The sequence below is a fragment of the Pedobacter lusitanus genome (genome assembly GCF_040026395.1).
Taxonomy (GTDB): domain Bacteria; phylum Bacteroidota; class Bacteroidia; order Sphingobacteriales; family Sphingobacteriaceae; genus Pedobacter; species Pedobacter lusitanus.
The window spans coordinates 230,685-1,153,430 of the sequence record NZ_CP157278.1 but is presented as its reverse complement, the minus strand read 5'-3'; the positions used below and the strand labels follow the sequence as shown (position 1 = coordinate 1,153,430).

The 922,746-nt window shown below is 38.8% G+C and carries 780 protein-coding genes, 6 tRNA genes, 1 other RNA gene, 2 pseudogenes and 2 riboswitches (2 of these 791 running past the window's edge); of the genes and pseudogenes, 443 read left to right on the top strand and 346 right to left on the bottom strand.

What is annotated here, in order from left to right:
- A protein-coding gene (locus PL_RS05005; protein WP_041880855.1) for a mannose-1-phosphate guanylyltransferase crosses the window boundary here: on the bottom strand, positions 1-800 show its 5' portion. 280 nt of this gene lie to the left of the window's left edge; 800 of the gene's 1,080 nt are visible here — the first part of the coding sequence; its start codon is at positions 798-800; its stop codon lies beyond the left edge, outside the window.
- A 404-nt stretch (positions 801-1,204) separates the two neighbouring features.
- Here PL_RS05005 and PL_RS05000 point away from each other — a divergent pair, with 404 nt between their 5' ends.
- The 7 genes from PL_RS05000 to PL_RS04970 all read left to right on the top strand — a co-directional run bounded on the left by PL_RS05000 (position 1,205) and on the right by PL_RS04970 (position 9,875).
- Positions 1,205-2,113 (top strand): nucleotidyltransferase family protein, encoded by a 909-nt coding sequence (locus PL_RS05000; protein ID WP_041880857.1) that lies wholly within the window; start codon positions 1,205-1,207, stop codon positions 2,111-2,113.
- 34 nt (positions 2,114-2,147) lie between these two features.
- A complete protein-coding gene (gene rfbB, locus PL_RS04995) occupies positions 2,148-3,200 on the top strand; it encodes a dTDP-glucose 4,6-dehydratase (RefSeq protein WP_041880858.1) in 1,053 nt (350 codons plus the stop codon).
- Positions 3,201-4,067, top strand: a complete 867-nt coding sequence (gene rfbD / locus PL_RS04990) for a dTDP-4-dehydrorhamnose reductase (RefSeq protein ID WP_041880861.1) — start codon at positions 3,201-3,203, stop codon at positions 4,065-4,067.
- Positions 4,068-4,075: 8 nt separating this feature from the next.
- Entirely contained in the window at positions 4,076-4,936 is an 861-nt protein-coding gene (gene rfbA, locus PL_RS04985) for a glucose-1-phosphate thymidylyltransferase RfbA (RefSeq protein ID WP_041880863.1), read from the top strand.
- A gap of 355 nt (positions 4,937-5,291) precedes the next feature.
- Positions 5,292-6,686 carry an undecaprenyl-phosphate glucose phosphotransferase gene (locus PL_RS04980; protein ID WP_348621136.1) on the top strand — a complete coding sequence of 465 codons (1,395 nt, stop codon included), beginning with the start codon at positions 5,292-5,294 and terminating at the stop codon, positions 6,684-6,686.
- A gap of 44 nt (positions 6,687-6,730) precedes the next feature.
- On the top strand, positions 6,731-9,058 hold the full coding sequence (locus PL_RS04975) for a TonB-dependent receptor (protein WP_041880865.1): 2,328 nt from the start codon (positions 6,731-6,733) through the stop codon (positions 9,056-9,058).
- Position 9,059: 1 nt separating this feature from the next.
- On the top strand, positions 9,060-9,875 hold the full coding sequence (locus PL_RS04970) for a DUF4249 domain-containing protein (protein ID WP_235324501.1): 816 nt from the start codon (positions 9,060-9,062) through the stop codon (positions 9,873-9,875).
- 67 nt (positions 9,876-9,942) lie between these two features.
- Here the strand turns inward: PL_RS04970 and PL_RS04965 are convergent, their stop codons facing one another.
- Positions 9,943-11,334: a glycosyl hydrolase family 18 protein gene (locus PL_RS04965; protein ID WP_052496206.1), complete on the bottom strand. Its 1,392-nt coding sequence runs from the start codon at positions 11,332-11,334 to the stop codon at positions 9,943-9,945.
- A 417-nt stretch (positions 11,335-11,751) separates the two neighbouring features.
- Here PL_RS04965 and PL_RS04960 point away from each other — a divergent pair, with 417 nt between their 5' ends.
- Both PL_RS04960 and PL_RS04955 read left to right on the top strand, forming a co-directional pair.
- Positions 11,752-12,210 (top strand): DoxX family membrane protein, encoded by a 459-nt coding sequence (locus PL_RS04960; protein ID WP_041880868.1) that lies wholly within the window; start codon positions 11,752-11,754, stop codon positions 12,208-12,210.
- Positions 12,211-12,254: 44 nt separating this feature from the next.
- On the top strand, positions 12,255-13,229 hold the full coding sequence (locus PL_RS04955; protein WP_041880870.1) for a 3-keto-disaccharide hydrolase: 975 nt from the start codon (positions 12,255-12,257) through the stop codon (positions 13,227-13,229).
- A gap of 4 nt (positions 13,230-13,233) precedes the next feature.
- Here the strand turns inward: PL_RS04955 and PL_RS04950 are convergent, their stop codons facing one another.
- Positions 13,234-14,136 (bottom strand): helix-turn-helix domain-containing protein, encoded by a 903-nt coding sequence (locus PL_RS04950; RefSeq protein WP_041880872.1) that lies wholly within the window; start codon positions 14,134-14,136, stop codon positions 13,234-13,236.
- Between the two features lie 228 nt (positions 14,137-14,364).
- On the opposite strand from PL_RS04950, the gene PL_RS04945 reads away from it, so the two are divergent.
- The 17 genes from PL_RS04945 to PL_RS04865 all read left to right on the top strand — a co-directional run bounded on the left by PL_RS04945 (position 14,365) and on the right by PL_RS04865 (position 29,873).
- Complete coding sequence (locus PL_RS04945; protein WP_041880874.1) at positions 14,365-15,234, top strand: AraC family transcriptional regulator; 870 nt, start codon at positions 14,365-14,367, stop codon at positions 15,232-15,234.
- Between the two features lie 296 nt (positions 15,235-15,530).
- Positions 15,531-16,949, top strand: coding sequence for an alpha-L-fucosidase (locus tag PL_RS04940; protein WP_348621134.1), 1,419 nt, complete (start codon positions 15,531-15,533; stop codon positions 16,947-16,949).
- 42 nt (positions 16,950-16,991) lie between these two features.
- On the top strand, positions 16,992-19,415 hold the full coding sequence (locus PL_RS04935; protein WP_052496207.1) for a glycoside hydrolase family 3 N-terminal domain-containing protein: 2,424 nt from the start codon (positions 16,992-16,994) through the stop codon (positions 19,413-19,415).
- Between the two features lie 534 nt (positions 19,416-19,949).
- Positions 19,950-20,102 carry a hypothetical protein gene (locus PL_RS04930; RefSeq protein WP_160292090.1) on the top strand — a complete coding sequence of 51 codons (153 nt, stop codon included), beginning with the start codon at positions 19,950-19,952 and terminating at the stop codon, positions 20,100-20,102.
- Positions 20,103-20,230: 128 nt separating this feature from the next.
- Positions 20,231-20,410, top strand: a complete 180-nt coding sequence (locus tag PL_RS04925; protein WP_348621132.1) for a class I lanthipeptide — start codon at positions 20,231-20,233, stop codon at positions 20,408-20,410.
- A 71-nt stretch (positions 20,411-20,481) separates the two neighbouring features.
- Complete coding sequence (locus tag PL_RS04920; RefSeq protein ID WP_348621131.1) at positions 20,482-20,658, top strand: class I lanthipeptide; 177 nt, start codon at positions 20,482-20,484, stop codon at positions 20,656-20,658.
- A gap of 91 nt (positions 20,659-20,749) precedes the next feature.
- Entirely contained in the window at positions 20,750-20,926 is a 177-nt protein-coding gene (locus tag PL_RS04915; protein WP_348621129.1) for a class I lanthipeptide, read from the top strand.
- 27 nt (positions 20,927-20,953) lie between these two features.
- Entirely contained in the window at positions 20,954-21,127 is a 174-nt protein-coding gene (locus PL_RS04910; protein ID WP_348621128.1) for a class I lanthipeptide, read from the top strand.
- 93 nt (positions 21,128-21,220) lie between these two features.
- Positions 21,221-21,409 carry a class I lanthipeptide gene (locus PL_RS04905; RefSeq protein WP_041887372.1) on the top strand — a complete coding sequence of 63 codons (189 nt, stop codon included), beginning with the start codon at positions 21,221-21,223 and terminating at the stop codon, positions 21,407-21,409.
- 94 nt (positions 21,410-21,503) lie between these two features.
- Positions 21,504-21,677, top strand: coding sequence for a class I lanthipeptide (locus tag PL_RS04900; protein WP_348621125.1), 174 nt, complete (start codon positions 21,504-21,506; stop codon positions 21,675-21,677).
- A 71-nt stretch (positions 21,678-21,748) separates the two neighbouring features.
- Positions 21,749-21,946 carry a class I lanthipeptide gene (locus PL_RS04895; RefSeq protein ID WP_041881206.1) on the top strand — a complete coding sequence of 66 codons (198 nt, stop codon included), beginning with the start codon at positions 21,749-21,751 and terminating at the stop codon, positions 21,944-21,946.
- A 13-nt stretch (positions 21,947-21,959) separates the two neighbouring features.
- Positions 21,960-22,139: a class I lanthipeptide gene (locus PL_RS04890; protein ID WP_041881204.1), complete on the top strand. Its 180-nt coding sequence runs from the start codon at positions 21,960-21,962 to the stop codon at positions 22,137-22,139.
- A gap of 42 nt (positions 22,140-22,181) precedes the next feature.
- Complete coding sequence (locus tag PL_RS04885) at positions 22,182-24,608, top strand: outer membrane beta-barrel protein (RefSeq protein WP_082035892.1); 2,427 nt, start codon at positions 22,182-22,184, stop codon at positions 24,606-24,608.
- A 4-nt stretch (positions 24,609-24,612) separates the two neighbouring features.
- A complete protein-coding gene (locus PL_RS04880) occupies positions 24,613-25,830 on the top strand; it encodes a lanthionine synthetase LanC family protein (protein WP_041881201.1) in 1,218 nt (405 codons plus the stop codon).
- 9 nt (positions 25,831-25,839) lie between these two features.
- On the top strand, positions 25,840-26,205 hold the full coding sequence (locus tag PL_RS04875) for a hypothetical protein (protein WP_041881198.1): 366 nt from the start codon (positions 25,840-25,842) through the stop codon (positions 26,203-26,205).
- Between the two features lie 15 nt (positions 26,206-26,220).
- On the top strand, positions 26,221-29,373 hold the full coding sequence (locus PL_RS04870) for a lantibiotic dehydratase (RefSeq protein WP_041881197.1): 3,153 nt from the start codon (positions 26,221-26,223) through the stop codon (positions 29,371-29,373).
- Positions 29,370-29,873, top strand: a complete 504-nt coding sequence (locus PL_RS04865; RefSeq protein WP_041881194.1) for a hypothetical protein — start codon at positions 29,370-29,372, stop codon at positions 29,871-29,873. The genes PL_RS04870 and PL_RS04865 overlap by 4 nt, the downstream gene beginning before the upstream one ends.
- A 1-nt stretch (position 29,874) precedes the next feature.
- Here the strand turns inward: PL_RS04865 and PL_RS04860 are convergent, their stop codons facing one another.
- Both PL_RS04860 and PL_RS04855 read right to left on the bottom strand, forming a co-directional pair.
- A complete protein-coding gene (locus PL_RS04860; RefSeq protein WP_041881193.1) occupies positions 29,875-30,585 on the bottom strand; it encodes a LytR/AlgR family response regulator transcription factor in 711 nt (236 codons plus the stop codon).
- 62 nt (positions 30,586-30,647) lie between these two features.
- Positions 30,648-31,751, bottom strand: coding sequence for a sensor histidine kinase (locus PL_RS04855; protein WP_041881191.1), 1,104 nt, complete (start codon positions 31,749-31,751; stop codon positions 30,648-30,650).
- A 147-nt stretch (positions 31,752-31,898) separates the two neighbouring features.
- Between PL_RS04855 and PL_RS04850 the strand changes: the two genes are divergently transcribed.
- Positions 31,899-34,109: a peptidase domain-containing ABC transporter gene (locus PL_RS04850; RefSeq protein ID WP_041881190.1), complete on the top strand. Its 2,211-nt coding sequence runs from the start codon at positions 31,899-31,901 to the stop codon at positions 34,107-34,109.
- A 5-nt stretch (positions 34,110-34,114) separates the two neighbouring features.
- The gene (locus PL_RS04845) at positions 34,115-35,143 is read left to right on the top strand and encodes a hypothetical protein (protein ID WP_041881188.1); all 1,029 of its coding nucleotides are present in this window, start codon (positions 34,115-34,117) and stop codon (positions 35,141-35,143) included.
- A gap of 25 nt (positions 35,144-35,168) precedes the next feature.
- On the opposite strand, the gene PL_RS04840 is transcribed toward PL_RS04845, so the two are convergent.
- Both PL_RS04840 and PL_RS04835 read right to left on the bottom strand, forming a co-directional pair.
- Complete coding sequence (locus tag PL_RS04840) at positions 35,169-35,597, bottom strand: SRPBCC family protein (protein ID WP_041881187.1); 429 nt, start codon at positions 35,595-35,597, stop codon at positions 35,169-35,171.
- 21 nt (positions 35,598-35,618) lie between these two features.
- Complete coding sequence (locus PL_RS04835) at positions 35,619-36,377, bottom strand: hypothetical protein (protein ID WP_041881186.1); 759 nt, start codon at positions 36,375-36,377, stop codon at positions 35,619-35,621.
- Between the two features lie 577 nt (positions 36,378-36,954).
- On the opposite strand from PL_RS04835, the gene dnaA reads away from it, so the two are divergent.
- Both dnaA and PL_RS04825 read left to right on the top strand, forming a co-directional pair.
- The gene (gene dnaA, locus PL_RS04830; RefSeq protein WP_041881209.1) at positions 36,955-38,391 is read left to right on the top strand and encodes a chromosomal replication initiator protein DnaA; all 1,437 of its coding nucleotides are present in this window, start codon (positions 36,955-36,957) and stop codon (positions 38,389-38,391) included.
- A gap of 21 nt (positions 38,392-38,412) precedes the next feature.
- Positions 38,413-38,838 (top strand): hypothetical protein, encoded by a 426-nt coding sequence (locus PL_RS04825; protein WP_041881185.1) that lies wholly within the window; start codon positions 38,413-38,415, stop codon positions 38,836-38,838.
- Between the two features lie 28 nt (positions 38,839-38,866).
- Here PL_RS04825 and PL_RS04820 read toward each other — a convergent pair whose 3' ends face one another.
- Positions 38,867-40,333, bottom strand: a complete 1,467-nt coding sequence (locus PL_RS04820; RefSeq protein ID WP_041881184.1) for a tetratricopeptide repeat protein — start codon at positions 40,331-40,333, stop codon at positions 38,867-38,869.
- An 828-nt stretch (positions 40,334-41,161) separates the two neighbouring features.
- Between PL_RS04820 and PL_RS04815 the strand changes: the two genes are divergently transcribed.
- The 6 genes from PL_RS04815 (at position 41,162) to PL_RS04790 (ending at position 49,711) form a co-directional block, all read left to right on the top strand.
- Entirely contained in the window at positions 41,162-43,546 is a 2,385-nt protein-coding gene (locus PL_RS04815; protein WP_041881182.1) for a glycoside hydrolase family 95 protein, read from the top strand.
- A 536-nt stretch (positions 43,547-44,082) separates the two neighbouring features.
- Entirely contained in the window at positions 44,083-45,177 is a 1,095-nt protein-coding gene (locus PL_RS04810; protein ID WP_041881181.1) for an RNA polymerase sigma factor, read from the top strand.
- Between the two features lie 35 nt (positions 45,178-45,212).
- Positions 45,213-46,187, top strand: a complete 975-nt coding sequence (locus PL_RS04805; protein ID WP_041881180.1) for a pyridoxal-phosphate dependent enzyme — start codon at positions 45,213-45,215, stop codon at positions 46,185-46,187.
- A 17-nt stretch (positions 46,188-46,204) separates the two neighbouring features.
- Entirely contained in the window at positions 46,205-47,176 is a 972-nt protein-coding gene (locus PL_RS04800) for an ornithine cyclodeaminase (RefSeq protein ID WP_041881179.1), read from the top strand.
- Positions 47,177-47,278: 102 nt separating this feature from the next.
- A complete protein-coding gene (locus PL_RS04795; RefSeq protein ID WP_041881177.1) occupies positions 47,279-49,048 on the top strand; it encodes an ABC transporter ATP-binding protein in 1,770 nt (589 codons plus the stop codon).
- Between the two features lie 9 nt (positions 49,049-49,057).
- Positions 49,058-49,711, top strand: a complete 654-nt coding sequence (locus tag PL_RS04790) for an MBL fold metallo-hydrolase (protein WP_052496231.1) — start codon at positions 49,058-49,060, stop codon at positions 49,709-49,711.
- 1 nt (position 49,712) lies between these two features.
- Here PL_RS04790 and PL_RS04785 read toward each other — a convergent pair whose 3' ends face one another.
- The 3 genes from PL_RS04785 to PL_RS04775 all read right to left on the bottom strand — a co-directional run bounded on the left by PL_RS04785 (position 49,713) and on the right by PL_RS04775 (position 55,275).
- On the bottom strand, positions 49,713-52,196 hold the full coding sequence (locus PL_RS04785; protein ID WP_041881176.1) for a DUF5686 and carboxypeptidase regulatory-like domain-containing protein: 2,484 nt from the start codon (positions 52,194-52,196) through the stop codon (positions 49,713-49,715).
- Between the two features lie 185 nt (positions 52,197-52,381).
- Positions 52,382-54,232 (bottom strand): peptidase M61, encoded by a 1,851-nt coding sequence (locus tag PL_RS04780; RefSeq protein WP_348621117.1) that lies wholly within the window; start codon positions 54,230-54,232, stop codon positions 52,382-52,384.
- A 395-nt stretch (positions 54,233-54,627) separates the two neighbouring features.
- The gene (locus PL_RS04775; protein ID WP_052496415.1) at positions 54,628-55,275 is read right to left on the bottom strand and encodes a response regulator; all 648 of its coding nucleotides are present in this window, start codon (positions 55,273-55,275) and stop codon (positions 54,628-54,630) included.
- 631 nt (positions 55,276-55,906) lie between these two features.
- Between PL_RS04775 and PL_RS04770 the strand changes: the two genes are divergently transcribed.
- From PL_RS04770 to PL_RS04755, 4 genes are all read left to right on the top strand, one after another.
- Positions 55,907-58,741, top strand: a complete 2,835-nt coding sequence (locus tag PL_RS04770) for a hypothetical protein (protein WP_152620339.1) — start codon at positions 55,907-55,909, stop codon at positions 58,739-58,741.
- 112 nt (positions 58,742-58,853) lie between these two features.
- Positions 58,854-59,387: a hypothetical protein gene (locus PL_RS04765; RefSeq protein ID WP_152620340.1), complete on the top strand. Its 534-nt coding sequence runs from the start codon at positions 58,854-58,856 to the stop codon at positions 59,385-59,387.
- 52 nt (positions 59,388-59,439) lie between these two features.
- Complete coding sequence (locus PL_RS04760; RefSeq protein WP_348621114.1) at positions 59,440-60,264, top strand: hypothetical protein; 825 nt, start codon at positions 59,440-59,442, stop codon at positions 60,262-60,264.
- A complete protein-coding gene (locus tag PL_RS04755; protein ID WP_041883491.1) occupies positions 60,251-61,624 on the top strand; it encodes a hypothetical protein in 1,374 nt (457 codons plus the stop codon). The genes PL_RS04760 and PL_RS04755 overlap by 14 nt, the downstream gene beginning before the upstream one ends.
- 56 nt (positions 61,625-61,680) lie before the next feature.
- Here the strand turns inward: PL_RS04755 and PL_RS04750 are convergent, their stop codons facing one another.
- The gene (locus PL_RS04750) at positions 61,681-62,223 is read right to left on the bottom strand and encodes a biliverdin-producing heme oxygenase (protein WP_041883493.1); all 543 of its coding nucleotides are present in this window, start codon (positions 62,221-62,223) and stop codon (positions 61,681-61,683) included.
- Positions 62,224-62,326: 103 nt separating this feature from the next.
- On the opposite strand from PL_RS04750, the gene PL_RS04745 reads away from it, so the two are divergent.
- The 6 genes from PL_RS04745 (at position 62,327) to PL_RS04720 (ending at position 68,291) form a co-directional block, all read left to right on the top strand.
- On the top strand, positions 62,327-62,899 hold the full coding sequence (locus PL_RS04745) for a Crp/Fnr family transcriptional regulator (protein WP_082035973.1): 573 nt from the start codon (positions 62,327-62,329) through the stop codon (positions 62,897-62,899).
- 177 nt (positions 62,900-63,076) lie between these two features.
- Positions 63,077-63,517: an SRPBCC domain-containing protein gene (locus PL_RS04740; protein WP_041883514.1), complete on the top strand. Its 441-nt coding sequence runs from the start codon at positions 63,077-63,079 to the stop codon at positions 63,515-63,517.
- A gap of 503 nt (positions 63,518-64,020) precedes the next feature.
- A complete protein-coding gene (locus tag PL_RS04735; RefSeq protein ID WP_052496416.1) occupies positions 64,021-65,160 on the top strand; it encodes a TauD/TfdA family dioxygenase in 1,140 nt (379 codons plus the stop codon).
- A 5-nt stretch (positions 65,161-65,165) separates the two neighbouring features.
- On the top strand, positions 65,166-66,326 hold the full coding sequence (gene tmpA, locus PL_RS04730; RefSeq protein ID WP_052496417.1) for a 2-trimethylaminoethylphosphonate dioxygenase: 1,161 nt from the start codon (positions 65,166-65,168) through the stop codon (positions 66,324-66,326).
- A gap of 17 nt (positions 66,327-66,343) precedes the next feature.
- Positions 66,344-66,928, top strand: coding sequence for an HD domain-containing protein (locus PL_RS04725; RefSeq protein ID WP_041883495.1), 585 nt, complete (start codon positions 66,344-66,346; stop codon positions 66,926-66,928).
- 10 nt (positions 66,929-66,938) lie between these two features.
- Positions 66,939-68,291 carry a DUF5690 family protein gene (locus PL_RS04720; RefSeq protein WP_348621111.1) on the top strand — a complete coding sequence of 451 codons (1,353 nt, stop codon included), beginning with the start codon at positions 66,939-66,941 and terminating at the stop codon, positions 68,289-68,291.
- Between the two features lie 11 nt (positions 68,292-68,302).
- On the opposite strand, the gene PL_RS04715 is transcribed toward PL_RS04720, so the two are convergent.
- Together PL_RS04715 and PL_RS04710 are read right to left on the bottom strand one after the other, a co-directional pair.
- The gene (locus PL_RS04715) at positions 68,303-69,727 is read right to left on the bottom strand and encodes a hypothetical protein (RefSeq protein ID WP_041883496.1); all 1,425 of its coding nucleotides are present in this window, start codon (positions 69,725-69,727) and stop codon (positions 68,303-68,305) included.
- A gap of 26 nt (positions 69,728-69,753) precedes the next feature.
- The gene (locus PL_RS04710; protein ID WP_041883497.1) at positions 69,754-72,576 is read right to left on the bottom strand and encodes a TonB-dependent receptor; all 2,823 of its coding nucleotides are present in this window, start codon (positions 72,574-72,576) and stop codon (positions 69,754-69,756) included.
- Positions 72,577-72,823: 247 nt separating this feature from the next.
- On the opposite strand from PL_RS04710, the gene PL_RS04705 reads away from it, so the two are divergent.
- The gene (locus tag PL_RS04705) at positions 72,824-75,220 is read left to right on the top strand and encodes a TonB-dependent receptor domain-containing protein (protein WP_152620342.1); all 2,397 of its coding nucleotides are present in this window, start codon (positions 72,824-72,826) and stop codon (positions 75,218-75,220) included.
- 85 nt (positions 75,221-75,305) lie between these two features.
- On the opposite strand, the gene PL_RS04700 is transcribed toward PL_RS04705, so the two are convergent.
- The 6 genes from PL_RS04700 to PL_RS04675 all read right to left on the bottom strand — a co-directional run bounded on the left by PL_RS04700 (position 75,306) and on the right by PL_RS04675 (position 84,773).
- Positions 75,306-76,826, bottom strand: a complete 1,521-nt coding sequence (locus PL_RS04700; RefSeq protein ID WP_041883501.1) for a calcineurin-like phosphoesterase C-terminal domain-containing protein — start codon at positions 76,824-76,826, stop codon at positions 75,306-75,308.
- A gap of 43 nt (positions 76,827-76,869) precedes the next feature.
- Positions 76,870-78,123 carry a DUF5689 domain-containing protein gene (locus PL_RS04695; protein WP_052496418.1) on the bottom strand — a complete coding sequence of 418 codons (1,254 nt, stop codon included), beginning with the start codon at positions 78,121-78,123 and terminating at the stop codon, positions 76,870-76,872.
- Between the two features lie 13 nt (positions 78,124-78,136).
- Positions 78,137-79,573 (bottom strand): SusD/RagB family nutrient-binding outer membrane lipoprotein, encoded by a 1,437-nt coding sequence (locus PL_RS04690; protein WP_041883502.1) that lies wholly within the window; start codon positions 79,571-79,573, stop codon positions 78,137-78,139.
- Positions 79,574-79,577: 4 nt separating this feature from the next.
- Positions 79,578-83,009 (bottom strand): SusC/RagA family TonB-linked outer membrane protein, encoded by a 3,432-nt coding sequence (locus tag PL_RS04685; RefSeq protein ID WP_052496419.1) that lies wholly within the window; start codon positions 83,007-83,009, stop codon positions 79,578-79,580.
- A gap of 133 nt (positions 83,010-83,142) precedes the next feature.
- Positions 83,143-84,129, bottom strand: a complete 987-nt coding sequence (locus PL_RS04680) for a FecR family protein (protein WP_041883503.1) — start codon at positions 84,127-84,129, stop codon at positions 83,143-83,145.
- Between the two features lie 80 nt (positions 84,130-84,209).
- A complete protein-coding gene (locus PL_RS04675; protein ID WP_041883505.1) occupies positions 84,210-84,773 on the bottom strand; it encodes an RNA polymerase sigma factor in 564 nt (187 codons plus the stop codon).
- Positions 84,774-85,034: 261 nt separating this feature from the next.
- Here PL_RS04675 and PL_RS04670 point away from each other — a divergent pair, with 261 nt between their 5' ends.
- The 4 genes from PL_RS04670 to PL_RS04655 all read left to right on the top strand — a co-directional run bounded on the left by PL_RS04670 (position 85,035) and on the right by PL_RS04655 (position 89,603).
- Positions 85,035-85,451, top strand: a complete 417-nt coding sequence (locus PL_RS04670; protein ID WP_041883507.1) for a very short patch repair endonuclease — start codon at positions 85,035-85,037, stop codon at positions 85,449-85,451.
- Between the two features lie 165 nt (positions 85,452-85,616).
- The gene (gene dcm, locus PL_RS04665) at positions 85,617-86,855 is read left to right on the top strand and encodes a DNA (cytosine-5-)-methyltransferase (RefSeq protein ID WP_041883508.1); all 1,239 of its coding nucleotides are present in this window, start codon (positions 85,617-85,619) and stop codon (positions 86,853-86,855) included.
- A 2-nt stretch (positions 86,856-86,857) separates the two neighbouring features.
- The gene (locus PL_RS04660) at positions 86,858-88,165 is read left to right on the top strand and encodes an MvaI/BcnI family restriction endonuclease (protein WP_348621107.1); all 1,308 of its coding nucleotides are present in this window, start codon (positions 86,858-86,860) and stop codon (positions 88,163-88,165) included.
- A 229-nt stretch (positions 88,166-88,394) separates the two neighbouring features.
- The gene (locus PL_RS04655) at positions 88,395-89,603 is read left to right on the top strand and encodes an IS256 family transposase (RefSeq protein ID WP_348621105.1); all 1,209 of its coding nucleotides are present in this window, start codon (positions 88,395-88,397) and stop codon (positions 89,601-89,603) included.
- A 19-nt stretch (positions 89,604-89,622) separates the two neighbouring features.
- Here the strand turns inward: PL_RS04655 and PL_RS04650 are convergent, their stop codons facing one another.
- Positions 89,623-89,922, bottom strand: a complete 300-nt coding sequence (locus PL_RS04650; protein ID WP_262497001.1) for a DUF3887 domain-containing protein — start codon at positions 89,920-89,922, stop codon at positions 89,623-89,625.
- 169 nt (positions 89,923-90,091) lie between these two features.
- Between PL_RS04650 and PL_RS04645 the strand changes: the two genes are divergently transcribed.
- From PL_RS04645 to PL_RS04600, 10 genes are all read left to right on the top strand, one after another.
- Positions 90,092-90,325, top strand: coding sequence for a hypothetical protein (locus PL_RS04645; RefSeq protein ID WP_041887128.1), 234 nt, complete (start codon positions 90,092-90,094; stop codon positions 90,323-90,325).
- A gap of 158 nt (positions 90,326-90,483) precedes the next feature.
- Entirely contained in the window at positions 90,484-91,062 is a 579-nt protein-coding gene (locus tag PL_RS04640) for an RNA polymerase sigma factor (protein ID WP_041887126.1), read from the top strand.
- A gap of 81 nt (positions 91,063-91,143) precedes the next feature.
- The gene (locus PL_RS04635; RefSeq protein WP_052496638.1) at positions 91,144-92,334 is read left to right on the top strand and encodes a FecR family protein; all 1,191 of its coding nucleotides are present in this window, start codon (positions 91,144-91,146) and stop codon (positions 92,332-92,334) included.
- Positions 92,335-92,611: 277 nt separating this feature from the next.
- Positions 92,612-95,944, top strand: a complete 3,333-nt coding sequence (locus PL_RS04630; RefSeq protein ID WP_160292172.1) for a SusC/RagA family TonB-linked outer membrane protein — start codon at positions 92,612-92,614, stop codon at positions 95,942-95,944.
- Positions 95,945-95,955: 11 nt separating this feature from the next.
- Positions 95,956-97,392, top strand: a complete 1,437-nt coding sequence (locus tag PL_RS04625; protein ID WP_041887124.1) for a RagB/SusD family nutrient uptake outer membrane protein — start codon at positions 95,956-95,958, stop codon at positions 97,390-97,392.
- An 11-nt stretch (positions 97,393-97,403) separates the two neighbouring features.
- A complete protein-coding gene (locus tag PL_RS04620) occupies positions 97,404-98,165 on the top strand; it encodes a DUF4843 domain-containing protein (RefSeq protein WP_041887122.1) in 762 nt (253 codons plus the stop codon).
- Positions 98,166-98,190: 25 nt separating this feature from the next.
- Complete coding sequence (locus tag PL_RS04615) at positions 98,191-99,702, top strand: PKD-like family lipoprotein (protein ID WP_160292171.1); 1,512 nt, start codon at positions 98,191-98,193, stop codon at positions 99,700-99,702.
- Between the two features lie 17 nt (positions 99,703-99,719).
- Entirely contained in the window at positions 99,720-101,102 is a 1,383-nt protein-coding gene (locus PL_RS04610; protein WP_348621102.1) for a TlpA family protein disulfide reductase, read from the top strand.
- Positions 101,102-102,319: an aspartyl protease family protein gene (locus tag PL_RS04605; protein WP_052496652.1), complete on the top strand. Its 1,218-nt coding sequence runs from the start codon at positions 101,102-101,104 to the stop codon at positions 102,317-102,319. The genes PL_RS04610 and PL_RS04605 overlap by 1 nt, the downstream gene beginning before the upstream one ends.
- 81 nt (positions 102,320-102,400) lie before the next feature.
- The gene (locus PL_RS04600; RefSeq protein ID WP_082036100.1) at positions 102,401-104,062 is read left to right on the top strand and encodes a L,D-transpeptidase family protein; all 1,662 of its coding nucleotides are present in this window, start codon (positions 102,401-102,403) and stop codon (positions 104,060-104,062) included.
- A gap of 34 nt (positions 104,063-104,096) precedes the next feature.
- On the opposite strand, the gene PL_RS04595 is transcribed toward PL_RS04600, so the two are convergent.
- Positions 104,097-104,489 (bottom strand): winged helix-turn-helix transcriptional regulator, encoded by a 393-nt coding sequence (locus PL_RS04595; RefSeq protein ID WP_052496650.1) that lies wholly within the window; start codon positions 104,487-104,489, stop codon positions 104,097-104,099.
- A 227-nt stretch (positions 104,490-104,716) separates the two neighbouring features.
- Between PL_RS04595 and PL_RS04590 the strand changes: the two genes are divergently transcribed.
- The 3 genes from PL_RS04590 (at position 104,717) to PL_RS04580 (ending at position 107,182) form a co-directional block, all read left to right on the top strand.
- Entirely contained in the window at positions 104,717-105,352 is a 636-nt protein-coding gene (locus PL_RS04590) for an NAD(P)H-dependent oxidoreductase (RefSeq protein ID WP_348621100.1), read from the top strand.
- A gap of 83 nt (positions 105,353-105,435) precedes the next feature.
- Positions 105,436-106,167, top strand: a complete 732-nt coding sequence (locus PL_RS04585) for a 4'-phosphopantetheinyl transferase family protein (RefSeq protein ID WP_052496649.1) — start codon at positions 105,436-105,438, stop codon at positions 106,165-106,167.
- A 178-nt stretch (positions 106,168-106,345) separates the two neighbouring features.
- Positions 106,346-107,182 carry a hypothetical protein gene (locus PL_RS04580; protein WP_041887259.1) on the top strand — a complete coding sequence of 279 codons (837 nt, stop codon included), beginning with the start codon at positions 106,346-106,348 and terminating at the stop codon, positions 107,180-107,182.
- A gap of 33 nt (positions 107,183-107,215) precedes the next feature.
- On the opposite strand, the gene PL_RS04575 is transcribed toward PL_RS04580, so the two are convergent.
- The 4 genes from PL_RS04575 to PL_RS04560 all read right to left on the bottom strand — a co-directional run bounded on the left by PL_RS04575 (position 107,216) and on the right by PL_RS04560 (position 110,878).
- Positions 107,216-107,761 (bottom strand): GNAT family N-acetyltransferase, encoded by a 546-nt coding sequence (locus PL_RS04575; protein ID WP_052496648.1) that lies wholly within the window; start codon positions 107,759-107,761, stop codon positions 107,216-107,218.
- A 432-nt stretch (positions 107,762-108,193) separates the two neighbouring features.
- Positions 108,194-109,336 carry an FAD-dependent oxidoreductase gene (locus PL_RS04570; RefSeq protein WP_041887258.1) on the bottom strand — a complete coding sequence of 381 codons (1,143 nt, stop codon included), beginning with the start codon at positions 109,334-109,336 and terminating at the stop codon, positions 108,194-108,196.
- A 5-nt stretch (positions 109,337-109,341) separates the two neighbouring features.
- Entirely contained in the window at positions 109,342-109,938 is a 597-nt protein-coding gene (locus PL_RS04565) for a TetR/AcrR family transcriptional regulator (RefSeq protein ID WP_041887257.1), read from the bottom strand.
- 157 nt (positions 109,939-110,095) lie between these two features.
- Complete coding sequence (locus tag PL_RS04560; RefSeq protein ID WP_041887256.1) at positions 110,096-110,878, bottom strand: NIPSNAP family protein; 783 nt, start codon at positions 110,876-110,878, stop codon at positions 110,096-110,098.
- A gap of 190 nt (positions 110,879-111,068) precedes the next feature.
- Here PL_RS04560 and PL_RS04555 point away from each other — a divergent pair, with 190 nt between their 5' ends.
- Positions 111,069-111,857, top strand: coding sequence for an NIPSNAP family protein (locus PL_RS04555; protein ID WP_041887255.1), 789 nt, complete (start codon positions 111,069-111,071; stop codon positions 111,855-111,857).
- Positions 111,858-111,869: 12 nt separating this feature from the next.
- Here PL_RS04555 and PL_RS04550 read toward each other — a convergent pair whose 3' ends face one another.
- A complete protein-coding gene (locus PL_RS04550; RefSeq protein WP_348621096.1) occupies positions 111,870-112,520 on the bottom strand; it encodes a DUF6266 family protein in 651 nt (216 codons plus the stop codon).
- 1,003 nt (positions 112,521-113,523) lie between these two features.
- On the opposite strand from PL_RS04550, the gene PL_RS04545 reads away from it, so the two are divergent.
- The 10 genes from PL_RS04545 to PL_RS04500 all read left to right on the top strand — a co-directional run bounded on the left by PL_RS04545 (position 113,524) and on the right by PL_RS04500 (position 127,260).
- Positions 113,524-113,682, top strand: coding sequence for a hypothetical protein (locus PL_RS04545; protein ID WP_162836332.1), 159 nt, complete (start codon positions 113,524-113,526; stop codon positions 113,680-113,682).
- 17 nt (positions 113,683-113,699) lie between these two features.
- Positions 113,700-113,867, top strand: a complete 168-nt coding sequence (locus tag PL_RS04540; RefSeq protein WP_162836331.1) for a hypothetical protein — start codon at positions 113,700-113,702, stop codon at positions 113,865-113,867.
- Between the two features lie 22 nt (positions 113,868-113,889).
- Positions 113,890-114,927, top strand: a complete 1,038-nt coding sequence (locus PL_RS04535; RefSeq protein WP_082035800.1) for a sterol desaturase family protein — start codon at positions 113,890-113,892, stop codon at positions 114,925-114,927.
- Positions 114,928-115,137: 210 nt separating this feature from the next.
- The gene (locus PL_RS04530) at positions 115,138-118,299 is read left to right on the top strand and encodes a SusC/RagA family TonB-linked outer membrane protein (RefSeq protein ID WP_348621095.1); all 3,162 of its coding nucleotides are present in this window, start codon (positions 115,138-115,140) and stop codon (positions 118,297-118,299) included.
- A 6-nt stretch (positions 118,300-118,305) separates the two neighbouring features.
- Positions 118,306-119,865, top strand: a complete 1,560-nt coding sequence (locus tag PL_RS04525; RefSeq protein WP_348621093.1) for a RagB/SusD family nutrient uptake outer membrane protein — start codon at positions 118,306-118,308, stop codon at positions 119,863-119,865.
- A gap of 40 nt (positions 119,866-119,905) precedes the next feature.
- Positions 119,906-121,501 carry an arylsulfatase gene (locus tag PL_RS04520; RefSeq protein WP_041878199.1) on the top strand — a complete coding sequence of 532 codons (1,596 nt, stop codon included), beginning with the start codon at positions 119,906-119,908 and terminating at the stop codon, positions 121,499-121,501.
- The gene (locus tag PL_RS04515) at positions 121,501-122,301 is read left to right on the top strand and encodes a thioredoxin domain-containing protein (protein WP_348621091.1); all 801 of its coding nucleotides are present in this window, start codon (positions 121,501-121,503) and stop codon (positions 122,299-122,301) included. Before PL_RS04520 ends, PL_RS04515 begins: the two co-directional genes overlap by 1 nt.
- Positions 122,294-124,126 carry an arylsulfatase gene (locus PL_RS04510; protein WP_041878187.1) on the top strand — a complete coding sequence of 611 codons (1,833 nt, stop codon included), beginning with the start codon at positions 122,294-122,296 and terminating at the stop codon, positions 124,124-124,126. Before PL_RS04515 ends, PL_RS04510 begins: the two co-directional genes overlap by 8 nt.
- Before the next feature lie 322 nt (positions 124,127-124,448).
- Positions 124,449-125,324: a polysaccharide lyase gene (locus PL_RS04505; protein WP_041878186.1), complete on the top strand. Its 876-nt coding sequence runs from the start codon at positions 124,449-124,451 to the stop codon at positions 125,322-125,324.
- A gap of 115 nt (positions 125,325-125,439) precedes the next feature.
- Positions 125,440-127,260, top strand: coding sequence for a 7TM diverse intracellular signaling domain-containing protein (locus PL_RS04500; protein ID WP_082035799.1), 1,821 nt, complete (start codon positions 125,440-125,442; stop codon positions 127,258-127,260).
- On the opposite strand, the gene PL_RS04495 is transcribed toward PL_RS04500, so the two are convergent.
- Genes PL_RS04495 through PL_RS04480 form a run of 4 tightly spaced genes read right to left on the bottom strand, consistent with a single transcriptional unit; the run spans position 127,241 to position 131,269 of the window.
- On the bottom strand, positions 127,241-128,284 hold the full coding sequence (locus tag PL_RS04495) for a hypothetical protein (protein WP_041878196.1): 1,044 nt from the start codon (positions 128,282-128,284) through the stop codon (positions 127,241-127,243). The genes PL_RS04500 and PL_RS04495 overlap by 20 nt on opposite strands.
- An 11-nt stretch (positions 128,285-128,295) precedes the next feature.
- Positions 128,296-129,336 (bottom strand): endonuclease/exonuclease/phosphatase family protein, encoded by a 1,041-nt coding sequence (locus PL_RS04490; protein ID WP_348621090.1) that lies wholly within the window; start codon positions 129,334-129,336, stop codon positions 128,296-128,298.
- A gap of 36 nt (positions 129,337-129,372) precedes the next feature.
- Positions 129,373-130,137 carry a LytR/AlgR family response regulator transcription factor gene (locus PL_RS04485; protein ID WP_041878194.1) on the bottom strand — a complete coding sequence of 255 codons (765 nt, stop codon included), beginning with the start codon at positions 130,135-130,137 and terminating at the stop codon, positions 129,373-129,375.
- 52 nt (positions 130,138-130,189) lie between these two features.
- Entirely contained in the window at positions 130,190-131,269 is a 1,080-nt protein-coding gene (locus PL_RS04480; protein ID WP_041878185.1) for a sensor histidine kinase, read from the bottom strand.
- A 478-nt stretch (positions 131,270-131,747) separates the two neighbouring features.
- On the opposite strand from PL_RS04480, the gene PL_RS04475 reads away from it, so the two are divergent.
- Positions 131,748-134,105 (top strand): TonB-dependent receptor, encoded by a 2,358-nt coding sequence (locus PL_RS04475; RefSeq protein ID WP_041878184.1) that lies wholly within the window; start codon positions 131,748-131,750, stop codon positions 134,103-134,105.
- A 48-nt stretch (positions 134,106-134,153) separates the two neighbouring features.
- Here PL_RS04475 and PL_RS04470 read toward each other — a convergent pair whose 3' ends face one another.
- Entirely contained in the window at positions 134,154-134,873 is a 720-nt protein-coding gene (locus PL_RS04470; protein ID WP_041878183.1) for a hypothetical protein, read from the bottom strand.
- A 114-nt stretch (positions 134,874-134,987) separates the two neighbouring features.
- On the opposite strand from PL_RS04470, the gene PL_RS04465 reads away from it, so the two are divergent.
- The 3 genes from PL_RS04465 (at position 134,988) to PL_RS04455 (ending at position 137,416) form a co-directional block, all read left to right on the top strand.
- Positions 134,988-135,830, top strand: coding sequence for a DUF3828 domain-containing protein (locus tag PL_RS04465; RefSeq protein WP_052496038.1), 843 nt, complete (start codon positions 134,988-134,990; stop codon positions 135,828-135,830).
- A 73-nt stretch (positions 135,831-135,903) separates the two neighbouring features.
- A complete protein-coding gene (locus PL_RS04460) occupies positions 135,904-136,425 on the top strand; it encodes a DUF3828 domain-containing protein (RefSeq protein ID WP_160292060.1) in 522 nt (173 codons plus the stop codon).
- Positions 136,426-136,570: 145 nt separating this feature from the next.
- A complete protein-coding gene (locus PL_RS04455) occupies positions 136,571-137,416 on the top strand; it encodes a DUF3828 domain-containing protein (RefSeq protein WP_052496037.1) in 846 nt (281 codons plus the stop codon).
- Between the two features lie 43 nt (positions 137,417-137,459).
- On the opposite strand, the gene PL_RS04450 is transcribed toward PL_RS04455, so the two are convergent.
- Positions 137,460-138,314 (bottom strand): NAD-dependent epimerase/dehydratase family protein, encoded by an 855-nt coding sequence (locus PL_RS04450; RefSeq protein WP_041878181.1) that lies wholly within the window; start codon positions 138,312-138,314, stop codon positions 137,460-137,462.
- A gap of 62 nt (positions 138,315-138,376) precedes the next feature.
- Between PL_RS04450 and PL_RS04445 the strand changes: the two genes are divergently transcribed.
- Positions 138,377-138,931, top strand: coding sequence for a DUF6985 domain-containing protein (locus tag PL_RS04445; RefSeq protein WP_041878180.1), 555 nt, complete (start codon positions 138,377-138,379; stop codon positions 138,929-138,931).
- Between the two features lie 10 nt (positions 138,932-138,941).
- Positions 138,942-139,559, top strand: coding sequence for a hypothetical protein (locus tag PL_RS04440; protein ID WP_041878179.1), 618 nt, complete (start codon positions 138,942-138,944; stop codon positions 139,557-139,559).
- Between the two features lie 89 nt (positions 139,560-139,648).
- Here the strand turns inward: PL_RS04440 and PL_RS04435 are convergent, their stop codons facing one another.
- Positions 139,649-140,521 (bottom strand): alpha/beta fold hydrolase, encoded by an 873-nt coding sequence (locus PL_RS04435; protein ID WP_348621086.1) that lies wholly within the window; start codon positions 140,519-140,521, stop codon positions 139,649-139,651.
- 101 nt (positions 140,522-140,622) lie between these two features.
- Here PL_RS04435 and PL_RS04430 point away from each other — a divergent pair, with 101 nt between their 5' ends.
- Positions 140,623-141,504: a LysR family transcriptional regulator gene (locus tag PL_RS04430; RefSeq protein WP_041878177.1), complete on the top strand. Its 882-nt coding sequence runs from the start codon at positions 140,623-140,625 to the stop codon at positions 141,502-141,504.
- A gap of 109 nt (positions 141,505-141,613) precedes the next feature.
- Here the strand turns inward: PL_RS04430 and PL_RS04425 are convergent, their stop codons facing one another.
- Positions 141,614-142,216 (bottom strand): HD domain-containing protein, encoded by a 603-nt coding sequence (locus PL_RS04425; RefSeq protein WP_041878176.1) that lies wholly within the window; start codon positions 142,214-142,216, stop codon positions 141,614-141,616.
- Positions 142,217-142,419: 203 nt separating this feature from the next.
- Between PL_RS04425 and PL_RS04420 the strand changes: the two genes are divergently transcribed.
- The 13 genes from PL_RS04420 (at position 142,420) to PL_RS04360 (ending at position 161,758) form a co-directional block, all read left to right on the top strand.
- Positions 142,420-143,301, top strand: coding sequence for a CPBP family intramembrane glutamic endopeptidase (locus tag PL_RS04420; RefSeq protein WP_041878175.1), 882 nt, complete (start codon positions 142,420-142,422; stop codon positions 143,299-143,301).
- A gap of 96 nt (positions 143,302-143,397) precedes the next feature.
- Complete coding sequence (locus tag PL_RS04415; RefSeq protein WP_041878174.1) at positions 143,398-143,991, top strand: RNA polymerase sigma factor; 594 nt, start codon at positions 143,398-143,400, stop codon at positions 143,989-143,991.
- A gap of 135 nt (positions 143,992-144,126) precedes the next feature.
- Positions 144,127-145,248 (top strand): FecR family protein, encoded by a 1,122-nt coding sequence (locus PL_RS04410; RefSeq protein WP_041878173.1) that lies wholly within the window; start codon positions 144,127-144,129, stop codon positions 145,246-145,248.
- A gap of 122 nt (positions 145,249-145,370) precedes the next feature.
- A complete protein-coding gene (locus PL_RS04405) occupies positions 145,371-148,784 on the top strand; it encodes a TonB-dependent receptor (RefSeq protein ID WP_160292059.1) in 3,414 nt (1,137 codons plus the stop codon).
- 23 nt (positions 148,785-148,807) lie between these two features.
- Positions 148,808-150,307, top strand: coding sequence for a RagB/SusD family nutrient uptake outer membrane protein (locus PL_RS04400; RefSeq protein WP_052496039.1), 1,500 nt, complete (start codon positions 148,808-148,810; stop codon positions 150,305-150,307).
- Positions 150,308-150,441: 134 nt separating this feature from the next.
- Positions 150,442-151,455 (top strand): TolB family protein, encoded by a 1,014-nt coding sequence (locus PL_RS04395; RefSeq protein WP_160292058.1) that lies wholly within the window; start codon positions 150,442-150,444, stop codon positions 151,453-151,455.
- 8 nt (positions 151,456-151,463) lie between these two features.
- A complete protein-coding gene (locus PL_RS04390) occupies positions 151,464-152,249 on the top strand; it encodes a class I SAM-dependent methyltransferase (protein ID WP_052496035.1) in 786 nt (261 codons plus the stop codon).
- A gap of 220 nt (positions 152,250-152,469) precedes the next feature.
- A complete protein-coding gene (gene purL / locus PL_RS04385; RefSeq protein ID WP_041878171.1) occupies positions 152,470-156,135 on the top strand; it encodes a phosphoribosylformylglycinamidine synthase in 3,666 nt (1,221 codons plus the stop codon).
- An 88-nt stretch (positions 156,136-156,223) separates the two neighbouring features.
- Entirely contained in the window at positions 156,224-157,000 is a 777-nt protein-coding gene (locus PL_RS04380) for a hypothetical protein (RefSeq protein ID WP_041878169.1), read from the top strand.
- A gap of 554 nt (positions 157,001-157,554) precedes the next feature.
- The gene (locus tag PL_RS04375; protein ID WP_348621085.1) at positions 157,555-158,733 is read left to right on the top strand and encodes a hypothetical protein; all 1,179 of its coding nucleotides are present in this window, start codon (positions 157,555-157,557) and stop codon (positions 158,731-158,733) included.
- A gap of 17 nt (positions 158,734-158,750) precedes the next feature.
- Positions 158,751-159,989 (top strand): quaternary amine ABC transporter ATP-binding protein, encoded by a 1,239-nt coding sequence (locus tag PL_RS04370; protein WP_041878167.1) that lies wholly within the window; start codon positions 158,751-158,753, stop codon positions 159,987-159,989.
- A gap of 1 nt (position 159,990) precedes the next feature.
- Entirely contained in the window at positions 159,991-160,812 is an 822-nt protein-coding gene (locus PL_RS04365) for an ABC transporter permease (RefSeq protein WP_041878165.1), read from the top strand.
- 76 nt (positions 160,813-160,888) lie between these two features.
- Positions 160,889-161,758 carry a glycine betaine ABC transporter substrate-binding protein gene (locus tag PL_RS04360; RefSeq protein ID WP_348621082.1) on the top strand — a complete coding sequence of 290 codons (870 nt, stop codon included), beginning with the start codon at positions 160,889-160,891 and terminating at the stop codon, positions 161,756-161,758.
- A 139-nt stretch (positions 161,759-161,897) separates the two neighbouring features.
- Here the strand turns inward: PL_RS04360 and PL_RS04355 are convergent, their stop codons facing one another.
- Positions 161,898-162,359, bottom strand: a complete 462-nt coding sequence (locus PL_RS04355; protein WP_041884163.1) for a VOC family protein — start codon at positions 162,357-162,359, stop codon at positions 161,898-161,900.
- 163 nt (positions 162,360-162,522) lie between these two features.
- Between PL_RS04355 and PL_RS04350 the strand changes: the two genes are divergently transcribed.
- The 4 genes from PL_RS04350 to PL_RS04335 all read left to right on the top strand — a co-directional run bounded on the left by PL_RS04350 (position 162,523) and on the right by PL_RS04335 (position 171,443).
- Positions 162,523-163,506, top strand: a complete 984-nt coding sequence (locus tag PL_RS04350) for a glycoside hydrolase family 43 protein (RefSeq protein WP_041884161.1) — start codon at positions 162,523-162,525, stop codon at positions 163,504-163,506.
- A 1,009-nt stretch (positions 163,507-164,515) separates the two neighbouring features.
- Positions 164,516-168,979 carry a Pls/PosA family non-ribosomal peptide synthetase gene (locus PL_RS04345; protein ID WP_041884159.1) on the top strand — a complete coding sequence of 1,488 codons (4,464 nt, stop codon included), beginning with the start codon at positions 164,516-164,518 and terminating at the stop codon, positions 168,977-168,979.
- Positions 168,980-169,084: 105 nt separating this feature from the next.
- Positions 169,085-169,999, top strand: a complete 915-nt coding sequence (locus PL_RS04340) for an SAM hydrolase/SAM-dependent halogenase family protein (RefSeq protein WP_041884156.1) — start codon at positions 169,085-169,087, stop codon at positions 169,997-169,999.
- Positions 170,000-170,210: 211 nt separating this feature from the next.
- Complete coding sequence (locus PL_RS04335; RefSeq protein WP_041884154.1) at positions 170,211-171,443, top strand: MFS transporter; 1,233 nt, start codon at positions 170,211-170,213, stop codon at positions 171,441-171,443.
- A 15-nt stretch (positions 171,444-171,458) separates the two neighbouring features.
- Here PL_RS04335 and PL_RS04330 read toward each other — a convergent pair whose 3' ends face one another.
- Positions 171,459-172,109, bottom strand: a complete 651-nt coding sequence (locus tag PL_RS04330; protein WP_041884151.1) for a response regulator — start codon at positions 172,107-172,109, stop codon at positions 171,459-171,461.
- Positions 172,110-172,368: 259 nt separating this feature from the next.
- Between PL_RS04330 and PL_RS04325 the strand changes: the two genes are divergently transcribed.
- The 7 genes from PL_RS04325 (at position 172,369) to PL_RS04295 (ending at position 194,020) form a co-directional block, all read left to right on the top strand.
- Positions 172,369-180,084, top strand: a complete 7,716-nt coding sequence (locus PL_RS04325) for a SpvB/TcaC N-terminal domain-containing protein (protein ID WP_052496452.1) — start codon at positions 172,369-172,371, stop codon at positions 180,082-180,084.
- 22 nt (positions 180,085-180,106) lie between these two features.
- A complete protein-coding gene (locus tag PL_RS04320; protein WP_041884150.1) occupies positions 180,107-180,379 on the top strand; it encodes a hypothetical protein in 273 nt (90 codons plus the stop codon).
- Positions 180,379-180,771, top strand: coding sequence for a hypothetical protein (locus PL_RS04315; protein ID WP_052496451.1), 393 nt, complete (start codon positions 180,379-180,381; stop codon positions 180,769-180,771). The genes PL_RS04320 and PL_RS04315 overlap by 1 nt, the downstream gene beginning before the upstream one ends.
- Before the next feature lie 28 nt (positions 180,772-180,799).
- Positions 180,800-190,000, top strand: coding sequence for a neuraminidase-like domain-containing protein (locus PL_RS04310; RefSeq protein WP_041884149.1), 9,201 nt, complete (start codon positions 180,800-180,802; stop codon positions 189,998-190,000).
- A gap of 210 nt (positions 190,001-190,210) precedes the next feature.
- A complete protein-coding gene (locus tag PL_RS04305) occupies positions 190,211-190,636 on the top strand; it encodes a DUF3995 domain-containing protein (protein ID WP_152620354.1) in 426 nt (141 codons plus the stop codon).
- Between the two features lie 74 nt (positions 190,637-190,710).
- Complete coding sequence (locus tag PL_RS04300; protein WP_041884117.1) at positions 190,711-191,751, top strand: hypothetical protein; 1,041 nt, start codon at positions 190,711-190,713, stop codon at positions 191,749-191,751.
- Complete coding sequence (locus tag PL_RS04295) at positions 191,681-194,020, top strand: hypothetical protein (protein WP_041884115.1); 2,340 nt, start codon at positions 191,681-191,683, stop codon at positions 194,018-194,020. Before PL_RS04300 ends, PL_RS04295 begins: the two co-directional genes overlap by 71 nt.
- An 85-nt stretch (positions 194,021-194,105) precedes the next feature.
- On the opposite strand, the gene PL_RS04290 is transcribed toward PL_RS04295, so the two are convergent.
- Positions 194,106-196,415 (bottom strand): glycoside hydrolase family 3 protein, encoded by a 2,310-nt coding sequence (locus PL_RS04290; RefSeq protein ID WP_041884114.1) that lies wholly within the window; start codon positions 196,413-196,415, stop codon positions 194,106-194,108.
- 250 nt (positions 196,416-196,665) lie between these two features.
- On the opposite strand from PL_RS04290, the gene PL_RS04285 reads away from it, so the two are divergent.
- From PL_RS04285 to PL_RS04260, 6 genes are all read left to right on the top strand, one after another.
- Positions 196,666-197,169, top strand: a complete 504-nt coding sequence (locus tag PL_RS04285) for a GNAT family N-acetyltransferase (RefSeq protein ID WP_041884112.1) — start codon at positions 196,666-196,668, stop codon at positions 197,167-197,169.
- Positions 197,159-198,097, top strand: coding sequence for a bifunctional helix-turn-helix transcriptional regulator/GNAT family N-acetyltransferase (locus tag PL_RS04280; RefSeq protein WP_082035992.1), 939 nt, complete (start codon positions 197,159-197,161; stop codon positions 198,095-198,097). The genes PL_RS04285 and PL_RS04280 overlap by 11 nt, the downstream gene beginning before the upstream one ends.
- Before the next feature lie 151 nt (positions 198,098-198,248).
- Positions 198,249-198,755, top strand: coding sequence for a GbsR/MarR family transcriptional regulator (locus PL_RS04275; protein ID WP_041884109.1), 507 nt, complete (start codon positions 198,249-198,251; stop codon positions 198,753-198,755).
- Positions 198,756-198,844: 89 nt separating this feature from the next.
- On the top strand, positions 198,845-199,672 hold the full coding sequence (locus PL_RS04270; protein WP_041884107.1) for a hypothetical protein: 828 nt from the start codon (positions 198,845-198,847) through the stop codon (positions 199,670-199,672).
- Between the two features lie 4 nt (positions 199,673-199,676).
- Entirely contained in the window at positions 199,677-200,603 is a 927-nt protein-coding gene (locus PL_RS04265) for a TIGR01777 family oxidoreductase (protein WP_041884104.1), read from the top strand.
- A gap of 176 nt (positions 200,604-200,779) precedes the next feature.
- Entirely contained in the window at positions 200,780-201,562 is a 783-nt protein-coding gene (locus PL_RS04260; protein WP_041884101.1) for a glycoside hydrolase family 16 protein, read from the top strand.
- Positions 201,563-201,658: 96 nt separating this feature from the next.
- Here PL_RS04260 and PL_RS04255 read toward each other — a convergent pair whose 3' ends face one another.
- The 7 genes from PL_RS04255 to PL_RS04225 all read right to left on the bottom strand — a co-directional run bounded on the left by PL_RS04255 (position 201,659) and on the right by PL_RS04225 (position 208,606).
- On the bottom strand, positions 201,659-202,015 hold the full coding sequence (locus tag PL_RS04255) for an RNA polymerase sigma factor (RefSeq protein WP_152620353.1): 357 nt from the start codon (positions 202,013-202,015) through the stop codon (positions 201,659-201,661).
- Between the two features lie 188 nt (positions 202,016-202,203).
- Entirely contained in the window at positions 202,204-202,839 is a 636-nt protein-coding gene (locus tag PL_RS04250) for a cysteine hydrolase family protein (protein WP_082035991.1), read from the bottom strand.
- Between the two features lie 84 nt (positions 202,840-202,923).
- Positions 202,924-203,502: a Crp/Fnr family transcriptional regulator gene (locus PL_RS04245; protein WP_041884099.1), complete on the bottom strand. Its 579-nt coding sequence runs from the start codon at positions 203,500-203,502 to the stop codon at positions 202,924-202,926.
- Between the two features lie 24 nt (positions 203,503-203,526).
- Positions 203,527-204,477: a DUF4249 family protein gene (locus PL_RS04240; RefSeq protein WP_041884097.1), complete on the bottom strand. Its 951-nt coding sequence runs from the start codon at positions 204,475-204,477 to the stop codon at positions 203,527-203,529.
- Positions 204,478-204,479: 2 nt separating this feature from the next.
- The gene (locus PL_RS04235; RefSeq protein WP_041884094.1) at positions 204,480-207,023 is read right to left on the bottom strand and encodes a TonB-dependent receptor; all 2,544 of its coding nucleotides are present in this window, start codon (positions 207,021-207,023) and stop codon (positions 204,480-204,482) included.
- A complete protein-coding gene (locus PL_RS04230; protein ID WP_041884092.1) occupies positions 207,007-208,002 on the bottom strand; it encodes a FecR domain-containing protein in 996 nt (331 codons plus the stop codon). Before PL_RS04230 ends, PL_RS04235 begins: the two co-directional genes overlap by 17 nt.
- Positions 208,003-208,021: 19 nt before the next feature.
- Positions 208,022-208,606, bottom strand: a complete 585-nt coding sequence (locus PL_RS04225) for an RNA polymerase sigma-70 factor (protein ID WP_041884089.1) — start codon at positions 208,604-208,606, stop codon at positions 208,022-208,024.
- A 153-nt stretch (positions 208,607-208,759) separates the two neighbouring features.
- Here PL_RS04225 and PL_RS04220 point away from each other — a divergent pair, with 153 nt between their 5' ends.
- The 9 genes from PL_RS04220 (at position 208,760) to PL_RS04180 (ending at position 218,570) form a co-directional block, all read left to right on the top strand.
- Positions 208,760-209,281, top strand: coding sequence for a hypothetical protein (locus PL_RS04220; RefSeq protein ID WP_041884088.1), 522 nt, complete (start codon positions 208,760-208,762; stop codon positions 209,279-209,281).
- A 52-nt stretch (positions 209,282-209,333) separates the two neighbouring features.
- Entirely contained in the window at positions 209,334-209,804 is a 471-nt protein-coding gene (locus PL_RS04215) for a Dps family protein (protein WP_041884087.1), read from the top strand.
- Between the two features lie 51 nt (positions 209,805-209,855).
- The gene (locus PL_RS04210; RefSeq protein WP_041884085.1) at positions 209,856-212,003 is read left to right on the top strand and encodes a hybrid sensor histidine kinase/response regulator; all 2,148 of its coding nucleotides are present in this window, start codon (positions 209,856-209,858) and stop codon (positions 212,001-212,003) included.
- Between the two features lie 177 nt (positions 212,004-212,180).
- Positions 212,181-213,494, top strand: a complete 1,314-nt coding sequence (locus PL_RS04205) for a M16 family metallopeptidase (protein WP_052496446.1) — start codon at positions 212,181-212,183, stop codon at positions 213,492-213,494.
- 30 nt (positions 213,495-213,524) lie between these two features.
- Positions 213,525-214,952, top strand: a complete 1,428-nt coding sequence (locus PL_RS04200) for a M16 family metallopeptidase (protein WP_052496445.1) — start codon at positions 213,525-213,527, stop codon at positions 214,950-214,952.
- A 132-nt stretch (positions 214,953-215,084) separates the two neighbouring features.
- Positions 215,085-215,957, top strand: a complete 873-nt coding sequence (locus PL_RS04195; RefSeq protein ID WP_052496444.1) for an AraC family transcriptional regulator — start codon at positions 215,085-215,087, stop codon at positions 215,955-215,957.
- Between the two features lie 71 nt (positions 215,958-216,028).
- A complete protein-coding gene (locus tag PL_RS04190) occupies positions 216,029-216,715 on the top strand; it encodes a hypothetical protein (RefSeq protein WP_041884082.1) in 687 nt (228 codons plus the stop codon).
- 130 nt (positions 216,716-216,845) lie between these two features.
- Positions 216,846-217,418: a DUF1572 family protein gene (locus PL_RS04185; protein WP_041884080.1), complete on the top strand. Its 573-nt coding sequence runs from the start codon at positions 216,846-216,848 to the stop codon at positions 217,416-217,418.
- A gap of 273 nt (positions 217,419-217,691) precedes the next feature.
- Entirely contained in the window at positions 217,692-218,570 is an 879-nt protein-coding gene (locus PL_RS04180; protein ID WP_041884078.1) for an AraC family transcriptional regulator, read from the top strand.
- Between the two features lie 46 nt (positions 218,571-218,616).
- Here the strand turns inward: PL_RS04180 and PL_RS04175 are convergent, their stop codons facing one another.
- Both PL_RS04175 and PL_RS04170 read right to left on the bottom strand, forming a co-directional pair.
- A complete protein-coding gene (locus tag PL_RS04175) occupies positions 218,617-219,747 on the bottom strand; it encodes a peptide-N-glycosidase F-related protein (RefSeq protein WP_082035990.1) in 1,131 nt (376 codons plus the stop codon).
- Between the two features lie 145 nt (positions 219,748-219,892).
- Entirely contained in the window at positions 219,893-220,786 is an 894-nt protein-coding gene (locus PL_RS04170; protein ID WP_052496442.1) for a M57 family metalloprotease, read from the bottom strand.
- Positions 220,787-221,174: 388 nt separating this feature from the next.
- Between PL_RS04170 and PL_RS04165 the strand changes: the two genes are divergently transcribed.
- Both PL_RS04165 and PL_RS04160 read left to right on the top strand, forming a co-directional pair.
- Positions 221,175-223,385: a beta-N-acetylhexosaminidase gene (locus tag PL_RS04165; RefSeq protein ID WP_348621073.1), complete on the top strand. Its 2,211-nt coding sequence runs from the start codon at positions 221,175-221,177 to the stop codon at positions 223,383-223,385.
- Between the two features lie 115 nt (positions 223,386-223,500).
- Positions 223,501-225,378: a sensor histidine kinase gene (locus tag PL_RS04160; protein WP_041884074.1), complete on the top strand. Its 1,878-nt coding sequence runs from the start codon at positions 223,501-223,503 to the stop codon at positions 225,376-225,378.
- Between the two features lie 73 nt (positions 225,379-225,451).
- Here the strand turns inward: PL_RS04160 and PL_RS04155 are convergent, their stop codons facing one another.
- Entirely contained in the window at positions 225,452-226,327 is an 876-nt protein-coding gene (locus PL_RS04155; RefSeq protein ID WP_235324601.1) for an N-acetylmuramoyl-L-alanine amidase family protein, read from the bottom strand.
- Between the two features lie 235 nt (positions 226,328-226,562).
- Here PL_RS04155 and PL_RS04150 point away from each other — a divergent pair, with 235 nt between their 5' ends.
- Together PL_RS04150 and PL_RS04145 are read left to right on the top strand one after the other, a co-directional pair.
- Positions 226,563-227,072, top strand: coding sequence for a molybdopterin-dependent oxidoreductase (locus PL_RS04150; protein ID WP_041884072.1), 510 nt, complete (start codon positions 226,563-226,565; stop codon positions 227,070-227,072).
- 122 nt (positions 227,073-227,194) lie between these two features.
- A complete protein-coding gene (locus PL_RS04145; protein ID WP_041884071.1) occupies positions 227,195-227,713 on the top strand; it encodes an ExbD/TolR family protein in 519 nt (172 codons plus the stop codon).
- Between the two features lie 101 nt (positions 227,714-227,814).
- On the opposite strand, the gene PL_RS04140 is transcribed toward PL_RS04145, so the two are convergent.
- Entirely contained in the window at positions 227,815-228,777 is a 963-nt protein-coding gene (locus PL_RS04140) for an EamA family transporter (protein ID WP_041884070.1), read from the bottom strand.
- Complete coding sequence (locus tag PL_RS04135; protein WP_041884068.1) at positions 228,774-229,265, bottom strand: Lrp/AsnC family transcriptional regulator; 492 nt, start codon at positions 229,263-229,265, stop codon at positions 228,774-228,776. Before PL_RS04135 ends, PL_RS04140 begins: the two co-directional genes overlap by 4 nt.
- A gap of 154 nt (positions 229,266-229,419) precedes the next feature.
- On the opposite strand from PL_RS04135, the gene PL_RS04130 reads away from it, so the two are divergent.
- Positions 229,420-230,208 carry a PhzF family phenazine biosynthesis protein gene (locus PL_RS04130; protein ID WP_041884067.1) on the top strand — a complete coding sequence of 263 codons (789 nt, stop codon included), beginning with the start codon at positions 229,420-229,422 and terminating at the stop codon, positions 230,206-230,208.
- A 129-nt stretch (positions 230,209-230,337) separates the two neighbouring features.
- Positions 230,338-231,942: a sphingomyelin phosphodiesterase gene (sph, locus tag PL_RS04125; RefSeq protein WP_052496441.1), complete on the top strand. Its 1,605-nt coding sequence runs from the start codon at positions 230,338-230,340 to the stop codon at positions 231,940-231,942.
- A gap of 64 nt (positions 231,943-232,006) precedes the next feature.
- Here sph and PL_RS04120 read toward each other — a convergent pair whose 3' ends face one another.
- On the bottom strand, positions 232,007-232,555 hold the full coding sequence (locus PL_RS04120) for a hypothetical protein (protein WP_348621069.1): 549 nt from the start codon (positions 232,553-232,555) through the stop codon (positions 232,007-232,009).
- Between the two features lie 76 nt (positions 232,556-232,631).
- Positions 232,632-233,297 carry an HAD family hydrolase gene (locus PL_RS04115; protein WP_041884065.1) on the bottom strand — a complete coding sequence of 222 codons (666 nt, stop codon included), beginning with the start codon at positions 233,295-233,297 and terminating at the stop codon, positions 232,632-232,634.
- A 148-nt stretch (positions 233,298-233,445) separates the two neighbouring features.
- On the opposite strand from PL_RS04115, the gene PL_RS04110 reads away from it, so the two are divergent.
- Together PL_RS04110 and PL_RS04105 are read left to right on the top strand one after the other, a co-directional pair.
- Entirely contained in the window at positions 233,446-233,961 is a 516-nt protein-coding gene (locus tag PL_RS04110) for an RNA polymerase sigma factor (protein WP_348621068.1), read from the top strand.
- A 21-nt stretch (positions 233,962-233,982) separates the two neighbouring features.
- The gene (locus tag PL_RS04105) at positions 233,983-234,639 is read left to right on the top strand and encodes a hypothetical protein (RefSeq protein ID WP_041884063.1); all 657 of its coding nucleotides are present in this window, start codon (positions 233,983-233,985) and stop codon (positions 234,637-234,639) included.
- Positions 234,640-234,666: 27 nt separating this feature from the next.
- On the opposite strand, the gene PL_RS04100 is transcribed toward PL_RS04105, so the two are convergent.
- The 5 genes from PL_RS04100 to PL_RS04080 all read right to left on the bottom strand — a co-directional run bounded on the left by PL_RS04100 (position 234,667) and on the right by PL_RS04080 (position 244,167).
- Complete coding sequence (locus tag PL_RS04100) at positions 234,667-237,552, bottom strand: TonB-dependent receptor (RefSeq protein ID WP_041884061.1); 2,886 nt, start codon at positions 237,550-237,552, stop codon at positions 234,667-234,669.
- A 477-nt stretch (positions 237,553-238,029) separates the two neighbouring features.
- On the bottom strand, positions 238,030-239,376 hold the full coding sequence (locus PL_RS04095; protein WP_041884059.1) for a RagB/SusD family nutrient uptake outer membrane protein: 1,347 nt from the start codon (positions 239,374-239,376) through the stop codon (positions 238,030-238,032).
- Positions 239,377-239,394: 18 nt separating this feature from the next.
- Positions 239,395-242,442 carry a SusC/RagA family TonB-linked outer membrane protein gene (locus PL_RS04090; RefSeq protein ID WP_041884057.1) on the bottom strand — a complete coding sequence of 1,016 codons (3,048 nt, stop codon included), beginning with the start codon at positions 242,440-242,442 and terminating at the stop codon, positions 239,395-239,397.
- Between the two features lie 368 nt (positions 242,443-242,810).
- Entirely contained in the window at positions 242,811-243,434 is a 624-nt protein-coding gene (locus PL_RS04085; protein ID WP_041884055.1) for a chloramphenicol acetyltransferase, read from the bottom strand.
- A 28-nt stretch (positions 243,435-243,462) separates the two neighbouring features.
- The gene (locus PL_RS04080; RefSeq protein ID WP_235324600.1) at positions 243,463-244,167 is read right to left on the bottom strand and encodes an HAD family hydrolase; all 705 of its coding nucleotides are present in this window, start codon (positions 244,165-244,167) and stop codon (positions 243,463-243,465) included.
- A 75-nt stretch (positions 244,168-244,242) separates the two neighbouring features.
- Here PL_RS04080 and PL_RS04075 point away from each other — a divergent pair, with 75 nt between their 5' ends.
- On the top strand, positions 244,243-244,812 hold the full coding sequence (locus PL_RS04075) for a Crp/Fnr family transcriptional regulator (protein ID WP_041884053.1): 570 nt from the start codon (positions 244,243-244,245) through the stop codon (positions 244,810-244,812).
- A gap of 7 nt (positions 244,813-244,819) precedes the next feature.
- On the opposite strand, the gene PL_RS04070 is transcribed toward PL_RS04075, so the two are convergent.
- Positions 244,820-245,797, bottom strand: a complete 978-nt coding sequence (locus tag PL_RS04070) for a hypothetical protein (RefSeq protein ID WP_041884051.1) — start codon at positions 245,795-245,797, stop codon at positions 244,820-244,822.
- Positions 245,798-245,880: 83 nt separating this feature from the next.
- Entirely contained in the window at positions 245,881-247,284 is a 1,404-nt protein-coding gene (locus PL_RS04065) for an alpha-amylase (protein ID WP_052496439.1), read from the bottom strand.
- A gap of 227 nt (positions 247,285-247,511) precedes the next feature.
- Here PL_RS04065 and PL_RS04060 point away from each other — a divergent pair, with 227 nt between their 5' ends.
- Complete coding sequence (locus tag PL_RS04060; protein ID WP_041884049.1) at positions 247,512-248,189, top strand: flavin reductase family protein; 678 nt, start codon at positions 247,512-247,514, stop codon at positions 248,187-248,189.
- A gap of 95 nt (positions 248,190-248,284) precedes the next feature.
- On the opposite strand, the gene PL_RS04055 is transcribed toward PL_RS04060, so the two are convergent.
- Positions 248,285-248,461 carry a DUF6496 domain-containing protein gene (locus PL_RS04055; protein ID WP_162836346.1) on the bottom strand — a complete coding sequence of 59 codons (177 nt, stop codon included), beginning with the start codon at positions 248,459-248,461 and terminating at the stop codon, positions 248,285-248,287.
- Positions 248,462-248,700: 239 nt separating this feature from the next.
- On the opposite strand from PL_RS04055, the gene PL_RS04050 reads away from it, so the two are divergent.
- The 5 genes from PL_RS04050 to PL_RS04030 all read left to right on the top strand — a co-directional run bounded on the left by PL_RS04050 (position 248,701) and on the right by PL_RS04030 (position 259,121).
- Positions 248,701-249,882 carry an ROK family transcriptional regulator gene (locus PL_RS04050; protein WP_041884048.1) on the top strand — a complete coding sequence of 394 codons (1,182 nt, stop codon included), beginning with the start codon at positions 248,701-248,703 and terminating at the stop codon, positions 249,880-249,882.
- A gap of 87 nt (positions 249,883-249,969) precedes the next feature.
- Positions 249,970-253,245, top strand: coding sequence for a SusC/RagA family TonB-linked outer membrane protein (locus PL_RS04045; protein WP_348621062.1), 3,276 nt, complete (start codon positions 249,970-249,972; stop codon positions 253,243-253,245).
- Between the two features lie 18 nt (positions 253,246-253,263).
- Positions 253,264-254,859 (top strand): SusD/RagB family nutrient-binding outer membrane lipoprotein, encoded by a 1,596-nt coding sequence (locus PL_RS04040; RefSeq protein WP_041884047.1) that lies wholly within the window; start codon positions 253,264-253,266, stop codon positions 254,857-254,859.
- 79 nt (positions 254,860-254,938) lie between these two features.
- Positions 254,939-256,372, top strand: a complete 1,434-nt coding sequence (locus PL_RS04035) for an alpha-L-fucosidase (RefSeq protein ID WP_041884045.1) — start codon at positions 254,939-254,941, stop codon at positions 256,370-256,372.
- A gap of 43 nt (positions 256,373-256,415) precedes the next feature.
- A complete protein-coding gene (locus tag PL_RS04030; protein WP_235324597.1) occupies positions 256,416-259,121 on the top strand; it encodes a glycoside hydrolase family 3 N-terminal domain-containing protein in 2,706 nt (901 codons plus the stop codon).
- 71 nt (positions 259,122-259,192) lie between these two features.
- Here the strand turns inward: PL_RS04030 and PL_RS04025 are convergent, their stop codons facing one another.
- From PL_RS04025 to PL_RS03995, 7 genes are all read right to left on the bottom strand, one after another.
- On the bottom strand, positions 259,193-260,719 hold the full coding sequence (locus PL_RS04025) for a S41 family peptidase (RefSeq protein ID WP_052496438.1): 1,527 nt from the start codon (positions 260,717-260,719) through the stop codon (positions 259,193-259,195).
- 9 nt (positions 260,720-260,728) lie between these two features.
- Entirely contained in the window at positions 260,729-262,255 is a 1,527-nt protein-coding gene (locus PL_RS04020) for a thiol-activated cytolysin family protein (RefSeq protein WP_041884043.1), read from the bottom strand.
- Between the two features lie 12 nt (positions 262,256-262,267).
- Positions 262,268-263,887: a thiol-activated cytolysin family protein gene (locus PL_RS04015; protein WP_041884042.1), complete on the bottom strand. Its 1,620-nt coding sequence runs from the start codon at positions 263,885-263,887 to the stop codon at positions 262,268-262,270.
- 4 nt (positions 263,888-263,891) lie between these two features.
- Positions 263,892-264,923, bottom strand: coding sequence for a thiol-activated cytolysin family protein (locus PL_RS04010; RefSeq protein WP_152620350.1), 1,032 nt, complete (start codon positions 264,921-264,923; stop codon positions 263,892-263,894).
- Between the two features lie 13 nt (positions 264,924-264,936).
- Complete coding sequence (locus tag PL_RS04005) at positions 264,937-266,082, bottom strand: thiol-activated cytolysin family protein (protein ID WP_041884039.1); 1,146 nt, start codon at positions 266,080-266,082, stop codon at positions 264,937-264,939.
- A gap of 273 nt (positions 266,083-266,355) precedes the next feature.
- Complete coding sequence (locus tag PL_RS04000) at positions 266,356-267,669, bottom strand: amidohydrolase family protein (protein WP_041884038.1); 1,314 nt, start codon at positions 267,667-267,669, stop codon at positions 266,356-266,358.
- Entirely contained in the window at positions 267,659-270,673 is a 3,015-nt protein-coding gene (locus PL_RS03995; RefSeq protein ID WP_041884036.1) for an amidohydrolase family protein, read from the bottom strand. The genes PL_RS04000 and PL_RS03995 overlap by 11 nt, the downstream gene beginning before the upstream one ends.
- A gap of 200 nt (positions 270,674-270,873) precedes the next feature.
- Between PL_RS03995 and PL_RS03990 the strand changes: the two genes are divergently transcribed.
- From PL_RS03990 to PL_RS03970, 5 genes are all read left to right on the top strand, one after another.
- Entirely contained in the window at positions 270,874-272,154 is a 1,281-nt protein-coding gene (locus PL_RS03990; protein WP_087149095.1) for an alpha/beta fold hydrolase, read from the top strand.
- A gap of 39 nt (positions 272,155-272,193) precedes the next feature.
- Entirely contained in the window at positions 272,194-272,367 is a 174-nt protein-coding gene (locus tag PL_RS03985; protein ID WP_316933281.1) for a hypothetical protein, read from the top strand.
- A gap of 12 nt (positions 272,368-272,379) precedes the next feature.
- Complete coding sequence (locus tag PL_RS03980) at positions 272,380-272,622, top strand: hypothetical protein (RefSeq protein ID WP_316933282.1); 243 nt, start codon at positions 272,380-272,382, stop codon at positions 272,620-272,622.
- A 263-nt stretch (positions 272,623-272,885) separates the two neighbouring features.
- Positions 272,886-273,572 carry a metal-dependent hydrolase gene (locus tag PL_RS03975; protein WP_041884035.1) on the top strand — a complete coding sequence of 229 codons (687 nt, stop codon included), beginning with the start codon at positions 272,886-272,888 and terminating at the stop codon, positions 273,570-273,572.
- Between the two features lie 25 nt (positions 273,573-273,597).
- Complete coding sequence (locus PL_RS03970; RefSeq protein WP_041884033.1) at positions 273,598-274,218, top strand: hypothetical protein; 621 nt, start codon at positions 273,598-273,600, stop codon at positions 274,216-274,218.
- A 12-nt stretch (positions 274,219-274,230) separates the two neighbouring features.
- Here the strand turns inward: PL_RS03970 and PL_RS03965 are convergent, their stop codons facing one another.
- Positions 274,231-275,778, bottom strand: coding sequence for an alkaline phosphatase family protein (locus PL_RS03965; protein ID WP_041884032.1), 1,548 nt, complete (start codon positions 275,776-275,778; stop codon positions 274,231-274,233).
- Between the two features lie 59 nt (positions 275,779-275,837).
- Here PL_RS03965 and PL_RS03960 point away from each other — a divergent pair, with 59 nt between their 5' ends.
- Positions 275,838-276,290 (top strand): GNAT family N-acetyltransferase, encoded by a 453-nt coding sequence (locus tag PL_RS03960; protein ID WP_041884029.1) that lies wholly within the window; start codon positions 275,838-275,840, stop codon positions 276,288-276,290.
- 4 nt (positions 276,291-276,294) lie between these two features.
- Here the strand turns inward: PL_RS03960 and PL_RS03955 are convergent, their stop codons facing one another.
- From PL_RS03955 to PL_RS03945, 3 genes are read right to left on the bottom strand one after another with little or no spacing between them, the layout of a single operon-like run.
- Positions 276,295-277,338 (bottom strand): hypothetical protein, encoded by a 1,044-nt coding sequence (locus PL_RS03955; protein ID WP_041884028.1) that lies wholly within the window; start codon positions 277,336-277,338, stop codon positions 276,295-276,297.
- A gap of 11 nt (positions 277,339-277,349) precedes the next feature.
- A complete protein-coding gene (locus tag PL_RS03950) occupies positions 277,350-278,009 on the bottom strand; it encodes a 2OG-Fe(II) oxygenase (RefSeq protein ID WP_041884027.1) in 660 nt (219 codons plus the stop codon).
- 5 nt (positions 278,010-278,014) lie between these two features.
- A complete protein-coding gene (locus PL_RS03945; RefSeq protein WP_041884026.1) occupies positions 278,015-278,242 on the bottom strand; it encodes a hypothetical protein in 228 nt (75 codons plus the stop codon).
- 302 nt (positions 278,243-278,544) lie between these two features.
- Here PL_RS03945 and PL_RS03940 point away from each other — a divergent pair, with 302 nt between their 5' ends.
- Positions 278,545-281,511, top strand: coding sequence for a glycoside hydrolase family 2 TIM barrel-domain containing protein (locus PL_RS03940; RefSeq protein ID WP_200890777.1), 2,967 nt, complete (start codon positions 278,545-278,547; stop codon positions 281,509-281,511).
- Positions 281,512-282,006: 495 nt separating this feature from the next.
- On the opposite strand, the gene PL_RS03935 is transcribed toward PL_RS03940, so the two are convergent.
- On the bottom strand, positions 282,007-282,366 hold the full coding sequence (locus PL_RS03935; protein ID WP_041884021.1) for a winged helix-turn-helix transcriptional regulator: 360 nt from the start codon (positions 282,364-282,366) through the stop codon (positions 282,007-282,009).
- A gap of 60 nt (positions 282,367-282,426) precedes the next feature.
- Between PL_RS03935 and PL_RS03930 the strand changes: the two genes are divergently transcribed.
- Positions 282,427-282,570 (top strand): hypothetical protein, encoded by a 144-nt coding sequence (locus PL_RS03930; RefSeq protein WP_160292135.1) that lies wholly within the window; start codon positions 282,427-282,429, stop codon positions 282,568-282,570.
- A 176-nt stretch (positions 282,571-282,746) separates the two neighbouring features.
- Here the strand turns inward: PL_RS03930 and PL_RS03925 are convergent, their stop codons facing one another.
- The 3 genes from PL_RS03925 to PL_RS03915 form a co-directional block, all read right to left on the bottom strand.
- Positions 282,747-283,061, bottom strand: coding sequence for an EF-hand domain-containing protein (locus PL_RS03925; RefSeq protein WP_041884020.1), 315 nt, complete (start codon positions 283,059-283,061; stop codon positions 282,747-282,749).
- A 189-nt stretch (positions 283,062-283,250) separates the two neighbouring features.
- Positions 283,251-283,841, bottom strand: a complete 591-nt coding sequence (gene pncA, locus PL_RS03920) for a bifunctional nicotinamidase/pyrazinamidase (protein WP_041884018.1) — start codon at positions 283,839-283,841, stop codon at positions 283,251-283,253.
- Between the two features lie 392 nt (positions 283,842-284,233).
- A tRNA-Ser gene (locus PL_RS03915) sits at positions 284,234-284,323 on the bottom strand.
- A 230-nt stretch (positions 284,324-284,553) separates the two neighbouring features.
- Between PL_RS03915 and PL_RS03910 the strand changes: the two genes are divergently transcribed.
- The 6 genes from PL_RS03910 to PL_RS03885 all read left to right on the top strand — a co-directional run bounded on the left by PL_RS03910 (position 284,554) and on the right by PL_RS03885 (position 294,994).
- Positions 284,554-284,910 carry a bleomycin resistance protein gene (locus PL_RS03910; protein ID WP_041887099.1) on the top strand — a complete coding sequence of 119 codons (357 nt, stop codon included), beginning with the start codon at positions 284,554-284,556 and terminating at the stop codon, positions 284,908-284,910.
- Between the two features lie 909 nt (positions 284,911-285,819).
- Positions 285,820-289,266: a hypothetical protein gene (locus PL_RS03905; RefSeq protein ID WP_348621049.1), complete on the top strand. Its 3,447-nt coding sequence runs from the start codon at positions 285,820-285,822 to the stop codon at positions 289,264-289,266.
- Positions 289,267-289,272: 6 nt separating this feature from the next.
- A complete protein-coding gene (locus PL_RS03900) occupies positions 289,273-292,752 on the top strand; it encodes a DUF6443 domain-containing protein (protein ID WP_348621047.1) in 3,480 nt (1,159 codons plus the stop codon).
- Between the two features lie 3 nt (positions 292,753-292,755).
- Complete coding sequence (locus PL_RS03895; protein ID WP_041886560.1) at positions 292,756-293,052, top strand: hypothetical protein; 297 nt, start codon at positions 292,756-292,758, stop codon at positions 293,050-293,052.
- A gap of 69 nt (positions 293,053-293,121) precedes the next feature.
- Positions 293,122-293,568 carry a hypothetical protein gene (locus PL_RS03890; protein ID WP_041886559.1) on the top strand — a complete coding sequence of 149 codons (447 nt, stop codon included), beginning with the start codon at positions 293,122-293,124 and terminating at the stop codon, positions 293,566-293,568.
- A 343-nt stretch (positions 293,569-293,911) separates the two neighbouring features.
- On the top strand, positions 293,912-294,994 hold the full coding sequence (locus PL_RS03885) for a hypothetical protein (RefSeq protein ID WP_041886557.1): 1,083 nt from the start codon (positions 293,912-293,914) through the stop codon (positions 294,992-294,994).
- Positions 294,995-295,182: 188 nt separating this feature from the next.
- Here the strand turns inward: PL_RS03885 and PL_RS03880 are convergent.
- The 5 genes from PL_RS03880 to PL_RS03860 all read right to left on the bottom strand — a co-directional run bounded on the left by PL_RS03880 (position 295,183) and on the right by PL_RS03860 (position 298,610).
- A tRNA-Ser gene (locus PL_RS03880) sits at positions 295,183-295,272 on the bottom strand.
- Positions 295,273-295,382: 110 nt separating this feature from the next.
- Positions 295,383-296,348 (bottom strand): YihY/virulence factor BrkB family protein, encoded by a 966-nt coding sequence (locus tag PL_RS03875; protein ID WP_041886554.1) that lies wholly within the window; start codon positions 296,346-296,348, stop codon positions 295,383-295,385.
- Positions 296,349-296,756 (bottom strand): acyl-CoA thioesterase, encoded by a 408-nt coding sequence (locus PL_RS03870; RefSeq protein WP_041886552.1) that lies wholly within the window; start codon positions 296,754-296,756, stop codon positions 296,349-296,351. It lies immediately after the preceding gene.
- A gap of 3 nt (positions 296,757-296,759) precedes the next feature.
- Positions 296,760-297,815, bottom strand: coding sequence for an endolytic transglycosylase MltG (mltG, locus tag PL_RS03865; RefSeq protein ID WP_041886548.1), 1,056 nt, complete (start codon positions 297,813-297,815; stop codon positions 296,760-296,762).
- A 27-nt stretch (positions 297,816-297,842) separates the two neighbouring features.
- Positions 297,843-298,610 (bottom strand): PASTA domain-containing protein, encoded by a 768-nt coding sequence (locus PL_RS03860; RefSeq protein ID WP_041886545.1) that lies wholly within the window; start codon positions 298,608-298,610, stop codon positions 297,843-297,845.
- 282 nt (positions 298,611-298,892) lie between these two features.
- Here PL_RS03860 and PL_RS03855 point away from each other — a divergent pair, with 282 nt between their 5' ends.
- From PL_RS03855 to PL_RS03845, 3 genes are read left to right on the top strand one after another with little or no spacing between them, the layout of a single operon-like run.
- Complete coding sequence (locus tag PL_RS03855; RefSeq protein WP_041886543.1) at positions 298,893-299,879, top strand: D-alanine--D-alanine ligase; 987 nt, start codon at positions 298,893-298,895, stop codon at positions 299,877-299,879.
- A gap of 9 nt (positions 299,880-299,888) precedes the next feature.
- On the top strand, positions 299,889-300,503 hold the full coding sequence (locus PL_RS03850; protein ID WP_041886542.1) for a Crp/Fnr family transcriptional regulator: 615 nt from the start codon (positions 299,889-299,891) through the stop codon (positions 300,501-300,503).
- 44 nt (positions 300,504-300,547) lie between these two features.
- Complete coding sequence (locus PL_RS03845; protein WP_041886541.1) at positions 300,548-300,973, top strand: hypothetical protein; 426 nt, start codon at positions 300,548-300,550, stop codon at positions 300,971-300,973.
- Positions 300,974-301,031: 58 nt separating this feature from the next.
- Here PL_RS03845 and PL_RS03840 read toward each other — a convergent pair whose 3' ends face one another.
- On the bottom strand, positions 301,032-302,459 hold the full coding sequence (locus PL_RS03840; protein ID WP_052496632.1) for an MATE family efflux transporter: 1,428 nt from the start codon (positions 302,457-302,459) through the stop codon (positions 301,032-301,034).
- 53 nt (positions 302,460-302,512) lie between these two features.
- A complete protein-coding gene (locus PL_RS03835; protein ID WP_041887076.1) occupies positions 302,513-302,932 on the bottom strand; it encodes an acyl-CoA thioesterase in 420 nt (139 codons plus the stop codon).
- 127 nt (positions 302,933-303,059) lie between these two features.
- On the opposite strand from PL_RS03835, the gene rpsO reads away from it, so the two are divergent.
- Positions 303,060-303,365, top strand: coding sequence for a 30S ribosomal protein S15 (rpsO, locus tag PL_RS03830; protein ID WP_041887075.1), 306 nt, complete (start codon positions 303,060-303,062; stop codon positions 303,363-303,365).
- 115 nt (positions 303,366-303,480) lie between these two features.
- Positions 303,481-305,628 (top strand): polyribonucleotide nucleotidyltransferase, encoded by a 2,148-nt coding sequence (gene pnp / locus PL_RS03825; protein ID WP_041887073.1) that lies wholly within the window; start codon positions 303,481-303,483, stop codon positions 305,626-305,628.
- A 65-nt stretch (positions 305,629-305,693) separates the two neighbouring features.
- On the opposite strand, the gene PL_RS03820 is transcribed toward pnp, so the two are convergent.
- Positions 305,694-308,060 (bottom strand): ABC transporter permease, encoded by a 2,367-nt coding sequence (locus PL_RS03820; RefSeq protein ID WP_041887071.1) that lies wholly within the window; start codon positions 308,058-308,060, stop codon positions 305,694-305,696.
- 587 nt (positions 308,061-308,647) lie between these two features.
- Positions 308,648-309,211 carry a GNAT family N-acetyltransferase gene (locus PL_RS03815; RefSeq protein WP_041887070.1) on the bottom strand — a complete coding sequence of 188 codons (564 nt, stop codon included), beginning with the start codon at positions 309,209-309,211 and terminating at the stop codon, positions 308,648-308,650.
- A 112-nt stretch (positions 309,212-309,323) separates the two neighbouring features.
- Here PL_RS03815 and rpe point away from each other — a divergent pair, with 112 nt between their 5' ends.
- From rpe to PL_RS03795, 4 genes are all read left to right on the top strand, one after another.
- Positions 309,324-309,998, top strand: a complete 675-nt coding sequence (rpe, locus tag PL_RS03810; protein ID WP_041887068.1) for a ribulose-phosphate 3-epimerase — start codon at positions 309,324-309,326, stop codon at positions 309,996-309,998.
- Positions 309,999-310,085: 87 nt separating this feature from the next.
- On the top strand, positions 310,086-311,153 hold the full coding sequence (gene serC / locus PL_RS03805; RefSeq protein WP_041887065.1) for a 3-phosphoserine/phosphohydroxythreonine transaminase: 1,068 nt from the start codon (positions 310,086-310,088) through the stop codon (positions 311,151-311,153).
- A 6-nt stretch (positions 311,154-311,159) separates the two neighbouring features.
- Positions 311,160-312,110 (top strand): D-2-hydroxyacid dehydrogenase, encoded by a 951-nt coding sequence (locus PL_RS03800; protein ID WP_200890822.1) that lies wholly within the window; start codon positions 311,160-311,162, stop codon positions 312,108-312,110.
- 176 nt (positions 312,111-312,286) lie between these two features.
- The gene (locus PL_RS03795; RefSeq protein ID WP_041887063.1) at positions 312,287-313,501 is read left to right on the top strand and encodes a DUF1015 domain-containing protein; all 1,215 of its coding nucleotides are present in this window, start codon (positions 312,287-312,289) and stop codon (positions 313,499-313,501) included.
- Here PL_RS03795 and PL_RS03790 read toward each other — a convergent pair.
- Both PL_RS03790 and PL_RS03785 read right to left on the bottom strand, forming a co-directional pair.
- A complete protein-coding gene (locus PL_RS03790) occupies positions 313,498-314,019 on the bottom strand; it encodes a hypothetical protein (RefSeq protein WP_041887061.1) in 522 nt (173 codons plus the stop codon). The two genes, PL_RS03795 and PL_RS03790, sit on opposite strands and share 4 nt — an antisense overlap.
- Before the next feature lie 72 nt (positions 314,020-314,091).
- On the bottom strand, positions 314,092-314,871 hold the full coding sequence (locus PL_RS03785; RefSeq protein ID WP_041887059.1) for an SAM hydrolase/SAM-dependent halogenase family protein: 780 nt from the start codon (positions 314,869-314,871) through the stop codon (positions 314,092-314,094).
- A 101-nt stretch (positions 314,872-314,972) separates the two neighbouring features.
- On the opposite strand from PL_RS03785, the gene PL_RS03780 reads away from it, so the two are divergent.
- The 6 genes from PL_RS03780 to PL_RS03755 all read left to right on the top strand — a co-directional run bounded on the left by PL_RS03780 (position 314,973) and on the right by PL_RS03755 (position 320,172).
- Positions 314,973-315,947 carry a PhoH family protein gene (locus PL_RS03780; protein ID WP_041887058.1) on the top strand — a complete coding sequence of 325 codons (975 nt, stop codon included), beginning with the start codon at positions 314,973-314,975 and terminating at the stop codon, positions 315,945-315,947.
- 35 nt (positions 315,948-315,982) lie between these two features.
- Positions 315,983-316,936, top strand: a complete 954-nt coding sequence (locus tag PL_RS03775; RefSeq protein ID WP_041887056.1) for a phosphoribosylaminoimidazolesuccinocarboxamide synthase — start codon at positions 315,983-315,985, stop codon at positions 316,934-316,936.
- Between the two features lie 35 nt (positions 316,937-316,971).
- Positions 316,972-317,361: an STAS domain-containing protein gene (locus PL_RS03770; RefSeq protein ID WP_041887054.1), complete on the top strand. Its 390-nt coding sequence runs from the start codon at positions 316,972-316,974 to the stop codon at positions 317,359-317,361.
- Positions 317,361-318,272 (top strand): ribonuclease Z, encoded by a 912-nt coding sequence (locus PL_RS03765; protein WP_041887052.1) that lies wholly within the window; start codon positions 317,361-317,363, stop codon positions 318,270-318,272. The genes PL_RS03770 and PL_RS03765 overlap by 1 nt, the downstream gene beginning before the upstream one ends.
- Before the next feature lie 298 nt (positions 318,273-318,570).
- A complete protein-coding gene (nadC, locus tag PL_RS03760; RefSeq protein ID WP_041887285.1) occupies positions 318,571-319,410 on the top strand; it encodes a carboxylating nicotinate-nucleotide diphosphorylase in 840 nt (279 codons plus the stop codon).
- A gap of 276 nt (positions 319,411-319,686) precedes the next feature.
- On the top strand, positions 319,687-320,172 hold the full coding sequence (locus PL_RS03755; RefSeq protein WP_052496657.1) for a DUF4112 domain-containing protein: 486 nt from the start codon (positions 319,687-319,689) through the stop codon (positions 320,170-320,172).
- A 92-nt stretch (positions 320,173-320,264) separates the two neighbouring features.
- Here PL_RS03755 and PL_RS03750 read toward each other — a convergent pair whose 3' ends face one another.
- Together PL_RS03750 and PL_RS03745 are read right to left on the bottom strand one after the other, a co-directional pair.
- On the bottom strand, positions 320,265-321,218 hold the full coding sequence (locus PL_RS03750) for an MlaD family protein (RefSeq protein WP_041887284.1): 954 nt from the start codon (positions 321,216-321,218) through the stop codon (positions 320,265-320,267).
- Between the two features lie 17 nt (positions 321,219-321,235).
- Positions 321,236-322,078: an N-acetylmuramoyl-L-alanine amidase family protein gene (locus PL_RS03745; protein ID WP_348621036.1), complete on the bottom strand. Its 843-nt coding sequence runs from the start codon at positions 322,076-322,078 to the stop codon at positions 321,236-321,238.
- Between the two features lie 371 nt (positions 322,079-322,449).
- Here PL_RS03745 and PL_RS03740 point away from each other — a divergent pair, with 371 nt between their 5' ends.
- From PL_RS03740 to PL_RS03730, 3 genes are read left to right on the top strand one after another with little or no spacing between them, the layout of a single operon-like run.
- The gene (locus tag PL_RS03740; RefSeq protein ID WP_041887283.1) at positions 322,450-325,200 is read left to right on the top strand and encodes a putative LPS assembly protein LptD; all 2,751 of its coding nucleotides are present in this window, start codon (positions 322,450-322,452) and stop codon (positions 325,198-325,200) included.
- A gap of 9 nt (positions 325,201-325,209) precedes the next feature.
- Positions 325,210-326,454, top strand: a complete 1,245-nt coding sequence (locus tag PL_RS03735; protein ID WP_041887282.1) for a competence/damage-inducible protein A — start codon at positions 325,210-325,212, stop codon at positions 326,452-326,454.
- Between the two features lie 58 nt (positions 326,455-326,512).
- Positions 326,513-327,880 carry a dihydrolipoamide acetyltransferase family protein gene (locus PL_RS03730; RefSeq protein WP_041887281.1) on the top strand — a complete coding sequence of 456 codons (1,368 nt, stop codon included), beginning with the start codon at positions 326,513-326,515 and terminating at the stop codon, positions 327,878-327,880.
- A gap of 49 nt (positions 327,881-327,929) precedes the next feature.
- Here the strand turns inward: PL_RS03730 and PL_RS03725 are convergent, their stop codons facing one another.
- On the bottom strand, positions 327,930-328,820 hold the full coding sequence (locus tag PL_RS03725; protein ID WP_041887280.1) for an HD domain-containing protein: 891 nt from the start codon (positions 328,818-328,820) through the stop codon (positions 327,930-327,932).
- A 144-nt stretch (positions 328,821-328,964) separates the two neighbouring features.
- On the opposite strand from PL_RS03725, the gene PL_RS03720 reads away from it, so the two are divergent.
- The 3 genes from PL_RS03720 to PL_RS03710 all read left to right on the top strand — a co-directional run bounded on the left by PL_RS03720 (position 328,965) and on the right by PL_RS03710 (position 330,787).
- Positions 328,965-329,357: a ribonuclease domain-containing protein gene (locus PL_RS03720; protein WP_052496656.1), complete on the top strand. Its 393-nt coding sequence runs from the start codon at positions 328,965-328,967 to the stop codon at positions 329,355-329,357.
- Between the two features lie 84 nt (positions 329,358-329,441).
- The gene (locus tag PL_RS03715) at positions 329,442-329,963 is read left to right on the top strand and encodes a helix-turn-helix domain-containing protein (protein ID WP_041886258.1); all 522 of its coding nucleotides are present in this window, start codon (positions 329,442-329,444) and stop codon (positions 329,961-329,963) included.
- Complete coding sequence (locus PL_RS03710; protein WP_200890807.1) at positions 329,885-330,787, top strand: IS3 family transposase; 903 nt, start codon at positions 329,885-329,887, stop codon at positions 330,785-330,787. Before PL_RS03715 ends, PL_RS03710 begins: the two co-directional genes overlap by 79 nt.
- Positions 330,788-330,859: 72 nt before the next feature.
- On the opposite strand, the gene PL_RS03705 is transcribed toward PL_RS03710, so the two are convergent.
- The 4 genes from PL_RS03705 to PL_RS03690 form a co-directional block, all read right to left on the bottom strand.
- The gene (locus PL_RS03705; RefSeq protein WP_041886069.1) at positions 330,860-332,101 is read right to left on the bottom strand and encodes a homoserine dehydrogenase; all 1,242 of its coding nucleotides are present in this window, start codon (positions 332,099-332,101) and stop codon (positions 330,860-330,862) included.
- Positions 332,102-333,160: a homoserine O-acetyltransferase family protein gene (locus tag PL_RS03700; protein ID WP_041886073.1), complete on the bottom strand. Its 1,059-nt coding sequence runs from the start codon at positions 333,158-333,160 to the stop codon at positions 332,102-332,104.
- 33 nt (positions 333,161-333,193) lie between these two features.
- Entirely contained in the window at positions 333,194-334,504 is a 1,311-nt protein-coding gene (locus tag PL_RS03695; RefSeq protein ID WP_041886075.1) for an O-acetylhomoserine aminocarboxypropyltransferase/cysteine synthase family protein, read from the bottom strand.
- A 252-nt stretch (positions 334,505-334,756) separates the two neighbouring features.
- A riboswitch (SAM riboswitch) is annotated at positions 334,757-334,869 on the bottom strand.
- Positions 334,870-335,033: 164 nt separating this feature from the next.
- Complete coding sequence (locus tag PL_RS03690) at positions 335,034-336,140, bottom strand: trans-sulfuration enzyme family protein (RefSeq protein ID WP_041886076.1); 1,107 nt, start codon at positions 336,138-336,140, stop codon at positions 335,034-335,036.
- 64 nt (positions 336,141-336,204) lie between these two features.
- Here PL_RS03690 and PL_RS03685 point away from each other — a divergent pair, with 64 nt between their 5' ends.
- The 9 genes from PL_RS03685 to PL_RS03645 all read left to right on the top strand — a co-directional run bounded on the left by PL_RS03685 (position 336,205) and on the right by PL_RS03645 (position 346,514).
- The gene (locus PL_RS03685) at positions 336,205-336,684 is read left to right on the top strand and encodes a lipocalin family protein (RefSeq protein WP_041886077.1); all 480 of its coding nucleotides are present in this window, start codon (positions 336,205-336,207) and stop codon (positions 336,682-336,684) included.
- Positions 336,685-336,847: 163 nt separating this feature from the next.
- Positions 336,848-337,360, top strand: a complete 513-nt coding sequence (gene idi, locus PL_RS03680; RefSeq protein ID WP_041886080.1) for an isopentenyl-diphosphate Delta-isomerase — start codon at positions 336,848-336,850, stop codon at positions 337,358-337,360.
- Between the two features lie 129 nt (positions 337,361-337,489).
- Positions 337,490-338,683: an aminofutalosine synthase MqnE gene (gene mqnE / locus PL_RS03675; protein WP_041886083.1), complete on the top strand. Its 1,194-nt coding sequence runs from the start codon at positions 337,490-337,492 to the stop codon at positions 338,681-338,683.
- Positions 338,683-339,297 (top strand): histidine phosphatase family protein, encoded by a 615-nt coding sequence (locus PL_RS03670; protein ID WP_041886085.1) that lies wholly within the window; start codon positions 338,683-338,685, stop codon positions 339,295-339,297. Before mqnE ends, PL_RS03670 begins: the two co-directional genes overlap by 1 nt.
- 2 nt (positions 339,298-339,299) lie before the next feature.
- Complete coding sequence (locus PL_RS03665; protein ID WP_041886086.1) at positions 339,300-340,025, top strand: menaquinone biosynthetic enzyme MqnA/MqnD family protein; 726 nt, start codon at positions 339,300-339,302, stop codon at positions 340,023-340,025.
- A gap of 99 nt (positions 340,026-340,124) precedes the next feature.
- Positions 340,125-342,734, top strand: coding sequence for a DNA mismatch repair protein MutS (mutS, locus tag PL_RS03660; protein WP_041886089.1), 2,610 nt, complete (start codon positions 340,125-340,127; stop codon positions 342,732-342,734).
- 9 nt (positions 342,735-342,743) lie between these two features.
- Positions 342,744-343,253 (top strand): C40 family peptidase, encoded by a 510-nt coding sequence (locus PL_RS03655; RefSeq protein ID WP_041886092.1) that lies wholly within the window; start codon positions 342,744-342,746, stop codon positions 343,251-343,253.
- 320 nt (positions 343,254-343,573) lie between these two features.
- Positions 343,574-344,590, top strand: coding sequence for a 3'-5' exonuclease (locus tag PL_RS03650; RefSeq protein ID WP_041887276.1), 1,017 nt, complete (start codon positions 343,574-343,576; stop codon positions 344,588-344,590).
- 58 nt (positions 344,591-344,648) lie between these two features.
- Positions 344,649-346,514: a M1 family metallopeptidase gene (locus PL_RS03645; protein WP_041887274.1), complete on the top strand. Its 1,866-nt coding sequence runs from the start codon at positions 344,649-344,651 to the stop codon at positions 346,512-346,514.
- Positions 346,515-346,537: 23 nt separating this feature from the next.
- Here the strand turns inward: PL_RS03645 and queG are convergent, their stop codons facing one another.
- The 5 genes from queG to pdxH form a co-directional block, all read right to left on the bottom strand.
- On the bottom strand, positions 346,538-347,485 hold the full coding sequence (gene queG, locus PL_RS03640) for a tRNA epoxyqueuosine(34) reductase QueG (RefSeq protein ID WP_041887273.1): 948 nt from the start codon (positions 347,483-347,485) through the stop codon (positions 346,538-346,540).
- A gap of 306 nt (positions 347,486-347,791) precedes the next feature.
- Positions 347,792-349,300, bottom strand: a complete 1,509-nt coding sequence (locus tag PL_RS03635) for a bifunctional GNAT family N-acetyltransferase/carbon-nitrogen hydrolase family protein (RefSeq protein ID WP_041887272.1) — start codon at positions 349,298-349,300, stop codon at positions 347,792-347,794.
- Between the two features lie 128 nt (positions 349,301-349,428).
- Positions 349,429-350,451: a Holliday junction branch migration DNA helicase RuvB gene (gene ruvB / locus PL_RS03630; protein ID WP_041887271.1), complete on the bottom strand. Its 1,023-nt coding sequence runs from the start codon at positions 350,449-350,451 to the stop codon at positions 349,429-349,431.
- Between the two features lie 9 nt (positions 350,452-350,460).
- Positions 350,461-351,351: a 3-hydroxybutyryl-CoA dehydrogenase gene (locus PL_RS03625; RefSeq protein WP_041887270.1), complete on the bottom strand. Its 891-nt coding sequence runs from the start codon at positions 351,349-351,351 to the stop codon at positions 350,461-350,463.
- 9 nt (positions 351,352-351,360) lie between these two features.
- Entirely contained in the window at positions 351,361-352,011 is a 651-nt protein-coding gene (gene pdxH, locus PL_RS03620) for a pyridoxamine 5'-phosphate oxidase (RefSeq protein ID WP_041887269.1), read from the bottom strand.
- Positions 352,012-352,061: 50 nt separating this feature from the next.
- Here pdxH and PL_RS03615 point away from each other — a divergent pair, with 50 nt between their 5' ends.
- Entirely contained in the window at positions 352,062-352,625 is a 564-nt protein-coding gene (locus PL_RS03615) for a YqgE/AlgH family protein (protein ID WP_041887268.1), read from the top strand.
- A 124-nt stretch (positions 352,626-352,749) separates the two neighbouring features.
- Here PL_RS03615 and PL_RS03610 read toward each other — a convergent pair whose 3' ends face one another.
- The 3 genes from PL_RS03610 to PL_RS03600 form a co-directional block, all read right to left on the bottom strand.
- A complete protein-coding gene (locus tag PL_RS03610; RefSeq protein ID WP_052496653.1) occupies positions 352,750-353,706 on the bottom strand; it encodes a hypothetical protein in 957 nt (318 codons plus the stop codon).
- A gap of 917 nt (positions 353,707-354,623) precedes the next feature.
- Positions 354,624-355,106 carry a 5-(carboxyamino)imidazole ribonucleotide mutase gene (purE, locus tag PL_RS03605; RefSeq protein WP_041885903.1) on the bottom strand — a complete coding sequence of 161 codons (483 nt, stop codon included), beginning with the start codon at positions 355,104-355,106 and terminating at the stop codon, positions 354,624-354,626.
- Positions 355,106-356,245 carry a 5-(carboxyamino)imidazole ribonucleotide synthase gene (locus PL_RS03600; RefSeq protein ID WP_041885900.1) on the bottom strand — a complete coding sequence of 380 codons (1,140 nt, stop codon included), beginning with the start codon at positions 356,243-356,245 and terminating at the stop codon, positions 355,106-355,108. Before PL_RS03600 ends, purE begins: the two co-directional genes overlap by 1 nt.
- A 218-nt stretch (positions 356,246-356,463) precedes the next feature.
- On the opposite strand from PL_RS03600, the gene PL_RS03595 reads away from it, so the two are divergent.
- Genes PL_RS03595 through PL_RS03580 form a run of 4 tightly spaced genes read left to right on the top strand, consistent with a single transcriptional unit; the run spans position 356,464 to position 361,042 of the window.
- Positions 356,464-357,654: an NAD(P)/FAD-dependent oxidoreductase gene (locus PL_RS03595; RefSeq protein WP_041885897.1), complete on the top strand. Its 1,191-nt coding sequence runs from the start codon at positions 356,464-356,466 to the stop codon at positions 357,652-357,654.
- Between the two features lie 9 nt (positions 357,655-357,663).
- Complete coding sequence (locus tag PL_RS03590) at positions 357,664-359,556, top strand: RecQ family ATP-dependent DNA helicase (protein WP_041885894.1); 1,893 nt, start codon at positions 357,664-357,666, stop codon at positions 359,554-359,556.
- Between the two features lie 19 nt (positions 359,557-359,575).
- Entirely contained in the window at positions 359,576-360,286 is a 711-nt protein-coding gene (locus tag PL_RS03585; RefSeq protein ID WP_235324644.1) for a head GIN domain-containing protein, read from the top strand.
- Between the two features lie 27 nt (positions 360,287-360,313).
- Positions 360,314-361,042 carry a (Fe-S)-binding protein gene (locus tag PL_RS03580; RefSeq protein ID WP_041885889.1) on the top strand — a complete coding sequence of 243 codons (729 nt, stop codon included), beginning with the start codon at positions 360,314-360,316 and terminating at the stop codon, positions 361,040-361,042.
- Between the two features lie 300 nt (positions 361,043-361,342).
- On the opposite strand, the gene PL_RS03575 is transcribed toward PL_RS03580, so the two are convergent.
- Positions 361,343-362,662 carry an esterase/lipase family protein gene (locus PL_RS03575; RefSeq protein WP_041885886.1) on the bottom strand — a complete coding sequence of 440 codons (1,320 nt, stop codon included), beginning with the start codon at positions 362,660-362,662 and terminating at the stop codon, positions 361,343-361,345.
- A gap of 187 nt (positions 362,663-362,849) precedes the next feature.
- Here PL_RS03575 and PL_RS03570 point away from each other — a divergent pair, with 187 nt between their 5' ends.
- The 5 genes from PL_RS03570 to nrdF all read left to right on the top strand — a co-directional run bounded on the left by PL_RS03570 (position 362,850) and on the right by nrdF (position 367,677).
- Positions 362,850-363,656: a hypothetical protein gene (locus PL_RS03570; protein ID WP_152620384.1), complete on the top strand. Its 807-nt coding sequence runs from the start codon at positions 362,850-362,852 to the stop codon at positions 363,654-363,656.
- Between the two features lie 280 nt (positions 363,657-363,936).
- Positions 363,937-364,179: a thioredoxin family protein gene (locus PL_RS03565; RefSeq protein WP_041885882.1), complete on the top strand. Its 243-nt coding sequence runs from the start codon at positions 363,937-363,939 to the stop codon at positions 364,177-364,179.
- Positions 364,180-364,194: 15 nt separating this feature from the next.
- Entirely contained in the window at positions 364,195-364,557 is a 363-nt protein-coding gene (nrdI, locus tag PL_RS03560) for a class Ib ribonucleoside-diphosphate reductase assembly flavoprotein NrdI (protein WP_348621024.1), read from the top strand.
- A gap of 4 nt (positions 364,558-364,561) precedes the next feature.
- Positions 364,562-366,652, top strand: a complete 2,091-nt coding sequence (gene nrdE / locus PL_RS03555; RefSeq protein ID WP_041885881.1) for a class 1b ribonucleoside-diphosphate reductase subunit alpha — start codon at positions 364,562-364,564, stop codon at positions 366,650-366,652.
- A gap of 41 nt (positions 366,653-366,693) precedes the next feature.
- Positions 366,694-367,677: a class 1b ribonucleoside-diphosphate reductase subunit beta gene (nrdF, locus tag PL_RS03550; RefSeq protein ID WP_041885878.1), complete on the top strand. Its 984-nt coding sequence runs from the start codon at positions 366,694-366,696 to the stop codon at positions 367,675-367,677.
- Positions 367,678-368,402: 725 nt separating this feature from the next.
- Here the strand turns inward: nrdF and PL_RS03545 are convergent.
- Positions 368,403-368,654 (bottom strand): hypothetical protein, encoded by a 252-nt coding sequence (locus tag PL_RS03545; protein WP_041885876.1) that lies wholly within the window; start codon positions 368,652-368,654, stop codon positions 368,403-368,405.
- Positions 368,655-368,822: 168 nt separating this feature from the next.
- Here PL_RS03545 and PL_RS03540 point away from each other — a divergent pair, with 168 nt between their 5' ends.
- Together PL_RS03540 and PL_RS03535 are read left to right on the top strand one after the other, a co-directional pair.
- On the top strand, positions 368,823-369,299 hold the full coding sequence (locus PL_RS03540; RefSeq protein WP_041885873.1) for a GAF domain-containing protein: 477 nt from the start codon (positions 368,823-368,825) through the stop codon (positions 369,297-369,299).
- A gap of 244 nt (positions 369,300-369,543) precedes the next feature.
- Positions 369,544-370,218: a class I SAM-dependent methyltransferase gene (locus tag PL_RS03535; RefSeq protein ID WP_041885871.1), complete on the top strand. Its 675-nt coding sequence runs from the start codon at positions 369,544-369,546 to the stop codon at positions 370,216-370,218.
- On the opposite strand, the gene PL_RS25995 is transcribed toward PL_RS03535, so the two are convergent.
- From PL_RS25995 to PL_RS03525, 3 genes are all read right to left on the bottom strand, one after another.
- Positions 370,215-370,331: a glyoxalase superfamily protein gene (locus PL_RS25995; RefSeq protein ID WP_410429571.1), complete on the bottom strand. Its 117-nt coding sequence runs from the start codon at positions 370,329-370,331 to the stop codon at positions 370,215-370,217. The genes PL_RS03535 and PL_RS25995 overlap by 4 nt on opposite strands.
- Positions 370,332-370,582: 251 nt before the next feature.
- Positions 370,583-371,161, bottom strand: coding sequence for a GDP-mannose pyrophosphatase NudK (nudK, locus tag PL_RS03530; protein ID WP_348621020.1), 579 nt, complete (start codon positions 371,159-371,161; stop codon positions 370,583-370,585).
- 73 nt (positions 371,162-371,234) lie between these two features.
- The gene (locus PL_RS03525) at positions 371,235-372,188 is read right to left on the bottom strand and encodes a phytanoyl-CoA dioxygenase family protein (RefSeq protein WP_041885868.1); all 954 of its coding nucleotides are present in this window, start codon (positions 372,186-372,188) and stop codon (positions 371,235-371,237) included.
- 150 nt (positions 372,189-372,338) lie between these two features.
- Between PL_RS03525 and PL_RS03520 the strand changes: the two genes are divergently transcribed.
- Both PL_RS03520 and PL_RS03515 read left to right on the top strand, forming a co-directional pair.
- On the top strand, positions 372,339-373,235 hold the full coding sequence (locus PL_RS03520; protein WP_052496551.1) for a helix-turn-helix domain-containing protein: 897 nt from the start codon (positions 372,339-372,341) through the stop codon (positions 373,233-373,235).
- Positions 373,236-373,306: 71 nt separating this feature from the next.
- Positions 373,307-374,227 carry a DUF6268 family outer membrane beta-barrel protein gene (locus tag PL_RS03515; protein ID WP_041885866.1) on the top strand — a complete coding sequence of 307 codons (921 nt, stop codon included), beginning with the start codon at positions 373,307-373,309 and terminating at the stop codon, positions 374,225-374,227.
- 103 nt (positions 374,228-374,330) lie between these two features.
- Here the strand turns inward: PL_RS03515 and PL_RS03510 are convergent, their stop codons facing one another.
- The 4 genes from PL_RS03510 to PL_RS03495 form a co-directional block, all read right to left on the bottom strand.
- Positions 374,331-375,080: a LytR/AlgR family response regulator transcription factor gene (locus PL_RS03510; RefSeq protein ID WP_041885864.1), complete on the bottom strand. Its 750-nt coding sequence runs from the start codon at positions 375,078-375,080 to the stop codon at positions 374,331-374,333.
- A 2-nt stretch (positions 375,081-375,082) separates the two neighbouring features.
- Entirely contained in the window at positions 375,083-376,141 is a 1,059-nt protein-coding gene (locus PL_RS03505; protein ID WP_041885861.1) for a sensor histidine kinase, read from the bottom strand.
- Positions 376,142-376,401: 260 nt separating this feature from the next.
- A complete protein-coding gene (locus tag PL_RS03500; protein ID WP_041885859.1) occupies positions 376,402-377,010 on the bottom strand; it encodes a porin family protein in 609 nt (202 codons plus the stop codon).
- A gap of 118 nt (positions 377,011-377,128) precedes the next feature.
- Positions 377,129-378,619 (bottom strand): PLP-dependent aminotransferase family protein, encoded by a 1,491-nt coding sequence (locus tag PL_RS03495; RefSeq protein WP_041885856.1) that lies wholly within the window; start codon positions 378,617-378,619, stop codon positions 377,129-377,131.
- Positions 378,620-378,716: 97 nt separating this feature from the next.
- Here PL_RS03495 and PL_RS03490 point away from each other — a divergent pair, with 97 nt between their 5' ends.
- A complete protein-coding gene (locus tag PL_RS03490; protein WP_041885855.1) occupies positions 378,717-379,700 on the top strand; it encodes an EamA family transporter in 984 nt (327 codons plus the stop codon).
- 1 nt (position 379,701) lies between these two features.
- On the opposite strand, the gene PL_RS03485 is transcribed toward PL_RS03490, so the two are convergent.
- Positions 379,702-380,325 (bottom strand): Vat family streptogramin A O-acetyltransferase, encoded by a 624-nt coding sequence (locus PL_RS03485; RefSeq protein WP_235324642.1) that lies wholly within the window; start codon positions 380,323-380,325, stop codon positions 379,702-379,704.
- A gap of 145 nt (positions 380,326-380,470) precedes the next feature.
- On the opposite strand from PL_RS03485, the gene PL_RS03480 reads away from it, so the two are divergent.
- Complete coding sequence (locus PL_RS03480) at positions 380,471-381,067, top strand: Crp/Fnr family transcriptional regulator (protein WP_235324641.1); 597 nt, start codon at positions 380,471-380,473, stop codon at positions 381,065-381,067.
- Between the two features lie 64 nt (positions 381,068-381,131).
- On the top strand, positions 381,132-382,145 hold the full coding sequence (locus PL_RS03475) for an NAD-dependent epimerase/dehydratase family protein (RefSeq protein WP_041885852.1): 1,014 nt from the start codon (positions 381,132-381,134) through the stop codon (positions 382,143-382,145).
- On the opposite strand, the gene PL_RS03470 is transcribed toward PL_RS03475, so the two are convergent.
- From PL_RS03470 to PL_RS03435, 8 genes are all read right to left on the bottom strand, one after another.
- Entirely contained in the window at positions 382,137-382,847 is a 711-nt protein-coding gene (locus PL_RS03470) for a hypothetical protein (RefSeq protein WP_041885850.1), read from the bottom strand. The two genes, PL_RS03475 and PL_RS03470, sit on opposite strands and share 9 nt — an antisense overlap.
- Before the next feature lie 139 nt (positions 382,848-382,986).
- The gene (locus tag PL_RS03465; RefSeq protein ID WP_041885848.1) at positions 382,987-384,780 is read right to left on the bottom strand and encodes a DUF885 domain-containing protein; all 1,794 of its coding nucleotides are present in this window, start codon (positions 384,778-384,780) and stop codon (positions 382,987-382,989) included.
- 129 nt (positions 384,781-384,909) lie between these two features.
- The gene (locus PL_RS03460) at positions 384,910-385,911 is read right to left on the bottom strand and encodes an aldo/keto reductase (RefSeq protein WP_041885846.1); all 1,002 of its coding nucleotides are present in this window, start codon (positions 385,909-385,911) and stop codon (positions 384,910-384,912) included.
- Between the two features lie 101 nt (positions 385,912-386,012).
- On the bottom strand, positions 386,013-386,921 hold the full coding sequence (locus PL_RS03455) for a helix-turn-helix domain-containing protein (protein WP_041885844.1): 909 nt from the start codon (positions 386,919-386,921) through the stop codon (positions 386,013-386,015).
- A 62-nt stretch (positions 386,922-386,983) separates the two neighbouring features.
- On the bottom strand, positions 386,984-387,586 hold the full coding sequence (locus PL_RS03450) for an ExbD/TolR family protein (RefSeq protein ID WP_041885843.1): 603 nt from the start codon (positions 387,584-387,586) through the stop codon (positions 386,984-386,986).
- A gap of 33 nt (positions 387,587-387,619) precedes the next feature.
- Positions 387,620-388,201 carry an NAD(P)H-dependent oxidoreductase gene (locus tag PL_RS03445; RefSeq protein WP_041885842.1) on the bottom strand — a complete coding sequence of 194 codons (582 nt, stop codon included), beginning with the start codon at positions 388,199-388,201 and terminating at the stop codon, positions 387,620-387,622.
- A gap of 66 nt (positions 388,202-388,267) precedes the next feature.
- Positions 388,268-388,834 carry a Crp/Fnr family transcriptional regulator gene (locus PL_RS03440; protein ID WP_041885839.1) on the bottom strand — a complete coding sequence of 189 codons (567 nt, stop codon included), beginning with the start codon at positions 388,832-388,834 and terminating at the stop codon, positions 388,268-388,270.
- 305 nt (positions 388,835-389,139) lie between these two features.
- Positions 389,140-389,718, bottom strand: a complete 579-nt coding sequence (locus tag PL_RS03435) for an RNA polymerase sigma factor (RefSeq protein ID WP_052496550.1) — start codon at positions 389,716-389,718, stop codon at positions 389,140-389,142.
- Positions 389,719-390,381: 663 nt separating this feature from the next.
- On the opposite strand from PL_RS03435, the gene PL_RS03430 reads away from it, so the two are divergent.
- The 6 genes from PL_RS03430 to PL_RS03405 all read left to right on the top strand — a co-directional run bounded on the left by PL_RS03430 (position 390,382) and on the right by PL_RS03405 (position 396,252).
- On the top strand, positions 390,382-390,861 hold the full coding sequence (locus PL_RS03430) for an RNA polymerase sigma factor (protein ID WP_152620383.1): 480 nt from the start codon (positions 390,382-390,384) through the stop codon (positions 390,859-390,861).
- Positions 390,851-391,360, top strand: a complete 510-nt coding sequence (locus PL_RS03425) for a hypothetical protein (protein WP_041885835.1) — start codon at positions 390,851-390,853, stop codon at positions 391,358-391,360. The genes PL_RS03430 and PL_RS03425 overlap by 11 nt, the downstream gene beginning before the upstream one ends.
- 293 nt (positions 391,361-391,653) lie before the next feature.
- Positions 391,654-392,112, top strand: coding sequence for a DUF4395 domain-containing protein (locus tag PL_RS03420; RefSeq protein WP_041878853.1), 459 nt, complete (start codon positions 391,654-391,656; stop codon positions 392,110-392,112).
- A gap of 41 nt (positions 392,113-392,153) precedes the next feature.
- Positions 392,154-393,080 (top strand): family 2A encapsulin nanocompartment shell protein, encoded by a 927-nt coding sequence (locus PL_RS03415; protein ID WP_041878850.1) that lies wholly within the window; start codon positions 392,154-392,156, stop codon positions 393,078-393,080.
- Positions 393,081-393,083: 3 nt separating this feature from the next.
- Positions 393,084-394,886, top strand: coding sequence for a family 2A encapsulin nanocompartment cargo protein cysteine desulfurase (locus PL_RS03410; RefSeq protein WP_041878847.1), 1,803 nt, complete (start codon positions 393,084-393,086; stop codon positions 394,884-394,886).
- Between the two features lie 130 nt (positions 394,887-395,016).
- A complete protein-coding gene (locus PL_RS03405; RefSeq protein WP_235324445.1) occupies positions 395,017-396,252 on the top strand; it encodes a formylglycine-generating enzyme family protein in 1,236 nt (411 codons plus the stop codon).
- A 1-nt stretch (position 396,253) separates the two neighbouring features.
- On the opposite strand, the gene PL_RS03400 is transcribed toward PL_RS03405, so the two are convergent.
- Entirely contained in the window at positions 396,254-396,700 is a 447-nt protein-coding gene (locus PL_RS03400) for a hypothetical protein (protein ID WP_041878893.1), read from the bottom strand.
- Positions 396,701-396,957: 257 nt separating this feature from the next.
- Here PL_RS03400 and PL_RS03395 point away from each other — a divergent pair, with 257 nt between their 5' ends.
- The 8 genes from PL_RS03395 (at position 396,958) to PL_RS03360 (ending at position 407,830) form a co-directional block, all read left to right on the top strand.
- The gene (locus tag PL_RS03395; RefSeq protein WP_041878844.1) at positions 396,958-399,486 is read left to right on the top strand and encodes a family 20 glycosylhydrolase; all 2,529 of its coding nucleotides are present in this window, start codon (positions 396,958-396,960) and stop codon (positions 399,484-399,486) included.
- Positions 399,487-399,628: 142 nt separating this feature from the next.
- Complete coding sequence (locus PL_RS03390) at positions 399,629-400,987, top strand: aldehyde dehydrogenase (protein WP_041878841.1); 1,359 nt, start codon at positions 399,629-399,631, stop codon at positions 400,985-400,987.
- Positions 400,988-401,252: 265 nt separating this feature from the next.
- The gene (locus PL_RS03385) at positions 401,253-402,170 is read left to right on the top strand and encodes a dihydrodipicolinate synthase family protein (protein ID WP_041878839.1); all 918 of its coding nucleotides are present in this window, start codon (positions 401,253-401,255) and stop codon (positions 402,168-402,170) included.
- Positions 402,171-402,179: 9 nt separating this feature from the next.
- The gene (locus tag PL_RS03380; protein ID WP_041878837.1) at positions 402,180-403,760 is read left to right on the top strand and encodes an aldehyde dehydrogenase (NADP(+)); all 1,581 of its coding nucleotides are present in this window, start codon (positions 402,180-402,182) and stop codon (positions 403,758-403,760) included.
- Positions 403,760-404,761 (top strand): 4-hydroxyproline epimerase, encoded by a 1,002-nt coding sequence (locus PL_RS03375; protein WP_041878834.1) that lies wholly within the window; start codon positions 403,760-403,762, stop codon positions 404,759-404,761. Before PL_RS03380 ends, PL_RS03375 begins: the two co-directional genes overlap by 1 nt.
- Positions 404,762-404,793: 32 nt before the next feature.
- Positions 404,794-406,035, top strand: coding sequence for an NAD(P)/FAD-dependent oxidoreductase (locus PL_RS03370; RefSeq protein WP_041878833.1), 1,242 nt, complete (start codon positions 404,794-404,796; stop codon positions 406,033-406,035).
- Between the two features lie 133 nt (positions 406,036-406,168).
- The gene (locus PL_RS03365; RefSeq protein WP_041878831.1) at positions 406,169-407,071 is read left to right on the top strand and encodes an AraC family transcriptional regulator; all 903 of its coding nucleotides are present in this window, start codon (positions 406,169-406,171) and stop codon (positions 407,069-407,071) included.
- A 93-nt stretch (positions 407,072-407,164) separates the two neighbouring features.
- Positions 407,165-407,830 (top strand): MarC family protein, encoded by a 666-nt coding sequence (locus PL_RS03360; protein ID WP_041878830.1) that lies wholly within the window; start codon positions 407,165-407,167, stop codon positions 407,828-407,830.
- A gap of 4 nt (positions 407,831-407,834) precedes the next feature.
- Here the strand turns inward: PL_RS03360 and PL_RS03355 are convergent, their stop codons facing one another.
- From PL_RS03355 to PL_RS03345, 3 genes are all read right to left on the bottom strand, one after another.
- Positions 407,835-410,255, bottom strand: coding sequence for a TonB-dependent receptor domain-containing protein (locus PL_RS03355; protein WP_348620994.1), 2,421 nt, complete (start codon positions 410,253-410,255; stop codon positions 407,835-407,837).
- 220 nt (positions 410,256-410,475) lie between these two features.
- Positions 410,476-412,905, bottom strand: coding sequence for a TonB-dependent receptor domain-containing protein (locus tag PL_RS03350; RefSeq protein WP_052496087.1), 2,430 nt, complete (start codon positions 412,903-412,905; stop codon positions 410,476-410,478).
- A 218-nt stretch (positions 412,906-413,123) separates the two neighbouring features.
- Positions 413,124-414,527, bottom strand: a complete 1,404-nt coding sequence (locus PL_RS03345; RefSeq protein WP_041878827.1) for a serine hydrolase — start codon at positions 414,525-414,527, stop codon at positions 413,124-413,126.
- Positions 414,528-414,793: 266 nt separating this feature from the next.
- Between PL_RS03345 and PL_RS03340 the strand changes: the two genes are divergently transcribed.
- From PL_RS03340 to PL_RS03330, 3 genes are all read left to right on the top strand, one after another.
- Entirely contained in the window at positions 414,794-415,339 is a 546-nt protein-coding gene (locus PL_RS03340; protein WP_160292070.1) for a phosphatase PAP2 family protein, read from the top strand.
- A 121-nt stretch (positions 415,340-415,460) separates the two neighbouring features.
- Positions 415,461-417,065: a LamG-like jellyroll fold domain-containing protein gene (locus PL_RS03335; protein WP_082035829.1), complete on the top strand. Its 1,605-nt coding sequence runs from the start codon at positions 415,461-415,463 to the stop codon at positions 417,063-417,065.
- A gap of 158 nt (positions 417,066-417,223) precedes the next feature.
- On the top strand, positions 417,224-417,640 hold the full coding sequence (locus PL_RS03330) for a MauE/DoxX family redox-associated membrane protein (RefSeq protein WP_082035828.1): 417 nt from the start codon (positions 417,224-417,226) through the stop codon (positions 417,638-417,640).
- A gap of 1 nt (position 417,641) precedes the next feature.
- On the opposite strand, the gene PL_RS03325 is transcribed toward PL_RS03330, so the two are convergent.
- Positions 417,642-419,000 carry a Gfo/Idh/MocA family protein gene (locus PL_RS03325; RefSeq protein ID WP_041878826.1) on the bottom strand — a complete coding sequence of 453 codons (1,359 nt, stop codon included), beginning with the start codon at positions 418,998-419,000 and terminating at the stop codon, positions 417,642-417,644.
- Positions 419,001-419,011: 11 nt separating this feature from the next.
- On the bottom strand, positions 419,012-420,373 hold the full coding sequence (locus PL_RS03320; protein ID WP_052496083.1) for a 3-keto-disaccharide hydrolase: 1,362 nt from the start codon (positions 420,371-420,373) through the stop codon (positions 419,012-419,014).
- Positions 420,374-420,697: 324 nt separating this feature from the next.
- On the opposite strand from PL_RS03320, the gene tssD (PL_RS03315) reads away from it, so the two are divergent.
- From tssD (PL_RS03315) to PL_RS03265, 12 genes are all read left to right on the top strand, one after another.
- Positions 420,698-421,093, top strand: a complete 396-nt coding sequence (gene tssD, locus PL_RS03315) for a type VI secretion system tube protein TssD (RefSeq protein ID WP_041878825.1) — start codon at positions 420,698-420,700, stop codon at positions 421,091-421,093.
- Positions 421,094-421,130: 37 nt separating this feature from the next.
- Complete coding sequence (gene tssD, locus PL_RS03310) at positions 421,131-421,526, top strand: type VI secretion system tube protein TssD (RefSeq protein ID WP_041878824.1); 396 nt, start codon at positions 421,131-421,133, stop codon at positions 421,524-421,526.
- An 89-nt stretch (positions 421,527-421,615) separates the two neighbouring features.
- On the top strand, positions 421,616-423,391 hold the full coding sequence (locus PL_RS03305) for a type VI secretion system Vgr family protein (RefSeq protein WP_082035830.1): 1,776 nt from the start codon (positions 421,616-421,618) through the stop codon (positions 423,389-423,391).
- Positions 423,392-423,397: 6 nt separating this feature from the next.
- Complete coding sequence (locus PL_RS03300; protein ID WP_041878823.1) at positions 423,398-424,345, top strand: hypothetical protein; 948 nt, start codon at positions 423,398-423,400, stop codon at positions 424,343-424,345.
- A gap of 35 nt (positions 424,346-424,380) precedes the next feature.
- Positions 424,381-424,650: a hypothetical protein gene (locus PL_RS03295; RefSeq protein WP_041878822.1), complete on the top strand. Its 270-nt coding sequence runs from the start codon at positions 424,381-424,383 to the stop codon at positions 424,648-424,650.
- Entirely contained in the window at positions 424,650-426,290 is a 1,641-nt protein-coding gene (locus tag PL_RS03290) for a polymorphic toxin type 15 domain-containing protein (protein WP_348620988.1), read from the top strand. Before PL_RS03295 ends, PL_RS03290 begins: the two co-directional genes overlap by 1 nt.
- Positions 426,291-426,331: 41 nt before the next feature.
- Positions 426,332-426,898, top strand: coding sequence for a T6SS immunity protein Tdi1 domain-containing protein (locus PL_RS03285; RefSeq protein ID WP_041878818.1), 567 nt, complete (start codon positions 426,332-426,334; stop codon positions 426,896-426,898).
- Positions 426,899-426,925: 27 nt separating this feature from the next.
- Complete coding sequence (locus tag PL_RS03280) at positions 426,926-427,339, top strand: immunity 70 family protein (protein WP_348620985.1); 414 nt, start codon at positions 426,926-426,928, stop codon at positions 427,337-427,339.
- Positions 427,340-427,690: 351 nt separating this feature from the next.
- Entirely contained in the window at positions 427,691-431,017 is a 3,327-nt protein-coding gene (locus PL_RS03275) for a TonB-dependent receptor (RefSeq protein WP_041878816.1), read from the top strand.
- A 68-nt stretch (positions 431,018-431,085) separates the two neighbouring features.
- The gene (locus tag PL_RS03270; RefSeq protein WP_041878814.1) at positions 431,086-431,589 is read left to right on the top strand and encodes a hypothetical protein; all 504 of its coding nucleotides are present in this window, start codon (positions 431,086-431,088) and stop codon (positions 431,587-431,589) included.
- A gap of 169 nt (positions 431,590-431,758) precedes the next feature.
- On the top strand, positions 431,759-432,175 hold the full coding sequence (locus PL_RS25990; protein WP_052496081.1) for a MauE/DoxX family redox-associated membrane protein: 417 nt from the start codon (positions 431,759-431,761) through the stop codon (positions 432,173-432,175).
- 473 nt (positions 432,176-432,648) lie between these two features.
- Positions 432,649-432,879 carry a hypothetical protein gene (locus PL_RS03265; RefSeq protein WP_041878810.1) on the top strand — a complete coding sequence of 77 codons (231 nt, stop codon included), beginning with the start codon at positions 432,649-432,651 and terminating at the stop codon, positions 432,877-432,879.
- 45 nt (positions 432,880-432,924) lie between these two features.
- Here PL_RS03265 and PL_RS03260 read toward each other — a convergent pair whose 3' ends face one another.
- The 12 genes from PL_RS03260 to PL_RS03205 all read right to left on the bottom strand — a co-directional run bounded on the left by PL_RS03260 (position 432,925) and on the right by PL_RS03205 (position 451,012).
- The gene (locus tag PL_RS03260; RefSeq protein WP_041878808.1) at positions 432,925-434,256 is read right to left on the bottom strand and encodes a TlpA family protein disulfide reductase; all 1,332 of its coding nucleotides are present in this window, start codon (positions 434,254-434,256) and stop codon (positions 432,925-432,927) included.
- 37 nt (positions 434,257-434,293) lie between these two features.
- Positions 434,294-435,682, bottom strand: a complete 1,389-nt coding sequence (locus PL_RS03255; protein WP_041878806.1) for a RagB/SusD family nutrient uptake outer membrane protein — start codon at positions 435,680-435,682, stop codon at positions 434,294-434,296.
- Between the two features lie 10 nt (positions 435,683-435,692).
- On the bottom strand, positions 435,693-439,172 hold the full coding sequence (locus PL_RS03250; RefSeq protein WP_348620982.1) for a SusC/RagA family TonB-linked outer membrane protein: 3,480 nt from the start codon (positions 439,170-439,172) through the stop codon (positions 435,693-435,695).
- Positions 439,173-439,402: 230 nt separating this feature from the next.
- Positions 439,403-440,551 carry a FecR family protein gene (locus tag PL_RS03245; protein WP_041878804.1) on the bottom strand — a complete coding sequence of 383 codons (1,149 nt, stop codon included), beginning with the start codon at positions 440,549-440,551 and terminating at the stop codon, positions 439,403-439,405.
- Between the two features lie 121 nt (positions 440,552-440,672).
- Complete coding sequence (locus tag PL_RS03240; RefSeq protein ID WP_041878802.1) at positions 440,673-441,245, bottom strand: RNA polymerase sigma factor; 573 nt, start codon at positions 441,243-441,245, stop codon at positions 440,673-440,675.
- Between the two features lie 106 nt (positions 441,246-441,351).
- Positions 441,352-442,437, bottom strand: a complete 1,086-nt coding sequence (locus tag PL_RS03235) for an AI-2E family transporter (RefSeq protein WP_041878800.1) — start codon at positions 442,435-442,437, stop codon at positions 441,352-441,354.
- A gap of 455 nt (positions 442,438-442,892) precedes the next feature.
- Positions 442,893-444,260, bottom strand: coding sequence for a DUF3526 domain-containing protein (locus PL_RS03230; RefSeq protein WP_082035826.1), 1,368 nt, complete (start codon positions 444,258-444,260; stop codon positions 442,893-442,895).
- 1 nt (position 444,261) lies between these two features.
- Positions 444,262-445,707, bottom strand: a complete 1,446-nt coding sequence (locus tag PL_RS03225) for an ABC transporter permease (RefSeq protein ID WP_041878798.1) — start codon at positions 445,705-445,707, stop codon at positions 444,262-444,264.
- A 2-nt stretch (positions 445,708-445,709) separates the two neighbouring features.
- A complete protein-coding gene (locus tag PL_RS03220) occupies positions 445,710-448,214 on the bottom strand; it encodes a TonB-dependent siderophore receptor (RefSeq protein ID WP_052496079.1) in 2,505 nt (834 codons plus the stop codon).
- Positions 448,215-448,228: 14 nt separating this feature from the next.
- Positions 448,229-448,924 carry an ABC transporter ATP-binding protein gene (locus PL_RS03215; RefSeq protein ID WP_041878796.1) on the bottom strand — a complete coding sequence of 232 codons (696 nt, stop codon included), beginning with the start codon at positions 448,922-448,924 and terminating at the stop codon, positions 448,229-448,231.
- 538 nt (positions 448,925-449,462) lie between these two features.
- Positions 449,463-450,254: an MBL fold metallo-hydrolase gene (locus PL_RS03210; RefSeq protein WP_041878792.1), complete on the bottom strand. Its 792-nt coding sequence runs from the start codon at positions 450,252-450,254 to the stop codon at positions 449,463-449,465.
- A gap of 197 nt (positions 450,255-450,451) precedes the next feature.
- Entirely contained in the window at positions 450,452-451,012 is a 561-nt protein-coding gene (locus PL_RS03205) for a DUF4142 domain-containing protein (protein WP_041878790.1), read from the bottom strand.
- A 138-nt stretch (positions 451,013-451,150) separates the two neighbouring features.
- Here PL_RS03205 and PL_RS03200 point away from each other — a divergent pair, with 138 nt between their 5' ends.
- The 5 genes from PL_RS03200 (at position 451,151) to PL_RS03180 (ending at position 454,588) form a co-directional block, all read left to right on the top strand.
- Complete coding sequence (locus tag PL_RS03200) at positions 451,151-451,792, top strand: LysE family translocator (protein ID WP_041878788.1); 642 nt, start codon at positions 451,151-451,153, stop codon at positions 451,790-451,792.
- A gap of 53 nt (positions 451,793-451,845) precedes the next feature.
- The gene (locus tag PL_RS03195; RefSeq protein ID WP_041878786.1) at positions 451,846-452,424 is read left to right on the top strand and encodes a hypothetical protein; all 579 of its coding nucleotides are present in this window, start codon (positions 451,846-451,848) and stop codon (positions 452,422-452,424) included.
- Positions 452,425-452,527: 103 nt separating this feature from the next.
- The gene (locus PL_RS03190) at positions 452,528-452,881 is read left to right on the top strand and encodes an MmcQ/YjbR family DNA-binding protein (protein WP_041878784.1); all 354 of its coding nucleotides are present in this window, start codon (positions 452,528-452,530) and stop codon (positions 452,879-452,881) included.
- Between the two features lie 432 nt (positions 452,882-453,313).
- Positions 453,314-453,805: a peptide-methionine (S)-S-oxide reductase MsrA gene (msrA, locus tag PL_RS03185; RefSeq protein WP_041878782.1), complete on the top strand. Its 492-nt coding sequence runs from the start codon at positions 453,314-453,316 to the stop codon at positions 453,803-453,805.
- Positions 453,806-453,850: 45 nt separating this feature from the next.
- On the top strand, positions 453,851-454,588 hold the full coding sequence (locus PL_RS03180) for an SDR family NAD(P)-dependent oxidoreductase (RefSeq protein WP_041878780.1): 738 nt from the start codon (positions 453,851-453,853) through the stop codon (positions 454,586-454,588).
- Between the two features lie 20 nt (positions 454,589-454,608).
- On the opposite strand, the gene PL_RS03175 is transcribed toward PL_RS03180, so the two are convergent.
- Both PL_RS03175 and PL_RS03170 read right to left on the bottom strand, forming a co-directional pair.
- Complete coding sequence (locus PL_RS03175; RefSeq protein WP_348620973.1) at positions 454,609-456,162, bottom strand: MFS transporter; 1,554 nt, start codon at positions 456,160-456,162, stop codon at positions 454,609-454,611.
- Positions 456,163-456,242: 80 nt separating this feature from the next.
- Complete coding sequence (locus PL_RS03170) at positions 456,243-456,509, bottom strand: LytTR family DNA-binding domain-containing protein (protein ID WP_160292069.1); 267 nt, start codon at positions 456,507-456,509, stop codon at positions 456,243-456,245.
- 234 nt (positions 456,510-456,743) lie between these two features.
- Here PL_RS03170 and PL_RS03165 point away from each other — a divergent pair, with 234 nt between their 5' ends.
- From PL_RS03165 to PL_RS03150, 4 genes are all read left to right on the top strand, one after another.
- Positions 456,744-457,700 carry a helix-turn-helix domain-containing protein gene (locus PL_RS03165; protein ID WP_041878776.1) on the top strand — a complete coding sequence of 319 codons (957 nt, stop codon included), beginning with the start codon at positions 456,744-456,746 and terminating at the stop codon, positions 457,698-457,700.
- Between the two features lie 115 nt (positions 457,701-457,815).
- On the top strand, positions 457,816-458,115 hold the full coding sequence (locus PL_RS03160) for a thioredoxin family protein (protein ID WP_041878775.1): 300 nt from the start codon (positions 457,816-457,818) through the stop codon (positions 458,113-458,115).
- A 102-nt stretch (positions 458,116-458,217) separates the two neighbouring features.
- On the top strand, positions 458,218-459,132 hold the full coding sequence (locus PL_RS03155) for an NAD(P)/FAD-dependent oxidoreductase (protein WP_041878860.1): 915 nt from the start codon (positions 458,218-458,220) through the stop codon (positions 459,130-459,132).
- Positions 459,133-459,184: 52 nt separating this feature from the next.
- Positions 459,185-459,748: an AAA family ATPase gene (locus tag PL_RS03150; protein ID WP_041878773.1), complete on the top strand. Its 564-nt coding sequence runs from the start codon at positions 459,185-459,187 to the stop codon at positions 459,746-459,748.
- A 34-nt stretch (positions 459,749-459,782) separates the two neighbouring features.
- On the opposite strand, the gene PL_RS03145 is transcribed toward PL_RS03150, so the two are convergent.
- Together PL_RS03145 and PL_RS03140 are read right to left on the bottom strand one after the other, a co-directional pair.
- Positions 459,783-460,199 (bottom strand): hypothetical protein, encoded by a 417-nt coding sequence (locus tag PL_RS03145; protein WP_041878771.1) that lies wholly within the window; start codon positions 460,197-460,199, stop codon positions 459,783-459,785.
- Between the two features lie 306 nt (positions 460,200-460,505).
- The gene (locus tag PL_RS03140; RefSeq protein ID WP_041878769.1) at positions 460,506-462,023 is read right to left on the bottom strand and encodes a thiol-activated cytolysin family protein; all 1,518 of its coding nucleotides are present in this window, start codon (positions 462,021-462,023) and stop codon (positions 460,506-460,508) included.
- A 392-nt stretch (positions 462,024-462,415) separates the two neighbouring features.
- Here PL_RS03140 and PL_RS03135 point away from each other — a divergent pair, with 392 nt between their 5' ends.
- On the top strand, positions 462,416-463,303 hold the full coding sequence (locus PL_RS03135; protein ID WP_041878767.1) for a bestrophin family protein: 888 nt from the start codon (positions 462,416-462,418) through the stop codon (positions 463,301-463,303).
- A gap of 381 nt (positions 463,304-463,684) precedes the next feature.
- Here PL_RS03135 and PL_RS03130 read toward each other — a convergent pair whose 3' ends face one another.
- Entirely contained in the window at positions 463,685-464,269 is a 585-nt protein-coding gene (locus PL_RS03130; RefSeq protein ID WP_348620965.1) for a DUF4142 domain-containing protein, read from the bottom strand.
- A 209-nt stretch (positions 464,270-464,478) separates the two neighbouring features.
- Between PL_RS03130 and PL_RS03125 the strand changes: the two genes are divergently transcribed.
- Positions 464,479-465,087, top strand: coding sequence for a hypothetical protein (locus PL_RS03125; RefSeq protein WP_152620261.1), 609 nt, complete (start codon positions 464,479-464,481; stop codon positions 465,085-465,087).
- 3 nt (positions 465,088-465,090) lie between these two features.
- On the opposite strand, the gene PL_RS03120 is transcribed toward PL_RS03125, so the two are convergent.
- A complete protein-coding gene (locus PL_RS03120) occupies positions 465,091-465,486 on the bottom strand; it encodes a helix-turn-helix domain-containing protein (protein WP_262496921.1) in 396 nt (131 codons plus the stop codon).
- Between the two features lie 124 nt (positions 465,487-465,610).
- Between PL_RS03120 and PL_RS03115 the strand changes: the two genes are divergently transcribed.
- From PL_RS03115 to PL_RS03070, 10 genes are all read left to right on the top strand, one after another.
- Entirely contained in the window at positions 465,611-466,603 is a 993-nt protein-coding gene (locus PL_RS03115; protein ID WP_052496078.1) for a helix-turn-helix domain-containing protein, read from the top strand.
- A gap of 332 nt (positions 466,604-466,935) precedes the next feature.
- The gene (locus PL_RS03110; protein WP_041878759.1) at positions 466,936-467,121 is read left to right on the top strand and encodes a class I lanthipeptide; all 186 of its coding nucleotides are present in this window, start codon (positions 466,936-466,938) and stop codon (positions 467,119-467,121) included.
- A gap of 75 nt (positions 467,122-467,196) precedes the next feature.
- The gene (locus PL_RS03105; RefSeq protein ID WP_152620259.1) at positions 467,197-467,376 is read left to right on the top strand and encodes a class I lanthipeptide; all 180 of its coding nucleotides are present in this window, start codon (positions 467,197-467,199) and stop codon (positions 467,374-467,376) included.
- A 31-nt stretch (positions 467,377-467,407) separates the two neighbouring features.
- Positions 467,408-468,559 (top strand): lanthionine synthetase LanC family protein, encoded by a 1,152-nt coding sequence (locus tag PL_RS03100; RefSeq protein ID WP_041878755.1) that lies wholly within the window; start codon positions 467,408-467,410, stop codon positions 468,557-468,559.
- Positions 468,556-471,696 carry a lantibiotic dehydratase gene (locus PL_RS03095; protein ID WP_348620962.1) on the top strand — a complete coding sequence of 1,047 codons (3,141 nt, stop codon included), beginning with the start codon at positions 468,556-468,558 and terminating at the stop codon, positions 471,694-471,696. The genes PL_RS03100 and PL_RS03095 overlap by 4 nt, the downstream gene beginning before the upstream one ends.
- Before the next feature lie 10 nt (positions 471,697-471,706).
- Positions 471,707-473,899 (top strand): peptidase domain-containing ABC transporter, encoded by a 2,193-nt coding sequence (locus PL_RS03090; protein WP_041878749.1) that lies wholly within the window; start codon positions 471,707-471,709, stop codon positions 473,897-473,899.
- A gap of 5 nt (positions 473,900-473,904) precedes the next feature.
- Positions 473,905-474,405: a hypothetical protein gene (locus PL_RS03085; RefSeq protein ID WP_041878747.1), complete on the top strand. Its 501-nt coding sequence runs from the start codon at positions 473,905-473,907 to the stop codon at positions 474,403-474,405.
- A gap of 135 nt (positions 474,406-474,540) precedes the next feature.
- Positions 474,541-475,524, top strand: a complete 984-nt coding sequence (locus PL_RS03080) for a sensor histidine kinase (RefSeq protein ID WP_348620959.1) — start codon at positions 474,541-474,543, stop codon at positions 475,522-475,524.
- 3 nt (positions 475,525-475,527) lie between these two features.
- Positions 475,528-476,259: a LytR/AlgR family response regulator transcription factor gene (locus tag PL_RS03075; RefSeq protein WP_041878743.1), complete on the top strand. Its 732-nt coding sequence runs from the start codon at positions 475,528-475,530 to the stop codon at positions 476,257-476,259.
- A gap of 123 nt (positions 476,260-476,382) precedes the next feature.
- Positions 476,383-478,809: an outer membrane beta-barrel protein gene (locus PL_RS03070; protein WP_348620957.1), complete on the top strand. Its 2,427-nt coding sequence runs from the start codon at positions 476,383-476,385 to the stop codon at positions 478,807-478,809.
- Between the two features lie 99 nt (positions 478,810-478,908).
- On the opposite strand, the gene PL_RS03065 is transcribed toward PL_RS03070, so the two are convergent.
- Positions 478,909-479,931, bottom strand: coding sequence for an LLM class flavin-dependent oxidoreductase (locus PL_RS03065; protein ID WP_041878737.1), 1,023 nt, complete (start codon positions 479,929-479,931; stop codon positions 478,909-478,911).
- A 212-nt stretch (positions 479,932-480,143) separates the two neighbouring features.
- Here PL_RS03065 and PL_RS03060 point away from each other — a divergent pair, with 212 nt between their 5' ends.
- Positions 480,144-480,959, top strand: coding sequence for an SDR family NAD(P)-dependent oxidoreductase (locus PL_RS03060; protein ID WP_041878735.1), 816 nt, complete (start codon positions 480,144-480,146; stop codon positions 480,957-480,959).
- Positions 480,960-481,095: 136 nt separating this feature from the next.
- Here PL_RS03060 and PL_RS03055 read toward each other — a convergent pair whose 3' ends face one another.
- A complete protein-coding gene (locus PL_RS03055) occupies positions 481,096-482,058 on the bottom strand; it encodes a hypothetical protein (protein ID WP_041878733.1) in 963 nt (320 codons plus the stop codon).
- Between the two features lie 363 nt (positions 482,059-482,421).
- Here PL_RS03055 and PL_RS03050 point away from each other — a divergent pair, with 363 nt between their 5' ends.
- The 4 genes from PL_RS03050 (at position 482,422) to PL_RS03035 (ending at position 486,821) form a co-directional block, all read left to right on the top strand.
- The gene (locus tag PL_RS03050) at positions 482,422-482,580 is read left to right on the top strand and encodes a hypothetical protein (protein ID WP_160292066.1); all 159 of its coding nucleotides are present in this window, start codon (positions 482,422-482,424) and stop codon (positions 482,578-482,580) included.
- A 63-nt stretch (positions 482,581-482,643) separates the two neighbouring features.
- On the top strand, positions 482,644-484,311 hold the full coding sequence (locus tag PL_RS03045) for a tetratricopeptide repeat-containing sensor histidine kinase (protein WP_041878731.1): 1,668 nt from the start codon (positions 482,644-482,646) through the stop codon (positions 484,309-484,311).
- Positions 484,312-484,323: 12 nt separating this feature from the next.
- Entirely contained in the window at positions 484,324-484,992 is a 669-nt protein-coding gene (locus tag PL_RS03040; protein ID WP_235324443.1) for a response regulator, read from the top strand.
- Between the two features lie 746 nt (positions 484,993-485,738).
- Positions 485,739-486,821, top strand: a complete 1,083-nt coding sequence (locus tag PL_RS03035) for a type I restriction endonuclease (RefSeq protein ID WP_348620954.1) — start codon at positions 485,739-485,741, stop codon at positions 486,819-486,821.
- A gap of 250 nt (positions 486,822-487,071) precedes the next feature.
- Here the strand turns inward: PL_RS03035 and PL_RS03030 are convergent, their stop codons facing one another.
- From PL_RS03030 to PL_RS03010, 5 genes are all read right to left on the bottom strand, one after another.
- Positions 487,072-487,389 carry a hypothetical protein gene (locus tag PL_RS03030; RefSeq protein WP_041878725.1) on the bottom strand — a complete coding sequence of 106 codons (318 nt, stop codon included), beginning with the start codon at positions 487,387-487,389 and terminating at the stop codon, positions 487,072-487,074.
- A gap of 15 nt (positions 487,390-487,404) precedes the next feature.
- On the bottom strand, positions 487,405-488,388 hold the full coding sequence (locus PL_RS03025) for a DUF4407 domain-containing protein (RefSeq protein ID WP_041878723.1): 984 nt from the start codon (positions 488,386-488,388) through the stop codon (positions 487,405-487,407).
- Position 488,389: 1 nt separating this feature from the next.
- On the bottom strand, positions 488,390-488,959 hold the full coding sequence (locus tag PL_RS03020) for a hypothetical protein (protein ID WP_041878721.1): 570 nt from the start codon (positions 488,957-488,959) through the stop codon (positions 488,390-488,392).
- A 334-nt stretch (positions 488,960-489,293) separates the two neighbouring features.
- Positions 489,294-490,439, bottom strand: a complete 1,146-nt coding sequence (locus PL_RS03015) for a DUF4236 domain-containing protein (protein WP_041878719.1) — start codon at positions 490,437-490,439, stop codon at positions 489,294-489,296.
- Positions 490,440-490,868: 429 nt separating this feature from the next.
- Positions 490,869-491,387, bottom strand: a complete 519-nt coding sequence (locus PL_RS03010; protein WP_041878717.1) for a hypothetical protein — start codon at positions 491,385-491,387, stop codon at positions 490,869-490,871.
- Positions 491,388-491,643: 256 nt separating this feature from the next.
- Between PL_RS03010 and PL_RS03005 the strand changes: the two genes are divergently transcribed.
- The 5 genes from PL_RS03005 (at position 491,644) to PL_RS02985 (ending at position 494,921) form a co-directional block, all read left to right on the top strand.
- On the top strand, positions 491,644-492,033 hold the full coding sequence (locus tag PL_RS03005; protein WP_041878715.1) for an HYC_CC_PP family protein: 390 nt from the start codon (positions 491,644-491,646) through the stop codon (positions 492,031-492,033).
- Between the two features lie 89 nt (positions 492,034-492,122).
- Positions 492,123-492,716: a hypothetical protein gene (locus PL_RS03000; protein WP_348620951.1), complete on the top strand. Its 594-nt coding sequence runs from the start codon at positions 492,123-492,125 to the stop codon at positions 492,714-492,716.
- A 148-nt stretch (positions 492,717-492,864) separates the two neighbouring features.
- A complete protein-coding gene (locus PL_RS02995) occupies positions 492,865-493,212 on the top strand; it encodes a hypothetical protein (protein ID WP_041885922.1) in 348 nt (115 codons plus the stop codon).
- Positions 493,213-493,377: 165 nt separating this feature from the next.
- Positions 493,378-493,881 carry a DUF1569 domain-containing protein gene (locus tag PL_RS02990; RefSeq protein WP_041885925.1) on the top strand — a complete coding sequence of 168 codons (504 nt, stop codon included), beginning with the start codon at positions 493,378-493,380 and terminating at the stop codon, positions 493,879-493,881.
- Between the two features lie 77 nt (positions 493,882-493,958).
- Positions 493,959-494,921, top strand: coding sequence for a hypothetical protein (locus tag PL_RS02985; RefSeq protein ID WP_041885927.1), 963 nt, complete (start codon positions 493,959-493,961; stop codon positions 494,919-494,921).
- Positions 494,922-494,945: 24 nt separating this feature from the next.
- Here the strand turns inward: PL_RS02985 and PL_RS02980 are convergent, their stop codons facing one another.
- From PL_RS02980 to PL_RS02965, 4 genes are read right to left on the bottom strand one after another with little or no spacing between them, the layout of a single operon-like run.
- A complete protein-coding gene (locus PL_RS02980; RefSeq protein WP_052496554.1) occupies positions 494,946-495,824 on the bottom strand; it encodes a heparin lyase I family protein in 879 nt (292 codons plus the stop codon).
- 33 nt (positions 495,825-495,857) lie between these two features.
- Positions 495,858-497,837, bottom strand: a complete 1,980-nt coding sequence (gene hepC, locus PL_RS02975; RefSeq protein WP_041885930.1) for a heparin-sulfate lyase HepC — start codon at positions 497,835-497,837, stop codon at positions 495,858-495,860.
- A gap of 4 nt (positions 497,838-497,841) precedes the next feature.
- On the bottom strand, positions 497,842-499,821 hold the full coding sequence (gene hepC / locus PL_RS02970; RefSeq protein ID WP_348620949.1) for a heparin-sulfate lyase HepC: 1,980 nt from the start codon (positions 499,819-499,821) through the stop codon (positions 497,842-497,844).
- Between the two features lie 15 nt (positions 499,822-499,836).
- The gene (locus PL_RS02965) at positions 499,837-501,048 is read right to left on the bottom strand and encodes a glycoside hydrolase family 88 protein (protein WP_041885932.1); all 1,212 of its coding nucleotides are present in this window, start codon (positions 501,046-501,048) and stop codon (positions 499,837-499,839) included.
- Between the two features lie 260 nt (positions 501,049-501,308).
- Between PL_RS02965 and PL_RS02960 the strand changes: the two genes are divergently transcribed.
- The 8 genes from PL_RS02960 to PL_RS02925 all read left to right on the top strand — a co-directional run bounded on the left by PL_RS02960 (position 501,309) and on the right by PL_RS02925 (position 515,895).
- On the top strand, positions 501,309-502,034 hold the full coding sequence (locus tag PL_RS02960) for a ferritin-like domain-containing protein (protein ID WP_052496555.1): 726 nt from the start codon (positions 501,309-501,311) through the stop codon (positions 502,032-502,034).
- A gap of 5 nt (positions 502,035-502,039) precedes the next feature.
- Complete coding sequence (locus PL_RS02955; RefSeq protein WP_041885934.1) at positions 502,040-502,960, top strand: ferritin-like domain-containing protein; 921 nt, start codon at positions 502,040-502,042, stop codon at positions 502,958-502,960.
- 24 nt (positions 502,961-502,984) lie between these two features.
- A complete protein-coding gene (locus tag PL_RS02950; protein WP_041885935.1) occupies positions 502,985-506,131 on the top strand; it encodes a SusC/RagA family TonB-linked outer membrane protein in 3,147 nt (1,048 codons plus the stop codon).
- A gap of 17 nt (positions 506,132-506,148) precedes the next feature.
- Positions 506,149-507,780, top strand: a complete 1,632-nt coding sequence (locus PL_RS02945) for a RagB/SusD family nutrient uptake outer membrane protein (RefSeq protein ID WP_052496556.1) — start codon at positions 506,149-506,151, stop codon at positions 507,778-507,780.
- A gap of 32 nt (positions 507,781-507,812) precedes the next feature.
- A complete protein-coding gene (locus PL_RS02940) occupies positions 507,813-511,889 on the top strand; it encodes a hybrid sensor histidine kinase/response regulator transcription factor (RefSeq protein WP_041885936.1) in 4,077 nt (1,358 codons plus the stop codon).
- Between the two features lie 26 nt (positions 511,890-511,915).
- Entirely contained in the window at positions 511,916-513,277 is a 1,362-nt protein-coding gene (locus tag PL_RS02935; RefSeq protein WP_041885939.1) for a sulfatase family protein, read from the top strand.
- A gap of 157 nt (positions 513,278-513,434) precedes the next feature.
- A complete protein-coding gene (locus PL_RS02930) occupies positions 513,435-514,304 on the top strand; it encodes an alkaline phosphatase family protein (RefSeq protein WP_200890801.1) in 870 nt (289 codons plus the stop codon).
- 34 nt (positions 514,305-514,338) lie between these two features.
- Positions 514,339-515,895, top strand: a complete 1,557-nt coding sequence (locus PL_RS02925; protein WP_082036032.1) for a serine hydrolase domain-containing protein — start codon at positions 514,339-514,341, stop codon at positions 515,893-515,895.
- A 9-nt stretch (positions 515,896-515,904) separates the two neighbouring features.
- Here the strand turns inward: PL_RS02925 and PL_RS02920 are convergent, their stop codons facing one another.
- Positions 515,905-516,282 carry a winged helix-turn-helix transcriptional regulator gene (locus tag PL_RS02920; protein ID WP_041885944.1) on the bottom strand — a complete coding sequence of 126 codons (378 nt, stop codon included), beginning with the start codon at positions 516,280-516,282 and terminating at the stop codon, positions 515,905-515,907.
- 100 nt (positions 516,283-516,382) lie between these two features.
- On the opposite strand from PL_RS02920, the gene PL_RS02915 reads away from it, so the two are divergent.
- The 3 genes from PL_RS02915 to PL_RS02905 all read left to right on the top strand — a co-directional run bounded on the left by PL_RS02915 (position 516,383) and on the right by PL_RS02905 (position 518,832).
- Positions 516,383-516,928: an NAD(P)H-dependent oxidoreductase gene (locus PL_RS02915; protein WP_041885947.1), complete on the top strand. Its 546-nt coding sequence runs from the start codon at positions 516,383-516,385 to the stop codon at positions 516,926-516,928.
- A gap of 87 nt (positions 516,929-517,015) precedes the next feature.
- Entirely contained in the window at positions 517,016-517,915 is a 900-nt protein-coding gene (locus PL_RS02910) for an AraC family transcriptional regulator (RefSeq protein ID WP_041885949.1), read from the top strand.
- 80 nt (positions 517,916-517,995) lie between these two features.
- Positions 517,996-518,832 carry an SDR family NAD(P)-dependent oxidoreductase gene (locus tag PL_RS02905; RefSeq protein ID WP_041885952.1) on the top strand — a complete coding sequence of 279 codons (837 nt, stop codon included), beginning with the start codon at positions 517,996-517,998 and terminating at the stop codon, positions 518,830-518,832.
- Positions 518,833-519,003: 171 nt separating this feature from the next.
- Here PL_RS02905 and PL_RS02900 read toward each other — a convergent pair whose 3' ends face one another.
- On the bottom strand, positions 519,004-519,606 hold the full coding sequence (locus tag PL_RS02900) for an FMN-dependent NADH-azoreductase (RefSeq protein WP_041886006.1): 603 nt from the start codon (positions 519,604-519,606) through the stop codon (positions 519,004-519,006).
- Between the two features lie 109 nt (positions 519,607-519,715).
- On the opposite strand from PL_RS02900, the gene PL_RS02895 reads away from it, so the two are divergent.
- Positions 519,716-520,093 carry a winged helix-turn-helix transcriptional regulator gene (locus PL_RS02895; RefSeq protein ID WP_052496559.1) on the top strand — a complete coding sequence of 126 codons (378 nt, stop codon included), beginning with the start codon at positions 519,716-519,718 and terminating at the stop codon, positions 520,091-520,093.
- Positions 520,094-520,128: 35 nt separating this feature from the next.
- On the opposite strand, the gene PL_RS02890 is transcribed toward PL_RS02895, so the two are convergent.
- The 3 genes from PL_RS02890 to PL_RS02880 are packed head-to-tail and all read right to left on the bottom strand — an operon-like array spanning position 520,129 to position 523,113.
- Positions 520,129-520,944, bottom strand: a complete 816-nt coding sequence (locus PL_RS02890; protein ID WP_041885954.1) for a lipoyl domain-containing protein — start codon at positions 520,942-520,944, stop codon at positions 520,129-520,131.
- Positions 520,945-520,972: 28 nt separating this feature from the next.
- A complete protein-coding gene (locus PL_RS02885) occupies positions 520,973-521,665 on the bottom strand; it encodes a response regulator transcription factor (protein WP_041885956.1) in 693 nt (230 codons plus the stop codon).
- A complete protein-coding gene (locus PL_RS02880; RefSeq protein ID WP_052496560.1) occupies positions 521,662-523,113 on the bottom strand; it encodes a sensor histidine kinase in 1,452 nt (483 codons plus the stop codon). Before PL_RS02880 ends, PL_RS02885 begins: the two co-directional genes overlap by 4 nt.
- Positions 523,114-523,236: 123 nt before the next feature.
- Between PL_RS02880 and PL_RS02875 the strand changes: the two genes are divergently transcribed.
- On the top strand, positions 523,237-525,624 hold the full coding sequence (locus tag PL_RS02875) for an outer membrane beta-barrel family protein (protein ID WP_041885959.1): 2,388 nt from the start codon (positions 523,237-523,239) through the stop codon (positions 525,622-525,624).
- A 65-nt stretch (positions 525,625-525,689) separates the two neighbouring features.
- Entirely contained in the window at positions 525,690-527,057 is a 1,368-nt protein-coding gene (locus PL_RS02870) for a MutS-related protein (RefSeq protein WP_041885961.1), read from the top strand.
- Between the two features lie 34 nt (positions 527,058-527,091).
- Here PL_RS02870 and PL_RS02865 read toward each other — a convergent pair whose 3' ends face one another.
- Together PL_RS02865 and PL_RS02860 are read right to left on the bottom strand one after the other, a co-directional pair.
- A complete protein-coding gene (locus tag PL_RS02865) occupies positions 527,092-527,322 on the bottom strand; it encodes a hypothetical protein (RefSeq protein WP_041885965.1) in 231 nt (76 codons plus the stop codon).
- A gap of 131 nt (positions 527,323-527,453) precedes the next feature.
- Positions 527,454-528,104, bottom strand: coding sequence for a DUF6266 family protein (locus PL_RS02860; protein WP_052496561.1), 651 nt, complete (start codon positions 528,102-528,104; stop codon positions 527,454-527,456).
- 469 nt (positions 528,105-528,573) lie between these two features.
- On the opposite strand from PL_RS02860, the gene PL_RS02855 reads away from it, so the two are divergent.
- Together PL_RS02855 and PL_RS02850 are read left to right on the top strand one after the other, a co-directional pair.
- On the top strand, positions 528,574-529,185 hold the full coding sequence (locus PL_RS02855; RefSeq protein WP_041885966.1) for a TetR/AcrR family transcriptional regulator: 612 nt from the start codon (positions 528,574-528,576) through the stop codon (positions 529,183-529,185).
- Between the two features lie 25 nt (positions 529,186-529,210).
- Positions 529,211-530,065, top strand: coding sequence for a sialate O-acetylesterase (locus PL_RS02850; RefSeq protein WP_041885968.1), 855 nt, complete (start codon positions 529,211-529,213; stop codon positions 530,063-530,065).
- A gap of 94 nt (positions 530,066-530,159) precedes the next feature.
- Here the strand turns inward: PL_RS02850 and PL_RS02845 are convergent, their stop codons facing one another.
- A complete protein-coding gene (locus tag PL_RS02845; RefSeq protein WP_041885972.1) occupies positions 530,160-530,648 on the bottom strand; it encodes a cupin domain-containing protein in 489 nt (162 codons plus the stop codon).
- 299 nt (positions 530,649-530,947) lie between these two features.
- Between PL_RS02845 and PL_RS02840 the strand changes: the two genes are divergently transcribed.
- Together PL_RS02840 and PL_RS02835 are read left to right on the top strand one after the other, a co-directional pair.
- Entirely contained in the window at positions 530,948-532,387 is a 1,440-nt protein-coding gene (locus tag PL_RS02840; RefSeq protein WP_052496562.1) for a sensor histidine kinase, read from the top strand.
- Positions 532,377-533,069 carry a response regulator transcription factor gene (locus PL_RS02835; protein WP_041885975.1) on the top strand — a complete coding sequence of 231 codons (693 nt, stop codon included), beginning with the start codon at positions 532,377-532,379 and terminating at the stop codon, positions 533,067-533,069. Before PL_RS02840 ends, PL_RS02835 begins: the two co-directional genes overlap by 11 nt.
- 113 nt (positions 533,070-533,182) lie before the next feature.
- Here the strand turns inward: PL_RS02835 and PL_RS02830 are convergent, their stop codons facing one another.
- Both PL_RS02830 and PL_RS02825 read right to left on the bottom strand, forming a co-directional pair.
- Positions 533,183-534,031 carry an endo alpha-1,4 polygalactosaminidase gene (locus PL_RS02830; RefSeq protein WP_052496563.1) on the bottom strand — a complete coding sequence of 283 codons (849 nt, stop codon included), beginning with the start codon at positions 534,029-534,031 and terminating at the stop codon, positions 533,183-533,185.
- A gap of 129 nt (positions 534,032-534,160) precedes the next feature.
- Complete coding sequence (locus PL_RS02825) at positions 534,161-535,351, bottom strand: alpha/beta hydrolase family protein (RefSeq protein WP_082036033.1); 1,191 nt, start codon at positions 535,349-535,351, stop codon at positions 534,161-534,163.
- A gap of 109 nt (positions 535,352-535,460) precedes the next feature.
- On the opposite strand from PL_RS02825, the gene PL_RS02820 reads away from it, so the two are divergent.
- Together PL_RS02820 and PL_RS02815 are read left to right on the top strand one after the other, a co-directional pair.
- The gene (locus tag PL_RS02820; RefSeq protein ID WP_200890802.1) at positions 535,461-536,408 is read left to right on the top strand and encodes a helix-turn-helix transcriptional regulator; all 948 of its coding nucleotides are present in this window, start codon (positions 535,461-535,463) and stop codon (positions 536,406-536,408) included.
- Positions 536,409-536,488: 80 nt separating this feature from the next.
- Positions 536,489-537,652, top strand: coding sequence for a hypothetical protein (locus PL_RS02815; protein ID WP_041885978.1), 1,164 nt, complete (start codon positions 536,489-536,491; stop codon positions 537,650-537,652).
- 96 nt (positions 537,653-537,748) lie between these two features.
- Here the strand turns inward: PL_RS02815 and PL_RS02810 are convergent, their stop codons facing one another.
- From PL_RS02810 to PL_RS25985, 6 genes and pseudogenes are all read right to left on the bottom strand, one after another.
- The gene (locus PL_RS02810) at positions 537,749-538,996 is read right to left on the bottom strand and encodes an epoxide hydrolase family protein (protein ID WP_235324647.1); all 1,248 of its coding nucleotides are present in this window, start codon (positions 538,994-538,996) and stop codon (positions 537,749-537,751) included.
- Positions 538,997-539,017: 21 nt separating this feature from the next.
- Positions 539,018-539,716, bottom strand: coding sequence for an alpha/beta fold hydrolase (locus tag PL_RS02805; RefSeq protein WP_041885982.1), 699 nt, complete (start codon positions 539,714-539,716; stop codon positions 539,018-539,020).
- A gap of 55 nt (positions 539,717-539,771) precedes the next feature.
- Positions 539,772-540,932 carry an MFS transporter gene (locus tag PL_RS02800; protein ID WP_348620936.1) on the bottom strand — a complete coding sequence of 387 codons (1,161 nt, stop codon included), beginning with the start codon at positions 540,930-540,932 and terminating at the stop codon, positions 539,772-539,774.
- Positions 540,933-540,943: 11 nt separating this feature from the next.
- Positions 540,944-541,747, bottom strand: a complete 804-nt coding sequence (locus PL_RS02795; RefSeq protein WP_052496564.1) for an MBL fold metallo-hydrolase — start codon at positions 541,745-541,747, stop codon at positions 540,944-540,946.
- Positions 541,748-541,881: 134 nt separating this feature from the next.
- Positions 541,882-542,463 carry a helix-turn-helix domain-containing protein gene (locus PL_RS02790; protein ID WP_160292157.1) on the bottom strand — a complete coding sequence of 194 codons (582 nt, stop codon included), beginning with the start codon at positions 542,461-542,463 and terminating at the stop codon, positions 541,882-541,884.
- A gap of 489 nt (positions 542,464-542,952) precedes the next feature.
- Positions 542,953-543,384: pseudogene (locus PL_RS25985) on the bottom strand (cupin domain-containing protein); the annotation flags it as partial.
- Between the two features lie 381 nt (positions 543,385-543,765).
- On the opposite strand from PL_RS25985, the gene PL_RS02785 reads away from it, so the two are divergent.
- From PL_RS02785 to PL_RS02755, 7 genes are all read left to right on the top strand, one after another.
- Positions 543,766-544,737, top strand: coding sequence for a hypothetical protein (locus PL_RS02785; protein ID WP_041885990.1), 972 nt, complete (start codon positions 543,766-543,768; stop codon positions 544,735-544,737).
- 30 nt (positions 544,738-544,767) lie between these two features.
- Positions 544,768-545,343 (top strand): suppressor of fused domain protein, encoded by a 576-nt coding sequence (locus tag PL_RS02780; protein ID WP_052496566.1) that lies wholly within the window; start codon positions 544,768-544,770, stop codon positions 545,341-545,343.
- A gap of 211 nt (positions 545,344-545,554) precedes the next feature.
- Positions 545,555-545,878, top strand: a complete 324-nt coding sequence (locus tag PL_RS02775; RefSeq protein WP_052496567.1) for a hypothetical protein — start codon at positions 545,555-545,557, stop codon at positions 545,876-545,878.
- A 19-nt stretch (positions 545,879-545,897) separates the two neighbouring features.
- Positions 545,898-546,383: a hypothetical protein gene (locus PL_RS02770; RefSeq protein ID WP_152620385.1), complete on the top strand. Its 486-nt coding sequence runs from the start codon at positions 545,898-545,900 to the stop codon at positions 546,381-546,383.
- A gap of 138 nt (positions 546,384-546,521) precedes the next feature.
- Entirely contained in the window at positions 546,522-546,851 is a 330-nt protein-coding gene (locus PL_RS02765; protein WP_152620386.1) for a hypothetical protein, read from the top strand.
- A gap of 42 nt (positions 546,852-546,893) precedes the next feature.
- A complete protein-coding gene (locus PL_RS02760; protein WP_041885995.1) occupies positions 546,894-547,322 on the top strand; it encodes a DUF2251 domain-containing protein in 429 nt (142 codons plus the stop codon).
- Complete coding sequence (locus tag PL_RS02755) at positions 547,312-547,602, top strand: hypothetical protein (protein WP_041885997.1); 291 nt, start codon at positions 547,312-547,314, stop codon at positions 547,600-547,602. Before PL_RS02760 ends, PL_RS02755 begins: the two co-directional genes overlap by 11 nt.
- Positions 547,603-547,840: 238 nt before the next feature.
- Here PL_RS02755 and PL_RS02750 read toward each other — a convergent pair.
- Positions 547,841-547,930: transfer RNA gene (locus PL_RS02750), tRNA-Ser, on the bottom strand.
- A gap of 300 nt (positions 547,931-548,230) precedes the next feature.
- On the opposite strand from PL_RS02750, the gene PL_RS02745 reads away from it, so the two are divergent.
- Complete coding sequence (locus PL_RS02745; RefSeq protein WP_041882104.1) at positions 548,231-549,133, top strand: helix-turn-helix domain-containing protein; 903 nt, start codon at positions 548,231-548,233, stop codon at positions 549,131-549,133.
- Positions 549,134-549,363: 230 nt separating this feature from the next.
- On the opposite strand, the gene PL_RS02740 is transcribed toward PL_RS02745, so the two are convergent.
- Positions 549,364-549,864, bottom strand: coding sequence for a DinB family protein (locus PL_RS02740; protein WP_041882106.1), 501 nt, complete (start codon positions 549,862-549,864; stop codon positions 549,364-549,366).
- A 213-nt stretch (positions 549,865-550,077) separates the two neighbouring features.
- Between PL_RS02740 and PL_RS02735 the strand changes: the two genes are divergently transcribed.
- Positions 550,078-550,443 carry a hypothetical protein gene (locus tag PL_RS02735; protein ID WP_041882108.1) on the top strand — a complete coding sequence of 122 codons (366 nt, stop codon included), beginning with the start codon at positions 550,078-550,080 and terminating at the stop codon, positions 550,441-550,443.
- A gap of 107 nt (positions 550,444-550,550) precedes the next feature.
- The gene (locus PL_RS02730; RefSeq protein WP_041882111.1) at positions 550,551-551,081 is read left to right on the top strand and encodes a ferritin; all 531 of its coding nucleotides are present in this window, start codon (positions 550,551-550,553) and stop codon (positions 551,079-551,081) included.
- A gap of 167 nt (positions 551,082-551,248) precedes the next feature.
- On the opposite strand, the gene PL_RS02725 is transcribed toward PL_RS02730, so the two are convergent.
- From PL_RS02725 to PL_RS02705, 5 genes are all read right to left on the bottom strand, one after another.
- Positions 551,249-551,929 (bottom strand): DUF4369 domain-containing protein, encoded by a 681-nt coding sequence (locus PL_RS02725; RefSeq protein WP_041882113.1) that lies wholly within the window; start codon positions 551,927-551,929, stop codon positions 551,249-551,251.
- Positions 551,914-552,879 carry a DUF1735 domain-containing protein gene (locus PL_RS02720; RefSeq protein WP_041882116.1) on the bottom strand — a complete coding sequence of 322 codons (966 nt, stop codon included), beginning with the start codon at positions 552,877-552,879 and terminating at the stop codon, positions 551,914-551,916. Before PL_RS02720 ends, PL_RS02725 begins: the two co-directional genes overlap by 16 nt.
- Positions 552,880-552,903: 24 nt before the next feature.
- A complete protein-coding gene (locus tag PL_RS02715) occupies positions 552,904-554,499 on the bottom strand; it encodes a SusD/RagB family nutrient-binding outer membrane lipoprotein (protein WP_041882118.1) in 1,596 nt (531 codons plus the stop codon).
- 9 nt (positions 554,500-554,508) lie between these two features.
- Positions 554,509-557,607, bottom strand: coding sequence for a SusC/RagA family TonB-linked outer membrane protein (locus tag PL_RS02710; protein WP_052496274.1), 3,099 nt, complete (start codon positions 557,605-557,607; stop codon positions 554,509-554,511).
- Positions 557,608-558,010: 403 nt separating this feature from the next.
- Positions 558,011-558,113, bottom strand: a riboswitch (SAM riboswitch).
- 59 nt (positions 558,114-558,172) lie between these two features.
- Positions 558,173-559,306 (bottom strand): TlpA disulfide reductase family protein, encoded by a 1,134-nt coding sequence (locus tag PL_RS02705; RefSeq protein WP_041882120.1) that lies wholly within the window; start codon positions 559,304-559,306, stop codon positions 558,173-558,175.
- Between the two features lie 287 nt (positions 559,307-559,593).
- On the opposite strand from PL_RS02705, the gene msrB reads away from it, so the two are divergent.
- Positions 559,594-560,097, top strand: a complete 504-nt coding sequence (msrB, locus tag PL_RS02700; RefSeq protein ID WP_041882122.1) for a peptide-methionine (R)-S-oxide reductase MsrB — start codon at positions 559,594-559,596, stop codon at positions 560,095-560,097.
- Between the two features lie 6 nt (positions 560,098-560,103).
- Here the strand turns inward: msrB and PL_RS02695 are convergent, their stop codons facing one another.
- Positions 560,104-560,910, bottom strand: coding sequence for a DNA alkylation repair protein (locus tag PL_RS02695; protein WP_041882123.1), 807 nt, complete (start codon positions 560,908-560,910; stop codon positions 560,104-560,106).
- Positions 560,911-561,022: 112 nt separating this feature from the next.
- Between PL_RS02695 and PL_RS02690 the strand changes: the two genes are divergently transcribed.
- Complete coding sequence (locus PL_RS02690) at positions 561,023-561,355, top strand: winged helix-turn-helix transcriptional regulator (RefSeq protein WP_041882127.1); 333 nt, start codon at positions 561,023-561,025, stop codon at positions 561,353-561,355.
- Here PL_RS02690 and PL_RS02685 read toward each other — a convergent pair.
- Positions 561,352-561,777: a GNAT family N-acetyltransferase gene (locus tag PL_RS02685; RefSeq protein ID WP_041882129.1), complete on the bottom strand. Its 426-nt coding sequence runs from the start codon at positions 561,775-561,777 to the stop codon at positions 561,352-561,354. The genes PL_RS02690 and PL_RS02685 overlap by 4 nt on opposite strands.
- A 6-nt stretch (positions 561,778-561,783) precedes the next feature.
- Positions 561,784-562,230, bottom strand: coding sequence for a DoxX family protein (locus tag PL_RS02680; protein WP_041882133.1), 447 nt, complete (start codon positions 562,228-562,230; stop codon positions 561,784-561,786).
- A 200-nt stretch (positions 562,231-562,430) separates the two neighbouring features.
- On the opposite strand from PL_RS02680, the gene PL_RS02675 reads away from it, so the two are divergent.
- The gene (locus PL_RS02675; protein WP_041882136.1) at positions 562,431-563,918 is read left to right on the top strand and encodes a PLP-dependent aminotransferase family protein; all 1,488 of its coding nucleotides are present in this window, start codon (positions 562,431-562,433) and stop codon (positions 563,916-563,918) included.
- A 54-nt stretch (positions 563,919-563,972) separates the two neighbouring features.
- On the opposite strand, the gene PL_RS02670 is transcribed toward PL_RS02675, so the two are convergent.
- From PL_RS02670 to PL_RS02640, 7 genes are all read right to left on the bottom strand, one after another.
- A complete protein-coding gene (locus PL_RS02670; RefSeq protein ID WP_041882137.1) occupies positions 563,973-564,974 on the bottom strand; it encodes an MlaD family protein in 1,002 nt (333 codons plus the stop codon).
- A complete protein-coding gene (locus tag PL_RS02665) occupies positions 564,975-565,748 on the bottom strand; it encodes an ABC transporter ATP-binding protein (RefSeq protein WP_041882139.1) in 774 nt (257 codons plus the stop codon).
- Between the two features lie 2 nt (positions 565,749-565,750).
- A complete protein-coding gene (locus PL_RS02660; RefSeq protein ID WP_052496275.1) occupies positions 565,751-566,557 on the bottom strand; it encodes an MlaE family ABC transporter permease in 807 nt (268 codons plus the stop codon).
- Between the two features lie 277 nt (positions 566,558-566,834).
- Positions 566,835-569,768, bottom strand: a complete 2,934-nt coding sequence (locus PL_RS02655) for an FAD-binding and (Fe-S)-binding domain-containing protein (protein ID WP_041882142.1) — start codon at positions 569,766-569,768, stop codon at positions 566,835-566,837.
- Positions 569,769-569,780: 12 nt separating this feature from the next.
- Entirely contained in the window at positions 569,781-571,310 is a 1,530-nt protein-coding gene (gene amaB, locus PL_RS02650) for an L-piperidine-6-carboxylate dehydrogenase (RefSeq protein WP_041882143.1), read from the bottom strand.
- Positions 571,311-571,323: 13 nt separating this feature from the next.
- On the bottom strand, positions 571,324-572,229 hold the full coding sequence (locus PL_RS02645) for a DUF1338 domain-containing protein (RefSeq protein WP_041882146.1): 906 nt from the start codon (positions 572,227-572,229) through the stop codon (positions 571,324-571,326).
- A gap of 5 nt (positions 572,230-572,234) precedes the next feature.
- The gene (locus PL_RS02640) at positions 572,235-573,296 is read right to left on the bottom strand and encodes a saccharopine dehydrogenase family protein (RefSeq protein WP_041882149.1); all 1,062 of its coding nucleotides are present in this window, start codon (positions 573,294-573,296) and stop codon (positions 572,235-572,237) included.
- 76 nt (positions 573,297-573,372) lie between these two features.
- On the opposite strand from PL_RS02640, the gene PL_RS02635 reads away from it, so the two are divergent.
- Both PL_RS02635 and PL_RS02630 read left to right on the top strand, forming a co-directional pair.
- The gene (locus PL_RS02635) at positions 573,373-574,263 is read left to right on the top strand and encodes a LysR family transcriptional regulator (RefSeq protein WP_041882151.1); all 891 of its coding nucleotides are present in this window, start codon (positions 573,373-573,375) and stop codon (positions 574,261-574,263) included.
- 100 nt (positions 574,264-574,363) lie between these two features.
- Positions 574,364-575,035 carry a GDSL-type esterase/lipase family protein gene (locus tag PL_RS02630; RefSeq protein WP_041882154.1) on the top strand — a complete coding sequence of 224 codons (672 nt, stop codon included), beginning with the start codon at positions 574,364-574,366 and terminating at the stop codon, positions 575,033-575,035.
- Between the two features lie 68 nt (positions 575,036-575,103).
- Here PL_RS02630 and PL_RS02625 read toward each other — a convergent pair whose 3' ends face one another.
- The 3 genes from PL_RS02625 to PL_RS02615 all read right to left on the bottom strand — a co-directional run bounded on the left by PL_RS02625 (position 575,104) and on the right by PL_RS02615 (position 577,611).
- Positions 575,104-576,180: an SDR family oxidoreductase gene (locus PL_RS02625; protein ID WP_041882157.1), complete on the bottom strand. Its 1,077-nt coding sequence runs from the start codon at positions 576,178-576,180 to the stop codon at positions 575,104-575,106.
- Between the two features lie 65 nt (positions 576,181-576,245).
- Positions 576,246-577,208, bottom strand: a complete 963-nt coding sequence (locus PL_RS02620) for a polysaccharide deacetylase family protein (protein ID WP_041882159.1) — start codon at positions 577,206-577,208, stop codon at positions 576,246-576,248.
- A gap of 1 nt (position 577,209) precedes the next feature.
- Positions 577,210-577,611 carry a DoxX family protein gene (locus PL_RS02615; protein ID WP_041882160.1) on the bottom strand — a complete coding sequence of 134 codons (402 nt, stop codon included), beginning with the start codon at positions 577,609-577,611 and terminating at the stop codon, positions 577,210-577,212.
- A 70-nt stretch (positions 577,612-577,681) separates the two neighbouring features.
- Between PL_RS02615 and PL_RS02610 the strand changes: the two genes are divergently transcribed.
- From PL_RS02610 to PL_RS02590, 5 genes are all read left to right on the top strand, one after another.
- On the top strand, positions 577,682-578,473 hold the full coding sequence (locus PL_RS02610; RefSeq protein WP_041882163.1) for an AraC family transcriptional regulator: 792 nt from the start codon (positions 577,682-577,684) through the stop codon (positions 578,471-578,473).
- Positions 578,474-578,695: 222 nt separating this feature from the next.
- On the top strand, positions 578,696-579,286 hold the full coding sequence (locus tag PL_RS02605) for a TetR/AcrR family transcriptional regulator (RefSeq protein WP_041882165.1): 591 nt from the start codon (positions 578,696-578,698) through the stop codon (positions 579,284-579,286).
- 57 nt (positions 579,287-579,343) lie between these two features.
- The gene (locus PL_RS02600) at positions 579,344-580,507 is read left to right on the top strand and encodes an efflux RND transporter periplasmic adaptor subunit (protein WP_052496276.1); all 1,164 of its coding nucleotides are present in this window, start codon (positions 579,344-579,346) and stop codon (positions 580,505-580,507) included.
- A 6-nt stretch (positions 580,508-580,513) separates the two neighbouring features.
- Complete coding sequence (locus PL_RS02595; protein WP_041882168.1) at positions 580,514-583,657, top strand: efflux RND transporter permease subunit; 3,144 nt, start codon at positions 580,514-580,516, stop codon at positions 583,655-583,657.
- Between the two features lie 17 nt (positions 583,658-583,674).
- Positions 583,675-585,081 carry an efflux transporter outer membrane subunit gene (locus tag PL_RS02590; protein ID WP_041882170.1) on the top strand — a complete coding sequence of 469 codons (1,407 nt, stop codon included), beginning with the start codon at positions 583,675-583,677 and terminating at the stop codon, positions 585,079-585,081.
- A 3-nt stretch (positions 585,082-585,084) separates the two neighbouring features.
- On the opposite strand, the gene PL_RS02585 is transcribed toward PL_RS02590, so the two are convergent.
- Positions 585,085-585,822, bottom strand: coding sequence for an NUDIX hydrolase (locus tag PL_RS02585; RefSeq protein ID WP_041882172.1), 738 nt, complete (start codon positions 585,820-585,822; stop codon positions 585,085-585,087).
- A 54-nt stretch (positions 585,823-585,876) separates the two neighbouring features.
- Between PL_RS02585 and PL_RS02580 the strand changes: the two genes are divergently transcribed.
- On the top strand, positions 585,877-586,554 hold the full coding sequence (locus PL_RS02580; RefSeq protein ID WP_041882174.1) for a pseudouridine synthase: 678 nt from the start codon (positions 585,877-585,879) through the stop codon (positions 586,552-586,554).
- Positions 586,555-586,571: 17 nt separating this feature from the next.
- Here PL_RS02580 and PL_RS02575 read toward each other — a convergent pair whose 3' ends face one another.
- The 11 genes from PL_RS02575 to PL_RS02525 form a co-directional block, all read right to left on the bottom strand.
- Positions 586,572-586,991 (bottom strand): thiol-disulfide oxidoreductase DCC family protein, encoded by a 420-nt coding sequence (locus PL_RS02575; RefSeq protein WP_041882175.1) that lies wholly within the window; start codon positions 586,989-586,991, stop codon positions 586,572-586,574.
- A 14-nt stretch (positions 586,992-587,005) separates the two neighbouring features.
- Entirely contained in the window at positions 587,006-587,827 is an 822-nt protein-coding gene (locus tag PL_RS02570) for a hypothetical protein (protein WP_052496277.1), read from the bottom strand.
- Positions 587,828-587,836: 9 nt separating this feature from the next.
- On the bottom strand, positions 587,837-588,385 hold the full coding sequence (locus PL_RS02565) for a hypothetical protein (protein ID WP_041882177.1): 549 nt from the start codon (positions 588,383-588,385) through the stop codon (positions 587,837-587,839).
- Between the two features lie 57 nt (positions 588,386-588,442).
- On the bottom strand, positions 588,443-588,757 hold the full coding sequence (locus tag PL_RS02560) for a hypothetical protein (RefSeq protein ID WP_041882180.1): 315 nt from the start codon (positions 588,755-588,757) through the stop codon (positions 588,443-588,445).
- A gap of 165 nt (positions 588,758-588,922) precedes the next feature.
- Entirely contained in the window at positions 588,923-589,570 is a 648-nt protein-coding gene (locus tag PL_RS02555) for a response regulator transcription factor (RefSeq protein WP_041882182.1), read from the bottom strand.
- Positions 589,571-589,578: 8 nt separating this feature from the next.
- Positions 589,579-590,370 (bottom strand): sensor histidine kinase, encoded by a 792-nt coding sequence (locus PL_RS02550; protein WP_041882183.1) that lies wholly within the window; start codon positions 590,368-590,370, stop codon positions 589,579-589,581.
- A complete protein-coding gene (locus PL_RS02545) occupies positions 590,351-591,016 on the bottom strand; it encodes a hypothetical protein (protein WP_052496279.1) in 666 nt (221 codons plus the stop codon). The genes PL_RS02550 and PL_RS02545 overlap by 20 nt, the downstream gene beginning before the upstream one ends.
- A gap of 18 nt (positions 591,017-591,034) precedes the next feature.
- Positions 591,035-591,523 carry a hypothetical protein gene (locus PL_RS02540; RefSeq protein WP_041882186.1) on the bottom strand — a complete coding sequence of 163 codons (489 nt, stop codon included), beginning with the start codon at positions 591,521-591,523 and terminating at the stop codon, positions 591,035-591,037.
- Between the two features lie 213 nt (positions 591,524-591,736).
- Positions 591,737-592,276 (bottom strand): NADPH-dependent FMN reductase, encoded by a 540-nt coding sequence (locus tag PL_RS02535; protein ID WP_041882188.1) that lies wholly within the window; start codon positions 592,274-592,276, stop codon positions 591,737-591,739.
- A gap of 84 nt (positions 592,277-592,360) precedes the next feature.
- Positions 592,361-593,254: a dihydrodipicolinate synthase family protein gene (locus PL_RS02530; protein ID WP_041882191.1), complete on the bottom strand. Its 894-nt coding sequence runs from the start codon at positions 593,252-593,254 to the stop codon at positions 592,361-592,363.
- 77 nt (positions 593,255-593,331) lie between these two features.
- Positions 593,332-593,802, bottom strand: a complete 471-nt coding sequence (locus PL_RS02525) for a cupin domain-containing protein (RefSeq protein WP_041882194.1) — start codon at positions 593,800-593,802, stop codon at positions 593,332-593,334.
- Positions 593,803-593,893: 91 nt separating this feature from the next.
- On the opposite strand from PL_RS02525, the gene PL_RS02520 reads away from it, so the two are divergent.
- On the top strand, positions 593,894-595,360 hold the full coding sequence (locus PL_RS02520) for a PLP-dependent aminotransferase family protein (RefSeq protein ID WP_052496280.1): 1,467 nt from the start codon (positions 593,894-593,896) through the stop codon (positions 595,358-595,360).
- Here PL_RS02520 and PL_RS02515 read toward each other — a convergent pair.
- The 8 genes from PL_RS02515 to PL_RS02480 all read right to left on the bottom strand — a co-directional run bounded on the left by PL_RS02515 (position 595,334) and on the right by PL_RS02480 (position 605,937).
- Positions 595,334-596,593 carry a hypothetical protein gene (locus PL_RS02515; RefSeq protein WP_348620919.1) on the bottom strand — a complete coding sequence of 420 codons (1,260 nt, stop codon included), beginning with the start codon at positions 596,591-596,593 and terminating at the stop codon, positions 595,334-595,336. The genes PL_RS02520 and PL_RS02515 overlap by 27 nt on opposite strands.
- A 47-nt stretch (positions 596,594-596,640) precedes the next feature.
- Positions 596,641-597,843: a hypothetical protein gene (locus PL_RS02510; RefSeq protein WP_041882200.1), complete on the bottom strand. Its 1,203-nt coding sequence runs from the start codon at positions 597,841-597,843 to the stop codon at positions 596,641-596,643.
- Positions 597,844-598,021: 178 nt separating this feature from the next.
- The gene (locus PL_RS02505; RefSeq protein WP_041882203.1) at positions 598,022-598,708 is read right to left on the bottom strand and encodes a DUF4836 family protein; all 687 of its coding nucleotides are present in this window, start codon (positions 598,706-598,708) and stop codon (positions 598,022-598,024) included.
- A 33-nt stretch (positions 598,709-598,741) separates the two neighbouring features.
- Positions 598,742-599,395, bottom strand: coding sequence for a hypothetical protein (locus PL_RS02500; protein WP_235324527.1), 654 nt, complete (start codon positions 599,393-599,395; stop codon positions 598,742-598,744).
- Between the two features lie 89 nt (positions 599,396-599,484).
- Positions 599,485-602,427 carry a DNA polymerase III subunit alpha gene (locus tag PL_RS02495; RefSeq protein ID WP_041882208.1) on the bottom strand — a complete coding sequence of 981 codons (2,943 nt, stop codon included), beginning with the start codon at positions 602,425-602,427 and terminating at the stop codon, positions 599,485-599,487.
- Position 602,428: 1 nt separating this feature from the next.
- Positions 602,429-603,583 carry a DNA polymerase IV gene (gene dinB / locus PL_RS02490; protein ID WP_041882210.1) on the bottom strand — a complete coding sequence of 385 codons (1,155 nt, stop codon included), beginning with the start codon at positions 603,581-603,583 and terminating at the stop codon, positions 602,429-602,431.
- 162 nt (positions 603,584-603,745) lie between these two features.
- A complete protein-coding gene (locus PL_RS02485) occupies positions 603,746-605,134 on the bottom strand; it encodes a DNA/RNA non-specific endonuclease (RefSeq protein ID WP_041882212.1) in 1,389 nt (462 codons plus the stop codon).
- A 332-nt stretch (positions 605,135-605,466) separates the two neighbouring features.
- Positions 605,467-605,937, bottom strand: a complete 471-nt coding sequence (locus PL_RS02480; protein ID WP_348620915.1) for a winged helix-turn-helix transcriptional regulator — start codon at positions 605,935-605,937, stop codon at positions 605,467-605,469.
- Positions 605,938-605,954: 17 nt separating this feature from the next.
- On the opposite strand from PL_RS02480, the gene PL_RS02475 reads away from it, so the two are divergent.
- The 11 genes from PL_RS02475 (at position 605,955) to PL_RS02425 (ending at position 620,999) form a co-directional block, all read left to right on the top strand.
- Positions 605,955-607,430 (top strand): MFS transporter, encoded by a 1,476-nt coding sequence (locus PL_RS02475; protein WP_348620914.1) that lies wholly within the window; start codon positions 605,955-605,957, stop codon positions 607,428-607,430.
- A 359-nt stretch (positions 607,431-607,789) separates the two neighbouring features.
- Positions 607,790-608,311 carry a hypothetical protein gene (locus tag PL_RS02470; RefSeq protein WP_041880212.1) on the top strand — a complete coding sequence of 174 codons (522 nt, stop codon included), beginning with the start codon at positions 607,790-607,792 and terminating at the stop codon, positions 608,309-608,311.
- A gap of 134 nt (positions 608,312-608,445) precedes the next feature.
- The gene (locus PL_RS02465; protein ID WP_052496149.1) at positions 608,446-609,012 is read left to right on the top strand and encodes an RNA polymerase sigma factor; all 567 of its coding nucleotides are present in this window, start codon (positions 608,446-608,448) and stop codon (positions 609,010-609,012) included.
- Between the two features lie 103 nt (positions 609,013-609,115).
- Positions 609,116-610,168, top strand: coding sequence for a FecR family protein (locus PL_RS02460; RefSeq protein ID WP_082035863.1), 1,053 nt, complete (start codon positions 609,116-609,118; stop codon positions 610,166-610,168).
- Positions 610,169-610,338: 170 nt separating this feature from the next.
- A complete protein-coding gene (locus PL_RS02455) occupies positions 610,339-613,785 on the top strand; it encodes a TonB-dependent receptor (protein ID WP_082035864.1) in 3,447 nt (1,148 codons plus the stop codon).
- Positions 613,786-613,817: 32 nt separating this feature from the next.
- Positions 613,818-615,704 (top strand): RagB/SusD family nutrient uptake outer membrane protein, encoded by a 1,887-nt coding sequence (locus PL_RS02450; protein ID WP_041880214.1) that lies wholly within the window; start codon positions 613,818-613,820, stop codon positions 615,702-615,704.
- A 63-nt stretch (positions 615,705-615,767) separates the two neighbouring features.
- Positions 615,768-616,727: a formylglycine-generating enzyme family protein gene (locus PL_RS02445; RefSeq protein ID WP_087149065.1), complete on the top strand. Its 960-nt coding sequence runs from the start codon at positions 615,768-615,770 to the stop codon at positions 616,725-616,727.
- 102 nt (positions 616,728-616,829) lie between these two features.
- Entirely contained in the window at positions 616,830-618,149 is a 1,320-nt protein-coding gene (locus tag PL_RS02440; protein ID WP_087149069.1) for a Gfo/Idh/MocA family protein, read from the top strand.
- 10 nt (positions 618,150-618,159) lie between these two features.
- The gene (locus PL_RS02435) at positions 618,160-619,170 is read left to right on the top strand and encodes an FAD:protein FMN transferase (protein ID WP_041880218.1); all 1,011 of its coding nucleotides are present in this window, start codon (positions 618,160-618,162) and stop codon (positions 619,168-619,170) included.
- Positions 619,171-619,185: 15 nt separating this feature from the next.
- Positions 619,186-620,118 carry a hydroxypyruvate isomerase family protein gene (locus PL_RS02430; RefSeq protein ID WP_041880220.1) on the top strand — a complete coding sequence of 311 codons (933 nt, stop codon included), beginning with the start codon at positions 619,186-619,188 and terminating at the stop codon, positions 620,116-620,118.
- Positions 620,119-620,189: 71 nt separating this feature from the next.
- Entirely contained in the window at positions 620,190-620,999 is an 810-nt protein-coding gene (locus PL_RS02425; protein WP_041880222.1) for a TerC family protein, read from the top strand.
- Here the strand turns inward: PL_RS02425 and PL_RS02420 are convergent.
- Positions 620,996-621,292: a hypothetical protein gene (locus PL_RS02420; RefSeq protein ID WP_041880224.1), complete on the bottom strand. Its 297-nt coding sequence runs from the start codon at positions 621,290-621,292 to the stop codon at positions 620,996-620,998. The genes PL_RS02425 and PL_RS02420 overlap by 4 nt on opposite strands.
- Before the next feature lie 569 nt (positions 621,293-621,861).
- Between PL_RS02420 and PL_RS02415 the strand changes: the two genes are divergently transcribed.
- Positions 621,862-622,098: a hypothetical protein gene (locus PL_RS02415; protein ID WP_041880228.1), complete on the top strand. Its 237-nt coding sequence runs from the start codon at positions 621,862-621,864 to the stop codon at positions 622,096-622,098.
- Between the two features lie 53 nt (positions 622,099-622,151).
- Here PL_RS02415 and PL_RS02410 read toward each other — a convergent pair whose 3' ends face one another.
- From PL_RS02410 to PL_RS02395, 4 genes are read right to left on the bottom strand one after another with little or no spacing between them, the layout of a single operon-like run.
- On the bottom strand, positions 622,152-623,660 hold the full coding sequence (locus PL_RS02410) for a S8 family serine peptidase (RefSeq protein WP_348620910.1): 1,509 nt from the start codon (positions 623,658-623,660) through the stop codon (positions 622,152-622,154).
- A 37-nt stretch (positions 623,661-623,697) separates the two neighbouring features.
- Entirely contained in the window at positions 623,698-624,066 is a 369-nt protein-coding gene (locus PL_RS02405; protein ID WP_041880232.1) for a hypothetical protein, read from the bottom strand.
- Positions 624,067-624,098: 32 nt separating this feature from the next.
- A complete protein-coding gene (locus PL_RS02400; protein WP_041880234.1) occupies positions 624,099-625,175 on the bottom strand; it encodes a hypothetical protein in 1,077 nt (358 codons plus the stop codon).
- A 4-nt stretch (positions 625,176-625,179) separates the two neighbouring features.
- A complete protein-coding gene (locus tag PL_RS02395) occupies positions 625,180-625,545 on the bottom strand; it encodes a hypothetical protein (protein WP_041880236.1) in 366 nt (121 codons plus the stop codon).
- Positions 625,546-626,070: 525 nt separating this feature from the next.
- Here PL_RS02395 and PL_RS02390 point away from each other — a divergent pair.
- Positions 626,071-626,652 (top strand): hypothetical protein, encoded by a 582-nt coding sequence (locus PL_RS02390; RefSeq protein ID WP_041880238.1) that lies wholly within the window; start codon positions 626,071-626,073, stop codon positions 626,650-626,652.
- Positions 626,653-626,705: 53 nt separating this feature from the next.
- On the opposite strand, the gene PL_RS02385 is transcribed toward PL_RS02390, so the two are convergent.
- Genes PL_RS02385 through PL_RS02370 form a run of 4 tightly spaced genes read right to left on the bottom strand, consistent with a single transcriptional unit; the run spans position 626,706 to position 631,008 of the window.
- Positions 626,706-627,320: a class I SAM-dependent methyltransferase gene (locus tag PL_RS02385; RefSeq protein ID WP_041880240.1), complete on the bottom strand. Its 615-nt coding sequence runs from the start codon at positions 627,318-627,320 to the stop codon at positions 626,706-626,708.
- A gap of 41 nt (positions 627,321-627,361) precedes the next feature.
- A complete protein-coding gene (locus PL_RS02380; RefSeq protein WP_041880242.1) occupies positions 627,362-628,297 on the bottom strand; it encodes a hypothetical protein in 936 nt (311 codons plus the stop codon).
- A gap of 17 nt (positions 628,298-628,314) precedes the next feature.
- Complete coding sequence (locus PL_RS02375) at positions 628,315-629,127, bottom strand: glycoside hydrolase family 16 protein (RefSeq protein WP_087149066.1); 813 nt, start codon at positions 629,125-629,127, stop codon at positions 628,315-628,317.
- Positions 629,128-629,160: 33 nt separating this feature from the next.
- Positions 629,161-631,008 carry a glycoside hydrolase family 30 beta sandwich domain-containing protein gene (locus PL_RS02370; RefSeq protein ID WP_052496153.1) on the bottom strand — a complete coding sequence of 616 codons (1,848 nt, stop codon included), beginning with the start codon at positions 631,006-631,008 and terminating at the stop codon, positions 629,161-629,163.
- Positions 631,009-631,461: 453 nt separating this feature from the next.
- On the opposite strand from PL_RS02370, the gene PL_RS02365 reads away from it, so the two are divergent.
- The 9 genes from PL_RS02365 (at position 631,462) to PL_RS02325 (ending at position 642,559) form a co-directional block, all read left to right on the top strand.
- Positions 631,462-633,900: an outer membrane beta-barrel family protein gene (locus PL_RS02365; protein ID WP_052496154.1), complete on the top strand. Its 2,439-nt coding sequence runs from the start codon at positions 631,462-631,464 to the stop codon at positions 633,898-633,900.
- Between the two features lie 108 nt (positions 633,901-634,008).
- On the top strand, positions 634,009-636,570 hold the full coding sequence (uvrA, locus tag PL_RS02360) for an excinuclease ABC subunit UvrA (protein WP_052496155.1): 2,562 nt from the start codon (positions 634,009-634,011) through the stop codon (positions 636,568-636,570).
- A complete protein-coding gene (locus tag PL_RS02355) occupies positions 636,546-637,058 on the top strand; it encodes a hypothetical protein (RefSeq protein WP_041880244.1) in 513 nt (170 codons plus the stop codon). Before uvrA ends, PL_RS02355 begins: the two co-directional genes overlap by 25 nt.
- Positions 637,059-637,094: 36 nt before the next feature.
- A complete protein-coding gene (locus PL_RS02350; protein ID WP_262496932.1) occupies positions 637,095-637,223 on the top strand; it encodes a hypothetical protein in 129 nt (42 codons plus the stop codon).
- A 236-nt stretch (positions 637,224-637,459) separates the two neighbouring features.
- Entirely contained in the window at positions 637,460-639,337 is a 1,878-nt protein-coding gene (locus tag PL_RS02345) for a sensor histidine kinase (protein WP_160292082.1), read from the top strand.
- A gap of 106 nt (positions 639,338-639,443) precedes the next feature.
- Positions 639,444-640,382, top strand: a complete 939-nt coding sequence (locus PL_RS02340) for a sensor histidine kinase (RefSeq protein WP_041880246.1) — start codon at positions 639,444-639,446, stop codon at positions 640,380-640,382.
- A 75-nt stretch (positions 640,383-640,457) separates the two neighbouring features.
- Positions 640,458-640,814: a YciI family protein gene (locus tag PL_RS02335; RefSeq protein ID WP_041880248.1), complete on the top strand. Its 357-nt coding sequence runs from the start codon at positions 640,458-640,460 to the stop codon at positions 640,812-640,814.
- A gap of 6 nt (positions 640,815-640,820) precedes the next feature.
- Entirely contained in the window at positions 640,821-642,110 is a 1,290-nt protein-coding gene (locus PL_RS02330; protein WP_235324477.1) for an RNA polymerase sigma factor, read from the top strand.
- Positions 642,111-642,136: 26 nt separating this feature from the next.
- Positions 642,137-642,559 carry a YciI family protein gene (locus PL_RS02325; RefSeq protein ID WP_041880250.1) on the top strand — a complete coding sequence of 141 codons (423 nt, stop codon included), beginning with the start codon at positions 642,137-642,139 and terminating at the stop codon, positions 642,557-642,559.
- Here PL_RS02325 and PL_RS02320 read toward each other — a convergent pair whose 3' ends face one another.
- The 3 genes and pseudogenes from PL_RS02320 to PL_RS02310 all read right to left on the bottom strand — a co-directional run.
- Positions 642,560-643,036 (bottom strand): YciI family protein, encoded by a 477-nt coding sequence (locus PL_RS02320; RefSeq protein WP_041880252.1) that lies wholly within the window; start codon positions 643,034-643,036, stop codon positions 642,560-642,562.
- Between the two features lie 43 nt (positions 643,037-643,079).
- Positions 643,080-643,256 carry a PQQ-binding-like beta-propeller repeat protein gene (locus tag PL_RS02315; RefSeq protein WP_323755015.1) on the bottom strand — a complete coding sequence of 59 codons (177 nt, stop codon included), beginning with the start codon at positions 643,254-643,256 and terminating at the stop codon, positions 643,080-643,082.
- A 66-nt stretch (positions 643,257-643,322) separates the two neighbouring features.
- Positions 643,323-643,466, bottom strand: a pseudogene (locus tag PL_RS02310) (PQQ-binding-like beta-propeller repeat protein); the annotation flags it as partial.
- 156 nt (positions 643,467-643,622) lie between these two features.
- Between PL_RS02310 and PL_RS02305 the strand changes: the two are divergent.
- Positions 643,623-644,963, top strand: a complete 1,341-nt coding sequence (locus tag PL_RS02305; RefSeq protein WP_235324478.1) for a TIGR00341 family protein — start codon at positions 643,623-643,625, stop codon at positions 644,961-644,963.
- 10 nt (positions 644,964-644,973) lie between these two features.
- The gene (locus PL_RS02300; RefSeq protein WP_041880255.1) at positions 644,974-645,522 is read left to right on the top strand and encodes a MepB family protein; all 549 of its coding nucleotides are present in this window, start codon (positions 644,974-644,976) and stop codon (positions 645,520-645,522) included.
- 79 nt (positions 645,523-645,601) lie between these two features.
- On the opposite strand, the gene PL_RS02295 is transcribed toward PL_RS02300, so the two are convergent.
- A complete protein-coding gene (locus tag PL_RS02295) occupies positions 645,602-646,192 on the bottom strand; it encodes an LURP-one-related/scramblase family protein (protein ID WP_041880258.1) in 591 nt (196 codons plus the stop codon).
- 165 nt (positions 646,193-646,357) lie between these two features.
- Between PL_RS02295 and PL_RS02290 the strand changes: the two genes are divergently transcribed.
- Together PL_RS02290 and PL_RS02285 are read left to right on the top strand one after the other, a co-directional pair.
- Positions 646,358-646,726, top strand: coding sequence for a YccF domain-containing protein (locus PL_RS02290; protein ID WP_041880260.1), 369 nt, complete (start codon positions 646,358-646,360; stop codon positions 646,724-646,726).
- A gap of 154 nt (positions 646,727-646,880) precedes the next feature.
- A tRNA-Arg gene (locus PL_RS02285) sits at positions 646,881-646,954 on the top strand.
- Between the two features lie 118 nt (positions 646,955-647,072).
- Here PL_RS02285 and PL_RS02280 read toward each other — a convergent pair.
- Complete coding sequence (locus tag PL_RS02280; RefSeq protein ID WP_041880262.1) at positions 647,073-647,765, bottom strand: alpha/beta fold hydrolase; 693 nt, start codon at positions 647,763-647,765, stop codon at positions 647,073-647,075.
- 238 nt (positions 647,766-648,003) lie between these two features.
- On the opposite strand from PL_RS02280, the gene PL_RS02275 reads away from it, so the two are divergent.
- Positions 648,004-648,456 carry a hypothetical protein gene (locus PL_RS02275; protein WP_041880264.1) on the top strand — a complete coding sequence of 151 codons (453 nt, stop codon included), beginning with the start codon at positions 648,004-648,006 and terminating at the stop codon, positions 648,454-648,456.
- Between the two features lie 53 nt (positions 648,457-648,509).
- Here PL_RS02275 and PL_RS02270 read toward each other — a convergent pair whose 3' ends face one another.
- On the bottom strand, positions 648,510-649,520 hold the full coding sequence (locus PL_RS02270; RefSeq protein ID WP_052496156.1) for a helix-turn-helix domain-containing protein: 1,011 nt from the start codon (positions 649,518-649,520) through the stop codon (positions 648,510-648,512).
- Positions 649,521-649,522: 2 nt separating this feature from the next.
- On the bottom strand, positions 649,523-650,503 hold the full coding sequence (locus tag PL_RS02265) for a helix-turn-helix domain-containing protein (RefSeq protein ID WP_041880266.1): 981 nt from the start codon (positions 650,501-650,503) through the stop codon (positions 649,523-649,525).
- A gap of 341 nt (positions 650,504-650,844) precedes the next feature.
- Between PL_RS02265 and PL_RS02260 the strand changes: the two genes are divergently transcribed.
- The gene (locus tag PL_RS02260; RefSeq protein WP_041880268.1) at positions 650,845-653,052 is read left to right on the top strand and encodes a tetratricopeptide repeat protein; all 2,208 of its coding nucleotides are present in this window, start codon (positions 650,845-650,847) and stop codon (positions 653,050-653,052) included.
- Positions 653,053-653,137: 85 nt separating this feature from the next.
- Here PL_RS02260 and PL_RS02255 read toward each other — a convergent pair whose 3' ends face one another.
- From PL_RS02255 to PL_RS02245, 3 genes are all read right to left on the bottom strand, one after another.
- On the bottom strand, positions 653,138-654,496 hold the full coding sequence (locus PL_RS02255) for a polymer-forming cytoskeletal protein (RefSeq protein ID WP_041880270.1): 1,359 nt from the start codon (positions 654,494-654,496) through the stop codon (positions 653,138-653,140).
- Between the two features lie 138 nt (positions 654,497-654,634).
- A complete protein-coding gene (locus PL_RS02250; RefSeq protein ID WP_041880271.1) occupies positions 654,635-655,552 on the bottom strand; it encodes a cation diffusion facilitator family transporter in 918 nt (305 codons plus the stop codon).
- Between the two features lie 90 nt (positions 655,553-655,642).
- The gene (locus PL_RS02245) at positions 655,643-657,139 is read right to left on the bottom strand and encodes a S8 family serine peptidase (RefSeq protein WP_052496157.1); all 1,497 of its coding nucleotides are present in this window, start codon (positions 657,137-657,139) and stop codon (positions 655,643-655,645) included.
- A gap of 190 nt (positions 657,140-657,329) precedes the next feature.
- On the opposite strand from PL_RS02245, the gene PL_RS02240 reads away from it, so the two are divergent.
- A complete protein-coding gene (locus tag PL_RS02240) occupies positions 657,330-657,518 on the top strand; it encodes a hypothetical protein (RefSeq protein WP_041880272.1) in 189 nt (62 codons plus the stop codon).
- A gap of 34 nt (positions 657,519-657,552) precedes the next feature.
- Here the strand turns inward: PL_RS02240 and PL_RS02235 are convergent, their stop codons facing one another.
- The 4 genes from PL_RS02235 to PL_RS02220 all read right to left on the bottom strand — a co-directional run bounded on the left by PL_RS02235 (position 657,553) and on the right by PL_RS02220 (position 660,867).
- Entirely contained in the window at positions 657,553-658,926 is a 1,374-nt protein-coding gene (locus PL_RS02235; protein ID WP_041880274.1) for an MATE family efflux transporter, read from the bottom strand.
- A 32-nt stretch (positions 658,927-658,958) separates the two neighbouring features.
- Positions 658,959-659,591 carry an AlbA family DNA-binding domain-containing protein gene (locus PL_RS02230; RefSeq protein ID WP_041880276.1) on the bottom strand — a complete coding sequence of 211 codons (633 nt, stop codon included), beginning with the start codon at positions 659,589-659,591 and terminating at the stop codon, positions 658,959-658,961.
- A gap of 27 nt (positions 659,592-659,618) precedes the next feature.
- On the bottom strand, positions 659,619-660,104 hold the full coding sequence (locus tag PL_RS02225) for a DUF4442 domain-containing protein (protein ID WP_041880278.1): 486 nt from the start codon (positions 660,102-660,104) through the stop codon (positions 659,619-659,621).
- 112 nt (positions 660,105-660,216) lie between these two features.
- A complete protein-coding gene (locus PL_RS02220; protein ID WP_041880280.1) occupies positions 660,217-660,867 on the bottom strand; it encodes a DUF6266 family protein in 651 nt (216 codons plus the stop codon).
- Positions 660,868-661,283: 416 nt separating this feature from the next.
- Here PL_RS02220 and hemF point away from each other — a divergent pair, with 416 nt between their 5' ends.
- From hemF to PL_RS02200, 4 genes are all read left to right on the top strand, one after another.
- Entirely contained in the window at positions 661,284-662,177 is an 894-nt protein-coding gene (gene hemF / locus PL_RS02215) for an oxygen-dependent coproporphyrinogen oxidase (protein ID WP_041880282.1), read from the top strand.
- A gap of 98 nt (positions 662,178-662,275) precedes the next feature.
- The gene (gene gyrA / locus PL_RS02210) at positions 662,276-664,885 is read left to right on the top strand and encodes a DNA gyrase subunit A (RefSeq protein WP_041880284.1); all 2,610 of its coding nucleotides are present in this window, start codon (positions 662,276-662,278) and stop codon (positions 664,883-664,885) included.
- Between the two features lie 94 nt (positions 664,886-664,979).
- The gene (locus tag PL_RS02205; protein ID WP_041880286.1) at positions 664,980-666,080 is read left to right on the top strand and encodes a tetratricopeptide repeat protein; all 1,101 of its coding nucleotides are present in this window, start codon (positions 664,980-664,982) and stop codon (positions 666,078-666,080) included.
- A gap of 86 nt (positions 666,081-666,166) precedes the next feature.
- Positions 666,167-667,312 (top strand): tetratricopeptide repeat protein, encoded by a 1,146-nt coding sequence (locus PL_RS02200; protein WP_041880288.1) that lies wholly within the window; start codon positions 666,167-666,169, stop codon positions 667,310-667,312.
- 73 nt (positions 667,313-667,385) lie between these two features.
- On the opposite strand, the gene PL_RS02195 is transcribed toward PL_RS02200, so the two are convergent.
- Positions 667,386-668,282, bottom strand: coding sequence for a DNA/RNA non-specific endonuclease (locus PL_RS02195; RefSeq protein WP_087149068.1), 897 nt, complete (start codon positions 668,280-668,282; stop codon positions 667,386-667,388).
- 220 nt (positions 668,283-668,502) lie between these two features.
- Between PL_RS02195 and PL_RS02190 the strand changes: the two genes are divergently transcribed.
- Entirely contained in the window at positions 668,503-669,252 is a 750-nt protein-coding gene (locus PL_RS02190; protein WP_041880291.1) for a hypothetical protein, read from the top strand.
- A 138-nt stretch (positions 669,253-669,390) separates the two neighbouring features.
- A complete protein-coding gene (locus PL_RS02185) occupies positions 669,391-670,119 on the top strand; it encodes a M12 family metallopeptidase (protein ID WP_041880293.1) in 729 nt (242 codons plus the stop codon).
- A 103-nt stretch (positions 670,120-670,222) separates the two neighbouring features.
- Here the strand turns inward: PL_RS02185 and PL_RS02180 are convergent, their stop codons facing one another.
- Positions 670,223-671,587 (bottom strand): M60 family metallopeptidase, encoded by a 1,365-nt coding sequence (locus PL_RS02180; RefSeq protein WP_041880295.1) that lies wholly within the window; start codon positions 671,585-671,587, stop codon positions 670,223-670,225.
- 314 nt (positions 671,588-671,901) lie between these two features.
- Here PL_RS02180 and PL_RS02175 point away from each other — a divergent pair, with 314 nt between their 5' ends.
- From PL_RS02175 to PL_RS02165, 3 genes are read left to right on the top strand one after another with little or no spacing between them, the layout of a single operon-like run.
- Positions 671,902-673,197 carry a DUF5690 family protein gene (locus tag PL_RS02175; RefSeq protein ID WP_052496158.1) on the top strand — a complete coding sequence of 432 codons (1,296 nt, stop codon included), beginning with the start codon at positions 671,902-671,904 and terminating at the stop codon, positions 673,195-673,197.
- Positions 673,148-674,239 carry a zinc-binding dehydrogenase gene (locus PL_RS02170; protein WP_082035869.1) on the top strand — a complete coding sequence of 364 codons (1,092 nt, stop codon included), beginning with the start codon at positions 673,148-673,150 and terminating at the stop codon, positions 674,237-674,239. Before PL_RS02175 ends, PL_RS02170 begins: the two co-directional genes overlap by 50 nt.
- 31 nt (positions 674,240-674,270) lie before the next feature.
- Positions 674,271-674,951, top strand: a complete 681-nt coding sequence (locus PL_RS02165) for an HAD hydrolase-like protein (RefSeq protein WP_348620895.1) — start codon at positions 674,271-674,273, stop codon at positions 674,949-674,951.
- A 90-nt stretch (positions 674,952-675,041) separates the two neighbouring features.
- Here PL_RS02165 and PL_RS02160 read toward each other — a convergent pair whose 3' ends face one another.
- Positions 675,042-675,962, bottom strand: a complete 921-nt coding sequence (locus PL_RS02160) for an EndoS/ChiA family endoglycosidase (protein ID WP_041880296.1) — start codon at positions 675,960-675,962, stop codon at positions 675,042-675,044.
- Positions 675,963-676,143: 181 nt separating this feature from the next.
- Between PL_RS02160 and eptA the strand changes: the two genes are divergently transcribed.
- The 4 genes from eptA to PL_RS02140 all read left to right on the top strand — a co-directional run bounded on the left by eptA (position 676,144) and on the right by PL_RS02140 (position 680,182).
- Positions 676,144-677,670, top strand: coding sequence for a phosphoethanolamine--lipid A transferase EptA (eptA, locus tag PL_RS02155; RefSeq protein ID WP_348620893.1), 1,527 nt, complete (start codon positions 676,144-676,146; stop codon positions 677,668-677,670).
- A 155-nt stretch (positions 677,671-677,825) separates the two neighbouring features.
- Positions 677,826-678,608, top strand: coding sequence for a glycosyltransferase (locus PL_RS02150; protein ID WP_052496160.1), 783 nt, complete (start codon positions 677,826-677,828; stop codon positions 678,606-678,608).
- A gap of 16 nt (positions 678,609-678,624) precedes the next feature.
- Positions 678,625-678,876: a hypothetical protein gene (locus tag PL_RS02145; protein ID WP_052496161.1), complete on the top strand. Its 252-nt coding sequence runs from the start codon at positions 678,625-678,627 to the stop codon at positions 678,874-678,876.
- Between the two features lie 130 nt (positions 678,877-679,006).
- Positions 679,007-680,182, top strand: a complete 1,176-nt coding sequence (locus PL_RS02140) for a hypothetical protein (RefSeq protein WP_152620276.1) — start codon at positions 679,007-679,009, stop codon at positions 680,180-680,182.
- A 100-nt stretch (positions 680,183-680,282) separates the two neighbouring features.
- Here PL_RS02140 and PL_RS02135 read toward each other — a convergent pair whose 3' ends face one another.
- The 5 genes from PL_RS02135 to PL_RS02115 all read right to left on the bottom strand — a co-directional run bounded on the left by PL_RS02135 (position 680,283) and on the right by PL_RS02115 (position 687,616).
- Positions 680,283-683,171 (bottom strand): TonB-dependent receptor, encoded by a 2,889-nt coding sequence (locus PL_RS02135; protein WP_052496162.1) that lies wholly within the window; start codon positions 683,169-683,171, stop codon positions 680,283-680,285.
- Between the two features lie 249 nt (positions 683,172-683,420).
- Positions 683,421-684,566, bottom strand: a complete 1,146-nt coding sequence (locus PL_RS02130) for an MFS transporter (protein WP_041880298.1) — start codon at positions 684,564-684,566, stop codon at positions 683,421-683,423.
- Between the two features lie 59 nt (positions 684,567-684,625).
- Positions 684,626-685,291 (bottom strand): HAD family hydrolase, encoded by a 666-nt coding sequence (locus PL_RS02125; protein ID WP_041880301.1) that lies wholly within the window; start codon positions 685,289-685,291, stop codon positions 684,626-684,628.
- Between the two features lie 68 nt (positions 685,292-685,359).
- Positions 685,360-686,382 carry a zinc-dependent alcohol dehydrogenase gene (locus tag PL_RS02120; protein ID WP_041880303.1) on the bottom strand — a complete coding sequence of 341 codons (1,023 nt, stop codon included), beginning with the start codon at positions 686,380-686,382 and terminating at the stop codon, positions 685,360-685,362.
- A 1-nt stretch (position 686,383) separates the two neighbouring features.
- Positions 686,384-687,616, bottom strand: coding sequence for an aspartate aminotransferase family protein (locus tag PL_RS02115; protein WP_041880305.1), 1,233 nt, complete (start codon positions 687,614-687,616; stop codon positions 686,384-686,386).
- A gap of 630 nt (positions 687,617-688,246) precedes the next feature.
- Here PL_RS02115 and eat point away from each other — a divergent pair.
- The 5 genes from eat to PL_RS02090 are packed head-to-tail and all read left to right on the top strand — an operon-like array spanning position 688,247 to position 694,177.
- Positions 688,247-689,563: an ethanolamine permease gene (gene eat / locus PL_RS02110; RefSeq protein ID WP_041880307.1), complete on the top strand. Its 1,317-nt coding sequence runs from the start codon at positions 688,247-688,249 to the stop codon at positions 689,561-689,563.
- Positions 689,560-690,918 carry a glutamine synthetase family protein gene (locus tag PL_RS02105; protein WP_041880309.1) on the top strand — a complete coding sequence of 453 codons (1,359 nt, stop codon included), beginning with the start codon at positions 689,560-689,562 and terminating at the stop codon, positions 690,916-690,918. Before eat ends, PL_RS02105 begins: the two co-directional genes overlap by 4 nt.
- 12 nt (positions 690,919-690,930) lie before the next feature.
- A complete protein-coding gene (locus PL_RS02100; protein ID WP_348620886.1) occupies positions 690,931-692,079 on the top strand; it encodes an iron-containing alcohol dehydrogenase in 1,149 nt (382 codons plus the stop codon).
- A gap of 17 nt (positions 692,080-692,096) precedes the next feature.
- Positions 692,097-692,813, top strand: a complete 717-nt coding sequence (locus PL_RS02095; protein ID WP_041880311.1) for a gamma-glutamyl-gamma-aminobutyrate hydrolase family protein — start codon at positions 692,097-692,099, stop codon at positions 692,811-692,813.
- A complete protein-coding gene (locus tag PL_RS02090) occupies positions 692,810-694,177 on the top strand; it encodes an aldehyde dehydrogenase family protein (protein ID WP_041880313.1) in 1,368 nt (455 codons plus the stop codon). Before PL_RS02095 ends, PL_RS02090 begins: the two co-directional genes overlap by 4 nt.
- A 118-nt stretch (positions 694,178-694,295) precedes the next feature.
- Here the strand turns inward: PL_RS02090 and PL_RS02085 are convergent, their stop codons facing one another.
- Entirely contained in the window at positions 694,296-695,315 is a 1,020-nt protein-coding gene (locus tag PL_RS02085; RefSeq protein WP_041880315.1) for an EndoS/ChiA family endoglycosidase, read from the bottom strand.
- 65 nt (positions 695,316-695,380) lie between these two features.
- Positions 695,381-695,992, bottom strand: a complete 612-nt coding sequence (locus PL_RS02080) for an RNA polymerase sigma factor (protein WP_052496163.1) — start codon at positions 695,990-695,992, stop codon at positions 695,381-695,383.
- A 241-nt stretch (positions 695,993-696,233) separates the two neighbouring features.
- Here PL_RS02080 and PL_RS02075 point away from each other — a divergent pair, with 241 nt between their 5' ends.
- The 5 genes from PL_RS02075 (at position 696,234) to PL_RS02055 (ending at position 702,047) form a co-directional block, all read left to right on the top strand.
- Complete coding sequence (locus PL_RS02075) at positions 696,234-696,962, top strand: ThuA domain-containing protein (protein ID WP_041880317.1); 729 nt, start codon at positions 696,234-696,236, stop codon at positions 696,960-696,962.
- 35 nt (positions 696,963-696,997) lie between these two features.
- A complete protein-coding gene (locus PL_RS02070; RefSeq protein ID WP_041880319.1) occupies positions 696,998-698,212 on the top strand; it encodes a TCR/Tet family MFS transporter in 1,215 nt (404 codons plus the stop codon).
- 66 nt (positions 698,213-698,278) lie between these two features.
- Positions 698,279-700,441 (top strand): FUSC family protein, encoded by a 2,163-nt coding sequence (locus PL_RS02065; protein ID WP_041880320.1) that lies wholly within the window; start codon positions 698,279-698,281, stop codon positions 700,439-700,441.
- A gap of 45 nt (positions 700,442-700,486) precedes the next feature.
- The gene (locus PL_RS02060; RefSeq protein ID WP_041880321.1) at positions 700,487-700,897 is read left to right on the top strand and encodes an organic hydroperoxide resistance protein; all 411 of its coding nucleotides are present in this window, start codon (positions 700,487-700,489) and stop codon (positions 700,895-700,897) included.
- Positions 700,898-701,045: 148 nt separating this feature from the next.
- A complete protein-coding gene (locus tag PL_RS02055) occupies positions 701,046-702,047 on the top strand; it encodes a hypothetical protein (protein WP_041880323.1) in 1,002 nt (333 codons plus the stop codon).
- On the opposite strand, the gene mgtE is transcribed toward PL_RS02055, so the two are convergent.
- From mgtE to PL_RS02040, 3 genes are read right to left on the bottom strand one after another with little or no spacing between them, the layout of a single operon-like run.
- On the bottom strand, positions 702,018-703,367 hold the full coding sequence (gene mgtE / locus PL_RS02050) for a magnesium transporter (RefSeq protein WP_348620880.1): 1,350 nt from the start codon (positions 703,365-703,367) through the stop codon (positions 702,018-702,020). The two genes, PL_RS02055 and mgtE, sit on opposite strands and share 30 nt — an antisense overlap.
- A gap of 45 nt (positions 703,368-703,412) precedes the next feature.
- Positions 703,413-704,531 (bottom strand): magnesium/cobalt transporter CorA, encoded by a 1,119-nt coding sequence (gene corA, locus PL_RS02045; protein WP_041880324.1) that lies wholly within the window; start codon positions 704,529-704,531, stop codon positions 703,413-703,415.
- Between the two features lie 3 nt (positions 704,532-704,534).
- Complete coding sequence (locus PL_RS02040; protein ID WP_041880325.1) at positions 704,535-705,146, bottom strand: WbqC family protein; 612 nt, start codon at positions 705,144-705,146, stop codon at positions 704,535-704,537.
- 106 nt (positions 705,147-705,252) lie between these two features.
- On the opposite strand from PL_RS02040, the gene PL_RS02035 reads away from it, so the two are divergent.
- Entirely contained in the window at positions 705,253-706,278 is a 1,026-nt protein-coding gene (locus tag PL_RS02035; protein ID WP_041880328.1) for a glycosyltransferase family 2 protein, read from the top strand.
- Here the strand turns inward: PL_RS02035 and aroQ are convergent.
- A complete protein-coding gene (aroQ, locus tag PL_RS02030) occupies positions 706,253-706,672 on the bottom strand; it encodes a type II 3-dehydroquinate dehydratase (RefSeq protein WP_041880423.1) in 420 nt (139 codons plus the stop codon). The genes PL_RS02035 and aroQ overlap by 26 nt on opposite strands.
- A 42-nt stretch (positions 706,673-706,714) precedes the next feature.
- Between aroQ and xerD the strand changes: the two genes are divergently transcribed.
- Positions 706,715-707,614, top strand: coding sequence for a site-specific tyrosine recombinase XerD (gene xerD / locus PL_RS02025; protein ID WP_348620877.1), 900 nt, complete (start codon positions 706,715-706,717; stop codon positions 707,612-707,614).
- 17 nt (positions 707,615-707,631) lie between these two features.
- On the opposite strand, the gene prmC is transcribed toward xerD, so the two are convergent.
- Complete coding sequence (gene prmC, locus PL_RS02020; protein ID WP_041880330.1) at positions 707,632-708,474, bottom strand: peptide chain release factor N(5)-glutamine methyltransferase; 843 nt, start codon at positions 708,472-708,474, stop codon at positions 707,632-707,634.
- A gap of 83 nt (positions 708,475-708,557) precedes the next feature.
- On the opposite strand from prmC, the gene ribD reads away from it, so the two are divergent.
- The 6 genes from ribD to PL_RS01990 all read left to right on the top strand — a co-directional run bounded on the left by ribD (position 708,558) and on the right by PL_RS01990 (position 713,662).
- Positions 708,558-709,613: a bifunctional diaminohydroxyphosphoribosylaminopyrimidine deaminase/5-amino-6-(5-phosphoribosylamino)uracil reductase RibD gene (ribD, locus tag PL_RS02015; RefSeq protein WP_041880332.1), complete on the top strand. Its 1,056-nt coding sequence runs from the start codon at positions 708,558-708,560 to the stop codon at positions 709,611-709,613.
- Positions 709,610-710,473, top strand: a complete 864-nt coding sequence (locus PL_RS02010; RefSeq protein ID WP_041880334.1) for a DMT family transporter — start codon at positions 709,610-709,612, stop codon at positions 710,471-710,473. The genes ribD and PL_RS02010 overlap by 4 nt, the downstream gene beginning before the upstream one ends.
- Entirely contained in the window at positions 710,463-711,077 is a 615-nt protein-coding gene (locus PL_RS02005) for an IMPACT family protein (protein WP_041880336.1), read from the top strand. The genes PL_RS02010 and PL_RS02005 overlap by 11 nt, the downstream gene beginning before the upstream one ends.
- A gap of 34 nt (positions 711,078-711,111) precedes the next feature.
- Complete coding sequence (locus tag PL_RS02000; RefSeq protein ID WP_041880338.1) at positions 711,112-711,987, top strand: nucleoside phosphorylase; 876 nt, start codon at positions 711,112-711,114, stop codon at positions 711,985-711,987.
- Positions 711,988-712,057: 70 nt separating this feature from the next.
- Positions 712,058-713,287 (top strand): multidrug effflux MFS transporter, encoded by a 1,230-nt coding sequence (locus tag PL_RS01995; RefSeq protein WP_041880340.1) that lies wholly within the window; start codon positions 712,058-712,060, stop codon positions 713,285-713,287.
- Positions 713,288-713,341: 54 nt separating this feature from the next.
- On the top strand, positions 713,342-713,662 hold the full coding sequence (locus PL_RS01990) for a hypothetical protein (protein WP_041880342.1): 321 nt from the start codon (positions 713,342-713,344) through the stop codon (positions 713,660-713,662).
- A gap of 55 nt (positions 713,663-713,717) precedes the next feature.
- Here the strand turns inward: PL_RS01990 and PL_RS01985 are convergent, their stop codons facing one another.
- Together PL_RS01985 and PL_RS01980 are read right to left on the bottom strand one after the other, a co-directional pair.
- A complete protein-coding gene (locus PL_RS01985) occupies positions 713,718-714,110 on the bottom strand; it encodes a hypothetical protein (protein ID WP_041880344.1) in 393 nt (130 codons plus the stop codon).
- A 16-nt stretch (positions 714,111-714,126) separates the two neighbouring features.
- Positions 714,127-714,993: a sigma-70 family RNA polymerase sigma factor gene (locus PL_RS01980; protein WP_041880346.1), complete on the bottom strand. Its 867-nt coding sequence runs from the start codon at positions 714,991-714,993 to the stop codon at positions 714,127-714,129.
- A 222-nt stretch (positions 714,994-715,215) separates the two neighbouring features.
- On the opposite strand from PL_RS01980, the gene PL_RS01975 reads away from it, so the two are divergent.
- Together PL_RS01975 and PL_RS01970 are read left to right on the top strand one after the other, a co-directional pair.
- Positions 715,216-715,677, top strand: a complete 462-nt coding sequence (locus PL_RS01975; RefSeq protein ID WP_041880348.1) for an Lrp/AsnC family transcriptional regulator — start codon at positions 715,216-715,218, stop codon at positions 715,675-715,677.
- Positions 715,678-715,859: 182 nt separating this feature from the next.
- On the top strand, positions 715,860-716,735 hold the full coding sequence (locus PL_RS01970) for a lysophospholipid acyltransferase family protein (RefSeq protein ID WP_348620874.1): 876 nt from the start codon (positions 715,860-715,862) through the stop codon (positions 716,733-716,735).
- On the opposite strand, the gene PL_RS01965 is transcribed toward PL_RS01970, so the two are convergent.
- The 5 genes from PL_RS01965 to PL_RS01945 form a co-directional block, all read right to left on the bottom strand.
- Positions 716,725-718,230, bottom strand: coding sequence for a malate:quinone oxidoreductase (locus PL_RS01965; protein WP_041880349.1), 1,506 nt, complete (start codon positions 718,228-718,230; stop codon positions 716,725-716,727). The two genes, PL_RS01970 and PL_RS01965, sit on opposite strands and share 11 nt — an antisense overlap.
- A 195-nt stretch (positions 718,231-718,425) precedes the next feature.
- Positions 718,426-719,670, bottom strand: a complete 1,245-nt coding sequence (locus tag PL_RS01960) for a glutamate-5-semialdehyde dehydrogenase (RefSeq protein ID WP_041880352.1) — start codon at positions 719,668-719,670, stop codon at positions 718,426-718,428.
- Between the two features lie 48 nt (positions 719,671-719,718).
- Positions 719,719-720,801, bottom strand: a complete 1,083-nt coding sequence (gene proB, locus PL_RS01955; protein WP_041880353.1) for a glutamate 5-kinase — start codon at positions 720,799-720,801, stop codon at positions 719,719-719,721.
- A 67-nt stretch (positions 720,802-720,868) separates the two neighbouring features.
- Positions 720,869-723,493: an MGH1-like glycoside hydrolase domain-containing protein gene (locus PL_RS01950; RefSeq protein ID WP_041880354.1), complete on the bottom strand. Its 2,625-nt coding sequence runs from the start codon at positions 723,491-723,493 to the stop codon at positions 720,869-720,871.
- Between the two features lie 52 nt (positions 723,494-723,545).
- Positions 723,546-723,893 carry a hypothetical protein gene (locus PL_RS01945; RefSeq protein ID WP_052496164.1) on the bottom strand — a complete coding sequence of 116 codons (348 nt, stop codon included), beginning with the start codon at positions 723,891-723,893 and terminating at the stop codon, positions 723,546-723,548.
- A 150-nt stretch (positions 723,894-724,043) separates the two neighbouring features.
- Here PL_RS01945 and PL_RS01940 point away from each other — a divergent pair, with 150 nt between their 5' ends.
- Positions 724,044-724,496 carry a DoxX family protein gene (locus tag PL_RS01940; RefSeq protein ID WP_235324480.1) on the top strand — a complete coding sequence of 151 codons (453 nt, stop codon included), beginning with the start codon at positions 724,044-724,046 and terminating at the stop codon, positions 724,494-724,496.
- Between the two features lie 182 nt (positions 724,497-724,678).
- Positions 724,679-725,092, top strand: coding sequence for a YtxH domain-containing protein (locus PL_RS01935; protein ID WP_082035870.1), 414 nt, complete (start codon positions 724,679-724,681; stop codon positions 725,090-725,092).
- Between the two features lie 46 nt (positions 725,093-725,138).
- Here PL_RS01935 and PL_RS01930 read toward each other — a convergent pair whose 3' ends face one another.
- The 7 genes from PL_RS01930 to PL_RS01900 form a co-directional block, all read right to left on the bottom strand.
- Entirely contained in the window at positions 725,139-725,465 is a 327-nt protein-coding gene (locus tag PL_RS01930; protein ID WP_052496165.1) for a hypothetical protein, read from the bottom strand.
- A 2-nt stretch (positions 725,466-725,467) separates the two neighbouring features.
- Positions 725,468-726,184: a pirin family protein gene (locus PL_RS01925; RefSeq protein ID WP_041880358.1), complete on the bottom strand. Its 717-nt coding sequence runs from the start codon at positions 726,182-726,184 to the stop codon at positions 725,468-725,470.
- 85 nt (positions 726,185-726,269) lie between these two features.
- A complete protein-coding gene (locus PL_RS01920) occupies positions 726,270-728,141 on the bottom strand; it encodes a TonB-dependent receptor plug domain-containing protein (RefSeq protein ID WP_041880360.1) in 1,872 nt (623 codons plus the stop codon).
- A 121-nt stretch (positions 728,142-728,262) separates the two neighbouring features.
- The gene (locus PL_RS01915; protein ID WP_348620869.1) at positions 728,263-728,862 is read right to left on the bottom strand and encodes a phosphatase PAP2 family protein; all 600 of its coding nucleotides are present in this window, start codon (positions 728,860-728,862) and stop codon (positions 728,263-728,265) included.
- 26 nt (positions 728,863-728,888) lie between these two features.
- A complete protein-coding gene (locus PL_RS01910) occupies positions 728,889-729,548 on the bottom strand; it encodes a DsbA family oxidoreductase (RefSeq protein ID WP_041880362.1) in 660 nt (219 codons plus the stop codon).
- Positions 729,549-729,579: 31 nt separating this feature from the next.
- On the bottom strand, positions 729,580-730,149 hold the full coding sequence (locus PL_RS01905) for an NADPH-dependent FMN reductase (protein WP_041880364.1): 570 nt from the start codon (positions 730,147-730,149) through the stop codon (positions 729,580-729,582).
- 29 nt (positions 730,150-730,178) lie between these two features.
- The gene (locus tag PL_RS01900; RefSeq protein WP_041880366.1) at positions 730,179-731,198 is read right to left on the bottom strand and encodes an aldose epimerase family protein; all 1,020 of its coding nucleotides are present in this window, start codon (positions 731,196-731,198) and stop codon (positions 730,179-730,181) included.
- 150 nt (positions 731,199-731,348) lie between these two features.
- Here PL_RS01900 and PL_RS01895 point away from each other — a divergent pair, with 150 nt between their 5' ends.
- A complete protein-coding gene (locus PL_RS01895; protein WP_041880368.1) occupies positions 731,349-732,500 on the top strand; it encodes a galactokinase in 1,152 nt (383 codons plus the stop codon).
- Positions 732,501-732,515: 15 nt separating this feature from the next.
- Positions 732,516-733,046 (top strand): RNA methyltransferase, encoded by a 531-nt coding sequence (locus PL_RS01890; RefSeq protein ID WP_041880370.1) that lies wholly within the window; start codon positions 732,516-732,518, stop codon positions 733,044-733,046.
- Positions 733,047-733,186: 140 nt separating this feature from the next.
- On the opposite strand, the gene PL_RS01885 is transcribed toward PL_RS01890, so the two are convergent.
- Together PL_RS01885 and gltB are read right to left on the bottom strand one after the other, a co-directional pair.
- Positions 733,187-734,653 (bottom strand): glutamate synthase subunit beta, encoded by a 1,467-nt coding sequence (locus PL_RS01885; RefSeq protein ID WP_041880372.1) that lies wholly within the window; start codon positions 734,651-734,653, stop codon positions 733,187-733,189.
- A gap of 2 nt (positions 734,654-734,655) precedes the next feature.
- Positions 734,656-739,167 carry a glutamate synthase large subunit gene (gene gltB / locus PL_RS01880; RefSeq protein WP_041880374.1) on the bottom strand — a complete coding sequence of 1,504 codons (4,512 nt, stop codon included), beginning with the start codon at positions 739,165-739,167 and terminating at the stop codon, positions 734,656-734,658.
- Positions 739,168-739,605: 438 nt separating this feature from the next.
- Here gltB and ffs point away from each other — a divergent pair.
- An RNA gene (gene ffs / locus PL_RS01875) (signal recognition particle sRNA small type) lies at positions 739,606-739,705 on the top strand.
- A gap of 100 nt (positions 739,706-739,805) precedes the next feature.
- Positions 739,806-740,471, top strand: a complete 666-nt coding sequence (fsa, locus tag PL_RS01870) for a fructose-6-phosphate aldolase (RefSeq protein WP_041880376.1) — start codon at positions 739,806-739,808, stop codon at positions 740,469-740,471.
- Positions 740,472-740,523: 52 nt separating this feature from the next.
- On the opposite strand, the gene PL_RS01865 is transcribed toward fsa, so the two are convergent.
- Positions 740,524-741,402, bottom strand: a complete 879-nt coding sequence (locus tag PL_RS01865; protein ID WP_052496166.1) for a helix-turn-helix domain-containing protein — start codon at positions 741,400-741,402, stop codon at positions 740,524-740,526.
- 87 nt (positions 741,403-741,489) lie between these two features.
- Here PL_RS01865 and PL_RS01860 point away from each other — a divergent pair, with 87 nt between their 5' ends.
- Positions 741,490-742,578, top strand: coding sequence for an alkene reductase (locus tag PL_RS01860; protein WP_200890710.1), 1,089 nt, complete (start codon positions 741,490-741,492; stop codon positions 742,576-742,578).
- A gap of 56 nt (positions 742,579-742,634) precedes the next feature.
- Here the strand turns inward: PL_RS01860 and PL_RS01855 are convergent, their stop codons facing one another.
- The gene (locus PL_RS01855) at positions 742,635-743,138 is read right to left on the bottom strand and encodes a D-glycero-alpha-D-manno-heptose-1,7-bisphosphate 7-phosphatase (protein WP_041880378.1); all 504 of its coding nucleotides are present in this window, start codon (positions 743,136-743,138) and stop codon (positions 742,635-742,637) included.
- A 70-nt stretch (positions 743,139-743,208) separates the two neighbouring features.
- The gene (locus tag PL_RS01850) at positions 743,209-743,442 is read right to left on the bottom strand and encodes a hypothetical protein (protein WP_041880380.1); all 234 of its coding nucleotides are present in this window, start codon (positions 743,440-743,442) and stop codon (positions 743,209-743,211) included.
- Between the two features lie 416 nt (positions 743,443-743,858).
- Between PL_RS01850 and PL_RS01845 the strand changes: the two genes are divergently transcribed.
- The 11 genes from PL_RS01845 to PL_RS01795 all read left to right on the top strand — a co-directional run bounded on the left by PL_RS01845 (position 743,859) and on the right by PL_RS01795 (position 755,421).
- A complete protein-coding gene (locus tag PL_RS01845; protein ID WP_041880381.1) occupies positions 743,859-745,184 on the top strand; it encodes an MATE family efflux transporter in 1,326 nt (441 codons plus the stop codon).
- Between the two features lie 97 nt (positions 745,185-745,281).
- A complete protein-coding gene (locus tag PL_RS01840) occupies positions 745,282-745,662 on the top strand; it encodes a hypothetical protein (protein WP_041880382.1) in 381 nt (126 codons plus the stop codon).
- A gap of 138 nt (positions 745,663-745,800) precedes the next feature.
- Positions 745,801-746,154, top strand: a complete 354-nt coding sequence (locus PL_RS01835) for a hypothetical protein (RefSeq protein WP_152620278.1) — start codon at positions 745,801-745,803, stop codon at positions 746,152-746,154.
- Between the two features lie 93 nt (positions 746,155-746,247).
- Positions 746,248-746,742, top strand: coding sequence for a DUF1772 domain-containing protein (locus PL_RS01830; protein WP_041880386.1), 495 nt, complete (start codon positions 746,248-746,250; stop codon positions 746,740-746,742).
- Between the two features lie 13 nt (positions 746,743-746,755).
- Positions 746,756-747,418 carry an alpha/beta hydrolase gene (locus PL_RS01825; protein ID WP_348620863.1) on the top strand — a complete coding sequence of 221 codons (663 nt, stop codon included), beginning with the start codon at positions 746,756-746,758 and terminating at the stop codon, positions 747,416-747,418.
- A gap of 81 nt (positions 747,419-747,499) precedes the next feature.
- A complete protein-coding gene (locus PL_RS01820; RefSeq protein WP_041880388.1) occupies positions 747,500-748,102 on the top strand; it encodes a hypothetical protein in 603 nt (200 codons plus the stop codon).
- An 80-nt stretch (positions 748,103-748,182) separates the two neighbouring features.
- Positions 748,183-748,857, top strand: coding sequence for a response regulator transcription factor (locus PL_RS01815; RefSeq protein ID WP_041880390.1), 675 nt, complete (start codon positions 748,183-748,185; stop codon positions 748,855-748,857).
- The gene (locus PL_RS01810; protein WP_041880436.1) at positions 748,854-750,134 is read left to right on the top strand and encodes a sensor histidine kinase; all 1,281 of its coding nucleotides are present in this window, start codon (positions 748,854-748,856) and stop codon (positions 750,132-750,134) included. Before PL_RS01815 ends, PL_RS01810 begins: the two co-directional genes overlap by 4 nt.
- A 60-nt stretch (positions 750,135-750,194) precedes the next feature.
- Positions 750,195-752,615, top strand: coding sequence for a TonB-dependent receptor domain-containing protein (locus PL_RS01805; RefSeq protein WP_235324481.1), 2,421 nt, complete (start codon positions 750,195-750,197; stop codon positions 752,613-752,615).
- Positions 752,616-752,806: 191 nt separating this feature from the next.
- Positions 752,807-754,009, top strand: a complete 1,203-nt coding sequence (tyrS, locus tag PL_RS01800; RefSeq protein WP_041880392.1) for a tyrosine--tRNA ligase — start codon at positions 752,807-752,809, stop codon at positions 754,007-754,009.
- 215 nt (positions 754,010-754,224) lie between these two features.
- Positions 754,225-755,421: a metallophosphoesterase gene (locus PL_RS01795; RefSeq protein WP_041887301.1), complete on the top strand. Its 1,197-nt coding sequence runs from the start codon at positions 754,225-754,227 to the stop codon at positions 755,419-755,421.
- 429 nt (positions 755,422-755,850) lie between these two features.
- Here PL_RS01795 and PL_RS01790 read toward each other — a convergent pair whose 3' ends face one another.
- Both PL_RS01790 and PL_RS01785 read right to left on the bottom strand, forming a co-directional pair.
- Positions 755,851-756,195 (bottom strand): hypothetical protein, encoded by a 345-nt coding sequence (locus PL_RS01790; protein WP_041887300.1) that lies wholly within the window; start codon positions 756,193-756,195, stop codon positions 755,851-755,853.
- Positions 756,196-756,254: 59 nt separating this feature from the next.
- Entirely contained in the window at positions 756,255-759,653 is a 3,399-nt protein-coding gene (locus PL_RS01785; protein WP_041887299.1) for a glycosyltransferase, read from the bottom strand.
- Between the two features lie 170 nt (positions 759,654-759,823).
- Between PL_RS01785 and dinB (PL_RS01780) the strand changes: the two genes are divergently transcribed.
- Both dinB (PL_RS01780) and PL_RS01775 read left to right on the top strand, forming a co-directional pair.
- The gene (gene dinB / locus PL_RS01780; protein WP_041887298.1) at positions 759,824-760,927 is read left to right on the top strand and encodes a DNA polymerase IV; all 1,104 of its coding nucleotides are present in this window, start codon (positions 759,824-759,826) and stop codon (positions 760,925-760,927) included.
- A 17-nt stretch (positions 760,928-760,944) separates the two neighbouring features.
- The gene (locus tag PL_RS01775; RefSeq protein ID WP_041887297.1) at positions 760,945-761,520 is read left to right on the top strand and encodes a pentapeptide repeat-containing protein; all 576 of its coding nucleotides are present in this window, start codon (positions 760,945-760,947) and stop codon (positions 761,518-761,520) included.
- A 3-nt stretch (positions 761,521-761,523) separates the two neighbouring features.
- Here the strand turns inward: PL_RS01775 and PL_RS01770 are convergent, their stop codons facing one another.
- The 10 genes from PL_RS01770 to PL_RS01725 form a co-directional block, all read right to left on the bottom strand.
- Positions 761,524-762,693, bottom strand: coding sequence for an esterase-like activity of phytase family protein (locus PL_RS01770; RefSeq protein ID WP_348620859.1), 1,170 nt, complete (start codon positions 762,691-762,693; stop codon positions 761,524-761,526).
- 124 nt (positions 762,694-762,817) lie between these two features.
- On the bottom strand, positions 762,818-764,398 hold the full coding sequence (locus PL_RS01765) for a discoidin domain-containing protein (protein ID WP_052496529.1): 1,581 nt from the start codon (positions 764,396-764,398) through the stop codon (positions 762,818-762,820).
- A gap of 37 nt (positions 764,399-764,435) precedes the next feature.
- Positions 764,436-766,703, bottom strand: a complete 2,268-nt coding sequence (locus tag PL_RS01760) for a DUF5703 domain-containing protein (protein WP_041885481.1) — start codon at positions 766,701-766,703, stop codon at positions 764,436-764,438.
- 12 nt (positions 766,704-766,715) lie between these two features.
- Entirely contained in the window at positions 766,716-767,762 is a 1,047-nt protein-coding gene (locus PL_RS01755) for a Gfo/Idh/MocA family protein (RefSeq protein WP_041885479.1), read from the bottom strand.
- A 9-nt stretch (positions 767,763-767,771) separates the two neighbouring features.
- Complete coding sequence (locus PL_RS01750; protein ID WP_041885475.1) at positions 767,772-768,809, bottom strand: L-rhamnose/proton symporter RhaT; 1,038 nt, start codon at positions 768,807-768,809, stop codon at positions 767,772-767,774.
- Positions 768,806-769,714 (bottom strand): amidohydrolase family protein, encoded by a 909-nt coding sequence (locus tag PL_RS01745; RefSeq protein ID WP_082036024.1) that lies wholly within the window; start codon positions 769,712-769,714, stop codon positions 768,806-768,808. The genes PL_RS01750 and PL_RS01745 overlap by 4 nt, the downstream gene beginning before the upstream one ends.
- A gap of 5 nt (positions 769,715-769,719) precedes the next feature.
- Entirely contained in the window at positions 769,720-770,859 is a 1,140-nt protein-coding gene (locus PL_RS01740) for a CaiB/BaiF CoA transferase family protein (RefSeq protein ID WP_041885472.1), read from the bottom strand.
- Positions 770,843-772,009, bottom strand: coding sequence for a CaiB/BaiF CoA transferase family protein (locus PL_RS01735; protein ID WP_235324631.1), 1,167 nt, complete (start codon positions 772,007-772,009; stop codon positions 770,843-770,845). Before PL_RS01735 ends, PL_RS01740 begins: the two co-directional genes overlap by 17 nt.
- 3 nt (positions 772,010-772,012) lie before the next feature.
- Complete coding sequence (locus PL_RS01730; protein ID WP_041885469.1) at positions 772,013-773,158, bottom strand: extracellular solute-binding protein; 1,146 nt, start codon at positions 773,156-773,158, stop codon at positions 772,013-772,015.
- The gene (locus PL_RS01725; RefSeq protein WP_041885466.1) at positions 773,151-773,600 is read right to left on the bottom strand and encodes a MaoC family dehydratase; all 450 of its coding nucleotides are present in this window, start codon (positions 773,598-773,600) and stop codon (positions 773,151-773,153) included. Before PL_RS01725 ends, PL_RS01730 begins: the two co-directional genes overlap by 8 nt.
- Before the next feature lie 208 nt (positions 773,601-773,808).
- Here PL_RS01725 and PL_RS01720 point away from each other — a divergent pair, with 208 nt between their 5' ends.
- The 3 genes from PL_RS01720 (at position 773,809) to PL_RS01710 (ending at position 779,854) form a co-directional block, all read left to right on the top strand.
- The gene (locus PL_RS01720; protein WP_041885462.1) at positions 773,809-774,690 is read left to right on the top strand and encodes an AraC family transcriptional regulator; all 882 of its coding nucleotides are present in this window, start codon (positions 773,809-773,811) and stop codon (positions 774,688-774,690) included.
- 434 nt (positions 774,691-775,124) lie between these two features.
- A complete protein-coding gene (locus PL_RS01715; protein ID WP_052496528.1) occupies positions 775,125-778,208 on the top strand; it encodes a SusC/RagA family TonB-linked outer membrane protein in 3,084 nt (1,027 codons plus the stop codon).
- A 26-nt stretch (positions 778,209-778,234) separates the two neighbouring features.
- The gene (locus PL_RS01710; protein ID WP_052496527.1) at positions 778,235-779,854 is read left to right on the top strand and encodes a RagB/SusD family nutrient uptake outer membrane protein; all 1,620 of its coding nucleotides are present in this window, start codon (positions 778,235-778,237) and stop codon (positions 779,852-779,854) included.
- Positions 779,855-779,900: 46 nt separating this feature from the next.
- Here the strand turns inward: PL_RS01710 and PL_RS01705 are convergent, their stop codons facing one another.
- The 8 genes from PL_RS01705 to PL_RS01670 all read right to left on the bottom strand — a co-directional run bounded on the left by PL_RS01705 (position 779,901) and on the right by PL_RS01670 (position 791,947).
- Positions 779,901-780,695, bottom strand: a complete 795-nt coding sequence (locus PL_RS01705) for a M12 family metallopeptidase (protein WP_052496526.1) — start codon at positions 780,693-780,695, stop codon at positions 779,901-779,903.
- 183 nt (positions 780,696-780,878) lie between these two features.
- Positions 780,879-781,670 (bottom strand): M12 family metallopeptidase, encoded by a 792-nt coding sequence (locus PL_RS01700; RefSeq protein WP_041885459.1) that lies wholly within the window; start codon positions 781,668-781,670, stop codon positions 780,879-780,881.
- A gap of 65 nt (positions 781,671-781,735) precedes the next feature.
- Complete coding sequence (locus PL_RS01695) at positions 781,736-783,517, bottom strand: cytochrome c peroxidase (RefSeq protein WP_235324630.1); 1,782 nt, start codon at positions 783,515-783,517, stop codon at positions 781,736-781,738.
- Positions 783,518-783,545: 28 nt separating this feature from the next.
- Complete coding sequence (locus tag PL_RS01690) at positions 783,546-784,940, bottom strand: purple acid phosphatase family protein (RefSeq protein WP_052496524.1); 1,395 nt, start codon at positions 784,938-784,940, stop codon at positions 783,546-783,548.
- A gap of 1 nt (position 784,941) precedes the next feature.
- A complete protein-coding gene (locus tag PL_RS01685) occupies positions 784,942-786,027 on the bottom strand; it encodes a phytase (RefSeq protein WP_041885457.1) in 1,086 nt (361 codons plus the stop codon).
- A gap of 19 nt (positions 786,028-786,046) precedes the next feature.
- Entirely contained in the window at positions 786,047-787,309 is a 1,263-nt protein-coding gene (locus PL_RS01680) for a right-handed parallel beta-helix repeat-containing protein (RefSeq protein ID WP_235324629.1), read from the bottom strand.
- An 18-nt stretch (positions 787,310-787,327) separates the two neighbouring features.
- Positions 787,328-790,090: a TonB-dependent receptor gene (locus tag PL_RS01675; protein ID WP_041885453.1), complete on the bottom strand. Its 2,763-nt coding sequence runs from the start codon at positions 790,088-790,090 to the stop codon at positions 787,328-787,330.
- Positions 790,091-790,351: 261 nt separating this feature from the next.
- A complete protein-coding gene (locus tag PL_RS01670; RefSeq protein WP_041885450.1) occupies positions 790,352-791,947 on the bottom strand; it encodes a tetratricopeptide repeat protein in 1,596 nt (531 codons plus the stop codon).
- A gap of 220 nt (positions 791,948-792,167) precedes the next feature.
- On the opposite strand from PL_RS01670, the gene PL_RS01665 reads away from it, so the two are divergent.
- A complete protein-coding gene (locus PL_RS01665) occupies positions 792,168-792,368 on the top strand; it encodes a DUF3606 domain-containing protein (RefSeq protein ID WP_041885447.1) in 201 nt (66 codons plus the stop codon).
- 15 nt (positions 792,369-792,383) lie between these two features.
- Here the strand turns inward: PL_RS01665 and cls are convergent, their stop codons facing one another.
- A complete protein-coding gene (gene cls, locus PL_RS01660; RefSeq protein ID WP_162836348.1) occupies positions 792,384-793,844 on the bottom strand; it encodes a cardiolipin synthase in 1,461 nt (486 codons plus the stop codon).
- A 1-nt stretch (position 793,845) separates the two neighbouring features.
- Complete coding sequence (locus tag PL_RS01655; protein ID WP_041885444.1) at positions 793,846-794,610, bottom strand: sulfite exporter TauE/SafE family protein; 765 nt, start codon at positions 794,608-794,610, stop codon at positions 793,846-793,848.
- A 182-nt stretch (positions 794,611-794,792) separates the two neighbouring features.
- Here PL_RS01655 and PL_RS01650 point away from each other — a divergent pair, with 182 nt between their 5' ends.
- Complete coding sequence (locus PL_RS01650; RefSeq protein WP_041885442.1) at positions 794,793-795,158, top strand: response regulator; 366 nt, start codon at positions 794,793-794,795, stop codon at positions 795,156-795,158.
- 1 nt (position 795,159) lies between these two features.
- On the opposite strand, the gene PL_RS01645 is transcribed toward PL_RS01650, so the two are convergent.
- From PL_RS01645 to PL_RS01635, 3 genes are all read right to left on the bottom strand, one after another.
- The gene (locus tag PL_RS01645) at positions 795,160-796,344 is read right to left on the bottom strand and encodes an aspartate aminotransferase family protein (protein ID WP_041885440.1); all 1,185 of its coding nucleotides are present in this window, start codon (positions 796,342-796,344) and stop codon (positions 795,160-795,162) included.
- Between the two features lie 80 nt (positions 796,345-796,424).
- Positions 796,425-797,678, bottom strand: a complete 1,254-nt coding sequence (locus tag PL_RS01640) for a sensor histidine kinase (protein ID WP_041885438.1) — start codon at positions 797,676-797,678, stop codon at positions 796,425-796,427.
- A complete protein-coding gene (locus tag PL_RS01635; protein WP_041885434.1) occupies positions 797,678-798,352 on the bottom strand; it encodes a response regulator transcription factor in 675 nt (224 codons plus the stop codon). Before PL_RS01635 ends, PL_RS01640 begins: the two co-directional genes overlap by 1 nt.
- A 243-nt stretch (positions 798,353-798,595) precedes the next feature.
- Here PL_RS01635 and PL_RS01630 point away from each other — a divergent pair, with 243 nt between their 5' ends.
- Positions 798,596-798,892, top strand: coding sequence for a hypothetical protein (locus PL_RS01630; protein WP_041885431.1), 297 nt, complete (start codon positions 798,596-798,598; stop codon positions 798,890-798,892).
- Positions 798,893-798,981: 89 nt separating this feature from the next.
- Here PL_RS01630 and PL_RS01625 read toward each other — a convergent pair whose 3' ends face one another.
- On the bottom strand, positions 798,982-800,319 hold the full coding sequence (locus PL_RS01625) for an NAD(P)/FAD-dependent oxidoreductase (RefSeq protein WP_052496523.1): 1,338 nt from the start codon (positions 800,317-800,319) through the stop codon (positions 798,982-798,984).
- A 129-nt stretch (positions 800,320-800,448) separates the two neighbouring features.
- Positions 800,449-801,885: a hypothetical protein gene (locus PL_RS01620; RefSeq protein ID WP_041885428.1), complete on the bottom strand. Its 1,437-nt coding sequence runs from the start codon at positions 801,883-801,885 to the stop codon at positions 800,449-800,451.
- A 224-nt stretch (positions 801,886-802,109) separates the two neighbouring features.
- Here PL_RS01620 and PL_RS01615 point away from each other — a divergent pair, with 224 nt between their 5' ends.
- Positions 802,110-803,138, top strand: coding sequence for a hypothetical protein (locus PL_RS01615; protein WP_152620374.1), 1,029 nt, complete (start codon positions 802,110-802,112; stop codon positions 803,136-803,138).
- Between the two features lie 5 nt (positions 803,139-803,143).
- Here the strand turns inward: PL_RS01615 and PL_RS01610 are convergent, their stop codons facing one another.
- The 7 genes from PL_RS01610 to modA all read right to left on the bottom strand — a co-directional run bounded on the left by PL_RS01610 (position 803,144) and on the right by modA (position 811,527).
- Positions 803,144-804,334 (bottom strand): anhydro-N-acetylmuramic acid kinase, encoded by a 1,191-nt coding sequence (locus PL_RS01610; RefSeq protein WP_041885426.1) that lies wholly within the window; start codon positions 804,332-804,334, stop codon positions 803,144-803,146.
- Positions 804,335-804,343: 9 nt separating this feature from the next.
- Positions 804,344-805,774, bottom strand: a complete 1,431-nt coding sequence (locus PL_RS01605; protein WP_041885425.1) for an AcvB/VirJ family lysyl-phosphatidylglycerol hydrolase — start codon at positions 805,772-805,774, stop codon at positions 804,344-804,346.
- 8 nt (positions 805,775-805,782) lie between these two features.
- Positions 805,783-808,377, bottom strand: a complete 2,595-nt coding sequence (locus PL_RS01600) for a phosphatidylglycerol lysyltransferase domain-containing protein (protein WP_041885423.1) — start codon at positions 808,375-808,377, stop codon at positions 805,783-805,785.
- 215 nt (positions 808,378-808,592) lie between these two features.
- On the bottom strand, positions 808,593-809,393 hold the full coding sequence (gene map / locus PL_RS01595; protein ID WP_041885483.1) for a type I methionyl aminopeptidase: 801 nt from the start codon (positions 809,391-809,393) through the stop codon (positions 808,593-808,595).
- Between the two features lie 11 nt (positions 809,394-809,404).
- Positions 809,405-810,031, bottom strand: a complete 627-nt coding sequence (locus tag PL_RS01590) for an ATP-binding cassette domain-containing protein (protein ID WP_052496522.1) — start codon at positions 810,029-810,031, stop codon at positions 809,405-809,407.
- Complete coding sequence (modB, locus tag PL_RS01585; RefSeq protein ID WP_041885421.1) at positions 810,028-810,699, bottom strand: molybdate ABC transporter permease subunit; 672 nt, start codon at positions 810,697-810,699, stop codon at positions 810,028-810,030. Before modB ends, PL_RS01590 begins: the two co-directional genes overlap by 4 nt.
- A gap of 15 nt (positions 810,700-810,714) precedes the next feature.
- Positions 810,715-811,527, bottom strand: coding sequence for a molybdate ABC transporter substrate-binding protein (gene modA, locus PL_RS01580; protein WP_348620845.1), 813 nt, complete (start codon positions 811,525-811,527; stop codon positions 810,715-810,717).
- A gap of 131 nt (positions 811,528-811,658) precedes the next feature.
- Here modA and PL_RS01575 point away from each other — a divergent pair, with 131 nt between their 5' ends.
- From PL_RS01575 to PL_RS01555, 5 genes are all read left to right on the top strand, one after another.
- The gene (locus PL_RS01575) at positions 811,659-812,117 is read left to right on the top strand and encodes a GNAT family N-acetyltransferase (protein WP_041885415.1); all 459 of its coding nucleotides are present in this window, start codon (positions 811,659-811,661) and stop codon (positions 812,115-812,117) included.
- 148 nt (positions 812,118-812,265) lie between these two features.
- Complete coding sequence (gene aqpZ / locus PL_RS01570) at positions 812,266-812,970, top strand: aquaporin Z (RefSeq protein ID WP_041885412.1); 705 nt, start codon at positions 812,266-812,268, stop codon at positions 812,968-812,970.
- A gap of 84 nt (positions 812,971-813,054) precedes the next feature.
- Positions 813,055-813,906: an AraC family transcriptional regulator gene (locus PL_RS01565; protein WP_041885409.1), complete on the top strand. Its 852-nt coding sequence runs from the start codon at positions 813,055-813,057 to the stop codon at positions 813,904-813,906.
- Positions 813,907-814,040: 134 nt separating this feature from the next.
- Complete coding sequence (locus PL_RS01560; RefSeq protein ID WP_235324627.1) at positions 814,041-814,637, top strand: ankyrin repeat domain-containing protein; 597 nt, start codon at positions 814,041-814,043, stop codon at positions 814,635-814,637.
- An 18-nt stretch (positions 814,638-814,655) separates the two neighbouring features.
- The gene (locus tag PL_RS01555; RefSeq protein ID WP_041885403.1) at positions 814,656-816,071 is read left to right on the top strand and encodes an amidohydrolase family protein; all 1,416 of its coding nucleotides are present in this window, start codon (positions 814,656-814,658) and stop codon (positions 816,069-816,071) included.
- A gap of 232 nt (positions 816,072-816,303) precedes the next feature.
- On the opposite strand, the gene PL_RS01550 is transcribed toward PL_RS01555, so the two are convergent.
- Positions 816,304-817,209, bottom strand: coding sequence for a helix-turn-helix domain-containing protein (locus tag PL_RS01550; protein WP_348620842.1), 906 nt, complete (start codon positions 817,207-817,209; stop codon positions 816,304-816,306).
- A 36-nt stretch (positions 817,210-817,245) separates the two neighbouring features.
- Positions 817,246-818,220 (bottom strand): D-2-hydroxyacid dehydrogenase family protein, encoded by a 975-nt coding sequence (locus tag PL_RS01545; RefSeq protein ID WP_348620840.1) that lies wholly within the window; start codon positions 818,218-818,220, stop codon positions 817,246-817,248.
- Positions 818,221-818,291: 71 nt separating this feature from the next.
- Here PL_RS01545 and PL_RS01540 point away from each other — a divergent pair, with 71 nt between their 5' ends.
- Positions 818,292-818,663 carry a DUF2784 domain-containing protein gene (locus tag PL_RS01540; RefSeq protein ID WP_041887091.1) on the top strand — a complete coding sequence of 124 codons (372 nt, stop codon included), beginning with the start codon at positions 818,292-818,294 and terminating at the stop codon, positions 818,661-818,663.
- 6 nt (positions 818,664-818,669) lie between these two features.
- Here PL_RS01540 and PL_RS01535 read toward each other — a convergent pair whose 3' ends face one another.
- From PL_RS01535 to PL_RS01500, 8 genes are all read right to left on the bottom strand, one after another.
- Positions 818,670-819,116, bottom strand: coding sequence for a DinB family protein (locus PL_RS01535; protein ID WP_041887089.1), 447 nt, complete (start codon positions 819,114-819,116; stop codon positions 818,670-818,672).
- Between the two features lie 116 nt (positions 819,117-819,232).
- A complete protein-coding gene (locus tag PL_RS01530; protein WP_041887087.1) occupies positions 819,233-819,628 on the bottom strand; it encodes an immunity 22 family protein in 396 nt (131 codons plus the stop codon).
- 59 nt (positions 819,629-819,687) lie between these two features.
- Positions 819,688-819,948, bottom strand: coding sequence for a hypothetical protein (locus PL_RS01525; protein WP_041887086.1), 261 nt, complete (start codon positions 819,946-819,948; stop codon positions 819,688-819,690).
- Positions 819,949-819,996: 48 nt separating this feature from the next.
- Complete coding sequence (locus PL_RS01520; protein ID WP_052496633.1) at positions 819,997-821,121, bottom strand: agmatine deiminase family protein; 1,125 nt, start codon at positions 821,119-821,121, stop codon at positions 819,997-819,999.
- Between the two features lie 80 nt (positions 821,122-821,201).
- Positions 821,202-822,044, bottom strand: coding sequence for an AraC family transcriptional regulator (locus PL_RS01515; protein WP_235324732.1), 843 nt, complete (start codon positions 822,042-822,044; stop codon positions 821,202-821,204).
- A gap of 34 nt (positions 822,045-822,078) precedes the next feature.
- The gene (locus PL_RS01510; RefSeq protein ID WP_041887084.1) at positions 822,079-822,387 is read right to left on the bottom strand and encodes a hypothetical protein; all 309 of its coding nucleotides are present in this window, start codon (positions 822,385-822,387) and stop codon (positions 822,079-822,081) included.
- Positions 822,388-822,749: 362 nt separating this feature from the next.
- Complete coding sequence (locus PL_RS01505; protein WP_348620835.1) at positions 822,750-823,667, bottom strand: DUF6602 domain-containing protein; 918 nt, start codon at positions 823,665-823,667, stop codon at positions 822,750-822,752.
- Between the two features lie 142 nt (positions 823,668-823,809).
- Entirely contained in the window at positions 823,810-825,732 is a 1,923-nt protein-coding gene (locus PL_RS01500) for an AAA family ATPase (protein ID WP_348620833.1), read from the bottom strand.
- 898 nt (positions 825,733-826,630) lie between these two features.
- Here PL_RS01500 and PL_RS01495 point away from each other — a divergent pair.
- A complete protein-coding gene (locus PL_RS01495) occupies positions 826,631-826,888 on the top strand; it encodes a helix-turn-helix domain-containing protein (protein ID WP_041885004.1) in 258 nt (85 codons plus the stop codon).
- An 8-nt stretch (positions 826,889-826,896) separates the two neighbouring features.
- The gene (locus PL_RS01490; protein WP_041885008.1) at positions 826,897-827,220 is read left to right on the top strand and encodes a hypothetical protein; all 324 of its coding nucleotides are present in this window, start codon (positions 826,897-826,899) and stop codon (positions 827,218-827,220) included.
- A gap of 307 nt (positions 827,221-827,527) precedes the next feature.
- Here the strand turns inward: PL_RS01490 and PL_RS01485 are convergent, their stop codons facing one another.
- The 3 genes from PL_RS01485 to PL_RS01475 all read right to left on the bottom strand — a co-directional run bounded on the left by PL_RS01485 (position 827,528) and on the right by PL_RS01475 (position 831,540).
- Positions 827,528-828,742 carry a site-specific integrase gene (locus PL_RS01485; RefSeq protein WP_348620830.1) on the bottom strand — a complete coding sequence of 405 codons (1,215 nt, stop codon included), beginning with the start codon at positions 828,740-828,742 and terminating at the stop codon, positions 827,528-827,530.
- Between the two features lie 245 nt (positions 828,743-828,987).
- Positions 828,988-829,060 (bottom strand) — tRNA-Lys (locus PL_RS01480).
- A 197-nt stretch (positions 829,061-829,257) separates the two neighbouring features.
- Complete coding sequence (locus PL_RS01475; RefSeq protein WP_041885011.1) at positions 829,258-831,540, bottom strand: GH92 family glycosyl hydrolase; 2,283 nt, start codon at positions 831,538-831,540, stop codon at positions 829,258-829,260.
- A 184-nt stretch (positions 831,541-831,724) separates the two neighbouring features.
- On the opposite strand from PL_RS01475, the gene mnmA reads away from it, so the two are divergent.
- Positions 831,725-832,816: a tRNA 2-thiouridine(34) synthase MnmA gene (mnmA, locus tag PL_RS01470; protein ID WP_041885013.1), complete on the top strand. Its 1,092-nt coding sequence runs from the start codon at positions 831,725-831,727 to the stop codon at positions 832,814-832,816.
- A 5-nt stretch (positions 832,817-832,821) separates the two neighbouring features.
- On the opposite strand, the gene PL_RS01465 is transcribed toward mnmA, so the two are convergent.
- The 3 genes from PL_RS01465 to PL_RS01455 form a co-directional block, all read right to left on the bottom strand.
- Positions 832,822-833,754, bottom strand: a complete 933-nt coding sequence (locus PL_RS01465; RefSeq protein WP_087149101.1) for a bifunctional metallophosphatase/5'-nucleotidase — start codon at positions 833,752-833,754, stop codon at positions 832,822-832,824.
- Positions 833,741-834,505, bottom strand: a complete 765-nt coding sequence (locus PL_RS01460; protein WP_052496505.1) for a 5'-nucleotidase C-terminal domain-containing protein — start codon at positions 834,503-834,505, stop codon at positions 833,741-833,743. The genes PL_RS01465 and PL_RS01460 overlap by 14 nt, the downstream gene beginning before the upstream one ends.
- 125 nt (positions 834,506-834,630) lie before the next feature.
- Positions 834,631-835,140, bottom strand: a complete 510-nt coding sequence (locus PL_RS01455; protein WP_041885016.1) for a glutathione peroxidase — start codon at positions 835,138-835,140, stop codon at positions 834,631-834,633.
- 226 nt (positions 835,141-835,366) lie between these two features.
- Here PL_RS01455 and topA point away from each other — a divergent pair, with 226 nt between their 5' ends.
- The 4 genes from topA (at position 835,367) to pbpC (ending at position 846,482) form a co-directional block, all read left to right on the top strand.
- Positions 835,367-837,964 carry a type I DNA topoisomerase gene (topA, locus tag PL_RS01450; protein ID WP_041885017.1) on the top strand — a complete coding sequence of 866 codons (2,598 nt, stop codon included), beginning with the start codon at positions 835,367-835,369 and terminating at the stop codon, positions 837,962-837,964.
- 3 nt (positions 837,965-837,967) lie between these two features.
- On the top strand, positions 837,968-838,372 hold the full coding sequence (locus tag PL_RS01445) for a hypothetical protein (protein WP_041885019.1): 405 nt from the start codon (positions 837,968-837,970) through the stop codon (positions 838,370-838,372).
- 136 nt (positions 838,373-838,508) lie between these two features.
- Positions 838,509-844,088: an alpha-2-macroglobulin family protein gene (locus PL_RS01440; protein WP_041885020.1), complete on the top strand. Its 5,580-nt coding sequence runs from the start codon at positions 838,509-838,511 to the stop codon at positions 844,086-844,088.
- A gap of 3 nt (positions 844,089-844,091) precedes the next feature.
- The gene (pbpC, locus tag PL_RS01435; RefSeq protein WP_041885021.1) at positions 844,092-846,482 is read left to right on the top strand and encodes a penicillin-binding protein 1C; all 2,391 of its coding nucleotides are present in this window, start codon (positions 844,092-844,094) and stop codon (positions 846,480-846,482) included.
- On the opposite strand, the gene PL_RS01430 is transcribed toward pbpC, so the two are convergent.
- From PL_RS01430 to PL_RS01415, 4 genes are all read right to left on the bottom strand, one after another.
- The gene (locus PL_RS01430) at positions 846,479-847,177 is read right to left on the bottom strand and encodes a lysoplasmalogenase (RefSeq protein WP_041885023.1); all 699 of its coding nucleotides are present in this window, start codon (positions 847,175-847,177) and stop codon (positions 846,479-846,481) included. The two genes, pbpC and PL_RS01430, sit on opposite strands and share 4 nt — an antisense overlap.
- Before the next feature lie 113 nt (positions 847,178-847,290).
- A complete protein-coding gene (locus tag PL_RS01425) occupies positions 847,291-847,602 on the bottom strand; it encodes an RNA recognition motif domain-containing protein (protein ID WP_041885026.1) in 312 nt (103 codons plus the stop codon).
- A 111-nt stretch (positions 847,603-847,713) separates the two neighbouring features.
- Positions 847,714-847,953, bottom strand: a complete 240-nt coding sequence (locus PL_RS01420) for a hypothetical protein (protein ID WP_348620825.1) — start codon at positions 847,951-847,953, stop codon at positions 847,714-847,716.
- Positions 847,954-848,065: 112 nt separating this feature from the next.
- On the bottom strand, positions 848,066-848,836 hold the full coding sequence (locus PL_RS01415; RefSeq protein ID WP_041885036.1) for a queuosine precursor transporter: 771 nt from the start codon (positions 848,834-848,836) through the stop codon (positions 848,066-848,068).
- Positions 848,837-848,919: 83 nt separating this feature from the next.
- Between PL_RS01415 and PL_RS01410 the strand changes: the two genes are divergently transcribed.
- The 6 genes from PL_RS01410 to PL_RS01385 all read left to right on the top strand — a co-directional run bounded on the left by PL_RS01410 (position 848,920) and on the right by PL_RS01385 (position 855,526).
- A complete protein-coding gene (locus tag PL_RS01410) occupies positions 848,920-850,065 on the top strand; it encodes a methionine aminotransferase (RefSeq protein WP_348620823.1) in 1,146 nt (381 codons plus the stop codon).
- A gap of 28 nt (positions 850,066-850,093) precedes the next feature.
- The gene (locus PL_RS01405; protein WP_041885039.1) at positions 850,094-850,900 is read left to right on the top strand and encodes a nitrilase family protein; all 807 of its coding nucleotides are present in this window, start codon (positions 850,094-850,096) and stop codon (positions 850,898-850,900) included.
- A gap of 109 nt (positions 850,901-851,009) precedes the next feature.
- Entirely contained in the window at positions 851,010-852,044 is a 1,035-nt protein-coding gene (locus tag PL_RS01400; protein WP_041885045.1) for a N(4)-(beta-N-acetylglucosaminyl)-L-asparaginase, read from the top strand.
- An 11-nt stretch (positions 852,045-852,055) separates the two neighbouring features.
- Positions 852,056-852,796 carry a copper homeostasis protein CutC gene (locus PL_RS01395; protein WP_041885049.1) on the top strand — a complete coding sequence of 247 codons (741 nt, stop codon included), beginning with the start codon at positions 852,056-852,058 and terminating at the stop codon, positions 852,794-852,796.
- A gap of 30 nt (positions 852,797-852,826) precedes the next feature.
- Complete coding sequence (gene lepA / locus PL_RS01390) at positions 852,827-854,614, top strand: translation elongation factor 4 (protein WP_041885050.1); 1,788 nt, start codon at positions 852,827-852,829, stop codon at positions 854,612-854,614.
- A 30-nt stretch (positions 854,615-854,644) separates the two neighbouring features.
- Positions 854,645-855,526: a bifunctional 5,10-methylenetetrahydrofolate dehydrogenase/5,10-methenyltetrahydrofolate cyclohydrolase gene (locus PL_RS01385; RefSeq protein WP_041885053.1), complete on the top strand. Its 882-nt coding sequence runs from the start codon at positions 854,645-854,647 to the stop codon at positions 855,524-855,526.
- Between the two features lie 228 nt (positions 855,527-855,754).
- Here the strand turns inward: PL_RS01385 and PL_RS01380 are convergent, their stop codons facing one another.
- Positions 855,755-856,096: a Rieske (2Fe-2S) protein gene (locus tag PL_RS01380; protein WP_041885056.1), complete on the bottom strand. Its 342-nt coding sequence runs from the start codon at positions 856,094-856,096 to the stop codon at positions 855,755-855,757.
- 98 nt (positions 856,097-856,194) lie between these two features.
- On the opposite strand from PL_RS01380, the gene PL_RS01375 reads away from it, so the two are divergent.
- The gene (locus tag PL_RS01375) at positions 856,195-856,818 is read left to right on the top strand and encodes a 7-carboxy-7-deazaguanine synthase QueE (protein ID WP_041885057.1); all 624 of its coding nucleotides are present in this window, start codon (positions 856,195-856,197) and stop codon (positions 856,816-856,818) included.
- A gap of 189 nt (positions 856,819-857,007) precedes the next feature.
- Positions 857,008-858,909 carry an OmpA family protein gene (locus tag PL_RS01370; RefSeq protein ID WP_041885058.1) on the top strand — a complete coding sequence of 634 codons (1,902 nt, stop codon included), beginning with the start codon at positions 857,008-857,010 and terminating at the stop codon, positions 858,907-858,909.
- 52 nt (positions 858,910-858,961) lie between these two features.
- Here the strand turns inward: PL_RS01370 and PL_RS01365 are convergent, their stop codons facing one another.
- From PL_RS01365 to recQ, 3 genes are all read right to left on the bottom strand, one after another.
- Positions 858,962-860,038, bottom strand: coding sequence for a DUF6688 domain-containing protein (locus tag PL_RS01365; RefSeq protein ID WP_041885063.1), 1,077 nt, complete (start codon positions 860,036-860,038; stop codon positions 858,962-858,964).
- Positions 860,039-860,109: 71 nt separating this feature from the next.
- A complete protein-coding gene (kdsA, locus tag PL_RS01360; protein WP_041885066.1) occupies positions 860,110-860,925 on the bottom strand; it encodes a 3-deoxy-8-phosphooctulonate synthase in 816 nt (271 codons plus the stop codon).
- Between the two features lie 8 nt (positions 860,926-860,933).
- Positions 860,934-863,123, bottom strand: coding sequence for a DNA helicase RecQ (gene recQ, locus PL_RS01355; protein ID WP_041885069.1), 2,190 nt, complete (start codon positions 863,121-863,123; stop codon positions 860,934-860,936).
- An 88-nt stretch (positions 863,124-863,211) separates the two neighbouring features.
- On the opposite strand from recQ, the gene PL_RS01350 reads away from it, so the two are divergent.
- On the top strand, positions 863,212-864,177 hold the full coding sequence (locus tag PL_RS01350) for a KpsF/GutQ family sugar-phosphate isomerase (RefSeq protein ID WP_041885072.1): 966 nt from the start codon (positions 863,212-863,214) through the stop codon (positions 864,175-864,177).
- A gap of 12 nt (positions 864,178-864,189) precedes the next feature.
- Positions 864,190-865,281, top strand: coding sequence for a mannose-1-phosphate guanylyltransferase (locus tag PL_RS01345; RefSeq protein WP_041885074.1), 1,092 nt, complete (start codon positions 864,190-864,192; stop codon positions 865,279-865,281).
- Positions 865,282-865,345: 64 nt separating this feature from the next.
- Here PL_RS01345 and rlmB read toward each other — a convergent pair whose 3' ends face one another.
- Positions 865,346-866,116 carry a 23S rRNA (guanosine(2251)-2'-O)-methyltransferase RlmB gene (gene rlmB / locus PL_RS01340; protein WP_041885076.1) on the bottom strand — a complete coding sequence of 257 codons (771 nt, stop codon included), beginning with the start codon at positions 866,114-866,116 and terminating at the stop codon, positions 865,346-865,348.
- 265 nt (positions 866,117-866,381) lie between these two features.
- On the opposite strand from rlmB, the gene dnaB reads away from it, so the two are divergent.
- On the top strand, positions 866,382-867,956 hold the full coding sequence (dnaB, locus tag PL_RS01335) for a replicative DNA helicase (protein ID WP_041885078.1): 1,575 nt from the start codon (positions 866,382-866,384) through the stop codon (positions 867,954-867,956).
- A gap of 22 nt (positions 867,957-867,978) precedes the next feature.
- Here dnaB and chrA read toward each other — a convergent pair whose 3' ends face one another.
- Together chrA and PL_RS01325 are read right to left on the bottom strand one after the other, a co-directional pair.
- Positions 867,979-869,178, bottom strand: coding sequence for a chromate efflux transporter (gene chrA, locus PL_RS01330; protein ID WP_041885081.1), 1,200 nt, complete (start codon positions 869,176-869,178; stop codon positions 867,979-867,981).
- A gap of 8 nt (positions 869,179-869,186) precedes the next feature.
- The gene (locus tag PL_RS01325) at positions 869,187-869,486 is read right to left on the bottom strand and encodes a tetratricopeptide repeat protein (RefSeq protein ID WP_316933287.1); all 300 of its coding nucleotides are present in this window, start codon (positions 869,484-869,486) and stop codon (positions 869,187-869,189) included.
- 162 nt (positions 869,487-869,648) lie between these two features.
- Here PL_RS01325 and PL_RS01320 point away from each other — a divergent pair, with 162 nt between their 5' ends.
- The 5 genes from PL_RS01320 (at position 869,649) to PL_RS01300 (ending at position 874,529) form a co-directional block, all read left to right on the top strand.
- Complete coding sequence (locus PL_RS01320) at positions 869,649-870,386, top strand: electron transfer flavoprotein subunit beta/FixA family protein (protein WP_041885086.1); 738 nt, start codon at positions 869,649-869,651, stop codon at positions 870,384-870,386.
- A 44-nt stretch (positions 870,387-870,430) separates the two neighbouring features.
- Complete coding sequence (locus PL_RS01315; RefSeq protein ID WP_041885088.1) at positions 870,431-871,402, top strand: electron transfer flavoprotein subunit alpha/FixB family protein; 972 nt, start codon at positions 870,431-870,433, stop codon at positions 871,400-871,402.
- 47 nt (positions 871,403-871,449) lie between these two features.
- Positions 871,450-872,067 carry a bifunctional nuclease family protein gene (locus PL_RS01310; protein WP_041885089.1) on the top strand — a complete coding sequence of 206 codons (618 nt, stop codon included), beginning with the start codon at positions 871,450-871,452 and terminating at the stop codon, positions 872,065-872,067.
- A gap of 67 nt (positions 872,068-872,134) precedes the next feature.
- Complete coding sequence (locus tag PL_RS01305; RefSeq protein ID WP_041885091.1) at positions 872,135-873,400, top strand: NupC/NupG family nucleoside CNT transporter; 1,266 nt, start codon at positions 872,135-872,137, stop codon at positions 873,398-873,400.
- Between the two features lie 184 nt (positions 873,401-873,584).
- Entirely contained in the window at positions 873,585-874,529 is a 945-nt protein-coding gene (locus PL_RS01300; RefSeq protein ID WP_041885092.1) for a ketopantoate reductase family protein, read from the top strand.
- 267 nt (positions 874,530-874,796) lie between these two features.
- Here the strand turns inward: PL_RS01300 and PL_RS01295 are convergent, their stop codons facing one another.
- Positions 874,797-875,186: a hypothetical protein gene (locus PL_RS01295; protein WP_041885093.1), complete on the bottom strand. Its 390-nt coding sequence runs from the start codon at positions 875,184-875,186 to the stop codon at positions 874,797-874,799.
- 112 nt (positions 875,187-875,298) lie between these two features.
- On the opposite strand from PL_RS01295, the gene PL_RS01290 reads away from it, so the two are divergent.
- A complete protein-coding gene (locus PL_RS01290; protein WP_041885094.1) occupies positions 875,299-875,892 on the top strand; it encodes a 2OG-Fe(II) oxygenase in 594 nt (197 codons plus the stop codon).
- Positions 875,893-875,983: 91 nt separating this feature from the next.
- Positions 875,984-877,159, top strand: a complete 1,176-nt coding sequence (locus tag PL_RS01285; protein WP_041885095.1) for a retropepsin-like aspartic protease — start codon at positions 875,984-875,986, stop codon at positions 877,157-877,159.
- Positions 877,160-877,269: 110 nt separating this feature from the next.
- Here the strand turns inward: PL_RS01285 and PL_RS01280 are convergent, their stop codons facing one another.
- Positions 877,270-878,556: a citrate synthase gene (locus PL_RS01280; RefSeq protein ID WP_041885097.1), complete on the bottom strand. Its 1,287-nt coding sequence runs from the start codon at positions 878,554-878,556 to the stop codon at positions 877,270-877,272.
- 118 nt (positions 878,557-878,674) lie between these two features.
- The gene (locus PL_RS01275) at positions 878,675-879,211 is read right to left on the bottom strand and encodes a DUF3347 domain-containing protein (protein WP_041885100.1); all 537 of its coding nucleotides are present in this window, start codon (positions 879,209-879,211) and stop codon (positions 878,675-878,677) included.
- 348 nt (positions 879,212-879,559) lie between these two features.
- On the opposite strand from PL_RS01275, the gene PL_RS01270 reads away from it, so the two are divergent.
- Positions 879,560-881,995, top strand: coding sequence for a TonB-dependent receptor (locus PL_RS01270; RefSeq protein WP_348620802.1), 2,436 nt, complete (start codon positions 879,560-879,562; stop codon positions 881,993-881,995).
- A gap of 10 nt (positions 881,996-882,005) precedes the next feature.
- On the top strand, positions 882,006-882,872 hold the full coding sequence (locus PL_RS01265) for a DUF4249 domain-containing protein (protein ID WP_041885102.1): 867 nt from the start codon (positions 882,006-882,008) through the stop codon (positions 882,870-882,872).
- Between the two features lie 50 nt (positions 882,873-882,922).
- Here the strand turns inward: PL_RS01265 and PL_RS01260 are convergent, their stop codons facing one another.
- Positions 882,923-883,366, bottom strand: coding sequence for a hypothetical protein (locus PL_RS01260; RefSeq protein WP_041885104.1), 444 nt, complete (start codon positions 883,364-883,366; stop codon positions 882,923-882,925).
- A 137-nt stretch (positions 883,367-883,503) separates the two neighbouring features.
- Between PL_RS01260 and PL_RS01255 the strand changes: the two genes are divergently transcribed.
- Positions 883,504-884,508 carry a GNAT family N-acetyltransferase gene (locus PL_RS01255; protein WP_152620370.1) on the top strand — a complete coding sequence of 335 codons (1,005 nt, stop codon included), beginning with the start codon at positions 883,504-883,506 and terminating at the stop codon, positions 884,506-884,508.
- 21 nt (positions 884,509-884,529) lie between these two features.
- Here the strand turns inward: PL_RS01255 and PL_RS01250 are convergent, their stop codons facing one another.
- Positions 884,530-885,087, bottom strand: coding sequence for a phosphatase PAP2 family protein (locus tag PL_RS01250; protein ID WP_160292144.1), 558 nt, complete (start codon positions 885,085-885,087; stop codon positions 884,530-884,532).
- Between the two features lie 298 nt (positions 885,088-885,385).
- Here PL_RS01250 and PL_RS01245 point away from each other — a divergent pair, with 298 nt between their 5' ends.
- Positions 885,386-885,946: a Crp/Fnr family transcriptional regulator gene (locus PL_RS01245; protein WP_041885110.1), complete on the top strand. Its 561-nt coding sequence runs from the start codon at positions 885,386-885,388 to the stop codon at positions 885,944-885,946.
- 75 nt (positions 885,947-886,021) lie between these two features.
- On the opposite strand, the gene PL_RS01240 is transcribed toward PL_RS01245, so the two are convergent.
- A complete protein-coding gene (locus tag PL_RS01240; protein WP_041885112.1) occupies positions 886,022-887,164 on the bottom strand; it encodes a histidine decarboxylase in 1,143 nt (380 codons plus the stop codon).
- Between the two features lie 164 nt (positions 887,165-887,328).
- On the opposite strand from PL_RS01240, the gene PL_RS01235 reads away from it, so the two are divergent.
- From PL_RS01235 to arsB, 6 genes are all read left to right on the top strand, one after another.
- Positions 887,329-887,799 carry an Lrp/AsnC family transcriptional regulator gene (locus tag PL_RS01235; RefSeq protein WP_041885116.1) on the top strand — a complete coding sequence of 157 codons (471 nt, stop codon included), beginning with the start codon at positions 887,329-887,331 and terminating at the stop codon, positions 887,797-887,799.
- A gap of 74 nt (positions 887,800-887,873) precedes the next feature.
- Entirely contained in the window at positions 887,874-888,413 is a 540-nt protein-coding gene (locus PL_RS01230; RefSeq protein ID WP_041885120.1) for a GNAT family N-acetyltransferase, read from the top strand.
- An 89-nt stretch (positions 888,414-888,502) separates the two neighbouring features.
- Positions 888,503-888,832, top strand: coding sequence for an ArsR/SmtB family transcription factor (locus PL_RS01225; RefSeq protein WP_041885125.1), 330 nt, complete (start codon positions 888,503-888,505; stop codon positions 888,830-888,832).
- Between the two features lie 37 nt (positions 888,833-888,869).
- A complete protein-coding gene (locus PL_RS01220) occupies positions 888,870-889,439 on the top strand; it encodes a DUF6428 family protein (RefSeq protein WP_041885128.1) in 570 nt (189 codons plus the stop codon).
- A gap of 12 nt (positions 889,440-889,451) precedes the next feature.
- Entirely contained in the window at positions 889,452-889,877 is a 426-nt protein-coding gene (locus PL_RS01215; RefSeq protein WP_041885130.1) for an arsenate reductase ArsC, read from the top strand.
- Positions 889,878-889,885: 8 nt separating this feature from the next.
- Positions 889,886-890,956, top strand: coding sequence for an ACR3 family arsenite efflux transporter (arsB, locus tag PL_RS01210; RefSeq protein ID WP_041885132.1), 1,071 nt, complete (start codon positions 889,886-889,888; stop codon positions 890,954-890,956).
- A 3-nt stretch (positions 890,957-890,959) separates the two neighbouring features.
- Here the strand turns inward: arsB and PL_RS01205 are convergent, their stop codons facing one another.
- Positions 890,960-891,382: an acyl-CoA thioesterase gene (locus PL_RS01205; protein WP_041885134.1), complete on the bottom strand. Its 423-nt coding sequence runs from the start codon at positions 891,380-891,382 to the stop codon at positions 890,960-890,962.
- Positions 891,383-891,509: 127 nt separating this feature from the next.
- Here PL_RS01205 and PL_RS01200 point away from each other — a divergent pair, with 127 nt between their 5' ends.
- The 6 genes from PL_RS01200 (at position 891,510) to PL_RS01175 (ending at position 898,415) form a co-directional block, all read left to right on the top strand.
- Positions 891,510-893,618, top strand: coding sequence for a TonB-dependent receptor (locus tag PL_RS01200; RefSeq protein WP_041885136.1), 2,109 nt, complete (start codon positions 891,510-891,512; stop codon positions 893,616-893,618).
- Between the two features lie 58 nt (positions 893,619-893,676).
- On the top strand, positions 893,677-894,324 hold the full coding sequence (locus PL_RS01195) for a hypothetical protein (protein ID WP_052496507.1): 648 nt from the start codon (positions 893,677-893,679) through the stop codon (positions 894,322-894,324).
- 6 nt (positions 894,325-894,330) lie between these two features.
- The gene (locus PL_RS01190; protein ID WP_160292145.1) at positions 894,331-895,425 is read left to right on the top strand and encodes a sensor histidine kinase; all 1,095 of its coding nucleotides are present in this window, start codon (positions 894,331-894,333) and stop codon (positions 895,423-895,425) included.
- Positions 895,418-896,167, top strand: a complete 750-nt coding sequence (locus PL_RS01185; protein ID WP_041885139.1) for a LytR/AlgR family response regulator transcription factor — start codon at positions 895,418-895,420, stop codon at positions 896,165-896,167. The genes PL_RS01190 and PL_RS01185 overlap by 8 nt, the downstream gene beginning before the upstream one ends.
- 104 nt (positions 896,168-896,271) lie before the next feature.
- Complete coding sequence (locus PL_RS01180) at positions 896,272-896,733, top strand: SRPBCC family protein (RefSeq protein WP_041885141.1); 462 nt, start codon at positions 896,272-896,274, stop codon at positions 896,731-896,733.
- Positions 896,734-896,846: 113 nt separating this feature from the next.
- Positions 896,847-898,415 (top strand): discoidin domain-containing protein, encoded by a 1,569-nt coding sequence (locus tag PL_RS01175; RefSeq protein ID WP_041885144.1) that lies wholly within the window; start codon positions 896,847-896,849, stop codon positions 898,413-898,415.
- A gap of 70 nt (positions 898,416-898,485) precedes the next feature.
- On the opposite strand, the gene PL_RS01170 is transcribed toward PL_RS01175, so the two are convergent.
- The gene (locus PL_RS01170) at positions 898,486-899,352 is read right to left on the bottom strand and encodes an AraC family transcriptional regulator (RefSeq protein WP_041885146.1); all 867 of its coding nucleotides are present in this window, start codon (positions 899,350-899,352) and stop codon (positions 898,486-898,488) included.
- 181 nt (positions 899,353-899,533) lie between these two features.
- On the opposite strand from PL_RS01170, the gene PL_RS01165 reads away from it, so the two are divergent.
- From PL_RS01165 to PL_RS01155, 3 genes are all read left to right on the top strand, one after another.
- On the top strand, positions 899,534-902,614 hold the full coding sequence (locus PL_RS01165) for a SusC/RagA family TonB-linked outer membrane protein (protein WP_348620796.1): 3,081 nt from the start codon (positions 899,534-899,536) through the stop codon (positions 902,612-902,614).
- Positions 902,615-902,777: 163 nt separating this feature from the next.
- Positions 902,778-904,319 (top strand): RagB/SusD family nutrient uptake outer membrane protein, encoded by a 1,542-nt coding sequence (locus tag PL_RS01160; RefSeq protein ID WP_041885177.1) that lies wholly within the window; start codon positions 902,778-902,780, stop codon positions 904,317-904,319.
- 182 nt (positions 904,320-904,501) lie between these two features.
- Positions 904,502-905,689 (top strand): NAD(P)/FAD-dependent oxidoreductase, encoded by a 1,188-nt coding sequence (locus PL_RS01155; RefSeq protein ID WP_041885152.1) that lies wholly within the window; start codon positions 904,502-904,504, stop codon positions 905,687-905,689.
- Positions 905,690-905,776: 87 nt separating this feature from the next.
- Here the strand turns inward: PL_RS01155 and PL_RS01150 are convergent, their stop codons facing one another.
- The gene (locus PL_RS01150; protein WP_041885154.1) at positions 905,777-906,172 is read right to left on the bottom strand and encodes a VOC family protein; all 396 of its coding nucleotides are present in this window, start codon (positions 906,170-906,172) and stop codon (positions 905,777-905,779) included.
- 202 nt (positions 906,173-906,374) lie between these two features.
- Between PL_RS01150 and PL_RS01145 the strand changes: the two genes are divergently transcribed.
- Positions 906,375-907,859: an amino acid permease gene (locus tag PL_RS01145; protein ID WP_041885156.1), complete on the top strand. Its 1,485-nt coding sequence runs from the start codon at positions 906,375-906,377 to the stop codon at positions 907,857-907,859.
- A gap of 99 nt (positions 907,860-907,958) precedes the next feature.
- On the opposite strand, the gene PL_RS01140 is transcribed toward PL_RS01145, so the two are convergent.
- Entirely contained in the window at positions 907,959-909,374 is a 1,416-nt protein-coding gene (locus PL_RS01140) for a hypothetical protein (protein ID WP_041885159.1), read from the bottom strand.
- Positions 909,375-909,907: 533 nt separating this feature from the next.
- Between PL_RS01140 and PL_RS01135 the strand changes: the two genes are divergently transcribed.
- Positions 909,908-911,974 (top strand): OPT family oligopeptide transporter, encoded by a 2,067-nt coding sequence (locus PL_RS01135; protein WP_041877420.1) that lies wholly within the window; start codon positions 909,908-909,910, stop codon positions 911,972-911,974.
- Positions 911,975-912,179: 205 nt separating this feature from the next.
- Positions 912,180-912,252, top strand: a tRNA-Lys gene (locus PL_RS01130).
- Between the two features lie 287 nt (positions 912,253-912,539).
- Here PL_RS01130 and PL_RS01125 read toward each other — a convergent pair.
- Positions 912,540-912,755, bottom strand: coding sequence for a hypothetical protein (locus PL_RS01125; protein ID WP_041877422.1), 216 nt, complete (start codon positions 912,753-912,755; stop codon positions 912,540-912,542).
- Between the two features lie 568 nt (positions 912,756-913,323).
- On the opposite strand from PL_RS01125, the gene PL_RS01120 reads away from it, so the two are divergent.
- Complete coding sequence (locus PL_RS01120; protein ID WP_041877427.1) at positions 913,324-913,563, top strand: hypothetical protein; 240 nt, start codon at positions 913,324-913,326, stop codon at positions 913,561-913,563.
- A 738-nt stretch (positions 913,564-914,301) separates the two neighbouring features.
- On the opposite strand, the gene PL_RS01115 is transcribed toward PL_RS01120, so the two are convergent.
- The 3 genes from PL_RS01115 to PL_RS01105 all read right to left on the bottom strand — a co-directional run bounded on the left by PL_RS01115 (position 914,302) and on the right by PL_RS01105 (position 917,156).
- Positions 914,302-915,420 carry an FAD-dependent monooxygenase gene (locus tag PL_RS01115; protein ID WP_348620793.1) on the bottom strand — a complete coding sequence of 373 codons (1,119 nt, stop codon included), beginning with the start codon at positions 915,418-915,420 and terminating at the stop codon, positions 914,302-914,304.
- A gap of 234 nt (positions 915,421-915,654) precedes the next feature.
- Entirely contained in the window at positions 915,655-916,143 is a 489-nt protein-coding gene (locus PL_RS01110) for a hypothetical protein (protein WP_041877437.1), read from the bottom strand.
- A 161-nt stretch (positions 916,144-916,304) separates the two neighbouring features.
- Positions 916,305-917,156: a helix-turn-helix domain-containing protein gene (locus tag PL_RS01105; RefSeq protein WP_041877439.1), complete on the bottom strand. Its 852-nt coding sequence runs from the start codon at positions 917,154-917,156 to the stop codon at positions 916,305-916,307.
- A 309-nt stretch (positions 917,157-917,465) separates the two neighbouring features.
- Here PL_RS01105 and PL_RS01100 point away from each other — a divergent pair, with 309 nt between their 5' ends.
- Positions 917,466-919,121, top strand: a complete 1,656-nt coding sequence (locus PL_RS01100) for a S8 family serine peptidase (protein WP_082035768.1) — start codon at positions 917,466-917,468, stop codon at positions 919,119-919,121.
- Between the two features lie 105 nt (positions 919,122-919,226).
- Here the strand turns inward: PL_RS01100 and PL_RS01095 are convergent, their stop codons facing one another.
- The 4 genes from PL_RS01095 to PL_RS01080 all read right to left on the bottom strand — a co-directional run.
- Positions 919,227-920,093 carry an alpha/beta fold hydrolase gene (locus tag PL_RS01095; protein ID WP_041877442.1) on the bottom strand — a complete coding sequence of 289 codons (867 nt, stop codon included), beginning with the start codon at positions 920,091-920,093 and terminating at the stop codon, positions 919,227-919,229.
- A 132-nt stretch (positions 920,094-920,225) separates the two neighbouring features.
- Complete coding sequence (locus PL_RS01090; RefSeq protein ID WP_041877445.1) at positions 920,226-921,953, bottom strand: CocE/NonD family hydrolase; 1,728 nt, start codon at positions 921,951-921,953, stop codon at positions 920,226-920,228.
- Positions 921,950-922,645, bottom strand: a complete 696-nt coding sequence (locus PL_RS01085) for a LytR/AlgR family response regulator transcription factor (RefSeq protein ID WP_041877448.1) — start codon at positions 922,643-922,645, stop codon at positions 921,950-921,952. Before PL_RS01085 ends, PL_RS01090 begins: the two co-directional genes overlap by 4 nt.
- A protein-coding gene (locus PL_RS01080) for a sensor histidine kinase (protein ID WP_041877450.1) crosses the window boundary here: on the bottom strand, positions 922,642-922,746 show its 3' portion. The gene runs 972 nt beyond the window's last position; only the last 105 of its 1,077 coding nucleotides appear in the window; the start codon falls outside the window, past its right edge — the gene reads right to left on this strand; the stop codon is at positions 922,642-922,644. The genes PL_RS01085 and PL_RS01080 overlap by 4 nt, the downstream gene beginning before the upstream one ends.

Genomic DNA, 922,746 nt, shown 5'->3' with positions numbered 1-922,746 from the left:
TCTGCAGGTATAGTATAAACATTGTCTGCCTGTTCCATAATAGCGTAGTCTATCGAGATATTAGGAGATTTAGGATAGTTTTCATTGATAAATGATTGTTCGTCGGAGGTGTTGTATACCTCGTTTCCACTCTGGAATAGTGTGTATATGGCTTCTGCGTGGTCTTTTAATCCTTTAAGGATCGCACTTACTTTCCAGATGAAAATGCCCGCATTCCATAGGTAGTCACCTGCTTGCAGGAACTCTTTTGCTTTAGCCAGAGAAGGTTTTTCTGTGAAGCGGATCACTTTATGGATGCCTTCTTCTGCTGCTGTGTCGTATTTTATATAGCCATAACCCGTGTCTGGTCTGGTTGGAGATATACCAAGGGTAACCAGGACATTGTGATTTTCTGTATAGTTTAATGCTTGTGTGACTTTTTTTGTGAAAATATCTTCATGAAGAATGAAATGATCAGAAGGGGCAACTACAATATTTGCATCCGGATTAATTGAATTTAGCTTAAATGACGCATATGCGATACATGGAGCGGTATTGTTCCTGCTTGGTTCGCAGATTAGCTGCTCTAAGCTAATTCCTTTTAGTTGATTAACAATAATATCACTGTACTGACTGTTGGTTACAATATATATGTTTTCTGCAGGTACTATTTTCAAAAAACGATCATAAGTTAACTGTAATAATGATTTGCCGATTCCAAGGATATCAAGGAACTGTTTGGGGTATGTGTTTCTACTTTTAGGCCAGAATCTGCTGCCAACACCGCCAGCCATGATAAGTACGTAATTATTGTTTTTCATTGTTTGTGGTTAAATGTTTTAGTTGTAAGTGATTGAAAATCTTTTGTTTATTTGTTGTTTTTTTGTTTTTAAGGTTTTTGTTGCCTGTATTTTGATGAATTTACAGGAGATGTATGCATAGGTAGATGATTTAGGTCTGGTTAGTGATGCCGGTTTTAAAATTATTGAAATATTAACTACAAATCATAGACGAATTCAGGATTTAATGATAGTTTAATCTTTAGATCATCTTATTCTTGCAAATGTATTTATTTTTATGTTATTATAATTATGTTTTTATAGTGTTTTATGTTTAATAAACGGCTTATTTTATTAAAGTATTATATTTAAATGAAAATTTAATGCATTGTTAATGATAAGAATTGGTTTAGAGTACTATATTTGTGCCTATAACACCTCTATTTATGATTAAATTAAAACCTTCACTAGTTATTTTGGCTGCCGGAATGGCAAGTCGCTATGGTGGTAATAAGCAGATTGAATCTTTTGGTCCTTCCGGAGAGACTATTATGGAGTATTCAATTTTTGATGCGATTAAAGCCGGCTTTGGTAAAGTGATTTTTATTATCCGTGAAGAATTTGCTGAGTCTTTCAGGCTGTCTATTGAGCCTAAGCTTGCCGGGAAGATTGAACTGGATTATGTTTATCAGTCTCTGGATAAATTCAGCGGCGGAATAAAGATACCCTCAGACCGCACAAAGCCTTTTGGAACGCAACATGCTTTATTGTGTACCAAGGATGTGTTGGATGCTCCTTTTGCAGTAATTAATGCTGATGATTTTTATGGTTATGATGCTTTTAAGCAGGCTTATGATTTTCTGACTACGGAAGCTGCTGATGGGAAGTATGCTTGTGTGGGGTATGAATTAAGAAATAGCTTAAGTGATCATGGTTCGGTAAGTCGTGGTGAAATTAATGTAAATGAAGCGGGTAATATTGTTGGGATTACCGAACGTAAAGAGATTAGTAAAATAAATGGTAAAGCTGTAGTGAAAGATGGTGTGTCTGATCTGGAGCTGCCGCTGGATACTAAAGTCAGTATGAATTTTTTCTGCTTTACGCCTGAGTTTGTAACCTGGAGTGAGGCGGAGTATGCGAAGTTCTTAAATGCGAATATAAATAACCTTAAAGCTGAGTTTTTAATACCGGAAGTCGCAGATCAGCTGATTAATGCCGGTAAAGGAGTGATGAAAATGATTCCTACTGAGGCAAAATGGTTTGGTGTGACTTTCAAAGAAGATGCGTTAATTGTGAAAAAACAATTACTTGAATTAACCGGTGAGGGTTTTTATCCTGCCAATTTGTGGAACTGATAATCGGGATAATCAACTATTTAAATCTATTACAATGAAAAGAATTTTAATTACCGGTGGCGCTGGCTTCATTGGTTCTCATGTGGTGCGGAGATTCGTTAAGAATTACCCTGACTATCAAATTATAAATCTGGATAAATTAACTTATGCCGGGAATCTTTTGAATCTGACTGATGTAGAAGGAGGGTCTAATTATGAATTTATAAAAGGGGACATTGTAGATGCTGCTTTTATAACAGAGTTGTTTACGACATACCAGTTTGATGCAGTTGTGCATCTGGCAGCAGAATCTCATGTTGACCGTTCTATTGCAAGTCCGATGGAGTTTGTCATGACCAATGTAATCGGAACGGTGAATTTGTTGAATGCGGCGCGGGAGAATTGGAAAGGTGATTATAGTAAAAAACGTTTTTATCATGTTTCTACTGATGAGGTTTATGGTGCATTAGGAGAGTCTGGTATGTTTACTGAGGCTACAGCTTATGATCCGCATAGTCCGTATTCTGCTTCTAAGGCAAGTTCTGATCATTTTGTGCGGGCTTACCATGATACTTATGGTCTGGATGTGGTTATTTCAAATTGCTCAAATAATTATGGTTCTCATCATTTTCCTGAGAAACTGATCCCGCTTGCTATTAACAATATCAAGAATAATAAAGCAGTGCCGGTTTATGGTAAAGGAGAAAATGTTCGTGACTGGCTTTGGGTGGAAGATCATGCGCGCGCTATTGATGTGATTTTTCATCAGGCTAAGGCTGGTGAGACTTATAATATTGGTGGACATAATGAGTGGAAGAATATTGATCTGATTAAATTGTTATGTAAGTTAATGGATCAGAAGCTTGGGCGTGAAGAAGGCGCTTCGGCGCAACTGATCACTTATGTGACGGATCGTGCGGGGCATGATTTGAGGTATGCAATTGATTCTTCTAAACTTCAGCAGCAATTAGGCTGGGTGCCGAGTCTTCAGTTTGAAGAGGGGCTGGCTAAAACCATTGATTGGTATCTGGAAAATGAACAATGGCTCGATGATGTGACTTCGTCTAATTATCAGTCTTATTATGAAACTCAATACGCAGAAAGATAGATGGAAATATTAGTATTAGGTGCTTCCGGCCAGTTAGGTAGCTGCATCAAAAAAGTTGCCGGTGAAACTGGTCTGGATTCTATTTCTTTTCCTGATGAAAATGCAGGAAATATATTGGATCGGGAAGGCTTGAGGACGCTTTTTGTAGCAGAGAGACCCCGATTTGTGATTAATTGTGCAGCCTATACTGCTGTTGATAAAGCTGAAGATGATATTGAACTTTGTGCAGAGATCAATAAAAACGGAGCAGAGAATGTTGCATTGCTTTGTAAAGAGTTTGATGCGGTCATGGTTCATGTTTCTACTGATTTTGTGTTTGCTGGTAATCAGGTTGGTTTATTGAAAGAGACTGATGCTGCAGATCCGATTAATGTATATGGGTTGACCAAGCTGGAGGGTGAGATGGCTATAGCGGCTGCGCTGTCGTCTCATTTTATTATCCGTACAAGCTGGCTCTATTCTGAATATGGGAATAATTTTGTGAAAACGATGTTGAAGTTAGGGGCAGAAAGGGAAGAGCTGAGTATTATTGCCGATCAGATTGGTACACCAACCTATGCTGTTGATCTGGCTAAAGCTGTTTTGACGATTGTAAAGTCAGGAAAAGCTGCTTATGGTACTTATCATTATAGTAATGAGGGTGTTACTTCCTGGTATGATTTTGCGCATGCGATTTTTGATCTGAGTGATACGAATGTGAGGTTGTTTCCTATCCCAACTTCTAAATATCCTACAAGAGCAATAAGACCAAAGTTTTCAGTGATGGATAAAACTAAAATTAAAGAGACTTTTGGTTTGGAAATTCCGTACTGGAGAGATAGTTTAACAGAGTGTGTCAGTCAGCTGGCTTTTTTAGCAGCAATTTAAATTAGTATATGAAAGGAATAATTCTGGCAGGTGGAAGCGGAACACGTTTGCATCCACTGACCCTGGTAATGAGTAAACAAATGATGCCGGTTTATGATAAGCCGATGATATATTATCCTTTATCCACACTGATGCTGGCGGGTATAAGGGAGGTACTGATTATCTCTACACCGCATGATCTTCCAAACTTTGAAAAGCTTTTGGGCGATGGAAGCAGGTTGGGTTGTAAGTTTTCTTATGCTGTGCAGGAGGAGCCAAATGGACTGGCTCAGGCCTTTGTAATCGGGGCTGATTTTATTGGTAAGGATAAAGTGTCACTTGTTTTGGGGGATAATATTTTTTACGGTGAAGGGATGTCGAAATTGTTGCAGGCCAGTGCTGATCCTGATGGCGGGGTGGTATTTGCTTATCAGGTTTCTGATCCGGAACGTTATGGGGTTGTGGAATTTGATGCGCATAAAAAAGCTATCTCAATTGAAGAAAAGCCAAAAGAGCCTAAATCTGATTATGCGGTTCCGGGGCTTTATTTTTATGATAACAGTGTTGTGGAAATTGCTAAGAACATTAAGCCTTCTGCGCGTGGGGAATATGAAATTACAGATGTGAATAAGGTGTATCTGGAACAGGGTAAACTTAAAGTAGGAGTATTGAGTAGAGGGACGGCCTGGTTGGATACCGGTACTTTTAATTCATTGATGCAGGCCGGGCAATTTGTTCAGGTTATTGAAGAACGTCAGGGATTGAAAATAGGGGCGATAGAAGAAATTGCTTATAGAATGGGTTTTATAAACGCAGAGCAGTTGGCTGCTATTGCAGCTCCTCTGGTTAAAAGTGGTTATGGTCAGTATTTACTTAAACTGATCAGGTAGAATTTTTTTTGACGTTTATATTTATAAAAGACTCTCCGGCTTATGTTGCAAGGAGGGTCTTTTTTTTATAAGCTATTGCTGTGTATGTCTGGGTTGTGGTTTCTGTTTTGTAAGATGTTAATGTTTCTTTAATCCTTTTTTAATGTTTTTATTCTTAAATGAAATGAGAAAAAGTGTTTTAAAACCATAGGGAGTATTACGCTTTTTATTTATCTATAAATTTCTAAATGTTGATTATTTAATAATAAATTCATATTAAAAAACTTTTTCAGTTAAAATTTACAATATATTTGATAATATACTTTGCGATTGACGCTTATTTGCTATATTCGTTTATCTATATTATAATCTACCTATGCAAACACGCTATTTATATCTTTTGAGGTATGTTTTACCTATCACGGACCTGCTAATGCTTAATCTGGTTTACTTCGCTGCATTTAATATTAGCATTTTTTTAGGAAAATTTGTTTCTTATGAGTTGCTGCATCACTATGTGATTATATGCAATCTGATCTGGGTGTTCAATGCACTGCTATTTGGCATGTATACTGAATATGGAGCACGACGACTGGAACGTATTTACAGAAGTACATTCAGAAGCATTCTGTTGCATTGCGTTTTATTCTCTGCTTATCTGTTGCTGGAGAAAAATATAGAGTTCTCTAAGACATTTGTTGTAATATTCTATTTATTACTTGCGGTTTCATTTGTGCTAAACCGTTTTGTTGGTACGGCTATTCAATTCCTGTTAATCAATAAGTTTCATGTCACTAAAAAAGTAGCTGTAATGGGAGGAAATCCTACCGGTAATAAGCTGGCGAATTATCTGACAAAACAAAATAATGTAGATTTCTATGGCATAATAGCTGATTGTGATGAGGGTTTTTATAGCGATCAGACAGGTTTAATATCTGAATTTGCTATTTCTGAAATGAAGGCAGCAGCAGCTGGTGGTGTGAAAGATTTATACGTATCTGTTCCGCCGGAAAAAATGTCTATGATGCATACACTGGTTCGGGAAGCTGATAAGCAGTGTTTAAGGCTTAAATTTATTCCTGATATTGCCGGTTCTCTGGATACGCCTTATACCATGAGTTATATGGGGGATGAATTTCCGATAATTACGCTTCGTAATGAGCCCTTAGAGCAAATGGGTAATCGCTTTAAGAAACGAACATTTGATATAATTTTTAGCGGGTTGGTGATCTTGTTTATTTTGAGCTGGCTTTATCCGATCATCGCTTTGCTGATCAAGATGCAAAGTAAAGGACCGGTATTATTTAAACAGTTGCGTAGCGGCAGAAATGATGAGCCTTTCTGGTGTCTGAAATTCAGAAGTATGCGAATGAACAGCAACAGTGATAAAAAACAGGCAACTAAAAATGATGACCGTATTACACCAATCGGGAAATTTTTAAGGAAAACCAGTCTGGATGAGTTACCTCAGTTTTTTAATGTATTTGCCGGCAGCATGACCGTTGTTGGCCCAAGACCTCACATGCTGAGTCATACTGAACAATACAGAGCGATTATCAGTGAATTTATGGTTCGTCATTTTATGAAACCAGGAATAACAGGCTGGGCGCAGGTAAATGGTTTCCGTGGTGAAACCAAAGAGGCCGGTTCTATGGAAAAACGGGTGAAACATGATATCTGGTATCTGGAAAACTGGACTGCCATGCTTGACGTAAAGATCCTTTTTATGACCATTATCAATGTGCTTCACGGCGAAGATAACGCCTATTAATCTCCTCGATACTGTTTTTATAATGCACATAGCTAATTGGATTTATGCGATATACTTATAGAGTTTTACTGCTGCTGTTAATGATCGCTCAATTCCAGTTCTCATTTGCTCAGCTTAAGCATGCCATCATCGGAAATGTAACTGATGATAAAACCGGAGAAACATTAATTGGTGCCAGTGTTAAATTAACAGGAAGCTCAACAGCCATAGCTATGACAAATAGCTATGGCTTTTATGCTGTTAGTGCTCCTGGTGGAGACTACGATATTTCTGTAAGTTTTATCGGTTATAAAACGATTACCCGGCATCTTGTTTTATCAAAAGATATGCATCTTGATTTTTCACTGGAATCTGGTAATCAGCTGAATGAGGTTATTGTTTCCGGAGATAAAAGTGACGAAAATGTGAGCAGTCCGCAAATGGGGATGCAAAAGATGAAGACCATTGAAATTAATAATCTGCCTATGCTACTGGGGGAACGTGATGTGATGAAGGCACTGCAATTGCTGCCCGGGATTAAGCTGGCCGGAGAAGGAAACAGTGGTTTTTATATCAGAGGAGGGGCTGCAGATCAGAATCTGATCCTGCTGGATGAAGCTCCGGTATACAATGCATCACATTTACTGGGTTTCTTTTCGACTTTTAATTCTGATGCGATCAAAGATGTGACTGTCTATAAAGAAGGAATGCCTGCGCAATATGGAGGCCGGCTTGCTGCTGTACTGGATATTAAAATGAATGATGGTAATCGTAAAAAGAACACCATAGAAGGAGGGATTGGTCTGATTTCTTCCAGACTAAAAGTTGAAGGACCAATTGTAAAAGATAAAGGTTCATTTATGATCAGTGCAAGGCGAACTTATCTGGATGCTTTTTTTAAATTATCTCCCAACCCGTCAATCAATAAAAACACCTTATATTTTTATGATCTGAACGCCAAGGCAAATTACAGGCTGGATGAAAAAAACACACTTTTCCTTTCTGGTTATTTTGGTAGAGATAAATTGAATCTGGTTAAAATATTTGGTTTTGACTGGGGGAACAGGACACTAACCTTGAGATGGAATCACTTATACAGTAATCGTTTATTTTCTAACACTTCCTTGATTTACAGTCACTACAATTATGTAATCCATAATTTTATGGATGACTCTAATTTTGAAGTGAACTCTTCTATCAGAGATTTCAATTTAAAGCAGGATTTTGAATACAATATCAGCAATAAACATAAATTGAAATTTGGTATAAATGGTATTCACCATACGATTGCTCCAGGGAAAATGACTGCTACCGGATCATCCAGCGTTAATAATGTTACCTATGAAAATCGCAGGGGGCTGGAACTTGCGGCTTATGTGATGGATGAATGGACGGCCGGTGAAAAACTAAGTTTTGTATACGGACTCAGACTGAGCAGTTTTTCTTTATTGGGGCCTGGTAATTTTAAGAATTATGATCATGAAGGAAATATTACGAAGATTACACCTTACAGTTCAGGAGAATTTGTTAAAAGTTATGTGAATCCGGAACCCCGGTTTTCAGCGAATTACAGACTTAACCTTAATAGTGCCTTTAAGGCTTCTTATACCAGAAATACCCAGAATATTCACCTGATGTCTAATTCTACTTCAACCTCTCCAACGGATCTGTACATTATGAACAGTAATAATGTAAAGCCTGAGATAGCCGATCAGGTATCAGCCGGATACTTTAGAAATTTCAGTGAGGATCAGTATGAATTATCTGCAGAGGTCTATTATAAGTGGATGCAAAATCAAATTGAATACCGGAATGGTACAGATTTGCGTGAAAAGGATAATGTGGAAGCCGATTTGCTTTATGGTGACGGGAGGGCTTATGGTATTGAACTGTTCCTGAAAAAAAGATTTGGCAAATTTAATGGCTGGGTCGGTTATACTTATTCCAGAACAGAGCGGCAATTTGATGGACTTAACGGAGGAAAATGGTTTTATGCCAAACAAGACAGAACACATGATATTTCTCTGGTTGGTATTTATAAACCCGGACCCCGCTGGACTTTTTCTGCTGTATTTGTTTACAATACCGGAAATGCAGTGACTTATCCTAGTGGTAAGTATCAGATTAATGGGAAAACTGTATTTTATTATACAGAGAAAAATGCCTACCGTACCCCGGCTTATCATCGTCTGGACGTGTCAGCAACGCTGGCAGGGAAACCTGGCAGGAGATTTCAATCCAGCTGGTCTTTTGGGATTTATAATTTATACAACCGACAGAATGCCTTTGCAATTAATTTTAAGGATGATCCGGATGATGCTTCTAAAACACAGGTAGTCAGAACCACATTATTTGGTATTATCCCTTCGGCAACCTGGAACTTTAAATTCTAGTATGATGATGTATTTAGCAAAAAACAGGAACTATAAAATAGGTGTTGGATTGTTCACCGGGCTGCTTTCACTGGGCATGTATAGTGCATGTGAAAAAGCAATAGATTTAAAACTGGATAATGTGGCTCCTATTATTGTAATTGATGGTGGCGTTAATGACCTGAACGAAAATCAGATAGTAAGGATCTCTAAAACCTACAATTTTACGGAAGCTAACCGCTTTAACAGCGTGAGTGGTGCAAAAGTAGTACTGACTGCTGGTGACGGTACAGTGCTGAATTATGCGGAGTCTGTGCCTGGTGTATACAAAAGTCCTAAGTTTAAAGGAAAACCAGGAACAACTTATAAATTAACGGTCAGTTCGGAAGGTCAGACCTATACTGCTTCTTCGACAATGCCTAAAAAGGTAATCCTGAATTTATTAACCTTCAAAAACTTCACCCTTTTGGGGAAAACCAGAGAATACGTGACGGTAATTTATGATGATCCGCCCGGAGTGCCAAATCAGTATCATTCTATTATCAGGTTTAAAGGAAAAGTAAAATTTGATGTAGCGACAGATGACCGGTTTAATGATGGAAATAAGGTTAATGATATCCTGTTGTACGACCTGAAAGATATGGTTCCGGGAGATACAATTGCTGTTGAATTTCAGTGTGTTGATAAAGCCGTTTACAGATATTTTTTTAGCATGGGACAAAACTCAGCGGAGACCCAGCCTGTGTCGCCTGCAAACCCGCCCTCTAATTTTGATAATAATGCTTTAGGTGTGTTCAGCGCTTATACTTCAAGCTCCAGAAAGGCATTAGTCAAATAATAAGTAAAGATATAATATGCGATTTTCTTAACAGGAAAAGCACATATTATATCTTTATAACTACATATTATTTATTTATACCGAAAGCCTCCCATCCTGAAATAGCTGCACGGTTACAGGTCATCGCTTGTGTACCGTTTTCACTGGAAATGTATTTTCCATTATTTCCTCTGAAAGATACAGTTCCATCAGCGTTGGTTACCCAATCAAATTTTTCCCAGTCACTGACAGCAGCACGGCTGCAGGTAATAGCCTGAGTTCCATTTTCTGAAGAAACGTATTTTCCTTTGCTTCTCAGTGCGATTTTACCTCCGCCAGCATCTACCACTGTAAATGTCTCTACGGGTGAAGCTGCTGTACGGTTACAGGTCATTGCCTGTGTGCCATTTTCCCCACTTACATATTTTCCGTTAATGCCTTTCAGCGTTACAGTGCTGCCTATCGGAATTGTACCCGGATTACCAGCTCTGCTAACCACGACCTGATTAATTGCAGTGAGCAATGAGTTAGCTCCTGTAGCGTCTTGTGATAATTCCCAGAACATAATACCACCGGCCTGATCAAAGGCAAGGTTGGTTTTATTTTTAATTGTTGGTATACCATTGTAACCTATTCCTGCAAATGAATCAGAATTTGGGCTTCCGCCTCTGGATAATATGGTTTTATAATCGACATACTCACTGGAAGAGCGGCCATAAAATGGAACACCTAAATTGGCTTTGCTTGCTGGTAGTCCTCTTCCTTTCCAGTAATTTAAAGATTGAACAGCCAGGTCATAAGTGGAGTGGTTAGCTCCGCCTTCATCATAAGCCATAATGTTTAGAAAATCTACAGCAGCAAATACGGCATTCTGAACCCCCGGGCCATTATAGGATACTACAGCAGCAGTAAGCAATTTTCCTTTGTTGTGCATTGCGGTACTTAACTGCTGCATTAAAGCCGTATAGTTATTGCCCGAATTTCCGTTATCCGGATATTCCCAGTCGATGTCAATTCCATCCAGATTATATTGATTAACCAGGTTAACGACATTATTGGTGAAAGTTGTACGCCCGGATGCACTGGAGGCTAATGCTTCAAATGCACTGTCATCTCCATTATTCCACCCCCCAACTGAAACCAATACTTTTACATTGTTCGCATGTGCAGTGGAAACCAGGCTTTGTAGTTTTGATGGATTTTCCAGCGGTTGAAAACCCCCGGAAGCTGTAGGGAGAATAAAAGCATAGTTTACATGTGTTAATTTACTGAACTGAACCTGGTTCACTTCTCCGGCCCAGGAAGGTAAATAGCCTATTACTTTAAAATCTGCTGCTGCAACAGCATTGGTGCCCGTGTTATTAGTACTCATTTCATTCTGAGGAACAGGTGAATCTGTTTCTTGTTTTTTACATGAAGCCATGCATAAAAGTAACAATGCTGGCATAAGCATTAATTTTAATCTGTTTTTTGTTTTCATGATAGTTGGTTTATGTTATAGTTTAAGCATAAAACTAACATCATAAATTGTATTAAACAATATATTATTTAATAATAATTAAATTATTAAAATCATAAGATAATATGTGATACGCTTGAAATACACCTGTTTTTTGATTATTTATTGGTTCTTTTGCTTCAAAACTGCATTTTTTTGTAAATGGTTGTAAAATATTGATTCGCAATAAAATCAATAAAATTGTAATTTTTCATATAGAAGAAAAATTGTTAAAACTGGTAAAACAGAAGAGTGACAGGGAAAATAAATTGATCCGGGATTTGCTTGCAGTAAATGAACCTCTTATTTGTAACAGCAGGCTGGACTATCTGTGTTGTTATCTTTGGACTATAATGACAGGCCTTTGATAAGGTAGCTTTGATATAAAATCAGATATAGATGAATACAAAACCGACTGCTGAAGTTTTTGGATTATGCCTGCGGGTATCAATTGCTGTAAGTTACCTATGGGAGGTGGCAGACAGGTTAGGCATATGGGGCGCTCACGGGCAACCGCATGTTGGCTGGGGGGATTGGGCTCATTTTATAAAATATGCCCGGGAGACAATGTCTTTTCTGCCTCCTGACTGGGTGCCGGCACTGGCTGTCATTGCCACAGCGGGTGAGGCACTTTTTGGTTTAATGCTTTTGTCTGGCTGGTATACCCGGGCCGGCGCTGCAGGCAGTGGTGTATTGAGCCTGTGTTTTGGCCTGGCAATGGCTATATCATTTGGCATAGAATCCCCTTTAGGTTATTCAGTCTTTACATTAAGTGCAGCAAGTTTCTTACTGGCGGTTCAGCCGTATTATATCTGGAGTGTGGATGCATTGCGTTTAAAATCAGATCTGCTGACATGAAAAAAATCATTATCTTACCATGAAATATTTATAATTCTACTGGTATGTATAAGAAGTTTTTTGTTTTGGGTTTAGGTGGTCTGCTTAGTCTTGGATCAGTCCACACTTTATTTGCTGCGGAACATTCTCTGGCGGCTGTAGCACCACAGCGCATTACTGCGAAAGATTTGATAGGTCGATGGGATATTACCATGGACGAAAATGGTAAGTCTGTCCCTTCCTGGCTGGAAGTTAAACTTTCAGGTTACAGTACTTTAACTGGATATTTTGTTGGAGCCTCAGGAAGTGCCCGTCCTATAGCAAAAGTGAATTTTAAGGACGGAAAATTTAGTTTTACTATTCCACCGCAATGGGAAAAGGGAGATCAGGATCTTGTGATTGAAGGGGAGTTGAGTGGTAATGAAATTCATGGGACTTTAATTACCAGTGAAGGAAAAAAACAGGAATGGAAAGGAGTGAAGGCTCCTTATCTGAAAAGGACATCTGCTGTTGTCTGGGCTAAACCGATTGAACTGTTCAATGGAAAAGATCTGACCGGCTGGAAAGCTTTAGGTGAAAACCAGTGGATAGTTAAAAATGGTGTTTTGACAAGCCCGCATTCGGGAGCAAATCTGATTTCTGAGCAGAAGTTTACAGATTTTAAATTGCATGTGGAATTTAAGTATCAGAAAGGCAGTAACAGTGGTGTCTATCTGAGAGGTCGTTATGAGGTGCAGATTGAGGACAGCCCTAAAGATGCTCATCCTTCAAGTGTATTGTTCAGTGGTATTTATGGTTTTCTGCCACCAAGCGAAATTAATGCTTTAGGACCTGATCAGTGGCAGGTTTATGATATTACACTGATAGGTCGAATGATTACTGTGGTTGCCAATGGTAAAACTGTGATCAGTAATCAGGAAATTCCTGGTATTACTGGTGGTGCACTGGATAGTGATGAAGGTGAACCGGGACCAATTTACTTCCAGGGTGATCATGGTCCGATTGAATTCAGGAAAATTGTGATTACGCCGGTAAAATAAGGATTTAAACTATTTTTAATTGTCTTTTATAATCAGAAGGATTAACCTTCATGATCTTTTTAAAGATCTTGGAGAAATGATGACGATCAGAAAAGCCGCATTCATAAGAGACTTCATCAAGCGATTTATTGCTATGATGCATTAGATGACAGGCAGCTTCTACTCTTAATTTGAGTATATATTGTTGTGTGGTTATTTTGGTACTCATTTTAAAGAGCCTGGCAAAAGAATTTATAGCCATATTAGCACTGTCAGCGAGTTGTTCGTTAGTTATTTTCCTTCTGAAATTTCCTTCAATGAACTTGATTGATTTCAGAATGCGCTGATCAATGTTACCTGATTCCCAGATATCATCCGGCAGATTCAGTAAACATACCGCGATTAAATGTTTGACACGTAAACACTCTTTCATTGAAGTAATGGAGTCAGTGATACATGCATTTTTGATCTCTTTTACTAACAGATTCATGACTTCATTAAGTTTGATTTCATGAATCCTGTTACTGGAAAAATCCAGTGGATATCCCAGTGAAAAGTGTATGAAGAAATGATCTACTTTCCCTTTTGATTTTAAAGTATCCAGGTCATCAGTTTTAATAAATTTCCTGCCAAGGATAGATTCATCCTCATGATTGAAGTTCCGTCTTAATTGCGATGAAAAAGAGGTGTTAGGCGGAATAATTATTATGTTCTCGTTATTCAGCGGAATTGTTCTGTCCTTAAACTTAATGGTGGATCCGCCCAGTGAATTATAATAAATTCTCCAGAAAGGTGCTTTAAAATCATCGCATTCCCATTCTTCTAAAATCCAGTAACGGCAGCAGAGTAGCTTTACACTGAGTTCTTTGAAGTTTTGATGTACATCCGAGGGGTCTGTTTTGATCTCCTCACTTATCTTCCTTACCATACAATGTTTATTTCATACATAATTTTGAGCAAATCATACAACAGGATTGGAAATAAGTTTCCCAACTTTAGAAACCGAATATAAACAAAATTAAAATTTGACACCCTAGAAGCGTCGTCTGGTTGTATGATTCTGAAATTTTTTTTCAAATTCTTTCAGGAAATAAGCAGCTGTCTGCTCATCATCCGGACACCGTCCTTTTAATCGTCAAGACTAAATTTAGAGCGTATGAAACCACAACTACTTAAAATTTCAAAAAGTCCTGCTCAATCCTTTAGTGTACGTCATGATTGGAAGCCGAATATGAATAATAAATTTCATTATCATCCGGAGGCAGAATTAATACATTTTGTAAAGGGAAAAGGGTCTCAGTTTATCGGAGACAGTATCAGTGAATTCCAGTCTGGCGATTTAATCCTGGTAGGTGCGAATCTGCCTCATTACTGGCGCTTCGATGAAGATTTTACAGCAACAGATTCGACTAATTATGCCGATCTTAAAGTGGTTCATTTTTCTGAAAAATTTTTGGGAGAACATTTCTTAAATCTGCCTGAAAATAAATCAATCAGAGATATCCTTGATAAAGCCAGACGTGGAATCAGGATAGAAGGGAAAAATAAGAAGAATGTTACTGAAATACTAGGCTATATGCTTAAAACTGAAGGAACTGACCGGATAATTTACATGATACAGGCGCTGCTGGAAATTGCTAAATGCGATAAACTGGAATTGCTGTCTTCGGTTGGGTATTCATCGGTAACAGAAGATATGGGCAATGACCGGATTAAGGATGTCTATGACTATACTTTCGCCAATTTCAGAAATAGAATCGAGCTAAAGGAAATAGCTGATGTAGCCAGAATAAGCCCTAATTCTTTTTGCAGATATTTTAAATCTTTTACGCAAAAAACATACTCCCAGTTTTTAACAGAAATTAAAGTCGGCCAGGCCTGTAAATTGTTAATTGATAACAGACTTAATATTAAACAGGTTTGTTATGAGAGTGGGTTTAATAATTTCACCAGCTTTCATAAATGTTTTAAAGGAATTACAGGGAAAAGCCCTTTAAGCTATCAAAGAGAATTTACTGCTTCTTAATTGATGATTGCCAATAAGGTTGAATCATATGCTAAACAGGCAGCAACAATAAAACGTTTTTATGTCTTAATTGCTTTTGTAATTAATTGATAGAAATGAAGTACTCCTTATTGAATTTTCCTGTTATATGGAAATTTCTTACTGATCAGTCCGGCATCCACAAAACTCTAATCAGATATATTCCAGGGAAAGATCTGCAAGGTCAGTATTTGCCAAAAATTGAAAATAACCTGTTTGTTAAAACTGTATTCTCCAGCTGACTCCTGTTAATTACCATTTACCTAACCAATATGATTATGAAAAAAAACTGTTCTTTATTATTTATTCTGCTGGCCTGTAGCCAGCTTGTTTTTGCTCAGGTTAAACTGCATTCAAAAGATGAAAGAATGAAATGGTGGCGCGAAGCCCGTTTTGGGATGTTTATTCATTGGGGGGTATATGCACAATGGGCAGGAGTTTATCATGGACATGAGCAGGGCAGAGGCGGGGCAGAGTGGATTATGAACCGTTCTAAAATTCCGGTAGCTGAATATCAGGCAAAAGCCAAAGAATTTAATCCTCAGAATTATGATCCTGACCTTTGGGTAAAAATGGCTAAGGATGCCGGTATGAAATATATAGTGATCACAGCCAAGCATCATGATGGCTTTGCACTTTTCAAGTCCAAAGCCAGTAAATGGAACATTGCAGATGCTACTCCATATGGTAAAGATTTATTAAAACCACTGGCCGATGCCTGTAAGAAATATGGTATAAAACTTGGTTTTTATTATTCTCATGCACAGGACTGGAATAACCCGGGTGGTGCAGCAGCAAGAAAACTCATGAGAGAGGGTTGGGCAAACCCAGATTCAACACAGATTGATGCTTATACCTTAGCGCATAACGGGCATTGGGACCCTGCACAGGAAACCGCCTCATTTGATCAGTATATTAACCAGGTATCGGTACCTCAGGTTAAAGAGCTGTTGACGAACTATGGTGATATTGCTGTTTTATGGTGGGATACCCCGACTAATATGACCGATGAGGCTGCTTTAAAACTCCAGGAATTGTTAAAGCTGCAACCAGACATTATTACTAATGACCGCTTAAAAAGGCCTGATTTTCCGGGAGATACAAAAACACCTGAGCAGAAAATACCTGGCAGAAAAGAACTGGATGGCAAAGACTGGGAAACCTGCATGACTATGAATGGAACCTGGGGATACAGAACTAAAGATAACAACTGGAAAAGTAGCGCTGTACTGATTAAAAATTTAGTCGATATCGCCTCTAAAGGTGGTAATTATCTGCTGAATGTGGGTCCGAAACCCGACGGTACGTTTCCTCTGGAGAGTATTCAGCGATTAGATGAAATAGGGAAATGGATGAAGGTAAATCATGAGGCTATTTACGCTACCAATGGTAATCCATTAGAAGAAATGAACTGGGGCAGAATTACTGCTAAAGAGAATGGTGGTGAAACAACACTGTATCTGACTGTTTTTAACTGGCCTTCGGATGGTAAAATAGAAGTTACAGGACTGAATAACAAGATTAAATCTGCAGTTTTATTAGCAGACGGGAGTCCGTTGAAATTTGTGAATAGTATGATTACGCTTCCTGCTGTATCACCTGATTCTATAGCAACAGTTATTAAGGTAAAACTTAAGGGTAAAATAAGTTTGAAGGATTATAAGGGTGGAAACATGAAAACAGGGGCACTTGACTAAAAAGTTTATTTCCCGGATAAGGGAAAAACTAAAGATTAAAATATGAAGAAAGAAGGTCTGTTGAGTACAATTATAGTTTTGGTAACTGCGCAGATTTCATTCTGTCAGTCCAAAACTATTTACCATAATGGATGGGTAGACTTTAATAAAAACGGGAAGATGGACATTTTTGAAGATCCTTCTAAAGCCGTTGAACTTAGAGTAAATGATTTACTCAGTCAGATGACACTGGATGAAAAAACTTGTCAGACAGCCACTTTATATGGATATGGTCGAGTATTAAAGGATGAATTACCTGGGCCGGGATGGAAATCTGAGATCTGGAAAGATGGTATTGCCAATATTGATGAAGAATTAAATGGTCTGGCCTACAACAAAAAGGCACAGACTCAGTATTCTTTTCCATTTAGTAAACATGCTGATGCGATTAATACTGTGCAAAGATGGTTTGTTGAAGAAACCAGACTAGGGATACCAGTAGATTTTACTAATGAGGCTATTCATGGTCTTTGCCATGACCGGGCAACACCTCTTCCTGCACCTATAAATATAGGCTGTACCTGGAATAAGAATTTGGTATATCAGGCTGGTAGTATTGTAGGCCGGGAAGCCAGAGCTTTGGGTTATACCAATGTTTATGCACCAATTCTGGATGTTGCAAGAGATCAGAGATGGGGCAGAGTGGTTGAATGTTATGCGGAAGACCCGTTTCTGATAGCAGAATTAGGTAAACAAATGACTCTTGGCATACAGGATCATGGTGCGGCAGCAACATTGAAACATTATGCTGTTTATAGTGTACCCAAGGGAGGAAGGGATGGAAACGCAAGAACAGATCCCCATGTTGCACCCCGTGAAATGCACCAGTTATTTTTATATCCTTTTAAAAGAGTCATACAGGAAGCCCATCCCATGGGAATTATGAGCAGTTATAATGACTGGGATGGTGTACCAGTATCTGGAAGCACTTACTTTTTAACAGATTTACTCAGAAAACAGTTCGGGTTTTCGGGTTATGTAGTTTCTGATAGTGAGGCTGTAGAATTTATTTTTAGCAAGCATCATGTTGCAGAGAATATGAAAGGAGCAGTAAAACAGGCTATAAATGCGGGCCTAAATGTATACACTAATTTTAATATGCCGGATAAGTTTATCCTGCCTTTACGTGAGCTGGTTAAAGAAGGTGCAGTATCTATGACCACACTAAATCAGCGTGTGGCTGATGTACTTCGCGTCAAATTTAAATTAGGCTTATTTGATCAGCCTTATGTATCTGATCCTCAGGTTGCGGATCAGATAGTACATACTAAAGCTGATGAAGAATTTGCAATGCAGCTTAACAGAGAATCGATGGTTTTGCTGAAAAATGACAAAGATGTGCTGCCTCTGAATAAGTCTGCGCTGAAAAAAGTTCTGGTTACGGGACCGCTGGCTACCGAAGTGAATTTTACAACCAGCCGGTACGGACCTTCTAATAATCCTGTTACTACAGTGCTGGATGGGATTAGACAATATCTGACAAAAGATAAAGGAATACAAGTTAATTACAGTAAAGGATGCGATGTTATTGATGCAACCTGGCCTGAAAGTGAAATTATACCAACACCACTGACCAAAGACGAACTGTTATCTATAGATCAGGCTGTAAGTGCTGCAAGAGATGCGGATGTTATTATTGCTGTAGTGGGCGAAACTGATGCCCAGGTTGGAGAAAGCAAGTCCAGGACGGGGCTTGGTTTGCCAGGCAGACAGCTCCAGTTGCTTCAGGCGCTGCATGCTACCGGAAAGCCGGTTGTGATGGTAATGATTAATGGAAGACCACTGACTATTAATTGGGAAAACAGATACTTATCTGCAATACTTCAGGCTGGATTTCCTGGGCCATCGGCCGGTAAAATTGTTGCAGAGACACTTTTCGGAGAGAACAATCCGGGAGGAAAGTTGTCAGTGACCTTTCCCAAATCGATTGGTCAGATAGAACTTAACTTCCCTTTTAAGCCAGCTTCGCAGGCGGGACAGAATAGTAAAGAAGATCCCAATGGTTATGGAAAAACGACTGTCTCCGGGGTGTTATATCCTTTCGGATATGGATTAAGTTATACTACGTTTGAATTCACTGACCTGGAAGTCTTACCAGATCAGCTGCAGACTCAGGGTGATATTAATGTATCAGTAAAAGTTAAAAATACCGGGCAACGTAAAGGGGATCAGGTTGTCCAGTTATATCTCAAAGATGAGTTAAGTAGTGTAACCGTCTATGAATCTGTTTTAAGAGGATTTGAACGTGTTTCACTTCAACCAGGAGAAACAAAAACTGTTAAGTTTATTCTTCATCAGGATGATCTTGCTATACTGGATAAGGATATGAAATGGACTGTTGAACCTGGTAAATTCCAGGTGATGATAGGGAATTCATCAGAAGATATACGCTTGAAAAAGGAATTTACAGTATCTGGTTCCAACTAGTAAAAATTGTTAATAGCAGAGCACCGGAACACTATCATTCGGGCTTACACTCTATACGTCGTTCCTGACGAATCCGGTTATGCATCCTGGCTTTTTAAAGCGCTGCTGGCATAACCGGTATATTCACCATTACTCTTGTTTTCGTCGAATTATTAAGATGATATACAGTTCTTGTTATCAATAAATATATGGCCGGAAGCGCCTTCCCGGCCATATCTTAATAGCTACACTTACCAAAAGAATATTTAAAAGGTGATTTTGTACTATAAACTTTCACTTTGGTCGAAGAAATATTTTTGGGAAAGAATAATCGAACATATTTGTTTCAACAAAAGGGAAGAAAATATTTGTCTCACAATTAATTAACCAAAACATGAAAAAGAAAATTTACAAAACTGATGATGTTAAGATTCAAAAACAAATAATTGGAAAGTTCACTGTTAATTCATTTGACAATAAAAGGCAGACGAATACCAGTCATACCAGCCCTGATACATTCACAAGTTCTCAAATTATAGTTCAATTCTAAAAATTATGAAAAACGATTTTTTTGACCTCGGAAATAATGACTTCAGTTTTTTTACTGATAACGAATTAAATATGGTAATGGGTGGTGGCGGAGATACCAATGTAGTGAGCTTTCTGGAAATAGAACATTTGTTCGTTGAAAAGGAAGAAGAGAATTAGTACCCGGTAAACCTGAAATAATTTATACCTGGCTTTCTCTTTAAACCGCGCTGAAAAGCAACTGGCCAGTTAATTCAAGACGGATTAAATCAAACCAAAATAATAGTCAACTCTTAAAACCAAACAAAATGAAAAAGGTAAATCTATCAGAAAAAGTACAACTAGACAAAGAGATCATTTCAAAATTAAGTGATGATCAATTAAAAGAACTTGAAGGTGGCTCCGGGAAATTAGGACTGTCTTGTATCGGAGGAAAAGACTCTTGTGCAAGTAAGACAAGCCCTGAAGCAGAAGAAGCGCAGCTTTAGACCTCAACGATTCTTACCGGCATTTGCATATCAATAATCAACATAATAATTAACCATTAAAATCAAACAAAATGAAAAAGGTAAATCTATCAGAAAAAGTACAGTTAGACAAAGAAATCATCTCAAAATTGACTGAAGAGCAATTAGGTGAGTTAGAAGGTGGTGCAAAACAAGCGCTTTCTTGTATCGGAGGAAACAACTCATGTGCTTCAAAAGTAAGTCCTGAAATAGAATCAGAGCAACTTTAGTAAATCAAACATATAGGGTGTGTTGTTGCAAACGGCTCTATGTGGTTATCTGAAATTAAAAATCAATTATTAACCATTAAAATCAAACAAAATGAAAAAAGTAAATCTATCAGAAAAAGTACAGTTAGACAAAGAAATCATTTCAAAATTGTCTGAGGACCAATTAAGTGAATTAGAAGGTGGTGCTAAACAAGGCCTTTCTTGCGTAACAGGAGATCATTCTTGTGCTTCAAAAGTAAGCCCTGAAATAGGAGAAGCTTCTTTATAATTTATTTAACTCTTAAAATCAAACAAAATGAAAAAGGTAAATCTATCAGACAAAGTACAGTTAGACAAAGAAATCATTTCAAAATTAACTCAGGAACAATTGAGCGAGTTAGAAGGTGGTGCTAAACAAGGCCTTTCTTGTATCACAGGAGATAACTCTTGTAAAACTAAAAGTATCGAGGCTGAAGAAGCTTCACTTTAGTCGATTGTAATCATATAGGGTGTGTTGTTGCAAACTATGCCTATCTGGTTAACCGAAATTCAAAATCAATTTTAACCATTAAAATTAAACAAAATGAAAAAGGTAAATCTATCAGACAAAATTCAATTAGACAAAGAAGTTATTTCAAAGTTTACTGAAGCGCAATTAGGCGAACTTGAAGGTGGAGCTAAACAAGCTCTTTCATGTATCACAGGAAGTAATTCTTGTGCAGGTGGTAAAACTAAAACTATTGAGGCTGAAGAGTCTGAATCAGCTATTTAATTAACCACATTACCATATAGGGTGTGTTGTTGCAAACTGCTCTATATGGTTAATAGGAAACCAAAATCAATTTTAACCATTAAAATTAAACAAAATGAAAAAGGTAAATCTATCAGACAAAGTACAATTAGACAAAGAAATCATTTCAAAATTAACTCAGGACCAATTGAGCGAATTAGAAGGTGGTGCTAAACAAGGCCTTTCTTGTATCACAGGAGATAACTCTTGTAAAGGTGTTCAGCAACCAGAAGTAGATGCTTCTCTATAATAGCTATTTATCAGGGGTGTTCATTTGAATGCCCCTGATATTATTTAAAATTCAGTTAATCTGCCTGCAAGATGAAAAAAGTAAAGCTAACCAATAAAATAAGCCTGGATAAAAAGATCATTTCCAAACTGAACGATGATCAGTTAAGAGAGCTGGAGGGTGGTAAAAATGCCTACAATATGTCATGTATAACGGGCTCTAATTTATCCTGTCAGTCAGCGAAATGTGATCCGGAAGAATCTCTTGATAATTTAATTTTTGGCAATTAAATCTACCTGCAAGATGAAAAAAGTAAAACTAACCAATAAAATAACCTTAGATAAAGAGATTATTTCCAAACTAAATGAGGATCAGTTAAAAGAGTTATATGGTGGTGGTGCACATGCCAACAATATGTCTTGCATAACGGGGTCCAAATCCTGTCCTAACTGTAAAGAAGCAGAGCGGGAAGATTATAACTAAACAAATAAAAAATAAACAAGGGTTAATATTTAAACAGATCTTATGAAATACTTAACGGGCGAATATTTAATAATCAGGATGCTAATTTTTGTAAGCTTATCATTGTTGTTTTGCCCTTGTTTTGCACAAAATACAATTAAGGGTAAAGTTGTGGACGAGCAGAAAATTCCTGTTCCGTTTGCAACAGTAAGTTTAATCATTAAAGCTTCTGATACACTTGCCAAACGCAATGTGATCAGTAATAATACCGGCGAATTTTCAATTTCAGATATCCGTAATGGAATCGTGGAAATCACTATATCCAGCGTAGGTTTTACCCCCTGGAAACAGACCATCAGTTTTGAACAGAGTCATGCCGTGAATCTGACGGAAATTGTTCTTCACGATGACAGACAAACTTTAAGCGGAGTCACTATCTCTGCAAAAAAACCTCTCATACAGCAAAAAACAGATCGGTTAATTATGAATGTACAGGGCAGTGTGCTGGCAAGTGGGAACAATGCTTATGATATTCTGGCCATGGCGCCTTCAGTTCAGTTAATGAACGGAAAGCTGACTATGGATGGAAAATCAAATGTATTGATTCTGCTTAATGGTAAACGTCTTCCCGGAGCTACACTGGAAAGTATCCTTGGATCTTTATCTGGTGAGCAGATTGAACGTATAGAATTTATAAGTAACCCTTCTTCAAAATACGATGCTAATGCATCAGGTGGAGTAATCGAAATATATACCAAAAGAAATTCACAAATGGGCTGGACATCGAATGTTAGCGGGAATGTTGCCCGGGGATACAGAACCGGCGGTGGTGGTGACGCTGACTTTAGATTAAGTACTAAAAAATGGGATTTCGGAGTTTCTGCAGGATATTCACAAAAAGGACATATCGAACGCGGATACTCTAACAGAGAATTGTACCAGGGGAAAAACCGGATTGGTGATTTTACTCAGCAAATGGATATTTCAAAAGGTAGTATGATTGATAAAAGCTTAAATGGAAGCATTGGCTATCAATTAAATAAAAATAACAGCTTTGGGGCAGATGTAAATCTGATCAAATCTAAATTAAACGGTTCAGGTAATTTAGATGCAGTAATTAATGAAAACCAGAACAGGTTAATCACCAACACATTTAATGATGTTTTACTGCAGGTAGGTTTTTCTAACTATAATATTTTCTATAAAGCAGTTCTTGACTCATTGGGGTCAAACTTTCTGACGACAGCGAATTATGCCCGTTATACAAGCGGACAACAGCAGGAATTTAAACAGAGTACACTTGACGAGAGTACAGGCAATATTGGAAATTCCCAGTTCAGAAATAACGCTCCGGCCAAATACGATATTTATACCGGAACAGCTGACTACACTAAAAATTTCAGCAGTTCTGCAAAATTAGAGGCAGGACTGAAATATACGCTGACTGAAAATCATAGCAATCAGGTTACTGAAGTGTTTCAGGATGGTGCCTGGACAGATAATAATAGTGGATTAAGAGAGCTGGGATATTCGGAGAAAATATATGCTGGTTATATCAACTTTAATCAGAAGGTAGGAAAGTTTTCATTTCAGGCAGGACTGCGTGCCGAGCAAAGTTCATATAAAGTTACCGGTGGTATCGATTCCAGCTATTTTAATCTGTTCCCTAACCTGAGGATAGATTATAAAGTTTCCAAAGTATATAGTTCATCAATTGGTTATGCAAGAAATATTAACAGACCATCTTATGATAACCTGATACCTTATGAACTATTCATAGATAATTATACAGTTAGCAGAGGAAATGCTTTTCTGAGACCTGAATATAAACAAACGTTTTCCTGGAACCATTTATATAAAAAATATAGTTTGCGTTTAGCTTATACAAGAACGACGGATGCACTGGCAAGTACCATGATTTATGATGAAAACACTTTCCGTTTTATTCAGACTCAAAGTAATTTCCTGAATCAGAATTTATTCAGTGCAGCACTTTCTATTCCTGTGAAAATCGCATCCTGGTGGGATATGAACAATCGGGCTACATTATATTTCAAAGATCTGAAGTATCCATCAGTATTTGATAATAATGAAATACTGACCAGGAGCAAAACTTATTATGCACTCAACACACTGAACACTTTTACTTTCAATGACGGACTCTCTGCAGAAATATCTGCCTATTATAATTCTCCCAGCATCAATGGAATCTATTCGTATGGCGGTTACTCCAATGTTAGTGCAGGAATTAAAAAGACTGTTCTTGCAGGGAAAGGCTCAGTTAAACTTGATGTCTCTGATATTTTTTACAATAACAATATCCTGATCTCAACCAATATCATTCCGATAGTTACCAGTGGAATAAACAGGATGGATACCAGAAGAGTCAGACTTAGCTTTCGTTACAGTTTTGGAGGAAATGAGAGTAAAAAAAGAGAAAAATCCAATACACAGGGAAATACAAATGAAATTAACAGGCTAAAACTTTAATGATATGGAACTATTGAAAAAATATGAAAGTCAGTCAGCTCAAAAAAGCACAGAAACACTGCTGGCTAATATTGTAACTCATGTAAATTCACTTACGGGTACAGTACTGCATAATTTCGGTCTTGGAACCGGACGTGGTGGGGCCTTATTATTAAACTGTCACTATGCGAAATTAACAGGGGATGATAAGTATTATGAAGTTGCTGAAAAACTACTGCTGGAATCCATAGATGCGCTGAACCCTGCTAAATATAAAGCTATACTATCTAATTATTATGGTGACTTATCTGAGTTTGGAACACTGATCAGCTATCTTCAGGAGAAAGGACATTTAGATCAGGACACGGGCTTTTCATTTGATGAATTTGATGCTTTGTTAATTGATAGAGTAGAAACAAATATTGAGGCTAAAAATTTTGGAATAGGAACAGGAGCTTTAAGTATCAGTTCTTATCTGTTAAGAAGACTGGACAGTTCTCCTGAAATCTATCGCTGTACCCTGGCTTTATTTGAAGCTATTTATTCTTCCCGCGAAGGGGATAAGGATAACGGATATTACTGGACTACGAATTATTTCGAAGAGCCAAGAGTCTATACAGGATTAGCACATGGAAATGGAATGATTATCAATTTCCTCTGCTCAATTCACGAAAAAGGAATTGAAAAAGAAAGATGTGAAGAGCTGATGCGTTATGCTATAAGATTTTTACTGCTTAATAAAATTGATCCTGATCAGTATGGTTCAAACTTCCCGCTGTGGATTGGCAGAAATGAAGAAACTAAAAATCACTGCGTTGTCTATGGTGATATTGGTACTGTTTACGCCATAATAAAAGCAGCGAAGATTCTTAATGATTCAGTTGCTTTGCTTGAAGGAATTGATCTGGCCTATGATACAATTACCAGACATCGGATGGAAGGTTCAACACTGAAGGATGCTTCCGTTAAATATGGTGTCAGTTCTCCTTATCTTTTGTATAGCAGGATTTATCAGCTGACAGGGATTGATACCTTTAAAAAAGCGGCAAACTACTGGTTCAGTCAAATCAGCAAAATGAATAAATCAGATAATGAATATCTGGGATTCAACTCCTATTTCTTTGATAAATATCCGGAAGGACAGCTAGGGTTTGGTTATGGTCTTGCCGGAATCGGTTTAGTATTAATTCAGTATCTGACCGAAGGAGAACTATCAATTAATGAATTTACATGGATACCTTAGTTAGAATAAATGATACTAACCTGCATAATCATAGAAGACGAGCCATTGGCACAAGAGCTTCTTCAGGAATATATACACAGAAGAGGCGATTTAAAGCTTTTAGGTAAGTTTAATAATGTCAATGACTTTGTTAAATTTAAGGAAGTGAAAATAGATTTAATGTTCATGGACATTAAAATAAGAGGCAACGTGAAAAAAGATATAGAAGGACTTTTTTCAAATGATAGCAGTATAGTACTTGTAACGGCATATACGATAGATCAGTTAAGTGATTACGACTTGAGTCAGATTAGTAATGTACTTTATAAACCAGTGTCCTATGAGAAATTTAATCGTTGTATCGATGAGGTTTTTTATTCAATAATAAATAGATAATTAATAATTACAGATATGCAAAAAGCAAAAATTACCCCTTTCGATTTTTATTTACTGAGAATGCCGGCATTGTCAATAGATAACTTGTTTGCTTTGAATAAAATTGCTGACCCTGAAAGCCTGATAAAGGCAATTTTTACTATTTATCAATCGGAAGATATTCAGGAGTCTATTTATCTGGCCAGTCCTGAACTTCATGCAGAATTGTTAAAGTGGCTGGAAAATCCAGCGTTGATAAAAAGTGAAAAATTAATGCAAACCTTATATAAGTATTTGCTGCGAATGAGTTCCAGATGTACGCCATATGGTTTGTTTGCCGGATTTGATATGGGGTTGATTGGCGAAGAGAAGACCAGCTGGGAATTGAAAAATGATACAGTTAAACATAGTCGTCTTGATATGAATTATGTGGCAGAAATCACCTCTGCATTAATTCAGCAGCCAGAGCTCAAAACTAAATTGACTTTTTATCCCAATAACAGTCTTTATAAAACAAATACTACTTATCGCTATTATGAATATAAATTAAGAAATAAAAAAAGGGATTATTTCCTGGTTTCTATCAAATCATCAAAATATGTAGAGATGATCTTAAGTACAGCTGCAAATGGTGCGAAGTATCAGGATCTGCTGAATGCATTGATATCATTATCACTTACTCCAGAACAATCTGCTGAGTTTTTGGATGATATTATCAATAGCCAGATTATTACCTCAGAGCTTGAGCCTACGGTAACCGGAAGAGAGTTTTTTGATGTACTACTGGAAAAACTGGAACAGCTGGATAGTACCAATACTAAATTACCGGGCTTATTAAAAATTAATACCATTTTACAGGAAAAGGGGAATCTGATCGGAGCTTGTAAGGAAATTGAGTCAATTCTTCTGGAAGATTTTCCATCAGCAAAAAGTAAGGATCTGGTACAGACTGATCTGGAAATTAAAATGAATAAAAACTCGTTGAGCAAACAGAGTATTGGAATTCTTTCTAAAGAACTGGGTGAGTTAAGCGGATTATATAAAAGTACAGTTTCAGGTGATTTAAGAACATTCAAACAGAAGTTCAGTTACCGTTATGAGGAACAGGAAATCCCTTTGCTTGAAGCACTGGATACTGAAGCAGGAATTGGTTATGCCAAATTCAGCGGTGCTCATGCTAATTATACGCCTTTAATTGACGGAATGATTTTGCCGGGTAAAAAAGAAATAAGTAAAATAAGCTGGACTCCATATAAACAATTTGTTTTTAAGAAATTCATTGAAAGTCAGGAGACCGGAAATGATAAAATTATGATCACTCCTGAAGAGCTGGAAAAATTAGGACAGCGTGAAAATAGCCTGCCCAATACATTATACAGCGTAGGGAGTTTTGTTGCTGCCAGCGGCGAAGATCTGGATAATGGGGATTTTAAATTCAGTATGACCATTTGCGGCGGCCCTTCTGCAACCCCGCTATTGGGAAGGTTTGCTCAATCAATTGATCCGCTTGATCAAAAATTAAAGCAATGTGCTCAGATAGAGCAGGATGGGCTGGGAGATGCTATTGTCGCTGAGGTTGTTCATCTTCCTGAAGCCAGGATAGGTAATATTTTACAGCGCCCTCAGATCAGGTCATATGAGATTCCTTTTCTGGGAAACTCTTCGGCGGATAAAGATCATCAGATTCCGGTAACAGATTTAATGGTTTCTATCAGAAATGGCAAAATTGTACTTCGCTCTAAACGATTGAATAAGATTATCATTCCAAGATTGAGTTCTGCCCATAATTTTGGAAATGGGATCTCTGTCTATAAGTTCTTATGCGATTTGCAGAACCAGGACAATTCTTTTGCAATTATATGGGACTGGAATTTTCTGGGTGAGCAGGCATTCCTGCCAAGAATTGAGTATAAACATATTATTCTATCCAGAGCGAGGTGGCAGCTGAAGTCTTCCATATACAATGATATTAAGGGTATAAAGACTGCTGAAGAAATAACAGCCTTCAGAAAAAAATACAATCTTCCTGCTAAAGTTTTGCTTACCGAAGGTGATAATGAACTGCTTCTGGATTTTGACAGTTTACTGGTGATGCCATTGCTTATTCAGCATCTGAAAAAAAAGGATGCTGTATTATATGAGTTTTTACATACTCAGGATAGCCATCTGGCAACTGATAGCTCAGGAGCTGGTTATTTAAATGAAGTGATCATTCCGTTTTATGTTCAAAATGAGGTGAAAGCTTCAAGAGGTTTGGTTCAGGGAAAGAAAAGTGTAATAACCCGTTCTTTTCCTCTGGGAAGCGAATGGACTTATGTTAAAATATACTGTGGCTCAAAATGGGCGGATACCATCCTGACAGAGTATTTACTGCCTCTGATTACTGATATGGAAGAAGATGGCATTGTTGAAAAATGGTTCTTTATTCGCTTTAATGATCCGGAAGGCCACCTGAGAGTAAGATTTCTGCATCAGAAGAATGCAGCAGCAACCGCTGAAATCATTAGCAGAATACAACAGGCGCTGAGCGGATTATATGAGGAAAGAATTGTTTGTAAGCTGCAATATGATACTTATGACAGAGAGATAGAACGTTACGGGGAAAAGACTATGGAACTCAGTGAAACAGTTTTTTACCATGACAGTAAGGCTGTAAGTAGCTTCATCGATATGATAGAGGGGGTAGAAGGTGAGCGGTACAGGTGGCTTTTTGCAATGAGAGGGGTGGATTTGCTGATGGCAGATTTTGAAATGACCATTGAACAAAGACAGCAAATGATGGAACAGGTATTTTCTTCATTCTTTACCGAATTTGATGGAAATAAGAGTCTGAATACACAATTGAATGATAAATTCAGAGCTGTTACCAGCGAACTGAATCTGTTTATGGATCCTCAAAATGATACCGAAGAGATAGAAGATGCAGTTCAGCTGTTCACTGTGCGATCAGCATTAAACAAATCTGCGCTTGAGAAATTCTATAATTCTGCTCAGGAACACACACCCGGAACTGATTTTAGTGCAGTTTTCAGAAGTATTATGCCGAGTTATATACACATGTTTTTAAATAGAATATTTATTGCCAATCAAAGAATGCATGAGATGGTAGTTTATCATCACATGGCTAAATATTATGCGTCGTTGATTGCACGAAGAAAACATTCACCAATTAAAACTATATTATCATGATCATAGACCGTCCCCATTTTTCAGCAGAAATCAATGAGATAATTGGTAATCCGCCACATTGGGTTAATCGTGTAGGAGGTACCATCCTTCTGTTTATTATTACCAGTTTTGTAATAAGTTCAGCACTGATTGTTATACCCAAGGAGCATATCCTGCCCGTCGTGTTATATGGTCAGCTGACTGCTGATGCTGCTAAACACACTCCTGAGTACCTGGTAAAAGGTATGCTGGATGCCGGCCAGCTTGACGGTTTAAAAAAAGCAGGTGTTGTTCAGATCGAAATTCCATTGGATAATAGCTCACAGGATAAAATAAGTTTAAAAGGGAGGTTACTGAAGATCATTCCTCCCATAAAAAACGGCAAAATATCTTATACTGTTAAGCTGGATCAAAAATCTGCAGAATTTCTGGCAGGTAAATTACCGGAAATAGAATCCATTGGCGGAACGCTTATTTTTGAAAGTGAAAAGAGAACGCTGCTTAAATCATTAATGGAATAAACTAATCCATGTTAAGGCCAAAATGTTTTAGCAATGCTTCCTTATAAAGTTTTCCAATAGGGATTTTTTCCTTCAGAGTATATAAATCAATTTCGTTTCCATTGAATGACTTGATCTCGTCTTTTTTGATAATAAAAGATTTTTGTATTCTGATAAATTTGTCTTCAGGCAGCTGGTCTTCAACCCGTTTCATCGTAAGGTGAGTTACGATTGTCCGGTCTTTGAGAACCAGCTTCACATAGTCTTTCATTCCTTCTACATAACAAATCTCATCAAACATTACCCGGTGTAATTTATGACCGTCTTTGACAAAAAGATGTTGATTTTTTGGAGTATCGGTAGTTTTACCTTTCTGATAAATTATTTTGGATGCTTTATTAACAGCTCTGAGGAGCCGTTCGAAAGGAAAGGGTTTAACTATATAATCCAGGGCATCCAGATCAAATCCGTCAACGGCATAGTTTGGATAAGCGGAGATAAAAATTACGTAAGGTGGGTTTTGTAAAGATCTGATAAAATCAATTCCATTTACTTCAGGCATGTGGATGTCTGAGAACAGCAGATCTACTGTATCATTTTGCAGGTGCTCCAGGGCATCAAAAACATGCTTGCAACTTGCAATCAATTCAAGATTTGGTATTTTACTGATATAATCCTCAATGGTTTCCCTTGCCAGAGGCTCATCGTCTATGATCAGGCATTTAATAGTCATTTGTGTTTAAGAGGTTAGGTGTGGTTACAATATATGGTATTCCTGTAAGAATATCAATATCATTAATTCAATACAAGCTGAAGATTTACGCTATACACGCCGTCTTCTGCCCGGTTTGTCAGTTTAAATTTATTAGCATAGTGAATATTCAGACGTTTTTTGACGTTGGCAACGCCAACACCACCAAATTCTTCAGTTGGGTAGCCATTACCGACACTATTGTTTACTTCAAAATGGAGAATGTTTTCCTTCACTTCAAGTAATATTTCTATCCATGATGATTCTATAGTTGCATCAATCCCGTGTTTAAAAGCATTTTCAATAAATGGAAAGAGAATTAAAGGCACAACCATCATCCGGCCGAAATCTTCTTTAAAATGTGTTTTAATGCTTACATCTTTCCCATATCTGATGCGTTCCAGTTCCAGGTAATCATTAATAAATTCGACTTCTCTGGATAATAATATTCTGTCCACGTTGGATTCATATAAAGTATATCTCATCAGATCCGCAAAATGCAGGACCATAGGACCTGTTTTAGGGTCCTGTTTGTTAACCATTCTATAAATATTATTCAGTGTATTGAATAAAAAATGGGGATTTATCTGTGCTTTCAGGAAATTTATCTCCAGGTTCAGATTGTCTCTTTCCAGTATGATACGTTTATTACTCTGGTCAGTAATCAGTTTGATAAGTTTTAGTGCCAGTGGCGGGGTAACCAGGTAAAGAAAATCAAGCAGATAAAATGAAACGGCCCACCAGGTGAAAATACCGGTAATCTTATGATCCAGAACCACCACCACATAGTTATGTAACCGCGGGCTTTGTTCGAAATTTGCATTGAGAATTACACAGAGCAGATAAGTTAAACTTCCATACAGCAGGTAAGAGAGTACTCCTGCAATGAGTGTTAGTACAACTTTGCCTTTAAATAATAACCTGGGAAGTACATAATATGAGGCTGCATAAAAAATGATCATGATGCAGGTCAGGTCTTTGATGACAAACAGCCAGCCAAGTTGTTTGTCATATCTGTTATATCCATTGAAGTACAAAATAGAGAGAAGAGTCCACATCAGTAAATGAAAGAGGATTCTTGTACGGGTAGAATATTGTTTATTCCAGTCTATTTTTGAGATCCATGGGGTATAATTATTTAGCCTCATTGTAGCGTTAATTGCTTTTGGTCATTAAAAGTAATGGGTTTGTCGAATTTAATTCTGCACTTCTAAAGTACTCCTTTTATTTGTAATACAAACGAAGTTTTATTATCGTCTGGATATAATATTCTTACACTATTAATATATAAAATAATGATAGACCAAGTAAAAGCGCTGCGTTTTCCTCATTACAAACAGCATGACATGATGGATTGCGGGCCTACGTGTTTAAAGATAATCAGCAAGTTTTACGGGAAGTTTTTTGACCTGGAAAAAATCCGCAGGTTAAGCGAGATCGGGAAAACAGGAGTATCATTGTTAGGGATAAGCAGAGCTGCGGAAAACCTTGGATTACATACTGTAGGGGGGAATATGACTTACGAGAAATTACAGGGGAGACCTGTTTTGCCTTGTATTATTCACTGGCGGAAAAATCATTTTGTCGTTTTATACAAAATGAGCAAGAAAAAGGTTTATGTTTCTGATCCGGGAAGTGGTTTGCAATCCTATTCAAAGGATGAATTCTTAAATAACTGGGCATATACGCAGATCCAGAATGAACCTGCCGGTATTGTTTTATTACTTAAGCCCACCACAACTTTTTATGATCTGGAAGATGATAAAAAGGTTGTCGTTAATGGTATAGGATATCTTTTGAAACACCTGATGCAATATAAAGCATTGATCAGGCAATTGTTTGCAGGATTGCTGGCCGGTGCATTAATTCAGCTTATTTTACCCTTTCTTACCAAAGCCCTTGTGGATATGGGGGTGAAGGGGCAGAATCTGAATATTATTTATGCCATTCTACTGGGACAATTGTTTATTGTGCTGGGGCAGACATCAGTTGAATTTATCAGAGGCTGGATTGTGCTGCATATTACTTCCAGAGTTAATGTTGAGGTGCTGTCGGCATTTTTGCATAAGTTATTCCGTTTGCCGCTGACTTTCTTTGACAGTAAATTAAACGGGGATATTTTACAGCGTATAGAGGATCATAAAAGAATAGAGAATCTGTTAAGCGGAGCTTCTTTGAATACGCTTTTTTCAATCATAACCTTCATAGTATTTAGTTTCGTGCTATTTGCATATAATCCAGTCATTTGTGGTGTGTTTATTAGTGGAAGCCTGATGTATTTCGGATGGCTTTCACTTTTTCTTGCCCGGAGAGAAAAACTGGACTTTAAGCGGTTCGATATCACTTCTCAGAACAGGTCTAAGACAATGGAATTGCTTAACGGAATCTGCGAAATCAAAATTAACAATTGCGGAACACAAAAGATCTGGGAATGGGAAGAGCTGCAGGCCAGATTGTTCAGGTTTAACATACAGACATTATCCTTAAGTCAGTATCAGCAAATCGGGTCAGCTTTTATCAATCAGGCTAAAAATATATTTATCCTGTTTCTTGCAGCCAGGCTGGTTATCAAAAATGAGATGACCCTTGGAGATATGATGGCTATACAGTTTATAGTTGGACAGATGAATAATCCTATTGCGCAGCTGGCTTCATTTATACAAACTTATCAGGAGGCAAAAATCAGTATGGAGCGTCTGGGGCAGATACAGGCGCTGGAAGAAGAAGAGGATACGCAGTACAACTATATTAACAGACTTCCTGTAAACCGGAGCTTAATTTTTAAAGAGGTAAGTTTTGTATACCCCGGGGCAGGAAATAAGGTGACTATCGACAGATTGAATCTGACAATAGAATCCGGTAAAACAACTGCCATTGTCGGGGCCAGCGGAAGCGGAAAGACCACATTATTGAAATTAATGCTGAGAATCTGCAAACCAACCGACGGAGAGATCATCATGGAAAGCAATTCTTTTGAAAATATGAGTCCTGATTTCTGGAGACAGCATTGTGGAGTTGTATTGCAGGATGGCTTTATATTTTCTGATACTATAGCAAATAATATAGCGCTGAACAAAGAGAATCTGAGTCTGGAAAGTTTACAGCGGGCTATCCATATAGCTAATCTTCAGCAATACATTTCGAGTCAGCCTCTGGGTTTTCAAACTAAAATTGGTGAAGATGGAAAAGGGATCAGCGGCGGACAGAAACAAAGAATATTGATTGCCCGTATGGTTTATAAAAACCCTGAATATATTTTTCTTGATGAGGCTACAAGCGCTTTGGATGCTTCAAATGAAAAGATCATCATTGAACGTTTAAATACCTTTTTGGAGGGAAAAACAGTGGTGATTGTTGCCCATCGTCTGAGTACAGTGAAGAATGCCGATAATATAATTGTTCTGGATAATGGCGGGGTAGCCGAGCAGGGTACACATGCTGAACTTGTTGCACAGCGGGGATATTACTACAAATTAATTAAGAATCAATTGGAACTAGGAAATTAAAAATTATGGAAACACTAAATGATTTTATCGATTTTTTGCAGAACATTAGTCCTGAGGACAAGTCAGGTAGTAAAGCACCAGCCGAATATAACGGCGTATTCAGCTTTTTATTAGGCAAACAGGATAATGAAAACACGATTACCGGGCCACAGATACATCACTGTATTGACATTTATCTGGATGCTGTTGTTGCTTGCCGGAAAAATGATTTTAAAGAAGCAGACAGGCTTTTTGAAATGGCTGACGGGTTGTTTGATACTATTCCCGAAAGTCATGTTTTACCTAAACTGTTTAAACTTTCTGCCTGGGGGAATTATTATTACAAAGTAGCACGCTGGGAAGAAGCAATAGCTTTAATGAAAGAAGGATTGTTACTAAGTGCTGAACTGGAACGTAACGGGTATCCGATTCTTATTTTCAGGAGAATTGAGCAGATTCAGAATATATCCCGTATCTATCAAAAGATGGGAGATCTGGAAAAGGCTAATAACCTGATTAAAAATATTATCACTTTTATTTATTCAGGGCATGCAGAAGGATTGATTATTGAAGACTGGAACCATGAACTGATCAGGGCTGTGGCTCTGGTACAGGAGAATGCGATGGATTCTGTATTTAATCAGCTGGCATCGCTAAATAGTGCATTAATGTATACCGGCGAATACGATAATGTTTATTTTAATACCCATATTTTTCAGCCACTACTGGCCGATATGCCGGCAGACCTTTATAACAGGGCGATAGCACATAACTGGATGTACGTGAAAGCTTCTTATTTCAATGATCCTGAAGAAGTTTATTTTGAGAATCTGAAAGCTTTTTTTGGAGACACAGAAATTTCTGCTGCTTATGATCATTTTAAAGCAAATCTTCTGGAACAGGTTATTTTCTATCTTAACAAGGATGACAAAGAGCGTACATCTCTGGCTATTGCGCAAATTCAGCAATATGCTGAAGCCCATTTGAAAGACTTCCTCGGAAAACCGGTCAGAATTGCTTCAGGTAAAGATTTATTCTTAAAGGTCGCTGTTTAACGGCCTTTAAGAATAGATAACCATATTAAAGATTAGCTTCAGTATATTTTTTGAAATTATCCAGAATTGCCTGCCATCCTCCACGTTGCATTTCAACAGGGTTCGTGCTTTCAGGATCGAATGTCTCTATAACCTGTGTTCCGTCTCCGTTACTAACGAAGGAAATTTTTACTTTTCTGCCATCACCCATGGTATAGGCAATAAGTTCCTGTTCAATTACACTGGTATATACACCTTCAAAATCAAAACTTAAACTTCCGTCTTTTGCAGCCATCGTAGTTTTGAATTTTCCATCTTTACGCAGGTCATTATCTGCGTAAGTGGTGTGCCAGTCATCAGATGCATGGCTCCATTTAGTGATATGCTCAGGTTTATTCCATGATTCCCATACTTTTTCTATTGGTGCGTTAACTGTGGTTTCTATTGTGACAGAGGTGTTGTTTACAGTTTCCATAATTTGTAATTGATTTACTGATCAGACGGTTGTTATGTTTTTATCTTTAGTAGTTTTAAAATAATAGTAGATTGAGGTGGCTATAATGGCAGAAATCGCACAGCCGAAAATCAGGAAACCCAGCTGGCTGATTAAAAACTTTCGATTAAAAAGCATCGAAATAGTTATTCCCCGGTTCATATTCGTGTATTCCATATAAAAGAGTAGCATACCCAGTGTGACTACCAGGAAAAATACCGGCCAGCTAAAAAATACTGCAGTTTTAAAGATTTCACTTTTGACCAGGGGTGGGTTTATCTTATATAAATACCAGATGCCCGAAGCTGTCATGATACACCAGAATATTACACTTTGCAAGGTATAGAAAGTCTGCACCATACCGCCCTTTGAAGGATCTATCAGATTAGCTGTAATCAGCAGATTGATTATTGCCTTGCATACAGTGGCAAAAGTCATCAGAATGAGAACCGTTCTGAAGATTAATACGATTTTAAGTTTAGCTCCCTGCGCAAATGCTGATCTGTATTGAAGCAATAAAAAGAAAGTAAGTATGACGATCAGGAGAAAGAGATCGGACCATCGAAACTCGCTGGAAAGTCCAAAATGCAGAAAAGTAAGATACAGAGCCAATGATAGTCCACTGCAGATCCATGCAATGATTTCAATAGCTGTCTTTTTTTTAAAGAAAACCACAATAGAAAGCAAAAGACCTAAAAGCAGTATACCTGCTGCGCCAATTGCTAATAATAGTATAATAAGAGCTTCACCTGATGGATACATATGCCGGTTTTTTATTTAAGTTTCCAATTTATTGATAAAATCCGGTTCGCAACTATACTCGTTGCACAATTTTAATTTGTTAACTGAATAATGTCTGCAAAACCTGATCAGATTCCGGATAGGAGTAGGTATGCAGATCCGGCTGGATGAAGGGTTGTCGTCACTGAGGTAAAAGCCGAAAGATAATTGGAGTTTTTTCTAGCTTTTTGACCTTCCCATCAAAAATATGCTGAGGCAAATCTGATATTCTGATTCTTTTTAATTTATCAACAGGTAACTTACATAGGTTAGAACAGGATATAACTGGTTGATAGTTATCAGTCTTCCACTATCTGCTTCCAGTAGTTAATAACCCTGTAAAGTTATTAACAGCTCTTTAGTTAACAACACCTGTTGGTAACCCATACTTATCCACATTATGGCTAAAAAAAAAGAGCTAAATAATTGCTTTTTAGTAGCTTACTACTGGGTATAAGTTTATGTTTTTTTGTTGGTAATTTTCTAGATCTTCGCAATCCCGAAAATGAAGGAAGCTTATTTCCGGGGCATTAACATTACCAATAACAATAAAAAAACTATGCAGAATACTTGTACAACAGTGTGGAATAATTCACTTCAAACTATTAAGGCTAACATCCCGAATCAAAGTTATAAGACTTGGTTCGAACCGATCTCGGCATTAAAATTAGAAGGTAACGTCTTAACTGTTCAGGTACCAAGTTTGTTTTTTTATGAGTGGCTGGAAGAGCACTATGTAGGTCTTTTACGTAAAACAGTAAAGCAGGAATTAGGAGATGAAGGACGTTTGGAATATAACATCGTTGTAGATAATAAACCTTCAAAAAGCAATACTCCATATATAGCTGCAAGCAGCCCGTCCAATACCAATACAATTGCATCAAAGGCACAGTCATTGCCAGCACCGGCGCAGATCAGTAAGGATCTTAGAAATCCGTTTGTGATTCCTGGTCTGAAAAAACTAAACGTTGATCCACAGCTTAATGCCAACTATACTTTAGAGAATTATATTGAGGGTGACTGTAATCGTCTGGCGCGCTCTGCGGGCTTCGCTGTGGCTGCAAAACCTGGTGCCACATCATTTAACCCTTTAATGATTTACGGTGCCGTAGGATTGGGGAAAACGCATTTGGCACAGGCAATAGGTAATGAGATTAAACGTACTTATCCTGATAAACTGGTCATCTTTGTATCCTGCGAAAAATTCTGTCAGCAATTTGTTGAATCATTGAAGAACAATACGATCAATGACTTTGTAAACTTCTATCAGGCAATGGATGTAATCATCATGGATGATATTCACAACTTTGCGGGAAAAGAGAAAACACAGGATATTTTCTTCCACATTTTCAATCATTTACATCAGTCAGGTAAACAAATTATTATTACTTCAGATAAAGCTCCAAAAGATTTATCTGGTTTAGAAGAGCGTTTACTTAGCCGTTTCAAATGGGGACTATCGGCAGATTTACAGATTCCTGATCTGGAAACAAGAATTGCTATCCTTAGAAAGAAAATGGCTTCTGACGGTATTGATTTACCAGCTGAGGTTATAGAATATGTAGCGCATAATATTGATAACAATGTCCGTGAACTGGAAGGAGCGATGGTTTCTCTACTGGCACAGGCAACTTTAAATAGAAAAGAGATCGATTTGTCGTTAGCTAAATCGATGTTAAAGAACTTTATCAAGAATACATCCAAAGAAATTTCAATGGAATATATCCAGAAACTGGTTTGTGAGTATTTTGAAGTTCCTGTTGATCTTGTAAAATCACCAACACGTAAACGTGAGGTGGTGCAGGCAAGACAGATCTCTATGTATTTGTCTAAAAGTCTGACAAAATCTTCATTAAAAAGCATCGGTGCTTTTTATGGAGGCAGAGATCACTCTACAGTAATTTACGCATGTCAAACGGTAGAAGATCTGATTGACAGTGATAAAAAATTCAAAGGATATGTAACTGATATCCAGAAGAAATTAAAGATGAGTTAATTCAAAACCGTAAAAACCACGATGAATTTAAATGCCAGTACTATAATAATCTCATTGATTATTATACTTGCGATCCCTTACCTGATCAATGTAATCAGAAAAGTACAGAACCATAGTATTCCTTTCATTAAAGCCCTTAATCCTTTCTATACAAAAGAAATGAATGAAGCGGCACAGTTGAAGCAGAGTTTGTCTCCTATAGTTAAAGAGATCGAAACTCAGGATATGGCTAAATTTATTAAACACTGGACCTCAAAATTTGAAAACGGCAGTTTTTCAGAGCAGGATGTCATAGGGCTGAATGCGAAAATTGAAGAAGGCAGGCAGGATCAGGTAAATGGTATTCTGGCCTTACATCCCGATGCAGCACGTCAGTTTCAGCAGTTCAATGAGAAACTGAAAGAGGAGGCTGTCCCGGTCGGGAATGAAGCAGAAGTCTTAGCTTAATATCAATAAATTAAATGATAAAGCCGGCTCATGTGTATGATCCGGCTTTATCATTTAATTTGGCTGCTATGCTTTTGATAGAAGTATCCAGGTTTTCAGCAGAATCAAAAAGTGCATCTTCAAATTCCAGATAAGTTTCGTTTCTGTCTTCGCTCATTTTGATGACCATGACTATGCCCAGTATATTGCTCAGGTATTTTCTGATCTCATGAGAATTAATGAAAGAAATCTCGCTGCTTAATTTGTTAAACATCAGTTCATCATATTTTTTCTTAATTTTCAGGGAGCGGTACAGAAAAATAAAGGTCAGGATGATCATGCCGGTTATGGCTACAAATAACAGGAGGAAATTTTGTCGTACTTCCAGGTTTTCCTGAGCTACAACATATTTTTTCTTAATCTCATCATATTTCAGCAGGTTTAGAATACTGCCGGTTTTCATCATCCTTAATGTATTTAAGGATGATTGTTCGGTACCTTTTTTATAATACTGAGCGGCCAGTTCAAATTGTTTTTCTTTTTCATATGCGCTTCCCAGTAAGATGAATAACTTACACCTCATGTAGCCCAGCTTCTTCAGGTCGCCAGAAGATAACAGTTTGAAAATTACCTCTCTTGCTTTTGCAGTCTGGTTAAACATCAGATATGCTTCTGCTAAATGAAGATAGGTGTATAATTTCTCCGGATCATTTGGAGCCTCAATAAGGACTTTTATCTCGTCAATGGCTTTTCTGTCTTTTCTCAGTAACAGCAGCATATATTTCAGACGGTGATTGACCAGCGGGTCACAGGGGCTGGCGTTTCTGCCGCCTATTTTGGCAGCGTAATATTGTAAAGAATCCTGGTTTTTCAAGTAGAAAAATGCAATAGCCTTATTTTCATATAATAAAGACGGGATCTGTTTATAATCCTGTTTAAGGGCAAGATCCTGCGCTGAATTTAAGGCATCAAGAGCTTCATTAAATAAGTTACTTTTAGTATAAAGATCAGCTATATTGGCGTAATTTAATATGAGTTTATCAGTGTCATTTATCTGTTGCAGATGTTTCTGTATAATCAGATAGCTTTCCATAGCCCGCATGTGATTTTCCAGATCAGTATCAATAAATGCAAGCGTTTTTAGCAGGCTGATGAATTTTGGCTTTTCCTGTCGAGTTTCATCAAGTGCTTTGATGATATAGTATCTTGCCTTTTCTAACTGGAGCAGCCTTTTGGCATAGGCGGCCTCTATTTCATAGGTGAATATCTTTTTATCAGGATGATTGCTTTTTAATATTTCTGATAATAGCGTTTCTTTATTGCTTATTACGCTTTCTTCATTGGCTTGACTAATATAAGTTATAATCAGCTTTTCTATCAGGTTATCTGTTGTCGGTGAAGGAGATGTTACAGCAGTTTTTATTTTATTCAGCAGACCATCACCAGCGCACAGAGACAGAGAAAAAAATGATAATAATAGGGTTGAAATGACAGCCGTTTTGAGGATTGTCTTCATTGATGCTAATTTAAATTGCAGTTATATGGGTCTGATTTAAAAATAGTGAAGGAGAAGCAATCTTTATTCAAAATTTTGATTTTAATATTTGAAAAATGATGAAATGGCAGTACATAGCGTGTTTTGGAGCATTTTTCTTTCTGACGGCAGGAAATCTACTGTCTGATATAACAAAGAGTAATCACAATCCGGTAAATAATAGAATATATATATCAGATGGCCCGGGTTGTATTTTGGTTTAACATTTTTTTAATAAGCATAAACAGTTTAGTTCGGGTCTTCCTGAGAGTAATCATATTTCAGCTCAGAAATATTCGCCGGAAAACAGATGTACTATGTTTTTGGCAGTCTGACCAATTCATTTTTTCATAGGGTATGCTTATAAATACCTGGTTAATTACAGGGGTGTTGTGTGGCAGCAGCAGCAGGCAGGTTGTGATTTGAAACTCATCTGATTGAAAATAATAATGCTAATTTCTTGTAAATGAATAAACTATATGTATATCTTTCAGTGTGGGATGATTTAACTAAAAGCAACAAAGTTTTATTTTAAATTTATGCAGGTAAACTTTTTATGATGGTACATTGGGCTATATCGTTTAATGATTAGCCAATAATACAAAACCAGGGTGCCGGATTATTCCTTTATTTTATCATAACCAAATTTAAAACCGAATGAAACAATGGTGTACAGTTCAATACAAGCCGGTATGAACCTGGCTTTTTGCGGGCTCCTGATTACAAATTCGAAATAAGAAAATGTAAAAAACAACAATCAGGCTGTACATAATAAATATTCGTCTTTATAAACCTGTTAATTATATACTGATGACAAAATCTTTCTTTTTCGCTGCAGCTTTTATGCTGTTCACAAATTATACATCCGGACAGGAAAATAATCATCAGTTATTATATGATAAACCAGCCGGACAATTTGAAGAAGCATTACCGTTAGGAAATGGCAGACTCGGAGTAATGGTTTATGGAGGAGTGAATACTGAGCGGTTTTCTTTAAATGAGGCTACGCTATGGGCAGGAGGACCGGTTAATCCGGATATGAACCCCGAGGCTAAAAATTATTTAAAACCCGTAAGGGAAGCATTGTTTGCTGAAAACTATAAAAAAGCTGACTCGCTGGTGCGTTTTATGCAGGGGAAGTTTTCTGAGTCCTATGCTCCGCTCGGTAACCTGTTTTTTGATTTTAAACACCGTGGGCAAGTAACAGATTATAAAAGAGAACTTGATATACAAAATGCGATAAGCAGAACCAGTTATACAATTAATGGAACAACTTATACCCGTGAAACTTTTATCTCAAATCCGGATCAGCTGGTTGTGATCAGATTTACTGCAAGCGGAAAAGATAAACTTGATTTCACGTGTCGTTTAAACAGCTTGCTGCAACATAAAGTATCCTCTTCAAATAAGGATTTGTTGATGAAAGGGCATTCTCCGGTACATGTTTCTCCTCTCAATCATGGGAATGAGGTTATTTGGGATGATGTCAACGGGATGCGTTTCAGTGCGCATATTAAAGTGCTTAAAACTGATGGTAAAGTGGTCGCAAAAGATAGTAGTTTAACAGTTTCGGGCGCAGGAGAAGCGGTTATTTTGCTCTCTATGGCAACTAGTTTTAATGGATTTGACGTTAATCCCGGCACGCATGGAAAAGACGAGCTGAAAATAGCTGCGGGTTATTTGCATAAAGCGAAATCCTATGCTGTACTCCTGAAGAAACATACTGCTGATTTCAGAAAGTATTATGACCGGGTACAAATCAGTCTTGGCGATGAAGATCGTGCAGGAATGAAAACTATGGATAGATTAAATGCTTTTGCTGCCGGTAAAAGTGATAATGCACTGGTAGCTCTATATTATCAGTATAGCAGATACTTATTGATAAGCTCTTCCAGGGCTGGTGGTCAGTCTACTAATTTACAGGGGATCTGGAATGAAAAAGTTCAGCCACCATGGAGCAGTAACTATACAACCAATATTAATGCAGAAATGAATTACTGGGGTGTTGAAACTGCAAACCTGCCGGAAATGCATCAGCCTTTGCTGGATTTTATAGGTCGTTTAGCTAAAACAGGGGCAGTGACTGCCAGAAATTATTATGGTGCCAGTGGCTGGGTTTTGCATCATAACAGCGATATCTGGGCTATGACCAATCCGGTTGGTGATTTTGGGAAGGGAAGTCCGGCCTGGGCAAACTGGCCAATGGGAGGTAACTGGATGGCTACCCATCTCTGGGAGCATTATGCCTTTACACAGGATAGGGTTTATCTTTCCGAACAGGCTTATCCATTAATGAAAGGAGCGGTGCAATTTTGTCTGGACTTTCTGATTCCGGATAAAAAAGGAAGATTAATTACGGCACCCTCCACTTCGCCGGAAAATTATTACGTGACATCAAAGGGTTATACAGGAGCATTGTTATATGGTGGTACGGCTGATTTAGCTATTATCAGGGAACTGTTTAATGATTATGTGAAAGCAAGTGAGATTTTAAATACAGATCCTGATATGCGGAACAAAGTTAAGAATGCATTGAAAAATATGTTGCCTTACAGAGTTGGTAAAGCGGGGAATTTACAGGAGTGGTATCATGACTGGAAAGATGAAGATCCCCGACACAGGCATTTGTCGCATCTTTTTGGCGCATATCCCGGGTATTCAATTACCACGGCGCAGGATCCGGTATTAGCGGATGCAGTCCGTAAAACTTTAACTGTGCGTACCAATGACGGTACCGGCTGGGCAATTACCTGGAGAATTAATTTATGGGCAAGAATGCAGAATGGAGAAAGAGCTTATGATGCACTTAAAAAATTACTTCGTTTTGTTGGTAACGGGGCAGAGGTTAAGATGAAAGGTGGCGGTACCTATGCGAATTTGTTTTGCGCACATCCTCCTTTTCAGATAGATGGAAATTTTGGAGGTGGTGCCGGAATAGCAGAAATGCTGTTGCAAAGCCATCAGGGATATATAGAACTCCTGCCGGCAATTCCGGTAGAATGGAAAGATGGTTCTGTTAAAGGGCTGGTTGCCCGGGGAGGATATGTGGTTAATATGGGGTGGAAAGACAAGAAATTGACTTCTGCTGTTCTGAAAGCTAAAAATACAGGAATCTGTAAAGTTAAATATGGAAGTAAAACTATTGATATTTCTGTAGTTGCAGGAAAGGAATATAGTTTGAATGAATTATTGTAATCAGATCCTTTCTTTTTTTTGAAATTCACCGTCTGGTGATAAATTCTTGCGTGTTCACCTAGGGAAACTGTCAATTGGTGTAATAATAATTAGTTTTTATTTTTTATGATTTAACTTTAAGGTATCTCTTAGTAATTAGGGTTAATTTATGTTTGCGGGATAGTTATAAAATAAAATAAAAATCCTGTAAGTTATTGATTATGTAAGTACTGATGAGTGTAAAGTGTAAAGATGATTTGCAAATAAAACGAATTTTGTAGCTTTTTTTGTTATATACTGATGTCTGAATTGTATTAAATTAATATGAATTATTTAGAGCATTTTATGTTTTCTGTGCAATTGAAGAAAATACAAAATGCTTATAAGAGGTAAGCGCAGAACTATAGTTAGAAGCCTTTGTTGTTATTTTGTTTATTTATTTCTTGTTTCTGTTGATATAAATTGTTAATGATAATTAGTTATTAGATTAATAATATATTAATATATATTGCTTTACTTTATAAAAAAAATATTAATATAGTAAATTGTTTAATAATATGATCAGATTAAAAGGGAATGATCTAAAGCATGTCTGGAAATCTTTTACACTATCAGAAGGAGAGGATGATTTCTATATTATATATTCCCATTATCATCATTATCTTAGTTTTATAGGTTACAAGAGATACTTTTCTGAAGATGCAGTGAAGGACACCATTAATGATGTCTTCCTGTATTTATGGGAAAACAGAAGTAACCTGTCTAATGTCGGTAATTACCATAATTATATTTTAACTTGCTTTTTAAGAAAATTATACCGCAAAAATGTAATCTCTCCCGAAGAGTTGCATGAACTTCAGGATATACCTGTATCACTTCTATCCCCCTCAGTAGAAGATCAATATATTCAACAGGGAACAAATGGAACCGTTATTCAGATTGTTAAAACCCATATAGGTCAGCTGGCTGCCAGACAGCGCAGTTTGATTTATCAGAAGTTTTATCTTGGTTTATCTTATCAGGAAATAGCCATGAATAATAAAATTTCTATCAATACTGTCTACAATACGATGTATAAGGCTATTGATAAATTAAAATCTGCAATTACCAAAGAGCAGGAAACTTATCTGCTTGTGGCTCTTGGAGCGAATATTTTTTTTTTGTTTTTTTTCAAATACAATAGTGAAATATTAAGTTTTCCCGCTCTATTAAGAAAAATAATTAAGCAGATGCATAGAAATGATTTCAGTGAATTGTTGAAAGATGAAACATTCATTAATTATTGTTTAAAAATAAATGTGCAGGATGTTCATGACTGGGAAACCAGGATAAAAGAGAACCCGCTGATTAGCCTTCATCTTGAAGAATTAAGAAGTTTAGTACTGGCAATGGGTCAGTGCACAGCGCAAAAAGCTGCTGAACAGAATTATCTTCAACTGCGGATGCTGATTGCGCGTGCAGGTGCTATAAAAAAGAGATATACCCTTTTCTTTCTGGGTTGGGTAAGCTCTGCAGCTGCAGCTATCATTTTGCCTGTAGTCTTAGCAGCTTTCAGCCCCGGAACCTCTTTCATGTATCCGGATAAGCATAATCCGGAGGTCTGTACAACCTCAAATCATTCATTCCATTACTTGAAAAATACAAATCCATAAATTATTCCATCTCTCATCTTTAGACTTATATACCTATGTTAAAAGAACTAGAAAAGCTGGCAGCCTTTATAGGCAAAACGCCACTTATTGAACTGAAAAATAACGATGCCAATCTTTATGCGAAGTTAGAATACAATAACTTCTCGGGCAGCTCGAAGGACAGAGCAGCATACAGTATTATCTACAACGGTATCAAATCGGGGAAAATTTCAGAGAATACCACAATTATAGCTTCCAGCTCTGGTAATCTTGCTATTGCCGTAGCCTCTATCTGCAAGAGGTTGAGATTGAGATTTATTCCTGTAATCGATCCGAATATCAATTCTTCCTACGAAACATTGTTAAATCTGATGGCTTATAAAGTGGTGAAGGTCACAGAAAGAGATCATACCGGAGGATATCTGTTAACCAGGATTAATGTTGTCAATGCCTTACATGAGCAGACACCTGACTCATTTATCGCAGATCAGTACGGAGATCCGAATAATTATAAAGGTTATTATGGTTTGGGAGAAGAAATTGTTTCCTCTTTTGATCATCTGGACTATATTTTTATTGCTGTAAGCTCAAGTGGTGCTATTACCGGGATTTCAGATTTTATTAAAAGAAGAAGACCGGAAATAAAGATTGTAGGTGTAGATGTCGAAGGATCAGTCATTTTTAGCGATAAGCCGGTTAAGCGTTATATTTCGGGAATAGGTGCCAGTCAGGTTCCTCCGATTATGGAAAATGCTATTATTGATGATGTGGTTATTGTTTCTCAAATGAGCATTATCAGAGGCTGTTCAGAGTTGCTTAATGAACAGGCAATTTTTGCCGGAGCTTCATCAGGTGCCGTTTATCTTGCTGCTAAAAACTATTTCAGATTCAATGACCTGGATACCAAAGCTAACTCTCTGCTGATTTTCCCGGATAAGGGACATACTTATTTAGACACCATTTATAATCAGGAATGGGGCACTCAATTAGCTGCAAAGTTAAATGAAGAAGTCCTTTCCATTAATTTTTAAGCTGTAAACTCAAAATCATGTTATATCTGAATGCCAATACTATTAAAGAAATCGGGTTTAATTGGGAACAATTAACTGCAGTAATTAAAGACGCCGTTGTGCAACTTCATGCCAACGATTATTCACAGCCAATTAAGCCTTATTTAAGATTCGGAGATCCTAAAAACAGAATTATTGCTATGCCTGCATATATTGGAGGAGAAAATCCATGGGCAGGAATAAAATGGATTGCCAGTTTTCCTGATAATATTTATAAAGATAAACTAAGGGCAAATTCTGTTACTATTCTGAACGAGCATGATTCAGGAATACCACGCTGTATAATTAACACAGCTACAATCAGTGCGATCAGAACGGCAGCTGTATCAGGTTTAATGGTTCAGGAATTTATAAAAGAACGGAATACCGACAGGAAACTGGTTGTTGGAATTAATGGTTTCGGTCCTATCGGACAGATGCACCTGAGAATGATCACTTCAATTTTAGGGAATGACATTGAGAAAGTGTTAATCAATGACCTTAACCGAATTGATAAATCAGCTATCGATCATGACATCGCAGACAAAGTGATCATCGTGTCTGGCTGGGAAGAAAGTTATCAGGATGCTGATATATTTATAACCTGCACAGTGTCTGATGCACCTTATATCAATATATCACCTAAAAAAGGCTCATTACAGCTGAATGTTTCTCTGAGAGATTATACAGTAGATATGAAGGACTTCATGGATATTGTAGTTGTAGACAACTGGGAAGAAGTCTGCAGACAAAATACAGATATTGAAAATATGCATTTGCAAAAAGGTCTTTTGGAAAGTGATACCTATTCAATTGCAGAAATTGTAAATAAAGGTATCCTGGATAAAAGGGAAACTTCAGATGTTGTCATGTTTAACCCAATGGGAATGGCAATTTTCGATATTGCAGTGGGCGGATATTATTACCGTGAAGCACTGAATAAAAATATGGGTTTCCCATTACCTGATTAATAATAGTAAAACTGTTGTCCACGGTACATATTTGATGTATCGTGGATAATTTTTAACAGCAGAACTATTTATTTTAACGTCTTTTATCTATCTATTCCTCAAATGCCACAAGCAACATCTGTTAAAGTTAAAAACACAAAGAGTAACTCTCTTAAGCCATTATATCGTTTATTTAATTATGCCAGACCTTACTGGCTGGAATTTACGCTCGGACTTTTACTGCTGATGATGGCAAGTGTATCCAGTCTGGCACTGCCAAAACTACTAGGACAATTAATTGATGGTGGAAAACAGGGAATCGATTCAGGAAAAACCACCTACATAGGCTGGCTACTGGTAACTATCCTGGTTGTACAGGCCATATTTTCTTTTTTCAGGGTAGTATTATTTGTCAATGTTACAGAAAAAACACTGGCTGCATTACGTCAAAAGGTTTATAGCCATCTGATTAAAATGCCAATGAGCGTATTTCTTCATAAAAGAGTAGGAGAACTGAGCAGCAGAATTTCGGCTGATATTACCCTGCTTCAGGAAATATTTAACACCACTCTGGCCGAGATCATCAGATTACTGGTTCTTGTAGTCGGTGGTTTGGTTTTACTAATGATTACTTCCTGGGAACTGACTATTTTCATGTTGCTTTTATTACCTGTGATGGTAGTCATAGGCGAATTATTTGGCAGGTTCCTGAATAAATATGCAATGCAGGTACAGGATAAAGTAGCTGCTTCAAATACTGTCGTAGAAGAGACACTTCAGGGAATTTTTAGTGTGAAAGCCTTTGTCAGTGAATTTTTCGAGATAGGTCGTTACCGGGAGCATACCGCAGAAATGGCCAGGTTAGGCATGAAGGGTGGTAAATATAAAGGCTTATTCAACTCATTTGTTATTGTGGGGATGTTTGGTACGCTTGTCGCAGTCATCTGGCGGGGTGTAACTACAGGCGTAGCTTCAGGAGAACTTATTTCTTTCCTGTTATATTCTATCTTTATTGCTACCTCTATTTCGGGACTGGCGGAGGCTTATACTGCTTTACAGAAGAGTATAGGAGCTACTGCTCATCTTTTTGAATTACTGGAAGAACCGGTAGAACCACTAACTGATTTCAAAACCATAGCGCCGGAAAATCTGCTTCATGGAAAAATCAGTTTCAATAACATCCATTTTCATTATCCGACCAGAGAAGACATTAATGTATTGCAGGGAGTTTCGTTTGAAGCTTTTTCAAATCAGAAAGTGGCTATTGTTGGTTCAAGTGGTGCTGGTAAAAGTACTATAGTATCTTTATTGCTGAAATTGTATAATCCATCAAAAGGAGGAATACTATTTGACGGAAGAGACAGCGGAAGTATCCCTTTATCAGAACTGAGAGCTCAGATAGCTGTGGTTCCGCAGGACGTTTTCCTTTTCGGAGGCACTATCGGTGAAAACATTGGTTATGGTAGAAAAGGAGCCTCCAGAGAGGACATTATTGCAGCAGCAGAAAAAGCCAATGCCTGGGAATTTATTCAAAGATTTCCAAAAGGGCTTGAAACTATAGTCGGAGAACGGGGTATACAACTTTCCGGCGGACAAAGACAAAGGATTGCTATTGCCAGGGCTGTGCTTAAAGCTCCGCGTATTCTGATTTTGGATGAAGCTACGTCGGCTCTGGATTCAGAATCAGAAAGACTTGTTCAGGATGCACTGGATAAGCTAATGGAAGGCCGTACCTCTATTGTAATCGCTCACCGTCTGGCTACAGTAAGACAGGCTGATAAAATTATCGTGCTGGATAAAGGACAGATAGTAGAAGAGGGAACTCACGTGGAACTGATAGGTGTAGATGGAGGATTATACAGAAATCTTAGTGAGATGCAATTCACCAATTAAGTGTAGCATATGGAAGTGAAACTTTTTCGTGTTTCAGAAGAACAAATGAAGAATCAATGTTATTTGATTTATGATCAGCAGTCGGGTATTCTGGTAGATCCTGCATGGGACTACGAGCTGATCAATAATTTTTTACTTGATCATCAGATTGAATTAAAGGGGATTCTTTTAACCCATTCACACCGTGACCATATCAATCTTGCACCTGTTTTTGCAGCTGCGTATGATGTTCCGGTTTATATGTCGGCCATTGAAATTGAGCAGTATAATTTTAGCTGCTCAAATCTGGTTGCTGTCAGACACCTGGAAGAACTGGTTATCGGTAATTTTCATATCAATCCGGTAATCACCCCCGGTCATACCGCAGGCAGTACCTGTTATCAGATAGGCGCGCATTGTTTTACCGGTGATACTATTTTTATCGAAGGAGTAGGCACCTGCAAAGCAGAGGATGCAGGTGCTCTTTTTGATTCCGTACAGTTTTTTAAGCGGTATTTCCCTAAAAAGATGCTGATCTGGCCGGGACATTCATTTGGATATACACCAGGCAGGGATCTGGATTTTCTGATGACAAATAATCTATATTTTCAAATCGATGATAAAACATTATTTGCTGATTTCAGAATGCGTAAGAACAGACCTAGCGCTCACGCATTCCATTAAATCAGAAAGCTGCCGAAACTCTGAATCCTATATTATGCTGTTTATTGCCATTGATACTATGGTTATTATAATTAAAAGCCTTAACCACGTTGAATCTTAATCCAAAGCGCTGAACCCCAAAATAGACCTCTGTGTAGTTTTTAATCACATCAGAAGTCAGGTAATTAACTCCTGCTACTTCCTCCAGTTTCAACTTTTTAAACAGCGGGATTTTACTGAGAAAGAGTCCGCCGAAATTGTGTTCGAAATGTGCCTCTAAAAACTCTTTTCCGGTGCTGAATTCATAAGGGCTGAGCATCATAAAGCCATCCGTAAACTGGCTGTATATGACGATATCGCTACCGGCAAAATGTTTGAAATCCATGTAATACATGCTATTTCTGTTCATAAATTTACCAGCTGCAAGACTGTATCTGAAAACACCCAGAATCCCCAGTTTTTTATTGGAATCATAGACACGGGCTCCTATATAATCGAAGTCAACATCCGAATTGAGTATGTTTTTGATTCCCTTGCGGTAATTAAGCTGGATTTTAGGATACGCAGAGCCTTGTTTGATATTGAAATCCGGACGTTCAATATAAGTTTGCGCAAAAGTTATATTCAATGTTAAGCCTAAAGTAAGCGCTTTATTAGCGCTGAAGGCATAATCGTTCCCAGCCATGGGATAAGGATTATTTGCTGTAAATTCTTTATCCGGAAAACTGCCGGCTGTTCTGAACGAAGTATTGAGCAGGGGAGTCCTGTTGGCATATTCCAGATTTCCGGAAAGATACAATCCATTGGTAAGTTCTCTACCTGAAGAAACCTTTACAAAGTCTTTTTTATACAATTTCAGGATGTTGTCTTTTGCAAATAATGTGCTTATTGTGTTAAATAATGCAGGTATTGCCCCATATTCACTATTAAAATCGGCATAACTTGTTCCGCCGGAAAGTGAGATATTTCCATTGTGTTTAGGATCGTAGCGATATCCCAGGGCAGCATTTGCTGTCAGTTTTTTGTTTTCAAAACCATAGCGGGGATTAAGCTCAAATACAAGAGAAGTACTGTCTTTCAATGTTTTTCTGTAACTCAGTTTAGGATTGTAAATCCAGCCCTCTACAGTATTATAATTAATACCAAACAGCGGTGCATTAATACCCCAGTATTCTTTATTTCTGGTGTTCTGGTGGGTATAACCCGTGATGAGCGCCTTTAAAGGTTTAAACCTGTTCTCTTTTCTATCTATTGAATCCCGGTATTTATCAGAATTCCGCACCAGCTTGATACTATCCTTTCTCACATAGTCCCTGCTTTCTTCGGGTGTGAGCAGCATCGGGCGTATCCCGGCCCAGTAAGCAGAATCTTTTTTATTGGCATCAGCATTTACTTTCATAATCCGGTTGCTAAAGAATTTTGGCGGGAAAGCCGGATCCGTATTATAATTGCTGAACACACCTGTATAAGTTCCCATAAATTTGAAACCCAGCAGGCCGCCTGAATAATCGTAACGCTGACTGGCCAGCATCCACTGGTCATTTTTAACCGGGATAAATTGTTGTTTGATACGTAAGGTATCAATACCCTCTATCATCGAGTTGTTGGTAATAGTCAGGTCGGTGCTGTGAATACGCCAGCTATCATCAGTGATATAGATATACCCGTTAAATATCTGATCGTATTTGCGGCGCGGGATTACCTGTATTTTATTAACCCAGTCATTACCCTCTCTGAAAGTACCGATAAATTTATAGCGATAAAAAAGCATGGCATTATCAGCAATGGGAGAGACAAACCCAACCCGGCTTAATTCTTTAATATCAACGATGTTTCTATAGAAACTGATCATGAAATCGGTAGCCTGATTAAAACTGAAGCCATTACTGCTGCCACTCACTTTCGAAGAAATCATTTCTTCATTGATTTGACCAGGTTGCTGGAAATTAAATCTGGAAACTGATTCAGAAAGATAAATTATACCTCTTTTACCAGAATCCAGGCCTATATCTTTCAGATCATCCTGGATGTTTCTGCCCAGGATTTTTTTTGGTGCATTTTTGAGTTTCGTTACGCCTTTGATATAGGTATCACAGGAATAAGCTTTTACTGCCGTTAAATGCTGCTTGCGTGTCCTGATGGCATTTCTGATAATTTCATAAGCCGGATCTTCTGCACCTGCTTTAATAGTTACATCTTTTAACTGATAAACTTCCGGCTGCATGACTACAGACAAATAAGTGTCTGTACTGATTTCTACTTCTTTGGTCAGCTGGATATAACCTACAGCCCTAAAAATCAAGGTGTATTTTCCTTTTTCAAGTCTGAGCTGAAACTCGCCGTTGGTATTGGCCGAAGTACCCTGGCTGGTACCCTGGACATAGATACTGGTAAAGGGGAGTATATCTTTCTGTTTATCAGTGGTGATACCTTTAAGTACAAACTGTTGTCCGAAAACCACACCTGCTGTAAGCAGCAAATAAGATAAAAATAATAGTTTCTTCATATCATGATTATTGTAAGGCTAAGTTGTTATATTTTTTTATAGGTTATTCTATAACATATAGTTAAAAAAAGTTAAATATCATGATATATATTCTGAAGGAGGATAAATAACCAGCATGTTTTTATAAACAAACAAGCGGATATCTGAGGATACCCGCCTGTTTATCTGTTGGTAAACCAGCAGGATTAATTAATATTTAACCAAGCTTTTCTCAATGCTTTTTGTTCATCTGACTGTACCGGGAATTCTTTCAGCACATTATATTTTTTCTCCTCATGAACTTCAACCGGCTGGCTTAAGGTAACTTCAGTTGCTTTGCCATTGCTGTCCTTTCTGGAAACCACGACAGTTAGTTTGTCACCTTCTTTCATGTTCTCAAGCAGATTATTCAGAAACTGTTGTATTTCTGAGACATCAGGTATGTTTTTTCCATTGATGCTGATCAGCTCATCACCTTTCTGATAGCCCATTTTCCTGCCAAAATCATCCATTCCTTTGATATCTGCAACAAATAATCTCTGGCCATTAAATCCCATACCCATTTTACCCATACCAGCTTTTTTAACGGTTACAACAGGTTCAAAATCTACACCTATGGCTGCAAATATTTCTTTATAAGGCAGTTTTTTTGTTCCGGCAACATAAGTATTCAGGAATTCCCCGATTTCAGGGTAAGTCAGTTTGGTAATGGTTGCAAACAGTTCATCATCATTAAATGACTTTGTTTTTCCGTAGGTTTTTGACAGATCGGCCATCAGGTTTTGCGTTCCGTATTTTCCGTTGGATAATTGTCTGAGTTTGATGTCAAGACAAAGACCGATTAATGCGCCCTTTGCGTAAACGTTTCCGTACTGGCTTTCGTAAGTATCCAGAACACCTTTAGACATTTTGGTGAAAGCCAGCGTATCATTATAGCGCATTGCATTGTCTAGCTTATCAGTCTGAACTTCAAGATATTTATTGAAATCTATTAATCCGTACTTTACCTGCATATGATGGGCAGCATATTCCGTTAAGCCTTCATACATCCATAAATGTTCAGACATTTTGGGCTTATCATAGTCAAATTCCCCGATTTCGTGACTGTGGATGCTTAGTGGCGTTACGATATGGAAAAATTCATGAGACCCGGTGTTCTTAATAGTCTCTGCCAATTTTTTCGGAATAAATCCTTCGGGCAGAAAATAGAAAGATGAATAAGAATGCTCTAAAGCACCATAACTTTTGATTTGAGTGTTATCTGTTAAAGCTATAATAAAGGCATACTTGTCAACAGGTAATTTCCCTCCAAGATATTCTTTTTGAGCTTCCAGTGTTTTTTTGAGTTCCTGAGCGATAACTGCAGAAGTCGCTTTTTGATTAGGAGAATAAAGAGAAATCAGGACTTCTGTACCTCCGATATTCAAAACCGTAGTATCAGGCTTATTATACATCATTGGTGCATCTGCAAGGCTATAATAATCCGGAACAGCATAACGATCAGTAGTTGCGTTGATATGATTTGCCTTCAATGACGTAGAACCATAAAATTCAGCTGGTTTGGTGATCGTAATTTCAAAAGGGATGTTTTTCTGGCCATCAAAATAACCAAAGAAACCAAAGTTATTAATCACATATACTTTATCCTTATCTATATTGGTTCCTGCAGGCTGAAAAATTTCTTCCCCTTTAATTTCAGGACTGTCCCAGCTGTCATCAACCAGGTAAGTTATTTTTGTCAGTTGATCCGCACCGGAAATTTTCCAGGAATTTGAATCCGTTCTATCAGTTTTTAACTGGTTTCCTTTCTGATCAAAAGCTTTAAGATCTGAGATATAACGGCCATAATCAGCAATCGCATAAGTGCCCGGAACCATTTTGGGCAGATGAAAAACAGTTTCACTGCCTTTCAGTTTGGGAGTAAGCAGCGTTACCTGCAGTTTATCATTGGTAACGTTATTTAAGTTCAGACTATACTGATAATTCGGGCTGTTTTTCTGTGCAAAAGCTGAACCAGCGGTTACCAGAAGTAAAAATTGAATGAAGTACTTTTTCATGGATTGTCTTTGAATGATTTGCTGTGCTGATTAATAAATCCTCTTCTCTAAGAGTAAATTAAACGGGTTAAGTTACAAAGCTATAATCAGGAAGACGTTTTTTTGTTTATCCAATGTTATTTAGTGTTAAATACTGTTAACGAAAACGAATTCCAATAGCTTTTCCTGAGGTTTATCCCAAGGTAAGAAGGTTGGCGGACTTCTGTAAACTAATTCCGGTACGGGCCAGTGGCGGGAATTTATGTTACGGATAGGTAAGAGATCGGAGTTGGTATAGGGTTGGTATACCCCCTGGGTATACCAACCCTATACCAACTCCGATCTCTTACACCTCTCTGACTTCTCTGTTTGCTATGCAACTGTTACGCTTAAATTTTTGCCGGTTTTATCAATCATCAGATCCTGATTAGTGCTGCCAGTTCGCCTCTGCTGTTAATGTGAAGCTTTCTGTACACTCTTTTTATATGATCTCTTACAGTATCAATAGGTAAGCCCAGTTTATAGGCAATCAATTTATAACTCAAACCATCCAGAATACCTTCGGCGATTTCCTGTTCCCGTTTTGATAATTTGGCAAATACATTATTCTTAAATTGTAAATGGCTGAATAACTTCCTGGTCAGCCGTGGGGAAATATAAGAACCTCCGTTCACTACACTCACAATGCCTTCTATCATTTCATAACCTATGGAGTCCTTTTTTAAATAGCCCCTGGCGCCCTGCCGGATACATTTCATAATCAGATCATCATCATCCAGATCCGTAAACATAATTATTGCGCAATCAGGAAAGCGCTTTTGCAGTAATGGGATACCGTCATATCCTTTAATACCCGGCATATCTATATCAAGTAAGATAATGTCGGGAGATGTTTCCAGAGTGTTTATATGATCAGCCTGATTTAAAGTGTCCAATTCAAAAACCACTTCGAATGCAGGAGCAGTGCGGTTCAATAGAAATATAGTTATTAACCTTCTGACTATTTCGCTATCATCAATAACCCCGACTTTTATAGCATCGGTAGATACTTTGTCTTTATTCATTAGATATTTATTCTCGTAGGAGATGTCTGATTTTATTTCATTATACCTTTGCTGATAATTTCCTTATCAGAATTCATCAGGCCATTCATAAAATCTGTACCAGTCATTACCGGAATGGCAGTTCAGGTAAAAAATAATAACAGTATGGGCAGCATATGTTACTGGGATTTATACAGGTTTTATTTTTGCCGGTTAAATCTGGGTGAACTAATTGTAGAGCTTTGAGTTCTGTTCATGTCAATAAGCATTAAAGTAATTTTATTACGAGATATTTTCAGGTATTTATGTTAATCCGACATTCTAACGCGACGGATATAAGCTTTGGCTCATTTTTAAATTAACACAGGTAAATTATTTTTTGTCTTAATTACGTTTGTTAAAATAAAATGGTGCTTACTCTTATCAAATGATAATAGTGCAAAACCAGGCGGCTATATTCGGATGCTCAAATATAGTTTTTAGAAAGCAAGAATAATGCGCTTAACATATTTCTGAGTCCACATCTTTATGTGGGTATAGAAATAGTATTATTTATATATAAGAATAATATTTGCGTTTCCAACAATGCCCTCCCATGTACCTGCTTATATTATCTGTTTACTTAAATTATAGGAAATCAATTGCTGTCTTCATGATAGTGTTGTGCGCTGTAGTTAAAGTGGATGCTCAGGGCCAGACGGGCAATATTTCCTGTGGTTTTAAGCTGGATACGGTTTCTGTAAGAGCAGGGCAGACCTTTACCAACGCATTCTGGATTAGTAACCATGCTGATGTTATGGTGAAACTGGTTCGTCAGACTATACCGGGGCAGGAAAAAACCGGGCTGTTGAGATTGCCCGATACCATTATACTTGTACCCGGGCAAAAAAGATCTTTTCCGTTAAAATATATGGCGGACAGGCAAACTATCAGGAATAGTATGCAGGTAATAAAGATTAAACTCAGAGAAGTTGAAGGAGAGAAATCCAGCGAAGCTGCTATGGAAAATCCCGGAATCGAAGCCGCCTTTTATGCGCAACTCGAAGATATACAGGGCATATTTATTGATACTGACCAGCAGGAAGTCTATCTGAATCAGCTGACCAACCAGGCAAGGGTAATGGTAAGGATTTTTAATAATGGTCTGATCCCTGTCAGTTTCAGACTGGAACTCACTGAAATTCCTGATGGACTTGATTTCGTTGGTGAGACTGTTAATCTGACGCTTGAGCCCGGAACACAGCAGAGTCTGCCTTTTATAGCAAAGAATAGATTAAATAGTAATATCCCGGCAGATTTTTCGGTGACTATCCGGGCATTGGATAACAAAAATAATCAGATTGCAGTAAAGCGTCTGAGGATTATGAGCATTTCCAGTGACAGAAGGTTAGCAGTTAATCAGACTCCCTTTTACCAGGACAAGCCAAATACAGTGGCTTTAAGATATATGACTATAGATACCACCTTGTCTATGTATCAATTGCAGGGAAATGGTAAGTATGAACTCGGTGCGGGCCGGCAGATCAGTTATCAGGCCAATGTTGATTACTTTAATAATCCTGGTCAGAAGGGTTTTAATGTATATGACAGCTATGTAGCTTATCAAGGTAAAACCTGGGGAGCAAGGATTGGTAATATCTATGAGTCTCTGGATTTTAACCTGAATGGCAGAGGTGTTAAAGGAAAAGTTTATTTGGGTAATAAGAAATCTTTGAATGTATATGCCCTTGATAATAACTATCTGTTGTTCTCTCAGTTTAACAAGCTCAAATTTGGAAATACGCTGGCTGTTGCCTACAAAGAGGAAAATTCAGAAGCTGATCATAAACAGCTGGTTGTTTTACGCAGTAATAATTTGCTGACAGGAATAAAGACGACGCTGGTTTCATCGAATGCTAATATTCAGCTGGATAAATATCAACATATTGGTTTTGATGCCGGTTACAGTAAACAGGACTATGCTGCCAGATCGCTTAACGGACTTGCTGCCGGAGCTGGTTATTATCTGGATTATAGAGGAGTTAATTTTTATAGCAGTAATTATTATTCCTCACCTTATTATGACGGCATAAGAAAAGGGCTGCTTCAGTTGGAAAATCGTGTTGTAGTGGCCATTGGTGAACATAAAAACTTAAATGCCCGGATTAATATTGTCAAAAACACCCCCAAAGTACTGGCGTATGCAGATAGTGCTTATTTGCCGGTTACCAATAATTACGGGAATTCAACTTATGAAATCGGATTCGGAAACCGGATAGGCCAGTGGACTTATAACATCAGACCTTATTATTTTTCGCAGTATATGACTGCTGGTAATCTGTCCGATAATAAAAATGATGTTTGGAAATCAGCCTCTGTCCGGACAAGATTCAATATTACCTATAGCAATAATGTTCATGACCTGTCTTTTGAAATGGATCATGGTTATACCTACAGGAATACCTCAGAAAAACCACCGGCACCATTTTTCTCTTCCAGGATGAATTTCAGCTACAGAAACAGGGTATTCGGCTTTTCGGGTTTTACCCAGTTTAATAGTTATTATCTGACAGATGCACTGGCAATTTCAGGAAACCCCCGGTACACTATTTATTCATTTGGTCCTAATACTCATTTTGTATTATTTGATAATAAATTAACGGTAAACGCTTCATCAATGTATAATTATTACGGCTTTAACCGAAGTCAGAATTATTCATTGAATGCTAATCTCAGATGGTTGCTGAAAGGAGACTGGGCTATATCTGCAGATATATTTTACAGTCTGAATAAAATCAGATCCGATCGTGAATATAATCCTGTTGATGGAACACAGCCGCAGGGAGATTTACAGTATCTGAAATCTTACCGGTCAGACAACAGACAATTGAGAATAGGTATAGAAAAAAGTTTTGGAGGCGCAGGGCGTGGAGATAACGGAAAATTGGAACTGGTTTATTTTGAGGATAATAATGGCAACGGACACCGTGATAAAGATGAAGCTCCGGCCGCAGGTATTTTAGTGAAAACCGAAGGTATTGCTGCGATTACAAACAATAAAGGCATAGTGACTTTTACCGCAGAGAAGAATAAAACCTATTCGGTGTCTATTGTGAATGACAAGGGATGGAATTTACTGGAACCAACCGATGTGTTTTTAATTAAGAATACAAAACTTGAAATCCCGCTGGTCAAAACAGAGAGGGTGAGTGGTACAATGAAATACGTTGCTGATAAGTATACAGAAGGTACACCCATTTTAGGTGGACTGAGGATAAAGGCGGTTGCTGCAAATGGCAAAACCTTTAATACTATGACTAATGAACTGGGTGGCTTTAATTTTTATCTCCCTGAAAACAACTATACAGTATCTGTCGAAACTGGTGGAATGCCTTTCTCTATTGTCAATCAGGGACAAGATTTACTGGTGAAACGTAACACTGTATCAGCAATTGTTTTTAAATATAAAGATGAACAAAGGAAAGTGGAAATAGTCAAATTTAAATAGAAAAGGAGGAGGTTATGTAATCATACAATTTTACTTCATAAAGTGACAAATGAAATTCTGCAATAAACAGCAAACAATAAATAGTAAAATAAAAATTTATACAATAAAAATTATGAAAAAAAACCTAATCACTATTGCTCTTCTTATGGTTGCAATGGTACTGACAAGCAGAGATCTTAAAGCACAGACGCTGGTAAGACAAGTTAAAGTTAATGTAGAATTGAAAGACGTTATCGGGGTTGGTCCAGATGGTCCTACAGGCAGCCCTATCGTAGATTTTGTTTACGAAACGGTGAGTGATTATAATGGAAACAAGAGCGTTACCGTTCCAAGTCAGCTGAATGTAACCAGTACAAAAGCTTATAATGTATTGATTAAAGCATCAGGTGATTTTATCGGCCAGACTACAGCGGCAAAGACAATTCCGTTGACGATCCTTAAAGTGAGTGCAAAAACATCAGGCGGTAGTACTTTTGGTCCTGAGGTGGTTCCGACAGTAGCTAACCAGATTATTTATACCGGAGCACCGGCAACACTTAGCCAGAGCTTTGATTTACTTTATAAGATTGATAAAAATGCGGTATTGTTAACTGCTGATAAGCAGAAATACAGTACAGATCTGATTTATTCAATTTCGGCACAGTAACAAATTATTAAAGGCAGGGATCAGCAAATCTCTGCCTTCTAATCATTGAATTATGAGATTTAGAACAGATATTTTATTGCTGGTATTAATTGGTCTTGGGGTTAATCAGCCTGTAAAAGCACAGGCTATATCCTTTTCTCCAACCAGATTGTTTTTTAAAGGAAATCCTGGGGAGACATTAACAGAAACCATAACTATCAGCAATTCGGGAAAGGAACCTTATGAGTTTATTACCAGTATTCAGGACTGGAAAAGAGACTCCCTCGGAAATAAAATCTATTTTCCTATGGGGACTTTAGCCAGTTCCAACGGCAGGAACATCAGGTTGTCGAGTACAAATATCAAGATCAATCCGGGCGAAAAAAAGAACTTTATAATCAGCATCCTGGTGCCTGAACGGGAAAAAGAAAATAAGCTATCGAGTAACAGCATGTTGTTTTTTACCCAGACTAATGCCAGGTTACCACAGAGCGAGGATAAGGCGGGTTTTGGAATCAGGATCAGTCTGGAATTGGGTGTGCAACTATTTTATCTGCCTAATGACGGTAAACCGGGAGTATTAAACTTTCTGGCTTTTGATTATCAGACCGTAGTTGATCAGGGAAAGAATTTGCATCGTCTGGCAGTAAAATTTGAGAATACAGGCGAAATTAATAAAGATGGTTATGTCAGATTTGAACTGACTAACAAAGAAACAGGAGAGGAAATTAAAATTAAGCCTGTGCCTATAGCCATTATGCCAAAAGATTTTCAATGGGTTTATTATACGATGGAAAAAGAGCTTCTACCCGGAGAGTATCTGGGCGTTGCTATACTGGATGCAGGTGAAAACTATAATCTGAAAGTTGCAGAAAGGGATATTCATGTTGAAAAATAGCTATATTATATTGCTGCTGATTTTATCATGGAAATCAGCGGGTGCACAGAATCCTGTGCTGAAAATTGATGCTGCGGCTTTAATCAGTAAAACTGTAACCGTTAATGCATCCGGTTATTATTATTCAGCCGGATTATTTACTTCTCCCACTGTTATAGTGAACAGTAATAGTAGCTATTTGTCAGCTTCTTCCGGGAGTAAGACTATTCCTGTGAGCCGGTTTACTGCTGCTGCAATAAGAAATAGTACCGTAGGCAGAAGTGTGATTTTGAGTACGAGCGCACAGGATATTACAGGTAGTGGTGCAGGTCTTTCTAATTTTTCAAATGGAAATTTTTCTGTGCAGTATAAGACTATAAATCAGGCCTCTTTTGCCTGGGAAGCTGGTGAATATTCCACAAATCTGACCTTCGACGCTTCCTATTATGGTCTTTGGACATCTGTTACCCCGAATTCGGTCAAATTAAGTGTGTCGGTCCCGGCTTTGATTAATGTAATTGGTGCTGCCAGTGATATCAATCTTTCGGTAAACAGCCTTAGTTTTTTCAGAAATACCCAGTTGTCAGTTAGTCAGAACAGCTCTTATCTGCATACTGTTCCCTTACAGATTGATTTAAAAAGCAGTAGCAGCCAATTTACTTTTAGTGGTGGCCAAAGCGGATTGCAGACTCCTAAAACCAATGTGAATCTGGTTCAAACCAGCATACAATCACCTGAACAGAGCAATCCTGTTTTTATCGGGAATAACCTGCAGACTATATATGACGGGAATGTACCTGCCGGGAATATCACTTCGCCGGTGCAACAGTTTTCTATATCTCCTGCCAATCTGAGAGCAGGCTTCATTAATAAGGGAATTTATACCACAGAATTAAATCTGGAAGCTACCGGTCAGTCTGATGATTTTTTCTCCGTTACCTACAACAGATCGTTTAATCTCAAAGTGACAGTGGGGGATCTTTCAGAGCTGGGAATTAATACTTCAAATGTAGATCTTAAATTTATTACAGCCGATGATTATAAAAACGGAGTGGCTGTAAATGTAAATAATAATCTGATAGTCAGTAAGACGCTGCCTTTTGATCTGACAGTCAAATCCAGCAGTGCCAACTTTGTTTCAGGCACCAGTACAATTCCGGTAAGTATATTGAGAATCGGTCCTGCAGATGGGCAAGGGGGAATTAACACGGTATCTTCGATAACCACACAGGATCAAAAGTTAATTGATACAGGTTCGGCAGGTATTGATACTCCGGTTAGTTTGAAATATAGTATTCCTGCTTCCCAGACTATAAATCTGTTGAATAGGAAAGCAGGAATATATACTACTGATATTATTTATACGCTGACAACACATTAAAAGCATTTTGCGACCAGAAGGTAGCGTGCATGCTTTGTTATGGACAGCAATTGTGATTAAAAGACTTTAGCAAAACAATTAAAAGTATCATTTGCTATTTTAACGGCTCTTTTTTCATCTTCTTCATTTGTTCCGGTTCGGTCTAAAGCCTTAATAAATGTTCCCCATAATCTTCCTGTATCTTCACCGTAACCTGAAAAGAAGGAAACACCTTTAGTGATACCCGCTTTGGCCAGCATCTGTACTATAATTTTTCCGCCCATAATTGAACCTTCCATTACATACAGGGCAGCCATAGCATCCAGTGAATTCTGAATTTCCGGAACTTCTACAGAAGCTGCCGGGATTGGATCTCCGCCGAGTTCTGTAATATCCCGTTTAATATAAGCTGAGTTTCTTCTCTGACCGTAATCTGCGAGAACTTCAGGATTGATATATGGCGCAATAGCTTTTTCAACAGCATCAAAATAGTCATTGAAATTTTTAAGCAATGCGGAATAATCTTCGTTACTGCGAATCGCTTTTAGCTTTAAAATCACCTGTTTCTCCAGTTTTTTGTGGGCAGGCATGGTCGCATCTTTAATAATTGAACTGATCATAATCGTCTGTGTAATGCCGCAAATTAACAATTAATCGTACTTTAGAAGAATCTGGCCAACGCTTTTTCTGCGTTGTAAGAATAATTGAGCATAGCAAATTGTCATGACGGAACTTGAAAATTACATTACCTCTTATTTCGGCAAACTTGAAACGCAGGAACTGGAAACAATCCGTTCCTTATTCAAACTGACTACCTTAAAAAAAGGTGATTATTTTTTAAAAACGGGGAAAGCCTCTGACAAACTGAGTTTTGTGCAGTCCGGACTGTTGAGGGTTTTTGCGGCCACAGCAGATAAAGAAGTTACGCAGTGGATTTCTACACCAGGATATTTTATAACAGATCTTGCTGGTTTCATTTTTGAAAAACCAGCACGCTGGACTATTCAGGCATTAACCGATACTGTATTATTTACGATCAGCAGAGCCGATTATAATAAAATAGGAGAGCTGGTACCCAAATGGAAAGAGTTTGAGAAGCTATTTATCACCAGATGCTTTACTACTTTGGAAGACCGTATTTTTACTCATCTTTCTATGACCGCAGAGGAACGGTATAGTTTCTTTTTTGAAAATAATAAGGAACTTTTTAATCAGGTACCCTTACAATATATTGCCTCTATGCTCGGGATGACACCTGAAACATTCAGCAGAATCAGAAAGAAACAACTTTTATAAGTTTCTATTTGCCGAGAATCATAACTGTCATATTTCTTGATTTTTGTCAAGGGTATCCTGCCTGTCTTTGAAGATCTTTGTGCTGTTAATTAATAATACAGAAATATGAAGATATTAAGAGCCATTTGTTCGTTACTGATTTTAGGCTTTTTAATTCTCCTGTTAAACAGCATTATAATGGCAAAAGAAATTAAAACAGAAATCGTAATCAATGCAGTGCCTCAAAAGGTATGGAATGTACTGGTTGATTTTGACAATTATCCCAACTGGAACCCCTTTATTAAATTACTCAAAGGTGATGTTAAGGCCGGCAATCAGATTACCGTACAGATTGCTCCGCATGAGGCAAAGGGGATGACTTTTAAACCGGAAGTTCTTGCTTTTGATGGACCTAAAGAATTCAGATGGATAGGACACCTTTTGTTCAGGGGGATCTTTGACGGCGAACATAAATTTGAACTGATTGATAATGGCAATGGAACTACAACATTGATACAGAGTGAGAAATTCAAAGGAATATTGGTGCCGCTTTTAAAGGGACAATTGGATAATAATACAAAAAGAGGTTTCGTGCTGATGAATGAGAAACTCAAAGAAGAAGTAGAAAAGAATTTATAGCTTCTATATCCGGAATATTTTGGTTAGTATATAGGTGGGTGTGAAATCCTGACAGCCTTGTCTGTTTAAGGGCAGGGCTGTTCAGGTTATCATATCATCAGAGGGGGTAGATGCAGAGGAAGGAATCGAACCTTCTCGTGCCGCCATAATTCAGCTCCCTGCGTTTAAAGTAGCACTTGTACTTCGGCGCAAAGATAGAAGTCATATTAAGAAATTTAAGGTGTAAGCGGTTATTTAACAATAACTTAATCTATGGCCTGAGTTTTATCTCCATTATTGACAGTTTCCCTGGCTTTAGAATAGCGGTAGTTAAATTTATCATTATGCTGATGTTAAATCATCAGTTATTTTATCTTCTTTTTTCTGGTTATTAAGCCTCTGATTCTCTATTATTTTGGAAATATGATCGTTGTTTGTTAACAAATAGGTCCAATACATAACATATTCTTTAATCTCCTATAATACGATTTGCTGAATTTTGACTCCTGTAAAACAAGCAGGTCGTGGAGAAGTATAACATAATTAAATATTCAGCAGAGGAAAACACACTTAACATTTTATGGGAAGATAATCATACGAGTGTTTTTTACTATATCTATTTAAGAGATAACTGTTTGTCTCCGCAGAATATTCATGAAAGCGGCCAGAAAATAACAGAAACTGCACAGCTTGATCCTGAGATCAAACCGGCAGTTATTGAGCTCACTAAAGACAATAGTGTAAATATCGTCTGGCAGCAGGATGGACATCAGAGTAAATTCCCGGCCGAATGGTTACGTGACCATTGTCTCTCCAAACAGGAAATTGAAAAGAGGAAAGTAAAAAACAGCCTTTTTGAACCTATTGAATTATGGGATAGTACGCTGAGTATTGGAGTACCGCAGGCCGAGTATCAGGAGATTATCGAAAATAATACCTCATTAACTGTCTGGCTGGAATATGTACGACGTTATGGATTTGCTGTTTTAAATAATGTACCCGTTCATAGTGGTGCGGTAGCCGAAGTAGCCCGTTTGTTTGGTTACGTACGTGAAACCAATTATGGACGTACCTATAATGAAAGGACACAGATTAATCCAAATAACCTGGTCAGTAGTTCAATGGCATTAAGTCCACGTACTGATAACCCTTACCGTGATCCTGTGCCTACATTGCAGTTATTACATTGTCTGCAAAATGAGGTGCAGGGTGGGGATACTATTGTTGTCGATGGCTATAAAGTTGCAGCGGAACTTCTTGCAACACAGCCCGGTTTTTTTGAATTACTCAGTACTGTTCCTGTAAATTTTCGTTTCCGTGACAAAGATCACTGGATAGAACGAAATGCAACCATTATAGGTCTCGGACCACAAAATGAGCTACGTTCTTTAAGATTTAACAATCGGGCAATCCAGCCTTTTGAGATAGAAAATGAACTCATCCCACAGTTTTATAAGGCGTATCAGTCTTTAGCGGGGATGCTTGATAACCCTGAATATCAGGTGAGATTTAAAATGACACCCGGTCAGCTTTTTATTGCAGATAATGAACGCATTCTTCACGGTCGTACCAGCTTTGACAGTAAGGAAGGGAAAAGACATCTTCAAGGTACTTATGCAGATAGAGATGGTCTGCTGAGTAAGTTACGTATGCTTAAAAAATAATATATATGATAAATACCGCGATTGAAAAAATTACTGAAAACTCGGACACGCTTGCTGTTTACTGGGAAAACGGAGAAATATCCAGCTATCCTTATCTGTACCTGCGGGATAATTGTCCGTCTCCATCCACGATACACAGTAACGGACAGAAGCTGATTGAAACATCAGCTATCAATCCGGCTATAAAACCAGAGAATACTGAGCTGCGGAACGGATCAGAAGTATTGATCAGTTGGGATGGTGAAGCACATCAGAGTTTATTTAGTGCAGATTGGCTGTATAATCACCGGCTATCTAAAGCTGCCATTGCAGAGCGTCGTCAGGAAGGTCATTTATCAGCGCCTTTGATATTGTGGGATGAAACATTGAATAATAATCTTCCGGCAGGAGATTACAATGCTATATCTGCCAGCGATGAAGCCTTATGCAGCTGGCTGGAAAATATCAGAAAGTATGGTTTTGCAGTATTACGCAATGTTCCTGCCCAACCAGGGATGATCCTTAAAGTAGTAGAGCTGTTTGGTTATATCAGAGAAACCAATTATGGAAAATTGTTTGATGTTAAAACGACTGTTAATCCTAACAACCTGGCCTTTACTTCGCTCGGTCTGAGTGCACATACTGATAATCCTTACCGAAATCCAACACCAACGCTGCAACTGCTGCATTGTCTGCAATCCAGTGCTGCAGGTGGTAACTCGGTACTGGTTGATGCTTTTAAAGTTATCGCAGATTTAAAATCGCACTCTTCGCAAATGTTTCACCTATTGTCTACCACACCGGTAAATTTCAGATTTGAAGACCAGCACGATCTGATAGAAAGAACAGATACTATCATCGGTCTGGATGTTTTTGGCGAAGTGAATGCTATCCGTTTTAATAACCGTTCCGTGCAGGCTTTTGAAGTTGAAGAAGAGCAGATGATTGCATTTTATGAGGCTTATCAGTACCTGGCAAAGATGATTGACGATGAACGCTATTTTGTTGAGTTCAAAATGGAAGCGTCAGATCTGTTTATAGTTGATAATGAAAGAGTCATGCATGGGCGTAGTGCTTATGACGGAGCAGGAGGAGAGCGGTTTTTACAGGGAGCTTATGCAGACAGGGATGGGTTATTAAGTAAACTGGGTGTTTTGAAACGCAATGCAATCAATCAATTAGTATAAAAATACATCACATCAGAATGGAACAACAAATAGAAGAAACAGTAGCAAATATATTTAACCTTTACGAAGCTCATGGAGCACAGGAGTATGGAGAACGTGTAAGCATGCTGATGCATATGATGCAATGTGCACAATTGGCACAGGCAGCAGGTGAGGAAGATGAAATTATACTGGCAGCATTTTTTCATGATATAGGCCACTTTTTTGAAGGCGATGAAAAGATGGATATCTATGGTACGCAGCATCATGATGATCTTGGAGGGAAATGTCTGCTTGAAATGGGTTTTCCGCAAAAGATGGCAGATCTGGTATCAAGTCATGTGGCTGCTAAAAAGTATCTCATTTATGCTGAGCCTTCCTATTACAATGAGCTGTCCGAGGCCAGTAAAATCACACTTGAATTTCAGGGAGGCCAAATGACAGCTGCAGAAGCAGCCGAGTTTGAGCAGGATCCTTTAGCGCCTTTATATGTTAAAATACGCAGGTGGGATGATCTGGGAAAAGATGCGGATAAGCCTGTGCTTGCCTCTGAAATTCAGCAAATGAAAGAAATGACTTACAATTATCTGCTAAAGTTACACGCGGAAACATCAAATGGTTAATCATTACAAGGTGGAGAAAATATCCCTGATTAAAAAAAAACTTATGCAAATGCCACAGGCTTATACTGCTGTGCTATGTGCTTTGACTACGTTTAGTATTTATATGTGTACCTATGCCTTTCGCAAGGGTTTTACGGCAGGAATTTATCCTGCAGATCAGTTATTGGGAATCGATTTTAAAGTATGGCTGGTTATAGCGCAGGTTGCTGGTTATGCGTTTAGTAAATTCATCGGTATCCGGTTTATTGCAGAGACACAGCCAAATGGAAGAGCAAAAGCTATCCTGATTTTACTTCTGATTGCCTGGTTATCACTTTTGGGTTTCGCTGTTATTCCGGCACCCTATAGCATTATCTGTTTGTTCATTAATGGAATCCCTTTGGGACTGATCTGGGGATTAATTTTTACCTATATTGAAGGAAGAAAAAGTGCAGAATTTATCGGAGCCGTTTTGTGTACCAGTTTTATCTTTTCATCTGGAATCATTAAAACTATTGGCCGTTTGATGATGATCCACTGGTCAGTAACAGAAAGGTGGATGCCTTTTATGGTCGGACTTTTATTTGTCCTGCCACTTCTCTTTTTTGTTTATCTGCTGGAACAGGTGCCACCACCTACGGCAGAAGATATAAAGTTGAGAACAAAGCGGCTCCCTATGACCGCTAAAGAACGTAAAGCTTTTGTGAAATATTTTCTTCCGGGTCTGATTTTTAACATTGCAATCTACGTTTTACTTACAGTAATGCGGGATTTCAGAGATAACTTTGAAGTGGAGATCTGGACTGATTTTGGTTATAAAAACAATCCTGGTATTTATAGTCAGATTGATATTCCTGTTTCGCTTGTGGTGTTGGTGCTGATGTCACTCATTATGCTGGTTAAAAAGAATTTTCTGGCATTTAAAGTGGCTCACTTTAGCATTGGTTTCGGATTTTTGCTGATTGGGGCCGGAACCTGGGCTTTTATGTCAGGGGCAATTCAAAGCATGGTCTATATGTATATCGTTACGCTGGGGCTATATCTGGCCTATGTGCCATATTCAATTATTTTCTTTGAACGGCTGATTGCTACTTTTAGATATAAAAGTAATGTAGGTTTTATGATCTATCTGGCCGATTCTATAGGCTACCTGGGTAGTGTCTTTATCCTGTTATTCAAACAGTTTGGCCACACCCAATTATCCTGGGGCAGTTTTTTTGTGCATGGGGCAGGGCTGGTATCAGTTATTGGTATCATGGGTATTAGTTTATCTTATTTATACTTTTGGCGAAAAAAGTTGGGCATTGCGGCTGAAACAACCGATATTCCTGATCATTCTGTCAGTCAATCCGTAAACCCAGACTTTTCACAGTCTGGGTTATGATGATTCTTGTTTTAATGTTGGTTTCCTACTCCGCTCAGCTGATAACAGCCAAGATCTGTTCCCGGTTGTGTGACTTCAGAAATGCCATAGATACTGTTTACAGGAACTACAATCAAAGGTTTGATCGTCGTGTTCCCTTTTCCAATCAGCGGTGAATTTGCCTGAATCCTGAAATTGTAATTTCCAACGGCATTATATTGTGCAAGCGGATGACCAGTAGTTGGTAACGGGAAATTCAAAAATTGAGGATTGTTTTTCTGAACGGCGTCTCTTCCATCGTAAATTGCCCCTGGTGTGTAATTTGGAGGCAGAAAAGTTGCAGAAGTCGTAATAGAAGGAATATCTGTGGGTTGCGGTTTGGTGATGTAACCAGTAGGATAAAACTGGTTGGCTACACTAAGAGAATCTCCCCACTGGTAGTTATTGCCATAAGATAAGTGGGCTATATCGGCTGTCGGGCTGCTCACTACCCTGTATCCATATTTACAATTGACGGCAACGTTATTATAGTACATACCCATTGCACCTTCTTCATAATTGATTGATCCGCCGCGGCCGCTTTGTATCTGACGGTAACCGCCGCTTATAAATGTATTGTTGTACATCACAATATTGGTTTGGGGTGCTCCGGCCGCCTGCCCTTTATTGGAAGCTTTTTGTCCGTTAGTGGCAGTACCTAAAAAGAGATTGTAGGCAAGTGTACCCACTGTACCACCTTTCATATTGATGCAATCACCACCACTAACTCCGTTTTTTTCAAAAGTATTACGGAAGATAGCCACTTTACCGGCAGAAATCCGGATGGGATCATCAACACCACCATAGAGCCAGGAATCTTCCATAATAAAGTTCCCGTTGTAATTGGCAAAAAGGATGCTGAATTGATTTCCTAAACCAGAGCCTGCAATGGTGGCCGTAGCCTTGCCCTCGGTCAGACCTGCATATTCAATATGTGTCCAGCGTAATACCATTAGATTACAGGTAGGGCCGCCTATGATACCTTTCCATTTCCCGGCATAAGCAGGATCATTTGCAGGTAATATACCCCCCGGCTGATCATTTTTGGTGATTCCAGGCACGGTAATAAAATTCGGCTGATCTTTAGAACCATTACTTACCAGGGTTCCAAGAGCGATCAGACTACTCCCGGTTCCCATATTTAGTTTTACCCCGGGCTGTAGTAATAAGGTATCTCCTGCATTAATTACCAGGTCACAACCGTCCGAAACCGTATAGGTTTTGCCTGACAGCATAGTGCCTTTTACCGGTACTACTGTACTTCCTCCATTACAGGATAATGGTTCTTTATCACTTACCGGATTCGCAGCAGGCGGGGTATAGCTATAAATATCTGTATGTTCCTGTTTCCATTTCTGGCAGGCCGTAAATGATGCAGCTATAAGAAGTAACATCATTATGCTTAATATTTTTTTCATTTTGCTGGTTTTTGAAATTGTCTTTTTTAGAATTTATATCTGAATCCGCCCAGGAACATGGTTTTGTAATAATTGCTTTGTACCAGTGTCTGGCCGGAGATATCCTGTTTTCCCAGAAATTCCTGTTGTTTGATATCCAGGCTCGCGTGCGGGAATTTCAGATAAAGTTTGCTTGCGGCATTGGTGATATTGTTAATCTTTCCATAAAATGATAACTTTTTGATCAGTGTTTTTTCAAAAGAGAAGTCCAGCTGATTATAAGCATGCTGATAGAAATCCAGATTATAATAAGGTGATACCTGTGCAAGCCTTTCGCCGGTATAAACAAAAGCCAGTTGTATATCCAGGCCTATCCGCCCGCTTTTGAACAATACAGACGCATTTCCCACGTTGTTTGCCTGACCTTGTAACGGCCGGGTTTGATCTACCAGTGTTTGCTGCAAACCTAAAGCCGGGTCGTTGGAATAAAGTAATTTGCTGGTCGTAATCCGCGAATGCGTGTAAGTGTAATTCAAAGAGAAACCTATCTCACCAAAGAATTTAGTCACTAATGCTTCAAATCCGAAGTTTGTAGCAGCACCGGTATCATTTTGAGGCTTAATCACCTGTGAGCTTGGACCACCATCTCTCACTACAAAATATTCAATCGGATTGTAAATTCTTTTATAAAATGAGCCTATTAAAAACTGGTCTGCCCCGCCAGGAAATAATTCATATCTCAGGTCAGCATTATCTGCAGTAATATGTTTTAACTGGGGATTGCCGACCTGACTGTAATATTCTCCATCCATTTTGTAAGGTACCAGTTCTCCGAAACCGGGTCTGCTGATAGAGGCAAAATAAGATGCCCGTAAGTTCTGATTATCCGTTAAAGCATATTTGAAATGGATGCTGGGTAAAACATCCGTATAAAGTATATTTCCACTTCTTTCGGTAACCGTTAAAGGCGACTCTGTATCGTAGTTCATCCTTGTGTTTTCGACTCTTACTCCACCCAGAATCTGTAGTTTGGGAATCAGGTTAAACCTGAACTGTAGGTACTCAGCATTATCATCTTCGGTTACCTTATAATTATTCTGCAAATCAGGATTGTTACTTCCAATACCATCAGCAGCAGAATTAAAGGCAAAAGGTATAGTGTTGAAATCACCATTAAATAAAGTAGATTTTCCACCGGTAAGACTGTAGGTGATATAATCGGCTTTGCGGTTTTTATGGCGATATAAACCACCGGCAGTAAATTCCACCTCACGCCCGGCGATGGTATGGTTGAAGATTACATTTCCGTAAATTACTATGTCCTTATCTGTATTATTTTCCCAGTGATGAGTTAATTTGGTATTGTTATCAATTTCACTGGTAATTTCCAGGTTATTGTTGAGTGACTGATTGGCATCATAACTAAATTCAGTTCTGTCTGGCATATGTCTGCTGGCAACGGAATAAACACCATCCCAGTTAAAGCGTAATTTGTCACTGAGCTGATGATCACCATGAAGAGTCGCATTGTAAATATTCTGCTTTGTTAAAGTATTGCGCTGGGCAAGGGTAATCTGTTTTCTCAAAGCAGTTGAATTTATACCTAAACCCAAAGTATCTGAGCCTGTTCTTGATTCAAACTCATTTTGGTGGATATACAAATTGTACAGTGATAATTTATTGTTCTGATCAATTGCATAGTCGATTTTATTGTGTATTCCTAAACGCTGTGTCTGGGTTGAATAAGTTCTGTCATAAGAATCAGAGAATTGTGGTGAATTAGGCTGTGGGATCGCAGATGGCTGAGCATTTGGTGTAAGCTGTTTTGAATCTGATCCGCGGTAGATATTCTGATAACTTGCAGAAACAATTACACCCAGCTTACGTTTTAAAAAGCGGTCCCCGATAGTCAGACCGGCTGTGGAACTGAAAGGACTGCTCAGCTCTTTCTGGCTGCTTAACATCTTATTGTTGAAATCGGTATAGGTTGCAGCATAGCTATTGCCATTAACAGCAGCAGGAGAATTTTTCCCTGGAGAAGCATCAAAATGTACAAAAGGTCTGGACTTTGAGAACAGGGTAGAAAAACCGCCGGAAACGTTGGCATTCCATATTAACCCGTCAGGAGCACTTTTCATAACCAGGTTCATTGCTCCACCAATTGCATCACCTTCCATATTTGGAGTCAGGGCTTTGATCACTTCCAGTCTTTCCAGCATTTCGGATGGGAAAATATCCATAGGAACAAATCTGTACTGATTGTCGGGGCTGGGGATTTTAATGCCATTTACAAGTGTAGTATTATAACGTTGATCCATTCCACGGATAATCGCATATCTGCCTTCTCCGCTTGAAGAACGCTGAATGGTTACTCCACTTACTCTTTGTAAGGCATTGACAACTGTGACATCAGGTAAAAGCTGGATAGTATTTGCAGAAAGGATGTTTTGAATCATACCTGCATTTTTTTCCAGCCCGCGTGCAGAATAATCAGTTTCTTTACTGCTGTGACCAATGATATTTGTCTCATTCATTTCAATGCTGGCATCCTGTAAATGAATCACAATAAATCTGGATTGTCCGCTGCTGAGTGTTCCTTCAAATACTTCTGAGCGTTTGTATCCGACAAAGTTTACCCAGAGCTGGTAAGATCCTGATCTGATGTTTTCAAACAGGAACCTGCCTTGCAGGTTAGTAGAGACCACTTTGGTTGATTTGCCCTGAACCAATGTGATTGAGGCACCCATCATGGGTTCTTCAGATCTGGAGTCTTTTACCTTTACGTCAAGAGTCTGCGCACTCAGACTGGTGGTAAACAGTAATCCGACAAATAGCAATAATAATTTGTAGAATAAGTAAGGTTGTTTCATAAAGGGGTGTTTAAATTTTACACAAAGAGAGCTGTTGAATTCTGAAGGAATTCTGTTTTGTGTAAGTGCTGGAAAATCAATAACATAATGATAATATTGGGTTAATATGAAGCGGGTATTCTCTGTTGTTACAGGAGTTGTGGCTGGGAGATTTTCATTTTTTTTTAGCTGATTTCCGGGTTGCAGAAATAACTACAAATTGTATCCAGAATTCAATGGTAACTATGCAGCATCTATAATTACATATATGCAGAAACTTTACGTATTCAGTTTTTTATTGCTTTTCTCTCTCCCTTTAATGGTTCGTTCTCAAATTATTGGTTCGGTATCCGGCACAGTTACGGATCTTAAATCCAAAGCGCCTCTGGAATTTGTTAATGTTGTACTGAAAAGCCAGTCTGATCATACCGTTAAAGGTCATGAAGTAACAGGAGCTGATGGTTCCTATACTTTTAAATCAATTCCTGAAGGCAGTTATTATATTCAGGCCAGTTATATCGGTTATGATGATACCAGAACCGTTTTGTTTGTGATCAACAGTCAGTATAAAAACAGCAGACAGCATATCGCTCTTGATAATAGTAAAAGCACACTTAAAGAAGTCAGCATCAATTCTAAAAAAGCTGTCTATGTGAATTCAATTGATAAAAAAGTTTATCATGTGGATCAGGATATTATGGCAAAATCAGGGTCTGCCAGTGAAGTTCTTCAAAATGTTCCTTTAGTGCAGGTTGATATAGACGGAAATGTGAGTTTAAGGAACTCTGCGGTAACCATTCTGATCAATGGAAAGATATCACCCTTAATGGGAAAAAATGCCGCGGCGGTATTACAGCAATTGCCGGCAAATAGTATTGAAAGAATAGAGGTCATTACCAATCCTTCAGCAAAATATAAACCAGACGGGACAGGAGGGATTATTAATATTATTTTGAAGAAGGATGTTAAGCGTGGTTTAAATGGTACTGTTACCGGAAATGCGGGGAACAGGGAGCGTTACAATGCTGGTACCTCTTTGAATTATAATACGGGTAAATTTAACTTGTTTGGCTCCTATAGCGCAAAGCAGGATGACAGGTTGAGAACTACAGTGAATCAGCGTTTACAGACAGACCAGGTGACGCATTTGCAAAGTACTTACAGTGATTTTTTAACGGCTAAAACAAGACCTTTTTCTCAGATTGCCAGTTTAGGATTTGATTATACAATTGATCCTAAGAATAGCTTAGGATTATCGGGTAACTTTTATCAGAGAAATTTATATAAAGACGATCTGACCAATAAGAGAGTGACCAGTACTTCCGGTAATCAGGTTTATGACCGGTTCAGAAAGAATCTTGAACAGGAAAAGTCCACAAGCGGTGCATTTTATTTTGAACATGGTTTCAGTAAAGAAGAGCATAAGATACGTTTAGAGGTTAATCTGGCACATTCTCCGGAGACTGAGGATAATCGTTATACCAATGTTTTCAGCGTGCCCGCGATAGCAGATCAAAAGGATAATACACTGATTTTACAGACTGCAGATACCAGGCAGATAACTTTATCCTATGAGAATCCATTGTCTGAACAGATTAAGCTGGAAGCAGGTTATGACGGACAGTTTAATACACATGATATGGATTTTTCTGGTGAAGCATTTAATCAGACCACTCAGCAGTTTATACCTGATATTCAAAAGACTAATCATTTTATATACAATGAGCATGTGCAGGCAGTTTATGGAACTTATACCCAGGCATTTCAAAAAATAACCATGATGCTGGGCTTAAGAGGAGAGTACAGTGCAGTTAATTCCGGGCTGATTACTACTGGTGAATCCATCCCTAATCATTATTTCAAAGTATATCCCACTTTACATTTCAGTTATAAACTGCGGGAAAATAAAGAGCTGCAATTAAACTACAGCCGCAGGGTAAGAAGACCGGAAGCTGATGAGTTAAATCCATTTGCAGAATACGCAGATCCGACTAATATCAGGGTGGGGAATCCCCGTCTGTTACCTGAGATTATCAATTCTGTTGAAGCAGGTTATCAATGGAGAAAGAACGGAATCAGTTTAATGCCCGGCATTTATTACAGATATACCATGAACAGGTTTACAGCAATTACAGAGGCTTTAAATGACTCTGTACTGGTTACCCGTCAGCAGAATCTGGCTAATGACAGAGCGTTTGGAGCAGATGTTGTTATAGGGGTGAATCTGCAGGATAAACTGGTGATCAATTTTACGCCTAACATTTTTTATAATGAGATAGATGCCTCAAATCTGGGATATAGCAACAAGAAGTCTACGGTAACCTGGACAGCAAATTTAAATGCAAGTTATAGTCTGGGGCTTTTAACGGCATTACAACTTAATTCTACTTATAAATCGGCAAGGTTAACACCGCAGGGGAGGTATCTGCCTAGTTATGTTCTGAATCTGGGCGCAAAACGGGATGTGCTGAATAAAAAGGGTAGTGTTTATCTGACTGTTTCTGACTTGTTTAAAACACAAAGACAAGAAGCAGATTTACAGGGGCCATATCTGGTGCAGCATGTTAAAACGGTTAGTAATTCAAGGATCTTTTATCTGGGTTTCAGCTATAGTTTTGGAGTGGTTAAAAAGAAGAAGGATATGCAGTTTGATAATGGGGGATAATATTACAGGAAGAATGGAGTGCCTGTAAAGATAGCTCAGAGCTTTATGAGAAAAGGGATTTGATAATTCAAATCCCTTTTTTTTATTAAAGCATAATCTCTTCAGTGTAGCTGGAGCCAAAACGGTCTGTCACAACTACCCTGAACTGACGGGTACCGGCAGCAGGTATCGCAAAAAACAAATGATCTGTTAAGGTTGGTTCAACCCATTTATGTTTTTTAGGCACCAGCGGGCCGCCGTATAGTTTAGAGGCAATCGGATCCATAGCTGTTCTCTGTTTCATTGTTCCTTTGTTTACGCCGTCTTCAAAGTATTCTACTTTCCATTGAGGATCCCAGTTCCAGACATTGACACCAATTTCCTGCGGGTTAGCAGGGGCAGTGTTTTGTTCAGCTGGGAGGAAAGAACCTTTAGGATAAATCCTCAACTGATGATTTTTATCTTTTCCGGTAGACTTGTAAAACCATTTGATTTCACTGCCATCCACTTCGTAAACACCATATCCGTTAGGACAGCCATCGCTGCAGACGGGGCCTGTCCACCAGGCACCGCATACTGTTCCGTGTACATGTTCGATCATGTTGCGGTCTTCCCATTTTTCATTCATATGGGTATGACCAGACAGGATATGCACCTGATAACCTTCCAGTAATTTATATAAACGCTCCCTGTTTGATAATACGCCGCCCAACTCTTCTTCTTTGAGTTTATTTCTTCTTGCTGAGCCGGTATTGGTAGGGATATGTACAGAAAGAACAACTGTGCTTCCTGGTTTAACAGTCTTTAAATCCTGCTCTATCCATTGTAATTGTGTTTCTGTCAGATAGCCAATATACTTTTTAGCAACACCTAAAAAGAACACATTATCTAATGATATATAGTGAATATCACCTCTGTTATAAGAATAATAAGCAGGGCCAAATTCGTCTTTAAAAGTACGGGTTGATAATTCATCAGATCTTGCATCCAGATCCATATCATGGTTGCCTGGTAAATTGAAAAACGGAATGCCTGTTTCTGCTACTGCATCCTTATAATCAGCAATCAGTTCAAAATGATCCCAAACCAGATCGCCGCAACCAATGCCGTGGAACAGCGTCCCTTTTGGATAAGTACTAACTAATTGCTGTACATCCGGAACAGTCTGACTTTTTAACAATGCTGCATCCTTTTTAGAAATAATCTGAGGATCTGCCCAGACTAAAAAGTTATGTTTTTTATCAGATACGTTTAGTTTTTCTAATTGAAAATCAGCTTTAAAACTGGTCTGATCTTTTGGAATAGCCTTATAAAAAGAGGTAATCCCTCTTTTTTGATTGAACTGATAACCGGCCGGTGAACTGATGTAAACATAGTCTGCCGTATGATTACTGAGTAACTCGTAATTACCACGTTTATCTGTCAGTGTGATATTGATTCCATCAGTTACCGCAACTCCCGGAACCGGGTTGCCGCCGGCACTGATATTTCCTTTTAAAATGACGGTAGTCAGGTCGGTAGGCTTGATGGCAGGCGGTGGGGTAGCTGCCTCAATTAAAGCAGCGGGTGCTACAACCAGTGTACCTGAGAGCCCTAAGTTTCTTAAAAAATGTCTTCTGTTTAACATCTGTATATGTTTTTAAATAGTGAGTTCTGACTCACGTTTAATCTTAATTGGCATAAATGGCAAAATCTTCAATGCTCAGTCTTCCGTTGTTGATTGAAGTATTATTTGTGGTTCCTAAGCCCAGTTTTTTTACTCTGAACCTTACCGGCCCGGTAATATCCATTAAGAATGTGGCTGTTTTGGCAACGGCCGATGCATCGTTAATTACTTTCCCGGTTTGTACCCAGCTCAGCCCGTCATCCTTCGAATATTCCAGTACAAATGAACTGCTGGCATCATTGTAATACGAGCCATAAAGCAGGGATACTTTTGATGCCCCATTAGGTACATTAAAGTTCATTTGCACATAACCCGGAACAGTAAGGTTCTGCTGCATTCTGATACACTGGAAACCAGCAGGATTAAAACGGTCACGGCCAGAAGTATTGGCCAGAATAGCCTGATCCAGTAACCAGCTGCCTGTTTTTAACGCGGCAACAGCAGCTGCATAAGAAGCTTTTAAGCTCTGATCCGGAAACTCAAAAGTTTCAGGGAAACCGTTGTAAATTGGCCCGCTGGCATCCAGCATATCCTGTATATTCCGGGGCCATAAGCTTGGTACGGCATCACCTTTTCCTTCCGGCTGATACATCAGCGGAATACCGGTAAAAGTTGCGCTGGCAGGCAGACCTTTACCCGCAAAAGCAGCGCTTTTTTCTGTGTGTAAAATCATTGCGCCGCCATTATCAGACAGACTTTTATCTCCTGCATATAACTCTCCGGCAACAGGAACAGGAATGATACTCCCGGAAAATATTCTTACCAGTGTTCCTTCATAATCATCTGGTTTGGCTTTGAATAATGCAGTAGTAACAGTAATTGGTTTTCTGCTGTTTCCGCTGGAAACTTTGGTTACCGAGGCTGCATTTAATCCTGTCACCTGCAGACTTCCATTCACTTTTTTTAAGGTTGTTCCATTAATATCCACAACAATGGAATCACCGGTTTGCAGTGCAGCTGCATTTTCTACCGCCAGTAAAATTCCTCTTGTTTTATTCCTCCGGTTATTCTGCATAGCTACAGTTCCTGCAGGCATGTTACCAGATGAACCATCTGATACTACGACACCTATAATCTGATGTGCGCCAGCCAGATTACTGGTGTTTAAGCTAACATCGCTGCCCTGATAAACGGCACGCAGATCTTCCAGAGCGATAATAGGACTAGGATCACCTAAAGCTGAATCGTGCTTTTTACATCCGGCCAGCCCGGTTAATAAGATCCAGCAACTTAGCAATTGAAATATATATTTGTTCATAATTATTGAGCGGTTAAGGTTTTTGCCACCATACTTTAGTGTAGATATCGTCTGCGCCCTGGATAGCCACAGCGGCACTATAATTTGCACCATTGGTAGATTGTACGTAAACAGGGTAATTTAAACGGGAAGGCATTTGTCCGTTGTTCAGCAGACCCGGTCCTTTAGGTAAATACGGATGGCCAGTTCTGCGATATTCAAACCACTGCTCCATACCGGTCATAAACAAACTGTAGTATTTCTGCACGTGGATCAGTTCCAGCTGATTTTCCAAAGCCAGGTTATCTCCCCATTTTACATCTGCTCCTGCTAAGTAGTTTTCGGGAACGGTATAACCCCAGTAGGTAATCCCGTTGGTCACTCCGTTTTCATAATAACTTTTGGCTGTCCCTGCAGTAATCCAGCCTTTGGCTGCGGCTTCGGCCAAAAGAAACTGTAACTCTGCATAGTTTAAAATATTACCCAGTAAAGGTTCTGATTGCAGAGCAACAGGTAAGGTAGATTTGCCTTCCGGAGCCTGCCCGACAGGGTAGCCACTCGGAATACCTTCATACTTTCCATTATAAATGGTAGCCCATCTGGCTATCCTGGGGTCGCCCCATTCCTTTAGGTTATTCACAAAGAAATCGGCCAGTTTGGGTGTGTACCAGTCGGCAGGTCGCCAGGTGGCAAAAGGAGAAACGTATGGTGCCGTTCCGGACCATCTTAAAGCGGCAGATTCTGCATTGCTGTTTATAATCGGGTAATTTGCACTGTTCAACTCTACGATATCTTTAATCTTCGCAGCAGCCTGGCCAGGAGATTTTGCCGAAATACGCATTAATAATCTTAAATAGAGTGTATTGCCAAACTTGCGCCAGTTAGCCACATTTCCGCCATATAAGGGGTCACTGGATGAAGGAATATTTGTTCCCGTTTTTAATAATTCATTAGCTGTTTCCAGTTTTTTGAACAAGTCCTGGTAGATGACTTCCTGACGATCAAACTCAGGCATGAAAATACCATCTTTAGCCTTTGTCGCATTGAAATAAGGGATATCACCATATGTATCGGTTAGTAAGGAAAATACATAGGCCTGACAGATCAGTGCGATTCCTTTAAAACTATTGCTGCCCAGTTGTTCACCTCCGGCATAGATATCATTGAAATTTGATAATTCCAGATACCAGCTGTTCCACAGATAATCTGCTTCAGATTTACGGATATCGTAACGGAAGATTTTACCATCAGTGTCGCCCATATCTACAGTTACCTGCATCAGTTCGTTAGTGAGTCGCTGACTGCGGCTCATATTTGCTTTGACAATACTTGAAATAGCGGGAGCCAGCAGGGCTTGTGGTAAAGCCTTTGCGCTGGTATTCGGGTTTACGTTCAGCTCCTGAAACCCTTTTTTACAAGAGCTTATCGCTAAGCATAAAATCAAACAGATTGTATAATTTTTGAATTTCATTTCTTTAAATGCCTATAGTTAAATTGATTCCAAAAGTCCGGGTAGAAGGGAACTGGCCCAGTTCAAAACCCTGGTTAATAGTGCCATCGTTTAGTGTTCCAAATTCAGGGTCAAAGCCCGGCCATTTGGTAATCGTCATCAGATCACGGCCATAAACACCAATTGTAGCCCGCTGTAAACCAATTCTTCTTAATGTTTTAGGTTTAAAAGTGTAGTCAAATCTGGCTTCGCGCAGTTTCAGGAAATCGGTAGAGTAGGTGCTGCCTTCAATATTATCTCTGCCATAATGGGTAGTATAGTAAGTGGTCATATCTTGTGCGATAACTGTATTGGGACTATAACTTCCATCTGCCTGCTGAACTACACCTTTGCCAATAATTCCATTATACCGGCCCGGGATTGTGTTTGTCGTTTTTCCCTGCTCAGCTAAGACTGCTGCTGTTAATGAATAACCTACTGCACCATATTGTGCATCAACAAGGAAACTTGCAGAGAAATTTTTGTAATGAAACTGGTTGCCTAAACTTGCTTTCCATTTAGGATTGGTATTACCAATATAAAGCTGATCATCAGGGATTACCGGATAGCCATTGTTGTAAACAATCTGTCCGTCCGGTGATCTTTTATAACCACGGCCATACAGATCGCCCATGCTGCCGCCAACTTTAGCTACAATTGCACCACGGCTTGCCGGCCCGGATTGTAAAATCAGGTTATCCAGACTTTCTGTTAAAGCGATGATTTTGTTTCTGTTAGCGGTGAAAGTTCCGAAAACTGTCCATTTAAATCCGTCTTTCTGTGCTATCGGGGTACCATTCAATTCTATTTCTACTCCTTGATTACGTACTTTTCCGGCGTTTACATAAGCATAACTTACGCCTGAAGAACGGTCAACTGTTGTTTTCAGGATCTGATCTTTGGTATCACTTTTATACAGAGCGATATTGACTCCAAGACGATTTTTAAAGAACCGGAGATCTGTACCTACTTCGTAACTGGTCGTATACAGCGGTTTTAAGTTGGTATTGGTCAGCACAGTCGGATTTTGTAATCCGCCGGGATAATTGTCTGCCACATCATAGGTAAATGAGGTAATATATGGCGTTTGCTGCCCGCTACCCACACCTGCAACCGAAGTCCTTACCTTGGCGTAAGAAATAAATTCGGGTAGTTTAAACATTTCGGATACTATAGCACTCAGGTTTACTGAAGGGTAGAAAAATGAAACGTTATCTGTAGATTTTGCTGTTGCCAGCACACTGTTCCAGTCATTACGGCCGGTGATATCTAAAAATAAGTAATCCTTGTAGCTTGCTGTCGCTACGCCATAAAAACTGTTTATTCCGTATTTGCCTCTGTAAGGTTTTGGAGTTAACACCCCTGCGCTGTTAGCCAGACTGTAAATGCCGGGATAGGTGAGTGAATCTGCACGGAGCTCATCTTTGTTGTAAGTATTTCTTAACATGCTGCCTCCGGTAGAAACAGAGATTTTGATGTCTTTGTGAATGTCTTTTTGATAACGGATTAAGAAGTCGTTGGAGATTTCCTGCGAGAAGATATTTTGTGTTCTGTACATACCTTTTTTGAACTTCTCGGTATCAAACGGACGCTGCTGAGAACGGGCATCATAAGAGAAATCCAGCGCACTGCGAACCATTAAGCTTAAATTTTTAGAGAAGTTATAAGTGGCCTGTACGTTTCCTGTTAATGCATTACGGTTCGATTTGTTGAGCATTTCATGGGCAATCAGGTAAGGATTGTCAGGATAGCTGCTAAACGGATAACTCTGCAGCACATTTTCTTTTCCAGGCGCCCAGTAGTCTTTTAACCATCCGGTATCGGCACTTGGCAGCCAGAACATGTTCCAGTACATGATAGACTGATTGTTGTAGCCGGTAGAGGGCAGGTTATCACTAAATTTGTTGGTATAGTTTACTTTGGTAGCTACCTGAAGCTTATCATTTACCTTATGAGTAGCAGATAAAGCGACGGTATTCCTGCCATAACCTGTATTGGGAATAATCCACTTGTTGTCTACATTGGTTAAGGAAAGACGGAAGGTGGTTTTGTCATTTCCGCCATCCAGGGTTACGCTGTTCGTGAAGGTGCGGCCACTTTCAAAGAACTCTTTTCTTGCATTTTTATAAGGTACCCATGGTGTTCTGACTGTTCCTGCAGTTTTGGTAATAGGGTCATACTGGAAAAAAGATTGTCCGTTAAATTTGGGCCCCCAGGCGGAACTGGTGCTTCTGGTACTCGGACCATCTTCGGTAGCGCCAAAGGAGTAGAAACTGGCTCCGTCATTGCCTTGTCCGTATTCATACTGATAATCCGGCCAGCGGGAAATGGTTTCCACAGCAGTATTGGAGTTGATCGTTACACCGATGCCATTACGTTTTTTACCTGATTTAGTCGTGATAATAATCGCACCATTTGCACCTCGCTGTCCGTATAATGCAGCGGCTCCCGGACCTTTTAATACTGTTACATTTTCTATGTCATCAGGATTGATGTCGTTTAATCCGCTGCCAAAGTCAATAGGGGATTCGCTTTGTAAATAGGCGGAGCTTCCGCTTCCAGTTGTCCGGCCGCTGCCGTGGTTGATCACAACGCCATCAACAACGATCAGTGCATCATTTTCTCCGGTCAGATTACTTTCTCCGCGCAGGATAATTTTGTTTGAACCTGCCGGGCCGCCGTTTGATCTGATTAGATTTAAACCGGCTACTTTACCGGATAAGGCATCAGTCCAGTTGTTGGACATAGCGTCAGTAAGCTGTTCTGTTTTTAAGACTTTGGTTGAATAGCCCAGTGCTTTTTCTTCTCTTTTGATACCTAATGCAGTGACTACAACTTCGTTCAGCGCGTTGGTAGACTCCTGCAAATGCAGGTTTAACACTGTATTATGGTTAGCCGTGATTTTCACCTTTTCTGTACGGGTATCCTCAAATGATATGTATTTGGTGATAATCGTATAAGTCCCCGGTTCCAGGTTTATGCTATAGTTCCCGTCATTGTTAGACTGGATAGTCTGGGCAGTTTCCAGTATTTTAACGGATACACCCGGGATGGGTTCAGTGTTCTGATCGGTTATTTTTCCGGTCAGTTTCCCTTTTATGCTGTTGACAAGCAGGATGTTCCGGGCATCTGTTTGTTTGATGGTCAGAGACTGATTATGGAGTAACAGACGGAGTGTTTCTGCTACTGTTCTTTCTGCTTTAGGTAAGTTGATCTTTTGCTGATCGTCTAACTGGCTGTTATTATAGCTAATGGTCATGCCACTTAGCTTTTCGAGCTCGTTAAAGGCCTTTTTTAAAGTAATATTGGTTGCGCCAAAGGTAATCTTCTGGCTGGTTTGTGCATTTGCGGTACTGATAAACAGGCTTATCCACAACAAAATTGCTGTATAGCGAAGCCATCGAATAGTATTATTCATATCTTTACTAAGTTTTCTACTTTTTTAATCGGGAGTTTAAAACATCATTGACGGGCCGGAAATGTTAGCGCATTTCCGGCTTCTTTGTTTTGTATGGGTGTGTAAGTTTTTAGGCCATTCGGTTTTCCTTTCTTTAGTTATGAAATATAATGGTGTTGTCTGATTTGGTATAACGTGATCCGGTCAGGGTGGCCAGTGTTTTGAGCATCTGATCCAGGGGTGTCTGATTAAACGCTGTAGTTATTTTAGTTGCTGCCAGTTTAGGGTCCTCAATTTCGATATCTAGTTTGTAGGTTCTTTCTAAAGTGGAGGTGATTTCTTTAAGCGTAGCATTGTAAAAGGCCATTCTGTAGTTTCTCCAGTCACAAATTGCGTCTGCACTGATCTCATTTTTATTTGTTTTTCCTGTTTTGGTATCTATCTGGAGTTGCTGATCGGGCAAAAGGAAATTGGTTACTGCAGCACGATTTTTTTCTTTGAAGACGACGCCTACTTTACCTGTTTTTACGGTTACAGCGATATGATTTTCTTTAGGGAATGCTTTGATGTTGAAGGATGTTCCGAGAACTGTGGTGCTCACTTTTCCTGTCTGGATAACGAAGGGTTGTTTGGTTTTGTGTTTAACCTCAAAAAAGGCTTCTCCTTCCAGGTGTACCAGTCTTTTAGCAGGGGTAAAATGTTTTGGGTACTGAAGTCTGCTGCCTGCATTGAGGTAAACGATAGAGCTGTCAGGCAGGATAAAACTACTTTGCTGTCCATATGGATTGATAATTTCAGCAAGTTGATTTTGCGGGTTGACTTTGTGGTTTTTATAATGATTTATGCCAATACCAAGTATCAGGATTAATGAAGCAGCCATGGCGAGTCTGGCAAATGGGAATCTGCGTTTAACAGGTTGTTTGTTCTGCCTGATATGGGCGGCAATTTTGGCCCAGTTGTTTTCCTGGTTTTTAGGGTCTTTATAATAGAGTTTCGCAGCATCCAGGATCAGGATGACTTCTCTGAATTCTGTTTCGTGCGCAGGGTTGCTGGCAACCCATTCCTGCAGGATAGTCAGATCTCTTTCTGTAATTGTTTGATGATAGTATTCAGTAATCAACTGATAGTATAGTTCTTCCATTTCGTTCTTATCAGTAAGACAAGATTGATGGGGTGGTTTACGTAGCGAAGAAGATTAAGGATGTGTTAAAGTTGTGTTAACTATATTTTCTTTCCTGAGGTGGACAGGAGGTTTCTCAGGGACTTTATGGCCTGGTAGAGGGTAGTTTCTACGGTACGGACAGTAATGCCAAGCAGAGGGGCTATATTGGATTTATCGATTTGTTCTATACGGCTCATCAAAAGAACTTCACGCTGTCTTTCTGGTAGCAGGTTGATCAGGGAGAGGATACGTTGCTGAGACTCTCTGTTGGTCAGAATTTCGAAAGGAGTAAGGTGCTCTGACAGGAGTGTTTCGTGGTTTTCGAGAGGCTCGAGGTGGGTCTTACGTTTTTTAAGATGGTTCAAGGACAGGTTTTTAGCAGACTGGAATAGGTAGGGTTTGAGCAGGCGGATTTCCAGTTGTTTGCGGTTGTCCCAGAGTTTAATGAACAGGTCTGCGATCAGGACTTCACTGACAGTAATCTCTTTGGTAAAAATGGTGGAGAAGTGAGTGAGTGGGGTATAGTAGCGATTGAAGATTGTTTGTAAGGATAAGGTATCGTCCTGATGGAGCAGGGCAAGGAGTTCTTCGTCGGAAAAAACGTTGTAGTCAGGTGTTTTCATCGCGACGCAAAGATACGGGGCTAGTGTTAGGGGAGTGTTAAGTTTGGAGGGAGGGAGATAATGATTATATGTTAATAAATATCAAACTAAATAATTCTGATAAGAATTAATTTCTTTAGGAATATATAAAAACTTATGAAAAGTTGGTTTAGGCACAACTTAAAGAAGCATATCTTGATATTTTTATGCACAACTATTAAATTAGTGACACTTCTAAGTGTAGATATTGTTTAGGTTCGTCAAATTAATAGATTATTGGAGATGGCAGATGTTCATTCTAAAGAGATACGCTCACATAATATGAGTAAGATCAAAAGTAAGGATACGAAACCTGAATTATTAGTACGTAAGTTTTTATTTAAAAATGGGTTCAGGTATCGTCTCCACTTAAAAGTACTTCCGGGAAAGCCAGATATAGTACTACCAAAATACAGGACTGTCATATTTATCAACGGATGTTTTTGGCATGGTCATGAAGGATGTAAATATTATGTAATACCTAAAACAAGAACAGAATGGTGGTCAGATAAGATCAATTCTAATGTTAAAAAAGATATTAAGTCTGTTTTGCAATTAAAAGAACTGGGGTGGAGGGTTATTATAATTTGGGAATGTGAATTAAAAAGGAGTAAAGTTGAACATTTACTTAATTCGTTAGTAACAGAATTAAAAAGGTAATAAAAAAACAAGGATTCAAAATCAAAATGTATATTTGCTAATATTGTTAGTATACTCGTTCTTTTACTTACTGTCTGTAATTTATTACAGCTCTATGTTGAAAGATTTTAGTAGTTGCCTATCATTTAATTTTGTTAGTTTGTCACACAAATGCCCGGATTAAGAATGGAAGAGAAAATAGTTATTAAGAGTAAGAGTAAAAAAGTAGTAAAACCTATATATCCGGATGATCAGGATTTAGCCTTGTTGACCCACTATCATTCTACAAATGAGCCTATTTACGGTGAAGCTGTCTCCGTTGCAGAAAAATTTATTAATTCTGTGAATGAACCTGGAATAGAAAACCTATATAATGCTGTGCAAACAAAAATGTTTGATAATACTATTGTTCCGTTCCCAGGCCCGGAAAAAGGAAAAGAATTATTCACATTTATAGATCTATTTGCGGGAATAGGTGGTTTCAGGATGGCACTACAAAACCTCGGAGGACAGTGTGTGTTTACGTCTGAATGGGATAAGTATTCGAGGCAGACATATTTCGCAAACTATGGTGAGTATCCATTTGGTGATATCACTAAAGATAATGTAAAGCAATATATACCACAAAAATTTGATATTATATGCGGAGGGTTTCCATGTCAGCCCTTTTCGATTGCAGGGGTTTCGAAGAAAATTAGTCTTGGAAGATTACATGGGTTCGCAGACGAAAAGCAAGGAAACTTGTTTTTTCACATAGCAGATATTATAGAAAAACACAGACCTAAGGCTTTCTTTTTGGAAAATGTTAAGAATCTTGTCTCACATGACAAAAAACAAACCTTTAAAGTAATCAAAGAGACATTAGAAGCATTGAATTACTCTTTTGATCATAAAGTTATTGACGGGAAACACTTTGTTCCTCAACATAGAGAAAGAACTCTGATGGTTGGTTTTGATAAAAATATTTATGGTGATGATGTGAAATTTGACTTTAATAAAGTAGAGATTCCTGAAGAACCTCAAATGTTGAAAACCATTCTGCAATCTGAAGTAGATCCAAAGTATACTTTAAGTGATAAATTATGGAACTATCTCCAGGATTACGCAAAGAAGCACAAAGAAAAAGGTAATGGATTTGGATTTGGACTTGCCAACCCAGATGGAATCAGCCGTACTATAAGTGCCAGATACTATAAAGACGGAGCGGAGATTTTAATTGCTCAACCCGGTAAAAATCCCAGAAGATTAGTCCCAAGTGAAGCCGCAGCACTACAAGGCTATCCCATATATCCAATAAATACAATGGACAAAACTAAAAGTTTAAAGATTACAGTCTCAGATAATCAGGCTTATAGACAATTTGGCAATTCTGTGGTGATGCCTTTGATTCAGGCAATAGGAAAGCAGCTTACTAAGCAATTATAAATATGACTCTTGAGAGCCTTAAGAAAATTTTTTCTGATAATGGGTGTGAAAAAATTTATATCAAAAATTTAGCACCAAATGATAATTCAAAAAACCAGGTTTACTTTGCCGGAAATTTTGAGTTTCTGAATATTTTGCCTGTTACCAATATAATTGCAGAAGAAGCAGGTGATTGGAAGAAAGAACGTTTTAAGGCTTCATTAGATTTTTCATGGATATTAGAAAATGGAGAATTAAGGCCGGCTCCCCATTCTCAATTGATTTTATATCCAAAATATCCTGAAGTAAGATTTTCAGGGTTTCTGAAGAAATGCGAAAATGCACCTAGTGAACTTATGACACAAAGACTCGCTAACAGATTGTTTTTTTTTTCGGTGACTGATACAAATCGGGTTATTGGTTATGTTACTGCGCCGGATTCTCAGATAGCAAATGAAATCAATTCAGTAGAATTGCCTTTAGTTCATGGAGTTTTTAGGATATTGGAATTAACAGATGAGAATAGGAATAGAATAAGATTACTTGAAGAATTATTAAGGATTAATCAATTGGGCTGGATACGATCTAAAAGACTGGATCGGTTTGGTAATATTCTGCCTTGTGAAGCACCTAATTGTGGGGGGTATACTCTTGAAGCAGAACTTGGGATAACTCCAAATGGCCATTCTGAACCTGATTATTTGGGTTGGGAGATTAAGCAGTTTGGAGTGTCGAACTTTACGAGAATAAGTAGCGCAATTATTACCCTAATGACTCCAGAACCGACCAATGGATTATATAAGCTTCAGGGGGCAGAAAATTTTTTAAGAACGTATGGATATAATGATAGAGCGGGACGCCTTGACAGGATAAATTTTGGGGGGATTCATAAAGTAGGAATATTGCATCCATTAACTAATTTAACACTTGTAATTGAAGGTTTTGATGTTGAGTCAGGAAAAATAAGAAATGCTACAGGTAAGATCTCTTTAGTTGATTACAAAGGTAATGATACTGCATCCTGGGATTTTTCTTCAATGTTGTTGCATTGGAATAGAAAACATAATCAAGCATGTTATATTCCTTCAATTTCAGATATGAAAAATTTGAAACATTATAGGTATGGTAAACATGTAATTCTTGGAAGAGGTACTGATTTTCATCTTTTTTTAGCTCAAATGGCTAACGGTAATATTTATTATGATCCAGGTATTAAAATGGAAAACGCTTCAACTCATCCCAAAATAAAAAAGCGCAGTCAGTTCAGGATAAAGTCGCAGTATCTCCCACATTTGTATAGAGAGAATGAAATAGTTGATTTAGGCATATAATAACTGGCTTCTTTAAAAGCAAAATTAACCTAAATATACCTTTCTACAAGGTTAAATAGAGTGGGTAAACATTGCTTCAGCTTCAACTAATTGGTCGTAATTATTTTCTTTATTGGTGGTGGATTTCCACTTCCACGGTAGTGTCTTGAATTTTGTGTAAACGATAAAATAGGAGTGGTCTATTGCATTGTATTTAAAGGAATAAATTCAGAACTTTAATTACAGTCATATGGAAGAGAACAAGTTAGGTTTACCAAAGGACTTTTTCAAGCAGTTTAAGTCCAAGGAACAGTTCCAGGAATTCTTTCAGGAAATGTTCAAACAGGGAGTCAATGAAATGCTCCAGGGAGAGCTTGATGAGCACCTGGGTTATGAAAAGCATTCTCCAGAAGGCCATGGCAGCGGTAATTCCCGTAACGGTTTCAGTAGCAAAAAGGTCAAGAGTGAGACTCTTGGGGATGTGGTATTGTCAATTCCACGAGATCGTAATGCAAGCTTTGAGCCTAAACTGATCCCCAAGCACCAGCGTATGAGCGAGCAGATTGAGCAAAGCATTATCGGGATGTATTCCCGTGGAATGAGTACTCGTGATATTGAAGACCAGATTCGTGAAATGTACGGGGTCGAAATCTCTGAAAGTACAGTTTCTACGGTTACAAGCCGGGTTGTGGAGATGATCAAGGAATGGCAATCCCGCCCCTTAGAGCCTGTTTATTTTACTTGTTGGATGGACGGTATTCAGTTTAAGGTACGCCACAACGGAAAGGTGGTTAGCAAATGTATTTACTTGGTAATTGGCCTAAAACATGATGGCCTGAAAGAGATTTTGGGCATGTGGATCAACGAAACCGAGAGTGCATCATTCTGGCTAAGTGTGCTTACAGATTTGCGTGCCAGAGGTGTAGAGGATATCTTGATCGCCTGTACAGATAATCTTATTGGCTTTACAAAGGCCATTGCCGAGGTATTTCCCAAAACAATAACCCAGCTTTGCGTCGTACATCAAATTCGTAATAGTTGTAAATATGTGGTCTGGAAGGAACGTAAAGAGTTTTCGATGGATCTTAAACAGATTTATGGTGCAGTAAATAAAGATACCGCCAGATCAGCCCTGGATGATTTCACAGTAAAATGGAAAAGTAAGTATGGTTATGCTATTTTAAGCTGGGAGAAGAACTGGGATGAGTTGACCAGTTACTTTGACTTCCCCCTGGAAATCCGAAAAATCATTTATACCACCAATGTCATTGAAAGCCTGAACAGCGGCATAAGGAAATTCACCAAGTCCAAAAACTTGTTTCCTGACGACCAGGGTGCAATCAAGGCTGTCTACTTATCGGTCATGAATATCCAGAAAAAATGGACGATGCCAGTAAGAGATTGGGGTAAAATTATTAATCAGTTTAGTATTATATTTGAAAATAGATGTCTCCTTTAAACTCAATACGGTTGACCACTTACACAAAATTCTTCACAGGCTCACTTCCACCAATTCTTTTGAAGTTAATGAGTTCAATCTTATTATTCTGATCGATGCTGAGTTGAAAATCAGCCTCGGTTTCTTCTGCTTTTGCAATCAGCAGATAATTATAAATATTCTCATCTTTTGATTTAAAGATTGCTGATTCTATCCCTTTGGTCATACCTTGAATTTTCTTTAAGTATGATTTTAGTATTTCTTTAGAGATTTTTTGCTGATATTTCGTAGTAAAGGAGTCAAAAATGTCGTCATATTTTTGATTGTTGAATTGACTTATAAATTTGTGTACAACTTGGTCCGCATTTTTATTCTGCGCAAATGTTGATAATGAAGAAAGAGAGATGATAATTAATAATAATGAAAATTTAATAAGTATTTTGTATAGTTTAAATCTAATAAATTAAATAATTCACGATAATTTATAGTAGAGTATTATCATTTAATCAATGAATCGCAAACATCTGATTAACATATCTGTTCTTCTCCTTTTTACAATTTTTATTTCTGGCTGCGCTATAAAACAAGGGTTTATCCAGAAAAAAGATGGCGCTTTTGAATTGACCATCAAAAAATCAAATCAAAAGCATAACCCGATAATCTATGGGACTGCTTACGAATTTGGAACTAAAAAAACAGTTCCCGGTGCATTGATCGTAACTGATAGACAAGGAAAAAATTGATTTCTATATAAAACCAGATACAATGCCTTTATACTAAGAGTATCCCACCCGAATATTTATTTGATTTCTTTGTCCCCGGAATAATAGTTATCTATGCAAAAAGGAACTATTATTAATCTACCTCTTTTAGCCGGAGCTTTTCAGGCTACTATTCATCAATGATGTATTCGAAATTTTCAGATCAGCATTTACTCGGCTTATTGAAAGAGGGTGATGAAGCTGCTTTTACGGAGATTTATGATCGTTACTGGAAGGTAATGTACCTTCATGTTTTTCGGATGCTGAGGGATGAAGAAGAAGCCAAAGATGTTATTCAGGAGCTTTTCAGTACTTTCTGGCTGAAAAAAGAGACTATACAGAGTACTAATATTTCCGGTTACCTGTACGTAGCTGCAAGAAATAAAGTATTGAATCTGGTGCAGCAAAATAAAGTCCGCAGTGATTATCTGACTTCCCTGGGTTCGTTTAGCCACGAAATGAGTAATGTGACGCTGGATCAGCTGGATGAAAAAGATCTGGCTAATGCTCTTGAAAGAGAAATTGCTAAGCTTCCTGACAAAATGCGGATCATCTTTGAATTAAGCCGTAAGGAAAACCTCTCACATAAAGAAATTGCGCTGAAGCTGGGTCTATCAGACAAGACTGTCAAAAAACAGATCAGTAATGCTTTAAAACTAATCCGTAGTAATCTGGGGGTAGCGGGAGCAAGCATTTTATGGCTCATATTTTTAAGATGAAAATTATTTTAAATTCATCTACTACCCAGGCTTCTTTAAACTGTTTCACTATTATACAAGGATCACTCTGAGTAATTAGTTATGCAAAAAGAAGAAGCACTTCATTTACTGGAAAAATACAATAAAGGTACGGCAACTGCTCAGGAAAGAGCAATTGTTGAACATTGGTATTTAAAGGAAGCCAAGGCGCAGGATCTGACGGTAGTTGAACAAAAAGTAGATCATCTGAAAGCAGAACTCTGGTCCGGTACACTTGCCAAAGCAGGCTTAGCTGAATCACCCGCAAAAACTTTTAAACTATGGCCTAAGCTGATTGCAGCTGCAGCAGTTTTCCTTTTAATTGGAACAGGAGTATATCTGTTTAATTATAATACTCAATACAAGCAGCCTGTAAATCAGCTGGCTAACGATGTAAAACCGGGTTCAGCTAAAGCTTTACTCACCCTTTCCAATGGCAGAACAATCAATCTGGATGTAGCCGCTGATGGTAAAATCGCCGAGCAGCAGGGAGTAACTATTGCTAAAACTGCAGATGGACAAATCAGCTATGCCTCATCGCAAACCGCAAAAACAAATCAGGAAATCTCCTTTAATACGATACAAACGCCCAATGGAGGAGAATATCGCGTTAATCTCCCCGATGGAACTAAAGTCTGGCTTAATGCAGGATCTTCATTAAAATACCCAACAGTTTTTAATGCACGTGAACGGAGGGTCGAACTAACCGGAGAAGGTTATTTTGAGGTAAAACATGAACAAAGCAGACCTTTCAGAGTCATTACACCCGGCAATTCCGGCAACGGACAGCTGGTAGAGGTGCTGGGTACACATTTTAATATTAACTGCTATCCCGACGAAACCACAATTCATACTACACTACTTGAAGGTAGTGTAAGAGTTTCAGAGATTAACGGCAAAAAGTTCAGGCTCCTTAAACCAGGAGAAGAAGCGCTTAAACAAGACGGTCTTTTAACGATACATCCGGCAGATCTGGATGAAGTTATGGCCTGGAGAAACGGGAAGTTTAAATTTAATGATGAAGACATTGTCAGCATCATGAAGAAGATAGCACGCTGGTATAATCTCAGTGTAGAATATCAGGATGAAGCGATTAAAAAGGAACGCTTTAGCGGGACTATTTCCCGTTTTGAGAATGTTTCAGAGTTATTGAAAAAACTGGAACTGACCAATACTTTTCAGTTCCGGATTCAGGGGAGTAAAGTAATTCTCTCCAAACCCAAAACAAAAAATCAACCAACCAAGGAACCCTAAACTAAATTTACGAACCACATGAAAATTCAACAAAGAGATCCCTGAACGTTATTGTCTTAAGCGAAAAAAGTCAGGGCGGGTGCAACCGCTACCTGACTAAATGCTTAGGTCTTTCCTGTTAAAAAAATTAAGCCAATTGTCTTAACAAACCTAAACTAAACAAATGTATAAAACTTATACTTGGTTATGTATCCCCCTGGGCTACAAAATGATTTTTCCTGGCCGGAAATCCCATATCCAATTCAGGATAAGCCAGGAACTTAAAAAACGAATAATTATGCGTTTTAATATTATTGCGCTCTTGCTGTGCACTTTCCTGATCCAGGTAAGTGCCAGGTCTTTTGCACAAAAAATCACGCTCCGTAAAAAGAATATCACACTCGATATTGTCTTTAAAGAGATCACTAAACAAACCGGTTACGATGTTATCTGGCAGCAGGATAAATTAAAAACCAGCCATGCCATTGATGTTTATTTTAATAATGCATCTCTGAATATGGTACTCGATGCAATTTTTAATAACGAACCTTTAACCTATGCAATTGCCAATAAAACCATAGTCGTAAAACTCAGAGAAAAAACTGAAGATGCGGCAGGCTTTCATGCTGTTGCTCCTGGTGAGGTAAGAGGAATAGTCCGGGATGAAAAAGGTGAACTGATTGCCGGAGCATCAGTCGTTGCTGTCAATAAAAGTACCAATGCCCGGACGGTCACGGCCACGGGCAAAGACGGAACTTTCCGTTTCCCAAAATTGCCAGCCGGAGCTTACAGCTTTATAATTACTTATGTAGGATATGCAGCCAAAGTTGTCAATGGAATTGTCAGAAATGATCAGCCTTTAATGCTGGCCGTGATTATCAAAGAAACCACCACAACACTGGATAACGAGATTGTCGTTACCGGAACCGGGATCACCCGGAAGAAAGATAGCTTTACCGGTGCTACAGTGACTTTCTCCGGCGATCAGCTGAAAGCTATCGGCAACAATAACATTATTCAGAGTTTACGAACGATGGATCCTTCTTTTTTGCTGATAGAAAATAATCTGGCGGGTTCCAACCCGAATAAACTGCCGCAGATTGAAGTGCGCGGAAAAACAAGTATTCCAAGCGCAACGCTGAAAGATCAGTTTGCTACAGACCCTAACCAACCCCTTTTTATTCTTGACGGGTTTGAAACAACCCTGCAAACTATTGTCGATCTGGATATGAACAGGGTAGCTGGGGTAACGATTCTCAAAGATGCAGCTTCTACAGCTTTGTACGGAGCCAAAGCATCAAACGGAGTAGTTGTCATACAAACCTTAAAGCCAAGAGCCGGAGAGCTGCGGATTACCTATACCAATGACTTCAGACTGGAGAGTCCTGACTTATCGGGATATAACATGATGAATGCAACTGAGAAGCTCGAATTCGAGAGATTATCCGGGAGATATACCTCTAACAGAGGTTCAGCAGACAGTCAGTATTATCTGGATCAGCTTTACAATACACACCTGACCCAGGTTAAAAAAGGAGTGAACAGTTACTGGCTGAATGAACCTGTACAAACCGGAATTTCTGAGAATAACTCAGTTTATCTTGAAGGTGGAACAACCGAATTCACCTATGGCGTGGGCGCAAATTATAAAAGTCAGCGCGGAACAATGAAAGGGTCCGGAAGAGATACCTGGAGTGGAAGCATCAATCTGACTTACAGAAAATCGAAAATCAGTGTAAACAATATCCTGTTTGTAAGAGGATACGATGCGAAAAACTCTCCTTATGGCTCTTTCTCGGATTTTGTCAATGCAAACCCTTACTTTTTAAAAGATGCTTCCCAGCGGTACCTGGAAGTGAGCAGAGCTTCAAATTATGATTCCCTGTTTGTCAGGAACCCTTTGTATAATGCTTTTCTTCCGTCAAAAAACGGTACTAAAAACCTCGAAGTACAAAACAATCTTCAGCTTAACTATAAAATCACGCCTGCATTACAGCTGATGACGGGTTTGCAGCTGATCAAAGGGAATACGAATGAAGAAGTTTTTAAATCACCAGAAGATACTTTTTTTGATAAAGTATCAGTATTAAAACGCGGAACATTAACCAGTAACAAGAGTGATAACTTTTCTTATCAGGCCAATGCCCTGTTAACCTATGGAAAGGTATTTAACGGGAAACATTCTGTCACTGCCAATGCCCGTGCAGAAATCAATAACAGTGAAAACAGAAGTATTGCTTTTACCGCAGAAGGTTTCCCTCCCGGGAGCGATGGTAATCCTGCATTCGCCTATGCCTATCAGGCCAATGGTGCACCTTCCGCCTATTCAAGAGTTTTCAGGACGATGAATGCTACCTTGTCGGCCAATTATTCTTATAATACCAGGTATTTGTTTGATTTTTCTTACCGTCTGGATGGCTCTACAGCCTTTGGAAGCAACAAACAATTCTCCCCTTATTATTCAACCGGTATAGGCTGGAATCTGCAAAATGAGACCTTTATGAAGAGAGCCAAATGGATCAACCGGTTAAAATTATATGCCAATATAGGGATTACCGGTAATCAGAATTATGGAAATATAACCTCAGTATCAGTTTACGGCTATAACAGTAACGCTTATTATAATCAGTTTGGACAGGGGGTAACGCTCAATACACTCGGCAACCCTGACCTTGACCCGCAAAAGACCACCCAATTTAGCGGAGGTTTAGATTTCTCCCTGTTTAATAACCGTTTCACAGGCTATATCAATGCCTATAATAAATACACCAATCCACTGGTAGTGGCAGCAAATTTACCATCCTCTACCGGAGTTTTTAGTTATCCTTTAAATGTTGGAAATCTGAATACCCGTGGTGCAGAGATAAAAATGGGGTATTCTCCGGTTTATAATCTGGATAAACGGGTTGTCTGGAATATCAATATTACCGGCAGTATGTATAAAAGTAAATATGATGGATTTGGTAATACCCTGAGCGGATTAAACAAGCAGCAGGAAGCCAATCAGTCTTTACTGCGTTTTACAGACGGACACAGCCCTGATGATATCTGGGCAGCTAAATCTTTAGGTATTGACCCGGCAACAGGCAGAGAACTTTTTCTGGCCAGAGACGGGCAGTATACCTTTGATTATAATACTGCGAACCTGCAATCAGTGGGGAATACCAACCCGGCAGTGGAAGGCGTATTCAGTACCAGTCTTTTTTATAAAGGATTTAATCTGGGCATTTATGTACGATACAGATTTGGTGCCGATATCTTTAATACCGCTTTATACAATAAAGTAGAGAATATCTCTTACTCGGACATTGCCTATAACCAGGATAAGCGGGCACTATATGACCGCTGGCAGCAACCAGGAGATATTGCACGTTTTAAAGCCGTTTCTCAAACCAGTACAACACCTATGTCTTCCCGTTTTGTACAAAGAGAAAACAGCATCAGCGGAGAATCTGTCAATATAGGGTACACCTTTGAAAACAAAGCATGGCTGAAACAGGCAGGTATGAGATCCCTTAATCTTACCGCCATAGCAAACGATATTTTCAGAGTATCCTCTGTACTCAGTGAAAGAGGGATTGATTACCCTTTCTCCAAAACAGTTTCATTTAGTCTAAGAGCCTCATTTTAAATCAGCAAATTATGAAAATAATATACTTTAAACTGATGCTGATCATCAGCATTTCGTGCAGCCTCTGCGGATGCAAAAAATACCTGGATGTTAAACCTGAAGATAAAATTCTGGAAGAACAGGTTTTTACCAGTAGAACGGGGATAAACAATGCGCTCAATGGCTTGTATATTAACCTGACTAAGAATAATTTATATGGCGATAACCTGACCTTGTCTACAGTAGATATACTGGCGCAGCGCTATAATGTCAGTTCATCTCATAAACTATATCAGCTATCAATTTATGCTTATGCAGATAAGTCATCAATGGATAAGATTGATGAAATATGGACCAATGCTTATGTAACCATACTGAATGCAAATGCATTTGTTGAAAATGTAAACAAGTATAAAGGCGTATTGGACGCTACATCTGATTCTCTTTTTCAGGGCGAAGCGATAGGGATCAGAGCGATGCTGCATTTTGATCTGCTGCGTTTATTTGGTCCGGTCTATAACTCTGCCGACTCGGTTAAAACCTCCATCCCATATTATCAGCAAAGTAAAACAACAGTGAATGACCTGCTGCCTGCAAATAAAGTACTGGACCTGGTTACAGCAGATTTGTCCAGAGCTGAAAACCTGCTGAAAAAAGACCCGGTAATTACCAGCGGTGTGCTGCCGGGCAGTTTACAGGATGGCGGAGATTTTCTGCGCAACAGAAATTACAGGATGAATTATTTTGCTGTCAAAGCCCTGCAGGCGAGAGTAAATTTATACAGAGGAAATAAGACCGCTGCCTTACAAGCCGCACAGGTACTGATCAGCAATGCGGATAAATTTAAATGGACAACAACGGCCAATGCATTAAATGAAAAGATCAATCCTGACAGAATTTTCAGTACAGAGATGATTTTTGGTGTACAAAACACGCAGTTATACAGTAATTATCAGAATGAGTTTGATCCTGCTCTGGAAGACAGTAAGATTCTGGCTGCGATACCAGGCCGTTTAACGACAGTTTTTGAAGCGAATGAAAACGATTACCGCTATAACCTGAACTGGGTAGTGCCGGCTAACGGAGGAAAAACTTACCGGACATTTTATAAATATGCCGATGTAATTGATAAAACAAAACCTTTCCGCTCTGCTATACCATTGATCAAAATCAGCGAAATGTTTTATATCGCTGCTGAATCCTCATCTGATCAGGTTCAGGCACTCACTTATCTGAATAAGGTTCGCAATAACCGGGGCCTGCTGAGTCTGACTGCAGCAGCTGCATTGAGTAAAGAATTGCAGAAAGAATATCAGAAAGAGTTTTATGGAGAAGGGCAGCTCTTCTATTATTATAAAAGAAATAAGATAACCACCATTCCCAACGGATCTTCAGGAAGTGGAAATATAACCATGAGTGCAGCTAACTATGTTTTGCCACTGCCGCTTTCAGAAACTCAGTACCGCTAAACCCTACAGACATGAAGAAAATTATTTATAGCCTTTCAGCATTGCTGACCCTGGTAACAGCTGGTTCCTGTAAAAAACAACTGATGACTTATGAAGGCCTGCCGGATATTTATTTTAACGAAGCAGCCAGATTACCTGCCTACAGCGGAGAGGTACTTACCGATTCTACCGTTTTATCCTTTTCACTGGCGCTGGCAAAAGACTCTGTCAAAAACATAGTGGTTGCAGTTACCGGAGCACCGGCCGATCACGACCGGGAGTACAGCCTGACTATTAATTCCGCTTCTACTGCTGTTGAAGGGACACATTATACACCGATTCCTAAAACACTGACCATCAAAAAGAATAAGCTGCTGGATACCATTCCGGTAAAGTTCTTCAGGACTACAGATCTGCGTACCCGTACTGTTACGCTTTTACTGGATCTGCAGGCGAATTCCAACTTTGTCAACCAGATGAATAATAAAGTTCTGGATAAACAGACAGGTAAGGTGAAGAGCTTTATCACGTACAGGATATATGTAAATGATATGCTCAAAAAACCAAAATTATGGTTTGACGGATACCTTGGCGTTTTTACCCAGAAAAAATTGAACCTGATCATGGAGATCCTGAAAATCACCCCTGCTTATCTCGATGCAACTGCATCCTTAGGAGAACAGGGAGCCTACGGAGGTTATATGCAAAGATATCTCAATGAGATGAAGACTGCCGGCCAGACCATTTATGAAGATGACGGGACTGAAATGATGATGGGGCAGTATGTACAATAATTTTATTTATCAAAACCGAACGATCATGTTAAAAACAAAATATATCTGCCTGGTTATTTTTGCTGTGCTGATTCTTTTTTCCTGCAAAAAAGATCTGGGTAATTATACCTATACAGAAGTCAATAAGGTAGAATTTACCACTTTGGGCAGCAATGATACAGTGACTGCCATTTACGGTACCCGGTTTATGCTCAAACCTGAGATTAAAAGCACAATGGACCAGGGGAGCGATACTTCCAGATACAGTTATACCTGGGTTTATGAAGGGCCAAACGGATTAGGTGGAAATGCGACCTATACTTATGCCAAAACAAAAAATCTGGATGTGGTTATGGGGCTGGCACCCATGGGTTATACCTTTTACTATACGGTTACTGATCGTACCACCGGAATTAAATTTATCAAAAGATTCCAGTTAAACGTGAAAAATGAGATTAATGAGGGCTGGTTACTCAACACCGAAGTTGGCGGGACTGCCAGGCTGGATATGCTGTCTAAAAAGAGTGATGGGAATTTTACGCTCATTACCGATTTACTGAAAACCACGGCCTCCGGACTGGAACTCAAAGGAAAACCGGTTATGGTCTATACCTACAGTACGGGTTTGCTTATTGGTCCGGATAAGATTTCCTATGGGCTGTATGTAGGTACGGATCAGACAACAACCAAGATTAACCCCGAGACCTTCAAATGGACTAAAACCATGGATCTTAAATATGAGATGTTTGGAGCTATTCCAACAGGTTTTTATGCAGATCTGATCAGACAGGCGGGGAGTAATGCAGCTTATATGCTGGGCAAAGGCAATGTTTATTACTATTTCAGGGCCTTAAATATTTACTATGCAACGCCGGTAAATTATATTGATATTGATAAAAAATCATTTACTGTAGCTCCTTTTGTAGCTAATGATGAGACTTCGTCAGAGGTGCCCGCCATATTGTACGATCAGACCAATAAACGTTTTGTGAAACATATTTATCCGGCTGCCTCAAGTACAACTATTCCCGATCCCGCTGATAAATTATTCAGTTTTTCTACTGGTAAAGACCTTTTATTTATGAACTGGGTCGGGTTTAACGGGGGTGAAGTCTTTGCTGTGCTGAAAGATCCTGCCTCAGAGAAAAGATACCTGGCCCGTTTTAACAGTCAAACCAATGCGCAGTCCTATTACGCAGAAATTACAGGGACCGGTATTGCACGGGCAGAACAATATGCTATCAGCCCGGATCTTGGATATCTGTTTTACAATGTAGGCAGTAAGGTTTATGAATATGATATGTCTTTAAAGACTACAAAACTCATGCTCGATAAAGGAAATGCCGGCATATCGCTGTTGAAATTTCAGAACTATAAATCCTTCAAATATAAAGATGGCAATAAGCTGATTGTCTGCAGTTACGATCCTTCAGGAGTGGATGGTTCCAATGGCACAATGGAACAGTTTATTGTTCCTCCGCTCAATGCTGACCTGCAATTATCACAATCCTTTACCGGGATGGGCAAAATACAAAGTATAAATTATAGAGAACGCTAGACCAATAAAACCAAATTATGAAGATGATCCAATTCTGCAGCATTGCGCTGCTGTCGTTGTCGGCCTATGCCGCAGTGGCCCAGCAACCAGTTGAAATTACTGGTTCAATTAAAAAACAAACAGGTAAGCCAATCAGACTTTTTAAGGTCTCTGACGGCAAAACAGTAGAAACTTCTACTGTAAAACCGGATAAAGAGGGCCGCTTTGGCTTTGTGTTTTATCCGGAGTATGAAGGTTTATACGTAGTGGGGCTGGGAAATGAAATGAGCCCTAATGACAACTATAAATTCTATTTCAAGGGAGGAGAAAAACTTTCTCTGACCCTGCTGGATACGGGTTATGTATTGAATGGAAAACTCAATTCCAAAGAGAATGTCGTATTAACCCAGTGGCATGACCTGGTAAATCCAATAGAACAGAAGTCAATTAATTTTATGAAAACCCAGAGCACTTATGTTGACTTCTTTCCTCAGCTGGAAGCTACCGCAGTAAAAGCAAAAGGCTTCTTAAACGGAAAGGCAACCGGGAATAAAAAATTTGATCAGGCAATAAAAGGTATTCTTAAGCTTGATATGGCCTCTTATGCGACGAATTTTCTGAATACTCCACGCAGCGCACATCCTTCGGTCGAAGAGTACAGCCCATATTATAGTCAAATGAAAGCTACCGATTTTGCTGAAAATACCAGACAGGTTTATAGTTATCCATGGGGACAGCGGGTTTTATCTGCACTGGTTAGCGTGGATATGCGAAAAGATGGGGTCAAATATAAAAGCGGACTGGAAGGAATGAAAGATTTCTTTAGCTATCTGCCTAATGATACCCTGAAAGGAGATATGGTCTTACAAACGGCTTCAGGTTATAAGTCTTTCAGTGATTATCAGAGTCTGATGGCAGCCTACGGTAAATACGTGCTGACCAAAGAGCAGAAATTGAAAAGTGAGCAGATTATGTCTCCTTTATTAACTTATAAAGCAGGAGAAGCCAGTCTTGATTTCTCTTATCCGGATCACACCGGAAAAATGGTCAGTATGAAAGACCTGAAAGGTAAAGTTGTACTGATAGATGTCTGGGCGACCTGGTGCGGACCCTGTAAAGGAGAAATCCCTCATCTTAAAAAGCTGGAAGAAGAAATGAAAGATAAAAATGTGGAGTTTGTCAGTATCTCAGTTGATGAAGCTAAAGACAAAGATAAATGGCTGAAAATGATTGAAACCGATCATCTGGGAGGAACACAGTTATTTGCTTCTGGCTGGAGTGAAATTGCCAAATATTATAAGATAACCGGAATTCCACGTTTTATGGTTTTTGATAAAGCAGGAAAAATTGTTACGGTTGATTCCCCAAGACCATCCAGTCCTGAATTAAAAGCTTTATTAGAAAAAACACTGCTCGACTAATGAATAATTTCTTTTCTACACTTAAAAAAACATGTTTTTTCAGTCTTTTCTTTTGTGCTGCCCTGGTTAGACCATCGGCGGCACAAAAGAGTGCTGCTGCTGCCGCACCGAATGCCGGATTACTGAAAGTGACTGTACCTGTTGAAGTAAGCAATGGTGCTGTCATCCTTACCCTGAAACTCAATGGTTCGGGCAGACCCTTGCGCTTACTCTTTGATACCGGAGCTGATGGAATGGCTGTTTCGCAGGGACTGGCTGATTCACTCGGACTTAAAGTAAGTCGTAAACAACAAACATCAGTTGTGGGCGGGAATATGGAGATTTCCGTTTCTGAAGGAAATACAGTACATCTGGGAAACTTTGAAGTGAAAAACCAGAGTATCGCTATCTTTAAAGAGCTGCATGGCGGCACAGACGGACTGATAGGAAATGTAATCACTAAAAGATATATAACAAAAGTTGATTATGATAAAAAAGAACTATCACTATATGAGCCGGAAGGTTATCAATACGAAGAAGGAGGACAAACTATACCGGTAACCTCGCCAGCGGGATTATTCATTCTGCCAGGCAGTTTAAATATCATGCCAGGGAAAGCTAAAAATGGTTCCTTTGTTTTTGATACCGGAGCGGCTTACAGTTTGATTTGTTTCAGGCCATTTGTAAAACAAAACCGCTTACTGGTTGATGGCTTTAAAGCTATTTATAACGGCAGTACAACCAGTATGGGAGTGAGTACACCAACTTTTACAGGAAGGGCCTTTTCATTTTCTTTCGGTAAGGTAATGGAAGCAAAAAATCTGCTCGTAACCCTAATGTCTGGTGGGGGGACGTCAGAGAACTGGAACCCTGGTTTTGATGGTTCTGTCGGGGCAAGACTGATCAGTAAATATAACTTTACGATCAATACAAGGAAAATGGAAATCCATCTGACTCCAAATCACTCTTACGGTTATCCCGCTGATTTTGTACTGGGTGAATATCTGGTCGGCTTTAATGAAGATGGAAAACTTCAGGTATTTGATAATATTAAGTTCAATACGCAGGCTGTACTTAAACCAGGGTGCATTCTTGAAACTGTTAACAAAGTTAAAAGCAGTGAGCTGATTCATCATCCGGAAAAAATTGAGCACTTAATTTTAGCCGGTGCAGGAGCGCAATATACTGTGGAATATTTTAAGGAAGGTAAATTGCAAAAAGAACTGATCCATAAATAAATCAGCTATTATTTTTTTGAGGCCAAACAATAAATGATGAAAAATTGTTCTTCTTAAACATCTGTGTTTCTGAAGAATAAAATGAAAGCTTTCGATCGTTATAACTCATGCCAGCTCTTTATAGTCATAACGATCGGTATGCTCCTGATCAGTTCCTGTACAGTTAAGCGTCAGGCCGCTGGTACCATGACTAAGGTTATTGATACCGAAGTTGCTGGCAAAAAAGACAGTACTATTGATCTTTCAGAAAAGCAGCGTCTTAAGGCTGCGCAGCAAAAGGAAAAATTACGCTCATCATTCAAAGATATTCTGGAAAAGGAAGTGGCCGGTTTGCCTTATCCGGCAATGGTGAGCAGTTTTTACGAAAAAGGAGGTTATCAGCTCATATTGGTACCGAGATTCCTGCCGGATAATCAATTGCAGAATTTACTGGAATATTTAAATCATGCTGATCGTCATGGATTGGATGCCAGACTATTTATGGCAGATGATTTAAAGCAGCAGCTGAACGAAGTGAAGGATTATAAATCATCCGATACAGTTAAAGTCCATCGTCGTTTAGCAAAGCTCGAATTATCCGTTGTCAATTCCCTGATCAGATACAGTATCGCGCTGCAATATGGAACTGTAAATCCTGCTCAGGTATATGAACATTATGCAGTACCTACACTCTTGCCGGACAGTAGTTTTGTTACCGGAATTTTTGCCATAGCTAACCTTAAAAATTACCTGGACAGTATACAGCCAAAAGACAAGACTTACCGTGCCTTACAAAAGGCTCTGGTTAAGCTCGAACAAGATACAGTTACCATTAAAGAACCAGTTGCTGTTAAAAATAAAACAACAGATAAATTGTCTGCTGTTAAGACGATGAAACAGAACCTGAAAGAGAAAAATAAAAAGGTAATTAAAGAAAAAGTCAAACCGGTTTTAAGTAAAGAAACCAGGGACAGTCTGCGCGCACAAACCAGGCAAACGCTGGTTGTAAACATGGAAAGGTTAAGATGGAAAAATAAGCCTGCCGGACAAAAGTTTGTATTGGTTAACATTACAGATTTTAGCCTGGATGTAATGGATGAGGGAAAGTCAGTCTTGCATATGAATGTTTGCGTAGGGCAGCCTGGTGACAAGCAAACCCCTCAGATAGGCAGCATGATACGTTTAGTACAAATCAATCCGGTCTGGAATATTCCGCAGAGTATTGCCCGTAATGAGATTTCCAGGTATGCAGCTGATGACCGGTATTATCTGGCCAATAACAATATCAGGACCTTTAAAAAAGGAAAACTGATCAGAGATACAGAGTCTATTGACTGGGCAGCTGCCGATATCAGTGAATACTCTTTTCAGCAGCAACCCGGATCTAAAAATTCTTTAGGCAAAATTAAGTTCCTTTTTGCTAATGCAAGCAGTGTATATCTGCATGATACCCCCGTACGTACAGTCTTTAAACAGAAAATGCGCGCTATTAGTCATGGTTGCGTCCGGGTAGAGAAGCCACTGGATCTGGCTTCCGCTTTATTTGGCCAGGATAAAAACTACAACCTGGTCAAAAGTGGGATGGGGAGCGGTTATCCCCGCGCAAAATTTATTGGTTTACCTCAACAGGTTCCGATACGTCTTTTTTATTATACAGCCTGGCTAAATGATAAAGGAGCACTGGTCTATGCAAAAGATATCTATGACCTGGACAAGGTCGTTTATGAAGGAATGCAAAAAGCTGATATATCTTTTAAGCCTTAAGTATGCGCCTATCCGGAAATAAGGGGTCAGCGACTTAGTTTCTGTAATCTTTCCTGATTTTATCTTTATGAGTGTTTCCCCATTCTATTAATGTGCTTAATACCGGGCCCAGGGTACTACAGTATGATGTAATTCCATAAGTGATTACCACGGGTGTATCCGTATACACATTTCGTTTGATGAATCCGTTCAATTCCATTTCCTTTAACTCTTTGGATAATACCCGCGCAGATATGCCTGTCACGATCTGCTGTAATTGATTGAAACGGCTGTTTCCATTAACGTAAAGTGCATTAATGATTTTTAACTTCCATTTACCACCAATAACATAAAGTGTATCTTCTAATGCTATTAAGTCTTTTTTAGAATCTTCCCTGGTGTGATTACCCTCGCAAAATGGTATTTCATCTTCAATTAGATCTTTCATGAAATTCTCTTTATATCTGTAAATCAGTTTACTATACTAAAGGTTAGCACTAACCTTTAGTATAGTAGTAACCTTTGGTTAGTAAATATAGGTACTTTTGTTGTCTTTAACAATTCAAAAGGAATGGAGTTCAGGAATTGCCAGATCAGATCATCTGCACTGGTCTTCATTCAAATCTGATATCCGGTAGGTAATTACTAAAGATTTACAAAATAAAATTAAAACTAATGAGTATAATAAAAGCATTAAACTGGCGATATGCTACAAAAAAAATGGATAGTGATCAAAAGGTTCAGCAGGATAAAGTTGATCAGATCATAGCAGCAGCACAGCTCGCTCCGTCTGGTTATGGTTTGCAGCCCTATAAAATAATTGTAGTTACGAATCAGGAGTTAAAAGAAAAAATAAGAGCTGTAGGTTACAATCAGTCGCAGATTACGGACTGTTCACATCTGCTGATTTTTGCAGCCTGGGATCTTTATACAGAAAAAAGAGTACTTGAGGTGTTCAGGCACACTAACCGGCAACGAGGACTACCTGAAGACAAAAGCCGGGATAACATCGATTACATTCTGGGTGTTTTTGAAAAAATGACTTCCGAAGAGCAATTTAATCATGCTGCCAGACAGTCCTATATTAGTTTCGGTATTGCCATAACAGAAGCTGCACTTTTAGGAGTTGATGCAACACCTATGGAAGGTTTCGATCCATTGAATGTAGATAAATTGTTAGGTTTAAAGGAACAGGGGCTACGCAGTACAACTTTACTGCCTCTTGGATACAGAGATGAAAACGAAGACTGGCTGGTCAATCTTAAAAAGGTGCGTACACCTTTAACTGATTTTGTTATCGAATTTAAATAAGATCGGCTATTATCTTTTGAATTCAAGGTTCTTGTTTATATATTGACCGGGACATTGTCCCTTTCAGGATAATCAATTGATATATGCCAGATAATATTGCTGTTGAAAAATTTGTTTTACAACGAACCGGGGGGCTGTTTCCTGCTGCTATAGCTGCGGTAAACCAGCCCCTCATTGTATTAAAGAATAACTGTCACTCATTTTTGCATGAAAGTGAAGTAAACCATCTTCATACGTTGAAACTGCCCAAAGTTCAGCATAGTTATTTATTGGGAAGATATGCCGCCAAAAGCGCATTAAGTGCTTTTGCAGATCATATGGTACTGACCGAGGTACAGATAAGTTCCGGAATATTTCAGCAGCCGGTACTGTACCTGCCGCAGGGAGGTAATATACAGCTGAGTATTGCACATACAGATCGGATGGGGATGGCGGTTGTTTTTCAGGAAGGCCATCCAATGGGGGTTGACGTAGAGGCGGTTGATCCCGGACAAAGTGAGACAATGAGAGAGGTGATCACAAGCGGAGAAAGCAAAAAACTCCATCTGATTAACAACGATGTAAACCTGAGTCTGGCGCTGTTATGGACTATGAAGGAAGCTCTGTCTAAGGTACTTAAAACAGGTTTAATGACTCCCTTTGCCTTGTATGAAATTGAAAGTGCAGAAGTTAAGGAAGGTATTGTGATCGCTGATTTTATCAATTTCCCTCAGTACAAGGCCATTTCGTGGATCTCAGCTGATCATGCCTGGTCTGTAGTATTACCGCGTAAAAGTGTGCTGGATCTGGCTGTGATCAGACGTTTATATCTTTAACAGACAAAGCTATAATCCTCATTTTATTCATAGATAAAGCATTATGTATTTCTGGTAGCTGAAATATGTTTACTTTTGGAATTGCCCGGATTAAACAAAATTATCCGATCCGGATAACCGGTATTTTTTTGCAATGAAGCCACTAGGTGCAGCTAGCACAATGTGAAATGAACATAAGATGAAAAAGAATAATATAGCATTGATTGTACATGCTTGTGACAGATACGAATTGCTTTTTAAGGGTTTTGAATATTTCTTTTCAAAGAACTGGGATTTTGATATTCCTGTAAATTATTATTTCGCTACCGAAGAAATATCGGCTGATCTGGCAAACTTTAAAAACATTAAATCAGGAAAAGGAGAGTGGAGTAACCGTCTTTCAAATCTGTTTGATCAGCTGGATGAGGAATACGTACTGTATTTTCAGGAAGATATGTGGCTGAATAAACCAGTTGATCCGGAATTTTTTGCAGAACTTTTTAAACTGACATTAGCCAATAGCTGGAAACTGGTTAAGCTCAATTCATCAGCTGTATTTAAAACCAGCAGTACTGACTTATCAATTAAAGGGTTTAATGTGTCCAGGCTGGATAATAAAGAAAGTAATTTCTTAATGTCGCATCAGGTTTCACTGTGGAATAAAGCTTTTTTCAAAGCACAGTTAAAGCCCGGTGAACATCCCTGGAGAAATGAAAGAAAAGGGACTAAGAGACTCAAAAAACTAAATCCTGAGATTTTCCATCTGGACTATTTTGCTGAAAATGGAAATAGCCCTGTCAATAACAATGCACCCGATCTGGTTAGAAGTGAATATCAGAGCATTTCTATGAATGCAACGCTTAACCATAATGCAGCTCCGTTTCTGGAAGAACTTAAATCTGCTCCGCATTTAAAGACTTACACCGAAAAACTGGTCTATAATTTCAACAATGGAATAACCCATGACGGAAGGCCCAAACCGCTTAAAAAAGACCTTTTTAAACGGATCAAAGATTGGGTAAAAGGGAAAAAATAGCTGCCTGATTAGTAAAAAAGGCAGCTGTTTTTGTTATGAGGTAGGTCGTAACCAGGTTTCTTTACTCACCTGATCTTTAAGCCGGATTTCCCATTTGTATAAAAACTCCATTTCGTCAATTTGCCGGAAATTGTTTTTAATCAGTAACATGTAGGAGGCCTGATTACTTTTCAACGTATGCGCAATTATGGATTTTACCTTATCTTGTTCTGCAGCCCATGCGATCATGCCACTTATAGCTTCTTTCATATATCCCTTGCCCTGGAACCTTTCATAAGTGCCGTAACCAATCTCTATTTCTCCTTCATAATTAGGTTCCCCGATAAAACACAGATCACCGATAATATGGTTGCAGTCTTTGGTAATGATTGTCCATAAGGTAGAGTAAAGGTAATTCTGATACCCGCTTTCCATAGCCGGAAAAATAGTATGTTCCAATGCATCTTTAAGTTCGGCGGAAATTACTCTGGGTATATGTTTGGTTTTTAGTTCTTCTTCTAAAGACCCATCAGCTAAAATGTATTTTTTAAGCTGGCTAAAAGTTAATGGTTGGATAACTAGTCTTTCTGTATTTACCATTTTTATATTCGTTGAGCTCAGCTGGTAGCGGTTTAGGACTTTGACTGAGCGTTTTGTCTGTTATTATTGCTTAATCCAAATTTATTTTTTAAATAATTTAGCCCTGATAACGGGGGAATATATCTTGTTGCTTTGCTTAATGGCAGGAGGCTGATGAATAAAAAGAAAGCTCGCTTAAAAAGAATTAACAGCAACTAAATTAATACTATTAAAGATAAATTAACAGCAGATGGAATTTCTTTTTATAAGCTATACAGAAGAACATCTCCCTGAATTTGGGAAAGATATACAGGCCGTCAGAATGAGGCTATGTGATGTTCGGCGTTACAAAATCATAATAGCAAATATATAAAAAGAAAATTAAGATAATATCTGTAAGAATAATTTTTTTATAAATACTGACGGGCAGGCGGAGGAAATAGCCGGTTCGTTTTAACCGACTATATCAAGAAGAAAAGAAATAGCCTCCTTTGAGTGTAAAGCAGCTGTCGAATCCATCGTGGTTTTTGCAGTTGCCGATGCTCTTAAACGCATCTGGTTTTCATAAGCGGCAATAGCAGATTTTGTGTCAGTGAATTCTGCATTTAGGAGACACTGACTTAACTCTACTGCATCCAGCATAGCCATATTTACCCCCTCACCAGCATAAGGCGGCATCAGATGTGCTGCATCACCCAGCATAGTTAAATTTGGTTGTGCTTCCCATGTTTGATCAAAAGGCATACAATATTGCGGACGCGGTACAAACCTGGCTGCTGCATTTTCAAATAATTCTACCCATAACTCATCCCAGTCTGCATAAGCTGTTTTAAACCATTCCAGCACCTGAGCTTTATCCGAGAAATCAATTTCTGATGTTTCTGCCCAGTTTTCCGCTGTTTTGCATCCGGTGTAAAATACCAGACTTCCATCTCCTTTGGAACTTATAATTAAGCTTTTTTCACTGCCCATGGCGAATATTTTTCCGCCATTTAATGCCTGGTGTATTCGTGGAACCACTGTTTCTGAATTATAAACAGCACCTTCTACGATGGTTACCCCAGAGTAAAATGGCTTTATAGCTGTGATATAAGGACGGATTTTTGAATTTGCACCATCTGCTGCAATAACTATATCCGCAAAAGCTGAATTCCCGTTTTTAAATGTAATTTCCCAGGAGTCATTATGCGGCGAAAGTTTTACAAAGTGACTGTCCCAGACTATAGTGCCTGGCTGCAGGGATTCCAGCAAGATGTCTTGCAGTGGTCCACGATCAATTTCGGGACGTGAAATGTGATCAGCTGATTCGGTTTTATCTTCGAATACAATTCTGGCATCTTTGTCCATAATGCGCATTTTTTCTGCACCAGGACGGAAATTTGCGTGAAACTGGTCAATTAATCCGGCTTCACGAATTGCTTTCAAACCCGATTCTTCGTGCAGATCAAGCGTGGCACCCTTCGTGCGGGCATCCTTGTTGCTGTCTCTTTCATATACTTTTACCTCAGCGCCGTTCAGCTGTAAAAGTCTTGCCAGCGTTAACCCGCCCGGACCGCCGCCTACAATAGCTATTTTTTTACCTGTAATTATGTTCATGGTGTTTAGATCAATATTCCTTTAATTACTGTATCACAGCAGTCTGCCAGTATTTTTTCTGTAATAATTTGTTTTGGTCTGTCCTGATACTCAAAATATTCATTGATCAGGGATAAAACCGGAGAAAACAACAGCGCCCGCTGTATTTGTACAGGATAGTTTTTAATGATGCCTTTAGTTGCATTCAGTTCAAGAAAATGGTGAATGGGGGCAAAGAAATACCCTTCTTTAATATTTGCCTGTTGAAATGCTTTATTGAGCAGAGGCGATGATTGTCCATACTGAAGCAATACAAAAGCGTGTCTGTTGTTTTTTAAATACTGAAATGTATTCTGCCATATCTTTTTTACGCCTTTGGCAAAATCCATCTCCGGATCAAAATTTGCCAGTACCGCTTTTTCATAAGCTCCGAGTACTTCTTCAATAAAAAGTTTGACCAGAAGGTCTTCTTTGTTCTCGTATTTAATATAGATTGTACGGGGTGATACGTTAGCTGCTTTAGCCAGCTTCTGCATACTCAGGTTTTCGAGCCCTTCTTCTGCAATGATTTGCAGGGCAATAGTACGAATGGCTTCTTCTTTTTCTAAATTTTTTGGTCTCATGACAAATCGATAATCATTGATTACGTCACAAAAGTAAGTAAATGTTTATTTACTTACTAGGTTTGTTATGTCATATTTTTATGTTAAAAAAAGAGGTTTAAATTAAAAGGGATAACCCCGCAGGATCATCCCTTTTAATTATAGGTAGATTAAGCTGCTATACCTGTGAATATGACGCAGGAACCAAAAAAGTATTACTGATCTTAGAAATGGTATTGGCGTATTGCGGGTCGGATACTAATCTTTTCCACTCAGCGTCAGCGACAAAAGCAGACCATCCTTTATTGCGTTCATCCATGCTGTTGCAGGTGATCATATAAGTAAGACGGGGTAATTTGTCGCCGGCAATCACTTCGCCACAGAACACAGGATTCAGTTTTGCCCTTTCGAAAATAGGAAACTCCCCGTCATGGAACATTTTGATTTTTCTTCTTACGGCATCTTCACTGTTGCCTTCATATGTCCTTAATTCAAAGATCCGTGATTCACCTGAGGGGAGAACTATTTTAGGAAAACCATCAAAAGCAATCATCAAAGATGAGGTAAAACGGCTGTATATTGGTTTATCGGCTGGTAAGCTGTTATATGCTGCGCTGTTTTTGATGTAATCTGCATCAGCTTTTACTTTTGTATTTACCGAAAGATAGTTATCAAGAGAAGAATAGGGTGTCAGTAAATAGAATTTAGCTGGTTCTGATGGAGCCCATTCCTTAAACACACCCACTGTTTTTACACCCTGTTTATTCAATGCAGGAATAAGGGCGGTTTTAAAATAATTTTCCAGCTGACTCTGGTCAGAACCGAAGCGGATTTCATATTCGCGCCATTCGTATACTTCTTTTTGTACCGGATACATATCCCCTGCAATTGCAGGGTTTACGTTTAGGGCTATACCAGCTGTAGCCACTAATGAAGATTGAAGGAATTTCCTGCGTTGCATGTTGATTATGAGTTTAGTAGGTGAGTTGATCCGGGTAATAATTATAAGGAAAATAACTCTTTTTTGCAAATCTGGGTTTCTTGCAACGTTTATTTTTACAGCAGAAGAAGCAGGTTTGATGTAATAATTATAAATACCTATATTAATCCTGTAATTGCTAATTAAAAATTAGTTTAACCAGACTCCTGATATGAAAAGACGCTCTTTTGTCAAAACCTCGTTAATAACTGGTGCTGCTGCAATGGCTGGTCCTGTTGCCGGCAATGCAATGTTTACAGATACCTCAGCCGAATTTTATGAATTAAGAACTTATACGCTGAAAAATAGTGTACAGCAAGGTATCGTAGAAGATTTTTATAGTAAAGCTGCTATTCCTGCCTATAACCGGTTAAAGGTTCAGCATGTTGGTGTATTTACGGAATTAAAACCTGCCGGACAAACCAGGTTATTTGTGTTAATAGCCTATCATAGTCTTTTGCATTTCAACGAAGTACTGACTAAACTGGAAAATGATAGGGTATATCAGCAAAAAGGAGAGGCTTATCTGCATGCTCCGGCAACTGAACCGGCTTATGAACGTATAGAAAGCTCGATCATGAAAGCTTTTGCACACTCCCCAAAGATGATAGCCCCTGATCACAAGACCCGTATTTTTGAACTCCGTCAGTATCAGAGTGCAAGTGAGGCAGCTGGGAAAAAGAAGATAGAGATGTTTAATGATCAGGGGGAGATTGATATTTTCAAACGTCTGGGCTTTAAACCTGTATTTTGGGGAGAAACCGTAATCGGGCCATTAAGACCAAATTTGACCTATATGCTTACTTTTGATGACATGGCAGCTAAAGATGCACATTGGAAAAGTTTTGTGAATGACCCGGAATGGAAAAAGATAAGTACTGTACCAGGATACGCCGATGCTTTACTGGTGAGTAAGATTACTTCAACACTGCTGGTGCCAGCTGCTTTTTCGCAGATTTAGCGGTTTTTTTATCTAAGTTATAAATCTGCCGCAATAGACGCTTTTGGACACTTCGTCGCTCATGACATCTTTAAAAGCTATAAATACTTCATAGGTATTCTTTTTCAGGTAAAAAGGATCGAGGTAAAAGGTGTCTTTTAACTCGTCTCTGCGGGCACCACTGTAATTGATATGGGGGCGCCTGTAGGTTTTACTGTATAACAGGATAATGGCTCTGTCATTTGGATTGCTTTCTGCGGTCTTATCCTTGTTCCAGGTGAAATGAAAGGCGTTTTCTGCTACCTGAACGGTTACATTTTCTGGCTTTTGCAGTGGCCCGTCGGCGACTAAAATAGTGTCCCAGCTGATCTCCTGGTTAGGAAATTCACCCTTTATACCTGTTAACAGGTTGGCAGATTTGGCTGCATTGTTTGCCGTAATGTTCCTGCCTGCGGCTATTTGTTTGAAACCCGTTCTTAAGAAGGGCTTAACAGCATTTAAAAACGGACTTAACACTTTCATTTTATTAGCCTGAGCCTGCTGTGGAACAGTTCTTGGCCTTTTTTTGCGGGGTTTGGCAGGTAATGACCGGGCGCATACCTTGTTCTTCCAGGTATAAATAACCACGTTTCCGATTCTTCCTCTGATACCTGCCAGTACGGTGCCTTCCTGTATAATTGCCATAATAGATCTGATTGGTGTTACAATATAGGGGAAAAGGTGTTCTGGAATTATAGTTATAAGTGTATAAATAAGAAATTATTAAGAGCTTATTCAGCTGTTATTCGAAGGGAGCTGAACCTTGTCTGTATAACCTCTGAATGTTGTCTGAATGATGTCTGAACAAAGTGGTTGTACAACCCTTATTATCAGTCATTTACAAAAGTATAATTTCGGCCCTTTTCTGGCCGTTTTCTGAACTGATTTTGTACCGGAAACTTAGCGGGTACAAGCAGATTTTCAATGTTGTAGTATTATTTATAATGTTGTGGTGCTATATGCTAAAGAAGAATGATTTCAGGCTTATTGAAGGATTAACTGCCATTAATCAAAGTAATGCAGTTCGCAGAGAAAGAAAGCATCATAAACAGGGGGCTGTCCGGGATTCAGAAAATTAATCATGATTTCCGCACGGCCCCCAGGGGCTAATAACTGAACCAGGAGAAATTTGGCGTTGGACCTGATTCAATCTTGTCATTTAAACCTTTGATAAAGATAAAGAAAATAGGATAAGGAATGTGAATTCGTACATTCATTAATATAATCTACTAAATTTGTAGATTTAATTGTATTTATGAAAACCATATTATATATTTGTACTAACGGTCTACAAAACAGCACATAACCAATGTTAAAATTAAAATTACATACCGGTTTAAAACGGAATTTTGCGAATGAAAATCTAGTGTTTTTTCATCATGCAGATTTCTATTGTTGTTGTTGCTAACGATTCTATCCCGATAGACAAAAGGCTGATCTCTTAAATCATTGCCTTTCTAATAAAAAAGAACAGATTTCAATTGGCGTTGGTACTGTTCAAATCTTGTCATTTAAAGAAAAATCATCATGTTATCTCTTTCAGAGCCGGCCGGGGAATTCTATGCCCTTTCTATTTCCTTCTTAAGTTATAGTTCTGCCCGTCAGGTTGAACGCATGATGATTGATTTCGCACCTAAAACCTCATCATATGACTATTTCAGATCTGCAATTAATTGGAAAGAAGATCGTAGTTGGAATTATAGTAGCTACAGTTCCGCTCGTCATTCTGCTGGGAGGGCTGTGGCTCATCCAGAAAGTTTTATCAGACGATCCTTCGTCACCACCAACTACTATCCATTTTAAATAAAAAAACAAAAGATACACATGAAAATAGAAGAAGCTGTAAAGAAAAGGATCATTAAGAATGTAATCCTGAGTCTGTTTATCTACGCATTGCCCATTTTACTAATGTTTTTAACCTTTTATTTTACGGGGCAGCGACCCTGGTTAAAGAAAAATCCTAAAACCAGCCTGATTTCAACTCCTCAATAATCAACCACCTAAACCATAAACAATGATTAAAATTATTCAACAAGTCATCGAGAACCTGAATGGTTACGGACTAAGTGTACTGGTACTCGTTCTGGGGATACTGGAATTTTCTTTCGGATTGTACAAAAAGCGCTGGACTAAAAACGAGAAGCTGGTTGATATTGCCTGTTTTGTCTTGCCTAAACTGGTAATCAGACCTGCTATTGCCTTTTTTGGACTTCAGTTGCTGCCAGCTGTAATTCCGGCATTCAGAAATCAGTTTGACTGGGTCTCTTTTGGCTGGGGCGTATTAATTATTGCCATTGCAGATGATCTGACACAATACTGGTATCATCGTTTGCATCATGAAGTACCATGGTTATGGCGTTTTCACCGGACGCATCATTCAGCTCCCTATATGGGAATGGCCATGGCAAGCAGACAGAATGCAATTTATACGCTGTTCTTTTCTCAAACCTATGTAACTACTATTCTGGTTTATCTGGGGCTTGGAGCACCGAGAATTGTGGTAGGGGCTATTAAAAGTACGATTACCACACTGGCGCATTCCAGTATTCCATGGGATAAACCATTTTATAAATACAAAATATTACATCCTGTTGCCTGGGTATTGGAGCGGCTGATTTCTACGCCTGCAACCCATCATGCCCATCATGCGGCAACTACCGATGATGGTGTGGGCTATTATAAAGGCAATTTTGGAAATATGTTCTTTTTATGGGATATCATTTTTGGAACTGCTCATCTATCCAGGCAATATCCGGCAGTATATGGTATTTCACATTATGAGGAAGATCCATGGTATGCACAGTTATTATGGCCCATTTTTAAATCTAATGTAGCAGGAAGCGAACTGGCAGCTGATGGTCCAATGGTTAAACCAGATGTGGTTGTCCCGCAGGAAAATGGATTGAGCCGGTTACTGGCAGAAAAGGAGCTGATCAGTGCACACCGGGAAGAGGAACAGCAGATTCTAAAGGAACAGGAACAACTGGCTTTAAAAGAAGAAGAACAGCAGATTTTAAAAGAAGTAGCCTTGCAGGCAGGAACACATTTTTAATCGGATACTATCCGGATATCGCACCTCATTATTCAAAAAATATGAATTGTTTATACCAGAAAATCAAAAGATAAATTTTAATCTTTTTGCCAGGCAAAGCTGATTAAAGGGGGAGATTTTTAGCTACTCCCGGAGGGTAATTTAATAAGTACAGGAAATCAATTGGCGTTGGACCTGCTTATATCGTGTCATTTTTTTAAACCATAAAATATGCAAAATTTTGCTAAAGCCGGGGAGAGTTATGTCCCGGCTTTAAACTATACGGTAATCAGTACCACTGTCGTTTTTACACTTCAAAAGCTGATTTATACTGTCTACTTTGTTTTGATAGTCAGTTTGATAGCGTTATTCCCGCTGTTTACTTTGGCACAGGACCATCAGCCACTGATTAATTCAACATTGACAGGGCGGGTACTGGATGAAAAAACCAAAGAGGCTTTGCCTGGTGTGCTGGTTCAGATTAAAGGGACTACCCATAAGGTCGCAACCGACGATAAAGGCAGATTCAATTTCAAAACAGGACAGAAGTTTCCTTATACACTGATCATTAGCTTTATTGGTTATGAAAAATCAGAACTGAGCGTTGACGGTAGTCCGGTGGAGATTTTATTGAAAGAAGCAACCAATAATCTGAATGACGTTGTAGTAGTTGGATATGGAACGCAGCGGCGGAAAGATATTACCGGTTCTGTTGCTTCTATCAAACTGGAAGAAGTCAAAGGCCAGCCGGTAAGTTCTCCGGAACGCTTGCTTCAGGGATCAATTCCAGGAGTGCAGGTTACGCAGTCAACAGGGCAGCCTGGTGGTGGGGTAAGTGTACAGGTAAGAGGAACAGCGTCTCTGACTGCCGGTTCACAGCCACTTTACGTCATTGATGGTTTTCCGTTTTACAATGATGAAAAACTGGCTGATGCCGGGGTAACCAGCGGCCCTAAAATAAACCTGCTTTCTGCTATAAATCCCGGTGATATTGAATCGATAGATGTGTTAAAAGACGCTTCTTCAACAGCTATTTATGGTTCAAGAGGAGCGAACGGGGTAATCATTATCAATACTAAAAAAGGAACTGCCGGGAAATCTTCGGTAAACTTTGACAGTTATTATGGTTCGCAGCAGGTTGTGAAAACTATCCCTTTACTAAACGCAGCGGAATGGGGGCAACTGAGGAACGATGCTCTGGTTAATGCAGGAAGGGCTCCATATTATACGCCTGCACAAATAGAGGCTTTAGGAACCGGAACCGACTGGCAGGCAGCAGCTTTCCGCAAGGCTGCGGTTCAGAGTCATAACCTGTCCATTTTAACAGGTACAGAAAAGACAAAATTTGCGATCTCAGGCAATTATTTCAAGCAGGACGGAGTATTGCAGCATACTGATTTTACCCGATATTCCGGACGTTTAAATGTAGAACATCAGTATAATGAACGGCTGAAAATCGTGTCTTATATTGCTGGCAGCAGCTCAAAAGCACAGGTAGCGCCGCAATCTGTGGTGCCTAATTTATTATTGATGACACCTGCTGTGCCCATTTATAATGCAGATGGTTCCTTTTATTTAAAAAGCCCTTTTGAAGGGACTTATGGGAATCCTATCAATACTTTATACAATCAGCTGAACGAAACCCGGACAAATCTGGTGCTGGGAAATGCGTCGGCAGATTACCGGATTATTGATGGTTTGCAGGCCAAAGTTTCTGCAGGAGTGCTGCTGGTAGATAACAAGCAGAACCGCTATCTGCCTTCAACAGTTTATGAAGGGACAGGTACTTCCGGTCTGGCACAGGTAGGTACTTTATTTACTACCCGCTGGCTGAACGAAAATACGCTGAATTACACCAGACTGATTGATAACAAACATAATATTAATGTGCTGCTTGGTTATACACAGGAATCTGCGGTAACTAAAGGTGCCATTGCCGGAGCCGCAGGTTTTGCCACAGATGAAACGACCTATAATGATCTTTCTTCCGGTATAATTTCTCAAACCCCGTTTTCTTCTTCCTACCGTACTGCCTTAAGATCATTTCTGGCAAGGGCGAATTATGGTTACAGGAATAAGTATCTGCTCACTTTAACCCTGCGTGCAGATGGGTCTTCCCGTTTTTCGGACGGTCATCAATGGGGAACATTTCCGTCTGCAGCATTAGCCTGGAATGTGATTGAGGAAGATTTTTTAAAAGGGAACACAGCTATATCTAATTTGAAACTGCGGTTCAGTGCCGGATTGACCGGTAATCAGGAGATTCCACCTTATCAGTCTTATTCCAGAGAGGCTTTTTACAGATATAACTTCAATGGCAATAATGCCTCGGGATATGCTCCCGGAACCAATGCCAACCGTAATCTGACCTGGGAAAAAACAGCACAGTATAATCTGGGTGTTGATCTGGCCTTGTTCAATAACCGGATTAACCTGGTAGCTGATGTGTACTATAAGAAAACTACCGATTTGCTCTATAACATTACTGTACCGGCCACAAGTGGCTTGTTTGATTTTTCTTCGCTCCAGAGCCAGATTTATCAGAATATCGGCGCAGTACAGAATAAGGGTTTTGAACTGGGCTTAAATACTAAAAACCTGGTTGGCGAACTCAAGTGGTCTACCAGCTTAATCTTTGCCCTGAACAGGAATAAAGTGCTTAGTCTGGATAATGTAAGTCAATTAATACCAGATAGTTCATTACCGTCAGTTGCAGCAGTTGGTTATCCTATCGGCTCTTTTATCGTCTACAAAACTGACGGATTGATTCCTGCAGGGACTCTGCCAGCTCAGGCTTTAACTCCTTCGGGTAATAAAACTGCTGGTGCACAGCAATATAAAGACAAGAATGGTGATGGTAAGATCACACAGGCAGGAGACAGGTATATCATTTCCAATCAGCCTTTGTTTACAGGAGGGATTACCAACAATTTCAGTTTCAGCGGGTTTGATCTGTCGGTGTTTTTTCAGACTTCTTATGGCAATAAGCTGTACAATCAGAACAATGGAACATTAGAACTGGGTACAGGTTATACGAATGCGCCACGCACTTTACTGAATCGTTATACGGCCACCAATACCAATACAGATGTGCATAATGCTTATACCGATCCGGCTGTGACAATTTCAGACAGATTTATAGAAGATGCCTCTTATCTGCGGCTGAAAAACATCACGTTTGGCTATACACTGCCCCATAAATTATTAAACAAAGCAGGGATAAAGTCTATCAGATTTTATGTTTCTGCACAGAATTTATGGACCTGGACTAAATATACAGGTTATGATCCGGAAGCTAATTACAACGGACAATCTGCGATCAATTCGGGCGTGGATAATGGTGTTTATCCTAATAGTAAGACCATCATGGGTGGTGCTGCACTTTCCTTTTAATTTGATATGATGATGAAAACGAATGATAAATATTTTCTACTGGTTCTGATAGCCGGAATAATCAGTTCCTGTGCGAAACTTAAAGAAAATCCTGATTCTTTTATTCCGGCGCAGGAATACTATAAAACCAAAGCAGATGCTGTTAATGCGGTAAATGCAGTTTATTTTCTTTTAAACTCTGGCGGTACTTCGGTTCAGACGCCTTATAATACACTGTTTGCCACAGGTATGGACTTTATGTCTGATGATCTGGACCCGGGACCAGGTGCAACTAATCCCGACGTCCGCTCTCAGGCAGTACTCAATCACTCTTCTACCGGATTGCGGGTATTACAGTTATGGCAGCAGCATTATGCAGGAATCAAGAAAGCAAATATTGCGATTGATAAGGTTCCGGTAATTGCAGATCCTGCTTTAACGGACGAGCTGAAGAAAAGACTGGTTGGGGAAGCAAAATTACTGCGTGGCCTGTATTATTTCAACCTGGTGCGCCTGTATGGAGCTGTTCCGTTGATTTTACATGATCAGGAAGGGGTGACGATTACTGATTTTGCCATTGAACAAACACCTGTTACCGGAGTTTATGCGCAGGTGGAGAAAGATTTGTCTGATGCTGCATCGGCCTTGCCTGATAGTTACAGTGGTGCAGATCTGGGCAGGGCAACAGCCGGTGCGGCAAAATCGCTGCTCGCCAAAGTTTACCTGACGCAGGGAAAATGGACTGAGGCAGTTTTAAAAGCCGAAGAAGTGACCGGGCCATATCCTTATAGTCCGGGTGCAAGTCCTTATAAATATGAGCTGTTTGCTGATTATTCGCAGGTTTTTCTTCCTGCTTTTAAAAATGGGAAGGAACATATTTTATCTGCGCAGTTCAAGTCCAATTCTTTAGGACAGGGCAATAATCAGGCACCCAGGGGAGCGCGTACCGGCGTACCTGGAATGGTAGGGATTTATAGTGATCAGGTCCGGTTTTATACGCAGGGAACTGATAAGAATTTCAGTATTTATAAGCTGTACAGTGCAAATGACAAAAGAAAGAAAAACGGAACTTTCGTCACGCGTTTTTTAGGTTCTGATGGTAAATGGTATGGAGATTTAGTGGATAAAGCTATTCCCGGTGATTCTATTCCTTATCTGAACAAATACTGGGATCCGGCGCAGGCTGCTAATCTGAGTGAATCTGCGGCTAATGTTCCGGTGATCAGGTTTGCGGAGGTACTGCTGATTCTGGCAGAAGCCGAGAACGAAATCAACGGGCCGTCGGGAAAAGCTTATGCAGCTTATAACCGTGTTCGTGAACGCGCTGGTTTAACTCCTTTCAGCACCTTGACAAAAAACCAATTCAGGGATTCTCTTTATCTGGATCGCAGACTTGAACTGGTCTGGGAAAATCAGCGCTGGTTTGATCTGATCAGGGAAAAGGATGCTGCTGGAAAGGTTATTCTGGAGGATGCACTCAGGAAAGTTGGAAAAACCAATGTTTCTGTACCCAAACATTTACTGTTTCCGATCCCTCAGCAGGAAATCGATCTGAATAGTAAACTAAAGCAGAATGCGGGCTGGTAGCAGGTCTGCTTTGATTTTTAAAAAAAATAAATATTTAACTATGTTCAGTCAGCGTAAAATAAAGGTGAATTATGGTGCCGCTCTGCTGCTCCTGTTTTTAGGAGTGCCGGTTTTACAGGCTGTAGCACAACAGTCCAAACCTAATATTGTCGTCATCCTGGCTGATGATCTGGGCTTCTCTGATATTGGTGCATTCGGCGCTGAAATTCATACGCCGGTTTTAGATAAACTGGCGAAAGAAGGACTGGTGATGAGTCAGTTTTATAATGCGGGAAGATGCTGCCCTTCAAGGGCAGCGCTGCTTACAGGACTGTATCCTCATCAGGCTGGTGTGGGCGATATGGTACAGAATAAAGGGTCTGAGGCCTATCAGGGCTTTCTTAATTCGAATTGCGCAACTATTGGTGAGCTTTTGAAAGCGGGTGGCTACCACACCATAGTCTCCGGAAAATGGCATGTCGGACTGGTGCCTGCTGCCTGGGCGGTAAACAGGGGATTTGAAAAATCATTCACCTTACAGAATAATGGAAGCAGCTATTTTAATTCAAAACCATTGTATAATGATGGCCGGACTGTGAATTTTTTACGCAATGGTCAGGCTGTTGAACGGCAGGATACATCTTTATACCTGACGCAGGCAATTACCGCTTTTGCCTTAAAATCTCTGGATGAAGTTAAAGATAGCGCAAATCCATTTTTACTGTATGTAGCCTATAATGCGCCACACTGGCCTATTCAGGCGTTGCCTGAAGATATTGCCCGGTATAAAGGCAAATACCTGAACGGCTGGGATGAACTAAGACAAAGGCGCTATAAAAAGCTGTTGGAGCTGGGACTTATCCATAAAGAATGGGCCCTGTCTCCGCGTTTCGAAGCTGTCAGTGACTGGAATCTTTTGTCTGCTCAGCAGAAAGATCAATGGGATACCAGAATGGCCATTTATGCGGCTATGATTGACCGGATGGATGCGGGCATCGGTCAGATTCTGGATAAACTGAAGCAAATTAAAAGAGATCAGAATACTCTCCTGATTTTTCTTTCTGATAATGGCGGAAGTGCTGATGAGGTTAAAAAATCGAATGATGTGATCCAGAAAAATGGGGTTCCGGGTAGTGTGAATTCGATTGACAGTTATGAAGCGCCATGGGGCAATGCGAGTAATACTCCTTTCAGATTATTCAAAAAGAATACGCATGAGGGTGGGATTTCGACTCCGTTTATCGCTTATTATCCTGGAGTAATTGAACCGGGAATAAGGAGTGATGAACCTGCGCATGTAATTGACCTGCTGCCTACTTTGCTCGATGTATCGGGATTGAAGTATCCGGCAGTATATCATGGGCATCAGCTGAAAAAACCGGAAGGACATAGTCTGGTGCCCGTGTTTAAGGGTAAACATGGCAGCCGTAGTGATGCACTTTACTGGGAGCATGAAGGGAGCAGAGCAATCAGGGAAGGGGACTGGAAGCTGGTTGCAGAACTAAATGCCGGATGGGAGCTGTATAATCTTAAAACGGACAGAACTGAGACTCATGATCTGGCGGAGGATTATCCTGAAAAAGTAAAACAACTGGAAAAAAAGTACCTGGCATGGGCTGCTAAAGTTGGTGTCAGGGATTGGAACAAAATCAAATAATGATGAAACAGATAGCATATTTTATTTTAACCGGGCTCGTTTCGCTGACCGGAATAGTTGAGGCACAGCAAAGCATACAGGTTAATGGACGGGTGTCTTCAGGTGCTGGCGGATCAGCTTCTGCAGCTGCCGGAAAGATTTCTTCCGGGGCAGGTAAGGAGTCTTTTTTAACCCTGGCTGAGTTTGCAGTCAGGGTTAAATCTTCAGCTGCACAGCTTGTAGATGTAAGAAGTGGTGAGGAGTTCATTCAGAGCCACTTAAAAGGAGCAATATGGATTGATCCTGCCGCTGCTGATTATGCCAGGAAGCTGGCAGCCTTATCAAAAGATAAACCTGTTTATGTTTATTCTATAGCCAATGGACGGAGCGTTACTGCCGCTGCTGACTTCAGGTCTAAAGGATTTAAGGAGGTCCATGTACTTCCGGGCGGGATTGCGAACTGGATAGGTTCGGGTTATCCTATAGTCAGTCATACAAAAAAAGGAGTAGAGCTGTCTTCAGCGCAGTTTGAAACCTTAACGGAATCTGCAGAACTGGTTCTCGTTGATTTTGGCTCAAAATACTGTGGCGCCTGTAAGCAACTGATTCCTGTTCTTGATTCTTTAGAGAAGAAACAGGATTTTAAAACTAAAGTAATACGTATTGAAGCTTATGATAACACATTGTTAATAAAAAAGTTAAAGATTAATCAATTGCCAACCCTGGTACTTTTTCAGGGAGGGAAACAGGTATGGAAAAAAGCCGGATTATCATCCGCAGAAGAAATAGAAAACAATATAAACACGAAGCGACATGAATAAAAAACAGTTTATTGCTTTGGTTACAGTTGTGACCGGGTTAAGTTATACAGCCGGATATGCGCAGAATATTACGCAGCAGCAGGAGGCTTTTAAAGGAGTAATTGGTAAAACCCTGGCCGAATCCAAAGAGTCATGGACTAAACCAGTGGCTGCCCCAAAAGGAGCGCCAAATGTAGTATGGATCTTGCTGGATGATGTTGGTTTTGGCGCCACAAGTACGCTGGGCGGAATTATCAATACACCTACTTTTGATACACTGGCCAATGAAGGGCTAAAGTATACTAATTTTCATACTACGGCAATTTGTGCACCGACACGTTCGGCGCTGCTAACCGGACGCAATAGTCATTCGGTGCATGAAGGTGGTTTTTCGCATGTGGCTTTGTCTGCTGGTTTTCCGGGTTACGATGGCAGGATTCCTTCAGATAAGGGAACTGTGGCCGAAATACTTCGGGAAAACGGATACAATACATTTGCTGTTGGCAAATATGGGTTAACACCGGATGAGGATGCAAGTGATGCGGGGCCATTTGACCGTTGGCCCACTGGTAAGGGTTTTGATCATTTCTTCGGATTTCTGGGTTCAGCTACAGACCAGTATAAGCCTGATTTGGTGGAGGATAACGCGCACGTTAAACCTGATGGAAGACATCTGAATGAACAGATTACCGATAAGGCTATTAGTTTTATTGACAGACAGCAGAAGGCCGCTTCAGGGAAACCTTTCTTTTTGTATTATGCGCCGGGAGCAACACATTCTCCGCATCAGGTAGCCACGCAGTGGAGTGATCTGTACAAAGGGAAATTTGATAAGGGATGGGATGTGTTCAGAGAAGAAGTATTCAGCAGACAAAAAAAACTGGGTATCATTCCTGCAAATGCAGTGCTGCCGGATCGTAATCCAAATATTAAGGCCTGGAATAAGCTGACTGATGAAGAGCGTAAACTGTATACGCGTTTTATGGAGGTTTATGCCGGTTATCTGACTTATACGGATCATGAGGCTGGCAGGCTGATTAATTATCTGAAGACCATTAAACAATTGGATAACACACTGGTATTTGTGATTATTGGTGATAATGGAGCCAGTAAAGAAGGGACATTGAATGGTACTGTTGATTTACAGCGGGCTGCTTCTGCAAAGCTGAGTTTACAGGAATCATTCAGACATAATCAGGAAGTGATCAATGAAATCGGTACGCCAAATGCCATACAGGGTAATTATCCCCTGGGTTGGGCACAGGCGCTGAATACGCCTTTTAAGCAGTGGAAACAGGATGCTGATTCTGAAGGTGGCACACGCAATCCTTTAATTGTTTATTATCCTAAAGGAATTAAAGATAAGGGGACTATCCGCACACAGTATAGCCATGTTATTGACCTTTTGCCAACTACGCTGGAATATACCGGGATAAAAGCGCCTGAATTTATCAGGGGGATTAAACAGGATTCTATACAGGGAACTTCTCTGGTTTATTCTTTTGATAATGCTAAAGCTCCGTCAAGACATACAATACAGCATTATTATATATTCGGAGCCAGATCAATTTATAACAATGGGTGGAAGGCTGCATTGCCTTATCATCCTGATCTGATTGATGTAGCCAATAACAAAGAAGGTATTCCTAAAAATTACAGGGAGAATGTCTGGGAATTATATAATCTGAATGAAGATTTTAATGAACGGATCAATCTGGCTGGTAAGTATCCGGAGAAACTGGAAGAACTGAAGGCTTTATTTGAAGTGCAGGCTAAGAAATATAATCTCTATCCCTATATCACCTGGGATGATGTCTATAACGGCAGAATTCACAAGAATTATTAGCTTAAAAATTATCTGATTGATAAAGCTCCCTGAAGGCGTTGTTCTTTGACGCTTTCGGGGGTTTTAACTGATCTTAAGCCTGAAAAAATTGTTCTTTATTTTTTTTGTGGTGTAACCGTATCAGTAATAAAACTCTCAGCTAACCAAACTGGTTTGAAGCGGATGTATAAGTCATTTGTCCGTTTTTTATCATGATCTTAAAGCGTATCAGTTTTGTTTTAATTATTTGATATACAGTTGTTTATGTGATTTTTATTTTGTTTTTATCAATAAAACTGCTTTAAATTTATAGCAACCAATTTATAAACCAAATATTTATCTAATGAACAAACAAGCTAACAAAAAACAGTTGATGGCCGGCATGATGTTACTGGCAGTTTTATTCGGGGCATCCTGCAAAAAAGAAGTGAATCAGGAAAGTCCGGCTAATCAGGAAAACAAGAAAGAAGTCAGTGCTGTTAATTCATCACTGAATCTCAACTGGGAAAACCGGACCAATGGATCTACCTATACTGGTTCGCAGGCTGCTGCTGACTTTGGTAATGTATCCGGATGGCAGGATTCCAGAGCCTTTATTACCAATGGAAAAGATAACTCCAATGGTTTAAGAATCACTTTATTGCCCAATGCTTTATCTGCTGCAGGTGGAATGGTTGGTAATGTAAACCTGAATCAGGGATCAGCCTATGAGCTGGACTATGATGTGAAATTTCACAGCAATTTCAACTTTAGCAGAGGCGGAAAGATCGGTTTCGGTTTTGCTATCGGAGAGGGAAATACAGGCGGAGATCCGGGATGGGATGGTAATGGCGGAACTTTAAGGTTAATGTGGTATTCCCCAAGTGCAGACCGCGTATTTTTTCAGCCTTATGTTTATCATAAAGATCAGCCTACTAAATTCGGAGATACTTATACCAACAGATTTCCTGCAAGCGGATCTCTGCAAAAAGGGGTCTGGTATCATGTTCATATGTATGTTAGGAGCAATACCGGTTCCAGTACAAACGGGCGTGCACAGATTATTATCAATGGTACTACGATTCTGGACAATGATATCCGCTGGACAACCAATGATAGTCAGAGACTGATTAACAAGCTTACTTTCCATACTTTCAGAGGTGGCAGTCAGGATGAATGGAAAGCGAATACTACAGATTATATCTATTACGATAATTTAGTAGTCAATAAAATTAACTAATGCGCTCCTGACCTGGTCCGGATTTTCTATGCCGGACCGGTCATCAGCTTGCTGAATTGTTCATCACAATTGATTATATTTAGTTATCCTGTGATTAACATCTGTATAATTTTTAATGACTAAACTTGTTTTCGCCTCTTTAAATGGCTATTTGGTTAGAATCCATATGGTTGTTTGTTTATTTTTGCTCTTGAATGTCAGCCATGCTTTTGCCCAGAAAGCTGTTTTGGTGAATGACAAAATACCCCATTATATTTTCTCTTATGGTGAAATTGAATATCTGGAAGATAAAACGAATGTTTTAACATTAAATGATATTTTAAAGCCAGCTATTAATTCAGGTTTTCTGGTCAATCAAAAATACACGCCAAAAAACTATCATACCGGCTCTGTCTACTGGTACAGATTTAAAATCAAACATCATGAAGCGTCCGCTAAAACCTGGATTCTGGAGTTTTTTGATCAGTCTATCAATGATTTCAGCTTATTTGTACCGGATAGCAGCGGGAAATATCAGTTGTATCATTCTGGTACGGCCTATCCTTTCAGTCAGCGGGAATATCAGCATAAGAACTTTATTTATGAGCTGAGTAATGACTCGGATGCAGAGCTGACTTATTACGTCAGGATAAAATCTTCACAATCTGTAAGTGCAATTATCGTATTGCGGGATATGCACTGGTTTGTCCGGTACGCACTGAACGAGTATTTGTTTTTTGGGCTGTTCTACGGGATGGTCATTGTTTTTAGCTTATATAACTTACTGATGTTTTTTGCAGTCAGACAGATGCAGTATCTCTATTATGTGCTGTACAATCTGAGTATTGGTTTATATGAAATGAGTATTGACGGGATTGCTTTTCAGTATCTCTGGCCCGACTGGCCTTTATGGAATGCTTACGGTATCGGCTGTGCCTTGTATTTAAGCAGCATTTTTGGCCTGATGTTTACACTTAGTTTTCTCTGTGTAAAAGCCAAAGCTCCTCATTTATACAGACTGGTTATTGCAGTTATTGTATTGCGCAGTTTGTTTTTTCTGGTCTGTTTGCTGAATACGCATCTTTTTAATTATAAACTGATTGAGTTCATTCCTTTACTGGTTGCTTATGGAACCGGGATTTATGTGTGGAAGAAGGGCTATCGTCCGGCTATGTTTTTTGTAATCGGTTATAGTTTCCTGGTAATCGGCTTTTTAATCAAAATCCTGTTATTACTGGATGTAAGCTGGATGCCTTACGGGCCATTTTCTTATTATAGTCTGAGCTTCTGTTTTGTGTTTGAAATGATTCTGGTCTCTTTTGCCATTGGCGAAAGTGTAAGGGCTTTAAAGGATACGCTGAATAATGAACTGACCAAACTGGTGGATGAGCGTACGCAGGAAGTGGTTTCCAAGGCTGCAATCATTGAAAAACAAAACGAGGAAATCTGTTCGATGAATGCGATGCTGGAAAAGGATAATCAGGAACTGCATCTGAATATAGAGCGGGTCACCAAAGCCAGGGTGATGTCACATGAGGTGGATTTTGCAGAATTCAGTAAGATTTATCCGGATAGGGAAACCTGTTTTAAATATCTTTCGGAATTGAAATGGGCAAATGGGTATACCTGCCGTAAATGTCCGAATACCTTTTACCTGGCAGGATTTTTACCTTATAGCAGAAGATGCACCAAATGTGGTTATGATGAATCTGTAATAGCATATACCATTTTTCAGAACAGTAAAATTCCGATTAATAAGGCATTTTACATGCTTTTTCTGGTGTATTCAACAAAAGGAAAAATCTCTTCGCATAAGCTTTCCGGCTTATTGCTGATCAGACAGAGTACCTGCTGGGCCTATAACAGTAAAATGCAGAAGATTTTGCAGGAACGTAAAAAAGAGCTGAAGAATAGCGGTGAAGGGGGATGGAGCAATCTTATAATTTCACCTGCCTGATAATATTTTTGATATTCAGCTCCACGATATCTGTCATGGTTTTGCAGTCCAGATAATGGGTGTCGGCAAAATGTTGTGCCATACCTTTCTTTAAGGCTTCAATGTTTTCGGGGGTAGTGAGTGTTTCTGTATTGGATACATCACGCAGGTCTGCCAGACGATGTCTTTCGCTGCGTACACGGTGCAGGATGGAAGATTTTTCTTCCTGCTGATATTGCAGGTAAGTTTTGTCAGTGAGCTGATCCATACAGGTTTTTACATAGGGAAGGTTCTCTTTGAAAAATTGTGCAAGATATACTTTGATGTTTCCTTCATAAAATTGCTGATCAAAGTCAATAGCTCTGATTCTAAACTGTATATCGTCAAAGTCCGGGGTAATCTGTACCACGAAATTATAAGCTCTCATATCGCCTAATAACATGACTAAACAGCGTTCGTTGAATTTTACAAATTCTTTGGCTATACGGGTAGGGTTGTACTCCGGATTATGCAGATACATTTTGGCAAATACATCTCCCGGAATTCCAGCTACATGTTCTTCAATCAGGGTTTCTCCGTCAACCAGATAGTTTACCTGGTTTGGAGACAGGATCTCTTCCAGCTCTAAACCATAAATTCTTGATGCATCGGCTTTTTTAACATAGAAATAGTCGTAAACATCATTTAATTTATTGACTATTTTGACTCTGAACGGATGTGTATTTCCAAAGGTGCAGTATTCAATTTTATCAATGTATTTGTGCTGAACGATACGCAGGTTACCGGATGCTTTTAAATTGGCGTAAATAACTTTCAGTCCGTTATGTAATTGTTCAATCCGGTCTGCAGGGTAAATCGGTGCCTCCCAGAGTGAATCTTTACCGTATTTATCCATAATCGGATAGGCTTCATTAAAGACTAACAGGTCGTTATAGGTAATTGGAAGTTTTGAATCACGCTGATAAGTCCGCAGATACTTTTGCAAAGCCGGTGTAACCGGGAAAATAGGTTTCTTGCGCGATATTTTTACATCATTAGGTTCCATACACAGGTAATTTACAATTTTTTTTCTTCCGCAGCGGCTATATCTTCTGCATCGGGCTCCATAGATTCCTGCTGGCTGCCGGCTCTGGCTTCATATTGCAGATTGATATAGATTGGGAAGTGATCGGAATCGAAATTTGACAGGCGTTTAATCTGCTTTAGCTTGAAGTCTGTCGAGATAAATGCATGGTCGAGCGGGAAACGCATGATGGGATAGTGTGCATGGAAGGAATTGTAAAATCCCCGGCCTCTTCTGGGATCTAAAAGACCACTCATTTTTAGAAATAATTCTGTTGTGTAACTCCAGGCAACGTCATTCATGTCCCCGATTACGATCACGGGATCCTGAATTTCTTTAGCTAAATCAGCGGTTAATAAGAGTTCTTTATCTCTTTCAGTTGATCTTGGATTTTCATTGGGTACAGGCGGGGTAGGATGTAATGCATATAACTGTATCCTGGTACCGTTTTTCAGTATAACTGCAGTATGTATAGATGGAATATCTTTTTCAACCAGGTAATAAACTGCTGAGTCTGTCAGTTCCAGTTTTGAATATAGCAGCATTCCGTAAGTATTCTCCAAAGGGACTTTAACCTGAAACGGGAATTCTTTCTCCAGTTCTTTTGTGTCATTATCCCAGCGCTGGTTGGTTTCCAGCATAAGAATAATATCGGGATTGTTTTTTCTGATCTCACGCAGGCAACCGCCTGAATTTGTATTGTCCTGGTATACATTGGCAATCATGATACTGATGCTTTGATCGGGGAGATCGGTAACTGCACGCAGGATCTGTTTTTTACCCAGGGGGGTGAAAGGGACAATCTGTATAAAAAGATAAAGAATGTTCAGACTGATTAAACCGATAAATATAAGCTGATATATCGTTTGCCTGTCATCAAAAAAAATCAGCAGAAAAAGGCAGACAACGGAAAGTACCAGTTTTTGCAGACGTGGGTAGTCAAAAATTCTGAAGGTCCAGTAATCATGTTTAATCAGCGACAGCAAGGTAAAAGAAAGCAGAAGAATGGTCAGTATAGTAATGAATAAATGCATGGCTGATGGAGATAAGGTTAATAGGGTCAAAAGGTACTAAAAAGAGCTGTTCAGCCATTTTTTTAAACTTGCGGATTTATCACGGCTGACCAGGATACTGTCTTCATTTGCAGGAACCAGCTCAATTTTCAGTTTGCCGTTAAAAGACTGGTAAATTTTATGAATAGACCTGACTGAAACAATGTACTGGCGGCTTACCCGGAAAAAGTCCTGTGGATTTAATTCATGTTCCAGCTCTTCGAGCGTTTGTTCAATCATATATCGCTGTCCCTGATGTGTGGTCAGGTAATTCTTCTTGTTTTCTGAAGAAAAATAAGCAATGTCTGTAGTCACAACCGGTACAAACATATCCCGGTAGGCAACCAGAAAACGCGAGCGGTAAACATGGTCTCTGATTTCTATTTTCTGAAGAATTTCCGGCATACCGGAATGATCAGCTTTGCCCAGCATATTTTTAACCTTACGGATGCTGTTTTCCAGTTTAGCTGCTTCAAGTGGTTTTAAAAGGTAATCTATTCCATTGACTTCAAATGCTCTGAGTGCATATTCGTCATAAGCAGTAATAAAAATAACCTGGGATTGAATTTTAACCTGGTTAAAAAGCTCAAAACTGAGTCCGTCGGTTAAACGGATATCCATACAGATCAGATCCGGATGCTCATTTTCACTGAGCCATTGTATACTTGCCCTGATCGTGTGTAACTGTCCGGTAATTTGTATCGTATTGTCCAGTTTAATCAGCATTTCTTTTAACCTTAATGCATTGGGGATCTCATCTTCTATAATTAAAACGCTAAGCATATCTACTGGTTTGTCGGTCGGTAATAATGGTTTATTGATGGATGACAATAAATTAAATGGATGATTTTAAGTTTAAGGGCCTCGGTTTATGGTTCAGTAACAACGGGATTCTGACCTCAAAATAATCCGCTGTGTTATTAATTACAGGTACTCCATCACCTAATAACAAGTATCGTTCCCGTATATTTTTGAGGCCCAGTTGTGAACCGGGTTCCCGGGTTAGTTTGAGGGATTTATTATTCTTTACAACTATCCATTGATCATCCGTTGAAAAGATATCAATGGTTAAAGGATGGTCTGCGGAGAAGGAATTATGTTTAATGGCATTTTCAATAAGCAGCTGCAGTGTTAAAGGAGCAATGCCTTTATCACTTAATTCTTCAATGTTTGAAAAATTGATCTGTATAGCTTCCCCGTAACGGGTTTGATAGAGAAACAAATAGGCATGGATAAATTCGAGCTCAGCTTTAACTGAAATGGTGTTTTGGGGCCGGTTGGTCAGCATATACCGGTAAATAGAGGATAACTTGATGACGTAGTCTACGGACAGGGCCGGGTTGTCAGGGATCAGGGAAGCGAGTGTACTGAGATTGTTAAATAGAAAATGAGGGTCCAGTTGCAGTTTGAGTGCATCCAGCTGGGCCTGTGTAGCATGTTGTCTCATCACTGAGGTCTCTAACTGATTGTCTTTCCATTTATGGAAAAAGTGCTCGGCAGCGAATACAGCTGTAGCCAGTAAAGAGAAAATAAAGCTGAAAATGATGATCTGGCGGAACAGGAGCTGATCGGCAGAAAACTTACTTGGAAGTTCAATCTGAAAAATAGGGATCAGGGTAATGGAAATAAGAGAAATATGCAGCAGGAACTGTACGACAAACCTGGTCATAATCTTCCTTTCCCAGGGAAGCTTTTTATTAAGCCTTAAGGTCAGCTGTATACCGGTCTCAAAAAGAAGTGCTGCATAAGACATCGTAAGCAGGACATCTACAAACAGGAAATCCAGAAAGGAAAATTGCCGCCAGCTATGAATTGATCTTTCGTAAGGATTAATTAAAAAGAAAAGCAGAATAAGGATTAACCCAAAACTGGGATATCCATATAACCGGAAAGATCTGTAACCTGAAGTTGACATCTAAACAAAAATAGGTTTAAGCATTAATATAAATGTCATTTTTAAATATTAATACAGATTTTGTCCGGAAGGTTCTGCAGCAGATTTATGCGGGAAAGAATTGGCTACAGGAATAGGATTCCGCAGGTGAGCAGCAATACCAGTCCGATTAAAATAACCGGTGCTAATTTGATCAGATTATATATTTTTCTTACAGATGAGGTTGTTTTCGCTTTTAAAGTCATGTTCCGTTTCTTTAATTCTTAAACTATTAATGTTGTCATGTTTTACGGAAACAAATATCAGACAATAGCAAATTCAAATTCTTTTCTGACGACCGACTTAGCAAAATAACGAGCTGAAATTACAAGAATAGCGACTCAGTTTGGTATTGACTACAAAGAGATATATTATCCTGTAGTTATTTAGACTGAATATAGATAATGTGTTATCTTTGCCCGTCTAATTCTTACCATACATTATCACACACACACATTTGATGAGATTTTTATACACTACACTTTTATTATTCAATTCTATAATTGGTTTTGCACAGGTTACCGGAAGTATTACCGGAAAAATCAGCCTGGTGGATGGCCAGTCTGCCGGATCTGTTGCTGTTTCCATAGTTGAATTGCATAAAAATACCCTGACTGATGATCATGGTAATTATTCTTTCAATAAGGTCATTCCGGGAAAGTACATTATCCGGATTCAGATGCTTGGAGCGGCCCAGCAGGATTTATCGGTCACAGTTATTGCCGGAAAAACTATTAAAGCGGATTATCAGTTAAACAAAGAAAATGTTCAGGCTTTACAGGAGGTAACCATAGGAGGAACGGCTAATAAGTTCTCTAAAAAGGAGAGTGTTTATGCGGCAAGACTTCCGCTGAAGAACCTCGAAAATCCGCAGGTCTATATTTCTATTCCTAAAGCACTCATTCAGGAGCAGCTGGCTGTAGATTTAGGAAGTATTTCTAAAAATGTTCCCGGATCGGGCATACCTATGCTGGCCAACCAGGGAAGAGTTACTTTCCGGTCACGTGGTTTTGAGACTGAACCGATGGTCAGGAATGGGGTTGCAGGTTTTGCCTATACTGCTATTGATCCGGCTAACCTGGAACGGATAGAAGCCATTAAAGGCCCTTCTGCAACGTTGTTTGGAACTAATTTGTCCAGTTATGGTGGTTTGTTTAACCGGGTAACCAAAAAGCCTTATAATGGGGTTGGTGGAGAGGTTTCTTTATTTGGCGGCAGCTGGGATTATAAAAGAATGGCCTTCGATATCAATACGCCATTAAATGCTGATAAAACTGTATTATTCCGTTTAAATGGTGCAGGGACTTATGAAAATAGTTTCCAGGACGCAGGTTTTACAAAGAGCTTTAGTGTGGCTCCCAGCTTTTCTTATCAGATCACGGATAAACTTTCCATGTTGTTTGATGTAGAATATGGACAGGCAGAAGGAACTTCTGTGGTACGCTTTAATCCTTATACCAAGAATGATTCAAAGGTTGAAAAAGTAAAAATCCGGAATATCAGGGACATGAATTTTCCTTATGATCAGCTGTTTGGAAATAATGACCTGGCCTACAGAACACAGATGGTCAATATATTTGCCCAGTTCAACTATAAAATGTCTGAAAAATGGACTTCCCAGACAGTGATGTCCAGATCAAGTACAGCTATCAGGGGATATATTTCTGCGCTTAACGGCGTATCTGATACGCAGCTGAGTGCTTTGGTCATGAGAGGTTATACTTCATTTATAGCAACAGATATTCAACAGAATTTTACCGGGGATTTCAAGATCGGCTCTCACCGTAACAGGGTCGTGCTTGGTCTCGATTTTTATAACAATACAAATACTTTTGACAGGGTTCATGTGACTGGTCCGGTAGTTAATTTTGTGAACCCGGCTCCGGGTTCAGGAATCAGCAAAAAGACTATTGATGATCTTGCACCAACCAAAGCCGGTAAAATAAGAAATGAATCTAATGCGGATAACAGTTATGCTGTTTATGCTTCTGATGTATTCAATATTAACGACAGATTACTGGCAATGCTGAGTCTTCGTCTGGATCGTTTTCAGGCTGATGGTGTTACGGTAGTTGCTACTGATAAAAATACGGGTGCTTATGGTCAGACCGCGCTTTCACCAAAACTGGGGCTGGTCTATCAATTGATTAAAGATAAGATTTCTCTTTTTGGAAGTTACATGAACTCTTTTACCAATAAATCGGGTGCAGATATCAATGGAAATGTTTTCAAACCTGAGCAGGCAAATCAACTGGAAACAGGGATTAAAGCTGATATTTTTGATCATAAGCTGGTGGGTACTATCAGTTATTATGATATCAAGGTAAAAGATATGCTCCGGGACGATCTGGCAAACCCGACTTATCAGATTCAGGATGGTAATCAAAAGAGCAGAGGGGTTGAAATTGAGCTGACGGCAAATCCATTTCCAGGGTTTAATATCATAGCCGGATATGCCTATAATGATAGTAAATTTATAGATGCTGCACCTTCGGTTGAAGGTTTAAGACCAGCTTTGTCGGGGCCTGATAAAATGATTAATTTCTGGCTTAGCTATAAATTCCCTGCAGGACAGCTGAAAGGTTTTGGTGCTGGTTTTGGCGGAAATTCAGGAAGTTCTTCTTATCAGACCAATACAACCACTTCAAAAATAATTATTCCCGGATATACGATGTTTGATGCAACAGTATTTTATGATCAGCGTCGTTTCCGCATCGGAGTTAAGGTTGATAACCTGACCAGTGAAAAAGCCTGGTCCGTGCGTTTAACTCCTCAAAGTCCTGCCCGTTATATGGCTAATCTGACTGTAAGATTTTAAGTTGTGATTGTCTGGCCGGTTATTGGATGTAATCCGGTCAGACATTTTCTAATCAATTGATAAACAATAATTACAGCGGTGACGGATACTGGTATAGGGAACTCCCTGGTAAGTGCCGTTTTCCGGAACGGTAAAGTCCTGCCTGATTATATACAGACCTTTCATTGTTGGCATAAAAACGGCCTCTCCATGTTCGTCAGTCTCTAGTGATTTCTCCCAGTTCTCCGGGTTGAAAACACGTAATTTTGTAGCCTTATTTACTGGTTTGCCGTTATTGAAAGCCTTTACCACGATAAATTTTTCTCTGGCAGAGGTAACAATATCGAGAAACTGCACAGGTTTTGATACGTTTCCGGTATGTTCTGCCTGATAGACTGCACATAGATAATCAATCGGGCGTACATTTTTCCCCCCGGTTTTAGAACGGTCTACTACCGGAAGTTTTTCGTTGATTGCCAGGATCTGGTAGGTGCCTTTTTTGTTCGGGATAAATGAGCCTTCCCAGCAATCTGTTTTAGCCTGAATTTGTATCATGTTGCTTTTACCCAGCTCATCTATAATGGTGATTTTGAAATCTCCAAGTTGGGCAAGTTCAGCTCCGGTCTCCCGGTGACGTACGCCGTATTCATCTATTTCTCCAAAGCAGATCTGAATTTGTACAGGTTGATTTACTTTTCCTGAACCCTTTATATCAAACCAATAACCATGTGCCTGGCTAATCACCGGAACAATCAGCAGCGCCAGAAGAAGATAGATGTTTCTTTTCATAAGCCTGCAAATGTAAAATATTTTCAGACAGCATAGGGGTATTGGGCTTTAATTACGTTAAACCACTATAAAAGCTGTTCTGGCTTTTAATAAATCATAAAAAACAATAAATATATGAAATTCAAAATCCTGTTATCATTGATTGTAACAACGCTCTTAATCAGTTGTAATCCTTTCAAAAATAATGAGATTAACAAAGTAATTAATGCCTTCTATACCAAACACAAAGGACCATTTGAAGATGTCGATAAAAGTTTGCTGACAGCTTCCCTGGCATCACTGGTGGATAAAGCTATTGCAGAAGAGGTGAGATCTGCTGAAGAAATCAAAGCACTGAAATTATTGGATAAACCAGCCAGAATTGAAGGCGATATCTTTACCAGCCTGTCTGAAAGTTTTACTTCCTACGAAATAGGAGAAACTAAAATCCGGGATGATAAAGCTGCGGTATTAATAGAGTTTACCAATAATAAGTCTGGTGTGGAGACCTGGAAAGATGAAGTAGAACTGATCAAGGAAAACGGAGCCTGGAGAATTGACAATGTTCGTTTTAAAGGCGAGCGTTCAGTTGGTAAAAGCACCAAGGAAGTCTTGTCTCAGTTCCTGACACCGATAACTTCGGTAAAATCGGATGCGGACGATCAGCGCTGCAGGTTATCTGCTGGTAATCAGTATCAGTGGAGCAATATCAAAAAAGGGTGTATCCGTGTTTTTGAACTGCCTTTTAAACTGAGAAGTACGGATAGAACCTCCATCGCAAGTGTGATCTTCTCGGATGACCAGAAAAAAGCTGAGGTCTTTACACAAAAAACCAGTTGGGTTTTAAATAAGAAATCTTTAACGGCTTATGAAACTGAATCTGCAGAGGATGGCGTGTTTCTGGAGAAACGAAATAATGTCTGGAGATTGGGAGAGCTGAAAAACGGAAAAACTATTTATTCGGCAAATACAGAATAGTGTATTCCCTTTGACAGGGCTTTATTAGGATTAAGGCATGATAAATAGCTCAATTAAAAACAAATTTATAAGAATGAAAACCAAAATATTATTAGCTGTAGCTGCCATTGTGATTTTATCCGGTTGTAATAATTCTAAAAGTAAAAGCGCAGCTAAAACTGTGGATGCATTTTATAAGAATTATACCGGGCCTTTTGAAGCCGCCGATAAAACGTTACTCTCAGCGGAACTGACTGCACTGATCAATAAAGCGATTGTGCTGGAAAATGAATCAGCTGCTGAACTAAAAGCTGCAAATTCAACTGATAAACCAGCCATGATAGAAGGGGATATCTTTACAAGTCTTTATGAAAGTTATACTTCCTATAAAGTTGGCAGGGTAAAAACTGACGGGAATCAGGCGACGGTAAGGGTAGAGTTTACCAATAACCGGGAGGGAAATATCGTCTGGACTGATGAGGTGAACCTGGTTAAAGAAAATGAGGTTTGGAAGATTGATAATGTACGTTATCGGATGAAAAACGCCCCAAATGATAACCTTAAAGAAATATTGGCTGTTTTTCTGGCGCCGGCATCAGTAAAGATAGTAAACTGAAAAACGATTTATGAGAGGTTTGTGTAGTAGATGTCTATTATTCAGGTGATTAATAGTTAATTATACGCATATTGTTTATGGAGCTGTGGAGATATTTTCTTATATTGGTTAAAGCTCTATACCTAAAAAACCAAATATAAATTTTATGAAAACCAAAATTCTATTATCGTCTCTGATTGCTGTCGTACTTTTATTAAGTTGCAGTAATCCTAAAAACAACCAGGTAGGTAAGGTGGTTCACGCGTTTTACAAGTATTATAAAGGTAAATATGCTAGTGCAGATAAGGGTTTACTGTCTGCTCCTTTATCTGCGTTGATTGATAAGGCGCTTGCCAGAGAAGCGTCATCCGCTGAGAAGCTTAAAGCATCAAAATCAACAGATAAGCCGGACATGATTGAAGGTGATATTTTTACCGGTTCGAAAGAAGGCTATACTTCTTATAAAGTTGGAGAAGTTAAAAAAGAAGGAGATAAAGCCACTGTTTCGGTTGAATTTACCAACAAGAATGCTAACAATACAACATGGAAAGATGATGTATTGCTGGTAAAGGAAAACGGAACATGGAAAATAGACAATGTGAATTACAAAGGGGATACCGGACCGGGTAATAATATTAAAGATGTACTGACCAATTTCTCTTCTCAGCAGAGACCGGTTATGGTAGGCGGAGATTCTGATGCGCATGGATGTAAGGCTTCTGCAGGATATACCTGGAGCGAGCTGAAAAAGACCTGTATCCGCGTGTTTGAATTACCAGTGAAATTAACTAATCCTGATGGTACTATGATGGCTGGAGTTGTCATTTCTGATGATAAAAAACAGGCTGAAGTCTTTGCCAAAGAAGGAAATTTCATCTTAAATCAAAAGTCAGAAACAGCTTATGCCAATACAGCTCCGGATGGTGGTCTGTTTTTAGAAAAGAAAAATGGAAGCTGGGAGTTCGGTAAAGTGAAAGATGGAAAAGCTTTATACTCGGAAGGTAAAAAATAGTTTAATACGAATTAAACCATTACAAAAAAACAGCCTGCTTCTATTAGGACAGGCTGTTTTTTTGTAACAGGTATTCAAATGTATAGCGGGGTTGATAACCGAACCGGTTTTTGGCCTTGTCAGATACATACACTCTATCGATACTATCCGGTAAAACCCAGCCTCTGTCCTGATAGATGGAAAGGATATCCGGATAGTGTTTTTTTATAACTTCCAGCGGAGATGTTTTTAATAAAACCAGATCCTCTTTCCCAAATGGTGAGCCGCTGGAAATATTAAATAGCTCACACTGTTCAAATTTCTGGTCCAGTGCCAGTCTTAATGCCTCTGCGCCATCTCTTTCGTCCAGACCTCTGTAGAGTCTGTGATTGGCTTTCAGATTGGCTGTTTCCGGTAAAAACCTTCCTACCCTGTAGACTGATGTCTGCAAAACTTCTTTGTTAAAGAAGTCTTTACAGAGCTGTTCTGCGCATTGTTTGGTGATGTCATAGATATCTCTGGGCTGCTCGGTTAAAGTTTCATCTACCCATACTGCCTGATCCGGATTGAGCATAGCTGTCCCGTAAATAGAGGTCGTACTGATATAAAGAAACTGCTTTACCTGATTTTTAACTGCGGCATTTAACAGGTTGAGCGTACCTTTGATATTGACGTTGATGAAATCTTCTCTGGGATATTTAAGTTCATAATGCTTACCATGAATGGCTGCGGTATGAATTATGGCATCAATATTTTGTGTGATCAATTCCACAGGAGCTTCCTGCTGTATGTCTGTCAGCTGATCGGTAGTCGGAGCAGGGATAAGATCAATTCCGATAACTTCGTGACCGTGATTTCTTAAATGATTAACCGTTACCGAGCCTAACTGACCGGATGATCCTGTAACTAAAATCCGCATGATATTGATTTAAATGATGTATTCTTTGATAAAAATGCTTAAACTATCGCAAAAAAACGGCAATGGGCGAAAAGATCATATCAAAGGTAATCGGTACTTTGACTGAAGATGATAGTCTTCCGGACTGGTGGATAGGAGAAGAAATTGAGATTCCATTTTTCGATCACGAAAAAGTGGGGATTAGTTTTACTGACTATGATCAGGAACATGATGAGACTTTTTTAGCAGAGGCCGATGATGCTTTACGGCATTTTCTCGCCCTGGATACCAAAGACAGGGCGGCTGTAACTCATCTGGTCTATACAAATTGTATGGATTTTCTGGAAGCGGTTGAGCCGGACCCGGCAGATGATGATTTGCGTGCAATTACTGATGAAAGTGAGATCTGGAAGTTTGTTCAGCCCACAGAGATTTATGTGACAAGACGGCTTTATGAACAGGAAGATCTTTATGTTCAGGTGGCCTGTGCCTGTGACTGGGACCAGGAACATGGTTTGCAACTGGTATTCAGACAGGGGAAAAAGTTAACGCGTGTAAGTGGTCAGGATGGGCATTTAACAGAGGCTGATGCTTATGGTAAACCGGATAGTGAGGATTTTTTGTTGTCTCAGTTTTAGTAAAGCATAAATGGAAATACTTCTGATCATAGTGCTTATTGCAAGTGTAATGGGTTTTTTATACTATTATCAAAGCAGAAAGAACAAAGATGGTTTTGAGAAGGTGCTCAGTCAGGTTGAACAAATGTCAGCTCATGATTATGAAGAGCAGGTGAGGGAAAAGCAGTTGCAGCTGGAGAAAACCAGACTGAAGAATATAGTCACAAAAGAGGCCTTTTTTTATTCGGGACAAGGTTGCTTTACCCGGTCAGGAAATCATAGGGACCAGACAAAGTATATCAAAATATACGTAGGTGAGGATCAGATGAGGGAATTTTATGCTGAGCCTTATTCTATTGCAGGGACTTATGATCATGATTACTATATTAAATATTTTGATGGAAAGCCTTATGTATCGCTAACACTGCTGCAAACCTTATATCTTTTTGATGAATCAAAGTGGCGTAAAGTATTAGCTCCGGTTGAATATACTGAAGGATTAGGCTATAACTTTTTAGAATTTCTACAGCTTTCATTGCCTGAGAGGCATCCGGATGATCAATGGCTGAAAGATAGAAGTTCAGGTACGTGTAATAGATTATATTTTAAGGACCTGACTACTGAAGAGATTTTGCGGGTGCCGGATTAGCTATTTGCTGAACGGCCTGATCAACTCTGTATTTATATCATATGCGTTTAATTATAGCCCTCTTTCGCTTTAAAGAGAGGCTATATATGTTATTTAACAGATAAATCATTTAAAAAATTCAGCATATCATTACCAATTTCTTTACAGTGGGTTTCAAGAGCAAAATGACCTGTATCATAAAACTTAACAATAGCCTTTGGCATATCACGCTTATACGCTTCAGCTCCGACAGGTAGAAAGTAGGGGTCCTTATTTCCCCAAACAGCTAAAAATGGAGGTTGGTATTTCCTGAAATATTCCTGAAAGCGGGGATATAATGCAACATTAGTTCTGTAGTCAAGCACTAAATCCAGCTGAATTTCAATATTTCCCGGGCGGTCTAAAAAGAATTGATCTAATGAATAGGCTTCCGGAGCGATCAGTGAAGGATTGGACGCGCCATGATAATACGAGAACCGCGTTGCTTCTTTAGATACGAAGTCTTTTAACGACTCACGATTTGCTTTGGTAGGATGCTCCCAGTAATTTCGAATGGGATTCCACTCGTCACTCAGACCTTCTTCGTATGCATTACCGTTCTGCGATATGATAGCTGTTATTTTTTCAGGATTTGCCATAGCGATCCTGAAGCCTGTCGGTGCGCCATAGTCAAAAACGTATAAGGCAAAGCATTTTATCTCCATTTTATCAATCAAAGCCTGAACAGTATTTGCCATGTTATCAAATGTATACTGAAACTGATCATGACTCTTAGCTTCCGAAAATCCGAAGCCTGGCAGGTCGGGTGCTATTATATGGTATTGTTCGCTCAAAATTGGTATCAGATTCCGGAACATATGTGATGAGGTTGGGTAGCCATGAAGTAATAGTATGACGGGAGCATCTTTAGTGCCTGCTTCGCGGTAGAAAATATCTAAGTTATTTACTTTGATACTCAAATATTGGATCTTGTTGTTTTTCATATTAATCTTATTTAGTGTTCTATGTTTTCATAAACCAAAAATAGGAGGTATATTTAAGCTCTGAAAACGATTAATAATGATTTGAATAATCATAAATAAAGATGAATACAAATGATTTAAAGATTTTCGAATCTGTTGCAGTTAATGCGAGTTTCACCAAGGCAGCTGAAGAGATGTTTACGGTTCAGTCTAATATAACCGCGAGAATAAAGAATTTGGAAAGTGAATTGAAAATAGAACTATTCACCCGTACATCCAGAAAAGTTATACTGACTGAAGAAGGTAAGATATTTTTGACATATAGCCGGAAAATAAATAGTTTGGCTAATGAAGTCAAGGAGCTTTTTAGTGCTCCTGATAGATTATCAGGTATCTTAAATATCGGTTGCATTGAAACGACGATGGCGCTAAAGGTACCGGGTGTGATCAATCATTTTACCAATCAGTATCCAGGTGTAACACTTAATTTTTCAACTGGTACATCTATAAAGCTTATTAGTGATGTATTAAACTTTAAACTTGATGCTGCTTTTGTCGTGGCACCGATATTTAATCCTGAACTTAGTTCACTGGTTATAAAAGAAGAAAAATTATCCATTATATCTTCGGTGAATCAGAGAGATTTGGGGCATCTTGGTATACAACCTGTGAAAATAGTGGTTTTTGATCAGGGTTGTAGCTATAGACAAAGACTTGAAACCTGGCTTAGTAATCAGGGGATTTTTAATTATCAATGCACTATCTTAAATACCTTAGAAGGGATTATTAATTTTGTAGAGGCAGGAGTCGGAATTACTGTGCTGCCGGAAGAACTTATAAGGAAACATTATGATCATCGTCAGTTGAACAGTCATCCTCTTGAAGGCGATTTAAGTACACTCACCACTGTACTGATCAACAGGATTGATATTGCGCTTCCTAAGACATTGCAGATGTTTAAAAGATATTTTGAAAATGATGCTGTGATAGCTAATGCCAGCTAAAACCGGAAAATACAGGTTATTCTATGTTTCAGCCAAAAACAGAATCTCCTTTTTGGCCGAGACATAGACCCCTTAATTTAAGTATCTGGGTTTATAAGGCATTATATACTTAAAGATCTCCGGTCTTTTTAATATATCCTTTATCTACACCGTCGTCAATGAGCTTTTCTGCAAAATCCCATATCACTGCCGACCCATGCTCAATTTTTCTTGTTTTTTGTATCACTGTGTCATAAGGCACATTATATTCTGTCCATGTACCTCCCTGGTTCGATGCATTCTGTAAGATAGGCTCAAATCTGTCCATAGAGTGCGCAAATCTGGCTTCAGGTGTATCTCCGGTCTCAAATTCTTCCCAGATTGCTATGAATTCTTTTGCTTGTTTTTCAGGTAATAAGCCAAATATCCTTTCAGCAGCTTTACGTTCAGCAACTGTATTGTCATGATTGATAATTGTATCATAGAGAAAAACATCACCCGAATCAATTTCTACCAGGTCATGAATCAATAACATTTTCAGAACCTTTAAAGTATCAACAGGCTCATTGGCGTGTTCTGCAAGAGTAAGCGCCATAAGCGCCAGATGCCAGCTGTGTTCAGCATCATTTTCTCTCCTGTCACTATTAAAAAGGCGGGTTTTCCGCTGAATATATTTCAGCTTGTCGATTTCGTGAATAAAAGCAACCTGCTGGAGTAATTTGTCTGAATTCATAATAAGATTAATAATCCTCAAATATAAATACGGAAAGCTATTATCATTAATGGATTCTCAAATATTACAAACCAGTGTAATTAGAGCGGTTTGATCCGGATCTTTTACCGGTCAATAAAAATTGTCCGGCTGACCGGAAATGTTTAACTTATACTTTATAAAAGATTTTGTCTGTTCCGCTTATTTTAACCTGATTTTAAAAAATGACCCGCGTTACATCATCAAACCAGAAATCGATACTGTTGTATCTGCTGCTGACTTTTCTGATCAGTGGTGTATTTTACTTTTTAATTATTTATAATGGTAAACTCAGTGCTGCTAATGGCCGTTATACTACTGGTCTGATGTGGTCTCCTGCATTTGCTGCTTTTATAACCTGTTTGCTATTGAAAATTGATATCCGAAGCCTGGGCTGGGAGTGGGGAAAGACAAAATATCAGGTTCAAAGCTATTTTCTGCCGCTTTTATATGCACTGATCGCTTATGTGTTTGTCTGGTGTACCGGCCTGGGAGGATTTTATAATACAAGCTTCGTTGGGGAAACTATGCTTTCTTTGAGATTAGGTAATTTACCACCCTGGATAACTATCATTATTTATTTTTTATTAACCGGTGGTTTGGGGATTTTTAAAAGCATGGCCAATGCGCTGGGTGAAGAGATTGGCTGGAGAGGTTTCCTGGTACCAAGACTATATAATGACTACGGGTTTACAGTTACGTCGATTGTTACCGGACTGATCTGGGGTTTATGGCATTATCCAATATTGCTTTTTGCAGATTATCATAGCGCAACCCCGCCATGGTATGCACTGAGCTGTTTTACCTTAATGACAGGAAGCATGGGTTTTATGTATACATGGTTTAGAATCCGTTCCGGTAGTTTGTGGACAGCAGTTTTGTTGCATGCCAGTCATAACCTGTTTATACAATCTTTTTTTAGCCCGATAACTACTGATAATGGAAAAACGGCTTTTTATATTGATGAATTTGGTATTGTTTTACCTGTGATCTCCGTAATTATAGCGGTAATTTGCTGGTTAAACCGGAAAAAGTTAATACCAAAAATTAATATGAATGTTTCTTGAATGCCATCTGGTAACATGATTTGATTTAACTATTGTTTTATGTGAAATTTTGTTGAAATAATAGATATATTTGGTTTCAGCCTCGTGAAACAGAGTATGGATTTCTATGAATTTTCAGCATACAGTAAGTTATCAGATGATGAACTGGCAGTTTTGCTCAGATCAGGTGATCAGATTGCTTTTACTGAAATCTATGAGCGGTATAAATCCCTGCTGCACCGGCATGCGTATAAATGGATGCAGGACAGAGATGATGCTAAAGATATTGTGCATGAAGTATTCTCCAATCTGTGGACTAAACGGGAAACGCTGACCTATACTGCAAATCTTGGCCCTTTTCTTTATGCTTCTGTGCGTAACAGAATATTTAACCTGCTGGCTCATAAGCGTATTGCTTCTGCTTATCTGTCTTCATTACAACAGATTGCGGATAATGGAGCGTATATTACTGATCAGGCAATGAGAGAAAAGGAACTTCGTTTGATTATTGATAAAGAAGTTTCAGGACTCCCGCAAAAGATGCAGGAGGTATTTAAGCTCTCCAGAAATGAAAGTTTTAGTCATCGGGAAATTGCCCGGAAACTGGATTTATCGGAGCAGACAGTCCGAAAACACATACAACATGCTTTGAAAATACTGAGAGTTAAACTGGGTATTTTCTTTCTTCTTTTTCTTTTTTTTGCCTCTTAAATGATTGCTGATTTGCAGCTTTTCTCTGTATTCATTACTTCAGCAATTTTATTTTAAATTGTTTTACCCCATGAGCCTTTCTCAACTGTATCTTATTTAGTAGCTAAATCTATTTAATGTAGTAGTGAAAAAAATATGGATGAAGAAGAACTTCAGTCGCTTTTAAAGAAATATGTTGATGACAGATGTACGGATGAGGAAAAGGCTTTATTAGAGACCTGGTTTCTCAGATATGAACCTCATGAGGTTCCGGAGCTGACGGAAAATGAAAGGGAACAGGATCTGTCAGCGGTATGGAATCATCTTGAAACTGAATCTGACAGACCGGCGGGAAGATCCCGTCTGGTCCCTTATTTATCTGCAGCAGCGATTCTGCTGTTAAGCGGCTTAGCGTTGTTTTTTTACCGCCATAATCCTCAGGTAGCAGTTAAAGCAGAAAGTTCATATGCCAATGATGTTCCATCGGGCAAGAATAAAGCTTATTTAACTCTTGGAAATGGGAAAAAGGTTTCATTAAATGATGCAGTTAATGGTAATGTTATACAACAGGAAGGTGCGGAGGTTATTAAAACGGGAGATGGTTTGCTGGTCTATAAAGATAAAGGAAAGGGTGATAACACTGCAGTTCCCAATACTGTTGAAACTCCACAAGGGGGGCAATGGCAGCTGAATTTGCCGGATGGCACCAGGGTATGGTTAAACTCAGCTTCCAGATTAACTTATCCGTCAACTTTTTCCGGGCTCAAAACCCGTCGTGTGACTTTGAGTGGAGAGGCCTATTTTGAGGTAACCCCTGATAAATCAAAACCCTTTATCGTAATCACTGAAAAGCAGGTTGCTGAAGTACTGGGAACTCACTTTAATATCAATAGCTATAGTGATGAACCTGCAACCAAAACAACCTTACTGGAAGGCGCGATCAAAGTGTCCATGAATAAAAGCTTTGAAATTTTAAAGCCCGGGCAGGAAGCTGCCGTTTCGGATAAGATAAGTGTAGCTCATGTAGATACTGATAATGCTGTAGCATGGAAAAACGGCGATTTCATTTTTGGACAGCAGGATTTCAGAACCACAATGCGCCAGCTGTCGAGATGGTATAATATAGATGTTGTTTATGATGATTCGGCACCGGATGAGGTAAAGCTCCATGGATGGATATCGCGTAGTAAAAGCGTAGTGTCTGTTTTAAAGGTAATGGAACTTACCGGTGAAGTACATTTTAAAGTCAGAGGAAGGAGGGTAGTGGTGACTAAATAAGGAAAAAAACCAGAAGCTTAATACTCCTGGTTTAAGCCTGGTAATTAATAAAAATAATAATTAACCTGCGAGATGCCCCTGCTTCGAAACATAAAGGCAAATCGTAAAACCGACCTAAACAAATGTATAAAATATATACCAAGAAAAATGGTATGGGGTTCTCTCATGCCCATAAATTCCTTTTGTGTATGAGATTGACAATCATCATATTAATAGCAACTTTTATGCAGGTGAGTGCTGCTGGCTATGCACAGCGGATCTCCCTCAATGAGCGGAATGTTTTAATCGAAAAAGTCTTTAAAGAGATCCGTCATCAAACGGGTTACGACTTTATTTTCAACCCTGATATTATTCAGCAGAATAAAAGGATAAATATCAAAGTAAACAATGCGACTCTTGAAGAGACGTTGAATATTTGTCTGGATGGATTGCCTCTGACTTACACGATAGAGGAAAAAACTGTAGTGATTAAGCGTGGTGAAAATCGCTCTGCTGGCAATTCTATTAAAATAGTGGATTCGGTAAGCTACAGAGGAAGGGTTACCGAGGAGTCTGGTTTACCAATCGTTGGTGCTACTGTACGCGTTAAGGGAAAAAATAAAGGTGCAATCACCGATGCGGATGGGAAATTTTCAATTTCAGGATTTTCTGGACCTCAGGTTTTGATATTCTCTTATCTCGGGTTTGAAACACGGGAGATTCCTGCAGCTTCAGGTATAATGAATGTGGTTTTAAAAAGCTCACCGGGTGAACTGAATGAAGTACTTGTCGTTGCTTATGGAACTGTGAAAAAATCCAGTTTTGTAGGTTCATTGTCTCAGATTAAAGGAGAACAACTCGAGAACAGACAGGTATCCAATATTGGGAAAGCATTACAGGGACTGGCACCAGGTGTACAGGTTGCTTCATCCAGTGGACAGCCTGGTACAAATGCCACTATCAGAATCAGGGGTATAGGTTCAATCAATGCCTCAAGCGATCCGTTATATGTAGTTGATGGTGCACCTTTTCAGGGAAATATTAACTCGATCAATGTAAATGATATAGCTTCTGTCAGTATTCTGAAAGATGCATCTTCAAGTGCTCTGTATGGCTCAAGAGGAGCTAATGGTGTAATTATTATTACCACAAAGACAGGCAGGATTTCTGATGAACCACGTATTAATGCAAGTTTCAGCCGCGGTATTTCCAACCGTGCGGTTCAGGATTATAAGCAGATGAATACAGATCAGTATTTTGAGAGTTACTGGCTCGCATTGAAAAATAAACAACTGACCAATGGTTTAACTGATGCGCAGGCAAGTACGAGTGCAAGCAGCAGGATAACCAAAGCTTTGGGAATCAATCCATATGGTGCAGCTTATCCGCAGCCGGTGGGTCTGGATGGTAAAATCGTTCCGGGAGCTGCGCCTTTATGGGATGATAAGTGGAGTGATTATTTAGAGAGAAATGCAAGTCGTACACAAGCAGATTTAAGCTTTAGCGGTGGTAATGAGAAGAGCCAGTATTATATCTCTGGTGGTTATCTGGATGATAAGGGGATTGCTATAGGTTCCGGCTTTAGAAGATATAATGCCAGAGTGAATCTGACTACACAGGCTAAAAAATGGCTTAAAGCGGGATTAAATCTTTCTGCTTCGAACTCTAAACAGGATTATCCTCAGTCTGAGGATAGCAATACAGCGAATGTTATTCTCGTATCCAGATCTATACCGAGTTTTTATCCTGTCTATCAGCGTAATGCTGATGGCTCTTTTGTCTACGATGAGAAAGGTAATAAAGCATTTGATTTTGGTAATTACAGACCAAGTTCAGCCATGCCAAGGTCTAATCTTGCCGCTACGGTAGATTTGGATAAAAATGAGATCTTAACAGATAATGCCTCTGCAAGAGCATTTCTGGAAGCTGGAATTTTACCGGGATTGAAATTTAAAACATCTTACAGCGGTGATTATAAAAATATCAGCAGACATTTTTATACTAATCCTTTATATGGAGATGATGCGCCAATCAGAGGCTCTGTTTCAAAGTCCAGTAACCGGGAGTATTCATGGACCTGGAATAATATCTTCACTTATGAAAAGACTTTCAATGAAGATCACCACCTGAACCTGCTTGGGGGGCACGAGTTCTTTAGCAGAAATATCCGCCAGATATCCGGCAGTCGCCAGGGTTTTGTATTACCTGATTTGTACGAGCCTGATGCAGCAGCACAATTAAATGAATTTGGAGGTTATGCTGATAATTACAGATTGTTAAGTTTTTTAGGCAGAGCTGAATATGATTATAAAAATAAATACTTCTTTTCAGGGTCATTACGTACTGATGGTTCGTCGAGGTTTTCGCCTGAAACCAGATGGGGAACATTCTGGTCTCTTGGTGGATCATGGAGAGCCTCAAAGGAAGATTTTCTAAAAGACTCCGGCTGGTTAAGCAATCTGACTTTAAGAGCAAGTTACGGCGCACAGGGAAATGATGATATTGGTACTTACTACGCTTACGATGGTTTATATGCTATCTATAACAACCTAAGTGAAAATGGATTAGTAACTAAACGTCTGGCTACGCCAAATCTGAAATGGGAAACTAATCTGAACCTTAATATAGGTATAGATTTCGGGATTTATAAAGACCGTATATCCGGTTCGGTAGAGTATTTTAACCGGGCTTCCAAAAATTTACTGTTTAGTCTGCCAAAAGCACTCTCAACTGGTTTCGGGTCTATTGATGCAAATATTGGCGCATTAAAAAATACTGGTATAGAAGTGCAGATCAATGCTATCCCTGTAATGACAACTAACTTTAAATGGACTTTAAATGTTAATGCAACGCATTATAAAAATAAAATCACACAGCTGCCACAGAATAACCAGATTGTAGGAACTAAATTACTGAGGGTTGGTGGTTCTATTAATGATTTCTATATTAGAGAGTGGGCAGGAGTAGATCCGGCAAACGGAGATCCGCTGTGGTATACCAATAATGATAAAGGTGAAAAAGTAACCACAAATGATTATACAAAAGCTGCATTTTATATTGAAGGCAGCTCTCTGCCGGATTTATTAGGCGGGGTAACCAATACCATTAACTATAAGCAATTTGAATTATCAGCTATGCTGGCTTATAGTCTTGGTGGAAAGGTACTGGATCGTGATTACGCTTCATTGTTACAAAATGGTAACCGTAGCGGAGGATCATGGTCTGCTGAAATATTAAATCACTGGACACCGGAAAACCCTAATACTGATGTGCCAAGATTGACCACAGATAACCTTGGCTGGACACAAACGTCTACCCGTCAGTTGTACAGTGCTACATATGCGCGTTTAAAAGCTGTAACGCTGGGATATAATTTATCAAAGAGTTTATCTGGCAGACTTGGGGTTCAGAACCTGAGATTTACACTGACCGGTGAAAACCTGCTTACTTTTTACGGGCATAAGGGAATGGATCCTGAACAAACCATTAATGGTTCAACGTATTTCAGATATCCTGCAATGCGGACTTTTTCTGCTGGAATCAACGTGACTTTTTAATTATGACTTTTAATTATTTCAATATGAAGACCAGAATAATTACTTCAATAATGGTAGGTGCTTTCCTTTTATCCTTTACAGGATGCAAGAAAGAACTAACCACAAGCTCAAGCCAGGACGTACCTGAATCTGCGATTTATAAGGATGTAGCTAATATAGAGGCTGTTTTAAACGGAACCTGGGCCTATATGAATGAAGAATTCTTTACCTATGCTAACCCAGGTTATTCTACAATATTAAGAACCAGTGATGCGATGGGGAGTGATGTTGCTGTCAATCCCAATAAATATGGTTTTGCGGATGCCTACGCTTTTAATGGTGCTAATAATCAGGGCCGTTTGGAAGCTATATGGACTATTTTGTACAAAGTGATCAATAATTGCAATAATATCATTACCAAAATTGATGCATCAAGCGGATCGGCTGATAAAAAGGCACAGGTTAAAGGACAGGCACTGGCTTTAAGGGCCAATAGCTATTTGAATTTAGCAACTTATTATCAGTTCTCTTATCTTAAAGATCCACAGGCAAAGGCAGTGCCTGTTTATACTGAGCCAACAGTAGCTGGTACTGAAGGTAAGCCAAAGTCTAGTCTGGAAGATGTCTATAAATTGATTACTGCTGATCTTACGCAGGCAGAAACATTGCTGGCTAAATATTCAAGATCGGCTAAATTCAAAATTAATATAGATGTGGTGCATGGCCTGCAAGCCAGAACTTATCTGAACATGGGTAAATGGGCACTTGCGGCCCAAAAGGCAGGGGCGGCCAGAGCAGATTATACTTTTATGGCACCAGCAGATTACTATCTTGGATTTAACGATTTGAGTAATAATGAGTGGATTTGGGGACAGGGACAGACTCCTAATCAAAGCAATGCGAGTTATGCTTTTCAGTATCTGGATGTAAGTTCTGAATCAGCCTATTATTACAGTTTTATGGCTGATCCTAATTTTAAAACATTATTTGATGATTCTGATATCAGAACAAAATTGTTTGCGTGGGATAATCTGCCAGGCAGAGAAGGTTTTCTGCGTTATGCTAAATTTAAACTCCGTGTTGATCAGACAGGGGATATAGTGCTGATGCGTTCTGCTGAAATGGTATTAATACAGGCAGAAGGATTTGCCAGAAACTCTGATCTGACTACTGCGGTTCAATATTTAAATGAATTACGTACTGCCAGAAAAGCTATTCTTTTTGACCTCGCCGGAAAAAGTGCGGATGATGTAATCAATGCTATCCTGATAGAAAGAAGGAAAGAGCTATGGGGTGAAGGTTTTGCATTATCTGATATCTTAAGAACACAGGGATCTGTAAAACGGTCTCCATATCTGGATGAAAACGGACAGCCTAAAATGGTAACGATTACTACTCCGGACGGACAGACTAAAACTGTGCAGGCAGAACAGCATACCACATTGAGATTCCCTGATAAATCGGCCTTTAAACCTAACAGCCCATATTATTTATTTAATATTCCACAGCTGGAATTAAATGCGAATCCAAATCTTAATAATTAATTGTTTAAGATGTTTTTTACAGAAATGGCCGGAATTTAACCGGCCATTTTTTATGACAGAGGTTTCATGAACAGATGTCAATTCTTTTTTTGATCTTGTTGCAGATAATCAATAAGAGAGAAATCAAATTAGCCATGAATAGATTTAAACCGCTCGCTTACGCAGCAGCCGGACTTTTGATAGGTCTGGTTAATTTGTCTTATAGTCAGGTAGTATCGGGTAAGCGGCAGGCTATTCCAGACGGAAACCGGCAGCTCATACTAACAGAACCGGCAGAGTTATTTATGCCCGGGCTCGTTTCTACAAAAAATGCCGATGTTAAAATCACGTTTAGTCCTGACGGTAAACATATGTTGTGGGGTGGGATAGACTGGCTGGAAGACCGGAAAGATATGGATATATGGCAATCCGTTGAGGTTAATGGTCAATGGACAAAACCTGAAAGAGTAACATTTGATACTGACTCCAATGATTTTGATCCGTTCTTTTCTCCGGATGGCAGTGGCGTTTATTTTTTCTCTAATCGTTCTGGTGGTTTTGGAGGGGATGATATTTACTTTGCTTCTTATAATAAAGAAAGCGACCGGTTTGCAGAGCCGGTAAATTTGGGACCAGAGATTAATACTTCTGAAAACGAATGGGCACCGGTCACAAATGCAAAAGGTAATAAGTTTATCTTTTCTTCCAATGGCCATGGAGGATATGGCGGGCAGGATTTATTTGTATGCAGTATTTCGCAGACCAATACCCGGGATTCATCCGGTCAAAGTGCAATTTCGGTTTTTGGAAAGCCACTTTTCTTTAGCAAAGCTGTTAATCTTGGCCCTTCAATAAATAGTGCGGATAATGATTTTGATGCAGTTGTATTACCTGATGAAACCATTGTATTCACAGCTGAAAAAATGAAAACATCCACAGATAAGAAGGCAGATTTGTATATTTCTTATTATAACTCAGCTGGATACAGTCCTGCGGTAAAATTACCTGAACAAATAAATTCACCTGAATTCTGGACCTTTGGGCCATCTGTGAATCTTACAGAACCAAATTATCTTTACTTTAGTTCACATCAGGCTAAAAGTATGGGCCGCACAGATATTTACAGAATAAAGTTTAAAATGATTGATAATTTACGTTATAGAAAATAACCATCTAAATGAATAAGACTATCCAGCGCGATCATCAGACAACTAATAAAATATTTGATAACAGAAGTTTAGAGAAAGACTATGCAACCCTGATTCCTTTGCTGAAAAATGGTTTGCGTGTACTGGATATTGGTTGTGGAACGGGGGCAATATCCAAAGATATTGCAGAGCGGGTAGGGCTTGCTGGTTCTGTCACCGGGATTGATAATACAGAAAAGTTTATCACCAGTGGGAAAGAAAGCTATAAAACCACCCTGAATCTGGAACTTATTCATCAGGACTTATTTAGTTATGAATCTGAAGAGAAGTTTGATTTGATTGTTTCTGCCCGTACTTTACAATGGCTGAATAATCCAAAAGAAGCATTAATCAAACTTAAAACATTGTTAAAGCCTGGCGGGTGGCTTTCTGTACTGGATTATAATCACGAACAGCTGAGCTGGGAGCCCCGACCACCACAAAGCATGCAGCTTTTTTATCAGACTTTCTTAAAATGGCGGGCAGATGCGGGAATGAATAATCATATTGCTGATGATCTGTCCGGTTATTTTGCAGAAACTGGTTATCATGCAATTGAAGTGTTTAACGCTGATGAGGTCTATCAGAAAAATGAGATGAACTTTTTACAGCGGATTGGAATATGGTCAAAAGTTGCGGGCTCAACACAAATGGTTGAAGAGGGATATCTTGAAGATGAATTGCGATTAAAAGCAATTGAAGAATATGATCAGTGGATAGTATCTGATGCCGTACTAATGGTAATGAAGTTAAAAGAAGTAAGAGGGAGAGTTTAAGTACAATCTGTAATCATTAATTTATAAGAACGGGATATTGACGGAATTTCCAAAAGACATCAGATTTAAACAAAAAACAGAGCAGGTTAACCAATGGCAATGACAAAACCTCCTGTGATTCTACATATTAAAGTAGAATTTGCAAATTGTTGCATCTATTTTTGCAATATATGACGGCATAGAATTTTTTTAAATTAAATTTGCGCCATAAAAACATACCATGATTTATTTCTTCTCCAACGAGCTTAATACTGTTTTTGCTTTACAATCCGAGCAAACTCTCTCATCGTCAGATATTTCAAAGTTAACTTGGCTGTTTGGCGGGGCCCAATTCAAACAAGAAACCGTTTTAACGGGCTTCTTTATTGGTCCGCGTGCTGCAATGATAACTCCATGGAGCACGAATGCTGTTGAAATTACCCAGAATATGGATATTCAGGGAATCATCAGAATTGAGGAGTTTAAAAATACGACTGCAGACTTTACTGATTTTGATCCGATGCTTTTCCAAAAGTACAATGAACTTAATCAGGATATCTATACCATTAGTCTTCAACCGGAAGCTATTCTGGAAATCGAAGATATAGCAGCGTATAATAAACAGGAAGGACTTTCATTAAGTGATGAAGAAGTAGATTATTTAAATAAGTTAGCAGAAAAACTTGGACGTAAATTAACAGACTCTGAAGTATTCGGTTTTTCTCAGGTAAATTCAGAACACTGCCGTCACAAGATTTTCAACGGTACATTTGTTATTGATGGTATAGAACAGCCTTCATCTCTGTTTAAACTGATTCGTAAAACATCTGAGGCAAATCCTAACGGGATTGTTTCAGCTTATAAAGATAACGTAGCCTTTGTTAAAGGCCCGAGAGTACAGCAGTTTGCTCCTAAAAGAGCAGATGAGCCTGACTACTATGAACTGAAAGATTTTGATTCAGTAATCTCACTGAAAGCAGAAACTCATAATTTTCCTACTACAGTAGAGCCTTTTAATGGTGCTGCTACCGGTTCAGGAGGGGAGATCAGAGACAGGCTGGCTGGCGGACAAGGTTCATTACCTTTAGCCGGAACAGCGGTTTATATGACTTCTTTTTCCCGTCTGGAAGAAAATCGCCCATGGGAAAAAGCAGTGAATGAAAGAGACTGGTTATACCAGACGCCAATGGATATCTTAATTAAAGCTTCAAACGGAGCTTCAGATTTTGGTAATAAATTTGGTCAGCCATTAATTACCGGTTCAATTCTGACTTTTGAGCATGAAGAAGATGCAAGAAAGCTGGGTTATGATAAAGTAATTATGCAGGCCGGTGGAGTTGGTTACGGAAAAGCTGATCAGGCAAAAAAAGAAAAACCTTCAGTAAATGATAAAATCGTTGTACTGGGTGGGGAAAATTATAGAATAGGAATGGGTGGTGCTGCTGTATCATCAGCAGATACAGGAGCCCTGGGTTCGGGTATTGAGCTGAATGCAATTCAGCGTTCTAATCCTGAAATGCAGAAAAGAGTTGCCAATGCAGTACGTGGTATGGTAGAAAGTGATCACAATACGATTGTTTCTATTCATGATCATGGTGCAGGTGGTCACCTGAACTGTTTATCAGAACTGGTTGAAGAAACCGGTGGAAAAATTGATCTGGATAAATTGCCGGTTGGTGACCCGACGCTTTCAGCAAAAGAAATTATTGGTAACGAATCTCAGGAACGTATGGGATTGGTTATTGGCCAGGAAAATATCGCAACACTGCAGAAAATTGCTGACCGTGAAAGAGCTCCGATGTATACTGTGGGAGATGTAACCGGAGACCACCGTTTTACTTTTGAGTCTGCTACCAACGGATCTAAACCAATGGATCTGAAAATGGAAGATATGTTTGGCAGCTCTCCTAAAGTAGTTATGCAGGATAATACGATAGACAGGAAATATAAGGCAGTAACTTATCATACTGCCGAACTGAATACTTATCTGGAGCAGGTGTTGCAATTAGAGGCTGTAGCCAGTAAAGACTGGTTAACCAATAAGGTTGACCGTTGTGTGGGTGGCCGTGTAGCTAAACAACAATGTGCAGGTCCTTTACAACTACCATTGAATAACTGTGGTGTAATGGCGCTTGATTTTCAAGGTAAAGATGGTATTGCGACTTCAATAGGGCATGCACCGCTTTCAGCATTGATTGATCCTGCTGCGGGTAGCAGAAATGCAATTGCAGAATCACTGTCTAACCTGGTATGGGCTCCTTTAAAAGATGGTTTGGAAAGTGTTTCTCTTTCTGCCAACTGGATGTGGGCATGTAAAAACGAAGGTGAAGATGCACGTTTATATAAAGCAGTTAAAGCCTGTTCGGAGTTTGCTATCAGTTTAGGTATTAATATTCCGACCGGTAAAGACTCTTTGTCAATGAAACAGAAATATAAAGATGGTGAAGTTATCGCTCCAGGTACAGTGATTATCTCTGCTGCTGGCCATTGTGATGATATTACCGCAGTTGTAGAACCTGTTTTACGTAAAAACGGCGGAGCTATCTATTATATCAATCTTTCTGCAGACCGTTATAAATTAGGTGGTTCATCATTTGCCCAGATCTTAAACAAGGTTGGTACTGAGACCCCTGATATGCTGGATGCAGCACAATTCAAGACAACTTTTAATACTATACAGAGTTTGATTAAAGCCGGTAAAATTGAGGCCGGACATGATATAGGCAGTGGTGGTTTGATTACTACACTTTTAGAGTTATGTTTTGCAGATCGTAATCTGGGTGCAGCTCTTGATTTGTCTGCTTTAGGTGATCAGGATATTATTGAAACACTTTTCGCTGAAAATATTGGTATCGTATTCCAGGCTGATAAATCTGCTGAAGCAGTTCTTGAAGCCAATGGGGTAGTTTATCATCAGATAGGTACAGTGATTGAGCAGGCTGAACTGACAGTTAAAAATGCATCAGGTAACTGGAGCTTTGATATTGATCATTTACGTGATGTATGGTTTAAAACTTCTTATCTGCTTGATCAGAAACAAAGCGGTCCGGTTAAAGCCAGAGAACGTTTTGATAACTATAAAAACCACGTATTAAATTATAACTTTCCTTTAAGTTTTGATGGAAAGAAACCAGTTATCGATCCTGCCAAACCAAGACCAAAAGCTGCAGTTATCCGTGAAAAAGGTAGTAACTCTGAAAGAGAATTAGCTAATGCGATGTATTTAGCTGGTTTTGATGTTAAAGATGTCCATATGACTGATTTAATCTCAGGCAGAGAAACACTGGAAGACATCCAGTTTATAGGTGCAGTTGGTGGATTCTCTAACTCAGATGTGTTAGGATCGGCCAAAGGCTGGGCAGGAGCTTTCTTATACAATGAGAAAGCAAAGAATGCACTGGAAAACTTCTTTAAGCGTGAGGACACTTTATCCGTAGGTATCTGTAATGGTTGTCAGTTATTTGTAGAGCTTGGTTTGATTAATGAAGATCATGAAGAAAAACCTAAGATGTTACATAACGATAGTGCCAAGCATGAGAGTGGTTTTACCTCATTAACCATACAGGAAAACAATTCTGTAATGCTTTCTACGCTGGCAGGAAGTACTTTAGGTGTATGGATTTCACATGGTGAAGGTAAATTCCAGCTTCCATATGCAGAAGACAGCTATAATATCGTATCTAAATATGCCTATGAAAGCTATCCTGCTAATCCTAACGGGTCGGATTATAATACAGCAATGTTATGTGACAAGACAGGAAGACATCTGGTTATGATGCCGCATATTGAGCGTTCGTTGTTCCAATGGCACTGGGCTAATTATCCACAGGGACGTAAAGACGAAGTTTCTCCATGGATGGAAGCTTTTGTGAATGCAAGAGAATGGATTGAGAAATTAGAGAAATAGCCTGTTCTGAAACAATAGGTTGAAATTCATAACGGCCTGATTATTATATTTGTATAGTAGTCGGGCCGTGTTTATATAAAGAGGTTTTATGAAAATAGGATTGTTATTACTGCTGCTGTTATTTGCTGATCGTATACAGGCACAGGATGTCGTGTATGAAGTGGAAATTGGTACAGCAGGTAAGTATAAGAAAGATCCTACACCCAGATTGGCCATGTATCTGGCTTTTGATCTGATTTTTCCTGACTGTTATCTGCCTTTGCAGCTTTTTAAGCTCATTGGGGTGAAAAAGATGAAGATAGAAAGTCCTGCTGATCCGGATAGAGACCTGGTAATCGTATTTAACAGAAGAGGGCAGTGGATACAGACCGTAACGTCAAAGGATACTTTAGCTGTAATCTATAAAGATAATGCACCCTATAAATTTATAAGCCATGCGGGTAGCTTCAATAAGTTCTATTATGCTGGCGATACGGTGATCTCTGTCAATAAAGGAAAGACACAAAAATATATCCGTAAAGGCCGGATTTTCCATAAACTGAATAATGAAGACGCAGCACAGGCGGTAACTGTTTATTCCAATACGAACTGGGATCTGCCTTTAAAGATTCATCATAAAGCGTATCCTGATGATGACAAATGGAATGTAATGACTGAAGATTTCTTTTACGATGAGTATGGAAATCTCATTCTGGATAAAACATTGCATATAAACCAGACTCATTTTGTCTTCAAAATGGAGAACGGTTTACCGGTCAGACTAAACATCTTTAAACGGGTCTTATCGGGCGATCAAAAATTAGTTGAACAATCAGATCCGAGCCCAGATCTGCTTAATTTTAGCTACGAATATTTCGAAAAGTAAAAAAAAACAAAATAAAATATCGTCCTTTTAGAAGGCGATATTTTTGCCTGCCATTCCATAGCCTGATCTGCTTTTGAAATTGCCTGAAATCCCTGTGCTGAATTTGCAAAAGCTAACCTGACAGAGCAGCGCAAATATCTGCAAAAATCGAGCTTCATGTTTCCTGACACCCCTTTTTTTGTTCATCATTAAACAGGGTGCCGGCCCGGTTTTTCCTTCAAAATTCCAATTGAAAAAGCCAGCTTTTTTACCCCTTGAAACCGTCGGAAAATCCAGTCGTTTTTCTCTGTTTTTTAAAGGCGAAATCTGCTGGATTTACGACTGATATTCGTCACAGGGGCTAAAAACCCGTAAATTTTGCTTACCTTTGTCATGTTTTTAATTTAAACGTCCGCTGTTAAAGACGCCATCTGAGCGTTAAATTCTAGAAAGAAACAGCACAATTTCTGTTTAAATATTCAGGGAATTTACTCCCTGATCATTTGTTAATTAATGTTTTGTTTAAAGCATTTTATGGTATGCGGCAATTAAGCCTGCATATATAAATTATTTATATGAAAATTAGATTACAGCATTTATTTAGCTGTATAGTATTTACCGTTATTTTACCTTTTACACTAATAGCGCAAGATTCTACATCAGTAAAAAAAGATACCACAACAACAATACCGTCCCGGCCGGATAAACCGGTACTGAAAATAGGCGGCGCATTAAGATTTAATTATAACCTTTCTTCCTGGAAAAAAGAACAAGTTAAAAGAGGAGGGGATTTTGGTCTGGATATGTTTCGTATCAATGCAGCCGTTTCTTATAAAAAATTAGATTTCCATGCAGAATATCGCTTTTACTCTAAAGATTTTGGAGGAAGTTTTCTGAAAGAAGGTTATGTAAGATATAATTTCAATGATAGTACCCGTATGGATATTGGTTTAGTTCAGAATCCATTTGGGAACACAACGTACAATTCTCATAACTGGTTTTTTAATCTGCCTTATTACGTAGGTTTTGAAGATAAGTTCTCTATGGGAGTGAATTTTCATCAGCGCAGCAATCGCTGGATCTATGACATTGCATTTTTTAAGAATGCAATGGAATTAAATTTCGGAGATCAGTCAGCAACCGATCCCTCCAGATATTCTTATGATGTTGCCGGCAGAAATAAAGAAGTGAATCAGGGTAATATCAAAACAGAATATTTACTCGCAGCAGATAAAAAGATTGGTATTTCGGGGATGCTGGGTGGAGTTTATAATATACCTACGGGCAGAATGGGGGCCAGGTGGGCAGCTGCATTGCATACAGACCTGACCTTTGGCAAGCTGAATGTAAAGCTGCAGTCTATGTATTATCAATATAATCTTTCAGATTCTGCGCAATACAAAAACAAAGTACAGCTGGCTGCTTATGGCTCATCCTATGAGGTGGCCCGTAAGGCCTATCTGCATACCGCATCCTTTGCTTATACCCAGCCGGTAAAACTGGGCCCGGTAAAATCACTGGTTTTTTATGAGAACTATTCTTATATGAATAAACCACAGACAGGATTTAAAGACACACAGATGAACGTACTGGGGTGTATGATCAATGCAGGTAACCTGGTCACTTATGTTGACTGGGCAGCCGGAAAAAATCAGCCCTGGCTAGGGCCAGAGTGGCAAAACGGATTATCAACGGGTAATCGGGAAGCAAAATGGAACAGCCGGTTCAACATTAATATCGGTTATTATTTTTAACATAAAATATCTATACTATGTCTAAACTTAAGATAGAAGACCTTACGCTCATATTCGGTAACGAAAAAGAGGAGGCACTAACACTTTTAAAACAAGGTAAGAGCAAAGCTGAAATCCTGAAAAAAACAGGTTGTACTGTAGCTGTAAAGAATGCCAGTTTTAATATAGAGAAAGGTGAATTTTTTGTGATTATGGGTTTATCAGGAAGTGGTAAATCCAGTTTGCTGAGATGCCTGAACAGGTTAATTGAACCAACTTCAGGTAATGTCATCCTAAACGATGTAAATATTACCAGTCTGGGAGATAAAGAATTGCAAAATGTCCGTAAAAAAGAAATGGCTATGGTCTTTCAGAATTTTGGACTTTTACCACACCGTACCGTACTGGAAAATGTAGCTTTCGGTCTGGAATTACAGAACATTCCGCAGAAAGAGCGGGAAGAAAAAGCTCAGGAGGTAATCAATATGGTCAGTCTGAAAGGATATGAGCATCAGAATACAGCTGAACTTTCAGGAGGGATGCAGCAGCGCGTTGGACTGGCAAGAGCGTTGGCAAATGACCCGGAGATCCTGTTAATGGATGAAGCTTTCTCTGCACTGGATCCTTTGATCCGTACACAAATGCAGGACGAGCTGATTGATTTGCAGGAAAAAATGCATAAAACTATTGTTTTTATTACGCATGATCTTGATGAAGCCATTCGTCTTGGTGACCGGATTGCAATTATGAAAGATGGAGAAGTTATCCAGATAGGTACTCCGGAAGATATTCTGACTAATCCTGCAGACGATTATGTTTCTTCTTTTGTAGAAAAGGTAGACCGTAAATCAATTATAACTGCTGCAAGCCTGCTGTTTGAAAAACCCACAGTTGCCATCTTTAAAAAGGACGGGGTAGAAGGTAGTCTGAGAAAAATGCGTTCTTCCGGATTAACCACTTTACCTGCAGTATCAGTTGATAAGCACTTTTTAGGCTTTGTTTACCTGAAAGATATCCTTGAACTTAAAGTAAAAGGACATCAGACTATCGAAATGGCTATTGTTAAAGACGTGCCGGTGGCTTATCCGGAAACTACGGTGGAACAAATGCTTCCATTCATTGCAGAAAATGGAAGAGCAGTGCCGATTATAGACAAAGACACTAATAAACTGCTCGGAATCGTCGCTCAAACTTCATTGCTGATAGAAACTACAGGGACTTCCTGGGAAAACGTGAACGGAAACTCAATTGATAATTTACAAAACGAAGTAATATAATATGATACATATAGGACCTTATATAGAAGAATTTATAAACTGGCTCACCAGCAATTTTGGCGCCTTATTCAATATCATCAAGATCATTGTGATTTCAGTAGTTGATGCTGTGGAATGGGTACTGATGTTCCCTCCGTTTTACGTGATCATACTATTGATTGCTTTTCTGGCCTGGAAACGTACCGGCCTCGGATTAACCATCTTTACCATTTTGGGGTTAACTCTGATCTGGTCAATGGGTTACTGGGGACAGACCATGGCTACACTTGCGTTGATTTTGTCTTCTGCCTTTATTGCCCTGTTAATGGGTGTACCATTGGGAATCTGGGCAGCTAAAAATCCCTTTGCCGGGAAAATACTCAGGCCCATACTGGATTTGATGCAAACTATGCCTGCTTTTGTTTACCTGATACCAGCAGTGTTGTTTTTTGGATTAGGGAAAGTACCGGGCGCATTTGCGACAATCATATTTGCTATGCCACCTGCAGTTCGTTTAACTACACTGGGGATTAACCAGGTTCCAAAAGAGATTGTGGAAGCTACGCGTTCATTTGGTGCTACACCAGGACAGTTGCTTTTTAAAGTAGAGTTGCCTCTGGCCTTACCAACTATATTGGCTGGTGTGAATCAGACAATTATGATGGCATTGTCCATGGTTGTTATATCGGCTATGATTGCTGCCGGTGGTCTTGGAGAAGTTGTGTTAAAAGGTATTACACAGCTGAAAATAGGGTTGGGATTTGAAGGTGGAATCGCAGTGGTGATTCTGGCAATTATCCTGGACCGGATTACACAATCTTTTGGAGCAAAAAAGAAAAAATAGCTTATAGCGGAACTATGTTGTAGTTCCGGACACAAGTAATAAAATAATAATAGATCATAAAATTAAATTTATTCAGATGAAGAAAGTAATTAGCGGATTATTAATAGCATTAACCTCAGTAACGCTGTTCTCTTGCAGTGGCGGTGCTGATAGCCATAAAAAAGTAACTATAGCCTATGTGAACTGGGCAGAAGGAGTTGCAATGACTCAGTTATCAAAAGTATTACTGGAAAAAGAAGGTTATACTGTTGAACTGAAAAATGCAGATGTTGCACCTGTTTTTGCAGCAGTAGCAGGCGGAGATGCAGATATATTTATGGATGCATGGATGCCGGTGACCCATAAAGAATATATGGATAAGTTTGGTTCAAAACTGGATGTTTTAGGTACAAACTATGCCAATGCCCGTATAGGACTGGTGGTTCCTGATTATGTAAAAGTTAACAGTATTGATGAGCTGAATGCCAATACTTCTCTTTTTGAAGGTAAAATCATCGGTATTGATGCTGGTGCCGGAATAATGAATAAAGCTGAACTAGCAATTAAAGACTATAAATTGAAATATGAATTGCAGTCTGCAAGTGAAGCAGCCATGCTGGCGATTTTAAAGAAAAGTATAGACGCTAAAAAACCAGTAGTTATTACAGGATGGGCTCCTCACTATATATTCAGTACTTATAAACTGAAGTTTTTAAATGATCCTAAAGGTGTTTTTGGAAAAGTAGAGACATTGCAGACTGTAGCCAATAAAGAATTTGTAAAATTGAATCCACAGGTTAGTTCATTTTTCAGAAACTTTCAGCTGGATGACGATCAGTTAGGATCTTTAATGGCGGCATTGAAAGGAGCGGATGATGAGAAAGTTGCTATTGATAAATGGTTGACAGCTCATAATGAATTCTCTGTTCGTATGGGATCATTTCTGAAAAGCGATTCTATAAAATAGCTGAGCAGAATCAAATTTGAGTCAGCTCAAAAAATAGCCGGGTAATATCAGTCAAATCAGGTATTCCCACTAAAAGAAAAGGCAGTTTTTCTTCTTTATCGGGAGAATAAGCTGCCTTTTCTGTTTCTTTAATTCATTATTAAGCATCTCTGAGTGCCTGCATATCCAGCTTATCCATTTTCAGCATTGCCGCCATTACTCTTGCAGCCTTCTCAGGATCCTGATGACGTAATAGTTTGCCCAGATCGGAGGGTACGATCTGCCATGATAAGCCAAACTTATCTTTAAGCCATCCGCATCTTGATTTTTCCCCGCCTTCTGATAGTTTTTCCCAGAATCCATCTATTTCCTCCTGTGAATGACAATTCACGAACAGAGAAATTGCCGGTGTAAAAGAAAAAAGAGGACCTCCGTTCATACCCATGAAATCCTGTCCGTCAAGATGAAAAGTGGCAGACATCACTTTACTTTTTCCAGTAGCATCAGGTTCGCCCTGATACGAAATGTTCTGAATGACCGAATTATTAAAAATAGAAGTATAGAAATGAATGGCCTCTTCAAGGTTGTCGTTGAACCATAAAAATGGGGTTATCTTTTTCATATTTATATATTTGGTGGTTTTTGCCGAAAATCTATTTTTTAAATATAACCCCTTAATTTGATTTAAAAAAGATGTGTAACAGACATTTAGCAGGTATTATTGCCTAAATTGAACCAGTTACAATTTCCTGATAGCAATAAATCTGAAAAGAAAACAAGAACAAATGAAGCGTATTTTTATATTTCTGGCTTGCTCTGCTTTGGCAGCCGGTCTGTTTGCACAGCAAAAAACATCAGTCACTTCTTCTGGTAATCCAATTTTTCAGGGATGGTATGCAGACCCGGAAGGTGCTGTTTTTGAAAATAAGTTCTGGGTATATCCCACCTATTCTGCTCTATATAAAGAACAGGTATTTATGGATGCATTTTCATCCTCAGATCTGGTGAAATGGGAAAAACATCCGCGAATAATTGATACTGCAGATTTCAAATGGGCTAAAAAAGCAGTCTGGGCACCTTCAGTAATCAAAAAAGACGATAAATATTATCTTTTATTTGGGGCAAACGATATACAAAATGATCAGGAAACAGGTGGAATAGGAATTGGTGTTGCAGACAAACCCGAAGGTCCGTTCAAAGACTATCTGGGCAAACCACTTGTTGATAAATTCTACAATGGTGCACAACCTATAGATCAGTTCATATTTAAAGATAAAGACGGACAATATTATTTGATATACGGAGGCTGGGGACACTGTAATATCGGAAAGCTGAAAGAAGATTTTACCGGATTTGTTCCCTTTGAAGATAAAAAACTGTTTCATGAAATCACTCCGCAAGGGTATGTAGAAGGCCCTTATATGTTTATACGGGAAGGGAAATATTATTTTATGTGGTCTGAAGGAGGGTGGACAGGGCCTGACTACTCAGTAGCTTATGCTATGGCTGATTCACCTATGGGGCCATTTAAAAGAATTGGTAAGATCTTAAAACAAGACCACAAGATAGCTACAGGTGCAGGTCATCACTCTGTGGTCAAACATCCAAAAACCAATGATTATTATATAATTTATCACAGAAGACCCTTAGGAGAGACCGATCAGAATCACCGTGTCACCTGTATTGACCGGATGGATTTTGAGCGTAACGGACTGATTAAGCCTGTGCAGATTACATTTGAAGGTGTAAATGCAAATCCGATCAGATAAAGTTTTATCAATTATAGATCAGAAACAGTTTAATCCTTTTTTTGGGGAATGTCGGTTTTGATTATCTTTTGATCCTTGAATTCAATTTCTATAACTTCTTTTAAGTCATTACGCATGATGGCGATTTTGTGATAAGTTGTATGGGTAATTTCTGTAATTACCTGTTTTCCTGCCGGAGTCTTTACCTGTTCCTTTATCTCCTTTGGAATCCGGTCAATAAGCGTAGCTTTTAATTCCCGGGGTTTACTATTATCCGTTTTAACTTTCCGGTCTACTCTGATGAATATATTTTTAAGATCATCTATAAAAAGAGTGATCCCTTTCCGTAAACCTTCATATTCAGTCAGAAATTTATGAACGCCTTTTACTACAACCGCAAGTGTAATCCACGTCAGTATACAACCCCGTTCTGTCCGGTAAGCTGTGATTTGAACTTCGGGATCGCTGAAGTTTTTTTTCAGATCCCTCCGGATCCGTTAAACGATAGTTTCTGAAATCAGCTGAATAGTCTGATCGTCGAGATATAACTCAATGTGACTCACATTGGTAAATACGGTTATTGATCCAATTGGCAATAGTTCCATGCGAAAAGAATTTATTCAAAGGAATTAAAAAAAATGAAGAATTAACAGACGAATATTGATTTTTTGAACCGGCGCCGGTTTTCTCCGGTACCCGTTTATAAATTGTTACAATTTTAGCCTCATAACGACGTTTTGATGGGGTCTGTTGCGGTTATTTTATCATTTGTTTTGTCCATTTTTGCACGCGCTTTAATCCAGATAGCAAAATATATGTCCTGATATCAGGTAAAAAGAATTTATAAGACGCTTTAGGACTGGTTTTTGTCTGCAATAATAACCAGAACAACGGGGCCGGTATGATTGATCCCATTTAATTAAAAAGGGATTATGGTAATGAGAAAAAAATAAGCTAAGTTGTACATCCCTTAAAAAAGGGAATTGTAAATTGATTTTAGCCACGATTTAAAATATACGCTGCTACAAAAATGAATGAATTAACCGGGCCGTCTAAACAAACTTTAAACTTATTAAGTGCTGTTACGGGAGCTGTTTATGTGCTGTTGAATAAATATCAGGCCTATCTGAACGATGTGGTAAAGATTGAAATAAGCTTTGATGAAGGCCAGCAATCCGGAACTCTGTTACCACCACTTGGATTGGAGTACCCGCTGGATGGAAAAATGAAGTTCAGTGAACTAAGTGATAAAATTGCCCACAGTATTGATCCTTATTATACCAGTTCCAGTGAAGATTTTTCTTTAAATATTGTCTGGAAAAGTGACGATCAGGCTAATGATTATAAGATTGTTATCCGTATTGAAGACGGTGATGTTGTTTCATCCGTATTTACCTGCAAAGATACCGCATTTTATGCTGCCTGTTTTAAACGTGCAGTACCCCATTTTATCAATGTATTACAACAGGTAGCTGAAAATCCCGGCGTACTGATTGCAGCACTCCGTCTGATGGATGCAGCAGAGCAGGAACAGCTGAAGATTTTTAATAATGGTCTGGTTGATAATGAAGCCGGTACACCAGAGTTGTTACATGCTTTGTTTGAGCGTACTGCGCAGCTTTTTCCACAGCATACAGCTATATATGCAAATGGCAGACAGGTTAGTTATAAAGAACTCGATCTTGCCGCCAACCAGCTTGCCTCCGTTTTACTGGCCAAAGGGATACAAAAAGGTGATTTCGTAGGTATCCTGTTAAAAAGATCTCCTGAAGTTTATCTTTCCATGCTGGCTATTCTCAAAGCAGGAGCAGCCTATGTCCCTCTGGATATTGGCTATCCTGAAGACAGGGTGAGTTTTATTCTGGAAGATTGCGGAGCTAAATTTCTATTGAGTGATCCGGCTTGTTCCGCATCATTTAAACTTTCCTGTGAAGTTATTGTTGTAGACGACAGTTCCTTTGCCGTTCAGCAGCAGGCTGACGCACCATTGGTTACGCTGACCGTTGCTGATCCTGCCTATATGATTTATACTTCCGGATCTACAGGAAGGCCGAAAGGAGTAATTATCTCCCATGCCTCTATAAGTAATCTGGTTAAAGGAGAGGAACGGTTATTTGAACTGGGCCCCCAGGATAAAGTGGCTCAGGTTTTTTCTGTAGCATTTGATGCCTCATTAGAAGAAATATGGCTTGCTTTCAGGTCAGGAGCTACATTGTTTCCTGTTTCAGAAGCAGTAATGCATTCCGGAGCAGATCTGAGTGAGTTTATTGCTCAACACCGGTTGACTGTACTTTCTACTGTGCCAACCATGCTTTCGATGATGCAGTATCCTCTGCCATCATTGCGTCTGTTGATTCTTGGAGGAGAAAATTGCCCGCATGAACTATTGCTGCCATGGCATAGCAGCGGTTTACGTATTGTAAATACTTACGGACCCACAGAAGCGACAGTCATTGCGACTTACGCTGATTTTGATCCCTTATATAAAATAACGATTGGAAAACCAGCTGTCAATTATACTACATATATACTTGATGAGCAGCTTTTACCCGTTCCAATAGGAGTACCCGGTGAACTTTGTATCGGTGGTCCCGGACTGGCAATCGGTTACCTGCATCAGCCGGCGCTGACAGCAGAAAAGTTTATTCAGCCTGCTTTTTCACTTCCCGAAGGAACACCTTCCTGTCTGTACCGAAGTGGCGATCTGGCCCGTTTTAACGGAGATGGAAATATTGAGTTTCTGGGACGTATCGATCTTCAGGTCAAATTAAGAGGATACAGAATTGAACTATCTGAAATAGAATCACAGTTATTACAGATAGATAGCATTAAAAATGCTGTAGTCACCGTGAAAGAAGACGAGCAGAAAGTGCAGAGACTGGTTGCTTATCTGATCCTGAAAGGAGAAAAAGATACTTTTAATGAAGAAGCCTGTAAAACACAATTAAAGTCCAGACTGGCGCCCTATATGGTTCCTGCTGTATTTGTTGTGATGGATGCTTTTCCTTTGCTTGCCAGCGGTAAAGTAGATAGAAAGCTGTTGCCACAGCCTGTAAAAAAATATAAATCTGAAGGTCGTAAGCTGGTAGCTCCGCGTACTTCAACAGAAATTATGCTGCTGGAGGTATGGAAGAAATATTTTGAACCGCAGGAAGTTTCTGTAACCGACGATTTCTTTGATCTGGGAGGACATTCACTGGTTGCTTCTATGATGGTTTCCGAATTAAGGAAAACAGGAGCAGCGGCGCAGATTTCTGTGCAGGATATTTATACCTCCAGGACATTGGAAAAGCTGGCTGCAAAGATCAGTGATCTTGCAGATGTACAGGAGCAGTTACCCGGAGAAAAATCCAAACCAACCCCAAGGCTAAAAGTGTCCGCAGGTCTTAAAGCATTAACTTCAGGATTCCAGTTAATCAGTGTACTGATCTTTTTTATGATCGGTTCTGCGGGGTTGATGGGGCCTTTTGTAATCAGACATTTTGGATCAGCTACCAATGTATATGATCTGCTGGTTTATGGCGTAACCGGTTTTTCTGCCTTATTTTTCTCTATTATTATTCTTTCCATACTGGCCAAATGGATACTGATAGGAAAGTTTAAAGCAGGCAGATACCCACTCTGGGGCTGGTATTTTCTGCGTTTCTGGATAGTAAAGAAACTCATCGACCTCAGTCCTATAGGTATTCTGAGTGGAACACCATTTCTGAAATGGTATTTCAGTCTGATGGGAGCAAAAATTGGCAAACGTGTATTTCTTGGATCTGACCGAATCAGAGTATTTGATCTGGTTAGCATAGGGGACGGTTCAAGTATTTCAAAAGAGTCTCATTTGTTAGGCTATAAGATTGAAGACGGAGCTTTGATCATCGGGGGACTGACTATAGGGGAGAATTGTTTTGTGGGCACCCGTTCGGTTATTTCATGTGGCGCTGTAATGGAAAACGGGTCGGCCATAGGTGAACTATCTCAGCTGCAGCCCGATACCACGATCCGTGCCGGAGCTTACTGGAAAGGAACACCGGCAGTTTATACAGGCCCGAATAAAGCTGTGGAAGCTATGCAGTTTTCCGGACAGAATAAACCTATGAATTTCGCACTGTATGTATCCACATTGCTGATAACCCTGGGTTTTGTATTCCTTTTTCCATTTGGATTAAGTATCCCTTTTATAGTGATCTATTACGAGGTGATTTTATCCTTTGGTCTGGGATGGGCAATGGTACTTTCCATACCCATTTCAGCCATGTACATTATTATTTACTGTGCATCAGTGGCGCTGTTTAAGTGGCTCATTATAGGCAAATTAAAAGAAGAACCTTTTAGTGTTTACAGTTTCAAGTATATCAGGAAATGGGCAGTAGACTCATTAATGAATATGAGTTTAACGTATTTCAGGTCTGTTTATGCCACTATCTATCTGTCTTCGTGGTTAAGACTGATGGGAACCCGGATCGGCAAGGCCACAGAAATATCTACAGTGAATCAGATTACAACAGATCTGGTTAAAATAGGTGCGGGAAGTTTTCTTGCAGACTCTGTGAGTTTAGGCTCTCCGGAAGTGCATCAGGGAACCATGTATCTGCGCCGTATCACTATTGGCAATAAGACATTTATTGGAAACAGTGCTGTAATTTCTTCCGGTGATACCATTGGCAGTAATTGTCTGATTGGCGTGTTGTCTACACCGCCGGCCAATATAGAACGTAAATATATCAATGACTCTTCATGGCTTGGTGCACCCCCAATGTATCTGCCTAAAAGACAGGAAAGTGTTAAATTCTCTGATGACCTGACTTTCAGGCCAACCAATAAATTATACTTCCAGCGCGGCCTCATTGAACTTTTTAAGATCACGCTGCCCTATGCAATTACTTCGGTTATCTTAATGATATTTTATGATCAGATTGATAACTATTATGATCATTCCGGCAGACATCTGGTTTATACACTTTGTCTGGCGCCGATTTTACTAATCGCACTGATTGCCGTTTCTGCGTTAATTACGGTGTTGTTTAAAAAGATACTCATAGGTACCTATAAACCGGCCAATAAACCATTATGGAGCATGTTTGTCTGGAAAAATGAACTCGTTAACTCCCTGTGTGAAAATATGGTTTATCCTTTACTGGTCAATACTTTGCTGGGAACACCATTTGCACCCATATTTTTCAGGATGATGGGTTGTGATATCGGGAAAGACGTTTATATGGATACCAGTGAAATCACAGAATTTGACCTGGTCCATATTGGCGATCACGTAGCTATCAATCATATGTGTACTATTCAGACCCACCTGTTTGAAGACCGTGTCATGAAGATGGCCCATTTACATATCGGCAATAATTGTAATATAGGCGCGATGAGCGTAGTTTTATATGATTCCACGATTGAAGAAGGAGCTACCTTACAGGCATTGTCATTAGTGATGAAAGGGGAGACTATTCCGAGCCGGACACAATGGGCAGGGTCACCAGCTAAATTTGTAAAATAAAGACCAGCTATAGAATTGAATCAGCTGATTATAAATATCATAAGGTGATTTTTTTGTTGCAAACCTGGCGTATTCTGCTAGATTTGCTTCTTTAATTTCAACCTTATGATCATCTCTGTAAAACGCAATTTCAGCTTAATTTTCCTGCTGTTAATTACTCATCTGGCTTATGCTCAGAACAAGATTCTTGTCTTACAGTCAGATTTCGGATTAAAAGATGGAGCCGTATCTGCCATGAAGGGGGTGGCCATTGGCGTTTCGCCAGATCTTAAAATATTTGATCTTACACATGAAATTCCTGCTTATAATATCTGGGAAGCAGCTTACCGTCTGGTTCAGACCGTACCTTATTATCCTGCAGGGACAGTATTTGTTTCAGTGGTAGATCCCGGAGTTGGGACTTCCAGAAAATCTGTAGTACTGAAAACCAAAACCGGGCAGTTTATTGTTACTCCCGATAATGGTACCCTGACATTGGTAGCTCAGTCACTGGGTATTGCTGCCTTGCGCCAGATTGATGAAGTAACCAACAGACGAAAGGATTCTGAAAAGTCATATACTTTCCATGGCCGTGATGTCTATTCCTACACCGGTGCAAGATTAGCCGCTGGTATCATTACCTATGAACAGGTGGGTGCTGAATTACCTAAACAGGTAGTTGAGATTCCCTATCAGAAAGCTACACTTGAGAATGGAGTATGGAAAGGCAACATTTCAGTACTGGATGTTCAATATGGTAATATATGGACTAACATCGATAGTGAACTGATTAAACAGGCTAAAATTAAATATGGTGATGTTCTTCATTTAAAGATCTTTCATCAGGGCAAAAAGATATATGAAGGAGATGCACCTTACAGCCAGACTTTTGGGGCGGTAGCCGAAGGAAAGCCCCTAAGCTATCTCAATAGCTTACTGCAATTGTCCTTTGCTTTAAACCAGGCTAGTTTTGCTGAAGTCCATCATATTGCCAGTGGTCATGAATGGAGTGTAGAAGTCACAGTTAAAAAAGATAAATAAGATACCCTGTTTGAAATGGTTAATATTAAGCGGGTGTTATTTTTGTTTGAATTGTGTAATTTTATATAAATGCTATTTTGAGGTAATCACTGATTATGATGTGCAAAACCATATATATGCCCTGGTTTTTCAGTGTCATCATTGAAATGTGTAATTATTTATTTGATTAGTGTAATTGGCGCAACTACAGAATCAGTAATTTTGTGCTATTATGATAACGATTACCTCCAAACCAAAAGCAATACAGGAGCGTCACCAGGGGATAGCCACTCTGCTCGCTTTTGCTTTACTCCCTTTATCTGGCTTTGCCACGGATATTTATATTCCTTCTTTGCCAACAATGGCAGGAGAGATGCATGCAAGCAGTATCCAGGTCCAATTAACATTAAGTATTTTTCTGATCAGTTATGGCGTTTCCCAGTTATTTATAGGAAGTGTGCTGGACAGTTTTGGCAGATATAAAATCTCTCTGGTCTCTCTGGTGATTTTTGCGCTGGCAAGTTTAGTTATTGCCTCCACCCATAATATTTATCTGATTTATCTGATGCGTGTAATTCACGGATTGACGGTTGGTGCAATTATAGTAGCCAAACGCGCTTATTTCGTAGATGTGTTTTCCGGTGATCAGCTTAAACACTATTTAAGTCTTTTTTCTATCATCTGGTCTACCGGGCCGATTGTTGCTCCTTTTATTGGAGGTTATTTACAGGAAGCCTTTGGATGGGAGTCTAATTTTTACTTTTTAGGCGGATTTGCACTCGTGCTGGTTGTGCTGGAGCTGATATACAGCGGAGAAACGCTGGTACATTTTACAGAGTTCCGTTTCCGTAAGATTGTGGATATTTATACGACAATGATTAAGACCGCAAGTTTTTCACTGGGTATTGTGATGCTTGGACTGGCTTATTGTATGGTGATGATCTATAATATGACAGGCCCGTTTATCATCGAACACCATTTACATTTATCACCTATTATTGCGGGTTACAGCTCTTTGTTTTTAGGTTTTGCCTGGATGGTAGGCGGCTTTATCGGCAAGGCGACAATTAACAAACCATTTTTCAGAAGACTGGTGGTTAATGTGGGTATACAGGTGGCATTTGTAACGGTGATGATTATCAGCCTGAACTTTATCACAAATCTGTACTCTATGATTTTCTTTGCCTTTATCATTCATGTGGGTGCGGGATATACCTTTAATAACTATTTTACCTTCTGTCTGGGTAAATTCCCTAAAAACGCAGGTATTGCAGGCGGACTTACAGGAGGGATTACCTATGTCATTGTTTCCTTTTTAAGTTATGCGATTGTCAACATAGTTCCTGCTAAAGATGAAAGAAATCTGAGCTATAGTTATTTGATACTGATACTTTTATCAGTTGTGATTATGTTCATTATTTTTAATATCAACAGGAAAACAGTAGTCGCGCAGGCAAAAAATTAGCTATAATTTATGTTGTTAAACACTGATTATTCCGTTTTTAACAGCATAAATTACCAATCCGGCAATCTTTTTAGAGCCGATCTTCTCAAATAACCTGGTCCGGTAACCTTCTACGGTTCTGACGCTTAAAAAGAGCTTTTCTGCAATTTCAATATTGGTGCTTTCTTCACAGATCAGTTTCAGAATATCAATTTCCCGGTCATTGAGCATGGCCTCGCGACTGCCGATAGTTGCCGGTGGCTGAACCAGCAGTTCTTTAATCAGGGTAACAGATAAATATTTGTTGAAATAGAAGCCTTTTTCACAGACATCATGAATAGCCTGTATCATTTCTTCCGGTTCAGAGTCTTTGAGCAGATAGCCATTGGCGCCTGCCTTCATGACATTGATAATACCCTGATCCTCGTAATGGGCTGAGAGTATCAGTATTTTGACCCCATCGAAATTTTCCCTGAGATAGCCGATCATCTGTAATCCGCTCATATCTGGTAGTTTGATATCCATTAATATCACATCGGGTTTCTTAAATGGAATCTGGTTAACAATTTCAAAACCATTCCCCGCTTCTAAAACGAGGTCAAATTCTTTAAAATCTTCCAGTATGGCGATCAGGCCTTTTCTGAAGATTTTATGTTCGTCAGCGATTGCAATTTTTAAAGGTGTCATGTGAGAGGGATAATCGTAAATCAAATACAAAGCCGAGTAATAAATATAACCCAATTCTTGTTAAGTATCAAATTTTTTGGTCAGCGGCAATATCAGAAGATCTTTAACGTAAAACCACTTACGGATTAACGTAATACTACCTGTTTTTAAATCCGTAGTTGAACCCCGTTAAACCCGTGTTGGCTACCTTGAAATGCAGCGTTGAATAGTCCAATTTTATCATGCAATTGGTAAGAGTTCTTAACTCGAAAGGTTAATTATGGGCCGATGGCTTAAAGCCGTTGAAAAACAATATGCTCCGATGAAACATGATGAAGTTGAATCAAAAAAGAAGTCAGATAATCAGTTCCTGAATACCGAAGGTGGCAAAACAAAGTCCAATGCGATAGAGATCCCTTCAATTAATCTGCCCAAAGGTGGGGGGGCTATCAAAGGTATAGATGAAAAATTCTCAGTTAATGCACTTAATGGTACAGCCTCTTTTTCTATTCCGGTTCCTTTTTCTAATGCCAGGGGCAATTCACCTTCATTAAACTTAACCTATAGCTCGGGTTCCGGTAATGGTATTTTCGGACTGGGCTGGACTGTCAATCTTCCATCTATCAAAAGAAAAACAGACAAAAAGCTGCCTCAGTATTACGATGGAATTGATTCAGATGTTTTTCTTTTTTCTGAAGCAGAAGATCTGGTTCCTGCCTTTAAAAAGGATCTGAGCGGAGATTTCATGAAAGACCCTTCCGGTAAATACATCATCAGTGAAAAAGACTCTGCAGATCATTTATTTACCATCCGTTATTATCTGCCCAGAATAGAAGGTCTGTTTGCCCGTATAGAGCGCTGGTCTGCCAAAGACGGGCCGGAAATCAAATGGAAGATAACCACTAAAAATAATGTAACTACTTTATTTGGCTGGAGCAGTAATTCAAGAATTACCGACCCCGGTGATCAGCATAAAATCTATGAATGGCGTCCTGAGTTTGTATTTGACGATAAAGGGAACTGTACACAGTATACCTATAAGGAAGAAGATGCTCTTGGTTTTGATCATGAACTGATTTATCATACCAATCGCTTTAAAAACGGGAAAATTACCTATACCAATCTGTATCCTGAAAAGATATTATATGGAAATAAAACGCCTTATATTAATTTTGGCGATCCTTTTCCTGCAGAAACTGATTACTTATTTCAGAATGTTTTTGATTATGGAGAGTATGATTTAAATGCACCTTTTGATCAGACAGGAGACTGGGATTTCCGGACAGATGCTTTTTCAGTCTGTAAACCCGGATTTGAAATCAGAACCACAAGGCTGTGCCGCAGAATACTGTTATTTCATTATTTTGAAGAGCTGAAAGATACAGTTTCCGGAAAAAAGACCTTAGTTAAATCTCTGAATTTTAGTTACGATACCAGCACTGCGCCTGATTTTACCTTTTTGTCTGCTGTTACTGTTTTCGGTTATATCAAACAGACAGATGGAACCTATACCAGTCAGCATCTGCCTGCTATGGAGTTTACTTATCAGCAACATGACTGGAACAAGGAAGTCAGAGATTTGTCTGCTGATGCGCTTGTTAATGCTCCATCAGGAATTGATGAGCAGCAGTATCAGTTTACCGATCTGTTCAATGAAGGATTGTCCGGTTTACTCACAGAACAGGCCAATGGCTGGTATTACAAACGCAACCTGGGGAATGGTAATTTTGAGCATGCAAGACTCGTTGCGCCTAAACCGTCATTTAACGGACTGAGCAATCAGCTGCAGCTGTCAGATCTGGACGCAGATGGCGGCAAACAGGTAGTCAGCTATCATCAGGAACCCAGGGGATATTTCGAATTGAATGATGAAGATGAATGGGCGCCATTCCGTTATTTTCAGACCGTACCCAATGTAGATCTGAAAGATCCGAATACCAGGATGCTGGATCTGAACGGGGATGGCAAACCGGATGTTTTAATTACAGAAGAATACGTTTTTACCTGGTATGAATCTTCGGGCAGGGAGGGATTTAGTGGTATACATAAAGTTTTTAAGGCTTTTGATGAAGAAAGCGGCCCTCATATCCTGTTTTCAGAACCTGAGCAGACTATTTTTCTGGCAGATATGCAGGGCGATGGAATGACTGCACTGGTTCGTATCCGGAACGGGGAGGTCTGCTACTGGCCAAATCTGGGTTACGGAAAATTCGGTGCTAAGGTAAGTATGGCAAACGCACCTGTTTTTGATCAGCCTGATGCATTTAATCCGGCGCTGATCAAATTGGCTGACCTTGACGGATCGGGTACCGCAGATCTTATTTATTTGGGTAAACTGGGTATTTTCTGCTGGCTTAACCTGAGTGGCAATCGTTTCAGTACAGACCCTGTCCGGATAGATCCCTTTCCTGAAATCAGTATGGCAGCCAAAGTTACAGTTACCGATTTGCTCGGGAATGGAGTGGCTTGTATAGTCTGGTCCGGCGGACTTGCTAAAAACGCAGGCAGACAGCTAAAATACATCGATCTGATGAATAGCAGGAAGCCTTATCTGATGTCGGGCTATAAAAATAATCTGGGTAAAGAAGTCATACTGGAATATACATCCTCTACCAGGTTTTATCTGGAAGATAGACTGGCAGGCAGGCCCTGGGTAACTAAATTACATTTTCCGGTTCATTGTCTGTCCAGGACAGAAACCCGGGATCTGATTTCGGGCTCTGGCCTGGTGAGCAGTTATAAATACCATCATGGCTATTTTGATCATGCAGAGAAGGAATTCAGGGGTTTTGGCAAAGTAGAACAGATCGATTCAGAACATTTTGATGACTGGATAAAAGGAGGGGCAGGAAATGTGACTGCCCGGGACTTACATCAGGACCCGGTAAAAACCAGTTCATGGAGTCATACCGGTGCATTTACAGGCCGGGGCAGCATGCTCAATACTTTTGCACATGAATACTGGTACGAAGAGATGAACAGGCAGGGCTATCTGGTCATTCAGCAGGAGAGAACATTGCCCGATTTACAGATTACCCTTGCTCCGGATCTGAATGTCTCTATTCTTCAGCGGCTCAGTGCAGAGGAATGGCGGCAGGCAGCCAGAGCCTGCAAAGGATTGGCTTTGCGTTCCGAAGTTTTTGCACTCGATGCACCACTTACAGGCGCTACGGATAGTCAGCTGAAAAAGCAACTGACTCCCTATACCGTCAGTACACATAATTGTACTGTTGAATTACTGCAGCCGAAAGGGCAGAATCCCTACGCTGTTTTTATTGCAAAAGAGAGTGAAGGAATTATCTACAATTATGAGCGGGAAATCTCAGATCCGAGGATATTACATAAACTTAGTCTGAGTTTTGACGTGTATGGAAATGTACTGGATTCTGCTTCAGTCGTTTATCCCCGGATAACTCCGGATTTAAGCCTGCCGGCAGATATACAGCAGATTCAGCAGCAATCATTGATTACTTATCTGGCTAATCAGTTTACCAACGATGTAATCACGGCAGATCATTACCGGCTCAGGCTGCCTTCGGAGGCAATGACCTACGAGCTTAAAGGATTGATTAAAACGGGATTTTATTATAAACCCGAAGATTTCGATCAGGTATTAAGTACAGCAGTTGAGGTTGCCTATCATCAGCTGAATGTAAATCCGGCACCCGGCACTATACAGAAGAGACTGATTGAACATATCAGAACCATTTACAGGAGTAATAACCTGAATACTGCATTGGCCTTACATATGCTCGATTCCAAAGGGCTGTCTTTTGAGAATTATCAGCTTGCCTATACACCCGCACTGGTTAATGATATATTTGGCGCCAGGGTTGATGCGGCATTATTACTGGAAGGAAAATTTTGTCATAGCCAGGGAGATGCGAACTGGTGGATCAGATCCGGAACTTCCGGGTATCTGGATGGAGCAGAAACTTTAGCAGACGCACAGAGCAGATTTTATATGCCGGTTTCTTTTACAGATCCCTATGGTGCAAAGACCAAAGTAAAATATGATAGCAGTTACGTGTTGTTTATTGAAGAAACTGAAGATGCAATTGGTAATAAAGCATCAATTGAGCAATTCAACTACAGAACACTTACAGCCAGGAAATTAAAAGACATCAATGATAACCTTTCTGAGGTTGTTAGCGATGAGCTGGGTTTTGTAAAAGCGGTGGCCCTTTATGGAAAAGGGACTGAGGCCGATGATATGACCGGGATAACCGAATTCACTACTGCAGCAGAAAATGCGTTGAAAAATGCATTTTTTGGAGCCGCTGATTCTGTACAGCTGACACAAAAAGCCAAAGATCTGCTTGGTCATGCAACCACCCGTTATTTACTGGATTTTCATAATTATGCAACCACCGGAAAACCAGCAGTTACAGCTTCTGTATCCCGGGAGGAGCATTATCAGAAAAATAATAATTCACCGGTACAGCTTAGTTTTGAATATACAGGCGGGCTTGGTCAGGTGATGATGAAAAAGGTACAGGCAGAACCCGGCCCGGCCAGACAGGTGGTAGTTATGCCAGATGATACTTATACCGTTGCGGTGATCGATACCGGAGTGCTGATGCCAAAACAATTAAGATGGATAGGCAACGGAAGAGCTGTATTGAATAACAAAGGGAATACAGTTAAACAATATGAACCTTATTTCTCTGTAAGTTTTCAGTATGAAAGTTTAAAGGAACTGGTTGAAACAGGAGTCACCTCTATCAGCTTTTATGATGCTCCGGGCAGAATCATGAAAACCATCATGCCTGATGAAAGCTATAGTAAAGTAGAGTATACCTCCTGGAAGCAGATCAGCTGGGATCAGAATGATACCCTGCTGGATTCTCCGTGGTATCTGAACAGACATAATGGTTTAATTAATGCCCGGTTGATTGCACAGAGCAAAGATCCTGCCGTAGAGAAACAAGTTGCAGATCAGGCGGTGAAACATGCAGGTACACCGGCGGTCCAGCATTTTGATACCATGGGCAGAGCGGTTTTGGCTATAGAACACAATAAAAACCTGGTAACGGCTGCAGATGAGTTTGCAGAAACCCGTGCCTTACTGGATGCAGAAGGGAACCAGCGCGGCGTAATTGACAGCAGGAATAATCTGCTGATGCAGTATAAATACAATATACTGGGTAACATGGTTTATCAGGATAGTACTGATGCGGGTAAACGCTGGCTGATCCAGGATATTATGGGTAAACCGTTAAGAACCTGGGATGAGCGGAATCATGAGTTTCAGTACTTCTACGATATACTGCACCGCTCAACTTACAGTAAGGTATTGGGGGGGGATGGCGCAGTAGCGCTGGATCATATTTTTGAACGGATATTTTATGGAGATACGGTCTCTGGTGCTAAAAATAAAAATCTTAAAGGTCAGATAATCAAACATTATGATACAGGTGGTTTAATTGATACTCCAGTTTATAATTTTAAAGGAAAGCCAGTTTCAACTACTAAAACACTGTTCAGATATTATAAAGAAGTAGCCAACTGGATAGATGGAAACCTGGTTGCCAATCTGGAAACTGACAGTTATACTTTTATCACAGAACTGGATGCACTGGGCAGGATTGCTAAACAGACAGCTCCTGATGGCAGTGTCATTACACCATCCTATAATGAAGCAGGATTGTTAAATGCCGAACAGGTTGCTCATGCAGATCCGGCAATAACCACGGTATACATCAAGGATATCGATTATAATGAAAAAGGGCAGCGAAGCAAGATTATTTATGGTAATGATGTTATAACCCGGTTTTATTATGATACAGAGACTTTCCGGCTGAATCGTCTGGAAAGTAAAAGAAAAAATAATGATCCTTTACAGGACTGGTATTATAGTTATGATCCGGTAGGTAATGTGGCTTTGATCAATGATAAAAATATTCCGGTCGTATTTTTCAATAATACGAAGGTCACAGGGATTACCGCATATACCTATGATGCTTTGTATCGTCTGGCAGAAGCCAGCGGCCGTGAAAATGATGCAGCACTGGTCTATACGAACAAAGATAACTGGAATGATGCAGCACTGATGAAGATTCAGGCTGCCGGAGATCCGATGGCTATGCGTAATTACACGCAAAGTTATCAGTATGATCAAACGGGAAATGTCACCCAGGTAAAACACGTGGCTGCCGGAAATAACTGGACCAGAACCTATCAGTATGATTCTGGTAATAACAGGCTTAATCAGACCAAGATAGGTGCTAATACCTATAGTTATACTCATCATGCTAAACATGGCTTTATCCTTCAAATGCCCCATCTTGATGAGATGAGCTGGGATTTTAAAGAAGAGCTGGTCAGGACTGTCAGACAGAAAAGGCTGGATGGTGGTACACCCGAAACCACTTATTATCAGTATGACGGGCAGGGACAGCGTATCCGTAAACTTACAGAAAATGAAGCGGATGCCGGGAAAACTCCACAGGTTAAAGAAGAACGTATTTATATTTCCGGCTATGAGTTATATCGTAAAATCACGGGAACTGATGCCGGTTTAGAACGCAGAAGTTTAAGTCTGATTGATCAGGGAAACCGGTTCGTTATGGCAGAAACCCGTAATACAGTGGATGACGGAACAGAAAAACATCTGGTGCGTTATCAGCTGCATAATCATACCGGGTCTGCGAGTATGGAGCTGGATATCACTGCACAGGTAATCAGTTATGAAGAATATCATCCTTTTGGTACTACAGCTTATCAGGCCAGAAATGCCGGGATCAAGGCAGCGGCCAAACGTTACCGGTATACGGGTATGGAAAGGGACGAAGAAAGCGGGCTTTCTTATCATAGTTCACGTTATTATCTGCCCTGGTTGATCCGGTGGCTCAGTGTGGATGCTGCCGGACTTAAAGATGGGGTAAACTTATATGCCTATATCAGGAATAACCCGCTCCGGTATAATGATAAATCAGGAACCCAGTCTGACCCGGTTCAGATAGAGTTCTGGGAAAGCCGGGTTTATCATACCGAAGTTACCGCTACCTACAGCAGCAGAGGGATTTCTCCCGAACTCAGAGCTACCATGACCGGGGTTTACCGGATCTGGACTAATGATTATGCCAGTGATGTGGATGTAGGACATATGGGCAAACCCTTTGTTTTACTCAGAGCTGGTGAAAGATCGCCGGTATGCCCTCAGTTGGCCGGGCCTAACAGAAGTGATGGCGGCGGGGCAGTCAGAGCTATGGCTGGCATAGTCAGAGCTGCCGGTGGGTATGCCCGTACCGATGATCATGATATGACTCCTGCCGGGGTAGCTTCAAGAGGCGTAAGATATCCGGCAATTGCTCTGCCACCTGCATTAAGAGATCCGAGACTCCCGGTAATTGGCAGAATGACGGCACCACCACCAGCTGCACCGCCATTAATTACGATACCGCCTTCTTCGGGTGCAGGTGCGCCTGTTACACCAGTTGTGCCACCCGCCCCAATGGAGCAGTTGCCGCTGGATTTTAATCCGCCACCAAGACCGGCCGCACCGCCTGCAGCCCCTGTGCGTCCTGTTGCGCCACCTGCGCCGCCAAGACCAGCTGCGGCACCACCAAGACCGTCAGGAGGCGGAGGCGGAAGAAGCGTTCCAGTAGGAAGCGGAGGGGCAGGTGCCGGAGTGGTAGGTGCAGTAGGAAGAGCAGTTCCATTTGTAGCCGAAGCCGAAGTGGTACTGACCGGAGCGGCCGGAGCCTCAATGATGACGGCCACTACAGCACCACTGGCAGCACCTTTACTGGCTACAGCCGAAGCTTTGCCGGTAGTTGCCGGAGTTGCAGTAATCGGTGCCGGAACAGGGCATATCGTCAGAGTTGTAGCTTCTGAAGCCGGAGCCAGCAGAAGTACTTCCGAGGGATTGGGGCTGGGAGCAGCTGTATTGACCGGTGCGGCAATCGGATCTGTAATTCCGGGCGTAGGAACAGCAGTTGGTGCCGGAGTGGGCGCACTGGTAGCCGGAGGACTTTATTTATGGTCACTTTAATTTACACATCAAAAATCAACATATGACAAACTTAAAACATGATGCCATTTTCACCGTATCGCTGGATGGCATAGGACTCACAGAAGATCAGATCCTGAGTCTGGATAAAAAAATCAAAGAAGTAGTGATGCATGAGCTTGCGCAGATTGACAATCATGGAGATATGGTGGTTAATGCCAGGTTAGCTGTTAATCCACGTTTAAAAGGATGGGAGTGGGTAAACAGGACTATGGGTATCTGGATCGAAGATTATTCCCGTTACCTGGAACGTATTGGTCAGGGGCCGCTTAAATAATGAGTGAGTTCCTGTGCCCGGGTTATACCTGCAAACCTGGTGCGAAACTTTATGGGATAGTTAATTCAGGTGGTTTTATTGACTATCTGCGGGTATCAATGGAAATAGATGAAGTTTTTGTACAGCAGGCCAGCAAAGGAAGGGAACCGGAAAAACGGTTCCGCTTTGCCGGAAATTGTGCAAAATCAGGTTGCAAACAGTGGGATGGAACGGCGCATGAATGCGGGCTGATTGATGAGCTGATTACGGTAGTAGGTAATCAGGAGCCTGAGCAGCTCCAGGATTGTCCTATCCGCGAAAAGTGCAGGTGGTTTGCGCAAAGAAAAGGCATGGCCTGTGCCCAGTGTAATGAGGTCATCCGCAATATTGAAATGAAATTAACAGAGGTATAACTCAATAAAAACCCTAAAGAAATTCATCATGGCAACTTTAAATCAGGCAATTAATATTGTATTTGGTAAAATAAGGAACCAATCTAATCAGCCCTTACCCAATCTGTTGGTACAAGCTTATGACCGTGATATGCGATCTGAAGAGCTTTTGGGCGAATGTATTACAGCGCAGGATGGCAGTTATGAAATTAGCTGGAAACATGAACAACTGAGCGGGCGGGGTAGAAAAGAAGCTGATTTATCCATGAAGGTATTGACCAGAGAGAAAAAAACTGTGCTTTATGCCTCTGCTATTATTGATACCAGGTTTAACGCAGCTGCATCCGAAGAAATCAATATCATTATCAAAGGGAAAATTCCTGCTGAATTTATAGAATATGATTATTTATACAAGGAGGTAGGTTTTCTGGCTGGGAAAGTTAAACAGGTTGATTTACAGGAGAATGAGCAGCATCAGGATATTTCCTTTCTTTCCGGAGAGATGAATGTACCTGCAGAGAAGATTGTGCATCTTGTGGTGGCCCAGCGCCTGCAGGAATTAGCTAAGATAGATGCCCCGTTTTTTTATGCGCTGCTGCGTAAAAACACCTTGTTAAAGAATGATTTAATCAATTCTTTCCAGATACGTACTGCTGTAGATCTTCATACCGAGCTGCTGCCTTTATTGTATGATGCCGCTTTATGTGATCCCAAAATCATTAAACAGGATATCACAGCGGCTGTAAAAGAAAAGCTGATTGCAGAAAAAGTGGGGAAAGAGGCTGGGCGGTATCAGGAAATCCTTCAGCAATATAAAACCAGAGCTGAAGAGTATTATCAGCAGGAATACGCAGGTAAAGTTTTCCTGCTGCTCAAAAAATATGTGCTGGACAGCCGTCTGTCTGAGATAGGACAGATTTTTAAAAATAACAGGAATAATCTGGATGGTCTGATCAGTGAACTGACTGCCCGGAGTTTTTTTGAAAGCAGCGGACACTCCATTGATGCTAAAACGGCCATCAAACTGGCAGAACTGATCGGTTTTAATGTAAATCTGATTGAAAGAGTTAAAAAAGCAGAAAATATTAATACACCCGCAGCGGTTAAAGATCTTGCAGCCTTAAATAAAGCAGACTGGAGGGCTATTCTGGCCAAACAGCCCGGAGTTAAAGATCAGGGGGCTGAAAAAGAAATGCTGGATATACAAGCATCGGCACTGGCCAGGAAATTTGAAAAAGAATATCCCGCTGTAGCTTTCAGGGCACAGCTGGACAGAGCTAAAACTACCCCTTACAAGAATCAGGCAAAAATCAGGGAGTTCTTTAAAACACAGACGGGATTTGATTTGCAGTATTCCAATATAGATCTTCTTTTTAAGGAGAGAAAAATGAGTAATGCCGCAAATGATCCTTTACGTAATGAACTCAAAGCTATGCAGCGGGTTTTTAAGCTGGTTCCGCATTACAGCAAAACCAATGCCTTGCTGGCACAGCATATTCATTCTGCACAAAGTATTACCTTAGCGGGCAAGTCCCGTTTTGTCAATGATATAGCACCTAAAGCAGGTATCAGTCCGGCAGAGGCCAAAGCCATCTATAACCGCGCTGAAACTGCCAGTACAGCGGCCATGTTATTAGCCGGTGAACTCCATGATACCATCAGTGCGATGGATATTCCTGCAATGGAGATGAAAACACTCAGTTTAAAGATTGACGCGGTAAGCAAGGATTTTCCAAATCTGAAATCATTGTTTTATACAGCAGATGTCTGTACCTGTGAGGAATGCCGTTCGGTCTATAGCCCGGCTGCTTACCTGGTGGAGATTTTACAGTTTCTGCAAAACAGAAAAGTAACTGATCTGAGTTTACCACCGGCAAACCTGTCTGCTAAAGAAGTTTTATTCAAACGTCGTCCTGATCTGGGCGACATCGATCTGGGCTGTGAAAATGCCATGACTCCTGTTCCCTATATTGACCTGGTTTGCGAATTGCTGGAAGAAGCCATAACTCCGGATGGGGGGATTCCATATACAGGAGTGCTTTCTGACGGGCCGGACCCGCTTAAAGGAAAGATTTCTGCTTCACTGCTCAATACGCTTTTAGCAGCCAAAACATCTTTTACCGATCCGGTAACCCTGGTTGTTACTGATACACCCTGTAATTTCCCGGTCACCAGTCAGGCGCTTATTTTTAAGACTGAAGGGACTCTGCCCGATCAGCCATTTTACCTGCGGGATCAAAAGGTTGTATTCAAAGCCGTGCCGCTGGGAGGAAGCAAATATACGATCTACAGATTGCGTCAAACGCTGTCTTCTGCCGAAGAATTAGCTTCTTCTCCAGCCTACGTTAACGTAAATGCTTATAAGACCTTACAGACCAGCTTTTATGCCTTTAAGCTTCCCTTTGATCTGAACCTTACTTCTGCCAAAGCTTATTTTTCCAGGTTTGGTCTGGACAGAGCTGAATTAATGAAAGCTTTTCAAAGTGCTTCCAGTCCTTCTGATCTGGCAATAGCTGCAGAAAAGCTGGGTTTAACAGATACAGAAAAAGATTTAATTGTCACTGCCGCTTCAGCTAAACAGCAGACGTACTGGAATACCACAGCTGCCAATGCTTCTGCAGAAATGAACAATGTGGATGTTTTTCTGACCAAAAGCGGTCTGAGTTTTAAAGAACTGACGGTACTGCTGACTTTAAAATTTATCGATCCGGATAAAAAGCTGTTTATCAAGAATCTGGATCTGACCTGTGATACCACGAAAAAGATAATTGATAGCCTTGATGATGTCGCTTTAGACCGTATTCACAGATTTTTAAGACTGCAGAAGAAAACGGGTCTGAAATTCGAATTGCTTGATGAGTTCATTTCTCAGGTTAGCCTGGGAGGGGGTGATCTTCAGGAAGCTATTCTGCAAATCGCTGATTTGAAAAGAGTTTCAGCTGCAAGTGGTCTTCAGCTGGATGAACTGACCGGCTTTTTCGGTCAGATTCCTTACGAAATACGCAGCGAAGAAAGCCCGCTGCCTTTGTTCAGCCAGGTGTTTTTAAATAAATCAAAAAATGGGTTTGCTGATGAAAAATTACTGGCAGATACTATTTTGGGCACAGGTTTACTATCCGCTTACCGGGATAGTCTGTCTGTTTGTCTGCAGTTATCCGGTGATGATTTTGATCAGCTGACCAGTTTCACGCCTGATGGTAAACTGAATTTTAAAAATCTGAGTACACTTTATGCCATAGCCAGGCTGATGAAGAAACTGGGTTTGAAAAGACCGGATTTTGAAATCATCAGTGAGCTGACCGGATTAATTTTTTCTGCAGCACCGGCTGTACTGCTGCAATTTGTGACACAGGCGATGGCTTTCAGAGCCTATCCTCAGCGGCCTGCAGATCTGCTGTTTATGTTAAAACATGAGGCTGCCGATCTGGTGAACCGGGAGATGAAAGAAACCCGGATTATTGAAGTGCTGACCGGGTTGCAGCAGGATTTGAAAAAAGTACTGACTGATAATCAATCGCTTTATAATGATGGTCTGGAAACAGATGAACAGCGGGAAGCTTTACAAAATCAGTTAGCTAAACTGACCAATGTAGAACCTGATACGGTTAAAGTACTGATGGGTTTTCTGGATGCCTTATGGGTTACACCGGCAGCGGCCAAAACATTTGCTGATGACCATTTAGCTTATCTGGATAAAGCAGCAGGTATCAAAAGAGAAGGTTTGGATACTACTGATCTCAAAAATAAGATAGATGACCTGGCAGCAGCCAGCCCGGCTAATTTTGCCACTGTACAGAAAACCTTGCTGAAATCATACTTTGATACGCTTTCAGTTTATTTCATCACAGCTGGAAAAAAGACTGTCCTTGTGCAGTGTATAATGCAGGTTTTCAAATCATCAGAAGATCTGGCTAAAGTAATACTCGATAATGCTCTGCTCAGACAGCCGGCACCAGGCACCGCAGCAATTAGTGATTTATTATCAGCTGACAGCTTTATTAATCTGCTGGTTCCTGTGACCAGTCTGAATTGTGCCGGTCAGTTCAGTGCCTTAAGATTATTGCATCAGATGATTCCGCTGATCAATTCATTTCAGCTGGAAATTACAGATACAGCATGGTACTTTAAAAATGCAGGCAGTTTAGGCTGGTTTTTATTTGATGGAATACCTTATGACAGTACACTGAATCCGGTAAACCTGTCTCTATATGCTGATTTTGTCAGTTTAACAGGTCTGGCGAAATCTTTAAGCCCGGTACCAGATCCTGCGGATGCAGAAAATCCGCTCAGTTTTACGCGGGCAATGGAATTATTATTACCTGGCAATACTACGACGCAAACCCAATGGATGGAAACTATGGCGCTGCTAACTGGTTATCAGACAGCAGATTTAACAGCTATCGATGCCAGGTTATTCACCGTGTTTAATCTGGATAACTATAAAAACCCGCAAACCTGGCAGACCGTAATGACTAATGCAGCTTATCTGCGTACGCTGGGTGCTACAGTCAGTCAGGTTGTTGCCTTTATTAAGCCAGTGCTGACAGCAACTGATACGACGCAGCTGAGAATGGCTTTAAAAGCCAGATATGATGAAAATACCTGGTCAGATACCCTGAAAGAAATTACTGATGCGATCAGACCTCAGAAAAGAGATGCGCTGATTGCTTATTTACTGGCTGTAAACCCTGATCTTAAAGATGAAAATGACCTGTACGATTATTTTCTGGTTGATGTAGAGATGGAAGCTGTAATTTCTTCTTCCAGAATTGTGCAGGCTCATAATACAGTACAGCTTTTTGTACAGCGTTGTTTAATGGGGCTGGAACCGGAATCAGCAGCTAATCTGGATGATGATCCTAACTGGAACCAGTGGAAATGGATGAAAAATTACCGGGTGTGGGAAGCCAACCGTAAGGTGTTTTTATATCCTGAAAACTGGATTGAGGCAGAACTGCGTGATGATAAGTCATTTATGTTTAAAGAACTGGAAAATGAGTTGTTACAGGACGATCTGAATAACGATACTGCCGAAGCAGGTTTGATTAACTATCTGGAGAAACTGGATAATATTGCTTTTTTGGAAGTGGTAGCCACCTGGTATCAGATTGATATCAGAACTATGCATGTTTTTGGCAGAACCAAAGGTGGTGATCCGGCAATTTATTATTACCGCAGATTTGAACAGGAGCGCTACTGGAGTCCATGGGAAAAAGTAGAGCTGGACATTACTTCTGATCAGCTGCTGGCTTTTATGCGTAATAATCGTCTCTGTCTGGCCTGGCCGGTTTTTAGTGAGGAAGCGGAAATGAAAGACTCCATCGCGGTTCCAAGCGGTTCGGGCGGGGGTACGGTACCTGGAAAACCTAATAAAAAACTTAAAATACAGTTGGCTGTCAGTGAGTTTGCCAATGGGAAATGGCAGCCAAAAAAGATCTCTAAAGATGCTATTGAAAGCCCTTCCGGAGATAATTACACACTGAATACCATATCGAGAGATTTATTCAATATGATGTATTTCGAGTTTCTGGATCAGATCTGGTTATTCACTACTAACGGGTATTCTACACTGGAACAAAGACTGGAAGGGGTATTCAATGTGACCGGATGTAAGGGTTATCCGGAACTGGTCAAGGGATTTACGCCCAAAAACCTGGCAGATTTTTACCCTGATTTTGAAAATACGAGCCTGAGATTGCAGCGTTATAATGAAATGAGTGAAAATGCACCGGAAATGGATCGTCTGGCGGTTAAGAATGCATTTTCCATGAAAGACTTTATGGAGCTTCTGGGACAGACTCCGGGAACCTTCCGTTTAACCTATCCTGCGCAGTTTAGCTATATTGATATGCTGGTGATGCTGTTTGAACTGATCTTTATGGGAATCAACAGCAATTATGCATCAGACCATATTGCGGGTAGACAGGGCCGGTTTAAAGGGGTTATGGGCACATTAATGCCATATTTTATGGAAGATAGTTATCATGCCTACGTGATTGTTCCTGGCTTTTATAATACAAATACTAAAGATGATACCGGGCCGCTGTTGCTACAGCGAACAATTGCTGATGTGCTGCAGCTGATTGATGATATCATCGCCCTTGGCAAAAAATACATGGCTAAATTAAAGGCGGTTCCTGCACCTGATCCGGTTGAATTGGTTAAAGAGCTGAATAAGGATGAAGAATTTCAGCGGATTAAAACTGAAATAGATCATTACCAGGAGCTGGCCTATGGTGAGGCTTTCAAAAATATGTATCATCCGCTGGTTTGTCCGCTTAAAAAGAGTTTGTATAAACTCGGAATCCCGGAGCTGATGAAAAGGGAAACACAGTTACAGCAGTCAAAATTTGATTTCCAGCTTAATTATAAGCCTAACGTTGCCAAAATCCCGAAAACCTATCTGCTGGAAAAAAATGGGGTAAGAAAACTATCCTTCCCGGTAGAGGATCTTGATTTTAGCAGTGATGGCAGCTATAGTGAATATAACTGGGAACTTTTTTTTCATATCCCGTTTTTACTGGCCGGCAGATTAAGCCAGAACCAGCAATTTGAAGATGCACTGACCTGGTTCCATTATATGTTTAATCCTACTGGTGCCCTGGCCGGTAAAGCCCCTGAAAAATATTGGGTAACCAAACCTTTTTTCCTGACTCATGAAGCAGATTATACCAGTCAGCGTATAGACAACCTGATGTTTAAGGTAGCTCATTTTTCTACAGAGGATGTTTCAAAACTGGAATTTGCTATTGCACAATGGCGTGAGAAACCTTTTCAGCCACATGTTATAGCCCGGTTCAGACCTGTGGCTTATCAGAAAGCCCTGCTGATGAAATATATCGGGAATTTAACCGCATGGGGAGATTATCTGTTCAGACAGGATACCATGGAATCGATTGCGCAGGCGACACAGATGTATATTCTTGCAGATAAACTGCTGGGGCCTAAACCAAGAGTAATTAAGCCGGTAGTTAAAGCGCCTTATGAAACTTATAATCAGCTGGAAGCAAATATTGATGCTTTTGGAAATGCGCTGGTTAACCTGGAAAATATTTTACCGGATTTATCGGTGCTGCCAGAAGGCGGTGCTGAATTACCACCGCCGGATGTTACTTTATCCATGCTGTATTTCTGTATCCCGAATAATGACCAGATGAATACTTACTGGGATCAGGTGGCTGACCGCTTGTTTAAAATCCGTAACTCTCAGAATATTGACGGGGTATTCCGTAGTCTGGCGCTGTTTGCGCCTCCGATTGATCCGGGTATGCTGGTCCGTGCAGCGGCTTCGGGGATGGATATTTCTTCAATCCTTGCCGGAATGAATGCACCAACACCTTTTTACAGATTTAATGTATTGTCTCAGAAAGCAGGTGAACTGACTCAGGAAGTAAGAGGGCTGGGCAGCTCGCTGCTTCAGGCACTGGAAAAGAAAGATGCCGAAAGTATGGCTTTATTGAGAAGTGAACTGGAAATCCGTGTTTTAAACGCCGTAAAGGATATGAAAACGCTTCAGATCAGTGAGGCAAAAGAACAGATACAGGTGCTGGAGAAAACAAAACTGGTCACTGAGGCCCGTCATAATTATTACAGGGATATCAGTTATATCAGTTCAAAAGAACAGCTGAACCTGGATAAACTCAGTGAATCTCATGATTATCAGATGGCTTCACAGATTCTGGGTGCTACGGCAGGTATTCTGGCATTAATTCCCGACCTGGATATTGGTGCTTCTGGTTTTGGCGGAAGCCCGCTGGCTGCGGTGAAATGGGGCGGAAGTTTTCTGGCGCATTCTGCCAATGCAGCAGCAGGTGTATTGAATGTATTAAGTTCAGCGGCTTCTTATGAGGCTAACCGCGCAGCTACTGCAGGTAGTTATGACCGGCGGTTTGCAGACTGGAAACTCCAGGAAACATTGGCTGGCAAAGAGCTGGATTCTCTGGATAAGCAGATTTCTGCAGCCCAGATCAGACAGGAAATTGCAGAAACAGATCTGCGTAATCATTTGATACAGATTGATAATGCGAAGAAAACGGATGATTTTATGCATACTAAGTTCACTAATAAACAGCTTTATGACTGGATGATCGGGCAGGTGAGTGCTGTTTATTTCCGTGCCTACAGTCTGGCACATGATTTTGCGAAGAAAGCAGAGCGAAGTTATCAGTATGAGCTTGGAAACGGAGATAGCTATATTCAGTATGGTTATTGGGACAGCATGAAAAAAGGACTGCAGAGTGCGGATCAGTTACTTCATGATATCAAAAGAATGGAATGCGGCTATCTGGATAAAAACAAGCGGGAATATGAACTGACCAGACATGTATCCGTAAGTCTGCTTGATCCGCTTGCACTGGTACAGCTGAGAGCTACAGGAGTGTGTGATTTTGATATTCCTGAAGCTTTATATGATATGGATTATGCAGGACAGTACTTCAGAAGGATTAAATCTGTGAGTATCAGTTTGCCTTGTATAGCAGGGCCGCATACAGCAGTCAGCGCTAAATTATCGCTGGTTAAAAATAAGTACCGCAAAAATATGAACCACGAAAATGCAGCAGGAACGGGTTATACCGAAGATCCTGCCGGAAATGACGAGCGCTTTATCTTTAACGTGGGTTCTATTCAGTCTATTGCTGCCAGCAGTGCGCAGAATGACAGTGGAGTATTTGAGCTGAATTTCAAAGATGAACGGTATCTGCCTTTTGAAGGAACAGGAGCGATCAGCAGCTGGAGACTGGAATTGCCGGAAGAAGTCAGGCAGTTTGATTACAGTACCATTGCTGATGTGGTTTTACATGTTAAATATACCGCAAGAGAGGGTGGTTCTGTACTTAAGGGATTGGCAGAAGCGAGTCTTAAAGACCGGCTGAATGCGATGCACCAGACGTTGAATGAAACCGGACTGCATATCGGGATTAACTTAAAGCAGGATATGCCTGATGTCTGGAACCTGTTGCTTAAAAATGCATCTGCTCCGCTGACGATAACTAAATTCAGACTGCCATATTTTGTACAGCCTTTAACTGCGGTGATCAGTAAAGTAATCTTTGTGGCAAAAGTGAAGGGAGATCCCGGCAGTTATACGATAAAGATAGACGGGACTGATCTTAATCTTTCTAAATCTTCTGGATTGCTTAAAGCAGAAAATACTACAATTCAGTTGGATACAGAGTTTATCTTGTCCGGAACTGCAATACAGATCGCTAAGCTGGATGAACTGGTGATGGTTGTTAAGTATGGAGTTTAGACTGACGGACAGGTAGTTCTTTGGGCAAGTAAATACGAAGAGCTGTAGCGGGACGTATTAAGATCGGGGTTGGTATAGGGTTGGTATACCCCGGGGGTATACCAACCCTATACCAACCCCGATCTCTTACACAGGTTAAACTTCTTTCTTTTTAATGGAGATTAATTGAATCCGGAGGCCGAAGAGATTGAAAAAAACTTAATTTTGGCCATGGTTATTTTTCTTACACTACTGAATGCTTTAATCTTTATCGCCCTGTCTGTTATTCATATTTACTGGGCCTTTGGTGGCCGGTGGGCTAAAGAATTATCAGTCCCAACTATTGATTCCGGTCAGAAATTATTTGTTCCGGGTGTCCGGGCCACGCTTACTGTGGCTGCAGGGTTGCTCATGTTTGCAGGGATTAATCTGTGTATCAGGGTTTTTCCGGATTCAGGTTTGCAGCTTTTATATCTTCGCTATGGGATTCTGCTGATCGGGTTGATATTTCTTTTAAGGGCAATTGGCGACTTTAACTATATCGGCCTGGCAAAAAAACAGAAATCATCTGCTTTTGCTAAAAATGATACTTTGTTTTATGTTCCTTTGTGTTTGCTGATTTTTATTTCGCATCTGTTGATATTTGCTTTGTTTTAGTCTTTAAACAGGATTTTTTTACCTTTGAGTGATTTCCGTTATCCGATCTGGAAATAGAAAAATAATTTGCTGATATGCGTCAAAAAGTACTTTTCTCTGTGTTTATCCTTGTTGGTCTGGTTAGCTGTTGTCTTACAGGGTGTAAGGAAAAAATATCTACCGCCAGTTCTGCTTTCTATTATTGGAAAACCACTTTTTTATTGGATAAACCACAAAGTGCCTTATTAAATGATGCTGCGGGCAATCAGTTATATCTGCGCTTATTTGATGTGATCTGGGATGAGCAGAAACAGGATGTCCGGCCTAATGCGATTGTGAGTATTAATCAGGATATTCATCAGTTTAAGGTAATTCCGGTCATTTATATTACCAACAGGACGTTTGAAAAATTAACTCCGCAGCAGACAGTACCGCTGGCAAAAAAGATAAATCAGCTCATCAATGATATCACCGGCCAGAATAAGATATCCTACCAGGCTGTACAGATAGACTGCGACTGGAGTACCGGAACCAGGAATCGTTATTTTGCCTTTCTGAAAGCTTTTAAAGAACTGAATAAAAAACAGCTGGAAGCGACAATCCGTTTACATCAGATTAAATATGCAGATAGAACGGGAGTGCCTCCGGTTGACAAGGGGTTACTAATGTTTTATAATATGGGTAAAATCTCTGCTGGTCTTAAACAGCGGAATTCTATTTATAATACCACAGATGCAGCAAAGTATGTCAGGTATCTGCCCTTATATCAACTGCCTTTAGACGTCGCTTTGCCTTTGTTCTCCTGGGCTATACAAATCAGAGAAGGAAAGGTAATTCAGATTTACGGTAAAATCGGGCAAAAGGAATTGTCAGATACGGCAAATTTCCAGCAGACCGGACAATCTAATATTTATAAAGCTAAGCGCAGCTTTTATCTCTCAGGGATTTATATCAAAGAAAATGATTTGTTTAAACTGGAGACTGTAAACCGGAAATTGCTGGAAAAGGCAGCTGACCAATTATCAAAACACCTTGCACATCTTGAAAAAAGAAATATAATATATTATGAATTATCAGCCAGCGTTGCTTCGGAGCTTGAAGCAAAAGATATCAAAGAAATTTCTGCTCATTTTTAGTCTATGTTCCATTGCTCTTGCAGGCGCTGTAATTGCCTGTAGTGATGATGGATATTTTGATGATTATTATAACTCGAGTTTTGCGCCCGAAGCCTTTGTGGACAGCGCTTACTACCCGTTTTTTTATTTTAGTTCCACTACTTATTATAAAGGTTATAAAGGAAATTATCAGGATGATAACAGTACCCGCTTTAATGAGCTGGTTGTAAAGGAATGGAATTCATGGTTTGACAATCAGGTGGATACCGCTTCACTGAAAACGTTATTAATCAAAGCATCTGCCGGAAATGTTGATTCTGCGGTTCTTAATTACAGAGGGAAACTGAAGGTCTTGCCGGTGGGTTTGCCTGACCTGAAAAACTCTAAAGCACCGCAAAAGAAAGTCAATGCCTTTTTTGATTACCTGCTTTTAGCTAAGGCATGCGAAAGCTATGCGGTTGGTTCAGGGGATTACTGGGCTTATGAAAAAACTCCTGTAAAAGATGTGCCTTCAGCTTTAGAGAATACTTTGCTTAAAGCTGTCAGCCAGGAAAAGGATGTTTTTATTAAGGAACGTTTGTGGTTTCAGCTAGTACGTTATTACTATTTTAAACAGCGTCAGCTTACGGTAGCTGCTGCTAAAACTGATGTGCCGCTGCCTGACTATTTTGCAAAAGAAGGGGCTTCATTTCCAAAGAATATGATTTATTACCGCGCACTGGGTTATCTGGCTGGATATTATTATCAGAAAGGAGATTATGCGCAGGCAAATTATCTGTACAGTTTGTGTTATAACTTTGCTTTTGAAATGAAGATTCCAAGTAACTGGAGTTTCCATCCTCAGAACGAGAAAGACTGGACAGAAACGCTGAAGCTGGCTAAAAATGGAGAAGAGAAGGTTACCTTATGGCATATGCTGGGCAGTAAAGGTGATGAAGTACGTGCAATTAAGGAGATTTATGCGATCGATCCCAAATCGGAAAAACTGGATCTTCTGTTAAGCAGACTGGTGAACGCAAGAGAGGCCAGAGGACAGGCTCCAAAGGATACCAGTGCTGTAAGTAAAACCATAAGGTTAGAGTCGGCCGCTGAGCGGGCTTTAGTGAATAAGATTGCAGGTGAAGATAAAACCCACAAACCTTATTACTGGAATATGGCTGCAGGCTATCTGAATTCTCTTTCTGGTAACTATACGGTAGCCAGAGCATTTTATGGTAAGGCGCGAAAGGAATTGCCGAAAAATGATACACTGGTGATGGCACAGTATAAAATACTTGACTGGTTACTTTATTTAAAACAGCTGAAACGTATAGATGCCAGAGCTGAGGCGGCAATGATAGAACCTTTAAACTGGTTCAACAGTTTAAACAAGAATAAAAGAACAATCACTGATCTTCGTTACAATAGTGCGGTGAGTCAAAGTATGACGCTCTTATCAGAGCTGTATAAAAAACAGGGTGATGTTTTAAAAGCTTATTTCTTTAAACCGGAAATGGGATTTTATAATAATAATGCGAGAATTGAGGCGGCAAAAGCTTTGTTAAATAAAAAGAATAAGACAGCTTTTGAACAGTCGATGTTAAACTACTATTCGATCAATGTTGGACAGTTAAGTTATCTGCAGGCCATTTTACTGGTCTACCAGGAAAAACTGGATGAAGCGATAGTATTGATGAAACAGGCTGATACCGTGAACAAAACCACGTTGTTTGCCAATCCTTTCAATATTTATATCAAAGATTGTCATGACTGCGAGCATGCGGCACAGAAGGACAAACCACAGTTAACGATACTTGGCTTCCTGGAAACCTTAAATGGGATTAAAAAGGATCTTGCAGCTGGTAAGAATATCTCCGGAAATGCAGCGCTGATGGCGAATGCTTATTATAATATTACCCATTATGGTAATGCGCGGGTATTTTACTATTCAGCTACTGTTACTGAAAGTTATGGTGATTCACCTTATAGCATTGCCTTGCCTTACAGGAAAATAGTAACGGACAGCAAGGTTGCAGAGAAATATTATCTGCTGGCCAGAGCTCATGCCAAAACTAAGGAGTTAAAGGCAAAATATACTTATATGGCTGCTAAATGTGAGCGTAATGAGAGTTATAATGCACAATATAATAACCCGGGAAAAGACAGAAAGTATTACTGGGACTTTGACTTCAGCAAGATTCCAGTAGGTAAATACTTTGCGGAACTGAAAACACAGTACAGTCAGACCAGGTATTACCAGGAGATTTTAAATGAATGCGGTTACTTTAAAAAATACGTGAGTAAAAAATAGTCAGCTTGCGTAATGGTCTGAATTATTGTAAAAGCCCAGCCTGGTATACTACCGGACCGGGCTTTTATAATAATAATTCAGATGCTTATTTTGTATGATATTTACTATTCCGCTGATCGCTGATTTTGCCTTTCCAGTTGAGTCCGTATCCAAAATCATAAACATTTCCTTCTGTATCTTTGTGGCAGGTCATGTCAAAAGGTACATCTTCGTACTGCTTCTCTACAGTTAGCATGTCTGCGGGCATCTGAACAGGCAATAAACCGGATGGTTCGGCTGCGCCTGATATGATATCCATAACGGCCTGTCCTGAAACTCCGAAATGCAGGACAATTCCATCAGTCTGTTGCTCAAATTCGTTAAATATCATGGGTTTGGAAGCATTTATGACCACAATAACCGGTTTACCCTGCATGGCTGAGCGGGTATCCAGAATAGTCCTTAAATCCATCGTATTATAGGCCGTCACAGTTTTATTTGTATAGGAGCGGTTAGCGATGGAAGGATCGATTACCGGATCGCCTGCGGCAATACTATGTGTTTTAGCGGTAGCAGCGGTATAGCTGTTATACTGTAAGGTAATAGGTACATATCCGTTTCCACCGGCTTTTCTGTCATTCAAATCATATCCGCCATCGGCGCTATGAGGGCTGGATACAAAAACGATGGAAAAATCAGCTTTAGCCGGATCTTCAGTAACGGTATAATATTTTTTGATCAGATTGATATCTACCGGATAGTCAAACCTGGCGGCTGACTGGTTTCCCCACCAGTCTTTGGCTGCCGGATAGTAAATTTTTGGCACAAATACAGTTTTGTTTTTAGCTACAGGAAGGATCGAAGCTTTGTTTTTGAGCAAAACTACTGATTTCAGCTGTGCCTGATAACCTGCTTTCATAAATTCAGTATTGCCTACAATCCTTTTACTTTCCTGTGGATCGAGATACGGGTTTTCAAAAAGGCCTACTCTGAAGATATTTTTCAATAATCTGATCGCAGATGTTTCAAAACGGGCGCGCATAAATTTCTCTCCATATTCTTTGACACCCATCTGATAAGCTGCAAGTATGGGTTGCATTTCGTTATTACCCCCAAACTGATCTACACCGGCCATAATTACCTTATAATGTCTTTCATTGATGGATAAAGCTTCAGCACCCCAGGGTTTGCCGGCAAAAATATCAGGGGTGGCCCCTTCGTTGGCAGTAATCAGCCAGTCGGTACAAACCACACCATCGTAATTGTATTTCTTTCTGAGCAGATCTGTAATCATGTATTTGCTATAACCGTTAGCAACATTGTTTCCGGAAGGGTCCTGTCCGTAGGTAATGGTATAATAGGGCATAACAGCTGATGCTTCCCTGGTCTTTCCGTCAAGTTTAAAAGCTCCCTGTGTAAAAGGATAAAGATGCTGTTCAAGATTTTTACCCGGATAAACGGCAAATTTTCCATAGGCCCAGTGTCCGTCACGGCCAGCTTCTTCAGCACCTCCGCCAGGCCAGTGTTTGACCATGGCATTAACACTTTTATATCCCCAGCCATCTTTGATTTCATCTTTGCCAAAGGAAGTCTGGAAACCATCAATATAGGCACGGGCCATATCAGCATCCAATAATGGACTTTCTCCAAAAGTCATCGCAATGCGGTACCAGCGTGGTTCACTACCCAGGTCTATTTGCGGAGAAAGTGCAGTGGTAATCCCTAACGCTCTGTACTCCTGTGCCGCGATATGCCCGAATTCCCTGACTATGGAAGGATCGAATGTTGCTGTCATGGCCAGGCCATCGGGCCACATAGAAATAGTTCCACCGGCACCAGCATTAAATTCACTGTTAATGGTAGCAGTATGACGGGGATCTGTACTGGTATTTCCCGGGATACCTAAACCTGTTCCTTCTACAAAGGCCTGCATATTATTGTTCCAGGCTGCTGCTACTTCAGGACTTTGTACTTTAGTAATTAAAATATGTCTGAGATTATCTTCTTTCAGGAATTTTTTCTGATTGTCGCTCAGCTCTTCGGGCCTGGCTTTGCTCTGACTAAAAGCCAGCCCGTTATAAGTACCAGACCCAAAACCTTTATCTGTGGCCGGGATCATCTGGTGGCCGCTATACAACATTAATCCGGATATTTGTTCAATGGAAAGCTGATGTGCCAGATCTTTTGCTCTTTCCTGTGGCGAAAGCCTCCAGTCTTCATAGCGGTCTATTTTGCCGTTTTTGTTCAGATCCTTGAACTTCAGTCCTTCAACTGTCAGTATTTTTACACCTGATGCCGGATTATATCCCAGAATAATTCCATTTGGGTTAGTGATGATTTTGTAATTCTTTCCTTCCTGTGCATTCGAAACCTGAAGACAGGAGAGAGCGAAAAGTGTTAGGAATACTTTTTTCATACAGCTTTGGTTTTATGAGTTGATTTTTCACTATAGCGCTTGTTATCAGTTGAATATGTTCGGTTTTGAAACCTCTTATTCTTTTTAACAGGATAATGCTTCTATATGAAGCAATGGTAAAGTTTATTTTTTGCTTTTCCAAATCTCTGTTCAGATCAGGCTTTTTCAGCGTAATCAAAATGTAATTATCAGGCAATAGTTTGTATATATGTAGTTGACTACGTACTTTTGTGGTATATATAATAATGTAATGGAAACACAATTTGAAATCAAGACATCAACAGCTGCAGAAACGGAACAGATCATTGACTTAATACTGACTATTCAGCGGCAGGAATTTAATATTCCGATTACAGCCGAAGATCAGCCAGACCTGAGAGAGATAGACGAGTTTTATAAAGAGCCGGGGGGAGAATTCTGGATTGCGAAACATAATGACCAGGTAATTGGCTCTATCGCCCTGATTAATATTGGAGAGGGGATTGGGGTAATCCGTAAAATGTTTGTACATAAAGATTATCGTGGTAAAGAGAAAGGGATAGCGCAACAGTTATTGGAGCGTCTTATTGCTTATGCAGCAGCAAAGGGCATCAATGCAATTTATCTTGGAACGGTACAGATTTTAAAGGCAGCCATCAGATTTTATGAACGGAACGGTTTTGTATCTGTAGAAAAAGCTAACTTGCCAGCTGCAATGCCTTTAATGAAACTGGATACTCACTTTTTTGTCTTACACCTGAATAATGAGCAATAAAGATACCGTTAATCTTATAGATGAATCTGGTATACTGGCCATTTCAACACGCTTACAGCGTCTGAGTGATCAGTTCCGTAAGGATGGTTTATTATTATATAAAGCCTTCGGGATAGAATTTGAACCCAAATGGTTTCCTGTAATCTATACTTTACAGTTTAAATCACCCTTAAGTATATTGGAGCTGGCAGCAGAAATCGGCTATGCTCATCCTTCAACAATTAGTTTATTAAAAGAGCTTGAACAGCAAAAGCTGATCAGCTCTTTAAGGGATAAAACTGATGAGCGTAAAAGACTGATCATCCTGACTGCTAAAGCATGGGAAGTGATTGAAAAGATGAAACCGGTATGGGAAGTGATGATCAAAATACTGTCTGAAGTTACAGAAACTGAGAATAATCTGCTCAAAGCCCTGAATGAAACAGAAGATCAGCTGAGAAAAAAAAGCTTCTTTGAACGGGCTCAGCAGCTGGTGGAAGTGATGAAAGACCAAAGGGGAGAAGCCGGTATCAAATCTTCAGACCTGGAAATTCAGTTAGTGGAAACTCCTGAAAGACTGAAAACATCGGCAGCAATAAGAAAATCGATATTAAGAGAATTTGATGATGATCAGCTGCTGTCAATTGCTGAAGATCACAGGACGCTGCATTTTCTGGCTACTGTACATGATCTGCCTGCGGGAACAGTGAGCTGCCGCAAAACCAGAACCGGCAATAAAATTGAAGGATTAGCTATTCTGGAGCAGTACAGGGGTAAGGGGATAGGGAAAGCATTACTCAGGAAACTAGCAGAAGAGACTGATGAAGCCTTGTATGTACATGCCCCTCTGGCACTGGTTACCTGGTTTGAGCGGGCAGGTTTTATCAAAAAAGGTAAACAGCTGGAAGAGTCGGGCAGTCTTTATTATAAAATGGTATCGGGCTCCTGATCAGCTTATGCCCGGTTTCCGATCAGCTCCTGTCAATCTTACGGGTGTAAAAAAAATCATCTTATTCAGGCCTGGGAAATAGTCATTTCTTTCTTAGTGAATAAACTTTCAGTAATTATTGAAAGTTAAATATGTATTGCTATATTTGTGCATGGAATTACCGGAAGCAAAACAGAAATTCATTGAGGCCTGGGGCAAATTAGGCTCTGAGTGGGGGATAAACCGGACTATGGCACAAGTCCATGCATTATTATTGATTTCGCCTGAAGCACTGACTACCGAAGAAATCATGGTTACCCTGAGCATTTCAAGAGGAAATGCAAATATGACACTGAGAGATCTGATTGGATGGGGTTTAGTGGAAAAGCAGCATAAAGCTGGGGAACGTAAAGAATATTTTTTTGCTGATAAGGATACCTGGAACATTGCCAGGCAGGTGGCAAAGGAACGCAGAAAAAGAGAACTGGATCCGGTAATCAAAATCCTTGATGAGTTATCAAAAGTGGAAGGGGATGCTAAGGACCCTGAATTTTCGACCTTCACAAAATCTGTTAAAGACATTAATAAATTAGCGAAAAATGTAGATAAAACGCTCGAAACCATGCTCAAAGCAGAGGAGAACTGGTTTTGGGGCTCTATATTTAAAATCTTCAAATAGAACTATAATAGAATCTTAGGGTAATCATCTTTAAGGTTTTTTTTACCGGCTGAACTTTCAAAAATTACTGAAAATTAAATATATACAAAATGAATACTTTAAAGAATCATCTGATCTTATTCGACGCTGAGTGTCCAATGTGTCAATTGTATACTAAAGCTTTTGTTAACACCGGTATGCTGGAGAAAGAGGGCCGTCTTCCATATCAGGATTTTCCGGCAGCCCGGTGTCCTGTTCTGGATCACCAGAGAGCAGTAAATGAAATTGCACTGATCGATCTGGAGACGGGAAATGTCAGTTATGGTATTCATAGTTTCTTTAAAATATTCTCAGTCAGCCTGCCTTTCCTTAAACCACTATTTGCATTCAGACCTTTTATTGGGGTGATGGAAAAGGCCTATGCTTTTATTTCTTATAACCGCCGGGTAATTATCCCTGCAGCAGAGCAACGCAGCAGTACTCAGCAAATGCCAGCCTTTCGTTTAGATTACCGCATAGCTTATCTGGTATTCAGCTGGCTGGTTATTGCCTATATACTTTCAGGCTATACCAGGCTGATGAACGGATTAATTCCTGATGATCATATTTACCGGGAATACCTGATTTGCGGGGGACAGCTCTTGTTTCAGGCTTTAGTGGTGAGCAGAATGCAGCTTGGTAACCAGCAAAAGTGGGACTACCTTGGTCATATGATGACGATCTCTTTTGGCGGAGCCTTATTGCTGCTGCCTGTGCTGCTGATCTCACAATGGATCAGTCTTCCTGCAATGGTTTATGCCGGTTATTTTATGGGAGTTGCCGGACTGATGTTTTTAGAGCATATTCGTAGAACCAGGCTTTTAAAATTAGGCTGGGGTCTGACTGTAAGCTGGGCATTGTATCGTTTTATAGTTCTTTTGATCATTCTTTTAGTCTAAAAATATGATGTATAATAAAATTATTCTTGCCGGCGGTAATGGTTACCTGGGAGGCGTACTGGCACAATATTACAGGGGATTGGCTAAAGAGATAATCATACTGAGCCGAACAGGGAAGGCCGCAGATGGAAATATAAAAACCCTGGTATGGAATGGCATCCATGAGGGGGAATGGGCAAATGCGCTGGAAGGGGCAGACCTGTTGATCAATCTTTGTGGTAAAAATGTAAACTGTCGTTATACAGAAAAAAATAAGCAAGCCATAATTGCTTCAAGGGTACAGCCGACAAGTTTACTGGGGCTTGTAATAGGAAAAATGACTGCGCCACCGAAGTTATGGATCAATATTACTTCTGCAACAATTTACAGACATGCAGAAGACCGTGCGCAGGATGAGGAAACAGGAGATATAGGTTATGGATTTTCTATAGAAGTATGCCGCCAATGGGAACAGTCATTTTTTGAAACTCATACTCCGGAAACCAGAAAGATAGCTTTGCGCATGGCAATTGTTATAGGGCGTGGCGATGGTGCTTTTCCCCGCCTGCTTAACCTGGTGAAATTTGGTTTGGGTGGCCACCAGGGGGATGGACAGCAATATGTTTCCTGGATCCATGAGCAGGATGCTGCCCGGTGTACGGAATGGTTAATGCAGCATCAGGAATTAAACGGAGTAATTAATTGTGCGGCACCAGAAGCCATTAAAAACACTGATTTAATGAGATTGCTTCGTCATTCTTATGGTGTTCCTTTTGGTTTGCCTTCTCCGGCATGGCTGCTGGAAATGGGAGCGAAACTGATTGGAACGGAAACAGAACTTATACTGAAAAGCAGGTGGGTTATGCCACAGCGTCTGATAGATAATGGTTATCCGTTTTTGTTTTCAAAAGCAGATCATGCTGTAAAGGATATTTTGAGTATCCGCGTTTAAATTTACCAAGGTGTTTTTTTCAACGGAAAGAACTGTTTCTTTGTCTCCGGATCTGATTATCCCCTTAAAGTTTATTCATATGTTTTTATGATTAAATTTGTTTATTTTTAATTACCATAATATGATTAATAGGGTAAAATAATTTTAAACAAACAAATCATCAAAACCAAAAAACTATGAAAAACATGTATTTTATCGCAATTATTGCGATGCTTTCCCTGTCCTGTAAAAAAGATCAGGCTGTTTCTGCCCGGAATGAAAATAATGGAGTAACAGACAAAAAAGCAATTGCAGCTGTGAGTACCATTGTCTTTAGTGGAATTACCTGGAATGTTAAGGATTTAGGTAATTCAACTGTCGGTCCGGGGCCCAATTACTGGTCAGGAAGCAGTGTATGGGTGGATGCACAAGGTTTTCTGCATTTAAAACTCAGAAAAGATCCTGCTACGGGAAGATGGAACTGTGCAGAAGTTTATTCCCAGCAAAAATTTGGATACGGCTCTTATGTCTGGGAAATAGAAGGTCGTCCGGATCAGTTAGATCCAAATCTTGTATTTGGTTTGTTTAATTATAAAGATGGGGATGACGGGCATCATGAAGTAGATATTGAATTTGCAAGATGGGGCAATTCACAATGGCCTAATTTCAATTACACAGTGTATCCTGCTTATGGTGATCCGGAAACAAGAGATTCCAAAACCTATGAACTGGCTTTAAACGGAACTTATAGTACGTATAAATTTACACGGACCAACCAGACGGTGGCCTATAAAAGCTATCATGGTCATACACAAAGCGAGGCTAATTCTTTTTATGCTTATCAGACACCAGCTGGTTTTCCGGTAAGTACGGAAGCATTACCTGTACACATGAATTTATGGTTGTTCAGAGGAAATGCTCCTTCAAATAGTCAGGAAGTAGAAATGATTATTCATTCTTTTAAATACACTCCACAATAATCTTTGATAATCAGTTTGAAGCATGTATTTAAACAGGCTAAAATCCGGCCTGTTTAAATACATGTTTTATATGGACAGGAAAACTGTCTGATTTAGCTAATTGACACCATTGTGTATAGAAGTAAGCATGATATAATTCAGGCCTTTTTCGAAAAACGGACCGGCTTTACCCTCACGGTATAATTTAAGTACCTGGGAGCGCATGGATGATAATAAATAGGGAAGGATATGCCTTATTTGTTCATTTCCCTTTTCTTTCCAGAGATTTACATAGACTTCCTGTACCACGGTTTCTACCAGCTCTGTATTCTTTAACCGCTTATAGGCTTCGTTATATATTTTCTTCCAATATCTGTCAAAGATTTCTGCAAAAGCCTGGTGGTCGCCCTGCTTTAAATGTGTAAGTAACATTGTGTCGCTAAAGTAACTATAGACACTTTTTTCTGGTTCCATCCTGATTTTATTAGATCAAAAAATTCTTGTTTTTTATCAAGTATAGAAAAATAACATTTAAATATGATCATGATAAATTGCTAAAATTTTATTGTTTTTTGCTAAATGCATTTAATATCATATGAGCTGTTTTAGCATTTTGATGTTTTATACGACGGATTTTAGTGATGCTATTCTCTTTTTGTGCATTAATATTGAGCCAGAAATTTACTGGTAGAACTTATTTCTGCATAGTAGAAATTCAAAGCTGCCAGGAAAGCTTTCTGAACCTCTGCTGCTTTGGCTGTCTGATCATTTATTTCCAGATCCCTGGTAGCTGTTGCATCTCCAATAAGGGTGCAGTTAAAGCCGTAATCCTTTGCCGCCCTGACCGTGGCATCTATACAAACGTGAGTCATCATACCAGCAAAAACCAGGTTTTTAATCTTATTCTGTCTAAGATATTCCAGCAATTCTGTTTCATGGAAACTATTAGGATAATGTTTTACGATTAACTTTTCATTTTTTAATGGAGTAACATCGGTATGGATTTCTGCACCTTTGGTATCCGGCAGAAAAAAGGTAGCCCCTTCCTGTAAAGCAATATGCTGTATATGAATAACCGGAATACCTGTTTTCCGGCTTTTTTCTATTAATTTTTTCGCATTGCGTCCGGCTTTATCTGCACCGGACAACGGCATTTTACCACCCTGGAAATAATCATTCTGAATGTCGATAACGATTAATGCTGTTGCTGCCGGATTGTGCTGCTGCGCGGATAAAACCGAAGTACTGCCAATGGTAAGCAGACACACTGCACTGAGATTTAAGATTTCTTTTTTCATGAGTATAATATTTGTTTGTTTACGGAACAAAAGTATACCATCTGTTTTTGCAAAAAATTGAACTGGTTCAATGGAAATTATAAATTAATTCCCTGAAATGTTTTTTTTGATTTTATTTAGAAATTCATGTGTAATACCCAGATAAGCGGCAATTTGCAGCTGCGTTAACCTGTTTTCCAGATCCGGATATTTTGCTGTAAACTCCATATATCGCTCAGTGGCAGTTTTTCCGATAGAGGAGATGACTCTGCGCTGGAAAGCAACCAGTGTCCTCTGGTTCATAATCCGAAATAGCTTCTCTACTTTGGGCAGCTGTTCAAACAGAGCATCTTTGTCTGGTTTATTAATACATAATATTTCACAGTCTTCTAAAGCCTCGATATGTAGTATAGCTGGTATTTGATTGGTAAAGCTATCAATATCTGTTGCCCACCAGTCTTCTGTGGCAAAATAAAGAATCTGCTGGGTACCGTTTTCATTCAGATAATAAACCTTAAAACATCCTTTGGTTACAAAAGCCTCATATCTGCATATTTCTCCGGCTCTTAACAGAAAATCTTTTTTCTTTACTTTTCGCAATTGAAAATTTCTGCTGAACTGCTCAAATTCTTCATCAGTGATCTGAATATGTTTTTCGATATTTTTAAATAACAGCGCCGACATGTTTTCAGGATTATAATCTTTTTGCTATTTGATAGTGATTTTTCGGATATAGGCTGCTCCCCAGATACCCAGGGCGTTATCTATATTTCCTTTAATAGGGACATTTAAAGAACCGGAAATAGCTCTTTCTTCCTGAAGATCCATGCTGTATAAATAATCGAAATATACGGCCGAAGTAGATTTTGCCAATAAGACGTATTGTTTATTTTCCTGATTCAGTGCGTTTTCTGCAAATGAGATTACTAAAGTTGTAGTACCACCATTGAAGGTTTTGTCAGTTAAGAAAATCCGTTTTGTCTCACTGTTTAATACGTTATACCTTACGTTCTCTGTTCTGCTATCGGTTGTGCCGATATATATTCTGTTAAATCTGGAGTCAAAAGTTGTATCGCGTTTTGCTTCCAGTGCTGGATTAAGCTTCAGCAACGCTGTAAATTCTGCTTCTGAATTAACTTTGATTTTTTGTCCGTTTTCCAGATAATAGCGGTCGACAGTAAATGGTCTTTCAATCAATTCAAAAGTATATAAGTTGATATCCCTGCTTATATCAGTTATTTCTGCTTCAAGAGAATTGGAGTCCCTGCTTTTAATATTTAAATTGAAAGCGGTGGGGATAATGGTTTCGGCATTATACGCTTTACCCTGGTAGTTAACAGTTAGTTTGTAGCCCAGACCGGTAACTGCCTTTTTCCCGGTATAATTCCCTTTGCCTTTATAGGTGTATTTTTCTATAAGGCTGTTATTCTGATCATATAAATTCACCTGTGCGTCTTCTACATCCGGAAAACCACCCTTCGCAACGGAATAGGCACTTGTACTTAAATTAATTGTTGCCTCATCTTCCTGATTAAATTCGCCAAGAACAACCAGTTTAGGTGGTTTGCCGGATATATCCACATTGGTTTCTTTTTCACAGCTGCTCAAGGTCAGCAAAAGGAAAAATATCAGGAAATATTTTTTACTGTAAAGATCCATACCTAAAATTTATATGTGAAAGTAAAGTAGGGAATCAGTTTGAGCTTGACTCCTTCATAAATGTTGATTTTATTGTTTTCTGTATTAATGGTGGAACTTAATGAGCTTGACTGAGAGTTTGCAAAAGCATTGTACATACCTATAGTCCAGATCCTCTGATGTCCGTTTTTAAATTTACGGGTGAGGTTCAGACCAAGGTCAAGTTTATAATTATTGGAGAGTCTGTAATTGTTTATTCCTGAAATCACGTAGGTATAAGAACCGGAAGCATTTCCGAGTACTTCATCTATGCTTTTATGGATAGTTTCCGGTACAGTTGTATACTGACCTGTAGTATAACTCCATAGGGCTGAAAAAGCTAATCTTTCCCCTAAAGAGGCATTGACAGCCATATTCAGATTATGTCTGACGTCCTGATTTAAAGGGAAACTCTGGCCAAGGTTAAGCGCCTGAAACTGACCTGTGGTTTTTGACAGGGTATAGGAAAGCTGGAATCTCAACCAGTTAAGCTGTTGTATGTAACTTAATTCGATACCTTTACTTATTCCTTTGCCGGGAACCAGACGGTCTTCTATCTTCTTTGCAAAGTAGCCGTTGTTAATATCCTGTCCTGAACCCAGAGCCAGTAGATTAGTCATGGTTTTATAATAAGCTTCAATAGTGAAGTTACCTGCTTTACCTGCCTGCAGCCGGTAAGAGAGGTTTATGATTTCTGAAATCTCCGGCTTAATGTATCTGCCGCTCGGTATTCTTAATTCTGTAGGGAATGAAAAACCACTGATGGTAAACTGATGAATAAATTGAGACATTTTGGAATAGGAGGCAGTTAAGACCTGATTCTCATCAAGACGGTAGGAGAGTCTTAAACGGGGCTGAAGTGTATGGTAAGTCGTATTGCCGGATTTAAATCCGGCATAATGTAAACCTGCAATCAGCTCTGTACGAGCTCCAATCTTAACTTCATCTTCTACATAGGCATTGAAATTCAAAGTGTTGATTTTGAAACTTTCACCATTGAAGATTCCTGATGGAAATTTAAAGGAATTGATGTTGGCTCCGCCACCAAAATTGAGTTTAAGATCTGGCCTCAGATAGTAATTAAAATCGCTTTTTATCCCATAATCTTTAATCGTAGAATAGATTTTAAGTGGTATGCCTTCAACAGGTGGTGCTTTAATGTCAAAGCTATTACTGTACTGGCTAAAAGTTGCTGTTGTGTTTTTAAAAAGCCGGGGACTTATAATGTTGTTCCACCTGAAAGCAATCAGCCGGTTTCCCCATTTCAGAGATTGCCGGTAATCTTTAGTCCCATTACCAGAATCTGCAGGTAAATATACCTTTTGGCGGTATGAATCATTCCCCAGGTATCCACTGATATAAAATCTGTTGTTTGGATTTGCTATATAATTGAGCTTTAAATTCAGATCGGAAAAATAATAGTAAAGCCCGGCATCTTCCAGTGATTTTGCCCCTAATAAATCAAGCCAGCTTCTGCGTATATTGGCCGTAAAAGAGGCTTTGTTTTTAATAATAGGACCTTCAAGAGCTGCAGATCCATAAAGCAATCCGATAGTGGCATGGCCATGGTATTTTTCCATATTGCCATCTCTTGAGCGCACGTTGAGTACAGATGACAAACGACCGCCATATTTGGAAGGGAAATCACTCCGGTAAAAATCTACACTCTTAAGCACATCGGGATTGAAAATAGAGAACATCCCGTTAAAGTGATTGATGTTATAAATAGAGATGTCATCGAGAGTGACCAGATTCTGATCGGAGTTGCCGCCTCTTACAAACATATTGACAGTACCACCATTATTACCTGCTACTCCGGGATAGAGTTGTACAGCCCTGACAATGTCCTTCTCTCCAAGAAAAGACGGAAGTTTACTGGCTGCTTCAAGATCTACCTGATCACCTCTTATATTCAGATTGTTTTTAGCTTCTGTGTTTTTTGTCACGATCAGTTCGGGCAGATCCAGGCCGGATTTCATATAAATGTCCTGTCTGATGTCTTCCTTGTCCAGGTCAACTTTCAACAAGACCGGATCATAGCCGGTATGGGTGATGTTCAGTTCATAACTACCTCTTTCCAGAGTCATGCTGTAAAAACCAAAACCATTGGTTGTGGTACTGTTGCGGCTGCCTGTTTCAGTGATATTTGCCCCAATAATGATTTCATCACTACCTCGCTCTTTTAAGATTCCGCTAATGGTGACCATCCCGGGGTTACTGATCAGGAGTATTTTTCCCTGATACTCTTTAATTCGTATGGATTCTGCGCGTAAAACTTCTTCAAGTAGCTGACCTACTGTTTTGACTCTGCCGGAAAGACTTATTTTTCTGTTCATCCGGATGTTATCCGGATTATAGGTTAACAGGATACCCGATTGTTCTACCTGATTCAGAAAATAGGAGATTAATCCCTTTCTTTCAGTGAGTTTAACGGGCGTGTTTAACAGGCCGGTTTTATGCTGCGCATTTAAAAAGGCAGGAACCAGTATTAAAAAGAGGAAAAAATAGATTTTATTGCCTGTTGTCATTCTCACAGGCTAAATTATGGATTAATATGTAATCTTTTTTAACCTCATATTTAAACTTCAGAATGAGTTTTAACTCTTCCAGTATACTTTCTAAAGTATGATTTGTAAAAAAAGTAGCCGTCACCGAACATGATGAAGCATTACTATCCAATATAATTTTTCTGTGATAAGTGGTTTCAAGTAGTTGAATCACGCTGGCCAGTTTTTCATTCCTGAAAACAAGGCGCCCTGTCTTCCAGGCGTATTCATTTTCTGAAAGAACAGTGTCTTTCTGCAGCTGATCATTATTCAGTATACCTCTGTTTCCAGGCAGAAGAGTAACATGGAGCCCGCGTTTTATTTTGCTGCTTAACTGGACTTTACCGGTTTTGACAAGAACCTCTACTTTACCGGAATCTGTATTTACACTAAATGTAGTTCCGAGTACTTTTACTTCTCCTTTACCGGCATCAATGATAAAAGGTCTGGAAGGGTTTTTAGTAATTTCAAAAAAAGCTTTTCCCTGAAGTCTTACCTGTCTTTTATCAGAGGACAGGTGTTTAAAGTATTTTAATGTACTGTTTGCATTCAGTGTAACCACAGAGCCGTCTTCAAGCTGAACCTGTTTATTAGCAATAGTACCTGTGCTTATGGTGATTAATGGGTTATAATAACTGCTATAATAGATCAGGCCAAAGCTGGTCACTAAAAATAGCGCAGCAGCAATAGAAAGCCATAATTTACGTGGAGCAGGTTGTTTAATGAGTTTAACTGTTTTGTTCTGATTTCCTCTGATCTGTGCATCAACTTTCTGCCAGCTGTTCTCCAAATCAAAATGAGGGGTGCCGGCAAGATGGTTTGTTTGCTCCACCAATGATTTCAGGCGATTATATTCCTGAGGGTTGGATGCAATCCATTCTTCAACTATGGCTCTTTCTTCAGAAAGAGTTTCGCCGTTGAAATGTTTGGCAAGAAGCGTATTAATATCTTGATTTTGCATGTTTGCTGTTAAACAGAGGTTAAACGTATAAATTCGGGATACCCCTATGCCCGATAAAATAAATAAATGCGAATAATATAGAGAAAGGAATATAATGCGTACGGGCAAATTCACGCATGATCCCAATCGCTTTACCCATTTGATTTTCAACAGTTTTGACAGATATGCCCAGTTCGTTAGCGATTTGCTGATAGGTAAGCTTGTCAATTCTGCTCATTCTGAAGATTGCACCGCATTTTGGCGGAAGCAGTGCCAGTGCCTGGTCGACCAGTGTCTGAATATCGGTACTCTCTTTCCGGTCTTCCTCCAGTGGGGTATCGCTTATTCTGTTATAAACGGCCTCATCTTCCATGGATACTGTATGCACTCTTTTCCTCAATCTTGAAATACAGTTATTCCGTACAGCTGTGATCAGATAATACAAGGCATTTTTATCATTGACCATATCCTGTTTGATCTCCCAGAACTTAACAAATACTTCCTGCACAGCATCCTGACTTTCGTCACTATCTGCGAGGTATTTGTAAGCATGCATACATAAGGTGTTGTGATGCAGACGGAATAACTTTTGAAAATCTGAATATAAAGGTTCTTTTGTGTGCATAGGTTAACGCCTGGCTAAGGCTAACAATAAACAAAGGTAAAATTATTTGTAATTGATCGGGCATATAGATTTTTTGAAATAAAATAAAATCAGAGATGGGGGTATTTGGCTTTCTGGTCGTCTAATAGCAAAAGGATAGATTAATCGGAAATAATGTTCATAGGAAGAATTGCAGGAATAGCTACTGTTATTATTTTAACGGGGCTCTTAAATCAGGTAAATGCACAGGACTTTAAGCCAGAAAGATCAGGCAGTATAAGGTTATCCGAAAGTTTTGTAAGAGCGGAATCGGATTTTTCCAGATTAACCGTTTTGGGCTACCGGCATCAGATTACAGAAAAAATAAAACTGGGTGGCGATTTTGGTTACCAGGGAGGGACCTGTTTAGCTACGCGCGTCAATGAATTTACCTTAGCAGCAAGCACGGATTTTGATTATTCAACTGGCAGAGTTATTGAACTTTATGGCACCATGAGTGCCGGATACAGAATCGTTACAGGTAAACCGGAATACGCAGCACTATACCAGAACAGAGACGGGAAGGGAACAAACCGATTCATCTATCAGATTAATCCTATTGCTATGCGTGTAGGGAACGGCAGAATCTCCGGCTTTGCAGAACTGGGCTGGGGATACAGGGGGCTGGGAACTATTGGAATAGCCTGCAGGATCTGATTCTTAAAAACAGTATATCGTCAAACACACCATAAAAAACAGTACACACACAATGGAACCTATAATCGGAACTATCGAAAAAAACTCAGTTAAAACAGCGCAGGCCCTGAATCTTATTCTTGCGGATGAATTTCTACTTTATACTAAAACAAAAAATGCGCACTGGAATCTGGATAAGCATGATATCCATCGCAGACTGATGCTTTTTAAAGAGCAGTATGAGTTGCTGGAAGAGCTGATGGACAGCATTGCTGAACGTATTCATGCCACAGGGTATAATATTCCTGCCACACTGGAGATCTTTCTGAAACTGGAACATCTGGTTGAGCAGTGCCAGGTTAAAAATGATGGGATAGAGTTTATTGCCGAATTGCTGGAAGATCATGAGAACCTGATTATCAGATTAAGAAAAAAAGCACATTATTTTGGTAGTGAGCTCCAGGAGTCTGGTGTTGGTACTTATATCATGGAATTGATAAAAAAACACCAACAAATGATTGAGTCACTGAAGATTTATTTGTAACCGGAATAAATATGGTATTTTTGTCATTCTGTTGAATGAAATAATTAAGACTTGAAACCGACTTATACTAAATCCCTGTCTAGAAAGATCATACTTGCCTTCTTAGTGGGTGTTATTGTTCTGGCTATAGCTGCGCTTTTTGTACGTTATTCTATCACACATAAGCTGGAGAATCTTTCGAAATTTGCCTATAATATTGAACATGATCAATCTAAACCGCAACGCGCTTTGTTATTACTCCATCAGGCAGAAGATGATTTTCAGGAATCGCTTTTAAGTACTGATACCATTAAAAACAATGCCTATAAGGTGAAATTGTCGCAGGCTTTTGATGAGATTGATTCTTTACTGAAAGAGAACACAGACACGGCAGGTTTATCGGTTGCGCAGCGTAATAAAGTCAAATACTGGTATCATAAGAAGTTAAAGCTGTCTGAAAATCTTTATACGCTTAAACACAATTTTGACTCATTGCTTGTAGCTTATACTGACTTTAATCAAAGTCAGAAAGCGCTTCCGGGGATCAAAACTATTATACATGCAAATAAAAAGATTGCCAAAGTTGATACCGATACGATACGTAAAGACGTGGTTGTTAAGAAGAAAGGTCTTTTTACCAGACTCAAAGATGCAATTTCCAATAACGGGACATCCCGGACAGGTGTAATAGAAATCAATCATAACCGTACCAGCGGATCTATTGATTCGGTTACGATGAAAATTGCAGGGAAGGATAAAAAAGCTTATGCAACAGGTATTAGACAGTTGCAGGAGCGTAACGAGAAATTATTAACAGCACAAAAAGAGTTAATCACACTGAATATCCGGATTAATAATGAAATGGAACGGATTATTAACGGTATTAAAGAGATTAACTACAGCCTGGTAGCTGAATTCAAAGAGATGGCTTTTAAAAGTTATCAGGAGACTACAGCCTTATTGAATAAATTTTATCTGGCTGCATTATTCCTGGTGCTGATATTTGCCATTTTACTGATCGTCTTTATCATCAAACTGGATAGGTCGGAAATAATTCTGCGTAAAGAAAATGATCGCGCCGTTACGATTGCACAGCAAAAAATGGACTTGTTGTTACATATGAGTCATGAAATACGTAATCCATTAACTGCAATTAAAGGTTTCCTTTATATATTCAGCAGAACTACTCTTTCTCCAAGACAAAAAGAAATGCTCGGCTCCATTACATTATCTTCTGATATGTTGCTGCTGACGCTGAATGATACGCTTGATGCTGCAAAAATGGAGAACAATGAGTTTAAGATCAATGCGGACCCTTTTAATGCTGATTTTGCTTTGAAAGAAGTGATAGAAAGTATGGAGTTCAGTGCAACTAAAAAGAAGCTTACTATCAGTTATAACTTTGAGGGAAATAAAGAAGTAGTATTATTAGGAGACAGTTTCAGACTCAAACAGATAATGGTTAATCTGTTGAGTAATGCGATCAAATATACCAGTACGGGTGGGATCACTGTAAATGCAAAACTAATAAGTGATAAGAAAGCAAACCAGCTGGAAGTTAGTATTACGGATACCGGCCTGGGTATAAGTTCAGAGCAACAGGCAAATCTGTTTTCTAAATACTATCAGACTAATTCTGCTAAAGGTACCACTGGTACCGGACTTGGTCTTTATATCTGTAAACAGATGGTTGAGTTACAGAAAGGTGTGATCAGTGTGGAAAGCAAAGCGGGTGAGGGCAGCACTTTCAAATTCAGTATTCCGTATCAGGATGGAAACATCACTGATCACACGCATACTAAAACAGTAACAGATGATCCGTTATTATTGCTTAAAGGAATAAGTATTTTGGCTGTAGATGATAATGAGCTGAATCTTATGTTTCTTAAAATGATGATTTCTAAATGGAATGTCAGATATTACCAGGCGTCAAACGGAAAGGAAGCTTTAGCTATATTGGAAAAAGAATCTGTAACGGTTGTACTCACTGATCTTCAGATGCCCGAAATGGACGGGTATGAATTGCTTTCTGCCATCAGAAACTCGGATAGTTCAATTTGTAAGATACCAGTTATTGTAATTAGTGGTGATGAGGCAGATGGAGAAGATACAGGGCTTAAAGCAAAAGGATTCTCAGGTTTGGTTACAAAACCTTTTATTGAGGCTGATCTTGTCCGGGAAATCGCAGCTGCCATACCGCAGGTGCCGGCACATTCTTAAATATTTTTATTCTTTTTTGTAATTTTAATCGTTCAGCGGAGTCATATAGACAATTTATTCAAATTGTCTACTCCCAGGAGCTGGTTCGGCTGTTTAATACAATTGACTGGTGTATGATAATTAATATCAGTACCACTAACCGGAATATTAAATCTAAAAAAAGGAATCGATTTAAGTATGAAACAAAAACTATTATTAACAATGGCCATTTCGGGTTTGTGCCTGAGTGCTTCGGCGCAAAAGGTGAAATTTACGGAATATGATATGGCCAATGGCTTACATGTTATCCTGCATCAGGATAAAACTGCACCCGTAGTTGCGGTATCGGTTATGTACCATGTTGGCTCAAAAGATGAAGACCCGCAAAGAACTGGTTTTGCACATTTCTTTGAACATCTTTTATTTGAAGGCAGCGACAATATGAAACGTGGTGAGTTCATGAAAATTGTAAGCAGCAATGGTGGACAAAACAATGCCAATACCTCACAGGACAGAACATTTTATTATGAAGTATTTCCTTCCAACCAGCTGGAACTGGGTTTGTGGCTTGAAAGTGAGCGTATGTTGCATCCAAAGATAGATGAAGCAGGTGTTAAAACGCAAAATGAAGTTGTTAAAGAAGAGAAGAGATTACGTATCGACAACTCTCCTTATGGAAAATTCACGGAAAAAATATTTACCCGCCTGTTTGACGGGCATCCTTATCGCTGGCAGCCAATTGGTTCTATGGAACATCTGGATGCGGCAAAACTCAGTGAATTTATTGCTTTCTTTAAGAAGTATTATGTTCCGAATAATGCGGTATTAACCATAGCTGGTGATCTCGATATAGAAAAAACAAAAGCTTTAGTACAGAAATATTTTGATGAGGTTCCAAAAGGGGCCCCGGTTGTAAAGTCAGTTTATGAGTTAAAGCCAATTAATAAGGAAATTATTGATACGGCTTATGATGCAAATATCCAGATCCCGGCAATATTTGCTGCTTATCGTGTTCCAGGTATGAAAAGTCATGACAGTAAAGTTTTAGGGATGATCAGTACCCTGCTTTCTGGCGGCGGAAGTTCAAGACTGAGTACTAAAATGGTAGATGAGAAGAAAACTGCTCTGCAGGTAGCAGCATTTAGTTATAGTCTGGAAGATTATGGTGCTTACATTACGCTGGCCTTACCCAATAATAATACACCTCTTAATGATCTTTTAAAAGATATTGATGCTGAAGTTGTTCGTCTGCAGACTGATCTGATCAGTGAGTCTGAATTAACGAAACTACAGAATCAATTTGAAAATGGTTATGTCAGTGCAAACAGCAAGATGATTGGCGTAGCAGAGAATCTTGCCGGTGGATATACTTTTTACGATAAAGACACAAACAATATCAATGAAGAACTGGATAAAGTGAGGTCTGTAACCCGTGAAGAAATCAGGGAAGTTGCACGTAAATATCTGAATAAGGATCAGCGTATTGTTCTTTATTACTTACCAAAGAAATAGTATAATTCTAATCAAGATTAACCTTAAGAAATGAAGAAGATATTCATATTTGCCCTGACAGCATTGTTTGTACAAGCTGTATCAGCGCAAAAATTAGATAGAAGCCAAAAACCAAAACCGGGTCCGGCACCAGTGCTGACATTTACAGACCCTGTGATTTATAAGCTTCCTAACGGGATTACAGTTCTGGTAGTAGAAAATCATAAGTTGCCAAAGGTATCTGCAACTTTTAATATAGATGCAGGACCGGTTACCGAGGGATCAAAAGCAGGCATCATATCTTTATTAAGCGGATTAATGAACGAGGGAACAACAACCCAGAGCAAGATCCAGTTTGATGAGGCTGTTGATCAGTTAGGTGCTAATGTAAGTGTTTCTTCCTCCGGAGGCCATGCTTCAGCGCTGACCCGTTATTTTGACAGTGCTTTTCTTTTGATGGCTGATGCATTGCGTCATCCTGCTTTTCCGGAAGCTTCATTTGAGAAATTAAGATCACAGGCACTTACAGGCCTGAAATCCAGTGAACGTAGTGCTAAAGCTATTTCCGGACGCGTAGTGAATGCGCTCTCTTATGGTGTGAATCATCCTTTTGGAGAGTTTGAAACGGAAAAGAGCATCAATTCAATTACTTTAAATGATGTAAAAGCTGCTTATACGCGTTATGTTACGCCATCCAGAGGATATCTTACTTTTGTAGGAGATATTAAACCTGAGGCTGCAAAAGCATTGGCTATTAAAGCTTTGGGGGACTGGAAAGGAACTGTATTATCACTCCCTGTATTGGCAAAGGTAAATAATCCTGCTAAAACAGAGGTTGATGTAATTGATGTTCCAAATGCCGTGCAATCAGAAATTACAGTTACCAACCTGATTAATCTACCTTTAAATAGTCCTGATTATCACGCTGTTTTATTGGCTAATGAAATTCTTGGGGGTGGTGCCGATGCTAAACTTTTCAGAAATCTGAGAGAAAAACATGGTTTTACCTATGGGGCATATTCCTCAACAGGTTCAGGTCGTTTTCAATCAGAGTTCCGTGCAAATGCTGCAGTGAGAAATGAAAAGGTTGATAGTGCTGTGGTAGAGTTTCTTAAAGAAATTAAAGTAATGCGTACAGAAAAAGTGAGTGCTGATGACTTGCAGAATGCAAAAAATCTATATAACGGATCTTTTGCTTTAGGGTTGGAGAATCCTGCAAGGACAGCCGGTTTTGCCAGTAATATCTTAATTAATGATCTCCCAAAAGATTTCTATCGTACTTATCTTCAGAAAATTAACGCAGTTACTGCTGATGATATTCTGCGTGTAAGCAAGAAATACTTCGGTTATGATGATGCCCGTGTTGTAATTGTTGGTAAACAGGATCAGTTTGTTCCGGGATTAAAGAAAAGTGGTTTTACAGTTAAAACATATGATAAATTTGCTGTTCCTGTAACTGCAGTTCCGGCAGCAAATTAAACAGGAGAAAAAGATCCAGCTTTAATAGCCCTGAAAGATAACTGAAATTAAAATTCAGTTATCTTTCAGGGCTTTTTTATTATCCTGTTAGAATTTATCATCTTTGATCACCGCAATAATATATTTTCAATCGTGAAACAATCAAAGCATAAACGAACCGCCATACCTGTTCATAAACTTCAGGAACGTACTGCTTTGGGCATACAAATCCGCTATTCAGCGAATTTTAACAATAAAGAGATAAGGTATCTGGGTGCACACAGAGATGATCATTATATTCTTATTTTACAGGAATACGGAAACAGCATGATTAATATAGATTTCAGAAATATTCATATCAGGGGAATTGCTGTTTTTTTCATTTTGCCGGGACAAGTGCATCATATACCTGAAGCGGATCATTCGGGCGGTTGGTTTATGGCTATAGATTCTGCGCTGATTGATAAAAGTTATCATCAGGTTTTTGAAGAACTGGCACTGCATCAGCAGGTGATGAGTATAAGTGCTGAAAAATCGGCACAGCTGATAAAATGTGCTGAACTCCTGTTAAGTATGTTTGATGATATGGATAAACCATCGGTTCCGGCCACTATAATTCACTCACTGGCTTCCGCCTATGTAGGAATGTTTGCTGATCTTTACAAGTGTAGCGCACCTGAAAAAGATAAACAAAATTTAAGACCGGAAATGATTACCAGCGAGTTTAGAAAATTAGTGGGGCGCCAATTTAAAACCGTTAAAAATCCAAGTCAGTATGCCGACGCGCTTTCACTCTCGCTTTCTTATCTTAATGAGGTGGTTAAGGCCGTTACTGGCTCTCCTGTGAGTCAGTGGATTCATTATGAAGTTGTTTTAGAAGCTAAAAGGATGTTGTATTACAGTGATTTAAGTGTTAAACAAATTGCTTTTGCACTGGGTTATGATGATCATGCTTATTTCTCCAGACTTTTCACGAAAGTATCCGGGACTTCTCCAATTCAATTTCGTAAAAGCTACCGCGAATAGTCCAATTGATACCTTGGATAGTCTCTTGAATGAGTTTTTGTTTTATTGTTGTTTTGTATAAAATAAAGCTCATGAATATTATCAAAAAGAAATTTCTGTCGATTTTTGAAAACCAGGTTCTAAAACAAGGTTATGTACTGGAAGTCAGAGCATGGAATCCGGCTACTTTTTTTGAAGTTGATTTACATCTTCCGGGAGTGGATATGGAAAAATGGACCAGTGTCCAGCATATGAAAGTTAAAGTCTCTGAATATACTTACCGTGATTATACACCTGCATTATGGGATGCGGAGACCAGTACCTGTACACTTTGTATCAGCTCTGATCATAATGGTCCGGGAAGTGCCTGGGTTTCGTCATTAAAAAAGGGGGATGAAGTCTCTTATATTGGAATAGGGTCTACCTTCCACAAACCAGTTGCTGACAGCAGATTGTTATGCCTGGGAGATATGAGCAGCATCGGACATTTCCTGGCTTTAAAACAATTGGCATTGGGTATAGGAGAAGTTTATGGTGCAATTAGTTTTGGAATGGAATCACATGCACGTGAATTCTCAGATTATTTTGACACCTATTTACAACCGATACCGGAAAAAAACTGGGACATCTCTTTAGTGTCTTGGATAGATGCGCAGGAATTGAGTACTGAAACTATTTATATTGCCGGGCATATTCCAACAGCAATGCAGCTGCGCAGGCATTTAAGACAACGCAACGATTTTAACGGAAGCATTAAGCTTCAGGGATTCTGGCAATAATGGTATGATGAAAGAAATAAGATCTGATGTTTTACTGGGGCTCTGGTTCCTGGCAGTAACCATCAATTGTCTGTTGATTCTTGTATATATGATGTAAATTAGATGGATCATTTATAGAATCAGCCGGATTATGATAAATAATTATATTGAAAGTGTATTTAAGCAGTTTGAATACTATAAAGTGCTAGGAGAGAAGACTTTTGCTCAGGTTACTGATTCGGCACTTTTTTATCAGTATAATGAACAGAGTAACAGCATTGCGTCTATTGTAAAACATATTTCAGGTAATATGTTATCCCGATGGACTGATTTTTTAACCACTGATGGTGAAAAAGAGTGGCGGAACAGGGAGGCGGAATTTGATCATGATATCAACAGCAGGGAAGAATTGTTAAATCAATGGAATGAAGGCTGGACTTGTTTATTTACCGCATTAAATTCAATCAATGAAGACAATTTTGAGCAAACAGTTTATATAAGAAATCAGGGACATTCGATTACTGAGGCAATTAACCGGCAACTGGCTCATTACCCTTATCATATTGGCCAGATTGTTTTTATCGGCAAGATGCTGGCTGGCGAAGAATGGACATCTTTATCTATACCCCGGGGCGATTCTCAAAAATTTAACGGCGAGAAGTTTTCTCAACCAAAAGCAAAAATCCATTTCACAGATGAGTTTCTGAAGAAAGGGAAAAAATAGCATGCAGTAACTGAGTTGAAACAGGTATTATTCTTATTTGCTGATTCGGTGGTAAGATTATCTGTTCAGCCGGCTTTATTATTGTAAATATTAATTCCTGATAAAATAATTTAATTTTGGTTATTGGAAAAGTTATTTAGTATAAATTTACTCTATTGCTTTTGTAGGGTAAATAATTATGGCTATTTTTAGGGTATAATTACCTCTCAAAAAACTGTTACTTAGTACTTTGATTAAATCAGAGTTCTAGATGCACTACCATGCAAAACAAAAATGAGAGCTCAATTATTAAAGATCCCAACACCAGTTGTTAATTCTTTTAGCATCAGGCGAGACACCGTACCGGATGTAAACAATCACTGGCATTACCATCGTGAAATAGAATTAATATATTTCAAAAATGGTTCTGGCACCCAATTTATCGGTGATAGTGTAAAACCCTTTAAGTCAGGTAATGTCGTACTTGTAGGCAGTCATCTGCCACATTACTGGAAACTTGATGATTCGTATTTTTCTGTGGTAAACGGGACGGATACGGATGTCATTGTAATTCATTTCTGTGAGGACTTTCTTGGGGAATGTTTTTTAAATCTTCCGGAGAATAAGGCGATACGGAAAACTCTTCAGGAGTCAAAAAAAGGAATTCAGGTTCAGGAGAATAACTGTCAGCAAATAGGAGAGCTGATGGAACAGATATTTTCCAGTGCAGGTTCAAGAAGATTGTTATTGTTACTGGAAATTCTTGCCATTATAGGAAATAATCTGAACGGGTATACGTTATTGTCTGCTGATTTTATGGTCAATACATCCATCAAGGATAATAGCCCGATCAGCAATATTTATAATCATATACTGGTTAATTTTAATAAGAGGATAAGTATAGCAGAGCTGGCAGATTTTGCCAATATCAGTGTGCCTTCTTTCAGCAGATACTTTAAGACGCATATGGGAATAACCTATAAACAGTTTTTGTTGGATGTAAGAGTAGGGCAAGCCTGTAAATTACTGATTGAAGGCCATATGAATGTCAAGCAAATCAGATATGAATGTGGTTTTCAAAATGTAGTCAGCTTTCATAAACAGTTCAAAGAGGTGACTGGGAAGAGTCCGCTGGAATATCAGAAATCTTATTTTCAGCCCATAGCTGAATGATAAAAGAGGTTATCCTTTTTGAGGATAACCTCAGCATATTATATGATTATTTTTCGCCCTGAAGGTATACTGACAGAGGAATGTATCCCTGTTTATCTTTGAAAACAGCATCGGGTACTTCTATTTTAAAAGTATGACTGCCTGCAGTTAAATCTCCAAGATCAATAACTCTGATTGGAATAGCATCACCCGGACACCAGTTACTAAATGATGCCCACTGCGCCGTAGTTTTAGGTGTGGGTCCATATATACCATTACCTTGTGTGTTAACAGGGCGGTAAGGCTCGCATGATTTACCACCTGGTTTGTAGGTTAATTTTTGTACGTTATCAAAGTAGATAAAATGATCACGTCTGTTATATTCCTCACCTCCTGAATTAGCACCATGGTTGGAGGTAATCAAATACAGTTTAGCAGATTTGACTGCTGTGGCCAGGTTAACTGTGATTGATTTGACTGTTTTACCGGCTACATCGGTATTATCATAGTTGTTTATATTTTGATTGAATGACATGGGTTCTAAAATAACCGCAGGAGTCGTGGCAGTTACTCCGCTGTTGGTGCTGATCAGGTCTACGGTTCCAAAAAAGGTGTCATTTCTACCAGCGCACCCCGCTATTTCTTTATTGGCAGCATAAGGAACACCAAATACGCTTAATTCAAAATATAAATCATAGTCACTGTTAATGGTCGCATCTTTTAAGATAGAAGCGACATTATTAATACTGAACAGATAAGGAACTTCATCTGGTTTTTTATTTTTATTCATGAAGGGGGTGATGAAACGGCCTATTTCCAGGTGTTTGGCATCAGCATCACTATAAGTTGTATTTTTCTTAACCAGCGCCAGCCCTGCATAAGCTATACGGTCATAATTATCACAGGCAGCCTTAATGGTCACCTTCATCTGTAAAACGTTGCCAATGCTTTCTATTTGTGCAGCAGTTAGTTTTTTTACGTATTTTGAATTGTTTACTCTGATCACGCCTTCGGGTACCGGTTCTGAAACGGTTGCGGCATAACCATCATAAAATAAGATCTGGTCAAAAACTCTTAAAGTGCCGCCTGCGGTAGCATTCGTTTCTGTGTTTTTTGTTCCTGAAGGTGCGATATCGCTCTGCTTACAAGAAAATAACAGAGTTGATACGCACAATAATGCGAATAGTAAATTTTTCATAAGGGTATATGTTTTTGATAGGGTTAGCTCAACGCAGGGAATTGTTTTGTTTGTGGATATTAATAGAGAAAGAAGATGTCTTGTACAAGACATCTTCTTTCTTAGTCAACCAAATGTTCAGTTATTTAGAATAGGTTCTGCCAGCTTATTTAGCAGGATAAAGATATTTAATCGCTACAATATCACTTGCAGTAAATGGACGATTGGTTCCATCAGAACAGGCCAGCATCCATGATCCCGGCTCACCGCCTTCTGGAGTACCAGGAATGTGAATAGCACCAATACCAGCTCCACCGTCTCCTTCATTAGCGGCACGGAAATAATCAAGGAACGATTGATAACCACAGCTATAGCGTCTATCTGCATAGTCAGTATGTCTGAATCCGATAGCATGACCGATTTCGTGAGCTACAACAGTAGCAAGAAGGTTGTTATCTTTGTAGTTCTGATCATAAACAGTATTGCTCAATTTGATCGGAGTTGCTGGTTTTCCATCAGCTGACGGGAAGCCTGCAGACTGACCCAGTATTCTTGGATCATCAAATTTCTGACCTTCGATCAGAATATCCTCTTTAACCACTGAACCAGAATCCAATAGTTTAAATCCAACTTTAAGACCAAGGTCATTGTAACGTTTAACAGCTTCGGTAGTAGCTTTTGTAAATACCGCCTGGGCAGGACCAGCATTGACTTTTATTTTAATCGTGTCAAGAGTTACCTTGTAAACAGTTTTGTATTGTTCTGTTTTAGGGCCTTTAGCTGATAATGATGAAACAAAAGCTTTCTGAGTCTGTAAATCATTTAGCGTCAGGAAAATATCTCCTTCAACAATATAACCGCCTTGTGTTTTAAAGGCATTTGTTGGTGAGAAACCCGCGCTTGCGATGGCATCTTTTTCTGCTTTTGTTAATTCGGTAGTTGAATTTTGTCCGGCTGGCGGAACATCGTTGTTACTCTTTTTACAGCTGATTACTACAGCTACTGTCATCAAAAGAGCCAGAGAAATTGTTTTTGAGTTTAATAAGATGTTGCTTTTCATAGGTTGTATTTGTTTTTTAATGAAAATGTTGCTGTCATGTACTTCTTGTCGTGTGCATTTTGGGTGATCTGCTACCGCACATGATAGTTTCATCTCTCATTAGGTTAGTTTGGTTGACTAAAACAATAATAATTAAATGATTGTGATGAATTGTAAAAAATATGTGATTGAGTATAAAAGGTTTAGTCTTTTGTAATCAAAGCACATAATATCTGTTATTTTGTATATCTCAATCAATTTATTCTCCCGGGCACCTTGATTATTTTATTTTTTTACGCAAACGGTTGAACTATGTAATGCAAACGATTGCGTAATATCTCAGGGGAAAATGCATTGTTTTCTAGTAGAATATTTGATTACTATTGTGTTAAATCAAATACAAGCTGTAATGAAAGGAGTAAATAAATTGGCCATGTTATGCGTATTACTATTGTGCTGTCTGTCAATGAAAGCGCAGTTTAATATCATACCCCAGCCCGGAAGTCTGAAAGAAAACGGTGATAAGTTTACGATTACCAAAGAGACGAAAATCTATTATGAAAAGGGACTGAAACAGCAGGCTGAGCTTCTTTTTTCGGCTTTATCACCAGCTACCGGATTTGATTTTGAAATTAGTGAGTCGGGCAAGCCATTGAAAAATGTTATTTACTTAAAGCTGAAAACAAATAAAACGACTGATAATGAAAGCTATACATTAAGTGTTAAAAATGACCAGATAACCATTGAAGGAGGTACAGCTGCGGGTGTATTTTATGGTACTCAGACCTTATTGCAAATGTTACCTGCAGAGATTTACAATAAAGAACGCCAGAGAGCAGCAAAATGGGAGGTTAAAGGTGCATTGATGGAGGATACTCCTTTATACCCCTGGAGAGGAATGATGCTTGATGTTGCCCGTTATTTTTTTGAAAAGGATTATGTGCTCCGGTTTATTGATATGATGGCAATGTATAAGATGAATACACTTCATTTTCACGTAGTAGATGATGCAGGGTGGCGGATAGAAATTAAAAAATATCCTAAGTTAACTTCAGTTGGTGCTTTTAGGGGTGAGGGAGCTAATCGGGTGGGTGGCTATTATAGACAGGAAGATATTAAGGAAATGGTGGCTTATGCAGCAGCAAGAAATGTAGACATTATTCCTGAGATTGAACTCCCTGCCCACGTGCTCTCTGCAATTGCAGCTTATCCTTATTTATCCTGTACAGGCGAACAATATACTGTGCAGACTCAGCATTCCATCAGTCATGAAATCTATTGTGTGGGAAAAGAATCTACTTTTGATTTTCTACAGGATGTATTTGCCGAAACATTTGCTCTTTTTCCTTCTAAATATATTCATATTGGTGGTGATGAAGCGAATTATGACAGATGGAAGGCCTGTCCGTATTGCCAGAAAAGAAAGAAAGCGCTGGGTTTAAAAACGGAAAAAGAATTACAGGTATATTTCAATCAGCGCGTACAGAAAATGGTTAAGAAATATGGAAAAACCATAGTGGGCTGGGATGAGATTATAGAAGACGGATTAGAAGATAAAGCTGTAGGCATGATCTGGCATGACCAGAAGAAGGCATTTAAAGCTTCTGAAGCAGGGCACTATTCGGTAATGAGCTTGACTGGTTACTGCTATTTTGATGTTGCTGAGAGCAATATTCCTGGTGAGCTCAAAGCAGCTACATGGTTACCTCCAATCTCACTGGAAAAGGTATATCAGTTAAATCCTATGCTTAAAGGTCTGGATGAAAAATACCGCCCGCTGATATTAGGTGCAAGTGCGACGTTATGGTCTGATCAGTTTATCCACGGAACCGTACTTCAGGAAATTCCGTTACTTAACGAAAACCGGTCAGAAAAGTATTTTGATTATTTAACATTTCCGCGTCTGGCAGCACTTGCTGAAGTTTGCTGGACACCTTTAGCTAAACAGAGCTGGACAGATTTTGAAAAACGTTTGGGCAGTCACTATAAACGTTATGACAATGCCGGGTATGGTTATCGTGTTCCGCAGCCTAAACTGATTAGTAAAGAGAAAAAAGGAAATGGTTATATAGTGAAGGTCGAAAACGTTGTAGAAGGTGCTCAAATCAGGTATACAACGGATGGTACGCCTCCTAATGTTTTTTCAGCCGTATATAGTGAACCTGTGGTAGTGGAGAAGCTAACTGATTTTAAAGCTATCACTGTAGTGAGCCGCAGCATATATTCTCTGCCACTTTATTTTCCTGAAAAGTATGAGAAATTCCAGAAACACGGGAATCTGGTTGCTGAGTGGAAGCCCTCATTGATCAGGGAGAAAGATTTCTCGGTTTTTGAAATGAACGGATCAGGAAAGATTACAGGAAACGGTGAATACCTGCTTTCTTTCTGGTACACGGACGGAACCTCGGCATTAGCAATAAAGGCTATAGAAGTTTATAAAAATGGGGTTAAAGTAGCTGAAGATACGCATGATGGTTATACTGGCAGAGAGCAAAAAGATAACAGTTATAAATTTAGCATAAGTAATTATGAAACCGGAGCAGCTTTTACTATAAAAGCTATGGTATCCGGTGATAAAGGAAATGATTCAAACGGGGCGGTTTTTATAAGAAAGCTGTAATTCTGAATAGTGTTTTGTTTATTTTTTTATAAAAAAAGGATAAGCAGGTTTGTTGTTATTTATAAGAACAATTAACTTAAATTTATGTGAGTAAAAATATCTAATCAATTTTCAGTTGAAAGCTTATCTGCATAGTTTTATAAAAGCTAATTACAGAACCATTTTTACAGTGGGTTTACTGATACTGATATTTATGGTAAGTGTGAGGCAAAACTTCTTATTGTTTCATACTCTTGTAGAGTTATCATCTATAGTTATTGCCTTTGCTGTTTTTATAGTTACCTGGAATACCAGGAAAATGCTGGACAATAATTATCTCTATTTTGTAGGTCTGGCCTATATTTTTATTGGCACACTGGATTTACTGCATACCATTACCTATCCGGGGATGAATATCATCCCCGGAACGATCTTCTATACCAATCAGTTTTGGATAGCTACCAGGTTTCTGGAGGCATGTAGTCTGATTATAGGTTTTTGGTTTCTGAAAAGGAAAAAAATACTGAACGGGGATATTACAATTTTAGCTTACTGCGTAGTGAGCTTACTGATTATACTTTCAATCCTGTACTGGAAAATATTCCCTGTATGTTATATCGAAGGAAAGGGACAGACTTCTTTTAAAATTACTGCAGAATATGTAATCATCGCGATGCTGATTTTTGCCGGATTTTTACTCTACAGTTCAAAAAATAGCTTTACACTCTCTGTGTACAGGTTTTTAATGCTGTCTTTATTTTTTGCGGTTTTGAGTGAGTTCTGTTTTACACTTTATGTGTCAATTTTCAGTTTCCCCACCGAGCTTGGTCATTATGCCAAACTGATCTCTTTCTTTCTGATCTATAAAGCGAATGTCGAAACCGGACTGACCAGACCTGCAGAGTTGATATTTAAGGATTTAAAGGATAGTGAAAAAAAATATAGAACACTTACTGAAAATCTGCCAGAACTGATTTTTCGCTTTGACAGGAATTTCAGATGTCTGTATGCTAATCAGGCACTGGAAAAATTTCTCCCGCACAGGCATGAATTTTATACAGGTAAAAAACTAAGTCATCTGGGTTTTCCTTCGTCATTTGAAAATTTACTGATTAAAATGCTGATAGAGGTAAAGCAGAGAAAAACTACGCTGGAAATAAATTTTGATTTGAATGAAGACCATTATGCCAATTCTTTCTCTATACAGGTTATACCGGAATATAAGATAGAGCATCATCAGGAAACCTATCTGATAATTTGTTATGATATAACTGATTTAAGGGTTACTGAAAGGAGGTTACAGGAACTCAATGCAACAAAGGATAAATTTTTTTCCATTATTGCACATGATCTGAGAAACCCTTTTACTTCCTTAATTTCTTTCAGCGAACTGATTTATAAGAACGTTAACAGACTAAACGCGGAAAAGATAGGGAGTTTAGCGATGAGAATGAACGATTCAGCCAGGCAGGCTTATACATTACTGGAAAACTTACTGCACTGGTCAAAAATGCAGACTGGCGTATTAAAGCCTGATCCGCAGGAGCTGGAAGTTAGAGAACTGCTGGACGAAATGAAGAAGAACTCCTCTTCTATGGCAATAGAGAAAGGAATAGAGCTAAAAATTGAAGAGACTTGTCCGGCCAGGATTGTAGCTGATAAACAAATGATGAATACGGTACTGAGGAATATCATTGCAAATGCAATAAAGTTCAGCCATGCTAATAGTACGATTGTTTTGAAAGCCGGTTATCATCATTTAAATGCGGTGTTGTTTTCTGTCAGAGATTCAGGGATGGGGATTGAAAAAGAAAATATAGAACGCTTATTTAATATGGACAGCAATTTTTCTACACCTGGAACACAAAATGAAATAGGAACAGGACTCGGTTTGAGGCTTTGCCGTGAATTTGTAGAGATAAGCGGAGGGACCATCTGGCTGGAAAGTGAACCAGGTTTAGGAACTGTTGTTTATTTTACGATTCCAATGGTAAACAGGTCAGTCATTGAGTGATGTATTTTTGATTTCAAATGATAAATGCTCCGGTAAAGGAGCATTTATCATTTGAAAAATATCATGGAGCTGATTAATTAGCAATTAATTGCTTTTTATATTCCTGAATAGCATTTTTTATATTCTGAACTATTTCCTGTCTTCCACTCAAAGAATTAATATACTCTTCTTCATCAGGATTGCTGATGAAACCTATCTCAGTTAGTACAGCCGGCATACCTGCTCTGGCTAATACGGCTAAACTTTGTTCTTTTACACCACGATTAACCCGGCCGGCTTTAATGTATTGTTGCTGGATCAAAGTAGCCAGTTTGATACTTTGAAGACGGTAAGCATTTTTCATCAGGGAAAGGACAATAAAGCTTTCAGGATCACTGGGGTTATAGCCATCGTAATTCTCCTTATAGTCTTTCTCTAATAAGATAACCGCATTCTCTCTCATCGCTGTTTCCTGTTCTCCTAATCTGCCTGAACCGGAAACAAAGGTTTCAACGCCCGAAGTTTCTGTTCTGCCTCTCATACTTGAGGGCATAGAGTTACAGTGAATGGAAATGAAGAGGTCTGCATGTGCTTTATTGGCCAGTTCAATGCGTTCATATAAAGGAATAAATACATCTTCAGTACGTGTATAGAGCACTTTTGTATTTTCAATTTCTTTCTCAATGGTTTGTCCAAGTAACATGGCAACATCCAGAGCAACATCTTTTTCTTTGGAGAATAATCCTCTTGTTGATCCGTCTCTTCCACCATGACCAGCATCGATTACAATGATCATAGGTTTGAGGGGCTGACCTGGCAATACTTGCTGAACCGGATGTGCAGGCTGTATTTGTTGTGCTGGTTGTGCTTGTTGTTGAGGTGTTTGTGCGTAAAGGAAGCAAGAACTAAGCAGAAAGAGAACAGTGAAAGTAGTTCTGATAGCTGTTTTGTTTTTAATGTTTTCGGACATTATTTTTTGCAGGTTTGTTTTAATGTTTGTGTGTACCCTGATAGGTTTAATCTACAAATTTACAAAGATAACGTTGAAATTCTAAACTTAGTTTGAACTTATATTGTGGCAATTGATAAAATCAGAATGATAGGTGGAATACCATTCGTATTCATGATCAGCATATTCCTATCGGAGATAAAAAAGAATGTAATCTTTTGTATAATTTGCACTGATAAAAAACAAGGCTATTCTAATGAAAAAGCAACTATTAACTCTTCTGATTACTGTTTGTGCCCTAAGTACTCCATTTTTAATGCAAGGGCAGACTTTGGAAAAAGAAACCCCGGTAAAAGTTGGGGGTGAAGTGAAAACTCCACTACTGATCAACGGTGCTGAACTAGGGAAATTTAGAAAGACTTTAGTAAACAGGAAGGATCGGGATGGTAATAATCATGTCTATTCTGGTGCTGTTTTAGCTGATATTCTGCAGCAGGCGGGTGCCGTGTCCGGTAAAGAATTGAAAGGTGCAAATCTTACTAAATATTTATTGGTTGAAGCTATTGATGGGTACCAGGTGATTTTTGCAATGGCAGAACTGTATCCGGATTTTACAGACAGAGTTATTATTCTGGCTAATGAAATGGATGGAAAGCCTTTGCCGGCATCAGACGGGCCATTCCGGATAATTGTTCAGGATGAAAAGAAACCTGCAAGGTGCATCAAACAGGTTACGGGACTTTTTGTGAAAAATACAGGTCAATAATTCGTTTATAGGTAAGGAAGATTGTTTTTTTGATGCTGTTGTATGGAAACAGATTTTAATCTGCATCATTTAGTCAAATCACCTTAACCCATTCGCGTTATGCGAAATTAAACTAAACGATTATGGCTGAATTAAACACTCCCTCCCGAAACAGAAAAGGTACGCCAAAAGTTGATCTCACCGCTATGGTAGATTTGGCTTTTTTACTGATTACGTTTTTCATGCTGACTACTTCATTGTCTAAACCAGTAGCTATGGATATCGCCAAACCGGATCAAAGCGATCCTGATGCAACTATGGATTTTGCAGCTTCCAGAACAATGACAATTTTATTGGGTAAAGACAATAAGGTTGCATGGTATATGGGGGAGGCAGGAAAGAAAAGGCCAAATATTGAGGGGTTCGGGGAAATCCGCCACGCTATATTAAGCAATAAGACCAATGTGGCTTTTGCCAATAATAATGATCCTAAAAAAACATTAGCAGTTATTATCAAGCCAACATCGGGTGCTACTTATAAAAACTTTGTAGACATTATGGATGAGTTATCTGTTGCTAAAATCACTGCTGCTCCGGCAATTGATGATGAACATATCACGGATGCAGAGATGGATTTTATGAAACAAAACAAGATTCTGTAATAAAAAGTAAAAGCTTGCCACCTGTTCTTCAGAGGTTGCAAGCTTTTGTTAACAATACTCATCTGTTCCAATATAATCTGGAACAAAAAATTGTATCGCTTCTAATTTTTAGTGCTTAAAAGAGATGCTGAGTCGATTATTTTATCTTTTCTGTATTTAACCAGGTTAATCAAAAGTACACTGCCCAGAATCACAAATAGACCCAGAATCTGAATCAGGCTTACTGTTTCGTTCGTAAAACATACACTCAATAAGATTGCTACAACTGGATTCACATAGGCATAAGTACTTACCTGTGTTGCCGGCCTTACTTTTAATAACCAGACATAGGCACTAAAAGCTGCAATGGATCCAAAAATAATCAGGTAAATAAGTGATAACCAGGCATCCAGAGGAACACTGTTCCATTGAAAACGATGGTATTCTGAGCTTAATACACTACCCGGAATAAAAGCGATACTGGCAGCAATCATCTGCCATGCAGTATTTACTGATACAGAACTATCTGGTGCCGAGTGATATTTAGAATATAAAGATCCTCCTGCCCAGGCTACCGGCCCAAGAACCAGTAGTCCCATAGCCAGTATCTGATTAGTACTTTGTGTGGTATTTACTGCCTGGAGAACCTGCTCCGAAAATAACAGGATAACACCAATGAAGCCAATAATCAATCCGGCAATGGTTGATTTACTGCTTAAGTTCTCTTTCCATTTGGGTTTATCCAATATCACAAACCAGATAGCTGCAGAAGCAACCATAATAGCAACCAGTCCACTTGGAATAAACTGTTCTACCCAGATTACTGTTCCGTTTGCTACGCCAAGCATAAGAATACCACTTACTATTGCGTATTTGATGTTCTTCCAATCGAATATTTTCTCCCCTTTATACTTGCACCAGCTCATTAACAGGGTGCCTGCAACGATAAAGCGAAATGTGCCAAGGATAAACGGAGGGAAGCCTGCAAGCGCTTTCTGGATAAAAAAATAGGTAGATCCCCATACAACATATACAATTGCAAAGGCGAGATAGACGAGGAGCGGAGAAGCGGTTTTGTTGGTCATGATATTTTTTTGTTTTCAGGGATGACAAGTTGTTGCTGCTCTTTAACAGTTTCTAAAACGATTGTGGTACGGATAGAAACGATCGTAGTTATTTTACTAAAAGAGTTTCGCATAAGTTCCATTAAGGAAGCAGAGTCAGCTATTCTGACTTTAACCAGATAACAATCTTCTCCGGCTATAATATGTACTTCCTGAACTTCTTCAATCTTAGCAAGTTCGATAGCTGTAGTAGTACAGCCAAGACTATGTGAAGCTTTAATTGAAATGAATGCCAATAATTTTAATCCTATAGCTGAAGGATTAATTCTGGTCGTATACTGTTGTATTACTTGTTTTTGCTCCAGCTTTTTCACACGTTCTAAAACAGCAGAAGGAGCCATTTCAAGCTCTTTTGCCATATGGACATTGGAGATTCTTGAATTATCCTGCATTAACCTTAGTATGGCAAGATCAATATGGTCTAAATTGATGTTGTTTTCGACTATCATTCTGTAAATATAACTTAATTCCGAATTATATTCATTTATTATTGATAATAAATATAATAAATTCTAAAATAATATTTCTAACAGTGAGCTGTCAGCACAATTGCTTATTATGGCTTATATTGCGGCTCTGCAAGTTTAATAAGATATTATACAAATGAAATTAGACCTCTTTCAGATAGATAGTTTTACTAATCAGATTTTTCATGGAAACCCGGCATGTGTTATTCCGCTTAACGAATGGCTGCCTGATGAAACTTTGTTAAAAATTGCTAAAGAAAATGCAGTTGCAGAAACCGCATTTTTTATGAATCATGGGGCAAAGATTCATCTCAGATGGTTCACACCAGAAATTGAGATGGATCTTTGTGGGCATGCAACACTTGCTGCGGCTCATGCAATTAAACAGATTTTGGGTTATACAAAAAACAGCATTGTATTTGAGACGCTGAGTGGGGATTTAACTGTTGAAATTAAGGGAGAGCTATATCTGCTTAATTTTCCGTCAAGAAATCCGGTGCAGGCTGATCTTCCTGAAATCATAAAAAATGCACTGAATATACAACCCCGGCAAGTTTTAAAATCAAGAGATTTTGTATTGGTTTATGAGAATGAAAGTGAGATCAGAGACATACAGATTGACAGGCAGCTATTCGATCAGATTAATCTAGACCCGGGTGGGGTGGTTGTTACTGCGAAAGGCGATAGCTTTGATTTTGTTTCCAGGTTTTTTACCCCGCAGGCAAGTATATTAGAAGATCCGGTTACTGGCTCATCTCACTGCTCTTTAATTCCTTACTGGTCTGATCAGCTTGGGAAGACAGAAATGAAGGCTATGCAGTTGTCTGAGAGAACTGGTGAGTTAAACTGCATAAATCTGGGTGACAGGGTGATTATAGGTGGAAATGCGAGGACTTTCTCTATTGGTTCATGCTGGATTGAATAGGAAATATAACTGATAACCAGGATTTTTTGATAATTTGATAATGTTTAGTTAATTCCAGTTGACTGTGTTTGAGGTAGTTTTGAGTTGAAAAACTATCTACCATCTTACCCATGAAAGCACAGCTAAACTATGATTAGAAAAACTATTAAATGGCTTATCGTTGTAGCCGTATTATTACTCAATTTCTCCTGTAGAAAGGAAAATGTTTTATCAAAAGAGTCATCCGCAAAGGTTTCTTCAGCCATTAATGGTGTAACCAGTGATCCTAATGGAACATCAGTAAAAGTATTGACACATAATCTCTTTCTTTTACCTGATGTGATTGTATCATCGACTACACAATGGTCGCAAGCTGTCAGGGGAGGGGTAATCGGATCTGCAGCCTATCTGAAAGATTATGATGTATTATTATTGGAAGAGTGTTTTGATAATACAGCTAGTAAAGCATTAAAAGATAATCTTGCCGGTACATTTCCTTATCAGACGCCTGTCCTGGGCAGATCTAAAAGTGGCTGGGACAAGACCAGCGGAACCTGGCGGGAATTATTGCAGGGTGGTGGCACAAATGGGGGTGTAATGATCGCCAGTAAATGGCCGATAGAAAAAATGATGCAGCACGTTTATCCTGCTGGTTGTGATGCGGATGCATTTTCACTTAAAGGATTTGTATATGCTGCAATAATTAAGGACGGTAAAAGAATTCATTTTGTAGCCAGTCATACCCAGTCAACTCAGCCATCTTGTGGCGGGAGTGAGGTTACAGTACGTAAAACTCAGTTTGAAACTATGAAAGCCTATATAGATAGTCTGCATATTCCAAAAACTGAGATGGTTATTTTTGGTGGGGATTTTAATGTGATTAAAGGTACACCAGAATACACCGAGATGCTGAAATATCTTAATGTAGGTGAACCTCATTATGCAGGCGTACCCTATACCTGGGATACAAAAACAAATGTGATGGCATCTTATCATTATCCGTATCCGGCTAATAACAGAGAGTATCTGGATTATATTTTAGTATCAAAAGATCATTTAGAACCACCGAAATGGCAAAATCTGGCTATTGATCCTGTAAGTTCATCCTTGATGAATTATACAAATTTATTGGGCGAGAAAAGCTATTGGACTGAGTATTCGGATCATTACCCTGTTGCGGCTTTTATCAGCGCAGATGCTTCTGTTCCCACCAGCAGTATGAAATACAGAAAATATGATAATGTATCATTCCAGTCTGTGAAAACAGGCAGATATGTTAACTATAATCTCTCCAAACCGAACGACTGGCTGACAGTTAATGGAATTACATCAAAGGAACTTTCTGCTCATTTTAATCTGGTTAATACAGACCGTCCGGATAAATACAATGAAATTGTTAATGGTAAAATCAGGGTGGAACTCAGTGAAAGACTAAATAATTTCTGGTACTGGAATATTCTTAATGGTGGAGATTATTATTACTATCCAAAGAATGGTACGGCACTAAAATCACTGGAACTTGAGATCGTGAAAAAGGCTAATGGTAATTCTGCAATTCTGGAGGATGGGGATACAATTGTATTCAAAGATTATAACTCTTATAATTTTAACAAGCGCTATTATCTACAGGTAAACACTGTAAATGGGGTAGATAAAATCTATCTGAACGGAACATCAATCGGAGATAGTGAAAAGTTCGTTGTCAGATTAAATTCTGAAGCCGCATTCGACTGGTCAGGTCAGTTGATTTATTAATAAAATAAAGCTCTTTTATAAAAAGAAGCCTGTTAATCTAAATTAACAGGCTTCTTGATCAAATTTAATTTCTTCCTTTGCCGTTACCACGACCTCTGTCGTCGTCATCCCATTTGTCTTTGTTGTGTTTATCGTCTTTCCAGTTACCTTTACCATTTTCTTTTGAATAGTATTTCTTAGCTTGTCCCGGAGGCATTCCATGAGGATGTCCTTTGACAACGTAATATCTTGGATCGTCACTGAACTTAATTACTTTCTGGCTGCGGACTTTTTTGTATTTCGCATATTTTACCCTGTCATTATCAAAATTACGATAAGGATCCCTGGAGTTAATAACTACTTTATATCCATTGTACAGGTCATAACCACTATATCTTGAAGGTAATGATACGGAGGAAATCCATCGGTTTCCATCACGATAAGAAAACTGTCTGGTTGATACATTGTAATAACTTTCAATATCCGGCAGATAATAATTCTCCACATGATCATATCCTACAGGGCCCCATAGCGGTTGTGAACCAATATTCACATTTACACTGATCTGTGCTGCTGCATGGTATGGCAAAAAGCCGATAACTCCCAGCAAACTAAGTAATAATAACTTTTTCATTTTTATGAATTTTAGATCTGTTGCTATGATATTCAGGTCATAGTAACGGATCTGCCAGAAAAATGATGCCACATTTTTATGCTTTAAGAAACAATGTTTTAATTTTATTATATGATAATTCTGTATAATTATTTATATATAAATTACACTTTGGCAATTCTTCTATGCTATGGGAACTAAGTACACCTACTACCCGCATTCCCGCATTTAGTGCAGCCGATATGCCGGAAAATGAATCTTCAAAAACAAGGCACTGATCTGGTGAGACTCCCAGATTTTTAGCCGAAGTAAGGTATACCTCAGGATCTGGTTTATGTTTTTTCACATCTTCACTGGCCATGACAGAACCCAATTCTTTACGAATTGGAACCTCACTTAAAATCAGATCGAGATTGGCGTATGGAGCTGATGTGGCAACTCCCAGTTTTACACCGTTATGCTTGAGGTCAGTAATGAATTCAATTATACCGGTGATTGGCTCAATATGTGGTGCATAAATCTTTCTGAAAAGACTCTCTTTTTCATCTTCCATCTGTAATAATTCTTGACCGGAAATGGGCCTGTTCAGGAAGTGAGATAAGATATAACTGTTACTTTTTCCAAACATATGAGCAGCAAAATCTTCATCAGTCGGAGTTAGATTCCGGGTTGCAAAAAACTCACGAAAAGCAAGAGAGTGGTATGGGTTAGTATGACAGATGACTCCGTCCATATCAAAAATAACTGCAATTTCTTTATTCATGCCGCAAAGTTAATATGATTTTATTGGCGATAGACAACAGATATTTCTTTGTTGAAATATTTTATTTTCCAATAGTGTGACATTCTGCCTTTTGCTTCGAATAATTGGTGGATTAAAAATTAACTTTAATAACAGCACAGGCACAGCCATGAATACATCAGACCAGCAGGAGCAATTTCTAACTGTAATTGAGCAGAATAAGGGAATCATTTATAAGATTGCTGGTTCCTTTAATAAAGATGAAGAAGATAAAAAAGACCTTATACAGGAAATTACCTTACAGCTATGGCGCGCTTATCCCGGTTATAATCAGACCGCTAAGTTATCTACCTGGATGTACAGAGTCGCTTTGAACGTTGCGATTACCTTTTATAGAAAAGAGAGAAAGAAAAACGACCTGATTATGCCGATTTCCGGATCGATGATTGAATTTATCGGTGAAGCTGAGCCCGTAGACAACCGCAATGAGCTCCTTCTGCTTCAGCACTTTATTAGCGAATTGAAAGAGCTGGACAGAGCATTAATGTTATTGTATCTCGAAGAAAAAAGCCAGAAGGAAATGGCAGAAATATTAGGGCTTTCTGAAACAAACATCGGAACTAAAATCAACAGGATTAAAGAAAAATTAAAACAGCGTTTTTTAAAAGTTAGTGATCGGAATTAAGGATTTGAAAATAAAGAAAATATGAAAATGGAAGAGCAGGATATTAAACAGTTGTGGCAGGAATATGATAAAAAGCTGGAGAAATCTCTGGCTTTGAATTATAAAATAATACGAGAAATGCAGACTGATAAAGCAACTGCAAAAATCAGCTCATTTCAGAGAAATCAGGTGGTTGTTCTCGTATTGGGAATACTGTGGGTCATATTTTTAGGTTTTCTGATGTATTATGGGCGCAATAATCTCTATTTCTTCATCTCAATTGGAATAATTCTTTTGTTTAATGTTTTTGCTGTAGGAGCTTATATAAGACATTTAGCGTTGCTCGATCAGATTAATATTGCAGAGAGTGTTACACAGGCTCAGCAAAAATTAAGTTTGATACAGGCTTCATTGAATAATGTAGGCAGGATATTAATTTTGCAGGCTCCGCTTTACTGTACTTTTTATTATTCTGATGAGCTGGTTGCACATGCAGGGACAACGTTCTGGCTGATTCAATTTGTTGTAGTTACTTTTTTTATAGTTGTATCAATTTATCTGTACAGGACTTTAACCATGAAAAATATACACAGAAAATGGGTAAGGTATATTATGGAAAGTTTTGGCGGAAAAAGCCTGATGAAAGCAATGGAGTTTGTCCGCGAAATTGAAGAATATAAAATGGAAAAGGCTAATTAGCCCTTTCCATTTTATAATTAACTCAATTTAGAAAGTACAGGCAATTTTACCATATACATAACGGCCGCTATAACCAAACTGGCTGATTGCCCTTGGATATAAAAATCTTCCGTTAGATGTGTTATCAAGGCCGCCAGTATAATTGTCGGTAGAGATACCACTTAAATTGTTCTCGTTATTTCTTGGATTAATGTATAACTTATCAGGATATATATCAAAAACGTTATTTGCACCTATAGTTAATGTTAATGATTTATTTGCCGCATAACTCACGGAAAAGTCTGTTATCCATTTTGGGTTAAAGGTTTGATCCAGTTCTGCAGGTAAATTATTTGCAGCAACCGTCGGATCAATTGCATTGAGATAAGTAACTTCACCAAAACGTACTGTTCTTATAACCAGACTCAGTTTATCAATAGTATAGTTTGCAGTAATATTAAGTTTATTTTTTGGAACTGAGCTCTCATAGCGTGAACGTTCCAGGCGATCAAATAATTTAGCTTTCAGGGTAGGGTCACTTTCTATTTTATCTGAACCATTTATACTTCTTACCACAGTCTTGTTTAAATTACCTGCAACAGTTAGTAATAAATTGCTTTTAGTCCCTAAATTAAATCTGTTGGTTAATACCACATCTAAACCAGCAGTATTTGTTGTAATTGCATTGGTGAAAAACTGTACACTATTCACCTGAGCATTAGGGTCAACTGTGTTTAATATCTGGTTAACTACTCCGGTTGGAATTAATGCTCCGCTGCTTGTTCTTTCACGTGCATACTGACTTGAAAAAACGATACGGTCTTTAATGTCAATATTATAAGCATCTATGGTAAAAGTAAAAGTCTTAGCAATTTTTCCGGCTAGTCCCAAACTTCCTGATCTCGAAATTTCAGGTTTCAATGAACCTACGCCAAATTGGGAGACAATAGCATTATCATTATTAACGGTTAATACCTGGGTTGGGTTGCCGGCTACAAACTGTGTACTTTCGTTATTGAAATAACGTTGGTGCAGGGATGGAGCTCTGAAACCTGTAGCATATGCCCCACGTAGTGAAATATCTCCGAATAATTTTATTTTCCCTGTAAATTTATAAGAGAAATTGGAGCCGAAATCACTGTAATTCTCATAACGGCCGGCAGCTTCCAGTAAGACTCTCGGGCCAAATTCGGCTTCAAAATCTGCATAGGCACTTACGTTATTCCTTGATTTATCGATAGCATTTCCAGGTTTAAAGCCGGGGAAAACCTGGGCACCGGCTGCAGTAAATGAAGTGCCAACCATTCTTCCCGGAATACCTGCTGATGGTTGTCCGAATGAATAAGATAATTCATCGCCTGCTTTGATCTGATAATTATCAATCCTGAATTCTCCACCAAAAGCTGTATTTAATGAGGTCATCAGTCCACCATCAAATTCGTATTTCTTATTTAAATCAAGATTGCTTGTGTTCTGTCTGAATAATAATTCACCGGCATAAAATGAAGTTGGACTTGTGCCTAGAGGGAGGGAGGCATTTACAGTATTATTGATGTTGAACTTAATTGTATTCTGACCGCTTGTATTGCTGATATCATAATCCCAGGTGCCAATTTTACCTTTTGAACCTACCGAGAAAGATAGATCGTTGATTTTTGTATCTATAAAAGGAAGAAAGCCATTGGGGAATAAAGTCAGGTCAATCTGGGTAGTTTGAGTTGGTAAGCGGAAAAATCCGGCAGCACTGCCCGTTTTATGGGTATAACCTGTGGCAAAATAAAGATTGGAGTTTTTATTGAAATTATATTGTCCATTTAAAAAGAAACCTCCGTTTTTTGAATCTGAATTACCAACACGCATATTATTTCTATCCAGTCCGTTTGCTGTGGCTCTTGCATCATCTGCTGCCTTTAAACTTGCATATCTGGCTTCAAATGTAGCCTCACTTTCCAAAGCACCTTTGGTCGGTGCAGCAGAATATAAGAGCGGACGAGTGTCTAAACCGCCGCGGTTTGTATATTCACGATTGATATACTGGCCGGCCAGATTAATAAAACCTTTATCATTTCTGAATGCCCAGCCTTTACTGAAATCGGCTTGAAATGTTCGCCCGTCACTGAAATTGCGCCCCAGCGCTTTTGAATCAGACTGCCCAAAAGAAGTTGAAAAGCTGTAAGGTGTTACCTTTTTAAGTACAATGTTAATTACGCCTGCAATTGCATCAGAACCATACTGAGCAGCAGCACCATCCCGTAAAACTTCAATACGTTCAATTGCAGATACCGGAATTGAATTTAAGTCAGTACCTACCGAACCACGTCCAAATGTACCATTGATGTTAACCAGAGCAGTAGTATGTCTGCGTTTTCCGTTAACTAAGACCAGTACCTGGTCAGGGCCTAAGCCACGTAATGAAGCCGGGTCAATATGATCTGTACCATCAGCAACAGTTTGTCTGTTTGAACTGAATGATGGGGCGACGTAATTCAGGATCTGTGTAAGATCCACCTGAGCAAAGGTTTTTACATCTTTACTGGTAATCAAATCTACAGGAACTACACTTTCAATGTTTGTTCTCGGTACAGACGATCTGGAGCCAATAACCACGACGTTCTGCAATAAGGTTTTAGTGTCTGACAGCGCAAAATCCATTGTTTTTGAAATGCTGTCCATTTGGATGTCAGTTTCTGTATTCTGATAACCGGTAAATGACACACGGATTCTGTAAGTGCCTGTTTTTGGAAATTTTATAGCATACTTTCCATTAGCATCCGTAGAGGTTCCTAATTTATGTCCTATAACCTGGATAGTAGCACCAGGAATAAAGAGTCCGGTAGAATCAGTAACTTTTCCTTTCAGTATCTGAGCGGATAACTGGCATGAAATCACAGTGAAAAAGACAATAAATACGGTTTTTAGTAAGATTTTTATCATAGTTAGGTTCGTTTAGACTGTAATCTAACTAAAATATTACAATAAATTTATTGTGACATCTATGTTTACTGTTTTTTTTATTCTATATCTTCTTCTTTAAGTTGAATTGTCCGTTTTTAAGACATGGTTTTATGATTTTAAGAAGGGATTGTAGTTTAATCTAATTCATTTTATGTTTTCTCTTTACAATATCATTTGTTATATTGTTTTTATTATGCAAGCAACCTGTTGAAATGTTGCTTTATTGTATTGTTTTTTTTTATATCGCCTTATTATTGAAACTTATGCTTGATGATTTGTGGTTTTATCTCTGTTTTTTGTTTTTTCTGGATTGTTTTTGTGGCGATATGAGGATTTGCGGTTTTTTTTCGAGACAATTTAAAAGTAGAATTGTAAAGAACTGAGATTCTGGCGTAAATTCTTTTAAATAGTAGCAAAATACGACCCGCTTATAGCGGATCGTATAATTAACTCAGTTTAATAACCTGGATTTTGAACTACGTCCGGATCAGAAAGTATATCTGAATAAGGAATAGGGAATAACCAGTAATTTGTATTAGTCAATCCCAACACTTTGCCAGCTTGTTTTGTTCTTACAAGATCAAACCAGCGATGTGCTTCAAAAGCAAACTCAATACTGTTTTCTTCTGCAATTGCCTGTAATATTTCTGCTTGTGTACCCGAAGTGAGTGGCGTTGCACCAGCTCTTTTGCGTATAATATTAAGATCCGTCAATGCTCCGCTCAGATCATTCAGCTGTGCTTTTGCTTCTGCGCGGATCAGATAAAGCTCAGCAATTCTAATCAGATATGAAGGATCTATGCTGACCCCGGTAGTATTATATAATACCCCATAAACACTATTTCCAGTACCATCTATGAGACTTTTTCTTGATCCGCCAACTGCCGGGTTATTTATTTTACTGATTAGTGAGGCCGATGGTTTCAACGTATATGAACCACCCATAGAACTTGGATACCATACTGACCAATAGCCGTTTTGATCATTTGCTGAGAAAGTCAGTTCAAATACAGATTCAGTACTTAAAAATGGTGCAGTGAAAAAAGTTTTATAATTGCTGACCAGTGCAAATTTGGGTTTGTCTATCACTTGTGTAGCATACGTTACCGCATCAGCCCAGTTTTCGCGATATAAATTTAACCTTGCGCGTAAAGCCTTTGTTGTACTTTTTTGTGCTCTGTTTCTGGTATTTGAATCATCCTCTGGTAACAGTTGTTCAGCCTGTACGAGATCGGCAAGAACCTGATCATAAGTTTGGGATAATGTACTTCTTTTGATACCTTTTATTCCATTAATATCTGCCGTTGGTTTAAGTTGTAACTGTACGCCTCCCCAGCCTCTGGCCAGATCAAAATAACTTAGTGCCCTGATAAAATAAGCTTCTCCAAGAATTTTGTTTTTTTCTGTCTGATTTAACAGCGGGTCTGTTACAGCTGGTAAACCGGCAATTACGCTGTTCGCTGAATTGATTGTGCTATATATCTTTTGATAAACAGATACAGTAATCACATTATCAGCAGGAATTGCATTCTGATCGAGCTGAAGGTATTCACTTAAGGTGCCATTAAAACCAACATTATCTGCTGTAATTGTTCCTAAGGTAATATAGTCTGCACTATAATAACTTTGCAGTCCGTCATAAGCTCCTAAAATAGCAGCTCTTGCTGTTCCCGCATCGGTAATTGCAGTAGTTGAGGGAATTGCATTGTTGGGTTTTTCTTCCAGATATTTCTTGCAGGAGCCCAATAGCAAAGACAGAATCAGGAGAGAGGTTGCAGTGATATATTTATTCTGATATTTCATATTGATCGTTTTAAAAAATTAAAATGTTACACTTATGCCAGCCTGTATTGTTCTGGGCTGAGGTACCGTAGCCCAGTCATAGCCAGCAGTATTCTGATCTGCACTTTGTGAACTTACTTCCGGGTCTAATCCTTTGTATTTAGTGAAAGTGAGCAGGTTTGTGCCTGATACATAAATTCTCGCTTTACTTATTCCCCATTTGTTAGTGATTAAAGACGGAATAGAATAGCCCAGGGTAATATTTTTGAGTCTGATGAATGAGCCATCTTCCAGATAGCGGGTACTCAGCCTGGCTACATTGCCACCATAGTTATTGGCAGAACCTCCATTCGTTGCAGGATCACCACTGTAAGTAGTCAGTCTTGGAATATCAGTTATGTCACCTGGTTTTTGCCATCTTTCCAATTGTCTGGGATCAAAGCCAATATTATTCTGTGTTCCTCCATGAACAAGAAAGAAATCATGCATATTTATAATCTTATTTCCCTGCTGAAAGTAAAAGAAGAAGTTAAAATCAAAGTTTTTATAAGTCAGGGTATTGGTTAAACCACCCGTATATTTAGGGATCGCACTGCCAACAATCTGCCTGTCTGCTGTATTGATCTGACCATCGTTGTTGACATCTTCATATACCGCATTACCAGTATTCGGATCAACATATAACTGTTTGTAGAGCTGAAAAGAATTCACGGCATAACCTTCTCTCAGTATCGAAATATTTCTTCCCGAAGCTCCTAATGTAATGTCAGAGGCTAATTTTTCGATTTTGTTGGTGTTTTGAGAGACATTGAAATCAGTTGTCCAGCTAAAGTTCTTTGTTTCAATATTGACCGAATGAATACTTAATTCCAGACCTTTGTTTCTTACGGCTCCAAAGTTTTGTAATTGTGAGCTAAAACCTGAACGACTTGGCACAGGGACATTTAATAATAAATTATAGGTGTATTTATTGTAATAATCGAATGTGAAACTCAATCTGTTTTTTAAAATTGAAAATTCTGTTCCCAGATCTATCTGACGGGTAGTTTCCCAGGTCAGATCCGGATTGGCCAGCTGGGCAGGGGCTGTCCCGGCATTTTCAAGATAATTGTAACCTGCTTTCCAAAGGCCAAGGGCTGCATAATCACCAATTCCATTCTGATTACCAGATAAACCAGCACTTGCTCTGAATTTCAGTTCATTAAAGATTCCCAGTTTGGAAATAAACTCTTCCTGTCCGGCTCTCCAGGTCAATCCTCCTGACGGAAAATATCCCCATTGCTTGTTTTTTCCAAATTTAGAAGAAGCATCGGCTCTCAGACTTCCGTCGATAGTATATTTCTGATTGAAAGTATAACTCGCCTTACCAAAAAAAGAAACCAGTTTATTTTGTGAGCGATAAGAGGAACCTGAGCGGATTGCTGCATCCTGTATAGCAGTTAATGCATTGGTTGCAAATCCGGTTCCTGTAGCACTGGTTCCCTGTGCAAGATTAGTGCTTAACGTATTCCCGATTAATGCATTAATATTATGTTTTTTATCTTCTCCAAATGATTTAATATAAGTTAAAACCTGTTCATTGGTTAATACCAGGTTCTTGCTTTCATACGAAGATGCTGATCCGTTAGAAGCGATACCTGCACTGATTAATGTATTGCTGTAATTGTTTTCATAAGCGCTGTTATTATCAATACTCCAGCTGCTTCTCAGTTTCAATTCCGGTAATATTGTATATTCAGCAAATAAATTACCTATTGTCCGCCAACCCACGGCAGAATTATTCAGGTTTTCGATCAGGGCAATATGATTGTCGAAACTTCCGTATCTGGCAAAAGTACCGTCGGTATTATATACAGGAAGATAGGATCTTGGAAATATTGCAGAATTAATTACACCTGTTGCATTGTTGTCATTACTGCTCACATTTCTGAAAGTGCGTGTGAAATTGAAACTGGTTCCTACTTTCAGTTTATCTGTGAGGTTATTATCATAATTAAATCTGCCAGTATATCTTTCAAAGCCGGAAGGCTTAACAATAGATTCCTGTTTTAGATAACTTAAGCCTGTATAATAAGTACTGTTTGCAGAGCCACCTTGTGCCGAGATTTCATAATTTGAAGTTCTGGCAGTTCTGAATAAATCGCTTATTCTGTCATAGGTTGGCAGTGCAGAAGGATTTGGAAAAGGTAGTGTTATTGTGGCTGGGTCGGTACCCCGGTCTTTTGCTGTGTTAATTACAGCTTCATTGGCTAGTTCAGCTGTTTGAGGACCAGTGGCGGTTTTAAACTTTTTGTTCGCATCAGACCAGCCCTGGAAGGTGCTTAAATTAATTTTTGCTTTAGTATTCAGCTTTCCGCGTCTGGTAGTTACCAATACCACACCGTTAGCTCCCAGTGAGCCATAAATAGCTGTTGAATTCGCATCCTTTAAGATTACCAGAGATTCAATATCTGCCGGATTAATATCTGATAATGGATTAGAGCCGGCCTGATTACCCAGGCTCGTTGTGATCGGATCCTTACTGTTTACAAACACTCCGTCTATTACATATAAAGGTTCAACAGAAGCATTTATAGAGTTGTTCCCCCTGATACGAAAGGTAACTCCTCCGCCTGGTACGCCGGAGTCTGAGGATACCTGTACACCGGTTGATTTGCCTTGTAACAGCTGGTTGAAGCTGGATCCTGCAATATCTTTCAGCTGATCACCTTTTATAGTGGATATAGATCCGGAGATAAATTTTCGTTCCTGAGTACCATAACCGGTTACAACCACTTCGCTGAGTTGCTGAAGATCCGGAACAAGCTGTACAGTTACTGCAATAGCACCCGTTTTAACACTTTGGGAAAGATAACCTATATAACTGAAATCAAGGAATTTTTCATCTCCTGATAACGTAAGTGTAAATTCTCCCTGTGCATTGGTTACTGTGCCGGTGTTTTTGTTGTGTAAACGGACGCTTACTCCTGGAATTGGCTGATGATCAGTCTGATCGACAACTTTGCCGGTAATTGTTTTATTCTGCGCAAATGTCTTTACAGACAGCAGAATCAACAGCGAAAAGAGCTGTAGTAATTTTAATTTCATAATTAAAGATTGAAAAGATGGAGGCATACCATTCCCAGGTCCCTGAAATTGGAACTATTGGAAAAAGCCGGAAATAAATAATTAGTTAAATGACGGTGTTATACCGGAACTGGCAGATTATGCCATTGAACAACATCGCATGGATGGCATTCGCATAGCATAGATTAACTCATTTGAATTAGAGCAGATCAGAGGCAATTGAGATTCAGTTCTTGTTGCTGAGGAATTCATTTTATAATTGGCATTTGTGTTTGATGCCACAAATATACAATGTTTAAATTAAATACTACTATTTAAGTAGTATTTAATTTATTTGTTACAATTATTGCTTCAGTTATTATGAAGGGGGATAATTCATTGGATAGTCTTTATTCATTCATGAATTCCTGAAATTTTTCAATGAACATTCCCACCTGATGGCCGTCCATTAAAGCATGATGTACATGAACAGAAACACTCATTATCTTTTTTGTTTTTGTTTCTGTCAGTTTTCCAAAAGAAATTTTTGGTGAGCTGTCTTCAGATGAATAACTTCTGGCATGTGAAAGGGAAGAAAAATCTATCCAGGGCAGGGCAGAATAATGAATAACACTTTCACTGGTTACTGCAGGAAAAAGTCCGGTACTTTCTGATACCCTTTGGATTTCCTGTTTTGCCATTTTATCAAACTGATGATGATCTTTATAGAAGTCCATATAAGAGAAACCAAAAGTCCCGTTTGGGCGATTAATTGTTGCTGAAGCATTAACCTGATCATGAACGACTACTTTGTCTCCTTTTATACGGTATCTGAATTCTTCGACTGTATTGGCTGCTCTGAGCGATTGATATAAATAGTAAAGGAAAAAGGATCTGTCTGATTCTTTAACCCTGTAATAAGCTTTTGTACAGTCAATTTTTACAGTTACCCCAAAGAAAGGCTCCTCAAATTTCCTGAAAAAATGAAAATGTTCTTTTCTTTTCCACTGGTCTATGTCTAACTCTTTTTCCATTTTGTTATAGATTGTAAATCTTATTGTCTTAGCTGTTTGGTTGTAATATCCGGATGATTTCGGTCATGGTATTCAACGGCATAAAGTTTGGATGTTCTAAGTTATCTGTAACCTGTTCATGTGCCCAGGTTGTATGAAAAGGAATATGAGCTGCATAACCACCCAGCTCCAGTACGGGTAAAATGTCAGATTTGACAGAGTTGCCCAGCATTAAAAAATTCTCAGGGCGGCAATCCAGGTGTTTAATCAGTTTCTGATAATCACCAGTCTGTTTATCACTCATAATTTCAATATGATGAAAATAGTTTTGTAATCCCGATTTTTTAAGTTTTCTCTCCTGGTCCAGCAGGTCTCCTTTAGTGGCCACTACTAATCTGAAATCTTTCTTCAGGTGTTTTAAAACTTTTTCCACGCCATCCAGTAAGATTACCGGTTGCAGTAAAAGTGTTTGTCCCAGTTCCATAATTTTATCTACCATTGCCATTGAGGCTTTGCCATCAGATATACGGCTTAAAGTCTCTATCATGCAGAGCATAAATCCTTTAACTCCATAGCCGTAAAGAGACAGATTACTCATTTCGGTTTTGAATAATTCTTTAGATAGTTCATCCGATGGCATATATTCTCCCAGTAAATGGCAGAATGCCTGTTCAGTTTCCTGGAAATAAGGTTCATTTACCCAAAGGGTATCATCTGCATCGAAGGCTATTACCTGAATTTGATTTCTGATCATTACTTTTGTTTTGAATGCCTGCAAAAGTAAAGCATTATATTTCTGGAAAAAGGACATTTGTCCCGCTTTGTAACTATGTTAAGAACCAACATCAACTTATTAGCATTCATTGAAAAGCTTTATGCTGCTCAGGAAAGAAAAGATAATATTATTCTGAGAACTTTTGGTAAAGGTGAGCGGCTGCTTGAACAGGACATTAAAATTGATAAAGTATTTATCATCAGGGAAGGGGTGACGAAATGTTATCTGACCGAAGAAAATGATAAAGATTATATATTTGAATTATTAGGTAAAGGGGAAATTACAGGAGAGACCGAGGCACTTAAAAACAGAGCATGTCTGTGTACCATAGAGGCAATCAGTCCGGTAACCGCCTATTGTATGTCATCAGCCTTTTTCCTTTCCTTAATTGATAATAATCTGGATTTTAATAAAATATTGCTGCACGTATTAACTGATCGTATCCTGAATACCAGTAGCCGATCTTCGTTTCAGCAGTTATATCCTCTGGAATATGGCTTATCTAAATTACTGCAGTTGCAGGAAAAAGAACAGATTACTCTTACCAGAGATGATATGGCTGCTTATCTGGGAATTACAATCAGAAGTTTAAACAGAACATTGAAACAGCTGAAAAAAGAATGAGATTGTGTTAAAGTGTAAGCTTTATCAATTCGACATTGTCTTTAAACAAAGGTGTGCCGTTACTGAATTCAAAAACCCTGTTAAATGATAATACAGCTTTGTTATCCGGATTTTTAAAATATTTTTTAAGATGAATCAGAACTCTGTCGCCTTTATCTATCAGATTCTTTTCCTGCGAACCGGATATCTTTATGACTTTAACGTTCGTTAAATCCGTGGATGATTCACCCGTATATCCAAAGCCAAGATGATCCGGATTAATCCTGACTGGAAAATCAGCATGATTAACTATAAACAGTTTTGCATTTAAGGTATCCTTTTCACAGTAACTGCTTAATCTGATATTTATACCAGAAACAGCAATTTCCTGGTCACTGAGGAAGACAAATGGTGATTGTTTAAGCTGTTTTAAGTTTGAAAGATAGAGTTTTTGTTTTGCTGTAAAATCAGTTTTTGTATTAAACTTGTAGCTCGTTGCGGGAATTTTATACTTTGTAAGATAAGTTTTATACTCAGGTTCAGTCAGTTTAGCCGGTATAGTTAGCATTGATGGAGAACTATCCTGATCAGATTTAGTGTTAATTAACAGATTGTATCCGGATTTAAAATATCCATTTCTGCCACTGAGCTGAAATTCTCTAAGATCATTTAAAGGATGGAATTTTAAAGAGATGGCTTTATTTTCTCCTGGTTTCAAAACTATTGAGCCCATATTTCCGGTTTCAGGTATTGATCTTATTCCTTCAGGTGTAGATAATTCTATATCATTTATAGTAAGAAGATCATTGCCCGGGTTTTTAAGTTCCAGATCTGCCTGTAATGCCTGATTCCTAATATTTGCAGTAAGATTTAATGCAGCTTCCAGCTGAACGGATTGCTGATTTGCTGCAGTATAATTTAAGTCTCCTTTAACCTTTTTTGTTTCAGTCTGATTTTTACAGGAAAAAATGGTGGTTAGTAAAATTAATAGAAGGGATACTCTCATGTTTTAATTAATAAATAATTGGGACAAAGAGTTGAAGAGGTTCAGCCCCTTCAACTTATAAGTTTAAATGGATATAGATTTTACTACAAACCGGTAACTGACCAGATAGAATAAGCATGTGGTGGTGCTTGAATCAATACCCGGCCATCAGCTGCTACAGTCTGCACCCAGTTGGATATTCCGGTGTATTCTTTTATTTTCTGATTTGCCCAGTTAGAAGTTACCCATTGCTGCTGCCAGTTATCAGTACCATTGAAATATACAATTAATCCAGGCATTTCATTATATCCGTTTCTGCGGTCGATATACTGGTCTGATGCTGAAAATAAATTGGTTGTTGTCCCGCCAGCCAGCATTTTGTGTATCCAGATCAGATTGGTAAGTCTGTTTTTGTCCAGCAGATTTTCATAATCTTTGTAAAATACACAGGGATATCCTTCATGTGTCATAATATAGGCATAGGCGGAATATTTGTTAGAAGTAATATCGGTGTCGTGATTAGCTACAAAGGTAACCGCTTTAGCTGCATTTCTTTTTAATAACATATCATCATTCAGCCTTGTCAGGTTATTATTATCAAAGGCTTCATGCATTGAATAAAAACAGGCAAAATCAAAAGCAGAAGAGGTCTGTTCGGTCGCATTTACCCAGTTTTGCAGATTCGCGGCATTTCCATCCCATTCTTCACCAACGGCAAAAACCGCACCTGGTCCGCCGACACTGTTAACGAAGTTTTTGACAACCCATGCACCATAACCTTTGACATAATCAAAACGAAACCCGTCAAAATGGATGTTGTTTTTATATAATTTTGACATACTATACGAAGCATTGTATATCCAGTTAGATACATTTGCTTTTTTATGACACAGATCAGGAAAACCGGCAAAAGCACCTTCATCTGCAGTCTCTATATCATTTGGATGGAAATCGACGTAAGTCCGGTTAAATTTTCCGGAAAGAGGAGTGTATTTGGTGTAAGTGTTTGTACCGGTATATGGGTTGGCTTCCAGACTTCCTCCGCTGCAATGATTAAGCACCATATCTGCATATACTTTGATACTGTTATTATGCGCAGTAGTGATCAGTTTACTCAGACTGGTTGAATCACCAAAACGGGTAATTGTGGTACCCATTTGATTATAACTGCCAAAATCAAAGTAATCATATGGATCATAACCCATACTTGTTCCTCCGCCCTGAGCTTTAGTTGCCGGGGGAAGCCATATAGCGCCAATTCCAGCTGCTTTCCATGAAGGAATTTTGTCATTGATTACATTCCACCAGGAGCCCTGAGGTACATCCCAGTAAAAAGCCTGCATCATTACATCTCCTCCGGAACCTGTAGCAGCATCGGCTTTAATCTGTTTGTTGAGACCCGATGAGGGGAGGTCAGTAATTCCTGTTTTTTTGCATGAAGAGAAAGAGAGAAATAGCCCCATAATCAGAGCGGTCCTCACCGATAGGTAAGCTGTTTTTTTGTTCATAGATTTGGTTGTTTATTTGGTTTAGTGTTTTGTTGACGATGTATCTCCCGACAGATCGCTAATGGTCGGGAACGTTCCCGTTATGAAATTACTACTAATTACCTGAATTAGAAACAGGATGCTCATAACTCCTGAAAATTCTGGTTGAAATTTAATTTAAACTCCGCAAGAACCGGGTTTGGCGATTGGCAGATTCAGCATAGTTTTATTATTTAAATAATCAAATTATGCATAGCGTAAGTGAGCCAGAAATTTTATATTTCGGAACCCCTGTAGTTTTGATCAGTACATGTAATGAAGATGATTCTTATAACCTTGCACCGATATCATCTGTCTTCTGGCTGGGCTGGAGGTGTGTAATTGGAATAGCCGGATCTTCACAAACTACAAAAAATATGATACGTACGGGTCAGTGTGTACTCAATCTGCCATCTGTAAATGAAGTTGCCGCAGTTAACCTTCTTGCCCGCACTACAGGAGCTAACCCGGTTCCGGAAAGTAAAATAAAGAAAGGTTACCATTATGAAGCAGATAAATTTAAACTGGCAGGTCTGACTGCAATTTCCTCTGATACGGTTTTACCCCCCGGAGTTAAAGAATGTCCGGTCCGGATGGAAGCCATTGTAGAAGCTGTTCATAGTCTTTGTGAAGATGACCCGCTTAGAAAAGGTAATATATATACTATTGAACTGCGTATTCAGTGTGTGCATCTGGATGATGGTATAATAATGGATGGAAAACCAAACCGCGTTGATCCCGATAAGTGGAAGCCCTTGATCATGAGCTTTCAGCAATTCTATAGTCTTGGAGAGCGTGTCCACGAATCAACACTGTCTGATATTGATGAGGCTGAATATCATAGTGCTGATCTGGATAGGGCTATGAATTTGAATTCTCTTTCCTAATAATAATATGTTTATTGTAAAATAATGCCGGGGCAGATACTGGTTTACCGGATAAGCTGTCTGCAAATAATCTGGTAAACTTTTATAATTTCTGTCTAAGACTTCTTCTGCGGGACTTTTGCTCCTGCCTTTCTCGCTTCCGATAAGCCAATGGCAACAGCCTGTTTTTTGGAAGTTACTTTTTGTCCGCTGCCCGATTTTAATTTTCCTTTTTTCATCTCATGTAAGGTGGCTTCCACCTTTTCTGAAGCTTTTTTAGAATATTTTGTCATAATCATCAAATTTATCCAACGGTTTAAAAATTATTTGTTTTATGAATTCTTGTGTGTAACAAACCTGTTGTGTAATGGTTTTCAGGAAATAAAATAAACGATTTATAACAAGTGTAATCAGCAAATGAAAGAATGTTTTTGTAGCTCGTATACTTATTAAAAAAAATAATAAGTTTTGCTGTTGTTTAAAATTAAATTATTAAGTTTGGTAAAGGCAACTAAACCAGTCTATTAAAACCATGAAGAATCGCGGACTCCTGAGAGTTGATATTATTAAGCAGCTTTATTATAAAAATCCGCTTTCCCTTACTGAGTTAAGTAAACTAACTCATAAGAGTTTACCTCTGGTTACCAAAGTTGTCAATGAACTGGTTGATGAAGGCTATGTGCAGGAGCAGGGACTTGGTCCGTCTACCGGTGGCAGGAGAGCTTCATTATTTCTGCTGAATCTTGAAAAACAAAGATATGTTGTTTCTGTAGCGACAGATCAGTTCACGGCGCGTATGATTATTTATGATCTTGCCAATAATATTATCCATCCTGTTGAAATGATGGAACTTGATCTTGCTGATGATCCTGAAGCAGTTGATAAGCTGGTTTCATTTATCCATAAAAACATCATAGCCTCTGGTCTTGATCAGAAAAACCTTTTGGGTGTGGGTATAGGTATGCCAGGTTTTATCAGTTCAGAAGAAGGTGCAAACTACTCCAATTTAAAAACGAATGATGGTTCTCATTTGGGTAAATATTTAAGGGATAAGTTGAAACTTCCGGTATATATGGATAACGATTCACGTCTGATTGCTAATGCAGAGCTATATTTTGGAGCTGCAGTAGGGATGAAGGATGTCATGGTTGTGAATATTGGCTGGGGTACAGGTCTGGGCATGATCATTAACGGTCAGTTATACAGAGGAAACAGTGGCTATGCCGGTGAATTTAGTCATATCCCTCTGTCAACCAATACCGGCGTGCTATGTTCCTGCGGTAAACGGGGCTGTCTGGAAGTAGAAACTTCTTTATTGGTGATGACGCAAAAAGCCAAAGCTGAGATTGAGGCAGGGGCAGCCAGCAGTATGACTGAGCTATTTAAAGATGAAGGCAGAAATGTCGGAGAAATGTTTCTGGAAGCCGCGCGCAATCACGATCCTCTGGCCGTTTCCATTCTTTCTGAGGCAGCTTTTCATATAGGCAAAGGAGTTGCTACATTAATTCACATTATGAATCCTGAATGTATAGTATTAAGCGGACGCGGTGCCGCGGCAGGTAAAATACTTCTTCCGCCTATACAACAGGCCATCAATGAATTTTGTATTCCCAGAATTGCCGCTCAAACCTCAGTCGTATTATCTGAATTAGCTGCAGATGCAGAATTGCTGGCATCCGCAAGTTTAGTTATTGAACATAGTCTTTTTGAATAATATGACATCAAGACATCCTTTGAATTCACACCATTATCAATAATAAAAACAAAACTAAATCGAATTATTAACTAAACCACACCAAACATGAGAAAAATTTACTTAAAGTATTTAAGTGTTTTTCTGTTAACGTTGTTGACAGTAAATGCTTTTGCACAGAAGACCCTGACCGGGACGGTAAGGGATGCTTCGGGCCCCTTGCCTGGGGTTAGTGTTTCGTTAAAAGGCAAATCTAAAGTTACCCAGACAGATGCCGGCGGAAAGTTTTCAATTCCGGTAAGCCCTAATGATGTTTTATCTTTTTCTGCTGTAGGTTATGCCAAACAGGAGATCACCATTGGCAATCAGACATCTTTAAATGTTATCCTGGTTGAAAGTGAGAATAGTTTAAACGAAGTAGTGGTAACCACCGCACTGGGAATTAAGCGTCAGGAGAAATCTCTGGGTTATGCAGTAAGTACAGTGACAGCTAAACAATTAACTGAAGCAGGTAATACAAACTTTGCATCGGCATTATATGGTAAAGCAGCTGGGGTGAAAATCACTACAGCACCAGGGGGTGCAAGCAGTGCTGTAAACGTGCAGATTCGTGGTATCAATTCAATCAGCTATAATCAGCAGCCTTTATATGTTGTTGATGGAGTAATGATTAGAAATGATGGTCAGAACGGAGCTAAAGGTGCTAATAATAATGATTTCTGGGGTGATCAGCGTATCAGAGGAAATGGTATCCTGGATATTAATCCTGCCGATATTGAAAGTCTGACTGTCTTAAAAGGGGCTAGTGCTTCAGCTTTATACGGTTCGGATGCAGGTAGCGGTGTTGTAGTTATCACAACTAAAAAAGGTTCAAAAGCCAGAGGTCTGGGAATAGATTTTAACTATCAGGGATCAGTGGATAAAGTTGCCTTTCTTCCTAATTTTCAAAATATATATGGACCAGGTTATGACAGAGAGACTAATTTTGCTAATAGCCCTGAACCTAAACGTGATGATGGTTGGTTTGTTGACAAAGATTCACCAAGTGGCCTGAGACCTTATTTCAGATCTTATGCAAACTTTGGCCCGAAGATGGAAGGTCAGCAGGTTAAATGGTGGGATGGTTCAATCCGTTCTTATTCTCCACAGCCAGATAATTACAAAGACGTATATCAAACCGGTTATACTTCAAACGCTAACGTGGCCATATCTAATCAAAGTGATGCTATCAATTATCGTTTTTCAGCGTCACGTTTGGATTACAAAGGTACACAGCCTGGAAATACAGGTTCAAAGAACTCTTTTAATTTAAACTCTACCATTAAACTTGCACCAAAACTTTCTGCGGATGTAATTGTGAGTTATGTAAACACAATCACAAAGAACAGACCTTATCAGTTAGGCCAGGTTTTAGGTTCATTTGGTGGTTTCTTCAGTCGTGCTGAAGATATGAACCTGATGAAACAAAAATTCCAGACCAGTAATGGTTATAAATATGCTCAGTTTAATCAGTTAGACCGTCCTGAGCCATTCGTTTATAATATCAGAGCAACTAATTTGCTGGACTTTTACTGGCAGCAGTTAAAAAATGAATACGTTGAAAATGAAAACAGGTTATTGTCAAGTTTCACTTTAAACTATGACGTTGCTAAAAATGTAAAATTCAGAGGACGTATTGGTAACGATTACACGGGTGCCAGAACAGAAAACCGTCAGTTTACTGAGGTTCCGATTGGATTGAATGGGAATACAAGTACCGGTGGATACACTACTACACAAGGGCAGTATGCAATTCTTTACGGAGATGCATTATTGACTTACTCTAATAAAATTGGTAAAGATCTGAGCGTATCCGTAAGTGGTGGTTATCAGGCCAGAAATGAGACTTATAAAGATCAGCAATCCAATACTAAAGATGGATTAGTGTCTGAAAACTGGTTTGCCATCAGTAACTCTTTCGGCATTGCAGAAACTTCTGATATAAGAAAACAACAGTTAAAATATGCTTATCTGGGTATTCTGAATTTAGGTTATAAAGACTTCCTGTTCTTAGAAGGTACAGCCCGTCAGGAATATGCGTCTACATTGCCTCCTCAGAATAATAAATACTCTTATTATTCCTTAAATGGTGGTTTTGTTTTCAGTGATCTGATTAAAATGCCAAAATTCTGGAACTATGGTAAATTAAGAGCTTCTTATGGAGTTGTGGGTAATGCGCCACCTTTATATGAATCAAATATTGTTTATACACAAACCTCTCTTCAAACTATAAACGGATCAGTTCCATCATTGGTAACCGCTAATGCTTATGGAAATAATACTTTAATGCCAGAAAAGAAACATGAAGCAGAAATTGGTCTGGAAACCCGCTTTTTAGAAGGTCGTCTTGGTTTAGATGTGAGTTACTATAATAACCGTGTTAAAAACCAGATTGTACCCTTGCAGGTAAGTTCAACCGTGGGTGCAACCAGTCAGATTGTAAACGTGGGTGAAATTGGAAGTAAAGGGTTTGAAGTTGCTTTAAATGCAACACCAGTAAAGGGCAGTAAATTCCGTTGGGATACCCGTTTAAACTTCTCTTCTAATAAATCCAGAGTAATTTCACTGATGGAAGGAATGTCAGAGCTGAATTTCTATCCTTCAGATCAGGCTACCGCTAAAATTGTAGCAAAAGCAGGAGAAGAGCTTGGTAATATTTATATGCGCCCGAGAGCAACAGATGCAAAAGGAAATTATATTATCAACGATGACGGATTATATGTGATGGATAATAGTACCTATGTAAAAGCTGGTAACATTATGCCAAAAGTAGTTGGTGGTTTTTCCAATACAGTAAGTTATGGTAATCTTTCACTTGATTTCACTATTGACGGCCGTTTTGGTGGTAAAATGTTAGCACCGAATTTAAAATATATGCGTGGAGCAGGTATGCTGGAAAACTCTATGGAATTCAGAGATGCTGAACACGGTGGAGTTGCCTATACTGAAAATGGTAAAAGCTATAATGACGGTGTATTGCTGCAGGGAGTTAATCAGACAACAGGTCAGCCCAATACAAAAGTGATTTCAGCTGCAAGTTACTATATGAACACCTATAACTGGGGTGAAGGTACTTTAACGGATGGTGAGATCTTTGATAACAGCTATATCAAAATGAGAGAAGTAGTATTGAGTTATAAAATACCTGCATCATTTACCAGCAAACTTAAGATCAATAACCTTAGAGTATCACTTATCGGCCGTAATTTATTCTATATCTGGCGTACGCTGAAAGATCTTGATCCTGAAGCACCGCTAGGAAACAAATGGTGGTCACAAGGAGTTGATGTGGGTTCATCAGCAGCATCAAGAAACTATGGTTTTTCTATAAGCGCGAATTTCTAATCGCATTAATCAGGAATTATGAAAAAGTTAATTATAAATATAAGTTTTGTTTTAGTAGCAGTAACCTCATTGGTGAGTTGCAAAAAAGCAATAGAAGAAAAATTCTATAACCCGGAAAAGGCGCAGAATGCCAGTCTTTCCGGTCTTTTTACAGCAATGCTGAATAACGACAGAATTGCAGCCAAATATTGGAATGTACGTACTTTTTTATGTCAGATGCCTGGCGTATATGCACAGACTTCTTATTTTCCAAATGCGAATTCTGTTTATCAGCAAAGTGATGGCTATTCTCAAAACTATTGGGATGACTTTTATGCTACAGGAGGTAACGGAAGTGGCAGTATGGCACAATACCGCTCAATGGAAGCAAAATTTAAAACACTAACAGATGGTGAAAAAACAGCACAGGGAGCATTGATGCAGGCTGCAAAGGTTGTTTTGATAGAACAGGCTGCGAAGATGGTCGATTTATGGGGTGATATTCCTTATTCAGAAACAGGAAGCCTGGAAACGAGTAGTGTGATTAAAAATCCAAAGTTTGATGAGCAAAAAGCCTTGTATACCAGTTTCATTAGTGATCTGGCTGCTGCCGCCGCTTATTTTAAAGCAAATCCTACTAATAAAGATTTTGCTAAAGCAGATATTTTGCTGAAAGGTGATGTTAATCAATGGGCACGCTATGCAAACTCTTTACGGTTAAGATTACTGATGCGCATTTCAAAAGTTGACGAAGGAACTGCCAGAACAGCTGTACTGGATATGTTAAACAATGCGGCGGCTTTCCCATTGATCGATGGCGGGAATAGCGCTTCATACAATCCGGGTACTTCAGATGTATTATTACAACCTCTGACTAATAGCACCAGTGATTTAAGTGCTGCATTTACAGAAGGTAGCTGGTATGCTACAGACTATATGTTAAATACAGTCATGCTGCCAGCAAATGATCCGCGCATTCCGGTAATTTATGATAAATATGGAAGAACAGTGGCAGGTAAATTTGTTCCTAATAAAACATACAAAGCAATGCCGGTTACAATGAGCGGCGCAGATCAGGAGACAAAGTTTGCAGATTATTCAGTACTTGATTCTGCTACTTTTCTTTATAATCAGAAATTGCCGGGTATAGTGATCACAGCCTCTGAAGTAAACCTTTTAAAGGCTGAGGCTTTTGAAAGATGGGGTAGTTCTGCCAGTGCTCAGACCTCTTATGAAACCGCATTAAAACAGTCTGTAACTTTTTATTATTATTTGAATAACTTGAACAAAGGTGGCGGATATGTTAATCTTCCGGTTCCGGCATCTGCCGATGTGGATGCCTGGGTAAATTCATCTGCTGCTGCATATACAGGTTCTCAGACAAATAAGCTGACCAATATCTATATCCAGAAATGGACGCATTTAGGAGTCCTTCAGTCTAATGAAGCGTGGTCTGAGTACAGAAGAACAGGTTTTCCAGTTTTAACTTTCCCTTCAGATGGTAAGCTGTCTGGTTTTGAAACTCCTCCAACCAGGTTAGTATATCCGGCTAAAGAGAAGACTTTGAATTCAGAAAACTATCAGGCAGTTCAAGCCAAAGATACCCGTAAAACGAAGATCTTCTGGCAACAATAAGCTGATCTTGATAATTGAAATATTTTGTAATATCCTGTCCCGGTTAGATTTTTAGCCGGGACATTTTTATATTCAGAGAATGAAACGAAAAATTATAGTTGCGGCTTTGCTGGTTTGTGCTTTTTGCAGGTTATCAGCACAGGAAAATGGTGTTCATCAGCAATCAACGGTTTATGAATGGCCGTCTGATCCGATGGTAAAACAAAAACTTGATAAGTGGCAGGATAAGAAATTTGGTATGATTGTACACTGGGGCTTATACGCTGTTCCCGGTATAATTGAGTCCTGGTCAATCTGTTCCGAAGACTGGATAGATCGTGACAGTACAAAAACCTATGAAGAGTATAAGAAATGGTACTGGGATTTGAATAAAAGTTTTAACCCGGTAAAATTTAATCCGGAACAATGGGCCAGAGCAGGTAAAAGTGCCGGAATGAAATACCTCGTATTTACCACCAAGCACCATGATGGCTTTGCGATGTTTGATACCCAGGAATCCGATTTTAGTATTGCTAAAGGTCCTTTTGCAGATAATCCCAAAGCAGACGTTGCAAAATATGTTTTTGATGCCTTTAGAAAAGAAGGCTTTATGATCGGCGCTTATTTTTCAAAACCAGACTGGCATTCACCCTATTACTGGTGGTCTAAATATGCAACTCCGGACCGTAATAATAATTATGATATCAAAAAGAACCCATGGAGATGGAATCAGTTTAAAGGATTTGCCTATAACCAGATAGAAGAACTCATGACCCGTTATGGCAGTATTGATATTTTGTGGCTGGATGGTGGCTGGGTAAGACCGCTGGAAACCGTCAATGCAGAAGTCCTGTCCTGGGGTGCAAATATTCCGAAATGGAGCCAGGATATAGATATGCCTAAAATTGCCCGTATGGCAAGGAAAGCGCAACCAGGTTTACTGATGGTAGACAGAACAGTGCACGGACCATATGAGAATTACCAGACACCAGAACAAAAAATACCAGATACCCAGTTAGATCATCCCTGGGAAAGCTGTATGACCCTTGGCGGTGCATGGGGATTTGTCAATAACGATCAATATAAACCTGCCAGTGTTGTCATTCAGAAACTGGTCGAGATCGTGGCCAAAGGCGGTAGTTTACTTTTAGGCGTAGGACCGAATGCCGAAGGTACACTGCCAGCCGAAGTTATTACCAGGCTAAACGATATTGGTAAATGGACTTCAAAAAATGGCAGGGCGATTTACAATACCAGAATTACCAAAAACTACCATAGCGGACAAACCTGGTTCACGCAAAGTAAAGATGGCAAAACACGGTATGCAATCTATTGCCGAAATGTTGGAGAGAATCCGGCAGGTGCTATTAGCTGGACAGGAAATGTACCCGGAAAGGGGACTGTGGTCACACTGGTTTCCAGTGGCGAAAAATTAAAATGGAATACTGTAAATGGCAAAACAACAGTAGAGTTACCCACTAATCTTATGGGGGCCGAAGCTGCATTAGCTTTTGCATTTACTCCTGCTAACTAGTGTTTTACAATTCTTATCTTCTATAACGCTTAAAATGTGATTGATGAAATATATAATTACTAAAGTTATTTTATTGCCGGTTTTCTTTGTCATGCTCAGTCATGCAGCAAGCGCAAATGATACAGTTAATGTAGCCGTGAAAAAAAACAGGATTGCTGCTCCTCTTTATAAAAACCCAGCTGCAGCTATAGAAAAAAGAGTAGCTGATCTGTTGTCAAGAATGACTCCCGAAGAAAAATTCTGGCAGCTTTTTATGATTCCCGGTGACCTGGACGGGGTTGATAAAAACCGGTATAAAAACGGTATTTTCGGTTTACAGGTTAGTGCTGTTTCTCAAGGTGGTGGTGGCGCAGGGCAGATGCTGAGTTATAATACTCAGGAAAATGCATATACCCTTGCCAAAAAAATCAATGCTATACAGCAATATTTTGTCAAAGAAACACGTCTGGGGATTCCTATTATTGCATTTGACGAAGCTCTTCATGGATTAGTCAGACAGGGAGCTACAGCTTTTCCTCAGTCTATCGGGCTTGCAGCCAGCTTTAATACAGCCTTAATGGGGCAGGTAGCCGGAACAATTGCTCAGGAAACTAAAGTCAGAGGGATAAGAGATATTTTAACCCCGGTAATTAATATTGCAGCAGATGTGCGCTGGGGACGTACCGAAGAAACCTATGGCGAAGACCCATTTCTTTCTGCTCAGATGGGGCTGGCCTTTGTCAGTGCCTTTGAAAATCAGAATATCATTACCACGCCCAAACATTTTGTAGCCAATGTTGGCGATGGCGGACGGGATAGCTATCCCATACATTATAACGATCGTTTGATGGAAGAGATTTATCTTCCTCCATTTAAAACGGCTATACAACAAGGTAAAAGCCGGTCATTGATGACTGCCTATAACACTGTCAATGGAACTCCGGCAACCTCAAACGAATACCTGCTGACGCAGAAATTAAAAAATGAATGGGGTTTTAAAGGCTTTGTAATTTCGGATGCAGGAGCTGTTGGCGGTGCAAATGTATTACACTATACCGCCAGTGGTTATGCCGATGCTACGAGACAGGCCATAACAGCAGGTCTGGACGTGATTTTTCAAACCGATTACGCTCATTATAAATTGTTTATTACCCCGTTTCTGGATGGTTCAATCCCACAAAAACGAATAGACGATGCCGTTTCAAGAGTTTTGAGAGCCAAATTTGAGCTGGGTCTTTTTGAAAAACCTTATGTTTCAGAAGAAGAAGCTCAAAAAGCTTTAAACGATCAGAGTCATAAAGCTATCGCAAAGCAAGCCGCTTTACAATCCTTTGTGCTGTTGAAAAATGAGAAATCTGTTTTACCACTCAAAAATGTAAAGAACATACTGGTCGTAGGAGAAGATGCCATTGAAGCCCGTTTAGGAGGTTATAGCGGAACCGGTAACGGCAAGATCAATATCGTTGACGGACTGAAAAAACGAGGCGGTGAGCACGTTAATGTTACTTATAGTAAAGGGAGCAGCCGTAACCCGGTTTTATATGTGCCAGTCAATAAAGAATTCTTAAAAGCAGACACTGCACAAGGGCTTTTTGGTGAATATTTTGATAATCTTACATTAAGTGGTAAACCCGTTTTTCAAAGAACAGATCAAAACATAGATTTCCTGTGGACACTTTCTTCTCCGGATAAACGTCTGGCCAAAGATCAATATGCAGTCAGATGGAAGGGAGATCTTAAAGTGCCGGAGTCAGGAACCTATCAGATTGGTCTGGAAGGTAATGACGGTTATCGTCTGTATCTGGATGATCAGTTATTAATTGATCAATGGGAGAAAAGATCCTATCATACACAGTTAGTCCCGTTTTCTTTTGATCAGACTAAGAAATACGCTGTTCGTATTGAATTTAAAGAAACCAAAGGTAATGCACACCTTAAATTTATCTGGAACTACGGCACCCCTGATCATCAGGCTAAAGAACTGGCGGACGCAGTGAAACTTGCTGAAAAAGCAGATGTGATTGTCGTTGCAGCAGGCATAAAAGAAGGTGAATTTCAGGACCGTGCTATGCTGAATTTGCCCGGTAATCAGGAACAGCTTATTCAGGCAATGGAAAAATCAGGGAAACCAGTAGTGGTTTTGCTGGTTGGTGGCAGTGCGATCACGATGGACAGCTGGTTTAACCAGGCTGCTGCAGTTTTAAATATCTGGTATCCGGGTGAAGAGGGTGGTCATGCAGTTGCAGAAACTTTGTTTGGAGATTATAATCCTGCGGGCCGTTTACCAGTTACTTATCCTGTTCATGAGTCGCAATTGCCTCTGGTCTATAATCATAAGCCTACAGGCAGGGGAGATGACTACAATAATCTGAGCGGAGAACCACTTTTCCCTTTTGGTTTCGGATTGAGTTATACAAAATTTGAGTATAAAGATCTTAAACTGAGTAAAAAAGAGATTGCCGGTACTGAGTCAGTGAAAGCCAGCTTTACCCTGCAGAATACAGGTAATTATGATGGCGATGAAGTTGTGCAGCTGTATATCCGTGATATGCTCAGCAGCGTGGCAAGACCTGTTTTAGAGCTGAAAGGATTTCAAAGAGTCCGCTTAAAAGCAGGAGAGACCAAACAACTTTCCTTTGCTATTACACCAGATATGCTAAAGATGCTGGATGCAAGGATGAAAACAGTTACAGAACCCGGTGATTTTAGAATCATGATAGGTTCTTCGAGTAAAGAACTAGTATTAAAAGATACTTTAACTGTTAAATAGTACGACGATATCAAAAGGGCCTTCTTTTATTATAAAAGAAGGCTCTTTGTTTATCCATCAGGAAATGCACTTTAAAATTTTCTGATCTTTATAGCTGATCTGTCTTTAATCAGTCCAACAGGAGCATCAGACTCTACTTTGATCTCAACTTTGCTGAAGCCGTTATCCGATGCTTTTCTGACAGACTCAGATCTGGCAAATCCGGATGGGAAAATAAGACTCATTGAAGCTTTTATTCCAGGCTCATTAGTGTCACCAAAACTAAATCTTGCATCATCGTCAGCAGTTACATCAGCAGTTATTCCATCAAAATAAGCCCCCTGGTCCCTGGCATTCAAATTTTGAAACATGGAATAATAAATTACATATTTATTGATCTTAAGGCCAAAAAAACCAATAGGTTTACCATAAGTCTTAACCTGCTGTTTACCATTGGCAGAAACACCAACCAGTTTTACATCAAGATAAGGTTTCAGGCAGTTGATCAGCAGTTCACTTGCCGAAGCTGTTTCTGCACTGACGATGAAAACAACTCTTTTTAATGATTTTATCCCAGCTTTCTTATCAAAATAATAAGTATTGGTTTTTAAAGAATAATCCCCGTCTGCCATCGTTGCAGGGCGATCGCCGATATAATATAAAGGACGCCCGTTGTCATCAGTTAAGATCTGTTTTTTGAGTAATTCTGTCTGATTATTCTGCATGATAGCATTATACTTTTCTTTACGCATAACCTGCTGATCAAAAGCCTGTGGAATCAGCAGATTCGCAAAATAATCAGCAGTTGAAATATATCCGCCCGGATTATAACGCAGGTCAACAATCAGTTCAGAAATATTTTCATTAACAAACCGGTTAAAGACCTCATCTAATTGCTGGTCCCGTCCATTTGGACTGCTAAATCTCAAATAGCTGAGATAACCCGTTTTTACACCGTTATAATTGAATATGGTGTCTTTAGCAACAGGCTGGGCAACAAACTCCTTTCTGAGTAATATATAAGTTTTTTCAGACAGCAAATCAGTTTTATCAATCGTGATGTTGACCTGAGCACTATTCAGTAAAGAGCTGATATATTGGTAAAAAGCTGCTCCGGTTGCTACCGGAGTATTATTTATTCTGATTACCTTCATTCCGCGGTTAAGCCCTGCTTTTGCAGCCGGAGAACCCGGAATTGCATATTCTATCCGGATATCATTTTCTTTAACGGCTACAAAGGTCACTCCAAATCCTGTATTCAGCTTACCATTAGCAGGAAGATTTTCAATAACACTCTCCTGACCAGTCACAGTTGAATATTTTGCTGTTTTCGGGTTTTCTGCATTGAATTCAAATGGCTTCTGCGTTTCCGGATTGACAGCATACTGGCTGATATCAAATAATTCCTGAACCACACTGCTGTATTTTCCAGGGTTGAATACCTGGTAAGAAGGCAGTTGATCATTCCAGAAATAAACCTCCTTTGCATAATTAAAAACAGAGTCCCTGATCAGCAACTCTTCCGGGCTTTGTTTCTCGACATTAAGCGGTTCAGATTTCTTACAGCTGGTCAGTGCCAGCAGTAGAAAAGGGAATATATAATATTTGTTATCAAACATATTTTTTGCTTATAAAACCAGTGTGCCACCGTTATAAAGATCACTTTTGATTAATTTGAAAGCCCGGGGCTGTGTTGGATTAAGTTCGGTCAGATCAACATAAGTTTTATGATCTCTGTTAAACTCTGAACCACGGCTTGAATTATCAGCCCTTGGTGGGCCTGGCCATGTTTCCAGATACTTGAATTCTATTTTAGCTGGAGCAATAATAGGGACAGTTAACGCTTCATCTGCAAAAAAGCATAACCTGGCCATGTCTTTTCCTGGTTTATACTCTTTGATTCTTCTGAAAGCAGCCCAGACTTTTTCTACAGGTGCATCAATTCTGAAATTGTTGTTAATGACTTTATTGTCCTTCAGAGATTTCATTTTAAACGATACTGGTACTCCCGGAGATTGCGCAGTGAAAGAAGAACCTCTTTTCACAAAACCCAATAGCTCATCAAGACTGTAAATTCTCTTCACAGCTTCAGCACCATCAGGACCAATAAAATAGATCTTCATCGTTGAATTATTGATGATTGATATTTCAGCAGAGGTCATGTCAGACGTCCCTGAAACCAGTCCGCCCAACACAGAAAAAGCCTTTTTGAACGTACTGTTTACCAGTTGCTGATTTTCTTCACTTTCAATAACCAGTACACCAGTAGAACCGTAGGTAATATTGCTGATATAAGCCGGCCAGTAACCATCAACTGCATTTAAATCCAGATTTTCATAAAGTTCGCCTTTGACAGGAACATCCATATCCAGAGAAAAATTCTTTTGTACAAATTTGGCCACAAGTCCTGATTTTCCGGCAATTTTAAGTACCCCGTTGGTACTGGTTGAACCAGAACCATAGAATAATGCATTGACTTTGACATTAGAACCAAATACAGTTCTCAGCTCATCGTAATAAGTGAACTCCTGCAAACTATAACTGTATGCTGCTTTTTGTGTGCCGGCCAGGCCATTATCCTGCAGTAATTTAGTGTAAAACTGTGTGGCCGATAATTCATTGGGATTAAATACACCCGCAACATTCTTTCCAGGAAAAGATACAGAAGCACTTACCGGTCTTGATTCATACTGTCCCAGTCTCTCTGATAACGGAGTCATATCAAGCGTGGAAATGGTATTTCCCCTGATCAGATTGCCCAGATAAAAGTTGTCTTTTTGTCCCAGCCACTCAGGTAACATGGTAAACTCATCCGCATAACCGATAAAGGTTCTGCCTGCCAGGTCACCGATCCACATGCTGTCCGTTTTGATATGTACCGCACCAATTGTCCGGTCATTCCAGGAACCATCAAACATTAACTTATCAGGAACCTCGAGGTCACTGGTTTTTGCAGAATTCAGCTGTGATTTAATAAAAGAAGCTTCCTGCAGCCAGCTGTTAAAGGCATTCAGTGAGCCACTGTTAATGCTAATCGAACTGCCTTCAGGAGATTTGAGGCTAATATTCTGGTCCGAATTTTTAATTTTTGCCGGTTGCTTCTGACAAGAGGCGAAAACAATAAGGAATAAAAACAGGGTAGATAATAATTTCATAGTGATATTTGTTTATCGGATAATGTCCCAGTCACCAGAATTAGGCGTGCCGTTCTGCAGTCCGGATGGTAAAACAGGAGCACTAAAATAATTGGGATTTTCCAGCAACAGGAGTTCTGTTTTTACCGGGCCGAGATTATATTTAATTTCAATGGAAGTTTGATGATTAGTATTGTATATCGTTCTGATTGGAGCTACTATATAAGGCTGAGGAATTCCCTGCGGACCAAATTGTCCATAAATATAAGTATGCACTATTGCTCTGTAAGTAAGTCCTTTAGAAGCAGGTGCAACTATAGGAGCAGTAAGTTCTTTATCGGCATAAAAAGTTAAACGCTGTTTAGCTGTTCTGACAGATCCTGCTGACTGAACCTCATAAGGATCAGAAAATTTTGCCCATATTTTTTCTACCGGCACATCAATCCTGAAATTATTGTTTATCGTTTTGTTGTCTTTTAAAGACTTCATTTTAAATGATATTGGTACTCCCGGAGTTTGTGCAGAGAAGGTTGAACCTTTTTTAATGAAGCCAAGCAGTTCTTCCACAGTGAATATTTTCTTTACTGTTTCCGCACCATTTGGACCTATAAAATAGATGGTCATCTTCGAGTTGTTGATTGTTGATATCTCTGCAGATGTCAGGTCTGATGTTCCTGAGACTAATCCTCCAAGTACTCTGAATGCTTTGTTAAAAGTGTTGTTGACCAATTGTCTGTCATCATCGCTTTCGATAGCCAGTATGCCAGTTGAGCCATAGGTAATGTTGCTGATATAAGCCGGCCAGTAACCTTCAACAGCATTCAGATCAAGATTTTCATAGAGTTCACCTTTTACCGGAACGTCCATATCCAATGTAAAGTTCTTTTGTACAAATTTGGCTACAAGTCCTGTTTTTCCTGCTATTTTAAGTACACCATTGGTCGAGGTTGAGTTTGAACCATAAAACAGTGCATTGACTTTGACATTTGAACCAAAAACAGTTCTTAACTCATCATAATAAGTAAATTCCTGGATACTGTAGTTGTAAGATGCATTCTGCAAACCTGATATTCCGTTATCCTGTAACAGCTTACTGTAAAACTGAGTGGCATTAAGCTCATTGGGATTAAACATTCCGGAAACCACTTTACCCGGTAAGGAAATAGAAGCACTTATGGGTCTTGATTCATAATGACCTAAACGTTCAGATAGTGGTGTCATAGCTAAAGAAGCAATAGAATTTCCTCTGATCAGATTACCCAGATAGAAGTTATCTTTTTGTCCAAGCCATTCAGGCAGCATGGTAAATTCATCAGCATAACCAATAAAAGATCTGCCTGCATAATCTCCAAGCCACATACTGTCTGTCTGGATATGCACTGCACCAATTAACTTGTCTCTCAACGAGCCCCCGGACATCATTGTACCAGGAATATCACTGGTTTTACCGGAATTCAGGTGTGAATTTACTGATGAGGATGCCTGCATCAGGTTACTAAAGGTGGAGATCGCAGCTCTGCTGATATTCACATTACTTCCTTCCGGAGATTTTAAAGCTGATTTTTGATCTGAGTTTTTAACCGTAACAGCCTCCTTTCTACAGGAAGCTGTTATGATAATTAAAACTAAAAGAGTGGGTAATAATAGTTTCATTATTTTAATTTGGCAAATTAACGTTAAGCTTAAACAGTGAATAGTCTTTTAGTCTTCTTAAGCGGAAACTGGTTGGATAACCAGGATTATCGGCAGAGAAGTCTCCCAATGAAGTCACATAAGTAATAAATGAATTATATCCATCTATCGTGATCGGACTGCCGGAATTTGGTCCGCCAACTAAAAACAAGGTAATTGTTGATTGCTGGATCAGATTTTTCTCGTATTCGGTCATAGTTTCCGTAGTTTTCTTGAAGATCTTTTTGGTCACCTTGGTAAAAGCTTTGTTGGTCTCTTCCATATCGAGATTCGTTTCTACCGAAAGGATACCTTTCTGACCATATGAAATGGAATTGATATACAGTGGATCCTCACCTGTAGCAACCAAAGCAGCAAGATCAGTCTCGCTGACTAATTCAGTCTTTTTAGGCAGAGGTACATCCACAGTAAAGTTTTCAATTTCAAAACTGGCCACAAAACCAAATCTTTTTTTGATTGTGGTAACATTATGCATCAAACTTGTAGAAGAAGAAGAAAAGAGTCCTCTCACGCTTAAATTATAGCCAAATTCTTTTCTCAGTTCATCATAATCATAGAATGGTCTGTAAGTATAAGCGAATGCACCAATCTGTGTATTCTGAAAGGTTTGTCTCCTGAGAATATTCTGTAAGGTCTGTCTGAAAGAAGACATTCTTGGCGTATTGATTACATCACCGGTATTCTGACCAGGAAAAGAACAACTGATTCTGATTGGTAATTTCTGATAATCATTCAGGCCCCAGAACTTTGCAGAATCAGTCAGTAGTTTTCCGGAGATAATATTACCCGCATAAACGAGATCAGCGTTATTATCCATGACGGTAAAATCAGAAGATTCAACTAAACCCTGGGTTTTAGGTGATCCTGTATGCTGATCAGCTGATTGCTGGCCTGCTTTCAGAGAATCACTTTTTTTGCATCCATAAGTGCTGATGAGCAGCAAGCCACAGATACCGAATAAAGAAACCTTCATTCTGCTTAATAAATAGACATTCATGATTTTTATCTGTTTAATTATTAGCAAGATTGATTTTGAAGATTGTTTTAAACAGTGCAAAGTTTTTCAGGTTTCTCATTCTGAATGAAATTGGTCCTCCGTAACTGTCACTGGTAACTGATGCACCGGCTAATATGGCATTTTTGAATGCATCATAACCATTTACAGTAGCTACATAAGCCTGACCCGGTCCGAATTTCATATAAATTGTAATTTTAGCTTTGTCCAGTAATTCTTTCTGAGCAGAAGTTACATTGATATCAGATTTTACAATACCGATGTTTAAACCAGCTTTAAAAGCTACGTTGAAATCCTGGTATGAAGCATCAGTTTCAGCCATAAATACTCCAAATCTTCCATAAGTTACTGAGTTTACATAAACAGGAGCATATTCACCCATTAATGAATTGGCATCACTAACACTGATCAGCTCTGTTTTTTTAGGCAATGACATATCTACAGTGAAGTTCTCCTGAACAAATTTGGCAATTACACCAGTACGGGCTTTAATTTTAGTTCCGCCGCCGTTAACGCCGATACTTACGATTTTACCGATATCTACGTTAGCACCAAAGGTATATTTAAGTTCATTATAGTCAGTAAACTGATTTGAAGTATAAGAGAAACTGTTGATTTGAGGAACAGTACCCTGTCTGGCAATTACCTGACCAACAAAATCACGTGCTGATGAGATATCAGGGTTTTCGATAGTACCACCAACGTTAGTACCAGGAATTGAAAGACTTGCTCTGATTGGTAGCGGATCATAGTCTCTTACACTTAGCGGATTAAACAAATAACCATTTACAATAGATTTACTGTTGAAAATTGCACCCGGATAGGCGAGGTCCCAGTTCTCGTTTGAAACCATTACATCATCCGTTTCCACGAATACTGTTTTTCCTTCGTTATTGGACCAGACACTGTCTCTGACAATCCCGCTGCTTGCTTTTTGGTTGTTAAGTAACTGACTGAAATTCAGGTTCGAACCTTTACCTATTTCAATCATAGGATTTTCGATGATTTTTCTGTCCTGGAAAACACTTAATTGTGAATCCTTGTTTTGTTCATTAGCATCGTTTGAAGCAATTTTTGCTTCTTTTTTACAGGACACGGCAAGTCCTATCACCAGAATAGAGAGTAGATTTACTTTTTTCACTTGAAATAAAATTTATGGTTTTTGAGTAATTAATGATTCGGGCTATAAACTAATACTGAGAGTTAATTTTTGTATTTATTTATAGCAAAAATAGTGCACTACAATTAACAGCTTAGTTTTTTACGCCAAATGCATAATAATTTACATGAAGCCAGACTTTATGGTCATAAAAGAGAGATCTTCTTTAGAAAAAATCTAAATAATCGAAAAAGCCGCTCCCGAAAGGAGCGGCTTTTTTATTGAAAAGAACAGAAACTTGCGGTCGTAATCCGGCTAATTAATCTTTTCAGAAGCGTATTTATCACTGAATTTTTTGTCCAGTTGCTTATGCAGGTTATCCAGATTGATAGCTCTGCCCTGAATAAATGCCTGTTCCACTTTATTCGTTTTCATGTCCAGTGCATCACCTGCAGAAATGAAAAAAGTAGCGTCTTTTCCAGCTTCAAGACTTCCCGTTAACTGATCTACCCCCATAGCTCTGGCTGCATTCAGTGTAATAGCAGATAATGCTTTTTCTTTATCCAGACCCCAGGCGGCAACGGTTCCGGCCATAAAAGGCAGATTGCGCTGCTGCCAGTAACCATCAATACTCAAAACCACATTTAAACCCGCATTAGCAAGCACAGCTGCATTTTTATAGGGCATGTTTACATCATCATCATTGTTATTTGGCAATGCGTGAGGCTGTTTCACTACCACAGTAATATTGTTGGTTTTTAAAAAATCAATAACCAGATAAGCTTCATCCGCATCGGTAATGACTGGTGTAATCCCGAATTTTTTGGCGAAATTTACTGCTGCAACGATCTCTTTCGCACTGTTTGCCTTGATAAATAGTTTCTCTTTACCAGTAAATACAGGTTTCATGGCTTCAAAGCGGGTATTGATAACTTCAGCTTTACCCATTTCCGAATAAGCTTTTGCTTCGGCAAAGAATGAGGTCAGTTGATTGATGGTTGATTGCGTACGCTCTGCTGTTACTTCAGCTGAAGTTTGTCCTCTGCCTGATTCTCTGAAACGGGGTGTAGCCGGCCAGCTCATATGCATGGCATCATTAATTTTAACAGCAGCATCTTCCCAGTTCCAGGCATCGAGCTGAACAACGGCAGAACTGCCAGAAATTATTCCGCCCTGCGGGGTCGGTTGAGCCAGCAAAACACCATTACTGCGTAAAGTTGCAGGAACTTTTGAATCTGTATTATAAGCTACTATTGAACGGATATGCGCATTATAATCTCCGATTTCTGAAAAATCAAGAGTGGCTTTTACGGCCTCAATCTCTGTTAATCCAAGGTTTGTGGTAGCTGCAATAAAGCCTGGATAAATGTGTTTTCCGGCAGCGTCAATACGCATTACATCATCCTGAGGAACCTGTCCGTCAGCTCTTACTGATATAATTTTGCCATTTCCAAATAGGATAGTTCCGTTCTCAATTACAGTTCCGTTTCCTATATGTATGGTGGCTCCGGTAACAGCAATGGTTTTATCCTGTTTTTTTGCAGGCGATATATTAGCCTGTGCAAAAGAAGTAATGGCCGATGCCGATAAAAGCAGGCTGAGTAAATATGTTTTTAAGTTAGTGTGCATGTTCTGATTCGTTTAATTCTGCTGAATAATCTTCTAAAGTTTCACAATTGTAAAGACGGGGAGCATTGCCCAGCGCCCGCTGCGTAGCAGAGCCACTGCTTTTGCTGTTTAACATTTTTTGAATTAAACGGGCTTTTTCAGCCTGCTGATTTTTGATCAGCGCGGCATCTTTGTCTATATCCCAGTAAGCAATGCCATCCACAAAGGTTTTTTCTGCTTTGGCATAAATAGACAGCGGATTAGCTGACCATATGACCACATCAGCATCTTTACCCGCTTTTAAGCTTCCCACACGATCAGCTATATGTAGTATTTTTGCAGGATTTAAAGTGACAAATTTTAAAGCTTCCTCTTCAGGAACATTACCATACAGCACTGCTTTACCGGCTTCCTGGTTTAGATGACGCGCCATTTCTGCATCGTCAGAGTTGAAAGCAGTTGTGATCCCTACATTATGCATGATTTTTCCATTATAGGGAATGGCCTCAGCCACTTCATTTTTGTAAGCCCACCAATCTGAAAAAGTAGAACCCGCAATACCATGGGCTTTCATTTGAGCGGCCACTTTATAACCTTCTAAAATATGCGTGAACGTATTGATCTTAAAGCCAAGACTATCTGCAACATGAATTAGCATATTGATTTCGCTCTGCACATAAGAATGGCAGGTTATGAAGCGCTTGTTATTAAGAATTTCTGCAACGGCATCCAGTTCTAAATCCCGGCGAACATGGTTTCCTTTAACCCCAATGGCTTTCTGATATTCTTTTGCACGCGTAAATTCATCAACAAATGTTTGTTCAACGCCCATACGTGTTACCGGGAAGCGCGCACCGTTGCCAAAATTACTCTGTTTTACATTTTCACCCAATGCGAATTTGATAAAGCCATCAGCACCGGCAAATTTTAATTCTTCAGGTGCTTTACCCCAGCGTAATTTAATCAGCTGGGACTGGCCGCCGATAGGGTTTGCCGAGCCATGTAAAATATGTGAGGTCGTGACACCACCGGCCAGCTGGCGATAGATATTTACATCCTCAGAATTGATTACGTCTGCTATACGCACTTCGGCAGAAACAGACTGGGTACCTTCATTAATCCCTCCGCTGCCAGCGATATGAGAGTGTTCGTCAATAATTCCTGCCGTTACATGTTTACCAGTGGCATCAATTACTTTTGCATTTCCAGCAGTCAGATTTTTACCAACAGCTTTAATTTTGCCATTTTCCAGCAGTACATCTGCCTGCTGTAATACACCTTCTTTTTCATTGGTCCAGACAGTTGCATTTTTGATCAGTACATTTTCCTGTTCAGGCAATTTTGCATTTCCAAAAGCGCCAAAAGGATAAATTAATGTACCCATAGCCAGATTTGGTTTTGGCTCATCTTTTTTAGCGTTTTCTTTTGCTGCATCTTTATAAGCAGCGGTGAAAAGAGCTGATTTTCCATCCGGCAATGCGGCCTCACCTTTAAACAGCAACGGGCTTGCAGCAGTTAAGTAACCGCTTAAACGGATATAACCATCAGGATTTTTCTTCAGATTGAAGCTGATCGATACCCAGTCCCCATTTCTGGTAAAAGCGGCAGTGGTTTTAACACTATCTGCTCCACTTCTTTCAATGGAAGCGACTGAACCGCCCTGTGTTCCCGTGATTTTCAGTGTCAGCGGGTTAATCCCGTCAATAGTTAAATTATATATTCCACGTACATCAGCCACGTCCATTTTGTTGACAATGAAACGTTTTCCCTGTACCCAGTTTTCAAATATTATATTTCCGCTTTTAAACAGGTTGTCAGATGAGATCAGGAAGTTAGCAATTTTACCTTTTTCCAGCGAACCAACCTGAGCGCTAATTCCAAGAAGAGCTGCTGGAATTTCAGTAACAGCCTGTAAAGCTTGTTTTTCAGTCAGTCCATTTTCAATAGCAAGACGGATATTGGTCCAGAAATCACGGGTGTTTTCCAGTCCAAAGGAAGTCAGGGCAAATTTAATCCCTGCTTTTTCCAGTGCTGCAGGGTTTGCCGGTGCCATTTCCCAGGCTTTCATTTGTGCCAGTGTGATATTTCTTGCCTCTGCAGGATCTTCCACATCATAGGCTTTAGGAAAATTCAGCGGAATGATCAGACTTGCACCTGTCGCTTTAACTTCATTGATACGCTGATATTCATCCCCACTGGACTTAATGATATATTGTTTGCCAAATTCCTTACCGATTTTATCAGCCCGGAGGATATTGGCCCAGCCTTCAACCTCAAAAATCTGAGGTATATTTTGCTGTTTGGAGAACTCTTCCAGCGAGATATTATATTCCTCCTTTTGCTGGCCATACCATTGTGCATCATAATAAGTCTGACGCAGAAGCGCGATAGCGCCCATTAATGATGCCGGATAATCATTGGAGGATGAACCTTTACTGAAAGAGTAATTTGCGGCGGTCTGATCTTTCAGAAATATGTTATTATCAGGACTTTCATTCAGGGTAACTGCAGCAGAGGTTCCTCTTGCAATACCATCGCGGTTAATGACATTTACACTCCCGAAACCAGCTTTCCTGAGTTCATCAGCTTTCTTGCTGTCAGCAGAAAAAATACTTTTCACCTGCGTCTCAGGTCTGATTGCCTGATTCCATCCATAAGCACCTTTTTTGGTCGAGACAAAAATAGACTGACGTGCTCCGCGAGGCTGTACTACAGGTTCAGCTAAACCATAGCCCGAAAAAGCATCAATTAATGAAGGATAGATAAATTTCCCTTTCAGGTCAATAACAACATAACCTTTAGGGACGGCCAGACCAGAACCGGCGGCCTGAATAGTTTGTCCTTTGATCAGCAGTGTAGCATTGGTAAGTGTCTGACTGGAGTTTACTACAATAGTGGCATTGGTAAAGGCGAACATACCAGGCCTGGTATCATAAGACCCGTTAACGGGATAGGTGGTAGTTTGCTGTGCAAAGAGGGTTGTAGCAGAAAATACCAGCGCAATGGCAAGTAAGGTTTTCTTCATAATGGAGTTAGGGGTTAATTTATCTAAAACTAAAACATATTAGTTTCGAAATAGCTTGATAACCTATTTTTTACAATTCAAACCCGTAAATGACTGGTTCAGGATCAAATCGGTCTATACAGCCTGTTTACTGATTTGGAGAGGGGGAATCAGGGATACTTTTGAAGAAGAAATTAAAACACAATCTAAAAAATTATCCCATGAAAATGAATAAAAACATCTTTGCCGGTACCCTGATTACCGCAGCGACCCTGCTACTTGCAGCCCCGACCTTTGCACAGACTGCTCCGGCAGCCGGATCTGCAGATTCGATCCGTCACTTTCACATTAATGTGCCTGAAACAGCCGTAGCTGATCTGCGTCAGCGTGTAGCAGCAACCAGGTGGCCGGGACAGGAAACTGTTACAGATCAGTCTCAGGGCGTAAAGCTGGAGAAAATCAAAAAACTTGCAGCTTACTGGGGCACAGACTATGACTGGCGCAAAGCTGAAGCAAAACTGAATGCACTGCCTCAGTTTATCACCACTATTGACGGATTGGATATCCAGTTTGTACACATCCGTTCTAAACATCCCCACGCCATGCCGCTTATTGTAACTCATGGCTGGCCGGGTTCAATTTTTGAACTGCTGAAAATCGCAGGCCCGCTTACCGACCCTACAGCTTACGGAGGTAAAGCTGAAGATGCTTTTGATCTTGTCCTGCCATCCATGCCGGGTTATGGTTTTTCAGGAAGACCACAGGGTACAGGATGGGATGCAGACCATATTGCAAAAGCCTGGGATGTACTGATGAAACGTTTAGGTTATAAATATTACGTTTCCCAGGGAGGAGACTGGGGTTCAGTAGTGGCAGATAAAATGGCACTGCAAAAACCTCAGGGATTGCTGGGAATTCATGTGAACATGCCGGCAACAGTTCCGGCAGATGTGGCTAAAGCACTAAAAAATGGAGAGCAGCCACCAGCCGGACTCTCTGCCAAAGAACAGGCTGCATTTAAATCCCTGAATCACTTATACACCAAAGGCGGAGGTTATGCTGCCATGATGGTTACCCGTCCGCAGACTTTAGGTTATGGGTTGTCTGATTCCCCTGTTGGCCTTGCGGCTTTCTTTTATGACAAATTTAACGAATGGACCTATAGCGGGGGAGATGCCGAGAAATCATTGACCAGAGATGAAATACTGGATGATATCTCTCTTTACTGGTTAACCAATACTGCAGTTTCTTCTGCGCAGCTTTACTGGGAGAATAATGCTAATAATTTCAATGCTGTCAATGTCACTATCCCTGCAGCAATTACAGTTTTTCCCGGAGAAATCTATCAGGCTCCTAAAAGCTGGGCAGAGCGCAGCTATAAAAAGCTGATTTATTTCAATGAAGTAAACAAAGGCGGTCACTTCGCTGCCTGGGAAGAACCGCAGCTTTTTGCAGAGGAAATCCGTGCAGCATTTAAGTCTTTACGTAAATCAGCTGATTAAAAATAACAAAACGAATATTCACCAATTAAATGAATCAAAATGTCTGATCACATCACCCCAATCGAAAAAGTACTTTATACAGGTAAGACCCACACTACCGGTGGCAGAGATGGCGAATCTCTGAGTTCTGATGGCCGTCTGTCCGTTAAACTTTCATCGCCCGGAACAACAGGTGCAGGAACTAATCCTGAGCAATTGTTAGCTGCCGGCTGATCAGCTTGTTTTATCGGAGCGATGAAACTGGCTGCAGCTAAAATGAAGATTACTCTTCCGGCTGCTGCTGCTATTGATACAGAAATTGACCTGGGTACAGCTGGCGATGGTTATTTCCTGCAGGCCCGTCTTCAGGTGAGTCTGCCCGGACTGGAAACTGAAGTTGCCCTTGCACTGACCGAAGCTGCACATCAAACCTGTCCGTATTCCAAAGCTACAAGAGGCAATATTGATGTCGTGATTAGCCTGCTTTGACAATCAATTACAGCCATGACCTGTGGATTCAGGTCATGGTTTTATCTTCTGGTGACCCTAGCTGATTTTGGCTGGGGCTTTTTTTGAAAGTTAAATAACATTCTTTAAAATGATTTTGTAAATTAACAGACTCGGTTCATCTTATAGCTGTTTAAGAAAAATTATTAAAAAACACGGTAAATAAAACCGTTATGTACAGCAGCAATCAAGAGAAACCAGGTAGTAAATAATAATGTGGTCACCTTTAAAAAGCAAATATTCCAATGAAAGTTACATATTACGGTCATGCATGTTTCTCAGTAATCGCAGCAGGTAAACATATCCTTTTTGACCCGTTTATCTCCGGAAACGAATTAGCCAGCGCTATTAATATTGATGAGATTAAGGCTGATTACATTTTTGTCTCTCATGGTCATTTTGATCATATGCTCGATGTGGTAACTATCGCAAACCGGACAGGTGCGATGGTTCTGGGAATCTGGGAGCTGTATGAATATTTTAAGAAACAAGGGCTTAAAAAAGTGCATCCTATTAATCCTGGAGGTAAAGCCACTTTCGATTTTGGAACAGTGAAATCTGTTATCGGACAACATTCAAGCAGTTTTTCTGATGGAAGTTATGCAGGAGTAGCCTGCGGTTTTGTGCTCGAGACTGTTGATGGTAATTTTTATTACAGCGGCGATACCGGTCTCACTCTGGATATGACTTTGATACCAAGATGGATAGATCTAGACTTTGCTGTTTTTCCAATAGGCGATGTATTGACTATGGGTGTTGAAGATGCTATCGAAGCTGCACAGTTTGTTAAAGTAGATCAGGTTATCGGTGTTCATTATGATACGTTTGGACTGATTAAAATTGATAAGGATGATGCTGTTAAGGAATTTGAAAAATCTGATCTGACGCTTTATCTGCCAGCAATAGGAGAAAGTATCGATATCCAGCGTTAAGCTGACCATATTAGAATTAATTTTTATGAAAGTTTCCAGGGAAGATCCTTTTGATCAGAATCTTTGTATCAGAGGGTTGGGCGTATTAACAACCTATATGCATTCTGATCTTTACGAATATGTGTACTATCTGACATTTAAAAGGTCAATGAAGGCCTATGCTAAAGATTTTAATGATGCCTGGGAAAAATCTATAGATGAAGATGAGTTCTTTAAAAAAATAGATGATCCATTTGTTCAGAATTGCCGGAGTGCCCAGCTTAAATTGATTGACCTCAAAATGGAACTGATCTTAAGATTTGGTATTGAAGAGACCGAAGACCTGGAGAACGGAACTATAGTTATACAGTCACAACGGTTCAGGCCCTTCGTTCTGCTCTACAAGCGATCCAAGAGTTATAAAAAATTGAAATTGTATTACCTGAGAACATTGGTAGGGATTATTGAATGCCTGTATTTTTATGCCTGTGTGCTCACTATCCAAAGCAACAAAATCCCATTGATGTTCAAAAAACAGTTCAAACTACCGGATCAGGAATGGTCCTGGCTGCTAAACCAGGACGATAACAATGTACGGCTGCTCACAGAAGTGATCAGTGGATTAAAGGAGGATTTGGGTCAGCTGAAGAGACTGGTACAAAAATAGTCTGATAAACTGCTATCCGTGCAGCTGCTTCATCACTTCATGAAAACCATCTTTCAGTGCTGTTAATGTTTTTGCTGCATGAACATGTTGTCTGTATAAATTTATTCCTTCCTGCTCGTCTGTCTGGTTTCTCCTGATGGTATGTAATATGGCTCTGGCTGCAACCGATTTTTGCAGGTCATTCGGCTCTTCATCAGCAGGAGCGGGTATTTCAGGGCTTGGCTGGATTACCGGCACCTGATTACGGGGTTCTTCAGCATTCAGTACGGCTTCAAATGTAGGCGCATTGGCAACTCTGGCACCTAAACCACAGGTTACCGGATCTATTCCTTTCCACTTTAAAATAGTCGCTATAACAGAGGTATGATCAAAAGGTACAGCTGTGGGTTCCTGCCGGAATACAGTATTAGGCTGAATATAGGGAGAGACAAAAATAGCTGGTACACGTACCCCAAACGTATCAAAGTTAAAGCCCAGTTCTAAATTCTCAGGGCATGGAGGATTACCGTCCTGCCATGGGGGAGTTGCACCGGTAGCGATAGGGAAATGATCATAGGTGCCGCCATGCTCATCAAAAGTGATAATAAACAGGGTCTCGTTCCATGCCGGACCCTGCGTGACAGCCTGATAAAGTTCACTTAAAAATTCTTCGCCCGGCCCTACATTGCCTGGTGGATGATAATCATTTCCATGAATACCGAAGTCTCCGTACATGGTTGTCCATCTGGGTTCCAGAAATGAATAGGAAGGTAAAGTTCCAGCTGCTGCACGCTTATAAAAGGTGGATATGTCATCAAAATGATTACTGAATTCATCACTCTGAATTTGTGTGAACAAATCCCGGGTATAACAGTAATCGCTCAGGTACCATAATTTGCTGTGATAGATCATCCAGTCGTCTGTGGTATTGAAACCCGCATTACTTAAGATATTCCAGTGTGTTTGTTCTGTAAAATCAACCTTTAACTTTACCGGGTCAAGCAAATCAAAATGATTATCCACCCAGGCACCTTCTTTACTGGAGTAATTATCTTTTCCAATAGAATTTCCAGTGGCAGCGAATGCTCTGTTGCAATTTGTTTGTGATGGAATGGAAGCAAACCACTGATCACAGACTGCAAAATTTTTAGCCAGACCGTTAATCATGCTTAATTCATCAGGAGTGTAGGTTTTCATGATATCCTCAGGCGTGTTTGGCCAGTTGTCATAATCTACATAAAAACCACCCATTTCGGGGATATTGGTAGGATAGGGTACTCCGGGAGTTAATGAAGTATAACATTGTGTCCGGACATGTTCAAATGGTTCATGCGGATCGAATGCCGGAATCCGGAAGTTATTCTCAGTTCCTTTAATTACAAATTGTTTGACATTGTTTTTGTCCAGATTGTAGAAGTCAGTTTGAAGTCCGTTAAATTGCTGCGGATTATTGGTATCAATAACAGTGATGATATTCTTTTTCTCTTCCTCCTCGTATAACCAGCCAAGCAGGTTATCAAATGATCGGTTTTCGAGCATCACATGTACAATATGTTTGATCTGGGGCATGAAGTCATTCATCTTGGTGTTTTTATGTTTAGGTGAATCCGGTTTCTTAAATTTAATATATTTGTCAGACTATGGTAAAGGTCATATCAGTGCGGGAAACCCCGGAATATAAGGACAGGGCAATAGCTTATCTGCAGGAAATCTGGGAAGAGGTACCGCCGGTAATCTATGAAGACTGTGTGAATCACAGTATAAATGCAGGTGGTGATCTGCCGCAATGGTACCTGCTTGAAAACGGTGGGGAAATCATAGGTTGTGCAGGATTGGTGCCTAACGATTTTATTAGCAGAATGGACTTGTATCCATGGGTTTGCGCAGTTTATGTAGATGAAAAATACAGAGGGCATGCCTATGGATCGCTGTTGCTTGAAAAAGCAAAACAGGATACCAAAAAAGCGGGATTCCGGCATATGTATCTGTGTACTGATCATGTTGGCTATTATGAAAAATATGGGTTTAGCTATATCGGTCAGGGTTATCATCCATGGGAAGAGGAATCCCGGATTTATGGGGTTGAGGTATAGTGTTTTACCATGAGCGGGGTTTTGCAGAAGCCTGCCAGTAACACTTGACTTCCTGTATTTTTGAATTGGAAAATTTCAGTTTGATATGATGCAGGGAAGATATAAATCCCTGGTCATTCTTTAAATAGTAGGTATTACTGAAGTGCAGCAGTTTCTGCTGTTGTGCTATTTTCATAAAACCAGCGTCTGCAATTATCCGGAAAAGCTCATTTTCCCTTTCTGCTGCCGGGGGCGCATAGGGTTTATAGACGTTCAGTTCCAGGGAGAAATCTGATAGAAAAGCTGTATCACTGTCCAGATCAAGCATCATGGAATTCACATATACAGAGAGGTTTTCCAGCCATTGAAGTTCTTTATTCACCACCGAAAGCTCGAATGGTATAGCTGCCAGTTCCAGTAACTGATAAAAATGTGAAAGATCATTACAACGCCAGCAGCTGCGTAAGGGTAATATTTTGTTTTCTTCTTTTTGCCGGGAAGCCATATAGCCAATATGGCCTAATACTAAGGTATCTGTTCCTGCAACTTTTTCCAGCAGGCTTTTGCTGCGTTGCAGGGCATATTGCAAATCAGGATAATCAATCAGATCTCCGGCCAGTTCTGTGATTCTGGCTTGTGGGGTTAATGCAATAAATACAGCAGGATCTCCCGCCTTGTGCTGCTGCTGCTGAATGTCAAATTCCAGCCACATGCTAAAGCAATGTGTACGCAGATATCCGGATTGCCCCTGCAACTGCTGCTGCCATCTTGTAAGCATAGCGCCCGTTTTCTGCCACGCAGCAGAGGTTTCAGTAATAGGATTGATCAAGAGCTCTGTGAGTGTACCATCGGAGGCTCTGACGCTGGTAATTACGTCGCATCCCGGTCTGAGGGAATTCGTGGAGATTTCCAGGAATAAAGCACTGCAGCTGGGCAGATTGTCAACCTGTGCTAACCAGTTATTAAATTCTGTCTGTCCCAGCCATAGGGATAATGGTTTTTCCATGGCCTCGAGAATCTGTATGGCCGCAGGTGCAGTTGAAGAAATAGTTTGAGCCGGAGTGATCATCTGGAATGTAATTAATCTGCTTTGAAAAAGTTACTTATTCTGTCTTTATCCATACTGCCCGGGAAGAAACCCCAGAAGACAATGATGTTTTTCTCTCCGGCAGCTACCGGTAATCCGCTGTGTAATTCTGTTGACAGAAAAAGGAGCACACGGCCGGTTTTTGGACTGCATTTATAGTCTAAATCCGGAAAACTGGTTTCACCGTCACTAAAGTTGTCATTAAGATAGATGATGACTGTAAATGCGCGCTGAGAATTACCTTTATGCGTATCTGTATGTGGCGTAAATACACCTCCTACAGGATATCGCACAATTTCTTCACCGCCGAATTCATTGAAGTCCAGACCAAATTCCTGGCTCGCAAAGCGGCTTACCTGGCGCTGAATGCGGTTTAAACATTCGCTGGTCTTAGGTTTAGTCAGCATATCTAATTCCCTGAAACGCATGCGCTGAGAATTGCGCTGGGTAATGTCAATAATGCCTATAATGTCGTTTATCCCGGATTCGGTTTTCTGGGAAACGGCTATTTTAGCTTGTTTCCAGGGTTGTATGCCGCTGAATTCCGAAAGAATGTCTTCGCATATTTCCGCAGACAGCATATCTGCCTCGAAAACAGAAGGGGCAACTTCTTCAAAGATGCCTCCTTCTATAATTTCAATTTTGCTGCTCATGGTTATTAATTAGTCCATGTTCCAAATGTAGAGCCACCATCAGCTCCTAATTTCTCGAGCTCTTCACAATGTGCAATATTCAGCTTACCCAGCAGGTCGCCACTTACACTAATGTGATGGCTGTGTAAAAGATCAGTCATTGCTTTTGCAAATTGGAGTCTTACGCGGGGAATGCTTTTTAACTCATTACGCAAGTCAGTAATGTTGTCGATTTTTTTGATTTCTTTGTTCATGTCTGTTTTTTTGAGGTTTATTTCATAAATGTACTGACATGTTATACGGGGTAACACCGCTAAAGCACCCTTTTATTTCCGGGAAAACACCCTTTTGACAGGGTATAAATACTTAGTTACGGGTCAGGGACCTGTTAGTGATTTTCCCGGGTGTGAAAAGGTATAAAAAGTTTCAGTTTATGTATCTCAGGTTTTAGTTTTCTGATTTGGATGGTGATAGCTTTGTTCTCTGGACTCTATAAGGTTACCTTAAAGATTGTAGGGTTTAATTTGAAGTTTAGTAATCAAATTTTTTAATGAAGATGTCAAAAAAAATATTGTTTCTTTTTGTATTTGTGATTTTAGCCATGAATGTTTCAGGTCAGGAACAGGCTTACGAATTGCCCGGCCGTGTCATTGGTGTTAAAAGGCCTCTTATATCTCTAAATGGAGAATGGCAGTTTAAGTTTGATACCGGTTCGGGATGGGATCTGATTCATGTACCTGCAGAAGCTGTGATGCAGGGATATGGTATTGAACATGACAAATCTTTCTTTTATAAGAAGGAGTTTTTGCTTCCAGCTGATTTTAAAGGAAAGAAGATTGTTTTAAGGTTTGATGGGGTATATAGTCAGGCCATATTAAGTGTTAATGGAAAAACTCTAAGGACACATAAAGGAGGGTTTTCCAGATGGGAAAGCGATATAACTCCATATGTTTCATTTGAAAAACCAAATACAGTGTCTCTGGAAATTCAGGATAGGTTAGACGATATCTCTTATGCTTCAGGTTACGCGCATCACCCGATTGGCGGGATTTTAAGAGATGTTACTCTTTTTGCGACACCGGTAAATAGTATACATGATTTTGGAGTAGAAACAGATCTGGAAAATGATTTCCGGGATGGGTTGCTGAAATTGAGTTACAATGCTGAAAAGGCAGCAGGAACAACGATCCAGTATGTTTTATTAGATAAACATCATCAGCCTGTGCCACAGACGAATCGTCAGTTTACAGTTAAAGATGGGCAAAACGTAAACAGTTTCCGGGTTTCAAATCCTTTGAAATGGGATGCTGAACATCCTGATTTATATCGTTTAGTGGTAAAGGTGAAGAAAGACGGTAAAGACATTTATTCATTTAGTAAAGCAGTCGGATTCAGAGAAATAAAGATCGTAGCGAATCAGATGCTGGTTAATGGAAAACCTGTAAAATTGAGAGGTGCTAATCGTCATGATTTGCACCCGGTTCTTGGTCGTGTCAGTACTCCATATTATGATAGTCTGGATGTTAAGTTACTTAAAGAATCGAATATCAATTTTATCCGTACTTCCCACTATCCGCCTTCTGAGCGTTTTGTTGAATTATGTAATCGTTTTGGGATATATGTGGAAGTAGAAACATCTGTTTGTTTTGTGGATACCTACAGACAAAAAAATTATGCGCCCGGAGCTACTCAGGATAACCCGGATTATACCGCCCAATATTTAAGCCAGTGCCGTGAAATGGTCAATACTTTCAGATCACATCCTGCTGTTGTCATCTGGTCTATTGGCAATGAATCCCAATACGGAAGTAACTTTAAACAAAGCCGGGATTATGTGAAAGGGGCCGATAAGACCAGGCCTGTAATCTGGAGTTATCCGGGTACACAGAGCAGTGAAGACAAGATCTATGATATTTTGAGTATGCATTATCAGGATGTGGACGGTAATCTGACTCAGTATGGGAAAACAACTAAAGGTTATGAAGGAAGTGAAGGTATACCCGCATTATTTGATGAATGGGCGCATCCTGCCTGTTATACTTATCAGACTTTACGTGATGATCCGAATATCAGAGAATTCTGGGGGATCTCGTTAGATATGATGTGGGGACGTTTGTTCCCGACAAAAGGTGGTCTGGGAGGAGCCATATGGGGTTATGTTGATGAAACTTTTAATATTCCCACGAAATTGAAAAAAGGAATTCCTTTTTGGAATGAGTTTTCTAAAACTGCCAAACCAGCAGATTTCCAGGGTCATGCAGTAGGCTATGGAGAGTGGGGGATTGTAGATGTATGGAGAAGACCTAAACCAGAATTCTGGTCTGTTAAAAAAGCTCAGTCACCGATCCGTATTTTAGATGAAGGAAAAGTAATCAAAAACTTTATTCCAAATCAAAAGATTCAGTTTTCGGTGTATAACCGGTTTGATCATACTTTTCTGAATGAAGTGAAATTGGAGTATACCTATGAGAACCGGAAGAAAACGATAACCCTTCCGAATATCAATCCACATAAAAAAGGGCATTTTGAACTACCTGCAGAAAACTGGAAAGCCGGAAAATCAGTTTTAATGAACTTTGTTGACCGCAATGGCCTGGTCATAGATACATACGAATACTATTTCGGAGAACGTCCGGTCAGTATGCCCGTTGCAACACATCGGGGAGCATTGACACTTGTTGAAAATGCAGCTATGTATCTAATTAAAGGAGATGGTTTTGAGATCCCTGTCTCTAAGGCAAGTGGTTTAATTGAGCATGCAACATCAAACGGAAAAGTGTTTATTAAAAAAGGTCCGTTCCTGAATATAGATGTAAATCTGAATCATTTAACTGGTGCTGAAGTAAGAAAAAGTGCGAATAAATTTTTGATCCTTGATCAGGACTGGAAAAAAACAGCTCTTAAATGTGAAATCAGCAATGGTGTTGCCCTGATCTCCATTGAAGGAACTTACCAGGGACTGAAAGCCTATTTTAATATTACATTGAATGAGAGCGGAGAGCTTACCACGAACTACCATACAGTAGGTGAACCAAATGGATATCTCAGAGAGATTGGTCTTAAATACTATATGCCTGATGATATTGACCAGCTTGACTGGAAACGTAATGGCTATTGGAACTATTATCCCGAAGGAGATTTTGCCGGAAACGATGGGGAAACTCATCTTTATGAGAGTAAACAGGTTGCTTATGGTGTAAAGCCAGTACAATCCTGGGGACAAGATACACGTAACTATTATTACTGGTCAGACAAGGGTGCCAGGAGTGAAAAACCGCTAACCAATAAAGCGAAGAGCATGAAAGAAAATATTTATTATTATACACTTTCAGGTGCAAGGCTGTCCAGGATTTCAGTGATTTCTCCACTGGCGGATGTTTCTTGTCGTATTGATCGGATGGCTGATGAACAACTTATCCTGTATATCAATAACAAATGGGATTATCCTGAAATTGCCTGGGGTAATTATTGTAAGTCCCTGGCTGCATCTCCTTGTTCTGGTTCTATTATGATCAGGTTTTAAATTTTCAGATTTTGTGAATCTCTAAATCCTATCAAATATTTATCAAAGCTATTTTTTAATAAAGGGGAACTTTTAGCAATGCTCAGAGTCTGAAGGTATTTAAGAAAATCACACCAATCCCCGACAGCATGATCTGATATCAGATTGTGCTGTTTTTATATTTTTTATTGAAATTTTCCATGAGGATTTTGTACAGATATGGCTTGTCTTTTTTGTTGATTATCAGTTTGATATAGTCTTTGTGTGGAGTGAGTATTACATGAAACTGAGTAGCATCTTTATGCGGTGTCTGAACTTTGGAAGTCATCATAAACAACTATTACCTTTGCATAAGGTAGAAAAAGATAGGGAGACCATACTTATAGTAGATTGTGAGTACTGGTTTGCAAAAATCATGTTGGATGACTGATGCAATTTTTGCTCCTATCTTTGTATTTTTTTATCGTTTAGCAAATTTACTTTACCGTAGGTATTCTTTGGTGAATTCTTAATCGACTATTTTCCAGATATGGAGTCTCTGTAAGCTATACCCCATTTAGCTATTTCATCTATAATCGGACTTAATGTTTTTCCATATTCAGTGATTTCATATTCTACTGTTATGGGCTTTGTATTTAAAATAGTCCTGGTTATCAGATGGTTGACTTCCATGTCTTGAAGTTCCTTAGACAGCATTTTGGCACCTATTCCATCAATTTCTCTCAATAAGTCCATAAACCGTAATTTATTCTCAAGGATCAGTGTGCCGAGAATATGAAACTTCCATTTACCGGATAATATTCCCATTGTATCCTTAATCGCTAATATTCTGGTCTTACAACTGGAGTTGTTATTTACAATTGCTTCTTTCTTCATGATCTGTTTCTGAAAAAAATATGTGCAGTAAAATTATCAATACCTTCAGCTAAAGAATTAATGAAAGAAGGTGTGAATGTAAGTGAGATGCAGGCGAGGATGATGGAGAAAATAGAAGAACTTACGCTTCATATTATTGAACAGCAGAAAACAATTGATAGACAATCGGAATTGTTGAAGAATTTGATTGAACTGAAAAGGTAAGGAGTTTATTGCTCATGATTAAGCATAAGAAAGCGGCAACGATCAAGGATCGTTGCCGCTTTCTTATGCTTAATACTCTTATAATTAATGTCCTTGAATAAGTAAAATAGAGTACGTTTTTTATCTGATTTACTTAAATGAATGAGCAATGTCGTATGGCGCCAGATTATCAGCCATTAAACATTAAGATCACGTAATAAATAATAATCTAAAACTAAAAATTCATTGAAATTCAGATCACCAGACCCATCGGCATCAAGATTATTAAATACTTTTTCATATGCAGTGAAGCCCGAGATGTTCCATTCGCGCAAGGTAATAGCACCATTTCCATCTTTATCAATCATATTAAATATTAACTTCATTTCTTCTGGGGAGGGATCGTTAGTTCCTGATTTTAGGATAGCTGCATTTGCGGAGTTATTACTGAAAGATAATAATGATACACAGGTAAGAGCTGCACAAAGAGTGTTTTTTAATTTAGTTTTCATATAATTATTTTTTGATTACTAAATTAAACAAATAATTATTAATTATGTATTTTTATTGTTTATAATGTCGTTATAAGATTTGTGTATTGATTTTTTTGTGAAAGTATTTTACGTATAAAGATGCTTGATATCATGATCATAGTAATATTTGTATAAATAAAGCTTTTAGGGAAATATGCTGTTAAGTGGCTAAATAACAGTTCCTCCCATTAGTTGAAAGTCTTTTTTAACAAGTTCAGATCTTTCTGAATTTATCGGCTTGGAAGCGCATTCTATAATACTTGATTTAAAACCTAAGTCTAAGGCATCATTGGCAGTATAATATACACAGAAATCGGTGGCCAATCCACAAACGGCTACCTCGGTAACTCCTCTTCCTTTAAGATAGTCGGCCATGCCGGTAGATTTTTTTCTGGCATTATCAAAAAAGCCACTGTAACTATCTATTTCTTTATCCATTCCTTTTCTAAAAATAGCCTCGATAGCATTCGTTGAAAGCTCTGAAACTAATTCGGCTCCCCTTGTTCCCTGTATGCAATGCTCGGGCCATAGCACCTGAGTTAATCCGTTTAACGATATTTCTTCAAACGGTGTTTTATTTGGGTGGGAAGTAAAGAAACTTTTATGGCCTTCAGGATGCCAGTCTTGCGTGGCCACTACCAGATCATATTTTGGTTGTAATTCGTTAATGGTTTGGACGATTTCATCACCATGGTTAACAGCTAAGGCGCCACCTGGTAAAAAATCATACTGTACATCGATAATGATTAAAGCGGTCATAAATAAAGGCTGTTAATTTAATGACTATTATACTTAAAACTATTTTAATGCAGATTTTATTGTTTGTTTGTTTCTGAGGCAGAAAGATTTCTACAAAAAGCAGCAAAAATATACATGGTTTTTAATCGAAATTGAATTGTAACTCGCTGTTTTTAAAACAGGTAGGGCTGATCGTTGTCGAACAGCCCTACGTTGATGAGAAATGATTCTCGTTATACGGAGAGTGAGGGATTAGCTCGTTACTCTCGCTGATCCCTTTTGGGGGAGGCTTCAACCAAAAATGCTTGTCGCTGCACTCCTGGCATTTTTTGTTTTTAATCTGGCCTTTGAGCTGAAGTGCTCAGGCCGGTTAAAAACAAAAAATGCCACCCCTTTTGGGTAGCATTTTTGCCTGGCGGAGAGTGGGGGATTCGAACCCGCGGATCCTTTGACAGATCAACAGTTTTCAAGACTGCCTCAATCGACCACTCTGACAACTCTCCGTCACAAAAGTACAAAAAAGCACCATTTCTGCAAATCTTAATCTGCTGTAATCGTTTAAATGCCTCAGTATGAATTGAAAAAAATGCTATTTAAAGTGAAATAAAGAGGATTTTTGGCTGATTTACCCGGTTGGAACCATAATAGCCTGTAATGAAGAGGCGAGAATCAGTCTTTTTTTTAGGAATTGATTTGAATTAACTGCAAATTGTAGTTGTTAAATGATATCACAATGCTAAAATATGCTATACCTATACTAGCTTCATTGAATGAAGAAGAAACTGTTAAATTTTATACTGAAAAACTGGGATTCACTTTCCATGCGAGCTGGGATGGATATTTAATATTCAGCAGAGACGGGGTAAATATTCATTTGTGGCCTGCACAAGATCCGGAAATTGCCAAATCAACGGGATGTTATGTAAACGTGACCGAGGTTGATAAACTATATGCCGAGTTAAAAGAAAAAGAGCTTATACATCCAAACGGAGATTTGAAAGATATGCCCTGGGAAATGCGCCAGTTCAGTGTACTTGATAATAATGGTAATATTATACACTTCGGAGAGGATATGTCCGAAGAAGAATAATCAGATATACAATTTCTTAATTGCTGACAAATTGACTTATAACAGACCTCTTGCTTTAAAAATAGGCTATTCATTGTTTTTTCTGCTAACAATTATATTTTCCTATAATGAACATCTGACCATCCCTGTTAAAATTGGAATAAGCATATTCTATATAATTGTGATATGTATAATTGTTATAAAAGAAAATAATTAAAAGAATAGCTTTTAGCTACGATTTTCTTAACCATCCATATTTGTACCATTTTGTCAAAAATGGATCATTCACCCGACTGTATTAATCTATAATATCTCACTCATCCAGAATTAATATCCCTTTCACAGGGAAATCTAACAGTCAATACATCTTCACAATTTCAATATCGAATTTTTCAGTTTATAGATTACCAAACTGGTGAAATGATATAGATAAGTTCTAGAGATGTTTGTGATAAGTAATAGATCGGGGTTGGTATAGGGTTGGTATACCCCGGGGGTATACCAACCCTATACCAACCCCGATCTATTACACATGTTAAAATTATTTGATGAAATTGTTGTTGAGAATTACATATGCAGAATATTGAATGCATTAAAGGCCGTTTTATCGGTAGGGGTATGGTCTATAATAGATTACTCAAATAGCAACTGAAATGGATTTCTCCATCTTTATAATTCAGTTTATCCACTTGTCAAATAATCCCATAATGCATCATCATCCGGTTCAGCTACCAGATTTGGCATGTCTTTAAGAGAAAGGTGAAAACCTGTGAAAAGAAATCGGTTCTCAAAATGAATATATATTATGTTGTTTTGAATAAATAAATTATCTTGATCAGACTTTTTAGCCTCTCTTTAAATTAATTTTATCCGTAAGTGCCGGGCTGATTTAATATGTAATTAAAGCAATTCTACTAAATATAGCCTGATATGATGATAAAAAAAACGCTCTTCTATTTTTTATTTTTTTGCGGCATCTACTTTAAAACAAATGCGCAAAGATTACCACAGACTCCAAATGCCGCAGAGTTGGGTAGATATGGTCAGATTCCTACAGATCTTTTTAATGGATTACCCCAGATTACTATACCTCTTCATCTTATCAAAATTAAAGATATAGAAGTACCTGTGCAATTAAGTTATTATGCCAGTGGAATTAAATTACAGCAACGGCCCACATGGGTTGGACTAGGCTGGAGTCTTTCCTGTGGCGGCTCAATTACAAGGGTTATTAGAGGACTGAAAGATGAAACGAATAATGAGGATGTTAAACGGGAAACCAATTATGGTTTTATTCCGTATGGATTTGGTTATTTCTACAGGTCAAATACTTTAGACCGGACTGATTGGACCAGTATGGAAAGTCTTATTAGTTTTCTGCCGGCAGGAGAGACCTCTCAATCAACTTATGCGGATGGTGATCCTGATGAATTTATGGTTAGCGCTCCGGGTGTTAGCGCCAGCTTTTATCTGTATCGTGATGCTGCTGACAATGTAAAGATAAAAGTTAAGTCAAAAGATGGAAGGAAAATCAGCGTGAAATCTGAAATACCACAATATTTGAATATTGATTTTTATGATGATAAAAGTGGTATAAGAACACCGACAATGTACGGGCCGTTTTACAAATTTACAGTGACAACAGAGGATGGAAAAATATATACGTTTGGTGGACAACCCAATGCTGTTGAGTTTGATACCGATGTAAATTCAGGTTATATGGTTTCAACTCCTGTAACATGGTATCTGACCAATATTACCAGTGTTTTAGGAAGCAAAATCAATTTCAATTATAAAAGAGACGGCAATCCGATTTTTACCAGCAATGTTACAGCGCAGACTTGTATTACTATAAAAGGTGGAAAAGAGACTGTAAGTTCATGTGGTTTATCGGATCGTACCTCTTTGTCAACGCAGAATCCGATTTATCTTTCTGATGTCTCAGGGTCTGATGGTACACAAATTGATTTTGTAAAAAGTCAGGCACTGGATTTAAAAGAGCCATTCGATGCTGGTAAGTTTCAGGCTTTAACACATATCAGTCCGACTGTCTTTAATGCGCAGGATCATTGGATGAAATTGGATGAGATCGTTATTAATCGTAAAAAGCGTATTAAACTTAATTATACGGAAAATGTTAACCAACGTCTGAAATTAAATGGTTTGACCATTACCGATCTTAACAACAACCCGGGAGGAAACTATAGTTTCACTTATAATCCCAGATTATTGCCGTCTTATAATTCAAAGATGGCTGATAACTGGGGTTATTATAACGGAAAAAAATATGAAGGTGTTAGTGCAGAAAATTTGTATGCATACCGGTCAGCGGATACTGCTTTGATGAAAGCAGAAGTGCTAACAGCTATTAGATATCCCACAGGTGGTGCAACATTTTTTCAATATGAAGCACATGATTACAGTCAGATAGCTTCTCAGTTTCCTGACTTTAAACTAAACCCGGCTAATGGATTTGCGGGTGGGCTCCGAATACGAAAAATCATTTCCAGACCGGAAGCCGGATCTCCAGATTCAGAGACGACTAAAGAATATCTTTATCTCAATGAAGATAATAGTTCCAGTGGCATTTTATCAGGGGTGCCTTTGTATGGAGCTAATGGACGTATGCATGTAAAGTATCATTATGGTGGCTGGAGTGGTTTGACCTATTATAGTCAATCTGCTGACAACACACAGAATTACATCACAGTATCCGAAAATTTTGTCAATCAGCTGGGGAATACAAATGGAAGTCATATTACTTATTCCCGGGTCGTAGAAAAAACCATCGGGAATGGGAAAATAGTCTATAAGTATACTAATCATGATCTGTTTCCTGATTTAGTGCCATTATACACTTATACAAATATGGATAGCAGGACATTAACAGATGCATTTACTTCAAGAGAGTTAGAACGCGGGCTATTGATCAAACAGGAAACCTATGATGAAGGTAATAATCCGGTGGAAACCATTACAAACGAATACAATTCTTTTCCTGAACGATATAATGATTTTGTGAAGGCAGTTTCAAAATTCGGACTTGTAGGATTGGATCAAACTCCATTCACCAGAATTAACGCAAACAGAATTTTTACCTTTTATCCTTATTTGCAAAAAAAAACGGTAACCAACTATTCGCCTTCGATTATCTCAAAGTCAACTGAATATACTTATGATAATAGCAATAATGGACTAAGTAGCATAATATCTACTAATAGTAAGGGATATACTTCTACTACTACTTATAATTACCCGGGGAATTTGAAAGAGTCTTCAGCTACTTATAAGAAGATGTATGAGGATAAGCACATTATTTCTCCGGTAATAGAAGAACGTAATGTTATCACAAAAGCCGGATCAAGTACAGTTATTCCAGCTTCTTTTCAACGTAATAACTATGTTGAAGTAGGTAAAGATATTTTTATGCCTGGATCAGTAGAGCAGAGTATTGGCAGCTATCCTGTTGAAACACTTACTGATTATACTTATGATAATAAGGGAAATGTTTCAGGTAAGTCTACCAGGAAAGGTCCAAATACGAGTTATATCTGGGGATATGCTGATCAGTTTCCTATAGCTATAATAGAAAATGCAAACGGAATCAGTTCAGGTGCAACGATAAGTTCGGAATATCGGGGGCTGGTTATCAAGGATAATTCAAATTCCGCGTCTACAGCTTTCTCTACAACTATACCAACTGAGATAAGTTTAAATGTAAACGGCGAACCAGGACTTATGTATACACTGGATTATACTTTGTTGGGACCTGTTAGTCAGTCAGGTAGTCTTTGCATCAGCAGAACCTCAAGGACTTGTTATTATCCCTCTTCTGTTATATTTAATAATATGCCAGCGGGAAATTATACCCTTACAATAAGGACTTCGGGTTCTGAACCTGCTGGTACATACCGTAGCCTTACTTTACGCTATAATGATAAAGTGATTGCTAATAAAGGAATTAATGAGTTTTATTATGAAGGATTTGAAGAAAATCAGCTTAGTAATGTGGTCACTGGGGCAGGGCATACCGGAAATAAGTACTGGAATGGTAATTATACTCCTGAGTTTAGTCAGCCGGGTGGACGGAATTATATAATTCAATGGTGGAACTATAATGGCAGTAAGTGGGTATTCAATCAGCAGGCTTATACGGCAAATCTTACTTTGACAGGGCCGGTAGATGATGTGCGTATATTTCCAACAGATGCTAAAATGACTACATATACTTATGATCCTCAGGTAGGAATGACAAGTCAGACTGATGAAAAAGGTAAATCAGTCTATTATATCTATGATGGATTGCAACGACTGATAATGACAAAAGATCAGAATTGGGAAATAGTTAAAAGTAACAGTTATCATTTTAAAAATTAAGCTCCCATGAAAAAGTATATAAATCAACCTCTATATAAAATTACCGTTTTCTTTCTGACTATTATTCTGGTAACCCCAGGGATGACTTATGGTCAGTATCTGGAGTTTTCCGGGCCAACAACGGGAGAGTATTCTTCTAATCAGAGTATTACATTATTACCTGGGTTTAGTACAAGTGGGCCGTTCCGTGCTTTTATAACCAGAGACTTAATAGCCAAATTAGGTTCTGCACCAAGCCAGGATCAGAATTATGTAATTACAAATACTTTTAAAAAGGCAGGTGTTGTAGATCTTACTAATGCAATGATTAGTGAAGTTAGCCAGCATATTCAGTATTTCGATGGTTTAGGCCGGCCTTTGCAAGCTGTTCAGACTAAAGGTAGTCCACTTGGGAATGATATTGTTCAGCCAATTATTTATGATGCTTTTGGAAGAGAGTCAATGAAATATCTGCCTTATGCAACAAAAGCGGGAAATGGAGCCTATAAAACTGATGCGTTAAGCACCCAGTCAAAGTTCTATTCTGCAGCTGGATATGATGATATGGTTATGAAAACAGCCGCTCCGTTTAGCCAGACCATATTTGAAACTTCACCACTGGACAGAATAATCGAGCAGGGATCTCCGGGGACAGTCTGGCAACCAGCAAGTCAGCGTAGCAATACAGCTGGCAGGAGCCAGGTTACAGGTTATGGTAGGAACGAAGTGAACACCGTACGTTTCTGGAGTGCAGAGTCAGTTACGGGAACAGATTATAAGAGAAGCCTGAGTAATAATGGATATTATGCTGAAGGACAGCTGTTTTTGAAAACACAAAAAGATGAAAACTGGACGAGCGGAGATGGGAAAGTTGGTACTACAGAAGAATATATTGATAAAGATGGAAATACCGTCTTGAAACGCGTATTTAACAGAAATGGAGAAAATATTGAAATATTATCTACGTATTATGTTTTTGATGATCTGGGGAATTTAAGTTATGTACTTCCACCGGCATCTAATCCCGATGGCCCTGTTATTGATCAGTTAACGCTGGATCTGTATTGCTACCAATATCGTTATGATGAAAGAAAAAGGATAATTGAAAAACGGATTCCGGCGATGTCAGGATGGATAGAGATGGTTTATAACAAACTTGACCAACTGGTGTTTACACAGGATCCTGTGCAGCAAAAAAGTCAGAAGAGGAACTTCCTTAAGTACGATGCTTTAGGGAGGGTGATCATGACTGGTATTCAAAATAACTCAGTATCTACAAGACTTGTATTACAGGGGCAGGTAAATAACCAATCAAGGGACTGGGAATCCAGAAATGCTGCAGGTATTCAGGGATACAGTAATGTAGCTATTCCTTCTTTAGCAGAGTCCGTTGAGCCGGAAATGATAAACTACTATGATGACTATACGATTCCTGGTATACCCGGAAATGAATCTGCTGGTTACACCAAAAAAATGCAGGGATTATTAACGGCTGTTAAAGTAAAGGTTTTGGGGACAAATGACTTCTTATGGACTGTTAATTACTATGATGATGAAGGTCGTATTGTTAAACAGAATAAACAACATTATTTATCCGGATCTGTAAAAACTGATAATTATGATGAGATAAGCAATAGCTATAACTTTGAAGGAGGGCTGGTCGCCAGTACAAGGATACATCATGTCGGAACAGCAAAAACTACTATTGCTAATCGTTATGTATATGATCACATGGGTAGGAAAGTAAAAAACTATGAAAAGATCAATGCGGATGATGAAGTCTTGCTTGCTGAGAATTTATATAATGAAATTGGTCAGCTGAAGACAAAGGAATTAAATAATGGTGACCAGAAAACAAATTATACATATAATGAGCGTGGCTGGTTAAAATCAAGTAAATCTGATCAGTTTAGTCAGCAGTTAAAATATCAGGATGGCACGAATCCACAGTTTAACGGGAATATTTCTGATCAGCTATGGGGAGCTGGAAATACATTAGCTAATAATTTTGTATATACTTATGATAAGCTGAACAGATTAAGCAGCGGTGTTGGTCCGGGAATGAGTGAAGCTATGAGTTATGATCTGATGGGAAATATTCAGAGTTTAAAACGGGATAATATAACCAGAAACTATACTTATAATGGAAACCGGTTAAATCAGATAACAGGAGGTACCGAGAAAAGTGCTTATGCATATGATGATAATGGTAATGCAATTGTAGATGGAAAGAATGGACAGGCCATTAGCTATAATAATCTGAATTTGCCTGTTAAAATAGCTGGTTTAGATCTATCTTATGTATACGATGCGGCAGGGAATAAGCTGAAAAAAATTAAGGGGGGATTGGTTACGGATTATATTGAAGGAATTCAGTATACAGCGGGAGTTATAGAATTTATACAGACAGAAACCGGGCTGGCCAGAAGAAAAGACAATAGTTATGGTTATGAGTATAATCTGACTGATAATTTAGGTAATGTACGTTATAGTTTTTACAAGAATCCTGTTACTAATAAAATTGAGAGACTGCAGAGTGACGATTATTATCCGTTTGGATTACGTAAATCGTCCGGGAATACGGTATCTTTAAATAACAAATATTTGTATAATGGTAAAGAACTACAGGATGAATTAGGGCAATATGATTATGGTGCCAGATTCTATGATCCGGTAATTGGGAGATGGAATGTACTTGATGCAAAATCAGAATTATATTTCCAAATTACTCCATATGCCTATGCTGCTAATACTCCAACAAATGCCATTGATCCTAATGGACATATTGTTATATTCATTAATGGGAATTTTTATGATGGAACGGGTGGGAGCCCTAAATATTGGAGAGGATTCACTGTCGGATCAAATTATGATGATACAAAAAGTTATCATCCATGGTTTTTCGATAAGGCCGTTATGAACCGATTTAAAGATCATAATGAATCTTTGAAGGGAACCTCATTTAATGCTTATATAGATGGATCGCTAGGTGGACATGCTCCTAATAATGGAAATTTAAAATTACAAAATAGAATTGATGCAGGTTATGAGCAAGGACAGCAAGATGCGGCGGTACTAATTAATAGTCTTGCAAGAACCAATGGAGTAATCACTGAAAGTCTGAAAATAGTTACCCATAGTATGGGGGCTGCTTTTGGTAAAGGATATATCAAGGCAATTATTGAATATGCTAAGGCACATCCTAAACTTGCAAGGGGATTAAGTATAACAGAATATGATTTTGCAGCCTTTCAGCAAAATAAATTATCGGCAATACCTGGAGTACCATTATTTCAGTTTGATAACATTGGAGATGATGTTGTTAGTGGAGCTATTGGTTACAGTAATGGAAGTTGGCATGCAAAACAATCTGGTCGGGAAGAAAATGGTAGTAATGATAATGTCCTGTCTTATGGTGGTCATGATATTGGAGATTTTATGAGAGCCGTATCTACACTGTCTGTAGGAACTTATAAATTCATAAATGGAAAGTTTGTTAGACAATAAATTATGAAAAATAATAGATTTGGTGCAATCGGTTTGTACTTGTTATGGATAGGCTCTTGTTTTCTCTTTGGATTATTCATCCCCGCTTTAAGTGCTGGCTCCAGTTCTAGTTCTGAAGTTCCGTTTGTATTACGAACTTATGCTATTATTGGATTAATTTGTGGAACATTTCTGATTAGTTTATTCAATATGTTTTTCTTTAGAGAATGGTTTAAGAAATTCTGGTATATAAATGGTTTTATTACTTTACTTACGGGTGGTATTATTGTTTATCATATTGTAAAAATGAGTATGCTATAGTTGTTGTGGTATTACCATATTTGAGATCAAAGAGAATACAAAGAGTTTAAACTGAATAACTCTCCACAAATGAGATGTATCTATAGCAACCTTTTAAAAGGTCTCCGCGTTTTACTTGTACTATCGGCGATTTCATGTGCTGATAGTACAAAAGTTGCCACAGTAAATAAAAAAATTCAGCTTAGTAAATTCAGTAAAGCCGTTTTTACAGAGAAAACTTATACTGATATTAGGATCTTAGAGACCTATCCAAATGAAGAGCCATGCAAGGCTGGGAAGTTGAACGCAAATCTTTACGTCTGTCTGAGGATTAATAGTGGAGATACAGTGTATGTTTTTGATAGTTGTCAGAAAGTGGCCTTTGCTATGGAGAAATTGCATGAGAATTTTGCTCTTGAGCATAAAAACATAAAAAAGGATACTCCCAGCGAAATTACGATAGTAGCACCTCAATCATTTTCTATACCCGGAAACGCTAAATATGTACTTGCTGGTTTGACAAGGCTTGAAGACTAAGAGGATTAATTCGGTTAACCGTTAACCCAGTGATTTTTCTACGGGTCAACGGTTATTTGACCTGATTCTATTTACAAGTCAGTATTTTAAGGTATTTAGCCCAGAACTGATCAGTATGGGTTCCTGCACGCATCGCGAAACAGTGTTTTTTCGTGGTTAATGTTGAGGTGGGTAAGAAGTTGGTGCCGATTTTACAGGAGGTATTAAGATTGAAGAAACTGATAAGAAGGCAGTCTTATTCGGAATGACTGCGTTTATATGCTTAATGATATTTTTATTAAGTATAAATGCCTGTTTTTTAAATATTTAATTATTAGATTTAAGTGTCTAAATAGCCTCGAAAATGAAAAAAAATGTATTATTACCTCTGGTATTAGGGGTGTTCACCTTCATACTTTTACCGCAAGAATCTTTTTCACAGGAAAGGGTCAAGATTTTTAATATTAAATTTAATGCCGTTGAGGTTACTGGTCAAAATAGATTTAGCAATGGTACGCAATGGTACCAAACCGCAATTCCATCACAACTGAGTTCCCAGAAAAATGACGAATATTTCTATAGCCTGGGATCGTTCAGGCCAGACTTTAAAAAAACGGAAACTTTAGATCTCTTTAACCTCTCTCTGCAAAATTCCAGTTTTCCATTTTTAGATGCTATCGATTTTGATTATTATAAAAGTTATGGGATAGGGGCAGTAGAGAGTAATCACCCTGAAGTAATTGATGATGTTAAGTATCTCAAACTAAAATCTTATATCGTAGACTCTGTTAATACAAGTATAGCTGACAAGAAAAAAATTCTGTTTGCAACACCCAAACTGATAAAGGATTATATTCTTTTGAGCAGATATGAAATAATCACTAATCAGTTTTCTGTTGATAAGAAGAAGGTTAAACAGGCTACTGCCAATCTTGTTGCACAATTAGATACGATTAAAGTCAGTAACAATGCTGAACTCAGTGCTAAAGTTAAAGCGTACTTTAGTTCTCTCTCAGATGAGTCTACAGTACTTAAAGGGATTTACATTGATGCAAGACTTCATCCTGCTTATATTGCCAAAATTGAGGCTCACATCTCAAATGCAGACTTGTCGCAAATAGGAAATGATCAATTTTCCAGAAGTGTTAAACGTTACGTAAACTCGGATAAAGCTGCTGCAAATACGGCTTTGGTGGCTATCAGGTTAGATGGAACGTTTGACAAGACCAAAATAAATATACAGTCTATTGCTTCGGACCTGACAGGTAAATTCCAGATTCCTGCAGCTGATGCTTTGAAAATTGCAGCAACGGTTAATCTTACATTCAGCAATAATGAAACTACAACTTTTAAAAATAAATTTAATAATACTTTTATTGTGAGATACTTTACTTCAAGTATTATTGATGGTCTGGCTTTTCAGGGTCTTAAGAAAGCTGGAAGATAATTACTCCGGGATATTCTCCAATGAGGATTAGCTCGTTACTCTCGCTGATCCCTGAGGGGGGAGGCCTCAGGCAAAAATGCTGTCGCTGCGCTCCTGGCAATTTTTTGTTTTAAATCTGGCCTATGAGCTGAAGAGCTCAGGCCGATTTAAAACAAAAAATGCCACCCCTTTGGGGTAGCATTTTTGCCTGGCGGAGAGTGGGGGATTCGAACCCGCGGACCCTTTGACAGGTCAACAGTTTTCAAGACTGCCTCAATCGACCACTCTGACAACTCTCCGCGACAAAAGTACGAATACCTGTTGATTCTGCAAATAATGATGTTAATTTTTTAACAGTTAATTCATAACTTGTTAAAACAGAGATAGAAAAAATGAATTTTGCCCCCTTTTAAGGTGTTTTTTTGAACAAATTGAAGGGCTGTTTGATGATTCTGACACTGCGTTTAGTCAGATCAACGCTCGCATTCAGCTCAAAACCGATCAAAAGTATCAGAGAATTCAGGTATAACCAGATCATAATTACAATTAATGTACCTATCGAACCGTATACTTTATTGTAAGAACCAAAGTGATTGATATAGAAGGAAAATCCCCAGATGGTCAGGAAGGCCAGGATAGTAGCCAGCCAGGAACCAGGACTAAAGAAACGCCATTTCTTGGTATTGGCAGGCCCGTAACGGTAAAGAATCGATATCGTCACAAAATAAAGGACACCAAGCAAAGCCCACCTGGAAATATCTATGATGTAAGCAATAAAATGACCTTTGATATGTAAGCCTTTGTTGATGTAATTTAAAGCAATTTCCCCAACAGTCATTGCCCCTATAGTAATGATCAGGGATATTGCCAGCACGAAAGTAAGGACTAAAGCAATAAGCCGCTGTTTAAGCCATGTTCTGGTCTCCACGATCAGTGATGACTTGTTGAAAGCATTCATCAGGCTGTGCATCCCGTTTGTGGCAAAGAACACAGACAGGATAATACCAAAGGATAGTAATTTTCCATTCTGAATTTTAATAATCTCAGACAAGGTAGCTTCAAATGCCTTGTATGCCTGTGCAGGGAGAATCAGCTGTAAAAGAACCATCAGCTGATCCTGAAAACCGATACGCTTGGGGATAAATGGAATCAGAGTGAAAAGAAAGATAATACCCGGGAAAATAGCCAGCATAAATGTATACGCAAGCGAGGATGCTTTATTGACTAAAGAATCCTTACCCAGCTCCCTGAAAAAAAAGGAAGCTACAGTATAAAGCGGGATAGGACTAAAACCTGGCAGTACATAAACTTTTGTCCAGTCTATAAATAAAGAATATAGCCTAATCCTTAAAAGTTGTCTGTGTACCCAGTTCATTTATTCATAATATGGTGCAATCTTTTCCAGAAAATAGTCTGGCGGAGGGCACGGTTTCTTTTTTATCATATCAAAAAATACCAGGATAGTAGATCCGATATTAATCAATTCTTCTTTTTCATTATACAGTTCATAGTCAAATGACATGCGCACTCCGGGAAGTTCTTTGATCGAGGTTTTAATCGTAATCTCCTGATCGTAAAACGCTGGTTTGATAAATTTACATTTAAGTTCCAGCAAAGGCAACATCACCCCGGTTTCTTCCATTTTACCATAGGTCATGCCTAAACTTCTCAGCATTTCTACCCGTCCAACTTCGTAATATTGTGCATAGTTTCCATTATAAACATAGCCCATCTGATCAGTCTCACTATATCTTACCCTGATCTTTGTACTGTGTGTATACATGGCCTATTTGAAAATGTTACGTTTATCCAGCGCTGCTCTGTATGCTTTTGCATTGATTTCATGTTGTGCTTTAGTCTCCGCAAATGCATGATAACCGGAGAAATCAGCTTTAGCACACATATATATATAATTGTTGTGCTCGTGGTTTAACACGGCATCAATAGCATTGATACTTGGCATCATGATCGGACCCGGAGGCAAACCTGCATATTTATAGGTGTTGTATTTAGAATCTACACGTAATAATGGTCCGGTTACTCTTTTCACGGTGAAATCACCATTGGCGAAAATTACAGTCGGATCTGCCTGTAGTAAAATGCCTTTATTCAGACGATTCAGATACAGACCTGCAATAGAAGGCATTTCTTTGTCGTATAAAGCTTCTCCGTCAACTATTGACGCCAGAATAGTTACCTGCTGAGGAGTTAAATTCAAAGCTGCTGCTTTTTGTTTACGTGCCGCAGTCCAGAATTTATCATACTCTTTCTGCATTCTGTTAAAGAATTCAATCGGAGTGGTATTCCAGTACATCTCATAGGTATTCGGGATGAACATGGTATAGCTGTTATCAAGGGTGAAACCGTATTTTTCTACCAGCGCAGCTGAATCCAGTACCTTTAAAAAGGTTAGGGAATCTGCTTCGAGGCTCTTTGAAAGATAAGCTGCAAATTCTTCTTTTTTCCTGATGTTATGGAACTTCAGTTTAACAGGCTCCTGATTACCAGCCTTGATCAGGTTAATCAGACTGCGGTTATTCATTCCTTTAGCCAGTTTATAGCGACCAGGTTTTAAACGTTGTTCCAGATCCATTTTTACTGCTGCCTGACTAAAACTTCCGACATCAGTCAGCAAGTCTTTACTCTTGATCTCTTTATACAGGTCATCTATCGTAGAACCTGTTTTGATATACAGATATTGCTCTTTACCGCTGATGTTGGGAGCGAAGTAAACTTTATAAAGTTTCAGACCGTAAAATGCGCCTGCAACGAGCAGGATTAAAACTGCAGCCCATATGATTTTAGTGCTCTTTTTAATTTCTTTGGTGGTTTCAGTTGTCATAGAAAATTGAAATTCTGATTTATGCGCTTATTTCTTGTTAGACAGGGTAATGTTTACTGCTGTTCCGATTTTAACTTTTGAAAGTGAATCTGAAAGAGCAGGGCTTTGTGCAGTGATAACGGCATTTGCAGTGTCAGTAATATTGCCATCATAGGTTATCGTTCCCAGTTTAAGATTTGAACCTTTTAAAGAGAACACAGCTTCGTCTTTGGTGAAACCTAAAAGAGTTGGAATTTCTACATCCTCGTTTCCACGTCCATCACCTAAAAGCAAGTCTATTTTGGAACCTTTCGGGATTACATCCCCTGGTTTTATAGCTGATCCGCCAAATGAAACTTCCAGCACAACATCTCTGCTGACATCTGCTTTATATACGGTATCTCCAACTTTTAATCCGAAACTGGCGATTATAGCCTGTGCTTCTATGAAAGATTTAAACTGGATGTCAGGGAATTTAACATTTGGTGCCTGCGCTGTATTGATAGTCAGATAAATTGTACGGTTATCTTTTACAAAAGTATTGGCTTCTGGATCCTGATCAATTACAGTTCCCGGTGGCATATCCATTATATATACAGAGTCTACTTCGTAACGTAAACCCAGATCTTCTAATTTGGTTACAGCCTGATTAAAAGACAGGCCTTTTACTGCCGGTACATTTAATCCCTGACCATGCTTGGTATAATAACGCAAACTGAAAAATGCAACGAAAAGAAGCACAGCTACAGTAGCGATGGCAGCGAAAAGGTTGTTTCTGAATGATTTAGTTTGTAAGTAGGAAATGAATTTTGCCATTTATTTATTTTGTGTACGTAGTATTTGGCTCAAATTTAGACTAAAATTATATTTTATCGGAATTTAAATGAGATCTGAATAAACTATTTTAATATTTTTGAGCCATATCTTATCGTTAATTTGATTAATCAGAAATATTCAGGATGAAAGTGTCAGGTGCAGCTTACACTAAACGTAGTGCATCTGTAATTAGTACACGACACTTTCACCGGCCTTAAAAACATCTGGTGCGCCTGAGCATCTGGTGAAATATAAATAACCGACAAAACAAGAATAAAAATAATGAAAAAAGTAATAGCGTTAATAACCGGAGGGACAACAGGGGAATGGGTGATTTCTGTGAAAAGTGCCGCAACTATCGCACATAATCTTGATCCTGATAAATTTGATGTTTATAAAATCATGCTGACTCAGCAGGGCTGGTTTTATGAGCCTGTTGATTCTGTCAGGATAGAGGTAGACCGTAATGACTTTTCTGTACTTTATAATGGAAGAAAGATCACTTTTGACGGGGTTTTTATTGCAATTCACGGCGCTCCGGGTGAAGATGGTAAATTGCAGGGATATTTTGATATGCTGGGACTGCCTTATACAACCTGTGATGCGCTGACTTCTGCCGTGACCATGAATAAGGGGTATACCAAAGCAATTGTGCAGGATATTCCAAATTTACATATCGCTAAATCTGTTCAGATTTTTAAGGAAACACCTTATAATCTTTCTGATATCAAGAGCTCGCTTAAGCTTCCATATTTTGTAAAACCGAACAATGGCGGCAGCAGTATCGGCATGAGCAAAGTGAAAAACCAGTATGATCTGCAAACAGCAATTGATAAGGCTTTTAAAGAGGATAACCAGATTCTGATTGAAGAGTTTATTGAAGGACGCGAGTTTACTGTTGGTGTAGTTAAACTGGATGGAAAAATCACAGTACTGCCTGCTACTGAAGTGGAGACGGCTAAAGAATTCTTTGATTTCGAAGCAAAATATACTCCTGGTGTTGCTGTTGAAACAACGCCGGCCCCTTTGCGCCCTGAAACCCGTAAACGTGTGGAAGAGATTGCAACAGCTGTTTATGCTAAGCTCAATTGCAGAGGGGTAGTGAGAATTGATTTTATTTTAACTGGTGATGAAGGTGATTTCTGTTTTATTGAAATCAACACGATCCCGGGACAGACAGTAACGAGCTTCATCCCTCAGCAGGTCGCTGCTTTCGGACTGAAACTAAATGATTTCTATACCAAACTGATTAAAGAGACTATTGGTTAAAATTGCTCAATGTATATTCAGTATTTAACAGATCGGAATTTTAAAACTACCTTTTATAAAAAGGGCGAAGTAGTGTATGAGCCGGGGCAGCAACCGAAATATGTCTATTTCATCAAAAACGGGGAAGTCCGGATGGCTACCGTTAATCGGGATGGAAGAGAGTTTATACAGGGCGTATTTAAGTCAAAGCAGCATTTCGGAGAACCTGCATTACTGCTGGACCGTCCTTACCTGGCTTATACGATAGCTTCAAAGGATACTGAAGTGATCCAGCTGGACAGAGCTGCATTTCTTGAAATGATTGATCAGAACAGGTCTTTTAGTATGGATCTGATTATGACGATGAGTAAAAGATTGTTTTACAAATCTATGATGCTTGAAGAACTGGCCAACGAACAGGCCGAACACAGATTGTTTACACTGATCAATTATCTGTGCCTGGATCTGGATAACGGGGCTGCTTTGAATATAACCAGGCAAACACTGGCAGATATGAGCGGTCTGAGAGTGGAAACTGTAATCAGAACAATAAAGAAATTAGCCGCAGTTGGAGACCTTAAACTGGTAAGAGGGAAAATTGTTAAGGCAGGATATGATATAGATCATAAAAAGGATGTATTATAATGATTAATTTTGTATATTAATTATTACGAATAAAATTAAAGTTTATGGCACCTATTACAAAGTTAGAAGCCGTCATTCAATGTAAATGTCCAAGATGCAGACAGGGAAATATTTTTAGTGGTAAAATGTATTCTTTTTCGTTCAAAGGACAAATCACGAATGAGTATTGTCCACATTGCAATCTGCGTTTTGAGAGAGAACCTGGTTTCTTCTACGTTGCAATGTTTATCAGTTACGCAATGAATGTGGCAGAAATGATTAGTGCGAGTGTAGCTACTTATGTTTTAGGCCTGCCGCTTGTTTATGATAATCTATGGTATTATGTAGGTATTCTGCTGTTAACAGTTTTTATCTGTTCTCCGTTTAACTACAGATATTCAAGAGTAATACTGTTACATTGGTTAACACCGGGTTTGGGTTATATACCAGGTAGTGGTGATGATCCTGCAAATTTCATTAAATCTGCATAATTCAGCAATCGTATAATTTCTGTTTTAAAACAGAAATTATACGATCATCAATATAAGGTTAAACCTGTTTGGTTTTCCAGTTGCCTTTTTTGAATAAGATATAGCCTGCAATAGCAATTCCTGTTTCGGAAACCGGGATAGCTACGAACACGCCATCCGGCCCCAAATTGAAATGTTTTGCCAGAATAAAGGCCAGCGGAATCTGAAATAACCAGAAACCAAAGAAGTTAATCAGTGTTGGTGTTGTTGTGTCTCCGGCTCCGTTAAAGGTACTTGTCATGACCATGCCTATTCCATAGAACAAAAATCCCATACTCATAATATTCAGTGCCCTGGAAGCAACACCCTGAATTAAGGTGTCTTCTGTGAAAAATGAAATGAAGTAGTGCCCGGCCAGTAATGTGAGTATCATGGCTATGGCCATATAGATTAAAATATATTTTGTAGTCTGCCAGACAGAGTCTTCAGCGCGTTTAGGATCTTTCGCTCCGAGGTTTTGTCCTACCAGTGTTGCTGCAGCACCACTTAAACCCCAGGCTGGCAGCATAAAAAACATCATTAATCTCAATGCCGTCTGATAACCCGCTGAACCATGATCCCCGCCTGTAGTGGCAACCAGCTGTGCCAGAAAAATCCAGCTGCATGACCCGATAACGAATTGGAATATCGCTGGAACGGCAATTTTAAGTAAGGCAGTGATTTGTTTGAAGTGGGGGTAGAGGTAAGCCAGCTTTATTTTTAACTGACCATTTCCTTTAATCAACTGATACAACTGATAACAGACACCGGTTGCCCGGCCTATAGTAGTTGCTATGGCAGCGCCGGTTAAACCGAAAGCCGGTATTGGTCCAAATCCATTAATTAATATCGGACATAAGATAATATTGGCCAGATTGGCTACCCATAAACTTTTCATCGCTATGGCAGCATTTCCTGCACCTCTGAAGATTCCGTTAATCAGAAATAACAAAACAATAATTGTACTTCCGCACATCATTGTCTGTATAAATGGGGTGCCGGCCGTAGCTGTTGCTGCCGAAGCGCCCATGAGCATCAGAATCTCCCGGGCATAAATAAAACCTGCTATACTCAGTAATATATTAAATACCACAGCGACCAGTACCGCCTGCATACCTGCTTTTGCAGCTGCAGCCGGATCTTTTTCTCCGATTCTTCTGGCAACCACTGCTGTTGCTGCCATACTCATCCCAACGGCAAGAGAATAGATAATGGTCAGTACTGATTCTGTTAAACCTACTGTTTGTATGGCTTCACTGCTATTGTGAAGATGGCCTACAAAATAAAGGTCTACTAATGCGAATACGGATTCCATGATCATTTCGAGCATCATGGGAATAGCCAGTAATAAAACGGCTCTGCGCATACTGCCCTGAGTAAAGTCAAGTTCTTTACCCTGAACAGCTTGTTTGAGTAAGTCGAAGATTTTGCCGGCCTTACTGGCTGAATGGCTTTGTTTTGTAGTCATATAATTATTATCCTAATGTAATAATAAATTATATTTATACAGGGTGTTTTTCTTTATACACTATAGGCTTTAATCATTTCTTCACTAACCTTACAGCCTCTTCCGGTAGTGGTATCTATTAGTACATAATCAAACCAGCCATCTGATGCTATTTTGCCGGTGCGTACGGTTTCTATTTCAAACTGAACACGGCATCCTTTTTCATTGATCGTCAGTATTCCAGTTCTTATCTTAAGCTGATCTCCCAGAATCAAAGGTCTTTTATAGTCTACGTGTGCAGTGCGGACAACCCACCCGAAACCGCTTTTCAGGAATTCCTCCATAGGCATTTTATAGAATTTCTCCATCTGATCGTAACGCGCAGCCAGTACATAATCAAAATATTTACTGTTATGGACGTGATTAAACATGTCTATATCATCGGGTCTTACCTGTAATGCTGTCTCAAATATGCTGTATTCCGTCTTTTCCATCCTGCAAAAGTAAAGTTTGAGGGCTGTTTACAGAAATAATTTATCAGGATAGATGGTTATCCTGAAAACTTACACTATCTTTGCGCCTAATTAATTAATCAATATACACTTTAGTATAATTCAAGCAATGTATTTAAGTAAAGAAGTAAAAGCCGACATTTTCAAAAAACACGGCGAAGTAGAAACTAACACAGGATCTGCAGAAGGACAAGTAGCGTTATTCACTTACCGTATCGCGCACTTAACAGAACACTTGAAGAAAAATCGTAAAGATTTCTCTACTCAATTGTCTCTTCAAAAATTAGTAGGTAAACGCCGTGGTATTTTGGCTTACCTGTTTAAAAAAGATATCAACCGTTACCGTGCTATCATTAAATCTTTAGGTTTAAGAGATATTATCAAACCATTAGGTTCGACAAGAGATAGTAAATAAGCGTTAAAATATCAAGAAAAGCCATTCTAAAGGATGGCTTTTTTAATTGAAGAATAAAAATATATATATAAATCTGGTGTGTCCAAAGAGGAAAACACACCGCAACAATTTGTAAATGAATGTAATAAAAAAATCGTTCGATCTTGGCGATGGAAGAACCATCGAAATTGAAACTGGAAAATTAGCTAAACAGGCTGATGGTTCAGTTGTGGTAAGAATGGGTGACACAATGCTTTTAGCTACTGTAGTTTCTTCAGTAGGTGCTAAAGCTGGTGTTGACTTTTTACCTTTATCTGTAGATTACCAGGAAAAATATGCGGCTGCTGGTCGTATTCCAGGTGGTTTCTTACGTCGTGAGGCTAGATTATCAGACTATGAGGTTTTAATCTCACGTTTGGTAGACCGTGCTTTACGTCCAATGTTCCCTGAAGATTATCACTCTGATACTCAGGTAATGATCACACTGATCTCTTCTGATAAAAATATAATGCCGGATTCACTGGCTGGTTTAGCTGCTTCAGCTGCCATCGCTGTTTCTGACATTCCTTTTAACGGACCAATCTCTGAAGTTCGTGTTGCTAAAATTGATGGTCAATTAGTGATCAATCCATATGTTAGTGACTTAGAACGTGCTACTTTAGAGTTTTTAGTGGCTGGTACTGAGAATGATATCGTAATGGTTGAAGGTGAAGCTGATGAAATTTCTGAAGAAGAAATGGTTGAAGCTATCGAATTTGCTCATAAAGCGATCATCGTTCAGGTTAAAGTTCAAAAAGAATTAACTGAATTAGTTGGTAAAACAAAAAAACGTGAATATTCTCATGAAGACAGCAACCCTGAATTAAAAGAGCAGGTTTATGCTGCTACTTATGATCAGGTTTACGCTGTAGCTAAAAGCCAGACTGCAAAACATGAGCGTACGGAGAAATTTGCTGAGATTTCAGCTGCTTTCGTAGCAACTCTTGGTGAAGAAGTTGATGCTGTAACTGCGTTTTTAGCTAAAAAATATTTCCACGATGTACAATATGACGCTATCCGTAACCTTGTTTTAGACGAAGGTATGCGTTTAGATGGTCGTGATGTACGTACTGTACGTCCTATCTGGAGCGAGGTTAGTTATTTACCTTCTGCTCACGGTTCTGCAGTATTCACACGTGGTGAAACTCAATCATTAACTACGGTTACTTTAGGTTCTAAAGATGATGAGCAAATGATTGATGGTGCTTTCATCAATGGATATAATAAATTCTTATTGCACTACAATTTCCCTGGATTCTCTACTGGTGAGGTTCGCCCGAACAGAGGTGCAGGCCGTCGTGAAATTGGTCATGGTCACCTGGCTATGCGTTCATTAAGAAAAGTATTACCGGGACTGGAAGAAAATCCTTATACAATCCGTATCGTTTCTGATATTCTTGAATCTAACGGTTCTTCTTCTATGGCTACTGTTTGTGCTGGTACATTAGCACTGATGGATGCAGGTATTAAAATCAAAGCTCCGGTATCGGGTATTGCAATGGGATTAATTACTGATGAGAAAACTGGTAAATATGCAATCCTTACTGACATCCTTGGTGATGAAGATCACTTAGGTGATATGGACTTCAAGGTAACTGGTACTGAAAAAGGTATCGTTGCTTGTCAGATGGACTTAAAAATCAATGGTTTGAAATGGGAGGTTTTAACTGCTGCCTTGAAACAAGCTAATGAAGCCCGTTTACACATCTTAAATGAGATGGCGAAAACTATCGCTGTTCCCCGTGAAGATTATAAAGATCACGCTCCGCGTATCGTATCTCTGAGCATTGACAAAGAATTTATCGGTGCTGTAATTGGCCCGGGTGGTAAAATCATTCAGGAAATGCAACGCGAAACCGGCGCATCTATCTCTATTGAAGAGGTTGGTAACAAAGGTATCGTTGAAATTTTTGCTGATAACAAAGCCGCGATTGATGCTGCTGTTAAACGTATCAATGCAATCGCCGCTAAACCGGATATAGGTGCTACTTATGATGGTAAAGTTAAATCTATCATGCCATTTGGTGCTTTCGTTGAGATTATGCCAGGTAAAGATGGTTTACTGCACATTTCTGAGATTGCATGGGAACGTCTGGAAACTATGGATGGTGTCCTTAAAGAAGGTGACAAAATCCAGGTTAAATTATTAGACATTGACAAACAGGGTAAAATGAAACTTTCAAGAAAAGCTTTATTGCCTCGTCCTCCAAAACCGGAAGGTGTCCAGGAAAATAAGCCTGCATAAGGTTCATAATCACAAAAAAAGCCTCACAATTATTTTGTGAGGCTTTTTTTGTGATTATGATTTTATTATTCGTGTTTCAGTGCGTCTATCGGAGCTGATTTGGCTACTTTAACAGATTGTACACTTACCGTTATAATAGCGATGATCAGCGATAAACCAATGGCCAGAGTAAAAGGTACGATTGTAATCCCTACCTTGAATTCAAAACCTGACAGCCATTTACTGATCAGGATATAGGCAATTGGAAATGCAATGAGGTTAGCAATACCTACCAGTTTAATGAAGTCTTTATTGAGCAGTGTTAAAATATTCAGGGTACTTGCACCTAAAACTTTACGGATACTGATTTCCTTTCTTCTTTGTTCCGCCATGAATAATGCCAGGCCCAATAAGCCCAGACAGGAGATGAAAATAGCAAAACCACCAAACCAGTTGGATAGAATTCCTAATAATCTTTCATTTTGGAATTTCTGTTCAAAACTATTATCGACAAACACTCTGTCTACCGGGAAATTAGGGTTGAGGGATTTAAAAACATTGTCAATCTGGTCTGCTGATGTACTGATATTCTGAGCAGGATTCAGTCTGGCAATTACAAATTTGACTCCTTCGATTTGATTGGTGATAAACATAGGCGCAGCCTTATTATAAGGTGACTCCATGACGAAGTCTTTCATGACACCAATTATTGTATAAGACTTATCGTAAATATTTATAATTTGCCCGACAGGTTGTTTGAATCCCATGACTTTGACTGCGGCCTCATTAATTACAATACTGGTGGAATCAGCAGTGAATTTGGAAGAATAGTCCCTGCCGGCCACCATTTCGGCACCTATGGTTCTGGCAAAGTCTTCACCTGCATCACGGTTATTAAACAGCACATCCTCATTTGGACTTTTACCAGGCCAGCTAACATCAAATGTATTGTTTCCGCCTTCATTTATACTTCTGCTAAAATAACTTACTTCTGTCACTGCTCCGGTTTTGAGTAGTCGTTCTTTTAATATAGTTAATTTCTTATGATTGGTAAGGCTTCCCTGTATGGGTATTTGTATTAAACCAGCTTTATTATAACCAATTGGTTTGTTTCTAATGAAATTGAGCTGCTGGTAAATAACTGCAGTACAAATGATTAAACAGGCGGCAAATACGAACTGAAAGACAACTAAAACCTTTCTTGTCGAGAGTGAAGAATTACCCGCAGTACTAAAGCCCTTGAGTACCTTAACGGGTTCAAAAGAGGAGAGGTAAAATGCCGGGTAACTGCCTGCGATAAGACCAGTAATTATCGTCAGGCCAACCAGAACTGCCCAGAATGTCCAGTTTTGGTAGTTGATAACAAGCTCAATGTTGAGTAGGGTGTTAAAATAGGGAAGGCTCATCTCCATTAAAATAAATGCAACCAGCATTCCCATAAAAGAAAGCAAAGTGGATTCTATCAAGAACTGCCCGACCAGTGCAGTTCTTGAAGAGCCGATTGTTTTTCTGACGCCAACTTCTTTAGCTCTTTTTTCTGATCTGGCAGTGGAAAGGTTCATGAAGTTAACACAGGCAATAAGGAGGATACAGAATGCCAGTATGAGAAATATTCTGAGCTGATCTATCTTACCGCCAACTGATTTACCATTTTCAAAGTTACCATACAAATGCCATTTTGATAGAGGATGAAGCAATGCCGTATTGGTTGCATTTTTGATATGATTTCTATAGATATCCCTGATCTGATTATTGGCTTTATCAAAGAAAACATTACTCTGGAGCTGAACTACGGTCAGGCACATGTTGTTACCAAAATTTATTTCCTTTGCCCAGGGATGTTGTTTTAAGAATAAAGACCAGGGCATCAGATAATCAAACTGGATGCTGCTGTTTTTCGGAACATCTTCAATGACTGCTTCAACCTTTAAAACCTCGGTATTCTCTAATTTTACTGTCTTATTGATCGGGTCTTCATCGCCGAACAGGTTTTTTGCCAGTGTTTTGGTTAAAATAACAGAATTGATATTGTTTAAAGCCAGGTTTTGATTTCCTTTAATAACCTTATAATCGAATATCTTCAGAAAAGACGGGTCTGTATAAACGCATTTCTTTTTGAAATTCTTTTCTCCATTACTCAGTAAGGCTTCCTCCGGATATGATGAGCGTGAAGTGTAAGCTACGCCCGGTATTTTACTTTTTACCTCATCGGCCATGCCATTTGGCGTCCATGCCCAGCTAAAAGTTTGTGTATCGGTTTTAGCATTATTATAAATTACATAGGTTTTATCAAAGTTGGTAAACTGTCTGTCATAGCTCCATTCATAAGCTACATAAAGCAGTAATATCATACAGCTGGCTAATCCGATTGCCAGGCCTCCAACATTGATTAGTGTATATCCTTTATTTTTCCAGAGACTGCGTAATGCTATTTTCAGGTCGAGTTTAAACATCTTTTTGGGGTTAATATTTTTTTATGCACGAAGCTAAACGTATGCCATTACCTTTTATGTCCTTTTTTGACAGGATAAACTATGATTTTTGTTCATTGTAAATTTAAAACCGTTCGATAACGGACAGGTGGTGTACATTAGCGTACCGTTTTTCAGGAGATAATTTTAGCCTGTAAATATTAAACAGTCTTGATTAAAGATCGTATAAAGTTTGGAAATTAAAGCGGTATAATTATAGTAAACTATAGCGGTCATTTGTAGTTAATAAAAAAAACCGTCGCCTGCTGTTACTCAGGATACGGTTTTTTTGCGTTTATGTTGAATATTATAGGTCAGATTTTCCGGAAACTCCAACTTCTAATACCAATTTCCCAGTAAATTCTGATTCTAGAAATTTCGAATAAACAGTTCAACTGTGGCTTCCCGAACTCATGGGCTCAAGGGAGAACGTAATGCAAATTATAAGATAAAAGTATATTAATTGATTAAGTGGTAATATTCAGTAAATTATTCTGAATGTTACCGCTTAACGATTTTATATTTTGTAAATGTGTTGTCATAGTTTTGTCACAGAATATTGTTTGGCTTTATATGATCTGGTCTGGAAACTCTTTTTTAAGTATGGAATACATATTGACATCATAATCGGCTCCGTTCCAGTGCATCCACTCTCTGAGCAGACCTTCAAACCTGAATCCGGATTTAAGCAGTATCTTTTCTGAGCCTATATTTCCAGGTAGTGTTTCGGCCTCAATTCTGTTTACCTGTAAATGCTGAAAACCAAATTTTACGACTGCAGAAATGACTTCTGACATGATACCTTTACCCCAGTATGCAGGTTTCAGCGCGTATACTAAAGAGGAGCGATGTCCGGCTTTGTAGCCGCTGTATCCTATAGTGCCGATTAATTCATCTGCCTCTTTGAGTCTGATACCCCATCTGATTGCCGTATTTTTCTCAAAGTTTTCTGCGAAAAGTCTGATGACCGGAAGTATATCCTTAATTTCTTTGAATTTGATGACGGGGAAAAATTCAGTTACACGACTATCAGTGAATAAGTTGAAAAGATCTGTCTGATGGATCGGGGTTATTTCAGTTAAGCTGGTCCGCTGAGTCTCCAGTAAAGGGAACTCCCGAATTATATCGTTCATAGAGAATTATGTTTCTGTTTTTACAATCAATATAGCTTTTATCTCTCTAAATCTACGCTACAGACAGGTTATTTTTTTATATTTACTTCATCAATAATAAACAATTAGAACAATGAAACACCTGATTGCCCCCTCTGTACTCTCTGCTGATTTTGCCAATTTACAACGTGATGTCGAAATGATTAATTCCAGCAAGGCAGATTGGTTTCATGTAGATATTATGGATGGTGTATTTGTACCGAATATTTCCTTTGGTTTTCCTGTGATGGAAGCCATTAAAAAACATGCTGCAAAGCCTTTGGATGTGCATCTGATGATTGTAAATCCGGATCAGTATATAGAACAGTTTGTAGCTGCCGGTGCTGATATGATTACTGTTCATTATGAAGCTTGTGTACATTTAAATAAAACTATTCAGGCAATCCATAAAGCAGGAGCAAAGGCTTGTGTAGCACTGAATCCGCATACACCTGTTGAGTTACTGACTGATATACTGCCAATGCTGGATATGGTATTGATTATGTCTGTAAACCCGGGTTTTGGAGGCCAGCAGTTTATTCCAAATACACTGTTGAAAATCAGAAGACTTAAAGGGATGGCAGCTCTGGTTAATCCGGGATTGCTGATCGAAGTAGATGGTGGGGTAAGTATAAATAATCTGAGTGATCTGCTGGCTGCAGGTGCTGATGTTTTCGTAGCCGGGAACGCTATTTTTGGCGCTGAATCTCCTTTGGAAATGATTGCAGCAATGAAGCTGGAATCTGCTTCATCTGTCAGTAGTATATAAGACCTATTATTTCGGTAGTATATTTCAAAAACCCCAATATTATCTGGATAAAACAATTACATTTACAATAATTAATTAGCATATAAAATGAGACATAATTTTGGAGCCGGCCCCTGTATTTTACCTCAGGAAGTGTTTAGACAGGCGTCGCAAGCCGTTTTAGATTTTAAGGATGGACTTTCTATTTTAGAGATTTCCCATCGTACACCAGAGTTTGAAGCCGTATTAGCTGAAGCTGTTAAATTGGTTAAAGAGTTATTAAATGTACCGGAAGGTTACTCTGTTTTATTTTTACAGGGAGGTGCAAGTCTGCAGTTTGCCATGGTTCCGATGAACCTGCTGAGCGAAGGACAAACAGCAAGTTACCTGGAAACAGGTGTATGGGCAAATAAGGCTATCAAAGAAGTGAAAAACTTTGGTGCTGCCAATGTTGTAGCCTCTTCGAAAGACGCTAACTTTAATTATATTCCTAAAGATTATTCTATTCCTGCAGACAGTACTTATTTCCATTGCACTTCGAATAACACGATTTATGGAACTGAAATGTTCAGTCTGCCTGATACTAAAGTACCGGTTGTATGTGATATGTCATCTGATATTATGAGCAGAGTGATAGACGTTTCAAAATATGATCTGATCTATGCTGGTGCACAGAAAAATATCGGCCCTGCCGGTTCTACTTTAGTAATCGTTAAAGATGAGATTTTAGGTAAAACAACCAATAAAATCCCTTCTATGTTAGATTATAAAGTACATATTGAAGGCGGTTCAATGTATAATACTCCTCCTGTTTTTGCTATATATGTAGCTATGCTGAATCTGAGATGGTTAAAATCAAAGGGTGGTGTTGCAGAGATAGAAAAAGAAAATAATGCCAAAGCACATGCTTTATATGCTGAAATAGATAGAAATCCACTCTTTAAAGGTACTGCCGCAGTAGAGGACCGTTCAAGAATGAATATCTGTTTTGTAATGGAAAATCCTGAACTGGAGAAACCATTCCTGAAATTTGCAGAAGAAAACGACATTGAAGGCCTGAAAGGACATAGAAGTGTCGGCGGATTCAGAGCTTCTATTTATAATGCTTTACCAATTACAAGTGTTCACAGACTAGTGGAATTAATGCAGGTTTTTGCAGAGAAACACCAAAAATAAAATTTAATGATTAAGATACTTGCAAACGATGGGATTGATCCTATCGGAAAACGATTATTAGAAGAAGCCGGTTTTATTGTAGATACGGAAACTGTTGCTCAGGATAAACTGATTGAAGCACTGCAAAACTATGATGCCATTACTGTCAGAAGCGCAACTAAAGTTCGCAAAGATGTAATTGACGCCTGCCCGGGTTTGAAACTGATTGGCAGAGGTGGAGTAGGGATGGACAATATTGATGTAGACTATGCCAGAGCGCAGGGACGTGCAGTTGTGAATACACCTGCTGCATCTTCTTTGTCAGTTGCTGAACTGGTATTTGCTCACTTGTTTACCGGTATCCGTTTCTTACAGGATGCCAACCGTAAAATGCCTGTGGAAGGTGCTGTTAGTTTTAATAAGCTGAAAAAGGATTACGCTAAAGGTATTGAGCTGCGTGGTAAAACTCTGGGTATTATTGGCTTTGGCAGAATAGGAAGAGAAACAGCTACAGTGGCTTTGGGTCTTGGAATGAATGTACTGGCATATGATCTTTATCCTTTTGATGGTAAACTGACTTTGAAATTCCAGGGTGATTTAAGTCTGGATATTCCTGTTAAAACAGTGAGCCTGGAAGAAGTGATTAAAAACAGTGATTTCATTACTTTACATACGCCTTTTGCTGATCGTCCGATATTAGGCGCAGCAGAATTTGACCAGATGAAACCTGGTGTGGGTATCGTAAACTGTTCAAGAGGTGGTACCATTGATGAACCAGCATTAATTAATGCGCTTGACAGTGGTAAAGTTGCTTTTGCCGGACTGGATGTGTTCGATAATGAACCGACTCCGCTGGAAGCTATTTTAAAGCATCCGAAAATTTCTTTGACTCCACATATAGGTGCAGCAACCAATGAAGCACAGGAGCGTATTGGTGAAGAATTAGCCTCACTGATTATAGCACATTTTAAAAATTAAGCGGCTATTATACTGATGAAACCATCATGTGCAGCAGGGTATAAACCGAAGTGAATATAATCCGGTAGCATATGATAGTTTCATTGCCGTTAAAAGTCAATTATATACTAATGAAAATAAGTTAAATGGTTTGGGATTTGATTATATTCGGTCCCAAACCAAATAACATCTATTTCATGCCTTTAGTAAAGCCATTTTCAGCGCTTATTCCTGCTGCACATTTGCAGTCTTCAGTGGTTACTAGACCGCTGGAATATTATAGTACAGGTGAGGCAAAATTAATTGCCTCAGAAAATAATTACAGTTTCCTTCATTTAATCAGTCCGGCACTTGATCATGCTTATTTGCGTGACATGAACCAGGATCTTGTCTTTCGCAAAATCGCTGAAAACTTTGATACTTTTGTAAACGGAAAAGTATTGATTCCTGTAAACCGCTCTTGTTATTATATTTATCAGGTGCATCATAATGGGTTTACACAGACTGGTTTATGGACTTTAAGTGATGTACGGAGTTATCTTGATGGCAGCATTAAAAAACATGAATTAACAGTAGAAAGAAGAGAAAAACTACTGGCTGATTATTTACAGAATACAGGCCTGGATGCTAACCCGGTACTGATCACTTATCATCCTGTGGAAGCAATTGAAACGATCACCCAAAAATATATTAAGGAATTACCGGTGATTGATTTTGTCTTTACTGACCTGACTGTACATAAAGTATGGCTGATTGATGATCAGAAAGATATAGACTTGATTACTCAGGAAATTGAAGGGATTGATGCTGTTTATATTGCTGATGGTCATCATCGTGCGGCAGCAATGTCAAAAATGGATTACTTTTCTACTGTATTTATGAATACTGATGAGATCAGGGTATTGCAGTTTAACCGCCTGGTTAGAGATCTGAATGGCCTGAGTGTAAAGGATTTTCTTGCCCGGCTGACTGATAGTTTTACTATTGAAAAATCAGATAAAGCGGTAGATCCTGAACAGTTGCATCAGATAGGAATGTACCTGGACGCACAATGGTATGTATTATATCCTAAACCTCATACTTATGATGCTAATGATCCTGTAGAGTTACTGGACGTAAGTATCCTTCAAAATCAGCTGTTAGGACCGGTGCTGGGAATTGATGATCCGCGTACCAATGCAAGAATTACTTTTGAAGGTGGTATTACAGCTTTATCGGAGATCCGGAAAATGGTAGATAACAGTCTTTATGCTGTTGCATTTACCTTATATGCGGTTTCAGTGGAGCAGATTATCAATGTAGCGGATGCGAATAAAGTTATGCCACCGAAATCTACATGGATAGAACCTAAGTTTCTGGTTGGGATACTGACTAATTATTGTATGCATACTGAAAAGTCAGAACCTGCTTAGCTGGTTCTGACTTTTTTACGGGCTCTGCTGTAGAAGAAAATTATAGCGGCAATGATAATCAATGCTGCAAAGATGATGGTATAGGTTTCCTTTTTCTCTTTTGCAGCGATATCTATTGTTTTTGCTTTAAGTTCCTCATTCTGATCCTGCAGTTTTTTTATCGTAAGCATGTAAGCTTCAATTCTTTTTGCGGTATTGTTAGCGTTGCTGTGAACCTGCTGTACTTCCTGGTCTTTATAATTCATCAGTACCTTAAGTTCTCTGAAAATATTATTGTCATTCAGAATAATACTGCGTAAAATCTCATTGGAGTTCTTCAGGTCGTTTTTTGTCTGTAAACCAAAAATTCCTGTTCTTGCACTGAGACTTAAATCGTACTGCCCGAATCTGGCACTCCGCTCTGCGAGTAAGCTGTTTATTTTTAATCTTTGTACCTGGTAAGCAGAAGTGTCATTTTGTACAGCCAGAACGTTAATAGTGGTGCTTAAACAAATAAGTAGGAGGAGAGATCTAATCATAGTATTGTATTTTAAGAAATAAAGCAAAATCCATGCCTTATCGTCATTCAGACGGGTTCAGAGAAAAGAAGGTCAGGGGTGAAACTGAATACGGACAATGTCTCCCAGGTGTAAACCCAGCAGCCCGCTTGCTTTACCTTTGTTAATTGCAATTTCCAGATGATTACTAATGCCAAAGAGACACAGTTTCTCTCCTTCAGAAACCTCATTGTAATGCCAGCTTAACTGGGTAATAGTTTCACTTTTCCGGAAGAACAGCGTGAAATCACGGTTTCTCTGAATTTTGGTAAATAATTCTTTAGTGATATTGGTGATCACGTTGCAGAAAGTATCTATATAAATTACACTCCCTCTTATCATGTCTTTTTCAATGACCGGGTTCAGCAACATCTTTTCTTCAACACTTTCTGTAGGTAAACCTATGTCTTTCAGCTTTCCACCTTTGGCTAAGTGAATTGCTGCTTTAACAAAAATATCAACCAGCGGAAAGTGAAGATATTTCAGATCCTGCATAATATTCAGCTCTACAATTTCGTCTGGTTTACCGTCAAACAGTAAAGAAAAAATTCCATTATCTGCACCAACAAAATAATGATCATGATATTTTAATCCGATATATTTTGTGTTTTCACTGAAGACAGAATCTATACCTATCAGATGTACAGTACCTTTAGGGAAATAATGATAAACATTCTTTAAAACAAAGGCAGCATACGAAATATTGAAGGAAGGAACTTCGTGGGTTATATCAACAATAGTAGCTGTAGGTAAGATTGTCAGTATACTGCCTTTCAGTGCAGCCTGATAAAAATCTTTGGATCCTAAATCTGTTGTTAAAGTGATAATGGCCATTAAAAATTGAATATTTATTCTTATTCTTGCGTATGCGGTAAAGCGCTACAAATATTCAACTTTTATATCAAAATATACACTCCTATCTAAAAAACAATATTTTGAACGAACTTAAGCTAACATTAGAAACAGTAGATCCGGTACAATTCTGGGGTGCAAACAACGAGCATTACGAGTTGATCAAACACGCATTTCCTAAACTGAAAGTTGTTGCCAGAGGCAACGAAGTGAAGGTGTTAGGTGATGAAGGTGAGCAGAAACTCTTTGAAAAAAAGTTCGGTAAACTTGTAGGACATCTTGAACAATATGGTTCATTAAGTCCGGGGGATATAGAATCGATTTTAACCTTTAAATATAATCCTGATTCCTATGGTGCTGATGCTGCACCGGAAAAAGTCAATGGTACAGGTGGAGGAGGTGAAGTTATCGTATTTGGTAATAACGGGATGATGATCAAAGCCAGAACTGCTAATCAGCGGAAGATGGTGGATAGTATTGTCAAAAACGATGTGCTTTTTGCGATTGGCCCAGCCGGTACGGGTAAGACGTACACGGCGGTAGCACTTGCTGTCAGGGCATTGAAAAATAAGGAGATTAAAAGAATTATCCTGACCAGACCTGCAGTAGAAGCGGGGGAAAGCTTAGGTTTTTTACCTGGTGATCTAAAGGAAAAGGTAGATCCTTATCTTCGTCCTTTATATGATGCACTTGATGATATGATCCCGGCAGAAAAGCTGAAATTATATCTGGAGAACCGGACTATTGAGATTGCACCGCTTGCTTTTATGCGCGGAAGAACGCTGGATAATTGTTTCGTAATTTTGGATGAAGCACAAAATTCAACAGATTTGCAGCTTAAGATGTTCTTAACCCGTATGGGCCCCTCAGCGAAGTTTATCGTAACCGGTGATGTTACACAGATTGATTTACCTAAAAAACAGATGTCTGGTTTGCATAATGCTTTGCGTATCCTGGATGATATCCCTGGTATTGATATTATTTATCTTACCGGAGAAGATGTAGTGAGACATAAGCTGGTGAAAAGGATATTGAAAGCATACGGAGATATACAGTAATTTTTAAACAATAATTGATGTGATCCATCAACAACATGAAAGCAATAAAAGAAACAAATTTTAATTTTCCTAAACAGAGTAGTTTTTACAAGGGTAAGGTGCGTGATGTATATACTATTGATCATCGTTTGATGGCTATGGTTGTAACTGACAGGATTTCTGCATTTGATGTGGTTTTACCTGAAGCAATTCCCTTCAAAGGTCAGGTATTGAATCAGATTGGAGCAAAATTTTTAAAGGCAACTGCCGATATCGTTCAGAACTGGGTGATTGCAGTGCCTGATGAGATGGTTACTATCGGTCGGATCTGTGAACCTTTTAAAGTCGAAATGGTAATCAGAGGATATCTTGCCGGTCATGCCTGGAGAGAATATAGTGCGGGTAAAAGAAGTGTATGCGGTGTGGCTCTTCCTGATGGTTTAAAGGAAAATGATAAATTACCTCATCCAATCATTACGCCTACGACAAAAGCGTCTGTAGGGCATGATGAGGATATTTCAAGAGAAGATATTCTGGCGAAAGGTATTGTTTCTATTGTTGATTATGATCAATTGGAAAAGTATACTTATGCCTTGTATAAAAGAGGAGCAGAAATGGCTGCTGAGCGCGGACTGATCCTGGTTGATACTAAATATGAGTTTGGTAAGTCTGGTGATGAAATCTATCTGATTGATGAAATTCATACACCTGATTCTTCACGTTATTTTTATGCTGAAGGTTATGAGGCCCGTCAGGCAGAAAATACTCCTCAGAAACAGCTTTCAAAAGAATTTGTACGTAAATGGTTAATCGAAAATGGATTTCAGGGTAAAGATGGACAGGTTGTTCCAAAAATGACGCCTGAAATTATTGCTTCTATCTCTGAACGCTATATTGAACTGTATGAGCAGATCACTGGTGATCAGTTTGTAAAGAATGAGCAGGATGATATTCTGAACAGAATAGAGAAAAATGTTTTAGGGAGTCTGGATACACTTTTATCAAATTAAATACTTAATTTGTTATATTAAAAAAGGGGGATGTTATGAAATTTTCAGTAGATAAACACGAAAAGTATGTCGCAATCAAGCTTGATGAGATTAAGCTGACTGCTGATAATGCGCCCAGATTGAAATCTGAATTCATTTTATTGAACGCTGAGGGATATTGTAATATCGTTTTGGACTTGTCGATGGTAAATGACTGTGATGATTCTCAGGATCTGAGCTGTCTTTTAGTCGGTGACAGACTCTGCAAAAAGGCGAATGGATTGTTCCTGGTTACGGGAGTGACAAAATGTATCGCCAAATTGCTTGAGATGTCTTCTATAGACCAGTCACTGAACATCGTTGGCAACCTTGATGAGGCTGAAGATTTAATCTTCATGGAAGAAATAGAGAAGGAATTACTAGGGAGCTTTGATCAGGAAAATTAATGAAGTTTGAGGTTACCATTTTAGGCAGTAGTTCTGCTACCCCAGTATTTAATAGAAATCCAACAGCACAGCTTTTAAATTGTAAAGATAAGTTTTACCTGATTGATTGCGGAGAGGGTACTCAGCAGCAGTTAATCAGATTTGGTCTCAAGGCCAGTAAAATTGATGTAGCTTTTATTAGTCATCTTCATGGTGACCATTATTTTGGCCTGGTGGGTTTACTCTCCACGATGAATCTTAATGGCCGTATCAAACCTTTCCAGATTTTTGCTCCGGCAGCACTGATGGAAATTCTGGAGATTCAATTCAGGTATTCTGAAACTAATCTCCGGTTTGAAATCGATTTTTGTCCAATTACAGCTGATGAACCCAGAATTATTTTCCAGAATCAGGATATGACAGTGGAAACGATTATTCTGAATCACAGAATCCCATGTACTGGATTTAAGTTTACAGAGAAGAAACGATTGCGAAAGGTCCTGGTAGAGAAACTGGAAAAAGATAATGTAGCACCGGAGTATTATCAGTTGCTTAAAAAAGGAATGGATCTGACACTTCCGGACGGACGTGTTCTAATGAATGAAGAGTATACTATAGATTCTGATGAGCCTAAAAGTTATTGCTATTGCTCGGATACAATGGCTGATGGCAGTTATCTGGATAGTATACGGAATTGTACCATGTTATATCATGAAGCTACTTTTATGGACGATATGATTGAACGGGCAAATGTAACACACCATACGACGGCTTTACAGGCGGGTAGGGTGGCAAAAGATGTTGGGGCTGGTAAGTTGCTTATTGGTCACTTTTCTTCACGATATAAAACGTTATTGCCGTTGCTGGAGGAGGCTCAGGGGGTGTTTGCAAATACGGAGCTGGCCCTCGAAGGAATTACATTCACCGTTTAGCGGGTTCTAAGGGAAATAATAAATAAAGAAGGGTTTACAGACGACGTTCATGAATTATGAACAATGTCTGTAAACCCTTCTTTATTTATTATTTATCTGTAAAAATTAGTAAAGGTTCATTCATCTGGGCATGATGCAGATAGCGATTTTGTTATTGATATGGTTTTTTCCTCACTGAGTATTGTATGTAGTCTTTTGTGTGGTAACTCAAAACTATCAATACTTACAATGCTCTTTTTACTTTTTAACTGGGAACTTGGGTTATTTACTTAATTTTGCACCTGAAAATATATAGCGTATGACAACACAGGAATTCATTACTGCAGCATTTCTCGAAGACGTGGGGAGCGGCGATTACTCTACACTGGCATCCTTGCCAGCAGATGCTAAAGGTAAAGCAATACTCAAAATAAAAGAAAAAGGCATATTGGCAGGTATGCAGGTGGCGCAGGATATTTTCCATCATCTGGAAGAAGATGCAAAATTCACCATCTATAAAAAAGATGGCGATGCTGTAAATAATGGCGAAACCGCGTTTACAGTTGAAGCCAGTGTACATACCATATTAAAAGCAGAAAGACTGGTGCTTAACTGCATGCAACGCATGAGCGGCATCGCAACGCTTACCAATAAGTACGCTGATAAAATAAAAGACTACAAAACCAAAATACTCGATACCCGCAAAACCACGCCGCTGTTCCGCGAATACGAAAAGCAGGCCGTGCGCATTGGCGGCGGTTACAATCTTCGCATGGGCTTGTACGATATGATTATGCTGAAGGACAACCACATCGATTTTTGTGGTGGCATAGAGAAGGCCATACAGAAAACCAACAAGTACCTTGAGGCCAACAAGCTCAACCTGAAAATAGAGATCGAGACCCGTAACCTCGATGATGTACGCCGTGTGCTTGCTGTGGGCAATGTACACCGCATAATGCTCGATAACTGCTCGCCGGAGCTATTGGAAGAAGCAATTGAGCTAATTGACGGTAAGTACGAGACCGAGGCGTCTGGTGGTATCAATCTCGATAACATTATCTCCTATGCCCGTACTGGTGTTGATTATGTCTCAATAGGCGCTATCACAAATCGTGCTGTGAGCATGGACCTTAGTTTAAAAGCACATCAAGTATAACGCAAATATTATCGCGGTTGTTATTATCTCCCTGTCAGTAATCCTAATATGGATGTCTTCTTTATGACCGCATGCCTTTGGCATGTCATCAACAATACAGAAAATTGATATAATTTTGGCCTCACTGAGCATTGTATGGCAGTTTTTTTGTGATAATTCAAAACTCTCAATATTTACAATGCTCTTTTTTATTCTTTAACTGACAACTTGGGTTAGTTAATTGGGTTAAATGTTTGTTAAGCTGAAACAATTAAGGTGTAATTCCGTTAAGCTAAAATGTCAGAAAACTCTCCCTACAAAAATGATATTCCAGATACCCCACTCTTAAGATGGGTTTCCAGACTCTCTTTTCTCATGGACGAACAATTCAGTATTCCCGGGACAAAGTTTAGATTTGGTTTAGATCCTCTTATCAACCTGATTCCGTTTGGAGGAGATATAGCTGGTTTTGCAGTCTCAGGAGGATTGGTATTAGCAATGGCCAGCAAAGGGCTGACCAGTAAAATTGTTGTATTAATGTGCATCAATATTTTATTGGACAGTACAATTGGAGCAATCCCCGGAATTGGACAAGTCTGGGATTTTTTCTTTAAATCCAATACAAGGAACATGCGCCTGATGCAGGAATACTACCGGGAAGGCAAACATCAGGGAAGCGGAAAAAATACTATCGTACTTGCCCTGGTAATTCTTTCTCTGATCTTTATCCTGCTGATTGCAATCCTATGGGCATTGGCAGCATGGTTAATCAGCTGGTTTTAATACAAGCTAAATGCTAAATGAAATGAGCATAAAACAGAAAAGGTAATACAATTATTGTATTACCTTTTCTGTTTTATGCTATGTTTTTATTGTTACTTATCTTGTTTAGAACCACCTCCAAATACGGAGAAGTGTACGTAACGTTTAGGGTTAGCCTTCAGGTCAATTAAAAGATTATCCAGATTCTTAGAAGCATTATTCAGATTATCATACATTTTGGTATCATTAATTAGTAAACCTAAACTTCCTTTGCCTTCATTTACTTTACTTACTATTCCCTGCAGATCTGAAACGGCTTTGTTTGCGTTGTCTATCGTTTGTTTAAAGTTGGCAGCTGCCACCTGATCTGTGATCTTGTTGATATTACTCAGGATCGCATTGATCTTCTCATTGTTGTTTTTCAGATTACCTGAGATTGACTCTGCATTTGCAAGAATTGCCGCAATTCTTTTACTCTCTGAACCAACTAATCCATCAACCTTTTTTGAAGTACCTTCCAGTGAAGTCAGCGTAGCAGCAATACTGTTGAAACTCTTATTCACATTTTTCTGGAAGTCAGGATTAAGGATCGAATTCACACTGGTAAGAATAGAATCCATCTTACCGATAATCAATTCAGCTTTCTTCTGAACAGGCTGAACTGTCTCCATCAGACCTTTTTCTACATTTGAATTTAACGTATCACCATCCTGCGCATAATCTTTACCTGTACCCAAAGACATTACAATAGCTTTGCTACCCAACAGATCCGTGCTTTCCAGTCTCGCTATACTTGTTTTTGGAATATCATATTTACCCTTTATTTTTAAAGTAGCCAGAATTGTACCATTAGGCTGTAAAACAAGTTTATCTACACGGCCAATCTGAAAACCATTAATCAACACGGGCTTGGATATTGCAAGACCATCCACACGTGTGTATCTTGCATATAATAATGTCTCGCTTGAAAATAGAGAATTACCCTTCAGAAAGTTATATCCAATAATTAATGCGGCAATAGAAAAGGCTGCTAATATGCCTACTTTGGTTTCGTTTGTTATTTTCACTTATTAGTATTTTTAACTTAATTTATTTCTGTTTCTTTTTTGTAGGTCTTCACAGCCTTGAAGATTGCATTCACAATTTCAGATTGTCCGCGTGCAGAATTTATATAATCTTCTTCGGCAGGATTGGAAATAAATCCAATCTCTGTTAATACAGCAGGCTGGCCGCATCGTTGTAAGATTAAAATTCCCTGTTCTTTAACACCCCTGTCAAATCTCTTGTTATCACGGGTATAATTGTTTTGTATTAACCGGGCCAGCTTTAAGCTTTTGTCCCTGTATATATTTTTAAACAAAGATAGTATAATAAATGTTTCGGGATCCTTAGGATCGTATCCATCATAATTTTTTTTATAATCCTTTTCCAGACTTATATCTGCATTTTCCCTTAATGCACCATCCTGCTCATTCAAACGGTGACTACCGGCAACAAAAGTTTCTGCTCCACTGGTAGTTTTATTCTTAACATAACCATAGGTAGGGGTTCTCTTCCCGCGACGGGTAGTATATCCTGTAACAACTTTTCTGTCTGGCATTGAGTTACAATGGATAGAAATAAACAAATCTGCCTTCGCCGCTGTAGCAATTTCAGGTCTGCGATATAGTGATACGTCTATATCGGATTTTCTGGTATAGACTATTTTTACTTCCGGCATTTCTTCTTCAAATTTCCGCCCTAATTTTAAAGCAACCTGCAGCGTTACATTTTTCTCTAAAGAATAACTCCCTGCTGCCCCTGGTTTGTCACCACCATGGCCGGCATCAATAACTATGGTTTTTACTTTATATCCCTGAGATAAGGCAGCCTCTGAACTGAATAATAAAAAAATAGCGCATAAGAATACATTTCTCTTCAATCTCATTTAAATCTTTTTAATGACCGGTACCTGCCTGATTTTAGAAATTTATTCAGGTACTATTATCCGTTAATTATAGCTTATTTGCGCACAAAGATAGTATAATATAATTTTTAGTACAGAATTGGTGCCAGGTCTTTGAAAATGTTTGAACCGAAGCTTTATCCTCTGACGTTACACCTGATTTATATAGGCTGATTTATCCCGCTGATTTTAAATATTTATATTGTTCAATCGGCTGTTAATCATTGGATTGTGGTGTTGTTAGGAAATATTTTTGAGCAAAATAGCATTTGCCCCCGGCAATGCTATATTTTTCGCTAATTTTGGACGTTTTGGGTTAAAACACTTTGCATTTACTACATTCACACAAGAATTTGAAATTTTTACGAACTATCCTCTTACTGAATTCTATCGTTTTACTGGTATCAGCCGGTCACTCTGCTTTTGCCTTTGAAAATTTTTCTGCACGTCAGATACTACAACAGGATACAACAAAAAAAGATCTTTCTAAAATTAAAGCAAATGCAGGAGCTAAAGGACAGTTACTGCCACAACAGGATACAACTAAAAGAGATACAACCAAAACTAAAGTTAAAATAGGTGGTAAAAATAACCTGGTCAAAGAAGGTGATGAAAAAATAGAATATTCTGCAGTCGATTCTACAAAGTATAGTAAGGATAAAAGTATTATCTATCTGTACGGAAAAGCCAGGGTCATTTATCAGTCTTTTGAACTGGATGCTGATTATATTACTTATAATTCCAAAACGAATACTGTTTTTGCCAGCGGAAGAAAAGATCATAAAGGAAAATATATTGGCAAACCCATTTTTAAAATGGAGAAGCAGGGGTCATCAGTTGCAGATTCACTATTCTACAATACCAAATCAGGGAAAGGAACAGTCTTTAATACCTTCACAGAACAGGAGGGAGGATTCTTTTCCGGTGGACAGAGTAAAAGACAGCCGGATAATGAAATCCACGTAAAAGGAATGACTTATAGTACCTGTAATCTTCCGCATCCCCATTTCGGAATTTTTATTACCAAAGGTATTGTTACCGATAAACAAATTATTACCGGACCTGTTTACCTGAAAATTGAAGATATACCTCTGCCTTTAGGTTTACCATTTGCATTCTTTCCAAAACCCAATAAACGAAACTCAGGTGTAATTATACCAAGTGTCGGAGATGATTATACCAGGGGATTCTTTTTCAGAGACGGGGGATATTATTTCAATCTGAATGATTACTGGGACGCAAAATTACTGGGAACCATTTATACCCGAGGTTCATATGGTTTGTCCGTAACTTCAAACTATGTCAAACGTTATAAGTATAATGGTAGTCTGAAGTTTGATTATGCCAATAACCGCTATGGCCTGGAGGGTACGCCTGAATATGCACCTAAAAAGGATTATAGTATACAATGGGTTCACTCGCAAAATGCAAACGCACACCCGGGAACAAACTTTGGAGCCAGCGTAAATATCAAAACCAGTGGATATAATACACGTACTGCGGGTAGTAATACTTATAATTTTAATCAGATAACTGAAAACGCACTTTCATCCAGTGTGAGTTACGGAAGAACACTGGCTGACGGGAAAGTTACCTTTTCAGCTGCAGCAAGACATAACCAGAATACCCGGTCCAAAACTGTAGATATCACTTTGCCGGATATTGCTTTAGGTGTACAAACATTTAGTCCGTTTGATTCAAAAAACAGATTGGGTGAGCAAAAATGGTATCAGAAAATTACTGTTGGTTATTCAATGGTAGCCTCAAACTCTATTTCCACTTCTGATAGTCTCCTTTTTACCAAAAAAGCAATTGACAGATTGAAAAACGGATTTAGTCATACTATTCCTGTGAGTATCAACTTTACAGCATTAAAATATTTCAACTTTTCTGCGGGAGGAACTTACCTGGAGAAGTGGCAATTTCAGTCTGTCAGACAAACTGCAATCAGAGGAATATTACAGAATGGTATTGTCCAGCCATATAAAACAGTTATCGATACTGTTCAGGGATTCAACCGTTCCGGTGAATACAGTATCAACATGGGGGTGTCAACCAAGATTTACAATACACTGCAGTTTAAGAAACTGGGAAATTTAAAAGCTTTACGTTTAGTAATGACTCCTAATGCGAACTTTAGTTACCGCCCGGATTTCTCTGATCCGTCAAAAGGAAACTTTAAGATTTTAAGATATCAGGATGGTACACCTGTATATGATGATGTTTATAAAAGAGATAAACGTTATTCTATCCATGATGGAACATTATTTGGTGGCCCGGGGGAAGGAAGAAATGCGAGTATCAGCTTTGGTCTGGATAATACACTGGAAGCAAAAGTGTTCTCAAAAAAAGATACAACCGGTACAGGAATGAAGAAGATTCCTATTATTCAGGGTTTAGGCTTTAATGGTTCCTACAACTTTCTTGCACCCTCGTTTAAGTTATCTGATCTGAGTTTCAGTGGTCGTTCCCAATTCACAGATAAATTTGGTATTACTTATGATGGTTCATTTACGCCTTATGCAACAAGAGATACTTTTAATGTTGCCGGACAGTTCGTTGACAGGCTTTTAGTTGACAGATATGTACTCCCAAGATTAACCAGATTTAGTCTTTCGTTCGGTTATAGCTTAAATGCTGATGCCTTTAAAAAGCGTAACGAAAATCTTGATAAAACAACTAAAAAAGCTGTTACTAATGGGATGACACCAGAGCAGGCGGCACAATTAGCTGAGGTTAGCAGTGATCCCAATGCATTTGTTGATTTTAAAATTCCATGGAATTTTACCTTTTCTTATCGTTTTGATTATAGTAAGCAAAGAAATGGATTATTGCCAACTACAACTAATACATTGAACTTTAACGGCGATTTTAACGTTACTCCTAAATGGAAAGTACAATTTACTTCGGGTTATGACTTTAAAAGCAATGGTTTATCACCAACTTCATTCGCTATATACAGAGATTTGCACTGCTGGGATATGAGTATCAACTGGATTCCAATCGGGCCATACCGGAGTTATAACTTAACAATTAAGGTGAAGGCATCTATATTGCAGGATTTGAAATTGAGCAAGCAACAAGCTTATTACACACGTTTTTAACGAATTTTTATGTTAGCTGAGATTATTACAATAGGCGATGAAATACTAATCGGCCAGATTGTGGATACTAATTCTGCATGGATGGCTAAAGAACTAAACGCTGCGGGTATTAAAGTTAAGCAGATAACCTCTGTTTCTGATGATGCTGATCATATTACTGAAGCACTGAGCCAGGCAGAGAAAAGAGCTGAGATTATCCTGATAACCGGCGGATTAGGACCTACCAAAGACGATATTACTAAGTATACACTAGCTAAGTACTTTAATATGGGAATGCGCCGGGATGCCGCGGTACTGGCTCATGTTGAGGAAATTTTCAAAAGGTTTAACCGTCCGATGATTGAATCTAACAGGAAACAGGCGGATGTACCGGATGGCTGTACGGTGATTCAGAATGCTAATGGTACTGCACCATGTATGTGGTTTGACCATAACGGGACAATTATTGTTTCAATGCCGGGAGTTCCTTTTGAAATGATGTACCTGATGGAAGATGAAATCATTCCAAGACTCAAAAAGAAATTTGAACTACCTTTTATTTACCATAAAACCATACTTACCGCAAATATTGGTGAATCCTTTTTAGCACAGGAAATTGAAGAGATTGAAGATAGTTTGCCTTCTTCGATCAAACTGGCTTATTTACCCAAATTAGGACAGGTAAGATTGAGATTAAGTACTTCCGGCACTGATGAAGCTCAGCTAAAAGCTGATGTGGAGGTTTATGCACAGCAGATTATTAAAAAGGTAAAGCCTTATATCGTTGCAGAAGAAGATATCGCAATCGAGAAAGCAATTCTGGATATAATGAAAGAGAAAGGATTTACCCTTTCTACTTCCGAAAGCTGTACCGGTGGTTATATAGCTCACCTGATTACCCAGCATCCGGGTTGTTCGGCAGTTTTTGCCGGTGGTGCGGTGGCCTATTCTTACGAATTGAAAGAATTAGTAGGAGTGACGGATGAAACTCTGGCAAAATATGGAGCAGTTAGTGAACAAACTGTAAAAGAAATGGCTTTGGGTGCAATTACAAATTTTAAAACTGACTATAGTGTAGCTGTCAGCGGGATTGCAGGTCCGGATGGTGGAACACCTGATAAGCCTGTCGGAACTGTCTGGATAGCAGTGGCAAACAAACATAAAGTTGTTGCCAAACTCTTCACTTTCGGGAACAAAAGAGCCCAGAATATAGAGCGTTCGGCCATTGCTGCATTGACAATGATTTTGAATCTGCTGAAAGAAGATAGCAATTAAGTGTAAAAAAGCCTTACTTTTGTATTCGATAGGAAATACCAAATTTACTGTAAACTAAATGGCACAATACGAATTATTATTACCTAAAATGGGAGAAAGTGTTGCAGAAGCAACCGTCATCAAATGGTTAAAACAACCTGGTGATATGATCAGTTTGGATGATACCCTGTTAGAAATCGCAACGGATAAAGTTGATTCAGAAGTTCCATCGCCGGTGGCCGGAAAACTGATTAAACAATTATATAAGGAAGATGATGTAGTTCAGGTTGGTGCTGTAATTGCACTGATCGAAACTGATGCTGCCGAAAGTAAATCTGCAGCAACTGAAGAAAAACCAGCAGTTGCGGCACAAGCTCCAATTGCTGAGGTAGCTGCAGTTATTCCCGGTACAGAACAATTAAATGATGCTCCTGTACCTACTGAAGTTACAGCGGGATCTGATCGTTTCTATTCTCCGTTAGTAAAGAGTATAGCTGCTCAGGAGCAAATAAGTGTAACAGAACTGGATCAGATTACAGGCAGCGGCGCAGATGGTCGCCTGACTAAGGATGATCTGTTAAATTATATTCAGAATGGTCGTAAGAGTACAGGTGCAGTATTGGCTAACCGTGTTCAAAATCAACCTGCAGCAGAAGCACCTGCAAATAATACTCCGGTAGCGGCACCAGTTGCAGCTGCAAAATCTGGCAGTGCACAACCTGTAGTTAGTGTAAGCGGAGCTGATGAAATCATTGAAATGGACCGTATGGGTAAGATCATTGCTGATCACATGGTGATGAGTAAGCAGACTTCTGCTCACGTAACTTCATTTGTTGAAGCTGATGTGACCAATATGGTGTTATGGAGAGAGAGAGTAAAGAAAAACTTTGAGAAAAGAGAGAACGAAAAGATCACCTTTACACCAATCTTTATTGAAGCAGTATCAAAAGCCATTAAAGATTTCCCTATGATCAATGTTTCTGTGAACGGAACCAAAATCATTAAGAAGAAAGATATCAATATCGGTATGGCTGCTGCATTACCAAGCGGTAACCTGATTGTTCCGGTAATTAAAAATGCTGACCAGCTGAATCTGGTAGGGTTGACTAAATCAGTGAATGATCTGGCTAATCGTGCCCGTGGTTCTAAATTGAAACCAGACGAAACACAAGGTGGTACATTCACCCTGACCAATGTTGGATCATTCGGAAATGTAATGGGAACACCAATTATTAATCAGCCTCAGGTAGCCATTCTTGCTGTAGGAACAATCAAGAAAAAACCAGCAGTTCTGGAAACAGAATATGGCGATGTAATAGCTATCCGTCATATGATGTTCCTGTCGTTGTCTTATGACCACAGGGTTGTTAATGGGGCATTAGGTGGTACTTTTGTACGCCGTGTTGCAGATTACCTGGAAAACTGGGATATTAACAGAGAAATCTAATTATAAAATAATAATGAAAAAGGGCATCCGGTTTAAGGATGCCCTTTTTTTATGCACTGTTTTTTACCTGACTCAGTCTGAAATACTGCCCGTCAATATATAACTCAGGATCTATCTCTCTGTGTTTTAGTTTGAAATTAGCTGCATCGTAATGCGCTATACCGTCTAAAGCCCGGATAGCTGCTATGCTTCGTTTTCCAAAGCTATCAGCTTCAATTAATGCTAATAAATTCTTGTCATCTTTTTCAAAATCAGTTTTGGTAATTACTTTTTCTGCCAATAGGTGTCTGAGGATCTCTGTTAGTTTCTCATTGGCATAAACATGTTCTTTTTTACCAAAATACTCCTGATTCAAAATCTGATATTTTTCCTGAATCCAGAGGGCCTTTTCAACCGAAGTCATCATGATTCTACCATTATGAATTATCAGCGTTGCGATAAAATGCTGAACATCATCCATGCTGATAAAACCAGCGTAAAATAAATCTCTGATTGCATAATCAATCCGGTCCGCGCAAAGATTGGGAAGAGGCTGTTCCAGGATTTGAAAATCCTTTCCCAATAAATCCGTTAGCGTGTATCCATGTCTTTTTAAGATGTCAGGAATCTCTGATCTGCTTAAAATACTTTGATAAATTCCTTCGTGGTAATCTTCTTCCTGATTTTCAAAAATATAGTCTATCACATGAGAGAATGCAGTATGTGAAATATCATGAAGTAATCCTGCTACCTGCTCGATTTCCGTTCCACCTAACATTTTAATCAATATCAGAACCCCAACAGAATGCTCATATCTCGTTAACGTTAACGCTGGGTTAACCAGAAATATTCCACCTCCCTGATGAATATTTTTCAATCTTTCCACAGGCTTACTGTTGATGAGCTCTTTTATAAGCAGCGAAACACTAAACTCACCATATAAACTATCTTCTATAATCATAATCATTACAATTTACGCAAATAATCTTTGCACGCCGGCTATGTTTTGTTACTATAAACAATTTATTAAGTTTTGCTAAATCCATAAATCTTCAAATAAATCCACTGATATTTAAGTTATCTATTCATTAATAAACAAAAAACTATGAAACACATTAAAATTTTATTAGCCCTGTTAACATTCACGATCCTGTTTTCGTCTTTTACAAAGGACAGCACTATTCCTGCATTTGTAAACACGCTGAACGAAACAACAGTGAACACTGCTACAGCTAAACAAGCAGTTGCAATAGTTCCGCAAAAAGCCTACACAGTGGCTGATTACGTAGCTAAAAATGGAAGAGCTCCACAAGGATATGTTGGTGGAACAGTTTTCCAGAACCGTGAAGGCCTGTTGCCTTCAGGAGTGACTTACAAAGAATATGACGTAAATCCTAAAGTAAGTGGTCAGAACAGGGGAGCTGAACGAATTGTAATCAGCAGCGATGGCCGTCGTTATTACACCGGTGATCATTACGCAAGCTTTACTGAATTCTAAAACGAGAATATTTTTAACAAAAAAAGCGGCCTTTTATGAAGTGAACCCCAAAAGTTGGACAAAAACTTTTGGGGTTTATCATTTATGGCAAAACACACATTTGAGGAGAAGCTCGATATAGTTTCTCAAGTGATAAAAGGGACACCGATTCTTTGGATATCCCGAGAACGGCGTATTGATGATGACATGATATTGGAATGGGTTCGGAAATATAACCTCCATGGAGAAAGTGGGCTACGCAAGCAAGCCAATATCAAGTCTACTTCTGGTTTCAAAGAAGAAGTTGTAAGGCTCATTATAGAAAAAGGTGTACCTTTAAGACAGGTTGTTCTGGAACGTAAAGTAAGTAGAAGTGCCTTAGAGAGCTGGGTAAGATTAGTACGAGGTGAAGGCTACGCAGTACTATACAAACAAAAGCCCCGTGGACGACCACCTAAAGGCATGGGAAAATCAAAGAAACTTGGACCTGAAACAGAACTAGAGAAGCTCCAGGCGGAGAATGCCCGCTTGCGAGCAGAGAACGCGCTATTAAAAAAAGTCAAGGCCTTAGTACAGGAAAGAGAAGCCCGCGAACGTATGAGTGGGCAAAAGCCATCGAAGAACTAAGGCCGGAACATGATATTGCAATTCTATTGGATTGTAAACAGATGGCTCGTTCGGTATTTTATTATCATCATAAGCGGCTGAATGCTGATGATAAGTACAAGCATGAAAAAGAAGAGATCGCAAGTATATACCACCTGCATAAAGGCAGATATGGTTATCGGCGAGTCACCGCCGAAATGAAGAACCGGGGTTATAACATAAATCATAAGACTGTGCAAAAATTGATGGGAACATTAGGCTTAAAATGCACTATCAGGAAAGCAAGTTATCGATCATACAAAGGCGAGGTTGGCAAAATTGCCCCTAATGAACTTGAAAGGGATTTTGAAGCAAGTTTGCCTAATCAGAAATGGGCTACGGATGTCACCCAGATGAACATTAAAGGGGAGAAGATTTACCTGTCTCCTATAATTGACATGTTCAATGGGGAAATCATTTCCTATAGTATTTCAAAAAGTCCAAATATGCAGATGATAGAAGAAATGTTATACGAGGCTTTTGATAAAGTGAAAGATACAAAGGGACTTATTTTTCATTCTGACCAAGGCTGGCAATATCAACATTACGGATATAGAAAGGCTCTGGAAAAAAATGGAATTATTCAAAGCATGTCCAGAAAAGGAAATTGCTTAGATAACGCCTTGGCCGAAAGCTTTTTTGGTATTATGAAGACAGAATTGCTGTACAGAGAGAGCTTTGAAACTACAGAAGAATTTATCACTTCTTTAAAAGAATACATTCATTACTACAACAATAAAAGAATAAAAAACAGGTTAAATGGAAAGAGCCCGGTGGAATACCGAGCTCTCGTACAAAAAACTTAATTTTGAATCTGTCCAACTTTTTGGGGTCACACCATTAATTTAAAAGGCCGCTTTTTTGTTAAAACGAATAGATTAATTAAATAAAACCTCTTCTCCGGCTATAACTTCAATCTGTTTATCCGTATACGTAAATCTTCCTGTATGTGCTACAAAAACATCCTTCTGCACCAGTAAATCTTTATTAGCCAGCAGAGATTTCAGACTTACACTTCCAATCACATACTTGAAATCATTTCTTGAAAATCTTTCTACTATATTCTCAATTTTTAATTTCTCAACTGTATACTCATGAGTATATCTCAGATAAATTTCAATATTTACATTATCAGTATGGATCAGGCCATTTTTCTGATGATACTTTTTATACTCATATCTGTAACCGTATCTTAAAGCTGCGATATCCGATAATACTGCGGCACCCGTAGGGTGGCCACCGGCACCTTTTCCAAAAAAGAATTGCTTATCTGCAAAAGCAGCCTGAACTGTAACCCCATTATATTCATTCTCTACATTAAATAAGAAATCATCAGACTTTACAAATTTAGGCAATACATAAGTGACTACCTGTTTGGTGCTGATTTTACGAGCAGTAGGTACTAGTTTAATCTTGTAATTTTTTTCTCTTGCATACTGAATATCCTGTTCAGATAAATTCTGAATACCGATGTTTAAAATCTTATCAGGATCAATGAACAAGCCATAGGCATGAGCGGTTGCAATAGCCAGTTTGAATTTGGGATCATAGCCACCAACATCCATAATCGGGTCAGTTTCTGCGAATCCGAGATCCTGTGCCTGTTTCAGTGCAATTTCGTAAGGAATATTCTCATTAAATATTTTTGACAAAATATAGTTAGATGAACCATTGAAGATACCACTTATGCCATGCAGTAATTCGTTGTCATAATATTCTTCCAGGTTTCTGATGATCGGGATACTCCCGCATACAGCACCTTCATAAAGTAAAGACGTACCATAAGTAGCCTGCAGCTCCACCAACTCTTCCAGGTGATTGGCAATCATTTTCTTATTGGCAGAAACCACATGCTTTCCGCTGATTAAAGCTTTTTTTGCAATTGCAAATGCTGCGTCTGCATCATCTATTAATTCTACGATCGTATTGATCTCCGGATTGTTCAGTATTTCATCATGATTGGTAGTGAAAAGACCAGCGTCCAGACTACGTTTCTTATCCGGATTCTTGATGGCTATTTTAATAATCTCCAGGTTTAAATCCTGTCCGCGGATGATGTCGTGCAGTCCCTGTCCCACAACTCCAAAACCGAATATTCCAATTTTAAGTTTCTTGCTCATTTATGCTGTTTTATGCAGTTTAACAATTTTTTTGTTTGTACTTTCCTTCAGAAAGTTGCCTATTATATTAGTAAGTATATCTGTTTCGATTAAGAAACCATCATGACCATAAGCTGAATTAATACTATGGAATTCAGCATCAGGGATATGTTTTCCAAGGAATTCCTGTTCCACTAAAGGAAAAAGAAAGTCATTCTCAATACCGATAACCAGTGTATTGGATTTGATAGAGTTTAAAGCGTCAACAACACTTTTTCTGCCCCGGCCTACATTATGACTGTCCATTGCCTTGCTTAAATACCAGTAGCTATAGGCATTATATCTTTTGCAAAGTTTCTCTCCCTGGTAATTCTGATAAGAAGAAGCACGGAATCCATCAGTTTTCTCATTCACGCTTTCCAGTTGAGTAGCATTATAAGCTTCGTAAGTACGATAAGAAAGCAGAGCGATACTTCTCGCTGCTTTCAGTCCTTTGATACCACCATCAGGTTTTTGTGCGTAAAAAGTACGATCGGTAGTAATCGCCAGACGCTGACTTTCATTGAAAGCAATCCCCCATGGTGAATGAAAAGCATTTGTAGCAACCAGAATCAGGTTTTCAATTTTACTACCATCTGTTATAGCCCACTCAGCAGCTTGCTGGCCACCTAATGATCCACCAATCAGTACTTTGATTTTTTTAATTTCCAGATGTGCTGCAAGCAGCTGATGTCCATGAACCAGATCTCTGATAGTGAACTCAGGAAATGATAAATAATATGGATTTCCGGTTACCGGATTAATACTTAGCGGATTTGTGCCGCCATAATGAGAGCCGATAACGTTTGCGCAGATAATAAAATGTTCTTCCGGATTGAAGAGGTTCTTCTCTCCGAATAAACCTTTCCACCAGTCTAATACATCCGCATTTGCTGTTAAGGCATGACAAGCCCAGATTACATTATCCTTATTCGCATTTAGCTTACCAAAAGTCTGATAGCTGATTTGTAATCCACGCAGTTTCTTCCCGTTCTCCAGTTTAAATTGCTTTGCGTGGTTATATATATGTGTTGATGACATTATTCTTTTTTTCTATCTTTTTTAAGCTTATCTCTATTTTCCGGAGGACAATTTTTCAAATGCCTGCTCGAAGTCGGCTTTGATATCGTCGATATGTTCAATCCCTACAGATACTCTTAATAATTGCGGTGTAATACCTGCAGCTGCCTGTTCTTCATCACTCAATTGTTGATGCGTAGTGGCAGAAGGCTGTATAATTAATGTTTTGGCATCGCCGACGTTAGCCAGATGACTAACCAACTGAAGTTCATTTACAAATTGAATGGCCTGTTCTTTACCTCCGTGCAATTCGAAAGAAAGCACGGCGCCAAATCCGTTTTTAAGATACTTTTTTGCATGCTGATGATAAGGGCTGCTTTCCAGTCCCGGATAAGAAACCTTATTTACAGCCTCATGATTTTCAAGCCATGTGGCCAGTGCCAGCGCATTATCCACATGTCTTTGTACACGTAAGGATAAAGTTTCCAGGCCTTGTATCAGAAGAAAGGAGTTAAAAGGAGCGATGGCAGGACCAAAATCCCTTAAACCTTCTACTCTGGCGCGGATGATAAACTGTATATTTCCAAAGTCGCTTCCGATACCAAATACATCGTTGAATACCAAACCATGATAACCCTCAGAAGGGGAGGTAAACTGTTTGAATTTACCATTTCCCCAGTTATAGTTTCCACCATCGATTATTACTCCACCTATACTCGTTCCATGTCCTCCAATCCATTTAGTCGCAGACTGAACAACAATATGTGCACCATGCTCCAATGGTTTGAATAAATAACCGGCAGCACCAAATGTATTATCTACGATCAGGGGCAGATCATATTTTTGTGCAATTAAGGATAGTTTTTCAAAATCAGGAATACTGAATGATGGATTTCCGATACTTTCCAGGTAAATAGCTTTTGTGTTTTTATCAATTTTAGCTTCAAAATCCTGTGTATCATCACTATCTGCAAATCTTACTTCTATACCCAGGCGCTTGAAGGCTACTTTAAACTGATTATAACTACCGCCGTAAAGGTGAGGAGAAGAAACAAAGTTGTCACCCGCTTCCAGTATATTGTTTAAAGCGATAAACTGAGCTGCCTGTCCGGAGGCAACCGCCAGTCCCGCAACACCACCTTCCAGTGCAGCTACCCGTTTTTCGAAAACATCAGTTGTCGGGTTCATTAAGCGGGTATAAATATTACCGAATTCTTTTAAAGCAAAAAGATTTGCCCCGTGTTCGGCACTTTTGAATCCATAAGAAGTAGTTTGATAAATAGGTACAGCTCTTGAACCGGTAGTCGGGTCAATTTCCTGACCTGCATGAAGTTGTAGTGTTTCGAATCTATAATTGGCTGACATGATTGCGCTTGATTTAATTGATTAAAGGGATTGTTTACAGACAGATACGGGATTTATGGCGTACAAAATCCGTATAAGGGAGTGCATACCTCTGAAAAGAGGCCTTCCGGTTGAACTAAATTAATTTTACGTGGAAGATTGTTGTTTAGCCGATGCAACAACACATGCATGCATTAGTCTGCAGATGCTCAATTGTGTAAAAAACAGATTCGCCTGATTGCGATGGTTGGTATTTTGTTTTCATTTTGTCTTAATTTATCTTTCCAGAAAGCACTATGCTGACTGGTCAGGAATTGGCACCTTCTCCATTTGGGAGGGTTGCCAGTGGGTCACGGAGCCTGTCTCTCGCCACTTCTTTATAAATCAAACCCAGTTACCGGGTTGACTTGAATAGCTTGCGCTATATGGTACAAATGTAGTGATATTGTGATTACTTCCAAAATAATATTCTGAAAAATAATCAACAATCTGTATGTGAGTGACTTAAATTAAATATTGGAGGCTGTCTTTGAGCTTTAAATGACGTTTTTTAGCCTAAAGCCTGCTCTATATCAGCAATAATGTCATCAATATGTTCCAGTCCAACGGATATCCGAATTAAATTCTGTGGAGTTTTGGTGTCAGGACCTTCTACAGAGGCGCGGTGTTCAATTAAGCTCTCAACTCCGCCAAGGCTCGTTGCCTGGGCAAATAATCTGACCTGATTGACTACTTTTCTTGCATCTCCTTTAACCAGAATAGATAGCATACCGGCAAAACCGCTCATCTGTTTTGTGGCAATCTCATGTTGCGCATGCGAAGGCAGGCCGGGATAGTATACCGCTTCAATTTTTGGGTGAACAGAAAGATACTTTGCGAGTGCCATAGCGTTTTCAGCATGCCCCTTCATTCTGTATGGTAATGTTTTGATGCTTCTGAGTAAAAGAAAACAATCAAAAGGAGAGGGAACAGCACCTCCGATTTGCTGAATATTTCTGATTCTGCTCCATAATTCATCCTGAACAGCTGTGACTAAAATACCGCCCAGTACATCACTATGTCCGCCAATATATTTGGTTGAAGAATGCATGACTATATCTGCGCCCAGCAGAATAGGATTCTGGAAACAAGGTGAAGCAAAAGTGCTGTCACAAGCCAGGGTTAACTTATGTTTTTTAGCAATTGCAGAGACAACAGTTAAATCTGTAATTTTTAACAGTGGGTTTGAAGGTGTTTCAACCCATATCATTGCGGTATTACTTTTAATATGCTCCTCTATGAGGTCAGGTTGAGTAAGGTCAATAAAGTCTATAGTCAGAATACCTTCAAAAATTGACTGCAGTTGTTTTTTGAAACCCCAGTACATATCATCAGGTGCAATAATATGACTACCCGGAGGTAAGGCCTGAAAAACAGTCATTCCGGCTGTATTTCCAGAAGAAAATGCACAGGCATCTGTGCCTTTTTCCAGATCAGCCATAACTTTTTCGAGTGCAGAACGATTGGGATTGCTGACACGACTATACATATGTCCGCCAGGGTAGCCACCATTTTCATCTCTGAAAAATGTAGTGGAGAGGCTGATAGGTGGTGTTACGTCCCCTGTGGTACTGTGGGTTAGGTTTCCGGCATGTATGGCAATCGTTTCGGTCTGCATAGAATTTTAATTTTCGGGTAATTTTTGGCAGGATTTATGTAAGCTGTTTTCGAAAATACAAGATATGAAAAGAATATTAGTTATAGCAGCCATTTTATGTAGTTCATTGATGGTTTTACAAAGTTGTAATACACCTAAGGGTGCTATGAAAAGAGGAAATGTGTCTGGAAACTGGGTATTAAATGACATCACTTTTGATGGCGTACCAGCAATGAATGTGAAATCTCTCTTTAATGAAGCTTCTTACAAATGTTTTATCGGTAGTACATGGAAATTAACAAATAGTGGAAATGGAACATATTTGCTTCCGGGAACTGCAGATTGTCCTACCAGAACACAAAGTATTTTTTGGTCAGTAAGTACTGCAGACCAGACTTTTCAATTCAAAAAATTATATGAGGGAGATAAAGCGAAGAATGTAACTGAAGGCTACAGACTGATTCTTTCTCAGGCAACAGGAGATAATCTGGTACTAAAATCGCCTGTGGATTATGGAAAAAATCCTGCTTACATTATATTGAATTTCACCAAAGCAATGAAATAGATTTTACATCAAACCAACACCATCCAGGCTGCCTCTGATTAAAAGAGGCAGCTTTTTTTATGTCAAAAAAATCGTGCTGTTGCTTCTTTTTAATTTTTATCTTTGACACCGGAACTTCAGATGCTGGATTTAAAGCTGAATCAGCCTTGCTGAAATAAAGAATATGACAGAATATGTGTCGCTGGTTGACAGGCAGGATAATGAAACAGGTATTATGGAGAAGATGGCTGCACATCAGCAGGGTTTACTCCATCGTGCACTTTCCGTCTTTATTTTTAATGATCGAAAGGAATTTCTGCTTCAGAGACGTGCAGCTGCAAAATACCATTCTCCTTTATTGTGGACCAATGCCTGCTGTTCTCATCCCAGACCAGGAGAGGTGCTGATTGATGCAGCAAACCGGAGGTTAATGGAAGAAATGAATATGACCAGTGATTTATCGCATCAGTTTAGTTTTATCTACAAGGCCGAATTTGAGAATGGATTAACAGAGCATGAACTGGATCATGTCTTTTTTGGCAGAGCGAACCTGTCTCCGGTCCCGGATCCTGATGAAGTCTCTGACTGGAAGTATCTTAGTCTGGCAGCTGTTGAAAAAGATATAGCTCTGCATCCAGATCAGTATACAGCCTGGTTTAAGCTGATACTACCCAAAGTTAAAGCTATACTTTATTAGCAGGCAGCTCTAAAAGGCCTTTGTAAGCACCCCATAAGCTTACCTTTTACACAAAACTGACAGCCTTAAATTATTGTTACGCCTTGTTATGTTGATTTTATCTTACTTTTGGTCTATAATTAATCAAAGATGGATACGACTGCAAAGCTTACTTTTTTATTGAACGATGATGATTTATCTCAGGAACTGAGAGCAATAGCGTTGAAAGTTCAGCAAAAAGAAAGAATCACTTTCGATGAAGGTGTTTACTTATATGAACATGCCGAACTGGGCTTTCTTGGTGTATTAGCAAATTATATAAGAGAAGAGAAGCATGGCGATAAAACATATTTCAACCGCAATTTTCATATCGAGCCTACCAATGTTTGTATTTATACCTGTAATTTCTGTTCTTATTCCCGTCTGATCAAAAATAAGGAAGACGGTTGGGAGATGAGTGTTGACGGTATGATGGATATCCTGAAAAAATACGACAATGAACCGGTAACAGAAGTGCATGTGACGGGAGGAGTAGTGCCCAAACAAAATCTTGAATTCTATGCTGACTTTTTCAAAAGAGTAAAAGCACATCGTCCAGGATTACATATTAAAGCACTGACACCGGTAGAGTGTTATTATATTTTCAAGAAGGCTAAGCTGGGTCATTATGACGGATTGAAATATTTCAAAGAAGCAGGGCTGGACTCTATGCCAGGCGGTGGGGCAGAAATTTTCCATCCGGAGGTAAGAGAAAAAATTGCGAATGATAAATGTACTGCCGAACAATGGCTTGATATTCATGAACAGGCACATAAGCTGGGTTTAAAAACCAATGCGACCATGTTATATGGACATATTGAAGAGTTTAAACACAGAGTTGATCACATGGAGCGTTTACGTCAGCTGCAGGATAAAACAGGAGGTTTCCAGGCATTTATTCCACTTAAATTCAGAAATCAGAATAACCAGATGGAAAATGTTCCTGAAGTTTCTGTCATTGAAGATTTAAGAAACTATGCTGTGGCACGTATTTATCTTGATAATTTTGATCATATTAAAGCCTACTGGGCAATGATCAGCCGTCAGACTGCACAGCTTTCCTTAAATTTTGGTGTGGATGATATAGACGGTACGCTTGATGATACTACTAAAATTTATTCTATGGCAGGTGCTGAAGAGCAAACGCCAGGAATGAGTACCCGTGAATTAGCCAATCTGATTAAACAGGTTAACCGCAAGCCTATAGAAAGAGATACATTTTATAATGTAGTTACAGATTATACAGATTTTGTTTTTGAAGAAGAGGCTAAACCTCAGTTTTATAAGCTCCCGGTAATTAATTAATGGATAAAGAGATATATATCATCCGTCATGGTGAGACGGATCTGAATAAACAGGGAATTATACAGGGCAGAGGGATAGACAGTGAACTGAATGACACTGGAAGAGCTCAGGCCGCTGCATTCTATCAATTATATAAAGACTTACCTTTTGATAAGGTTTATACATCAGTTCTTCAAAGAACCCAGCAAACAGTACAGCAGTTTATTGATGCCGGAATTCCATGGGAAAGACATCCGGAACTGGATGAGCTTGCCTGGGGTGAATTTGAAGGTAAACATACCAGTGAAGTCGTAATCGGAGCTTTTAAGGATATTACTGAAAAGTGGCAGGCAGGTGATTACGATGCTCATTTTACCGGAGGTGAAAGTCCGGCAGATGTGGCAATAAGACTCAAAGAGATCGTTGAAGTGATTAAAAGCAGAACTGCTGAGAAACTGATACTGATCTGCATGCACGGGCGCTCGTTGCGCTTACTCATGTGTCTGCTGACCGGCAAACCATTATCTGCCATGTACGATTTTCCACATCAGAATACAGGTCTTTACAGGCTTGATCTGACGGGTGATACTTTTACAGTAATCGCTCAGAACAATACCGACCATTTAAACGCATAACATTGAATAAGATCAGAATTTCTGCTGTTGCCTATACCAATACCAAACCTTTTATTTACGGAATCAATCATTCTGCAGTAAGCAACCGAATAGATTTAAGTTTAGATATTCCTTCTGATTGTGCTGCCAAGTTAATTGACGGTACAGTTGATATCGGTCTGATTCCCGTTGCGGCAATCCCGCACGTCCCTCATGCAAATATTATCTCTGACTATTGTATTGGCTCGGTAGGAGCAGTCAATTCTGTATTTATTTTCAGTAATGTCCCGGTAAACGAAATTAAGACACTGCGTTTAGACAGTCATTCCAGAACTTCGAATAACCTGGCCCGTGTTTTATTGAAATTTCACTTTAAGCAGGAAGTAAGCTTTACTACAGATCCTGATGCCATTACAGATGCCATTGTTTTAATAGGCGACAGAACTTTTGGTAAAAAAGACGATTATACTTTTGCTTATGATATGGGAGAAGAGTGGATGAATTTTACCGGGCTTCCTTTTGTGTATGCTGCATGGGTAGCAAATAAAGCTGTTCCGCAGGACTTTATAGCTGAGTTTAATGCGGCCCTGAAAATGGGGTTGGCAGCAAGAAAAGAATTGCTGAAAACACTGCCGGTAAATCCTGTTTTTGATCTGGATGATTATCTGATGCACAAGCTTGATTTTGAACTAACTGACAAAAAAAGAGAGGCTTTATCACTGTTTCTATCCTATATAGAACAGTTGTAGCTCGTATTAGAGGTGAGTTTTACTCCTTATTTTTTCAAAAAAAAACCTAAAGCTAATCCTTAGATAGTATATTTACATTTTTGTAACGTAACATATATTTTGGCTAAAGATAAGACGAAAGAAACACCATTAATGCAGCAGCACAGTGCGATCAAGGCAAAGTATCCTGATGCATTATTATTGTTTAGGGTTGGGGATTTTTATGAAACTTTTGGTGAAGACGCCATTAAAACCTCTCAGATACTTGGTATAGTTTTAACAAGGAGAGCAAATGGAGCTGCCGCCTATATAGAACTGGCCGGTTTTCCTCATCATTCATTGGATACCTATCTCTCGAAACTGGTTCGTGCAGGACAGCGTGTAGCAATTTGCGATCAGCTGGAAGATCCTAAGACGACTAAAACCATTGTTAAACGCGGAGTGACTGAACTGGTTACGCCCGGAGTGGCTTATAATGATAATATTATCAGTCAGAAATCCAATAACTATCTGGGAGCAGTTTACTTTGATAAAGCCATGATAGGCGTGTCATTTGTAGATATATCTACCGGTGAGTTCCATGTTGCACAAGGTAATGCAGAATATATAGACAAACTTTTACAGGGATTTAAGCCCACAGAAGTTATCTTTCAAAAGAGTAAACGCCAGGAGTTTTTTGAGTTATTCGGGGACAGGTTTTATACTTTCCCAATGGATGACTGGGCTTTTACTACCGATTATGCTAATGAAGTATTAAACAAACATTTTGAAGTTACCTCTTTAAAAGGGTTCGGGGTAGATAAAATACAGCAGGGAGTCGTTGCCGGAGGTATTGTTCTGCATTATTTAAATGAAACCGAACACCGGAATTTAAAACATATCACTTCAGTTTCCCGTCTGGAAGAAGATAATTACATGTGGCTGGACCGTTTTACTGTCCGTAACCTGGAACTGGTCAGTTCGGCGAATGAAAATGCAATGACGCTTTTTAATGTCCTGGATCAGACTTCTACTCCGATGGGTGCAAGAATGCTTCACAAATGGATTGTAATGCCATTAAAAGAGCTGAAACCTATACAGGAACGTTTGGGTACAGTCGAATTTATGGTTGCCCATGAAGGGATGATTGAAGAGTTTCTGACTCCTGTAAAACTAATAGGTGATCTGGAAAGACTGATCTCTAAAGTCGGTTTGCAGAAATGTGGCCCGAGAGAATTGAGCCAGCTGAAAAAAGCACTTTATCAGATTGAACAAATCAAAGAAACAGCTTTAACGGCTGAAAATCCATATCTAACTCAGCTTGCAGAACAGCTTGATCCATGTTTAAGTATACGTGAACTGCTGGAGAAACAACTGCAGCAAGACCCTCCGGCCTTATTAATTAAAGGAAATGTTATTGCCGAAGGCGTTGACGAGGAACTGGACAGGCTGCGTAAAATCTCTACCGGTGGTAAAGATTTCCTGGTAGAAATACAGAAACGTGAAGCCGCAAATACAGGTATTCCTTCTCTTAAAATATCTTTTAATAATGTTTTCGGATACTATCTGGAAGTAACCCATACCCATAAAGATAAAGTCCCTGCAGAGTGGACGCGTAAACAGACACTGGTTAATGCAGAAAGATACATTACGCCCGAGCTTAAAGAATATGAAGAACAGATTCTGGGTGCGGAAGACAAAATACAGCAGATTGAAGTAAGGCTTTATGAAGAACTGGTCAGACAGGTAGCTGCCTATATCAGACCAATTCAGTTAAACGCTTTCCTTGTTGCACAATTGGATGTATTGTTGTGTTTCGCTCAGCTGGCAATAAAAAATCATTACGTAAAACCGGTAATGAATGCGACTAAAGTGCTGGACATTAAAGGTGGAAGACACCCGGTAATTGAAAAACGCCTGCCTGTAGGAGAGGAGTATATTACCAATGATGTTTATCTGGATAATGATACGCAGCAGCTGATCATTATTACAGGTCCCAATATGTCGGGTAAATCGGCTATTTTAAGACAAACCGGGCTTATCGTACTGATGGCTCAGATGGGTTGTTTTGTCCCTGCCAAAGCGGCTAATATTGGTCTGGTTGATAAAATATTTACCCGTGTGGGTGCTTCAGATAACCTGTCATCAGGGGAAAGTACATTCATGGTTGAAATGAATGAGACGGCAAGTATTCTGAATAACATTTCTGACAGGAGTCTGATTCTTCTGGATGAAATAGGCAGAGGTACAAGTACTTATGATGGGATATCTATTGCATGGGCCATTGCAGAATTTTTGCATACGCATCCTACTGCAAGACCTAAAACACTGTTTGCCACACATTATCATGAATTGAATGAACTGGCAGGAACGATGAACCGGATCAGGAATTTTAATGTCTCAGTCAAAGAAGTAGGTAATAAGATCATATTCCTGCGTAAACTGGTTCCTGGTGGAAGTGAACACAGTTTTGGTATTCATGTGGCTAAAATAGCTGGTATGCCGCCAAAACTGATTAACAGGGCTAATGAAATCCTTAAAAAACTGGAAATAGACAGAACAGAAGGACAAAGTATTAAAGATAGTTTCAAAAAGGTACAGAATCAGGCTTATCAGTTACATATGTTTGCTGTAGATGACCCTGTGCTGGTACAAATCAGGGATGTACTGAACAATCTTGATGTAAATGTACTGACTCCGGTAGAGGCTTTACTGAAACTGGATGAAATTCAGAGATTAATTAAAAACTAAAAACGGGCTATGATTTTACGCAGTATCCGCGCTTCTCAACTGATCATCCTGCTGGCCGTAATGGCATTCTTTTCTTCCTGCGGAAGCCGAAGATCAACAGCATATAAAGACACCAGAGGAGCCAGAGCTGCTGAAGTATTGTCAGAAGTTAAAAATAAATCACTATACCGCTTTATTAATGACTGGACAGGAGTGAGATACAGACTCGGCGGACTGGATAAAAGAGGAGTAGACTGCTCGGGTTTTGCACTATTGCTGAATAAGGAGATTTATGGTCTCAACTTACCAAGAAGATCCAGAGATCAGGCCGATGTGATTAAAGAAAAAAATGTTTCGCAGCTAAAAGAAGGAGATCTGATCTTTTTCTCGTTTGGAGGCAATGGAATTGATCATGTGGGCGTTTATCTTAATCATGGTTACTTTGTTCATGCCTCAACTACCCGTGGCGTGATCGTAGATGATCTGAGCCTGCCTGCCTATCAGCGGGCCATGATTAAAGCGGGACCAGTAAAAGATTAAAATTGATACAAAATATATAGATGGAAGCCAATAAACACGAAATATCATTTTGGACTAAGTACAAAAAATTCGCTACTACTGAAATATTAATGTATCTTATTATGATAATTGGTATAGGTTTAGGCATTATACTACTTAGTTAAGTTGAAAGGCGCAAACAAAAAAATAAAGTGCGTGGTTTGCAAAACCATCTGACCCATTAAGAAAATAAAAAATACTGATGAACCCGACAGCATTAAAATAATTATTAAATCCGAAGGGAATAATTATTTTAATGCTCAAAGGCTCCATCTGACCCATTAAGAAAATAAAAAATACTGATGAAATTAAATCTAATCCGTCCTCTTGCTTTTTTTGATCTGGAAACCACTGGAATTAACGTTGGTTCAGATCGTATCGTTGAAATTGCAATTTTAAAAGCTATGCCAGATGGATCTGAGCTGGTAAAAACATTACGCATTAACCCTGAAATGCCTATCCCGTTACAATCTTCGCTGATTCACGGAATTTATGATGAGCATATTGCTGATGCGCCTAAATTTAAAGAAGTAGCTGCGGATATTGCCGCATTTATTGGTGATGCTGATCTTGCCGGTTATAATTCAAACCGCTTTGATATACCTGTGTTATTGGAAGAATTCTTGCGTGCGGGGGTAGATTTTGACATGACAGACAGAAAATTTGTTGATGTACAAAACATATTTCATCAGATGGAGCAGCGTACTTTACGTGCAGCCTATAAATTCTACTGTGATCAGGATATTATCAATGCGCATTCAGCTGAGGCAGATATTAAAGCGACCTATCACGTGTTATTAGCTCAGCTTGACCGTTATGAGAACGTTGATTTTGAAGACAAGCAAGGAAATATATCTCAGCCAGTCAAAAATGATGTAGAAGCATTGCATGCGTTCACTAATATGAACAAACCGGTTGATTTTGCAGGCAGAATGGTCTTCAATGAAAATGATGAAGAGGTATTTAACTTTGGTAAACACAAAAATAAGACAGTTGAACATGTTTTTGATACAGAGCCTAGTTATTATGCCTGGATGAAACAGGGTGATTTCCCACTTTATACCAAGAAAAAACTGGAAGAAATCTGGACACGCTGGAACAAGAAAAAGGAATTGAACAGAGCGGCTAAAACACCGGGAACACCAAGACCAGGAGAACAGGCTAATCCTGTAAAACCTAAACCGGCAGGGGCGCAGTCAAGACCACAACAAGCTGGAGGACAGGTAAGACAACCTGCTCAACAGGCTAAAAAAGAAAAACCGGCAGTTAATGTTACTCCTGATATGCTGGAGCAATTAAAAATGAAATTTGGTAAATAAATAGAAAGCCTGCATTTTAATCATAGAATGCAGGCTTTCTGCTAAACAATAAATTCGGATGAAGAAAATAGCGATGCTCAGCCTTTTTAGTATGATAGGACTGAGCGTTTTTGCACAACAGGGGCTGCCTGTGCCGCCTGAAATTCAGCAGGCCTATACTAAAGGAACAAGAGCTGTGAATGGCCGGCCGGGTTTGAAGTACTGGCAGAATACAGCAGATTACGATCTTAAAGTAGATTTTGATCCGGTATCAGGATTATTAAAAGGCACTGTTGATGTAATTTATAAGAATCAGAGCCCGGATACGTTGAAAGAGGTCTGGTTTAAACTCTATCCCAATCTGTATAAAGACGGCAGTCCGCGTGCAACTAAAGTTGCCGATAAAGATTTGAGTGAGGGCGTAAAGATTGGCGCTTTCTCTGTTAATGATAAAGCTGTTTCGGCTGATGCCCTGAATATCGACGGAACAAATATGCATACCTCAATTGCTGCACTGGCTCCCGGAAAAAGTATCAGGGTGAAAATTGCTTATCAGTATATGTTAAACAAGGGTTCGCATAACAGAACTGGTATGGTAGATGAAGGTTCTTATTTTGTAGCCTATTTCTTCCCCCGTATTGCTGTTTATGATGATGTGGATGGATGGAATAAGTATCCTTACCTTGGAGACGCAGAATTTTATAATGATTTCTGTACTTTCAAAGCAGCGGTTACAGTTCCTAAAGACTATGTGATCTGGGCAACAGGAGATCTGCTGAATGCCAAAAATGTATTACATAAAAAGATTGCAGACAGAATTACACTGGCAGAGCAGGTGGATAGTGTGGTTAATGTGATTAATGAGAATGACCTTGCCACACAGACAGTGACCAAAAACCAGGATTTCAATACGTGGAAATTTGAAGCTAAAAATGTGACCGATTTTGTCTTTGCTACAAGTAATCACTATTTATGGAAGTCCAGCAGTTTAGTGGTTGATCCGAAAACCAATAGAAGAACACGTGTGGATGCTGCATTCAATCCAATTCATAAAGATTATTATGAAGTAATAGATTTTGCCCGGAAATCTGTTGAGGCCATGAGTTATAAATTCCCTAAATGGCCATATCCTTATGCTCATGAGACAGTTTTTGATGGTCTTGATCAGATGGAATATCCGATGATGGTGAATGACAATCCTACTGAAAAGCGTGAAAATGCAATTACACTAACCATTCATGAGATTTTTCATACGATGTTCCCTTTCTATATGGGAATTAATGAAACTAAATATGGCTGGATGGATGAAGGATGGGCAACTATCGGTGAGTGGTTAAATTCTCCGCTGATAGACTCTACTATGGTAGACGAATACGGTATACAGCCAACTGCTTTTAATTCGGGTACGAAAAATGATACTCCGATTATGACGCTTACGCCCGATCTGAAAGGGGCAGGGTCCTTCACTAATTCTTATCCCAAACCAGCTTTGGGTTATTTATTTGTGAAAGATTATCTGGGTGATGAATTATTTACCAGGGCATTACATCATTATATTGAGCAGTGGCATGGTAAACATCCTATGCCTTTTGACTTCTTTTACAGCATGAACGAAGGAGCTGGTAAAAATATGGATTGGTTCTGGAAACGGTGGTTCTTTGAAGAAGGAGATATTGACCTGGGGATTGTCGCTGCTGATAAAACTGGTGACGGTTATACTTTTCAGATAGAAAATAAAAGTCTTAAACCTTTACCCGTTGATCTGACTTTAACCTATGAGGATGGTTCCACTGAAAAAGTACACTGGAGTATTGCAGTATGGGAAAAACCGGTTCAGATGATCTCTGTTCCTTTTAAAACGAATAAAAAAATAAAGAAAGTCGTGATTGGCAGCACCTATGTGCCGGATAAAAATGACTATAATAATATACTGTCTGTTAAATAAGGTTTAACAGGCAGCAACAAAACTTAAGCTTCATCAGGAATCTGCCTGATGAAATCAATATTGCGGGTTAAGCCTTTAAACTTAGTCCGCTTTACTGCCGAATTTTTAAAGATCTGTTTAAATACGTCTTCGGTAATATCCAGCCAGTCTTCCCGTTTCATACCCAGTAAATTCTGATTGGGTTTAAATTCAGGTTCTGTATGCGGAACTGAAAATCTGTTCCACGGGCATACATCCTGACAAATATCACAACCAAACATCCAGTTATCCATTTTATTATCAAAGCTTTTGGGGATCTCTTCTCTCAGTTCTATAGTCAGATAAGAAATACATTTAGTAGCATCTATGATAAAAGGGGACAGAATAGCATCTGTGGGACAGGCATCTATACATTTGGTGCATGTGCCGCAATGATCAGTGGTAAAAGGATTATCATAAACAAGATCCAGGTCAATGATCAGTTCTGCTAAAAAGAAGAATGAGCCACTTTTTTTACTGATGATATTACTGTTTTTTCCAATCCAGCCAATACCGGCACGTTTTGCCCATGCACGATCCAGTACGGGAGCAGAATCAACGAAGGCTCTGCCGCTTACTTCACCAATGTTTTCCTGAATAAAGTTGAGTAACTGGAATAATTTGTCCTTGATGACCGTGTGATAGTCAGCACCATAAGCATATTTGGATATTTTAGGGGCATCAGGATCCGTCTGGCGTTCTTCCGGAAAGTAGTTTAGTGTAAGGGAGATAACAGATTTGGCATCATCCACTAATAACTGTGGATTCAGTCTTTTGTCGAAATGATTTTCCATATAACTCATCTGTCCGTGACGGTTATCCTTCAGCCATTTCTCCAGTCTTGGAGCTTCTTCTTCCAGAAAGCCTGCTTTTGCAATACCACACTGCATAAAGCCCAGTCTCAGGGCTTCATCTTTAATCAGCTGGCTGTATTTTGCAGGGTTATTGTACATTTCTACGGCAAAGGTACACTTCTGCCTGCTCAAATAAAAAAAGGGGGTGGGCTACTGTAATTTTTTATCAGTATTAGATTAATTTTCCTGATGTAACTAATTTCAGTATAGCTGGGGTTGTCCTGGGGTTGTGTTGCGGTTTGAAGTAGCATTGAACTAGGGTTGAACTAGCCTTGAACTAGCCTGGGCTACTTCAAGGCTAGTTCAACCCCGCTTCAACCCCACTTCAAACTGCAACACAACCCCAGCAGTTCCCCTGGTATCCTGCGTATTATCGTATATCTGAATTACCTGACTATGTCAGATTTATTTAAGTAATTTAACCTCGTAGAGGTCTGTACGGCGGTCTTTCAGTATTTTGACCGTCCCAAAATGATGCAATTCATCCAGTAAATGTAAATCCACATCTACAACCAGCATCATTTCTGTGTTTGGTGTAGTTTCAGCTTTAACAGCATTTGTTGGAAAAGCGAAATCAGAGGGTGTAAATACAGCGGACTGTGCAAACTGTATATCCATATTATTCACCTTTGGTAAGTTACCTACACAACCCGCAATAGCAACATAACATTCATTTTCGATAGCTCTGGCCTGTGCGCATCTTCTTACTCTGGTATAGCCATTCTGCGTATCAGTCAGGAATGGAACAAACAGGATTTGCATACCCTGGTCAGCATAAATACGGCTGAGTTCAGGGAATTCTACATCATAGCAGATCAGGATACCTATTTTACCGCAGTCTGTGTCAAAAACCTGTATTTTGTCACCACCTACCATTCCATAATATTTCAATTCGTTAGGTGTGATATGAATTTTTCTGTACTCTTCAGTTTTTCCGCTCCGGTGACACAGATAGGTAGCGTTATAGAGTTTATTATTCTCCAGGATAGGCATACTTCCCGAAATGACATTCACATTGTAAGAAACTGCATAACTCTGAATTTTCTCTACAATTTCAGGAGTTAATTCTGCCAGCTTGCGCATGGCTTCCATTTCTGGTAAATGATTGTAAGGCTGTAAAAGTGGCGTATTAAAAAGCTCAGGGAACATGATGAAATCAGATTTATAGCCACTTACAGCGTCTACAAAAAACTCCACCTGTTCATAAAAAGCGTCCATATCCGGGAAAAGACGCATTTGCCATTGCACCAGTCCGATCCGGATAGTTTTTGCTGAACGGGCAGAAGCATCAACCCCCTGATAGTAGATATTATTCCATTCAATCAATGTCGCGAATTCTTTGGATTCATGATCTCCCGGTAAATAGTTTTTTAAAACTTTTCTGACGTGGAAATCATTGGATATCTGGAAGGTAAGGGTAGGGTCATAAATCTCTTTGGCTTTAACCTTGTCTATGTACTGTCTTGGGCTGAGTGTTTCAGCATATTGATGATAGCCAGGTATACGGCCACCAGCTATAATGCTTTTTAAATTCAGGCTTTCACATAATTCTTTTCTGGCCTCATATAATCTGCGGCCCAGACGTAAACCTCTGTATTCAGGAGAAACAAAGATTTCGATGCCATATAAAGTATCTCCGTTAGGATTGTGGGTAGAAAATGTATAACTACCGGTAATCATCTGATAGGTGTGTTTGTCACCATATTCATCATAGTTTACGATAATGGCAAGGGAACACGCTACCACTTTATCGTCTACGGCAATGCAAAGCTGGCCTTCAGGAAATAGTTTAAGTAATCTGGCGATTGTCTGTTTGCTCCATATTTGCCCGCCCAGGGTATCATATGCCTGCTCCATTGACTCTTTAAGATCACCATAATCTTCGAGCGTTAACTTTCTTGTTTCAATGTTCATGTGTTTTATTTTTAAAGCCAGATATTACCAGGTAAACAGGCGATGGTTCTGTTAACTAGTAATATCTGGCATGATCAGGTGTAATTTACCTGTTCATACACATAAATGGTGCCTCAAAATTTATTCTCTTAGAATAATCTGCCCGATTGAGCCTGATATTGTCTGTTGAGGTGTTTGTATGCTGCTTCTGTGACTTCTCTTCCTCTTGAAGTACGCATCATATAACCCTCCTGGATCAGGAAAGGTTCGTATACTTCTTCAATGGTTCCTTCATCTTCGCCAACAGCGGTGGCAATAGTTTTCAGACCAACCGGGCCGCCTTTGAATTTGTCGATGATGGTCAGCAGAATTTTATTATCCATTTCATCCAGACCATGCTCATCAACATTTAGGGCCGTCAGTGCATACTTTGAAATTGAAGTATCAATTGTGCCGTTTCCTTTGATTTGTGCAAAGTCTCTGGTTCTTCTGAGTAATGCGTTGGCGATCCTCGGTGTACCACGGCTGCGGCGTGCAATTTCGTAGGCACCTTCTTCCGTAATTGGTGTTTTAAGGATCTGTGAAGATCGCAGTACAATGGTAGTCAGTAGTTTGGCGTCATAATAAGCCAGGCGGGAGTTAATTCCAAACCTCGCGCGCAGCGGGGCAGTCAGTAAACCAGACCGTGTAGTAGCGCCAACCAATGTAAAGGGGTTCAGGGAGATCTGCACGGAGCGGGCATTGGGCCCGCTCTCCAGCATGATATCAATTTTAAAGTCCTCCATAGCAGAATACAGATATTCTTCAACCAGGGGGCTTAAACGGTGTATTTCGTCAATAAAAAGTATATCTCCACTTTCCAGGTTAGTTAAAAGACCTGCCAGGTCGCCTGGTTTATCCAGTACGGGGCCTGAAGTCACTTTGATACCTACGCCCATTTCGTTGGCGATGATATAGGAAAGTGTGGTTTTTCCCAATCCCGGAGGGCCGTGAAGGAGTACATGGTCTAAAGGTTCGCCACGCAGTTTTGCTGCTTTAACGAAGATCTTCAGGTTTTCCATGATTTTATCCTGACCAGTGAAATCTTCAAAAGCCTGGGGACGTAAAACTTTCTCTATATCCCTTTCAATGGGTGATAAGCTTTCTGAAGATGGATCAAGGTTTTCGTTCATTTGGTAAAGTTAAGATAAAAACTTGGCTGCTGGTTTTGCCTCTTTAACACCACCGGCATAATCATAGAATCCTTCTCCGGATTTTACACCTTTTTTGCCAGCCATAACCATGTTTACTAAAAGAGGGCATGGAGCATATTTAGGATTGCCGAATCCTTTGTGAAGTACATTCAGGATAGCCAGGCAGACATCAAGTCCGATAAAATCGGCCAGTTGCAGCGGGCCCATAGGGTGAGCCATACCCAGTTTCATTACTGTATCTATTTCTTCAACTCCTGCAACACCTTCAAATAAGGTATAAATTGCTTCGTTGATCATAGGCATCAGAATACGGTTAGCCACAAATCCCGGATAATCATTTACTTCAACCGGAGCTTTACCCAGTTTTTCTGATAGGCTCATTATCAGTGAAGTAGTTTCATCAGAAGTAGCATATCCACGAATCACTTCCACTAGTTTCATTACCGGTACAGGGTTCATGAAGTGCATTCCGATTACCTTTTCTCCTCTGCCGGTTACAGAAGCAATATGTGTAATGGAGATGGAAGAAGTGTTACTGGCCAATATAGCTTCTGGTTTTGCATAAGCATCCAGGTCTCTGAATATCTTTAGTTTAAGGTCCAGGTTTTCTGTGGCTGCCTCTACGATAAGATCTGCTTCGGAAACTCCTGATTTCAGATCTGTGAATATGGTTATATTCTGTAATGTTTTAGCTTTGTCCTCTTCAGTTATTGTTCCTTTATTTACCTGACGGTCAAGATTTTTTCCTACTGTACTTAATCCTTTATTTAATGCTTCCTGGTTGATGTCAATCAGATTTACCTGGTAGCCGAATTGTGCAAAAGTATGTGCGATACCATTTCCCATGGTACCTGATCCGATTACTGCTATTTTAGTCATTTTATTTGTTTAAGGTGCTAGTCTGTTAATTGTCCATACGCCATTGACGCTGGTATAAGTGATTCTGTCGTGCAGGCGGCTTGGGCGGCCCTGCCAGAATTCTATGTGTTCTGGTTTCAGGATATAACCTCCCCAGTGTTCAGGGCGCGGGATTTCCATTTCCTGGTAGACAGCTGTAAGTTCATTTACGCGGGTTTCTAAAATCTCCCTGTTGGGAATCACGGTACTTTGCGGTGAGGCAGTAGCACCAATCTGGCTTCCTTTCGGGCGTGAATGAAAATAAGCGGTTGAGGCCTCTGCAGTAGTTTTTGTAATGGTACCTTCGATTCTTACCTGACGTTCCAGTTCCGGCCAGAAGAATTGCATGGAGGCTTGTGGATTTTCTTCCAGGTCTTTCCCTTTTTTACTGTTATAGTTCGTGAAAAATACAAAGCCATTATCATCAAAGCCTTTTAAAAGTAAGATGCGGGAAGATGGTTTTCCCGATAGGCTGGCTGTGGCCAGTGTCATTACGTTCGGCTCATATAATTTGGCATCGATAGCATCTTTAAACCATTTTCCAAATTGTGTGATTGGATTTTTGTCTACATCGCTTTCTGCAAGTTCGGCAGCGCGGTAATCTTGTCTTAGGTTTTGAATATTTTCTTTGGTCAACTCCATTTGACAAAAATAGTCTTTAGTTTATTTAAAATTATAAGTAATTTTCCTAAATGATAAGTCGATTAGCACCCTCAGCCGGTAAACTGCTTGTTTCCGAACCATTTTTAAATGACCCGAATTTCGCACGTTCTGTGATTTTTCTGACTGAGCACAGTGAGCTTGGAAGTTTGGGTTTTGTGATCAATCAGCCAAGTCTTCTCCTTTTGGGGGATTTGATTGAGGGTATTGGCGGGCCAGCCTTCCCGGTCTGTTACGGAGGACCAGTAGCAACCGATACGATCCACTTTATCCATTGTTGTCCTGAAAAGATATCAGGAGGTGAGGAAATTGCCAGAGGTATCTTCTGGGGAGGGGATTTTGAGAGCTTTATTGCGTTGATGGGGCAGGGCGAGCTTACTCAGCAGGAGGTGAAGATTTTTGTTGGTTATTCAGGTTGGGAGGCTGCACAACTAAAAGCTGAAATGGAGGAAAACACCTGGATTGTTTCAGATCAGTATGATTCCGATATGATTTTCTCTACCGATGCAGAAAAGCTCTGGAAAGAAGTAATCATTCATCTGGGACCTAAATATGCACATATCAGTAATTTCCCTAAAAATCCTAATCTCAATTAGTCTGTTGACTTTCTGTTATCCATTTGTCGTGTAAGTAGTTACACGGAATTATTGGAGTAAAGGCAGCAATGTAAACCAGAATTTTTAGGGATAAAGAATTTTCAGGGATAATAATTATATTTTACTAATTGACTTTTGTTTTCAGTTTTAGTAATTCTTTCTTCCAGATTTCAAGATCATTTTTCATAATTTCTATTTGTTTGTCTTTCTCAATCAGGTGGAGTGTCAGTTCTTCAATTTTTTGCAATAGTACTTTGTTCATATTCCCCAGGGCGATCCCATTTGTTTCAACTTCTTTGGCAGATGGTACTTCTGGCAGGTGTTGATTCGTTTGTATAAACTTTTCCAGTTCAGGAAGGCTCATGGGTTTATAGCCCTTAGAGAAAACGTAGTCGGGCCATACATCCGGCATCACTTTAATTTCATTTGCCCTGATTGTGCCTCTTACTGCAAGCTTATCGGTTGGGTTATCAACGCCAAGTCCGACATTTCCGGTAGGGCTGTATCTGACCAGTAAATTATCATAGGCAGAAGTAGCCTCAGGATGTATAAAAAATATCTCTGAAAGACCTAATCTATTTTCCACCCCGCTTGTATTATAAAAAGTCAGTCTTATTTTTCCAGGTGCGACAGAGGAAAGAGGAGTCATGAAGCTATATTGCTGATAATTATCTACATCAGCAATGGTGACCCAGTTACCAGCTCCCTGATAGGCATTATAAACTTCGATTTTAAACTTTGTAGGTGGGTAGTATCTGGTTGACCAGCCGATCCAGGCAGCCCGCTGTACGTGAATAACAGGTAGATTTTCGATTAGTATGACATATGGGTCAGCAGGATTGATGGGTTCTGAGTAAGAAGGCTGAAAGTTTCCGTCAAAAAGAACAGCCAGGTTTAATGCAGTACTTCCACTCTGGGAAACCTTGTATTTGGTATCCGCATAGAAGAGTAAGTTGTTCTCCAGTGATCCCACAGATCCATTGGATGGTGTCATGACTGTTTCACCTTGTGCTGAGGCTTTCTGAATGAAGAACAGCAATATTAATGAGCTGAATAATGTTAATTTGATGATAGATTTCATTTCTGTAATTGTAAAAATTTTTCGCTAAAATATGTAAATGCATCTATTTAGTCTCATGAATAAGGATCTTTAGTTTTAGACAATCCGGGTACTTCTGATGAGTTATGTAAAAGAGGAATATTCAAGAGATTATCGGAAAGGCCCCCCTGATTAATCATCTCAAAAAGGGTTGTCAGCTAAAATTATCGGAAAGTGTTCCCAACTAATCATCTCAAAAAGTGGGTTGTCAACTAAGATTATCGGAAAGTGTTCCCAACTAATCATCTCAAAAAAGGATTGTCAACTAAGATTATCGGAAAGTGTTCCTGATTAATCATCTCAAAAAGGGATTTTCAACTAAGATTATCGGAAAGTGTTCCTGACTAATCATCTCAAAAAGGGATTTTCAACTAAGATTATCGGAAAGTGTTCCTGACTAATCATTTCAAAAAGTGGGCTGTCAACTAAAATTATCGGAAAGTGTTCCTGACTAATCATCTCAAAAAGGGATTTTCAACTAAGATTATCGGAAAGTGTTCCTGACTAATCATCTCAAAAAGTGGGTTGTCAACTAAGATTATCGGAAAGTGTTCCCAACTAATCATCTCAAAAAAGGATTGTCAACTAAGATTATCGGAAAGTGTTCCTGACTAATCATCTCAAAAAAGGGTTGTCAACTAAGATTATCGGAAAGTGTTCCCAACTAATCATCTCAAAAAGGGATTTTCAACTAAGATTATCGGAAAGTGTTCACCAACTATGAACACCAACAAGTAACATCCAAACAACACATCAACCCCCAACATCAACGAAGAACTCCAACCAGGTCAGGAAAACCAGTTGAAATAAAAAACCAGACCTTGTATATGCGGGCATTAGTTCTATAGGAACTTAGCCCGCATATACAAGGTCTGGTTTTTTATCTCTTTTACTGTACCTTAGAGTTCTGAGGCAGACTCTTCGACTTTTTTCCTCAACTCATCCTTATACCCCTGCATCTTTACAGCCAGACTATCATCTGCAGTAGACAATATCTGTACCGCAAGCAACCCAGCATTCTTAGCCGCATTTAACGCCACAGTAGCCACAGGAATCCCGTTCGGCATCTGCAATATAGAAAGTATCGAATCCCATCCGTCAATACTGTTAGAACTCTTTACAGGAACCCCAATAACAGGTAAAACAGTAATAGATGCTACCATGCCTGGTAAATGCGCAGCACCACCGGCACCTGCAATGATCACTTTTAAACCCCTTGAAGCAGCATCTTTTGCATAGCTGAACATTCTTTCCGGTGTACGGTGTGCCGAAACTACCGTCATTTCAAACTCTACTCCAAATTCTTTTAAAATGTCAGCAGCATCGTTCATGATATTTAAATCCGACTTGCTGCCCATAATTATGCCTACCCGTGCGCTCATTAAGATATTACTTTTAGTGTTTCTTTAATAAAATTTGCTTTTTCAATAGCAGCTTCCCGGTTTTGGTCTACAATAGTGATATGACCCATTTTACGGAAAGGCTTTGTATATTTTTTACCATACAGATGTACATAAACACCATCTATCGCCATGATCTTTTCAAGACCCTGGTATTTTGCTACCCCGTCATGTCCTTTTTCGCCAAGAACATTCAGCATTACCGCATTATTAATCGCGCGCGTATCGCCCAAAGGCAGGTTAAACACAGCGCGTAAATGCTGGTCAAACTGAGATACATAATTGCCTTCTATCGTATGATGACCACTGTTATGAGGTCTTGGTGCCAATTCATTGACTAATATCTGTCCATCCCTGGTAATAAACATTTCTACTGCCAGCAGACCTGTTATATTTAAAGCAGCAGCAATTTTTTTAGCAATCACTTCTGCTCTTTCCTGCACATGCTCAGGATAGGTAGAAGGGGAGATCAGAAACTCAACAAGATTTGCTTCATCATTGAATTCCATTTCTACCATAGGAAAGGTTTTTACATCACCATTAGAATTTCTGGATACAATAACTGCAATTTCTTTTTCAAAATCAACCAGTTCCTCTATCAGGCACGGGCTGTCAAAAGCATTGTCCAGATCTGCCACGTTGTTGATTTTCATAACACCCTTGCCATCATAACCATCTTTTCGCTGTTTGAGCATATATGGAAACGGGAAGCTTGAATTCAGTAAATCATCTTTGGTATTAGCCAGCTGAAAAGGTGCAGTAGGGATATCGTTTTCTTTGAAAAATTGTTTCTGTATACCTTTATCCTGGATTAAACGGATTACTCTGGCTTGTGGAAACACCATTTTTCCTTCTTTTTCCAGTTGTTCCAGAGCTTCAATATTTACTTTTTCAATTTCAATAGTGATTACATCTGCTTTTTTACCGAATTTATATACTGTATCAAAATCAGTAATCGATCCGCATTCAAAGTAATTTGCCAGATGTTTACAGGGAGCATCATGATCAGGATCCAGGACCAGCGTAGTCAGGTTATAATTAATGGCTTCCTGAATTAACATTCGCCCTAATTGTCCACCGCCAAGAATACCTAATTTTAACTCACTTATTTGTTTTGCCATGTCAATTTGAAAATATATGCTTTTATGTCTGTCTAAAAATTATCCGATAATTTGTTTATGCTTCTTTTTAGCTGCAACTTCGTCAAATTATATTCAGACAGGATAGCTGTCAGAATATAGATTAACTTTGTTTCAATAAAAATAAGCTGTAAACAATTTGATCATATAAATTTAAACAGGCTTTATTTTGCACAAAAATAACAATATAAACGGATTTGATGGAGGCTGATGCTATAATAATTGGGGCAGGCGCATGCGGATTGATGTGTGCAGTACAAGCCGGATACCTCGGTAAGAGAGTGATTATACTGGAGAAAGGAAGTAAAGCGGGAGCAAAAATATTGATTTCCGGAGGAGGTAGATGCAACTATACCAACATGTTCGCTACTGATGAACAGTTTATTTCAGGAAACAGGCACTTTAGTAAATCGGCCTTTACACAATGGACGGTTGACGATACGATTAGCTTTTTTGAAACCTATGGGATTAATGGTAAAGAGAAGACCCTCGGACAGTTATTTCCTGAACATAAGAACGCTAAAGACATCGTAGACATCTTTACTGAGTTGTGTTCAGACTTTGGACAGGAAATAAAATGTAATGCTGATGTAACTGATATTATACAAAAAGATGGTTCTTATCTGGTCACTTATGAGCAATCAGGCAAAACATATACATTGAATACTCCAAAATTGGTCATTGCTACAGGCGGATTGCCTATTCCAAAAATGGGAGCGACAGATTTTGCATTGCGTTTTGCCCGTAAAAACGGATTAAACATTATAGATACCGCACCAGCTCTGGTTCCCCTGACAATCACCGGAAAAGAAGAAGACTGGTATGCGCAGCTTTCAGGGAATTCAGTTTTTTGCGAAGTCAGCAATGATCAGATATCATTTGAAGAGAATATCTTATTTACACACTGGGGATTAAGCGGGCCGGCTGTTTTACAGATATCTTCTTACTGGAGACCCGGAGAAAGTATTAATATTAATCTTTTGCCTCGCGAAGATATTACTGCACTTCTGGAAGAAGAAAGAAAACATAATGGAAAGACTTTATTGTCTACCTTGATGAACAGGTATTATGCAAAAAAGTTTACCGATGCGATGAGCAAGTATCTGCCTGTAGATAAACAGGTAGCCTCACTGACAAAAACAGAGCTGGAATTAATCCATCAGACTATTCATCTGTTTAAAGTGAAGCCAGCAGGTGATAAAGGTTATGATAAAGCAGAAGTTATGCGTGGTGGAATAGATACAAACGAGTTGTCTTCCAAAACTCTTGAATGTAAAAAAATGCCGGGACTGTATTTTGGCGGGGAATGTGTAGATGTTACAGGCTGGCTTGGTGGTTATAATTTTCAGTGGGCATGGGCTTGCGGCTTTGTGATTGCACAGGGGATATAGCGCATTTTTATGAACGAAACAGATATTTTAAAACAATATTGGGGATTTAATTCATTCAGACCATTACAGCAGGATATTATTCAGGCGGTACTGGAAGGAAAGGATGTTATGGCACTTTTGCCTACCGGAGGTGGGAAATCTTTATGTTTCCAGGTCCCGGCCATGGTAAAAGAGGGGATTTGTATTGTCGTTTCGCCATTGATCGCTCTGATGAAAGATCAGGTAGAAAATTTAAAGGCAAAAGGTATTAATGCTGTTGCTATTTATGCAGGTATGGGCAAAAGAGAAATCGACATTTTGCTGGATAACTGTATTTATGGCCCTGTTAAGTTTCTTTACCTTTCGCCTGAACGTTTGTTGTCTGATCTGGTAAGAACCCGCATTTCCTATATGAATGTGAATCTGTTTGCGATTGATGAAGCGCATTGTATCTCTCAGTGGGGTTATGACTTCAGACCATCTTATCTGCAGATTACCGCATTGCGCGAAATTCATCCAAACGTACCTTTTATCGCATTGACAGCAACAGCAACAGCTTTTGTAAGGGAAGATATTGTCGAAAAACTGGCTCTTAAAGATCCGGAGATCTTTGTGCAGAGTTTTGCCCGTAAAAATCTGAGTTATGTGGTTTTTGGCCTGGAGGATAAATATAAAAAGCTGATTGATATTGCGACCAATGTGAAGGGCACCGGGCTTGTATATGTGCGTAACCGGAGAGAAACCTCAGAAGTTGCACTTTTTTTGAAGAGAAACCAGATCGCTGCTGATTTTTACCATGCAGGAATAGAAAAAGATGAACGTTCCAGAAAACAGGAAGCCTGGAAACAGAATAAAATCAGAGTGATGGTTGCAACAAATGCTTTTGGAATGGGGATAGATAAACCTGACGTCCGTTTTGTTGTTCATCTTGATCTTCCGGAAAGTCTGGAAGCTTATTATCAGGAAGCAGGACGCGGAGGCAGGGATGGGAAAAGAGCTTTTGCTGTTTTGCTGGCTAATTCTGCAGATCAGCTGGCACTGAAGGCGAAATATACAGATAGCTTTCCATCGGTAGAGGAGATTAAAAAGACTTATCATTATCTCGGAACTTATTTTCAGCTGGCATATGGGGCAGGGGCAGGTATTAACTTTAGTTTTGACCTGGCCGACTTCTGCAAAAGATTCAAATTGGGAGTGATTAAAACTATGGCTGCTTTAAAGTTTCTGGAGCATGATGGTTATATTACCCTATCTGAGAATATATTTTTGCCTTCCCGTTTATTATTTACAGCGGGTAATGAAGATGTTTACCGCTTCCAGATTGAAAATTCTGGTTATGATCCGCTGATTAAAGCCATTTTGAGATCTTATGGAGGAATGTTTGACCATTATGCCAATATCAGCGAAAGTGATCTTGCAAAAAAACTAAAGGTTTCTTTTAATGATGTAGTACGTCAGCTGAATAATTTGCAGGATCAGGGTTTAATTTCCTATCTTCCTCAAACTGATCAGCCTCAGTTGCAGTTTATTCAGGCCAGGGTAGATCTGCTTCATCTGGATACCGATGTTAAATATATCGCCCTCAGAAAAAAGATACAGTCTGAACAAATCAGTGCGGTACTGGCTTATGCAGATACATTTATTTGCCGAAGTATCCAGTTATTATCTTATTTTGATGAACCAAATGCAGATCAGTGTGGGGTATGTGATGTTTGTCTTGCACAAAAACGAAATGAAGACCTTGCAGAACTGGAAGATAGAATAGATTTTGAAATTATAACGCTGATTCAAACGGAACCGCGGATACTTGATGAATTGATAAATCAGGTTAAAACTGGTACCGATCAGGATAAGTTAAACCGCATCCGGGAGCTGTTAGATGCAGGTAAAATTAAAACAGACGGCAAAAACTATTACCTTTGATCAACCTTGAAAAATTATCATGAAGAAATTATTCCTATTTAGCTTAGCTCTACCCTTGCTTTTTACAGCATGTGAAACTAAATGTGTAGAAGATTCAGGTCTGCATTCCACTAAGGAATTTACAGTAAAACCCTATAATGAAATTGTCGTAAGCGGGCCGGTTAAACTGCTATTGCGCCAGGACAGCAGCTATAAGGTTAATATACAGGCAGACTCTAATGTAATCAGCCTGGTGAAAGCTGAGGTTAACAAAAATGGTCTGGTGATAGCGCTTGATCCTAAGCAATATTGCGGAAAAGACTCGGTAATTGTAAGCGCTGGTATCGGTGAACTTAAAACGCTTGACGCTAAAGGGGCAAGTCATATTTATTCTTCTGCCAGAATCAATGTAAACGATCTTGACATTAAATCATCAGGAGCAACTAAAATTAATCTCGAATTATTTGCCGGAAAACTAACGACCACCACAGATGGGGAGGCACATATCAACCTCATCGGACAGGCAGGTGTTCATCAGGTGAAAAGTAAAGGTGTAATACAGATGAATGCATTTGACTTTGTTACAGGGATTTATGACCTTAATGTTGAAGGTGTAGGTAAACTGAATATTAATGTACTGAATGAACTTAAGGCAAAAACTTCGGGGGCAACAACTATTTACTATAAAGGTAACCCGAAAAAAGTAGATGAAGATAAGTCGGGTGTTGCCAGACTGGAAAAAGTAAATTAGTACATAGAAAGATCCTAATATTTTTTAATGAAAGTAGAATTATTTATCCCCTGTTTTGTTGATCAGTTATATCCTGAAACGGCTTTCAGTACTGTTAAACTTTTGGAAAAAGCAGGTTGTGAAGTAAGTTATAATCCAAATCAGACCTGCTGCGGCCAGCCTGCATATAACGCAGGGTACTGGGAAGAGGCTAAGCAAACCGGCACCAAGTTTTTGAATGACTTCTCTTCCTCTAATTATATCGTAGCACCCTCTGCTTCTTGTGTAGGAATGGTGAAAAATGGATTTAATGATCTTTTTACTAATTCTACCGTGCATAATAAATGCAGAACTCTACAGGGAAATATTTTTGAACTTTCAGACTTTTTAATCAACGTGGTTAAAAAGGATTATTTTGGTGCAGAACTGGAAGGTAAAGCCGTTTATCATGATTCATGCAGCGGCCTTAGAGAATGCAAGATTAAAGAAGAACCGCGCCGTTTGCTTGAAAAAGTTCATGGTCTTGAAATGCTGGAAATGAAGGAAACCGATATGTGCTGCGGGTTTGGTGGCACTTTCGCAGTAAAATTTGACGCTATTTCTTCTGCCATGGCTGAACAGAAGGTAAATCACGCCCTTGATCAGGATGCCGATTATATCATTTCAACAGATTTATCGTGCCTGATGCATTTACAGGGATATATCGATAAAAATAGTCTCCCCATTAAAACCATGCATCTTGCAGATGTCCTAGCAAACGGGTGGCTCGAATACTAGTTTCTGCGTCTTTTTAGCTGCAAATCGTCAGATTTTATTTCTGGTAGGAAAGCTACCAGAAATAAAATTGACTTGTTTCGCTTAAAAATACACAGAAACAGGTTTTTCACCATGTAAAGTTTTACAAAATGCGGGTTTTTACTTTGGATTCCTTGTGTAAATGTCCTTTGATTCTAAACTCTGTTTTTCTGCTTTGAATTTCTTTTAGATATAGCTTTAATTTCACGCAGTAGGTTGCTGATTTTGAATCTCTTCCATTTATTCGGGATTTGCCTTTACGATTCAGTTGTTGCGTAATCGCTAAATAGAAGTGATTAATCGCACCAGGTTCCGGTAAAAAGGTCTTACATCGATAAGGGTGCCTATTCCTATAATTGCAGTGTGATCATAACCGTTATATACCCCCAGATGATTCCAGACGCCTTTTTGTAAAACTGAATTAGCATCATATTCTTTTATAATTCCATTGGAAGGCCCACTCTCCCCATAAACGTTCACTATACCATCATTCGGCCACCATTTATTGTCGAAAACAGGTTTTCCAGGCTCATTGAGTGTGTAACTACCCATGGATATTGCGAAGGGATAGAGCACGGGAAAGGTTGTTATTCCGGGATATTCACGGCCGGTCAGTATACCGGGGTTTGTACATCTGGTTGTAACAGAAAAATAGTATATATCTTTTGAATCAAGATCTGTGTTATTTCGCTTAAATGATAAATCCGGGGATAAATCATAAGCTGCACAGTCTTTGGTTGACCATAACCTGCTTTGTTTAACATTGTTGTAATAAGTGGAGAAATTTGTTGTTTTAGGGTTTCTTTCCAATCCCCACTGATCCAGGTCAAAATCATAGAGGCTATTGCTGCCAAATCCACCTGCCAGTGAAGCAACACTGTTTAGTGCACCCAGGATAAAGGATGAATTGCCAACGCCAAGTATACTGGTTAGCGTGGTGCCGTTGTGCGGGGTACTGATAGTCACCACCGTCTTTACCCATCTTTTTTTATTTCCCGCAAAAAGTGAACCTGGTTCTGCACCCGGTTTTTCATCAGGATCACCTTTTTCCAGTAACGTGATTAGCTTTCTTATTGTTGTCCCACCCATACTATGGCCAACAAGACTGATAGGGTGGTTCTCGTCCCATTCAGGATAAATACCTTTAAAGGTACGTGCTACATGTTGCTTGTGGCCAAATTTGCTGCTGTGATGCTGACCGTAATCAGGACTACCTCCTTTGATGTAATAATACAATTCTACAGCACGATCCCAGTTACTGCTGACCGGCCCCACCGAAGTGGCGAATGATGGATAACCCTGATCATTCAGATCTTTTATAATATCAGTGAATCCTCCCCAGTAATGAAAGGCTCCAAAGGCTTCATCTGGCCCGAAACCCAGAAAACCATGTACAAATAGAATGGGGACTTTATTGTTTCCTGTCAACATGGCGGCAGAAGGGACTTCCATAGTTTTTGCCATTGATGTAGTGGCAAGGATTTTTACCTGTTCTTTTCCTGTAGTTGCAGCTTCATTGGTAGCTGGCTGATCTTGTGTTTTTTTACAGGCCCCCAGCAAAAGTATGCTGATGGCGGTAAGTGTTAATAATTGATTTTTCATAGGTTGTTGCCGGTTATTTTGTTTTTCTTCCTGAAGCTACTGAAATTTGCAGGATGTATTTCGGTAAATGGATTGAAAATCAATTGTTTGAAATGATTTGATCTGCCGGACTCTAGTTGAAGGCTTTAACTTTTTTTAACATTTCGCTACTATATTTTAGCATCGTTTTTGCATAACACAGGCAGATATGAAACGAATATTTGTGGTAGTGTTTAGCCTGATGGTATTTTCTGTTCAGGTTTATGCACAGAATGGGAAATCTGGGATAATAAAGTTTGAGAGTACTTTTGATCCTGCTGCTCTGACTGCAGCAAATGGTATAAAACTAAGTAATGAGGCAGCAGCCAGAATGCCCGGGAGTTCAATAACCAGTTTTGAGTTATTGTTTAATCCGGACAAAGGAATCTACAGGCAGGTTGCTGAACCAAACAAAAATAAGCATACCCACTATAGCGGATCAGGCTTTTTTGGGGCAGGACCAAGCAGACACTATTACTATAATTTTGAAAATCACCACCTGCTACAGGCATTTGTGCTGAATGATACCCTCTTTTTAGTGGAAGATAAGCTCGGTATACTACCTGTTCCAGGAGATAGTGTCAATCACCCGGCTCCGGTAATTGAGTATACTAAGTCTGATGAGATCAAACAGATATTAGGATTCAACTGTCATCAGGTTACTGCAAGTATCAAATTAAAACACAAAATTCAGGGTGTGGAAAAAGAAATAACCGATCAGTTCATTTTGTGGTATACCAACGAACCTGGTTTTGATTTTTCACCTAATCCAGTTTTATGGACTGAAGGAGTTGTACTGGCCATTGAAGGAAAAGGGACAAGGACCGAAGCAAAGAGTATGCATTACCAGGATGTGAATCCTAAAGAACTTGATCTGCCGGCAAATAGGATAATAATCAACCAGGAACAACTCAGGTCAAAAATAGATTTGCGCAGAAAGCAGGCCAATCTTTCCCGGATAGGTTCATGGAATTGATCACATTTTTTTTCCATAGGGCAAAAATGTGATGAAGAAGAATTGAAAGTCGGAGCAATAGACGTGAAAAAAACGCAATGTTCTTCGTGTTAGTGAATTGCGAAAATCTTTTACAAAGTTTAACTAAATTAATTGGTGTTTCAGTAAATAATCAGTCATAATTATTGCTGTCTTTTCCACCGGTGTTGATAACATTTAGAATCTGTCTAAATGGAAATTTGCATTTTTGAGCTCCGCTAAAATAGGTCGGCAAGAGGGCTGATTTAATAAAATCTTCACTATGAGCACAAAAAGAATAATCAAATTTGAAAAAGACGATTGCAGTCCATGCAACATGGTTTCAGAATATCTTGATAGAAAAGGTGTTGTCTATGAAACAATCAATCCGTTTAACCAACCCGAATTAGCTATGCAATTCCGCGTTAGGTCAGTACCAACAGTAATCTTATTAGAACAGGAACAGGAGCTTTCAAGAGTAATAGGTTTTAAACCTGAAGAATTATCAGTACTGGTAGCAGTTTAGAGTTACACAGAGCCGATGACCTGGATTTATTACGATAGTAAAACTGGTAATGTTGAGCGATTTGTAAACCGTTTGAAATTACAACGTGACTGGACTATTCAAAAGATAGACGAGGCCTTGCGTCCCCTGCACGAAGGGCACCTGATTACCTATACTACAGGATTTGGAGAGGTTCCACTTTCTACATTACGTTTTCTGAACGAAAATAGCAGTATGATAAAATCTATCTCTTCAAGTGGTAACAAGAACTGGGGGGCTAATTACGCTATGGCGGCTACGAGAATTTCAGCTCAGTTTAAATTACCAATTCTGATGCAGTTTGAGCTTTCAGGAACAATGGCAGATATCCAAAAATTTATAGACAAAATAGAGGGCTAATGATATGGTAACGAAAAAGTGGATCTTATTAAATAATGAGATCATGATTAAAAAGGACGACGAATTCAGCCTTCATAAAGATAAAGAAGCTGTTCGTTCCTATTTTTTGGATTATGTAAATAAAAACACTGTTTTCTTTTATACTTTAAAAGAGAAGATAGATTATCTGATAGAACAGGAGTATTATATTGATTTTTATCAATGGTACACCTATGAGCAGATGGAAGAAGTATATGACCTTGTATACGCAAAGAAATTCAGGTTTCAGTCGTTTATGAGTGCATTTAAATTCTTTCAGAGTTACGCACTGAGAGATGACAGCGGTGAGAAATTCCTGGAACGTTATGAAGACCGCGTTGTTGCAGTGTCTCTGTTTCTGGCAAAAGGAGATGTCGGGCAGGCTAAATCATACGCTGAAATGCTGATTAATCAGGAATATCAGCCAGCAACACCAACCTTCTTAAATTCTGGTAAAAAACGCTCAGGAGAACTGGTTTCCTGTTTCCTGGATGAAATAGGTGATAACCTGAATGGTATCGGCTATGCGGTGGATTCTGCTATGAAATTGTCTTCAATTGGCGGTGGTGTATCCTTCAATTTATCTAAAATCCGTGCCAGAGGAGAGGCTATTAAAGATGTGGAAGGCCGTGCTGGTGGTGTACTCCCAATTATGAAAATACTGGAAGATACGTTTTCTTATGCTAATCAACTGGGGCAGCGTCCGGGAGCCGGAGCTGTATATCTGAATGTTTTTCATACCGATATTGAAGAATTCCTTGATTGTAAAAAGATCAATGTAGATGAGAAAGTCAGAATCAAATCGTTGTCTATAGGTGTTGTTGTTCCGGATAAATTTATGGAGCTGGCCGAAAAAGACGAAGCCTGTTATCTTTTCCATCCTCACACTGTATTAAAGCAGTACGGAAAGTATCTGGATGAAATGGATATGGACGAGATGTATGAGGAACTTGTGACCAATCCCCTGGTTAAAAAGAAAAAGATTAATGCACGACATCTGATGGTTAAAATTGCACAGACCCAAAAGGAAAGTGGCTATCCATACCTGTTCTTTAAAGGCAATGCGAATAAAGGACATGCATTAAAAGACATAGGGAGCGTGAAATTTTCTAACCTGTGTACCGAAATTATGCAGATTTCAGAGGTTTCTGATATAGAAATCTATGGTAAAGAAGATAAAATCCGTTATGGTATTTCCTGTAACCTGGGTTCTTTGAATATCGCCTCGGTTATGGAAAACAAGAGAATCAAAGAAGCGGTTAAAACAGCAATGAGATCTCTTACCGTAGTTTCTGATATGACAAATATCGCTATGGTTCCTTCTGTTCAGAAAGCAAATAAGGAATTACATAGTGTTGGTCTGGGAGCGATGAACCTGCATGGGTTTCTGGCCAGGAATTTCATTATGTACGAAAGTAAAGAAGCTCTTGATTTCTGTAATGTTTTCTTTATGATGGTTAATTTTTACTCTATTCAGAGCTCAATGGAGATTGCAAAAGAGAAAAATGAAACTTTTGTGGGTTTTAAACAGTCTGAATATGCAAACGGAAACTATTTTGCTTCTTATATCGCTAAGGACATTGTTCCTGTGAATGATAAGATCGCTGCATTATTTGAAGGAATGACTATTCCTACGACTGCGGACTGGACCGCTTTAATGAATGACGTTAAAGAACATGGACTTTATCATGCTTACAGGCTTGCTATAGCGCCTAATCAGTCTACCTCATATATTATGAATGCTACGGCCTCTGTAATGCCTGTGGTAGACGTTATAGAGGTTAGAGAGTATGGTGATAGTACTACTTATTATCCGATGCCGTATCTGAATAATGACAATTATTTCTTTTATAAGTCTGCTTATGATATGGATCAGAAAAATGTATTGCGGTTAATCTCCGTAATTCAAAGACATGTGGATCAGGGGATTTCAACTATTCTGCATACCAATACCAAAGATAGTACACGTGATATTGCCAAATATTATATCTATGCACATAAGGCAGGCCTGAAGTCATTGTATTATACCCGTACACGTAAAGCGTCAATTGATGAGTGTGTTTCCTGCTCAGTTTAATCAGGCTTTTAATTTAATAACAAGATTTAAATCAGACATAAATGAGTCAATATAAAGCGGTAAACTGGAATACTCCGGAAAATGATTATGCCGGCATGTTCTGGGAGCAGAATCTGCGTCAGTTCTGGATTGATACAGAATATATTCCTTCTAAAGATATCGATAGCTGGAAATCTTTAACTCCTGAAATTCAGGAAGCTTATAAAAGAGCTTTAGGTGGTTTAACACTGCTTGATACCATTCAGAGCCATACTGGTATGCCTAAATTACTCGATCATATCGATGGCTTACAAAATAAGGCCGTACTTTCTTTCATGTGTATGATGGAAGCTATTCATGCCAAATCGTACTCAACTATCTTTACTACAGTAAATAGCACGGCAGAGATCAATGAGTTGTTCGAATGGGTAGAGAATAATAAGCTGTTGCAATTTAAAGCAGCAACAATTGATAAACATTACAGGAGTCTGGATGCAGCTAAAGTAAGCAATGAAGATTTGTTTATGGGGCTTGCAGCATCCGTTTTGTTAGAATCTTTCCTTTTTTACAGTGGGTTTTTTATGCCTTTGTGGCTTGCCGGGCAAGGGCAGATGGTAGCAAGTGCAGATATTATCAAAAAGATCGTTGCTGACGAATCTATTCATGGTGTCTTTGTTGGGCTCCTTGCGCAGGATGTCTATAAGAAGCTGCCAAATCCGGAAAAAAGTAAAGAAGAATTGATTAGCCTGTTGATGGAATTGTATGAGAATGAGTTGAAATATACTGATGAATTATATACTGAAGTTGGACTTACCGCCGATGTAAAAGAATACGTGCGTTATAATGCCAATAAAGCCATGATGAATCTTGGTTTTGAAGAATTGTTTGAGATAAAAGCCGTTAACTCTATAGTTTTAAATGGTTTAAATGGTGAAACTACTCAACATGATTTCTTTTCTAAAAAGTCAACGAACTACGAAAAAAGTACGGAGATACTTTATCTGAGAGACGAAGATTTTCAGATGGATGTAGATCCTGTTTTTTAACTCCTTATCAGGCCCGGCTTTACGACGGTTCTTCCTATTCAAAATAGGAGATCCATAATCGTGAAGCCGGGCTTTTTTTGTGCTTCAGATCTTATCTGATTGATAATGCAATTAAATTTACTCCATTAGGTAAATATATCCGTCTTAAAATCTGAGAAAACGAGAGCTTTATTTACGTTGATATATGCAATGCGGTATCAGGTGTTGCCAATCTGGATCAGCTTTTGAAGAATACAGATTTTCAACCTCCCTATGGAACTTTAAATGAGCGGGGAGTAGGACGTAGGACTTGGGCTGCAATTGTGCCGGGACTTTATTGAAAAAAATATGGGAGAGCTAAAGCTGAATATGGAAGGAGATGCTGTGGTGTTTTGCTTCAGTCTTCCCAAATTCAAGATAGGGGTTATTGGTCTTTAATAGAGTGATTATTCCTGATTAATGATGTCTGTTCAGGATCTTTTTCTTAAATTAGATTAACGCTGTTTTATCAGCATTTAATCGTAAACAATATAATATTTTGTCATTTTTGATCGCAAAATATTATATTGTTTACTATTATAAGTATCTGTATACCTTATTGTTGATTTTAAGTATTTAAAGTTGTGGTGGATATATTAATCTGAATCTTAGTTTATATCACTCAAATATTCATCTAAATACAGAATAATATTCTGATTTATTTTTAAATACGTTGTATTACAGTGTGTTATGTGTTGTATTCTTAACTAATACTCTTGTCTTTTGTAAGCTGCTGAAAAATCAGTACGCATAGTCTTAAAACGCTCCACTACAGTCGCAATAAATATCTCGTCCAGCAGTTGGAAAATCTCATTTGCTCCTCCTCCGGTCAAATCCAGTTCAGATAATTTGTAGCTTTGTTCCAGAGTTCCCTGTTCAAATTTTACAATATATTTCTGGTTCATATTGAACAATGTGATTTTACATTCAGGGTGTGGCAGTTCTGCAATTACTCTCATATGGGAATTATATTAATGGCTTAAAAATCTGACGAAGTTGCAGCTAAAAAAAAGCACAAACAAATTATCAGATAAATTTCTAGGCATTCTGATAGAATATTACGTATCCTTTACACCCATTTCCAGCTGATTGATTAATTTTAAAGCTTTATTATAGCAAATTGAATAATGGCAGAAGACCTGGTAATTATAAAAACTGAAAGTAAAGAAAAGCAATATCAATCACTGATACCTCAAATTGAAGCTTTGTTATATGGAGAGCAGGATCTGACTGCTAATCTGGCAAATATTTCTGCAGCACTTAAAGAACAGTTTGGATGGCTTTGGGTAGGTTTTTATCTGGTTAAAGAAGAGGAGCTGGTTTTAGGTCCGTTTCAGGGGCCGGTAGCTTGTACCAGAATTAAACTTGGAAAAGGAGTGTGCGGGAAGGCATGGCAAGATGCTAAAACTATTATTGTGGACGACGTAGAGAAATTTCCAGGTCATATTGCCTGCAGCTCGGCATCCAGATCTGAGATAGTTCTGCCGGTAATGAAGAACGATGTTGTAATTGGTGTGCTTGATGTCGATAGTATTGAGCTTTCTCAGTTTGATGAGACAGATGAGATTTATTTAGGTCAGATTATCGATCTGATTAAGCTGTAAAGACCATTTGTTATTGTCATGAGATTGTAACAAAGATTTAAATAACGTAGAATGATTCTAAATAGTGTACCTTTGGACTATCAAAGCAGCGATTTCCTGTCTCAATATATACAATAACGGTTAGGCAAGGATAAAAATACTGTGTTCAGTAATATTTATTAAAATCCTGGTTACCCGCACAAAAGAGTGCGGGTAATACAGGTACAAATCTTATCCTTTTTTCAAAATAAGCAACAAAAAAAGCATGGCTGAAAAACCTAATCAACCTGATTTTAAAGAGTTAGCAGGGCAATTGAGCTGCCCTAGCGGAGCGCAGGGAGTAAAGACTGCCGAAAGTATGGCTGCCACTAACGGCAATATGATTGCGCTGACTATTTCGGCTCTGAATCCAAAACCCAATGACGTATTGCTGGAAATAGGACCTGGGAACGGATTTCATGTCCCTGCACTCTTAAATGAGATTAAGTATCTGCTTTATTATGGTGTAGATATATCACCGCTGATGGTTAGCGAAGCTATAAAGTTAAATAAGGACGCTGTAACTTCCGGCAGGGCAGATTTCTCATTGTCAGATGGTGAAAAGTTAAATTTCGCGGCTGATTTTTTCACAAAGATCTTTACAGTAAACACTTTATATTTCTGGAAAGATCCAAAAGCTTATGCCGTTGAAATTTTAAGAGTGCTCAGACCTGGTGGGATATTTAGTCTGACCTTTGGTACCAGAGAGTTCATGGAGAAACTTCCTTTTACACCATATGATTTTCATTTATACAGCCAGCATGAAGCAGAAGAACTGTTACGCGGCTGTGGTTTCAGTATTATCAGTGTCAATCTGCATACAGAAAAGGTCAGAAGTATTGCCGGTGAAGAGGTAGAGAGGGATATGGTAATCATTAATGCTCAAAAAGCATTGGATTAGCCATTAAATGTTAACCTGTTTCCAAAGGGGTCAATTATTTCCATAGTATTAACTTTATCATTCCAGGGTTGTATATCCAAACCGGGCTTATTGAATTTATAGTCTTTTTCGATTAATAAATGCTTTGTTTTTAATTAGATAATCATATTATGATTAAGTTTTTATTTATCAAATATATAGCATAAGCTCCTTTAATCCCATATTGGATCCGAGAAACCCCGGGGATTTATGAAATTATTTTTTAACTAAAAACAAGAGAAGGCTTTTAAGGCGTTCTCCTGCATTTGTTTCAGTTAGAGTGCTTAGAGCTGGTCACATCTGTTTAAGTTGCAGACACGGCCAGAAATCCTGTGATTCTGGAAATCTACAGCAGGTTGTGAAGTTTAACATACTGGAGTAAGATAATCGTTTTTCCATCCATAATTTCTCCGCTATCTATCATTTGCATAGCCCGGTCTATAGAAATTTCCATTACTTCTATGTTTTCCTGCTCATGTTCCAGCCCACCACCTTCATTTACCTTCATCGATTTAGAGTATGCGGCAACGAAGAAATGTAAAATCTCAGTAACCGATCCCGGGGACATATATGCTTCAAATATCTTACGAACCTCAGTTACTTTATAACCTGTTTCTTCTTCGGTTTCTCTTTTGATACAATCTTCAGCATTGTCCTTGTCCAGTAAGCCGGCGCAAGCCTCAATCAGCATTCCAGAACTGTTTCCGTTAATATATGTGGGCAGCCTGAATTGTCTGGTAAGGATTACAGTCTGCTGTTCTTTATTGTATAAAAGGATAGTAGCACCATTTCCCCGGTCATATGCTTCTCTGTCCTGCGTTTGGGATGAACCATCTTTCAGTGTATACGTATAAGTTATTTTTTTTAATGTATACCAGTTATCAGAGAGAATCTCTGTGTTTAATATTTTTACGTTTTCGATCATTTTTTTTATGGCGATTATAAGCGCAAATTAGATAGAAACCAGCGTATTTGGTTAGTTTTTAAGAAATATCTGTTTACCAATTTTCAAGTCCCAGTAATTTTTTACCTAATGGAGTGAGTTCTGCAACCGGATTTTTCTTCTCCCTTTCTAAAGGATCTCCGGGAAATGCATAACCCTGCATGGCCTCCCTGTTTTTCCAGCTGCCAATACGCCATTGCTTAAGCGCTTCATTTTCTTCCTGTGCAGGCATCATAGCGATATACTGAGCTATTCTTACCTTATCTTTACTTGTGTTCGCCCGGATGCCATGGGGCTGTGAACTATTGAATATGAGCAGATCACCCGCTTCCAGTTTTACTTTTTCAAGATCAAATCCTGAAGTATCTGGTTTATAATGATCACGATCTTCCGGCTGGGTTAATTTCCAGGTGTCATAAGTGCGGAATAATTCAGGTATACATTGAAAACCACCCATATTTTCGTCAGTCTGATCTGCCAGGGCCAGTACACCCTGTACATTCTGAGGTTTTGTCTCCGGATCATAATCCCAGTGAATAAAGCCCTTATATTCAAAACCAGGACGAAGCGGGAAATTTAAATTGGCCCTGTCAATGGTTACCCATAGTTTCTCGGTTCCCCAGATGTCGGCAAAGGCCTGATGAACCTTTGGATACATCCTGTTCTCCCATAAATACTGATGGTTGTAAATTTCCACCATACCAGTATTGTTCAGTTCTGACATCTGCATTTGTGCATTTGGCTTTTTATACCAGCTTTCTATATCATTTGGATCTTTATTCTCATATTCCCAAAGATAATCAGCTGTCTTTTTAACCTGTTCCCGGGGAACAGCATTTTTGATAATAACATAACCGTTAGTAATCCAGAATGCCCAGTCCTGTTCGGTTAACAGACGTAATGTTGTTTCCTTGCTGCGGTCATTCAGACGTATTTCACTGGATTTGGCCGTAGAAGGATTACCCGGTATATCCTTATGTGCCATCGTATTCATTGTCTGGTTTTTCATCTTTAATGGATTTGTTTGACCAAAAATAAGAGCTCCCGCTGCCGATTAAATGTGTTGTAATGACCAGTATTTGCTCTGTATTGATTTAATAGCTATGTTTATTAATCAAAAGATAGTAATGCAGCGCTTTTGACAATATACCAACAGCAAATGAATGAAATACAGCTGGAGAAAATAAGTTTTGACCCGGGTAAGTCCTTTAAATATTTTTCGCCCAGACTGAGGAATACATTTTTCTGGCATTTTCATGCTGAATATGAACTTGTTTATGTGGAGGCTGACGCCGGTATAAGACATGTCGGTTCTCATATTTCCGGATATACAAAAAGTGACCTTGTTTTTATAGGGAGAAATCTTCCGCATCTTAACTTCGATTACAGATTGCGAAGTGACTACCACCAGATCGTGATACAATTGAGAACAGATTTTCTGGGGTCAGCAATAGCCCTTTCGCCAGAATTCACCAGCATTGACCAGTTGTTTAAAAAAGCAGCAGGGGGAATTGCCTTTCATGGTGAAACCAAAGCTATTGTGGTAGAGAAATTAAAACAAATGGCCGAATTGAATTCCTTTCAGCAGCTCATCAGGTTAATTGAAATCTTTCATTTGCTGGCCGGTTCAGAAGAAACCGAGATTCTGAATGATGAAGAGATTAATTTATCCTTCTTTTTAAGAGATAAATTAAGAATGGGTGCCATTTACGAATATATTGATGCGAATTATAACCAAAAGCCTGATGTCAATATTGTCGCAGCTAAAGTAAATCTGACAACCCCGGCCTTCTGCAGGTATTTTAAAAAGCAGGCCAACATGACTTTTACAGATTTTGTAAACCAATATCGCATTGATCTGGCAAAAAATCTGTTAATGCAGGATAAAAATGTTACTGAAGCCTGTTACGCTGTAGGTTTTGATAGTTTGTCCTATTTTAATAAGTTATTTAATAAGATTACCGGACAAAATCCGTCCGTCTTTAAGAAAAACTGGTTTAACAATTTCCAGCCTGATTTACCTCTTGTCAAAACGATCAGGCAGGTGGTCAATTAATTTCCCTTTAAAGTTTACAGCATACGTTCTTCGTGATGATTTATAAATCAAATCACAGCTAAAAAAGAAATATGAAAACTTTACACTATTGCCTGATTGTTGTCGGATTGGGTTTAAATTTAAAAGCCGGTGCCCAAACTGGTATCTCTGGTAAAATTAAGGCCGAATACGTTCCTTTCTCTAATTACATAAGACCGGTAGACAGCGTTAAAACCGGTTCTTCCAGCAATTTTAAGCGGATGCAACTGGGATTCAGTATTCCGCTATCTGTTAAGATAGATTCATCAGGAAGACCAAAGATGTGGGCGGTGAATGTAGAAGGAGCGTATGCTCAGATGGAGAACCGGGATTACGAAGTGAAATTGTTCCCGACAGAAATGCTGAACGCACAGCTTGGATTGGTTCATATGCGCCCGATAAGTAAAACATGGTCAATCATGGCGATGGCCTCGGTAGGAGTTTATACAGATATGGAAAAGATAACTTCGGATGATATCTTAGTGCAGGGAGGGGTATTATTTATTAAACACTTTAACCCACGTACTGCTTTTGGATTTGGACCGGTTGTTTCCAATACATTTGGCGTCCCGATGATATTGCCTGGTCTTTATTTTAACTGGGTTACTGCCGGACGCTATCGCTTACATGTTAACTTCCCTGAAAATATAGAATTTGGTGTACAAATGAATCCTTCATTTGAACTTAAAGCAGTTGTTGAGTTAAGTGGTATGACTGCCGAAGTTACAAAGGATAATAAATCCATGTTATTAGGCTATCAGCAGGTAGTTGCGGGTTTGAGACCGGAAATTAAATTAGGTAAATCAATTACTTTGCAACTAACTGCGGGTACGACCTTAACCAGATCTTTTACAACTACAAGCAGGAAACTTAAAGATTTCTTTAAAGCAAAAGACATGGCAGACCCTCGGTTTGTGACTACAGCTTACGGAGCAGTTGCACTGAAATGGAATCTGAGTAAAGCCAAAAAATAAATGATCAAAGCTCCGGATTCAGGATAGGCTTTGGTTTATCCGAATCCGGAGCAAAAAAAATACCTCATGAAGAGGTATGATTAACTGGTCTGTATCAAAAAGCTTATCTGCTAAGCAATTTGGTATAGACCACTTCTTTTAACAGGTCTTCCCGGCGGTTTCTGGAAATAGGAAGTTCAGTACCATTGATAAAAATTCTTCCTCCGGATACCGAGTCGATATGAGAAATATTGATCAGGTAAGACTTGTGTATTCTGAAAAAGTTATCTTTTGGAAGTGTCTCTTCCAGAGAGATCATGGTTTGATGAATAATCAGCTCACGGTCTTTAAAATGAAGTCTGGCATAGTTTTGCATTCCTTCGATAAATAAGATATCAACCCATGATATCTTTTGAAAACTATCGCCCTGGCGGACATATAAAAAAGTATCAACCGATTGTGGATGTTTGGGTGTTATACTCATCAGATGCTGCTGTCTGGCCTTTAATGCAGCCTGGTAGAAACGCTTAAAAGTAATTGGTTTAAGTAAGTAATCAACGATCTGCAATCTGTAGCCTTCTATAGCATGTTCAGAATAGGCTGTGGTCAAAATTGTAAGCGGAGGGTGTTCAAGTGTTTCCAGGAATTCAAGCCCTGAAAGATAGGGCATGTTGATATCAAGAAACAGCAGGTCGATATTTCCCTGCTGTATATAATCAGAAGCGTCCATGGCTGTAGAACAGGAGCCTGCTACCTGTAAAAAATCCAGTTTGCTGCAAAAATCTATGATACCATCTCTGGCAAGAGGTTCGTCGTCAATGACCAGGCATTGTAAAGGAGCTTCATGAGTGTGATTTGAGGGAATAAGCGCCATTTTTATTTCTTTGGATGTAAATGTATAGTCAATGCTACGTTAAAAGTGTGATTAGTTTTATCAATGTTTAGCTGATGCTGAGTGGGATATAACAACTCAAGTCTTTTTCTGACATTCTCCAGGCCAAGACCGTGACTGTTGCCTTTTCTGGGTTGTTGGACAGAACTGGAGTTTTCTATGGTAAAGATCAGCTGGTCGTTCTCCTGATTTAAAATTAAGGTTACATACCCTTTTTCCATGGGTAATCTGGATACATGTTTAAAGGCATTTTCGACAAAAGGTACCAGTAAAAGAGGCACAATGTCGCGTTTTCCGTCCTGTATATTCCAGATGCAGACAACCTTTAATTCTTCTCCCCACCGGATTTTCTCCACTGCGACCAGGTCTTTCAGATATTGTACTTCGCGATCCAGTAATACTGATTCCCGGTTGCATTCATACAGCTGATAACGGAGTATATCTGAAAATTTGACCAGCAGGACCGAGGCCAGATCGACATTTTTCTGCATCAGAATATGAATATGATTTAATACATTAAACATCAGATGCGGATTAATCTGATCCTGAAGTATTCTTAACTGAGCTTCAAGATGTGCCTGCTGCAGGAGTGCATGATTTTTTTCTATTTTTCCATGTTCTTCATAAAACCGCAAACCACATGCAGTTGCGTTGATCAGTACCGCTGACGGAACAGCGCTGCCCATTTTCAGCCAGAAGTCATCAAAGGCAATTATTCTTCCCAGGCTGTCGTAGGGGGTGCCATGTAAAAATAACCAGTAGCAACTTACTGCTGCACCACCTATAGCAGCTGCAAGAAAAAGGGTAAGCAGGACACATTGGATGGCGAAAACTTTCATTTTTCCTGTCAGCATTGCTTTAGGTAATAATAAATCACTTAAAGTATGGGCAGATATCATTGAGGCAAGCGTAATAACAGTAGCTACATAGGTGGCTGGTATTAATGGATAGTCACGCAGGACCTGTGCCCAGAAAGCAATTTCCAGGACAATCCAGAAGCCTCCTATGATGAGCCATCGTTTATTAAAAGTAAAGGTCTTCATTTAGTCGTTATTGCTGTTTTAGCTTTGTGTATCATTGCTTAATGAGATTTCTTATTACATGACAAAGCCTGCAAGAGCTTATCCGGCCCCTGAAGCTATGCTCATTATTTGTTAAGAGCCTTGTTCAAAATTTATCTGATCTATTGCTCCGTCTGCAAAAAGACGCAAACCAATTGAAAAAATAAATGATTTTTTTCACCTAAATTTAAATAGTTTCTTAACCGTCAAATTTTAAACAGGCTCTAAAGTAGAAAGAATTTTTAAAAGATCATGAAGCCAACGGTTGCCTGAAAGGTAAGAGGGCGGGATTTGAAGTCGCTGCTCATCCTGGTTAATGCTCCCTGGGCGCTCAGATCCAACGTGATTTTGCCTAAATCTACACCCACACCCGCAACGTAGCCGATATTTGATTTATCAAATTTCTTAAATGATTCTTTTACTTCCTGAAGTATGCGTGCCTTATCATTTAATATATAAGAATATACACCGCCACCGAATACCCTAACGTTCAGATGAGCTGATTTTAAAATTTTATATCCGATGGTAACCGGTACTTCGATACTGTTCCAGGATGTTTTTTCTGTACCCAGTTTAGCTGATTCTACCTTTGAAGATTTGTGTGTATACAAAAGTTCTCCCTGAACATACAGTTTGGAAATATCTATCCTTGTAAAAGCACCTGCAGAATAACCGGCAGCATATTTATTAGTCAGATCAGCATAGTTAAGACTTAAGTCAGTGAAATTGGCTCCTCCTTTTAAACCGATGTGGAATGGGATAGCATTTTGCGATTTTGCTGTATTCGTAATTAAAAGCAAAGCGATTGCAGGGATCAGAAACAGACTTCTCTTGTTAAATTGTGTTCTCATATTTTTATATTTTCTGCAAAAAAGGAGAATAATAAAATCGTGTGAGAAACAATTTGACCAATTGCAATCAGGCAGGGACAGCTGGTCGGTCTTACAGGTTATCCGGCAAATGTAATTTTTACAGGCCGTTTAGTTTTTTGACAACTCTGGCCAGTATCTCTATCGCATCTTCCATCTCTTTTGGGGTCAGTGAAGCAAAACCTGCCCTGATATAATGATGCTGATAGTTTTCATCGTCAAAATAAGCAGTGCCATTACTGATTGATAAACCCGCTGACAATGCTTTTTCAGCCACATCCTGAGGTTTGATCCCATTTAAGTATTTCATCCAGACTGCAAAGCCACCATCAGGCACATTAAATTCAACCAGTCCTTCCAGGTTTTTCTGTAAGAGCTGACAAAACATATCCCGGCGCTCATGGTATATCTTATTTGATTTTTTCAGATGCCTGCCGATATCACCGTTTTTAAGCAGATTAGCCATTGCTTCTTCCAGTAACTGTTCTCCCTGCCGGTCAATTAATTTACGTAATCTTGTTGCCTGTATAATCAGATTTTTCGGGCTGATCATAAAACCAATCCGGATACCCGGAGCTATAGTTTTACTAAATGAACCTATATAGATCACACTGCCGCAGTAATCCAGGCTGGCAAGCGGAAGAATAGGACTGCTGCTGTAATGATAGTCATAATCATAGTCATCCTCCACTATGGCAAAGCGATATCTGGTGGCCAGCTCCAGCAGACGCATCCGCCTTTCTGAACTTAATGTAACCGTAGTGGGTCTGTGATGATGCGGAATAACATAAATCAGTTTTACTTTTTTTCGTTTACAAATTTCTTCTACAGCATCCATATCCATTCCATATTCGTCTACAGGAACAAGCTCCAGATTTGCTCCTGCATGCTTGAAAATATCATTGGCACCTAAAAAACCCGGGTCGCCGGCAATTACAGTATCATTTTTGGTAATCAGAATTTCAGCAGTCAGATAAATGGCCATCTGGGCACCTTTGGTAATTAAGATATGCTCAGGACTAATATTCAGCCCTCTGGTATCCGCGAGAAAACGGGCCAGTTCTATGCGCAGATTTTCAGATCCCTGTTCTGGTCCATAGGTCAGGTATTTGGGTAAAAAATGGTAATTGGCAAAACGACGGTATTCACGGACCAGTAATTCTACCGGCGCCAGGCGGGTATCAGGATAACCATCATTGATAATCAGATTATAGGCAGGTGGTGCTTTAAAAACTTCAGGAAAAGGAATCTTGTTCTGATCTACCATGAAAAATGTCTTTTCCGGGTAGGATCCGGTTTTAGAATCAGCGACGATGTTCCTTGGTGTTACATCAGGGAGATTTTTAGCTACAAATATTCCTTTTCGGGGGAAAGTGTCAACCCAGCTTTGCGCATACAGCTCGTCATAAGCGGCAACAATAGTTTTTCTATGGACATATAAAGTGGTTGCAAGAATACGGCTGCCGGGTAAAGCTGATCCGGGTTTCAGTACACCCTGCCTGATATGAGCAATGATCCCATTTGCGATCTGAAGATATACCGGTATCTGCAGATTTTTATCGATGCTGAGTAAGCTTCCTGTATAAGTCATCTGGCCTATTTATATTGTTAATACTGGACTACTAAGATAGGCCAATTGTCAGTTAAATTTGAATAGATAATTAATAATTATATAAACAATAAAAGATATGGAACACATGACTCAAAAAAAGGCTGCTGCATTACTGGTTGTTATTGCATTTGCTACGGTATACATCGTTTGGGGTTCTACTTACTTCTTTATACAAATGGCTTTAAAGAGCTTTCCTCCAATGCTGATGGGGGCATTTCGCTTTACCGTAGCCGGTATACTGCTGCTGGCCTGGTGTGCTTATAAGGGAGATAAAATATGGGTTAAAAGAGATATTATCAATTCTGGTATCAGTGGTTTACTGTTATTATTTGTAGCGACAGGAATTGTAATCTGGGTAGAGCAGATATTACCCAGTGCTATGGTTGCGATTCTTGTTTCTGTAGCGCCAATCTGGGTTGTCATCTTTGACAGAGCTAACTGGAAAGTGAATTTCAAGAGTACCTCAACACTTACAGGGCTGCTGACCGGATTTGCCGGAGTCGTTTTGTTGTTCGGAGAACAGGCAGGCAAAGCATTATCAGGTCATCCTGATTTAACTATGCTTTCTGCAATGGCTTTACTCTTGCTGGCTCCGGTTTCATGGTCACTGGGTGCATTATTCTCTAAACGTAAAACAAGTGAATCTCCTGCAAGAATGAATATAGCCTGGCAGATGATTATTGCTGGTATAGCTTTCATCCCAGCCGGATTTTTCCATAATGAATATAACAGTTTTCATTTTAGTCAGGTGAGTGGAGCATCCTGGTTCGCAATTGCTTACCTGATATTTTTTGGGTCTATTATTGCCTTTAGCGCCTATATCTGGTTGCTTAAAGTGAGGCCGGTAACCCAGGTTAGCACCCATTCTTACGTAAATCCGGTTGTTGCTGTAATATTGGGTGTGCTATTTGCCGGGGAACATATCTCGTTAGTGCAGATTGGCGGATTAGCTGTGATACTGATCAGTGTATTACTGATTAACCTGGTAAAATACCGTAAACCTGCCATGAAAAAGCAGCCGGATAAGCCGGTTATATTAAAATACAGAATTTCGGCCTGATTTATAAAAAACGTGATTGGGGACCAGTCAATTCATGAAGATTCTCTGTAATGCGTTCAATTTTCCAGTCCCACCACTTCAGTTCCAGCAGTTCTTCAATCTTTTCCGGAGAAAAGCGTTTTCTGATCTCTTTTCCCGGATTTCCTCCTACAACAGTGTAGGGGGGTACGTCACGGGTTACGGTGGTGTTTGTTGCAATGATGGCACCATCCCCAATATGAACTCCTGGCATGATGGTCGCGTTTGATCCGATCCAGACATCATTACCGACAATGGTATCGCCTTTAAAAGGAAGTTCTTCCATTTTAGGAGTGACTTTTTCCCAGCCATTACCAAAAATGTTAAAAGGATAGGCAGTTATTCCATCCATTTTATGATTTGCACCATTCATAATAAACGTTACTCCCGAAGCTATCATACAGAATTTGCCAATAATCAGTTTATCACCAATGAAATCGAAATGATATTTAACATTTCTTTCAAAATTATAAACGTCCTTAAAATCGTCATAATAAGTATAATCGCCGACTATGATATTAGGATTGGTAATGATGTTCTTTAAAAAACAGAGTCTGTTGTATTGACTCATCGGGTACTTCTCATCTTTATCTGGTCCTTTCATCATGATCTGTTTTTACTGCAGCTTTTTGTTCTTAAGCAGCGGAGCGTTTGCAATCTTGCTAAATTAGTAGAAAAACTAATAAAATAAAATTCAATTGCATATTAATTCAGACCTTTGGACCTATCATATATATCCCTAAAAGATTTTAATGTTTTCAGATAAAATGTATCAGCATTTGTTCAGCAATGCAGCTGCTCAGGTTAAACTAACAGCATCGGATATTACCTTATGCAGGAAGTATTTTGAACCGGTATTATTTGCTAAAAATGAAATTATAGAAGAGGAAGGTCATATCCCCAAATATCTTTACTACGTTGTTTCGGGCTTTATCAGGCTTTTTCATTACAATGAGGCAGGTGACGAAGTTACTACACATTTGAACTGTCCACCGGGGTTTATTACTTCGTATTCGCATTTTAACAGTCAGACCAAAGCAGCTGAAAACGTAGAATGTATTACCGAATGTGAATTATTAAGGATTACCAAAGCTGATCTGGATACGATCTGTGAGCAGAGTTCAGTTTTTAAAGATTATAGTATCCTGGTTTTCCAGATGGCACTGGCTTACAATGAAAACCGCGCAAGAGAGTTAGCCAGTCTGACTGCAGAACAGCGTTATACAAAGCTGATAGATAACTATCCGGCTATTATTCATCATGTTCCTTTACAATATATCGCATCTTTTCTGGGGATGAAACCCGAGAGTCTCAGTCGTATCCGGAGAAAAATTACCAAAGATAATTAGCTAACAAATGTCAAGTGTTAGCCATTAATCAATGTACAGATTTGTGTTCTCAAAAGATAAGAACATGATACATCAAAATTTAGCATTGGTTACCGGGGGTAACGGGCATTTAGGTAATAACCTGATCAGGTTACTGCTTGAAAAAGGAATTCGGGTAAGAGGATCTGTAAGAAATTTAAAAAATAACAGCTCTTTTGCAGATCTGGATTGTGAAATGGTACAAGCCGATATTACCGAAAAACAATCTTTAATATCAGCAATGCAGGGCGTAGACGTAGTTTATGCCGTTGGTGCAGCTTTTAAACTATGGGCTAAAGATCCTGAAAAAGAGATTTATCAGGTAAATCTTCAGGGGACAAAAAACCTGATTGAAGCGGCAGCAGAATCGGGGGTGAAAAGAATTGTTTATGTAAGTTCTATAGCCGCTTTAAATTATACCATACAACCTGTCAGCGAAAGTAACGGACAGAATCCGGATCGCCGGGATATGTACTATAATTCTAAAAACGATGGTGAAAAGCTGGCTTTTGAACTGGCGGCGAAATACCAGATAGAACTGGTAGCTGTTTTGCCTTCTGCAATGATCGGCGATAAAGCTTTCGGTCCATTAAGTGTCTCCTACAATATTGTAAAGCTGATTCTGAATAAAGAAATTCCAATTGAAACCAATATTGCGTTGAACTGGGTAGATGTTAAAGACGTAGCTGAAGGATGTTATCTGGCTGCCGAAAATGGCAGGAGCGGAGAGCGTTACATTCTGGCGAATGAAAAATGTACTTCTATTAAACAGACTACAAAAATTGCTCAGGAACTTTTTCCGGAATTAAGCATTAAACTTCCTGTCGCGGTACCCAAAACTGTTTTGTATATAGCTGCATGGCTAATGGAAACAGGAAGCCGGCTGACGGGAAAAGCACCGCTGCTAACCACCAAGGATATTGCAATGTTTTCTGGTTTACAACAGGATTTTGACATCTCCAAAGCCAGGACAGAATTAGGTTTTAATCCTAAAAATCCTGTTCAGATAGTAAAAGAAGCAATGATGTATCTTAAAACAGAACGTAGTGACTTATTCTAAATCACCATATTCCAGATAAAAAACATGATGTACTGCAAACGGAACAGGTTCATGCGTGTGCTTTCTTGTTCCGGTATTTTGTTTCCAGGAGAAGGGTTTACGCAGATCTGCTTCCGGAAACTCAATGGTCAGATACAGATTGTCAGTGATTGCTTTCAGTGTCTTTTGATCAGTGATCTGCACGGTCATGTTTTCATCAAAATCCGGTTTGGAGCTAATCCGGTGAACCAGAAACTGTTCTTTCTGGTTACCAAAAAGTAAATATTGAAGATTGGCCGGTTTGACTGCAGTTTGATAAAACTGCTTATAATAGATAACCTGTTTGATTTTTACAGGAATATTTTCAAGAAATTTAGTGCCGCCTCTTTCAAAATGGCCTCTATAGATACTGGCTCTGAAAGTTTTGGTATGGTTAATCATTTCAGGAAGTACAAAGGTTTCAGGCTCAATAGTATATACTGAGTCATCAGGATGATCTTTTTTGTCCTGATCATATTTGTCCTTATCTTCTTTTGATAATTCCAGCACTGAGATTATCTGATAATCATGCGGGCTGTGAAACATAGGTAAGTGTGAAGCATAGATCACTTCATTACCCATTAACATCATTCCATGTGTAGATGGTTTATCCGGGTAGGGCTTATGCTGTGCAAAAGCCGCTGTGGACAGAAAAAGAAAAATACAGAGGAGCGCTGATTTCATAATTCAGAAAAATAATAAATCGAAATTACGAAAAATTATTCCTGTTTAATTGAGCTGTTATACAAGAAGATCTGACTGGACTGCTGATGCTATTCCTGAAAAACCGGATCTGAATAGTTCAGATCCGGTTTTTTATAGCTTATAATTTATTTTGAGCAGGAATAAAATCAGTCATTACCGCTTCTCTGATTAATGCCGGAGGAAGTAAACCCTGTGATAAGATGAAATCATAAAAACGCAGTGCATTAAACCTGGTTCCCAGTGCTTTCTCTGTGTCTTTTCTTAAGGCAATCATTTTGGTGAAACCATAAAAGTAACTGTTGGCCTGGCCGGGAGCTTTAATGGTATAACGTTCAACCTCCTGTTGTGCCATTGCCGGAGACTGTACAACATCTTCCATCAATACTTTTTTAACCTGATCCTGTGTAATTTTTCCAGACTGTACTTCCGGATCCAGAAAAGCTCTTGCAGCTCTCAGCAGTCTGTAATCCAAAGAAACCAGCTGACCTTCGAGCGGCATATAAGGTTTGGTAATATATTCAGCATATAAACCCCAGCCTTCGGCATTTGTAGAGTTAAATGCATATAAACTACGTGCCTGTGAAACCCCTTCTTCAACCATTTTATCAAATTGCAGTTCATGACCAGGGCGGGCCTCATGTGCTATAATAGTCCAGGATGCAGCATCAAAAGTAAAATCATCATAATGAGCACTTTCTTTTTCTCCCGGTGCTGGTGGCATATTTAAAGGAAGCACAAATACACCACGTTGCCCTGTATTATTTAAAAATGGAGGCGGAACCATATGAGGAGCAGGGCTGTTTGCTGTTTCGGCAGCAGATGCCAGACGGATGATGGCAGGTCTCGATGGTAAGGTGACCAGCTGATGTTTAAGAATGATAGCTTCTATATCTTTCAAATGTCTTTCGTAAACAGGAATGATAGAATCACCATGAATCTGTTCCTTTTTGAGATTACGGATCACATCACGGTAATCTGCTGAAGGCCAGTTTCTTTGTTTGGCTATTTGTGCGGCAATAGGCTTCATCTCATTTTGAATTTCTGTGAAGGCCTCATGCGCTATTTTAGCTAACTGATCAGGAGCGATATTAACACCATAGTCTTCCAGTTGTAATGCATATTCCTCGCTGGTTATTCTAAAATCTTTACGGGCCCTGGACAGGACGTTTTTACGTGTCCAGTCATCATATTCTCCAATTTGTTTTTTGAGCTCAGTGTAGGATTTTTCCCATCCCGCTATTTTATATTTCCTGAATAACTCTGCTATACCCTCAATAATACTTGCATTTCGTGATAAAGTAACTTCCATTTCCTGTTTAGAAGGATAGATCATGTCTGTACCTTTCATCTGCTGCATAACCCTGTCTTTCAATATAGCTGTTAAGGGTTGATAGCCAGGTGCCAGACCTGCATATTTCTGCAGGCGGATTACTGCAGCAGCTCTTCTTTTTTCGGCGGTCTGATCATCCAGTAAAGTCTGCAGACCTTCAAAAATCATGCTGGCAGCATTTAAAAAAGGTATTTTTCTTTTTGTTTCAAAATCCTGAGTCTTGAAACCCAGATTTAAATGAGCAATTAAAATATTCAGATCCTGTTTTACAGCCGTATTTTTTTCTGTCAGTAAAGAAGCCCTGTATTTTGCAATCAGTATTTCTTCTTCCTTTCTTTCTGCCAGTTTGTTGGCAAGGGTAGGCACAACAACCAGGGTGTCATATGCTGCCAGTCCCTGTGCAGAACCATATTCCGGTGAGTACTTTTTATCCAGGTTAATGAGTTGTTCGGTATACAGGTTTGATTGAATGATCCATGTCTTATCTGCATGTACAGGTGTAGTTTGTGAATTTGCAGCAAAGGGAATTGCTGAAAACAGACAGGCACTTAATCCATACCATATCTTTTGAGATTTGTTCATAGGTAGCTGATTGTTGAGGAATTGAAATTCAGAGTAAGATCGAAAAAAAATAAACATAAAAAAACTCAGACCGTTTTTAAAAACTGTCTGAGTTAAAATTTCAGCTTCCGGAAGACCGGGTAAATCTGTTTAGTTATTGACCAGTTTCATGGCGCCTTCATGATAACGCTCTCCGCTGACAGGGAAACGGAGAAGCAGATCATCAATATTTTTCAGGTCGGCTGCAATTAAATTAATGTCTGCAGCTGCGGCATTTTCTTCCAGATACTTACGTTTTTTGGTACCCGGAATAGGAATAATATCATCGCCCTGCGCCAATACCCAGGCCAGGGCAAGCTGTGCTGGTGTACATCCTTTTTCCTGTGCAATCGCAGCAAATCCATTCACTAATCTGGCATTGTTATCCAGATTTTCTTCCTGATAACGAGGCAGTGTTTTGCGGAAGTCGTTATCTGATAAAGTATTTACATCCAGAGTATTGGTCATTAAACCTCTTGCCAGTGGCGAATAAGGAACCAGTGAGATACCCAGTTCTCTTACTGTACTTAATATTTCATGCTCCAAATCTCTGGTCAGTAAAGAATATTCACTTTGTAAAGCCGCAATAGGGTGTACAGCATGTGCTTTGCGTATAGAAGCCGGAGAAGCCTCACTCAAGCCCAGATAACGTACTTTTCCTTCTTTTACCAGTAGGGCCATGGCTCCGACAGTTTCTTCAATAGGTATATTCGGATCTACCCGGTGGGCATAATATAAATCTATCGTGTCAATTTTTAACCGTTTAAGACTTTTCTCCACTGCAATTTTGATCCATTCAGGTGAACCATCAAAGTATGTTCCGCTGGTATTGCTTGGGCCTACCACGTTTTCCTGAAAACGGAAACCAAATTTGGTAGCAATAAATATCTTGTCGCGGTTTGGAACCAGAACCTTTGAAATTAATTCTTCGTTTATGCCGTTGGCGTAAACATCGGCAGTATCCCAGAAGTTAATCCCAAGATCAAGTGCTTTATGTAAAGTGGCAATGCTTTCAGTATCATCACCAGGTCCGTATGCAAAACTCATTCCCATACAGCCGAGTCCTGTGGCTGATAGTTTCTCTTTAGTTGTTCCCAGATTTCTATATTTCATAATGATCAGATTTGATGAAACAAAGTTAAAGCCCGGGCAGCAGGGAAGATTATAGTATTCAAACAGATGTTTACAATAATCAAACTAATTGGGATTAAGGATCAGACGGCTGCCTGACGGAGCTCAATCGGAGAGGCTCCTGTGTTTTTCTTGAAAAAATTGGTAAAATAAGCCGGGTATTCAAATCCCAGGCCATAAGCTATTTCAGAAATATTCCAGTCCGTATGCTGAAGCAGTGCTCTGGCCTCACGGGTTATTCTGGAAGCTATATGTTCTGTCGTTGTTTTTCCTGTAGACTCCTTAACAGAGCGATTCAGGTGATTTACATGGATAGAAAGACTTCGGGCATAATCATTTGCCGTTTTTAGTTTTAAAGACAGCTGATGATTATCAATAGGGAATTGTCTTTCCAAAAGTTCCATGAACAAAGAAGTAATACGTGAAGAAGCATTGGTATGCTTTTCGAAATTCTCTGTTGGATTCATTTTCATCGCTTCATGAATAATCAGGTGAAGATAATTGCGTAACAGGTTGTATCTGTGAAGGTAATCTGATGAGATTTCCTTAGTCATCTTGATGAACAGCTCTGATATTTCTTTGAGCTGAGTATCGTTAATGAAAAATACGGGATTACTGCCGATTTTGAAAAGCGGAGAATCCTGTAAAGATTCTTTGCGTTCTCCTGTGTGTATAAATGCCTCGGTAAAGAGGCAGAACCAGCCATCCTGCAGTGCTGATTCTGCCTCCCATGAATAAGGTATTACAGGATTCGAGAAGAGCAGTGCCGGCCTGTCTATGTAAATCCATTTGTCTGCATAATGTATTTTACCAGTGCCGATAATTAAAGATACTTTATAAAAATCGCGCCTGCTATAAGGTGTAAGCGGTGAACAATTTGCTCTGGAAAATACGTTAAAATGACCAGACCCTGCATTGTCCATAGTTAGTCCTAATGGATTGGCCTTAGGAACACGTGTATAAAACTCTTCTACACTCTCTGTTAATTTCATGGTGTAATTTATAAAAATCAAACCGAAATATTTATTATGTTATAGAAATATACTGGTAATTTTTACTCAGATGTGGTCAATAAGCTGAATTTATTGATTTTCTGTTTCTGCAAAATGTCTACAATCTTTTTAATTGCCGGATATGCTTCGCCAGCATCGCCCTTAATACTTACTCTCATGGCCGTAGCATGTAATTCTGCAACAGCTTTTCTGGAATGAAGCACCCAGTCTGCTAATTGGTTGTTAACGGAGTCGGCCGGAATGCCGGTTTCCAGTCCGGATACTTTTCTTTTAGCCGGATCCATGCTGATAAACTTTTTTAAACTCTGTACCGGAACCCCAAAGGAACTGATTACACTAAACCTTTTTTTCTCTTCAGGGCTGAAATCAATCTGATATTGTTCTCCGATTTTCTCCAGCATTGAAATCTTAATATCCTGTCCGGCTGCTTCAAAAAACACTTTTCCTTTACCGATGGTCAGTATGGCTATATCTTTATCCGGCACCTTTAATTTAAAGGTGGATGAAGGTACTTTTACATCCAGCGGATCAGGCTGTTTGGCTACAGCAGTTAAGATAAAAAATGTAAGCAACAGAAAGGAAACATCGGTCATAGCCGTCATATCTACTGTTAAAGCACGGCGTTTAACTTTAATTCTTGGCATAATTCAATAAAAACAGGGGTTTGTAATTCGGATTTATTTGTGTTTCTGGCCCAGCTGACGGACTTTAGCTAACCAAAGCTCCCTTTGTTTAGCTTCTGAAGTTTTAATAACTCCGATATAAGTAATTGCAACAGGCTTGACTCCACAGAATTCCAGTGTGCTTGTTTTTAACTGATTGACACTTGGACGCCCGTAAAACAGGCGGTAATACCAGCCTGGCTGATCTAAAGTTGTGATAATCCTGGCTGTTTTTCCTTTAAGTAATTTGTCCCACCAGATGGAATTTTCTCTGTACTGATAAGTAAGGCCCGGTAAAAACAGACGGTCAATAAAGCCCTTCATCACTGCTGGTAAACCTCCCCACCATACCGGATGTATCCAGACCAGGTGATCGGCCTTTTTGATCTTTTCCATACTGGCGAGCAGATCAGGTTCTAATTCCATCCTTTGGGTATAGCCAAATTGTAAGTTGGGATTAAAGCTAAGCTCTCCAATATGAATGACTTCTACTTGTGCACCGGTTTTTAAAGCCCCTTCCTGATATGCTCCGGTCAGTGCATAATTAAAGCTTTCTTTGTTGGGATGTCCGTTTATGATCAGAATATTCTTCTTCATTTTGTCCTTTATTTTATAATCAGGACAAAGGTATCGGGCAGGTTACGCTAACTACCGGACATTTGTCTAAAAAATAATCTCTTTTCTAAGCCGGCTCAGGTGTCTGGGAGTGATGCCCAGATAAGAAGCAAGATACTGCAATGGGATTTGCCGGACATAAGCAGGTTGATTTTCCAGCAGATCCATGTATCTCTTTTTCGCCTTTTCTTTTTGAAAAAGGAACAGACGTTTCTCTAATTCAATATATTGCTGCTCTGCAATGATCTTGAAGAACTTAACCCAGTTCATACTGGACTTTGTTAACTTGTCTATATCATTTTTTTGTATAACCAGCAGCTCACACGCGCTAATTGCCTGTATATTTTCTAAAGTAGGAAGGGAGGTGATAAAAGCAGAGTATGCTGTCATTAGTGAGCCCGGAAAGGTAATACAATAGGTAATTTCTTCTCCGGATTCAGGACTGAAAAAAGAACGTAATATGCCACTTCTGATAAAAGCCACTTCTTTACAGAATTTTCCTTCGCTGATAAAGAAGTCTCCTTTCTGCAGCTGCCTGATAGTTCCCATTGATAGAAAATCATTGATCTCGGTGTCTGTTAATACATTAAAATTTCTTAAAAACGCTGTAATCATATCTCCTTTTTAGTAAGGGCCGAAAATAGCATATTTTACTTAGTATTCAAGTTGAGGTTAACAAGTGTCTGACTCCACGCCGAGTCCACAGTGAGTCCACGTTGAGTCCACCTTTTCCCTCAAAAAGGTGGACTCACGATGGAGTAGTTGTGCAGGTGAAGCGGATGGGTACAGTTGTGTTGCAGATCACTGTCAGATCAGCTGTTTTTCCAGGCAAAAAAAATCCCGGGCGGTATAACCGTCACAGGAGTAAAAGAAGCTGATTTTAAGGTGGAACTGAGAAATTCCGGATGGCCGGATGGGGATTACATTACCGAAAGCAGAACCATTATTTTCTCTAAAAATTGTCTCAGACTGGCATGGCTTGTAATGATTTGATTCTGAACCGTTTTTTGACTTATACCCAGTTTTATACTGATCTCTTTTGTGGTGCACTCATCCATAAACTTCATTCTAAATATTTCACCCCTTTTTTCAGGTTGCAGAGCCAGCCATACAGCAATGTAATTTCTTATTTCCTTTTCATTCAGTAAAGAATCGGCACCGCTGTATGATACAGCCATATGTTCCAGTGGTTCTTCGAACTGGGGGAGAGTCTGACCTTTTTTATATAACATGTATACCTGATAGCGAACTGCTGTTACCAGATAAGCATAAATATTCTGAATATTTTTCCTTTCCTTCTTTGTCCAGAGATCGACAAAAACAGACTGAACAAGTTCTTCCACCTGTTCCATATTTCTTAATCTTTTGAAGCTCTCATTGTAGAGTTTCTTCCAATATCTTTCGTAAATTTCATCGAAAGCAGCTTTATCCCCAGCAGTCATTGATGCGATTAATTGGGCATCACTCCATGACTCATATGTGCTATGTTTTACTAACATAAATCTATCATAATTTAGAGGTATCTGTGTGATACAAAGGTATATACTTGTTCTATTTATGTGAAATATTTTTGGAGTTAAATGTGTTTCTTTTTTGCTAAAAGCATTTAAAATTATAAAATGCAAATATTGATGAGGCTATTTATAATGATTAAAACCGCCGGATATTCCTGATTGCTATAAAATATTCCCATGAGCTCTTTTTGTCTCAGTTTCTGAGCTCCGGATCTGCCGGATTATACATGTTTCTGGGGGCTGAAAAAAGCTAAAATCGCTTTGTCTGATCTTTCAGAGCCTGAAATATTCAATTAGCCAGAAAAAATGCGTTTGAGGACTAAAAACCGCATATTTTTGAATCCGACACTAAATCCGGCCTTTTTTAGGGCTGATTTTGAGTCATTTCTTGTTGACAAGAGGTTGTGAAAGGTAATTTTTTTAACGATTTAGGAAAGAAAATTGCTTCTGGTAATTTGTAAACAGGCGTTTAATTGTGATTGGGCGCGTATATTCAGTGCTGCCAAATTTATTTTTGAAATTATTCTATTTTAAAGAGATATATTTCTTTAATTCAACTAATTTTTACATAAATTAGATTTTATAAAACGGAATCCCATTAGGTGCCAGCTCATATATCAATGAACACACCTTAATGAAGAACATATTATGCTTAAAACTGAACCACTGGTATTATTAGAGAATAGGCGTGCCAGCATACGACACCTTTACGACAAACATGCAAGCATGCTTCTGGGCTATATTTTTGAGATTGTAAAAGATCGGAATTTAGCCGAAGAATACATGGTGAAAATATTCTGTGATATCTCACAAAAGTTTAATGAAATAAATTGGGACGATACAAACAGTTGGTGTCAGTTGCAAAGATTTGCAAAAAGTAGATTAAACCTGCTCCTTGAATCCGGTGTTCCGGATGAAAGCCCCCAAATACAGGAGGCGATAAGATCCGTTGCAGCGGATAAATTTCCCGATCAGTTTACAGCAGAACAACATCATATATTTTACGGCGTTTATTACTACGGCAAATCAATTGAAGCCATTTCAAAAGAATTAAATAAAACAGAAGAATCAACCCGGAAGACTTTAAAAGAGGCTTTCACAATAATGAGGAGTAGTTGTGAAAATTAACGAATACATAGAAAGCGGAATACTGGAAGCGTATGTATTGGGCTCAGCCTCAGAAGCGGAAACCAGGGAACTTTTATACCTTAAGGCAAAACATCCGCAAATACAGGATGCATTGCTGCATCTGGAGATAGATATGGAACGCATAGCAGAACATATGGCGATTACTCCTCCTCCTGATACCTGGCTAAAAATTGAAGACAGGCTTAATGAACTGGCAGAAACGCCTGATTATGACGCCATGCCAATAAGAAGATCACCAAACCGAAAAGGGGGTAACCATCGTAAAAGCGGCCAGTTTATTGAAGTTGATGCCTCATCCAGTCATATGCGTGTGCATAAAATATGGAGATGGCTGTTTATAGGTGTGTTTATTCTTGGAAAAGTATTTCTGGGTTTTGCCATCTATTTCTATCTGGAAAACCGTCAGCTGAAAGAAGAAGTATCTAAACTGAAAACACAACTGGAAAAATACGAAAAGCAGAAAGAGCTTCGGAATTGATTAAATAATAAACAAGAGCCTAAAAAAGCCGGTTAATATGCATATTAACCGGCTTTTTTAGGCTCTTGTTTGTTGATTTTATCCTGTTTTGTTCACTGGCTGAACTGTTTGATCTTTCCCTCGCTTCTTTAATTCCGCTGCTTCCAAAATTATAGGAAAATGATAGTCTGAATACCCTGCTTTCCTGTTTCTGGGATAGCTTATAGTCCTATAGGGGAGCAGTAATTTAACGATTATTATCTTTATTTAAATAATCTACTAATTTAGTAGATTATGTTTTTATATTTGATTTTATGAAGCGTATCAAACAGATGATTACACCAGACCAGTGCCCGGTTGATTTTGTTACAATAAATGAAAATCAGGTCAGGTTTACTGCCGGATGGGTATTTTTAAGTACAGCACTTTATTTATTAACCGGTTACTGGTGGATTATTCTGTTTTTGCTGATAGATTTTACTTTAAGAGCGGTCAACAGAGGACAATTTAGTCCACTTAATTTATTAAGCGGTCTGGCAGTGAAAATTCTTTCGGTCAGTTATCAGCCAACAGATCGTGCACCAAAACGTTTCGCTGCTAAAATAGGCATGGTGCTGAGTTTTATCGCCCTTGGCTTGCTGTGGGCCGGTTATTCAAATTTTGCTTTCTTTTTATTCATCCTATTAATGCTCTTCTCTTTTCTGGAATCTGTTTTTGCTTTTTGTGCTGGTTGTCTGCTGTATGCTTTAATCAGAAAATTAAGCAGACAATAGCCTGAATTTTTGAAAATTTTAAACCGTTAATTATATAAAACATGGCAGGACAAGTTAAAAACACACAACAGACCGCGTTAAATGATGTTGCAGCAAGGCCGTTGGCGATTGCTACCCGTACCGTACCTCAGGCACCCTGGATTACGCCGAGATGGTTACCGCATTTGTTAAGCTGGAACCCGGTAGAATCGGGTATTTACAGGGTCAATAAAGTGAAAGAAGGAGAGTCGGTAGATGTAGATTGCTCCAACAGAGATGAACGTGTATTACCGAATACTTTTGTTGATTATGTAGAACAACCCCGTGAATATCTGCTGAGCGCAGTAAATACGGTACTGGATGTTCATACCAGGGTTTCAGATTTATATAGTAAACCATATAATCAGATTAGTGAACAGCTCAGGTTAACTATTGAGGCTATTAAAGAAAGACAGGAAAGTGAACTGATCAATAATAAAGAATATGGTTTGCTGCATAGTATTGTTCCTTCGCAGAGAATCGTTACCCGCAGTGGTGCCCCAACTCCTGACGATCTGGATGAACTGATTACCAAAGTATGGAAAGAACCGGGGTTTTTCCTGCTTCATCCGCTGGCTATTGCTGCATTTGGCCGTGAATGTACCCGCAGAGGAGTTCCGCCACCAACTGTATCGCTGTTTGGCTCACAGTTTATTACCTGGAGAGGTATTCCGCTTATTCCTTCAGATAAAGTGCCGGTTGAAAATAATAAGTCCAAAATATTGCTGATCCGTACCGGGGAAAGCCGTCAGGGAGTGGTTGGTCTTTATCAGCCTGATCTTCCGGGAGAACAATCACCAGGATTATCAGTCCGGTTTATGGGAATTAATGAGAAAGCGATTGCATCCTACCTGGTTTCATTATACTGCTCACTGGCTGTTTTGTCTGATGATGCTATTGCAGTACTGGAAGAAGTAGAAATTAATAAGTATCACGTATATAAATATTAAGCTATGAGTAATGCAACTACTAATCCACATGGGTTACCAGATGTGCATGCCTTAGAACAGCTGGCGAATGCATATTTTTCTGCATTACCGGGAACCCATAGTGCAGCAGTTTTGCCTGCTCCGGACATTCTTTCGCATGAAAACAGTCAGCTGCAGAAAGAACATTTCAGTCATTCGCCTTCCGCAATTTATCAGGGAAATGCCATTGATCTTTCTGATCCTCAAACCAGTCTGCCGGATGCTAATGGATTAGGTCTTGGCCATGTTCCGGCATCGACTGCACAGATTGGATCTTCGGGTAATCCTGGTCGTCATGAGCAACCCTGGAATCCACTTGACAGGGCTTCCTTGTTTTCTTTACCATTTGAGTCAGATCAGCCTTATGAGAAAGAATTACAGCGGGCACTGGCCTCCGTTAGTGTTTATAGTCCGTCTGCTCAGTTACCTTTTAATCCTTCCGGGGTTTTAAACGAGAGTTCCTATTATTTTTCTTCCGGAATCCAGTTCTTGAATAAAGGAGGAGAATTAAATGAACATCAGGTTTCCCGTTACGGCAATGGAATTGTTTCCGGGAAATCATATCCGGCATTTAATGTGAATCTGGTCAGGAATGATTTTCCTATACTTGCTGAACAGGTCAATGGTAAACCATTAATCTGGCTTGATAATGCAGCCACTACACAGAAACCCAAACAGGTAATTGAAAGGTTGAATTACTTTTATGAACATGAGAATTCGAACATTCATCGTGCTGCACATGAACTGGCTGCCCGGTCAACAGATGCTTATGAAGGGGCAAGGCAAAAAGTTCAGCGTTTTATCAATGCCCGTTCTCCTAATGAAATTGTGTTTGTTCGTGGAACTACTGAAGCAATTAATCTGGTTGCCAGCAGCTGGGGAGATGAGTTCCTGCAGCAGGGTGATGAAATCATTCTGACCCACCTGGAGCATCATGCCAATATTGTGCCCTGGCAGTTGCTTGCGCAGAAAAAAGGACTGAAGATCAGGGTAATTCCTGTTGATGATGATGGACAGATATTACTGGATGAATATGCCAGGCTGCTTAATCCCAGAACGAAACTGGTTTCTTTCACCTTAGTCTCAAATGCACTGGGTACGATTACTCCGGCTAAACAGATTGTGGACATGGCACATGCTGCCGGAGCAAAGGTGCTGGCCGATGGCGCGCAGTCAGTTTCTCATATCCGTACAGATGTTCAGGACCTGGATGCAGACTGGTTCGTTTTTTCCGGTCATAAAGTTTTTGGGCCTACCGGCATTGGAGTTTTGTATGGGAAAGAAGATTTACTGAATAGTACGCAGCCTTATCAGGGTGGTGGTAATATGATTCAGGATGTCACTTTTGAACATACTCAGTTTCATAAAGCTCCGGCACGTTTTGAAGCAGGAACAGGTAATATTGCTGATGCAGTAGGTCTGGGTGCCGCTATTGACTATGTACAGAAAATAGGGATTGACCATATTTATCAGTACGAGCATTACCTGCTGGAATATGCCAGTCAGAAGCTGGCCCGTATTCCTGGCCTCAGACCAATCGGCACAGCCAGAGATAAAACCAGTGTACTATCTTTTGTGCTGGATGGATTTACTACCGGTCAGGTTGGTGAAGCTTTAAGCCGGGAAGGAATTGCAGTTCGTTCCGGACATCATTGCGCACAGCCTATACTCAGAAGATTTGGGGTTGAAGCTACGGTCAGACCTTCACTTGCGTTCTACAATACCTGTGCAGAAATTGATACATTGGTTTACGCCATTGAAAAATTGAAATCTTCAGGCAGAGGCTGAGCCTTCTTTAAATAATCCGGAGAGCCGTCCTGAAATTTAAAGCAGGCGGCTCTCTTTTAAAAAAAAAATAAGAATTATCTTGCAGTGGCAGCTGAAACAAAATGCTGCCGGGACTAATAATTGTATATCAATGACTGTGAAACGATTTTCAGGTAATAGTAAAATGAGATTTAAATGGATTTGTTTACTGTTTTTTGTGGTGCTGTATTCCTGTAAAAACAAGAAAGACAATCAACTTCCGGCGTCTCAGGACAGGCCTGTTGAAAGTGTTTCTCTGGTCAGTATAAAGACTTTTCCTGAAAACGGGGCTGCGATGTGCAGACCCTCGGGTTTTAGCCGATCTGACAGCTCATTATTTATGCAGGGAGGCGGAAAAGAATTCCGGAAAACTGTTTTTGATAAACCGGTTTCCTCTGGAATAAAAGAGCAGGCCGGAATGAAATATATTAGTGGGGGAGAGTTTAGTATGGGTGGTGTAAATCCCGTTGGAATGGACGGAGGCGGACATGAACAGATGAATGATGCCAGACCAGTTCACCGGGTTCGTGTAAAGTCTTTTTATATGGATATAACTCCGGTAACGAACAAACAGTTTGCAGCCTTTGTTAAGGCAACAGGTTATATAACTGTCGCTGAACAGCGACCAACCAAAGAAGAGTTTCCTGATGCTGATCCGGAGAATTTAGTAGCAGGGTCACTTGTTTTTACTCCACCAAAAGAATCAGTTTCTTTAGATAATTATTTACAGTGGTGGTCTTATCTGAAAGGGGCCAGCTGGAAACATCCGGAAGGAGTAAAAAGTAGTATCGATGGCAAAAATAATTATCCTGTAGTACAGGTTTGCTGGGAAGATGCTGCCGCTTATGCAAAATGGGCTGGTAAACGTTTACCTACAGAAGCCGAGTGGGAATATGCAGCCAGAGGAGGTTTGTCAGGTAATCTTTATGCCTGGGGAAATGAGTTAAAACCAGATGGTAAGTGGATGGCTAATATATTTGAGGGTGAGTTTCCGGGTAAAAATACCGCTGCCGATGGTTATACGGGAATAGCTCCTGTTAAAAGTTTCCCGGCTAACGGGTATGGTTTATATGATATGGCCGGTAATGTTTGGGAATGGTGTAATGACTGGTATCGTACAGATTATTATCAGTCCCTGGCTAAACATCCTGTGTCAGAAAACCCGGGCGGACCTTCGGAATCCTATGATCCTGAAGAACCAGGAATGAAAAAGAAGGTACAGCGTGGAGGGTCTTTTTTATGTACCGAACAATACTGTACCCGTTATATGGTAGGAACCAGAGGCAAGGGCGATTACAGATCTGCCTCTAATCATATTGGTTTTCGTTGCGTCAGAGACCTGAAGTAGTTTAAGGGTTGGCTGGCGGAGGTAGTTTTAAACCGTCAATTCCGGTTACTACTTCTTCTTCGTCTTTCGCATGTTTTCCTTTTTTCTTTTTCTTGTCTCCACCACGCAGCATTTCTTCAATATACTGGTCATACTGAGTTTGCTGTTCACCTTTTAAAATATTTCTTATATTTTTTGTGGTTTCATTCTGCATTCTGTAGAACTTGGAAATATCATCTTCATTATACATTCCGGTCTGCTGTTTTTTAGACAGTGCAACCTGTTCCTTGCATAAATCAAGTGTATAATTATAGATGATGTTCTTCTGGGTTGAGTTTAATTTTAACTTTTTATCCATAGCTTCTATACTTTTAGTAGCCATTTCTGATGCAGTTGGGGGTGCTTTTTGCGCTTTGGCAAAAATAATCATTCCCAAAAGCATACACAGAGTCAAAACAGATTTTTTCATTAGTTTATAATTGTTTTTATGATTGCAATTTATAAAATTATCTGCAATAATCATGGAACAATGCCTTTGTATAACGCAGATGTTATGGGACTGAAAATTTTCAATCATTTAATTAGATTATCAGTATTTAAATAATAAATTTATAAACAGATAATAAATGTTTCATAATTAACCCTCATTTCGAAAATGACAATACAGCTCAGAAATGAATTTTTCCTGTTATTGTTTGTTTTTAGTTCCCCAAACCAAATAATCAAATGAAATTTAAAAAATGTTTACTCCTGGCTTTCCTTTTTCCGCTGGTTGCAACAGCACAAAAAGGAGAGAACTCTTATCCTGTAAAGGATCTCTATGTCAAATGGACATTCAAAGAAAACCAGTCCGCTGGTAAAAAACAATCGCTTTCACTGCTTACTTTTTTGAACAGATCAGCACAGCAATTTCCGGCAGCTAACTGGAGTCTTTATTTCAATTCTATGAAGGATCTGGAATTAAAGACCAGTGGCCAGATCATCGTAGAACAGGTTAATGGAGATTTGTTTCGAATCCGGCCTGGTAAAGACTTTAAAGCTATCCAGAAAGGCGATTCCGTAGTACTTGATATCCCCGCCAATGATGAAATTGTCAATTTTGCCGATGCTCCCGGTGGTTTATACCTGGTTTGGGATCATATGCCGGACAAAGGAATTAAAATAGACCATTATCAGGTTGAACCGGTAGAAAAATATATTAAGAACGTTGTTTCTCCACTGGATACCTATAACAGGAACAGCAAATTTACTCCGGCAGAGAAAAATAAACTGGTCAAACTGCTGCCAACACCTGTATTTTATGAAGCGCATACCGGTGCTTTTGCTGTAAGTCAGGCTACTGCGATTGTCACTGACCCGGATTTCAGAAATGAAGCTGATTATTTATCAGATGAGTTGTTGAAGCTGTTTAAATTCAGACCGGCAGTTTCTTTGGGTACGGCGAAAGATAAAAGTATTAGCCTGGCCAAAGCAGATTTGCCGGCAGATGAATATCAACTGGAAATTACTCCGGCTTCAATCAGGATTTCAGCCAGTAATGCACAGGGCATTTTTTATGGCCTGCAATCCCTGAAGTCATTAATGATGGCTAATAGTCCGGTTAAAGGAGGAAAGGCTTTTCTTGTTTCCTGTGTAGCTGTAAAGGATGCCCCCCGTTTTAAGTACAGAGGCTTGATGCTTGATGTAGCACGTAATTTTCATTCGAAAGAAGAAGTACTGCGTATACTGGATCTGATGGCTTTTTATAAGTTAAATGTATTCCATTTTCATATCACGGATGATGAAGCCTGGAGAATTGCTATCCCGGAACTTCCTGAGCTCACAGAAATAGGCGCAAAAAGAGGCCATACCTTAACCCATGAGAAGTCACTTCAGCCAACTTACAGTTCTGGTCCGGATACTACCGAAGTGTTGAATAAAGCATTTTACAGTACTTCAGATTTTATAGAAATCTTAAAATATGCAGCAAAAAGACATATACAGGTAATACCTGAAATTGAAACTCCCGGACATGCGAGAGCTGCTATAAAGGCAATGGATGCACGGTACAGCAGGTTTATGGCCAAAGGTATGCGTGATGAAGCAGAGAAATACCTGTTGAGGGATATCAACGACCGCTCTGTCTACAGTTCAGCACAATACTGGAATGATAATGTGGTTTGTGTAGCCTTACCTTCGGTTTATACTTTCCTGAATAAGATTACTGAAAGTTTGCAGGATATGTATCGTGCAGCTGGTGTTCCGTTAACGACTATACATTTTGGAGGTGATGAAGTACCACAGGGTGTCTGGGAAAAATCGCCGGTAAGTCTTCAGCTGGTTAAGCAGGAGAAAATGACTTCTACAGATGATTTATGGAGTTACTACATTGCAAAACTACAGGGATTGTTGAAACCTAAAGGGATTATTCTTTCAGGGTGGGAAGAATTCGGAATGATGAAAACCTATCTGGATGGAAATAAATTAATGGTTCCAAATCCTTTATTTGCTAATGATCCTGTACAGCTTGATGTCTGGAATAACGTGATAGGTGGTGGTTCAGAAGATTTACCTTACCGCCTGGCTAATGGCGGATATAAAGTGGTATTAACCTGTTCGAGTAATTTTTATCTGGATATGGCCTATAATCGTTCCTTAACAGAACCGGGACATTACTGGGCCGGGTTTGTGAATATGGAAAAGTTATTTTCTTTTATTCCTTATGATTATTATAAAAATGCGTCCGAGAATAGAAAAGGAGAAGCCATTTCCAAATCGCTGTTTATCGGAAAGGACCGTTTAACGGATTATGGTAAATCCAATATATTAGGTTTGAAAGCTGCTTTATGGTCAGAAAAGATCAGAAATCCGGAATTACTGGAGTTTATGCTGCTGCCAAGACTGATTGGTTTAGCTGAAAGAGCATGGGCAAAAGATCCGGAATGGGCAAGAGAAAAAGATAAAGTCAAATCAGAAACAGCTTATCAGCAAAGTTATGCTGATTTTATAACAAGAGTCGGACTGATTGAGTTCCCTAAATTGGATGAAGGAAACTGGAATTACAGGATACCTCCGGTAGGTGTAAAAATCACAGATGGCACTATATCAGCTAATACTGAATTCCCTGGATTTAATATTTATTATACCACTAACGGAAAAGAACCTTCGGTGAAGGATCGTTTATATACCGGACCGGTTAAAGAAAAAGGAGCGATTAAACTCAGAGCTTTTAATGCTAAAGGAAGAGGAGGAAATACGACTACCATTCAAAATTAAAATAGCACCAATCAGCTTAAAAGAAGCCGTCTCTGTATCAGGGGGCGGCTTCTTTATTTTAAAACAATTTGTTGTAAATTTCTATTAAATCTATATCAGCCGGGACAGAAATTCCGTTTAGCTGAATTAATTCATCATAGCTATGGAAAAACTAGTGAAAACTCAGTTGGATTACTTTAATACCAACGTGACAAAATCTGTAAGTTTCAGAATCGGACAGTTAAATAAGTTATATGCTTTATTGGAATCTAACGAGCGTTTATTAGAAGAAGCTATTTACAGGGATTATGGAAAGTCGCCATTTGAAACTTTTCAGACAGAGTTTGCAGCTGTGTTTGAAGAAATAAAGGTTGCTGTAAGAGATCTTGAGCAATGGGCAGCAGTGAAACCGGTAGCTACCAATTCCAGAAACGAACCTGCTACCAGTTATCTGATTCCCGAACCATTAGGGGTAAGTCTGGTCATTGGTCCCTGGAATTATCCTTATCAGCTTTCACTGGCACCGGTTGTTGCGGCAATTGCTGCCGGATGTACGGTAATTCTCAAACCCAGTGAACTGACTGCAAATTGCAGTGCAGTTATGGCGAAACTGGTTAATGAGAATTTTGAGGAGCAATATTTTCATGTGGTAGAAGGCGGAATAGCAGAAACTACGGCTTTACTGGACCAGAAATTTGATATTATCTTTTTTACCGGTAGTGTGCCTGTCGGGAAAATAATTTATCAGGCAGCAGCTAAAAACCTGACTCCGGTAGTATTGGAACTTGGAGGGAAAAGCCCGGTAATTATAATGCCTGATTGTGATCTTGATATATCAGTCAGGAGACTGGTCTGGGCAAAATATCTCAACTCCGGTCAAACCTGTATTTCTCCTGATTACGTTTATGTGCATCAAAGTATAGAAGAGAAATTTCTGCAGAAAGTAGCTGAAGAGATTAAAAAGGCTGACTATAAGCTGGAGAATGGCAATTTTGTCAGAATCATTAATGAACGCAATACGGATCGGGTGTCTGGTTTGATTAATCCGGCGAAGATTTATACCGGAGGTAATTATGATATTGATGCCCGTTTTATTGAACCTACGGTTTTGCATCAGGTAACCTGGGATGATAAGGTCATGAAGGATGAAATATTCGGGCCAATTATGGCAGTAATGACGTTTGAAGATCTGGATAAGGTGATTAAAGAAATCAAAGACAGACCAAAACCTCTTGCTTTGTATCTGTTCACACAAGATGAAAATGTAAAGAAAAAGGTACTGGGAGAAATTTCTTTTGGTGGAGGTTGTGTAAATGAAGCCATCATGCATATAGCCAATGGTAATCTTCCATTTGGAGGGGTTGGCGCAAGTGGTTTAGGTAATTATCATGGGGAAGCCGGTTTCAGGGCGTTTTCTCACTATAAAGGGATTCTTGATAAAGCACTGGTTGAAGATCCTGATATTAAATACTCTCCGCATACGGAAGAGAAATTGCAGAGAATGAAAGCAGCGGCAAAATAGTTACCCGTTTATTAATTTGATTAAAAGACTTTTTGAATTTAAAATAAGGTGTAAAATATCAGGATGAAAGGAATCTCTCCGAATATAGATTTCAGTTTTGATTTTCGGGATACGGTGCAGAAAAGGGGAGTGAAGTAACAGGCATATTTACTGTTTGTATTGGTTAATATCCGGTCAGTTGTTAGTAGAGCTATAGTCTAAATTTGAATATAATTTAAACTAAGAGTTACTATTAATCAAGAACCAAAACCAAAAAACATTATTTATGAGCATTAACTGGAGTGGGGTATTCCCGGCTGTAACTACTAAATTCACCGCAGATGATCAATTGGATTTTACAACATTTGATATTAATCTGGAAGCACAACTGACAGCCGGAGCTGAAGGAATTATTTTAGGAGGTTCTTTGGGGGAAGCAAGTGTGTTGACTGATGAGGAGAAATCTGACTTATTATCACATACACTTAAAGTGGTGAATGGCCGGGTTCCTGTACTGTTAAATATTGCAGAACCAACGACTAAAAAGGCTGTTGCAGCTGCTAAAAAAGCAGAAGAACTTGGGGCAAATGCGCTGATGTTATTACCCCCAATGCGCTACAATGCAGATCAGGAAGAGACTTTAGCCTTTTTTAAGGCTGTAGCAGAAAGCACTCCGCTGCCTATTATGATTTATAATAATCCGGTAGATTACAAAATAGAAGTTACGCTGGACATGTTTGAGGTTTTAGCTGGCTACAGTAATATACAGGCAGTCAAAGAATCAACCCGGGATATTTCTAATATTACGCGAATGTTTAACCGTTTTGGAGAACGGTTTAAGATTTTTACAGGTGTGGACCCGTTGGCCATGGAGAGCCTGGTTATGGGCGCTCATGGCTGGGTTGCTGGCCTTGTGGATGCTTTCCCTAAAGAAACCGTTGCAATTTACAGATTAGTCAAACAAGACAGAATTGCAGAAGCACTGGCAATTTATCGCTGGTTCCTGCCTGTTCTGGAACTGGATATTCATCCCAAACTGGTTCAATATATTAAACTTGCAGAAACTGCAACGGGTATAGGAACAGAAACAGTCAGAGCTCCGCGTTTGCCATTAAAAGGTGAGGAAAGAGAAAGGGTGCTTAAAATCATCAATGATGCTTTAGCTAATCGTCCACAATTGCCGGCTGGTAGCTGGGGTAAATAAGGAGTGAAGATGAAGGGGGAAAATATCATCTGCTCACAATATGCAGAAACAAACGAAGGGTCTTTTAAAGCGCTTGATCCTGCTGCCGGGGTGTTCCTCCAAGGAGATTTCTATAAAGCCGGAATAACTGATGCTGATCAGGCATTAACAGCTGCCGAAACTGCTTTTCATAGCTATAAACTGATTAATAATACTTTAAAAGCTAAATTTTTAAGGCTGATAGCTGATGAAATTTCAGCGATCAGCAGTGTACTCATTGACAGAGCCAGCAAAGAAAGCGGACTTCCGGAAGCCCGTTTACAAGGTGAACTGGGCAGAACGACCGGACAGCTGCGGTTATTTGCAGACCTGGTGGAAGAAGGCTCCTGGGTGGATGCAGTTATAGACACGGCTATGCCCGAAAGACAGCCTTTGCCAAGACCGGATATCAGACGTATGCTGGTTCCGCTGGGACCGGTTGTGGTTTTTGGTGCCAGTAATTTTCCACTGGCATTTTCTGTAGCTGGAGGAGATACAGTTTCTGCGCTGGCAGCCGGATGTCCGGTCATCGTTAAAGCCCATCCTGCTCATTTAGGTACCAGCGCGCTGGTTGGAGCTGCCATAATCAATGCTGTTCTTAAATCGGGAGTTCCAAAAGGTGTTTTTTCTCTGCTGTATGACGATGGTTATACCATTGGTGAGTATCTGGTTAAACATCCAAAAACAAAGGCCGTAACATTTACAGGATCACTTAAGGGTGGAACTGCATTAATTACGCTTGCCGGACAACGTAATCATCCGATACCTGTATTTGCTGAAATGGGAAGTATTAATCCGGTGATTTTGTTTCCGGAGGCTATAAAGAACAGACCAGATGAACTTGCAAAAAAATGTGCGGGCTCCATTACTCTTGGTGCCGGGCAGTTTTGTACAAATCCTGGTTTATTAATAGCTGTCCGCTCACCAGAACTGGAAATCTTTAAGGAAAGCCTGGCCATGGCGATTGCAACAACTCCTTCAGCTACGATGCTTACGCCTGCTATACATGCCAGTTATCAAAAACTTACTGCAGAAATTTTGACGGAAGAAGAAACTGTTCTTTTAGCCGAATCTGTTTCTATAGAAAACAGATTTCAGCATCAATCAGTTGCAAAGGTATTTACAGTGCCGGCAAAACAGTTTTTGAATTCAGAAAAGTTGAAAACTGAAATATTTGGGCCGTATTCCCTGCTGGTCATTGCTGAAGATATGAATGAGATTGAGGCGATTACTGGTCAGCTTGAAGGGCAGCTCACTGTAACTTTACTGGCTGAAGAGCAGGAAATTTCTTTTCATACTGATTTACTGGCTAAACTTTCAGATAAAACCGGAAGGCTGATTCTCAATGGTATGCCAACTGGTGTAGAGGTCTGTGCGGCAATGCAGCACGGGGGGCCATATCCGGCTACTAATGATAGCAGATTCACCTCTGTAGGTACGGGAGCTATTTATCGTTTTGCCAGACCTGTGGCGTGGCAGGACTGGAAACCATCACTTTTGCCGGATGCGTTAAAAGATGGTAATCCACTTGGAATTTATAGGTTGATAAATCAAAACATGACTAAGGCATAATGGGAAGTAAAACATTTTTTTGTGTAGATGCACATACCTGCGGTAATCCGGTCAGACTGGTAGCCGGTGGCGGCCCTTTACTGGAAGGAATCAATATGAGTGCTAAACGTCAGCATTTTCTTAAAGAATATGACTGGATCAGAACAGGGCTGATGTTTGAACCCAGAGGTCATGATATGATGTCGGGAAGTATTCTTTATCCTCCACATGATCCGGCAAATGATGTAGCTGTTTTATTTATTGAAACAAGTGGCTGTTTACCCATGTGCGGGCACGGGACAATTGGAACGATAACTATTGCCATAGAAGAGGGGTTGATTAAACCCCGTATACCAGGGATAGTAAGAATGGAAGCTCCCGCAGGACTGGTTCTGATTGAATACAAACAGGAAGGCAACCGGGTGAGTTCAGTTAAGCTTCGTAATGTACCTTCTTATCTGGCTGCGGCAAATCTTGAAGTAGATTGTCCAGATCTGGGGCCGATTGTTTTTGATGTAGCTTATGGAGGTAATTTTTATGCCATTATAGATCCGCAGCCAAACTTTCCGGGACTGGAAAACTATACTGCAGGGCAACTGATCGGATGGAGTCAGGTTATCCGGAAACGAATTAACGGGCTGTATAAATTTGTTCATCCACTTGATCCTACAATTAACGGATGCAGCCATATTCTTTGGGCCGGCGCAACAATAGATGCGGATTCAACTGCCAGGAATGCTGTTTTTTATGGGGATAAAGCAATAGATCGTTCTCCGTGCGGAACTGGTACTTCAGCGCGTATGGCGCAGTGGCATGCTAAAGGAATGTTAGTAACCGGACAGCCTTTTATTCATGAAAGTTTTATTGGCAGCAAATTTACCGGGAAGATAGAAGAAGAGGTTGAGGTTGCAGGTTTAAAGGCTATTATACCGAGCGTCGAAGGCTGGGCAAAAGTATATGGTTACAATACCATTAAGATTGATGATGACGATCCATATGCGCGTGGTTTTCAAGTTATTTAATCATTTCATTTAAATCTAATTTTAAAGTATAAATGTCTCATATTATAATTATAGGCGGAGGGATTATCGGGCTGAGTTCTGCCTATTATCTTAGCAAACAAGGTCATCAGATAACTATTCTGGATAAGGGTGATATAACCAGTAACTGTTCTTTTGGTAATGCAGGAATGATTGTACCAAGTCACTTTATACCACTGGCATCTCCGGGTATGATTCAACAGGGAATCAGGTGGATGTTTAACAGCAAGAGCCCTTTTTATGTCAGACCATCGCTGGATATGAATCTCATTGGCTGGGGACTGAAATTTTTAAAACATGCCAATGAGAACCATGTATCCCGGTCTATGGTCCCGTTAAGGGACTTATCCCTGCTCAGTAAAAAGTATTATGAAGAGCTGACCAATGAGCCTGGTTTTGAGTTTGAACTGAAAAATAATGGCATACTGGCCTTTTACAAAACGGAGAAAACAGCAGAAGAGGAGATACATATTGCTGAAAAAGGTATAGAATTAGGACTGGATATGAAAGTTCTTGATGCAGCTGCTGCAGCAAAACTTCAACCCGGCCTCGAACTGGATGTATTGGGTGCTGTTCATTACCGCTGTGACGGACATCTGTATCCTTCAAAACTCATGAATGCTTTAACTGGCTATCTGGAAAAACAGGGCGTAGTCATTATGCGTAATCATGAAGTTACCCGGATTAGTTCCGCTGAACATAAAATAACAGGTGTCTTTGCAGGTGGAAAAGAATGGAAGGCTGACCAGTTTGTCCTGGCAGCGGGTTCATGGTCTCCTGAAATTGCAAAAATGATGGATATAAAGGTATCTGTAATGCCTGGGAAGGGATATTCGTTTATGGAACAGGAACCAGCAGGGCGTATGACCATTCCGGCATTACTTTGTGAAGCTCGTGTAGCCGTTACCCCAATGAATGGGAGTATAAGATACAGTGGTACAATGGAGTTAGATAAGATCAACGCAAGAATTAATAAACAAAGAGTGCAGGGGATATTAGAAGCAATTCCTGATTATTTTCCGGAACTCAAACCTGCTCTTCCTGCGGATAAGGATATCTGGTTTGGCTTTCGCCCGTCTTCGCCTGATGGTTTACCTTATATCGGCCGCAGTGCAAAGCGAAAAAACCTGATTGTGGCTACCGGGCATGGGATGATGGGGCTGAGCCTTGGACCTGCTACAGGAGTGCTGGTAAGCCAGCTGATCAATGAACAGCCGACAGCTATCGATATTCGTGCATTTTCTCCATCCAGGTAAAAGCCGGTCAGATTTATAGCATAAATTAGCCGGCTTTGACCGTATTTTAACCTGATTGTATCTTATTTTGGATGTTAGTGGTTAATATTGGTATATTAAGGATAACTTCTCTAAAACCCAAAATACTGCTGATATGAAAGTGCTTCCATTTACATTACTTGTTCCGGATGATAAAAGTGTTATTTCTGAGCAAATTGAATTACCTCATTTTTATCAGTATCTGCATCGTCATGATGAATGGCAGATTACCTGGGTAGAGGAGGGTGAAGGAACATTGATTGCTGGAAATAATATGCTTTCATTCCGGCCGGGGGATGTGTTCCTGATAGGTGGAAACCTGCCACATTTATTTAAAAGTAATCCCGAGTATTTTATAGGGGATGAACATAAAATTATTAAGGCCTGTTCACTTTATTTTAATCCTGACGGGATTCTGGGCTCATTATTTCATCTTCCGGAAATGAAAACCCTGGGATCCTTTTTAAGGAATAACAAACATGGATTTAAAATATCTCATCTCTATACGCAGGATATTTATCCCAGAATACTGGAAATTCACAGGGCCAGTGGCACAGATGTCTTACTCCATCTGATTATGCTGCTCAATCAGGTTCAAAAGATGAATGCTGGTATAGAGCCCCTTTGTTCTGAAATTTATTCTTCAGACATTTCTGAAAATGAAGGCATAAGGTTAAGTAATATCCTCAATTTTATCATGCGTAATTATAGTACGCAGATTGCTTTGGAGGATATCTCAAATGCAGCCTATATGACTCCTCAGGCTTTTTGTCGTTATTTCAAAAAACATACAGGACATACTTTTGTGTCATTTCTGAATGGTGTCAGAATCAATGATGCCTGTAACAGTCTGATTTCTGGTAAAGATGCTGGTTGTATCTCCAGGGCAGCTTATAAAGCCGGATTTAATAGTCTCACTAATTTCAACCGTGTTTTTAAAAGTATAACCGGGCAATCACCCAGGGCCTATATTGAATCCTACAATACTGTGAGCAGGGTTAACCAGATGGCGAGCTAGCTTACAAAAGCTGATATCAATTGCCCGGATCATAAAAGGATGATATTTTTATGAAAAATACTGATATTACTGCTGTAAACTTAATATTTTGTAATGCCCTTACTGTATCATTCTTATTTTCATCTCCTTTTTATTGGAATTATTGCCTTGTTTCCTGTCGTGAATCCAATTGGCTCTTCATTCATTATCAGTCCTTTTTTTACCGGACTGAGTTCCGCAGAAAAGAGAAAAGCGGTAGGAAGGATTACGCTCTATGCTTTCTCTATCTGTACTGTATCTTTATTTGCAGGGCAATGGATACTGGAATTATTTGGTCTTTCGATTCCTGTTGTCCAGTTGGCCGGGGGGATAATGATCTGCAAAATGGGATGGGAGAATCTTTCTTCTGATAAAAAACAGAATGGCGTAAATGCAGATACAGAAGCTAAATTATCAGGTTATAGCAATATAGAGGATAAATTATTCTATCCTATTACTTTTCCGGTTACTACCGGGGCAGGAACTATCTCTGTACTGTTCACACTGAGTGCGCATAGTGAATCTTCAGACCGACAGCATTATTTTATAAATACAGCAGCTGTTTTATCTGCTATTGTTGTGATGTGTTTGCTGATTTATATTTTTTATCTCAATACAAAGAATATTATCCACTACCTGAGTTCCAATGCAGAAATGATCTTTAACCGGATTTCGGCCTTTCTCATATTCTGCGTTGGATTACAAATTGCAATTACAGGAATCAAAAGTCTGATGAAGTAATTATTTAAAGTCTTTTTTGTTCTGTATCCAGCCCCGTAGTTCTGCTTCTTTCTGATTTTACAGTCGCTTTTCCAAAGCGATAGGTGAAAGTAATTCTGGCACTGGTCGAGGTGGTTGATTGTTCAAGATTGTAAGTATTGGCAGGTGAATTACTGTATAATGTGTTGTTTTGAGTGTGGAATACATCAGTTATCGTGAGTTTCAGATTGCCCATTTTATTAGGAAAATTGTAACGCAGACCAGCATCTGTTCTAAATCTGCTTTTAATCATAAATGCAGCTGTCGACGCCGGGGTATTATATATAATTGCCGCATCTGCACTAAAAAGCTTACTCAGTGTGAAGTTATTTTGTGAATAGAAGTCTGCACTGATTTGTTTGGTGTTGAGATCAGCTCCCTGAAGCTCTGGTGCACTAAGCTGATTGTAATAACTCATAATGCTGTTATCAGTGTTCCACCAGCTGGTTATTTTTACTGGAAAACTAAATGTAAAAGAAATTAAGTCCTGTGATGCAACGTTTAGATAGGTTTGATAGATTGATTTTTTCTCTTCATTTTGCAATAAGATCTGGCTGATCACGTCTGATATATGGGTATAGCCTAAAGATATACTGTATTTCTTTCTGAATAAATAGCTGGCTTCCACATTAGTTGAATATTCTGGTTTCAAATTTGGATTACCCTGGTTGTAAGTGTACTGATCAAGAAAAAAGACAAAAGGATTTAAATTCTGATAGTTTGGTCTGTTTATTTTTCTGGAATAAGAAAGATTTAAAGTACTGTTTGCATCAATATTCCTGCTTAATGAAAGGGAAGGAAAGAAATTGGTATAAGTTTTTTTTGTTAATTGACTGGTTGTTACTGAGTTTCCGGTAGAATTGGTGTGTTCTGCACGTAATCCTCCTTCGATATTGAGTTTCCCCAGTGTAATATTGAGGGTTGCATAGGCGGCACTCACTTTTTCGTCGTATAGAAACTGATTGCTTTTAGTTGCATCAAAAATCCAGCTGCCATTAACATTATTCTCATAAATGAAATTATTGTTACTTTTTACACCAGCGATTTTAATACCGGTTTCCAGCTTAACTTTTTTATTGATTGGCAGGGTATAATCTGCTTTAATTGCTTTTATATCTATATTGGACGGGGAAAGACTTCTATAAATCAGCCCGTCTTTTAAAAAATCCCCATTGGGTAAATAAAAGCGGTTAATATAATTTGCGTTATTGGTGCCATCAAAGGTAGAATAGTCTGCATCGATACTTATTTCCTGACCTGCTGTATCGAGTATGCCTTTATAATTAATATTATAAGCAAAGTTTTTACGCACATTTGAAATTGCACTTGGCGTTTTGATTACAGAATCAGTTATCAGAAAAGATTTGCCGATATTTACATCACTTGAACTCTGCTGATCAAAATGACTGATAGTTCCTTTGGCTAGAAAACCTATGGTATGTTTTGGAGATAAAAAGAAATCTGTACCGATTTTAAAATTCTGAGCATTGATAACGGGGTGATCTATATTCTTTTGTGTAAAATATAAAGGATCTGCCCCCGGAGTTATCCGGTCTATATCTGTTTTCCTTTTCTGCTCTGTTCTGTTATAACCATAAGAACCAAATACATTAAAATTTCTTTGGCGATAATTCAGGTTGATTGTATTAGTGGTGAGCAGATATTTATTAAATCCGGCACTTAATGCGGCATTCCCATTAAATCCTTCTGAGAGACCCTTTTTTGTTTTGATATTGATAATACCTCCGGTGCTGTTTGCATCGTATCTGGAACCAGGATTATTGATAACTTCCACACTTTCTATTTCGCTGCTCTGCATGGACTTGAGCAGATTAATAACTTCAGTTGAACTCAGATAAGTCTGCTTACCATCAATTGTAACCAGTACATTGCTTTTGCCTGCAAGTGAGATGTTTTCATTGTGATCAATAGTAACACCTGGTGCTTTGTTTAATAATTCCAGTGCGGTAAGCCCTGCTGCAGAGGGAGAGGCATCTACATTAAAAATAAGTTTACCCGCCCTGCGTTCTAAAATTGGTTTGGCTGCCGTGATACTGACTTCTTTCAGATTCTTTGAGTTCTCTGTTAATATTATGTCCGGAAGCTGGTAATCGGCAGTACCACTTAACTGAAAATCGGCTGTTCTGAATTTATTATAACCAATTGATGAAGAAACAATATAATATCTGTTAATAGCGGCAATAAAGGTGAATTTTCCATCCTGATCGGTCATGGCAGTGGCCACAAGAACGGAATCTGAAGCAGTGTATAATAAGATAGTTGCTGCTGGTAAAGTTTGTTTGTGGTCTTGAACTATTCCTTTGATTTTAATTGTTTGCTGGGCATATAAGTTAATAGGGAAGAGGTATAATAAAAAAAGAAGAATAGCAGGTAAAAATAATTTCATGGTAGGTTAGTCGGTTTTATAAGGAAGATACGGTTTTGGATAATATGTATGCTTAATTTAAAAAAGAATAAGGTCATAACAAATTTAATATTATAGTCGAATAATTAACTGTTTTAAACTAAAAAATAACCCTGTGGAATGAATTTTAATTTTTAGCATAAAAAAAGGCCTGTCTTTTGCAGACAGGCCTTTTAGCTAATTTAGCTGGTTTGAATTATTCTTATTTTCCGCCTAATCTTTTTTGTTCATCATCAAGCCCGGTTGATCTGTTTCTTGCAGATTTAACGGTCATTTTTCCAAAACGGTAGGTGAAAGTCAACCTTACACTAGTTGTATTTCCAAATTGTTCCAGATTATAAGTATTGCCTGCTAAAGTGCTGTATATTCTTGCTTTTTGTGAATGGAATATATCACTGACACCTAATTTTAAATTGCCCGTTTTGTCTGGGAAATTGTAACGCAGACCAGCATCTGCATTATACATGCTTTTCACTTTAAAAGCGCCATCAATCTGTGGTGTACTAAACATGAATCCGGCATCCGCACTGAAAAGTTCGTTTATCGTGAAATTATTCTGGGAATAAATATTACCGCTGAACTGTTTGGAATTTAAATCTGCTCCATTTAAGTTCGGTGCTTTTATCTGCTTGAAATATCCAAGTACATTGTTATTCATATTCCACCATTTGGAAATGGTTACCGGAAAGTTTAACGTCAATGATATGACATCATCAGAGGCAAGATTTAGAATGGTCTGGTACATTGATTTTTTGGCCTCATTTTGCAATAATACCTGAGTGATTACGTCAGAAGTGTGTGTATAGGCCAATGAAACACTATATTTTTGTTTATAGAGATAGCTGGTTTCCAGATTAGTCGAGTATTCCGGTTTCAGATTTGGGTTACCCTGGTTATAAGTATACTGATCGAGGAAAAATATAAAGGGATTTAAATTCTGATAATTTGGTCTGTTGATCTTTCTTGAATAAGAAAAATTTAAGATATTATCCGCATCAAAGTTCTGACTTAAAAAAAGCGAAGGAAACAGGTTGGTGTATTTTCTTTCTGTCAGTTGATTTGTTGTAATGGAGTTACCGGCTGAATTGGTGTGTTCAGCACGTAAACCCCCTTGTATGGAAGTCTTTCCAAGAGTGACATTTAATGTTGCATAGGCTGCGCTAACCTTCTCATCGTATAAAAATCGGTTACTCTTGGTGTTATCAAAAACCCAGCTTCCGTTAATATCATTTTCGTATATATAGTTGTTATCGCTTTTTACACTGGCATATTTAACACCTGCATCCAGTTTGAATTGTTTATTTATAGGTAGGGTGTAATCTGCTTTAATCGCTTTGATATCAATATTGGACGGGGCAAAATTTCTGTAAACCTGACCATCTTTAAAGAAATTCCCATTTGGCAGATAAAAGCGATTGAAGTAATTATCGTTATTGGTCGCATCAAAGGTAGAATAATCAGCATCTACACTTATTTCCTGGCCCGCTGTATCAAGTATGCCTTTATAGTTGATATTATAAGAGAAGTTTTTGCGATTTGAAACATTGGTACTCGGCGTTTTTAATATTGAATCAGCTACTTCGAATGATTTACCAATATTTACATTGGTTAAGCTCTTTTTATCTGAGTTGCTGACATTACCTTTAACCAGAAAGCCGATGGTATGTTTGGTTGATAAAAAGAAATCAGTTCCGATTTTAAAATCATGTGCTGAATAAAGAGAGGTATCGATGCTTTTCTGTTTAAAATATAATGGATTCTGACCAGGTGTTACCCGGTTTATCAAAAGTGTCTGAAGTCGTTCATTTCTGTTATAGCCGTATGAACCGAATAAGTTAAAATCCTTTTTGCGGTAGTTGAGATTGATTGAGTTGTTTGACACCAGCTTTTTGTTAAACCCTGCACCTAATGCTAAATTTCCATTAAACCCTTCAGTTTTGCTTTTCTTGGTTTTAATGTTAATTATACCACCTGTACTGTTTGCATCATATCTGGAACCTGGATTATTGATAATTTCCACACTCTCTATCTGATTGCTTTGCATAGATTTAAGCAGATTCACAATTTCTGTAGAACTCAGGTAAGTCTGTTTACCATCTATAGTGACAAGTACATTACTTTTACCTGAAAGCGAGATGTTTTCATTATAATCGACATTAACTCCAGGCGCTTTTTTTAATAATTCAAGGGCAGTTAAGCCAGCTGCAGACGGTGAGGCATCTACATTGAAAATAAGTTTGTCGGCTTTGCGTTCTAAAACCGGTTTAGCAGCTGTAATGTTAACCTGGTTAAGGTTTTTTGAATTTTCTTTTAACGTAATGGAAGGAACCTCATAATCTGAAACTGCACTGAGTTGAAAAGGAGCAGTTTTAACTTTATTATAGCCAATAGAAGAGGATACAATATAGTATCTGGCAGGGGCAGCAGTAATACTGAATTTTCCATCCTGGTCGGTCATGGCAGTGCTAACCAGAGATGAATCCTGTGCAGTATACAATAGAATAGTTGCAGCTGGTAATGTTTGTTTATGGTCCTGAACGGTTCCATTAATTTTCGCTGTTTGCTGAGCGTAGAGGTTAGCGGGGAAAAGGTAAAGCAGAAAGATGAAAGTGGTTAGTAAGATTATTTTCATATTGGTTGTTTATGTATTAAGATTTTTGCACAAAGAAATAGTTACAGTTGATATTCAAATATATTCATATATAAAAGGATTAAGCAATGTGATAGTGTTTATTTAATTAATATTTTCCTGCTGATGTGACTTAATGAATAACTGTGATTTCACCCGGTTTTCATTTGCGTTATAACGCGTATCAGAGGTAATAAATAGTACCGCTCTGACAAATATTATCAGTTAGATTTTTCCAGTATGGCAATCATTTTTTTTGCGCCGTCATTGTCTGAATCTAATTCCAGTGAATGTTTATAATTCTGCAGGGCTTTATTCTTATTTCCCTGTTTGTAATAAGCTTCTCCAAGACTGTCAAATACATTGCCTGATTCGGGAAAAAGCTCGGTATTGCAGATAAGAACGAGAATTGCATCCTCGAATTTATCTTTACGCAAAAAATTGTATCCGATTTCGTTTAGTGTAGCTTCACTATCAAAATCATACTCCTTGTTATGCTCATCCCGCATCTTTCTAAAGAACGAAAGTACTTCCCGGCCGTTCATCAGTTCCAGTTGTTTTCCATAACCTTTGATTACTGATTTTTTAATTTGTGCATATGGCTTATTATCCAGGATAGCCTGAATAGAAGTATTGAAAGCATACAGATTGTTCTGCTGATTATTTGTCATCAGTATTACCGTTCTGCCTTTGGGTATGGTGCTAACCAGTAGTGCCTGGTAATTTCTTGCAGTGCCATCATGTTTGTGCGTAATCATTTTATTGCCATCCATGCTTCCACCCCCCAAACCACCTTGCTGGCCTGGACCAAAAGCTTCCAGGATTTGTCTGGTAGATGCCGGATTAATCAGTTTAAAATCTGTAATTGCTTTAGCCCATTTATAAAAATCATCTGGTGTAACTGCTACCCAACCGTCAATCGGGTAGGTGAGATCATCTTCTGTTTTATCATTGTTATATGCTCTGGCTATTAATTTATCGGTATCAGATGGATCTACTATAGCTGCTTTCATGCCGCTGGGTTTTAATAGATATTGTTCTGTAAAAGCTTTAAATGATAAACCGGTAATCCGTTCTATGATCCTTCTTTGCAGAAAGATATTATTGTTGTTATAAGCATACTGACTGCCAGGCTCAAAATCCAGTTTCTCTGTTCTTTTTAATTCTTCCATGTTCTCAGCATTGTTCTTAATACGATTCCATTTAACATCGGGAAGACCGCTTGTATATTGTAGCAGGTTTATAATGTGTATCCCTGATGCCCATGCAGGTAATTCCGGGATATATTTTGAAACGGGATCCTCCAGGTTTAATTTTCCCTGCTCTTTTAAGAGCATAATGCCTACTGCATTAAATTCTTTAGCTATAGAGCCAATATGAAAACGATAATGATCAGTTAACTTGGTTTTACCTGATGCGTCTGTAAAGCCAATTGCGGCTTTATAAATTATCTTGTTATGTTCTGCAATCAGCACACAACCGTTGAATAAGCCCAGCTGATGTGCATTTTGTAGCAGTGAATCGATTTGAACGGATTTACTGTTTTGTGCGCTGGATTGCTGAACAGATAGAAATAAAAAGGTGAAAATCAGTACTGATATAAGGTTGTTTTTGAATGAGTTCATTGCAGGAGTTTTATGGTTAGACAAGATGTAGTGTTAATTGTTGCAGTTGGTGATTAAAATTATCTAATCTGGATTTGCTCCTCTGTTTATTTTGGGTAAATAAAAAATACAAATAGTATCATAGGGGTTTACTATAAATTGCTCGTTTACCGGTTATGATCTGGAAACCTGTAAAACATTGCGCTCTTTTTTTTTCCGTACTGGCTATATTATTGTTGGCGGGGATTGGCACATGTCTTTTAACTACTAAATTAACAAGTTTTACTTTGCTTAATTTTTACCATACCGGATGGCTTGATGTGTTTTTTTCTTATTACACAGTGATGGGAGACGGGGCAATGTGTGTTGTGATCATTATTATTATGTTTTTCTTTAAAAGGCGAAACCTTGCATTGATTTTACTGGTAGCCTATCTTAGCTCGGGTATTTTTGTTCAGATCTTAAAAAGATTTATTAATAACCCCAGGCCCTGTCTTTATTTTGATCAGATATCTTTTAAATATTCATATTTTGTTAATGGTGTGCACAATATGCATTCGGGGTCTTTTCCTTCGGGGCATACAACTTCTGCGTTTGCGATGACCATTGTTCTGGCTATTTATTTCAGACAAAAGTGGATGGGTTTGTTATTCTTGTTATTAGCGGTTTTAGCAGGATACTCCAGGATATATCTGGCTCAGCATTTTTTAGAAGATGTAGTTGCCGGTGCACTGATAGGCTCTGTGTTTGGATTGGGAAGTGTTTATTTGATCAGCCAGTCACCGAACTGGAAAACAAGTATAAATACACGTTTAAATAGCGTGCTAAAATAATTTTTCAAGCGTTGTAGGCAATTGTCTTTGTGTAAGGGTCTCTACCTTTGTAACGCATGACAGGAGCCTTTCCTTATTGCGGATTACATAAACCAAATATTAAACCTAAACAACGTAATCTATGAAAAGACTATCCTTTTTTGGAATGGTTATTCTGACCTCATCCCTATTTCTTTATGCCTGTAAAAAGGAGCAGAAGAATAGCGCAGTAAACAGTAATTCTTCTGCAACTCAGGTCTCAGCTACAACAAGTTTGCTGGGGACTCCTTTTACTACAGCTTATGTAGAAGTAAACAGTAATGATTTCTCTAATCCGGGATGTTATACTTATGGTGCTCCTGCAAAGCAACTATTTGGTGTTTCTGTTATTTTCGCGGCTAACATCAATTCGACAAATGGTGTACCTACCTTATCCTTCAATCCGCAGGTGCAGGAAGTATTATCTTCTGGTAAAGTTGCCTATCTGCAATCATTAGGGATAAAAGTAGTTTTAGACGTATTAGGTAACCATCAGAATGCTGGCTGGGGTTGTTTTACAACTTATGCAGACGCAGATGCATTTGCTGTTCAATGTGCCAATGCGGTGCAGCAATATGGTCTGGATGGAATAGATATTGATGATGAATATTCTACCTGTACAGCTAATGATGGTTCATTGGTTTTGGCAGCAGCAGCGTTGAGAGCAAGACTGGGTGCTTCTAAATTAATTACAATGGCTGCTTTTGGTCAGGCTAATTATTTTTCATCAACTTATAATGGACAGAAACTTGGAGATATCCTGGACTATGTTTTTGAACAGACTTATTTCTCTACAAATTATGCAGGCAGATTACAGCCATATATTGATGCTGGTGTACCCAAAAGTAAATTAGGTCTTGGAACTGATTTAAGTAACAATGATCAGGCTGCAGTGGCTACTTATGTGAAAAATAATGGCCTTGCCAGTGCGATGGTTTATAACGTAGCCAATAACTCTCAGACTAAGCTTTCTTCGATATCAACTGTGTTGTATACTTCTCCAACAGATGTGAAGGCAAACTGTATTGACGGGGGAGGTTCAACTGCTGCTAATCAGTCTTTAAGTTTTGATGGTGGTTCTAAATATCTGAATACGAATTCTTTTAATCTTGCCGGAACGGGTTTGTCTTTTGAGGGTTGGATAAAACCAACAGCTTTTAAAAGTGCCTTTCCAAATATTTCTACTGTAATGGGAATTGAGGTTAGTGATGCGAATGTTGCCCTGTTAAGATTAGGGGATGCTAATTTGGCCAATAACAAATTACAGTTTGTTTTAAATACTGGTGGTGCAACTCCCAAAAAATTAAACTCAGCGACTGCATTAAGTGCAAATACCTGGTATCATGTTGCCGCTACCTATGATGGGGCAACAATGAAGATTTATATTAATGGAGTTTTAGATGCGAGTTTAACTGCAACCGGAACGATAGCAGCGAACGGAACTTTGCAAATTTCCAGAAGCTGGGATGCAAATCGTGGTTTTGCCGGGCAGTTTGATGAGTTAAGAGTTTGGAAAACTGCGCTTTCACAAACGCAGATACAAGCAAATACTTGTGGTGTAAGTCCAACCAGTGCGAGTCTGGAAGCTTACTGGAAACTTAATGAAGGTAGTGGGACTACGACAGCTGATGCTACGGGGCACGGGCATACTGCCAGTTTAGTAAATATGGCTGGTACGGATTGGAAGACAAACGTACCCTGCCCATAAGTTTTTTAGATTTTCAGTGGCGAAAGCTCCCTTTTACGAATGTAAAAGGGAGCTTTTTTTGCGCTGTTTTGTCTGTATTGTATTGCTTTTGAGTCATTTGACCCTAAAAAAATGTCCCATTTCTCCTGAACTTGGTTCTATACAAAAGGCTAATTGTTATGGGACTTTCAATCTTGATCTATATTATAACCGGATGTTTGATCATGTTATGGACTTATGCTTCGGTGTCTAAATTATTTGATCTAACAAAATTCAGGGCCGGATTAAAAAACCAGGTATTTCCAAAATGGATTGGAGAGATACTAACCTGGGGATTACCTGTTTTGGAATTGGGAATCATCTATCTGTTGGTTTTTGATGAAACCAGGTTACTGGGAATGTATTTATCCTTTGGCCTGATGACGATATTCTCACTTTATATCGCGGGTGCTGTATTTCGGGTTTATGATCGTTATCCATGTCCATGTGGTGGATTATTTAGGCGGATTGGCTGGTATAGACATCTTAAAATTAACCTGCTTTTTACTCTGATTGCTTTGGCAGGGATTGTCTTAATGGAACTGACTAAAAACTGAGTTAATAAATAAACACCTTACCATCTACCATAACTTCCTGGGTAACTTCATCAAAAGTAGCCTTCATTCCGGTTCTTGCAGCTGCATTGGTCATGATGTTCGCTATAGAATGCTCGTATCCTGCTTCCACAGGAGCATGTGTTTCCTGACGGCTCCTCACACATTCCATCCAGTTCCTCATGTGTGCAGAAGTCAGTTTATCCCCACCGGTGTTGGCCGATGCCGATACTTTTTCTACCATATCAGTCAATTTCAACTCAGGTAACAAATTTGGTTTCATATGCATGGCGCTGGCAGCATCTGCCTTTAGTCCACCTTTGGAAGAAACCGTATTGGTATTCAGATTTAACTCTCCGCCATTCGAATAATAGATTTCTGCCGGATTTTCATCACCATTATGCATTCTGGATGTGAAAACCACCTGGAAGCCATTCTGCAGGTTATTTTGCGGACCATAATCAAAAACAGCAGTCGTGGTGTCCCAATTTCTACGGCCATCTTTCCATTGATAGATGCCGCCATTTGCTACCACACTTCTGGGATGCTTTAATCCGGTAAACCAGTGTACTGTATCAATCTGGTGTGACATCCATTGTCCGGGCATCCCCGAAGAATAAGGCCAGAACAAACGATACTCAAGATATTTACGTGGATCCCACTCTTCAAAAGGACGGTTAATTAAAAACCGTTTCCAATCCGTATCCTCCTGTTTTAACAAAGCGACCAGTTCAGGTCTGCGCCAGCGTCCCGGCTGGTTAACGTTCCAGCTCAGTTCTACCATAGTAATATCGCCGAACTTGCCAGATTTAATAAACTGTTCAGCTGCTTTATAATTACCTCCGCTTCTGCGTTGAGAACCTATCTGTATAATTTGTTTTGATTCTTTTACCGCCTTTAATGCTGCCCGGGCATCGGACATTGTCTCTGCAAAAGGCTTTTCACAATAAACATCGCATTTGGCATGAATGGCTTCAATTGCATGTATAGCATGCTGAAAATCTGCTGTACTTATAATTACTGCATCAATATCTTTTAATCCATATAATTCTTCATTATTGCGACAGGGAGTAATATGATGTCCAAATTTGGCTTTTAATAAGTTCTCACCTAATCCTCTGCGATAATTCCACAAATCAGATACTGCAACAATATCAAAGTTCAACTCTTTGTAATGATTTAGAAAACCAGGTAACAATGAATTAGCAAAGCGGTCAGAAAAGCCTATTACCCCAACTCTTACCCGGTCGTTTGCTCCAATTATATTTCCATAACTCTTAGCAGTTAAGCCCATAGTTCCCATATAAGTTCCCGTAACTGCAATGGCAGATTGTTTGATAAATTTTCTTCTTGATGATAACATAGTCTGCAGAATTATAGTTGTTTTAATTTGATACTTCTGAAAAATACCTGGTCTCCATGATCCTGTAAAAGAATATGTCCTTTTGGAGCCATTCCAAAGTTTTTCCAGTCTTTATATTTACTGTCAGCAACCAATGCCAGAAATTCTGCTGATCCTCTTACATATTCCAGAATTTTATAACCATTTAACCAGTATTCTATTTTGTTATCCGGAAATACCCTGATCAGACCGCTGTTCCATTCTCCAATTTTTCTTTGGGCATTAGGAATCTTTTTGCTCGTAATCAGATCATATAAAGAGCCAAGTGTCCGGTTACCATTTTTCCCAAGTTTTGCATCCGGATGTTTTTCATCATCCAGAATCTGATATTCAGGACCAATTGCAGATCCTTTATTTCCTTCGGTAAGCGTTACAAAATATTTAACACCACTGTTTGCACCCTCCGTTAACTTAAAATCGAATTTTAATTCAAAAGCACTGTACTGTTTTTCTGTAACTATATCACCACCATTGGTAGATTCAGCACCATTGGACTTTTGGACACTCAATTCTCCGTCTTTAATCAGCCATCCGCTTTCAGGAAATGTTGTTTTATAAGCTCCTTTCCAGCCTTTGTTAGTTTTACCGTCCCAAAGTAAACTGTAACCTTCTGCCTTTTCCTGTGGAGAGAGGTTGTTTGGAACCAGATTTACAACATAAATATGATCCGTCTTTGAAGGTTTGAGGTTTTCTGTTTGTATACGGATATTGCGCCAGTGAATTTGTTTGCCTGGCTGATCATCTTTACCGATTGCATGTACTTGCAGGGCGATAAAGCCAGTAGGCGTAAGCTCATCCACTAAATTGGCAGCTGGTACACCATTAATCCAGGTCCTGATAGAATTTCCAATACATTCTATACGATATTTGTTCCATTGATCATTCTTAAATGCCTGTTGTCCTGCAGGATTAATATCCAGAGGATATAACCAGCCTCTTCTCGCCTCATCATAAATACCTCCGGAAAATTTGCGTTCAGAAGGATCAACTTCGACCTGATAGCCATGTACTCTGCCAGACTGATAAGCTTTATTGCTTTCACTCCGGATTTGTACACCGGAATTCATAGTGTTATCTACTTTTAATTCTAACTCCAATATGAAATCGGTATATTTTTTTTGAGTCGCCAGAAATGAGTTGGGCGTATTAGCAACGGTTGTACCTACAATCTCTCCGTTAACAACCTCATATTTAGCTTGCCCGTTGAGTTGTTCCCAACCCTGCAGATCTTTTCCGTTGAAGAGATTATACCATTTTGAACTTTGTGCCTGTGAGCTTAAAGGAATGTTTGCCAATATCAGGCCTGCGAAGATTAAAAAATGCCTTGTTTTCATATTTGGTTATATAGATTGGTTTTTCTCTGCTGAATGCTGTTTTCTTCAGATAAGCTAAATATAGTTTAATCTAAGGAAAAAATCCAGTGTCTGAAACTCCATACATAACAAGTTTATGTCACTGTAGCTGACTGAAAATGAATACAGTATCATCTGATTGGCAAAATTTATATTTCTTTATGTTACAAAACATATGGGCCAGAAATGCCTTTAAACGCAATTTTTTTAATTTATCTGTCTATTCTACTGATTATTAGTTGTTAATGGCAAAATTTTTGTCGTCGTTTGCGAAGTTAATTAGTAACAACCCTAAAACAAAAAGTTATGGCTTTCAAAGCAAGATTAAACTTTTCGGGCAAGGAGTACGATGTGCTTCATTGTGCCTATTCTCTAAACCGTGATGTAGATGCAAAAGGAAGACCCTCTTCCGGAGTGTATGGTGGAACGATTGATATCGTACTTGAATCTACCGAAGACACCTCTGTCATCGAAGCAATGGTAAACAACCAGTACAAACCTTTAGCAGGTACTCTTTTGATTAAGAAATCGGAAGAAGATGCCAAAATGAAGGAAGTTCATTTTGAAGACGGGTATATTGTGAAATATACCGAAGGAATTAACATCACCGGAGATAATCCGATGACATTGAAATTCCAGATCTCTGCGCGCAAATTAAAAGCGGGCAATGCCGAGCATGTCAATGACTGGCCAAAGGCGTAATTCAAATTAAGGAAGTTTAACATTAAAAAACATTATCATGGCATTTAAAACCAGATTGACTCTAGGGTCGAAAGAATTCGATGTGCTGCAGTGCAGCTATTCATTAAACAGAGATGTTGACGCAAAGGGACGTCCATCGTCAGGAGTTTATGGTGGTACAATCCACCTGGAGATTGAATCTACTGAAGATACTTCAGTAATTGAATCTATGGTTAACAATCAGTATAAGCCTCAGGCCGGTACTATTGTTTTCAAAAAAGGTGAAGAAGATGCAAAAATGAAAGAATTGCATTTTGAAGATGGTTACATCATCCAGTACAACGAGGGGATTGCAGTAAATGACAATACTCCTATGACGTTGAGTTTTGTGGTATCAGCACGTAAACTTAAGATTGGTAATGCTGAGCATACCAACGACTGGCCAAAGGCTTAGTAAGAACAAACTAACTATGCATCTGCAGGAAGCCGTGACGGTTTCCTGCAGTATTTTAATGACTCCACCTTACCTTATAAACCATGACCATGGTAAACAAGCTAATTGTAGACATCAGCATAGAGCAGGTGGCTATTACGCATTTCAGTCGTTTTACACTGGACCAGCGTTTCAATGAACATCATACCTTCGAACTTCGCATCAATCATGATCAGGTTGAAGAAACCGGAGGTATTACACTTGCAAAATCTAAAGATTTTATAGGTAAAAGTATAACAATCCAGTTTGCCCGGCTAGGCGATACAGGGACCATTTTTACCGGGATAATTACAAAAGTAGAAATTGCACAAACCCACGGTTTCCGTGGTGATATTGTCATTACGGGCTATAGTCCTGATATTTTATTAAACAGAGGTCCTGATCTGGGATCTTATCTGAATAAGGATCTTAAAAGTATATTGCAGCAGGCCACCAATGATACGCCTCAGAATGATCTTGATTTCCAGATCAGTCCGGCATATAGTGCTGCAATTGATTATATTATACAGTATAAAGAAAGCGATTTTGATTTTATCAATCGTTTATCTGCAGAATATCATGAATGGTTTTACTATGACGGCCGTGTGCTGCATTTCGGTAAACCAGATAAACAGGAAGAAGTCGCATTGATCTATGGACGTGACCTCCAGAGTTTGCAATATGGGATGCAGATCGCTCCGCTTAATTATAAAAAGTTTGCTTATCATTCGCAGCAGGATGAACTATTGAGTGCACAACCTTCTGCTGCCAGCTCTACTTTTTCTGATGTTTCACATGCAATCTCTGCTTCAAATGATGTTTTTAGCAAACGCTTTAATCAGCCTTTAAGTGTAAGGGTTAATTCTCAGCGGGAGATAGATACTTTTGTTAATGATGAACATAAGGCATTAGTCTCAGGGTTGGTGAGTATTTCCGGTCGCGGGGATAATGCAAAAGTTGGCATAGGCAAAACCGTCAATATCAGTACCAGTATGCATAATGGGCTGGATTTTCAGGTAGAAGATTTCGGCAAGTTTATCGTTACTGCGATCCATCATGAAATTGATGGTGTAGGTCATTATCATCACACTTTTGATGGAGTAGCCGCGGATAGTGAAAAATTACAGGTTAAACAGTTTCAGAAGCCGTTTGCTGATATGCAACTGGCAGATGTGGTAGATAATAATGATCCTCAGGGGCATGGCCGGATAAAGGTTAAGTTTAAATGGGCCTGTCAGGTTAATGATCCTACAGAATGGTTGCGCGTCATGACTCCTGATGCAGGAAGCAGTGATAAAGTAAGTAAAAACAGAGGCTTTGTATTCATCCCTGAAAAAGGTGATCAGGTAGTCGTAGCATTCGAAGAAGGGAATATCGCAAGGCCGATTGTAATGGGGAGTGTATTTCACGGGAAAAGCGGAACAGGAGGGAGTGCAAGTAATAATAGTAAGAGCCTTACTTCAAAAAGCGGGCATACCGTTCAGCTGAATGATGGAGGCGGAATTACTATAAAAGATAAAACCGGCGGAAATCATATTGTAGTTGACGGTCAGAATAAAGTAACGGTTACCTCAAGTCAGACTGTGGTCTTGACTAACGGTACTGCTGCAATTACATTGGAGCAGGATAAAATTACAATACATGCTTCTGAAATTGAGATTGCCAAGAAAGGTGGGAAATCTGCGAAAATTGATATTAATGGAGATACAACCAATATCAATACAACAGATATGATTATTACTTCAACGAATAATAAGATTAACGGTACAAAAAATACGATGTCCGGGGAAAATCATATCACCGGAGGAGATACAAGAATTGATAAGGGAGATGTTTTTATTAATTAATATCAAATGAAAGACTCTAAAATACTCATCAGGCAGCCATTTCAGGAACAATATACTATCAGGATAGAATCAGAAGTCAATGGCGTAGACGTATTTGTAACCTCTACTGTACAGCTCAGGTATGATTTTAATGTATTAAGAGTTGAAAATAACAGAGTTGAAGTTAGATTAATCCAGTTAGACAATGTGTTACTGGAAGCCAATAATCCTATGATAAAAGAAGTTGCTCAGATCAGCCAGATATTTGGCAGAATGTATAGTGAGCTTCATTTATTATTAGATGATAGGGGAAACATACTGGAAGTTTTGAATAACGAGCTGATATTGGCTAAGTGGAGACAGACTAAAGCTGAAATGGAGAAGCATATTGGGGGAAATGATGATTTGAAGAATGCAATTTCATTGAATGATGCAATTTTTAATAGTCCGGAAAAAGTAAAGATAGCTGCACAGGCAAATGAGTTTTTGCGGGTGTATTTTGGCCAGGTATACGGTGTTGACCTGCCTGTGAAAACTGGCTTTAAGGGAACGAATATTTTCAATACTGTAAATATGGACTGGACACTGTCAGTTGGCAGCTCCGTTCCTTTGCCACCGGTTAATGGAATAAACTCTCTTACGGTCACGACCAGTGCTGTTCCTACTATGGCTTTGAACTCAAAATTTTATGAAGAGGCCTATAATCAATTTGCAACAAAGATTGATATTAAAAGCCTGAAAACCCTGCTTGAGCAGAAAGAAACAAGAATTGTTGATTATCAAACAGGGAGGATACAGGAAGCTGAGGTGAGTAAAGTAGAAATAGCTGATGAGAAAAAGCTGTACAATAAATTGATATACCAGCTTAAAAGTGATTCGGGGATAATAATTAAGCCTGTAGGAGATCATAAACAATCGACTGTTTTAGCTGAAGAAGAAAAGAAAGAAACAGGATCTAAGTTTAAGTTCTTTTAAATTATTGTTTGTTAAAACACTAAATCAATCAGGTTATGCAGAATCTTACAGCTACTCAGATAAAAATTATAAGTCAGAGAACATTACGTTTGGGCATCTGCACTTTGCAGTTTGGTGTTTTTACGGAAAAGCTGACCGATAAAGGAAAGAGCACTAATGTAATGATAAAGTTCTCAGGTAAAGAGCCTGAGCAAATTGGTGATACAGCAGATGTTTTAAGTCTTGGATTTAAAATAGTCAGCTATGGTGAACGGTTAGGAATAGGACTTATCAAGCGTAAACAGACTATTCAAAAAGTACAATAATGGGGCATAAAAGAATTACGGAAAAGGATTTTTGGGTCTGTACCGAAGGCAATATGCCGGCCCAGCTTCAGTCAACTCAAACAACGACGAAGAAAAGTTCGGGTGAAAAATATATTACCATTAAGGATACTTCTACCAGCAGCTGGATTGATTTTAGTTGTAGAAAAGCTATGCTTATTTATGCAATTATTGCTGCTGCGGTAGTTGTCATAGCAGCTATGACTGTGGCTACCGGGGGAGCAGCACTGATAGCCCTTGGTGCACTGGCCGGACTAGCCGGGGCAGCATGGGGCGCTGTGGTAGGTGCATTATTATGCGGACAGACAGCAGCTAAAGGAAGAAAATGGGTAGAAGTTCCTAAAAGCAAAATGACTGCTATACAGGGAGTACGTCAGATTACCGGAGATTGTACTATGACCTGTATGGTCGGCGGAGTAATTTCTTTCAAACCTGAGATCAAAAACTGGAGCCAGGCTGTTTCTCTTGGAGCAGCGAACTATATCGGCGGATTAATGGAAGGGATGATGGCTGGGGCAGCGATTGGTATGGGAGGAGCTGCTCTTAGCGGAGGAGCAGGTGCATTTGGTGCTGGTGGAATGAGAGGACTTGGTCAGGCAGCTTTGCAGTTTGCAAAGAGCGCTCCTATAAATGTACTGAGAAATATTGGTGCTTCTTTTGGTTATGCGGGGGCGGGAGCCAGTACATCAGCTGTTTATACAACGGCAGCTGCGGCTATCGGGCTGCGTGGACTTACCTCAGCTCAGGCCGGTTTACAACATTACGGCAGTACAGGAGAATCAGGCTGGGGAGCTGCCGGTAAAGGTGTCTTCGGTATGGAAACAGGAATGTATCATTCTGTAAACAATCTGACTACTTTTCATAATCCGGAAACAGGTGCGTTTGAATGGCAGGGTACCTGGCAGGATGTAGCGGGGTTGGCATTACTGCTTTCTCCGGTTCATAAAGCGGCAGAGGAAGCTAAAGGGAAAACAAAAGGAGAGGAGCCTGTACAAGATGGAGAAAATAAAGCTGATGAGCCAGTACAGGACAGCGAGGAAGTTGTCCAGGATGCTAATGTTCATAATGAAGCTCCTGAAGGCCAGCAAGGAGAGCTTGCTGCTTTTGAGGCTACTGTGGCAAAACTCAATGAGATAAAGGCAGAAGACTTCAAGCGCAATCCAAAGCATGATGCTGCCGAATTTAAAAAACAGATTGAAGGGCAGGAAAAGGGATTAAATGATTTAACAGTAGAAGAGTTTTTAAAGAATAGAGAAGAATACAAAAAAGACGGTAGATCTAAAGAAGGTAGTAAAGCACAAAAAGATTATAGAGAAAAGATCAAAGCTGAAAAGATTAAAGAATATAGGAAACATGACAGAACATTATCTTATGATGATGCAAAAGCGAAAGCAGAAGCTGATATGAAAGATAAAGCCGCATTACATGATCCTGATCAGATAGCAGGGGGGCATGGAACTAACATTACAGGACTTGGTGATTCCGGTATAAATTCGAGTCTTGGGAGTCAATGGAAAACCAGAATTGACAAAATTGAGGCAGCAGTAAAAGAACAGGCTAAAAATATGACACCAGAGCAAATGAAAAACACAAAATTAAATATTAAGCTACCTTGGAATTAAGGTCATAACTAATTAAGTTTATAAGATAAAAATATAATAAAATGTTTAACGATTTTTTTTCAAAATACCCTGATTATAACGTTATTGAAAAACCATCAAAAGTGGTAGTTGACAGTTATAAGGATAAACTTCCGGCAGAATTGATTAAATTCTGGCAAGAGTATGGTTTTGGGATTTATATGGATGGATACCTTAAAATAGTAAATCCAGATTTATATCAGCCAGTCCTCAATGAAGGTTATGATACTGAAAATAATAAGGAAATAGTTTTTGCAGTTACCGGGCTTGGTGACTTTATTGTTTGGGTTGGTGATGCGATAAGATTAGTTGATTTCAGACATGGGAATTACAGCATAATTGAAAGTGGTGATGATATGGCCTGGTTTTTTGATATGGATTTAACGGAAGATGGTTATTTATCAGATCATTTTAAGAATAAAAACTATTCATCTGCAAGAGTCAGACTTGGTGTATTGGAATTTGATGAATGTTATGGATATGTTCCTCTACTTGGAATGGGTGGGTCTGAAAAGGCAGAAAACTTGCAAAAGGTAAAAATAAGAGAGCATATTTCAATTATAGCTCAAATGCTTGGCAAATTAGAATAGTTCTAATACCCCGTGAATAAATTTTCTATGGTAGGTTTAAAAGTTGGTCCAATATTTTACAAGATAGGCACAGGTGACTTTTTACACAGTTTTTTTTCTTCAATTGCTTACAACCTTGAGGATAACAATTGGGGGACTAAATTTCCTTTTATAATGAAAGAGTTATATGCTAAAGAATTACAAGTTGAACATATACCTGAAGCGCTAAAGGAAATTAATTTAATAAGGGAATTGTTTAAGGAATATGCACCAAACTGTGTGATATGGGATATAGAGAACCTTGAAAAACGGCCACCCTGGGGAGACAATATAGCTGCTCATATCACAAGTCTGTCTAATTATTTTTATACCAGTGACGGGGAAGATTTATTTGAAACATTTTTAAAAGCACTGGAAACAGCAGCAAGAGTTAATAAAGTAATAACAATTAAGAGTCTTTAATAAGAACCTTAAATTTTTATAGTCTATTTTAAACCGTTCCATTAAGGGCGGTTTTTTTTATGACCTGATATCAAGACTGAAATGCTTTAAATGTGCGATTTAGAGTTAAGAAATTGTTAAGTGTAAACGACTGAATGCCTTGTGTTTCTATTGATTTGATGTCTTTTAATTGGTAAAATGTTCGTTATTTGTGTATTAAAGCCGTAATGACATCGTTTAGTCATATTTTAATCATTTCATAATATTCAGGATATTATTAACATTAATTTAATCTTGGTTCTGACAGGATAATCTATTTTTGCGCCTCGAAACAAATTCTTAAATTTTACTTTCAAACAAAAAACAACAACTATGAGAAAATCTTTACTCATTTTTTTATTTTTCCTGTTTACTACCGCTGTTACCTTTGCACAGGTAACCTCAAGTAGTGTATCCGGAAGTGTTAAAGATGCCAAACATGGCCCGCTTCCTGGTGCATCAATAAGAGCTGTTCATGGTCCTTCAGGGACTTCTTATTCGGCAGTTGCCAATAAAGACGGCTTGTTTAATCTGCCTGGTATGCGTATCGGCGGACCTTATACAATTGAAGTAAGCTACATCGGCTTCAATAAAAGTGTGACTACAGATGTTGTGCTTCAACTTGGACAGCCATTTATTTTAAATGCTGTATTATCTGATGGTGGAGTTGAATTAAAAGCTGTATCTATCAGAGGTACAAAACGTATCGTTACAGCAAAATCAGGTGCCAGCACCAACATTAACGCTACAGCATTGGCTACTTTACCATCATTTTCAAGAAGTATTACAGACTTTACGCGTTTAACACCACAGGCAAGCGGAACGAACTTTGCTGGTCGTGATAGCCGTTCAAACAGTATAACTGTAGATGGTGCCAACTTAAATAACACTTTTGGTACCTCATCAGACTTACTTCCTGGTGGCGGAGCTCAGCCTATTTCAATTGAGGCATATGACGAGCTTTCTATTAATATTGCTCCATTCGACGTTAAACAATCAGGTTTTACCGGAGCAGGTGTTTATGCAACAACTAAAAGTGGAACCAATACTTTCCATGGTTCGGGATATGGTTATTACAAAGATCAGTCTTTCAACGGAACAAAAATTGGTGAGAATGATATCAGTGGTGCTGTAGCTAAGGCGAGCACAAAAACTTACGGATTTACTCTAGGTGGTCCGATTATTAAAAATAAATTATTCTTCTTTACTAACGTTGAAAGAGATATTTCTACTTCTCCAGGTGTTAATTTCTCGCCGACCGGAGCAGGTGGGGCGAATAAATCAGCCACTCCGGTTGCAGATTTAGAAGCTGTTTCTAATTATTTAGATACAAAATTTGGTTACAAAACCGGTGTTTATGACAATTTCCCGTCATTTCAAAACAAGAATACAAAAGTCTTATTAAAACTGGACTGGAATATCAATGATAAAAATAAGCTGAGTGTAAAATACAGTTATTTACACGCAACTGCTGATCAGATTATCAACTCAACCGGTACACCTAACAATGGTTCATATACCTTTACCGGTATCGGCGGTGTACCAGTTACACGCGCAAATGGTGGACTACCAAACGGTCGTTTTGGTCTGAAATCTATGGGCTTTGAGAATTCTAACTATGGTTTTCTGAATAAGGTAAGCACAGGTACTGCAGAATTAAACAGTACAATCAATTCAAAATTATCTAACCAGTTGTTACTGACCTTTAAGAAATATGGTAATCCCCGTACTTCGAAAGGTGGTATATTCCCAACCATTGATATTTTTAACGGAGCAGGTGATAATTACATTTCTGCTGGTTCTGACCCGAATACAAAATACAATGAGATTATTGATAATACAGTAAGTTTATATGATAACATTACTTATTATGCCGGTAAACATACGTTTACAGCTGGTGTGAACTATGAATTTCAAAAAATTGGCAACTCATTTATGCCAGGTGCTGCAGGTTCTTACATCTACAACTCACTGAACGACTTTTTGAATGACAGAGCACCAATTCAATTCACTTATAATCAATCACTGATTCCAGGAGTTGATCAGGTATTCTCTGCCGATCTGAAAATCGGGACAATCAGTTTATATGCTCAGGATGAGAATAACGTGAATGATAACTTCAAAGTAACTTTCGGATTACGTGCTGATAAAGGGATGTATATGAAAGATCCTGTAGAAAACCCTCAGATCACAGCATTACAGTTACCGGACGCAAATGGAAATATGACCAGTTACAATACCGGTAAATTCCCTAAATCAAGAATATTACTTTCTCCAAGAGTTGGTTTCAGAGCGAGTTTGCTGGAAGACAAATCATTGGTGATCCGTGGAGGTATGGGTATATTTACAGGCCGTATTCCTTATGTATTCTTAACCAATAGCCCAAGTAACAGTGCCATGTATAATTTTGGCGGAGTGGCTACAGCAGAACAATTAAAGAATATCACATTAAAAGCTGATCCTTCTGAGTATGCTAGTCTGTTCCCGCAAACAGCAGGAACATCTTTACAAAACTCAACAGTGGTAATTGACAAGAACTACAAATTTCCTCAGGTTTTCAGAGCTGATTTAGCTATTGAGAAAAATCTGGGTAATGGTTTTGCTGCTACTTTTGAAGCTATTTATACTAAGGATATTAACGGAACACGGATGAGAAATGCGAACCTGAAATCGCCTACAGGAGTAATTAATGAAGGTGACTTTTCCAGAGTTCGCTATGTAGGTACAGGAAATGTTTCAAACGGAAATGTTGGCGTTCAGAATATCGACAGATCTATTTATCCTAACATTGGTTCAGTAATCGTTCTTGAAAATACAAACGAAGGTTATTCTTCTGCTTTAACAGCACAGCTGACTAAAAACTTCTTTAATGGTTTTACTGCTTCTGCAGCATATACCTACACCAAATCAAAAGAAGCATTTTCTACTGCTGGTTCTACTGCTGCACAGGTCTGGGCAGCTACTGCTAACGTAGGCTCAACCAATGATGTAGAATTGAGAAATTCTGGTAACTATGTACCACACCGTATTGTTGTTAACGCATCTTACAAGTTTAACTACTTAAAACATGGTGCTACAACAATTGGTCTTTTCTACGAAGGACAGGCAGGAAGCAACCCATTCAGTTACATTGTTAACGGCGATTTAAATGGTGATGGTAATGCATCTTCAGATTTAATGTACATTCCAAAAAGAGGTTCGGATGTGAATTTCGTACCTTTCTCTACTACAGTTAACGGGGTAGGTTATACCTATACTGCTCAGCAGCAATCTGCAGCCTTAGAGCAGTTTATCAGCAACTCACCTTACCTGAACAAACACAGAGGTCAGTATGCAGATAGAAATGCTGCATTTTCACCATGGTATAACCGTGTTGATGCAAATATTCTTCAGGACTTTTATTTCCAGTCGGGTAATACAAAACACACTTTACAGTTAAGCGCAGTAGTCATCAACTTACCAAACTTATTAAGCAAAAACTGGGGTATCAGACAGTTTAATACGACGAACAGTCCACTTACACTTAGTGGTATTGATGCAAACGGAGTACCTTCATACACACTTCGTCAGTTTAATGGAAAACTTGTTAATCAACCTTTCCAGAACGCAACTTCGAATACAACGTGGAGCCTGCTGATTGGAGCTAAATACATTTTTTAATCAGATCAGTAAAATAAATAAGATGAGATTATCACGATAACATCATCATCATTTTAAAAATATAACTAATGAAAAAATATATCAGTATCGCTTTAACTTCACTTTTAGCCTTAACTCTATTTTCCTGCACCAAGAAAGCAGATATCGAAGGTATAGAGCCAAAGTTACCTAACCTGCAACTGAGCAGTTTAGGCTATCAGCAAAGCAGTCCTTTTAGTTCAACTACAATCCTGCAGCTGAACTTTGGTGCAACTGCAAAAGTTCCTGTAGGGAAATTTGTTGTGGAGGTTCTTGATGGAACCAAGGTTGTTGATACCATTACCTTTCCAACCTGGTCTGGTAATGATGTAACTTCAACTACGACCCCTCTTGTAGTTAATCATTCTATAAGTTATGTATTGCAGAATACCAGTTATCCAAATACGCAGGTTTATAGCGGTGCTATCCTGCTTAAATTCAGTAAGCTGAACCTGGTATCAGGTAAAACTTATGGTATCAGAGCCACTGCTTATGCAGCTACCGGTACTTTAGTATCTGCAATGACTCAGGCTTCATTCTTTAAGTTTATTTAATATTTTAGTATGCTGGTTTTTATTCCAGCACACTGTTAAAAGGCCGGGTAATCCAATTGGATTACCCGGCCTTTTTTTTGCGGTTTGCTAATTATTATGAGACTTCTGACCCTAGTAAATATTCTCGTTTGTCCCGAACTTTCTATTGTACAACAAGGAGTTGATAATTATGAAGCTTACAATTATAACAAATGTGATTACAGGTTTATTTATCCTGCTTTGGGCTTATGTATCGTTTCCAAAGTTTTTAAATCTGAAGCGATTCAGATATGTAATGTTAAGTCAGATAATTCCAATGTGGCTGTCAAATATTCTGTTTGTGTTATTGCCTCTTTTTGAGATTGGAGTCATGTTCCTGTTGTTATTTGATCAAACACGATTATTAGGGATGTATATCTCGTTTTTGCTGATGCTGGTTTTTACAATTTATATTGGAGGCGCCGCTTTTAATTTTTATAAACTTCATTTGTGTCCTTGTGGTAAGTTGTTCTCGAAATTGAGTTGGAAGGAGCATTTTTTGGTAAATCTTGTATTAACAATGATAGCGCTTGCCGGAACTTATAGTATATCATATTTAACACAGTAATGGATTTGCCGAAAACCATAAATAGAGTAGGTGACAGAGTTATTTAAGTTTATGCTTTTTGATTTATAAAAGCGCTAAGGTTATGCCGTGGTTTATTTATAAGTTTCCTGAAGATCCATTAGAAGTGACAAGTTATTTTTTAGTCAAGGGGACACCTCAATGTGACGGGATGACTCTATGTGCTATCTATGCAGATAGTATACCTGATTGTATTCCTGCATGTCCAGAATTAACGCCCGAATTGAAGAAAGCAATTAAAAGAGCTATGAAAGGTAAAATCACTAAAGGTGTTACGCTTTTACGGCAAATTCGATAATAGAAACTAAATTAATTACGGGGTGTATGACCCTAGTTACCAGAGTTATTATCGGTTAATTTAGTAATGTTATTTAAAGGGGGAAACCGAAAATCCTGTAATAGAGTAGGTAATAAAATAAAGTTTATGCTTTTTGATTTATAAAAGCGTTAAGATTATGCCATGGTTCACTTATAATTATCCAGGAGCAGTTAATGATCCAAACAGTTATTCTTTATCAACAGATGTACCTTCCTGCTCGGGAGATTCGTTATGTGGGATTTATGCTAATTCAACGGCGACTACTCCTCCAAAGCCAGTAATCACTGATTCCCTGAAAGCTGCAATTGCAAATGCTAATAATGGTCAGATTACGCCAGGTGTTACCGTATTACGTCCTACACCATAATTAATTGAAATTTCATCCGTATACCAATTGGTATACGGATGAAATTTATTTTTCGGAAAGAATGAATAAATCTATTTCTTTTTCTTCTTCTTTAAAATCTAATCCATACCGCTGAAGCTCTCTTTTTATACTAGGAATGTCATTCCAGGAAGCTTTTAAGTCTAAATCAACCATGTTTTGATAATTGGTGTTATCAAAAACAGGTGGGTTACCAAAGATACTATTCATCCAGTAAACCAGATTAGTCAGGGAAAAATTTCTTAGTTTTTTTACTGGTTGATCAACAATGAATTCAGTTTGTTCATTTAGAGGTTTTGGTAGATCTGTTAATGTCGTTTTAACTAATGACAAACATTTTATCTTACGCTTTTCCCATCTGCCTTGTAAATTAAGAAGTCGGTCCAGATCTTTTATCATTTGCTGATATTGTTTTTTCTTCTCCAGATTTATATCAGCAGATAAGCATTCATATGATATGAAATTTTTGCGATTCCATTCTTCACGATAATTTTTGTCATTATATATATATAAATCGGGTTTTTTCACCTCTAGTTTAAGTTGTGTCGGTGTAATGCCACCAAAATTCCCGGCACCTCCACTTAAGGAACTGGGAATTTGATCAATATGTATAAGTTCGCTCCATAAAGCTTGGTAAGCTCTAAGTATTGAGTAATTTAATATATAATTTCTCCTTGTTTTATTTATAGAATCAATGACTACTGCTATTTTTGGTGTTGCTCCAGTTTGATATCCGGTAACTGCAGTATAGGTAAGGGCATGAGAGCTTTTTAGCTCTGTTTCCTGCCTCGCTTTATTTAATATAGGTTTTGAATAGTCATATATTAAGTAGTCATCTTTTACTGGCCAGTCAATGGTCTCTCCATTTAAAATTCTTTGAATATTTTTAGAGTCAACATATTGCCCATCAGTAATTCCAATTACTCTATTTTTGTAAATCCAGACTTCATGTGGCAAAGTCCGATGTCTGAACCATCTTGATAAAGTCTTATCTTCTGCAACTGAAGGCAGTGCATAACCTTTTTTATTTAAAAATTTCGTTACTACACTAACAGATTCATAATTTACTGGTAATATTTTAATGAGATGTCCGAATTTTCTCTGTAAAGAATCCATTTTAGGTAGCGCTTCGACACAAGCACCGCAGGTTGTCGCCCAAAAATCAATCAATAACAGCTGGTTTTTAAATTCTGAAGTTTTTACGGAAGACTTATTATTATTTATAATTTTAGTCACCAGAATTTCAGGAACAAGATCTCCGACCTTAAGATTAACAGGAGAATGTATATTCTTCTGTTGAGAAAAAGCACATATGCTCAGATGTGTGAAAATTAAAATTAGTTTTAATGATGATTGCATAATTAATCCAGATTAGTCTTGGTGATGTTTTATATAGTTAACGTGGATTTTGTGGATAGCCAGTTGTGTTGATAACTCCTTGAGGTATCAACAGTACGTAACGCAGATCGTTTGGAGGTAATACATAGGTAGTACCATTATTAGTGCGGCTCAATGTTGTTTGAAATCTGGTGTCTTTGTTTAGCCTTCGCAAATCTGACCATCTTATAGATCTAAATAATAATTCCTTTCTACGTTCTTGAAGAATCTTAGTCAAAGCATCGTCAGCATTAATTGCTGTCATATTGGTATAGGGGCTTGCATATCGAAATCTCAATAAAGTATTTAAATCTGCCATGGCAAGTGTAGTATTTCCTGCTCTTGCATAACTTTCCGCACGTATCAAATAGACTTCGTCTGTAGCTAATCCGTTGAAGAAGGTGGAAATGGTAACAGGCTCATAGTTACCAGTGAATCTGAATCCTCCGGTAGCTGTTTTAAAGAAAACTTGTTTCCGGAGATCCTGAGTAGAATAAGAATTGTATAAATCTGTATTTACTTTAGCTCTGCTTGGTGTTAATGGACCGCTGGAAATAGTTAGCGTTTGGAAAATTACTTCACTATTAAAACGTGAAAAAGGAGTTAAGGAGGTTTTACTAATCGCTGGTGAATTATAATCCATCAAAGTTGAATATAACTTCAGGCATTCATCGGCCATTTTGCCAGCATTCACATAATCTTCCATAGCCAGGTATGTTCTGGCCAATCCTGCATAAGCAGCAGCTCTGTTTGGCCTGGTTTTAATTGTACTTGTAGCAGGTAATAATGCAATAGCATCCTGATAATCTGCAATTATTCTCTCATATGTCTTTTGAACTGTACCACGATCATATTTATCTTCCACTGCTGTAGTAATGCGAATTGGTATACCCAGATCCTGTCCCGCTGTATTTGCATTATATGGTTTTGTATACAATTGAGCTAACTGGAAATAAACATACGCCCTATAGAATAATGCAGAACCTTTAAGATTATTAAAAGTTTGCTGATCAAGTGTACCTGCTTCAGGTGTGTTTAGTGTTTCTAAGATGAGATTAGCATTATAAACAATTTTATATGGATTAGACCAATATCCAACAACACTTCCTGGTGCAGTTCTTTGTGCGTCAGTTTTCCAGAGATATAAATTTTGCTCATCTGGTACAGATAATGTATTGAAGTTTGCATCAAGTAAAAAATAATTATCTGATGAAATTTCGCCATCACAAGGGTAATTCGTATTCATGGTATCATAATCATCTAAAAGGCCCTGTAAATCAGAAACAGATATTTTTGAGATATTACTTGTTGGTTTTGCATCCAAAAATTTCTTACAGGAATAATTTAAGGTGATAATAAACACAAACAGGATTACAGATGCTGACTGTTTTATATAATTTATATTCATGATCATTAGTTTAAAAGTTAGTGCTTAATCCAAATGAAATAGTGCGGGGTGAAGGGTATCCAGAGGATATATCTGGGTCGATTCCTTTTTTATTTGCACGCCAGATGATTCCAATATTGCTAACATTGGCATAAATTTTACAATTTTGTAGTCCTTTAATTTTTTTGATGGTATACCCAGCTGTAATATCCTGTAGACGTATGTGATCACCTTTTTCAATTACTGCGGCAGAATAATTATAAAAATTATCCCGGTTTGGATCAGCTGGATAAATCATTGAAGGTACATTTGTTCTAGTCTCATCTCCGGGTTTCTGCCAGTGGTTGGAAAATTCTGCATCTCCATAATTAGCAAAATAAAGATTAGTATAACTCAATCCCTGTCTTTTAATGAAATAATCAAATTTATAACTAATATTAGCTGACAGACTAAAATTACGGTATACAAATTCATTTCTAAGATTCCCGAAATACAAAGGGATAGCGGAGCCAAAATATTGTAAATCAGATACTTTTCCGTTGAAAATTGCCTCGTAATCTTTACTGACCTGACCATTGATGTAACCACGCGGGTCTCCATTAGCAGGATCAAGTCCGGCAGAAGGATATGCAAAAACGGCATAAGCATCTTTACCCTCTATTGGATTTATAGTTCCGGCCAATATCACGTAAGTGGAGGCATTTGATTGCTGTAGCAAGTATCGTGTTACAATGCTTCTATTATAACTGAAATTAAAAGCACTGTTCCATTGAAAATAACCTGATTTTAAGTTGATGGAGTTTAAACGAAGATCTACTCCCTTACCATGCAGATTTGCAGTGTTATAAGTCTGAGAAGTAAACCCTGTTGTTGGATCGACAGGTGCATCGGCAAGGATATCCGTAGAACGTTTATCATAGTATTCAATGCTACCGCTTAATCTGTTATTTTTTGAACTAAAATCCAGTCCAAAGTTTAACATTCTAACTTTTTCCCAGCGTAAGTCCGGATTTGGGAGATTTGTACCTCTGGCATAAGGTAATTGGGTAAGTGTGCTAACGCCTTGATTAATAACAGCGAAAGCAGGAACGCCAGTAATTGTATTTCCACTAAATCCATAAGTAGTCCTGAATTTTAAATAAGGTAATAATTCGGACTTGTAAAAAGGTTCATTGGAGATATTCCAGCTCGCACCAGCAGACCATAATGGATTGCCTTTTCTGTTAGTGACAGTTCCAAAAACGTTTGATGCATCTTTTCTGGCACTGGCAGATATAACATAACGATTATTATAAGTATAAGATGCATTTGCAAATATTGACGTAAATCTGTTGTCAGAACTTCCAAATGATGCTCCGTACGGTATTTGACCGGTGCCACCATAATATAAAGGAATTTGCGTATTTAAATAGTCAACAGTTGAAAATGTTTTTGTATTGGGATTGTACCCATAATGAACACCTTCATTATTGACTTCTCCATAGTTTTCCCTGACTTCAGCTCCGGCGATAGCCACCAATTGATGTTTATTATTCCAAGTTTTATTTGCATTAAACTGACCACGAAGAATTTGTGCCGTGGTTCTGCCATGTACTGGTGTGTAAATTCCTCCTGTTGGTATTGCTCTGCTGAAATTAACAGGGTTAGTGAAAATGTTAATTCTATCTCTGACAAAATAAGAGTCGGCATCATAAATACTAGCTGCATTAGTATTTGTTGTTTGATATTGATATTTTATATCTGTAGAAAAGATGGGATTTATGGTGTAGGTTGTTCCCAGGTTAAAAATCACATCCTCACTTTTACTTTGATTAGATGATTTATTTATATCTTCTAATGGTTTGTAGTGCCAATTCAATAGATTAGGGTTACTGTTTAAACTATTCAAATAATCCAGATTATAAATATAACCTGGCTCTGCTGGGTTCCCCTGGTCATCGGTTAATCTTGCATAAGGGTAAATAGCTGATAAGAATCCGGCTCTATAATCTATGGTACTGTTACCTGCAATATCACGTGTCCTGGTTTGTGTAAACAATAAGCCAGTTTGTACTTCAAGTCCCTTGAATGGTTTAAAATTATAGTCCGAGCGCAAGGTGACTCTATCATACTTAGAAGTCACAAGGCTATTTAAATTATGATCAAATCCACCAGAAATAAAATAATTAGACTGCTTCGTACCACCACTAAGACTTAAAGCATATTGTTGGTTAAATTGATTTCTGTAAACAGATCTTTTATAATCATTTCTCACATCATACTGACGTAATGCATCTATCTGTGCATTAGCTTGTGCATTTGTTATTGTGCCAGCAGTTTGTTTGGCAAGAATACTAACTACCGGAGTAACAAACGCCGGATATGGGCTTGTATTACTGATCTTATCATCATAAAAATGCTGTGCATATAAGAACTTTTCTACATCAATAAAATCAGAACTGGTAATTTGAGGAATGTAAAACAAATCTGGTTTTGCTGATACAGTGAAATTTGTATTGAAAGAAACATTCAATGGTTTATCATACCGTCCTTTTTTTGTAGTAATAACTATAACCCCGTTACCGGCTCTTGCACCCCAGATTGAAGCGGCGGCAGCATCTTTAAGTATGGTAATATCTTCTACGTCGTTTGGATTAATATTGTTGACATCTCCTTCATAAGCAATATTATCGAGTACAACTAATGGCCTTGCACCAGACAGACTACTAAGACCGCGAATTGTTAAGTTGGCAACTGGATCCGAACCGTTGGGTAGTTTCGCAACTGTGAGATTATTATATAAGGCTGGAACTGTTCCATTAAGTCTTGAAATTATATCTGTACTTGTAATCCTGTTAAACAACTGATTATCTACCTTTTCAAAACTACCGGTCGCTCTTTCTTTCGGAATCTTCTGATAACCGGTACTCACTACAGTAACTCCTTCCAGTTCTCCTGATACAGGCTCCATTCTCACAACCAGATCAGCTCCGGAAACCCTGACTTCCCTGGTTTTATAACCCACATATGAAATTACCAGTATTGCAGAATTGCCAGGAACCCTGAGCGAAAACCTACCATTACTACCGCTGACAGCCGCTATTCTGGTGCTATCTTCTTTTAATTTGATGGTTGCTCCGGGCAGGGCCTGACCTTTTTCGTCCAATACTATACCTGTCACTATTATATCTTTTAAAGTCCCCTGGATTAGAGCATATCTATTTTCCAGAGATGAACTTTCTTTTCTGGACACTACAATAGCAGTGTTTTTTATTTCATACCTAACAGGCTGATCTAGGAATATCTGTTTCAATACCTCTTCCAACGGAGCGTCTTTAACCGTAATAGAAACAGGTTTTGTGTCCTTCAGCATAGACTTGGTGCATAAAAAGTCAAGACCACTCTGGATCCTTATTTTTTCAAAAACAGTATACAAGGATGTGTTCCTCTCAGACAGTGTAATTCTTTGTGCAAAAGAACTTGCACTTACCTGCATGATAGCTGTGATCAGAATGATGGTGGTTAACCTCATAATCAACAGTAATTTATGTATGTGACGCGCTGGTACACATAATTTTTTTGTGTAAAAACTGTACATTTGTTTAGTTTGGTTTTAAGCATTGCACCTTTTCATTAACAAGATGGGGCAGGGGCATTGCGGTTTGCTGATCTATTTGATTAGTTTAAGACAATTCCAGACTTTAGTCATCCCGACTGCAATCGGGATGATTTTTTTTGGATTACCTTTTATAGTAATTATTATTACATAACTGTAATCCTCCTTCCTTCAACTTTAAAATGAACTGTTTTAGTAGATTCCAGTAAATCCAGCACTTCTGAGATATTCTTAAACCGGGAAATTGTCCCCCTATACTCTTCATCAGAAATTCTGCCCTGATAATGAACGTCAACATTATACCACCTACTGATTTTTAACATTACAGTCTTTATGTTTTCGTCGTTAAACTTAAAATATCCGTTTTTCCAGGACACCGCTTCCTCGGTATCAGCCTCCCTTATTTTCAGGTTACTGTTGATCAGTACCGATTGCTGATCAGGTTTCAGTACTACGGCATTATCTTTGGATAAGCTTATCCGATTACCTTCAAAAGAACCAGGTGTTACCCGAACAGAACCTTCCAGTAAAGTAGTGCTGGTATTTCCTTCTTCCTTATAACTTTTGATATTAAAATGAGTACCTAAAACTTCCACCTGCTGTTTATCCGTCATTACAATAAAAGGTTTTATTTTATTTTTTGATACTTCAAAGTAGGCTTCGCCGCTAAGCTCAACTTTACGTTCCTTCATGGCAAACTGTATCGGATACTTTAAAGAAGAAGCGGCGTTAAGCCATACTTTGGTTCCGTCGGGCAGAATAATCTGATATTGACCACCTCTGGGAGTTTCAATCGTATTGTAATTATTTTCAGTTTTGGCGGATGCCCCGGAAGAAGAAACATCATAAACAAGTTGGCCATCAGCGGTTTTGGTTATCTTTATACCTGCCTGTACTGCCAGTTCTCCGTTGGCAGATTCGTTTAAAATTATCCGTTTACCGTTTGATAAAGTAAGATAGGCTTTATTGCTGCCTGGTATGACTGTATTGGTAGCTGATATCAGAGACGATTTAAGATTTGTTCGGTTATAAAAATACAGGCCAGTCCCAACAGAAGCAATTATCATTGCAGCAGCAGCAATATGTAACCATGAAAATTTTGATATAACATTATATTTTAATGGCAATTGACTACGCAGATACTGTATGCTTTCCTCAATAGTTTCCTCATCAGGTTCAGTATTATTTTTTGAGCCCTGGTTGATATACCAGGTTTCGAGTTTTGCTTTATGCTCCGCACTAAGTGTACCTGCTTTATATTTTTTTAACAATTCGATAATCTCCTGTTTATCCATAGCTCCGCAATGTAAAAGACATATTTGCTTTTTATACTGCTAAGACGGCTAAGTATAATCTCCGTCATAGATGAATGTTAAAAAAAGTTTAAATAATTTTTAATACTATGTTAATGAAGTGTTATACAAAAGGAATAATACTAAGTAAGGAACTGATTTTCAGCTTCAATTTGCGGACTGCATTGTATACCTGCTGCCTGGCTGTCTGATCAGTAATATTAAGCTGCTCAGCAATTTCTTTATAACTCAGCTCTTCCTTTCTGCTTAACAGGAATATTTGGCGCATTTTTTCCGGTAAGGCCTGAATTTCTTTTTCAATAAGAACTGCCAACATTTTTTCCCTCACCTGATAATCAGTTACACTATAATCCTGATCCATAAAGTTACTAACTGATTCAATGTATCGTGAAACAACCTTTTGATGGGAAATCATATCAAATATACGGTTCCTGACCGAAGCATATAAATAGGCAGAAAGCGAAGTCTGAAATACAATATCTTCCTTTTTTACCCATAGCAAAAGAAAAACATCCTGCACAACATCATTAGCTTCATCATGCACGGAAAGGAAACGATAAGCATGTCTTAACAGAACTTCTGAGTAGCGTTCAAAGATCTCAGTATAGGCATAACTATTCCCCTCCTTTAAAAGGTTTGTCAATTCGTTATCAGTAAGATGACTGAATCCGGACATAGTTAATACAAACCTATAAATATATTTTTATATAAATATATTTATAGGTGTAATTCATCATTATGGTTAATTTTTTACGTCGGATTTTAAAAATGATCAGCCTTATTTATTCCTGATAAAGAATATTATCAATTCTTTGTTCCATCTGAGGGTCTTCAGCGAATTTCTGCAAATAAAACTCTTCATAATATGCCTTGATGATTGCTGCCATGGGCGCGGCAAGTAAAGCACCCATTAGGCCGAATGCTGTAGTCATCGCCAGTAGCAAAAAGAGCAAAGATACCGGATGTATGTTCATCGTTGAAGATCTTAATTTTGGCATCACAAAATCTGAAATAAGCTCGTTTAAAAGCAGGAAAAAAACAAGACACCAGAATGCTGTAACCGGGCTTACAGATAAAGCAACAAGGGTAGGAGGAATAGCCATGAGGTAAAAACCTATTTTAGGGATTAACTCTGAGAAAAAAGCCAGTGCAGCCCAGACTAAGGCTCCCGGGACATGCATAACAGTTAAAAATATATAAACCAGCACCGCCTGTATGATACCCCCGATCAGATTCGATTTCATCCATCCGCCCAGCATGACTGAAGTGTGTTGCAATGCTCTTTCTGCTTTTGGGCGTTTTTCCGGATCAAATACGGAAAGATACATCTGAATTACAGGTCTTGGGTTTCCTACAAAGAATATAATCATGGATATAAAAACAATAAATAAAAATATACCGCCAATTACTGTGAAAGAGATGCTCCCTAAACCCAGAACTGTTTTATCCAGTGAAGGAACTGCGGCAGAAATCGACATTCCATCTTGCTGTAACTCTTTGCTAAGCTCCGGATACTTCATCAGGATATGAGAAATATGATTAGAAACACTCTCATAATAACCAGGCAGATTTCCCACTAGTGTATCTATCTGTTCGCTGATATGTGGTACGATTAAAAACCCCAATAATGCGGAGGCAATAAAAATACTTCCCAAAATGATCAGTGCAGCCAGCCAGCGTTTCATCCCTTTTTTCTCCAGCCTGCTTACAGGCTGGTTAATAATCAGCCCCAGCACAATTGCGAAAATGAATAGGATAAAAACACTCATAATCTGGTAAAGGAACCAAAGTAAGATCACCAACCCAAATGTGTACAGGATAACTGAAGTGATAATTTTATAAAGATCTTTTGGCTGCTGATTATTCATTGATTGAGAATTATTTTAAACGCGTTATAATTTCAACATCCTAAAAAAGAGAATGTTTGAACTAATGTTTAATCTGTCTGTTGAGATTTGTGTAAATTTCTGATTATAAGACGGATAGACTTGTGGTGAATGAAGGTAATAAGCTCAGAAAGCAGTCTGAACAGAGCTTAAAAACATGTCTGAACGGAGCGTTTTTAAATGACTGATTATTAGTACGTTATACCTACTTTGTTCAGACATCATTCAGGTGTTGTTCAGAGCCTCTTCAGACAGCGTTCGGCTGGCTTCGAATAAAGGGTGAATCTGAATAGAATAACTTCTTATAAAAGCTCTTTATAAGCCTGAAAGCAAAAGGCTTAATGGCTCATTTCATAAGGAAGAAATAAGTATTAAGCCTTTTAAACCAGTATTGAACTGTCGTGGCAACAGCCATCAACAGGGATGCTTACCAGCCATTATAACAAGCTGGCTCTCTTTTTGAAATTATAAATTCCTGATAGTGCAGGCACAATTGAAAATATGATTAATGAAAGTAGATTTTGCCAGACCTGTTCAGATTTACGATCGGTATAATGTTCAATCCTAAATTGTTTCCAGTTTATATTTTCTGCTTTAGCTTCCTTGAAAATCAGAGGATAAAAGAATAGCCGTACTTTCTCATGATAGGCTTTTAATTTTTGCAGAAATCCGGTGTGTGCCTGCAGGTCAGAACCGGCCAGCTGGTTTAACCCTGACTGCGTCTCTATACCAGGTAAAAGCAGGGTTGTCATATGGGTGAAATGCTGTCTTTGATTGAGTTTTTCCGTAATCCTGGTTGCACTGAAAGCTGCGTCATCGTCTCCCATTTGCTGCATTGCATAATACCAGTACCAGCTGAAAGTCAGTTCTTCCGGAAAAGCATATTGTTTAAATTGTGGATAATGTTTGTAAAACTTATCCATAGTTACACTTTTATCCAGGTCCCACTTTTCATGATAACCTTCCCGCTGTTTCACCACATTTTCCAGCGCTTCAGGAACAGGATATTTCTGTGTTAACCAAACATTCAGCACTGCCGGGGAGACAATATTCAGTGCCACCCAGAAAGCAATCAGACATACTGCATTAAAACTGGATGATTTACCAAGAGAAATCACCCAGAATGATAATGAAAACCAGAAGATCAGGTATAAACTGATCAGGGCTGAAACAAGTATAAAACGTAGATCAGGTGCCAGACTGAGATAAATAGCTGCGCTGATCATTAATATCAGAAAGACCGCAAATACAACAATGATCCTGACTGTTAATTTGCGCCATATGATCCGCATGGGTAGGGTAGATTGTGATCTGATTAGTCCCCATATGCCAGATTCCTGTTCTGCAGAAAGTACATTATAGGTGAAAGCAATAATTACCAGAGGGAATAAAAAGATCATTACGAATGCCAGATCCATATTTCCCATTAACAAAGTAGATGGATTGTTCAGGTCTGTATCATACATCTGGCCTTCTAGACCAAGCATAGTTACTGAGATCAGGTAGGGATTAATATCCCGCTGTCCATTTGCAAAAGCTGCCCAGTTATCAGGAATATTAGCCATTGCAAATTTATTATAATACAATAACAACCCCAGATCTTTTCCAAAATACTTAACATTTTTATCAGTATGTTCCTGCTGCATTTTCCCTGCTTTTTCGATAACAGTCTTTTGTTTGGCAATGAACTGTTTGCCTAAGTAGAGACTGCAAAAACCGCTGATCAGCAGGATCAGTATGCCAAACCTTGCTGCTTTATTGCTGAAAAAAATCTTAAATTCTAATTGATAAATACTTTTAATCATGTTATACGGTTTTAATCCATTTTGATGAAATTGCCAGAATTATTAATATCCCTGCAAACCAGAATAATATAGAAAGAATGGTTCCTGGTTGATTTGCAATTACCCAGCTTACAGGTTTAAAATGATATTGGAAGTCTGGTTGTTCAGCCCAGTGCGCATGGCTGATACTGGCAGCCTTTTCTTTTTCACCAGGTTTTTCATTACTGATGTTATCCATCTGAAGCTGATTCATACGCTGGGCAAGCTGATAGCGATAAGCCTCTGCCTGATCCTGAAAGTCTGCATAAGTTTTAAAATCAGATGCAGTGAGTGCCATAGATAGGTTTTTTATGGCCAGAAAAGGATTGAGGTAACTTGCTGCAACTGCAAAGCTGTTTTGATTTTCAAATGTCTGGTTAAGTTGTTTCTGATGCCGGTTATAAATCCCTGCCGAGATTCTTTCTCCTTCGGCCATGAGATAACCCCCATAATTGAAAGGCAGTTTAGTGACATCGTCAACCTTATATTTTTTGAGCACATCAGCTTTGAATTGTGCATAATGCGGATCATCAGGATTGTGACTATCACCTTCTTTTTGTAAATCAGCTTCTATGGCTGCATTGAATTCAATTTTAGCTGGTGAAGGATAAATTTTCGCACCGATTGCCTGAGTAACTCTGGGTAAGACAAGCGTAAAGAACACCCATAAAACAAGTAAACTGGTTAAAGCAGCTTTTGAGCTCTGATGAAAGGCCGATACCAGTACCGCTATACCTGCGCAAATGATAAAATATAAAGTATAGGCAGCTATAAGTAACAATAAACGCATACCTGAATCTACTGATACCTGCCAGTTACTCAGTGCTGCCCATAAAACAATGGTCAGCAGGATAACCGGAATAAACAGCGTGAAACTTACGCTGATAATTCCCAGCACTTTGCCAAATAGTAATTGGGACCATTTTACACCCTGACATAATAGTATTTTGAGTGTGCCGGCTTCACGTTCCGCAGATATCGTGTTATACCCCAAAAAAAAGATCAGCAGGGGGACAAGAAGCTGCAATACCATAGCTACACTCAATTCGCCAAAACGAAGCATGCCATTTGAAAAGCCCGCTTCGGAAAAATTAACTGTATTTTGTTTATGGGCTTCAAGAAAAATTGATACCCCTGCGAAACTCTCCATTCCAAAATCAAAAAAACTCAGTTCATGTTTATCCCTGAAAACGAGATAACCATAATGAGCCATTCTGTGAGGATGTTTATCGGGTTTGGACAGCCATTTTTGCCGTACTATTTCTTTGTATTTCAGGCGTTGATTATGTTGCGTGTTGAAATTTTGCCAGCCAATAAAAGTGGCCAGCCCTAAAGCCAGTCCTAAAATTACAGTTAGGGCAATGGTTGCCTTATTTTCAAAGGCCATTTTCCATGTGTTGCCAGAAATTATAAATATTGTTTTCATCATGATCAGAATCTGTAGGTGACATTAAACATTACATTTCTTGGTGTTCCGGGGAATAAGCGCAGATAGTTTTGTGCACCCACCCAATAGGTTTTATTAAAGACATTGTTCACATTCATGGCCAGCTGTATCTTTGATTTTGCCGGAGCATAATAGATTGCCGCATCCACAACCGTATATGCAGGTAAGGTGAAATTTCTGATATATAAAGGCAATTTATCTCCGCTGTATTGTATACCGGCGCCAAAGCCTATACCTTTGATAAACCGGTTATCTTTCAGATCATATCTGGTCCAGATACTGCCACTATGTTTTGGCGTATTCTGCACCCGCTGACCAATTAAAGTAACATCATTATCCTGCCTGACGATTGCATCTGTATAGCTGTATCCTGCACTGAATTGCCAGCCTGGTAAAATAAAACCAGATGCTTCCAGTTCTAAACCTCTGCTTCTCTGGGCACCACGCTCAATAAGCAAGTTCACATCTACCGGATCATTTGCATTTAGAAGCAGATTCCGCTGATTAATTTCAAATAGAGATACATTGATCAGGAGTGTTCTGTTTAACCATTCCGACTTAACCCCGATCTCTTTCAGATCACTTTCCAGCGGTTTGTAATGCGTACCCGCAGGTGGTGGAACAATGACTAGCGTAGAGGTGTTTTCCTGTGGCTGATAGCCCTTCAGGTAAGTCCCGTAAACATTGATATCCGGAGTTACCGCATAAGTAATTCCTAATCTTGGCAGCAGTTTTTTTCTTGAAATCTTTTTTTCTGTGCTTAATTTATAATTATTGTAATCATCATACCATTCCTGTCTTAAGCCTACGGTAAGGATCATTTTCTGATACCTGATCTGATCCTGCAGATATAATCCGTTGACAAGGGCATACGCAGGCGGGATCTCAGTTTTGGTGAAAATATAGTCGCTGAGATTACGGATAGTGTATACAGGATTTGCCAGGTTAAAATGATCTGTATTAGGCACCGGTGCATTGATCCCGTTAACTGTTTTGAATAGATAGAGATCCTTTTTGGCCGGATCATATTTCGGGGCTACAGTGCCATCTTTTAAACGATATCCCTGCGCCGAATTCTCGCCGCCACCTCTGTACTTTTGCGTAGTCATAACATCAAAGCCAATTACAATTTTATGCTTTAATACACCGGTAGTTGCATTGATACTAAAATATGTGCTTAGATTATCAGTATTCCATTTTTGCTGTCTCTGTACTGCGCGCATGCCGGCAAGTGTAGGTATTGGCATATTATTTTCGTCCACACCAAACGCATTGGTGGTACGATGTTCCAGCAAATCCTCGGTCCATGCCTGTTTCATATAAGCAACATTGAAAACCACATCTGGAGTAAAAGCATGTGAAAGATTACTCATCAGCATTAAATCCTGACTGTTAAAATAATCGTTGCTGCCACCCATATTAAAGGTAACCGGCGTACTTTTTAAATCGGTTTTACCAGCTATGGCACCAAAGATTGCCTGTCCGCGATCTAACCTTGATTTGCTGTTATTCATTACTAGTTCTACATTAATACTGGTTTTATCATTAGGAACATAGGAGAAGGAAGGAGAGATCAGATAAGCTTTTTTATATTGCAGATCTCTGAAACTTTTGCTGTCCTCATAAGCAGCATTCAGTCTGTACAATAAAGTTTTTTCTTTATTTAACGGTCCTGTAAAATCCAGAGCAGTTCTCATTGTGCTAAAACTACCAGTTGAAATACTGATTTGTTTTCTGTCTTCAGCTAATGGTTTTTTTGTGACCATATTAATACTTCCGCCGGGGTCCACGCTTGAAAAATTTGCACTTGCCGGCCCTTTAATTACTTCTATACGTTCCAGGTTACTGGTCAGTGGCTGATTAAAAAAGTATTGGTGAGTGCGCATGCCATTAATAATTGCACCTTCCTGATTCTGATTAATTCCCCGGATGGCGAACTGATTATAAAAACTGCTTTGAGACACTCCCGGTACATGTTTAACTACATCCGCCAGTGTAGCTGCCTGTCTGTCGGCAATCAGTTCTTTAGACACGGTTGATATGGCCTGGGGAATATCTTTATTTAGGGTCGCTATTTTGGTGGCAGAGAATGAATAATCACTAAAATATTTTTTAGCTGTCGTCCCAATGATTTCCACCGTTTGAAGTTCTTCATCCGAATCAGCAAGTACAATGCTGTTCAATATGATTTCCGGTATTCCGGTAATCTGATATACTTTGCTGCAGGTCTGAAATCCAATGGCACTTAGTGTTACCAGATAACTACCTGACTTTGGTAAAATCAGTTGAAATCTGCCTGAAGTATCACTCGATGTATTTAATATATCTTTTCCGTTTTTGAATCGGATATTGACTTGTTTAAGGGGGGCGTGTTGCTCCGAAACTACATTTCCGGTCACTTTTATCTGAGCGATACCCTGTAGATTAAATAGAAAAATGATGCCGGAAATTAAAAAAGTTCTGCATATAAGCGTAGAGAATAAATTCATTTATAATGGTGATCTTAAATAGTTTGTAAGTATAATTTTTGCAGGTCACCTGCATTGATATCATCAGCGTTTATCGTATGAATAAGCTGTCCTTTGCGCATAATACCGATATGAGTACCTACGTTTACTGCGTTGAAAATATCGTGAGTAGCCATCAGGATAGATTTACCTTGTTTGCCCAGATCTTTCACCAGTCTGGTAAATTCATCAGTTGCTTTAGGATCCAGGCCACTTGTAGGTTCATCCATCAGGATAACATCTGCATTTTTTGCTAAAGCAATAGCGATTCCCACTTTCTGACGCATTCCTTTACTAAAACCAGACAGGTTTTTCAGATGGGCTTCATTTTGTAATCCGCATTGGGACAGGAAATCAGAGAGATGAGCTTTGTTATAAGAAAAACCGGCCAGCCGGCTAAAATAATCTAGGTTATCTATTGCAGAAAGATTTCCGTAAAGCATAACCACTTCTGGGATATAAGCCAGGTATTTGCGCGTATCAGCAGCACCAGGTTTAACTTCCTGATTATTGATCATGATTTTACCGGATGTCGGGGTAATAAATCCAAGGAAAAGATTAATTGTCGTTGTTTTACCAGCACCGTTTTGTCCTAACAGACAAAATACTTCTCCGGGATTTACCTGAAGATTAAGGTTATCCAGGGCTATATGTTCCTGATAATTTTTGGATAATGAAATGGCCTGCAGCATGAGAAAAAATATAGAATACAGGAATATGCATTCCTGATGGATGGATGGATGGATGGATGGATGGATGGATGGATAAATTTTTAAGAATAGGAGGGATTACCGGGATTTTATCCTGGAAATACAGTGTCAGCTGTAAAAACAGGCGGACCTTTATTGGCACATTTCAAGATAAAGCAGGAGCTGGATTGTAAAAGGAAATGCCAATCCTGTTTTTGGAGCAGTTGAGTGATTAAAACAGCTATTTGCTTTTCAGGGAGATAGAAATGTGGTGACTGATGTTTAACCACCTCACATAATTTACATTTTTTCTCTAGTGAGGAATAATGCTTTTTATCCGGGTTCTGATCAGCACTTTGGTTTATTGTGGCACCAGAGTGCTGATGAAATGCCTCTGTTACAGGGATATTTATAAAAATCAGCAACAGAAATATTGCTCCGATTCTGGAAAATATCTGTTTATTAAGTTGCTGTTTACGTCGCATAGATGCAACAAAGTTACAATTATTATGCTAAATACAAAGTGTAATTGGCTACAGGATCACTTATAGATCTTTAAATACCTTTCCATAGAAAATTGCATGATCTGCTGTGCGTCTTTTCTAAGATAATGTCCAAATGCTCCATACATCCGGTTATAGTCAAAATCTTTTAAGGATTTTTGGATATAAAGGACGTCCTTTTGTGCCAGAGGGATATAGTTAGGATAGCTGTACATGACAGAAACTGATTTTAAATCAGGACAGATCTGAATCACATCACCAACCAATAATATATCTTTGTAATGTAGTACAGTTGCCCCGTCAAAATGGCCTCCACAGTTGATCAGGGTAATATCTTCTCTGATCAGTTTTTGTTCTTCATCCCATAAAACCAGGTTAAAGTCAGTTCTTCCCAGCCATTCTTTATCTTTTTTGTGGATATAAACAGGAACATTACCAAAGGCTTTGCTCCATTTTTCTACTGTAGAATAATAATGAGGATGTGAGATAGCGATAGCATCAATTCCACCTATTTTGCCGATCAGGTCAATAGTCGTTTCATCCAGATTGGCAATACAGTCCCAAAGGATATTACCCTGAGGAGTAATCAACAAATGTGCTCTCTGTCCGATGGCAAAAGAAGGCGTGGAATAAATAGCATATATTTCGGGCGCTACTTTTTCTATGATGTTTTTGTACGATTTGTTAACCTGAGTTAAAGTAGTCCAGCTTTGTCCTTTAGGATTCACATACTGCCGTTCATCTTCACATATTTTACAATGCTGAGGCGGAGTTGGGGCAGGTGCATATTCCACACCGCAGGTACTGCATAAAAATGGCTGGTTTTCCATAGCTGTTTTGTCAATTATTTTCTTCAGCGTCTCTTGTGATAGTGGTGGTCAGGAAACAGTGATCTTATCAAAACTATTCATTGATATTGATATTCCCAAAGAAAACAAATGTGTATTTAGTATAAAAATTAAGTCCTGAAGCACAGCAGGGGATAAATTATATCCGCTGCTGTGTGCTGACTTTCTTAAGCCATTTATTAACTTGTTTTCATTTTGCGATGCAGATGCCGGCTTAGATAATTACCCTCATCGAGATGTCTTCTGAATACAGGTAAATGTTTATCTGCAAATGATGATATGGCAGTATCGCGGGCCATTGCCATATTGGTTAATAAAGCGATAGCCTGATTATGACTATCAGTGATCATTGATAAATACTCTTTGTCAAAATCTGCCCGTCCAGACTGTTGTAATGTAGTGTAAGAGTTATCAGAATCAATGGTTACCGAATCCGGCATTTTGATGTTCTTTAATATAGCAAATGGGGCAAGATCCGAATTAGCAAGGATGCATGCATCCATAACCCGGGTGGCGTATTCCCTGACTTTCGAGTTTCGGGATCTTTTTTTTGCGAGCTTTGAAAGACTTAATTCTTTCGCATTGCTGGCTGACATTTGCTTTATAAAATGCTCCGTATTGAGTGAGTCTGCGGGTCGGCATATATAATCTTTATTTTCTGCCGGGGCATTTTCTGTACTGCACATTGCAATGGTACATATTGCTATTGCGATAATAGCATAGTTTCTCAGATTTTCCATAACACATAGATTAAAAAAATTCTAAAAATCAAACAGTATTACAAGCGCTGAATTCAGACGTGAGATTAAAACAACCTATAAAATAAGTGGTTTTGAGATTTTAAAATTAGCTATCTTAGGCATAAATATCTTCCCCTCATGATTGTACAAAAAGAACTATTGGTATTTCTGCTTGCTGCTATTGCTATGGCCATTACTCCGGGGCCTAATATGATTTATCTGATTTCCCGTTCTATCACGCAGGGCAAAAAGGCTGGAATGCTTTCACTTTTAGGTGTAATGTTCGGGTTTTTATTTCATATCATTATGGTGGCTTTTGGACTTACAGCAGTTCTACTGGCAGTTCCATTTTTATTTACTGTTTTAAAAATTTCCGGAGCATTCTATCTGATTTACCTTGCATTTATGGCACTAAAGCCAGGAAGTGAAGGCGTGTTCTCTGTACAAAAAGATTTACCGGAAGATAAGCCTGTTAAGCTCTTCACTATGGGTTTACTGACCAATGTGCTAAATCCGAAAATAGCAGTATTCTATTTATCACTGTTCCCGCAGTTTATCAAACCGGAAGCCGGACATATAATAGCACAGTGTTTCCAGCTGGGTTTTATTCAGATGCTGATCAGTGCATTAATAAACTTTACAGTAATCATGATTGCAGCAAAAGCAGCATTATGGTTTAGTGCAAACCCGGTATGGGTAAGAGTCCAGAAGTGGGTAATGGCAAGTGTACTGATCTCACTTGCGGCCAAAATGCTGCTGACAAAAGCGAAAAACAATTAAACTGTTTTCCAGTTAGTAAAGCTTAGCAGATATTTAATGGGGCTAACAAAGCAGTGGGGTATCTGGTTGTGATCAGCTTTAATGGAAAACCAGTTGGTTTAACATTTGATGCAGACGGAGTATTTAAGAAAGTACTTGAACAAAGAGAAAAACGTGATCTAACGGGTATAGGATGGCATGTGGGAGGCCGGTTTGATGATCGTGACGGACGTCATCGCGACACGATTGCCATTGCAGCCCTGCCTGGAACGATCAGGACTTATTTTACAAATAATTACCCTAAAGATACCCTGCAGCGGGCTTTTGTCAATCGAGACACCAGCTATCCGGTTATTAGCTCGAATACAGGAGTTTTTCTGAATGCGTTTACATCAGCTGGTTTGTTTATTAAAAGAGTACAGTTATATCCCCGTGTAAAATTGATAACCAACATTGGGGCAGGAGCATTGCCTGCTAACATTACAGCGTATTTAAATACAACGTATCCGGCTTATGTATTTAGCAATGCCTGGGATCTGAATCTGAACGGTTCGGTAAAAGGATATCTGGTATTGATTAGTGCTAATTATATTAAGTATGCGGTTGTATTTGATGGCAGTGGGAATTTTGCCGGTAGTATAACGGTAAGATAAGCAAGCAGCTTCTGTGCCTCATGATATTCCTGACAGTACGTTGTGCAGGTATAAATATGGTTGAATACAAATATTAAATGAATCACTATATTTGGATTACCATATGAATATAGAAGAATTACGTGACTATTGTTTGTCCAAACCCGGCGTAACTGAAGGACTTCCTTTTGGAGAAGATACGCTGGTTTTTAAAGTTGGTGAAAAGATATTCCTGCTTACCGGTCTGAATTCGGGAAATCGTTTTAATGCAAAATGTGATCCTGAACGGGCGGTTACCTTAAGGGAACAATATGAAGAAATAATACCAGGCTATCATATGAATAAAAAACACTGGAATACGGTTTATATGGATGGACGGCTGACGTTAAAGCAGTTACATGAACTTATAGATCATTCCTATGAATTGATATTAGCCAGTCTGCCTAAAAAGAAACAGGAGGAAATTGCTGGATTTTAACTCACGGAGATTGATGTTAACCCCCGGTATTTCATCCTGTTTCTAATCATAATCTTTATTTCAATGCTGCTGTATTCAGGTCTTTCATAAATGCCTCTAATTCCTGCAGACTATAGCCAGTACCATCCAGGCTAATAGAATATCTGTCTTTGTAGATATATTTAACAGATGAATGAATTGACTAATTAGATTTGGAATCTTCAGTGATAGAACTTTTACAGCAATTGTGCTTATAGTGGGTTATTGCTAACTCACCGGGCAGGTGTCTTTTTTCTTAGCTGAAAACAACTTTTTAAATATAAGTATAAGTCCAGTTACATCAAAAATAATTAAGTATCAGCTATCCGGTTATAAGCTTAACGTCATTATCATTGCCTGTTCTTGTCAATTAGGCCTCAGTACTGTACCTTTAATTAATTAAAAGAAAATTATATGAATACTGAAAAAGCCATTCTTGCTGGCGGTTGTTTTTGGGGAGTAGAAGAACTTATCAGACATTATCCTGGTGTAATTTCAACTGTTGTTGGATACACAGGAGGTGATGTTCCCAACGCAACTTACCGGAACCATGGAACCCATGCTGAAGGTATAGAGATTATATTTGATCCGGCGCAATTATCATATCGTAAATTACTTGAATATTTTTTCCAGATTCATGATCCCACAACAAGAAACAGACAGGGAAATGATATCGGTACCTCTTATCGTTCAGCTATTTTTTATATTGATGAAACGCAACGGGAAACTGCAAAGACTTTAATTGAAGAAATGGAAGCTTCTGGCGTATGGCCGGGGCAGATTGTAACAGAAATTGTTCCGGCAACCGATTTCTGGAATGCCGAAGAGGAACATCAGGATTACTTACAAAAGCAGCCATACGGATATACCTGCCATTTTGAAAGACCAGACTGGAAACTAAGCTAATTTTAAATTAATCCCGGATTTTTGGAGTAAAGCGAATTTTTATTGATGGCAAGAATATTTATTACCGGCTCGGCTGACGGGCTTGGACAATTAGCAGCTAACGATCTGATAGCTCAGGGGAACCAGGTTGTTCTGCATGCACGTAGTGCCGAAAGGGCTAAACTGGCACTGGATAAAGCGCCGGGTGCTGAAAAAGTACTTATCGCGGATTTATCCAGTATTGACGAAACCATAAAACTGGCTGCTCAGGTTAATGAATCAGGAAATTTTGATGTCATTATTCATAATGCAGGCGTTTTTCAGGAGTCAGGCAAAATGATTGTTGCTGTAAATACACTGGCGCCATATATCCTGACTGCTTTGATCCGGAAACCTAAACGTTTGATTTACATTAGTTCTGAAATGCATATGCAGGGTGACGTTAACCGTCTGGATGATTTAATCAATGACCCCGGACGTGTGAGTTATTCAGATTCTAAACTTCAGGTTTTAATGTTATCTATGGCAGTAGCCCGTAAATGGCCGCAGGTATATAGCAATACCATTGATCCGGGTTGGGTGCCCACAAAAATGGGCGGCGCTGAAGCACCTGACAATCTGGAAAAAGGTTTCCGGACACAGGTATGGCTTGCAGTAAGTGAAGATAATGAAGCCAGATTAAGTGGCCGTTATTTTCATCATCAGCGGGAAGAAAGTTATTTGGCAGCGGCCGACAGTATCGTTGCTCAGGAAAAACTGCTTGCAATTTGCCAAAAACTTAGTGGAGTTGATTTTCCGGAATAACTGATCAGAAGGAAAACCATTTATAAATGGTTTTCCTTCTTCTTTAAATCTGGTTTCCGGATAAATATCAGCGCCATAAATGAGGCTAAAAAGCCAAGGCCGGCAGAAATTTTCATGATTTTTCCGTAGGCATCAATAAAACTGGTATGGTAGGCTGCGTATACCTTCTTTTCCTGAATGATACTTAATCCTTCGGGTACGCTGGCATTTCCGAGATTTGCAGTTTGAGCAATTACGGCCTGTTTCTGCTGTTGATTAAGAGGAAGTGTTTTGATTTCTTTATTTAATGCTGCAGTAAAAAGAATTACTGCCATCGAACCAAAAACTGCATTGGCAAAAACACCTGCAATTCTGGATACAGCATTATTAATACCAGATGCTGTACCGGAAAAATGATCACTTACAGCGCCCATAACTGCAGCCGTTAGTGGTGCAACAGTAAGCGACATCCCAAAACCAAAAACCAGAATGCCGGGTAAAAAAGTGGTCCAGTAGTCTGAAGGGCCATCAGTCTGCTGTATATAAGATAACAGGAGCAGTCCTGTACCAGCCAGGAAGGGGCCTGCAATCAGAAATAACCGGGGACCGTATTTATCAGCAAGGCTACCGGCAAAACGTGCGTTAACGACCATGAAAATAGTAAATGGAAGAAAAGTAAGTCCGGATTCAAGTTGTGTATATCCCTGAATCTGTACCATATTCAGGGAGAGAAATAACATTCCTGCGCCAAGACCTGCATAAAGAAAAAAAGTAAGCAGATTTGCCCCGCTGAAAATAGCATTGCTGAATAAACCCAATGGCATCATCGGGTATCTGCTTTTATATTCTATGATAATAAATGCAATCAGGAGCAGTAAACCTGCAGTAATAGCCCCATAGCTTTGGATATTGGTAAAGCCCACATCCGGCAAACGCAGAAAACCAAAAGTAAGCAGCGCCAGTCCCATTGCTATAGTAACTGCGCCCAAAAAATCCGGTCTTCCGGTATTATTCTCCTCTTTGGTTTCCTTTACTTTTACGGCTAAAAAGAAGAGAACCATAATCCCAATGGGGACATTAATAAAAAAGATGTAACGCCATAAACCCGCATCTGCAAGTGCTCCCCCCAGTGCAGGGCCACCCATGGTTACTAAAGTGGTCGCAGCAGACCAGGTTCCAATAGCTTTTCCGCGTTCTTTTTCGTCAATAGAAGAAGAAATCAGGGATAGACTTCCCGGTATCATCAGGGCGCCGCCAATACCTTGTAATACTCTGAAAATAATCAGCATAGTGGCACTGGAAGAAAATCCACAGGCTGCAGAACCTGTGATGAAAATAAAAATCCCGATCATGAAGATTTTTTTGCGTCCCAACCGGTCACCCAGCGAGCCGCCAACCAAAATAAGGGAGGCCAGCATAAGTAAATATGCATTCAAAATCCAGAAGAGATCTGATCCGGTAGCTTTGAGATGCTGCTGCAGGGAAGGCAGGATAACATTAAGCGCTGTCGCATCAATAAAAGCCATGGCAGATGCCAGGATAGTACAGGCCATGACCCATTTGCCCTGAATACTTCGTAATGGTACTGTTGCCATAAAGCTTAGTCTTTAATCAATCCTGCCTGATTTTATTAAAATTAATAAAATATCAGATATAACTGAGATCTGCTTATCATTTACCGGTCCAGCCAGAGTTTAAAAACTTTGGATCTGTCTCTGCTTATAATGATCTTTTCTGCTGGCTCCGGGTTCAATACAATATGCAGTTTGCCATTAAAATAGTTATTGATCCGTGTAATGCTTTTATTGTTGATCAGGTACTGACGGTTAACCCTGAAAAATACATCCGGATCCAGTTGCTCTTCCAGTTCTTCCATAGTAAAAGGAATAATATGATGCTGGTTATCGGGCATAACTGCCGCCTGATGAGGCTTTGTGCTCAAGGGCGGCATGACCTGTTTAGCAATTATGGAAATCAGCTTTTAATTTAACCGGTGAAAAGGACTGAACGGATGGAAATTGATCAGTTGGTTGTCAAAAGAAAATCTCCATACTCTTATTGAAGTTTAAAATAACGTTATTGCTGACTTTGCCAGCATCTTATCTTTGGATTGGAATGAGAATCCTGAAAGCAACTGGTAATTCCTGCTCCCGGAAATCCTTATTGTTTTATAAAAATGGCCTTTACTGCTAAAATCAAAGAAATTAATAATGTGAAGGAATTCAAGGAGTATTATCTCCAGAATTCCGATTATTCCTATTGTGCAGAGTGTAATCATCTGGAATATGCTCATGGAAATGGTTTCCTGGAGATTATAGCGTTAGAGGATTTACAAAAATTACATAGCCGTCATGTCGGTCATCAGGCAAGAAGAAAATTTTACAGCATTATTCTTTTAACAGCAGGGAATGTAGAGGAAGTTATTGGTCATCAAAAATATCATTTTGGCCCTCAAAGCATGTATTTCATTCCTGAAAATCAGATTCATTCCATTGAATCCTGGAGTGAAGATGTGCAAGGGTTTCTCTGTATGTTTGACGCTGATTATTTTTTGCTTTGTATCAAGCATCAGATCACTCTCAATCAGTTTCCGTTTTTTCAGCTGGATAAAGTTCCGTATGTGGACCTGTCTGAACGGGAAACCGGAATGATGCAGCATTTATTCTGGAAACTTAATAGTGAAAAGTGCCAGAAAAAAACTTTTAATGATGACCTGCTGGTCAGGATGTTTCTCAATATTATCCTGCTGGAAGCCGAACGGATCCATAATCATACGACTTTGGCCGAACCTTTTAATTTATCCAGAAAAGAACAACTGGTGGCCCAGTTTCAGCTTTTGGTCAATCAGCATTTTCTGGAGAAAAAGCAGGTAAAAGAATATGCGGGAATGCTGAATGTACATCCACATTATCTAAATGACGTGGTTAAGGAAGTTTCTGGGTTCTCAGCAAGTTATTTTATACAAAAACAATTGATACAGGAAGCAAAATCACGGCTGATGCAGACTAATGATACTGTTTCTATGATTGCTACCGAATTGAATTTTACAGATGATTCTTATTTCGGACGCTTTTTTAAGAAAATGACCGGATTAACACCCCTGCATTACAGACGAAAGCATAAACATCAATAGACGTCTGAATTCGTCTATATGTGATTTGTACCATTTTCCCTCCTAAAAGTGTTAGAGACATGACCTGCTATGCGGGTAATTTTGTCGGATCATTTTTAATCTAATAATACTTCCGATGAATGAATTAAATACTTTGAAAGCTACTGAAAAACCGGTATTGCTTCAATTCTCTGCCACCTGGTGCGGACCATGCAAAATGCTGTCACCTATTATTGACGATGTGGAGAGGAAAATAGGTGGAATGGCAACTGTAAAGAGGATAGATGTTGACAGCGGGAGCCAGCTTGTAGTTGATTTTTTTATCAGATCTGTCCCGACTTTAGTGATTCTGGATAAACACGGAGATATCTATTGGAGACATATAGGGCTGGTATCTGAAAAAGAGATTCTAAAACGCATAGAAAGTCTGACCTAATGAATAATCATGATTACCCGAAGGAAATTTATAGTACAAAGTACCATTTTATCTGGTGCTACCGCAATTTCAGGAACACTTATATCTTTTATACAATCTGATATGGAAAATACGAAACATACTTTTGATGTTATTATAGTTGGCGGTAGTTATGCCGGACTTTCTGCAGCAATGGCATTAGGCCGTTCTTTGAGAAACGTTTTGATTATTGACAGCGGATTTCCCTGTAACAGACAGACACCCCATTCACATAATTTTATCACTCAGGATGGTGAAAAGCCTAAGGATATAGCAAATAAAGCGAAGGCACAGGTGTTGAATTATACAACGGTGACGTTTCATGATGATATTGCCATGAAAATGCAAAAGAGCGACAATATATTTGAACTTACTACACAGTCTGGTAAAGTGTTTTCAGCAAAAAAAGTCCTGTTTGCAACAGGTTTGAAAGATATGATGCCTGCTATACCTGGTTTTGCGGATTGCTGGGCAATATCAATTCTGCATTGTCCGTACTGTCACGGTTACGAAGTCAAAAAACAGAAAACAGGTATTTTAGCTAATGGTGACCGGGCATTTCACTATGTACAGCTGGTATCAAATCTTACTGATAAATTGACCATTTTTACTAATGGGAAGGCAGCATTCAATGCTGACCAATATCAGTCGATACAAAAAAACAATATTCAGATTGTAGAACAAAAAATTGATTTGATAGAACATGATGGCGGTAAAATTTCTGGCATCCGTTTGGAAGATGGTACAGTATACCAACTAAATGCGCTCTATTCCGGACCTGCTTTTGAACAGCATTGTAAAATTCCGGTTAAACTGGGATGTGAACTTACAGAACTGGGATTGTTAAAGACCGATGATTTCAGACAAACGAATATACCCGGTATATATGCCTGTGGTGATAATTCGGCATTACGCTCTGTTCCTGCTGCGGTTTCAACCGGATCACTGGCGGGTGCAGCTATCAATATGGCATTATGCGCCGAAATTTTTAACTCATAATGATGGTACATTCCGGGTAATTACACCATTTACTAAATTAATATGATCAGAAATGCGGCATAGAGAGTTAGACAGGAAAAACAATTTCTACGTGATTACCGGAGGCCCCGGTGCAGGAAAAACTACGCTTTTAAATGCACTTGGGGCACGTGGTTTTAATATTATCCCAGAAGATGCCCGGAAAATTATCAAACAGCAGACGGACATGAACGGAGAGGGGCTTCCATGGAAAAATGCAAGATACTTTACCCATCTAATGCTGGAAGCATCCGTTAGGAGTTATGAAGCTATACAGGACAGGAGTGAGGCTATCCATTTTTTCGATCGGGGAATTCCCGATACGCTTTGCTACGCAGATATGATTGGACTTGGGATCTCTGCTGAAATGGATCGGACAGCTAAAAAATGTCCTTATAACAGTATCATTTTTATGCTGCCGCCCTGGCCGGAAATTTATCAGACTGATGAAGAAAGAAAACAGAGCTGGGAAGAAGCTGTATTTACTTATACAAAGATGAAAGAGACCTATATAAAATATGGCTATGAACTGGTTGAAGTTCCTAAAGATGAAATTGAAAACAGGGTTAGATTCGTGATCGATAAAATCAGACTTTAATTAAATAACAATTGTCTTTTCATTTGATTAATGATTATTTGGGAGATGTATTCATCAACTTGTTTTGGGCGTTTATCTTTTTCATCTCATTAAAACTTTGAACAGCCAGAAAACCCAGTACCAGAATGAGAACAAACAAGACTGTAAATAACGCTTTTCCAATAAAGGTGTAACGGACACTTTTAGGTTCACGTGGCTCCGTACTTTCGCGCATAGCTGCGTGAGCCTTCATTTCTTCTGTCCATGCTTTGCGTGGAATTTCACGATCCAGGTCATCTGCGAAATATGCACTTTCAACTTTCTTATAAACCGACTCGGAGAAAAGGGTTTTACTCTGAAACTGGTAAATCACATAAGTCATGCTTTCAGTCGGGTAGTATTCCGGAGTTGTGAGCAATGTAATTTTTTCCTGGAAAATTGGTTTCTGAGTTGTTGTTATTCCAATATACATAATTTGTTTGTTTTAAGATTTACTTTCATTTGCAGAACAGCTTTGTGGAATTGTCCATAATCTGCCTGCTGTTATTGAACAGGACAAAATTATTCCTGTATTACTCCGGAACCCTATAAAAAGAGACTACTCATCGTCTACCTGTTAAGCTGATGGCGTCTACAATGCAACTACTAAACAGTAATCAATTTGTTTATTGGGCACTTCGGGCCAGGAATGGCAGTAAAAAATAGTATAAATAGTAATAAGAACCTTGTCCTTTTAGACAAGGTTCTTATGGTAACCAGAGTCTATTCTCTCAGATATCTACCAGATTGGCGTATATTCATTTTTAGGTGAATTTATCAGCCGGACCTGACTTGCCATTTCCAGATACTTGATTTGATATTTATCAATAAATCTTGTTGTTCCCTGTCTCACTCCACGTACTGCGGTTGTTATGGATGGACAACCGAATGGACTTTCACACTCAGGTTTACTACTGAAATAAAACGAAATTCGCTCTGGGGTAATAATCGGAATTTTACATTTGGCATCTGCAAATGAATCTACATACATTTCTACTCCAAATCCTGAGTTTTCATCACCCACCTGGTTTTTTCGGTATTTCACATAAATCATGTCCACCGGTAAATCAATTTTGAAATTACTTATCAGTGGTTTATTATCTGGTAAGGATTTCATTTTAAATGATATAGGGACACCAGGAGACTGAGCAGAGAATGTAGATCCTTTTTTGATATAATTAGTAAGTTCCTCGATAGTAAATATGCTCTTAATAGCTTCTGCTCCATTTGGTCCAATAAAATAGATCTTCATACTGGATCTGTTGATTGTGCCTTGCTCGGCTTCAGTCAGGTTAGATCCTCCAGAAACCAGCCCTCCAAGAATCGAAAATGCTTTTTTATAAGTACTGTTAACTACTTCCTGATCATCATTACTTTCTACTACCAGTATACCCGTTGATCCATAGGTGATAGTACTGATGTATGCCGGCCAATATCCACCCAATGCCGTTAAGTTTAAATTATTATATAGTTCACCTTTTGCGGGAGCGTCCATATCAAGTGAAAAATTCTTTTGTGTAAACTTAGCCACAAGCCCGGTTGTCTTTGATATTTTCATAGTTCCGTTGGTTGTGGTGGTATTTGACCCGAAAAACAGTGCACCAACCTTTGCATTGGAACCAAAAACCGTCTTTAATTCATCATAATAAGTGAATTCCTGAATGTCATAGCTAAATGCTGCTTTTTGGCCGTTTTGCATACCATTCGCTGTAAGAAGTTTACTATAAAACTCAGAGGTTCTTAGTTCAGTTGGGTTATACATTCCCGTAACAGTTTTTAGCGGTAAAGAAATAGATGCACTAATTGGTTTGGATTCATAATCACCTAAGCGTTCAGATAAAGGATTCATCTCAACTGAGGCAATGCTATTTCCTTTAATCAGTGATCCAAGATAAAAATTGTCCTGCTGGCCCAACCATTCCGGCAACATGATAAATTCGTCTGTATAGCCTGTAAAGGTCATACCTGCCTGATCTCCAAGCCACATATCTGCAGGATTGAGGTGTAGTGCAGCAATTGTATGCGGCCTGTCATTCGGGCCACTCATAATCCCAATGGAACTGATTTTTTTAGTATTTGACTGAGAACTGGAGGCAGCTTCACTAAATGTCGAAATGTTTGCCCCGCTGATTTTGATATTTCCTCCTTCAGCTGGTTTTAAGTCACTATACTTATTTCCAATGCCGGGGTTATCCGCTTTTGAGCAACCAGTTAAAACAATAATTAATAGTAGGTAGAGACAGGTAGATGTTTTCATTTTTTTAAATGTTTGTTTTTTTTTAGGTGAATCCTGCGAAATAAGTGTCTTATGATGTACTCATTGTACCTTAAATCGAGGAGAATAATGGATAAAGATACATTTGAAAAAATAATAGTCCACCGATTAATTAAAATATAACTATTATATATTAATTTTAATAATGTGATAATTATTGATTGTTTTAGTTTATGGAATCACAGCTTAATTTGATCGTTTATCTTTATAGTATTATCAGAAAGATGAAGGGGAAACAGCTTGAGTGTCTTGTCTTATTTCGGCGGGCAGGAATATCCGTATAAGCTTATGCATTATAATAAAGACAAAACTTATATATTTATATACCTGTACTTCTGGTCTTAAGATTAACGTTTAATATCAAAATATACTTTATGCTTATCAATAAGAAGATCTCAATTACTTATTTTATCAGTGTTATTAAATGGGATATTATTTTTATCGCAATCTATGCTATATTGATTGGTACATTTGATCACTATGGCTTTTTTAAGGCGATTAATATTCCATTATCCTTATCTGGATTTGTTGGCACTACGTTATCTCTGCTTCTGGCTTTCAGAACCTCTCAATCCTATGAACGATGGTGGGAAGCAAGAGTTGTCTGGGGAGCTATTGTTAATGATAGCAGGTCTTTAATCAGACAAATAAAGCAATTTTTGCCAGCGTTGTCTGATAGCGAAGCGCATATAGAATCTTTTGCCCGCCGTCAGATTATCTGGTGTTTTGCTTTATCTGAATCCTTAAGACGGATTCCATCATCGAAAAAAGTGGATGATTATTTTCAAACTCATGATCTGGATAGTGATAACAAACCTAATCTGTTATTAAACAAACATGCTGATGAACTATCATTTATTAGTCAACGCTTTGATCTTGATGCAAATAAACAAGTACAGATTGATGCAACAATAGCGCGTCTCTGTGATTCAATGGGTAAGTGTGAGCGGATCAAGAATACCGTATTTCCAAGATCTTACAGTGTGCTGATCCATTTTTTAATCTATGTGTTAATGACCATTCTGCCATTCGGACTGGAAGATAATAATCCTATAATAGAAATTCTGCTGACTTTTATGGTACCTGTTTTATTTATAAGTATTGAACGTACGGCTATTATCATGCAGGATCCTTTTGAGAATATACCAACAGATACCCCAATGACGGCACTTTCTCAAACAATTGAGCGTAATCTGCTGGAAATGATTAATAAAAAGAGTACTGAAGTAAAACCTCCTGTGGCTTCATATTATATTATGTAATTTCGAGGTAAGCAGTTGCTTGTACTAAGTGAAAACCTCCTGTTGGATGACGTGGGGGACGCATTTTCGACCCTATCCTTTTTAATCTGTTCAAATTCGGCATAAAAGAGTTGTAATTATAAGCTAAAATAGAATCGAATGAAAAATCCAAAAAAAATACATTGATACATAATTATTCTTTTTGTGTTAGTTACCATTTACAGCAGTCACTTGTATTTTTAAATTCTCCTACAATGCAATAATCAGAAGCTTATGTTGGAGGAAATGAAAAGCTTTTTCATAAAGAAGATAATCTCACAAATGAGAGTACAAGAGAGTTTCTGACCAAATTTATGAATGCTTTTGCGGTATAAGTTAAAAGACATCAGTAGGAGCTAAACTCTATCTGTTTTTGGGATGAATTTTATTTATCATGTCTAAATGCGATTGAATGACTGGAATAGTTCTGGCTGCAAAAAATTTAATATCCGGATCTTTACTGTTCTTTGATTCATCCTGCATGAGTTGAAGTGCTTTTTTTTGCGCATCAGCTACAGCCTCTAAGTAAGTATCGTCGAAATCTTCTCCCGCTTTATGATGTAGTTCATCTATTTTTTTCTGGTCTTCATCGTCCGGTACCAGGGGAAGTGAAATGTTTTTCTTCCGGGCTATCACTGCTAATTCTTTATTTATCTTATTGTAATCACTGATCATAATTTTCGCGAAATCTTTTAGCTGTGTACTTGCTGAATCTGTTAGCACAAGTTTACCCAGTTCAACTTCTGCCAGACCTCTTGCTGCGGTTTTTGTGGCAAAATTTGCATCAGGTAAATCTGTACCCAGTGTACCTCTGGCCATGACGTTCAGCGTTCTGTCTTTAACCCTGTTTACACTATCAGCAGCATCCTTGGAGTCCTTATTACTATTACACCCATACAATACAAATACAGCTGCACAAATTGTAAGATAACAGATGGTTATTTTCATGATGTTTGATTTTATCTTCTCTAATAACGCAGAGAATTATTTATAGTTTTTAATTTGATATGCCGGACAATTCATTTTTCTTTTCCTTTGGCTTTTTGCGATTGTGTATTTAAAAATAAATAAAATAACAATAATATAATGTTTTAAAATATCTCTACGGGAAAATAAATTGTACTTTTGGTAAACATGATAATTTAGAAATAATCCCGATGAAAAATATTCTGTTATCAGTCTCCTTATTGTCATTAAGTTTGATGTTTTCCTGCAAAAAGTCTGATAAGCCTGCAATTATAGACCCTGTTGCTCAACCTACATTTTCGTACACTGGAAAGATGGAAGTTTCAGAATTCAAGGTTTATAAGGGAGGACCGGGAGGTGGCACAGAAGTATCCAAAGATTATACTCCCGAGAGCTTATGGAATGACAGGGTGAAGAATTTTACCCCGCCGGATCATCTTATTTTTAAATCTAAGGATACATTATCGCTTTTACCTAACAAAGTAGAATCAGACATCATCAGGTATAAATTGAATGGAGATACGCTATTATGTCATAACAGGTATGCTGATTTCTGGGAAGTGTATGGTGTTAAATCTAAAAAATGCCTGAGCTACAAAATGACTTTCTATATATTCAACAGGTCAAATACTCCTTATACATCTTTCGCTTTGGGTACTGAACATGGTATAACATTATTTAAAAATGTGTTTATTTCCGGGCGCGCTAATTTCGAATCTCTTGCTCAGATGACTAATACCAGTGACCTCATGGGCTGGTACAATGTTAATTTTATCTATGAAAGTAAAGATGATATCTGATAGCTATGCTGAGATACATTCAGTAATTTTTCTTAGTCTGATACTATCCTCATATAAACTAAGCAGTTTTTTGTGGAGTATCAGAATTTCAGCGTCCTTATTATTGATCACTTCTTTAAGTACTTTGATTTCTTCTACATATTTGTTGGGTAGGAATTTTTCGGTTTCCCCTATAAGTTCACTTGCGGTAGTACCTAATGCCCTTGCTATTTCCATGAGTCTGTCCAGCGTTAAAATAGTAACACCTGTTTCTATCTTGGATAAAGCCGGAGCAGATATGTTTAATTTTGCGGCTAGTTGTACCTGGCTTATTCCCCGGATCTGGCGAAGCTTTATAATATTTTTGCGTACTATTTCAGACATTAATCGTGATTTTGTTTTAGTAGTGCTTAATAGAATATCCGGACAAAAAGAAGAAATAGCTATCGGATTTATTTACACAATACGGATTTCCTTTTATATAAAACGGATTATTTAAAAACCGTTTTAGCATTGTTCCTTTTTTTTTATCATAATTGTCCTTATGGGAATCAATGTTGGCAAGAATGATAGGAGCTGGAAAAGGGTAGGTGGCAAATTTGAACAGTTTTCTTTGAAGGAACAATTGTTGACAGAAACCAGGGAAAAGTATAGCTTTTCTTTTAGCGACGCGGAATTGGTACAGATTACTACTCCGGATATTTACATCGTTTATGGTGATGTGATATTCAAGCAACACCAACTGTATTTCAAACCTACCAACGATGTGCCGGATATGGTTAAATTGCGTTTTACCTTGTCTGGTAATGGTACAATCTATAATCAGGTCAATAACCAGAAGTATATTTTTAATTCCAACCAGCAGAATATTATCTATATGCCTGAACTCGATGGGACAGGTGAATACGATACCGGACGCAACTACCGCTTCTTTGAGGTGCATTTTGCAAAAGAGAAATTTCTGCAACTATCCGACAATTCTTGCCGGGCACTTCAGGAATTAGCCGATCGTATAGATGGTGGACGTTATGCGCAAATAGCGGAACAAAGCCTGCCAATCTCATTGGCGATGCGTGATTGTGTACAAAGTATACTCAACTGTAACTACGCAGAAGGATTAAAACTGATGTTTCTGCAATCAAAATGTGTAGAATTACTTGTCCTGCAGGCCGAAGCTTTTGAAGCCGCAATCACGAAAAAAAAGAATATACCTCTGCAATCTGCTTATGACAAGGACTGTATTTATTTTGCCAGAGATTATCTGGTTCAGCATATTCACCAGCCGCCTACAGTTGCCCAGCTTGCAAAAATCTGTGGCATTAACGAATTTAAACTTAAGCAGGGTTTTAAAGGGCTGTTTGATAACAGTATATTTGGTTATTTAAGTGATTACAAGCTAAATTATGCGAAAGAGTTACTGTTTGAAGACAAGCCTATTAAGTCCATTGCTTATGAACTCGGTTATTCATCTGTCCAGCATTTTAGTACCGCTTTCCGGAAGAAATTTGCAATTTCACCAGGTAAAGTGAAAAGATAGTATCTCTTTCTTCAGCTGGCTCCTGTATTTTCTGGACCTATTCGCTGTGTGATGATATCTGAAACATCACATTTCGCCTCATTTCATTGATTATTAGACTTTTGTGTTTTGTGACTCCTGTCACAAGGTATGTCGTATGTCCAATAAATATTATACTTCTCTTAATCAGGTTTCATATATACAATCCTCCGTTTGGTGTATTATTTTTCATATTTTTTTTGGCTAGCTATACTTTTGAATCATAAACAAACGAATAATTTGTTTGAAGAAAAAAAAAGTGAAAGCCGAAAAACTTAAATAGAGTAGGCATAAAAAAAACAAAACCAAACAACATGAAAAATTCAAAACTAAACATGAAACTGAACAAAAAAACTATCGCAAAATTAGATGACAAATCTTTAGACCAAATTGCTGGTGGTAAAGCAGCTCTTGGAGATGTATGTGTATTCAAAAGTTCTTCTTGTACTATCAAACCTACTGAACCAACTCAACCAACTCAACCAACTACTACTGCCTAGTACCTTTTTACAAGAATGGGAACTTTAAAGTTCCTGTTCTTGATTTTGTTTAATAACAACCTAACCAAGAGAATCATGAAAACGCCAAAATCACTCCTCAACCTTAATAAAAGAACTATTGTCAAACTTAACACTGAGCAGATGAAATATATTGCAGGTGGCAGACCTCAGGCACGTGAAACCTTCGATACTACAATGATGACCACTGGAACTCCTGGTACTGTCGTAGTCTTAACAATTCACAATAATTTTTAAGATCACTACTATAATGACAAGGGGACCAATCATGAATACGGTTAACAGTATACACAAGCTGTTAGAGAGAAATCAGTCAGCTGATTTAAGTTTAGTGAATGGTAAACTTGGAGTCTTAGTCTTTTATTCTTATTCTTTTTTGAACAATACTGGTGGTATTGATAAAGATAAAATTGAAGAGCTGTTTAACGAAATTGTAACAGCATATTTTACTGAAGATGAAATTGATCTGAGTTATGCTGGCGGGATAACCGGACTCTTAAGTGTAATATCACATTTTAAATCTGAAGAAAAGCTTGATTTTTTTCAATCAATTGTGGTTAATGAAATTCATGAACCTATTTTTATACAGGCAAAAAAATGGATCGATTGTGACTTTATTGATAATCTCTACGGAACAATTGGCATTTTACATTATTTCAGTCAATCGGATGACACCAGTACTGAAGTTTATATCAATGAACTCACTGAGCTATTAATCAGTAAAGCCATTAACATTGATTTTAACCGGGTGGCTTTTATCAATTCGTTTCCTGATCGTCAAAAAGAAAATTTTGATTTTGGATTAGCACATGGTATGTCAGGGATGTTAAGTGTTCTGTTAGATGTCTATGAAAAAAACAAAAGTATCAGTGGCTTATATTCAGCTATTATAAAATGTATACAATATGTCCTTCAGTCAAAAATTAACATGGAGGCTGAGCATGGGCATTATTCATTTTTTCCGCTTGGTTATGATCGTATCACACAGGAGTATACTTTAAGTAACAGACTTGCCTGGTGTTATGGTGATTTAAATCAGGTCATGTTATTTTATAAAGCTGGCCGGATACTGGACAAAAAGGAATATGTTGATTATGGACATATCTTCGGAATGGCAACTTTAAGCAGGAAGAATGAAATTTCAACCGGGGTCAGGGATAGCGCTTTCTGCCACGGATCTTCAGGGCTTGCCTACCTTTATTTAAATCTTTATACACAATCTCAAGAAGATAATTACCTGAAAGCATACGAGTTCTGGATTGCCGAAACTCTGGTATTGGCTAACAGAGAGCTAGATCAAAATCTTAATACGAAAGAAAACATCAACTCTTTATTGGATGGAGTAGTTGGTACTGGCCTGGTATTGCTTTCATCTCTTTATCCTGAAAATTTAACCTGGTCTAAATTTTTATTTATATGATTTCAAAATCTAATTTTTCTTTCGCAAATAATGTCGTTCTGAGGACTCCGGCTCTACCTTTCATTTCCGGAACAACTGAGCAGGAAGCGGCCGGGCTGATTAATAATAGATCTTTTATGGAAGCATTATATCTGGCTTCTCCTGTGCTCCATCAACAGGCAGAACTATTGCCCGGATTAGCACTTTCCGATCCTAAAAGAATTAAAATCATACAATCACTGACAAAGTATTATCTTAGAATGAGTACAAGAAGTACTCCATTTGGCCTTTTCTCCGGCTGTGCAACTGTCTCCTGGACAGATAAAGCAGAAACGATAGTCCTCGGAGAATCAGAAAGGAAGACTCGTTTGGACATGCAATATCTTTGTGATCTGATTGCGGAATTAGGCAAAAAAGACACAATAAGGACTAATTTGAAATACTTTCCCAATTCAAGTCATTACTATGTTGGAAAACAGATCAGATATGCTGAATATGAATATATTTTCGGGCTTCGTCAGCACAAATTAAGTAGTGCAGATTCCTCAGTATATCTTGAAGCTGTGATGTTACATGCTAAAAACGGATGCAGTTTTCCGGATCTTGTCACATTACTCGAAAAAGAAGGTGTTAAAAAAAGAACGGCCAAAGCTTACATCAATGAACTCATAGATAATCAGTTATTGGTGAGTGAGCTGGAACCTATGATTACTGGCAAAGAATATGTGTATCAGGTTATTGATGTTTTTTCAAGAATAGTCAATGAAAAACGATCGCCAATCTTAAAATCAGTTTTAACTAAATTAATTGATATTAATCTGGTCTTGAAAGAAATAGATTTGAGGGTCGATAATTCAGTAGAAGTGTATCATCAGCTTATTGAACTGATCAGGACAATGGAAATTGAATTCGATGAAAACAAGTTGTTTCAAACAGATTTAACAAAAGAAATTATTAAAGGTGGTTTAGATAGTACTATCCAAAACCAGCTTTTGGAAGCAGTAGAAGTTTTAAGTAAAATCTGCAATCCAAGTAAAAGAACTAAGATGACAACCTTTGCAAGGTCATTTGCTGAACGATACGATACCCAGGAAATCCCTTTATTTAATGTCTTGGATCCCGAAATAGGCATTGGGTACGGCGTAATTAGTAACCAGCATATTTCCCCTTTAACCGATCATGTAAAACTCAACCATACATCAGTTTCTGAGCAGGTTAACCAAATTGTCTGGGATCCTTTGCAGCGATGGATCTTTTCCAGATTGATGGATGCTAATAAGGCAGGATTATATGAAATAAGTATTAAAACAGAAGAAATTTCCACCTTCAAAAGTTATTTAAGTGAATTTCCGTCTTCCACATCTGTAGTTTTCAGACAGATTCAACATGAAAATCTTGATATCAGTATTGAAGGAGTGGGAGGGCCCAGTGCAGGAAATTTCTTTGGTAGATTTGGCCATGGTTCAGCAGCGATGAATCAGACTATCGAATCAATCATTGAACATGAAACGAATGCTAATCCAGATGTTATTTTCTGTGAAGTTGTCCATCTGCCTGAAAATAGAGTAGGCAATATATTACTGCGCCCCTCTTATCATGAGTACGAAATTCCTTATTTGGCACAATCCTCTAAATCTGAAGAGTATACCATTTTACTTGATGATATTTTAGTCTCTGTAACTGACGGAATAGTCTATTTGAGAAGTAAAAGATTAAATAAAAGAATTATTCCAAGGTTAACGAGTGCACATAATTCATCTTTCAGGACTTTGCCTATTTATGAGTTTTTATGTGATATACAAACACAGCAACAATGTGTAGGCACTTATTTTAACTGGGGAAATTTATCTATTGAATTTGCCTTTTTGCCAAGGCTGACTTTTAAAAATACAGTTTTGTTTGCAGCTACCTGGGGTTTGTCCAGGACTGATTTAGATAATTTGTATAATCAGGACGATCATCTGCTGCCTGCTGCAGTAAGTGATTTTAGAAAAAAATGGAACTTGCCTGCACTGATTATACTTGTTGACGGAGATAATGAATTATTAGTAGATCTGGAGAATATTTTATCTGTAAAGACCCTGTTAAATACAGCCGGTAAAAAAGAGAAAATCGTGCTGCGTGAATATCTGCTGCCTGTTTCTCCTGATTTCCTTAAAGATGAGCAGGGTGAATTATATGCCAATCAATATGTGGCTTCCTTACTGCATCATCAAGAAACATATAAAGCTATTAAAACACAAAGATTTGTTATTGAACCAGATAATGAATCTGTACAACCAAGATCTTATGCTTTCGGATCAGAATGGCTCTATTATAAAGTATACTGCGGATTAAATACGTCAGATAAAATATTAAAAGAAGTATTGTATCCGCTGTGTAATCAATTGCAAAACCAGGGTTTAATAGACGAATATTTTTTTATGCGTTATGAAGATCCGAAAACGCATCTCAGGATTCGTTTTCATTTAACCAATGGGGCAAATGATATAGCATTAGTTTCGCAGCTTGTCAATACCTATCTGGATAATGCGCTGTTAAATGGTCATATCTGGCGGGTTCAGATTGATCCGTATGTGAGAGAACTGGAACGTTATGGGAGTGCTAACATCAGTCAGATTGAATCAATTTTTTATCTGGACAGCAAAGCATATCTCAGATTTCTGGATCAGGCATTTGATTATGATTTGAGTACACTGCGGTGGATGTTTGTAGTCAAATCAATAGATGCAGTTATATCTGATTTTGGATTTGATCTGACAGAAAGAATTTCACTTTTCAAGGGCCTGACCAATGCGCTTTCTTCAGAGTTCGGGGTAGACAAACTGGGGAAAATAAGTATAGATAAATCTTACCGGGATTTGAGAGGGCAAATTGAAGATGCCTTAAATGCGACAGGAATTATTGATCAGTATCATATCAGTACGTTCAATACTATACTTTCCAGACGCAGTAAATTAATTGCACCATTTGTAACTCATTTAAAAGCTGTAAATACCCGGGAACAGATTGATAATATCGTAGTATCTATTATTCATATGATTGTGAACAGAGGGATTAACGCTAATACAAGGAAAAATGAGGTGGTAATTTATAATCACTTGCTTAAGGCATACATCACGCGTAATGCAATAGACAAAAAAGTTTCACAAGTTTAATAACCGTCCTATGTTTTATCAATTTCCACATTATAGACAACATGACGTGATGGACTGCGGGCCAACCTGTCTCAGGATCATTTCAAAATTCTATGGAAAGTATTTTTCACTGGAATATTTAAGAGAAGAATGTAATACCAGTAGATTAGGAAGTACTTTTCACGGGCTCAGGATAGCTGCCGAAAAAGTTGGATATATTGCGGAAGGGATTAAAATTTCTATCGAGGATCTGTTCTCTGAATCTTTATTTCCATGTATTGCTTATTGGCAGCAGAAACATTTTGTAGTCATCTACAAAATGACTAAAAAACATGTGTACGTTTCCGATCCGGCACTTGGACTGATCACTTATAAAAGAGAGGAATTTTTAAAACATTGGTCAATAGGGGATAATTCGGGAGTGCTATTGGTCTTAGAGCCAACCGAAGATTTTCATCTCAATCAAAATATTCATTCAAGATCTGCAAAGACAGATATAAAATTTGTTGTTAAGTATTTAAAAAAGTATAAAAAGCTGGTTTTCCAGCTATTGGTTGGATTGTTTATCGGAACAGTTTTGCAGCTGTTGTTCCCATTTATCAATCAAAGTATCATTGATGTTGGGGTACAGCAAAATAGTATTGATTTTATTTACCTGATGTTATTATGCCAGGTTGTGCTGTTTGTAGGAAGAACAAGTGTAGAGCTAATAAGAGGGCATATTTTAGTTCATCTTAGCAGCAGGATCAATTTAAATTTACTTTCTGAGTTTTTTCATAAACTTACCCGTTTACCGTTAAAGTTTTTCGATGCTAAGGTAACCGGTGATATTTTACAAAGAATATTAGACCATCAGCGTGTAGAGAATTTTTTGACCTCAGGAGCACTGACCATTCTGTTTACCTTATTTAACTTTTTGATTTTTGGTGGAGTACTGCTATATTATAATAGTATAATTTTTATGGTTTTCCTGATAGGAAGTATGATTCATTTCTCCTGGATAACTATATTTATGAAAAGAAGGGCTATTATTGATTATAAAAGATTCAATCAGCTCTCTATCAATCAGGATAAAAATCTGGAATTGATTTATGGCATGCAGGAGATTAAATTGCATAATGCCGAAAGAAGCAAAACTATTCAGTGGGAAGAGCTTCAGGTTGACCTCTTTAAGATAAACCTTAAAAGTTTGTCACTCAAGCAGTATCAATCTGCAGGTGCTTCGACTATTAACGAGCTTAAAAATATCCTGATTACCTTTTTCGCAGCGCAATTGGTTATCAAAGGAGAAATATCTCTTGGCATGATGTTATCCATAGCTTTTATAAACGGACAGTTAAATGGGGCGGTCGCTCAATTTGTCGATTTTATGCAGAATTATCAGGATGCCAAACTGAGTTTAGAACGCATTAATGAAATTCATAAAAAAGAGGATGAAGATTTTATCGGAATAGATGCTGTTCATGAGCTTCCTGAGCATAGTGATATTGTTTTTGAAAACGTCTCTTTTAAATATGATGCGTCCAGTTCGGATGACAGGCGGGTGCTGAGGAATCTGAATTTTTCCATCCCGAAAAATAAAGTGACAGCTATTGTGGGGGCAAGTGGAAGCGGGAAAACTACCTTATTGAAGCTTTTACTGAAATTTTACGTTCCTATTGAAGGGAGTATCAGGGTTGGAAGTTCGGCCCTTCAGCAGATATCTAATTCCTCATGGAGAGATAAATGTGGCTCAGTTATGCAGGAGGGGTATATTTTCTCTGATACGATTAAGAATAACATTATTGTGGGTGATACTGTCATAGATTACGAAAAATTGAATCTAGCTACCGAAGTAGCCAATATAAAAGATTACATCGTGAATTTACCTCTGGGTTTTGAAACCATCCTGGGTGCAAATGGTACAGGCCTCAGCACCGGGCAGAAACAACGGATTTTAATCGCAAGGGCAGTTTATAAAGATCCTGATTTTCTATTTTTTGACGAAGCTACAAGTGCACTCGACGCCAATAATGAGAAAAAGATAACCGACAATTTAACTGATTTCTATACGGGTAAAACAGTCTTGATTATTGCTCACCGCTTAAGCACAGTGAAAAATGCAGATCAGATTCTGGTATTAAATGACGGAGAAATTATTGAGACTGGTAGTCATCAGAGTCTGATCAAAACTAAAGGTGCTTATTATAATCTGGTTAAAAACCAATTGGAATTAGGAAATTAAAAGAAATGAAAACGCAAATTGAAATATCAGATGAATTAAGGCGGGAGCAGCTTCTGGGGCCTATATCAGGCTGGAGTATGTTATGGGGTAATTATTTGGTGTTAATTGCATTCCTGTTACTGGCTTTTTTTTCCTATACGGTAAAGTATCCAAATTATGTTTATGGCCTTGCGCTGGTCACGCATGCAACACCCGGCACTGAAACTCCTGCTGGTAAACGTGACCATTCCCTGATCCTCGCACTAGACTTATCTGATCGTGATAGTGCAAAGATAAAAGTTGGGCAACGGGTGTCTGTGATTCATGATTTCTCTATTAAGAATTTAAATAATCAAAAGATAACTGGTGTTGTCAATTTAGTGACTATTATTAATCATAAGTACTATATAACTGCAATTCCTGATCTTTATGAATCTAATGGTAATTTTTTATCTTATGGAGTCAAAAATAATGTGAAAATTACAATCAAAAGTGTTACATTGTTTGATAGAATATTTCATCATTAATTATTATGAGAAAATATTCTCTTTTAACGTATCTTTAGTAATGCATTATGATTAATGAGTCGCAGTTTTTTTAAGGTCATAATTTCGAAAGGGGTAATCAGAGTCCATTTTTTATTATGGTTAACCTATTTTCTTTTGAAATTGTCTGTTCTCCTTTTTACTGGAGAGAGATATTCCTTTGTAGATTTTTTGCTGTCACATCTATTAATTATCGGGCTTTTTTATACTAATGCTTTCTATGTTATTCCCTTTTATGAACGAAGGAAATTCTTTCAGTTCATCCTGATTACCTGTATAGAGCTTGGGTTATATGGGGCATTCAGGTTTCTGATCAAATTTATACTGGTACTTTCTATTGCTGGTGTAGAGCGTGTAACCAATTTCAGAGGGTTTACTGCTGAGGTATTTTATTTGTTTTTTCAATTCTATATTATTTCAATAGCTTACAGATATTCTATTAACAGAGAGAGGAGAATACGCTCGATAGAAAAGGAGAAAGCCATTCAGCAGGATCTTACCATCGAACTTCAGAAAGACTACCTGCAAACAGAACTGGCCTATTTAAAAGCGCAGATCAATCCTCATTTCCTTTATAATACACTTAGTTTTTTGTACTCCAAAGCGGTCAATATCTCTACAGTACTCGCTGAAAGTATTATGACATTGTCTGATATTATGCGTTATGCCTTATCAAATGATGTTGATTCGCGGGGAACTGTTTTAGTGGAAGATGAGATTATTCAGGTTAGAAACCTGATTAAAATTTACAAATTAAGATTCAATGATACCTTTTTTATAGAATTTGATGTATCCGGTGAATTGGAAGGTCGTCGTATCATTCCTTTAATTATAATTACTATCGTTGAAAACGCTTTTAAGTACGGAGAATTTAAAGAAGCGGATGCCCCTATGCAAATCAAGATTACATTCGGGGATGACTTCATGATCTTAACCAGTTTTAACAGGAAAAAAGTCATTAACAAAAATTTTGCAGGAAAGGGAGAAGTGGGATTAAAAAATCTGATTAAAAGACTTCATACGCATTATGGCTCCAGACATACTTATGAGGTCATAGAAACCAAAGAAACCTATATTACAAATATAACTATAAGCTTATAAATTATGATTTCATGTATAATTATAGATGATGAGCAACATATCATTGATCTGATCAAAGGCTATGTGGAACAAATTCCATTTTTGAAATTTGAAAATTCATTTACCAGCCCTATTGAAGCGTTAGACTTTATGAATAAGGTAAATGTTGATTTGGTTTTCCTGGATGTACACATGGAGCCTTTTTCCGGACTTGACTTTATTGAAGTTAATCAATCAAGAGCGGGAATCATTATGATAACCGCATATGACGACTATGCCATGAAGGGTTATGAAAATGATGTGATAGACTATTTGCTCAAACCTGTTTCACTCAGCAGGTTTATGAAAGCTGCCCAGAAAGCGCTAAATATTATTACCAGCAAAATGATTGAACAGAAATCATTTGCAAATGTAGAGAATCACATTTTTGTTAAAACCGAACAGAAGGGTAAGTTCATCAAAATAAATTATAAGGATATTGAATATATCGAAGGATTGAAGAATTATGTATCCATTTATCATCAAAACATTCGTACTATAGCTTTACTGAATATCCGTGATCTGGAAACCAGGCTGGCAGACGCAGGTTTTATCAGAGTGCATAAATCTTATATTGTTTCAATTGATAAGGTTAACTATATTGATGGAAATCAACTGAAGCTCATTAATAATGATAAATATATCCCGGTCGGGGAATCATACCGTGTTAATTTGTTCGAAAAATTACAATTAGGCTTACTGGGCAAAAAGAAATAATTTGGAGGCTTTTATATTCTTTATTTTGGTATTTGTCCATGGAAACCGGGAGTTGGTGTATCGTTTTTAATTTTAAGCTGATACAGCCGTATTTTCGGTTATCAGTATTTATTTTATTAATCCATGACCAAGATAATCTCCTGCTCTTTTTTAAAATTTCTCCTTTGTGTTGCTTTGGCAGGATATTCAACCCTTACTCATGCACAGCAGATGATTTCAGGGCAGGTAATTGATAATGAAAATTCGCCGGTTATTTACGCAACTATTCAGCTAAAAAAAGATTCTGCTACATTTAAACTTATTCAGGGAGCGATTACTGGGTTAACTGGTGATTTTCAGCTTCAAAAGATTAAGCCTGGCAATTATTTGTTAGAAGTTAATGCTATGGGTTACGGTTCTTACCATCAAAAGATAGCAGTCGACAATCAGCAGACGTTGAATCTCAGTAAGATCATTCTAAAAGTAAATAGCAAAGATTTGAGAGAAGTGGTAATCTCAGCAAAGAAAAAGCTCATTGTACAAAAGCCTGACAGAATTATTATGAACGTTGATCAGAGTATTCTTGCAGCCGGAAATGACCTCTTTAGTATTCTGGCTATGGCACCATCTCTGCAGGTTACCAATGGGCAGGTCCGCATGCTTGGGAAATCAAATGTTTTAATCATTCTTGATGGTAAGCGGTTGCCTGGTACATCTTTAGAAAGTATATTATCTGCAATTCCCGGTGACCTGATTGACAGGATAGAGATCATTACCAATCCGTCTTCAAAGTATGACGCAAATGCAAGCGGAGGTGTAATTGAGATATATACCAAAAAAAACAAAACAGCCGGATGGTATGCTTCTGTGGGCGGAAATGGCAGTGTAGGGAAGCGTAGTGGCGGTGGCGGAAATGGCAGTTTTAACTTAAGTACAAAAAAGATAGATTTTACAACAAATGCCAGTTATTCGCAAAAAACACAGGTAGAACAAGGATATCAGAACAGGGATCTGTATAAAGGGGCGGATAAAATAGGGGATTTTAAGCAGGACGTTGATTTTTCAGATAATAAGGTCAAAAATACCTATCTGAATACTGGTCTGAGTTATCATATTAATAATAAAAACACAATCGGGGCAGAATTCGGATTTACCAAAGTCACTTATAATGGATTGGGTGATGTAAATTCACAAATATCAATTGTAGATCAGCGACTGCTAACTTCCAGCCGGAACAATATCAAATATGCAGCTGATTTGTTCAATTATAATTTGAAATACAAAGCTGATTTTGATAGTTTAGGCTCTAATCTGATCATTCTGGGTAGCTATGTGAAATATAAGAATGATAAAACACAAATATTTGAGCAGAGTCAGCTGGATCAGAATTCTAATACAACTACGAACAGTAAGATCAGAAATTTTGCACCGGCAGATTTCAATATATATACTTTATCTGCAGATTATACAAAGATGTGGTCAAAAGAGTTATTCCTGGAAGGCGGTGTAAAGTATACTTACACTTCAAATCAAAGTAAACAAATTACTGATAATTTCTCAAACAGCACCTGGAATACGAATGATGATGGTATTAGTGAGATAGGCTATTATGAAAAAGTATCAGCTGCTTATCTTAACCTGAATTATGTATTAAGTCAGAAAACATCTTTCCAGGCTGGAATACGAGGTGAGAATACAAGTTTTGGCGTTATTAATAACATCCATGATTCTTATTTCAGATTATTTCCGAATCTGAGATTGGATTACAAGTGGAATACCGATTTTTCATCTTCCATAGGCTATGCGAGAAATATAAGCAGGCCAGCTTACGAAAAACTGATCCCATTTGAATTATATATTGATAATTATACCACTCAACGTGGAAACCCGCTGCTTAAACCAGAATATGCGAACAGCTTTTTTTTAAATCAGATTTATAAGGATTATAGTTTGAGAGTAGGGTATACGATTACAAATGATGCAATTAGTGATTTGTATCTGTATGATCCTGCTTCATTACGTTTTACCGCTACACAAATGAATTTTTTGAAAAGTCATCTGCTATCAGCTTCTTTAGATGTTCCATTGAAATTAACATCACGCTGGAACGCTAACATAGGGATCAATGGTTTCTATAAGGATTTGAAATTTCCTTCCGCGTTGAATCCCGCTATTGTGATGAAGAAATCTAAATATTATTATACGGTAAGTGCTTATAACGCATTTAGCTTTAAGCATAATTGGTCTGCTGAATTAAACTTTTATTATTATTCATCTTTCTTTGACGGACTGTATGATATAGGTGGATTTTCTGATCTTTCTGCAGGAATTAAGAAAACTTTTTGGAAAAACAGAGCTTCACTGAAGTTTGATGTGAGTGATATTTTCTATGATTCAAACATGATAGTCAGAACAAATGAGTTACCTACTATTTCGACCAGCGTGATTAAACGTGACACCAGAAGGTTTCGGGTAACGTTCAGATATAATTTCAGTGGGAAGCGTAATGTTAAGAGTAAAATTCTGAAGAATAACGGAAACGATCCGGAATTAAGCAGGTTGGGAATTTAGTGTTATTATCATTCAGGTAGGATTATTGCCAGTCTTATATGGTAAGTATCCTTGATTTAGTTAAGTGCTATAAGGATATTACAGCACTTAACTAATGGTTTAGCGCCAACCCAATCCGGGGGCGACATGCTCCAAAATAGAAGAAAGTACATGTACATTATAATCAACCCCTAATGTATTGGGTATTGTTAAAAGAATCGTGTCTGCCTCTTGAATAGCTTCATCTTCAGCTAACTCCTTTATAAGTTGATCTGGCTCTGCGGCATAGCTTCTACCAAAAATGGCACGTTTGTCCGATTCAATCATTCCGATTTTATCAACCCGGTTAGTTTCTTCACCAAAGAAATAGCGATCCTGATCGTTTACCAATGCGAAAATAGACCGGCTTACCGAAATCCTCGGTTCGCGACTGTGTCCTGCTTTTTTCCAGGCATCTTTATACAATCTGATCTGCTCAGCTTGCTGTATATGAAAAGGTTTGCCACTTTCATCTTGCTTCAAAGTAGAACTTTGAAGATACATTCCGTTTTCGGCAGCCCAAACAGCAGTAGCGTTGGAAGCAGCTCCCCACCAGATGCGTTCTCGCAGTCCTTTCGAATATGGTTCCAGACGTAGCAGGCCTGGTGGATTCGGAAACATTGGGTATGGATTAGGCTGGGCAAATCCAACGCCTTTTAATTTATCCAGGAATTCCATCGCTTTACGGCGTCCCATGTCTGCATCAGTTTCTCCTTCAGCGGGTTCATATCCAAAATAGCGCCACCCATCAATTACCTGTTCCGGCGAACCTCTGCTGATTCCCAATTGCAATCGACCCTCTGAAATTAAATCCGCAGCTCCGGCATCTTCCACCATATAAAGCGGATTTTCATAACGCATATCAATTACCCCTGTTCCAATCTCTATTTTGCTTGTTTTGGCGCCGATTGCCGAAAGTAAAGGAAATGGCGAGGCTAACTGAGCTGCAAAATGATGCACACGAAAATAGGCGCCATCTAAACCAATTTCTTCGGCAGCGACAGCCAGATCTATAGATTGAAGCAATGTATCACTCGCAGTACGGGTCTTATAGGCATGATGGTCAGACCAATGCCCGAACGATAAAAATCCTATTTTCTTCATAACTTCTTTTTCGTACTCAAAAATACCCTTTATTATTTATTTTTTGATCGCTAAAACAATTTCTTTCATACTGTCTTTTCTTAGATAATGCTCCATGTGATACATCTCCGGTTTTGTCACATTCTCCACCTGATATTGTCTGTTTTACACCCGTATTTACAATGAGCTTACACATAGCTTTATATTGAATAATATCTCAGCAAATTATAATTATGATACTTCAAAATAAAAATGCAATTGTTTATGGAGCAGGCTCTTCCCTGGGAGGAGCTGTTGCCCAATCCCTGGCCACAGCTGGCGCAACTGTTTTTGTAACCAACAAAAATTTAACGATTGCCAGGCAGGTTGCTGACCAAATTATTGCAGCAGGCGGTAAAGCTGATGCTGGAATTGTTGATGCCATGGACGAGGAGTCTATCAGAAAACACATTGAATTTGTTCATGACAAGGCCGGCACTGTTGACATATCTTTCAATTTAATAGGAATTAAAAATGTGCAGAACATTCCATTAATCGAGATGTCTCTCAAAGATTTTATTTCACCTGTTCATGATGCGATGCATACTCAATTTCTGACTATGACAGCAGCAGGTAGAATTATGAAAAATCAAAAATCGGGAGTAATACTTTCCTTAACAGCAACTCCGGGCGGGATTGGATATGCGATGGTTGGCGGTTTTGGTCCACTATGTTGTGCAATAGAGAGTCTTTCAAGGGACCTGGCAGCAGAACTTGGTTCATTTGGTGTGAGGGTTGTTAATATCAGGTCGGCTGGTTCTCCAGATTCACGTCCGTTTAAAGAACTTATAGTTACCGGAAGTGATGAAGCTAAATCTTTCCTGCAGAAAATTGTGGATGATACCATGCTCAATCAATTACCATTAATGCAGGATATTGCAAATACTGCTGTTTTTTTAGGCTCAGATATGGCAGGAAAAATAAGTGGCGTTACGATAGATGTTACAGCAGGAACAACAGCTGCAATTAATTACAAAAATACAAAACCCGCTTTTCTTAGTGGTAAATGAACGAATTAGTTAAAAGTTATCAAGACCTTGTTACCTGTGCCCGAAAAGCAATAGGATGTATGGATCTTGCAATTTCCACTGATTCTTTTGAAACAAATTATTCGTGAAATGGAAACAGATGGGTTAGTATACTATATTATTTCCGGAGTATGTATTTATTTAACATGTAAACTGTAATTGGCTTTAATCTTACATCATTATACATCGGATGATAGCCATCTGCAGTATAAAATTCTAATTCGCCATCTATTTTTGTATACCATACTTTACCTACAGAACTCTGCGTAAGCGTATCCGGCTGCGTAATTTTTCTTAAATGAGCAGCTTTTGCGGTATCTAGTGCAAGCACAGTTGCATCCTTGACCTTTTGATTACAGGAGATACGCTTGTAATGGTCGCCCGTCCAATACATACATTCCTGATTTTGTAAACTTGCCAACTGATAGGTTCCACCGCTTGCTGCCAGAATAATCATAAAAGAAGTAATAGTCTTTCTGATCTTCGAACCTTTTTTATGCGATACGCCCTGGTTTTCAAAAAGAGATTGAATTTCGTGATTAGTTGTCTCTGTCTCTTCTTTAATTTCGGTTTCTGTTGTTGAAATACCGGCTATATGAACTTTAGTCTCTTTGTCTTCAGTGTCTTCTGGTCTATACAGAGATGTGAATGGTTGAAAGTTATTGTCCACGGCTGTTGCAGGCTCATTGATGATTTCCGAAGCGGTCAACGTTGTTGGATCCCCCTTAAAGTTATTCCAGATCTGATATGGTCGTGGCTCAAAGTCTATCAGCCAGGCAAGGAGTTCAATGTTCTTATCTTCAGTAACATTTGTTCTTCTGTTCATGAAGTTCATTAACGGTCTGAATTTATCAATCTCTAATTTACTGATACTTTGACCATAATCAGTTATATGATCTTTTGGACCAAAAAATAACCTGAATGCCCTTTCGTCTTTCTTTGAGCACCTCTCTTGATAAACAATAAGACATTCATCTTTTATTTTCCCCGGAGACGGGCGCAGCAAATTAACAGAAATGGCGCCGGCGTCCCTCTTTTCCTGATAGGTAAGAATTACCTTTTCTTTATAATCTTCAAACATTTTCCAAAATTATTGAATAAAAATAAGCGGAATTTACGGAATCCCATAAGCATTTCCGGAATTCATTCAGAATGATCGGAATGATCGGAATACTTTGATAGATAGGGTTTTATGTCCCATTACATTTGTCTCAGAAATCAATTAAAGCTTCGATTCGCTATCGCAGTAAATGTACAAAACTGATTTCTAAAAGAGATGAAAGAGCGGGAGTTAATATCCGGTTTGGGAAGCAGTTATTAGCTCCCGCAATTGATTCTCACACTTCCCAAAAATTTAAGAAGCGCTTCTTAATTCAGTTGTAGCAGCCTCCGCGATAGGTTTCGCGGAGAACTACGAAGTATTTCATTTTTAAATTTTTGAATCATGTTAGAATTAATATTTGCCTTTTTATTGGGATTGGCATGCCCTGGACATACTACCACTACTACGCACAGTACTAACGATAATATTACAGTTTCAGCGCAAAGCGAAATGGACGATACAGGAGGTGAAGGAGCACATATTCCGCCGGGAAGACCTTAGCTCATAAATTAAGGCAGTTTTTACTGCCTTAATTTATTTATATTTGAGCAAAGCCTCTCAACTTTGAAAAGAACAATTATTCTCATAGTTTTTACATTAAGTATTATTGCTTGTAATAAAAAGCATAATCCCATTCCTTTAGTTAAGGATACCTATTTTGATAAAGCTGAATCCTTTCTGAGCAAGAACAGTGATTCAGCTTTTTATTATTTTAATAAGGTTGCTGCAAATTCCAGGGATAGTTTAGAAATAGCTATAGCTTATAATCAAATGGCTGTTATAGAATCTAATGCTGGTGATTATTTTGGCGCACAGGAAAGTCTGATGATCTCCTTAAAATTTTTGAATGATAAAAAGGAGAAACATTTCAACTGTTTATCTTCTGATTATAATGAATTGGGATTAAACGTTCAAAACTTTAAAAATTTTGACCTGGCAATAGAATATTACGATAAAGCAGAAAAATACTCTAATAACAAAGTTTTTAATTTAATGATTTTAAATAATAAGGCTTTGGTATATCAGAAGACAAAAAAATATGCACAGGCTATTAAGATTTATAATGAAATTATCACCGGTACGGGGGAAAGTCAGAAAGAATATGCAAGGGCACTCTCCAATGTAACCAAAACAAAATGGCTTCAGAATCCTGACTATAAGGCTGCTCCTTACTTTTTAAAAGCATTGGATATTCGTAAAAAACAAAACGATATCTGGGGGCAAAATGCGAGCTATTCTCACCTTACTGACTACTATACAACTATACGACCTGATTCCGCATTGATTTATGCTCACCGATGGTACCAGGTAACAAAAGAAATAAAAAGCCCTGATGATCAGATAGACGCTTTGAGAAAGTTAATACAGCTTAGTCCTCCTGTAGAAACCAAAGCTTATTTTAAAACCTATCAGAAATTGGATGATAGTTTAAAATTTGCACGTAACAGTGCCAAAAATCAATTTGCACTTATCCGTTATGAAGTGGAAAAGAATAAGTCTGATAATTTAAAACTTCAGAAAGATAATACAGAGAAAAAATACCAGATTATCAAACAAAGAATTCTGCTTTTCAGTACTTTTTTATTGCTTATCGGAGGCTCAGGGATCAGTATTATCTGGTATAAGAAAAGAAAGCAGAGACTTGAAATGGAAGCTCAGAATACCGTTCGTGAAAATAAGCTGAAAACATCAAAAAAAGTACATGATGTAGTTGCGAACGGATTATATCGGGTAATGACGGAAATCGAAAATCAGGAAAGTTTAGATCGGAATTCTATACTGGATAAATTAGAAAATATGTATGAAAAATCCCGGGATATATCATATGAGGAACTCGGATTTACAGACCAGAATTTCCATGTTAAGCTATCAGATTTACTCAGGTCTTTTGCTACAGAAACTATCAGAATTGTACTAGTGGGTAATACTGCAGACTTATGGTTAAAAGTGAGCATACAGATTAAAATCGAGATTGAGCATATCCTTCAGGAACTTATGGTTAACATGAGTAAACATAGTAAGGCAAGTAATGTTGCGGTTAAGTTTGAACAAACGAATAATTGCATAAACATCTATTATTCAGATAATGGGATTGGTATAGCAGAAGAAGAACAATTTAAAAATGGGCTTACGAATACGGGAACCCGTATAAAAAGCATTCATGGAGAAATTAACTTTGGCATAAAAGCCGAAAAAGGATTGAAAGTTCAGATTTCATTTCCTGTTTCTTAAACTGATAGATAAATGATGTTCAAAAAAATATTAATTGCTGAAGACCACGAAAGCTCCAATATCTCTGTACAGAAGACGTTGGCAGATCTGGGGATATTAGATGCCCATTATGTATTTTATTGCGATGACGCATTAGCGCGAATACAAAAGGCCCTTAATACTAATGATCCTTATGACTTACTCCTTACTGATCTTTCATTTGAAGAAGATCATAACAAGCAAAAAATATCTGGAGGTACAGCATTGATAAATGCTGTAAGAAATCTGCAGCCGGATCTGAAAATAATTGTTTTCTCTGCAGAGAACAAGCCTGCTGTCATTGATACTCTTTTTAAGGATTTAGCTATAAATGCTTATGTGCGTAAAGCACGTAATGATGCAAAAGATCTTAAGCGTGCTATAGATATTATCTCCAAAGGTGGGAAGTACATTTCTGTCGATTTAAAACAGACTATCAAAGAGAAAAATTCTTATGAATTAACCGATTACGATATTACCATTATTTCCTTGCTTTCAGGAGGAGTAAAGCAAAAGGAAATTCCAGTCTATTTACAGCAAAACAATATCAAACCGTCAGGTTTGAGTAGTGTTGAAAAACGTTTTAATCTGATTAAAGAAGTATTGGGGTTTTCCAACAATGAACAATTAATTGCCTATTGTAAAGATATGGGAATAATTTAGTACGTTACGGTTTCACGTAAGGAAGCAATCGGTATCTCTAATACTTTTGGGTAGTTAAACTATTAAAATATTATAGAAATGAAAAAGCGATTTTACGTAAACGAAAAAGCACAGCGTAGTGGTGATCATGAGGTTCACAATGAGTCCTGCACATATCTGCCCATTTTGCAGAACCGAAGATATTTAGGTGAATTTTATAACTGTACCGACGCAGTTATAGCAGCAAAATGGTATTACCCGACAGCTGATGGCTGTAAAATATGCTCGGAAGACTGTCATACACGATAGCAGAAGTATATATCTGAAGTACAATAATATTAAAATGATAAGGGAGGTTATTCCAGGTTCAACATGGTTGTTGTATGTGGAGTAATCTCCTTTTTTGATAAAAACCACCTATCAGTTTACGGGTTCCCGTAAGGATAAGACCTCTGTGCTGTATATTTTTGATCAGTTCAATAATTAAATAATACAGTTATGAAGATAATTTTATTATCAGCGTTTCTCTTTTTCAGCGGTTTTACGTGTACAGACTCGGGCATAGTTTATATCTGTGATAGTAGTACTGCAGCAAGATACCATTATTCTTCTAATTGCAGGGGTTTAAGGAATTGCCAGCATAGAATCCTCAAAGTAACAATAGAGCAGGCCAGAATTAAAGGTAGGACTTTATGCGGTTGGGAACATTGATCGTTGTCCTGCCGGATTCTCAATACAAGAATTATTAATTACTAAATAAAAATCAAATGGATTTTAAAGATCAGATTATACAGTTAGCATCTCGTGTCGAGAAGATGTTACCTCAAATACAAACAGAAGAAGCGACAAAAAATGCTTTGGTCATGCCATTCATCCAGATTATGGGGTATGATGTCTTTAACCCTTTTGAGGTTAATCCTGAATATATTGCTGATTTGGGTATTAAAAAAGGAGAGAAGGTTGATTATGCAATTATGAAAGATAGTGAGCCGACAATATTAATCGAATGTAAGCATCATCTGGAAAACTTAGATCCCCATAACTCTCAGCTGTTTAGATATTTTCATACTACAAAAGCTAAATTTGGTTTGCTGACTAATGGATTAGTATATCGCTTTTATACAGATCTGGTTGAAAAAAACAAAATGGATGGCACTCCATTCTTCGAATTCAAATTGACTGAAATTAAAGATGCTGAAGTTGCGGAATTAAAGAAATTCCACAAGTCATATTTTGATGTAGAGAACATAACCAATACCGCCAGTGAGCTAAAATATCTGAATGAACTAAAAAGCCTCTTGCATAAAGAGATTGCTGACCCCTCGGATGGTTTCATCACTTTCTTTACTAAACAGGTATATCCAAAGGTAATCACGGTTAAGGTTAAAGAACAATTTGCGCCAATTATCAAACGTTCTTTTAATCAACTAATCAGCGATGCAATCAGTGAGCGATTGAAATCTGCACTTAACCAGGAAAAGGATAAAGGCGTAGCAGAGACTATTAAAACCGAAGAAATTATTAGTAATGATCCTGAATCCGGAATTGTTACTACCGAAGAAGAGATCGAAGGATTCTTTGTCGTAAAATCCATTCTCAGAGAAACTGTAGATCCGAAAAGAATTACTTACAGAGATGCACTTTCCTATTTTGCTATTCTATTAGATGACAATAACCGTAAAACCATATGCCGTTTATATCTGAATAATAAAAAATATCTAGCCGTACTGGACGAAAACAAGAAGGAAATCAGGCATGAATTGGAGTCTGTTGATGATTTGTATAAACATGCTGAAATTTTGAATGAGGTTGTAATGAAACTGGACGAGGCAAAAATCAAGTTAACTTAGATTTGCAGCAATAGCGGTCATTATCTTTAATCGTCTGTTCCTGGTCTTTAAGAAGAAGGGAGCAGACACTTTTTTGTGTCGTCCATATCAGGATTAATTTAATAAACTATTGATCAATAAAATGTGGTGGTAAAGTCAGATATAATTGATTACATACAAAAGGAAAAAAGATCAAACAGAAAAGGCAATTTGCTACTGTATAATTAATAAACCAGGAGCACATTGCCTATTGAATGATTAAAAAAACGAGTTAATTATTGTTTATTTCGGCAGTTGTTTTCTCTGGTTCAATAATTAATTCAGCTTGTGATTTTGTTAATGTAAGCTGTTTAGAAAGTAAGTTGTTTGTTTCTGTTTGCAATCTGATTTGTGTGACCTGATTTTTTAATAAATCATTGATTTTCCAATACCAGGTCAAGACTTCTCTTATTGCAAGAGAGAATAGAAAAGCAATAATAATTATTACTATAATTCCAAATATGATGTTCTCACTAGTATATGAACTCTGTGCAAAGGTGCTAAGTGGTAGTAATAAAATTGTGATTAATGAGAGTTGATGTTTTTTCATTTATATTCTGTTTAGTTATAATAATTCTATCTTTCTAAAGTGTATAGCCATTTGCTTCTGGATGGTTTTGTCGTAATCTGAATCAGTATCATTTGCCTTACCGATCAGTATTAATAGTTCCAAAATGAGCAGAAAAAGCAACCATATGGTATACACGATTAGTGCAATTGATGATTGTTTAAGTATGTTCGACATAACGTTTAATTCATCCAGAAAACCAATTTTTCGATTTATTTCCTCTTCCAGATCAGATTTAAGACTAAGAAGAGTATTCTCTTTACTTATTCTCTGATTATTGAGATTTGTGATTGTACTATCCAGGGGCTGGAGCCGCTGTATTTTCGGGTTCGGAACTGATGTTATTGTTTTAGAAACAACCTGCTTATATCTTGTACGGGTCAATGTTCTTGTGCTGTCTTTTGTGGTACTGGTTTCTGGAACCGGATTTACAGTTGTTTGTACAATTTCTGTAGTAGGATTTTTATTGATATCCTCCAATAGTTGTTTTCTTTCGTTTTCCTTATTTGCCAGTGTCATATTTAAAGCTGTAATCTGAGCACTTATTTCTTTCGTTCTTCCAGGCATTAATAAATCTACCTGCTTCTGATTTTCGGCAATCTTATATTTTTCTATATCATCTTTAAATATAATCTGATCAATAATCAATGAACCAACAATAGACATTAATATGGCAAGTCCTAAACGAGTTAATTTAAGAGAACGGTTAGTTTTGTCCGCAAGCAAAATCTGCCTTTCAATCTGAACAATTATCAGTACTGCTATAACTGAACCCAGGACGCTGCCCGTGATACCAAGTTTGATATACCGGTCACAAAAAGAATAACCTACAAAAGCCCAGACCGTTGTGACAATTAATAATGCCGATGCATATTTTTTTACTTTTCTTGTGGAGACTTCGCTGCAATTAGACAGGATATAAAAATTGTAGCCAGTTAAAAAGCAACAAAGTTTAAGCCACCAGATTTGAAGTTTTCTCATTTTAAAATCTGTTTAATATAGTATGATGAGAGATAGCTGAAAGCCCGTTCATAAAACCACGGGTATAACTGATAATCATGCCCTGACTATCTCCTTTATTGTGCTGGGCTTCTTCTTCGATATCCAAGACTTTCTGAACATGGCTCTCTGCGATACTTTTCTTCATTTTAAGCTCATCCACGACATCGACCATTCCGCTTCTTGCTCTGCTATCAATGTGAAAGTCAATTTCCTTTATAAAATCTTCGTAAAAAGTTTTGACTCTTCTGATCGTTCTCTCCAACTGATTCTTTAACGCCAGAACATTATGTTCCAGATGGCTAATATCCGGATTCATCAAAGCATCTTCGTATCCTTTGGTCTCATGATTTTTATCCAGAAAATCAAATAATAATTCAATGTTGTTTTCAATTTTCTGACCTTCATTATCTACTGGCAGGTCTTTATCATTTTCAATGAAAACATTCTCAGGAATATCTATAGTATTAGAGAACCTGTTAGTTGGTTCATCTGGTAAAACCAGATTTGCAGGCATTGTCTCAGCCTCTTTTTTTCGTAAAAAATTAAACATATTTTATATTTTAATGATGGGTACTTTGAATTTAGAATGGCCCCTTTGATGGCAGGAATTGCACAGGGTGATCAATGTTTTATCTGAATATTGCCAGGGCGCTTTAAATTTCTTTAAGGCAGTTAAATAATGATATTGCCGATGGTGCACCTGAAGGTTGTCTGTCAGCCCACAGATTACGCATTGATTAAGATCTCTTGTTAAAATTATGGACCTCTTATCTTTCCATCTTTTATCAAATAATAAAGCGCCATAAGATCCATGTTTGTTTGGGGCAAACTCCTGATCTTGATGTGATTGTCCCATAAGGGTATATCTCCGATATAATTTCATGTTAACTACCTGTGTTGCTTAGATTAAAAACATTTAACCGTTTAATTGTTGTTTGATACTCATTAAAGACCTTACCAAACTCTTCCGTGAATTCATAATTGCTAAATTCATATTCTTCATTTAATCCCGTATTGGTTGATAATCTGATCTCACCATATTTGACTATCGGGATTTGATAATTATCTTTAAACCTTTTGTCCGGAGTACCATTTTTGTTGACTTTGGCCCATGTATGATCAATTATCTTTGAGTCGGGAGGAACAGACCCTGTTTCTGTAAATCGTACAGAACCCCGTTCAAGATTAATTTCATCAATTCCTATAATTGCAAAATCTGACTTATTTGAATACATGATGATAAAGCCAGGGTAGAAGTATAGATCCGCTCCATTAGCATTTTGAAAGTAAAGTGTCTCAAAATTGGATTTCAGGTGACTGATTGAACTGAGGGCGAACCTAACATTTCTTTTGTTAACGATTGTACTTGCTGATGAACGTGCTGCAACTCTATCTTGAAAATGGGCACTTGTTACATCCCATATTTTATGGCAGGCAGTTAATTTTCTGAAGGCATTTACCAGCTGATTATATTTTTCCTTAATTTCAGGGTCAAAATCAACATCTAAGTTTACATAGCAGTTGTCAATTGCTTCTTTTGTTTGTCTGATAGCCTCTTGTTGTGCTTCGATATCCATTTTTAAGTTTTCAGGAATAGTCTTTTTTATTAGTCCGTAAATAAAAATGTAACTCAGAATACGTTTCAGTCGTGTAGTCCCTAGTGTTGCCTTAATCTTCAATAAATCATTTCCCAGTTCATTTTTCTGATGATGTGCGAGCATAATTGCTTCTTTTACACCTTGCATATTCTGGCTGGTTATTTCATGAATATCTGCACTAAAGATATTATCAGTGAGTTCAACCGGGTTATATTCGTTGTATAAATGAGGTACAGGAGGAATATCCTGTTCAAAAAGTTTTTGTCTGTTGTAAATATCTAATACGGGTATGCCGGTATTCAGATATACTCCAGATTTACCAAAGGTCATACTTGCCCCCTTAACTCCAATGGAGGTTGATATACCACTTTTACTTAAGTTCAAATGAACTCCGGGAATGATTTTTATTCTTTTACGGAAACTCCAAGCCATTTTGTTTAGGATTATTTGTTTATATATGATGTTGAAATAGAGATTGACATTATCATTTACCCGAATATTATATCTATTGGTTTATATAGTTAAATTGGTGTTATTATACCTTTCAGGTATTTCACTTATCAAAAGTATACAGGATGTGAATGTTTTTTTTACGGGAAACCGTAGACCTCCTGAATCGAAGAAATATGTCCCAGATAACATTACAGAGGAAATATATTTTTGAATCGGAGTAATCTTAGCAGTGACCTTGCCATTGAAAGTTATGATTCATGTTAACAGCGAGAGAAGCTGTTTTTAGATAAAGAGTTTTCGATGCTAAAGAAAAAATCAGTTTTCAGAGGAAACCACCTCCAAAAACTGATTATTCAGATCTCTTTAATTATTGTTATCGGGCTCTGCAGGTCGAAATCTTAAAAAAGTCTAGTTTATAGTAAGTGTACATGGAGAGCAACTACAGGTTGCGGAAAGTGTATCCCCAACACTCACTACCTGAGGTGAACAACCACATGGGCCGCTACAACTGAAAGAGGTTTCAAAAGAATCAGCTGTAGAGCTTTTCTTATTCAGGGAATTTTGAGGGTACTTAATTTTATCATAATTAGTCATAATAAAACTATTTTTACTGCTACTATTAGTTTTATACTGTATAGTTGCTACATAGCCTTTTTTTACCCTCGTGTAAATGATATTTGTGATTTCAAATCCAGCGGGTAGTTTGTTATCAAATATTGCCAGCACCTTTTTTTCGAAGGTTACCCGATCATTAGCAACAATATCACCATTAGGAGATACGAAATTGATTCCTTTTGAAACTTTAATCGCAGAAGGCGTAGTGTTTCGTTCATCATAACTTTTAGTTTGATTACAGGAATAGATAAGAAAAATAATAATTGTCATCATAGCTACTATAAATGGCAATCGGATAAGAGAAGCTTTCATAATTAGATGATTTTAAGGTTAGGATCTTAATTATAAATATACCTATAACCTCGTGGACAGTAGTCCCAAAATGAGCATTGAAAAGGAAGGTAAATTGAGAGGGAGTATTCAATTGATAACCTTAATGCGGCTTTAATAATTAAGGATCCTGAGTGTAGATCAATTAGTTATATGGTCACCCAGAGGTAATTAAGTGAATTTTAACCGGGACTATATCATCTGTATTTGATGAAATTTCAATATTTTTGCTGTGCACATGAAAAAAGCACTGTCCATATTGCTCATACTCCTTTATACAACTGCCAGTTTTGGTTTGAGTGTAAAACAATTTTACTGCTGTGGACAGCTGAGTTCAGTATCGCTTGATCTGGAACAAAGTATAAACGAACAGCACAGTGAAAGTAGTGAAAAGGGCAGGTGCTGTGAAAATCAATTCAGAAATATAAAGGGAAGTCATATTCTTTCAGCTCAATCTGCCAGTCCGGCGAAATGTCTTAAAAGCCAGTTTTTACTGAATTTCATTACGCTCTATCAGGGGCTGATTCCTGTGACTGCAGAGTATTTAACTGCTGTTCATCCAGGCAATGCACCACCAATAACCGGGAATATTCCTGTTTATATTCTTAACTGCACCTATCGTATCTGATCCTCGGCTCACAATTATTTAATTGTGTTTCTACTATTGTTATCTACATTTTAGCTAGTATTTTTCTACTGATATTAAACATTAAAAAAATGAGAACTTTAAAGTTTTTTATAGTCCTGTTCGCTTTATTTTTATCAAAAACTTATGCACAGGCAACCACCTTGAATACAATTACCAACGATCCTGAAAGTGGTATTTATCTTACAGCAGCTGATTATAAACACAATCAATTGCATTTGGCCGGTGATCAGACGACTAAAAATAAATTCCAGTTAAATGATTTTTTCGGAGGAAAAACACTGACACTGAATCATAATGGCAAAAACTACAAATTCTCAAAGGATAGTATTTATGGATACAGAGATAAAAAAGGTAGTGATTACAGATTTTATAAAAAGCATGACGCTAAATACAGGATACTCGAAAATAGAAGCCTGGTGATTTACGAATTTCAACGGCCCGGTGATAAACAAACTGGTTTCAAACCTCTTTTGAGCTATTATTATAGTGAAGGAGTGGACGGTGAAGTTTATCCGCTCACTATAGATAATCTTAAAAGAACGTTCAAAGAACAGGCCGCTTTTGATATTATAGACGCTAATTTTAAGACAGATCAGGATCTTGTAAGCTATGATACCTATAATCATATGTTCAGGATCAATCGTCTCTTAGCCAGGATCTGATAAGTTTAAATATTCCAGCTTCAGCATGATGGTATCAAGATGAAGTGGGAGACAATTATCCTGATCAATGCCATCAGGATAATTGTCTATCCTAAAAGAATTTTTATACCGGAAAGATACATTTAAGGATAAAAAGCGTTTGACGTATATGAAATACTATAAATGGCTCTCTTATGTAAATTCAATCTTATGGATAGTGTTATGCTTTTTAATTATTGGAAGCTCTGTTCTTGGTCCTGAATATTTCTTAATTCATTTTATCGTTGGCAGTGTGTTTTTTGCAGCAGGCACATATTTCTATCTCAAAACAAAAACAGTTTTACAACTGCTAAATCAGGAAAAGTATAACGAGGCTGACTTTCAATCATCCGGAACATTCCAGAGATTTGTACTTTTTGAAAACATATTGATCATTGGAGCAATCTCAATAGTGATATTGTTATTATGTGGTATATTATCCAGAATCTTGTCAGAAGGGAAAGCCGTTTTTGGATAAGTTGATGATCGGACAAATGATCAAAAATCATATGCCTTCTGGATTATAAAAACCCATTGTTTAATTATGACCTAAATGCCCCGCAAAAATGGCTTGATTGTGATTGCTTTATAGCTGTTTTTCTCACAACTTTAATAAGAAATTGAAAAACAAAACATAACAAAGATGGAAATTGTAAATAGCGCTGTTACACAGTTTAATTCTCAACAATTGGTCGAGACTTCCAATCGTAAGCATTTAGCTTCACTATTCTTCCAATTGAATGCTAATTCAGTACCTGTCTGGGGGAAAATGAGGCCACAGCAAATGGTTGAACATCTGATAGACCAGGTGCAGTATACCAATGGCAAGAAAATACCTTATTGTGAAGTTCCCGAGGAACAGGCTCTGCTGGCAAAACAGGCTAATATTTATACTGACCTGGAAATACCACGGAACGTAATGTTTGGAGAGATTTCCGATAAGCTGATTTATCCTGATTTAAGTACGGCTATTCATCAATTGATAATTGAACTGGCTGATTTTGACCAGTATTTTAGAAAGCCGGGTTCAATGGCTATACATGGCGGATTTGGACCTATGAACTATGATGAATGGATTATATGGCACTCCAAACATTTCAAGCATCATTTAAAACAATTTGATCTCCTGGTTTCTGCACAGGCTTAATATCTTTGGAACAATGCCGGTAAATATAAATTTGCTAAAACGTATTATATTTGATCAAATAACTCAAGTACCAATAGATGAAAAAGGAAAGTTTAGTGTGTTTTCTGTTAATACTGACGATTAATACATACGCCCAAAAAAGTAATTTTATTGGAAGATACAATGGCTCTAAACCCGAATTGGCTCAGGAACTCCTCCTGTTACCAGATGGTCATTTTATATTTTCGCTGAGTTATGGTGCAGTAGATAAGCTGATTTCCGGACAATGGACAGTTAATGGCGATAAGATCCGGTTGTTGGAGAAAAAGGTCGCAATGGAGCCTTTTATAGTTTATGGCCGGCACAGTAATACGCTAAAGAAGGGCAAGCTTTTCATCTTTAAAGAATACGCACAAAATACCAGTGTGGTTTTCAGTTTTACAGATACTTTTGATCCTGGTAGTTTCAAACTTCTTCATCTGCAAGATCAGACTACGTTTAGTCATACAGACCAGTTGAATGTGATCTCCAAACCTGTAACTACGTTTTTCTTATCAAAATCTGCCAATATGAGTTCAGAGTTAAACGACAAGGTTAAAGTTTATGAAATTACTCCAGCTTCCGAATGGAATGAATTTATGCTGTTTTATAATGGAGAGGCAGAGATTCCTGCATTTACCATCGAAGCTTCATTAAAAGATAGTACACTAATGATTGAAGCTGATGGTAGAAAAGGGGTCTCTTTTGGCCGGAGAGAAGAATTACCGGCAAATTTTAATATAGATAATTATAAAGATTATTTCAAAACCGGGACGGGTTTGCCAGATACTCTTGTGAGACGAGACTCCTTAGGTAATCAGGTAACTTATCATTTGGTTAAATCAAAGGGTATGTTTGATAGTGTGTTGATTATCAAAGAAGATGATGCTTATTTTAAACCTGAAAGTGATGCTGACGTGACTCCGGTAGATCATGTTGTTACACCTACTGCAGTCTGGCCGCCAGCACCTCCTGTTATATCTGGAACAAAAGCTAAAGGAAAAAAGCAGCGAAAAAATTAAACGGTAAAGTATACACCCATTTTATTATAAGGGAAGCTGAATAATCCTGATATCATCATGATAAATAATACGTGTTGCTACGTCTCCATTAGCCAGAGACTGGCCAGGACGATAAAGTCCCCACTTATTATAACCAGAAACCGCATTTGGATTATCAGGCAAAAAGGTATGGAAATTTTCAATGTGCCATATCAAAGTATAATCTGCTTCTCCCGGTAACTTTTTATAAACCTTATAGTAACCTGTTGGCCCATCAACCCACTTTACATCTACTCTGAAGTCGAGCCATTGGTTAATGTAGCTGGTGAAATCTGGAATAATAGTTTCCTGACGATCATTGTTAGGCATTCTGAAAACAATAGCATTTCGCTTGGTCATGAAGTACCATGCCGGATTGCCGCCACCGCCCAGTTTACCCTGGAAAATGATATCTCCGGCTTGAGACATACCCGGTACATATGTTTTCCAGTCTTTTAATAATAAACTGAATTCATAACGACGTTCGTCTCCTCTTAAGTATTTTCCTGCAGTCAGCTGAGCCGTCGCACTTTCACTGCGCCAGTTATTATCAGAGAAATACCCATTGTCACCAATAGTTACTTTATGAGCGATTGCATAATTTCCTGAATGTGCTACAGGAACCAGATAGGAAGCGTCTGGTGCACTCGCATTTGTGGTATTCAGACCCGAAATACCCGAATTGAGCGAGCCGGATTCATAATTTATATACAGCAGTGTATCTCCATTATGAGTAGAGGGAGACAGTCCGACTGGTAAAGTAGTTTTCAGTGTGTTGCTCTGCAATCCATTTTGTTCGGTAATGAGATCCTTTTTACTGCAGCTTATTAAGAGTACTACCGCAAGGGCGATATACTGTCCCTGGTTTCTGATTGGATTTTTCATAGGTCTTTTTTTAGGAATAATGATTGATTAATTTTATGGATTAAGAATTGTTTTTATTTCCTGCTTTTTCCCATTAATAGTAATATCAATATCAATATTGCCCTTGTCAAAATCATTACCAGGATTCTCAGCAATGCTGATCTCCGGTATACGCTTACCCTCGTATGGAAACATCACAGTTATAAACTTTTGTGTATCGCCGTCTTTTTTCGATTTTTCAAATACAAATGCAGGTCTTGGTTCTTCTTTTCTGTATGCATAAGATACTTTGCCTTTTTCTTCATTAAGGTTAATCTTATCCTTGTTTAAGGACTGTATTAAAAGGTTATTTCCATCGGTATAAGTCGTATATATTATGTTTTTAATCTGATCAAAAACCGGTTTACTATCCTCTTTAAGCTGGAAATGTATACCGAGGTTTCCTGTTGCTTTGCCAAATGCTTTATCAATAATCAAAAAATATTTTTGGTTGATAAAAAGTATAGTGCGCTGATGATTCAGGTTCGGATAGCTGGGATTGGTATAAGTTAACCGGTCAAGGTTTTTTCCGGTTTCCCATTTATTTAACAGTGCTTTTGTGATCACCATATTTTTATTGTTGAGGGTTAAAGTCTGATGTACTTTAGTCTGACGGTACTCTTCTCTTAGTTTATTGATTTCAGTATCGCCGCTATAGACGTAAACACCACCGTCCGGTGTGAAATCACGTCCTTTTACCCAAAGCTCAAAAGTACCATTATCAGGCTGGGCATGAAATTCTCCGGGAGGACTTGCCTTAAGTATCATTACTGTGGATTGATTATTCCAGCCATTTCTGAAAGTATAAAAACCTGCAGTTGTCAAACCATGTGATAAATAGGACGGAAGTTCTCCTTCTTTCCCTTCAGAAGCAAAATATTTAATGATTCGATTGTCAGGGAAAGCTTTGGACCAGTTTTCAAATTGCTTAATTCTTGCTTTTTTATCGATTAACCATGAATCGCCAAACATGGGGTTATTATAATCCGGGAAAGATATATTTATCGTAGCCATGATCATATTTTCGATAGTTTTACTAAAGCTTTGAGGGAACTCGTTTTCCACTCCGGCCATCTTTGCTGCATTATAAGCCTTTAAGAAAATGTCTATCGCAGCAACATGATAGGTTGGTGATAATTCAAACTGCATTCCATCAGCATATACCTGCTTTTTAATCTCATTATTTAAAACAGTAATACCACTTTTTCTCCATGAAGCTGCATCATTAAATTCAGGAAAGAATGAACCTGCAAACAATACCCGTTGAGCTTCAAATAAAAGATGATTACCTAATTCTGAATAATGCAAAGGGATGTAGTTTGCCTGCTGATGATAGCTTTGTAAAAAGTCAAGTAGAAAGACAGGACTGAAATTAGGTGAATTCACAAATAGTTTAAAAGTACCAGGCAGACTTTGTACCCGTTCTGATACTTCCAGTGGGCGCCAGGCATACCTGTCATTATCATTTGACAGCCCTAACGGGTTTTTTGTGACCCAGTCGCGAAACTGATATATCCATTCTTTGGCATACTTTTCATCACCGTTACTACGATAAGCCAGTCCCATGGATTGCCACCAGTATACACGGTGTAATTGCCATCGTACTTCATTGTCTTTTACAGGCCATAGTTGCCAGTTGATATCTTTCCCATAATCAAAAAATCCATAACCCTTATGAGGCTGAAATTTATGCTCCAGAGCATTATTTGCCTTTTCCAGATTAGCCGTACCAATAGATTTGCCTATAAAATCCGCTTCGTCAGATAAATTAAACTCAGGATGTGTTATGGTTTTGCGTCCACGATAATAAGATAGCAATTGTCTGGCTGCGTCATCATATTTGCCAGCCAGAAATAGTGCATTGGTTTTTTCCAGTCCGGGATATGTAAGATTAATGTCTTCAAAATCTTGTCTGGTAATGGTTCTTTCCTGCGCTTTTATCAGTAGGGCAGAACCCAGCAGGATACATAGAATGATACATTTTTTTAACTGCATGTTGTTATTTGTTTAGATCCTGCTTGATAAGTCTGGTCTTTCCGTCAATGGTAATGATCATATCAATCTTACCATTGGCCGGATCATGATAATCATTTTCTTTAATTTTTATTTTTGGAGCAGCAGTATTGCTGTAAGGATATAAAACAGAAATAAAACACTCTGTTTGATTATTACCCTTAAATTTTTCAAAAACAAAAGCAGGTCTTTTTATTTCTTTCTGATATTGATAAGATACGAAACTTTCTTCCTGTCTTAAATTGATGCTGTCCTTATTTAATAGCTGAACTAAAAGGTTGTTACCATCAGTGTAACTGGTCGTTACGCTATTCTGTTTTTGGTTGTAAATCGGGTTGCTATCTTCTTTTAGAGCATAATGAATTCCTAATGTTCCCATAGCAGGTCCTATAGCTCTGTCAATGATCAGAAAATAAGTTTTATCAATAAATAATACACTGCGCTGATGCTGCAGACCTTCATAACTGGGATTATTATAGGAAAGTATATCAAGATCTTTGCCCGTTTCCCATTTCTCTGCAGCAGCCTTAGTAATCATCATGTTCTGATTATTCAAAGTTAAGGTTTGGTGTACCCTTGTAGATCTGTACCACGCTTTTTTATTATTGATTTTAGAGTCATCATTGTAAACATAACTTCCGGCATCCGGAGTGAAATTGCGGCCTTTAACCCAAAGTTCAAAAGTACCATTATCGGGATGAGCATGGAAAAATGCAGGTGGACTTGCTTTTAAAACCATTACAGTTGAATTTCTGTCCCATCCGCTTCTAAAAGTATAGAAGCCGGCTACAGGTAAAGACTGAGATAAATAGGGTAGTACGGTCCCAGATTTTGTATCTGTCGAAAAATATCTGATATATTTGTTATGCGGAAATAACTGCGACCAGTTATCATAGTTTTTTAGCATGATATTTTTATTGGTTAAAAAGGAATCACCATACAAGGGGAAAGTATAGTCAGGAAAGGAGAAATTGATCACTGCCATTACCATTTTTTCTACTAAAGCCCGGTAACTTTCAGGAAACTCATTTCCCAGCTTAGCGAGCTGCGCAATTTTGAGTGCATTTAAAAAAATATTAATAGTACCTATATGATATGAAGTAGATAATTCATACTGCATTCCGTCAGGGTATACCTGTTTCGTTATTTCCTGATTTAACACCTCAATACCACTTTTTCTCCAGCTCTGAGATCCCTTTAATTCGGGGAAACTGCTCCCCGCACACAAGAGATGCAGAGCTTCAAACAGGCGGTGATTTCCAATGTCTGTATAGTTGGATTTAACATATTCTGCCTGTTGATGATATGAATTAAGAAACTCCATTAAGAATTCGGGTGTAAAATTTGGCGAATTGATAAACATATTGAAATATCCAGACCAGTTATTGAGTCTGAATGATACTACAAATGCTTTCCACGCATATTCTTTGTCATCCTTATAAGCACCCATCTGGTTGCTTTTAATCCAGTCACGGAGCTGAAACACCCACTCACTGGCATATTTTTCGTCTCCGGTACTCCAGTAAGCTAAACCCATCTGCTGCCACCAATTAGTCCGGTGTAAAAAGGTTCTGATAAGCGCATCCGGAACAGGAGCCTTTTGCCAGTCAATCGTTTTGCCGTAATCAAAATAAGGATAACTCTTATGTGGTTTGAGTTGATGAAGCAAAGCATTATCTGCCATTTCCATAACATCTTTTGCTAACTTTTTACCAGCATATTTCTGCCTGTCATCGATATTGAAATCCAGATGTCTGATGTTAACCCGGTTGCGATAATATTTCAAAAGTTCAACAGCTGCTGCCTGATATTTTTCTGCTAAAAACAACTGATTTGTTTTTTCCATTCCAGGCAGTGTCAAATTTATATAATCAAAGTCTTTTTTAATAATAACTATGTTCCGGGCATATATACTGCAGGAGCACAGCATTAAAATGACGAGGATGAAGTTCTTTTTCTGGTTCATTTGCTTAAAGAATCGCTAAATTTTAGAAAGGTTTATTTTTTTGATAGCTATATAACGTTTCAGTGCTTCCAGGTAATAATAGTCGGCATAATCCAGTGGGGTGTCAATTTCTGAATTATAGAGAAAAGCTCCTACACTATGTTTCAGGATAAAAAAGCCATTTTCGCCAGGTTTAGCCAGATAAGCATCCGAAGATAAAGATTTAAGAATCTCCTCTGCATAGTCAAAATATTTCCTGCCATCTTTTACCTGAGTACTCAGATTAAGCAAGGCTGATGCAATAATAGCCGCAGCCGAAGCATCTCTTGGTGCCCGCTCTTCAGCATCAAGAGCATTATGTACATCAAAATCCCACACAGGAATTTTATCCTTTGGCATACGGGGATGGTTCATGATAAAAAAAGCTATATGTTCTGCCTGAGCTAAAAATGTTTGTTTACTGGTATTGCTATAACACATGGTATAACCATACAGACCCCAGGCTTGTCCGCGTGCCCAGGCTGATTCATTAGTAAGTCCCTGATGAGTAACCTTACGCAGTGTCTTTCCTGTGACGGGATCGTAATCAACCAAATGATAAGAACTATAATCTTTTCTGTAGTGATTTTTCATTGTGGTCAGGGCGTGATCACTTGCTGCAAGCACATATGCAGGTTCATTGAATTCTTTTGCTGCCCAATACAGATATTCCAGATTCATCATATTATCAATAATTACCGGATAGTGCCACTTTCCAAAATCCCAGGATCTGATCACACCGACTTTAGGATTAAATCTGTCAAAGAGATGATGAGCGCCATCTGCAAGTGGTGGCAAATAGATCTGATCACCGGTGATCCGGTAAGCATTACCGTAAGAACAGTATAACATAAATCCCAAATCATGAGTATTGGTGATATACCTTACAGAATCCAGTGCCAGTGTAAAGCGCTTAGCCTGCTCAGCCAGTTTTTTATCTCCGGTAAGTTCGTATCCGTACCACAGAGAACCAGGAAAAAAACCTGTTGTCCAGTCTTTATAGGGAGCCAGCCTTACTTTGCCATCAGGATTGATAGAACGGGGATTGTTACCGGGGATATAATTGCCGGCAGCTTTATCTAATTGATAAGCTATTACGTTTCTGGTTTTTTTTAACCATTGTAAAGAATCGTCGCCTGAGACGGGGTTAGAAAAACTGGTTAAGGCATAAAAAGATGCAGCAAGAAACAGGCTGAAAGTTTTATTCATAGTTCAATGATTGAAAATTTAGGTTCAATTGATAATAGAAGTGAAGGTAGAAGAGAATGTTAGAATAGGCTTTCAAAATTTTCCGGAAATATTTTGAAATTGATGAAATTCATAGCTAAACAACTAATTTCGCGCCTGCTCTGAGGTTGTTGAAATAGTTTTTCAACAAATTCAATAGTATTTAAGACGAATTTAAAACTCCGGCTGGAACCTGATTTTTAAATTCGTCCTTATCAACTAACCAAATTAAACCTACAGCTATGACCAGAGGTCCTTCTGAAATAGAAGCTCAAATGCTAGTGCCTCTAACGGGCAAAATACACCGTAGAGCATTCTTTCAATTTGCAGGAATTACTATTGTTGCGGCTACCGTATCCAGTTGCAAAGAGGTGGTGCCAGAGCCTTCGACACCCTATATAAATACTGATTATACTATTGATTTTAAAAATGACACAGGTTTATTAAACTATATTTATGCGCTGGAACAACTTGAAGCAGCATTTTATACCAAAGCGGGTGAAAACTTAACAGCAGGCTTCACACCAAATCAGGTCACTTTTTTTACCGATATCAGATTGCACGAAATTGCTCATCGTGAGTTCTTCAAGACTTATTTGGGAACAGCTGCTCCGGGTACCCTTGAGTTTGATTTCTCCTCCATAGATTTCAGTAATACTACAGCTGTATTAACGGCAGCAAAAACTATAGCAGATTTAGTGCTGGCAGCATATAACGGTATAATTGGCAGAGGTAAGGAAACTCACACCTTAATTATTTTAAGTCAGATCGTATCTGTAGAAGCACGTCATGCATCATGGGTACGAGAACAAACAGGAGCGAATAGCTTTGCTGATTTAAGTGACCTGGCCATTCTGGGGGCAGATACCAGCAACGGTTTTGATATTAGCTTACTGCCAGATCAGGTTTTGGCGCAGACAGCAAAATATATAAAAACCAAGCTAAACGTAATTAATTTATACATCTGATTACCATGGATATTTTTAATATACTTAACAATCTTGAAAAGGTTGATCAAGAGATCTATGAGCGTTTAAGTCCTCGTCGCAAAGTCATGAAGGTTTTTTTTAATCTTGGTAAAAAGATCTCTGTTGCAGCATTACCAATGGCTTTGGCTACCATGCTGCAAAAAGCTTATGGACAAACTACCGCTAGCACCGGAGTTATTGATTCACTGAATTTTGCACTGGCTTTAGAGTATATGGAATTTCATCTCTATAACAATGCTCTTACGGTTACGCCCTCACTTATACCAAATGAAGATAAACCTATTATCACTGCGATGCGCAATCACGAACAGGCGCATATTAATCTGCTGATACAAACTATTCAATCATTAAATGGTACAGTTCGTTCTGCAATGCCTTATGAGGCCTTTGATTACACTAAAGTTGCGGTTAATGTAAATACCAGCTACAGTATCTTCTTAAGGACGGCTATGTTGATTGAAGATCTGGGCGTCAGGGCACGTAAAGGGCAGCTCATTTCGCTCACGGCTAATAATACAGTATTGGCAGCTGCGGTTAGAATTCATTCTCTTGAAGCCCGCCATTCTGCTCAGATAAGACTAATGATCAATAAAATGCAGCTAACTAATATGAAGTCATTAAGACCATGGCCGGGACAGAGAAGGAGTGATAATGGAGAGTTAATCAAAGATAACTTCAATGACTCAGCTCTTGGAGTGATGGCACCTATCTATGATAAAGATAGTACAGCAACCAATAGTGAAATTAAAACGGTACAGGCCGGAATTTCACTGATTGGAATTAATGGGAACACAGAAATTACAGTTGCACCCGCAGCAGAATCTTTTGATGAGTTTTTATTAACAGCTTCTGCGAAAAAAATCGCTAGCGACCTGTTTATTAAAGCCGGATATAAGTTAATCTGATCATAATAATACAAGAATTTTAATATGAAAAAAACAATACTGTTAGTATTACTTCTATCCATGAGTGTCTTTGTTTATGCACAAGATCTGATTACTGTAAAGGGGATAGTCAAAGATGGGGAGAATAAGCCTGTTCCGGGAGCAACTATTTTTGAGAAAGGCACAAAAAATGCTGTAGTTGCCAGGCAGGATGGCAGTTATCTGATTAAAGTCAAATCAGATGCAATGCTGATTTTTTCTTATCTCGGCTCTAAAACCGTTGAACAGCTGGTAAAAAAAAGGACCATCATTGATGTGAAACTTTTAGATGATGCAAATGATCTGAATGAAGTTGTTGTCATTGGTTATGGTAAGGTTCAGCGTAAAGATCTCACTGGTGCTGTTTCTTCAGTCAAAGGTGAAGATCTGGCTAAAATTCCTGTACAGAATGTAGCATCGGCTCTTGCTGGCCGTGTTGCTGGTCTGAGAGTCGTGGCCGATGATGGTACTCCGGGAGGAACACCCTCAATTACCTTACGCGGAGGAGGTTCTATCACGCAAAGTAATGAACCACTTTATGTCATAGATGGTGTCCCGCAAACAGATGGGCTTAGTTTTCTGGACCCTACTGATATTGAAAGTATTGATGTTTTAAAGGATGCATCAGCAACTTCAATATATGGAGCCAGAGGCTCGAATGGTGTAATTCTGGTCACTACTAAACAGTTAAAATCCGGTAAGCTGACTATAGGATATGATATGTATTATGGGGCTAAAAAAGCTAACAAATTCATTCCCGTATTGAATTCGTATGATTTTACCAGGTTACTTTATGAAAAGTTTGGCGCGGATCCGGTAAAACTTCCCGATTTACAGCGTGATTTTGGAAACTATTCAGATCTGCAGTCATTGTATGGCAACAGGCCAGGGATTAACTGGCAGGATGTAATGTTTGGAGACTGGTCTCATACACAATATCATAAATTCAGTATCTCCGGAGGACAGAGTGAAACACGTTTCAATTTGTTTTACTCCAGAAGTGACGATCAGGGACTTGTTCAGCCAGGAGGCTCTGTAAAGAATGTCGCAAAATTCAACCTGCTGCATAATATCAATAAAAAGATGAGACTCAACGCTATTATCAATTACAGTGATCAGAAAATTACCGGATTTGGAACACGTGAAGGGGGGGATCGTTTTAATGCACTGATCAATATTTTTCAGTACAGACCAATTAGTAATAAAAACTCCACGGATCAGGACTTTTTAGATCTGGAAAATGATCCTACTATAGACGTCAATTTAATCCCTTTACAGAATCCGCGTATCAATGCAGAATCACAACTGCGGTCGTCTTTAAACCGGACTTTAAATCTGAATACTTCACTGGAATATAATTTTGCAAACCACTTTACTTACCGTGGGCTGGTTTCCTCTAAAATTTCGGGAACCAAAGCAAAGATGTTTAATGATGCCCGCTCAATTGTCTCCAAGCGAAGTGGGGGGCCATCAGGTTCTTTATCACAAACAGACAATAACGGATTTAATTACAACAATACGATCACTTATGATAATGAGTTTAACAAAACACATAAGGTGTCATTCTTGCTGGGCCAGGAACAGCAATATTCGACTCTAGAGAGCTTTTCGGCCAGTAACAGTAAATTTCCATCTGTAAATCTTGGTGTGGACAATATTGGTCTGGGCACATCACCAGGAGTTCCTGCTTCAGCTGCTGAAGCCGAAGATATGCTCTCTTTCTTTACCCGCGCAAATTATGCCTATAAAGACAAGTATATTTTTACTGCGACACTCAGAGCCGACGGGTCTTCTAAATTCGGAGATAACAACAAATGGGGGTACTTTCCCTCTGCTGCATTTGCCTGGAGAGCTGTTAATGAGTCTTTTTTTAAGAATATTAAATTTTTGTCAGATGCTAAACTGCGTTTAAGCTATGGTACAGCTGGAAACAACCGCATTCCTAATTATTTGTTGACCAGTCAGCTGGTTAATGGCAGCTATCCTTTAAATAACAATAACAGTACAACTGTCTATCCTAATAATATTGAAAACAAAAACCTGAAATGGGAGACTACCAGATCTTTAAACATTGGACTGGATCTGGGCTTCTTCAAACAGCGGGTAAACCTTACCGTTGAAGCTTATGATAACCGGACAAAAGACCTGTTGTTATCGGCTCAGGTCCCTTATATAAGCGGTTTCGCTTCGCAGGTTATCAATATCGGTGCTACATCTAACCGGGGTTTAGAAATTGGTTTAAATACGGTAAATATTAAGAATGAGGCTTTCATCTGGAGCAGTGCCATTAATATGGCCTGGAATAAAAACAAAGTATTGGCTTTGAGTACTAACGAAGACAGAAGGCTCAGTAACAGCTGGTCTTCTCAAAGCGACTATTTAGTACAAGTAGGGCAAGCTATTGGTTTAATGTATGGTTATAAGTCCAATGGAGTTTATCAGGTTAGTGATTTTAACTATAATCCAACCACAAATATCTATACGCTAAAACCGGGAATACCTGTTGATGTGAATTATAATGCACAACCTGGTTATCTTAAGCTGGCAGACCTGAATGGCGACGGCGTAATCAATCCTGCTGACAGAACAGTTATTGGAAACGGCATTCCTAAATTCACTGGTGGGTTTAACAATACTTTCACTTATAAGGGATTTGACCTGAGTGTTTTGATAAACTGGTCAGTAGGCAATGATATATATAACGCAAACAGACTCCAGATGGCTACCAATGTCAGCGCTTATACAAACAATCTGGATTATTTTAAAAATAGATGGACCACAATCGATGCTGCGGGGAACAAAGTTAACACTCCAGCTGCCTTAGAGGCCTTAAATGCCGGGAAAACCATTCCAAGATATGATGGCTATGGAACAACACCCCGTTTTTTTGATCAGGTAGTAGAAGATGGTTCTTTTATCAGACTCAATAATGTAAGCCTGGGTTATAATTTGCCAAAAAGCTGGATTTCAAAAGCCAGACTCAACAATGTAAGAGTTTATCTTACTGGCTATAATCTTTATGTGCTTGATAAATACTCAGGCTACGATCCGGAAGTGAGTACAAGCAGTGCAGGCGGGCTTACCCCTGGTGTGGATTTCGGGGGCTATCCCCGTAGCAGATACTTTGTGGCAGGGCTGAATATTTCACTTTAATTATAGCATTTCAGGACATGATGATGAAATTTAAGATTTATAAAACAGGTATTATTAAATTATTGCTGGTAACAATTACCCTGGTTAATTTTACCGCTTGTAAAAAAGGTCTGACTGAAGAACCGAAATCTGTTTTTGATGCAGAAAAGTTCTTTAATACACTGGAAGAAGCTGATCTGGCAACTTTAGGTGTTTATCAGAGTATGTGTAATATGAATACACTGGGGTTTTATTCCGCTATTCTTTATGATAATGATAACGACATTTCACAAATTAGAGACCTGGTTACTTCAGATTTCAGAGGGGTAGCACATTATACAATTACATCGGAGTCTGTTTATACCCAAAGTACCTGGCAAACTTACTATGAAGGAATTAACCGGGCTAATCTGGTCATAGACAGAATCCCTCAGATGGCAATATATAATAATGCTGCTCAACGTAAAATATTAAGCCGCTATCTTGGCGAAGCCAAATTTTTGCGCGGGTTTTATTATGCTGAACTGGCCAGATTGTTTGGTGGTGTTCCGCTGAAGCTAACACCCACAAAATCAGGGGATGATCTCCGCTTACCAAAAGTTTCTATTGATGAGGTATATACTCAGGTTATTAAAGATATGACAGAAGCGATAGACTTGCTTCCTGATGGGAAAACCCCGGATGAACGGATCAGTAAAATTGGCGTTAAAGGAATGCTGGCACGGATCTCCTTATTTGCCGGAGGGTACGCTTTAAGACAAAATGGCCAGATGGAGCGTCCTTCAAACTACAGGGATTTCTATGCTATTGCTCAGAAACTGACAAAAGAAGTTATGGAATCTGGTCAGTATACATTAAATCCGAGCTTTGAGCAGTTTTTCAGAAATCAGAATCAGTTAAAAACAGATCCAAATGAAAGTATGTTTGAGGTGGCTTTTTATAATCTGAGCGGAGCGACCCCAGGATCTGGCGTAATCGGGCAGTGGAATGCTCCTGCAGTTGCAGCCGGCGGTATTTATGGACGTACCAATTCTTATGTCAAGACAACTCCTTTATTTAGGAATTCATTTGCTGCGGGCGACTTAAGAAGAGATGTAGCTGTTGCCACTTACCAGATTAATGCTGCTGGTCAGACTGTAGAATATACTGCTGCGCAGGATAATAATTATGCACCTGGAAAATGGCGCAGGGAATATCAGATTTCCCCTGCAAAGGATCTGAATAATACAGATATAAATTATGTAGTGCTGCGTTATGCAGATGTACTTCTAATGCGTGCTGAGATAGAGAACGAGCTTAACGGAGGGCCAAATTTAATTGCTTACACTGCTATCAATATGGTCAGAAGAAGGGCTTTTGGCAAATCTGTCAATACACCTGACCCTGCAGTTGATTTACCCGTAGGGTTGAGTAAATCCGACTTTTTTAATGCATTGAAGAATGAACGAGCCTGGGAGCTTTGTTTTGAAGGATTAAGAAAATACGACCTGATTCGCTGGAATATGTTGGGAACAAGTCTGCGTACTACAGAGAGTAATCTCATTTCTTATCGGAGTAATTTCCCCTATATAGCCGGAACGATGTTTAAAGATGGCAGACATGAACTATATCCGATCCCGTTAAGAGAAATGGATTTAAATAGAAACCTGGTTCAAAATCCCGGCTATTAAGTAATTAGTATTAAATTGTGTTGGATTATTATATGAAGATGACGAATTGCCGGTTCGGGTTTAGTAAATTATTACTGTTACCTATTTTTACCATCGTTGCTGTGCTGGTTCTGTTATGCGAAGTATTGTTTGCACAACAGGTGGGCAGGCAGTTCCGGAATATCTCTGTAGACAAGGGATTGTCTCAAAGTACGGTCTTTGCAGTCAGACAGGATACCCTGGGATTTATCTGGATAGGTACACAGGATGGTTTAAACAGATATGACAGTAAAAATTTCAAGACTTACAGACCGGTAAAAGAAGATAACAGCAGTCTGCAATCTTACTACATACGTTGTCTTTTTATTGATCAGCAGGGCAGTTTATGGGTAGGAGGAAATCAGGGAATCAGCCGTTATGACTATAAGACTGATAGCTTTGTCAATTATAAATTGCCTCACAGCGTAGGCGAATGGTATATCTGCGCGATGACTGAGGACACAGCGCACAATATCTGGGTAGTTTCTGTTGCGGGAGACGTCTTTTGCCTAAAGACAACGGCAAAAAACTTTGTTCCGGTCAATCTGAATACTTTATCTCATGGAATTAAGAAGATATCTTACATAGGTATACAGAGAAATAATTTGTATCTGGGTACGGATGTTGGCCTTTTTGAAATCGGCGATAAAAGAAATACTTTATCCAAAATCAAACTTGCAGTTGACAGACCATACATTAACGACGTTTTTATAGATAATAATGATTTCTGGATAGGAACTGAGGGTAATGGTCTATTACGTTATAATATCAAAACCAGACAAAACAGCTATTTTACACATGCAGCAGATAAAAATAGCGTAGCCGATAATAATGTCAGATCTATAACAAAGGATGCTATCGGCAATATGTGGCTGGGTACCTTTAAGGGGCTTTCCATTTTAAATCCGGAAAGTTCTGCCTTTGACAATTATTATCATCAGCTTTCTCAACCTTTTACTATAGGACAGAATTCTGTTCGCTGCGTTTACCGGGACAGGCAGAACGGGATGTGGTTAGGAACTTATTATGGTGGGGTGAGTTATTATCATAAGGATGATATTAAGTTTAGTCTGCTTAGTCAGAATACGGGCAGAATTTCGCTTAATGACGAAGTCATCAGCGCTATCAGGCAGGATAAAAATGGCAATTTCTGGATTGGAACAAATAACAAGGGCCTTAATTACTGGAATCCCCGTAAAAATACCATTAGCTACTATTCTGCGCATGAAAACAGGCCGGACGGCTTAAGTTCAAATAATATTAAAGCTATCGGTTTTGATAATGCAGGTAATGTACTGATAGGAACTCATAAAGGCGGGTTAAACGTCCTTAATCCATCTACTGGTCAGATCAAACGATACCTGTCTGATGTAAATAACCCAAATAGCATTGCCGGTGATTTGGTCTACAGTATTTTAAAAGATCATCAGAACCGGATCTGGATAGGTACTCGTTCGGGGCTGGATCAGTTCATACCACAATCACAGCAATTTGTACATATCACCTCAGATAAAGCCGGGAAACGATTGATTTCAGATGATATTACCTGTTTATTCGAAGATAGTCAGCATCGGATCTGGATCGGTACAACCAACGGCGTTTCACAGTTTTATCCGGACAACCTGCTTTTTGGGAATACCGGCAATGGCACTTTAAGTGAAGATATCGTCAATTGTATTGTAGAGGATAAAAAGAAAAGAATCTGGATGGGAACCAGGGATGGATTGAGCCTATATGACGAAGCCAAACGTTCTTTTGTCAGTTTCAAAAACAGAAAGAATTTTCTGGACGGTACTATTTATGGTATACAGCCTGATGATGAAGGTAATTTATGGATTTCAACAAACCGCGGATTAGTGAAATTCAATCCCGACAGCTTTTTTATTCAGTCATTTGACGAAAGTGACGGTTTGCAGAATAATCAGTTCAACGAATATTCTTTTTATAAAGCGGCAGATGGTATGCTACTTTTTGGTGGGATTAAAGGCATTTCTTATTTCTATCCTTCGGCAATTAAACAACAACCGCTTCCACTAAAACTAAGCTTTACGGCGCTGGAAGTTTTTAATAAAAGAGTAAATGCAACAGACGGAACAGGTATTCTGAAAAATCATATAGATCAGACAGAAGAATTGGAACTGGGATCTGATTATAAGCATTTCAGCATATTTTTTAACGCTTTTAATTATATATCAGCAAACCGTACACATTATTACTATAAACTGGAGGGTATTGATAATGACTGGCAGCGTACTGATGACCTGAAGATCAGTTATAGTAATTTGCCTCACGGTCAATATGAATTGTCTGTTAAAGCAGTGGGACCAAATGGTGAAATTAGTCCGGTAAGGAAGCTGAAGATCTCTGTTTTACCACCCTGGTATAAAACTACCTGGTTTTATCTGTCTGTTTTTATTGTGATTGTTGTGACATCATATATCAGCTATAAAATTATAGTGGAAAGGATAAAAACATTACATCAGTTAAAACTGGAACGGATTGATAAAGAGAAAGTACATTCTATTAATCAGATGAAAATGGACTTTTTTACCAATGTATCTCATGAACTCAGAACGCCGTTAACATTAATTCTTGCACCTCTGGAAGAACTGATTAAAAAACCATCGGGAGATAAATCATCCGGTAAAAAGCTCGAACTGATGCTGATTAATGCAAAGAGACTCTATAATTTAGTAGATCAGTTATTTGAGTTCAGGAAAACTGAAATGGGGACCAGGCGGCTTAAAGTAGCTAAAGGAGATATTGTAAGTTTTGTACATGAGATTTATGAATCTTTTCATCCGCTTTCGGAGAAAAATAATATCCGGTATACATATTATTCTACAGAAGCAAAATTGTCTTTTTACTTTGATAAAGATGCCATAGCAAAGATCTTGTTTAATCTTTTGTCCAATGCGTTTAAATATACACGCCCAACTCAACAGGTTAGCATTGAACTGCTTAAAAGAGATGAAATGGTATTAATAAAGGTTGAAGATACAGGTGTTGGCATCTGTGAAGCCGATTTATCAAAGGTCTTTGATCGTTTTTATCAGGTAAATAACCGGGAGATGAATCTTGGCTCAGGTGTTGGTCTGGCTTTTACCAAAAGTTTGGTGGAGCTGCATCATGGAAATATCATAGTAGAAAGTGAACCCGGAAAGGGAACAGTTTTTACTATAGCTATTCCCTTATCAGATGCAATTTATTATAATAACTCTGATACTGAGATTACCGGGTATGAGCTTTCTGTAGTAACAGATAAGCTTTCTGTTACTGATTCTGTTGAGCCAGTGACAAATGATCCGGTCGAAATCAATATGAATATCAAACTGCTGATTGTTGACGATAATCAAGAAATTCTAGCTTACCTGGAAGATTTTTTTAAACAGCGTTATCAGGTAAGGGGAGCTTCTGATGGGAAAATGGCTTTGTCGATATTAGAGAAAGAGCCATTTGATCTGATTATCAGTGATGTCATGATGCCTGTGCTGGATGGTTTGGATTTCTGCAAACGGGTAAAGCAGAATATCAATACTTCGCATATTCCGCTAATTCTTTTGACTGCAAAAAGTGAAACCAGCCAACAGCTAAAAGGATTGGAAATAGGAGCAGATGATTATGTGACGAAGCCTTTTTCAACCATTTTGTTAGCTGCAAAAATCAATAATCTGTTGCGCTTGCGGAAAAGATTAAAAGAATATTATTCTGCCAGTAAAGAAATCATACCAGAAAATATCGCCTTTAATACGCTCGATGAAGATTTTTTGAAAGAAGCTATCGCGATCATTGAATTGCATCTTTCTGATTCGGAGTTCTCAGTGGATAAATTTAGCCGGGAGATAGGTATGAGCCGGTCCAGTCTTTATTTAAAGTTTAAAGCGATTACAGGAGAGTCAGTACTTGACTTTGTTAAACGTATACGATTTAAGAAAGCGGTGGAATTGCTGGTATCTAAACGATATACCATTGCTCAGATTGCTTATACATGCGGGTTTAATACACCATCTTATTTCTCTACGGCTTTTAAAAATTACTTCGGAGTCATGCCTAGTGAGTATCTGGAAAAAAATGAACCTGTCAAAAGATGAGGATCTGTAATTTAAATTTATATATAATGAGATTTATAAGTTTGTGTTTTTTGTTATTCTTTTTTATTACAGCTCACGGTCAGACTAAATCCCGTCCAAATATTCTGATCATTATGACCGATCAGCAAACAGCTGATGCAATGAGTAATGCAGGCAATAAGGACTTACGTACACCGGCAATGGACAAACTTGCGCAAAATGGAGTGAAGTTTAAAAGGGCTTACTGTGTGCAACCGCTTTGCTCACCATCCAGAACATCAGTTTTTAGTGGTAAAATGCCATTTGAAACAGGTTTTGTTGGTAATATACCAGAAAAAGATGGGCTGTGGCCAGACAGTTTGCTGATGATGGGTAAGATTTTTCAGTATGGAGGATATAAGACCGGATATGTGGGCAAATGGCATTTACCAATACCTGCGGATAAGGTTATTAAGCATGGTTTTGATTATATCAGGAATACCGATTTCTTAGATTATAATGATGCAGTTACACCGTCTTACTGTGCACGTTTTATTAAGGAAAATAAGAATCAGCCATTTCTGCTAGTTGCTTCTTTTTTGAACCCACACGATATTTGTGAATGGGCGCGTGGTGATGAACTGAAGATGGATGTACTCGATCAGGCTCCGCCAGCCAGTGAATGTCCTGAACTACCTGCTAACTGGGATATTCCTTTGAATGAACCGGAAATTGTCCGTGAACAGCAGAAAGTAAGTTTCAGAACGTATCCGACAGTAAACTGGACAGGTGATCAATGGCGGCAATATCGCTGGGCCTATAATCGTCTGGTGGAGAAAGTGGACCATTATATCGGAATGGTAGTGGCTTCTCTGGAAAAGTATGGGGTAGAAAAGAATACGATTATCATTTTTACCGCCGATCATGGTGATGGCTATGCTGCTCATCGCTGGAATCAGAAACAGATTTTATATGAAGAAGCCTCTAAAGTCCCTTTCATTGTGGCAAAAATAGGGCAGTGGAAACCCCGTACAGATGATATGCTGGTCTGTAATGGGATTGATATTATCCCAACTATTTGTGGTTTTACCGGGGTAAAGAAACCAGCATATCTGAGGGGCGCAGATCTTAGTGAAAGAATAACAGACCCTTTGAAAAATCTTCGGGATACTTTAGTGATTGAAACTGATTTTGCCGATAATGAGGATTTGCTGGGCATTAGTGGCAGAGCTGTAATTACTAATGATTTTAAATATATCGTTTATAACAAGGGGAATATTAGAGAGCAGTTATTTAATCTCAAAATGGATCCTGGTGAAATGGATAATCTGGCCATGAGTAAAGAATATAAAAAGAAGCTGTATGAAATGAGGGAGTATCTGAAGGTATGGTGTAAGCGAAATGGAGACCATTATGTGAAGTTTTTATAATCCTGCTAAATTTTAACTGCAGAAATTTTTAATCCTACACTGGTTCTTTTAGAGTTGATAATGGCATAATTGAAACCAGATTAAAATCCAAATTATAACTAATTTTATGATGAGAACACTTATTTTACGAACACTTATTTTACGAACACTTATTTTAATGACCATTTCATTTGTTGCAGCTGCGCAAAAGAAAGCCGCCCGCGTATTGGTTTTTGGACTGGATGGTTTTAGTGCTGAAGGCTTTAAAGCCGCTAAACATCCGAATCTGGATAGAATGATAGCAGAAGGGGCGCTTTCACTTACAACCAGGCCGGTGATGCCTTCGATTACGCTGCCAAACTGGACCAGCCACTTCACTGGTTCGGGGCCGGAAGAACATGGCATTACCAATAACGAATGGACGCTTGAAAAACATACTTTACAACCGTTAGAGACTGACGGAGAAGGTTATTACCCTTCTGTTTTTAAGATATTGAAGGATAATATACCAGCTGTAAAGATCGGATATTACTACAACTGGAAAGAACTGATCAATCCCATTAACAGGAAATATCTTGATGAGGTATCTTTTGAAGAGCATGATAATTATAAGCAGAATTATCAAAAGGCGTATGATTTTATGATCATGAATAAACAAAGTCCGACCTTAGTTTTTCTTTATAGCGTACATACAGATCATGCGGGACATGGTTTTGGGTGGATGTCTAAGGAATATATAACAGCTATTGAGGAAGCAGATTTAGCGATAGGAGAACTGCTGGATCAGCTTAAAAGAGCAGGGATTTACAAAGACACTCATTTTATGCTGATTACAGATCATGGCGGATTGAATAAAGGGCATGGTGGAATCACGATGAATGAAATGCAGGTTCCTTGGGCGATTACCGGGCCACAGATAAAAAAACAAGGGCTGACAACAGTTTTTAACAGTAATAAGAATACTGCCATTGTACTGGCAAAGATTTTTGGAATAGCTAAAATGCCCATGGCGTGGACGGGAACAATACCTGTAGGAATATTTAAGTAATCTATGAATTACACCTGAACCAAAAAACAGTCTTATGAAGTGTTTTTTATTTGCTGTTCTTATAAGTTGTTCTTTGGTAGCCAATGGACAAAGTCAAAAAGACGTGAAATTATTTATTGCTGGACTGGATTCGATACGAAAGGCGCTTAAAATCCCGGCGATGTCTGTGGCTGTTAAAACAGGTAATATAATGCGCTATGAAAATGGCATGGGTTATGCCGATTTGGAAAAGAAAATTCCTGCAACAAGCAAAACGGTTTTCCGCGTAACCTCAGTTACAAAGACATTTACTTCTACTTTAGTGATGAAATTGGTTGAGGATAATAAATTGCAACTTGACACTCCCGTTATCCGATACGGCGTAGATCTTGGAAATGATAAGATCACGATTAAAAATCTGATTACTCATACATCAGAAGGTATACCAGGTAATACTTTTCAATATAATGGTTATCGCTATGGCCGGTTAGGACAAGTGCTGGAAAGAGTGACAGGTCTGCCATTTGAGGAGCTGTTAATGGATAACATCCTGATATCAGCACGTATGACCTCATCTGCTCCAGCTATTTCAATAGATAAATATAATCAGTTTTTACAACGGCGTCCGTCTATAAAGGCATATTTTGATACTGTATTTAACCATCTGGCCAAACCATATGCAATCAACAGTGAGGGTAAGGTTATACCCACTCAGTACCTGAACGAGTTTGGCGCATTTGGTGGTCTTGCTACTACTGCCGGCGATCTGATTAAATACTCCGAAGCGATAGATCAGCATCAGTTTATCAGGGCAAAAACCCAGGCTTTGGTATTTACTGCAAACCTAACCAATCGAGGTACAAAGACTCCTTACGGATTGGGTTGGTTTGTTCAAAATTATCAGGGTATTAACTACTATTGGCATTACGGTCAAACTCAGGGCGAATCTGCGCTCTTTATCAAGGTGCCGCAATTAAAAATAACACTTGCTGTGTTATGCAATTCTGATAAACTAAGCCAGCCTTTTCCTTTAGGTGATGGTGACCTTTTTACTTCACCAGTAGCAGAACTGTTTTATCGATGTTTTATAGCCAGGGGCAGGAAACCTGATCGGCTATTCAAAAATAAGGAAATGGTAGCTCAGGCAACGATGGCACTTTTTAACAGAGATACCACGAAAGCTCTTCATATTTATCAAAGATATGCCGGTGAAAATATCACATCGCCAATTCCAAAAGGTGTTTTTATTGCTGCGATTAGTAAAGTTGGGATTAATGCAGATAGCGTAAAACAATTCACACTAGTAACCCCGGCAAAGATCAGGGTATTTGGTGTGGGCGAAAATTGTTCTCCCGATCTAAAGTATTGGTGCGACTATGGATGGATAGAGGATTATTCGGGTAAGATAATCTGGAATATGCAGGGGCAGCCGGCTTCTTCAGCAGGAGGAGCAGCTAAAAACCAAAAAGTCGATCAGGTAATCTCGCTGCCAGCAGGGAAATACAAGCTTCGTTTTAAATCCGACTCCGGCCATGCTTTTAATAGCTGGGACTCATTACCTCCTGATAATTTCTTTTGGGGAATTCTCCTGTTTAAAGTGGCTGTTAATTAGACAAAGAGTTTAAAATGGGCCGGATAAAAACTCACCTTTTTCGCTAACAGTACGATTACCCCATGCTGTAATGGCTTCTAAAACAGGAACGAAACTTTGGCCAAAATCAGTTAAACTATAAACGACTTTTATTGGTGGCTTTTTGCCATGTACTTTTCTCGACAGCAAACCATCTTTCTCTAACTGCTTCAACTGTAAACTCAAAGTCATTTCTGTAACCGCGGGCATTTCTTTACGGAGTTCATTATATCTTTTTTCACTGTCTTTTAAATGGTAAAGTATGACTGCTTTCCACTTGCCACCTACCAGATCCATAGTCAGACTTACCGTACAGGGATAAGTTTTTCCATTGAGCTTGACCAAATTACCAATACATTCTGTTTTCATCTTATTATATTTTAACCTATCAGATTTGATAGTTATTGCAAATGTAGTTTGCTAAAAATAATTTTGCAACTATAATAATTATAGTATAAAAAAGAAGACTATGGCATTAATCATTCTGGCACATCCGGACATTGACAAATCATTTGCAAACAAAACTATTATCGAAGAATTGAGTAAAATCAGTCCTGATATCGAGATAAGAAACCTTGTAAAGCTGTATCCTGATTATAAAATTGTTGCTAAGGAAGAGCAGGAGCTCTTATTAAAACATCAGACTATAGTTTTCCAATATCCTTTTTACTGGTATAATATGCCTGCCATTTTAAAACATTGGTTTGACGTGGTATTTGAACATCAATTTGCTTATGGTTCAAAGGGGGATAAGCTGAAGGGAAAGAATTTTGTGCCGAGTTTTACAGTAGGAGGATCTGAAAAGGAATATTATACCCTGGGAGAGCATCACTTTCGTGTAGATGATTTTTGTAAAAACATGGAGCAAACAGCCTATTATGCGCAAATGAATTATATTAATCCTGTTTATTTCCACGGAACTTCTGCAACTGCCGGTTATACTGAAGATGAAGTAATCAGTAAGGCGAAAAAACATGCACAAAGATTAGCCGGGTTAATTGAAACACTGAAATAAGATTGTTATTTGAATAATAAAACCAGGAGGTGTTTCTCTGAGGTTTTAAGATAGGAAGATTATCAGAGAATTTTTCATTTTTGCATTATGGCAAAATCAACCGAATCACTTGAACAGTTTTACCGGGATAAGTATGGCAGCTTATCTGAAGATCTCCTGAAAAACAATGGGCAGTTTAATGTTTTCCGGATTGAAGACAGGATTCGTAAAGGTACTACTTCGCCAACATTTATCCGTAGAGATTTCTTTAAGATCATGCTCTTTCAGGGAGATAACGTATTCCATTATGGCGATAAAAGTATTCCGGTCAGTGGAAATACACTGCTTTTCTTTAATCCGCAGGTACCTTATACCTATGATTCACTAAACCCTGATACCAGTGGCTATTTCTGTGTATTCAAGGATGAGTTTTTTAAAGAAAGTCTGCGCTTAAATCTGGTTGAACTACCTTTATTCATGGCAGGTTCACAGCCGGTGTTTAGCCTGAAAGATGAAGTGACTTCTGAAATAAAAGACATTTTTGAAAAAATCATCAAAGAACTTGATACGGATTATACCTATAAGTATGAGCTTATCAAGAATTATGTCAGCGAGCTGATCTATTTAGCTATGAAGCTTCAGCCAGCAGATAATTCCTTTGAGCATCCCGATGCTGCATCGCGCATTACTTCGGTTTTTATGGAATTACTGGAACGTCAGTTCCCAATTGAATCGTCGTCGCAGCGTTTTGAGCTGCGTTCACCAAAAGTCTTTGCAGAAAGACTTTCCATCCATGTAAATTATCTCAATCGTGCAATCAAGAAAACAACAGGGCGCACAACTACTGATCATATCTTCGATCGCCTTACTGCTGAAGCCAAGTCATTGTTAAAGCATACTGACTGGAACATTGCCGAGATCAGCTATGTACTCGGGTTCGAAGATCAGGCTCATTTCAATAACTTTTTCAAGAAACAAACTACTATGAGTCCGTCTGGTTTCAGATAGGTTTGAATTTGACAAATAATGGTTTGGATGTAACAAAATACAGTCAGTTCAGCCAGATAACTTTGTGTTAAAGAAAGATTATGAGTAATACAAAAATTTGGTATATCACGGGGGCATCCAGAGGGATGGGCTTGTCCCTTGTAAGACAGCTACTGGCAAAAGGCCATAGCGTTGTTGCGACTTCTAGATCCATTGCCGCATTTGAAGAGTTTAACGGGATAGGTGACAGGTTTCTGTCACTGGAAGTTGATCTGAAAAACGAGCAGTCCATTGCAGCTTCAATAAAGAAGGCTATTGAAAAATTCGGTCGTTTAGATGTGATTATAAATAATGCAGGTTATGGACTGGGTGGTGCTTTGGAAGAGCTTAGTTCAGCAGAGATCGATGAAAATTTTCAGGTTAATTTTTTTGCTGTTGTACATGTGGTTCAGCAGGTTTTACCTTATCTGAGAAAACAACGTTCAGGTCATATTATCAATATCTCTTCGATCGCAGGTTTTGCACCAGGTACAGGATGGTCAATGTACTGTGCGGCTAAATTTGCTGTGAGTGGCCTTAGCGAAGCATTGGCCAATGATCTGAAACCACTGGGTATTCATGTAACTAATGTTATGCCAGGCTGGTTCAGGACTGGTTTTGCCAAGGCAGATTCAATAGCTTATAACAAAAACCAGATTGAAGATTATGCTTATTTACGTGAATATCATGAGAAAATGAACAGGATGGACGGTGCACAACCAGGTGACCCGGATAAGATTGCAGATGTATTCCTGAAATTAGTTGACAGCCCGATACCTGCTGTAGACCTGTTCCTGGGCAGTGATGCATTCAATCGTGCAAAAACAAGAATTGAGGAACTGCATAGGCAAATGGAGACCTGGAAGGATGTTTCCTTTTCGACTGATTTTACGACTTAAGGTTGTTGCCTGCAGATTTTGATTGACTGAAATTAATGCCTTAAAAGCAAGAGTTAATGGCGGGTAATGATGATTTTTATTTAAAAAAGAAGATAAACGCCAATTTTGATGGCGTTTATCTTGATAGCATTGATGCTTTTCAATATTCTGAGATCAGAATCAGCGCGTATCTTAATCAATCAATATACTGTCAATTGCATTTTCCATAGCTTGTTCTTTTACGCCCGGTACTTTTAGTCCTTCAGCACGAAATACTGTCAGATCCGTCATGCCTAAAAAACCCAGGAAAGCTTTCAGATAAGGAGCAACAAAGTCGTTGGCTACCCCAGGACCATAAGAGTAAACGCCACCGGAGGACATGGCTACATAAATCTTTTTTCCGGTTACTTTTCCAACCGGACCATTTTCGCCATATCCAAAGGTTATTCCTGCCCTGGTAATATGATCAATCCAGGCCTTTAACACTGTAGGGATAGTAAAGTTGATCAATGGGGCACCAATCACAACGATGTCCGCGGCCAATAATTGTTTAACCAGCTCATCAGAAAAGCGGATAGCTTCTTTTTCTTCTTCAGTCAGCTGATCTCCGGGAATAAAAAACGTACGAAGCATGGCAGGAGTAAGGTGTGGAATGTCAATATCAACGAGATTTAATTCTTCCAGCGTACTATCAGAATATTTGTCCTGTATTTTTTCAACAATAGCTTGCCCCAGCTTAATGCTGTAAGACTCTTTACCTTGTATGCTTGATTTTAAATGAAGGATGTGTTTCATAATAAATTCTTTTTTTGTTAAAGGCAAAAGTATGGTTGCCAGGTGATCAAAACTCATTACTTACCTCAAGGAAAGCGCTTTCATTGAGGTAAGTGATTATCTTTACTTTATGAAAATAATTGTAAATGATTCCCTTCCGGATAATAAGGAATGTGCAAATTCGCTCAATAACGTACTTGATGCACTGTACGTAATTAATGGAAAATGGAAGCTGGCAATAATCCTTTGCCTGGTACAATCATCAAAGCGCTTTAATGAGCTTCAGCATGAAATTAGAGGCATATCTCCCAAGGTATTAGCTAAAGAATTAAAAGATCTGGAATTGAATGACTTTATTATACGTAAGGTATATCCGGCTACCCCGGTTATTATTATTTATGAAGCAACTGAATATAGCAGGACGCTGAAAAATGTGATAGGTGAACTAGCTGCCTGGGGTGAACAGCACAGGGAAAAAATTAAGCAGAGTATGCGGAAACAATCTTAAATACGAGAAGAATCATTTAAAAATGTTTACCAAGTTTATTCTTGAAATTGTAAATCAAGCAATGCGATACAGGTCGAAAATTTAAATGCAATACCTTCTTCCAGTAACCAGATCAGCCGGCCTGTTTGAGGAGCAACAATTTCAACCCAGACTTTGTCAGTACTTATCTCACAAATTACTTCATCTTTTATCACAATATCACCCAGTTCTGTTTTCCAGTTGTTAATGATAACTTCTTCCTGTTCTGAGCCAAATATCTCATGTAAATCCAGCATCACTTCGAAGCTGTCGGGAAATTTATCTTTAATAAGATGATATGTTGATAACGATGGCCGGGGTTTTCGCCAGACCCGTTCTCCATATGGCGTATCAATTTTCAAATAACCTTCAGAAATTTTCCTGGCTGATTCAGCCTGCATGGCTTTCCATGCATTTTCCTTTTCTTCTTTTCTCAGGGCTTTCTGCTGATTGAAAAAAGTGGTATCGCCTTCCAGAATGTCTGTAGCATAGGTCAGCAGGTAATGCGCATATCCGAAAATTTGCTCTGCCTGGCTTCCGTCAACAGGTACTTCAGGTTCCCTTTCTTTTATCAGCTGGTGAATGCCGCATAAGTCACTATCCTGGTTATTAATTCCTAAACAAACGTTTGTATTCATGCCCCAGTGGATACCTTCCACCACAATCCGGGTTTTACTATTCGAAAACGTTATCTGAAATAAATTAGCTGTATCGCTTAGCACAACATCTTCTTCCCGAAAGCCGAAGCGGTCGCAAATCACTGCAAAAGCTTTTCGTGCTTCATTTTTGAAGTAATGAAGCTCCTCAGTATGTTGCTTGTAATAATCCTGCATAATATTGACAATTCAAGATAGGTATTATTTAGCAGATCAGTTTGTAGCCAATACTTCTTAAGTTCATGATTTGAATACCTGGTTCATCCTTTAGTAACTTTCTTAAATGTGTCATAAACACATCCATACTTCTGGTATTGTAATAATTATCGTCTCCCCAGATTTTGATTAGCGCTTCCTGACGTTCCAATACATCATTCTTACGCAGGATCATCATTTCCAGTAAAGCACATTCTTTAAAGGAAAGAGAATGCTCACCAGATGAGGTAGTTAGTTTTTGCAGCACCGTATCCAGCCGGCAATTTGCAAAAGCATAAATTTTACTGTTTTCGGTTTCCAGCCCGATTATATCTTTCCCGAAACGCTGTAATAAAGCCTCCATCCGCACCAGTAATTCGTCCATGCTGAATGGTTTTTTGAGATAGTCATTACCACCAGATTTAAAGCCTTTCACCACGTCCTCAGGCAGTAGTTTCGCGCTTAAAAAGATAATAGGCAAGTCTGGCTGTGCCTTTCTTAATTCTTTCGCCAGCGTATAACCGTCTTTGGAAGGCAGCATGATGTCCAGAATACAGATGTCAGGATTTAAAGAAAAATAAGCATCCATGACCAGGTCCCCATCCGCAACAACCTGAACTATATAACCACTGTTTTTTAATCCATCACTAACAATGTGTGATAAAAAAGGCTCGTCCTCTACATATAATACTTTAAAACTCATGATGCTATTGGGAAAGTGATAATAAAACTGGTTCCATGCCCGGGTTCACTTTTAATTTTGATGGTCCCTTTATGTTTTTCTACTATTTGTTTAACATAATGCAATCCTAAACCCGATCCTTTGATATCATGCGTGTCACCTTGTGCCGGAACTCTGAAGAACCTTTCAAAGATCTTTTTATGATAGATTCTGTCAATGCCGGGTCCATTATCTTTGAAAGTCAGCATTACTTTTTCGGAATCATATTTACAACTGATTTCCAAAAGTAGTTTCTTCCCGGAATATTTAAAGGCGTTATCAATCAGGTTATAAAATATATTGGTCAGATGTACCGGGTCTGCATAAACAAAACAAGGTTCTTCCAAAAGATTGAAACGAATATTTTTATCGCTGTTCTGCAAGCGGAGATGCATAGAATTAATCACCTGCTGCAGTCCTGATTGTACATCATATAATTCCAGGTTAAGTGGCTGATCTGCTTCACTTCCGCTGCTGACATTCAATGCTTTTTCAACCATCAGATCTAATCGCTGCATTTCGTGCTGACTGATGTCAAGGTAGTTTTGAAGGGTTTCAGGATCATTGATCAGTTTGTATTTTTTGATAGATTCCATGGCCAACAGTACAGTTGCAATAGGCGTTTTGAGTTCATGAGTCATATTACTGGTGAAATCGGCTTTCGCTGCAGCATATAAGTTCTGACTCCGCAACAGTTTAAGTATAAAATAAAAAGCGGCGCAGGTGAGTATCACCATGAGAATAGAAGAGGCTAAATAGTAGCGCATTCTATACCATACTACCGTATCCACAGAGGCCAGGTTCAATTGATATCTGTTGATGTCCTGAATATTGTATAGATAACTTCTGGTGGTAAATGCAGGTTTAAATCCTGCAGGAACATTGCTTTGAAGTGCTTTTGTACTGTTGTGAGGATAGATGTTATAATAAGCTCTGGAATTAATTCCTATTTTTTTTAAAGCAGTATTTACATTTTTTTTCATTTCTATCAGAGATAAGCTGTCACTTAATCTCCGTTCCTCCGGAGTACTATCTGTACCGGTTATGACAGGTTTTGCCGGGTTTTTATTCCGATTGCCTTTTAAGTTTAGGCCCAGGATTACTGCAGTACTGTCATTATCAACAATGATGCTGGTAGAAGTACGCATACCCTGGATTTTCATGTTGTCAAATGCCAGACGCAATTGTTCCCATTGCGGGGAGAGAAAGAGTTGTTTAGCCAGCGAAAGATTACCCGGATCTTTAAATTTAGTGATACTGTAATACAAATTGGCTTGTGCGGTTTTACTAACCAGGCTTTCTATTTCATCTTTGAGCTGTTTCTGCTGCGCCTGAAAAAGCTGCTGCAACCAGACAACCTGAAGTCCGGTACTTACCAGTAAGGAAAGCACTATCAATAGATAAGTATATTTTGCTTTGAGCCATTTCATAAGGTAAAGTTCCTCATAATTTATCTGCTATAATCGGGTTAAGATACGATTTAACTCTATTTAACTCAACTTAACTCCCGTTTAGGAAGTAGCAGGGTAGGTTTGTAGCATAATTTAAAAAAGATGAAAAAGCTACTTTATATTTTATTGACGTTCCTTCCTTTTCAACTTTCCGCTCAGCAAAAATTAAGCGGAATTGTTAATGATGAACAAGGTAAACCGCTGGATGCTGCCACAATAACAATTTCGCAGCAAGGTCAGGTGATCAGCAGCCAGCTGGCCGATCAGGGCAGATTTATACTGACTGGTTTGAATCAGTCACCTTATCAGCTTTCGGTTTCACTGATGGGTTATAAGTCTGTGATCCGTACTTTTAACTTACCAAAAGATAGTCTTAACCTGGTGATGCTGAATGACAGCAGACAACTGAGGGAGGTTGCGGTTACTTTTACTAAACCTACTGTCGAACGGAAAACAGACCGCGTTGTATTCAATGTAGAAAAGAGCATCCTGGCCAGTGGTGGTACAGCCTGGGATGCTTTAAGTAAAGCACCGGGTGTAAAAACTACTAATGATGGCGGGGTCACAGCGAATAATAAAGGTGTTACAGTCTATATGGATGGTAAACCGGTAAGGTTATCCGGAGACGATCTTGCCGCTTATCTGCAGAGTATTCCTTCGGATAATATTTCAAAGATAGAGGTCATGCCCAATCCGTCTTCCAAATATGAAGCACAGGGTGGTGCAGTGATTGAGATTATTTCAAAGAAAATAAAATCAGATGGATTTAATGCAGGTTTGAGCGGTGGTTATACCCGTGGACAGTTAAATAGATACACAGGCAGCGGAATATTTAATTACCGCAAAAACAAGCTGAATATCTTTGGGACCTACGGTTATAGCGACAGAAATATTAAACGCGATTTAGACCAGTATACTATTTTTCAAAGGCCATCTTCTTACGCGTACTGGGACATGAACAGAACCAGTATCGCTAAAAATAAAGTAAATAACTATACTGCTGGTGCAGATTATAATTTAACTGATAACCAGGTGATTGGTGTACTGGTTACTGGTGATAACACGGTTAGTAATGGCAGTAGTACAGCAACAACTAATATTTACAATAACTATCATGTGAATCCGGATTCTGTATTGAATACCAACAGCAATATTGGCGGACATACCAATCAATATAGTTTTAACCTGAATTATAAAGCAAAACTGGATAGTTCCGGCAGGGGGCTGAACGTAGATCTGGATTATGTTCCTTATACCAGGAATAATAATGTACAGCTGCATAACCTTACTTATCTGCCGGATGGGAGTTTAGGTTCTGCTCCTTATCATACATTTTTCCCCTCTGTTCAAAAGATAAATATATGGTCGGGTAAGATAGACTATAATTACAAAGCGGGTAAAAGATGGTCGATGGAATCTGGTCTTAAGTATACAAGTTCGGTGAGCGAAAACCAGTTTGATTTTTATAATACTGCCGGAACTGTTCCTGTATTCGACCCGTCCAGAAGTAACCAGTTCAGGTATACTGAAAATACGGCTGCTGGTTATACAAGTATAAGCGGAGCATTTGGCCGCTGGAATTTTAAAGGAGGAATACGGGCGGAGTATGCCACATCCAAAGGCTTATCGCTTTCTCTGGATTCTATCAATGTAAATAAGTATCTGCGAATATTTCCTACTGCATTTGTGACTTATAAAGCTTCTGAAAACGATGAGTTTGGCTTTAACTACTCAAAAAGGATAGACAGACCCGATTACAGACAGCTGAACCCCGCAAAAAGTTATTTAACTCCATATAGTTATACCAGTGGTAATCCATTCCTGAAGCCTGCCATTATCAATAGCCTTCAGTTGAGTTATACTTTACATCAGAATTATACTTTCTCTCTAGTATACACACGAATTGATGATCTGGCAAGCAACGTGACTGTTCAGGATAATGTGAACAGAACTTTTCATGATACGCAGCAAAATATTGGTAGTATCAAAGAGCTGGGAACAGAATTGTCTTCAGTTCATCATCCGGCGGCGTGGTGGGAAATTGATAATACAGCACAGGGATATTATAGCAGACAAAGCTCTGATCAACCGGGAAATACTTATAACTACCGCCGGTTTTATTTTTATCTAAGGACTGATCATGCCTTTACAATTGATAAAAATAGTGGATTGAAGGCAGAATTTAGCGCCTGGTACAATAGTGCGGTACAGCAAGGGACATTACTGATTGCTAAAACTTATGATATAAGTACCGGAATTAGTAAACAGGTGTTTAATAAACAGGGAACTATTAAATTCAGCGCTGCTGATTTGCTTTATACTAATCCATACCGGATTTCAATTCAGAATGAGGGCCAGAATAACGGGATGTATCAGAAAAATGATACGCGCACATTTACGCTAAGTTTTTCTTATAAACTGGGTAAAAGTGTAAAAGCTGCAAGGCAAAGGGTCACAGCAAGTGAGGAGGAGAGGAAAAGGGTGAATTAGAGTTGGACTATCGCTTTCTTTTCTTTAATTTAAGCGATTAGACTTAATTTCTCTAAAACTCCTGCATGAGTAGTTTCAATATCGATGAACAAACACTAACAGACCTGAATATTTTCACAAAAAAGACAGGTTCGAATTCAATATTTGATTTGTTTAAAGGGACCAGGACATTAGGTGGGAGGGAAAGATTAATGGATATGATGCATTCCCCTTCCGCAGATATAGAGGAAATAACCTTACGCAGAGATTCTATAAAATATTTTTACGACCATCGTTTGAATTTTGAGGTAAGGAATGAAGAACTGGATCTGGTAGAGTTTTATTTGAAGTCTGGTAAAAATAAATATAGAGGTAATCCTTTAGATTCTCTGGTAGAATACATTACAAGAAACTCAAGCAATGATTATTATATTATCAGAACAGGGCTCAGGTATTTAATTAAGCTGACAAAGTATCTTTCTGAATTTATAAAAGATCATTTATCTGATGATACACCAGCTTATCTGAAGTCTATCTTTGAACAAATTGAATTGATCATAGCAGGTGGATTGCTAAAACAAGCCCTCTGCTATAATGAAAACAAATTAAAGTTTTTGCAGGTAAGTAAACTTGATAGAGTATTTCGCAATAAAGAAAACGATAATATAAAAAGGCTGCTTGCTTTCGTTTACGAACTGGATATTTTTGAAAATATAGCGTCAGTTGCTCATGCGAAAGGTTTTTCATTCCCTGGATTTCGGGAAGCTGATGAATTTCATGTACATCTGAAAGATCTGTTTCATCCTAATATTTCTCATCCGGTGAAAAATGATCTTCTTTTGAATGCAGATCAGAACACAGTTCTGCTGACAGGTTCGAATATGGCCGGAAAATCTTCATTGCTTAAATCCATAGGTTTAACAATTTACTTATCGCATTTAGGATTTCCGGTTCCGGCCGGTGAGATGGAAACTACTATTTTTAATGGCATGATCACAACCATTAATCTTCCTGATAATATCAACAGAGGGCTTAGTCACTATTATAGCGAAGTAAAGCGCGTGAAAGAAGTATCGGAACAATTGTTAATGCACGATAAAATGTTCATCATTTTTGACGAATTGTTCAGGGGAACGAATGTTAAAGATGCGCTTGATGCCTCGGCATTAATAATAACTGAACTGGCTGGGGTAAGTAACTCAGCGTTCTTTATTTCCACGCATATTGTTGAACTGGCCCATCAACTAGAAAAGTTTAGTAATATATCATTTCGTTATCTGGATGTTTATTTTGAAAATGAGAAACCAGTTTTTACTTATCAACTGGTCAATGGTGTTTCTGAAGAACGTCTGGGTATGTTTATTATCGAAAACGAGGGGATTGTCGGGATTATCAGAGAGGCTGGAAAAAAAAGCAGAGAGATTACATCTTTAAAAGATACTTTAAATATGTAATCTCTCTAAGAAAATGTATTTATCATTTAAGATTTTATAACGTATTTACCTCAAAAGCTCCATAACTAACCATTTCCGCGTTGTGTGAGACAAACAGGTTAAGTTCCAGTCTTTCAATCAGATCTTTTGCCTGGGTTATGTTCCTGTGCATATCGTTGATGCCCCTGATCTCAATACCCTTTGCCATCAATTTGAATTTGTTAGGTTCGAATTTATCAATGAACTTTTGAAGATCTGTGCTGATCTTTAGTGTCGTTTTTTCCATGGGAGAATACTGTCTTGTTTGTGCAAAACAAGACAAATTGTTTTAACTCAATGGTCAGTTAATGTTATGTTATCAGTTTAAGGTAATGCTTCATGAATATTTAACACTGAATTAATAAGAGATCTTTTTTTTTATTTTGAAAATCTGCCGCAATAGACGCTTTTGGATACCTCATCACTTGTGACATCTTTGAAGGCTATAAATACTTCATAGGTATTCTTTTTCAGATAGTGAGAGTCGAGGTAAAAGGTATCTTTGAGTTCGTCTCTGCGTGAACCGCTGTAATTGACCAGAACGCGTCTGTGAGTTTTACTGAATAACAGGATGATCGTTCTGTCGCCTGGATTACCTGTCTGGGTTTTATCTTTGTCCCAGGTGAAATGAAAGGCATTTTCTACTATTCTAACGGTTACATTTTCCGGTTTTTGCAATGGCCCGTCGGCTACCAGAATCGTATCCCAGTTGATCTCCTGATTAGGAAACTCGCCTTTAACGCCTGTCAGCATATTCACAGATTTGGCTGCATTGTTAGCTGTAATGTTTCGCTTATCTGCCACATGTTTAAAGCCAACTCTTAAGAAGGGCTTAACAGCATTCAAAAATGGACTTAAAACTTTCATTTTGTTAGCCTGAGCCTGTTGTGGGATCGTTCTAGGTCTTTTTTTACGGGGTTTGGCAGGTAATGAACGTGCACATACCTTGTTTTTCCAGGTATAAATAACGACGTTTCCGATTTTCCCTCTGATACCCGCCAGTACGGTGCCTTCCTGTATAATTGCCATAGTAGATTAGATTGATGTTACAATATAGGAGAAAAGGTATTCAGGAATTATAGTTATAAGTGTTTAAATAATAAATTATTAAGACCTTATTCAGGCTTTATTCGAAGGAAGCTGAACCATGTCCGTATAACCTCTGAACCTTGTCTGAATGATGTCTGAACAAAGTGCTTTCACTATCCTTATTATCAACTAGTTACAATAGTGTTTTTTAACATGGATTTTAGCTGGTAACCGGGCGGTTTTAAAGAAAATTTCCAGGGTAGATTATAGGGGAGACAGCGTAAAATCCAGATGCTTTATCCCGGCACTGAACCCTATACATTTACTATAAGTCCAGCTATTGAAAAATAGTATTACTTCTTCATTTCTGAGTTGTAAATGAGGAGTTAATTAACGATTTATTTAATATTTAAACAGAATAATTAGTTATTAAATGAATAATCATTTAATTTTGAACAACTATTAGATTATGCGGGTCAGAGATATTAACAAAGAACAATTAGTTAAAGAAAAAGCTATAGAAACTATTGTAAAATACGGTTTGGAAGGCTTTACTATTAATAAGCTTGCGAAAGCCTGTGGGGTTTCAGTAGGTACACCTTACGTTTATTATAAAGATAAGGACGACCTTATTCTAAAAATTGTATTGGAAGAGGGTGCAAGAATGGAAGATGCGATAAATAAGGATTTCGATCCGGAGGCATCATTGGAAGAAGGTTTGCGGATACAGTGGCGCAACCGGTTCAACTATATGATGAAAAATCCTTTGATAGGACAGTTTTTCGATCAGATCAGCAGTTCATCTTACCACCAGCAATTCTTTGAAATGTTCACAAGCAATACAGGCGCATTCTTAAGTAAGTTCAAAGAAAATATGGGGCGTTTCATTAATAATGTTGTAATGCGTGGCGAAATGGATGACTTGCCCATTGATGTTTACTGGTCGATTGCATTCGGCCCTTTATATACTTTAATGCGCTTTCACCAGCAAGGACGAAGTATAACAGGTGCTCCGTTTCAGATTAGTGAAGAGCTTATATGGGCTACCTTCAAATTGGCACTGAAGGCTTTGAAAAAATAACAACAGCTTTATAAATATAAAAAATATGATACATTCCTTTTTGATGGCAGGCCAGTCAAATATGGCGGGGCGGGGATACTTGAATAATGTTAAACAGATCTATGATGAAAAGATCAAAATGCTGGTAAATGGCCGCTGGCAAACGATGACAGAACCAATTAATTTTGACAGGCCGACATCCGGTATAGGACTTGCCGCATCATTTGCTGGTGCCTGGAGATTAAAAAATGATCAGGAAGAAATCGGTTTGATACCTTGTGCTGATGGGGGCACCAGTCTGGATGACTGGGCTGTTGGAGGCGCACTCTTTGAAAATGCTGTGTTTCAGACAAAGCTTGCCATGAGGATCAGTAAGTTGAATGGAATCCTATGGCATCAGGGAGAAAATGATAGTTTTGGTGGTCTTTCAGCTCTTTATTACGACAAGCTTAGTATCATCGTTGATGCATTTCGTCGAGAGCTTGACGCACCGGATATTCCTTTTATTACGGGCGGCCTTGGTGATTTTTTAAGCGATGGGAGGTACGGCAAATATTTTACTGAATATAATCAGGTTAATTCTGCACTTCAGAAATTCGCTGAAACAAAGCCGAACTGCTATTTTGTAACGGCAAACGGATTAACAGCAAACGAGGATGGACTTCATTTTGATGCAGTATCGCAGCGCAGGTTTGGAGTCCGGTATTTCGAAGCATTATTCGGAAAGAAAAATATTCTGGCACCAATGGCCAGTGAGAATGAGTTAATCGAGATTATAGAGGGGAGACCCTTAACTAAAAAAGAGCAGATGACATTATTAGAGATTGATTTTGCCTGTGGTAAAATGTCCTTAGGTGATCTGGAAGAAAAGTTGAGCTTGCTGAATGACCAGTCAAATTGATATATTCCCTGGTCTGTTCAGTTATACAGGAATTCTATTTGCTACTATGCGGAATTTCGCCTGCATAGTAGCAGATAAGCCACAATATTATGTTTTAAAACCGGCATAATTTCTCGATCAGATTTTTCTGAGCCGGGTAAACGCTGGTCAACGAACTTTTAGTTGCCATCTCGAACTCTGAAAAGTCGAAGCCAGGTGCGACTGCGCAGCTCACCAGCGCAAAGTCCGATTTTGATGAAACTTCTGCAGCAAACCAACAATCCGGCTCGATGAAAGCTTGCAGACTACCAGTTTCTGAGTCACTAAGTTCTATGCACTTGTAACTGCCATCTGTATCTAAAACGTGAATGATTATAGGCTGACCCACATGAAAGTACCACAGCTCATCAGACTTTAAACGATGAAAGCCTGAGAAATCATTGCCTTCAAGCAAATAATAAATTGATGTGCAGGCGCTTCTTAATTCACTTTCATGATCACGATGAACTTCGGCATGAGATCTGAAAATCTCTCTGTAATAACCACCTTCAGGATGTGGCTGAAGATCCAGGCGATCTATCCAGTAACCAGCTTTGTTTTTCATATATTGAATTTTTTATATTTGATTGGTATCTGTCTTGGGAAATATTATTGACTATTGTAAATAACGCATTTTTATCAGGAAAAATTACTCAGGTTGCTGTCCGGTTGTTTAGACCCTGACCAGAAATACTGTAGCGGACAACACATCATTCCATATCCGCAGAACCGGTTGCTAAAACTTCCTGTTTTTACACCAGCATGAATATATTGATCTTACGTAAAAGATAGTTAATAAGGTTAAATAGCGTTAAATCGGTTGTGATGGGTTGCTTGCAGGAAAAAAAAGCGGACATTTGACAAATGAAGCAGATGTCGGCAAAGTATGTTTATCCTTTAGTTGTTTTATCCATGCTGATCTGCGTTTTACTTCAGGTTGCATGGCTTAGCCAGTTATTTAAAGAAGAAAAGCGACGGACGATTGATGATATTGAAAATTTGATTAGTGCAGCATCCAGGAATAATATCTATGTCACTTTAGAAGCAAAATTTACAGGTAATGCAGCGTTAAATAAATTTTTTCTTTCCTCAGAATGGCTTGGAATCTGGCAGGGGTTCGAGGCCGCCAAAGATGACAGATTATACAAGTCATTTGATATCAATGCGCAACCTGACTCGATCGTACTGGACCTGCGTTTATTATTCTTAAAAGATGCTCCGGCGCATCGCCTGGCCCCCAGATATGGAATGGGATATTCTCTTCAGCAGATGAATACAATGGACAGTTTATCGCTGGTCAGCTTAAAACACTCAGTTATTAAAGAATTGAGTAAGCTGGGAATCCATTCCGGTTATTCTTTCCTGGTCCATTCTTATGGCAGGGATAATGCGCATTCAGATCCAGGGCTAACATCATCAGGATTTATAAGTAAAAGATACACCTATAATTTGATGCATCTCCATAATGTTCAGCTTGTTGTAGATTCGGTTACACAGGTGGTATGGTTTAAAATGGGCTATTTTTTATTATCCTCTGTTTTGATGATTGGTTTAACAGGAATTGCATTTTACTTTATATTTAAGTTGATGATCAGCCGCCGCTTATATGCCGATGCCCGGGTAGCTTTTATCAGCAACATGACTCACGAAATCAAAACCCCAATTGCTACAGTTGCTCTGGCACTGGAATCTATCAGTAAATATGAGCTTACAAAAGATCCTGCAAAATTGCAGCGCTATTTAAATATGGGCAGACAGGAATTACAAAGACTTACACAAATGGTAGAAAAGGTATTGAGTTTAAGCGCAGATGATGGTAAAATTATACTTAGCCCGGTTTTTTATGATGTTCAGTCAGGACTGTCGGATGTTATCCGCTCTATGGAATTACCACTATTAAATGCCGGTGCGGTTTGCAGGCTGATTGTATCTCCCGAACCCTGCTTTATTGAAGGAGATGCGCTGCATCTTACAGCTGTGTTTTATAATCTGATAGAAAATGCAATTAAATATGCAGTTAAGCCATTGGAATTGCTGATCACTTGTAAGCGCAACCGGGAATGGGTAACAATTAGTTTCAAAGATAATGGCCCTGGAATTCCGGAGATATATAAGGAAAAGATTTTTGACCGGTTTTTCAGAGTTCCGCAACCAGAAAATGTTCACCCGGTAAAAGGGTCGGGTCTGGGTTTAAATTATGTTATGAGTGTCATTAAAAGTCATGGGGGCACAATCACGGTAAACAGTGAGTATGGTGCAGGAAGTACATTTACAATTAAACTCGCCGCAAGTCATGAATTCTAAAATATTATACGTCGAGGACGAGCCATTCATAGCACAAATTGTTAGTGAAGGTCTTACTGACAGTGGTTATATCGTGAAAACTGTTGCTGACGGAAAGCTTGTGATAAAGGAATTTGAACAATTCAGACCTGATATCTGTGTGATGGACATTATGCTGCCCACTGTGGATGGTTATTCGTTAACGGCAGAAATACGTAAAATTGACGTTCATGTTCCAATCATATTTGTAAGCGCCAAATCACTGACAGAAGATGTGGTCAGAGGTTTTAAGACCGGGGGAAACGACTATCTTAAAAAACCATTCAGCATGGATGAACTGCTGGTACGGATTGAATCCTTATTATCCAGGTTTAACAGTTTATCAGGGTTTGGCACTAATGAGGAAGACGGAATATACGAATTTGCAAATTGCCGGTTTGACGCGGCACATCAGCAATTAATTACTCCTTTATCTACTTATCTTTTATCTTATAAGGAGGCCGCTTTACTCGAATTATTGCTCAATCGAAAAAATAATGTACTGGAGCGGCAGGAGGTACTGCTTAAAATCTGGAAAGATGACACCTATTATAACACCAGAAGTCTGGATGTTTTTATGGCACATCTGAGAAAGCTGCTAAGGGATGACCCGGATGTACAGATCATGAGTTTGCGTGGAGTGGGGTACAAGTTGTTTTGTTAAAGTTATCGATGCTTTTAAGCATTTACAAGTTATTGAAGGGCAGTTCCAGACCTTCTGCCAGCAAATTTAGTGAAGGTCTGGAATAAGATTTGGATTGCCCTTCTGTAAATAAATTAATTACAGCGATCTACCCATTGCGATAGATCCCGTTTTTTTAATATTGCAGTGTATTTCAACTGTTTGGCTGGAGGACAAACGCTGGTCTGAAATTTCGATTGGGACATTTTGTCGGTATATTCAACGGCAAAAACAGGCTTGTTTAATTTGATATAACCAGATAATTGATCTTGCCAGCCTTGAGCAAAAGCATCTTCTGTTAAGGCCCAGTCAAATTTGGAAGCATAATCTGCTGTTAATTCTTTAACATTTTTCTGTCCTATAGATAAGCCATTGCTATGCGCCAGATTAATAAGGTAATCTGCATATTTCTTTGTATCGGGTAACTGTATGTCAAAACCGGACTCATTATCATAACTGTCCATGTTATCTGGTTCAATACCGTCAAATCCCTTTTTTATTATCATATTGAATCTGGAGTTTAACCATGGTTTGAGTTTGTCTAGCTGAGTGATATCCAGCCATTTTTCTTTTGGCCATTCCCGGTATTGTTTTCCAATAAGCTCAGCAGGAATTAACGAAGCATCATTACGGTCATTCTCTATAGTGCCAACAGAGAGATAGGCAATTACCTTTTTCCCTTTGGCGTGCAAAGCCGCTACTGTCTCTGCACTGGTGGTAAATGCATCAACATCCACTACATCAGCTGAGAAATTTGCAGTGCTGCTGATATCATCAAGTTCCCAGTCAAAACTGACGCCGGCAACTGGTTGCCACCAGGTAGTTTTATTTCCAGCAGGTTGAGAGGTGTCATTCACAGACGTGTCAATGCTGATGTCTTTTTTGCATGCCACAAATGTGGTCATGAATGCGAATAATAATAAAGTTGATTTCTGATGATTCATTTGTGTATGATTAAAATATAGTGAAAAACGAGAAAATACATACGTATATTGTATTATATATGTTACGTTTTTGTCTGGGTAAAATGATTTTAAAAAGTTCCGGCCATTTTTACCTGGCTTTAACCAATTTCACAGAACCTCGCGTAGCCATGCATCGACCTCCTGAACTAACCGAAGCGGGTTGTTTCCCTGGCAATGCGCATCAGCACCTGATTCCGCATCAAGAATCACGAGACTTTTTTTGGCAGATGCGATATTGGTATGCCATTCCTCAGTCTGTTTCTTCCAGATACTTCCTTCCTGGTTGCCTAGCACGGAAAGAAAGGGGACATGTATGTTAAGCGGATTTACTACCACGCCATCCCAACGCTGTGCCATCTCTGAAAAGTCGGTCGCGCCAGCCTTCCACATTAGTACCTGAAGATTGTTTTTTCCTGCCTCAGATGCTTTAGTCTTGTCAGACTCTGCTTCCTGCTTTTCTACTCCTTTAAATAGTTCGATAGGGTTGGTAAGTACCGGAGTGGCTATAACCGCAGCGATCCGGGGTTCATACGCTGCTGCCCGGCTGGCGAAATAACCACCAAGACTCATGCCTAATAACGCCAGTCTTTGCGGTTCCACCCGGAAGCGGGTAATTAATTCATCGATTACCGCCGCGATCGGTAGCTCAGTCTCCGGTTCCCAGTAAAGTCCCTGCTCTTGTACGAGTCCCTGTCCTGGCAGGTCAACAAGTGCAACCGAATAGCCACGATTCAGGTAATAGCGACCTTGCGATAAGAACCTATCCTCATGGCAGGTATCAGCACCACCGATAACCAGAATTGTCGGCACTGTAGGGTCACTCGCCTGGAAGAAATGTCCCGGTAGCTCACCGCCTGCGTAAGGAATAGTAAATCGCGTAGCTGGAATTCCCAACTCCTCCAGAGCTTGATCAAAGTGCTTTTGACTGGTGCGGAACAATGCTGTGAAGCGTTTGCCGGGAACGACAAACTGCCATGCTGAACGGTAGCATGCGAATGCTTTTAACCGGGCTTCACCGGCAGCAAGCGTACACCCGCGTTTCAGCCAGATGTTGGCTTGTGCACTCAGGACTTCACCCTGATGCTCGAATGCACATGTCCACGATTCAGCATTACCGTCTTCAATTTGAGAGGCAATGTAAAAGGCTTCGCCGGCAGATAAGCCGCCAGCTGGTCCCCATCCTAATGCGCCCAGAAAAAAGAGATCCATATTAGGATCAGCAAAACGATAGCGTTGACTAAGGCGTTGTGTTGAATAATCTGCATCAGGGGCAGTATTTTTTAGATTCTGTGTATTCATCTGTCAGTATTTTATTTGATGTATGTTTTTAACCTTTTCGTTGATACAAAATTGATTGTATCTTTAGGATTAAAATAGCCGTTTAGCTAATAATAATAGTCCTGAAAATATGGAAACGGAGAAAGACATGAGTACCTTTTTGCAGTTCATGAATAAAATCGGGTATGATATTGGGAAAAAGGCAGAGAAAAACCTGGAAGTTCATTATCAGAGAACTTTCGATTTTATGCCCGAATTAGCTATGTTCATCACCGGTTATACAGTGAAGAAAACATTCTCGCGCCAAACACAGGCACCCCGGTTTATCAAAGACAGCATTTGTTTTTACTTTAAAAATATATTGCGGGATAATCAATCAACAGGTGCGGGAGGAGAGTCAAATACACAATCAGCACCTCCGTGCGTGCATGTATTTTCATCTTCGTATTCGTTTGAAAGTTATTTCGAAAAGGGTAATCAGGTAAATATTGTTACTATATTTCTTAGTGCGAGCTATCTGAAAAGCTTTTTAAAGAATGATATTGAACAGTTCGGATTTTTGTTTAACAACCGTCATGATTTTTTAATAGAAGAAATCATGACCGATGATATTGTACGCACGGTTAATGACTTCGTGAAAAAAGAGGAGCCCGGTGCTCTGATTGATTATCATTATAAGCTTAAAGCAATGGAATTACTTTTTCATTTGTTTATAAGTCTGAGTAAACGCGAAAGGCATGTCCATAACAGATTGAACGAAAACGATATAAAGTCCATTTATAAGGTGCGCAACAAACTAATTTCATCTTTGAGTAAACCCACTTCTGTTTTAGAATTAAAACTTATTGCCGGAATGAACGAATTGAAAATGCGCAATATTTTTACGCAGGTATTTGGCATGGGCATTTATGATTATTACCAGTACAGGAGAATGAAAGAAGCTACCCGGCTTCTCCGGGAAGAAAGATTTTCGGTTTCAGAAGTTGGTTACCAATTGGGATTTGAAAATCTAAGTCACTTTTCCAGAGTTTTCGAGAAGCATATCGGCATAAAGCCTAAAAAATATTCCATGCTTTAGAAACGAGGATTTATTATTCATGTTCCTACCTGTTTGATCTGGATTAGCTGTCTTACTTATGTAAAACTAACTACTTATCTATGAAAAAACCTATCTTAAAATCGCCATTCAGTAAACTATTCGCTGTTTTATTTTTTACAGCCATTTATTCCTGTAAAAAATCTTCTATCCCAGAGCCTCAGATTAATCAGCTGTCAGTAAAAACGGCCTCTGACCAGCTTACAAACCCGGTATGTATAAACCTTTTTCCCGGTCAGTCTAAAGCAGGCTATAGTAGAAGAATCTATCTTCCTGTTATGCAGGTAGGGTCAAGTGATGTTAAACTTAAAATGATGTTCGATACCGGGTCAGAGGGTATCGTACTGCAAGCTAAATCTATATTGGCACCTGCTCTGATAGCCGATACCGGAATCGTTATCACTGATAAAGATTCTTTAGTTTCAAATGGAATTACAGTGACCAGAACGAAACTTAGTGCCAGTTATGGTAAAGATAACGCACGTACATTTTATGGAAATATTGCTTATGCAACTTTTAAAATAGGTGATGATTCAGGGGCTGTCAAGACACAGCGAATGCCTTTCTTACTGATTTATAAAGGTGTTGATAATAAGTCACTTGCGGTTATACCTGTAGATCCGCAGGCAGATGGGATAGCAGGTGTATATTCTTCGGGTACCCCTTTAAAAGGGCTGGTAACCAAACGTTCAGATCTCAAAGGTCCGTTTAGTTATCTCAACCTTATTGAAGGTCTTCATGCGGGATTTAAATTGTCACAGCTTAGCTTGGTTGACTGGGATAAGGTAACTTCATATACGGATTCGCCGGGACAGTCTTTACTCAGTGTGGGTATAAATGATCAATCAAGAGTGGGATTTGTATTTCAGGCGCAAAGCTTAAAAACAAGCGGTTCATTTAGTCCTAACCTGGCAGCTATGGTGAGTCTTGATGGTAAGCCAGCAGTAGCAAAATCGATCTTATTGGATACCGGTACTTCTAATGACAATACAATTTATACAGATGTTGCCAGTGAAACAACGATGGATACTGGTACGACGGTGAGTTTTAGCACTGCTCAGGGATATACTTATAGTTATATTAATGACATGAAGCGTAATGTGACTAAACTTCATCCGCTAGTATCCAATCCTTCAAGAGATGGAATTTATAGTATTAATTTCTTCTATAAAAACTCTTATCTACTGGATTTTAATACACATGAAATAGGGGTGAAAGCTGAATAATTAACTTTTTGTACGATTTATGGAGACGCCTTAGTTGCGTTGGTTTAGTAACTAAAGCGTCTAAATATTTAAGCAATCTGCTTTTTACATTATTCTTTATTTCAATCCTGAGAAGAAATTTATAATATCTTTTGAAAGTAATTCTGGCCGTTCCACTGCAGCAAAGTGCCCGCCGGCAGGCATTGTTGTCCAGTGGCGGATATTAAAACCCCTTTCAATATATGACCGGGGAGGAGTGGGCAATTCTTTTGGAAATTTAGCAAAGCCAACCGGGACTGTTACTTGCTCATTATTTTTAAATACCAATGGTTTTTTACTGTTTTCATTATAAATTCGCATAGAGGAATGTATCGTTTGCGTTATCCAGTATAAGGTGATATTGGCAAGTAGCTCATCTTTGGTAAAACTATTTTCAATATTTCCGTTATTATCACTCCAGCCCTTGAATTTTTCAACAATCCATGCACATAGTCCAACAGGAGAATCATTTAGCCCATATGCAGCTGTCAGTGGTTTCGTAGCATGTATATAAGCATATGCACCTTCCCTGGCAGACCACTCCGCTGCAGTTTTCTGAAAAGCTAATACTTCCTCAGAAAGTTGTTCGCCATCCGCTATATAGGGTTTATAAGAACCAGAGATATAATTGAGATGCAAACCAATAATATTAGATGGATATTTTAAAGACAACCATGTGCTGATTCCAGAGCCTATATCACCACCTTGTGCTCCATAACGTTGATACCCAAGTTCCGTCATTAACTGATGCCAAATGTCGGCAACAAATTCACTGTTGCAACCGGGATGAATAATTTTATCAGAAAAGCCAAATCCTGGAATGGACGGGATAACCAGGTCAAAAGAAAAGTGAGGGTCTTCGGTCAATAGGGGGATAAGTTTCATCATTTCCAGAAATGATCCTGGCCATCCATGGGTAATTATCAATGGTACTGATCGCTTGCCCTTTCCTTTGACATGCATAAAATGAATCTTGTGCCCATCAATATCAGCCATGAAATTTGGATAAGAATTGATTTCAGCTTCAACTTTTCGCCAGTCAAATGTTTTCTGCCAGTACTTTGTCAATTCTTTCATATAAGAAAGATCAGTACCATAATTCCAATCGGATCCTGTTATCTGATCTGGCCATCGGGTTAGATTTAATCTTAATTTTAGATCATCCAGAACTTGTTGTGGAACATAGACTGAAAATGGTTTAATTCTATTGGTTGCTGTTGACATCTCTATAAATGAATGATTTATTTTTTTTATGGAAGGTAATGAAATACCGATTAAGGCTAAGCCGCCCTTCCTAATTAATTCTCGTCTGGTTAGTTGATTCATTGTCATAAATTCAATCAGGATTTATTCGGATGATTTTGCAGCTTCAAGAATCAACCGGGCTACCTCCTGAGGTTTGGAAACTAATGAAAAATGACTGGCTTCTAAATAAATTATTTTTTCAGGTTTCATTCTTTCTGCCATTTCTCTCTGTGTTTCTGGCAAAATCATCTGATCATTTAAAGACACCTGATACCAGGTTGGTTTATTCCTCCAGGCAGGATCGCCCATGATTCCGCCAAAACATTTACTGTGGATTGGTTTTTGCGCCAGCGATGCCACTAAGGCATCAGCTTCATTTACATCATGACAAAAATTTTTGTGGTGTTCATCATATTTAATCCACAGAAAGCCTTTGCTATCCGGATATATACTTGTTCTTCCAGCTGGCTGCTTTATCTTTTCTGCAGATATACTTCCTAAACTCTCCCCTTTATCGGGTGCAAATGCTGCAACGTAAACCAGACCTACTACCTTACCATTATTTCCGGCACCAGAAATTACTGCCCCGCCATAAGAATGACCCACTAACAAAACCTTGCCATCTTGCGCATCAATTAAATCGTTTGTTTTTTGGATATCGTCCTCTAAAGAGGTTAGGGGATTTTGGACACTCCTGACTTTATATCCTTCCTGGTGTAACAGCGGAATAATGTATCTCCAATTAGAACCATCCGACCAGGCCCCATGTACTAATATAATGGTTAAATCTTTTGTTTTCATTTTTCGATTATTTTAAAAGTTCAAAATTTTGATCAATTAGTTATTTTGTTTTTTATTAAATTTTTCGGCCTGGGAAAGCAAACCTACGCCCCATAACCACCAGTGAAATCACGATAGCCATCAATAGAAAACTTGTCCAGGATATTGCACAAGGACCTGTATAATCTAAAATCAGCCCACCGATAAATGCTCCGGAAAAAACCCCTATATTATAAACAGTAACAGTTATGGAGCTTCCTATTTCAGGAAGGCCCTTAGTAGCATTGATAGTTGCGGTCTGCAATAGCGAGGGTAGGCCTCCGAAGGAAATGCCCCAGAATACGATACACGTATAGAAAACAAAATAAAAATGGCCTGCCAAAGAAACGATGAATAATGCGCTCGCTCCGAGAAGCATGGATAATAGTAATGCTGATCTCATATGCGTATCAATAAACCTCGCAGTAAGGAGAATTCCCAATACTGCCCCTATACCGAATAATCCCAAAGCAAAACCTGTATTATCTTTAATTCCATTAGTGACCATAATTGGTGAAAGATAAGTGTAGGCTACATATGTCGCAAGTGAGGCTGTAAATGTCGTGATCATAACCAGAAACACACCTGGGATCTTAAATAGGTTAACTGGTATACTCATCTTCTTTTCATCAGCATTAAGGCCTGGAATTTTCCATGCTATCCACACAATGAGTATAAATATCAATGCAGACAAGGTCGCAAAAGTGCCTCGCCATCCGATGATCTGACCTAAAAAAGCTCCTATGGGCAATCCAACGGAAAGCGCTATTGTACTACCGGCCATTACCATTGATATGGCCTTCCCTGTATTCTTTCCATTTACCAATCTCGCCGCATAACCAGCCAGGAGTGGCCATAGGATACCGCCAAAACCTCCTGCCAGTATTCGCATAGCCACGGTAAGCCAGTAGTTTTGTGAAAAAGCTGTAATAATATTTGATAAAAAAAAGCAAAAAATAACAGTCATCAGCAAAGGCTTACGGGAAAAGCCGCTTGTTAATGCAGTGGCGGGAAAAGCTGTTAAAACTGTACCTAACGCATAATATGAAACCAGTCTTCCGATGCTTGATTCACGAACTTGCAGATCATGCGCCATACCAAGCAGTACTCCTGCAGGTAGAAGTTCTGTTATGATAGCCGAAAAAGCAACCATTGTAAAGGCTAGTAGTGCAAAAAAAGGAAATTTTTCTTTTGACATTTTGTTAGTTATTACCACAATTGAAACCAATGACCAGGTTCTTTAATCATTATACCTACATCTAAATCTGTTACGCTGGCACGCAATCGCTCTACTGGATTTGGAGTCTCGATATAGACAGGTGGTTTATGCAGGGTATTATAATGTATTGGAACCACAAAGTCAGCCTTAAGGATATTTGCAGCTACAGCAGCCTGCTCCGGAGTCATTACAGCCTCAATGGAACTCATTGGCCTAAGCGGTGGAAAATCTACAACTGGTGCATTTATTGGCAAGAATACAACATTGAAGGGACCAAATCTGTGAAAAATCCTCCACCACAAACCATGATACAAGGTATCTCCTGCATGAAAGATTCTAAACCCTCCGCATTCTACAACCCAGCTAAGCTGGGGATCACCGAATCCATCAACAGCAGGCACTGAAAAAATCCGAAACGGACCGACCTTTCTTTCTTCCCACTCCGCAACTATTTCAGTTCTGAGCTTGTACTTTTTGAATTCGATCTCCGCATGTTTTGTCAGTGCCATATCCGCATCGTTGCCCATGGCCGTAATCGGCCTAAAAACCGGGGCATCTTTGCTGAGTGCCACATTTAATGCTCCAGGGTCTGCGTGATCATTGTGTAAATGCGTTAATAATGCGACTGAAGCTCCGCCTGTTTTAGAAGATACTGGAAACCGCTCATTAACACTACGCATCACCGCCAACTGTGAAATCTCCTGAACATAATCTATCAAAAGCGTTTCTCCTGCGCATTCAATTTCAAGCCCGGCCCAACCCAGCCTTCTCATCCTAACTTTTTCTTTACTCATAATTTTTTCTCTTCTTTTATTGACTAGCCAAATGTGCAAGTAAAAAAGAGACCATTGATAGGCAGATATTCCTTAAGAGTTAGCAATTCTTCCTGCGCTGGATAAATGGAAATAATATAGAAATTTAAGAGGGATTACTTGTGCTGCGACGTGAATTTATCGCGATATTGAACGGGAGATATACCTTCTCTCTTGCGAAAAAACCGACTAAATGTCTGAATATCATTATAACCCAATTGATGGGCAATTTCCTTGATTGAGCAATTACCGTAATGAATCTGCCTTCTGGCATGAATCATAATCCTGTCATGAATAATTTCACGTGGACTACGGTTTAAAATAGTAGAAAATAAATTAGCCAATGTCTTTGGTGACTTGTTTAATTTTGACGCATAAAACGCAACGTCATGATGTTTGAGGAAGTAGGAATCGACCAGATAATTAAATTCCCTGACGATATCCAGCTGTTTTTTCTCTAAGTCTTGCAAATAGGTGGATTTACTTAAAATTCTGACAGAGAGAATTAGCATTCTCTTAAGCATAGTTTCCAACATTTCTTTCTTCAGAAGACTTTCGTTATGCATTTCTTTACAGAAAATTTTCCATGAGATTTCAAAATCATCGGCTTCACTTTCATTTAAAACCAGCCTTGGAACATGTGTTGCACTATAAAACAGCAAGCCTTTGCTTCCTACCTGACTATCTTGATCAATCATGCAAAAAAAGGATTTATTGAACCGAATCATTCGGGCACTACAGAGTCTTACCTCATCGATTTTGTGAAATTCGGTTAAAAAGATAATCTCATTTCTTGAAAGTTGATAGGGAACCTTATCAATGGTTATTGCTAAATTGTCTGCCGTATTCCAGATAAAAGTCTTGTCCATTTTCCGAGCATGAAAAACACTGTCCTGATTTTCACTATCAAGTTCAGTAAGGCAGAGAAAATCCTTCGAGTCGTTTTCGAAAACCATGGTTACAAATATAACTCCGTTTTTGAAACCGTCACGTATCCTGATATCGTTTATTAGTTTTTATTCTTTTTATATAATTAATAGGGAGGGATGTTTTGTGATTATTGACTCACCAATCTTAATTTCTTTTTAGCTGCAAATGCTATAGACTATTCAGTTATACAGGAAATTCTATTTGCTACTATGCGGAATTTCGTCTGCATAGTAGCAGATAAGCCACAATATTATGTTTTAAAACCGGCATAATTTCTCGATCAGATTTTTCTGAGCCGGGTAAACGCTGGTCAACGAACTTTTAGTTGCCATCTCGAACTCTGAAAAGTCGAAGCCTGGTGCGACTGCACAGCTCACCAACGCAAAATCCGATTTTGATGAAACCTCTGCAGTAAACCAACAATTCGGTTCGATGAAAGCCTGCATATTACCAGTTTCTGAGTCATTGAGTTCTATACACTTGTAACTCCCATCTGTATCTAAAACGTTAATATTTATAGGCTGACCCACATGAAAGTACCAAAGCTTGTCAGACTTTAACCGATGAAAGCTAGAGAAATCATTGCCTTCAAGCAAATAATAAATGGATGTGCAGGAGCTTCTAAATTCACTTTCATAATCACGATGAACTCTGGCACGAGATCTGAAAATCTCTCTGTAATAACCACCTTCGGGATGTGGCTAAAGATCCAGGCGTTCTATCCAGTACTCAGCTTTGTTTTTCATATATTGAATTTTTTATAGTTGATGGGTATCTTTCTTGAAAAATATTATTGATAATTCTAAATAACGCATTCTTATCAGGGATAAATTACTCAGGTGGCTGTCCGGTTGTTTACACCTTGACCAGAAATAAAGGGTGAGTAAAATGCTGATGATAGAGGATCACCAAACCAAACTCATTTGCAAAATTCTTTGTTACCTTTACAAAAGGTATATGTAATATTAAACAGCCGAAGTATTCAGAATAGTATATGCTGAGGAATAGTGAGACTGTCAAAGTCGAAAGAATCCAGATTATTTGTTTATTGACGGAATAAAATTGATCCAATGTTTAAAAATCTGTTCTTCCTTTTAATATTTATGTGCTTGTTTTCCTGTAATTATCCAGGGAAAGGAAGTCTGGGTGGATGGTCTTATTTTACGTTCCCAATACAGAAGAATAAATTTAAACTAGCTGTAGATAGCTTTAGAAAGGCACACCCGGAAAATGTAATTCCTGAGAAATGGCAATATGATTCAGATTATTGGCAGAAAGGTACAGGCGCTTTAGAAGGAGACGTTTTATATCTGAATAAAGGTCGGGAGGAAATGTATTTTTTCTCTTATATGCCAAGAGTTGAAGATCAAAATGGAGTTTCAACTAGAATTGCTCTAAGATCAGTTTTTAAAAATGGGAAGTGGTCCAGAAAAGTAGAATTAGACGAAGTAGAGCAGAAAATAATTTCTAAACGATTTCATGAAGAGATTATATCAGAGCTGGAATCAATTACTAAAACTAAGTCCAAATCGGAACATGAAATATATGAACAGTCTGAAAACGATTATGAACATTCTGGCAAAAGGTCAAACCTTGTCCTGGTGATTGATTCAACTAAATATTCGGCTGTAAAAAAAGTATTAAGTCTTAGAGAAAAATCAGATAGTGCTGCTACAGTACTTATGAATGGAAAGTTTGATGTTCCTGCTGTTCTTAAATTAGAAGAGATATGTGCTAAAGTGAAGACAGATGATTTTACTATGCAATCTTTTACTACGACTGTTGAAGATCTGTTTTACAGCCACATGGCCAGTTTTACTAATTATTATATGGCAAATCCAAATTCATGTTTGAGAGGAAAACTGAAACTAAGTATGGAGGAATATATGTCTGCATATGCACCGAAAGATAGAATGAAAAAACATCTGGAGAAAAATAAACGAATTTTGAAAAAAGCTGAACTGGAGAATTTTTCTCCAAAACAAATTAGCTTTCTGCATGCATTGTTTGATAATATTAAGCTTCGGGTAGACAACTTTTAACAATCTTAGATTATAATAAATTCAGATAATTTGAAAACATATATTACAGAACTAGTTGATCATTATGTACGTTATTTTGGTGTATCTGGTAAAAGTTTAAAACTTGGGAAAGGACCAGAGGATAAATTGCATCCAGATTTTTTTATTTTAGAATTTCCTCCCAATAAAAAGCATGCTATGGTTTGTTATTGTACGGTAGGTATGTCTGAAGACCGTTTGGATGATAATTTAATAGAGTTGTTTGTTTACTCGCCTAAAGCAGACGAGAGCTTGGTCGAGCTTTTGACTGTCTGTGCCTCATATCATAGAAACAGATTGCCACTGAACATAAATCATACGGTTAATATTGGGCAGCCTTGGTTAGACAATTCAAAATGTGACTACGGCTTTATCTCTACTCCATATCTTGATGGTCCTAAACTAGAGTTGTTTGAATATGATGGTAAGGAGATTGAGTGTTGTTGGTTTATTCCTATCACACAGAAGGAAAGAGATTTTAAGATTGAACATGGAGTAGAGCAATTGGAACAGTTGTTTGAAGATAAGCAATTGGATTATTTAAATCCAGAGCGCAATTGTCTAATTGGCGAGAATGCCGTTCAATAAAAACAACAACCTGATGACACTAAAAAAGACAATCTGCTAAAGTTAGAGCAGTGCAAAATAATATATCATTGCCTTTAATTTTTATGGTAAATAGGAATCTTTTAACAAGTGAAAAAGAGCTAAAGAAAATAGGCTTAAAAGTTTCCGGAAGTCCGCGGAATATAGACAAAGTAATGAATATATATTATTGTAACAGTTTATCACTTTTAGCATGTGGACACCAATTTCATTAAAAGAACTTGAAGAATGGCTTTCACGTGGTGAATTGAAACTTGAAGGTGCATTATTGAACTTCTGGAAGCTGATTAAAATTCAACCACAAAAGTGGCAGGAAACATCATATGGAGACGAGGGCGGTGGATTTTGGGTTGTTGCCATTTTCGGTAATTCTGTTATTTTCTACAATGATATCGAGGATGGATTTAATATCTCATCATACGAGACTTATGGGCGGATTAGCGAATATGCATGTGAGCAAAGCGAGCTTAATTGGATATTAGAGCGACTTTATAATGAAGTGAAACTTGATAAATAGGCCATAAGTAAAGATCCAAATGCAAACAAGTGATTTAACGAGTAAAATGTTGGCTTATCAGCACCTCAAAGATTTTAACATCGATCATGCTGTCGATTGGGCACTCGAAATGCTATTGAAAGGCTATGAAACCCCCTCGTTGCTAATCTTATCAGGAATATCAAAGCCAACAAGTTTCTTTGAAGCAGAAAAATATCTTTTAAATTCACTAAAAGAGCTCGGAATCGCAGTGCCTGAAAAACAAGAAGCAATAATTGGATATTGTAGAAATTTCATTGAAAAAATTGCAAAATCGGCTGATGTTAAGACTAATCTGGAAGCATTGTATTCTACAGGTCTAGCTTTTGATTATGAAAAACCAATCTTCGAATTTTATCTATTTTACTGGGCATGGTGCGATTTAGATTACGGTGAGAGTTATCAAAATTATGTTCCAGAAGCTACCAGAGACAACATAGAAGAATTAGTAACCAAGAAAGCAATTGAGTGGATGAAGAACAATTAATTATATTTTGATTAAGTAACTTAAGATAAATCACCACTAATGAGTATAAGAAAAAAACATGACTGGTTCAGAATTTACAATATTATTTAAAAGTAAAATTGACAAATCTAGTTCAGATGTGCTTGTCGATTTCAGTTTATGGATATTTACAAGCGACTATTGTCAGATTATGTGTCATTTTCAGAAAATCGCAGTTGGGGAGATGTAGGAGTATTAAAAGATTCTATTAGTTTCTGTAGAAATGAATTTGGCGATTTCGATAGCAGTTACGCATTGAATGCTTCCGCTGTGGTTTATGAATTACTTGAATATCTATTGGATAAAGATATCAGTCATATCTACAATATTAGCACCTATGTGACCGATACAATAGACTTCAAACTTGGTGAAGCTGATCCAAGTTTAACAAATGAGGAGCTGGAAAATCATCCGGATATAATTATGAACGGAAATATCAACTTGGATTGACTGTATAATTTTAAGACGCCAAAGAGGGTTAATCGCTAATTTATGATGGACAAGACATTACTAGTAATTTACGAAAAGCAGACATTTCATGTCGGTCAAGATACTTTTATTGAAAGTACTGTGGAAAATGATAATGCTGTTGTATTTGAAGATAATTGTGAAACAGGCTATTTTTATGCAGTTGATAGAAGTAATAACGGTTTGAAAGTTTTGGACGGACTTCATATTTACAATGTTGCCAATGTAACTGATAGGCATAAACCATCGACAGTTAAAATATTATGGAACGAAAAATTATCAAAAGCTTTTCTTTCCATAAATGACTATTACCATGCTGTGTTTGACTTTCAGAATCATGCGGGATATTGCAGAAATGGCTTCCCTGAAACAAACAACTCATGGTCAGATATAAAAGAGAGAAAACTAACCGATTCTTTACTTGAAGAACTATACAGAAATAATGATAGATGATCAGATATTAGAATTGGGGATTGATGACAAAAAAAGACTATATATCAAGCCTGTCACAGAGCGTTTTGTTCTTATCTACAGGACAGCGACAGAAGTGCATTGGGATGATAAGGGACTTTTTCTTTATTCACCAGAACCAAGAGGATGGACATATTTTGACTGGTACAGGCATATAATTGAAGTTGTTAAAAATGAATGTGATTGTAAACTAATTCTGTCTGAGCAAACAGTATGGACAAATATTGCTAATGATCTAAGAAAAGAAATTGAAAATTGTTAATAAAAATATCAAGGTGTAATATTAGAGTAGATTTTTCAATAAAGCTTACCGTAATTTAACTAATCCTTCAGTGGGGATTAGCTCGTTACTCTCGCTGATCCCTTTTGGGGGAGGCTTCAGGCAAAAATGCTGTCGCTGCGCTCCTGGCAATTTTTTGTTTTAAATCTGGCCTGTGAGCTGAAGAGCTCAGGCCGATTTAAAACAAAAAATGCCACCCCTTTGGGGTAGCATTTTTGCCTGGCGGAGAGTGGGGGATTCGAACCCGCGGATCCTTTGACAGATCAACAGTTTTCAAGACTGCCTCAATCGACCACTCTGACAACTCTCCGTCACAAAAGTACAAAAAAGCACCATTTCTGCAAACAATAACCTGAGCTAATTGTTTAACAACCTCATTATGAATTATAAAAAATGCTTTTAACCGTATAAAAACCCATTTTTTTTCTTTTAAAAGATGATACCCCCCCGGAAGACCTCGTGTTTTTGCAATTCAACTTATCCTGCATCTTAAAATCTTAATAAAATCCCACTCTAATTGTTTGAATTTTGCAATTAACAGTTTGATTAGCGCAATTTCTCTAAACCATTATCCCGCTATATTTGTTTATTATTTGCTTAAATTCATATCATGGATAAGACACAAACATTAGAACATTTTTATCAGACAAAGTTTAATAGTGTTCCACAGACTCTGCAAAACAGCGTAGGTCATTTTAATGTTTTCCGAATAGAAGATTTCCACAAACCCAGTAATGCACCTGTTACCTACAGCCGCAGAGATTTTTATAAAGTCAGCCTTGTACGCGGAGAGTATTTGTACCACTACGCGGATAAAAGTATAATCATTAAAGGTACTACGCTAATATTTTTCAACCCGAATGTTCCTTATACTGTTCAGGCGCTTTCTGACGATACAACAGGATACTTCTGCATCTTCACTGAATCTTTCTTCACTGAAAAAATCAGGGGGAGCCTGAATGAACTGCCTATGTTTCATATAGGAGGGAAGCCTGCCTACTTTTTAGATGATACACAAGAACAGTTTGTAGCTGGCATCTTTGAAAAAATGCTGGAAGAAATCAACTCTGATTATGTGTTCAAATATGATCTGCTACGCAATTATGTTACTGAATTAACTCATTATGCACTGAAATCAGAACCTTCGGAGAATTTATATCAGCATCCAAATGCACAATCCAGAATCACTGCTGTTTTTACGGAGCTATTAGAGCGTCAGTTTCCTATTGAAACACCTTCTCAGAGATTTGCACTTCGCTCGGCTAAAGACTTCGCAGAAAAGCTCGCAGTGCACGTAAATCACTTAAACAGGTCTATCAAGGTTACTACTGGTAAAACAACAACAGATCTGATCTCTGAGCGTGTACTGACAGAAGCCAAGTCTTTACTGAAACACACAGACTGGAATATTTCTGAAATTGGCTACTGCCTGGGTTTTGAAGAAGCAGCGCATTTTAATAACTTTTTCAAGAAACAGACCGCCTACACACCAGGTCACTTTAGGAATGTTTGATTTTAACAATATCTAAAAGGATTTGATAATTGACACCCAAAGCTGAAATCAGGCTGGCAACAGGCATATCTGTTTTTCCAGGTAATTTTGGCCTTCTTTATATCGGAACGGAATAAAAAAAACGAATTAGTGGATTGCTGCTGCAAGCTAAAGCAAAAGGCCCGGACAATTGACATGTTCAGGCCTTTTACAGGGAAATAAGAAAGTTCTTGACAAGGGTAGTCTGTCGTTTATTCCATTGCAGGTACACCCATGTTTACCCATTCTTCTTTAGCCGGGCCATATACTCCGGGAACAGGTAAACCTACCATACGCATAATTACCGTCATCTGGCCACGGTGATGTGTCTGATGGGCAACAAATACAGACAATACCTGGCCCTTAGTCCAAACCTGTCCATACATATCCACTTTATCACTTAAAGTAGAGTCAGTCCATTTAGATTTTACTCTTTTTAGCAGAATGGTGTTGTATTCCTGGTAAATCTTAATAATTTCTTCAAAGCGCTCTGGTATTGGCAGTCCATTAAGCGGGCTTTCGGTCATCAGGCCAGCATGTGATCCCATTTCAGGAATAGTTTGGGTAATGTGCCAGGCTAATCTGTCAAGAGCTCTTACATTTTCGTGGATTTTGATGGATTTAGTTTCATCCGTAATGTTTCGGAATATTTGAAGTGTACTACTCTCTTCGTTCTTCCAGTCATTTTCGAAATCTTCAATACTACGGTACATAGGGGTAAGGTTTAAAATTTAATGTTTTTCAATTTGTTTATCGGGTGGTAAATCCCAGTAAATACGGCTTGAGTTTAGGCGGTAACAAGATAGCAAAAATTGAATTTTATCATATACTAAACAGGAATAATAAAAAAAAGACAAATTATTTTGTGAATTTATTTGTATCAAGTCTAAATAATGTGAATCTTTGCATTATAATAATACATGTTAATGCAAAACATAACCGTAGCACCTTCAGTTGATTTATTAGAAGTATTCCAAACCAGGAATGGGTCTGTTTTTCAGTCGGACTCTCAGAATTGCTGGTATGTTAATTTCGCAGGACATCATAATCGTTTCGACTACCGTTCGATTATGAAACTCAGAAAAGCCATTTACGGTATCGATATTGAGGCTTTATTACTGAGCTCTGATAAAGCACCTGATCTGGAGATCGTTTTTATCTGCGCCTGTGATCATTGTTATGTATTAACCTTATTAGAAATCATTGCCTTCAAAGAACTCATAGAAGGTACCTTTGTCATGCTGGAACTCAACCGTATTTTACACGACAGAATTTATCGCCTGATGGCCTAATCTTTCTTTAGACTTAGAATCTTTCCATATTTCTCTTAAATGCAATAAAGTTGATTTATAGCACTACTTTTGTCATACGATATAGGTAATAATTAATTTATAATCATATGAAAGACATCATCCGCGTTAAGTGTTTGCTTTCTACTGAAGTAGAAAAACTCTTAAATCAACAAATAAAAAAAGAAGCTCAATCTTCATCAGCATATTTAGCAATGGCATCATGGTGTAACCAACACGGTTACGATTTTTCGTCTGATTATTTCTTTAAACAATCAGACGAAGAAAGACAACACCAGCTTAAAATCTATAAATATGTTTTAGATATGGGCGGTACTGCTATCTCTCCTGAAGTAGCTAATATCAAATTGGAATACAACTCTTTCAGAGAAGTCTTTGAAGAAGCTTTGGATCAGGAAATCAGTGTAACCCAGTCTCTTAAAAATATTGCAGCTAACTGCCATAAAGAACAGGATTATGTTACTGTTGAATTCTTAAACTGGTTCTTTAAAGAACAACGTGAAGAAGAATACAAAGCAAGACGTGCCCTTGAATTGTTTGACGTTATCGGTGAAGAAGGTACAGGCAGATGGCAAATTGACAAACATGTGGGTACTATTGTTTACGACAGCGAAGCATAGTTTGAAATATATATATATCAAACCGGTTATCACCTCGATAACCGGTTTTTTTATGCCCGTATTTTGAATATCCGGTATTGCAGAATTTTATAGATTGCTGTTAAATAACAGGCTGGCAGGTCTGGTTATTAAAATTTTAACCGGAGCCGACTGATCTGTCTTACATATTAATAATACAGTTTTTTTTGATAAGTAATAAGCCGGGTTTCTTTTTTTTGCTGAAGATAATTGAGTGCATGAGCATAAATCTGATCAAACTGGCGGTTTCCTTTAAACTTTTTATGAGCCTTTTTGATAAATCTTTCCAATCCATTCAGATCAGAACCAAAATCAACTTTGTCATTGACAATCAGAAAAGCTACCGGATTTTGTACCGTATCGGCATAATTGATGTAATTCTGATTGTATCTGTGTTTCAATAACTGGCTCAGGGTATAATCTTTTATCAGGCAAATCTTTTTCAGCAATGCATCCTGTTTCTTCTGAAAATGAATCAGAGAGTTTGTAGCAGCAGATCCATTTACTTTATATGTTCTGGAAAAGCTATCAGTATGTATCGTCTTATTTCCCTGATCATTAATAAAAAACACAGTAAAGTCATTGAAAGATGAACTTATTGCATAAATCTGCTGTTCTGCCGAATAGATATGAAAAGTAATTTCTTTTCCATTTTCAAGCACAATGGCTGAATCTTTTTTCTTGTATGCTCCATCTATAGTAACTGTACTCAGATAGATCTTTTCACCGATCCCTGTTTTGGGATAAACTGATATTTTCTGGCCTCCGTTTGAACATGCGGAGACCAGAAAATATACTATTAGTGATAGCAGGATTATTGTTTTACCCATTTTTCGTAAACCTGACGACTCCAGCTTGATTCTCCTGTGCCACCTGAACCTATATAACCGTAGGCCAGATTAAAAGTACCTGTTGCTGCATCATATGAATTATTATAACCAGATATCTTCCACTGACCCTGTCCGGGCTGATCAGCACTGGCTGGATTATTAATCCAACCTGCTGCACTTGCTTCAGGATGGTCTGCAGTGAAAAAACCGGAGTTTAATCCGCCTGGTGTAGCGCCAGAAGCTTTATAACCTGTAAGTTTTGAGCCATCTACTGTAAATTCGATAGCATAATTTGAACTTCCCAAATCTCCAAGTGGAGCAGATACACTCTGTTTACCGGTAGTAACCAGTTTTTTAACAACATTTATTGCTCTCCCTGCTGTAGGATGGAAAAACCAGCCGGTAACTTTATAATCACCTTCGTAAGCATTTTTAGCTGTTACCCGATAAATCCCGGTGCTATAGTTACCACTTACTGTTCCTGATGATGCTGTTCTGATCGTTACTCCCAATGCATATGATTTGGTAAAATCAAATGAGGCGGTTTTCAGTTTGATCAGGAAAGTACCGGTTTTTGTTCCTTTGGGAATACTGACATTGTTAGCTGCAACAATGTAGAGCTCCTGGGGAAGTGGTGTGTATGATGTGTTCAGCGCAGTATTGTATTGCGTAACTGCAAGATTATTAACTTCTACATTTACCGTTACGTCTTCCGGAGTTCCGTTTACACCGGTATAGTTTAGCGTTACCGGAAAATCAACTACATCCTGAGCAGCAAATGAGCGGCTTGTAATGGAATAAATAGTTGACGTTGATCTTGCAGGCAACTGAAGTTCTACAATTCCGCTTGATCCGCCATCGGCAAATACGCCCTCTTCCTTTGTGCAGGAAGAGGTTATTATGGAGGCAATCAGTGCGATAGTCGTGTATTTGCTTATATATCTTTTCATTTTATCATTTGTTAGGTTAATTCATTAATTGAGATCCCAGAAGATCGGACTGGAAAATGCATTATTGATCTGTGGTGTATTGGGATTCAGGTTGTATTCGGTTTGTGGGTAAATATCACGTACCGGCAGCTTATCAGGTCTTGAAGAGGCAGAAGAGATAGAAACAAAAGTGGTTGTAGCTGATCCGTTAGCTTGTATTTTCGGGTAGGTTGTCCTTCTGAAATCTGACCAGGCTTCAAAGCTGTTTATCGTATTGGATGCGATATATTTTTGAGTAATAATAGCTTCCAGACGCTGCTCTTTACTTCCGGCCAGCTCATAATTAGCCAGATAATTTCCAGCATTTGCTGTCTGATATGCTTTGGCATCAGCCGATGGGTTCTGCCCACTTTCAATCACGTTACTGACATTGGTTTCCAGATACTGATAAGAAGCCAGGATACCTTTATCAAAGTTAGATTTTGCATCGCCTGATAAGATATGACCATTCAATGCTGCTTCGGCCAGTAAGAAGTAAATATCAGATGCCAGGAAAACCGGAACTCCAAAAGCGCGTCCTTTCAGTACCCCAATAGTATTGGACGCGGCTAATCCTGTGCCAGTTCCGGTAAACCAGGCCGAATAGGTAGGTATTGCACCAGGATTGTTTTTCTCATCTCCAAGCTGACCAGTTGGTGTAGATGGGAAGTTTCTGTAAATCAGCGCACCTCTTTTAGCATCAGTTAGTAGGGGACCATTGTAAAAAGTATATATATATTTTGATGGGATATAATAGGTAGCTGCACTGCTTGCTGAACCGGTTACGCTACTATGGTAATAACTCCAGAAAGGGTTTTGTTTGGATGCGGCGTTATAACCCGGATTAACCAGTGCATTTTCCAGCAGAAAACCTTCTGTGGAAAAGGTGGTATAAGCACTGCTTACAAAGTTATTAATGGAAGAACCCTCTGCACGGACCAGTATTCTCAGTTTGATATTGTTGGCAAACTGAATCCACTTGGTCAGATTCCCACCAAATAGCACATCAGAAGAACCGTTAAGGGCTGTAACTGTTGTTCCGGCATTACCAGCATTACTTTTTATTTTAGCAATCGCATCGTCCAGTTCTTTAACCAGGTTCTGATAAACCGAAGTGGCACTGTCAAATTTTGGAGCTACGTTCTCAGCTCCCTGTAATGCATCTGTATAGGGAACATCGCCATAGGCATCTACTAATTTCTGATAATTATATACTCTGCCTATATGAGCTATAGCATTGAATAATGCTTGCTGGGGATCATTCTGAGAACTGGTAATTATGTATTGATAGTCTTTTAAATTGCCAAATACGTTATCCCATAGTGAATTATTGGACGCGGAAGTGAAGTTATAGGAGTAAGTATCGCTAAAACCACTTACACCTCTGCCTGGTAATTGGTAACCGACAATAAAAGAAGCATAGGTATTGTAGGTTATTGTATTTGCAGCTGTCACAGTAAGGGCATTGGGTAAAATCAGTGCCGGTTTCACTGTTGAGCCTGTAGCACTGTTTGGATTATTGTTAATATCCAGATCTTTCTTGCAGCCTGTAAGGGAACTGAATAAGACCAGCAGAGTGAATATGTTAAAGTATTTTTTCATGGTCTGATGTTAAAGGGTTACGGATAATGTTGCGCCAAAATATCTGGTAGGCGGTGTTTGTGACAGTGTAGAGACACCAACTGCATTGTTATCGTTTGCACTGTAATCAGGATCTGTGTATTCATTGGATTTGGGAACCCACAACAGCAGATTTCTGCCCTGTACGCTAATTGTAACCGCTTTGACCGCTTTAATATTGGTTAATAGGCTTTTAGGTAGATTATAGGCTAAAGAAAGTTCTCTCCATTTCCAGTAATTTCCAGAATACACATAATTACTTGAGATACTTCTGTTCGGTGCACCACTGGTCCAGAAGCCGGTTCCTCCATCAGAAATCGTAACGCTGTTATTCGCTACATAGGTTCCGGTAGCAGGATCCAGATAGGATGAATTTGGAAATACAAAACGCTCTCTGTTATAATAAGTACTTCTTGCTGATGCGCCGGCAAAATCAAGGTTATTACCCAGGGATATGGAAGCTACTTTATAACCTCCTCTGTATTCGAAAAGAGTTGATAATGTAAAATCTTTCCAGGTAACCTGCATATCAAGACCAAGACGGTACTTTGGTGAGGTATTACCCAGGTTCTGTGACTGAGGAGCTTTTGAAGGATATCCGGTATTGGCATCTACGATAACACGGCCCTGATCATCCCGCAGATAGTCAGTTACTATGATTGAGTTGACCTGCTGGCCTTCAACGGCATAGATTACACTACTACTGTTGATACTGATTGTTTTTAAGGTAGGATGCAGAGACTTCAGGAGATTTTTATTACTGGTGAAATTACCGCCGACTACTAATTTCCAGTCATGTGATCTGACCGGGGTAATATGCAGGGATGTTTCCAGACCTTTATTGGTTACTTCTCCGGTATTGATCAGATAACTTGAAAAGCCTGTGGATACTGGTATACCAGCATAAATAGCCTGACCTTTAGTACTGGTGTAATAATAGCTCAGACTGGCATCAATGCGATTATCCAGCAGTCTGAAATCAGTTCCAAGTTCATAACCGTTAGTGGTTTCCGGTTTCAGATTTTTTGAAGCCAGGGTGCCGCTTTGTGTAAAATATGTGCCATTGGTAAAGCCTGTGACAGAATTAAATACAGGATCAAGACTGTAAGGGCCTATATTCACCAATCCGGTTTTGGATACAGCTCCTCTGATTTTCAGATAATTGATATACCTGGTTTCCTTTAACTGCGGGAATGCATCTGATACAACAAATGATAAGTCTGCAGAAGGGTAGAAAAACGATCTGTTTTCCTGACTTAACAGTGATGTCCAATCGTTTCTTCCGCTGAGGTGAAGATAAAGGTAATCTTTGTAACCAATTGTGGCATCGGCCCATAAGCCATATAATTTACTCTTATAATTACCTTCTGAAGCATCGGCCACTCCTGTACGGTTACCTACATTGTAAAGGCCTGGAATAATAAGTCCGTTAGCTCCAACACCTACATCTTTAGATGTTTTATTGACAGAAGATGCACCCAGAATTAAATTGAGGGAGAAGTCCTTAATGTCCTTTTTGATATTGACCAGGAAATCATTGCTGAATCTTGAAGTTTGATTGGCATCATCTGATACAGTTCCTGCAAAATTTGTTTTACCTAATGATTGTGAATAATCGGTATATATACCTATAGCATTACTTGTTTTTTGAGTATAGTAACGATTCGACAGACCAGCTCTGTAGGTGAAGTTTAACCATGGGAGCGGAGTCCATTTCAATTCTACTTTTCCCGTTAGATAGGAGTTTTTGGATTTCTGACGGTTATTGGCAGCATCCCAGTAAGGACTCAGGTAAAAAGGGCTGTAAAAGCCATCAAGAGTTGCATATTTATTATTCTGCCAGTCCTTGTAATCCAGTATTGGGATATTTGCCGGAACGTTAATCAGATCTGCATATACAGTAGAGGTAGCGCTGGTAATATCATAATTATTCTCTACATAGTTGGCCGAATAATCTATATTGAATGTAGGAATGATTTTTCTGGTTCCGTTAAACCTCAGTGATGTTCTGGTATATTTATCGCCAGGTGTTGTTCCTCTGCCATTCAGGTATTGAGCAGCAACATAAGTAGTTGATTTGGTATCTCCCGAAGAGACCGAGAAATCAGTCTGATTGCTCAGGCCGGTTTGCCAGAAATCATTTCTGTCTGTTCTTGGGGAATAAAGAGCCTGCTGCTGCTCTCCGTTGGCCAGCGGGAATCCAAGTGGTCTTAAACTACCATCAAATGCAGGACCATATTGCTGATTCTCGGTAGGACTGAAAATCTGGGCGTCAGCTGTTGACCCGGCACCAAATCTGGTTTGGAGTTTAGGGAAGAAACTGACTTTTTCCAGAGTTGTGGTATTGGAGAAACGGATAAGTGGTTTTCCGTCCTTGCCTTTTTTAGTTGTGATCAGTAAAACTCCATTAGAGGCTTCAGAGCCATATAGGGTAGCTCCGGCAGCTCCGTTTAATACAGAAATTTCATCTACATCTTCGGGGTTCAGGTTACCAAGTATGGAACTGGGAACAACAACGTTGTCCACAACGACAAGTGCTGTATTATCACCCGTAAGAGAGCGGTTACCTCTTAATACTAACCTGTAATTTGGATTTACACCACTTGTAATCGCATTTGCCTGTAAGCCGGCAATCTTACCGACCAGTCCCCCGGCAATTGTAGGGGATTTGCCGCTGGTTAGCTCTTCGCTATTAATCCTGGTTGCCGTATAACCCTGCTCTTTAGGTTTACGAAGGATACCTCCGGCCGAAACTACGACTTCGTTGAGGTTGTTATCATCAGGAACCAGGCTAACGTCAATGGTAGTTTTTCCGTTTAGTTTGTATCCATATCTTTTAAAACCTATAAAACTGATAATCAGTATATCCGAAGGTTCTGATCTTTTGATAGTGAATGTGAACCTTCCATTTGCAGCTGTTGTAGCTCCCAGATTGGTGTTTTTTAATTTTATACTTACTCCGGGTAAGGGTAAGCCATCCTCCTGCGAGGTTATTATTCCGGTGATTGTTTTTTCTTGTTGTGCCTCTGCAATAGTTGTTGTAGCAAGTATAAACAGGAATATAAAAAGTTTAAGTAGAGTCTTTCTCATTGCATAGTGTTAGTAAAGTTTGGGGTGTAGTCTTCCAGGTCGTTTATTGAACTAAATGACTTTATTGATAAACTGAAATGTTAATTTGTTATGCTAACCCCAACAATGACGAGCTGAAGGCACATCAATGAAATTCTCTCCATACAGGGGTATGGAATATGTATTTATAATTTTCATTATATTTGTTTTGGTGGTTAAACATTAATTCGCATTTATGGTCACGTAACCGTGGTATATCACTTTCATAAGGAGCGGGCTCTAACCGCTCCTTATTGTTTTACGGTATCGTTTTTTTGAAATTTTAAGAATTGTAATTTATTGCATAATACTCCTTTCTGAAAGGGTGAATAATATTAACTGATTTTTCAGGCAGGGGATGAATTCTCCATCGAAAGGGTATTCATACTTATCTTTATTACTTGCGCAATAATAAGGAATTAGCACCTTGTCGCGGACAGGTTGCTAAGACATCGATGGGCCTTTCCCTCCGTCTTTCTTGATAAGAATTATAATTTTAAGAACTGATTGTACGTAATAAATATTTATTTACGAACGGTATAAATAGCTATTTGGATTTTGCATCAAAAATTTCTGCAAGTTTGTTATGCAGAGCTTCTTCTCTTAATCCTTTTGCGATAATTTTGCCGGAAGGATCAATCAGGAAGTTTGATGGTATAGATCTGATTCCATATAATTTTGCCACAGCATTATCCCAGAATTTCAGATCGGAAACCTGCGTCCAGGCTAGTTTATCATCTTCAATAGCTTTTAGCCATGCCGCTTTTTTTCCTGGCTGGTCCAGTGAAACACCCAGCACAGTAAATCCTTTGTCTTTATACTGGTTGTAAGCACTAACTACATTGGGGTTTTCCTGTCTGCAGGGACCACACCATGATGCCCAGAAGTCTACCAATACGTACTTCCCTTTGAAGTCTGATAATTTCACTGGTTTATCGTTAACATCATTCTGCGTGAAGTCTATAGCCTGCAATCCGACTTTTGTCTTTTTTGCTGCCTCAAAGTAGCCTGCTATGCTTTTTCCGGTACTGGTCTCTCTGACTTTTGGTGAAAGAGCCTGAAACAGTTGTTCTGCATCAGAGTGAACTTTGTCATTTGTAGCTAACTGAGACAGCACTACAATACTTATGTATGAATCCGGGTTATTACGTGCGTAATCAAGATAAATAGGGGTTAGTCCTGCTGAAATATTTTCATAACGCTTTTCAAAACTATCTATAAAAGCTTTATCTTTTTTCTGTTCGGGAGTGAATTTAGCATATTCAGCATTGAGTATGTCAATCTGATCCTGAACTGTTTTTGACTGGGATTTGAGTTTGCTGTTGTCTCTATTGATCAATGAACCGTTTATTGTGGCTTTTTTTAGTGAGTCAGTTGCAGCTACTTCAATGTTGCCTGATTCCAGATAAAAGGGAAGTGCATCACTTTTAACTCCCTTTACATTTGATTTTTTGTATAAAACACCTCTGGCTGGATCTTTAATTTTGCCATTGAAAGTAAATGTGCCTTTTGCTGCTATCGCAGAGTCCAGAACACTCTTTCCGTCTGCAATGTAGTTCAGGAAAATTTTATCCCCTGGCTGCAGGCTTTTAATTTCTCCTTTTATGCTAAATGGTTGTTGAGCAAACAGGGCAAATGGGAGCAGGGCTCCGGCGGCAAGTAGTGTAGTTTTTTTTATCATAGGTAATATTTTTAGGTGGTTCATCAGCAAAGGTAAATAAATACTATAAAATTAGTATACTTTATTTTGATATTTCTTTTTTTAAGTAATTTGACCTGGATTGTCCCGTAATTAGAAATAAAATAATTAACTGACAGTAAGTTACGATTGTTTTTATTCTTTTAAAAACCAGGGCAATCAGATCTGACGTAGGTTTAGTTAGCTATCAGTTAAGCATATCAAAAGATATTTTTAACTGACTTGTAAGGTTCTGTGTTTTTTAACGACTAAAAGATAAAAGAAGATTTATGAAAACTATATTAAACTCCATGGTGCTTTTATTGTTGTTTTTCTCTGGCTACAGTCAAAATAAAACCACAAAAAACCCTTATTATTCCAGAACAGATACCACTGTATTAAAGGTAAGTAACACCGTATGGAAAAAGATTCTTCCGGCCGAGCTTTATGCGGTTGCCAGGACGGGGGCTACCCAGCAGGCTTTTACCGGCAGTCTCTGGAATTCGGAACGTAAAGGAACTTATTACTGTGCTGTTTGCGGAAATGCCCTGTTCAAGTCTGATGCGAAGTTTGCAAGTACCTGCGGATGGCCCAGTTTTTTCGAGCCTGTCAGAAAAAAAAGTACGGTATACAGAGAAGATAATTCTCTGGGTATGCAAAGAACAGAAGTGCTGTGTGCACGTTGTGGTTCACATCTGGGACATATCTTTGATGACGGGCCGGCACCAACGCATAAGCGCTTCTGTATGAATTCAGTATCTCTTGACTTTGAACCTGATGGCTTAGGCAGATAACCGGATCTATTTGTTAACTGTTCTTAATGCTTTTTTCAGGATATAAGCGGTTTCTTTAGAGCCGCTTTCCTTTTCCCATTTTGCAGTGGTTGCGATCACAAAATCCGGCCGGGTTTTGCTGGCATCATTCAACCAGTTGCCAACACTATCCTGTACGTATTTTGACGGATCTGATTTTAATGGTTCTAAAATAGTAAGACCTAATACCGGATTGTCTTTCAACTGGTCTATATGATTACACCAAACTCCTCTTGGACGTGTCGCTTCAGTGCTGAAGCGCCTGATGTTTTCATCAGCCATCGTGGTCCACCCGGACAGGATATGAATACTCTGAATAAGGTTTTGTGTAATAGGCTGTCTGACTGCCATCCAGCATATTTCCCTTACACCAAAATGTTGATCGGCAGCAAACGGTTGTATCGCATCAAGGACCTGCAAAATTGATAAGTCTGTATTTTTACCAATCATATAGGTAGCCCAGCACCGGACTAAATCAGCCTGATGTTGCGCCATCAGCTCAAATATCTCCTGGTCCTCATGAATAGCCGCCTGTTTCAAAATGGTTGTTCCTATAGTCTCATTGATCGTATTTACAGTTTGTTTTTTGAGCTGGGTGATCTGTTGAATCACCGGTTCAAAATATAATATTCTTGCAGTCTGAGTTAGAAAATTCTGTAGCAGAAATTTCTGATCAACAGCTAACCACTCTACTAAATTGGCAGTTTCTATAAATCCGGAATTTAGCTGTTCTAAAATGTCCCGGGGAATATCTTTAGTTGATCTGGCTCCTTTGCGTTTGGCTGGTTTACTCATTGCTAGTCCTTGCTGATTTGTTTATTTTATCTGTTTTGCAAAGATTTATAAAGATATTGTAGACCTACAATACCGCATATTTTTATCCCATAGGACCGGAAAAGACATTTGTATGAAATCCAGAGAGATAGCAGAAGAAAATAAAATTTGTCCATTAGAAATGGCAGTGAATACAATTAGCGGAAAATGGAAAATCCCGATTGTCTGGCAGATTAATGAAGGAAAGAAACGTCCGAGTGAATTCCTTAGAGGAATTGCAAAAGTAGACAGAAGAGTATTAAATCAGCAGCTGAAAGAAATGGAACAGGATGGGATTCTGAGTAAAGCTGTCTTTAATGAGCTTCCACCCAGAGTCGAGTATGCATTGACCGATCTGGGAGAGAAGCTTGTAATTGTTTTATGGTCATTAAATGACTGGGGTAAATTATTGATTGAAAAGAGTTAGATGGAAACCGGGCGGGAGAAGTGCATACTGGAAATGATATAGCCGCTGTTTAAATATAACCTGTGTGCATCGTTTCTGGTTGGGCCACTATCCAGCTCAACTTTATTCATTCCTGTTGCTTCAGCTTCCTCATGAATATATTTCAGCAATGAAGCAGCATAACCCTTACCACGATAAGTTGGTAGCGTAAACAAGTCATCAATGTATATAGTCTTACCTGTAAAAAGCTTTTGTACATAACGGTATCCGGCAAAAGCGGCAATCTCCAGGTTGTCCAAGATATAAATCAGGTGAAAACCATCCTCCATCATTTCCGATACGACTTCTTTATAGGTTTCATTACTTAAATTGGTACGGAATGTACTTAGTATAGTCCAGAAGGCGGACAAATCGTCTGTTGGTTTTAATCTTAAAATTTCCATAATATACTATAAGGTTTCTTTAGAAAGGTAATGATCTATACTCCATTTATAAACAGGGACACAGGCCAGCAAAAGACTTGCTCCGCCAGCTGTAAATACAGAATAATTAAAAGGGGCTTTTATACCGGTAAAAATAGCCATACAAAGTCCGAAAGTGATGGTTAACAGGAAACTGCCTTGAGCGGCTAGTCTTGTTTTATAACCTGTAATCAGTAATATGGCAAAAACTACCTCTGCCAGGGTAGCAATGAGGCCCATGAATCCGGCGGCAGATTTATTTAAAAACGGCAGCAGGATATTCGTGTAACCAACAAAGTTACTCCAGTTACCCCAGGCAATGTTAGGTGTACCTGCTGGTCCTAAAATTCCCAGCCGGTCTAAAACAGGAAGGATATAACTGATGCCCAGTGCTAAACGCAAAAATAATTGAGGCAGTGAAAATTCGTTTTTCATTTTCTTGATTTTATGATTCAAAATTACGCCAGGATATCACCCGCTTAATGTACCAGATTTGTATAATGCAATAGTCCAGATTTCAGGACCAATAATCAGGCTATACTGATGACGTATAAAGCTATATTGGCATCCGGAAATTTGTATATTTAAAATCAGTAGTTTTATAATTTAATAAGTTCTTATGATAAATATAACAGATGCTTCCCTTTAAAACTCTGATAGTAATTGATGAAAGCAGTACTATAGCTATATATAGACAAATAGCTGATCAGTTAATTGTTATGATCAGAGATGGAGTGATGAAGCCGGGTACATTTTTGCCCAGCACCAGAGAGATGGCTGCTTTACTTGATAAACATCGTAATACGATAGTTGCTGCTTATGAGGAACTGATTACGCAGGACTGGATTGAAACACTACCCAGAATTGGGATCAGAGTCTCATTAAATCTGCCGGTAATCAAGCCGAGATCTTTTCAGGAAAGCGGAAAAAAACTGACCTATTCGAGCCCTGCAAAATTCAGTTTTAAGCAAAATATTCCCGGCTTGACAACCAGCGCTTATTCGCTAAAGCGTTCATCAATCATTATTAATGACGGTTTCCCTGATGCTGATCTGGCTCCTTATGATGGGATGCTTAAAGAATACCGTAAATTACTCAGAGGTGCAAAGATTAAAAAGTTAATGTATCTCAAAGATTTTGGAGGTACAGCGGCGCTGAAAGAGTCTACTGTTCATTTTCTGAATAATTCCAGAGGTCTGAACATCTCAACTGATAATTTATTGATCACCAGAGGCGCGCAGATGGCTATCTATCTTGCAGCTGCGATGATTCTTAAACCAGGAGACAATGTTCTGGTTACTGACCCTAACTATTTGATTGCTGATAGTGTATTTAAACAAATGGGAGCGAATCTTATCCGTGTACCGGTAGATGAAGACGGAATGGATATTGAAGCCGTGGAGATTGCTTTAAAAAGCTTTAAGATTAGTTTGCTATATGTTATTCCTCATCACCATCATCCAACAACGGTAACAATGAGTCAGTCCCGAAGGACTAAACTGCTTGAACTGATAAAATCATATCAGTTACCAGTCATTGAGGATGATTACGATTATGATTTTCACTACGGTAATAGTCCGGTTCTTCCGCTTGCAAGCTCATCACATGACAGTAATGTAATCTATATTGGTTCTTTTACCAAACTTTTAGCACCGTCATGCAGGATAGGCTATTTAATAGGACCTGCTGATTTTATTATTCAGGCCACGAACTTAAAACGCATGATTGATTTAAGAGGAGATACGCTGATGGAAGAGGCTTTATCTGTGATTATCAATAGTGGTGAACTTGACAGACATATCAAAAAATCAAAGAAGATATATAGTGAACGCTGTGATCAGACTGCGCTGGTTATCAAAGATCAGCTTGCTGATGTGGTAGATTTTACAAAACCGCAGGGAGGACTGGCACTCTGGCTGAAATTTAACGCTGATTATCCTTTGGCTGATGTGATTCCAAAAGCACAGTCATTAGGCTTAATCCTAGTTGGAGGAGCATATTATCAGGGCACAGACCAAAAACACAATGGTATAAGGTTTGGATTTGCTTCGTTAAAGGAAGCTGAAATGTATCGTGCTGTTGAGCTCCTTCATAGCATTACAGTTCTTTCAAAAAAGCAATAAAAAAACCGGCCATATATTACTATATGGCCGGTCTCATTAAATAAGTTATATATTTTATTTTTGTTCCTGTTCTGCTTTTTCCTTTGCAGCAGCTTCAGTTTTAGCTTTCTTTTTGAAGAATCCTCTTAGCAGGAAGTTGTGCTGTAAAGCTTCCATATTCTCATCCAGCTTTTTAGTGCTTGATTCCAGGTTACTTACCGTGTTTTTTAATTTGGCAGCAGTCTGCTCGTCATTCAGTAAAACACCAACGGCATTTTTATCTGAGTTCAGCTTATTACTGGTCACCTTTAGGTTATTTGTCATTTCTGAAGCTGATGCTGCTGTATTCTGCAGACTTTTAACTGCTGTTTTCAGACTTGCAAATACTGTGGTATCAGTTAGCAATTCGTTGGTCAAAGTACCTTTGGTATTCAGTTTAGAAGTATATTGGGCAACTGCCGATGTTACTCTTGCTGTACTCGCCGAAGCATTTTCCAGGTTAATTGTCATCTGACGTAAACGTCCGGCCATCGCTGTATCTGCCAGTAAAGTTCCTAAGGTTCCTTTTCCTGCAAGCATATCAGTCGTTACTTTTTTGAAATCATCTGTAATAGCAAGAATATTTTTATTGTTGGCCTGTAAGGTCTTCATAATATCCTCAGGACCTAAAGCTGTAGCCACATTGATACGGTCTCCATCTTCAACCTGTGGGGCATCACCCTGACCCGGCAGGATTTCAATCATCTTATTACCGATAAAACCTTCAGACCCTTGTTTAGCTACTGAATTCTTATGGATGTATTTTTGTGCAGCCTGCTCAATATGCATGGTAACTTCTACCTGTGCATTACCGTAAAAGTTGATTTTACTGACAGTCCCGATTTTTACTCCCGAAAAGAAGATATTATTACCAGCCTGGATACCATTAACGTTGTTGAAAATAGCTTTTAAGGTAATACTACTTACAAATCGTTTTTGCTTTCCGCCTAAAGTTAGTACTCCGGCGATGAATATAACAAGTCCGATAAAGATGAAAATTCCTACAACTATTGACCTTTTGTTTTCTGTAGCGCTCATTTATTGTGTAAAATTATAATTGTAAAAAGATTGAACACGTTCGTCTTTGCTTGCAAAGACTTCGTCAAATGTTCCCTGTATAGCAAACTGACCATCCAGCAACATAGCAATTCTGTCGCCAGTTTCTTTAGCACAGGTTAAATCGTGTGTAATAATGATAGATGTTGTTTTGTATTTTTCCTGAACTTCATTGATCAGGTTATTAATTTCGATACAGGTGATAGGGTCAAGGCCGGCAGTGGGCTCATCATAAAGCATGATCTCCGGTCTCAGAATTAAAGTACGTGCAATACCGATCCGTTTACGCTGTCCGCCGGAAAGTTCTGAAGGCATTTGTTCTATCGTTTGTGACAAACCAACGGCATCCAGTACATTTTCAACTTCATGATTAATCTGCTTACGTCTCAGATTTCTGGAGTTTCTTACCAATGGAAATTCAAGATTCTGACGTACAGTCATACTATCATATAAAGCACTGTTCTGAAAAGAAAATCCCACCTTAAGTCTTAATGCCATCAGCTCTTTAGTACTTAAATGCTCTACTTTTAAACCCAGCACATCTACATCACCCTGATCGGGAAGGAGCAGACCTGAGATAACTTTAATCAATACCGATTTTCCTGTACCTGAGCGTCCCAGTACAACCAGGTTTTCTCCCTGATATACTTCCAGATCTACACCTCTTAATACCTGCAGGTCCCCAAAAGCTTTCTTTAAGCCTTTGATTGAAATAACAGCATTATTTCTGTCTATTGCTTTCTGTTGTCTGATCATAATTAACGGAAAGCATTTACAATTTGAACAATAATAATTTCTTCAACAAAGATCAGGAACATCGCTGCAACAACCGCCGAATTGGCTGCTCTTCCAACTCCCTCAGTACCTTTTGATGAATTATATCCATGATAGCATCCAACTACACCAATGGTAAAGCCAAAAACGGTTGACTTAAAGGTAGTAGAAAATATATCTAAAAAGCTGATTGTATCAAATACCTGTGAAAAGAACATTGAAAAACTCGTTTGTTCATTACTGTGAACACTTAAAAAGGCGCCCATTAATGCTACACATGCAGTATACATTACCAGTATAGGGATCATAAAGGTAGTGGCTAATATTCTGCTAACTACCAGGTATTTAAATGGATTTGTTGCCGACACTTCCATCGCGTCAATCTGTTCAGTAACTTTCATAGAACCCAGTTCTGCACCCATATTGGAGCCTACTTTTCCAGCAGCAATTAACGCAGTAACCAGCGGAGCTAATGCACGTATAATTGCAATGGAAATCAATGAAGGTAACCAGGAAGTTGCTCCGAAATTTGCCAGTGATGGTCTTGATTGATTCGTAAATACGACACCAGTAATAAAGCCGGTGAGTGAAATGAGTGGCAGGGATTTATAACCTACTTCATAACATTGATGTATAATTTCTTTAAACTCGTAGGGTGGTACAAAGACTTCTCTGAAAAAGCGAGCTACAAATTGATAAGCGTGATATATACCGAAGAACATGCTGTCAAGTTTTTTAGAGATGACATATTTGCGAGGCGTGATATTCGGATTTTCTGTGTTAGGATCCATTCTTTAGGTTTGATGCAGCCAAATATAATTTAAATCAGGGTTTTTATTTGTTCTAATAATATGAAAGCAATAAAACTATAAAATTGTTTTTGTTTTATGCTGACTATAGCTGCATTTTGGTCAAATGTACTACATCAGCAATTATTCACAAGTTGGATTACATTAAAATGACAAAACAATGATGAGGTATTTAAACGAATGGAACGTAAACATAGAGCTATAATCATCAGCTAAAAGAAAATAGCCATCTCAAAAAAATGGACAGCTATTTTCTTTTTCAGATTAGAGATTCATAAAGTACTTCTATAGGATGCAAGGCTTTTTTACTCGTGCCATCCTTAATCTGATGCCGGCAACTTGTACCTGTTGCGGTGATAATCACATTTTCTGCTGCTTTTCTGACCTCAGGAAACAAGACTAATTCTCCAATTTGCATGGATAACCCATAATGTTTCTTTTCATAGCCGAATGAGCCGGCCATACCACAGCAGCCAGAAGGAATCACTTCTACCTTATAATTCTCCGGAAAAGCCAGAATTTGTCTGGAAGCATCCACGGCACCCCAGGCTTTTTGCTGACAGTGGCCGTGAAGTTTAATCAGTTTACTTTCTTTACTAAAACTATCCCGGGAAATATTTCCCGCTGCAATTTCTCCGGCCAGAAATTCATCAACTAACAAGCAGTTTTTAGCTAATTCCTGTGCCATAGATAATTGTGGTAAATCTACCAGATCAACGTATTCGTCTCTGAAAGTTAATATAGCTGAAGGTTCTACACCTATTAGAGGAGTATCACTGGTGATCAGTTTGCTGAGCTGAAATACATTATGCTGAGCAATTTTCTTGGCTTTGCGCAGCAGCCCTTTGGAAATCCATGTTCTTCCGCTCTCCAGATGTTTAGGGATAATAACCTGATAGCCAAGTTTCTCTAATAAAAGAACAGCTTTAATACCAATTTCTGTATCTGAATAATTGGTAAATTCATCACAGAAAAAATACACAGTTTTTTTTGCACCACCAGTCACTGATTTAGCAACAGGCTTATGCTGCATATACCATTTCTTCAAAGTTGTTTTATACAATAATGGGAGAGAGCGTTCTGCTGCAAAACCACAGGTACTTTTAATCAAGCTGTTTATCGTTTGATTACCTATGCTCCAGTTGTATAAACCTGGTGTCAGAGAAGCCAGTCTGTTTATCTGGTTAAAACCGGCTACAATTCTTGTCGTTAACGGAACTCCGTTAGCATCATAATAACCCTGTAAAAATTCAGCTTTAAGTTTAGCCATATCTACATTGGACGGACATTCAGACTTACAACCCTTACAACTGAGACATAAATCCATAACGTCTTTAAGCTCCTGGTGATCAAATCTATTGATTTTAGTAGAATGGGTCAGCATTTCGCGCAGCATATTAGCTCTGGCTCTTGTCGTGTCTTTCTCATTCCTGGTAGCCATGAAAGACGGACACATCGTACCACCAGCCAAATGTGACTTACGGCAGTCTCCTGAACCATTGCATTGTTCAGCATGCTGCAGAATATTCTGATTCTGATAACGGAATACTGTTTTAATCTCTGGCGTCTGCTGATTGGGTTCATACCTGAGCATGGTATCCATGGCAGGTGTATCAGTTATCTTTCCGGGGTTAAATATATGTTTAGGGTCCCAGGTGGCTTTAATCTCGCGGAGCATTTTATAATTACGCGGCCCAATCATTTGTTCTATAAATTCGCCACGCAATCTGCCATCACCGTGTTCTCCACTTAGTGAACCGTTGTATCTTTTAACAAGTCCGGCTATTTCTTCTGCAATTACCCTGAACAGACGATTACCTTCTGCTGTTTTCAGATTTAATATAGGACGCAGATGTATTTCTCCTGAACCTGCATGTGCATAATGAACAGAGAACAGACCGTGTTTTTTAAGGATCTCATTAAAATCACGAATATAGGCAGGCAGATCTTTCACATCAACTGCTGTGTCTTCAATTACAGCAACCGCTTTTTCGTCTCCGGGAAGATTACTCAATAAACCTAAACCAGCTTTCCTTAAGGACCAGATCCTGGACATATCCGGACCAAATACTAAAGGAAAATGATATCCCAGGCCATTTGATCTCATTTCTGCCTCAACTCTTGCTGCTTTTTCCGTAATTTCCTGTTTGTCTCTTCCTGAATATTCCACGACCAGGATTGCAGCAGGATCACCCGAAACAAAAAATCTGTTTTTGGACTGTTCAATATTCTCTTTTGTACATTCAAGAATAAGATGATCTATCAGCTCGCTTACTATCGGACTGTATTTTAAGGCAATCAGATTGGCCATTAGTGCCTCATCAATACTATTAAAATGTATACAGAGTAAGGCTGTTTCATCTTTTAACAGGGGTTCCAGGTTCAGCTTTATTTCTGTCATAAATGCCAGTGTTCCTTCAGAACCGGCAATAAGTTTACAGAAGTTAAAGTCAGGTGTGTCCGCTGTAAAAGGAGCGGAGTCCAGTAAAATATCAATAGCATAACCGGTATTTCGTCTCTGAATAGTTTTAACAGGAAACTGCTCCCGGATGCTGAGTTGATTTTCATAATTACCCAATAAAGACCTTATATTTCTGTACAGATCATTTTCCAGAGTATCTCCCTGACACTTGTCGATAAACTCTTCAAATCCAAGAGATTTAAACTCGGCTTCGGACCCGTCAGCTAACAGAGCTTTGATTTCCAGTGTATGTTCACGGGTACTTCCATAGACCAGACTATTGGAACCACAAGAATTATTACCAACCATTCCTCCAATCATTGCGCGGTTAGCAGTTGAGGTTTCAGGCCCAAAGTATAATCCGAAAGGTTTCAGGTACTGGTTAAGTTCGTCACGAACTACACCAGGCTGTACTTTAACCCATCTTTCTTCCGTATTAAGTTCCAGTATGCCGTTAAAATATTTAGAAACATCAACAACAATACCTTTGCCTACTACCTGACCGGCAAGCGAGGTACCGGCAGTCCGCGGAATCAGCGATATCCCATGGTTTGCCGCAAATAGAATTAGCTTTTTAAGATCTGAAACAGATTTGGGGATGGCAACAGCCAGTGGCATTTCACGGTAGGCCGAAGCATCAGTAGCATAGAGTATGCGGGTCTGGTTGTCAGTAAAGAAATCCCCGTCCAGCGAAACGGACAGGGATTCCATTTTGTCATTGCTGATAGTCATAAACAGATTAGACTAAAGATCAAATTTGATGCCTTGTGCAAGCGGTAATTTATCAGCGTAATTAATTGTATTGGTTTGTCTGCGCATGTATCCTTTCCAGGCATCAGATCCGCTTTCTCTTCCACCACCTGTTTCTTTTTCACCACCAAAAGCACCACCAATTTCAGCACCGGAAGTACCAATATTTACGTTAGCGATGCCGCAGTCAGATCCATTGGCAGAAAGGAATAATTCAGCTTCCCTTAAATTCAGGGTCATGATAGCAGATGAAAGCCCTTGCGGAACACCGTTTTGCAGTGCAATAGCTTCGTCCAGGGTTTTATAGCTCATCACATATAAAATAGGGGCAAAAGTCTCTTCCTGTACAATCTGATAGTGATTTTTAACTTCAGCCACGCATGGAGATACATAACATCCTGAGGTATAAGGTCCGCCAGCAAGAACACCACCCTCTACAATGAAGTTAGCGCCTTCAGCCCTGCCTTTTTCAATAGCCTCTAAATAGACTTCAACGGCGGCCTTATCAATTAGCGGTCCAACATGATTGTTCTGATCTAAAGGATCACCAATGCGAAGCTGTGCATAGGCTTTTATCAGTTTCTTTTTAAACTCCTCATAAATATCTTCATGAATGATTAATCGTCTGGTTGAAGTACATCTTTGTCCTGCAGTGCCGACAGCGCCAAATGCAGCTCCTATAATTGCGATATCCAGATCTGCATCTTTAGATACGATGATAGCATTATTACCTCCAAGCTCCAGAATTGTTCTTCCAAAACGGCCGGCAACAGCTGAAGAAACCAAACGCCCAACTCTGGTAGAACCAGTGAATGATACCATTGGAATTCTCGGGTCATTATTCATCAGGTCACCAACTGGATTCCCTGTAATTAATGAGCTGATTCCTTCAGGCATATCATTTGCTTTCAGAACAGTAGCAATGATATGCTGACAGGCAACAGCACAAAGTGGTGTTTTGGAAGAAGGCTTCCAGACACAAACGTTTCCACAAACCAGGGCTAAAGCAGCATTCCAGCTCCATACAGCTACCGGAAAGTTAAAGGCCGAAATTATACCAACAATACCCAGTGGGTGCCATTGCTCGTACATTCTGTGTCCCGGTCTTTCAGAATGCATAGTCAGGCCATATAATTGTCTGGACAATCCAACAGCAAAGTCACAGATATCTATCATTTCCTGAACCTCGCCAAGTCCTTCCTGTAAACTTTTTCCCATTTCGTAAGAAACCAGAACACCCAGATTCTCTTTATGATGACGGAGTGCTTCACCCAGTTGTCTGACAATTTCACCTCTTTTCGGAGCAGGTACATTGCGCCAGAATAAAAAGGCATCTGCACTTGTACGGATTACTTTTTCATAATCTTCAGCTGTGGTTGTACTTACTTTCGCTATTTCTTTACCATCTACCGGTGAAGAAGAAACAATAATCTTTGCACCAGTATCCATCCATTGATGACCGGTAGAAGTACCACTGTTATTTTCAGTGATTCCTAACTCTTTTAATACTTTTTTGATATCCATATCTTTAATAATTTCAGGACTTTATCTGTCCGGTATAAGTACTTTCAAAAATTTTATCGGCATTGCTTGTTTCAAAACCTTCTCTTCTGTGTACCGGGAGAATTTCTTCCGGTTTCAGATGACTAAAGGCAGGCAGAACAGAACGCTCAGCAAATTCTACATAGCTACCTGCAATTTGTGTTTTTTCGCCATCAGCAAATACAACCTCATGTGTTCCTGCTACAGTGCTGCTCTGACTTAACAGTCCGTCAGCGCTTGTTTTAATTTTTCCTCCGGCATCATTCAGTTTAATGCCCAGACTTTCTACAAACTGATTAAAATCTGGCAGGGACTGATAACCTTTGCCTAAAGCATGAACGCTGATGGTATAATGGTTCAGGTAATAACGATTGTAAATTACCCAGGCGGCATATTCACTTTCTTCCAGCAGGGCGATATAATCTTTCAGATCTGGCAGCCTCCATAAAGGGTGATGTAAAAATGCAGCAATAGCCTCTCCATTATTCAGATCGAGTGCATCTACCGGATCTGAGGTAATACCAGCAGTATATTTTTTGATAATTTCCTGTGTACCCTGACTAAGCTGATCCACTTTAAGCTCACTTAAAAAGATCCGTGGATATTCAGGAGAAGGAGGAGCATACCAATAAGCATCCAGCTTCTTTTCTTCAAAATAATAGTGATCTCTCTTTTGATAACCATGAAACAGAAAGATCTTTTCAAAAGATTGTATACCGAGATTCGGCACTCCCATTGTTCTGAAAGCAATATGATCATTTACGATATCATCCTGAGAACTGACAACGTCATTTTTGAGTAAAGCGGCTGTGATCTGATCAACTTCCGGTACAGCTTCCCGGTACCGGTTAAAAAGTTCGGTAAGGAAAATATCTAAAGGGCTGTTATTGTTAAAATTCATAGTAATTATTTAAAGAGGCTTCCGCATCTGGTGTTTAAAAGCGCTTCAAAAGATATTTCTTCCTGTTTGATAAAGCCTTTTGAAGGTAATGCGCCGCTGGCAACCATTTCCACAACAGCCACAATACTTGCTGCAGTCGTCCAGGAGATAGCTCTCCATGAGTTACCGTTCAGCTCAATCGGGCCATATGACTTACAGAATTCATTACGCTTTAACTCCTTGTTTTTCCATCCTTCAGCATTTGCATAGATAATAACAACATCTTCATCTACAGGAGGTTTTGCGTTTTTAAGAATATCTTCCAGTTGTTGTTTATCTTCTTTCAGGTGTAATTCGTTGATCAGAAAGTTCATCAGATCACAATGGCCCGGATAACGGATAGTTTTATAGTCAAGTCTGTCCAGTTTACCGGCATAAGTTTCACACATTGTACCCAGTCCGCCAGAAGTATAAAAAGCTTCATATATTCCACCATTGATATTGATAGTCTCTTTGCCTTGTAATGACGGTACCATTTTCCGCTGACCATGATGAATAGCCTCCGCATCATTGATATACTCATTGACTACCCCAGCCGCAGACCAGTTAAATGCATAACCCATTGCACCATTCGGGTACTTGGGTAAAGCACCAACCCGCATATCAATTGATCTTAGTTTTTCAAATTCATTACCCAGGTGAGCACCAATAATACCAATTAGTCCCGGTGCCAGACCACATTGCGGAGCCATAACCGAAGTTGCGGTTTCACTCAGTTTTATGATTTCATTTGTTGTAGGAACGTCTTCAGTTAAATCAAAATAATGTTTTCCCAGTTTATGCGCGATTCTTGCAATAGGACTGTTTAAGAAAAATGGCAGGGCAGAAACAACTGCATCAAACTGACCGATCATTTTTTCCATTAAAACCAGGTCAGATACATCTCCTGTGGTTATACTAAATGGAAGTTCATAATCATAATGCGGAGCTTGTTTGTCCATTCCGGTAACTTCGAACTGGTCGCTCAGCAATGTTGCCACTAGCGTACCCACCTTGCCAAGGCCCAGGCTTAAAATTTTATTGATCATTATAAAGTTTATTTTTGGTTTACAATCTCAAATATCATTAGTTTTACCATTAGTAATAATACTGATTACTTAAACTATGATAAGTATCACTAATCAAATAGAGCTGCGACATTTAAATTATTTTAAAGTACTGGCCGAAGAACTGCACTACCGGAAGGCTGCCGAAAAGCTGTTTATATCTCAATCAGCTTTGAGCCAGCAAATTAAACAGTTAGAACAATACCTTGGCCATTCTTTATTTGACCGGACTAATAAACGCGTTGTTTTAAATGAAGCTGGAAAACTCTTTTATAAAGATACTGTTCAGGTAATTCAAAAAATGCAGATAGCAGTTAATAATGTGCAATTGCTGCAAAAAGGGAATACCGGACAGCTGGCAATCAGCTTTGTTGCTTCGGCGATGCAGTCTGTATTACCAGTCTTGCTTAAACAATTTAACAGTGATTGTCCGAATATTGAATTCCACCTGGAAGAATTAACCAATAAAGAACAGCTTTTTGCCCTGGAAAAGGGAGATATTGATCTTGGCTTTATGCGGTCCAATCAGGTTGGGCAGGATATGATGATCAAAAGCGTTTATAAAGAAACTTTTACACTTGTATTGCCCGCAGATTATCCGTTGTCTGTTTCGAATTTTAAGCATGTGGGAGAATTAAAAGACGAATATTTTATACTTTTTCCGAATGACCAGAGTCAGCTTTATTATCAGCAGATTGTGAACTTATGTGCAGATCAGGGTTTTACGCCTAAACTCTCTCATCGTTCTATTCATGCACCAACCATATTTAAACTGGTAGAAAATGGAATGGGGCTTTCCATTATTCCGACCTCATTGGCTACTTCAGAAAATCGAGGGGTTAAATTTATAGAATTGAAAAACATACCGCAGCAAACAGAATTATACGCCGTATGGAAGAAAAGTAATGATAATCCCGCATTACCATATTTACTGGAAATGCTGACCTGACCCAGACAGGGATGAGCCGGAGTAACCAATATTTTACCGAATTTAAGTATCGACAGAGCCAATTTTTACAGGATTACCGATATAATGGATATTTTTGAACATGTTGAAAGTTTTAAAAGTAATTGCATTTAGCTCCACATTCCTTTTATTGTTTAATTACAATTCATTTTCGCAGGATAAACCTGCATTCTGGGATGATATACAAGCGATCAAACAATATGACCGGGTCTATGCACCTCCAAAAGATCCTATATTGTTTATTGGGAGCTCTTCAATCAGGTTATGGGTTGATTTTACCAAAACATTTAAAGACTATACTGTATTAAACAGAGGAATTGGCGGTGCGGTAACAACCGATGTCGATCGTTATCTGGAGGACATTGTTTTTCCTTATCATCCAAAACAGCTGGTTATTTATGTAGGTGAAAACGATTTGATTAAAGCAGTAAGCGGAGACGTTGTATTTGAAGATTTCAAAAAGCTTTACAGCCATATAAGAGTTAAATTACCTGCAGTTCCAATTATTTATCTGTCGATCAAAGCCAGTCCTTCAAGAGTTCAATACTTATCAAAGGGGATAAGAGCCAATGCTTTGGTTAAGGAATTTCTAAAAGGAGAGGAGAATATCAGATTTATTGACATTTATCAGCCAATGCTGGATCAGAAAGGCGAGATGCAGCCTAAGTTATTCAAAGAGGACATGCTGCATATGAATGCGACAGGCTATGAGATCTGGAATAAATTACTGAAACCCTATTTGTTAAAGGATTAATAAAAGCTCCGGATAAAGGATGATCCGGAGCTGAATTTTGTTTACCAGCGGCTTCGCAATATCAGCAATTATGGTATAATCTTATTTAAGCGAAACTCTTTAAACAAGCGGATAAACATTTCTTCAGTATCTTCATATTCATGGAATCCTGCCCGGCGGGCTTTAGAGCCATCGGCGAAGAAGTCATAATCCCATGAAAACACAAAATCACCGAATGCCCAGGAGGATAAATAATCATAATCAAATGGAGCTAACTGATACTTCTGCTGCATGTCAGCCCATAAATGTTTTTGAGCGGCCATTACAGTTTGCAATTGTAACTGCAAAGGAGGAGCAGTTTCAATCTCAAAGAAAGCAGCAATTTTAGGCCATAATTCATTCCACCTGAATAAATCACCATTATTGATATTAAATGCCTGGTTTGAGCCTTGTGGCTCTGTTGCCGCCCAGACTGTAGCTTTTGCCAAAAGCCCCGCATCTGTTACTTCCATAAGCTTGTCATAAGCTCCCGGCTTTCCAGGAAACCTCAATGGTATGCCCAGTTCTTTCGATATTGAAGCATACATAGCAATTACCAGCGCTAAATTCATAGGATTACCCAATGCTGTACCACCAACTACCGAAGGTCTGATAGCTGACCATGTCCATTTCTTCCCTTGCTGACGCTGCATTAAAAACTGCTGCTGATCCACGTTAAACTCTGGTGGCATGTGACCACCATCAGTCTCTTTTGCAGGTGTTTTAAATGGGCCAAGGTGCGCGCCATATACTTTATAGCCCTGCATCAGACTGATATGTTCCAGATTTTTAGCAACAGGTTCTATCGCATTGACTACATTAACCAGCATAGCCAGATTAGGAGCAACCATTTCTGCCCAGCTGGGACGATCCTGAAAAGCAGCATAAAAAACATGCGTAACCTCTATTAGTGCAGTCAGTTTTGCTACTGTATCTTCAGCGTTTAACAGATCAACTGCGATAAAACTCAACCTGTCTTTATTTACCCCTCCGCGACGCGATAGCCCGATAATATCCCAGCTGCCTGCAGCACATAAATGTGAGATCAGCTTACTTCCGATTACGCCATTGGCACCAACTATCAGTGCTGTTTTCTGTTTATAACCTGATAATGAATTATTCATCATTTTTAAATATTTATGACCATGCTTAAGCTGATCCTATTTTAAATTTTATGTTTAACAGCAGATTTTTAACGGTAATCCTGATCAATGACTGTAGTTTTATCCTGAAGGGCGAGCCTGGCAATTTCATCTTTCCGCATAAACTTAACACCAGGCTGTTTAGCTGCATAAGCCAGAAATTCGTCCAGTACCCTGACCTGAGCCGGAGTTCCACTGATTCTGTCATGCGTACTGATTGACATTTGTCTGCGGTATTTTGCACCTTCTGCATACAGCTGATCAAACTCCAGTCTAAGCTGTTCTCCAAATTGTTGTGAAGAGAAATACCGGCCCTCCAGTAATTGAATGTCATTGCAACGCAGGGTATAAGGAACCACCCCGAGATTCTTCCCGTTTACCGGAATCAGAAAAGGTTCATCTCTGCTCAGGTCATCGATATGATAAGTAAAACCAAGTTCCTGCAAAATAGCCAGTGTATTTTTGCTTCTTCTTAACCAGTTACAATTATAGCCTTTGGGCGTTTCCCCTGTTACCTCTTTAATAATAGCCACTCCATCACTGATGAATTTTTTCTCCTGTTCATAAGAAAGATTATACTGCGGCGTCCAGTTCAGGCCATGCGCAGCAGCTTCATGTCCGCGTTTCACAATTTCTCTGGCTAGTTCAGGGCTGTGTTTTACCGCCTCACCAATCATATGACTGGTTACTTTAATCCTGTGTTTATCCCATAAATCCAATAACCGGGGAATACCCTGTTTATAACCATACTGAAACCAGGTTTTAGCAGGTATATCTGTAAACCCTTTTTCCATATTAGCAGGGAATGGACTATCAAAACCGGTTTCCGGCTCTCCGCCTGCTTCAAACTGCATGGAAATAGAAATGACCAGACGTGAACCATCTGCCCACCGGGATTCTTTTAATGAATTTTGCATAGCTGATTGTTCTATTGAAAATGTATTTCCTGGCAGCAGCAGAGAGCTTGCGCCTAAAATTGCTGACTGCCTGATAAAATCTTTTCTTGTACTCATTTTATTTTTTGATAATTAATTGATCAGCAGATAAGCTGTTGAAATTCAGATAACGGTATAGCAGACTAAAATAGGCACCATATAATACCTGTATAAAGACATTTTCCCATTGTTCGATCATGCAGGAGCCAAAAACCAGTGCCAGCATAATTGCTGAGCCCAGCAGAACAGCAAAACGTGTAAAAAGTCCGGATAGCAATAATAGTCCTGTAATCATCTCCAGTACAGGAAGTAAATAGCTGAATGGCAAAACCAGCAGCCCGGGCAATACAGATTTACTAAAAGAACTGACCATCCATTCGCTGAATGCAGCCAGTTTAGGTAAACGCACCAGTCCATGTCCAAGCATACTCATGCCGATAGGCAGACGGGCAAGCAGATAAGTTATATTGATCTCTTTCATGATTCAAATTTGCAGGTAAAACAGTGCTGTGATCTGGTAAAACACTGATAAGTTTTTGTATCTTTCCGCTATGAAACGCTATCGCCAGTTCCTGCCGGTTATTATTTCGGATTTTGAAATTAAGACCTGGCCGCATCCGGTTCATAATCACAATCATTATGAGCTGATTTATATTAAAAAAGGGACAGGCAGCCATCATCTCAATAAAGAAATCATCAGTTATCAGCAAGGCAACCTGTTTCTTCTGGGGCCCGAAGATGAACACTACTTTGATATTACAGAAAGTACCCGTTTTGTTTTTCTGAAGTTTACAGATTTCTATCTGCATGGCGAGGAAAAAATAAAAGATCAGTGGGTACAGGAAATGGAATATCTGATTAAAAACAGGGAAACCCGTTTATCAGGTTTTCAATTAAGTACAACTGATCAGTATCTGATAGATCTGATCTATGAAGTAATTATTGGGCTGAAACCTGATATTCAAACCAATGAGCGGCTTATCTGGCTGCAAATTATGGCAATTGCCACAATCCTGAGAAGAAATCTTCCTGAAATCACTTCTTCAGTTGCCAGGAGCAGGGCAATGGAGAATGTATTTGCCTATATCCATGAACATATCTACACGCCAGACAAACTCAAAGCAGGGGTGATGGCTAAACATTTTCATACTACCGCTGATTATATCGGCCCTTATTTTAAGAGAAATGCAGGGCTGACACTTCGTGAATATATCGGTAACTATCGTAAGGTTCTGATCCGTAAAAGAATGGCCAGCGGACACTATAGTCTTAAACAAATTGCCAGTGAATTCGGACTGACAGATGAAAGTCACGTCAGTAAACTACTGAAAACTGCTGATTAGCTAAATCCTGTCAAAACTGCTTTTCGTCGGTGTGTTTTGCCTGCTGGTCAATTTCTCTTTTTTAACGTACCTGCTTTGCCTAATTTGCCCACATTCCCGGTTAATATCAATAAAAGGAGAGAATCTTTTCAGGTTTGACTGCATTCTCAGGTTAAAATCCGGGCAATCACTAATATTAATACTTAACAAAATTGTCAAACATTAATATTAAACAACAGACAGATGCCAGTAAAAGACAAAGGAACTGAACAGCTAATTAAAGACACTGCCAAAAAGATATTCTTTGCAGAAGGAAAATTACATGCAACCACTCAGGATATTGCTGATGCAGCCGGTGTGAACAGAACTCTTGTCCATTACTATTTCAGATCCAGAAAACATCTGTTTGAACTGGTTACTGAAGAAGCTTTGGACGAATTACGTCAGATTATGGGAGATGCATTTATAGGAAAACAAAGTTTTAAAGAAAAACTGAAAAAACTAATTCACGTTTTTATGGATCAGACTATTGCTTTTCCTTACCGGGAGTTATTCCTGATTACAGAAACCAACCGTTATGACCAGGGACATGCTGATCAGGTTCATGACAGTCATACCAAGCCATTTCTTGAAGAAGTAAAAGCTGAAATGGATAAGGGAAATATTAAGGCTATGGACCCCCGTCATTTTATGATGAACCTGTTTTCTTTAATGGCATACCCTTTACTCACTTCTACCTTAAGCAAAGGATTTATGAAAATAGATGATCATGAATATGCTAAACTCATGAAACAAAGAAAACAACTCATTTTAGAAATGATCTACCCAGAATAATAAATCGTATTAAATAATTAATAAACAATAGAAAACCCATCAGCAAGTAATAATAATATGAAAACATCAATACAGATTGGGCTCCTGTTCATTGCAGGATTAACCCTCGCCTCATGTGGCAACGATAAAAACAAGGCCGCTCAGGCCGCCGCCGCAGCTGGGCAGGTGAAGGAATATAAAGTTCTGAAACTGGAGCCCAGATCTGCCACTTTAAACACAGATTACCCTGCCAGTATACAAGGACAGCAGAATATTGAAATCAGACCAAGAGTAGACGGATACATTGATAAAATATTTGTGGATGAAGGTGCTGTTGTCAAAGTTGGTCAGCCACTTTTTAAAATCAGTGCACCTCAGTATGAGCAGGAAGTCAGAACAGCAAATGCAAGTATAGCAGACGCACTGGCTAAACTCAATGCGGCCAAACTGGCTATCAATAAAGTTAAGCCACTGGTAGAAAAAGATATAGTAAGTAAATATGAGCTGGAATCTGCTCAATATACTTATGAATCTGCTCAGGCAGCAGTTGCTACAGCAAAAGCAAGTCTGGTTAATGCTAAAACTAATTTGGGATTTACAACAGTGATCAGTCCGGTTAATGGTGTAGTTGGATCTATCCCTTTCCGTTTGGGAAGTCTGGTGAGCAGCACTACTGCAGATCCTTTAACGACAGTTTCAAGCATTGGGAATGTCTACGCTTATTTCGCATTGAATGAGAAGCTTTTATTAGATTTCACTAAAGACGGTAGTGGTTCATTTGCACAAAAACTGGCTAAACTGCCTAAAGTTTCGCTGTTACTTTCTGATGGTTCTCCTTACACAGAAGAAGGGAATATTGAAACTGTAAATGGCCTGATTAATACAGCCACAGGATCGGCCAATATCAGAGCCCGTTTTCCAAACCCTAAAGGTATTATCCGCAGTGGAAGCAGTGCAACAGTAAGAATTCCAAATGCTTTGAAAGATGTAATTCTGGTTCCGCAGAGTGCCACTTTTGAATTACAGGATAAACGTTTTGTAGTCGTAGTCGGAGCAGATGGAAAAACCAAAAATGTAGCCGTTACAGTAATGGAAAATACAGCAGGAAATTTCTTTGTGGTAGAAAATGGCCTGAAAGCAGGAGATCAGATTGTACTCGAGGGAGTTGCAACTTTAAAAGATGGTACGCAGATTAAAGCGAATGCCGAAAATCCGGAAACTGTTTACGCAGATTTAAAATAAGAGAAGATGTTTAAAATATTCATACAAAGACCGGTACTCTCAACAGTAATCTCTGTGATTATTGTTATTCTGGGGATACTCGGACTCACGTCACTGCCAATAGCGCAGTATCCAGATATAGCACCGCCTACGGTTAATGTTGCTGCCAGTTATACCGGTGCAAATGCCGATGTGGTTTTAAAAAGTATCGTTATCCCGCTCGAAGAGCAGATTAATGGGGTAGAGAACATGACCTACATGACTTCTACCGCTACAAACGATGGTGCGGCAAGTATTTCAATTTACTTTAAAGTAGGAACTGACCCGGATTTAGCGGCTGTCAACGTACAGAACAGGGTATCCAGGGCAACCAGTTTATTGCCTGCAGAGGTAACTCAGGCAGGAGTAACAGTAACCAAAAGTCAAAGCAGTAACCTGCTGATCTTCTCCTTATACAGTGATGATAAGACATATGATCAGACTTTTTTACAGAATTATGCCAAGATCAATCTGGTGCCGCAAATTCAGCGTGTTACCGGGGTTGGTAACGCAACTGTTTTCGGTTCCAAAGATTACTCCATGCGTATCTGGTTAAAACCTGATATGATGCAGCAATACAGTCTGATACCGAGTGATATTTCTGCAGCACTGGCTGAACAGAATATTGAGGCTGCACCAGGTAAATTTGGTGAAAATGGGAACCAGGCATTTCAATACGTAATTAAATATAAAGGCCGTTTAACTACAGCAACTGAGTTTGAAAATATTATCATTAAATCAGTTGGTAAAGGACAGGTACTACGCTTAAAAGATATAGCTAAAGTAGAATTAGGCGCATTAAGTTATACCGCTACCATTGAAACCAATGGTAAAGAATCTGTAGCAGTAGCTATCAGTCAGACTCCGGGTTCCAATGCAAGAGATGTAATCAACAATTCGAAAAAGATTATTGAAGACGCTGCAAAGACCTTTCCTAAGGGAATAAAATATACCACACTGGTAGACGTCAATGAGAATCTTGACGCTTCAATTGATAAAGTAATTCATACTCTGATCGAGGCATTTATTCTCGTGTTTATCGTAGTATTTATCTTTTTACAGGATTTGAGATCAACACTGGTGCCTGCAATTGCAGTTCCCGTGGCTATTGTGGGTACTTTCTTCTTCCTGAATTTATTTGGTTTTACAATCAATCTGCTAACACTTTTCGCTCTCGTACTGGCCATTGGTATTGTGGTGGATGATGCGATTGTGGTCGTCGAAGCGGTTCATGCCAAACTGGATCATGGTTATAAATCAGCTAAAAAGGCAACTATAGATGCCATGGGCGAAATATCAGGTGCGATTATCTCGATTACCCTGGTAATGGCAGCGGTATTTATTCCGGTTACCTTTATTACAGGCTCTACTGGAGTATTTTATAAGCAATTTGGTATCACACTTGCCGTAGCAATTATTCTGTCGGCAATAAATGCTTTAACATTAAGTCCGGCACTCTGCGCACTGCTATTAAAGCCACATGCAGATGATCATAAACATCAGAGTTTTATACAAAGATTCTATACTGCTTTTAACGTTGCTTTCGATAACGTAACCAACAAGTATAAACGTTCAGTACAGTTTCTTTCTGTTAAAAAATGGATTGTTTTAGGCAGTATTGTCATAGCAGCAGCTGCTTTGTTTTATATGATGAAAACTACGCCTTCGGCTTTTGTACCGGCAGAAGATCAGGGAACCGTATTTGCCAATATCAGTTTGCCACCTTCATCCTCTATGGAGCGTACAGCAGAAGTGACCAAACAGGTTGACAGTATTGCCAATACCATACCCGGTGTTCAGAATACCCTGCGTATTGTAGGGCAGAACTTTACTGCCGGTGCCGGTAGTGCATATAGTATGGTTATCCTGAAGCTAAAAACCTGGGATGAACGTAAACTGAGTGTTAATGAGGTAATCGGACAGCTTTTTGCTAAAACTGCAGGAATCAGAGAAGCGAGTATCTTCTTTATTTCTCCGCCAACGATACAGGGATTTGGTCAGAGTGGAGGATTTGAATTCCAGCTTCAGGATAAAGGCGGACATACCACAGACGAGTTCTTCAAGATCAATAACCAGTTTATTGCTGCACTGTCCAAACGTCCGGAAATTCAGTATGCGACAACACCATTTAACCCTGGTTTCCCGCAATACCTGATGGATGTAAATCTGGAAAAATGTAAAGATGCAGGGGTTAGTGTAAACGCGGTTCTGCAAACCATGCAAGGTTATTATGGCGGGTTGTATGCTTCCAACTTCAATAAGTTTGGAAAGCAATACAGAGTCATGGTACAGGCAGCGGCCGAATTCCGTGCTAACCCAGAAGGATTAAATAAAATATTTGTCAGAAATAACGCTGGTAATATGGCGCCGATTACAGAATTTGTGAAAATGACAAGGGTATATGGTCCGGAATCTATTTCAAGGTTTAACCTTTTCAGCTCTATATCTATCACTGGCGCACCTAATCCGGGTTTCAGTTCTGGTGATGCAATTAAAGCCATTCAGGAAGTAGCTGCTACAACATTGCCAGCCGGTTATGGATATGAGTTCTCCGGTCTGACCAGAGAAGAGCTGGCCTCGGGCAGTGAAACTATATTCATCTTTGTTTTATGTCTTATTTTCGTGTACTTCCTGTTAAGTGCGCAGTATGAAAGTTATATTCTGCCTTTCGCAGTTCTATTATCTATTCCTTTCGGACTGGCAGGAGCTTATCTGTTCTCTATCATCTTTAAGCTGAACAGTAATATTTATCTCCAGATCTCACTGATCATGCTCATCGGATTACTGGCCAAAAACGGTATTCTGATCGTAGAATTTGCCTTAGACAGAAGAAGAAACGGAATGCCAGTGGTACAGTCGGCTATTGAAGGTGCCGTTGCCCGTCTGAGACCAATTCTGATGACTTCATTTGCCTTTATCTTCGGATTAGTGCCGCTGATGTTTTCTACTGGTGCAGGTGCGGTGGGTAACAAATCCATTGGTACCGGTGCAGTAGGAGGAATGCTGATCGGAACATTACTCGGTGTATTTGTAATCCCGGTATTGTTTATCATTTTCCAGAATCTACAGGAAAAAATCAGTGGTCCGGCTAAGAAAAGCTATGATGAGGATGATGAGGAAGAAGAATTATAAATTTTAGAACGAATAAAATGACTCATAAATATAACAAACAGGTTTTTGCCCTGCTGGCCGCTGCAGCTCTTTTCAGTGCGTGTTCAGTAACGAAAACCTACGAAACACCGAAAGTGAATACCGACGGACTGTATCGCGGACAAAATGTAACAGATTCTGCAACCATGGCTTCCCAGCCATGGCAGACCCTGTTTACCGATGAGAAGCTGAAGGTTTTAATTCAGAGAGGTCTGGATCAGAATGTGAATCTGAAAAATGCAATCCAGAACATATTACAGGCACAGGCTACGCTGCAACAGGCGAAACTGGCTTATCTGCCTACTTTAAGTGCTGATGCCAGTGTAACCAGAAGTAAACAGTCTTCTGCAGGATTGAATTTTCCTCCCGGGATTAATATTAATACGCTGACCAATACTTATAAATTGTCCTTAAGTACATCCTGGGAAGCAGATATCTGGGGAAAACTAAGCAGTAGTAAAAGAGCAGCTTTAGCAAAATACCTGGAAACAGATGCAGCTAAAAAAGCAATTCAGACACAGCTGATTGCAGATATTGCCAATAACTATTATAGTTTACTGGCTTTAGATCAGCAGCTGGCTATCACACAGGAAACGCTTAAAAGCAGAATTATCAATGTAGAAACTATGAAAACCTTAAAAGAAGGTGCAGTAGTTAACGGAGCAGCTGTAGTACAAAGTGAAGCAAGCCGTTATGCAACTGAAGTTTCTATACCAGATCTGAAAAAGAGTATCAGGGAAGCAGAAAATGCCATGCATATCCTGCTGGCCGAGAATCCTGGAACTGTTGACAGAAGTACAATGGAATCGCAGTCAGTTCCTGCAGCATTGGCTACTGGTGTTCCAGCTCAGTTATTGCAAAACCGCCCTGATGTTCAGCAGGCTGAACTTGCCTTCAGAGGTGCTTTTGAAAATACCAATCTGGCCAGAACTTATTTCTATCCAAGTTTAACATTAACAGCCAGTGGTGGATTCTCCAATCTGACACTGAAAAACTTTTTTGATAAATCTGTCTTTTATAATTTAGTAGGAGGACTGACCCAGCCAATTTTTAACCAGGGTTTAAACAAAGCCCGTTTAAAAACGGCTCAGTCACAACAAATACAGGCCATGAATAACTTTCAGCAAAGTTTGCTGGTTGCAGGGCAGGAGGTATCAAATGCACTTTACGCATATCAGACTGCAGTAGAGAAACAGGACTCAAGAGCCAAACAAGTTGCTGCACTGGTTAAAGCAGTAGACTATACACAGGATTTATTGCGCTATAGCTCTGCCACAAATTATACCGATGTATTAACATCAGAACAAAGTTTACTGGCTGCACAGTTAAGTGGTGTGAGTGACCATTTACAGAAATTACAAGCGGTGGTTAATCTTTACCGCGCATTAGGTGGTGGCTGGAAATAGCCACTACCAATCAAGTCCCTGCAGGGACTCCTGATATTTCAGAGGATCAAAGCTGTAAAGGTAGGGCGCTTTATGTGCCCCGCCTTTACGGGGATCTTCCTGTTTAACCAGGATACCAAACCGCATAATACGGCGGTAAAAATTGCCTCTGTTCAGTGACCTGCCCAATATGGTTTCATATAGTTTTTGTAGTTCTGAAATTGTAAATCTTTCCGGAAGAAGATTTAAACCAATGGGTTTATGACTGAGCTGCTGTCTTAATATAGCTAAAGCATTGTCATAGATTAACTGATGATCCATTGCCAGTTCAGGTAAATCATCAATATTGCTCCACTGACAGGTATCGCTATATTCATCAGGTGTTACATTAACTGCAGTATAATCTACCAGTGCGTAAAACCCTGCAGAGATAAAGCGCTGCTTATACCACAAATCATCAGGATAGCTTTCAAAGAATCCTTCAGAACGGTTTAAACTTCCAAATACACCAAATTCCTGCAGATATATACGTTCAGCTCCTGTGCGTTCAAATAATACCCGGTGAGCAGCATCCTGCAGATGTTCATTTTTGAGCACAAAACCACCCGGTAATAACCATTTCTGAGTGGCCTCCATTTTCAGCAACAGCACTTTGAGCTGATTATCATGAAAACCGAATACTACGCAGTCCAGAGAAATGTGGGGTAAACAGTTTTCCCACATCCATTTGCTTTGTCTGATGATCTTTTGGTCTGATTCCATTAAGGGGCAATATATGAATCTGTATATAAAAACCTATATTCGCGAAAAAAAATAATGCTTGAAATTGTATACCAGGACGATCATTTAATTGCGATCAATAAACCACACGGATTACTTGTACACCGCTCATCTATAGCCAATGATGCAAAAGAATTTGCTTTGCAGATGCTAAGAGATCAGGTAGACAGACGCGTGAGTCCGGTACATCGTTTAGACAGGAAAACCGGCGGTTTATTATTATTTGCTTTTGAGAAAGACGTTGAAATTGCTATGCAGCAGCAGTTCCAGAATGGAGAGGTGAAAAAGAAATACCTTGCCATAGTGAGAGGTTATGCGCCTGACAGTGAAGAAATAGATTATCCGCTGGCTAAAGAAAACGGGACTATTCAGGAAGCTTTTACTGCCTTTGTTACACTCAAAAGAGCAGAACTTGAGGTTGCATTTGGTAAACATCCTACATCCAGGTATTCATTGGTTGAAGCCAGTCCGACAACCGGAAGAATGCATCAGCTTCGCAAACATTTTGCCCATATCTTTTATCCGATTATCGGTGACCGCAAACACGGTTGTAATAAGCAGAACAGATTTTTTAAAGAACAGTGGGAAATGACGACCATGTTATTACATGCTTCAGAACTTCAGTTTAAACATCCTGTTACGCAGGAAGATATACATATACAGGCGACTGTGCAGGATGAATTTAAAAGAGTAATGGATTTAATGAGCTGGTAATTTATCCGGCTTTGAGTTCAGGTCAGAAATTTTTCTCTGACCTCTTTGGTCGGGATCATACAGCTGTCTGCCTGTCCAAACCAGCTATATCGTCTGTTGGCAAATAAAGTGTAAAAGTAATCTCTGACTGACTGAGGTATATATCCGGCCAGCAGCAAGAGCCATGACCATTTACTTTTTAAATGTTTTGCAATATGGATAATACCATCAGACCGGGTAAATATCTTTTTATGATGTATGACAATAATGCTGTTCAGACTTTGCAGATCAATCTGATGAGCTGCAGATAGTTCTTTTGCCGTATCACTTTGCAATGACGCAAAAACAAATCTGTTATGCTCATCATGACTGATTACATAATTGATATAACTATTACAGAAATTGCATATTCCGTCAAATAGTATAATATCCTTTTTTATAGTTAAAGCAGATGCCATTTGTCTTTTTTGATTTAATAAAGGTAGGCCTGAATTTGATGATTGACATAAAACAGGGCTGGATATGCTGCCATAAAGGCCCAGAAGAATGAGTTTAACCCCATAATTATAGCCGTCAAAAGATGAAACAAAAATCCCCAGATAATAAATATCAATGCATAATTGGAAGGCAATATCAGACATAAAGGAAATAAGGTCTCCATAATCATCACATTCCAGCATAAGAATACATTTACTCCGGGATATTTTTTCAGCAGCACTGCTGCCCATCTTGAGCCATAAGTCTTGGTAGAAAATACATCCTTGATCGCTGTAGAAGCACGCCATTCTGCAGAAACTAATTTGGCAATACCAGCGACAGTATAAGAAAGACAGGTTTGTAAAGCTATAAACCAGAGTCCGATAGTAGCCAGACGTGAACCCGTAACTACAGGGAAATGGCACAGAAACAAAGTAATAATGATCAGCATGTTCATCTGATCTGAACCATCACTGCCATAAAAGGTGATCATTGAGCTTGCCAGCAGGCTGCATCCAAGCAAACCGATTAATATCCATCCATAAGTTGTTTCGAGCGGGAAGAATAATAATCCAAAAATAATCAGGCATCTGAGTGCGAAAATAATGGCCAGGCCTTTTTCATTAAATAGCTTGAATAATGGGCTGAAAACAGATTCCTGATCTTTTTTCTCCCATCGCAGCTGCATTACATTCCAGGAAAGCAGTCCGGTTGAAGAAAATATCTGAATCTTTTTGATATACTCCATCGTTGAAATAAATAATCCAATACTCAGGATAATCAGAATAAGCTGATTGGTTTCTATAATAGATATCATAAGTCAAATTTATATTTGGTGAAATACTGATAATAAGATAACAGAAGGAGGGGCTTCTTTCAGATATCCTGACGTTTCGGCCAGCATAAACTGTCTTTGGGCGCTGCCCGATTCACAACGGCAATGACTTACTGCATGTAATACAATCAGGTATGGCATAGAAAACATGAGCAGATCATATCCATTTTCGGTTTTATAATGGGGGATATTTGAGATCAGGCTCTGGATTACATCTGATAATATTTTTTTATCCCTTTTATCAGGATTCCAGCACCATGACCATAAAGAACGCTCTTCGGTGATATCCATTTCTTCCCAGTCGCCGTTGGTTTCATCGTCGATTTTATCTCTGTACAATAAATGATAATCACTTTTTCCGGGATTAGGTGCAAAAAAAGTCCATAAAGGAATTAGTCCGAAAATATCAATCGTATGTCTGATATAGGCTGAAAATTTTGTATCCCTGAACTGACACAAAATAGTAAGCAGAAACCATATGGCAAGAATACATGCTACTATGGATTCATAGATAATGCTGATGTCTGTTGAAGAAGTCATGTGGTTAAGGTTAAATTTTAAAGGCGGGTGCAATCAGGCCCGCCCTTAAAACAGTAATTAATTAAACTTTTTACGAAGTTCTATTAGTTGCTGAACGTTGATACCAGCTTTAGCATGTTTCTCTAAAGATTTGCTGGCTTCATCATGTGTTTCTTTTCCTAAAATAGCAGTTGCTACTTCTACAATGTCAGTTACATAAGGAGTAGCTTTTATTGCAACTTTAGTAGCCTGAACAGCTGTTCTTACTACCGCAGTAATAAATGCTTTAAGATCTCCAACTTCAGCTTCGACTCCTTTGTGGTCTCCCTGCAATTCTGCAATAAGGGCGTCAAGTGCTGCTAATTCTGAATGAGTTAATTTTAACTTTGCCATAATTTAATTTTTTAAATAAATTGTTGTTTAGGTGCGTTAATTTGAAGCTTCATTGCACAGAATAAAGTTGTGGATATAACCTGGTTGTCACCATAGTGGATATACGCATTAAAAAAAATGAGTAATTCTACTTAGTTACAGGGTTAAACTAACTTGCGGCTAAGGTTAGATCAACCCATTTTTTACCGCAAACAGTACAAGGCCTGCAGTATTGCGTACCCCGATTTTATCAATAAGACGCTGTTTGATACCTTCTACGGAGCGCGGACTTAAAAATATTTCCGTACCTATTTCAATTGCCGTCTTTTCATCACAGATTAACTGCAATACTTCCAGCTCGCGATCTGAAAGTTCCACTTTTTGATTAAAAGCAGGTTTGAAGTTCCCTTTGGTGATTAATTTTTTCAAAAGAGCTTTATTAACCAGGTCATTAAAGTAGTAACCATGCAGGTGAACGGCATAAATTGCTTCTCTGATATCCAGCGGATCGGCATCTTTTAGTAAATAAGCATTTGCACCTATTTCCATTAAATGGACTATAAAGCTATCTTCATCATGTAAGGTGACAGCAATGATTTTCGTCTGTACAAATCTCTCTCTGATCCGTTTGGTGGCTTCCATGCCATCCATACCAGGCATTCTTAAATCCATCAGGATAACATCAACTACATTTTTTTCCAGTCTTTCCAGTAATTCAGTCCCGTTACCTGCTTCCACGGTTACCTCCATATTCTGATCCTGATTCAGGCCTACTTTTAAGCCGTCCCTGAATATGGCATAATCATCCGCTATAGCAATTTTTATTTTATCCATGATTTTATTTAATTAACCGGAATACAGATGTCTATCTGATAACCTGTTTCCTGTACTGAAAAAAGAAGCTTACCCTTTAAAAATATAACCCTGTTTTGTATGTTTTTAAGCCCCAGACCATTTTTCTCGAACCTGAGTTCTTCAAAACGCTGCTGGGTAAGACCTTTACCGTTATGTGAAATTTTCATCAGTAATTGCTGATCAGTATACTCCGATACAATGTGAATCTTAGAAGCTTTGGCGTGCGTAATAATATTATTAAACAATTCCTGAATAATACGGTAGATACTGATATCATTTTTAAGGTCATGATAACACTCATGATCAAGTTGTGTTGTTACCTCGATCAGAGATTCATGTGCAATTTTACTGGCAAAGTGACTGATCGCCTCATTCAGCCCAAATTCCTGCAAAATGGCAGAATGCAGGCTGTGTGACATGTTTCTTACTTTTTTGATCCCTTCATCCAGTAATTCTCTGGCTTTATTATAAATGCTCTCATTATATTCACCTGTACCTAGTTTGATACTATGAAAATGCAGTTTTGAGGATGCGAGTATAGCGCCAACCTCATCATGAAGCTCTTCCGCAATACGATGACGTTCCGTTTCTTCACTTTTTATTGCAGCTTCTATCAATTGATTCTTTTGTTGCTCATTCAAAGCCTGAAGGGAATTCTGATATTGTAATTTTTTGCGTTGTGTAAAGATGAAGATCAATAGAAAGCTTATAAACAGCAGTAACATCGCTGCAATCCCAACCACAACAAAAAGCCTGATGTCAATGCTTATCAGATCCATAAAATCCTTTAGCTATAAATAGGTTAAAAACGATGTAAGAGATATTATGTACATTCCATAGATTGATTGCGAAATTTATCATGTGTGTCGTTAATTCATTGTATAACAGGAAAATAAAAAAATTAACGGCTACATACAACCCCAGACCGGTGACAATCCAGAAGTCGGTAGTGAATATGTTCACATTTACATTTTCGTGAACCTTAAACAGAAAATAACTAAGTGAATAAAACAGGAGTAAAATTGCTTCAACCGACAATAACCTGCTGCTCAATCGCCAGTAATCAAAAAAGTTTTCGTAAAAAACAAAATTCACCAAAAGAAAAACGATAAAGACAAAAGGGATAATTTTCTTGATCTTTACTATAAATGGTTGCTTAAGACCAATAAAAAATGAACTGAATAAAAAGAATGTGATTACTGAATGCAGATTATACAAGTAATTGTTAGAGCTGAGACTGGCGGGAAGATATTTCCTGAATTTCCAGATCGTGTCAATACTTATATTAATAACCAAAGCCAGCCATACATAAAAAACAACCGGTTTATGAATAACCGGTTGTTTTTTATACAACAGGACAGCTGCCGGGATTAATAGTGCCCAGACTTCAGACCAGTCCAGAATAGTTTGCAGTATATGCAACATATAAAATGGTTTTTCTGATTAAGTAGCAGGCGGGGAAGGATTAGTCTGTTCGGGTGGCGGATCTGCAAATACTGCCATTCTCTGCGCAGCAAATTCCAGCTCAGCAGGGGTATGATATCCTCTTATCCTGTAATAAATGTGTTTGTCTTTATCTAAATGCGGGATAAAGATTAAATAATCAGGCTTTTCTGGTTTATTGATCAATGCTTCCATTTGCTGCAGTGACAAGATGTTATTACTCAGAATAACGGGCCCGCTGATTGTTTCCGCCTGATTTTCATAAACAGACAGGATATCATAGGTTTTACTAAATACCCCTTTGGGATGAGCCTTATTCACCATATGTGCGTAGGCAACCAGCTGTAATAGTTTTACGCTGTTAGCTGATTTAGGAAAGTAATAAGAGAATACAAAGCTGTCTATTCCATCAGAGTTTTGAATTAACTCTTCAATAGCGCTAACTTCGTACTTTAACCAATAAAATTCGAGCGTTTGTAATTCTTCCATAGATTAAATATTTGGTTCTGATTTTGATTTATCATCCAAATATATAATAGAAAAACATAGATTACTGTGCGTAAAAACACGTGACCTTAAATATGCGTATTTATACGTTTAACCCTTTTTAGCCATTTTTAAGAGCCATTTTCCACCTTTATCGGATTAGCAGTAAAGCAGAACGTCCGGGATTCAGACAGTCCGGATTCTTTAAGGATTTCATTAATTTTTTAGGGTTTGGTTAAACCGGTCAATCAGCGCCCGAATTTCGCCAAGCGTTTTTTCTTCTGTAATTCTGCCTTCTGCGCTGACTTTTGTTTTTGCATAGGGGATGAGCAACTGAAGATTTTCAATATTCTTTGCTTCTATGACTTTTAAGGTTCCCATTAAAGATTGGTGTGCATATTGTCCGTCAGTAGCTGCCGTAATTAACACCGTCGGCTTGGATGAAAATTCCGCACTGGAGACTGTCCAGTCTATGGCATTTTTTAATACTCCGGGAACGCCGTGAGCATACTCGGGTGTACAGATCAATACGCCATCGGCGTTTTGAAGCAACGCTCTGAAAGCTATAACTTTCTGAGGAGTATTTTCGAAACTTTCGTCAGGATTGAATGCAGGTAAGGCTATCAGGTCTTCAAAAACTATCAGCTTAAAAATATCGGCCGATAAATCAGCTATCGCTTTGATTAAAAGATGATTGGTAGAGTTCTGTCTGGTACTCCCTGAAATCGCAATAATATTTTTTCTCTGATTTTCCATCACACAATATTACACAATGAAAGCAACAGGTACAATGGAGTTCCGAAAAGCTCCATTGTAATTCGCTAACTATTATTGTCCATTTTATACCAGGGCCATTGAGCACTCTTTTAAAATCGCTTTTAACTGATCTTTATCTGTATTTTCCAATGGTTTTAATGGCGATCTGAGGTAACCCGCCGGTATACCTGTCAATTCAAGGCCGGCCTGAATTGCCCGTGGAAGGCCTTTACTGACAATAAACTGCAATAATCTGACCTGTTTATAGAATATATCCCTGGCCAGATCATAATTGTTATCCTGAACAGCATTATATAAATCCAGGGTCAGTTCAGGAATTAAGTTTGGTGCTGCAGTACACCAGCCCGTTGCACCCGCTGCAAAGGCTGCTAAAGCAAGCGGGTTGGAACCGTTGAAAAAAGCTACATCTTCACCGATTTCTCTGCGCAGATAATGCATTCTCTGCAAATCCCCTGTGCTTTCTTTGATCATCGTTACATTGGGTATCTGAAGTAATCTTTTAAGCAGGGCAGGAGACATATCCACACCGCCTGTTGCAGGATTATTATAGGCCATAATGGGAATAGAAATCGAATTGGCAACCTTTTCATAATGTGTAAAGATTTCATCATCGGTTAGTTTCCAGTAAGACATCGGGATAATCATCACTGCCGAAGACCCGGCTTTTTCAGCAAATTTTGCGTGGTGAACAGTTCTTTCTGTGGTCAGATTCGATACTCCGGTAACAACCGGTACTCTGCCAGCAACCTGCTGAACAGTAGCTTCGGTAACAGCTTCTTTTTCTTCGTCTGTTAAATAAGGTAAAACTCCGGTACTTCCTAATGGCGCAATTGCATGCGAACCAGAAGCAATTAACCTTTCTACCAGGACTTTAAATAATGTGATATCAACCTGCTCCTGTGCATTAAACGGAGTAATGGGATAGGCAATTATGCCTTTTATTGTATTTTGATTCATATGTTTCTAATTAAATTAATACCTGAACGTTATGAAAAAGGCTTTAATCTTTTATTAAAGCCTTTTAAATCACATCTCTATAAGTCTCTTCCTTCTTCTTCACGCAATGCCACACCCAGGTTTTGTAATTGAGGTGCATTTTCACAGGCCAGATATTTTGCCGGCTCAGTATCGTTCAGATTCTGGTGACGGTGCCATGCCCAGCTTGGGATATATACGGCGTCACCTGCGGTCCATTCAACCTTTACACCTTCAACTTCTGTATAACCGTGTCCTTCCAATACAAAAAGAACAGTCTCGTAAGTATGCCTGTGTTTGTTGGTCAGCTGTCCTGGAAGCAGACCTCCTATAGTCATACTTACATTTTTTGTTGGCAGATCAACAAAGAAAACCGGGTGTTTTCTTTCTGTTGAAAATTGGTTATGCTCGCCAGCCTGTTCAACATTTCTGTGAATCAGTTTATCTGGCATGACAAAGGTTGGTCTTGCGAAAGTTTGATGAAAATCTTTTGAAGTAAATGCTGGTTTTGTTTTTTCTGTAGTTTCCATTTCTCTTATTATTTAAAGGTTATTAATTATTTATACCACAAAAATAGCCTATATTGGACCCCTATTAATACTCCAGAATTGATATAAACATATGGTCCAGATCCTACGTCCTTGGAAAACAATCCTGCCTGTCGCTTTAGCCAGCGGGGAGGCTGTGTACCGTCAGATTGCTACGGGAATTATTGAAGAAATTAAAAGGGGGAGGCTAAAACCGGGTATGGCCTTACCCGGAACAAGACAATTAGCTACAGACCTTAACTTAAACAGGAAGACTGTTATCCTCGCCTATGACAGCTTAATTGCCGAAGGCTGGCTAACCAGTGCATATAAGCAGGGAACATTCGTCTCAGCCACACTTCCGCAAAACATCAAACTTTACAGAGATCATAAGACAGCTGTAGAAGATAAGCGCATTCCTTTCAGGTATCGTGAGCAGCAAATGACTGCTCACCTGGATAAAGCAAATAGTCTGGTTGTTTTTAATGATGGATTACCAGATGTTCGTCTTGCCCCGATGAATGAGCTGATGAGAGCTTATAAAAGAATATTTCAGCAGAATGCGAAATGGCGGATGATGGGTTATGGTGATCCAAGAGGGACAGACCGGATCAGGGAGGCTGTAGCCAGCATGCTCATACATGACAGAGGAGTAAGTGTGGATACCGGGCAACTCTGTATCACCAGAGGTAGCCAGATGGCTTTATATCTGATTGCAAACGTGCTGGTCGAAAAAGGAGATCGTATCGTGATAGAAGATCCCGGTTATGCGCCCGCATGGAAAGTCTTTGAACGTGCAGGAGCGACGCTGATCCCGGTAAAGACAGATGAGAATGGTCTTTGCGTGGATGAGCTGGAAATTCTTTGTGCAAAAACCAGAATTAAGGCCATATATGTTACTCCTCACCACCAGTTTCCAACCACAGTAAGTCTGAAAATTGACAGACGTCTAAAGCTGATTGAATTGTCAAATCAATATGGTTTTGCGATTATTGAAGATGATTATGATCATGAGTTTCATTTCAGTTCAAAAAGTCTTTTTCCGCTGGCCAGTCATAAAAATGCACTCAATGTGATTTATATTGGCTCGCTGAGTAAAATTGTTGCACCGGCCTTAAGGATAGGTTATGTCAGGGGGCCACAGAAATTTATAGATGCACTGGCTGCATTGAGAAAAATGATAGATGTGCAGGGCGATAATGTAATGGAACATGCCGTAGCAGAACTGATGGAAGAGGGAGCAGTCAAAAAACATGCAAAAAAAGCTTATACCATTTATAAAGATCGCAGAGAGTACATGGAGAAAATGCTATATGAACATTTAGGTTCATATGTCTCTTTTAAGAAACCGGAAGGCGGATTGGCTTACTGGGTACAGTTTAAAGAAAACAGAAATACAGTGGATTTAGCTGCCCGCTTACTGGAAAAGGGAGTTTCAGTAATGCCAACAGAACCGTTTTCTTTCCATTCAAACTCATTAGGGGCATTAAGACTTGGTTATGCTTCACTAACTAAAGATGAAATGGAAATGGGTTTAAAAATGATTGCAAAGGAGCTCTAGTTCAATTTTACCGGTTTTAGCGTCCTGTTTAGTACCTTTTAGCTTAAGCCTACTCAACGGAGCGATATAGCTGTCCAGGAAAGCAAACTGTTTCTGTTTTCTGATTTGATTAAAATCAATGTCCGCAAACAGAAAATAGGGACCCCGAACAGGAGAAAGTTCTGGAAGTACTCTTTCTTCACTGGTACTTAATTGCAGCAAATCCATGTTATTATTACTGTAAACCGCATATAATGGAAACAACTCTCTGCTCAGCAGCTCATCAGTACTGATGACATTTTGTTTTTGCAGATATCTGAGCAGTGCAGGTGCATTTCCTTTTAAGGATACAGTGATCTCCGGAACTTTGACTTCCTTCTGTTCTATATGTTCTACTTTTTCAAACTCATCATTATATTCATAAGTAATTACCGGCTCGTACTGACTGATCAGTTCTCCTGATTCTACAGCCACATATCCATGGTAATATTTTAATAGTATATCCTTTTCCAGGAAGTAGTTTTTAAAGTGAATATCACTTTGGAGTAATCCTTTCAGATCTGCATTTAACCAGGCATTTATGCTCAGACCTTTGGTCAGACCAGCCGGACAGTAAGACTGATCAGGTACATGAAGATTTTCCAGTGGGATTGTTCCCCGGAGTGTCAGGGTTTGATTGGTTAAATTTGCCTTTCCGGAATAGTTTTTGAAATCATAAAGGATAGGAGCAGTTTCACGTTTCATCCTTTCTATTCTCGGATCATCAGCTGCTAAAAAGCTTTTTTCAGCCAGCAGTTCATTTAATACATCCTTCACATTTGCTTTAGTAAAAGAATAGCAGACAGCTATATTCTTAGCATCATAAGCTATTTTAAGCCGCTGATCTGCGTTATTTCCCCATACAACTCCCTGAACTGTTTTTTCAAAATGATTAACTCCCAGCGTTTTTTTTAGATATTCTTTTAATGCTGATGTATCTGTTACCGGCAGAGAACAGAAAAAGGTGCCTGCCGGTTTATCCGTAATATTGTAAACAAAAATATTAGCTGGTACCGCAAATCCGCGATTATCACTTTTAATAGAACTTAACCCTCTTTGTTTAACAATCTCGTCGATGTTGATCTTAAAAATAAGAGAAGCATGTTCATGAACCCTGTTTTTATAGGAACTATATTGCCTGTACCAGAGTAAACCATAAACAGCCAGCACCAGCAATAAAATTAAAGTTGCTGCTGCGATTAAAACCTTTTTCATCTGTATGTTTTTGTTTTTTTTTGCCGGTGTCTTTGATGATTAATTAGTTATTTTTTCTCTACATCCTCAATAATAGAAAACAGATATTTTAAAGCGTTCTGTTCTTTAGCAGGGATATCCATACTCATTTCACCAGAAAACACATTGCCCTTAACCGGTCCTGATTTGATATAGATATCACCCAGTGAATTTAATACTTTATTTGTCTTTTCTATTTTTTCAGGACTGCCAATTTCCTCTGATGGTATTTTACCAGCTAGCTTTCTGGCACTGAAATAAGCAGCAAAATTGTTTTTCAATAACTCATTTTTATGTTTTGATGATACTTTAGCCTGATATTTATTACTCACAATCTGTTCTATTTCTTTAGCATCCGATCCGAAAAAGATGATTCCGTTATGAATAGCAAAATAAACAGCCATCGGGCTTTTCGGAATTGAAAGTTCATAATAATTCTGCATGGCTGTAACTACTTTTTTCTTTACACCATAAGCAATTAATTTGCTGAGCAACCTGGTATCCTCAGTGGATACCATCAGCAGAAAATCAGGAATAGTTTCTTTTTTTGTTTTGGTAACCGTGTCTTTTTCAAAGTTATCCTCGTTATATTCATAAGACTTGTAGGTCACCTCTTTTTGCGTCAGACCGTTGAAAATGAATAATCCATCACCTTTGATTACTTTACTTACAGCTTCCTCATCCAGCAGCAAAGCAAAAAGGTCAGTGGCCATACCAACTTCATCCTTATAAACTGATCCGTACATTTTATTCATCAGTTTCGGATATTCTTCCAGATAGGCTTTACTATCCATTGCATAGGCCATATAACCGATCAGTTTGTCTTCGTTTACATAATTTAAGAATTTTCTGTTTACTTTTCTCTTGTTTATTTTTGTGAAAGCACTGGCCATTTCATCACTTAAAGTCAGTGAAGAGCCAATACGTATCGCATCTTTTTCAAGATAAAGTTTCACATTTGCGCTTCCATAACCTCTAAACACATTGATCCCTTTTAGCACAGATGCTGGCATAAAATCTATTAATGATTGCTCTGTACTTGGAATCCAGGCCGTGATTTCTGCTTTTTCATCCACACTCTTCACAAAATCTTTATTATCGAGTATAGAACTGCGATTGTTTGTCGTAAAATAACCGGATAACATTTTCTTTGTCCAGCTAACAACGGCCTTATTCTTTATTTTTTTGACCCTGTTACTGGCATTAACCACAGCAGTATCAATTTCCTCCATATAACCGCCGGCATTTGCAACGGCAGCATCTGCTGCAGCTGCAGCAGCGGCATAGGCACTATCGGTATGGCTATAGTTTTCTTCCTTTGGAAGCTCCTCATCAATGATTATTGTTTTGCTGACAATCTTCTTTTTCGGGTGTTTTTTACTGGTTTTATGTTTTAGTCTTGTTTGATGTTTACGGACAGTTTTTTTTTCTTCTCACCTGCTGTTCAGGTTCCTGCGTATCATAGGGCTGTTCAGTAATTGTTGCTTCAGCAGTTGTTCCTGCCGGATAATCATAACCAGAATTATCAGCAGGAGCGGGTGCTGCTGTTGAATCGGCTAAGCCAAATTCCGGCTGCACAGGTAAACCCAGGCGTTTGCTAACTTCGGGTTTTGAAAAATAGCTTTCCTTTCCGGAACTTTTTACAAACAGAAGCATCTCCTTGTTCCACAATACAACTTCTGTAGAATCATGGTTATAAAAAGATCTTTGCTGATCATCCAAACTAAATTTTTTCTCTGCCTGTTTGAACAGTTCATCTATCTGATCCGCATTCTTAACCGGAGCAAGGACACAGTTATAGCTTATACTATCATTACTCTGATGATAATAATAAAAAGCAGATGAAAGATTAAAACCGAAATCTTCTATACTCTTGCCTTTTCCCTTCAAAGTATCAGTAAGTTTTTCAGTAATCTTTTTGCCAACGAAAGTATTATTAAACTCCTTTACTGACATCAGCTGCAGGAAATTGTCTCCCTTTAAGGTGACCACTGCTTTAGCATCAGCAGGAATTTTATGTGCCAGGTTCTGGGCTCCGGCACTCAGTGCTGTAATAGAAAAAAGGGCAGTTACAGTATATTTATAAAGATGATTCATGATGTGTTTTTTATAGAAACAGAGAGGTGCTTATTATTTTGATAGTATAATTTTGTTAGAGATATTGGTTTTACCGTTGATTAAGCCAGGAATACCTGTATTCAGTAAAACAGCTTTTCTTGTTTTGGATACCTTAGCCAGAGGATTTGCTGAGGTGACAATCGGTTTTTCAAACCGGTAAATACTGGTATAGGTTGCTTCCCTGAAGACGTTTTTCACTTCCGGTTTCAATTTATTATAAGCTGTAACAGCTTCTTTAGTATAAGTGTAATTACGCTGAAAGGTACTGGTTGCTGTATTATAAATATAAGAAGAGTTATTGGCTGTATTGATTTTTAGTTTTTTCAGCACAGTCTGATTGATATTGCTGATGTTGGAAATATTTTCAAAAGCGAAACTCACGCTCACAATGTAATTTTGAAAATCTATTTTCTTTTTCACCTGGCTGATCCCTTTGGACTTGCTTAACTCGTTCACAATCTGGTCCATTTCTTGCTGAATAGTCTGTCTGGAAGGTACTTTATACCCATTTATACTATCCATTAGCATAATAGAAGCGACTTTGGTTTTGCTGGCACTCAAATTCACAGTCAGATCTGCTGTGCCTGAACCATTGCTGGTCAGATTAATTTCTTCAATGATTTGAAAACAGGAGGAAAGAGAACATATTGTTACCAGTAGTAACAAATATCTGAGCGTTTTATTTTGCATTTAAACAGTAGAGGATCGTATGTTAATAATCTCTAAAGATAGTTTTTTTAGCTCAAAGCTAAAATCTATTCCAGTACAGGGTTTGCCACGATAGGTAATTTGGCAAACTTAATGACTTCCACACTTGGAAAGCCAAAATCTTCCACCACCTTACCCAGAATAAGATAACAGCCGGTTCCGCGGAAAGGGTAACCAGGTGTAGAGCCCGGAAAATGTGTGGTATCAAAGAAATTGCCATCAGCATCCAGAAAAGTACCAAACCACATCTTTTTATTGTTTTTGGTATGTACTGTTTTTTCACAGACATAAAGACCAACCATTTTGACGATCTGGCCCACATAACCGATCAGTTCATTTGTCCTGATATCACCGCGATAACTGGTTTGCAGCAGATCAAAAAAAGAAAGACTGAGCGGGAAACCCAGTAATTCCAGTTCATGATAAGCGTCTTCGAGTTCGGTATTGATCAGCTCAGGGAGCTGATAGTGTTTGGTTTCCGGTTCAAAAAGCTGCGTATCAGAACCAGGTTTCACTTTTGTACCCAGTAAAGAATGTATATCCCAGAGTAATTCTTTTTTACTGCGCCCGGTAAAACGTAACGCGCCGGTACGGATTAATATAATTGCCTGATCAAGACTAATACGGGTACGTTTCACAAAATCCTCCAGATCCAGATAATTCCCATTTCTTATTCGCTCCAGGGGAATCTCTTCTATTAATTTCAGGGTCAGCCCCTGTATACCTATAAAACCCAGGTAAGCATGAGTTCCGCAGATAGAGACAACCGGAGTACTGTGATTGACACAAGGCAAATGCACTGTTGCGCCAGCTTTACGAAGTTCATAAACATATAACCAACGTGTATAAAAACCACCGTAATTATTCAGCACAGCGACCATAAACTCTATCGGGTAATAGGTTTTCAGAAACAGACTCTGATAACTTTCTACCGCAAAACTGGCAGAATGTGCTTTAGAAAAGCTGTAACCGGCAAATGAAGATACCTGTCTCCAGACTTCCCGGGTCACGGCTTCTTCACGGCCCAGTTTTTTTGATCCTTCAAAGAATTTGTCTACCAGTTTATCAAATTCCATTCGGGAACGATATTTTCCACTCATCCCTCTGCGTAAGACATCGGCATCACTGCCATTCATACCACCATAATGGATACAGACCTTAATCACATCCTCCTGGTAAACCATTACACCATAAGTTTCCTGCATCTGTTCTTTCATCACCGGATGCAGGTATTTTACTTTTTCGGGATGATGATAGTTTTGAATATAAGTCTTCATCATACCGGATTGCGCTACACCGGGGCGGATAATAGAACTGGCTGCAACCAGGGTAAGATAATTATCACATTTAAGCTTGGTCAAAAGCTGACGCATAGCAGGCGATTCAATATAAAAACAGCCGATAGTATTACCGGATTTTAATCTGGCATTGAGCAAAGGATCCTTCATGAATTCCCGGACCTGATGCACATCTATGCTGATCTGCCGGTTTTCTTCCACCAGTCTGGCTGCTTCTTTGATATGGCCGATACCGCGCTGACTTAAAATATCATATTTATCATAACCAATCATTTCTGCTTCGTACATATCCCATTGTACAGTAGGCATACCTTTGGGTGGTAAATCCAGTGCTGTATAATAAGTAATCGGCTCTTCAGAAATCAATACTCCTCCGGCATGAATACTGCGCTGATTAGGCATGTTACTCATCAGCTCACAAACTGCCAGTATCTTTTTAAAAGTAGGATTGTTCTGGTTGTATGCATCCTGTGTACGATCAGTAAAGCTGTCAATTTCTGCTTTGGGCAGCCCCATAACTTTACCAATCTCCCGGATGATGGACCGGTCTTTAAACGTAGACATGGTTCCTAACAGGGCGGTATGTGCAGCACCATATTTTTCAAAGATGTATCGCTGCACGTCTTCCCGTTCATCCCAGGAATAGTCAATATCAAAATCCGGTGGCGAGGAACGCTGGGCATTGAGAAATCTGTCAAAGTAAAGATCCAGTTCAAGCGGGTCAACATCAGTGATTCTCATGCAGTAAGCTACGGTGCTGTTGGCTCCGGAACCACGTCCGACATGATAATATCCTTTGCGCATAGAATATTGAATAATATCCCAGGTGATCAGAAAATAGGCGCAGAAATCCAGGTCGTGAATAATTTCGAGTTCATATTTCACCTTCTCCAGTGCTTTTACATGGCCTTCGCCATAACGCTCTGCCAGTCCTTTGAAGGCTAATTTTTCGAGTAACTCTTTATCTTTTGTTTTGCTTCCGGTATAGGTTTTACGGTTCAGTTTGATTTTTCCCTGCTGGTAATCCATTACACAGTTGTCGAGTAGCTTAAGGGTGTTTTCCAGAATAAAAGGATATTGACCGAACCTGGTTTCCAGTTCACCAGGGGGGAGAAAAGTATCAGTTGGAGTACATTTATCAGCTGTACCGGTTTTAGTCAGTACGGTATTCAGATCCACACTCCGCAGATACTCATGTAAACGGTATGCTATCTTTCCGCTGAATACAACGGGCTGCAGCACCACTAACCTGTCTCTGAAACCTGACAGATCTTTACCATAGAGCTGATGTAATTCATCAAAACGTATTCCCAGATACTCGTTTTCTTCCAGCTTTTCCCCATAACTGTAAGGATAAATCACATAGCAGTTCTGAAATACAGGAGGCCGGTCCGGCAGTTCTTTCTGTTTCAGATTATAGAAAGTAAGGAAATCATTAAGTTCCTTCATGCCTTCTTTATTTCTGGCAATGCCAATAAACAGCAATCTGTTATTTCTGCGGAATTCTAATCCGCCGACAGGCTTGATCCCTGCGGCATTGCATTCCCTCATAAATTCCATTACCCCTGTAGAATTATTCAGATCGGTCAGTACCAGCTGAGTAATTCCTCTGTCTGCCGCTTCTTTTATTAGTTTAGCGATAGACATCGTGCCATAACGAAGGCTGTAGTGGGAGTGGACGTTCAGGTACATTTTAAATTTTTAAATTCAGTACTGAGGCCGGCATAATAGATTTTTCCCCGAAGCGCCTGCGGATTTTATCCATCGCCTGGCACAAATTATACTGTTCCTGTGAATTCTCATATAAATCAATCTGTTCAAAACCATTGACCAGGTTAGAGAACCGCACACCCACCAGCCGGATCAGCATACGTTTCTGATAGAGCTGTTTAAATAGTTCTTTGGCTTTACGGATCAGTACGCCATCCATAGAAGTATAAGGAATGGTAGCCTGCCGGGTTACATCCTCAAAATTTGAATAACGGATGGTCACTGTAATACAGGCTGCTATTTTCTTTTTCTGCCGCAGTTCAAAACCCAGGTCCATGACCATGGAAGTTATCAGATTACCGATAGTTTCCACATCAATAGTATCGGCCTTGAAAGTGCATTGCGTGCCTATACTTTTTTGTTCCTGATAGGGGATAACCTGTGATTGATCTATACCTTTTGCCTTTTGCAGCAGAGCCAGTCCGTTTTTTCCCAGTAAACTGATCATCTGATCAGGATGAATCTGTGTTAAGGTGAAAATCTTTTTAATCCCCATATCACTGAGTTTCATAAAAGTTTTTTCCCCCAGGCCCGGTATTTTTCTGATCGATAAGGGGTCCAGAAAACCTTTGACTTCATGTTGCCTGATATCAAGCTCTCCATTGGGCTTACATTCATTGGTAGCCATCTTGGAAACTGTTTTATTCACTGATAAACCGAATGAGATAGGCAAACCGGTCTCCCGGATAACTGTTTGCCGCAGTTCATGTGCGTATTGACGGGTGCCATGAAAACGATCCATTCCGGTCATATCTATATAATGCTCATCGATACTGGCTTTTTCAATGAGCGGCACCCTTGATCTTAAAATTTCAGTAATCTCCTGTGAGGCTTTGGAATAGGCATCCATATTCCCCTTAATGAAAATAGCATGGGGACAAAGCATTTTGGCCATGCGGGAAGACATTGCTGAATGAACACCGAACTTACGGGCTTCATAACTGCATGAAGCTACCACACCACGATCTGAAGTTCCACCTATAATTACAGGTTTTCCGATTAATGCCGGATCTTTGCGTACTTCGACGGAGACGAAGAAGGAATCCTGATCCATATGGATGATGTGTTTGTCGGACATAAAATGTTTTAGTGTTTACAAATGTATGCTAAAAAAAGCCGGTACAACAAATATAATACTAAAAATATTAGTAACAAAAAGATGTTTTGAATCATGCTGATAAATAAAAAGGAGGATACAGCTATATAGCCATATCCTCCTTTCAGGTATAAATCAGTTAAATTAAGATCCCGAATCGGTACGGGCCTCAATCACATCCTGTATACTTTGGCTTACGTTAGACATAATATTAACTCCTGCAGCTGATTCGATAGCTCTCACGGTAGTCAGATATTGTTTCCAGTCTGCATTCACAGTGCCCTGATCATTTGGTGTATCCACAGCAATCACACGTGTTGAACTGGTAATACGCGAAAGATCATTATTACCATCAGGAATAACCACGATAACTTTCCAGACACGTGAAGGTACATTCACTTTTCCACCATCAATAGTAGTTACATATCCGTTTGAACCTGTTCCACCTGATCCGTAAGAACCCATCACTACGTATACTTCGTTACCGGCATTGACCAGTGAGCGGGTATAGTTTTCAAGATTTGCCCAGGTTTGCTGATTGTTTTTAGGTGCCTGAGGAATCATATTGGTCATCAGGAATGTTGCAGAATTTGCAGTACTGCTTGAAGTTCTGTCTCCTGAAGGACAGTTGTGACCACGGTCAAAACCTGAACCTGAATAACTTGAGCTTCCTACTGCGTACCAGCCGGAAGGTAAATTAACATCCGCTCTGAAGTTATCAGAACGTGACGTGCTGCCCAGATCGGTACTGCTGACATGCCATGATACCCAGTTTGGTGTGCCTTTATCTCTGTTGTAGGATTCAGTAAAATAAGTCTGATCCATCAGGTAATTAGCCGTCGAATTAATACTTGGCTGAGCATTGGTTGGATTTCCAAGCAATAAGTTATTGTTATCAGTTGTATTGCCGCCAGGTGTACCGGTTCCAGGATCAGTACCCGGATCAGTAGGAGTTGTACCACCTGTAATAAAGCTGATATCATCAATGTTAATACGGGCTGTACCGCCTGATATTTTACGGATTTCAAAAGTCAGATTACCTGTTTTAGTTACCGTAAATGTTGCAGTAGCCAGCTGGCTTGATGATGAAGTCACAGTAGAGCCTACTTGTGAATAAGTACTTCCATTATCTGCTGACACCCATAACTGCCAGGTTGAGGAGTTATCAGTTCCGTATACCGCATGTTTAACTGACACTGATGTCGGGCTGCTGACATTAAAATTCATACTCAGGATACCTGTGTTGCGAATACGTACAGACTTTGAACCTGATTTTACATCCGCTGCAGTTGATCCGATCAGTGCATCATCCAGATTCCATGAACCTGTAGTCAGAGTTACATCAGCGGCAGCATAAGCGCCTTTGGTTCCTGTCTCGAAATCTTCGGTAATGGTAGTGGTAGCCTGAACAGCTGCACTTTTAATTCCTGCCTGGTTTTGATTAACCGGACTAAGTTCCTGCATCGTGTCTTTAGCACAAGATGCGAATACCAGCGACAAACAGCCGGCAAATAGTAGATTTCTAAATTTCATAGGTTGATTTAATATTTCAGTAAATAGACTTGATTTATATTAAAGCTATATTATTTGAGTGTTATTTAATTAAATAAATATCAATTGATATTAAAAAGAGAAGAAGGCAGTCTTTTTCCAGGAGCGGGTTATTCCCGGATCATAGGAAAAGACTGTTAAAAAGAAGAGAAGTCAGAGAGGTGTAAGAGATCTGTGTTGGTATAGGGTTGGTATACCCCGGGGGTATACCAACCCTATACCAACACAGATGACTGACCTGACTTAAACACTTGTGCCCTCTACCTGCTATAAAGCAGGTACAGATCAAGCTGATGTTTTTAAACGGGAATGTATTATGAATTTGCTTTAGTCACCTTACAATAATTATTGCCCCAGTCTGATAAGACCTGCATAACCGGAATCAGGGTTTTACCCAGTTCTGTCAATTTATATTCTACCCTGGGTGGTGATTCTGCATAGATTTTTCTGGATAGAATGCCGTCACGCTCCAGTTCGCGCAGTTGCGCAGTTAGTGTGGTCTGCGTAATATCCTGCATTTTTTTTCTCAGTTCGCCAAATCTGGCAGGACATTCCTGACTGATTGCATTTAGTATAAGCAGTTTCCATTTTCCACCAATAATCTTCCATGCATTTGTCATCGGACAGTTATCTTCCGGCTGTTCGTGATTTTCTTGTTTTATAACCTCCTGAGGGTCATCATTAGTATTATTTTCCATACTTGGTACTGTCCGGCAAACTACTTGTTTAACAAAAATAGTGCTTTCATCTTTGAACTGTAAAGTTAACCATATTCGATTAATCAAACCTATAAAAACAGTTTATGAGCAAGCAGATTTCCAAATGGATATTATTAATTATCCTGTCTTCGTCCATATTTTTATCCGTTATTGATATTTTCATAGTCAATGTAGCAGTCCCTTCGATCAAGAAGGGCATTCATGGAACAGACGGAGATATTCAGCTGGTCATTGCATTGTACCTTCTTGGCTATGCTGCATTTCTGATTACCGGCGGCAGGGCAGGAGATTACTACGGTAGAAAAAAGGTATTCATCATTTCTATGCTGTTCTTTACTTTAGCCTCTCTGCTCTGCGGAATTTCTCAGACGGCTTTTCAGTTAAATACAGCCCGGTTTATCCAGGGGATCAGTGCAGCGTTTATGGTGCCACAGGGAATTGCCTCTATTCAGATACTTTTCCCTACGCACAAAGAAAGAATTAAAGCGCTGGGGATATACGGCAGCATCGCAGGTTCGGCCTCTGTAATAGGCCAGTTTCTGGGTGGCATATTACCCGATACACATTTCTTTGTGGAGGGCTGGCGCCTGATTTTTCTGATTAATCTTCCTTTGGGTATTACTTTCGCCTTTCTGGCCGGTAAGTTTTTAAAAAATACAGTTGTTGAAAAGACGGGGAAATTTGATTATTCCGGTGTAATTCTATTGACCCTGGGACTGGTTGGATTGATCTATCCATTAATCCGGGGGGCAGAACTGGGATGGCCTTTATGGAGTTTGATATTAATGATCATATCAATTGCTTTATTATTTATCTTTTTATATGATCAAAAGAAAAAATCCTTTAAAGGAAAAGGACCGCTGATCAATATGGAGTTATTCCGTTACAAAGATTTTAATATAGGCCTGTGTGCTGTGCTGTTTTATTTCATGGCACAGGATTCTTATTTTTTAATTAATGCCGTTTTATTTCAGACCGGCTTTGGCATCAGTTCATCAGAAACAGGTATATTCTTTGTTTTTCAGGGTATAGGATATGTAATTGCTTCAGTGTTGTCTATCCGGATGATCCCTGTATATGGCAAAAAGATTTTGCAGACCGGGGTAATGATTATGATCATTTCTCTCCTCTTTCATATCATTTTCTTTCAATCAGGCGATGTAAACCGTGGTGTGTTGTTACCGGTCTTATTTATCTACGGTACAGGTTGCGGCTCTGTATTACCTTCTTTACTAACTATGGCGCTGAAAAGTATCCCTTCCAGATTTGCCGGAGCAGCTTCGGGCACTTTCTCCACCTTCCAGCAAACGGCGATTGCATTTGGAATAGGTATAGTAGGAGGGGTTTTCTTTTATATACTTGGAAAAGCCGGAACCCTGCAGGCATATTTAGCCGCTTATCAGACGGCTACAGCAGTCAATGTAATTATGCTGCTCTTTGTGAGTTTGTTTCTCTTTCTGTTACCAGATAAAGTTACTGCGGATAGTCAGCCTGAGAAGCTCCGGGTGTCAGATGAGCTGCTGAATATAGAAGCAAAACCAGAAAATTGTGCAAAATAAAATGAAACAGCCTTAAGGTAACTTGTAACAGATTATATCAGGACAGTGCTCCGGAACTACTATTGAAAACAGAAAAATCACAATTATATTTCAATGAAATTATGGCATTTAAAACCGTTTTTTTACTCCTGATAATGAGCGTAAAGACAAGTGGGTTAACTATATGTGTAAATATATAACTGAGAAAACAGTATCATTATTTTAAAAATACAGCGAACAAACGGGCTGTACATTTGTTAATGACAGTTGTATGGCTTTTTTTTGCTAAAATGATAAATTTAGAGTAGTTTGCCATTAATAATTGATAAATATAGTTAACGGTGGGATGAGGAACTAAAAATCCCTTTGGGAATTATAAGATGGAGATAATTAAAAACATTTATAAGTTAGTAGGAATTGTCAGGCATATAGACCTGCTCAGGCTGGAAGAAGGAGCCAAACAATATTTGACCCAGCTTAATATTAGTTTTGAAATAATTACAGCCAAATCATCAGCCTTAAAAGTAAAAACCCGGCAGTGGAAATGCAGAAAGGACAATCTTGCCGAAATCCCCAAATTGATTACCCTGACTAAAGATCTTTTTGAAAGATTCCTGACTGATATACCAGTAACTGTTCATCCTATTGCCTATACGCCAGCCGTAGCTGATAATGTTGAGCCTGAATGGATCAACAACAAAATGTTAACCCTGGATGTCAAACTCAAAGATATTAACCGTGATACAGGCATTGATAAACTGAGTTTATCCTCATGGATTAATGGTACCGAACCTATGAGTCAGGATGTTAAGGCTATGTTTTTCTATTATTTCGAAAGTATCGGTCAAAAAAACAATCAGCATTCCACTCAGAAAGAGTTTAGTGAGCCTTGCTATAACTGATAAGCTGCGCTGTAAATCCCGGAACAAAAATGAAATAAGACTATTACTGAATCAAAAAACATTTTCATGTTTGGTATTCAGATTTGGATGGTATGGTTAAATTGTTAAATTTGAATTAACCAAATATATCCCCGATGCCTAAACCACCTGCAGACCTGACCAGCCTGATCTGTGATATAGCCTTATACAACAGTGAAAATGCCTATGAAAAGCTTTTCAAAAACATGTTTCCTGCTTTATATCGCTTTTGTCATTGTCTGTTAAAATCCAGGGAAATGGCCGAAGAGGTTGCCAATGACGTTATGATTACGCTCTGGAAAAACAGGGCTAAGTTGCCGGAAGTACAGAATATTAAGGTTTACGCATTTGTAATTGCAAAAAATCTCTGTTTAAATTCATTGAATAAACATTCCAGAAGAGAGCTGATCTTTTTAGAGGATATTGAAATTCAGATTGTGCTGGATACACTCAACCCGGAACAAATATTAATTAATGATGAGCTGAAAAGAAAACTGGAGCAGGCTACTGAAGCATTGCCAAACCGGTGTAAGCTGGTTTTTAAACTGATCAAGGAAGATGGCCTGAGTTATAAGGAAACGGCCGAGATTTTAAATATTTCTACAAAAACAGTTGATGCTCACCTGGTAACAGCAGTCAAAAAACTGACTGCTATTCTTAAGGTTGAATTTAATCTCATGTAAGCTTTTTTATATTTTTAAAAATATTTCATAATTGACTAGGGAGTTTCCTGATATATATTGTCTTATATACACTAACCAATATAAAATCATCGCGGCAGTCTTTATGAACAGAAGCAGAATTATAGAATTATTAGCTCGTAAAATGGCTGGTGAAGCTAACCCATATGAATTGGAAGAGCTGAATGAGCTGATTAATCGCTTCCCTGATTCTGTTTATTACGATGAGGTCCTTAAACAAATCTGGTTAAATAGTGAAGACGGGCCACAGAGTTGCCCGGATATAGACCGGATTTATCAATGTCACAAACTTAAATTTTATGATGAACTGATTGTAGCGGAAGAAGAACATCCGGTACCACCTGTCCGGCAATATAAATATCTGTCAAGAATTGTACTGGCTTTATGTGTCGTGTTTTTTGCGGGTTTGTTTTACTTCAGCCATAATGATACTGAGAGTTTTAATACACAGATTATTGCAGGTAAGGCAGTACGCAAAAATGTAAAACTGCCCGATGGTACTGTGGTATGGCTTAATGCAGACAGTAAATTATCTTACAATGATAATATCAATGAGAAAAATGTACGTGTTGTTCATTTAACCGGTGAAGCTTTTTTTGATGTGGCCCACCATCAGTCACATCCGTTCATTGTGCGTACAGATAAAATTTCTATCAAAGTCCTTGGAACAGCATTTAATGTTAAAGCCTATCCGGTTGATAAAAAATCTGTAGCCACTTTATTACGTGGTTCTATAGAGCTCTCTGTAAATGAACGGGCAGCGCAAAAGATCATCTTAAATCCTTTGGAAAAATTTGTTCTGGAAGATGATAAAGAAGGAGTAATGAAGATGGATCATCAGGATATTAAGCTGATGATAGAACATATTGTTCCGGTAAAAATTGGTAATGAAGAATATATTGAAGAAGTATCATGGAAAAATAACACCCTGGTATTCCATAATGAATCATTCGAAGATTTAAAGCCAAGATTAGAACGCTGGTTTAATATCAGAATTCATCTTAATTCACAAAAATCAAAATCATACCGTTTTACCGGAGTCTTTAAAAATGAAAATATTAAAGAAGCCCTGACGGCGATGCAGTTAATCAAACCCTTCACCTTTAATCTTAAACCACATGACGTGATCATCTACTAAAAAAAAGGGAGTAAATGCGCCAACATTCCCTCCCTTTTCAACCTTCCAATCCGTAGTGTAACACTACAGTTTATCAGATTTTTAACTTTGAAATTCACAAATCTATGAAAAAAAAAGGACTGTGCAATAAAGTTCTATGTGTCCACTTTTCCAAAAAAAAACTATTATTAATGCTAAACTGGATCTTTGTTTTGTCTTTTCTATTTTGTTTTCAGGTGTCTGCCAGCAGCTACTCTCAAAACAAAAAGATTGATTTAAATATCCGGAAGGTAAAACTAAAGGACGCTTTGGTTATTCTGGAGAATAAAGGAAACTTTCGGCTGTTATACAGTGAAGAAGACCTTCCGCTTGATAAGGAAATTACCCTGAAGCAAAAAGATATTCTTGTCTTTGATGCGCTGACTTCTGTTTTACAGGGTACCGGCCTGAAATTCCAGGCAATGGATGATGATTTAGTAGTTATCAGACCAAAAAATGCACCTTCGGCTGACATCCTGGTTAAAGGTACAGTCACAGATGAAAAAGGCACGGGCATTCCGGGAGTCAGTATTAAACTCAAAGAGTCTGCGATAGCAACTACCACAGATCCTTCAGGGAAATACGCGATTAAAGTTCCTGGCAATGGTGTACTGATTTTCTCTTATCTGGGTTATAACAGTCAGGAAATGCCGGTTAATAATCGCCCGTTGATTAATGTAAAATTACAGGAAAACAGTCAGGCACTGACAGAAATCGTTGTGGTAGGGTATGGAACACAGAAGAAAGCTGTCGTGTCCGGAGCGGTAACATCGGTAAAAGGTTCTGATCTTGCAAAAACACCAACAGCCAATCTCTCCAATACTTTAGCAGGGCGCTTACCTGGTGTAACTGCGCTGCAATCCAGTGGTGAACCCGGGGCAGACGGTTCCACCATCCGTATCCGCGGGGTAAATTCACTGGGTAATAATGATGCACTGATTGTAGTTGACGGTGTACCCAACAGGGCCGGAGGTTTAGAGCGTATCAATCCTAATGATGTAGAAAGTATTTCAGTGCTAAAAGATGCTTCTGCGGCAATATATGGATCAAGAGCAGCTAATGGTGTAATTTTAATTACAACCAAACAGGGTAAATCGGGTAAACCTCAGCTTTCTTATGACTTTAGTTATGGTTTGCAACAACCAACAAGAACACCCAAAATGTCCAGTTCCTCACAGTATGCAGAGATCCTGAATGAGCTGAATATTTTTAGTTCAGACCTGCCTGCAGATCAGTGGGCAGCTGCTTCACAGGCATTTCAAACTACAGGAGCCTATAAAAGACCCGATAACGGGAATACAGTGACTGCTTTTTACCGTCCTGATGAAATGCAGAAATTCAGAGATGGATCTGATCCGTTACGTTATCCAAATACGGATTGGTTTAAGACAACCTTAAAAACCTGGTCGCCTCAGCAAAGACACAACCTGCAACTCACCGGAGGAGCAGAAAATATCAAATACCTGGTATCCTTAGGGTATCTTGATCAGGATGGTTATTATAAAAAATCGGCCACAGGCTATAAACAATATGATTTAAGGATAAACCTGGAGGCAGCAGTCAGCAAGTATGTGACTTTAACACTGGGGATTACCGGTCGTGAAGAGGCACGTAATTATCCGACTGTCGGTGCTGGTGATATTTTCAGAATGCTGATGCGTGGTAAGCCTACAGAACAGGAAGTATGGCCTAACGGATTACCTGGGCCAGATATTGAGTTTGGTTATAATCCTTATGTAATTACAACTGATCAGACAGGTTATAACAGGGATCAGAGAGACTATTTCCAGTCTACAGGTAAAATTGACATCAAGGTTCCTGGTGTTGAGGGATTGAAAATTACCGGTACCGCGTCTATTGATAAATTTGCCGGAAGACAAAAGAGATGGCAAACTCCCTGGACACTTTATTACTGGGACAAAAAAACCTTTGAAGCAGATGGGGTAACGCCTTTACTCAAAGGTTCTGTACGTTCTGAACGTACGGATGCCAGTTTATCTGAAACTGCAGGAGCACAGTTAGCTATCAATTTAATGGGAATGGCTACTTATGATAAAAAGATAGGAGATCATACTTTTAACCTGATGGCCGGTGTAACCAGAGAAAAAGTTAACAATGATGGTTTTAATGCTACCCGCAGATATTTTCTATCTACTGCTTTACAACAACTGGTAGCTGGAAGTGATAAGGAACAAACAGTGGGCAATCCTACAGATGGCCCTAATAATTTATTTAACAGAGCACGTTTAAGTTATTTTGGAAGAGTAGGTTATAATTACAAAGAAAAATACCTTGCAGAATTCTTATGGAGAGCAGATGGTTCTTATATTTTCCCGCAGGACAGACGTTTTGGATTTTTCCCGGGTATTTCTGCTGGATGGCGTGTTTCTGAAGAAGCCTTTTTTAAAGATCATGTTAAATTCATTAATAACCTGAAAATAAGAGCTTCCTGGGGACAAATGGGGGCTGAGGCTTATTTCGGCGATGCCCTTGCAGAATACCAGTATTTAAGCACGATGGGTTTTGGCAATTACATCATCAATAATCAGTACAGCCAGACATTAACAGAAAATCGTGTACCCAATTTAGATTTTGGATGGGAAGTAGCCAATAATGCCAATATCGGTCTGGATGCCTCCTTTTTAAACAATAAACTAAGTTTTGAATTTGATTATTTCTACAATAAAAGAACTAAAATTCTGATTAGCAGGGGAAGTTCAATCCCCGGAAGTTCTGGTATTACCGATAAACTGCCACCAGTTAATCTTGGAAAGGTCAATAACAAAGGTTTCGAATTTAAACTGAGTTATAATGACCATGCCGGAGACCTGGGTTATGGTATAAGTGTCAATGGAGGATATTCCAAAAACAAAATAATTTTCTGGGATGAAACCCCTGGTGCACCTGCATGGCAGCAATCTACAGGGATGCCAACTGGTACAGACCTGATTTATGAGTATATAGGGGTATTTAAGGATGCCGCAGAAATAAAGGCTAATACGATTAATTACAGCGCGTTAACTAACAACCTACTGCCTGGTGATATGAAATTCAGGGATGTGAACGGAGATGGCAAGATTGACGGGGATGACAGGATCAGATCTGATAAAACCAGTACACCGACTTTTACAGGAGGGATTAACCTGAGTTTACAGTATAAAAACTTCGATTTTTCTGCACTGATACAGGGGGCTTCAGGAGGAGTACAGATTGTAGGACTTACTGAATCAGGTGATATAGGGAATTTCCTGGAATGGTCATATAAAAACCGCTGGACTATTGATAACCCGAGCAGTGAATTTCCACGTTTATCAAATCGTGGTAAAACCTATTATACAGACTTTAATAATGCCGGTAGAAATACCTATTGGCTGCGTAGTAACAACTATGTAAGACTTAAAAATGTAGAAATCGGTTATACACTGCCCGGAGAGTGGTGTAAAAAAGCTGGCTTTAGTGCATTAAGGGTTTATGTGAATGGACTAAACCTGATTACACTGGATAAAATTGGTATATGGGACCCGGAATCGACCAATAGCAGTGCGCAGTATTATCCACAGGCAAGAGTGATTAATACAGGTATTAAAGCCACTTTTTAAGCATACATCTATAGACCTTATAACTATTTCATATGAAACCTATATTCAGAAATACATATATACTAATCGCAATTGCATTGACTGCTTCACTTTCAGGCGGATGCAAAAAAGATTTCCTGGCAGTAACGCCACCAACACAGATTCCTTCAGAACTGGTATGGAAAGATCCCGCTTTGGCTCAGGCTTTTGTAACCGAAATATACAATGGATTAGGAAGCGGCGGATTTTCAGAACAAATGCTGTCCTCAGTTTCTGACGAATCTTTGTTTACGCATCCGAACCGCGGAATAGATCTGATCAATTCAGGTATTATTAATCCAACAACGCTGGGCTGGGTAGATGATACCTGGGCTTATAGCAAAATGTATAACCGCATCCGTGCCTGTAATATTACCATAGAGCGTTTAACAGGTACGGATAACGGCATTTCAGATCAGAATGTTAAAGACCAGTTACTGGGGGAAGCTCATTTTTTAAGAGCTTATTTTTATCATCAGCTGGTGCGGTTTTATGGCAGTGTGCCATTAATTACTAAAGTTTATGCTTTGGATGAAGATTATTCGGCCAAAAGAGCTACTTATGAGGAGTGTGTAAACTTTATCGTTAAAGATTGTGACAATGCAGTCAAGGAGCTTACAGGGAAAGCCACACAAAAGGGAAGGACTTCTTCGCTGGCTGCACTCGCTTTAAAATCCAGAGTGCTGTTGTATGCGGCAAGTGATTTACACGATATTCCTACGGCTAAGTCCAAGTCTAAAACGGGTGTTATTTCCGGATATGCCAATCCTGAGTATCTGGGTTATTTATCAGGCGATCGTATGCAGCGCTGGAAATTAGCTCAGGACGCAGCTAAAGCCGTAATGGATGCAGGAACAGGTTATAAGCTGAGCCTCAGTACTCAGGTATCCGCTGCTGATGGCCGTAATAACTACAAAAGTATAGCGATGGGTGGAGAAAGTAAAGCCCCGGGCATTGATGCTTCGGCGGGTGCTGAATTGATCTTTGCCAGGTATTTTATTGACCGCAGTGATAATCGCTATGGCAGAGCCAACGGACCTAATGGTTATCATAACTGGGCAGGTAATACGCCCATAGGATTGTTGGTTGATGATTATGAAATGGTTGATGGTACAAAATTCAGCTGGACAAATGATGCACAGAAAGCAGCCCCTTATCAGAATCGTGATCCTCGTTTTTATGCGACCGTATTATATGATGGTGCAGGCTGGAAACCACGTGATAAGGTTTCTGGTGGTGTTGATCCGGCCAACCAGATACAAACCGGTGAATATGACCTGACAGAAGGCAATAACGTAATCAGCTTTAAAGGGCTGGATACCCGTGGCAGCTCTATCGAGAACTGGAACGGCAGCTGGACTGGTTATTATACGCATAAATTTATTGATCCGGACCCTTCCATTGTAGATGCTTCTATGCCACAGTTTGTACCCTGGCCATTTTTCAGATATACTGAAGCAGTCATGAATTATATTGAAGCAAGTATTGAACTTGGACAGGTTGATCAGGCTGTTTTATGGTTAAACAGAATCCGCTTCAGAGCAGGTATGCCGGCTGTTACGACAGCTTCTCAGACTGAAATGAGAGAAATCTATCGTCATGAGCGCAGAATTGAAATGGTCTATGAAGAACAGCGCTATCACGATGCGCGCCGCTGGATGATTGCAGAGGAAACACTGGGCAGAAAAACTACCTATATCAAAGTAACAGGCAAATTTAAAACTGGTCAGTCTATGTCTCAGCCATATCATTACGATCCGTCGGTTTACAACTATACTTATACGCCAACTACTGAAACTGCTCAGGAGAATCGTCAATGGGCAGAAAAGGTATACTTCAGACCTTTTGAACGTGACGAAATATTTAAAAACAAAGAACTGAAACAGAATCCGGGATATTAATTCTGTCTAAGGTTTTCAGACTGAAACCCTTTTTTTAAGCATATGCTATAGTCAATTTAAATCATGAAAATTAAAACACTACTTACCACTCAGCTACTGATAATTTCATGCTGGTCATTTGCTCAGGAAAAATCTTATACCCAGCAGATTGAAGGAACCAAACTAACCTTTACCATGCAGGCCGTCCCGGCTGGAGAATTCCTGATGGGAAGTAAAAAAGGTAAAGCTGATGAACAGCCATTGCATAAAGTAAAACTGGATGCTTTCTGGATGGGGACTTTTGAAGTTACCTGGGATCTTTATGAGCCTTTTCTGTATAAAGATTATGAAACGGCGCATAGTACTGGTCCTGTTCCTGCCAATGTGGATGCAGTGACCAGGCCGACCAAACCTTATCTGGATATGACCTTTGGAATGGGTAAGGAAAATCATCCTGCTCTGGCTATGACACATTATAACGCAATCCAGTATTGCAAATGGTTATATGCCAGAACAGGAGTGTTTTATCGTCTGCCAACTGAAGCAGAGTGGGAGTATGCGTGCAGAGCAGGAAGTACTACAGAATATGCTTTTGGTGATGATGCCGCCACGTTGAGTGATTATGCCTGGTCTAAAGAAAACAGCGGAGGAAAAACTCACCCTGTAGGGCAGAAAAAACCTAATCAGTGGGGGCTGTTTGATTTATATGGCAATGTTGGCGAATGGACATATGATCAGTATGTACCGGATTTTTACGCTGCGCAGCAAAGCGGAACGGCGTACAATCCTGTCGCTGCTCCGGCTAAATTATATGCGCATGTGATCCGCGGGGGCTCTTACGAGGATGCATCACAGGAATTACGTTCAGCAGCCAGACAAGCATCAGATCCGGTCTGGAAACAGCTGGACCCGCAGATTCCTAAAAGTAACTGGTGGTTTCCGGAAGCACCATTTATTGGAATGCGTCTGGTAAGGCCGGTCAAGACGCCTTCAAAAGCCGAAATTCTGGCCTATTATGATCAGCCGGTTATTGCTGATTATTAAAGTTTTGCTGATTTAGTCTGCAATGATAACCGGCTGGATAAAATCACCGGAAATAAGATAAACACAATTTAAAACCAAATAGAACCTAAAACTTATTTTATGATGAACAGTGAAGACTTGCGTGATAAACGCCGTGAATTTTTGAAATCTTCTGCCTTGATTGCAGGAGGTGTATTGTTAAATCAATTTGCTTTTGCCGGCGGACACTCTTCTACAGATGACACGATTAAAATAGCCCTGATTGGCTGTGGTGATCGTGGAACCGGTGCTGCATTTCAGGCTTTAAGCACTACTGCCAATGTTAAACTCGTAGCAATGGCTGATGCCTTTCAGGACAGAATGGACAATAGCTATAAAGTCCTTTCCGATAAATTTAAAGAAAAAGTTGACGTTCCAAAGGAACGTCGTTTTATAGGATTTGATGCCTACCAGAAAGCTATTGCACTGGCAGATGTTGTTTTACTGGTAACTCCTCCGGGATTCAGACCCATGCATTTTGAAGAGGCCGTTAAACAGGGTAAACATGTGTTTATGGAAAAGCCGGTAGCTGTTGACGCACCGGGGATACGCAGAGTACTGGCTGCAGCTGAAATTGCCAAACAGAAGAAACTAAATGTTGTTGTTGGTTTACAACGCAGGTACCAGGCGAATTACAGGGAGACGATGAAACGTATACAGGATGGCGCGATAGGAGATATCTATAGTGGACAGGTATACTGGAATAGTGGGGGTGTATGGGTTAAAAAACGTCAGCCTCAGCAAACTGAAATGGAATACCAGATGCGTAACTGGTATTACTTCAACTGGTTATGCGGTGATCACATCGTAGAACAGCATGTCCATAATATCGATATTGCCAATTGGATTAAAGGGTCCTATCCTGTTTCTGTGCAGGGGACAGGCAGCAGGGCCTGGAGAACAGGAAAAGATTATGGTGAAATCTATGATAATCATGCAGTGGAACTAACTTATGCTGACGGAGCCGTCATTTATAGTCAGTGCCGTCATTTTGAAGGAACTGAAAACCGGGTAGATGAAAGCTTCCAGGGTACCAAAGGCCGTACCTATTTATCAGCAGGTAACCATGGTGTACTCTGGGATCATAAAGGAAATGAGATCTTCAGTCATCCGACTAAAGGAAATAAAAATCCATACCAGACTGAACATGACGAATTGTTTGCGGCAATTGCTAAAGGAGAGTTTAAATTCAGCGATGCCGAACGCGGTGCCAAAAGCTGCTTTACGGCTATTATCGGCCGGTATGCCACTTATTCGGGTCAGACAATTAAATGGGACGAAGCTTTAAAAGCAGAAAACAGTTTATTTCCTGATCAGTTAAGCTGGACAGCTAATCCTAAACTGATGCCTGATGCGAATGGATTATATCCTGTTCCAACTCCTGGTAAAACTAAAGTAATTTAATAATCCGGCTTTGATTTTAATCCATAAAATTACTGTTCTGGTCGTAATGCTGCTGATTTCTTTCCTTCGCCAGGGTGAGGATCAGCAGCAATATACGCTGCATGGTTATGCGCAGGGTACAGATTATACGATCAGATATTACGCGGCATCACCTGTGGTCAGCGGGCATGAAGTAGATAGTATATTACTCAAAATAGATTCTTCTATGTCATTGTATAAGTCTTATTCACTGATCAGCAGGTTTAACACCTCTACAGAAAATATAAGTCTGGATACTCATTTTTCTGCAGTAATGCGTAAATCATTTGAGATTTACAAAGATACCAGGGGTAAGTTTGATGTCACGGTAGCCCCATTGGTTCAGGCCTGGGGTTTTGGTCCCAAACCGATCACCGTGTTTCCGGACAGTGCAAAAATCAGGGAGCTGCTAAAAAACGTTGGTATGAATTACCTTGAACTCAGAGGGAACGTACTGATCAGGAAAAAGCCGGGTATACAGATTGACCTGAATGGAATTGCTCAGGGCTATAGTGTCGATGTGGTTGCCGGTTATCTTATACAAAAAGGAATTACTTCTTTTGTCGTGGAGATTGGTGGTGAGATCAGAATGAAAGGGCCAAAGCCTGATGGATCAGCCGGGAGGATAGGGATTGAAGGTCCTGCATTAAATGAAAATACAGAACCTCAGATCAGACATGTCATCAGTTTCAATGATGGCGCGGTCACTACTTCAGGTAATTACCGGAAATATCTGAAGGCTGGTGGTAAAAAGATTTCTCATCTGATTGATCCAAAAACGGGATATCCACTGGATAATCAGTTAATTAGTGTAACTATTTACGCGAAAGACGCAATAACTGCAGATGGATATGATAATGCAGTAATGGCCATGACTGTTGAAGAGGCACTTGCTTTTGTTTCGGCAAGAAAAAATATGGAAGCTTATCTGATCTATCACCGTAAAGATGGTTCCGTTACGGATACCCTGACAGCTGGTTTTAGAAAAATGGTTGTAAATTAAATAAAGAAATTGATTATGAATAGAATAGAGTTTTTAAGAAATAGCGCCATCGCAACCGGAGCAGTACTGACGGGTTCTGCATTAAATATGGACGCTAAACCATTGGTAAATAACTCCGGATCTGTAGCAGGAAAAACATTTCAGATGGATTATGCTCCGCATGAGGGAATGTTTGCCGGGCATGCAGGACAAAGTTTCCTTGATCAGATACAATTTATGTACGACCAGGGGTTCAGATCTATAGAAGATAATGGATACCTGGGCCGTTCTAAAGAAGAACAGACTAAAATCGGGGATTTGCTGGCTAAACTGGGTATGAGAATGGGCGTCTTTGTAGTAGATGGCGGAGAGAACTGGAAAACCTCATTAACTACTGGTAAAAAAGAATTTAAGGATAAATTTGTTGAGACCTGCCACCGTTCTGTGGAAGCAGCAAAACGTTGCAATGCAAAGTGGCTGACAGTTGTTCCGGGATTCTATGAACGTAAATTACCGTATGGAATTCAAATGGCAAATGTGGTAGATGCTATGCGGGCAGGTGCTGAGATCTTTGAGCCGCATGGCCTGATTATGGTACTGGAAACATTAAGTGACACACCTGAACTGTTTCTGCAGCAGACACATGAGACTTATAGTGTTTGTAAAGCTGTAAACAGTCCTGCCTGCAAAATCCTGTTTGATATTTACCATATGCAGCGTACTGAAGGTAATCTGATGGTCAATATCGATCGTTGCTGGGAAGAGATCGCTTATTTTCAGATTGGCGATAATCCCGGAAGGAAGGAACCCGGAACCGGAGAAATAAATTATAAAAATATATTCAGACATCTTCATCAAAAAGGCTATAAAGGAGTAATGGGGATGGAACATGGTAATTCGATTAAGGGAAAAGAGGGAGAGTTAAGGGTAATTCAGGCTTACAGGGAGGCAGATAATTTTTCTGATTAACCAAATATTGGATTTAGATAGCTATTTTTGAGTCTTAAATCATACCTATAAAATAACACGAAAACAATTCAATGGATTTTTTACATACGATACTTGGTGACGACATAAAGGCAGGACTGCTGATTATTTTAAATTTAATTGTGATAGAAAGTCTGCTGTCTGTGGACAATGCTGCAGTACTGGCAACAATGGTAATGGATTTGCCAAAAGATCAACGTAAAAGAGCATTGAAATATGGAATTATTGGCGCCTATGTATTTCGTGGTATCTGTTTATTCCTCGCCGCCTGGTTAGTGAAAATATGGTGGCTAAAGCCTCTAGGAGGATTGTATTTATTATATCTTGCTTTTGACTATTTCAGAAAGAAGCGTGCAAAAAACAATGTTCATCAGGAAGAAGAAATTGATAAAACAAAAAGCTGGTTCTACAGGTCCACTGTTGGCTTAATCGGATCATTCTGGGCTACTGTTGCACTGGTAGAGATTATGGATCTTGCTTTTTCCATAGATAATGTATTTGCAGCAGTAGCTTTTACTGATCATATCTACCTGATTTATATTGGGGTATTTATTGGTATACTGGCTATGCGTTTTGTAGCTCAGGCTTTTGTTAAGCTCATGGAAAAATTCACGTTCCTGGAAACGGCAGCCTTTACGGTAATCGGGGTTTTGGGTCTGAAGCTTACTTCATCTTTAGTCACACATTTTTATCCGGAATCACCAATTTCTCATGCTATTGAAGGAGAAAAAACAGATCTTTTTGTATCGATCTTTACAGTTGCAATTTTTATTATACCGATTCTATCTTCTTTACTGTTTAACTTTCCCAGACAAAGTAAAACACATGATGAGCCCGCAGAGCAAGAGCAGGATGGCTTTTAGTTCTTCATCATAATTAACAAAGCAATAAACAGGCTTAGATCAAAGCTAAAAGTACAGGCCCATAAAAATGTCTTTGGCAGATTCTGATAGTAGTAAAACTGCTTCTTTTTATAACTGCTGATATAATAACCAATTACTCCTAAGGTGATCACTTTAAACCAGATAATTGCCGGCAGAAATTCTACCCCCATAAACTGATAGGCAATCAGGCCTATTATAAACAGTGTAAATGTGGTCAGCAGGATGCTAAGATAAAAATTAAGTAAGAGTTTTAAGATTTTAATGGTTTTCATAATGAGCAGATAGATATTTAAATGTAGTTAATTAAATATCCATTTTAAAGATTTATTTATGTAACAATTACATCATGAAAATCAATCATACTGCTTAACAGAAATACTTATCTGTGTGACTTTCTGATATGTTTTCGGGGGGAGGGCACGTGATATTCTTCTTCCGGATAAATGTTCCATTCATTAAGTGCATCCTGCAGAGTCCCCAGATCGGAGATCTCCAGATTTATCAACGCAGTCTCTGGCCACAAACTATTATCCACTATCTGAACATGATAAGTGTCCAGAATTGCACATACCTTTTCAAGGTCCGGCTCGTCAGTCCCTTGATACTTTAGAATGAAGTTCATCTTTGAGGTATAACATTTGTTTTTTAAAACTATCGATTTTCCGGCCCTGTATAAAGCTTTTGATAAATTTAATCAATATTTTGATTAAATCTCAAACCAAATTTTTTATGTGATAATTGACCATCTGCGTATTTTCACCAGAATGACGGATAAGTACGTAAATGAAAACCGTTATTTATACCTATTGATGTACTGATTACTAAGAAATACTTTAGTATCATGCAAAAGTACACTTATATAGCTAATGTGAATGAAACGAGAGTAACCTTCACGATTAACTCAGCAACGGCAGTTGTTCCTCTTTACCAGGTTTTTAAAAACGGAAAATTAGTTGGATGTCTCCTTAAAGAAACTCAGGAGCAGAATTTAATTTGGAGCGGAACGACTTTGCTGACACAGGGACTTGCCCGTGAAATGGGTAATTTCATCAGAAGAACTGACGAATTTTCTCATTAGAATAAATAGACAAAGGATCATATCAACAACTGGTAAATATGATCCTTTGTTACTTATTTTGAGGCCGGAGGCTGTAACATACCTTTACCTTCATAAAGATTTCCAAAACCCATAGATTTTATATTCACTGACAGGTATTTAACCATCTCATCAGCTCTGGTCTGATTTCTGGGTAAATTAAGGAGATCCGGATTACCAGCCAGTATTCTCGCTGCCATACCTGTTGCTGCCGGACATGCCATACTTGTTCCGTCCATAATCGCATAAAGGTTATCCGGATAGGTAGAAATAATGCCTACACCAGGGGCTGTCAGATCGGTTTCCGGACCAATATTGGAAAAGTCGGCTATAAAATTATCTTTATCTGTACCATATGGTTCCTGTACTGAACCAGATTCTACACTATCAGGAGGAAATGTATTTAATCTGCCCATAGCCGAAACTGCTATGGAAAGACTGTCATTTGCAGGGAAACTTACCGGACTCCGGTTATCATTACCATTTGCTGCGAAACAAACAATTCCTGCATTATAAGCTTCTTTAATGTAACTGGTGATTCCTTCGTCGGTCTGTGCTTCTCCAAGACTCATATTGATCAGATCGCACTGGTCTGTTATCGCTTCATTGATCGCTTTCATGATATCAAAGTTCGATGCACCGCTACCTTTAGGGAATACACGGTAACTCATAATCTCTACACCGGCGGCTACACCATTGAGTTTGCCATAAGCACCTATAATACCACCTACATGGGTTCCGTGACCTTCACCATTATCCTGATAATCGGCTTCATTTTCTCCTCTGACCAGATTTTTTCCTCCGGTAACTTTGAGATCGTCATGAGGTCCGACGCCGGTATCAATAATGCCAACACGAACTTTCTGTGTAATTTTAGGCAGTTTAGCTGTATCATAAAAATATCTTAAGCTATCTTTAAAATCAAGAGCTATCGGTTCCAGTTTGATCTCCAGACTGGCACTCAGCTGTACATCTTTCTTAAAATATCCCCAATAACTATGATCCGCATAGACATAAATACGTTCGGCAGTATTACGATCGAGATTTAAAGCAATATTTCCTTTGCTGTCTGTAACTCCTGAAGCTCCTTTGCTGGCCGCAAAATTGGTAAAAATAACGACAGTGATGCCCGCTAAGGCTTTATCTTTCTCACCTTTAACAGTTACTGTCACCGAGGTTTTTATTTCAGCCTGTTCAACCTGAAGCTGTATTCTTTTGGGTGAGCAGACCGCCGGATTATAAAACTTTTCTTTGATGATCCTTAATCCGGGATAGGAGAAACGGAAATTAGCCAGTTCATCAGCATTAATCCTGATTAATTTTGCACCTTCGGTTTCAATGGAATCCAGTACAACTACCGGAATATCATCACTCGCTTTCTGATGCATATTTCTGCTGGCAAGACTGACTGTAGCGGATTGCTCAACAGAATTACTCAGCATGGCCAGAAAACGGGCCACATTTGGGCTATCCTGCTTACTGATATTTGTACGGAATACAGGGAGCAGGATGTAGTTTTTCGAAGCAGAGCTGTTCTTTTTCATAAGGAAGAGGATTTAAAATTAGGTGAATGGGATTATATTACCACCAGGTGGTACTGAAGCGTCTCTTTGATTTAATAGTTTGTCTGAAGGCTGCAGTGGTAGTTTGGGTATCAGGTTTTGTTCCGAATACCTGATTCGTTCCTGTTGCTGTAGCATAAATCAGAAAACCGTTTAGCAGTGCGATAAAATATCTGGAAATATCATTTTCAATGGGCTGTGTAAACAGGGCAGCCGCAAATGATATTAATACCGAAACCAATAGGGCAAGCCATTTTGGATTAAAATTGAAAACTTTCTGAATGGTACTGCAAATGATATAGACTGCGCCTGTGGCCCCGGCCAGAGTTCCCAGACTGGCGGTGGTGAAAAAATCACCCGGAATACCTGATGAATGTAGATCCTGCATGATATCAGCTGATTAAATGGTGAATACAAGTTTTATTTGGCAAAGTCCCTGGACACAATAGAGCTGAATGTATATTTGGCTGCAATACCAAACGAAAGCCGCTCATGAAACTTGTCAGTACTATGAAGACTGTTAAAGACATCATTAGACTGCAGGTAAAGTCCGCCCGCAAATTTGCCCTCGCTTTTATAAAAATTCACAGCCGTCCCGGCCAGAAAAACCTTGTTAATCTGTTGCTGCTGCAGTGGTAAAATTATACGGGTATATAAAGTATTCCAGACCAGGCGATAATCTTCACTTATACGGCCAAAGTATAGGGCATCTGTTTTAATATTAACCCGGTTATAGGCCATATATGCTCCCTGATAAGCACTGATTTTGGACTCTGTTGCTAATTGTGAATTATTAACAGTAGTTGTATTGGTTAAGGTATAACTGGTATATCCCAGTGAATCCAGATTATTATAACGCTCATAACCCAGCGAAACTCCAAATATCCAGCGTGGAGCATACTCATAATTCAAACCTATGTCAACAAAACCGCCACGAAAGTTAACCTTTTCGAACCGTTTGGATAGGGAAGTGGCATTATCTTCCTTATACAATTTGAAATTATCTGCATTAAGCCCGCCATTCACATAAGCAGTTAAAGATTGGGTATGTCTTGTGCTCCGGTTAGCTGCAATTTGTTTGTTTAATTCTCTGATTGCATTAACAGCTGCTTCATTTTTATCCGGATTTGCATCTTCTATTTCTTTAATACGTTTTAAAAGTTCAAGTACAGTAGTCTGATAACTTTTTCTGAATCCTATAAAAACACCTACTTTGGATTGGGGAGTGAGTTTACCACCATTAAAAAGATCAGCTATACCTTCTCTGTTATTTCCGCTGGCAGATAAACCCCATACTAACTGTACCGGTTTTTCAACAGCGAGTTTTCTGAAATTATTCCATGAAGCAGATAAAGCAGCATCATTCAGACTAAATGAGACATTCGAATTTTTTGTAATAATTGAAGATTCTCCCTTAGAGTCCTCAGCAACTATTTGTGCTTTAGCTACATTTAAAAGGATAAAGCTGAACAGGAATATAAAAGAAGCCGTTTTCATAGCATTATTTAATAAGTTTATTATAATCCAGATTGCCTTTGTTATCAGTATATACTTTAATTGGATTAGCAGCTAATGCAACACCATCAACCTGGATATCAAGCGTCCAGAAATCACCTGTCATACCTCCTGCATAAAGCGTGACCTGCAACCCATCATCTTCCTGCAGGCACAGGTATTTCTGCGTGCCCTTGGTAGAGAAGTTATCGGGGTTGCTATCCTGGTCTTTTAGCAGATCAATATTGGTATAGCCAATATTGAATCCATTCTCCAGGAAAGTTACATTTGCAGACTTTTTCAGACTGTAGGTTACAGCAACGATTTTCCCTGACTTGCCTTTGGCATTATGAGAAAGCTTGAAAAATTTCATAGAGTAAGTAGTTAGTAGTCAGCATCAAGTTAGGGAAAAATACATACTAATTAAACTATTCAGAAATAATTTTCTCCACTTATTTGAAGGGTTATAAACAAGTTTTATAACCCGGGATTGTGTTTTGATGACAAAACCTATTAGCATAACTAAAACATTTCCTGAAATTAATTTCAGATGAGATTTAAAAGTGAATTATTGGCTGTATGAAGAAAATTTATAGCTAAAAACAGGAATGTATAATAACAAAAGGGAAAATATTATAATTTATCATATTCCTTAAAAATCTTTAATTTCTATTATTTGAGTATAACAAAGAATATAGATTAATTCCTGACAGAAATAATATACAGATTAAACCTGAAGTTACGAATGGATTTTCGGACAGCATGTTTTGCGTTTGCGTAATGAACAATTGTTAAAAAAAAACAAAAAAATAAAACATTTACTCAATCATTGGGTTTTTAGGGTATTCAGGCAAGAATAACCTGATTATTTTTAACATTATTAAAAACATAACATCTTATGAAAAAATTTACTTTATGTCTGCTAACTGCAATCTTAGGAGTTGGTCTTTCGGCAAATGCACAAATTCAAAAAGGAAACGTCATGGTAGGGGGTAATCTGGCCGGATTGGATTTAGGACTGAGCGGTTCTAAAGTGTTCAGTGTTGATCTGACTCCAAAGGCTGCCTGGTTTATTGAAGATAACATCGCTTTAGGTGGTTACGCAAATTTAGGATTGAAGACTGCTAAGGATGCGGCAACAACAACAACTTATGGTCTGGGTGCTTTAGGCCGTTACTATACAGGAAAAGACACTGAAGTGCTTAAACATGGCCGTTTATTTGGTGAGGCTACACTGGGTTTTGGTGGTACCAATACAAGCAGAGGTGGTGGTAATACCAATGGTCTGGCTTTCAGCTTTGGTCCTGGTTTTGCATATTTTATTACGCCAAACATCGGTCTGGAAACTTTATTCAAATACAACGCAGTAGCCGGATTTGGAAATAAAGGTTACCAGAATAATCTGAGTTTATCATTCGGTTTCCAGATATATTTACCTGGACAACGTACTATAAACAAGGTTAAAGGTGATGTAAAATAGATTAAATCCTATGTTAAAAGGCCCTGTTGCTTATTGCAGCAGGGCCTTTTATTTTACAATTTTTGCAGACACCAGGTAGTCATGCAGCGCAGATTCTGGACATTTGTAGTTTTGATTGGCTCATACAAATAACCATTAATTTCTGCAGTATAAGCTAACAGCATTTCTTCGCTGACTAAAAAACGGGTTGTACCATCTGGCAGGAGATACTTGCCATTACCTAAATGAACAACACGGTCTTCCAGTCCGATATCCGAAGCCAGCCTGGCAAAAAAATAGCCACCTGGTTTAAGAACTTCCCAGGCTTTCATAAGCATTTCCTTAAAATGCATCTCATTTTTAGCAAAATGCAGTACAGCACTGCAGATTACCAGATCAAAATAGCCTGCGTCAAAAGACATATCTTCTGCAGCTGTAACACTGAAATTCATTAATGGATTATCAGGAGCGAGACTTTCTGATAAAAATCTAACGGTATTTATGGCGGCCGGGTCTGGATCGACTCCATAGACTTCAAAGCCGTTATTCAGAAAATAGACCAGATTACGGCCTCCGCCACAACCTACGTCTATTACTTTACGACAATGATCATAACGGCCTTTCAATAACTGGTCAAAAAGGTAAATATCTATATTACCATAAAGGAGTTGCAGAGAATGTTGCGTCATAAATTTAGAATTCTGCTCCTAAATTAACACATTTTATTGTTTTAAAGCGCAAGACCTACGCCTATGCCTATTCCGCCAGTATGACTAACAGCTTCATTAAATTGAGACTGTAATTGTCTGCCATCTGCTAAAAACAGATCATCCGTACCTTTACCGGTATTGGCATAGCTATAATTCCCGCGGATAAAAGTAGAAATAAGAGGGCTGAAGCGGAAATTCACTTGCAACTGTGCTGCTGCTCCATAACCATTAGCGGTGTGTTTAAAACTAACAGGATGCGCAAATGCATCTATCAGATTCCAGTCGGCAATTGCCCTGTATTTCATTTGTCTGTAATCAATGATCCCTTTAACCGAAAACTGCCTGCTGAGTAAAATATTTGCTTCTGCACCAATCGTCAGACCAGTCCATCTGGCTTGGTAAACACTATTTAATGTTTTAATAGCCGGGTCAGTTTCTCCCTCAAAATCCTTAAGGTGTAACTGTGCAGAATTCTTCAGATATCCTGCATAGGGACTAATTTTTAAAATAGGGTTAATTGTAAATTCATAGCCGGTAGCCAGCACATAAGTATAAATAAAACCTTCATTGCTATTTAAACTAGCCTGATAACCAGGCTCCTGACGATTGTCGGCAGCATAGTCGGTATCAGAGACCAGACCGCTTTTGATAAAAGTACGGTGATAGCTCCCTTTCAAAAAGATAGGGGACCAGATATTCCAGCGAATATCCAGTCCCATACCCGGGCCTTTTATATTTTTCCATTTTACTTCCGATAATATATTAGGATTTTGTCCCATACTGTTACCCGCAATAGACCAGCGGAAATCATCAGTACTATAATCACCATAAACCTCTGTTTGCAGCGTACCTTTGTTATATTCAACTGGTTTTTCAATGTATATACCGGTTGACTGTGAACTTGCTGAAAATGCAACTGGAAACAGGAGAAGAAAGAGATAAAGTTTCAGGCCCATTGTTTTTGGCTATAGAATTATGAACCGGTTATTTTATAAACTCTTACGTAATCAACAAACATTTTTGCTGGTAATTTACTCTCATCTATAGTTTGTCCGGGAAGATTTCCGCCTATAGCCAGATTAAGCAGCAGGAAAAACGGGCGGTGAAATTCATCGGTACCATTTATACTGTTTGTGATATTGCCCACGTGATATTGTACATTATCAACATACCAGGTAATGCCAGTTGGAGTCCAGTCAACCCTGTAAACATGGTAATCTGTAGGATTCGTATTGGTATGCCCGCCATAAAAAGCATAAGCCTGATCAAACCAGTGCATGGTACCCAGTATTTCTGTTGAAGTATTCACATTCTCCATAATGTCAATTTCTCCGCATTTAGGCCACCCTACAGTGCCAATGTTGGCACCCAGCATCCAGAAAGCAGGCCATTGTCCCTGTCCCTGAGGTAATTTAATCCGGGCTTCAAATCTTCCATAAGTGTATTCTCTTTTTCCCCTTGTAATCATTCTTGCAGAAGTGTAAGGCAAGCCGCCGACACTCTGTTTTTTCGCCGTAATAATCAGATTTCCTCCGGATACACTCGCGTTTTCCGGCTGATAATATTCTTTTTCGTTATTTCCCCATCCGCCACCGCCTGTTTCAAAACTCCAGTTTGCGGTGTTTACAGCATTTCCGTCAAACTCATCAGCCCAGATTAGCTGATAGCTGACTGCGCGGGGTGCAGTGTCTGCGTTACTATTTGCAGAAGGATTAACATCCTTTTTGCAGGAAGCTAAAATTTGGGTGCCTGCAAGCAGACACATCATTAGATTAATTGTTTTCATAGGTGATTAGATTTGGTTATTGTTAGGATTTGATTAATTTATACTGAAGGCTTCCCATCCCGAGATACTGGTTCTGGTACAGGTCATTTCATTTGCACCATTCTCTGATGATATATATAGTCCATTATTCCCCCGGAAAGAGATCTTTCCATCTGAATTTACAACCCAGTCAAATTTCTCCCAGTCACTGATAGTTGTCCTGCTGCAGGTAATTGCAGCAGCGCCATTTTCTGAGGATACATATTTATTCATTGCCATTAGGGCAATTTTACCTCCACCTGCGTCTACAATTGTAAATTTCTCCCAGTCACCAGGTGTTGCGCGGTTACACCACATAGGTTTAGTTCCGTTCTCACTGCTTACATACTGGTTATTAAAGCCTTTTAAGCTTATTATCTGGCCGATAGGGGCTGTATTTGGATTCCCTGTAGCAGATCCCGACCACTTGAACGTAGCTACAGCACCTGCCGGTAAATTATAAGTGAAAGCCTGCGTTCCCCATTTAACTTTAAAAGTACTGGCAGAGGAACCACTGTTGGAGGCTATCAGTACTTTAGTGCCATCTGCATTTTTAAAGGCTACATTTTGTATACTGCCAGAAATATTTGAGGCTATCCTTACTGCACCAGGTCTTACAAATTTTGAAGCATGGGCAATGATGTAATAAGAAACATTTCTGGAAACATTACTTCCGTTGACTGTTAATGCTCCTTCACAGGTACTGCATCCTCCCTGAGTGTGCGGACCATAATTCTGATCTGCAGCAAGATTCCATTCCAGTACATTGCGGCTCCAGTTTCTTGTAGCGCCTATAATCAGGGTATTGACATGCCATTGCAAATCACCACCAAAATTACTCGGGCCGCCAACCCATTGTTCAGTGAAATAGATATTCTTGTCAGGGTAAGCATTACGAACATCACTCAGTGCACTAATATTTCCACTGTATAAATGAAAAGCTGAACCATCTACATAAGCCCTTGCACCAGCATCGCTCAACACTGCAAGCGGAAAATCTGTACGATCCGTATTGTGATCATAGGCTATAATTTTTGTCTTAATCTGATTGGCACTGAATTGGGGGCCCAGATTATTCTTAATGAAATTTGCCTGTTCTGATGCCTGCATAACCATACTTGGGTTATTGTATGGATTTAAAGGTTCATTTTGTGGGGTGATGGCGTCAATAGTAATTCCCTGATCGCGCATAGCCTGGATATATTTCACTAAATATCTTGCATAAGCATCATAGTAATCGGTTTTCAGACTACCCCCAACATAAGCTCCGTTTGATTTCATCCATAAAGGTGCAGTCCAGGGAGAACCCAGGATTTTAATGTTTGGATTAATTGCAAGAATACTTTTTAATACAGGAACAAGATCAGTCATTTCCCTGCTGATACTAAAATTATTCAGGTTATTATCGGTCTGGCCAGCCGGCATCTCATTATAAGTAAAAGGCTGGGCACTCAGATCGGATGCACCAATTGAGATTCTTAAATAACTGATACCAATGTTTGTTCCGGTTGTAGCAAATAGCTCCTGAAGTAAAGTGTTTTTCTGTCCGGCACCCAGACTGTTAATCAGGGATGCACTTGCACCTGTTAACGTGAATCCAAAACCATCAATTCCCTGGTAGGCAGTACTCTCGTCGATATTTATTGTTGTTGCATTAGTTCCGGCATCTGGTGCGAAAGTAACATTTGACTGTGACTGCAATAACTTACTCTTATCAGAAGTAGTTACCCAGACACTTACTGATTCGTTGGCACGAACAATCGTTGGTTCCACCATGGCTCCGGCAGGATTGTGATCCTTTTTACAGGAAAACAAGACTATACAGCATAGCGCACAGCCTAAAAAAGACATTTTTTTGTTCATAGGGTAGGTCGATAATATTTGGTTTTTAAAAAAGGAAACGGCCCGTAAATCAGTTCGTCAGAAAAAAAAGGATAAGAGCAGGTAGAATGTAGATACAATATAATACATTATTTTACAATATTTTGCTATTTAATTTAATATTATATTAATAATTGATTTATTGATGTATTTATTGTTAAATATAATTTCTTTCTTTTTATGGAATAGCGGCTCTAATGGCCTTCAGTAATTGCGTTTTATTTACACTATGAAAATAAATTAAACATTTTAGCAAACATATATTATCTGTTAAATTATTATTTAATGACCATTAAGGACTCTTTTTATTTTATCATGCAATACATGATTCCATATATGGATAAATTTTATCAGGAAACAAGTTTATTACAAAACTGCTGCAACATTTAAAATACTCATACGTCTTATCAACAAAATGACCAACCCGTAAACCAAATGACCAAGAACTATATCACAACGATTTATTTATTCTGCCTCTCCGTTTTTTTTAATTTATCTGCCGTTGCACAGTCAGCAACAGGTACCATTAAAGGGTCGGTAATAGATTCTGCTACCAGCAAGCCAATAGATTTTATGACTATAGCCCTCAAAAGGGAAAACACTGTAATTAAAACGGTTGTAGTAAACAGCACAGGCAGTTTCATTTTTGACAAAATTGCTCCTGGCAGATATACTGTAACTGCAATAGCAATCGGATATAATGCTAAAAATATCCCAGTCATACTTAACCCTGCAAACGGGCCTGCCGATCTGGGTAATATTCTGATGGTTTCTCAGTCCAATAATCTAAAGGAAGTATCAGTCACAGCAGATCGCCCTTTAATTAAGCAGGAAGTTGACCGCATCAGCTATGATATACAGGCCGATCCCGAAAGCAAAGGTCTGACAGTTCTGGATATGATGCGTAAAGTACCCTTATTATCACTGGATGCTGATGATAATATCAAACTAAAAGGAAGCGGTAACTATAAAATATTGATTAATGGCAAACCTTCAACCATGGTAGCCAGAAGCCCTAAAGATGTTTTACGCAGTATGCCGGCTTCTTCTATATTGAAAATAGAAGTAATTACGACTCCACCTGCAAAATATGATAGTGAGGGTTTATCTGGTATAATCAATATTATCACTTCTAAAAAAATAGACAATGGTTACAATGGAGGTATAAATCTGCGTTATCAGGGACCGGTGGGTGGACCTGGGATAGGAGGGCATGTCACTGTAAAACAAGGCAAACTGGGTATAACAGGCTACGGAGGAACTGGTTTTTACAGCTCACCGGAAACGGAATCTACAACTTCCAGGACTACCAGCGGAGACCTGCCGACCAGCTTGTTAAGAACTGGGTTCCGCAAATTTGATAATAATTACCGCTATGGTGGTGTAGAGCTAAGCTATGAAATTGATACCCTGAATTTATTGACAGTTGAATTAAATCCCTACGGAGGATATAATAAGTCCTATACAAGACAGCTGACCAGTCAGTTTGACGGGACCAAAGAGATTGGCTACAATCAGCTGGCAAGAAATCGCTTCGGATGGAATGGTTTTGATGCTACTTTAAATTATCAGCTGGGTTTTAAAGGTCATAAGGATCGTTTACTGACTTTCTCTTATAAAAACGGGAACTCAGGCAATCCTATGGAGAATCACCTGAGTTTTATTGACAGATTAAATTTTACTGACCCCGATTATAATCAAAAAAATGACAGTCGGACCAAAGAACAAACTTTACAGTTGGATTATGTTCATCCTTTAGCGAAAATTACTATTGAGGGTGGGGTAAAGGGAATATTAAGAACTAACAAAAGTAATTTTGAATATGAGAGCTTTAACGATATAACCGGAGAATTCCAGACAGACCCTGCGCGTACCAATAAATTCAATAACAATCAGGACGTGATTGGAGCTTATAACTCCTATGCCTATAACCTGAAAAGCTGGGGCTTTAAAGCTGGTATCCGTGCTGAAGCGACCTTTGTAAAGGCAGATTTTATCAGTACAGGTTCAAATGTGAATACAAATTATTTTAATCTGATACCTACAGTATCTGTTAACCGTAAATTCAAGGATATGAGCAGTCTGAATTTTGGTTATACCCAAAGGATCGAAAGACCCGGGATTGATAATCTGAATCCTTTTGTAGATCGTTCTAACCCTGGTTTTGAAACGACAGGTAATCCTGATCTAAAAGCTGTCCTGAGTAATAATTTCGAACTGAGTTACAGCAAATTTAAAAAAGGATCGGTCAATGTCGGTTTGAGTTACAGGTTTGCTAATAATACCATTCAGAATGTCTCTGTTTATAATGAAACAGATCAGATTACACGTTCTACCTTCTATAATATAGGTAAAGATAGAGCTCTGACTACCAATCTGAACATCAATTATCCCTTAACTCCGGAATGGAATGTTTCATTAAGTGGTAATGTAGGCTATTTATGGATTCAGGGAGCTATAGATGGTCATATGGCTAAAAATGATGGACTTAGTGGTTATGTATATGTGAATACCGGATATAAATTTGAACATGGATGGAAAGCCAATGCAAGTTTTACTTACAATGCAGCTGAAGTTCAGTTACAGGGTAAAACCAGTTCTTATTTCTTTTCATCATTTAGCGGCAGTAAAGAAATCATCAAAGATAAATTAACCTTCTCTGCAGGTATAAACAATGTGTTTTCAAAATTCAGATACTACACCAACTCTACACAGGGGGCCAATTTCACACAGAATTACCGTTCACAGAATTATAACCGTGCCTTTAACGTAAGTCTGAACTGGCGTTTTGGAAAATTAAAGGACGCTATTAAAAAGAATCAGCGTGGTATTGATAATAGTGATGTTAAAAAAAGCAGTACATCGGGTAGTTAATTAAATCAATTCATTTGTTTAACTGTTATTCTATGAAACTATCATCATCATTAAAAACAAATTTATGGTGATGAAAATGCAATCTTTGCGTTTGTATTAAATTATAGAATGATAAATCAAGAAGGACAGAAATTTACGGGCTTCGTTAAAGTTCATGGAGCCCGTGAACATAATCTTAAAAACATAGATCTGGAAATACCCCGTGATGCAATGGTTGTATTCACAGGTGTTTCCGGTTCAGGTAAATCTTCACTGGCTTTTGGTACGCTTTACGCCGAGGCACAGCGCAGATATCTCGAATCTGTTTCTCCATATGCCAGAAGACTATTTAATCAGATGGCAATTCCCGAAGTAGATGAAATAGAAGGTTTACCGCCGGCTATTGCCTTACAGCAGCAACGCGGATCAGGTACAACCAGATCATCCGTTGGCAGTGTGACTACTTTATCTAATTTAATCAGAATGCTGTATTCCAGAGCAGGTGATTATCCGGATGGTCAGCCAATAATTTATGCAGAAGCTTTTTCTCCCAATACACCTGAAGGTGCCTGTCCTGAATGTCATGGCTTGGGCAGAGTATACGAGGTAACGGAAAAATCAATGGTTCCTGATGACTCGCTGACTATCAGAGAGCGTGCTATTGCTGCCTGGCCTACAGCCTGGCTGGGTCAGAATTTCAGGGATATACTAACTACATTGGGGTACGATGTTGATATTCCGTGGCGGGATATTCCGCAAAAAGACCGGGACTGGATACTTTTTACAGAAGAAAAACCAGTGGCGCCTGTCTATGCGGGTTTTAGTCCGCAGCAGGTTAAAGAAGCACTGAAAAATAAAACAGAACCCAGCTATATGGGAACTTTTACAGGTGCCAGGAAATACGTGCTCCATACTTTTGCCAATACCCAGAGCCAGCTCATGAAAAAGAGGGTGTCCAAATATATGCTTAGTGGTGAGTGTCCGGTGTGTCATGGCAAACGATTACGCAAAGAATCACTTGCAGTCACATTTGCCGGTTTGGATATCGCTGATTTATCAAGAGTTACACTGTCAAAACTGAGTGAAATTTTCAGTATTTATGCAGATGAAACACAAATACACCTAACCAGATCAGAGAAGGAACATCCGGAAAAAGTGATCGTTACCCGGCGGATTGCGCAGGATCTGCTGGCCCGTATTGAAGTAATGCTTGATCTTGGACTGGGTTATCTCAATTTAGAAAGAAGTACACCAACACTTTCACCAGGGGAACTTCAGCGATTGCGGCTGGCCACACAGGTTCGTTCTAATCTTTTTGGTGTGGTTTATGTATTGGATGAACCTTCTGCAGGACTACATCCGGCTGATACAGAAGCTTTACTCAGAGCGCTTGACAAATTAAAAGCTTCAGGGAATTCACTCTTTGTTGTTGAACATGAAGTTGATGTCATCCGCCACGCAGACTGGATTGTAGATGTAGGTCCTTTTGCAGGAGAAAAAGGAGGATATGTATTATACAGTGGTCCACCGGAAGGATTACGCAAAATAGAAAACTCACTGACTAAAAATTATATTTTTGGAAATCACCAAACCGGACATCGCCAAACAAGAACACCACAGGGATGGCTGCGTTTAGAAAATTTAACCAGAAATAACCTCAGTAATTTAGCCGTTTCTTTTCCTCTTGGGGTGTTTACCAGTGTAACAGGTATTTCAGGTTCAGGAAAAAGCAGCCTGGTTAGTCAGGCGCTGGTTCAGCTCGTGGCCAGTCAGCTGGGTCAGGAAGCAGATCCGGTTTCGGATGATGAAGCAGAGACACTTGAAACTACAAAAGTGATTACTAAAGATGGTCGGATTACTGAAGGGATGCAGGCCATTAAAAGACTTGTTCAGGTAGACCAGAAACCAATAGGCAGAACACCACGTTCTAATCTGGCAACTTATACAGGTCTGTTTGACCACGTAAGAAAGCTTTTCGCAGCAACTGAGATGGCCAGAAGCCGTCGTTATGATTCCGGACGTTTTTCTTTTAATGTAGCTAAAGGTCGTTGTCCGCATTGTGAGGGAGAGGGGTTTGTCATGGTAGAGCTCTTATTTCTTCCAAGTGTATATAGCCCCTGTCCAACCTGTAACGGGACAAGATATAATAGTAAAACATTGGAAATAAAATACAAAGACAAAAACATTGCCGAAGTATTAGCGATGACTGTGGATGCAGCCAGTGAGTTTTTTGCTGCTGAACCCCAGGTATTCAGGGCGCTGGATGTAGTCCGTCAGGTTGGTCTGGGATATTTGAGGCTGGGACAACCGGCCACGGAGCTTTCGGGTGGTGAAGCCCAAAGAATTAAACTGGCGACAGAACTTCAGCGTGTTCAACATGGCAATACACTTTACATCCTTGATGAGCCAACTACCGGGCTGCACCCTTCAGATGTCGAAAAGTTAATGATCCAGCTCGATAAATTGGTTGACCAGGGTAATACAGTCATTGTTGTAGAGCATGATATGCATGTAATAGCCAAAAGTGACTGGGTAATAGATATTGGTCCCGGAGCTGGCGAAAATGGAGGAGCAGTAGTCGCGTCAGGGCCGCCATTAAAGATTGCTCAGGTAAAAAACAGCCGTACAGCTCCATATTTATATAATTTCTTCAATCCAGAATCCTCATGGAAAAACCAGATGCAACGATAAGAATGAGATTGCCTATGCCAATGGGAAAAGCATTATTTGCCGGAGTATTATTATTTATTGGCTTTGTTGCCTGCCTGATAGTTTGTTTTGAATATCAGGCACAGCTGGAAGCTTTCTTAGGAATCAGACTCACACAGATTTCTATGATTCCCCTGATGATTGTACTGGCCATTCCCTGGATTATCATGGCCTGGGTATTTATCAGGAAATTTGCGCATTACGGTATTTTAAGTTTGTTTACAGACCGCTTAACCATAACCAGTATAGAAAGCAAAAAAATGATCCGTAATTATCCCGCCAGTGCCATTGTTTTTGTGAAAATACAGCAACCATCATTCCGGTTCACTTTTCAGGAAAATAATCGCTTAAACAGCATTAACATGTCTGTCGATAAAGATTGTCAGCATCAGCTGATTGATTTTAATCCTGTTTTTCATGCTTTTATCCAGCGGAATAAAATCCCAATACAGGAAGGAGTGGTACTGTAATTTCATTTTCCCTGCTGACATAGTGCAGCTCTACTCATGCAAAACGGATTAATGACTGAAATGGGTATGGCATTTATTGTACTGACTAAAAAGACCGGTACCCGGGTAGGGTCGGCAGATACACAAAATGAGGTCATACCACCAGATTTTGCAAAAACTGTTTGATCAGCACTAGACTGCATTTAAAAACTTCCATTCATAATTATATTGGAGTCAATACACAAGATTAAAAAGCTGAAACAAGCGATAAAAGAATTATGCAAACGTTTGAACTGTCCAATAAAAACATTAAAGCAAATCATTAATATCACGATACCAAAACGTTAAATTTAAACATGGCCGGATATTTGTTAATCCCGTTGAACAATGGGTTTTTAATTGAGCAATCCGCTGTATATCTTATGTCTAAATGTTTCGTTTCTATTTGTTTTCTTACCGTTTTATTACTGAATTCCAACCATCTTTTTTCCCAGACAAGTGAAATTAACCAACTAGAATCAAGTCTGGGCTCCATTAAAGATAGTATTAAATATGTAGATGTGCTGAACCGGATAGCCATGCTATCACATATGAATTACCGGGATTCCTGCCAGTATTATGCTGCTAAAGCCAAAGCAATAGCTATCAGACATGATTATAGTAAAGGCATAGCAGACGCTTCAAACTGTGAAGGGATTTATAATGTTGCTGTTAATAATTATCTTTCTGCAAAGTACTTTAATGATGCATTACGCCTATACAGATCAATCAATGATCAGGAAAATGTCTGCCAGGTGCTGATGAATATCGGTTTGATGATGAATGTGGATAAGGAGGAGAAAGAAGCCATTAAATATATTTACCTGGCTTATGAAAAAAGTAAGACGCTGGAACACGATTCTATTCGTTCATTACTGATTACCAATCTGATGTACATAGATCAGCATCTTAGTGAGTCCAGACGTGAGCAGTTATTTAAAGAAGGAAAAGCAATTGCAGAAAAATACCACGATCAAAGAGTCCTTTTATCTTATGAACAGTTGAGTGGCATAAAGCTTTATAATTCCGGAGAAAAACAACGTGGAATAGCGATACAAGTGAGAGGCCTGGCTAAAGCAGATAGTTTAGGACTTCAAAATACAAAGGTTTTGTTTTATATGGGGCTGGGAGATACTTTTCTGGATTTAGAAAACCCGGAAAGAGGCATTGACTTTTATAAAAAAGGACTGGAAAGCTCAAGAAAATATAGTTATCCGGATCTTTATATCCAGTTTGCAGAAAGGTTATATGATTATTACAAAACGCAGAACCAGATGGATAAAGCCTATTATTATATGGGGCTTTTATTAGCTAAGCGGGATATGATCAGTAAAGCGACCAATAAATCGGGATATAATTATATGAACTTCGCGTTGAATGAAAATGAAAACGAAGAGCTTAAAATTAAGGAGAACTCAAATCTTAAATTAATTTCCTTATTAGGTTGTCTGTTTGCACTGAGTATTGCGCTCTTGTTTTTATTTTATCGCTCATTAAAGGTTAAAAAGCTATATGGAGAAGTGCAGCGTGAACTGCACGAAACTGCTTTAAAGCAAAATACTGAGTTACAGCAAACCAATCATTTTAATACCATGCTGATTTCTGTAATTGCCCATGATATCAGACAACCATTCAATAATATAGTTATGCTTTCCAGCATTTTCAATACAGATATTGATTTGCTGACCGAACATGAAAAAATGGATGTGATGGCAGAACTCAGTGAAACATCTCAAAAAAGTCTTTCATTTATGGATGGTTTGCTGGAGTGGATTAAGTCTCAGAAAAATGGATTCAAATATCAGCCTTCAAAAATAATCCTGAATGATCTGATTCCGGAAGCCAATGCTTTCTTTAAAATAGCCCAGGCAAAAAAAGGTTTAAAAATGGTCTTGGCTATACCAGAACAAACCGAAATATTGGTTCACCGGCAAATGTTGCTCTTCATTATTAGAAATATTCTGAACAATGCAACCAAATATTCCCCTGTAAATGGCGTGATAACGATTTCTACACATTTAGAAGATCAGAAAACTGTGATTGCGATTAAAGATCAGGGACCTGGTATGAGCCAGGAGAAACTGGATAAATTGTTTAAGGCAAATTCTACTGACTGGGAAAATACGAAAGATAAGGGAGCTGGTCTGGCATTGAATATATCTTATGAAATGGCATTAATGATGGGCGTGAAAATCTGGGCAACAAGCACCATCGGCGAAGGAACTACATTCTATCTTTCAAGAATTACACAGGATTTATAATATCTTGGTGACGTTGAGTTTTTAGAACATTTATGTAGCGCGTGTTTGTTGAAATATTGTTAGCTTAACCTAACCTATTTTAAATCGTGTATCCATTTTTTGTTTTATGAATAAATACCTTATCCGTTCCTGTTTAGCCGCTATTTTACTGTTTGCCAGCAGCAGCTGTTTTTCCATGACCAGCCAGATTCATCCGCTTGAAGCCGGTCTTCGTTCAATTAAAGATCATACTATTTATATATTGTTCGTTCTAACCATAGCTCTTTTATTCTTTATTTATCGTTCACTGAGAATAAAAAAAAAGTATGGGGAGGTACAATATAAACTTCATGAAAACGCACTAAAGCAAAATGCAGAATTACAGCAAACCAATCATTTCAATCTGATGCTGATTTCTGTAATTGCCCATGATATCAGACAACCTTTCAGTAACATTGTTATGCTTTCCAGTGTTTTTAATACTGATGTTGACCTGTTAACTGAGCAGGAGAAATTTGATGTAATGAGTGAGCTGAATGAGACTTCTCAAAATAGTCTGTCTTTTATGGATGGATTACTGGAGTGGATTAAATCTCAGAATAGTGAGTTTCAATACAAAGGGTCAGACCTGGTCCTTCAGGATCTGATTTTTGAAGCGAATTCTTTCTTTAAAATAGCACAGGCAAAAAAGAGTATCTCGATTATATTTGATATACCTGCCCGGACAAAAGTATTTGCACATAAACAGATGCTGCTTTTTATTATCCGTAATATTCTGAACAATGCAACTAAATTTTCTCCACAGCATGGGGTGATTCATATTTCCTCTTATCTGACAGCTCAGGAAATAGTGATTGTAATTAAAGATCAGGGGCCAGGTATGAGTCAGGAGAAAGTTGACCGGCTGTTTAAGGTTGATTCCGGAGACCTGGAAAACACAAAAAACAGAGGAGCTGGTCTGGCACTGAGTATATCATATGAGATGTCATTGATGATGGGAATAAAAATCTGGGTAAGTAGTAAAAAGGGCGAAGGAAGTGTGTTTTATATTTCATTAAAGAAATAATTTTTAAGCTGATGTCCAATTCCGGCAAATCCACTTGTTATGGAGATATAAATCAACAATTTAATTTTAAACAAGATGAAAGAATTCGTTTTAATTTTCAGACATGAAGATGGTAGTAAAATAGCTTCACCTGAGCAAATGCAAATCTGGATGAAACAAACGATGGATTGGCTGGGTGGCATAGCTGCTCAAAACAAACTGGTCAACCAGGGGAATGGCTTATCATTTGAGGACAGCAGGGTAGTAGGACACCAGGGAGTTGTGACCAATGGACCTTTTGGTGATATTAAGGAAACCATTGGCGGATATGTAATTGTGAAGGCTGACTCTGTCGATGAAGCTGTTGAGTTCGCTAAAAACTGCCCGGTACTACAGGGAGAAGGAAATACAGTAGAGGTAAGAAAGATTGCCAGAGCAGATGGGTTTCATTAATTAATAATGGCTCCTGTACATTCCCAGGAGCCATTATCAGCATATCATGCCATGAAAGAACAAGAGTTGATACCCCATTTGTTCAGATCTGAATTCCGGAAAATAACTGCTGTACTCAGTAAAATTTTTGGTATTGCTCATCTGGAAATCGCAGAGGATATAGCCAGTGAAACCTTTTTATTAGCAGCAGAGAGCTGGCCGTTTAAAGGTATTCCTGAAAATCCGGTAGGATGGCTTTATAAAGTAGCAAAAAATAAAGCCAGAAATTACCTGACCCGTCAGCAGCTCTTTACGGATAAAGTTGCTATCCAAATCGGAAACTCTGTCAATGAAGTTAATGAAGAACTGGAAACCGAATGGTCAGACCAGCATATCAATGACAGCCAGCTGCAAATGTTATTTGCTATCTGTCATCCGGCAATTTCAGCAGAAGCACAGATTGGTCTGGCTCTTCGTATTTTATGTGGATTTGGGATTGATGAAATAGCCAATGCATTTCTGACAGCTAAAGAAACTATCAATAAACGTCTTTTCCGGGCAAAAGAGAAATTGCGCACAGAAAAAGTAAAGATTGAATTTCCTGCCGGAGCAGAGATCAACAGACGTTTAACTACTGTCCTGACAACATTATACTTACTCTTTAACGAAGGTTATTATTCAGAAAGTCAGGATGCTATTTTACGTGAAGATTTTTGCCTGGAAGCTATGCGACTGACTTATATGCTTATAGCAAATGAGCAAACCAATCTACCTGCAGTCAATGCACTGCTTGCTTTAATGTGTTTTCACTCCTCAAGATTTGAAGCCAGAAAAGACAGTAACGGAGCCATAATTTTATATCAGGATCAGAATGAGGAACTCTGGAACGACGAACTGATTAGTAAAGGGGTATATTTTCTGAATCAGGCCTCCAGGGGAAATGAAATCACAAAATATCATTTAGAAGCCGGTATTGCCTATTGGCAAACGATTAAAACCGAAACTCAGGAGAAATGGGAAAATGTACTGCATTTCTATAATCAGTTACTGATTATAGAATACTCTCCGGCCGCTGCACTTAACAGAGCTTATGTAATCTCAAAAGTCAATGGTAATGAAGCAGGGATTACTGCTACAGAAAAACTTAATTTAACTGATAATCATTATTATTATATGCTGCTAGGGGAGTTGTATAAAGATATCAATATACAAAGAGCAAAAGATAATTTCAACAAAGCATTTTCACTGGCTAAAACAGAAACAGAAAAAAAGATTATCCAGATACAATCTTCCAGGCTTGAATTGGATATAGAATAGAATTTATATATTTATTAAAAATTATCATGACTAAATTCCTTTTAACTACGGCAGCCTGTCTGCTTTCTCTGTCTATTTTTGCTCAGGATCAGACACAACCTAAAAAACAAATTCAATATCTGCTGATTATCAGATCTAAGGTTGATGCCAAACCTGCTCAGGATAAGATCCAGACCAACATCAAACATTGGCAGGAATATATGGGTACTCTTGCAAAAGAAGGAAAAATTGCAGGTGGTTACCGACCGGGTACAGAAGGCACAACATGGAGCGGAACCGAAAAAACTATTTCCAATGGAGCTTATACAGCCAATAATGAAGTTGTCAGTTCAATTTTAATTATCAATGCAGCTGACGATAAAGAAATCCGGGAGATTGCAGCAAAATGCCCGGTATTTGAACTTCAGGGCAGTGTAGAAATCAGACCAATTCAAAATACAGCCAGATAATCAGTGGCTATGTTTTTCTATTTTACTATGGATTTTCAGGGTTTCTTTCAACGCTGCAGATCCATACCAGACAAACAGATCAACATCCATTAATTTACTTTGAATAACCGGATCTGAATCCACCAGTTTTCTGGCTTCTTCAACAGTCGGCACATCCAGAATGAAAATACCACGGTAATGTTTGTCATTTTTACCAAAAGGGCCAGCTACAACAAGTTTACCTTCGGCTGCTAACCTGGTGATATTAGCCATATGCCCTTTAAAAATACTATCCTGTTTTGTTTTGGGATAATTAGTCTCAGTCCCAGTCTTCAAAATAGCCATGACATAGGTTTTCATGCCATATTCATCAGCATTCAGTTCCTTAGCCAGTTTGGCATCATAGTTTTTATTCGTTTTATCTGTATCCTGGGCGGCAGAAATAGTATAAAAACCTGTTAAACAAAGGATAAGGAGCAGTAATTTAAGATTCTTCATGGGCATGATAATAAACAGTATAAATTTAAATATTAATCACTGATCATTTGATATTATTTTTTACTGCATAGAAATACCCGTTGGAATCACCAAAATACAATGTATTCTGCTCACTAACCGGGCTGGAAAGTATTGCACCTAAAGCAAGTATTTGCTTTTCTGCAGCCAGATAATCTTTATCATAAACATCATTTCTGAATTTATCCTGGTTATCAAACAAAGCTGAATAAGTATTTTTACTCTCCGCTGTCTGGAAAGTATCTTTTACCAGTCCGGTTTCAGGATCAACAAAATAGATCTTGCCATTAAAACTACCAAATACAAGCTGATTATCCATGATAAGAGCAGTACCATAAACACGCATATTTAAGGGCAAGGCCCACTTCAGTTTTCCGGTAACTTTATTCAGCGCATACAGGCAATGATCTGCACTGCCAAAATAGCTAAGTTAGTTAAACTGTATAAATCTGATGCAACAAATATATTGATACAGGAAAATAATTTATCAGACAAGGGTATCCTGCCGGGTTTCAGGCGTCTATATGCAGCAAATTACTTATATTGGGGTTTATCTAATAAATTTACCTTGGCAGAACCTACAAAAAACCAGCAGAATAAATTGTTCCGGATTATTAAACTTTCTATACATAAGAGGTTTAATCTTCACCTGGATAAGGCCGATGAAGATGATGTAGTTCTCTCTATCAAAAAGAATTCTGACTTTGTTGGTGCTAATCTCTGGACGTTAATCTTTGCTATTTTCATTGCGTCAATTGGGCTGAATGTAAATTCAACCGCAGTAATTATCGGAGCCATGCTGATCTCTCCATTAATGGGGCCTATTATGGGTATAGGACTTGGTATAGGGACCAATGATTTTGAACTGGTTAAAAAAGGACTGAGGAATCTGCTGATCGCAACACTGATCAGTATAGTAGCTTCTACTATTTATTTCTATATCACGCCTCTGCATGATGCACAGAGTGAACTGCTGGCCAGAACCACACCATCCATATGGGATGTTTTTATTGCGTTCTTTGGAGGACTGGCGGGTATAGTTGCCGGAACAAGAAAGGAAAAAAGTAACGTAATCCCCGGTGTAGCCATTGCCACAGCATTGATGCCTCCTTTATGTACAGCAGGTTTTGGTCTTGCTTCAGGTAATTTCTACTTTTTTATCGGAGCTATCTATTTGTATTTTATCAATAGTGTATTTATCTGTATCAGTACCTTTCTGATTGTCCGCTTCTTAAAATTCAAGAAGAAACATTTTGAGGATAAGAATTATGAAAAAAAGGTTTCCCGTTATATTCTGATCACTGTAGTTATTGCAGTAGTACCCAGTATTTATCTGGCTTACGGAATCGTTGACAAAAGTATTTTTGAGAACAATGCACAGAAATTTGTAAATGAGCAATTTCAGTTTAAAAACACCCAGGTTGTCAATAAAAATTTCAAATACAGTACTAAAGGAAATGAGATTGATCTTTTGCTGATCGGTTATGAGCTTCCTAAAAAAGCTATAGACTCTATCACTAATCAGCTGCTTAGATATAAATTAAAAAACACTAAACTACAGATCCGTCAGGGGCTTAATGCCAAACAGGAAATAGATTTTTCACAGATCAAAGCCAGTATTCTGGAAGATGTGTTTAAAAAAGATTCTGTCACCCAAAACAGAAGTATATCTCCGCTGGATAAACCCATACCAGATATAGGTCAGGAGCTAAAGGCTTTATATCCGGATATGAAAACCTATGCGATATCAAACGTTGTTATACATCAGCTAAACGCACCATCTAATGATACATTAACCATGATGATTGCCAGTTTTAATAAGAAAACAAGCGCGTCAGAGCAGGGGAGACTGCGACAATGGTTAAAGAGCAGATTACAGGCAGATTCTGTTCAGGTTATCATTAAATAATCAATTAAACATGTTATTATCAGATACAAATATCCAGGGAAGTTCCGTGGTCTTTCCTGAAGAACTGCAGGAATTGCAGCTGAGACTTTATAAACCTGGTGGGTTTAGTTATTCTAAACCTGTGGCAGAAGCAGAAAGCGCAGATTATGCAGCTTATTCCTTTGAGCTTAACTGTTTATCTGTGAGATACAGGACCGCTAAAATTACACCTACTAAAACCGGGCAGTTTGTAACCTTATGGAAGAGGATAGGAAACGGACCGATTCAACCTTTTGACAGTGCTGATGATATTGATTTATTTGTGATCAGTACGCGTGATGGAAACAGGTTTGGACACTTTGTATTCCCAAAGACCCTGTTAGTACAAAAAGGGATAATTTCTACAGATTTAAAAGAGGGGAAACGTGCGGTCAGAGTCTATCCGCCATGGGATATTACCACCAGTAAACAGGCACAGAAAACTCAGCAATGGCAAATCGCCTGTTTTTTTGAGTTAAAGAAAGAGGAGACCATAGATATTGCAAAAATAAAATCACTATATGGCTTTGCAGAACTGTGATAACTCTGCATAATATGCTGTACAAAAAAGAGGTTCTGTTTATATTTAAACAGAACCTCTTTTTTGTACAGCATATAAACTATTTCTGGTTTTTCAGAACCATATCAATAGTAATTGCTGCTGACAGAATCGCAACTTTATGCTTGTTTTCGGTATATTCAGGGTTAATATGTACGTTGTACTTATCCGCATTGGTAAAGATCTCTCTCATAGCGCCACCCCATTTTTTACTGATAGTACCTATTTCAATCTCATTGCTATCTTTGATATTAAAAGACCAGGCTTTCCAGTCTCCTTTGATTTCAGCAATCAGATTCTCTGAAGTATCCAGGATTCTGAAAGTAGGTTTAAACAATTTAAACTTTTGTTTAATAGAAGCAAGTGCATTTCCATCAGCATCACTTACTACGATTTTAGACATAAAAAATGTCCAGCCTCTTGAAATTACTGCCTGTACTTCATCATCATTGTTTACAATTTCCAGTTTAAAGGGTAAAGCCGGTTTACCAATTAAAAGGGTCAGTACTTTCTGACCAAAGGACAGGTTCTGTTTAACTGCTCCAATGTTTTCACCGGTTTCATTAAAAATATTGTATACGTTCGCGAATTTGAAAAAGCGTACTTTTTCATCAATAAAATAATCGTGTCCGTTAAAGAAATTCTTCGTCATAAATATATCGTATTATAATCTACAGCTAATTTCTATTAAAAAATCGGAAATTTACAGTGCTTGAGTATTATTTATTCTAATTGAAGAGAATTTACTCATTTTTAAACTGATGTTTTGTAACTATTTCGGTAATTCACTATCTTAATTACAAAAAAACTACATAAAATGAACTTACTGGGCAATATCTTATGGATTATCTTTGGCGGATTAATTATCTTTTTTGAATATATAATTGGCGGCTTAATCCTTTGTCTGACTATCGTGGGAATTCCTTTCGGATTACAGTGTTTCAAATTTGCTTTTGTAGGTTTGGCACCTTTTGGCGTAAAAATTACTGATACTTCATCGAATACCGGTTGTCTGTCAACAATCATGAACATAATCTGGTTGTTATTTGGAGGAATCTGGGTTGCACTTACACATTTATTCTTTGGTATACTTTTATGCCTTACCATTGTAGGTATACCATTCGGAAGACAACATTTCAAATTAATGAATCTTGCATTCTCACCTTTTGGAAAATCGATAAGCTAGGAGGCAGCAGCATTGCTACAGGAATTTATCATTTAATCCACCAAAAATTATCCTGTCTGATTGCAAAGCAGTTAGAGTTTTTTCTTTAAAAAAGTGTCAGCGGGATTTGGTACTACTAATTTTTTCTTCTATCATTGCGACCCTTAACAGGAATGCATCCATAGCTCAGCTGGATAGAGCAACGGTTTTCTAAACCGTAGGTCATAGGTTCGAATCCTATTGGGTGTACAAGATTTATTTCTTAATTAAAGGTGACGTTGCTCCAGACGTTGCCTTTTTTTGTTTTAAATAAAAAGATCCGCGCTTAAAAAACGCGGATCTTTTTTATTAATGAAATTCTATTTGATTAAACCTGTCCGGCTGCTTCTAAAATTAAAGCAGTTACTTCTTCCGGATGAGAAGCCAGTGAAGCATGACCAGCATCCAGATGTACTATTTTCTTCGCATTAATATGCTCAGCCATTTCTTTCTCTGTTGCTGGTGGAATCATATTATCACGATCTGAAACCTGATACCAGCTCGGTTTGGTTTTCCAGGCTGGCGTACCAGTCTGATCAGAAAATCCATTTCCATGTATTGGTTTTTGTGATAAGGCCATTACCAATGCTTCTTCAGCATCCAGATCTTCACAGAAAGAGTCATGAAACTCATCATATTTAATCCATAAAAATCCTTTTGGATCAGGATAAATACTTGCGCCTCCTTTAGGTGGTTCTCTTCTTGCAAAGATACTACCCAGGCTATCACCCTGGTCAGGAGCAAAGGCAGCTATATATACCAGACCCGCCACTTTATCGTGGTTACCAGCACCAGTAATTACTGCACCCCCGTAAGAGTGTCCAACCAGTAAAACTTTTCCTTCCTGTGCGTCTATTAAATCTTTGGTTTTATTGATATCATCAGCTAAAGAAGTTAATGGATTCTGAACTGCTCTTACTTTATATCCTTCTTTGGTTAATGCGGGGATAACATGTCTCCAGTGTGATCCGTCACCCCATGCTCCATGCACAAGGATAATCGTTAAATCTTTGTTTGCCATTTTGTTTGTTTTTATTGTTGATCTATAGGTTAAACTGGTAAGAGCATAAACAAACAACAGTAGTACCGGCAGAATTGTTTACCTGATCAATTAAATTATTGAGATTAATCATTTGGTCTTATTCTGATACTTTAATGTCTGATCTGACCATTCCCTGATCTCCACAAGCTATACTTTTGTATCGTTAAATCAATTACAAAATTGTAAGCAATCGTAAATTAATTAAAACACACAAAAGATGAAAACCAATTTCTTAGTAGCACTATTAGCAGTAGCATCAACATTTGCAGCTTGTAAAAAAGACAATAATAATGGTCCCCAACCAGAAGACACTAAACTTCCTTCAGGACAATACCGGTTAATTGAATCCGTTCAGTATGATCAGTCGGGGAAAGATTCAGCATCAGTCAAATTTCCTGTAAGCAACCTGAGTCTTACATTCGATCAGGATAAAAAAACTGCAGCCGTTACCGGTAAACCAGAAGGTGTTCAGGTAACGGGCACTTACAACGTTAACCCTGCTAATGCCCTGACAGACGCAGTGATTAAAACGACTAAAATTGCAGCATCACCCAATGATCTGCTGGTTGTTGGTCTGTTAGAAAAAGGTGAAACCTTTGAAGCCAAAGGAGGTACAGTTACTTTAATGGCTAAAGATAAAGGCCGTTTGGTATTTAGTATGCAAAAATAAACCCAAACACACTTTAAAACTACCTGAAGCAATTCAAGCTACAGGTAGTTTTTTTAAGATTCGCTTTTAACCAGGATACTACCCGGAGACATGCCGAAAGTTCTCTTATAAAGCCTGGTGAAATAACCCGGGTTACTATAGCCCAGTTCATAGGCAATATCATTTACATGCCTGAAATTGCCGCTTTGCAGCAGCTGCTGACCGAGAAGCAGTTTCTCACTGGAGAAAAAATTACCGGGGCTATCCTTTAGAATCTTCTTAAAAAGGAATTTATACTTTGTCCCAGACATTCCAGCCATGTCAGCCATTACAGATAAACCAGGAAACTCGGCCAGAAGATTATCCAGCATATATTCTGACGTTTTCAGAATGCTATCAATATCCTGCTGAGACAGCTTATTGATAATTGGCTCAAAGCGCGCAGTACGCTCCACTACATAATTTAAAAGATATAGAGCAATATGTTTCAGTTTTAATTCGAAAGAAGAGCTCAGAAAATGATGCGCTGTCTTGAGTTCATTCAGTAAAACTTTACTTCTGCTATCAATGTGACTATAAAAGAATAAGGTGTTCTTAGACTCATCAAATAATAAATCAGTGACCTCAGCTGTTCTGTTTGTTGCTGCGAGTGATTTATAATAAGTTTTATCAACCAGTAACCTTAAGCTATAAGTCCGCTCACCTACAGGAGGAATAATAATACCTTTTGTGCTGCAATCCATAAAACCCATACCTAATTTGGAATGATATCCCGCCTGGTGTACTGTATCACCCAGAATGTGAGTGGTTATTTCATCCCCGATATCATAATAAATCATGTAGTAATTAAGCGCTTTAGGGAGTCTGGTAATCGTAACAGGCACATGGAAAGTCATATCCAGCAGATGTACGGATAAGCCAGGTAAAACCTCTAAAAATATCGACCCGCCAGAAGCAATATCTTCAGGAATAATTAAAAGCTTATGATCAATCAGTTCGGCTCCCAGGCTTTTGACCAGCTGATCCTGCCATTCGGGGGTTAGCGTATAGTAATAGTTTAGCGTCCTGATATTTTTGTCAGTCATTCTTATAAGCGTGTTAAATATTCCTTAGGCGTAGTGCCATAGGCAGTTCTGAACTGTTCAATTAAATGGGATGAATCTGTGAAATTGAATTGCGCGGCGATCTCACCAATGGTATAATCCCCGGTTTCGAGTATTTCCCTGGCATAAGCAAGTTTGCTGGTTAAAAAGAAAGTATGAGGAGCAGCCCCGGTAATCTTTTTAAATAGCTTTTTATATTTAGTCTCAGACATATTCGCATCTGCAGCCAGCCTGGAGATTCCGGCAAAAGGTGCTGCAATATGCTCAATAAGATAGGCCTGAGAATTAATAATAGCAGCAACATCTTCAGCAACTACCTGTTCAATTATAATTTCCTGGTTTATGGTCTGATCCAGGTAGTCGCTCAGTAAACCATATACGGTGCCCGTTACCATAACCTCATACAATGGCCCGGTAGCCCTGGTATTTCTCAATTCATTCATCAGCCACCATGCCCGGCTGCTCATTCTGTCAAATTTGACAATCGTATTTTGTGCCGGATCAAAAACTGAGTCCAGCACCTGAGCATAATGTTCATTTTTAGAAAAATATGCTTTCAGCGCAGTTTTTTTGATAAAAATAGCCAGCTTGAATGTGGTACAACCCGCTTTAACAATATATTCACCTTCCAGGCTTGCATCAAATACAGCAAGATTACAACCCCATCGGCCGGCCAGTCTTGAAACATCATCCAGAACATGTACCGCATCACCTTCGGTCAGATTAAAATAAACTCCGACAAAATCATCCCGTGTATTCCTTAGCTTATAAATAACGTCTTCATTGTAACTCACATTAATCACAAATACCGTTATATTTTCATTAACCGGAAGAATAAAACGTGTTCCGGGTCTGTCTTCGCCAGGCACAATAATATAATTTCCTTCGGTATAACCACCTAGTTTAGGCGCTATATCTGCAACCCAATCCAGCTCAACACCATATTGATGAATTACTTCTCTCATAAATGACCAGATCTTAAATCTTCGTGTATCTCAAATATACCGAATTATAAAATCCGGAAAGTGCAATAATAAATCAGTTTAAAAACGTTGAATTATCATTATACGCTACAATTCAGCCAGTCATTCCTGAAGTTTAACCGACTGATTTTACAACTGCAATTATTTTATTTTTAAATATATTAAGCTAAACAACGTTCTTTATTTCGTGTAATATTATATTTGCCACTCAATTGAGTCTTTATGCAGGCATACCTGCATATCGCAGCTCATAGGATAATTATATGATGACAACTATACAAGACCTACAATCCATTTATAATCAGGGCGATTTTTCTCAATGCATGGAATCTCTGAGCCCTTTTCTTTTGGTTAATCATGATAGTGTTGAAGGCCTGTTACTGAAAGCCAAATGCGAATACCAGATAGCAAATCTGAACCCTGACCAGGACCGTGACAATACATCACTGTATGCAACAGCTTATGACAGTTTCGAGCACGTCTTAAAACTTCAGCCAACCAACGAAGAGGCCATGCTCTATGCAGCGTATATCAATATTTTTATCACGCAGGTTAATTTACCTGAAGCTCATGTTTACTGTGATATTCTGGCCCTTTCAGAAGACGAAGATACCAGGGTAAAAGCAATTGGCTATCGCCGTCATGTTAACTTTACCCTGGGAAATATAGAACTTGTACTGGAAGATATAGAGCTGATGATTGCGCATTATAAGCCTTTATATCCTCATAACAGAAGCATCCTTGATAAGGAATTAAGCATGCTTTACATGGAAAAGATCAATATCTATCTGTGGCATAAAGAAGATGCTGCCAAAGCATTCCAGGCTTTCCGTGATGGCAAAGCATATCCCCATAATAATTACCTCACCAATAACGCAATTGCCCTGCTTGCCCTTGATCATCAGCAATATGAACTGGCTGGGGAAGCTGCATTTATGGCTTTTAACTATAGTGAGGAAGAACCGACTCAGGAGCTGATAGATCTGTATCACAGAATTACCGGTTTAGGCAGAAAAGACAAATTAAGTAAAATACTGGTTCATAGCTTATTACTTGCATTAAGAAGATTTTCAGCACCACTGGGAGTCGACAAGATGGAAATCCTGAGTCTTTCACTGGATTATATTAAAGTTTATCCGGAATGGGATATTCCATACTATTTTGCCGGTACATTTTTATTTGATGAAAAGAAGTACGAAGAGGCATTACCTTATCTGGAAAAGAGCCTGGAGCGGGGAGGGATGGCCCGCGGATTGCGACGTTATATTGATGCGGTCTGCCGTGTAACAGGTCAGTTGCCAGTTATCAAAAAATGGCCGGAAGATTCTCCTGAGGCTTACTATGATGCAGGTTGTGATTTATACTATGAATCTATACCAAATATCTGGACTGAATTACTGGCTAACGAGTTGCAGGAGCTGAAAATAAAATTCTATGAAAATTCCTATAACCGCTTTTATAATTATTTCTACAATAATACCGGTGAATGCCTGGCTAATGAAATCCATACTTTTGCCAAATGCTGCAACAATTACGGTATAGCCCTTACTGAAAGCGGAGCTTTTGAAAAAGCTGCCGAAGTACATGCTATCGGCTATTCACTGTCTCCCTTCTGGGAACAGCTGAACAGCTGGGGCACAGCACTTAAAGGACTGGAGAAATATGAAGAGGCGATAGAAGTATTCCAGGTAGCCTCTACCTATAGCAGTGATTATCTTTCCTTTCCGAATTACCTCAGACTCAGAGCAGAGGTTCTGGATATAACTTACAGATCAGGTCAGCTGGAGGAAACTCATGAAATCCTGGATGCCATCACAAAGGAATATGATTCTTTCCTTGAAATAAATAAAGGCGAGCTCACAGAAGAACAGCTGTTTGAACTGAGTGAACAATATATTATTATTCAAAATGTCCGCCACGATCTGCTGAGCAAAGGAAGTACTGAAGATGCAATTAAGGCATGGCAGAATGAACTGGTTAAAAATCCGGACGACAACTCTGCCTGGTTTATGCTGATGCAGGAATATTATATCCTTAAGGATTATAATCAGTGTATAGCCTGTGCAGATAATTATCAGGCCGTAAAAAAAGAGGCCATTCAGGCTGCTTCACGCTGTAAAATTCATTATATGCGTGGATTATCTTACATGAGTCTTGGCAATTATGAAAAAGCAATAGAAGATCTGAGATCCCTGATTGAACCTTTAAAAGTAGTTTACCCTAGCGATGAGTATGAATTAAGCAGAGCCTATCTGCATCTGTCAGATTGTTATTTTACACTAAAAAAATGGGATAACTGTAATGAAGTTGCTTATCAGGCTATATTGTGTTATATCAGAAATAACTGGAGCTGGGATGATGAGCTGCTGAAAGTAAAACTGCAATATGCAGATGCTTTATACATAACCGGTTCTAAAGACGGAGCATTAGAGAATGTGAAGAATATTCTTGAAGCCTATCCGGATAACAAAGAAGCACTAAAAAGAAAGAAGGAATGGAAAACAGGATTGTTTTCTTTTCTGAAATTTTAAGTCAGTTATATTGATGATAAATACCCTGTTCACTACTTGTGAACAGGGTATTTGTTTTTCGGCATAGCTGGCCGGTTAAAGATCACTAACCAGCTAAACGATCAATTTTTTGCTGAAATTTCTCTACATATTTACTCCAGGTAAGTTCGTGTTCCGCATTGTTATACAGCTTTTTAGCATACAGATAAACCGCTTCCTGAAAATGAAAACCCCAGATTTCTTCTATAGATTCAATACCCGAATCCAGCGCTTTGAATAGTACTGTTATTTTAGAAACATCAGCCAGCTGACAATATTTATCCAGCCATAATCCACGTCCCAGTTTCACATAATCTATTAGTAATTCTTCTGTGATCAGATGAGGAGGTACAGCCTGCATTTCTGACTCGTTATAATGAATGATTTCTTTGATCAGTTTTGCATCCAGGTAAGCCGGAGGAATGAATGATATACTGGTTTTATGTTGGGCAGCCAGCTCACAAAGCTCGCTGGTTATCATTGATCCGGGAATATATCTGAGATTCATACCACTCTTTTGTATGCCTTGTATACATAGTTCTGCAGTGATGAAGGTATCAGGGAAATGAGGAAAACACACAGACCCGTATTTCCAGTAAGTCTTCTCAAAGAACCGTGCCGATTTAAATAATTCCGGAGTACGCCTTAAATTTCTGAGATGTTTATAAGCTTTTTGCAGCCAGTAAGCCTCATCTTTATACACTAACCGGTTTGATGATGCCAATACATATTCACCTTCATTCAGATCAGCTATTAAATCTTCGAAGGTAAAAACAGGATTGTCTAAAAGCCGGGTGAGATTAGGAGAACATAACCAGTCTTCTCCGGTTTCTTCATCTTCGTAACATTCATTACCCGGAGGGCAATCTCCGGTTTTATCGTTGTAGTAGAACAAACTGGCATTATAACTGGCCAGCGTTGTATAATGATCCTCAATAATCAATATCGGTGATGTAGTGAGCCCGTCACCTTTAAAATACCCGTGATTATAATGACTGATAAATACTTCTTCTGTAGTGATATCACCTTTAATATAGATCACAGATCCGCCAGCCACGATACTCTGGCAGCTTACCTGACCCGTAACCAAAAGAAATGCGCCATAATCTCCTTCTTCATTGAGTATTGATCCCTGTACAGAAAGGTCACCTAAAATAATCAGTCCTTGTATCAGCTCATCAGAATGCCTGGCCTGTAATCCGGGGAACTGTGCGATCCATTTTTTATCATTAGCTGTCCAGCCGCAATCTGTATCCAGTCTCAAATGATCAGTAAAATCAGTATGCCCTTTGCTGATGATAAAGAGAGAATCATCTTCAAATTCTTCATGCTGATAAGGGAAAATGGTTTCCCAGGATTTCGCAAAACTATCAAGAGCCAAAAGCTCTTTAAATGTTATAAAATTAAAATCTGGTTGGTCTGTCATTGGTATTTTGTAGTGTCTTTTATATCCTGCTGCTAACCCCGGATGCAAAATCCTGCATAGCTTTAATCCATTTGCATAATCGTTTTTACATCTTTATGCGGATAAAGGTGCTTTATTTTTTAATATTTAAAAAGGTTGTTAGAATTTAAACTGCCTGGTATATTGCTCTGGCTGGACGATTATAAAACGGATCAGCTTAAATTCTTTTCTGATCTCCGCCTGAATATGGTCAATGGCCTCATTAATCTGATGCGTATCCAGATCATCTTTGAAAGTCACAATCAGCATGAGCAAAACTTCTTCGGGTGACTGATAGGTAGAAACCACAGTCAGTACTTTGACAACACCCGGTACCTGTTCAGTAATAGCCACGAGTTTTTCTCTGGATGCCGGAGATATGCCTTCGCCCAGTAACAGGCTTCTGCTTTCCCTGGCCAGTATCAGTGAAACACCGACTAACAGCAAACCAACCAGTAAAGAAGCTATACCGTCCAGCTCCGGAATATTAAGCCCATGCCCGAGCACCAGACAGATCATGACAATGAATAAGCCTAAGACAGCAGCTCCATCCTCAAAAAGCACCAGAAAACTAGAAGGATCTTTACTTTTGACAATAGCATTCCACCAGGTTTCCTGACCTCTTACTTTGTTAAATGCTTTAGCGGCGATAATTAAGGATGTCCCTTCAAAAACCACGCATAAACTCAATACTACATAATTCCAGGTCGGATTTCCAAGAGGTTCCGGATTTGCAATATGAATGATTCCCTGGTAAATGGAGATTCCGCCACCCAGACCAAAAATCAGAATTGAGACGATAAATGAATAGAAGTAAAGCTCCTTACCATACCCGAAGGGGCGCAAAGCATCAGCAGGTTTTTTACTCCTTTTGAGTCCAAACAAGAGTAAAAGCTGATTTACTGTATCCACCAGAGAATGTATTCCTTCAGAAATCATAGAAGCGCTGTTACTAAACGCGCCAGCTATAAATTTTGTAATGGCAATAAGCAGATTTGCTGCCAGGGCACTATAGATTGATGCTTTTTGATTGGCCATGTATTAATATTCACTCAAACCACATACCACAAACGGGGGCAAATTAAAAAAATAATTTACCCCCGTCAGCAGAGCAGGTCATATGAATAACTATCCGCCTGCAATAATACTAATCGATTTGCTTGCAGCAAGAGAAGCAATTGCGGCTTTAATATTAGGTAGTGGTCCAATATGTCCGCCTGCACCTTGCGGTGTACCAGTTTTAATAAGCAATTCTCTCATCTCTTTTGGAGTCAATACCTGGCCAGTTCTGGACTTATACCAGGATTGAATAGCAATGACTGCAGATGCGACAATAGGTGTTGCTGAAGATGTTCCGGAAAAATCTTTAGTATACTGAGCATTTGGACCGCCATTGTATAAAGAAGTGTAACCCGTACTGGCCACAGACCAGTCTCCCCATCCCTGTACATGTACAGAACTTCCATAAGTCGAAAAAGACGCCTTATCACGTTTTGATTTGGTGCCTGCACCAACTATAATAGCCCCATTATCTCCCCGGTCTCTGTAGGCTTTGTAAGCATTGTCATCCAGATTCTGGTTTCCATTCCCTGCGGCCGCTACTATGATGATACCTGAATTTGCTGCTTCTTTAGTAATATCCCATACGGCCTGGTTATAATCTGCCGGAACATATTGCCCGCTTGGACCGGACGTCTGCATTTCATATAAAAAGACGTCACCACGACGAAGTCTTTTAATACCAGCAGCAATACCTCCGGCACGCCCTTTAACACGTTCGGATATCACATAACAACTATCAGCCCCGTAAACCATCCCGGTTACCCCAAAAGAGTTATTTTGTGCCATTAATATACCAATAACACTGGTACCATGATCTTTATACTGATCATCAGGAGGGGATAGGACCTCTATGGCACTGGTGTTGACCAGGTCTTCATGGTTTTTATTATATCCCCATTCGATGTCAGCGATTCTGATACCTGAACCAGTAACACCGATTGACCATGCGTATTCTGCATCTATCCCGCGGACATCTGTTCCACTGAGATCTACATCTTTCTTGTAATACTGCCATCCTGTAAAGTCTGGTGTAGGTGGTGGTGGTGGTATTACCGGCTCCAGTACAGCATATTCCACCACAGCCAGTTTTTCAAACTCATTAGCCAGGTCTAATACAGCCTGCGGGCTTAATGCAGTTGCTTCTTTTACATAAACTAATCCTCTCAGTGAGGAACTATTAAATCCATTGGCAACAGTACTTCCAGTTTTTTCCTGATTTACAACGACATTATTGTTATTTCCAGGTTCAGCAGGGAATACTGCTTCGTAAGTAAATGAGTTAACATCTTTGTTCGTATGATCTAAGGACATCGTAGTAACAGCCTTTTCTTTATTCAGAAAAACAGGTTTATTTCTGCTGACTTCCTGAATTTCATCTGCTTTGAATTTTACCAGTAACCGATATTGATCCACACCAGGAATCAAATGGTTCTGTCCTTTAAGATTTGTTTTTGTCTGGTTTGCTGGATTTGACCCTGGTTCCGGGGTCGGTTGAACTGCTTTTGTACATGCTCCCAAAAGACAGACACATACAATTGCAATTAGAATCAGGAAATTCTTCATAATGTAGTTGCTTAATAATTTAATTGGTTAATTAGGTTCGGGGTAAATAAAAGATTTACACTTAACTTAAAGGTAAGTTATTCATTAATAAATCATTATAATTTTACACAACCAACATTTACATAGAGGCGAATTTCATTTATATAGAGGTGAATATCATTTTACACTTAATTCAGCGTTATATTATCATATGAAAACATTATGGATGATTATCATCATCGCTGCAATTACGGGCTGCCACGATAAGCCAAAGGCTTACGATGAAAGCCGCGAACTAATTCCCGATCCTGAAGGTTATCAGAAAGACACCATTATCCAAAGCACCAAAGATTCGGCTTTGGTTTCAGATACGCTGATAAAGAAAAAAAAGAGCCTCTGAAAAAGCAGACCGGACGCGATTGGCTATTGCCGGTCTAAACTACAGACTCAGCTGCCGGAATAAACATTCTTGTTCTTTTTTGAAATCTGAAAAACAGTAAAACCGAAGCAGTAAGCAGACCGAATGTCAAACCGTACCAGATTCCATATACACCCATTTCAAGTTTGATACCCAGCAGGTAACCTAATGGAATACCAATGATCCAGTAAGCAATAAAAGTAATCACAGTTGGAATATTTACGTCACCCAGGCCACGTAAAACACCTAAACCAACCACCTGAGTACCATCAAATAACTGGAAGAAACCAGCAATAATCAGCAATTGCGCAGCAATATTAATTACAGCCATATCTTCAGTATAGATATAAGGTAAAATATGATTTGCACAAACAAAAACTACCGCAGTAATTCCCATAAATGCAGCAACAGTATGGTAACTGGCAATAGCCGATCTTCTCAGATCAAGGAAGTTCTTTTTGCCCAGGTTGTTTCCTGTTTTAATCGTTGCTGCAGAGGCGATACCACTGGCCAGCATATAGGTTACCGAAGCCAGGTTAATCGCGACCTGGTGAGCAGCCTGTTCTATAGCACCAATTGTACCAATCAGGATAGCCGCACCACTGAACGCACTGATTTCAAAAGAATACTGCAGCGCAACGGGAGCACCTATTTTTAAGATTTTTATACTTCTTACTTTATCAATAAAGTTAAACTTAAAGTTTTGCAGATAGATCTTAAAGTTCTTGGAATTAAACACATAAATCCCCATCACAGTAGCCATCAGTATCCTGTCGACCAATGTACTTACGCCTACACCCTTAACGCCCATAGGCGCGATGCCAAACATCCCTTTTACAAGAATTACCCCCAGGATAACATTAATCAGGTTTCCCCAGATAGAAATAAACATAGCCTGCTTGGTAAAACCCAGTCCTTCGGCAAACTGCTTGAAAGTCTGGAAAATCATTAATGGAATGATAGAAAAACTCAGGTATCCCAAATAGGGCTTTGCATAGGTAACCACTTCGGGAGATTGTCCCATATGATCAATAGCCAGTAAAGTTCCAAAATGTACAAGCATATACAGCAATATCCCCATCACGATATTAATCAGCAGGCTGTTTGATAATAAATAACCGCATTCCTTATAGTTTTTTCTGCCGTTTTCCTGCGCAATAAGCGGGGTCAGCCCATAGGAAATCCCCATACCTAAAACAAGAATCAGCATAAAAAGACTGTTAACCAGGGATACGGCAGCCAGTTGAATAGTTCCGGCAAAATGCCCGACAATCACACTATCGGCAAGATGCACAATAGTATGGCCCAGCTGGGATACCACTATAGGCATGGCCAGTCTGAGATTGTCTGAATAATAGGGCTTGTATTTTGCGTAAAAGGAACTGAACATAACAAATAGGATTGAAATATTCAAAGGTACGCCTATTTAGGCGTTGTCATGGTAAAATATTCTTCTTTTTCGGAACTATTAGGTTGGATGAGATCGGCAAGAATAAAGCTGACCAGTATTTTTTGTGCTTTCTGATTGGAGATTTTTGTCAGTTTACTAAACTGTTTTAATGTAATCCGGCCTTCTTCATCTAAAAACTTCAGCAGCATGCGTTCCTGTTCTGTATATTTAATCAGCTGACCGCTATGGGTGTTTTCTTTTTTCAATACGTCTACGATAATTTTACTAGCCAGTATACTCTTGTCATTTACACGGAAATATACCCACCATTTTTTGTTCTCATCCAGCGCATAATGTGGTTTGGTATCACTTTGGGCGATTTTAGCCACCAAAACCAGTTTATTGTCTATATATATTTCTTCAAATTCCGGCTCAATTGCAGGCTTGCAAAACTGATGGGCCGATTTGGTAATCATATATCTTTCTTCTTCTTCTGATTTCACCCCTTTGATGCTGCCATCATCGGCCACGCCAATCAGTAATTGTCCTCCTTTATTATTGGCAAATGCAACCAGGCTTTTTGCAATTTTTTCATAGTTGTTGATCGTCTTTTTAAAATCCAGTGTTGTTCCTTCTCCTTGTAAAATAAGTTTCCTGATATTCATTTTTAGAGGTTTTAACAGACATTCTTTTTAATAAGCTACCGGGCCATTTTCGCCACTGTGCAGGTTTCTGACATAAACCTCGTTCATTACTGTGGCGCAAATTTCACCATCACTGTTTTTAATTTCCATCGGGTACGCTTTGACAAACTTACCAGTTGTATTTAAGGCTTCTACAGCTTCATTTAACATTTCATCAGTAATGATAATGGTAAAGAAAAGGGCAGAACGGCCTGGTTTAAGATACTGAATACTTGCACTTTTTAACCATACTCTTACTTTAAATCCTTCGCGCTGCAAAAGCTGATCAAACAGCAATGCATAAAAAGGATCTGTAGCAGCATATATCGTTCCACCAAAGATAGAACCGTTGTAATTTTTATTGAAAAGACTTTTGTAAATTTTGACATCCGCGCCCCTGAATCCTTTATGGAATTTTTTGACCCAAATGCGCTGAAATAGAAGTGGGGGGTAAAAACACAAGCCCCATTTAAGTGTTTTTTCTGATACTATCATGAGCTTTAAATATCAGAAAGATTATTGGAATCTTTATATTAAAAAAAATCCAATCCGGGATAAACGCCGTAACACATCAAAAACCAGATCAGCTTTGATGAGCTCAGAATCTTCAGTTGATAAATCTGCCGCAATACACACTTTTGGAGACCTCATCACTAATGACATCTTTAAAAGCTATAAATACTTCATAAGTGTTCTTTTTGATGTAAAAAGGATCCAGATAAACAGCGTCTTTTAATTCGTCTCTGCGTGCACCACTGTAATTGATCAGAAGGCGCCCGTAAGTTTTACTGTATAACAGGATCATAGCTCTGTCATTTGGATTCCCCTCTGCTGTCTTATCCTTGTCCCAGGTGAAATTAAAGGAGTTTTTTGTTACCGTAACTTTTACATTTTCAGGTTTAATACGCGGACCGTCGGCTACCAGAATCGTATCCCAGTTGATCTCCTGATCAGGGAATTCGCCTTTAATACCTGTCAGCATATTTGCAGATTTGGCTGCATTGTTTGCTGTAATATTCCGGTCTGTGGCTATTTGCTTAAAGCCAACTCTTAAAAACGGGGCAACCGCATTTAAAAAAGGACTTAATACCTTCATTTTATTGGCCTGAGCCTGCTGTGGAACAGTCCTTGGTCTTTTTTTACGGGGTTTGGTGGGTAATGAACGTGCGCACACCTTGTTCTTCCAGGTGTAAATAACGACGTTTCCGATTTTTCCTCTGATTCCTGCCAGTACGGTGCCTTCCTGTATAATTGCCATAATAGATCTGATTGATGTTACAATATAGGTCAGATAATATTCAGAAATTATAGTTATAAGTGTTTAAATAATGAATTCTCTATGTATTATCCGGACTTTATTCGAAGCAAACTGAATGATGTTTGTAAAGCCTGTGAATAGAGTCTGAATGATGTCTGAACAAGATAGCTATACAGCCCTTATTATCAATAGCTTACAGCGATGTATATTCGCTGTTTTTTTACTGCTTTTTTGGAATTTTTTCGCTATTGAAATAGAATTAATTCCAGATATACTTGATAAAAACCGCCATTAATTATGCTGTAAAAACCGCTGACAAGGATCTTTTTTCCTGCAAAAAGCAGACTAAGCGCTTGTAACAATTATAACAATGTGTTATATAAAGCCTAACTTTGGCCCTTTATACACAAGGAACAATGTTTAAAGATCAAGTTGTAGAAGCCTATAAAAAAATTCAGGATCAGATTAGCCAGGGCCTGGCGCTGACAGATGGTAAAGGAGAATTTGAAGAAGAAATCTGGACCAGAGAGGGTGGAGGCGGTGGCCGTACCCGCGTTTTTCAGCATGGAAATGTCATTGAAAAGGGTGGAGTTAATTTCTCTGCTGTATATGGCAAACTACCAGAAGCCGTAAAAAATGCATTCAAAGTCGATAACGATGAGTTTTTTGCTACCGGTGTTTCTATCGTAATTCATCCATCCAATCCTTTTGTACCTATTATTCATATGAACATCCGTTATTTTGAAATGGATGAACAGACCAGATGGTTTGGAGGCGGTATAGATTTAACTCCGCATTATGTGATAGATAATGATGTCCGTTTTTTTCATCACTTACTTAAAAAAACCTGTGATGAAGCTGATGCTTCGTTTTATCCGAAATTTAAAAAACAGGCAGATGATTATTTCTTTATTAAACACAGGGAAGAAACCCGTGGAGTGGGCGGCATATTTTACGACAGACTAAAACCCGAAAATACCGGTCTTGACTGGGATCAGTTATTCAATTTTTCTATTGCTGTAGGTAATTCTTTCCTTCCGGCTTATACCGAGCTGATTGAAAGAAACAGAAACACTGCTTTTACAGCTGCTGAACAGGAGTGGCAGGCGGTAAGAAGAAGCCGTTATGCTGAATTTAATCTGGTCTATGATTCGGGTACAAAGTTCGGTTTGGAAACAAACGGAAGAATCGAATCTATCCTAATGAGCTTACCACCAATGGCAAAGTGGATATATAACCACCAACCTGCGGAAAACAGTCCAGAGGCTGCAACTCTGACCAAGTTAATAAAAGGTATAGACTGGGCTTAATTTTTTTCCACAATGCGCTTAAACGGCAATATTTTCTTAAATTCGCAAGGTTATAACATTACCTTATTTAAATCGTTTTTAACGAACATCAATATTTTATGGCAGAAGATTTAGAAAATCAGGAAAACGACAAAATAATTAGAATTGATATTGACGAGCAGATGAAGTCTGCCTACATCGATTATTCGATGTCTGTTATTGTATCAAGGGCGTTACCTGATGTACGCGATGGATTAAAACCTGTACACCGTCGTGTACTTTACGGGATGCTTGATCTTGGTTTGGCTAATAACAAGCCTTACAAGAAATCAGCCCGTATTGTTGGAGAAGTACTGGGTAAGTATCACCCGCATGGTGATTCATCAGTATATATGACTATGGTCCGGATGGCACAGCCCTGGAGCTTACGTTATTTACTGGTAGACGGACAGGGTAACTTTGGATCTGTCGATGGTGACTCTCCGGCTGCAATGCGTTATACTGAGGCGAGATTCCAGAAGATTGCTGAAGATATGCTTGCTGATATTAACAAAGACACTGTAGATTTTCAGTTGAACTTTGATGACTCTTTAAAAGAGCCGACAGTGCTTCCGGCAAAAGTACCACAACTATTAATTAATGGTGCTTCGGGTATTGCGGTAGGTATGGCAACCAATATGCCTCCTCACAATATTACGGAAGTAATCAACGCGACTATCGCATATATTGAAAATACAGAAATCACTATCCCTGAATTAATGAAATTCGTAAAAGGTCCTGATTTTCCTACAGGAGCAATAATTTACGGATACAACGGAGTTCAGGATGCTTTTGAAACCGGCAGAGGACGTATCGTTATGCGTGCCAAAGCTGAGATTGAGACGCATAAAGACCGCGAAACTATTATCGTTACCGAGATCCCTTATCAGGTAAATAAATCAATGATGATTGAGCGTACTGCTGAATTAGTCGGAGAGAAGAAAATAGAAGGTATCTCTAATATCAAGGATGAGTCCAATAAAGATGGTATCCGTATCGTTTATGAAATTAAACGTGATGCGAATGCTTCAATCGTATTGAATAACCTGTTCAAACAAACTGCTTTACAAACTTCATTTAGTGTAAATAATATCGCTTTGGTGAATGGCAGACCTCAGATGCTGAATCTGAAAGATCTGATCAGACACTTTGTGGATCACAGACACAATGTAATTGTACGCCGTACTAAATTTGAACTGGACGAGGCACAGAAACGTGCACATATTCTTGAAGGTTTATTAATTGCTTTAGACCATCTGGATGAAGTCATTAAATTAATCAGAGAATCAAATACTCCGGATGAAGCGAGAGTTGGTTTAATGGAGAAATTCGGTCTGAGTGATATTCAGGCAAGAGCTATCCTGGATATGACACTGCGTCGTTTAACAGGACTGGAAAGAGATAAGATTAAAGAAGAATTCAATGAGTTGATGAAAACGATTGAATATTTACAATCTATTTTAGCTGACGAAGGTCTTAGAATGCAGATTATCAAGGATGAGCTGGCTGAAATGGTAGAGAAGTACGGCGATGAGCGCAGAACTACTATCGTTCACTCTGCTGAAGATATGAGCATGGAAGACTTTATCGAAGATGAAGAAGTTGTCATCACGATCTCTCATGAAGGCTATATCAAACGTACACCTGCAACTGAATACCGTACACAGGCCAGAGGTGGTAAAGGATCTAAAGGAAGTGATTCAAGAAATGAAGATTTTATTGAGCATTTACTGATTGCGTCTAACCACAACTATATGTTGTTCTTTACTGAAACAGGCCGTTGTTTCTGGTTAAGGGTATACGAAATTCCTGAAGGTTCAAGACTGAGTAAAGGAAGAGCAATCCAGAATATTATCAATATTCCTAAAGAAGAGAAAATCAAGGCCTACATTAAGGTTAAGAATCTGAAAGATCAGGAATATCTGGAGAACAATTATATTATCATGTGTACCAAAAAGGGAACGATTAAGAAAACTTCTCTGGAAGCTTATTCAAGACCAAGGGTAAATGGTATCAATGCAATTAATATTAATGAAGGTGATCAGTTACTGGAAGCCAGCTTAACAAGCGGATCAAGTGAAATCATCATGGCATTACGCTCTGGACGTGCTATCAGATTCAATGAGGCTACGGTAAGACCAATGGGCAGAACAGCTACCGGAGTTAGAGGTGTTACGTTAGGTCATGCAGAAGATGAAGTTGTTGGCATGATTGCTGTTGATGATCCATCAGCAACAGTAATGGTAGTTTCTGAAAAAGGTTACGGAAAACGTACCAATGTGGAAGATTACCGTGTAACTAACCGTGGTGGTAAGGGTGTAAAAACGATTACTATTACAGAGAAAACCGGTGATTTAATTGCGATTAAAGCTGTAACTGATGCTGATGATTTAATGATTATCAATAAATCAGGAATCGTTATCAGAATTGTATTAAGTCAGCTTAGGGTAATTGGAAGAGCAACTCAGGGTGTTCGTCTGATTAATCTGAAAGGTAATGACTCTATTGCATCTGTTGCGAAGATTGAACATGAAGATGATCCTGAAGAAGAAGTTTCTGAAGATCTTCTGGTAGTGGATCCGGCTGACGTACTTCCTGAAGAAGGTGGTGCTGATGAAGAGGAAACTGAAGAAGAGGAAGAAACAGATGAAGAAGGTGAAGATGATGCCGAAGAGACTGAAGAAAACTAATTATAAATTAAATTAAAAACAGATCCAATAAACTCTGCAGCTTAAACATTTGTTGATTCTGCAGAGTTTATGTTCATTAAAACCAATTTACAATATGAAAAAAGTAGTTTTAAGTATGCTTTTAGTAGGTGCTGCCACCTATGCAAGTGCTCAGAAGAGTGAAGTTTCAAAAGCAAAAAACACCTGGGCATTAGCAAGTTTATCTAACAATAAATCTTTAGATGTAACATTAAAATCTCTTGAAGAAGGATTAAAGGCTACTGATAATGCTATCGCAAATGAAAAATCTAAAGATATGCCTGAAGCATGGTCTTACAGAGCGTTATTTGCTTCAAAAATTTCTTTTGTTGATTCTTTAAACGTAGCTAATGCTATCGCTAAAGATAAAATTGCTGAAGAAGCAATCACAAAAGCTAAAGAATTAGATACTAAAGGCGGAGAAAAAGAAAACATTAAAGAGGCTGAACAGACTTTGTCAAATGCTTTAAGAAACAGAGCAATTTTTGCTTACAATAAAAAGGATTATAAATCTGCATTACAGTTTTTTAATGAAGTAACTGCTAAAAATCCACAGGATACTTCTACTTATGTAAATGCAGGTGTTACTGCCAAACAAATTCCTGATTATGCCGAAATGGTTAAAAACTTCAAAAAAGCTATTGATTTAGGTTCTAAAGATTCTGAATCTTTATACAGTGAAATTATCTCTACTACATTCTCTACAGTAAAAGATACTGTTGCCGGTGCAGCTTTATTAGAGGCAGCAATTGCTAAATTCCCTGAAAATTCATACTTCACAGGAATGCAGACTGACCTTTATATTAAACAAGGTAATATTGCTAAATCACAGGAATCTTTGAACAAATTAATTGCTAAAGACGGTAAAAATGCATCATACCAGTATGCTATGGGTGATACTTACTATAAACAGGCTTTAGACTTACAGGGAAAAAGAAACAAAATTGACCCTAAAAAGAAAAAAGAATTTGATGAAGTAACTGCAAAAATGAAAGGCTTTATTGATCAGGCTTTACCTTACTACAAAAAAGCATACGAACTTGATCCAAAAATGACTTCTGCTTTAGAAAACTTAAAAGTTATCTATGCTTTTAAAGATGATAAAGTAAATTATGAGGCTACTAAGAAATTATTAGATGCACAAAACGGAGCACCTGCTGCTGCACCTAAAAAATAATTCTTAATCAATTGATATTAAAAGAGGGATAAATTTTATCCCTCTTTTTTTTTATATAAATTTGTAGCTAAGCCCAATGATATAAGATGATGAAGAAACGATATATATTTGCAGTTACTATTTTAATGATCAGTTCCAGTTCTGCATTTTCCCAAAAAACGCAGTTATATATTGCAAGGAACAGTGTCGGAAAACTTCAGGCAGCCCTTTCCAATAAACAGGATCAGAAAACCCAGCTGGCTATACTGAGCGAGGGGATAAAGGCAGCAGAAGCAGCCGAGAAAGATAGGGAAACAAAAAAATGGCCTGAAACCTGGGCTATCAAATCATACTTAAGCTCTTATATCGCTATTATTGATCCCACTCAGGATAATTCTGATAAATATTATGATCTGGCTATTAATGCTATAGATTCTGCTAAAAGATTTGACAAATTTGAAGATAATTCAGGCTTGATTAAGGCTTCAAGTTATAATGTAAACATTAAAAAACAGCAAAAGGGAAAATCTGCTTATCAGGCTAAAGATTTTGCAGCAGCATTTAAATATCTGAAAGAAGTCAGTGACTTTTTCCCGAAGGATACTATTCTGGCTGTAAATGCAGCCTTAAGTGCCGAAGGCATCAAGAATGAGGATGAGGCATTGAATTATTACAAACGTGCTAAAGATAATGGCATTACCAATCCTGTTGTATTTCAGCGTATGGCTGATATTTATAAAGGAAAACTGGATAATGAGCTGGCTATAAAAACCATTCAGGATGGTTTGATCAGTAATCCATATAATGATTTACTGAATAATGATTATATCAACCTGCTACTGGATACAGAGAAATATACTGAAGCCAGACAGGTTATTGAAAATACTTTAAAAGTAGAGACCAGAAGTAAACTTTTATATTTCCTTTATGGTTACCTGCATCAGAAGAACACAAATATGGGAACTGCAGAGCTGGCCTATAATAAAGCACTGGATATAGACCGTAATTATTTCGACGCGCTGTATCAGTTAGGCCTGGTTTACATTAATCTGAGTAATGATGCACTTACGGCTTCAAAAAAAGATATTCCGGCATTTACCTCTAATCTGAATCGTGCTGAAGTTATTTTATCACAGGCTCATCAGGTTAATCGTAAAGACAAATCAACAATTAAGCTGTTGATTGAAATATACACCCGTAAAAACAGATTTGACAGAGCCCAGGAGCTGAAAGCTCAGTTAGAGGAATTCTAAAAGGAGAGGAGTTCAAACAAAAAGCCTCAGAAATCTTATGGTTTCTGAGGCTTTTTGTTTTTTACAAATGAGCTTAGTTCAGGTTATCAACCTTTTTCTTTAGCACTGCTGCAATCGTAGATGATACGCTGGTAAAGAATTTATATCCTGTTGCTTTTTCTATATCTGCTACAGAGGTTCTGTATTTTTTCCAGTCCTTATCGATACTATTTTGGTTTGGGGTATTAATAGCGATGACCCTGGTATCTTTATCAATCCTTGTCAGATCTTTTTTACCATCAGCAAGTACGACTACAATTTTCCATACATTTGCCGGTACGGTTACATTACCGCCATCAATAGTATTTGTTGTACCTCCGTTTTTTCCTGTTCCGCCTTTTCCGTAAGATCCGCAAATTACATAAACCTCTTTACCATCCTTTACTAATGCACGGCTGTAATCTTCCAAACCTTTCCAGGTTTGCTGATTGTTGTATGGAGCCTGAGGAATCATATTGCTCATTAAGAAGGTGGATGAATTGGCTGATTTAGATGACGTCCGGTCTCCTGAGGGGCAGTTATGCCCTTTGTCAAAACCAGTATTGGTATAACTGCCTGGTTTAACATTGTACCAGCCGGATAATAAGTCAGCATCACTCCTGAAATCATCCGAACGATCAGTGGTCCCCAGATCAGATGACTGAATATGCCAGCTCACCCAGTTTGGCGTCCCTTTACCGGAATTATAAGATAATGCAAAATAAGTTTTGTCCATCAGGTAATTGTTTCCTTCTACTGAACTGGCTTTCGCATCACTTGGGTTACCCAGCAGCAGGTTGCTATCGTCAGCAGATGTCGACAGGCTGTTTACAGCTAATACATTTGGGGTAGATTCTGTCTGGTCCGGCTGCATCGTCTGTTCCTTTTTACAGGAGGCCAGCATCATACAGCATAAACCTGCCAGGTACAGCGGTTTCATTAAGTTTTTCATGGTATCAGATTTTAATTTTATTCAGGAAAATTAACAAGTCTGTTTCAGCGAATTATCAAAATCAGGAAGCTTAATCAAAGCATTATCATTCCTTTACATTGAAGGAGATACTTAAAGGAAATTAAGGCTTGCTTATAGCTATATTTTAATATTTAAATAATCTTATCATAACTGGAAATATGTTTTATTTGTGATACATAACTACTTATAAAAACATAATATGAAAAAAAGATTAACATCGACCATGTCCCTGTTCGGAAAGGGCATTTTATCACTGTTCGTTTTACAGGGATTAATTATTCTGATGATTTTAATGGTACAATCCTGTAAAAAGGATGCTCAACCAAACCAGGGTATCCAGGAAAAAGAATTAGCCATAAACAATTTCAGGAGTTCACTGCAAAAAGAGCAGCCAAATATTAATCAAATACTCAGTAGCGTAAATCAGCAAAAAAACAATAGCGCAATTGCCGGAACGGAAAGTACGACTGATGAAATCAGTGATGCGCAGTTTTCTGCACAGCAACTGGAACAGATGAAATCTACGTTCAAACCTATTACAGAGAACTCTATTCAGTTATTATCTGCTTATGGAATCTCTAAAGAGGACCTGACAACTCAGTTTGATTCTTTAGACGATTCAAGAATTGCCCTGGTTGCCTTACTGGTTTATGATATTGATCAGCAATCAAAGACACAACCTGATCAGACTGCTGCTGTATTAAATTTGATTACAACACCAGCTTACGCGTTTGACTTTAACAAATTAAGTGACTGTATCCTTAAACAAATTGCCGGAAAAGCCGGGAAGGCTGCAATTCAGGAATTAATTAAGCACAAAGGAGCGAAGCTGACCAAAGATCTTATCATCACTATCTTAAAGGTTGTTGGTAAAAAATCTATTCCATTTGTCGGTTGGGCATCGACTGCAATAGATGCAGCAAAGATCATCTATTGTTACAATAAATAACTTCTCCTGTTTTGGTTTTCTTTATTTAATAAGATAAAATATCAATTTATACCACGGTTAAATCATTGTTAATGTAATAATAAATTGGTTTAGCAAATGAAATTTTATCTTAGAAATACACTACTAGAAAAACATGATATGAAAAGGAAATTTGAATTATTAGCAATAGTATTAATTGTGATATGCTTTGTTGCTTGTAAAAAAGAAAAGCAACCTGCTGAAGGTATTGGATCAAAAACAACAACAGATGGAGCCATATCTGGTGTTAATGCCCAATGGCCACAAAATTCTAACATAAAGATTGCATTTCTAAACGGAACTCAGGAGCAGCAGGATTATGTAAAAGAAGCTGTAAAGGTATGGCAGGATCAGATTAATGTATCGCTGGTTTTTCAGAATTCACTAGGCGGATCAGATGTAAGAATATCTTTTGACTCAAGTACAGGAAGTGGATGGAGTTATGTTGGGTATAAGGATAATAAAGGTATCAAAGACACATTGAAAGCTACAATGGCCTTATTTAAAACATTAGGGTCAAAAGAAAAAAATGGGGAGCCGGTAGGAACTTATCACCTTGCTACAGTAAGACATGAATTTGGGCATATGCTGGGATTAATTCATGAGCAGCTTAGGGCGGATAGCGATGTCAAATGGAATGATCAGTTAAATATTGGTGGAAGACCAATAGACTCAACTTCTTTTGCTCAATATATAAAGTCTCCTTATGACAAAAAATCCATCATGCATTATTCAGTATCAGCAAAGTATACAAAAGACAGTATTGCTATTCCCGGATACTTATATGATCTTAAAGGTGAGCTTTCTCAAACAGACAAAGATTTTATCAGCAGCATTTATCCACGATAATAATTGCATTATCTGATTTCAAAAAAGCTTCAGCATTTACAGGATTCTTTCTATGAACCTTATAAATGCTGAGTTTTTTTTTGTCACTTGTATTACAACCTGTTTAATCCTGTAAGGTTGATGGATCTATACTGGGTGCTGGCAGCCCCAAAGCGGTCATATCCAGATGTATTTGAGCAGTGGCAGCCGGAGTTGACAGATTCAGTCCCCATTTTTTGAAGAAGTTACTTAGGTTTTTGCCTGATATATTGCAGGCCTTCAACATAAAATAGCGCATTCTGGCATCATCATTAGCCAATGCCGGATTTTCAATACGCATATCTTTGGCCAGTGTCTTATAAAAATTATCACCATAGGCCAGTGTCAGCTGCTGGAACATACAAAGTCTTATAAAAAGATCGGTTAAACTATTAGTATAACTTTGAGATCCGTTATAATCTTTGGTTCCATCTGCCTTTCCCAAATAAGTAAAAGCTTTTGGCCAGACTCCATCTTTTACCAATCTGTTAATAGATGGGGTAAGGGCACGCTGAACATATAAGCTGTAGAGATTTACCGTAACCTCACCCAAAGCTCCCCAGCGCCACATCATCTGGTGCTGATGACCCAGTTCGTGCCATGGGCCCCAACCATTGATCCCAACACCGTCTAAAGTTAAAATAGCATTTACATCTGATGTGGTATAGGCTGTGCGAAAATCATAGGCGAAAAAGTAATAAGCAGGATCTTCATGTTGTGTTAAAAGATAAGTATGCACATTTTTTGCATGAACAGGCAATGAATTATCTAAACCGTTCAGCTCATCCTCCAGTGCAATGACCTGAGTGATTTTGTTTAATATAGCTTCCTGGTTTTCTGTCTGGTATTGTATGGCCTTTGTTCTGGATACCACAATTACACAATTGGTACCCTCCAGCACTACGTCAGGCGTGGTATAGGTTTGTAATTGATTGATCCAGTCTGAATTTGTGGTCACGCCAACTTTGTAATACGGAGCATAAGTATACCCACTATTAAAGGTCACTTTAGCAGTTGATCCAGTACTGGAATTTGTGTATCTGATCCATAATAAGCCACCAACAGCATTGGTAATAGTATTGGTACCAGCAGTTAATTGTACAATTGCTGGCTGACTATTCCAGGTGCCATATCTGGAGTAGGTGCCAATTAGTAATTTAGGCAACCGGGTACCGGCAGTTTGTGTTACAGTTATATTTAAAGTAGCACCGGGAGCCATATACAAACCAGTGGCTGTAAAGTCGGTCAAATCATATCCGTTTTTCAAACGGGCCTTTTCAGCTGACGCATTTATTTTTTCTGTGACATTAAAAATATTGGTCTGGGTAGCGCTCTGCACACCAGCACTTCCTGCTGTTTCTTTGTTAGTAACTGGTAATATTGCAGATTTTTGGCAGGCACACAGACCTGCGATTGCCAGAACGGCAAGGAGCAATAGGTTCTTTTTCATTTTTCTTAGGTTTAGATTGTTTAAATATTTGTTTTGTAGGTATTCCGGATTCCAAAATCAATTTCAAAGCTGATTACACTATCATATTAATTTATTAATTTTCCCCTTCAGAGAGAAGGAAAAACGCTGCGCAAACGTTTGATTTAATGCAATTTAAGATCAATCGACATTATTAAACTGTATAACAAACAGTCTATCTTCCTCTTCATCACTATTCAGTGAATAAAAAATTAACATATATTTAATATATCGGATATGTATACATGGCAAACATTGTTTAGTTTTACTAAACAATGTTTAAGAACTGATGCTATATGAAAAACCGAAAGTTCAATAGAATATTTGCCCATCCTTTATGGGCTCTTGTAGCTGCTTTTGGTACCTATTTTTGTATGTATGGTTTTCGCAAGCCATATACTGCGGCAACTTATCAAGGTTTCTCTTTTTTTGACCTCGACTTTAAATCGCTTCTGATTATCTCTCAAACATTGGGTTATGTCATGGCAAAATGGGTAGGGATAAAATTTGTATCAGAAATCAAGCCTGCTTACCGTATCAGGGCCATCCTCATTTTGATTGGCTTTGCAGAGTGTATGCTTTTACTCTTTGGTAGTGTACCGGCCCCATGGAACGTAATTTTCCTTTTTCTGAATGGCTTGCCTTTAGGCGTAATTTTCGGTTTAGTGCTTGGCTTTGTAGAAGGGCGTAAACATACAGAATTCCTGGTAGCAGGTCTTTGTGCAAGTTTTATTGTGTCAGATGGTGTTTCAAAATCAATAGGTACCTTCTTACTGGATCATGGCCTGAACGAGTTATGGATGCCCTTTTTTGCCGGATTGATATTTCTTGTACCCACACTTCTTTTTATCGGTATGCTCGCTTGTATCCCGGCACCAAATCAGCTTGATATTCAGGAAAGATCTGAAAGACCGCCTATGACGGGAAAAGATAGATGGGGGTTTTTCAATAAGTATGCGCCAGGTATTATCGGTATAGTGCTGGTTTACCTTTTTACTACGCTTTTACGCAGCCTGCGGGCAGATTTCGCCGTTGAAATCTGGACTGGCTTAGGCTATCATCAGACACCAGAACTTTTTACACAGTCTGAACTACTGGTCTCTTTTGGAGTATTGCTTATTATAGGTCTGGTTGCCTTTATAACCAGGCACAAAAGCGCATTTTACTTATCCCTTTTTATTAGCCTTACCGGATTGATTATTTTAATTATGGCAGTATATGGCCTGATTAATGGAAATATCGAAGCCTTTACGGCGATGGTACTTATAGGTTTGGGTGTTTATCTGCCCTATGTAGCCATCCATGCGATTGTTTTTGAGCGGCTTATTGCCATAACCCGGGAAAAAGCAAACGTAGGTTTTTTGATGTACATCGCAGATTCTGTAGGTTATACCGGATACATTATTTTAATGCTGGCCAGATATCTGTCGCCAGATTCAGCTTCTATATTATCCATTTTTCTGAAAGCCAGCACAGGCATGGCCGGGATTGGAATTCTGCTCACTGTTTCCTGTTATTTCTATTTTAAATACAAGTTAAAAAATGAAAAATCAACAACCCATACACCCCAAAGGACGGGCTGTACTATTTAGTGGGCCAGGTAAGCCTTTTAGTATATCGAAGTATGATTTGCCTGAGTCTGCAGACGAAGAAATCATTATAAAAAATCTGTATACAACCATTTGCGGCAGTGATATACATACTTATTGCGGACATCGTTCCGAACCTGATCAGGTAGTACTTGGTCATGAAATTGTGGGTGAGATATTTTCGCTCGTGCCTGGTAAATCTCATTTTGATTTCAGCGGTAAACCTGTGGAGATAGGAGACAGGGTGATATGGTCTATTTTTGCTGTGCCGGAAGGGACCAAACCGCCCCGTGAAGATATGCCACAGAAAAGTGAGCAGCTGTTTAAATATGGGCATGCACTTGCAACAAGCAAAGATATTTTTAACGGGGGACTTGCCGATTATTGTGTGCTAAGACCAAATACGGCTTTCCTTAAAATCTCTGCAGCCATGCCACTTCAGGTGGCAGCAACGATTAGCTGCGCACATGCTACCGTAACCGGAGCTATACGCGTTGCCGGAGAAATAGCGAATCAGAGAGTAATTATATTCGGAGCAGGCCTGCTCGGCATTTCTTGTGCTGCAATGTGCAGGGAAGCAGGAGCAGCCCGGATTAGTCTGATTGACCCTGATACTTCAAGACTGATGTGGGGTGAGAAATTTGGAGCAGATAAAACTTATACAACAGAAGATTTTTACACAGATCAATCGCAGCCGGCAGAAGAAGGGGATATCGTGTTTGATATGACCGGTCATCCTGCAGCAATGAAAGCCGGGCTTGATGCACTCGCTCTTGGTGGAACAGCCGTTTGGATTGGCGCGGTATTTCCGGCAAAACATGTAGAGGTAGATGCCCAGAAAATTGTTAGAAAACTCTTACAGATTAAAGGTCTTCATAATTATAACTATGACGATTTCGTAAATGCGACCTCATTTATAGAGCATAATTACCAGAAATATCCATTTCAGGCCCTGATAGAAAAAGAATACGAACTTGGCGAGGTCGAAGAGGCTTTCCGTTACGCAACACAGGAAAAACCGGTACGTGTAGGTATCCGGATTTAACTATATAACTCAATAATAATACGATCATAATATGCAGAACAAATTTGAAATGGTAGTTTTTGATATGGCAGGAACTACAGTAAATGAAAACAACCTGGTGTACAAAACACTTAGAAATGCGATAAATAATGCTGGATTTGAATTCAGTCTGGAAGAAGTGCTGGCAGAAGGTGCAGGTAAAGAAAAAAAACAGGCTATCCGCTCAGTACTTTTGAGTTATGCCGGAATCAGTGATGAAGAATTAACTATCAGCATCTATAACGAATTTATTGTAACCCTTACCAATGCTTATGCTAAAGAAGAAATCCTGCCACAGCCAAATGCAATAGCACTTTTTTCAGCGCTTAAAGACAGAAATGTTTTAGCTGTCCTGAATACAGGTTATGATAGGGGTACTGCAAGTTCAATCCTGGAAAAACTGGGCTGGGTAGAAGGGGTAGACTTCGATGCACTGGTTACAGCTTCTGATGTTGAGCGGAACAGACCTGATCCGGATATGATTGAATTTGCAATGAAGCGTTTCCAGATCACTGATGCAAGCCGGGTGGTTAAGGTTGGTGATTCGATCATTGATATTCAGGAAGGTCAAAATGCAGGTTGCGGCCTTAGTATTGGTATTACAACCGGAGCACATACAGTTGAGCAGCTTCAATCAGCCAATCCCGATCGTATCATAGATAATCTGATTGATCTGTTGCCGGCAATCGATTAGATTACCTGCAATATATTCGTTAAAATGTTATTCAATATAATAGAAATGATATCGGCAGGTTGATTTTGATAAACATCCTGCCGATATTCTTTACTGAGCTAAGGCTCTGAATACGGTATTGGTATAAGTGGAATCCAGATTAGCTGCATAAACCATGATACCAGCTTTTTTACCATTAACCGGCTGCCATTTTGCTGCTGCAACATCTTTAGTCAGGTTCTTGAAATTGCTTTCTGCAGAAACGCCAATCATCGTTTTACCTGCACCGATAACATTAGCCCATTGATTGAATCTGCTGGTATTATCCTGAAAATAGCCCATATCTTCAACAAAATTCACATATTTAGCTACATTTAAATCCTTACCAATAGCACCGCCTTCAGGTGCACCAGAATAAATTGCTGCAATATAAAGCGTGTTTGGGTTTTTAGATAAAGGGCCAAAATATTGTCCCAATCCAGTTAAAAGTGCTTTATATTGAGCATTGTTTTTTGCACCGTGTTCAATATCCAGTGCAATACCATCTAATTTCAGCGAATCTAAAATATAAGATTTAGCCATACTGATAAACTCCGTATTGTTAAACTTTTTGCCCGAATAATCGGTAAAAGGAGTGTTGCTGCTCCAGCCGGAATTGTCATCTTCGTTCATCAGAACTTTAACACCACGGCGCTGTAAAATCCTGACATCCGCCATAATAGACCCATAGGTTTTGTAATTTTTGTTATCAAATATAAAGTCATGTCCGGTATATTTCGCACTATCAACAAATCGCCATTCATGAGCTTCAAACAGGACGACAACATTAGCTTCCCTGGCAAAATCTATCAGTCTTGGTCCGCCATTATCAAAAGCGTAATAAGCGACCTTATAAGGGCCTGACACAGCCTGGTTAGCAGACATGACGGACATTGATCCGTCCGGAGCATTTTGCCCGGCTGGTAATGATTCTTTTTTACAGGAATAAAAAACAGCCATAAGGCTCAGGATAAAAAACAATTGCTTTTTCATAGGTATTAGGTTTAGATAAATGATTTATACTAAAGCTAGTACTATTTAACCGTATTATAAATACATCATCATACGGACATCATAATAATAAAAAATACTATCCTGTTTTTATTTTACTGCTCATAATGCGTATCATTGTTATCAAAAAATAAAATAATTATTAAAAAATTGATAATAATACATGTTTAAGAAGAATTTAAAATTACTGGATTTTGCATTGTTGATGAGTTTTCTTAATTTTTTATTCTTTCATCTTCCATTTTTCACCTTTGTCTTCAATAAGGCAGATCATAAGAGTTTAAGCGGGGTTACGATTATTATAAGTTTAATAATTCTAATGCTTGTACTCAATTCTCTTCTTTTTTATCTGATACTTTTTCTGTCACGTTTTGCCGGAAAATCTCTATTGGTATTATTCTTCATCATTAATTCAATTGCTGTTTATTTTATCAATACTTATAGTGTGATAATAGACGAGAGTATGATTGGTAATATATTCAATACCAATTATCAGGAGTCCAGCAGTTTTTTTTCTTTTAAACTGATTCTGTATATCGTTTTATTGGGCATAATTCCCGCTATCTATATCATTAAGGCTAAAATTACAACCCCGACACTTAAAAAGTTCTCCGTTACTTCTTCGCTTACCTTATTATTAATTACCATTTTAATCTTCGCCAATGCGAGTAACTGGTTATGGATTGATAAGAATTCAAAGACATTAGGAGGGCTTGCAATGCCCTGGTCTTATTCAGTGAATATTGCTCTGTTTTATGTTCACAAGTCCCAGAAGAATGAAAAGGAGATTTTATTGCCTAAGGCAACAATAAAAGATAATAAAAAATCAGTTGTGGTATTAGTAATAGGAGAGTCGGCAAGAAGCCAGAACTTTTCTTTAAACGGATATGGCAAGAATACGAATCCGCTACTTTCCAAAACCCCAAATGTATTCAGTTTTAAAGCCACATCCTGTGCGACATATACCACTGCTGGTGTAAAATGTATTTTAGAACCAACAAGTTCTGATGATTTATATGAAATTCTACCTAATTATCTCTATAGAAACGATGTAGAGGTAATCTGGAGAACTACAAACTGGGGAGAACCACCAGTTCATATTAAAAATTATCAGACCCGGGAAAATCTGGCAGCAGATTGCAAAGGTGAGGGGTGCAATTATGATGAAATTCTTTTGAGTGGACTGAAAGAACAAATATTAGCGAGTAAAAAGAATAAGATATTAATAGTTCTGCATACAAGTACAAGCCATGGGCCTACATACAGTAAAAAATATCCACCTCGATTTGAGACTTTTAAACCCGTTTGTAATAGTGTTGAATTAGGAAACTGTTCTCAAACAGAACTGATCAATGCTTATGATAATACCATTATTTATACAGATTATATCCTTCATAATGTAATAGAGGATTTGAAACAATTAAAAGAGTTTAATAGTGCAATGCTTTTTGTTTCTGACCATGGAGAATCTTTAGGAGAAAAGAATCTGTATATGCATGGAATACCTTTAAGTATTGCACCTAAAGAACAGTATGAGATTCCTTTTATAGTTTGGGTATCTGATAATTCAAAACAACTCAAGCCTAAGCCTGATCAGATATTGTCTCAGAACAATGTGTTTCATAGCGTTTTAAACTTTTTGGGTATACAAAGTCCTGTTTACAACGAAGGAATGAACATCTTCAAATAATAGGAATTCCTGTACGCAGAGATTAACCTGATCTAAGTAAATACAGCTCCGGGAGGGCATATTGAAATATCGTACTTAACATAATATTAATTATATAAATTTTACGTATCCCAGGAAATTTCGATTAGAAGGCTATTTTATTACCTTTGCGGATAATGTTTAAAGTAATAAAGAAGATTGTCAGAGGACTTTCTAACAAACCTGCAAAGGATTATGAAGTGATGCCTGTAACCGGCGGAAATGTTTTTGACTGGAAACATATCAGTGACCGTCGTCTCTATACAGATAATAACTATGCGCTTGAAGTTCTGGAAGAAAATATAAATTTCCGCTTAGAGCCTCTTACTGATCACATACAAACTCATAAAGAACAGATTACTTATCATTGCTACTGGCATGGAAATATTGGACGTAAACAGGCATTTTCAATTAAATCCTTTTTATGTACGCAAGATCTTACCAGATGCAGAGTCATTTTATGGCTGGATGCTGATAATGGATACCATAATCATGAAAAGAACCCAATTCTAAAAGAAATCCTGCACTTGATTGAAGTTAAGATTTATGATCCATACCAGGAAATAAAAAATACACCCTGGAAAAATAAAAAAGAACTTGTCAATGAGCCTGAAAATCTGGCAAAAAGATCAGATGCTTTTAGATTCTTGATCCTTTATAAATACGGAGGTGTTTATTTTGATCTGGACGTAATGTTTCTTAAAGATTTTAGCAGTTTACTGGAATCCGAATTCTGTTATGCCTGGGAAACTCAACCTTATGCTAACAGTGCAATATTAAGTTTGAAATCCAAAAGTGAGATAGCTACTTATATATTAAACAAAAGCAGTAAAAAGCGTACTGTATTGCCCTGGATCATTCTAAACTATTCAGACTCTCTTTTGAATAAGCTAAATATTCTTCCTTGCACTTTTTTTTGATCCGCTTTGGCAAAATGTGACTCCTGAGAAAGCTCCATTTGATGATTTTCCGGGCTTCTTTAAACAATTTGATCAGCAATTCACCAATCGGCTATCGATAAATTCCTATAAGGATTTTTTCCCGGGTTGCTATGCTTATCACTGGCATAATCACTGGAAAGATGCAGAATATGAAAATTCTTATTTTGGGATTTTTGAGAAGAATTTTGATGATCTATTGAATATTACGTCAAATTATCAGCAAACAGCCGATGTTTTAGCGCTATGACTTCAGAGATCATGAAAAAATGGTAGAATTAAAAAAAAACAAATTTCGCTTTAATTTTGTAACAAATTATAAATTAACAACTCTGATTAAAGAAATATATCTCATTAATTCATCCTCCTATCCTATTGTTATGGAACGAAAAAAGGTTGTTCAATTATGCTTTGTCCTGGTGGCGTTGATTTCAGTGTTTTTCAATGCCTGTAAAAAGGATCCGGTTGTCAAACCACCGGTCGTGGTTTCAACTGAAGATCCGAAGAAACTGAGGATTAGTAAGAAAGTCGATTCTATAAAAGAATCATTAATCCGGCAGAATTTCCAGGTAACCTCTTTTGAGTTAAATAAAGACAGTACAGCTGTAATTTTCAGTTATGAAAATACAACTACCGGAGCAGCTGAATTCGGCATTTTAAGAGGTTCCAATTCGGGAGATTATTTTTATGGTTTTCCTATTCACGGCCGTAACCTACTGGAAACAGGCGAACTGATGTACTTTAATCCTAATGTCCCAAAAAACGATAAACAGCCTGTATTGATTAAAGGTGGCAATGGAGAAATTTTAAATAAATCGGTAACAAAACTCGCTTTAAGCAGTATGCGTGTGCAGATAGCTCAGGTACGTGAATCTTTAGGTGGAATTGAAGGACTTAGAAATAAAAAGGGCGAAATAAAATATAGCATATCTACCTTCAATAAGTATGATGATATTAAAAATGACGTCCTGTTTAATACTTCCAAGTACGGATTGAGAAATAACATGGATTCCAAAGAAATACCTGACATAAGAAATTTTGTTCCCGATAATCAACCAATCGGATTTATATCAGGTGTGTACCTTTTCTGTCGTCAGGACAGCTATGTTGCTCTTTTGGATGACGGTTCCGCCGACTGGAAGATGTATGAAAAAGAAATTGATCCGTCCTTATTTGTAAATAATACGCCGGCCTATATTTCTGAAGTGACTTTTGGCCGTTATGCATTGTTAACTGTAGAGTCTTCACTATTTCCTAACGACCAGATAAAAGAGGCCTTAAATGCTGCTTTAAAAGACACTGCATCTATGACCGAAATACAGAAAAAAATTGTGAATACTTCAACTATACGAACTTATTATAGCGGAAGTAATTTTCTTCCTATTGGCACCGGGATGCAAAGCCTGTCAGATTTTCTCCTTATAGCAAAAAATAATATCCCCAACTACTTACAAGGGAGTGATGAGCCTACCTATTTCAAAGTAAAATCTCTTAAGGATAAAAAAATACTAACCGGAGGAAAGTATACCTATTCCCAAAAGTTTGACCTCAAATAAAAATCACAGAGACATCCCGCGGGCGGATATACTGTTTAAATAAAAAAGGGTCTGTATCATGAGAATACAGACCCTTTTTTATTTAAACAGTATATTATGCTTATGGATTAAATGAATAAGCCACATAATACACTGCACCAACAGACGGATTTCCGTAAGAAGTAAAATTATACTTGTTCAAGACGTTTGAACCACCAATTTTGATCATGGAGTTTACTGAAGGAATTTTAAAATTAACCTGGGCATCTAAAGTACCGAAAGCCGGTACATCTCCGGAAGCAAAAGAAGAATTCCAGTAGAATTTGCCCTGCCAGCGATAATTTACATTAAAACCTACATTTTTGATCAGCTCTCTTCTTCCTATACCCAGATTATACCTGATCTTAGGCGTATTAAAATCGTTGATATAATTATCCGGGATATCACCGATATTATTGTAAGAGATATTACCGCTTAAGTTATAATTTGCTACTAAATAATCGATTCCCAAAGCTCCTCCATAAGAAGTTACTTTTCCTTTTGCATTTACGGGAACACCAAATTTGGTAAAATTAGTTCCGTTAATCTCTTTCTGGTAAACATCTACGGCGGTTATAAAATCTTTATAAATATTATAATAAGCATAGGCATCGATCAGGAACTTTGGCCCTAATAATCCTCTGTAACCGATTTCATAAGCCTGAACACTTTCCGGACGCACACCTTTAGGGTCAAATGTATAAGCTTTTAACAGAGTCGGGTCCGGGGTCCCTCCTGCCGCTGAATTAAGAAAAGCACGATAGCTTACGTCCGTAAATGCCTGATTGGTAAACAGGCTGTATTTATTCAGAATCTCTGGTATCCCACCAATTAATCTTTGCGATCCACCGCCAACAGATAAGTCAATATACTGGTTCTGTGTGGTTGGATTACGGTATCCTGTCTGATAAGAAATCCGGATATTGTTATTTTTAGCCACTGTATATACTCCGGTTACTCTCGGTGTGAAACGACCATCAAAATTCGTGCTTTTATCATAACGTCCTGAGAATGTCAGCTTAAATTTATCATCAAAGAACTTTTTGCCTAGCTGCACGAAACTTCCATATTCTTTAATATCAATTTCACTGTTTAAATCATTGAAGATAGTTCCGTTTGATCTCAACTGGTACAAGCGGTAAGAAGCACCAATCTGAAATTCAAAAACATTGTTAAACAGATTACTAAAGTTGTACATCCCTTCATAATGATAGAGATTAGTCTTATCGTCAAATTTAGCTCCATAAATCCCCTTGCTAAAATCACTTCCAGAAATTGTTGTATTCAGGATTTTACTTTTAGCAGCTTCAAACTGCGGAGAACCCTGCGCGAATCTGCCCTGATCGGCGGCAGCTCTGGCCGCTGCATAAGCTGCTGCATCACTCGCCCCCTGAGACTTGGCACCTATATAATTTCCTACATACTGAGGAAACCAGTCAGTAGATTTTTTAGAAGTTTCATTAATATAGCTACCCAGAATAGATGCGATATAAGAATCACCTGAACGTTCCTGAGTTGTATAACCTCTGATAAAAAAGTCCTGCCCCTTTAATTCCAGTTTATATTGTCCGATACTGAAATTTCTTAGAGAATAACGGTCAGAACCGGTATAAACAGATGTCCCGCTACCCCAGTATACCTGTGCTACAGCCTCGATCGTTTTGGTTAAACGATAATTAATGGAACCAGATGCCTTAATTGATTGTGTTTTATAATCAACCAGAGAACTTTCTTCATAACCGGTTCTGGAGACATTCTGATTGGGAAGTAAACCCGGAGTATTAATCCCGGCATAAAAAGGACGCATAACTGAATTAGTACTCAAGAACCCGTTCAGGGCATTCAATCTGGCCGGGTTTGATTTAAATGCATCAATCTGTGCAGCAGTTGGCGGTACCGGCAAACCCAATGCGCCCTGAACAAATCCGGAAGTTCCTGCATTAAGAACAGACTGAGCAACGTTACGCATGTTCTGACTTACTTCATCCCCATAGACATTTATCCCGTCATAATTGGGGTCTGAACTCCTGTCTCCGGATTTTCCTGATCTTGAAGCCCTGTCAAAGTTGGAAAAATTATCAGCCTGCCAGTCCTGTGCCTGCAGAAATGAAAATGTTCCCTTAATAGCAAATTTATTATTCCAGGCTTTTGCCAGACGGACATCCAGCTGATTATAAGGCTGTACGCCTGTGTTATTATCATTGACATGATTCATACCCGTTTTAAACTGAAAACTTGGCCCCTGATAATCAAACGGGCTTTTTGAGGTCATCAGCATTGTTCCATTGATCCCACCTGCACCATAAAGTGCTGATGAGGCACCAGGTAATAGCTCGACATTGTCTAAATCAAGATCGTTGATACCTACAATATTACCAACAGCAAAGTTCAATCCTGGTGCCTGATTATCCATTCCATCGACAAACTGATTAAATCTGGTGTTACCATTTGAATTAAATCCCCTGGTATTTACCGATTTAAAAGTCAGACTTTGCGTGCTAACCTCAACGCCTTTCATATTGTTCAGTGCATCATAAAATGACGGAGCAGCTATTTCTTTTATCGTGTTTTGCCCCATCCGTTCAATAGAAACCGGAGACTCCAGTATTCTTTCCGGAGTCCTGGAAGCAGAGATCACGACCTCCTGACCAAGAATCCCTGCCTGTTCCAGCTCGGCATCCAGGCCAGTCGTGCTGCCGGTAACCAATTTTTCAACTGAAGTATATCCGAGAAAGGAAATTACAATTGTAAATGGTGCCTTTTCAGAAGTACTGAATGCATACTTACCATTCTGATTGGTAGATGTACCGACGGTCTTTCCTTTAACTGTAATCCCTGCGCCGGGGATCGGTTCCCGACTTAGCTTGTCAATTACTGACCCGCTAATAACAATGCTTTGTGCTTGTACATACATAACTGTAAAACAAAGCATTATAAGCAAAAACATTTGTTTTGTAAATCTTTTCATCATACGTTAATTTATTATTTGGTTCACACTAACTTAAATTTAACATAATTAAATGAAACATTATAGTGTGCAGAGTCTCAATTATTTAAGCGTAAAACCAGCTAATTATCGTCTGTTAACATATGTATTTTAAGGGGCTGTCCTCTCCTTTTTTGATTTCATGTATGAATTCATTGAGGTTTATCAGTTACGGCTTTAAACGAGACTATTATATTCTTATAATATTGATTTATAATCTAATATAACACAAATCTAAACTATAGATTTAACCCTGGAAGCAAGTAATGTGGTGCCGAAACCCAGTACTGCTATCAGTAAAAATGACCAGCGGAGATTTGTCGCCTGTGCAATAAAACCAATCATAGGCGGACCAATCAGAAAGCCCAGAAAGCCAACTGTGGAAACCGCTGCTATAGCAATTCCCGGTGCCATTGTTTTAGATTTCCCGGCAAGTGCAAGTACCAGTGGAACAACAGAAGAAACGCCAATACCGACCATCAGAAAGCCTAATGTAGCAGTATGGATATTAGGAAATATAACAGCCAGCAGTAATCCTGTAGTACTGATTATACCACTATATTGTAATATCCTGCTTATTCCAAACCGTGTTACAAACCGGTCTGCAGCAAAGCGTCCACCTGCCATTGTAGCCATAAATGCAATGGATCCCATTGTAGTCAGCGCTTCAGGCACCGTGACAATGGTTTTAAAATAGACACCACTCCAGTCAAACATAGTTCCTTCGGTAATCAAACTGGCAAATGCAATAAAACCCAGCTTCAGGATATTGCCATCAGGTTTTGCAAATACAGGCTGCGATTCTGAAACACCATCCTGCCGTAAAAGTGATCTCCATGAATAGAAAACCAAAATCCAGCAGATAATTCCTACAATTGCAAAATGCAACCAAAACGGCCATTTTACAGCTATAGCTAATGTACCAATAGCCACACCGGTAAAGCCAGCCAGACTCCATAGTCCATGAAAAGAGGCCATAATTGATCTTCCATACAGTTCTTCTATTCCTACAGCCTGTGTATTCATGGCTATCTCAAAAACATTATTTAAAAAGCCAAACAGAAAGAGGACAATTACCAGCTGCCAGATTTGTGTCGTCAGCCCAATGGTACATAAAATCAGGGGGAATAACAGGCCGGCGGCAATCAGTACTTTACGACTCGTAAATCTGGTGACCATCCATCCGGATATAGGCAAACTAATCATCAGTCCTACTGGTAAGGCAAATAATACACTTCCAAGTTCTGCATCATTTAAGTTATAGAAAGATTTAATATCATGTATACGACATGCCCAGCTGGAATAAGTCAGGCCCGCGATGAAAAAGAATATACTGGTGGCAATACGGTGTGACCGTTTTTTATCAATAGATAATGACATATATCATTTGTGTTTTAAGGGCTTTGGTATAAACCAATGCCCGGTTTCGTGCTAATTTCCTAAGCCAGATGCAAATGCAGTTCGTCATAGTCTGAAATCTTAATAATATCTGCAAGATGCTCCAGTTTTTTATTTTCAATGCCAATAAACTGTATGCCTAATTGTTGAGTGGCCTGATAATCCCATTTGCCATCTCCCACATAAATAATTTCAGATAAGGGCATTTCTATGCCGTGCAACGCATTCATCTTTGTGATTGTGCAGGTAATAATATCACGCCTGGCTCTGGCATCCTGTGCAAATGAAGCAGCAGCACAGGCGGCAGTGGTTATACCTGCACAGCTTAATTTAAACAGGGCTGATTCTCTCCAGCCTCCGGTAGCCAGACCAACGCTGATACCATCCTGTTCGCATAGGGCATTTAATATTTTGCCGGCCTTGGGTATCTCTTTCATGCATTCATTATTCACTGCATAAGCATCCTTAAGTAAAGCACAGAAGTTATAAATAAAGCGGTCTCTTTCTTCTGCCGTGTAAGTGCGGTGATGATTTTCCATAAACAACTGATGGATAATACCGGAATCAGTAGTGTTTTCATAGTGACCATAATCTGTTTCAAAACCACTGAAGTTAAAAGTACTCTCCAATGCCCGGGTAAAACAATGATCGTCTATGGCGGTTGTATCAGTCAGTGTTCCGTCTATATCAAATATAATGTATCTCATAGGTGTTTCTAATTGGATTTTAGAATGAATTAATTAAGCATTTTTACATTTTTACAATCAACAAATTTTCAGATCCTGATAACCGATTTAAGACTTGAAATCTGATTACTTCTTTCACGCTTATTTACATCACAACCCAAATGTCTGATAGCAGATTCAAAGTCATCCAGATTATATTCATTGGTAATTATCTTTTCAAGACCCAAATTGCCTTTATTAATCAGGTCAACAGCATGTCTGAAAGTATCCATAGAGTCTATAGAACCAATAATTGAAATACTACGATCCGCAATTTCTCTTGGATTAATCGTCTGCTGGTTATTACGCAACCCCATCATAGAGATTTTTCCCCCATCTGCGATGGCCTGCATTGACTTTTCCAGTAACGTGCCTGTGGTATCAATAATCAGATCGTATTGGTTCTTTTGCGGAATAAACGACGGTTCTATTTTCCAGTTTTTAGAAAGAACATTATTTTCTTCAATAAGCTTAATCCGGTCTCTGGAAGCTTCATAGACTACCCCTTCCTGGATGCCATGTTGTGTTAAAGCCATATAGAACAACAAACCAATAGGTCCTCCGCCTAATATTGCTGTTCGCATAAATGGTGTTACAGCTAATTTTTTCACAGCCGTCAACACACAGCTCAACGGTTCGGACATTGCTCCCTGTTCAAAAGGAATATGGTCATACAATGGATAAATAAATTGTTTGGTAGTCTTAAAGTACCTGGTAAAAGTACCGTCTATGGATACTCCTGCTTCTGTACTTGACTTTAAGAGACAATGATTTCTTAATCCTTTGCGGCAGTTTTCACAATAACCACAATAATATGTCGGGTCAATAATTACACGCTGACCGATCGTACAGCTTTCAACCCCATCGCCTTTGGCTACTATAATACCAGCTGATTCATGACCAATGATTACTCGTGGACTTGCCTGGTATTCACCTGATATAATGCTCAGGTCTGTCCCGCAGATACCTGTAGCTTTGATTTCGACAATCACTTCATCTGCTGCTGTGATTATAGGTTCTTCTCTGTCTTTCAGCTGAATATCCCAGGCTCCATTGTATACAATTGCTTTCATTTTACAGTTGACTAAATATTTTATTTAAACGGAAATAGATCTCTTCAATATCATCCTGGGTTGCTGTCAATGCAGGGCGTACTTTTACTACGTTACCAAATCCATAACGGGAACCTCTGAGTATCATCTTATGATCAGTTAGTGCAACGTCTACGATTTTATTGGCAAGCTCAACATCGGGTGCTCCATCTTTATCAACGATTTCCAGTCCCCACATATAACCTATGCCACGCACATCACCAATAACATGGCCATAATCTTCTTTTAATTTGTTCAGCAAATCGCCAAGAATTTTTCCTGAAACACGCACATTTTCAAGAAATCCGTCTCTGGAAACCACCTCCATTGTTTTTTGGGATGCAGTCAATGAAAGTAAATTACCTCCTGAGGTATAGGAATGTTCAAATTTCTCCAGAACTGCAAATTCCTTTTTATACAGAATTGCGGCAGCAGGAATACCGATACCTCCGAGACCTTTTGCCAAAGTGATAATATCAGGCTTGATATCATAATATTCACTGGCAAACATATGCCCTGTTCTGCCTATACCGGTTTGTACTTCATCAGCAATAAGTGCGATATCGAGTTCATCACAGATCTCTCTGATCTTTTTGAAATAGCCCTCTGGTGGTATGATGTTACCTCCATTACCTAAAATCGGTTCTATAATCATACAGGATACGCCTCCTGAGCTGCCATACTGTGCATAATCATGTATAGCTTCTGCACAAAGAAAGCCACAATCAGGGCCTTTGGCCGAGAATGGGCAACGATAACAGTAAGGCGCCGGTATTACGGCATTGTTTGTCGATATCGTATTGGAGAAAGATTTTCTCCTGAAGGCATTTCCCGAGATATTTGTAGTATACAATGTTTGTCCGTGATGGGAAAGTGAAACACTAACTACTTCACTTTTGCCATTGAATTTATTGGCAATCTTTACAGCTCCTTCATTTGCTGTGGAGCCGATAATATCCCGCATCCACCCATCGGTAATATGTTCAGGTGCCTCATCAAGAATAGTGTCAAGAACCTCTTGTGCAAGTTCTCCGGTAAAAGAAGACGACACATGTATTAAGTCTTCTACCTGCTTTTTGAGTGCATCTACAAGCTCAGGATGACTATAACCCAGTGAGATATTGAAAGTCCCGGAAACTGCATCAATATACTCTTCGTTTTCGGGGGTGTAAAGGCGAATACCCTCACCTTTAATGAATTTAATGTTAGCTGTCATGGTTTATATTTAGGTTTTATTTTATAATATTCAGCTTTGATTTCCCGTCATACTCTTTTACTTAGATTTAATATTATGACAATATTAATCCTATAAAGAAACATACACACATATCATATTCATTATAACTAAAAGATTAACCACAATACATCTTTCAGTTTCATATTCATTTAGACTATTTAAATAATTAGTGTATAAACTTTCATAATTATAATTTAAAATCATAATTTATTTGACGAAACATAGCTATTTACGTGGTGAATGAAAATTCGCTAATACGATAAAATGAGGCTTAAAAGCGCAATTATGTGCCTTTGCAAATTGGAAATGCAGTTTTCAACTATATTTGATGGTGTATTTTTAACACTTTAAAATTCTCAGGTTAAAACTGAAAAGAAAACATCGGGCACCTTACCTTCTGTCCACCAGACATCACACCATTTCCGTATAATATTCCGGCATCTGTAATGAGTTTTGAGGTGGACATCAGGATAAAAACGAGAAAACATTTATCTTTTAAAGAAATATAAATAATCAGCTTAAACAGCGATCATCCATTTTTTTCAATCTGCTGGTGCATTTTAAATTAGTTTATCATATATTTAATAACATAGAGTAATTAAGGCGTAAATGACAGAAAACAAGGGTCTAAGAAAAACACTGACTCCATTTATGCTTTGGGGACTCGGCGTAGGTTATGTGATTTCAGGAATGTATTTTGGCTGGAATCTGGGTCTTGAAAAAGGTGGTACAGGTGGTATGGCTATAGCTACCGCTACTATTGCCATTATGTATGTCACTTTTACATTTAGCTATGCCGAGCTGGCTTGCTCGATCCCAAAAGCAGGTGGAGTATTTGACTATGCGAACAGAGCGATGGGTAAAAATATGGGCTTTATAGCCGGTATAGCTCAGATTATTGAATTTATTCTTGCTCCGCCAGCTATAGCTTTTGCCATAGGTGCTTATTTTAATGCATTTTTCCCACAGGTTCCAATACTAACCAGTGCGATTGTTATTTATTTTATATTTACCGGGTTAAATATATATGGAATTAAAGCTGCTGCTTCTTTTGAGGTGATCATAACCGTACTGGCTGTTGGTGAATTACTACTGTTTTCTGGTATAGCCCTGCCTAAATTGGAAATGACTAATCTGACACGCAATCCCTTTCCAAACGGCTGGGGCGGCGTATTTGCAGCTATTCCTTTTGCCATCTGGTTTTTTCTGGGGATTGAAGGTCTCGCAAATGTAGCAGAAGAAACAAAAAATCCTCAAAGGGATATCAGTAAAGGATTTGGATGGGCAATCTTTACCCTGGTTGTATTATGTATATTGATATTTATTTCTGCTACTGGTATTGCCGGATGGGAAGCGATAGTGTATAAAAACGGAATCAGTGGGGAGACGTCAGACTCTCCGTTACCTCTTGCCCTGGCAAAAATAACCGGGAATAATCATCTGATGTACCATTTACTGATTACTGTTGGCTTGTTTGGCCTGGTAGCATCTTTTCATGGTTTAATCCTTGCTGCCGGACGCTCAACCTACGAAATGGGCTGCGCTAAAAATCTGCCATCAGTTTTAGGAAAAATATCCACACGTTTTCAAACTCCGGCAAATGCTTTATCTGGCAATATGGTCATCGGTATCTTTGTTTTATTATCAGGTAAAACAGCAGAAATTATTATCATCTCCGTTTTCGGAGCTTTAACACTCTATATTATTTCCATGCTTTCTATACTGCTTTTAAGAAAGTATGAACCTGAACTGCCCCGTCCTTTCCGGGTTCCATTCTATCCTTTGTTTCCAATAATTTCCCTCATCATAGCTACAGTTTCCATTATAGCTATGCTGATCTTTAATTTCAAGTTAGGGCTGATCTATTTTTCTCTGCTGGCCATAGCTTTTTTGTTGTACCGAACGTTTAAACCATCTGCCCAATGACAGTTCAAGAAATATTAACGTATGTAAAACAACATCCTTCGGGTAAAGTAAAAGTAGCTGTTGCCGATATTGATGGCATTTTAAGGGGTAAATACATTGCCACTGAAAAGTTCGCTTCCATTGTTGAAGGCCGGCTGGGATTCTGTGATGTAACCTTCGGCTGGGATATGGGTGATGTGGCTTATGACAATGTGAAATTTACCGGCTGGCACACCGGCTATCCAGATGCACTGGTCAAACTTGACCTGAGTACCTTTCGTAAGATTCCATGGGAAAATGATATACCATTTTTCCTGGGTGATTTTGTAAATGAAAATGAGGTACCTGCGTATACCTGTCCACGGCAGTTACTGCGCAGTATTTTAAGCCAGACAGAACAAAGTGGTTTTCTACCTTATTTTTCACAGGAATTTGAATGGTTCAATTTTGCAGAGACACCGCAAAGTGCTCATGAAAAAGGATTCCATCAGCTAACTCCGCTAACTCCCGGAATGTTTGGATACTCGATACTGCGCAGTTCTTTGAAAAATGATTACATGAGTGATTTGTTTGATCTGCTGTGCAGATTTGACATACCGATTGAAGGTTTGCATACGGAAACCGGCCCTGGTGTATATGAGGCAGCAATCAGGTACGCACCTGTTTTGCAGGCAGCAGATCAGGCCATATTATTCAAAACAGCAGTCAAAGAAATTGCTTATAAGCATGGGATCATGGCTACTTTCATGGCTAAATTCAATGAAAATTTACCTGGCTGCAGCGGACATGTACATCAGAGCTTATGGGATAAGGCATCCGGGAAAAACCTTTTTTATGAGGAAACTGATCCTGCCTGTATGAGTGAGCTGATGAAAAATTATATAGCCGGACAACTTTATTGTCTGCCGCACATCTTACCTATGATTGCACCTACAGTTAATAGCTATAAAAGATTGGTTGAAGGTGCCTGGGCCCCTACCACATTAACCTGGGGAATTGACAACAGAACGGTTGCACTGCGTGCACTCCCTGGAAGTGTAAAAGCCACCAGACTGGAAACCAGGGTTGTTGGTTCAGATACCAATCCTTATCTGGCGCTGTCTGCCTGTCTTGCTGCAGGTTTGTACGGTATCAGACATCAGCTCAAACTTAACCAGCCAGCTACTCAGGGCAATGGTTATCAGGACACCTCAAATGGTGTATTACCCCGTAATCTTGACGAAGCTACGCGCCTGATGAAGAAATCTGCAGTTGCAAAAGAATTGTTCGGGGAGCAGTTTGTGGAGCATTTTACCCTGACCAGAGAATGGGAATGGAAACAATACGCCAAAGCTGTAACTGACTGGGAACTCAAAAGATATTTCGAAATTATTTAAACGACTATAGCTATGACATTTGATAAAGTTTATCAATATAACTTTCCAACGATTATTCGTTTCGGTGCAGGCGCGATTAAAGAATTGCCTGATTATCTCCAAAAGAATGGGTTAAAGCGCCCTATGATTGTAACAGATTCAACCATTGCTGCTTTACCATTTTTTAAGGCCATTGTAATTGATTTACAGACAAAAGGCATCTCTGTTGAGGTATTCAGTGATATTCATAAGAACCCCGTTAAAAGTGATGTGTATAAAGGGACTGAGGTATGGGACAACACGTCAAGGGATAGTATAATCGGAATTGGTGGCGGAGCAGCTTTAGACGTAGCCCGTGCTATAGTAATGCGCGTAAACCACAGGGAAGATTTATTTAAATATGATGATTTAATTGGCGGGGATATTTATGTAACTAATGACGTGCCTCATTTTATCACTGTGCCTACAACAGCAGGTACTGGAAGCGAAGTTGGCCGTAGTGCAATCATTGCAGATGATGAAACTCACCAGAAAAAGATCTTGTTTTCTCCTAAACTCATGGCAAAAATTGTGTTTGCCGACCCGGCATTAACCATGGATCTCCCTCCTTTTATTACTGCTGCAACCGGCATGGATGCCCTCACCCATAACATGGAAGCCTTTTTAGCTAAAAATCCACATCCTTTATGTGATGGAATTGCACTTGAAGGTATATTTCTGATTAAAGACGCTATTGAAAAGGCTACAAATCGTCCGGATCTGGAAAGCAGAAGTAAAATGCTGATGGCTTCGATGATGGGTGCTATTGCCTTTCAAAAAGGATTAGGTGTCGTGCATTCCCTGGCTCATCCGCTTTCTTCTTTACTGGATACCCATCACGGGCTTGCCAATGCTGTAAATCTGCCTTATGGCATGGAATTCAATATTGCTGGTTTTGAAGATAGATTCAGGCGTATTGCCAGAACACTGGAGCTGAAAAACGAAACTGGCCAGGCAGTTGTAGATTATTTATCTGAACTGAATACTAAGGTAAATATTCCACATAAACTGAGTGAAATTGGTGTAAAACCTGAACATATTGAAACACTTGCTGATCTGGCACTCGCCGATTTTGCACACCCGAATAATCCTAAGCCGGTAACCCGCGAGGATTTTAAACAGTTATATCTGAAAGCACTTTAACCTACCGGGCTGTTCATATGAAAAAAAAGAAGATCGGAATAAGTTATACGGAGACTAATTTCCAGAACTACTGGAACTGGTTTACTGAAGCTGATTTAGGAAATGAAATTGAGTTGGTGGAACTTTCTTTTGAAAGGAATAATACTGAGGATATCCGGCAATGTGACGGCTTTGTATTAACAGGCGGAATTGACGTTGAGCCTTCTTACTATGACGGCCCACAGAAATACCCACATCAACCTGATACCTTTTTACCTGAAAGAGATCATTTTGAAAAAGTAATTTATGAATATTCTCAAACTCACCAAATACCAGTTTTAGGAATTTGCCGGGGTATGCAATATATCAATATCCTGGAAGGTGGAAAAGTACTTGCAGATATTGGAGAAGCAAATCAGATTCATAAAAAAGAGACTCAGGATAAGGTACATCAGGTCAAAATAGGTCATAACTCTATGTTATACGCTATAATTGGAGCTGAACATGGAATAGTTAATAGCGCACACCATCAAGGAGTTAACACAAATAACTTAAGTAATAATTTAATAGCAAATTCTTACTCAGACAGTTCAGATCAACTGATTGAGGGCCTGGAATTTAAAGACAAAACAAACAAGTCTTTCCTGCTTGCAGTGCAGTGGCACCCTGAAAGAATGAAAGAAAAAGAAGTAAACCCGCTTTCTCAAAAACTCAAAGAAAGGTTTATTGAAGAAGTGAAAAAACATGGAAAATGAATATAGTAAATCCAGCTACAGAAGAAATAATTGCGACGCTCCGGGAAGATAACGGAGCCTCATTGAATCAAAAATTTGAGACACTTAAAAAAGCACAGAAAGACTGGGCTAAACAAGGGCTTCCTGAACGTATAAGAATAATCCTGCACTTCTATAATCTGCTGGAAACTGAAAAAGAAACACTCGCCGCAATACTAACTGCTGAAGTAGGAAAACCTTTACAGCAATCACGTAATGAAATAAGTGGTGCACAAACAAGAATACAGTGGATGCTTAATAATGCAGAAAAATATCTTTCTGAAGAACAAGTAATTGAGACAGGTAACTTAAAGGAAATCACCTCCTATGATCCGCTTGGGGTGATTTGTAATATCTCGGCCTGGAACTACCCCTATCTGGTTGGCGTGAACGTTTTCATACCTGCGCTGCTTGCTGGTAATGCGGTGATGTACAAACCCTCTGAATATGCATCTCTTACCGGACTGGAAATAGAAAAATTGCTTAAACGGGCAGGTATGCCTGAACAGGTTTTCCAGGTAGCTTTAGGGGCACGGGAAACGGGCGAACTATTACTTGACCTGGATTTTGACGGATACTTTTTCACCGGTTCTTATCGTACAGGCCATCATATTTATCAGAGAGTTGCAACAAAAATGGTTCCCTGCCAGCTTGAGTTAGGTGGAAAAGATCCATTATATGTAGCAGACGATATTAAAGATATTGCAGCTGTGGCTGCCGGAACAGCAGATGGGGCCTTTTATAATAACGGACAAAGCTGTTGTGCAGTAGAGCGTATTTATGTGCATGAAAAAGTTTATGATGAATACATATCTTATTTTACTAAAGAGGTGAAATCATGGAAGATAGGCTTACCAACTGAAGAAGGTGTTTATATAGGCGCAATAACCAGAAAGGAACAGCTTGCAGTGCTCAGCAAACAAGTTGAAGATGCATTAAACAACGGTGCAGTATTATTGAACGGCGGAAAACAAATCGCTGGTAAAGGATATAATTTTGAACCAACTGTTTTAGTCAACGTCTCTAATGGAATGAAAGTGATGCAGGAAGAGAGTTTTGGGCCTATTATAGGCATTATGAAGGTAAAGGATGATACTGAGGCCATCCGGTTGATGCAAGAGACTGAGTACGGCTTAACAGCGGCCGTTTATACAGAGAATCCTGATCGAGCGCAGCATATTCTTTCACAGATTGATTCGGGCACAGGCTACTGGAATTGCTGTGACCGGGTAAGCGCCGGAGTTCCATGGAGCGGAAGAAAACATTCCGGCATCGGGGCTACTTTATCTCATCAGGGCCTGCGTGCTTTTACGAAACCCAAAGCTTGGCATCTGAGAAGCAGTTAACGACTATAAAATCTTTAGATAACTATATATAAATTATTATATTTCAATAATTTATCAAATAAAATAAAGGGCCGTACTGATCACAGTACGGCCCTTTATTTTATAACCACATCTCCGTTTAAGGATTCATGATCTTAATCAGATCTTTAGTAACTTTGAAATCTGGTTTTACGATATTATTATCATGCTGAGATGCCAAAGGAGCATCTCTGTCAATTGCATAAGAAAGCACACCGCCTTTTTTGCCAGTAGTTGGCTCCCATCTGGCATAGTCATAAGCACGACCTGTACTATTACGAGGATATTTAACATCATCCCAGTAATTGCTCGGATAACCATTTTCTTCATAGAATGAGAATCCAATTACAAACTGTTTTGAAGTAATATATGAAGAAAACGTATTCCATGTGCTTTGCATTCCGCTTGTACCACGACCGTAAGCCTGAAGAAACAAATAGTCAATATAAGTATTTACCTGTCTGAACAGATTGTTTGTTCCACTCTGATTAGTATCAAAAATAAATAATTTACCAGTACCTGATTTAGGACCAAAATATTTACTCAAAGCTTTAGCCATACCTGCCTGAGTAGTCAATTTAGCTCCGGTCGGATTATATTCCACGTCAAAGTCAATACCATCATAACCCATCGCTGCATATTGATTTGATACATCTAATGCCCATTTTTCATAACCAACAGTGTTATCGGTATAATGATTGGAATAAGAAGTATCTGCTACATTCGGGAAACCCTGTGTATTTACTACTTTAGTTCCTTTAGCGTGTAAAGCAGGAATATAAGTATTCTTTAAAGTGGTCCAGTAAGAAGAACTGGCTGGTGTGAAATTTGAGAAATTACAAACGATGTCCAGGCTATCAGCCACTTCAGTCATGATCGGATCATTGGTATTACCCGAAACTGTTCTGTCACGCCATGTTCTGTAATAGCCTACTGATATTTCATGCGCCGTGGCCTTATAAGCGATCAGGCTCGCATTTGTAGCATTTGTCTCAGTTTTACCTGATACATTGTCACTACCTGTTTGTCCGGCATCCTTTTTACAGGAGGTCTGTAGCAATAAGAAAAGGCCTGCAGCAGCAAATGCAGCTAATTTTACTGTGTTAAATTGTTTTTTCATGATTTGTGTTTTGGTTGTTTATATTTAAATATTGATTTGATCAATTACTGTCTGTTAAGGATTCATCATTTTAATGGCATGGCGTGTATAAATGTTATGCACACCATTAGCAATCTGGTAGTACTCGTTATCAATTCCATAAGAACCAACTCCCCCTTTGGTACCCTGTGAAGGCTGCCATGTGGCATACTGGTAGATTTGTACCGGAGTATAAACATAGTTGGGATTTTGTCCGTCATCCGAGCCATCTTCAAAATCCACGATTGGAATAAATTGCTTAGTGGTAATACTTCTTCTTCAATCTGACCAGCAAGCTCTCTTTCAATAAATATGGCATCTGGCAGCTGAGGCATATTATTCATCATGTTTTTTAAAGATGAAGTATACCTGGCTTTTACCTTAGTATGCTTAATGAGATCTAATATTTTATTTCTTGTACAGGTATACAAAAAAGCAGCGAGTGGTGGTTTAATTGTATTTTCATTAACTCTGGTCCACAACATGGTAAATACCTCCTGAACAACGTCTTTCGCATCTTCTTCATTTTGCAGCATTTTTCTGGCATGACGATATAGTATAGGCCAGAACCGATCGTAAATCACTTCATAAGCTCTCTTATCTCCTGCTAAGAAGGACAGCAGAATATCGTTATCATCTGAATCTGAGAATTCCTTCACCCTTTGCTTTTTATCGTAAATATATTTGGTTTAGCAAGACTAATATTAGCTAAATATTTTCAAATAAACACTATTTATAGTTTATTAAAACGTTAAAGCAAAAATAACTACCAGATGAAAACGGAACGGATTTTAACCATCTGTTTAATATTGAAAAGAAGGAAAAAGAAAACGTCCGGCATATTTTCTTTAGATAAAAAAAGCTATATCAACTTTGAAATATATAGTGTATATTCCACCTATGAAGAATTTTTTCCTACTCCTGAATTTTATCTTTCTGCCACTGATTATGATGGCCGACAACGGATTACCTGTTAAGCCCCGGATTCTGGTCTTTTCTAAAACAGCGGGTTTCAGACACAGTTCCATTCCAACTGGAAAGGCAGCTATCTTAAAACTGGGAAAAGAACATAATTTTGATGTGGATACAACAGAAAATGCAGCAGTTTTTAATGAAAAGACTTTAAAAAAATATGCCGCAGTGGTGTTTTTACAAACCACGGGCAACATACTCAATGATCAGCAGAAAGCCAGTTTTGAAAAATACATAAAGTCCGGCGGTGGTTTTGCCGGTATACATGCAGCAACAGATACTGAATATGAATGGCCCTGGTACGGAAAATTGGTGGGTGCGTATTTTGTAAGCCATCCTGCACAGCAAGTGGCTACACTAAACGTAACCGACCGGTCACATCGTTCAACGAAACACTTGCCTGCTATATGGGAGCGTAAAGATGAGTGGTACAATTTTAAAAACATCGGTGATGACCTTAAAGTACTAATTACAATAGATGAAAATTCCTATAAAGGAGGGATAAACGGAGCAGTACACCCAATGGCCTGGTATCATGAATATGATGGAGGCCGTGCATGGTACACTGAACTGGGACATACAGAAGAATCTTATACTGATCCTAACTACCTCGAACATTTATTGGGAGGTATTCAATACGCGATTAGCGGCAATTAAAGAAATTAAACTAATTTTACAGTTCAATTTATTATATGGCCTCTCAGAAAAAATCTGCAATCGGATTTATATTTATCACCTTACTTATCGACTTTACAGGATTTGGAATTATTATCCCTGTTCTGCCTAAACTGATTGAACAGCTTACCGGAGGAGGATTGAGTCTTGCTGCTGTTTATGGCGGATGGCTTACTATCTCCTACTCCATAATGCAATTTATCAGTGCCCCTATTTTAGGCGGCCTGAGTGATCGCTTTGGACGCAGACCTGTACTCCTGGCTTCTTTATTTGGTTTAGGAGTAGATTATATCTTTCTTGCCTTTGCACCTACCATTGCCTGGTTATTTGTCGGAAGGATATTTGCCGGAATTACCGGAGCAAGTTTCACAACCGCCATGGCTTATATCGCTGATGTAAGTACACCTGAAAAAAGAGCACAGAATTTTGGTTTGATTGGTGCCGCATTTGGTATAGGCTTCATTGTAGGTCCTGTAATTGGTGGTGTTTTCAGTCAGTTTGGTCTTAGAGTGCCGTTTATTATATCTGCTGTACTTGCCTTAATTAACTGGTTATATGGCTATTTTATATTGCCAGAATCTCTTGCTAAAGAAAACAGACGTAGTTTTGACTGGAAAAGAGCAAACCCTGTAGGGTCTTTATTACATATTAAAAAATATCCTAAACTGATGGGCCTGCTGGCCGCTTTGTTTTTGTTATATATCTCTGCACATGCGGTTCAGTCGACATGGAATTATTACACGATGGAAAAATTCCACTGGAATGAGGCATGGGTAGGTTATTCACTGGGTTTTGTAGGTATTGTAGTTGGAATAGTACAGGGCGGACTGATCAGAATAATTATTCCTAAAATCGGACAGGAAAAGGCCGTTTTTTATGGATTGGTTTTATACCTGACCGGATTTATACTTTTTGCCTTTGCTACTAAAGGCTGGATGATGTTTGCATTTATGCTCCCTTATGGTCTTGCTGGTATATTCGGCCCCGCCATGCAAGGAATTATTTCCAACAATGTGGAAGCAAATGCACAAGGTGAAATACAAGGAGTTACGGCAGGTTTAATGAGTGCCGCTGCCATCATCGGACCTTTAATGATGACCAATCTTTTTGCCTGGTTCACTAATCCGAAACATCCTGTTTATTTTCCGGGAGCACCTTTTATTTTAGCCGCTTTTCTTACACTGATCGGGTTATTTATTTGTTCTGCTGCACTTAAAAAACATCATTCCTGATAGCAGTTTCAGTAAATTATTTGTTTCGGTCAGATTATTGCTCAACCAAAATATTAACCTCCTGAAATGTTTAACCGTCCCATCAGAAACATACATGATTTTTTACTGAGCACCTATTTTGCAGATGGGCTTCGCATTACTTTTGGTGTTCTTTTACCCTCTTTAATACTCGCTCAGTTTGGCATGTTAAAGTATGGGATGACTTTATCATTAGGTGCGTTATGTGCCAGTGTCGTAGATACCCCGGGACCAATTGTACATCGCAGAAATGCAATGCTGGTCACTACCATACTAATCACGCTGTTATCTGTAATTATAGGACTAACGAATAAGAATCAGTATTTTATTGCTTTCCTTCTCGTAATCTGCAGCTTTCTGTTCTCCATGTTTTTTCTTTATGGAACAAGGGCTGCCCTGGTAGGCACGGCATCGCTATTGATCATGGTGCTCAGCATTGATGATGTGCGTCCATGGAAAGATGTTTTAATCTATTCTGCACTGGTTTTTTCAGGTAGTTTATGGTATGCTGTACTAAGTTATTTCTTTTACCGGTTAAGACCTTATCGTCTGGTTCAGCAAACGCTCAGTGATTCTATACATGAAGTCAGTGAGTTTTTACGTTCAAAAGCCAAATTCTATCATGAAAACACAGATTATGATGATAATTATGCTGAACTGCTTCAACTCCAGGTAGCTGTTCATGAAAAACAGGATGCGGTCAGAGAAGTTCTTTTTAAAACCCGTGAAATTGTTCGCGAATCTACACCTGAAGGCCGGTTCCTTTTACTCGTTTTTGTGGATATGGTAGATTTATACGAACAGGTCATGTCTACTTATTATAACTACAAACAACTTCATGATCAATTTGATAAGGCCGGCATTTTATCACGCTATGAACAAATAATCAAAAGGATTGCCTGGGAGCTGGATGAAATAGCGTTCGCACTGAAAACCGGAGGTACTCCCCGCCCGCCGGCAGTCCTTACCGATGATGTGAAACGTCTTAAAGAGGAAATTACTGCACTGGAAAAAGATAATAATGATGGTAAGTATAATACCCTGGGACTGATTGCACTTAAAAATATAGAGGTTAATATTGAAAATATAGCTGCCCGTGTAAAAACTATTAACGGATATTTTAATAAAAAGGAAAGAAAAAATTTAAAGAATACTGGTGCAGTAGATACTGACCGCTTTATTACCAGACAGAAATTTGATGCAAAGTTGTTTTTTGATAACCTCACGCTGAGTTCCTCAACTTTCAGACATGCCATGCGTGTATCAATCGCTATGCTGATTGGATACCTGGTAGCAAGAGTACTGGATTCTTCACATAGTTACTGGATTCTGCTCACTGTCCTTGTAATCTCAAAACCTGCCTTTAGCTTAACTAAACAGCGTAATTATGAACGTTTAATCGGGACTGTAGTAGGTGCACTGATCGGAATGGGTATACTGGTCTATATTCATGATAAGCATACTTTATTTTTTATTCTGTTATTCTGCATGATTGGAACCTATAGTTTCCAGAGAAAAAACTATATCGTAAGTGTCTTATTTATGACCCCTTATATACTGGTTCTGTTTGATTTTCTTGGAATGGGAAGTTTATCTATAGCCAGAGAAAGGATTTTTGATACTTTAATCGGTTCTGCGATAGCCTTATTAGGCAGTTATACCTTATTTCCAAACTGGGAAAATAAGAATCTGAAAGAAGCTATGATAAGTACACTAAAAGCAAACATGGCTTATTTCGATCAGGTAACCTTACTATACACAACTACAGAACATAATCTGACCAATTACAGACTGGCCAGGAAAGAAATCTATGTAACTTCAGCTAACTTATCGTCCATCTTTCAAAAGATGTTCTCAGAGCCTAAGAGCAAGCAGCGGCTGATGACCGAGATGCACCAGTTTACAGCACTTAACCATTTGCTGTCTTCCTATACCGCTACCCTTTCGCTATATTTTAAAGAACATTCTTTTTCACTCAGTAATCCGGATGAATTAAAACCGATTGTAAATAACACACTTTACCTGTTAAACCTTTCCGCTGAATATCTGGTTAAAAATGATGGAGAATTAAGTAACGTACCTCTGATCAAGAGTATACAGGATGACAGTAAAATAATTAATCCTGATGAAATGATGATTATTGAGCAATATGATATGATTCAGAAGGTGGCTTATGATATCTTTAAATTATCTGAAAGGATTAAAATATAAAACTTAAGCCTATAACGTTTGTTGTAATATTATAAACAATAAAACATGGAAAAGTTATATACAGCTGCAGTACTGGCTAAAGGAGGCCGGGATGGCCATATAAAATCAAGTGACGGAACTATTGAATTTGATATCAGAGTTCCAAAAGAAATGGGTGGCCAGGGAGGAGCAACAAATCCTGAACAATTATTTGCTGCTGCCTGGGGACCATGTTATCTGGGGGCATTACATGCTGTTGCTAAAAATGAGGGAATCGAGGTTTCGGAAGCCACAGTGAATGTACAGGTTTCTTTTAATCAGGATGGCAATGCTTATGTATTATCAGCAGAGCTGGATGTTCATATACCAGGGCTTAGTCATGATGAAACTCAGAAACTGGCTGATAAAGCACATAAAGCCTGCCCTTATTCAAAAGCAACCAGAGGTAATATTGAAACAAGGGTTACCGCAGTATAAAATTTAAACATATGCAGGGCCATCGCTTTATAAAAAAGCGATGGCTTTTTTATGATCCTGTAACAGGGAAATATTAGCAGATTAGCTACATTTACGATTAAGCAGACACCATCAGATAAATTTATAATACAGATTAATATAAAAGATAATGGCAAAAACATTTTGGATCAGTGAGTCAGATATTTTAACTATCTATCCGGCAAGAATCGCCCGCCGGCTCAGTATAATTTATTTTATAGGATTCACGATGCTGAATATCTTTCTTTATGCCAGTAAAACACTGGGCAGCATTAATTCTGCATTAATTTTTGAAGGTGTGATTGTACTGCTTTCGCTGCTCGTCTTTTTTATCGGAGAACGCAATGTGATTTTTGACGCAGAAAGCAGACAGTTATCCGCTAAAATATTTGGAATCACAACCAGTACGATTCCATTTGATCAGATTGCTGCGATTACCCCATATGATACTATGGGTGCTATTAGTTACCGTGTGTTTTCAAAATCTGACAGACATGGAAAAGGAATTCCAATATCGTGCGGTTATGCTAAACAGAATAACCCTAATCTGATAGCCTATGAACAGGAAGTCTTACCCAGAATAAATGAACTGGTATTTTCAAACAGGCCGCTTTACGTCAAACAGGTTATTTATGATTTTGAATTTTTCAAAGAGGAAAATGGAGTGTATAAGATAACACATAATAAGCTGGCAGGAATGATATTCGGTTTTCTCCTCATCGCTCTGACCATATTTATACTGTTTCATCCGGGTTTTATGGTTAATGAACCTGGTTATAAAAGAATATTGGTAACCTACTTCCCCCTTATTATAGGTCTGGTACTTGTCAATGCATTTTTCTCTTCAGTTAGTTTTGATAAAAATAATCGTCAGATAATCGACACAACACTCGGAGGATTAATCAAAAAAGTCTACTCTTTTGATGATTTTATACAATTCCAGATTGTCCGTAAATCCACTAATTTTATCTATACCGATACAGAAGTGAAAGCTTTAATAGCGATTGCCAATAAAGGAAAAACAAAACAGCTGATGTTAATCAATTTTAGAAGAACAAAGAAAATAGAGCGCTTTATTGATGAGGCAAATACAATTCTCGGACTACAGGAGCAGTTTACTGGCCATTCCTAATAAGAGTAAGAATCCAAATACATCTGTAAACGTTGTAATAATGATTGACGAAGCAATTGCAGGATCAATACCTACCCTTTTCAGCATCAATGGTATCCCCGCTCCTGTTACACCTGCGATCACCAGATTTCCGGTCATTGCCAGAAAAATAACAAGTCCCAGTAAAGGATTTGCGTCGAATACAAGCGCAAAAATGAATACGATTAAGCCTGTTACTGCACCATTAATCAAACCTACTGTAAACTCCTTTAATACGGTGCGGTAAGCCTGATTGTCAGTCAGATCATAAAGCGATATTCTTCTTACTGTTACAGCCAGAGCCTGAGTAGCGGCATTTCCACCCATCCCGGCTATAATTGTCATATAAGCAGAAAGCACAGCAATTTTTGCAATAGTCGGTTCAAAGTGTCTTACAACTGCAGAAGCAAGAAAAGCCGTCCCTAAGTTAATGATTAACCATGGCAGCCTTGATTTTACAGCTTCTACCCAGTTACCACTTAGTTCCTCATCTTCCGATACCCCTGATATTTTCAGGATATCCTCAGTATTTTCATCCTCCAAAACGTCAATAACATCATCAAAAGTTACTCTTCCGAGTAATTTCATCTGGTTATCCAGTACAGGAATACTTGTAATATTATACTGGGAAATCAATCTGGCAACTTCTTCCTGGTCAGTATCAGGGCTTACCCAGGCTACATCGGATTTAACCAATGCTGTAATTTCCACATTCCCCTTAGCCTTGATAATATCTTTCAGAGAGACTATCCCCTGGAACACATTATGTTCATCAACAACAAAAATCGTATAGAACTCTTCAATTTCTTCACTTTGTCTGATAATTTCGTCGATAGCATCCTTTTTTTTCAGGTGAAGCTGTATACGGATAAACTCCGTATTCATCAATCCACCAGCAGTATCCTCATCATAACGCATCAGATTCCTGATATGAGAAGCATCATCCTCACTCAGGTCTTCCAGAATCTCTTTTTGCTCATGTTCTTCGAGCTGAGAGATAATATCCGTCGCATCATCATAATCAAGCTCCTCAACAATCTCAGTACGTTTATCTGGATGGAGCTGAAACAGTAATTCTTCAGGGTGCGCCTCCTCATGCATTTCGGCAAAGATCTCTGATGCAGTTTCAACAGGAAGCAGATTGATAATGCGTTGTCTGTCCTCCTTAGTCAGGCTTTCAAACAAAATGGCAATTTCGGACGCATGATATTCATCCAAAATTACAGCCAACTGATTATCGCTGCCATTAAGGGCGGTTTTTATTCTGGTAACATCAGATTTGTCTAGTTCATAAGATTGCATGTGGGGCTAAGGTAACTATATTTTCTCTTTTATACCCGCTCACATTTACTTAAACCACCCTTTTCGCCAAAAATAGATGACCTGAAGGATAGCAATTATGACCATAATAACCATTGTGTATAAATATCCATGCGAAGCATAGAGCTCAGGCATGTTATATGGCATAAATTTATGGGTTACCGGGTCTTCTTTGGCAAAGTTCATCCCATAGACACCAGCAATAAAGGTTAGTGGAATAAATATGGAAGATATAATGGTTAAAACCTTCATGATTTCATTCATGCGGTTACTGATAATTGACAGATACATATCAATATTACTTGCAGAAATCTCTTTCAGGGATTCAACGATATCAATTATCTGAATACAATGATCATAAGCATCACGAATAAAAGGTCTGGTTTGCTCAGTAATCAGATGACTGTCACTGCGCAGCATATCATTCAACTTATCTCTCTCAGGCCATGCTACCCTGCGGATATTAATTAAATTCCTTTTAATCAGCTGTACGTCAAACATGAAGCTTTTGTCCGGCTTATCGAAAAGACGATCTTCGAGCAGATCAAGATCTTCACTCCAGATACTGAGAATTTCAAAATACTTATCTACGATGATGTCCATCAGTGCATACATGATATAACTGCTGCCTGCAACTCTGATATTTCCCTTTCCCACTTTCAGTCTTTGAATTACCGGACCGAAACAATCAGAGTAGTTTTCCTGTAAAGTGATCAGTGCGTTATCGGTCAGGATAAAGGAAAGCTGTTCGTTTTCCAGGTTTTTATCCTCATCCAGTAAAAGCATTCTGCTGACAGCAAAAACATAATCATCATACTCTTCCAGTTTTGGCCGCTGATAAGATCTGGTAATATCTTCCAGAATCAGCCGGTTTACATGAAGTTCACGATTCAGGGTTTCAAATAGCTCAGGAGAACCAAATCCTTTTATTTCTATCCAAAAGGTGAAATTTTTATCTGCCAGCAACTGGGTAATCTGATTAAGATTAGACAGTTCCCGGGTTTCGTAAGTAGTCTCATTGATCTTATGAACCGTAATTACCGGCTTTAATGAGTTTTCATCTATATAGACTACGCCAGGACTGGAACCTGCCTTGGGAATTTTTAAACGCTGTTTTTTCTTACGGGATTTATTCTTTTTATCCATACACTAGAGATAATTTTTTGCCTGCGGGCCTTGATTGAATAACAAATCAGCGATGCTCATGTTTGACATAAATCCTTTTCTGTCTTCAAATACCTGATAATAAGGTTTGGCCGGAAATATTAGCTCAGGTTCTTTGAAATGAATTTTTGACCTGTAATCAATTTCAGGTGCTATCTCTTTCGTATACTCAGTTGTAAAATTAAATTCTGCAGGTTTTTTCAATTGCTTGAATATCCATTGCAAAATTTCCAGATTATAATCAAACAGGAATTCGAATTTCTTCTGGTAAAAAACGGCCAGTTCATCTTCATAATATTCGAAATAAGCTGAATTACGATAACAGCTTTCCAGACTTAACCAATGCAGGCGCTGCCATTTAAAATCATAACTAATTTTAACATCTTTGATCTTTGTATGATACTTCGACCCCTTGATAACAGGCAAAAACAGATCTAAAGCACCATTAGGTGAATATATTCTGGCTCTGTTCCGATAAGTCTGTTTTGGAAAATGTTCTTCTTTTTCCAGTAAAAATTCAAAATTATGTGCGTTCAGGGCAGAGAAATAACTTACAGGAGGAAGATAAAAAAGAGGAAATATAGCTGGATTGTGCATTGGTTAATTTATGTTTGCATTTTCAATCAGGCAAAATAATGATAAAAAAGGCTTTTTTCCTATTTGATCACCATTTTTTTATGAACGTAAACGAGAAATTAAGCTAATGTCAGAGCCGAAAGTAGCTGTTGTAATCCTCAATTGGAACGGAAAACAATTATTGAAAGATTTTTTACCCAGTGTAATTAAATCCCGGTATAATAATCTTCAATTGATTGTTGGCGATAATGCATCGACAGACGGATCTGTAGATTATATCAAAAATAATTTCCCGGAAATACAGATAATTGAGAACGATCGTAACTATGGATTCGCTGAAGGTTATAATCGCATTCTTAAACAGGTTACTGCTGATTATTATGTGCTGTTAAACTCTGATGTTGAGGTTCCTGAAAACTGGATTGAGCCTGTAATTAAGGCTATGGAGGCTGACCCGGCCATCGCCGCTGCACAACCAAAAATAAAGTGGCAAAAAGATAAAACTCAATTTGAATATGCTGGTGCTGCAGGGGGCTTCCTGGATATTAATGCTTTTCCATTTTGCCGCGGAAGAATCTTTGATCAGATAGAACCTGATCTGGGGCAATATAACCAGTTCAGGGAGATTTTCTGGGCAAGCGGTGCTGCTTTCTTCATTAAAACAAAACAATGGGATGAAACAGGTGGATTAGATCCTGATCTTTTTGCCCATATGGAAGAAATTGATCTTTGCTGGCGTTTAAAGAATCTTGGATATAAGATTGTCTACTGTCCGGATGCTGAGGTTTATCATGTTGGCGGAGGTACCTTAGATGCTAATAATCCTTATAAAGTATTTCTCAATTTCAGAAATAACCTGATGATCATGCAGAAAAATCTGCCTGCCGGCGAAGCGGTACTAAGCATATTCATCAGAATGAGTATTGATTTTATTGCCTGGCTGCAGTTCCTGTTTAAAGGGAAAACTAAATTTGCATTCGCCATCAACAAAGCGCATTACCAGTTTTTAGCGAACCTCAGTAAAACAGGTAAGAAAAGAGCTGAAACACAATTAAGCTACTCCAAACACACCGGAGTTTATCATTCCAGTGTGGTCTGGAGTTATTTTATCAAGGGAATCCGGCATTTTAGCCAGCTAAAAGACTTTCAATAGCCAGACGATAACCATCCAGTCCAAATCCGGTTAATACACCTTTGCAGTTCTTTCCGGTTAGTGAAACATGACGGAATTCTTCCCTGGCGTAAATATTGGAAACATGTACTTCCACTACCGGTGTATTGATACCCGAAATGGCATCCGCAATAGCTACAGAAGTATGTGTATATCCCCCGCCGTTCAAAATAATTCCATCAAATGAAAAACCAACCTCATGCAGTTTGTTAATCAGTTCACCTTCAACATTACTTTGAAAATATGTTAATTCAATATCTTTATACCTGTCCTGTAATTCTTTAAAATATTCTTCAAAACTTCTATTTCCATATACCCCTGGTTCTCGTATCCCCAGCAGGTTTAAATTCGGTCCGTTAATAATCTGTATCTTCATCCATTCAAACTTAGCCTTAAAAACTAATAAATAAAAATTCACGTGATTAATTTTCCCCATCATCATACATTTAAAGCTTATTTAAAACTGGAACGCGGACTCTCTGGAAATTCTGTTGATGCCTATCTTAATGATGTGAATAAACTATTTCAGTATTATGAAGTAATAGGCGAGGAATTCATCATTAAAAACATATCTGACAAGACTTTACATAATTTTATCATCTGGCTCAGTGAGTTAGGCATGCTGGCCAATACGCAGGCAAGGGTAATTTCAGGATTAAAGTCTTTTTTTAATTATCTGATGCTGGAAGAACTGATTGAAATAGACCCGTCCCAACAGCTTGACTCCCCTAAATTAAGCAGAAAACTCCCTGATATACTAAACGTTACAGAGATCAACGCATTAATTGATGCAGTAGACGCTTCCAGGCCGGAAGGTATGAGAAATAAAGCGATTTTAGAAGTGTTATATGGCTGTGGTCTAAGGGTAACTGAACTGATAACTCTTCGGATTTCGGATCTCAACCCTACCCAGGAGTATATTAAAGTAAGAGGTAAAGGAAATAAAGAGAGAATTGTGCCTATCGGAGAAACCGCATTAAAATTCATAGATATCTACCTTAGCCAGGTAAGAGTACATCTGACTATAAAAAAAGGTAATGAAGACTATATTTTCCTGAACAGATTAGGTAGCCGCTTATCAAGGATATCTGTATTTACAATGATTAAAGCTCTGGCAACAAACATAGGTTTACAAAAGAATATAAGCCCGCATACTTTCAGACATTCTTTTGCCACGCATTTAATTGAGGGCGGTGCAGATTTGCGTGCAGTACAGGAAATGCTTGGTCATTCCAGTATTACGACTACCGAAGTATACACGCACCTGGACAAAGATTATTTAAGAGGCGTAATTACTCAGTTTCATCCCAGAACATAGTTACAGAAAATCTGGTATTACAGGCCACAGGAAATCATCCTGTCTTTCCCTTGCATATCTTTTCTCAAAATGATATCAGTAAAGCCTTTAGCTAAAAGCATATCTACTGTTTCTTTACCCAAATATTCATTTATTTCAAAGAATAGCCTGCCCTTTGGCCGAAGATTAATCAAAGCAAAATCTGCTATCTTTTTATAAAACAATAAAGGATTTTCATTACTTACAAACAAGGCCAGATGAGGTTCGTAAGCTAAGACGTTCTGATGCATTTCTTCCTTTTCATGCTCAGTAATATAAGGTGGATTACTCACAATCAGATCATACCTAAACGAACTGCTGTAAGTTAAGATATCAGCATGAATGAAGTTTACAGCAGCAGTATTGGTCAGGGCATTTTCTTCAGCGATAGCTAAAGCAGCTGCAGAAACATCAATTGCGCTCACATCCACCTGCTCCAGATTCTTTTTTAAAGTTATAGCAATGCACCCGCTGCCAGTACCAATATCAAGTATACTGGAAACCGGTTCACTTTTTACCGTATCTAATATCCATTCTATCAGTTCTTCTGTTTCAGGTCTGGGAATTAAAACAGCTTCGCTGACCTTAAATCTAAGCCCGTAAAACCATGCTACCGCAAAAATATGCTGCATTGGCCTTCCCTGTTTCAGTTCCAGCAACACATCATCATAAGTCAAAGTAAGTTCAGCAGATAAAGATTCAGTCATATTTATCAGTAACTGAGTACGATTCCAGCCTGAGACCTGTTCAACTACCAGATAAAACAACTGCTTTGCTTCTTCCCCATCATACAATGAAGATAGTTCATTGATAAAGTATTGTTCTAATTGCTTAAAATTCATTAAATGCAAAAGTATTAATAAATGTTACATCTCTATGGTAGAAATATTTCAATAGCTCATAAATTGAAGCTATTTTTGTCCATATGAGCGATGAATTGTACATGAAACGCTGTCTGGAGCTGGCAGAAATGGGTAGTGGTCAGGTTAGCCCAAATCCACTGGTAGGTTGTGTAATCGTAAGCGGCGGAAAGATTATAGGTGAAGGTTATCATCAGAAATATGGTCAGGCACACGCAGAAGTCAATGCTATCCGCTCTGTTACAGATCAGTTTGGTGATAAAGCAGCCGGGTTACTAAAAAATGCAGTTGCCTATGTCAGTCTTGAACCCTGTTCTCATTTTGGAAAAACTCCACCATGTGCAGACCTGTTAATCAAACACCAGCTAAAAAAAGTCGTGATAGGTAACCGTGATCCTTTTCCTGATGTAAATGGTAAAGGGATTGAAAAGTTAAAAAATGCAGGAATAGAAGTTGTCTCTGGCATAATGGAAAAGGAATGTTCTTACCTTAACCGCCGGTTCTTTACCAGAATAGCTCAGCAGCGTCCTTATATCATACTTAAATGGGCAAGGACTGCCAATGGCTTCTTCGCTCCTAAAAACTCAGTACAGCAATGGATCAGTGGCCCGCTTGCTAAAAAACTGGTGCATAAGTGGCGGACTGAAGAAGACGCTATACTGGTTGGTAAACAAACAGCAATAGCAGACAATCCGGCGCTCAGTGCAAGAGAATGGCCGGGAAAGAATCCCGTAAGAATACTTATTGACCGTAACCTGGTTGTATCAGCGGACAGTCAACTATATAATAATGATGCTAAAACCATTATTTTTAATGAGCAGAAAACGAGTGTAGAGGAGAATATACACTTTATAGAAATGGAAGATATGCAATACTACCTTCCTCAAAAGATAGCCTATCAATTATACCTGATGGATATCCAGTCGGTGATCATTGAAGGCGGTGCCAATATCCTGAATCAGTTTATTTCCGCAGGATTATGGGATGAAGCCAGGGTCTTTAATTCTTCAGCAAGCTGGGACACCGGAATACACTCCCCTCAATTAAATGGAAAGATCACATCAATCTCTGAAATAGATAAGGATCAGTTAACTATATACGAAAACTACAATAATCAATGATATATATATTACTCAGTATCAGCTGCAGCGTAACGGTAGCAGTTCTTTTGAAATTAGCGAAACGTTACAACATTCATGTACTGCAGGCAGTGATGTGGAATTATATGACAGCTATCATATTAAGTTATATTTTCTTCAGACCAGAACTGCAGGAAATTACAGCTGTACCTTCTGTACTTACTATTGCTATTGGTGTGTTATTACCAGCAATATTGCTGATTTTTGCTGCTTCAGTCCGGAATATCGGGATAGTCAAGTCAGATATTGCTCAGCGCTTATCGCTGTTTATACCAATTATGGCCTCCTTATATGTCTTCGGCGAAAACTTTAGCGGATTAAAAGTAGCAGGATTAATAGTTGGTTTTACTGCTATCATCCTGACCCTTTATCGCCAATCAACTGTTAAAGCTGATACCGGCTCATATATATATCCAATTTTGGTATTTATAGGGTTTGGCGTGATAGATGTCATGTTTAAAAAACTGGCTTTGGATAAATCCATCCCTTATACCAGTTCGTTAATGGTCATCTTTTGCATTTCGTTTGTAATTGCAGCAATGATTTTAGGATATATCGTTCTGGTCAAAAAGAAGAAGGTAGAATTAATCAATTTCATTTGTGGTGTGGTACTTGGCTGCTTTAATTTTGGTAATATTCTTTTTTATATGAAAGCTCACCGGGCAATGGCATCAAATCCATCAACAGTATTCGCAGCATCGAATATGGGGGTCATTATTTTAGGAAGTATTGTTGGTATTATCCTCTTTAAAGAAAAAGTAAGTAAATTGAATTATATAGGTATTTCGATGGCATTAGCGGCCATTCTCCTAATTACATTATCACAAAAATATGCTGTTTGATGACACCTACAAAACGATAGATCATCCTGCAGAAGGAACCTTCAAAGACAAAGGAAGTAAATTTATCGCTTTTGCCTATCCCTTGCTTTCAGAGAATGAGGTCAAAGCACATCTGGTTAAACTCCGGGCTGAACATACAAAAGCCAATCATTTCTGTTATGCTTACCGTTTAACACCAGATAAAAGCGTTTATCGGGTAAACGATGATGGAGAACCTTCCGGCACGGCAGGCAGACCTATTTTAAATGCTCTTTTATCAGCCGGACTAACCAATATACTGATCGTAGTGGTTCGGTATTTCGGCGGGACACTACTAGGCGTACCTGGTTTAATAAACGCATACAAAGCAGCTGCTAATGAATCAATTATGATAGCAGAAATAGTCGAAAAGACTGTAAATGATAGCTATGAAATCAGCTTTGACTACCTGGTCATGAACGATGTCATGCGTATGGTTAAAGAAGAGCAGCTTACTGTACTTGATCAGCAGTTTGATAATGAATGCAAAATCAGATTTGAAGTTAGAAAATCCCAGTTAAATAAAGTTTTACAAAGGGTCGAAAAACAGTCAGGAGTTGAAATTAAATACCTGGGCACTGTTTAAAACCTTAATTTAGAATACCATTAATCCAATTACCATGCAAAAATTATCAGAAGCAGACTTAGTCATTAACCCTGACGGAAGTATTTACCACCTAAATATATTACCTGAAGATGTAGCAGATACAGTAATTACTGTAGGCGATCCGGACAGGATTTCAGAAATAACCAAACACTTTGACCGTATTGAGCTTAAAAAAGGAAAAAGAGAATTTATAACCCATACAGGCTATATTGGTACAAAACGTATTACTGTAATTTCTACCGGGATTGGCACGGATAACATTGATATCGTTTTTAATGAACTGGATGCGCTTGTAAATGTAGATTTCAAGACACGTGAAGTAAAAGAACAATTAACATCGCTGGATATCATCAGAGTTGGAACTTCAGGTGCCGTACAATCTGATCTGCCAATGGGGACTATTCTGGCTTCTACTTTTGGGCTTGGTCTGGATGCGCTAATGCATTATTATGAGCATAGCGTACCAGATGCAGAAAAAGGTCTCTTCGAACATGTAAGAACACATTTTAAAGACCTGCACGCTGTTAATCCATATCTGACTTCTGCTGATCCGGTATTACTGGACACTATAGGAAAAGGAATGGAGCACGGAATTACAGTAACTGCACCAGGTTTTTATGCACCTCAGGGTCGCCAGGTAAGAGCTAAAAATGCAGTTCCGAATTTCATTCAGAAACTGAATACATTCAGTTATGAAAACTACAGAATTACAAATCTTGAAATGGAAACTGCAGGTATTTATGCTTTAGCAAAAGTTCTCGGACACAAAGCTCTTTCAGTAAACGCAATTCTAGCGAGCAGAGTAAACTTTCAGTTCAGTAAAGATCCGAATGCTGTTGTAGATAAAGCAATTAAGCTGGTTCTGGAAAGAATAACAGCTTCTAAATAAACCATAATGGCCCCGGTTTGAACCGGGGTTAAATTAAATCAATAGCGAAACCTCTTCGCAACAAAATTCAATGACCAGACAAAAACACTTCTTCCTTATCCTCCTTTTAGGTTCACTAACAGCATTGGGTCCTTTTTCTATTGACATGTACCTGCCGGGATTTCCCGCAATTGCAAAAGACCTGAATACCTCGATTGCAAGCGTGTCCCTGTCTCTTTCCGGTTTTTTTATAGGGATATCTGCCGGTCAGCTGCTCTATGGCCCACTGTTAGATCGTTTTGGAAGAAAAAAGCCCTTATACATTGGATTAACCATTTATATTCTTGCCTCTCTGGGCTGTGCTTATGTAAAAAGTATCGATGCCCTGATTGTATTAAGGTGTATACAGGCTTTAGGCAGCTGTGCAGCAGCCGTAGCTTCAATTGCTATGGTCAGAGACTTATTTCCGGTTAATGAAAATGCCAAAGTATTTGCGCTGCTATGGTTGGTAGTAGGTGTCTCTCCTATGGTTGCACCAACAATCGGTGGTTACGTTACCTCAACTTTTGGCTGGCATGCTGTATTTCTGGTGCTCATGATTTTGGGTTTGCTAAATCTGCTGGCCAGTATTTTTGGATTACCCGGAACATACAAACCAGATACCACTATATCACTAAAACCAAAGCCCATTATCCTGGGATTTATTACCGTTTTAAAGGAACCCCAATTTTACACTTATGCCTTTACCGGCGCTGTCGCCTTTGGTGGTCTCTTTGCTTATATTTCAGGCTCTCCGCAGTTGTTTATGAAGATTTTTGCGGTAAGCGAAAAAACATATGGCTGGATATTTGCCTTTTTATCCATCGGATTAATAGGTGCTGGTCAGGTTAATACACTGATGCTAAAGAAATACCGTAGCGAACAATTAATCTTTGGTGCTTTAATTTGCCAGGCAGTTACGGGAGTTATATTTTTGATTGGCAGTATAAATGGCTGGTTTGGCTTAACTGAAACCATACTCCTGCTGTTCATTTTCCTGAGCTGTCTTGGTTTTGCAAGCCCTAATGCTTCAGCCCTTACCCTGGCACCATTTACTAAAAATGCAGGAAGTGCATCCGCCCTGATGGGTGCTATTCAAATGGGCCTGGGTACAGTCGCTTCTGTAGGTGTCAGCCTGTTTGACACACATTCTTCTGTACCAATGGTTTCAATTATGGCATCAACTTCCATTCTTGCATTGGCTATTCTTTATTTTGGAAGAAAGACTATCAAACATCAGGTTGAACTTAACACAGATAGCCCCGGGGTTTCTTTGCATTAATAAAAACAAAAAGATGGCACAGATGTTGAATTCAATAGAAACAAAGAGAAACCCATGTTGAACAAAATCACTCATAATCTAACTATTTTAGCCGCCAAGAAGATTTTGAACACCAATAATGCCCAGAACCTGAGTACTGCAAAACGGTTGGTGTCAATTATAGCCGGCGCTTATATTTTTCAAAGAGGTATTAAATGCTTTTACAAGCATCCGGTAATAGGAATACAAGAAGCCTTTTTAGGAGGCTTCCTGATGTATGATGCCGTAAAGAGTATAAAAGATACCTACCCGATTAAGCCTACTGATCCTGCTGAAGTGAGAAGAAATCAGATTCAGGGTAACGATCCAAATTCACCCGTTCCGGCATTTGTGTAGTAAATACCAATTACCTGAAGTATATCAATATTCATAACAGGTAAATCTTGTTGATTTACCTGTTTTCATATCCTATCTTCATTCTGCCAAGTTTTTCATAGAATACTGCCAGCCCTCCCATCTCTACATGTAATGTAGTACAGTGTTTATATACATAAGCCTCTCTCTCGCAGAGATATAATTTATCTCCAAGGCATTTCAGGATATCTATTATCCGGATATGTAACCCATAGACCAGACAAAGATGAAAATTCAGATAATACTCTGCGTGTTTACCAAAAATGAGTATATCTCTGGACGCCGACAATTTAATACGTTGAAACTCTGTAATTAAATAACTTTCTTTATCGAGTTCTTTTATCGGTCTCTCAATATTTTCCATTTGAGTAACCAGCCAGGTTAACATACCAAGCTCATTATAACTTTCTGCTAAATATAGATATGGCATAAGGATTATTTTTAATTTATATATTCTTAGTTCTTTTTCCTGTTTTCTCTTTGCGTAACTTTTGTCTCAATTTTTTTATTCCGCTATCCTTTAACTGTCTGATACGTTCTCTGCTTAATTTAAATATCAGGGCTATATCATCCAGTGACAGAGGTTGCATTCCCCTCAGACCAAAAAATAAGCTCAGCACTTTTTCTTCTCTTTTAGACAGAATTTTCAGCAATTGAGAAGTCTCTATTCTATCAGAATCCACTATCAGAACATGATCAGCAGCAGGCTGGCGGACAGGTATTGTTTCCAGCAGAGTGTGCGTGGAATCTGACTTAACCACGTCATCCAGTGACACACATTTACGCACTTTATCCAGATCGTCAGTCACCCGATCAGGTTCCATCTTCAATTCTCCGGCTATCTCCACCATTGTTGGACTGCGTTCCAGTTTTTGTTCCAGACAGGATGCTGTCACATTTATTTTAGAAATTGAATTAATAAGATTGAGAGGCAAACGGATAATACGCGTTTGCTGAGAAATAGCAAGCATAATAGCCTGCCTGATCCACCATACGGCAAAAGAGATGAACTTGAACCCTTTTGTTTCATCAAAACGTGAAGCAGCCTTAATCAGGCCCAGATTGCCCTCATTGATTAAATCTCCAAGGCTGAGTCCCCTGTGCTGATATTTTTTCGCTACAGAAATTACAAAGCGCAAATTTGTCCTCACCAAACGGTCTAAAGCCAGACGATCTCCATTTCTGGCCCTGATAGTTAATTGTATCTCTTCTTCAACAGTCAGCAATGGTATTTTACCCACTTCATGAAGATAAATATTCAGGGATTCCGTATCCCTTCCGGTTATGGCATGATTGATCTTTATTTCTCTCATATGTTTAGGTTGCTGATCAAAATTGAGTATATGGATCAAATAAAGAAAGTGCATGCTATTTATCCGAGAAAATAACGATTATAAGGCTATAATCCGGATATAATTCAGTTCTTGCCTATTTTAACAACATCTAACCGGACAATAATAAGTTTATTTGTAATTAAAATATTTAATTATTTAAACATTAATGCTATATATTCACAAATTATAAAAACAATAATTATGGAGAAAAAGCTTGACAGATTAGATATTTCTATTCTTAAACTTTTACAGGAGGATAGTTCACGTCCACACAAGCAAATGGCTGGAATTTTAAATGTATCATCGACGACTATTTGTGATCGTATCAGAAGACTAAAACAGGGAGGCTATATTGTTACCTCTGTGGCGGTATTAAACCGCAGAAAATTAAAACAGGAAGTGCTGGCTTTCATACACCTTAAGCTCAGCCATTGTTCTGATGAGATTATTAATACATTTAAAGATGATATATCTGCAATAAAAGAAGTTTGTGAGTGCAGTACCATTACGGGTTTATACAATATCAAACTGAAAATTATTACCACAGATAATACTTCCTTTTCAGGCGTGCAGCGAAATATAGCCAATATAAAAAATGTACAGGCACTGGAAAGCTATGTTGTACTTGATAATATAATCAATGACATAGGTTTTAATTTTTAAAAACCTGCCGGATCCTTTAATACAGAGCAAATTCCGGTAAAAGAAATAGGCTTCAGCTATAAAATCAGTGAAGCCTGTTCTTTTAAACTGCTATTTCATATTTCAGGAAAACATATAATTTTCTTAAAAATCTAACCAGACAAGGGTTAAAAAAAATTAAGTTTGTATCTTAATTCACATTAATGTTAAATAAAGTCTTCTCCCGTATAGGGATATTCTTCATATATACACTCTCTTTATTACCAATGCAGGTACTTTACCTGTTCGCTACCCTGATTTACTGGCTGGTATATCATGTTTTCGGCTATCGCAAAGCAGTAGTCAGAACTAATCTGAAAAACTCTTTCCCTGAAAAAAGTGCAGATGAGCTTATTCAAATAGAAAAAAAATTCTACAAGTACCTTGCTGCATTGATTTTTGAAATTGTTAAAATGTCTACCATTTCAAAGCATGAACTACAGAAACGCTTCAAGGTGAATAATACGGCACTGATTAATGAATATTTTGAGCGTGGAGAAAGTGTGCTGGCCTGTTCAGGACACTACGGCAACTGGGAATGGGGAACACTGGCTGTTGGCCTGGCTCTAAAAGGTGACACCTATCCGATTTACAAACCTTTATCCAATAAAACGTTTGATAACTGGTTCTACAGGATCAGATCCAGATTTGGCAATAAGATGATACCCATGCGTCAAACGTTAAGAGTAATGACAGGGAGTAAAGAAAAACCATCTATATTTTTGTTTGGGAATGATCAGGCACCGCAAAAAAGTGAATCTCACTACTGGACATCATTTTTAAATCAGCAGACTTCAATTCAACAGGGACTGGAAAAGATCGCCATAAAGACCAACAGACCAGTATTTTATCTTAAAGTAAAAGTGCTAAAAAGAGGCTATTACGAGGTTGATTTTGTCCCTATATGCCTTAATCCGGCGCAATCAACAATTCACGAAATAACCCAGAAGCACACTCTTCTATTAGAAAAATTAATACAAGAAGAGCCTGCTTACTGGTTATGGAGTCATAGACGATGGAAACATCAGCCTAGTCAGTAATCTGAAGATTAAGTGCATGTGTAGTCTGCGCTCTGATGTTTTTGCAAAGCTGTGCATCATCACTCAAGCTATTACCATACGAAGGAATCATCTGTTTTAACTTGGTTTGCCATTCAGCACTATCCATCTTTTCTTTAAAACAACGTTTCATCAGGCTGATCATAATTGAGACCGCAGTTGAAGCACCAGGTGATGCACCTAATAAAGCAGCAATTGAGCCATCTCCTGCAGAAACTACTTCTGTACCAAATTCCAGTATCCCACCATGTTTTTCATCTTTTTTGATCACCTGTACACGTTGTCCTGCTGTTTCCAGTTCCCAGTCTTTCATTTCAGCTGCCGGAAGATACTCTCTGAGTGCTTCCATCCGGTCTTCCGGTGATTGTCTGACCTGATCAATTAAATATTTGGTCAAAGGAATATTATCTAAACCAGCCGCAATCATAGGGCGGATATTATTTGCTTTAATTGATAAAGGAAGATCCAGTAATGATCCATTTTTCAGAAAACGAGTAGAAAATCCCGCATAAGGACCAAAAAGCAAAGCTTTTTTACCATCTATCATTCTGGTATCCAGGTGAGGAACTGACATTGGTGGTGCTCCTACAGATGCCTTACCATATACTTTAGCGTGATGATGTTCTATCACAGCCGGATTAACACATTTTAACCATTGTCCGCTAACCGGGAAACCACCAAAACCTTTACCTTCAGGAATATCTGATTTCTCCAGTAAAGGAAGAGAACCACCACCAGCACCAATAAAAACGAATTTTGCTTTTACGGTCTTTCTTTTTCCGGTTTCTTCATCTTTTACCTTCACTTCCCATAAACCATCTTTTTGTTTTAGTTTACGTACTTCCTGATTGAAGTCCATAGAAACATTTGGTTTACTTTGCAGCGTACTCAGCATCATTCTGGTTAATGCACCAAAATTCACATCAGTACCCAGCATCATTCTGGTTGCAGCCACCTTTTCATCCGGACTTCTTCCCTCCATTACCAAAGGCATCCATTCTGCCAGTTGCTTAGGATCTTCAGAATATGTCATTTCCTTAAACAACTCACATTGCTGCAAGTTATTAAACCGTTTTTTCAAAAAATCAACATTATCTGCACCCCATACAAAACTCATATGCGGAATACTCTTAATGAATGTTTCGGGAGAACTTACCAGTTTATTCTGCACAAGGAAAGCCCAGAACTGCTTTGAAACTTCAAAAGATTCGGCAATGGAAACCGCTTTTGCAGTTTCTACTGTACCATCTTCTAATTGCGGTGTATAATTCAATTCACAAAAGGCCGAATGCCCGGTTCCTGCATTATTCCACGCATCTGAACTTTCGGCTGCTGCTACATCAAGCCGTTCAAAAATTTGTATCGTTAAATCCGGGGAGAGTTCTTTAAGTAGTACACCAAGCGTTGCGCTCATAATACCTGCGCCAATTAACACAACATCAACTGCTTTATCTGAATTAGGACTTTTACTGGTCATGAAAGGATAGATAATTTATTCTCTTTATATCGGCCACAAAATTAATATAATGACCGGAAAATGAGTCCTAAATTTCAATTTAATAAGCAATATTTTTACCAATAGCTGATAAACGCCAAAATGCATCCATAAACCTTTGCAGATTTCACACAGAATTGTCAAAATCAGGCCTTTCTGAAAAATAAATTAAATCAATCAGCGAATTTGACCGTTACCTTTTACGACCCATTTGTAACTTGTTAATTCTTTCAGCCCCATCGGCCCCCTCGCATGAAGTTTTTGTGTACTGATACCAATTTCTGCACCAAGACCAAATTGTCCCCCATCGGTAAAAGCAGTTGAAGCATTTGCATAAACTGCTGCTGCATCCACTACATTCAGAAATGTAAGTAACTGATTTTCATCTTCTGCAATAATAGCCTCACTATGTTTAGAACTATAAGCAGCAATATGGTCCAGTGCATCTTCCAGATTTTCAACGGTCTTAACCGCTATTTTATAGTCCAGGAATTCAGTCCCAAAATCTTCAGGGCTGGAATGATGAAGTAAATGATCAGGATACATGCCTTTCACCGCAGCAAAAGCATCCTTATCGGCATAAACATGAACAGATTTAGTGGCAAGCTGTTCAATAAGTACATAAAGATCATTTAATCTTTCAGCATGAATCAAAAGGCAGTCCAGCGCATTACAAACACTCACTCTCCTGGTTTTCGCATTAAAAATTATAGCCTTTCCTTTTTCCATATCGCCCGACAGATCAAAATAGGTATGAACTATACCCGCTCCCGTTTCAATTACCGGAACATTGCTATGCTGACGAACATAATTGATCAGGGCCTGACTACCTCTGGGAATTAATACGTCCACATAACCCGTTGCACTTAATAATGCAGCAGTAGCTTCTCTTTCAGCAGGTAATAACACCGCAACATTTATATCTACTTTGTGTTTCTGCAATACCTGATGAATGATTTTAATTAAAGCCTGGTTAGAAAACTCAGCATCACTCCCACCTTTCAGTACTGCAACATTTCCAGTTTTAAAACACAAAGAAAAAACATCAAGGGTTACATTAGGTCTTGCTTCATAAATTACACCAATTACCCCCAAAGGAACTCTGACCTTTGATAATTGTAAACCATTCGGTAATGTATTCGCCTCCATGACTTCAGCAAGCGGACTTTCCAGTCTGGTTACGTTCAATATTTCCTGAGCAATATCCGCCAGTCTTTCTCTGGTCAGCTTTAACCGGTCATACTTCGGGTCATCCGCAGACATCCGTTTTAAATCCAGATCATTGGCAAACAATATATCATCCGCAGATGCTTTTACATTTGCGGCAAGATCTCTCAGAATTTCATTCACGACCAACTGATCAAGGCGGCACAAAGTACGGCTCGCTTTTAATGCATTTTCAAAATATAACTGGTATCCCATTTCTTTTTCATTTAAAACCTGCCTAAAGAACAGCAGATATTCAGCCTGTTAACTAACAGCATAAAAATAATTATAATGGACCAGAGATTTATGTCCCTTTTGTCCGATTCTTTCTTTTGCCTTATCTGAACCATAGTCGGCTATACCCAGACCAATGAGTTTTTCATTTTCGTCCAGCAACCGGATAATATCCCCCTTTTGAAACGGAGATAATACTCCAGTTATTCCTACCGGCAATAAACTGCGTGCCTGACCAGAAACCAAAGCAGCAGCAGCTCCTTTATTCAGCTGAACACTTCCGGTAGCAGAATGTTCTGAGTGTGCTATCCATTTCTTTTTCCCGGAAGTATTTTTCTCAGGTATAAAATAAGTATGCTCCAGTTTTTGGGCTATTAAATCAGTCAGGATATACTGACGTGTACCATTCGCTATGTGAACAGGAATTCCGAGTCTGGCCACTTTCTGTGCCATACTTAATTTAGTGACCATCCCTCCTCTGCCCAAACCAGATTTGGCAGTATTGATAAAAGAACCGATATGATCATCCTTACTGATTTTCTGTATAATACTGGAATCCGGAGATTTAGGGTCCCCGTTGTAAATTCCGTCTACATTAGAAAGAATAATCAGTGCATCAGCTTCCAGCATAGAAGCTACCAGGCCAGCCAGCTCATCATTATCAGTAAACATCAGCTCGGTAACAGACACTACATCATTTTCATTGATAATGGGGATTACTTTATGTCTCAATAAGATAGACAGGCAGTTTTTGATATTTAAATAGTGTTTCCGGTCACGAAAGTCCTCTTTAGTTACCAGAACCTGTGAACAAAGCATTTGCTGTTGTTCAAATAAAGAAAGATAGGTATTGATCAGCTTTATCTGTCCGATAGAAGCCAGAAGTTGTCTCGCGGCAACAGCATCCTGTTTTTCTTTTTCAGACAGACTGATCATACTTCTCCCTGCAGCTACTGCCCCGGAAGAAACGAGCACTACAGTCATCCCTGCATTTTTAAGGGCTGCGATTTGTGTAACAAGATGTTCAATACGGGCATGATCAGGTAGTCCATCAGCTTGAGTAAGAACATTTGAACCGATTTTAACAACGATTCTTTTATAGGCAAAGGCCATTTTATTCCAGATAAAGTTTAGAAAATGAAGATTAAAAATACGTTTGGATGATCACCACCCGACCGGCTTAAAGCAATGCAATCAGACCAGTCCAGCCAGTTTGATGACTGGCCCCAAGTCCTTTACCATTATCTCCATTAAAGTACTCATGGAATAATATATAATCTTTAAAATGCGGATCGTGGTTAAATTTAGGGTTCCCACCCGATACGGGTCGTTCTCCTGCTTCATTTCTGATGAATATACTTTTGAGCCGCTGACTCAGTAAGGCTGCGATTTCTTTAAGGCTTAAGAACTGACCTGAACCAGTAGGACATTCTACTTTGAAATCATCCGTATAATATTCCTGGAAATTTTTGAGTGATTCAATAATCAGATAGTTGACAGGCATCCACATCGGGCCGCGCCAGTTACTGTTTCCACCAAACATTCCCGAATCACTCTCTGCCGGAATATACTTCACTGTATAATCTATACCATCCAGCTGATAATTAAAAGGATAGGTACAATAAGCCCTGGAGACAGAACGAACCCCGAAATCCGAAAGGAACTCATTCGGATCAAGCATCCGCTTCAATAACAGTTTCATCCGGTGTCCGCGTAACAGGGAAAGTAAATGCTGATCACTTCCTTTAGTATCTGTCCAGTGACTGACCAGCTGAACCAGGTCTGGTCTTTGTTGCATAAACCATTCCAGACGCTCTTTTAATTTTGGCAGTTTTCCCCATTTACGCTCATCAAATACAACCTGGGCAAACATAGGTATCAGTCCAACAAGACTTCTTAAGCGAAGACGGTCGGCTGATCCGTCTGGTCTTCTCAGCATGTCATAATAAAAACCATCCTCTTCATCCCATAGACCTGCTGAACCATCCCCCATACTGGAAATTGAACCTGCAATATATAAAAAGTGCTCAGAGAACTTGATTGCCATACTTTCAAACACTTCAAAATTCAAGGAAAGCTCCATGCTGATCTGCATCATATCCAGGGCATACATGGCCATCCAGCTTGTACCATCAGCCTGTTCCAGAAAACCACCGCCAGGTACCGGCTGACTCCGGTTAAATACCCCAATATTATCAAGACCTAAAAACCCCCCTTCAAAAATATTGTTCCCTTCACTATCTTTCTGATTGACCCACCAGGTGAAATTAAGCAGCAGTTTATTGAAAATTTCGACCAGGAAATTGATATCTCCTTTTCCTTTTACGGCTTTATCAGCAAGATATACATGCCAGGTTGCCATGGCATGAACAGGTGGATTTACATCACCAAAATCCCATTCATAAGCAGGCAATTGCCCGCTTGGGTGCATATAGTTCGCACTAACCATTAAACGAAGCTGATCTTTGGCAAAATCAGGATCCAGTGGTGCAAAACTGATACAATGAAAAGCCAGATCCCATGCTGCAAACCACGGATACTCCCATTTATCAGGCATAGACAGAATATCATTGGCAACAAAATGTTTCCAATGAGAATTTCTGCCGGTCTTTCTTTGTTTCGGAGGAACAGGCTGTCCGTTATCTCCGTTCAGCCATTTATTGACATCATAACTGTAAAACTGTTTATTCCAGAACATTCCGGCCCAGGCCTGCCGTTGCATCGCTTTTTCATCAGCAGAAATCGTATCAACCTGTTTTTGTGCATAAAAAGTATCAGTCTCCTGAATTCTCAATGCAAATACATCGTCGAAATCACCAAACGGTCTGGACACCTTATCTTTACACAGCCTGACTTTGATGACACTGTTTCCACCTGCCGGAATAGTTAAATTATACCTTATCCCGGCTTTTGTACCTATATTATCGGGGTTAACAGCATCCTGATTACCGTTAACGATATACTCATTTATTCCATCTTTAACATACCTGCTGATATTCTCAGCCTGGTAAAGACGCTGATTATTACTTTCATTATCAGTAAATAAAAGCTGAGGAGCACCATCTGCATAACAATGATAATCACCTATAGAATCAGATCTCAGCAGCAAGGTCTGATTACCCTGGTTTAAGATCTCAGGTTTGGTCCCATGTTCTCCGTCAAGCCAGGTATTGCGATACCAAAGCTGAGGGATTACATCTAATGTTACTGCAGCTGAGCTCCTGTTGAATACCGTATATCTGATCAGCAGATCCTCTTCTTTGTTTTTCGCATATTCAATAAAAACATCAGCATACTCATCATGATCGAATAACCCGGTATCAAACAATTCAAATTCCGGTTGTGTTCTATCACGTTTTGCATTTTCACTGATCAGTGCCTCATAAGGAAATGCCTGAAAAGGGTATTTATACAGCATTTTCATATAGCTGTGTGTCGGGCTGCTATCCAGATGATAATAAAGCTCTTTTACATCCTCTCCGTGATTGCCCTGGTTATTGGTTAAACCAAAAAGCCGTTCCTTAAGAATTGCATCTTTACCATTCCATAATGCCAGACCAACGCATAAATTCTGTGCGTCATCACTAAAACCGCCCAGTCCTTCTTCTCCCCAGCGAAAAGCCTTGCTTCTGGCCATATCATGGGTAGTGTAGTCCCAGACCTCTCCATTATAGCTATAATCCTCCCTTACTGTTCCCCACTGCCGATCAGAGACATATGGCCCCCATTTAAGCCAGTTGGTTTCTTTATCATAATGACTGGTGAGGCGCTGCTGTTCCGGATTAAGCTGATCTTTGGAGTTCATATTTCAATAATAAGGATTGTTAAACGAATTAAAGAAAGGATCATCGAATAGCTTAACTTTTTACAATGTCATTATCCTGTAGATCAACTATCATAGACGATATTTCGACGGTGAACCATTCCTGAAAAACCTTATACGTACGTTTCTGCGGCCAGTCATTTTCATCAGTATGAAAATCATTCAGTTCATTTTTAAATAACTGATCATAATTCTTTTTTAACCAGCTTTCAATTTTAGCTTTTGTCTTTTGCTCTTTAATCAGATATACAGTTCCCTCATCATTATCAATCACCGGATATTCAGGGTCAATATAATTGATCCAATCATAAAATGGCTTCTTCGCTTTGATCAGGATTGCATTCCTGTTAATGGTTTCGTAATATAATGTTGGCTCTATCATGAAATTTCAAAATTTATAAGCTGCAAATTTATCAATTTAATCTGTTATCAGCCGGGATAACAGATTATCGGTAAATCAGAACAATTATCTTCTTTACCCTTGATCCACAATAGATTATTTCTTATATTCATATAACCAAAATATAACATCATGATGAACCTAATATCGAAAATTCAGGATTGGGGTGATCACCACCATCCGAAATGGCTGGACTATCTGAGAATAGCTTTAGGCATAACACTTGTCTGGAAAGGAGTAGCATTTGCACTCAATCTGCATGCTTTCACAGTTCTGATGGAAAACTCAGGCTTAGGAACAGCGGTAAGTATTAGTTTACTGGCACATTTGATTATAGCCTTGCATATTATAGGCGGCCTGCTGATCGCCTTAGGGACACATACCCGCCTGTTCTGCCTGTTAATTATCCCTATATTAGTTGTAGCAGTTTTCTATGTTAACCTTCCGCAGCAGCAGATATTCAGACCTTATTCAGAATTCTGGCTTTCGTGCCTGGTACTGGCTGGTTTAATCTGTTTTCTGATTGAAGGAGATGGCGTTTTATCCATAGAGAACGTTAAAAAGACCACGGTCTCACAGAATTAATAAATCTAAAATCAACATAGACGGCCTTCTGCTAAACAGGGGGCCGTTTCTTTTTATATCAGTATTTTTCATCAAATACTTAAACTGGACTGGTTTTTGAACAGTAATAGCTGTTGGCATAATTACAACATATGTGCTTACCGACTTGAATTTAAAATAGTTAATCATAAAAACTAATTACCATGGATTACAAAAAATTAATTAATGACCACCTTGGCAAGCAAACTGATAAAACTCCTGTTGTTGTAGCTTTATTAGCTGGATTAGCAGTTGGAGCGGCTTTAGGTGTATTATTTGCTCCAGGAAGCGGATCAGAGACCAGGAATTTATTGTCAGATAAGACTAAAGATCTTGCAGATAGTGCGAAAGACAAACTGCAGACTTACAAAGAGAAATTGAAAAACGGTGCAGATCAATTAGCTGATACTGCTAAAAATAAATATCAGACCTATGGTGAAAAACTCCAGACCGGAGCTGATGAACTGGCTGATTTAAAAGACAGAGCAGTAGAAACTGTAAAATCTAAATTCAGTGATGCAAAAGATGACATTAAGGAGAAAGCCCGTGATGTAAAGGATGAGATTGAGAAAGCTTAATTCAGCTTAACAGGTTAGGATAACAAATATAAAAGCAGGCTGTAAATTACAGCCTGCTTTTTTTATCATCTATATTTAAAGCCTGATAGATTTCGGCATATAATAACCCGCTCCCGCCACCATAATGAGGAATAATATGAATTCCAGGATTTATCAGACTAATTTCCTCTTTAAGCCTGGCTTCTTCCTGATCTGTCAGTCCCGCTCCCATTAACAATATCTGATAAGCACGTGATTTGCACCTCTCAATTGCCTGTTCACCTTCAGAAACACCCTCCGCATGCCATGAATGCTGTGCATTCAGCAATCTGAGTATAGTCTCCAGGATAGCAGCATGTTTACTAACTACTAAAATCTCAGTCAGGTTTTCCATGATCAGAATTCCATTGGAACATCCATAATTAAGAACTCAGCTGCCGAAGAAGCTTTAACAGAAAAGCTATCAGTATCCCAGATTCCAAAACCATCACGTTTAGATAAAAGCTGTCCGTTTACTTCAATTTCTCCTTCTAAAACAAAGATATAAGCACCATTTCCTTTTCGCTGAAAATTATAGTCTACCTGGCTTCCTTTTTCAAGTTTACCCAGGTTGAACCAGGCATCCTGATGAATCCAGACACCAGCATCATCCGGGTTTGGTGATAAAATCTGTACCAGTGTATTCGGTTTTTCCGGCGCACTGATTTTTACCTGATCATATCTTGGCTCTACATTTCTTTTATTTGGAAAAACCCAGATCTGTAAAAACTTAACAGTTTCGTCTTTGTTTTTATTATATTCTGTATGATATATTCCCGTTCCTGCACTCATGACCTGAATTTCTCCGGGCTCAATGGTACCAACATTATCCATACTGTCTTTGTGTTCCAGTGCTCCTGATAAAGGGATAGAGATAATTTCCATATTATCATGCGGATGTTCTCCGAAACCTCTCCCACCTTCTACCGAGTCATCATTCAGTACTCTTAATGCACCAAAATTAACTCTTTCAGGATTATAGTAACTTGCAAAGCTAAATGTATGATAACTTTTTAACCATCCATGATCTGCTCCGCCTCTTGAGGCTGCAGTATGCAAAACTGTTTGTGCCATATGCTTGTTCCTTTCGTTTGTTATACAAATTTAATAGCTATTAAATTACCGGATCTTACCATAGAATAAGAAATGTATAAAAACGTTATAAAGCTATCTTATAACCCAAAGTTGCCCAGACACCGGGCATAGGAACTGCGCCAGCCTGTATAAAGTTAACATCAAATATATTGGACGCATCTGCATAGATACTGCTGTGTTTCAACTTATAAGATAACCTGGCATCCATCACGGTATAATCCTTATAACTAATCCGCTCACAATATCTGGCCGTCACAGTTAAGGCCATTACTTTTAAAAATTCAGCATTCACAGTTGCTGTCAGCTGATTCTTCAAAGATTCTACCGCATAACGGGAAATATTGGCTTCAGGTAAAGTTGTTTTAACTTTCGGATCCAGATAAGTATAGGCCAGTCCAAATCTCAGACTATTAAAAACAGCCGTATTTTCAAGTACACCAGTGTTGTAATCAGCACTCAATGTATAACCCATAGTATTTAGTTCACTGAAGTTTTTGGGCTGCCATGGGTCAGTAGTTTTATCTTTCACCCAATCTATGAAATTAGTAATCCTGCGTTTAAACAAACTGGCATTGAACACGAAATGCGTAGAGTTGTATTTAATCCCTCCTTCAGCATAGCGGGATTTCTCTGGCTGTAACTGGTCATTACCTATATTTGTCGGGCCCTTATAATAAAGATCGGTAAACGTAGGTAAACGCTGTCCGGTTCCAACATTTACAAAAACTTTCCAGTTTCCGTAAAAAGTGTATCCTGCATCAATACCAGGAAAAGCCTGCCAGCCATAATCAGAATTATAGTTTACATAACTTCCAACATTTACCAGCAGATTTTTAACGAGATCAAATTTATACTCTCCGTAAATACCAGCATTATCTCTGTTTCTTTTACCCAGATTTGTACTGTTAATTTTCTCTTTTCTCGCTTCAAGTCCTAAGCCGAATTCACCAATTCCAGTCTCAAATGTATTATTGAGTTCAGCACTCAGCACCTGCGTAACATGATGATTATGAAATTTATCAGGAGTCTGTTTGATATATAGATAATCATCTGTATTATTTCTGTAACTCAGTCTGGGCATCAGCGTCCAGAAAGAAGTCAGCTGTGTTTTATATGCAATTGCTGCCAGTGCAGTTTTTACAGTTTCTTCAGCCTCCTTATCACCCGGAGCAGAATAATATCCATTGGCGCCAAAATTATTATGAATATAACCACCTGTAATATCCAGCTGATCAGTTTTCCCTACATTAACCTTACCCTGATAAAAAAGCTTCTGGTTGTTAAAAGCTGTATTATACCGGTAACCGTTTCCTGCCTCCTGGCCCGCAGAAAAAAGATGGCTTGATTCTTTAAGTGCCAGAGTACCGGTAGCACGGATACCATAATTAGCATAAGTATGGCCGCTTACTTCGTCTTTTTTAAAACTGCTTCCGGTAAAAACATTTGCCGAAACTCCAGTTCTGACTACAGCTTTGGTCACGATATTAATTGCACCTGTTAAGGCATTCGTTCCATATATGCGGGATGCCGACCCTCTCAATACTTCAATATGATCAATATCATCTACTGATATGGGCAGGTTCATCATATTATGACCTGTTTGGGGGTCAGAAACCTTAATTCCATTAATCAGTACCAGTGTCTGATCAAAAGTTCCTCCATCTATACTGATATCAGCCTGTACCCCACCAGGTCCGCGCTGACGTACATCAACACCAGTCACATAACTCAGCAATTCACTAACCGACCTTGAAGGCAGGTTTTTGATCTGCTGATTGTCTATAATCCAGATGTTACGGTTTTGTTTAGAGAACGGAAGTTTCAGGCGATTCTCTCTCACCATAACTTCGTTCAGATTTTTTGTAGTGTCATTCTGAGCTTCTGCATAACCCGCAGATAAACATAATGCCACCAGTACAGGTATCATTTTCTTCATATCCGATTAAAATTGCTGCGAATATAGGAAATACCTGAACAGATACTTTAGAATCTTTCTATTTAACTAAGCAGAAGATTTATTTTAATTATTCCGTAGATATGATTAACTGATTGTATGCTTAATGACCTGATCTTAAGAATCCCATAGAAAGAGCCGAGCCGGTACCAATTAATGCACCAGTAGCCACATCAGACGGATAATGAACCCCCAGATACATTCTTGAATATCCTACCGAAGATGCCCACAGATAAGCCGGAGCAATTACATACCATTTATGATAAACCTGACTTAAAGCAGTAGCCGTGGTAAAAGAAGAAGAAGTATGGCCTGAAGGAAATGATGTTTGCCCGGGGTGATAAACTGCATTGATTTTAATCTGACCTAAAAATGGTCTGGGACGCTTCACTATTTTTTTAATTACCATGGTCAGCAATAAATTAACAGCTGAGCTGGTGGCAATATAACAGGCATTCTGACGGGTTCCTTTATCATTATCAATGACACCGGCAGCAAATATACCTGCAGGAACAGCTATGTTAACCAGATTATTGTATTTAGACAGAAACATAAAAACATTTGTTTTCGGTTCGCTTCTGTGTTCAGAAAGATCAATCAGGATACGGTTATCAATTTTCTGTATCGGGTTATCGGGGGACAAACCGCCCTGCGCATTAGCATTAAATGGCATTGCAGCTAAAAAACACAGCTGCAACGCCATTACATATCTATTAAACAATTTGTTCATTATTCAGCATCTTTTGTCGCCGACTCATTTTTTGACCAGGCCTGTTCAAGCGCGCCAAGAAATGTTGAAGGAGGCTGAGCACCTGAAACTGCCAGTTTCTGATCAAGAATAAAAAACGGAACCCCGCTGATCCCAATCTGCTGTGCTATTTGTTCATCTGTACGTACTTCACTGGTAAAAGCATCACCTGCCAGCAAGGTCTCAATTTCATGCTGATCTAAACCGGCAGCTTTACCAGTTGCGATCAGAACTGCATCATCATCAATGTTTTTGCCCTCCGTAAAATGAGCAATAAATAGCTGCTCTTCAATCTCATTATCAAGACCTTTAGACTTTGCCAGCTGAATCAATCTGTGTGCATTAAAAGAGTTAGCAATCACAACCTGATCAAAATCAAACTTTAAACCAACCTCAGCAGCAGCAGCGATGACTTGCTGATGCATTTGAACAGACCATTCGCGGCTCTGCCCTTTTTTCTCTGCCAGATAATCGTACGCATTCAGCTCCGGCCGGGTTTCTGCATTCGGGTCAAGCTCAAAACTGTGCCACTCTACCTCTACCTGATCTTTATGTTCAAACTGTTCCAGAGCCAGTTCAAACTTCCTTTTACCGATGTAACAAAACGGACAGTTAACGTCCGACCAAATATCCACTTTCATGAGCTCTATCCTTATAAAAAACTGCGTTATGCTAAACGTCAGCCTTGATTAATTTTAATCCTTTAGTCCAACGCACTAATTCTCTGAGCATGACCTTCGCCGCTTTCTCAGAACGTTCATGAGGAACAAAAACATCGTTCTCATTGATTAATTCAGTAAAGAAAGGGAAATTCACTGCTTCACACAAAGGTACCATTTTAAAGGAGCTCAGATCATTTTTTAACGAATTTGCAGCTCTTGTACCAGCAGAAATACCTCCATAACTTACAATTCCTGCCGCTTTATAATTCCATTCCTTAGATAAATATTCCAGTGCATTCCTCAAAGGTGAAGGGTAACCCCAGTCATATTCACCAGTTACAAAAATAAAGGCATCGGCTTCATTGATCTTTGCACTCCACTTTATGGTATGTTCATGTTCATATTTCTGCAATGCAGGATGATTGATTTCATCCATTAAAGGCAGATTTAACACACCCAGATCTATCAATTCGACTTCAAAAGCATTTGACTTCTTTGCTAATTCAGCAATCCAGTCAGCTACAAGCGGACCTTTCCTTCCTGGTCTCACTGTAGCACTTATAATTTTCAACTTATCCATGATTGCCTATCTGTATATCCAGCCAAATGTTAATGACTTACTTTAAAAATTGTAGTCTGTAAATAAGTTTCTCCAGGTCTTAAAATCGTAGTTGGAAATTCAGGAATATTTACGCTGTTGGGGTAATGCTGGGTTTCTATACAGAAAGCTTCAAATGGCCCATATCCCCTGCCATCTTTACTTTCGGCCGTATTCAGATATTTGGCCGTATAAAAGTGAGCTACCGGCTCTGTAGTATAAACCTCCAGTTTTAATCCTGATGTTGCCTCCGTAGTTTCAGAAGCCAGTCCTAACTGACCATAAGGTTTATCCAGTACAAAACTCTGATCATACCCCTCTCCCGGATCCCAATCCTGTCCTATAGCTTTACTTGCCAGGAAATCATGGGCAGTACCCGCTACCGGAGTTAATCTGCCGGTTACGACATAATCAGCATCCTGTTCCAGATAATTACTGGCAGGCATTCTAAGCTGATGATCAGCTATACTTCCACCGTTTTTATTCAGGTTAAAATAACTATGATGAGTCAGATTGATAACTGTAGGAGCATCAGTAAATGCCTTATAATCAAGAATCAGTTCATCTGTATCAGATAATTTAAAAGTCAGCTGCACAGTCAGATTACCCGGAAAACTTTCTTCACCGTCAGGACTAACATACTGCAGCGTCAGACTCGGATCAACCGTTGGCAGGATATCCCATACTTTTTTATCAAAACCGGCTTCACCACCATGCAGACCTTTAGCCATCTGATAAGCTACACCATCTATACTGTATCTGCCATCCCTGATCCTGTTAGAGTACCGTCCAACCACAACTCCCAGATAAGGATAATCAGCCAGATAATCCTCATTCAGATAACCATCAATATTGTCAAAACCAAGCATAATATCCTGCTTTTCGCCCTTTGCATTGGTTACAATAAACTCACTTACAATAGCACCATAATTATATATTTTCACCTTGCTGCCAAGACTGTTAACGAGCTCTACTGCGAAGATTTCTTTTCCATCAATAAAACGCCCGGTGCTAATTTGATTTTCTTTCATAAAACGTATATTAGTCGATATTTACTTAACAATACTACAAATAATACCCGCAAAATTTAAACTGAAAACAATATTTAATCCGTTTAAAAGTGTTTTTTTACTAGTATTTGTTAATCTGTTGACCAGCCAAACCAAAACATTACAAAAAAAATGAAATCTGAACTATCCGGTAAATTCTTTGACACCTACGGCCAGCAACCAGCTGCCACCTATTTTACTCCCGGTCGTGTAAATCTGATCGGTGAACATATCGATTATAATGGAGGTTTAGTTTTGCCATGTGCAATTACCCTGGGTACCTGGCTTTGCCTTGCCCCCAATAACGATCAGGTCATCCGCTTTAAAAGTCTGAATTTTCCTGAAGAAGCAATTATCCCGCTGCAAACCAGTTATAAAAAAGAAAACACGGCATGGTATAATTACCCGCTTGGAGTTTTCAATGAAATTCTTAAAAACTTCCAGATTCCTGTAGGCTTTGATTTGCTTTATGCCGGGAATATTCCGGTTGGCTCAGGCTTATCGTCTTCTGCATCTATTGAAGTCATTACAGCTTATGCACTTACTGCTTACCTGGAGCTCGATTATGATCGTCTGGCCCTGGTAAAACTGGCGCAAAAAGTAGAAAACGAATTTATAGGTGTAAATAGTGGCATTATGGATCAGTTTGCTGTTGCTTTCGGAGAAAAAGACAAAGCAATCGTACTGAATTGTGATACACTGAAATATAAAATTGTAGACTGTGATCTGGGTGAGCACGTTTTAACCATTATTAACACCAATAAACCAAGAGAACTCGCTGAATCCAAATACAATGAAAGAGTTGCCGAATGCCAGACTGCTCTTAAAGCCCTGAATGAGGAAATCACGCTAAACAATTTATGTGAGCTCAGTGCAGATAAATTTGCCCTGCACAGTCACCTGATAAAGGATGAGACTATACTGAAACGCGCAACCCATGTGATCAAAGAAAATGACAGAGTTAATCTGGCAGCAAAGGCATTGAACAATGGTGATCTGGAAGAATTTGGCCGTTTAATGTACGCTTCACATCAATCTTTAAAAGATTTATATGAAGTAACCGGCAAAGAACTTGATACTGTAGTGGAATTCTGTGCAACCTATCCTGATGTAACCGGAGCAAGAATGACTGGTGCTGGTTTTGGCGGCTGTGCAATAGCTTTACTGAAGAAAGATGCAGAAGCTGATTTCAGAGAAAAACTTACCGCATATTATACAGAACAGATTGGTTATGCACCAGATGTATATATCAGTAAAATTGGCAATGGAGCTACCACAATTTAATTCTATTTTTGCGCCATGCAGAAATTAAAGACAACTGAATTAAACCGTGTAGGTATAGAGGAATTTAAAGAACAGGATAAACTACCGGTAGTTGTAATACTGGATAATGTACGCAGCATGAACAATGTTGGGTCTGCTTTCCGGACGGCGGATGGTTTTGCTATAGAGAAAATTATCCTTTGCGGGATAACAGCTCAGCCCCCACACCGTGAAATTGAAAAAACAGCTATTGGTGCAACACAGTCTGTTGCCTGGGTTCATTATGATGAAACGCTGGATGCTATTAAAGAACTGAGAAAAGATGGTTATGAAATTATTGCCATTGAACAGGCGGTTGACAGCATTATGCTGAATACTTTTAAACCGGAGCAGGATAAAAAATATGCGTTAATCTTCGGAAATGAAGTAAATGGCGTGAGTGAGGAAGTGATGGCCGAAATTGATAAATGTATAGAAATACCTCAGTTTGGTACGAAACACTCTTTTAACATAGTGATTTCTGCCGGAATCGTTTTATGGGATTTCTATGCTAAGCTAAGATTGTAATATAAATAATCCGGAGGATTTCAATTAGCAGGAAGAACATCATAAATATAAAAAACATAAAAAAACCGCTCATCGTAACGATGAGCGGAATCTTTGGTTAGTACTTATTATTGTTTAGTTTTTTTAATCAGACTTACAGATTATGCATACGGAATACCATCCTTAGTAGCCAGTTTACTTGACCCCATCAGGTATTCATCAACTTTTCTTGCTGCTTCCCTACCTTCAGATATCGCCCATACGACTAATGACTGCCCTCTTCTCATATCACCAGCTACAAAAACTTTGGCAATATTGGTTTGATATTTACCTTCCTCGGCTTTTACATTTCCTCTGCCATCCAGTTCAACACCTAATTTCTCCAGCAAACCTTCTTTTTGCGGATACAGGAAGCCCATTGCCAGTAAAACCAACTGACATGGAAGTTCACGGGTAGTACCTTCAATTTCTTTAAAATTTACAGGACGTCCTGCTCCATCAATTTCCCATTCCACATCCACAACTTTTAAAGCTTTAAGCGCACCATTCTCATCAGCGATAAACTCTTTAGTGTTTACGCCCCAGGCTCTGCTGCAACCTTCCTCATGCGAACTCGTAACTTTCAGTAACATCGGGTAAGTTGGCCATGGCATATTCGCCGTACGCTGCTGGGCAGGCATCGGCATAATTTCAAACTGCGTAACAGACCTGGCTCCCTGGCGATTTGAAGTACCGATACAATCCGAACCTGTATCACCACCACCAATTACAATTACATCTTTTCCATTAGCCAGAATTGGCTCCTGATCAATACTGAAATTACGTACTCTCTTATTCTGTTGTTTTAAGAAATCCATTGCATAATGAATTCCCCTGGCTGATCTGCCCGTAACATTTAGGTCACGCGGGATGGTAGAACCACCAGCCAGAACAATAGACTGATATTCTCTCAGTAAAGTATTCAGCTCAACGTTCACCCCTACATTCGAATTACATTTAAATTCTATTCCTTCTTTTTCCATCAGGCTGATCCTTCTGCTCACCACGTCTTTCTGCAGTTTAAAATCAGGAATACCATAATTCAGCAAACCACCGGGAGTATCATCCCGCTCATAAACCACTACCTCATGACCTGCCTTATTAAGCTGAGCTGCAGCGGCTAATCCAGCCGGACCAGAACCGATTACAGCTACCTTTTTACCACTGCGGATCAAAGGTGGTTCTGCTTTAATATAACCTTTAGAGAAAGCAATTTCAATAATATGCTTTTCTATATCCTCAATTGAAACAGGAGATTTGTTAATGCCCAGTACACAGGCCGATTCACATGGAGCAGGACATATCCTTCCTGTAAATTCAGGGAAGTTATTGGTGCTCAATAAAATATTAGCAGCTATCTCCCACTCTGCTTTATATACAGCCTCGTTAAATTCAGGGATTACATTTCCCAGCGGGCAACCCGACTGACAAAATGGAACACCACAGTCCATACAACGTGCAGCCTCCTGTTTTACCTGATCCTGTTCAAAGGAGACAACAAATTCATTATAATGTTCTAAACGCTCTTTTGCATCTTGTTTTACAGGAGCAGTTCTTTCATACTCTAAAAATCCGGTTACTTTTCCCATAATTATGATGTCTTAACTTTATTACTTCTTTTTAATAAAACCGCTTTGTATTCTTTAGGGAATACCTTAATAAAATGAGCCGATTGTGTTGCCCAGTCACTTAATATAAACTCTGCCAGTTTACTACCAGTCAGCTGGATATGTTTTTTAAGCAAGCTGTTAATCCGCATTTCATCTTCCTCATTCAAAGGATCCAGATCTACCATTTCCTTGTTACACTTATTAGGAAAATCACCATTAACATCATATATCCAGGCTACTCCACCACTCATACCAGCAGCAAAATTACTACCTGTATTTCCCAGCACAAGCACTTCACCACCTGTCATGTATTCACAACCATGATCCCCCAGACCTTCAATTACAGCAGTAGCTCCGGAATTTCTGACTGCAAAACGCTCGCCTGCCAGGCCTCTGGCAAATAATTCGCCCGAAGTAGCCCCATATAAAGCTACATTACCAATAATGATGTTCTGTTCCGGTACATAAGTTACCTCACGGAAAGGATACACTGATAAACGCGCTCCGGAAAGCCCTTTTCCAACATAATCATTTCCTTCACCTTCCAGTTCCAGTGAAATACCTCTGGTTGCAAATGCACCAAAGCTCTGTCCTGCTGAACCATTGAATTTGAAGTTGATCGTATCAGGAGGCAAACCTGTTCCTTTATAGATTTTAGATACTTCGTTAGATAACATTGTACCAATTGCACGGTCAGTATTTTTAACCTTAAACTCTTTGAAAACCGGTTCTTTGTTCAATAAAGCAGGCTGAGAAGCCTCAATCAGCTGATGATCCAGTACGTTACTGATACCATGATCCTGTTTCTCCGTATTATACAAGCTAAGACCATTATCAGGTGCTTTGTACAAAATGGCAGAAAGATCAAGGTTTTTCAGTTTCCAGTCTGCATCATCTATTGTACGCAGGCTCAATGCATCTGCCTGTCCAACCATTTCTTCAACAGTTCTGAAACCTAACTCGGCCATGGTTTCACGCAGTTCTTCTGCCAGAAAGCGGAAAAGATTCACTACATGATCTGCATCACCGGTAAACAGTTTTCTTAATTCCGGATCTTGCGTGGCCACACCAACCGGACAAGTATTCAGATGGCACTTTCTCATCATAATACAACCCGAAGTAACTAATGCAGCCGTAGCCACACCCCATTCTTCAGCACCCAGTAAAGTTGCGATAGCAATATCTCTTCCTGTTTTCAGCTGGCCATCAGTTTGTACAACGACCCTGCTGCGTAAACGATTTTTAACCAGTGTCTGATGTGCTTCTGCCAGACCTAATTCCCATGGCAAACCTGCATGCTGAATAGAGGTTAGCGGCGAAGCACCGGTTCCACCATCAAAACCAGATACCAGGATCACGTCAGCATGTGCTTTGGCCACACCAGCAGCGATGGTACCAACACCAGCTTTGGAAACCAGTTTTACATTAATCCTTGCCGCCCTGTTTGCATTCTTCAGATCAAAGATCAGCTGTGCCAGATCTTCAATAGAATAAATATCATGATGCGGAGGCGGAGAAATCAGACCAACACCTGGCGTAGCATGTCTTACTTTTGCAATCCAGTCGTCTACTTTATGCCCCGGCAACTGACCACCTTCTCCAGGTTTAGCACCCTGAGCCATTTTGATCTGTAATTCATCTGCATTAGTCAGATAGTTACTCGTTACCCCAAAGCGCGCAGAAGCAATCTGTTTGATTGACGAGCGCATAGAATCTCCATTAGGCAGCAATTCATAGCGCAGCTCATCTTCACCACCTTCACCGGTATTACTTTTTCCACCAATACGGTTCATCGCGATGGCTAAAGTAGAGTGTGCTTCATGTGAAATAGACCCGAAAGACATCGCTCCGGTAGCAAAACGTTTTAATATAGCTTCAACAGGTTCAACTTCAGTCAATGGAACAGGCTCACGGTTATAATTAAATTCAAACAAACCACGAATCGTATAAGCCTGTTTGGTTTGTTCATTAACCAGTTTACTATATTGTTTGTAAACGCCATAGTCATTTTTGCGTGTCGCGTTCTGTAATAGATGGATCGTTTGCGGGTTAAATAAATGCTGTTCCCCTTTTCTTCTCCATTTATAATTCCCACCAGTAGGCAGCAGCATATCAGGACGTGTTGATTTACCAAACACACGGCTATGCTTAATTAACGCCTCTCTGGCAATTTCGTCCAAACCCAGTCCGCCGATTCTTGAGACAGCACCACTGAAATAACTGTCTACCACACTTTTATGGATACCCAGTATTTCAAATATCTGTGCACCATGATAAGATTGCAGTGTGGAAATACCCATTTTAGAGAATATTTTCAACAAACCACTATTTACTGCATATATATAATTTTGAATCAGCTTTTCTGCTTTAAGACCGCTTTCTGCTTCAAAACCAGAAATAGTTTCCAATGCCAGATAAGGATTTACAGCCGTAGCTCCAAAACCAATTAAACAGGCAAAATGATGAACTTCCCACACATCACCTGCTTCCACTACAATTCCTACAGCTCCACGGTGACCTTTACGGATTAAATGGTGATGCACAGCCGAAACAGCCATTAATGATGGAATAGCAGCATGTTCAGAGTCCAGTGCACGGTCAGACAACACAATAACCTGGAAACCATCTTCAACCGCATCAACCGCATAACGGCACAGACGCTCCAAACCTTTGGCCAGTGAGCCGGGTTTGCCATCTGCCCTGAAATAAGTTTGCAGTGTTTTAGACTGAAATACTCCTGTATCTATACTTCTTACTTTTTCCAGTTCAAGATTGGTTAAGATCGGATGTTTAATGCCCACACAATGACACTGCATCGCATGTTCCTCCAGCAGATTACCATTGTTACCCATAAAACCAGCCAGACTCATAACCACTTTCTCTCTGATCGGATCAATTGGCGGATTGGTTACCTGCGCAAACAACTGTTTGAAATACGAAGAAAGATGCTGAGGTTTCTGAGATAAAACAGCCAGAGGAATATCAGTTCCCATAGAGCCTATAGGCTCTTTAGCTTCAATAGCCATCGGTTTTAAGATCAGATCAATATCTTCTCTGCTATACCCGAATACCTGCTGATATTTAAACATAGACTCCTGAGAAAGTCCGGTAAATACAACTCTTGGATCAGATAATTCTTCCAGACGGATCTGGTACTGATTTAACCAGTCAGCATAAGGACGCTGACTGCAAACGGTAGTTTTGATTTCATCATCGCTGATAATTCTACCCTGCTCCATATCCACCACAAACATTTTTCCTGGTGTCAGTCTTCCTTTTTCAATCACCTGACTCTGATCCAGAGCCAGTGCACCTGATTCAGAAGCCATAATTACATGGTCATCTTTAGTGATCGCATATCTTGATGGTCTTAAACCATTTCTATCCAGCGTTGCACCAATCAGGTTACCATCTGTAAAAGCAATAGCAGCAGGTCCGTCCCATGGCTCCATTAAAGTAGCATGGAACTTATAGAAAGCCTGTTTAAGCTCACTCATGTCTTCATTACCATCCCAGGCCTCGGGAATCAGCATCATCAGTACATGTGGCAGAGAACGGCCGGCATGCAGCAACAATTCAATAATATTATCCAGACAACCAGAATCAGATTGTGTCTCATCAATTACTGGCAGCAGGATATTTAATTCTTCGGCAGTGAAATAGCTCGAGGCAAAAGATTTTACACTTGCCCGGAACCAGTTTAAATTGCCTTGTAAGGTGTTAATTTCGCCATTATGGGCGATATAACGGAAAGGCTGCGCTAATCTCCATGAAGGAAATGTATTGGTGGCAAACCTCGAGTGGATTAACCCGAAAGCAGAGACAACTCTTTTATCACTTAGCTCTGTGAAATAAGTACGAACCTGCATGGAGGTCAGCTGACCCTTGTAAACTATAGTACGAGAAGAAAAAGAAGCGATATAAAAATCAGTCTTAATTCCTTTAACTGTATTCAGAATAGTTTTAGTCAGGTAATTTTTGAATACATATAGTTTACGTTCAAAGTCAGCACCGGCAGCGATCTGGTCAGGTCTCGCTACAAATACTTGCTCCATTTCAGGCTCTACAGATAGCGCCATGTCTCCAATACCTTCTGTATTGGTATTAACTCTTCTAAATCCCAGGATTTCCAGGTTTAGTTTTTCAGCAGCACGATAAATTACTTCGCGGCATTCTTCCCTTGCCCGAACGTCTTTAGGCAGAAATAACATCCCTACGCCATAGTCACCAGGCTGATTCAGGCTGAATCCGATTTTCAGACACTCATCATATAAGAATTCATGTGGAACCTGTATCATAATCCCGGCACCATCACCAGTGTTAATCTCGGCGCCGCAAGCCCCCCGATGGTCAAGATTCTCCAGAATAGTAATGGCATCAGATATTATTTGCTGTGACTTTCGTCCTTTTACGTGGGCAACAAAACCAATACCGCAAGCATCGTGCTCAAAGCTTGAATCGTACAAGCCCTGATTTTCTTCAATTTGTTCCATATCTTAATGTATTCGAGACACTAAGATAATAAATTAGCTGAATAATTGCCATTTTGCTATTTTTTTTGCGAAAAATAAATAGCAGCATAATTAGGTAGACATTAAATTATCAAATCGACAAAAAACAACATTAATTATTGCAAATATAATAATCATGTTATTTAGAATAATTTTTCATTAGCGACTAAAATACCTGCCTAAATAAGAAGATTACCACAAAATCCTTCGGTTTTATTCCGTTTTCCCGCTTAAAAAAGAGCTAAAAATTGGCTTCTCAGCCCAATTTTGAGGGTTATTTAACTAAAAACAGAACTAAAATGAATTTTTATTCAATTACAATCCGCTAAATCTCAATCTATTATCAAATTTTCAATAAAAAACATCAAATATTTCTTGATTTCGTTTTTGCAGACTAAACTCTTTTGCTACATTTGCAGTGGGCAAGTCCTTTACGATCAGCTCCCTTTGAACTCCCCCAGGGCGGGAACGAAGCAAGGGTAGAAGGTTGTAGCGGTGCGATAAAGGTTGCTTGCCCATTTTTATTTTTTCCAGATTGACTATGCTTTCATTGCACAATCTTCCGTCCAGAGCATACGCTGAATCTATCCATAGTTTATCATTCCTTAAATCATATAATCATGAAATTTTTCATTGACACGGCTAATCTTGAGCAAATCAAAGAAGCACAGGATCTTGGTGTATTAGATGGTGTAACGACCAATCCCAGCCTTATGGCTAAAGAAGGTATTTCAGGCGATCAGAAGGTTATCGATCATTACAAAGCAATTTGTGCTATCGTTGACGGAGATGTAAGTGCTGAAGTTATCTCTACAGATTTTGAGAATATTATCAAAGAAGGTGAAGCATTAGCTAAACTTGATCCGAAGATCGTAGTTAAAGTTCCAATGATAAAAGACGGTGTTAAAGCCATCAAATATTTCTCTTCAAAAGGCATCAGAACCAACTGTACACTGATCTTCTCTTCCGGACAGGCTTTATTAGCTGCTAAAGCAGGTGCTACTTATGTATCTCCTTTCCTTGGCCGCTTAGATGATATAGGCACTGACGGTTTGCAGTTAATCGAAGACATTCGTTTAATATTTGACAATTACGGTTATGCAACAGAAATTCTGGCAGCATCTATCCGCGGACCATTACACATCATCAACTGCGCTAAATTAGGTGCTGATGTGATGACTGGCCCATTATCTGCTATTTTAGGTTTATTAAAACACCCATTAACAGATAACGGACTGGCTACATTCCTTGCTGATCATAAAAAAGCTGCTGAAGCTCAGGCTTAAGTTTCGCTTATCATAAATATAAAGAAGGGCGTTTCTGTAGAAACGCCCTTCTTTATTTAAAGATCTTGCAATTAAGTCCTGTTTTGGTATGTTTTCTATACTCAAACGGGCTCATCCCATGATACTTTTTAAATTGTCTGCTCAAATGACTTTCATCTGCAAAGCCTAATTCATCAGCAATCTGACTGATTGTGAATCCGCTAAAAGTAAGACGTTGCTGTATCAGACGTATTTTATAATTTGTAATATAATTGCGCAGACTTTCGCCCGTAAACTTCCTGAAATACTCACTGACATAATTTGCAGAAAGATTAAAATGAGCGGCAAGAAATCCGACCCTTAGTTTTTCAGGCGCACTGATATGCTGTGCAATATGAAGCAGAATCCTGTTAATCAGCGGTTCTGATTCTGTTGCTGTAATAGCAGTACTGTCCGATACATTACGCGCTATAATATTCAGGATAAGTGTCACCAGGTGCTGCAGATTTTCTTCATGATAAGGTTGTTTATGCGTATACTCTTCTACCATATTGTTTATCAGCGAGCTAATCAAATGACAATCTCCCGGTCGTTTAATCAATACTTCCTGAAAACGGTTATGATGAGAAAAAATATGTTCCAGTTGCCTGAGCCAGCGTGAGATCCTTTCCCGGTCCTGGGCATGTTTAAACTGCCCGAGAAAGACCTCTGAGAAACGGATAGAACAGAAACGCGTAGTCGTTCTGATATCAAATCCCCTGCAATCCAATGGTGTAAAAAGAAATATACTCCCTTTTTTATAACTAAAATCATTACTATTTGTAGTACGCACCCCACTTCCTTCTAAAATCTGCACAATCTCAAAGAAATGATAAACCAGCGGACGCTCATTCCAGCATTCCATATCTGAAACATATAACTCAAAGGGCTGATATAACTGTTTTTGATTCATGACCTTTAAAATTACAAAAGAAACCCCGCTTTATCCCTGTTATGCCCCTGTTATGCTAAGTAATTTTGACAGCAGGAAAACAATTTTATGATGACTTTAAATGAAAAATTACTGGCACCGCTGGTTACACCATCCATTACCTTTCGCAACCGCGTTGTCATGGCTCCAATGAGCAGAAGACGATCAGTAAATGGGGTTCCAGGTCCATCTGCACCCCTTTATTACAGTCAGAGAGCCGGCGCGGGTTTAATCATTGCCGAAAACAGCGCTGTAGCATCCAATGGTATCGGTTATCTGAATGCACCGGGTATTTACAACAGCAAGCAAAAAGAGGCCTGGAAAAAAGTAGCTGACGAAGTTCACAAAAAGGGCGGAAAGATTTTTATTCAGCTGGTACATTCCGGCCGTATCGGGCACCCGCTCAATCACGAAGGAGAAGCAATGCTCGTTGCCCCCTCAGCTATCAGGGCAAATGAAACTATCAGAACCCTTTCAGATCCGCATGCACCAATACCAGAACCACTGGCTCTAAGTACAACAGAAGTACAAGCTCTGGTAGAATCTCATGTACAGGCAGCGGTCAGCGCTATAGCTATTGGTTTTGATGGTGTAGAAATACACGGAGCTCATGGTTTTTTGCCTGAGCAGTTTCTTCACCCACATACTAATCACAGAACAGACCGGTATGGAGGTAGTATTGCAGGGCGCAGCCGTTTCCTGCTGGAAATCATGGAAGGCGTGGTTGCAGCCATTGGTAAGGAGCGTACAGGCATCAGGCTCTCCCCTTTTGCTACACTCAATGATCTGCCTGCTTATGCGGAAGAAACTGCTACACACCAGTACATAACCGATGCATTACAGCAACTGGACATACTTTATATCCATCTTTCCGATCAGTCAGCAGGCGGAAATCCACCTATACCAATAGCATATATTCAGGACATCCGTAAACGCTTCCGTAATCTGCTGATATTAGCCGGTGGATTTACAGCAGAATCTGCAGAAACCATGTTACAGACCGGCCTGGCCGATCTTATCGCCTTTGGCAGACCTTTTATTGCCAACCCTGATTTAGTAGAAAGATTCCGGCATAACACAGCTTTAACTGAAGGAAATGAGCACACTTATTATACAGGTGGTGATTGCGGTTATATTGATTATCCGGCTATTTATTAAGATTTTGCATAAAAATCAGTGTGCAGCAAGATCTGTACACTGATTTTACAGCTTATTTATGCAGATGTTCCTTCCAGAACAGCTTTGATCTTATGATAGTCTATTTGCTCATCAGGAGTGATTAAGATACCCTTAACTCCTGCACCATTAGCAGCCTCTACATCTCTGGGTTTATCCCCTATCATTACCGACAATGACGGGTCGATATTATATTCAGCAATAGCTTCCAGCAACATGCCTGATTTAGGCTTACGGCATTCACATTCACCATTTACACTTGGGTGATGCGGGCAGTAATAGGCATGGATAATTTCTGCACCTTGTTCTTCAAATTTATTGAACAGGATCTCATGCATATCGGCCAGTGTATCTTCAGTATAACGCTGTAAACCAATTCCTCCCTGATTGGTGATCACCACCAGCAGATATCCTTCGTCAAATAGTTTTTTTAACGGGGGAATCTGATATTCCAGCACTTCGAAATCTTCTACTCTGCAGATGTAATCATTGATCTCATGATTAAGGACCCCATCACGGTCTAAAAAAATTGCTTTATTCATTATTTTTGATTTGCTGTCAAAGATCAAAATATAAACGAAAAACCAATGAACATTTTAGCCTATTTTCAAATTATAATGTATTTACTACAGGAATTTCACCATATTTTTTGAGGTAACGAAAACCGGTTCCTGCAGAATCACAAAGATCATCCACTTTAGTTTCCGGATTTTCAGTGATCAGTTTTTCACAAAATGCAATGTACTTGTTAATCACTGTACGTGACTCTCTGTCTTTTACCGTATTGTTGGCTATTAATCCGCTACTAAATACCAGATCGTATTTTTCTCTGTTAAATATATCCATAATCAAATTTAATCAACTAAATTTAGGAAAACAAATTAAATTTGCCTTACTTTTGTTCATCTTATAGTTAACAAATATAAACAACCACCTATTTAAACCATTGCATACCACAGAAATAAACAATATATCCCGACATGATGTCTTGTAAGAAGAACAAATCATTGAATTAAACTGCAATTTATTTTGGCAGGTGATTAAACCTTCTTATTTCGTTACAGTCATAGATGTAGAATTGAGTGCCAGACACTCTTCACCATTAAATCACAATGCAACAACACACCCAATAGTAAAGGCCCGGCAGAATATCGCCGGGCTTTTCGTTTTCCTGTCTGTTCAGGACTGATTTTCACCGGTTCAGTCAGATACCAGAGCCCAGGGCCGGATAATTACAGACCTTTGCCGGGAAATAAATCCCAATGGAAACCCAGAAAACAATAAAACTGGCCATACCACTTATTATCGGTGAACTTTCACAAATAGTATTACACATTATAGATATGGCCATGGTTGGGGAGCTTAGTTATAAGCATCTCGCAGCCGCATCTTTAGTGATGAACGTAATTAATATTCCTTTTATCATAGGGATAGGAATAGCTATGGCTATTGCACAGACTGTATCTAATGCGAATGGAAGTCATGATGGTCAGAAAATATCCCATTATCTGTTCAATGGTTTTATACTATGTCTTTTAACAAGTATCGTGATCTGTACAGGATTAGAATTAAGCAGTGGTATCCTGCTGCATTTAGGTCAGGATAAAGAAGTCGTCGCTTTAGCCGTTCCATTTATGCGTGTCATGTGTTATTCCACTATTCCAATGCTGCTTTTTATAGGTCTTCAGCAATTTACTGATGGACTGGAAAAAACACGTACTGCCATGATTATCTCTTTGATGGCCCTGCCGGTAAATATCTTTTTCAACTGGCTGCTCATTTTAGGAAATCTGGGTTTCCCCAGACTGGAATTAATGGGTGCAGCATGGGGTACCTTTATAACCCGCATCATTGTTTTTACCGCGATGGCTTTAGTCATCTGTTTTACTCCTTTTTACAGACGCTATATTGCAGTCAGAAAAAGACAATGGGTAATTAAATGGGCAACCATTAAAGAACTCCTGACTTTGGGTATCCCCTGCGGATTACAGATAGGAATGGAATTCGGGGCATTTGCCGTTTCTGCTATTGTAATAGGAACAATGGGTGCAATGCAACTGGCTGCTCATCAGATAGCCATAAGCTGTGTTTCCTTTACGTTTATATTTTTTACCGGTCTGGCAGAAGCAGGATCAATCCGGATCAGTAATGCTTATGGCGGCCTGAACTGGAAAAAGGGTTATGCTATTGGTAAAGGAACTTTACTGACAGCTCTGACATTTGGTGCCTTCTGTGCTGCTGTGCTATTCCTGATCAGACCGTTCATCCCATTATTGTTCACTGAAAACAACCAGGTACTGGTTCTGGCAGGCACCTTGATTTTATATGCCGCATTATTTCAGATCCCGGATGCCATACAAACGATTACAGCAGGTTTATTAAGAGGAATTAAAGATGTGATTATCCCTACCGGTCTGATTGCTGTAGCCTATTGGATAATCGGCCTTCCGGTTGGCTATTACCTCGCTATACCCATGAATATGGGCCCTACAGGGATCTGGGTTGGTTTTCTGATCGGTTTAAGTATATCATCCATCCTTTTATTATCCAGATTAAAGAAAAAGCTGATCACTGAAGAAAGCCCGTAATGCTAAGCTTTAAACCTTGAATGTCAGACATTAATCAGTAGATGAAAGATTATTTTGAGTCAACAAACCCTAACTGAATCATGGATATATTAGAGGTATGAAACAGCTAAGTATTAAACATATCACAAATTTACATAGCGATTCCTTAAGGGGCCTGGACTTTTATGCTCAGGAGCTTGTAATTTTACAGGAGCGTCTTGAAGAGATCCTTGCAGACAATACCAATAAAGAGGTAGCCGGGCAGGTTGAACATTTTCAGAATGAATTTATTATTCACAAAAATGCAATTGATGAACTGAAGAGCAGTATTCATGAGAATAACAGTAATATCAAAGATCAGATTAGTGAATTTGATGGTTCAATAGAGAAAATTACGATATCTGACAATCACAACTTACATGAAGACTATCTTACTGAAGAAAGACTTTTCAATGAGCTGAGACATGAATTTTATCGCTTTGCATCAAAATGGATGTAAATTTTCAGGTGTAAATCATAGACTTAAGCCTATGATTTACACCTTTTTCTTTTACCGGAACCAGGTATAGGTAAAAGTCATAACCTTGGATTTCGCTTACGGATTATCGTTTTATCTATTAATTTTGTCCCAAACGATATGATGCGCGAAAATACATTAAACCAGCAGCCCGGGATATATAAATCAAAATTTTTATTTTTCAGCCTTTTGCTGATTTTCACAGGTGCGTGCGATTTTTCAACGCCGGCAACAGCAGATACTGAAACCATAGCACGATGCGAAAAATCTATTGACAGTTTGGAAAATGCAATATCCGGCTGGAAGATTGAAAACCGTCAGGCCTTAACCGGAATATTAAACTCCTATGATCAGTTAGCTCATAAAATCGATACACTGGACAGAAAATCAGCAATTTTTAAGGGTAAGGAATTAAAGAACTTCAGAAGAGCCAGACAAAGGTTTCTAAGGATTCGTCTTCCATACCATATTTAAATAAACATCATCAATTCAATTTTGTCGGTTTTGATCAATTTTCCAGGTCAGGTTTGTCTTAGCTTTACCTATATCAAAATAAAACCCTGAATTATGTCGCTTAACAATTTAACCCAAATTACAGCCATCCTGCTTACAGGATTGATAGCAGGATTACTTTATGGTTATGACTGCTCAGTAATCAGAGGCCTCGGAGCCCTGCAAAACAAAAATTTCCTCACTGCTTTTCAGTCCATCAATAAAGAAATACTTAACCCTTATTTCTTTATCAGTTTCATGGGAACCTTGTTGTTACTTCCACTGGCCACCTGGCTAAACTATCATTCAGGAGGTTTATCAAATACTTTTTATTTCCTGCTTGCAGCGACTCTGATTTATGCAATAGCGGTTTTCGGAGTGACTATCTTTGGCAATGTTCCGCTAAACAATACTTTAAGTCAGTTTGATATCGAAAAAGCATCACCAGCCGAACTTATGTCTATGAGACACCATTTTGAAGCCAGCTGGAATGCACTGCATCATATCCGAACCTATGCTGCTATACTGGCTTTTCTTGCGGCTATCCTTTCCTTATTGAAAAATTCTTAAATTGCCCCTTACAATGCCAGGCAGAAAAATATACTTTATCAGTGGTTTGGGTGCTGACAGACGAGCTTTCAAAAGATTCATATTTCCTGCGGAATTTGAATTGGTGCATCTGGACTGGATACCTGCACTCCCTGATGAATCACTGGAAAATTATGCTGCCAGACTAGCTTCAGCTATTGATACCTCTGCCCCGTTTTATTTAATAGGCTTGTCTTTTGGCGGTATGCTGGCTACCGAAATTGCAAAGAAATTAACCCCTGTTCATACCTTTCTTATTTCCAGCACTACAACATTTAAAGGATTACCCTGGTATTACCGGATGGCAGGCAGCCTGAGATTACAAAAATTACTGCCGGTTAAGTACATAAAAAAGTTCAATACTGTGGGCCTGAAATTACTCGGCGCTAAAGGACCCAAAGAAACCAGCTTACTCCGGCAACTGGTTACCGATAGTGATCCATATTTTATCAAATGGGCATTAACCTGTATCCTGGAATGGAGAAATACGGAAAGGCCGGTAAACCTGACTCATATTCATGGCACAACTGACTATATCCTGCCGCTTCAATATACCACAAAGCCAGACCTCATCATTAATGGAGGCGGACACTTTATGGTATACGTAAATGCGCAGGAAATTTTGAGGCTGATGCTCAATACCGGCCATTTTTATTAGATTTAAATCCTGAAACTATAACACAGAGATCCTTATCTTCATCGCAAATCCGGTTAAAGACCATAATTAAGATTCATACAAATGAACGGCCAATTCAAACATGATAACTTTTCTTCAGCACAATTACAGCGTTTTACAGACGATTTAATCCAGGCTGGGCTTCCGTTAAATGCCGAATGGAAAAAAGGGACAAAAACACTGGAAGAAAGTACAGCAGATGCAGATACCCTAACCCTGGAAATTAATGGTAAGTGGTTTTTCAGACAGGTTAAAAACAAAGGATATGTGCGTTTGAAATACCTGGATGAACAGGAGAAAAATAATTTGCTGAACCTGATTCATCAGCATGGTTTTTATTCTGAACCCGACTGGGCACTGGGTATCGGCCTGGTAATCCTGTATGTTTTCATTGAGCTGGCTTTTGCCCTCACACATGATCAGTCATGGGTTAAAATCATCTTACTGCCCTGCTGCATCTTTGTAATTCTTTTTCTCTGGATTGCCTATCTCCATTCAGTTGAAAAGGCAGGTGAATCCCTATATAAAGTAAGTATTGTATTTGGAGTTATCGGTTATTTCTTTACCGCCATCGCCTCCTTACTGGCACTTCCATTATTTATAAATATTGGCATCAACTATCTGAAAACACAGGTTCTGATGAATCAGCAGGAAGAGAACGCATAAGCTCAGTTTCCAATTTCTCTGATTAGCCAAAAATTTATTTTCTCCAAAAAGAATACAGAATTGTAGTCTATCTTCGTTTGATGAAGCTGCTGATCATAGAAGATGAAACCGAACTGGCCGAAAGTATATTAACCTATCTTTCAGGAGAAAACTATGTCTGTGAAATTGCCCGGAACTTTGACCAGGCCATCAACAAAATCAATCTGTATCATTATGATTGTATTCTGCTGGACCTGATGTTGCCAGGGGGCGATGGCATGCAGATCCTGGAAGAATTAAAAAGCCAGCAAAAACAGGACGGAGTGATCATCATCTCGGCCAGAAACTCACTGGACGATAAGATTAAAGGTCTGCAGATTGGTGCAGACGACTATCTGGCCAAACCGTTTCACCTGCCCGAATTATCAGCCAGGGTATTTTCAGTTATTCGCAGAAAACAATTTACCAATGCTAATATTATTGAGCAGAATAAACTAAAGATCAATATTTTAGCCAAAACAGTTCAGGTCAATGACACCTTGATTAACCTGACCAAAAAAGAATATGCCCTGCTCCTTTACTTCATCGGAAATCAGAACCGCGTTATTTCTAAAAATGCGCTGGCAGAACATCTTTCCGGAGATATCGCCGATATGCTTGACAGTCATGACTTTGTCTATTCCCATATCAAAAACCTCAAAAAGAAACTCAATGATGCAGGTGCAGGTCATTACTTAAAATCAGTTTATGGAACAGGATATAAATGGGAAATATGAACAGATTACTTAATCAGAGTCTGAAACCTCTGGCCATCTATGCACTGATTGTCTTATTGCTGAGTATCCCTGCCTATTACTTTATTGTAGACCGGATCTGGGTAAACGAGCTTGATAAACACCAATATGTACTGCGGGATAAAATTGAGTCGAGATTAGCCAGGCTCAATCTGCCTGACAGTACAGTAGAGCAAACCATCAATATCTGGAATAAGATAGAGCCGGGTTTTATCCTGACATCCCACCCTACTGATTCGCTGATCAAAGACAGTGTTTATACGACCATACGTTTTGATGATTTCCTGCAGGATCGCGAACAGTTTCGCAGTTTATCCACCAGTGTAAGAATCAACAATAAACACTACCGGCTGCTTATAGAGACCAATATGGAAGAAGCTGATGAAACCGTGATGGCTATTTCATTTGCTGCTATCTTCTTTTTCCTGCTGCTGCTTGGCGGGTTCATCTTTCTGATCAAAAAAATATCTTCAAGAATCTGGCATCCTTTTTATCTCACACTGGACGTATTAAAATCATTCCGGTTAAATGCTGATCAGGAAATATCTTTTAAGCCCAGCAATATTCAGGAATTCAATGAACTAAATGATAGTCTGAGCAAATTGCTGATCAGGAATGTGAATGTCTATAAACAGCAGAAAGAATTTACTGAAAATGTATCCCACGAATTACAAACGCCACTGGCTATTGTACAGTCAAAACTGGATCTGTTATTTCAGCATCCGGCGCTGACTGAAGAACAGTTCGGAATTGTAGAAAGTGCTAATACTGCCCTGACCAGAGTTAACCGTATTAACAAAAATCTCTTATTGCTGGCCAGAATTGAGAATCATCAGTTTGCAGATTATGAGCAAATAAACCTTGCTGTGCTACTGAAAGATATGCTTGGAATATTAACCGAGCACCTCGGTTCCAGACAATTAACGCTGCATGAAAATATAACGGGTACGCTCATGATTGAAGCCAATCCGGTACTGGTTGAGGTTTTGATCAATAATCTATTGATTAATGCCATCAGACATAATAGCACCGGAGGAGAAATTACTGCAGCACTTAATCAGAAACAACTGACCATAATCAATAGCGGCTCCCATGCGCTTGAGCAGGAGAAACTATTCAGACGCTTTAGTACAACTTCTGTGTTAACGCCAGGCAGTGGCCTCGGACTCGCTATTATTAAACAGATCTGCGAACTATATCAGTGGCAGATAACTTATAATTTCAGTAACAATCAGCATATTTTTACCGTCACGTTCTAAAATCCAATATTTATCCTAATTCATATTGAAACTTTGTTCATAATAATCAACAAAGTTAAAATGATGAAGCACACCAGATACCTATTTGCCCTATTCCTGTTTTTACCCTTTTGGGGATCGGCACAACAAGACAGCAAAGTAACCCTCTCTGGGGTAATCAGGGATTCAAAAACCAAAACCACTATCCCTTTTGGAAATATACTCCTGAAAACAAGCAAAGACAGCGTCTTTGTAGCAGGAACAGTCAGTGATGCAGAAGGCCGGTTCAAACTCGCCGAAGTAAATGCAGGAACCTATCTGCTTAGTGTTTCCTATATAGGTTTTAAGACCAGCTACCTGCCTGTGCTGGCCGGCAGCCTGAGCCCTTTTCTGGATCTTGGCCACATAGAACTCGAGGAAGCTCCCAACACGCTGAATGAAATTAAAATTTCAGGTCAGCAGACTGCCGGGATCAGCAATCAAATGGACAAGAAGACCTTTACTGTAGCAGATAATATCAGTCAGGGTGGCGGATCTGTCCTGCAGGTCATGAAGAACCTGCCCGGGGTATCAACCACACAGGATGGTAAACTGGAACTCAGAGGCAGTGATAAAGTATCCGTCCTGATTGATGGAAAACAAACGGCCATCACCGGATTTGGAGCTCAGACCGGCTTAGATAATATTCCTGCATCGGCTATCGAAAGAATTGAAATCATTAATAATCCATCTGCAAAATTTGATGCCAATGGTCATGCCGGGATTATCAATATTATCTATAAAAAAAACAAACAGGAAGGTTTTAACGGAAAAATTGGTCTCAGTACCGGATTGGGTGCATTGTGGCAAAAGAAAGAAAACCTGCCCGGTATTCGTCCTCAGTACCAAAATACACCAAAGATCAATCCTTCGTTATCGCTGAACTACCGCAAAAATAAAGTCAATGCCTTCTTTCAGGGTGACTGGTTATATACGCAGACACTTAACAGAAACGAATTTGCCGAAAGAATTTATGATACTGGAGAAACGATCAGGCAGCAGGTAAAACGTAACCGCATAACCACTTTTGCCACAGCCAAAACCGGCCTGGACTGGAACATCGACGATCAGAATACCTTAACTGTTACCGGGCTTTTTAATAGGGAAAAGATCACTGATCGTGGAGATATTCCCTATTTTAATCAGGATTTATCTGTACGCAGCCGGTTATGGCGGTTTTTAGAAGATGAAGTAAAATATACAGCTGCAGCATCTGCCATTTATCAGCATAATTTTAAACAACCCGGACATGTGCTGAATGCGAGTTTTAATTATACCTTTCACCGGGAAGATGAAAAATACTTTTTCACCAATATAATGCCCGCCTATACCGGTGAAGATTCCTTTAAATTACTCTCAGACGAACAGGTGGCAGATTTAAATATCGACTATGTACGTCCATTGAAACATGGCAGAATTGAGGGCGGATTAAAATTCCGCAGAAGAACAATTCCTGTCAATATGCAGTTCTTTCCGGGGTTAAACTCTCCTATAGATGTCAACGCAGGCGGCTGGGCAGATTATAGTGAAACGATTCCGGCCTTATACGGGAATTACGTCTATGAAAGCAATAAATTTGAACTCGAAGCCGGATTAAGAGTTGAATATGTGAAAGTGGATTATAAAGTAAACCCGGATCATAATACCTATAAAAGTGAAGGTTATGATTATGCAAGACCCTTTCCTAATTTAAGACTGGCCTATAAACTGGATGATAAAAACAAAATCTCTTTATTTTATAACAGACGGGTTGACCGTCCAAATGAGGTAGACATCAGGATATTTCCAAAATATGATGAACCTGAAGTCATCAAAGTCGGGAACCCTGCTTTACGCCCGCAGTTCACCAGCAGTTTAGAACTGGGATACAAAAACAACTGGAATAAAGGTTACCTGTATTCAGCATTCTATCACCGGATTACTGATGGAACTATAACCAGAATAGCCACACAGGCACCTGGCAGCACATTGATTTATAATGTATTTCAGAATGCCGGAAGAAGTTATAATTCAGGAATTGAATTAATTGTGAAACAGGATCTTGCCAAATGGGTATCGGTTAATGCCAATGCCAATATCTATCAGAATACCATTAATGCTTTCCAGGTGGAGAACAAGTATCCCGTCCCGGTGATTTATACTGCTGAGCAGCAAAAGCTGATTTCAGGAAATCTGAAAATCAATGGCTTATTTCATCTTCCCCGCAAGATCGAGGCACAGCTGACAGGTCTTTATCTGGCTCCTGATCTTATCCCGCAAGGCAGGATCTCAGCCAGATATTCCGTAGACCTGGGAATTAAAAAAACGATACAGAAAGGCTCAGGAGAGCTGTTTTTCAACGCAACAGATTTGTTTAATACCCTGAATATACAAAGGGATATAACCGGAAATGGCTTCCGGATGCGGAGCACAGATTATTATGAAACTCAGGTTTTCAGAGTTGGATACAGTTATAAATTTTAATTACCTTTACGCTATATCATCCATGATGAATTCACTGATCAGCATATTATCCTATTCTTTCTACAGCTATTATTACTACATAATGGTTCGGGATCGATATGCGCTTGTTTCTTAAAATAAAAACACCTCAAATATTGAAAAAGCCCGAATGTATTACATTCGGGCTTTTTTGTTTTAACCCCAGTCATCAAATGAAAACGATTAAAGAAAATGTTGAAATTATCCTGCCCGAAAATGGTCTGGAACAAAAATTTAAACTTGCCGGACAGGAGAACCGCAAACTGATCATTAAGCTCGGTTTTGACCCTACAGCTCCTGATCTGCATCTTGGACATGCCGTAGTACTGAAAAAACTAAAGACTTTTCAGGACCTGGGCCACCGTATTGTCATTGTCATTGGAAACTTTACAGCAAGAATCGGAGATCCTACAGGAAAGAACAAATCAAGACCTCCGCTAAGCAGGGAGGCTATCATGTTGAATGCGCAGACCTATGTGAACCAGCTTTCCAAAATCCTGGATATCAACAGATGTGAAATAACCTACAACGCTGAATGGCTTGAAAAACTAAATTTATCTGATACGATTCTGCTGCTGTCAAAAATCACCGTTGCTCAGATTATGCACAGAACAGACTTTAGCAAACGCTTTCAGCAGAATTTACCAATAGCGATGCATGAACTGATCTACCCTGTTCTGCAGGGGCTTGATTCTGTAAAAATTCAGGCAGATATTGAAATGGGCGGAACCGATCAGTTATTTAATTGTACGATGGGCAGACAACTACAGGAAGCTGAAGGATTCCCTCCTCAGGTGGTGATGTGTATGCCTTTGCTCAAAGGTCTTGATGGAAAAGAAAAGATGAGTAAATCATTAAATAACATTATCGGGCTGACTGATGAGCCTAATGAGATATTTGGTAAAATGATGTCTGTTCCTGATGAGGTTATACCGGAATACCTGGAGCTGGTGACAGATTTTGATCAGACCACCAGACAGCACTGGATGGAGAAACTGAATAACGGAGAAAATCCTATGATCCTGAAAAAGATCATTGCCGGCAATGTCATCAGACAATACCATACAGAACAGGATGCCATAAATGCAGCACAATACTTTGCGCAACAATTCCAGAGCAGATCATTTCAGGAGAAAAATTTCACGGTGGTCAGTATAGCTGAGCTGATCAGAGACCATGATCAGCTCAATTTACTGGATTTATGTGCCTTTCTCCGTAAGGATGAAAGCCGTTCTGCTTTGAAAAGATTAATTGATAGTGGTGGTGTAGCTGTTAACGATCATAAAATGACCGATTCTTATGGTTTGCTGAAAATATCCGGCCCTGTCAGAATCCGTATGGGAAAAAGAGGATACTTCGAGGTTACCCCCTTCTGAGTAATTCGAAGAGATGTTTAAGTTAAGTCAGTGATCTATGTTGGTATAGGGTTGGTATACCCCAGGGGTATACCAACCCTATACCAACATAGATCACTGACACTACTCTGATTTATCTTCTTATGGCCTGTCTGTTATAGAAATGACATAAACAAATAGTCTGCAACAATACTGGCATCTGGTTGATTAGAAATTATATATATTTAGCGCAGATTATGAAAAGAAAAATCAACCTGCTGCCCTTTGTACTTTTTGCTGCTTTTATTTTTTTATTGAACTGGTATGTACTTTCAGGGTTGCAAAGTCTGAGTTCTTCCGGCTTTGTTACTCCGGTATTCTGCTTATTTATTATAGCTGCCATTGGTTCTCTGTTTTTAGCCATCAGAAGAATGGATGCACACGGTATGGACTGGTTTTTCAAAATTTCAAGTCATTTACTCCTTACACTGTTTGCCGCTGAGGTCGTATTATCAGTTTTCCTGTTTATAGGTGATGTACCCAGAATATTTACCGGACACCCAAGAAACATCTATTGGGTAGAAGTGTCATTTCTGATGTTCCTGCTTACCGTATTCCTGTTTGTTTATGGAATGATCTTCGGAAAATACAATTACAGAGTTATTCATCACGTTTTATATTTTGATGATCTGCCAGAAAAATTTGAAGGTTTTAAACTGGCTCAGATTTCTGACGTCCATGCCGGTAGTTTTAATAATCCGACTGCAGTGCAAAGAGGTATCAGCCTGATCAATCAGCAAAAGGCAGATTTATTTGTGTTCACAGGTGATCTGGTAAATAATAAGGCTGAAGAGATAAAACCCTGGATCAGTTATTTTTCAAAAATCAAAGCTCCTTACGGACAGTTCTCTGTTTTAGGTAACCATGATTATGGCGATTATATTAAATGGAAAAATGATGCGGAGAAAACAGCCAATCTTGAACAGCTGAAAACTTACCACCAGGAACTGGGTTTCCATTTATTACTCGATACCCATGTGGAAATTAAAAAGGATGATCAGAAGATCATTTTGGCCGGTGTTGAAAACTGGGGACTGGGTTTTGGGGAAAGAGGTGACCTGAAGAAATCTTTAAATGGTACTGCTGACAATGACTTTAAGATTCTCTTATCACATGATCCAAGTCACTGGGAAGAACAGGTAAAAGTTTTCCGTAACAAAGTACATCTTACGCTTGCCGGCCATACCCATGGTATGCAGTTTGGTCTGGAAGCACTTGGTATCAAATGGAGCCCGGTCAAATACCGTTATGCACACTGGGCAGGTATAAAATCTGAAAACGGAAGAGTCCTAAATATTAACAGAGGTTTTGGTTTCATCGGTTTTTCAGGCAGAATTGGTATCTGGCCTGAAATCACAGTCATAGAACTCAGAAAAAACAAAGCGCATTCCTAAGCAGATAAAAATCTTTCTGTTCAACTATTTTAGTGATATATGACCCTGCCAGTCCGGCGCACAAACACCTAGCTTTAAACTAGTTACCAATGAAAATTAGTTTCGAAGGGAAAACCGAAACCCCTGAAAGCTTAGCATGATGTGCTATACTAGCACCATATGGAGGAAATTTCCCCGCAAGTATCCCTGCAGATTTGCAAGCAAAAATCACTAACGCACTAACTTCCTGTGTTGCACAACCCCAACCTTCACCACCGCTTCAGCTTGAAGTCCTGATGAAAAGTATCTAACAGTTAAGGGGAAAACCCGGGCTCCATAACATCGGCCTGAGCTGCTGATGAAAGATTAAATCAAAAAAAATGCCCCCTGTCAGTCAAACACTTTAAGGGGGCATTTCAGTTTACACAGCCGCTTTTGCGGGTTTGAATGTTATTTAATTTCGGTAGCGTAAATATAGATTTTGCTGTTTCTAACCGGCTGTCCTTTGATAGCCAGGTATTCACCTTTATTATCTCTTAAGGTTTTGATTACAAAAGGATCTTCTCCTTTAGCTGCCAGATCAAAAGCAATTTTCAATCTGTCAATATGAGTATCTGCATTAACTTTCCACTTTTTATCCTGATAAAGGAAATAAGCGAAAATTACACGGGTATCTCCTTTAATCTTACCATCCAGTCTTACAAAAATAGGATTGGCAGCTTTCAAAGGCTCAACCGCTTTTGAATAGAACTCACTAAAATCTTTAAATATCTGTTTTGCGTTATCGTTAGTCATCTTATTATTCTTTCTTATAATGTTATTAATGTGTGTGTTTTTTTATAAACCTGCGGGGTTTAAGCTTGTTCTTTTACGTTTCCGGTACGTTTTAAAACGCCCCATCCTTCCAGTTCACCTTTTAATGCTTTTCGTACTGATCTGAATAAAACCAGGTACATTAGCTGTCTCCAGTAAAAACGCTGCGGGATAATATAAATCAGTTTTTTATACGGCTCTTTTTCCATTCTGAATGCTATACCGGCAAAGAACAGATCCACCAGGATAAACAGGCAGTAGAAAAAGAATACCTGCCCGAATCCATTATCCAGGCTTAAAAGACTTCCCATGCCTTCCAGCGTAAGCGAATTCACGGAAGATAAAGAAAACAGTCCCGTAATGATGGAAAGAACCATAAAGAAATCGGCAAGGGGCGAAAATAAAGGCAGTATAATCTGATAAATCAGAATATTCGGCATCCCTACCATTCCAAAATAACCATACTTTTTATTTAAGAGCGTCTTTCTGTTTTTCCAGAAACTCTGCATCACACCGAAACTCCATCTCAAACGTTGTTTCAGCAGCATGTTTACCGTTTCCGGAGCCTCTGTATAAGCGATTGCTGTGTCACAGTTTCTTACAGTATAACCAGCTCTCAGGATACGCATGGTCAGATCACAATCTTCAGCCAGTGTATCAGTAGTAAAACCACCTACTTCCTGAATCACCTGTTTTCTGAACGCACCGATTGCTCCAGGTACAACGGTAATGGTATTGAGTATATCAAATGCTCTTCTGTCCATATTCTGAGCAGTGATATATTCAATAGACTGCCAGTTGGTAATCAGGTTAATCTTATTTCCAACTTTTACAGTACCGGCCACTGCAGCTATTTCATCATCGTAGAAATAGCGCATCAGTTCATAAATTGCGTCAGTTTTCAATTGGGTATCTGCATCGATACAGATCACAAAATCAGCCTCAGAACGGGCAATACCAAAATTTAAAGCAGATGCTTTACCGCCGTTGGGTTTAGTGTATATTTTGATATTGGGCAGATGACTGAAATGTTCATTGACCAGTTCTACCGTACGGTCAGCAGAACCATCATCTACAAAAATAAATTCTGTATTCCTGTAAGTAGTTTTCAGTAAGCTGTTTAAAGTTTGTACCACTGTTACTTCCTCATTATAGGCAGGAATAATAATACTTACCTTCATTTCCGGATCTTTCAGTAACAGCAAGGCATCTTTTTTACTGGCTCTTTTCTGTTTAACAGCCAGGATAGCTATAAAAATACTTCTTAGCATAGCCAGAATAATCGCCAGGATAAAAACGAAATTCAGAATTAAAGTTCCATAAGAAAATACATTCAGGAATAATGCATTACCTGAGGTGATAAAGCTGTTTCCGCCAGCACTTACCGGAGGCATCAGTTCTTCTTTTTTCTTACCAATCAGATTACCTATGGTTACGAATTCATAGCCCTTAGCTTTGAAATATTTAATAATTCTGGGTAAAGCCTCAACTGTTGCCGCACGATTACCGCCTGCATCATGTAAAAGCAGTACGTTTCCGTTATCCTGCTGTTTAACTACTGCATCAAAAATCTGGTCTGCAGTGATACCCGGCTGCCAGTCCTGAGGGTCAATGGACTCTCCTATATTGATATAGTTCTGCTCCCTGCTCTGTGCCACAGGTAAAATCTCTGCAGAAGTAGAAGGTTCAGCATCAGCATTAAACGGAGGTCTGAATAATATCGTACTATGTCCGGTAACTGATTCAATTAGTTTTCTGGTTGCATTCAGTTCAAAATTTACTCTCTCGGGCCCAACCTTTGACATATCCGGATGAAAAAAGGTATGGTTACCAATTTCATAACCCAGCTTGAATTCTTTTAACAGCAGTTCCATATTCTGCTCTGCCATGATACCAACGACAAAGAAACTACCCGGCACTTTTTCTTTTTGCAGAATATCTATGATCTGAGGCGTATAAATCGGATCAGGTCCATCATCAAAAGTCAGTACCATTTTTTTCTCCGCATGTCCATATCTGCGGATACTGTATTTGGTCGGCAAATCTACATAGGTCTGATTGGCAATGACAAAATTCTGCGTATCCAGAACAACATCAATTTTACCCTGTTTTGGAACTGAAACCAGATCCAGTACTTCACCTTCACCAGAATAATCAATCCTGTCATTTAAACCAATATGGGTCAGTCTCTTCAAATCCACACCACTTTTTCTTACCGAATCTATACTCAGATCTTTAGAGATGAAGGTCCATAATCTGGGGTCTTCTGCCCCCATCCGCCAGATGGCGATACCGGCCACGTCCCAGTCATCTGCCTTTCTGATCAGATTAAAGTTGGTTGCCGCATCCGTAAAAAACACCTGGTGATGCAGGCCTGATTCATCTGTATAGTTATAATTCAGGTTTGCTGAAACAGGATTATACTTAATCTTGCCGCCATATCTGTTTGCATTAGCAATAGCCTGCTGATAAGTTACATTTTTTCCTACATCCTTATCCGGCCAGTCATAACCATAACAGGCCAGCGCCAGAATAACCTTTTCAGAGGATATTTTTGCACAGATTTTATCCAGCTGCTCTTCTACCCATTGCTGATGGGAAACATCGCCGGCATTACTGCTTTCACTATGCTGATCATAAGCCATAATGAATACATAGTCATTATATTTTTCCAGTACAGGAAGGTTATAATCGTCATTTTCAGGAGATATATCCTGGGTAACAATCAAATTTTGTGCATGTAATTTTTCGTACAGATTTTTCTGAAATGCAGCTAGAGGTTCATCACTTTTCTCTTTGATTTCTTCAAAATCTATGTTCACACCGTGAAATCCGTATTTTTTCAGGGATTTAATCAGATTATCAATAAACCTGTTCTGCAAAGGTTTATTCTGCAATAATTTATGAATAGCGTTACCGTCAAAACGATCCACACTAAAATTGGAAACCATTGCAATAGCGACCTTTTTATGTTTACCGATTACCTTCATTGCATCTACATTGACCTGGTCGATCAGTGTGTCGGCTCCGTTCTTAATAAAGAAAGATTCAGTAACCACCATATCAAGATGTTTGATATTGTCTCTTAAATCGGTTAGCGACTGCGGATCCCAGTTTACATAAAAACCGGCATTGATCCTGGCCTTGTTATTCGGATGTTTAAGTCTGTTCAGTTTTTGATGCTCCTGTATCTGAAGCAGTTTCTTTTTGGAAATTCTAAAGTCTGAATAGGTTTTTGATTTCTTGATCTCCTCAATCTGTTTCTTGCTTAAAGTAGCTGTACTATTGATGATCGGTAAATTGGGATAATGGTTGGAAAGCAGTGTATAGGCAACACAGGCGGAAGCAATAATAAACACAATAAAGAGCATCCTGATTACCCACTGAAAAGTTATCCATCTGCTTTTCTTAGAGGTTTGAAAAATCTGTTTTTCGGGCATTTGCGGAATAAATAATAATTATTCAAGATTAAACTACGGCCTGTTTCTCCTAATCCAGAGGAAACATTGAAAAAGCGATAATTAAAAAGGTCCTGATAAGGCGCAAATATAAGGAGAATTTGACAAATAAACCGGAGATAATCGGGAGATTTGCAGAACCGGATATCAGCATGTCAGACACAGCAGAAAAAACTATTCAGCGTAAAATTATACATATTGATATGGATGCATTTTATGCTACCGTAGAACAGCGTGATTTTCCTGAATACAGAGGCAAACCTATAGTAGTCGGGGGCTCTCCTGATGGCCGTGGAGTGGTAGCAACTGCCAGTTATGAAGCCCGTGAATTTGGTATCCATTCTGCCATGTCTTCCCGCAAAGCGATACAATTATGTCCGCATGCCATATTTGTCTGGCCAAGATTTGATGCTTATAAGGCTGTATCATCCAGTATCAGAGAAATATTCCGTCGTTATACCGACCTGATAGAACCACTTTCACTGGATGAAGCATTTTTAGATGTAACTACGGATAAACTGAACATTGGTTCAGCTCTTGAAATAGCGAAACAGATTAAAGATGCCATACGAAATGAGCTCAATCTCTCTGCCTCTGCAGGTGTATCCAGCAATAAATTTGTAGCTAAAATTGCCTCAGATATGAATAAACCTGATGGACTAACCTTTATCGGGCCTTCTAAAATCAATGCCTTTATGGAGAAACTGCCGGTAGAAAAATTCTTCGGTGTAGGCAAAGTAACAGCAGATAAAATGAAGAAAATGGGTCTGTATACCGGTGCAGATCTCAAAAAATTATCGGAACAGGAACTGGTTCGCAAATTTGGTAAAACCGGTAAGTTCTATTATAAAATAGTCAGGGGGATTGATGACCGGCCGGTACAGCCTCACCGTTTAACCAAATCACTCAGTGTAGAGGATACATTTGGAAAAGACCTGGTGACTATGGATGAACTGGTGACGGAGCTCGAACAAATTGCAGAGAAGGTAGCAGAAAGACTGGAGAAAAACAGATTAAAGGGAAAAACACTTACGCTAAAGATCAGGTATGATGATTTTAAACAGCTTACCCGGAACCTGTCATTTCCCAGCCCGGTGGCAGATTACGCGTCAATTATTACAGCCGCCAGAGAATTATTGCTCAAAGTTGAAACCGAAGACCGGAAAATTCGTCTGCTCGGTATTACATTAAGTAATTTTGGCACTCAGCTCAATACTGGCAGGTTTGTTGACCCGGATCAGATGGAATTATTTTAAGCTCACAAATTGATATTATGGCACAGGTATTTATAGAAGAAAAAATATTTGACAAGATAGATTTCACCAGACAACCGCTCGAAAAAGGTGAATACGAATACTGCACTTTCAAAAACTGTGATTTCTCCAATGCTGATCTTTCTGGTTTCGTATTTCTGGAATGTGAATTTTCGGGCTGCAATTTAAGTCTGGCTAAACTCACTAAAACGGCATTAAGGGATGTTAAATTTAAGGACAGCAAAATGCTGGGTCTGTCTTTTGAAAACTGTAATGAGTTTGGACTGGGCTTCTCTTTTAATAACTGCCAGCTGGATCATTGTTCTTTTTACCAGATTAAACTCAAAAAGACCTCATTTAAAGATTCCAGAATTCATCAGGCTGATTTCACAGAAGCTGATTTAAGTTCTTCTGTTTTTGATAACTGCGACCTGAACAGAGCAACATTTGAAAATACCTTGCTGGAAAAAGCAGACCTGACAACTGCTTATAATTACACAATCAATCCGGAGTTAAACAGAATCAGAAAAGCAAAATTCTCCCTGGCCGGAATAGCCGGACTATTAGCTCAATACGACATTGAAATAAAACCCTGAAAATTAAGGAATAACCTCAAAAAGCATAAACTGATTCTGTTCTTTTTTATAGAAATTATTATCTGCTACAAACAGGATACTCTGGTGCCCATTGGGTAAAACGGGTCCTAATGTTGCGCCTTCAATATTATCAATATACACGCCCAGATCATCCATATTGAGCAGGAATTTCTTTTGGACAGCTTGACTGGCCGGATTATCCTTCAGAGATGGGTTTGCGATAATATTGGTTGCATCCTGCAAATCAGCTATAAAAACCTTAATATTTGTTCCATTTTGTCCTGCCGAATAAGAACGCTCGGTAACAAGCATCCGGTTATTGCCTAACCACAGGATATCCGGACTACCATTCATAGACTCATCCCCCGTTTTAAGAGGCGGCAGGGCTACAGGTTCCAGCTCATAAGCATACTGAGCTGTGTTCTTTTTAGTCTTCAGGTCAAACTGATAGATCCTTATAAAAGCTTTATTCCTGATTAACGCTGCGCGTGGCCCATCCTGGTATAAAGGTTCTTCCAGATTAACATACAGGGTTTTAAAATCATCAGCAAAAGTCAGTCCCTCTAAAACTCCGTTTCTTCTGGGGCCGCTTTCTGTACCGTGCATCCTCAGATTATCTGGTAATGGAATCGAATCTGTATATTTTCCATTGACCGAAACTATAGTAATGGTAGGATCAATCAGCGTGGTATCTCCATTTTTAATCAGCCGCTCTCCTTCACTGGTCCAGTATAACTGTTGGGTCAGCCCATTATAACGCATAGCTTCAGGATCTGTAGTATGGGTAGCATGAACCTTTAATTTAGGATAAGATGAGCCATCCTGCTGCTTTAATGTTTTTACATCTTTAAAAGTCACATCACTGATTCCTGATGCAGACAATGCTATTTTTGCCGTATAAAATCTGGCAGGATTTATCGTAGACCTGTCATCACAAATCAGATAATACAGCTGGCTGGCCGGGTCATAGTCTATTCCGGATAAGCCGCCTATGGTAGTTCCCCTAAACTGCTGATCATGAGGAAAAACATAAGTATTGATGTATTTAAGCTTACTTACCGTAGTCAGGGTCTGTTGTTTGACAATTGAATTTCTGTGTACAGCACAACCGCCAAGAGTAAGCGCAATAAAAAAAGTAAAAACTATCTGGAAATCAACAGTACGATTTAGCATATGATTCTGAACTGAACAAGGGGATAATAAATTAGCAGCCCTAATAAAAAACAGCGCAAATATACGGTATAAAAAAAAACCTGCATCACAAATCACAAAGCTGCAGGTTCTTTTATCAGATTGATTAGTCTTTATAGGTACCCACCTCTAAAAGTGACGCAAATTGCTCTCCGTCATAAGATGATTTCATATTTAATTTGAAATACTTGAATTTCTTAACGGACGGCAATTTAATGTCCTGAGGATTATTTGAATCTGTCAGGGTAAAATTACCCAGACTAGTCCAGGTCAAAGCATCATTACTGGTCAATATTTCAATTGCTTTTACCTTTCTGGAATTTCTTTGCCAAAAGGTGAATCTGTTAACATCAAGTATACTTCCCATATTAATAACCAGATAATGCGGATAACCCGGAGAACTTGCTGAATAGTTTGAATGCCATGACGAAAGAAGATCCCCATCAATAATATTTGCTGCTGCACCATTTTCGCTCGTTGTCTCCTGAGAACTGTAGGAAGAAATAGTCCAGTTAGATTTATTATATACAGGTTTATTGTTATAAGAAATAACAGGAGTATCGTTTTCAAATGCATAATTAAGAACCTGATCAGTTGTGCTTCCATTCTCGTGACTATAACGAATATAAAGTTCATATTTAGTATTCCCCTTGTCATAGAACTCACTTACAGGCATACTGATATAAAAACTGTCTAAACCAATCGGTTTGGTTGCAAATGTAACGGATGAATAACCACCGTCATCAGTAGCAATGTTTCTATGATAAAAACCAATATTTTTCACTGGGCTGGTTGAACTAAATTTACCTGCAACAATGATATTACCATTTTTATAATTAGCAGAAAATTTATTGATCTTTAGACCAGGAGATGTATACCAGTCTGATCTCGTTGTGTTACTAAAAACCTGACAGTTTGCAAGAATTGCAATATCTGCAGGAGCCAGATAAGTTGGTGCTTTGCCAAATGTCGAATTTCCAAAGCCCATCAAAGTAGTGCCGTATTGCGTGTTTTCTGACTTTTTCCCTCCATCATGTGGAAGATTAATTCCATGTCCAAGTTCATGGACAAATCCGCCTATCCATTTGGTAGAGAATTTATCTTCCGGCTTTCCGAGATTCAGTGTATCTAATCCGGTATAATCCAACGCGAAACACCAGCGGCCAATTCCATAAAAAGGCCCTCCGCTTGGATCACCATCGGCACCATAAGTATAGGTTGGAGTAATTACCAGAATATGATCACTACTCTTCTCTCCGGGATGCGCCGCATAGTAAGCATTAATTTCATCCATCATTTTTCCCGCGCCCCCCTCATATGGATACTGTGCTTTAGGAGCAGTTCCTCTGAGTAGTAACATTTTTAATTTCCCGGAAGCATCAACCGGAAGTCCCATAGATTGATTTGGATAGCCCCACTTAGTTAACCATTTTTTATAAAAATTCTGAGTATACGCCATTACACCATTAATTCTTTCCTTATAACCAGGCACTGTGTCCAGATCAGTAGGTACAAAATATACAACATTCAAATTGTATATTCCGCTATACAATCCTTTAACTGCAGTTCCATTGGTATGTGTTTGTCCGGAATGACCATCTCCAGGTTCCTGAACAACTCTTTTGCAGCTTATAATTACGATAAGTGACCCTATCAGTAAAATTATACTTAATAGTTTTTTTTTCATATTGGTTTTTCTTTTAGTTATGTAGATGATTTGTTTTTCATTCTTTTTGCATATCCAACATATTGATAATATCTTTTCTGCGTCTTTCTGGAAAGACATGGAAATCTTTTAATACTCCATCTTTATAAGTCCCTTCTATGATTGTATTTTTGAAAGCATGCAGCTTAAAAGTAACATCCCATTTTTCTGGCCACGCCGGGAAAAGATAAATCGAATCTCCTTCGCAATACATCAGCATTTCCTGCATAGTATTCATCATATTTCCCACACCATCATAATCTGGTTTCCAATCATGAGGACTATCCATATAACCTTTAAAACGAAATCCTTTTAATTGGGCAGCACTTCTGGCAGTAATATCTTTTGCGGCTTCTTCAGCAAGTCCCAATCGTGCGGCAAATATGCCGGTCTGGTACCAGCACACCCGGCCTGGGTTAGGCATTTTATAAAAAGCTCTTTCAACCTCACCTTTATTTGCTTTATTAAATCCATAGATTCTGAATGGATAAAGACAATACAGATCAGGAGCCTCATAATTTGTTCTCTTGTTTTTATACGACTCTGCATTGTCAACTATCCATTGATGATCAGCATCTTTTTTTCTCGGAACCGGAGGCAATTGTAAAAGCAATTTCTTCCAGTTATCACGATCTGCTATTGTAGTCAGTTCTGGTGGTAAAGTCAGTAGTTCATTAATTACATAGTGCAGTCCCGCTACCGAAGGCATATCATTAAGTACATTACTCCAGTAAGTTTCCAGTGCATGTGTTGGTTCTATACGAAGTTTTCCGTCTGTACCAGGCTTAAACCTTGTCTGGTAAAATTCCAATGACTTACGGGCCCACAACAATGCTTTTTCCTGAAGGAATTTTTTGTCCTGCGTATAATGGTAATAATCCAGCATCATTACTGTCAATTCCAGATTCTGCTGCCAGATATTTCTGGTATTTTCTTCTGAATACTCCTTTTCACCAAAGCCAAAATCCCCCATACCAGGCAATCCAAAGGTTGTAAAACACTCCTGTATATAAACTCCTGAAGCATTATAGTATTTTTTCGCCCTTGCTTCAAACACGGGAATTCGTTCTATAAAGAAGTTGAAGAAAGCCTTAGTCATGTCCGCATTGCCCTGTGCAAGCTGAGGCTGATAAAGAAAACGAAGATTTTGCCACCAGTAATTTGCACCATAAAAGCGATAATCAGCAGAATACCCCTTTTCCCTTACATCTGTAGCATAAAAAGCATATCTAGGGTCTACATTAAAAATACCTCCCTGAAATCTTGCCGGAAAATCATTACGCATCTGACAGGCGAGCTGATATTTCGATAAAATATAAGTTTGTGTTAAAACAGATGCAGAATCTTTCTGGTCAATATAAATCCAGCTGCGTTTCCAAAATTCATCCCACCATTTCTGAGAGTGCTGAAATGCTTTAACGGGTGAGGCTGCTCTTTTAACAATTGTCGTAATTGAATTTTCCCATTGCCCGGACGATGGTGTCTGCTCAGTAAAACCAACCAGTCTGATATTAATCTTTTTTGTATTATTTGCTGATTGCAATACTGTATCAGCCTTTGAGATCATATCATCGCCCCAGATATAACCACCAAAAGTGTTATCTTTCAGTGGATCGTTTACTGAATCCTTATAAGATTCGAGTCCCTGATATTTAAGATGAACCGGTACACAGCTATAGGCATTCTGATGATACCATACAATCGCATTTTGTTTTTTCAACACGTGATCAGCAGACTCCCAGGTGGCCACATCTTTGGGAGCCCCCTCCCGATATACCCAGGTAGAAGCTAGTTCCTCCTGATTAAGCTGATGTTTTTCTTTTCTCCAGTTTTCGAGAGTTACTTTAATCTTTATCAGTTTCTGAGAGGTTCCATTAATATGCATTACCGGTGCATCAGGATCCATAAAAATTCTGATAGCAATCTGTTCGCCCTGTTTGCCTCCCGTTATAAGGATACTTCCTGTCTTAAGATCTAATTCCTGCCGGAAAGGTTTTTTCTTAAACCCTTCAGTACCCAGCGAAATCCTTATCCGACCCAATTTCAATAACCGCTGGAGCTCAGAATGAGCATCATTGCGTGATAAATAAAGGAGCAAATCGCCATTTTTTTCTGTCCAGATATTACTTCCCAGACTCCCATTACCCAAAGGCATATTACCCGCTTCATTATCTGAAGCGGTAGTCCATAAAACATTGTAATCTTCTATCTTATCCTGCGCTATACCAAACTGCCAGCAGAAGATCAGTAAAATGAGTAGTACATATATTCTATTTTTTATTTTCATAAGTATTAAATATTAGAATCCGAAATCAATACTTTGCGCACCTGTCTCACTGGAAAGATATGCGGCCTCTACACAAGCCATAGTGTAAATTGCATCTTCAACTGAATTATCCGGGCTCAGACCGGGACTGATCATAGACTTTAGAATTTCTTCCATTGAACCTGTAAAGGCATCAGGAAACCAGGAACCATTCAGCTCCTGACGTTTCCATTCCGCTGTACTGTCCTGCTGAAAGGTAATATATTCGAATTCATCAGGGACACCAACAGGATAATCCATTAACAAACCCATTTTTATTTTGATTGCTCCCCTGGTACCTTCAAATTTGATATAAGACTGCTGATTCTGCAGACCAAAGTTATGGCTGTGATTGGTCAGAATATTTGCACGGATCCGGTCACCATAGTCCATAATGATATTGCTGCGAACTGAGCCCAGTTCCATCGTCGCGGGATGTTTAACCGTTTTTGCATAAACGCCTGAAGGATTACCCCATACAGAGCGAATAAGGTCTATATAATGAATACTATGATATAAGATTTCCAATCTCGGTGACGATCTTAGAAAGCCCCACATATGCCATGGAGTACAAACGTTAACATTAACCTCGATATCATATATCTCTCCAAGCAGACCTTCATCAATCATCCTTCTGGCTTCAGTTATAAAAGGTGCGTAGCGCAATTGAAAATTTACACCGGCGTTAAGCTTTTTCGACCTGCATAAGTTTAATATTTCCTTTGCCTGTTCCATGTTTTCACCCATAGGTTTTTGCATCAGTACCGAAGTACCCTCCGGTAACTGCTCTAAAATTCCGACAATAGCTGAAGCAGGAATTGCCATATCTATCACTGTTCTCCTTTTAATATCTTTGAGTAATCCACTGATGGAAGAGTATATCTTCGGAATACCAAATTCCGCGGCAAGTTCAATGGCCTTGGTTTTATCAATATCATAAATACCAGAAACAGTAAAACCAGCCAGACGATAAGCAGGAAGATGACCAGTTTTAACTACGTTACCGGCCCCGATTATAATGATTTTTTCTTTTGCTTTCATATTCGTTAATTATGTTGCCAGATAATTCCCATAAGTTAAACTGATAACCGCTACGATCAGCGAGAATAATGCTAATACTAAAAATCTGAGACTAATGATTCCACAATTTCGCCACTCTCTCAGGAGCAAACCAGTAATACAACTAAACAGTACAAGCATAATCATATGAATAGCCCAACTAGTAAATTTATAATTACCCATTCTTACATGCGCCAAACCATAAAAAAAGAATTGAGCATACCACAATAGTCCTGTAAGTATTGCCATCAGGTAATTTTGAAATAGTTTTGCGGGTCTCTGATCAAGTTTTAAGCGACTAAATTCGACATGTGTTCTGTTTTGTTTATGGAGAAACATGCAATAAATAAAAGTAGTCAGAAAGGCGCCGCTATTGGTAAATAGATAGATGACATTGGTTTGAAAACCTTTCGCGCCATAACTGGCCGCAATATCCGCAATAGGCTGCCCAACATCAATAGCAATGCCATAAACAGATGAGAGTATTCCTGCCAGCAAACAAAGCGGTAAACCCGTAGCCAGCGAAAAATCATTTATTTTTTTTTCTGGTAAGTTCAATTCCTTAAAACGCCCGGCCAATCCGCATAATGCAATTCCGGCAACCCCCAGAACAATACCACAAATAATCCATTCCGACCCTTTATGGCTCCATAGTCCCACTAAAGTTCCGTGAATAATTGGTGGTAATAAAGTACCAAATACGCAGGAAATTCCAATAGCAATAGCATAAGTCAATGAAAAACCAATATAACGGATAGCCATTCCGAACGCTGTACCTCCAATACCATATACCGCGCCCAGAGCAAATATCTTCCAAATAAGGACTGCCGGAGCCTTATGTAATACCACTAGCAGATGAGGTATAGTAATCCACGCACCAATAATGGGAAATATTAACCAGCAGCAGCCAGCCTGAATAAGCCAAAAAGTTTGCCATGACCACTCCTTTGTTTTTTTTTGCGGAGTATAACACAATGCGGCACAAAGAGCCCCGATAGCATGAAAAGAAATTCCAATGGCCAGACTCATATTTCAGGGTTAATTAAAAGATGAGGATCGATATGCTGAGTTTGAGATGATCTGCTTAAATAAAACTTCTCTGCATTTTGCCAAAACACCTTCTCCAGTTCTTCTGGCGTTAATATGTCAGTCAGAATCTGCTGATATATCTGCCAGTTTTTTTCATAGGTAGTATTCAGTAAGCAAACCGGCCAATCCCCGCCACAAAAACAGCGATCAGGACCAAACAATTCCAGTATATATATAATATATGGTTTAAGATCCTGTTCAGTCCAACAAACAGAGCTGCCATAAGTACTGCTCAAACCAGAAATTTTAACGTACAAATTAGGGTTTTTAGCAGCTTCTTTCATCAGTTCACCCCATATTCCAAACCGCTCTTTTGTAGCAATGGGAGGTTGATTCAGATGATCCAATACTATCTTCAATTCCGGAACCTTGACCGAAACAATAATTGCAGCCATTAAATGAGCTGCTTTAATGCCAACGACATCATATGTGAGCTGATGTGCTGCCAATATCTTTAAACTTCTGATCACTGTTTCCTGTAGTAACCAATACGGGTCAGGTTCTGTATGAATCAGATGGCGTACGCCAACAAAATAGGGATTCCTAAGATATTTTTCTTGTAACGCAATGGTGGTGGCAACGGGATCAGTAAGCGGAACCCAACCTACAACGCCTGTAATCCAATCATATTTTTCAACATTCAACAGCATCCAGTCAGTATCTTCAAAATTATTCGCTGCCTGTACAAGCAATCCATGAGTTATATGTACCGTGCCTTTTATCTCAGTGAGTTCATCCAAACAATAATTACGGTTAAGTAAACTTTGATCATTTTCCAGCCAGCTGTATCTGGCCTGCTGCAAATCCCAGATGTGTATATGTGTGTCAATGATCTTTTTTACCATTTTTTCTACAAATTAAATTCTTCTTCAATTGCTTTTGTATGTTGTCCTAAAGAAGGAGCTCCAACCGATGAATATAATATTCTGCCATCTACTCTTATTGGGCACCTGGTGGTTTTCAGCTGACCGCTGTTCAATTCCACAATCTGTTCCATTTCCAGAATTTTATACCCTTCCTGCTCCATCAGTTCAACATAATTAAATACTGCTGAGCACCACACCCCTGCAGGCTCAAGTATTGAAAGCCAGTAAGCTACTGTATTTTCAAGTAAGAGATTCTGAAGAATTGTCTTAATTTCATCCCGGCAAACAAACCAGTTGTCAGCCTCATTATATTTCTTTAACGCACTGCAGTTCAGTAACTCACCGAGATAATCTACACGATTTATGGATAATGCAATTGCACTATCCTTTGTCCGGTACACACCATAAGGAGCTGACATATAAGAATTTGCATTATTAACCTCTCCTCTTTCCTGCAGCTGCTCTCCATCATTGTAAAAACTAGTCAGTACTTCAAACTGGAAATCAATCAGGCTTTCGAGCATACTCACCTTTACCTGACTGCCTTCTCCACTCCATCCTTTTTTGTACAATGCAGCAAGTATTCCCTGTACCAGATGTGTACCAGCCAGAATATCTGCTACAGCGACCCCCATCGGGGTCGGATTATCATGTTTATTGCCACTCAAATAGGTCAGACCAGAAACAGCTTGCAATAAAAGGTCTTGTCCAGGCTTGTCTTTCCATTCTCCATTCTCTCCATAGCCACTGATTTCGGCATAAATAATTCCGGCATTAATGCTTTTTACAAAAGCATAGGAAAGTCCGATTCGCTCCATCACACCAGGTCTGAAATTATGTATCAACACATCTGCTTTACGTACCAGGCCAATAATCTTTTCCAGGCCTTGTTTATCTTTAAGGTCAATTATAAGACTTTCCTTATTTCTGTTGATGGCATGGAAAATTGTTGATTCTCCGGCAACCTCCACATCAGAAACGTATAAAGTACGGCATATATCACCTATCACAGGTTTTTCAATTTTTATAACCCTGGCTCCCAGATCTGCCAATCTCAGACTAGCTGACGGACCAGATAAAAACTGACTGAAATCAAGTACTAATAAATCATCTAAAAGGTTCATCTCTTTTTTTTAGTTCTTCCATAATTCTAGCTGTATGTTGTCCAAGAGCAGGTGCTGGCCTATTAGAAAGCATCATTTCTCCATTAATCTTTATTGGACAACGGGTAGTGCGGATTTTATGCTGATCATTAATTTCTATTTCCTGCTCTATGTTCAGTTGCTGATAAGTATCTGCCCGCTGAAGTTGCTGCCAGTTTAGCACAGGCATTACCCATAGATTTTCTGCCTGCATTTTATCTAACCAGTATGCGCATGGATGCGTTAAAAAATGTTTGACAAGAATAAGTTTTATTTCATCCCGTTTTTCAAAAGCATCAGTATAAAATTTCAATGGATGGCATTCAATAACTTCTGCTAATTTCTGTAAAGGCATCATTGCTACAGCTATATAACCATCAGCGGTTTCGTAAACCCCATATGGTGCACTTAAAAGCGCATGACCATTGTTTATTTCTGAGCGTTCATGGTGCAAATTACTCTGGAAATAGGTTGTGAAAAATTCAAACTGAAAATCTATCATAGATTCAAGCAGGCTTAATTGAAGCAAAGCTCCTTCACCAGTTTTTTGTCTGCGGATCAATGCGGCCAAAATAGCTTGTACCGCTTGGTTTCCACACAGATAATCAGCAATGGATAAACCGAAAGGCCGGGGACTATCAGATTTATTTCCAGTAGTATAAGTCAGGCCAGAAATTGCCTGAACCAACAAATCCTGACCTGGTTTATATTTCCATGGCCCTTTATTTCCATAACCACTAATTTCGAGATAAATAATACGTGGGTTAACCGCAATTACGTTTTCATAACTTAAACCTAATTTCTCCATCACATCAGGTCTGAAATTATGGGTAACGACATCTGCCATCTTAATGAGTTCCTGCACCATTTCCAATTCATCTTTCTTCTTCAGATTTGCAGTGAAACTTTCTTTATTTCTGTTTATCGTATGAAAAAGCAGAGAACTGTCATTTGTCCACAGATTTTTAATAGCCAACTGTCTTCCCGCATCTCCTTTATCCGGGTTCTCAATCTTTATCACCCTTGCACCAAAATCTGAGAGCCTGAGTCCGGCTAATGGACCAGACAGGTACTGACTGAATTCAAGAACTGTTACATTTTTTAATGGTTTATGCATAATCTGATTACTCATAATTTACAACCTGCTCTTTTTATATAAATGATCTATAGAATTCAAAACGATCTGTGCTGTCCCGCCCTTTTTAAGATATTCTCTGATATAATCTCCAGCTTTGTCCTGAAATTCCAGATAACCATTATATCGGGGCCTCATATACCCTCTTTCCAGAGCCGGTAATGTATCAGCAAAATAATTATGGCTATAGCTATTTACTTCCTGGTTAAGCCATGCTGCACGATGCCCCGGCTGACCGCCATTACCTGCATAAATACCGGACTGAATATTTGGGGAAACTATCCATTCTGTAAAATGCACAGCCCAATCTATACTTGCTGATGACGATGAAACTGCAATTCCGGTTCCTCCTATTGTACTCTTCAATTTTCCGTAATGATTGAATTCTATTAGATCAGAGTAGGAAAGCATGTTTTCCGCATAATATTTTCTTGAATAATTTGAATAACCATAAGCGAAAGGACAATAATAATAGTTATCAGTAGTCGTCATAAGCTCCGCAACATCAATAGGATTGTATTCAAACATTTTTTTGTCGGTAAGACTCCAGAGCTCTCTCATTGTTTCGAGTGCTAATTGTCCGGTGTAATGATCAATAACCTGTTCCTGATTTTGAAAAGGAACGTTGCCATGAGCAAGACAGAACATATAGAAATTCATTAGCAGATCTATAGATACTCCTGGGACTGCAACCCTCTTCTTTTCAGCCATTGCGATTAATTCTTTCCAGGTTTCAGGAATACCAATATTATTTTTTTGGAGCAAATCGTTACGATAACTGGCTACCGGAGTCGCAGCATCAATAGCTAACGCCCACTGATGATCGTCATAATGATAACTCAGATGGGATTGTCCTACTGAATTCTTCAACTGATCTTCCAGGTAAGAAACAGACAGGTATTCATCCAAAGGCAAAACAGACTGAGTTACAGCAGCACGACCAACCCAGGGATGATCGATAATGAGCAGATCATAATGAGATGCCAGTTGCTCGAGAGGAAAATCAGCAAACTCCTGCAAGGATCGTTTCTGCCATCTGATCTCGACCTCAGGGTGCAATTCACTAAATCGCTGGGACGAAGCAACAAGCGGAGTATATCCTCTGCTATGTTCCCAGGTTATTCCGTTTAAAATTATCCTATTCACCTGTACTTTTCTTTTCTACCAGTAAAATATGCTCGCATAACATCACTATTTCATCTTTCTGATTAAAAACTTCAACTAATTCAGTGACCAGACCATGACTTGGTTTTTTATACTTTTTTTTTCCGGAAATGCTGACTTTTACATGAATTGTATCTCCAATAAAAACAGGTCTGATAAAACGGATTCTGTCGTAACCATAGCTTATCGATACTTCATTAACCGAAGTAGCTGTACTACCTATTGCGACACTAAAAATAAGTGTACCGTGAGCAATCCTTTCATTAAATGTTTGTGTTTTACACCATTCGGCATCCATATGATGTGGAAAAAAATCACCTGTCTGACCTGCATGTATCACAATATCTGTTTCTGTGATAGTACGTCCGATAGTCCCCCTTGTACTATCAATAACATATTCTTCATAATATTTTTTTGTAAACATAGATCTCTCAAAATTTTTAAATAAAAAAAGGGACTATTCAGCCCCCTTTTCTGATCAAAGGTAGATTAGCACTAATCAAATCTCCGCGTTCAACTTAAAAGTTTACTTCATTTAACTATCCATTTATAAACTTTTTTTACCATCTTCATACTTTATCCATTCAAAAAAGCTTAATTGTAGATTAATTAAAAGCTAAGCAGACTGTAGTATGAAAGCGGAATTGATTGTAGATGCCCCCATTGTAGAAAGCAGGGATATCTGGGTAAAAAAAATTAATAAACCTTATTTTGACCATCCTTTTCACTTCCACCAGGTATGTGAACTGGTCTGGGTAGATAAAGGGTTTGGAAAATTTATTATCGGCGATCATATCGGTAATTTTTCCCATGGAGAACTGATTCTTCATGGTGCGGGACTACCACATCTATGGCAGTGTGATAAAGCTATGTATACGAACCCGGACTTATTTACCAAAGCAACAACAATCTATTTTTCATCAGCTTTTATAATCAATCTTACTGATAATCCGGAGCTAGTTACAATTACTCATGAGCTGCTTAGAAAGGCAAAAAGAGGATTGCGCATCCTGGGAAATACAAGAGATTTAGTTATCAATGAGATAAAGAAAATAGAAGGCAGTAAGGGTTTTCAGCAACTTTCTCATTTTTTATTAATCCTCGATCTGTTAAGTTATAGTAATGAATACGAATACCTTTCAGGTATTCGTTATGAAAATCCTGCTACAGAATTTGATTTGAACCGTTTCACACAGGTTTATCAGTTCGCAATAAACAATTTTCATCGCGATATCATGCTTACAGAAATTGCTGACCTATGTAACCTGACCCCTAATGCATTCTGCCGTTATTTCAAATCTAAAACTCAGAAAACATTTTCACGATTCATGAATGAATTGCGAATAGGTCATGCGTGTAAACTATTACAGGATGAAAATAATACAATAGACAGTATTTGCTACAGCTGCGGATATAACAGCCAGGTTAATTTCTTTAAATTCTTTAAGCTTATCATGAATAAGACACCTGGAGAATACCGCCAGCGTATAACAAAAATCCAGAGAAATCTGTAATCCAATAGATCAAAGCAATTCATCTAGCTCCAAAATATCCGGATATTGATATTCGGAACAGCACTTCTGTTAAAAAAAGTTAGTAATAGGATTATTTAGGCAAGTTATAATTTCATCCAAGAACTGAAATTAGTTAAAATTAAACCTGGCCAATATGAATCAATTAATACTCTCACCACATCTTGTCAAATTATAACAATTTGATTTCAAACAAGATAATCCAAAAATCAACCGATCGGATTTAAGGATTCCCGAAAAATTATTTTCAATCAACCAATTAAGTGTTCACCTCTTAAATCCATCAGCTATGAGAAAAAATTAACAAAAATTATCTGATGACAATTGTGATCTATCCAGGAATAACCAGAATGAGTATCAACTATTGTCATTAAACTTAATTCAAACAAGTTACTACCATCAAACTAAACCAAGCTATGAAACACCCATTTTATGTTAACCAACATGAAGAGAAACCGTATTACCTGAAATTTTACAGATTTAGGATTCTTGTCTTCATTCTGACAACTACCATTTGTTTATCAGTAACAAAAGGATATCCGGCAACTTCTCTATTTTCATCAGGAGAGAAGTTCATAATTACGAATTTCACACTCGCCGGTCAGGTCATGGATGAAAAAAATAACCCACTGCCCGGGATAAATCTGAAAATTGAAAGCTCCAACAATGGAGTCAGTACAGATTCTAACGGAAAATTCGCTATCAAAAATGTACGCCCAGGAGATATCCTGGTTGTTTCAATGGTTGGCTACATTACACAGAGAATAATTGTTAATACTCCAAATGAACTTATAATTATACTAAAAGAAGATAATCAGGGATTAAACGAAGTCGTGGTGGTTGGCATGGGCACTCAAAAGAAAGCAAGTGTAATCGGGTCTATATCCTCCATTTCAACAAAAGAGCTCAGACAGAGCCCTGTAGCTAATATAAGTAATGCTTTAGCAGGGCGCTTACCAGGATTGATTGCTGTACAAAACAGCGGAGCGCCGGGAGCTGATGCCAGTAAACTTTATATCCGCGGTGTTGCCACATTAAACGGAGCCAGTCCACTGGTAGTAGTTGATGGTGTTGAAGGCCGTACTATAAATGATATAGAGCCCAGTGATATAGAAAGTGTCAGTATTTTAAAAGACGCCACTGCCACAGCAGTTTATGGGATAAGAGGTGCTAATGGGGTGATCTTAATTACCAGCCGCAGAGGGTCAGCTTCAAAAGTGCCTTCAATTTCTTTCACCTCACAATATGGTATTCAAACCCCTACCAAAGTACCAGAAGTGGTTAATTCCTTTGAGTATGCAACACTCTATAATCAGGCCAACAAAAATAATGGAATGCCTTTAACTTATAGCCAGGCACAACTTGACGGTTATAAAAACCATACTGATCCCTATTTATACCCAGATAATAACTTTGAAGATATTCTACTCAGAAATAACTCATTGATGAGTAAACAAAATCTTCAGGTTGTTGGAGGTTCTGATTTTGCTCGTTTTTTTGTTTCTGCTGGTTATCTGTCTCAACAAGGTATCTATAATCATTTTGAAACTCCCTACCCTGCAGATCAGGTATTCAAGAGGTATAATTTCCGGGGGAATGTGGATGTAGATGTCACCAAAACAACCTTATTAAAACTGGATTTATCAGGTAGTTTTGGTTCAGTAAACAGACCGAATTATGCCAATGAGCCCTTCTTTTCTATTGTTCGCTTTGCACCAAATCTATACCCGATAAAAAACCCTGATGGTACCTGGGGATCTATTTCATCTCTTCCGGCTAACCCTGTAGCTGAACTTGCCGATAAAGGTTACAGGGTATCCTATACCGGCCGCTCTCAGGGAACATTTTCGATAACACAAAAACTTGATATGTTTATCAAAGGATTAGCTGCCAGCATTTCTTTATCCTATGACGCCAATTATACACAGACTCAGACCAGAAATAAAAACTATGATTCTTTTGTATATAATCCGGACGGGACTTACACCCGGGCTACGACGGGATCAAAGCTGGCAGCTGTTACCGGGACATACGGTTTAAGCAGATTTTCAACCTACCAGGGCAGACTAACGTATGACAGAACTTTTGGTAACCATACTCTAAGCAGTGCAGCTATTTTTACCCAACAAAAATCATATAGCGACATTAGTATACCTTCTGCACTTCAGGGACTGGCCGGCAGAACAACTTATAATTATAAGAGTAAATATTTTGCAGAAGCAACATATGCTTATAATGGTTCAGAAAATTTTGCTCCGGGTAAAAGATTCGGTTTTTTTCCTGCTGGTGCGATAGGTTGGATTGCATCGGAAGAAGCTTTCTTTAAAGAAAAAATTAAATTCATCACCTTTCTTAAATTAAGAGCTTCGTATGGAGTGGTTGGTAATGATCAGATTGGTAGCAGCCGGTTTTTATTTAACAGTTATTACGCTGATGCAGATGGAATTTCATTTGGGAATCCACCTGCAAATGTACCAGGACTTACTGAAACCTTCCTTGGAAATAAAGACGTTACCTGGGAAAGAGGCTATAAAAAGAATATTGCATTTGAATCCAAGTTATTTGATAACCTGATTAGTCTTAATCTTGATTTGTTTAAAGAAAACAGAAAAAAAATCCTGGTCAACTCCCTCGTCCCGGGACTTGCAGGTTTTCCCAATGCCAGTCCGGTCAATAAAGGTGAGGTTGAAAATCAAGGATTTGAACTTGAAATTGGTATCCATAAAAACATTAGCAAATTATCTCTCAACTTAAGAGGAAATATTGGTTTTAACAGAAATAAAGTTATAGAAAATAATGAAGCTCCTCAGCTTTATGATTATCAATCAGGAATTGGGAAACGAGTGGGACAATACTTTGGTTTGCTTAGCCGGGGATTCTTCAACAGTATAGACGAAATCAAAAACAGTCCAACCCAAACTTATACAAGCAGAGTTATACCAGGAGATTTAAAATATGAAGATGTCAATGGCGACGGGGTTATCAATGATTTTGACAGGGTCGCTATTGGATATTCTGCAGTTCCAGAAATTCAGTACGGAATTACTTTTGATGGTAGTTTCAAAAATTTCGATTTCAGTATACTTTTCCAGGGCTCTGCTCATTCAAGTGCTTACTATGATCAGTTCGGTTATGTACCTTTTTATTCACAGGGTACAGCATTAAAGGCCCACCTGGGCAGCTGGACTCCAGAAACAGCTTCAACAGCTACTTATCCCAGAATAGATATCGGACCAAATGCCAACAACACCCGTATTTCTACATTTACACTTCAGAATGGCAACTATCTTAGAATTAAAAATGTAGAATTAGGTTACTCATTCTCTCAGCGTATAATAAAAAGAGTTGGATTGAAAACGGTAAGGATTTTTGCAAATGCACAAAATCTTGTGACCTGGTCGAAAATTAAGCTGACTGATCCCGAGTATACCGATGGAAGTATTGGCCGGACTTATCCGCAGCAAAAGGTCTGCAATTTTGGTGCAACATTAACATTTTAACATTAATCTCAATAAATAATCAGATCATGAGAAACATTGCCATTATAACCCTAATTATAGCCGTTATCTTTTCTTCCTGCAAAAAGGACTTTCTGAACCTTGCTCCTAATGAAAACATCAATGAAGAGCAGGCTTTCAGCACAATGATCCAAACAGAAAATTTCGTTAATAATATTTATTCAAAATTACCTGTTGCCCAGACAAGGACAGGTGATGGCTTTACAACGCTTGATTGTTTGAGTGACGAAGGCTCTCCCACTTATTTCCAGAGAGGGAAAATTTTTAACGGCGGTGGATACGGCCCTGCAAATATCCAGGATTTTATAGGAGATATCTGGGGGGATTCTTTTGCCGGAATAAGGAAAACAAATATTTTACTGGAAAAACTACCAACGGTTCCTGCCAACAATGAAGATGAAGCCGCTACAAAGAAAAGACTTAAGGGCGAAGCATTGTTCTTAAGATCCTTCTTGTATTTTGATGTTTTAAAAATTTATGGAAGATTCCCTATTCTGGATAAAAGACTAGACCTCAACGATACTTATCAGATTCCGAGAAACAAATATGAAGAATGTGTAGCTTTTATCCTCAAAGATCTTGACGAGGCAATAGCTATTCTTCCTGCAAGTTACCCACCCAACCTCTTGGGACGGGCTAATAAAGCGATGTGCATGGCCCTGAAGTCAAGACTTCTGCTTTATGCGGCCAGTCCATTAAATTCAGCAGATTCCCCTTCAAAATGGCAGGAAGCAGCTAAAGCGGCTAAAGATCTCCTGGATTTGAATCAATTCTCTCTATATAATAACATAGCTGATAAAGCGAATAATTACAAAGCTATCTTTAATGTTTTCGCCAACAATGAAATTATCTGGTTCATGAATCTGGGTAATGGCAAAACCTACGAACAAAACTATTACCCGATTAGTAGCAGTGGCTGGGGCAATATCTCTCCAACACAAAATCTGGTTGATGAATATCAAATGGCAAACGGAAAAGACATTAATGATCCTGCCTCCGGTTATAATCCAGCAAAACCATATGTTGGTAGAGAACCCCGCTTTTATGCAACAGTATGGTATAATGGCAGTATTGTCAGATCTAAAACTATTCAGACATTCCCGGGAGGAACAGACGCAATCAATGGGGGAGACAATAATACTAAAACCGGCTATTACCTAAGAAAATTCTGTGATGAGACAATCAATATATCATCAGGAGCGGGAAGACAAATGATGAGTATTTGGTTTAGGCTGGCAGAGATCTACCTCAATTATGCAGAAGCCAGCAATGAAGCAAATAATGACCCGGCGGCCGATCCGCTCATTTATACTTATATCAATTTAATCCGGACAAGAGCCGGACTACCAGATTTACCTACCGGATTATCCAAAGTACAAATGAGACTCGCTATCAGACATGAGCGAAGGATTGAGCTCACGTTTGAAGAGCATCGTTTTTTTGATGACAGGAGATGGAAACTGAATTTCGGCGGTGATATCAAAGGGATAGTTTGGGATTCTTCAAGTGCAAATTACACAATTACTGTTACTGAAAACAGACCATTTGATACAAAAATGTGGTATATGCCAATTCCTCAAAATGAAATTAACATCACCCGTATGGAACAAAATCCAGGCTGGCAATAAAAAAGGGTGCATAAGCACCCTTTTTCAAAATAATATGGTTCAATAATTAACTTCTGCCAGGATAATACGTTTTCATATATAAAACATCTTTTGCAGAAATAGTAGTGTTATTGGCTGCAATCGTTTTATTGTTGGTAGTGAAACGTGCTTCAACAGGGTAATGCATAATTGAAGCTGAATCATAAGCCGTGTAGTTTAATCCTGTTCTTGACTCTACAGCAAGTACATTAAAATCTACATCTTCTTTAGACCAGTTGTTTGGCGGGCCCATATAATAGTCATACACTGCCTGTGTATTCCATGGAATATTAGCATCAGGGTGAGACTGCTCATGGTTAAGGCCTAAAGCATGACCAAACTCATGTGTAACTGTTCTTCTGAACTCTGTATCACTGGTATTGTCATTAAACCAGCCATAGTTCATTGAAGGAGAATAGTTTTTAGATTCTTTGCCTACATATGACCAAGATCCATCATTCTGGTCAAAAGCAATTTTGATGTCGGCAGCTGCATTATCTGCAACAAAAGAGAAAGTCACATTTGCAGAAGCTTCCCAGCTTTTAGCGTACTGTTTTACTTTACTGCGAACATAGGTTGATCCGCCGCTAAAACGTACTTTAATTGTACTTCCATTTGTCCAGAGCTGATTGGCAGGGCCATTCGCTTCGGTTACCGGGCCAGTATGAACAGGTACTTTCATCTGGCAGGCGAAACCTGAGTGTAAAGCAGTTTCCTGTTGTTTTTGATCGGTTTCTGCAGGTGCCTGGGTATCGGCACTTTTCTTACAGCTGGTCAGGCAGAACAGTACCGCAGTACTGATCAGTAGAAATTTGTTTTTCATAATAATATATTTAGTTGAATAGATGTATAAGCAATTTAAGAATAATATTTTCATTACAAAACAATATTTGATATTAGTACCAAACATTTGTTAAAAAATGAAATTTTCTGCACCATGTAGAAAAAAAAGGGATGCTTAATCTGTTAAGCATCCCTTTTTCAAATAGTTATCCTGTTGGCAAGATTAACTTCTGCCAGGATAATATGTTTTCATATATAAAACATCTTTAGCAGATATAGTCGTGTTATTAGCTGCGATAGTCGTATTGTTTGTTGTAAAACGAGCCTGAACAGCATAGTGCATAATTGATGCAGAATCATAGGCAGTATAGTTTAATCCTGTTCTTGATTCTACACGCAATACATTAAAATCAACCTGTGCTTTAGTCCAGTTGTTTGGCGGGCCCATATAATAGTCATACACAGCCTGAGTATTCCATGGAATATTTGCATCAGGATGAGATTGTTCATGGTTAAGTCCCAAAGCATGGCCAAATTCATGAGTGATAGTTCTTCTGAACTCTGTATCACTGGTATTGTCAGTAAACCAGCCATAATTCATAGATGGAGAATACTGTTTAGAAGTGGTACCGATATAAGACCATGAACCACCACTCGCAAAGCCTACTTTAATATCGGCTGCTGCATTATCTGCAACAAAAGAAAAGGTAACATTTGCAGAAGCTTCCCAGCTTTTGGCATACTGTTTTACTTTTTCGCGAACAATGGCAGATCCGCCAATAAAACGTACTTTAATTGTACTTCCGTTTGGCCAGAGTTTATTGGCCGGTCCGTTAGCTTCTGTGGCAGTACTTTTGGTTTCAGGCTGCTTCATTTCACAAACAAAATCGTTGTGCAAACCTGTTTCCTGTACTTTTTGATCATTGTTGACAGGTGCAGAATTATCCGCATTTTTCTTACAGCTGGTCAGGCAGAACAGCACGGCAGTACTGATCAGTAGAAATTTGTTTTTCATAATAATAGATTTAGTTGAATAGATGTAAAGCAATTTATAAAAAATATTTCTATTGTTATATATTATTATAGATTATCTGTCAACGATTTCATAAAATCAATAATATTTTGTGTTTCTGCCTTTGAGAGATGTAAAGGCTTGGAAGACAGCGTCTGTCCGGGCAGATCAAGCCCCAGTCCGGCTCCCCCTCCTTTATTATAAAAATCTACCACCTGATACAGATCTGTAAATACTCCGTTATGCATATAAGGAGCAGTTTTTTCCACATTACGGATAGTAGGTGTTTTAAATGCAGCCTGATAAAAGCTGATTGGAAAAAAATCATACCGGCCTTTGTCCTGATCCTTTTTCAGTTTACTAAAATCAGCATTCCCCGGAGTTCCAAGGACTTCGTATTCAGTTAATTTATAATAAGGAGGAATCAAACCGTTGAATAGCGGAGCAAAATGACAGCTTCCGCAGGCTGCTTTCCCCATAAATAAGTTAAAACCTTTAACCGCAGAACTTTTCATAGCTTTCCTGTCTCCGTTCATATAGCGGTCAAAGGCAGAGTTTCTTGGATTAAGACTCCCTACATAGGCGGCAAGTGCGTCCGCAATAGTTTCCATGCTGACAGGATTCACTTTGAATGCTGGAAATGCCTGCAGAAAATCCTGTCTGTATTGCTTTGATTTACTGATGCTGTCCACAATCACTTCATGTTTCCCGTTCATTTCAAGAGGATTGGAAATTACCGCCTTAATCTGCTCCTGTAAACTCTTTACCCGGCCATCCCAGAACTGGCTATACTGAAAAACTGTATACAGTAAGGTTGGCGCGTTTCGGGTCAGATAACTTTGCTCGTCAAAGGCAATACTGGTTTTTAGTTTTTCACCAAAATACTGATCAGGATGATGACAGCTGGCACAGCTACGTTTTAAATTCCCTGATAGTGACTTTTCAAGGAAAAGCTTTTGACCAAGGGCTACCATAGCCGGGGTACTGATCCTGGCACCCGGAAATATGTTTTGTGGAATTGCATCCGGACTAAAAAGATGTTTTGCCTGGTAATTTAACCCACTCTTTTTCTGCAAATCTGCTTTTGAAATCTGTATAAAAGTGGTCAGCTGCTGCTGCAACGGTAAAGCATAATTTTTCAGAAAGACCATTCTGTCAAAGCTGTCGAAGTCCGGATGCTGATACAGATAGGCTGTAGCTCCGCTTAATTGCTGGTTGAGCAGTACTGATGACTGATCCTTCTTTTTGAGCAGTGGTAATAATACCTTTTGAACCGAAACGAGGCTTTGTGCGGCCTCTTCTATCCCGCTCTTAAGTTCTGGCGCATCATATCCTGTAATACTTAAGGTAATGATCTTAACCAGCTCTAATCGTATACTTTCCAGCATCTGTGCATCACTGGCTTCAAAGCCATAAAGCAAAGCTGGCAGATCTGCAGCAGAGGTAGCAAGAAGCTCTGTCTGTGCAGCTAATTCTTTTTGATGTAAATGGGGGTTTTCATTAAATAACAGAGCTTCGATCACCTGAAATCCGGATGGCTCCTGGTATTCCATATAAGGTTCTTCGACCTCTGTTTTAGCTGGTCTGTTATAAATCAGCGATGAGCTATGGAAAAAATAATCCATAAAAAACTCAATTCGTTTATAGGCTATTCTACTGTTTTTCAAAGCTGTTTTAGCTCTGTTCAGGCTTTGAGGATCTTCATTAAGCAAAGAAACTGACTTCTGCAGCTGAGTGGTAGTCTGTTCAAACTGCATGAAACTATACTTAATTTCATGCAGCAGATTGGTTAATCCCTGTTTATCTGCTGATTCTTTTAGTCCCAGCACAATAGATAAACAAGTTATCAATAGTAAAAACCGGATAACAATTTTTAGTTTATTCCGGTACATGACCTTTGGCAGCTTTTTTCTCGATAGTAAACTGATCCCTGATCTCTCCGTCAGCACATACCCATTTCAGTTCAAGACGGTTACCTTCAATTTCCAAAATACTTGCACCGCCGTGGTCTGCATCAGAAAAATACATGGCATTATGCGGATAAGTGGTCTGCTTCCCTCCCAGTTTACCTGCCGAACCACTCACGACATATACTGTCCCTTTATTATTTGCAGGGTCTTTCTGATAGGGAGCTGAATCTTTACTGCCATCGTTTCTTCCGGAAGAGGTACTCAAATTATGTATTTTCGGGTTAAAAGAACTGGCAGGACCGTAATGCCCCTGCATCATTCTGCTGCGTTCATAATCATGGCTATGCCCGTTGAGCACAAGATCTACTCCTTCACGTTCAATGATACGGATAAAGTTTTCCCTGATCTTAACCAGTTCTTCTTCCTGATCTGAATTGTGTGAACCCATCGTATATGGCGGATGATGCCAGAATGCAATTACCCAGCCTTTATTTTTATTAGCTGCAAGATCTTTCTTAATCCAGTTCACCTGCGGCCCCAGCGTATCGTATAAACGGTATGTCTGCTCCTCTTTTCCGTAAGAATCCAGCGAGAGGAAATGTATATTCCCAATATCAAAGGAATAAAAAGCCTGGGTATGTGAAGGTGTCCCGCCTGATTCTCCATTTACCGGCATAGAGAAATTTTGGTAATAAGCTGTTTCATGTGTTTCCTGTGCATGTTTTGCAGAAAGATCGGTATCATGGTAATCATGATTTCCAGGTGCAGGAAATAAAGGGTACTTTTTTAACAGGTCATCCTTATAGATATTAAAAAACTTACTCTGAAACTCAGAATCTGTTCCATCAGAATAAGCGTTATCGCCCAATAATATCCATGCAGTAAGCTCGTCTTTTCCTATATATTTGATCACCTGCTCTTTTACCCTGCGCTGATTAATAGAATTATCCCCGCAATCACCCAAAGCAGCAATCCGGAAATGCCCTGTTTTGCCAGCTTCAGGTAAGGTTGTAAAATAATTGTCCTGATTACCCTGTAAGGTATCTTTCAGCCCTCCGATAGCATAATAATATCGGGTTGAGGGCAAAAGCCCCTTTAACTGTATCTGATGCTCAGTAACCAAAGCATGATCTGCCGTGGCCTGATCCAGCTTGCCAGGTTTTGTTCCATAACTGACTTTACTTCTGGAAGAGACATCTGTTCTCCAGCGGATCAGTATCCCGGTACTGCTTGCGACCTGCAGATATGGCCCGCGAATAAGCTTTACGGGCTCAGTTGGAGCTCCTTTTTGTTTCTCCTGTGCAAATGACAGCAGTGTCAAGGCTGCACTAAAGAATAATAATCCTAATGATTTTCTGATCATCTTATTTCTTAAATTTAAGGTCTTTACCTGCTATATCTTCCCAACGGTAATAATGAAAAGTCTTGTCATCACTCATCACTACAAAAAGGCCGTGTTTGAAAGTCTCATTTAAAGGTACATTAACTACCTCAGATCCATCACTGTGACCAGCGGTTACTTTGACTATTTTTAACAGCTCATGCTGAAACGGATTTTTTGCTGTACCTGACCTGCTGAAAATCTGAAACTGGTTTGCTCCCTGATCTGAAACCAGTATATAACCGGTTGTAGCTGAGGTTTTATAAATTGAGATTCCTTCATGATCTTCTTTAAAACCGGTTGTAGCAAACAAGGCCAGTTCTTCGTTACCCTTTTCCGGGTCAGCGTAATACTGGCGTACGCCAAACTGTTCATCAGAATAATAGATATACCCCAGTTCATTGTCTGCAGCTATGGCTTCGATTTCCTTTTTACCACTATAGTGTCCGAATTTTCTAACCAGTTCTGCTTTTACTTTCCCTGTCCCGTCATCTGTTAACAGATACTGCCACAGATAGGAACCGTCTTTCGGACCTGTTTTTCTACCTACGATTGCATAAATTTTCCCGGTTTTACTGGTATAAACAGCAATCCCCATCAGATCTCTGTATTCTGGTGCCGTTTCGCCATCAAACATAGAAAGCCCACCATTATCCACAGCTTTCATATCAGGCAAAGAAAAGACCCGGAGTTTATGCGTAAAACGTTCGGTGGTAATAGCAATAGCTGTTGGTTTCCCGTTTAAGCTCAAGCCATAGGCTATATCTACATTATTTGGTCTTTTAAGCCCCTTTACCACCAGATTATGCTGAATCTTACCTTGTAAGTCAAAAACATATAACCCGCCGTCAGCGGCTTTGTCTGTACCTATAACCAGACTCTTTGAAGCATCTTCAGGATTAATCCAGATTGCCGGATCATCTGAATCAAATTGTACTTTCTCTGAAATGATTACAGGTTTAACAGTTACAGAATCTGCTGATACAGCTGCAGTGTTTAGTTTTCTGCTGCAGCCGGTTAATAAAAATGTAAAAGCTATAAATAGAAATATGGAATTACTTTTTAACATAAAATTTTATTTCAGGTGATTATTTTAATCCAAATGCCCCTATATTAACCGAAGGTGCCGGTGATGGATAAACAATTCCGTTAACGGTCAGGCCGTCCGGAAAATTACGTACAAATGCTGTTGTTCCTTTGTTCAGCGCTGGCGAGCCAGGTAGTAAATGAAAATCCCAGCTTTCATTCAATGTAGGGTTATCAGTTGCTGTATTCAATGGATAGTTTACAAATTTAGGATCGTTTTCTCCTGCCAGCTTCCCAATAACATCGTTTGTTCCGGCAATGATATCAGTCTTTGGCTGAAACTGGTCTGCTGTTACCTGGTTATATCCATAATACAGAGAGTTTTTAAACACAGAACGCTTATCTTCAGGCAGCTTAATATCTCTTTTAATCCCAAAACGGACATTGGCAAACAGGTTATTATACAATTCAGCGTAGATAGTTGACTCCAGCCATACTGAACCTCCTTTTGCGGTTGGCCTTCTCCAGCCGGTATTCAGCATTGTATTATTATAAGCTACCACATGGGCCTGCGGCGTACGGTCACCTACATTCGAGAGTTTAAGGGCATTAGTATTGGTGGCATAAAACAAATTATAACTTATATCTGCCAGACAGCCGGACTTAATATTGATTCCTTCACCTCCTACCAGACCGGTACTGTAGAATCTGTTATTGGAAAAGATAATCTTTCCACCTTCGATATAGGTACAATCATCTCTGAAATATCTGAATGTACTATTGCTCACTACCAGTTTACCTTTTACATTTGAAAACCATAGTGCAGGTGTATTCTCCCCACTCTTAGCTTTATACAAGCCCATTTTAACTGATGTGGATGCTTCTGTTGTTGCACCACCACCATATTCAAGAATCGTATTATCGAGTAACAGTTCTGAACAGGTTGGAGCAGCTAATATCCCTCCCCAAAGTTTACCAAATTTATTGGCCGCCGTTCTGTAGTTTTCTTCTATGGTTATCTTTACCGGGCTGGCTGCTGTTCCCATAGAATATAAGTTTCCCAGAACAATGAATTCCGGTTTAGCTATGGTATCCATAATCACCGTTACTCCTTCTTCAATTACCAGTGATTTTGTTGCAGGAACAATAATATCACCGGTAACTCTCACTACACTTCCTTTGGTCCAGATACCAAATACTTCACCTGAGATACCATTACCATTTTGTACAACTGGCGTGGTATCCACATCAATATTCGCTTTTTTACAGCTGGCAAACAGCGCAGTCATCAGGACTGCTGCTATTAATAATTTATTCAGTTTCATAATCATTATATAATTCGTTTATAACTTATAGCGTAAGCCTATCAGATAGGTCTGTTCGTAATAATCTTTACGGATAAGGGTTTCATTCTTGCCTTCTTTTTGTTTTGGCAAGTCATTATTCAGACTATTTTTTCCTTTGATAAACAATTCATTAGGTGTATTCAACAAATTTCCAGCTTTAACAAAGACGCTGATATTGTTTTTAAATCTCTTTTCTACTGAAGCGTCCATTTGTATAAAACCTTTCTGCCATAAATCGTTGTCGACAAACTGTGAGATGGTATTGATACGCTCTCCGGTATATGATCCTGCAAGTTGTGCATCCCATCCGTTTTTACTGTCTTTGTAAAGCAATGACAGGTTTCCTGTATGGGCTGACTGACCAAACAGCGGTCTGCTTTGTTCAACATTAATCAGTTTAAGGTCGCCGGTTTCGGTTCTGATCCTGCTGCTTTTGTCTGTTGTAATTTTAGAATGTGTATAGGTATAATTTGCTTTAATCCCTATTTTATGGAAAAACTTGATATAATCTACCTCAAGTCCATAGTTTTTTGCTGTTCCAAAATTACCCGGTGAATAATATTGATCCTGTCCTCTGGTTGCATCTGCCTGTATGGTGTACTCAATCGGATCTTTAATGTTTTTATAGAATGCTCCTACCAGTAACTGGTCTGTACTGTTCGGGAACAATTCATAACGTAAGTCAAAGTTATCAGCAATTGCCCTTTTCAGATCCGGATTACCGCGTTCCTGATACTCTTCATTAACAGTTTTTGAGGGTACAATCTCATAAAATCCGGGACGGTTCAGCGAGCGGAAATAGGTTGCTCTTAAATTCTGGTTTTTACTCAGACCATATTTTAAGTTTAAACTCGGAAGCAGATCAGTATATACCTGGCTGCCGGCAGGATTTGATTCTCCCGCAGGAAATAAAAGGTTATACCCCTGATTAGTATGTTCTACTCTTGCCCCTCCGATAACTTCCAGTTTAGCAATTTTGAAACTAAACATTCCATATCCGGCAGTAGTTTTCTCAGAAGCATCATAAGTAAGCGGATTAGCCACTGCCCCTTTTGGATTCTGAACTTCCCAGCCGATAGTTGTATAATTCATAAAGTCTGTGCCATACAGACCGGCTCTGTTTAACGGATAAAGCACATAGTTGTTATAGAAACTGCTTCTCTGTTTGTCTCTGTACAATCCTCCACCTGTAAAATCAACTTTTGTACCTGCAATATCAGCGGTATAGGTGATGTCCAGATAACCGGCTTTATCTTCGTCAGTGTTTCTTGACCATCTGTGATTGCTTTCTTTAGCTGTAGTACGGTTATCTATGAAGTTCCTGCGTGTGCCGTTTAAAGTGATTGTCGTTTCGTCAGGAATATCATTTTTGGCCGTAGAATAAACTGCAGACCACTGTATTTTTAATTTTTTCGGAATCAGCGTGTGTTCTCCGTGTAATGTACTGTTGTAAATCTGCTGTTCAGTAAATCTTGAACGGGTAGCATAAGAAATCTCTGCACTACCAGCTGCCGCATTATATTCTGAGGTTGCAAAATTTGTGGTAATCTGATCACGTGTCTGAATACTGGTTAGATTCACATAAGAGTTGAACAGTGAAAGTTTGTTTCTGTCATTGAAATTATAATCGATTTTACCATGTAAACCATATCGTTTTTGCTGTTCGCTGAACTGACGGTCGGCCATGGAAGTAATTCTTGAGTATTTATCGGTTTCTGCAACAGTCGAATTAAAGAAAGTACTGTTGGTACCGCGATAGGTATTCTGATAACTGCCCGCTATTAATACACCCAGCTTATTATTCAGAAAACGCTGACCGATGGAAATACCACCAACCAGATTCGGATCTGCCTGTTTTGCTTTGTAGTCGGTACTTCCTTTAGAAAAATCGGCTGCTTTAGCGTCATAGTTTCTGCCTCTTGTTTCATAAGGAGATTTAGCATTGGCATCACTCCGGTCAAAGGCCAGAAATTTACGGTCAAAAAGCATCTGACTATAACCTGTAGCCAGATTCGCATTAACCTGTAATTTTGATGGGGCGTCTTTCATCACCATATTAACCACACCGCCTACCGCATCGCCTTCCATATTAGGGGTCAGTGATTTGTAGACTTCCAGGCGTTCCAGTAACTCTGACGGAAAAATATCCAGCGGTACATACCTGAATTTGTTGTCAGGACTAGGTATCTTAATGCTGTTGACCAGGGTATAGTTATACCTTTTATCCATACCTCTTAAAATAGCATACTGCCCGTCTCCGTTATTACTTCTTTCTATCGTCACTCCCGAAACCCGCTGTATCGCATTGGCCACTGTCAAATCAGGTGAGACTTCCATTGCCCTGCCTGAAACCACGTTCATAACCTGCATGGACTTCTGCTCTATCTTCCTGGCGGTACGCTCTGTAGAGCCTTCCTGTTTGGCTGCAATGACAATCTCGCTCAGATCATTACTACTGTCATCACTCAGATAGATATTCAATGCAGGATTGTGTTCTTTTTCAACTGTAATCTGTTTAGTGAAGCTCTTATAACTGATATAAGAAACCTTAATCGTAAATACCCCGGTTTTAACATGTTTAAACTCGAAAGAACCATCCAAACCCGTCATGGTAGTTTGTGTTGTGTTTTCCAGCTTTACCGAAGCGCCTACCAGGGCTTCTCCGGTCCGGTGATCATACACATGTCCTTTAATGTTACCGGCTTTTGCCACCGCAATGCTTAAGAATAAGCAGAGAATCGTTTGTAAAATTAATTTCATTGTTCAAATTGTTTGTTTGTGAGCGTGTTTGTTTAATCGCTGAATCAAAGGTGTAGCAACAATTTCTGATTGACCAGAAATCACCGTGTACAAAATGTAAACACCGTGAACAGTACTGTATACAAAGCGCATACAGCGTATACACCAAACATACAACTTACTGTAAAACAAGTACATAACCAGAACAAAAACCGCCGTTATCATTCGGTTAGCGTAACATTAAGGAATTGTTAATGTGTATATTTTTTCGTTTTTGCCCGATCAGATAGTCTGAATAAAGGTGCTTAGATTGTCACCCTGACTAATATTCAGTTTTTTCCTTAACCTGTATCTGGCTACCCGCAGACTATCCTGAGAGATACCAAAGATCACGGCCATATCTTTAGAACTCATATTCATCTTCAGCAGGGCAATTAAACGGATATCGTTTACAGTAAGATCTTCACAATGTGTTTTAAGGTTATCAAAAAATGACTGATGTAACTGTTCGAATACCTGAGTAAAATCTTTCCACTGCTGATCATGATTGATATTCTGATTGATTTGTCTGACCAGCTGTAAGAGTTGTCTTTTCTGATCCCGCTTATCCTCTTTAATCATCAGATCAAGTTTATTACGCATACTGTCCAGAAAATTATTGTGCTGAATGACCTGTAAGGTATGGGTAGTCAGCTCCCGGCTTTTATGCTCCAGCTGCTCCTGCTGGGCACGGTTAAGCTGTTCATTCTTTTCTGCAATGGCCTTGTTTTCCCTTAGCTTTAAGCGCTGTCTGGAAATGGTTAATAAGCCCATAACAATTAACAGCAGAATTACCACAACCACGGCAATACTGATAATCAGATTGATTTTACGGCTATTTTCCAAAGCTGCGATTTCATCATTTTTCTTATCTATGTTATAAATAATCTGTAAAAAAGACATTTGCTTATTACTTTCATCAGAATAAAGATGAAGCAAATGCTTACGGCTTAATTCCATGTAATAATAGGCGCTGTCATTTTGATTAAGCAGATTGAAGGCTTTGGCTATGTCACGGTATGCAGAGGCCTGCTGATATTCATTTTTAGTAGCAATGGATAAACTCAGTGCTTTTCTGGTAAACTTTAATCCCTGCTGATAATCACCGGTCTTACGCATGATATCCCCCAGATTATTAATGACCTCAATGCTGGAAACCTCGTTATTTACAGCTTTATATAAGATCAGCGAAGCATCAAAATAATACCTGGCTGAATCATAATGAACCAGATCTTCATGTATGCTGCCCAGGTTTTCATAAATTTTGGCAACTCCCTGTTTGTAACCAGCCTGTTGATATTCATATAAAGCATGCCGCTGATAATAGAAAGCACTGTCATAACGTTGTTGTTTTTCGTATAAATGACCTATATGCCCATATGTTTCTCCCAGCCCGACCTTGTTACTGGTCATTTTATAGAGTTTTAAGGCCTGGTCGTATTGTTTTCTGGAGGTTTTTTTGTTGAAGTTCTGATAATAGACCACTCCCATATCATTGAGATTATCTGCAAGCAGATTTTTATCTTCCAGCTGTCTGAACAATTTATCTGCCTGCTGGTGATACTCAAGGGATTGCGCATAGTGACCCTGGGCGTAACAGATTTTCCCCATTTGCTGCAAACATACCCCAATAGTTCTTTTGTCGTTATCCATCAACGCTTTATGATGAAGTTTCCTGAGCAGGATAAATGCGGAATCAGGAAAGCGGTTACTTAATTCCAGGGTATGTTTAAGTTCCTGACCGGGGGCATCTCTGGCTGCAGCTTTGAACAGGAGGAATAAACAGATTAAAGATAAAAACCCCGTTTTAAGATAAAATTTGCAGTCGACAGCTATCATTTGAGAACAGTTAAACAGCCTTCTGGTTTAGGGATCAGGCTCTGGCAAAGGAAGCCTTCTATTATTAAGACAATGTTAAGTCAACGGTAACGAATACTGAAATTTTGAATTTTGTTTAATAAGATGATAACATTAATTGTACAAAATCAGAAAGAAAAGAATTAATTTTAGGCATAGGTATTGATATACATCCTATACTAAATCTATTTAACCTAATTATATGCTCAGACATACCTATTACGATCAAAACGAGACAAAAATGCCGGAAAACAAGTTAATCGACTTACAAGAGTACTATGAGGTTGAATACTGGTCTAAAAAATTTGGTGTAACACCAGAACTTTTAAAACGTGCCGTAAAAGAATCAGACAGTGCCGTAGCTGATGAAGTTGAAAAATATATAAAAACAAAATTCGCTTAAGAAACAGAATTTAAATTACATCAAAGGAGAAAACAGGCGGCTTAACTTTTCGGGGAACTGTTTGTACAAAGGTCTTTTCTCCCATTCTTCGGGATTAATCTTTTGAGCATCTTTCAGATCCTCATAGAAAATTTTTGTCATTTCCTGAGCGGTATGACTGTCATAAATAACACTGTTCACCTCAAAGTTCAGTTCAAAACTTCTATTGTCCATATTCGCAGTACCAATAACTGATAATTGCTGATCAGAAACCATTGTTTTTGCGTGAATGAAGCCTTTCTGGTATTCATAAATTTCCACTCCTGCACTCATCAGATCTCCATAATAAGACTTACCTGCGGCTGAAACCATTCTGGAATCAGATTTTCCGGGAACCAGCAGAACTACTTTTACTCCACTCAGCGCTGCTACAACCAGGGCATCGAGTAAACTTTCTCCTGGAATAAAATAAGGAGTAGTAATCAGAATCTCTTTCTCAGCCATTCCTATAGCCTGGATCAGGGAGAGCAAAATTGTCGGATTATCGGAATCCGGCCCACTGGCCGCAATCTGCATAATCGCATTTCCACCATTCTCCTGCTCTGCCAGAAAAAAGTCCCTTTGAGGGATTAACCCCTGATCTGCACAAAAATTCCAGTCACAGATAAACAAATACTGCAGGTAATAAATTCCGGGACCTGTAATTTTGACATGTGTATCCCGCCAGTAAAGCTGATCCCGGCGACCTGGACTATTGATATAACGATCACTGACATTAATACCTCCGGTAAATGCCATACGACCGTCAATGACGATAATTTTACGGTGATTTCTGTAATTGATTCTGTTGGCCAGTGCAATAAACAGAATTTTATAAAAGGGATATGCCTGAACTCCTGCATCAATTAATTCAGGAACTACTTTTTTACGGATACTGCTGCTGCCAAAATCATCATAAATTAAACGTACCTGTACTCCTGCCCTGGCTTTCTCTATCAGTATATCTTTGATCTGGTTACCTATCATATCATCTTCATAGATATAATACTCAATATGAATATGATGTTTGGCTTCCCTTAAGGCTTCCAGTACGGCCGGAAATTTCTCTTCTCCATTTTTTAGTATCTCAATCCTGTTATTTCCGCTCAGGTTACTCATCCCGTCATTAAGCAGCAGTTTGACCAGTTTCTGATATTTATGAAGTTCGGCTGGTACCGTATTCCACGTCTTTTCTGACTCCCTGAAGATTTGTTTTTTGATATGCCGCTGCATCAGTTCATTATTGACGATCTTTTTACTGTATAATTTACGCTTGCGGTAATTCATTCCTACACAGAAATAGATAATAATTCCCAGTATGGGAACAAACACGGTCAGCATCAGATAGGCCAGTGTCTTACTGGTTGAATTGGTATCATATATGATGCGCAGACACGTAGCTATAACAATTAGCGTATAGGCAATTTCCAGTAAAAGTATCCAGCTGATTTCCTGCATATTATTTTAAAAATATATCATAAGCGAAACGCAAAATAGCAAAGACAACAACCATCAGGAAAAATGCCCTGATAAACTTGTTTCCTTTTAATATAGCGAGTTTTGTACCCAGAAATGCACCACCAACATTAAAAACTGCCATTGGCAAAGCATATTCATATAAAATATGACCTGTGCTGCTAAAATAACAGATAGCAGCCAGGTTTGTTGCAATATTGATCAATTTAGCACTGGCACTGGCCTTCAGAAAATCGTATCCCATTAAAGATATAAATGCCAGGATAAAAAACGTCCCGGTACCCGGACCAATTAATCCGTCATAAAAGCCTATGGAAAAGCCAAAAAGAAAACCAGTTATTAATTGCTGCAGCCTGGTCATTTCTTTTGCCGTACCCACCCCAAAGGTTTTATTGAAATAGGTATATAAGGCAATAACGATCAAAATGACCAGTATCACAGGCTTTAACAGTTTTCCATCTATCATGGTCACATAATGCGCCCCCAGAACTGCACCTATAAAGGCCATAACAGCTACATATATCAGGAATTTCCAGTCCAGTTTAACATCCATAGCGTATTTCCAGGCTGCAAAAGCCGTCCCGGAAAGAGAAGGTATTTTGACTGTTCCAAACAGAGTTGCAACAGGATATTGCGGAAGCACAATTAAGATTGCAGGAGTTTGTAAGAGTCCGCCACCACCTACAACAGCATCAATAAAACCAGCGGCGAAAGAAACCAGACAAAGGATAAACAGGTCGTAAAGCATATTCCCCAAATGTAACCAAAGATTTAATTTTGCTCTTCCAAAATCTTCTTTTTTTACTACTCCTAAAAATAAATATTAGTTATTCAGTATCAGCAGATTGATTCTTTAATCATTCAGATAAAACCTGTAAATACTGGCATAAAATTGGTGGCTTTATTTTCAATTAACGAAACTCAAAACCAATGAATAAGAAAATTTTAATATTTGATGATGACCAGGAAGTATTAACAGCTATGGAATCTTTGCTGGATTTTGTGGACTGGGATCTGATTACCTTTTCAACAGGCCGGGATGCGATGTTAAAAATAGGAAATGAAAAACCTGATCTGATATTAATGGATATAGAACTGGATGGGTTTGACGGCAGGGAAATATGCCGCTCAATTAAAGAGAATACAAACCTGCAGCATATTCCAATTATCCTGATTTCAGGGCAGCTCCGTGAAGAAATGGTCATCAATACAGAGTTTGGCCCTGATGATTTTTTACCTAAGCCTTTTAATATTGGCGATCTGATAGATAAGGTTTATTTCCAGCTGGCCTCCTGAATTACAGTGCATTCAGTGCCTTCAAAATTATGGAACAGGCTTTCCTGATTTCTTCTTCTGTAATAATCAATGGAGGAGCAACCCGTAAAGCCGTTTCACAATGCAAAAACCAGTCAATAATTAGCCCATCGGCAGCACAAAGCCTGCTGACCTTTTCTACCTGTTCAAAACTATCCAGCTGTATACTCATCATCAAACCTTTACCCCTGACTTCACGAATCAGTGGATGCACAAGCAAGCTTTTAAACAATTCGCCTTTTGCAGTTACTCCCTCTACCAGGTTTTCGTCCAGAATAACTTCTAAACTTGCCAGTCCGGCCACACTTGATACCGGATGACCACCAAACGTAGTAATATGGCCCAGGATAGGATTTTCCTTCAAAACGCCCATCACCTCTCTGTTTGCGATAAAAGCACCAATTGGCATCCCACCTCCCAAAGCTTTCGCCAGCAAAAGAATATCTGGTACAATACCATAATGTTCAAAAGCAAATAATTTACCGGTACGTCCAAATGCCGCCTGTATTTCATCCAGAATCAGTAGTGTTCCGGTAGCGGTACATCTTTCTCTTAGCTTCTGCATATAACTTTCAGAAGCTACTCTTATCCCCGCTTCTCCCTGAACAGTCTCCATAATAACACAAGCAACAGCTGTAGTAATCAGTTCCAGATCTTCTTCTTTACCAAAAGTTATAAAACGTACGTCTGGTAATAAAGGGCGGTATTTTTGTTTATAATATTCATTACCCATCACACTTAAAGCTCCATGTGTGCTTCCATGATAGGCATGATGACATGAAATAATACCGGATCTGCCGGTGAACCGTTTAGCCAGTTTAAGTGCTCCTTCTGTCGCTTCGGTTCCGGAATTCACAAAATAGACGTTATTAAGTTCTGAAGGTAATACGCTGATTAATTTCTCCGCAAATAATACCATCGGCGACTGTACAAACTCACCATAAACAGTAAGATGAAGATATTTATCGAGTTGTGCTCTGATCGCATCAAGAACCCTTGGATTCCGGTGCCCGATATTGCTGACAGCAAAACCAGAAACCAGATCCATATAACTTTTACCGTCTTTACCGTACAGATACATTCCTTCTGCATGATCTACTTCAAGCATATTAGGACTGGTAGATGTTTGTGCGTTATTACGTAAAAAAAGTTCTTTATGGCTGATCATCGGATTTCTTGAATTTGCCGTAAAACTATTTATAATTTAAGCAAAAAAAGATCTTCTTCGTGTCAAAATCACTAATTCTATTAGAATTTAATGCTAAATATATGTCTGCCTGCCCGGTAACTATAACTCAATTTATAGTGATATAAATTACAGATCTGGCTGGTAATGGCGAGTCCAAGCCCAGCCCCTTCTGATGCAGGGTCTTTATAGAAACGTTCAAATGGCCTGTTACCGTCCAGTGCCTTTCCTGCTCCGGTATTGGAGATGCTTAATACACCAGCACTTAGCTCCACCAGAATTTCACCATTTTGCACATTATGCCTTATTGCATTATTAATCAGGTTATTGAGCATAATATCAGCCAGATATTTACTCATGTACAGCTGCCGGGCTTCCAGTTTCTTTTCTACCTGAATCTCATTCGCAATAAACAACTCATTGAACTGTCTGAGTTTCTGTGCAACCAGAATATCCAGAGACACATCTTCTTCATCCTTAATCAGGTTATTTTCTATCTTAGCCAATAACAACAGGGATTGATTTAACCTGGATAATTTGTTTACAGCCAGATAAACGTCTTCTATTAACTCACCCTGCCTGTCTGATAAAGCTTCTGTCTGAATTAAAGTATCTAACTTGGAATTGATTACAGCCAGTGGTGTCATCATCTCATGAGAAGCATTATCCGTAAAACTTTTAAGCTCCTTATAGTCCTGTCTGACTCTTGCGGACATCGCAATCACAGACTGATTCAGTTCCTGAAATTCATCAATCTGAGTTTGCTGTACAGAAACTTCATTTTTATCGGCCAGATTAAAAGCTTTAAGTTGTTTAAGTATATCATAAAATGGCCTCCACAAACTACTTAAAATAAAACGATTAACTACAGTCAGACTAATCAGCAGCAAAATAATAACGCCAAGTGTAATCAGAAAAATAAGTCTGACCAGATCTTCAGCTTCCAGGCTTGATTTAGTAATGGTAACGGCATAGCTCCTGTCTCCGGCCTTAACTGTTGTGATCAGACTGCGTCCCGGCTCACTGTCCTTTTCGTCCTGATTATAATAGGAGGTATTAACGAAATATCTTTCAACCTCTTCTGTTGTACCCAGCTCCTTATAGGTAACTTTCTGATCTTTAAAATCACTTGGTAAAGGTAGCTTGTTATATTTCTGAACACTGGCAATGATCTCCTCTTCTTCAATCTTAAGATCATTGTCCAACTTACTGGTTAATATATAATGAATCGCAAAATAATAGATAGCCCCGCTCATGACCAATATGATCAGGGTAGTGAACAGGTTTACCCTATTATATTTTTGTGCTAATTTCATCAGCTGCTAAATTTGTATCCAACACCATACATTGATTTAATATAATCATTACAACCTGTCTCCACGAGTTTTTTTCTTAAATTCTTAATATGGGTATAGATAAAATCAAAGTGATCAGAAAGGTCAATTTCATCTCCCCACAAATGTTCTGCTAAGGCACTCTTAGTAATAACTTTATTCTGGTTGGCTATAAAATAAACCAGCAGGTCGTATTCTTTTTTGGTGAGATTGACAATGTTCTGACCTACCATGGTTTTCATTGCCAGCGTATCTATATTAATTTCATGGAAGACAATGAGGTTATTTCCGTCAAAACTCTTCCTTCTGACTATAGCTGAAACTCTTGCTTTTAACTCAGATAAATGGAAAGGCTTAACCAGATAATCATCTGCCCCGAGATTAAGTCCGGATAATTTATCATCGAGAGAATGTCTTGCTGAAATAATGAGTACACCGTCATTTTTATGCAGACTTTTTAACTTGCGTAATATTTCCATTCCATCACCATCTGGTAAAGTAAGATCCAGCACGATACAGTCATAGTTGTAAATATTGATTTTTGTCAATGCTGTTGCATAGTCATCTGCTGTTTCACAGAGGCTCCCTTCTTCTGTAAAATAAGTAATAATGTCCTCTCTTAAAGCTTCTTCATCTTCAATTAATAATATCTTCATGTGTATTAAATCTGTAATGGCTATGCGTCCTGGTGGATTACAAAGGTAATATTAGTGGTTTTAAATAAGTATAACCAAATGAATTGGCTTATCTCCTGAATATTCTGTAAACCACAATAAATTAACTTATAATTATTATAATTTTTTGTTAAAAAGAGTTAATCTATTTTGATAATAAAAAACATAATAAGAGATTTGGGCTGTTGACACATCGTTCTATTTATTAATTATTAAAATATGTTTATGAGATCCCGTTTTTTTTATTTTTTCGTCCCTGTCCTGTCCGTCTCAATTTTAATCTCCAGCTGCAAAAAAGACAAAGATCTTGATGATTCTGCTGTATACCTATGGAAACGTGAATTATTTAGTGCAGACATTGCCAATAGCAGCTCCTTTAGTATTAATCCTTTTAAAACTACTACTGATCCATTTAACTACACTAATACGGCCTACAGAACAGCGGCATTTGATTATAATCCTAAATTTCTGATCAAAACTGATTATGTCTCTTTAACCAATGCACAGGTAAAGATGGAATAGCATAAAAAAGAAGATGAAGTAACCGCATGTTTTACTACAGGTATACCAAAACAAACTAATCGCAGAATGACCAGGGCTTTGCCATAGATTTATGCATTTTTGGTTTCCACTTTTTCTGATTCAACTGCTGCTGATTTTTCGATTGCAGGCACCACGGGGTCTTCATGGGGATCCACTGGTCTTATAATCATTCTCAGAGATTGATCTTTTGAAAAATAAGCTACTGTCCAGTTATAGAAAGTTCTGAACCTGTTACGGTAAGTGATCAGTGACATCAGGTGAATAAACAACCAGGCTAACCAGGCCAGAAATCCATTCAAATGGATTTTTGGTTTGGGTAAATCTACAACTGCTTTGTTACTTCCAATAATTGCCATGCTTCCTCTGTCCTTATAAACAAAACTGCGGGGAACCCTGCGTTCAGCCATCCGGATAAAGTTAGCGGCAAGATTTCTGCCTTGCTGAATAGCCACCTGAGCCACCTGCGGATGACCTTCCGGATATCCGGGATCGGCAGATTGTATAGATGCATCACCAATAGCATAAATATCTTCAAAGCCGGCTAATTTATGAAGACCGTCTACTATCATCCTTTTTCCGCGGCCATAACTGGTAGCAGGAATACCATCAAAATTTATTGCACTTACACCTGCAGCCCAGATCAGATTTTTTGTTACAATCTCTGTCCCATCAGAAAGAATAACTTTATCATTCACAAAATCATTTACATGACTATTCAGTAAAATTTTAACCCCTAATTTGGTCAGAGACTCATAGGTATTCACCTGAGATTTTGTACTCATGGGTTTCAATAAGGCTGCTCCGCCATCAACAAGATAAATCTGGCCATCTGCATCTTTCAGCTCAGGGTAGTCCTTGCGCATAATGCTACGGCTCATTTCTGCAAACATCCCTGAAATCTCCACTCCTGTTGGCCCGCCGCCGGCAATGACTATGGTCAGACTTTTAGCTATTTCGGCCGGATCAGTAGCAAGTGTGGCTTCCTCAAAATGAGTAAGTAATCTGTTACGCATTTGTATTGCATCACTCAGCGTCTTCATCGGTATGGCATTTCTCTTCACATTCTCCATTCCGAAATAATTAGTCTCTGCACCGGTGGCAAAAACAAGCTCATCGTACTCAATAGTACCATTGCTTAATATAAGCTGATGAGATTCCGGAACTACCTTAAGCAGTTCTCCCAGTCTGAAATGCAGATTACTTTTATTTCTGAAAAGTTTACGTATCGGATAACTGATACTGGAAGGTTCCAGAAACGCTGTCGCCACCTGGTAAATCAGCGGTGGAAAGAAATTATAATTGTTTTTATCTACCAGAGTGACCTGATAATGTTTCTTTTTCCCAAGTTGAAGGGCCAGATTGATACCCGCAAAACCTCCGCCTATGATAACTATTCGTTTCTGCATAATTTATTATTTACCAGATTATACTGATCATTTGTCTTAATCCGGATAATGATTCCTGACTAATGACAGATAAAAGTAAATAATGTTTTAAAACCTGAATGTAAAAATTAATGATCAGGATCATTGTTTTTAAAAATTATGAATATATGATAATAATAACCCGGTTGATATATATTTCGCAGGTACCTGCAATGACTCACCAATCAACTGATTTTTATCGCTCGCACCATCAAAATTTACCTGCTGGCTGAAACTACCCGTTCTGCCATAGCTTAGCAATAAACCGGCCCGCAGATTAAATTTACGACGCTTAAAATTCCCCCCGATCTGTGCGTGGTAATTATCCCATAGAGAAATATGACCTTGTTCATCTGTCTTTTCATTCAGATAATTAAAGTCTGTGCGAAGAGAAGACATCAACGTAAAAACTTCATTTATTTCACGACTGTATCCTATGCCCACATTCAAAACCTTCTTCCTGCCATCAAGCATATTTAACGCTCCGTCTAAAGGTAATTTTGATCCGTTTCCGGTTCTGATAAATGAATCTTCTTCTGGTTTTAAAATAGTATATGAATTTACCGACCCAAAAAACTCTGCAGCCAGGTAAATCTGACCTCTGCCATAATCATAGGCATATCCTCCTGCCAGACTCAGCGGCATCTTCCATTTGGCTCTGAGATTAGTCTGCCTGGTACTGGCCAGTAAATTACTAACCACCCCTGTTTCCGGATCAGTCAGGTTAGTTGAATTAATATCCGCAATAAAAGTTGCACGGCTATATAATTTAGCCAGAGGACTACTTAACAACAAACCCCAATGATGATTTCCGGAATCATAGGCCAAACCAAACTTTAATCTGACCCCGGCATAAGTATAATCTGATGAAGTTATAATCTGGTTACTGGCAACCGGTGGAAATATAACATCCGGATCATTTGGCGTATTATACAATGCCCTTGAAGTGATATTCGAGTTATTACTTGCATTTCTTAAAGTTCCTTCAAGAGTCAGACCTGCAGCCAGTTTCTGGCTTATCCTTTTTCCTACACTAATTTGAGCATAGGTTTCGGTCACCTTAGAATCCGCGTCATATTGCCCTATATAAACCTCATCTCCGGGACTATAGCTATCATTCAGGACATTTGCCTTTTTATCTAATCTTTGAGAAGTATTAAAGTCCTGAAGTGGATTCTGAATTAAAGCAAATCCTATAGTAAGGGGATCTTGTTTGTTTAACTTAAAAGTTTTCGACACTAACTGCGGAACGATCCTGGTACTGTTTGCCACCAGATCTTTTCCCATCCCTACTCCGTTTTTTATTCTGAAATGATCATAACGATAGACGTTAGATGATATAGACGTTGCAGTTTTATCGGACCATGCCATAACTGCAGGATTAAGATATACTATCCCACTATCTCTTGTATTGGCAATGGCAGCACCGGGTGTTAAGAAACCTGCTGGTGAAAAATTGGAAGTCCAGTAATAGGAATCCTGTGCCTTTAGTAATACAGGAACAGAACTAAGCAAAAGACATAAAAAGAAAGCGTATATTTTTTTCATTATAATAGGGAATCCTTAAAGGATATGAAAATACAAATACTATCAATAATCCATATCTTTATTGTCAATTATATTAACAAAACACGTACAACAATTCAATGATACAAATTGCAGAACCAGTTTCCTCCTCTAAAATCTTCAAATCAGTAATCTGCTTTTCAATCTTAACTTTATTCTTCTGCCCTGATTTACTGCAGGCACAAACTGTAAAAAAAAATACATTAATGGGTTCAAATATCGATCTCTCTCACTGGATGGGCGATATATTTGATAGTTCAAAAGGACATTATACACTTAAAGACATTGTTATCCCTGGTTCTCATGATGCCGGAATGTCTGTATTAACAGCTACCGGAGGTAGCCAGAAAGGTACAATTAATGAATGTAATACGCTTACCCAATCTTTGAATATAGAGAAACAAATGATCTCTGGTATCAGAATGTTCGATCTGCGTGCCGGCATTTTAAAAGATACGCTATACCTGAAACATAGTTCTTCGGACTGTATGGATGATGCTATAGGTGGCGGATACGGAGAAGAACTGGAACCAGCTCTGCTTGCTTCAAAAAAGTTCCTCGAAAAGAACAGATCTGAGTTTCTGATTTTCACTTTCAGTCATTTTTGCCCCAAAGAAATTGCAATCCCGAAACTGGCAGAGAAAATTGTCAATATCATTGGAAAAGATCATGTATATATTGCAGGGAATAAAAAACTGGGAGATATTAAAATTGCTGATCTTAAGGGAAAAATTCTGCTTGCATTTGAAACGGCTAAATTTGACAATCCCGGAATTGTATTCAACAGCATGATTGGTGCATCAGATGAAATGCTCAATTTTCGAAGAGAATATGCAGCTACTAATAATCTAAAAAAGCTGATTCTGGCAGAATCTGTGTTCTTTAACACCTTAAAAACACAGGTCGCAGCTAACGATTTAATCCGTTTAGACTGGCAGCTCACCCAAAGTGCCAAAGAAGCCGCAATGGTATGTAATGCTTTTGAATCAGATCAGAACAGCCCCGTTTTTGATGGAGCTGTATTTTTAGCCAATGTATTATCCCGTCATAAAAGTATTATCACCCATGCCAGAAATGCAAATAAAGTGCTGAAAACGCAGATTAACAAATGGATTGATGATCAGACTATCACGCATCAGAATAAACCTAATATTTTATATGTGGATGATGCGGGAAGCTGGATTACTCAGTATTGTATAGAACTGAATCAATCGGCACTGTACAATAGTAAATAAATAGTTTAAGGCAGACTGATTTTTCCCATCGTCACATTGGGTATTCCCCGACGCTGGCCAAAGTCAGTTTGTCCACCTGCCACACATTCATTTGCCAGTAAAGCAAAAAGTACTGCTTCTTTCGCATCAGGATCAACACCCAGGTCCTGAGTGTTAAGTAATTCAGACCCCAGACCTTCACTAATTTTCTGTAAAAGCAGAGGATTATGCATTCCGCCACCACTGATATAAACCTGAAAAGATTGCTGATTAATTGCTAATTTAATTGCGTCAACAATGCAGGAAGCTGTGAATTCGCACAATGAAGCTAATACATCTTCAGGTGAAACGGATAGTTGTCCGGATATTTTTTGCGCTTCAAGCAGATAGGACAGGTTAAACAATTCCGGCCCTGTAGTTCTTGGAAATGGCTGTTTAAAAAAAGGATGATTCAGCAGTGCCTTTACCAGCTCCCGATTGGGCTTTCCTTGTTTTGCAAGCCCAGCATCTTTATCATAATACTTACCAGGGTAATTTAACTGAACATACTGATCCATCAATGTATTTCCCGGACCTATATCGGTAGAAAATACCTGATCCGGATTTCTTCCTGAAGGCAGGTATGTAAAATTTGATATTCCACCAATATTCAGCAGAATACGATTTTCTTCTGGACTTGAAAACAACAAATAGTCTCCATAAACAGCTAAAGGTGCACCTTCTCCTCCACCGGCAATATGTTTCTGTCTAAAATCACTGATGGTGATTACCCCGGTCTTTACAGCAATATGGTCTCCGTCACCAATCTGCAATGTCGCATTTGGGAAATCCTTATGTTGATGTAATGAGACAGGCGCATGATAAATAGTCTGTCCATGGCTTGCAATCAGATCGACTGATGCTAAGGGGTATCTCCATTGATCTAATGCCTGTAAGATCAGTTTTGCTGAATAAGTACCTATAACTGCATTTAACAGGGTAACTTTTTCCAGTTCAACCCGGGACTTGAAAGAGACAGATTTCAGTTCTTCTTTAAAGGACTCCGTATAGGCCATGGTGATAAAGTGCAGCACCTTAACCTGAGTATTCAGACCTGCCCCTGTAAATTCACAAAGGGCTATATCCAAACCATCCATTGATGTTCCGGACATCAGCCCGATAATAATTCTCGATGGTGCTGAAGCTATCCTGGCTAAATTTGAAATCTGTGCATTCATGGTATTAACTTATTGCGGGATACTTTTCAAAAGATCAAGGGATAATCCCTGAAAGTTATCTCCAAAATGATGGTCTCCGGGAATAATTTCTGTTTTCAAACCTGCTTTAATAAACCTTGCAGCTATATCACCTCCCTCCTGATTTCCGAAAAAACTGATTACTGGAATATTCTTTATTTTTTTCATCTCTGCCTGTACATTATATGTTTCTGTACTACTGCCCAGGCTGATCATATCCAGCACGTGAATTTCAAAATCAGCTGTGACATCGGGTGATAAGGAGAGTACGGCTGAAAGATGTGATTTCAGGACAGGCTCTAATCTGTCAGCTACAAAAGGAATAACTGAAGCACCGAAAGAATAACCAGCCAGTACAAATTTGTCTTTGTTGAACTGTTCTCTGTAATGCAAAATAGCCTTGCTCAGATCTGCCGTAGTTTTTTCTGGTGTTCTGGCATCCCAGAAATATTTCTGGGCATCCAGCCCTACTACCGATAATCCTCTTTCGGCAAGTGATTCCGCCAGAGACTGGTCAAAACTTGTCCATCCACCATCTCCTGAAATCATAAATATCAACGGCAGATTATTTTTTTTAGCAGCAGGAATAATAGTTAGTGGCAGGTCTTCTCCATAGAGCTTAATTGACTGTGTCCTGAGCTCTTTATTCTCCCCCTGCTTACGTTCTGCAAAAGAGGGGGTATTGATTATTTTTTGATAAGCCGCTGTAAATGCAGGCAACCAATCTGCTTCAACAGCAAAACCATGCCCAACTTTAGGTAATTCAATCAATTGTGCCATGGGCATATCCTTCAAATAAGAAGCTGTAGCTGCATAAGGACAGGCTTCATCCTTAAATCCATTTAATGCAATAAATGGTGCAGTAAGATGTTCGGTTCTTTCCAGCCAGAAAGAAACCCCAGGCTTGAGCACATGTTGAGTCAGTCCGCTTCCCTTACAAAAAGGTTTCTTCGACTCAATGTCAGGACAAAAGCCCAATGCCACAGCTCCTTTAAATGTATTGGCAGGTGCCTGAGCCAGAATTCCGTAAACCAGTGTTGCTCCATATGAATAACCTAAAAGAACCGGTTTGGTATAATTGCTGAATTTATATTTCTTCTGAATCATTAAACTCAGCTGCTCAAAATCTGCAGCCGGATAATAACAGTCAGTTTTTCTTTTAGCCAGTGCTTTCCTGTAATTCCGGGCATCTATCCCTAATACCAGAGCCCCCTGTTCAGTGAGCCGCTGCGCCATGTTAACTACTCCATCTTTCCAGCCCCCGTCACCTGAAACAAATAAAGCTACTGAAGTTGGTTTTTGAACAGGATGATAGATTACTATCTTACCAAACGGACCATAATGCAATGATTCTTCTTTATTTACCGCAAAAGATGCTTTGCCGGAACAAAATAATGCGATGACAAGAATCAGTCTTTTCATAGGTTTAATTAGGGTTTTATCACTTTTGCCAGCACTGCAGGAATCTGGATAAGATCATAGTCCTGGGCATAAACCAGATATTTATTATGCCATACAGGTGAAAACTTATCTTTTGCATCCCGCAATCCTTTGTAATGAGAGAAAGATTTAATTTTTTCGTACGCAAACTTCAGAGAGCGTTCCGGAAGATTTTTCGGATCCATCAGACCTGAAAGTGGTGCAAAACCAATATTTACAGAGGTATAGCCTTTCTCTTTTAAATATTTAAACAATTCTACAAGGATAAAGTCAATAACTCCATTTGGTGCATCACTGGTTTTTCTGATTAAATCATAAGTACCTTCACCTTTAGCATAATCTGGAATTACATTCAAAAAGGCCACAATTTTTTCTTCTGAATTTTCAACAGTGATAATGGTCTGATTTTTCAATTCCTCCCAGTTAAACATTCCCTGAGAAAAAACAATCTCTTCTCTTTCTGTTTCCTCGAGCCACTCATCAGATACAGATTTTATTTTCTGCAGTAAACCGTCTTTAACGGGAGCTTCATATATCTTACTATGGAATCCTTTTTCGCCCACTTTTTTCAGGGCATTACGGATTGATTTTCTATTTCCGCCATCGAGTGTGAAAGTCGTTAGATTAACTACCCCTTCCTGCCCCAGAAATAGTCTCTTCTTACCGCTTTTAATAAAAGGTTCAAGATGTTCTTCTGCTACACGGTAATAAAAGCTTTTCATACCACTTTCAAAGCAGTATTTATCAAATGATTTAATAAATGCCTTTAAATTTTCTGGAGCCGTAACCGGCGATTCCAGAACGACTGCAAAGTTTCCGGCAATACGGTAAGAAATAAAACCTTCCAGATCTGGAGATCGATAAATCAGTTTATCCTGGTAAGTTTTAAAATAATCCATTGCAGAATTCCCATACTTATCCAATTGCGTTCTGGCCCATTCAAACTCTTCTTCATCTGTAGTATCTTTAATAATATATGGGCGGATCAGGGTATAAACAAGAAAAGCAACGGAAAGGAATCCACTTATATTTATAGAATAAAGAAATCCTCTGGCAAAAGCATCCTGAGGAACCAGATCTGTACTATCGATCAGAACAAAATTCTCTAAGGTATATTTAACGGACTGAAGAATACCGAAATCTACATTGAAGTGTTTGGCATCCAGAAAATAAAATCCAACAGTTCCATATAAAACTACTGCCGCCACACTGAGTAAAGTAGTCTGAATACCTATAAAACGCAATCTTGAATTATGTTTTACATAATATTCTTTTCTTGAGGCAACTAATCCGATAATTACGATGACTGAATATAGTGCTTCTTCATAATCAATTGCCTTGGTCAGGTTTCCAAACAGAGAAAACACACAAAGTCCTAATGCAAAATACCAGGCCATTTTTAGTCCTCTGAGCATAAATGCTGCTGTAACCAGCAGGAATAAACCTGCAACAAGTACAAAGTAGTTGGATGCTGCGATAGCTGAAATAGGCAGGAAATTTTTCAGGAAGACCAATCTCTCATGAATAGCAGGTGTCAGTACAGAAACTATATTCACTATGCCCAATGCCAAAATCATCAGTGCAGGTACTATCCGCATCAGTAATTTATTGATTTTGACCAGAAAACTTAATGCCCCCAGTAACATAGGAATCCAGAACTCCATGAAACGATAAAGAAAAGTAACGGAAACAGCTGCTGCTTCTGAGTAACCCAGACGAATCAGCATAAAAGTCATAGATGCTTCTACGGCCCCCAAACCTCTCAGAAATGGAGAAATAATCAGGAATACTACGCCAACCACATAACTAATCGTAGCAATAATCAATGATGGTTCTATATTCAGTGCTACCATAGCAATATAGATGTGGACCACACCGATTACTTCGATCAGCATACTGTAAACAAAGGTCCAGATAAAACTTCGTGGTTCAATCTGATTGTTTCTGAATTCAGACAGAAAGACTTCTACTGCGGGTATATATTTAATCAATAGCTGATAGAACTTTCCATTGGTAGCAATAGACCTGTACATGAGATAAATCCCTCCTATCAGTGCAAAAATAGCAATCAACCCGATCCATTCACCAGCGCCTATACTTCCTTTAAAAATAGCATAAATAAATACCGGAATAGCCATAACCACAACAGAAAGGATACCCACAAAGCCATAAATAGAGGAGGCAAAATTGATCTGGGATTTAGCTACTCCTTTTTGTTCAATTTCTCCGCTAAAAAAAGCAAGAGAGGAAACCCCGCCGGCTGGTAAAAACACGCTGATAAAATTTCTTTTCAGATACAGCATTGTCGAATCCATGAGGCTAACCTTACTGCCTACTGCACTAAACGAGTATTTATACATCAGTCCGTGCATAAAAATATAGACTACACTGAGTGCAATTCCGAATGTTATCCAATCCCACTTAGAAGTTAAAACCAGATATTTTACCTGCTGAAGTTCTGCTTTTTCATGTTGAATAAACCAGATCCCCAAACCAATAAAAAATAGTGTAAAAATATAACTCGCAATGATTTTATAATTATCCTTTATAAAAGGAACCGGGTTATATTGAGCAGGTAATTTCATGTATCAGTGACGCTTTTTCAATTTCTAGGAACGTAGCAAAAGTATGACATTTATACTGATTAAAGAATCATACAAGCCGAATTAGCTTAAACTAATTCTATAAAACTATTCCACATAGAGTTTACATTTTCTTTGTCCCTGATTTTGAAATGATAATAAATCACCACTACACGTATTTCATCTCATTTTAAGCATTCATCAGGTGAAAAAATGCATTAGTAGTATGAAGAATTAAGATTAGTATTAGCTTTTTCAGCGATTTCGATCAGCGTATAGTTAGATAAAATCAACGCATGTTCTGGTTTGGTACAAACATCATGTTCAAAATGCACCGATGGTTTCCCATCTGCTGTCTTGACTGTCCAGCCATCTTTAGATACTTTTATATCCTTAGTACCCAGATTGATCATCGGTTCAATAGCAAGAACAAGATTTTCTTTCATCAATATTCCTTCATTTCTCCTTCCAAAATTTGGCACCTGCGGATGTTCATGCATAGAACGGCCAAGACCATGCCCTACATATTCTCTTACCACACCATAACCATTGCTTTCTGCATGTCTTTGTATCGCACTTGAAATATTAGTTAAATAACTGTCTGCCACAGCATGATTAATCCCTTCATAAAGACACTCTTTAGTTACTCTTACCAGATCGATTACTTCCTGTTCTGCATCGCCCAGAATAAAAGTATAGGCATGATCTCCATGAAACTCATTTTTAATAACGCCTATATCCACAGAAATCACATCTCCATCACGTAAAGGTATGTGATCCGGCATACCATGAACTACCACATCATTGACAGAAGTACAGATATGATGCGGATAACCCTCATAATTAAGAAATGAAGGTACAGCTCCATGATCCTGAATATATTCAGCAGCTATTTTATCCAGATCTAGGGTGGTCATACCGGGTTTGAGCACTTTAGCAATTTCAGCCAGGGCCGAACTAATTAATGTAGCGCTAATCCTGATCAACTCTACCTCCTCTTCTGTTTTAATTATAATCATCTGTTTAAACGTTAATTTTCCTGTTCAATTTTTAATGCACAGTCTGCAAAACCTACCGTTTCCTGCAAATGGTGACTGACTATAATAGTTGTAGTATTAAACTCTTTTAAAATAACTTTCAATTCAATAATTAAGGCTTCACGCAAATCGTCATCCAATGCTGAAAAGGCTTCATCCAGCAGTAATAATTCTGGCTTTAATGCAAGTGCACGCAGAATTGCAAGTCTTTGCTGCTGCCCGCCTGACAGCTGTTGTGGCTTATGCTGTTTAAATGATTCCATCCTGCCTATCTGCAATAATCTTTCTATCAGCGGCCGGTCTGCAGTACCATACCGGAGATGTTCGAGCACAGTCATATTGGGAAATAAGGCATAATCCTGAAATACAAATCCAACGCGACGTTGTTGCGGCTTCCAGTTGATTTTTTTTGCGGTATCAAGCCAGCAATTTTCTTTTACAAAAATCTCTCCTTTTTCAGGCGTGATTAGCCCGGCAAGAATTTTCAGAAATGTTGTTTTTCCTGAACCGGAAGATCCATATACCCTGGTTATTGATTGCAAAGGAAAAGTTGCCTGTACAATAAGCTGGCTATTTCCTCTGTAGGTTTTAATCTTTTTATGTATTGTTGCTTTAATCATTCCAGCGGCCCCCTTACAGAATTTCTATTTAGAACAAAAACCAGAATTACAATTATAAAAGTAATTGCAAATAAAACCATAGAATATTGGTTGGCCTCTTTATACTGATTATTATCAACAGCATCATAAACAGCAATAGATGCTACTTTAGTAACTCCTTCCAATTTCCCCCCTATCATTAAAACAACACCAAATTCTCCTAATGTATGTGCAAAAGTCAATACAGTCGCTGTCCATAAAGATGCTTTAATACTTGGAAGCTGTATGCGGTAAAATGTCTCCAGTCTGGACTTCCCCATCGTATAGGATGCTTCTGCCAGAGAGGCCGGCAAATGGACAAGCGCTGATTTAACAGGACTTACCATGAAAGGAAGACTATAAATTACTGAAGCAACTACCAGTCCCTCAAAAGAGAAAACCAGGCTTATATTAAAATAGGTATGCAACCAGTTTCCTAATACGCTGTTTGGACTGAAGGTAAGTAAAAGATAGAATCCCAGAACTGATGGTGGCAAAACCAATGGCATAGTTAACACGGCTTCAATCACTACTTTGACCATTGAACTACGTCTTGAAAGCCAATAAGCCAATGGAATACCAATTACGAAAAGTATAATTGTAGTACAGGCAGCAAGTTTAAGGCTGAGCCATATAGGAGTCCATTCCATTAATTTTTTTAAGTTTTATTGGGTTCTGTAACCAAACCGGCCAAAAATAGCTTTCGCACCAGCAGAGAAAAGATAATCATAAAATCTCTTGTTTCTAGTAAAATTCTTATTATTTGAATACTTTAATAACACCGCACCCTGCTGAATTGGCGAATATGCTCTGGTATCTATTTTTAACCATTTAAAGTGATTTGCAGCAGAAAGTTCATAAACCAGTGATTCTGTAGTAAAGCCTATATTGACTACCTCTTTCAGCACATAAGTATTTACCTGGCTGATGCTTTCTCCAAATACAAGACGTGGGGATACGTCCTGGTAGATTTTGTAATAATTCAAAGCCTGTTGCGCAGCTTTACCATAGGGAGCCAGAACAGGGTTTGCAATAGCTATTTTACCGGTTTTCTGATCACGAATTAAAGTTTTCCAGTTCCCGATATCAGCTCCGGTGGCGGAACAGATTATCAGGCTGCCTAAAGCATAGACTCTGGGTTTCGACAACGCAAAACCATCTGCATAAATACTTTGTGCAAAATCCATATCAGCTGATAAAAATATATCATATGGAGCTCCATTCTTTATCTGGGCACTCAATTTTCCTGATGATCCGCTGATAACCTCTACTTCTATTCCCGTTTTCTGCTTAAAATCATCCGCCAGTTTTCGCAAAACAAACTGAGCATTTGCTGCCACAGCAACCCTCACCGGTTGAGCTCCGGCCTGATGAATAGTCAGAGCAATAAAAAGTAATAAAACGATTTTTTTTAAGTGATAACCCAATTTGAAATATACTGATTTTGGATTCTGGCTGGCTAACGGCTTATAATTCAAGTTCTTTTTATCTGTAATACTTTAAACATTTATCAGCTAAAGCGGATATTCAAAATTAGTATGTTTAAATCAGTTATCAAACAGAAATAAAAACCGTTATTTGAAAACACATTTAAATTTTAAAATACGACATGGAATATACCGAAATATGTAAACCTTTTGATTCTCTTACGGTAAAAGAACTTTATGCAATACTAAGACTGAGAAGTGAAATATTTGTGGTAGAACAACAATGTGTCTTTCTGGATGCAGATAATAAAGATATGTCATGCCAGCATCTGATGCTTTATCAAAATAAAGAACTAATGGCTTATGCAAGAATAGTACCTGCGGGATTATCATTTACGGAACCTTCAATTGGAAGAATAGTAAGCAGTCCCGCTGCCAGAGGAAAAGGTTTTGGCAAACAACTGGTTTTTCTGGCTATTTCAAACTGTCTTCGCCTGTATGGAAATAAGCCAATTAAAATCGGTGCGCAGTTATACCTGAAATCATTTTACGAGTCGTTTGGTTTTATAGTAACCGGTGAAGAATACTTAGAAGATGATATCATTCATATTGATATGATAAGGCCTATAAGTAAGCTTTAATTAAGATAAAATTAATTTGTTATTTGACAGAATTAAATTGTCATTTATTTGTCTAGTATTAAAAAAATATACTTAATATTACTAGAGGTATGTTTTTTTAATACCTAAAAATCATTTATCTATTTATATTAATTTAATTAAATCTCACATGGAAACAACTACTTTTTCAAAATTCTCAGCCGAGTTTTTTGGTACTCTTGTACTGGTTTTAATGGGCTGTGGCAGCGCTGTAATTGCAGGTGCTGATGGCACTAGTGGTGTTGGTCTGTTAGGCATATCTTTTGCCTTTGGTTTATCAGTGGTAGCTATGGCTTATGCCATTGGTCATATCTCTGGTTGCCATATTAATCCGGCGATCTCAATTGGTATGGTTGTGGCCGGCCGTATGAAAGCTGGCGAGGCAGTTATTTACATTATTGCTCAGGTATTGGGTGCTATTGCCGGTGCCGGAATTTTATATCTTATTGCATCTGGCAAAGATGGCTACTCACTTGCCGGCGGATTAGGGCAAAATGGTTATGAAGCCGGTTCTCCCGGTCATTACAGTCTGGTTGCAGGTTTCGTTGCAGAGACCGTATTTACATTTATATTCCTGATGGTTATTTTCGGATCCACCTCTACAAAAAACATCAACGGTGGTTTTGCGGGCTTAGCAATTGGTTTAAGTCTTGTGTTAATCCATATTGTTGGGATCAAGGTAACCGGAGTATCTGTAAATCCTGCCAGAAGTATTGGTCCTGCATTATTAGTTGGTGGCACAGCAATCAGTCAATTATGGTTATTCATTGCCGCCCCTATCCTGGGCAGTATTCTGAGTGCTATAGTATGGCGTGTTATGCTGGAGAAAAACTAATCAGATATATCCCCAACAAAAAGCCCCTGCCGCTTATTGCTCAAGGTAAAAAAAGGCAGGGTCTTTTATCATTAAATCCCATTGATGTTATTACCCACAGTCGGCATAGAGAAGATCTTTAACCTGCCTTATAACAGAGAAGATTTTAAGATTGTACACCATCAGCCAATCAGCATGCCTGTTATACCTCAGGCACATAAGCATGATTTCTATATGGTTTTACTTATAGAACATGGTACCGGCACTCATACTATAGACTTTTTTGAGCACCAGGTAAAACCAGGAACCGTATTCTTTCTCGCGCCCGGACAGGCACATCAGTGGAACTTTTCAGTTGACACCAGTGGTTTCCAGGTCATGTTTTCTCCGGATTTCCTTTTACAGGTACAGCAAAAATTCCCTTTTTTCACAGCTTCCGGAAAAGCTTCTTTTCAGCTTAATGAAACAGACAATGAACGAATAACCGCAGCACTCAAAACACTTGTTCAGGAAGCAGATGAACAAGTGTCATTTTATATGGAAATGGTACAGCATAAGCTTCAGATCCTTTTAATCTTACTTAAACGTGCTTATAATGGAACATTCAAAATACATATACCCGGTACAGATAACCGCCTCCTTAACCGATTTCTTACTATACTGGAAAAACACTACCATACCAATAGCGATGTAGCATACTATGCTAATATACTGAATGTTACCCCTAACTATTTAAATCAGGTATGCCGTACTAAATCAGGGACTACTGCCGGCGATCAGATCCGTGAACGTATCTTACTTGAAGCCAAAAGAATGCTTACCCTAACCAGTCTCGATGTCAAAGAGATAGCCTTTACGCTTGGTTTCAATGACACCTCCTATTTTTCCAGATTCTTTCGTAAATACACGAATTCAAGTCCTGTAAATTTCAGAAAAAAGAATAATCAGTACCTGTGATGTACTAACCAGTCCTATATCCGGACCTCCATAACATTTAAGTTTGCCAGACGATGAAATGCTTATATCTGCAATTAATGGCTATGCTCTGTTTTTTGAGCATAACTTTCAGTTCATGTGCTCAGGAAAAGAATATGGAAAAATTAACAGTTTTTAAAATTATTAGCTTAAATGAAATTAATCTGCTAAAACAGTGGATTGCTGAACAACCCGACCTTGAAATCCGTAATGACAAAGGTGAAACTCCACTAATTACGGCTACCTATGCAAATCAGACGGAGATGGCTAAACTGCTCATTGAGGCTGGTGCTGATGTGAATGCCCAGGACAAAATGCTGAATAGTTCTTTTTTATATGCTGGTGCATCTGGATATCTTGATATATTAAAATTATGTATAAAGGCAGGTGCAGACTATACTGTATTTAACAGATATTATGGTACAGCATTAATACCTGCCTGTGAAAGAGGACACACTACTGTTGTTGCTGAACTCCTCAAGGATGAGAAATTCCCTATAGATCATATTAATAAATTAGGTTGGACTGCCCTATTGGAGGCCATTATTCTTAATAATGGCAACAGCAAACAGGTAGAAATTGTAGCGATGCTGATTAATGCTGGCTGTAATGTAAATCTTGCTGATAAGGAAGGTGTAACTCCTCTGACCCATGCAAAAAACAAAAAATTCGAACCCATAGTTCTGCTGTTAAAAAAAGCCGGGGCTCATTAAAACCAACCTATTGTTTTTATGAAAAGATTATTCACTACAATACTTCTATTATGGACAGGATCTATTGCTTTCGCACAGAGAACACAGGTCGATCTGATGATTACTGATGGAAATATTATTGACGTTAAAAATGGAAAAGTATCCTCAGGAAAAGCAATAATTATCCGCAATGATAGTATTCTTACCATTATTGATCTAAAGAAAGCTGCCCGATATAATGCCAGACAACAGTATAATGCTGCAGGAAAGTTTATCATTCCCGGGCTTTGGGATATGCATATGCATTTTGGAGGAGGAGATTCACTGATCAGGGAAAACAAAAACCTCCTTCCTCTTTTCCTTGCTCATGGAATTACAACAGTTCGGGATGCTTCAGCTGATTTAAGTAACAGTGTATTACAGTGGAGAGATGAAATTTCAAAGGGAACTTTACAAGGCCCCACCATTTTTACTTCAGGCCCTAAAATTGAAGGTTATCAATCAATTTGGCTAGGTGATATCGAAGTTGGCACAACTGAGGAAGTTAAACTCGCACTTGATTCCCTGCAAAAGCTCAAAGTTGACTTTGTTAAAATCACTGATAATACCTTAAAACCAGCTTTGTTTCTTGAGGCTGTAAAAATGGCACGTGCCAGAGGTTTTAAAGTTTCGGCACATATCCCTTCTTCCTTAACCATGAATCAGGTAGCGGATGCCGGACTAAGTGCTGTTGAACATATTGGCTATGCTTTAAAAGCGGGAACTAAAGATGAGCAGCAAATATCTGATGAAATCTCTTCAGGAACTTTAAAAGGAGCTGCTGTTAATCAGAAAATCATCGCTGATTTTGACGAGGCTACAGCACTTAAGGCCTACCGGAATATGACCAGACATGGCATGTCACTAACCCCTACTTTATCTATCAGCCGTACTATTGCTTATCTGGATCAGGATGATCATAAAAACGATCCATATCTGCAATATATTGGCAAAGGGATTCGTAAAACCTATATATGGAGAATAGAACGCGCAGCTAAGGATAATCCGGCAGCTATTGAATTCAGACACCAGCTGTTTGAAAAATCTGCTTCCGTTTTACCTCTTTTACAAAAAGCAGGCGTAAAAATTCTGGCAGGAACAGATGCCGGGTATTTAAATTCATTTGATTACCCTGGCATTGGTTTACATCAGGAATTGGAATTATTTGTTAAGTATGGCCTGACTCCTTTACAGGCACTTCAGGCCTCTGTTATTAATTCTCCGGAATTTCTGAATCAAAAGAACTATGGGAGTATAACCGCAGGAAAAAAGGCCGACATTCTTGTATTAGATGAAAATCCATTACAGCATATCAGTGCAACCCAAAAGATTAACGCTGTTATTGCGAAAGGACAAATTCTGGATCGGAAAAAACTGGATAGAATGCTGGAAGATATTAAAGCTATGAATCAGTAAAACAGGTAATTCTACGTAGTGATATCAGGTATTTCCACTACCATATATATCTTTCTATCTTTATAAATTTGTAGTATAAGGTTAAAGACTAATAAGTTAACGCCATCCTTGTATCTTAGTTTTAATTTAAAAGCCTCAGGATTGAGGCTTTTAAATTATTAAAATTACTTGTTGACAGATACAGAAACGAATTTTAATTTTCAAAGAAAAGATTACGTAAATCAAATAACAACTATGAATTGTATTTGAAGATTGACGGCGTAATTCCAGTATGTTTTTTGAAGTAATTATTAAAATGAGCAGGATAGTCAAACCCAAGACAATAACCAATTTCGGCTACGTCCCAATCCGTATTCTTTAAAAGAGTTTTTGCCTCATCAACAATTCTGTTACTGATCATTTGTGTTGTGGTCTTCCCTGTGTGTGATTTTATCACATAATTCAGGTGGTTAACATGAATATTCAATTGACTTGCAAATTCAGAAGCAGTCTTTATCTTCAGTGGGTTCCCCGGAGAATCAACGGGAAACTGACGTTCGAGCAATTCCATAAACATTGGCGTAATCCTATCTGAAAGATCTTTTTGAGAGATGATGTTATAATCAGCCTGAATCTTGATTCCCTGGTGTATAATCAACTTAAGCAGACTTCTGATTACCTCAAATTTGTATTCATAATCGCTTTTTAATTCATCAGTCATCTGCTGATAATACCCACTAACCAATTCGGCCTGCTCTTTATTCAAAAAACAAACCGGATCAAGTACAGGATTAAATAAAGGACAGGTCAGCTCCAGCCCCTTTTTTAGTTCTGCGGAGATAAACGAATCGTTAAACAAACATAAAAAACCCTCCTGATTATCAGCAGTGGATTCCCATGAATATGGAACGGAAGGATTTGAAAAAACAAGGGCAGGCTGATCTATTTCTATGACTTTATTTGCAAAGTGTAACCTGCCATCTCCTATAGTCAGACATATTTTATAATGATCTCTTCTGTTATAGGGCGTGACCTTATTACAATAACATCTGGGCTGAACATTAAAATGACTTGAGTTTCCACTTGAATTTAATAAATCTGACGGAATAATCTGATTTGTTCTTTTATAAAACTCACCAAGGGTTTCTACTGAAGACATAACAAATGGATTGAATATTTCAAAGAACAAAGATAATTAAAATCTCTGATCTAAAATTTCTGGATTTGCTATATTCACTGGATTTCCGTTGATATAACTCATCACATTTTCGAATGCTTTACTGAAATATAATTCATATCCATTTTTTTCTACATAACCTAAATGTGGTGTACACAAAACATTAGACATTTTAAGCAACTCGTAATCCGGACTATAAATGGGCTCTTCTTCATAGACATCTATACCGGCAAACCCCGGCCTGCCCTTTCCAAGACATTTCAACAGAGCTCCTTTTTCAATTAATTCTGCTCTTGCTGTATTAATCAATACTGAAGATGTCTTCATCCTGTTTAGGTCAGTTTCTTTTACAATCTCTGTAGTAAGATCATTTAAACGAAGGTGAAGAGTAACCACATCGGTCGTACTAAAAAACTCCTCTTTTGTAGCAGCGCTTCTAAAACCATCGTTTACAGCCTGATTTCTTGACTCTTCGCTTCCCCAAACCAGTACATTAGCTCCGAAAACCTTTGCGTAACCTGCTACTTTTTTTCCAATCTTACCATAACCCCAGATTCCAATAGTTTTCCCATTAATACTTGAACCGATATTTACCTGCCATTTCCCATTTTTCATCGCTTCGATTGCTTCAGGAATCTGTCTTACAGTATTCATAATTAAGATCCAGGCTAATTCGGCAGGTGCAACAGGAGATCCTACTCCTTCTGCAACAGCAACTTTATGTTCTGTACAGGCATCTATATCCAGATGATTCGATATTTTACCTGTCTGGCTGATTAATTTCAAATCTGGCAGTTTAGAGAGCAATTCACTGTCGACAATCGTTCTCTCCCGAGTAAGTACCAGTATTTCTATACCCTTTAGTTTTTCGGAAAGTAATGTTTTGTCTTTTTCTGTTTCATTCAAAATTAAAACCTCCTGTCCGTCTAACAGGCTAAAACACTCCAGGTCCTTAATGATATTCTGATAATCATCTAAAACAGCTATCTTCATCAATGTATTTTTTGCACAATTTAAGCGAAATTTATATAATGGGCATAATTAAAAATGAATCATAAATTGCAATGATGATTTTACTGGATTGGTTATTCACACTGTTACACCTGATCATTATTGGGTTCAATCTGTTTGGCTGGATATGGCCCGCAACAAGAAAAGCCCATCTCCTGGTTGTTGCACTTACTTTAAGCTGCTGGCTGATCCTCGGTATCTGGTATGGTATAGGTTATTGTCCTGTTACAGATTGGCAATGGCAGATTAAAGAAAAATTGGGTGAGACAGATCTGCCCAATTCTTTTGTTAAATACTATGCAGATAAAATATCCGGTCAAAAAGTCTCTTCATCATTTATAGATGCAATAACTGCGATTAGTTTCGCCGCTGCCATTATGATGACAGTTTATGTAAACTTTATAAAAAAAAGACTGCCTAATTAATGAACATTAACTATTGAACTGCCTTAAATGATGATCAGTATGCTTATAAACGAGACAACCAACCTGTTCTCTTGTCAGTTTTCCAAAAAAAGAGTGTACAATTTCGATAGCTGAAGAATCAGCATGTTCCTGCAGTAAAGCAATCCATTTTTTCTTCTCAGCTAACACATCACCGTGAAGCTCTTTTATTTTAAGTTCAGCAAGCGTGGGAACATTTTGTTTGATAGGAGTTTCATCCTGTGTAAATTCCTTCAAAGCCATCTTACCAAATAGCCGGCCTAAAAACATTCGTCCGTAGACATTCCTGCCTAACATCATTTCTTCGTAAACTGTACAATGTTTCAACATCTGATAGACATTCATTTTACCCCATCGCGCTTTACTATCCTCATTAAGTGTATTGATTCTGTCTATTAGTTTTTCTCTTGTTACGCTGTCAAATATCGTTTTCATATTTTTATATTATAAATAAAAATGCCATACATTAAGCATAAGCTAATGTATTATCAATATTTGAAGCCAACCGGGTGCGCTCCTGACATTTTAAGGCGTTGTTCAGGACAAGATATTTAAAGCGGATTATTAAAACAGCCAATATATATCAGATTATTATAACTTTTCAGTGGTTTATCCATTGATAAGTTATCATCTGCATAACAGAATATAGCGTTTACTGTTGAAAGTCCCTTTCCTACACAAGCCTGATAGATTCCTACTTCAATCTGATCATCCCATACAGGAAGTTCTTCTATAGCCATCTGAATACTGATCTTTTTTCTGCTGTAGTAAATAGTGATCCAGTCTTCATCATAAACATCCTGAAGATCCAGGTCTTTACCAAATTGACTACGAAGATTTGAATCTGAATTGTCTTTCTGAAATTTCGACTGATCAAAATATTTATAGAATTGTTCTTCTGTTTTATCTGAGGTGCCTGCCCACACATGTATGCTTTGCTGTGCCATTTTATGATTATTATTTATTTAATGATAGTTCATTTCAGTTGGGTACTCATATTTTCTCTTCAATAATCCCCCGATCCCAGTAACAATTTGATTAATAATTTTACTGATTCAGGATCTTCAGCACTATTAACAGAAGTGACACTGTTGCCAAAAATATCAGTGGAACGTGTGACCATGGCAATATTTTTTCCGCTACGGTCTTTATACGTATGAATAGTATCTCCAAAAATGTTTACTGTTTTGGAGATACTATAAGTCTGAGCATTAACAGCCACCACTCCCAATGATAAAAACAATAAAAGAAATAGTTTAATTTTCATGAGACTGGTTATATTTCTGCTAAGATACAATTTGAGGCATAAACTCAGTTATTGTTTTGGTTGCTGTTGTGTTACGCAATGAACCATTCCGCCATTAGCAAATAAATTACGACAGTCAATGCCGATGACTTTTCGGCCTGGATACAGCTTCTGAATAATATTGTTGGCAACAGTATCATTTGGGTCATTATAGTTAGGCACCAGCACTGTATTGTTGGCAATGTAATAATTGATATATGACCCTTTCCCAACATTTTTGCCGTATGTCGTAACTACATCATTCCGGGTAAGTGGTACTTTCACAAAGTTATAGGGTTCTGCATTCTTATTCGTTGCACCATATAGTGTACTGATATCTTTTTGAGGCACCTGCCAGTACAACATATCTTCTTCAGACATAGTAATGATCGCAGAGCTATTCACGAACCTTGCAAATCCATCTATATGCATATCTGTAATTTCAAGCCCTGCCTTTCCATCCAGCCAGATAAACTTTGTAACTCCAAGATATCTGATAAATATAGCCTCTGCCTGAGCTTGTGTCATACCAGGATTCCTGTTTTCATTTAATATTGAACTTTTACAAGCCATAAAAGTTCCTTTGCCATCAATTTCAACACTACCTCCTTCGTTGATCATTATGCCATTAAGGTCTATTTTCTTAAGATTACGATCGTTAGCTAGTTTCGCAGGTATTTGATTACAGTTCTCATAATCTGCTTTTCTACCCCAACCATTAAATCCCCAATCCTCAATAAGTAAGTGTCCATTTTTGTCTCTTACAAATATAGGCCCATTGTCACGTACCCATACATCATCTGTCGGGCTGATCGTAAAATCTACATTATCTAGTGGAATATTTTCTGTTTTTAAGAGACTGGTCACTCTTTCCCTTTCAGTCTGATCATAAACGATGAGATGCACTTTTTCACCCTGTATCAGCGCTTTGGTCATCGCAATCCAGGTATTATCCAAACGATTGCGGAAGGTTTTACCATATTGGTATTCATGCGGCCATTGTAACCAGGTACCTTCATGAGGACTGGATTCTTCAGGCATTGTATACAATTTAGTGGTGTCTGCAGTAGAGCCAGGAGCAATATCAGCCCCTTCTTTTGCACAGGAAAAAAAAATGGTCGATAAAATCATTAACGCGATTGTCATTTTGAACATAATAAATTTGTAAGATTTTGATAGCGCAAAACTATATGGACCTCAACACAGATTATTGTCCAAAATTGACAATCTTAATTCTAACCCAGAGGCAACCATATATAAGTAACCTGTTCTTCAGGAGAACTTGTATTACCTGGATGCATCATATACTTTTCGATAACTGGCGAATGCCCGAATTCAAGCGCTGTGTTTAAAATCCAGCCAGCGTAGATCTTACTGTAAGTATCTTCGATCGTTTGATACTCTCCGTAATGTACGAACTGCGCATACCTACCTCCTCCTATCGTTTTAGAAGGTAGTTTCCCTTCCTTTATCTGCATAGTGGAACAGGTGTCATATCTGCAGCTAAGGTTCTCTCTTATCAAAGGTTCATCCGCTACAATACCGTAAAATTCATTTCCATACACTGGAAACTCATTCTCCATAAACCTCTCCCACAGTGATTCAATTTCTTCGTCTATATAGCTTATAAACGCGCTCTTGTAATAAATTGTAAAAGGGCGGACGTAAACAATTTCCGGTTTTAAAAGCTGCTTCGCTTCAATTGGAAAAATCTCAGCTTTGGCGAGCAGAGGCTCCTTTTGAAATTTAGCATCTTTTGGAGCAATATTAAAATGTTGTTTAAATGCTTTTGAAAATGAAGCCAGATTGGAAAAACCGACCTTTAATGCTATGGAAGTAATATTCTCAGTGGTATAAAGGAGCATTTTATATGCATTTTCTACTTTAAGGCGTTTCTGATATGCACCAATGGTCTCTCCACAGGTATATTTAAATATTCTTTGAATATTCCTGTAAGAATAATTGGATACATTCTCCAGCTCTCTGATGGAAATAACCTGATCATAGTTTTTTTCTATAAGACTTATCGTATTGTAAACACAATTCAGATTTGCAGAAGTCTCTTTTCTTATTTCCATACCGGTCAATATTAACGCAGTAAACATATCCTTTTTATTTGCGTTTCTCTAATCCTTCAAGAGCCACTACTGCAATATCTCTTGTTATTTGCGTTGGGGAGTGACAATCGCAGTTACTCAATCCCAGAACATAGATATCAGGAATATAAACTCCCATTGTTTTAAAATCAAATATACTACCACCGTGCTCCCTGACAGGTATCTTATTTATTTCTTTAATATGCCAGCCATAACCATAAGCAAATTCTGCTCTATTATTCAATTTATATCTGCTGAATACCTTTCTGGTCTCGTCAGGATTAAGCAATACATTTTTGTTTAATGCATTCTGCCATTTCAGCATATCATCCGCAAATTTTTGGTTCAAATGTAGTCTGGCACAGACTTGTTTTATGTGACTTAACACATATTTTGGGACATTCCCTAAACGAAAAAAGCATGCAATCATATGATTGCATGCTTTTACATAGTTTTGTTACTATTCTCTGTGATCCCGCTGGGATTCGAACCTAGGGTGAAAATCACGGTTTATTCATTATCTGGGAGGTTTTGGAATTGGTACTAACCGAATCGCTCACCTTTTATTTGTACGTTTTTGCTGTAAATGCTATGTTGTAAACATAATAAATTTTCAGAATGGATAAGTATCTGTTTTACTAAATATATCTAAAATTTGAAAAACTATTTTGAGAGAAAATTGAGTAGTTATATTTTATTTTTTTTTGCATCGGCCCATTCTGTTGTACCTAATGCATGAAAGCTCGATATTCTACCTGATTCAAAGGTTCCGTTAAGCAATGCCACTAAATCGAAAGCAAATTTTGAAAAATTGGGTTCAGCCCAATCTAACATCGCACCAAAATATGAATTTTCATCTATTTTAATAGTATCTGAAAGTGTAAAGGGTCCAAGTAATGACCTTTCGGGCTTTTCTAACGACGAGATAATTGGTTGTTGAGAATTTAAAAGACTTATGTGTCCTGTATTGTCTTTAGAATGTCCAGAACCTCTTAAAATAACCCCTCCTGAATACCCACGAAGACTATATCCATCAACCATCATATTTATTGCTCCTTTGTCGAACTCGTTCTCTTTCCTTAACTCAAAAAAAACGAGACTACAAAAGAAGTCTCTAGGCAAATATTTTTTGTATCGTTCATCAGGGGCATCAATTCCACTCATTATTTTACTTAGTTCCCTTAGATGTTCTATTCCACTTTTAACGGTAGACCTTGCAAATGATGATTTCACCTCTATAACCGCCTTTACATATTCTGCGGGTATTGCTAATGAACTTCCTTGTTTTGAATTATCTGGACTTTCTTCTATCCATAAAATCGGAGCCTCTAAGTGCTCATAGATTATTACGTCAAAATGAGGTGTGTTTTCAAGATCGGATATCCCCGTAGAAATTATATAACCAGAAGTCACACCATATTTTTTTGGCAAAAAATTACCTAACCATTTTCTGAATTCTGCTTCGGCAACATTTCCATGGGAAGTTTGAACAATATGCTTTTTACTAAGAGTTTTGGCCCTGTCGAATTCATCTAGCATTTTTTTTCTTGCTATCAAAAATTGGCTCCAACCTTGCGCAGGCATTTGAAATTGTAGTTCTTCCATTTTTTTACTTTAGTTAAGTCTCATTTTATTATAGGGCCAAAGTTTTGATGAACTTATTATTCTTAATAATTAACTTGAATTCGTCTTGAATTTTTACAGTTTGATCATTGGGTACTAATAAAATTCTAATACTAAGATCTTTTTAGTACATTTTTTTAATTTCATCGATCCATTCAGGCACTTTATAAGTGTCATCTAGTTTCAATATATATTTATTTGCAAACTCAAATTTGTTATTTCCTTTATTGAAAAAATCATCTAAAATTTTTGATTTGCTTGGTGATAAATCAAGAGAAAAGAATGTTGGTTCCTCTGAAGGATTATTAATATCAGTTAAAACAGTTGTTAGTTCAGGATTATCTACCTCAAACTCTATTAAAGTATCATAAAAGAGTTTTCCATTTAAAGTATCTTCAATCTCTGTTTTTGGAGAAACTGGATTTCTATCTACTTGAACCAGAGTCGTTTTTCTTGTTTTCTCATCATTAACTATTCGAAAACATAATAAGTTATTTAATTCTCCTTTGATGGGATATTGTACTATTTGTGAATCGGTATCAGAAATTAATATGACTTTCCCTTGAATATCTTTTTTGAAATCTTCATAAGCAACTTGCAAGTTATTGTAAATTCGTTTAATTTCAGAAGCACCCCCAACTGGGATTATCCTTAGTTTTTTTTCTTGTTTAATATCTGCAAAATACTTCTCAAAATATATTTTCTCTGAAGAGCCTTCACAGATTAACCAATTATAAGGCTCATCACTTAGTATACTAGTTATAATAGATTGAATAAAATCATTTATGCTTTTTAGTCTAATGTCGAAAGGTAGTTTTCCTTTTGAATCCTTTAATGATTGCTTTACTGATTCCCGGTAACTATTTACACTGATTAAATCAAATATGTGCTGATCCTCTTTTCTAGAAATGATGCTAACGTTTCCACTTTCAATAGTCGGAATAAAGCCATACCAATGTGTTGTGAAAAGTAATTGTTTACAAAGTAAGCTAACTTCATATAATTTATTAAATTGATCATAACAAGCTGACATGTGTAAAGATGACTCAGGTTCATCTATTGCAAGAACTATCTTTTCGGTGTTATTTCTATAATTTTTCAAAAATTGATATGCTATCTCAATAATTGCTTTTTGTTTTTCTCCAGAACTCAAGTAAGCCATTTCAAGCCAATGAGTCCCTTGTTTTTTATGGAGTTTACGTATTTTAAAATATGCCTCAATGATTAGTTTATATACGTCATTTTTTCTAAGATTAACTTGACGTTCTCCTCCTGTTCTAAATGAATACTCATCTAAAATAGAAGATAAATTATCAATAAAACCATTTAGATTACTGTTTATTTCTTGAATCTTAGATTGTGGAACACATTTTTCAACTATATCATTCAAGGTTTCGCCCATTAAAGATTGAATTTCTTTTGTCTCTAGTTGAGTAAAACTTTCTGGGTCTATGTCTTTGGGGATATAGATATACTCAATTAAATTCTTAAGCTCATTCACTAAAGGCGAAAATTGCTGTAGATCTGAATCTTGTACTATTTGGAGGGTTCGATCAAAATCGTCAACGAAAAGTTCACCTAGTTTCTTTGTATTAAATATACTTAGATTAGGAACATTATCATACGATAATCCTAATGGTAATATTAGTGTATCTTCTTTTGATTTATCTCTTTTTATAATTTCTAACTGATCCGAAAATATTTTAAAATGCGGTCTATTTTGTGAAATAATATCAGCATCTTCTAAGTCCCAGATGTAATCGCTTAACTTTTTTGCAATTTCCGAATTTTCAGATCCAATGTCATTGATTGATATAGCAAATAGAGGCACAATATGAGGCCTAGTTATTGGAAAACCACTTTTTTTAGTTACAACGTTGTAATTCCACGATTTAACATTAAAAAAACTGTCCAATGCTTCAAGCACAGAGCTTTTGCCAATACCATTATTACCTACTAATCCACAAAAGGACTGGCCGAAAGTTAATGGTATATAATTTATTCCAGAATAAGTTTTGAAGTTTCGAATGAGTACGCCAATTATCATTAATTTGTTTAAGTTTTATTTCGTAATGATACGAATATAGAACTTTTTATCATTGAGCGAATTTTTTTAGTTTTCAATGCTAAGCTGAAAATAGTTACGTCTTTTCAGTAATGGAGATTGAAAATGGTTTGAATATCAGTAGGTATTAGTGCAATGTATTGCAGGTCGAATTAAATTAGCAAGCAGGAATTGGGCAGTAGCCCTATTCTATCCCTGTATGCGTTGCAAACAGGATTGTAAGAATCCCCCGAGGATTCTTTAGCCTACAGTGAGGTGATAGAGCATGGAATAAAGGGTTCTGGTTGGAATCCTATCTGTCTGGATGTTTTATTTAAGAAGGGAAAAAAGAAAGGAGTTTTTGCAAAAGACTTTCCCACCGCGCAGTTTTTGCAGGGGTGTTTACGGAAAAGACCGTGGGCTTGAAGTAAAGGCAATGGTTCAATCATCGATCAGTATACTTTTTAAACTCTCAATTTCCGGATGCTGGTAGGCTAGTGTCCCTTGTGGAAGGTCAAATAGTTTTTCCATCAGAATGACTTTTTCATACGGGATATCTTGTGTGCTTTCTGGTAGCTTGGAGATGCAGAAATAGGTGCGGAACTGCATCTCGTGGTTGCATAAAAGTTTCTGAAGCCTTACGTATCACAAGTGTACAGCAGTCCCGCACCTATTTTAGGAATACGCTAATATAGCATATTAGTAAATAGGTTAGGTATTCTGCTGTCTTGCGCTACGGCTTCAGATAATGCAACCGCAAGACTCTAAGTGTTTTAATAATAGTTTATTTACATTTTTATTTGTTTAATACCCTAAGGTAACGATATAAAGTCTATGCTCTAAATAAAAATACTCTTTTTATGGAGTGTATTGATGTGGAGTATTTGCTTTACTTTATTTCATGGCAAACAGCGATCTTTTAACAAGTGAAAACGAGCTAAAGAAAATAGGATTAAGACTTAAAAGTCTTAGGAAATCAAAGGGTTATACCAGTCCAGATAAGTTTTCTTATGAACATAATCTAAATCGTTCCCAATATGGCAAGTATGAGGCGGGGAGTGCGAATATAACTATTGGTACTTTGATTAATATTCTGAACTGTTTTGGAGTAAGCTTAACTGAATTTTTTAATGAAGATTATGATCATCCAACAGCATAGAATCTATAATGGTAATAGATCCGATATTAGCAATAGGTATAGACAACAAGGGTAGGCTCTATCTAAAGCCAAACACAGTGCGTTTTACGGAAATTTATAGAACAGCGACAGAAGTGCATTGGGACAATGAGGGACTTTTTCTTTACTCACCAAAGTCAAGAGAATGGACATACCTTGATTGGTATAAGCACATTATTAAAGTGGCTAAAGATGAATGTGGTTGTCAATTGGTCTTGACTGAAAAAACTATATGGCAAAATATTCCTTCAGATTTACAGAAAGAGATTGTAAGTCTTGAATTAACAACTAAAGTTAGTAACCAAAGTGTTTAAGTGTAATGCTGATTAGGTAGCTAAGTGATAGGCTGGCTAAGCAGACTAGTAGCTTAGTTCTGCCTAGCCGATACAGGAATCTGCTTCTAGACCTCACATCCGGTTACAAAATCTGTTTGTTTTGTAACCGGCAAGTTGTGTTTTTGGGTACCCAAAAACTCCCTTGCCTTTATTTATCCTAGCCCCAAAAGGCTAGAATAAATAAAGGAGAGAAAAACCCTGCGCAACTTGGGTTTTCTAAAAGCCCCTCAAGAACTCAAAAAAAGCATGAAGAATTTGGCGACAGATCAACCAATATTATGAGTGCCTAGTGATACTTTTCCTTTAATAAAGCCATATCGGCACCAACCTTAATATCCAATATTTTAGCATAGTGTTGGGTCGTTCTGATATTGGTATGGCCAAGCATCTTGGATACGCTTTCAATCGGTACACCATTTAAAAGTGTTACGGTGGTTGCAAAAGTATGGCGGGCAATGTGGGAGGTCAGTTTCTTGTCAATCCCGCAGAGATCCGCAATCTCTTTCAGGTACTCGTTAAGCTTTTGGTTGCTGGGAACAGGAAGTAGATTCCCTTTATTTACGCAGACCTTATTTGTTGCATAACGATCCATAATTTTAACTGCTGTAGGCAGTAGGGGAATTGCAGACCTGGTTTTTGTCTTTTGCCTGTTGGTGAATATCCAGCGTTCCCCGTCATTTCCCTTCTGGATATGCTCCTGTTTCAATTTAAACACATCTACGTAAGCCAGTCCGGTAAAACAGCAAAAAACAAACACGTCACGAACCTGCCTTAATCTTTCAGATAGGAACTCTTTTCCGGCGATCTGTTCGAGTTCCTCTTGATTGAGATAATAGCGGTCAACATTCTTGGTCTTGCCTTTATAGCCTAGAAAATGATCCTTTTCTACCCAACCGTTTTCCAAACCGATGCGCAGGATCTTTCCTAAGTTCTTGACATTCTTAACCACATAGTTATTCTCACAGTCTTTATTCGATCTTAAATAATAATCAAAGTCATTCAGAAAGGCTTGATCTACTCTTTTAATATCCATGTCCACCACTTCGTATTTTGAAAGCATAAAAGCTGATAAGTGTTTTTCTAAGACCTTATAACGGTTCAATGTACCCTGTACGTAACCTTTACCCACCAAGGACTGCATCTTTTCATTATGATCTTTAACAGCCTCCAGTAAGGTGTGCGAGCCATCCATTTTACCTAGATATCTGTATTTAATGGCTTCGGAAGTTATTCCGATACCGAAACTTACCAACTCCTGATGTGCCTGATAAACGGAACTTTGCAGTTGATCCAGATAGGAATTAAGCATTTTAACATCTTCTTTAGTTCCGATTAGTCGGCTGGAACGCTTACTCCAACGGTTTGGGTTACAATCCCTGCTGGTCGCGATTTCTGAACGTTTACCGTCAACCGTAATTCTCATGTAAATAGGGCTGTTGCCACTGATGTAGTTCTTTTGCTTTTTCAGATAGAAAAGCAGGCTAAAGTTCGTTTTCATCATTCAATGATTAAGGGTGAAACAAAAATAGCTTTGCAGTTTAACGCTTACAAGATGTTCAGTTTGTAACTACCTGTTCAGTAGTTGAATATGTGCTATTCGGTGAGTAGGGTGAATTTTCCAAATGACTCACCGAATCGCTCACTTTTTATATGAGAATTGATGCAAGTTTTGGTACCCCCGTAAAAGTAAAAAGGCCGTTAATCATGCGATTAACAGCCTTTTGTACGTTTTGATTTTGAATCTTGTGATCCCGCTGGGATTCGAACCCAGGACCACTACATTAAAAGTGTAATGCTCTACCAGCTGAGCTACGGAATCATTTCCTTTTTTGAAGGACTGCAAAGGTAGAAATTAAATATTAAGATACAAATCAGAATAGAAATAAAATGCCCTTAAATAGACAATACACTGTTTTTCAGTCGAATTAATTTAAATCATATAGGTGAGCAACTATTTTTAATATAAAACAGGGCAGAAAAATCCTAATCTGCCCTGTCTGAATCAGAGAATAAACTCTATTTAGTCGCTTTACTACTCATATAAAATGTTAGCTTTCCTCCTTTGGTAATATCAGCATGTCTGATTGTATGCGTTGTAATCGCTTTGCCATTGAGTAAAACCTTTTCCACATACACATTTTTATCACTCTGATTAATTGCGTCAATAGTAAATATCTTCCCATTTTCCAGCTTCACTATTGCTGATTTCACAGCCGGACTACCCACCGAGTATTCATCAGAACCAGGTGCTACAGGATAAAAACCCAGAGAAGAAAACAGATACCACGCACTCATTTGTCCGCAGTCATCATTTCCACCTAAACCATCCGGAGCATTCTTGTATTGCATTTTTAAGATCATTCTGATTCTTGACTGAGTTTTCCAGGGCTGATCAGTCCAGTTGTATAAATAAGCGACATGATGCGCAGGCTCATTACCATGTACATACCCACCTACTATCCCCTCTCTGGTAATATCTTCAGTTTCTGCAAAAAACTCATCAGGCAAATGCATCGTGAACAAAGAATCCAATCTCTTTGCAAATTTCTGTTTCCCTCCCATCCGTTCAATCAACAGTTTAGGATTTTGAGGGACAAAAAAACTATAGTTCCATGAATTACCTTCAATAAAACCCTGTCCATGAGTACTCATTACATCAAATTTTTTCTGAAATGTACCATCGGCCATTTTAGCCCGCATAAATCCGGTAGAAGCATCAAAATTATTCTCCCAGTTTCCAGAGCGTTTAATATATTCCTGATAAATATCCTCCTTATTTAGTTTTTTGGCAAGCTGTGCAATACACCAATCGTCATAAGCATACTCTAGCGTATTAGAAATAGATACACCACTTTTTTCTGCTGGAATAAAGCCTTTATCGATATAATCTCCTATTCCTTCATAATCCTTGCGGTTAGAAGTTGTTATGCAAGCCGCCAGTGCTGCTTCAGGATCGCCATCGTAAACTCCTTTAATAATCGCATCAGCAACTACAGATACGCTGTGATATCCACTCATACACCAGTTATCATTAGCATAATGTGACCAGACCGGCAACATTTTCAATGTACTCTGATTATAATGCGCCATCATAGATTTAACCATATCATTATTCCTTGATGGCTGAATCAGGTTAAAGAAAGGATGTAAAGCCCGGTAAGTATCCCATAACGAGAATGTAGTATAATTTGTAAATCCCTTAGCCTCATGTATCCCCTGATCAAGCCCTTTATACTGACCATTTATATCTGTATAAACTGTTGGATTAATAAAGGCATGGTACATTGCAGTATAAAAATTAACCTTATCGTCTTCAGAAGTGTTAACAGTAATTTTATTTAACTCTTTGTTCCACTCCTGCTTAGCCTGTTCCTTAACTTGTTCAAAATTCCAGCCCGGTATTTCAGCACGCATATTTTCCAGTGCATTTTCCTGGCTTACCGGCGAAAGCGCGAATTTTATCTTCACCCTCTCCTGATCCTGGGTCTTAAAATCAAAATACATCCTCAATTGTTTTCCAGCTATCTCAGGAAAGTTTTTTGTCTGATCGAATTTGCCCCAGAACCCCTTATAAGCCTGTTTACGGTCATAGTTTCTCTGCCCGTATTTCACAAAAGGTTTAGAAAAAGACATTGCAAAATATACTGTTCTGGTTCTTGCCCAGCCATTGGTCTGACGATAGCCAGTCACTAATGAATCATTAACCACCCGTACATAAGTCCATACGTTTTTGTCTTCATAATTATAAATTCCGGACATCAGATCAAGAATAATATGCGACTGATCAGATTTAGGAAAAGTATACTGATGCATCCCTACTCTTTTTGAGGCAGTCAATTCTGCCAGAATCTGGTCATCATCAAGTTTCACTTTGTAATATCCTGCTTCTGCTACTTCATTCTGATGAGAAAAGGCAGAACGAAAACCTCCTTTGGGATCAGAAGCAACACCCGGATTTAACTGTAATTTCCCTTGCGTTGGCATAATCAGGAAATCCCCGAGATCAGAATGCCCGGAGCCACTGAAATGCGTATGGCTGAATCCAACAATTGTCTTGTCTTCGTAACGGTAACCTGCACAATATTTATAAACATCACCATTGTATTTACCATTAAGCTCATAAGAAAGCGTATCTGTCTCCGGGCTTAACTGCACAGCCCCAAAAGGAACTACAGCACCGGGATAAGTATGCCCCATTTTTTGCGTTCCTATAATTGGCTTTACGTATTTAGCAAGATCTTGCTGCGCACTGGCGATAAAAGGAATAAATAAAACACTGTAAAATAAAAGTTTCTTCATTGAATAGTCGGTTTTGGTTTGTTTATCTAGCGCTCTAATATATCACATATATCTTATTAAGCGCCGTAAGGAAGAAGCTATAATGTTTAATTTCAATTGTAAATTACCTTTTTACAAGGATCTGACTGCTTAAAAAATGAATCTTTAACTAAAATCAGTTATTTTTGTATCATATTAAAATACAATGAGTAAAAGGGGTAGAATTCTGGTAGCCATGAGTGGCGGTGTAGATAGTTCAGTAGCAGCAGTAATGTTACACGAACAAGGGTATGAAGTTATTGGTTTAACGATGAAGACCTGGGACTATGCTACTTCCGGAAGTAATAGTAAAGAAACCGGATGCTGTAGTTTAGACAGCATCAATGATGCCCGTACTTTAGCAGTAAATTATGGCTTTCCACATTATATATTAGACATCAGAGAAGAATTTGGTGATTATGTAATTGATAATTTTGTTGACGAGTACCTTGCAGGCCGTACACCTAATCCTTGTGTGCTTTGCAATACCCATATCAAATGGGAAGCTTTGTTAAAACGTGCAAATAAACTGGATTGTGAATTTATCGCTACTGGGCATTATGCAAATGTCAGACAACATGAAAATGGCAGGCATGTAATTTCCAAAGGACTGGATGAAAATAAAGATCAGTCTTATGTTTTATGGGGTGTTTCTCAGGAAAATCTTGCCCGTACACAATTTCCACTAGGATCTTTTGCCAAAGCCGATATCAGACAGATGGCATTGGATATGGGACAGGAAGAACTGGCAAAAAAGAGTGAGAGCTACGAAATCTGTTTCGTTCCGGAAAATGATTACCGTTCGTTTCTGAAACATAAGGTAGGAGATTTGGAAGAACGTGTTGCAGGCGGAAATTTTATCACAAGTGATGGAATGATTGTCGGACAGCATAAAGGTTATCCTTTCTATACAATCGGACAGCGTAAAGGCCTGGGAATTGCTTTTGGCGAACCTATGTTTGTTACCCAGATTCTTCCGGAAAGTAACACAGTAATGCTTGGAAGAGCAGAAGAATTGGAAAGAAGTGAAGCAATGGTACGTAATATTAACCTGATCAAATATGAAAATATTTTAGAACCAATGGATAATGTGATTACCAAAATACGTTATAAAGACGCTGGTATGTTAAGTACCATTGTACAGGAAAAAGATAAAATGCGTGTGGTATTTGACCACAATGTATCTGCTATAGCTCCTGGTCAGTCTGCAGTTTTCTATGAAGGAAACGACCTTTTAGGAGGCGGTTTCCTTGTCTAAATAATTTAGCTATCCAGCTGATCCGAAATCATATAGGGTGAAGAAGTTAATAATTTCTTCCCTCTGTATGATTCAAAATAATAATCTATACGGCCTAAGTTTATTCCTGCAAAACCTACCTGGTTAATTGTAGTTATCCTCCCTGCTCTATTTTTAACATCCTGAGGTTTAGCTAGAAAAGTATGTGTATGTCCACCAATGATTAAATCTATATGATCATTATTCTGTGCTAAAGTCTGATCAGAAACCTTGTTATCTGAATACTTATAACCCAGGTGAGAAAGACAAATAATCAAATCACAATGCAGCTCTTTTTTAAGCAAACCAGCCACCTCATTTGCTTTTGATACAGGGTCCTGATAAATGGTATTTCCATAATTCTTCTCTCCTACCAGCCCCTTCAGTTCAATTCCTATACCGAAGACACCAATCTTCAAACCAGCCTTGTTAAAGATCTTATAAGACTGCGTAGATTTATGCATGACCGTATCTGAGAAATCGTAATTACTAATCAGAATTGGAAAATTTGCATGTGGAAGTTGTTTATAAAAACCTTCCAGACCATTATCGAAATCATGATTTCCCATCGTTGCTGCATCATATCCCATCTCACTCATCAGTTTAATTTCAAGTTCTCCGCCATAAAGATTAAAATAAGGCGTCCCCTGAAAGATATCACCTGCATCCAGCAAAAGAACATTGGGTTGCTCAGATCTGATTTTCTTAATCAATGCAGCTCTGCGGGCAACCCCGCCAAGCCCCTGATTCCTGGATCCGTTCATGGGAAAAGGTTCAATCTGACTATGTACATCATTGGTATGCAAAATGGTCAGTTGTTTTAATGCTCCATTTGCCATAGCATCTAATGAATCTATACTTAATGCTGTGGCAACTGCTGCTATACTACCTGTTTTTATAAACTTCCTACGATTTATCATTGGACATCCTCCCATCTAATTTTGAATTGATCTTTTTTCCTTTTTCCTGGTTTTCTTTGATATACATAATTAAGGCATCACGTATTTTAAGGCCAAGTACCTGAACAGCTACCGGATTTTTAAAACATGTAATTCCGTCAGCTCCGCCTGCGATATAATCAGAAGTAAGTACATGGTAATTTTTAGCCGTATCAAATGGCTGACCATTGATCATGACCTCTTCAGCTTTGCCAGCTTCAATTTTCATGGTTAAGCCGCCTACAGGCTGTCCTTCACTACGGGCAATATAATCGAGTAAACCCTGAACCGCTGTCCCTTTGAGCTCAAAAACGATTAACTCATTTTCAAATGGCATCAATTCAAAAACGTTGGATAATGTAATGGCTCCTAAAGGCAGATCATTTCGTAAGCCACCATTTGGACTTGGTATGGTGAAATCAATTTGTGGATATTTTTTTCGGGCTTCAGACAAAACAGCGTCACTCATAAAGTTTCCCAGAGTAGATTCTCCGCCCACCATTTTCTTGGTGATTTCATTTGCTGAATAACCCAAAATCTGATTCATTTGTGAATCAAGCTTTAGTTTATACGGCAAATAAGTATGGATAACAGAGCTGTCTGGAGCAACTTTACTGTTTACCGCATACTCCGTACGGTTTGATTTAACCACCTGATAATTGCTGCTGCAGGAATATAAAAAGAAAGACCCCAGGATGAAACTTGCTGCCCTGAGCGGAACTGAATTGTACATAGTTGTTATTATGTTGCAAATGTAACCCAAACCAACACAATTCGGTTAAAAAAAAAAGAAATCCCTGTTAAGGAATTTCTCTTCACGTCACTAGAACAACCCTCTGGGGCTTTGTATAGTAATTGTTACAGGTTTTTAGTCAGTTCAGCACTCATTGGAGTAACCTTAGAACGGAAACGGTGAACCAGTTCACCCTTCTCGTTAATCAGGAACTTTTCAAAATTCCATTTAATGTCTCCCGTAAAATCAGCATTACTGGCCGAAGTTAGATATTTGAAGATCGGGTTAATGTCATTTCCCTTTACACTTACTTTTTCACTTAATAAAAAAGTAACACCAAAATTCTTTTTGCAGAAATCCTGGATCTCTGAATTGGTAGCCAGTTCCTGTCCACCAAAATTACCAGCCGGAAAACCAATAAGGACAACTTCCTTACCATATTTCTGGTGCAATTTCTCCAGGTCTTCATATTGCGGCGTATAACCACATTTTGAAGCTGTATTTACAATAAGAATTTTTTTACCCTTAAACTTTGCAAGCTTAATCTCTTTACCATCAATTGTTTTAAAGGTAAAATCATAGATACTTTGTGGTGGGGTAAATAACAAACTGAATAAAATAAGTAGGGTATTCATAGTTTTAAAATTTATGTTATAACGAATATAGGGACAAATTTTTTACACGTATATAATAAGAAGGTAAACTTAATCGATTCCAATCCATAATACGCTGAATTAAAGCATCCGGATTTAAGAAATGAGCAATAATTTCAACGTCCAAATTATTCTTTTTGATATTTATTCTTGGTAGAATTTTGATTTTAGGCTTATTTATAGTTTTATTTGCAGAAAAACCTTCTAAATGGCCAAAAATTTATTAATAGTTGAATCACCTGCAAAAGCGAAAACAATAGAAGGGTATTTGGGTAAAGATTTCCTTGTTAAATCGAGTTACGGACACATCCGCGACCTTGTTAAAGGAGATATGGGAATCGATACGAACAATAATTTCGCCCAAACCTATGAAGTACCCGCTGATAAAAAGCAGGTGGTCGCTGAACTTAAGAAATTAGCAAAGGATGCCGAGATGGTATGGCTCGCTTCCGATGAGGACCGTGAAGGGGAAGCAATTTCCTGGCACTTATATGAGACGCTGGGATTGAAAGAAAACAAAACAAAACGTATTGTTTTCCATGAGATTACCAAACCGGCAATATTAAAAGCAATTGAGTCTCCAAGAACAATTGATTATAACCTGGTTAATGCACAACAGGCAAGACGTGTACTAGATCGTCTGGTAGGTTTCGAACTTTCTCCGGTATTATGGAAAAAAGTTAAACCCTCGTTATCTGCTGGTCGTGTACAATCTGTAGCAGTACGCCTTATTGTAGATAGAGAACGTGAAGTAAACAAGTTTAATGCTGCCGCTGCCTATAAAATCACAGCGAAATTCAGCACAGGAAAAGCAAGAGAATTTGTAAAAGCAGAATTGCCTCAGCGATTTGATCAGGAAGCAGATGCAGAGAAATTTGTACGCGACTGTATCAATGCTGGTTTCAAAATCAGTAGCCTGGAAACAAAACCTGCTAAACGTAACCCTGCTGCCCCTTTTACAACCTCGACTTTACAACAGGAAGCATCCCGCAAACTGGGATTCCCTGTTTCCCGTACCATGCAGGTTGCACAACGTTTATATGAAAGTGGTAAGATCACTTACATGAGAACAGATTCGGTAAACTTATCTGAAACAGCTTTAACGGCTGCAGCAAATGAGATCAATTCTGCTTACGGACATAAATATCATCACCCAAGGACCTATAAAACCAAGTCTGCAGGCGCACAGGAAGCACATGAGGCTATCCGCCCTACTTACTTTGATCAGCATACCGTAACCGGAGATAGTTCAGAGCAAAGGCTGTATGAGCTTATATGGAAACGTGCTATTGCTTCTCAAATGAGCGAAGCCCTGTTTGAAAAAACCACAGCACAGATTGCAGTAAGTACACGCAGTGAAAATCTGGTTGCGGAAGGTGAGGTCATGAAATTTGATGGTTTCCTTAAAGTTTATCTGGAATCCAGTGATGATGATGATGCTGAAGATCAGGATAACGAGAACATTCTGCCCCCATTAGCTAATGGACAGGAGCTGACTTTAAATGTAATGTCTGCGACAGAACGTTTCTCGCGTCCACCAGCAAGATATACAGAAGCAAGTCTGGTTAAAAAACTCGAAGAACTGGGTATCGGCCGACCATCAACCTATGCACCTACAATTTCAACGATTCAGAATCGTGGTTATGTAGTCAAAGAAGACCGCGATGGGCGTTCACGTTCCTTCGGTTCAATTATTCTTGAAAATGGTCAGGTAACCAAAGCTATCAAAACAGAAATTACCGGTGCAGAGAAATCCAAACTGTTTCCGACCGATATAGGTGAAGTTGTAAATGATTTCCTGGTAGAACATTTCAAAGGAATAGTTGATTTCAACTTTACAGCTAAAGTAGAAAAGGAATTTGATGAAATTGCCCAGGGTTTACAAAACTGGACAAAAATGCTTCATGCTTTTTACACCCCTTTCCATAAAGAAGTTGAGGTAACTACAGAAACAGCAGACCGCGCAAACGGAGAACGTCTGTTAGGTATTGACCCTGTAAGTGGTAAAAATGTTTATGCTAAGGTAGGTAAGTTTGGTCCTCTGGTACAAATTGGTCAGAATGACGATGAAGAGAAACCAAGATATGCAAGTCTGATGAAATCTCAGTCAGTTGGTACCGTCACCCTTGAAGATGCTTTAGAACAGTTCAGGCTACCTTTCCAGCTGGAAAATTATAAAGATAAAGAAGTTTCAGTGGGTGTAGGCCGTTTTGGTCCCTATGTGAAATGGGGTGATACCTATATCTCTATTCCTAAAAATGAAGACCCGCTGACTGTTGATCAGAACCGTGCAATAGTTATCATTGAAGAAAAAATCACAGCTGATGCTCCCGTAGCACACTATCAGGGATTACCAGTGACTAAAGGTACCGGACGTTTCGGCCCTTTTATCAAGTGGAATGATCTTTTCATTAATGTACCTAAAGCTTATAATTTTGATGCATTAGCTGATCATGATATTGCTGAGCTAATTACCAAAAAAGTAGAAAAAGAAGCCAACAGATTTATTCAGCAGTGGGCTGCAGAGAAAATAGCGATTGAAAATGGCAGATGGGGACCTTTTATCCGTTTTGGAAAAGATATGCTCAAACTGGGTAAAAATCCAGCCACTTCAGAAAAATACGCCCCGGAAGACCTGGCCGTACTTTCGCTTGAGGATGTAAAAAAATTAATTATTGAACAGGTTCCCAATGCTTTCGAGCCAAAGACTACGAAGAAAAAGGCAGCTGGCACTAAAACTGCCGGAACAAAGAGTGCAGCGGCTAAAGCTCCTGCCAGAAAAAAAGCCCCAGCTAAAAAGAAATAAAATATGAAGAAAGACCTGCCGGAAAATATTGTAGAAGACCTGGCCATGGCAGTTGTGCTGATCAGTGAAACACCGGAAATTAAAAACTGGACTGTCTACCTGATCAACCTTAAAAATGTACAGATAGATAACGTGCTGATCAGCTCTAAAGGGTATGGTGAAAAAGATGGCAGATTAGTAAAAACCTCAATATTGCGCCATTTTTTAGGTGATGTACCTGCCAACTCTTTTAAAGGAGTTGAAGCTATAGATACAGAAGTTTTCGGTTTAACAAATGAATACTGGTTAAGTTATTATATCGACGGTACCATATATGATAAGAAGTTCATTTTTCTACCTGAAAGTATAGTTGATGATAACCTGATTAAAATCCCGCTGATTAATAAACCTGGCGTAATGATTAAATAAATTCAGGTTCAATATTTTTTTTGTAATTTCCCTGACATTACATCCTGAAAAAAGAATTTGCTTCTTATATCAGTTAAGCCTTAAGTGCTTTAGAGATGTAATAAATTAGTGCTACTCATAGCGTCAGGCAAGAAATATGAATATTGAACAGAACATCTTCATCAAAAACAAAAAACCATTCTTAATTGGTTCAATAGCAGTTATTCTAATAGGAATAGCTGCTTTTTTTATTTTCAGAAAACATAAATCAGCGGAAGATCAGCAGGCCTACGCCAAATATATTGAAGGATATACTTCAGGTACGGTCTCCAAAAAGAGTTTTATCAGAATACAGCTGGCCGGACAGGTGAAAACTATGGGTGAAATTGGCAAACCAGACGAACGCAATCTGTTTAGCTTCTCCCCTTCTGTAAAAGGTAAAACCTTCTGGATCGATGCACAGACTATAGAATTCAGGCCAGATGAAAAATTGGAATCCGGAAAAACCTATACCGCAACATTTAACCTTGGCAAGGTAACAGAAACAGAGAAGGATCTGGAAGAGTTCGATTTCGAATTCAATGTCATCAAACCTGGTCTGATGCTAACTCAGAACGGATTAATTTCACAGAATAATACTTCCTTAACTTATATGAAGCTGACAGGAGAAATCAGTACGGCGGATGAAGAGGATCCTAAATTACTGGAAAAGTGTCTGGAACTGGACTTTAATCAGCACTTAAAGATAAAGTGGCAGCATAACCCGCAGAAAAACACATCAACCTTTCTGATTGACAGTATCAAAAAGACATCAAAAGAAGAAAAATTAAGTCTTAAATGGTCTGGTGATGCTATAGATGCAAAAAACAAAGGTGAGGAAAATCTTGCCGTACCAGCCAATGGCGTATTTAAGGTACTGGCCACAAAGGCTGTACAGAATCTTGAAGATTTTGCACTGGTACAATTCTCTGAACCTGTAGGCATAGGCCAGGATTTAACAGGTTTAATTACTCTAGGTACTTCCTCAGATCTAAGATTTACCATCGACGGCAGTCAGGTTAAAATATATACCCCGGAACCGCTTCTTGGAAATTATATGCTCACTGTAAATAAAGGAATTGTCAACAGTAATGAACGCGCGCTTGATGCTGCTATTTCAGCAAATATTTTATTTGAAAACAAACTTCCTTCAGTTACTATTGCTGGTAGCGGTACTATTCTTCCAAACTCAGGAAAACTGGTCCTTCCCTTTGAAGCAGTTAATCTCAAAGCAGTAGATGTCACTATTATCAAAGTATATGAAAACAATATTCCTCAGTTTTTCCAGAACAATAACTACAAGGAAGCAAATGAATTAAGACGCGTTGGTAAACCATTACTCCAGAAGAGGATTCGTCTGGATGAGGATAAAACATTAAATCTTCATAAAAAAAACAGGTTTGTTCTTGATCTTGACAAGATCATTAAAGCAGAACCAGGTGCAATGTACAGGGTTACCTTCAGTTTCCGTCAAAACTATAATGTTTTAAATTGTACAGAAAGCTCTAAAGAACAAACAGATGCTGAATACAATCAAAATGGATATTATGGAGAAAAAATAGATGAGGATGATGATTTCTGGAATAGCTATAATAATTATTACAGTTCAGAATATAAATGGGCTGATAAAGATAATCCATGCACACCATCTTACTATACCAGTGATAAATTTGCCAGTAGAAATCTGCTAGTTTCCAATATTGGCCTTGTAGCTAAAAGAGGAAATGACAACAGTATGCTGATTGTGGCTACTGACCTGCTTACCGCTAAAGGAATAAGCGGAGTTACTCTGGAGTTAATGGACTACCAGCGTCAGGTTATTCATACAGTAAAAACTGATGGTGACGGAATGGCTTCTTTTGATTTGAAAAGAAAACCATTCCTGCTGATTGCAAAACGTGGCGAAGAACGCGGATACCTGAAGCTCGATGATGGATATTCGCTTCCTTTAAGCCGTTTTGATGTAGGTGGCGATGTGGTACAGAACGGATTAAAAGGGTTGATCTACGGAGAACGCGGTGTCTGGAGACCAGGAGATTCACTCTTTTTATCTTTCATTCTTGAAGATAAACTCAAAAAACTTCCTGCTGCCTATCCGGTTACCTTTGAATTATATAATCCACAGGGACAACTGATTAAAAAGGCAGTCAGTGGTGCTTCTTTAAATGGATTTTACGCTTTCCGCACTTCCACAGAAAGTACAGCTCCAACAGGGAACTGGAGTGTCAAGGTAAAAGCCGGAGGAGCATCCTTTCAAAAATCAATAAAAATAGAGACCGTGATGCCTAACCGTTTAAAAATCGGTTTTGACATTGGAAGCCGCAAATATCTGGGTACAGGAGCAGCAGCACCCGCTACCCTTTCAGCAAACTGGTTATTTGGTGCTACAGGAAAAAACCTGAAAGCCAAAGTAGATGTGAACCTGAATACCATGAAAACTACATTCCCTGGTTTTGATGGCTATAATTTTGACAATCCAACAGTAAATTTTGTATCACAGGTAAAAACCATATTCGAAGGCAGGCTAAACGAAAACGGAATGGCCGCTGTGAACACAAATCTCAATGATAATGCTACAGCACCAGGAGTACTGAAAGCCAATTTCACCACCAAGGTATTTGAAGCAGGAGGTAATTTCAGCATTGACAATTTCTCTATCCCCTATCATGTGTTTACCAATTATTATGGAATAAAAGCACCTGAAGGAGAAAAACTCAGTGGAATGCTGATGACAGGTAAAGATCATAATTTCTCCATTGTTAATGTGGACCGTAATGGTAAACTGCTAAGTGGGTCTAAAACTGTTCAGGTAGAGCTGTATAAAGTGCAATGGCGCTGGTGGTGGGAACAGGATACACAAAACTCTTTTGCTAACTTTACACAGAATGAATACAATAAACTAATCCGAAAAGGAAATGTAGTTCTTCAAAATGGTAAAGGCAACTGGACACTGCACATCGATGAACCCGAATGGGGACGCTACCTGGTTCTGGTTCGTGATGCTGAAGGTGGCCATGTCACTGGTAAAGCTGTTTATGTAGATTGGCCAGGATGGGCACAGCGCGAACAATCAGCTAATCCAACCGAGGCTTCCATGCTTTCATTTACGGCCAACAAAACCAAATTCAAAGTAGGTGAAGATATCGTCTTAACCATCCCTACCGGCGAAAACGGAAGAGCCTTAATTTCTTTGGAGAATGGTAGCCGCGTTTTAAAAACTTTCTGGACAGACACTAAAAAAGGTCAGACACAGTTTAAATTCAAGGCTGAGAAAAACATGGCGCCAAATATTTTTGCCAACATTACGTTGTTGCAGCCACATGCCCAAACCGTAAACGATCTTCCTATAAGGATGTATGGTGTTATCCCATTAGTTATAGAAGATCCTGAAACAATATTAAAGCCGGTAATTAAAATGGCTGATAAAATCAAACCTGAAACGGAGAACACCATTACTGTTTCTGAGCAGAATGGAAAAGCAATGACCTACACCATTGCACTGGTGGATGAAGGTTTACTGGACTTAACGAGATTTAAGACTCCTGATGCTCATGCTGTATTTTATGCACGTGAAGGTCTGGGCGTAAAAACCTGGGACCTGTTTAACTATGTACTGGGTGCATGGGGTGGTAATCTGGAACGTATACTAAGTATTGGAGGAGATGGTTCTGTAAATCGTAACCTCAATCCGGCTAAAGCAAACAGATTTACTGCAGTAGTCAAATACATGGGGCCTTTTGCCCTGGGTAAAGGTGGTAGTCAAACCCATAAATTTAAACTTCCTCAGTATATCGGTGCAGTAAGAGCTATGGTGGTTGCAGGACAGGATGGTGCTTATGGATCTGCAGAGAAATCTGTTCAGGTGAAAAAGCCGTTAATGGTTCTGGCTACCCTGCCAAGAGTAGTCGGTCCGGGAGAGAGTTTCACTTTGCCGGTGACGGTCTTCGCAACAGAAAACAATCTTAAAAATGTCGCCGTGCAGCTGCAAACACAAAACCTCCAGGTGTCTGGTCTTAAAACAAGACAGCTGACTTATGCACAACCGGGTGAACAAATGGCTTATTTTGATGTTACAGTACCACAGATCACCGGTATTGCCAAAGTGAAAATTGTAGCACAAAGTGGTGCCGAAAAAGCAGTTTACGATCTTGAACTGGATATCAGAAATCCAAATCCATATGTAACTAATGTGGTATCAGCAATTATTCAGCCGGGTCAAAGCTGGACTACAGATTATCTGCCTTTAGGTATAGCCGGCAGTAATTCCGGAAGTGTTGAGTTATCATCTATCCCTCCTGTCAACCTCAAAAAAAGGTTAAGTTATTTAATGCAATATCCTCATGGCTGTGTAGAGCAGACTACCTCTTCTGTCTTTCCACAATTATTTCTGAACAAACTAAGTCCACTGAACGAACAGCAGAAAGCTCAGACGGATAGAAATATCAAGGCGGGAATTAACAGATTGCGTTCTTTCCAGACTACAGAAGGCGGATTGGCTTACTGGCCAGGCGATCCTTCAGCTGACGAATGGGGAACAAACTATGCTGGTCATTTCCTGGTAGAAGCGCAGAACAGCGGCTATAATATTCCGGTAGGCATGCTTGACGAGGTATTACGTTATCTTAAAGGAAAGGCGGGCAGCTGGGTACCAAACAGTAATAATTTTTATGGCGGCGATCTTTCGCAGGCCTATCGCCTGTATGTGTTAGCACTTGCACGTAAACCTGAAATGGCAGCGATGAACAGATTAAAGGCTTTTGAATACCTTTCAGTGAGTGCTAAATGGAGATTGGCCGCAGCTTATCAGCTGGCCGGACAGGCTTCTGCAGCAACAGCACTGACTAAGGGTCTGGATATTACAGTTAAACCTTATACCCAGCTGGGAGGTACATATGGCTCAGACAGTCGTGATGAAGCCATGATTCTGGAAACCCTGACACTAATGGGCCAGAAAGGAAGGGCGGCACAGGTATTACAAACTGTAGCTGCAAAATTAGGTACAGATGACTGGTACAGTACACAAACTACAGCATACGGTTTATTATCCATAGCCAAATTCTGCGGGCAAAATTCTGCTTCTTCCAGATTGAACTATACTTATCTGCTGGATGGTAAAAAGGGAACATTCAATCAAAATCAGTATTTAAGCAGCCTGCCTATTAATTTCAAAGGAAAAACAGCAGCTGTAACCAATAATGGACAGACTGTGTTATTTGCCAGATTAATATTAGATGGACAACCAGCGGCAGGTCAGAATAACTTTAAACCGAATAATTCTGACATACTTGATATGTCTGTTAGTTATAAATTACTAAACGGAAAACCAATTGATCCTTCCGTATTGAAACAGGGACTGGATTTTTATGCAGAGGTTGTACTGAAAAATCCTGGTAAAATGGGGTTGTATGAGCAGATGGCGCTTACCCAGATATTTCCTTCCGGCTGGGAGATTATCAACACAAGGGTAAATGATAATGAAAGTATCATTGCTTCTTCTCCTTATACCTACAGAGATATCAGAGATGATCGCGTATTTACCTATTTCAATCTCAGGGAAAATGAAACCGTAACTTATAAGGTGTTACTGAACGCTTCTTATATCGGTAAATATTATCTTTCAGCAATACAATGTGAAGCGATGTACAACAATACTATCAGTGCTACACAAAACGGAAAATGGGTGCAGGTGATTAAGTAAAAAATGAGTATAAAAATAAACGCGGTATCAAAACTGCTGATTGGTGACGGCATAATATGCCTGTTATTATGCTGGTTTTTGTTTGCTTTACCTGCCAGACTTTTTGTTTCCCCTACTTCTTATGTGGTAGAAGCAGCCAATGGCGAACTGTTGAATGCGGCCATTGCCTCAGACGGGCAATGGCGTTTTCCTGCTGCAGATTCAGTACCGGATAAATTTGCCAAATGTATAATAGCCTTTGAAGACAAACGTTTCTATCAGCATCCGGGTATAGATCTGCTGGCTATGGTGAGGGCTATGCGTCAGAACTTTCGTGCTAAAGGAATTGTAAGCGGAGGCAGTACGCTAACCATGCAAACCATCAGACTGAGCCGCAGACAAGACCGGACCATCATCCAGAAGTTATTTGAAATATTTCTTGCCTTGCGCCTGGAAGTAAGACATAAAAAAAAAGAAATACTTAAACTATATGCAGCTAACGCTCCATTTGGAAGTAATGTAGTTGGACTGGAGGCAGCTGCCTGGAGATATTTTGGCCGTAGCCCGAAAACGCTATCCTGGGGAGAAATGGCTACACTGGCAGTCTTACCAAACAGTCCGCGACTGGTACACCCCGGACGCAATATAACCCGTCTGATCACGAAAAGAAATAACTTGCTGGATCAGCTGGCAAAATTAAAAATCATAGATCAGGCTACCGCGAACCTATCCAAACTGGAGCCTGTGCCAGGTAAACCCAGACCATTACCACAAAACGCACCACACCTGCTGAACAGATTTAAAACTGAAAGAGCAGGTTTGAAAATCAAAACTACCAGAGTAAGGACAACATTGAACGAAGCTTTACAATTAAAAATCAATGCATTATTAAAAAGATACAACAACAGGTACAGAGCCAATGACATCGATAATATTGCAGCACTCGTATTAAATGTTCGTAATGGTACTGTTATGGCCTATGCCGGAAATATTTATCAGCCGGAGAATGCAGGTTTGGAAAGTCATGTTGATATGATCAGAGCTCCCCGTAGTCCGGGCAGTACCTTAAAACCTTTGCTATACGCAAGTATGTTAAACGATGGACTGATCCTGCCTAAAACGCTAATTCCTGATATTCCTACACAAATAGGTAATTACTCCCCGCAAAACTATGATCTTGGTTATGATGGCGCGATAGCTGCTGATCGTGCGTTGAGCCGATCGCTGAACATTCCGGCTGTCCGGCTATTACAGACCTATAAATATCCGCGTTTTTATGATCAGCTAAAAAAAATGGGGTTTTCTACGCTCAGTCAACCCGCCGATCATTATGGCTTATCACTCATTCTGGGTGGCAGTGAAGTAACCATGTGGGACCTGGCTAAAACTTATATGGGTATGGCCCGATCACTCAACCACTACAATGATTATCATGGATATTATAATCCGCATGACTATGATGCACCGGGTTATATCAAACAAAAACCAGATGAAAAACCAGATGAAAATGAACTTCAGCGTAGTTCTCTTTTAGACAATGGGGCAATCTGGAGTACGTTTAATGCGATGGAAGAACTGATGCGTCCGGGCGATGAAGGTTTGTGGGAACAATTTTCATCTTCCCAGCGGCTGGCCTGGAAAACCGGAACAAGCTTTGGATTCCGGGATGCCTGGGCTATTGGTCTTACCCCCGACTATGTAGTTTGTGTTTGGGTTGGAAATGCAGATGGAGAAGGGCGGCCAGGATTAACCGGAATAGATGTTGCCGCACCGGTATTATTTGATATTTTCAGACAACTACCTGCAGGTAAATGGTTTGAAATGCCCAAGAACAAATTAAAGAAAACATCTATCTGTCTCCAAAGTGGATATAAAGCCGGCCAGTACTGTCCTGACCGTATTGAAGAATATGTATCTTTTGCAGGTGAAAAAACAGTGATCTGTCCTTACCACAAAACCATACATCTTGACCGTAGCAGTACTTTCCGGGTTACCGATCAGTGTATCAGCCCGGCAGATATGATTCATCAGTCCTGGTTTATATTGCCACCGGCGATAGAGTATTATTATAAAATAAAACACAGTGATTATAAACCTCTTCCTCCATTTATGGAAGGATGTGGTGATGCAGGTAATAATTATGTAATGGATATGATCTATCCAAAAAACAATGCTGCTATTTATATTCCACTGGAACTTGATGGACAAAGAGGAAAAGTTATCTTTACAGCGACCCATAAAAATCCATCTGCAAAAATCTACTGGCATATAGATGATCAGTATGTAGCTACAACAGCACATAATCATCAGCTTAGTCTGAGCCCGACATCAGGAAAACATATATTAACCCTGGTGGATGATAAAGGAGAAAGATTTGTACAGCAATTTACTATACTGGACAGAGAGAAACATTAGTCGGCAGATAATGGTCTTAAGAGCTTACGTTCTGCACCACCGGTAACTATAAAATATTGGGCAATCATATAAATTACAACAATCAGTAAATCAGAAGATTTGAAGGAATTGATAAAGTAAGTATGTGCTAAAATCGCATCAGCTACAATAAAAAAAAGGACACCGGTAAGAATTAACTTAAAGCTAAGCTGATTGACACGCTGATTTCTGAAGGCAGCCATCATAGCAAACAGGGCAACAATAAAAATGCAAACCAGTACAGGCAGTCTGAAAGTCCCCAGATGTGGTCTGAGATAGAAATAAAACGCAGTAAAAATAATGGCACTGCTGAATATAGCAATTCTGGCCCCTTTCTTATCGAGCTCCTGGGCGGAGCGAAAATCGAGGTAAAATGCACCAATATAAAACAAATGGCAAATCACAATGGCAATAAGCCCATATGAAGAATAGGACGGATCATACCCCCTCAGCAGAAACAAAGTACTGCCGGTAAGGGCGAAAACCAATCCTGTGAATAACCTTTGATGGAAACGGCCGCTTAATTTTGTAGTTAAGCAGAAAAAAACAAGCGGTATAAGCGTAATACATGGTATTAAACCATAGTTCAAAAGCGTCAGTTGCTTGTATCCGGAAACCAGCACTAATATAAATAGCAGTGCGTAAACCAGGTTAAACAGCAGGTATTTTCTTATCATAACCTTTATCCAGCATAATTAAAAACCATCTGAAATAAGAACCAGGGATTATACCATTAAAGCCTGGTTCTCTATGTGATGATAGAAAAATCGATCCAATAGAAAAAAGCTAATTAATAGCTTCTTTCTCTGTTGTTGTTGTTGCGTTTGAAACCACCGCCACCACCAGCACCGCCAGTATTAGGTTTTTCTTGTGCTTCAGCAACTTTGATACGGTTACCATTGTAATCGCCACCGTTCATTCTCTTAATCGCTTCTTTAGCCTCTTCGTCTACTGGCATCTCTACGAAACCAAAACCACGACTCTGACCAGTTTCACGATCTTTGATAATTCTAAGTGATTTTACCTGACCGAAATCACCAAATACGGCTGTTAATTCATCTTCCCCTACTTCTAAAGGAAGGCCTGTAATAAATATCTTCATTAATGTCTAAAAATTTCCTCAAAGGTACAAAAATCATACCTTTTATTTGCAATCAGATTGTAAGTAATCCATAAAATATTTATTTAATTGTATAAAAGATACAAACAAGTGTTATAAACTTCTGCCGGGCAGCTCAATTATCCGCTCCATACAAAAGTCTCTGCCGTCATGATTCCATTCCAGTAAAAGTTTCCATATTCCCTGCGGAACATCTTCTATCGGGACATGCAGCAGTCCATGTTCGTCACTGCGTAGAAATTTAATATCCTGTTTAAGCTCAGGATCTGATGTGCAGTTAAAAAAAACTTTAACGGCCACAGGATGATCAAAAGAAAAAGTCACCGTTTTCATATAATTTAATTTATTTATTAAGCAACAGTTAAATCTATATTATGCTCAATAATCAACTATACAACAACAACTGATTTTCAATGTTTTAAAAATATCTAATATAAAATAAGGCCTACCCTCTTCCTGCCATTTTTATTAATTTATGAGCCAGATCTTTGCCCAGATAGTTATCAATTATACTATGGACCACGTAAAGTATAGGTGTCATTAAAATAGCGACCAGAAACTTATAGGTATAATTCACTAGTCCGATAGCGGCCACCATCTGCCAGCTCCAGTGATATTGAGGGTTGAGATAAAAGGCAATAAAAATCACCACAAAACTATCTATCAGCTGGGACACCAGTGTAGACCCCGTTGAACGCAGCCATAAAGCCCGTTCACCTGTTATCTTTTTAATCTTATGAAAGATAAGTACATCAGCAAACTGACCGATTAAAAATGCAGCAATGGAGCCAACGATAATCCACATACCCTGTCCAAAAATACCCGCAAATGCATTGTCCATGTTCAGCATCCGTCCGTTAATCTGCTGATTTACCCAGAAATCAGACGAATTCAGATTCATTGCACCCCAGACTATAAAAAATGCATAGGCTATAAGTATAGCGGTTAATATCGAAAGGAACCGAACCTGCTTCATACCAAAGTATTCATTGATAATATCAGTCATGATAAAAATCAGTGGCCAGGTCAGTACACCGGCCGACATATGAAAGGACAGATTTGGAACTCCCAATAAATTAATATTAAAATGTTTTATCCCGAGTGTGCCTTCCACACTAAATATTTTAACACCAATAAATTCAGAAAGAATAGTGTTAGCTACAAAAAAACTCCCCAGTACAAGCAATAATCTGCTCTCTTTAGTTTTAAAAGTCATACGTATCGCAAATTATTAAATATAGACTGAATTTTAAACACGCTCACCATAAAACAGCGAATATTTTATAATTTTGCCCGCACATGATAGCTACATACTCGAAACTTCCGGGAATATCCAACACTATTTTTTCAGTGATGTCCCAGTTAGCGGCTGAACACAACGCCATTAACCTTTCTCAGGGATTCCCTGATTACGACTGTGATCCTAAATTGATTGAACTTGTTGCGGATGCAATGAGAAACGGGCATAATCAATATGCACCAATGATGGGTGTTCAATCTTTAAGAGAGCTGGTTGCCGATAAAGTAAATCTTCAATATGGATCAAATTATCATCCTGATACAGAAGTAACCATTACTGCTGGTGGCACACAAGCCATATTTACTGCTTTGACAGCCTGTATTCAGGCTGGTGATGAGGTTATTATTTTTGAACCTGCCTATGATTGTTATGCTCCTACTATAAAAATGCTGGGCGGACTGGTTAAATCTTATGAGATGACCCCTCCTGATTACAGTATTGACTGGGAAATGGTAAAAAAACTATTTACTGCCAGTACAAAAATGATTATTCTGAATAGCCCGCATAACCCAACCGGTACGGTACTGACGGAAAAAGATGTTAAAGCATTAATTAAACTAACCAAAGGTACAGATGTCCTGATTCTGAGTGATGAAGTTTATGAACACCTGGTTTATGACGGGGTAAAACACAATTCACTTGCTTCTTATGCTGAATTACGTGAGCGGACGTTTATAGTGGCTTCTTTTGGTAAATTACTACACACAACCGGGTGGAAAGCAGGCTATTGCATAGCACCTGAGCCACTGATGAAAGAATTCAGAAAGATCCACCAGTTTAATGTATTCAGCGTAAATACGCCAATGCAGATAGGTATAGCGAATTACCTGAAAGATCCTTCAGTATATCTCGGACTATCAGTCTTTTTCCAGGAGAAACGTGATTTATTCCGTTCAATGCTCGGGCAAACCAAGTTTAAATTACTACCTTGTAAAGGTTCCTATTTTCAATGCGTGAGCTATGGCCATTTCAGTGATGAGGAAGATACTGTTCTAGCTAAGCGGTTAATTACAGATATCGGTGTGGCATCTATTCCGGTTTCTGCATTTTATATCAGGAATACAGATCACCGGGTACTGCGTTTTTGTTTCGCCAAAAGGCAAGATACGCTTGAAAAATCCGTTGAAAGATTAATGAAACTATAATTTCACGTGCCTATTACCTTATCAATATATGGAGAACCCAAACAATCTCAATATTAATAATCTTAAAATAACCATTTTTCAGGCTTATTTATTTTGGGAAAATATAGACAAAAACCTGCAGAATATATCTCTGCGTTTGTCTTCTGGTGTAAAGGAAAAAACAGATCTTATTGTATTGCCGGAAATGTTCAATACTGGCTTTAGTATGCATGCAGCAGAACTGGCAGAAGAAATGGGCGGCAAAACAATGACCTGGATGGCAGAAGCAGCTGCCAGATATGAATGTGTAATTACCGGAAGTCTGATTATCAGAGAAAGCGGCAATTATTATAACCGGATGATCTGGATGCTGCCAACCGGCGAATATCAGCACTACGATAAAAGACATCTTTTCGGCATGGGTGAAGAAGATCAGAATTATACTTCAGGCAATGACAAAATAGTTGTTGAACTGAAAGGCTGGAAAATCAGACTGGCCATTTGTTATGATCTCAGATTCCCTGTCTGGTTAAGAAATAATGACGAAGCTTATGATCTTTTACTGGTGATCGCCAGCTGGCCGGATAAACGTATACCTCACTGGAAAGCACTGATCCCTGCAAGAGCAATAGAGAACCAGAGCTATGTTGTTGCCGTTAACCGTGTTGGTCATGATGGTAACGAAGTTTATCATAGCGGTCACTCTATGTGTATAGATGCTTTTGGTAATACTGTTTACTACAAACCCGAAGACGAGGACCTTTACACTTTCAGCGTAAATTACGAAGAACTGGTAAAAATACGCCGCGGCTTCCCGTTTTTGAAAGACGCTGATCAGTTTAAGCTCATAAATTAATTAAAAAACTATATTTAAATCCGGCCTGGGCCGGATTTTTCTGTTTAAAGACCTTTTACTAATAACTTATTTAATGTAATCTTGTAGCTCAATAACCTAAACCGTTTTTATGTTTGATCGTAGAAAATTCATTAAATGCTCCGCCTTATCTGCCTCTCTGCTGGCGATTGACAAAAGCGGAATGGCTAATATCCTGCCCTCTTCCAGTACAAAGACCCCAGGAAAACCGATAGTTATTTCCACCTGGGATTTTGGTATTGCAGCTAATCATGCAGCCTGGGGAGTATTATCAACCGGCGGCCGCTCACTTGACGCTGTTGAAAAGGGTGTTCAGGTACCCGAAGCAGACCCGAAAAATCAAAGTGTAGGTTATGGCGGATTACCTGACAGAGATGGAAAAGTTACCCTCGATGCCTGTATTATGGATGATTTGGGCAATTGCGGTTCAGTTGCAGCTCTTGAACACATTATGCACCCTATTTCTGTAGCCAGACTGGTGATGGAAAAAACACCACATGTGATGCTTGCTGGTGACGGAGCATTACAGTTTGCTTTAGAAAATGGTTTTAAGAAAATCAATCTGCTCACACCAGAAAGTGAAAAAGCATGGAAAGAATGGCTTAAAACAGCAAAATATGAGCCGATTATGAATATCGAGAATAAACTATATGATAAAGCCGCTCCAACCAGATTACCTGGTAATCAATATAATCATGATACTATAGGTATGCTGGCACTTGATGCCAGTGGAAATTTATCAGGTGCCTGTACCACAAGCGGCATGGCCTTTAAACTACATGGCCGTGTGGGTGACAGTCCTATTATCGGCGCCGGCTTATACGTAGATAACGAAATCGGAGGAGCTACTTCAACAGGTGTCGGAGAAGAAGTAATCCGTAATGTAGGCAGTTTTCTGGTTGTAGAACTGATGCGTCAGGGTTATCCGCCAGAAGAAGCCTGTAAAGAAGCTGTAATGCGAATCATTAAAAAGAAACCTGCAAAGGCTAAAGAAATTCAGGTAGGATTTTTAGCGCTGAATAAAAAAGGACAATACGGTGCTTATGCTATCCAGAAAGGATTCAGTTATGCTGTTTGTACAGATGAAAACAAAGATCTTTTAATCCCCGGAAAAAGTTATTACTAAAATTTACAGCTATGATTGAAATGGAAGTTTGCGCCAACTCTGTAAGTTCCGCACTGGAAGCTCAGCAGGGAGGTGCAAAACGGGTAGAATTGTGTGCAAGTCTGACAGAGGGAGGAACTACCCCGAGTTATGCAGAAATTAAACTGGCCAGACAACTGCTCCATATTGAAGTCTTTCCTATTATCAGACCCAGAGGTGGAGATTTCCTTTATACAGATCTGGAATTTGAGCTGATGAAGGAAGATATAAAAATCTGTAAAGAACTAGGTTGTGACGGGATTGTAACAGGTATACTGACCGCAGATGGTCAGGTAGACAAAAAACGCTGCGCCGAACTCATAGCACTGGCAAAGCCTATGCAGGTTGCTTTCCACCGGGCTTTTGACATGGTAGCAGATATGGAAGAAGCGCTCGAAGACCTTATTTCGCTCGGTATAGTACGTGTCCTGACTTCCGGAGGTAAAACCAGTGCGGCAGATGGCGCAGCCAGACTTGCAGCACTGATTATTCAGGCAGACGAACGTATTGCTATCATGCCCGGTGCCGGCGTCAATACTGCTAATATCGGCCAGCTGATCAGCCAGACTGGTGCAAAAGTATTCCATGCATCCGCCAGGAAAAATCACAGCAGTAAAATGCTGTTCAGAAATAAGGAATTAAACATGGGGAATGAAGCAGATGAATATAGTTCTGCACTTACAGATGCAGAACTGGTCAAAAAATTACTTGAACTGGCAAACAGTGCGGAATAATCAAGCTAATGTTCTATATTTGCGGCACTGATGAAGCACATACGTAATTTTTGCATAATTGCACACATTGACCATGGTAAAAGTACCCTGGCCGACCGTTTACTTGAATACACCAATACAATCACCCAGAGAGAGTCACAGGCTCAGTTACTGGATGACATGGATTTGGAACGTGAACGTGGTATTACCATTAAAAGTCATGCTATCCAGATGGATTATATCCAGGATGGACAGCCTTATATATTAAACTTAATTGACACTCCCGGACACGTAGATTTTTCTTATGAAGTTTCCCGCTCAATTGCTGCCTGCGAGGGTGCGCTGCTGATTGTAGATGCTTCACAAGGTATACAGGCACAAACTATCTCCAATCTTTATTTAGCACTCGAGCATGATCTTGAGATCATCCCTATTTTAAATAAAATGGACTTACCTGGTGCTATGCCTGAAGAAGTCAAAGATCAGATCATTGAACTGATTGGTTGTAAGAGAGAAGAAATCATTCCTGCCTCTGGAAAAACCGGACAGGGTGTTCATGATATCCTGCGGGCTATTGTTGAGCGTGTACCTGCACCAGTAGGAAATCCTCAAAGCGAGTTACAGGCTTTAATTTTCGACTCTGTATTTAACTCTTTCCGTGGGATTATTGCCTATTTCAAAGTACTTAACGGTGAAATCCGTAAAGGCGATAAAGTGAAGTTCGTAGCTACCGGTAAAGAATATATCGCTGAAGAAGTTGGTACTTTAAAACTGAAACAGGCTCCGAAAGACGTCATTAAAACTGGTGACGTAGGGTATATTATTTCTGGTATTAAAGAAGCCAGAGAGGTAAAAGTTGGAGATACGATTACTCATAAAGATCGCCCGAGTCTGGAACCAATCAAAGGATTTGAAGAGGTTAAACCAATGGTATTTGCGGGTATTTATCCTGTAGATACAGACGAGTTTGAAGAATTAAGAGAGGCAATGCACAAATTGCAGCTCAATGATGCTTCTATTGTATTCGAACCGGAATCATCAGCAGCATTAGGTTTTGGTTTCCGTTGCGGATTCCTGGGCATGCTGCATATGGAGATTATCCAGGAGCGTTTAGAGCGTGAGTTTGACATGACGGTAATTACTACTGTTCCCAACGTGTCTTACCAGGCAATGACTACCAAAGGTGATTTAATTATTGTAAATAACCCTTCTGATCTTCCTGACCCAAGTAAAATGGAATATGTGGAAGAACCATATATCAAAGCAAATATCATTACCAAGGCTGAGTTTGTAGGACCTGTAATGTCACTTTGTATTCAGAAAAGAGGGATTATTGCCAACCAGTCGTATCTGACATCAGACCGTGTGGAACTTGTTTTTGAGATTCCTATGGGAGAGATCGTATTTGATTTCTATGACCGTCTGAAAACAATTTCCAAAGGATATGCTTCTTTTGATTATCATCAGATTGGTTACCGTAAATCTGACCTTGTCAGATTGGATATTCTGTTAAATTCAGAACCTGTTGATGCATTATCTTCCTTAATTCACCGTAGTAATTCTTACGATTTCGGAAAGAGAATCTGTGAAAAATTAAGAGAGTTAATTCCCCGTCAGCAATTTGAGATTATTGTTCAGGCCTCTATTGGTGCTAAAATTATCGCCAGAGAAACTGTAAAAGCTTTACGTAAAGATGTAACCGCAAAATGTTATGGTGGTGATATTTCACGTAAACGTAAATTGCTTGAAAAACAGAAAAAAGGTAAGAAACGTATGCGCCAGGTAGGTAACGTGGAAATTCCACAGACTGCATTTATGGCCGTATTGAAATTAGACTAATCGTATAACCTACAAAATATAGCGTTTGATATGCAGTTACTGGACGGAAAATTCGCATCAGAAAAGATTAAATTAGAAATAGCGGCAGAAGCGGCAGATTTTTTAGCACAAAGCGGACGTAAACCTCATTTATTAGCCATACTGGTAGGTAATGATGGCGGAAGTGAAACTTATGTGGCCAGTAAGATGAAAAACTGCGAAAAAGTGGGCTTTCAATCTTCACTGATCAGATATAATACAGATGTAACTGAAGAAGAGTTGCTTGAAAAGATTCGTGAGATTAACAGTGATGCAGGTATAGATGGACTGATTGTTCAGCTTCCGCTTCCAAACCATATAGATCCGGAGAAAGTAACCGAAGCAATCGACCACCGTAAAGATGTAGACGGCTTCCACCCGGTAAACCTGGGACGTATGATGCGTAACCTGCCTTGTTTTATCCCTGCTACTCCTTATGGTATCCTGTTATTACTTAAAGCTTATGGAATTGATACTGCAGGTAAACATTGTGTAGTTGTCGGACGTAGCAATATTGTTGGCAGCCCGATGAGTATTCTAATGGCACGTAACGCAAATCCAGGAAATTGTACAGTGACACTGACACACAGTAAAACTGCCAATCTGAAAGAAATTGCTTTACAGGCAGATATTATTATTGCCGCTATAGGGAAAAAGAATTTTGTTACTGCAGATATGGTGAAACCAGGTGCGATCATTATTGATGTAGGTATTAATAGAGAAGTATCGGAAACAACAAAATCAGGTTATAAATTATATGGTGATGTTGATTTCGAACATGTAGCTCCATTAGCTTCATGGATCACACCGGTACCTGGTGGAGTTGGCCTGATGACTATCGTTGGTTTACTTAAAAACACTCTGGCCTCAGCTAAAAAAGAAATCTATCCTTAAAAATAAGATAATTCTGTTTATCAGGATATTTAGCAGGTGTTATCCTGAAATAAACTGATGATTTACAGCTTAAATGGCTGAATAATTAATTTGTATCGCAATTAATTATTCAGCCATATTTTTTATTAACTCTGCTCACGCGGGTTATTACAGGTCTTTCAACACCAAACTTTTATCCAGCCTGAACCAGCCTCCCTGTCAGGATCCCGGAATAACAATATCTGAAGATTATTTTTTAAAGAAACGGCTGAACAAACTTTGTTTAAATCCGGCATAAAAACCATCTGCTTCCTGACGTACCGGATAGATATTGATATAATCGCCCTGCCCCTCTGCTCCTCTTCCGCTAACTAAATCATAGGCATAGCGGTGAATAGGGCAAATAAGTTTTCCTTTTTCGCACCATCCTCCACTTAGTATACCACCGGCATGAGGACAAGTATTTTGTACCAGATGAATCTGATCCTGATGTCTGAGCAGGCATAATTTTTTACCGGCAATGTTTAACTGCCTGACAAAATCCCCTTCGGGAATTTCCACATCAATTTTATACCAGCGTAATTCAGCCATTGATGCTCTGCTTATTCATAGATTAGTCATTTAAATATGGTCAATATACATATATTCCCATTTTCCATGCATATTTATTTAACTTTGCCTTTTGATATATGGCACATAATATTCCAGCAGACGGCACATTGCTTCCATTAATGGAAGAATTTTACACTATTCAGGGTGAAGGTTTTAACACAGGCAAAGCTGCCTATTTTATTCGTCTTGGAGGTTGCGATGTGGGTTGTCACTGGTGTGATGTGAAGGAAAGCTGGGATGCTGAACTTCACCCGCTGACTTCAGCTGATGATATTGCAGAAAAAGCAGACACCTTTCCTGGTAAGGCCGTAGTCATCACTGGTGGAGAACCATTGATCTACAACATGGATTACCTGACAAAAAAACTTCAGGAGAAAAACATCCTGACTTTTATTGAAACTTCCGGTGCTTATCCCCTGTCCGGCAGCTGGGACTGGATTTGTCTGTCTCCAAAAAAATTCAAAGCTCCACGTCCGGACATTACCCCTTTCGCTAATGAATTAAAGGTAATTGTCTTTAATAAAAGTGATTTTGAGTGGGCAGAAAAATATGCAGAAACGGTATCTCCTACCTGTAAACTTTATCTTCAGCCTGAGTGGTCAAAATCCAAAGAAATTACGCCTATGATTATAGATTATGTAATGGCTAACCCGAAATGGGAAATTTCATTACAAACACATAAATATTTAAATATTCCTTAATCGGTTAATTGACAAGACCTGTCCTTTAAACAAACAGTAATACCTTTTGAGCATCCGTATCTTTTAGATAAAAAGCTATGCAGATCTTCAAAAGGTATTGCTGTTTTTTTATTAAGTTTATCCTGTAACATCAAAAGCTGTTTCAACTAAAAATTAAACAGTAATTCTGCCTGATCTAATGAGAAAAACATGAAAAAGACTATACCTGTAATTTTCTATCTGTTGTTCCTATGCAGTGATTTTATCCTGGCACAGGAATCTCCCATAAAAAAAGCACAGCAGAATTTTGATTATGCACAAAAGTCCCTGCTTGCAAAAGATTATGATGCAGCAGCTAAACAACTGGAAGATGCGGTTGCTGCAGATCCATCATTTCAATTTGCTTTTACTCAGCTGGCAGATATTTACAAATTAAAAAGGTCTTTTGAAAAAGCCAGGTTAAACTATCAGAAAGCCATTGATATTACAATTATTCCGGTAGCTCCGAGAGTCTATTATTCACTGGGTGAGGCAGAATTAAATAGTGGTGAATATGCCAGTGCAGGTAAACATTTTGCCATATTCAAAGAACTTTACAAAGGTAAAGAACAGCAAATGATACTAAAAGCCGGTAAATATATCATGGATTGTGATTTTGCTGTCATCGCTATAAAAAAACCGGAAAAATATGATCCTGTTAATCTGGGAGCAGCCATCAATACAAAAGACAGAGAATATTTACCTACGCTGACAGCTGATGGATCAACACTTATTTTTAGCCGTACCACAGATGGAAATGAAGATTTTTATATTTCCCGTAAAGTAAACAAAGAATGGAAAACTGCCATACCACTGAGTGATCAGATCAATACGCGGTTTAATGAAGGTGCACAATCTATTTCTCCGGATGGTATGTATCTTTTTTTCACAGGATGTAATCGCCCTGATGGCTTAGGAAGCTGCGATCTGTATGTGAGTCATAAAAGCGGAAATAACTGGGAGGCTCCATTTAATTTAGGTGCAACGGTCAATTCTTCTTCATGGGATTCCCAGCCAGCTGTAAGCCCGGATGGGAATACACTATATTTTGTAAGTAACCGTCCTGGAGGAATCGGTGGATACGACATCTGGAAAACCACATTAAATAGTGAGGGTGAATGGAGCAAGCCGGAAAATCTGGGTCCGGAAATTAATACGATATATGATGAAAATACCCCATTTGTACATCCGGATGGAAAAACCTTATACTTCTCCTCTAACGGATGGCCTGGTATGGGAAGTATGGATATCTTTTACAGCCGCATGCAGACCGGTGGAAAATGGGGCAAACCAGTGAATATCGGTTACCCTATCAATACGTTCAACGAAGAAAGCGGATTAATGGTTAGTCCTGATGGAACAGAGGGATATTTTTCTTCTGTACTGCAAGGTGGTTTTGGCGATATGGATATATACAGATTTAAACTGCCTGAAGCTGCAAAACCACTACCAATCACCTATGTTAAAGGGATAGTCAGGGACAAAGAAACTCATGGTTTCCTTGAGGCTAAAGTGCAAGTAGTCAATCTAAAAACGAAAGAAACTAAATTTAACGACTTTACATCCAGAGATAATGGAGAGTTTCTGGCAGTAATGCCCCTTGGCAGCACCTATGCTTTTAATGCAGTAGCTGATGGATATCTGTTTTACTCAGACAATTTTGAACCCGGACAAGCAAAAAACACACAACCTTATATCCTGGAGATTGAACTGGAAAAACTCAAACCAGGTGCAAATATGGTTCTGAAGAATATCTTTTTTGACACAAATAAATTTGAGCTGTTAGCCCCGTCGCTTACAGAATTGACAAATCTGTTGCAGTTATTGCAGGCTAATTCTTCTGTGACTATAGAGATTCAGGGACATACAGATAATGAAGGAAATGCAGATGCCAATCAGAAATTATCTTTACAGCGGGCTAAAGCAGTATATGATTACCTGATTGCCAGCAAAGTAAATCCGGACCGGTTAACTTTCAAAGGCTTTGGAGCTACAAAACCTATTGCATCAAATGAGCAGGCAGCAGGCAGACAGCAAAATCGCAGAACATCATTTATTATTACGGGTATATAACTGGCTGGAATAAGCCAAAATTTAAACACTATAACCGGAGATTCTAATTATTTCAGGTGTATTGTTTTGCAATTTTCATTTCCGGTTTTTTGACACAGGTATATAAAACCAGGACAAAAAACCATTCTACAGGCTTCATCAGCAGATATATGATATTTGAACGCATAGGTGTATTAATCCGTTTTGACAATGGATAACCATATTGATCGTACAATCTTCTTATGTAGCGGTGAAAAACCGGTGAAATATCCTGTATTAATTCTTCAAAAGCATTCGCGATCTGTAGCTGTCTGTTCACAATGATCTGATGTCCGTGACGGTTACCAAGCCGGATAGGTTTTACCAGGTCAGGATTCCCACAAGCAGCTACTGTACACAAATAATGTCCCTGGTGATCCAGAAAAGGAGGATGTGCTTTTTGCGAAAAATGCCAGCCCGTAGTTTCAGTAAAAACCCTGGTAAGCGCATGTGAATCCTGGCCACACAGGATTAAAATTACAGTTATTACAATAAATACAGGGATTAGTAATATAATTACCCAAACCGGTTGCCATTGTGTAGCGGCCATCAGCCGGTTAAGATAACCTAATATTTTGTTCCGGTAAGTTCTGTTTACGGCATGATGGCTTTCTTCTTTCGTTATTCTGATAATCAGACTGATAGCAGAAATGATATATGCAAGAGGCAGAAACACAAAACACCAACCCACATTTCCATCAGAATTTTCTACAACCTGTAGTATGACAGCAACGCTAATCATCAAAGCGATTGTGATCACCGTAAGCGCTAGCACCACTATTACCGGAGGCAGATCCCTTCCTTTCAGCCAGAGAACAATAACAGCATATATGGCCACCATAAAAAAAAGAAACAAAGTCAGCATGTGTTTTGTAGCAAATGGCGTATATCCATTATCGACAGGGTCAATAGCCAGATTAAAATCAGATGAATAAGTTGACAATCCAACTAAAAAAAGCAGTACTGAAAACCCCGCAAGGCTAATCATAAAATATTCAGTAATTCCCCTCTTCAAACTTACAAAGCTTCTGAATTGTTTATAGATCAGGAAGCCAATAATTGGCGGTATGATAAAAAATAAGATCAGTGCGACTATTTCTGAAAATTTCATAGGCAACAAACAAAAAAGGCTGCTCATTAAAATTATGACACAGCCTTTTATAATATGAGTAATAGTGAGTCTTAACTCACTGCTTTTCTGATTTTGATCAGTTTCACAAGTAACTGCTCCAGTAAATCCAGATGCAGCATATTAGCACCATCAGATTTAGCATGTGCAGGATCAGGATGAGTTTCAATAAATAAACCATCGGCACCAACAGCAATTGCGGCCTTCGCAATAGTTTCAATTAACTGAGGTTTACCACCGGTTACCCCCGAACTCTGATTTGGCTGCTGTAAAGAATGCGTTACATCCATCACGACAGGTACACCAAATGACTGCATTTCCGGTAAACCACGATAGTCAACGATCAGGTCCTGATAACCAAAAGTATTTCCTCTGTCAGTTAACACAACCCTCTTATTTCCAGCCTCATAAATCTTTTCGACTGCAAATTTCATTGATCCGGCAGAAAGAAACTGTCCTTTTTTCACATTCACTACTTTTCCTGTTTTCGCAGCAGCAATCAGCAGATCCGTCTGTCTGCATAAAAATGCAGGGATCTGCAATACATCTACATAGGCAGCAGCCATAGCAGCTTCAGCACTTTCGTGAATATCAGTTACAGTTGGAACACCAAAAGTCTTTCCAACCTTCTCTAAGATCTTTAAGGCTTTTTCATCTCCAATACCGGTAAAAGAATCTCCTTTGGAGCGGTTTGCTTTTCGGTACGATCCTTTAAAAATAAAGGGAATTTCCAGTTGATCTGTAAGGGTTACAATCTTTTCAGCAATTCGCATTGCGATTTCTTCACCTTCGATTGCACAAGGGCCGGCCATTAAAAAGAAATTGCCGGAAGTAGTATGTTTTAATTTATCTAATTCAAAATTGACCATGCTTAAGCTTAATTTCCAAGTTCTGACATGAACTTGATTCTCATTAATTGTATCTCTTCACGCGTATAATCCGTCTCTCCCAAATCTTTCAAAGCTTCATCAATTGAATCATTCTCTGCTGCACGGAAGTAATCAAATACTTCGTCCTGACGATCGTCATCCAGCATCTCATCTACAAAATAGTTCAGATTCAATTTGGTGCCGGAGTTGACAATTGCCTCGATTTCCTTCAGGATTTCACTATAAGTGATTCCTTTGGATTTAGCAATATCTTCCAGTCCGATCTGTCTGTCTACATTTTGTATAATAGAAACCTTTAACTGTGATTTATTAGCCTGTGTTTTAATAATCAAATCTATTGGCCGCTCAATATCATTGTCTGTCACATATTTTTTGATCAGTTCAATAAATGGTGTACCAAACTTCATAGCCTTACCATTTCCAACTCCGGAAATCTGTTTCAGCTCATCCATCGCTATGGGATAATGCGTACACATTTCTTCTAAAGAAGGGTCCTGGAAAACAACAAAAGGAGGAACATTTTTCTGTTTGGCAATCTTTTTTCTCAGATCTTTCAGCAATTGCAACAATTGCGTATCCAGCGTTCCGCTGCCATGTTTTACATCATCTTCTTCGTCGTCTGCCGCACTTTCAATAGGTACATTCAGAATAAACTTAAGACTGTAAGGGTTTTTAAGGAAATCATTTCCTGAGTTGGTCAGTCTTAACAAACCATAATTATCAATATCCTTTGATAAAAAGTTATTAAGTACGGCCTGTCTGACAAGCGATTTCCAAAGATTCTCACCCTCTACCTTACCCAGGCCAAACTCAGGCAGTTTACTGTGCTCATAGGCGATAGTCTGTGCAGTTTCCATCCCCAGTAATACGCAGAGGATATGGGCATCATCAAACTTTTCTCCTATATTTTTAATCAGCGTAAGCGCAACTTTAAGCGGCTCTTCTGCTTCAAAATACGTTTTAGGCTTTTTACAGTTGTCACACATACAGTTACAACCGGTCTCATTAAAGTTTTCACCAAAATAATGCAGTATCTGTTTTCTGCGACATACACCTGATTCGGCATAATCAATCACCTCCTTAAGAATCTGCGTACCAATTTCACGCTCAGCCACCGGCTTGTCTTTCATGAATTTGGCCAGCTTATCGACATCCTTCTGTGCATAAAATGCAATACAGACACCTTCTCCGCCATCACGACCTGCTCTACCCGTTTCCTGATAGTAGCCTTCCATGCTTTTAGGAATATCATGATGTATTACAAAACGGACATCTGGTTTATCGATACCCATCCCGAAGGCTATGGTAGCAACAATGACTTCAACATCTTCCATCAGGAACTTGTCCTGTGTTTCTGCTCTGACTTTGGGTTCTAAACCTGCGTGATAAGGCAAAGCCTTGATTCCATTCAGGTTTAACGCTTCTGCAACCTCCTCTACTTTCTTTCTGCTCAGACAGTAAATAATACCGGATTTACCCGTATTGTATTTAATGTACCTGATCATCTCTTTGATCACATCCCTTTTAGGGCGTATCTCATAAAATAAGTTGGGTCTGTTAAATGAAGACTTAAACAGCGTGGCATCTGCCATCTGCAAGTTCTTGATAATATCCTGCTGTACCTTAGGTGTTGCTGTTGCTGTTAAAGCAATAATTGGAATATCTGGTCCCAGGCCGCTAATCACCTGGCGTATCCTCCGGTACTCCGGACGAAAATCATGTCCCCATTCTGAAATACAATGAGCTTCATCAACCGCAACAAAAGAGATAGTAATAAGCTTCAGAAATTCGATATTATCCACTTTGGATAATGATTCTGGTGCTACGTATAATAATTTAGTCTGACCACTTAACAAATCACTTTTTACCTGGGCAATTTCCGACTTGTTTAAAGAAGAATTCAGGAAGTGTGCAATACTGTCACTTCCACCAAAAGCTCTCAGTTGATCCACCTGATTTTTCATCAGCGCAATAAGCGGTGATATCACTATGGCAGTACCCTCTGACATTAGAGCCGGTAATTGATAACAGATGGATTTCCCCCCACCTGTAGGCATAATTACAAAGGTGTTTTTCCGCTCAAGAACATTGGTAATAATTGATTCCTGATCCCCCTTAAAATTGTCGAAACCAAAAAAGGTTTGTAAGTTGTCAAACAACGACTTTTTCACATCCATTTTGTGTATAAAATATTCAGTGCTATTTTTGATTCAAAATAACATAATTTTGCAACAATTAAAGCATCAATATACTAAATATTTCTCTTTGAAAAGTAAAAAATCTATTATCACAGCGGGGATCAACACTTTACAAGCGGAAGCACAGGCGATACTTGGACTCATAAATCACATAAATGATGATTTTGCCGTGATTGTAGAGCGAATTATCGCCGGAAACGGCCGCGTAATTGTCACTGGAATCGGCAAAAGCGCCATTATTGCGCAGAAAATCGTTGCCACTTTCAATTCTACAGGTACTCCTTCAAGTTATATGCATGCCTCAGATGCAGTTCACGGAGACCTCGGAATGATACAGAAAACGGACATCGTAATCTGTATTTCCAAGAGCGGAAATACACCCGAAATCAAAGTACTTGCACCCCTGCTAAAACAGTGCGGAGCATTGCTTGTTGCCATGGTTGGTCAACTGGAATCAGAGCTTGCCAAACAGGCAGATCTCATCCTGAATACAACGGTAGAAAAGGAAGCTTGTCCAAATAACCTGGCGCCAACTACCAGTACAACGGCACAGCTTGCCATGGGGGATGCACTTGCTGTCAGTCTGCTTCTGGCAAGAGAATTCAGTGCTCAGGATTTTGCACGTTTTCATCCTGGCGGATCTTTGGGAAAAAAATTGTATCTTAAAGTTTCTGATCTCGCAGAACGAAATGCCAAACCGAGTATCCGGTCCGGTGCTTCTGTCAAAGATGTGATAATTGCAATTAGTAAAAACCGTTTAGGTGCTGTAGTTGTTGTTGATGATAGCAAAATTATGGGTATCATTACCGATGGAGATATCAGAAGAATGCTGGAAAAATATTCAGATCTTGCAGATCTGACAGCAAAGGACATTATGAACAGCAAACCAAAAATGATAGATAAAGATACTTTAGCAGTGACTGCATTCGAGCTGATCAGACAATCCAATATTACACAATTATTAGTCACCGATGCCAATGATTATTTTGGTATCGTACATTTGCACGACCTTCTTCATGAAGGTTTATTATAGTTTAATCCTAATATGAACAAAAATAATTACGCCCTAATCATGGCCGGTGGCGTTGGCAGTCGTTTTTGGCCCGTAAGCAGAGTTGAACACCCAAAACAGTTTATAGACTTTTTTGGTGTAGGAAAAACACTAATACAGAGCACATACGACCGTTTTTTAAAAATATGCCCACCAGAAAATATATTTATTGTTACCAACGAAATCTATGTTGACCTGGTTAGAACACAGTTGCCTGATATTGAAGAAAACCAGATTCTTGCAGAACCGATCATGCGTAATACAGCACCCTGTATCGCTTATGGCTCAATGAAGATCACAGAAATCAATCCGGATGCGACCATTGTTGTCGCGCCATCAGATCATACGATATCAAATCTGGACGCATTTATAGCCGCCATAGAGCAATCTTTAGACGCGGCCAGGGAAAACAACTGCCTGATCACCCTGGGGATCAAACCCAGCCGCCCTGACACGGGCTACGGCTATATCCAATATGTAGAGACAACCTTACCGACTGACCCACAGATTAACAAAGTGAAAATCTTCACCGAGAAACCTAATCTTGAACTGGCCAAGTCATTCCTGCAAAGTGGTGATTTCTTATGGAATGCCGGTATCTTCATCTGGTCAGCTAAAGCTATCAATGATGCATTCAGCAAGCATTTACCTGACATGTATGAAATTTTTCATATAGGTGCATCTTTATACAACACAAAAGAAGAAAAAACCTTTATTGGCAATGCTTATCTGCAATGCACTAATATTTCCATAGATTTCGCCATTATGGAAAAGGCTGATAATGTTTATGTGCTGCCTACCGATTTCGGATGGTCAGATCTTGGAACATGGGCATCTATTTATGATATGGCTGATAAAGATTATGTCGGGAATGCAGTTATCCCATCTGAACAGGTAATGATGTTCAATTCATCAAACTGTATGGTGAATGTACCTGAAGACAAACTGGTTATTCTGCAGGGCCTGCATGATTATATTGTAGTGGAATCTAATAATACACTGTTGATTTGTCCCAGATCTGAAGAACAGAGCGTGAAACAAATCGTAGCAGATGTAAAGTCCAATTTTGGACAGAAATTTATATAAAACCTGTAATTAACAGGCTTTTAAGCGCTGGTTTAAAATTCGGAAGATAAATTTAAACCGGCGCTTAATTATTACCGCGTTGCCTGATGGCTTCATACAAAATAACGCCGGTAGACACCGAAACATTCAGCGAACCGATCTCTCCAAACATAGGAATCTTTGCTAAATGGTTAGCCATGCGCATAATATCATTTGATATACCTTCATCCTCCGCACCCATTACAATCGCAGTTGGAGCAGTGTAGTCCGGTGCATAAATCAGATCATTTGTCTTTTCAGTACAGGCAACAATCTGCAAACCACAATCCTGAAGAAAAAGTGCTGTTTTATGTAAATTCTGCTGACGGCAAACCGGAATGGTAAATAATGCACCTGCAGAAGTTTTAATAGCATCAGCATTGATCTGAGCAGAATTTTTAGCTGGTACAACAATTGCGTGTACACCTGTACAAGCTGCAGTTCTGGCAATCGCCCCCATATTTCTTACATCAGTAATTCCATCGAGAATAAGGATTAGCGGAACCTCTCCTTTTTCATAAATCAAAGGAATAATATCTTCAATTTTCTGAAATGTAATAGCAGAAATTACAGCAATCACTCCCTGGTGATTTTTCTGTGTCATTCTGTTTAGTTTTTCTACAGGAACGTTGTGTACGGGAATATCGGTACCTTTGAGTAAACCTTTAAGCTCAGGAATAATTTCTCCCGTAAGACCACGCTGCATATATATACTCTCTATATCTTTTCCGGCTTTAATTGCTTCAATTACAGCACGTATACCGAATACAAATTCATTATTTTCTTTAGGTCTGGGTGACCTTCTAAAGTTTTCCATTTATTCTTATTTACCCGCAAAAATAGCTGAAATAATGGGAATTGAGGAATCGTTTTTCCAGCGACCATATATTGTCTCCTGCTACCCGAAAAAAGCGGCAAAAATTTAAGCATCGTTTTCTACTGATTCACAACCAATTATCAACAAAACTTTGTTAGTAAATAACATATTTTTTCTTACCGGTACAAAATTCTATGATCTTATCCTGTTAGAATGTGTATAAAGAAATCTTTACAGGAGTAAATTTTTCGCTATTTTTGGGGCTATGAATACGGATAACGGAACACAAGGTCAGGACAGGCAGAACTTTACCTCTTCCAGAAAAAACAGAGTCGGAGCCCCAGTCAGCAATTTGGGCAAAATACCCCCCCAGGCTATAGATTTAGAAGAAGCAGTGCTTGGTGCACTGATGCTGGAAAAAGATGCTCTTTCTACCGTTATTGATATTCTGAAGCCGGAAGTTTTTTACGCAGAGGCCCATAAAAAGATATTTGAAGCCATTGCTATTCTGTTTCAAAAGTCTAAACCTGTCGATATTCTTACAGTCACCTCCGAACTCAGAACACTGGGTACGCTGGAAATGGTAGGTGGTGCTTATTATATCACCAACCTGACCAACCGTGTTGCCTCGGCAGCAAACATTGAATATCATGCCCGTATTATTTCACAAAAATATATACAGCGTGAACTGATCAGGATTTCATCTGATATTATTCAAAACGCATACGAAGACACAACTGATATATTTGATTTGCTTGATCACGCAGAGAAAGGGCTTTTTGATATTGCCCAGAACAACCTGCGCAGGGATACCCAGAAAATGGATGAGATTATCAAACAATCCCTGGCAACCCTGGAGGAGCTCAGAACAAAGTCAGACGGATTAACAGGTGTTCCTTCCGGTTTTACAGCGCTGGACAGAATTACCGGCGGATGGCAGCCATCAGATTTAGTTATTATTGCTGCACGTCCGGCAATGGGGAAAACGGCTTTCGTACTAACCTGCGCCAGAAATGCATCTGTTGAATTTAAACGTCCGGTAGTGGTATTCTCATTGGAGATGTCCTCAGTACAGTTAGTGAATCGTTTAATATCCGGAGAAACAGAAATTGAACAGGAAAAAATCCGTAAAGGAAATTTAGCGGAATGGGAATGGCAGCAACTCCATAGTAAAATAGGCACGCTGACAGAAGCTCCTCTTTTAATTGATGACACTCCTGCCCTGAATATTTTTGAATTCAGAGCAAAATGCAGAAGACTAAAATCTCAGTACGATATACAGATGATCATCATCGATTATTTACAATTGATGCATGGTAAAGGAGAAGGACAAAGTGGCGGCGGTAACCGTGAGCAGGAAATTGGTAGTATTTCAAGAGCCCTGAAATCGGTAGCTAAAGAATTGAATGTTCCGGTTCTTGCACTTTCGCAGCTGAGTCGTGCAGTGGAGACAAGACCCGGAGTAAATGGTAAAAGACCACTCTTATCCGATTTGAGGGAATCAGGATCTATTGAGCAGGATGCGGATATGGTATTATTCCTTTACCGCCCTGAATACTACGGAATCACAGAGGATGAAAGCGGAAGATCACAGGCGGGTGTCGGTGAGGTAATTATCGCAAAACACAGGAATGGTGAAACTGGTATCGTGCCACTTAGGTTCATTGGTAAGTATGTTAAATTTGCGGATCTTGAAGAAGACTTCATGCCACCAAATTCATTCTCTATGGATAATCCGGGCGCAGGTATGCTACCTTCAGCAGACTTTGACAGACCTGCAGGTAATGTGATCATTAAACCTTCAAGAATGGATGATTTTGATGATGACGCACCATTTTAGATAAAAGACAGCTATTACCGGGTTACATAAAGTAACCCAGTAATATTCCTGCAAGAACAATCAGCGGAGGACTGATTCTTGTAAAATTTAAAATCAGAAAAGTAGCCACAATAAGACTGATTGACATCAGATCAAATCCTACAGGTTTAATCAGCAGCACAAATGCTGCAATGATAAACCCTACGCTGACGGCATTAATTCCCGACAAAGAATGTTTGATTCTCGTAATCTTCTTTAAATCTTCCCAGAAAGGAACTATGAATAAGACCAGAATCAAGCCGGGAAGATTAATCCCCAGCACCCCTACTATTCCTCCCAATATCTGCCCAAAAGTTCCATAGCCAAAGTTTTTCATACTTAAAGCCCCCACATAACTTGTAAAAGAAAATGTCGGGCCTGGCAGAGCCTGCTGGATGGCAAAGCCTGATAAAAACTCTGAAGATCCCAGGTAATGCTTCATTTGTACGAATTCCGTAAACATCAGTGGCACCAATACCTGCCCACCGCCAAAAATAAAGATCCCGTTCCTGTAAAAGTTTTCAAAAAGTCTGATGGGTAAACTAAATGGAGATGTCCGGTTAATAATTGCTCCTAATGCTGCTAAAAACAACATTACACCAAAAAAATAGGCAAGTTTTTTAGGATTAACGTTTGCAAAAAGCTTCACGCGGATCTCACTTTCTTCGCGTGGAGACTCTAAAGCAGAAGAAATCATACCTCCAACAAGAATGGCCAGAGGAAATACATAGGCGTTTCTTAATACCAATGTCACAATTACTGCAGAAATAGCCAAAAAAATTGCCGTCTGTGTAACCAGAACTTTCCTTGATAGTGTGTAGGCACCAAAGGCTACAATCCCCAGAGCAATTGGTTGAATATATTTTAAAATCAGCGTAAACTGTACTTTATGATCCAGCTGCGCAAAACTGAATGCAGCAAAGGTCATGATTGCAGCCGAAGGAATAATCCAGATCAGAAAAGTAATCAGTGCCAGTTTTAATCCACCTACTTTATGCGCAATTCCAACCAGTGTCTGCGTTGATGCCGGCCCCGGAAGAATTTGCGCCAATGCATTAAGTTCAAGTAAATCCTCTTCTGAGATATAATGAGTTTGTTTAACGAAATACTTTAACAAAAGTGATATATGTGCCTGAGCACCACCAAATGCTGTAAATGTAAAAAGAAAAACATCTTTAATGAACAGTAGCTGTCTTTTTTCCATCCTGCCAGTTAATCGTCTTCATAATCCAGACCGGCTGCCATATTATATGCACCCTGTAACTCCGAAAAAGCATGCCCATCACCCTTCTCTCTTGCCCTTTTCATACCCAGCTGATAGATTTCTGTCGCTTTATCTGTTTGCCCGTGCTTTTGATACAATTTACCTAAATGATAATAAGTACCAACATAAGATGGATGATCCTCTATTAATTTATGATAATAATGAAAGGCTTGTTCGGTATCATTTAAGGAGTTATACTCCGTTGCCAGTGCATATAGGATAAATGGATCGTTCGGTTCTGTTGCCAAAAAAGATAATAACTTGTTTAATCGGGTACTTTGCATTTTAAATCCCTGCTTTTTTAATTAGATTTGCAAAAAGACATTTTTTTGAAACCATTATATTTTAATAAGATAAAAACGCAATACATTATATAAAGGCTTCATCAATTTAAAAAACAACTTATTCATATGAAAATATTAGTTTGTATCAGTAACGTGCCCGACACAACCACAAAAATAACTTTTACTAATGATAATACCCAATTCAATACTGCGGGAGTTACGTTTATCGTGAACCCATATGATGAGATTGCATTATCAAGAGCAATTGAACTTTGTGCTGACGGAAAAGGAACAGTAACGGTGGTTAATGTTGGAGAAAGCAGTACAGAGCCTACAATCAGAAAGGCACTTGCAATCGGAGCAGATGACGCTGTCAGAATTGATGCGGCTCCGCGTGATGCCTATTTCACAGCTTTTCAAATAGCTGAGTACGCTAAAACAGGTGAATTCGATATGATCCTGACCGGACGTGAATCAATTGATTATAATGGCGCTCAGGTAGCGGCAATGGTAGGTGAGTTTTTAAATATCCCTTCTATCTCTATTATCAAAAAATTAGACTACGATGGTACTACTGCAACTCTTGAAAGAGAAATTGAAGGTGGTAAAGAAGTAGTTACTGTAACAGGCAAATTTGTAGCAAGCTGTGCTGAAGGTGTTGCTGTACCAACAATCCCTACAATGAGAGGTATTATGTCAGCAAGATCAAAACCTTTAGCTGTCGTAGCTGCGCAGCCAATTGAAGAAGTAATTAAAGTAGTTCAGTTTGAAACTCCTCCAGCCCGCGGAACTGTTAAGTTAATCCCGGCTGAAGAAGCTGCAAGTCTGATCAGTCTGCTGCATACCGAAGCTAAAGTAATCTAAGGTCTGTTTTAAAAAATTAATTATAAAAATCTAAGCGAAAAAATATGTCAGTTTTAGTATATGTAGAACAAGTCGACGGTAAGTTTAAGAAATCCGTTTTTGAAGCGGTTTCTTATGCAAAAGCCATTGCAGATAAAACAGGAACTAACCTTACCGCTGTATCTATCGGTAATGTTGCAGATAGTGAATTACAGGAACTGGGTAAATATGGTGCTGCCAAAGTATTAAATGTTGCCAGTGCAGAATTAAAAAATTTCGTAAACCAGGCATATGCTGCAGTAATCGCAGAAGCTGCAGGAAAAGAAGGTGCTGATGTAGTTGTACTTTCAAACTCTTTTTCAGGAAAAGGTCTTGCTCCACGTGTAGCAGTTAAATTAAAAGCTGGTCTGGTTGACGGTGCTATAGAATTACCTCAATTAGATGGTGGTAAGTTTTTGGTGAAAAAAGGTGCTTTCTCCGGAAAAGCATTTGCTGTAACCGAACTTACTTCGGCAGTAAAAGTAATCGCCCTGAATCCAAATGCTTTCGGCGTAAAAGAATCAGCAGTTACTGCAACTATCGAATCCTTCTCACCTGCTGTTCAGTCAACTGATCTTGCAGCGATTGTAAAAGAAATCGTAAGAGCTACAGATAAAGTTTCATTACCAGATGCAGAACTGGTTGTTTCTGCAGGCAGAGGTCTTAAAGGCCCTGAAAACTGGGGTATGATTGAAGAACTGGCAGGTTTACTTGGTGCAGCTACAGCTTGCTCTAAACCGGTTTCAGATGCAGACTGGAGACCACATTCAGAACACGTAGGTCAGACTGGTATTGCTATCAGCCCTAATTTGTATATCGCTGTTGGTATATCAGGAGCTATTCAGCATTTAGCCGGAGTAAGTTCTTCTAAAGTAATTGTTGTTATCAATAAAGATCCGGAAGCTCCTTTCTTTAAAGTTGCAGATTACGGAATCGTTGGAGATGCCTTTGAGGTTGTTCCTAAATTAATTGAGGCTCTAAAAGCACATCAGGCTTAATATTAATATCAGGCGGAGATGAAAGTTTCCGCCGGATATTCATAAATATGAAAAAAGTAAAACTAGATATTGTTGGCTTATCCTATAGCCAAACCCAATCCGGAGCCTACGCACTGGTACTTGGAGAAGTAAACGGCAGAAGACGTTTGCCTATCATCATAGGTGCATTTGAAGCTCAGGCTATTGCAATAGAGATCGAAAAAATGACCCCAAGCAGGCCATTGACTCATGATCTGTTCAAGACATTTGCGCAAACCTATAAAATTGAAATCAAAGAAATTCTAATCTACAACCTTGTAGACGGCGTCTTCTTCGCTAAACTGATCTGTACAGACGGTGAAAGAACAGAAGAAATTGACGCAAGAACATCAGATGCAATTGCTCTGGCTGTTCGTTTCAACTCCTCAATTTACACATACGAATTTATTTTATCCTCAGCAGGTATCGTTATCGAAGGTAACGACTTTGTTTTTCTCGAAAACATGGACAACCTGAATAAGGAACAGGGACAGGACGATATTGATACTTCAATTCCCGGAACTGGCTTTGGAAGCCTTAGTATTGAGGAGCTTAACCAAAAACTTCAGGAAGCTATTGCTGAGGAGGCTTATGAAAAAGCAGCCCGGATCAGAGATGAATTAAATAAAAGAAATTCATCACAATAGTTATTATTTGCAAGTTTATATACATCTTTATTTTTTCTACCCAATTTTTTTTATTTGAATATTTTTTATGGAGCGTTTTCACGGAGTAATTGGCGTCATTTTTATACTGGGCCTTGCTTATCTTTGTTCTAACAACAAGAAGAAGATTAATTTTAGACTTGTAGCAAGCGGGCTTACGCTCCAGGTAGTTATAGCCATTCTCGTTTTAAGAGTTGCCCCTGTACAGCACTTCTTTGAATTCCTTGGAAAAGGAATGCAGAAAATTGAGCAATTTGCTAAAATTGGTGTTGATTTCGTCTACGGTGGAATTGCTGTTGTTGGTTTTGATGGTAAAACACATGCCTATGCTGCTCCGGACAGTTTTATTTTCGCTTTTAACGTAACAGCAACTATCATCCTGGTATGTGTGCTTGTTGCAATTTTTTACCATTTCGGAGTTATGCAGCGTATTGTATCTGTCATTGCGAAAGGTATGAATTTTATTATGCGTGTAAGTGGTGCTGAGGCACTGAGTAATGTAGCCAGTGCATTTGTAGGACAGGTTGAAGCACAGGTAATGATCAAGCCATATCTTAAAGGTATGACTAAAAGTGAACTGCTGGCTTCCATGAGTGGAAGTTTAGCTTGTATTGCAGGCGGCATCCTGATTGTTTATGCCAATATGGGTGCGCAGGCAGGAATGAATCTCGCCCCTAAATTGATTATGGCCAGTTTAATGGCAGCTCCGGGAGCACTGATCATTTCTAAGATAGTTTTCCCTGAAACTGAGGTTTCACAGACTATGGGTAAAGTAAAACTTGAAGTAAAAAGTGAATATACCAACCTGATTGATGCTATTTCACATGGTGCTGGTGAAGGTTTTAAAATTGCTATGAACGTAATCGCTATGCTGATTGGTTTTATCGCCTTAATCGCTTTAGTGGATTATACATTGGTTAACATAGGTCACCTTTTCAATCCTAACTTCAATTTATCTCTTGACTGGATTTTTGGCAGATTATTTTATCCATTTGCCTGGTCAATGGGTATTCCTGATGTGGATGTAAGTAATGCGGCTACCCTGCTTGGTCAGAAATTAACTGTAAATGAGTTTTTAGCCTTTAAAAATCTGACTACCAAATCAGTTCCGATTGTAACTGAAAAAGGTGTATTGATTATCAGTATTGCTATTTGTGGTTTTGCTAACTTCAGCAGTGTTGGTATGCAGATTGGTGGAATTGGAGAGCTGGCACCAGAACGTCGCGCAGATCTTGCTAAACTAGGCCTTAAAGCACTAATGTGCGGAACATTAGCATCTTATCTTTCTGCTTCTATTGCAGGTATATTAATGTAATTATCAGTATAATGTATACTGTGCCTTAGGTACAGTATACATTATACTCAATCTATACTGACATTTCTGTCAATATCTGATCTCTCAGTCATATTTCGCTTTCTACACTAGGATTTACATCTGAATACCTGTAATTTGCCCACTTGTGAATTACTAAATATATCAGTTAAATTTTAACAGAAGAATGAAAACAACAGACTTTACACTAATTGGACTGGGTGGTGTTGGCGGCTATTTTGGATATAAACTCGCCGGGCGATATACTGCAGACCATACAGTTAATATTACCTTTATTGCCCGGGAAAAGACTTACGAGATTGTTAAAGAACAGGGACTCACCTTACTCTCTCCTGAAACCGGTGATATCAAAGTCAGACCGCACCAGATTTTCAAAGATCCTGCAGATTCAGGACATGCCGACGTATTTATCATTTGTGTCAAAGAATATGATCTTGAAAAGATCTGCAATCAGCTAAAAGATAAAATCAGCAACGACACGGTCATCCTTCCATTAATGAATGGAGTTGATATTTATGAAAGAATACGTAAAATCATCAAAATCGGAATTGTACTTCCGGCCTGTGTTTATGTTGCCTCTCATATCAAAGAAAAGGGAGTTGTTGAACATAAAGGCAGCCCTGGAAAAATCATTGTAGGAAAAGATCCTGAAAACAAACAGTTTGATCCGCAAACCATCGTTGATTTATTTAAAGATGCAGCTATTGACATAGACTATAAAGAAGATTCATTTCCAGCCATATGGTCTAAATATTTCTTTATAGCAAGCTTTGGATTGGTTTCTGCAAGATATAACAAATCTATAGGACAGGTTAATGAAGAGCCTGAATTACATGAGAGAGCACTAAAGATTATGCAGGAAATAGAACTGATAGCCTTTAAAAAAGAGATTAGCATTCCTGAAAACATCATTGAACAAACCTTTCAGAAAGCAGCCTCTTTCCCCTATCAGACACCAACATCTTTGCAGCTTGATGTACAATCAGGAAAAGAGCATACAGAACTTGAGTTATTTGCCGGAGCAATAATAGCTTACGGAAAAGCTTTAAACATTGCTGTTCCTGAAACTACAGCGATTTATAAAGAAATCAGAGAAGGTCTGCTGGTTTAGCTTTTGTTCTTGAAATAGTTAAGACCAAATAAGGTAAGTGAACAGCCAATCAAACCGGATAGTACTGGTGATGAAAAACCCTGGGTCAATAACAACCAGGCATCACCGAGAATCAGGATGATTAATAAAACTGATATTATTTTAATTCCGTACTTTTTAAAGAAATCTGACATAGTTATTTTTAAAGAATTGCGTAATAAATATCTTGCTTCACCTCAAATTAATTAGCATCTGCAGGGGGAGATTTTCACAAAAAATCTTCTCCTGTCAGGCTAGCATCTCCTGCAGCAAATCAAATAAGGTCAGGTTTTTAGCACAACCGAAATAGTTATAGTCCAGAATCAGATAGATCGTATTTTTTGATATTCCATTATTAGTCACGATTCGCAGAGGCTGACATAATAAACCCAGATTTTTAACAAAGTTACGCTGGTAACTTTCATCAAATCCTACATAAGCTTCTTCTACATCTGCCAGCGGAATAATCAAGTCTTCATCTCCCCGTATAATCAGTCCGTCTTTCGTTAAGCGTAAAACTCCTGTATGGTTATGTACCGGAGGTACACCAGTAAACTGGGCGGCAATATTGTTAATTCCCGTTTTTGTTTCCAGTTCATGATCATAACTCCATAATACTTTAGCCTCTAATAAATTCATTCGATAAAATTGAGATTGTTTTTAGAAATGCAAAACTAGCATTTTATTGATTAAATAACCCTACCTTCACCAACATGCTGGCGATTTGCCATATATTTTCCCACCCCGCATCTTGCAAAACATCTTCAATACGCTAATCGACAGTTTTATAGACAATAAAGTTGGTATAACAGAAAACTTCTTAAGCGTAGCTTTATCAGCCCGGCTCAAAGAAAACCTTCAGGAACTATATCAGGACAAACAGCTTCAATCTGCCGGAACAGGAAATGAAACGCTGGTTTCTCATGATAAATCTGTCAGGAGTGATATGATTTACTGGCTGGACAGGAAACACAATAACGTTCATGAAAACAGTTTTTTTGATTTGATGGACAGCTTTGTAAGTTATCTGAACAGTACATGCTATACAGGTATAACAGGTTATGAATTCCATTATACACGCTATGAAGAAGGGAGTTTTTATAAAAAACATCTCGACCAGTTCAAAAACAATGACAGCAGACAATATTCAATGATTATTTATTTAAATGCCGGCTGGCAGGCAATTGATGGTGGAGAACTCTGTATTCATCATGCGGATCATTTGCAAAACATATCACCTGACAACGGTAAAAGTGTTTTCTTTAAAAGCAGCGAACTTGTGCACGAGGTTTTAGTAACCAATAAGCCCAGGTTAAGCATTACCGGCTGGCTAAAGATTAATTAACCTGGTTGTTTTTCTTAAAAAATGTTAAATCCTTGCTGCTACTGGATTAAAGAGAAACAAAAACAATAAATTGGTCTGTTAATCTTTTAAGATGAAAATTATTTTTAATCTCTGTTTGCTATTGATTATATGCTCCGGAGTCCGGTCACAGGATTTCACCTATAACCAGGGAGGGACATCCGCTAAGAACTATTATCAGGAGATCCCCTATCAGACTATCAATGGCAAAATATTTATAGAGGTAGAACTCCACAATAAAAAATACAAGTTTTTATTTGACACAGGTGCACCTGTAGCAATCAGTCCGCGTTTGGTTACTGAATTAAAAGCGAAATTTCTAAATGAAGATTCACTTTCTGATGTCAACGGGGTTATGGATACCATGGGTGTTGTTCAGGTACCCCAGATAAAAATCGGCAACATACAGTTTAAACATATACCGGCAATCACCTTTTTTCCGGACTTTTATAAGTGCTGGAATATAGATGGCGTAATTGGGAGCAATATCCTGAGAAACTCTATTGTCAGCATTAACGAAGCCAAACATATCATTACGCTGACAGACCAGCTGGCAAAACTAAAGTTAAGTAATAACTCCGGTTCAGAACTGGTTACCAATACAAGTTATCAGAGCAATCCTATTATCAGCATAGTGCTGAAAAATGATATGATCTTAAATCTTGGGTTTGATACAGGTGACAATGAATTTCTGAGAATTTCTGAAGAGATGATTAATCAATTACCCGATTCAGGTGCTTATCAGATTCTGGCCAAAGGCTATGGAGCAAATACTATTGGCGGATTGGGCTTGCAGCAAAGTGCAGAAAAATATTTATTGAGATTCCCGGAGATGAAAATCGGTAATAGCCTGTTCAATAATGTTATTGTGGAGACTAATAAAAGTGGGACCTCAGCAATAGGATCCAAAATCCTTAAGTATGGTGTCATCACTCTGGATTTTATCCATAGTAAATTCTATTTTAACAGTACCAGAAAACAGAACGAAATTAAAGAAAAACAATGGCCCTTTGTACCAACTGTAATCAATGACAGACTGGCTATTGGTGTGGTATGGGATAAATATAAAAACGAAGTAAAACCCGGGCAGCAAATTGTAGCCATAGATGACATTGACTATTCCAAAGTGACTTTATGCGATATGCTGAACCGTCCGCATATATTGGCAGGTAAAGAAAGTGCCAGCATTACAGTAAAGGATGATCAGGGAAGTTTACAGAAGATACAAATCAATAAAGTGGATTACTAGATGCTTAAATTAAAGCATACTTTCAGATTTAAAACAAACAAAACAGCCCCTTAAGAAATCTTAAGGGGCTGTTTAAAATATAGCAGGTTGTTTAAACCCGCATATCAATACTATCGTTTTTCTATTTCAACAAAAGCTCTGTTTGTATGTCCAACGTAAACCTGACGCGGACGGCCAATCGGCTCTTTATTTTCGTGCATTTCTTTCCATTGTGCAATCCATCCCGGTAAACGTCCTAATGCGAACAATACGGTAAACATATCAGTAGGGAAACCTAAAGCTCTGTAGATAATACCTGAGTAAAAATCAACATTAGGATATAACTTACGCTCTACAAAATAAGGATCACTCAAAGCTGCTTCTTCCAGTTTCTTAGCGATTTCAAGAACCGGATCATTGATACCTAATTTTTCCAGGATATCATCGCAGGCCTTTTTGATAATTTTAGCACGTGGATCAAAGTTTTTATATACTCTGTGTCCAAATCCCATCATACGGAAAGGATCATTTTTATCTTTTGCTTTATTAATCCATTTTTCAGTGTCACCACCATCTTCTTTGATCAGTTCAAGCATTTCAATTACAGCCTGGTTAGCACCACCATGAAGCGGACCCCATAGTGCATCAATACCAGCAGAAACTGACGCATATAAATTACAATCCGAAGACCCTACCATTCTTACTGTAGATGCAGAACAGTTTTGCTCATGATCAGCATGTAAGATTAATAAAGTATTCATTGCTTTCACTACAACCGGGTCAATTTCAACCTCTTCTGTACGCTGACCAAAAGTCATGTTCAGATAGTTACTTACATAATCATATTTATTTTTAGGATAAATCAGCGGATGACCTAAAGACTTCTTATAGATAAACGATACAATAGTCGGGAATTTAGCCAGTAATTTGATCATTGTCAGATCCATTGTTTCAGGCGAAGAATTAGCCTTAAGTGACTCTGGATAGAATGTTGACAATGAACACACCAATGAAGCCAGCTGAGCCATTGGGTGAGATTTTGAAGGATAACCATCAAGGAACTTTTTCATGTCCTCATGGATCAGCGTATGCTTGGTGATCTGAGACTGAAAGTCTTCAAGAGCTTTGGTAGTTGGTAAATCGCCGTAGATTAATAAAAAGGCAACCTCAAGGAAAGTAGATTTCTCTGCTAACTCTTCGATTGAATACCCTCTGTATTTTAAGATTCCTTTTTCACCATCTAAAAAGGTAATTGCACTTTTTGTTGATCCAGTGTTTTTGTAGCCTAAATCCAGCGTAATGTGTCCCGTTAAATCCCTTAATTTTGAAATATCAATTGACTTTTCACCCTCGGTTCCAGTTACAATGGGAAATTCGTATACTTTACCATCGATCTTAATTTCTGCAATATCTGACATATATCTTCTAATTTATAAATAACAAATTTAACTATTCTAATGAAATAGCTTACAAACAATGATAACAAAGCTGTTAAATAATTGTTAACCGCAGGTCATCATTAAGTAAGAATTGAGCTTATTTCTTTGCTTTAATTACTTCCAGTACTGCGCCACAAGTCAGCATTTCTTTTCCGTAGTAAGGGTTGCTGATCTTCTTCTCAGAAGATAACCAGTCTCCCCCATCGCCATTATTGGCCATCGGGCAATGCTGTATGTAAATAGATCCCTGCTTAATATCAGCATGTTTGAAAAGCGCAATCACATCAGAACTCAACGCAGTGAATTCTTTACGCTGTACTTTAATATCCTCAGTACCTGCAATCTTTTCTGCAATCAATGCGGTATTTTCACAACCTTCAAAAGCTTTAAGTGAGGTAGCCAGATCCAGGGCTGTTTGGTGGGCTGCTGTTGCATTACCAGCAACCAGCGAATTTTTCAAGCTGATATAGCTTTTATATATACTTTCCGTTTTAGGGTCGGCAAGTTTAACATCATTCACCGCTGATGCCTGATCAGCTGTAGCTGTGCTGTCTGTTACAGCAGTTTCTTTTTTCACGGAACTGGTACAGGCCATGAAAGTTGATAAAACTGCTATTCCAATATATTTCTTCATCAATTTCGTTTTTTGCTCAAAATACTATTTTAATTTTAAATACTTAAAAAACGACAGGATAAATGAACTGTTTTTTTAAATATTGCAATTATTTGAGATGCGAATGACCGCAGGAATCAAAAAACAATTTAAGCTATGATCTTAATTTCCCCCTGCAACACAGGAGTATAAACCTAAGTAAGTGAAAACATATCTTCATTTTATAGTAGAGAGTTATTAATAGTTAAAAATGCAATCAAAAAGTAAAACGGAAACCAGTCTCATAATGCTACAGTGATCTCAATAATATTTTTTCATTTATAGGGGTATTCTGCTTAAGTGCGTCTTAACGATGAATTTAAATCATATATGAGCGTGCCTGATTTTAAAAACTTACTGCGACTACCCCCTTTCTTCTTTTTTTTGCTGATCAATTTCAAATACGATACTCTTTTAGCCCAGACCAGTCAAAAGCCTGTTACGCTACAAAAAAACGATCTCAAAACCTTAAGCGGGAGAATAACCGATCAGGCTACCGGCGAAACATTAATTGGGGTGAGCATTACTGCCAAAGGTATAAAAACTGGTACCACAACTAATAATTACGGTTATTTCAGCATTACCATCCCTGCTGATACTGCTACCTTTCAAATTTCCTATATCGGTTATCAAACTATAGATACCCTGATTAATCTGTCCTTAAAGAGTACAGTCGCTTTCCGGCTAAAGCCGCTGCAAAACGAATTAAACACCGTTATTATCAAAGGCACCAGTAATCAGCCCGTTCAGCAGACCTCACAAATGGGTAAAATTAATCTTCCCATCAGTCAGATCCAGGCACTCCCTAAATTTTTTGGTGAACCGGATTTATTTAAAGCCTTACAAACACTTCCCGGCGTACAGCAAGGCAGTGAAGGCACAAGTGCTGTGCTGGTTCGCGGAGGCTCTCCCGATCAGAATCTGATTTTACTGGATGGAGCCCCTCTTTATAATCCGTCACATTTACTGGGGATATTTTCTGCCTTTAATACTTATGCAATCAAAAATGTTGATCTCTATAAAGGAGCATTTCCAGCACGTTACGGTGGCCGTTTATCCTCAGTAATTGATATATCGATGAATGATGGTAATATGAAGAAGATACAAGGGCAGTTTACCGTTGGTTTACTTGCCTCCCAGTTAACTATCGAAGGCCCCATCAGGAAAGATAAAACTTCCTTTATCATTTCGGGCCGCCGGACATATCATGATTTATATGCAGAACCAATACTAAAAGCTACTAATCCTGACGTAGAAAAGTTCAAGCTCTATTTCTATGATTTGAATGCTAAAATTCATCATAAATTCTCTGATCAGGATCAGGTTTATCTAAGCTTTTATAATGGTCAGGATAAGCTTAGAACCAAAGTAAAACAAGGAGGTATAAGCGATGGTTCTACTGCCCTTGGTGATTTTGGTCTGGCCTGGCATAATACCACCGGAGCTGTACGCTGGAATCACATTTTCTCGGATAAATTATTCGCAAATACAACCCTGACTACTTCGCAGTATAAATTTAATACGACGATGACCTCCTCCATTTTCGGTTCCAAAGCCGGCATCAATTCAGATGATATACTGAGTATTAACTCCGGCATTACAGATTATACGGCCAAAATTGACTTTGACTATCTGCCACTACCGGCACACAGCATAAAAATGGGAGCCTCTTATACCATACACACCTTCACTCCCGGAACCAGTCTTTCTAAACAGACTTTTAATAATGAGATTTTAAAAAATGAAAACACCGGTTCTAAAATCAGAGGCAGAGAGATGGATTTATATGCGGAAGATGACTGGACAATTACGGATAAATTAAAAGCAAATATCGGTTTGCATGCAAGTGGATTTGACGTACAAGGTAAGTTCTATACTTCTTTACAGCCCCGTATCAGTGCACGCTATCTGTTGCCTGGAGACTGGGCATTAAAAGCATCCTATGCCAGGATGACTCAATACATGCATTTATTAGCCAGTAACTCTATTTCACTGCCCACAGATCTGTGGGTTCCCGCAACCAGTAAGGTATTACCGCAGCAATCCAGTCAGTTCGCACTGGGAATGTCCCGCAATGTTTTCAATAATCAGTTTGAGTTCTCTGCCGAAGGCTATTATAAAACGATGAATAATATCATTGAATACAAAGACGGTGCTGATTATGTAGTGACCAGTGAAAATAATGACTGGGAAAATAAAATCACTACCGGTAAAGGTAAAGCCTATGGACTGGAATTATTTCTTCAGAAAAAAACCGGGCGTTTAACAGGCTGGGCAAGTTATGCGCTTGCCTGGACAAACCGGACCTTACCGGAAATCAATAATGGAAAAACTTTCCCTTATAAATACGATCGGCGGAATACACTTAACCTGGTTGGTGTTTATAAATTAAAACCCGGTATTGAGCTTTCGGCAACTTTCGTTTATCAGAGTGCCTCCCCTTTTACCATGCCAACAACACAGTTTGAAGGAGTTAGTCCGGAACAGGATAAACCAAATGAACGTGCTGATCAAAAACTGGAATACATAGAATCCAGAAATAATATCCGGATACAGCCAACACACAGATTAGATCTTGGTGTCAGTTTTATAAAACTCAAAAAAAGCGGAAAGGTCCGTACCTGGAATTTCAGTATCTACAATGTTTATAACAGACAGAACTTATTTTATTTCAATATCAAAGATTACAAGGGCAATACAGCTAATCTGACAGGAAATAGTCTGCTGCCAATTATGCCAAGTATATCTTACAGTCTTAAATTTTAATCTCAAAACCATGAAAGCACTTAATCTCGTACCAGTATTAGCTGTTCTTCTATTCACGTCATGTGAAAAAAAACTCACTATCAATCTGCCAGCAGACATGGACAGACCGGTTCTTAATGTACTGATGAATGAGAATAGTCCATTGAAAGTTCGTCTTTCCCTGTCCGGCCGGCTGTCGAGCGGACAATCTTTTAAAGAAGTTGATTATGCTGAAACCACTTTATATGAAAATGATACTTTCAAGGAGTTATTAAAACCTAAAATTATTGACGGCAAAACATATTATGTAAGTAATTCGCTGGTTCTTAAAGATAAAAGATATAAAGTAACAACTGCGCTGCCAGGTTTCAAACTGATTGAGGGCAGTGACGTAATTCCTGATATAACCAAAATAGAAATCAATAATCAGACTGTTACTGAGTCCAGCAGTGACAGCTATAAACTAAAATTCAATTTTCTGCTTAAGAACCTGAGTAAGGAAAAGCAATATTATCGCTTCAGAGTTCTATACGAGGATAAAGAAAAAACAGGTACAGTAATCAAAACACCATTTTTTATCCGTCCGGTAAATACAACTGACCTTTTTGGAAGTGGTAATTCAGAGAAGAGAGCCTGGTTTGCAGAGAAAGCACAGCCCGCAGGTGAAACTATATTTTATTCCTTTACTGCGGATTTTAATCCCGGTCCAAAGAAAATGTATATCGAAGTTACCTTACTCACAGAGACGAGCTACAAATATCTGAAAAGTGTATCCAAAGCCGATGATAGTGAAGACAGTCCATTTTCAGAGAAAGTAATTATTCACAGCAATGTACAAAATGGGCTGGGTATAGTTGGAGGCTTATCTTATAAAGAGTTCCTCATACCAGCTAAATAATACTGCTTAGCACAGACCAGATTATTGCCGTTTCTAATTCAGCGGCACTTTCAACCTTCCGTATGGCCGATCATTTCTGTTTTTATCTTATCAAATGATTTGCCCGGAAGACGAAAATGATAATGAAATCCAAAACCATAAAACTGAACTTCTTTTAAGAAAGAAATCATGACCGGTTTAATCAGCTCGATGAACATTTCACAATAATTTTCAAAATCATCGTCAATAAACCTCTTCCGGTATACAGTACTGAATTCAATGAGATTGAAGATGACTGCCTGAGGGGTTACTTCTATAAAACGGTGTCTGGAGCTGATATTTTCCCGTAATTTAGAATTCAGCATAATGAAATTCATGATTTTCTGTTTCAGCAGTTCTGTAACCTCACTGTACTGATATTGAAAATACGGTTTATCAACTTCCCTTACCGGACTGTTTTTAGCGTACTGGTAATTCAACATCATTTCTGATGGTCTGCGATCAGGTCTGGCCATTTGAATAGTTCTTAAAACAGATAGCTCCGTTTTATGGATAAATAATAGTACCACAAAATTACTAATAATATTAGTAAATAATAAGAATAATGGATTCTTTTATATTTTTACAGTGCTAAAGAACAAAAAATAACAGCATGAAAATTCTGATTTTTGGAGCATCCGGCTCTGGCACAACCACCTTAGCCCATCATTTTTCCTTACAGTCAGAATTTCATCATCTGGATTCCGATGACTATTACTGGCTAAAAAGCGAGCCGCCTTTTGAACAGAAACGTAATCCCGAAGAACGAAATCATAAACTTACTGCAGATTTCAACCTGCATCAGAACATTGTTGTATCAGGCCCGGTCCTGAGCTGGGATGAACAATTTTTCCATTTATTTGATCTGGTTGTTTTTTTATGGATCCCTCCTGCTATCAGAATAAAGCGATTAATTGAAAGAGAAATAGAACGGTATGGAGATTTATTAAAAACAGATGAATACCGGAAAAGAAAGTATCATGAATTTATCGAATGGTCATCAGGTTATGATCAGCCAGGCTTCCCGAGCAGAAGTTTTGAACTTCATACCAGCTGGATGGATCAATTGCAGACACCTTTGATCCGTATTGAAGGCGACACTTCAATTACAGAGCGTCTGGAACTGATGACTAAAAAAGTGGAGCGCCTGTCAATTGACCGGGAACTGACTTTTGAAGTGAGGTATACACCCGATCAGGATCTCTATGATTTACTGCTTCTGGCAGATCCTTCAATAGAAATTGTAAATTCATATATAAATAATAATCAGATCTATACAGCCATCTATAATACTAAGACTCTAGGTGTTTTTGTTTTATTTCCAGTCAATAAAAAAGTCATTGAGATCAAAAATATTGCCGTCAGATCTGCATATCAGAACATGGGTTTAGGCAAACATTTATTAAAAAAAGCTACTGCTGTTGCCAGAGATAAAGGTTTTGAAAGACTTAGAATTGCCACAGGAAACTCAAGCATCGGCCAGCTGGCGCTCTACCAGAAAGAAGGCTTTGAACTCATTGGAACCACTCAGAATTTCTTTACAGACAACTATCCCGAGCCGATATTTGAAAATGGAATTCAGTGCAAACATCTGTTGCTTTTAGAAAAAGAGCTGTAAAATACTGCCGGTAGCTGTTAATTATAACCTGTTTTTCTTTAGATAGAATGCTCCAATAATATAAAGGCAGATCAGGCCCAGTATAAATCCTCCCAATACATCAGTAAACCAGTGAGCCCCCAGATATATCCTTGAAAAAGGGATAGTTAAGATGAGAAATGCCGATATAACCGATACTCCGGCTCTTAACCAGCTATTAAGCTGTTTAAAATTCCACATTAAGACCAGTAAAAAACCAAAGAAGATCGTATAAAAAAGCATGTGCCCACTGGGGAAGCTCTGTTGTTTAGCCACTTCTACAATTCTAACCAGATTTACAGTGGGCCTGGGCCGGTTAACTATGATTTTTATGATAGAGCTGATCGCTCCTGAAACAAATGTTAACACGACAAAAAGTGCTTCTCTGCGAAATTTGAACAGATAAAAGATAATTGCGATCAGCAAGCCCATAAACATCGGAACCGGAAAAGCACCGAACCAGCTGATCAATATCATTACCCTATCCAGTTCCGGACTCTGAATTGACTGTACAGCAGCAGAAATTTTCAGGTCCAATGCAGAAGGTGGGAACAGAGCCACAATAAAAGTCAAAAAAATAAATCCTGAACACAGAATCATTAACAGCCATGTCAGAATTTTTTTTCTATTTGATATAATGGTATTTCCCAATTGATATAAGATTACAAAAAACAAAAGTACAAATCCAATACTAAACCGGCTAACCATATCAACCAAAACGAACATCAATATTTTGTGATTAAACCAAAATATACAATATTTTATCAAAAAAATTTAAGATAATAATTTTCAAGAAATATTATCACTATATTGTTACCATAACGTCTCTCCATATTTACCAGACACGTACATCAAACCTATGGAAAAAGAAAGATTATTTAACATTTTCAGCCAGTATCACCCCGTCTCCGAGGCGCTCAAAGCGTATATGAATACGGTGTTGGTAAAAGAATATGGCGCAAAGGGCCAGCAATTAATAAAAGCCGGTCAGATACCTGCAAATTGCTGGTTTATGGCTAAGGGTTCAGCAAGAGTTTATGTGAACAGCCCTCCACAGCAAATCACTACATGGTACTGGCACGCAGACCAGATTATCCATGCCCATTCCGGATTTCCCGGCCAGACACCAACAGATGAAAATATTGAACTGCTGGAAGACTCCACCTTATTCAGTTTAGCTTACAGTGCAATTCCTCAATTAATCAGATTATTTCCTGCATTTTATCAGATAGAAGCCGGATTAAAAGAAGTTCAGCAATATAACCTGTCTGAGCAGACAACAGAGCTGAAAGAAGATGTCTGCAAACGTTTTGTCAGACTTTCCGGCCGCTTCCCTTCCCGGATGAATGAAAATTGCAAAAGAGACATTGCTGCTTATCTTGGAGTAACCCCGGATATACTTTGTCCCCTTACAACTTAACCATAGCTGTTTAATAAAAAAACCGGCCTCTAGTCATTGCTGGAGGCCGGTTATAAATAAACTCAAAAATAAGTATTAACCCAGAACCGGTGCTTTTAAAACCACATCTTCCTTTAAATCAGCCACAAAATGATCGATTTGTGCTTTACTTACTCCAGGCATACAGATGACGTGACTATTACCATCTTCCGTAGCAATCTGCCATTTCTGTCTCAGTTCTATTGAAGGAGCAGGAAATACGACAGTAAGAGCAGATGGATTAGTCCATGCTTTAACACCAATATCATTCAGACTTTTAACCGTATAAGCAGCTATTTCCAGACATTCCAGCGCACGCTGCTTCAGTCCTTCTTTACCTAATTTTTTAATTGCATACCACATAAAAATCGGGCTGTGTCCGTTACGGCTACCCGTAATAGTCGTATCTACCGTACCAATATATGGAATAGCCTTTCCTATTCTGTCTTTGTAATTCTTTTTAACCAATACCAGTCCGCATGGAATAGGTGAACCAATAAATTTGTGCCCGCTGATCGCCATACTATCCGTACCATTATTAAAATCAAATCCTGGTTTAAGGTCTAGTAAAGCACTGTATGTACCAGCTAAAGCTGCATCACAATGGATATAATGATTTTTGATTGCCTGTTTGCGCAAAATCTGCTGAATCTGCTGCAAATCATCTTTAGCTTCCATCATGGTTGTACCAATATTTGCAAGAATAATGACAGGCTGATCACGATGCATTTGTACCATTGCATTTAAATCTTCATAGTCCATTTCTCCGTTTTTCTGCGTTCTGATAACGATACTGCGCAGATTCAGCAGCTGAATGTTCTTTTGTACACTATAGTGAGTAGCTTCAGAATAATAAACAATTCCATTCGGATATAATTCCCTTGCTACATATAAACCATACAGGTTTCCTTCCGAGCCACCGTTAGTCACATATCCCCACCAGTTTTTTGCGGGCGCGTTGAACAATTCAGCAAAAAATTCCAATACTTCCAGCTCCAGAGAACGGGAGTTTAAATCATACGTAGATTCTACCCATGGATCTCCTACATTATTCAATGGCAATCTAAGCAGCGGATATAGTTCAGAATAATCGAAATCCTGTGCGATAGGATATCCGATAAAGTATTTTGAGCGCTCCTCAGCCATTTTCATATAAGTACTCAGACGATCGTTATCCTGAGTGTTCAATTGTGTTTTCATTTGGTGGTCTGTCTATATATGGTATTTAATTCTTCAAAATTATACACATACCATAATATTTTCTTCAATTATATTAAATTCAGGAAAAACAACTGTTATAGCATACTCTTACAGTAAAAAACCTCATATTTGCCACTTGCTGAATCCTATTTCAGTAAAATACAATGATTGATAAATTAGATAAGCTGGATACCCGCATATTAAATATCCTTCAAAAGGATTCTTCATTAAGCACAAAAGATATCGCTCATCAAATCGGATTGAGTGTTTCCCCTACTCACGAACGTATCAAAAGATTAAAAACCGAAGGATATATTGAGAAATATGTAGCACTGATAAACCGCGAAAAACTGGGTAAACATTTACTTGTATTGTGCACAGTCACCTTAAAAGAGCAATCCATTGAAACCCTCAAGAATTTTGAAGAAGCGGTTATTCGTTTTAAAGAAGTTCTGGAAGTACTATGTATTGCCGGCGGACAAGACTATTTACTTAAAATTGTGGTTGATGACGTAGATGATTACCATACTTTTGTGGTTACCCATCTTTCCTCTTTGTCTAATATCTCTACCTTAAGCAGCAGTTTCGTCTTAAAAGAGATCAAACGCGAAACCGCATTCTATCTCAATATTTAAATACGATTATCATATAATCAAACAGAATGAATTGCTAAATTGGGGTGTTATTAACCAAACCCAATTATAAACCAATGAACCAGCTAGATTTTTCAGAATTTCCTGAGTTAAGTACCCCACGTTTAAGATTAAGAAAACTGGAGCAGACAGATGCCGCTGCTGTCCATGAACTGCGCTCTGACCCTGCTGTAAATGCATTTCTTGACAGAGCTGTATCTACAGGTATTCCAGATGCGCTGGCACATATAGCTAAAATTGAAAATCTCATACAAAACAATGCCAGCATTTATTGGGTGATTACACTCAAAAATGATCAGGCTTTTGCCGGCACCATATGCTTATGGAATTTTGATATACCCGGGCAAACAGTAGAAATCGGTTACGAATTGCTGCCACAGTATCAGGGTAAAGGAATAATGGCAGAAGCCATAAAATGTGTAATTAATTACGCTTTTGAGACGCTGAAAGCAAAGACGATTACCGCTTTTCCTGCCGCTGGTAATATCAGTTCAGTCAGACTGCTGGAAAATAATGGTTTCAGGCTAAGTAATGCACCCTATCAAAATTCACATGACACAGTCGATCACATGCTTACCTATCTGCTAGATAAATAACCCCGGCTCCCGATAATATCCATATGATCCTGCTATTTAAAAATTGTTTGGATATTATCTACCTTTATCGTAATATTGCAATATAATATATGGGACTTACAAAGACAGAAATATTCACAGACGAGCAAAATCAATTGTCACAATTGCTAAAAGCGATGGCACATCCTGCCCGTATAGCTATTCTGCAAAGGATATTAAAATCAAATACCTGTATCTGTGGTGATTTGGTAGAAGAACTGGGCCTGGCACAAGCTACAATTTCTCAGCACCTGAAAGAACTAAAAAATGCAGGAATTATACAAGGTACCATAGAGGGCGTTAGCGTATGTTACTGTATTAATCCTGCCGTATGGAAACAATTAGAGATACAATTAGGAGTTTTTCTTGGATCTTATAAAGGAGAGCCCAACTGCTGCTAACCTTTTTTAAACCTATCAATCGTTAAATTGCAATATTATGAATACAACTGAACTAAAAAGCTGGAACGACTTTAAAACAGCATTACAACAGCATCCGGAGCTGACTTTACAGTTTCAATATGCAGCAGAGAATTGGGTAGATGCTTCTTATCATATCACAGAAATCAAACAGGCACCCATTGTTTCTGTAGACTGCGGTGGCGTAATGAATTCATGGACAGAAATTATTGTGCAGCTATGGGAACCTGAAGTTAAAGACAGCGAAAGAGCAATGCAGGTACATAAAGCTTTATCAATTATTAATCTGGTAGAGAAATCTCTCCCACTTAATCCTTTAGGTATAGTAAAGATCGAATTCGGCAATTCGGCCTATGATACCAGACAAATGTATCCCGGTAGTATTACTGTAGCAGGTGAAAATCTGATTGTTGACCTTAATCCTGATTTTACACAATGTAAAGCGATTGGCAGAGGCGGCAGCTGTGGTACTACCGATACCGGTGAAGAATGCTGTGCACCAGAAGTTAAGAACGGGAAACCAAAAATCCAATTATACAATCTGACCGGTGATGGTCAGTCCTGCACACCCGATTCGGGCTGCTGTTAATTCAATGATCAGATGAAAAAAGTATTAGTCCTTTGTACAGGCAACAGCTGCCGTAGTCAATTAGCTGAAGGTTTTTTACGCTATTTCGCAGGTGGTCAGGCAGAAATTTACAGTGCCGGAATTGAGACTCATGGTGTAAACCCCAGGGCCGTTAAAGTGATGGATGAGATCGGAATAGATCTATCCGCTCACACTTCTAATCACGTAGACGAGTATGCCCATATTAATTTCGATTACGTCATCACAGTTTGTGACAATGCAAAAGAAAGCTGTCCGTATTTCCCTTCCGGGGCTATTAAATATCATTATAATTTTCCAGATCCGGCAAAAGCTTCAGGCACGGCCGATGAAATTATGCTGGAATTCAGAAAAGTACGTGATATGATCAGCGATTACTGTTCAGCATTTGTTAAAGAAAATTTCAACAGGAAATTATAATATCTTCTATGAGTTCAAACAATTGTGCCCCTGTCAGTGAAAGAAAGCGCCTTAATTTCCTCGATCGCTATTTAACCCTGTGGATCTTTCTTGCCATGGCGACAGGAGTCGGAACCGGATACTTCTTTCCCTCTTCTGCAGGTTTTATCAATTCTTTCTCCAGCGGAACAACAAATATACCTTTGGCAATCGGGCTGATTTTAATGATGTACCCCCCATTAGCCAAAGTTAAATACGAAAAAATGGGCGAAGTATTCAAAGACACACGGGTTTTAAGTGTTTCACTTATCCTCAACTGGATAGCAGGTCCGTTTTTAATGTTTTTTTTAGCGATTACCTTTCTAAGAGATTATCCGGAATATATGACCGGACTGATTTTAATTGGTCTGGCCCGCTGTATCGCAATGGTTGTGGTATGGAATGAACTTGCAGATGGAAACAGAGAATATGCGGCAGGACTTATTGCATTAAACAGCATTTTTCAAGTGTTATTATACAGTGTTTCCGCTTATGTATTTATCACTGTATTGCCTCCATATTTTGGACTTAAAAGTCTGGAAGTTAACATTACCATTTCACAAATTGCAAAAAGCGTTGCTGTTTATCTCGGAATACCATTTGCCTTAGGTATAATCAGCAGATATACCCTGATCAGACTCAAAGGTGAAACATGGTTTCAGGATAAGTTTATCCCGTTAATCTCTCCCGTTACGTTAATTGCGCTGTTATTTACGATAGTAATTATGTTCAGTCTTAAAGGCAGTCTGATAGTTCAGATTCCATTTGACGTCATACGTATCGCTGTACCCCTGGTTATCTATTTCACTGTGATGTTTACCCTGAGCTTTTTTGCCGGTAAATATTTTGGAGCTGATTATTCCAGAAGTACAGCAATAGCTTTTACAGCTACCGGCAATAACTTTGAACTGGCTATTGCCGTTGCCATTGGTGTTTTCGGTATCAATTCAGGTCAGGCTTTTGCGGGTGTAATCGGTCCGCTGGTTGAAGTTCCGGCACTTATTGCGCTGGTTAATCTGGCCTTCTGGTTCAGAAAGAAGTATTATACCCTGACCCCATGACCATTAAACCTCTTCATTCAGGACAGGCGCATCAGTAATTTTTTCCGTAATTGACTCCGGCAAATAAGGTCTGCCTCCGGATGCAGGAATACAGGTTCCTGTAAAAATTGCTTTTGTCATGACTTTGCCGTTCATCATAATTGCCTGTTTAAAGTGCAGTCTGGGTAAACCAGCTTTATCAGTAAATAAGGTACAGGTAACAGTGAAGTTATCCCCCTTTTTAAGCGATCTCAGAAAACTGATCTTGTATCCGGATAATACCATAAAAACACCCTTTGCAGCTTCCTCTTCGAAATCAAATCCCAGTATTTCCCTGATATAGTCGTGACGGCAGTACTCCATATAAAATGGGTAATACAATCCATCCATTATTTGCTGAACATCTATATGTTCGTCCTTTACTGTATAAGCTTTAGTATATTCCATTTCAGATGTTTATTTTTTATGCTCAAGATACTACCATTTATCCTACCCATCCTGCCACTCGTCGGCTTTGTCATGGTAAGGACTATATAACCTGCCATATTCGTCCTGTAATTAAATACAGAACAATATGCAATCCCTTAAATTAACGCTCTTCTTTCTATTCCTTATTTCGTTTGCCAATGCACAGACCAAAATATCCGGTGTGCTTAAAAGTACTAAAGGTATTCCAGTAGCCAATGCTAATATCAGTTTAAAAGGCAGTTATGACGGTACATCGACAGATAGCACGGGCAGGTTTGCATTTACTACAACAGAGACCGGTTTACGTATCCTTCAATTTTCAGCACTTAATTTTGTGCAGGACTCTGTTCAGATCAATTTAAGCAATGGAAATATAACCCTCAATCTGATACTTAAAGAAGCAGCCAATTTACTGCAGACCGTTAATATCAGTGCCGGGTCCTTTATCACAGGTGATAAGAAAAAGGGGGCTGTGCTCAGTTCGCTGGATATCGCTACTATTGCAGGTTCCCGCGCAGACGTATTTGCAGCGATGCAAACATTACCAGGCGCACAGACTGCTTTTGCCGAAAGCGGACTTTTTGTAAGAGGCGGTTCCGCCTCAGAAACAAAGACTTATTTTGATGGAATGCTTGTCAAAAGTCCGTTTAACGCAACCGTTCCAGATCAGGCATCAAGAGGACGCCTTTCCCCTTTCCTGTTTAAAGGCACCTCATTCTCTGCCGGCGGATATTCAGCAGAATATGGCCAGGCATTATCCTCGGCGCTGGTTTTAGAAAGTACAGACCTGCCTGCTAAAACAACTACCGGAATATCATTACTATCAGTTGGCGGAGGACTGGATCAGAACATAAGATTCAAAAACAGTTCAATCACAGCAGGTGGATATTATTATAACCTTTCACCCATCTACGGTATCATTAAACAAAATCACAATTACATTAAAGCTCCCGAACAACTGGGCGGTAATATTCAGTACAAACTGAAATCTTCTGAAACCGGTATGTTTAAAATTTATGCATCCTACAGCAGAACCAGACTGGCACTTTACAGGGCCAATATTGATACACCCGCTGCTCCCCGATATTTCAGCAATAACAATCTGAACATTTATATCAATTCCACCTATAAGGAGTATTTTGGCGACAGATGGAAACTGGAAACCGGAATTGCCTATAACAAAGACAGGGATGCAGGTTTAATGACCGTTAATGATTATAGCCGTCAGGATCATCTGCTGGAAGGAAAAGCAACGCTGACTAAATTTTTCGGGCAGTTATCAAATTTCAGATTCGGTGCAGAAACCTTTGCTACCGGCAGAAAAGAAAGTCTGAATGGATTATTAAGGAAGTACGATGATCAGGTCAGCTCAGGCTTTGCAGAAACAGATTTGTTTTTAACCCATAAAATTGTAGTCCGCTTAGGTTTAAGAGGCGAATACTCCTCCTATCTGCAAAAATACAATCTGGCACCCAGAACATCCCTCGGTCTGAAAACAGGTATACATTCACAAGTATCATTTGCATACGGACGCTTTTATCAAAATCCGGAAGATGAATATCTGATTATCAAATCAACCGGATTTGAACAGGCAGATCACTATATCCTTAAATATGAAATCAATACGCCGGACAGGAATTTCAGAATTGAAGGGTATTATAAAGATTATAACCAGCTGACCAAACTAAACAATGGAATTCCAGATAACTCAGGCAGCGGTTATGCAAAAGGCTTTGAACTCTACTGGAGAGATAAAAAAAGCATCAGAAATGCAGATTACTGGTTATCCTATTCATTCCTGGATACGAAAAGAAATTTCAGGGATTTCCCGATGATGGCCACACCATCTTTCGCCGCAAAACATACTGTATCTGTAGTTTACAAGCACTTTTTCGAATCCCTGCATACCCAGTTTGGCGGAACCTATTCATTTGCTTCGGGCAGGCCATATGTCAACCCGAATAATCCGGTTTATCTGGCAGATAAAACACAAACCTATAACAGTCTGAGTCTGAATGCCAGCTATCTGACCCATGTTTTCAGGCAATTCGCAGTGCTTTACCTCAATGTAAACAATGTGCCCGGATTCAATCAGGTTTACGGTTATCAGTATAGTGCGAACGGCTTAAACAGACAGGCAATAGTTCCGGCAGCGAAAAGAGACTTTCTGATCGGATTAATGATCACTATCGGTGATAACACCTTTATCAGATAATCTCATCCATAATTAACCGCTTAATTTCTATTATCAAATCATATAAAAACAAATCAACATGAAAAATCTAACAAAAACACTCGTATTCATCTTTGCTCTGATCAGCTTTAACAGCTTTGCACAAAACTACAGTCCTAAATTCCTGCAGGCTGCAACAAACGGTCTGGACCAGATAGTTGCCGCTAAAAATGCAGAAGACTATATCAAAGCAGAAAACTATTTTGACCGTATTGCCGCGGTAGAAACCAAAGAATGGATACCCTCCTATTATGCCGCTTACTGTAACCTGTATGCAGGATATTTCACAGCTGATAAAGACCTGAAAGATCAATACTGGGATAAGGCTCTATTGGAAATTGAAAAAGCCGGCACCCTGTCTGCCAATAATAGTGAAATCTATGCGCTGAAAGGTGCCCTTCAGTTTATGAAAATGACAGTTGATCCCAGAAACAGAATATACCTGATGAGTGAGTCGGCAGAATCGCTGGAAAAAGCAGAAACACTTAACCCTGAAAATCCACGTATCAGCCTGATCAGAGGCCAGGATACATTTTACACTCCCGAAGCCTTTGGTGGCGGAAAAACAAAAGCTAAACCTATTTTAGAATCTGCGGTAGCAAAATTTGCTATATTTAAACCCGCCAATGCTATAGAACCTAACTGGGGAGCTGAACCTGCAAAAGCATTATTAGCCCAATGTAAATAAATGAATATGTCAGCTCCTCAACAGACAGATCAGCATCCGGAAAAAAGCCTTAATAATCTCAGCAGGATCAGCTGGCTGAGATTAAATCTTTACAACCTGGTTGCAGGAATGGGCATAGGCCTGATTCTTTGCCTGCTGATCAGCGCATTTAAAGGCGGGTGGATTGGAACAAGAGGTTTGATTAACCAAATGATCTTCAGTACGATCATTGCGTTCTTTATAGTCAACAGCATATATATATCACAGAAAGTTTTAAGACTGACCAGTGGAAAAGGATGGCTGTTTCTGATCGTTTATTATCTGTCCAGTATAATCGGGATGTTAATTGCCATAGAAATGATATACCTGGTAAGGGCACTGGTTTTTAACCAGGAATATCATTTCTTACATCTCGAAGATGCCCGTTTCAGTGTCGTTGTTGTAGTTATAGTCTGCACTATTATTCATGTCTATACTACGCAAACAAAGATAATGAATGCGAAGCTCAGAGAGAAAAACCTCAATATGCTCCAGTTAAGCCAGATGAAAACACAGGCAGAACTCGCTATGCTGCAATCTAAAATCAACCCCCATTTCCTGTATAATTCGCTGAATGCTATAGCCAGTTTAATTCATGAAGATCCTGACAAAGCCGAACGCATGACCATTCAGCTTTCAAAGCTCTTCAGATATAGTATTAACCAGAGTCAGGAAAGCCTGGTTACCGTACAGGAAGAGATGGAAATAGTAAGTACCTATCTCGATATAGAAAGAGTAAGATTCGGAGACCGGATTGATTTTGTCATTGCTGTAGATGAAGAGTTATTCAAGGATAAGATCCCGAGGTTTCTGATACAGCCTCTGGTAGAAAATGCCTTAAAACACGGTTTAAAAAACGTAGCCGATCATGGCCTTTTGCGTATAGAAATACACAAAGCAGCTCAGATCACCATCTCCATTATTGATAATGGTATTCCTTTTCCCGAAGAACTGGAAACAGGATATGGCTTGCAGAGCACGTACGAGAAACTTCAATTACTTTACAACGACGATTATGAGGTGCAAATCCTTAATCAACCTGTAAAACAAATAAAAATCATCATTCCTTATACCCATGGATAAGTACTGGAACACCCTTATTATAGACGATGAAGAACTGGCAAGAAAACGGCTCAAACGTTTACTCGCTGCCTATGACCAGATCAATATCATAGGCGAAGCCGCCAATGGAGCAGAAGGTTTGCAGCAGATAGAAAAACTCAATCCTGATCTGATCTTTCTGGACATAGAAATGCCGGTTTTAAATGGCTTTGAAATGTTAAGCCAGCTGACCAGACCACCAAAGGTAATTTTCACTACAGCTTATGATCAATATGCTGTAAAGGCCTTTGAAGAAGAATCCGTTGATTATCTGCTGAAACCTATAGAAGATGACAGGCTGGCCAAAGCTGTTAAAAGATTACAGGTACCGCAGCCGGATTACACGATCCCTCTGGATTTACTGATGCGCCAGTTAAAAATCAAAAAAGAGATTAAAACACTGACTGTCAAATTAGGGGATAGAATTTTACTGATCAAAATTCAGGATCTGGTCTATATTGATGCAGAAGAAAAATATGTATTTCTGAATACTACTGATGGGAAAAGAAACCTGACCGATTTCACGATCATTTCACTGGCAGAAAAACTGCCCGATCAGTTTGTCAGAATTAACAGAAGTACAATCATCAATGCTGATCTGATCAAAGAGATAAAACGAGGATTTAACGGTGCCTTCTTTTTCATTATGAATGATGCGGAGCACACTAAACTCAATTCAAGCCGGAGTTTTGGGCCGGTATTAAAAGATATTTTTGATATTTAATACTAAAAACAGCTACCCGAAAAACCTTCAGTTAATTTTAGTGTTAAACAGAAATGTGTAATTTGATAAAAACACAGTAGCAAAATTTTCTTAGACCAATTGATATGAAAACAGAAAAAACTCCACGTGTAGAAGCACAAATGCTCATCAGAAAACCAGTCGCAACCGTTTTTCAAGCCTTTATTGATCCTGAAATCACTAAAAACTTCTGGTTTACCAAAGCAAGCGGAAAACTTGAAGAAGGCAGTTCTGTAACCTGGGAATGGGAAATGTATCAGGTGTCCAGCACAGTATTCGTTAAAGAAATTTTAGCAAACAAAAAGATTTCCGTTGACTGGGATCAATACTCAACTGTGGTAGATTTTGAGTTTGAAGCTTTGAGCGATGAAACTACTTATGTGACCATTCAGCAATATGGCTTCCGTACCACCGGTGATGAGCTGCTGACTGAGATCAATAATGCCAGTGGTGGTTTTACTACAGTTCTGGATGGTTTGAAAGCTTATCTGGAACATGGAATCAACCTGAATTTAATCGCAGATAAATTTCCAAAAGGTGTTAAATAATCCTGTTCGGGTAATCTGGTACCGGTAATGGACAATTCATGTAAAGTTTTTGTTTAGAGCGTCTTATAAATTAGATTATTCAATTTAATCAACCGCAACTAAACAAAACCTAAATGAAAAAAACCACCTACCTGCTCCTATTATTCTTAACCATTTTTCTATCCTGTAAAAAGAACACGATCGTTACAGAACCGGTTAACAAAACATCCTCAAACAGCGATACTACTTATACCTCAGATTATGCTTACAATCTGAATGTGGTCTATTTCATTGCTTCAGACAAAACAGCCAATGACGATTATCAGCGCAGGATAAGCGAAATCATGCTGAAAGGTCAGGATTTTTTCAGCAAATGGATGGATCACTGGGGTTTTGGCAACAGAGGTTTCGGACTGCTGAAAAACCAGGCCGGTGACCGCATCAAGATCATCGAAATCCATGGTAAATATGACCAGTCAAAATACCCCTACACCGATACAGGTGCCTTACAGACTGAAGTAAACGATTATTTCACCGTACATCCCGAAGATAAGTCAAGTGAGCATACGCTGATCATTATGTGCGTTAAAGACATCAACAAAGACAATGCACCTTTCTTTGGTGTAGGCAGAACCTGTTTTGCACTGGACTATCCGGGTATGGAATACAAAGATCTCGGCGCAGCAGGGACTCCTGGCAGTGAAGCCACAAAATGGATTGGTGGTATGATGCACGAACTGGGGCACGGTATTAATTTACCACATAACGGAGGGCAGAAATCAGAAAATGCGCAGTTCGGCACGTCATTAATGGGTGCCGGCAATTCAACTTACGGCAAAGCCCCTACCTACCTGACTAAAGCTGATTGTGCTATTTTAAATAATTGCCAGGTATTCAGTAAAACCACCAGAACAGGATGGTATACTGCACCAGATACCAGGATTACCAGTATTCACGCTAAATATGAAGGAGGCAACATTATTGTTTCCGGTAAATTCACGGGTACAACCGTAGTGAACTACATTAACTTTTATAATGATGGAGCCAAAAACGGAATTGGCGGTAATAAAGATTATGATGCCGTACCCTGGTCAACTCCAAAAATTGGTCTGGATAGTTTTTATGTCAGCATGCCATACAGTGAATTTACCAATACAGAAGATTATCCTTATGAACTGAGAATCATGTTCTGCAGTGATAACGGAAGCCTGATCAATGCCCCATATAGTTATGCTATCAGGAACGGACAACCTGTAATAGATTTTGGAGATAAAAATGAGTACAATAAAGCTAACTGGCAGGTTATAGATTTCAGTTCCAATGAAACTGTCAGTGAAGATGGAAAAGCGGCTAACGTTATTGATAAAAATGCTAATACTTCCTGGGTAACACGCTGGAGCAGTAATGCACCAACATTTCCACACTATCTGACCATTAACATGGGGCAGGCTTTAGAAGTTGGCGGATTTACCTTTACCCAAAGGGCTGGCAGCAGTAAAATCAAGGATATGCAGTTATTGACCAGTAATGATAATATTACCTGGACATCAATCGGAAATTATACACTGAAAGATAGCGGAGGCCCGCAGTTTGTTTATCTGCCGGCAGCAAAAATCTTCCAGTACTTTAAGATCATGGTTACTTCGGCTACCGATGGCAGACAATATGCTTCACTTGCAGAAGTAGGCACTTTTAAAAATTAATGGTTAAAACCCATTATCTCTGATCATGGTTAGGTCAGCGCAGGTACGTCCGATAGCGTACCTGCTTTTTTTATATTTTCAATTTCTTTTTGAAATCAGAAGGACTAATCTTGGTGTAATGTTTAAAATTCCTGTTGAAATTAGTCAGGTTATTGAATCCACTCCGGAAACATACCTGCGAAATAGAGAGGCTGTCGTTATACAATAACTTACAGGCGTAGCCAATTCTGACTTCATTTACAAAATGCGTGAAAGTCTTTTGCGTCTGTGCTTTAAAATACTTACAGAAAGAGGCTGTAGTCATATTAGCCAGCATGGCTATATCTTTCAGAGGAATCTGCTCTGTGAAGTTATTCATGATATAATTATATACTTTATCAATACGCTGTACATCCTTCTGTGTATGCGGATTAACATAGCCGAGACTAGAAAGACATTCATATTCTCTGGTTTCGCTTAAAAGATTAAGAATATTCAGCAGATTGATAATTCTCTTTAATCCCGTATTCAGCAGCAGTTCATTAAGCAGTTTGATTACTTTTTTGCGGGAATCACCATAAACACGTATTCCCATGTTAATATCTTTCAATAACTGATTAAACTGACTGACCTCACTGGAAGCCACAAAATCTTCATTGAGCCAGTCCAGTCTGAAATAAGTAACGATTGCGCTGACTTCCAGCTTATTTTCAGCTTCGTAGTATTCCTTGTCATTATACATTACATGCGGGAGGTCTGGTCCCATGATGACCAGATCACCGGCAGAAAAATTCTCTACACTATCCCCAACAATCCGTCTGCCATTGCTTTTGGTGATCAATACCATTTCATACTCATTATGAAAATGTAATGGATTATTGAGGCTTTTAACATTTACCTCCTTGATAAAAATAGTATGCTGTAAAACTGTTTTCGTTTCGATCAGGAGTGGCTGCATACACGAATTTGCTCAAAATTATCAAAAGATAATAATCATGGACAATATAGTGTCAGCATCAGACAAAGAGAGTTGAGTTTATAGCATTCCAAGCTTATAAATTTATTAATCACAGCTTATCAAACTATATAAGGTTATAGCAAGAAAAGCAACATATCAACCACCAAAAACCCTAAACACTATGATTCGTTTACGTTTACTCTTATTATCAGTCTTTATTACCTGCAGTTTTGCTCAGGCGCAGGTAAAAATCATTTCTGGCAGCATACGTGATGCTGCAGATAAATCTCCTTTAACCGGTGTATCTATTTTGCTTAAAGGTACACAGAAGGTCACGCAGTCCGATAAAAACGGGAACTTCAGTATAGATCCCGGTTCAGAAAAATCACCCGTATTAATTTTCCGCTATGTAGGTTATACCAATCAGGAAATTCCAGCCGCTGGTAAGACTTCTCTTACCATTTATTTAGCCGAAACAAACAAAGGTCTCGATGAGGTCGTTGTGGTAGGTTATGGTACGCAAAAAAAAGCTACCCTGACCGGTTCAGTTGGTGTTGTAAAAAGTGAAACCATCGCTGACCGGCCCATTACCAGTGCTTCACAGGCACTATCCGGACAGGTTGCCGGAGTCTGGGTAAACCAGGTTTCCGGACAGCCAGGAGCAGATGCTGCAACGATTCGTGTCCGCGGAATCGGTACACTGGGTAACAGCAGTGCACTGGTTGTAGTAGACGGAGTAGTTGCCTCTTTGAATGATGTCAATCCAAATGACATTGAATCTATCACAGTACTCAAAGATGCATCTGCTGCGATTTACGGATCAAGGGCTGCTAACGGAGTAATTCTCGTCCAGACAAAAATGGGCAAAAAGGGAGCTACTCAAATAGACTTTACCAGTTATATCGGTACACAAAAGGCTATCACACTGCCCGAGGTAGTGACCAATTCCCTTGACTATATGAAATTATATAATCAGGCGCTGGCTAACCAGGGCGGAGCCGCGTATTTCACTCAGCAAACTCTCGATAAATACGCAGCAGGAACCGATCCGCTGATTTATCCGAATAATGACTGGCGTTCAATTATAATTAAGCCGGCAACTATCCAGTCTAACCTGCTCAGACTCTCAGGAGGAAAAGAAGGAACTCAGTATGCAGTATCACTGGGTTATAATAATCAGGATGGGATTGTAATCAAAGACAACAGTAAAAACTACACTTTACGTACAAATATTGATTCAAAGGTTACAAACAAGTTTGACTGGGGTTTACGCACAGCTTTAAGATATCAGACTCAAAATCAGTCTTATTATAATGGAGGGGCTGGCGGAATGCTGAGAGAAGTTAACAGAATGCTGAGAGAAGTTAACAGAACACTTCCCTTTTATGGTACTTATACAGCCAGTGGCGATTATGCTTCTACCTGGGTAAACGCCATTAATCCTAATTTTCAGAATCCACTGGCCATGGTCAATGAAGGGAAAAATTACACCAGTTATTACGGTCTGAATGCAAGCCTTTTTCTAAACTATGAAATTCTTGACGGGCTTAAGTGGAATGTGACCGGAGGTGCTAATTACTGGTCTCAGGACAATCAGTTATTTACCCCAAAAATTGACGTCTACGATCCGCTGACACTGCAAAAGAAATCTACCATGGGGGCCGCCGGGCCAACGGCCAACAATTCCTGGGAAAAGAATCTTTACAAAACTATTTATACCAGTCTGACCTATAAAAAAACAATCGCCAGGGACCATGATTTTACGCTGGCTGGTATTTATAGCCAGGAAAAAAATGATTACCGCAATTTAGGCGGCTCTATTATGGGCTTTGTAAGTAACAGCTTATCCGAAATCAATGCGGGTATAACCACCCCGCTGATTAACGGTACCAGTACTGCCTGGGCTCTAAAATCCTATATCGGGCGTTTAAATTATGCCTATAAGGAAAAATACCTGCTGGAAGGTATCGTCAGATCTGACGGATCATCCCGTTTTGCACAGGATACGCGCTGGGGTGTTTTCCCTTCGGTTTCTGTGGGCTGGAGAATTACACAGGAAGATTTTATGAAATCCCAGCATGTGGTTAACGAACTGAAACTAAGGGGTTCATGGGGGAAATCCGGAAATGACAGAAGCAGCTCAAACGATCAGGAAGGCCTATACTCCTATATCCCTACACTGGCTTTTGCCCGTTTTTATAATTTTGATAATACCATGTTAAGTGGTGTCGCACAAACTTCCATTGTAGATACCGGGATTAAATGGGAAGTAGGTACCAAAAAAAATATTGGTTTTGATGCTTCCTTTTTAGGGAACAAGCTGAGTACAACTTTCGATTATTTTGTAGATAAACGTACCGGAATATTAAGATCTATCAAGATCCCGGATTTCCTCGGTATTACCTCCAGTCCAGTACAGAACCTGGCCTCAGTAAGTAATAAAGGCTGGGAGTTCAGCGCAAATTATGCCAGCAGTATCAATGACTTTAAATTCAGTGCTGGTTTTAATGTTACTCATGTCCGTAACAATGTAGATTATATACCAGATCCACAGATTGGTTTTAACTCTATCGTACAGGGACAGCCTATTAATGAATTCTATATGTGGAAAGCTATCGGAATATTTCAGAACCAGAATGAAGTAGATAACAGTCCAAAACCGAATATCAAAACAACCAAACCAGGCGACCTGAAATTTGAAGATTCCAGCGGTCCTGATGGAAAACCGGATGGGATAATTGATCAGTATGACAGACAGTATGTAGGCAAACCTATCCCTACCTGGACTTATGGGATAAATTTATCTGCAGCCTATAAAGGTTTTGACCTCAGTGTTATGGTTCAGGGCGTAGCCGATGTGCAGTCTTATGTAGGAAGCGACCTTTTCTTCCCGTTTTTCAACGGAGCAGGTGTGCTGAAAAGATGGGAAGCAGGGAATACCTGGACACCGGAAAATCCTGATGCAAAACTACCGAGATTAACGACCTATAATGCACTGACCAATAACTTTTCAGACAATAGTTTCTGGCTTCAGAACGCCTCCTTCCTGCGTGTAAAAAACATTCAGTTAGGTTATACCCTACCAGAATCGATTATAAAACACCTGAAAATAAAAGGAATCCGGTTCTATGTTGACGGTCAAAATCTGTTTACGATAACCAAATTTCAGGGGCTTGATCCGGAAAGAACATTAACCAGTACCGGGTCTGTCCAATACCCCAATGTCCGTATAATCACTGGCGGTATAAACGTGAAGTTTTAATTCATTGCTTATCATTTAATATTATGAAACCATTATGTGCAGCAGAGCACCAACCGTAATGGATAAAATCGGGTGGCACATGATAGCTTCATCACCATTAAAACCACGTTTGCTCTTGAGAACCCTTAAAAACTTAAACACCACGAAAAACAAATTTATACTGATGAAAAATTCTCTATACCTATCCATAGCATTTATTGCCTTGTTTATGTCATCCTGTAAAAAGGGTGATCTGGATCTCGTTCCAACCGACAAATTATCTCCAACCACATTCTGGAAAACAGAAGCCGATGCATCAGCCGCGATAACCGGCTGCTATTCTGCATTATGGGATGTCACATCACAGGTTCAGCCCTATCTTGAAGTACTTACGCCCAATGCCTACAGTGAATATCCCTGGGAAGGCTGGAAAAACATTGCCCTGAGTGCGCAGTCTCCAACAGACCTGGGAGGTTTTGGCGGTGTTTATAAAGGTGCCTATGCCGGTATTGCGGCTACCAACAATTTTCTTGGCAACATTGAATCAGTCACTATGCCGGAAGCTTCAAAGAATGTAATGAAAGGTGAAGCCCGGTTTTTAAGAGCCTATTACTATTCCATTCTCGCTAACTATTGGGGCGGAGTTCCGTTATTGCTTGAAAAAACTGATCTCAATCAGCGAAACATGCCGAAAAGTACAAAAGATGAAGTAGTAGCACAGATTATTAAAGATCTGGAAATAGCTGCGCCGCTGCTTCCGGCAACTCCGGCACAAAAAGGGAGGATAACCAAAGGGGCTGCACTTGCCTTAAAAACAAGAGTACTGCTTTATAACAAAAGATGGGCAGAAGCTGCTACAGCTGCACAAAGTGTCATGGCTATGAGTTATAGTCTGTTTCCTGATTACAGAGGTCTGTTTACAGAGGCCAGCGAAAATAATCAGGAAGTTATTTTTGACGTCCAGTTTCTGGCGCCAAAATATGCCACTAACTGGGATACCTATATTGGAATATATGATCCGGCCCTGTCGCCTGGATGGAGTTCCATTGAGCCTACACAAGATCTTGTAGATGAATATGAAATGAAAGATGGAACAATTTACAGCCCGTCAAATCCAGCCGCAGATTCTGCTGATCCCAACAACAACCGCGATCCGCGTCTGGATCAGACCTTATTCAGAAAAGGAGTATTATACAACAGTAAACCTTACCCGGTATCGGCAGATGGATGGCCAGGAGTTTATACCGGATATAGTTTCAAAAAATATACCGTTTACGATAATACAACCTCAACTTCTGTTTCAGATAATCAATCACAAATCAATGGTATAGTGCTACGTTATGCTGATATATTACTTATGTATGCCGAGGCTAAAAATGAAGCTTCCGGTCCCGATCAGAGTGTCTATGATGCGATCAATATGGTAAGGAACAGAAGCAGTATAAAAATGCCTCCGCTACCTGCAGGATTAAGTCAGGAAACCATGAGACAACGCATAAGACATGAGCGGAGAATAGAATTTGCCGGAGAGGGATTATATTATTCTGACGTTAAACGCTGGGGAATTGCCGAAACCGTACTTAACCGTGCAATCAAGCTCAATGGAGCTCAAAAGAAAGGAGCAATTGAACAAAGAGTATTCAGGGCTGGCAGAGATTACCTGATGCCTTTTTCTCAAAATGATATAGATTCAGATCCAAATCTGGTTCAGAATCCTGGTTATTAAGTAACTCCTTTTCTCCATAAAATGGGTTGGTCCGGCACTTATCTGAATGCCTGACCAGCCCATTTTTTATTTTTAAGAATAGAGACCGGACACAATTGATCATTAAATAAATTATTATCTTGAAAATTATCAGAGGCTGAAAAGATTGCCGGCTTATGGATACCGGATATTAAAGGAAATTTATGAACGAATTTGACATCATCGTTATTGGTAAAGGTTTAGTTGGGTCAGCGGCGGCCAAATACCTGTCTTACAACAAAGAAAGAATTGCAGTCATTGGGCCGGATGAGCCTGAGGATTACAATCAGGCTATAGTTTTTGCCAGCCATTATGATCAGGCGCGGGTACAGCGGCTGATCGGTAAAGATCAGGTATGGACAAGTCTTAATCTGGAATCAGTCAGACAATATGATACTATAGCGGCACAAAGCGGGATAAAATTTCACGATCCTGTAGGCTGCTTATATGTAAACCCTGCCGGAAAAGATGATTATCTGATCAATGCCGGTTCTCTGGCCGGGCAGTTTAAGCTCGATTACACAGCTTATATGGATGGCGCGGCAATCACTGCGGATTTTAATGATTATAGCTTTCCTGACCATTCACAGGGGCTGCTGGAAGAATCTCCGGCCGGCCTGATCAACCCACGTCTGTTATTGCAGGCTCAGTTAAGCATTTTCAAACAGAATAACGGGACAATACTAGCTGAAACCATTATAGGATTAACAAAAGATGAGCAGGGTTTTTCCGTTAAATCACATGAAGGAAATACTTACCGGGCAAAAAAGATATTACTGGCCGCAGGTTCATTTGTGAATTTCCTTGGTCTTATTCCACGGCCATTGGATTTAAAGATTAAAAATGAAATTATCCTGTTGGCACAGCTGACTGAAGACCAGGCTCAGGAGCTGTCCGGGCTCCCTTCTCTTTTATACGAAATTGACAATGATATAACTGAAGGAATTTATCTGATCAAACCAGTTAAATATCCTGATGGTAAGTATTATATAAAAATGGGATGTAATGTACCTGAGGATATTTACTTTGATCATCTTGAACAGGTTCAGCACTGGTTCAGAGCAGGTAACAGTGAGCAGTTTACCGACAGATTAAAACAAGCCTTACTAAAGATATTACCCCATATCAGGCCGGTTGATTATCAGGTTAAAAGATGTATCATCAATCGTTCTGTACATGGCAGACCTTATATTGGTGAGACCGCTCAGACCGGATTATATGTAGCCAGCGGCTGTAACGGTTATTCAGCAATGTGCTCTGATGCAATCGGGAAAACTGCTTCTTATTTCCTGCAAGAGGAAAGATTCCCTGAAAATTATACGGCAAAAGATTTTGAGGTCTTTTACCGATAATTTGACGTCATAAATTCCGGGAGTAAATTCAGGCACCTGAAAAATTTCAGGTGCCTGAACATGAAATGTACCTGAAAGGAATTCTGGTTAAGCTCCCTGAGGAATGGAATGCAAACCTACCCTGTTTCCTTCTGTATCCAGGAAAATTCCCATATAGCCATATTCTGGTGAAATTTCTGTTTTGGGCACCAGAATCTTTCCCCCTGCAGCTTCAATTCTGTCCAGTACAATCTGAACATCCGGATTAGCGTTCAGATAAACCAATGTACCGCTATTAGAAGAAACCTCGTGAAACCCCTCGCTTTTGGCCAGAGCTCCTCCTACTCCAACCATAGGGTCAATAATAGGAAACATCCTCATTTCAAAACCCGGCATATCCATGGGTATCATTTGCATATCGAAAATGGTCTCATAAAATTTCTGGGACCTGTTAATGTCATTTGCCGGTATTTCGAACCAGCTCACAGCATGTGAAAAACTCATAATAATAAGATTTAATAGTTAAGTCTATCTAAATATAATAAGAAACCCTGATTTAATAGCCAGATAAAACCACGTATTTATGCTTCAGTACGGCTTGCAAAATAATAAAGACGACTATTTTAGTAGTTTATATATAATATTTATACATTTGCCCTCCTTAATCCATATAAACAGATAAGCGCAAATCCATCAAAAATTACCTATGCTATTCAAGAAACCCATTAAACTGCTGATAGAAGAACAAAAAAACAATGGTGAAAACGGTCTTACCCGTACGCTGGGCCCCTATAATCTCGTTGCTTTAGGCATTGGGGCTATTGTCGGGGCGGGAATATTTTCACTGACCGGCATTGTCGCTTCTGAAAATGCCGGACCGGCAGTGATACTTTCCTTTATTCTGGCCGGAGTTGCCTGTGCCTTTTGTGCGCTTTGTTATGCAGAATATGCTTCTATGATACCTGTAGCGGGTTCAGCCTATACTTATACTTATGCAACCCTGGGTGAATTTATGGCCTGGATTATCGGTTGGGATTTAGTACTTGAATATGCCCTCGCCTCTGCTACTGTAGCGGTAAGCTGGTCCAGTTATGCGACCAAATTACTCGCCCAGCTATCTGTTAATTTACCACCAGAACTTACAGGATCTCCTTTTGATCTGATCAGATTAGCAGATGGAACTACTTTAAAAGGCGGTATCATTAATCTTCCTGCTGTTTTTATCGTAGTTGTACTTTCTCTTGTTCTGGTAAAAGGAACAAAAGAATCCGCAACTATCAATAATCTGTTAGTGATCCTGAAAATTGGTGTTATCTTACTTTTTATCGCCCTTGGCTGGTCATTTATCAATACAGCGAATTACAGTCCTTTTATTCCTGAAAACACAGGAGAATTCGGACATTTCGGATGGTCGGGTATTATCAGGGGTGCTGCCGTAGTCTTTTTTGGATTTATTGGATTTGATGCCGTTTCTACTGCTGCGCAGGAAGCTAAAAACCCGCAGAAAGATATGCCAATCGGCATTATCGGCTCATTACTGGTAGCCACAATACTATATGTAGCCTTCTCTTATGTCATGACTGGTCTGGCTCCCTACACCGCATTTAAAGGGGATGCCAGCCCTGCAGCAACAGCTTTTGCAGTTACAGGCTATCATTTTCTGAACAGCGCGCTGATTATTGCAATTCTTGCTGGTTATACCTCAGTAATCCTGGTGATGTTGCTGGGTCAGTCCCGTGTGTTCTACAGTATGTCAAAAGATGGATTACTTCCTGAATTTTTCAGTAATATTCATCCCCGTTTTAAAACTCCGTGGAAAAGCAATCTGTTTTTTCTTGTGTTTGTAGGTTTACTTGCAGGTTTAGTCCCGATTTCTGATCTGGGGCATATGGTGAGTATCGGAACCTTATTTGCTTTTTCGCTGGTAGCACTGGGCGTCATCATTTTAAGACGTACCAATCCGGAGATCCCAAGATCTTTCAGAGTTCCTTTTGTACCTGTGGTTCCTATTCTTGGAATTGCCGTTTGTGTTTGTCTGATGGTGGGTTTACCAATTGAAAGCTGGGAACGTCTTTTTATCTGGATGGCAATTGGTGTTATTTTTTACTTTTTGTATGGCAAAAAGCATAGTAAACTGCGGAAATTACATCAGCAAAATCCTGACACCACAAATTCAGGATCAGTTCAGTAAAATTTTAAGCTGATTTTAAAAAGAGCGGAAGAAAACCAGATAACCGGTTTTCTTCCGCTCTTTTTATGGAATCAATAGTGGTATCCGGTCTGTAATGCTTTAATAATACTGATAACTGAAATTGATCACCTGTGGTTTGAACCTTTTTGATTCACTGAGCACGCTTTTCCCATCATCTGATAAAATCTGCGTTTTAATAGTCAGACTTAATGGTCTGCCATCTTTCATTTTAAACAGGTGACGGCGTCTTATTCCATCGACAGTCTTGTCTAAAATCAGATTGCCTTTAGCGTCCATGTACTGTTCTTCGGTTAATACAGTAAATTTAGAATCATAATATACTCTGTATTTGATTGTCAGTGGTAAAGTACCGGTGACTGAACTCACATGGGTAATAGTTTGCCGGGATTCTTCATTGACGGCTGGTGCGGTGAGCATATCCAGTACATCTTTATTTGGATTATAAGCCTGCACAGCAAGGTCTGCACTCCCATCGGCTTGCAGAATCAGGTCGTTCTGGCTTAAAACCAGTTCCTTCCTGTACCGGACAGGCTCATACAACAAATAAGATTTTGTCTTAAAATAAAAATTCCCGGCTCTGGTATACAGATCCAGCTTATGATCCCATTTATTTGCAACAATGACTGTATCACCTGAATAACTGAATTCCTGAAATTGCACATTGCCATCAGTAAATAAATGAGGTGCACCATCTTTGTATTCGACTGATACTGCTTTGAGCGCATCCAGCATTTTGATAACCTGTCCTTTATTGTTAAAATCTAAAATGACATTCCTGTAATTACTCACATCACTGGTTAGCTTTATCTCTTTAACATCTTTAAGATTGAAAAGCTGCAATGGCAGATAATAGTCTTTAAAGTTCAGATTAACGGCAAAAAACAGGGCTTGGCCGGCAGACTCCCGGGTTGGATTGAAAACAGTTTTATAATGTGCAATCGCTACAGAATCCTGATCATGTTTGATCATATACCCCGAACGGAATCTGGCTTTCCGGTGTTTGGCCACAAGCTCTGTCAGCTGATACATTTCCTCCCGTTTAACTACTTTATCACCTGCCTTGCCACTCCAGTAAACAAAGCCTTTATACTCATCAGGTAGTGTCAGCATATTGACTACCTCCCTGGTACTGTTCATTACTTTGAGATAAGTATGTTTAAAAAGGTATTTGTAATTAAACTTTTCTTTAGGAAAATGTATCTGAAGCTCATCCCATTCCCTTTGGGCATTGGATAAGGCAGATAATCCGAATTTATAATTAATAGATTCATCACTCAGATCGCTTTCCTTCAATTGCCGCACATGCTGGAATTCATCTGCACTTAGTACTGGAGGAATGTTATGAAAGATGAGTACCGGTTTACCGGGTTTCAGGATCAAAGTATCACAACTGGTACATCCCCACTTGTTAACTGCTTTTTTGTTCCCTTTTACTGTTTGCGCTTTTACCCCAATGGCTGTAAAAAGCAGGCATATGATTAATAAATTCTTCACTTGATAATTTGAGCGCAAAAATATGATTTTAATTGTCAGTCAGGCTATCGGTCTGACAGCTCCAAGATAATTCAAATATGAAGATCTGCTAATATATTTTAGTCATATTTTCACCTGTTCAATGCACCTGGTATAACAGCTGAACCAGCTTAATTTATTAGAAAAAATAATAGTTTTCAGATTACCTAAATAACTTTCAGGGGTAATTTAAATATCAAACAGGAAAGTTACAAAAGGGTCAGCTATCGGTGTTGGTATAGGGTTGGTATACCCCAGGGGTATACCAACCCTATACCAACACCGATCACTAACATCTCTTAAACTCCTTTTAATCTTTAAGCAACCTGTTTTTACGTCGGTTTTCACCTGATATAATCTTTTTCTACGAGCTGTTTTCCAGCATATTCAGAGCCAAAAAGCCCCTTCTATTGTGTTGACATTACACTTACCAAAGTCCCAAAATACACGGTTTATTTACCTTTAGCCTTGTAAGGTGGGCAAAAAAAGATATCTTTAAACCATATTTTTTTATAATGAGTAAAGAAGAATTTAAGCCTTTCATTCCTGCAGAAAGTAATGTAGCAGAATTTACAATTAAGTCCATTTTATTGGGATGTATAGCCGGGATCATATTTGGTGCCGCAACTGTTTATCTCGCACTAAAAGCCGGATTAACCGTCTCAGCCTCAATCCCGATTGCCGTACTGGCAATTACGCTGGGTAAAAAGTTTTTTAAAACAACTATCCTGGAGAATAACATTATTCAAACTACCGGATCGGCAGGTGAATCCATTGCTGCCGGAGTTGTATTTACACTTCCGGGATTCCTGTTCCTGAGTACTGATATTGGTGGACAAAGTTCGGGAGAAGCCTTTTTCAACTATATGACCATCCTGATTCTTGCTATTCTCGGAGGGGTTCTGGGAACGATGATGATGATTCCTTTACGCCGTTCGCTGATTGTCAAAGAGCATGAAACCTTACCTTATCCAGAGGGAACAGCTTGTGCTTCAGTACTTAAAGCCGGAGAAAGAGGCGGGTCATTTGCCCGTACTGCATTCTGGGGTCTTGGTTTTGCCATGATCTATGCATTGCTGCAAAAGGTATTCCATGTGATTTCAGAAGCGCCGACCTGGGTAACTACACAGGCCAACAAATTTCTGCCTTCTGCGCAGGTTAGCGGAGAGATCACTCCTGAATATATGGGTGTGGGTTATATTATCGGCCCAAAAATAGCAGGTGTACTGGTTGCCGGTGGTGTTTTAGCCTGGCTTGGACTGATACCTTTATTAGCTACACTGATTGATCCTGCTCTGGCAGCACATCAGCTGGTTAAACTGGGATTACTTGCTGATATTACCAAAGCTGGTGGTTCTGTAGGCTGGGACCCGGTAACTAAGACTTTTGCTGATTACCCGCTGGCAATTTATCAGGCCTATGTGAAACAAATTGGTGCCGGCGCAGTAGCTGCAGGTGGATTTATCACTTTATTAAAAACTATTCCGACCATTATCTCTTCATTCAAAGATAGTCTGGGTTCTATTAAAGAAGGAAAAACTGTAGCTGATACCAAAAGAACTGACCGCGATCTTTCGCTGAAAATTGTGGGTGTTGGCAGTTTGGCACTGATTATCCTGGTTGCTGTTTTACCGCAGATTCCAAGTAACGGAATCCTAAGTAATTTACTAATTGGTGTTCTGGTTGTTTTATTCGGAGCGTTCTTCGTTACTGTTTCAAGCCGTATTGTAGGCCTGATCGGATCAAGTAACAATCCTATTTCGGGAATGACGATTGCAACGATTATGGGAACCTGCCTGGTTTTCATCGCCGTTGGCTGGACCGGCAAGTTATATGAGCCTATGGCACTGGTTGTAGGTGGTATGATTTGTATTGCAGCAGCAAACGCCGGTGCAACTTCTCAGGATCTCAAAACAGGTTATATCATCGGTGCGACACCAAGATATCAGCAGCTTGCTTTATTTATCGGGGTTATCGTTTCATCTATAGTAATCGGACTGACAGTCCGCATTCTGGACACTCCTACTCCGGAAATGCTGGCTCAGGGTATCAAACATGCGATTGGTACTGAATTATACTCTGCTCCTCAGGCTACATTAATGGCAACCCTGATTAAAGGTATGCTTTCTTTTAACCTGGACTGGCAGTATGTACTGGTTGGTGTGTTTATCGCTGTCACTATTGAGTTATGCGGTATCAATGCTTTATCTTTTGCTGTAGGTGCTTATTTACCTTTATCTACCACGCTTCCGATTTTTGTTGGTGGAGCGATAAAGGGAATCGTAGACTGGAAAGAAAGGAAAAAAGTAAAAACACCGGAAGAAGAAGAACTGGGCCCTGGAAATCTCTTTGCAACGGGACTGGTTGCAGGTGGTGCACTGGCTGGTGTGGTTGTCGCTATTCTGATGGTTATTCCTTCTGTACGCAGTAATCTGAGTAAAATTGATGTTCAGCCATTGTTTACCCGCTGGTTTGGTGCGGGTGGTTATGAATTATTAGGTGTTTTAATCTTCCTTTTCATGGGATTTGTCTTATACAATATCTCAAAAAAGAAAAATGAAGCTGAAGACATCATCAAATAGTACATTTTGAAGGAGGTTTTTGAGTACAAAAACCTCCTTTAGAACGTTAATTTAACAGTTTTTTAACGTTAAATGCAATTAATCAGTCTTAGAATCAGGCTACTATAAGATAACGGTATTATTTATTTGCACTATAGGTATCGTACTCCTATATTTGCATCACTTTAAACGGAAACGCTTAGAGTATTATTCTGAAAAGAATGATGATTCCGTAGCTCAGCTGGTAGAGCATTACACTTTTAATGTAGTGGTCCTGGGTTCGAATCCCAGCGGGATCACAAGATTCAAGATCAAAACGTATAAACCCCTGCAAACGTAATGTTAGCAGGGGTTTTGTTTTTCCCAGGATGTCAAAACTTGTACCAGTTCACATATAAAAGGTGAGCGATTCGGTGAGTGATTTGAAATAAGCACCAACTCACCGAATAATATCCTTGAAACGCTGTTTGCAGATCAAAGATCAAGCGGAAGTAGGGCTTTGCCCAACCTTATATAGAAAGCAACTTTATCTAATTAATTGTCTTAGATTATATCAATCTTTTCACATCGATGTAATCCTAAGAATTTATTTCTTATCAGTTATTGTTGATTTTTCAAACAATGTAACCTGCATACCAGCGGGATCTTCTATACGCATAATATCGCTCCAGGGTGCCTTTGTTAATTTCCCTAGTGGTTTAGCGCCATTTCTTAAAAGTTGTTTCGATTTTTCCGATATTTGATCGCCAAAATTCAGCGCAATCCTAACATCGCCAGAAACTCCAGCTTTACCTACTTCCATTTTATCTATAAAATCCCTATGTTTTCTATCTATAAGCTCTAACGATGCTTTTCCTGCTTCTAAAATAACTCCTTTTGGTTGGACTATCCCAGGAAAGGGATTCAGTTAAGCCTACTTGATTTTTATAGAAATCAATAATTTCATCCAGGTTATCTACGGTTAGTACTGCAGACACAGTTTAAATTCTACGATGAGCAACTCAATAAATAACATTCTTGTTCCTGATCAAATTGTAATCTTATTATTTAATGCGATGGTATATTTTGAATAGCTTTATCGTACAGCATTTGCAACTAATACTTACAAATAAAAAGCAGGCGATTCGGTGGATACCAAATCCAAAACCTCCCAGATAATGACTAACCCATGGTTTTCACACTGGATGTGAATCCCAGCGGGATCACGAAATACCTAAATATTGCAAATTGGGTCATTTTGCATTAAAAAACATTACTAAATCCCCGGTTTAAATATCACATCTGTAATATTTAAACCATTATAATTATATTTGAATAATTCTTTTAATGAATTGGTTTTTGTATTGTAATAGCCATTATATTTTATCCTCATGAAAACATCCTCAATTGTAGACAGGCTTTTAAAAAACATGGGTAATATGCATGAGTTAGGTCGTCAACGAGCATTTGAATTAGGCAATCCATTTTATGCACAGTTTGCAGAAGACCAGGGATATTGGCGTAAAGAGTTGCAAACAGGTGAAAAGTATCTTGTTTCTCTGGAAGTAATAACTGACGAAAATGATATGCCTATTGAGGTGAGAGATACCATTATTAAAAGATTGAATTAACATTATGCCAGAATTGGTTTTTGTAGCTGGCTGTAATGCTGCCGGTAAATCTACATTTATTCGTACACGGTTGAATGAACTTGAAGGTTTTCAAGTATTGATGACCTATGTGTATAAAGGCCGAACTAAAGATCTAGCCAGACTAAGCATTGATAATGGTAAAGATGTTAATAGAAACTGTTTTTAATGACGCCTCATTTAAAGATTTAGCTGATTATGCCCGTAATGCTGGTTACAAAACATCGTTAATAACTCTTTTTTTAGATAGCGTCAGCAGTCTGTTACAAGGGTAGCCCTCCGGGGTATAAAACAAAGTGGCTTAACCATATCTGGAAATAATATCAGAATTAATTTCAACGAGAGCTTTAAAAATATTACAAATTTCTTTTTTTATTTTGACAGATCGGATTTTATTTACACTGGTGAAGGAGAGGTAAATCAATTGATCATGAGCTTTCAAAATGGAGAACTAGCCATATACCACAGTAATGAATTAATTTATCCTCAAAATTTTGCTAAATATGGACTTAGTAACGGAAGGCTAGATCAGCATATTTATAATGTTATTACTGAAAATAAGAATTTCCATAAGCCGAGTTCAAATCAATCAGGAACGAAATTTAAAATATAAAGGCAGTACACAGAAATCTGTGTAAATGAAATTTGGGGTTAGGGTATCACACCATAACTGGGCCATCCATGATAATAATTCCTTTTGAACTCCTTCAATTTCGGCGATTAGGAAAGTTTCTCATTATTACGCAACGCGGTAATAGATGCCTGGAACTCTTCCTCTGTTTCGGGCAATTGAACTTTCAGACCACGGGTAATACGGGCTTGAATGCTTTCGGCAAAAGGCTTAAACGTTTCGTTATACTTCCCGAAAGCAGTTGTGTAATCTTCACTTACGTGAAGCTCATTTGCCAACAAAGTTGCGCCTTCCAAAGCTAAACTTGTGCCCATTCCCGTAAAAAAACTTGGTGCATACGCAGCATCGCCAACCAGGGCAACACGTCCTTTTGTCCAGGTCGGCATATGAATCTGACTCGCTTCATCAAAATACAAATTGTCGGAATGAAGCATGGAGTCTAAAATGTCGGGGATTTTCCAATTCGTATTATTGCCAAAATATTCTTTCAGAATTTGCTTTTGTTGTTCATCATTTCTATAATTCCAATCTAATTTAGGCGCTCTAAACATTAGTATAGCATTCGCTCCATCTTTGAAGTGGTATATAACCGCCTCCTTACCCAGCTCCCGGTATATTATCCCGGTGTTACCCGATCTGCCTGTGTATATATGATCTGCTTTGGCAAAAGCAAAGTAAACACCGAAAAATTTTTTGAAATTTTCTTCAGCTCCGAACACAAGTCTCCTTACCATAGAGTGTGTGCCATCTGCGCCAAATACGAAATCAAAACTACTGTCCGATCCATTTTCAAAGGATATTTCAACACGGTTTTCGTGCTGGATCAACGTTTTTATACTGTTGCCAAAAATAAATTCGACTTCATCCTTAGGGACAATTTCAAAAATGATTTCGACCAGATCACTGCGATGGATTTCAATATCTCCGCGATATTCCTCCAGTGCATTTACTGAAAAACTAGTTAGTGTTTCGCCTTTCGCATTTACGATCTCATCAGTATGGATAAATTCATGGGCTTTAATTTTTTGTAATATTCCCATTTCTTTTACAACATCCATGGCTTTGCCCCGGACATCGATGGGCGAACCGCCTTTTCTAAGGCCTTTACCCAATTCTACTACGGTTACCTGATAGCCAAATTTATTTAACCAATAGGCTAAGGTCAATCCGGCAAAGCTTGCACCTGAAATTAAGACTTTTTTTTTCATAGCTTTCAAACTTTATTTGTTTTGTAATATTTGGTGACGGTTCAAAAGTAGCAACACCTTTGCAATTAAAATACCCTGATAGCTACTAAAAATAGTCGTAAAAATCTTAGAAAACCCAGATATAGACAACAAATTCTTAACTGATATTATGTAATCTGGAAAAATAGTATTTGCAGTTAAAGCGTAAAAAATAAATAATGAGTGAGTCGAATTACTCGTTTTGCTTATATTAAATTATATTGACTTGTTAATTTCTTTTTGCTTTCTGAACTGATAAACAGAACCTGCAATAAACAGCACTAAAACAAGAAGAAGTGTTTTACCGATTAAAGGGTCAGTAGATCCCTTAGCTAAAGGATGTCCAATAGGAACACGGGTAAAAGTTTCATTGATCGCAGGAATCAATGATAAGAAAAAACTAAAGGAGAGAAGAAAGTTCTCTATAAAACGAACTTGGTTATTTCCTTGCTTTTTAGCGTAAAGATAATAAGCAGCCGATATCAGAACCACAATTAGTAGCGCCAGAATATGTCCTGGATTAATCCCTTTGATACTAGATAATCCTAGGGCTGTTAATGAAGAGACAAGCGTACAATAAAAGTAAATCTTACCTGTAAACTGCTGTAAATCTATTTTTCCTCTTCGTACTAAAGCGATAATTGCAGCAACAATGGCAACAACGCCTATAGCAGTATGAAAAATTCCTAAGTTTGATAATCCCATGATGTTTATTTTAAATTTGAAAGTCTTTATTGACAGTTCAAAATTGCAATACAAAAAACAGAATGGTTTTGTGAATCAGGTCAATTATTTGGCGATATGGCTCATCCTCCCCTTCTAAAATGGCTGGTTTAGAAGGAATAATTTTTAAGGATCAATGGTTATTATTTATTATTCAACTTCAAACGATAGTTTGTTGGAGTAACGCTGTACTTATCATGAAAACTTTTAGTAAAGTTGGCTAAGTCGTTAAACCCACAATCAAAGGCTATGCCTGTGATACGCTCATTGGAAACTAAAAGCAGTTCTGCGGCTCTTTCCAGTCTCCTGGTTTTAATATAATTGGCAGGAGAATCATTGTACAATTTTTTAAACTCCCTTTTAAATGAGGAAATGCTCAAATTGTTTTTTTGTGCCAGCTCTTCAACACTAACCGGCAAAAAAATATTCGCTGCTATAATTTGTTTGAAAGTATATGAAGCGGGCGAGAAAAGTTGTGATAAGATGACTTGTATAGTTTCAGCGTCTCGTGTCTGTGAAAGCAAAAGGATGATTTCCTTCAGTTTCAAAATCAAAATTTCGTCATTGACCAAAGATGGATTCTCAAAATAAAAGAGGAGACCTTCAATATACTTTTGAATCAAAAAATCATTATTTATCTTTCCACTTGACTGATTAGTTACTTTATTACCTGGCCGGAGTAACAAAGGAAGTTCACTTTCATAAATTCTCTTTAATATTTCCGGATGGAAAGTAACGATTACAATTTCACCATTGCTGCCGGCATTTGAATCGTGTATCTGTTTTCCAGACTTTATGCAGTTGAGTAATAATGAATGATTGGCAGGAATATTTAGATGATCATCATCAAATTGATACAGCATTTCACCTTGCAGCATGTATAAAAAACAAGCTTGTTCAGAAACAGGAAAAGCAAATTCAAAAGGTGCTTTTAATATCACTTTCTGAATGAATGATTTTCCAAACAAATCAATCTTTTTATAATCGATTACCATTGCCGTAAATATAATTTATAATGACTGGTTTTAGATTTTTTATCCGGTTAAATCTACATTTATTAATTTTTCAGGTTCATCACGATGATCCTCTCCGCATTGTGCTGTAAGGGCAATAGCAAGCATCAGTCTCGTTACCAAAGGAGTCAACTCATATTCCCCACCTTTAAAGGCTAAACAAATTGACAATAAAGAGGAAACTTAGAAAGTAATTAATCCTAATCGTTAAAATTGCTAGTTTTGATGAAATATTTTAAAAAATCAGATTTTTCTTTCAGACTAAAAATCCAACCTGCTTAATAACAATAAATGACGCTTCGTACTTTTCAGCTTTGCCTACCCTTTCTTTGCTTTAGCTTATACTTCTCCGCCTGCAAGAAATCAGAATTGCCATCGACTCCCTCTATCATAATAGATCCTTCCTTTGTACAGCTTAAAAGAGATCACCCCGAACTAGGTGCGAGATTAACAGTAAATATTCAGAACATACAATCTGGAGAGTCTAAAGAAGTAGTATGGAGTTCCGAAAATATAAGAATAGCAACAGTAAAACCAGATGGTACAGTTTGGGCAGCGGGAGCTGGAGAGACATACATTGTAGCCACAATGGTGGGCGGAAAGGGAACAGCTAAATGCAAAGTAGTGGTTACTGATGCTAATGATTATAAATATCGATTAGTTTTAAAAGATAAGGGCCTTTCAAATTTCTCTGTTAATCGGCCTCAGGAATTTCTTTCCGTAAAAGCGATAGAAAGAAGACGGAAGGGAAATATCGCCATTGATGAGACAGATTTACCTATTTCCGCCGAATACCTTAAGGCTATCCAAAAAGTTGGAGGCATTATAGTGGCAAAAAGCAAGTGGCTTAACACAGTAAGTGTTAATTGCAGCGATCAATTTTTGATTGACCAATATAAAGCCCTTCCCTTTGTTAAAGATGTAATCATGGTATGGGAAGGTAAACGAACGACATCGCCACCTGCTAAAAAATACATAGACATACCTCAGCTTGTTTCAAACCATACTGCAAATAATCAACTTGACTATGGTTCAGCAGCGAACAATATCAAGATAAATAATGGACAAATTTTACATCAACAGGGATTTAAAGGAGCAGGAATTGATATTGCTGTCATCGATGCTGGTTTTATCGACATGAAGAATAATCCATCTTTTAAGAATATAAATATTAAAGGCGCAAAATCTTTTGTCTACGAGAATGATGATCCGTATGCAATAGACAGTCATGGCGTCTGGGTAACATCATGCATGGCAACTAACTTACCGGGCAAATATGTAGGTACAGCACCTGAAGCAAATTATTGGCTTTTACGCACCGAAGATTCGTCATCAGAATACCCTATTGAAGAAGACTACTGGGTAAATGCAGCAGAATATGCAGACAGCGTGGGTGTAGATATCATCAACTCATCACTAGCATATACCTCCCACTATTTGGTTTCTGCAAAGTACGAGTTTAACGATATGGATGGTAAAACTGCACAGGCCACCAGAGGTGCAAATGCAGCAGCAAGTAAAGGAATTTTCATTGTTAATTGTGCAGGAAATAATGACACCTGGGTTGGAACACCAGCTGATTCTCCAAATGTATTAACACTGGGTTCAGTTAACTCCAGAGGTAATGCCGGGATGTTCACCTCCTGGGGTATTACAGTAGACGGAAGGATGAAGCCTGATGTGATGGCCATGGGGCAAGGCGCGAGTGTTATTAATGTTAGTGGTGAAAGCGAAAACCGGAGCGGAACCTCTTACTCCAGCCCAATCATGGCCGGTCTGACTGCCTGTTTGTGGCAAGCTTATCCAAAATTAACAAATAAAGAGCTGATGGAAGTTATCAGAAAATCAGGTCATATGGCAAATAAGCCCGAAGTTCCTTATGGTTACGGTATTGCGGATATGCAGATAGCAATGGAGCTAAGCAAAAAAATAATAGCTTTCAGGTAGTTTAAGATAGGTTATCACAGTTTGTGATAACCTATCTTAAACTACAAAACTCAGCATTTCAACCTTTTCATTTTCATTCATTATCCTTAACCTAATTAGCTAAGCTTACTTCAAAAAACTATCCAGATAACCTAATATTGTTTTGGTCTGCATCATAAGGCTCACATGGCTCTGCGAAGGAACTATAGCCAACTGAGATTTAGGCATTGCTCCAAAATCAGCACATACAGCGCCTCCCAATAGTTGGTATGTTTTTATCAATTCGATTTTGTCCAGGCCATCATTGTCACCTGAAATTATCAATACAGGCGAAGTAATTTTCGCAATATTTGCCTCTCCCATGTCGAATGGTATATGATTAAAAGCAATCATTTGCTCTAAGAACTTTGTCCATTTGGTTTTATCTGGTGCCACCGCATCGTACGCAGCTTTCATAGGTGTATTTGTAAGAAATTCAGGCTTCATTGCTTTAAGCGCATTGTTTACTTCTGGTAGCCAGCCACTATTTTTATAAGTAGAAGAAATGATTACTAATTTTCTTACCCGTTTAGGGCTTTGTATAGCAAATTGATATGCTACAGATCCACCATAACTATATCCAGTTATATCAGCACTGTCAATTTTCAGGTAATCCATGACCCCTTCTACGTCACTTGCCAGAGTAGTATGTGATAATTTTCTATCTGAAAACTGTGTATGTCCATGCCCCTGCAATTCTACAGCAATTACTTTTCTTGTTTTTGACAGCTCAGGGATTAATTGACCCCAGTTCATATCAATTGTCATAAAAGCACCGTGTAATAAAACTAAAGGCCTGCCCTCACCATATACTTCGTAATAAACTTTGATACCATTAACAGGTACATAACCACTGCCGGAAGGTTTAGACTGTTGTCCGTTTGATTGAAATGCTGTAAACATGATGATTGCAATCAGCAGCATCGATTTAAGTGTTTGGGATAAGTTTTTCATAAGGCTGTTTAAATTTGGTTAGAATTTTACTGACCATACAAAGATGGAGTCGATTTCATAATTTGATGCTGTGCAAAAACGACAATTTAAGGGTGAAGTCCCGCCAATTTGTAACAACTAGCCGATCTCATCTCAATCCAGAACCGGGATACTAATAAAACTGCCATTACGCCATTTTATGGTTAATGGTATTCCTCCATCGTGTATACTTTCTTCACTTACATCTTTGCCTGTACCATAATTAACCTGGGCAATAGGGTTCTTATCAATATTCAAAACTACGAGGAGCCTGCTTCCTTTACTCAGCTGGCGGCTGACAAGTCTTGTCCTGTTAAAGGGAATAGTCTCTTCTATACCGGGCCGCAGAAGCTGCCTGATACTCATGTCTTTCGCATAACTGGCCCGCCCTAAAAAATAGGACAGTTCAAAATATTCGCCATTGGGCATTATTTCATAGAGTACAACACCAATATCCATATCCTTTTTATTGATCACGGCCTTTAGCTCTCCTGAAAACATCCCATTAACAGAAACGGAATGATCAAATGGCTTACTGATGAAAAACAATCCATTAGTACGGTCCAGATCCTTTTTTATGATTGGATCCGGATAGTAATCATTATTAGACGAATTCCGGTCGGCCAGGTCTACTACCTGATTGACTGCGAACCGGTTGTTTTGTTTTTTCTCTGACAGTAGATAATTTTCTCCGTCCTTTTCACTGGTCAAATAAAGCCTTAAGGCCTTATTACTCATTTTTTCAATAGATGGGGCATGTTTCCATTTGTTAGCCCCCATGAGTTCATAATTAATCTTATCCTTTAATAAAGCAGGTTTCCTGCCACCTTTCATTATATAATCAAACCACTGAAAGGTGATTTCTTTTGTATTGATCAATGCCTCCGGATCCACCTTATATTCGTGTATTAGCGGTGTGCCACCCCGCTGGGCACCAAAATGATCATATGGCCCTATGATGAGGTAGTGATTGGCATTAGGATTATATTTATAGTGTTCTGTGAGATAATGCATTGCAGAAATCTGACCATCGTCATAGTATCCGGTAATGGTCAGTACAGGGATATTAATTCTGGAATAATCACCCTGATAAGGCACCATGGCCTGCCAGTAGTGATCGTAAGACGGATGTTTTAACCAACGCTGCAGCCAGGGATTTGGTGTACCATCTATGCTGTCGATTTTATTATAGGCCACACCACTCTCATACCATTTTTCACGCAGATTTCTCCACCGCTGTTTGTCATCATTTATCGGATCATCTGTATACTTATTGTTAGTCACATAAAAAGCCCATTGATAATTGACGTTTAAAAAAACATTGTTTTCCATCGGCACGCCAAGACCGGGTATGGCAGCCACATAGGGTACAATGGTTTTAAGGGAAGGATGTGGATGTTTTAACGCTGCCCACTGTGCAAAGCCCGAATAGCTCCCCCCGTACATCCCCACCTTTCCATTGCTCCAGCTTTGCTGAATAATCCAGTCAATGACCGCATTAACATCCTCCTGTTCATGTTCATAAGGTTCTATTTTATCCATACTTAAGCGCTTTCCCCTGGTATCGGCGACAATTCCAACATAACCATGATCTGCAGCATAGATTGCTTCACTAAGACTTCTCTCCAGATTTGAATAAATATAAAATAGCAGAGCTGCAGGCTGAGGTACAGTGATTCCTTTCTTTCTTACAACCACAGCGGATAAAGTGGCACCATATTTTGTTTTGATCAGTACACTGTCAGTGATCAGATATTGATCCCTGTTTAAATTTTTCTGCGCGAAGCCAGATTGGAATGTTATCATCAAAAACAAACCGGCCAGAGTTAATTGTCTTTTCATCTATTAATAGCTTTAAATTTAACGGACTGCCGCTCGGATACTTCTATCACATCTCCGGATAGCAGACAAATCGTTAACCTGCCCTTTTCCATAATATCGATTTTATGGATGAATTGAAGATTGATGATTTGCGAACGGTTTGCCCTAAAAAAGTTCTTTTTATCCAGATTCTTCTCCAACTGGTTCAGGGAACATTTGTAGAATACTTTTTTGTCTTCAAAATGCAAAAACGCATAGTTATCCATAGACTGGATCAGATAAACAGTTTTCCAGCTGATAAAGTGATACTGTCCCCGGTCTTTAACAAAGATCCTGTCTTCAGATAGCTGCAACACCATCTTTTCTCTGATCTGACAAATTGCTTTTTCAAAACGTTCTTCGCGCACAGGCTTCATCAGATAATCGAGTGCGCTGTATTCAAAAGCTTTTACAGCATATTGATCATAGGCTGTAATGAAGATAACCTGAGGTACACGGCTAAGAGATTCCAGAAGATCAAATCCGGATTTTTCAGGCATCTGAATATCTAAAAAAAGGATATCCGGATGTTGTTGTTCAATCAGTAATTTGGCTTCATCAGCATTTCCAGCTTCACCCGAGATAACAAATTCAGGATAATTGTCTAAAAGCCTCCTGACCTCACTCCTGGCAGCACGCTCATCGTCTATTATCAGGACTTTAATTTTCTTCATAGGATTGGGATAAGTAAAGAGGCCAGTACAACTCCTTTAGGTTGTTCTGTAATTGTAAATTTTGCAAGTCCGCCATATTGTAACCGGAGCCTTTCACTCAG

What these genes read in the sequence shown, in the direction of transcription:
- PL_RS05000 (WP_041880857.1), top strand. Translation starts at nt 1,205, where the DNA reads ATGATTAAATTAAAACCTTCACTAGTTATTTTGGCTGCCGGAATGGCA.
- rfbB (WP_041880858.1), top strand. Translation starts at nt 2,148, where the DNA reads ATGAAAAGAATTTTAATTACCGGTGGCGCTGGCTTCATTGGTTCTCAT.
- rfbD (WP_041880861.1), top strand. Translation starts at nt 3,201, where the DNA reads ATGGAAATATTAGTATTAGGTGCTTCCGGCCAGTTAGGTAGCTGCATC.
- rfbA (WP_041880863.1), top strand. Translation starts at nt 4,076, where the DNA reads ATGAAAGGAATAATTCTGGCAGGTGGAAGCGGAACACGTTTGCATCCA.
- PL_RS04980 (WP_348621136.1), top strand. Translation starts at nt 5,292, where the DNA reads ATGCAAACACGCTATTTATATCTTTTGAGGTATGTTTTACCTATCACG.
- PL_RS04975 (WP_041880865.1), top strand. Translation starts at nt 6,731, where the DNA reads ATGCGATATACTTATAGAGTTTTACTGCTGCTGTTAATGATCGCTCAA.
- PL_RS04970 (WP_235324501.1), top strand. Translation starts at nt 9,060, where the DNA reads ATGATGATGTATTTAGCAAAAAACAGGAACTATAAAATAGGTGTTGGA.
- PL_RS04965 (WP_052496206.1), bottom strand. Translation starts at nt 11,334, where the DNA reads ATGAAAACAAAAAACAGATTAAAATTAATGCTTATGCCAGCATTGTTA.
- PL_RS04960 (WP_041880868.1), top strand. Translation starts at nt 11,752, where the DNA reads ATGAATACAAAACCGACTGCTGAAGTTTTTGGATTATGCCTGCGGGTA.
- PL_RS04955 (WP_041880870.1), top strand. Translation starts at nt 12,255, where the DNA reads ATGTATAAGAAGTTTTTTGTTTTGGGTTTAGGTGGTCTGCTTAGTCTT.
- PL_RS04950 (WP_041880872.1), bottom strand. Translation starts at nt 14,136, where the DNA reads ATGGTAAGGAAGATAAGTGAGGAGATCAAAACAGACCCCTCGGATGTA.
- PL_RS04945 (WP_041880874.1), top strand. Translation starts at nt 14,365, where the DNA reads ATGAAACCACAACTACTTAAAATTTCAAAAAGTCCTGCTCAATCCTTT.
- PL_RS04940 (WP_348621134.1), top strand. Translation starts at nt 15,531, where the DNA reads ATGAAAAAAAACTGTTCTTTATTATTTATTCTGCTGGCCTGTAGCCAG.
- PL_RS04935 (WP_052496207.1), top strand. Translation starts at nt 16,992, where the DNA reads ATGAAGAAAGAAGGTCTGTTGAGTACAATTATAGTTTTGGTAACTGCG.
- PL_RS04930 (WP_160292090.1), top strand. Translation starts at nt 19,950, where the DNA reads ATGAAAAACGATTTTTTTGACCTCGGAAATAATGACTTCAGTTTTTTT.
- PL_RS04925 (WP_348621132.1), top strand. Translation starts at nt 20,231, where the DNA reads ATGAAAAAGGTAAATCTATCAGAAAAAGTACAACTAGACAAAGAGATC.
- PL_RS04920 (WP_348621131.1), top strand. Translation starts at nt 20,482, where the DNA reads ATGAAAAAGGTAAATCTATCAGAAAAAGTACAGTTAGACAAAGAAATC.
- PL_RS04915 (WP_348621129.1), top strand. Translation starts at nt 20,750, where the DNA reads ATGAAAAAAGTAAATCTATCAGAAAAAGTACAGTTAGACAAAGAAATC.
- PL_RS04910 (WP_348621128.1), top strand. Translation starts at nt 20,954, where the DNA reads ATGAAAAAGGTAAATCTATCAGACAAAGTACAGTTAGACAAAGAAATC.
- PL_RS04905 (WP_041887372.1), top strand. Translation starts at nt 21,221, where the DNA reads ATGAAAAAGGTAAATCTATCAGACAAAATTCAATTAGACAAAGAAGTT.
- PL_RS04900 (WP_348621125.1), top strand. Translation starts at nt 21,504, where the DNA reads ATGAAAAAGGTAAATCTATCAGACAAAGTACAATTAGACAAAGAAATC.
- PL_RS04895 (WP_041881206.1), top strand. Translation starts at nt 21,749, where the DNA reads ATGAAAAAAGTAAAGCTAACCAATAAAATAAGCCTGGATAAAAAGATC.
- PL_RS04890 (WP_041881204.1), top strand. Translation starts at nt 21,960, where the DNA reads ATGAAAAAAGTAAAACTAACCAATAAAATAACCTTAGATAAAGAGATT.
- PL_RS04885 (WP_082035892.1), top strand. Translation starts at nt 22,182, where the DNA reads ATGAAATACTTAACGGGCGAATATTTAATAATCAGGATGCTAATTTTT.
- PL_RS04880 (WP_041881201.1), top strand. Translation starts at nt 24,613, where the DNA reads ATGGAACTATTGAAAAAATATGAAAGTCAGTCAGCTCAAAAAAGCACA.
- PL_RS04875 (WP_041881198.1), top strand. Translation starts at nt 25,840, where the DNA reads ATGATACTAACCTGCATAATCATAGAAGACGAGCCATTGGCACAAGAG.
- PL_RS04870 (WP_041881197.1), top strand. Translation starts at nt 26,221, where the DNA reads ATGCAAAAAGCAAAAATTACCCCTTTCGATTTTTATTTACTGAGAATG.
- PL_RS04865 (WP_041881194.1), top strand. Translation starts at nt 29,370, where the DNA reads ATGATCATAGACCGTCCCCATTTTTCAGCAGAAATCAATGAGATAATT.
- PL_RS04860 (WP_041881193.1), bottom strand. Translation starts at nt 30,585, where the DNA reads ATGACTATTAAATGCCTGATCATAGACGATGAGCCTCTGGCAAGGGAA.
- PL_RS04855 (WP_041881191.1), bottom strand. Translation starts at nt 31,751, where the DNA reads ATGAGGCTAAATAATTATACCCCATGGATCTCAAAAATAGACTGGAAT.
- PL_RS04850 (WP_041881190.1), top strand. Translation starts at nt 31,899, where the DNA reads ATGATAGACCAAGTAAAAGCGCTGCGTTTTCCTCATTACAAACAGCAT.
- PL_RS04845 (WP_041881188.1), top strand. Translation starts at nt 34,115, where the DNA reads ATGGAAACACTAAATGATTTTATCGATTTTTTGCAGAACATTAGTCCT.
- PL_RS04840 (WP_041881187.1), bottom strand. Translation starts at nt 35,597, where the DNA reads ATGGAAACTGTAAACAACACCTCTGTCACAATAGAAACCACAGTTAAC.
- PL_RS04835 (WP_041881186.1), bottom strand. Translation starts at nt 36,377, where the DNA reads ATGTATCCATCAGGTGAAGCTCTTATTATACTATTATTAGCAATTGGC.
- dnaA (WP_041881209.1), top strand. Translation starts at nt 36,955, where the DNA reads ATGCAGAATACTTGTACAACAGTGTGGAATAATTCACTTCAAACTATT.
- PL_RS04825 (WP_041881185.1), top strand. Translation starts at nt 38,413, where the DNA reads ATGAATTTAAATGCCAGTACTATAATAATCTCATTGATTATTATACTT.
- PL_RS04820 (WP_041881184.1), bottom strand. Translation starts at nt 40,333, where the DNA reads ATGAAGACAATCCTCAAAACGGCTGTCATTTCAACCCTATTATTATCA.
- PL_RS04815 (WP_041881182.1), top strand. Translation starts at nt 41,162, where the DNA reads ATGACAAAATCTTTCTTTTTCGCTGCAGCTTTTATGCTGTTCACAAAT.
- PL_RS04810 (WP_041881181.1), top strand. Translation starts at nt 44,083, where the DNA reads ATGATCAGATTAAAAGGGAATGATCTAAAGCATGTCTGGAAATCTTTT.
- PL_RS04805 (WP_041881180.1), top strand. Translation starts at nt 45,213, where the DNA reads ATGTTAAAAGAACTAGAAAAGCTGGCAGCCTTTATAGGCAAAACGCCA.
- PL_RS04800 (WP_041881179.1), top strand. Translation starts at nt 46,205, where the DNA reads ATGTTATATCTGAATGCCAATACTATTAAAGAAATCGGGTTTAATTGG.
- PL_RS04795 (WP_041881177.1), top strand. Translation starts at nt 47,279, where the DNA reads ATGCCACAAGCAACATCTGTTAAAGTTAAAAACACAAAGAGTAACTCT.
- PL_RS04790 (WP_052496231.1), top strand. Translation starts at nt 49,058, where the DNA reads ATGGAAGTGAAACTTTTTCGTGTTTCAGAAGAACAAATGAAGAATCAA.
- PL_RS04785 (WP_041881176.1), bottom strand. Translation starts at nt 52,196, where the DNA reads ATGAAGAAACTATTATTTTTATCTTATTTGCTGCTTACAGCAGGTGTG.
- PL_RS04780 (WP_348621117.1), bottom strand. Translation starts at nt 54,232, where the DNA reads ATGAAAAAGTACTTCATTCAATTTTTACTTCTGGTAACCGCTGGTTCA.
- PL_RS04775 (WP_052496415.1), bottom strand. Translation starts at nt 55,275, where the DNA reads ATGAATAAAGACAAAGTATCTACCGATGCTATAAAAGTCGGGGTTATT.
- PL_RS04770 (WP_152620339.1), top strand. Translation starts at nt 55,907, where the DNA reads ATGATAGTGTTGTGCGCTGTAGTTAAAGTGGATGCTCAGGGCCAGACG.
- PL_RS04765 (WP_152620340.1), top strand. Translation starts at nt 58,854, where the DNA reads ATGAAAAAAAACCTAATCACTATTGCTCTTCTTATGGTTGCAATGGTA.
- PL_RS04760 (WP_348621114.1), top strand. Translation starts at nt 59,440, where the DNA reads ATGAGATTTAGAACAGATATTTTATTGCTGGTATTAATTGGTCTTGGG.
- PL_RS04755 (WP_041883491.1), top strand. Translation starts at nt 60,251, where the DNA reads ATGTTGAAAAATAGCTATATTATATTGCTGCTGATTTTATCATGGAAA.
- PL_RS04750 (WP_041883493.1), bottom strand. Translation starts at nt 62,223, where the DNA reads ATGATCAGTTCAATTATTAAAGATGCGACCATGCCTGCCCACAAAAAA.
- PL_RS04745 (WP_082035973.1), top strand. Translation starts at nt 62,327, where the DNA reads ATGACGGAACTTGAAAATTACATTACCTCTTATTTCGGCAAACTTGAA.
- PL_RS04740 (WP_041883514.1), top strand. Translation starts at nt 63,077, where the DNA reads ATGGCAAAAGAAATTAAAACAGAAATCGTAATCAATGCAGTGCCTCAA.
- tmpA (WP_052496417.1), top strand. Translation starts at nt 65,166, where the DNA reads ATGATAAATACCGCGATTGAAAAAATTACTGAAAACTCGGACACGCTT.
- PL_RS04725 (WP_041883495.1), top strand. Translation starts at nt 66,344, where the DNA reads ATGGAACAACAAATAGAAGAAACAGTAGCAAATATATTTAACCTTTAC.
- PL_RS04715 (WP_041883496.1), bottom strand. Translation starts at nt 69,727, where the DNA reads ATGAAAAAAATATTAAGCATAATGATGTTACTTCTTATAGCTGCATCA.
- PL_RS04710 (WP_041883497.1), bottom strand. Translation starts at nt 72,576, where the DNA reads ATGAAACAACCTTACTTATTCTACAAATTATTATTGCTATTTGTCGGA.
- PL_RS04705 (WP_152620342.1), top strand. Translation starts at nt 72,824, where the DNA reads ATGCAGAAACTTTACGTATTCAGTTTTTTATTGCTTTTCTCTCTCCCT.
- PL_RS04700 (WP_041883501.1), bottom strand. Translation starts at nt 76,826, where the DNA reads ATGTTAAACAGAAGACATTTTTTAAGAAACTTAGGGCTCTCAGGTACA.
- PL_RS04695 (WP_052496418.1), bottom strand. Translation starts at nt 78,123, where the DNA reads ATGAACAAATATATATTTCAATTGCTAAGTTGCTGGATCTTATTAACC.
- PL_RS04690 (WP_041883502.1), bottom strand. Translation starts at nt 79,573, where the DNA reads ATGAAATTCAAAAATTATACAATCTGTTTGATTTTATGCTTAGCGATA.
- PL_RS04685 (WP_052496419.1), bottom strand. Translation starts at nt 83,009, where the DNA reads ATGAATAATACTATTCGATGGCTTCGCTATACAGCAATTTTGTTGTGG.
- PL_RS04680 (WP_041883503.1), bottom strand. Translation starts at nt 84,129, where the DNA reads ATGGAAGAACTATACTATCAGTTGATTACTGAATACTATCATCAAACA.
- PL_RS04675 (WP_041883505.1), bottom strand. Translation starts at nt 84,773, where the DNA reads ATGAAAACACCTGACTACAACGTTTTTTCCGACGAAGAACTCCTTGCC.
- PL_RS04670 (WP_041883507.1), top strand. Translation starts at nt 85,035, where the DNA reads ATGGCAGATGTTCATTCTAAAGAGATACGCTCACATAATATGAGTAAG.
- dcm (WP_041883508.1), top strand. Translation starts at nt 85,617, where the DNA reads ATGGAAGAGAAAATAGTTATTAAGAGTAAGAGTAAAAAAGTAGTAAAA.
- PL_RS04660 (WP_348621107.1), top strand. Translation starts at nt 86,858, where the DNA reads ATGACTCTTGAGAGCCTTAAGAAAATTTTTTCTGATAATGGGTGTGAA.
- PL_RS04655 (WP_348621105.1), top strand. Translation starts at nt 88,395, where the DNA reads ATGGAAGAGAACAAGTTAGGTTTACCAAAGGACTTTTTCAAGCAGTTT.
- PL_RS04645 (WP_041887128.1), top strand. Translation starts at nt 90,092, where the DNA reads ATGAATCGCAAACATCTGATTAACATATCTGTTCTTCTCCTTTTTACA.
- PL_RS04640 (WP_041887126.1), top strand. Translation starts at nt 90,484, where the DNA reads ATGATGTATTCGAAATTTTCAGATCAGCATTTACTCGGCTTATTGAAA.
- PL_RS04635 (WP_052496638.1), top strand. Translation starts at nt 91,144, where the DNA reads ATGCAAAAAGAAGAAGCACTTCATTTACTGGAAAAATACAATAAAGGT.
- PL_RS04630 (WP_160292172.1), top strand. Translation starts at nt 92,612, where the DNA reads ATGCGTTTTAATATTATTGCGCTCTTGCTGTGCACTTTCCTGATCCAG.
- PL_RS04625 (WP_041887124.1), top strand. Translation starts at nt 95,956, where the DNA reads ATGAAAATAATATACTTTAAACTGATGCTGATCATCAGCATTTCGTGC.
- PL_RS04620 (WP_041887122.1), top strand. Translation starts at nt 97,404, where the DNA reads ATGAAGAAAATTATTTATAGCCTTTCAGCATTGCTGACCCTGGTAACA.
- PL_RS04615 (WP_160292171.1), top strand. Translation starts at nt 98,191, where the DNA reads ATGTTAAAAACAAAATATATCTGCCTGGTTATTTTTGCTGTGCTGATT.
- PL_RS04610 (WP_348621102.1), top strand. Translation starts at nt 99,720, where the DNA reads ATGAAGATGATCCAATTCTGCAGCATTGCGCTGCTGTCGTTGTCGGCC.
- PL_RS04605 (WP_052496652.1), top strand. Translation starts at nt 101,102, where the DNA reads ATGAATAATTTCTTTTCTACACTTAAAAAAACATGTTTTTTCAGTCTT.
- PL_RS04600 (WP_082036100.1), top strand. Translation starts at nt 102,401, where the DNA reads ATGAAAGCTTTCGATCGTTATAACTCATGCCAGCTCTTTATAGTCATA.
- PL_RS04595 (WP_052496650.1), bottom strand. Translation starts at nt 104,489, where the DNA reads ATGAAAGATCTAATTGAAGATGAAATACCATTTTGCGAGGGTAATCAC.
- PL_RS04590 (WP_348621100.1), top strand. Translation starts at nt 104,717, where the DNA reads ATGAGTATAATAAAAGCATTAAACTGGCGATATGCTACAAAAAAAATG.
- PL_RS04585 (WP_052496649.1), top strand. Translation starts at nt 105,436, where the DNA reads ATGCCAGATAATATTGCTGTTGAAAAATTTGTTTTACAACGAACCGGG.
- PL_RS04580 (WP_041887259.1), top strand. Translation starts at nt 106,346, where the DNA reads ATGAAAAAGAATAATATAGCATTGATTGTACATGCTTGTGACAGATAC.
- PL_RS04575 (WP_052496648.1), bottom strand. Translation starts at nt 107,761, where the DNA reads ATGGTAAATACAGAAAGACTAGTTATCCAACCATTAACTTTTAGCCAG.
- PL_RS04570 (WP_041887258.1), bottom strand. Translation starts at nt 109,336, where the DNA reads ATGAACATAATTACAGGTAAAAAAATAGCTATTGTAGGCGGCGGTCCG.
- PL_RS04565 (WP_041887257.1), bottom strand. Translation starts at nt 109,938, where the DNA reads ATGAGACCAAAAAATTTAGAAAAAGAAGAAGCCATTCGTACTATTGCC.
- PL_RS04560 (WP_041887256.1), bottom strand. Translation starts at nt 110,878, where the DNA reads ATGCAACGCAGGAAATTCCTTCAATCTTCATTAGTGGCTACAGCTGGT.
- PL_RS04555 (WP_041887255.1), top strand. Translation starts at nt 111,069, where the DNA reads ATGAAAAGACGCTCTTTTGTCAAAACCTCGTTAATAACTGGTGCTGCT.
- PL_RS04550 (WP_348621096.1), bottom strand. Translation starts at nt 112,520, where the DNA reads ATGGCAATTATACAGGAAGGCACCGTACTGGCAGGTATCAGAGGAAGA.
- PL_RS04545 (WP_162836332.1), top strand. Translation starts at nt 113,524, where the DNA reads ATGACTATTTCAGATCTGCAATTAATTGGAAAGAAGATCGTAGTTGGA.
- PL_RS04540 (WP_162836331.1), top strand. Translation starts at nt 113,700, where the DNA reads ATGAAAATAGAAGAAGCTGTAAAGAAAAGGATCATTAAGAATGTAATC.
- PL_RS04535 (WP_082035800.1), top strand. Translation starts at nt 113,890, where the DNA reads ATGATTAAAATTATTCAACAAGTCATCGAGAACCTGAATGGTTACGGA.
- PL_RS04530 (WP_348621095.1), top strand. Translation starts at nt 115,138, where the DNA reads ATGCAAAATTTTGCTAAAGCCGGGGAGAGTTATGTCCCGGCTTTAAAC.
- PL_RS04525 (WP_348621093.1), top strand. Translation starts at nt 118,306, where the DNA reads ATGATGATGAAAACGAATGATAAATATTTTCTACTGGTTCTGATAGCC.
- PL_RS04520 (WP_041878199.1), top strand. Translation starts at nt 119,906, where the DNA reads ATGTTCAGTCAGCGTAAAATAAAGGTGAATTATGGTGCCGCTCTGCTG.
- PL_RS04515 (WP_348621091.1), top strand. Translation starts at nt 121,501, where the DNA reads ATGATGAAACAGATAGCATATTTTATTTTAACCGGGCTCGTTTCGCTG.
- PL_RS04510 (WP_041878187.1), top strand. Translation starts at nt 122,294, where the DNA reads ATGAATAAAAAACAGTTTATTGCTTTGGTTACAGTTGTGACCGGGTTA.
- PL_RS04505 (WP_041878186.1), top strand. Translation starts at nt 124,449, where the DNA reads ATGAACAAACAAGCTAACAAAAAACAGTTGATGGCCGGCATGATGTTA.
- PL_RS04500 (WP_082035799.1), top strand. Translation starts at nt 125,440, where the DNA reads ATGACTAAACTTGTTTTCGCCTCTTTAAATGGCTATTTGGTTAGAATC.
- PL_RS04495 (WP_041878196.1), bottom strand. Translation starts at nt 128,284, where the DNA reads ATGGAACCTAATGATGTAAAAATATCGCGCAAGAAACCTATTTTCCCG.
- PL_RS04490 (WP_348621090.1), bottom strand. Translation starts at nt 129,336, where the DNA reads ATGCATTTATTCATTACTATACTGACCATTCTTCTGCTTTCTTTTACC.
- PL_RS04485 (WP_041878194.1), bottom strand. Translation starts at nt 130,137, where the DNA reads ATGCTTAGCGTTTTAATTATAGAAGATGAGATCCCCAATGCATTAAGG.
- PL_RS04480 (WP_041878185.1), bottom strand. Translation starts at nt 131,269, where the DNA reads ATGTCAACTTCAGGTTACAGATCTTTCCGGTTATATGGATATCCCAGT.
- PL_RS04475 (WP_041878184.1), top strand. Translation starts at nt 131,748, where the DNA reads ATGAGATTTTTATACACTACACTTTTATTATTCAATTCTATAATTGGT.
- PL_RS04470 (WP_041878183.1), bottom strand. Translation starts at nt 134,873, where the DNA reads ATGAAAAGAAACATCTATCTTCTTCTGGCGCTGCTGATTGTTCCGGTG.
- PL_RS04465 (WP_052496038.1), top strand. Translation starts at nt 134,988, where the DNA reads ATGAAATTCAAAATCCTGTTATCATTGATTGTAACAACGCTCTTAATC.
- PL_RS04460 (WP_160292060.1), top strand. Translation starts at nt 135,904, where the DNA reads ATGAAAACCAAAATATTATTAGCTGTAGCTGCCATTGTGATTTTATCC.
- PL_RS04455 (WP_052496037.1), top strand. Translation starts at nt 136,571, where the DNA reads ATGAAAACCAAAATTCTATTATCGTCTCTGATTGCTGTCGTACTTTTA.
- PL_RS04450 (WP_041878181.1), bottom strand. Translation starts at nt 138,314, where the DNA reads ATGCGGATTTTAGTTACAGGATCATCCGGTCAGTTAGGCTCGGTAACG.
- PL_RS04445 (WP_041878180.1), top strand. Translation starts at nt 138,377, where the DNA reads ATGGGCGAAAAGATCATATCAAAGGTAATCGGTACTTTGACTGAAGAT.
- PL_RS04440 (WP_041878179.1), top strand. Translation starts at nt 138,942, where the DNA reads ATGGAAATACTTCTGATCATAGTGCTTATTGCAAGTGTAATGGGTTTT.
- PL_RS04435 (WP_348621086.1), bottom strand. Translation starts at nt 140,521, where the DNA reads ATGAAAAACAACAAGATCCAATATTTGAGTATCAAAGTAAATAACTTA.
- PL_RS04430 (WP_041878177.1), top strand. Translation starts at nt 140,623, where the DNA reads ATGAATACAAATGATTTAAAGATTTTCGAATCTGTTGCAGTTAATGCG.
- PL_RS04425 (WP_041878176.1), bottom strand. Translation starts at nt 142,216, where the DNA reads ATGAATTCAGACAAATTACTCCAGCAGGTTGCTTTTATTCACGAAATC.
- PL_RS04420 (WP_041878175.1), top strand. Translation starts at nt 142,420, where the DNA reads ATGACCCGCGTTACATCATCAAACCAGAAATCGATACTGTTGTATCTG.
- PL_RS04415 (WP_041878174.1), top strand. Translation starts at nt 143,398, where the DNA reads ATGGATTTCTATGAATTTTCAGCATACAGTAAGTTATCAGATGATGAA.
- PL_RS04410 (WP_041878173.1), top strand. Translation starts at nt 144,127, where the DNA reads ATGGATGAAGAAGAACTTCAGTCGCTTTTAAAGAAATATGTTGATGAC.
- PL_RS04405 (WP_160292059.1), top strand. Translation starts at nt 145,371, where the DNA reads ATGTATAAAATATATACCAAGAAAAATGGTATGGGGTTCTCTCATGCC.
- PL_RS04400 (WP_052496039.1), top strand. Translation starts at nt 148,808, where the DNA reads ATGAAGACCAGAATAATTACTTCAATAATGGTAGGTGCTTTCCTTTTA.
- PL_RS04395 (WP_160292058.1), top strand. Translation starts at nt 150,442, where the DNA reads ATGAATAGATTTAAACCGCTCGCTTACGCAGCAGCCGGACTTTTGATA.
- PL_RS04390 (WP_052496035.1), top strand. Translation starts at nt 151,464, where the DNA reads ATGAATAAGACTATCCAGCGCGATCATCAGACAACTAATAAAATATTT.
- purL (WP_041878171.1), top strand. Translation starts at nt 152,470, where the DNA reads ATGATTTATTTCTTCTCCAACGAGCTTAATACTGTTTTTGCTTTACAA.
- PL_RS04380 (WP_041878169.1), top strand. Translation starts at nt 156,224, where the DNA reads ATGAAAATAGGATTGTTATTACTGCTGCTGTTATTTGCTGATCGTATA.
- PL_RS04375 (WP_348621085.1), top strand. Translation starts at nt 157,555, where the DNA reads ATGAAAATTAGATTACAGCATTTATTTAGCTGTATAGTATTTACCGTT.
- PL_RS04370 (WP_041878167.1), top strand. Translation starts at nt 158,751, where the DNA reads ATGTCTAAACTTAAGATAGAAGACCTTACGCTCATATTCGGTAACGAA.
- PL_RS04365 (WP_041878165.1), top strand. Translation starts at nt 159,991, where the DNA reads ATGATACATATAGGACCTTATATAGAAGAATTTATAAACTGGCTCACC.
- PL_RS04360 (WP_348621082.1), top strand. Translation starts at nt 160,889, where the DNA reads ATGAAGAAAGTAATTAGCGGATTATTAATAGCATTAACCTCAGTAACG.
- PL_RS04355 (WP_041884163.1), bottom strand. Translation starts at nt 162,359, where the DNA reads ATGAAAAAGATAACCCCATTTTTATGGTTCAACGACAACCTTGAAGAG.
- PL_RS04350 (WP_041884161.1), top strand. Translation starts at nt 162,523, where the DNA reads ATGAAGCGTATTTTTATATTTCTGGCTTGCTCTGCTTTGGCAGCCGGT.
- PL_RS04345 (WP_041884159.1), top strand. Translation starts at nt 164,516, where the DNA reads ATGAATGAATTAACCGGGCCGTCTAAACAAACTTTAAACTTATTAAGT.
- PL_RS04340 (WP_041884156.1), top strand. Translation starts at nt 169,085, where the DNA reads ATGATCATCTCTGTAAAACGCAATTTCAGCTTAATTTTCCTGCTGTTA.
- PL_RS04335 (WP_041884154.1), top strand. Translation starts at nt 170,211, where the DNA reads ATGATAACGATTACCTCCAAACCAAAAGCAATACAGGAGCGTCACCAG.
- PL_RS04330 (WP_041884151.1), bottom strand. Translation starts at nt 172,109, where the DNA reads ATGACACCTTTAAAAATTGCAATCGCTGACGAACATAAAATCTTCAGA.
- PL_RS04325 (WP_052496452.1), top strand. Translation starts at nt 172,369, where the DNA reads ATGGGCCGATGGCTTAAAGCCGTTGAAAAACAATATGCTCCGATGAAA.
- PL_RS04320 (WP_041884150.1), top strand. Translation starts at nt 180,107, where the DNA reads ATGACAAACTTAAAACATGATGCCATTTTCACCGTATCGCTGGATGGC.
- PL_RS04315 (WP_052496451.1), top strand. Translation starts at nt 180,379, where the DNA reads ATGAGTGAGTTCCTGTGCCCGGGTTATACCTGCAAACCTGGTGCGAAA.
- PL_RS04310 (WP_041884149.1), top strand. Translation starts at nt 180,800, where the DNA reads ATGGCAACTTTAAATCAGGCAATTAATATTGTATTTGGTAAAATAAGG.
- PL_RS04305 (WP_152620354.1), top strand. Translation starts at nt 190,211, where the DNA reads ATGGTTATTTTTCTTACACTACTGAATGCTTTAATCTTTATCGCCCTG.
- PL_RS04300 (WP_041884117.1), top strand. Translation starts at nt 190,711, where the DNA reads ATGCGTCAAAAAGTACTTTTCTCTGTGTTTATCCTTGTTGGTCTGGTT.
- PL_RS04295 (WP_041884115.1), top strand. Translation starts at nt 191,681, where the DNA reads ATGAATTATCAGCCAGCGTTGCTTCGGAGCTTGAAGCAAAAGATATCA.
- PL_RS04290 (WP_041884114.1), bottom strand. Translation starts at nt 196,415, where the DNA reads ATGAAAAAAGTATTCCTAACACTTTTCGCTCTCTCCTGTCTTCAGGTT.
- PL_RS04285 (WP_041884112.1), top strand. Translation starts at nt 196,666, where the DNA reads ATGGAAACACAATTTGAAATCAAGACATCAACAGCTGCAGAAACGGAA.
- PL_RS04280 (WP_082035992.1), top strand. Translation starts at nt 197,159, where the DNA reads ATGAGCAATAAAGATACCGTTAATCTTATAGATGAATCTGGTATACTG.
- PL_RS04275 (WP_041884109.1), top strand. Translation starts at nt 198,249, where the DNA reads ATGGAATTACCGGAAGCAAAACAGAAATTCATTGAGGCCTGGGGCAAA.
- PL_RS04270 (WP_041884107.1), top strand. Translation starts at nt 198,845, where the DNA reads ATGAATACTTTAAAGAATCATCTGATCTTATTCGACGCTGAGTGTCCA.
- PL_RS04265 (WP_041884104.1), top strand. Translation starts at nt 199,677, where the DNA reads ATGATGTATAATAAAATTATTCTTGCCGGCGGTAATGGTTACCTGGGA.
- PL_RS04260 (WP_041884101.1), top strand. Translation starts at nt 200,780, where the DNA reads ATGAAAAACATGTATTTTATCGCAATTATTGCGATGCTTTCCCTGTCC.
- PL_RS04255 (WP_152620353.1), bottom strand. Translation starts at nt 202,015, where the DNA reads ATGGAACCAGAAAAAAGTGTCTATAGTTACTTTAGCGACACAATGTTA.
- PL_RS04250 (WP_082035991.1), bottom strand. Translation starts at nt 202,839, where the DNA reads ATGAAAAAAGAAATCTTAAATCTCAGTGCAGTGTGTCTGCTTACCATT.
- PL_RS04245 (WP_041884099.1), bottom strand. Translation starts at nt 203,502, where the DNA reads ATGTCGGCGCTGTTATTTAAAAATATCGAAAAACATATTCAGATCACT.
- PL_RS04240 (WP_041884097.1), bottom strand. Translation starts at nt 204,477, where the DNA reads ATGGATCTTTACAGTAAAAAATATTTCCTGATATTTTTCCTTTTGCTG.
- PL_RS04235 (WP_041884094.1), bottom strand. Translation starts at nt 207,023, where the DNA reads ATGACAACAGGCAATAAAATCTATTTTTTCCTCTTTTTAATACTGGTT.
- PL_RS04230 (WP_041884092.1), bottom strand. Translation starts at nt 208,002, where the DNA reads ATGCAAAATCAAGATATTAATACGCTTCTTGCCAAACATTTCAACGGC.
- PL_RS04225 (WP_041884089.1), bottom strand. Translation starts at nt 208,606, where the DNA reads ATGCACACAAAAGAACCTTTATATTCAGATTTTCAAAAGTTATTCCGT.
- PL_RS04220 (WP_041884088.1), top strand. Translation starts at nt 208,760, where the DNA reads ATGTTCATAGGAAGAATTGCAGGAATAGCTACTGTTATTATTTTAACG.
- PL_RS04215 (WP_041884087.1), top strand. Translation starts at nt 209,334, where the DNA reads ATGGAACCTATAATCGGAACTATCGAAAAAAACTCAGTTAAAACAGCG.
- PL_RS04205 (WP_052496446.1), top strand. Translation starts at nt 212,181, where the DNA reads ATGAAACAAAAACTATTATTAACAATGGCCATTTCGGGTTTGTGCCTG.
- PL_RS04200 (WP_052496445.1), top strand. Translation starts at nt 213,525, where the DNA reads ATGAAGAAGATATTCATATTTGCCCTGACAGCATTGTTTGTACAAGCT.
- PL_RS04190 (WP_041884082.1), top strand. Translation starts at nt 216,029, where the DNA reads ATGAATATTATCAAAAAGAAATTTCTGTCGATTTTTGAAAACCAGGTT.
- PL_RS04185 (WP_041884080.1), top strand. Translation starts at nt 216,846, where the DNA reads ATGATAAATAATTATATTGAAAGTGTATTTAAGCAGTTTGAATACTAT.
- PL_RS04180 (WP_041884078.1), top strand. Translation starts at nt 217,692, where the DNA reads ATGAGAGCTCAATTATTAAAGATCCCAACACCAGTTGTTAATTCTTTT.
- PL_RS04175 (WP_082035990.1), bottom strand. Translation starts at nt 219,747, where the DNA reads ATGAAAAATTTACTATTCGCATTATTGTGCGTATCAACTCTGTTATTT.
- PL_RS04170 (WP_052496442.1), bottom strand. Translation starts at nt 220,786, where the DNA reads ATGAAAAGCAACATCTTATTAAACTCAAAAACAATTTCTCTGGCTCTT.
- PL_RS04165 (WP_348621073.1), top strand. Translation starts at nt 221,175, where the DNA reads ATGAAAGGAGTAAATAAATTGGCCATGTTATGCGTATTACTATTGTGC.
- PL_RS04155 (WP_235324601.1), bottom strand. Translation starts at nt 226,327, where the DNA reads ATGTCCGAAAACATTAAAAACAAAACAGCTATCAGAACTACTTTCACT.
- PL_RS04150 (WP_041884072.1), top strand. Translation starts at nt 226,563, where the DNA reads ATGAAAAAGCAACTATTAACTCTTCTGATTACTGTTTGTGCCCTAAGT.
- PL_RS04145 (WP_041884071.1), top strand. Translation starts at nt 227,195, where the DNA reads ATGGCTGAATTAAACACTCCCTCCCGAAACAGAAAAGGTACGCCAAAA.
- PL_RS04140 (WP_041884070.1), bottom strand. Translation starts at nt 228,777, where the DNA reads ATGACCAACAAAACCGCTTCTCCGCTCCTCGTCTATCTCGCCTTTGCA.
- PL_RS04135 (WP_041884068.1), bottom strand. Translation starts at nt 229,265, where the DNA reads ATGATAGTCGAAAACAACATCAATTTAGACCATATTGATCTTGCCATA.
- PL_RS04130 (WP_041884067.1), top strand. Translation starts at nt 229,420, where the DNA reads ATGAAATTAGACCTCTTTCAGATAGATAGTTTTACTAATCAGATTTTT.
- sph (WP_052496441.1), top strand. Translation starts at nt 230,338, where the DNA reads ATGATTAGAAAAACTATTAAATGGCTTATCGTTGTAGCCGTATTATTA.
- PL_RS04120 (WP_348621069.1), bottom strand. Translation starts at nt 232,555, where the DNA reads ATGAAAAAGTTATTATTACTTAGTTTGCTGGGAGTTATCGGCTTTTTG.
- PL_RS04115 (WP_041884065.1), bottom strand. Translation starts at nt 233,297, where the DNA reads ATGAATAAAGAAATTGCAGTTATTTTTGATATGGACGGAGTCATCTGT.
- PL_RS04110 (WP_348621068.1), top strand. Translation starts at nt 233,446, where the DNA reads ATGAATACATCAGACCAGCAGGAGCAATTTCTAACTGTAATTGAGCAG.
- PL_RS04105 (WP_041884063.1), top strand. Translation starts at nt 233,983, where the DNA reads ATGAAAATGGAAGAGCAGGATATTAAACAGTTGTGGCAGGAATATGAT.
- PL_RS04100 (WP_041884061.1), bottom strand. Translation starts at nt 237,552, where the DNA reads ATGATAAAAATCTTACTAAAAACCGTATTTATTGTCTTTTTCACTGTG.
- PL_RS04095 (WP_041884059.1), bottom strand. Translation starts at nt 239,376, where the DNA reads ATGAAATATCAGAATAAATATATCACTGCAACCTCTCTCCTGATTCTG.
- PL_RS04090 (WP_041884057.1), bottom strand. Translation starts at nt 242,442, where the DNA reads ATGAAATTAAAATTACTACAGCTCTTTTCGCTGTTGATTCTGCTGTCT.
- PL_RS04085 (WP_041884055.1), bottom strand. Translation starts at nt 243,434, where the DNA reads ATGGAAAAAGAGTTAGACATAGACCAGTGGAAAAGAAAAGAACATTTT.
- PL_RS04080 (WP_235324600.1), bottom strand. Translation starts at nt 244,167, where the DNA reads ATGATCAGAAATCAAATTCAGGTAATAGCCTTCGATGCAGATGATACC.
- PL_RS04075 (WP_041884053.1), top strand. Translation starts at nt 244,243, where the DNA reads ATGTTAAGAACCAACATCAACTTATTAGCATTCATTGAAAAGCTTTAT.
- PL_RS04070 (WP_041884051.1), bottom strand. Translation starts at nt 245,797, where the DNA reads ATGAGAGTATCCCTTCTATTAATTTTACTAACCACCATTTTTTCCTGT.
- PL_RS04065 (WP_052496439.1), bottom strand. Translation starts at nt 247,284, where the DNA reads ATGAACAAAAAAACAGCTTACCTATCGGTGAGGACCGCTCTGATTATG.
- PL_RS04060 (WP_041884049.1), top strand. Translation starts at nt 247,512, where the DNA reads ATGCATAGCGTAAGTGAGCCAGAAATTTTATATTTCGGAACCCCTGTA.
- PL_RS04055 (WP_162836346.1), bottom strand. Translation starts at nt 248,461, where the DNA reads ATGACAAAATATTCTAAAAAAGCTTCAGAAAAGGTGGAAGCCACCTTA.
- PL_RS04050 (WP_041884048.1), top strand. Translation starts at nt 248,701, where the DNA reads ATGAAGAATCGCGGACTCCTGAGAGTTGATATTATTAAGCAGCTTTAT.
- PL_RS04045 (WP_348621062.1), top strand. Translation starts at nt 249,970, where the DNA reads ATGAGAAAAATTTACTTAAAGTATTTAAGTGTTTTTCTGTTAACGTTG.
- PL_RS04040 (WP_041884047.1), top strand. Translation starts at nt 253,264, where the DNA reads ATGAAAAAGTTAATTATAAATATAAGTTTTGTTTTAGTAGCAGTAACC.
- PL_RS04035 (WP_041884045.1), top strand. Translation starts at nt 254,939, where the DNA reads ATGAAACGAAAAATTATAGTTGCGGCTTTGCTGGTTTGTGCTTTTTGC.
- PL_RS04030 (WP_235324597.1), top strand. Translation starts at nt 256,416, where the DNA reads ATGAAATATATAATTACTAAAGTTATTTTATTGCCGGTTTTCTTTGTC.
- PL_RS04025 (WP_052496438.1), bottom strand. Translation starts at nt 260,719, where the DNA reads ATGTTTGATAACAAATATTATATATTCCCTTTTCTACTGCTGGCACTG.
- PL_RS04020 (WP_041884043.1), bottom strand. Translation starts at nt 262,255, where the DNA reads ATGAAATTATTATCTACCCTGTTTTTATTCCTTATTGTTTTCGCCTCT.
- PL_RS04015 (WP_041884042.1), bottom strand. Translation starts at nt 263,887, where the DNA reads ATGAAACTATTATTACCCACTCTTTTAGTTTTAATTATCATAACAGCT.
- PL_RS04010 (WP_152620350.1), bottom strand. Translation starts at nt 264,923, where the DNA reads ATGAATGTCTATTTATTAAGCAGAATGAAGGTTTCTTTATTCGGTATC.
- PL_RS04000 (WP_041884038.1), bottom strand. Translation starts at nt 267,669, where the DNA reads ATGCACACTAACTTAAAAACATATTTACTCAGCCTGCTTTTATCGGCA.
- PL_RS03995 (WP_041884036.1), bottom strand. Translation starts at nt 270,673, where the DNA reads ATGAAGAAAACCTTACTTGCCATTGCGCTGGTATTTTCTGCTACAACC.
- PL_RS03990 (WP_087149095.1), top strand. Translation starts at nt 270,874, where the DNA reads ATGAAAATGAATAAAAACATCTTTGCCGGTACCCTGATTACCGCAGCG.
- PL_RS03985 (WP_316933281.1), top strand. Translation starts at nt 272,194, where the DNA reads ATGTCTGATCACATCACCCCAATCGAAAAAGTACTTTATACAGGTAAG.
- PL_RS03975 (WP_041884035.1), top strand. Translation starts at nt 272,886, where the DNA reads ATGAAAGTTACATATTACGGTCATGCATGTTTCTCAGTAATCGCAGCA.
- PL_RS03970 (WP_041884033.1), top strand. Translation starts at nt 273,598, where the DNA reads ATGAAAGTTTCCAGGGAAGATCCTTTTGATCAGAATCTTTGTATCAGA.
- PL_RS03965 (WP_041884032.1), bottom strand. Translation starts at nt 275,778, where the DNA reads ATGAATGACTTCATGCCCCAGATCAAACATATTGTACATGTGATGCTC.
- PL_RS03960 (WP_041884029.1), top strand. Translation starts at nt 275,838, where the DNA reads ATGGTAAAGGTCATATCAGTGCGGGAAACCCCGGAATATAAGGACAGG.
- PL_RS03955 (WP_041884028.1), bottom strand. Translation starts at nt 277,338, where the DNA reads ATGATCACTCCGGCTCAAACTATTTCTTCAACTGCACCTGCGGCCATA.
- PL_RS03950 (WP_041884027.1), bottom strand. Translation starts at nt 278,009, where the DNA reads ATGAGCAGCAAAATTGAAATTATAGAAGGAGGCATCTTTGAAGAAGTT.
- PL_RS03945 (WP_041884026.1), bottom strand. Translation starts at nt 278,242, where the DNA reads ATGAACAAAGAAATCAAAAAAATCGACAACATTACTGACTTGCGTAAT.
- PL_RS03940 (WP_200890777.1), top strand. Translation starts at nt 278,545, where the DNA reads ATGTCAAAAAAAATATTGTTTCTTTTTGTATTTGTGATTTTAGCCATG.
- PL_RS03935 (WP_041884021.1), bottom strand. Translation starts at nt 282,366, where the DNA reads ATGAAGAAAGAAGCAATTGTAAATAACAACTCCAGTTGTAAGACCAGA.
- PL_RS03930 (WP_160292135.1), top strand. Translation starts at nt 282,427, where the DNA reads ATGAAAGAAGGTGTGAATGTAAGTGAGATGCAGGCGAGGATGATGGAG.
- PL_RS03925 (WP_041884020.1), bottom strand. Translation starts at nt 283,061, where the DNA reads ATGAAAACTAAATTAAAAAACACTCTTTGTGCAGCTCTTACCTGTGTA.
- pncA (WP_041884018.1), bottom strand. Translation starts at nt 283,841, where the DNA reads ATGACCGCTTTAATCATTATCGATGTACAGTATGATTTTTTACCAGGT.
- PL_RS03910 (WP_041887099.1), top strand. Translation starts at nt 284,554, where the DNA reads ATGCTAAAATATGCTATACCTATACTAGCTTCATTGAATGAAGAAGAA.
- PL_RS03905 (WP_348621049.1), top strand. Translation starts at nt 285,820, where the DNA reads ATGATGATAAAAAAAACGCTCTTCTATTTTTTATTTTTTTGCGGCATC.
- PL_RS03900 (WP_348621047.1), top strand. Translation starts at nt 289,273, where the DNA reads ATGAAAAAGTATATAAATCAACCTCTATATAAAATTACCGTTTTCTTT.
- PL_RS03895 (WP_041886560.1), top strand. Translation starts at nt 292,756, where the DNA reads ATGAAAAATAATAGATTTGGTGCAATCGGTTTGTACTTGTTATGGATA.
- PL_RS03890 (WP_041886559.1), top strand. Translation starts at nt 293,122, where the DNA reads ATGAGATGTATCTATAGCAACCTTTTAAAAGGTCTCCGCGTTTTACTT.
- PL_RS03885 (WP_041886557.1), top strand. Translation starts at nt 293,912, where the DNA reads ATGAAAAAAAATGTATTATTACCTCTGGTATTAGGGGTGTTCACCTTC.
- PL_RS03875 (WP_041886554.1), bottom strand. Translation starts at nt 296,348, where the DNA reads ATGAACTGGGTACACAGACAACTTTTAAGGATTAGGCTATATTCTTTA.
- PL_RS03870 (WP_041886552.1), bottom strand. Translation starts at nt 296,756, where the DNA reads ATGTATACACACAGTACAAAGATCAGGGTAAGATATAGTGAGACTGAT.
- mltG (WP_041886548.1), bottom strand. Translation starts at nt 297,815, where the DNA reads ATGACAACTGAAACCACCAAAGAAATTAAAAAGAGCACTAAAATCATA.
- PL_RS03860 (WP_041886545.1), bottom strand. Translation starts at nt 298,610, where the DNA reads ATGGCAAAATTCATTTCCTACTTACAAACTAAATCATTCAGAAACAAC.
- PL_RS03855 (WP_041886543.1), top strand. Translation starts at nt 298,893, where the DNA reads ATGAAAAAAGTAATAGCGTTAATAACCGGAGGGACAACAGGGGAATGG.
- PL_RS03850 (WP_041886542.1), top strand. Translation starts at nt 299,889, where the DNA reads ATGTATATTCAGTATTTAACAGATCGGAATTTTAAAACTACCTTTTAT.
- PL_RS03845 (WP_041886541.1), top strand. Translation starts at nt 300,548, where the DNA reads ATGGCACCTATTACAAAGTTAGAAGCCGTCATTCAATGTAAATGTCCA.
- PL_RS03840 (WP_052496632.1), bottom strand. Translation starts at nt 302,459, where the DNA reads ATGACTACAAAACAAAGCCATTCAGCCAGTAAGGCCGGCAAAATCTTC.
- PL_RS03835 (WP_041887076.1), bottom strand. Translation starts at nt 302,932, where the DNA reads ATGGAAAAGACGGAATACAGCATATTTGAGACAGCATTACAGGTAAGA.
- rpsO (WP_041887075.1), top strand. Translation starts at nt 303,060, where the DNA reads ATGTATTTAAGTAAAGAAGTAAAAGCCGACATTTTCAAAAAACACGGC.
- pnp (WP_041887073.1), top strand. Translation starts at nt 303,481, where the DNA reads ATGAATGTAATAAAAAAATCGTTCGATCTTGGCGATGGAAGAACCATC.
- PL_RS03820 (WP_041887071.1), bottom strand. Translation starts at nt 308,060, where the DNA reads ATGTTTAAACTCGACCTGAAAATAGCATTACGCAGTCTCTGGAAAAAT.
- PL_RS03815 (WP_041887070.1), bottom strand. Translation starts at nt 309,211, where the DNA reads ATGAACGATATAATTCGGGAGTTCCCTTTACTGGAGACTCAGCGGACC.
- rpe (WP_041887068.1), top strand. Translation starts at nt 309,324, where the DNA reads ATGAAACACCTGATTGCCCCCTCTGTACTCTCTGCTGATTTTGCCAAT.
- serC (WP_041887065.1), top strand. Translation starts at nt 310,086, where the DNA reads ATGAGACATAATTTTGGAGCCGGCCCCTGTATTTTACCTCAGGAAGTG.
- PL_RS03800 (WP_200890822.1), top strand. Translation starts at nt 311,160, where the DNA reads ATGATTAAGATACTTGCAAACGATGGGATTGATCCTATCGGAAAACGA.
- PL_RS03795 (WP_041887063.1), top strand. Translation starts at nt 312,287, where the DNA reads ATGCCTTTAGTAAAGCCATTTTCAGCGCTTATTCCTGCTGCACATTTG.
- PL_RS03790 (WP_041887061.1), bottom strand. Translation starts at nt 314,019, where the DNA reads ATGATTAGATCTCTCCTCCTACTTATTTGTTTAAGCACCACTATTAAC.
- PL_RS03785 (WP_041887059.1), bottom strand. Translation starts at nt 314,871, where the DNA reads ATGGCCATTATCACTTTAACAACAGATTTAGGATCCAAAGATTTTTAT.
- PL_RS03775 (WP_041887056.1), top strand. Translation starts at nt 315,983, where the DNA reads ATGAAAGCAATAAAAGAAACAAATTTTAATTTTCCTAAACAGAGTAGT.
- PL_RS03770 (WP_041887054.1), top strand. Translation starts at nt 316,972, where the DNA reads ATGAAATTTTCAGTAGATAAACACGAAAAGTATGTCGCAATCAAGCTT.
- PL_RS03765 (WP_041887052.1), top strand. Translation starts at nt 317,361, where the DNA reads ATGAAGTTTGAGGTTACCATTTTAGGCAGTAGTTCTGCTACCCCAGTA.
- nadC (WP_041887285.1), top strand. Translation starts at nt 318,571, where the DNA reads ATGACAACACAGGAATTCATTACTGCAGCATTTCTCGAAGACGTGGGG.
- PL_RS03755 (WP_052496657.1), top strand. Translation starts at nt 319,687, where the DNA reads ATGTCAGAAAACTCTCCCTACAAAAATGATATTCCAGATACCCCACTC.
- PL_RS03745 (WP_348621036.1), bottom strand. Translation starts at nt 322,078, where the DNA reads ATGAGATTGAAGAGAAATGTATTCTTATGCGCTATTTTTTTATTATTC.
- PL_RS03735 (WP_041887282.1), top strand. Translation starts at nt 325,210, where the DNA reads ATGTTAGCTGAGATTATTACAATAGGCGATGAAATACTAATCGGCCAG.
- PL_RS03730 (WP_041887281.1), top strand. Translation starts at nt 326,513, where the DNA reads ATGGCACAATACGAATTATTATTACCTAAAATGGGAGAAAGTGTTGCA.
- PL_RS03725 (WP_041887280.1), bottom strand. Translation starts at nt 328,820, where the DNA reads ATGATTATAGAAGATAGTTTATATGGTGAGTTTAGTGTTTCGCTGCTT.
- PL_RS03720 (WP_052496656.1), top strand. Translation starts at nt 328,965, where the DNA reads ATGAAACACATTAAAATTTTATTAGCCCTGTTAACATTCACGATCCTG.
- PL_RS03715 (WP_041886258.1), top strand. Translation starts at nt 329,442, where the DNA reads ATGGCAAAACACACATTTGAGGAGAAGCTCGATATAGTTTCTCAAGTG.
- PL_RS03705 (WP_041886069.1), bottom strand. Translation starts at nt 332,101, where the DNA reads ATGAGCAAGAAACTTAAAATTGGAATATTCGGTTTTGGAGTTGTGGGA.
- PL_RS03700 (WP_041886073.1), bottom strand. Translation starts at nt 333,160, where the DNA reads ATGTCATCAACACATATATATAACCACGCAAAGCAATTTAAACTGGAG.
- PL_RS03695 (WP_041886075.1), bottom strand. Translation starts at nt 334,504, where the DNA reads ATGTCAGCCAATTATAGATTCGAAACACTACAACTTCATGCAGGTCAG.
- PL_RS03690 (WP_041886076.1), bottom strand. Translation starts at nt 336,140, where the DNA reads ATGCAGACCGAAACGATTGCCATACATGCCGGAAACCTAACCCACAGT.
- PL_RS03685 (WP_041886077.1), top strand. Translation starts at nt 336,205, where the DNA reads ATGAAAAGAATATTAGTTATAGCAGCCATTTTATGTAGTTCATTGATG.
- idi (WP_041886080.1), top strand. Translation starts at nt 336,848, where the DNA reads ATGACAGAATATGTGTCGCTGGTTGACAGGCAGGATAATGAAACAGGT.
- mqnE (WP_041886083.1), top strand. Translation starts at nt 337,490, where the DNA reads ATGGATACGACTGCAAAGCTTACTTTTTTATTGAACGATGATGATTTA.
- PL_RS03670 (WP_041886085.1), top strand. Translation starts at nt 338,683, where the DNA reads ATGGATAAAGAGATATATATCATCCGTCATGGTGAGACGGATCTGAAT.
- PL_RS03655 (WP_041886092.1), top strand. Translation starts at nt 342,744, where the DNA reads ATGATTTTACGCAGTATCCGCGCTTCTCAACTGATCATCCTGCTGGCC.
- PL_RS03650 (WP_041887276.1), top strand. Translation starts at nt 343,574, where the DNA reads ATGAAATTAAATCTAATCCGTCCTCTTGCTTTTTTTGATCTGGAAACC.
- PL_RS03645 (WP_041887274.1), top strand. Translation starts at nt 344,649, where the DNA reads ATGAAGAAAATAGCGATGCTCAGCCTTTTTAGTATGATAGGACTGAGC.
- queG (WP_041887273.1), bottom strand. Translation starts at nt 347,485, where the DNA reads ATGTACAATAACCCTGCAAAATACAGCCAGCTGATTAAAGATGAAGCC.
- PL_RS03635 (WP_041887272.1), bottom strand. Translation starts at nt 349,300, where the DNA reads ATGAACATTGAAACAAGAAAGTTAACGCTCGAAGATTATGGTGATCTT.
- ruvB (WP_041887271.1), bottom strand. Translation starts at nt 350,451, where the DNA reads ATGAACGAAAACCTTGATCCATCTTCAGAAAGCTTATCACCCATTGAA.
- PL_RS03625 (WP_041887270.1), bottom strand. Translation starts at nt 351,351, where the DNA reads ATGACTAAAATAGCAGTAATCGGATCAGGTACCATGGGAAATGGTATC.
- pdxH (WP_041887269.1), bottom strand. Translation starts at nt 352,011, where the DNA reads ATGGAGTTGACCAAAGAAAATATTCAAAACCTAAGACAAGATTACCGC.
- PL_RS03615 (WP_041887268.1), top strand. Translation starts at nt 352,062, where the DNA reads ATGATAAGTCGATTAGCACCCTCAGCCGGTAAACTGCTTGTTTCCGAA.
- PL_RS03610 (WP_052496653.1), bottom strand. Translation starts at nt 353,706, where the DNA reads ATGAAATCTATCATCAAATTAACATTATTCAGCTCATTAATATTGCTG.
- purE (WP_041885903.1), bottom strand. Translation starts at nt 355,106, where the DNA reads ATGAGCGCACGGGTAGGCATAATTATGGGCAGCAAGTCGGATTTAAAT.
- PL_RS03600 (WP_041885900.1), bottom strand. Translation starts at nt 356,245, where the DNA reads ATGGCAAAACAAATAAGTGAGTTAAAATTAGGTATTCTTGGCGGTGGA.
- PL_RS03595 (WP_041885897.1), top strand. Translation starts at nt 356,464, where the DNA reads ATGGAGGCTGATGCTATAATAATTGGGGCAGGCGCATGCGGATTGATG.
- PL_RS03590 (WP_041885894.1), top strand. Translation starts at nt 357,664, where the DNA reads ATGAACGAAACAGATATTTTAAAACAATATTGGGGATTTAATTCATTC.
- PL_RS03585 (WP_235324644.1), top strand. Translation starts at nt 359,576, where the DNA reads ATGAAGAAATTATTCCTATTTAGCTTAGCTCTACCCTTGCTTTTTACA.
- PL_RS03580 (WP_041885889.1), top strand. Translation starts at nt 360,314, where the DNA reads ATGAAAGTAGAATTATTTATCCCCTGTTTTGTTGATCAGTTATATCCT.
- PL_RS03575 (WP_041885886.1), bottom strand. Translation starts at nt 362,662, where the DNA reads ATGAAAAATCAATTATTAACACTTACCGCCATCAGCATACTTTTGCTG.
- PL_RS03570 (WP_152620384.1), top strand. Translation starts at nt 362,850, where the DNA reads ATGAAACGAATATTTGTGGTAGTGTTTAGCCTGATGGTATTTTCTGTT.
- PL_RS03565 (WP_041885882.1), top strand. Translation starts at nt 363,937, where the DNA reads ATGAGCACAAAAAGAATAATCAAATTTGAAAAAGACGATTGCAGTCCA.
- nrdI (WP_348621024.1), top strand. Translation starts at nt 364,195, where the DNA reads ATGACCTGGATTTATTACGATAGTAAAACTGGTAATGTTGAGCGATTT.
- nrdE (WP_041885881.1), top strand. Translation starts at nt 364,562, where the DNA reads ATGGTAACGAAAAAGTGGATCTTATTAAATAATGAGATCATGATTAAA.
- nrdF (WP_041885878.1), top strand. Translation starts at nt 366,694, where the DNA reads ATGAGTCAATATAAAGCGGTAAACTGGAATACTCCGGAAAATGATTAT.
- PL_RS03545 (WP_041885876.1), bottom strand. Translation starts at nt 368,654, where the DNA reads ATGAGAGTAATTGCAGAACTGCCACACCCTGAATGTAAAATCACATTG.
- PL_RS03540 (WP_041885873.1), top strand. Translation starts at nt 368,823, where the DNA reads ATGGCAGAAGACCTGGTAATTATAAAAACTGAAAGTAAAGAAAAGCAA.
- PL_RS03535 (WP_041885871.1), top strand. Translation starts at nt 369,544, where the DNA reads ATGGCTGAAAAACCTAATCAACCTGATTTTAAAGAGTTAGCAGGGCAA.
- nudK (WP_348621020.1), bottom strand. Translation starts at nt 371,161, where the DNA reads ATGATCGAAAACGTAAAAATATTAAACACAGAGATTCTCTCTGATAAC.
- PL_RS03525 (WP_041885868.1), bottom strand. Translation starts at nt 372,188, where the DNA reads ATGAAAAACCAGACAATGAATACGATGGCACATAAGGATATACCGGGT.
- PL_RS03520 (WP_052496551.1), top strand. Translation starts at nt 372,339, where the DNA reads ATGAATGAAATACAGCTGGAGAAAATAAGTTTTGACCCGGGTAAGTCC.
- PL_RS03515 (WP_041885866.1), top strand. Translation starts at nt 373,307, where the DNA reads ATGAAAACTTTACACTATTGCCTGATTGTTGTCGGATTGGGTTTAAAT.
- PL_RS03510 (WP_041885864.1), bottom strand. Translation starts at nt 375,080, where the DNA reads ATGGCGCTTATTCCCTCAAATCACACTCATGAAGCTCCTTTACAATGC.
- PL_RS03505 (WP_041885861.1), bottom strand. Translation starts at nt 376,141, where the DNA reads ATGAAGACCTTTACTTTTAATAAACGATGGCTCATCATAGGAGGCTTC.
- PL_RS03500 (WP_041885859.1), bottom strand. Translation starts at nt 377,010, where the DNA reads ATGAGAACACAATTTAACAAGAGAAGTCTGTTTCTGATCCCTGCAATC.
- PL_RS03495 (WP_041885856.1), bottom strand. Translation starts at nt 378,619, where the DNA reads ATGACTTATACAGGAAGCTTACTCAGCATCGATAAAAATCTGCAGATA.
- PL_RS03490 (WP_041885855.1), top strand. Translation starts at nt 378,717, where the DNA reads ATGGAACACATGACTCAAAAAAAGGCTGCTGCATTACTGGTTGTTATT.
- PL_RS03485 (WP_235324642.1), bottom strand. Translation starts at nt 380,325, where the DNA reads ATGATGAAAGGACCAGATAAAGATGAGAAGTACCCGATGAGTCAATAC.
- PL_RS03480 (WP_235324641.1), top strand. Translation starts at nt 380,471, where the DNA reads ATGTTTTCAGATAAAATGTATCAGCATTTGTTCAGCAATGCAGCTGCT.
- PL_RS03475 (WP_041885852.1), top strand. Translation starts at nt 381,132, where the DNA reads ATGATACATCAAAATTTAGCATTGGTTACCGGGGGTAACGGGCATTTA.
- PL_RS03470 (WP_041885850.1), bottom strand. Translation starts at nt 382,847, where the DNA reads ATGAAATCAGCGCTCCTCTGTATTTTTCTTTTTCTGTCCACAGCGGCT.
- PL_RS03465 (WP_041885848.1), bottom strand. Translation starts at nt 384,780, where the DNA reads ATGAACAAATCTCAAAAGATATGGTATGGATTAAGTGCCTGTCTGTTT.
- PL_RS03460 (WP_041885846.1), bottom strand. Translation starts at nt 385,911, where the DNA reads ATGAAATATAGAAATCTGGGAACAACTAAAGAGAAACTATCAGCCACA.
- PL_RS03455 (WP_041885844.1), bottom strand. Translation starts at nt 386,921, where the DNA reads ATGAAATTAACAGAGAGTGTAGAAGAGTTTTATACACGTGTTCCTAAG.
- PL_RS03450 (WP_041885843.1), bottom strand. Translation starts at nt 387,586, where the DNA reads ATGCCAAGAATTAAAGTTAAACGCCGTGCTTTAACAGTAGATATGACG.
- PL_RS03445 (WP_041885842.1), bottom strand. Translation starts at nt 388,201, where the DNA reads ATGAAGAAGAATATTCTGATCATAAACGGACATCCCAACAAAGAAAGC.
- PL_RS03440 (WP_041885839.1), bottom strand. Translation starts at nt 388,834, where the DNA reads ATGATTACAGCGTTTTTAAGAAATTTTAATGTATTAACAGACACCGAG.
- PL_RS03435 (WP_052496550.1), bottom strand. Translation starts at nt 389,718, where the DNA reads ATGTTAGTAAAACATAGCACATATGAGTCATGGAGTGATGCCCAATTA.
- PL_RS03430 (WP_152620383.1), top strand. Translation starts at nt 390,382, where the DNA reads ATGCTTAAAACTGAACCACTGGTATTATTAGAGAATAGGCGTGCCAGC.
- PL_RS03420 (WP_041878853.1), top strand. Translation starts at nt 391,654, where the DNA reads ATGAAGCGTATCAAACAGATGATTACACCAGACCAGTGCCCGGTTGAT.
- PL_RS03415 (WP_041878850.1), top strand. Translation starts at nt 392,154, where the DNA reads ATGGCAGGACAAGTTAAAAACACACAACAGACCGCGTTAAATGATGTT.
- PL_RS03410 (WP_041878847.1), top strand. Translation starts at nt 393,084, where the DNA reads ATGAGTAATGCAACTACTAATCCACATGGGTTACCAGATGTGCATGCC.
- PL_RS03405 (WP_235324445.1), top strand. Translation starts at nt 395,017, where the DNA reads ATGACTGTGAAACGATTTTCAGGTAATAGTAAAATGAGATTTAAATGG.
- PL_RS03400 (WP_041878893.1), bottom strand. Translation starts at nt 396,700, where the DNA reads ATGAAAAAATCTGTTTTGACTCTGTGTATGCTTTTGGGAATGATTATT.
- PL_RS03395 (WP_041878844.1), top strand. Translation starts at nt 396,958, where the DNA reads ATGAAATTTAAAAAATGTTTACTCCTGGCTTTCCTTTTTCCGCTGGTT.
- PL_RS03390 (WP_041878841.1), top strand. Translation starts at nt 399,629, where the DNA reads ATGGAAAAACTAGTGAAAACTCAGTTGGATTACTTTAATACCAACGTG.
- PL_RS03385 (WP_041878839.1), top strand. Translation starts at nt 401,253, where the DNA reads ATGAGCATTAACTGGAGTGGGGTATTCCCGGCTGTAACTACTAAATTC.
- PL_RS03380 (WP_041878837.1), top strand. Translation starts at nt 402,180, where the DNA reads ATGAAGGGGGAAAATATCATCTGCTCACAATATGCAGAAACAAACGAA.
- PL_RS03375 (WP_041878834.1), top strand. Translation starts at nt 403,760, where the DNA reads ATGGGAAGTAAAACATTTTTTTGTGTAGATGCACATACCTGCGGTAAT.
- PL_RS03370 (WP_041878833.1), top strand. Translation starts at nt 404,794, where the DNA reads ATGTCTCATATTATAATTATAGGCGGAGGGATTATCGGGCTGAGTTCT.
- PL_RS03365 (WP_041878831.1), top strand. Translation starts at nt 406,169, where the DNA reads ATGAAAGTGCTTCCATTTACATTACTTGTTCCGGATGATAAAAGTGTT.
- PL_RS03360 (WP_041878830.1), top strand. Translation starts at nt 407,165, where the DNA reads ATGCCCTTACTGTATCATTCTTATTTTCATCTCCTTTTTATTGGAATT.
- PL_RS03355 (WP_348620994.1), bottom strand. Translation starts at nt 410,255, where the DNA reads ATGAAATTATTTTTACCTGCTATTCTTCTTTTTTTATTATACCTCTTC.
- PL_RS03350 (WP_052496087.1), bottom strand. Translation starts at nt 412,905, where the DNA reads ATGAAAATAATCTTACTAACCACTTTCATCTTTCTGCTTTACCTTTTC.
- PL_RS03345 (WP_041878827.1), bottom strand. Translation starts at nt 414,527, where the DNA reads ATGAACTCATTCAAAAACAACCTTATATCAGTACTGATTTTCACCTTT.
- PL_RS03335 (WP_082035829.1), top strand. Translation starts at nt 415,461, where the DNA reads ATGAAAAGACTATCCTTTTTTGGAATGGTTATTCTGACCTCATCCCTA.
- PL_RS03330 (WP_082035828.1), top strand. Translation starts at nt 417,224, where the DNA reads ATGGGACTTTCAATCTTGATCTATATTATAACCGGATGTTTGATCATG.
- PL_RS03325 (WP_041878826.1), bottom strand. Translation starts at nt 419,000, where the DNA reads ATGTTATCATCAAGAAGAAAATTTATCAAACAATCTGCCATTGCAGTT.
- PL_RS03320 (WP_052496083.1), bottom strand. Translation starts at nt 420,373, where the DNA reads ATGAAAACAAGGCATTTTTTAATCTTCGCAGGCCTGATATTGGCAAAC.
- tssD (WP_041878825.1), top strand. Translation starts at nt 420,698, where the DNA reads ATGGCTTTCAAAGCAAGATTAAACTTTTCGGGCAAGGAGTACGATGTG.
- tssD (WP_041878824.1), top strand. Translation starts at nt 421,131, where the DNA reads ATGGCATTTAAAACCAGATTGACTCTAGGGTCGAAAGAATTCGATGTG.
- PL_RS03305 (WP_082035830.1), top strand. Translation starts at nt 421,616, where the DNA reads ATGGTAAACAAGCTAATTGTAGACATCAGCATAGAGCAGGTGGCTATT.
- PL_RS03300 (WP_041878823.1), top strand. Translation starts at nt 423,398, where the DNA reads ATGAAAGACTCTAAAATACTCATCAGGCAGCCATTTCAGGAACAATAT.
- PL_RS03295 (WP_041878822.1), top strand. Translation starts at nt 424,381, where the DNA reads ATGCAGAATCTTACAGCTACTCAGATAAAAATTATAAGTCAGAGAACA.
- PL_RS03290 (WP_348620988.1), top strand. Translation starts at nt 424,650, where the DNA reads ATGGGGCATAAAAGAATTACGGAAAAGGATTTTTGGGTCTGTACCGAA.
- PL_RS03285 (WP_041878818.1), top strand. Translation starts at nt 426,332, where the DNA reads ATGTTTAACGATTTTTTTTCAAAATACCCTGATTATAACGTTATTGAA.
- PL_RS03280 (WP_348620985.1), top strand. Translation starts at nt 426,926, where the DNA reads ATGGTAGGTTTAAAAGTTGGTCCAATATTTTACAAGATAGGCACAGGT.
- PL_RS03275 (WP_041878816.1), top strand. Translation starts at nt 427,691, where the DNA reads ATGAGAAAATCTTTACTCATTTTTTTATTTTTCCTGTTTACTACCGCT.
- PL_RS03270 (WP_041878814.1), top strand. Translation starts at nt 431,086, where the DNA reads ATGAAAAAATATATCAGTATCGCTTTAACTTCACTTTTAGCCTTAACT.
- PL_RS25990 (WP_052496081.1), top strand. Translation starts at nt 431,759, where the DNA reads ATGAAGCTTACAATTATAACAAATGTGATTACAGGTTTATTTATCCTG.
- PL_RS03265 (WP_041878810.1), top strand. Translation starts at nt 432,649, where the DNA reads ATGCCATGGTTCACTTATAATTATCCAGGAGCAGTTAATGATCCAAAC.
- PL_RS03260 (WP_041878808.1), bottom strand. Translation starts at nt 434,256, where the DNA reads ATGCAATCATCATTAAAACTAATTTTAATTTTCACACATCTGAGCATA.
- PL_RS03255 (WP_041878806.1), bottom strand. Translation starts at nt 435,682, where the DNA reads ATGAATATAAATTATATAAAACAGTCAGCATCTGTAATCCTGTTTGTG.
- PL_RS03250 (WP_348620982.1), bottom strand. Translation starts at nt 439,172, where the DNA reads ATGAGGTTAACCACCATCATTCTGATCACAGCTATCATGCAGGTAAGT.
- PL_RS03245 (WP_041878804.1), bottom strand. Translation starts at nt 440,551, where the DNA reads ATGGATAAACAGGAGATTATCGAATTGTTAAAAAAATATAAAGCAGGT.
- PL_RS03240 (WP_041878802.1), bottom strand. Translation starts at nt 441,245, where the DNA reads ATGTCCGGATTCAGTCATCTTACTGATAACGAATTGACAAACCTTTTA.
- PL_RS03235 (WP_041878800.1), bottom strand. Translation starts at nt 442,437, where the DNA reads ATGAATAATCAGCAGCCAAAAGATCTTTATAAAATTATCACTTCAGTT.
- PL_RS03230 (WP_082035826.1), bottom strand. Translation starts at nt 444,260, where the DNA reads ATGATTAAAAGTATTTATCAATTAGAATTTAAGATTTTTTTCAGCAAT.
- PL_RS03225 (WP_041878798.1), bottom strand. Translation starts at nt 445,707, where the DNA reads ATGATGAAAACAATATTTATAATTTCTGGCAACACATGGAAAATGGCC.
- PL_RS03220 (WP_052496079.1), bottom strand. Translation starts at nt 448,214, where the DNA reads ATGAATTTATTCTCTACGCTTATATGCAGAACTTTTTTAATTTCCGGC.
- PL_RS03215 (WP_041878796.1), bottom strand. Translation starts at nt 448,924, where the DNA reads ATGCTGCAGGCCATTTCATTATCCAAAAATTATCAGGAACATATAGCC.
- PL_RS03210 (WP_041878792.1), bottom strand. Translation starts at nt 450,254, where the DNA reads ATGGAAAACCAGCCATTTTTATGCAGTACCTGCGGTGTGGAATATGCA.
- PL_RS03205 (WP_041878790.1), bottom strand. Translation starts at nt 451,012, where the DNA reads ATGGAAAATCTGAGAAACTATGCTATTATCGCAATAGCAATATGTACC.
- PL_RS03200 (WP_041878788.1), top strand. Translation starts at nt 451,151, where the DNA reads ATGATTGTACAAAAAGAACTATTGGTATTTCTGCTTGCTGCTATTGCT.
- PL_RS03190 (WP_041878784.1), top strand. Translation starts at nt 452,528, where the DNA reads ATGAATATAGAAGAATTACGTGACTATTGTTTGTCCAAACCCGGCGTA.
- msrA (WP_041878782.1), top strand. Translation starts at nt 453,314, where the DNA reads ATGAATACTGAAAAAGCCATTCTTGCTGGCGGTTGTTTTTGGGGAGTA.
- PL_RS03180 (WP_041878780.1), top strand. Translation starts at nt 453,851, where the DNA reads ATGGCAAGAATATTTATTACCGGCTCGGCTGACGGGCTTGGACAATTA.
- PL_RS03175 (WP_348620973.1), bottom strand. Translation starts at nt 456,162, where the DNA reads ATGGCAACAGTACCATTACGAAGTATTCAGGGCAAATGGGTCATGGCC.
- PL_RS03165 (WP_041878776.1), top strand. Translation starts at nt 456,744, where the DNA reads ATGGCCTTTACTGCTAAAATCAAAGAAATTAATAATGTGAAGGAATTC.
- PL_RS03160 (WP_041878775.1), top strand. Translation starts at nt 457,816, where the DNA reads ATGAATGAATTAAATACTTTGAAAGCTACTGAAAAACCGGTATTGCTT.
- PL_RS03155 (WP_041878860.1), top strand. Translation starts at nt 458,218, where the DNA reads ATGGAAAATACGAAACATACTTTTGATGTTATTATAGTTGGCGGTAGT.
- PL_RS03150 (WP_041878773.1), top strand. Translation starts at nt 459,185, where the DNA reads ATGCGGCATAGAGAGTTAGACAGGAAAAACAATTTCTACGTGATTACC.
- PL_RS03145 (WP_041878771.1), bottom strand. Translation starts at nt 460,199, where the DNA reads ATGTATATTGGAATAACAACAACTCAGAAACCAATTTTCCAGGAAAAA.
- PL_RS03140 (WP_041878769.1), bottom strand. Translation starts at nt 462,023, where the DNA reads ATGAAAACATCTACCTGTCTCTACCTACTATTAATTATTGTTTTAACT.
- PL_RS03135 (WP_041878767.1), top strand. Translation starts at nt 462,416, where the DNA reads ATGCTTATCAATAAGAAGATCTCAATTACTTATTTTATCAGTGTTATT.
- PL_RS03130 (WP_348620965.1), bottom strand. Translation starts at nt 464,269, where the DNA reads ATGAAAATAACCATCTGTTATCTTACAATTTGTGCAGCTGTATTTGTA.
- PL_RS03125 (WP_152620261.1), top strand. Translation starts at nt 464,479, where the DNA reads ATGAAAAATATTCTGTTATCAGTCTCCTTATTGTCATTAAGTTTGATG.
- PL_RS03115 (WP_052496078.1), top strand. Translation starts at nt 465,611, where the DNA reads ATGGGAATCAATGTTGGCAAGAATGATAGGAGCTGGAAAAGGGTAGGT.
- PL_RS03110 (WP_041878759.1), top strand. Translation starts at nt 466,936, where the DNA reads ATGAAAAATTCAAAACTAAACATGAAACTGAACAAAAAAACTATCGCA.
- PL_RS03105 (WP_152620259.1), top strand. Translation starts at nt 467,197, where the DNA reads ATGAAAACGCCAAAATCACTCCTCAACCTTAATAAAAGAACTATTGTC.
- PL_RS03100 (WP_041878755.1), top strand. Translation starts at nt 467,408, where the DNA reads ATGAATACGGTTAACAGTATACACAAGCTGTTAGAGAGAAATCAGTCA.
- PL_RS03095 (WP_348620962.1), top strand. Translation starts at nt 468,556, where the DNA reads ATGATTTCAAAATCTAATTTTTCTTTCGCAAATAATGTCGTTCTGAGG.
- PL_RS03090 (WP_041878749.1), top strand. Translation starts at nt 471,707, where the DNA reads ATGTTTTATCAATTTCCACATTATAGACAACATGACGTGATGGACTGC.
- PL_RS03085 (WP_041878747.1), top strand. Translation starts at nt 473,905, where the DNA reads ATGAAAACGCAAATTGAAATATCAGATGAATTAAGGCGGGAGCAGCTT.
- PL_RS03075 (WP_041878743.1), top strand. Translation starts at nt 475,528, where the DNA reads ATGATTTCATGTATAATTATAGATGATGAGCAACATATCATTGATCTG.
- PL_RS03070 (WP_348620957.1), top strand. Translation starts at nt 476,383, where the DNA reads ATGACCAAGATAATCTCCTGCTCTTTTTTAAAATTTCTCCTTTGTGTT.
- PL_RS03065 (WP_041878737.1), bottom strand. Translation starts at nt 479,931, where the DNA reads ATGAAGAAAATAGGATTTTTATCGTTCGGGCATTGGTCTGACCATCAT.
- PL_RS03060 (WP_041878735.1), top strand. Translation starts at nt 480,144, where the DNA reads ATGATACTTCAAAATAAAAATGCAATTGTTTATGGAGCAGGCTCTTCC.
- PL_RS03055 (WP_041878733.1), bottom strand. Translation starts at nt 482,058, where the DNA reads ATGTTTGAAGATTATAAAGAAAAGGTAATTCTTACCTATCAGGAAAAG.
- PL_RS03050 (WP_160292066.1), top strand. Translation starts at nt 482,422, where the DNA reads ATGTTAGAATTAATATTTGCCTTTTTATTGGGATTGGCATGCCCTGGA.
- PL_RS03040 (WP_235324443.1), top strand. Translation starts at nt 484,324, where the DNA reads ATGATGTTCAAAAAAATATTAATTGCTGAAGACCACGAAAGCTCCAAT.
- PL_RS03035 (WP_348620954.1), top strand. Translation starts at nt 485,739, where the DNA reads ATGGATTTTAAAGATCAGATTATACAGTTAGCATCTCGTGTCGAGAAG.
- PL_RS03030 (WP_041878725.1), bottom strand. Translation starts at nt 487,389, where the DNA reads ATGAAAAAACATCAACTCTCATTAATCACAATTTTATTACTACCACTT.
- PL_RS03025 (WP_041878723.1), bottom strand. Translation starts at nt 488,388, where the DNA reads ATGAGAAAACTTCAAATCTGGTGGCTTAAACTTTGTTGCTTTTTAACT.
- PL_RS03020 (WP_041878721.1), bottom strand. Translation starts at nt 488,959, where the DNA reads ATGTTTAATTTTTTACGAAAAAAAGAGGCTGAGACAATGCCTGCAAAT.
- PL_RS03015 (WP_041878719.1), bottom strand. Translation starts at nt 490,439, where the DNA reads ATGGCTTGGAGTTTCCGTAAAAGAATAAAAATCATTCCCGGAGTTCAT.
- PL_RS03010 (WP_041878717.1), bottom strand. Translation starts at nt 491,387, where the DNA reads ATGAAAGCTTCTCTTATCCGATTGCCATTTATAGTAGCTATGATGACA.
- PL_RS03005 (WP_041878715.1), top strand. Translation starts at nt 491,644, where the DNA reads ATGAAAAAAGCACTGTCCATATTGCTCATACTCCTTTATACAACTGCC.
- PL_RS03000 (WP_348620951.1), top strand. Translation starts at nt 492,123, where the DNA reads ATGAGAACTTTAAAGTTTTTTATAGTCCTGTTCGCTTTATTTTTATCA.
- PL_RS02995 (WP_041885922.1), top strand. Translation starts at nt 492,865, where the DNA reads ATGAAATACTATAAATGGCTCTCTTATGTAAATTCAATCTTATGGATA.
- PL_RS02990 (WP_041885925.1), top strand. Translation starts at nt 493,378, where the DNA reads ATGGAAATTGTAAATAGCGCTGTTACACAGTTTAATTCTCAACAATTG.
- PL_RS02985 (WP_041885927.1), top strand. Translation starts at nt 493,959, where the DNA reads ATGAAAAAGGAAAGTTTAGTGTGTTTTCTGTTAATACTGACGATTAAT.
- PL_RS02980 (WP_052496554.1), bottom strand. Translation starts at nt 495,824, where the DNA reads ATGAAAAATCCAATCAGAAACCAGGGACAGTATATCGCCCTTGCGGTA.
- hepC (WP_041885930.1), bottom strand. Translation starts at nt 497,837, where the DNA reads ATGCAGTTAAAAAAATGTATCATTCTATGTATCCTGCTGGGTTCTGCC.
- hepC (WP_348620949.1), bottom strand. Translation starts at nt 499,821, where the DNA reads ATGAACCAGAAAAAGAACTTCATCCTCGTCATTTTAATGCTGTGCTCC.
- PL_RS02965 (WP_041885932.1), bottom strand. Translation starts at nt 501,048, where the DNA reads ATGAATAAAACTTTCAGCCTGTTTCTTGCTGCATCTTTTTATGCCTTA.
- PL_RS02960 (WP_052496555.1), top strand. Translation starts at nt 501,309, where the DNA reads ATGACCAGAGGTCCTTCTGAAATAGAAGCTCAAATGCTAGTGCCTCTA.
- PL_RS02955 (WP_041885934.1), top strand. Translation starts at nt 502,040, where the DNA reads ATGGATATTTTTAATATACTTAACAATCTTGAAAAGGTTGATCAAGAG.
- PL_RS02950 (WP_041885935.1), top strand. Translation starts at nt 502,985, where the DNA reads ATGAAAAAAACAATACTGTTAGTATTACTTCTATCCATGAGTGTCTTT.
- PL_RS02945 (WP_052496556.1), top strand. Translation starts at nt 506,149, where the DNA reads ATGATGATGAAATTTAAGATTTATAAAACAGGTATTATTAAATTATTG.
- PL_RS02940 (WP_041885936.1), top strand. Translation starts at nt 507,813, where the DNA reads ATGAAGATGACGAATTGCCGGTTCGGGTTTAGTAAATTATTACTGTTA.
- PL_RS02935 (WP_041885939.1), top strand. Translation starts at nt 511,916, where the DNA reads ATGAGATTTATAAGTTTGTGTTTTTTGTTATTCTTTTTTATTACAGCT.
- PL_RS02930 (WP_200890801.1), top strand. Translation starts at nt 513,435, where the DNA reads ATGACCATTTCATTTGTTGCAGCTGCGCAAAAGAAAGCCGCCCGCGTA.
- PL_RS02925 (WP_082036032.1), top strand. Translation starts at nt 514,339, where the DNA reads ATGAAGTGTTTTTTATTTGCTGTTCTTATAAGTTGTTCTTTGGTAGCC.
- PL_RS02920 (WP_041885944.1), bottom strand. Translation starts at nt 516,282, where the DNA reads ATGAAAACAGAATGTATTGGTAATTTGGTCAAGCTCAATGGAAAAACT.
- PL_RS02915 (WP_041885947.1), top strand. Translation starts at nt 516,383, where the DNA reads ATGGCATTAATCATTCTGGCACATCCGGACATTGACAAATCATTTGCA.
- PL_RS02910 (WP_041885949.1), top strand. Translation starts at nt 517,016, where the DNA reads ATGGCAAAATCAACCGAATCACTTGAACAGTTTTACCGGGATAAGTAT.
- PL_RS02905 (WP_041885952.1), top strand. Translation starts at nt 517,996, where the DNA reads ATGAGTAATACAAAAATTTGGTATATCACGGGGGCATCCAGAGGGATG.
- PL_RS02900 (WP_041886006.1), bottom strand. Translation starts at nt 519,606, where the DNA reads ATGAAACACATCCTTCATTTAAAATCAAGCATACAAGGTAAAGAGTCT.
- PL_RS02895 (WP_052496559.1), top strand. Translation starts at nt 519,716, where the DNA reads ATGAAAATAATTGTAAATGATTCCCTTCCGGATAATAAGGAATGTGCA.
- PL_RS02890 (WP_041885954.1), bottom strand. Translation starts at nt 520,944, where the DNA reads ATGCAGGATTATTACAAGCAACATACTGAGGAGCTTCATTACTTCAAA.
- PL_RS02885 (WP_041885956.1), bottom strand. Translation starts at nt 521,665, where the DNA reads ATGAGTTTTAAAGTATTATATGTAGAGGACGAGCCTTTTTTATCACAC.
- PL_RS02880 (WP_052496560.1), bottom strand. Translation starts at nt 523,113, where the DNA reads ATGAAATGGCTCAAAGCAAAATATACTTATCTATTGATAGTGCTTTCC.
- PL_RS02875 (WP_041885959.1), top strand. Translation starts at nt 523,237, where the DNA reads ATGAAAAAGCTACTTTATATTTTATTGACGTTCCTTCCTTTTCAACTT.
- PL_RS02870 (WP_041885961.1), top strand. Translation starts at nt 525,690, where the DNA reads ATGAGTAGTTTCAATATCGATGAACAAACACTAACAGACCTGAATATT.
- PL_RS02865 (WP_041885965.1), bottom strand. Translation starts at nt 527,322, where the DNA reads ATGGAAAAAACGACACTAAAGATCAGCACAGATCTTCAAAAGTTCATT.
- PL_RS02860 (WP_052496561.1), bottom strand. Translation starts at nt 528,104, where the DNA reads ATGGCAATTATACAGGAAGGCACCGTACTGGCGGGTATCAGAGGGAAA.
- PL_RS02855 (WP_041885966.1), top strand. Translation starts at nt 528,574, where the DNA reads ATGCGGGTCAGAGATATTAACAAAGAACAATTAGTTAAAGAAAAAGCT.
- PL_RS02850 (WP_041885968.1), top strand. Translation starts at nt 529,211, where the DNA reads ATGATACATTCCTTTTTGATGGCAGGCCAGTCAAATATGGCGGGGCGG.
- PL_RS02845 (WP_041885972.1), bottom strand. Translation starts at nt 530,648, where the DNA reads ATGAAAAACAAAGCTGGTTACTGGATAGATCGCCTGGATCTTCAGCCA.
- PL_RS02840 (WP_052496562.1), top strand. Translation starts at nt 530,948, where the DNA reads ATGAAGCAGATGTCGGCAAAGTATGTTTATCCTTTAGTTGTTTTATCC.
- PL_RS02835 (WP_041885975.1), top strand. Translation starts at nt 532,377, where the DNA reads ATGAATTCTAAAATATTATACGTCGAGGACGAGCCATTCATAGCACAA.
- PL_RS02830 (WP_052496563.1), bottom strand. Translation starts at nt 534,031, where the DNA reads ATGAATCATCAGAAATCAACTTTATTATTATTCGCATTCATGACCACA.
- PL_RS02825 (WP_082036033.1), bottom strand. Translation starts at nt 535,351, where the DNA reads ATGAATACACAGAATCTAAAAAATACTGCCCCTGATGCAGATTATTCA.
- PL_RS02820 (WP_200890802.1), top strand. Translation starts at nt 535,461, where the DNA reads ATGGAAACGGAGAAAGACATGAGTACCTTTTTGCAGTTCATGAATAAA.
- PL_RS02815 (WP_041885978.1), top strand. Translation starts at nt 536,489, where the DNA reads ATGAAAAAACCTATCTTAAAATCGCCATTCAGTAAACTATTCGCTGTT.
- PL_RS02810 (WP_235324647.1), bottom strand. Translation starts at nt 538,996, where the DNA reads ATGAATCAACTAACCAGACGAGAATTAATTAGGAAGGGCGGCTTAGCC.
- PL_RS02805 (WP_041885982.1), bottom strand. Translation starts at nt 539,716, where the DNA reads ATGAAAACAAAAGATTTAACCATTATATTAGTACATGGGGCCTGGTCG.
- PL_RS02800 (WP_348620936.1), bottom strand. Translation starts at nt 540,932, where the DNA reads ATGTCAAAAGAAAAATTTCCTTTTTTTGCACTACTAGCCTTTACAATG.
- PL_RS02795 (WP_052496564.1), bottom strand. Translation starts at nt 541,747, where the DNA reads ATGAGTAAAGAAAAAGTTAGGATGAGAAGGCTGGGTTGGGCCGGGCTT.
- PL_RS02790 (WP_160292157.1), bottom strand. Translation starts at nt 542,463, where the DNA reads ATGATTGATCAAGATAGTCAGGTAGGAAGCAAAGGCTTGCTGTTTTAT.
- PL_RS02785 (WP_041885990.1), top strand. Translation starts at nt 543,766, where the DNA reads ATGTTTAAAAATCTGTTCTTCCTTTTAATATTTATGTGCTTGTTTTCC.
- PL_RS02775 (WP_052496567.1), top strand. Translation starts at nt 545,555, where the DNA reads ATGTGGACACCAATTTCATTAAAAGAACTTGAAGAATGGCTTTCACGT.
- PL_RS02770 (WP_152620385.1), top strand. Translation starts at nt 545,898, where the DNA reads ATGCAAACAAGTGATTTAACGAGTAAAATGTTGGCTTATCAGCACCTC.
- PL_RS02765 (WP_152620386.1), top strand. Translation starts at nt 546,522, where the DNA reads ATGGATATTTACAAGCGACTATTGTCAGATTATGTGTCATTTTCAGAA.
- PL_RS02760 (WP_041885995.1), top strand. Translation starts at nt 546,894, where the DNA reads ATGATGGACAAGACATTACTAGTAATTTACGAAAAGCAGACATTTCAT.
- PL_RS02755 (WP_041885997.1), top strand. Translation starts at nt 547,312, where the DNA reads ATGATAGATGATCAGATATTAGAATTGGGGATTGATGACAAAAAAAGA.
- PL_RS02745 (WP_041882104.1), top strand. Translation starts at nt 548,231, where the DNA reads ATGGATAAGACACAAACATTAGAACATTTTTATCAGACAAAGTTTAAT.
- PL_RS02740 (WP_041882106.1), bottom strand. Translation starts at nt 549,864, where the DNA reads ATGTACCGTAGTATTGAAGATTTCGAAAATGACTGGAAGAACGAAGAG.
- PL_RS02735 (WP_041882108.1), top strand. Translation starts at nt 550,078, where the DNA reads ATGCAAAACATAACCGTAGCACCTTCAGTTGATTTATTAGAAGTATTC.
- PL_RS02730 (WP_041882111.1), top strand. Translation starts at nt 550,551, where the DNA reads ATGAAAGACATCATCCGCGTTAAGTGTTTGCTTTCTACTGAAGTAGAA.
- PL_RS02725 (WP_041882113.1), bottom strand. Translation starts at nt 551,929, where the DNA reads ATGGGTAAAACAATAATCCTGCTATCACTAATAGTATATTTTCTGGTC.
- PL_RS02720 (WP_041882116.1), bottom strand. Translation starts at nt 552,879, where the DNA reads ATGAAAAGATATATAAGCAAATACACGACTATCGCACTGATTGCCTCC.
- PL_RS02715 (WP_041882118.1), bottom strand. Translation starts at nt 554,499, where the DNA reads ATGAAAAAATACTTTAACATATTCACTCTGCTGGTCTTATTCAGTTCC.
- PL_RS02710 (WP_052496274.1), bottom strand. Translation starts at nt 557,607, where the DNA reads ATGAGAAAGACTCTACTTAAACTTTTTATATTCCTGTTTATACTTGCT.
- PL_RS02705 (WP_041882120.1), bottom strand. Translation starts at nt 559,306, where the DNA reads ATGATAAAAAAAACTACACTACTTGCCGCCGGAGCCCTGCTCCCATTT.
- msrB (WP_041882122.1), top strand. Translation starts at nt 559,594, where the DNA reads ATGAAAACTATATTAAACTCCATGGTGCTTTTATTGTTGTTTTTCTCT.
- PL_RS02695 (WP_041882123.1), bottom strand. Translation starts at nt 560,910, where the DNA reads ATGAGTAAACCAGCCAAACGCAAAGGAGCCAGATCAACTAAAGATATT.
- PL_RS02690 (WP_041882127.1), top strand. Translation starts at nt 561,023, where the DNA reads ATGAAATCCAGAGAGATAGCAGAAGAAAATAAAATTTGTCCATTAGAA.
- PL_RS02685 (WP_041882129.1), bottom strand. Translation starts at nt 561,777, where the DNA reads ATGGAAATTTTAAGATTAAAACCAACAGACGATTTGTCCGCCTTCTGG.
- PL_RS02680 (WP_041882133.1), bottom strand. Translation starts at nt 562,230, where the DNA reads ATGAAAAACGAATTTTCACTGCCTCAATTATTTTTGCGTTTAGCACTG.
- PL_RS02675 (WP_041882136.1), top strand. Translation starts at nt 562,431, where the DNA reads ATGCTTCCCTTTAAAACTCTGATAGTAATTGATGAAAGCAGTACTATA.
- PL_RS02670 (WP_041882137.1), bottom strand. Translation starts at nt 564,974, where the DNA reads ATGAGCGCTACAGAAAACAAAAGGTCAATAGTTGTAGGAATTTTCATC.
- PL_RS02665 (WP_041882139.1), bottom strand. Translation starts at nt 565,748, where the DNA reads ATGATCAGACAACAGAAAGCAATAGACAGAAATAATGCTGTTATTTCA.
- PL_RS02660 (WP_052496275.1), bottom strand. Translation starts at nt 566,557, where the DNA reads ATGGATCCTAACACAGAAAATCCGAATATCACGCCTCGCAAATATGTC.
- PL_RS02655 (WP_041882142.1), bottom strand. Translation starts at nt 569,768, where the DNA reads ATGACTATCAGCAATGACAAAATGGAATCCCTGTCCGTTTCGCTGGAC.
- amaB (WP_041882143.1), bottom strand. Translation starts at nt 571,310, where the DNA reads ATGGATATCAAAAAAGTATTAAAAGAGTTAGGAATCACTGAAAATAAC.
- PL_RS02645 (WP_041882146.1), bottom strand. Translation starts at nt 572,229, where the DNA reads ATGAATTTTAACAATAACAGCCCTTTAGATATTTTCCTTACCGAACTT.
- PL_RS02640 (WP_041882149.1), bottom strand. Translation starts at nt 573,296, where the DNA reads ATGATCAATAAAATTTTAAGCCTGGGCCTTGGCAAGGTGGGTACGCTA.
- PL_RS02635 (WP_041882151.1), top strand. Translation starts at nt 573,373, where the DNA reads ATGATAAGTATCACTAATCAAATAGAGCTGCGACATTTAAATTATTTT.
- PL_RS02630 (WP_041882154.1), top strand. Translation starts at nt 574,364, where the DNA reads ATGTTGAAAGTTTTAAAAGTAATTGCATTTAGCTCCACATTCCTTTTA.
- PL_RS02625 (WP_041882157.1), bottom strand. Translation starts at nt 576,180, where the DNA reads ATGATGAATAATTCATTATCAGGTTATAAACAGAAAACAGCACTGATA.
- PL_RS02620 (WP_041882159.1), bottom strand. Translation starts at nt 577,208, where the DNA reads ATGAGTACAAGAAAAGATTTTATCAGGCAGTCAGCAATTTTAGGCGCA.
- PL_RS02615 (WP_041882160.1), bottom strand. Translation starts at nt 577,611, where the DNA reads ATGAAAGAGATCAATATAACTTATCTGCTTGCCCGTCTGCCTATCGGC.
- PL_RS02610 (WP_041882163.1), top strand. Translation starts at nt 577,682, where the DNA reads ATGAAACGCTATCGCCAGTTCCTGCCGGTTATTATTTCGGATTTTGAA.
- PL_RS02605 (WP_041882165.1), top strand. Translation starts at nt 578,696, where the DNA reads ATGCCAGTAAAAGACAAAGGAACTGAACAGCTAATTAAAGACACTGCC.
- PL_RS02600 (WP_052496276.1), top strand. Translation starts at nt 579,344, where the DNA reads ATGAAAACATCAATACAGATTGGGCTCCTGTTCATTGCAGGATTAACC.
- PL_RS02595 (WP_041882168.1), top strand. Translation starts at nt 580,514, where the DNA reads ATGTTTAAAATATTCATACAAAGACCGGTACTCTCAACAGTAATCTCT.
- PL_RS02590 (WP_041882170.1), top strand. Translation starts at nt 583,675, where the DNA reads ATGACTCATAAATATAACAAACAGGTTTTTGCCCTGCTGGCCGCTGCA.
- PL_RS02585 (WP_041882172.1), bottom strand. Translation starts at nt 585,822, where the DNA reads ATGGAATCAGACCAAAAGATCATCAGACAAAGCAAATGGATGTGGGAA.
- PL_RS02580 (WP_041882174.1), top strand. Translation starts at nt 585,877, where the DNA reads ATGCTTGAAATTGTATACCAGGACGATCATTTAATTGCGATCAATAAA.
- PL_RS02575 (WP_041882175.1), bottom strand. Translation starts at nt 586,991, where the DNA reads ATGGCATCTGCTTTAACTATAAAAAAGGATATTATACTATTTGACGGA.
- PL_RS02570 (WP_052496277.1), bottom strand. Translation starts at nt 587,827, where the DNA reads ATGATATCTATTATAGAAACCAATCAGCTTATTCTGATTATCCTGAGT.
- PL_RS02565 (WP_041882177.1), bottom strand. Translation starts at nt 588,385, where the DNA reads ATGACTTCTTCAACAGACATCAGCATTATCTATGAATCCATAGTAGCA.
- PL_RS02560 (WP_041882180.1), bottom strand. Translation starts at nt 588,757, where the DNA reads ATGGCAAAGTTAAAATTAACTCATTCAGAATTAGCAGCACTTGACGCC.
- PL_RS02555 (WP_041882182.1), bottom strand. Translation starts at nt 589,570, where the DNA reads ATGGATAAAATAAAAATTGCTATAGCGGATGATTATGCCATATTCAGG.
- PL_RS02550 (WP_041882183.1), bottom strand. Translation starts at nt 590,370, where the DNA reads ATGGATCTGATAAGCATTGACATCAGGCTTTTTGTTGTGGTTGGGATT.
- PL_RS02545 (WP_052496279.1), bottom strand. Translation starts at nt 591,016, where the DNA reads ATGTTGCATATACTGCAAACTATTCTGGACTGGTCTGAAGTCTGGGCA.
- PL_RS02540 (WP_041882186.1), bottom strand. Translation starts at nt 591,523, where the DNA reads ATGGAAGAATTACAAACGCTCGAATTTTATTGGTTAAAGTACGAAGTT.
- PL_RS02535 (WP_041882188.1), bottom strand. Translation starts at nt 592,276, where the DNA reads ATGGAAAATCAGAGAAAAAATATTATTGCGATTTCAGGGAGTACCAGA.
- PL_RS02530 (WP_041882191.1), bottom strand. Translation starts at nt 593,254, where the DNA reads ATGAATCAAAATACAATAAAAGGCATAATTGCCTATCCCATTACTCCG.
- PL_RS02525 (WP_041882194.1), bottom strand. Translation starts at nt 593,802, where the DNA reads ATGGAAACTACAGAAAAAACAAAACCAGCATTTACTTCAAAAGATTTT.
- PL_RS02520 (WP_052496280.1), top strand. Translation starts at nt 593,894, where the DNA reads ATGGTCCAGATCCTACGTCCTTGGAAAACAATCCTGCCTGTCGCTTTA.
- PL_RS02515 (WP_348620919.1), bottom strand. Translation starts at nt 596,593, where the DNA reads ATGAAAAAGGTTTTAATCGCAGCAGCAACTTTAATTTTATTGCTGGTG.
- PL_RS02510 (WP_041882200.1), bottom strand. Translation starts at nt 597,843, where the DNA reads ATGGAGGAAATTGATACTGCTGTGGTTAATGCCAGTAACAGGGTCAAA.
- PL_RS02505 (WP_041882203.1), bottom strand. Translation starts at nt 598,708, where the DNA reads ATGAATCATCTTTATAAATATACTGTAACTGCCCTTTTTTCTATTACA.
- PL_RS02495 (WP_041882208.1), bottom strand. Translation starts at nt 602,427, where the DNA reads ATGTACCTGAACGTCCACTCCCACTACAGCCTTCGTTATGGCACGATG.
- dinB (WP_041882210.1), bottom strand. Translation starts at nt 603,583, where the DNA reads ATGTCCGACAAACACATCATCCATATGGATCAGGATTCCTTCTTCGTC.
- PL_RS02485 (WP_041882212.1), bottom strand. Translation starts at nt 605,134, where the DNA reads ATGAAATTTAGAAATCTACTATTTGCCGGCTGTTTGTCGCTGGTATTC.
- PL_RS02475 (WP_348620914.1), top strand. Translation starts at nt 605,955, where the DNA reads ATGAGCAAGCAGATTTCCAAATGGATATTATTAATTATCCTGTCTTCG.
- PL_RS02470 (WP_041880212.1), top strand. Translation starts at nt 607,790, where the DNA reads ATGGAGATAATTAAAAACATTTATAAGTTAGTAGGAATTGTCAGGCAT.
- PL_RS02465 (WP_052496149.1), top strand. Translation starts at nt 608,446, where the DNA reads ATGCCTAAACCACCTGCAGACCTGACCAGCCTGATCTGTGATATAGCC.
- PL_RS02460 (WP_082035863.1), top strand. Translation starts at nt 609,116, where the DNA reads ATGAACAGAAGCAGAATTATAGAATTATTAGCTCGTAAAATGGCTGGT.
- PL_RS02455 (WP_082035864.1), top strand. Translation starts at nt 610,339, where the DNA reads ATGCTAAACTGGATCTTTGTTTTGTCTTTTCTATTTTGTTTTCAGGTG.
- PL_RS02450 (WP_041880214.1), top strand. Translation starts at nt 613,818, where the DNA reads ATGAAACCTATATTCAGAAATACATATATACTAATCGCAATTGCATTG.
- PL_RS02445 (WP_087149065.1), top strand. Translation starts at nt 615,768, where the DNA reads ATGAAAATTAAAACACTACTTACCACTCAGCTACTGATAATTTCATGC.
- PL_RS02440 (WP_087149069.1), top strand. Translation starts at nt 616,830, where the DNA reads ATGAACAGTGAAGACTTGCGTGATAAACGCCGTGAATTTTTGAAATCT.
- PL_RS02430 (WP_041880220.1), top strand. Translation starts at nt 619,186, where the DNA reads ATGAATAGAATAGAGTTTTTAAGAAATAGCGCCATCGCAACCGGAGCA.
- PL_RS02425 (WP_041880222.1), top strand. Translation starts at nt 620,190, where the DNA reads ATGGATTTTTTACATACGATACTTGGTGACGACATAAAGGCAGGACTG.
- PL_RS02420 (WP_041880224.1), bottom strand. Translation starts at nt 621,292, where the DNA reads ATGAAAACCATTAAAATCTTAAAACTCTTACTTAATTTTTATCTTAGC.
- PL_RS02415 (WP_041880228.1), top strand. Translation starts at nt 621,862, where the DNA reads ATGCAAAAGTACACTTATATAGCTAATGTGAATGAAACGAGAGTAACC.
- PL_RS02410 (WP_348620910.1), bottom strand. Translation starts at nt 623,660, where the DNA reads ATGAAAAAGAACAGCTCTGCTTCGAAAAACTACATCCTGCTCCCTGTA.
- PL_RS02405 (WP_041880232.1), bottom strand. Translation starts at nt 624,066, where the DNA reads ATGCAGGATCTACATTCATCAGGTATTCCGGGTGATTTTTTCACCACC.
- PL_RS02400 (WP_041880234.1), bottom strand. Translation starts at nt 625,175, where the DNA reads ATGAAAACGGCTTCTTTTATATTCCTGTTCAGCTTTATCCTTTTAAAT.
- PL_RS02395 (WP_041880236.1), bottom strand. Translation starts at nt 625,545, where the DNA reads ATGAAATTTTTCAAGCTTTCTCATAATGCCAAAGGCAAGTCAGGGAAA.
- PL_RS02390 (WP_041880238.1), top strand. Translation starts at nt 626,071, where the DNA reads ATGAAAAAATTTACTTTATGTCTGCTAACTGCAATCTTAGGAGTTGGT.
- PL_RS02385 (WP_041880240.1), bottom strand. Translation starts at nt 627,320, where the DNA reads ATGACGCAACATTCTCTGCAACTCCTTTATGGTAATATAGATATTTAC.
- PL_RS02380 (WP_041880242.1), bottom strand. Translation starts at nt 628,297, where the DNA reads ATGGGCCTGAAACTTTATCTCTTTCTTCTCCTGTTTCCAGTTGCATTT.
- PL_RS02375 (WP_087149066.1), bottom strand. Translation starts at nt 629,127, where the DNA reads ATGAAAACAATTAATCTAATGATGTGTCTGCTTGCAGGCACCCAAATT.
- PL_RS02370 (WP_052496153.1), bottom strand. Translation starts at nt 631,008, where the DNA reads ATGAACAAAAAAATGTCTTTTTTAGGCTGTGCGCTATGCTGTATAGTC.
- PL_RS02365 (WP_052496154.1), top strand. Translation starts at nt 631,462, where the DNA reads ATGACCAAGAACTATATCACAACGATTTATTTATTCTGCCTCTCCGTT.
- uvrA (WP_052496155.1), top strand. Translation starts at nt 634,009, where the DNA reads ATGATAAATCAAGAAGGACAGAAATTTACGGGCTTCGTTAAAGTTCAT.
- PL_RS02355 (WP_041880244.1), top strand. Translation starts at nt 636,546, where the DNA reads ATGGAAAAACCAGATGCAACGATAAGAATGAGATTGCCTATGCCAATG.
- PL_RS02350 (WP_262496932.1), top strand. Translation starts at nt 637,095, where the DNA reads ATGCAAAACGGATTAATGACTGAAATGGGTATGGCATTTATTGTACTG.
- PL_RS02345 (WP_160292082.1), top strand. Translation starts at nt 637,460, where the DNA reads ATGTCTAAATGTTTCGTTTCTATTTGTTTTCTTACCGTTTTATTACTG.
- PL_RS02340 (WP_041880246.1), top strand. Translation starts at nt 639,444, where the DNA reads ATGAATAAATACCTTATCCGTTCCTGTTTAGCCGCTATTTTACTGTTT.
- PL_RS02335 (WP_041880248.1), top strand. Translation starts at nt 640,458, where the DNA reads ATGAAAGAATTCGTTTTAATTTTCAGACATGAAGATGGTAGTAAAATA.
- PL_RS02330 (WP_235324477.1), top strand. Translation starts at nt 640,821, where the DNA reads ATGGCTCCTGTACATTCCCAGGAGCCATTATCAGCATATCATGCCATG.
- PL_RS02325 (WP_041880250.1), top strand. Translation starts at nt 642,137, where the DNA reads ATGACTAAATTCCTTTTAACTACGGCAGCCTGTCTGCTTTCTCTGTCT.
- PL_RS02320 (WP_041880252.1), bottom strand. Translation starts at nt 643,036, where the DNA reads ATGAAGAATCTTAAATTACTGCTCCTTATCCTTTGTTTAACAGGTTTT.
- PL_RS02300 (WP_041880255.1), top strand. Translation starts at nt 644,974, where the DNA reads ATGTTATTATCAGATACAAATATCCAGGGAAGTTCCGTGGTCTTTCCT.
- PL_RS02295 (WP_041880258.1), bottom strand. Translation starts at nt 646,192, where the DNA reads ATGACGAAGAATTTCTTTAACGGACACGATTATTTTATTGATGAAAAA.
- PL_RS02290 (WP_041880260.1), top strand. Translation starts at nt 646,358, where the DNA reads ATGAACTTACTGGGCAATATCTTATGGATTATCTTTGGCGGATTAATT.
- PL_RS02280 (WP_041880262.1), bottom strand. Translation starts at nt 647,765, where the DNA reads ATGGCAAACAAAGATTTAACGATTATCCTTGTGCATGGAGCATGGGGT.
- PL_RS02275 (WP_041880264.1), top strand. Translation starts at nt 648,004, where the DNA reads ATGAAAACCAATTTCTTAGTAGCACTATTAGCAGTAGCATCAACATTT.
- PL_RS02270 (WP_052496156.1), bottom strand. Translation starts at nt 649,520, where the DNA reads ATGACTGACAAAAATATCAGGACGCTAAACTATTACTATACGCTAACC.
- PL_RS02265 (WP_041880266.1), bottom strand. Translation starts at nt 650,503, where the DNA reads ATGAGAGAAGTAATTCATCAATATGGTGTTGAGCTGGATTGGGTTGCA.
- PL_RS02260 (WP_041880268.1), top strand. Translation starts at nt 650,845, where the DNA reads ATGGAATCTCTGAGCCCTTTTCTTTTGGTTAATCATGATAGTGTTGAA.
- PL_RS02255 (WP_041880270.1), bottom strand. Translation starts at nt 654,496, where the DNA reads ATGACAGACCAACCAGATTTTAATTTTATAACATTTAAAGAGCTTTTG.
- PL_RS02250 (WP_041880271.1), bottom strand. Translation starts at nt 655,552, where the DNA reads ATGGCCAATCAAAAAGCATCAATCTATAGTGCCCTGGCAGCAAATCTG.
- PL_RS02245 (WP_052496157.1), bottom strand. Translation starts at nt 657,139, where the DNA reads ATGAAGAATTTCCTGATTCTAATTGCAATTGTATGTGTCTGTCTTTTG.
- PL_RS02240 (WP_041880272.1), top strand. Translation starts at nt 657,330, where the DNA reads ATGAAAACATTATGGATGATTATCATCATCGCTGCAATTACGGGCTGC.
- PL_RS02235 (WP_041880274.1), bottom strand. Translation starts at nt 658,926, where the DNA reads ATGTTCAGTTCCTTTTACGCAAAATACAAGCCCTATTATTCAGACAAT.
- PL_RS02230 (WP_041880276.1), bottom strand. Translation starts at nt 659,591, where the DNA reads ATGAATATCAGGAAACTTATTTTACAAGGAGAAGGAACAACACTGGAT.
- PL_RS02225 (WP_041880278.1), bottom strand. Translation starts at nt 660,104, where the DNA reads ATGATAGTATCAGAAAAAACACTTAAATGGGGCTTGTGTTTTTACCCC.
- PL_RS02220 (WP_041880280.1), bottom strand. Translation starts at nt 660,867, where the DNA reads ATGGCAATTATACAGGAAGGCACCGTACTGGCAGGAATCAGAGGAAAA.
- hemF (WP_041880282.1), top strand. Translation starts at nt 661,284, where the DNA reads ATGTTTAAAGATCAAGTTGTAGAAGCCTATAAAAAAATTCAGGATCAG.
- gyrA (WP_041880284.1), top strand. Translation starts at nt 662,276, where the DNA reads ATGGCAGAAGATTTAGAAAATCAGGAAAACGACAAAATAATTAGAATT.
- PL_RS02205 (WP_041880286.1), top strand. Translation starts at nt 664,980, where the DNA reads ATGAAAAAAGTAGTTTTAAGTATGCTTTTAGTAGGTGCTGCCACCTAT.
- PL_RS02200 (WP_041880288.1), top strand. Translation starts at nt 666,167, where the DNA reads ATGATGAAGAAACGATATATATTTGCAGTTACTATTTTAATGATCAGT.
- PL_RS02195 (WP_087149068.1), bottom strand. Translation starts at nt 668,282, where the DNA reads ATGAAAAACTTAATGAAACCGCTGTACCTGGCAGGTTTATGCTGTATG.
- PL_RS02190 (WP_041880291.1), top strand. Translation starts at nt 668,503, where the DNA reads ATGAAAAAAAGATTAACATCGACCATGTCCCTGTTCGGAAAGGGCATT.
- PL_RS02185 (WP_041880293.1), top strand. Translation starts at nt 669,391, where the DNA reads ATGAAAAGGAAATTTGAATTATTAGCAATAGTATTAATTGTGATATGC.
- PL_RS02180 (WP_041880295.1), bottom strand. Translation starts at nt 671,587, where the DNA reads ATGAAAAAGAACCTATTGCTCCTTGCCGTTCTGGCAATCGCAGGTCTG.
- PL_RS02175 (WP_052496158.1), top strand. Translation starts at nt 671,902, where the DNA reads ATGAAAAACCGAAAGTTCAATAGAATATTTGCCCATCCTTTATGGGCT.
- PL_RS02170 (WP_082035869.1), top strand. Translation starts at nt 673,148, where the DNA reads ATGAAAAATCAACAACCCATACACCCCAAAGGACGGGCTGTACTATTT.
- PL_RS02165 (WP_348620895.1), top strand. Translation starts at nt 674,271, where the DNA reads ATGCAGAACAAATTTGAAATGGTAGTTTTTGATATGGCAGGAACTACA.
- PL_RS02160 (WP_041880296.1), bottom strand. Translation starts at nt 675,962, where the DNA reads ATGAAAAAGCAATTGTTTTTTATCCTGAGCCTTATGGCTGTTTTTTAT.
- eptA (WP_348620893.1), top strand. Translation starts at nt 676,144, where the DNA reads ATGTTTAAGAAGAATTTAAAATTACTGGATTTTGCATTGTTGATGAGT.
- PL_RS02150 (WP_052496160.1), top strand. Translation starts at nt 677,826, where the DNA reads ATGTTTAAAGTAATAAAGAAGATTGTCAGAGGACTTTCTAACAAACCT.
- PL_RS02140 (WP_152620276.1), top strand. Translation starts at nt 679,007, where the DNA reads ATGGAACGAAAAAAGGTTGTTCAATTATGCTTTGTCCTGGTGGCGTTG.
- PL_RS02135 (WP_052496162.1), bottom strand. Translation starts at nt 683,171, where the DNA reads ATGATGAAAAGATTTACAAAACAAATGTTTTTGCTTATAATGCTTTGT.
- PL_RS02130 (WP_041880298.1), bottom strand. Translation starts at nt 684,566, where the DNA reads ATGTCATTATCTATTGATAAAAAACGGTCACACCGTATTGCCACCAGT.
- PL_RS02125 (WP_041880301.1), bottom strand. Translation starts at nt 685,291, where the DNA reads ATGAGATACATTATATTTGATATAGACGGAACACTGACTGATACAACC.
- PL_RS02120 (WP_041880303.1), bottom strand. Translation starts at nt 686,382, where the DNA reads ATGAAAGCAATTGTATACAATGGAGCCTGGGATATTCAGCTGAAAGAC.
- PL_RS02115 (WP_041880305.1), bottom strand. Translation starts at nt 687,616, where the DNA reads ATGACAGCTAACATTAAATTCATTAAAGGTGAGGGTATTCGCCTTTAC.
- eat (WP_041880307.1), top strand. Translation starts at nt 688,247, where the DNA reads ATGACAGAAAACAAGGGTCTAAGAAAAACACTGACTCCATTTATGCTT.
- PL_RS02105 (WP_041880309.1), top strand. Translation starts at nt 689,560, where the DNA reads ATGACAGTTCAAGAAATATTAACGTATGTAAAACAACATCCTTCGGGT.
- PL_RS02100 (WP_348620886.1), top strand. Translation starts at nt 690,931, where the DNA reads ATGACATTTGATAAAGTTTATCAATATAACTTTCCAACGATTATTCGT.
- PL_RS02095 (WP_041880311.1), top strand. Translation starts at nt 692,097, where the DNA reads ATGAAAAAAAAGAAGATCGGAATAAGTTATACGGAGACTAATTTCCAG.
- PL_RS02090 (WP_041880313.1), top strand. Translation starts at nt 692,810, where the DNA reads ATGAATATAGTAAATCCAGCTACAGAAGAAATAATTGCGACGCTCCGG.
- PL_RS02085 (WP_041880315.1), bottom strand. Translation starts at nt 695,315, where the DNA reads ATGAAAAAACAATTTAACACAGTAAAATTAGCTGCATTTGCTGCTGCA.
- PL_RS02075 (WP_041880317.1), top strand. Translation starts at nt 696,234, where the DNA reads ATGAAGAATTTTTTCCTACTCCTGAATTTTATCTTTCTGCCACTGATT.
- PL_RS02070 (WP_041880319.1), top strand. Translation starts at nt 696,998, where the DNA reads ATGGCCTCTCAGAAAAAATCTGCAATCGGATTTATATTTATCACCTTA.
- PL_RS02065 (WP_041880320.1), top strand. Translation starts at nt 698,279, where the DNA reads ATGTTTAACCGTCCCATCAGAAACATACATGATTTTTTACTGAGCACC.
- PL_RS02060 (WP_041880321.1), top strand. Translation starts at nt 700,487, where the DNA reads ATGGAAAAGTTATATACAGCTGCAGTACTGGCTAAAGGAGGCCGGGAT.
- PL_RS02055 (WP_041880323.1), top strand. Translation starts at nt 701,046, where the DNA reads ATGGCAAAAACATTTTGGATCAGTGAGTCAGATATTTTAACTATCTAT.
- mgtE (WP_348620880.1), bottom strand. Translation starts at nt 703,367, where the DNA reads ATGCAATCTTATGAACTAGACAAATCTGATGTTACCAGAATAAAAACC.
- corA (WP_041880324.1), bottom strand. Translation starts at nt 704,531, where the DNA reads ATGGATAAAAAGAATAAATCCCGTAAGAAAAAACAGCGTTTAAAAATT.
- PL_RS02040 (WP_041880325.1), bottom strand. Translation starts at nt 705,146, where the DNA reads ATGCACAATCCAGCTATATTTCCTCTTTTTTATCTTCCTCCTGTAAGT.
- PL_RS02035 (WP_041880328.1), top strand. Translation starts at nt 705,253, where the DNA reads ATGTCAGAGCCGAAAGTAGCTGTTGTAATCCTCAATTGGAACGGAAAA.
- aroQ (WP_041880423.1), bottom strand. Translation starts at nt 706,672, where the DNA reads ATGAAGATACAGATTATTAACGGACCGAATTTAAACCTGCTGGGGATA.
- prmC (WP_041880330.1), bottom strand. Translation starts at nt 708,474, where the DNA reads ATGAATTTTAAGCAATTAGAACAATACTTTATCAATGAACTATCTTCA.
- ribD (WP_041880332.1), top strand. Translation starts at nt 708,558, where the DNA reads ATGAGCGATGAATTGTACATGAAACGCTGTCTGGAGCTGGCAGAAATG.
- PL_RS02010 (WP_041880334.1), top strand. Translation starts at nt 709,610, where the DNA reads ATGATATATATATTACTCAGTATCAGCTGCAGCGTAACGGTAGCAGTT.
- PL_RS02005 (WP_041880336.1), top strand. Translation starts at nt 710,463, where the DNA reads ATGCTGTTTGATGACACCTACAAAACGATAGATCATCCTGCAGAAGGA.
- PL_RS02000 (WP_041880338.1), top strand. Translation starts at nt 711,112, where the DNA reads ATGCAAAAATTATCAGAAGCAGACTTAGTCATTAACCCTGACGGAAGT.
- PL_RS01995 (WP_041880340.1), top strand. Translation starts at nt 712,058, where the DNA reads ATGACCAGACAAAAACACTTCTTCCTTATCCTCCTTTTAGGTTCACTA.
- PL_RS01990 (WP_041880342.1), top strand. Translation starts at nt 713,342, where the DNA reads ATGTTGAACAAAATCACTCATAATCTAACTATTTTAGCCGCCAAGAAG.
- PL_RS01985 (WP_041880344.1), bottom strand. Translation starts at nt 714,110, where the DNA reads ATGCCATATCTATATTTAGCAGAAAGTTATAATGAGCTTGGTATGTTA.
- PL_RS01980 (WP_041880346.1), bottom strand. Translation starts at nt 714,993, where the DNA reads ATGAGAGAAATAAAGATCAATCATGCCATAACCGGAAGGGATACGGAA.
- PL_RS01975 (WP_041880348.1), top strand. Translation starts at nt 715,216, where the DNA reads ATGGAGAAAAAGCTTGACAGATTAGATATTTCTATTCTTAAACTTTTA.
- PL_RS01970 (WP_348620874.1), top strand. Translation starts at nt 715,860, where the DNA reads ATGTTAAATAAAGTCTTCTCCCGTATAGGGATATTCTTCATATATACA.
- PL_RS01965 (WP_041880349.1), bottom strand. Translation starts at nt 718,230, where the DNA reads ATGACCAGTAAAAGTCCTAATTCAGATAAAGCAGTTGATGTTGTGTTA.
- PL_RS01960 (WP_041880352.1), bottom strand. Translation starts at nt 719,670, where the DNA reads ATGGGATACCAGTTATATTTTGAAAATGCATTAAAAGCGAGCCGTACT.
- proB (WP_041880353.1), bottom strand. Translation starts at nt 720,801, where the DNA reads ATGGCCTTTGCCTATAAAAGAATCGTTGTTAAAATCGGTTCAAATGTT.
- PL_RS01950 (WP_041880354.1), bottom strand. Translation starts at nt 723,493, where the DNA reads ATGAACTCCAAAGATCAGCTTAATCCGGAACAGCAGCGCCTCACCAGT.
- PL_RS01945 (WP_052496164.1), bottom strand. Translation starts at nt 723,893, where the DNA reads ATGATAGAGCCAACATTATATTACGAAACCATTAACAGGAATGCAATC.
- PL_RS01940 (WP_235324480.1), top strand. Translation starts at nt 724,044, where the DNA reads ATGATGAACCTAATATCGAAAATTCAGGATTGGGGTGATCACCACCAT.
- PL_RS01935 (WP_082035870.1), top strand. Translation starts at nt 724,679, where the DNA reads ATGGATTACAAAAAATTAATTAATGACCACCTTGGCAAGCAAACTGAT.
- PL_RS01930 (WP_052496165.1), bottom strand. Translation starts at nt 725,465, where the DNA reads ATGGAAAACCTGACTGAGATTTTAGTAGTTAGTAAACATGCTGCTATC.
- PL_RS01925 (WP_041880358.1), bottom strand. Translation starts at nt 726,184, where the DNA reads ATGGCACAAACAGTTTTGCATACTGCAGCCTCAAGAGGCGGAGCAGAT.
- PL_RS01920 (WP_041880360.1), bottom strand. Translation starts at nt 728,141, where the DNA reads ATGAAGAAAATGATACCTGTACTGGTGGCATTATGTTTATCTGCGGGT.
- PL_RS01915 (WP_348620869.1), bottom strand. Translation starts at nt 728,862, where the DNA reads ATGGCGTTGCAGCTGTGTTTTTTAGCTGCAATGCCATTTAATGCTAAT.
- PL_RS01910 (WP_041880362.1), bottom strand. Translation starts at nt 729,548, where the DNA reads ATGAAAGTGGATATTTGGTCGGACGTTAACTGTCCGTTTTGTTACATC.
- PL_RS01905 (WP_041880364.1), bottom strand. Translation starts at nt 730,149, where the DNA reads ATGGATAAGTTGAAAATTATAAGTGCTACAGTGAGACCAGGAAGGAAA.
- PL_RS01900 (WP_041880366.1), bottom strand. Translation starts at nt 731,198, where the DNA reads ATGAAAGAAAATCAAATTAGCACCGGGCGTTTTATTGATGGAAAAGAA.
- PL_RS01895 (WP_041880368.1), top strand. Translation starts at nt 731,349, where the DNA reads ATGAAATCTGAACTATCCGGTAAATTCTTTGACACCTACGGCCAGCAA.
- PL_RS01890 (WP_041880370.1), top strand. Translation starts at nt 732,516, where the DNA reads ATGCAGAAATTAAAGACAACTGAATTAAACCGTGTAGGTATAGAGGAA.
- PL_RS01885 (WP_041880372.1), bottom strand. Translation starts at nt 734,653, where the DNA reads ATGGGAAAAGTAACCGGATTTTTAGAGTATGAAAGAACTGCTCCTGTA.
- gltB (WP_041880374.1), bottom strand. Translation starts at nt 739,167, where the DNA reads ATGGAACAAATTGAAGAAAATCAGGGCTTGTACGATTCAAGCTTTGAG.
- fsa (WP_041880376.1), top strand. Translation starts at nt 739,806, where the DNA reads ATGAAATTTTTCATTGACACGGCTAATCTTGAGCAAATCAAAGAAGCA.
- PL_RS01865 (WP_052496166.1), bottom strand. Translation starts at nt 741,402, where the DNA reads ATGAATCAAAAACAGTTATATCAGCCCTTTGAGTTATATGTTTCAGAT.
- PL_RS01860 (WP_200890710.1), top strand. Translation starts at nt 741,490, where the DNA reads ATGATGACTTTAAATGAAAAATTACTGGCACCGCTGGTTACACCATCC.
- PL_RS01855 (WP_041880378.1), bottom strand. Translation starts at nt 743,138, where the DNA reads ATGAATAAAGCAATTTTTTTAGACCGTGATGGGGTCCTTAATCATGAG.
- PL_RS01850 (WP_041880380.1), bottom strand. Translation starts at nt 743,442, where the DNA reads ATGGATATATTTAACAGAGAAAAATACGATCTGGTATTTAGTAGCGGA.
- PL_RS01845 (WP_041880381.1), top strand. Translation starts at nt 743,859, where the DNA reads ATGGAAACCCAGAAAACAATAAAACTGGCCATACCACTTATTATCGGT.
- PL_RS01840 (WP_041880382.1), top strand. Translation starts at nt 745,282, where the DNA reads ATGAAACAGCTAAGTATTAAACATATCACAAATTTACATAGCGATTCC.
- PL_RS01835 (WP_152620278.1), top strand. Translation starts at nt 745,801, where the DNA reads ATGATGCGCGAAAATACATTAAACCAGCAGCCCGGGATATATAAATCA.
- PL_RS01830 (WP_041880386.1), top strand. Translation starts at nt 746,248, where the DNA reads ATGTCGCTTAACAATTTAACCCAAATTACAGCCATCCTGCTTACAGGA.
- PL_RS01825 (WP_348620863.1), top strand. Translation starts at nt 746,756, where the DNA reads ATGCCAGGCAGAAAAATATACTTTATCAGTGGTTTGGGTGCTGACAGA.
- PL_RS01820 (WP_041880388.1), top strand. Translation starts at nt 747,500, where the DNA reads ATGAACGGCCAATTCAAACATGATAACTTTTCTTCAGCACAATTACAG.
- PL_RS01815 (WP_041880390.1), top strand. Translation starts at nt 748,183, where the DNA reads ATGAAGCTGCTGATCATAGAAGATGAAACCGAACTGGCCGAAAGTATA.
- PL_RS01810 (WP_041880436.1), top strand. Translation starts at nt 748,854, where the DNA reads ATGAACAGATTACTTAATCAGAGTCTGAAACCTCTGGCCATCTATGCA.
- PL_RS01805 (WP_235324481.1), top strand. Translation starts at nt 750,195, where the DNA reads ATGATGAAGCACACCAGATACCTATTTGCCCTATTCCTGTTTTTACCC.
- tyrS (WP_041880392.1), top strand. Translation starts at nt 752,807, where the DNA reads ATGAAAACGATTAAAGAAAATGTTGAAATTATCCTGCCCGAAAATGGT.
- PL_RS01795 (WP_041887301.1), top strand. Translation starts at nt 754,225, where the DNA reads ATGAAAAGAAAAATCAACCTGCTGCCCTTTGTACTTTTTGCTGCTTTT.
- PL_RS01790 (WP_041887300.1), bottom strand. Translation starts at nt 756,195, where the DNA reads ATGACTAACGATAACGCAAAACAGATATTTAAAGATTTTAGTGAGTTC.
- PL_RS01785 (WP_041887299.1), bottom strand. Translation starts at nt 759,653, where the DNA reads ATGCCCGAAAAACAGATTTTTCAAACCTCTAAGAAAAGCAGATGGATA.
- dinB (WP_041887298.1), top strand. Translation starts at nt 759,824, where the DNA reads ATGTCAGACACAGCAGAAAAAACTATTCAGCGTAAAATTATACATATT.
- PL_RS01775 (WP_041887297.1), top strand. Translation starts at nt 760,945, where the DNA reads ATGGCACAGGTATTTATAGAAGAAAAAATATTTGACAAGATAGATTTC.
- PL_RS01770 (WP_348620859.1), bottom strand. Translation starts at nt 762,693, where the DNA reads ATGCTAAATCGTACTGTTGATTTCCAGATAGTTTTTACTTTTTTTATT.
- PL_RS01765 (WP_052496529.1), bottom strand. Translation starts at nt 764,398, where the DNA reads ATGAAAAAAAAACTATTAAGTATAATTTTACTGATAGGGTCACTTATC.
- PL_RS01760 (WP_041885481.1), bottom strand. Translation starts at nt 766,703, where the DNA reads ATGAAAATAAAAAATAGAATATATGTACTACTCATTTTACTGATCTTC.
- PL_RS01755 (WP_041885479.1), bottom strand. Translation starts at nt 767,762, where the DNA reads ATGAAAGCAAAAGAAAAAATCATTATAATCGGGGCCGGTAACGTAGTT.
- PL_RS01750 (WP_041885475.1), bottom strand. Translation starts at nt 768,809, where the DNA reads ATGAGTCTGGCCATTGGAATTTCTTTTCATGCTATCGGGGCTCTTTGT.
- PL_RS01745 (WP_082036024.1), bottom strand. Translation starts at nt 769,714, where the DNA reads ATGGTAAAAAAGATCATTGACACACATATACACATCTGGGATTTGCAG.
- PL_RS01740 (WP_041885472.1), bottom strand. Translation starts at nt 770,859, where the DNA reads ATGAACCTTTTAGATGATTTATTAGTACTTGATTTCAGTCAGTTTTTA.
- PL_RS01735 (WP_235324631.1), bottom strand. Translation starts at nt 772,009, where the DNA reads ATGAGTAATCAGATTATGCATAAACCATTAAAAAATGTAACAGTTCTT.
- PL_RS01725 (WP_041885466.1), bottom strand. Translation starts at nt 773,600, where the DNA reads ATGTTTACAAAAAAATATTATGAAGAATATGTTATTGATAGTACAAGG.
- PL_RS01720 (WP_041885462.1), top strand. Translation starts at nt 773,809, where the DNA reads ATGAAAGCGGAATTGATTGTAGATGCCCCCATTGTAGAAAGCAGGGAT.
- PL_RS01715 (WP_052496528.1), top strand. Translation starts at nt 775,125, where the DNA reads ATGAAACACCCATTTTATGTTAACCAACATGAAGAGAAACCGTATTAC.
- PL_RS01710 (WP_052496527.1), top strand. Translation starts at nt 778,235, where the DNA reads ATGAGAAACATTGCCATTATAACCCTAATTATAGCCGTTATCTTTTCT.
- PL_RS01705 (WP_052496526.1), bottom strand. Translation starts at nt 780,695, where the DNA reads ATGAAAAACAAATTTCTACTGATCAGTACTGCGGTACTGTTCTGCCTG.
- PL_RS01700 (WP_041885459.1), bottom strand. Translation starts at nt 781,670, where the DNA reads ATGAAAAACAAATTTCTACTGATCAGTACTGCCGTGCTGTTCTGCCTG.
- PL_RS01690 (WP_052496524.1), bottom strand. Translation starts at nt 784,940, where the DNA reads ATGATCAGAAAATCATTAGGATTATTATTCTTTAGTGCAGCCTTGACA.
- PL_RS01685 (WP_041885457.1), bottom strand. Translation starts at nt 786,027, where the DNA reads ATGTTAAAAAGTAATTCCATATTTCTATTTATAGCTTTTACATTTTTA.
- PL_RS01680 (WP_235324629.1), bottom strand. Translation starts at nt 787,309, where the DNA reads ATGAAACTGAATAAATTATTAATAGCAGCAGTCCTGATGACTGCGCTG.
- PL_RS01675 (WP_041885453.1), bottom strand. Translation starts at nt 790,090, where the DNA reads ATGAAATTAATTTTACAAACGATTCTCTGCTTATTCTTAAGCATTGCG.
- PL_RS01670 (WP_041885450.1), bottom strand. Translation starts at nt 791,947, where the DNA reads ATGATAGCTGTCGACTGCAAATTTTATCTTAAAACGGGGTTTTTATCT.
- PL_RS01665 (WP_041885447.1), top strand. Translation starts at nt 792,168, where the DNA reads ATGCTCAGACATACCTATTACGATCAAAACGAGACAAAAATGCCGGAA.
- cls (WP_162836348.1), bottom strand. Translation starts at nt 793,844, where the DNA reads ATGCAGGAAATCAGCTGGATACTTTTACTGGAAATTGCCTATACGCTA.
- PL_RS01655 (WP_041885444.1), bottom strand. Translation starts at nt 794,610, where the DNA reads ATGCTTTACGACCTGTTTATCCTTTGTCTGGTTTCTTTCGCCGCTGGT.
- PL_RS01650 (WP_041885442.1), top strand. Translation starts at nt 794,793, where the DNA reads ATGAATAAGAAAATTTTAATATTTGATGATGACCAGGAAGTATTAACA.
- PL_RS01645 (WP_041885440.1), bottom strand. Translation starts at nt 796,344, where the DNA reads ATGATCAGCCATAAAGAACTTTTTTTACGTAATAACGCACAAACATCT.
- PL_RS01640 (WP_041885438.1), bottom strand. Translation starts at nt 797,678, where the DNA reads ATGAAATTAGCACAAAAATATAATAGGGTAAACCTGTTCACTACCCTG.
- PL_RS01635 (WP_041885434.1), bottom strand. Translation starts at nt 798,352, where the DNA reads ATGAAGATATTATTAATTGAAGATGAAGAAGCTTTAAGAGAGGACATT.
- PL_RS01630 (WP_041885431.1), top strand. Translation starts at nt 798,596, where the DNA reads ATGAGATCCCGTTTTTTTTATTTTTTCGTCCCTGTCCTGTCCGTCTCA.
- PL_RS01625 (WP_052496523.1), bottom strand. Translation starts at nt 800,319, where the DNA reads ATGCAGAAACGAATAGTTATCATAGGCGGAGGTTTTGCGGGTATCAAT.
- PL_RS01620 (WP_041885428.1), bottom strand. Translation starts at nt 801,885, where the DNA reads ATGAAAAAAATATACGCTTTCTTTTTATGTCTTTTGCTTAGTTCTGTT.
- PL_RS01615 (WP_152620374.1), top strand. Translation starts at nt 802,110, where the DNA reads ATGGGTTCAAATATCGATCTCTCTCACTGGATGGGCGATATATTTGAT.
- PL_RS01610 (WP_041885426.1), bottom strand. Translation starts at nt 804,334, where the DNA reads ATGAATGCACAGATTTCAAATTTAGCCAGGATAGCTTCAGCACCATCG.
- PL_RS01605 (WP_041885425.1), bottom strand. Translation starts at nt 805,774, where the DNA reads ATGAAAAGACTGATTCTTGTCATCGCATTATTTTGTTCCGGCAAAGCA.
- PL_RS01600 (WP_041885423.1), bottom strand. Translation starts at nt 808,377, where the DNA reads ATGAAATTACCTGCTCAATATAACCCGGTTCCTTTTATAAAGGATAAT.
- map (WP_041885483.1), bottom strand. Translation starts at nt 809,393, where the DNA reads ATGATTATAATTAAAACAGAAGAGGAGGTAGAGTTGATCAGGATTAGC.
- PL_RS01590 (WP_052496522.1), bottom strand. Translation starts at nt 810,031, where the DNA reads ATGATTAAAGCAACAATACATAAAAAGATTAAAACCTACAGAGGAAAT.
- modB (WP_041885421.1), bottom strand. Translation starts at nt 810,699, where the DNA reads ATGGAATGGACTCCTATATGGCTCAGCCTTAAACTTGCTGCCTGTACT.
- PL_RS01575 (WP_041885415.1), top strand. Translation starts at nt 811,659, where the DNA reads ATGGAATATACCGAAATATGTAAACCTTTTGATTCTCTTACGGTAAAA.
- aqpZ (WP_041885412.1), top strand. Translation starts at nt 812,266, where the DNA reads ATGGAAACAACTACTTTTTCAAAATTCTCAGCCGAGTTTTTTGGTACT.
- PL_RS01565 (WP_041885409.1), top strand. Translation starts at nt 813,055, where the DNA reads ATGTTATTACCCACAGTCGGCATAGAGAAGATCTTTAACCTGCCTTAT.
- PL_RS01560 (WP_235324627.1), top strand. Translation starts at nt 814,041, where the DNA reads ATGGAAAAATTAACAGTTTTTAAAATTATTAGCTTAAATGAAATTAAT.
- PL_RS01555 (WP_041885403.1), top strand. Translation starts at nt 814,656, where the DNA reads ATGAAAAGATTATTCACTACAATACTTCTATTATGGACAGGATCTATT.
- PL_RS01550 (WP_348620842.1), bottom strand. Translation starts at nt 817,209, where the DNA reads ATGTCTTCAGTAGAAACCCTTGGTGAGTTTTATAAAAGAACAAATCAG.
- PL_RS01545 (WP_348620840.1), bottom strand. Translation starts at nt 818,220, where the DNA reads ATGAAGATAGCTGTTTTAGATGATTATCAGAATATCATTAAGGACCTG.
- PL_RS01540 (WP_041887091.1), top strand. Translation starts at nt 818,292, where the DNA reads ATGATGATTTTACTGGATTGGTTATTCACACTGTTACACCTGATCATT.
- PL_RS01535 (WP_041887089.1), bottom strand. Translation starts at nt 819,116, where the DNA reads ATGAAAACGATATTTGACAGCGTAACAAGAGAAAAACTAATAGACAGA.
- PL_RS01530 (WP_041887087.1), bottom strand. Translation starts at nt 819,628, where the DNA reads ATGGCACAGCAAAGCATACATGTGTGGGCAGGCACCTCAGATAAAACA.
- PL_RS01525 (WP_041887086.1), bottom strand. Translation starts at nt 819,948, where the DNA reads ATGAAAATTAAACTATTTCTTTTATTGTTTTTATCATTGGGAGTGGTG.
- PL_RS01520 (WP_052496633.1), bottom strand. Translation starts at nt 821,121, where the DNA reads ATGTTCAAAATGACAATCGCGTTAATGATTTTATCGACCATTTTTTTT.
- PL_RS01515 (WP_235324732.1), bottom strand. Translation starts at nt 822,044, where the DNA reads ATGGAAATAAGAAAAGAGACTTCTGCAAATCTGAATTGTGTTTACAAT.
- PL_RS01510 (WP_041887084.1), bottom strand. Translation starts at nt 822,387, where the DNA reads ATGCTGAAATGGCAGAATGCATTAAACAAAAATGTATTGCTTAATCCT.
- PL_RS01505 (WP_348620835.1), bottom strand. Translation starts at nt 823,667, where the DNA reads ATGGAAGAACTACAATTTCAAATGCCTGCGCAAGGTTGGAGCCAATTT.
- PL_RS01500 (WP_348620833.1), bottom strand. Translation starts at nt 825,732, where the DNA reads ATGATAATTGGCGTACTCATTCGAAACTTCAAAACTTATTCTGGAATA.
- PL_RS01495 (WP_041885004.1), top strand. Translation starts at nt 826,631, where the DNA reads ATGGCAAACAGCGATCTTTTAACAAGTGAAAACGAGCTAAAGAAAATA.
- PL_RS01490 (WP_041885008.1), top strand. Translation starts at nt 826,897, where the DNA reads ATGGTAATAGATCCGATATTAGCAATAGGTATAGACAACAAGGGTAGG.
- PL_RS01485 (WP_348620830.1), bottom strand. Translation starts at nt 828,742, where the DNA reads ATGATGAAAACGAACTTTAGCCTGCTTTTCTATCTGAAAAAGCAAAAG.
- PL_RS01475 (WP_041885011.1), bottom strand. Translation starts at nt 831,540, where the DNA reads ATGAAGAAACTTTTATTTTACAGTGTTTTATTTATTCCTTTTATCGCC.
- mnmA (WP_041885013.1), top strand. Translation starts at nt 831,725, where the DNA reads ATGAGTAAAAGGGGTAGAATTCTGGTAGCCATGAGTGGCGGTGTAGAT.
- PL_RS01465 (WP_087149101.1), bottom strand. Translation starts at nt 833,754, where the DNA reads ATGATAAATCGTAGGAAGTTTATAAAAACAGGTAGTATAGCAGCAGTT.
- PL_RS01460 (WP_052496505.1), bottom strand. Translation starts at nt 834,505, where the DNA reads ATGTACAATTCAGTTCCGCTCAGGGCAGCAAGTTTCATCCTGGGGTCT.
- PL_RS01455 (WP_041885016.1), bottom strand. Translation starts at nt 835,140, where the DNA reads ATGAATACCCTACTTATTTTATTCAGTTTGTTATTTACCCCACCACAA.
- topA (WP_041885017.1), top strand. Translation starts at nt 835,367, where the DNA reads ATGGCCAAAAATTTATTAATAGTTGAATCACCTGCAAAAGCGAAAACA.
- PL_RS01445 (WP_041885019.1), top strand. Translation starts at nt 837,968, where the DNA reads ATGAAGAAAGACCTGCCGGAAAATATTGTAGAAGACCTGGCCATGGCA.
- PL_RS01440 (WP_041885020.1), top strand. Translation starts at nt 838,509, where the DNA reads ATGAATATTGAACAGAACATCTTCATCAAAAACAAAAAACCATTCTTA.
- pbpC (WP_041885021.1), top strand. Translation starts at nt 844,092, where the DNA reads ATGAGTATAAAAATAAACGCGGTATCAAAACTGCTGATTGGTGACGGC.
- PL_RS01430 (WP_041885023.1), bottom strand. Translation starts at nt 847,177, where the DNA reads ATGATAAGAAAATACCTGCTGTTTAACCTGGTTTACGCACTGCTATTT.
- PL_RS01425 (WP_041885026.1), bottom strand. Translation starts at nt 847,602, where the DNA reads ATGAAGATATTTATTACAGGCCTTCCTTTAGAAGTAGGGGAAGATGAA.
- PL_RS01420 (WP_348620825.1), bottom strand. Translation starts at nt 847,953, where the DNA reads ATGAAAACGGTGACTTTTTCTTTTGATCATCCTGTGGCCGTTAAAGTT.
- PL_RS01415 (WP_041885036.1), bottom strand. Translation starts at nt 848,836, where the DNA reads ATGACTTTTAAAACTAAAGAGAGCAGATTATTGCTTGTACTGGGGAGT.
- PL_RS01410 (WP_348620823.1), top strand. Translation starts at nt 848,920, where the DNA reads ATGATAGCTACATACTCGAAACTTCCGGGAATATCCAACACTATTTTT.
- PL_RS01405 (WP_041885039.1), top strand. Translation starts at nt 850,094, where the DNA reads ATGGAGAACCCAAACAATCTCAATATTAATAATCTTAAAATAACCATT.
- PL_RS01400 (WP_041885045.1), top strand. Translation starts at nt 851,010, where the DNA reads ATGTTTGATCGTAGAAAATTCATTAAATGCTCCGCCTTATCTGCCTCT.
- PL_RS01395 (WP_041885049.1), top strand. Translation starts at nt 852,056, where the DNA reads ATGATTGAAATGGAAGTTTGCGCCAACTCTGTAAGTTCCGCACTGGAA.
- lepA (WP_041885050.1), top strand. Translation starts at nt 852,827, where the DNA reads ATGAAGCACATACGTAATTTTTGCATAATTGCACACATTGACCATGGT.
- PL_RS01385 (WP_041885053.1), top strand. Translation starts at nt 854,645, where the DNA reads ATGCAGTTACTGGACGGAAAATTCGCATCAGAAAAGATTAAATTAGAA.
- PL_RS01380 (WP_041885056.1), bottom strand. Translation starts at nt 856,096, where the DNA reads ATGGCTGAATTACGCTGGTATAAAATTGATGTGGAAATTCCCGAAGGG.
- PL_RS01375 (WP_041885057.1), top strand. Translation starts at nt 856,195, where the DNA reads ATGGCACATAATATTCCAGCAGACGGCACATTGCTTCCATTAATGGAA.
- PL_RS01370 (WP_041885058.1), top strand. Translation starts at nt 857,008, where the DNA reads ATGAAAAAGACTATACCTGTAATTTTCTATCTGTTGTTCCTATGCAGT.
- PL_RS01365 (WP_041885063.1), bottom strand. Translation starts at nt 860,038, where the DNA reads ATGAAATTTTCAGAAATAGTCGCACTGATCTTATTTTTTATCATACCG.
- kdsA (WP_041885066.1), bottom strand. Translation starts at nt 860,925, where the DNA reads ATGGTCAATTTTGAATTAGATAAATTAAAACATACTACTTCCGGCAAT.
- recQ (WP_041885069.1), bottom strand. Translation starts at nt 863,123, where the DNA reads ATGGATGTGAAAAAGTCGTTGTTTGACAACTTACAAACCTTTTTTGGT.
- PL_RS01345 (WP_041885074.1), top strand. Translation starts at nt 864,190, where the DNA reads ATGAACAAAAATAATTACGCCCTAATCATGGCCGGTGGCGTTGGCAGT.
- rlmB (WP_041885076.1), bottom strand. Translation starts at nt 866,116, where the DNA reads ATGGAAAACTTTAGAAGGTCACCCAGACCTAAAGAAAATAATGAATTT.
- dnaB (WP_041885078.1), top strand. Translation starts at nt 866,382, where the DNA reads ATGAATACGGATAACGGAACACAAGGTCAGGACAGGCAGAACTTTACC.
- chrA (WP_041885081.1), bottom strand. Translation starts at nt 869,178, where the DNA reads ATGGAAAAAAGACAGCTACTGTTCATTAAAGATGTTTTTCTTTTTACA.
- PL_RS01320 (WP_041885086.1), top strand. Translation starts at nt 869,649, where the DNA reads ATGAAAATATTAGTTTGTATCAGTAACGTGCCCGACACAACCACAAAA.
- PL_RS01315 (WP_041885088.1), top strand. Translation starts at nt 870,431, where the DNA reads ATGTCAGTTTTAGTATATGTAGAACAAGTCGACGGTAAGTTTAAGAAA.
- PL_RS01310 (WP_041885089.1), top strand. Translation starts at nt 871,450, where the DNA reads ATGAAAAAAGTAAAACTAGATATTGTTGGCTTATCCTATAGCCAAACC.
- PL_RS01305 (WP_041885091.1), top strand. Translation starts at nt 872,135, where the DNA reads ATGGAGCGTTTTCACGGAGTAATTGGCGTCATTTTTATACTGGGCCTT.
- PL_RS01300 (WP_041885092.1), top strand. Translation starts at nt 873,585, where the DNA reads ATGAAAACAACAGACTTTACACTAATTGGACTGGGTGGTGTTGGCGGC.
- PL_RS01295 (WP_041885093.1), bottom strand. Translation starts at nt 875,186, where the DNA reads ATGAATTTATTAGAGGCTAAAGTATTATGGAGTTATGATCATGAACTG.
- PL_RS01285 (WP_041885095.1), top strand. Translation starts at nt 875,984, where the DNA reads ATGAAAATTATTTTTAATCTCTGTTTGCTATTGATTATATGCTCCGGA.
- PL_RS01280 (WP_041885097.1), bottom strand. Translation starts at nt 878,556, where the DNA reads ATGTCAGATATTGCAGAAATTAAGATCGATGGTAAAGTATACGAATTT.
- PL_RS01275 (WP_041885100.1), bottom strand. Translation starts at nt 879,211, where the DNA reads ATGAAGAAATATATTGGAATAGCAGTTTTATCAACTTTCATGGCCTGT.
- PL_RS01270 (WP_348620802.1), top strand. Translation starts at nt 879,560, where the DNA reads ATGAGCGTGCCTGATTTTAAAAACTTACTGCGACTACCCCCTTTCTTC.
- PL_RS01265 (WP_041885102.1), top strand. Translation starts at nt 882,006, where the DNA reads ATGAAAGCACTTAATCTCGTACCAGTATTAGCTGTTCTTCTATTCACG.
- PL_RS01260 (WP_041885104.1), bottom strand. Translation starts at nt 883,366, where the DNA reads ATGGCCAGACCTGATCGCAGACCATCAGAAATGATGTTGAATTACCAG.
- PL_RS01255 (WP_152620370.1), top strand. Translation starts at nt 883,504, where the DNA reads ATGAAAATTCTGATTTTTGGAGCATCCGGCTCTGGCACAACCACCTTA.
- PL_RS01245 (WP_041885110.1), top strand. Translation starts at nt 885,386, where the DNA reads ATGGAAAAAGAAAGATTATTTAACATTTTCAGCCAGTATCACCCCGTC.
- PL_RS01240 (WP_041885112.1), bottom strand. Translation starts at nt 887,164, where the DNA reads ATGAAAACACAATTGAACACTCAGGATAACGATCGTCTGAGTACTTAT.
- PL_RS01235 (WP_041885116.1), top strand. Translation starts at nt 887,329, where the DNA reads ATGATTGATAAATTAGATAAGCTGGATACCCGCATATTAAATATCCTT.
- PL_RS01230 (WP_041885120.1), top strand. Translation starts at nt 887,874, where the DNA reads ATGAACCAGCTAGATTTTTCAGAATTTCCTGAGTTAAGTACCCCACGT.
- PL_RS01225 (WP_041885125.1), top strand. Translation starts at nt 888,503, where the DNA reads ATGGGACTTACAAAGACAGAAATATTCACAGACGAGCAAAATCAATTG.
- PL_RS01220 (WP_041885128.1), top strand. Translation starts at nt 888,870, where the DNA reads ATGAATACAACTGAACTAAAAAGCTGGAACGACTTTAAAACAGCATTA.
- PL_RS01215 (WP_041885130.1), top strand. Translation starts at nt 889,452, where the DNA reads ATGAAAAAAGTATTAGTCCTTTGTACAGGCAACAGCTGCCGTAGTCAA.
- arsB (WP_041885132.1), top strand. Translation starts at nt 889,886, where the DNA reads ATGAGTTCAAACAATTGTGCCCCTGTCAGTGAAAGAAAGCGCCTTAAT.
- PL_RS01205 (WP_041885134.1), bottom strand. Translation starts at nt 891,382, where the DNA reads ATGGAATATACTAAAGCTTATACAGTAAAGGACGAACATATAGATGTT.
- PL_RS01200 (WP_041885136.1), top strand. Translation starts at nt 891,510, where the DNA reads ATGCAATCCCTTAAATTAACGCTCTTCTTTCTATTCCTTATTTCGTTT.
- PL_RS01195 (WP_052496507.1), top strand. Translation starts at nt 893,677, where the DNA reads ATGAAAAATCTAACAAAAACACTCGTATTCATCTTTGCTCTGATCAGC.
- PL_RS01190 (WP_160292145.1), top strand. Translation starts at nt 894,331, where the DNA reads ATGTCAGCTCCTCAACAGACAGATCAGCATCCGGAAAAAAGCCTTAAT.
- PL_RS01185 (WP_041885139.1), top strand. Translation starts at nt 895,418, where the DNA reads ATGGATAAGTACTGGAACACCCTTATTATAGACGATGAAGAACTGGCA.
- PL_RS01180 (WP_041885141.1), top strand. Translation starts at nt 896,272, where the DNA reads ATGAAAACAGAAAAAACTCCACGTGTAGAAGCACAAATGCTCATCAGA.
- PL_RS01175 (WP_041885144.1), top strand. Translation starts at nt 896,847, where the DNA reads ATGAAAAAAACCACCTACCTGCTCCTATTATTCTTAACCATTTTTCTA.
- PL_RS01170 (WP_041885146.1), bottom strand. Translation starts at nt 899,352, where the DNA reads ATGCAGCCACTCCTGATCGAAACGAAAACAGTTTTACAGCATACTATT.
- PL_RS01165 (WP_348620796.1), top strand. Translation starts at nt 899,534, where the DNA reads ATGATTCGTTTACGTTTACTCTTATTATCAGTCTTTATTACCTGCAGT.
- PL_RS01160 (WP_041885177.1), top strand. Translation starts at nt 902,778, where the DNA reads ATGAAAAATTCTCTATACCTATCCATAGCATTTATTGCCTTGTTTATG.
- PL_RS01155 (WP_041885152.1), top strand. Translation starts at nt 904,502, where the DNA reads ATGAACGAATTTGACATCATCGTTATTGGTAAAGGTTTAGTTGGGTCA.
- PL_RS01150 (WP_041885154.1), bottom strand. Translation starts at nt 906,172, where the DNA reads ATGAGTTTTTCACATGCTGTGAGCTGGTTCGAAATACCGGCAAATGAC.
- PL_RS01145 (WP_041885156.1), top strand. Translation starts at nt 906,375, where the DNA reads ATGCTATTCAAGAAACCCATTAAACTGCTGATAGAAGAACAAAAAAAC.
- PL_RS01135 (WP_041877420.1), top strand. Translation starts at nt 909,908, where the DNA reads ATGAGTAAAGAAGAATTTAAGCCTTTCATTCCTGCAGAAAGTAATGTA.
- PL_RS01125 (WP_041877422.1), bottom strand. Translation starts at nt 912,755, where the DNA reads ATGGAAGTAGGTAAAGCTGGAGTTTCTGGCGATGTTAGGATTGCGCTG.
- PL_RS01120 (WP_041877427.1), top strand. Translation starts at nt 913,324, where the DNA reads ATGAAAACATCCTCAATTGTAGACAGGCTTTTAAAAAACATGGGTAAT.
- PL_RS01115 (WP_348620793.1), bottom strand. Translation starts at nt 915,420, where the DNA reads ATGAAAAAAAAAGTCTTAATTTCAGGTGCAAGCTTTGCCGGATTGACC.
- PL_RS01110 (WP_041877437.1), bottom strand. Translation starts at nt 916,143, where the DNA reads ATGGGATTATCAAACTTAGGAATTTTTCATACTGCTATAGGCGTTGTT.
- PL_RS01105 (WP_041877439.1), bottom strand. Translation starts at nt 917,156, where the DNA reads ATGGTAATCGATTATAAAAAGATTGATTTGTTTGGAAAATCATTCATT.
- PL_RS01100 (WP_082035768.1), top strand. Translation starts at nt 917,466, where the DNA reads ATGACGCTTCGTACTTTTCAGCTTTGCCTACCCTTTCTTTGCTTTAGC.
- PL_RS01095 (WP_041877442.1), bottom strand. Translation starts at nt 920,093, where the DNA reads ATGAAAAACTTATCCCAAACACTTAAATCGATGCTGCTGATTGCAATC.
- PL_RS01090 (WP_041877445.1), bottom strand. Translation starts at nt 921,953, where the DNA reads ATGAAAAGACAATTAACTCTGGCCGGTTTGTTTTTGATGATAACATTC.
- PL_RS01085 (WP_041877448.1), bottom strand. Translation starts at nt 922,645, where the DNA reads ATGAAGAAAATTAAAGTCCTGATAATAGACGATGAGCGTGCTGCCAGG.